This window comes from Bosea sp. ANAM02, from assembly GCF_011764485.1.
Taxonomy (GTDB): Bacteria; Pseudomonadota; Alphaproteobacteria; order Rhizobiales; family Beijerinckiaceae; genus Allobosea.
The window spans coordinates 3585065-4485239 of record NZ_AP022848.1 but is presented as its reverse complement, the minus strand read 5'-3'; the positions used below and the strand labels follow the sequence as shown (position 1 = coordinate 4485239).

Sequence of the window (900175 nt, the reverse complement as noted above, 5' to 3'; positions counted from 1 at the left end):
AGCAGCCGGAGGAAAGCGCGACCGCCTTGCCCGGCAGCCATTCCATCGTGCCGTGCGTGCCGAGATGGATCAGCGCATCGATGGCCTCCATCCGACGCAGCGCGAGATAGAAGGCGAGGTAACCGTGGCCGGGCGGGGCGTCGGGGTCGTGATAGCGCGCCTTGCGGTCGGGTGTCGCATCGCGTGGCGGCTGGAGCGCGACGATGAGATGGCCATGGCGCACGGCGCGGAAATGGAAGGCGCCATCGCGGCAGGTTGGATCGGTTTCCGGCGCTCCGTGGCTGGCGAGAAGGGTTTCGCGGGCGGCTGCGGGGATCGTATCGAGCCAGTTGCGATAGGTGGCGAGGGGGATGCTCAGAGTGGTTGGGCCGGCGGTGAGCGAGGCCATCAGCAGGACCCCCTCTGTCGTTCCCTCATCGTCATCCCGGGTCAAGCCCGGGATGACGGCGGAGGTTGCAGCGCCGACCTCATATCCCGCTCCCGCCAGCAATTCCCGGATCGCCGTCACGCTCGCCGGCGTGTCGAGTCCGACCGCGAAGCCGGCGCGTCCGCCGCGCGCGGGATAATCCGACATCACCAGCGCGAGCTTGCGTTCTGCCGCGGGTTTCCGGGTCAGTGCGATCCAGCCGGCCGCCAGATCGGCCAGAGCGGCGATGCCCTCCACATCGGGCACGAGACGGCGGATAGCGAGGCCGATCGCGGGATCGATCTCTTCCGCCTTGAAGGCGACCGGAATTGCGCCGATCCGCCCGTCGAATTCCGGCAGCGCCACCTGCATGGCGAGGTCGGCGGCGGACAGGCCGCGCGGCGAGGCTTCCCAGGCCTCGCGCGGGCTGCCCACAGGAACCGCCTGCAGTATCGGGCAATCGGCACGGTCGAGCACGAAATCGGCACCCTCGCGCGCGGAGAAGGCGGTCGTGGTGACGATGAGGGCCGGTTTGCGCGTCGCGATCAATGCCGCGAGTTCGGCTGTGACGACCGGGTCCTTCAGGCTGGTCAGCGCAAGGGGCAGGGGTGCGAGGCCGCGGGCTGCCAGTGCCGTGGCGATGGCTTCGCCCATGGCGGTGTCGCCCGCCGCGACGCCGGAGCGATAGAGCAGGATCGCGACGAGTGGCTGGCCGGAGGGCAGGGCAGCGAGTGCCTCGCGCCAGGTCTGGGGGAGGCTGTTGGTGCCGAGTGCGAAGAAAGATGGCAGTGGGAACGGAGCGAAGTCGCTCGCGTCGTGCGACCCCTCATTCGTCTCGGCTTCGCCGGGCCACCTTCTCCCGCAAGGGGAGAAGGAAGCAGCGGGGACCGTCTGGCCCTTCTCCCCTTGCGGGAGAAGGTGCCGGCAGGCGGATGAGGGGTCTCTCGACGTTGCCAGATACCCGTCTACCCGCCCCAGCAGCCGCCGCATGTTCTCGGCGCCGCCGCCGGCCTGGAAGTAGCCCAGCAACTCGCCCGCGAATTCCGCCGGCACCGTCGCATGCTCGCCCAGCCGCGGATCGTCGCGGTCGTCGCCGGGCAAAATCGCCAGCGGAATGCCGCGCTCACGACAAACCGTGCCAAGCTGCTCGATGCCGTAGCGCCAGTAGTCGAGTCCGCCGAGGCAGCGCAGCAGCACGAAGCGGCACTGCGCTGCCGTTTTCTCGATCAGGAAATCGACCGACAGCGGATGCTTCAGGCGTCGGAGCGGCGCGAGGCGGACAGTGAGGCTCTGTCCGTCATGCTCGCCCTTGTGGCGGGCATCCATGTCTTGAACACCGTGCTCGCGGGAAGACGTGGATGGTCGGGACAAGCCCGACCATGACGACGGCGGTTCAGTACAAGTACGGGTCGCCACCGCCAGCGCCGAGAGGTCGCTGTCCGTGAAGGACAGGACGAGCACATCTCCCGGCGGCAGGGCGAGATCGACGGCGTCCTCGCCGTCGTCGAGCCTGATCTCGCTGGTCGGGAGAAGGTGCATCGGTCGAAGTTACGCCCCCGCGAGAGCCGCTTCCACGGCCTTGAGGTCGAAGCCCTTGAGCCCGATCACGGTAAGACGTCCGTCGCGTGACTCGCTCGCGCCCCAGGGCCGGTCGAAATGATGTCCGACGCGTCGGCCGACGCCCTGTACGACCAGACGCATCGGCTTGCCCGGTACCGCGGTGAAGCCCTTGAGGCGCAGCACGCCCTCGGCCTCGGCGGCCTTGGCGACGCGCGCCGTGAGTTCTTCCGGCGACAAGCCGGCCGGCAGCGGCACGGCGACCGAGTCGAAATCGTCATGGTCGTGATCGTGCTCGCCCTCGCCGTGATGCGAGGGGCGGGCGGCGAGATCGCTCTCGGCTGCGGCGCCCAAGCCCACGATCAGCGCCGGCTCGACCTTGCCATGGGCGGTCTCGACGATCTTGATCGCCTTGGGCAGATGCTCGGCGATCTCGGCCTTGACCCGCGCGCGGCCGGTCTCGTCGACGAGATCGCTCTTGTTGAGCAGGATCAGGTCGGCGCAGAGGATCTGGTCCTCGAAGACCTCCTCCAGCGGGTTGTCGTGATCGACCGAGGCATCGGCCGCCTTCTGCGCCGCGAGCGCCTCGGGATCATCGGCGAACTGGCCCTCGGCCACGGCCGGGCCGTCGACCACGGCGATGACGCCGTCGACGGTGACCCGCGAGCGGATCGCCGGCCAGTTGAAGGCGGTGACGAGCGGCTTCGGCAGGGCGAGGCCGGAGGTCTCGATCAGGATATGCTCCGGCGGATTCGGCCGGTTGAGCAGCTTCTCCAGCGCCGGCACGAAATCGTCGGCGACGGTGCAGCAGATGCAGCCATTCGGCAATTCGACCACGTCCTCGTCGCTGCAGCCGGCAATGCCGCAGCCCTTCAGGAATTCGCCGTCGAAGCCGAGATCGCCGAACTCGTTGACGAGCACGGCGAGTTTCTTGCCCTGCGCGTTCTCGAGGAGATGGCGCACCAGCGTCGTCTTACCGGCGCCGAGGAAGCCGGTGATGATGGTGCAGGGCGTCTTGCTCAATGACGTCTTGCCCAGGTTCGTCGTCTGCGGAGCGTTCATGATGTCATCCTTGCTGGCGCGCCGGCAAAGGCGGCACGCGCGCGACCACGCCCTTGCGGAAGGACTGGGGCCGCTCTTTCCAGGGAACGATGCCGTTGGCGCTGGCGGCATAGGCCTCCGCGGCGCCGACGATCTCGTCGAGATGGGTGTCGGTGTCGAGATCGCCGATCAGATAGGTCCATTTGCCGTCGGCGCTGAGCGCGATGGTGCAGGGCCGCTTGCAGACGCAGAGGCACTCGACGGGCAGCACGGGGATCGTGCTGCCTTTTGCTTTGAGCTGCTCAGCGAGACGCTCGGCCAGCGCCAGTCCCGGCTGGTCATAGCCTTCCGGGAGATCGGCGCGGGCACGGCGGCAGGCCGTGCAGACATGGATGGTGAGGTCGCCCTCGGACATGGCTTGCCCTCAGGCTTCCGCGGAACGGCGGTTCGCCCAGGGCCATAGCACGCCGACCATGAAGGCGGTGGCGAGCCAGAGCGCCGCCTGGATGCCGAGCGAGAGCGCTGCGAAATGCGCGGCGACCTCGGCGGGCACCTTGCTCTCCGGCGCGGCCGGGTGCGGGGCGCCGACGACATGCGGCAGCACGATCAGGACGATGGCCACGAGCTTGAGCCAGGGCTGTTCGAAGCGCAGGAACATGAAGAGCCCGGCCGCGGTCGCGACGGCCGTCCAGAGCCACCAGAGCTGGCGCTGCTCCAGCGCGGCCGAGGCTGCGCCCGGCAGTTCGGGAGCCAGCCCCATCGCAGGCGCAAGCCCGAGCGCGAGGAAGCCGCAGGCGCCCCAGACGAGCGCGCTGCGCTGGTCGATGCTGTCGCCGGCCGCGATCATCCCGGCGAGCAGCAGCCCCGCGAAGCCGATCGCGGTCGCGATCGTCACCGCGCCGGTGAAGAGCGTGCGCTGGAGGCCGTCCTGCGGCTTCCACTCGGCATGGTCGTGGCCGGGCGCTTCGCCGGCCGGTCCATGCGCCAGGATGATTTTCGCCTCGTCGTCGAAACCGGCCAGCGTCGGCGCCTTCAGCGCGAGCGCCGCCTCATAGGTCTCGGCCTTGAGGATGAGAGGTGTGGTGGTGACATGCTGCAGGGCGGCGACGATCAAGCCAGCCAGAAGCCCGGCCAGGATGCTGACCGTGAGAACACGCGTGACCATGGATGCTTTCCCTCAGTGGCAGGGAAAGGCGAGGCCGTGACGGGTATCGTGCGCGGCGTTGTGGACATTGGTCGAGGCCGCGAAGCCGGTCGTGTAGATCAGCGCGACGCCGATCACGAGCGCGGCGGCGACCGCCTTGACGCGGTCCGAAACGCTGAGTGTGGGGGTGGGAACCGAAGCGGTGTTCATAAGCGTTCTCCGTGGCCGCCCCGCCGGCAGCCGGTTGGATCTCTGCGGGTCGACGGCAGGTCTCCTGGCTCGCGGACTTCGCGTCTCTCGCCGCCTTCCCGGAGCGAGCGCTCCAGTGGCCGATGGCGAAGGACATCCGCTTACAGTTGCGGGGGCAGCCGCGGTCTCGCACCGCGTTCCCTTTTCACCTCCTCGCGGAGGCACCGTCACGATCATCATTAGCTATCGCCGTGTTGCTGTGCAATGCAGTGCGCGATCTTCTTCGTGAGCCCTCATCCTGAGGAGCCGCGTCAGCGGCGTCTCGAAGGATGCTCCAGATGCCTCCCGAGCCTCCTGGACCATCCTTCGAGACGGCCCTTCCGGCCTCCTCAGGATGAGGGCTCAGGAAACGCAGCGGATATGATGCCGAACGAAATCCCCCACCTCACCCTCGTCCTCGGCGGCGCCCGTTCCGGCAAGAGCCGCCATGCCGAGGCGCTGATCGAGGCGTGGCCTTCGCCCTGGACCTATATCGCCACGGCGCAGGCCTATGACGACGAGATGCGCGCGCGCATCGCCGAGCATCGCGCCCGCCGCCCGGCCGGCTGGCAGACGGTCGATGCGCCGATCGATCTGGCCGGGGCCATCGCCACCCAGCCGGCCGGCCGGCCGATCCTGATCGATTGCCTGACGCTCTGGCTGACCAACCTGATCCTGGCCGAGCGCGACACGGCCGCCGCCCGCGAGGGCCTGATCTCCGCCTGCGAGCGCGTCTCCGCGCCGCTCGTGCTGGTCGGCAACGAGGTCGGGCTCGGCATCGTGCCGGAGAACGCGCTGGCCCGCCGCTTCCGCGACGAGGCGGGACGCCTGCATCAGGTGCTTGCGGCGCGTGCGGCCAGCGTGGTCTTCATGGTCGCCGGATTGCCGATGCGAGTGAAATGATGACGGACACTGACGACGCCGCCCGCCACAAGGCGAAGATGGAGAAGCGCAAGGCGGTGCAGGACGCCGAAGTCGCCTCCAAGACGCTCGAAAAGGGCCTGCTGATCGTCAATACCGGCCCCGGCAAGGGCAAGTCGACGGCGGCGTTCGGCCTGATCCTGCGTGCGCTCGGCCATGGCTGGCGCATCGGCGTGGTGCAGTTCATCAAGGGCGCCTGGTCGACCGGCGAGCGCAAGGCGCTGGAAGCCTTCGGCGACCAGGTGAACTGGCACAGCATGGGCGAGGGCTTCACCTGGGAAACGCAGGACAAGGCCCGCGACATCGCCGCTGCCGAGCGTGCCTTCGCCAAGGCCCGGGAGTTGATGGCCGATCCGGAGATCAGGCTGCTCGTGCTCGACGAACTCAACATCGCCCTGCGCTACGACTATCTGCCGCTCGCCGAAGTGGTGGCGGCGCTAGCCGCCCGCCGGCCGGACCTGCATGTCGTCGTCACCGGCCGCAACGCCAAGCCCGAGCTGATCGAGGCGGCCGATCTCGTCACCGAGATGACGCTGGTGAAGCACCATTTCGCGGCGGGCGTGAAGGCGCAGCAGGGGATCGAGTTTTAAGCCGCTTCCTCGTCGGCTGCCGGTCGTTTGCCCCATAACGAACGCGAACGGCGTTCGCGCGTTCATGTCCTCGATCATCGTTTTCGGGGGTGGGCCATGAGTGGTTTTCTCTGGGGAGAGCTGGATCTGCTGCTCAGGCTGCTGGCCGGCATGGCCGCCGGCATCGTCGTGGGCTGGGAACGGACCAACAGGCAGCGTGCCGCCGGAATCCGCACCTTCGGCCTGGTCGGGCTGGGTACGGCCGCCGCGGCGACGATCTTCAGCGGGCCACATGAGGCCGATGCCGCCAGCCGCGTCGTCCAGGGCCTGCTGACCGGGATCGGTTTCCTGGGCGCCGGCGTCATCGTGCTGCGTCGCGGCCATGCGACGCCGACGGGCCTGACCACCGCCGCGGCCATATGGGTCACTGCCGCGCTCGGCTGCGCCGCCGGGCTGGGCGATCATGCCATCGTGGCGTCGGCCACGCTGCTTGCGCTCGTCCTGCTCGCCATCGATCATTCCGTCGAGCGCTGGGCCGGTCGCGACAGGACGGCCAATTCCAGCGAGGCGCCGCCTTCGTGAGTACCTGAGGCGCCGCAGGGTGCCTCAAGGGGGCGCCGGAGCGTGCCGGAGGCAATCTCGCCCACGGCTTGCCGTGCTCCAATCCGGTCATTCCGATCCCAGCTCTTGACGGCGGCCAACTGTGTCTTCAAATTGAATCTGAATTCAAATTCAATTTCGAGATCAGCGATGGCCGGCACGCAGTCGAGGCACCCCCGCAAGGCCGGCAAGCGCGAGGCGATCCTCGCCGCCGCGCGCGGCATCGTCTCCGAGGTCGGCTTCCACGAGACCTCGATTGCGGCGGTCGCCGCCGCAAGCGGCGTCTCGACCGGCAGCGTCTATTCCTATTTCGCCTCCAAGGCGGAGCTGATGGCTGAGATCGTCGCGGCGGTCTCGTCGCGTGAGCTTTCCGTGCTACGTGAAATCGCTGCAAGTGACGCTCCCGTCGCCGAGCGCCTGACCGCCGCGGTGGAAGCCTTTGCGCGCCGCGCCTTCGCCAATCGCCGCCTCGCCTGGTCGATGATCGCCGAGCCCGCCGACCCGGCCGTCGACGCGACGCGGCTCGATTATCGCCGCGAGATCGCCGGTATTTTTCGCGCGCTCGTCGTTGAGGGCGAAGGGCAGGGGGCCTTCCGCGCGGTCGATCCCGATGCTGCCGCCGCGATGATCGTCGGCGGCTTCATGGAGGCGCTGATCGGCCCGCTCTCGCCGGACCGCCCGATCACCTCCGAGCGCGACCGCGAGATCGCGGCCGCCCTTGCCGATCTCTCCCTCGCCGCGCTGATCTCCCGAGAAGGACAGGCCGCATGACCACGCTCGACGCTTACGGCTACGACACGCATGAGGTACTGAACCAGGCGCCGGCGCTGGCGGATTATGACGCCTTCGCCGCCGATCCGGCGCTTGGTCGCATCCTCGATGCCTTCGGCGCCGGCTGGTTCCGGGAGCAGGCGGGCATCGTCGGCGGCCATGTCGGCTCGCAACGCGTGCAGGACCTGGCGCGGCAGGCCAATCGCAGCCTGCCGGAATTGCGCACCCATGACCGCTGGGGCCGGCGCGTCGACCAGATCGAGTTCCATCCGGCCTGGCACGAACTGATGGGGCTCGCCATGCGCGACGAGTTCCATTCGCTGTGCTGGACCAGACCGCGGGAAGGCGCACAGGTGGCGCGTGCTGCCGTTTCCTATCTCTGGAACCAGGGCGAGAACGGCATCTGCTGTCCGCTCGGCATGACCTACTCGGCGATTCCCGTGCTGCAGCGCGATCCCGCGCGCTGGGCCGAGTTCGGCCGGCTGATCACCTCTTCGGAATACGATAGCCGCCCGCTGCCGGCGGCACAGAAGCGCGGCGGCACGGTCGGCATGGCGATGACCGAGAAGCAGGGCGGCTCCGATCTGCGCCAGACCCAGACGGTCGCGGCGCGCAACGCCGACGGGACCTATGCGCTGACCGGCCATAAATGGTTCTTCTCGGTCCCGCATTCCGACGTGTTCCTGACGCTGGCGCGCACGGAGGAGGGCGTGTCCTGCTTCGTCGTGTCGGGCTGGCTGCCGGACGGCTCGCGCAACCGCCTGCAGATCCAGCGGCTCAAGGACAAATGCGGCAACAAGTCCAACGCCTCGTCCGAAGTCGAATTCCGTGGCGTGATCGCGCATCTCATCGGCGAGCCGGGCCACGGCATCCGCGCCGGGCTGGAAATGAACCACTATACGCGGCTCGATTTCGCCGTCGGCTCGGCCGGCTTGATGCGCCACGCGGTCGCGCAGGCGGCGCATCACACCGCTCATCGCCGTGCTTTCCAGAAGGCGCTGATCGACCAGCCGATCATGACGAATGTGATCGCCGATCTCGCTTTGGAGGTCGAGGCCTCCGCCTGGCTCGCCTTCCGCTTCATCCATGCGCTCGACCGAGAGGGCGGGAGCGAAGCCGAGAAGCTGATCGGCCGCATCGGCGCGCCGATCGCCAAATACTGGAACTGCAAACGCGCGACCCCGGTCGTGGTCGAGGCGTTGGAGTGCCATGGCGGCAACGGCTTCATCGAGGACCATCTGATGGCGCGGCTCTATCGCGAGGCGCCGCTCAACGGCATCTGGGAGGGCACCGGCAATGTCGTCTGCCTCGACGTGCTCCGCTCGATCCGCCGCTATCCCGATTGCGTGCCGGCCCTGCTAGACGAGTTGCGCGCTGCCCGCGGCAGCGATCCACGCTACGACGCCTTCCTGGCCGGGCTGGAGGCCGATCTGGTCGATGTGCTCAGGCACGAGCATCTGGCGCGGCGCTTCGTCGAGCGCATGGCGCTGGGCCTGTCGGCCTCGCTCTTGATCCGCCATGCGCCGCATGCCGTGGCGGACGCCTATGTCGCATCGCGGCTGGCCGGCGGCTGGTCCGGCCATTTCGGCTCCCTGCCGCAGGGCGCCGATCTGCAGGCGATCGCGCGGCGGGCCGTGCCGGTGCCGAACTGAGGCTTCAGAGCAGCGCCACGGCCGCCAATAACGCGGCCAGTGCCCAGAGCAGGCCGCAGGAGAGCTTGTAGAGCGTGAGCGCCCGGCGGATATCGGCGGCATTGGCCCCGGCCCGACCATCGCCCATCCAGTGGTCCTCGACGCGGGTTTCGCCATAGACGCGCGGCCCGGCGAGCCTGAGGCCCAGCGCCCCGGCCATTGCGGCTTCCGGCCAGCCGGCATTGGGCGAGCGGTGCTTGCCGGCATCGCGTCGCAATGCCCGCCAGGCACCTGCGGCATCTGCATTGCGGTCGAGTGCTGCCGAGACGACCAGCAGTAACGCCGTCAGGCGCGAGGCGGGCAGGTTGACGAGATCGTCGAGCCGGGCGGAGGCCCAGCCGAAGGCGAGATGGCGCGGCGTGCGATGGCCGATCATCGAATCGGCGGTGTTGATCGCCTTGTAGGCGACGATGCCCGGCAATCCGCCGGCCCCGAGCCAGAAGGCCGGCGCGACGATGCCATCCGAAAAATTCTCGGCGAGACTTTCGATCGCCGCGCGCGACACGCCGGCTTCGTCCAGCGTCTGCGGATTGCGCCCGACGATCATCGAGACGGCGCGCCGCCCGCCTTCCAGCCCATCCTGCTCCAGCCCCTCGGCGACATCAGCGACATGCTCGTAGAGGCTGCGCTGCGCCATCAGGGTCGAGGCGATGAGCGCGAGCGGGATCAGGCCGAGAAGCCCGAAGGAGAGGCACAGGCGCTGGATCAGCGCCGACAGCGAGATGACCACGGCGAGCAGCAGCCCAAGTGCGAGCAAGCCCATGGCCTTGCGTTGCGCGGAGGAGGCGCTCTCCCGGTTAAGTCCTCGGTCCAGCCGGCCGATCAGCTTGCCGATCCAGGTGACGGGATGGCCGATTGCGGCATAGAAGCGCTGGGGATAGCCGAATGCCGCCTCGATGGTCAGCGCGAGCACGAGCAGAGGCAGGCTGGCGGAGAGGTTCATGCGGGAGCGCGGGCAGGGTCGTGGCTGAGGACGGTATCTGGCATGGCGGCGATCTCGCCACGGCCCGCGCGCTCTTTCCGGAGGCGCCGCAGCCCTGGGTCGATCTCTCCACCGGGATCAATCCGATCCCCTATCCGCTTCCGGCGCTGCCGTTAAGCCTCTGGACGCGTCTGCCCGGCGCGGATGACGAGATGGCGCTGATCGCCGCCGCCCGAACAGCCTATCGCGTCCCGGCCTCTGCCGAGATCGTCGCCGCGCCCGGCACGCAGATCCTGATCGAGTTGCTGCCGCGCCTGGCGCCCGCCGGTCCCGTCGCGATCCTCGGCCCGACCTATGCCGAGCACGGCCATGCCTGGCGCAAGGCGGGCTACGCCGTCAGCGAAATCGCCGCGCCCACTGGGGAAGCTGCGACCCTCGTCGCGGTCAATCCGAACAATCCCGACGGGCGCGTGCTGCCGCAGGCCGAGCTCAGAAGCATCGCCGCGCGTTGCGTCGCCCGCGAAGGCCTGCTCATCGTCGACGAGGCCTTCGCCGATTTCACGCCCGAGGCCAGCATCGTGCCGGAGCTTCCTGATGGCACGATCGTGCTGCGCTCCTTCGGCAAGACCTATGGCCTCGCCGGGTTGCGGCTCGGCTTCGCCATCGGTGCGACCGAATCGATGGCGCGGCTCAAGGCGGCGCTCGGTCCGTGGTCGGTGGCTGGTCCCGCGCTCCATGTCGGCGCGCTGGCTTTGTCGGATGCCAACTGGCTTGCCGATACCGGAGGGGCGCGGGCGCAGGATGCTGCTCGCCTCGACGCCCTGCTGGCGCCGCATGGCCGAATCGTCGGCGGCACCGCCTTGTTCCGTCTGCTCGAAACGCCGCAGGCCGCGGCACTCTTCACCCGCCTCGGCCGGCACGGCATCTATGTGCGTCGCTTCCAGGACGCGCCGGATCGCCTGCGTTTCGGCCTGCCAGGCGATGAGTCGGCATGGTCGCGCCTGCACGCGGCGCTGGCCGTCGATGCTTTCGGAGCAACGCCACCAGCGTGAAGCTTGCATGCGGCGGAAGCGGGGACAGGAGCCGGCAGGCCGGCTAACGTCCTCTGAAACGGAATCGGGGAGAGACGACGCATGGCATTCCTGCCGCCGGAAGGCGACCTGACGATCGGCTTCGCTCACGCTGCCTATCAGCTTCGCGACGAGTTCCTGACGCGTGGCCGTGCCGCGAAGAGCTTCGAGGTGCGCAGCCTCGACGAGTTGCGCGAGCGCGCGCCCGAAGCCGATGTGCTCGTCGTCTCCGGCCTGTGGCGCAACGACCTGCTGACGCGCCTGCCGAAGCTGCGCTTCATCCAGTCGATCAGCGCCGGCACCGATCAGTTCGACAAGCCGGCGATCGGCGCGGCCGGCATCCGGCTCGCCAGCGCCCAGGGCAGCAACGAGCGGGCCGTGGCCGAGCACGCGATGTCGCTGATCCTGGCGCTGACCCGCCAGATCCATTTCGCGCGGGACAATCAGGTAAAGCAGGCCTGGCGCCCCATGATCGGGGATCGGGCGCTGCGCGAGGACGAGCTCGGCGGCAAGACGCTGGTCATCGTCGGGCTCGGCCGCATCGGCCTCAGGCTCGCGAAGCTTGCGAGCGCCTTCGACATGCGCGTCATCGGCGTCCGTCGCAGCCTCGATCCGCAGCCGCATGTCGAGGCGATCGTCCATCCCGACAAGCTGGCCGAGACGGTGGCCGCGGCCGATTTCGTCGCCCTGACCTGCCCGCTGACGCCCGAGACGGAGGGCCTGATCGATGCCCGCATCCTCGGCGCGATGAAGCCTTCGGCCTTTCTGATCAATGTCGCGCGGGGCCGCGTCGTCGACGAGACGGCCCTGCTCGACGCGCTCGGCAACAGCGGCATCGCCGGCGCGGGGCTCGATTGTTTCCATGAAGAACCGTTGCCGCCGATCTCGCCGTTCTGGCGCATGCCGCAGGTCATCGTCACGCCTCATAGCGCCGGCGAAACCCGCGCCTATGAGGGCAATGTGATCGACATCCTCCTCGACAATCTCGAGCGCCTCGGACGCGGCGAAGCGGATTTGCGCAACCAGATCGTCTGAGCGGCAGCAGGTGGCGGCGATGGCTTCGCCCAGATATCTCCGGCCGGGCGGCGCCTCGCTGATCCCCGTGCTCGGCGTCACCCAGGTCCTCGGCTACGGCACGCTGTTCTACGCCTTCACCGTGCTGGCGCCGCGCATTACCGCGGATTTCGCCTGGGCGCCGGAATGGACCTTCGGCGGTTTCGCGGTCGGGCTCCTGCTGGGCGGTGCGATCGCGCCGATCACCGGCGGTCTGATCGACCGCTACGGCACGCGTCTGGTCATGACGGTCGGCTCCGCGCTGGCCGGCCTCTCGCTCTTCGTGCTGGCCGAAGCGCGGGGCATCGTCAGCTACACGCTCGCGATGGTCGCCCTCCAGGCGGTGACGACGGCCGTGTTCTACGATGCCGCCTTCGCCGCGTTGACGCAGGCGCGCGGCAGCCAGGCGCGGCGTGCCATCAGCCAGCTCACCCTGATCGGCGGCTTCGCCTCGACGCTGTTCTGGCCGTTGACCTCGAGCCTGCTCGGGGTCCTCGACTGGCGCGGCGTCTACCGGCTCTACGGCCTTTCGCAGATTCTGGTCTGCCTGCCTCTTCATCTCCTTTTCCTGCCGGGGCGCGTCAAGCGGCCGGTCGTCGCCGAGGTCGATGCGGCCGTCATGCCCAGCCCACAGGAGCCGGAAGTGGCCTATCTCACCGGGGATGCCCGCCGCCGCGCCTTCCTGCTGCTGGCGCTGGCCTTCTCGCTGCAGGGCTTCGTGGTTTCGGCCATGGCCGTGCATATGCTGGCGCTGCTGCAGGGCTTCGGGCTCAGCGCCGCGGCTGCGGTCGGCATCGGCGCGATGCTCGGCCCCTCGCAGGTCGCCGGACGCTTGACCGAGATGCTCTTCGGCCGCGGTGTCTCGCCGGTCACCACGGCCTGGGTCTCGGCCTGGCTGATGCCGTTCGGCCTCGCCCTGCTGCTGATCGGCGGTTCCTTGCCGGTCGTTGCCGGGCTTTTCGCCATCGCCTTCGGCATCAGCATGGGCCTGAGCTCGATCGTGCGCGGCACCGTCCCGCTTCAGCTCTTCGGTCCGGTCGGCTTCGGCGCGACCATGGGCAAGCTCTCGGCGCCGGGTCTCGTCATCAAGGCTGCGGCGCCGCTCGTCTTCGCCGTGGCGCTGGAGCGCGGCGGCGTCACGGTCTCGACGCTGCTGCTGATCGCCTTCTCGGCGCTGGCGGCTGGTGCGCTCCTGATGCTGGCACGCAGCCGCCCGGCTTGAGTCTCAGGCGCGCACCGTTCGCCACCAGTCGCGCACCACGTCGCGCGTCCGCATCGCCAGGTCATAAGCCGCGGTGGCCCTGACCCAACCGAGAACGCGATCGCGCACCCGCACGACCTGCCCCATGATCCAGGCGAACCAGCGATAGCTCATCAGCTTCCCACGGCCGGCATGGTAGATGCGCTCGACGAAGACGAAGCTCGTCAGATGGGCGAAGGCGGTCACGATGAGCCCGGCCCAGAATTGCCCGCGCGCGAAGAGCAGCAGGCCGAACAGCTTCAGCGGCTCGGCGATGGCGAAGGGGATAGCCAGCGCCAGCAGCACGAGCGGGCGCGGCAGCGCGGCGACGCTCTCTTCCAGCCGGCGCATGATGCGCAGGTCCGCGAGGCGCCGCAGCAGCGGCCGGTAGAGCGGCCGCAGGAGCTCGTCGAGGATGACGAAGACGGTGATCGCGGCGCGTAGCACCGCGAGCAGTCCGCGCGTCAGCGGGCCGCGTTCCGGCGCGGGCGAGGGCGAAAGGTCGTCTGGCATCGCGATCCGATTCATAGATCGCGATTTGCGGCAATTCCATGCCGCCCGGCCCCGGCGGCGTCTAGCGGCGCGCGTCTTCCTTCAGCATCGCCACGCCCTTCTCGGCGATCATCATCGTCGGATTGGCGGTGTTGCCCGAGGTGATCGTCGGCATCACCGATGCGTCGATGACGCGCAGGCCCGCGACGCCGCGCACCCTGAGCCGCCCATCGAGAACCGCGCCCGGATCGTCGTCGCTGCCCATCCGGGCCGTGCCGACGGGGTGGAAGATCGTGGTGCCGAGCTTGGCGGCCGCCTCCAGCAGGGCCTCGTCCGACTGGGCGGCCTCGCCCGGCATGTGCTCCTCCGGGCGAAAGCGGGCGAGCGGTGCCTGCGACACGATCCGGCGCGTCAGCTTCATCGCGTCGACCGCGACCTGCCGGTCCTCCTCTGTGTCGAAATAATTCGGCGAGATCACCGGCGTGTCGCGAACATCGGCCGAGCGCAGATGCACGCTGCCGCGGCTCGTCGGCCTGAGATTGCAGACGCTCGCGGTGAAGGCATCGAACGGATGCAGGCCGGAACCCCAGCTATCGAGCGAAAGCGGCTGGAAATGGTACTGCAGATTGGCGGTGGCATATTGCGGCGAGGACCTGGCGAAGGCGCCGACCTGCGAGGGCGCCATCGTCAGCGGTCCCGTGCGCAAGGCCGCCCATTCCAGCGCCATCAGCGGCCGGCGCCAGAGCCTGGCATAGTCGCTGTTCAGCGTCTTGACGCCATGCACCTTGTAGACCGGCCGGATCTGGAGATGGTCCTGCAGGTTCTCGCCGACGCCGGGCGCATCGACCAGTGTCTCGATACCGAGCCCTTGCAAACGCCCCCCGCTGCCGATGCCGGAACGTTCGAGCAGGAGCGGAGAGGCGACGGCCCCGGCGGACAGCACGACCTCACCACTGATCTCGACCCGCAGCTTCTCCTCGCTCGGCGTGCCCAGCCCATGGGTGAATTCGACGGCCTTGGCCCGCCCGTCCTCGAAGACGATGCGCTCGACATGGACGCGCGTCTCCAGCCGGAGATTGCGGCGTTCCTTCTCGCGAAGCAGCGGCTTCAGGAAGGCGCCATAGGCGCTCAGCCGCCGCCCGCGTCGCTGGTTCACCTGGAAATAGGAGGAGCCTTCGTTGTCGCCCATGTTGAAATCGGGAATCTTGGCGATGCCCGCGGCTTCCGCCGCGTCGCGAATCGCATTCAGGATCGCCCAGCGCACGCGGGGGTGCTCGACACGCCATTCCCCGCCAGCCTTGTGCAGGCCGCCGGGCGGCGGCGCGATGTGGTCCTCGTGCTTCAGGAAATAGGGCAGCACGTCGTCCCAGCCCCAGCCGGCGAGACCGCGCTGGCGCCAGCCGTCATAGTCGGCGGCCTGGCCGCGCATATAGACCATGGCATTGATCGCCGAGGAGCCGCCGACGACCTTGCCGCGCGGATAGGCGAGCGCCCGCCCGCCGAGCCCGGCCTGCGGCTCGGTCTGGAACTGCCAGTCGGCACGGGGATTGCCGATGGCGAAGAGATAGCCGACCGGGATGTGGAACCAGATCCAGTCATCCATGCCGCCCGCTTCGAGCACCAGGACCTTGGTCTGTGAGTCGGCGGCGAGGCGGTTGGCGACGACACAGCCGGCCGAGCCCGCCCCGATCACGACGTAATCGAAGGTGCCGATCAGGCGGCGGTCGGTGGAGGCGGGGTCAGGCATGGCGTTTCCGGTCGCACGATCAAGTGGCCATCTATCGTCCTGGCCGATAGGTAATCTGGCATAGCTTGGCATGGGGCGACAGCGTGGGGAAATGCCCCCTTCGTTGGTGCCCACCATCGGTGGAATTCCCTAGTATCAGGGAATTTTCAGGATCGCGTTCTTCTCGCCGCCGTGATCGGCGCCGGCTGAGAGGCTGTTGTGTTCGCTTTGGCCGTCACGGTGCGAGATCACGCAGGTGATCGTTACCCCCTCGCCGTCGCTGTTCAAGCGGAAGCGGTAGGCCAGCCCATGGCGTGCTAGTATCGGCCCGGTCGTGCGGGCGATCTCAGCCAAACCCTCATGACGGTAGTGCTTGGCGCCGATACTGGCGATCTGGGACTTGGCGATCACCGGGAGCTCGGCCTTGGCGGTCGTAAGGGTAGCCTCAAAGGCTCGGCGTGCATGCTCCGCGCGGCTGCGCTCGTGCAGACCGATCAGTTGGGACAACACATGCTAACCTGCGCCGCGGTCGCGTGCGGAGCTCAACAGGCTCAGCTGGGTGATCGTGGGGGCAGGGCGCAGATCTGTGAGCCGAGCGCCGGCCGAGGAGCGTCGATGGCGCAAGGTGCCGGTCATCGTCCGGTCCCTCTGGTGAGAGGGACGAGCGATACGGCGCGACCTGACCCGAACCGCCAGTCCCGAGGCGACACCAGTCAACTGGAATAGTCGTCACTCGACGAAAAGCGTTGATCAGGCGATGCCGCCATCACGATCACGCCAGTCCAATGCCGCGCCGCCCGCGCGCTCCTCGATTGGAGCCAGCAAGAATTTGCCAAGGCTGCGCATCTCGGCCTCTTAACCATCCGAGACTTTGAAAAGGGCAGGCGCGTGCCGACGCACAACAATCTGCGAGGCATCAAATTCGCACTCGAGGAGGGCGGCGTCGAGATCGGGCGGCGAAATCGATCGTTGCGTTCAGAGGAGGCTGAACAGCTGTCGAGCAAGCAAGGCTTTGGGTGAGTGCGTTTGTAAAGGGCCTTGTCGCCGAAAGGTGTCGGTGGCCTCGACCAACGGCGGTGCCGTCAATATAAGGCAGCACAAGACTGTTTTGGTCGGCGGCAACAAATCGCTCGAAGCCGCAGCAACGAGGCTGGCGCATGTGTGGCATTTTTGGGTCGATCGGCTTCGAGCCAGACCCCCAACGGATCGACATCGTAGCGCACCGAGGACCAGACGGTCGCGGCTGGGAAACCTATGCCAGTTCCAAAGGTCCTGTTGCCCTCGGTCACCGACGCCTCGCCATTATCGACGTTTCGGATGCCGGCCTGCAGCCGATGGGTGATGCGTCGGGCCGATATCGGCTCGTCTTCAACGGGGAGATCTACAATTACATCGAGCTGCGCGAGGAGATGCGGGCGAAGGGGGAGGTCTTTGTCTCCGAGTCTGATTCCGAGGTGTTGCTGCGCGCCTACATCCTCTGGGGTGAGGATGCGCTGCCTCGGCTGCGCGGTATGTTCGCCTTCCTAATTTGGGACGATCGTGACAAGAAGCTTTTCGCCGCCCGCGACCGCTACGGTATCAAGCCACTATACATGGTGACGGCGCCTCGCGGCGCCGCCTTCGGCTCCGAGATCAAGCAGCTCCTGGGTCTTCCGGGCGTGTCGGGCCGCATGAACGTCGCTCGAGTCCATGACTTCCTCGCCTCCGGCATCTCTGATCATACCTCGGAGACGATGTTCGAAGGCGTGTTTCAGCTTCGCGGCGGCGAATGCATCACGATCGATGCGAGCCGCGACGCTGCCGTCGAAGCGCGGCCGCGTCGCTGGTATCCGGCAACCGCTGGCGAGATTTCCATATCCGAGGATGAGGCGGCGGCTCGCTTCCGCGACCTCCTGACCGAATCCGTGCGGCTGCATCTGCGCTCGGACGTTCCGGTCGGCTCCTGCCTGTCGGGTGGGCTCGATTCTTCCTCCATTGTCTGCCTGATGTCCGGCATGATGGGCTCGGACGCGGGTGGTGCGAAGGTCAATACCGTCTCGGCCTGCTACGCCGAGAAGAGCGTCGACGAGAAACCGTTCATGGAGGCGGTCGTTGCCCACGCCCATACCGAGCCGCACTATATCTTCCCGAAGGCCGAGGACGTCTTCCAGCGCGCCTCGGACATCACCTGGCATCAGGACGAACCCTTCGGCTCTACCTCGATCTTCGCGCAATGGTGCGTGTTCGAGGAGGCGAGGCGCGTCGGGGTCAAGGTGATGCTGGACGGGCAGGGGGCGGACGAGCAGCTCGCCGGCTACCATGGCGGCTTTTCCTACTACATGGCGGATCTGACTCGGCGACGGCGGTTCGGGCAGTTGGTGACAACGATCCTCGAGCGAAACCGCTACCACGGCACGCCGATCGCGGATCAGGTCAAGCATCATCTCGTGCCGCTGCTTCCGCGCAGGCTCGGCGGGCTGCTGCGGCGCCAGCATCGCGCTCTCACGCAGCACGACTGGCTGGGGACGGATTTGTTGCGCCAGAAGGGCAACCCGCGGACGGCGCTCGAGCTGGCCAGCGACGAGCTCGGCCTGCCGCCAGTGGCCGATCTGCGGACCCTGTGCCTGACGCTGACCTATGGTTCGAACCTCGCCATGCTGCTGCATTGGGAGGACCGTAACTCGATGGCCCATTCCATCGAGGCGCGCGTCCCTTTCCTCGATCATCCGCTGGTCGAGTTCGACCTCGCGCTTGGCAACGACCACAAGATCGTCGGCGGCGACACCAAGCGTGTCCTGCGACGCGGCATGGCCCATGTCCTGCCGGAAAGCGTGCGCGAGCGGCGCGACAAGCTCGGCTTCGCTACGCCGGAGCAGATCTGGTTCCGCGGGCCGCTGCGCGGGCAGGTCGAGGATGGCATCGAGAAGACGCTCGCGCGCTATCCGGGGCTGATGAATGCCGATGGAGTGCGTGCCCTCGCCAAGGATATGCTGGACGGCAACAGGCCCCTCGACTTCACGCTGTGGCGGATCGTCAATCTCGGGATGTGGGGCGAGCGCGTCGGCGTGTCTCTGTAAGGGGCCGGTCCGCGGGTTCCGGCCGGCATGACAAGATCACACCGGCCTGTTAAAGACCGCCCTTGCGTTTGAGGATCGAGGTGGTCGGCCCTGCGGCCGTCGGCTGCCGCTCAGGGCTCCAGAAGTCAGAAAGTTTGTCATGTGTGGAATCGCCGGTGCGGTCTCGCTGACGCGTCAGCCTATCGCGAAGCTCGCAAATGCGCTCGCGGTGATGAACCAGCTGATCGCGCATCGCGGCCCGGATGGGCAAGGCGTCTGGGTTGCGCCGGGTAATGTCTGCGGTCTCGCCCATCGGCGCCTCGCGATCATTGACCTGTCGCCGACTGGCCGCCAGCCCATGATCGGCAATGATGGTACGGTCATCACCTTCAACGGCGAGATTTACAATTACGTTGAGCTGATGGCCGAGCTGCAGGACGGCTGGAGCTTCCGCTCCTCCTCCGACACCGAGACCGTGCTGGCCGCCTATGCGAAATGGGGCATCGACTGCCTGCAGCATTTGCGTGGCATGTTCGCCTTCAGCCTGTGGGACGGCGAGCGCTTCTTCGCCGCGCGCGACCGTTTCGGCATCAAGCCCTTCTACTACGCCGTGGTCGACGGGACCTTGTATTTCGCCTCCGAGATGAAGGCGCTGCTGTCGCTGCTGCCCGAGATCGCGACCGACCCGGACGCGCTCGCCGAGTACATGACCTTCCAGTACACGATCGGCGAGAAAACCCTCTTCAAGCACATCCACACGCTGCTGCCCGGCCACGCGCTGACTGTGGAGAACGGCGAGGTCAGGGTCTTCCGCTACTGGGATGTCCATTACGACATCGACTTTGACCATACGCCGCGCTGGTTCGGTGACGAAATGCGCGCGCGCCTGTCAGATTCCATCAAGGTGCATCTGCGCTCGGACGTGCCGGTCGGCGCCTACATCTCCGGCGGCATCGACTCCAGCCTGATCGGCATTCTCGCCGGCCGCGAGGAGGCCTCCGGCCGTATCGGCTTCCACGGCAAGTTCACCGAGTTCCCCGGCTATGACGAGAGCTCTTTCGCCGAGGCCGCCTGCCGGGACGGCGGCATCGACCTGCACCAGATCGAGATCACCGCGGGCGACTTTCGCAACAACATCGAGAAGGTGCTCTATCACCTCGATACGCCGGTCGGCGGTCCCGGCTCCTTCCCGCAATACATGGTCTCCGAACTGGCGGCCCGGCACGTCAAAGTCGTACTGGGTGGCCAGGGCGGCGACGAGATCTTCGGCGGCTACGCCCGCTACCTGATCGCCTATCTGGAGCAGGCGCTGAAGGCGTCGATCGACGGCACGCAGCGCAACGGCAACTTCGTCGTCACGCCGGAATCGATCATCCCGCACCTGACCGTGCTGCAGGAATACAAGCCGCTGATCCGGCAGCTCTTCTCCAAGGGCCTGTTCGGCCCGCTGGACGAGCGCTATTTCCGCCTGATCGACCGTTCAGCCGACATGGAGAACGAGGTCGACTGGTCGGCGCTCGACCGTTCCGGTGTCTTCGCGCGCTTCCAGGCCATCTTCAATTCCGAGCGGAACGTGAAGAAGGAAGCCTATTTCGACTCGATGACGCATTTCGACTTCAAGTGCCTGCTGCCGGCGCTGCTGCAGGTCGAGGACCGGATGTCGATGGCGCATGGGCTGGAATCGCGCGTGCCGCTGCTCGACCATTCGGTGGTCGAATTCGCCGCGACGATTCCGGCCGACATCAAGTTCAAGGGCGGCCAGATGAAGCATTTCATCAAGTCGACCTTCTCGGGAGACCTGCCGCAGGAGCTGGCGCAGCGCCGCGACAAGATGGGCTTCCCAGTGCCGCTCAAGGAATGGTTCTCAGGCGAGCTGAAGGACATGGTCGCGGACATCTTCGCGACCCAGAAGACCCGCCATCGCGAGTTCTTCAATTCGGACGCCATCCTCGCCAATTTCGACAAGGCCGAGCGCTTCTCGCGCAAGACCTGGGGGCTGCTCAGCCTCGAGCTCTGGCAGCAGATCTTCCACGACCGCGCCGCGGACTATCGGCGGATGCTCGACGAGGTCGAGCCCGCCCAGGTCGCGGCCCAGTAACTTCAATCACGGGAATAGCACGATGAAGGTCTTCATTACGGGTGGCTCCGGCCAGGTCGGCTCGACGGCGGCGGACATGTTCCTGGCGCGCGGGGACACCGTGATGTCGCTCGAGAACTTCTCGACCGGCCGTCGCGACAATCTGCTCGACCAGGAGCGCCTGACCCAGGTCGAGGGCTCGATCACCGACTGGAAGCTGGTCGACCAGCTCTTCTCGGACTTCAAGCCGGATGTCGTCGTCCACACCGCCGCGTCCTACAAGGATCCGGAGGACTGGGAGACCGATGCCTTCGTCAACGCCGTTGGCGGCGCCAACATCGCCAAGGGCTGCAAGCTCCACAAGGTCGGCCGTCTCATCTATTTCCAGACGGCACTGTGCTACGGCACCAAGCCGCTGCAGCAGCCGATCCAGCTCGACCACCCGATCAATCCGGTGAACTCGAGCTACGCGATCTCCAAGACCGCCGGCGAGCACTATGTGCAGTTCTCGGGCGTCGATTGGGTGACCTTCCGCCTCGCCAACGTCATCGGCCCGCGCAACGTCTCCGGCCCGCTGCCGATCTTCTATGGCCGCCTGGCCGAGGGGAAGAAGTGCTTCGTTACCCCGGCGCGGCGCGACTTCTGCTATGCGGGCGACCTGGCCCGCGTCGTCGTCCAGGCCGCCGACGGCAAGGGCAACGGTACCTATCACTTCTCGTCCGGCAAGGACGTGGCGATCAAGGAGCTCTACGACGCGGTCGTGAAGGCGATGAAGCTCAACGACTATCCGGAGCCGGAGGTCAAGCCGCTCGGGCCCGACGATGCGCCCTCGATCCTGCTCGATCCCTCCCGCACCTTCGCTGATTTCGGCGATATCGAATTCACGCCGCTCGACGAGATCGCGCGGCTCTCGGTCGAGCGCTGGGAGAAGGAAGGCGTGGTCGGTGGCTATACGCATCTCAAGGAAGCCCGCGCCGACATCAACACGGCGGCCAAGGGCTGAGGCGGATCATGCGTATCCTGATCACCGGCGGGGCGGGCTGCCTCGGCTCGAACCTGACCGAGCGCTATCTCGAGGGTGGGCACGAGGTTCTCGTGCTCGACAACTTCGCCACCGGCCAACGTGGCTCCCTGCCGGAAGCCCACCCGGCGATGCGCGTGGTCGAAGGCCGGGTCGAGGATCGTGCGTTGCTCGACCGCCTCTTCGCCGATTTCAAGCCGAGCCATGTCGTCCATTCGGCCGCGGCCTACAAGGATCCGGATGACTGGCTCGAGGATACGCGCACCAATGTCGAGGGTACGATTCAGGTCGTCGAGGCGGCGAAGGCGGCCGGCGTCCAGCGCTTCGTGAACTTCCACACGGCGCTCGGCTATGGCCGGCCGGAAATCGTCCCGATCCCGGCGGATGCTCCGGCGCGCCCCTTCACCAGCTACGGCATCTCGAAGCAGGCCGGCGAGAATTACCTTGCCATGTCGGGCCTGCCCTTCGTCTCGCTCCGGCTCGCCAACGTCACCGGCCCGCGCCTGGCCATCGGCCCGATCCCGACCTTCTACACCCGCCTGAAGGCCGGCAAGGGCTGCTTCTGCTCCAAGACCGTGCGCGACTTCGTCGACATGGACGACTTCTTCTCGGCCATGGACGTGGTGATGGCGGACGGCGCGCCCACCGGCGTGTTCAACGTCTCGACCGGCACCGGCCATACGATCAAGGAGATATTCGACATCGTCGTCGACCATCTCGGCATCACGCTCTCGGAGCCTGTGCCGGAGGTGGAGCCCGGTGCCGACGACGTGCCAGCCGTCGTGCTCGACCCTTCGAAGACGATCGAGACCTTCGGCTGGAAGCCGCGATACTCCTTCGAGCAGACGATCCGGCGGATGCTGGCCTGGTACGACCAGCACGGCGTCACCGCGATCTACAGCCACCTCAAGGCGCCCTCCGCGAAGGCCTGACCGCCTTCGCCCGCACGGCTCGCTCCGCCCCCACCTTCAAACGGATATTCCCATGACCGAAAGCTTCGCTGGCAAGAACGTGCTGGTGGTCGGCGGCGCCGGCTTCGTCGGCTCCAACCTCGTCAAGCAGATCCTACGCGAGAAGCCGCGCAAGCTGACGATCGTCGACAACTTCCTCTCGGCCGATCCGGTGAATGTCCCGGATGATCCGGCGGTGAAGCTGGTTTCGGGGCCGATCACCAGTGATCGCATCCTGGCCGAGCTCGACGATGATCTCGACTACGCCTACCATCTTGCCTGCTTCCACGGGAACCAGTCGTCGATCCACGACCCTCTGATGGATCATGAGAACAACACGCTGACCACGCTGAAGCTGTTCGAGCGCCTGAAGGACATCGGGTCGCTGAAGAAGGTGGTCTATTCGGCCGCCGGCTGCGCGGTTGCGGCCAAGACCTTCGACGGCGCCAGCGCGACCACCGAGGATGCGCCGGTCTCGCTCTTCCACGACAGCCCGTACTCGATCTCGAAGCTGATCGGCGAGATGTACGGGAACTACTATTTCACCCGGCACGGACTGCCTTTCGTTAAGGCGCGCTTCCAGAACGTCTACGGGCCGGGCGAGATCCTGGGCGCCGGCCGCTGGCGCGGCACTCCGGCGACCGTCTGGCGCAACGTGACACCGACCTTCATCTGGAAATCGCTGCATGGCGAGGCGCTGCCGGTCGAAAACGGCGGCATCGCCACCCGCGACTTTATCTTCGTCGAGGACATGGCGCGCGGCCTGATGGCCTGCGGCCTCAAGGGCGAGCCGGGCGAGATCTACAACCTCGGCTCCGGCGCCGAGGTCTCGATCCGCGAGCTGGCCGAGCGCATCAACGCGGCGACGGGCAACGCGACGCCGATCGCGCTGACCCCGGCCCGCGACTGGGACCGCTCGGGCCAGCGCTTCGCCGCCACCGACAAGGCCCGCGAGAAGCTCGGCTTCGTGGCGCAGGTGCCGCATGAGGAGGGCATCCGCCGCACGGTCGAATGGACGAAGGCGAACAAGCCGACAATCATGCGCTGCATGATGAGTCACAGGCATTTCGTGCCGGATGTGCGGAAATACGGCGCCTGAGCCGCAGCAGGGCCGGCGTTATTTCGTAATGTTACGGCGCCCGCCGCGAGCGAGCAGGGCGTCGTAATCGCGACGCACAGCCCGCGCCCGTCCCATGATGGCGCGATCGATGCGCTCAGAAGGGGGCATGGGCTCCGGAGCCCACCACGCTGGGTGGGTCAGGAGATGGAGTCGGGGATGGCCGGCGGCGATCACTTCAGCCATCGGCTGGAAACGCCAATATCCATTGGAATCGGAGCAATAGGTGTAGTCGCGTTTGAGCGATGCGCCATAGGCGTTAATGAGGCCCCCGATCTCTTCAGCGTCGAACGCAAGCAGGTTCGACATATCGGGATTGTGCCAACTAACGCACCTGACAGGGGCATCTAAGGCCAACTCGAGGAGTGCGCGTTCGCGCGCCAGCGCTTTGTCTAGGGCTGCAGCCGTCCATTCCGTGACGTCGTAGGCGCCAGCGTCGAAATGCAGCCCGATTTCGTGTCCGTAGGAGCGGATCGTGTTTAGGAGACGCATGATCTCCGGCTCGAACAAATTGTAGAAAGTGCAGCGCGGATTGACGAAATAGGTAGAGACCGCTCCTTCCTCAGCCTCGATCTGGGCGAGGCGGGCGGCGCGATGCATCGAAAAGTCCACATCATGCCGCCAGATGGCATGCCTGTCCTGACCAGTCTCGCCATAGCGCGCGAAGCGATAGCCGCGCGCCTTCACGTCCTGCAGCAGCTTTCGAAATCCGGCTTCGGTGAATTCGTTGAATTCTTCATTGGAGCCAAGCTGACGATGCGACTTGTCGATTCGGAACAATTGACCGTGAAGCTCGACAGTCAGATTGTCGTGAGATGCACCATCGAAGGCTTCGAAGCGACGAAGGAGTTCATCTTGCCCGATGAGAGGAGATAGCCTGCAAAATTGGTGAAGATCGCTCCTTTTGGTTTTCAGGCTGCCCCAAGTGGTATCGGCGAGCGGTGGGGGAGAAACAGGCTCAAGGAGCCTCGCCCCGAAACGTTGAAGGAGCCGGAAGCCGGCTTCGTTCGCCTGAGCTAGAAGCTGCGTCGGAGATGTCCCCGGCGCAACGGGGAAGATCTCGACCCCGATGATCGGGCCGTCGTCCACGCGTTCTGTCATCACGTGCAGGGTTGCTCCGTATTCGGTAACACCCCGATAGATGGCGTGATGATGCGGGTCGCGGCCTGGGAAGGCTGGCGAGGCAGCGTGCACGTTATATGCCGGTTTGGAAAATCTGGCCAAGACGTCGCCAGGAACGATTACGCCGGAGCCGAAGCTTAGCAGCGTCGTATCTCGATCAACAGGCATGGCGTACAGTTGTTCAAGGTCGTTGATGATGGCGATGTCAACATCGCTACCGAAGCTCCCGCCAAGCTGATCAACTTCGGCGGGTGCCATCGGGGTCAGTAAAATGAGACGCTTATTCATTGTTGGCGATAAATACGTTGCAGAGAGTGCCTGTCATAGCGGCCTTCCGTCGAACATAAGGTAGTCGATCACCGATAAGCCTGGGATGAAACGGTCAGCATCGCCATAGGGGCGTGGCACGAAGCCCTGATAGACAAGTTCCAGCCCATGGGCGGAGAAAACCTCGTCTTCTTGATATCCGCTGGCGCCGCCGCCAGCGAGATAAGCATCTCCTCCGGCCGCATTGACCAGAGAGGCCAGAAGTTCGGTGGCTTTGCCTGCGCTCTCGAGGCTCGACTGAAGAACGAAGCGTGTTTTGAGCTTGAGTGCGACGGCTATGGTCTCGATTGCCGAGATATTGAACGCTGCAAGATTGTTCTCTGGTGTCCCAAGCAGGGGCTCGATGAGTGCCATCGCAGCGGCATAACGGGGTGCTTTGCGATAGTTCGCTTCAAGCGTGCGCAGCAGCTTCGGGCGCCAAGGTTGGCCGTCATCGATTAGGACCTTGCCGATTGGCGTGCCGAGATCAACCCGCTTAAGCGGGCAGGTGATCCAGCGGGCTTGGCCCTGAATGTTCAGTCGCACCCGATTCGTCCAAGAACCCATGCCGCCTGATCCCGATCGGGGGTAATCGACGGCATCGAGGAAGATGAAGGTGTCGGCTCGCCGGATCTTGTCGAAGTAGCCAAGCCAGGGAAAGAAATTTGGCTGATGGATGGCGACGAGGACGGTCATTCTGTACGCCTTCGCGCTGTTAGCCGATAACGGTTGGCTCTTGGTAGCGGGCGACCGGAGGCGGTTTCGCTTTCCTCGATCTCGATAACACCGCTTTGACAGGCGACAAGCGGTCGACCATTAGCGCTACGGCCGAGAATCTGGCCTGGAACGGCAGCTATCTCATGATCCATTTCCGCGAGACGTGCGCGCCAAATTACAGCCCGTTCCTGACCTTCAAGGTAGGTAAAAGCTCCTGCGAAAGGGTGAGAAGAAGCCCGGACAAGGCGTAGGATACTCGCTGCGTCACTATGCCAGTCGATTAACCCGTCTTCCGGCCGACGCGGATAGGAGCGCAGCGGTCGCATACCGTCGGCAGACTGTTCCTCGGGTGCGAAACCGGAGCGTGTCAGATTCTCGATGGCGCGAGCAAAGAGGCCAGGAACCGCGGCATCCATCCACGCGTAGACGTCGCCAATATACGTGTCGGGCGCGAGTTCGAACCGTTCCCGCGCATAGATCGGCCCAGCATCGAGTGCATCGGGATCCATGGCGTGCACGCAGAGGCCGATATGGCGTTCATCATTCAGGATAGCCCAATTGGGGCATGCGTTGCCACGATAGCGCGGTAGATCACCAGCATGGGCGTTGAGAATTCCAAAGCGTGGCGTGGTGCAGGCTGACTTGCGGATCAGGGTAGGCCAGTTCACCGAAATCGCAACTTGGGCTCCCGATGCTGCGAGGGCGTCGATGAATTTGGCGTCATTGACATCGGGACCGTTGTGAAACGGAGCGTTGTGACGACTCGCTAGAGCGGTAAAGTCTTCTTCGCGCACGCGGTATTCGGGAGCAGCTGGTGCTGTTGCCACAAGCGCAATCGCATGCCCTAGCCCGGCAAGCTGTTCGGCACTGTCGAGTAACCAATGTGTCCGGCCGAGCACGGCGACGCGCATCGATCAATTCTCTTGGTTCGGGCGCAGTTGGCGCATGCAGGCGCTTGCCGCGCCTTGTTGTGCGGCTTCGAGGAGATTCAGGAAGTGATCGCGCGATCCACCGCTGCCTGGAGCTCGACGCCGCTCACGCAGAACAACGGGGTCTTGCGCGATCGGTCGGGAGTGTTCGTACTCAGCGATGGAGGTCGTATTGAGGAACAGATGGATCGGGTGAAAGTCGACCGTCAGCGGTGTGATCTTGCCAAGGTGAGCTACAGGCTCACCGATCGTCGGGTCGAGGAGATGTACGTCGTCCTCCCAGCGGATGGGGACCTGCACAATGCCGGTGAAGTCGATCCAGGGGGGGATGTCGTCACCCGCCGACGGCGGCAGGAAGTAGTTGGATTCATGCGTCATACCCAGTTCGCGGAACAGCACTGATAAGCGGCTGGATCGTACGAGCGAGTGGCTACGAACGCTGACAGCTTCCGGAACAATGTCGCGCAGTTGGAGCAGCTTGTCTCTCGCCGATCCTGGTGCTCCATCGAGCAGCGGATTGAAGTTTGGATGGAGACCGAGCTCTTGGCGAGGTGTTGCTCGGATATCGGCAAGAATGGGTGTCGCATGAGTTACGAACCAGGTCGCTGCGACACCCGCCTCGGCAACCAGCGCTAAAGTGTCCGCTATGACCGAGTCATGGGCCCAGTCGATATCGATCGTCAAACAGAGCGTTCTCGCCAACAAAGGGAGCCTCAGAGTCGCGTGTCGAAGAAGGATTTCAGGCGTCGGAACCACCAGAGCCCGCCAGCGATCAACGCACCCGAAAACACCGCAAGATAGGCCAGCATCCAGATGGGCGGGAAGCTGCCGGCGAGCAGGGGCGCACGGTAGCACTCGGCGAGCACATAGAATGGGTTGAAGATCAGAACCGCCCGGATCGCGGCCGGGTAAGCCGATAGCGGATAGAAGATCGGCGATGCGAACAGCACGATGGTGAGCACGCTCGGCAGGGCCAGCGCCGTATCCCGCACGAACACGTTGAGCGCCGAGAGGAACAGGCCGACCCCCGAGACAAAGAGCAACTGCAGCGCGATCACGACCGGCAGGGCGATCGCTGTCCAGCTCAGCCCTTCGCCCGAGACGAATTTGAGGATTACGACCAGGCTCAGACCAACGCCGAGCGGTACGAGGCCGAGCATGGCGCCGACCACCGGCAGGAGCTCCGATTTGAAGGCGATGTTCTTGACGATGCCGGCATTGCTGGTGACCGAGCTGGTGGCCGAGCTGAGGCCTTCGTTGATGCCGAGCCAAGGCCCATAGCCACTGATCAGCCAGATGACGAAGGGCAGCGCTCCCTCGCGCCCCGGCAACCGGCTCGGGAACACGAAGGTGAAGACGAAGACGAAGATGCCCATCAGCATCAGCGGCGAGAGCACGGCCCAGACCAGGCCGAGGGCGGAGCCAAGGAAACGGTCGCTCAGCGCCATCCGGAACAGGCTGAGGAGCATCCCATAGTCTCGCCGGTCAAACCCCGCGAGCGTCATGAAATATCTCCCTTCGGCGTCGCCGTGATGACTGGTGGATATAGCAGGAGCGGAGCACCGCCGAACTGGCCTTCCTCGTCGACGATCTCGATCACGCGATGGATTGCGTCGATCGGCCCGCGCTCGTCAAGCAGCGTCAGCTCGAAACGATAGAGACCGGCGCCGAGGATCATTGGCTCGAAGGTGACCGAGAGGTCGAACGGACCGGTCGCAGGCAGGCGAGCGGCATCTGGCGAGAGGCGCCTTTCGAGGATCCTCCGTCCGTCGACCCGGAGGATGGACAGGCAGAGGTCGCCCGCGCCTTCGGCCAGCGTCAGCCGGCCGCTTGCCGATAGGCGCAGCGGCACCAGGGCGCGCGCGCTGGCGGTGATCGCCATGCCGTCCTGATCGAGACGGACATCGGTCAGGCCGCCCGCCTCTGCCCGGCGCACCGAGGCGGTCCCACGTCCGAATTTGGCTACCAGCTCCGCTTCGTCGGCCTGAGCGACGGCTTTCTCATAGGCCTTGGTCACTTCCCTGGCCGGGCCGTCCATAACCAGCCTGCCCTGATCGAGCCAAAGGCATCGGCTGCAGATCTCGTCGATGACGCCGAGCGCATGGCTGACGACGATGACGATTCGGCCTTGAGCCGTGATCTCCTTCATGCGCCTGGCGGCCTTGGCCGCAAAGAAGGCATCGCCGACCGAAAGCGTCTCGTCGATGATGAGCACGTCGGGCTCGATGAAGGCGCCCATGGAGAAGGCGAGGCGCGCCTTCATGCCGGAGGAGTAGGTCCGCACCGGCCGGTCGATGAATTCGCCGAGCTCGGAGAAGGCGATCACCTCCTCGACATGGGCTTCGATCTCGTCACGGTTTTTGCCGTGCACGGCGCCGTCGAGATAGATGTTTTCCCGGCCGGTCGCCTCGTCGCGGAGCACCGCGCCGATCGTCAGCATCGCATGGACGTCGCCTGTGATCTCGATCTGGCCGGCCGTTGGGTCGGTAATCCCCGCCAGCATCGAAAGCAGCGTGGTCTTGCCGGCTCCATTGCGACCGATGATGCCGATGCGTTCGCCTTCACGGATTTCGAGCGACACCTCCTGCAGCGCACGCACCTCGCGCAAGGTCGTGACGCGCTCGCCAGTGCGGAGCGCTTCACGGAGCGACATCGGTCCGCGGCCGAGCTCGGCCAGCGAGAAAGTCTTGGAGACGTTGCGAACGCTGACATGCGCGTCCATTCGTTTTGGAGCAGCCGTCATGCGATCGCTTCAGTAGCTCCGACACGCCAGTGCAAAGGCAAGGCCGCCCCTGGAATAGCGTCTCCGACGATGTCGAGCGAAAGCCCGTCGCCGTTCAGCCAGGACCAGCCATCGAGAATGATGCGCCGTCCCGGCACCTCGTGATCCGGCATCACGAGGTGGAGGCTGACCTGGTAGTCGCCGGGCTCGAGCGGCAGTTTGGGAACCTTGATGGCGAGCTGGTATTCGCCGGGGTGTGATCCGATGGGAGTCACGCCCCGCGACATCAGCGCCGTCTCCCACCCGAAGCCCGGCTGCAAGCGCTCGATCACGAACGTGCAGCCGACCTCGGCTGCGGTTTCGACCAGCACATCGACCGTGATGTCGAGATCCTCGCCCGCTGTCGCGACGATGGGCGTCTGCGGCCGCGACAGGAATTTTGCGACGCCGGCATGGTGCGTCTCGCGCGCATCCTCGCCGTAGAGATAGAGCCGTGCGGCTCGTTCTGCCGGGCCACCAAAGGTCACTTTGCCCTTGTCGAGGACATAGGCCGTCTCGCACATCCGGACGATGGCGCTCCAATCATGCGTGACGAGCACGCCGGAGGCACCGCTGGAAATGCGATCACGCAGGCGCCGCCAGCATTTCGCCTGAAAATGCTGGTCGCCGACCGATAGGATCTCGTCGAGCAAATAGACATCGTAGCTGCCGGCGGTCGCGGTCGCGAAGAACAGGCGCGCCGTCATGCCCGCAGAATAGGTCAGGACCGGGTCTTCGAAACGGTCGCCCAATTCGGAAAAATCGTGGATGTCGGCAATCATCTCGGCCCGCTCGCGCCGCGAGAAGCCATGGACGGTCAGCAGGCGGTCGGCATAGGCTCGCCCGGTCAGCTCCGGGTTGCCGACGAGGCCGAGCTCGTAGATCGCCGACATGGCGCCGTTCACGGCGACGCGGCCCTCGTCAGCGGCATAGACACCGCCGACCACCCGCAGCAAGGTCGATTTTCCGGCGCCGTTGCGGCCGAGCACGCCGACGAACTGCCCCTTCCGCACGGTGAAGCTGATGTCATGGAGCGCCTGGTAGACCGGGACGTCCTTGCTCGCTCCGAAAGCAAGTCGCCACGCGCTGCCGCCGTCGACGAGCGCGAAGCGCTTCGAGATTCCTTGGCACGTGATGGCGATGGCTGAGGACATCTTGAAGTCGGCCTGAGGGGGCTTCTAGTCTAACGAGGGGCGAAGCGTTTGTGCCCCGCCTTCCGCAGCTTGTCGAGGCAGCTGGAGCCGTCCGGGAAGGTCGCGTCTTCGATCAACAGCAGGCCATCACGGGTGACGACGCCCGGTAGATCGAAATCCGGGAGCATGACGATCTGACCGGGCGCACCGAGAACGAGCGGTGCTTCATCCGGGATTCGGGTCGCCCAGATCTGGATCCGGTCCTCGCCCAGTGTCGTGAAGGCTCCCGGATAGGGACGGCTGACGGCCCGGACCAGCCTGTCGACCTCCAGACGCGATTGCGCCCAATCAATTCGCCCATCATCAGGCATGCGCTGTAAGCCGTAGCTGGCCTCACCTTCCTGAGGGTTCCCCTTTGCGTGGCCATCGAGCAGTGCCGCGAGATGACGCTTCGTCAGCGTCGCGCATGCATCGCGTGATGCGACCACGAGATCACCGATCATGGCATTGGGCGCGATCGGGAACGACTCCTGACCGAATATCAAGCCGGTATCGACGCCATCGGCCATCTCGAATAAGGTCACGCCGGTTTCTTTCGCACCGGACAGAATGGCCCAGTTGAGAGGCGCGCCGCCCCGAAACTTCGGAAGCAACGAAGCATGGAAACCGAAGCAACCACGTGGGAAGGCTTCGCGGAAACGACGTGGCACCATGTGATACCAGCCGGCAACCAGACAGATCGCTGGAAGCTTGCCCTGATGGCGTTCCAGCACATTCTCATACGTCGTGAAGGGAATGATCGGCACTCCCTTGTCCTGCGCCCATGCGGCAGGATCAGCACTGCGAACATTGGCGACGCGCTTCTCGCTATACGAGATCGAGAAACTGTCACCGACGGTGACGATGCCGCTCAACCGCGCGCCGACCGCGTCGACGGCCTGCGCCACCGTCAGCGTGACATCGCTGCTGCCGAGGAGCAGGACACTAGCTGGCATAGGGCTTCTCGCCATTGATGAAGCAACGGCACCATTGCTCGAAAGACAGGAGCGACCAGAGCAGCAGCCGATTGTTCTTCCGCCCGGACAGATGTTCTTCCACCGCAGTGTGGATGAAATCGGCGTCGAGATAAGCGCTCGACGCCAGATCCGTGCCGAGCAGCATGTCCCGGACATAGTCCGCATTATCGCCGCGGTACCAGGAGGCTTCCGGCGAGGAGAAGCCCTGCTTGCGGCGCTCCATGATCTCCGGCGGCAGAACATGCGTCATCGCCTGGCGCAGGCAGCTCTTGCCGCCAGCGAACGAATCCTCGGCCAGCAGCTTCTTGCGGACGGCGTCCTCGTCGACCGTGAGCATATGCTCCAGATCGGACAGCTTATGCCGGGCCGGCAGCCGCATCGCGAAATCGACGAGCGCGTTGTCGAGGAAGGGGAAGCGCTCCTCGAGGCCGTTCGCCATTGAGAGCTTGTCGCCGACCAGGAGAAGGCCGGAAAGGAATGTCCGACACTCGAAATAGAGCGATGCGGAGATGTGATCCTCCGGCGTCTCGAAGGAGAGACGCGGCGCATCAGCATAGACCGAGCGGAAGACGTCGAACATCTCGGCCTCGTCATCCGCCGAGGCGCCGAACAGGCGCTTGCGCTCCTCGGCGGTCGTCAGGCGCTGCCAGAAGCCGTAGTAATTCGACAGATAGTCGTCCTGGTCGAGCGAGCGGAAGACGCGATAATAGCGCCAGGGATACCCCCCGAAGAGCTCGTCGCCGCCGGCGCCCGAGAGGCAGACTTTGACGAATTTTGATGCCAGCCTGGCGATGTAGTAGTTCGGATAGCTCATCCCGAGGCGCAGATCCTCAAGATGCCAGACGACGCGCGGCAGCGACCAGCGGATATCGCCGGCATTGATGACTTGCTCGTAGTGCTCCGTCTTGTAGCAATAGGCCATCAACTCGGCATCACGGCGTTCGTCGAAGCCGGCCTCCGTCCCCTGGACGCGGCTCATTTCGAAGCCGGCTGTGAAGGTTTGCATGCGCGGCACATGCTGGCTCGCGAGGGCGACCAGCGTGCCGGAATCCATGCCTCCCGACAGATAGGCCCCGACCGGCACGTCGGCGACGAGCTGACGTTCGACCGCCTGCTTCATCAAGGTTTCAAGGGTCTCGACCGCCTCCTCGGTGCCGATCGGCTCGCTGTGAGAAAAGTCGTAGTCCCAATAGGTCTCGCGCCGCTCGCCGTCGCGATCGATGGTCAGGATCGTTGCAGCCGGGAGCTGCTCCACGCCTTGGAACAGCGTGTGGGCCCGAAATAGATTCTGGAAGGTGAAATATTCCCGCAGGGCACTGTCATTGACCCGCACCCGGAAATCGGGGTGCGCCATGAAGGCCTTGATCTCTGAGGCGAAGGCGATGCGTTCAGGGGTGCGCCAGAGATAGAGTGGCTTCACGCCGAAGCGGTCGCGCACGAGATGAAGGCGCTTCTCGCGCGCATCCCAGAGGGCAAAGGCAGCCATCCCGTCAATTTTCCGGGCGAGCTTGCGGACGCCCCAGATGACGCAGCCGGCGATCAGGACTTCCGTGTCCGAGAGTGTTCGGAAGCTCCAGCCTTCGCGCTCCAGTTCGGCGCGCAGCTCGCGGAAATTATAGATCTCGCCGTTGAAGATGATCGTCCAGCGCCTGTCGGGCGAATGCATCGGCTGGTTGGCGATAGCACGCAGATCGATGATCGACAGCCGGCGATGGCCGAACCCGAGCGGTCCGTCGACGTGGAGGCCCGCGCCGTCGGGACCGCGATGCGCCAGAGCATCGCGCATCGCGACGACGATGGCGGGGTCGGCAGGCGCGTCGTTGCGGTTGAGAAAGCCGGCGATACCGCACATGCTGGATCAGCTCACGGGATGATGGCTCGCGTCAAAGCGCGGCCAACGCGGCTATGACCCGCTCGACATCAGAGGCTTGCATATGGTTGTGCAAGGGCAGGGCGATGCTCCGCGCTTCGGTGGCGGTCGCGACCGGGAAGTCGGCCGGGTCGGTGCCGAAGGTCTTGCGATAGGCCTCCAGCCCGACGACGGAATGGGTGCCGGGACGCCCGCCTATGCCCGATGCCTGCAGATGCGCGAGGATCTCGTTGCGGCTGGCCGGAGCACGCTTTTCGTCGACCAGCGCGACATAGGCCTGCAGCGCGTGGACCTGGCCTTCCGGCCGAAGCGGTGCGCTGATCCAGTCGAATTGCTGCAGCCTGGCGTCGTAGAGCTTGGCGAGTTCGCTCCGTTCGGCGATGAAGCGATCGAGCTTCTCCAGCTGGATCGTGGCGATCGCCGCCTGGACGTCGGTCAGGCGATAGTTGAAGCCGAAGACCTTGAATTCAGGCAGCTCGTAAGGCTTCGGTCCGCGATGGCGAACTTCCTCGGAGATGCTTGCGCCATGATTGCGGTAAGTATCGACGAGAGCCGCGAGCCGATCGTCGTTCGTGGTGACGACGCCACCCTCGCCGCAGGTGATCGACTTGCGCGGGTGCAGCGAGAAGCAGCCGAGAGCGCCGAGCGCGCCGGCCGCCTTGCCCCGGTAGTCGGCTCCAGCCGCACAGGCGGCGTCCTCGACGATCGGAATATGATCGGGGACGACAGCACGCAGCCGATCCATGTCGGCGGTGAGGCCGAAGAGGTGAACGGCGATGACGGCCTTGGTCTTGGGGGTGAGCGCGCGCGCTACGGCGCTGGGATCGAGATTATAGCTCGCCGCCTCGATATCCACGAAAACGGGGGTCGCGCCGCAATGGACAACGACATTGGCCGTCGCGACCCAGGTGAAGGCGGGAACGATAACTTCATCGCCCGGGCCGATGCCGAGCGCGACGAGGGCGAGATGCAGTGCCGTGGTGCAAGACGTCACCGCGAAGGCATGCTTGACGCCATGGCGGGCTGCGAAATTCTCCTCGAAGCGCTTGACCCAGGGGCCCTGGGTCAACCAGCCCGATTCCAGAACGGAGCGGACCGCAGCGACCTCCTCCTCGCCCATGACAGGCTTGGCGATCGGAAGAAATGGAACGGACATCGCGATCTCCAGCGGGGCGGTTCGGCTGCCGAGCAGCGACTAGGTGGCCTCGATTAGGCGTAGGATTGCCGAGGCGCAAGCGTCCCGGAAGCGCAGTTGGCATTCATGCGGGATAGAGGTCGGGAGAATCGAGTGGCAGACCGGCTCGGATCCTGTCGATGACGCGCTCGTAGCGTTCGGCGCAGGCGTCTTGCCCGTGCCATGCGAGTGCGAAGGCGCGTGCTTGCGCACCGAGCGAGGCGCGCCGGTCGGGACCGAGGACGAGCGCGCGCAGCTTGTCGGTGATCGATAACTCGTCCGCATCGACCATGGGAACGTCCACGATCGGCCTGAGCGGCGGCAGCGGGGCGGCCTGATCGGGCCGAAGCCGGCAGATCGTCGCCTTTCCCAACATCAGGGCTTCTCGCGCGTTGGCTCCGTACCGACCATAATTCAGCTGGTCGACGACGATGTCGGCCTGCACCTGGAGGAACCGGACGCGTGTACTGGGAAGATCATGGGCAAAGATCAGTCGCACCGGGAGGCCTTCCGCGCGGAGGGCTTCGACGGCGGCTTTGATGGCTCCCGTGCCCTTGATGTCGCGTTCGCCGCTCCTGCGCGAGGCATAGTTTCCGACTGCGTGATAGATCAGGATCTCGCCTGGTCCACGCTCCACGCGCATGTCGTCGGGAATGTCGAGATCGGGGCGCCAGAGGTTCGGATCGAGCGTCGTCACGACAGGGCCGTAGACAGTCTTGTGGCCGACGCGCTCGGGCGTGGCGTGATCGCACTCCAGCCCGACCCAGTCGCAGAGGAGCGCGAGTTTCCTGTTCCAGGCGAGACTCCGGGCGTCATTGCAGACGTCGGGCCTGAGCTCCCAGACACAGCGACGACAAAGCCCGTCGGTCTGTTCCCGGATCGACGATTGAAGTCCACCATCCAGGCAGCCGCTGGGCATATATCCGATGGTGATGCCGTGGCGTCTGAGCTCGACCAGATCCCAGGGGACGATCCGCGGATTCTCGTTGTTTTCGACCAGCTCCGAGAAAAACGTCGGATAGCCCTGTCCGCAAAAATGCAGGGCGCCGAATCGTTCCGGGACCGTCCGGAAGAAGTCCCTCGTCTTGCGCACCATCGCAGCAGGGTCGCTGTCGAACAAGCTGACATCTTGTCCGTGAAAAAACTGCTGCTGAGCGCTGTCCGGAGACTCGAGCGAGACCGTGACGGCATCCCAGCCGCGCTCGCGCAAACCCGCGCTGAGGCAATTGAAGTGGTAGTAATTGTTGTGAAGTAAAAGGGCTGAGCGGCGCCGTGGCTCGGCGAAGCGCAGCTTGGGCAGCATCTGGGGCTCGTCGAATGGCAGCGGCGCCGGAAGTGCGATCGAGGCGGTCTTCGCGGCTTGAATGGCACGAAAATCGAGACGGTCGATATCCGCAACAAGGGACGACAGCGTCGCGAAATAATCGATGTTGTTCGGAGCGGCGCGCTGCTGCTGCGGATAGCGCTCGCTCAGCCAGGCGACAGCTTCCAGAGGCATCCGGCGGATCGCACCGAGCAATGCATCGCTGCGATGCGTGCCATGGCCGCCGTCGGGCTCGGGAACGATCAGCGCGACCTCGCTGATCGAGGCGTCGAGGATGGGTTGCAGCAGTCCGTCGGGTTGCTCGCCTGCCAGCTCGTCCCGCTGCTCGTCGTTCGGCGAGGCAAACAGGATTACGAGTTGCGCCTCGCGCCGTGCGGCCAATATCTCATAGGTCTCGCCGAGCGCCGCGATCTGGCCGATCTCCTTCATGATCGGAAGAATGGCTTCCTGATGGAAGTGTCGCGCTTGCAGCCTCTTCGTTGCGGCGAACCGCCGGCGCAGCGGGAGCATCTCCTGCTCCAGCCAAGCCAATTCGGTGCGCAGCCGTTCGTTGTCCCTGCGAAGCGCGCGATGCCTCAGGATCGACTTGGCGAGCGCGCGCCGGAGCTTGCCATGCCTCGAGGATAAGAGGAGCAGGGCCTGCTCGACATAGTCTTTCCAGGCTTTGCTGCGCCGGAGAAAATCGAGAGGAGTCCGGATCATCGGGCACTCTTTATCCGGGCCGGATAAGGCTCTCGTTCGCGCACGCTCATCCTCTTCCGGCGGTGTCTTTGTCGGCGTTCCGCCAGGCAATCAGGCGCCGCAGACCTTCATCCAGATTGATATCGGCTGTGAAGGCGATTTCTTCGGACGCACGCTTGGGACTGCCGATCCGGTTGCGTACAAGGGTCGCCTGGCTGCGTGGTGCGTAGTTGATCGGTTGATTGCTGCCGGTGAGATGGCAAATCCGCTCGGCGAGCTCCTTCAGCGAGGTGCGGATCCCCGTGCCGACATTGTAGAAGCGATCGACGGTCTCGGCGCGCATGGCGCAGAGATTGGCGCGCGCGCAATCCTCGACAGCGACGAAGTCGAAGGCCTCGGAACCGTCGCCGAGAATGGTGGGACCTTCGCCACGGTCGATGGCATCGAGCATTTTCATGATCACGGCGATATAGGCGCCACGATAATCCTGCCGCGGTCCGTAAACGTTCATATAGCGTAGGCCGACCAGGTTAAGGCCGTAGCGGTGATGGAAAGCGCGTGCCATGGCCTCTCCGGCAATCTTGGTCGCACCGTAGAAGTTCTTGTTGTTGAAGGGATGATCTTCGGTCATGGGCTCTGCGACCGCATCGCCATAGACGGAAGCCGAGGAGGAATAGACGAGACGCTTGATGTTCTTCGCCACACAGGCTTCGAGCACGTTGAACGTGCCGCGGACGTTCACGTCGAAAGCGGAGCGCGGGAAGTCGTGACATTGCAGCAGCCAGAGGGCTGCGAAATGGAACACGCCATCGGCGCCGTCGAACGCGGATTGCAACACGTCCGTTTGCAGGATGTCGCCGCCGACATCGTATATCTTCACGCGAGGATCCCGGAGCGCACCCGTCAAGTTGATCGCGCGCCCGCGCACGAAATTGTCGTAGACGAGAATTTCGCCGACATCCGTCTGCGTGAGCTGATCGACGGTATGGGAACCGATGAGACCGGCGCCGCCGATCACCACCACTTTTTTGCCGCTAAGATTCATCGCCTATCCATATGAGGATGTTGCATCGAGGTTTCGGGGGCGTCCGATCCGGAACTGTTCCGCGTTTCTCCTGACGGCGGATGCGCTCCTGGACGGTCTCGTCGGCTGTCTTCAACCGACGGATACGCTTTGCAAGACACTCTAGATTGCCTCATGCAGAAGCTTGGCGATGGCCTGGGCCGCTCGCCCAGTGCCATAATCGGGGATATCGCGGCGGGCGGTGTAGTCGGGGCCGGTCCAAAGCCGGTTCCAGCCTGCCTCGATGGTCTCGACCCATTCGGTCTCGTCGCGTAGCGTTACACAAGGCGCGCGGTGAAAATAGGCTTCCTTCTGAAGCCCGCCGGAATCGGTGAAGACGGCTGCGGCCTGGCTTAACAGGCGAGCCATGTCGAGATAGCCGATCGGATCGATCAGGGTCACTCCGGCAGGGGCGAGGCCGCGGCCGGTGAGCAGCTTGCGAGTCCGTGGGTGGACCGGCATCACCACTGGCACCTCATGGGCCGCAGCTTCGAGCCAGGCGACAACCCGCGCGAAGCGTTCGGGATCGTCGGTGTTCTCCGCGCGGTGGATGGTCGCGACCGCGTAGCTGCCAGGCCTCAGCCCGTGCGTCTCGATGATGGTCGAGCGGCCCTCCGCTCGTTTTACTGCGGCGAGCGTCGTATCGAACATGACGTCGCCGACGGCGTGAACGCCCTTCGTGATGCCTTCGGCCGCCAGATTGGCGACGGCGGTTTCCGTCGGGCAGAACAGCAGCGAACTGACATGGTCGGCCACGACACGGTTTACCTCCTCCGGCATGCGGCGGTTGAACGAGCGGAGACCCGCCTCGACATGTGCGACCGGAATGTTGAGCTTGGCGGCAGCAAGCGCTCCGGCGATCGTCGAATTGGTGTCGCCGTAGATCAGAACCGCGTCGGGCTTTTCCGCGAGCATCGCTTCCTCGAGTTTCTCTAGCATGCGGCCGGTCATCGCGCCATGGCCGAGACTGTTGACCTCGAGGTTGTAGCTGGGCTTGGGGATATCGAGCTCATCGAAGAAGACGTCCGACATCAGCGCATCGAAGTGCTGCCCCGTATGAGCGATGACCTCGGTCATGCCGGCCTCCGCGATCGCGCGGCTGACGGGAGCGGCTTTGATGAACTGGGGCCTAGCGCCCAGGACGGTAAAAATCTGAACCATGATCGTTCCGATGCCGGACAGCCGACCAGTGCACCCGACTGCTGGCTTGCGAATAGAAGATGGCCGCCGACAAAGCAATTCCGCGATGGCGGGCGCGGGGGGTTGCTGCAGCAAGTCTACGGTGCCTTGATGCAGCACGGTATGCAGATGGGCTTCAGCGCTTGACCACCAATCTCACTTCCACCTATCTCACGGCACCGCGAACAAGAGGATCTTCATTTGTCGAGCGTCAAGCGGGCGCTGGTCGCCTACTCCATGTCGAGCACGCATGTTCAGACGACGCTCGACTACCTGGTCGCATTCAAAAAATTTTCCGGCTTCGAGACTGACTTCGTTCACGTCACGCATAACGCGGTGATCGATTTTGCTTTCGATGGCTACGATATCGTCTTTCATAGCTATTGCGCTCGTTTGTGCTTCGAGGGGTATGTTTCGGACAGATATCGCGAGAAGCTGAAAGCCTTCTCCGGAGTGAAGGTCCTGGCGGTCCAGGACGAATATGACCGCACCGACACGCTCAAGGCGGCGATCAAGGACCTGGGTTTCGATATCGTCCTGACATGCGTGCCGCAGGATAGTCTCGACTATGTGTACCCCCGGTCGGAATTCCCCGATGTGACCTTCATCACGGTCTTTACGGGCTATGTTCCAGAAATGTTGATGTCCGAACTGCCCGCGCCCAAGCCTCTGGCGCAGCGATCGATCTTCATTGGTTATCGCGGGCGGGATATCGGTGGGCGCTACGGGCGCCTCGGCTTCGACAAGTTTGAGATCGGGCGGCGCATGAAGGAGCTATGCGATGCTCGCAGCATCGCGACCGATATCGCGATGGATGAGGCCAGCCGCATCTACGGCACGGCGTGGTTCGATTTCATCGGGAATTGCCGCGCCATGCTCGGTTCGGAATCGGGCTCCAACGTATTCGATTTCGACGGCAGCATCGAAGTCCGTTTCAAGGAAATGACGGCGGCCAATGGCGGCGTCCCGCCGAGCTATGCCGATTTCCTGCCGATCGTCGTCGATCGCGACGGCGAAATCGAGATGGGGCAGATTTCTCCGCGTGTTTTCGAGTGTGCGATGATGCGCACGCCAATGGTTCTCTTCAAGGGCCGCTATTCGGACGCCATCGTACCGAATCAGCACTACATCTCGTTGGAGAAGGATTTTTCAAACGTTGACGCGGTCCTTGAGCGCCTGAAAGATCTGCCGTCGCTGGAAGCAATGACTCAGCGCGCTTTTGACCACTTGGTCGGATCAGGCCGGTTCACCTACCGGGCATTTTACGCAGGCGTCGCCGGCGCGATCGAGGAACGATTGGCGCAGAAGTCCTGTGGCCGCAACCGGCAGGCTGAAGTGCCGATGCCGCCGACCGTGCCCGTATATCGATCCGGCATGATCGAGGAGCCCGCAACAGCTGTTCCGTTGGGCAGCAAGGGGTTTCGGTTGCGGGTTGATGCCGTAGAGGCGGCAGTCTATGGGCGCGAATTCGATAGGCTGACGGGAGAATTCGGCCATCTTCGCTCGATCTTCGAGCCAGAGATCAATCGTTTGCTCGGAAATTATGCGGGCATGCTTGATCGCCTGGTCCAAGCTGCCCAGATGACGATCCCGTCGTTCTTCACACTGGAGGACTGTGAGACCCCACGCCTCTTGGTCGACTATGATGCCGAGATGGTGTCAGCGTCGCAGCAGCGCAAGGAGATACGCGCCGCATTCGAAGCCGCGTTGCCGACCGGCACGGAAGAGGCAAGCTCGGAAGCGCTGCGACAGACGCTGCAGCACGAAAAAGATGGTTACTTCCATCTCATCGAGTGGATCAGACGGCTGAATGAAGTCTATGATGCGGATCGGCTGAACATAGAACGCGCCTTTCATAAGAGAATCGCCGCATTGGGCGCGACGATACTGCCAGGATTGTCGCCGAAACAGCGGTTTTCCGCGAGGTTGCTATTGCTCAGATTGCGGTTCTGGGCGGCTAGACGTCGCATACTGCGTGGGGCTGCACATTCTCCGGCGATGCGCCGTCTGCTCGCCGCAGTACCTGTGATCGCGCCGCTGGCGCGTCGGGTTGCTCGCCGACTGAGGCTGTCAGGCTTGACGTGATGGATATTTGCCGCCTCGGGCTCCGGTCCGAGGTTTGCCGCGATGCACCGACAGTCCATGTTAGGCAGGATGGGCTTTGGTTCGTTGGCGCTGCGAGGTGACGTTTTTGGAGGATGCCTCGATTATGTCCCTTTTGGCAGCGCGCAAGCCGCGCATTGGATTGATCTGTTTCTCCGCGATCCCAGACGATCCGCGTGTCCGCCGACAGGGCGATCTTTTCCATTCGCGTGGATGGGATGTCGTCGCGATCGGCTTGCCGCATGCCCGTTCGCAGCAACCACCATGGCAGTATCTGGCGATCGATTCCGGTTCTGGGGAGGGATCGAGCGCCGGCTTCCAAGAAGCGTCTGCCGCTCCAGCTGGAATCGTGAAAGAGGTTGTTGGCGGTTATGTCGAGGTTGCCGCGCCGGTGCGCGCACCGGATGCATTCGATCGGGCGTTGCGCTTCCTTCCAAGCGCCTGGCGACCGGCAACGCGAGCGCTGGCTGGACGGGTTCTACGCCGCACGCTCTTCCCTGTCCTGAGGAGGGCGGTGCGCGCCAAGGACGTTGCATTGGTCTATGCCAATCCGAAGCATGCCGACGCCACCTATTGGACGCTCAACGACCGCTTCGAGCGTCTCTACGAGCTCGCCAGCCGACATCGGGCCGACATCTGGCTGGCCAATGACTGGACGGCGATGCCGATCGCACGGCGCCTGGCGGCCGAGCAGGGTGTGCCTTACGCCTACGACACGCACGAACTGGCAGTCGACGAGTACGCCCACCGCCTGCTCTGGCGTCTGACCCAGCGCCCGGTCATCGCGGCGATCGAACGGGAGGGGATTGCGGGCTCTGCCGTGACGAGCTGCGTATCGCAGGGTATCGCCGACCGTCTGCACGAGCTCTACCGGCTGCCGGAGAAGCCGCTGCTGATCCGCAACATGCCGCGCTTTGAGGCGCATCCTTACAGGCCCTGCGGCAAGACGATCCAGGTGCTTTACCATGGCGTCGTCAATGTCGGGCGCGGGCTGGAAGCCTGCATCGACAGCGTCGCGCTCTGGCGCCCGGAATTCCGGCTGACGATCCGTGGGCCCGGCCCGGCCGAGTATCTCGAAGCGCTGGCCGCCCGGATCAAGGGAGCAGGCCTGGGTGACCGCGTCACGCTGGCCCCGCCTGTCCCGATGATCAATCTGGTCAAGGAGGCCGCTCGTTTCGATGTAGGCCTGTTCGCTCTGCCGGGGCATTCGAAGCAGAACGTCCATGTGCTGCCGAACAAGTTCTTCGAATACACGATGGCAGGCCTTGCGCTCTGCGTCTCCGATTTGCCGGAGATGACGGCGTTGCTGCGGCAGCATGACCTTGGGCGTTCGATCCCCAATGTCACGCCGCAAGCGATCGCGGCGGCGGTCAACGGTTTCGATCGTGCCTTGATCGACCTTCACAAGCGGCATGCGCTCGAGGCGGCGAAGCTGCTGAATTGGGAGGCGGAAGCGGATCGCCTCTTCGCGGCGATCGAGCAGGCGGTGGCAGCGGCTGCTGAGGCTCGGCAAATCGCTGCACAATGATCTGGTCGGCAAAGGCGGGTGGTGAAAAGGGTTAAGCTGCTCCGGCCGGCGCGAAACGGACGACCAGCGCGAGCAGCTTGCCGCCTTCCGCCTCGAAGTTGAGGTCCTGTGCCCGTGCAAGGGCTGCGCGCTTGCAGGCATCGATCCGCGCGGCGTCCAGGCCGGCCAGGCAGGTCGCGATGCCTTCCGGAGAGTCGTTCGAGAGCAGCAGGCCGCAGCCTGCTGCCTCGATCATGCTGCGGATCTCCGGCAGGTCGCTGCTGATCACCATCAGCCCCGCCTGCATGTATTCGAAGATTTTGTTGGGCATGGCGAAGCGCGCATGCGTCGTGCTGTTCGACAGGAGGAAGATGCCGATATCGGCTTGTGCAGCGGTGGATATGAGCTGATCGGGCGGAACCGGCGGCTCGAGGGCGATGCGCTCGCCGAGAGGGCCTGCGAGGTTGCGCAGGTGCTGGTCGAAGCCACCCTGAGCCGGGCCACGGATGACGAGGCGGAATTCTTCCGGCCATCGCGAAACGCTCTCGATCAGGGTTTCCAGGCCGCGGCGAGGTACGACCGCGCCGTGATAGAGCACGGTGATCGGACGCCTCGTGGGTCGAAATGCGGTCGCCTGCCACGCCGGCGTATTCGAGACGACGGTCGGACGCGTCAGGCCGTAGCGCTGGGCAAGGGCGTCGGCGATGCCGTCGCTGACCGTAGCGATCGCATCGGCCTCGCGGATATAGCGATCTTCGATCCTGACGACATGCTGCCGGGCGAGAAGCCGCCAGCGCCAGCTATCCGCGAATTCCTCCGGGGCGAATTCGTGACTGTCGTAGATGATGCGGGCCCCGCAGCCGCGCTTGGCCGCAAAGGCGAGGGGGAGCGCGCGCCAGTCATTGGCGATGACGAGATCGGGCTTGAAGCGGATCAGGTTCCTCCGCGTCGTCAGCCTGCTCGGCGAAAGCCAGTAGAGGAGGTCCGCGCTGGCCGGCAGGAGCGAGGCAGGCGCTTGCCGGAGCACCATGCCGAGGCGGACACGCGTGTCGCTGCCGGGGCCGGGGATGACCGTGACGGGGGCGGGTGGCGTGGCGGGCAAGGGGGCTTGAGCGAAGATGCGCACCTCGTAGCCGGCGCCGGCGAGCAGCGCAGCATGACGCAGCACGCGCGAGTCGTGCTGCAGAGGCGAAACGCAGACAAGCGCGATCCGTGTCATGGCAGCGGTGGCGTCCGGTCGGTGGCAGGCACGCCGGGCTGTGAGATGACCGAGCGCAGAAGGCGATCGATCTCCTGGCCGCGATGATGCCAGCTCGCCTCGCGGGCGACGTAGGCTGCGCCGTTGCGGCCGAGCGTCCGGGCTCTCTCGGGGGCGTCGGCGAGAGTCTTAACGGCTGCTGCGATGGCGGGGGCAGCCGCCGGCGGCACGACCAGCCCGGCTTCGGCCTGGCGGACAAGCTCGGCCTGGAAGGGCAGGTCGCTGGCGATGACGGGAACGCCGCAGGCCATGGCCTCGAACAGTTTCAGCGGTGCCACGCCCGAAGCGGAACGACCGTCCTGGTTTTCGATGACGCAAAGCGATGTCAGGGCGCCGCGCACGATGGCCGGAACGGCATCGTAAGGCTGCCGGCCCAGCCAAAGCAGCTTTCGATTGGCGAGCGCCTGTTCAACCTTGCCGCGTTCGATGCCATCGCCGACGATGACCAGCCGCAGATCAGCCGGCCAGTCCTGCTCCTTCAGGGCGGCCAGCATGGTGTCGATGCCGTGCCACGCGACGAGACCGCCGACGAAGATCACATATCGGCCCTGGACCGGGCTGGACGGGCCTTCCGGCTTGAACAGCTCGGTGTTGGCGCCGTTTGAAACCAGAGCGACGCGGTCATGGCCGGCAAAGGTCTTGACCCAGTCCACGAGCCCGGGCGTTACCGCGAGCAGGTGAGCGGCGCGCCGATACTGCGTGCGGTAAAGCCAGGAGAAGAGCGGGGAGAGTGGCTTTAGCCAGCGGTAGGTCACGCCGATATCAGCTGGGGTGCCATTGATCTCGTGAACCACCGGAATGCTGCGCCAGCGGGCCCATAGCGTCAGCGGCAGCGCCATGAAGTGCGAGCGGATGAAAACGACGTCGAACTCGGGCAAGCGTTTGCCAAGTTCGATCTGCGTACGGCCATAACCGAGGAGACGGCGCAGGAGCGAGGAGCGTGTGCTCGCACCGCCGCTGCTCGTCGCAAACAGCTCGACCTGCCAGCCGCAATCCCGCAGGCCGGCGATGATCTCGTCAATGTGGGTCTGCGAAGCTTGGCCCAGCCGTGGCGTCTCTAGAGAGAGATAAGCCAGCCGCAGGGGCCGGCTCATGCGACCGCGGCCGCCGGCTCCGTCAGAGCCTGCAGGACCTGTGCGATGATATAATCCTGCGTCTCTTCATCGAGATAGGGGTGCATCGGCAGGGCGACGACCTCCTGCGCGACGCGCTCGGAGATCGGCAGGCCGTTCCCGGCGACCGGATAGTGCTTGTAGGCGGTCTGCTGGTGCAGCGGCTTGGGGTAATAGACCGTGGTCGGCACGCCCTTGGCCTTCAGCGCGGCCTGGAAGGCGTCGCGACGGTCGGCAGCCACGCGGATCGTGTACTGGGCCCAGGTCGAAACGCAATCCGCCATGACATGGGGCGTCACGGCGACGTCCTTGAGCGCCGCGGTATAGCGGGCTGCCACGATCTGCCGCTTCTCGATCTCCTCGGCATAGACCTTGAGCTTCTCGATCAGCACGGCCGCCTGGATGGTATCGAGCCGCGAATTCACGCCGACGCGAACATTGTCGTACTTGTAGGAGCCCTTGCCGTGGAAGCGCAGCGACATCAGCAGCGCGGCATGCTCGTCATTATCGGTCAGGATCGCGCCGCCATCGCCATAGCAGCCGAGCGGCTTGGCCGGGAAGAAGCTCGTCGTGGCGAAATCGCCGATGCTGCCTGCGACGCGGCCCTTGTAGCGGGCGCCGAACCCTTGCGCCGAATCCGAGATCAGGACGAGGCCGTTCTGCTTGCAGAAGGCCTCGATCGGCTCGTAGTCGCAGGCCTGACCGAACAGGTCGACGCTGATCAGGGCGCGGCAGGTGAGCTTGTGCTGCTTCGCCGTCTCCAGCGCGGCGCCGAGGCTCTTCGGGTCGATATTGTAGGTCGCTTCGTCGATCTCGGCGAAGACGGGGGTGGCGCCCATCCAGGCCACGACCTCGGCGGTCGCCGCGAAGGTGAAGCTCGGGCAGATCACCGCGTCGCCGGGGCCGATGCCGAGTGCTTCGAGAACCAGGATCAGCGCGTCCGTGCCATTGGCGACGCCGATCGCGTGCTTGGCGCCGCAGAAGGCGGCGAGCTCGGTCTCGAACTGCTGGACCTGCTGGCCGAGAATGTAGTTGCCGTCATGGACGACCTTGAGAATGGCCTCGTCCATGGCCTTGCCGATGTACTGGCGCTGGGCCTTGAGGTCGATGAACTCGATCGGGGGGCGTTCGCTCATCAGGCAATCTCCTCCAGATGCTCCGAGCTGGTTTCCCGGTAGCGCGTTCCGGTCAGCGGACAGGTCAGGTCCGGCCCGAGCCGCTCGCCCGCCTTGCTCATCCAGCCGATCCGGCGCGCCGGGACGCCGGCCATCAGAGCATAGTCCGGCACGTCCCGGGTCACCACCGCGCCGGCGGCAATGAAGCAATACGCACCGAGCGTATGTCCGCAGACGATCGTCGCATTGGCGCCGATGCTCGCGCCCTGCTTTACCAGCGTGCGGCGGAACTCTGCCTTGCGGTTCATGAAGGCGCGCGGGTTGTTGACGTTGGTGAAGACGCAGGAGGGGCCGCAGAACACGTCCGCCTCCAGCTCGACACCGTCATAGAGCGCGACATTATTCTGGATCTTGCAGCCGTCGCCGATCGTCACGCGCGGCCCGGCCATCACGTTCTGGCCGAGCACGCAATCTTTGCCGACCGTGGTCTGGCCGAGGACATGCACGAAATGCCAGATCCTGGTGCCGGCGCCGAGGGTGGCGCCCTCGTCGACATAGGCGCTCTCATGGACGAGCGCGCCGGGAAAGCGCGGGTCTTCCCGCATCTGCGACGCGCCGGCCACGTTTCAGCCCTTGAGATACTTGGCGACGAAGGGATGCGTCTCGCCGCCGGTGACCACCGACGAATTGCGGAACTGCGAGACGACCTCGATCGAGAAACGGACATCCTCGAGGCCGTAGCCCTTGCCGGCGAGGATCTCCTCGTAGCTGCGGGTGTGCAGGTCGGTGAAACCCTCGGAGAACTCGACCTCCTCGCCGTCCATGGTGATCGAGCGGTAGGTCGTCTTCTGGCCCTTCACGCTGTCCGGCAGGTCGTTGGAATCAACCGAGAGGAACCAGCGCACATCGGCCTTCTCATAGGAGAGCAGGCCGCCGGCGCGTTCGCCCTCGCGCAGGTTCGCGGTCTGCGACTTGAGCGGGCCGAAGACATAGGCGAGCATGTCGAAGAAATGCACGCCGATATTGGTGGCGACACCGCCGGACTTGGCGTCGTCGCCCTTCCAGGAGGCGTGATACCAGCGCCCGCGCGAGGTGATGTAGGTCAGGTCGACGGAATGGCGCTCGTTGGAGGTCGCGATGCGCTGCTTCAGCGCCTGGATCGCCGGGTGCAGCCGCAATTGCAGGATGGTATTGACCTTGCGGCCGGAGTCGCGCTCGATCTCGATCAGCCCGTCGATGTTCCAGGGGTTGAGGACGAGCGGCTTCTCGCAGATCACGTCGCTGCCGGCGCGCAGGCCGAAGCGGATATGGGCGTCGTGCAGGTAGTTCGGCGAGCAGATGGCGACATAGTCGATGCGCTCGTCGCGGCGGCGCAGCTTGTCGACATGCCTGTCGAAGCGCTCGAATTCGGTGAAGAAATGCGCCTGCGGGAAATGGCTGTCGATGATGCCCACGGAATCGTTGGGGTCGAACGCGACCTTGAGGTCGCCGCCCACGGCCTTGATGGCCTTCATGTGGCGCGGCGCGATATAGCCGGCGGCACCGATCAGCGCGAATGACGTCATAATGTGTTCTCTGGCGTTTCCCTGGGGCGTCCCGGCTCAGGCCTTGACGATATTGTCGCCGGTCAGGCCGGCCTTAGCGCAGGCATTGCGCGTGTCGACGACGAGGCGGGCCGCAGCGACGAGCGCCTTGTAGTCGACCGCGTCATGGTCTGTCGCGATCAGCACGGCGTCATAGCCCTTGATCGTCTCGGGCGAAAGTGTGGCCGAGACGCGGCCGGTCAGATTGGCATGCTCGCGGGTCGGCGGGATCACGGCGACGTGCGGGTCGTGATAATCGGCCGTGGCGCCGCGCTCCTCGAGCAGCTCGATCAGGCGCAGCGAGGGGCTCTCGCGCATGTCGTCGATGTTCTTCTTGTAGGCGATGCCCATCACCAGGATCTTCGCCCTGTTGAGCCCGCGGCCCTGCTGGCGGTCGAGCGCCTCGGCGACGCGGTCGACCACCCAATGCGGCATGGCCGTGTTGATCTGGCCGGCGAGCTCAATGAAGCGGGTGGTGACGTCGAACTCGCGTGCCTTCCACGTCAGGTAGAACGGGTCGATCGGGATGCAGTGCCCGCCGAGGCCAGGGCCCGGATAGAACGGCATGAAGCCGAAGGGCTTGGTCTTGGCGGCATCGATCACCTCCCAGACATCGATGCCCATCTTGCCGTAGATCACCTTGAGCTCGTTCACGAGCGCGATGTTGACGGCGCGGAAGATGTTCTCGGTCAGCTTGACCGCCTCTGCCGTGGCCGAGGAGGAGACAGGCACGGTCTTGACCACGAGCGCGCCATAGACCGCGTTGGCCAGCTCCAGCGCATCCGCGCCGTCGCCGCCGACCACCTTCGGGATGGTCGAGGTGCCGAAATCCGGGTTGCCGGGGTCCTCGCGCTCGGGCGAGAAGGCGAGGTGGAAATCGACGCCGCTCTTGAGGCCGGTCTTCTCGAAGATCGGGCGCATGATCTCGTCCGTCGTGCCGGGCCATGTCGTCGATTCAAGCACGACCAGATGACCCTTGCGCAGGCGCGGTGCGATCGCCTTGGCCGTCGCCTCGACATAGCTCAGGTCCGGCTCGCGATGCTTGGTCAGCGGCGTCGGCACGGCGATGATGATCGCGTCGACGTCGCGCAGCTCGTCGAAATCGGTCGTGGCGCGGAAGCGGTCTTCCCTGATCGCGGCGGCGATCGCCTCGGTGGGGATATGCTTGATGAAGCTCTCGCCGCGGTTGATCTGGGCGACGCGCTTGGCATCGATGTCGAACCCGACGACCTGGAAGCCCGCCTTGCAGGCCGTCAGCGCCAGCGGGATACCGACATAGCCGAGACCGATGATGCCGATCCGATAGGTCTTGGCTGCGATGCGTGCGAGCTGATCGGAAAGGCCGGAGCCGGTGACGGGGCGAGGAGACGCCGAAGCTGACATGAGCGGCTTTCCGCTGGAAGGGCGCACATGGCGCGAAATCAAGATTCAACGGAGGCTTTGCCGTTCGGTTAGAACGATGTCAACCTGAGCCGCCTAGGTTTGAGTGTCCATTGGTCAAGTTTTAGGCAGAATTCCGGCGGGTTGACGGGGCGGCACCTTACGTCGGTCGTCTCTGCGCCGGAGCGGGCGAGCCGGCTTGCTGTGTCGCTGCCCGATGCGCGATAAACGGAGCGGCAGGTTTGCCAGACCTGTGCTGACGGGGTTTCGATGAGTTTCCGCAATATCCATGCCCACGGTCTCGTCCGGATCGCCTGTGCCGCGCCGCGGTTGAAGGTGGCCGACCCGATTTTCAACATGGCCGAGACCATTGCGATGCTGCGGCGTGCGGAGGAGGGCTCCGCCTCGCTCTGCCTGTTCCCCGAACTCGGCATCAGCGCCTACGCCATCGACGATCTGCTCCAGCAAAACGCTCTGCTCGATGCCGTGGACGACGCGCTGGCCCGGCTCGTCGACGAAAGCCGCAACCTGCGCTGCGTCGCGGTGGTCGGTGCGCCCCTGCGCGTCGAGGGGCGGCTGTTCAACTGCGCCGTTGCGATCCATCGCGGTCGTGTTCTCGCCGCCGTGCCCAAGACCTACCTGCCGAACTACCGCGAATTCTATGAGCGCCGCCAGTTCGCCTCGGGCGAGCGGGCCAGCGCCCTCTATATCGATCTCTGCGGGCAGGAGGTGCCCTTCGGCACAGATATCCTGCTGGCGGCGAGCGATATCCCGGATCTCGTGGTCCATATGGAAATCTGCGAGGACGTCTGGACGCCGATCCCGCCTTCGTCCTATGCGGCGCTCGCCGGCGCGACGCTCCTGCTCAATCTCTCGGCTTCCAACGTCACCATCGGCAAGTCGGACTGGCGCCACGCGCTCTGCAAGGCGCATTCCGGCCGCTGCATCGCGGCCTATGCCTATTCCGCCGCCGGCACCGGTGAATCGACCACCGACCTCGCCTGGGACGGGCAGGCGATGATCTACGAGAACGGTGCCCTGCTGGCCGAGGCCGAGCGTTTCGCCGCCGAGCCGCAGCTCATCCGCGCCGATATCGATCTCGAACGGTTGGCGATGGACCGCATCCGCCAGAACACCTTCGGCGACAGCGCCGACCTCAACCGTGACCGGCTCGGCTTCCGCCGTATCGAATTCGCGCTGGAGCCCGATCGCGACAGCGATCTCGGTCTCGTCCGCGAGGTCGATCGTTTCCCCTTCGTGCCGAATGACGACGCCAGGCTGAACGAGCTCTGCTTCGAGGCCTACAACATCCAGTCGCACGGCCTGCGCAAGCGGCTGGAGAGCACATGGCTCGACAAGGTGGTGATCGGGGTCTCGGGCGGCCTCGACTCGACGCAGGCCCTGATCGTCGCGGCCCATACATTCGATGCGCTCGGCCTGCCCCGCGAAAACATCCTCGCCTATACGCTGCCGGCCTTCGCCACGAGCAAGGACACCAAGGACAATGCCTGGCGCCTGATGCGCGCGCTCGGCGTCAGCGCCGAGGAGATCGACATGACGCCGGCCTGCCGGCAGATGCTGGTCGATATCGGCCATCCCTTCGCCAAGGGCGAGCCCGTCTACGATATCACCTTCGAGAATGTGCAGGCCGGCGCGCGCACCTCCGTGCTCTTCCGTCTCGCCAACCGGCACAATGCGCTGGTGATGGGCACCGGCGACCTCTCGGAACTGGCGCTCGGCTGGTGCACCTACGGCGTCGGCGATCACATGTCGCATTACAACGTCAACGGCTCGGTGCCGAAGACGCTGATCCAGCACCTGATCCGCTGGGTTGCGCAATCCGGCCGCTTCGGCGCCGAGGCATCGGATGTCATGCTCGACATCCTCGCAACCGAGATATCGCCGGAGCTGGTGCCGGGCGATGGCGACAAGCCGGCGCAGAAGACCGAGGATTTCGTCGGCCCCTATGCGCTGCAGGATTTCAACCTGTTCTACACGACGCGCTACGGCTTCAGGCCCAGCAAGATCGCCTTCCTCTCCGAGCACGCCTGGCGCGATGCCGGCGCCGGAGACTGGCCGCCCAACATGGAGGCGGGAAAGCGCGTCGCCTATGATCTGCCGGCGATCAAGCGCTGGCTCGGCGTCTTCATCCGGCGCTTCTTCGAGACCAGCCAGTTCAAGCGCTCGGCCGTGCCGAATGGTCCGAAGGTCTCGTCCGGCGGCTCGCTCTCGCCGCGCGGCGACTGGCGCGCGCCCAGCGACGCCTCGGCTGCGCCCTGGCTCAAGGACTGGGAGCGGATTCCGGATTGAGCAGCGGCAGAACGCCGCTCAGGCGATGCCGAGCAGGCGGATCAGGCCGAGGCTGACGGCCGTCAGGGCGATCAGGGATAGCGTCACAGCGGCGGTGACCCGCCCGCCGGCACGGGCGACGACCCGGACATCGACCCCGAGCCCCAGCGCCGCCATCGAAATGATGGTGAGCACGCTCGCTGTCTTGGCGAGGGGGGCGAGCGCCATCTCCGGGATGAGGCCGTGGCTGCGCAGCGCCGCCATGCCGAGGAAGGCGATGATGAACCAGGGCACGAGCTTGTTGACGGCCAGGCGTCGCGAAGCCGGGCTGGCGCCGCCGGTGCCGGCTTCCCGGTCGTCCCGTAACCGGTGTCCCAGGATCGAGAGCGTCAGCACGACGGGGCCGAGCATCAGCACGCGCACCAGCTTGACGAGGGTGCCGATCTGGACGCTGGCGGCCGCAACGGGAGCGGTCGCGGCCAGCACCTGCGGGACGGCATAGACCGTCAGCCCTGCCAGGACGCCGTATTGCGTCTCGCTCATGTGCAGGAGCGGGACGAGCAGGGGCAGTCCGAGCACCACCAGAACGCCCAGCACTGCGGTGAAGGCGATCGAGGCGGCGACATCCTTGCCGTCGGCGCCGATCACCGGCGCGACGGCGGCGATGGCCGAATTGCCGCAGATGGAATTGCCGCAGGCGACCAGAACCGCCATGCGCTTCGGCAAACCCAGGGCACGGCCCAGCAGGAAACTGACGACGAGCGCCAGCGCCACCACCACCGCGATTCCGATCAGCAGCGCCGGTCCGGCGGCCATGATCATCGCCACGTTCAAGGAGGCTCCGAGCAGCACGATGGCGATCTCCAGCACCATCTTCGCGGAGAAGGCGATGCCAGGCCGCCAGATTTCGGAGGGCGTCCAGATCGAGCGGATGGCCGTGCCGATCAGGATCGCCAGCACCAGCGCCTCCAGCCAGGCGCGACCGGTTGCGAGGGCTTCGATATGTTCCAGCACGAAGGCGACGGCGCTGATGCCTGCACAGAGGCCGAGGCCTGGCAGGATGCGTCCTGCGTTCTGCAACAGGGAATTGGTCGGTGCAGGCGAGGGGGCGGGGGCGTGCATGATCGTAGGAGAACCTTCTTCTCCGCTGACCTAGTCGGAGAAGGAATAAACTGTCTATCGTATTGTTTCGATCGCTCTGTTCGGTGTGGTCGAACGGTGGAGGCGTTGCGCCGGATACACGGTCGGTGCTTCGGCATCCGGGCCGGCCGGTCGAGGACATGGGGCGATCGGCTTCCAAAGCTCAGGGCGGTCATGCCGTCGAAACTCGGACAGGCCTCTGCCTGGCGAGGCAGGAAACGGGTGTCAGCCCGGGCCTGGTTCAACTCTAAGGGCGGCTCATGTCTTTGGAGGAGAAGTGCCGTGGAACTGGAAGGGAAGACGGTCGTCGTGACGGGCGCCAGCAGCGGGATCGGCGCGGCGGGGGCGGAACTGTTCGCGAAGGAAGGGGCCAATGTGGTGCTGGGCGCCCGCCGGTCCGCCGAGCTCGGGGCGCTGGCGGCTCGAATCCAGGCTGCTAACGGCAGGGCGGTTGTCCTGGCGGGTGACGTCCGGGACGCGGGCTACGCCGAGGCGCTGGTCGACCTGGCGGTCCGGGAGTTCGGAGGTCTCGACGGCGCGTTCAACAACGCGGGCATCGTGGGGGAGATGTTGCCGGTACCCGACATGGCGAAGGCAATCTGGGACGATGTGATATCCGTCAATCTCACCTCCGCCTTCCTGGCGGCGAAGGCACAGATCCCCGCTATCAGGAAGCGCGGCGGCGGCTCGATCGTGTTCACCTCGTCCTTCGTGGGCTTCAGCAACGGCGGGTTGCCGGGCATGGGGGCCTATGCGGCATCCAAGGCCGGCATGAACGGGCTGGCGCAGTCATTGGCATCGGACCATGCCTCGGAAGGCATCCGCGTGACCGCGCTGATGCCGGGAGGCACGATCACCCCCGCGGGAGGCGAGGGAAATCCCGATGTGATGAGCTTCGTCGCGAACCTTCATCCGATGAAACGCATGGCGAGCGCGCAAGAGATCGCTCAGGCGGCGCTTTTCCTCCTGTCGGACCGATCAAGTTTCATGACGGGAAGCCCGATGATCGTCGATGGCGGCATGTCGGTTCGATTGCTCTGACGATCCGACTCGCAGCCCCTTGGCAGAAGATCGATGACGTCTTCGGCGTTTCCGGAGGGAGCGGCCTCTCGGCCGGTCGTCAGGGCGGCGGGAAGCCATTGGGGACGGGGCCGTCGCGACGGTTTCGGCTTCCGGCTCCAGGGCCGGTATGGCGCTCCGCAACAAAAAAGCCCGCGGCTGGCGCCGCGGGCTGATCGTTTCGAGGAGGGCAGGCTCAGGCCGCGATGGCGGCCGGGTCCTTCTTCTCCCATTCCTCGCCCCAGATCATTACGGCATGGCCCGGCGAGACCTCGCGATACTGGCGTACCGGCGGCACATAGTCGGGCGGGCGGACGGGGCTCTTGATCTCGTCGTTCGAGACCGGGCGCTTCTGCAGGCGACGCGCCGGATCGGCGATCGGGACCGCCGCAAGCAGGCGCTTGGTATAGGGGTGCTGCGGGTTCTGGAAGATCGCCTCGCGCGGGCCGATCTCGACGATTTCGCCGAGATACATCACCGCGACGCGATGGCTGACGCGCTCCACCACCGCCATGTCGTGCGAGATGAAGAGATAGCCCAGGCCCATGCGCGCCTGCAGGTCGAGCATCAGGTTGACCACCTGCGCCTTCACCGAGACGTCGAGCGCCGAGACCGCCTCGTCGGCCACGATCAGGCGCGGCTCGACCGCGAGCGCGCGCGCGATGCAGATGCGCTGGCGCTGGCCGCCCGAGAACTCGTGCGGGAAGCGGTTCGCCATATCCGGCTGCAGGCCGACGCGCTGGAGCAGATCGGCGACCTTGTCGCGTGCTTCCGAGCGGCTGGCGAGGTGGTTGATCAGCAGCGGCTCGGCGACGGCGGTGCCCACGTTCATGCGCGGGTTCAGCGAGGCGAACGGATCCTGGAAGATCATCTGCATGCGCTTGCGCTGCTCGCGCAGGTCGGTCTGGTTGAGCTTCAGCACGTCGACGCCGTCGAGCAGGACCGAACCCGCGAGCGGCTCGATCAGGCGCATCACCGAGCGGCCGGTCGTCGACTTGCCGCAGCCGGATTCGCCGACCAGCGCCAGCGTCTCGCCGGCCATCAGGCTGAACGAGACGTTCTCGACCGCGTGCACCCGGCCCTTGACCGCGGAGAGCAGGCCGCCGCGGATCTCGAAGCGCGTGGTCAGGCCCGCGACCTCGAGGACCGGGCGCTCGGCCGCCTTGACGGTATCGGGCACCTCGACCGGCACGTCGGACTCGCCGGTATTGCGGTCGACGACCGGAAAGCGCATCGGGCGCGCCTTGCCGATCATCGAGCCGAGCTTCGGCACGGCCGAAATCAGCGCCTTCGTATAGGGCTTCTTCGGGTTGGCGAAGATGTCCTCGGTCGCGCCGGTCTCGACCTCGTCACCGTTGTACATCACGACCGTGCGGTCGGCGATTTCGGCGACGACGCCCATGTCGTGGGTGATGAAGAGGACGGACATGCCCTCTTCCTCCTGCAGCGTCTTGATCAGCTCCAGCGTCTGCGCCTGGATCGTCACGTCGAGCGCGGTGGTCGGCTCGTCGGCGATCAGCAGCTTCGGCTTGCAGGCCAGCGCCATCGCGATCATCACGCGCTGACGCATGCCGCCCGAGAAGCGGTGCGGATACTCGTGGAAGCGCGACTTCGCCGCGGGGATGCGGACCTTCTCCAGCAGGCGGATGGTCTCGGCCTCGGCCTCCGAGCGCGACAGGCCGCGATGCAGGATCAGCGCTTCCGCGATCTGGAAACCGATGGTCAGCACCGGGTTCAGCGAGGTCATCGGCTCCTGGAAGATCATCGCGATCTCGTTGCCGCGGATATGGCGCATCTCCGCATCCGGCAGCGTCAGCAGCTCCTTGTCGTTGAGCTTGATCGAGCCCTCGATCTTGCTCGATTGCGGCGGGGTCAGGCGCATGATCGACAGCGCGGTCACGCTCTTGCCGGAGCCGGACTCGCCGACGACCGCGAGCGTCTCCTTCGGCTTGATGTCGAAGGAGATGTTGCGGACGACCGACTTCCACTGGCCTTCCACCCGGAAGGAGGTGGTGAGATTCGATACGGTCAGGATCGGTGAGGTCATATCTAGCCCTTCCCTGGGATCAGATGACGCGACGCGGATCGAGCGCATCGCGCAGGCCGTCGCCGATGAAGTTGATCGAGAGCACGGTAAGGAAGATCGCGGCGCCTGGGAACAGGGCCCAGTGCGGAGCGGTGTCGAGCTGGTCCTTGGCGTCGAACAGCAGGCGTCCCCAGGTCGGGATGTCCGGCGGGAAGCCGAGGCCGAGGAAGGAGAGCGTCGATTCGGCGATGATCGCCGAGGACACCTCGATCGTCGAGGCGACGATGACGGGCCCCAGAGCGTTCGGCAGGATGTGCCGGAACATCTGGCGCATCTTGGTCGCGCCCTGTGCCCGGGCCGCCTCGACGAATTCCTTCTCGCGCAGCGAGAGGAACTGCGCGCGCACAAGGCGCGCCACCGGCATCCAGCGCAGGCCGCCGATGACGATGACGATCAGCACGAAGACGCCGCCCTCGACGCCGAACACGGCCTTCAGTTGCTCGCGGAACAGGTAGATGATCAGGAGCAGCAGCGGGAGCTGCGGCAGGGACAGGAACAGGTCCGTTACCCACATCAGGAACGGGTCGGCATATTTGCGCGACATGCCGGCCAGCGCGCCGATGAGCACGCCGACGATCGTCGCCACCACCATCGCCGCCAGGCCGACCGCGAGCGAGATGCGCCCGCCATACATCATGCGCGCGAGGAGGTCCTGGCCGAGATCGTCGGTCCCGAGCGGATGCGCCCAGGAGGGACCCTGGAGCTGCGCCGAGAAGTCGATCTCGTTGATCGCTACCGGCCACAGCCAGGGGCCGACGATGACGCCGAGGATCAGCAGGCCGAGCACCACGGTGCTCGCCATGGCCAGGCGGTGGCGGCGGAAGCGGCGCCAGGTCTCCCGCCCCGGGGAGACCGAGGCCGGGCTCGCGGCAGCGCCCGCAGCCGGATCAGCTGAAGGAGATGCGAGGGTCGAGCCAGCCATAAAGAATATCCGCGATGAGGTTGAAGAAGACGACCAGGCAGGAGAACACGAAGGTCACGGCCATGATGACCGGCGTGTCGTTGGCGAGGATCGCGTCGATGAGCAGCGAGCCGATGCCCGGCACGCGAAAGATCTGCTCGGTGACGAGGGCGCCGCCGAACACGGCGGGCATCTGCAGGGCGACAAGCGTCACGACCGGGATCAGCGCGTTGCGCGTGATGTGCCGGAGCGTGACCCGGCGCTCGCTCAGGCCCTTGGCGCGTGCCGTGGTGACATAGTCGAGCCGGATGACGTCGAGCACGGCCGAACGGACATAGCGCGTGTAGGAGGCGGCCTGGAACAGGCCGAGCACAGTGATCGGCATGATCGCCTGGCGGAACATCTCCCAGTACCAGCGCCAGCCAGTCGCGGCGATGTCGGAGCGGTAGACGAAGGGGAACCAGTCCAGCGTGACCGAGAACACCAGGATGAAGAGCAGGCCGGTGAAGAAGGTCGGCAGGGAGAAGCCGATGAAGGCCAGCGTGTTGGCGATCTGGTCGAAGACCGAATAGGGGCGCGTCGCCGCGTAGATGCCGACCGGGAGTGCGATGCACAGCGCCAGGATCTGCGAGGAGCCGACCACGAACAGCGTCGTCGGCAGGCGCTGCAGGATCAGGTCGTCGACATTGATGCGGCTGGCGAATGAGAAGCCCCAGTCACCCTGCGCCATATTCGACAGCCAGCGCAGATAGCGCACCATGACCGGATCGTTGAGGCCGAAGCTGGCGCGCAGCGCCTCGCGGACTTCAGGCGGGACGTTCGGATTCGTCGCCATTTCCGAGAACGGATCGCCCGGCGCCAGCGCCAGGATCGTGAACAGGATCACGCTGATCCCGAGCAGGCTGGGGATGGCGATGAGCAGCCGCCTGATGAGATATGTCGCCATAAAAAGGTCTCTGTACGCACGGCGGGGCCGCGAAGCAGTGTTGATGACGGCCGGCCCGTCCCCGCTGCTGATGCAGCCGCGGAGGCGGGCCGGCGCGCATGATGCCCGTCACGGCGGGGGAAGCCGCCGTGACGGATGATTGGGGGATTAGCTACGATACCAGGCCGCGATGTTCCAGCTGTCGACATCCCAGCCCGAATGGTCGTGCGAGAGGTTGTTCAGCGAGGCCGCGATACGGGTCCGCGACAGGATGGGCAGGATAACGTTGGCCTCGCAGAAGATCTCGTTGACCTTGATCAGGAGCGCGGCGCGCTTGGCCGGGTCGAGCTCCTTCTGCGCGGCCTTGTAGGCCTTGTCGGCCTCCGGATCGGAGTAGCGCGAGACGTTGCGGCCCAGCCACTTGTTCTCCTTCGTCGCGATCTCCCAGGAAACGAACTGGTTGAGGAAGCGCTCCGGATCGGGCTGCGGTTGCGTCGTCGTGTACATCTCCATGTCAGCGTACAGCTTCGTGTAGGTGTCGGGATTGGCGACGTCCGACGAGAAGAACACCGAGGCCGTCACCGACTTCAGCTCCAGATCGATGCCGGCGCGCTGGCAGGCCTGCTTGATGATGGCCTGGGTCTTCTGGCGCGGGGCGTTGATCGAGGTCTGGTAGACATACTTGAGCTTCTTGCCGTCCTTCTCGCGGACGCCGTCCGAGCCCTTCTTCCAGCCCGCATCGTCGAGGATCTTGTTCGCCTTCTCGATGTTGAACTCGTATTTGAGCTTCTGCGACTTGAACTGTGCCGGCGCATTGACGAAGCTCGCGGTCGCGACGCCGCCGCGGCCATAGATGAACTTCTGGATCGAGTCGCGGTCGATCAGCAGGTTGATCGCCTGGCGAACGGCCGGGTCCGACAGGGTCGGGTGCTTGGTCTTGACGCTGGAGCGCTCGCCATCGACCTCGGTCCACGGATCGGTCGTGTTGAGGGTGATGAACTCGATATCGCCCGAGGCCACGGCGCTGATCTTGCCGCGCCCGCCGGTCTCCATGCGCTTGAGGACCTCGTCCTCGACCTGGAGGTTCCAGGCATAGTCGTATTCGCCGGTCTGCAGGACCGCACGCGCCGCCGAGACCGCGTCGCCGCCGCCCTTGACCTCGATCGTGTCGAAATGCGGCTGGACCTTGACATGGTAGTCTTCGTTGCGGGCGCCGGTCAGGATGTCGCCCGGCTTGAACTCGACGAACTTATAGGGGCCGGTGCCGACGGGCTTGAGGTTCGCGGGAGCCTCGCGCGATTTCGCGCCCTTGTACTCGCCGAAGACATGCTTCGGGATGATCATGCCGGCGACGCCGACATAGGGATCGGCCCAGAATGGCGTGGCCTCGGCGAAGATCACCTTGACGGTGTGCGCGTCGACCTTCTCGACCTTGATGTCCTTGTAGGAGCCGGTGGTGTAGGCGGCCGTCGCCGGATCGGCGGCGTATTCCCAGGTGAAGACGACGTCGTCGGCGGTCAGCGGCTTGCCGTCATGCCATTTCACGCCCTGCTTGATCTTCCAGGTTACGGTCTTGCCGTCGGCGGAGAGGCCGCCATTGGCCTTGGTCGGGACTTCCGCGGCGAGCTGCGGGATCAGGTTGCCTTCCTTGTCCCAGCCGGCGAGCGGCTCGTAGAAGATGCGCGAGGCGATCTGGTCCTTGGTGCCCGAGGCGAAATGCGGGTTCAGCAACGTCGGGGCCTGCCAGAGCAGCATCTTGAGCGGACCGCCGCCGCCGGCCTTGGTCGGCTTGTAGGGCAGCGTGGCATTCGCCAGCGCGACATCGTTCCACATCAGGATCTGGGTCGCCATCGGCGCGGCGATGCCGACCGCGGCCATCTTCTGCATGAAGGAGCGTCGCGAGAGCGTGCCTTCCTTCACATCCGCGACGAGGCCGCGGATTTCTTGATCTTTCATCGAATGCCTCCACCTTTAAGCAAAATTGATCCCCGGCGCCTTCGCGCCGTGTTCTCGTTGATGGCCTCAGCAAGGCATGTGCCAACGAAAGCGTCAACTGTGCAGCGCAGGGCAGATGCGCGTCTGCCGCGATGCGCGGTCGCGGCATGGGTTCGCATTTGCATGAATTTGCTCAATAATTCGGCACGGGAACAATTTTATGCCGATCCGGCCCCGAAGACGACAGTTTTCTTTCCGTTGAGAACATCGCTTTTCGTGATCTCGCGTGCGGCATCGTCATCATGGCGACCAAGTCCGTGATGGTGTCGACGTTCCGGTCCGGACAGGACTGCCATTCTTGAATCGGGGCGCTATCGGGGTGCCTTGACTCGTCTATGCCAAAAATGGAATGTTTGTTCCAATCAGCAGGGGCTCCAAAAAATTCCTGCCATTCGCTTCGGGAGGCGGGTCCTTGACGCAGGCCGGTTCGTTCAGCCGTGATCTTCACGGTAGGGTTGCGATCGTCACCGGCGGCAGCCAGGGGCTCGGCGAGGCGATCGCCCGCGAATTCGCCGCTCGCGGCGCTCGCGGTCTTCTCCTGACCGGGCGCAATGCGCAGCGTGGCGAGGCGGTGGCGGACAGCCTGCGGAAGGCCGGCTGCGAGGCACGCTTCCATCGGGTCGATCTTGCCGATCTCGAGGCCGTCCGTCAGGTCGTGCCCGCGGCTGAAGCGGCCTTCGGGCATCTCGACATCCTCGTGAACGCGGCCGGCGACACCGATCGCGGCACCATCTTCGATACCACGCCGGCGCTGTACGAGCGCATCATGGCGGTGAACCTGCGGGCACCCTTCTTCCTGATCCAGGATGCCGCCGACCTGATGCGCAGGCAGGATGTTCCCGGCGCCATCGTCAACATCCAGTCGATGTCGGCGCATGGCGGCCAGCCCTTCCTCTCCGCCTACAGCGTCTCGAAGGCGGCTCTGGCGGCGCTGACGAAGAATGCGGCCTATGGGCTCCTGAAGCACCGCATCCGGGTCAACGGCCTCAATATCGGCTGGATGGCGACGCCGGGCGAGGATGCGATCATGAAGCTGCGCCATGAGGCCAAGGATGATTGGTTGGTCGAGGCCAATGCCTCCCAGCCCTTCGGCCGCCTGATCGATCCGCGCGAGGTCGCCAAGGCCGTCGCCTATCTCGCCTCTGCCGAATCCGGGCTGATGACCGGCTCGAATATCGATTTCGACCAGACCATTCTGGGCGCCCACGACTAGCCCCGGATTTTCACCGCGGCGTCCGCGCCGCAAGACTGCCTGACGAGACGCGACGACGGAAATGACGAAGGCCATGAAGATCGGATTGCTGGGCGCCGGCCGTATCGGGCGCATCCATGGGCTGAACGTCGCGGCGCGCGGTGATGCCGCGCTGGTCGCCGTCACCGACGCGATGCCGGAAGCCGCTGCCTCGCTCGCCGCCGCTGCCGGCGCCAAGGCCACGAGCGCCGGGGCGATCCTGGCCGACGCCGCGATCGACGCCGTGCTGATCTGCACCCCGACCGACACCCATGCCGACCTGATCGAGCAGGCGGTCTCAGCCGGCAAGGCCGTGTTCTGCGAGAAGCCGGTCGATCTCGACGCCGCCCGCATCCGCCGCTGCCTCGCGACCGTGGAAAAGTCCGGCAGGCCGCTGATGATCGGCTTCAATCGCCGCTTCGACCCGAATTTCGCCGCGTTGGAAAAACGGCTGCGCGCGGGCGAGGCCGGCGCGATCGAGATCGTCACCGTGATTTCGCGCGACCCCGCGCCGCCGCCGGTCGATTACGTCAGGCGCTCGGGCGGGCTCTTCCGCGACATGATGATCCATGACTTCGACATGGCGCGCTTCCTCCTGGCCGAGGAGCCGGTCGAGGTCTTCGCGCTCGGTTCCGCCCTGGTCGACAAGGCGATCGGCGAGGCCGGCGATGTCGATACCGCCGCCGTGATCATGAAGACGGCCTCGGGCCGGATCGCCCAGATCTCGAATTCGCGCCGCGCCAGCTATGGCTACGACCAGCGCATCGAGGTCCACGGCTCGAAGGGTATGCTGCGCGCCGGCAATATCCACGAGACCACGGTGGAGATCGCGACGGGGCAGGGCTTCCGCGCCGACCCCGTGCAGAACTTCTTCCTGGAGCGCTATGCCGCGGCCTATCGCGCCGAGCTCGATGCCTTCATCGCCGCCTGCAACGGCAAGGCCTTGGCTTCGCCGACCGGGCTCGACGGCCTGAAAGCGCAGATCCTCGCCGATGCGGCAACGGAATCCGCGCAGACCGGCAAGCCCGTCCGCGTCGATCTCGGGGGCAAGTGATGGCCGCTGGTTCGATGTCCCCGTCTGAACGCGACCTGCGCTACTATGCGGCCCTCGGTCTCGCGGCCGAGGCGAGCCATCTGGCACTGGGCTATTTCCAGAAACGGGAATCCCTCGGCATCACCATGAAGGGCGCACAGGACTGGCTGACCGTCGCCGACGGCAAGGTCGAGGATTTCCTGCGCCGCCGCCTCTCCGAGCTCTTCCCGAACGACACTGTCATCGGCGAGGAGGGCGGCGGCGAGGCCTCCGATGCCGTCTGGATTCTCGACCCGATCGACGGCACCGCGAATTTCGCCCATGGCGACCGCAACTGGTGCATCTCCATCGGCTTCCTGGCGAACCGCAAGCCGGAGATCGGCGTCGTCGCGGCCCCGGCCCTGGGCGAGGTCTATGCGGCGCGGCGCGGTGCCGGCGCGACCCTGAACGGCGATCCCATCAAGGTCTCCGGCGCGACCGATATCGCCCGCGCCTCGGTCGAGCTCGGCTGGTCGACCCGCATTCCCGCGCAGAACTACCTCAAGGTGATCGAGCGCGGCTATGCGGCGGGCGCCGCGATGAAGCGCGGCGGCTCCGGCACGCTCGGGCTCTGCCATGTCGCGAACGGCTCGAGCGACGCCTATGGCGAACTCCATATCAACGCCTGGGACGTCGCCGCCGGCATCGTCATCGCCGGCGAGGCGGGCGCCTCCATCAATGACTTCTTTGCCGGCGAGGGGATCGCCAGGGGCAATCCGATCCTGTGCTGCACGCCGGCGCTGGCGGCGCCGTTGCGGGAGATCACCGGAATCGTTTAGCCAGCGTCATATTCCATTGATCTTTCGCAAAAATTCATCTCAGCTTCGGCTCAAGCGACAAGAAACGAAAGATCCGAACAGGGAGGTTCACATGCAGACGAAATCCTGGCTCAAGGCGGGGCTCTTCGCCGCGCTCGCGACGGCGGCCTTCGCCGCCACCCCCGCCCGCGCTCAGGGCTCGCTCGTGATGTATTGCGGTGTCCAGGAGGAATGGTGCCGCGCCATGTCGACGGCTTTCGAGAAGGAGACCGGCATCAAGGTCGCGATGACCCGCAAGTCCGCGGGCGAGATCTATGCCCAGCTCAAGGCCGAATCCTCCAATCCGCGCGGCGATATCTGGTGGGGCGGTACGGGCGATCCGCATCTGCAGGCGGCCGAAGAAGGTCTGACGCAGGACTATGAATCGCCGAAGAACAAGGAATTGCATGGCTGGGCGCTCGACCAGTGGAAGGCGGCCAAGCACCGCTCGGTCGGCATCTATGCCGGTGCGCTCGGCTTCGGCTTCAACACCGAGCAGATCAAGGCGAAGGGCATTCCCGAGCCGAAATGCTGGGCCGACCTGCTCAATGCCAAGCTGAAGGACGACGTCCAGGTCGCCGATCCCAATTCCTCGGGCACGGCCTATAACCTGCTGGCGACGGTGATCCAGTTGATGGGCGAGGACAAGGGCTTCGAATACCTCAAGGCCCTCCACAAGAACGTCAGCCAGTACACCAAGTCGGGCGCCGCCCCGGCCAAGGCCGCGAGCCTCGGCGAGACCGCCGTCGGCATCGTCTTCATCCATGACGCGGTGGTCTTCGCCGTCCAGGGCGACCCGATCAAGCCGGTCGCGCCCTGCGAGGGCACGGGCTACGAGATCGGCTCGATGTCGATCGTCAAGGGCGCGCGCAATCTGGAGAACGCCAAGAAGTTCTACGACTGGGCCCTGACCCCGGCCGCCCAGGCGCTGGCCGCTCCCGCGAAGTCCTATCAGGTGCCGTCGAACAAGGCCTCGCCGGTGCCGGCGCAGTCGCCGAAGATGGATCAGATGAAGCTGATCAACTACGACTTCGTGAAATACGGCTCCTCGGCGGAGCGCACCCGCCTGCTCGCCAAGTGGGACAAGGAAGTCAAGGCGCTGCCGAAGTAGGCTTGCGTCTCTCCGGCGTGCTTCCGGACGATCTCGGAAACACGCCGTCATCCCGGGCTTGACCCGGGATCCATGCCTGAACCTCCGCCGGATGCGCTCCGGCATGGATCCCGGATCTCCGCTTCGCTGCGTCCGGGATGACGCAGGAGGTTCGGGCGCAGAAAACGAGGCTGGGCCATGAAAGCCGGGGCAACCGGTTCGGGCCGACAGGACATGTGAGGGCAGGGCAACCATGGCGCCGGCGACGAGACTCGTGCTGCTGATCGGCTGGCTCGGCTATGCGCTGATGCCCTGGTATCTCGTCGAGGGCATGAGCCTGACCAACTGGGCCTGGCTCGCAGAATACCCGTTCGGCAAGGCCGGCAGCGCGCTGGCGCTCTCGCTGTCCGGCCAGACGCCCTGGCTCCTGCCGGTGGGCGTCGCGCTGGCCGTCGCGACGGCCTTCTGGGGCAGCGCCGACCGCCAGCGCACCGCGACGGTGCTGATCTGGACCGGTCTCCTCGGCATGGCCCTGTTCTTCGCACAGGCCTTCTCGATCGTGCTGAAGGACCAGGGTATTTCCTGGCTCGCCGCCCTTCTCGGCGGGGCCGGAGCCTCCCAGCGCGGCATCGGCGGCGGCGCCTTCCTGACGCTGCTCTCGCTGCTTTTCCTGCTCTGCCACGGCCTGGCCTATCGCGGCATCTGCCGCGGCGACCTCTTCACGACCTCGACGATCGGCCTCGTCGTCCTGCTGATCGGCATCTTCATCTTCTTCCCGGTCGCGATCATCCTGAAGAGCGCGCTGGTCGACCAGAACGGCGCCTTCGCGCCGGCGGCCTTCATCGAGCGCTTCCTCGATTCCTCGATCTGGGGGCTGGGCTGCCTCAGCGCCAACGTCAATTGCGGCGTCGCCTGGAACACGCTGATCCTCGCGGTGCTCTGCGGCGTGATCACGACGCTGCTCGGCCTCGCCTGCGCGCTGCTGATCCTGCGGACCGGCATGCCCGGCAAGCGCGTGATGCGGGCGCTGACGGTGTTGCCGATCATCACCCCGCCCTTCGTCATCGGCCTCGCGCTGATCCTGCTCTTCGGCCGCGCCGGCGCGGTCTCCACCCTTCTCTACGAGTGGTTCGACATCCCGCGTTCGCGCTGGCTCTACGGCCTGCCGGGCGTGCTCCTGGCGCAGGTGCTGGCCTTCGCGCCGATCGCCTTCCTCGTCCTGATCGGCGTGGTGCAGGGTATCTCGCCCAGCCTGGAGGAGGCCTCGCAGACTCTCGGCGCCAAGCGCTGGCAGACCTTCCGCACCGTGACCTGGCCGCTTCTCAAGCCCGGCATCGCCAATTCCTTCCTGCTCGGCTTCGTCGAGAGCATGGCCGATTTCGGCAATCCGCTGGTGCTCGGCGGCAATTTCGAGGTGCTCTCGACCAAGATCTTCTTCGCGGTTGTCGGAGCTTCCTACAATCAGGGGCAGGCGGCGGTGCTCGCCATCGTGCTGCTCGCCTTCACGCTCGGCGCCTTCTGGGTGCAGCAGCGCTGGCTCGGCGACAAGTCGTACACGACGGTCACCGGCAAGGGCGATGCCGGCCTGCCGACGCCGCTGCCGCGCCGCATCACCTGGCTGTCCGCCGCCGTGATCGTGCCCTGGGTCGCGCTGACCGTGGTGATCTATGTCGTGATTCTCGTCGGCGGCTTCGTCCGCAACATGGGCCGTGACTATTCCCCGACCCTCCAGCATTATCTGACCGGCTTCGCGATCGACTTCAGCAACGGCATCTATTTCCAGGGCTCGGCCTGGCCGTCCTTCTTCACCACGGTGAAGGTCGCGGCGATCTCGGCGCCGCTGACCGCGGTGATCGGCCTGCTCACCGCCTATCTGCTGACGCGCCAGCGCTTCAGCGGCCGGGCCGGGCTGGAATTCGCGACGATGCTCTCCTTCGCCATTCCCGGCACGGTGCTCGGCGTCGCCTATATCCTCGCCTTCAACGTGCCGCCGGTCGAGATCACCGGCACCGGCCTGATCCTCGTCATCGCCTTCGTCTTCCGCAACATGCCGGTCGGCGTGCGCTCCGGCATCGCCGGCCTCTCGCAGATCGACAAGAGCCTGGACGAGGCCTCGACCACTTTGCGCGCCCGCAGCTTCACCACGCTCTGGCGCGTGGTGCTGCCGCTGCTCAAGCCGGCGCTGGTCTCGGCGCTGGTCTATTCCTTCGTGCGCTCGATGACGGCGGTCAGCGCGGTGATCTTCCTGGTCTCGGCCGAGTACAACCTCTCCACCGCCTATATCGTCGGGCGCGTCGAGGCGGGCGAGTTCGGTCTCGCCATCGCCTATTCCTCGGTCCTGATCGTCTTCATGGCGCTCGGCATCGCGCTGATCCAGTTCCTCGTCGGCGAGCGCAAGCTCGGCCGGCGTGCCCGCACCACCACCGTTTCGGCGCCTGCGCCCGCTCCCGCGATCGGATAAGGATTCACATCGAGATGGCCAAGGCCGGACCCGCTTCCGTCGAGTTCCGCAACGTCTCCATGCGCTATGGCGCGGTGACGGCGGTCGACAACATCAACTTCACCATCGAAGCCGGCAAGCTGGTGACGCTGCTCGGCCCCTCCGGCTGTGGCAAGACCACGACCCTGCGCATGATCGCAGGGCTGGAGATCGCCAGCGAAGGTCAGATCCTGATCGGCGGCAGGGACGTGACCAAGCTCTCGGCCGCCGATCGCGACGTCTCGATGGTGTTCCAGTCCTACGCGCTCTTTCCCCATATGAGCGTGCTCGACAACGCCGCCTATGGCCCGACCGTGAAGGGCCTGGGCAAGGACGAGGCCAGGCAGATGGCGCTGGAGAAGCTGGCGCTGGTCGGCCTCAAGGGCTTCGAAAGCCGCTATCCGTCCGAGCTTTCGGGCGGCCAGCAGCAGCGCGTCGCGGTCGCCCGCGCGCTCGTGCTGGAGCCGCAGGTGCTGCTCTTCGACGAGCCGCTCTCCAATCTCGATGCCAAGCTGCGCCGCCGCGTCCGCGAGGAAATCCGCGAGTTGCAGCAGAACCTCAACCTGACCGTGGCCTATGTCACCCACGACCAGGAGGAAGCGCTCGCCGTCTCCGACCGCATCATCGTGATGTCCAACGCCCGGATCGCGCAGGAAGGCGCGCCGCGCGACCTCTATGAACAGCCCTCCAACGCCTTCGTCGCCGACTTCATCGGCGATGCCAATCTGGTCGACGTCACCGTGAAGACGGTGGCGGACGGCAGTGCCGAGGTCGCGATCGGCGCGGCGATGGTCAGCCTGCCGGCGCGCGGTCTCGGCGCCGGCCCGGCCAAGGTGGCGATCCGGCCGGAAGCGCTCTTGCTGGGCGAGGCCGGTCAGGCGGACTCGCTGCCCGGCACGATCCGCAAATGCGCCTATCTCGGCAACCATCTCGACATCATGGTCGAGACCGAGGTCGGCGAGCTCTTCGTGGTCCAGTATGGCGGCCGCGAGATGCTGGAGCCGGGCAGCCCGGTGTCGGTTTCCTTCGCGAACAAGGGCGTGACGCTGATTCCACCGGCCTGATCGCCGACTTGAAGAGACCCTGAGCCCTCATCCTGAGTGTCTAACTGGAAAATCCCCCGAGCCCTCGTCCTGAGGAGCCATTTCGAGAGAAATGGCGTCTCGAAGGATGTTCCAGGAGGCTCTGCAGACATCTGGAGCATCCTTCGAGACGCCGCTTGCGCGGCTCCTCAGGATGAGGGCTTCGGCATTCGGGGGCATCGTACGTAGTCGCGACCGCTTCATGAGAAGCGCTGCCCAAATATCAGCACTTTCGCCGCGTATTTCTGTTGAGTTGGCTAATCAAAAATTGATAGATTCAGCCGAAGATCAGCACCTGAATCGGGGAAAGACCGCACGAAAATGGCCACGGGCGAGAGCGCAACCACCATCTTGATCCATCTTGCCGGCGGCGTCGCGCTGCTGATCTGGGCGGTCAGGCTGGTGCGAACCGGCGCGATGCGCGCCTTCGGCTCCCAGCTCAGGCAGGCGCTGCAGAGCTTCACCCGCAATCGCTTCGCTGCCTTCGGCAGCGGCGTCGCGGTGACGATGGTGCTGCAGAGCTCAACCGCGACGACGCTGCTGGTCTCCTCCTTCGCCGGTCAGGCGCTGATCGTGCCGGCCATGGCGCTCGCGGTGCTGCTTGGCGCCAATCTCGGCACGGCGCTCGCCGCCTTCGTCATCTCGATGGATCTCGGCTGGCTCTGGGGCCTCTGCGTCGCCATCGGCGTCGCCATGTACCTCTCCAGCGAGGCGATGGAACGCCCGCGCAATATCGGCCGCGTGCTGGTCGGCATCGGCCTGATCCTGCTCTCGCTGATCGAGCTCAACACGGCCGCGGCGCCGCTGGCGCAGTCGCCGACCTTCCGCACCGTTCTTGCCGCCATGGGCTCGGAGCCGCTGCTCGGCATCCTCGCCGCCATCGCCGCGACCTGGATCGTGCATTCCTCGATCGCGATCATCCTGCTCGTCGCGACCTTCGCGGCGTCGGGCCTGTTCCCGCCGGCGACGGCGCTGACGCTGGTCATCGGCGCCAATCTCGGCAATGCCGTGATCCCGGTGCTCGATCAGCTCGGCGCGCCCGCCGCCCAGCGCCGCGCCGCCGTCGGCAATCTCGTCACGCGCCTGATCCTGGCGCTCGCGGTCCTGCCCTTCGTCGGCCCGCTCTCGGCCTGGCTCGTCAGCCTGCCTTCCGCGGATGCGAGGCTCGCCATCGAATTCCACGTCATGCTCAACATCGTCGGTGCCCTGGTCTTCCTGCCCTTCGTCGGGCCGATCTCGGGACTGGTCGAGCGCTTCATGCCCGGCAAGGACGGGAAGGCGGAGGCCGTGACGCCGCGCTATCTCGATCCGAACGCGCTCGACAGCCCCACCGAGGCGCTTGCGGGCGCCATGCGCGAGGCTTTGCGCCTCGGCGATCGCGTCGAGGGCATGCTGCGCGATACGATGACGCTGCTGGAGAAGGACGAGCTCAAGCTCTCCCGCGCCATCGCGCAGGCCGATGACGGCGTCGACACGATCCACGAGTCGATCAAGCTCTATCTGGTCAAGGTCTCCCGCAACGAGCTTTCCGAGGAGGAGAGCCGGCGCCTGTTCGAGATCATCACGCTGATCACCAATCTCGAGCATATCGGCGACATCATCGACAAGAACCTGCGCGAGCTCGCCGAGAAGAAGATCCGCAAGCGCTATTCCTTCTCGCCGGAGGGGCTGGCGGAGATCCGCGACTTCCATCATCGCGTCGCTTCGGCGCTGGCCTTGGCGCTCAATGTCTTCGCCACGCGCGACATCGTGCTCGCCCGCCAGCTCTTCGCCGACAAGGCGGCGATGCGCGATGCCGAGCGCCGCGCCACCGACAGCCACTTCCAGCGCTTGCGCTCGGGCCGGCCGGAATCGATCGAGACCAGCGCGATCCATCTCGACATCATCCGTGATCTCAAGCGCATCCACGGCCATATCGTCTCGATCGCCTACCCGATCCTGGAGAGCGCCAACGAGCTGCGCGAAAGCCGCCTGCGCGACACGAAGGCGGCCGCTGCGCAGCGCGAGACGCCGGCCGTGCTCATCCCCGCCGCGCATTCGGGCGGGTAAGGGGCGCCTGGATGTCATTCCGGGGCATTGCGCAGCAATGAACCCGGAACCCACGACTGGGTGAGACATCGTACGACCCCGTTGCTGGCGGCTCGCCCGGTCGTGGGTTCCGGGTTCGCGCCTATGGCGCGCCCCGGAATGACAAATCTCTTCCGATAACGCGGCGCCGCCAGGACGATCGCGGCGCCCGCGAGGCAAATGATGCCGCCGTCACATCCCAACGGTCAGGTCTGATCCCTTCGACCGCCCAGAGCCAGCCGAGCGAGGCGGCGATATAGACACCGCCATAGGCGGCGAAGGCGCGCCCGGCCGCGGCACTCTCGACCAAAGTCAGGAGCCAGGCGAAGAGCCCGAGCGAAACGAGCCCCGGCAGCAGCCACCAGATCGGCTTGCCGAGCCGCAGCCAGCTCCAGAAGGCGAAGCAGCCGGCGATCTCGAAGAGGGCTGCGCCGATATAGGCGGCGATGGTCGGCATGAAACGATGCCCGTTGCAGGGCTTTTCGCGGCGCAGGCGCCAGTCTAAAGCGGTAAGCCTTCGAACGGAAACGCGCCGTCATCCCGGACAAGCCGCGTCAGCGGCGCCGATCCGGGATCCATGCCGGAGCGCTTCCAGCAAAGGTTCAGGCATGGATCCCGGGTTTCCGCTTCGCTGCGCCCGGGATGACGCGCCCAGACTGAGACAGGGCTGCGGTGGAAAAGCCGATACGTGACATCGCTATCATCGGCGCCGGCCCGGCAGGCCTGATCGCCGCCGAGCGGCTGGCCGGCGCCGGGCATCGCGTCACGATCTATGAGCGCATGGCGTCGCCCGCCCGCAAGTTCCTGCTGGCCGGGCGCGGTGGCCTGAACCTGACGCATTCCGAGCCCCTCGACGCCTTCCTTCACCGCTATCGCGAGGCAAGCGATTGGCTGGAACCGGCCCTGCGCGCCTTCCCGCCACAGGCCTTGCGTCACTGGGCGGACGGGCTCGGTGCGGAGACCTTCGTCGGCTCCAGCGACCGGGTCTTTCCCCGCGCGATGAAAGCCTCGCCCCTGCTGCGGGCCTGGCTCGCCCGGCTCGGCGGGCTGGGCGTCCGGCTGGCATCGGGCCGGCTCTGGACCGGCTGGGATGCGGACGGCGCGCTGACATTCCGCCTCGCGAGCGGCGAGGCCGAGACGGTCCGCCCCGATGCGACGCTGCTGGCGCTGGGCGGCGGGAGCTGGCCCCGGCTGGGATCCGATGGCGGCTGGGTGCCGTTACTCGCGGGACGCGGCATCGCGGTCTCGCCGCTCAGGCCCGCCAATGGCGGCTTCGCGGTCGCCTGGTCGCGGGTGATGAAGGAGCGTTTCGCCGGCCAGCCATTGAAGCGCATCGTCATCCGGCATGGGGACGAAATGGCGGCGGGAGAGGCGATGATCGATGCCGACGGCATCGAGGGCGGCGCGATCTATGCGCTGTCGGCACCGATCCGCGAGGCAGTCGTGCGCGACGGCGGCACCGCGATCGCGATCGACCTGCGGCCGGACCTCGCCCAGCCGGACCTTGCCGCCCGCCTTGCGAAGCGCCGCAAGGGCGAGACGCTGAGCAACCACCTGCGCAAGGCGGCGGGCCTCGCCCCGGTCGCCATCGCCCTGCTGCGCGATGCGGCCGGCGCAGCCCTGCCGGAGGCTCCGGACGCGCTTGCCGCTCTGGTCAAGGCCGCGCCGCTGCGTCTGGGCGCACCCATGCCGATCGCGCGCGCGATCTCGACGGCCGGCGGCATCGTCAGCGACGAGATCGATGCGGGTTTCATGCTGAACCGCCTGCCCGGCGTCTTCGCGGCAGGCGAGATGCTCGACTGGGAGGCGCCCACCGGCGGCTACCTGCTGCAGGCGAGCTTCACGACCGGCGTGGCGGCCGCTGCGGGCATCGAGGCCTGGCTTGCCGGACAGGGATGAACCAGCGCCGCGTTGCCGCGTTACCGCTCCATCGACTTGAAGGGAGCAGGACATGGCCGAGCCGCTGAAGCCCGGAACCGATGTGACATGGCGCTGGGGCGCGCATCGCGCCCGCGGCCGTGTCGAGCAGGTTTTCACGACTCCGGTCAGCCGCACCATCAAGGGCACGCGCGTACGCCGCAATGCTTCGGAGGCGAAGCCGGCCTATCTCGTGACCCAGCCCAATGGCGGCTACGCGCTCAAATCCCATAGCGAACTGGAGCGCGTTCAATGAGCCATATCGACCTGACGCCGCCTGAATCGGTCGCCAAGGCGGCCGCGAAGGGCCTCAGGCTGCGGCAGCAGTTCAACCGCGGCGGCACGCAGATCGGCGTCGCCCGCGCCCGCGACCTCAGCAACCGCCGCAGGTTGAGCTCCGATACGGTGCGGCGCATGGCGAGCTATTTCGCCCGCCATGCCGTCGACAGGCAGGCGAGGGGCTTCGGCGACAAGGACGATCCCTCCGCCGGCTGGATCGCCTGGCTGCTCTGGGGCGGCGATGAAGGTCGCGAGTGGTGCGAGCGCAAGAAGGCGGAGCTGGAGCGAAAGGAAGAAGAGGCGAAAAGGAGCGCCTGACGATTGCGATTGCGGGAGCTTCCCCAATCTAGGCGCTGGGCGACGCTCCTGCTTCCTGCCATCTCCTGTCACCAATCATGCCGGCCGAGCGCCGCGCCCTCTCGCATCGCGGCCCGTTCCGCCCCATATTACGGCCATGCCGAAAAGCTCCGACACCACCGCGACCAAGCCGAAAGCGGCGAAGAAGCCCGCTTCGGCCCGCACGCCGAATTCCAAGGCGACCAAGCCCGAGCTGAAGCCGCTCGAAGGCTATCTCGCCGACCTCCTGAACCCGGCGATCAACCGCGGCACGGCGGTGCCGGGCGGCGCTTCCGGTTTCAGCGACAGGCCGCAGGCGGGCTATGAACCAAAGCCGGACTACGCGCTGGAACGGCCGGGCGGCGAGGAGCGGCCAAAGCGCAAGCTCTCCAGGAAGGCCGACTCCGCCTTCATCGGCGCCGAGGGCGCGGCCGCCGCGACGGCAAGCTCGCTGCAGCATCTGCTGGAGACCGGCAGCCCCTTCATCCAGCCCGGCAAGCCCTGGACGCCGCACCGGCCCGAGCGCCCGGAGAAATCGGAAGGCGGCATCCGCTTCCAGATGAAGAGCGACTTCTCCCCGTCAGGCGACCAGCCGACCGCGATCGCCGATCTCGTCGACGGCATCCGCCGGCAGGAGCGCGATCAGGTGCTGCTCGGCGTCACCGGCTCGGGCAAGACCTTCACCATGGCCAAGGTGATCGAGGAGACGCAGCGCCCGGCGCTGATCCTCGCGCCCAACAAGACGCTCGCGGCGCAGCTTTATGGCGAGTTCAAGAGCTTCTTCCCCGACAACGCGGTCGAGTACTTCGTCTCCTACTACGACTATTACCAGCCGGAGGCCTATGTTCCGCGCTCGGACACCTATATCGAGAAGGAATCCTCGATCAACGAGCAGATCGACCGCATGCGCCATTCGGCGACGCGCTCCCTGCTCGAACGCGACGACGTGATCATCGTCGCCTCGGTCTCCTGCATCTACGGTATCGGCTCGGTCGAGACCTATACGGCGATGACCTTCTCGGTGAAGCTCGGCGAGCGCATCGAGCAGCGCCAGCTCATCGCCGATCTCGTCGCGCTCCAGTACAAGCGCACCCAGCATGAATTCGTCCGCGGCACCTTCCGGGTGCGCGGCGACGTCATCGAGCTCTATCCGGCGCACTACGAGGACCGGGCCTGGCGCATCGGCCTGTTCGGCGACGAGGTCGAGTCGATCGCCGAGTTCGACCCGCTGACCGGCCAGAAGACCGGCGAGCTCGAATTCATCAAGGTCTACGGCAATTCGCACTACACCACGCCGCGCCCGACGCTGACCCAGGCGGTGAAGTCGATCAAGGAGGAGCTGAAGGCCCGCCTCGACGAGCTCAACCGCATGGGCCGCTTCCTGGAGGCGCAAAGGCTAGACCAGCGCTGCACCTTCGACATCGAGATGATCGAGGCCACCGGCTCCTGCAACGGCATCGAGAACTATTCGCGCTATCTCACCGGCCGCAAGCCGGGCGAGCCGCCGCCCACCCTGTTCGAATACCTGCCCGACAACGCGCTGGTCTTCACCGATGAGAGCCATGTCACCGTGCCGCAGATCGGCGGCATGTACCGGGGCGACTTCCGCCGCAAGGCGACGCTGGCCGAATATGGCTTCCGCCTGCCCTCCTGCATGGACAACCGGCCCTTGCGCTTCGAGGAATGGGACGCGATGCGGCCCCAGTCGGTGCATGTCTCGGCCACGCCCGGCGGCTGGGAGATGGACCAGACCGGCGGCGTCTTTACAGAGCAGGTCATCCGCCCAACCGGGCTGATCGACCCGCCGGTCGAGATCCGCCCCGCCAAGCATCAGGTCGCGGACCTCCTGGACGAGGTCAAGGAGGTCACCGAGAAGGGCTATCGCACGCTGGTCACCGTGCTGACCAAGCGCATGGCCGAGGACCTGACCGAATACCTGCACGAGAACGGCGTGCGCGTGCGCTACATGCACTCGGACATCGACACGATCGAGCGCATCGAGATCCTGCGTGATCTCCGGCTCGGCGCCTTCGACGTGCTGGTCGGCATCAACCTGCTGCGCGAGGGGCTCGACATCCCCGAATGCGGGTTCGTCGCCATTCTCGACGCCGACAAGGAGGGCTTCCTGCGCTCCGAGACCTCGCTGATCCAGACCATCGGCCGCGCCGCGCGCAATGTCGACGGCAAGGTCATCCTCTATGCCGATCACGTCACCGGCTCGATGGAGCGGGCGATGGCGGAGACCAATCGCCGCCGCGAGAAGCAGGTCGCCTATAACGCGGAACACGGCATCACGCCGCAGACGGTGAAGAAGAACATCGGCGACATCCTCGGCTCGGTCTATGAGCGCGACCATGTCACGGTCGACAAGGGGCTGGTGGCGCCGGCCTCGGGCCACAACCTCAAGGCCGCGATCGCCGATCTCGAGAAGCGCATGCGCGAGGCCGCGGCCGATCTCGAATTCGAGACGGCGGCCCGCCTGCGCGACGAGATCAAGCGCCTGCAGGCGACGGAGCTGGCGATTTCGGACGATCCGCTCGCCCGGCAGGGCGATGTCGAGGCCTCCGCCGGCAAGTACAAGGGCGAGCGCAGCTACGGCTCCAGCGCCAACCTGCCGCCGACCCGCGCCCGCAAGCCCACGGACGCGGATATGGGCCCGCATAATCTCGGCGGCGGCGAGGGCAAGCCGAAAGCCGGCGAGAAGCCGAACCCGCTGCTGACCGGCACCTCACGGGTGCGGAAGCCGACACTGGACGAGATGGGCCCGGTGCCGGAATCGCGGCCTAAGGGGGCTGCGGAGAGACGGAAAAGGAGGTAGTTCTAGAGATGTTTACCGGTGCGTTCGAATAGATTCCGGCGTGATCACCACAAACATGCGACGATCTCGCGTGCCGTTACCTGCTTTCCATTCGTGGTCAATCAAAGAGATGGCGGTTAATAGGCGAGAAGCTGCTTGGGACTCGCGGCATTTTTCGAAGCGTATCAAACTCAATTTTCGGTACCGTCGCTGACCGATCCCAGTTCTAGCTGCGATGGCCTTGAAATCGCCGTCCATCGTAATCAAAACGGCATTGTTTGCTTCGGCTACGGCCGCAACCAGCGTATCTGGCGAGTCTGGAGCTGTTTTGGTGCGAAGCCGGATGACTACACGGCCTTCCGCTTCGAGCGCCTTGGATACCGATTCGGGTACGCAGTGATCAATGAAGAACTGCATAGCCGAGAGATCTGTCACGCTACACGCATATCGCTATGCTGAATTGCGGCATGTACGTCTTCGGGTGTTAGGTCAGGGTACTCATCGATGATTTGTCGAACACTATAGCCGTCTTCATGCAGGCGCTTAATCGAAGCGACAGGAATGCGTGTGCCAGCAACAACCCACGCATTTCGCGCAATGCTGCGATTGCGGCTCAGGTGGCCGAGCGTCTCTTTCCGGCGCTTGCTGAATGTAACAATATCTGCGTTCGTGTCGTCAATGACCTGTTTTAGTGGAATACCAAGAAGATATTGACCACTTAGCACTCCTTCGGGCTTCCCCGTTTCTGGATTCACGAAGCTGACTTCTTTATTCACGACGAAGAGAGTAGTCTTCGTCCATAGTCCATCCTTTAGATGGGCCAGTTTCGCGGCAACTTTCCGAAGGTGTTGAAGTGGAACTCCGTTCTGGACTCTGAGCATTTCGAGGGTACGCAGAGCTACAACGTCCTTAAAGGAATAGAAACGACTATAGGCAAGGCGTGCATCTTCTTCGACGAAGCTGGGCTTGAAAAAGTCAGTCTTTGCCCAATAGCGAAGCCGGCCTTTTGTCAGGCTGGTCATCCGCTCAACCTGCTCTTCCGAAAATGCAGCAACAAGGCTGCTTATGTCGAGCGTGGGAGCGACGTCTGAAGGGGGGCGCCTTCCGGTCATCTAAATTCGTTCTCCTGCTCGAACTAATAGCACGTCAGAATCAGGAACGGAATCCCATCTTTTGGGCCGCCGCTCGAACAAGCTCGTTGATCGATAACGGTAATATGGTGACGTGCTATCCTCCTGCCATGACCGTCCCCTCCGCCTTCGTCCACGCCTCGCGCGATTTCGAACGCTTCCTGCTCGATGCGCGCGATGAGCTTGGGCTCGGCACCACGCATCAGAGCTATGCGGCGGTGCTGGCCGTGCTGGTCACCTTCCGGGCGCGATTGACGCCCGCGGAGGGCGTGACCTTCGCGAACGCCCTGCCGCCGCTGCTCGGCGCCATGTTTCTGCAGGGCTGGGACACGGCGCAGCCGCCAAAACCCTTCGCCGACCGCGCGGCGCTGACGCGGGAGGCGATCGGCCACCGCCACGACCATACGCTCCTGCCCGAAACCGGCATCGCCGATGTCGCCCGGGCGCTGTGCCGGCATGTCGACCCGCAAGCCTTCGAGCGCGCGCTGGCCAAGCTGCCGCCGGGCGCGCGGGAGTTCTGGGCGGTCTGAGCCTCAGGCCCCGTCGAAAGCCGCGTGATAGCGCACCGTGCCGGCCGGCGGTTCCGCGCCGAAGCCGAGGCACATGAAATATTCCGGCGGCACGCCCTCCAGCACCAGCGCCGGATCATTGGCGAAGCCGAAGCGGCCGTAATAGGCGGGGTCGCCGAGCAGGACGCAGCCACCGGCGCCGATCTCGCGCAGGCGCCGCAGGCCCTCGCGGATCAGCCCGGAGCCGATGCCGCCACGCTGCCGGCCCGGCCGCACCGAAACCGGCCCAAGCCCGAACCAATCGCGCGCCGCCCCGTCGATCGTCACCGGCGAGAAGGCGACATGGCCGACGATCGCGCCATCTTCGACGGCGACGAGCGAGAGCGTCAACGCCCCCGCCGCGCGCAGGCCGTCGACGATCGCGGCTTCGGTGCCGCTGCTATGCGGCGCCGTCGCGAAGGCCTCCGTGGTCAGGGCGCGGATGGCGTCGGTATCGGCGGGCTGTTCGGGGCGGATTTGCATGCGGGGCTTATGCCATGCCGGGGTCGTGATGTGGAACCGTGTGGCCTTCTGCCGTCATGCTCGGGCTTGTCCCGAGCATCCATGTCTTGCGCCCTGGACGCGCGAAGACGTGGATGGTCGTCACAAGGGTGACCACGACGGGCAGGCGCGGCCGGCGGCCGAAACTTATCCCCGCCCACATAGCCCATGCCTATTCTCGGCCACCTCACCCCGAGGGGCGGCCATCCGGAGGCATGCTGCATGGCGGGGCGGGGGCGGCGCCCTGCGACCGGGTTTGCACCCCGGACTCGGGAGGCTGCGGGAACCGCCCTGGGCGTACTACGGCGCCTGTGCGAGGAGCTCGCTAGGAGAGGCGGCGCGGCGGTTGTGAGGCGGCAGACGCGCGACGACCCGCTGAGGGAAGCTGGCGCGCCCTGTCCGTCCGTGATCGACGCTCCGCCCAACGGAAGCGCGGCCCGCAGCTTTCAATAACGCCGTCGAGCGGAGCGCCACGGGGCGTGCGGATGGTGGCTCAATCCATCCGCGCCGCATCCTGGCTCAATGGAAGCGGCCGATACCCCCGCGCCTCGCGGCGCTCCGCTGCCCCTCATTCTCCCCGCACGCGGCGGCGCGGGCGGCCGCAGGTGCTTGCGCGGAATCTTGCCGTCATGCTCGCCCTTGTGGCGAGCATCCACGTCTTGAACACCGCATGGCTCGAAGGAAGACGTGGATGGTCGGGACAAGCCCGACCATGACGGCGATAGCTGCTCCCTGCCAACGCAGATGTGATGGCCCGGCTGCAACTTGGCCGTGGCAGGCTGGTTGTCGGGAGGCGCGCGGCTCGCGCGCCCGAGCAGGGAGACGTTGCATGACGATGCTGAACCGCCGCCGCCTTCCCGTCCTTCTCGCCGGCCTCGCCGCCACCGTCGCGCTGCCGGCGCTGGCGCATCACGGCTGGGCCTGGGCCGAGGGCGAGCAGATGACGCTCAAGGGCAAGATCAGCAAGATATCGATGGCCCCGCCGCATCCGATGCTGATGGTCGAGTCCGAGGGCAAGCTCTGGCAGGTCGATCTCGGCAATCCCAACCAGACCGAGCGCTCCGGCTTCCGCGGTGATACGGCCAAGCCCGGCGATGCCATCACCGCGCTCGGAAACCGCCATCTCGACAAGACCAAGCTGCATATGAAGGCCGTGCGCATCACCCTCGCCGGCAAGGATTACGACATGTATCCGGAGCGCATTCGCACCAACTGATCATGCCGGAGCTGATTGAGGCCCTGGGACATTGGCCGGGCGCGCTGTGGCTGCAGCGCTCCGGCACGGCCTATCTCGTCGTCAACGCCGCCCATATCCTCGGCATCGGCCTGCTGGTCGGCGCGATCCTGCCGCTCGATCTTCGATTGATCGGCCTGCTGCGCGGTGCGCCGCTCGCCGTGCTCGCGCCCTTCCTGACCCGTGCCGCCGCTTTCGGCCTCGCGCTGGCGCTCCTGACCGGCGCCTGGCTCTTCACGGTGAAGCCGTCGGAATATGCGGGCAATCCGGCCTTCCTCGCCAAGCTCGCCCTGCTCGTGATGGCGCTCGGCAATATCGCGCTCCAGCATCGAGGCAGGGCGTTGGCGGAAGCCTTGGCGACGGAGCGGGTTTCAGGGCGCGTGCGGGCGAGCGCGCTCGCCTCCTTCACGCTCTGGCTGGCGGTGCTGCTGGCGGGGCGCTGGATCGGTTTCGTCTAGGCCGCGACGGCGAGCTGCGTGTCGAGCTTGCGGATCGCGGTGCTCAGTTCCGGCTCGTCGACGAGGTCGGCGGCGTCGGCGAGCTTGAACCAGTGCAGGTCGCGCTGGTGCTGCTCGGCCCAGCTGTCGAGCTGCTGCTCGACCTCGAGCAGGTAGAGCTTCACCTCGCAGAGCGTGAAATGGTCGCTCATCCGCTTCCAGTAGGTATAGCGCCCGGCCGGCTTCTCGCTGACGCGGCCGATCACGCCGGCCTCCTCATAGGCCTCGCGCGCGGCGGCGTCGCGGTCCTTGAGGCCCTTCATCGGCCAGCCCTTGGGCACGATCCAGCGGCGCGTGGTCCGCGATGTCACGAGCAGGATCTCCGTCGAGCCGTCGGCGGCATGGCGGATCGGCATGGCGGCGATCTGCGATCGCTTCTCCCCCGGTTTCCGCCTGGCCTTCTTCATCGCTGCTGGGCTCTCCCGCTCGCCTGCACATTCGTCCGGCTTCGAATCACAGATGTTCGCCGGAGCGAATAAATATTGCATCGATTCGCGGAAATGGAAGGGGCGTTCCGCGGATTCCGCTCAGGCCTCCGCTTCGCGCGCCGGTTCGTCCGCGGCGTCCTCGCAGCGCGACAGCCGCAGCACCAGCCAGCCGCACAGGCCCGACAGCAGCGAGCCCGCGAGCACACCGATCTTGGTCTGGTCCTGCAAGGCTTCCGAGGCTGGGAAGGCGAGCAGGCCGATGAACAGGCTCATGGTGAAGCCGATGCCGCAGAGCAGAGCGATGCCGTAGAACTGCGCCCAGGAGGCCCGGGCCGGCAGGTCGGCGAGCCCGCTGCGGATCGCCAGCCAGCCGAAGCCGAAGACGCCGATCTGCTTGCCGAGGAACAGCCCGAGCATGATGCCGAGCGGCACGGCCTGGCCGAGCGTCGCGAGGCCGAGCCCGGCGAAGGAGACGCCGGCATTGGCGAAGCCGAAGATCGGGATGATCAGGAAGGCGACAGAGGGGTGCAGCGCGTGCTCCAGCCGGTGCAGCGGCGAGGTGGCGTCGTCCGGCTTCGCGGGCGAGGGCGTGAGCGGGATCGTCAGCGCCAGCGCGACGCCGGCCAGCGTGGCGTGCACGCCGGATTTCAGGGTGAAATACCAGAGCGCCGCACCGAGCAGGAGATAGGGAGCGAGCCGCATCACCCCGAGCCGGTTCAGCGCGACGAGCGCGACGAGCGTCGCGGCCGCGAGCCCGAGATGCAGGCCGGAGAGCTCGGCGGTGTAGAAGATCGCGATGATGATCACCGCGCCGAGATCGTCGAGGATCGCCAGCGCGGTCAGGAAGATCTTGAGCGAGGCCGGCACGCGCGGGCCCAGCAGCGACAGCACGCCGAGCGCGAAGGCGATGTCGGTGGCGGCGGGAATGGCCCAGCCGCGCAGGGTTTCGGGCGAGCCGAGATTGAAGCCGGCATAGACCAGCGCCGGGGCGATCATGCCGCCGAGCGCTGCAAAGCCCGGCAGCGCCCGGCGCGCCCAGCTCGACAACTGCCCGTCCAGCATCTCGCGCTTGATCTCGAGGCCGACGAGCAGGAAGAACACCGCCATCAGCGCATCGTTGATCCAGTGCAGGACCGACAGCCCCAGCACATAGCTCTTCAGCACGCCGAAATAGATTGGCGCGGCCGGCGAGTTGGCGACGACGAGCGCCAGCGCTGCGACCGCCATCAGGACGATGCCGCCCGCAGCTTCGCTGTCCAGGAAGTCCCGCAGAGCGGAAAGGGGTTTCGTCCGGGTCGCGGTGGCGGCCATCAAGCTCTCCTCTGTCGATCAGGATAGAAGAGATACGACAGGCTGCCGTCGATGGCCAAGTTTGCCGATGCCGCAGCGCGAATTCAGAGTTTCTTGCCGTCCTTGTCGAACTGTTTGAGGAAGGCGATCAGATCCTGGATCTCCTTCTCGCTCCTGATGCCGACGAAGATCATCTTTGTGCCGGGGATCTTGGCTTTCGGGTTTCTGATGTACTCGGCGAAGGTCGCCTCGTCCCAGGTCAGGCCCGAATTCTTGTTGGCGGCCGAATAGCTATAGCCTTCGACCGCCCCCGAATGCCGGCCGATCAGCCCGTTGAGCTCCGGGCCGACCAGATTGCGCGCGCCTTCGCCGATCTGATGGCAGGATCGGCATTTGGCGAAGGAGCGCTCGCCGGCCGAAATGTCCTGCGCCGCTGCGGGCTGGGCGAGGAGGGGGAGCAGGAGGACGAGGCCGGCGAGGATGGCGCGCATGATCATGTCTTTCGACTTGGAGACATTCTCAACTTAGCGCCGAGACGCGGGGCGGCGGCATGGGCCATTTCGTCGCGCGTCGTGCTGTCTGTCCAATCCGGGGGCGCGAGCCCGCCTGGCTCAGAGCTCGCCGATCCACTCCGCCACGGTCGCGGTGAAGGCATCGGGCCGCGAGACCGGGAAGAGATGCCCGCCGGTTTCCATGATCGCCTTGCGGCAGCCGGGCAGGGCCGCGGCGAGTTCTTCCTGATGATAGACCGGGACGACCATGTCGTCGCGCGTGCCGAGCACGAGGACCGGCGTCATCAGGGCGTCGATATCGGCCGTGCCGTCGAAGGCGAGCAGCGCATCGAGGCGCTCGCGCGCCACCGTCCGGGCCTGCTCGCTGACCGGGGCCGCTTCGATCGCGGCGTCGTAGACGTGCCAGTTCGCCTCGATCCAGCGCGGCTGGTAGCCGCTGAGCACAGAGGTCGCGGCATAGGCATGGGGGTCGCAGCCGAGGATGGCGCGCCGGGTGCCGAAGACGGCGTTGAGGTAGCGCCCGGTTTTCAGCCAGCTCGCGCTCAGGATCAGGCCGTCGAGCCGGCCCGGCGCCTGCTTGGCGATCGCCTGTGCGATGCAGCCCCCGGTGGAATGCCCGAGGACGACGGCCCGTGAGGCGCCGGCCGCGTCGAGAACGGCGAGGCTGTCCTGCGCCAGCAGGTCGATCGAGCATGGAGCTGCGCCGCGCGTGCTGGCGCCGATGCCGCGCTGATCGAAGCGGATGACCTGGAAGGAGCGCGAGAGCGTCGCGGCGATCTCGCTCCAGAAGGCGGCGCTGCCGCTGAGGCCGCTGACCAGCAGCAGCGGCTGGCCATGGCCTTCCTTGAAGGCGTGCAGCGTCGCGCCGTCCGGGGTTTCGATCTTGAAGTCGATGATGTCCGTGGTTGCCGTCATGCGTCACCTCGCGGATGGAGATGCCGCATGCTGCGCCGCTGACGCATGATCTCTTCCATGGCCCCATCCTCCCTGGAATATTGGGTCGCCCAACGCGATCGCTCGGTCTTGATTGGCCGATGGGATCGCTTCGTGGCAGGATGGCGCATCGATCCCGCGCCCGCCATGGTTTGAGTGCAGGGGGCGCAATGTTCTTGACGCAGATCAAATAGACCGGTGATCGATCTGGCTGCGTCTGGCGCATGACTTTGTTGTGCTTGGGGGAGCCTTCCTGTGCTCGGCTTGGGATTGCCCCTGACTAGCTGCGCCGGTTGGCAGCCGCGGGGTCGGTCTGCCAGGTCGCGAGCGACATGGTCGGCAAGTCGAAATGGTCGCGCGTCGTCGCATAGCCATGCCCGCCCATGCGGCCGATCGCGTCGAGGGCGACGGGGTCGACATAGAGTTTCTGCGGATCGACGGTTCCCGCGCGAAAATGGGCGTAGACGACCTCGCCGAGAATGATCTCGCGCGAATTGCCGATGCCGAGCGTGGTGTGATGCCGGCATTCGAAGGCGGCCGGCGCCTGGCCGATCCAGGGGCAGGGAACCTTGATGCCCGGCATCGCCGTGAGGCCCGCCTCGGCCAGCTCGTCGGCGCCGGGCTCGAACGGCACGGCGCAGACATTCATGCCGGCCAGCAACTCGTCCGAGACGATATTCACGGTGAAGGACAGGGTCTGGCGAATGTTGCGGCCGGTATCCTTCTGCGCGCCGGTCGGCCGATATTCGACGCCGAGCGCGAGGATCGCGGGATCGGCCGAGAGGCAGTTGAAGAAGGAGAAGGGGGCGGCGTTCACATTGCCATGTTCGTCGACCGTCGTGACGAGCGCGATGGGGCGCGGCACGACGGCGCCGATCAGCAGCTTGTAGCGCTCGCGCGGCGTCAGCGCGGCGAAGTCGAAGGTGACGGTTCCGGGGGCGGCCTGCCTCGCGGGCTGCTCTGTCGGCTGCGCTGTCATGATGGTGTCAGTCCTTCGCTGAGGGCGTACGGCGCGAGCACGTCGCGGATATCGCGCTCGACGCGGGGCGTCAGCAGCGCGCGGGTGACCACGGCCCGCAGGTGATGGTCCATCAGGTCTGCGGCGCGGGCGGCATCGCCGGCGCGCAGGGCGTCGATCAATTGCCGATGCTCGGAAACCGCGCATTCGCTCGAATGCGGGCGCCCGTAGATCGCCAGGATCAGCGAGCAGCGCGACGAGGCCTCCTGCACATAGCGCAGCAGCAGCGCGTTGCCGGTCATCTCGGCGAGCTTGATGTGGAACTCGCCGGAGAGGCGGATCGATTCCGGCCCGTCCTGCTCGTGTGCCCTCTCTTCCTGGCGGACATGGGCCTCCAGCTCGGCGACCTGGGCGGGCGTGATGCGGCCGGCCAGGCTTTCGGCCACGAGCCGCTCGAGCCCGCGCCTGACCTCGAACACGTCGCGCGCCTCCTCCAGCGTGGGATAGGCGACGGATGCGCCGCGATTGGGCTTGAGCTCGACGAGGCCTTCGACGGCGAGTCGTCCGAAAGCCTCGCGCACCAGGGTGCGGCTGACGCCGAGCTGCTCGCCGATCGAATCCTCCGGCAGTTTCATGCCGGGTTTCAGCGCCTGCTCGATGATCGCCCGGCGCAGCGCCCGGTAAACGGACTCAGCGCGCAGAACCGGAGCTCGCTTCTCGCCCATCGTGGCTTTCCCTCGTGCAGGAGCGGTCATGTCCGGGGGTGTCAATGTCACGATGGCGGGCTCCGCGCCAGTTTCCGCTTGTGTTCAATAATCGCATACAATACCTTTCTCATATCGTATGCAAGTATGCCTGATAATCGCACACGAAAATGGCGCGCAAAGCGTCAGGTGCATAACGGGACGGCAGAAAGCGATCGAGACTCGGCGCCGCCGTGGGCGTGCCGATGCAAAAGGGGAGAAGTCGATGAAGAAGGCCTGGTTGCTGGCGGCTGTCGCCGCCTTTGCGCTCACCGGCGCGACGGAAGCCAAGACGCTGAAATGGGGCGCGGCGCGCGAGATCGCCTCGCTCGATCCCTATTCCTATGGCGAGACCTTCACGCTCGCCGTCCTGAACCATGTCTATGAGGGGCTGGTGCGCTATACCGGCGATCTCAAGATCGAGCCGGCCCTGGCCGAATCCTGGGAAACGGTGTCGCCGACCGTCTGGCGCTTCAAGCTGCGTCAGGGCGTCAAGTTCCACAACGGCAATCCCTTCACGGCCGACGACGTCATCGCCTCGCTGGCGCGCGTCACGCACGAGACCTCGCCGCTCAAGGGCAACCTGCCGGCCTACAAGAGCTCGAAGAAGATCGACGACCACACCGTCGAGATCGAGGTCAACGGTCCCTATCCGCTGCTGCTCAACGACCTCACCAACATCTTCATCTTCGACAAGGAATGGATGGAGGCGAACAACTCGCTGCTCCCGACCGATTCCGGCAAGGGCGTGAAGGGTTACGCGACCGACAACGCCAACGGCACCGGGCCCTTCAAGGTCGAGAGCCGCCGCGCCGATGCCAAGACCGTCTTCGTCAAGAATCCCGGCTGGTGGGACAAGCCGAAGCACAATATCGACGTGATCGAGTTCTCGCCGATCACCTCGTCCTCGACCCGTGTCGCGGCCCTGCTCTCGGGCGAGATCGACTACACCAACGTCGCCCCGCTGCAGGATCTGCCGCGACTCGCCGCCTCGCCGGACGTCAAGGTGATGCAGACTAACGAGTTGCGCTCGGTCTTCTTCGCGCTCAATCTCGGGGACAAGCTGATCGAGAGCGACGTCACGGGCAAGAACCCGTTCAAGGACATCCGCGTCCGCGAGGCGCTCTATCGCGCCATCGACATCGACGCGGTGCACAAGCGCGCCATGCGCGGCCTGTCGCGCAATACCGGCGCGCTCGTCGCTCCCGCTATCCCGGGTTACGAGCCGTCGCAGGACGAGCGCCTGCCCTTCGATCTGAACGGCGCCAAGAAGCTGCTGGCCGATGCCGGCTATCCCAACGGCTTCTCGTTCCAGATCAACTGCCAGAGCGACTCGCTCGTCAACGAGGAGGAATTCTGCCAGGCCGTGGCGGCGATGTGGGCACGCGCCGGCCTGAAGCCGAATCTCAGCATGGCGCCGCGCAGTCAGCAGACGCCGAAGCGCGTGAAAGGCGAGTTCGACGTCATCTCCTTCGGCTGGGCCAACGAGCCGATGATCGACGCCTACTCCATCCTGGTGCAGGTGCTGCATTCCAAGAGCGGCACCAGCGGCGTCTTCAACTGGGGCAACTGGGGTGACCCGCGCATCGACGCGCTGATCGACAAGGCCGGCGTCGAGCTCGACACGCCCAAGCGCGTCGCGCTGATGAGGGAGGCGCTCAAGATCGCCAAGCAGGAGCAGCTCTTCATCCCGCTGCACCAGCAGCCGATGGCCTGGGCGATGCGCAACACGGTCGCCTCGACCGTGCAGGCCTCGGACAACAAGCCGCGGCTCTGGCTGACCGTGATGAAGTGACGGGTTGTCATTCCGGGGCTTCGCCCTCGGGTCCGACCTTCGGTCGGCCCAAGGATAAACTCCGCGAAGAACCCGGAACCCACGACTGGGCTGCAAGCGCAAAACGACATTGGCCGCCGCTCATCCGGTCGTGGGTTCCGGGTTCGCGCCTCCGGCGCGCCCCGGAATGACAAAAGCATCCGCCCAGCGCAGGGAGTCGCAAGACCATGCCGGCCTTTCTCTTCAAGCGACTGCTCAACGCCGCCGGCGTGATGCTGGCGGTGGCCTTTCTCGCCTTCCTGATCTTCCGCTTCGTCGGCGACCCCGTCGAGCTGATGCTGAACGAGCAGGCCAGCCAGCAGCAGCGCGACGAACTGCGTGTCCGCCTCGGCCTCGACAAGGGCTTCGTGCTGCAATACGCGACCTTCGTCGGCAATGCCGTGCGCGGCGATTTCGGCATCTCCTACCGCAATCAGCAGGACGTCTTCACGCTGATTTCGGAGCGTTTCCCGGCGACCTTCGAACTGGTGCTGGTCGCGACCTTCCTGTCGCTTGCAGTCGGCGTCCCCCTCGGCGTCTACACCGCGATCCGGCGAGACAGCTTCGTCGCCAAGTCCCTGCAATTCGTCTCGGTGCTGGGCGTCTCGCTGCCGAGCTTCGCGCTCGGCATCCTCTTCATCCTGATCTTCTCGGTGACGCTGCAATGGCTGCCGGCCTTCGGGCGCGGCGAGGTCGTGCAGATTGGCTGGTGGAGCACGGGCCTGCTCACCGCGTCCGGCCGCAAGGCATTGATCCTGCCCGGCATCACACTCTCGCTCTTCCAGATCACGTTGGTGATGCGCCTCGTCCGCGCCGAGATGCTGGAAACCATGCGCACCGACTTCATCCGCTTCGCCCGGGCGCGCGGCCTGCCGTCGCGTGCCGTCCATTTCGGCCACGCGCTGCGCAACTGCCTGATGCCGGTCATCACCGTCACCGGCCTGCAGATCGGCAATCTCATCGCCTTCGCGCTGGTCACCGAGACGGTGTTCCAGTGGCCGGGCATGGGCATGCTCTTTGTCCAGGCCGTGACCTTCGTCGATATCCCGGTGATGGCGGCCTATCTGATCGTCGTCTCCTTCATCTTCGTCACGCTCAACACGCTGGTCGACCTGACCTATGCCTGGGTCGATCCGCGCCTGCGCGAGGACGCGCTGACGGGAGGCGCGAATGCCCGCTGAGAAGACCCTGCCCACCGACACCGTGAAGACGCCCGGCCGTCTGCGCCGTTTCCTCGACAGCGATATCGGCTGGAGCTTCAGCCACACGCCGGTCGCCTGGCTCTCGGCGCTGGTATTGGCCCTGCTGGTCCTGACCGCGCTCTTCGCGCCGCTGATCGCCCCGCAGAACCCCTACGACCTCGCCCAGGTCTTCATCGACAAGGCCGAGATTCCGCCGATCTGGCAGGATGGCGGCGAATGGCCCTTCCTGCTCGGCACCGACCCGCAGGGACGCGACGTGCTCTCGGCCATCCTCTACGGTTCGCGCATCTCGCTGGTCATCGGCTTTGCGGCGGTGATGGTCTCGATGCTGATCGGCGTCACGATCGGGCTGACCGCCGGCTTCTATGGCGGGCGCATCGACAACCTGCTGATGCGGCTGGGCGACACCGTGCTCTCGATCCCGACGCTGCTGATGGCGATCCTGGTCTCGGCGATCTTTCGCGAGATGCTGCCGCCGGCCCTGCGCGAGCCCTTTTCCGCCGTGGTGCTGGTGCTGTCGATCGCGCTGACGAGCTGGGTCCAGTACGCCCGCACGGTGCGCGCGCTGACCATGGTCGAACGCCGCAAGGAATACGTGCTCGCCGCCCGCATCATCAAGGTGCCGGCGACGCGGATCATGGGGCGCCACATCCTGCCCAACACGATGACGCCGGTGCTGGTCTCGGCGACGCTGAGCCTCGGTCTCGCCATCCTCTCGGAGGCGACGCTGTCCTTCCTGGGCGTCGGCATGCCGATCACCCAGCCCTCGCTCGGCACGCTGATCCGTATCGGCAACCAGTACCTGTTCTCCGGCTCCTGGTGGCTCGTCGTCTTCCCCTCGTTGCAGCTCGGTCTGATCGTGCTCTCGGTCAACCTGCTCGGCGACTGGCTGCGCGACGCGCTGAACCCGAAGCTGCGCTGAACCCATCGCCCGGGACGGCATTTTGACAAGGACGACTCCGTGAGCCTGCAAGCCAAGAAGCGCCCTGAAGGCCGTATCCTGATGACCGCCCGCTGGGTCGTCGGGCACAGGGACGGCCGCCATCGCCTCTACGAGAATGGCGAGGTCGTCTTCGAGAACGGCGAGGTCGTCTTCGTCGGTCACGGCTTTCCGGGCGAGGTCAGCAGACGCATCGACTACGGCCATGCCCTGATCGGGCCGGGCTTTGTCGATTGCGACGCGCTCTCCGACCTCGACACCACCATCCTCGGCTACGACAACCAGCCGGCCTGGAAGAAGGGTCGCGTCTGGCCGCGCAGCTATCTCGAGGCCGGCCCCTACGAGATGTATACCCGCGAGGAATTGGCCTTCCAGAAGCGCTATGCCTTCTCCCAGTTGATCCGCAACGGCATCACCACGGCGCTGCCGATCGCCTCGCTCTTCTACCGCGCCTGGGGCGAGACGGTGCAGGAATTCGAGGATGCTGCGGAAGCCGCCGCCGATCTCGGCCTGCGCGCCTATCTCGGCCCGGCCTATCGCACCGGCAACCAGGTCGTCGAAAGCGACGGGCGCGTCGTCACCTATTACGAGGAGGAGCGCGGTCTCGCCGAGCTCGACGCCGCCATCGACTTCGCCAGGCGCCACGAGGGCCAGGCCGGCGGGCTGATCCGGGCGATGTTCGCGCCCGACCGCATCGAGACCTCGACCGCCGGGCTCCTGCGCCGCACGGCGGCGGCCTCCCGCGAACTCGACATTCCCGTCCGGCTCCATTGCTGCCAGTCGAAGATCGAGTACGACCTCGTCCTCGCCCAGCACGGCATGAGCCCGCCGGAATGGCTGGAGAGCCTCGGCTTCCTCAACGAGCGCTGCCTGCTGCCGCACGGCACCGTCGTCTCCGGCAGCCGCCTGATCGAGCGCCCCGGCCGCGATCTCGAGATCATCCGCGATTCCGGCGCCAGCATCGTACATTGCCCGCTGGTCTCGGGCCGGCACGGCAACAGCATCAATCATTTCGGCAGCTATCGCGCCATGGGCCTCAACATCGCCATGGGCACCGATACGAGCCCGCCGGACATGGTGATGAACATGCAGACCGGCATGATCCTCTCCCGCACCATGGCCGGCAATGTCGGCGCCGTGCGCTCCGAGGATTATTACGATGCCGCCACCATCGGCGGCGCCAACGCCTTGCAGCGGTCCGATCTCGGCCGTCTCCAGCCAGGCGCCCGCGCCGATATCACCGTCTTCGCATTCGACCGGCCGCATAGCGGGCAGGTCATCGATCCCATCCAGACGATGATGCTGACCGGCCATGGCCGCGATTTCGCGACCGTGGTGATCGACGGCCGCTTCGTCATGGAGAACCGGGCCATCCCCGGCCAGGACGAGGCCGCCGACAACGCCCGCGCCCAGAAGCAGTTCGAGGGCGTGATGGCGCGCTATCCCGAGCGCACGCTCGGCCACCCGCCGATGGGCGAGATCTTCTCGTCGAGCTACCCGATCGAACGCAGCGAGGCCTCTGCATGACCGCAACCGCCGCCGCGCCTCTCCTGTCCGTCCGCGACCTGCGTATCGTCTTCGATGGCCGCCACGGCCCGTTGACCGCGCTGGACGGCGTCTCCTTCGATATCGCGCCGGGTGAGATTCTCGGCGTGGTCGGCGAATCCGGAGCCGGAAAGTCCCTGACCGGCACAGCGGTGATCGGCCTGCTCGACCCGCCGGGGCGGATCGCCGGCGGCGAGATCCATCTCTCCGGCCAGCGCATCGACAACCTGCCGGCCGAGCCGATGCGCAGGCTGCGCGGCCGGCGCATCGGCGCGATCTTCCAGGACCCGCTGACTTCGCTGCATCCCCTGCTCAAGGTCGGCGACCAGCTCGTCGAGACCATCCTGACCCATCTCCCGGTCAGCCGCGCGGAAGCGCGCAAGCGCGCGCTCGACCTGCTCAAGGAGGTCGGCATCCCCGCCGCCGAGACGCGGATCGACCATTTCCCGCACCAATTCTCCGGCGGCATGCGCCAGCGCGTCGTCATCGCGCTCGCGCTTTGTGCCGAACCCTCGCTGATCATCGCCGACGAGCCGACGACGGCGCTCGACGTCTCGATCCAGGCCCAGATCACCACCCTGCTGAAGCGCCTCTGCCGCGAGCACGGCACGGCGATCATGCTGGTCACCCACGACATGGGCGTCATCGCCGAGACGGCCGACCGGGTCGCGGTGATGTATGCCGGCCGCATCGTCGAGATCGGCCCGGTCGAGGAGGTGACGCGCCGGCCGAGCCATCCCTATACCGCCGGCCTGATGGCCTCGATTCCGAGCGTCCATGTCCGCCACGAGCATCTCAACCAGATCGACGGCGCCATGCCGCGCCTCAACGCCATCCCGCCGGGCTGCGCCTTCAACCCGCGTTGCGGAAAGGCGGAGGATTTCTGCCGAAAGCACAAGCCCGGCCTGCCCATCTCGGGCCATGCTGCGGCCTGCCATTTCCCCTTGAAGGAGGCGGCCCATGCTTGAGCAGGTTTCGACGCTCTCGCCCGCGAGGGCCAGCGGTGACGACATCATTCTCGATGTCGCGGCGGCCTGCTGCCGCTTCGACGTCTCGGCTCCGGCCCTGTCGCGCCTGTTCTCGCAGGAACCGCGGCGCATCCTGCGCGCGGTCGAGAACGTCTCTTTCACGGTGAAGCGCGGCACCACCTTCAGCATCGTCGGCGAATCCGGCTGCGGAAAATCGACGCTCGCCCGCATGGTCGTCGGCCTGCAGCGCCCGACCGAGGGCCAACTCAGCTTCCGCGACATCCGCCGCGCCGACGGCACCATCGGCCCGCCGCGCGTGCAGATGATCTTCCAGGATCCCTATGCCTCGCTCAACCCGCGCTGGCGCGTCGGCGAGATCATCGCCGAGCCGATCCGCGAGCTGAACCTGCGCGCCGACGAGGCGGCGATCCAGCAGCGCGTCGGCGATCTCCTGGAAACCGTCGGCCTGTCGCGCACCGATGCGAGCCGCTATCCGCACGCCTTCTCCGGCGGCCAGCGCCAACGCATCTCGATCGCGCGCGCGCTGGCGACCGAAGCCGATTTTCTCGTCTGCGACGAGCCGACCTCGGCGCTCGACGTCTCCGTGCAGGCGCAGATCCTCAACCTGATGGTCCGGTTGCAGAAGGAATTCGGGCTGACCTATCTCTTCATCAGCCACAATCTCTCGGTCGTCCGGCACATGTCGGACGATCTCGCCATCATGTATCTCGGCCGTTTCGTCGAAGCGGGCCCGGCCGAGCAGGTCTTCACCCGGCCGCAGCACCCCTATACGCGCCTGCTGCTCGACACGATCCCCGATGTCGAGCAGCCTAACCGCGCGCGCCGGCCGATGTCCGGCGAGGTGCCGAGCCCGATCAGCCCGCCGGCCGGCTGCACCTTCAACCCCCGCTGCGCCCAGGCCGCCGACCGCTGCCGCGTCGAGAGGCCGGAGCTGCGGCAATTGGACGACGTCCGCGTCTCCTGCCATTTCGCTTGAGGCTCGGAGCCTCTCTCCGTCATGGTCGGGCCTGTCCCGACCATCCACGTCTTCCTTTATCGAGGACTGTGTTCAAGACGTGGATGCTCGCCACAAGGGCGAGCATGACGGTGTGGATCGCGGCGCTCAACCCACCAGCGTCGCCTCCAGCGTGATCGGCGCCTTGAGCAGCTTCGAGACCGGGCAGCCGGCCTTGGCCTTGTCGGCCAGGGACTGGAAGGTCGCCTGGTCGGTGCCGGGCACCTTGCCCTTCAGCGTCAGGTGGATCGCGGTGATGGCGTAGCCGTCGTCGAGCTTGTCGAGCGTCACCCGCGCCGTGGTGTCGAGCGCATCGGCCTTGAGATCGGCTTCGCCGAGGATCAGCGACAACGCCATGGTGAAGCAGGCGGCATGCGCGGCGCCGATCAGCTCCTCGGGATTGCTGCCGGGCTTGCCCTCGAAACGGCTGGCGAAGCCGTAAGGGTAGGCGTCGAGCGCCTTGGTCTCGGTCGAGATCGTGCCCTTGCCGTCCTTGATGCCGCCTTCCCAATGGGCCGAGCCGGTCTTGTTGATCGCCATGATGCTGTCTCCCGTTCTGGTTGGATCGGTATCCTGCGGCTGGAACGCTACCTTTTGACAACGGTCGAGCGCGAGTCGGGTTCACCGCGACCACGACAAAGAGGCTGAATTGCCGTAAGGTCATCGCTCCGAACGCTGGAGGCTGTCATGACCGCATTCAACACCGTTCGTTTCAAGGTAAAGCCGGGGATGGAGACCGCTTTCCTCGACGCTCACCGCAAGGTCGCCGAGGACTGGCCGGGCTTGCGGCATGCCAACATCATCGCCGCCGGCGAGGGGCGCTACTGCATCATCGCCGAATGGGAGAACATGGACGCGATGGCCGCGGCGCGTCCGCAGATGATCGCCACGCTCAACGGCTTCCGTCACACGCTGGACGATCTCGGCAACGGGCTCGGCGTCACCGATCCGATCGCCGGTACGGTTGCCCTGTCGCTGAAGTAGCGCGGCCCTGCGAACGCCTCGCTGCAATGGACAAAGGCCCGCACCGATCGCTCGATGCGGGCCCTCGAAGCGGCCGGTTAGGCCGCTGCTCAGCGGAACAGCGCCAGCGATTTCGACAGCGTGATCCAGACGCCCCAGGCGATCGGCAGGCCGACCACGGCCCAGGCGAGCAACGCCGTGCCGTCGAACCCGCCCTTGCCGATGCCGTAGGAACCGTAATGGGCGGCTGCGTCGACATTGGCCGACCGCTTCTGCAGCGCCGCGACCTCGGCATCCTGCATGAACCATTTGGCCGCGACCGGGCGGACCAGCAGGTTGCAGAGGAAGCCGAGCACCAGCATGCCGGCGAGGATATACATGGTGCGGTCATAGACCTGCGCGCGCGGCACGCCCGCGCTGATCTGCGCCTCGCGGATATAGTTCACCACCACCGGGCCGATGATGCCGGCCGTGGACCACGCCGTCAGCAGGCGGCCATGGATGGCGCCGACGAACTGCGTGCCGAACATGTCTGCGAGATAGGCCGGCACCGTCGCGAAGCCGCCGCCATACATCGACAGGATGATGCAGAAGAAGGCGACGAAGAGCGCAAGCGATCCGGCATGCGCGGCCCAGGGCGAGAGTGCGTAGAGCAGGATGCCGAGCCCGAAGAAGGTCGCATAGGTCAGCTTGCGGCCGAGCTTGTCGGAGAGCGAGGCCCAGAAGAAGCGCCCGACGATGTTGAACAGCGAGAGCAGGCCGACGAAGGCCGCCGCGATCGTGGCGATCTGCGTCTTCTGCCCGGCGTCGAGCGCGGCGAAGCCGATCTCCGGCTTGCCGATCAGCGAGCCCGCGAAGATCTCCTGCAGCATCGGCGAAGCCATGCCGAGCACGCCGATGCCGGCCGAGACGTTGAGGGTCAGCACGGACCAGATCAGCCAGAATTGCGGGGTCTTGTGCGCGTTCTGGAGATGGACATGGCCGGAGGTGATCATCTTGTTCTGGGTCGCCGGCGGCGTCCAGCCTTCCGGGCGCCAGTTCGCCGGCGGCACGCGATAGCCGAAGGTGCCGGCCATCATGAAGACGAAATAGATCACGGCCATGGCGACGAAGGTCTGCCAGACGCCGACCGACTGCGCCGTCTTGAAATGGTTCATCAGCATGTCCGCCAGCGGCGAGCCGATCATCGCGCCGCCGCCGAAGCCCATGATCGCCATGCCGGTCGCCATGCCGCGCCGGTCCGGGAACCATTTCACCAGCGTCGAGACCGGCGAGATATAGCCGAGGCCGAGCCCGATGCCGCCGATCACGCCGGAGCCGAGCCACATCAGCCAGAGCTGGTGTGTGTAGATACCCAGCGCCGAGATCAGGAGGCCGCCGCACCAGCACAAGGTCGAGACGAAGGCGGCCTTGCGCGGGCCGACCCGCTCCAGCCAACCGCCCCAGATCGCCGCGGATGAGCCCAGGAACACGAAGAACAGCGTATACATCCAGCCGAGATCGGCGACTTTCCAGTCGCAGGCGGTGGTGAACAGAGAGCCGACAAGGCCGATATCCGCGGCGCAGGCGACAGGTTTGGTGATGCCGATCGCCTGGCTCAGCGGCAGCCAGAACACCGAGAAGCCATAGGCCATGCCGATGCACAGATGGATGCACAAGGCGGCGGGTGGTACGAGCCAGCGGTTGAAACCCGGCTTGGCGATGGTCCGTTCGCGGTCGAGCAGCCCGATGCTGCCCCCGATCTGTCCGATATCCTCTGCGACGCTCATTCCCCGTGTCCTTTCCCCATGGCTTCGCCGTTCGGGCCGGGTAGGGTCCCAGCTCGCTCAAGTCTTCTCGTCGCCGGCAGGACCGGCTTCTGGCTGCTAACCTCCGCGCCCCGGCCTGATCCGCGGCAGGGCTTGCCGCAGCAGGGGCGTGAGGTCCTCCGGCCGGTTGGCGAAGGCGGCGAGGAAGTCGCCGCGCATGCGTCCGGTCCAGAACTGGTTGATATGGTCGGCGACCGAGGTGGCGGCCTCCACCTCCGGATAGGCCTTGAAGAAATCGGCGATCTGCCCGGCCATGCGCCGGAGCTTCTCGACGTTTTCAGCGTGGTGATCGGTGGTCAGGCCGGCCTCCGTCATCGGGCGACAGTCTCGGTTTCGGGCGCGAGCGCACCGGTGAAGACGATGCAGCCGTCGCGCCGTGCCACGGCTGCCAGCGTCAGGCCGAGATGGCGGGCCCGCTCGATCGCGAGCGAGGTCGGCGCGGAGATCGCGACCAGCGTGCCGGCCCCGAAGATCGCGGCCTTCTCGACCATCTCGAAGGAGGCGCGGCTGGTGACGAGCAGGAAGCCCTCGCTCGCATCGGCCCCGGCGCGCAGTCGCGCGCCGATCAGCTTGTCGAGCGCGTTGTGGCGGCCGACATCCTCGCGCACCGCCAGGATCGCGCCGGAGGCATCGCACCAGGCGGCGGCATGGACGGCGCGGGTGAGTTGGTTCAAGGGCTGATACTTGTCGAGCGCCGCGAGCGCCGCCTCGATCGCCGAGGCGGATACCGCGCGCGAAGCCCGCGTCGCCGCGTCCGCCATCGGGATTTCCTCGATGGTCTCGACGCCGCAGAGCCCGCAGGAGGTTCGGCCCGAGAGGTTGCGCCGCCGCGCCAGATGCTCGCGGAAACGGCCCGGCGCGAGCTCGACCGTGACGATGACGCCCTCGTCCTTCGGCTCGACTGAGACGGTGCGTATCTCGTCCGCGCCGCGCACGATGCCTTCGGTCAGGCTGAAGCCGGTGACGAAGTCCTCCAGGTCGGAGGGGCTCGCCATCATCACCGCATAGGGCATGTTGCCGTAGACGATGTTGATCGGCGACTCGACCGCGACCTCGATCTCGCGCGCGTCTTCCCGCGCGGCCCCGAAACGCAGTGGCGCGGCGGTGACGGCGGCCGAGGCCGGCGGCTGGGCTTGCCGGCTATTCCGCGGCATCGGGCAGGCGCTCCGCGATCCGGCGCAAGGTCACGTCCTCCTCGAAATTCTTCTCCTGCCAGGCGGAATAGGCGTTGGTGCGGCGGACGTCGACGGCGGTGACCTTGTATTCCGGGCAGTTCGTCGCCCAGTCCGAATAGTCGGTGGTGATGACGTTGGCGCCGGTCTTGGCGTGGTGGAATGTCGTGTAGACCACGCCCGGCTGCATCCGCTCGGAGATCACGGCCCGCAGCGCGATATCGCCCGAGCGGCTGGCGAGCGCGACGAGGTCGCCGTCGCGGATGCCGCGGCTCTCGGCGTCGAAGGGATGGATCTCCAGCACGTCCTCGTCATGCCAGGCGCCGTTCTCGGTACGCCGCGTCTGCGCGCCGACATTGTATTGCGAGAGGATGCGGCCGGTGGTGAGCAGCAGCGGGAAGCGCGGTCCCGTTCGCTCGTCGGTCGGGACATATTCCGTGATCATGAACTTGCCCTTGCCGCGCACGAAGCGGTCGACATGCATCAGGGGCGTGCCCGTCGGCGCCTTGTCGTTGCAGGGCCACTGCACCGAGCCGAGCTTGTCCAGCTTGTCGTAGGAGACGCCGGCGAAGCTCGGCGTCAGCCGGGCGATCTCGTCCATGATCTCGCTGGGATGGCTGTAGCTCATCTCGTAGCCCAGCGCCCGCGCCAGTTCGATCGTGACCTGCCACTCGTCCTTGCCCGAAAGCGGCGCCATCACCTGCCGCACGCGGTTGATGCGCCGCTCGGCATTGGTGAATGTGCCGTCCTTCTCCAGGAAGGAGGCGCCCGGCAGAAAGACATGAGCGTATTTCGCCGTCTCGTTCAGGAAGATGTCCTGGATGACGACGCATTCCATCGAGGCCAGGCCTGCCGTAACATGCTTGGTGTTCGGGTCGGACTGGGCGATGTCCTCGCCCTGGACATAGAGGCCCTTGAACGTGCCTTCGACCGCCTCGTCGAGCATATTGTTGATGCGCAGGCCCTGCTCGGGATCGAGCGGCACGCCCCAGAGCATCTCGAAGACCTGCCGGGTCGAGTCGTCGGAGACGTGGCGGTAACCCGAGAACTCGTGCGGAAAGGAGCCCATGTCGCAGGAGCCCTGGACGTTGTTCTGCCCGCGCAGCGGATTGATGCCGACGCCGTCGCGCCCGATATTGCCGGTCGCCATGGCGAGATTGGCCATCGCCATCACCGTGGTCGAGCCCTGGCTGTGCTCGGTGACGCCGAGCCCGTAATAGATCGCGCCGTTGCCGCCGGTGGCATAGAGCCGCGCCGCGGCGCGCACATCGGCAGCCGGCACGCCGGTGTACTGCTCGCTGGCTTCCGGCGAATTCTCCTCGCGGGCGACGAAGCGGGCCCAGTGCTCGAAATCGCCGAGATCGCAGCGCTCCCGCACATAGGCCTCGTCGATCAGCCCTTCGGTGACCACGACATGGCTGAGCGCATTGAGCAGCGCGACATTGGTGCCGGGGCGTAGCGGCAGATGGTAATCCGCCTTCACATGCGGCGACTGCACCATGTCGATCCGGCGGGGATCGGCGACGATCAGTCGTGCGCCCTCGCGGATGCGCTTCTTCATGCGCGAGGCGAAGACCGGGTGGCCGTCGGTCGGGTTGGCGCCGATGACGAGGATGACGTCGGATTTGGCGACGGACTTGAAATCCTGCGTGCCGGCCGAGGTGCCGAGCGTCGTCCGCAGGCCGTAGCCGGTCGGCGAATGGCAGACGCGGGCGCAGGTATCGACATTGTTGTTGCGGAAGGCGGCGCGCACCAGCTTCTGGACGAGGAAGACCTCCTCATTGGTGCAGCGCGACGAGGTGATGGCGCCGACCGATTCACGGCCGTATTGCGCCTGGATGCGCTTGAACTCGCGGGCCGCGTAGTTGATCGCCTCTTCCCAGGAGACTTCGCGCCACGGGTCCGTGATCTTCGCCCGGATCATCGGCTTGGTCATGCGGTCGGTATGGGTCGCATAGCCCCAGGCGAAGCGGCCCTTGACGCAGCTATGGCCTTCGTTGGCCTTGCCGTCCTTGTAGGGCACCATCCGGATGACGCGGTCGCCCTGCATCTCCGCCTTGAACGAGCAGCCGACGCCGCAATAGGCACAGGTCGTGACCACCGAATGCTCGGGCTGTCCGTGCTCGATGACCTTGTTCTCCATCAGCGTCGCCGTCGGGCAGGCCTGCACGCAGGCGCCGCAGGAGACGCATTCCGAACCCAGGAAATCGGTCGGCCCTGCCGCGACGCGCGAGTCGAAGCCGCGCCCCGTGATCGTCAGCGCGAAGGTGCCTTGCACCTCCTCGCAGGCTCGCACGCAGCGATTGCAGACGATGCATTTCGACGGGTCGTAGGTGAAATACGGGTTGGAAGTGTCCTTCGCGAGCCAGTTCTCGTTGGCGAGCCCGTCTGAACCCTTGGCGAAGACGTGGTTCTCACCCTCGTAGCCGTAGCGGACCTCGCGCAGGCCGACGGCGCCGGCCATATCCTGCAATTCGCAATCGCCATTGGCCGAGCAGGTCAGGCAGTCCAGCGGATGGTCGGAGATATAGAGCTCCATCACGCCCTTGCGTAAGGACGACAGGTTCTCCGTTTGAGTGCGGACGACCATGCCTTCTTCGGCCGGCGTGGTGCAGGAGGCGGGCGTGCCGCGCCGCCCCTCGATCTCGACGAGGCAGAGCCGGCAGGAGCCGAAAGGTTCGAGCGAGTCGGTGGCGCAGAGCTTGGGGATCTTGGTGCCGAGGCTCATCGCCGCCGCCATCACCGAGGTGCCGGCCGGCACCGTGACGCTCTGGCCGTCGATGGTCAGCGTCACCATCTTCTCGGAGAGCCGGATTGGCGTGCCGTAGTCGATTTCCTTGATCAGGGCCATCCCAGCCTCCTTACTCGGCCGCCAGCGGCAGCGGAGGACGGTCGAAATCCTCGGGGAAATGATTGAGCGCGCTCAGCACCGGCATCGGCGTCAACCCGCCCATGGCGCAGAGCGAGGCATCGGTCATCAGCTTCGAGAGATCGCGCAGCACGGCGATGTTCTTCGGCACCTCGGCGCCGGCGATGATGCGGTCCATCGTCTCGACGCCGCGCGTCGCCCCGATCCGGCAGGGCGTGCACTTGCCGCAGCTCTCCTTGGCGCAGAATTCGAAGGCGAAGCGCGCCTGTTTGGCCATGTCGACGCTGTCGTCGAACACCACGATGCCGCCATGGCCGAGCATCGCCCGCATCGCCGCGAGCGCCTCATAGTCCATCTGCACGTCGAGCTGTTCGGCCGTGAGATAGGCGCCGAGCGGCCCGCCGACCTGCACGGCCCGGATCGGCCGGCCCGAGAGCGTGCCGCCGCCCATATCCTCGATGATCTCGCGGAGCGTGATGCCGAAGGCGAGCTCGATCAGCCCGCCGCGCTTGACGTTGCCGCCGAGCTGGATCGGCAGCGTGCCGCGCGAGCGGCCCATGCCGTAATCGGCATAGGCCTGCGCGCCGTGATCCATGATCCAGGGCACGGCTGCGAAGGAGAGCACGTTGTTGACGACGGTCGGCTTGCCGAACAGACCCTGCAACGCCGGCAGCGGCGGCTTCGCTCGGACGATGGCCCGCTTGCCTTCGAGGCTTTCGAGCAGCGAGGTCTCCTCGCCGCAGATATAGGCGCCGGCCCCGAGCCTGACTTCCAGATGGAAGGCGTGCTGCGAACCCATCACCGAAGCGCCGATCATCCCGGCGGCTTCGGCCTTCAGGATCGTGCGCAGGAGCGTGCGGTGGGCATGCGGGTATTCGGAGCGGAGGTAGATGTAGCCGCGCGTCGCGCCGACCGCGATCGCGGCGATCGTCATGCCCTCGATCACGAGATAGGGGTCGCCTTCGAACAGCATGCGGTCGGCGAAGGTGCCGCTATCGCCCTCGTCGGCATTGCAGACGATGTATTTCTGTTCCGCTTTCGCGTCGTGGACCGTCTTCCACTTGATGCCGGTCGGGAAGCCGGCGCCCCCGCGGCCGCGCAGACCGGAGGCCTTCACCGCCTCGACGATCTCTCCGCCGGTTAGCGCCAGCGCCTTCTCCAGCCCCTTGAAGCCGCCATGGGCGCGGTAATCGGCGATCGAGAGCGGATCGATGATGCCGACACGCTCGAAGGTAAGGCGCTGCTGGCGCTTCATCCAGTCGAGCTCCTCGGTCTTGCCGAGGCGCAAGGCGTGGGCGCCGCCCGAGGTGAAGCCGGCTTCGAACAGCGCGGCGACATCCTTTGCCGCGACCGGGCCGTAGGCGATCCGGCCTTCCGCCGTCTCGACCTCGACCATGGGCTCCAGCCAGAGCATGCCACGCGAGCCATTGCGGACGATCTCGACGGAAAGCCCGCGTGCAATCGCTTCGCGCGCTACAGCCTGGGCGACGGCTTCCGCGCCGACCGACAGGGCGGCGGCGTCGACGGGAACGAAGATCCGGACCGGGGTGGCGCTCATCACTGCGCCCTTCCGTGCTGGCAGAGCCCGGCGATACGGGCGGCATCGACGCGCCCGATCAGTTCGCCATCGACCAGGGCGGACGGCCCGAGCGCGCAATTGCCGAGACAATACACCGTTTCGACGGCCGCGTCGCCGGCATGATGGCTGTCGACCGCGATGCCATGCGTGCGGGAGAGTTCGTCGACGACCGTCTCGCAGCCCAAGGCCTGGCAGGCCTCGGCCCGGCAGAGCTTGATGGTGCGTCTCGGCTGCGGGGTCGTCTTGAAGTCGTGATAGAAGGAGATCGCGCCATGGACCTCGGCGCGCGACAGGTTCAGCACCTCCGCGATCAGCGGCACGGCCTGCGGGTCGACATAGCCGAACTCGTCCTGCAGGGCATGCAGGATCGGCAGCGTGGCGCCTTCCAGATGCGCCAGCCCCGCGACGATCATGCGTGCGCTGTCCTGATCCCAGGCCGGATAAGCCGCCATCTTTCCTCCATAGGCCCGGTTCACCGGGCGCTTGTTAAGGGAAGGGTGGTTGAAACTGGAATGATTTCAAATCGTTTCTTTCGAAGGCATGATAGTTTTTGGCTATCAAAACCCGGAAACAAGCGCCTCTTCGGAAGATCCTGACTGGCAGGTTTGATCGAAAATGCCGCGTCGCTTCGATTTTGCGCTGCACAATGCTGCGCTGCTTCTACGACGATAGGCGAAGGCTATCGTACGATCGGCCGCCGGGGTAGCCCTGCATCGGCGACCGGCTTCGTCATCATCAGCAGGTTGCGCGCGAGCGGCGCGACCGGCTGGCGGTCGGCCACGATCAGGCCGATCGTGCGCTGCGCCTCCGGCTCGACCAGCGACAGCGCCCTGGTGCCGAGCGGTACGCCGAAGAATTCCAGCAATTGCAGCGAGACGATGCTGGCGATGCCCTGGATGCCGGCATGCGAGCAGAGGTTGAAGATCGAGTTGGTCTCGATCGCCGGGCGTGGCGCGGTGCCGACCGAGCGGAAAATGCCGTCGATGATGCGCCGGTTCTGCATGTCGCCGGTGAGCAGGCAGAGCTTCTGCTCGGCCGCTTCCGCCCAGGTGATTGTGTCGCGCGTGCCGAAGGGCCCGTCCTCACGCGTCAGCAGCACATAGGATTCCTGGTAGATCGGCTTGGAGATCACCCGGTCGAGCGGCTCGTTGTCGAGATAGGTCAGCCCGACATCGAGTTCGAAATCGTCGATGCCCTGCTGGATCTCCTGCGAGGTCAGCGACAGCACGGTCAGCGACACGGCCGGATAGCGCTCCGAGAAAGGCGCGGTGATATGGGCGATCATCGGCAGCGCGGTCGGGATCGCGCCGAGCCGGATGCGGCCCGAGACGCCTTCGCGCAGTTCGGCGATCGAGTCCTTCATCACCTCGGCCTCGGCCAGAATGCGCCTTGCATGGGCGAGCACGACCTCGCCCTCCTTGGTGAAGCCCTGGAAACGCCGCCCGCGCTCGACGATCATCACGCCGAGTTCGTCCTCGAGCTGTCCGATCGCGGCCGAGAGCGTCGGCTGCGAGACATGGCAGGCCTCGGCCGCGCGGCGGAAATGCTTCTCGCGGGCGAGTGCGTCGAGATAGACAAGCTGGCGAATGATCATGATGTCGGCTCGGAGGCGGCGGAGAGCGCCGCGCGCCCGAACATCGGCAGCTTGCGCGGGCGATGCAAGCGGCGCGGTTGCATTAGTGCAAACAGCCTGTTGCTGGAGGGGCAACGCCCTGACAATTGCGCTGGGGCAATCCCGACCCTAACTCCCGGAGGCCGGGATGGCCGGCAGGCAAAGGGTCGCGTCGCGGCCTCGGGATGATCATGGCGCAGGACCTGGAATTCGGGCTCGACACCTTCGGCGACGTCACAAACGGGGCGGACGGCAAGCCGCTGCCCCATGCGCAGGTGATCCGCAATCTCGTCGAGGAAGCCGTCCTGGCCGATCAGGTCGGCATCGATTTCATCGGCGTCGGCGAGCATCACCGGGCCGATTTCGCGGTCTCCTCGCCGGAGACGGTGCTGGCCGGCGTGGCGACGCGCACCGGCCGGATCAAGCTGGGTTCCGCCGTGACAGTATTAAGCTCGGACGATCCGATCCGCGTCTTCCAGCGCTTCGCGACCGTCGATGCACTCTCGAACGGGCGCGCCGAGGTGATCCTGGGGCGCGGTTCCTTCACCGAATCCTTCCCGCTCTTCGGGCTCGACCTGCGCGATTACGAGAAGCTGTTCGAGGAGAAGATCGATCTCTTTGCCGGCCTGCTGCCGCAGCAGCCGTTGACCTGGCAGGGTTCGATCCGTCCGCCGCTCAAGGACCAGCTCGTCTATCCGCCGGTCGAGAACGGCCCGCTCAAGACCTGGATCGGCGTCGGCGGCAGCCCGGAATCGGTGGTGCGCGCGGTGCGCTACGACCTGCCCTTGATGCTCGCCATCATCGGCGGCGACCCACTGCGCTTCAAGCCGTTCGTGGACCTGTATCACCGCGCCTATGGCCAGATCGGCAAGCCGGCGAAGCCCGTCGGCGTGCATTCGCCGGGCTATGTCGCGGCGACGGACGAGCAGGCGAAGGAGGAGTTCTTCCCGGCCTACAAGCAGATGCGCGACCGCATCGGCGCCGAGCGCGGCTGGCCGCCCATGGGCCGTGACGAGTTCGAGCAGGAGGTCGCTCGGGGCTCGCTCTATCTCGGCTCGCCCAAGACGGTGGCCCGCAAGATCGCTGCTACCGCCAAGGGGCTGGGCATCGCCCGCTTCCAGCTCAAGTACAGCGCCGGCCCGCTGGAGCACGAGAAGGCGATGGAGTGCATCCGGCTCTATGGCGAGAGGGTCGTGCCGCTGGTGCGGGAGATGCTGGCTTAATCCTCTGTCACATCGTCATGGTCGGGCTTGCCCCGACCATCCACGTCTTCGCCGGTCGCAGACCGTGTTCAGGACGTGGATGCCCGCCACAAGGGCGAGCATGACGTCGAGGGCGTCATTCTCGGGCGAAGCGCAACGGAGACCCGAGAATCTCAGGCAGGACGAGGCTCAAGGAGCCTCTTTCGGCAGGAGGTGCTCGGGTCGAGCCCGAGCATGACGGCCGCTCATCCCACCACCTTCAGCGGATCGACCGACAGCGTCCGCTTCAGCGCCCGCAAGCCGAACGTCGTCCGCGTCTGGCGCACGCCGGGGATGCGGTAGATCGTTCCGCGCAGGAAGCGCTCGTAATGGTCGGTGCCGCTGACCACGACCTTGGCGAGATAGTCGTATTCGCCGGTGACCAGATGCGCCTCGACCACCTCCGGCGCCCGGCTCAGCGCCTCGCCGCACTGGTCCAGAACCTTGTCGTCATGTTTGTCGAGCGTGATCTCGACGAAGACGATATTGTTGTAGCCGAGCGCCTTGTGGTCGAGCAGCGCGACATATTTCTCGATCGCGCCGGATTCCTCCAGGCGCTTCACCCGCGTCCAGCAGGGCGAAGGCGATAGCCCGACCTTTTCGGCCAGCGCCTGTGTCGTCAGCCGCCCGTCATCCCGCAACGCAGCAAGAATCTTGCGATCGATCAGATCGAAAGCAGGACCATTCTGGCTCTTTTTGTTCATCGGGAGATCATTCCGGAAATCTTGCATCAGGCGGGAATTCATTCTGTCGGATTTCGCCGCTACGGGCAAATTCGGAATGAACCTCCGAAGCGTCACCGCTAGCGTTGGTTGCAAGGGGAACGATCGCGGTGCCGGCTGCGTTCGTCGCTGCATCATGGCTGGCGCAAGAGGCGCTTGCGGGATGCGCGCGAAGGCGGAATGCTGGTGGCGTCAGGGATGGAGGCGCTCATGAGCAGCGACAAGTCAGGCCAGGCGCCGGCAGCAACCCAGCCACTGCAATTTCATGTTCCCAAGCCTGCGAGCCGTCCGGGCGAGAAGCCGGATTTCTCCCATGTCGTGATCCCGAAGGCCGGCTCCGTCGCGCGCCCGCCGGTCGATGTCGATCCCAAGGACATCCGCGACCTCGCCTATTCGATCATCCGCGTGCTCAACCGCGAGGGCGAGGCGGTCGGCCCCTGGGTGCCCGATCTCTCGCATGAGGACCTGATCCGCGGCCTGCGCCACATGATGACGCTGCGAACCTTCGACGGGCGCATGCAGATGGCGCAGCGCCAGGGCAAGACATCGTTCTACATGCAGCATACCGGCGAGGAGGCGGTGAGCTGCGCCTTCCGCATCGCGCTCCAGCCCGGCGACATGAACTTCCCGACCTATCGTCAGGCCGGCCTGCTGATCGCGCACGACTATCCGCTCGTCGACATGATGTGCCAGATCTACTCGAACGAGCGCGACCCGATGAAGGGCCGGCAATTGCCGGTGATGTACTCCTCCAAGGAGCACGGCTTCTTCTCGATCTCCGGCAATCTCGCGACGCAATATGTCCAGGCCGTCGGCTGGGCGATGGCCTCGGCGATCAAGAACGACACCCGCATCGCAGCCGCCTGGATCGGCGACGGCTCGACGGCGGAATCGGATTTCCACGCCGCGCTCGTCTTCGCTTCGACCTACAAGGCGCCGGTCGTGCTCAATGTCGTCAACAACCAGTGGGCGATCTCGACCTTCCAGGGCATCGCGCGCGGCGGCTCCGGCACCTTTGCGGCGCGCGGCCTCGGCTTCGGAATTCCGGCTTTGCGCGTCGACGGCAACGACTACCTCGCCGTCTATGCGGTCGCGCAATGGGCGGTCGAGCGCGCCCGCCGCAACCTCGGGCCGACGCTGGTCGAATATGTCACCTACCGCGCCGGCGCCCATTCCACCTCGGACGACCCCTCCGCCTATCGCCCTAAGCACGAATCCGACGACTGGCCTCTGGGCGATCCGCTGATCCGCCTGAAGCAGCACCTGATCGCGGTCGGCGCCTGGTCGGAAGAGCGTCACAAGCAGGCGGAGGCCGAGATCCTCGCGACCGTCATCGCGGCGCAGAAGGAGGCCGAGAGTTTCGGCACCCTGCATTCCGGCGGCAAGCCCTCGGCGCGCGACATCTTCGAGGACGTCTATGCCGAGCTGCCGCCGCATCTGCGCCGCCAGCGCCAGCAGATCGGGGTGTGAGGATGGCGACCTTGTGCTCGAACCTCCGCCGTCATGCTCGCCTTTGTGGCGAGCATCCACGTCTTGAACACGACGCTCGACCAGCGAAGACATGGATGGTCGGGACAAGCCCGACCATGACGAAGTGCTCCTTCCGCCTCTTCATCGGAGTCCTCTGACATGGCCAGGATGACGATGATCGAGGCGATCCGCTCCGCGATGGACGTCGCCATGGGCCGCGACGACGATGTCGTGGTCTTCGGCGAGGATGTCGGCTTCTTCGGCGGCGTCTTCCGCTGCACCCATGGGCTCCAGCAGAAATACGGGGTCTCGCGCTGCTTCGACGCACCGATCAGCGAGGCCGGCATCGTCGGCACCGCGATCGGCATGGCGTCCTACGGCCTGAAGCCCTGCATCGAGATCCAGTTCGCCGACTACATGTACCCGGCCTATGACCAGATCGTCTCGGAGGCCGCGCGCCTGCGCTACCGTTCGGCCGGCGATTTCACCTGCCCGCTGGTGATCCGCATGCCGACCGGCGGCGGCATCTTCGGCGGCCAGACCCATAGCCAGAGCCCGGAAGCGCTCTTCACCCATGTCTCGGGCCTCAAGACGATCGTCCCGTCCAACCCCTATGACGCCAAGGGCCTGCTGATCGCGGCGATCGAGGATCCCGACCCGGTGATCTTCCTGGAGCCGAAGCGGCTCTATAACGGCCCCTTCGACGGGCATCACGACCGGCCGATCACGGCCTGGTCGAAGCATGAGCTCGCCGAGGTGCCGGAGGGCCATTACACCGTGCCGCTCGGCAAGGCGGCGACGCGGCGCGAGGGTTCGGCCGTCACCATCCTAGCCTATGGCACCATGGTCCATGTCGCGCTGGCCGCCGCCGAGGACACCGGCGTCGACGCAGAGGTCATCGACCTGCGCACGCTCGTCCCGCTCGATCTGGAGGCGATCCTGGCCTCGGTCCGGAAGACCGGGCGCTGCATCGTGCTGCACGAGGCGACGCTGACCTCCGGCTTCGGTGGCGAACTCGCTGCCTTGGTGCAGGAACACTGCTTCTACCATCTGGAGGCGCCGGTTATGCGCGTCACCGGCTGGGACACGCCCTATCCGCATGCGCAGGAATGGGACTATTTCCCCGGCCCCGCCCGCCTCGGACAGGCGCTGCTGGATATCATGGAGGCACGCTGATGGCCGAGCGCATCATCAAGCTGCCGGATGTCGGCGAAGGCATCGCGGAAGCCGAACTCGTCGAGTGGCACGTCAAGATCGGCGACATCGTCCGCGAGGACGATCTGCTCGCCGCCGTGATGACCGACAAGGCGACGGTCGAGATTCCCTCGCCGGTGGAGGGCGAGGTCACCTGGGTCGGCGCCGAGGTCGGCGACACCGTCGCGATCGGCTCGGCCATCGTAAAGCTGAAGGTCGCGGGCGAAGGTGCTGCTGCGGCGAATGTCGAGAGCGAGGTCGACACCGCGAGCCCTCATCCTGAGGAGCCGCGCAGCGGCGTCTCGAAGGATGCTTCAGTGGACACCGGAGCCTCCGCGACCATCCTTCGAGACGCCGTTCCTGCCGGAACGGCTCCTCAGGATGAAGGCTCGCGGAGTGGGCAGCGCGCTCCCGCCAAACCGGCTGCGCCAACGCCTCCGCCGCCCAAGCCTGCGCGCGCCAATACGACCACCGCCCAGCGTCGCGCGCCGGGCGAGAAGCCGTTGGCCTCGCCGGCCGTGCGCCTGAAGGCACGCGAGGCCGGGGTCGATCTGCGCCAGGTCCAGGGCACGGGTCCTGCCGGGCGCGTCACCCATCAGGATATCGACGCCTTCCTGCTGCGCGGTCCGGAGCCCGCTCGTGGTGGCGGGCTCGTCGAGCAGAGCGCCGTCACCGAGGTCAAGGTCGTCGGCCTGCGCCGGCGCATCGCCGAGAAGATGGCGCTGTCAAAGTCGCGCATCCCGCACATCACCATCGTCGAGGAGGTGAATGTCTCGGCCCTGGAGGACCTGCGCGCGACGCTGAACAGGAAGCCGACGCCGGAGCGGCCCAAGCTGACTCTCTTGCCCTTCCTGATGCGGGCCATGGTCAAGGCGCTCGCCGAGCAGCCGGCGCTGAATGCGCTCTACGATGACGAGGCCGGCATCGTGCGCCAGCATGCCGCGATCAATATCGGCATCGCCACGCAGACGCCGACCGGCCTGATCGTGCCGGTGGTGAAACATGCCGAGGCGCGCGATCTTTGGGGCTGTGGCATCGAGCTTGCCCGCCTCGCCGAGCGCGGCCGCGACGGTACCGCCACGCGCGACGAACTGACCGGCTCGACCATCACCATCACGTCGCTCGGCGCGCTCGGCGGCATCGCGACGACGCCGGTGATCAACTATCCGGAGGTCGCCATCGTCGGCGTCAACAAAATGGTTGTGCGCCCGGTCTGGGACGGCACCACCTTCGTGCCGCGCAAGATGATGAACCTCTCCTCCAGCTTCGACCACCGCGTCATCGACGGCTGGGATGCCGCCGTCTTCGTGCAGCGGCTGAAGGAGCTGCTGGAGAACCCGGCCACGCTCTTCGTGGATATGTGACGCGATGGTTGTGGTGTCTGAACAGAACGGGTCATCCCGGACGCAGCGAAGCGAATATCCGGGATCCATGCCTGAACCTTTCTTGGAAACGCTCCGGCATGGATCCCGGGTCAAGCCCGGGATGACGGCGAGGTTGGGGCGAGAAATTCTCCCCTACGATGGCGGAGCGAACGCATGACCGAGATCACCTGCAAGCTTCTCGTCATCGGTGCCGGTCCCGGCGGCTATGTCTGCGCCATCCGCGCCGGCCAGCTCGGCATCGACACCGTCATCGTCGAGAGCACCAGGCTCGGCGGTTCCTGCCTCAATGTCGGCTGCATTCCCTCCAAGGCGATGATCCATGTCGCCGAGGAGTTCGAGAAGGCGGCCGAGGCTGCCGCCGGCAAGACGCCCTTCGGCCTGATCGCGGCCGAGCCGAAGCTCGACCTGAAGCAGGCCGTGGCCTGGAAGGACGGCATCGTCCAGCGCCTCAACAACGGCGTCGCCGGCCTGCTGCGCAAGGCGAAGGTCAAGATCGTCCATGGCAAGGCCCGCTTCCGCGACGGCAAGACCGTTGTCGTCGAGACCGAGACCGGCCCCAAGACGATCCAGGCCGAGGCCATCGTCATCGCCACCGGTTCGGCCCCGGTCGAGCTGCCCTTCCTGCCCTTCGGCGGTAACGTGATCTCCTCGACCGGCGCGCTGGCGCTGACCGAAGTGCCGAAGCGCCTCGTCGTGGTCGGCGGCGGCTATATCGGGCTGGAACTGGGCACGGCCTTTGCCAAGCTCGGCGCGAAGGTCACGGTCGTCGAGGCGCAGGACAAGATCCTGCCGCTCTACGATGCCGAGCTGACCGGCCCGATCTCCAAGCGCCTGACCGCGCTCGGCGTCGAGGTACTGCTAGGGGCCAAGGCGCTCGGGCCTACGCCCAAGGGCGACGGCCTGCGCATCGAGACTTCCGACGGCAAGGAGCGCAGCCTGCCGGCCGACAGGATCCTGGTCACGGTCGGCCGCAAGCCGGTCACCGACGGTCTCGGGCTCGAAAATCTCGTGCTCGACATGGACGGCCGTTTCATCCGCATCGGCGAGCGCTGCGAGACCGCGATGCGCGGCATCTATGCCATCGGCGACGTCACCGGCGAGCCGATGCTGGCGCATCGCGCCATGGCGCAGGGCGAGATGGTGGCGGAGATCGTCGCCGGCCTGCCGCGCGCCTGGGACAAGCGCGGCATCGCGGCGATCTGCTTCACCGACCCCGAGATCGTCTCGGTCGGCCTCTCGCCGGACGAGGCCAAGCGCGCCGGCCACGAGCTGAAGATCGGCCAGTTCCCCTTCGCCGCCAATGGCCGGGCGATGACCCGCCATGGCGAGGCCGGCTTCGTCCGCGTCGTCGCGCAGGCCGGCAGCGAACTGGTGCTCGGCATCCAGGCGGTGGGCTCAGGCGTCTCGGAACTCTCGGCCGCTTTCGGGCTCGCGATCGAGATGGGCGCGACGCTGCAGGATATTGCGGGCACGATCCACGCGCATCCGACGCTGGGCGAGGCCTTCCCGGAGGCCGCGATGAAGGCGCTGGGCCACGCGCTGCATATCTGAGCGGCGCGGCTTATCGGCGCAGCGGCAAGCTGCGTCCTTGTTCCACGCCGGATCCGGGCCGATGTCACGGGCATGCCGCCATCCACAGTCGCGGCGCCGGACGAGACGCATCATGCCAGATATCGACGCAGGCCAGGACTGGCCGGTACTGTCCCCGCTCAAGACCGGCCTGCGCGGACGCTGCCCTCGCTGCGGCCAGGGCCGGATGTTCTCCGGCTTTCTCAAGATCAAGCCGCGTTGCGAGGTGTGCGGCCTCGATTACGGCTTTGCCGATCCCGCCGACGGCCCGGCCTTCTTCGTGATGATGTTCGTCTGCGTGCCGGCGGCGGCGTTCCCGCTCTGGCTTGAGCTGACCTACGATCCGCCGAGCTGGGTACATCTGGTCACCACGCTGCCCTTGATCCTGCTGACCTGCATTCCGCCGCTGCAGCCGCTCAAGGGCTGGCTCGTCGCATCGCAATATGTGCACAAGGCCGAGGAAGGGCGCCTCGCGACGGCAGCCGCGCCGGACGTTGCGAGGACTGGCGGAGCCTGAGGCGTCCTGTAAAAGACGTCTGCTTCGCCGGAGGAGATAATGCCCCGTCTGCGCCTCGACGCGCTCGACCGCAAGATCATCGCGGAACTGCAGATCAACTCGCGCCTTTCGGTACAGGACCTCGCCGAGCGCGTGGGTCTGTCGGCCTCGCCCTGCGCGCGGCGCATCCGCATCCTGGAGGAGGCGGGCGTGATCACCGGCTATGCCGCGATCATCGATCAGACCAAGGTTGGCCTGCCGATCAGCGTCTTCGTTTCGATCAAGCTGGAGCGCCAGCGCGAGGATGAACTCGACCGCTTCTCGCAGGCCGTGGCGCGCTGGCCCGAGGTGGTCGATTGCTACCTGATGACCGGCCAGCGCGACTATCTGCTGCGCATCGTCGTGCGCGACCTGCCGGCCTATGAGCGCTTCCTCAAGGACAAGCTCACCCGCCTCGATGGCGTCGCTTCGATCGAGTCGAGCTTCGCGCTCGGCCAGGTGAAGCGCTCCAGCGCGCTCCCGATCGCGGCGGTGCCGGAGGAGGATTAGGCGGCGGCTCAGCCTGCCGTCATGGTCGGGACAAGCCCGACCACGACGACAGGACACGACGCCTCAGGCGGCGGCGTAGCCGACCGTGCCCTTGATCTCGAGGAACTCCTCAAGGCCGAAATCGGCGTATTCGCGGCCATTGCCGGACTGCTTGTAGCCGCCGAACGGTGCGCCCGCGTCCCAGGCCGGGTAGTTGATGTAGACATTGCCCGAGCGCATCTGGGCCGCGACCTTGCGGGCGCGTTCCTGCGAGCCGGACTGGACGTAAGAGGCCAGGCCGTAGGGCGTGTCGTTGGCGCGCGAGACCACCTCGTCGTCGCTCTTGTAGGGCAGGATCGACAGCACGGGGCCGAAGATCTCCTCGCGGGCGATGGTCATCTCGTCGGTGACGCCGCCGAACACGGTCGGGCGGACATAGTAGCCGCGGTTCAGGCCTTCCGGACGGCCCGTGCCGCCGGTGACCAGTGTCGCGCCTTCCTTGATGCCGGCCTCGATCAGGCGCTGCACCTTTTCATACTGCGCCTCGCTGACGACCGGGCCGAGGAAGACGCCATCGGCCGAGGGTGCGCCGACCTTGAGCGGCTCGGCCACCTGCTTGGCGATGGCGAGGGCCTCATCATGCAGCTTCTCCGGCACGAACATCCGGGTCGGCGCGTTGCAGGACTGGCCCGAGTTGCGCATCACGCTCTCGACGCCCAGCTTCACCGACTTCTTCAGGTCGGCATCGTCGAGGATGATGTTGGCCGACTTGCCGCCGAGCTCCTGATGCACGCGCTTGACGGTATCCGCCGCCGCCTTGGCGACGAGGATGCCGGCCCGCGTCGAGCCGGTGAAGGAGACCATGTCGACGCCCGGATGGCGCGAGATCGCCTCGCCGACAGTCGGGCCGTCGCCGTTGACGAGGTTGAACACGCCCTTCGGCACGCCGGCCTCGTCCATCGCCTCGGCGAAGATGATGGCGTTGAGCGGGGCGATCTCGGAGGGCTTCAGCACCATGGTGCAGCCGGCGGCGAGCGCGGGCGCGACCTTGCACATGATCTGGTTGAGCGGCCAGTTCCACGGCGTGATCATGCCGACGACGCCGATCGGCTCCTTGGCGATCAGGGTGGTGCCGCGCAGCTCCTCGAACTCGAAGTTTTCGAGCGTCTCGATCATCTTGGCCAGGTGGGCGGTGCCCATCGCGGCCTGTGCGCGGTGCGCCAGCTCCTTCGGCGCACCCATCTCGCGCGAGAGGATGTCGGCGATGGCGTCGTAGCGCTTCTTGTAGGCCTCGGCGAGGCGGCGCATCAGGGCGAGGCGCTCGGCTTTCGAGGTCGCGGCGAAGGCCGGAAAGGCGGCGCGGGCCGCGGCGACGGCTTTGTCGACATCGGCCTGCTCGCCGAGCGCGATCGTGGCGAAGACCTCCTCGTTCGACGGGTCGACCACGCCGAGCGTGCGGTTGCCGGACGGCTTCACCCATTGGCCGTCGATATAGAATTCGAGCTCATGCGCCATGGTCTGGTCTCCTGCCTTAGTCTTGGCCCGTGGCGCGGACACCCTGCCGGAAAGCGGCCGGATATCGATGCCCAGAGCGGGAACTGTGGGTGTCCGACGCGAACGGGCGGCCTTGCGCGATCATGCATCGCCGGCCGCCACCAACGCTGTATCTGACGGGGCCCAACGTTAGGGGGCGGATGCCCGCCTGTCACGGGGCGCCGCGCCGCGTTTGCGGATGGCGGCCATGCAGCGGCGCTTCTTGTGCGAGGACGCGCCGGGCCTGTTCGTCACCAGAACCATCGCGTCAACCCGGGCAAGCCGGGTTTACGGCGCCGATCCGGGATCCATTCCGGAACCTCTTTCGGCAAGGCTCCGGAATGGATCCCGGGTCTACGCTTCGCTGCGCCCGGGATGACGGCGGAGGATGAGTTCGCTCAGAGCCGCGCCTTGACGCTGCGCGGCGTCGCCAGGAGCAGGCTGGTCTCGCTGTTGGTGACGCCGGGGATCATGCGGATGCGCCGGAGTACCTGGTCGAAGGCGATCAGGTCGGAGGTGCCCAGCTCGACCACGAGGTCCCAGTTGCCGTTGGTGGTGTGGATGCTGGAGACCTCGGTGAAGCCTGAAAGCGCATCGATCACCGTATCCGCCGCCTGGCCGGCGATCTCGATCATGGTGATGCCGCGCACGGGCAGGTCGATCGCATCCGAACGCAGGATCACCGTGAAGCCGATGATCTCGCCGGATTGCTCCAGCTTCTCCAGCCGCGCCCGCACCGTCGCCCGCGTCAGGCCGAGATCGGCGGCCAGGTCCGAGATGCTGCGGCGCCCGTCGTGGCGCAGCAGGGTGATGAGCTTGCGGTCGAGATCGTCCATCGCCCGAAATGGATAAATCGCTTTCCCGTTTCGATCAATCTTGGTCCCGATCTGGTCGTTTTGGCTTCTTTCGCCTGCCGCCGAAAACAGGGACAATCACTCCTTCAACGAGAACAGCGCGGGGACCCATGATTCAGCAGCTCAACGTCGTGCCTTTCGTCAGTGTCGACCACATGATGAAGCTGGTCCATGCGATCGGCATCGAGCGGATGCTGTCCGAGATCGCCACCTATATCGAGGAGGATTTCCGGCGCTGGGAGATCTTCGACAAGACGCCGCGCATCGCCTCCCACAGCCTCGAAGGCGTGATCGAATTGATGCCGACCAGCGACGGCAAGCTCTACGGCTTCAAATACGTCAACGGCCATCCCAAGAACATGAAGGCCGGCCTGCAGACCGTCACCGCCTTCGGCCTGCTCTCGGATGTCGCGACCGGCTATCCGGTCCTGCTCTCCGAGATGACCATCCTGACCGCCCTGCGCACGGCGGCGATGTCGGCGGTTGCCGCTAGGCACCTCGCGCCGAAGAACGCCGCGACCATGGCGATCATCGGCAATGGCGCGCAGTCCGAGTTCCAGGCCTTCGCCTTCCGCGCGATCCTCGGCATCGAGAACCTGCGCCTTTACGACGTCGATCCGGCCGCGACCGAGAAATGCGCCCGCAACCTCGCCCGCCACGGCTTCAGGATCACGCGCTGCGCGACCGCGATGGAAGCCGTCGAGGGCGCCGAGATCGTCACCACCGTCACGGCGGACAAGCAGTATGCGACGATCCTGACCGACAACATGGTCGGCGCCGGTATCCATATCAACGCGGTCGGGGGTGATTGCCCCGGCAAGACCGAGATCCACCGCGACGTGCTGCTGCGCTCCTCGATCTTCGTCGAGTACCCGCCGCAGACCCGCATCGAAGGCGACATCCAGCAACTCGACGCCGATCATCCGGTCGAGGAACTCTGGAAGGTCATTGCCGGCACGGCTCAGGGCCGCACCGACACCCGCCAGATCACGATGTTCGACTCGGTCGGCTTCGCGATCGAGGATTTTTCGGCGCTGCGCTATGTCTACGAGCGCATCCGCGAGGCCGGCACCTATGTCGATCTCGACCTGATCGCCGACCCCGACGATTCCCGCGATCTCTTCGGCATGCTGATGCGCGGGGCGCCGGGTTCTGCCGCTGCGGCCTGAGCTTCGAGAGTCTGAGCGACGGCTTGGCACCGCCCTCTGTCATTCCGGGGCGCGCCGAAGGCGCGAACCCGGAATCCACGACTGGGTGAGACATCAGGTATTCGGTTGAAAGCGGCTCGCCCGGTCGTGGATTCCAGGTTCTTCGCTGCGCGAAGCCCCGGAATGACAAGGGATGCAGGCCGCCGCTAGCCCCCCTGACAGAGCGCAAGAAACGCTGCCGCCGCCTTGGCGAGATAGCGTTCCCGATGGCGCAAGGCGAGGAAGCGGCGCCTCGGCAGCGGCAGCGCCACGGTGGCGAGCCGTCCGGCCGCGATCGCATTGGCGGCGACGAGGCGCGAAATGGCGGTCGCGCCTGCGCCGGATGCAACGGCGGCGCAGATCGCCTCGTTGGACGGCAGTTCCAGCGCCACGGTGAGATCATCCGCGCCGAGGCCGAGCCCCGGCAGCGCCGCCTCGAACATCGCCCGCGTCCCCGAGCCCGCTTCGCGCAGAACCCAGGCGCCTCCCGAGAGTTCCTGGGTGGAGGGGGCAGCTTCGGCCCATGGATGGCCGGTCGGCACGACGATGACGAGCTCGTCCTCGTCGACCTCGGTCATGTCGAGCGAGGGCGCGTCGATCTCGCCTTCGATGAAGCCGAGATCGGCCGCACCGTCATGAATGGCGGCGCTGACCGTTTCGGTGTTGCCGATCGCGAGCGAGACGGCGATGCCGGGGTGCTCCCGGTGAAAGCGCTGGATCAGCGGCGGCAGCCAGTAATTCGCCACCGTCTGGCTTGCCATCAGCGTGAGCGAGCCGCGCGCCAGGCCCGAGAGATCGGAGAGCACCGCCTCCGCCGCCGCGGCACGCGCCAGCACGGCGCGCGCCTCGATCAGGAAGAGTTGGCCGGCTTCGGTCAGGACGATCCGCCGGCCGATCCGGTCGAACAGCTTCGTGGCGTAGCGCGCCTCCAGCGTCGTGATTGCTGAACTCACGGCCGATTGCGTGAGATTGAGGACGCGCGCGCCTTGCGTCAGGTGCTCCCGTTCGGCGACGGCGACGAAGATGCGGAGCTGTTCGAGAGTCATGCGCCAGAGCTTACAGCTCGGATGGAAAAACTCAGCCCTCATCCTGAGGAGCCGCGATAGCGGCGTCTCGAAGGATGCTCCGGATGGTTCCAGAGATTCCTGGAACATCCTTCGATACGCAAGCCTTCGGCTCGCTCCTCAGGATGAGGGCTTCGGCTATAACGGACGCCAGGCATTGTTCTAGGTCGCCGACATCTCCGCCAGGAACGAGAGATAGGCCGGGTTGTCGCTCTCGCTCCAATAGGGATAGCCGAGCGCATCGAGTCGTTTCGTGAGCTGGTCACGCTGGTTTGGCGGAATCTGGATGCCGGCGAGGATGCGGCCGTAATCGGCACCGTGGTTGCGGTAGTGGAACAGCGAGATGTTCCAGTCGGCCGAAAGGCTGTTGAGGAATTTCAGCAGCGCGCCCGGCCGTTCCGGGAACTGGAAGCGGAAGATCAGTTCGTCGCCGAGCCCCGGCGCCTTGCCGCCGACCATGTAGCGGATATGTAGCTTGGCGAGCTCGTTATCGCTCATGTCGAGCACGGGATAACCGTGCTCGGACAGCATCGCGATGATCTGGCGCTTCTCGGCATCGCCCTCCGAAAGCTGCACGCCGACGAAGATGCGCGCGGCCTTCGGATCGGAATAGCGATAGTTGAACTCGGTGATGGCGCGCCGGCCGAGCAACTCGATGAAGGCGCGGTAGGCGCCGGGCCTTTCGGGGATGGTCACCGCCAGCAGTGCCTCGCGATGCTCGCCGATCTCGGCCCGCTCGGCGATATGGCGCAGGCGGTCGAAATTCATGTTCGCACCGCTATTGATCGCGATCAGCGCGCCGGTACGCTGGGGCTCACGCGCCGCATAGGCCTTGAGACCCGCGAGGCTGACCGCGCCCGAGGGTTCGGCGATGGCGCGGGTATCCTCGAAGATGTCCTTGACCGCCGCGCAGATCTCGTCGGTCGAGACGGTGACGACCGCGTCGAGCAGTTCGCGGCAGAGCCTGAAGGTTTCCTCGCCCGCCTGCCGAACCGCGACGCCGTCGGCGAAAAGCCCGACCTGATCGAGCACCACCCGCTCGCCCACCGCGATGGCGCCGGCCATGGAGGCGGCGTCCGCGGGCTCGACGCCGATCACCTTGATATCCGGCCGCAGGAACTTGGCGTACACTGCGACGCCGGCTGCAAGCCCGCCGCCGCCGATCGGCACGAAGATCGGCTCGGAATGCTGGCGCAGGATCTCCATGCCGACCGTGCCCTGACCGGCGATGACGTCCGGGTCGTCATAGGGGTGGACGAAGGTCAGCCCCTTCTCGGCCTCGAGCTTGCGGGCATGGCCATAGGCCTCCTCGAAATTCTCGCCATGCAGCACGACGCGCCCGCCGAGGCTGCGCACCGCCTGAACCTTGATGTCCGGCGTGGTGCGCGGCATCACGATGGTCGCCTTGATGCCGAGTTTCTTCGCCGCCAGCGCCACGCCCTGCGCATGATTGCCGGCCGAGGCGCAGATCACGCCGCGCTCGGCCTCGATGGCGGAAAGGCCCGCGATCTTGTTGTAGGCGCCACGCAGCTTGAACGAGAAGACGGGCTGCAGATCCTCGCGCTTGAGCAGGGCGCTGCCACCGATCCGGGCTGACAAACGCGGCAACGGATCGAGCGGGCTTTCGATCGCGACGTCATAGACGCGCGCCCCGATGATCTTGCGGATGTAGTCTTGCATGGCAGGCCCGTCCTTCGGACGCGGCGATAGTCCGATGTGCGGCTATGTCAATCGCGATCGTTGCGTGCGGCGAGGGGCGGATCGCGTCGGCCATGCGCGGGGCGGGATTGCCAAGCCCCCTTCCGGCGCGCCAAAGCGTTGGGGAACAGGGCGCCGCGCAGCGATGGCGCCGCAGAGGTGGAGACGGGCATGAGCTGGGGCGTTCGCGATTTCATGGTGCCGGGCCGGCCGGTTGCGGTCGGCGATCGCGGCATGGCGGCGACCTCGCATCCGGCCTCGACGCTGGCGGCGGTCGAGATCCTGCGCAACGGCGGCAACGCCATCGATGCCGCGATCGCGGCGGTGGCCGTCCAGGCGGTGGTCGATCCGCATATGACCGGCATCGGCGGCGACTGCTTTGCGATCTATGCGCCGGCCAATGGCAGGATGGTCGCGATCAACGGCTCGGGCCGCTCGGCCGCCAAGGCCGATCTCGGCTGGTTCCTCGGTCAGGGCATGACGTCGATCGCGGCGGATTCGCCCCATGCCGTGACCGTGCCCGGCGCCATCGACGCCTGGTGCCGCCTCGTCGCCGACCATGGCAGCAAGAGCCTCGACGAGATCTTCGCAGCCGCGATCCGCGCCGCCGAGGAGGGCTTCGTGGTGACGCCGCGCGTCGCGCTCGACTGGGCCAAGGCCCGCGGGCGCATCGAGAAGCACGGCCTTGGCAACGCCGTCTACCTGCCGGGCGGCAATCCCCCGGCGGTCGGCGACAGGATGGTCCATCCCGCTCTCGGCAACATGCTGCGCCGCGTGGCCCGCGAAGGTCGCTCGGCGTTCTATGAGGGAGAGCTTGCCGAGGACATGGTCTCCGTGCTCAACGCGGCCGGCAGCCTGATCAGCCTCGAGGATTTCGCCGCCTCGAAGCCGGATTATGTCGATCCGATCGGCGCCGATTATCGCGGCCACCGCCTCTGGGAATGCCCGCCGAACGGCCAGGGCATCGCCGCGCTGCTGATCGCGCGCATCCTCGAAGGCTTCGACATGAAGGACGAGAAGCTCAGCGAGGCCGACCGCATCCACCTCCTCGCCGAAGCCAGCAAGGCCGCCTATCGCCAGCGCGATGCGCTGGTCGCCGATCCCGCTGTCAGCCCCTTCGATACGGATGCCTTCCTGTCGGACCAGTTCGTTGGGCGCATCCGTGGGGAGATCAGCCTGGAGAAGGCGGCGGCGCCCGAAGCCTTCGACATGCCCCTGCACAAGGACACGATCTATCTCTGCGTCGTCGACGGCAAGGGTAACATGGTCTCCTTCATCAACTCGCTGTTCTCCGCCTTCGGCAGCGGCATCTATGCGGCCAAGGCCGGCGTCATGCTGCAGAACCGCGGCTCGGGCTTCCGCCTGATCGAAGGCCATCCCAACGCCATCGCGCCGCGCAAGCGCCCGTTCCACACGATCATCCCGGGCATGCTTGCCAAGGACGGCAAGCCGATCATGCCGTTCGGTGTGATGGGCGGCCAGTACCAGTCGACCGGCCATGCCCATTTCCTCTCCGGCATCCTCGACCGCGGCTTCGACCCGCAGCAGGCCTCGGACGCGCCGCGCAGCTTCGCCTATGACGGCAAGCTCTCGCTGGAGACGACGATCCCCGCGAGCATCGCCGCCGACCTGAAGGCGCGCGGCCATGACGTGATCTGGTCCGAGGAGCCGCTTGGCGGCTGCCAGGCGATCTGGGTCGATCACAAGCGCGGCGTGATGTTCGGCGCCTCCGACCACCGCAAGGACGGCTTCGCGCTCGCCGTCTGAGGAACCCGGCCTTAACGCCCCTCCGCTATCGCTCGTCGCCAGCGAGGGAGGGGCGCTTGGCGCAGAACGGGCCATTCGGCTGGGGGATCATGGGCACCGGCACGATTGCCGGGCTCTTCGCCAACGATCTCGGCCTGCTGCCGCAGGCCCGCATCGCCGCCGTGCACTCGCGTTCGCTCGATAAGGCGCAGGGGTTCGCCGGGCGGTTCGGCGAGGCGACGGCCTATGATGACGAAGCGGCCTTCCTGGCCGATTCCGCGATCGAAGCGGTCTATATCGCGACGCCCAACCATCTCCATGCCACGCAGGCGCTCAAAGCCATCGCGGCCGGCAAGCCGGTTCTGATCGAGAAGCCGATCGCGCTCGCCAGCGCCGATGTCGAGAGAATCGCGCAGGCGGCCGCCGAGCGCGGCGTCTTCGCGATGGAAGCACTGTGGAGTCGCTTCCTGCCGGCGGTGCGCCGGGCGCGCGAGCAGATTGTCGCTGGCCGCATCGGTGCGATCAAACGCATCCGTGCCGATCTCTCCTATCTCCATCCCGAGGAGCCGGGCAGCCGCTTCTTCGATCCGGCCTTGGGCGGCGGTGCGGCATTCGATCTCGGCGTCTATCCGCTGTCGCTTGTCCTGGATCTGCTGGGCGATCCGCGAGCCGTAAGCGGAAGCTGGCTCGCCGCCGGGACCGGCGTCGACCGGCGGAGCCTATTCCGGCTGGAGTATCCGGCCGCGGTCGTGGAGCTGTCCTGTGGCTTTGATCGGGACGGGGCGAACCGGCTGCTTGTCGAGGGCGAGTGCGGCGGGCTGATCCTCGAAGCGCCGTTCCTGAAGGCCCAGCGGTTGAGTTGGTATGCCGATGCCGGCCGCGCGCTTGCAGCTTACGAACGCGGAACGGGCGGGATCGCGCGCCTGCTCGACCGCCTGCCTCAATCGGGCCGGATCAGCGAGAATGTCGCCTTTCCCGGCAACGGCCTTCAATTCCAGGCGGAAGCGGCGATAGCGGCGATTCGTGCGGGGGAGGGCGCCTGCGCGGAGATGCCGCTCGGCGACAGCGCGGCCGTACTGCGGATCATCGAAACGATCAGGGCGCAGCCGGCGACAGCGCCCTGACTCGCATACTCAGTGGCGGGTGCCGCAGGTGAAGGCGCCGCAGCGCACCTTGTCGGCCAGCGTCTCGGCGAAGGTCGCGGTCGCGTCCTCGCCATAGGTCTCGACCAGCGTCCGCAGCGCCGCGAACAGGGCGGCATGGGCCATGGCATCGGGATCGAGCCCGTCCTGCTGCGCCTCGTTGAAGGCATCCTCGACATAGCCATAGGCTACGCGGCGGACATCGCCATGGTCCTCGGCGAGATTCGGGTCGAGCATCGTGTCGTCTGGCTGGATCGGCATCGAAACGGAACTCTTGAGCCTTCTGTCTGACGCGAATCGCGGCGGTTCTGCCCCGGATCGCGACGGTTGGGCGATGCTCAAGACATAGGCCGTGCCAGAGCGGCACGCTACCGTGGCCTTTAAGAAAGGTTAACGCGACCGGGAAAATCCGGTGGAAGACGCCTTACGGCAACAGCTGTTGCCTATCCGCCATAGCGCCCGGCGAGCGCCCGCGACAGCGCCTCGCCCTCGGCCGCCAGACGCGAGGAAGCTTCCTGGCTGGCCTCGGTACAGGAGCGATGGGTCAGGGAATAGGCCTTGAAGCCGCGATTGAAGGCAGCGGTCAGCCGGTCGCGGCGTTGCGGCGTCCGGCCTTCCGCCTCGATCAGCGCGGCCATCCGCGTGCGCCAATCCTGCGCTTCGCGACCGCCGCAGAGCGTCCTGAGATAGGCCAGCGAGCCCATGATCTCGGAGAGTTGCAGGAGCTGCGGCTCGTAGGGCGGGGCGGTGGATTCCGGCGCAGGCGGCTCGGCAGGCTTGGTCGCGGGAGGCTTCGCCGCCGGTTGTGCGGGCCGCTGCTGCGCCTCCGCCGTGATCGGCAGCAGGAGCAGGACGGCCAGCAGCGCCGGATGGGGAAGCCGGACCGTCATGAGGAGCCCGCCCCGGCCGTGAAGAGCTGATGCGCGCGCCGCAGGACGTCGCCCAGTTCGCGCGTGGTGGCGAGTCCGCCGAGTTTCAGCGGATCGGCCCACATCACGGCACCCGCCTCCGGTCCTGTGCGCGGCTCGCCGGAAAGCCATGCGCCGATGAACGAGGCGACGACGAAGTGATGGGTTACGGCGCCCCTGGCGTCGCGGCCGAAGATCTCGACATGGCGGTTGAAGCCGAGGATGCGGGCGGAAACGCCGACCTCCTCATCCAGTTCGCGCAGGGCCGCTTCCTCCAGCGTCTCGCCGGGCTCGACCTTGCCGCCCGGCAGCGACCAGAGCTGATCGGCCGGCGGCTTGGTTCGCGTCGCCAGCAGCACCTTGCCGTCGCGGAAGACGGCGACCGAGGCCGCCAGCACCGGCCGCGCCGCCGCCCGGCCGGGCGTGGGGAAGCGGATGACCTGGCCGCCATCCTCGCTCATGCCAGGGGCTCACGCATCAGACGTGCTGTCCGCCATTGATGTGCAGCTCCGAACCGGTGACGTAGCTCGAGGCGTCCGTGCAGAGGAAATAAATCGCCTTGGCGACCTCGTCGGGCTTGCCGAGCCGCTGCATCGGCAGGGTCGCGACGATCTTGTCCGTGCCCGGCGACAGGATCGAGGTGTCGATCTCGCCGGGCGAGATCGCGTTGACGCGCACGCCGAGCGGGCCGAAATCGGCGGCCATCTCGCGGGTCAGGCTGGCGAGCGCCGCCTTCGAGGTCGCATAGGCCGCTCCGGCGAAGGGATGCACGCGCGAGCCCGCGATCGAGGAGACGTTGACGATCGCGCCCTTGGCGGCGGTGAGCTCGTCGAGCAGCCCGCGCGCCAGCATGATCGGCGCAAAGAAATTGACCTGGAAGACCTTGTGCCAGTCGTTGAAGGAGGTGGTGGCGGCGCCGAGCCGCTCGCCATTGCGCCCTTTCGGCGAGATGCCGGCATTGTTGACCAGTGCGTTGAGCTTGCCGCCCTCGATCGCCAGCCGCTTCTTGATCTCGGCGATGCCGCGCATCGTGTCCTCGGGGTCGCCGAGATCGATCTGGACATGGTCGTCCGCGCCCGACGGCCAGGGGCATTTGTCGGAGAAGGCCTGGCGCGAGCAGGACAGGATGCGCCAGCCCGCCATGGCGAACTGCATCACCGTGGCATGGCCGATGCCGCGGCTCGCCCCGGTCAGCAGCATCACCGGGCGCTTGCCGGCCTCGGTCTTCGGGAAATCGAACTTGGGCATCGCCATGTGGCTGGGATCCTCAGGGGTAGAAGCGGGTCTTCGTCCAGGGCGCATCGGACGCGTCGCGGCGGAAGATGATGCGGTCATGCAGGCGGAAGGCGCCGTCGCGCCAGAACTCGATATAGGTCGGGGTGATGCGAAAGCCGCGCCAGTAGGCCGGGCGCGGAATCTCGCCGATGCCGAATTTCAGCGTGTAGCTCGCCACCGCCTTCTCCAGCGCGAAGCGGCTCTCCAGCGGGCGAGACTGCTGCGAAGCCCAGGCGCCGATGCGGCTGTCGCGCGGGCGGGAGTGGAAATAGGCGTCCGACTCGGCGTCGGTCACGAGCGCGACCGTGCCGCGGATGCGGATCTGCCGGCGCAGGCTCTTCCAGTGGAACAGGGCGGCGGCCTTGGGCTGGCCGATGAGTTCCTGGCCCTTCTGGCTCTCGGTGTTGGTGTAGAACACGAAACCGTCCGGCCCGTGGCCCTTGAGCAGCACCATGCGGCTGTTCGGCATGCCTTCGGCGTCGACGGTCGAGAGCGCCATGCCGGTCGGGTCGTTCGGCTCCGACTTCGTGGCCTCGTCCAACCACTTCTGGAACAAGGCGAAAGGCTCGTTTTCCTCGGTGAAGTCACCGCTCGTTAACGGTTGCACGTTCTAATCCTCGGTAGTGAAAATGGGCGTCGGGCGAGCGCAGAAGTGATCCGGATTCGGGCGGTCGATTTATATAGGGCAGGGTCGAGGACGTTCCAAAGCCTCAACCGTTGCGCAGCCCCCATGCGCCCGCTGGCTGCCGTCGCGCTTTTGGCCGTGTTCAGCGCCGGCTGTTCCGTCTCCTTCCCGATTCTCGGCCTGTCGAGCAAGAGCGAGGACGAGGTCGCCGCGACCTCGTCCATGACGACCTCCTCGGTCCTGCCGGCCCGTGGCGGCGATCGCGCCGGCCCGCTCGCCAGCCTGGCGTCGGAGCTGGGACCTGAAGACATGCGCCGGGCCGACGGGGCGATGGGCGTGGCGCTCGATCCGCAGGGCAATGGCGCCGCCGTCTCCTGGGACAATCCCCAAAGCGGCATCAAGGGCTCCTTCATCCCGGTCGGCGGCCCTTTCCTGCGCGCCGACGAGATCTGCCGGGCCTTCATCGCCAGCGTCCAGACGCAGGCCCGGCCGGTCAAGCTTCAGGGCACGGCCTGCCGCCCTTCCGGCGGCGAATGGGCGGTCAAGGACATGGGTCCCTGGAAGGGCCTGAGCTAAAGGCTTTTCACGCCGCTTGCCTCGCCATCGAGCCGGGTGCAAAACGGCCCGGAATAGGTGTTGCGCACACGCCACACCGCCCCCACATAGGGCGAGACGGACGGCTGTCGGCTTCGGCGCTGGCCGTTCGATTTTGCGTGAAAGAGGTATTGGATGCGCGATCCCTATCAGGTTCTGGGCGTCGCCCGCGGCGCGAGCGATGCGGAAATCAAGAAGGCTTTCCGCAAGCGCGCCAAGGAGCTGCATCCGGACCGCAACCGGGACGACCCCAAGGCGCAGGACAAGTTCTCCGAGCTCAACGCCGCCTATGAGATCGTCGGCGACGAGACCAAGCGCAAGCAGTTCGATCGCGGCGAGATCGATGCCGAGGGCAAGCCGCGCTTTCAGGGCTTCGAGGGCATGGGCGCCGGCCGGGGCGGGCGCAGCGGCGGCTTCGAGTTCAATTTCGGCCAGGGCGGCGGCCATCCGTTCGGCGGACGCGCCGGTCCGGGGGGCGGCGATGCCGGCTTCGACGCCTCCGACATCTTCTCCTCGCTCTTCGGCGAGGGCTCCCGGCGGGCCCGCGGCCGGCCCGAGCCGCAGAAGCCGCCGGAGCAGAGTTTTACGCTCGAAGTCACCCTGGCGCAGGCCGCGACCGGCGGCACCCGCCGGGTCAAGCTGCCGGGTGGCCGCGAGGTCGAGATCACCATCCCCGAGGGAGTGAGCGACGGCAAGGTGATGCGCCTGCGCGGGCTCGGCCAGGTCGATCCGTTCTCGGGCGAGGCCGGCGACGTGATGATGACCATCAAGGTCAAGCCGGATTCGCGCTTCACCATCGACGGCAACGATCTGCGCACCCGCGTCACGGTGCCGCTCGCCAGGGCGGTGCTCGGCGGGCCGCTGCATGTCCCGACGCTGACCGGCGCGGTCGAGATGAACATCCCGCCGCTGACCGGCACGGCCCGGCAGTTCCGCCTGCGCGGCAAGGGGCTCAAGGGCGAGAAGGGCGCGGTCGGCGATCTCTTCGTCGCCATCGATATCGAGATGCCCGCGAGCGATGCCGAACTCACGGCGCTGATGAAAGGGCGTGACGAAGCCAAGTGAGCCGGCTCGACTGCCGGCGAGGTCGAAAACAGGCGATGCGGGTCCCGGAGCGCCGCCTTATGCGTGATTCAGCCGTGGAGGCGGGCATCAAAGCGGTTCCCGTTTCCCTGCGACTGTTCTAAGAGACCTGCTCGTCATTCATCTGCGGGTTTCCCATGCCTGATTCCAACGCCGTTTCGCCGACCGCCAATCTCCTCAAGGGCAAGCGCGGGCTCGTGATGGGCGTCGCGAACAACCGCTCCATCGCCTGGGGCATCGCCAAGGCGGCGGCGGATGCCGGTGCGGAACTCGCCTTCACCTATCAGGGCGACGCGCTGAAGAAGCGGGTCGAGCCGCTGGCCAAGCAGCTCGGCGGCCATGTCGTGGGGCATTGCGACGTCACCGACGGCGCCACGATCGATGCGGTCTTCGCCGAGATCGAGAAGCTCTGGGGCAAGCTCGACTTCGTGGTCCACTGCATCGCCTTCTCCGACAAGGACGAATTGACCGGCCGCTATGTCGATACGAGCGAGGCCAATTTCTCGAAGTCGCTGCTGATCTCCTGCTATTCCTTCACGGCGATTACCCAGCGCGCCGAGAAGCTGATGCCGGATGGCGGCTCGCTTTTGACCCTGACCTATTACGGCGCCGAGAAATGGATGCCGCATTACAATGTCATGGGTGTCGCCAAGGCGGCGCTGGAATCGAGCGTGCAGTATCTCGCCGCCGATCTCGGCCCGCAGAAGATCCGCGTCAACGCAATCTCGGCCGGCCCGATCAAGACGCTCGCGGCCTCCGGCATCGGCGATTTCCGCTACATCCTGAAGTGGAACGAGTACAATTCGCCTCTGCGCCGGACGGTGACGATCGAGGAGGTCGGCGAGACCGCTGTCTTCCTGGTCTCCGACATGTCGCGCGGCATCACCGGCGAGATCATGCATGTCGACGCGGGCTACCACGTCGTCGGCATGAAGGTGCCGACAGCACCGGACATCTCCCTCGACAAGGGCGAGTGATCTCGATCATCGGATCGACAGCGGGCGTCTGCCTGATCGATCCGATGTCGAAGTGGTAAGCTAACCCGCCAGCAAATCCTGCAACCGATCCGTCGCGGCCTCGTCGCGGCGGATCGTTTCGTCTGTGGCGGCGGCGAGCAGCTCCGTCACGCTGCGCCCGCCGATCCGGCGCTGCGGCAGGATCTCGGCCAGCGGAGTCAGCACGAAGGCGCGCTCCGGGATGCGCGGATGCGGGATCTGCAGGCGCGCCTGGTCGATGATCGCATCGCCATAGGTCAGGATATCGATATCGAGCGTTCGCGGCCCCCAGCGCTCGCGGCGCTCACGGCCGCCGGCGCGCTCCAGTTCCAGGCAGAAGGCGAGCAGGTCCGCCGGCTGCAGCGAGGTCTCGACCAGCACGGCCATGTTGAGGAACTCGGGCTGGTCGGTCTTGCCCCAGGGCGGCGTGCGATAGATCGAGGACAGCCGGCCGAGCGCGATGTCCGGATGCGCGCGCAAGCCCTTCAGCGCCGCGGCGAAGGCCGCGACGGGGTCGCCGATATTGCCGCCGAAGGCGAGGGCGGCTTCAACCTTCACGCTGAAACCTCAACTGGATGCCGACCGAGCCTAGCGTCGCCGGGATCGGCGGCGCCGGCTTGCGCAAGGTGACCTCGATGCCCGTGATGGGCGGGAAGGCATCGAACAGCGCCAGCGCGACGGCCCGCGCCGCGCCTTCGAGCAGATGATAGCGGCTGGCCGTGAAGACCTCCGCGACGATCGCGACGGCGCGGCCGTAGTCGACGGTGTCCGCGAGCCGGTCGCTGGCCGCGGCGGCGCGCAGGTCGGCGTCGAGCACGAGGTCGAGCACGAAGCGCTGGCCGAGCCGCTCCTCTTCCGAGAAGAAGCCGTGATAGGCGTAGATATCGAGTTTCTCGATCAGGATGCGGCCGGTTTCGCTCACAGGTCTGCTTTCATGCTGTCTTCGATGGCCGCCCAGGTCTTGAGTGCGTCGATATGCGGGGCGACGTCATGGGCGCGGATGATGGCGGCGCCGCGGCTCGCGCCATAGAGATGCGCGGCGATGCTGGCGGCCAGCCGCTCGGCCGGAACCTCCCGGCCGGTGATCCGCCCGAGCGTCGATTTGCGGGAGGCGCCGAGCAGGATCGGGCAGCCGAGCACGGCGAGCCGGTCGAGATGGCGGATCAGGTCGAGATTCTGCCTGATCGTCTTGCCGAAGCCGATGCCGGGGTCGACGACGATCTGGCTTCGCGCCACGCCGGCCTGCGTCGCGATCGCGATCGAGCGTTCGAGGAAGCGCAGGACATCGTCGAAGATGTCGATGGAGGCGTCGATGCCCTCGCGGTTATGCATCAGGATGATCGGCGCGCCGGCTTGCGCCGCGACCGCGGCGATGCGCGGGTCGCGCTGGGCGCCCCAGACGTCGTTGACGATCGCGGCACCGGCCGCGAGCGCCGCCTCCGCCACCTCGGCCTTGTAGCTGTCGATCGAGATCGGAGTCTCGATCTTGGCCTTCAGCCCGGCGATGACCGGCAGCACGCGCCCCATCTCGGTCGCGGCATCGACGGCGGCATGGCCGGGCCTGGTCGATTCGCCGCCGATATCGACGATGGCCGCGCCTTCGCCAGCGAGGCGCGCGCCATGGGCGATCGCCGCCTCGGCATCCGCCAGCAACCCGCCATCCGAGAACGAATCGGGCGTCATGTTGACGATGCCCATGACGAGCGGCGTCGCGGGAAGCGCGAGGCTGCGGCCGTCGGGCAGGGTGAGGGCAGGGGGCATGCGAGTCCGCTGGTGGTTGGGCACAGGCGCTATACACACGCCGTGTAAATTCGGCCACAGAAAGCGGCCGATTGTCGCCATCGGCGGAAAGCGCCGGGAAGGGCTTTGACCCTGCCGGTGCCGGCGTGCAGAAGCGGGACATGGTCCCGCTCTCGCTGCCTCACCGTCTCATCCTCGTCCGTCATGGCGAAACCGACTGGAACCGGGAGGGGCGCCTCCAGGGCGGGCAGGACATTCCGCTGAACGACCTCGGCCGCCGCCAGGCCGCCGAGGCCGCCGAGCGTCTCAAGGCGCTGGAACCGGCCTATGCCGATCTCGCCTATATCGGCTCGCCGATGCAGCGCGCGCGAGAGACCATGGATATCCTCCGCCGCGAACTGACCTTGCCGGCCGGCGCATACCGGATCGACGACCGCCTGCGCGAGCTCACCTTCGGCGAGTGGGAAGGCTTCACATGGCGCGATATCCGCAAGGCCGAGCGCGAACAGGCGCATCTGCGCGAGCGCGACAAATGGGGCTTCGTGCCGCCGGGCGGCGAGAGCTATCGCATGCTGGCCGAGCGCGTCCGCCCGGTTCTGGAAGAGCTCCCGCGCGAAACGGTGATCGTCAGCCATGGCGGCGTCGCGCGTGCCATTCTGGCGCTGGTCGGCGCGGTGGCGCCGCGCGAGGCCTCGATGGTCGAGATCTGGCAGGGCAAGCTGCTCGTCGTCAGCGGGAACAAGGCGGACTGGCTCTGAGTTTGAGCCACAATCCTCAGCCCTCATCCTGAGGAACCGCGAAGCGGCGTCTCGAAGGATGCTTCAGGAGGCTCTGGAACCACCTGGAACGTCCTTCGAGACACGACCTTCGGCCGCTCCTCAGGTGAGGGCTCGAATAGATGAAGGATGGCATTCATGGCCGGTTCACGCGTGATTCCGCAGGGAGAATATGCTAGCGAGAAGGCGTGATGCGGCGGCCTGCCCGGCCGGGGGGCTCACGCGGATGTCGCGCGGCGGGAGCGACGATTCCGGTTTTCTTCACGAGGTGCCTGTTAGGGCATCGCACGACTGCGGGCAGGGTTCGCCACGGGGTCAGCGACGGGCCTATCAGCGCAGCGGGGCGCGATGAACGATATGACGAAGCTTCCGGCGGCGTCCGACGCGGCTGCCGCCGATCCCCTCGCCATGCTGGCTGGCGAGAAGCGTCCCGACCTGATTCGGGACGAAGTTCTGGCCGAGATTTTCGCGGCCACGGTTGCAGCGCGGCCCGATCATCCCGCGCTCACCGATCTGTCGCGGCGCATGAGCTATGCCGAGGTCTGGGCGGAAGCCGGGCGCCACGCCCGCGGCCTTCAGCTCGCAGGGATCGGGCCGGGCGACATGGTCGGCCTGTGGATGCCGCGCGGCATCGATCTGCTGGTCGCGCAGATCGCGATCACCCGGGCCGGCGCGGCCTGGATTCCCTTCGACGCCGAGGCGCCGGTCGAGCGTATCGCGACCTGCCTGAACGATGCCGACGCCAAAGGCATTGTCACCTGCACCGGCTGGACCGCCCGCGCCGAAGCGACGGAGCGCGCCGTCTGGACGCCCGAGGGTCTCGCCGCCGATGCCGACGGAGCCGAGCCGCCGGCCCGTCCGGCCGGGCTGACGGTCGAGCATCCCGCCTATCTGATCTACACCTCGGGCTCGACAGGCACGCCGAAGGCGATCGTCATCAGCCATCGCAATATCTGCCATTTCCTGCGTTCGGGTAACGCGCTCTACGGCTTCGGGCCGGACGATGTCGCCTTCCAGGGTGCTTCCGTCGCCTTCGATCTGTCGATGGAGGAGATCTGGACGCCTTATCTCGTCGGCGCGACGCTCTTCGTCGCTACGCCCGAGATGATGGGCGATGCCGAGAAGCTGCCGGCGATCCTGAACGAGGCCGGCGTCACCATCATCGACACCGTGCCGACGCTGCTCGGCATCCTGCCGGCCGACGTGCCCTCGCTGAAGCTGATCCTGCTCGGCGGCGAGGCGCTGCCGCCGGCGATCGTGCAGAAATGGTCGAAGCCCGGCCGGCGCATTCTCAACACCTATGGCCCGACCGAGGCGACGGTGGTGGCGACGGCCGCCGAGGTCGTCCCCGGCGAGACCGTGACCATCGGCAAGCCGATCCCGAACTACACGGCCTATGTCGTCGGCGAGGATCTGCGCCTCGTCCAGCCGGGCGAGCAGGGTGAGTTGCTGATCGGCGGGCCGGGCGTGGCCAAGGGGTATCACGGCCGCCCGGAACTGACGGCCGAGAAGTTCATCGCCAATCCCTTCACGGGGGTTGCGGGCGAGGGCGATCCGATCCTCTACCGCTCCGGCGACGCCGTCAGCCTCGACGAGAACGGCAATATCGTCTTCCACGGCCGCATCGACGACCAGATCAAGATCCGCGGCTTCCGCGTCGAGCTCGGCGAGATCGAATCCAAGCTCGCCGATGAGCCGGGCGTCGCGCAGGCGGCGGTCGTGCTGCGAACCGATGACGGTATCGAGCGCCTCGTCGCCTTCGTCGTGCCCGAGCCCGGCGTCGCGGTCGACGGACCGGTGCTGCGCGCGGCTTTGCGCGAGAAGCTGCCGCCCTACATGGTCCCGGCGCATTTCGAGGCGGCCGGCTCGCTGCCGCGCATGGTCTCCGGCAAGGTCGACCGCAAGATGCTCAAGGCGGCGCCCTTGACGGCGCCGAGCGCCGATGGCGAGCAGGAGCCGCCGCGCAATGCGACCGAGGCCGCGCTGCTGGAGGCGGCCAAGCGCGTGCTCGGCACGGCGAGCCTGCCGCTGGAAGCCGATTTCTTCGTCGATCTCGGCGGTCATTCGCTGCTGGCGGCCCGCTTCATCTCGATCGTGCGCGAGACGCCGGCCTATGCCGGCATCACCTTGCAGGACGTCTATGCGGCCCGGACGCTTCGGGCGATGGCGGCGCTCCTCGACGAGCGCGGCGTCGCCGAAGCCGAGGATCTCTCCTTCACGCCGCCGCCTTTCCTGCGCCGCTTCCTCTGCGGCCTCGCGCAGGCCGCGGCGCTGCCGGTCATCATCGGCCTCGCCACGGCGCAATGGCTCGGCGTCTTCGTCACCTACATGATCCTCTCGGGCGAGGACCTGCCGCTGCTCGGCCAGATCGCCGCGCTGCTCGGCGTCTATGTCGCGATCATCGTGGTGACCGGCCTGATCGCCATCGCGCTGAAATGGCTGGTGCTCGGCCGGACGAAGCCGGGCGTCTACCCGCTCTGGGGCGTCTATTACTTCCGCTGGTGGTTCGCCGCCCGCGTCGCCGGGCTCGTCCATATCAAGTGGCTGCAGGGCACGCCGGTGATGCGCTTCTACTGGCGCCTGCTCGGTGCCAGGGTCGGCCGCGACGTCATCATCTCCGATTACGAGGCCGGCGCCATCGACCTGATCGAGATCGGCGAGGGCACGAGCTTCGGCTCCAAGACCACCTTCGCCAATGGCGAGGCGATCGGCGACAAGCTGGTGATCGGTCGCATCAAGGTCGGCAAGGACGTCTCCGCCGGCGCTTCGGTCGTGCTCGGCCATGGCTCGGTCATCGGCGACCATGCCGAGATCGGCGATCTCACCGCCATCCCGCCCGGCGCCCATGTCGGCGAGGCCGAGATCTGGGACGGCACGCCCGGTCGCAAGATCGGCATGGTCGACGTCGCGGCCCTGCCGCCGCAGGCCGAGGCCTCGCCCGGCCGGCGCGCGCTCATGACCGCCTTCTACATCCTGATGCTGGTCGTGCTGCCGCCGGTCAGCCTGCTGCCGATCTTCCCGGCCTTCTGGCTGTTCGACAAGATCGACTACTGGATCGCCGGCTGGACCGAGATCAGCTATCTCTGGTTCCTGCCGATCCTGACCTGGCCGACCGCGATCGGCCTGATCGCCTTCACCGTGCTGCTGATGGCCGGGTTGCGCTGGGCGATCCTGCCGCGCGTGACCTCCGGCTCCTGGTCGATCCATTCCGGCTTCTACGCCCGCAAATGGACGGTGGCGTTGGCGACCGAGGTGACGCTGGAGACGCTCTCCTCGCTCTTCGCCACGATCTATATGCGCGCCTGGTACAGGCTGATGGGCGCTAGTATCGGCAAGGGCGCGGAGATCTCGACCAATCTCTCCGGGCGCTATGACCTGACCGGCATCGGCGCCGGCAACTTCATCGCCGACGAGGTCGTCTTCGGCGACGAGGACATGCGCCGCGGCTATATGCGCCTCGACGCCACGCGCACCGGCGACCAGGTCTTCGTCGGCAACGACGCGGTGGTGCCGCCGGGCGCCGTCATCCCCGACCGCGTCCTGATCGGAATCAAATCGAAGCCGCCGGCCAATGACCGCATGCAGGCCGGCGACACCTGGTTCGGCTCGCCGCCGATCCGCCTGCCGACGCGGCAGAAGGTCGATCTCGGCGCCGATTGGACCTACAGGCCCTCCTTCGCCAAGCAGTTCGGGCGCGGCCTGTTCGAGGCGCTGCACACCTCCTTCCCCGCGATGCTGTTCATCACATTCGGCACGATCGCGGTCGACATGGTCCTGCAGCAGAAGATCAACGAGGGCGACTGGACCGGACTCGTCCTGTCCTTCATGGGCGTCGCCATGGCGATCGCCATCGTCCAGGCGCTGATCTGCGCCGCCGTGAAATGGCTGATGATGGGCGTCTACAAGCCCGTGATGAAGCCGATGTGGTCATGGTGGGCGATGCGCACCGAGGCCGTCGCGGTGATGTACTGGGGCCTGGGCGGCAAGGTGCTGTTCGACTATCTGCGCGGGACGCCCTTCCTGCCCTGGTTCCTGACGCTGTTCGGCGCGAAATACGGCAAGGGCGTCTGGCTCGATTCCACGGATATCACCGAGTTCGACTGCATCAGGGTCGGAGATTTCTGCACGGTCAACGCTCACTCGGCCTTGCAGACCCATCTCTACGAGGACCGGGTGATGAAGGTCGGCCGCGTGCGGCTTGGCAAGGGCGTCTGCGTCGGCGCGGGCGCGACCGTGCTCTACGACACCCATGTCGGCGACTACGCCCAGATCGGCCTGCTCACCGTCATCATGAAGGGCGAGAACCTGCCGGCGCATACCCGCTGGGAAGGCGCGCCCGCCGCGCCGGCGAAGGGGCCGGCGCATTGAGATGGATGGTAGTGGCCGTTTGACCACCGGTCCCGGCACGGACTAAGACCTGCACGGATTTTCGCGCAGGTCTCCATGTCGCATAACAGCTTCGGCCATCTCTTCCGCGTCACCACCTTCGGCGAGAGCCATGGCCCGGCCATCGGCTGCGTCGTCGACGGCTGCCCGCCGCTGCTGCCGCTGACCGCGGCCGATATCCAGGGCGATCTCGACCGGCGCCGGCCCGGCCAGTCGCGCTTCACCACGCAGCGCCAGGAGCCGGACCAGGTCCGCATCGTCTCCGGGGTCTTTGCCCGCGAGAGCGACGGCGCGCAGGTCACGACCGGCACCTCGATCGGGCTCATGATCGACAATGTCGACCAGCGCTCGAAGGACTATTCCGACATCAAGGACAAGTACCGGCCCGGCCATGCCGATTACACCTATGATGTGAAGTACGGCATCCGCGACTATCGCGGCGGCGGACGTTCCTCGGCCCGCGAGACGGCGATGCGCGTCGCTGCCGGCGCCATCGCCCGCAAGGTCGTGCCCGGCATGATCGTGCGCGGCGCCCTCGTGCAGATGGGGCCGCACAGGATCGACCGCGCCAATTGGGATTGGGACGAGATCGGCCGCAATCCGTTCTTCTGCCCGGATGCCAAGGCCGCAGCCTTCTTCGAGGGCTATCTCGACGGCATCAGGAGGTCCGGTTCCTCGATCGGCGCTGTGCTGGAGATCGTCGCGGAAGGCGTGCCGGCCGGTCTTGGCGCGCCAATCTACGCCAAGCTCGATTCCGAGATCGCCGCCGCTCTGATGAGCATCAATGCGGTCAAGGGCGTCGAGATCGGCGAGGGCTTTGGCGCAGCCGAGCTCTCCGGCGAGGAGAATGCCGACGAGATGCGCGCCGGCAATGACGGCAAGCCGCTCTTCCTGTCCAACCATGCCGGCGGAATCCTCGGCGGCATCTCGACCGGCCAGCCGATCGTGGCGCGTTTCGCGGTGAAGCCGACCTCCTCGATCCTGGCGACGCGCGCGACCGTCACGCGCGCGGGCGGCGAGGCCGAGATGTTCACCAAGGGCCGCCACGACCCCTGCGTCGGCATCCGCGCCGTGCCGGTCGGCGAGGCGATGGTCGCCTGCGTGCTGGCCGACCAGTATCTGCGCCACCGCGCGCAGGTCGGCGTCGTCGAGCCGCGCTGGCCGTTCCAGGAATAGTCGCAGCGGAGTGGCTGTCCTTGGTGTCATGATCGGGCTTGTCCCGACCATCCCCGTCTCCGCGGTTGCGCATGGTGTTCAAGACGTGGATGCTCGCCACAGCGGCGAGCATGACGGAAAGGGCTGAGCGCGTTTGCATTTCAGCAATACTGAAAATGTATCGATCATTCATTGCGGATGAAGTTCTGCCGTATTAGCTTCGCGGCATGAAGCTCGACGTCTGGCTCCGGCAGAACAAGATCGCGCGCAGCGCCTTCGCGAAGCAGGTCGGCTTGTCGCCGGCCAGCGTGACCGCGCTCTGCAACGATCCGGCCGCCTGGATTTCCCGCGAAAGCGCCGAGCGCATCACCGCCGCTACCGGCGGCGCCGTCACTCCCAATGATTTCCTCGGCCTGTCCGGGCCGCGCGAGGCTGCCATGTCCAACAATGTTGCCGAGACCATCGATGCCTTCGCCCGCGGCGAGATCGTTATCGTCACCGATGACGACGATCGCGAGAACGAGGGCGATCTCATCGTCGCAGCCTCGCTCTGCACGCCGGAGAAGATGGCCTTCATCATCCGCAACACCTGCGGCATCGTCTGCGCGCCGCTGACCGCGAGCGAGGCGCGGCGCCTGCGGCTCGATCCGATGGTGTCCTCGAACGATGCCCCGCTCGGCACCGCCTTCACCATCACGGTCGACGTCAAGCACGGGCTGACCACCGGCATCTCGGCCGAGCAGCGCACCAACACGGTCCGTGCGCTCGCCAACGGCAATATGGGCGCGGCCGATTTCGTCCGCCCCGGCCATGTCTTCCCGCTCATCGCCAAGGATGGCGGCGTGCTCATGCGCTCCGGCCATACCGAAGCGGCCGTCGACCTGTGCAAGCTTGCCGACCTGCCGCAGGTCGGCGTCATCTGCGAACTCGCCAATGACGACGGCACGGTGATGAAGGGCGCGCAGATCACGGCCTTCGCCGAGAAGCACGGTTTGAAGCAGATCACCGTGGCGGACCTGATCGCCTATCGCCAGTCGCGCGAGAAGCTGGTCGAGCGCGTGCATTCCTTCCCGGTCAAGACCGAGTTCGGCGACGTGACCGGCCACGTCTATGTCACGCCCTTCGACAGCACCCAGCATTTCGCCTTCGTCATGGGCAAGCTCGGCGATGGCGAGAAGGTGCCGGCCCGCCTGCATCGCGCCGATGTCGTCGCCGATGTGCTCGGCGGCGCCGGCTCGATCCAGTGCGCACTGCGCCGCTTCCAGCAGGAAGGCAAGGGCGTGCTGATCTATCTGCGCGACGGCAGCGCCGGCGTGCCGATCAAGCCTGTGGACGACGAGAACTCGGACGCTTTGCGCAGCCAGCAATGGCGCGAGGTCGGCCTCGGCGCGCAGATCCTGCGCGATCTCGGCGTGCGCTCGATCGTGAACCTCGCCTCCTCGCCGCGCTCCTTCGTGGGCTTGAGCGGCTTCGGTATCGAGATCGCCGGGACGGCGCCGCTGGAATAAGCAGGCGCCCGGCGCTCACCCCTCCATCAGCGCCGAGACATGGGCGGTCGTCGATTTCGCAAGCGCGTCGAGATCGTAGCCGCCCTCCAGCACCGAGACGACCCGGCCGCCGGCATGGCGGTCGGCGGCTTCCATCAGCTTCTGGGTCGCCCAGGCGAAATCCGCCTCGCGCAGGTTGAGGCTGGCGAGCGGATCGCGCCAATGGGCGTCGAACCCGGCCGAGATCACCACGAGGTCGGGGCGGAAGGCGTCGAGCCGCGGCAGGATCGCCATCTCGAAGGCGTCGCGGAATTCGTCGGAGCCGTCGCCGGCACGTAAAGGTGCGTTGACGATCGTGCCCTGCGTGCCGCGCTCCATGGCCGAGCCGGTGCCGGGATAGAGCGGCATCTCGTGGACGGAGGCGTAGAGCACCGAGGCATCGTCCCAGAAGATGTCCTGCGTGCCGTTGCCGTGATGCACGTCCCAGTCGACCACCGCGACGCGCTCGGCGCGATGCGCCTTCTGCGCGTGGCGGGCCGCGATCGCGGCGTGGTTGAAGAAGCAGAAGCCCATGGCGCGCTCGCGCTCGGCATGGTGGCCGGGCGGGCGCATCGCGACGAAGGCGTTGCGGGCCGTGCCGGTCATCACCTCGTCGACGGCGGCGACCGCCGCGCCGACGCCGCGCAGCGCCGCCTCGATCGTGCCGGGGGAGATCAGCGTGTCCGCGTCGACCTGCACGAAGCCGGCGGCAGGTGCCGAGGCGATCAGCGCCTGCGCATAGGATTCGGAGTGGCAGAGCGCCACTTGAGCGAGCGTGCCGAGCGGTGCCTCCAGCCGAATCAGCGCCGCGAATCGTTCGGCCTCGAGGGCCTGCTCGACCGCCCTGATCCTGTCGGCGCATTCGGGGTGGCCCGGCGGCATCGCATGGGCGAGGCTGGCCGGGTGGGTGAAGAGCAGGGTCGTCAAGGCCGGTCACCTCCGCGTGAAAGGCGGCCGAGACGCCATGCGTGGCCGCTTTGCCACGCCAAACGGCCTTCTACTCCCGGGAAACGGAACCGGATTGCACCCTCGCCGTTTGAGGCCTAGTGCTTCGCCGAGCCGCCGCTTGTGGGGGAGCGCTCGGGCGACACGAAGCGTTAACGTTCGATTCATCATAAAGGCTGCCTTCGGGTCGGCTGGGTGGAGGCTATGAAGAAGACCGCTTTCGTTGCACTGGCGCTGTCCGCCCTGCTGGGTGCCTGCCAGTATAAGAGCGTGGCCGCTCCGGAGCTGTCAGCCCGTGACGCCGAATATATCGCGCTCGTCCCCAAGTTCGACACCTACCTGCCCTACCTTCCCTATGAGATCGCCGATCCGACCGGGCAGCCGCCCGGCACGATCTACATCGATACCAGGGAGAAGTTCCTTTATCTCGTCCTGCCGAACAAGAAGGCGATCCGCTACGGCGTCGCTACCGGCGAGGAGGCCTATGGCTGGACCGGCGAGGCCGTCGTGCAGCGCAAGGCGGAATGGCCGCGCTGGACGCCGCCGGCCGAGATGGTCAAGCGCTGGCCGCATCTGAAGCCGGTTGCCGGCGGCATGAATGGTGGCCCCAACAACCCACTCGGCGCGCGCGCGCTCTATCTCTACCAGAACGGCCGGGACACGCTCTACCGCATCCACGGCACCAACGAGCCCGAGACGATCGGCCGCTCGGCCTCCTCGGGCTGCATCCGCATGCGCAATATCGACGTGATCGACCTGTTCAACCGCGTTCCCGCGGGCGCCAAGGTCATCGTCGTCTGATCGGATTTGAGCGGCCCTGAGAATTGAGCGGGCGGCCTTCGGGCCGCCCGTTTTTCGTTTGGTGCCTTGGCTTCGACCGCCCTTGTCATTCCGGGGCTTCGCGTAAGCGAAGAATCCGGAATCCATGAACACGCCGTTTCCGTCACGGTCGGGCTTGTCCCGACCATCCACGTCCTCCCTCATGCAATGCGGTGCCCAAGACGTGGATGCTCGCCACAAGGGCGAGCATGACGACAAATGGAGCGGCGGCGTGTTCATGGGTTCCGGGTTCATGCCTGTGGCATGCCCCGGAATGACAAGGCGGCTTCGCAAAATTACGGTTCTCGGATGGTCTCGCCGGCATCGCCCAAGAAAAAGGCCGGTGGGAGCACGCTCCGCACCGGCCAAGTCATGGGTCTCGAAGGGGAGGTTTCAGTCGATGAAACCGTGGCGGAGAACGCCGGGCAGGTCGCCCCTGCGCGCTTCGCCGTGCTGCTTCAACGCAGGCGACATCTGTCGGGTTCCCGCGGCGACCGCCTGAAGCGCGATCGGGCGGAAGAGGGTCGCATAGGTCGCCCGCGCCGTGGCGTCGTGGAAACTCTTGCGGACCGGCGTCGGGGTATGGGCGTCGCGTTGAAGCATGGCTCCTGACTCAAGCTGTGAACCTCGTGCCGGCGGCTCGCGCCAGCCGACCCCTCCATCTCTGACACCTGATCGGGACGGCGCCGGGGCGCCTCTGTGATCTGTTCGTGGCGTTTTCCGGCGGGGATCCCGGATTCCGCCTTATTGCTGAACACGAAAAAAGGCCGGGCGATGCCGCCCGGCCGTCAATCTTCCCGCGATATCAGGCGTTCAGGCGAAGAGGCCTTCGGCCTTGGCCCAGTTCAGCGTCTTGTCGAGGGCGCGCTCGCAGCGGTTGAACATTTCCTCGATCTCGGCCTCGTTGATCACGAGCGGCGGGCAGAAGGCGAGGCGGTCGCCCATGGCGCGGGTGATGAAGCCCTCTTCCAGCGCATAGGCCACGGCCTTGGCGCCGACGCCCTTCTTTCCCTCGAACGAGGCCTTGGTCTGCTTGTCCTTGACCAGCTCGGCGCCGCCGATCAGGCCGACGCCCTTGGCCTCGCCGACAAGCGGGTGCTCGGCGAGCTTGTTCAGGCGGCGCAGGAAGGTCGACGAGACCTTCTCGACGTGGTCGACGATCTTCTCGCGCTGGTAGATCTCCAGCGTCTTCACCGCCACCGCGCAGCCGACCGGATGGCCGGCATAGGTGTTGCCGTGGCCGAAGGTGCCGATCTTGCGGCTCTGGTCGACGAGCACGTCATAGATCTTGTCGTTCATCATCACGGCGCTGAGCGGGAAATAGGCCGAGGTGATCTGCTTGGCGAGCGAGATCGAGTCGGCGTTGAGTCCGTAGGTCTCGGTGCCGAACATCTTGCCGGTGCGGCCGAAGCCGGTGATGACCTCGTCCGAGATGAACAGCACGTCGTACTTGGCGAGCACGGCGTTGATCTTTTCGAAATAGCCCTCCGGCGGGATGATCGCGCCGCCGGCGCCCATCACGGGCTCGGCGATGAAGGCGGCGACCGTATCCGGCCCTTCGCGCAGGATCATCTCTTCCAGCTCGGCGGCAAGGCGCGACGAGAAATCCTGCTCGCTCTCGCCGGGCTCGGCGAAGCGGTAGTGATGCGGGCAGGAGGTGTGCAGGATGCCCGGCAGCGGCAGGTCGAAATCGATATGGTTGTTCGGCAGGCCGGTCAGCGAGGCCGAGGCGACGGTGACGCCGTGATAGCCCTTCAGCCGCGAGATGATCTTCTTCTTCTGCGGGCGGCCGAGCGCGTTGTTGAGATACCAGACGATCTTGACCTGGGTGTCGTTGGCGTCCGAGCCGGAGGCGCCGTAGAACACCTTGGAGATCGGAACCGGGGCGATCTCCTTCAGCTTCTCGGCGAGCTCGATCGCCGGGTCATGGCTGCGCCCGCCGAAGATATGGGTAAAGGGCAGCTTCTTCATCTGCTCATAGGCGGTCTCGACCAGCTCCTGGTTCGAGTAGCCGAGCGAGGTGCACCAGAGCCCGGCCATGCCCTCGATATATTCCTTGCCGGAGGAATCGTAGACATAGATGCCCTTGCCGCTCTCCAGCACGAGCGGGCCCGTCTGCCGATGCGTGGCGAGGTTGGTATAGGGATGGACGAGGGTCTCGATATCCCGGACGGCGACGTTCGACAGCATGATGGGCTCCCGGCTCCGTTTAATATTCTTTCCAGTATACGCCGATATGACCGCAAATGTTGAGCTATTTTGGCGCAGGGGACGGTAGACTCTGCCGCAGGGCGCGCGAAACGGAAAGACCTCGCGCCAAACGGGCGAAGGGGCCGTTCACGCCGCCTGAAAACAAGCTACGCCTCTCCGAAAACGCGCGTCATCCCGGACGCGGCGAAGCGGAGATCCGGGATCCGTGCCTGAACCTTGATCGGCAACGCTCCGGAATGGATCCCAGGTCAAGCCCGGGATGACGACGTGGTCTCTCAGGAAATGACCTATGGTACGAGGGGCGGCGGTGTGAAGCGGCCGCCCAGCTCCTCCAGCATCGCGCCGACGGCGATGGCCGTGCGGTCCTCGCCGAAGGGCGCGATGATCTGGACGCCCAGCGGCAGGCCTTCGCGCGAGCGCATCACCGGCGCCGACAGGGCCGGCAGGTCCGCTCCCGTGGCAAGTGCCGCCCAGAGCAGGAAATCGAGATAGGGTCGCGGCTCGCCGTTCACGATCAGACGCCGCGCATGGATATCCGGTCCGTGGTCGTGCGCGATCGCGGCGACCGGAGCCGGCGGGCAGAGCACGACGTCATGGCGGCTGAAGAAGCTGGCCCATTGCCGCTTCTGGGCGAGCCGGCGCTGGCTGACCTGCTGGTAGAGGCCGGGCGTCATCCGGGCTCCGCGTGCCTGCAGGGCCTGATGCGACAGGTCGTTCGGGCTGAAACGCGCGGCTTGCGCCTGGATGCGGGCGCGCACCTTCGGCGGCAGGCCATAGGCCACGACGGCATGATTCAGGAGCGCATAGACCTCGAAGGCGTCGGCAAAGCGGATCGAGGGGCGCGCCGTCTCGTCGACGATCGCGCCGGCCTCGGCCAGGCGTCGCGCGGCCTCGCGCACGGCGTCAGAGACCTCGCGGTCGACCGGCGCGAAGGGATCGTCGGCCCAGAGCGCGACGCGCAGGCCCTTGGCGCTGGTCCGGCGCGGCTCCGTCAAGACAGGGGCGAGTAGGGCGGTATCGCGCGGTCCGGCGATCACCGGCAGGATCAGGTCGAGGTCCTCGGCGGCACGGGTGATCGGCCCGGCGACCATCAGATCGACATTGCGCAGGGTGCGCCGCTCGGGCGGAGGCGGGATCGCGCCCCAGGTCGAGACCAGCCCCCAGCTCGTCTTGAGCCCGAACACGCCGCAGGCATGGGCCGGCCAGCGGATCGAGCTGCCGAGATCGGAGCCGAGCTCGAAGACGCTCATGCCGGTCGCGACCGCGACCGCGGCCCCGCCCGAGGAGCCGCCGGGCGAGCGCGCCTCGTCCCAGGGATTGTTGGTCACGCCATGGGCCGGGTTGTAGCTCTGGAAATCGCCGGAGAAGACCGGGACGTTGGTCTTGCCGACGATCACGACGCCGGCGGCCCGCAGTCGTGCCACGGCGGCGGCATCCTCGGCCGGCACGCGCTCGCGATAGGCCGGTAGTCCGCCGGAGGAGGGCAGGCCGGCGACGTCGAAGGCGTCCTTGATCGTGATCGGCAGCCCTTCGAGCGGGCGGGCGGTGCCGTTGGCGATGCGCTTATCCGAGGCCTTCGCCATCGCACGGGCGGCGTCGCGATCCTGCGCTACAATGGCATTGAGGCGCGGGTTCAGCGCATCGATGCGGGCAAAACTGGCTTCGAGCAGGTCGGTGGCGCTGAAGCGGCGGGCGAGCAACGCCTGGCGCAGAGCCGTGGCGGAGGCCGTCAGGTCGATGCCGTCAGCCATGGCCGCTCACCCGGCATCGACGGCGCGGGCGAGGTCGCGCCAGACCAGCACGAGCCTGTCGAGCTCGGCGAGGTCGCCCGGTTTCAGCTTGCCGAGCGTGCTGGCAACGAAATCGCGCTGAGCGGCGATGCCGGCTTCGGCGAGGCGGCGGCCCTCCGGCGTCAAGTGCATCGCGTAGGAGCGCCGGTCGCCGGCGATGGCGCGGCGCTCGACCAGCCCCGCCTGCACCAGCCGGTCGACGAGGCCGGAGACATTGCCCTTGGTGACGTAGAGCCGCTCGGCCAGCTCGCTCTGGCTGATGCCTTCCTGCTCGGTCAGGGTCGAGAGCAGGTCGAATTGCGGGATCGAAAGGCCGAGCGTGCGGATTCGCGCCGTCATCTGCATCAGCATGCGCTGGTGCAGCCGCATGAAGCGGAACCAGACCCGGTCCGGTTCCGTCACGGCCTGTGGCGCGGCTTTCGCTGCGGTCATGGCGTTTCCCCCGCTCGTGAAGGATCAGACCTAAACCATCTCGCGCGTGCAGGCGAGCCTCCGATCGGATGACTTCCCTTTCGCGGAAGCCCGTCGCTATCTTCACCGGAAAATGATCTCGGGAGGACATGCGCATGCTTGGCCTGATGCAGGACTGGCCCCTTCTGCTCCATCGCATCATCGACCACGCCGCCGTCCAGCACGGTACCCGCGAGGTGGTGAGCCGCGCCGTCGAGGATGGCGCCTTGAGACGTCGCAGCTATGTTGAGATCCGCATCCGTGCCCTGAAGGTGGCGAAGCGCCTGCAGCGCCAGGGCATTGCCCTCGGAGACCGGGTCGCGACGCTCGCCTGGAACACCGACCGCCATCTCGAACTCTGGTATGGCATCAGCGGCATCGGCGCGATCACGCATACGGTCAATCCGCGCCTCTTCCCGGAGCAGATCGCCTGGATCATCGAGCATGCCGAAGACCGTCTGCTTTTCCTCGACCTCACCTTCGTGCCGATGATCGAGGCGATCCAGGACAAGCTGACGAGCGTCGAGCGCTACATCGTGCTCACCGACGCCGCGCATATGCCGCAAACCAATCTCAAGGGCGCCGTCGCCTATGAGGACTGGCTGGCCGAGGTTGATGACGACTTTGCCTGGGGCCGCTTCGACGAGAACACGGCGGCCGGGCTCTGCTACACCTCGGGCACGACCGGCGGGCCGAAGGGCGTGCTCTATTCCCATCGCTCCAACGTGTTGCACGCGCTCGCCTGCGCCGCGCCGGACTTCATGGGCCTGTCGGCGCGCGACACGGTATTGCCGGTGGTGCCGCTCTTCCACGCCAATAGCTGGTCGCTGGCCTATTCCGCGCCGATGACCGGCGCCAAGCTGGTCATGCCGGGCGCCAAGCTCGACGGTCCTTCGTTGCATCAACTGCTGGAGGAGGAGGGCGTGACCATGACGGCGGCGGTGCCGACCGTCTGGCTCGGGCTTCTCCAGCATCTGGAGGCGACCAGTGGCAAGCTTTCGACGTTGAAGCGCGTCGTCATCGGCGGCTCGGCCTGCCCGCGTGCGATGACGGAGGTCTTCGAGCGCAAATACGGCGTCGACGTGGCCCATGCCTGGGGCATGACCGAGATGAGCCCGCTCGGCTCCTTCTGCTCGCTGAAGCCGGTCTATCAGGGGCTGGAGGGTGACGCGCTCTACGATCTCAAGGTCAAGCAGGGCCATCCGCCCTTCACGGTCGAGTTCCGCCTCACCGACGATGCCGGCCGCGACCTGCCCTGGGACGGCCAGACCTTCGGCCGGCTCAAGGTGCGCGGGCCGGCGGTCGCGGGCGCCTATTACCGCAGCGATGGTGCCATCCTCGACGACCACGGCTTCTTCGACACCGGCGACGTCGCGACGATCGATCCCGCCGGCTACATGCAGGTCACCGACCGCTCGAAGGATGTGATCAAGTCCGGCGGCGAGTGGATCTCCTCGATCGATCTCGAAAACCTCGCGGTCGGCCATCCCGACGTCGCGGAAGCCGCGGTGATCGGCGTTGCCCATCCGAAATGGGACGAGCGCCCGCTGCTGGTCATCGTGCCGAAACCCGGCCGCACGCCGGGCAAGGACGAGATGCTCGCCTTCATGGCCGGCAAGATCGCGAAATGGTGGCTGCCGGACGATGTCGTGCTGGTCGAGGCGATTCCTCACACCGCGACCGGCAAGATCCAGAAGACCAAGCTGCGCGAGATGTTCAGGGATTACCGATTGCCGGCGTGATTGGGCTCGCTCAACGCCTTCATCAAGAGCGCGTCATCCCGGACGGAGCGCAGCGGAGATCCGGGAACCATTCCGTAGCCTGCCCGGAAAAGGTTCCGGAATGCATCCCGGGTCTCCCTTTGGTCGCCCGGGATCACTGGCTGTCGCCTGAACCGCGAACGGCGCCCTTTCGGGGCGCCGCGCGTGCCGTGTTCGAGTAGTCCGGAGGCCGTGTCGCCTCAGAACTCCTCCCATCCCGAATCGCTGGCGCGTCCGCCACCGCCATTGGCGACCTTGCGCGGGGCGGGGGTGGAGCGGGACTGGACGAAGGCCGCTTCGGCGAGCTGGCGCAGCCGCTCCGGCTCGCCGGAGGTCGCGGCGGCGACGGGACCGGGCCGCGCGGCCCGGACCGGCGCCTTCGCCCGTGCCGCCGCGGCCGGCTGGGCGTAGGTCCCCTGGCCGGAAGCCTCGCGGCCGGTGCGGAAGGTCGCGACCAGCGCGTTGAGCTGCTCGATCCGGCCGGACAGCGAGCCGGCCGAGGCCGCGCTCTGCTCGGAGAGCGCCGCGTTCTGCTGGGTCATCTCGTCGAGATGGGCGACGGCCTGGCTCATCTCGTCGATGCCGTTGGCCTGCTCGCCCGAGGCGGCCGAGATGTCGGCGATGGTGGCCGCCACCTTCTGCGAGGCTTCGAGGATGCGCGCGAGCTGGTCGCCGGCCTGGCGCACCAGCTTCACGCCCTCGCCGACCTCGGCGTTGGACGAAGAGATCAGCCCGGAGATGTCCTTGGCCGCCTCGCCGGAACGCTGCGCCAGGGTCCGCACCTCGCTGGCCACCACCGCGAAGCCCTTGCCGGCCTCGCCGGCGCGCGCCGCCTCGACCGCGGCGTTGAGCGCGAGCAGGTTGGTCTGGAAGGCGATGTCGTCGATCACGCGGATGATGTCGGAGATCTTCTGCGAGGCGGTCTCGATCCTTGCCATGGCGTCGACCGCCTGGCCGGCGATGGCGCCGCCGTTCTGGGCCGCCTGCATCGCCTCGTCGGCGATCCTTGCGGCATCCTTCGAGGCCTGGGCCGAGGCCTTGACCGAGGCTGCGAGCTCCTCGGTCGTGGCCGCGGTCTCCTCCAGCGAGGAGGCCTGCTCCTCGGTGCGCTTCGACAGGTCGTCGGCGCCCATGTTGATCTCCCGCGCGGCCAGCCCGACATCCGCCGAGGTCGTCTGGATCGTCGCCACCGTGTCCGACAGACGGTCGACCGTCTCGTTGATCGCGCCCTTCAGATCGGCGAAGCGGCCGCGATAGGCCGTCTCGACACGGTTCGTCAGGTCGCCGCCCGCAATCGCCGACAAAGCCTCCGCGAACTCCGTCGTCGCGCCATCGACAACCGCGTTGATCTCGTTGATGCCCTCGACGAGTTCCTTCAGGGGGCCTTCCATGCCGCCGACCTGCGCCTGGCCGGAGAAATTACCCTCGCGCGCATCGGCGACGATGGTGGCGACCTCGCCCAGCAGCTTCTGGACATGGGCGGCCTGTTCGGCATCGGCGAGCATGGCGAGCTCGCGGTCGCGCCGGTTCTGTTCGAGGGCGAGCGCATTCTCGCGATAGATCTCGAGCGCGCCGCTCAGCGCGCCGATCTCGTCCGGCGAAGGAGCTGCCGGGATGGCCTGGGCAAAATTGCCCTGCTGCATCTCGTCCAGCGCCGATTTCAGCGAGACCAGCGGCCGTGCGATCCGGCGCTGCATGCCGCGCAGGCTCATGATGCAGATCGCAAGCAGCACAGCCAGCAGCGTGCCGACGATTCCGAGCCTGACCCAGGCGGCAGTGAGCTTGTCGTCGGTCCGCACCACCATGTCGTCGAGAGACTGGGTGACGGCGGCGACGATCGCGGTGAACGGGCCGTTGCACTGCTTCGTCCACTCCTCCGCCGCGATGACGGGGCCGGAACCCTGGCCGAGCTTGCCGATCAGCTCGTCCATCTTGCGATTGGAGGCCGCGACCTCGCCGGACATCACGCCGACCTTGCGGGCGAGTTCGCTGCCGACTCCGGGGCGCGAGGCGAGCTGCTTCAGCGTCTCGCCGGCGGCGTTGGAGACGCCGCGCAATTCGCCGAGCTTGCGGACCTGCGCGGTCTCCAGCGCCTTGCCGGAGCCGAAGGGCGGACGCAGCACCGAGCACTGGGTGCCGTAGTTCGAGCGGACGTCCCAGCCGGCCGACTTGAAGCCTTGCAGATCGGCGAGAATCGGATCGGCGAGGCGCGCGGCGCTCGACGTCCCGTCCGAGGCCTTGACGATCGCGGCCTCGATCCCGCCGATGCCGTTATACCAGGGCATGGTCGCGGCAAGGCTGCGCTGGGCCTTGGGTTTGGCGGCCTCGGCATAGAGATCGGCCATCTTGGCGTCGGTGAGCTTCTGCTGCTCCAGAATGCCGGCGATCAGCTCCTTGCGGCCCGGCAGGTCGGTCTTGTCGAGCTGGGCGATCGCGTTGGCGATGCGGCTGCGGTTGCTCTCCTCGATCTGCTTCAGCGTCACGGCCGGATCGTCGGCGACCTGAATACTGGTCTGCGCCTGCCCGCGCGCGGTACGGATCGCGTTGCCCGTGAGCAGCAGGGCCTTGTCGGCCTGGACCAGTTCGGCCAGCCGCATGTTGCTGCTCACGTCCGAAATGGACTGCTGAGCCATGTAGCCCAACGCGCCGATACCGGGCACGCAAAGGCAGGCCATCGTGGCGACGAGATAGTTCTGGATCGACGAAGGGAAGAATTTCACGGCGGGGCTCGGGCGTGATAGGCGGCGATAAGGCGGTGACGGAGGCCGGGAGGCAGGCCGCAGCCTGTCCTCGTCCTGCCGTTTTATTGCCGATTTGATTAAGATTGCGCTTAGAGCCTCCAACCCGGCCCGGCGTCGAAACCCCGCCGGGCTCGACTAGAGGCTCCTGGGCCACGCCGCCGCTTGCCATCCGGGGCCTTGGCAGGCACGAAAGGGCGATGCACCGCCGTCTCGTCTTCGCGGAACCGGTTTCGCGCGCCGCCATCTGGAGCCGGCGGCTGGCCTGGTTTGCCTGCGCGGTACTGCTTCTGTCGCTGCTGCTGGTCCGGTTGCGCGAGCCCAGCGTCGAAAGGCTGGCGCCGGTCGCCGGAGCCTATGTCCTCGTGCTGGCGGCGCTCGGCCTCGCCGTCATCGCCTTCATCCGCATCTGGCAGTCCGGTCATCGCGGCGTCGGCAAGGCCGCCGGCGCGATGCTGCTCTCGCTCATCCTGCTCGCACCGGCCGGCTATGTCGCCGTGCGGCTGGTAACCCGGCCGGCCCTGGCCGATGTCTCGACCGATATCGACGATCCACCCGCCTTCAGCCGCTCCCAGGCCGCGCTGACCGCCCGCGCCGGCCGGGTCCCGCCGGACGTGCCGGCCGAGCGCCGGCGCCTGCAGCGGCGGGCCTACCCCAAGGCGGTGCCGATCCTGCTCGAACTGCCGGCGGAGGCGGCCTTCGACCTCGCCAGGCGCGCGGCTTTGGGTCTCGGGTGGCAGGTGCTGGAGGCGGCGCGCCCGGGAGGGCGCAGCGGCGCCGGGCGGGTCGAGGCCGTCGCGCGGGGCCGCCTCCTGCATTTTTCGGAGGACATCACCATCCGCATCCGGCCGCGCGTCGACGGCAGCCGCATCGATATCCGCTCGGCCTCGCGCCTCGGCAGCCACGATCTCGGCGCCAATGCCGCACGCGTCGCGGCCTTCGCCGACGAGATCGAGCTGCTTGTGGAGAACCGGTGAGCCGGCTGCGTCAGGCGAGCCTGTAGCGGCTGGCGAGGGCGGGAATCGCGTCGCTCGACCGGACGGTGCCGCGCAGGACGAGGTCTTCGAGCTGGGCCAGAACCGAAAGCGCGGCGGCTCCATGCAGGGCCGGCGCCAGGCCCTGATAGATCGCCGGAACCATCGCGGCGATGGTCTCGTCGCCCGCGGCGAGCCGGTTCAGGATCGCGGCCTCGCGCTGGCGGCGATGCTGGACGAGGCCGCGCAGGAAGCGCTGCGGCTCGGTCACCGGGCCGCCATGGCCCGGCCAGTAGCGGGCATGCTCGAGCCCGCGCAGCTTCTCGATCGAGGCCATATAGGCCGCCATCGAGCCGTCGGGCGGGGCGACGACCGAAGTTGACCAGGCCATGACATGGTCGCCGGAGAACAGCGTCTCCTCCTCGGCCAGCGTGAAGGCGAGGTGATTGGCGGTGTGGCCGGGCGTCGCGACGGCGGCGAGGTTCCAGCCGGGACCGGAGACGGCGTCGCCGTCGCGCATTTCCGCGTCCGGCACGAAATCGTTATCGGCGGCGGCATCGAGCACGCGGCACTCGCCCGGCCCGAGCTCGCGCGACGGGCGATGCGGCCCGCAGCCCACCACCAGGGCGCCGGTCGCTGCTTTCAGCGCGGGAACAGCCGGCGAGTGGTCGCGATGCGTGTGGGTGACGACGATATGGCTGACCGTCTCGCCGCGGACCGCCGCCAGCAGGCGCTCGACATGGCCGGGGTCGTCGGGGCCGGGATCGATAATCGCGACCGTGCCGCGGCCGACGATATAGGAGCAGGTGCCCGTGAAGGTCATCGGCCCGCCATTGCCGGCGATGATCCGGCGCACCAGCGGCGACAGGCTCGCGACCGTGCCGGCTTCCGTCGTCACGCTGCGGTCGAATGCGATCTCGTCGCTCGTCACGGGCGAGGCGGCGCTAGCTGGTCGACTTGTCGCCGCAGCTTTTGGCGGGCCCGAACAGCGGGCTGAAATTGCCGCATTTGTCGCAACCGGACAGGAACACGGCCAGTCCGAGGATGCCGGCAAGGAGGGTGATGCGCTTCATGGCCCCGACCGTTCGATTCGATGCGGCGGCATTCTAGACATTGTTGGTGCGAGGCGACAGGGGCGCGCTCAAAGCCTGAGATCGGCGAGCCAGCCCAGGATGCAGATCGCCGAGAGGGCGATCAGGGCGAGCGTGGCTTTCGCATCGGTCGGGCAGTCGCGCAGCATGGTCGCCTCCGTTTCGGATGCGGCGCAATAGGCATGCCATCTGACGGTTAGGTGACGTTTTCCCGGCCTAGGCAAATGCCATGAACGGAAAAGGCCCGTGAGGGCCACTTTTCGTCGTCTTGAACATATCGGGAAATTTTGGTCGGAGTGGCAGGATTTGAACCTGCGACCCCCTCGTCCCGAACGAGGTGCTCTACCAGGCTGAGCCACACTCCGATCCGCTGGTGGCCGGCTTATAGCCAGCACGCGGCCCGGGCGCAACAGGCTCTTTGCGGGTTGTGGAGGAATTCTTGCGGCGCGGGAGGGGCACGGCCGCTTGACGGTTGCGCGTCGGGCCGCCGCGTTCTAGAAGGCGCCGCATATTGGGGCGTCGCCAAGCGGTAAGGCAGCGGTTTTTGGTACCGCCATGCGGAGGTTCGAATCCTCCCGCCCCAGCCAGGCCTTTCCATCCTCGCTGATAGGGCCCCGTTTCGGTGACGTTGCGGCGGTTTCGCGTGTTGAACGGATTCTGCGAGAGAGGAAGAGCAGGCGCTCTTTGACGCGCGCACCGCGCCCTTGCCAGATTGAGGGCCCGAACGGCGTCGCAACGCATCGCGGCTGCATCCGGTCGACGGCCATTATGAACGGAAGCCGACAATCCACTTCATGAACCGTTGGCAGATTGGCGCGTTTAATGCGGGCAGCACAAGGAGAACATGGATGCGCAAATTCCTCACGTTTGCCGCTCTGGGCATCGGGCTGTCGCTGGCGGCGCCGGCTGTGGCCTCGGACGAGCTGCCGGCCGCGACGGCGCAGCAACTGGACAAGCAGGCCGTTGAATACACATGGTCGGCCGCTGCCGAGCGGCGCCACATGATCATGCGCGAAACGATGCGGCAGCAGCGGCATGGCCGTCGTGGCTATGGCTACGGCCCCCGTCCCGGCTATGGCCCGGGCTATGGCTACGGTCCGCGCCGCGGCTACGGCCCGCCGCCCGGCTACTATCGCCGCCACCGCGGCTGGTGAGCCTTTCAGCGATTGCCTCACCGATTGATCGGCAGCCCGGAAACGGGCCGTTTTTCGCATGAGGCGCCTCATGGAGGCGCGGCGGCATCGAGCCGGTCCGCCTCTGTCGCGTTTACGATGAATTAAGCATCCTGTTAACGTTGCGTCATATTCCCGCTAAGCCGGTTCCGTCAGTGGTGGGGGCGGAGATGATCGTGACGGGTTCGATGGCCGCCGGCCGCTCCGAAGGGGAGCGGCGGGGCGAGCGCGGCATGATGGTCGTGCTCGCGCTGTTTCTGGGAGTAATCCAGATCGGCTGGCTTGGCCTGCTCCTATGGTTGATCCACCAGGTCGTCGGCGCGATCTGATCCTTCCCGGAAGCCCGGATCGGGGAGCCGTGTCGCGCTGTCATGCCGGCGCAGGACGTCGTGCTCCTGCCGGACGATCTCGCCGACCTGCAGGAAATGCCCGGCCAGGGGATTCGTCTTGCGCCAGACCAGGCCGATGCTGCGTCGTGGCCTCGGTTTCGCCAGCCGGGCGATGCCGACCTCCACGGCCGCGGTCTCGGCCGCGACCGCCATCTCCGGGATCAGCGTCACGCCCATGCCGGCGCCGACCATCCGCACCAGCGTGGCCAGCGAGCTGCCTTCCATCGGGTCCTGCGCCAGGCCGGAAGCCATGTTGCAGAAGGCCAGCGCCTGGTCGCGGAAGCAGTGACCTTCCTCCAGCAGCAGCAGGCGCATCGTGCGCAGGCTCTCCACGCTGGGCGGCGGCTTGTGCCTGTCGGAGAGGGCGCGCACCAGGACGAACTCCTCGTCGAACAGCGGATGATCCTGCAGGGAGGGTTCGGAGGCGGGCAGGGCCATCACCGCGACATCGAGACTGCCGTTGATGAGGTCTTCCGTCAGCTTGCCCGTTACCGCTTCGCGCGGACGCAGGTCGACCGCCGGGAAGCGTTCCGCCAGCCGCCGGATCACCGCCGGCAGGAGATAGGGCGCGACCGTCGGGATCATGCCGATGCGCAGGCGGCCGCCCAGCGTCGGGCTGGAGGCTCGCGCCAGATCGGCCAGTTCGTCGACCGAGCGCAGGATCTGCCCAGCCCGTCCGGCAAAGGCTTCGCCCAGGCTGGTCAACCGGATCTGCCTGCGGTCGCGCTCGACCAGTTGTGCGCCGATGAGGTCTTCCAGGTCCTTGATCTGCAGTGAAAGAGCGGGCTGGCTGATGGCGCAGGCATCCGCCGCGCGGCCGAAATGGCGGTGCTGGGCCAGGGCCGCGAAATAGCGGAGGTGCTTGATCGACAGCATTTGAAAAAATTATCGTACTGATTTGAAAATTCAAGTTCTCATTATGGTAGCTTTTCCCTAGAACCATTCGAATGGAATGGCGCGGCATCGGCTTCGGGCGGATGCGGGAGGCGCCGCCTTCCGGCGCGAGGCGTCAGGCGCCTGCCGGAAAGACCGGATCAGCAGGCTCCGAAGGGGGATATCATGGACGGCAGCGACGTGAAGAAGGCCGGCAAGTGCCCGGTCATGCATGGCGGAATGACCCAGACCGGTGGCTCCGTCACGAGCTGGTGGCCGAACGCCCTGAACCTGGATATCCTCCATCAGCAGGACAGCAAGACCAATCCGCTCGGCAAGGACTTCAATTATCGCGAGGAGCTGAAGAAGCTCGACGTCGCGGCGCTGAAGAACGACCTGCGCGCGCTGATGACCGACAGCCAGGACTGGTGGCCGGCCGACTGGGGCAGCTATGTCGGCACCATGGCCCGCATGACCTGGCATGCCGCCGGCACCTATCGCATCTCTGACGGCCGCGGTGGCGCCGGCACCGGCAACCAGCGCTTCGCCCCGCTGAACTCCTGGCCGGACAACGCGAATACCGACAAGCCGCGCCGCCTGCTCTGGCCGATCAAGAAGAAATACGGCAACCGCGTGAGCTGGGCCGATCTGATCGCGCTCGCCGGCACGATCGCCTATGAGGTCGCGGGCCTGAAGACCTTCGGCTTCGCCTTCGGCCGCGAGGACATCTGGCACCCCGAGAAGGACATCTACTGGGGCGAGGAGAAGGAGTGGCTGGCGCCGAGCGACAACCGCTACGGCGACGTCGCCGATGCCAAGACGCTGGCGAACCCGCTGGCTGCCGTCCAGATGGGCCTGATCTACGTCAATCCGGAAGGCGTGAACGGCAAGCCCGACCCGCTGAAGACTGCCGCGATGATGCGCGAGACCTTCGCGCGCATGGCGATGAACGACGAGGAGACCGTCGCTCTGACCGCCGGCGGCCACACCATCGGCAAGAGCCATGGCAATGGCGACGCGGCCAATCTCAGCCCGGCGCCGGAAGGCGGCTCGATCGAGGACCAGGGCCTCGGCTGGATGAACCGGAAGGGCCGCGGCATCGGCCGCGACCAGGTCGTCAGCGGCATCGAGGGCGCCTGGACCACCCATCCGACGCGCTGGGACAACGGCTTCTTCGAGATGCTGCTCGGCCATGACTGGGAGCTGCGCAAGTCGCCGGCCGGTGCCTGGCAGTACGAGCCGGTCTCGATCGCCGACGCCGACAAGCCGGTCGATGTCGAGGACGCCTCGATCCGCCACAACCCGATGATGACCGACGCCGACATGGCCCTGAAGGTCGATCCCGCCTACCGCGCGATCTCGGAGCGCTTCCTCAACGATTTCGATGCGTTCTCGGAGGCCTTCGCTCGCGCCTGGTTCAAGCTGACCCATCGCGATCTCGGCCCGAAATCGCGCTATTTCGGCCCGGACGTCCCGTCCGAAGAGCTGATCTGGCAGGATCCGGTTCCAGCCGGCCGCGTCGGCTACGATGTCGCCGCGCTCAAGGCGAAGATCGCCGCCAGCGGCCTCTCGACCGCCGATCTGGTCTCGACGGCCTGGGACAGCGCCCGCACCTTCCGCGGCTCGGACAAGCGCGGCGGCAGCAACGGCGCCCGCATCCGCCTCGCCCCCCAGAAGGACTGGGCCGGCAACGAGCCGGCGCGTCTCGCGAAGGTTCTCGCTGTCCTGGAGCCGATCGCGGCGGCAAGCGGCGCGAGCGTCGCCGACGTGATCGTGCTCGCCGGCAATGTCGGCGTCGAGCAGGCGGCCAAGGCCTCCGGCTTCGACGTGACCGTCCCGTTCGCCCCGGGCCGTGGCGATGCCACCGACGCGCAGACCGATGCCGATTCCTTCGCGCCGCTGGAACCGCTCGCCGACGGCTTCCGCAACTGGCAGAAGGAAGCCTATGTCGTCACCGGCGAGGAGATGCTGCTCGACCGGGCCCAGCTCCTCGGCCTGACGGCGGCGGAGATGACCGTGCTGCTCGGCGGCATGCGCGTGCTCGGCACCAACCATGGCGGCACGAAGCATGGCGTGTTCACCGACCGCGTCGGTGCTCTGACCAGCGACTTCTTCGTCAACCTCACCGACATGGCCAATAGCTGGGTGCCGACCGCGAACGGCCTCTACGAGATCCGCGACCGCAAGACCGGCGCGGTGAAGTGGACCGCAACCCGCGTCGACCTCGTCTTCGGCTCGAACTCGATGCTGCGCGCCTATGCCGAGGTCTATGCCCAGGACGACAATGCCCGCAAGTTCGTCGACGATTTCGTCGCGGCCTGGGCCAAGGTGATGAACGCCGATCGCGCCGACGCGGCCTGATCCGTCCATCGCGAGCCTTGCTCTGCCACAAGCCCCGCCGGCCCAGCCGGCGGGGCTTTTCGTTGGGATGGCGCGTCCGGCGAGGCTTGGAGCCGCCCCGTCGCTGCGATAGACAGGGCCATTCGCTGCGGAGGGCTTGGTCCTTGCGTATCATCGTCGAGCGTGCGCTGCGCCAGAATTGGGAGCGCCTGTTCTCCTATGCGCTGCGCCTGAGCGGCAGCCGCGACGGCGCAGCCGATCTGCTGCAATCCTGCGCGACCAAGGCGCTTGCCGCCGCGCCGCCGGAGGAAGACGAGCGCGTCCGGGCCTGGCTCTTCGCGATACTCCGCAATATCTGGATCGACGAGCATCGCCGCGGCGAGACCGGCGCAGCCATCGCCGAGGAGACGCTCGAGGACGAGCAATGGCGCCATGACGACCGGGTGATCGCGGTCATCACCGTCCGCCAGGCGCTGGAGCGTCTCGATCAGCCCTATCGCGAGGTGATCGAACTGGTCGATCTCGCCGGCTTCCGCTATGGCGAGGCGGCGGATATCCTGGCCGTGCCGGTGGGAACCGTGATGAGCCGCCTCAGCCGGGCGCGGCTTTTGCTTCTGAATGCGATCGAGGGCGGGAGCGTCCGTCCCTTCGCCGCGCTGCAGCGCAAACGAGCCAGCGATTAAGTGACTGAACGCGACATCCTCTCCTGGACCACGCTCAACGCCTATGTCGACGGCGAGCTGGAGCCCGATCAAGCCGCCAAGGTCGCGGCGGCGCTCGCTCATGATCGCGAGGCCGCGGCGCAGGTCGCGACGCTGACGAAGCTGCGCGCGACGGTCAAAGCGGCATCGCCCATGCCGGCGCCGCCGCCCTTCATGTTGCCGCAGGTCCGCCCGCGCGTCGCGCGCTGGCTGCCCTGGGCTGTGGCGGCCTGTCTCGTTCTGATCGTCGGTGCTGCCTCTTTCGGTCTCAGCTACCGGCAGTCGCCCGGCTCGTCGCTTTCGGCTGCCGTCGCCGCGCATCAGCTTTGGCTCGCGCAGGCCACGCCCGGCGAGGCGCCGCGCCTCGGCGTCGAGCTTGCCGGTGCCGATGCCGGAGCCTTGCCGGACCTGTCCCTTGCTTCGCTGCGCCTGGTGCATCTCTCGCTCGATCCGGCGGGGCGCCGTGGCGGCGGCATGCTCGCCGGCTATGTCGGACCGAACGGCTGCCGCGTCGGCCTGTGGATCGCCCCGGTCGAGGCGGCGCTGCCGCTGCAGCCGGCGGTGCAGGATCGCGACGGCCTGTTGGTCCGCGCCTGGCGCGATGAGCGCGCGAGCTACGCGCTGCTCGGGCGCGGCATCGATCCGGCCCGCATCGACGGCATCGCCACACTCGTCGCCCGGATCACGCGGGACGAGCCCGGCACTCCGCGCGAGCAGGTCGCGGCGCGCAGCGTCGGCCCCGCCTGTCTCGGCTGAGATATTTTTCTCTCGGCTTGGAATAAATCGAAGCCCTGAAGCGTCGTCTCCAGTGAGGAATATGTCCTCGGGAGAAACGCCATGCTCAACGAAGCAGACCTGCGCGAGGGCGCAGCCGATACCGATGCCGTGCCTGCTGCCGGCGCCACCGATACCCCCCGTACATCGCGGCGCCTTCTGCTCGGCGGCAGCCTTGCCGCGCTGGGCTTGGCTGTCGGCGGTCTGCCGCGCCTGTCCCCGATCTCGTCCGCCGCCGCGCAAGGCGCCACGGCCGCCGCGCCGGCCAAGGGGCCGCAGCCCTTCGACTATCCCGGCAAGGACAAGGGCCTGGCCCTGCTCGGCGACCGCCCGCTCGTCGCCGAGACGCCCGAGAACCTGCTCGACGACGACACCACGCCGATCTCGAAATTCTTCATCCGCAACAACGGCCAGATTCCGGAACCGATCAAGGATGTCGATGCCTGGCAGCTCAGGATCGAGGGCGAGGTCGAGAAGCCGTTGACCCTGACGGTGAAGGAGCTGAAATCCCGCTTCAAGCCGCAGACCTTCCGCATGGTGCTGGAATGCGGCGGCAATGGCCGCTCCTTCTATTCCCCGGCGGCGCGCGGCAACCAATGGACCAATGGCGGCGCCGGCTGCGCCGAATGGACCGGCGTGCGCCTGGCCGACGTGCTGAAGGCGGCGGGCCTCAAGGCCTCCGCCAAGTTCACCGGTCATTTCGGCGCCGATCCGCATCTCTCGGGCGATACCACCAAGAACGCGATCTCGCGGGGCATGCCGATCGAGAAGGCGCTGGAGCCGCATTGCCTGATCGTCTGGGGGATGAATGGCGAGCCGCTTCCCCATATCCATGGCGGCCCGCTGCGCCTCGTCGTGCCGGGCTGGCCGGCCTCGCTTTCGTCGAAATGGCTGAACCGCATCCTCGTCCGCGCGACGCCGCATGACGGGCAGGGCATGGGCGGCACCTCCTATCGCGTGCCCACCGTCCCGCTCGTTCCCGGCTCGAATGCCGACGGCAAGACCAATTTCACCGACCTGACCTCGATGCCGGTGCGCTCGATCATCAGCGCGCCCGCCAACGGCACGCGCCTGCCGGCGGCGACCCGCGAGGTCGCGCTGCGCGGCGCGGCCTGGGCCGGCGACCACACCGTCGCGAAGGTCGAGGTCTCCTTCGATGCCGGCCAGCGCTGGCACGCCATGACGCTCGCCAAGCCGAGGAACCGCTACGACTGGGTGCGCTGGACCGGCAAGGTCAAGCTGCCGAGCGAGGGCTATTTCGAGCTCTGGGTCCGCGCGACCGATTCCCGCGGCGTCGGCCAGCCGCATGTGGCGACGAACTGGAACCCGCAGGGCTACGGCTCCAACCCGCTCCATCGCATCGCCATCATGGTGGGCTGACGATGGTGCTCGCGCAATCGCTTCGGATGGCCGCTCTCGCGGCCCTCCTCCTCGCCCCCTCCGCCGGCTTCGCCCAGGAGGAGACCGCCGAGACGCTGCCGGACTTTCCCGGCCGCGACGAGACCTTCGGCTACTGCATCGGCTGCCATTCGATGAAGGTCGTCGGCCGGCAGGGCATGGATCGCGCCCGCTGGGACGAGACCCTCGACTGGATGACCGAGAAGCACAGCATGCCGGAGCCTGATCCGGAGACGCGCAAGACCCTGCTCGACTATCTCGCGCAGGCCTTCCCCCCGAAAACGCCGGCGAAAAGCGGCGGCTGGGTCAGCCCCTTCGCTCCCAAGCAATAGGATTCCCTCGACATGAAGTTCGTAATCCTTGCGGGCGCCGCCCTGCTCGCGGCCGGCACTCAGCCCGCCCGCGCCCAGGATGCCGCCGCCGGCGAGAGGGTCTATGCCCAGTGCCGTGCCTGCCATCAGGTCGGCGAGACCGCCAAGAACCTCGTCGGTCCCGCCCTCAACGGCGTCATCGGGCAGAAGGCCGGCGCGCGCGACGGCTACAGCTACAGCGCGGCGATGAAGGATTCCGGCCTCACCTGGAACGAGGCGACCTTCGCCGAATACATCCAGAACCCGCGCGGCAAGGTGCCGGGCACCAAGATGATCTATGCCGGCCTGAAAGACGAGAAGCGCATCGCCGACCTGCTCGCCTATCTCAAGCAGTTCGACGCCGCCGGCAAGAAGGCACCGTAGCAGTGACATCTCAGGAGGCGTTTGAACAACTGAAGCCCTCATCCTGAGGAGCCGCGTAGCGGCGTCTCGAAGGATGCTCCAGATGGTTCCGGAGCCTCCTGAAACATCCTTCGAGACGCCATCCCTATCGGGATGGCTCCTCAGGATGAGGACTGAAGGATAATCAAACCGACCTCTCAGGCCATCACCAGCCCGCCATCGACATGGAGCACTTGGCCCGTGACGAAGCGGCTCCAGTCGCTGGCGAGGAAGAGCACGGGGCCGGCGACATCCTCCGGGGTCGCGATGCGGCGCAGTGGCGTCTGCGCGATCAGCATCTCGCGGACCTCCTCCGGCGTATCCGCGCTCGCCTGCGTCGGATAGACCAGCCCCGGCGCAACGCAGTTCACGCGGATGCCGAGCGGGCCGAGCTCGGCGGCGAGATTGCGGCTGAAGCCGACGAGCGCTGCCTTCGCCGTGGTGTAGTCGTGATAGGGAATGCTCGGCCGCGTCACCAGATCGCTGGCGAGATTGACGATGCTCGCGCCGCTGCGGCGCTGGAGCAGCGGCAGCATCGCGCGGCTGACCGTATAGGCCGCCTTCACCGCGCCCTCGAACTGCTGCTCGTAAGACTCCCAAGGCGTTTCCCAGAAGCGCGCGCGGTTGTCCGGATCGAAGCGATAGGGCGCGAAGGCGTTATTGACGACGACGTCGAGCCGGCCGACCTCATCGGCGATGCGCGTCGCCATCGTGGTAACCGCTTCAGGCGAAGTGACATCGGCCGTGATGGCGAGCGCCTCGCCGCCGAGGGCGCGGCATTCCGCAACGACCGCCTCGGCCGCCGCTTCGTTCGTCCGGTAGTTGACGACGACGATCCCGCCCTCGGCCGCGAAAGCCTTCGCGATCGCCGCCCCGATGCCGCGGCTCGCGCCGGTGACGAGGATGGCCCGGTCGCGGAAGCTCACGGTGCGCCATCCTTCGGCGGGATCAGGTCGCTCTTCACGACGGCCTTCATGTCGATCTGGCGGGTGATCAGGCCGAGGCTGCGGAACGTGTCGGCGCCCTTCTGCAGGGCGTCGAGATCGAAGCGGCCGAGCCCCTCGCGCTCCGTCGTCGGCGAGATGCTCGATGCATTGCGCAGCTTGATAATCGCGAGATTGACCGCCTCGTCGCGGCCGTTGATCGCGCGGGTGACGGCGATGCGCGCGGCTTCTTCGGGCTTCGCGATCATCCAGGCGGCGGAATCGCGATAGGCGGCGAGGAAGCGCTTCAGCAGCGGCTTGTTCTGCTCGTAATAGCTTTCCTTCACCACGAAGATGTCGCTCGGCAGGTTGAGTTGGTCGCGAACCTCGATGACGTTGGCCTCGCCCAGTCCCTTGGCGCGGGCGACGAGCAGCCCGGTATCGGTCGCGGCGGTGGCGTCGACCTGGCCCTGCATCAGCGGCGCGAAATTGAGCAGGCCGGTCGGCTGGATCTGCACGTCCTTCTCGCTCAGGCCGACCTGATGCAGCAGCACGAGCAGGTTCTGGTAGGTGCCGCTGGCCAGGCTGTAGACGCCGATGCGCTTGCCCTTGAGATCGGCGGCCGTGCGGATGCCGTTGCTCTTCAGCGCGACCACGTTGAAGACGTTCTGCGGATAGATGTTGTAGATCGCGACGAGCTTCTCGCCCTTGTCGAGCGCGAGATAGAGTGCGGCCGGGTCGGTGAAGGCGATATCGGCCTGCCCGGCGAGCATGTTCTGCAGGGCCGCGCCGCCGCCAGTGCCGGGCACATAATCGAGCGCGATGCCCTTCGCCTTGAAGAAGCCCTTGTCGGGCTCGGCCAGCAGGTTGGTGATCTCGCTGATCGGCTGGCTCCAGCCGGCGACGGTGATCTTGTCGAGCGATTGCGCCGTCGCGGGGGCTGAGACGAGGCAGGAGAGGGCGAGCATCAGGAAGGCGCGCAGCGCGGACATGGGAATCTAGCCTTTCGAGAAACGGTGAAGGACGCGGCGCTCGATCAGGCGCACGGCCTCGTAGAGCAGCATTCCAAGGGCGGTGATGACGATGAAGAGCGCGAAGATCAGGCTCGAATCCATCACGCTCTGCGCGGCGATGATCGAGGCGCCGAGCCCGATCCGCCCGCCGATGAACTCGCCGACCACGGCGCCGACCAGCGCCAGCACGACGGCGACGCGCAGGCCCGCCATGATGACCGGCAGTGCCGCCGGCAGCTTGAGGCGCAGCAAGGTCTTGAGGCGGCCGGCGCCGAGCATGCGGAAGAGTTCGCGGCGGGAGGCATCGACCTCGCTGATCCCGGTCAGCGTATTCTCCATCAGCGGGAAGAAGCAGATCAGTGCGGTGATGACGACGGTCGGCGTCATGCCGAAGCCAAACCAGATGATGAAGAGCGGCCCGAGCGCGAGCTTGGGCACGAGCTGGCTCGCCAGCACATAGGGCCGCAGCAGGCGGCTGAGCGCCGGGAACTCCGCCAACAGGATACCGACACCGAGCCCGACGACGGCGCCGATGCCGAGACCCAGCACCATCTCGGTGACGGTCATCGCCAGATGCGGCCAGAGCCTGCCGGTCGCGATCTCGCTCCACAGCGTCGTAAGCACGGCGGACGGTGGCGGCAGGACGAGCGGCGACAGGCCGCCGAGCCGGCACCAGGCTTCCCAGCCGGCGAGCAGCGCGAAGAGCAGCAGGAGCGAGGGCAGACGGGCCATCATGCCGCCGGCCTCCGGCTGGCTATGGCCGCGTCATCCATGGCGTCGCGCAAGCCGCGGCAGGCGGCGATAAAGCCAGGCGCATAGCGCATGTCGCGATGACGCGGACGGGCCAGTTCGATCCGGCGCACATGCGTGACTTGCCCGGCCGCCATCACCGCGACGGTGTCGGCGAGATAGACGGCCTCGCCGATATCATGCGTGACGAAAAGTGCGGTCGTGCCGTTGAGTGCGCAGAGCCGCAGCAGATCGTCCTGCAATTCCTCGCGCGTCAGGGCGTCGAGCGCCGCGAAAGGCTCGTCGAGCAGCAGCAGGTCGGGATTGCCGATCAGCGCGCGGGCAACGGCGACACGGCTCTGCTGGCCGCCGGACAGCTCGACCGGCCGGCGCATGGCGAAATCGGCGAGGCCGACACGCTCCAGCAGGTCGATCGCGGCATCCTTGTCGGCGATGGTCGGGCGCCGCTTCAGCGAGATCGGCAGCAGGACATTGTCGCGCGCGTTCAGCCAGTCGAGCAGGGTCGGCGCCTGGAAGACGAAGCCGGCGCGCGGGCTCGGCCCGTGCAGCGTCTCGCCGCCGATGCGGATCGCGCCTTCGCTTGGCATCAGCAGGCCGGCGGCGAGCTTGAGCAGGGTGGTCTTGCCGCAGCCGCTGCGGCCGAGCAGGCAATGGATATCGCCGCGCGGGATCGACCATTCGGCCGCATCGACGACGGCAGGGCCGGTCGCGTCATAGCGGTAGCTCGCGCGCTCGATCGTGACGAAGCCGGGCTTGTGCGGTTCAGTCGACATAGGGCGCGAACCCCTCTGCCGCAGCTTCGGCGGATTGCTCGATCTCGGTGAAGGTGACGAGATCGAGGAGGCTGAAGCGCCCGTCGTGATGCCAGCCGGCCTCCGGCGCGGTCATGCGGCCGAGCGGGGCGATGCGGCTGACTCCGATCGCGCCCAGTTGCTCGGAAAGCCGGAACAGCCGTTCGGGCGACGCGGCGATGCCGGCCGTCTGGAGGAAGCTGCGATAGGGCGCGACGAGGGCGGCGACATCGTCGAGGCTTTCGACCGCGACGAGCTTGAGCGTGCGGTTCAGCCCGGTCGGGCTCAGGGCTTCCGGTGCTTCGACATGGACGACGCTCCAATTGTCGGATGCTTCGCCAAGAAGCTCCGCGGCGCCGTCCATCGCGCGCGTCTCCTGCGCGCCACGCCACGCCGCGATCGACGTCGCCTCGCCCGACGAGAGCGCGCGGCGCGGATGGCGCGCGGCGAGGGCGGCGAGTTCCTGCGCGACGTAGCGGGCGAACTCGGCAGGGCTGACCTTTCCGCCGCGCTCGACGAAAAGCATCTGCGGCGAATAGCAGCCCTGCTGCTCGTAACGCACGACATCATGGGCTGCGAGCCGGGCAAGCACCGGCGCCTTGCGGCTGTCGAGCGTCTCGCGCGCGATCACGCCGAAGCCGATCTTGTGGCCATGCGGCAGGAAGCGCGTGGTGATCGGGAGCTTCGCGCGCAACGACGTCAGCGTCTCGTTGCCGCCATAGGCCATGATCGTATCGGCCGCGCGCAGGAAGACCGGCTCGGCCGCCGCCTCGCCGCCCTTCCACCAGGTGATGGCGAGGCATTCGCCGATCTTGGGATCGATCTCTGCCAGCAGGCTCGCGAACCAGCCGGCGGTCAGAGGCTCGGCCGAGGCGAGCTTGCCGATGCTGCCCGCTTTGACCAGCAGGCCGCAGATCAGGCTCCAGAGCGACAGCGCCGGGACATTGCCGGCCCAGACATGCAGCAGAAGCTCCGGGCCATGAGCGTGCAGGGAACCACCCTTGGGCGTCGGCTGGAAACCGTCGAGCACGCCGGGATTGCCGAAATCCTCGGCCAGAAAACGCAGGAGCTGCGGCTTGCGGAAGGTCTTGAGATAGCCGGTGAGGCCGAGCCGGACCGTCTCGCGGTCATAGCCGGTGACGATCGGCAGCAGGTGTTCCGCCTTGCGCCGCAGCGGATGCTCACGGTCGAGCAGGCGTGCAATGGCGGCGTCGATCGCATCGACGATGCGCGCCGTCTCCATCCGCTTCAATCGGGCGCGAGCGTTGTCGCGCACATGCGCGCAGAGCGTCGCGGCCTGCGCTTCGTCGAGCTCGGGCAGCGCGATGGTAGCGTTTTCGCCCCAGGCGCTGTGGCTGACCTCGCGCCAGCGCAGCGCTTCGCGATTCAGGCCCGGCAGATGGCCCGCATGCTCGACCACGTCATCAGCCTCGCGCTGCTGCGAGGAATTCGGCGACGGCGACCGAACAGCCCTTCGAGGCCTCGCCGTCGACGCGGCCGAGCAACCTGAATCCGCCGGGCACGATTTCGCCGGCATCCTCGGTCAGGATCGCCGCGACGCAGTTGAAATGAGCGAGGTCGTGATGGACGATCACGCCGCGCTGGCCTTCGGGCAGGTCGGCGCCGGTCAGCGGATCGACGACGCGGCTGCGAATCCAGTGCGGCCCCGACTTCACCGACGGGCAGACGGCATTGCCGTCGTCATAGAGCTGCGAGCTCAGCTCGGTCATCCCGTACATGTTGATGCAAGACGCGCGCGGCACGCCGAAGGCCGCGGAAAGACCGTCGTAAAACTCGTCGGGCCCGAGTTCGCGCGACTGGCCCTTGAAGCCGCCGGTGTCGAGGATACGGCTGCCTTCCGGCAGGACGAAGCTCCGGCCGCTCTCGGCGAGCGCATCCAGCACGGGAACGAAAGAGTAGCTCGCGCCGAGCAGGGCATAGGGCTCGCCGCTCGTCTCGGCCTGCTCCAGCGCCGACAGAAGACCGTCCAGGTCGAGTCCGGCAGCATCGATGAAGGCCTGGGAATCCGCCGTGCCGCATTCGCGTTTGGCGAGCGAGAGATAGGTGGCGAGCGAGGAATTGGGCAGCTCGGCCTCGTCGGGGAAGAGGATGCCCATGCGGATGCGCTCGCCGCCCTGCATGAAGCGCGCGCGGAAATTGACCAGCATCGAGCGCTTCCAGACGTCGAGCGTCGGGTGATAGCTGCGGCCGCGGATGCCCTGCGTCGTGCCGCTGGTCATGAAGACGCGCTCGGCCGCTTCCGGCGGGCTGCAGCTCAGCGTCAGGTCCTTGAAGGCGGTGATCGGCACGGCGGGAATATCGCGCCAGCGCCGGACCGAGAGCGGCGTGCGCCCGCGCTGCAGGCAGAAGCGCTTATAGGGCTCGTTGTTGCGGAACTGATAGGCGAAAACCTGGAGCGCCATCGCCTCGAATTCGGCGTCCGACGCGTCGGGAAGCGCGATGAATGCCTTGAGCGCCGCGATGATCTCGGCTTGCGTCACTTGAAGCTCGCTCCGTTCGGACGCGCGCGGGCAAGCCGGGAGCGTCGATCGCTGGAGGATCATGAGCGCAAGCTGGAATCAGGGCCTGTGACGGCCGCATGTCCCGCATCCCTACGCCGGTATGATCCGGATCAGGTTCGGAGGGTCACCGCGTTGCCAGGCTCGAAAGCCCTGCCGGCGGAATCTCAGCCTCCTAGCGAGGCCCCCCTGGGAACGGATGCAGATGACGAGCGGCAGGCCCCGCTGTCAAGCGATAACGCAGCCGGGCGGGTATCCGAGCGAACCAGGACGTCAGCCGGCGATGTCCCGTGCCATGCGCATGAGATACTGTCCGTAATCGCCCTTGGCGAGCTTTTCGCCGAGGGCGGTAAGCTGCGCGGCCGATATCCAGCCCTGTCGCGCCGCGATCTCCTCCGGGCAGGCGATGCGCAGACCCTGGCGGCTTTCGAGCGTGCGCACGAACTCGCCCGCTTCCAGCAGGCTGTCGGGCGTGCCGGTATCGAGCCAGGCGAAGCCGCGGCCCATCGATTCCACCGAGAGCTGGCCGCGTTCGAGATAGATCCGGTTGACGTCGGTGATCTCGAGCTCGCCGCGGGCCGAGGGCTTCAGCGAGCGGGCGATCTCCACGACCTCGGCATCGTAGAAATACAGGCCCGTGACGGCCCAGTTCGATTGCGGGACCTTCGGCTTCTCCTCGATCGAGATCGCCTTGCCTGACGCATCGAAGGCGACGACGCCGTACCGCTCGGGATCACGGACATGATAGGCGAAGACGGTCGCGCCCGTCGTCCGGGCCGTTGCGCGGGCCATCATCCCCGGCAGGCTGTGGCCGTAATAGAGGTTGTCGCCGAGGATCAGGGCCGACGGCTCGCCCGCGACGAAATCGGCGCCGATATGATAGGCCTGCGCCAGTCCGCCGGGATGCGGCTGCTCGGCATAGGTGAGATCCATGCCCCAGTCGGAGCCGTCGCCGAGCAGGCGCTTGAAATGCGGCAGGTCGTGCGGTGTCGAGATGATCAGCACCTCGCGGATGCCGGCGAGCATCAGCGTCGAGAGCGGGTAGTAGATCATCGGCTTGTCGTAGACGGGCAGCAACTGCTTCGACATCGCCAGCGTCATCGGGTGCAGCCGCGTGCCCGAGCCGCCGGCCAGGATGATCCCCTTCATGGTTGCTGGTCCTTGCCTTGATCCTTGAGAAGCCGTGCGACGCAAGCTTGAAGCGAGCTCCGCCATTCGGGCAACTGAACGCCATGGGCAAGTGCTAGCTTGCTGCAATCGAGCCGGGAATTGGCGGGCCGGCGCGCGGGCGTCGGATAATCCGCGGTTGCGATGCGCCTGACCCGTATCGGCTCGCCACCCAGCCGCTGACGTTCCGCGAAGATCGCCTCGGCGACATCGGCCCAGACGGCTTCGCCCGTCGCGCTCATGTGGAACACGCCGCGCAGGCAAGCCTCGTCCCTCCGACCCGTCAGGTTGCGCGCGACGGTGAAGATCGCATCGGCGATATCGAGTGCGCTGGTCGGGCAGCCCGCCTGGTCGGCGACGACCCCGACCTCGTCGCGCGTCTCGGCGAGATGCAGCATCGTCTTGACGAAGTTCTTGCCGAACGGGCTGTAGATCCAGGCGGTGCGCAGGATGGCGTGGTTGTCGGTCGCGGCCGCGACCGCCTGCTCGCCGGCAAGCTTGCTGGCGCCATAGGCCAAGATCGGGCCGGTCGCATCATCCTCGCGATAGGGCCGGTCGAGCCCGCCGTCGAAGACATAGTCGGTCGAGAGCTGGATCATGGGAATGCCGAGCGCCGCCGCGGCGCGCGCCGCCTCGCCGGCGGCCTCGCCATTGACCCGCATGGCCAGCTCCGGCTCGCTCTCGGCCTGGTCCACGGCGGTATAGGCGGCGGTGTTGACGATGACGTCGGGCCTCGCCGAGCGCAGGGCCGGCGCGACCGTCTTCGGAACCGCGAGATCGAGGTCGGGCCGGCGCAGCGCGATGACCTCGACGCCGACCGGCACGCGCTCCAGCATGGCGCAGACGACCTGGCCGGTCCAACCGGTGACGGCGATACGCAATGTCATCAGTCGAAATAGCGCAGCATCTCGGCGAGACGCGGATGCTTGCGGTCCTTGTCGGAGAGGGTGAGGCCGGAGAGCGGCAGGCGCCAGTCGATGCCCAGAGCCGGGTCGTCGAAGGCAAGCCCGTGGTCGTTCTCGGGCGCGTAGGGCGCGGTGACCTTGTAGATGACCTCGGTATCCGGCTCCAGCGTGACGAAGCCATGGGCGAAGCCGACGGGGACCAGGAGCTGCTTCCAGTTCTCGGCTGAGAGTTCGACCGCGACATGTTTCCCGAAAGTCGGGGACGAGCTGCGGATATCGACGGCGACGTCGAGGATGCGCCCGCGCGTGACCCGCACCAGCTTGTCCTGCGCGAAAGGCGGGGACTGGAAATGGAGGCCGCGCAACGTGCCGACCGGACCGGACAGTGACTGGTTGTCCTGGACGAAGTCGAGATCGAGCCGGGCTTCCGCGAAGGCCTTGCGGCTCCAGGTCTCCGAGAAGAAGCCGCGAGGGTCGCCGTGCTTCTTCGGCGTGACGATCTTGACGGCCGGGATCGCCGTTTCCTCGACGCTCAGCATGTCTTTCCCCGTTCAGGCCGCGCCGAGGCGTTCGCCGCGATAGACACCGGAGCGGATATCGCCCCACCATGCGGGATTGGCGAGATACCATTCGACGGTGCGGCGCAGGCCCGTCTCGAAGGTTTCCCTCGGCTTCCAGCCGAGCTCGCGGCCGATCTTGCCGGCATCGATCGCATAGCGCGCATCATGTCCCGGCCGGTCGGTGACGTAAGCTATCAGGCGCTCGCGCGAACCTTTCGGATCGGGCCTGAGCTCGTCGAGCAGGGCGCAGATGGTCTTCACCACCTCGATATTGGTCTTCTCGTTGTGACCGCCGATATTGTAGCTCTCGCCCAGCTTGCCGTTGGTCGCGACGGTCAGCAGTGCGTCGGCATGGTCGTCGACATAGAGCCAGTCGCGCACGTTGAGCCCGTTGCCGTAGACCGGCAGCTTCTTGCCCTCCAGCGCATTGATGATCATCAGCGGGATCAACTTCTCGGGGAAGTGATAGGGCCCGTAATTGTTCGAGCAATTGGTCATCACCACCGGCAGGCCATAGGTGTGATGCCAGGCCCGCACGAGATGGTCAGACGCCGCCTTGGAGGCCGAATAGGGCGAGTTCGGCTGATAGGCGGTATCCTCGCGGAAGAAGCCGTCCGCCCCCAGCGAGCCGAAGACCTCGTCGGTCGAGATATGGTGGAAGCGGAAGCGCGCCTTGCGCTCCTCCGGCAATGCCCGGAAATGGCGCAGCGCTTCCTGCAGCAGGGTGAACGAGCCGACGACATTGGTCTCGATGAAGGCGGCCGGCCCGTCGATCGAGCGGTCGACATGGCTTTCGGCGGCAAGATGCATCACGATATCGGGCTGGAAATCGGCGAAGATCGCCTTCATCCTCTCGCCGTCGCCAATATCGGCCTGCTCGAACCGGTAGCGGTTGCTGCGCGCGACCGGTGCCAGCGAGGCGAGATTGCCGGCATAGGTCAGCTTGTCGACGACGCAAACCTCATGCTCCGTCTCGCCGATCAGCTTGCGCACCACGGCCGAGCCGATGAACCCGGCGCCGCCGGTCACGAGAAATCTCAAGGGCATGAAGAGCGATCCTGGCGACGATCGAGAAGGCGGGACGAGAAAGCGGACCAGGCCCGCATAACTGAATCGGCGGTTCTGACCGTCGGCCTCAACGCATATCCCCCTTCACAAAGCGGCCCTATCATGAACCGCTTTCGTGCGACAGCGAAACGCCCGAACCGCGGCCAAACAAAGGCCCCTTATGGTTAGAGGCCCATGCTCTCGGTGCGGGAGACGCGGTCGTTGCGGCGCCTAAGCGCGTTCCAGGGCGACCGCGATGCCCTGGCCGACACCGATGCACATGGTGGCGAGCGCCCGGCGCTTGCCGGTCAGCGAGAGTTCGAGCGCCGCCGTGCCGGTGATGCGGGCGCCGGACATGCCGAGCGGGTGGCCCAGCGCGATCGCGCCGCCATTCGGGTTCACATGCGCGCCGTCCTCGGCGATGCCGAGTTCGCGCAGCACGGCGATGCCCTGGCTGGCGAAGGCTTCATTCAGCTCGACCACGTCGAAATCGGCGGGCTTGAGGCCGAGGCGCTCGCAGAGCTTGCGCGTCGCCGGGATCGGTCCGAGACCCATGATGCGGGGCGCGATGCCGCCGGTCGCGCCGCCGAGCACGCGCGCGATCGGCGTCAGCCCGTATTTCGCAGCCGCCTTCTCGGAAGCGATGATCAGCGCCGCCGCGCCGTCATTGACGCCCGAGGCATTGCCGGCGGTGACGGTGCCGCCTTCCTTGCGGAACGGCGTACCGAGCTTGGCGAGCTTCTCCAGCGTCGTGTCCCCGCGCGGATGCTCGTCGATCTCGACGCGGATGGGATCGCCCTTGCGCTGCGGGATCAGGACCGGGACGATCTCCTTGGCGAGGCGGCCGTTCTGCTGGGCCGCGACCGCCTTCTGCTGCGAGCGCAAGGCGAAGGCGTCCTGATCGGCCCGGCTGACATGGCAGTCGGCGGCGACGTTCTCGCCGGTCTCGGGCATGGAATCGATGCCGTACTGCGCCTTCATCAGCGGGTTGACGAAGCGCCAGCCGATCGTGGTGTCGTGGATCTCGGCGTGGCGGGAGAAGGCGCTGTCGGCCTTGGGCAGGACGAAGGGGGCGCGCGACATGCTTTCGACGCCGCCGGCAATCATCAGTTCGGCCTCGCCGGCCTTGATCGCGCGGGCGGCGGCGATGACCGCATCCATGCCGGAGCCGCAGAGCCGGTTGATCGTCGTGCCCGGCACTTCCTTGGGCAGGCCGGCGAGCAGCAGCGCCATGCGCGCGACATTGCGGTTGTCCTCGCCCGCCTGGTTGGCGCAGCCGAAGATCACGTCGTCGACGGCGCCGAAATCGACTTTCGGATTGCGTTCGACCAGCGCCTTCAGCGGCACCGCGCCGAGATCGTCAGCCCGGACAGACGACAGCGAGCCGCCGAAGCGGCCGATGGGCGTGCGGACATAGGCGCAGATGAAGGCTTCGGTCATGTCGTCAAGTCCTGTCTCGAAGGCGCTGCCGGTCGGCTCAGATACGATAGAATTCCCGATACCAGGCGACGAAGCGAGCGATTCCTGTCTCGATCGGCGTATCCGGCCGGAAATCGACGCTGGCGGTCAGGTCGGCCACGTCGGCATAGGTCGCCGGCACGTCCCCGGGCTGGGCGGGCAAGTGCCGCTTGATTGCCTTGCGGCCGCAGGCCTCCTCGATCGCCGTGATGAAACGGTCGAGACGCACCGGCGTATGGTTGCCGATATTGTAGATGCGCCACGGAGCCGTCGACGTCGCCGGGTCGGCCGGCGCGTTCGTTCGCGCATTTGTCCGGGGAGGCTTTCCTGCCAGCCGCACGATCGCCTCGCGGATATCGTCGACATAGGTGAAGTCGCGGCTCATCGTAGCTTCGTCATAGACGTCGATGGGCCGGCCTTCGAGGATCGCCTTGGTGAACTTGAAATAGGCCATGTCCGGCCTGCCCCAGGGGCCGTAGACCGTGAAGAAGCGCAGGCCCGTCGCGGGGATTCCGTAGAGATGCGAATAGGAATGCGCCATCAGTTCATTGGCGCGCTTGGTCGCCGCATAGAGCGAGACCGGATGGTCGGCCCCGTCATGCTCGCTGAACGGCACCTTGGCATTGGCGCCGTAGACAGAGCTCGACGAGGCGTAGACGAGGTGGTCGACGGGATTGTGCCGGCAGGCTTCGAGGATCGACAGGAAGCCGTCGAGATTGGATGCGGCGTAGGCGCGCGGGTTCTCGAGCGAGTAGCGCACGCCGGCCTGCGCCGCGAGATGAATCACGACCTGCGGACGGAACGTTGCGAAGGCCGCCTGCACCGCATCGTATTCGGCGATGTCGATCGGCTCGAAGGAGAAGCCGTTGCGGGCGACGAGCCGGTCGAGCCGGGCCTGCTTGAGGGCGGGATCGTAATAGGGCGTGAGGTTGTCGATGCCGAGAACCTCGACGCCCTTGTCGAGCAGCGCTTGCGTCACATGGAATCCGACGAAGCCGGCCGCACCGGTCAGAAGCACGCGTTCGAACGAGGTGGCCTGATCCACGTGATGTCCCTGCTGAAGGCGGCGGCAGCCGACGGAGTCGCTGCGGTGTCAGATTGATGCGCCGGCTCGGCGAGCAGCTTCGCCCATGGTTTAGCGCGTTTGCGCCGCCGCGAAAGCGAGATTTTCGGTCAGCAGCGCCTCCGCTGCTTCCGGCGTCGGGGCCTCGACATAGACACGCAGCTCCGGTGCATTGCCGGAGGCCCGGAAATGCACCGTCGCACCGTTGCCGAGCGTCAGCCGCAGGCCGTCCCGGCGGTCGCGTGAGACCACGGCGCCATGGGCGGCGAAGGCGGTGTCCCGAAAGCCGGAATCCTCCGCGTCGAGCCTCGCGATCAGGGCTGCGGTCCTGTCCTGCGGGACCTCCTGCAGGCGGTTCGACAGCGCGGTCGCAAACCGGGCTTCGGCCGCCATGGCGCTGAGCGGCTTGCCTGTGGCGCGCGCCAGGGCAAGAGTCGCCAGGATCGGCAGAAGGGCATCTCGCGTGGGCAGAGCGGAGAGATGGCGTCCGTCGAGCATGACGTTCGAGCCCAGCAGCACGCCGCCATTGGCCTCGAAGCCGACGATGGTCCCGGCACCTGCAGCTTCGGCTTCCGTCATGCCGGCGATCACATGAGGCGAGCCGACGCGTGTCCGCACCACCTTGTCGAACGATCCGGGGCGGTCGAGCGCGGAATTCGATGTCACCGGCGTGACGATCGCATCTGCGCCGAGGAAGCGCGCGGTGAGGGCACCGACGAGGTCGCCACGGAGGAAGCGGCCGACCTCATCGGCAACGAGCGGGCGATCCGCATCCCCATCGGTCGAGACGATCGCATCGAGCCTGCGCTCGCTTGCCCAGCGCCGGGCCAGGTTCTCGTCTTCCGGGCGGAGGGCTTCGGTATCGACCGGGATGAAAGTCTCGCTTCGGCCCAGCGGGACGGGCGTCGCGCCGAGTGCGGCCAGCACGTCGTGGACGACGTCGCGCCCGACGGATGAATGCTGGTAGACGCCGATGGTGAGACCGTCCAGGGCATGCCCGAAGAAGTCGACATAGCGTGCGCGGTAGGGAGCGAGGACGTCGCGCTGCCGCGCCGTGATGGAGATATCCGGGGCCGTCGCGAGCGCGAGCGCCTCATGCTGCGCCAGAATGCCCGCCTCGTCAGCTTTGTCGATCTCGCCCCCGGCGCGATAGAATTTCAACCCGTTCCGGTCGTCGGGAATGTGGCTGCCCGTGACCATCACGGCAGGGCAGCCGGCGGCCATGGCAGCCAGCGCCAGGGCGGGTGTCGGCACGGGGCCGCAATCCACCGGAACGAGCCCGGCATCCGCAATGGCCTGAGCGCATTGCGCTGCGAGCAGCGGACTGGACGAGCGCAGGTCGCGGCCGATCAGGACGTCGCTGCCGGGTTTCGCCGCCTCGCCCTCATCGCGCAACATGGCGCAGAAGGCGCGAACATGAGCGTAGGTCGGCAGGCCGACAAGCTCCGTCACGAGGCCGCGCAGGCCGGAGGTTCCGAATTTCAGGCTGCTCATGCGGTGAAGGTCCGTCCAAGGGGGCGGCGAACCGTTACCTCAGCTCTGCCGGCGGAGTCACTGCGCTGCAGGAGAGGATTTCGCTCGGTGGAAACAAGAATGTCCGCTCCCTCAAGAGCGAGGGCCCAGGTGGCCCCGGTTGAAAACGTGGTTAAGGAGGCGTAAAATTTTTCTCGCCTCATGCCTATATTGGGTCTTCTCATGGCAAGCGATTTCGTTGCTGCGAGAGAGGCGTCCCGCGAGGGAGGTATCCGGTTTCGGTACGACCTGTCGGGTCGCTTCGTTGCGCTGGTTGATGTCGCCGCCATCGTGGGGGCGAGTCTGGCGTGCGGCCTCGTCTATGACGCGCTGGGGTCGGGGAATTCCTCGGTGCTGGCGATGTCCGGAGCCATAGGCGCGCTTTTTGCCGCTCTTTTTGTCCTGTTAATGCAGCAACGCGGCTTTTACCGACCGACTGAGCTGCTCCAGCCGCTTCGACAGATTTCAAACGCCCTCGTCATCTGGCTCGCGGTTACCGGCTTTCTGACGCTGATCGGCTTCGCGTTGAAGACAGGTCACTTGATCTCGCGCGCGACCACGATCTCGTTCGTGGTGATCGCTTTCTGCGTCGTCGTGGCGTCGCGCTTCTATTGGCAGGGCTTCATCAGCCGCGCGCTCGCGCACGGGCAATTTGCGACGCGCCGCGTCGCCATCGTCTCCGATTGCCCCGCGACGGACCTCAGCTGGACGATCCAGCGGCTTGCCCCCTTCGGCTTTTCAGTCGCGGCGAATGTTCAGTTGCCCGCCGGCCGCGAGGCCTCGCATGGGGAGGTTGACACCGTCCTTGATCAGGCGATCGCTGCGCTCAGAGGCTCGCAGATTCAGGAGATCGTGGTGCTGCTCGACAGCCGGCGCTTCGATCTCGTCGAGCGTGTGCTTGCGCGGCTGCGGATTCTGCCTTTGCCCATCAAACTCATGCTCGACGGCCGGCTGGGCGAACTCGTCCTGCGCCGGGTCGAGCGCTTCGGATCGGACATTGTGACGGTCGAGATACACCGGGCGCCGATGAGCGAAGGTGAGCGTGCCGCCAAGCGCTGCGTCGATATCGTCATCGCGGTTTCGGGCCTGCTGCTGTTGGCACCGCTCCTCGTCATGACTGCGGCCATCATTCGGCTGAGCGGTCCGGGCCCGATCCTGTTCAAGCAGATGCGCAATGGCTTCAACAACCAGCCGTTCAAGATCCTGAAATTCCGCAGCATGCGGGTGCTGGAGGATGGCGCGGTCGTTCGGCAGGCCTCGCGGCGCGATGACCGCGTGACCGCAGTCGGGCGATGGCTCCGGAGGTTGAGCATCGATGAGCTGCCGCAACTTTGGAATGTCCTTCGCGGCGAGATGTCGATTGTCGGTCCCCGTCCCCATGCCATGGCGCATGACGAGCATTACGAGCGGCTGATCGGTGATTATCCCTATCGGCAGCAGGTCAAGCCCGGGCTGACCGGCTGGGCGCAAGTCAATGGCAGCCGCGGCGAGACGCCGACGACGGAAAGTATGGCCGAGCGTGTGAAGCTGGACCTGTGGTATGTCGAGAACGCCAGCGTCTGGCTGGATATCCGGATCATCGTGCGGACCTTCGGCACGATCTGCAACATCAAGCACACCTACTGATCGTGTATGTGTCGCGCGCGAGAAAGGCGCGGCGCATCCCCGCGCGTTGATCGGCTTGACGCGAAGAAAGTCGGGCTGGCATGCACCGTGCGACGGCATTCTCCATCTGCTGAGGATGTCCCGCTATGACGCAAATCGATCCAGCCATGACACGCAGCGAGCGTCTTTCCGCTGACATGGTCGCATTGCTGCTTGCTGCAGCGATCGCAACCTTCGAGACGGCCTGGCTCGGCCTGATCGGGTACGGCCTCTGGCACGTCTTTGCCTAGAGCGTCGGCCTGCTGTCCCACGCTCTAACATGAAGCGCCCGCGAGCAGGCCGGCGCGGCGTCGCTCAGGCCGCGCTTTCGGTTTCCCTGCCGCCGGGCGCAACGACGCCGCGGCCGACATCGGCATAGGTGAAGCCCTTGGCGCGGACCTGCTCGGCCCGGTAGACATTGCGCAGGTCGACGAGGACGGGCGCCGCCATCGCGGCCTTGACGCGGTCGAGATCGAGCGCGCGGAAGATGTTCCATTCGGTCACGATCACCGCCGCATCCGCGCCTGTCACGCAATCATAGGCGTCGCCGCAATAGGTCACGCCTGCCGGCAGCACTGCCTTCGCCTGCTCCATGCCCTCGGGGTCATAGGCCCGGATCGTGGCGCCGCCATCCATCAGCGCGGTGATCACGGCGATCGAGGGCGCGTCGCGCATGTCGTCGGTGTTCGGCTTGAAGGTCAGGCCCAGCACCGCGATCGTCTTGCCCCGCACCGCGCCGCCGCAGGCCGCGACGACCTTGCGGCCCATCGCGCGCTTACGCTGGTCGTTCACCGCCGCGACCGTCTCGACGATGCGCGAGGGCGTGCCGTAATCCTGCGCCGTCTTGATCAGCGCGAGCGTGTCCTTCGGGAAGCAGGAACCGCCATAGCCCGGCCCGGCGTGCAGGAACTTGCCGCCGATGCGGTTGTCGAGCCCCATGCCGCGGGCGACGTCCTGGACATTGGCGCCGACCTGCTCGCAGAGATCGGCGATCTCGTTGATGAAGGTGATCTTGGTCGCCAGGAAAGCGTTGGCGGCGTATTTCGTCAGCTCCGCTGTGCGCCGGCCAGTATTCAGGATCGGCGCGTTGTTGAGATAGAGAGGTCGGTAGATATCGGCCATGACGGTGCGCGCCCGTTCGTCGTCGGTGCCGACGACGATGCGGTCCGGCCGCTTGAAATCCTCGATCGCGGCGCCCTCGCGCAGGAATTCCGGGTTGGAGACGACGGCGAAATCGGCATCGGGCCTGAGTTCCCGGACGATGCGCTCGACCTCGTCGCCAGTGCCGACCGGCACCGTCGACTTGGTCACGATCACCGTATAGCCCCGCAGCGCCTGCGCGATCTCGCGGGTCGCGGCATAGACATAGGAGAGATCGGCGAAGCCGTCGCCGCGACGCGACGGCGTGCCGACGGCGATGAAGACCGCATCCGCTTCGGCGACGGGACCGGCGAGATCGGTGGTGAAGGACAGGCGGCCCGCCGCCGCATTCGTCCGCACCAGATCCGCAAGGCCGGGCTCGAAGATCGGAATCTCACCGCGCTTCAGCGCCGAGACCTTGGCCTCGACCTTGTCGACGCAGACCACCTCATGCCCGAAATCCGCAAAGCACGCCCCGGAGACGAGCCCGACATAGCCCGAGCCAACCATCACGATCTTCATCGGTCGATCCCACCATCCGATCTTCGATTACGCTGGGATATAACCTGCCCGCTATCCGAGCGCGAGCATCAAAACTTGCCGATGCGTCGGACTTCACATCCGCCGAAGCCCATGATCAAGATGTCGGCTTGGGCTGACTCGGCCCATCCAAGTGTGGCCGAGGATCGGGAGAGAGGGAGGGGGATGCGCCGGTTTCGATTCCAGACCGTGGCGCTTCCGGTCCTGATCACGGGTATCGTTCTGCTGAGTGCCGTCCTTGTCCTGATCCTTCTCGACGAGCGCGCTCCTGTCGGCGAAGGGGCATCGCCGGCTGCTGCCGAGATGATCGCGGCGGACCGGGCCGCGGCTTCAGCGGCGAAACTCGACGGGCGGATGGAGACCGCTGCGAAGGAAGCGCAGGCGGCTCGGCGCCCGGATGATCCTGCCGCGCTTTCGGCCTTCGAGGTGGCGCCGCCTCTGCGCTCCATCGATGGCGCAAGCTTCCGCGACGGCGAGAGGATCGTTCGGCTTGCGGGAGTCGAGGCGCCTCGTGCGACCGATGTCTGTCTCGATGGCGAGGCCCGCTGGTCATGCGGCCTGCAGGCCCGCGCCGCCTTGCACAACACCGTCGCCAACCGCAGCCTGTCCTGCCAGCCGCGCGACATGTCGGCCGATGGCGGCATCGTTGCCGATTGTCGTCTGGAAGCGAAGGATGCATTGCCCGCGGGCGACGTCGCGCGCCTGCTGGTCCTGCAGGGTTGGGCGCGGCCCATGCCGGAAGGCGGCGCAGCCTTCGCGGCCGACATGGCCAAGGCCAGGGCGGCCGGAGCGGGTCTCTGGCGTGGCGACTGGCGCATCGTCACGCCGTGACCGGCATTTCAGATGCCCCTGATCAAACCTCCATCGATGCGGATCTTCGCACCGGTCACATAGCTCGCCCGTTCGCTGGCGAGGAAGGTGACGACATCGGCGAATTCCTGCGGCTTGCCATAGCGCCCGGCGGGAATCGTCGCGATCGAGGCTTTCGCGACCGCCTCGCGCGTGCCGCCGCTGCGCGCTGCCGCGGCGTCGTCGAGCTGGTCGACCCGCTCGGTATGGATGCGGCCCGGCAGCACGACATTCACCGTCACGCCGCTGCCCGCGACCTCCGAGGCCAGCGTCTTCGACCAGCCGATCACGGCGGCGCGGATGCCGTTGGACAGGGCGAGCCGGGGGATCGGCTGCTCGACGCCGGAGGAGGCGATCGTGACGATCCGGCCGAAGCCGCGCTCCGTCATGCCGGGCAGCAGGCGCTGTGCCAGATGGAACAGGTTGGCGGCCATTCCCTCGAAATGCCTGAGCCAGTCGTCGCGCTTGGCGTCGCGCGCCTCGCCCGGCGGCGGGCCGCCGGAATTGCCGATCAGGATATCGACGCCGCCTTCGGCGATCAGCCTGTCGGCGAGCGCATCGACCGATGCGATATCGGCAAGGTCGAGCTTCGCGGCACTGGCGCGGCCGCGCTGCTGCGCCGGGAGGCCGGCGATCCAGCTTTCCGTGACATCGGTGCTGCGGGCTGCAGCGATGACGGTCGCGCCTTCGGCAACGAGCGTCTGCGCGATCACCGCGCCGAGCCCGCGGCTGGCGCCCAGGACGAGGGCGCGCTTTCCGGAAAGTCCGAGGTCCATCAGCCGATCTCCTTCAGGCGCCGCTCCTGCCGCGCGATGAGCCGTTCGATATCGGCGATATCCGCCTTGGACAATGCCCCGCCCGGCTTGCGCAGGGTGGCGGAGCCGATCGCGCCGCGCTTCGCCAGCGTGTACTTGCGGATGGCGAGGCCGAGGCCGGGCTGCTGCTCGTAGCGCGCCAGCGGCAGATAGGCGTCGAACAGATCATGCGCCCGCTCGACCTTTCCGGCGGCATGGGTCTTCCAGACATCGACCATCATCTCGGGATAGGCGAAGCCGGTCATGGCGCCGTCGGCGCCGCGCGACAATTCCTCCGGCAGGAACATGCCGCCATTGCCGACGAGGATCGAGATGCGCCGGCCGCCCTTGTCGCTCGCCGCACGCAGAGCCGAGATCTTGGCGAGGCCCGGCCAATCCTCATGCTTGAGCATGACACAGGACGGGTGCGCCGCGACGATCTTCAGGATGACGGCCGGCGTGATCTGCACCTGCGTCACCAGCGGGAAATCCTGCAGTACGAAGGGCGTCTTCGGGCCCAGCGTCTCGGCCACCATCGCATAATAGGAGACGATCTGGTCGTCGGTGCGCAGGTTCGAGGGTGGCGCGACCATGACGCCGGCGGCGCCATCGCCCATCACGCTTTCGCTGAGTTCGGCCATCGCGGCGAAGCCCGCCGCCGAAACGCCGGCGACGACCGGCACGCGACCATCCACGCGCTTCAGCACGCGGCGCACGAAGATGCGGGATTCCTCCGCCGTCAGCTTCGGGGCCTCGCCCATCATGCCGAGCACGGTCAGGCCGGTCGCGCCTTTCTCCAGGTAGAAATCGACCATGCGCTCGGTGCTGTCGAGATCGAGCGCGCCGGTTTCGGTGAAGGGCGTCACCGCGATGACATAGACGCCATCGGCGGTTTCATCGAGCAGAGCCATGGTGGTCCTCAATTGCTGGTGGAAGAGGGCAGGGGCTTGCCCGGCAGAAGCTTGCCGGGGTTCAGTAGTCCTGCGGGGTCGAACAGGTCCTTGAGCGAGCGCATTAGCTCGAGCTCGATCGGCGCCTTGCGCAGCGGCATCTCGGCGACGCGCAACTGGCCGATGCCATGCTCGGCGCTGATCGAGCCGCGCCGGCGTCCGATCTCGTCATGGACGATGCGGGTGAGTTCGGGTGCGATCACCGCGAAGACGGCCGGGTCCTGATCCGCGCCCGGCAGCAGGTTGTAATGCAGGTTGCCGTCGCCGAGATGACCGAAGACGATCGGCCGGACGCCCGATGCTGCCGTCCTGACGGCAGCATCGGCGGCCGCGACGAATTCGGCCATGGCCGAGACCGGCATCGAGACGTCGTGCTTGGCCGCCTTGCCGGCGCGCACCAAAGCCTCGGAGACACCTTCGCGAATGCGCCAGAAGGCCCGGGCCTGCGTGCCGTCCTGCGCGACGGCGGCATCGATCACGAGCCCGGCCTCGACCCCACCGATCAGCGCCGCTTCGAGCTTTTCGCCGAGCGCCGCGGCGTCGTCCTGATCCGACAATTCGACCAGCACCGCGGCGGGCGGCATCTCCGCCAGCGGCAGGCGTGCGTCGGCGATATGCTGGAGGATGAGAGCGAGGCAATCGCCGGTCATGAATTCGAAGGCGGTGACGCGGTCGCCACAGCGATCCCGGACCACCCCTAGCAGCGAGAGCGCCGCCGCCGTATCCTGCACGGCGACGAAGGCCGTGGCGCGCGCCTGTGGCCGGGCGAAGAGCTTGAGCACCGCGCCGGTGATGATGCCGAGCGTGCCCTCGGAACCGATGAAGAGATCGCGCAGCGCGTAGCCGGTATTGTCCTTGCGCAGGGCGGTCAACCCGTCCCAGACGCGTCCGTCGGCCAGCACCACCTCGAGCCCCAGCGTGAGTTCCCGCATCGTGCCGTAGCGCAGCACGGCGACGCCGCCGGCATTGGCGGCGAGATTGCCGCCGATGGTGCAGCTCCCTTCTGCGCCGAGGCTCAGCGGAAAGAAGCGCCCGGCCGCCTCGGTCGCCTGCTGAACCCGCGCGAGGACAACGCCGGCATCCACGGTGATGGTGTTCCCGACAGAATCAATATTGCGAATGCGATTGAGTCGCGTCAGCGATAAGACGATCGCCTTACCCGCCTCGTCTGGCGTGGCGCCGCCGGACATGCTGGTGTTCCCTCCCTGGGGCACGACCGGCACGCCATGGCTGGCGCAAAGCCGCATCACGGCGGCGACCTCCTCGGTCGAGCCCGGCCGCACCACCGCACGCGCGGCACCGCGATACTTGCCGAGCCAGTCGGTCAGGAACGGCGCCTGGTCCTGCGCGGAGACGAGGACATTCCCCTCGCCGAGCAGCCCGGCGAGCTCGGTCGCGAGTCTGTCCATGGTCAGCCTCCGTCGAGGGGGCGGCCGCCCCAGCCCAGCCGGATGCGCCCGATCGCCATCGTCACCGCGGCCTGGGTCGGCTCGACGACGGGAATGCCGAGCGCGCGTTCCAGCGGTTCGCGGAAGCGCGCCATGCCGGCGCAACCCATCACCAGCACGTCGGCGTGATGGGTGTCGCGCAATCTCCGGCCGACGCCGATCATCCGTTCCAGCGTGATCCGTTCGTCGGCCATTTCCTGGATGGTGAGGTTCACCGGCAGGTCGCTGGCGAAGCGATCCATCATGCCCATGGCGCCGAGATAGCGCAGATGGCGCGGGATCGAATTCTGCAGCATCGCGACGATGCCGAAGCGCTGGCCGAGCGTCAGCGCCGTCAGCACGCCGCTTTCGGCGATGCCGAGCACAGGCCTCGTGCTCTGCTCGCGCAGGGCGTGCATGCCGGGATCGGAGAAGCAGGCGACGACGAAGGCGGCGGCTTCGTTTTCAAGGCCCGCGGCGCGCTTGAGCAGGGCCGGGATCAATCCGTCGACATCGCGTTGCGACTGAATGCCGGGCGGGCCGTCGGCCAGCGTCAGGCATTCGATCGCCGGCCCGCCGGCCATGCGCAGGGGAGCCACGGCCTCTTCGATGCCGCGCGTCACGCGTTCGGTCGAATTCGGATTGATGACGTAGATCGTGCCGCTCACGACATCTCTCCCTCGGGCGTGCCTGGCCGGTGCCGTTCGCGCCAGCTTTCCACCGTCTGGCGCGGTTCCTGGAACCGATCGCCGAGGCCGACATACCAGTCCGCGCCGTGCAGGCGGCCGACGAGGTCGAGCTTGGCGATATCGACATGCAGCCGCTCGTCGACGAGGCCATCGCGGATATGGAGATGGACGATTTCGCCGACGACGAGATTGCGATGCCGCGTGCCGAGCGAAAGCGAGACCGTCTCGCGGCATTCGAGTTGCACCGGGGAGACCGCAAGGCGCGGCGCGGGGACGGCGCGGCTGGCCGTCGTGGCGAGGCCTGCGGCTGCGATCTCGTCGGTGCCGTCGGTGAAATCGATCGCGCAGACCTGCATGGCCGAGACCATGGCCCGGTCGACGAGGTTCACCACGAAGCTGCCGGTCTCGCGGATATTGCGCATTGTATCCTTCAGGGGCTCGTCGCCGCCCCGGCCGTCGATGCCGAGAACGACAAGCGGCGGCGCATGGCTGAAGACGTTGAAGAAGCTGAAGGGCGCGGCATTGGCGCGCCCCTGCGCATCGACGGTGGTGACCAGCGCGATCGGGCGCGGGAGCACCGTGCTGACGAGGAGCTTGTAGAGATCGCGTTCGGCGAGGTCGCTTGTGGCCCAGTCCATCGCGTTCAGCCCAGTTGCGTGTCGAGCAGGCGCACCGTCTCGGCCAGCACGCGGGCGCCGTCGCCGGCTTGATCCGGCGTGATCGATTCCTCAGGCGCATGGCTGCGGCCTTCCAGGCAGGGCACGAAGATCATGCCGACCGGGCCGATATGGGCGATATGGACGCCGTCATGGCCGGCTCCGCTCGGCAGGTCGCGCGTCGCGAGCCCGAGCGAGGCCGAGGCATTGGCGATGGCCGAACGAACCGCCGGCGCGCAGGCCGTCGGCGCGACATGGCTGATCGGCTCGATCGCGATGGTGAGACGCAGGTCTTCGAGGGTAGGACGCAGGTCGCGCACCAGCGCCTCGCCGAAGGCCTTGACCGCCGCCTCGTTGCCGGAGCGGACTTCGAGCGTCAGAATGGCCTCGCCCGGCACGGCGTTCGCCGCATTGGGGCTGACCTCGATGCGCCCGAAGGTGGCGACGAGCGGCTGGTTGTCCCGCGAGGTCGAGAGCGCGCGCTTATAGGCGGCCTCGACGAGCTTGGCGGCGCCGACCAGCGCATCGGCCCGGAGCGGCATCGGCGTCGCGCCGGCGTGGTCGGCCCGGCCGGTGACGATGATGCGCTCGCGGCGGATGCCGACGATATCGGTGACGATGCCGATCGGGATGCGTTCGTTCTCCAGCACGCGGCCCTGCTCGATATGGACCTCGACATAGGCCGCGATGCCGTCCGCGGGCCGCCTGATCGAGGCCAGCTCGTCCGGTCGGCCGCCGACGAAGGCGATGCCTTCGCGCAAGGTCATGCCGTCCGGGCGGGTCAGCGCCAGATGCTCATCGGTCAGGGTGCCGGCGAGCGCGCGGCTGCCGATGCAGGAGAGGCCGAATTCGCTCGGCTCCTCTGCCAGGAAGTCCACGACCTCCAGCGTATGGCGCAGGCGGTCGCCGCGCTCGCTGAAGCTCTGCGCGACCTCCAGCGCGGCGAGCACGCCGAGGATGCCGTCATAGCGCCCGCCGGAGGGTACCGTGTCGGAATGCGAGCCGATCAGGATCGGCTTCAGCGCGGGATCGGCGCCCGCGAGCCGACCGATCAGGTTGCCGGCGGCATCGAGTTCGGTCTCCAGCCCGGCCGCGTTGAATTCCGCTGCCAGCCATTCCCGCCCTTCGAGAAAGCGCGGCGTGAAGGAGCGGCGCGTCCACGGACGCTCCGGGTCGGTGATGGCGGAGAGCGCCTCGATGCGGCGCCAGAGCCGGTCCTGATCGATCGACATCGGCTTAAGCCGCCGGGCGCAGGAAGCGGCCGTCGCCGGCCTTGTTGCGGATCGCATTGCCGTCCCAGGCGAGCTGGCCGCGGACATAGGTGGCGGCGACGCGGACACGGAACTCACGGCCCTCCATCGAGCTCCACTTCACCGCCGAGAGGCTCTTGCCGGGATCGTGGATGAAGCGGCCGGGCTCCAGCACGGTGATGTCGGCATCGGCGCCGGCTCCGAGCCGCCCCTTGTCGGCGAGCAGGAAGGCCTTGGCCGGCCCCTCGCAGAGCTGCTTCACCACGATGGTCGGCGACAGGCCGTGCTCCTCGCAGCCGGTCCAGAGCGCCGGCAGCAAGGTCTCGATGCCCGGCCCGCCCGAGGTGTTCTTGAAGATCATCGGGTCGCCCTTCTTCTCCAGCCCCCAGGAGACATGGTCCGAGGAGATGAAGTCGCAATGGCCGGCGGCGAGATGGCTCCAGAGCAGGTCGCTCTCGGCCTTCGGGCGGATCGGCGGGTAATGCTTGATCTTGGCGCCGAAGCGCGGGCCGTGCTCCTCGGCATTGAGCATGAAATACTGCACGCAGCTCTCGACCGTCGCCTTGTAGCCGGCGCGCTTGTACATGTTGCAGATCTCGAAGCCGCGCGAGGTCGAGACGTGGACGGCGTGCGCCCGGGCCCCCGTCTCGGCGCCGATCTCGTAGATGCGGGCGGTGGCAAGGTTCTCGACCAGCGGGGTATGGGCGCGCAGGAAGGCGTCCGGCCCGGTATCGCCGGCCTCGATCAGCCGGGCGATGTTGCGCCTTGTCATCTCCTGGTCCTGGTTATGGACGCCGCAGAGCAGGCCGGTCGGCTCGATCAGCTTGAAGGCTTCGTAGAGCGTGTCGTCGCCGATGCGGGGAAAACGCGTCGGGTTGGCCTCGAAGGTCGAGAACTTGAAGGCGCAGGCGCCGGCCTCGACCAGCCCGGGAATGGCATGTAGGCCGTTCTCGATGGTGATCGTTGCATAGAGCGCGACATCGACATGCGCATCGCGCTCGACTACCGTGACCTTCTCGTTGAAGAGCTTGGCGCTGGTGACGGGCTCCGGCTCGTCATAGGGCATGTCGACCATCACGGTGACGCCGCCGGCCGCCGCCGCACGCGAGCACATGCCGATGCCCTCGTGATCGGCCTGGCTGCCGGAATGGACCTGCCCGTCGATCACGCCCGGCATGATCCACTGGCCGCGGAAATCCTGCGTCTCGCGGGCCGCGGGTGGTGTGCCCTTGCCGACCTTGCCGACCTTGTCGCCGCTGACGGCGACATAGCCGTCCTCGATGATCCTGTCGGCAAGGACGATATTGCCGCGGAGGACGAGATCGAAATCGCTCATGGTCGGGGTATCCGGTTGATCCTGCAGGGGCTGCGAAAACGCGCGCTCAGCCTTCGCGGCCGAGCGCGTAATCGGTGAAGTTCATGCCGAGCGCCTTCTCGACGATCGGATAGACGCTCGGGTCGGTCACGCTGGAGCTCAGCGGGATCTTGCTCTTGGGCACGCGCAGCACCGAGAGCTCCATGCCTTCGCGGACATGGCCGGCACTGACCGGCTGGCCGTCATTGTCGAGCGTGGTGATCACGTCCGGGAAGCAGGCATGGCGGGCACCGTCGAGATCGGTCACCGCCATGTATTCGTTCATGACATGGATGACGCGGGCACCTGCTCCCGTGCCGACCTGGATCGTGCCGATGTCGAAGGCCTCGTTGGTGTAGCGCACGTCCTTCTTGGCGACGCTGCCGCGCGCGATGATCGAGCCGCCGGTCTCGTCGCAGATCGCATCGATGACCGCGTTTCCGCCTTTCGGCTTGGCCGCGAGGATGCGCTCGCCCAGCGCCAGCGCCATCGAGATGCCGCCGAGCGCCGCGTTCTTGCGGACATAGGCCGCGGACACCGGGTTGCGGCAGGAGGCGATGAAGCCGCCCGACATGTCCGAGGCCGTGCGCAGGATCGGCGAGACCTTCGCGGTCGCGCCGCGCGTCACCAGCTCGATATACTGGTTCTTCGAACGATTGCCGCCGACCGCGACCTGGATCGTCGCCTCCGGGCTGTTGGCGAGGCCGATCGAGCCCATGTCGCCGGTGGGATGGGCGCGGATATCGCCGACCGCATCGACCACCTTGACGCCGAGGATGGCGCTCGGCAGCCAGGCATTCAGCGTGCTCGACATGCCGTTCTGGCCGATGATCAGGCCATAGATCGGCTTGCCCAGCGCCTCCTGCAGCAATTGCACGGCCTTGACGTAGTCGATGCCCCACATCTCCCACTCGGTCGTGCCGGCCGGCGCGCCGATCGCGGCGGCGGTGGCGATGATCGCGTCGTCGGGAATCTCGTCCATCGTGACGAGCTCGGGCCTGCCGGTATTGACCGCGGCCGTGCCGAGCATGCGGCCGTGATCGGCCCAGCCGCCGCCGCCCGCCGCGAAGACGGAGCCGCCGGCCACCGCGGCCTCGACATCCCTGCTGGTCAGAAAGCGTCTCATCGGCGGCCTCGTACCTCATCCTCCGGTCGTTGCCGGCACGCTGGCGAGCTTAGGGCGCTAGGCGTGAAATGAATCATGCTTATTATGCGGCCAACCATAATCGGATGTTATCGCCATGCGCCTCAATCTGCGGCAGATCGAAGTCTTCCGGGCCATCATGATCACCGGCTCGATCAGCGGCGCCGCCCGCCTGCTTTCGGTCTCGCAGCCGGCGATCAGTCGCCTGCTGGCCTATACCGAGGACCGGCTGGCGCTGCGCCTGTTCGAGCGCGTGCGCGGTCGCGTGCAGCCGACGCCGGAGGCACGCCGCCTGTTCCAGGAGGTCGATCAGGTCCATCAGGGCGTGGTCAGGGTCAACGAGCTCGCCGAGGAACTGCGCGAGCGCGGCACCGGCTCGGTCAGGATCGTCGCCAGCCCGAGTGTCGGCCAGACCCTGGTTCCAGACGCCATCGCCCGCCTGCGCGAGCGCTTTCCGGACCTACGCGTCGAATTCGAGGTGCTGACCATCCTCGAGATCATCGCCAAGGTCGTGGCCGGCAGGGCCGATCTCGGCGTCTCGATCCTGCCGGTCGACGAGCCGACGCTCGACATGGAGGTGCTCACCGAAGGGCGGCTCATGGTCATCATGCCGCGCGATCATGCGCTGGCACGCTTGCGCGTCGTCCGCCCGGCCGATCTCGCGCCCTATCCCCTGATCGGCTTCGGCCCGCTGACGCCCTATGGCGACGTGGTCGGTCGCGCGCTCACCCTGAAATCCGCGCCGCTGAGGATCAGCACGGTCGTGCGCTTCACGCCGGTCGCCTGCGCCATGGTGCGGGCCGGCGCCGGCATCGCCGTCGTCGACGAGTTCGTGCTGCGCGGGCGGACCTGGCCGGAACTGGTGTCGCGGCCGCTGGCCCCGAAGACACGGGTACGCGCCCATTTGCTGACGCCGCGCTTCGAGCCGCTGTCGCGGACGGCGAATGCCTTCGTCGAGATCCTGCGCGGCATCGTGCCCCCGCCTCCCGCCGGCGACGAGGCTTAACATCAGGTTATGGCAGCCCGACAATAAATGATTGGCTGGGCATGATTTTGCCCTGTTAGGCTCCTCTTGGACGTGGCCGGATTGTTGCATGAAAGGGGTGCAGCGATCGCGGTGGAACCACCACGATAACGGGAGCGGGAATCATGAAGCTGAATTCGATCAAGCTGACGCGTGCCGTCGCCGCGGGCGCCATGCTCGCGGCCTTGCTCGCCATGCCGGCCATGGCGCAGGATGCCGACCATCCGCAGGGCGAGAAGCTGAAAGTGGCCTGTGATCTCGGCTTCGCGCCTTTCTGCTTCAAGACGCCGGCCGGCGAGACCACCGGCTTCACCTATGACATGTCGGTCGCGCTGGCGAAGCAGCTCGGGCGCCCCGGCGTCGACGTGACGGATTCGAACTTCTCGGCGATCTTCGCCGGCCTGTTCTCGAAGCGCTACGAGATGATCCCGGCGCCGACCAACATCACGACCGAGCGCGCCGCGCAGATGCTGTTCAGCGAGCCCTATATGCCGACGGGCCTCGGCTTCCTCGTCAAGAAGGGCGCCAAGATCGCCAATCTGGAGGAGCTGAAGGGCAAGGCGCTGACCGTCAACAACGGCTCGATCTCGGACAAGTGGCTGACCGACAACGAGGCCAAGTACGGCTACACTATCCAGCGCTACAACAAGAATGCCGACGCCGTGCAGGCCGTGATGATCGGGCGCGCCTTCGCCAATGTCGCCGACGTCCCGGTCTCGCGCTATGTCTCGACGCAGTCGCCCATGGCCGAGGTCGCCTATGTCCTCGACGGCGGCCGCAATTTCGGCATCGCCTTCCGCAAGGAGGACACCGCCTTCCGCGCCAAGGTCGAAGCGGCGCTGGAATGCATCAAGACGGACGGGACCCTCGCCAAGATCCACGAGAAGTGGTTCGGCGTGAAGCCGGCGGCCGATTCCTCCAGCAGCAAGGTCTATCCGGGCATCGGCGCGCCGGATTTCGAGGGCTACGACGCGACCCCGCACAAGGCCGCCTGCAAGTGACCTCGACGCCCGTCATGACGGCCCCATCGCCCGAGACGATCGTGTCGATCGAAGGGCTGCGCAAGAGCTTCGGCCAGGTCGAGGTTCTGCGCGGCGTCGACCTCAGGGTCGGCAAGGGCGAGGCCGTCGTGATCGTCGGCTCCTCCGGTTCGGGCAAGAGCACCTGCCTGCGCTGCATCAACCGGCTGGAGGAACCGACGGCGGGCACGATCCGTGTCGGCGGGCATGAGGTCACCGGCCCGAAGGTCGATCTCGACCGCCTGCGCCGCGGCATCGGCATGGTCTTCCAGGGTATCCATCTCTACCCGCACAAGACGGCGCTGGGGAACGTCTCGCTGGCGCTGCGCAAGGTCGTCGGGCTGAGCAAGGAGGCGGCCGAGACCAAGGCCCACCATCATCTCGAAGTCGTCGGCCTCGCTCACAAGGCCGATGCCTATCCGGCCGAGCTGTCCGGCGGCCAGCAGCAGCGCGTCGGCATTGCCCGTGCGATGGCGCTGGAGCCGCAGGTCATGCTCTTCGACGAGCCGACCTCGGCGCTCGATCCCGAATTGGTCGGCGAAGTGCTCAACGTCATGGTCCGCACCAAGGAAATGGGCATGACCATGATCGTGGTCACCCATGAGATGAAGTTCGCCCGCGATGTCGCGGATCGCGTCGTCTTCATGGACCATGGGGCAATCCTGGCCGAGGGCACGCCGCAGGAGATCCTGGTCAACCCGCAGCACCAGCGCATCCGCGACTTCGTCATGCGTTCGCACGGCTGACGGCGCGTATGGACCAGATAGTCCGCTATTTCTTCGATTTCTCGCTGATGGCGGCCTATTGGCCGGACATCCTGCGCGGCTTCCTGATCACCGTGCAGATGTCGATCCTGACGGTCCTGATCGGCATCCCGCTCGGCCTCGCGCTTGCGGTCCTCAGACTCTACGGCATCCGGCCGCTGAACTGGCTGATCATCTTCTATATCGACTTCTTCCGCTCGATCCCGCAGCTCGTGCTGATCGTTCTGGCCTATTTCGCGCTGCCCTATTTCGGGCTGGTGCTGGAGCCCATGACCGCGACCGTGCTGGCGCTGGCGATCGTGCTCTCGGCCTTCGCCGAGGAGATCTTCTGGGCCGGCATCAACGCCGTGCCGAAGGGGCAGTGGGAGGCCGGCCGTTCGACGGGGCTCTCCTTCACGAAGACGCTCGCCTACATCATCCTGCCGCAGGTCGTGCGCATCTCGATCCCGCCTTTGACCAACCGCGCCATCGGCATCAGCAAGGGCACGACCCTGGGCTCGGTCGTGGCCGTGCCGGAGCTGCTCAACGTGACCTCCAGCATCCAGTCCAACGTCGCCAATCCGACCGCGCTGACCGTCGGCGCCTTGCTCTTCCTCGTGCTGTTCCTGCCCTTCGTGCGCTTCACGCGCTGGCTCGAGCACGCCTATGCACATCCGAGGTCATGATGGACGATCTCGTCACGACCTTCTTCAATATCGACGTCCTCCGCCAAGTCTGGCCGCTGCTGCTGCAGGGTTTCTGGATGACGCTGGCGCTGGCTGCCGTTGCGGTGCCGCTCTCGGTTCTCTCGGGCATCGCCATCGCCATGGCGCAGGATGTGCCGAACAAGCTGCTGCGCTTCCTGCTGATCGCCTATGTCGACGTGTTGCGCGCGATCCCGCCGCTGGTGCTGCTGATCTTCATCTTCTTCGGCCTGCCCTTCCTCGGCCTGAAGCTGAACGAGTTCACCGCCGCCGTGCTGGCGCTGACCCTGAACGGCTCCAGCTACTTCGCCGAGATCTTCCGCGCCGGCATCGAATCCGTGCCGAAGGGCCAGCGCGAGGCCGCGCGTTCGACCGGCTTGAGCTGGTACCAGAGCATGGTCCATGTCGTGGTGCCGCAGGGCACACGCAACGTGCTGCCGGACCTGATCAGCAACACGGTCGAGCTGGTGAAGCAGACCTCGATCGCCTCGGCCGTCGCGCTGCAGGAATTGCTGCGCTCGGCCCAGCTCGCCCAGGGGCTGCTTTACAATCCGACGCCCCTGATCGCGGCGGCGATCGTCTATTTCCTGATGTTCTGGCCCTTCGTGCGGCTGGTCTCGCGCCTGCAGAACCGCACGGCCATGTCCGCCGCCTGAGGGCGGTCTCGCCCGTTGCCTCAACCGGCGACGGGGAAAAGCCGCGTGATGCGGTTCGGGTTGGTCTCGGCCAGGAAGATGTCACCGTCAGGTCCGAGCCACATTCCATGGGCGCCATTGAGCATCGGGCGGCAGCGCCCGAGCAGCGCGCCATCCGCCGAGAGCAGGCTCAGTGTCGGAATGGAATCGCAGACATAGATGCGATCCTCGGCATCGGCGACGACATCCTGCGGACGCAGGAAGGCATCCCAGACGGCCAGAAGCGCGCCGTCGGCCGTGAAGCTCTGGACGCGGCTGTTCTCGCGATCGGCGACGATGACGCGCCCGTCGCCGAGCACGCAGATGCCATGTGGCGTCAGGAAGGCGCCCGGCGCCGTCCCGACCGAGCCCCAGCTCGTGAGCAGGTTGCCGCTGGCGTCGAAGCGATGAATGCGCCCGTTGCCATAGCCGTCGGCAACGTAGAAGCCGCCATCCGGCGCAAAGGCGATATCGCTCGGGTGGTTGAAGGGCCAGCCCGGCCGATGGCTCTCGCCGATCTGCCGGCGCACCCGGCCTTCGACGTCGCAGAACAGAATGCGATGCGCGTCGCGGTCGACGATGGCGAGGCCGCCATCGGGCGCCGTCGCGATCTTATGGGCGTCGACGCAGAGTTTTTCGCCCCAGCTCCGGACGAATCCGCCATCGCTAGCGAGCGTGACGACGCACGGCCCCGCTGGATCGACGGCGCTGTCGCGGCGCAGCAGGACATGGACAAGCCCGTCCTTCCCGATGGCGAGGTCGGTGATCCGTCCCGGTGTCGCGGGCAGGGCGCCCCAGGGGCGCTCGATGCCGTAGTGCCTGTCGCCGAGCGCGACGCGCAGTTCCGTTTTCATCCTGACCCGATATCTGCAACATAGGCGCTCAGGCGCCCTCCGGCTTTCCGAGTGGGGCGCCGACGCCGGTCCGCTCGGTGATCAGGCCGTAATGCTCGATGCGGCGATGCCTAGCGAAGTCGAAGATCGTCGCCTTGCCGAAGCGGGTATCGTCGAGATCGCAGGGGTGGACGAGCACGCCGTCCTCCTCATGGTCGAGCTCGCCGACGATCTTGCCGTCTGGGGCCGCGATCAGCGTGCCTCCGAAGAGCGGATAGCCGTCCTCGTTACCGGCCTTGGCGACGGCCACGACCCAGGTCGAGTTCTGGTAAGCGCCGGCCTGGACCGAGAGACGATGGTGGAATAGCCGGTCGGCCGTCGTCTCGTTCGGCGATTGCGAGTTGGCGGAGGGGGTATTGTAGCCGAGCACGACCATCTCGACGCCCTGCAGGCCCATGACGCGATAGGTCTCGGGCCAGCGCCGGTCGTTGCAGATCGCCATGCCGAACAGGCCGCCCTCGAACTCCCAGACCGGGAAGCCGAGATCGCCGGGCTCGAAATAGCGCTTCTCGAGATGCTGATGCGCCCGCTCGGTGTCGAACTCGACATGGCCGGGCAGATGGACCTTGCGGTACTTGCCGACCATCCGGCCGCTGCGATCGACCAGGATCGAACTGTTGAAATGCCGCCCCTCGGGCGTCAGCTCGGCATAGCCGAAGCTCATGGCGAGGCCGAGTTCCCGTGCCTTGTCGAACAGGGCCTGCGTCTCAGCGCCGGGCATGCTGCGCTCGAACCAGTGATCTGCCTCGGCCCGATCCTCATGATACCAGCGCGGGAAGAAGGTGGTCAGCGCCAGCTCGGGAAACACCACGAATGTCGCGCCTTGCGCCTTGGCCTTCTCCAGCAGCGCGACCATCCTGTCGACGACCTGCTTGCGGCTGTCGGCCCGCTGGATCGGTCCCAACTGGGCGGCGGCGACGGTGATGAGGCGAGGCATTGGCAATGTCCTGCTGTGGCCTGTGATCGGGTTCACTCCGGGAACGGCTGCGTGGCTGTTCCACCGACAAGCTCTAGAGGCCCCGCACCCATTGTTCTCATGCTTTATTCGGGATCGGCTATAACCTCATGTTATTGGATCTGCCGATCAGGCCGCCAGGCGACTCCGAAGATAGCAGAGCGCGACGATGCCGGAGATCGCTAGCTGTCCCGCGATCAGCAGGAAGGGCCCGTCGAAGCTGCCGGTCCGGTTGGCGATCACCGCGAAGATCAGCGGCCCGCAGATCGAGCCGACGAAGCCGAACAGGCTCGCGCCGGAGGTGACGTCGCCGATGAGGGCAGGCGGCGAGACGCGCGCCAGCTCCGCCATATGCACACCGTTCCAGCCCATCGAGGTCGCCCCGACCAGCGCCATGCAGAAATAGATCAGCCAGGGATAGCTGCTGCCCGTGCCGATCAGCAGCGCGATGGCCGCGCCTGCCGCCAGGGCCAGCAGGCAGAGCAGGTGGAGGCCATTGCCCATGCGGTCCGCCAGCCAGCCGAAGAAGATGCGCGCGATCGTGCTGGCTACGAGCAGGGTCGCGACGAGATGCCCGGCCTGCGCCAGCGTTCTGCCATGCTGCGTGACCATATAGGTCGCGGTGAAGGCGGTGATGCAGGCCTGCGTGATCGAGAAGGAGACGCCGAGCGCCGCGAGCATCGGCAGAGAGCCATGCGAACTCAGGACACGGGCCGAGCGCGACAGCGAGGAGGGCGAGAGGAACATTCGCGCCCAGGCCCGGTTCTGTCTGCCCTTTTCAGCGTCCAGACTTTTTCGGAAGGGCTGCACGGCCAGGGCGCTGATCAGCACGACCGTGCCGACGGTCCAGACCGCGGCGGTGAAGCCTAGCCCCAGGACCATCGGCGCGATGGCGAAGCCCGCGATGGCCCCGCCCAGCGGAACGCCGGCCTGCTTGATCGAGAAGACCAGTGTCCGGTGGTCCGCGGGGGCGGTGCGCATCAGGATCTGGCTGCCGGCCGGGGTGTTGGGCGCGAGGCCGAGCCCGATCAGAAGCGCGCCCGCAAGCCCGATCGTCGCGAAAGGCTGCGTCAGGAACAGAAGGCCGGTGGCCACGAAGGCAAGCCCGATCTGCAGTGCCCGCACCGGGCCGTGATGGTCGAGCATCGGATTGCCGCAGGCGAGGAACCAGCAGATGCCGACCGAGACCACGGCCGAGACATAACCGATGCTTTCCGGCGCGAGACCCCAGCGCAGGGTCAGCAGCGGGCCGAGAAGCGGAATGGCGGCTCCGGCGAAAGAGCTGACGACCTGGACGAGCAGAGTGGCGCTGAGCGCGCTTCCCCACAAAGGCAGCTTCAAGGCGGTTCCCCCGATCCCGTCGCCGCGCGCCTGTCCCGCTTCTCGGGCCGAGCGGGCGAAATGGCTGCGCTGCTCGTTCATCGGGCAAGGGCAGCGGGCGGTCGAGATGGATTGGCGGGCTGGCGGGCCTGCACCGGGAGCATGCGCGTTCCCGCTGCGGCGAAGGCGGCTTCAGATCAGCGCTTGCGAAAGCGGGCCATATCGGAGGCCGCTACCGGAAGTCCGATCAGCTGCGGGCATAGACGTCCTCGAGCCGGATGATGTCGTCTTCCCCGGTATAGCTTCCGACCTGGACCTCGATGAGTTCCAGATCGATCTTGCCGGGATTGGCGAGCCGGTGGGTGCAGCCGATCGGAAGATAGATCGACTCGTTCTCGTGCACGTGGCTGACCTGCCCGTCGAGCGTCACCTCCGCCGTACCGCGCACCACGATCCAGTGCTCGGAGCGGTGGAAGTGCTTCTGGAGGCTCAGCTTGCCCTCGGGCTTGACGTTGATGCGCTTGACCTGAAAGCGCGGTCCGAGATCGATGCGCTGGTACCAGCCCCAGGGCCGATACATCCGCAGATGCTCTGTCGCCTCGGGGATATTCTGTTTCTTCAGGGCTTCGACGAGGTTCTTGACTTTGCCGGCTTCGGACTTGGGTGCGATCAGGACGGCATCCCGCGTGGCGACGGCGACGATGTCCTTTATGCCGATAGCCGTGAGCAGCATCTCGTCGCTGCGGAGGAGCGAATTCGCCGTGTCGATGGCGACGACGCGTCCCTGCAGCACATTGTCCGCCTGGTCCTTCACGGCGACGGCGTGGATCGAATCCCAGGACCCGATATCCGACCAGTCGAAGCTCGCGGCGAGGACGCCGGCCTTGTCGGTCTTCTCCATGATCGCGTAATCGATCGATGTCTTGGGAATCTGCCCGAAGGCGGCAGGATCGAGGCGGATGAAATCCAGGTCGGTCTTCGCCGCGTCGATCGCGGCGCTGGCACCTGTCAGGATGTCGGGCGTGAAGCGCTCCAGTTCGGCGAGCATCGTGGCCACGGAGAAGACGAAGTTGCCGCTGTTCCAGAGGAAACCACGTTCGAGATAGCCGCGTGCGGTGGGCTCGTCTGGCTTCTCGACGAAACGTCGGAGTCGGGATGCATGGGGGGCGTCGAGCGGCTCGCCGGGCTCGATATAGCCATAGGCCGAGGACGGCGCCGTCGGCGCGATGCCGAGCGTCATGATCAGGCCGTTTGCGGCAAGCGCGCCCGCGGCGGTGCAATCGGCCCGAAAACGCGCCGTATCCATGATGACGTGGTCTGCGGCGAGCGCTACGGCCACAGCAGCAGGGTCCTGTGCCTGCGCCAGCAGCGCGCCGATCGCGACGGCTGCCGCAGAATCCCGCCGCTCCGGCTCGATCACGATGTCCCCCGCGATATCGAGGGCCTGCATCTGCTCAGCCGCAACGAAGCGGAATTCGTGGTTCGTCACGACGATCGGGCGCCCGAACGGCGCTCTCTTCACGCGCAGCAGCGTCGCCTGGAATGTGGACAGCCCGTCATCGAGCAACTGGATAAACTGCTTCGGCATGGAGTCCCGTGAGACCGGCCAAAGCCTTGTTCCCGCGCCGCCGGCCATGATGAGAGGAGTGATTTTAGCGGTCATCATGTAGCTTCAGCTCGGCTGTGAGTGAAACGGGCAGTAAAATGCGTGGCCGGATGGGACGGCGTAACATCGGGTATCGCGTCACTGACTGGACACGTCAATGTCCGAGGCAATGATCTGAGATCATGCCCGTTCAAAATCTTTGCTCGCCAAGTTGCGAAAGCAGCAGGGCCAATCTTGGGATACGAGCGTACCCCTCGGCCACGCTGCAGCGCCGGGCTTATGATGAGGGGGATGGCTCGATCAGTGCGAGCCGCTTGCCGGCCTGGACCGTGTCGCCCGGCTGGCATGTCACGTGGGCGATCAAACCGTCGACCTCGGCCGACAGCGAGGTGAAGAGCTTCATCGATTCCAGCACGACAACGACCTGCCCGGTTTCGACGCGGTCGCCAGGCGCGACGCGGACTTCCGCCACCACGCCGGGCATCGGGGCGATGACGGCTCCGGAGCCGGCCCCGCTGCCGCCGGCTGCTGCGGCGGGGCGTGCTTCGCTGACGATCCCGAAATCGAAGCTTTCGCCGTCGAGGGTTAGCCGAACGCGCCCTTCGGAGATCGCATGGCTGCCGCGCAGCAGCCGGTTTTCGAAGGTGATCTCGAAGCTGTCGGCACCGCTGCGCAGGGCGACCTCGATCTCGCCATCGGGGTCGCGCACGATGCGCCGGCCATCCGGCAGCAATCGAACCTCCAGCTTCGTCGCCCCATTCTCTTCCTCGGCGATCAGGCGGCTCGTCGCCACGCCGCCGGCCGGCGCCAGCAGGCGGAAGCCTGCAAGGCTGTTCCAGGCATCGATGGCCGGGCGGGTCGCTGCCTGCTTCTCCAACCAGAGCAGGGCCGCGACGGCGCGCGTCAGCCGTTCGCGCGGGCGCTTCGCCGTCCAGCCATCAGGGAAGGCGTCCTCGATGAAGCGCGTCGTCGCCTGGCCCTGAGCGAAGAGCGGATGCTCGACCGCGTCGATCAGGAAGGGCAGGGTGGTCGCGGGGCCGAGAATGGCGAAATCGCGCAGGCCTGCGGCAAGTCTCGCGCAGGCCGCGGCGCGGTCCGGCCCGGCCGCGATCGCCTTGGCCAGGAGCGAGTCGTAGAACAGCGTAACCTCGGAGCCGGCCCGAACGCCGCTGTCCACACGGATCGAAGCCGGCTCGGCATAGCCCTCGATCCGCCCGGTATCAGGCCGGAAGCCCTGATCGGCTCGCTCTGCGGTGATGCGCGCCTCGATCGCGTGACCGCTCTCGCGGATATCAGGCTGCAAGGCCGGCAGCCTCTCGCCGGCTGCGATCCGGATCTGCCATTCGACGAGATCGTAGCCCGTGATCGCCTCGGTGACCGGATGCTCGACCTGCAGCCGGGTGTTCATCTCCAGGAACCAGGGCTCGTTGAACCCGTCCTCCAGGATGAACTCGACCGTGCCGAGATTGTCGTAGCCGATGGCCCTGGCGAGCGCGACGCCGCGTTCCAGAAGCTTCGCCCGGATCGCGGGCGCGAGATTGGGGGCAGGGGCCTCCTCCAGCACCTTCTGGTTGTTGCGCTGGACCGAGCAGTCGCGCTCGAACAGATGCACGACATTGCCGTGCTTGTCGCCGGCCACCTGCACCTCGAGATGGCGCGGGCGCATCACCAGCTTTTCGATCAGCAACGCCGGGTCCCCGAAGGCCGCCTGCGCCTCGGCGCGTGCCATCTCGAGCGCCGGCATCAATTCTGCGGCCGAAAAGACGCGGCGCATGCCCTTGCCACCGCCACCGGCCGAGGCCTTGATCATCACGGGATAGCCGATCCGCGCCGCCGCATCCGTCAGCGCCGCGTTCGACTGTTCGGCGCCGGCATAACCCGGCACGCTCGGCACGCCGGCCTTCTCGGCGATCAGCTTGGAGCCGATCTTCGGCCCCATCGCGGTGATGCATTCGGCCGAGGGGCCGACGAAGATGCGGCCCGCCTGCCGGCAGAGCAGCGGCAGATCCGGCTTCTCGGAGAGGAAGCCATAGCCGGGATGGATCGCGTCCGCTCCGCTGCGCGCGGCGGCTTCCATGATCGCCTCTGCGCGCAGGTAGCTGTCGCGCGCGGCGGCGGGCCCGATGCGGACGGCCTCGTCTGCGTAGGCGACATGCAGAGCGTCGCGATCGGCATCGGAGAAGACGGCGACGGTGTGGATGCCGAGGCGCCGGCAGGTCCGCATGATCCGCACGGCGATTTCGCCACGATTGGCGATAAGGAGAGAGCCGATCATCGGGGTCACATCCGGTAGACGGGGCGATGCCCGGGCAGGTCGATCTCGCGCGCGGCGAGCGAGAGGCACAGGCCGATCACGTCGCGGGTCTGGGCGGGCTCGATGATGCCGTCGTCCCAGAGCCGGGCCGTCGCGTAATAGGGCGTGCTCTGCTCCTCGAACTGGCGGCGCGTCTCGCGGTCGAGCTTTTCGATATCGGCCTCATTCGCGTTGCCGCGCGTCAGGCTCGAACGGCGCAGCTCGGTCACCACCGTCGCGGCGACATCGGGCGACATCGTCGCGATCCGCGCATTCGGCCAGGCGAAGAGGAAGCGCGGCTGGAAGCCGCGGCCGCACATGCCGTAATTGCCGGCGCCATAGGAACCGCCGATGATCACGGTATAGCGCGGCACGCGCGCGTTCGAGACGGCATAGACCAGCTTGGCCGAGTGCTTGGCGATGCCGCCCCGCTCTGCCTCGGTGCCGACCATGAAGCCGGTGATGTTCTGCAGGAACAGCAGCGGGATGCGGCGCTGGTCGCAGAGCTCGATGAAATGCGCGCCCTTGAGCGCACTGTCGGAGAACAGCACGCCGTTATTGGCGATGATCCCGACCGGCTGGCCGTGGATATGGGCGAAGCCGGTGACCAGCGTCGCCCCGAAATCCGGCTTGAAGGCGTCGAAGACGCTGCCGTCGACCATGCGGGCGATGACCTCGCGCACGTCGAAGGGCTGCTTCAGGTCGGTGCCGACGATGGCCTCGATCTCGGCGGGGTCGTAAAGCGGTGCCGCGACGGTGCGAGCCGGAACACGCGGCGGCGCCGGCCAGTTGAGCGCGCCGACGATGTCGCGAACCTTGGCGATCGCCTCGAACTCGTCCTCGGCGAGATGGTCGCTGACGCCCGAGACCTGCGTGTGCATCTCGGCACCACCCAAGGTTTCGCCATCGACGATCTCGTTGATCGCGGCCTTCACGATCGGCGGCCCGCCGAGATGGATGCGGCCGGTGCCGCGCACCATCACGACCTCGTCGGACAGGGCAGGGATATAGGCGCCGCCCGCCGTGCAGCCGCCGAACACCGCCGATATCTGCGGCAGGCCGGCCGCCGACATCCGGCATTGCTGCAGGAAGGCGCCGCCAAAATGGTCGCGATCGGGAAAGACGCGGTCCTGCTCGGGAAGGAAGGCACCGCCGCAATCGACGAGATAGACGCAAGGCAAGCGGTTCTCGAAGGCGATCTCCTGCGCCCGCAGATGCTTCTTGACCGTCTCGTGGAAGAAGGAGCCACCCTTCACCGTCGCGTCATTGGCGATGATCATGCAGGGCATGCCCGTGACCACACCGATGCCGGTGACGATGCCGGCACCCGGCACTGCGTTGCCATAGAGGTCCCAGGCTGCGAGCGGCGAGAGTTCGAGGAAGGGCGAGAGCGGATCGACCAGCAGGTCGATGCGCTCTCGCACCGGGATCTTGCCTCGCTCGCGATGGCGTGCCCTGAGCTTCTCGCCGCCACCGGCGAGGACATGCGCATGGCGTTCGCGCAAGGTCTGGATCAGTGCCCCATAGGCGGCCCGCTTCTGTTGCTGCTCGGCTCCCGCGCCGATCCTGCTTTCGATGACCGGCATGCGTGGTCAGTCTCCTGAGGCCTGCCGGCGGCTCGTCCGCCAGTCAATGACAATAAACTACCTACCGGTAGGCAGTTCGACAAGGGGCGGTGACGGTCTAATCCGCTCAGAGATGGATTGGGACACAGGTCAGTGGCGCCGGGCATTGTTCGACGGCGGGCGGCATTCTTCATGCTGACACCCAGGTGTTGATGTCTTGATATCAATCGATCCAAGGGGCGCCGGATTTCCCATCAGAAGGAGATGATGATGAAGATCGTGACCAGCCTGAGTTTTCGTGGCGAATGCCGGGCAGCATTCGAATTCTACGCCAAAGTCCTTGGCGGCAAGATCACGGCAGCTATGCCCTATGGCGACGCGCCGCCCGGCATGCCGATCACCGACGAGAAGTACAAGACCTGGCTGATGCATTGCTGGCTGGAAGTTGGCGACCAGGCTCTCATGGGCGCCGACATGGACACGGCCTGGGCCCCGAATGTCGACAAGCCCAAGAACGGCTTCGACGTCACCCTGCACACCGGCGACAAGGCCGAGGGACAGCGCTGGTTCGATCAGCTTTCCCTTGGCGGGCGGGCAATCATGCCGTTCAGCGAGACCTTCTGGTCGCCGGGTTTCGGCTCGCTGGTCGACAAGTTCGGCGTCCCCTGGATGATCAATACGATTCCTGCGGCGGACTGGAAACCGTCGCAGGGCTGACCACGCCATCAAGCGCCCCGCGGATTCCGCGGGGCCTCTTCCTCACGCCAACAAAAACGACTGCTGCAGCACGTCGCGCGAATCCAGCCCGAGCTGCACCTCGAACTGGCCGCTCTCGACCACCTCTTTCAGCTCGCCATTGACGAACTTGAGCTGCTCCGGGCCGATCTCGAAGCGCACCACTCTGGCTTCGCCGGGCTTCAGCGTCACCTTCTGGAAACCCTTCAGCTCCTTCACCGGCCGCGCGATCGAGGCATAGGGATCGGCGATGTAGAGCTGCACCACGTTGGCGCCTTCGAAGCTGCCGGTATTGGTCAGCACCGCCTCGGCGGTGAGCTTCTCGCCGCGCTTGATGCGGCTGGTCGAGAGCTTGAGGTCCGTCAGGGTGAACGGGCTGAAGCTCAGGCCGAAGCCGAACGGATAGAGCGCGCCCTGTTCCTCCTCGAAATATTGCGAGGTGTAGTTGCCGGGCTTGCCCGGCGTGTAGGGCCGCCCGATCCGCAGCGCGTTGTAGTAGGTCGGGATCTGGCCGGCCGAGCGCGGGAAGCTGATCGGCAGCTTGGCGGAAGGGTTGTGGTCGCCGAACAGGATGTCGGCGATGGCGTTGCCGCCCTCCGTGCCGGCATACCAGGTCTCCAGCAGCGCGTCGGCATTGTCCTTCTCCCAGCCGATTGCGAGCGGACGCCCGTTCATCAGCAGGACGACGAGCGGCTTGCCGGTCGCCTTCAGCGCCTGCAGCAGCTTGCGCTGCGAGCCCGGCATCTCGATCGTGACGCGGCTCGACGATTCATGCGACATGCCGCGCACCTCGCCGACGACCGCGATCACCACGTCGGACTGGTTGGCGACGGCGACGGCCTCCTCGATCATCGCGTCGAGGGGGCGGGGATCCTGGATGACCTCGGGCTTGTCCCAGTTGAGATAGTTCAGGTAGTCGACGATCTTCTGGTCGTCGAGCACGTTGGCGCCGCGTGCGACGAGCAGCTTGGCCTTGCCCTCGATCGCTTTCTCGATGCCGGCCTTTACGGTGACGGCCTGCTCGGCGACGCCCTGCGCCGACCAGCTCCCGAGGATGTCGAGGCCGGAATCGGCGAGCGGGCCCACGAGCGCGATCGTGCCCTGCTTCTTCAGCGGCAGGGTCTGGTTGCGGTTCTCCAGCAGCACGATGGTGTCGCGGGCGATCTCGCGGGCAGGTTCGCGATGCAGGCGGTCGTTGGAGCGTACGTCGACGGGATCGTCCTCCGGCCTGCCCATGCGCAGGAACGGGTTGGCGAACAGGCCCATGTCGTATTTGGCCCCAAGCACCTCGCGCACGCAGGCGTCGAGCTCGGCCATCCTGATCTCGCCCGAGGCGATCAGGCCGGGCACCTCGGCGAGATAGACCTGATCGGCCATGCTCAGATCGAGGCCGGCCTTGATCGCGAGCTTGGCCGCCTCGCGGTTGTCGCGGGCGACGCCGTGGCGCGTCAGTTCCGTGATCGCGCCATGGTCGCTGACGGTGACGCCCTTGAAGCCCCATTGCTTGCGCAGCAGATCCTGCAGCAGCCAGGTGTTGGAGGAGGCGGGCACCCCGTTGACGGAGTTGAGCGCGACCATGACACCGCCTGAACCGGCCTCGATCGCCGCCTTGTAGGGCGGCAGATAGACCTGGTGCATGCGCAGCGGGCTCATGTCGACGGTGTTGTAGTCGCGCCCGCCTTCGACCGCGCCATAGAGCGCGAAGTGCTTGACCGCGGCCATGATGGTGTCGGGCTGGTCGGGCGAGGAGCCCTGGAAGCCGCGCACGCTGGCCCGGGCGCATTCGCTGACGAGATAGGGGTCCTCGCCGAAGCCCTCGGAGGTGCGGCCCCAGCGCGGATCGCGGCTGATGTCGACCATCGGCGCGAAGGTCATGTCGACGCCGTCATTGCACGCTTCGACCGCGGAGACGCGCGCCATGCGCTCGATCACCGCCATGTCGAAGCTCGACGCGAGTCCGAGCGGGATCGGGAAGGTGGTGCGGTGGCCGTGGACCACGTCATAGGCGAAGAACAGCGGGATCTTCAGGCGCGAGCGTTTGACAGCGGCCTCCTGGAGCGGCCGATTGTCGCGCCGGACCACCGTATTGAAGGACCCGGCGATGCGCCCGGCCGCGACCTCGTCCATCAGCTTGGCATGCGGCATCTCGGGGCCGATGCTGATCAGGCGCAATTGCCCGACCTTCTCGTCCACCGTCATCTGCGCGATCAGCTTGTCGACGAAGGCCTTCTTCGTCGCGGCCGGATCGGCGGCGCGCGCCTGTTTCGGCCTGGCCGCGGCGGGAGATGCCGCCATTCCGGCGACGAGGGCCGCCGAGGCCATGGCACTGAGAGCCTGCCGGCGGGAGAGGCCGGCAGCGGCCTCCTCGGTGGACACCGTCTCCAGGCCTTCGGCCGGCGCAGCGTTCTTGTGGTCCATGCTGATGTCGTTCACCTGGATTGAGTGCGGCTGGATGAGATCGGCCAAGGGTCTTGCGGGAGCGGTTCGGCACGAACGGCGCTCATTCCTTGACCCTTGTGTCGATGATGGGCATGTGTGCTCGGGCGCGCCGCGGCCATTCCAGGACGGGCGCGCTCCGTCCCGCCGAGGCTCACCTTTAAGGAGGTCGTGTGAACTTGTCGACCCGTTCCGCCGACGGGGCCCAGCCCATGGCCCGATCGTCCTCTTCAGCCCGGCATCTGCTGATGCGGGTGCTGGCCAGGTGCGGACATGTCCGGGGTGGATCCGGTCTGGCGCGGCTTGGCCTGGTGCTCGGCCTGTTCGCCGTCGCGACCGTCGCCGGACCGTCGGCTTTCGCGCAGCAGCGTCCGAAATTCGGGCTCGACGACGTGGTCGCCAAGGCGAAGGCGCTGGCGGATGCGCCTTATGTCGCGCCGGTCAGCAACCTGCCCGACGTCTTCAGCAAGATGCAGTTCGCCGACTACCAGAAGATGCAGCCCAAGCGCGACCGCTTCGCCTGGATGGAATACAAGACGCCGTTCAAGCTGGCCTTCTACCATCAGGGCATGCATTTCAACACGCCGGTGAAGATCAGCGAGATCGTCGACGGCGCCGCCCACGAGATTCCCTACGATTCCGGACGCTTCGACTTCGCCGACCTGCATTTCGATCGCGAGGCGACGAGCAAGCTCGGCTGGGCCGGCTTCCGCGTGGTCTATCCGATCAACCAGCCCGGCAAGCTCGACGAGATCATGAGCGTGCTCGGCGCGAGCTATTTCCGCGTCATCGGCAAGAACCAGATCTACGGCCTGTCCGGGCGCGGGCTCGCGATCGATACCGGCCTGCCGATCGCCGAGGAATTCCCCGCCTTCCGCGAGTTCTGGCTGCGCCGCCCGAAGCCGAAGGACAGGCATCTGACCTTCTATGCGCTGATGGATTCGGTGCGCGCCTCCGGGGCCTATGAGTTCACGCTGACGCCGGGCTCCGATGCCGTGCTCAGCGTCAAGGCGCGGGTCTTCCTGCGCCAGGGCGCCTCGCCGACGACGCTCGGCATCGCGCCTTTGACCAGCATGTTCCTATACGGCCCGCAGCAGCCTTCGCCGACCCCGAATTTCCGTCCCGCGATCCATGATTCCAACGGGCTCGCCGTGCGCGGCGGCAATGGCGAATGGATCTGGCGCCCGCTGGTCAACCCGTCGATGGTCGCGATCAGCGACATCCCGGCGGAGAATCCGAAGGGTTTCGGCCTGCTCCAGCGCGGGCGCGACTTCTCGCGCTACGAGGACCTGAAGGACCGCTACGACCTGCGCCCGAGCGCCTGGGTCGAGCCGACCAACGACTGGGGCAAGGGCAGTGTCCGCCTCGTCGAGATTCCGACCGCGGACGAGACCAACGACAATATCGTCACGCTCTGGGTGCCGGAGAGCCGGCCCCCGTTCGGCGAGCCGATGCGCTTCGACTACCGCATGCACTGGACCATGGACGAGCCGGCCCTGATGAAGGGCGACATCTCCCATGTCTGGCAGACGATGCGTTCGGCCGGCGAGTTCTACCAGTCCAACCTGATCCGCGCCGGGGACGGCACGCTGGCTTTCCTGATCGACTTCAAGGGGCCCTCGCTGCGCAAGCTGCCGAAGGACGCGCGTCCCACCGCCGTGGTCGGCGCCAATGACAATATCGAGATCGTCGGCACCGAGTTGCAGCCCAATCCGGCCATCCGGGGCTGGCGCCTGAGCTATCGCATCAAGGTCAAGAATCCGGCGGTCTCCTCCGATCTCGACGCCGTGCTGAAACTCGGCGACCGGACCCTGACCGAGACCTGGAAATTCAGGCTGCCGGCGTCGCAGGCGGCGACGAACAAGGAAACCTATCTCAATCGCTTCAAGGCGATGGAATAGGGCATCGCAGAGCCGGCGGAGGCGGGATCAGACGATCCCGCGCCGCATCGCCTCGACGGCGGCTTCCGCGCGCGACGAGACGTTGAGCTTGCGGTAGATGCTCTTCACATAGCCGGCCACGGTGTGTGGCGTGAGGCCGAGCACCCGGGCCGCCTCCGGGATGCGCAGGCCCTTTCCGATCAGTGCCAGGACCTCCTGCTCGCGCGGCGTCAGCGCCACCGGATCGGCGGGGGGCTCCGGCGGCCGGCGGGCGAAATGGGCCATGATGCGCTGCGCCACCGATGGCGAGAGCGGCGGCTCGCCCATGTCGATGCGGTGCAGGTAGCGCACCATCGTTTCCTCGTGCTGGTCCTTCAGCAGATAGCCCTGCGCGCCTGCGGCGATGGCCTCGTAAAGATGCTGGTCGTCGTCGTAGATCGTCGTCACGATCGGGCTTAAGGTCGGATGGCTGGCGACGATCTCGCGGATCAGGTCGATGCCCGAGCCGTCCGGCAGCCCGATATCCACGAGCGCGATATCGTCCGGCTTGCCCGAACCATGCTGCCCGCGCATCTCGCCAAGACAGATGCGCGCAGCCGACAGGGAGGACGCTTCCCGCACCGCGATCTCCGGAAAGGCGGTCTTCAGCATGGCGGCGAGCCAGCGCCGCGTATCGGGCCTGTCCTCGACGACGAGGCCGATTCGCTGGGAGGGACGCGGTGAGGGGAGGATATCCATCATCCGGAATGCGCCAGTGCGGCGGGGGCTGTGTCGTAGGCTACGATAGGCAGCGTTCGTTCGGCCTGCGACCCCGCGATCACGGGGACCGGGCCGGGCTGGCGCTGGTTTCCGGCGCGTGATGCTCCGGCGTCCGCAGCGGCAGCGCGACACGGATGCAGGTGCCGCGCGGGGCCGGCGCGATCTCGAACGTGCCGCCGAGTTCCGCGATCCGGCGCCTCGTGCTGCGAAGCCCATGGCCGCTTCGGGTCTCGTCGTCGACCGAGGCCGGCAGGCCCACCCCGTCGTCCTGGACTTGCATCGTGAGCAGGTTCTCGTTCAGGGCGAGCGAAACCGCGACGGAGCCGGCGTTCGCATGGCGAATGACATTCGTGACCAGCTCGCGATGCAGCGAGATCAGGCTGCGATAGACCGGGTAGTCCAGCAGGATGTCCGTGCCTGCCTGGTCCTCGGCGCGCCAGGCGAGTTCGATACCGGCCATGTCGAGCCTGTCGCCGGTCTCGTGTCGCAGTGCCGCGAGGACCTGCGAGAGCGGCAGGCGTTCTGCCGAGAGCCCGCCGACGATCGATCGGATATCGGCAAGCGCGTCGCGCAGCACGCGCTGGACGTCGCCGGTCTCGCTCTTGTGCAAGCCGGATAGCAGGCGCGCGCCGACATCGTCATGCAGGTCGCGGGCGATGCGCTGGCGCTCCTCCGTCCGTCCGCGCTCGAACTCGCTGCGGCTGGTCTCGGAATAGCGCATCATCCGGACCAACTGTTCGGCGAGCTTGGCGTCGCGGGAGCCGAACAGGCGCTGCCCGCTCCAGCCGTAGCGGAGTATCAGGGCCGGCGCGTCCGCGATGGCGGGGACGGCGAGATCGAGCCCGTCGCGCCGGATCGCCACACCGGAGCCGGCATCTTCCACCGCGGCGAGGTCGACCGGCTCGAACAAGCGCGTCAGCAGCGCGCGCCAGAGCCGCGACCGTTCCGCCGGCGAGGGGGTGAAGGAGATGTCGATCACCGCCTCGAACAGTTCGTGCCGCTCGACATTGCGCCGTTCGACCAGCCGCTCCCAGAGCAGCGTCCGCAGCGGCAGATAGGCGAAGCCGACGGCGAGGAGCGACAGGGCCAGCGATGTCGTCGGCTGCAGTTGCAGCAGGACGATCAGCAGGGCGTCGGCCGCAAGCATCAGCAACAGCCCGCCGGCATAGAACAGGATGCGGAAGGCCCACTCGTCGAGATCGAACAGGCGGTAGCGCGACACGCCGAGGGCGAGACCGGTATAGATCAGCAGAAAGAAGCCGAAGGCATGTCCTTGCTGCAGCACCGGCGCCGTATCGAACAGGGCCGGACTGCTGATCAGCAGGATGAAGGGCAGCGCACCGACGATCACCGACAGGCCGAGCCAGCGCAGCACGGCCCGCCCGCGTGCATCGTTCCGCACCGCGATGCGCTGGGCGATCACCAGGACGATGATGGCGAGCATCTCCAGCATCGTCGGCAGTTGCGCGCCCATCTGCGGGTTGGGCAGTGCATGGCCGAGATTCGCCAAGCTCCAGATGGCGATGAGCCCGCAGACGAGCTTGGGCACCCATCGGGGTGCGAGCTTCCGCGGATAGATCAGGAACAGGCAGATCATCACGGCGCCGAACCCGACGGCACCGACATGGTTGAGGCCACTCAGCAGGCGAAACAGGCCGCCGTCGATCGCCAGTTCCCGCGAGGAATAGATCGCCGCCGCGAAGGCCGAGAGCATGATCATCGCACCCGACAGGGCGAAGAGCTGCGTCGGCGGATCGCGCGGGCGCAGGGCGAGCACCCAGGCGCCGATCAGCAGGGCGCCGGAACCCGTGACGAGCTGAACCCAGAAGGCCGAGGGCAGGCTCGTGATCGGTCGCGATCCCGTCCGGACCTGCACGGCCGCGCCGTCATTGCCGTCGCCGCCCAGGCGCAGGTCGACCTCTCCGGAGGCGAGGATCGATGCGAGCTCGCTCTGCCGGGCGAAGAAGCTACGCACGGCCTCGTAGCTGGCGATGACGTCGGGCTCCTCGATGACATCTGTTGCGTCGAGCCGGATCGCGGCCTTCGCGGCGCCGGCGGGAGCGATCGAGGCCAGCAGGCCGGGCTTCGCCTTGTCACGGCTGGGGCCATCGGGGGCTACGGCGATGATCCGGACCGTATCGTTGGAGGTGTCGCCCGCCAGCGTCAATCCGAGCCAGGGCTGGCGCAGGGCGAGCGCCAGGACGGCGAGTACCGCGGTGAAGCAGATGATGACCGCAGCCTGCAGGATGCGGCTCGGAAGCCAGAAAGCCATCGTTCGACGTTTGCCGTCAGTTCGGGCGCCCTGCGGATTGCCCTCGTGACGCCCCTTCGTTGCGAGCCGCAGGACAGCATTGCAGCGTTCTCGGGTGCTGTCGACCGCTTGTGCCGCAACGTCATGGCGAAAGCAGCCCGATCTGGCGCCTCTCCATGGAAGCGGCACTGCGCGGCGTCAGGCGGCTTCCTCGCCGGCGACGAGCCGGTCGTCGAGCTGGAGGATGCGATCCATCCGCCCCGCCACGCTCTCGCGATGGGTGATGGCGATCACGGCCGCCTCTGCATGCCACTGCAGCAGAGCGTCGAGAACCTGCTTTTCCGTCGCAAGATCGAGGGCCGAAGTGCTTTCGTCGAGGATCAGCACGTCCGGTCTGGCGAGCATCGCCCGCGCCAGCCCGAGCCGCTGCTTCTGGCCGGCCGAGAGCTCGACGCCTCCCTGACCCAGCAGCGTGTCGTAGCCGGCCGGCAGATGGCCGATGTCGCCGTCGAGCCCCGCTGCGGTCGCTGCCGCGACGATCGCAGCGCGGTCGGCCTGCGGTGCCGGCAAGGCGATGTTCTCGGCGACGCTGCCGGTGAAGACGTCGATCTCATGCGGCACCACCACGACGCGGCGGCGCCAGGTCCCGAGCGGGATATCGACCGCCGTGCGGCCGCCGAGCCGGATCTCGCCCGCACCGCTCCGGGCGCGGATCAGCAGGTTCGCCAGCGTGCTCTTGCCGATGCCGCTGCGGCCGACCAGCCCCAGCCTTTCGCCCGGCGCCAGCGTGAACGAGAGTCGCTCGATCACCGGCCTGTCCGCGGCGCCATAGGAAAAGCTCAGGTCGGATACGGCAAGCGGCCCGGCGGGAGCCGCGCCGGCTGATTCCGGCCAGGTGTCGATCTCCTCGTGCGGCGGCCGGGCCAGCGCACGCAGCCGGGCTGCCGCCACGCTCGCCGCCTGCAGGTCGTCAACCACCTTGAGCAGGGTGAGCGCCGGCGCGGTCAAGGCGCCGCCGAGCGACAGCAGCAGGACGAAGGTGCCGATGCTGGCCTCGCCCGCCGCGACCCGCCAGCCCGCCAGCAGCGTCACCGTCGCGATGATCGCGCCGCCCGCGATCCGGCCGGCGCCGTCGAGCAGGGCCGAGAGCCGAATGACCGCGAGATGCGCGGCATTGTCGCCGTCGAGCCGTTCGGAGAAGCGCGCCTCGGCGAAGCCATGGGCATTGTTGCGCCGGATCGTCTCGACATAGGCGACGGCCTCGATCAGATGCGCCCAATAGCGGCTGCGCGCCTCGAACCAGCTCGCTTCGCGCTGGCGCAGGGCCGCTGCGGCCGCGACATGCAGAGCCGCGAGCGTGGCGACCAGCGCCCCCACCGACAGGCCGATCCGCCAATCGGTCGCCAGCATCGCCCCGAGCAGCACGGCGACCATGCCGAAGCCGAGCGCGAACTCGATCAGGCGCTCGCCGGCTCCCTGCGCCAGCCGGTCGGCCTCCTCGAAGCTCTGGCCGAGCACGCCCTGCTCCCCGGCGAGGGGACTGTCAGCCGGCAGCCGCAGCATCGTGCCGAAGGCCGGGAGCAGTAGCTCGCGGCGCAGCGCCAGCGCCGCCCGCGCCGCGAGCAGGCGGCGGGCACAGGCGAGGCCGCCATCGACGATGCCCATGGCGAGGAGCAGGCCGGCGATGCCGGCGATCAACCCGGTTTCGCGCCCGGCGAAGCCATCGTCGATCAAGCGCGCCAGCAGCCAGGGCGGAACGAAGGCGATCAGGCTGAGGGCCGCCGCGACGATGAGCGCCGGCAGCGTCCGCCGCCGCTGCCGCCAGAGCATGCGCGCGAGCAGACCGAGTACGCCCGCTCGCTCCGAGGCGGGTGCCTCGCCCAGCAGGGCGGCGAGCAGGGCCGGGGGCGGCCGGTGCGTCACGGCGCCTCGAGCAGGTCCGCCATCGCCTCGGCCATCGGTGCGCCCGTCGCGAGCTCGACCCAGTACCACTGGCCGTTGGGATTGAGCTCCAGGAAGACATGCTCGCCTTCGGGCGTGACGATCAGGTCGAAGGCGCCGAAGCGCAGGCCGCATTGCCTGAGATAGGCCCTCAGCGCCTGGTCGACATCCGGCCGCAACGGCTCGATCCGGTGCGGCAGCTTGATCGTGTCGACCGCGCGCCAGTCCTGCTCGGCCCCTGCGACGCCCTGGCTGTCGATCCGACAGTTGAACAGGCGCTCGCCGATGATGGTGACGCGCAATTCGTGGTCCTTCTCGATCGCCTCCTGCAGATAGGTCGGGCAGAGCGCGATCGAGGCCTTCAGCACGGCGAATTCGCCGGGCGGGACGCGGCGCGTATAGGCGACGTGATGGGCACCCTCGATATAGTGGCTGCCCATCAGCATCGGCTTGCAGATCACCCCGCCCGGGCAGGTCGCGAAGAAGGCTTCCGCCGCTTCCGGGTCGTTGGTGATGATCGAGCGCGGCACGCGCAGGCCGAGGCTCTGCGCCAGCCGCAATTGCGGGAACTTGCGCTGGTGGCGCCGGTTCTCGTCGGGATTGTTGATCCACGGCACGCGCCCGTCCATCGGCAGGAAGCCCATGAACTCGCGCATCTCGTCCCTGACATAGTCGACGATGCCCTCGTCCTCGATGCCGGGCGGCGGCAGCGACGGCTCCGGCTTGCGCATCCAGACCGCGCGCAGGCCCTGCGGGAAGACGCAGGAGCGGCCCCAGCGGTCGGCGATGCGGATCGTGCCATCGATGCCGTCCGCCATCGCCACGCGGTATTCCTCGTGGAAATGATCGGTGTTGAGGCGGAAGCACGGCACGCCCCGTTTCTCCAGGATCGCCAGTACCGCATCGACATGCGGGTCGAGCTTCGTGGAGATCATCAGGACTGTCGGAGGGGTCTGGGCTGCTGGCATCGGCAGTTGCGGCGGCGAGGGATGGGGGCGGGGCCGGAAGGCCGGTCCCGCGCGTTGTTCGGCGCTGGTGCGGCTCAGTTGCCGAGGACGTCCGAGGACAGGTCCGAATCGGAGGTGCGGCCCGAGGTCGAGGTCACGTTCCGCGAGGTCGACGACTTGTGGAACAGCACCGTGCCGCGCCAGGTCTGCGTCTCCGCGTCGTAATAGCCGAGCTCGCCGTCTTCGTACTGCTCGAGGGCGTAGGGCTTGGAATTGGCAAGGACGAAAGGCAGCGGCGTGCTGGCAGGTTGAGCTTGAATCTGCATGGGCGACCCTTTGCGATAAGCGCCCGCGATCGGGCGCCCGGTCACTATGGGAGGCCCTGACGCTACGGTAATCCCCCCATTCGCGGGGCCTGCAGCCGCGGTTCAGGCGATGAGCGCGAGGGAATCGCCGTCGACCGGCGCGCCGAAGTCGACGAGCGCGGCAAGGGCTTTCGCGGCCTCCTCCCGGCTGGCGAAGCTCGCGGTGAAGTCGCGCCAGCCCTGCCGCGGCGCGAAGGTCAATCGGTGGCCGAGGCGCCGGCTCAGGCGGACGGGCATGAGGTCGTCATAGGCGAGCACATGCCGCCGCAGCACGCGGATCGTGACGGCCTGCGGTCCGATGACGAGGCTGGGGAAAAGACTGTTATGGCTGAGCGCGATGAGCGGAAACCGTCGCAGACCGCTGAACGTCGCCAGCGGCGTCATCACGATCGCATCGTTGTTCCCGGATCGGGGCCGGTGGTCGTTCATGGCCGTCACTCCGGGTTGCAGAAGGCGCGCCCGTCAAGGAGCCTGTCGACCGGCGCGTGATCGTCGGTCAGTATTGTCGCGCACCGGCCCCATCGTGCGGCCGAGACGGGTCCGGCAGCAAGGCGCCGCCACGTCACATGGGCGGGCGACGGCGCCTCGCCGGCCGCCATGATGCTGACGGGAACCGTGATCCGGTCCGGGCGCAGCGCCGAATCGGCCTTCTTCCAGGCGGCGACGACGGCGTTGGTCGTCCGTTCCGCCGCGGCCCCTTCGGCCAGCCAGATATCGACGGCGGCATAGTCTCGGGAGAGCGTCCTGGCGAGGCTGCGCGCCAGCAGGAGCGTATCGCCCCGGTCGATCACGTTCGACAGGAAGACGCCGGTCTCGTTGAGCCGGGCATGGACCAGCGCTCCGAATTCCTGCGTCACGAGATGCGGGGGAACGGTGCGCGTGCGATAGGCGTCCATCAGGACGACGTCATGCGTCGGCACGGGAGCCTGGCTGCGCAGGACGTTCCGACCGTCTCCGATCACGGTTCGCAAGCGTGGACCGGCGGCCGCCATCCGCGTCGCCGCTTCCGCCGCGACGACGGGGTCGAGTTCCGCGACCACGACCGAGACAGGCCGGGAGCCGTTCGCCCAGGCGCGCGGCAATGTCGCGCCGCCGCCGCCGATGACGAGGGCGCTTGGCTCCGCCGCGCCCGAGAAGGCGGCTGCGGCGAGGCGATCCGACAGGGCGGCGTAGCCGAGATGGAGCGCGCGGGGAGCGTCGAGGTCGCTGGCGCTGTGGACGCCCTCGTCGAGGATCATGAAGCGCAGGCGCGTGCCTTGGGGCGACGGGGTATCGAGATAGCGGATGCAGGTATAGCGGGACTCGACCGTGCAGGGGCTGCCTTCGCCCGCCAGGGCAATCGCCAGGCCGACGAATAGGGGTAGGACGGCGTGGAGCAGGGCGGAGTGCCGGCTCCTGCGCCACGGCATGAAGGCCAGCCCGATCGCGGTCCAGGCCACAGCCGCGGTAGCGGCGAGTCCGGCGGCGCCGATAGGCTCCAGCAGCCAGAAGCCGGCCGCGGCGGTCCCGGCGACGCTGCCGGCGGCCGAGGCGGCGTAGACCGCCGCCACGGGCCGGCCGATATCCGGCAGGCCTTGCGCCAGTTGCAGGCGCAGCGCCAGCGGCGTCACGAAACCGGCCGCGAGGCTGGGCGGCAGGCACAGGGCGATCAAGCCGACGGCGTAGCCCGCGCCGTCCTCGGCGGCGAGCGCCCGCGCGATCGGCGAGACCAGCGCGGGCATCGCCATCGTGCTGCCGCCCGCCCACAGGCAGGCCATGGCCAGGACCTGCCGCAGCCGTTCGGGCCGCGCTTCCCGTCCGCCGGCCCGGCCACCGAGGACATGTCCGAGCGTGAGCCCGAGCAGCACGGTCGTGATCGCGGCCGTCCATGGCAATAGCGACTGCCCGACATGCGGAGCGGCGAGCCGCACGATCGCGAGTTCGACCGCCAGGCAGGACGCGGCGGAGAGGAAGACGATGGCAGGCAGCAGTGCGGTGCTCATGCCGGTTGTCTCGGACCAAGAAAACATGCCGCGGCGGCGACGAGCGTCGCGCCGAGGGCGCCAAGCGCGCCGATGGCGAGGCAGGTCCCGCGCGCGCCGAGCAGGTCCAGACCGAACCAGAGCACGGAGACCGCTCCGGCGGCGCTGCCGGCGGCGCCGGCCGCATTGGCGAGCCCGACCAGCGCGCCGGGCCCCCCGCCGCGCGCGATGATCGCCAGCATCAGCAGGGGCGGGGCGATGCCGAGCAGGAAACCCGGCAGGAGCGTCGGCACGGCCGCGAACATCACCGCGCGCCAGCGCGCGAGCGGGTCCGGCGCCATGATCCACTCGTCGAGGATCGGCAGCATCGCCGGGGTGAGCGCGATTGCCGCCGCACCCGAGAGAATGGCCGTCGCGGCGATGAACAGGGAAAGGCGCGCGGAATCTCTGGCGAAAGTGCCGCCGAGATGGTTCCCGAGCGCCCAGGACAGGAGAAAGCCGGCAATGATGGCTGTCCAGCTATCGGTCGACAGCCCGGCATGGGGCGCGACGAGCCGCGCCGTCGCGGTCTCGAAGGCGAGCGCGCAGAAGGCGGTGAGAGCTTCGGCCAGAAGCAGGGCGGCAATCACCGGAACCTGCCGGCGATGCCGTGGCGTGCGATCATGCCCCATTACGGGGCGGCGCGCGCGTCCTGCCAGCCCCCCGTTTCGGGGGAGGGTTCGGCCCGCGTCTGCCACGCGCAACGTCGCAGTTCGCCGAGCTCACGGCAGGTCGGCGATCTTCCAGACGAGGTAGGCGAGCAGCGCCAGCCAGCCCAGCATGACGCTGGCAATCGCCGGTCCAACGATCGTGGCGAGCTCGTGGTCGTCGATATCCGTGCCCTGACCGGCATGGGCAGGGATCATGCGGGGCGCGCCATGGCCTCCCTGCCTCCTCCTATCAACTTTCGGTTCCGGCATCTGGACGGCGGAAGCCTTGCGGCCTGACGCGAGCTTCCGCCCGAGCCGGATCATCGGGCGCTCGACGAGGCGATGGACGAGCCAGGACAGCGCCAGCGTCAGGCCGATGCAGATCAGCATGAGCGCGAGGTCACCGGCCTGCCCGGTCAGCGGCAGGGCACGATAGACGGCGGCGTTGACCGGACCGTGGAACAGGTACATCGCGTAGCTGATCAGCCCGATCCCGGCGAGCGAGGCGGAACGCGGCCGTTCCAGCCTGACCGCGGCGAGGAAGATCGCGACGGCAATGAGATAAGCGCCGAGGACGGGCGTCAGCCCCTCCATGATGAAATGATCGCCGCGCGCCAGAGAATACGACGAGACGGCACAGATGGCGGCAAGCTGTGCGAGGCCGAGTGCCGATGCCGCGAGCGGTGCGCCGGGTCTCCGTTCCACCAGCCAGAGCCGCAGGAATAGCCCGAGGAACAGGAAGGACAGGTGCATGCCGAGATACTGGACCGGCAGCACGGCGATGCCATGCATGCGCAACTGCACCGGCAGGACGGTCGCCGCGATCAGGCCGAGGCCGACCCCGAGCAGGGCGCCGATATGGCGCAGCATCCCCGCTGCGAAGAGCAGCGCGACAAGGCCATAGAAGACGAGCTCGACGAACAATGTCCAGTAGATCGGCGAGAGCCAGGGCTGCCCGAATAGCAGCGGCGCCATCGTCATGTTGGCCAGCACGGTCCCCATCGGTGGCGCATCGCCGGAGAGCCATGCCACCGTCGCGATTACGGCCAGCGCCAGCCACAGCGGCGGATAGAGCCGGAACAGCCGCGAGATCGCGAAATGCCGGAGCGGCTGCTCGCCCCGGATGCTGAACGGCACGACGAAGCCGCTGATCAGGAAGAACAGCGCCACCCCGAAGCGGCCGAGGCTCAGGCTCTCGACGACCGACCGGGCGGCCAGGCTCATCGGGCCGGTAGCGTTGGGAGCTTGTCTGAGCAGGTCGCCGAGCAGGTGCTCGACCATCACCGCGAGCGCCGCGACGGCCCGCAATCCGTCGAGATGGGCATAGCGCTCTCGGGTCATGCCGGCCTCATCGCAGACCGAGCGCGCGGCGTGTGGCGGCGTCGAAGTCCGGCCCGGCCTCGTTCTCTGCGAGCGCGAATCCCCCGGCGCCGGCATAGGTCCAGGCCGACCAGGCGAAGCCATGCGCCTCGGCGAGCTCGCGCATGTCGCGCAACCAGTGCGCGCGGGCGGCGGCGCCTTCGGGCGTCGCCATGTAGGGCGTGCGGTGGATACCGAATTCGCCGAGCAGGATGGCATGGGCGGGCAGGCGATGGGCGATCCGCCAGGCGTCGACCTGCCGGAAGGCCCGTTCGAGGCTCGCCCGGTCGAAGCCGGCATAGCGGGCCAGCGACCGCTTCGCCTTGCGCGCCTGCTCCAGCGCGGCGCCGTCGAGGCCGAGCCCGGCGATGCGCCGCCGGGTCGCGGCCGTCATCGCCTCGGCCAAGGCCGGCGCCGGATAGGGGATCGCATCGAGCGCATAAGCCGGGCTGCCGCGCACGCCCTGATGCGTGAACTGCCAGGGCGCGTAGTCGTGATAGGTGTAGATCAGGCGCTCGTCGCCGGCGAACGGGCGTGTGTCTATCGCCGTCAGCGCCGCCGGCGCGTTCATCGAGCCGCCGCCCAGCACGAGCGGCAGCCGGGCCGAGCCCCTGCGGGCAGCCCGATAGCAGGCTTTTAGCATGGGCTGCCAGATCGCTTGCGGCACCTCCGGCTCGTTCATCAGCTCGAAGGCGAGGCGGGGCGCTGCGCCTTCGGCAAGCTGCCCCAGAAGGCCGGACAGCCGCTCCTGCAGGGCAAGCACGGCCTGGAATTTCGGCGCGTCCACGCCTGCGGTCAGGGCGACCGGCCGGTAGGCCGGGTTCATCGCGCTCGGGTGCAGGTTGACGATCACGCCGAGATCGGCGGCGATCAGTCCGTGAACAGTCTCCAGAAGGAGTGCGTCGAGCCGCTTGCGAGCCGAATCTTGCAAGGCCAGGAAAGGCCCGACATCGACGGCGAGGCGGACGAAATCGAAACCGGCGGCGCGGATCGCCTGCCGCTGCACCGCATCGAAACGGAAACGCGGAGCCGAGAACGGCGCATCCCCGTAAGTGCTCTCGGCCGTAACTTCAGCCCAGCCAAGCGCATGCGAGACGCCGATGCCGCGGCGAAACAGCGGGATATCATTCCCCGCTGCCCGCGCGGCTCGCCCCACGCCGGAGGCGGCAAGCGTCGCAAGGCCGGCGAGAACGGAGCGGCGGCTCGTCATCGCGACACGCCCGCGCTGCGGACAATGCCGGGGTAACGGCCGGTCAGGGCGCCATCGAGGATGGCCATATCGACCCGGCCGGCGAAGGGAACAGCGAGGCCGCGCAGCGAAGCCTCGCGTAGGGCTGGGTCGACCGTCCGCGAGGGCATGAAGCGTACATCGCTCCAGCCTTCGGCTTCGAAGCTGCGGATATAGGCGTCGGGACGTTGCCGGTTCGGCTGGCCGGGAAAGGCGAAGAGCCGGTAGAGCGCTTCGGGATAGCGGTAGATATTGTTCGGGTCGTGCTCGCGGATCCAGCGCGAATGCGTCTGCAGGTCGATGATATGGACCGCTTCGCAGCCGGGCCGCGCCACTTGCGTCATGGCCGTGATGGCGCTCGCCGGGTCGTCGTAGTGCTCGAAGGCCGCGCAACTGACGATGAGGTCGAACGTCCTGCCTTCGGCCAGGCGCGGGATGTCGAAATCGCGCCCCACCGCGTAACCGAATTCGCGCGAACCCGGTCCGCTCGCGAGGGTCAGCGCGCGCGCCCGGTCGGCGGGGGCGCCTTCCGGGAAGCGCTCGAGCAGCCGCGCGTAGAAGCTGGAATCCTCCGCACCGGCGAGATCGAACACGTCGATCGCATGATAGGACCGGGCGCCCAGCGCCAGGAAGAGCACGCCGTTGCCGCGCGACGCGCCGGGACTGAGCTCCAGCACGTCCCGTCCGCGCAGATCGAAACCCGGCGGCATGAAGCGGCGCAGCGCGGCGAAGATGTCGAGAAGATAGGCGATCTGCCCCTCCTCGTCGGTTTTCGCCACGCCGTTCGGTGTGCTGTAGCCTTTGAGCTTGTTCTTGGCCCAGGCCAGGCCGAGGAAGCCGAGGCCGAGCGCGGTCATTTCGAGGTTTCGCAGGGCAGTGCTCATCGCCGGCCTCCGAGCTCGACATGTTTGCGCAGACCGCGGCCGGTCTGGCGCGCGCTGCCCGGCTTCCAGCCGCGCAATGCGCTTTCGTAGACCTCCATGGTGCGGTCGACGATCGCGCCCCAGCCAAAGGCCGCGAGGACGCCGGCGGCGCGCTGGACCTTCTGCGCGGGGTCTGGCACGGCCAGTTTCGCACGCATCGCGTCCGCAAGCCGGTCCACGGCGCCCAGCGGAAAATAGCTGTCCGGCCCGAGATCGAGCGCGAGATGGGCGTCGATATCGCTGACCAGGCAGGGCACGCCGTAGCTGAGCGCTTCGAGGAGAGCCATCGGCATGCCTTCATGGCTCGACGGCAGAACGAACAGGGCGGCGTGCCGGTAGAGCTGGAGCAGCGCGTCGCCATATTGGAAGCCGGTCATGACCACGCCGGACGTCGCCGCCGCTGCCGCCTCGACCTCGCGTTGATAAGCGCCGGCATGATCGGCCGCGCCGGTGATGACGAGCCTGAGACCGGGATCGTTCAGACGCGCGAAGGCCTTGATCAGGTCGAGATGCCGCTTCTCCTCGACGATCCTGCCGACGGACAGGATGTAGCGCTGCGGCGTGATCGCGATGCGGTCGAGATAGGATGTGTCGGGATTGGCGAGGGGCGCCTCGACACCGTTCGGAATGAAGGTCGCGCCCACGCTGAATCGGCGCCGGACGCCATCCGTGATCGCCTTCGACACGCCGATATTCGCATGGGAGAACAGCATCCCCATCGCCTCGCCCGCCCGCAGGACGGACCTGGCGACGGGGCCCCATTTCTGGCGCTCGTAGTCGCAGCCGTGATGCGTCACCACGACATGCAGGCCGAGCAGGCGGGCGAGCGGGGTCAGGAGCGCCGGCCCGATCGCGTGGATATGCACAAGATCCGGGTTCTGCCGCGCCGCGACGAACAGGCTCAGGGCCGTGTGCAGCAGGGTCTCGAAGCTCCGCGACCGCGGCGACCAGACCGGTGTGACGGTGACACCTTTCCAGCGATAGGGCCTGCGCGATCTGAGATAGGGCGAGCGGCCGAGCACCTCGACGCGCCAGCCGCGCTCCACGAGGCGCGTCGAGATCGCGGCGACATGAGTTTCGATCCCGCCCTGGATGTCGGGAACGCCGCGCAGGCCGACGAAGACGACTTTCCTGGCCGGCGCATGGACATCGATCGGCGGGATCAGGGTGTACATCAGCAGATCGCCTCGTAGAGATTGAGGGTGCGTTCGCGATAGCGGGCGGGCGAGAACTCGCGTTGGGCCCAGTCGCGGCCGGCCGCGCCCATCGCAGTGCGCCGGGCGGCAGGCAGCTCCGCCATCGCGACCATCGCGTCGGCGAGGCCGGCGGCGTTGCCGGTCTCGACCAGCAGGCCGGTCTCGCCATCGGCGACCAGCTCGGGAATGCCGCCGATATCAGCGCCGATGACGGGGCGTCCGAGCGCATAGGCTTCGAGGATGCTGACGGGGGCGTTCTCATACCATTCCGAAGGCAGAACCAGCGCCAGCGCCTCGCCGATAAGCCGCTTCAGCTCCGGCTTGCCGAGATGGCCGGCAAAGCGGACATCGGTACCGAGGTTCTCGGCCAGCCGGCGCAGGCGCGGTTCTTCGGGGCCGGTTCCGGCGAGGACCAGCGTCCGGCGGGCCAGCGCGGCGGCGCGCAGCAGCGTGGCCAGCCCCTTCTCGGGAGCGAGTCGCCCCGCATAGACGAAATAGCCGCCCTCGCCGGCTGCTGCAGCGTAGCCACTGGTGTCGATGCAGTTGGGGATATGGGCGATGCGATCGGCGTCCCAGCCCCAGGCCACCAGCTTGTCGCGATAGAAGCGACTTGGCGCGATCAGGCGGTCGAGCGTGTCGCGATAGAGGCCGAGGCTGCGATGGACCAGCGTCTCCATCAGGACGAGCCCGCTCACCGCGGCCGAATCCTTGACGCAGCGATGCAGCAGGACGTTGTGGATGCGCCCGCCCTGGCAGCGTTCGCAGACGCTGCCCCGGCTCAGCATCTTGTAGGCCGGGCAGGCGATCTTGAGGTCATGCGCCGTCATCACCAGCGGCACGCCCTCGGCCTTGAGCACGCCGAAGATCGAGGGCGAGATGTGATGGTAGACATTGTGGGCATGGGCGACCGTCGGCCGCGCCTGCCCGATCAGGTTGCGGATGTTGCGGCGCGCCTCCAGCGAGAAGATCACCTTGGCGGCCTGCCGGGCCTTGGCGAGCGGCCCGCCGGTTGCGCCATATTCGATCTCGGAGACGAAATAGCCGGACCACGGGCTCGGCAGGTTGGCCGGGTGGCGCATCGCGAAAGGCACCACGTCCCAGCCTGCCGCGCCGAACAGGTCGATATGGTCGAGGAAAACGCTCTCGGCCCCGCCCCGCCGGTAGAAATAGTTGTTGATGGCCAGGAGCCTGCGTCGCCTCGTCATGGCCGCGCCTCCCTGAGGCCCATGCGGTCGAGCGCGGCATCGACGGTCAGGACCTGGCAGCCCCGCGCGACCGCATAGGCGACGAGCAGATGGAAGCTCGGCGGCGTGCAGCCATAGGGGGTCGGCTGTGGCGAAAGGTCATGCGTGAAGAAGATCAGCCAGCCGGGATCGGCGACCAGCGCGTCGATCCAGCGCGCCAGCCCGAGCACATGCTGCTGCGGCTGCCGGATCTCGACCGCGCGCAGGAAAGCCGGATCGGTCGCACCGCGATTGATGCCCTCGCCGGCGGCCCGGCAGGTGCGGAACGACTGGCCGAGCATGGTGCGCTTGCCGAAGGAGCCGCTATTGTAGGGATAGGCGAAGTTCCGGCGCGAGGCCCGCGGGTCGACGGCATCGAGATAAGCGGCGTTGCGCGCGAGATCCGCCGCCAGTGCGCCGCCGTCGAGATGGCGCAGGTCCCGATGGGAAAAGCTGTGGCAGCCGAGCTCATGGCCGCGCGCCGCGAGCTCCCCGCACCCGGCCCGGTCGATCAGGCTGCGGCCCGGCTCGACATTCCCCGCCAGCCCGCCCGCAATATAGAAGGTCCCGCGGACCCCGTGCGCTTCGAGGATCGCGGCGCCGATATCGAGGGCGGACGCCGGCACGTCGTCGAAGGTGAAGGAGACGATCGGCTCGCGTGTCGGAACCTGCATGATCTCGCGCGGGACGGCGCGGATCAGCCGGTTTTCCATGCGCCCGGCGAACTGGTCGATCAGGGCGGGCCAGCGGGCGAGGCGCGGCTGGCGGGCAGGGGGGCTGGAGGGCTCAGGCATGGGCCGGCTCCATGTCGCGGGGCAGGGGCTCCGGCTCGCGGATCTCGTAGGCGCTGGCCTGGAGATGGAGCCCGACGATCGCGACCACGAGCATGAACCAGATCAGGCTGCCGGACTGGAAGAACAGGCTCTCGACGCAGGCCGCGAGGATTCCGTAGAGCCAGATCCGCACGAAGAGCCGGGTGAGCGCGGGGTCGTTGGCGCTCGCCTCCGCCCGGTTGATGTCGCGCAGGGGCAGCCAGACGATCAGGACGAGGGTCAGGGCGAGCCCGGGCAGGCCGGTGGTGATCGCCATGTCGAGATAGGCGTTGTGGCCATTGAAGGCGGCATAGGCCCAGCCGGCCGCCGCGCCGCCCTTGTGGACCATCGCGTCGGTCTGCCAGAACAACTGGAAGCCGTGGCCGGTCAGCGGCTTGTCGAGCACGGCGTTGGCGCCGATCTTCCAGATGTCGATGCGGTTGGTGAAGGTCGGGTCGATGCCGAGCCCGGCGACGAGGCCGCGGATCGCCGGGGACATCGCGCAGCCGATCGTCAGGATGTTAATGGCCGCGATCCCGAGCAGCGCCATCGGGGCACGCAGGGCGCGCCAGCGCTCGAAGGCCCAGGCGATGGCGAGGATGCCGGGCAGGGCCGCGATCGCGGATTTCCCGCCGGTCCGGGCGAGGAAGGCCGCCGCCAGCACGATCATGACGATGCCGACGATGCGCCGGCCCGTGCCGAACAGGTAGAGGCCGACGAAGCTGATCACCACCATCGCCGCCGCGGCGACGTTCTTATGGGCGAAATGGCCGCGCCAGAGACCGGCGCTCATCGGCTCGCGGATTTCGGTGGCCTGATGGATGGCGAGATGCGGCAGCAGTGCGACGCCGAGATAGGCCAGCGCCAGCGCGCCGAGGCAGCCGAGCGTCAGCATGCCCGCGAACTGGCGCTCGGACCGCGGCAGCAGCAGCAGGATGCTGCCGTTCACCAGCGTCAGCATCGCCAGGAAGACGCGCTTCAGCGCCAGATCGGGCTGCGCGGAGATGGCCGAGACGAACGCGAACCAGACCAGCATCACGATCAGGATGCCGCGCGGCCGGGCGACCAGATGGCGCGCGCTCGACCGCAGGGCGGTGAGCCACAGCGCCGCCGTCAGCCCGAGATAGACGATCTGGTTGAGCGTGTTCGACTTGGCCGTGGCCGCATCGCCGGTGTTGGCGGCCGAAAGGTCGATGAACGGCGTCAGCGTGACCAGGTAGAACAGCAGCGTCGCCATGAAGAGCAGCGGCGCCGCGATGCCGGCGGCCGGGCGCGGGAGGGTCTGGTCCATCATGGCGTCGCGCTCCTGCGGATGGCGCGGAAATAGCCGAGCCCTGTCAGAACCCCGGCCGCGAGCAGAAGCCCGAGCATCAGGCCGGCCGCGGCCGCGACGAGCGGGCGGGGCGGCCAGTTGGGCCGTGTGGAGGCGGTGGCCGGCGTGATCACGCGCACATCCGTGGCGTCGATCTGCTGGCGCTGCGCGGTCTCGCCGGCGCGGGTCAGGAAGGTCTGGTAGAGCGCGGTCCGGGCACTGGCTTCGCGCTCGAGTTCGCGCAGCCTGACCAGGGCCTGGTCGTCGACGGAGACGCTGCCGCGCAGGGCCTTCGTCTCGCCGGTCAGCGTATCGAGCGCCCGTCTCGCCTGGTCGAGTTCGATGCGGGCCGCGCGGCGCAGGCGTTCCGTCTCGGACCTGATCGCCCTGGCCAGGGCATCGGCTTCCGCCAGCACGTTCGTCAGGGAGGGGTGGCGCGGCCCGAGCGTCTTTGAGAGCACCGCGACCTGCCGGCGCAGCCCCGCCTCGTCGGCGAGCAGGCCGGCGAGCGTCGGCGACTGCACGGCGCCGCCCTGTGCGCCCTGCGCCGAGACCGAGCGCGAGACCTCGCTGTGCCGCGCCTCCGCCTCGGCGAGGCGCGCCTTGGCGTCGGTCAGCTTGGCGCTCATCCGCTCCAGCGCTTCGGAACTCAGCGGCTGCTTCGACAGGCCCTGCTGCAGGCCGTGCGCCCGGCGGAAATCCTCGACCCGGTCTTCGGCCTCGGTCGCTGCCGCCCTGATCTCGCCGAGCCGCGCGGACAATCCTTGCGCTGCGCGTCCGATCCGCTCCGCATCGGCCCGCACGATCTCGGCGCGGAAGGTTTCGGCAATCGCATTGGCCAGCCGCGCCGACAGGGTCGCGTCGCTTGCCCAGGCCGAGACGGAGACGACATAGGAGCGCTCCTGCCGGGTGACGGTGACGCGTCTCGCGATGATGCGCGCGAGCTCGGCCGCATCGGCCGGCTCGTCGGAGGCGCGCAGAAAGCTGGGTAACCACGGGCTGGGCGCGAATTCGGGATCGTTCCTGAGACCGAGCGCCTCGACGACCCGCCGCAGCACATTGCCGGACGAGATCATCCGCATCTTGCTCTCGACATCCAGGATCTGGCTGTCGCTCTGGATATTGGTCGCGTAGAGGTCGTTCGGGGCGATCAGCAGGTTGGACGGCGCGATCGTCAGCTCCGTCGTCGCGGTGAAGCGCGGCGTCACGAGCTGGCTGGCGCCTACGGCCGCGACGGCGCCGCCGAGAGCGGCGACGACCAGCCAGGGCCAGCCGCCCATGAGCCATCCCAGGACCCGTGTGGGGCTGATCGTAGGAGCCGGCGGGAGCGTCCTGCCGACGGCATGTCGGTAGCGGATATCGTTCCCGCCCGGCATCGGGCTGGTGTCGGTCGTGACATACATGGCGGTCTGCGTCAGTGGAGGAGAGGGGTGGTTTCGCGCTTCGCCGGCACCGGCCTGGGCGGCATGCCGAGGGCGTCAGGAGGGCTGGCGGCGGCAATCTTGGACATGGGGCACCTGATCGGGTGTTGCTTGCGAATTCACATCTTCAGATTGAAGTAATCTTTATATGGTAGGAAAATACAACCTATGGTAGTGTTTTCAATTAAACGTTAACCTTAACTTGGGGCGTGCGGGGGATGTCGGGATTTGCTGGGCGCGTGAGGTCGCGGGGCGTCCGCCCGGCCCTCGTCAGCTACCTGCTGTCGAGTGGCTCCCTGGCCTCGGCCGCCCTGTCGCAACTCGTGACCTTCGCGATCCTGGCGCGCGCACTGGGGCCGACGGAATTCGGCCTCTTCGTGCAGATTTCAGCCGCCACCACCATGGCGGTCCAGCTCTGTGGCCTCGGGGCGTCGGACTGCCTGCTGCGCCGGGTCTCGCGCGAGCCGGCGAGCTATGCGGGCCTGCTCGGGCACAATCTCCTGCTGATCGCCCTGACCGGGGCTGCGCTGGATTTCGTTGGGCTCGCGGCACTTTCGGGTTGGCTCCGGCTGAGCGCCGGCCCGCCGGTCGACACGGTGACCTTGGCGCTAATGCTCTTCGGCAATATCGTCCTGGTCAGGTTGATCCTGCTGGTCGAGACCGTCTTCCTCGCGTTCGGCCGGTTTGATCAGGCCAATCGAGCCGTGGTCGGCTTCGCCCTGGCACGCATGGCGACCGCGGCGCTCGCCTGCCTTGCCTTCCGGGTCTCGACCCTGGCCGAATGGGCGCTGTGGCAATGCGCCGGGAACCTGCTCTACGCCACGCTCGGCGCCGCGTGGATCCGCCCGCTCGGCCGGCCCCGCTTCGCGATCCTGCGCGAGGAGCTGAGGCCCGGCATCCTGTTCAGTTCGCAATTCGTGATGCGGGCGGTCCGCGCGAATGTCGACCTCTTGATGATTGGCCTGTTCGCCCCGCTCGCGACGGTCGGCAGCTATGGCGTCGCCCGGCGGATCGTCGATTCCGGCTATCTCGCGATCGATGCCCTGAACCGGCTGCTCTACTCGCGCCTGGCACGCGAGAGCCATGACGGCCTGCACCACGCGCTGCCCATGGCGAGGCGCGCGCTTGTCGCGGCATTGGGGCTCGGCGCCGTCACCGGGCTCGCGCTCTTCCTGCTCGCGCCGGCGCTGCCGTCCCTGTTCGGACGGCAATACGGGGAACTGTCCTTCTTCGTGCGCTGCCTGTCGGGCACCGTCATCCTCGTCGGCGCCTGGGCGGCGGCGATCGACCTGCTCGGCGCGTCGGGGCGGCAGGATGTCCGGGCCTGGATCCTGAACGGAGCCAATCTGCTGGGCAGCATCCTCATCGCGGTCGCGACCTGGCTCGCCGCGCCGGTCGGCACTTTCATCGCGCTCTATCTGATCGACGGCGCGATCGTCGCGGTCGCCTGGCTCGTGCTGCTGCGGCTCGCGCAGCGCAGCCGGCTGAACGCTATGGCATCGGACCGAAAAGTGGAATCCACTTTTCGAGCAAATCCGATGCGATAACAATGCGATAGATCATCGTTTTTGCATCCGGTAGGGCGCGCGATGATCTACGGCGTGTCCTTGACGATCCGGCTCTCGATCCAGGCGTCCGGAGCCTTGCGTGCCTGCAGGAAGCCGAGCGGCAGGGCGGCAGCGTGGAAGAACCAGGCGACGACCGCATAGAAACCGAGCGACAGGCTGCGCTGCCGCAGGCTCATCAGGCCGATGATGCCGGCGAACAGCGCGCCATCGAGCGCAAGGCCCAGGGCAGGGCTCGGCATCGCGAAGGGCAGGGCGGCCATCGCAGCGAGCAGGGCATAGACCCCGGCCCAGAGCCTGAGCTCCGGCAACTCCCGGACGAGCTGGCGCCAGCGCGGCTGGCCGAGCGCTCCGCGCAGCAATTCCCCGATCCCGCGCAGATAGCCGGATTTCCAGCGCCGTACGAGCAGGGCATAGGCGTTGAGCGCATGGCCGAAATGGCGGACGAAACGGTGGTCGAGCCGATGCAGACCCCAGCCATTGACCCGCAATCGCACGCCGAGATCGAATTCCTCGTAACCGTGCAGGTTGTGGTCCGAGAGATAGCCGGCCTGCTCGATGGCGTCTCGCCGGTAGAGGCCGCCGCCGTTCATGCGGTCGATCGCGCCGGTGCGGTTCTCCGGCGAGATGCGGCGGTTGCGCCTGATATATTCGAGGCTGGTCTGGTTCATCTCCTCGACATGGCCGGTGACGCCGGCGATGCGCGGATGATCGGCGAGGAAGGCGAGTGCCGCGGGCAGGAAGCCGGGATCGAGCAGCATGTCGCCGTCCATCAGGCAGATGAAGGGCGCGCGGCTGTACTGAAAGCCGAGCTGGGGGCCGAGGCCGCAGCTCGGCGCGGTGGCCGGGTCGAGCTGGACGATGCGGACGGGATAGATCGCGGCGACGGCGAGCGTGCCGTCGCGCGAGCCGCCATCGGCCACGATGACCTCTCCGCCGATCCCGTCGAGGGCGGCAAGCACGCTCTCGATGGCGGCACCGATCCGCGCCTCCTCGTCGAGCGTCTTCAGAATAACCGAGACCGTCATCGCATCCGCCTCAATCGAAATCGGTGAGGAGCCGGCTCCAGTCCTCGCCGGCGAGGCCGCCGAGATAGATGTCGCCGCGCGCGATCGCGTCGTTGATCTCGGGAATCCGCGTCAGCGCGACGGTGAAGGCCCGGTGCCTGAACACGAGCCAGCGCTGCAGCGACAGCCCGGCCATCAGGGCGGGCTGGGCACGCCCGCGCGCCTCGACATGGCCGGCTTCGTCGAGGTGGCGGAACATCGCGTCGAGCACGGTGGCTTCGCGACCGGGCAGCGCCAGCACGTTGAGCACATGCGCCGTCCGCCCCGGTGCCGCGTAATAGACGAAGCAGCCGATGATCGCGCTTCCGCGGTCGAGCACGGAGCGGATCGTGAAAGTGCCGAGCCGCGTGTTCTGCGCGGCGAGCGAGACCAGCCAGAACAGCTCCTCCTCCATCCAGAGCGGCCGCACCGCATAATGCGCGATGAGACGCGGTGCATTGACGAGGAAGGTCGGGACCGGCATCTCCGCGACGCGCGCGGTGCCGTGGTCGGGAGCGTCCGGCTGTGGCTTGAGGCGGCGCAGCAGCGCGTCGAAAGGGCGTGCGAGCATGGGCAGGCCGGGAAATTTGCCGTGCAGGAAGCGCGCGTCGAAACGCCCGGCCAGGGCCCCGAACGGGCGGAAGCTGCGGGACCATTCGAGATTTTGCAAGGTGATCGGCTTGCCGCCGATGGCGAGGAGATGATTGCAGCTCGTCGGCGAGGCGCTGTCGCAGAAGGCGAAATCGGCGCGCCGGGGCCGCAGCGCGAGGATGAGTTGCGCCGCGCCGACAGCCTCCCGCTCGGCATCGGTCATGAAGACGCCGAGCAGCCGCCCTGGCACGATGTTGCCGCAGGCGACGAAGCGCATCGGCACGGCGAGCAGCGCGCTGCGGATCCGCCCGTCATGCTGCTCGTAGACCTGCGTGCCCGCCGTCTCGCTATAGGAAGGCGAGGCCAGCAGCAGCGTCCGCAGATAGTTCTGGAGATCGGCGCCGGCCGGCCTGTCGGCACGCCTGAATATCTTCAGGAACAGCCGGGCGATCGCCGGGATGTCCGAGGGCCTGATCGGCCTGAGCCCGCCCTTGGGCAGGGGCCGCGCATCGGCGAAGACTTGCTGCTGGATCTGCGACATCAGGCCGTGACCTTCGCACCCGTGAAAAGCAGGGCGGCAGCGTCAAGCAAGGCGACCATCCTGCGGATATGCAACTTATACGTTCAAATTCTAGGTAATAAGTAAAGATGCGATATGCCGTGATGGTAAATCGCAGGCGGCGCGAACCGCCTATCGGGAAGCCTCCGCTTGCCGGTCAAGGCTTCGACTGGGCTACCTCACGATCAAGGGAGCTATGTCGCGAGCACAGGCGCCAACCGGCGCGAGGATGCCTATGATCACGCTGCGCCGGGCTGCCTCCGAACGATGAGGTTGCGCCGGCGCGAGGCCGCAGCGCTCCCTGTCGATCCGCTCGGGATCAGCGCTATGGCCATCATGCGACTGTGGTGCCTTGCGATGAACATGCATGTTTCCAAGCCTGCCCCCCTGGCCGGACGCGCTGCCGGAATCGGCCAGTCGCTGCCCCGCAAGGAGGATGCGACGCTCGTGCGTGGCGAGGGACGCTATACGGATGATCTGTCGCTGGACGGCCAGCTCTACGCCGCCTTCGTCCGCAGCCCCCACGCGCATGGTGTCATTCGAAGCATCGAGACCGCCGATGCAGCCGCGATGAAGGGGGTCGTCGCGATCTATACGGCGCAGGACCTCGCAGGCCAGGGCTATGGCGCGCTGAAATGCGCGGTGGACCTGCCGAACCGCGATGGGAGCGCGATGCGGAAACCGGTCCGGCACGCGCTGACGGCGGACAAGGTGCGCTTCGTCGGCGATCCCGTCGCCATGGTCGTCGCCCGGACCGTGCAGCAGGCGCGCGATGCGGCCGAGGCCGTCTCGCTCGATATCGACGTCCTGCCGGCCGTCACCTCCGCCGAGGCGGCGCTCGCCCCCGATGCGTCCGAATTGTTCGACGACGTCCCCGGCAATCTCGTGCTCGATTATCACTTCGGCGATGCCGGCAAGGTCGCGGCCGCCTTTGCCGAAGCCGCGCATGTCGCCAGGCTGCGGATCGTCAACAACCGCATCATCGTCAACCCGATCGAGCCGCGCGCCGCGATCGGCAGCTACGACCGCAAGACGAAGCGTTATACGCTGCACGCACCGAGCCAGGGCGCCTTCGGCATGCGCAACAATCTCGCGGCGGCGATGGGCGTGCCGCAGGATAGGATGCACCTTATCACCGGTCATGTCGGCGGCTCCTTCGGCATGAAATCGGCGGTCTTTCCGGAATACGTCGTGCTGCTCCATGCCGCGCGGATGCTGAAGAAGCCGGTGAAATGGGCCGATCAGCGCTCCGAGAGCTTCGTCTCCGACCATCACGGCCGCGACATGGTGTTCGACGCAGAGCTCGCCCTCGATGCAAGCGGCCGCTTCCTCGCGACGCGCTTCACCGGCTTCGGCAATATGGGCGGTTATCTCTCCCAGCCCGGCCCGCTGATGGCGACGCTGAACATCGGCAAGAACAGCGTCGGCATGTACCGCACGCCGCTGGTCGAGGTGCAGACGCGCTGCGCCGTGACCAACACCGTGCCGATCGCCGCCTATCGCGGGGCCGGGCGCCCCGAGGGCAACTATTTCATGGAGCGGCTGATCGACACCGCCGCCCGCGAGATGGGGATCGATCGGGCCGTCATCCGGCGCCGCAACCTGATCGCGCCCGCGCAACTGCCTTGGAAGACCCCGATCGGAACGGTCTATGACAGCGGCGACTTCCCGGCGCTCTTTGCCCGCGCGCTGGAGGCGGCCGACTGGAAGGGCTACCGGGCGCGCGAGCGCGCCAGCCGCAAGGCCGGCAAGCTGCGCGGTCGCGGCATCGGCTGCTATCTCGAGGTCACCGCACCGCCGGGCAACGAAATGGGCGGCATCCATTTCGAAGCGGACGGAACCGTCACCATCGTCACCGGCACGCTCGATTACGGGCAGGGCCACTGGACGCCCTTCGCCCAGGTGCTGACCAGCCAGCTCGGCGTGCCCTTCGACAGGATCAGGCTGGTGCAGGGCGACAGCGACCGCCTGATCGCGGGCGGCGGCACCGGCGGCTCGAAATCGATCATGGCGAGCGGCTCGGCCATCATCGAGGCGAGCGAGCGCGTCATCGAGAAGGGCAAGCTCCTGAGCGCCCATGTGTTGGAGGCGGCCGTCGCCGATATCGAGTTCACCGATGGCCGCTTCGCCATCGCCGGGACCGACCGCTCGATCGGCATCATGGAACTCGCCCGGAAGCTGCAGGCGGGCCTGTCCCTGCCGGACGACCTGCCCGGGACGCTCGATGTCGATCACATCTTCAAGGCCGCTCCTTCAGCCTATCCCAATGGCTGCCATATCGCCGAGGTCGAGATCGACCCCGATACCGGCCATGTCGAGATCGCGAGCTATGTCATGGTCAATGATTTCGGCGTGCTGGTGAACCCGATGATCGTCGAGGGGCAGCTCCATGGCGGCGTCGTGCAGGGCATCGGCCAGGCGCTCTGCGAGATGACCTCCTATGACGAGGACGGCCAGCTCAGGACCGGCTCCTATATGGACTATGCGATGCCGCGCGCGGCGGATGTGCCCTTCTTCACCTTCATCAGCGAGGGTGTCCCGACCCGCACCAACCCGGTCGGCGCCAAGGGCTGCGGCGAGGCCGGCTGCGCCGGCTCGCTGCCTTCGGTGATGAATGCGGTCGTCGATGCTCTCGCGCCGCATGGCGTGCGCCATATCGACATGCCGGCAACGCCGCAGGCGATCTGGAGGGCCATCCACGCGAAGGCCTGACAGCGCGCTGATGCCGGCGCGGGATCATAACAATCCAACGATAACGGGGAGGAAGTGATGCGCGTCGGTGTGCCCAGGGAGATCAAGGTCCACGAATACCGGGTTGGTCTGACCCCGGAGGCCGTGCGCGAATATGCGGCGGCCGGCCACGAGGTTCTGGTCGAGACCGGCGCTGGAGCCGGGATATCCGCTCCCGACCCTGCCTATGAAGCGGCCGGCGCGAAGATCGTCGCGAGCGCCGCCGAGGTCTTCGCCAGGGCCGAGCTGGTCGTGAAGGTCAAGGAGCCGCAACCCTCGGAATGGGTGCAACTGCGTGAAGGGCAGATCCTCTTCACCTATCTCCATCTCGCGCCCGATCCGGAACAGACGGAAGGCCTCCTCAAGTCCGGTGTGACCGCGGTCGCCTACGAGACGGTGACCGACAAGGCCGGCGGCTTGCCCTTGCTGGCGCCGATGAGCGAGGTGGCCGGGCGGCTCGCGATCGAGGCCGCCGGGCGCTGCCTTCAGCGCCATGCCGGTGGACGGGGCGTGCTGATCGGTGGCGTGCCGGGCGTGCCGCCGGCGCGCTTCGCCATCATCGGCGGCGGCGTCGTCGGCACCCATGCGGCGCGGATGGCCGCCGGCCTCGGCGCCGATGTCGTGATCCTCGACCGCTCGCTGCCGCGCTTGCGGCAGCTCGACGAGCATTTCGGCGGCAGGGCGCGCACGCGCTTCTCGACGCTCCATGCGATCGAGGAGGAAATCCTCGCCGCCGATGTCGTGATCGGCGCCGTGCTCATCCCGGGCGCGGCGGCGCCACGCCTGGTATCACGCGCACTGCTCTCCCGGATGAAGCGTGGCGCGGTCCTCGTCGATGTCGCGATCGACCAGGGCGGCTGCTTCGAGACCTCCCATCCGACCACCCATGCGGACCCGACCTTCGAGGTCGACGGCGTGATCCATTACTGCGTCGCCAATATGCCGGGCGCCGTGCCGTTGACGTCGAGCTATGCGCTGAACAACGCGACGCTCCCCTTCGGACTGGCGCTGGCCGCGGGCGGCCTGGATGCGATCCGCAGCGACCCGCATCTCGCCGCCGGGCTGAACGTTCATCGCGGCCGGATCACCAATGCCCAGGTCGCGGAAAGCCTGCGCCGATCCTACGAGCCGGCCCAGGCCGCGCTGGCGGCGTGACTCAGCCTGCGAGCTGCGGCCACGGCCGCGACGGCGCGCGTATCTCCTCGAAGGCACGGGCGAGCCGCAGCACGCCGATATCGTCGAAGGACTGGCCGATGATCTGCAGGCCGATCGGCAGTCCGCCGCCGGAGTAGCCGCAATTGAGCGACACGGCCGGCTGGCCGCCCATATTGGCCGAGACCGTGAACGCGATATGCTCGAAGGGCCGCTGCGGATCGTTGAGCGGCGAAGCCCATTCCGCTGGAAAGGACGGCTCGGGCGCCGTTGGCGAGATGATGAAATCGACGTCCTTGAGTGCGCCATGGAGCGCGTTGCGCATCGCTTCGATCTGGGCGAAGCCGGTATAGACTTCACCCCCGGTGAAGTCCTTGGCGGTCACGATCCAGTTGAAGATATAGGGCAGGATCTTGGCCTGCTGCTCCGGCGGCAGCCGCGAGACGTCCTCATAGCCGCGCGCGCGCCAGAAGCGGTCGAGCCCGTCGATCATGGTCCGGGTCAGGAAGGGCGCGATCGGCACGATGGTCGCCCCGGCATCGGCGAGCCGTGCCGCGGCGTCCTGCACGGCGGCGAGCGTCTCCGCGCCGACCTCCTGGCCGAAGCCGGCATCCAGCCACAGGCCGATCTTCAGCCCCTTCACCGAGCCGGTCAGGTTGAGCCAGTCGATCTCCTGATAGGGCAGGGCCATGGTGTCGCGCCGGTCCGGCCTGGTCAGCACCGACATGTAGAGCGCGGTGTCGGCGACGGTGCGCGTCATCGGCCCGGCGGCACGCCCGATGAAGGGCGGGTCGATCGGCAGGCGCCCGGCCGAGGGCTTGAGGCCGACGAGGCCGCACCAGCCTGCCGGCAGACGGATCGAGCCGCCGATATCGGTGCCGATATGCAAGGGGCCGTAGCCGGCGGCGGCGGCCGCACCGGCGCCGGCGCTGGAACCGCCGGGATTGGTCGAGAGGTCCCAGGGGTTGCGGGCCAGCTTGTGGAAGCTCGACAGGCCGGAGGAGAGCATGCCGTAATCGGGCATGGTCGTCTTGGCGAGGATGACGCCACCCGCTTCGCGCGTGCGTGCCGCGGGGGGCGCGTCAGTGGCCGCGGGCACGAGCGTCACGGCTGCGGTGCCGAGCGGGACCGGCGTCCCCTTCGTCGCGATGTTCTCCTTGATCGTCACGGGCACGCCGTCGATCGCGCCGAGCGGTTCGCCCTTCATCCAGCGCGCTTCGGAGAGCCGCGCGCTTTCGCGAGCCGCCTCCGGATCATAGGCCCAGAGCGCGTTGAGCTGCGGCTCCCAGGCTTCGATGCGTGCGATCACGGCATCGGTCACCTCGACGGGCGAAAGCCTGCGTGTGCGATAGGCTTCGACGAGAGCGACGGCGGTCAGGTCGGCTAGTTCGGTCATGGGGTCGCTCTCGTCAGGTCCGGTCTTCCAACAGCTCAAAGCGCTCGAAGCGGTATTAGCCGTGGAAGATCGAAATGGTCTTCATACTGGCGAAGCCGTAGAGGGCCTCGAAGCCCTTCTCGCGGCCATGGCCCGATTTCTTGACGCCGCCGAAGGGCAGCTCGACGCCGCCGCCGGCTCCATAATTGTTGATGAAGACCTGGCCCGCCTGCGCGGCGCGCGCCATGCGCAGCTGCCGGCCGCCATCGCTCGTCCAGATGCCGCAGACCAGCCCGTAGGGCGTGCCGTTGGCAAGCGCGAGCGCCTCCTCCTCGCTGTCGAAGGGCATGATCACCTGCACGGGGCCGAAAATCTCTTCCTGCGCCAGCTTGTGATCGGGCGGGACGTCGCGCAGCAGGGTTGGCGCGACATAGGCGCCCTCGGCCGGGGCATCCGGGACGATCGTGCCCTGCGCCGCGACCTTAAGGCCATCCTTGCGGGCGACGCCGAGGAAATCCTCGACGATGGCCTTCTGGCGCTGCGAGACCACAGGGCCGACGGAGAGGTCGGCTTCGGCGGGGCCGACCTTGAGGGCCCGGTATTTTTCGCTCATGCGGGCGATGACATCCTCATAGACGGAACGCTCGACGAGGATGCGCGAGGAGGCCGAGCAGGTCTGGCCGGCATTCTGGATGCCGGCATTGACCAGGAAGGGCACCGCCCGGTCGAGATCGGCATCGGCGAAGACCACTTGCGCCGACTTGCCTCCGAGCTCCAGCGTCACCGGCACGGCGTTGCGGGCGGCGGCAGCCTGCACCATCTCGCCGGTACGGGCCGAGCCGGTGAAGGAGATGTGATTGACGTCGGTATGCGCGGAGAGTGCCGCCCCGGCCTCGGCGCCAAAGCCGGTGACGATGTTCAGCGCGCCGGCCGGCAGTCCCGCCTCCTGCGCGATCGCCGCGAATTCGAGGATGGTCAGGCAGGCTTCCTCCGCCGGCTTGACCACGGCGGCATTGCCCATGGCCAGCGCCGCGCCGAGGCTGCGGCCGAGGATCTGCATCGGGTAGTTCCACGGGATGATATGCCCGGTGACGCCATGCGGTTCGTAGACCGTCAGGACGGTGAAGCCGTTCTGATAGGGAATGGTGTCGCCATGCACCTTGTCGGCGGAGGCGCCGTAGAATTCGAGATAGCGTGCGAGCGCCACGACATCGGCCCGCGCCTGCGTCAATGGCTTGCCGACATCGCGCGCCTCGATTTCGGTCAGGAGGTCGATCTTCGCGAGCACGCCGGTCGCGATCCGGCTGAGGATGCGCCCGCGCTCGGTCGCGGTCAGCCGGCCCCATTCGCCCGAGAGCGCCTGGCGGGCGGCGGCGACCGCGAGATCGACGTCCTCCTGCCTGCCGCGTGCGAGCTTCGCCAGCACCTGGCCGCTCGAGGGGTTGCGGACGTCGATATGCTCGCCGTCCACGGCATCGCGCCATTCATTGGCGATGAAATTGCGGTAGGTCTTCACGTCAGGCCTCGGTCGTCGTCTGGTGTCGGCGAGCGGCTCCTTCAGGCAGGCAGCCGTATCGCAAGGATGAGAGCCCGCGCGAGGCGCCCGGCATCGTCCGGCCTGTGGTATCCCGGATACGAGACCTGTCAATATCGCCCGGCGATGCCCCTCCCTCAGCGCCGCTCATGACTGCGCCTGAGTTCTGAGATCGTGTACCAGAGCACCGCCGCGAGGATCACGGAACCGCCTATCAGGGTGGCGGCCGGAGGCTGCTCGGAGAACAGGAGCCAGACCCAGACAGGGGTCATGACGATCTCGGTGGTGCCGATCAGGGCCGACTCGGCCGGTGGCAGGCGCCGGGCGCCGATGATGAACAGCACCAGCGCGATCGAGAAATTCGTCGCGCCGAAGGCCGCCAGCACCGTGAGGTTGTGGGCGTCGAGCGAGCCAGCGGAGCTGAACGGCGCGAAGAGCAGGAAGGCGAGCAATGCGCTGACGAAGATCGGCGGCATCGCCGGCAGTTCCGGATCCAGCCGCGGCACGACGATGACCACCGCGAAGGTCACCGTCATCAAGAGGGCGAGCAGGTCGCCGACGAGCCGGCCGGCACCCCATGAGGCGGAGATGATGATCGCGACGCCGGCGAGGCAGACGAGCCCTGCCGCCATCGCGCGCCAGGCGATCGGCTCCTTCAGGATCAGCCAGCCCAGGACGGCTGCGATGAAAGGCGCGGTCGCGTAGATCACCGCCACATTCGCCACGCTGGTCGTGTAATAGGCGCCGATGAAGGCCGCCTGGCTGATCGTCTGGCAGGCGATCAGGGCGAGGCCTGCGGGAGCGAACGTCGTCTTCCATTGCCGCCGTGTCCCCGCGCCGCCGAACAGGACCATCGGGACGATCAGGAATATCGCGGCAAAGAGCGAGCGCCAGGCGATCGCCGTCCAGGCATCCGTCGTCAGCAGGCGCGCATAGATGCCGCTGGCGCTCCAGGCGACGGTCGCGGCGAAGACGAGCAGGACGCCGCGGGAATGGGCGTTCGAGGAAGGCGGTCTGGTCGGCAAGGTCACACGCGGGATGGAGTCGAAGGAGGAGAAGCCACAACGGGCCGTCGGCCTTTCGTCAATGGTTCCGTCCTGCGGCGGGCGCCGGCCCCCAAAGGCAAAAAAGGCCGGCATCCTCGAAAGGAGCCGGCCAAGGGGAAACCGTTGGCACGCGGCCAAAAGGTCTCGAGGGGAACGGGACGGCAAGGCTCCGCGGGGAGGGGAAAGCGGAGCGGCCGTCGACCGCACCCGCGATATGGGATGGCCCGGCGCGATCTCAACGCTCGCTTGGATCAGGCCACCCATGCGCTGTGCACGCGCGTCGAAAGAGCGCATGCGGTCCCGGCAGGGGCCACCCTGCGTTTCAGGCAGGGCAAGCCGCTTGCCCCCGTCATTTTCACCATCCTAGAATCGGCGGATTGGGATCGCAGCGCGCTTCCGGCGCGGGATGGCTATCCGTTTCGCTGAATTCCACGACGCAAGGCCGCTGTGACACATTCCAGGATTCGCATCGCCGTCCTTCAGTTCTCCCACGAGACGGTGACCTTCCTCCCCAACGACACGACGAGGGAGGATTTCATCTACCCGGGATCGCCAGCCTCCGGCGAGGCCCTCCTCGCCACCGATCCGAAGGGCTATATGGGCGGCTTCGTGCAGGTTGCCCGCGAGTTCGAGGATGTCGAGCTGGTCGGCATCACCTCGCCGCTCTGGCCGCGCACTGGCACGGGCTCGGGCTGGGTGACCGAGGATGCCTATGAGCATTTCATGGGCCTCATGATCGAGGAACTGAAGGCGCAGCCCGATCTCGACGGCGTCTATCTCGCGCTGCATGGGGCGCTCGCGGTGCGCGGCGTGCCGCGGCCCGAGGCCGATATCGCCCGGCGCGTCCGCGAGGTCGTCGGCCGGAAAGCCTTCATCACCGCGACCTTCGACCCGCACGGCAACGAGGACGAGGCGTTCCTCGCGCAGGCCGACATGGCGTTCTGCGTGAAATATTTCCCGCATTACGACATGCATCTGCAGGGCGAGCGCGCGGCACGCATGCTGGTCCGGGCGATCCGCGGCAGCTTCAAGCCGGTGCATCGCACCCTGCGCATCCCAATCATCGCGCCGACCGTGGTGATGTGGACCGGCGCCTCGCCCTGGTCCGACCTGATCCAGCGTGCCCTGATCTGGGAGGCGCGCGAGCCGGATGTCTTCGTCAACGTGTTCTTCGGCTTCCCGTGGTCGGACGTTCCCGATGCCGGCATGGCGCTGCAGGTGCTGACCAACGACGATCCGGAGCTCGCCGAGCGCGTCCTCCGCGACATGGCCGAATGGACCTGGCGCCGGCGCCGGTCGCTGCTCGATACCGTGAAGATCTACAAGACGAAGGAAGCGGTCGCCGAGGCCCGCGCGGCCGTGACCGCCGGCAAAGGGCCTGTCCTCCTCGCCGATTACAGCGACCGTTCGGGCTATGCGACCTGGCTGCTCCAGGAGATCGTCGCGCAGAAGCTCGAACGCACGCTGGTCGCGACCATCGCTTCGCCGGACGTGGTTCGTTCCGTGATCGAGTCCGGCGCAAGGCCGGGCGATCCGTTCGATGCCGAGATCGGCGGCCTGTTCGACGAATCGGCCGGGGCGCCCATCCGCATCACCGGGACGCTGCGCTCCATCGGGCCGGCGACGACCGCGCGCGGCGACGGCAAGGACTGGATCTGCGTCGAATTCGGCAAGGGCAACCTGCTGGTGCTCAGCCCCTATCTCGTCCAGATCATCGAGCCTTCGGAGCTCTGGCAGATCGGACTCGCGCCGGACGAGTTCGACGTGATCGCGATCAAGTCGCGGGTCCATTTCCGCCGGGGCTTCGACGATAGCGGCTTCACGCCGACGATCCTGCTGGTCGAGCCGCCCGAGCCCTTCATGGGCACGGTTCATCTCGACGCGCTGGCCTACGAGAACCTGACCCTGGCGGATTATTACCCCTATGGCAGTCCGAGCTTCCCGCCGGCTGATTGGGGCAAGTCGTCCGGCTGAGGCTTGCGCATGCCCATGCGGTCTGATCGCATGGACGGCGGCCCACGCCTGCGTGTTGCGCGGCTGTGTTCCGCGCTTATCTTCCAGCGATGAACCCGATCGCCTTCGACAATTCCTATGCGCGCCTGCCGCAGCGCTTCTACGCGGTGGTCGCCCCGACGCCGGTTGCGGCGCCGCGGCTGATCCGGCTGAACGTGCCGCTCGCAGCGGAGCTCGGGCTCGACCCCGACTGGCTCAAGGGGCCGGAGGGCGTGGCGACGTTGTCCGGCAATCGTCTGCCGGACGGGGCGGCGTCGATCGCGACAGCCTATGCCGGCCACCAGTTCGGCGGCTTCAGCCCTCAGCTCGGCGACGGCCGCGCGATCCTGCTCGGTGAAGTGGCTGGCCGCGACGGCAGACGCCATGATCTCCAACTCAAGGGCGCGGGGCCGACCCCGTTCTCGCGCCGGGGCGATGGCCGCGCCGCGCTCGGGCCGGTGCTGCGGGAATATATCGTCAGCGAGGCGATGGCGGCGCTGGGCGTCCCGACGACGCGCTCGCTCGCCGCTGTCCTGACCGGCGAACCCGTACGGCGCGAGACCCTGCTGCCGGGCGCCATCCTGACCCGCGTCGCCTCCAGCCATATCCGGATCGGCACCTTCCAGTATTTCGCCGTCCGCGGCGATGTCGAGGCTCTGCGCCTGCTCGCCGACCATGTCATTGCGCGCCATTACCCGGCATGCGCCGGCGAGGGTCGTTATCTCGCCTTGCTCGAGGCGGTGGTCGCCGCGCAGGCCGCGCTCGTCGCGCAGTGGATGACGATCGGCTTCATCCACGGCGTGATGAACACGGACAACATGTCGATCGCCGGCGAAACCATCGATTACGGCCCCTGCGCGTTCATGGACGCCTATCATCCGACGACCGTGTTCAGCTCGATCGACGAGCATGGCCGCTACGCCTATGCCAACCAGCCACCGATCGCCCGCTGGAACCTCACCCGCTTCGCCGAGACGCTGCTGCCGTTGCTGGACGAGGACATCGACAAGGCCGTGCCGATCGCGCAAGCGGCCCTCGACCGGTTCGATCCGCAGTTCCAGGGGCATCTGATCGCGGGCTTCCGCCGCAAGCTCGGCCTCGCCATGGCGGAAGAGGAGGATGTCGCGCTAATCAAGGGCCTGCTCGATGCAATGCAGGCCGGCGAAGCCGATTTCACGCTGGTCTTCCGGCGCCTCAGCGAAGCGGCCGGGCAGGATGTCGCGGAATCCTGTCGCAGCCTCTTCAAGGACCCAGCCGCTTTCGACGCCTGGGAGGGTCGTTGGCGCCAGCGCCTGCAGCGTGAGACGGCCTCGGCCGAGGCGCGCCGGGATGCGATGCTGCGGGTCAATCCACTCTACATTCCGCGCAACCATCAGGTCGAGGCCGTGATCGAGGCCGCGGTCGAACGCGACGATTTCGCTCCCTTCGAAGCCCTCGTCGCTGTCCTGGCGAGGCCTTTCGAGGCGCAGCCGGGCCGTGAAGATTATGAACGTCCACCGGCCGTGCATGAGCGCGTCCTGGCGACGTTCTGCGGGACCTGACCGGCTGAAGGCGGGACGGCGTGATGTTTCTGTTCGATGGCCCCGACGACGCCGATGTGACGATCCTGCTCGCGCACGGCGCCGGAGCCCCGATGGATTCGTCTGCGATGACGGCGGCCGCGAAAGCACTGGCCGGGGCAGGCTTTCGCGTCGCCCGCTTCGAGTTCGACTACATGGCGGCGCGGCGCAGCGGAACCTCGCGCCCGCCGCCGCCGCGCGCCGAGAAGCTGAACCCGCAATATCTCACCGCCATCGACGCGCTGGGCGCTTCGGGAACGCTCATCATCGGCGGCAAGTCGATGGGCGGCCGCGTCGCCAGCATGGTGGCTGACGCGCTCTTCGAAAGCGGCCGGATCGGCGGCCTGCTATGCCTGGGCTATCCCTTCCATCCGCCCGGAAAGCCCGGGCAGTTGCGCACCGTGCATCTCGCTGACCTGAAGACCCCGACGCTCATAGTGCAGGGAACGCGGGACGCGTTCGGCACGCGAGAGGAAGTCTCGGCCTATGCGCTTTCACCGGCGATCGATATCCTCTGGCTGGAGGACGGCGACCATGATCTGAAGCCGCGGAAGCGGATATCCGGCTTCTCGACCACCGACCATCTCGCCACCATGGCCGCGGCGACTGTCGCCTGGGCCGGGCGGCTCAGGCAGAGCGGGGCCGATCCTTAACCGGCGAGGGCGCTCTGCAAGCGCGCCGCGACATCGAGAAGATAGCGATCGGCATGCCAGCCGGCGACGAGCTGGAGCCCGATCGGCAGTCCCGCTGGGTTTCGGCCGCATGGCATCGACAAGGCCGGATGGCCGGTCAGGTTGAACGGGAAGGTGTAGGGATACCAGGCGCCGCGGATCGTCCCGGCCGGTTGGCCCGCGATCTCGATCTCGCCCAGCGGGTCGAGCCCGACCGGCAAGGCCGGCGCCGACAGGGTCGGCGAGGCGATCAGGTCGAAGCGCGCCAGGATGTCCTGAACCTTGGCGAAGCAATCCGTCCGCGCGAACTGGGCCTGGCAGAGATCGGCGGCGCTGTAGCCGCGCCCGGCCTCGATCGTGGCGAGCAGGCTCGGATCGAGCTTCTCCGGTGATCTCCCGGCATGGCTCCCGAGCCGGGCCAGCAGCAGCGAGCGCAGGAAGACGAGGAAATGCGGCTCCAGCGAAACCAGGTCGAGCTCGATCGGCTCGACGATCCAGCCGAGTGCCTCCGCCTGTTTCATCGCCGCAACGACCGCCATCTCGACCTCGGGATCGAGGATATTGCCGCAGCGCAGGAGGAAGCCGATGCGCGGCTTCTCGCTTGCGCCGAGCCGGCGTTCCGGGAAGGCGGGTGCCTGCCCGTAAGGATCGCGCCGGTCGGGACCGGCCAGCGTCTCGAACATCAGCGCGGTGTCCGCGACATCGCGCGCCATCGGCCCGACGAAGGAATTGGCGCCGAAGAGATCCGGCGCCTGCAGGTTCGGGATCGCTCCCAGCGTCGCCTTCAGGCCTACGACGCCGCAGCAGGCAGCCGGAATGCGGATCGAGCCGCCGCCATCCGTGCCCAGCGCGAGCTGCCCCATGCCGGCCGCGACCGCGACCGCCGCGCCGCCAGAGGAGCCGCCGCAGGTATGGTCGTGGCTCGCCGGATTGAGCGTGCGGCCGAAGAACGGGCCTTCGGTGAAGGGCTTGTGGCCGAATTCCGGCGTGGTGGTCTTGCCGATCAGGATCGCGCCGGCAGCGCGTGCGCGCGCGACCGCGACCGCATCTGCTTGCGGGACGTTGTCCGCGAACAGGGCCGAGCCCTGCGTCGTCGCGACGCCCTCGGTATTGGTCAGGTCCTTGACCGAGAACGGGATGCCGTGGAGCGCGCCGAGCGACTCTCCGCGCATCACTTGGGCCTCAGCGGCCTCGGCTTCGGCGTGGGCTCGCTCGGCACAGACCGCCATAAAGGCGTTGAGCGCGGCCTTCTCCTGGATGCGGGCGAGCGCGGCCGCGACCGCCTCGACCGGCGAGATCGTTTTCGTGCGGATCGCGGCGGCGAGATCGACGGCGGAGAGATCGGCGATATCGGTCATGGCTGTCCTCAGATCATCCAGCGGCCGCCATCGATCAGCAGCGTCTGGCCGGTGACGTAGCGGGCGTCCTCGCTGGCGAGGAAGGCGACGCAACCGGCGACATCCTCGGGCTCGGCGATGAAGCCGGCCGGCGTCGTCGCCTTGATGCGTTCGATCACGGCCGGCGTCAGCCGGTCATGGGCGCGGGTGCGGATGGCGCCGGGCGCGACCGCGTTGACCGTGACACGATGCGGCGCCAGCTCGCGGGCAAGCGAGCGGGTGAAGCCGATGATGCCCATCTTGGCGGCGGCATAGTCTGTGAGGCCGGCATCGCCGACGAGGGCCGCATCGCTCGACATGTTGATGATCCGGCCGCCACGCTCGCGCATTGCCGGCACGACGAGCCGGCTCATCCGCATCGCCGTGAACAGCGAGACCTCCAGCACGAAGCGCCAGACCTCTTCGGCCGATTCATGGAACTGCGCTGCGCGCTCGCGACCGCTCTGGCCGACATTGTTGAAGAGGATATCGACAGGGCCGAAGGCCGCGACGGTGCGAGCATGGAAATCGGCGAGCACGGCCGCATCGGTGCAGTCGCCGGCGATGGTCAGCAGACGATCGGTCGGCTGGTCGGCGAAGCTCTCCGCGAAATCGTCGGCCTCGCGGTCGATCACGGCGACCCTGGCGCCCTCGTCGAGGAAGCGGCGCGCCGTGGCCGCGCCGATGCCATGGGCGGCGCCGGTGATGGCGACGGTCCTGGCCGTGAAGCGTGCGCTCGTCATGGCCGGCCCCTGCGTTTCGCTAGTGGAAGGTCCGGCCGCCATCGACGGCGATGGCGGTGCCGGTGACATAGGAGGATTCCGCGCTGGTCAGCCACAGGATCGCCGCTGCGATCTCGTCCGGCGATGCGACGCGCTGAAGCGCATAGCGGGCGCGCACCGCCTCATAGGCGGCGACCGGATCGGGCGCCGTGTCGATGCTGGTGCGAAACAGCTCCGTCTCGACCGCGCCGGGGCAGACCGTGTTGACGCGGATGCCGAACTCCGCCGCTTCCATGGCCAGCGCCTTGGCCGCCATCTGCAGGCCGGCCTTGGAAGCGCAATAGGCGGTGCGGTGCTTCAATGGCGAGAGACCGGCGCCGGATGAGACATTGACGATCGTACCGCCGCCCGCAGCCCGGAGATGCGCATAGGCCGCCTGCGCCACCAGCATCGGGCCGGTCAGGTTGACGGCGATGACGCGGTTCCAGTCGGCCAGTGCCATGCGCTCGATATCGGCGATCAGGTCGATGCCGGCCGAGTTGACGACGCCGTCGAGCCCGCCGAGCGCGGTGGCGGCATTGGACACGGCCGTCCCGACGGAAGCCGGATCGGAAACATCGGTCCTGAAGGGTACGAACGTGTTCGCACCGAAGCGCCCGGCCAGTGCCGCCAGCGCCTCGACATCGCGGTCGAGCGCGGCGACGCGCGCGCCCTCCAGGATGAAGCGCTCGACCGTCGCGAGCCCGATGCCTTTGGCGGCGCCGGTGATCAGGATGCGCCGGCCGGCAAGCGCGCCGCTCACCGCTTCGCCTCCGCGCGCGCCTTTTCCAGGCCCGGCCGCATATCGTCGACCATCTCGTCGCAACGGCCGATCCAGACATTGGGATGTTTCAGCGCGTGCTCGATCAGGCCTTCCAGCGCCTTGATGCGCGAGGGCTGGCCGATCATCTCGGGATGCATGCCGACCATCATCATCCGGTCCTCGGCGTAGAGCACGTCGAACTCGCCCTTCCAGGCTTCGAGCAGGGCGGAGGGCGCCTGCATGGTGCGGCCGGGCAGCACGATCGAGTACTGGAAGAAGGGCGCGTCATCGAGCACCCAGCGGAAGGGCAGCTCGACGATCCTGGTTTCCTGGCCCTCGACCGAGTGGAGATAGGGCGAGTCGTCGTCGAAGAAATTCGAGGAATAGTCGAAGCCGTATTCGACCAGCATCGGCATGGTGATCGGGCTGATCTCGGCCGCCGGCGAACGCCAGCCGCGCGGCGCGCGACCGCTGACGCGCTTGATCGACTGGAAACCCTTCTCCATCTCCTCGCGCTCCTCTTCCGGCGAGAGGTTCAGGATCCAGGTATGGCTGTAGCTGTGATGCGCGATTTCGTGGCCGCGCTTCAGGATCTCCTCCATCAGCCCTTCGCGCTGGTCGATGATCAGCCCCGGCACGAAGAAGGTCGCCTTGATGCCGTAACGGTCGAGCAGGTCGAGCACGCGGCCGGTGCCGACTTTCCAGCCATAGGCGCCCTGCGACATCAGGATCGGGCGATTGGCATAGGACGGGTCGCGGCCGGTCCACATCGTCTCGGCATCGAGATCGAAGGTGAGGAAGAGCGGGAAACCCCTGGAGGTCAGCGGCATGTGGCGATGTCCGATGAAGATGGGATGAGATGTCCCGGGGACCTGCTCGTCATGCTCGCCCTTGTGGCGAGCATCCACGTCTTGAACGCCGCGTTCGGCGGAGGAAGGAGTGGATGGTCGGGACAAGCCCGACCATGACGGGTCGGCCGCAGAGAGTGAGGATGTGATAGATTCATCGCCATCACACGAAGCGGTGGAAGCCGAAGCGGCGCTCGGCGAGGAGGAGCACGATGCCGGTGGCGAGGATGAGCAGGGTCGAGACGGCGGCGACGCTGGGGTCGATCCCCATCTCGACCGAGGAGAAGATCAGCACCGGCAGGGTCGTCTGGCTGGCGCTGATCAGGAAGATCGTGACCGGCACGTTGTCGAGCGAGGTGATGAAGGAGAACAGCGCGCCGGCGACCAGCCCCGGCGCGATCAAGGGCAGCGTGACGAGGCGGAAGGCCTCGAAGCCGCTGGCGCCGAGCACCCGCGCGGCTTCCTCGACGGCGAGGTCGAGACCCGACAGGCTCGCCAGCGCCGAGCGCACGACATAGGGCACGGTGATGACGACATGCGCGAGCAGGAGCCCGACGAGAGAGCCGCGCAGGCCGGTCATGCTGTAGAACTGCAGGAGCGCGACGCCGACGACCACGGCCGGCATCACCAGCGGCGCCATCAGGAAGGATGTCACTGCCTCCGAGCCCGGCAGAACCTTGCGGAACAGCGCATAGGCGGCGGCGACGCCGAGCACGAGCGATATGATTGTCGAGCCGCAGGCCAGGATCAGGCTCATGCGGATGGCGGAGAGATAGGTCGGATCGCTCAGCACCTTGCCGAACCAGGCGAGCGTCAGCCCCTGCGGCGGAATGGTGAGATAGGAGGTTGTCGAGAACGCCGCGAGCACGACGACGATCACCGGCAATTGCAGGAAGGCGACGACCGTGAACGCCGTGGCGGTCAGTCCCCAGCCGGGACGGTTCTCGCTCATGTCGCTCATGCCATGCCCGCCCAGCGCCTGGTCAGCCGGCTCGACAGCCAGATGATCGCCACCGCCATGAAGGTCAGCGCGAAGGAGAGCGCCGAGCCGCTCGGCCAGTCGAGAAGCTGCATGTATTCGTCGTAGATCAGCGTCGCCATCAGCTGGTAGGTCGGCCCGCCCAGCATGCGCGGCGTCACCAGCGCGCTGATCGTCAGCACGAAGACGAGGATCGAGCCGGCGAGGATGCCGGGCGCCGACAGGGGCAGCGTCACCGCCATGAAGACATGAGCGCGGCTGGAGCCGAGCGTCGCGGCGGCGGATTCGACGTCGCGCGGCACGTTGCGGATCGCCGCGACCAGCATCAGCACCATGAAGGGCAGGTAGATATGGGTGAGCCCGATGAAGAGCCCGGCGAAGTTGAACAGCAGCTTCACCGGTGCGGCCGTCAGGCCGAGCTGCATCAGCAGGTTGTTGATCAGACCGCGATTGGCGAGCAGCGCGATCCAGCCGAAGGAGCGCACCACGAGGTTCAGCAGCATCGGGAAGATGACGAGCAGGATCAGCGGCACGCGCCAGCGCTCCGGCCCGCGCGCGATCAGATAGGCGAGCGGATAGGCCAGCAGCAGGCAGATCAGCGTCACCGAGAGGCCGAGGCCCAGCGTGCGCCAGATCACTTCGCGATAATAATCGTCGGTGACGATCTGGCTGTAGTTCTTCAGCGACCAGGCGCCTTTGACCAGGCCGGCGCCGGGCTCGTAGACGCCGAAGCTCGTCGGCAGCAGCATCAGCACCGGCACGAGGAAGAACCCCGCCAGCACCAGGAGCAGCGGCGCGATCAGCAGGAGCCCGTGCCGCCGCGACATCATGGCGTGGCGCCTTCCGGCGGCATCGCGAAGACGGCGGCGGGGTCGATCGAGAGCGCGACCGGCGCGCCGATGGCGAGGGCGGCTTCCGCTCCGTGCGAGGCGGTCTCGGCGACGATCTCGATGCCTTCCGCCAGCCTTACGACATATTGCACGCGCGCGCCGCTGAAGGAGCGCAGGACGATCGCGCCCGCGATTTCGCCGGCCTGCGGCGCTCCGCTGCGGATCGCGACGGCTTCCTGCCGGATCACAACATCGACCTTGGCGCCAGCCGGCTGGTCGATGCGCGCGGCCGGGATCTCCACACCATCGACAGCGAGGCGCCCGCCGGCTCCCTCCCGCACCGCGACGGAGCCGGCGAGCCGATTCGGCTTGCCGATGAAGCTCGCGACGAAGCCGGTTGCCGGGCGGTGATAGATGTCTTCAGGCGCCGCGAATTGCTGCATCACGCCTTTGGCCATGACACCGACGCGGTCGGACATCGACAGCGCCTCGCCCTGGTCATGGGTGACGAAGAGCGTGGTGATGCCGAGATTGCGCTGCAGGCGCTTCAGTTCGATCTGCATCTCGTCGCGCAGCTGCGCATCGAGATTGGAGAGCGGCTCGTCGAAGAGCAGCACGCGCGGATGCGGCGCGAGCGCCCGCGCGATGGCGACGCGCTGCTGCTGGCCGCCGGAGAGCTGGCGCGGATAGCGCTCGCCGAAGGCCGCGAGCCGGACCATGCCGAGTGCTTCCTTGACGCGCTTGTCGAGCTCGGCGCCGGCGACCTTGCGGCGGCGCAGGCCGAAGGCGACGTTTTCGAACACGGTCATATGCGGGAACAGGGCATAGGACTGGAAGACGAGGCCCAAGCCCCGCTTGTTCGGGGGCAGGGCGGTGACGTCGTCACTACCGATCAGGATACGCCCGCGGCTTGGTTCCACGAGCCCTGCGACCATGCGCAGGATCGTGGTCTTGCCGCAGCCGGAAGGGCCGAGCAGCGAGACGAACTCGCCCTCGGCGATCGTCAGGGAGACGTCCCTGACGACTTCCACCTCGCCATAGGACTTGCCCAGCCCTTCGAAGGTCAGCGAGCCCATTGCCCGTCCTCTCCCGGCGTCGCTGCGGGGTCAGCGGGCGACTTCGCGCTGCCAGCGGCGCGTCCAGGTCGCGCTGTTCCTGGCGATCACCTCGGGATCGATGAACCAGGCCTTCTCCAGGCTCTCGCCGTTCGGCACGATGCCCTTGAGCTTGTCCGAGAGCTTCACCTTGGTGTTGACCGCGCCGATATAGGCCCGCTCGGAGAAGCAGCCCTGGCCCTCGGCCGAGAGCACCTGATCGAGGAACTTGTAGGCGAGCTCGGTCTTGGTCGAACCCTTGGGCAGGACGACAGCCGGCAGGATGCCGACCGCGCCTTCCTTCGGATAGGCGACGGCGAGCGACAGGCCCTTGTCCATGGCGACGCCGGCGCGGTCCGGATACCACGGCGCGATTGCGATCTCGCCGCGCTCGAACAGGGAGAGGAGCTGGTCGGCCTGGGTGTAGAGCACGGCCGAGCCCTTCGCGAGCGGCTTGATCGCCTCGATGCCCGGGTCGATATTCTCGAGCGTGCCGCCCTTGAGCTTGTTCAGCGCCAGCAGGAACTGCAGGCCGGAGGTGCCGCTGATGTCGCCGATCGCGTATTTGCCGGCATAGGCCGGGTCGGCGATATCGAGCCAGGAGGTCGGCGGTGTCTTCACCAGCTTGGGATTGTAGACCAGCGTCGTCGCGCTCACCATCGCGACGACATAGTTGTCGTCCTTGCCCCAGGCGGTCGGGATCACGTCCGCGGCATTCTTCAGCTTCGCGCGGTCGATCTTCTCGTTGAGCTTTTCGTTGGCGGTCTGCGCCGCCAGCGAGTTGTCGATATAGACGATGTCCATGTCCGGCTTGCCGGCGGTGGCGCGCAAAGCCGCGGCGAACTGCGAGGAATTGCCGAGCTTCAGGGAAACCGTCGCGCCCGTCGCCTTCTCGAAGGCGGCGACATGGCAGGCCTTGACGTTCTCGGCGAAGGAGCCGCCGAAGGAGCCCACGACGAGCTCCTCGGCCTGGGCGGTGGAGGCGAAGGCGGCGCCGAGCAAGGCGGCGGCGGTCGCATGACGATACATCTGGCGCATGGTTGCTGGTCCCCGTCTGTTGGCCTTGGAGCCTCTAACAAAACCCCGGCGTCGAAACCCCTTCGGGTTTTGTTGAGGCTCTTAAGGCGCGCCGCTGTCGGCGCGGCTTTTCCCTGGTCGACGGAATTCCCCTCCCATCGGCCGGAAGGGAGCATGACATGGCTCGAATTATCTTTCAAGAAAGATAAATGAAAGATATTCTGGCGGCGCGACGGAGTGGCGCCCGCTTGCATCGCGCGCTGCGGCGTGGTCGGAAAGGGCTGCCCTGGAGGATGTGAATGCGCAACGAGGCCGCGCGAAACCTGACCTTCGAAACGCCCGACGCGCTCTGGCAGACCGACCGCGTCGGCGCCGGCATGCAGCGCTGGCGACGCGAATTCCCGGATGTCGATTGTTCGGGCAAGGCGATCGTCGGTCGGTTGCTCCATCTCAACGAGGTGTTCCAGGCCGCGATCAACCGGACGCTTGCGCGGCACAGGCTCAAATATCCGAGCTTCGCGGTGCTGGCGACGCTGCGCGTGCAGGGCGCGCCTTACCGAATGTCGCCCAAGGCCCTGCTCGACACGCTGATCCTGACCTCCGGTGGCCTCTCGAACCTGCTGCGACGCCTGGAGAAGGCGGGCCACGTCCGCCGCATGGCCGACGAGACCGACGGCCGCGGCGTCATCGTCGAGCTCACGGAGAAGGGCCGCCTGCTGGTCGAGCCGGCGATGCGCGACCATGCCGAGACCGAACGGCGCCTCGTCGCCATGCTGCCGCCGGCCGAGCAGGCAATGGTGGCCGGCGCGCTCGGCAGGATGATGCTGGCCGGCCGCTGACGGGAGCCGGAGGCCGCTCTAAGCTCGGCTAGTCCGTGTACGGCTGAGGAGCTTTCGTGCTGCAGCGAAGTCCCGCCCTGGTAGCTGCGGGGTCAGATATCAACAGGATCTTCGTGCATGGCTCGGTATGTGCGCCGAGCTCAGCCAAATCCTCGTCAATATTACACTCTTTCTCCTGCTAAGAAGAAAGAGTTCTGCCCAGGAGAGGGCCGGGCATTCAGTGCGAAAACCGCAATGGAATCACGGAAGCGAACGCTCGCTCTGTATTCTTTTGTATCACAGCTTTGAGTTATTTGTTGAGCCCTTTGGGTGGCAGGTTGTCGGGCGTGAGCAGCCGAAGAGCGACGTGACGCTCAGCACGTACTTCCGGGGTGAGCTGGAGCAGGCGAAGGTCGCGTGCCACGTTGACCTGGGTCGACGGGTACAACAACCGCCGGCTGCTGGAGCCTATCGGCAACATCCCGCCGGCCGAGGCCGAGGAGCGCTGCCCCGCCATGCTGAGCGAACCAGCCATGGCGGCGTGACTCAAACGAAATGGCCTCCGGGGAACCCGGCGCGGTTCAAGCCCGTGCCCACTGCTCGTTCTTGACTTATATTATCGCGAGCGATGCCGGGGTCTGTTCGAGCGCTTCAGAGGAGGAGCAGGCCTCTCCGCGCTGTCACCTTTGCCATAGCGCTTTAGTTCCTCGCGGACGATCGTGAGGAAACCATCGAGTAGAACGCCGTCGCGCTGGCTGGTCTGATACATGGCGTGACCGTAGAATGGGATCGCTGGCTCAAACGGCCGGATTGCAATTCCCGTATGGCGGTAGTCGTCGGCGGCGATCGGGTTGCAGATGCCGACGCCAAGTCCTTGCGCGACAAGGGCACAGATTGCTGCGCTGAATGGCGTCTCAAGGACATGGTGGCGCCTCACATCGGCATCCGCGAAGGCCCTGTCGACCCGGGCGCGGGCCCCGTCCTCCAGCGATAGCGAAATGAACGGTTCGCCGGCGAGGTCCTCGGGCGTCAGCGCTGTCTTCGTCTCCAAGGGGTGGCTTGGAGGCAGAACGCAGATGCCCGGAATCGCGTAGAGCAACTCGTGCTCGACCATCGGCAGTTCGATCACGTTTGCGACGAAACCGACATCACAGTGCGAGGTCGACATCCAGCGCGTGACCGTGGCGTCGTTTCCCATCTGGATCGAGATCGCCGCATTCGGGAACTGGTCTTTGAAGCGCTTGATGCAGCGGGGGATGAAGCCGAGCGCGACCACAGGCATCGCTGCGATCCGCAAACGGCCGGTGCCGAGCGCGCGGATGTCGCGCGCCGCATGCGCCAGATTCTCCAGCCCTACGAAACTGCGCTCGACCTCGCGATAGAACGACAGCCCTTCCGGCGTCGGCCTGATGCGACCGGCCCGGCGCTCGAAAAGGGACAAGCCGATCGACGCCTCCAACTCCGCGATCAGACGACTGATGCTGGGCTGAGAGGTACGCAGTTCCTGTGCGGCGACGGTCATCGAGCCACGCATCATCACCGTACGGAACGCCTCAACTTGGCGCATATTCATTGTATGTTCTCATATCAACAGTGAATAGAACAGCAAAAAATTGAGATTTGACCAGATAGCGGCGCGGCTCAATACTTTTCTGCATGGCCGCCTCTCGCTCGAACATTGCGGAGACTGCATCGCCCACCGGCATGGCATGCCTGCGGTGCTCGACGACGTTTCCTGTGCACGAATACGAGGCGGGGTGCCCGCGTTGCGCAGCGGAAAGACACGCTTCCAATCTGCGGCTGATCTATGACCGCGAAACCGGCGGTGTCCGGCTGCCGTACGCCCAAGCCGCGTCGCTCGGCGAGAACCTAACCCCGCTCGTCGACCTGCGAGGTCTTGCGGACGAAATCGGCGTGGGCCGTCTTTCGGCGAAGCTTGAATGGTGCAATCCGACCGGCTCCCACAAGGATAGGATGGCCGCTCAATTGCTGGCTCATGCCAGCAGGCTGGGCTTCCGCGAGATCGCGGCCGCCTCCAGCGGCAATGGCGGCCTAGCGGTTGCGGCCTATGCCGCGCTCCACGGGCTGAAGGCGGAGATCGCCACGACCCGCGCGCTGCCGGCTCATTATCGCGATGCGATGACTGCTCACGGCGCGACGCTCGCCTGCTTCGACAACAGCCTGGAGCGCTGGGCCCACGTGGCGCGACGCGTCACCGAGGGCGCTTTCGCTGCCACCAACTACCGCGTCCCCGCGATCGGCACGAACCCGTTCGGCATTGAAGGCTACAAGACGCTGGCCGCGGAGATCGCTGCGCCGGGAATGCCAGATGTCGTCGTCGTGCCGTGCGCCCGCGGCGATCTGCTTTCGGGGCTGCATCTGGGGTTCGCCGAGCTCGGTGCGATACCGAGGCTCGTGGGGGCGGAGCCGTTTCCGCGGCTGGAGCGCGTTTTGGCGGGAGCCGATTATCGAGAGAGCTTTTCGGGCGAAACGGACCAGTTCTCGATCGCCGGCAGCACCGTCACCTGGCAGGCGTTCGCCGCCTTGCAGGCCAGCGGCGGGACTGCGATCGCGGTGCCCGACGCGACGGCACGCGATGCGCAGCGGCGGCTCGCCGCCACCGGACTACATGCCGAGGTCTCCGCGTCCTCCGCGCTCGCGGCACTGCGACGGCTGGCTCAGGACGGCCACCTCGCCGGGCGGCATGCCGTGATCGTCCTGACCGGCTCCGGGCGCAACGATCCGGACCGCTACAGCCGCGCTGAGACGAAAGCGTCCACGGGAGGCTCGCCTCCCGTTCGGTAAGGCGGCGCCGACCGGTGACAAACCGCATTCAACTGACCGCCAAGGTCCAACAGAGGGAAAACGGAATGACCAGAATCCTTTCACGCAGCCTGACGGCGCTCGCCGCTCTCGCCATTGGCGGCCTGGCCGGCACCGCGCAGGCCCAAACCATGCCGCCCCTGCCGGAAGCCATCAAATCCGCGGGGCTGCTCAAGGCCGGGGTGCGCTGCGACCAGCCGCCCTATGGCTACAAAGACGAAACCGGTAAGTTCGCCGGCGTCGAGACCGACATGGCGATCCAGATTGCGACCTGGGCCTTCGGTTCGGCCGACAAGATTGAGCTGACCTGCGTGACCGCTGAGAACCGCATCCCGCAGCTCAACGGCAAGAAGGTCGACATACTGATCGCGACGCTCGGTATCACGCCGGAGCGCGCCCGCGTGGTCGATTTCTCCAAGCCCTATCGCTGGGGCGGCTCGGACATTCTCGTCGCCAAGGACAGCCCGATCAAGAAGCTCGACGACGTCGCCGGCAAGACCGTGATCATGCTGAAGGGCTCGACCCAGGCGAAGTGGTTCGAAGACAACATGCCGAAGGTCGAGAGCCTGCGGCTCAACACCGCCTCGGACTCGCTGCAGGCGCTGAAGCAGGGCCGCGGCGATGCCTATACGCATGATGCCGCCACACTGGTCGTGATCGCCGCCAAGGACCCGACCCTGCGACTGGTCGGCGAATCCTTTGCGGTGTCGGATGCCGCCGTCGGCGTGCGCAAGAACGACGCCGAATGGCTGGCCTATGTCGATGCCTCCCTGGACCGGATGAAGGCGGAGGGCCTTTACGCGAAGTGGATCGCGAAGTGGATCCCCGAGGAGATCCGGCCCTTCTACGTCGATGCCTTCACCAAGCCGAAGCCGACTGCACGCTGAGGCATGAGACCGTCTGGCCGGGGTTCGCGCATCGCACCCCGGCCTCCTTGCCCCCTTCGAGGCGCGGATCCCGTGGAATTCGACTTTTCCTATCTCGTCGAGAAATGGCCCGCGCTGATGGGTGGCCTGTGGCTGACCATCCAGGTCAGCCTGATCGCCATCGTCGCCTCGATCATCGTCGGGGTGCTTGGGGCCGCCGCGCGGGTGCTGAGCGTGCCCGTAATCGACAAGCTTGTAATCGGCTATGTCGAGTTCATTCGCAACACGCCGTTGCTCGCCCAGCTCTTCTTCATCTTCTACGGGCTGCCGGGCATCGGCATCCGGCTCTCGCTCTTCTGGTCGGGCGTGTTGAGCCTGACGGTCTGGGCTGGCGCCTATCAGATCGAGAACATCCGGGGCGGGCTCGAAACCGTCGGCAAGGGCCTGCGCGAGGCCGCGTTCTCGCTCGGGTTGACGCCCTGGCGCTTCTTCCGCCTCGTCGCGGCGCCGCTCGCCATCCGCGTCAGCCTGCCAGCGATGCTGAACACCTCGATCTCGCTTCTGAAAAACTCCTCCTATCTCCAGGCGATCGGGCTGGCCGAACTGACCTTCGTCGCGCTCGACCGCGTTTCGATGGATTTCCGCACGCTGGAGATGTTTGCCGCGCTCTGCGTGATCTATCTCGTGCTCGTCCTGATGCTTTCCTTCGCCGCGAACCGGATCGAGTACCGGCTCAACGCGCCCTTCCGGATGTGAGGGGGCGGCGATGGAACTACTGATCCGCAACCTGCCTTTCATCCTCCAGGGTCTGCAGATGACGCTGACACTGGCGCTGGCGACGCTATTCTGCTCCACGATCATCGCCTTCACGCTCGGCACGCTGGCGACGCTGCGTTTCAAGTGGCTGCGCTTGGTCGTGAAGATCTATGTCGAGCTGTTCCGCGACATCCCGCTGATCGTGAACATCTTCCTGGTCTTCTTCGTCGCGCCGCTGTTCGGGCTCGATCTGTCGCCTTTCGTCGCCGCGACGGTCGGCCTGTCGCTCTGGGGCAGCGCCAACGGCGTCGAGATCGTGCGCGGTGGCTTCAACGCTGTGCCAAAGCATCAATGGCAGAGCGCAGCGGCACTCGGCCTGAAGACTTGGGAGATCTACGCCTTCGTCACGCTGCCGCAGGCGCTCAAGGCCATCCTGCCGCCCTTCGTCGGGCTTCTGACGCTGCTCGTCCAGGCAACCTCGCTCGGCGCGCTCGTCGGCGTCACAGAGTTCTTCAAGGTCGGCCAGATCATCGTCGAACGCACAACGACGATGGAGGGCTGGAACCCGGCGTTTATCGTCTACGCAGCGGTGCTGCTCGTCTATTTCGTCATCTGCTCCTGCTTGACCTGGTTCGGCCGCTGGCTCGAACGCCGGCTGAAGCGCGACCAGCGCCGCCCGCAACCTGGCGCGCCCGCGATGGTCGAGGCCGCCCCGCAGCTTCCCTGATCTCAACAGATATCCTGAGGATCCGAAATGGAATCGAAAGTCAGTCGCCGCCTCACCGAGCCGGTCGCGCAGGAGGTCTGCGAGCACATCTACGCCCCCCGCCTCGCTCGCGATTTCCGCACCGTGTTCGGCTATATGAGCGACCTGAATCAGGCTCATGCGCTGATGTTGGCCCGTTGCGGGCTGATCTCTCCCGAGGTCGCGAAGACGCTCGCCGCCGGCCTGCTGCGGATGGAGCAGGAAGGGCCGGAGGTCGTCGAGCTCGATCCGCAGCGCGAGGATTCCTACTTCAATTACGAAGCGCATCTGATCAAGCTCGTAGGCACCGATGTCGGCGGGCGGCTGCATATTGCCCGCAGCCGCAACGATCTGACCTCGGCGCTCGACCGGCTTCGCGCCCGCGACCTGCTGCTCGACGCCGGTCAGGCCTTGCTCTCGGTCACCGAACACGCGCTCGACGGCGCCTTTCGTTTCCGCGACGCGGTGATGCCCGGCTATACCCATCTCCAGCCGGCCCAACCCGTGACCTACGGCTTCTACCTCGCCGGCGTGGCCCAGGCGCTGGGACGGGATTTCGACCGTCTCGCCGATGCGTGGGCTCGTACCAACATCAGCCCGCTCGGCGCCGGCGCGCTGGCTGGAACCGCCTTTGCGATCGATCGCTACGCGGTGGCTTCTTCGTTGGGCTTCGAGGGGCTGATCGAGAACACGCTCGACGCAGTCGCGACCCGCGATTTCGGGCTGGAGATCCTCGCCGGACTGTCGCAGATCGCGCTCGGCTGGAGCCGCGTCGCGCAGGATTTCCACGTGATGGTCTCGCACGAGTTCCAGACGGTGGAGTTCCCCGACCGCGTCACCGGCACCTCCAGCATCATGCCGCAGAAGAAGAATCCGGTCGTGCTGGAGCACCTCAAGGGCAAGGCCGGCCACCTGCTCGGCCTCTATGTCGCCTCGGCGACGGCGGTGAAGGGAACCCACTTCACCAACACGATCGACGGCAACCGCGAGACGATGCGCGGCGTCTGGGAGGCGGGCGAGGAGACGGTGCGCTGTCTTTCGCTGTTCGATCTCGTCGTCGCGACCGGCCGTCCGAACGCGACGCTGATGAAGCGGCGTGTCACGGAGGACTTCGCTTCCGCCACCGATCTCGCCGATCTGATGGTACGCGAAGCCGATCTCTCCTTCCGCGAGGCGCATCATGTCGTCGGCGGAGTGGTGCGCGCCGCGATGGATGCCGGGCTCGCCGCTGACGGCATCACGACGGAGATGGTTGACACGGCGGCGCTCGACCAGCTCGGCCGGCCGCTGAAGCTGGACGCTGAACGGGTCCGCCGCAGCCTAGACCCGAGCGAGAGCGTCGCTGGGCGCAGCCTGCCGGGCGGCCCTGCGCCCGACGCCGTTGCTCGTTCGGTCGCGGCAGCTCAGGGGCGCCTCGAAACCAACCGCGCCCTGCTCGCCGAGCGCCGGGGCCGGCTCCAGGCGACGCGCGATGCACTGAAGCGCGATCTGGCGGACCTCGCCGCATGAGCGCCGCACCGCTGATCAGCTTGCGCGGCATCGGAAAGCGCTTCGGCACGCATCGCGCGCTGCGTGGCATCGACCTCGATATCGAGGCCGGTAGCGTCGTGGTGCTGATCGGGCCGAGCGGCTCCGGCAAGAGCACGCTGATCCGCTGCATCAACGGCTTGGTCCGGCCGGACGAGGGCGCGCTCGCCATCGCTGGCCGTCCGGTCGACATCCATCACGAGAGCGCTTGGCAGCAGCTCAGGACCGAGATCGGCATGGTCTTCCAGGACTATGCGCTGTTTCCGCATCTCACCGTGCTCGATAACATGACGCTGACGCCGAGGCGCCGACTGAAGCTGCCACGCGCCGAGGCCGAGGCGAGGGCACAGAATCTGCTGACGAAAGTTGGTCTCGCCCACAAGGCGCAGGACTACCCATCAGCCCTCTCTGGCGGGCAGCAGCAGCGAGTTGCGATCGTGCGCGCGCTGGCGATGCAGCCGCGCGCGATCCTCTTCGACGAGCCGACCTCCGCACTTGATCCGGAAACGATCTCCAGCGTGCTCGATGTGATGAAGGGTCTCGCACGTGAGGGCGCGACCATGGTCGTCGTCACTCACGAGATGGGCTTCGCGCGCGAGGTCGCCGACCGCGTCGTGTTCATGGCCGACGGCGCAATCGTCGAAGAGGGAGCGCCCGACGTCTTCTTCGCGAATCCGCGTCACGAGCGCAGCCGCGCCTTCCTGTCGAATATCCAATCCTTCGGAGCCAAAGACCATGGCTGAATCGTCTGGCGTGCTGGCCCCCGGCTTCACGACCGATCCCTATTGGTGGGATGCGGCTCCGCCCGAGACAGCGCGCGAGCCACTGCCCGAGCAGACGGACGTCCTCGTGGTGGGCTCGGGTTATTGCGGGCTTTCGGCTGCCGCGGAGCTCGCGCGCCACGGCGTCGACGTCACGGTGGTCGACGCCGAGGATCTCGGTGCCGGCGCCTCGACCCGTTCAGGCGGCATGGTCTCAAGCGGGCAGAAGCTCGTCATCGGCGGCGCCATCAAGGGCGTCGACGCGGCTCGCATGGGACGCCTGCTGGAAGACTCCCTGTCCTCCTACGAACATCTCAAGACCCTCATCCGCGAGAAGGAGCTCGATGCCGATCTCGGCGTCTTTGGCCGCTATTTCGCCGCTCACGTACCGAGGCATTACGACCGGCTGCGGCGCCAGGGTGAACTGCTGGCGAAGCACACGGGCGTCACCGTCCACGAGATCCCTAAATCCCGCCAGGACGAGATCACGCGGACCGACTACTATCATGGCGGCATCGTCATCGATGACTATGGCGGCCTGCATCCGGCGAAATACCACCGGGCGCTGCGCCGGCTCGCCGCTGCCAACGGCGCGATCCTGCGCTCGCATGCGCCGGTTCTGAAGGTAGGCCCGGCCGTCGACGGCTTACACGAGGTCGAGACCGGGCGCGGGCGGATCAAGGCACGCCAGGTCTTCTTCGGCACCAACGGCTATAGCGACAAGGCGAGCGGCTTCCTGCACAAGAAGGTCGTCGGCGTGCGCAGCTACCAGATCGCGACCGAGCCACTGCCGCCCGTATTGATCGCTGAGATCAATACGGGCCGGCGCATGATCACGGATTCACGCAAGGAGCTGATCTACGCGCGCCCGTCGCCGGACGGTACGCGCATCCTGTTCGGCAGCCGGCCGGGCATGTTCACTCTGCCGGAGCGCGAGGCGGCGCCACGACTTCACGCGATGATGATCAAGGTCTGGCCGCAGCTCGCCGGCTACCGCGTTACGCATTGCTGGAGCGGCAAAGTGGGGATGACCGCTGACAAGATCGCCCATATGGGCAGGCAGGACGGCATCGATTTCGCGATTGGCTGCAACGGGAACGGCGTCGCGCTGATGACCTATCTCGGACATCAGTCCGCTCTGAAGCTGCTCGGCCGGCAGAACCGCAGCAGCGCTTTCGATGACCCATCCTTCCCGAAGATTCCGGTGCCGTTCTACGACGGCAGACCATGGTTCCTGCCGATCGTCAGTGGTTGGTATCACCTGCAGGATGCGATCGCGCGCCGCGCAGCCGGGCTCTGAGCGACGGAGAAACTATATGGCGAAGGTCGCGATGGTCTCCGGCGCGAGCCGCGGCATCGGCCGCGCGATCGCGGCCGAACTCGGACGGCAGGGCTTTGCGCTCAGCCTTGGCATCCGCGATGCGAAAGCCTCGCCGGGCGAGGGCTTCGCGCCGGCCGGGCTGGCTTCCTTTGCTTACGAGGCTGGTGAGCCCGGAAATGAGGCTGCCTGGGTCGCGGAAACGATGGCACGCTTCGGGCGGATCGACGTTCTTGTCAATGCGGCCGGCATCCTGCGTGAAGTCTCACTTGAAAGCGGCGATCCTGCCGACCTGGACGATCTGCTCGCAATCAACGTCAAGGCGCCTTTCCGCCTGATCCAGGCTGCCCTGCCGCATCTGAATGCGAGCGGAGAGGGCCGCGTCGTCAATGTCGCCTCGCTGTCCGGCAAACGCGTCCGAAACGGCAATGCTGGCTATCAGATGAGCAAGTTCGCCATGATGGGGCTGTCCCATGCGGTACGTCAGGCGGCCTTCGCTTCCGGGGTGCGCGCTCTCGCTCTGTGCCCAAGCTATGTCGCGACCGACATGACGGCGAACTCGACCATTTCTCCGGAGCAGATGACTCAGCCGCAGGATGTCGCCAATCTGGTGGCGATGATCGTTCGATTGCCGAACACGGCATCCATCTCCGAACTGGTCATCAATTGCGGCTATGAGGCCATGTATTGATGGCTTAGTGAGCTTTCGTCGCGCCAACCGTCAGGCCTTCAAGCAGACACGTCAAAGGTCAGAGAGGACCAGTTTCAGCCGCTCCGCTGCAAAACTCACTGCGGTACCCGGAAGCGGACCTTCGGGATGTCCGCTAGGGTCCACTTTGAGCTTCGCGTCGCCGAGCGAGTTGGACTCCCAGCAAGCAGACGTTGCCCATGTCGGCAAAGGGCCAGAGTTGCACATTGGCCGAACTGCGCTCCGTGCGACGTTTGATGGAGGAAGGGTTATCGGAACCCGATTTCGGGAACCCCCGCGAATCTGAGCCGACGAGCCGTTCCGGATCATACCAGCCCGAACGGATATTGGGATCAGCCGGAGCGGTTCTACTGGCTTTGGCAGGAGGCGATGGCCCATGCCCGCCATGTGCTGCTCGATATGATCGAGCGCTGGCTGTTCGAGTGCAGCCAATTCTTCAGGCTCGCCGCCTGAGCCGGACCACTAGACGCTGGTGATGACGAAGAAGGCGCCGGAGACGGCGCCTTCTTCGAGTCCGGGGGACGAACGGGAAAGCGCAGCCGGGATGGCTGTCGCCCCAATGAACAGATACCCGAGATGACCAAGAACAATCAGGATCGCGGCCTCGCGCCGCTGGCCGGCGATGGGCACGAGGGAGGCGGCAGTCCGCTCAGGCCAATCCGCGACCCGCTCTAGGTAAAGATGGCCTCGGCATTGGAGCGCTTCAGCAGCTCGCGTGATGCCACAGCCATAACCGCCATCTTGCCTGCCGGGCCGAGCGTGATGTGGCCGAATGCGTACGAAGCGACCCCTATCGGCTCGTTCTCGGCGACCTAAGGCCTGGCCGTATGGCTGGTCATCCGGACGGGCAGTGCCAATTGTTGGTAGGTCTGCAAGTCCACGCTGATGCCGGCCGTGATGAGAGCAGCGGCGGCGCTCGCTGGCGCCAAGCTGGCAAGGAATTCACCGACCGTGCTGCCGACCAGCGCAGCGCCAAATGTCGCACTCGTCGTCGCCCCAGGAGCGGTTGTCGCCTTGATGAAGGCCAGAGTTTCGACGTCTTCGCGATAGAAGTGGCGGCACACCTTTGCAGCGTCGGCGCCTTTTACCTCGGGATCCACCGCGCTGCGGAACTCGCAGAACACCGCACGGACTAAAGGCGAAATTGGTTGGTCACCAGCGCCGGAGCGAGAGACCTGGACGAACCGGGATCGGGCGATTTGCGTGTGTCATGGCCCTATCATGGGCACATGCCGGAGCGCGATACTGTCGACGCGTCACGCTTTCCTGCGCGCGATCGCGACCGCCATCTCGTCCAGTATGGAAGCGATCGCCTTCGCGATCTGCTTGCGATCCTCTGACACTTCAACAGGCAGCCAATGCAGGTCGATCAGCGCCTCAATCACCGGCATGGACACTTCAACGGGCGCGACAACCTGGCCCGCTTTCAAGCGAGCCCGGTGGCGGCGCTGGCGCGCTGATTGCGACGATGGTGAGCGCACGCGCTGGGCCTCGCCATTACGCCAGCGGTGCCGGGACGTGCAAACCGCCCAGGTATCGCGCGGCCCCGGTCAACGCTTCGCCCTCGTCGGTCCCGCGCTGGTTAGGCGGAGGTCGCGGCCCAGTCGACGGCAGGTCGCGGCAGCTCGTTCAACGGCCGCCTCAACAGGAAGAATATAGTTCAGGACAAGCGGATTATCGCGATGCTCTCGCCGGGCGATCTTCTGCAGCGCGGCGAGGCGGGCGCGCGCGTCGACGTAGTCGACCACGGCATCGACTTCGATTGCGGAAACCGGATCGCCCGCCGCATTTCGCATGTCGCAAACACGCCTGAACGCGCTTTTTTGCGCCTTCGTCAGGCCTTTCGGCATGACATCAGCAATTGAAATCGCCGTCATGGCTTTGATTTTCTCCCGTATTTTCAAAGCCCCGAGCTTTTCAAACTCGCCATGAAAGCTGCGAAATGACCGAAAAAATGGGGTCGCTGTGCAGAGTTTTGATTTCGCCGGGGCCCCTGATTTCGGCTCAGGGATTCAGTGCCCCAGAAAAAAATCTGCGAATGAGACCTTGAGCGGTGGCGGCCCCTTGGCGGTGAGGATTTGGCGACCCGCCCCCCCGGCCTCGGAACCACCGGCATGCGCCACCGTTGCTTGAGGGCGCTGCGTCAACGCGCTGGTGGAGCTGCATCGATGATGACGGAAGAAGCGACCGAGATCCTTGGCGTGCAAGGCAGCATGCCCTGCACAATCCATTTCTGGGGCACCGACACACCATCCCGGAACTTCGACACGGTGCACGACGGCCTGAAGTTCATCGCCGAGGCTGGGAAGCAGGAGCCGCTCCCGGATCTCCACATCCATGGCAACGAGGGCGACACCGCCATCAACGGACCAGAGCTCGAGCAGCTGATCGCGGTGGCAAAGGTGCAGCGCGCGGGACCGCGATAAGCGAACGGGACACGATCGCACACATCTCAGACGGGGCATGGCGTGGCCTCCGTCTCGATGCGCTCGACGACGCGTCGCGCGAACTCGTCATGCCGCAACAACACTGCCCGGGCGATCTCACCGCTCTCGGCATCGGCGCGGGATCTCCAGCACGTCACCCAGCCTGCGCGAGGGCGATCGGGCTCAGCGAGAACGACCCGCGTGCCATGGTCATCGGCGATACGGTGCCAACCCTTGGTGTGGGGGCGGTCATCGTTGCGCCCTCGATGGCCCGTCGACATAGGCCAGGTGCGCGGCCGGATGGATCACGGGGAACAACAGGATCGGCGCGAGCGCCATGGTGCCAGCGCGCCGCGCCATGGCCCGATCGAACCCGGCGAGTGGCTGGCGGTTCTGCCAGCGCGGCAGCGTCTTTCGAACCGAGATGAAGTCGACGACCTTTTCCGCCGGCCGGTTGGCTGCCCATTCGAACAGGTCGGAGGCAATGTCGCTCATGCCGATGCCCTCCCGGCAGCGCGGAGCCGGGCAAACCCAAGCTCCCGAACATTCAAGATTTCCGATTTGCAGGCGGCGATGCCGAGCTGCCTGGCGTGCTCCAGCAGCCGGTCCAGCGCATCGGTTGGCACGAAGCCACCGATCTCACGGCCGATGCTCAGGTTGCCGCGGCCGAGCTCGGTCAGCACTGCTATCTCGACGGGGCCCGGCTCGACCTCGCGCGCCTGCGGAACCTCAACATCTTGAACGGTCGAGCGATTGCAGAACGGTCGAGCTTGCAGCGCTCCGGACCATCGCTCTGCCCCTGCGTCGAGCTGGCGTCGCTACGCGACAAGGGCTTTTCGGAGGGAGCCAGGGGAGCAGGGGCAGGCGCCCCAAGATGCGAAGCATCGTCATCCATCCATGACGGGAACTCGCCAGGACGAAACGGCGTCCCATCCCGCGCAGCGGCGAGTACAACCGAACGTTCAAGCTCAGTGCGAGGGGGTAGGGGGAGTCTACTCCCTACTATGGCAGAACGATTTGTTCCGGCTTTTGACCTGAATCGTTCCGCCTTTTCGCCGACGCTACCCGGAACGATTTGTTCCGCCTTACCCGGAATGATTTGTTCCGGCTTTTCGGCGGGCTGGGCAGCGGGAACTATGGCCCTGATAACCCTCTTCGGGCCGTTCAGATCGATCGTGATCTGCTTCGCCTTGACGAGGTCACCGAGGCCGTAGCGGATCGATCGCTCGTCCACGCCAGTCTCATCCTGGAGCCAGCTATTGCCGACGAACGACTCCATCTGTCTGTTGAAGACCGGCGTCAGCACGGCAACGAGCGCAATGGCGCGTGCCTTGCCGGAGCAGGAGCGCAGCGCAGATCGCCGCCAGCGTGCTTTCGGGCCGTGGTCTGGTCGATCGGCATCGCCGGGCGTGTCGCTATCGAGCGAGGTTGCCACGGTCAGGCCGCCGGCTGCTCGATGCGGAGCGGGGGTGGCTTTGGCGCGCCCTCGGGCCAGTTCATCTCAAACCACGTCACGACTTCATCGTACGTGCGGGCGGTGAAGCTCTTGGCCGGGTCGGCTATCCGCTCGAAGAATGAACTGTCATTGCGGCAGCGCCGCGAGACGGTGGACAGCGCGCACCCTGCAGCGGAGGCATAGAGCGCGGCGACTGCCAACAAGTGGCTTCGAAACTCGTTTTCCATTCGCTAACCATCTACAGAAATTTCCACCAAAAGAAATATATGAAGGAAATATCTGCATGTATCGTGATCGCGAAATGTCGGATATTGCCGCCAATGAAAGGGGTGGAAATGAGCTTGGCGGACAGAATTCGAGAACGGCTAGAAGTCGTTAAGAAAAGTGCGTCTGGGGCGTCCTTGGAGGCGGGACTTAGTCGGTCAGCGATACAGGATATTCTGTCCGGGAACTCGACGAGCCCACGACTTGATACGCTTGAAAAGCTGACTGGGCCGCTTCAGTGCTCGATTGAATATCTTGTAGGTGGAGCGACCGAGAAAGGTATTGGTTACTTCGCTGATTTGATGATGGACCGAGTGAGTCTCGTATTGTCCAGTGGGACATTCAGGAGAAAACTCGAATTCGGCGGTAGGCAAGACATCGATACCTCGGAGCGTGAGTACCCTATAGCCCGCGACGAACGGCTGCCCGCTTGGAATATGCAGCTGTTCAGGCTTGCCGACGAAGCTTTGGAGCTGAGGGGGTTGCAGAGAGGCGATATCCTTCATGTTGCCACTCCTCCCTTCGAAGACGACACGCTTCATATCGCTCTGAAAAGGGGGCAAATCGTCACAATCAGCCATACCCTGCACCCGGTTGGGTTGACCGAGCATGCTGCCCGTATCGTTGAGCCTGTAGCTGGTGGCTTCGAACTTGTGCCAGCCTCCACGAAGGAATTCGATGCCTATCGCATCGGCGGGGCCAGCATGGGATCTGTGAATTCGTACTCTACAGATGACGGATGGATCACGATTACCGGCCTGGTGACGGGCCTCTATCGCGAAGTCCCAATTGATCAATGACAGAAATATCCAACATGACAGTTGACTGATTTTTCTGTAGAAAACATCGTATCTCCTGTCACAAGGGAGATACTGACGACCCGCGCAGAATCCGCCTTCAACGATCCGCTCCGTATCGTGCCCGATAGTGAAGGAGGCACGCGAGCGATGGTCGTATCCACGATCGCGAAGCAGTTCACTGACGCCGCCTCGCGCAGTGAGGTCGCAGCCATCCTTCGGGCGCATCCCGTCGAGATTGGTCGAGATGCGCTCTGGCGCGCGATCCATCACGACCATGAGCAGATCGCGGCGCATGAGGTTGGGGCGATGCGCCTGCGCGACCATGCCGACATGCTGCGGTCCGCTACCCGTGGCGGCAGCAGCCATCTCGACGCCGATATCCCGTTCTGAGGATCGGCCATGCCCCGCCGTCCGGCCCTCGTTACGCAAGCTGATGTGAACCGCGCCATCCGCGCAGCTCGCCAGGCTGGGCTCGTGATCACGCGCATCGTGGCGCGGCCGGATGGCGTTGCTATCGAGACAAGCGATAGCCCTTCCGTGTTACCCTTCCCGTCGCAGGCTCCAGCGCCACCTCAGGTCGCTGTAGAGCCGTCCGACGACGATTTCGAGATGTAGCCATGGTCCGCAAGCTGCCTCTCCATCTCCGCCGCGAGCGCACCCGTCATGGGACGGTGGTGTATTTCGTCCGTGTCGGTCACGGGCCGCGCGTCAGGATCCGCGAGACATTCGATACGCCCGAGTTCTGGGACGCCTACACAGCCGCCCTGCAAGGCAAGCCGGCGGAAGCCCGTGCGAGCAAGCCTGAGAACAAGGCGGGCTCCCTGGCGTGGCTGGTGGCGCGTTATATGGCCAGCGCCGATTGGTCGAACGAAATCAGTGCCGCCACCCGTAAGCAGCGCGGCGCAATCTATCGCACCGTAATGCCAAAATTGGGGACAAGCCCTACAAGGCAGTGACGAAAGCCAAGATTGCAGAGGGCAGGGACCGGCGGAAAGAGAAGCCTCACGCCGCCAACAACTTCCTGAAGGCCATGCGGACCCTGTTCGGCTGGGCCGTGAAGAACGAGCACGTTGAGGCTGATCCGACGATCGGCGTGAAGCTACTGTCGACCGACAACCGGGAAGGCTTTCACACGTGGGATGAAGACGAGGTCGCGAAGTTCGAGGCCAAGTGGCCCATCGGGACGCGTGAGCGCCTTGCCATGGATTTGCTGCTCTATACCGGGCTGCGCCGCGGCGACGTGGTGAGGATCGGCCGCCCGCACGTCAGGCGCGGGCTCCTCACGATTCGAACTGAGAAGACGGAAGAGGTCGTCATCCTCCCGGTGCTGCCGCCGCTGCAGACGTCGATCGATGCGACTCAGGGCGGAGAGCTGACCTTCCTCGCCACGTCGCGCGGCCAGCCTTTCGACAAGGCGTCGTTCGGCAACTGGTTCGCCAAGAAGTGCAAGGAGGCTGGCGTGCCGGGGAGGGCGCATGGCTTGCGGAAGTGCGGAGCGGTCAGGGCGGCAGAAGGCGGCGCGACCGAGGCGCAGATGAACGCCATCTTCGGATGGGCCGAAGGGAGCAAGCAGAGCTCCACCTACATCAAGAAGGCTGACCGGGCGCGACGCGCTGCTGCGGCGGCTCAAACGCTCCTGCCGGTACTGAAGCCGGAGGATCAAATACCGGAGGAGGAAGCACAGCCCGTGAACGCAAAATCCCGCACCGTATGATCTGGTGCGGGATTTTGAGAGGATAATACCAATGATTTCAGCTCGGTAGAAAGCTGAGTGGTGCCCAGGAGAGGACTGACGGTCCGTACCCCCGGCGCCTTGAAAAACAAGCGTTTTTTCTCTCGCCGAATGCCCCCTGTGTACCCGCTTCGTGTACCCAGGCCAACTCCCCTTCTTGAGACCGAGTGTGGCCCAGTTGAGCTAGTGCGACGAGCGGCGGTTGCGCTAGGTTGATCGCCAAAGACCGACACCTTCGGGGGACAAGTGGCCATCGACCTACAAGACATCTCGCGGCGTTTGTTCGCCGCGGCCGATCAACTCTGGACGAACAGCAACCTGCGCCCCGACCAGTACGCGCAGCCAGTGCTGGCGCTCATCGCCTTGCGCCAGATGGAGGCCAAGTTCGAAGCCGTCCACAAGGACCTGGAGCCTCACTTCAAGGGCCGCCTGAAGGCCACTCCGGCGGACTATCAGGCCCGTGGTGCGGTCTACCTCCCGGAGACGGCCCGCTTCTCGCGCCTGCTGGCGCTGCCGGGCACCGCCGATCTCGGAGCCGAGCTCAATGCCGCCATGAAGGGGATCGCCGAGGCCAACCCGGACCTCGCAGGTGCGCTGCCTCAGGGCTATCAAGGTCTGCCCAACGCCGTCCTGCAGGAACTGCTGCGCCTCCTGGCGCCGTTGAAGATCGAAGGGGACGCCTACGGGCTCATCTTCGAGTACTTCATGGGGCAGTTCGCTTCCTCATTCATGCAGAAGGGCGGGGAGTACTTCACTCCCGCGTCCATCGTGAAGCTCATCGTCGAGGTGATTGAGCCCTATCACGGGGCGATCCTCGACCCGGCCTGTGGTTCAGGCGGCATGTTCGTTCACTCCGCCGAGTTCGTCCGTCGCCATCACAAGGCCCCGGAGAGCGAGATCAGCGTCTTCGGCGTCGAGAAGATGGCCGATACGCTCCGCCTCTGCCGTCTCAACCTCGCGATCCATGGGCTCTCCGGCGATCTGCGTGAGGCCAGCAGCTATTACGACGATCCGCATAAGCTGATCGGCCGGTTCGACTTCGTGATGGCCAACCCGCCCTTCAACCAGTCGGAGGTGGACCGAACGAAGCTGGCAAACGAGGCAGGGACAATTGATGCTCGGTTCCCTCTTGGCCTACCCACTGTCAACAACGCCAATTACCTCTGGATCAACCTGTTCTACGCAGCCTTGAACCCCTCCGGCCGGGCCGGTTTCGTTATGGCGAATAGCGCCAGCGACGAAGGAAAGGGTGGACAGCTGGAGTTGCGACGTAAGCTCATAGAGACCGGCGCCGTGGACTGCATCATTGCGGTCGGTCCGAATATGTTCTTCACCGTGACCCTGCCGGTGACCCTCTGGTTCCTTGATAAGGGCAAGGCGAAGGGGCCGCGTGGCGACCAGGTGCTGTTCGTGGATGCACGGAACCTGTACCGGCAGGTGACGCGAGCGCACCGCATGTTCGACCCGGACCAGATCGAATTTCTCGGCAACATCGTTCGCCTTTGGCGCGGCGAGCCCGTGGAGACAGAGGCGGGAAGTGCGACGCGGATGGCCGAGGCGTTCCCGGAGGGCCGTTATCGCGACGTGCCGGGCCTTTGTCGGGTGGCAACGCGAAAGCAGATCGAGGAGCAAGGTTGGAGCTTGAACTCGGGGCGCTATGTCGGGGTCGCGCCGGGGCAGAAGCATGACGAAGAGGAATTCCGAGTGAAGCTGGAAGCGCTCCAGGAGGAGCTGGAGGAGCTCAACGTGGAAGCCGCACAGCTCCAGGCGGCAATCTCGCGGAACGTTGCCGAGCTTTTGGAGGTCTGACCGATGGGCTCGCACTGGCCTCGCCGCGCAATTTCCGAGCTCTGTCTGGACATAGTGGACTGCGTGAACAAGACGGCTCCCACTGTCGAGGGACCGACGCCTTTCCGCATGATCCGCACGACCAACGTGAAAGGTGGCTTCGTCAACTTGTCCGAGGTGAGGTACGTCGAAGAGGCGACCTATCAGCAATGGACCAGGCGGCAAGTACCGCGACGTGGGGACATCATCCTGACGCGAGAAGCGCCGCTGGGAGAAGTTGGGTTGCTGCGCGAGGACGAAGGCATTTTCTTGGGTCAGCGCCTGATGTCGTATCGCGCCAATCCGAAGTACGTCGACAATCGCTTTCTTCTCTACGCACTGCTCGGACCGGAGCTACAGGGGCAAATCCAGGCTCTGGGGGCAGGATCGACCGTCGCCCACATGCGAGTACCTGACGCGCAGCGACTACTTATTCCCACACCGCCGCTTGCGGTCCAGGAGCGCATCGGCTCCATCCTCGGCGCCTATGATGACCTGATCGAGGTTAATCGTCGGCGGATCGCGCTGCTGGAGGAGATGGCCCGGAGGCTCTTCAACGAGTGGTTCGTTCGGTTCCGCTTCCCGGGGCACGACGGCTTCCCGATGGTCGACACGGCCGAGGGAGCGGTGCCGAAAGGTTGGTCCCTCCGTCAGGTTGCAGGGCTAACTTCGTATATCTCGCGGGGTCTAGCTCCACGGTACGATGAGGCCGCCACCACCCTCGTGATTAACCAGAAGTGCATTCGGGATCAGCGCCTGTCCCTTACTTCTGCTCGAACGCAGAGCAAGGCTGTTCCGGTCGATAAGCTGGTGCAGCTTGGTGATGTTCTCGTGAACTCAACCGGCGTCGGCACTCTTGGACGCGTCGCGCAGGTCGAAGCTGTCCTCGAAGGTCTTACGGTGGATACACACGTCACCATCGTCAGGCCGGCAGCCCACGTGGATCGAGATTTCTTCGGTCTGGCGCTCCTACGCCTGGAGCCGATGTTCGAGAGATTAGGCGCAGGTGCCACGGGGCAAACCGAACTCAGTCGGGCCCGTATTGCGGACGTGGAGTTGGTCGAACCGCCTTCGGAGGTTCAGGCCAGCTTTGGTCGCTTAGTCAGACCTATGCGGGAGCTGTCCTTCCGGCTCGCCCAGCAAAATGAAGCGCTGATCGCCTCACGTACATTGCTGCACCCCCGCTTGATCGGGGGAGAGTTGTCCCTCGACGAGGTTGAACGCGAACTTGAGGCCGCCGCCTAATGCGGCCCGCCGGCGCCTCGCCCTCGCTATCCGGCTCCATCGCCAGCGAGAAGGCGGTGGTGGAGGTGCCGGCCGTCGAACTGCTGCAATCGCTCGGGTGGCAGCACGGCGACCTTATGCAGGAAGAGGTAGGGGCGAAGAACGCCACAGGGCGCCTCTCGTTCCGCGAGGTGATCCTGCCTGCCCGCCTCCGCGCCTCACTACGACGCCTGAACCCAGCATTGCCCAAGGCGGCTCTCAGCGAGGCCGAGAGAGCGCTCACGGCCGACCGCTCGGCGATGCTCCCAGTGGCGGCTAACCGTGAGGTGTACGGGTTCCTGCGCGACGGTGTGCCTATTGAAGTGCGGCAGCCAGACGGCTCGCTGAAACCCGAGCGCGTAGTCCTGGTCGACTGGACTAACCCGACCAGCAACGATTTCTTCCTCGCGTCCCAGTTCTGGATCGAGAGCGACCTCTACAAGCGTCGGCCGGATACAGTCGGTTTCGTCAACGGCATCCCGCTCCTGCTCGTGGAGTGGAAGGCCCCGATGCAGCCCGTTCAGGAAGCCTACGAGGCCAACCTGCGGGACTACCGCGACACGATCCCGCGGCTCTTCGAGTTCAACGGTTTCACGATCCTCTCCAATGGCCTTGAGGCCCTCATGGGGGCGGGCCACGCGGAATTCGAAAGCTTCGCGCCATGGAAGAAGCTGGATGAGGAGGGTCCCGCGAGCGTGGCGATGGAAACCCTCCTGCGGGCGACCTGCGAACCGCCTCGCTTCCTCGACCTTGTCGAGAACTTCCTGCTTTTCGACGATGCCCGCGGCGGGTTGCGGAAGGTGGTCGCGAAGTATCATCAGGTGCTCGGCGTTAACCGCGCCATCGAGGCAATCGAGCAAATCGGCCAGAACCGTGGCCGTCTCGGCGTCTTCTGGCACACCCAGGGCAGCGGCAAGAGCCTGTCCATGGTGATGTTCGCCGAGAAGGCCTTACGCCGCGTAGGTGGCAACTGGACCTTTGTCGTGATCACCGACCGGCAGGAGCTGGACGAGCAGATCGCCGGTACCTTCGCGTCCGTCGGGGCTCTCACCAAGAATGTAGACGACTGCCAAGCCCAGAGCCGGGCTCATCTCCGAGAGCTGCTTGCCGGCCAGGAGCGATACGTTTTCACGTTGATCCACAAGTTCTCGGTCGAGCGTGGCGAGCTGATGCCGGTGCTGTCGGAGCGCAGCGACATCATCGTCATTACGGACGAGGCCCACAGAAGCCAGTACGACCAGCTCGCCGCCAATATGCGCCGGGCGCTCCCGAATGCGGCCTTCATCGGTTTCACTGGGACGCCGCTGATCGCGGGCCAGGAGGAGCGCACGCGCGAGGTCTTCGGCGACTACGTTTCAGTCTACAATTTCGCGCAGTCCATCGCGGACGGCGCCACCGTGCCCCTCTACTACGAGGCACGGAAGCCGGAACTGCAGCTCGACGCGGAGGAGCTTCGCGACGACCTTGATGACCTCCTCGACGAAGCCGCCCTCGACGAAGACCAGGAGAAGCGCCTGCAGCGGGAGTTCGCCCGGCAGTACCATCTGATCACCCGCGAGGACCGACTGGACCAGGTGGCTGCCGATCTCGTTCGCCACTTCGCGGCGCGTGGCTACCTCGGCAAGGCGATGTTCGTCGCCATCGACAAGGCCACCGCGGTCCGCATGCACGACAAGGTGAAGGCGCAATGGTCGGCACTGCTGGCGGCCGAAGAAGCGCGAGTGGCGGGGGTCCCTGAAGAAGCCCGTGGTGCCCTTGCGGAGCGCCTGGAGTGGATGCGGTGGGTCGACATGGCGGTGGTGGTCAGCCAGTCGCAGAACGAGATTGCGGACCTTAAGGCGAAGGGCCTCGACATCCTTCCCCATCGCGAGCGGATGCAGAAGGAGGACCTGGAGAGCAAGTTCAAGGACCCGGACGATCCCCTCCGGCTCGTCTTCGTCTGCGCGATGTGGATCACCGGCTTCGATGTGCCGACCTGCAGCACGGTCTACCTCGACAAGCCGATGAAGAACCACACGCTGATGCAGACCATAGCCCGGGCGAACAGGCGGGCGCCGGGCAAGAGCGCAGGCGTCATCGTCGACTATGTCGGCGTCTTCTTGAACCTACAGAAGGCTCTCGCGATCTACGCGGGGCAGCAGGGCGGCGGCGCTCCGATCCGGAACAAGGACGAGTTGGTTGCTGTGCTGGATGAGGCGCTGGCGCGAGCGCGAACCTTCTGCACGGGCGTGGGGGTCGATATCGACGCCATCCTTGCAGTGGACAAGCTGGCGCGGCTGGCATTGATCGGCCAGGGGGTCGAGGCCCTCATCGCACCCGACGAACGACGACGGGAGTTCTTCCGCCTCGCTGGAGCCACCACGCGGGCCTACAAGGCCCTCCTGCCGGACGAGAGGGCGGCCTCCTACCTCAAGCCGGTGGCGGCCGTTCACGTCCTTGCAGAGGCCGTTCGGGGCAAGCTGGGTCCAGTAGACATCGCCGCGATCTCGGCAAAGATCGAAGCTCTGTTGGACGAGCGAGTTCAGGGCGTCGCGATCACTGCGCCCATCATCGATGGCGATGAGGCCGGAGGGCGGGTCGACCTATCCAGCATCGACTTCGAGAAGCTCGCGACACTGTTCGCCAGCCAGCCCAAGACGGCGGCCGAACAACTCAAGACGGCGGCCGAGAGGAAGGCCCATGACATGGCCGCGAAGAACCCAACTCGGGTTCACCTCGTCGAGAAGTTCGAGAGATTGGTCGACGAGTACAACCTCGGCACGCTCGACGCAGAGACCTTCTTCGCCGCACTGAAGAACTTGATCGCTGAGATGGACGATGAGGACCGCCGTGCGGCTCGCGAAGGGCTGAGCGAGGATGAACTCGCCATATTCGACCTCCTCAGCAAGCCCGAGCCGAAGCTCACCAGGGCCCAGGAGGTCGAGGTGAAGAGGGTGGCCCGGGAGTTGCTGGAGAAGCTCCAGGAGTTGCTGGGCGTGAACCAGTGGCAGTTGCGGCCTCAACCCCGGGCCGCGGTTCAGTCGACGATCCGCTTCGCGTTGAACGACCTCCCTGAAGAGCCCTATCCGGAGGAGGTCTGGAACGAGAAGGTCGATGCCGTCTGGCAGTTCGTGTTCAGCCGGTATCAGGCAGGCGCGGGTACTGCTGCGGCGCGATGAGACCTCCGCTGAGGGGGCCGGTACTTTTCCGGGAAAAATTCGAGCGGCCATAATCTATCGAGCGCTTCTGGAATTCCCCCCGTATGGGGGGTGCCGGCGCGGACCCTGCCCAAAAGTGCAGTCACTGCACCGAAGCCGCTGGGAGGCCGTGGATGATCAGATCGAAGGGCGGGATGGCCTGGCCCTCGACCTCAGAGGCGTTCCATGACGTTGAGGACACTCCGGGCAGTCCAGGTGCCACCACGGGCGGTCGCTACGTGTCGCTCGTTCAGGGCCTTGGCGAGGCCGTTGGCCGAGGTCACGCCAGACGAGCGCAGTTCGTTGATGATCCGCCGAAGCCGTTCGGCCCGCTCCTGTGCGTCAAGGCGAACGGCTTCGATGGCCCTGGCGTTGCCATAGGGGCGGAGATGGGCGGCTCCGTTCGGGTTCCCAAGCCGCCGGCCTCGCGCCTTCGCCGCCGCCAGGGCCGCCTTGGTGCGCTCCGAGATCAGCTCGCGCTCCTTCTGCGCCAGCATCGCCATGATCCCCACCGTGAAGCGGTCGGCGCTGGGCATGTCGCAGGCGACGAAATCTACCTCGGCCTTCTGCAGTCCCAGGAGAAAGTGGGCGTCGCGGGACAGACGGTCGAGCTTGGCGATGATCAGTGTCGCACCGGTCAAGCGGACATGCTCCAGGGCCTTGGTCAGTTCGGGCCGATCATCGCGCTTGCCACTTTCGATCTCGGTGTAGGTCGCGAGGAGCTTCGCCTGGCTCCCCTGCGCGGCCAGGAAGCCTTGGACGGCCGCTTCCTGCGCCTCCAGGCCTAGGCCACTGCGGCCCTGTTGTTCGGTGCTAACGCGGCGGTAGGCGATGAAGCGGCGGAACATGTCAACGTTCTCCTTGCAAATTCCTCTAACGAGCGTTAGCGGGTTTTACAAGGCCCCGGCATTCGGACGAGGCGCAAAGGCCCTTGGGAGGAACCGTGACGTCGAACATTCTCGCCGCTCTGGCAGACGACGAGCTGATCACCGAATGCGTTTTGGCTGCTGATGATCCTTCGCATGACATCGACGGGAATGCGGCCCTCTTGGAGGAGGCCCGGCAACGTTGCGCCTATGGAAGGCTGGGTGACGAGTTTCTTCAGATGCTTGATGTGGTGCTGGGGCGTTCGGAGAGCGCAATTGTCTGTGACGCCCTATCTCCCCGAGAGGCGGTGACGAAGGCGCTTCAAGGTCTCCGCAGGGGCACCGTGCCGCGCCGGACCCACCTCTTCCATGGGACGTTGAAGAGCAGGCTGGTCGGGATTGCTAGGGAAGGACTTGCCCCCGGCAGGCATGCGAAGAACTGGCGCTTCGAGATGTCGTCCGAACATACCGCGAGTGGCGTGTTCTTCACTGAGACCTGGCGCCAGGCCAACAACTGGATGTTGATGCGAGCGAACGGTGATCCAGCCAGAGGTGCGATCCTGCGCCTGCCCAGCGATGGGCTGTTCCCCGTGAAGGACGAGTTTGCGAGAGGCTCCGGTAACCTCGTGGTCCGCGGTCAGACGGTCGACGTGAGCAATGCCGAGGTACTACTGCACCCCTTTACCGTCACCAATTCCTGGTTGACGTTGTCGCAGGCCATCGATGTCGGCCGCCAGGAGCGGAAGCAGCGCCGAGCGTAGTGCTGTCACAACCGCCCCTCTGCGACCTCCTGACCGACCAAGGGCGCGTTGCCCGGCGTAGGAGGGGGAGGTAGGACGGCGGGAGCCGGTGGGTCGTTCTAAGCGGCCGGCGTGGAAATACTTTTTCGTCTCTGTCTTCATCCCTACGGGTACAAGTTTTTGACGTTCTCGCATCGCCTATGCCGCGCTCCTGGCTGTACCTCTCCAACCGCCACGCGCTTCAGCCACTATTGCAACGTCCACCGGGCCCGACTTCGTCGGCACGGGTCGGTCGACCAGGCCGCGATCACCAAGCCGGAATTAGCGCCATACGTGGAGCGTGTACGGGCACGGGCTAGCAAGAACATCGGCAACCCAGTCTGGAGCCTCCTGGAGGGGCTCTGGCAGGACCTTGGGCGGCAAGCCCAGAGCGTCCTAGCGTTTCACCAGCAGGGCCGTCCGGGGGCAGCCCATGAACGCCGCGCTGCCCAGGAGATCGTCAAGCTGACGACGTCGGTGGAGCCCAAGGAGGCCATCGAGACGGTGCTGGCGATGGTCATGATGTGGGACCAGGAGCCGAGGCGCTTTCGCTCAAACGAAGGGTTTCGCAGCCAGCTGGTTCGTCGGGTACGGGCGTTGGCCGACATGAACATCGGCGTCTACTTCGACGACAGCAGTGGCCGGTCGAAGAGGGTCTACCGCGACCTGCCGCCCCGTGTGGTCAAGACTATGGCCGACTGGATCATCAAGGTTCTCGGAGGGCCCGCGCTCCAGATCGCACGCCTTGAGGTGCGTGACCGCGAGGCCGAAGACCGGCGACGCCAAGAACTCCAGGATGCACTGGCAGACCTGAAGTGAGGACCGTGGGCCGCCAGAACCCCACAGGTCAGATCGACGTCGACGCCGCTGGACCCGCCGAGCGTACGACGACGCCTGCGGTGCCCGATGCCTTCGATCTCCTCTCTGCCCCGATGGCAACCTTGGCCTACGTCCCGGAGAGCAAGCAGGCCGAAGCACTCGTGGCCAGCATCGTGGACCGCGTTCTGGGTCACGAGGAGGCGGGCGGTTCCCGTCGACGTAGGAGGAGGGCCGCTGACCTCCAGGGCTTCTGCAGGGCCGTCGGAGCCATCCTCGGTGTCAAATCGCGTTGAAGGGCAGCCCCCTTATCGCATTGAAGGCTAGCCCCCCTGCAAGCCTGGTCGGACGTGCCGGGATCGCCCCGGCTGAGCTGGTCAGGGTTGCTGGGCCGGGGCGATTTCGGCGTCCAGCTCGCGAAGGTCTCGGGAGCGTTCAGGCGCGGTTCTTGAAGCGCCAACTCTCGTTGCCGGTCTCAATGATGTCGCAGTGATGCGTGAGCCGATCCAACATCGCAGTCGTCATCTTGGCGTCGGTGAAAATCTGGGGCCAGTCGGCGAAGGCGAGATTGGTGGTGATGATGATCGAGGTGTTCTCGTAGAGCTTGCTGATCAGGTGGAAGAGCAACTGCGCGCCGGCCTGACTGAAGGGCAGATAGCCGAGCTCGTCGATGACGACGAGATCCTGGCGCAGCAGGGCTTCGACGATGCGTCCGCTCTTGCCGGCGGCCTTCTCCTGTTCGAGCTGATTGACCAGGTCGACGAGGTTGAAGAAGCGGCCGCGGGCGCGCGCCCGGATGACGGCGGCGGCGATCGCGATGGCGAGATGGGTCTTTCCCGTTCCGGTGCCGCCGATCAGGATGAGATTGCGCCTGGCGTCGATGAACTCGCCGGTGGCGAGCTCGCGGATGTGTCCCTCGTCCACCGGCGTGTCGTCGAAGATGAAGGCATCGAGATCCTTCAGAACCGGGAATCTGGCGCCGCTGATGCGATAGTTGATTGAACGCGACTGGCGATGGGTCAGCTCCGCGCGGATCAGGCTCGCCAGCAGGGGATAGATCTCCTCGCGGCGGTTCAGGCCTTTGCCGGCGATCTCGTCGAAGCTGGCGCGCATGCCGTAGAGCTTGAGGCTGGTCATCGCCTCGATCAGTTGGTGGCGTTCCATGGCGAGGCTTCCCTTCTCTTGCGCAGGTTGTCGTATCGGGCGCAGTCGGCGACCGGCTCGGTCTTGAGCCTGAGGGCGTTGGGTGTGGTGATGCTGGCTGGAACAGGCGGCTGGCGACGGCGCGCCAGGATCGCGATGACGACGTCGCCGCTGGCGATGCCGGCCGCGAGCGCCTCGGTGCAGGCCTCCGCCACAGCGGCAATGCCGTCCTCGGGGACGCGGCCGAGGATCTTCACAAACTGACGGTCACCATCGACATGACGCCGCAGCTTCTCACGCACCACGGTGAGCGGCGCCGGCAAATCCCAGTCCTTGAACGGCGCGCCATTGCGTAGAGCACCCGGCTTGCGCATCAGCACCGGCAGATAGTGCCAGGGATCATAGACGACCTGATCGCGCTTGAAGCTGCGGGGATGGTCGGCGACCGTCTCGCCATCGAGCAACACAACGATCCGGTCGGCATAGGCGCGCACTAGCACGGCGCGGCCGGCGGCTCGGGCATCGACGCTGTACTTGTTGCGATCATGCGTGATCAGGCAGGTCGTGGTCGCCCGCATCGGCTTCTCGACGAAGCCGGCGAAGGGGCCCAGATACGGCATCAGCCGCGCCTTCTCCTCCTCGAAGACCTCAATGACAGACCGATCGCGGAACTCGGGATGCTTGGCCCGCCGAGCGTAGGCGACACATTGGTCGGCGAGCCAGGCGTTCAACTCGTCGAGCGTCTTCACCTTCGGTCGCGGGCGGAACAGCAAATCGCGGATCGTGCCGACCTGGTTCTCGACCTGGCCCTTCTCCCAGCCGGCCGCCGGCGTGCAGGCCACCGGCTCGACGAGGTGATGCGAGCAGAGCTGAAGGAAGCGCCGGTTGTACTCCCGGGCGCGGCCGACGAAGACGGTCTCCACCGCGGTCTTCATGTTGTCGTAGATGCCGCGCCGACAGACCCCGCCATAGAAGGCGAAGGCCTTGTCATGCGCGTCGAAGACCATCTCCTGCGTCTCGCGGAAATAGGCGCGCACGATCGGCATCCGGCTATAGGCCAGTCGCATCTGGGCGACCTTCACCACCACGGGCAGCCCGTGGAGTTCGATCGCCTCGTGGCTCCAGTCAAACTGATAGGCCTCGCCGGGATCGAAGCGCAGCGGAATGAAGGCCTGCGCCGGCAGCCGGGCGCGATCGGCACGCCAGGCCTTCACGAACCGATGGACGCTGTCATGGGCTCCGTCGTAGCCGCGCCCGCGCAGCTCCTCGAACAGCCGGATCGTTGAGCGTCGCTCGCGCCGCGGCAGCCGGTCTTCGGCCTCGAGGATCGCCGTCAGCGTATCGACCCAGGCTCCAAGCTTCCGCCGCGGCTGGACCTCGCGCTTGTAGATGAACTCGGTCGCGCCGGAGCGGAGCACTTTGCGAACCGTGTCGCGCGCGAGGCCGAGTTCCCGCGCGATCCGCTTGATCCCCTTGCCGTTCTGGAAATGCTCGAACCGGATCCGACCGATCGTCTCCACACCCGTCATCCCCGGACCCTTCCGAAAAGACGGAAGGATCAGCCGCAGCCGATAACAGGGGGGCTAACCTTCAAAGCGATAACCGCCCCTCACGGGGCCAACATTGCAGGCGATCTCACAATCCTCGGCGATCTCCTGGTTCATCCCCCGAGCGATGGTCAAGGTGCTCTGGTCTACCGCTCCACGCAGGCAAATTCCTTCTCGGGTGGTCCGGTCGCCTACCGCCCGTTCAAGGCCGCACTGGAGGCCCTCATCACTCTGGGGCTGGTCGAGAAGATCACCGGCTTCTACGACCCGAGAAGGTTCGACTGGGGAGATGGCGTGGTGTCGGGCCAAGGGCGAGCGTCCCGCTTCCGGGCCACCACGTCCTTGCTGGGTATCGCGGCCGACCACGGGGTGATCGTTGGGGCTGCACGAGATCACTTCCGTCAACCGCCACCAAACCGCGTCATCGTCCTGAAGGCGAAGTCCGGGCGGGTTGGTCGGGTCAAGGTCAGAGGAGGGCGGCTGGTCGTACCGGACAGGCCGGAGGTGTGGTTGCTCGGTGACCAGGTACGGCAGATCGACGCGTTCCTGCGAGGCGTGGAGATCACAGGCGGCTCTCATCAGGGCTTCGTCCGGCAGTTCGAGCATGGCGACCAGCCGGGCTTCAACTGGGACAAGGGCGGGCGCCTATACTCAACTGGCCCGGGCAACTATCAGACCCTCAGCAAGGCCTCCAGGCTGGCGATGCGCTTCGACGGAGAGCAGGTCGTCGAGATCGACATCAAGGCCTCGTACCTTACGATCCTGCACGGGAAGCTGGGTGTCCGCCCGGAATTCGAAGCCGACCCCTATGATATCGAGGGAGTTCCGCGAGAAGTCGTCAAGGGCTGGCTGGTGGCGACCTTCGGGGCCGAGAAGTCGCTGCAGCGATGGCCGCAGGAGCAGGTCAGGGACTATGCGACCCGAACAGGACGTCGTCTCGGACAGGACTACCCGGTCAGGGCGGTTGGGGAGAGGCTGCTTGGCCGGTATCCCGTTCTGGGCAGTGCCGGGGAAGAGGGGCTCGGTTGGCCCGACCTGATGTTCACCGAGAGCGAGGTGGTCATCAGGACCATGCTTGCGTTGCTGAAGGATGGGACACCTTCACTCCCGGTCCATGACAGCCTCATCGTACCCGCCAGCAGGAGCCGGCCTGCGGTTGACGCCTTGCGGGAGAGCTTCAAGCAGGTCTTGGGGGTGGAAGTCCTGGTCGAGGTAACCGGGGTGCATTGAACCAAGTACGCCCCTACGCTGAACCTCCTTTCCTCCCCCCGAAGTCGCCTCAGCATAACTGGTAACGGTAAGGACATGTCGACCCAGACCTCGAATGGACCCGCGCTCATTTTCACCGATGGCGCCTGCATCGGAAATCCTGGGCCCGGCGGGTACGCTGCGGTCATCCAGATCGGCGACGCCGAACAGGTCATCGTCGGGCGGGAGGAGAGCACGACGAACAACAGGATGGAAATGACCGCGGCCATCATGGCCCTGGACGCCCTCCCGGCAGGTCTTGGGGCGGTCGTCCACAGCGATAGCGAGTATGTCGTGAAGGGCATCACGGAGTGGCTGCCCGGATGGAAGCAGCGCGGCTGGCGAACCGCGGCCAAGAAGCCCGTCCTGAACCAGGACCTTTGGGAACGTCTGGAGGCCTTGGCGGCCGCGCGTAAGGTCACCTGGACGTGGGTGCGGGGGCATGCGGGGCACGAACTGAACGAGCGTGTAGATGGCCTTGCCAACGCCGAGGCGCAGAAGGCCGCCGACGCCAACGGGTGGGTGCCGGGAAGCCGCTTCGGGTTCAAGCCGCTGTAGGGCGCCGCGGACTGGAAGAAAATGCGACGCTCATGTCGCACAAATAAACAGATATCTTGTTTTATATCACAGTCTATGCATTTTGAGCGGCCATGAGCAATCAACCTGAGACGAGACGGGTCGTTGAGAAGTGGGGCGCTGCTGGCCACGCTGGCTTTCAGCTCGTCCCGGACCTGCTGCTGAAGAACCAGGTCAAGCTGGGCCTTTCGCCCACAGACCTGGTCGTGCTCCTGAACATCACGATGCACTGGTGGTACGCGGATCAGCGCCCATTTCCTCGCACCAGCATCATCGCCAAGCGCATGGACGTGCAGACTAGGACCGTTCAGAGGTCAGTGGAGCGGCTGCGCCAGCTCGGGCTTTTGCAGAAGGTGAAGGAGACGCCTTCCGACGGGGGCGAGCGCGAGGTTTGTGACCTTACGGGGCTGGTGGAACAGCTGTCCCGCCTCGCTCTCGACGACCCGGACTATCAACACCGTGTCGCACTTCATGGGGGACAACATGCGCGAGCCCCCTAATGATGAACTCGAATTCCACTGGGCCAACTTCAAGATGGCCGCACGAGGCCTCCCCGCCCGCATCTGGGCAATCGGAGGCCTTGTGCTAGTCGCCACCTGGCTCTTCTACCCCTTGTTGTTTCGGTGAGTGGCGGCCAACCTCGGTTCAGCGGCTTGCCACAGGCCGTTGAGGTCAGCGCGGTCTTGGTAGGGCTCCTGACCGCAGGATGGTAGCGCAGCCCTATGCGGCGGCCTGCGCGGTCCCCTTGCTCAGGCCCGGTAGCTGGATGAGGGCCACGGACCGAGCGGCGGTGGTCAGCCAGGTCTCACCATACGCCTGACCGACCGTCGGCGGTGCGTTGCCGGTGATCGCATCGAGGACGCTGTCCTGGACACCGGCTTCGCGTCCGAGCGTCTTGAAGAGGTGGCGCCACGCGTGATTGGGGTCCTTGCGGTGCTCCTTGCGGCCGACTTCGATCCCGAGCTTGTGGACCCATGCGGCCACGTTCTTCGCCACGATCTTCGCCTGGGGCTTCTTGGCCCCCTCCCTGCGGCGCGTAGGATCGAAGAACAACGGCCCTTGATCCCTCTGCTTCGCGAAAGCGCAGAAGCCGGCCTGTAGGGCCAGAGGGTGCAGCGGCACCGTCCGTTCGGAGTTGGTGTTCTTCACCGACCCAGCGGCGGCCCGGATGTGCATCACCCAGACGCCTTCCACTTGTTCGATGTCTTCAGCTCGGAGCTGGCAGACCTCGGACACCCGCGCACCTGATCCGGCGCAGAGGAGGGGAACCCAGCGATAAACCGGGCTGGTCTGCCGTGCGGCTGCCTGGAGGATCGTGGAGGCATCCTGTTTGCTGAAGCCCAGCATCCGCTCCCCAGGCTTCTTGGACCGCTTCACGGCCACCCTTGCGGCCGGGTTCTCGCGGAGTAGCTCGTTCTCGGCGGCCCAGCCGAGGACGGCCTTGAGCGCGGCAAGCTTGCTGTCGTTGATGGTCTTCGGGCTCATCCCGTCGTCCAACAGCTTCTGCTTCCAAGCGACCACGTCCTGCCGACGAATGGCGCTGGGATCGTCATGCCCGACGAAGGTGACGAACTCGGCGATGTAGCTGCGCCACAGATCGAGTGTGGCCTGCCGTGGGGCCTTCTCCTTGGCCCAGCCGTTAATGAGGTCTTCGAACCGACCGGCGCCACGGGCCTTGGTGACCTCTGCGACTGCTTGGGAACGCCATGCCGGGTACTTCTCGGCGATCTTGTCGGGGCGGTAGTCGCCAGTCGCGAACCGCATCAGGGTTCGGGCTGCCTGCAACCTGGCCCAGGCGATCTCCCTGAGAAGCTTCAGGCGCGAGTGCTCCTCCAGTTCCAGTCCGCTGATCCCCAGGACCTCATCGAGGTCGACAAGCTTCGTCAGAAGGCGACCGGCGAGTTTCGGGTCATAAGGCGGACTGGTGATCCCGTCGCTCTCTTCGTCCAGGTGCTCGAAAGGCTCGGCGAGCTGGTCGGCGTAGGCGTCCCACCCTTCAGGTTCACCGGGGTCGGAACGGAACTCGGCCACGAGTTCGCGATAGGCCCGGCCCGCCAGTCCGAGGACTTCTTCATGCGTCAGTGAGACCGAGGCCTTCTTCGCCGTCGCCCAGCGTTCTTGGAGCTGCGCTTGGACAGCGGCATGGCGGGTCTTTGCCTCGCCCACATCCTTGGTCCCCAGCGAGACCTTGATGATGTCCCGAACGACGATGGTGCGGTCCGCACCGCCGACCCTGAGCGTCAGCTTCTGGCCTGCGAGCTTGTCTTTCAGCTCAGCCGGAACACGCCCGCGGAAATACCACATCCCCGTTTCCGGGTGCCCCCAAGGGCGCGACGTCAACATCACCACGGTGTACCTCCCCTGTGTACCAGGGCGAGAGGTGTAACCCCTTGTTTTCCGCTAAGCTCTTGAAGTTGGTAGCCTTCAAGAAATGTTGGTGCCCAGGAGAGGACTCGAACCTCCACGCCCTTGCAGGCGCCAGCACCTGAAGCTGGTGCGTCTACCAATTCCGCCACCTGGGCAACGGCGGTTCGTTTACGGGGGCCGAGTCGTCCTGTCAACGGCCCTGTCGCGGCGAAATGAATTTGTTGTTGCGGTGCTGTGGAAACCGCCTTCGCGCGGTGTGGCGGATTGGGCCGTTTCAGCGCGGAAGCGGCGGATTCGCGCCAGACAGGGGCAGGGGCGCATCGGCCGGTAGGGCGGAACGCCGCAGGGGCCGGGATATCGGAGGCGCCGGGCGCAAAAGGCATTTCCACTTTGGCGGAACATGATCTAGGAGGGCAGAAGCATTCTAAACGGAGCTTTCGCGATGGCTTCCCAGGCCCCGGCCCAGCAACTCGTCACGGTTTTCGGCGGCTCCGGTTTCGTCGGCCGCCATGTCGTGCGCGCGCTCGTCAAGCGCGGCTACCGGGTGCGTGTCGCCGTGCGCCGGCCGGACCTCGCCAATTTCCTCCAGCCGATCGGCACCGTCGGCCAGATTCATGCCGTGCAGGCCAATCTGCGCTATCCCGTCTCGGTTGCCGCCGCGGTGAAGGGCGCGGACGCCGTCGTCAACCTCGTCGGCATCATGCAGGAGCAGGGTCGCCAGAGCTTCCCGGCCGTGCAGGCGAACGGCGCGCGTGCCATCGCCCAGGCCTGCGCCGCCGCCGGTATCGCGCGGCTGGTCCATGTCTCCGCTCTGGGCGCTTCCATCGAATCGGCTTCGATCTATGCCCGCTCCAAGGCCGAGGGCGAGGCGGCGATGTTCGCCTCGGTGCCGGGCGCGGTCGTGCTGCGCCCGTCGGTGATGTTCGGCCCCGAGGATACGTTCTTCAACCGCTTCGCCTCGCTCGCCCGCATGCTGCCGGTGGTGCCGCTGGTCGGCGATGGCGCGACGAAGTTCCAGCCGGCCTTCGTCGGCGATGTCGCCGAGATCGTCGCCCGCGCCGTCGACGGCACGGTCCAGGGTGGCCGCGTCTACGAGCTCGGTGGGCCTGAGGTGCAGAGCCTGCGCGAGATCGTCGAGGAGGTCTGCAAGGTGACCGGCCGCAAGCGCCTGCTCGCGCCGCTGCCCTTCCCGCTGGCCCGGATCATGGGCAGCGTCCTGCAGGTCGCCGATTCCTTGACGCTCGGCCTGATTCCCGACGAGCTGGTGATGACGCGCGATCAGGTCACGCTGCTCGAGAGCGACAATGTCGTCTCGGCGGAGGCCAGGGCAGAGGGCCGCGACTTCGCCGGGCTCGGACTGGCGCCGACCTCGTCCGAGGCGGTGATCTCCTCCTATCTCTGGCGCTTCCGCAAGACCGGCCAGTTCGACACCCTCCAGGCCCGCTGAGCGGCTGACGGAGCACGCCCCGTGTCGTTCGATCTCGTCATCTATGATTGCGACGGCACGCTGATCGACACCGAGACGCTCTATGGCGAGGTCAGCCTCGCCATGTGCCACGAGGTCGGGCTTAGCCACTGGACGCTCGACCATTATGTCGATCAGCTCGTCGGCATTCCCTGGGCCGACGGCATCAAGATCATCGAGGGCGCGCTCGGGCGACCTCTGCCGGATGATTTCGAGGCACGCATCGAGGATGCGGTCGCCCTGCGCCTGGAGAGCGAACTGCGGGCTCTGCCCGGCGTGCGCGAGGCGCTGGACCTTATGGCAGGGCGCCGCTGCGTCGCCTCCTCGACGGTGCTGGAGCCGCTGCGCCGCAATCTCGGGCTCGCCGGCCTGATCGACCTGTTCGATCCGCATGTCTTCTCGGCCTCGCAGGTCGCGCGCGGCAAGCCGGCGCCGGATGTCTTCCTGTTCGCGGCGTCGCAGATGGGCACCGAGGCCGGGCGTTGCCTCGTTCTGGAGGATTCGGTGCCGGGGGTGCTGGCGGCGAAGGCGGCGGGCATGCAGGTCGCCGGCTTCACCGGCGTCGCCCATGACAAGGGGCGCATGCGCGAGCGCCTGCTGGCCGCTGGCGCGGCTGGCGTTATCGACGATTTTAGGGAATGGCCGGCTGAAGCGGCGCGCCTCGCGGGGCTGCGCGCGGCCTCAGCTGCCGGCCTACCTGCCGGATCGCCGCTCAACTGACCCGATTGTCATTCCGGGGCTTCGCGCGGCGAAGAACCCGGAACCCACAATCGGGTGAGACAGTCCGTGCCGCGCGCCATTTAAGACACACCCGGTCGTGGGTTCCAGGTTCGCGCCTGCGGCGCGGCCCGGAATGACAACGGGGTGAGAAACGTGCTCCTCAGAGCATGCTGGGCAGCACGCGATCCGGCGGCTTGTGGCCGTCCATGAAGGTCTTGATGTTGAGGATGACCTTCTCGCCCATGTCGGCGCGGCCTTCATGGGTGGCCGAACCCATATGCGGGAGGACCACGACCTTGTGCTGGCGCGCGAGCTTGAGCAGGCGCGGATTGACCGCAGGCTCGCTCTCGAACACGTCGAGCCCGGCGCCGGCGAGTTCGCCTGCCTCCAGCATGCGGGCGAGCGCCGTTTCGTCGACGACTTCGCCGCGGGCGGTATTCACCAGGATCGCGTCCGGCTTCATCAGCTTGAGGCGGCGCGCCGAGAGCAGGTGATAGGTCGCCGGCGTATGCGGGCAGTTGACCGAGACGATGTCCATCCGCGCCAGCATCTGGTCGAGCGAATCCCAATAGGTCGCGTCGAGCTGCTCCTCGATGCGCGGATCGACCCGGCGGCGGTTGTGATAGTGGATCGACAGGCCGAAGGCCGCGGCCCGTTTTGCCAATGCCTGGCCGATGCGGCCCATGCCGACGATGCCGAGGCGCTTGCCGGTGATGCGGCGGCCGAGCATCCAGGTCGGCGACCAGCCGGCCCAGTCGTCATCCGGGATGACGCGCGCACCTTCCGAAATCCGGCGCGCGACGGCCAGGATCAGCGCGATCGTCATGTCGGCGGTATCGTCGGTCAGCACGCCCGGCGTATTGGTGACGGTGATGCCGCGCTGCACGGCGCTGGCGACGTCGATATTGTCGACGCCGTTGCCGAAATTGGCGATCAGGCGCAACTGGTCGCCGGCCTGCGCGATCACGGCGGCGTCGATCTTGTCGGTGACGGTCGGGACGAGTACGTCGGCGGTCTTCACCGCCTCGACCAGGGCTGCCTGCGACATCGGCCTGTCGTCGATGTTGAGCTGCGCATCGAATAATTCACGCATGCGGGTTTCGACGACGGCGGGCAGCTTGCGCGTCACCACCACCAAGGGCTTCTTCTTCGACATGGCGGTCACCCCTCCGTCATTGGCCGCATCGGCCCGATATCCTCAACCCGCCATTAACCCTGGTGGCCCAGGAATGGGAATTGTTGCGCGGCACCATATGCGTGTCTAGGCGGCGGCGCGGCGGATGACAACTTGCCCCTTCGCCGGGGGAAGCGGAATGCGAAGGAGAATGGCGCCATGATGGCCCCGTCGATGCGCTGCCTGGTCCTGGCTGCACTGACCCTCGTCGGCTTGCCCGCTGTCGCCTCCGCGCAGGACATGCAGGCCGGCTCGGTCACCGGTCTGCCCGTGCCCCGCTATGTCAGCCTGAAGACCGACCGCGTGAACCTGCGCGAAGGCCCTTCGAAGGAGCACCGCACGCGCTGGGTCTATCAGCGCGCCGGCCTGCCGATGGAGGTCACCGCGGAATTCGAGACCTGGCGCCGTGTCCGCGATGCCGACGGCACCGAGGGCTGGGTGCTGCACAGCCTGCTCTCCGGCCGCCGCACCGCGCTCGTCGCGCCCTGGTCGAAGAAGAAGGACGAGAATTTCCCGATGCGCAGCGCCGCGAACGAGGAGGCGGCGGTCGTTGCCCGGCTGCAGCCCGGCGTGGTGGCCAGCGTCGCCTCCTGCGCCAACGCCTGGTGCCGCGTCAGCGTCGGCAATATCAACGGCTTCATCCGCCAGGAGCGGCTCTGGGGCGTCTATCCCAACGAAAAGTTCGACTGAGCGAGCGGCTGCGGCCGCGCGAGCGTCATCGACGCGCCAACGTCAGTCGTCGATCTTGCGCAGCCGTACCACGACATCGACGCGTGCGATCTCGTAGCCCTCGGGCGGCACCGGGAGACTCGCGACATCGATCTCTTCAGCGGGGATATCGATCACCCGATTCTCCCCGTCGACGACGAAATGGTGATGTTCGTGGTCGGCCGTGTCGAAATAGGCCTTGGCGCCGTCGAGCGTGAGCTCGCGCAGCAGGCCGGCCTCGGTGAACTGGCGCAGCGTATTGTAGATCGTCGCCAGCGAGACCGGGATACGCTCCTTCATCGCCTCTTCGAAGAGCATCTCGGCGCTGACATGGCGCTGGCCCTTGGCGAAGAGCACCCAGCCGAGCGAAACGCGCTGGCGGGTCGGCCGCAACCCGACGCGGCGAAGCTTCTGGCGGATATCGTGGAAGGGGCAGCCCTGCCGCACCGGCGTTCCGTAGCCCTGGTCCTGTGAGGTCAGGTCGCTCATGCCCTGCTCGTGTGCCCTCATGCGCAACGGATGTCCTGAAGGCTCCGTCTGTTGAAATCATTCCAGTTCGAAATGTAGGGCGTCGAGGTTCCGGTCGCAAGCGTCGACCCGGCTTATGGGCCCTGCCAGGCCGCATCCGTACCGGTCTGGCGCCGTCTCGCCACGGTTTTCGCCGTTGTGATGTGGGTCACTCGGTGCGCTGCCCTTTCGTTTCAGGTTCCCGCCGTGTTAGGCACGGCTGACGAGACACTGGCCGAATCCGGCCGGTGCCAGGGAGCGGTACGGGAATGCAGCGTCAGTCGTCTTTCAGCTACGAGGAGATCCTCGCCTGCGGTCGTGGGGAACTGTTCGGGCCGGGCAATGCGCAGTTGCCGCTGCCGCCGATGCTGATGTTCGACCGGATCGTCGAGATCGCCGAAGAGGGCGGCGAGCACGGCAAGGGGCTCGTCCGCGCGGAATTCGACATCAAGCCCGATCTCTGGTTCTTCGACTGCCATTTCAAGGGCGATCCGGTGATGCCGGGCTGCCTCGGTCTCGATGCGCTCTGGCAGCTCACCGGCTTCTTCCTCGGCTGGCTCGGCCTGCCGGGCCGCGGCCGCGCGCTCGGCGTCGGCGAGGTCAAGTTCGCCGACCAGGTCCTGCCTTCGGTCAAGAAGGTCGTCTACGGCGTCGACTTCAAGCGCGTCTTCAAGTCGAAGCTCGTCCTCGGCATCGCCGATGGCTGGCTGGAGGCCGACGGCAAGCGCATCTACACGGTCAGCGACATGCGCGTCGGCCTGTTCAAGCCGGAAGCGGCCTGAGGAAAAACGCGTCGCGACCTTGCGCGCAGCTGCCGCTCGGTCCATTTGCGCGGTATGTATGCAGGGCGGCCGGGCTTGTCCCGCCGCGCGCTGACAGCTGGAGTAAGCGAGCATGAGACGCGTCGTCGTCACCGGGATGGGCATCGTCTCGTCCATCGGCAACAACACGCAGGAGGTCCTGGCCTCGCTGCATTCGGCGAAATCGGGCATCTCCCATGTCGCCGAATTTGCCGAGCACGGCTTCCGCAGCCAGGTCGCGGGCGTGCCGACGCTCGATCCCGCGACGGTGCTCGACCGGCGCGCCATGCGCTTCCACGGCGGCGGCTCGGCCTGGAACCAGGTCGCGATGGAGCAGGCGATCGTCGATGCGGGCCTGGAGCCGGCCGAGATCAGCAACGAGCGCACCGGCATCATCATGGGCTCGGGCGGTCCTTCGACCCGCGCCCTGATCGACGCCTATGACAAGGCCCGCGAGAGCGGTTCCTCGAAGAAGGTCGGCCCCTTCGCCGTGCCCAAGGGCATGTCCTCGACCGCTTCGGCGACGCTGGCGACCTGGTTCAAGATCAAGGGCGTCAACTATTCGATCTCCTCGGCCTGCGCGACCTCCAACCACTGCATCGGCAATGCCTACGAGCTGATCCAGTGGGGCAAGCAGGACGTCATCTTCGCCGGCGGCTGCGAGGAACTCGACTGGACGCTCTCCGTCCTCTTCGACGCCATGGGCGCGATGTCCTCCGACTTCAACGGCACGCCGGCCCGCGCCTCGCGTGCCTATGACGTCGCCCGCGACGGCTTCGTCATCGCCGGCGGCGCCGGCGTCGTCGTGCTCGAGGAGCTCGAGCATGCCAGGGCCCGCGGCGCCAAGATCTATGGCGAGATCGTCGGCTATGGCGCGACCTCGGACGGCTACGACATGGTCGCGCCATCGGGCGAGGGCGCGGTGCGCTGCATGCGCATGGCGCTCGAAGGCGTGAAGAGCAAGATCGACTACATCAACCCGCATGGCACCTCGACTCCGGTCGGCGACGGCAAGGAGATCGAGGCGATCCGCGAGGTCTTCGGCGCCGGCGACAAGAGCCCGCCGATCTCGGCGACGAAGTCGCTGACCGGCCATTCGCTCGGCGCCACCGGCGTGCAGGAGGCGATCTACTCGCTCCTGATGCTCAACAACGACTTCATCTGCGAGAGCGCCCATATCGACGAGCTCGACCCGGCCTTCGCCGACATGCCGATCGTGCGCAAGCGCATCGACAATGCCGGTCTCGGCACCGTGCTCTCGAACTCCTTCGGTTTCGGCGGCACCAACGCCACCATCGTGATGAAGCGGCTGGAGGCCTGAGAAGCGCCATGCTCTTCATGGTGATCGAGCATTTCGATCAGGCCCGCGTGAAGGACGTCTACGCCCGCTTCCAGCATAGCGGGCGGATGGCGCCGGCCGGCGTGCGTTATGTCGAGAGCTGGGTCTCGGCCGATCTCAGCCGCTGCTTCCAGATCATGGAGTGCGACGATGTCGCCCTGCTGCAGGAATGGGTCCTGCAATGGAACGATCTCGTGCGTTTCGAGATCGTGCCGGTCTCGACCTCGAAGGCCGCCGCTGTCGCGATCACCAAGACCGATTAGCCTTGCCTCATGCCGGCGCCGGTAATGGTGCTGCAATGCCGATACGCCGTTCAGAGTTAGACCGACCCGCCGACTTTCCTCCGTTCTCCCGTCTTCGGACCCGTTCCTGAAGTCCCTTCCGAGTTTGCCATGCTCCCGCTGATGCACAACAAGCGCGGCCTTATCATGGGCGTCGCCAATCAGAATTCGATTGCCTGGGGCATTGCCCGCACGCTTCACGCCCATGGTGCCGAGATCGCCTTCACCTATCAGGGCGACGCGCTCGGCAAGCGCGTCCGGCCGCTGGCGGAGAGCATCGGCTCGAAGCTGGTGGTGCCCTGCGATGTCGAGGACAGCGCCTCCGTCGATGCCGCCTTCGCGACGCTGGACGAAGCCTGGGGCGGCGATCGCGAGCGCAACACGCTCGATTTCATCGTCCATGCCATCGGCTTCTCCGACAAGAACGAGCTCAAGGGGCTCTATGCCGACACCAGCCGCGAGAATTTCTCGCGCACGATGGTGATCTCCTGCTTCTCCTTCACCGAAATCGCCAGGCGCGCGGCCGAGCGCATGCCCAGGGGCGGCAGCATGATCACGCTGACCTATGGCGGCTCGACCCGGATCATGCCGAACTACAACGTCATGGGCGTCGCCAAGGCGGCGCTGGAGGCGAGCGTGCGCTATCTCGCCGGCGATTACGGCCCGCGCGGCATCCGCGTGAACGCGCTCTCGCCCGGACCGGTGCGGACGCTGGCCGGCGCCGGCATCTCCGACGCGCGCGCCATGCTGTCCTGGCAGCGTGCCAATTCGCCGCTGCGCAAGTCGGTTTCGCTTGAAGAGATCGGCGGCTCGGCGCTCTATTACCTCTCGGATCTCTCCGGAGGTGTCACCGGCGACATCCATCATGTCGATGCCGGCTATCACATCACCTCGATGCCGGCGCTGGATTCGCTGCGCGCGGCCGATAGCGGCAACGGCGACTAGCCGGAACCCCGTGGCCGGAGCGCGGTTTTCCTTTGAGCGAAAGGAGGGTGCGCGATGGTCATGGTCAAATATGAGGTGGTCGAGCACGACGGTGGCTGGGCCTACAAGGTTGGCGGGGCCTTGTCGGAGACATTTCGGACTCACGACGCGGCGTTGAAGGCGGCGACCCGCGCCGCCGCGCGCCAGACGGTGGCGGGCAACACCGACGGGATCGTCTACCAGGACCAGAACGGCCGCTGGCACGAGGAACTGGCGGATGGCCATGACCGGCCCGTGACGCGGGTCGTGGATGGAGGCTGAAGGCACCCCCGTCCCGTGGCGGGCAACAGGGCCGCTCAGCGGCCCTTCGTCTTGCCCGCCCGCGGAGCTCAGCGTGCGGTGAAGAAAGTCAGCAGCACCTTGTTCTTCTCGCCGAGCAGGCAGAGGAAGCGGCGCGGCTTGTCCGAGCGGTCGGTCCGCAGATAGGCCTCGGCCATGACGATGCGCGTGACCGCGATGTCCTCGATCTTCGCTTCCGACACCGCGACCGTGGCGCCGTCCTCGTCGATATAGATGTCCTTGATCTCCGGCTCCTTGGCATGAAGCGCCTGCACCGCCGCCGCCTTGCAGGTCGCGACCTCAGGTGTCGCTGGCTTCTCGCTTTTCGGCGGGACTTCCTGTGCGAGGGCAGTACCGGCGAGGGCGGCGGAGATCAGGGCAGGGGCGAGGAAGCGGAGCATGCTGGGAGCACTCAGGTTGATCGGTGAGTGCTGAACGCGCGAGCGCGACGCGGGTTCATAACGGGGGATGATGAAGGGTGTCTTCCCGTGCGCGCTGCGGCGCGCAGTGCCGCTGCGCAGACACGGGATCGTTGGCCGGATTAAGCTCCGTTTCTCAAGATCGGAGCCGACATGACCGCCCGCATCTACGCCGTTTACATCCTCGCGACGCGCAAGGACGGGCCGCTTTACATCGGCATCACCAACGATCTCGAACGCCGGGTTTCCGAGCACAAGGCTTATGTGATCAAGGGCCATGCGGCGAAATACAACATAGACCGACTCGTCTATGTTGAGACCTTCGACGATCCGAACCAGGCGATCGAGCGTGAGAAGGTTCTGAAGACGTGGCGCCGTCATTGGAAGGTCGCGTTGATCGAAAAGGAAAACCCGGCGTGGTCTGACCTCGCCGGGTGATCGGAGCCATTATCGTCACGCGGTCCCGTGTCTGCGCAGCGGCATTCACATGCCGCAGCGCGCACGGGATGACACCCTTCAAGAGCGGATGTTCAGAGCCCCAGCTTCTTCTTGCGCTGGCCGAGCGTGCGCAGGCGCAGGGCGTTGAGCTTGATGAAGCCGGCCGCGTCGCGATGATCGTAGGCCACCGCGCCTTCTTCGAAGGTGACGAGGTCCTGGTCGTAGAGCGAGTAGTCGCTGGAACGGCCGATGACATGGACGCCGCCCTTGTAGAGCTTCAGGCGCACGTCGCCGGTGACGAATTCCTGGCTCTTGTCGATCAGCGCCTGCAGCATCTCGCGCTCCGGGGAGAACCAGAAGCCGTTATAGATCAGCTCGGCATATTGCGGCATGATCTGGTCCTTGAGATGCGCCGCGCCGCGATCGAGCGTGATCGACTCGATCGCGCGATGCGCCGCATGCAGGATCGTGCCGCCGGGCGTCTCGTACATGCCACGTGACTTCATGCCGACGAAGCGGTTTTCGACAAGGTCGAGCCGGCCGATGCCGTTGTCGCGGCCGAGATCGTTGAGCCTGGCGAGCAGCGTCGCCGGCGAGAGCTTCTCGCCGTCGATCGCGACCGCATCGCCCTTCTCGAAGGAGACCGTGACGATGGTCGGCTTGTCCGGCGCGTCTTCCGGAGAGATCGTGCGCGAATAGACGTAATCGGGAACCTCGACCGCCGGGTCCTCCAGCACGCGGCCTTCGGACGAGGCGTGCAGCAGGTTGGCGTCGACCGAGAACGGGGCCTCGCCGCGCTTGTTCTTGGCGATCGGGATCTGGTGCTGCTCGGCGAAGGCGATGAGCTGCTCGCGCGAGCGCAGGTCCCACTCGCGCCAGGGCGCGATCACGACGACGTCGGGCTTGAGCGCATAAGCCGTGAGCTCGAAGCGGACCTGGTCGTTGCCCTTGCCGGTCGCGCCATGGGAGACGGCGTCGGCGCCGGTCTTCTCGGCGATCTCGATCAGCTTCTTGGCGATCAGCGGACGGGCGATCGAGGTGCCCAGCAGGTAGACGCCCTCATAGGCGGCGTTGGCGCGGAACATCGGGAAGACGTAGTCGCGCACGAATTCTTCGCGCAGGTCCTCGATGAAGATGTTCTCCGGCTTGATGCCGAGCAGCAGCGCCTTGTCGCGCGCCGGCCCGAGCTCCTCGCCCTGGCCGAGATCGGCGGTGAAGGTCACGACCTCGCATCGATAGGTGGTCTGCAGCCATTTGAGGATGATCGAGGTGTCGAGACCGCCGGAATAGGCGAGGACGACCTTTTTCACGCTGCTGTCAGCCATCTGTCTGTTTTCCTTCTGGCAGCCCCCATGGGCCGCGTTTCGGACGCAATGGCGCACTATCGCAGCACTCGGGGCGAAGCAATCGGAACCTTCTGATCGATCCCGCGTCGTCCGCTGATGGATGGGCGCAGGAAAGCGCGTCGTCCCTCCATTCCACAGGCGCCGTTCGCGGCGCTTGCGGTCGCGTTGCGAAGAGCGCAGGCTCGATCGGGCGCGACACGATATGACGACCTGTTCGGAGGCTGAATGCCGAATCGTCCCGTTCTGGACTTCTGGTATGAGTTCGCGTCGCCCTATTCCTGCCTGAGTGCCCTCAGAATCGAAGAGTTGGCCGAGAAAGCCGGCGTCGCCCTGCGCTGGCGCCCTTTCCTGCTCGGACCGATCTTCGCGGCACAGGGTTGGAACACCTCGCCCTTCGCGCTCTATCCCAGCAAGGGGCGCTACATGTGGCGCGATACGGCGCGACGTGGACGGCGGCAGGGCGTCGCCATCGTCAAGCCCGAGAATTTTCCCCAGAATTCGCTGACGGCGGCGCGGCTGGCACTCGCCGGCCGTGACGGCGGCTGGACGCCGGCCTTCTCCAAGGCGCTGTTCCGGGCGCATTTCTGCGAAGGCCGCAACATGGCCGAGGAGGCCGTGCTGAGCGCCGCGCTAAGAGAAGCCGGCAGCGATCCGAACGTCGCCCTGCCGCTCTCGCGCAGCGAGGAGGTCAAGGGGCGGCTCCGCGCCGAGATCGAATATGCCAAGTCGATCGGCATCTTCGGCGCGCCGTTCTTCGTGGCAGGCGATGGCGAACTGTTCTGGGGCGACGACCGGCTGGAGGAAGCTCTGGAATGGGCGACCGACGGACGGTGATTCTCGACCGCCGCCGCATGCTGCTGGCAGGGGCCGGCCTGTGCCTGGCCTCGGCGACGCAGGCGCGTCCGGCCTTGCCGGGCGAGGCGCCGACCTACGACAGCCGTGACCTGACTATTGTGCCGAATGCGGCTGCGATCGGCCGCCGTTACTGGTCGCCCGGTCTCAACGAAGGCTATGTCCCGCAGGGCCTCACGGTCTTCGGCGACGAGATCCTGATCGCCTGTTATCGCAGCACCGAGCGCGAGCAGGACAATGGCCCGGCGCGGGTGTTCCGGCTCGCGCGCGGGGACGGGCGCCTGCTCGGCAGCTTCGCGCTGCCGGCGACCTATGGCCATCCCGGCGGCCTCGCCAATCTCCGCGGCACGCTGTTCGTCGCCAATTCCGGCCGGCTCCTTGCGCTCGATTTCAAGGAATCCTGCCGCAAGGGAGAATGCGCGCCGCTCAGGGAGGTCCGCGTCGACAAGGCGATGGGACCGTCCTTCCTGACGGCCTCGGGCGATGCGCTCTGGTTCGGGCCCTATCGCCGCGAAGGCACGCCAAATCTCCATGCGGTCCCGGTCGATCGCATCCTGGACGGCGGCGAGTCAGCGATCGGCCTGGCCGACAGCCGGGCCATCCTGCCATTGCCGCTCTTCGCGCAGGGCGCGACCTTCGACGAGGCGGGCAAGATCTGGATATCGCAGAGCTCCGGCAACCGTCCGGCCTTTCTGTCGCAGCTCGATCCCGCGACCGGCGCCACTCTGGCGCGCTACCCCGCGCCCGGCGGCATCGAGGATCTCGGCCTCGCGCCGGACGGCAGGCTCTGGGCGGTCGGCGAGGCCGGCACGCGACGCTGGAACCGCTGGAGCACTTTCTATCCGCTGGTCTTCGAGATCGACCCGGCGAAGCTCGTCGTCTGATCAGCCTTGACCCGGCCCCTGCGAGGGCCTCGCCCAAGGCCCGCGCGCAGCCGTCTCCTCGACCATGGTCGGCAGGTCCTGGCGCTCGCCGATCTTCGGCGGGTGCGGCGGCATCGCAGGCATCCTGCCGCCGGCGGTCTCGATCAACGCCTGCACGCGCTTGGTGACGGACGGGTGGGTCGAGAACAGGTCGGCGAAATCGTCCGGGTCGTTCTCGAAGCACATGTCCATCACGCCGGACGGCACGCCCTCGATATCCGCCCGGCCGGAAATCTTGAGCAGGGCGGAGATCATCGCATCCGGATTCTTGGTCAGTTCGACCGCGCCGGCATCGGCGAGATATTCACGCGAGCGCGACAGCGACAGCCGGATCAGCACGGCCAGGAACCAGGAGATCGCGATCACCGCGATGCCGACGACGATGGCAAGGCCGTTGCCTTTCTTGGCGTCGTCGGAGGACACCCTGATCCGGCTGCGCCCGAAACCGCGGAAGACGAGCTCACCGACGAAGGAGACGACGCCGGCGACGACCACCGCGATCACCATCAGGCGGACATCGCCATTGCGGATATGGGTGAGTTCATGCGCCAGCACCGCCTCGACCTCGGCATCGTTGAGCTGCGCGAGGAGCCCGGTCGTGACGCTGACGGTGAACTGGCTGTCGTTGACGCCGCTGGCGAAGGCGTTGAGCGCGTCGCTCTCGACGATGGCGAGCTTCGGCATGGCTAAGCCGCGCGAGATGCAGAGATTCTCCAGCATCCGGTAGAGCTTGGGATTGTCCTCGCGCGCCAGCCCCTTTGCCCCCGTGACCGCGTTGATCATCGCGACATTCACGCGAAAGCCGATGAAGACCCAGAGCATCGCCGCCGCGGTGATGAACGGAAACCAGGAGCGGAAAACGCGGCCCGCCTCGCCGAAGGCCGTGCGCCCGCGCGGCACGCCGCCATAGCCGAAGGCGACGAGCAGCAGGCCCCAGGCGGTGAGATAGACCAGCAGGAACAGCCCGGCGATCAGGAGGTTTGACCTGATCCGGTTGTTGCGCTGGTGGGTATAGAGCCCGAAGGCCTCGGCCATCGCAGCCGCTCCCGTTGCTGAGAACGTCTTTCCGCCGTCAGAACTTCACGCTTGGCGCGACTTCGATCTGGGCGCGGGTCTGTTCGCCGACATCGAAAAACTCGCGCTGGGTGAAGCCCATCTGCGGGGCGAACAACACGGCCGGGAAGGCCTGGATCGCGGCATTGAACTCGCCGACCGCGTTGTTGAAGAAGCGCCGCGCCGCCGCGAGCTTGTCCTCGACATTGCCGAGATCGACTTGCAGTTGCTGGAAATTGGCGCTGGCCTTGAGGTCGGGATAGGCCTCGCCCAGCGCGAGCAGCCGGCCGACCGCGCCGGAAAGCTGCTGCTCGGCAGCGGCCTTGTCATGCACTGTGCTGGCGCCCTGCGCGGCGTTGCGGGCGGCGATCACCGCGTCGAGCGTCGATTTCTCGTGCGTCGCGTAGCCCTTCACCGTCTCGACGAGGTTCGGGATCAGGTCGTGGCGCTGCTTCAGTTGCACATCGATATCGGCGAAAGCCTGGTTGGTGCGCTGCCGCATCGCGACGAGCCCGTTATAGGTCATGATCAGGTAGACGACGAGGACGGCGATCAGCCCCAGAATGGCCCAGCCCATGAAATGCTCCCGCGAATGCCGTGAAACCTGCCGCGTAGACTGGCATGGCGCGCGATATTGGGGAAGCGGTCCGGGACGATATTGAAAGTGACGTAGCGTTATGATCTGTCTTCTGCGCTGTCGCGGCGAAGGCGAGGCCTGCGGCAGTCAAGGATAAAGATATCCGAAAGAGCAGGGGATGGGGCGATGAGATATGTCGTGGCGGCGCTGCTGGCGCTGACGGTGGGCGCTTGCAATCAGACGGTGCAATCGGAGGGGCCTGAGCCCGTGGCGGCCGCCTTGCCGCCGGCGCCGGCTCCGCCGCCTGAGGCGCCGCGTTCCGGCCCGGCCCCTGCCGTGGCCGCACTGCCTCCTGAAAATCCGGGTGCCGCCGTCTACGAGCCGCTCGTCGACATGCACCGCGTCAATCCCGGCCGTTACGAGCGCGATCTCCTCGCCTGCCGCCAGCAGGCGGCACCGCAGCTCGCGGCTATCAAGCGAGCGACGCAGCAGCAGCAGACCGGCACCGCCATCCAGGTGGCCGGCACCTTGGCGAGCTTCATCCCGGTACCCGGCTTCCGGCAGGCCCATGTGCTGGCGAGCGCGACGAACGCGGTGCAGTCGGTCGGCGGGGCGACGGCGGAAAGCGACGCGGCCGCGGCCGAGAAGGCCACGGCCGATTACGTTCTGGTCGTCGACAGCTGCCTGACGCACAAGCGCTACAAGCTGCTGCGTCCCTGATCGAAATTACGCTTCGGGACAGGGTTTCGCCTTGCCCCGAAGGCCGGCTTGCATTACATCGCCCCTGTCCGAAGGGCCGTGATCGATCATGCGCCGGGGGCGGCCTTCATGGCTTGCTCCCGTTTCGTGTTTGAGTCGGGCCTGCAGGATACGGATCGAGCCGCTGGTCCAGGCGCCTCCGCTGCCCCCGTCCGATGGGGAGGCGGAAACCTCCGAGAGGAGGTGCCGACGGTCGCGATCCGGAACGCAGCACCAACCACGGCGCCTCAGGCCGGACATCCGCGGGATACGCGGCCGGCTCCCAGGAGATTACATGTCAGCAGTTGAAAGCTACAGCGCGGGTCGCGAGGATTTCGCCGCCCTGCTCGAAGAGTCCTTCACCCGTAACGAGGCCCTCGAAGGTTCCGTCATCAAGGGCAAGGTCGTCGCGATCGAGAAGGACATGGCGATCATCGACGTCGGTCTGAAGACCGAAGGCCGTGTCGCCCTCAAGGAATTCACCGGCCCCGGCCGTGATCAGGAACTGAACGTCGGCGACGAGGTCGAGGTCTATCTGGACCGGATCGAGAACGCGCTCGGCGAAGCCGTCATCTCGCGCGACAAGGCTCGCCGCGAAGAGAGCTGGGTCAAGCTCGAGAAGGCCTTCGAGGCCCGCGAGAAGGTCACCGGCATGATCTTCAACACCGTCAAGGGCGGCTACACCGTCGATCTCGACGGCGCCGTGGCCTTCCTGCCGCGCAGCCAAGTCGACATCCGCCCGATCCGCGACGTCGGCCCGCTGATGGGCCAGCCGCAGCCCTTCGAGATCCTCAAGATGGATCGCCGCCGCGGCAATATCGTCGTGTCGCGCCGCACCGTCCTCGAAGAGACCCGCGCCGAGGCTCGTTCCGAGCTGGTCGCCTCGCTCGAAGAGGGCCAGGTCATCGACGGCGTCGTCAAGAACATCACCGAATACGGTGCGTTCGTTGACCTCGGCGGCATCGACGGCCTGCTGCACGTCACCGATATGGCGTGGCGCCGCGTGAACCACCCGTCCGAGGTCGTGACCATCGGCCAGACGGTCAAGGTCAAGATCATCAAGATCAACCAGGACACGCACCGCATCTCGCTCGGCATCAAGCAGCTGCTGGCCGATCCGTGGGATGGCATCGCCGAGCGTTACCCGGTCGGCACCCGTCTCAAGGGCCGCGTGACCAACATCACGGACTACGGCGCGTTCGTCGAGGTGGAGCCGGGCATCGAAGGCCTGATCCACGTCTCCGAGATGTCCTGGACCAAGAAGAACGTCCACCCCGGCAAGATCGTCTCGACCTCGCAGGAAGTCGACGTCGCGATCCTCGAGGTCGATCCGGTCAAGCGCCGCATCTCGCTCGGCCTCAAGCAGACCCTGCGCAACCCGTGGGAGCTCTTCGCGGAGCAGCACCCGTCGGGCTCGACGGTCGAGGGCGAGGTCAAGAACAAGACCGAGTTCGGTCTGTTCCTGGGTCTCGAAGGCGACATCGACGGCATGATCCATCTCTCGGATCTCGACTGGAACCGTCCGGGCGAGCAGGTCATCGAGGAATACAAGAAGGGCGACGTCCTGCAGGCCGTCGTTCTCGATGTGGACGTCGAGAAGGAGCGCATCTCGCTCGGCCTGAAGCAGCTCGGCGGCGATCCCTTCGTGGATGCCGGCGAGTTCAAGAAGGGCCAGATCGTCACCTGTGAGGTGGTCGAGGTGAAGGAGTCCGGTCTCGACGTGAAGATCGCCGACACCGACATGATGACCTTCATCAAGCGCGCCGAGCTGGCCCGCGATCGCTCCGAGCAGCGCCCCGAGCGCTTTGCGGCCGGCGAGCGCATCGACGCCCGCGTCGTGCTCTTCGACAAGAAGGCTCGCAAGATCCAGGTCTCGATCAAGGCCCTGGAGATGGCTGAGGAGAAGGAGGCGATGGCCCAGTACGGCTCCGCCGATTCCGGTGCCTCGCTCGGCGACATCCTGGGCGCCGCGCTCAAGAAGGCCACCGACAAGAAGTGAGGTTTCGGCCGCGTCAGCGGCCGGCCTTTGATTTCGGCCCGCGCGGAGCGATCCGCGCGGGCTTTTGTTTCGAAACCACGTTGTCGCTCCGGGGCGGCCCGCAAGGCCGAACCCGGAACCCACGAACACGAGCTTTTCAAGGAAACGGGGATAGCGCGGGGAACCCTCTCCCGGAGGGAGAGGGTAGGGTGAGGGGTAGGCCGCTGGACGCTTTTGCCGCGACCTGACCGCTGCTGCGGTGAGGACATAGCGAGCTGGTCCAAGGGCCTACACCTCACCCCTGCCCCCTCTCCTTACAGGAGAGGGGTTCCCCGCGCCGTCCTCACTTCCGAAATTCGACTCTTGTTCGTGGGTTCCGGGTTCTTCGCTGACGCTAAGCCCCGGAATGACAATTTGGACATGACCCGCAAGAGGAGAAGCGCCATGACCCCCGCCGCCATCGGCATCGACTTCGGCACCACCAACAGCGTCGTCGCGCTGGCGGGGCCGGACGGATCGGTCATGACGCGCTCCTTCGCCACGAAGCAGGGCGCGGTCGACGCCTATCGCTCGGCGCTGATGTTCTGGCGCGAGGGCCGTCCGCCCGAGACCCGCATCACCCATGTCAGCGGCCCGGATGCGCTCGACATGGCCTTGGGCATGACGACCGAGCATCGCTTCCTGCAATCGCTCAAGACCCATCTCTCCAGCCGCGCCTTCCAGGAGACCCGCCTCTTCGGCAAGCTCTTCCGGCTGGAGGACCTGATCGGCGTCTTCCTCTCCGACCTCACGGCGGATTTGCCGGGCCACGACGCGCTGCCCCTGGTCTCCGGCCGCCCGGTCGTCTTCGCCGGCGAGCGCCCGGACGAGGAGCTCGCGGTCGGCCGCCTGAAGGGCTCCTACGGCAAGGCCGGCATGAGCCAGGTCGATTTCGCCTATGAGCCGCTCGGCGCCGCCTATTGGTACGCCCGCGACCTGAAGACGCCGCAGACCATGCTGGTCGCGGATTTCGGCGGCGGCACCAGCGACTTCTCGGTGATGCGCTTCGAGCCTGGCCGCAAGGGCGGGCTGGAGGCGATCCCGCTTTCCCATGCCGGCGTCGGCGTCGCCGGCGACACCTTCGACTACCGCATCATCGAGCATGCCGTCTCGCCGGCGCTCGGCAAGGGCACGGACTACCGCTCCTTCGGCAAGCTCCTGCCGGTGCCGGCCCATTACCACGCCGCCTTCGCGCAATGGCACAAGCTCTCGCTGATGAAGAGCCGCGAGACCATGGCCGAGCTCAATGCCCTGATCCGCGAGGCCGTCGAGCCCGGCAAGCTCGAGGACCTGCTGACGGTGATCGAGTACGATCTCGGCTATGAGCTCTATCGCGCCGTCTCCGCTGCCAAGGTCGCTCTCTCCGACAAGGAGGAGACGACCCTGAGCTTCAGCCAGATGGGCGTCACCATCGAGAAGCCGATCCGCCGTGCCGATTTCGAGCGCTGGATCGCCGATGATGTCGGCGCCATCGAGAGCGCGCTGGATCGTGCGCTGGCCGAGGCCGGCCTCGGCGGGGATCGCATCGAGGCGGTCTTCATGACCGGCGGCACGTCCTACGTTCCCGCCGTGCGCAACCTGTTCGACCGCCGCTTCGGCGCCGGGAAGGTGCATATCGGCGATGCTTTCCGCTCGGTCGCCAGCGGGCTCGCGCTGCTCGCGCTCGATCGGGCGCGCGCCTCGGTCGCGGCCTGAGGCGGCACCTCGCGCCTTGCCCGACCGGCGCGGCGGGTCTACATCACGGACCCAGTCCCAGGAGCCTCCCGATGTCGTCCGATGCCGATCTGCTCGCAGACCGCCGCAGCCTGCGCCGCAAGCTGACGCTCTGGCGCGTGCTCGCCGTGCTCGGGGTGATCGTCGCTGCGGTGATCGGCGGCCTCGCCTGGAAGGGTGACGGTACGGCCGGCCTGTCGAGCGCCCATATCGCGCGCATCACCATTTCCGGCTTCATCTCCGGCGATCGCCGTACGCTCGACCTGATCAAGTCGGTCGAGGACAGCAAGTCCGTCTCCGCCGTGGTGCTCCGCGTCGACAGCCCTGGCGGCACGACCTCGGGCTCGGAGGCGCTGCACACCGCTCTGCGCCAGCTCGCCGCCAAAAAGCCGATGGTCGCGGTCGTCGACGGCGTCGCCGCGTCCGGCGGCTATATCGCCGCGATGGGCGCTGACCGCATCGTCGCGCGCCAGACCTCGCTCGTCGGTTCGATCGGCGTGCTCTTCCAGTTCCCGAATGTCTCGACCTTGCTGGATACGGTCGGCGTCAAGGTCGAGTCGATCAAGTCGAGCCCGCTCAAGGCGGCGCCCAGCGGCTTCGAGCCGACCTCTCCGGAGGCGCGCGAGGCCCTGCAGCGCGTCGTCAACGACAACTATACCTGGTTCAAGGACATGGTCCGCGATCGCCGCCATCTCGCCGAGGGCGAGGTGACCACTGTCTCCGATGGCCGCGTCCATTCCGGCCGGCAGGCCGTCGGGCTGAAACTGGTCGACCAGATCGGCGGGGAGCCGGAGGCAATCGCCTGGATGGAGCGCGAGAAGAGCGTCTCGAAGGATTTGAAGGTTCGCGACTGGCGGCCGCGCAGCGGGTCCTCCTCCTATGGCCTGTGGAGCTTCGCCGAAGCCATGGCGCGTGGCGCCGGGCTCGATGCGCTCGCGGCGACGATCGCGCGCGCGGCGGATCAGCCCGTCGGCTTGCGGCTTGACGCGCCCTTGGCGCTCTGGCAGCCTGCCGCTGAAAAATGATGTTGATACAAATGGTTATACTCCAGCGATGATTAAATCCGAGCTCGTTCAGCGGATCGCCGACCGCAACACCCACCTCTACCAGCGCGACATCGAGAATATCGTCTCGGCCATTCTGGACGAGGTCGTGAAGGCGTTGGCGCGGGGGGACCGGGTGGAATTGCGCGGCTTCGGCGCCTTCTCGCGCAAGGGCCGCTCGGCCCGCATCGGCCGCAACCCCCGCACGGGCGATGCGGTGGAGGTCGAGGAGAAGTTCGTCCCCGTCTTCAAGACGGGCAAGGAGCTGCGGCTGCGCCTCAACGGCAAGGATTGAGCGCAGGCGCGAGGCCCCCGCAGCCGCACGGAGATTGTGATGAAGGCCTTCTTCAAGGCACTGGTGCTGGTTCCGGTCGCTCTGGTGATCGTACTGTTCTCGGTCGCCAATCGCGGCCCGGTGCGCGTCTCGCTCGATCCCTTCAGCCGAGACCTGCCGATGTTCTCCATCGAGCTGCCGCTCTTCGCGGTGGTGCTCGCGGCGATCGCCGTCGGCGTGCTCGTCGGCGGCCTGGCCTCCTGGGTGGCGCAGGGCAAGCACCGCAAGGCGGCGCGCCGCAACCGTCGCGAAGCCGACGCTTTGCGCTCCGAGACCAAGGCGCTGCGCTCGGCCGTGCCGGACTCCGCGCTGCCGGCACTGACCAACGGACGGAATTGATGCGACTTTTCGATGTGGCCGAGATCGATGCGGCCCTGAATTATCCTGGCCTGATCGACATTCTCGACGACGCCTTCCGCAGCGAGGTCATCGCGCCCAAGCGCGGCCAGTATGCGATCCAGCGCCCGGAAGAGACCGACGCCATCCTGCTGACCATGCCGGCCTGGAGCGGGCCGGATGTCGCCAATCCCTATATCGGCACCAAGATCGTCTCGGTCTTCTTCGGCAACGGCAAGCGCAATCTGCCGGGCGTGATGGGTGCCTATCTCCTGATGGACGGCGCCACCGGCAAGCCGCTCGCGGTGATGGACGGCAACCGCCTGACGACCTGGCGCACGGCGGCAGCTTCCGCGCTCGCCTCGCGCTACATGTCGAACCCCGAGTCGAGCCGCATGCTGATGGTCGGGGCAGGCGCGCTCGCGCCCTTCATCATCAAGGCGCATCGCTCCGTCCGCCCGCTGACGGAGATCGCGGTCTGGGCCCGGCGGCCCGAGGCAGCCGAGGCGACCGTCGCGGAGCTGGCCAGGGACGGCATCGAGGCTCGCGCCACCACCGATCTCGAAGGCGAGGCCCGTACGGCCGACATCATTTCCTGCGCCACCAATGCGACTGAGCCCCTGATTCACGGCCATTGGCTGAAGCGCGAGGCTCATCTCGACCTGATCGGCGGCTTCACCATGCAGATGCGAGAGGCCGATGCCGACGCGTTGCATCGTGCGCGGGTGATCGTCGATTCCAGCAAGGCGATCGATGAGGGCGGCGATGTCGCCGTCGCCATCGCCGAAGGCAGCTACAGCGCCGACAAGGTGGCGGGCACGCTGGCCGATCTCTGCCATGGCCGGATCGCCGGCCCGGTCGAGGGCGGCGGCATCACGCTGTTCAAGTCCGTCGGCGTCGCACTCGAGGATCTGGCGGCGGCCGTCGCGGTCTGGGAGTATCGCGCGTAACCCGGGCAGGATTTCGCCTCGATCCGAGAGGAGATAGCCGGTGGCGATCGATCTGACGGATGAAGAGCGGGCTTATGTCGCGCAGGCTGCCAAGGTCGATACCGGCTTCCTGGCGGCCTGTCTGTCGTCCTTGCCCTATATCGCGCCGCCAGCGCTGTTCGGTGCCTATGGTGCCTCGATCGGCGATGTCACGGCCGTTGCGCTCGCTCTGGCCTGCCTCGTCGCGCTCAATCTGTGGTGGCTCCATGCCCACGCACGTTCCACGGCGCTGTTCAAGTCGGTTTGCGCCAAGACCCTCGCCGAGGCTGCCGCGGCCGATCGGCCCGATGTAGGCTGACCGGCTGCGGCCGCGTCGCGTCAGGCGACCCGTGCCCCGCCGAGGGCACCGAGCAGCCACAGGATCAGCACGATCGTGAGCACGAGGCCGAGCACGCCGCCGAGCCCCGCCGTTCCATAGCTGCGATGGCCGTAATATCCGCCGCCGCCGAGGAGCACGATGAGCAGCACGATGATGAGGACTGTGGACATGGCGAACTCCCGTTTCGTGGCGCCCGTTCCGGGCGCGGTCGAGCGGGAAACGCCGGCTGCGGAGCCTCGGTTCCGCGAGGGTAGCTTTTGGGCGTTCCGGTTGGGGCGGCAGCGGCGCGCTTGACCGGCGGGGCGGGTCGCGGCGATTCTCCCCTGATGCGAAACCTCCACCGAATCGCGGGGCTCCTCGCCCTCCTGTCGCTTCTGCCGGCCACGGCCCAGGCCCAGTCGACCGCCGATCAGGAGGCGAGGAACCGCGCCGCCAACATCGCGGCCTGGCCCGATGCCGCCCGTTCGCTCTTCGGCCAGAAGACCGGGCCGGCCAGCATGCAGGCGCGCGCCATCGGCTCCTATGCGCGCGGCTGCCTTGCCGGCGCCGAGGCCCTACCGGTGGACGGGCCGAGCTGGCAGGTCATGCGGCTGAACCGCAATCGCAACTGGGGCCACCCCGCTCTGATCGATTATCTGGAGAAACTCGCCCGCGACGTGCCGCGCATCACCGGCTGGGCTGGCCTGCTGGTCGGCGACATATCGCAGCCGCGCGGCGGGCCGATGCTGACCGGCCATGCCTCGCACCAGATCGGGCTCGATGCCGATGTCTGGCTGACGCCGATGCCGCGCGGCCGGCTCGATCGCGAGCAGCGCGAGAACATGCCGGCGGTCAACATGGCGCGTTCCGATTGGCGCGACGTCGATCCGCGCCACTGGACCCCGGCCCATACCCGCCTGATCCGCACCGTCGCGGCCGAGCCCAAGGTCGAGCGCATCTTCGTCAACCCGGCGCTGAAGGTCGCGCTCTGCCGCGAGGCCGGGGCCGACAAGAGCTGGCTGGAGAAGGTTAGGCCGATCTGGGGCCACAATTATCATTTCCATATCCGGCTGGCCTGCCCGGCCGGCATGGCGAGCTGCCAGGGCCAGGAGCCGCCGAATTTCGGCGATGGTTGCGGGACGGAACTCAGCAACTGGGTCGAGCGCCAGCACAAGGCGATCTTCAATCCGCCGAAGCCGCGGCCGGGGCCGAAACCCAAGCCGAAGCCGCCGATGTCGCTCGATGCCCTGCCGCCGGAATGCCGGCAGGTGCTGGTTTCGCGCTGAGCGGGCGGTTCCGCTTGCCGTCATGCTCGGGCTTGACCCGAGCATCTCATGCCGAAGAGGGCTCCTGCGGCAATCTGTTGGGAGATTCTCGGGTCTGCGCTTCGCTCCGCCCGAGAATGACGAACCCCTGTTTTCAACGCCGGGGCGGGACGCGCCCGGAGCTGTAGGCGAAGGGGTCGTTCCGGGGATTGATCGGCAACGCTTCCTCCGAGTCCTGCTGGTCCATGACGCCGGAGCCGCCGCCATCGCCGAGGGCGGCTTCTTCCTCCGACGGTTCGACTGCCCCCGGCAGTGTCAGCGGTCCGCGGTTGTCGCTGGGCAAGGGTTCCGGCTGGAACTGTCCCTGCCGCTGCCGCGCATCATACTGCTCCAGGAAGCGCCGCTGCGCATCGAGGCCTTGAGTCCGGTCCTGGGCGTAGCTCGCGACGGGGTAGCCCCCCTGGACCGCGCCGGGCGGCCGCAACCCGTCGCCGGACTGGCGGAGCGACGCGCCCCCCGCAACCATGGTGCCGCCCGCCGGCGCCGCGCCGCGCGGCAGCGTCTGGGCCATCGAATACGGCCGCGTCGGGTCCGGCGGAGGCAGATTGTAGTTCGGCGTATATTTGATGACCGGCTTGCAGATATGCCGGCCCTTGGAGTGCCGGGCGAGATCGATGTGGAAATGGTCGTAATGCAGCGGATCGGCCCCCGGCCCGAGCACCGTCGAGAAGTGCTGGCAGGCGCCGACGAAAACCTCGCGCAGGAAGTTCTGCTCCTCCGGCGAGCCGCGCCAGCCGTCCTTCACCGTGATCACGCGGTTGTCGTTGAGCCGGAAGGAGAAGACGTCGACGGCATTGCCGAAGGCATGCTCCGAGGTCCGCGACGTTCTCGTGCCGTTGTTCATCGCCCGGCAGGAATAGGAGCCGGCCCGCAATTCGATGACCTGGGCACCGAGCACGTTCATCGCGGCCGGCTGCACCACCTCCGCCAGCCACTTGTCGGTGGTCGCGACGACGGGGCAGGAGAGTGTGGCCGAGCTGGTCAGCCCGATGCCGCCGTTCGAAAAGGCGGAGACCTTGAGCGGCTGCTGCATGCCGCAGGTGCCCGGCCCGTCGATCGCCTTGCCGCGCAGGCTGACATAGGAGGAGAGCTGCACCTGGCGCGAGGCCATGCAGGCCGCTTCCGCCTGGTCGCGCCAGGCGGCGCGCTGCGGCTTCTGGAACTTGCCGCAGCCCGCCAGTCCGGCTGCGCCGGCGAGGCCGAGTGCGATGAGGGCGAGATGAGCGCGTCGCATGACCATTCAAATGCGAAGCGCCTGGTGAACGGTTTCTCAACCGACTGCGCCCCGGCCGCCACAGGCGGATTAACTTTGGCGCCGTGGTGAATCGGGCCTTAACCGGCCGCTGCGGGCCTTAACCGGGGCGGAATCGGTCGTCCGAACCCTCGCTGCGGTTCTCTGCAAGATCAGCGTGCTGAACCGCCGGTCGAACCATGGCAAAGCTGTGGCGGGGCGGCGCGCGGGGCTCGCGACGAAATTTCGCAGCCAGAAATATCCCCAAGCCTAATCAATGCTTTAACCGATGATTAAGGCTGAACTAGCCTGCGTCCCGCGGCCGCCACGAAGCCGCCCCCTTGCGGCCTTCGTCAGTTCTGGTAGCTTCCACGACAGGTCAATGACACAGGAGGGTGTGATGAGTGTCACGCTACGTCTCGACCGATTGATCATGGGTGCGGCCTTCGTTTTCATGATTGCGATCGTTCTGGGAGCGTTCTGACAACGGGTCAGTCTCGAAGTCGCTAGGACCACAAGAGCAATGACAACAACGCCGCCGGGAAGAAGTCCCGGCGGCGTTTCTCTTGGTACCGACAATTCCGGATGCGTGCGGTCAGCTTTCCGGGCAGGCGGTTTCCGTCACATGCCAGGACATCATGTTGACCACGCGCCCGCAGGTCGCGACGCGCCGCCCCTGCGTGGTCCTGATGCAGGACATCAGGCCCTCGGCGATCTTGCGGCCGTCGTTCCAGCAGAAGCAGAGCGGCTCGGGTGCCTGGGCAAGGCGCGGCTTGTCCAGCGCGACAGCGGCTTCTCCAGCCGCTGCGGCCTCGCTCAGCAGGAACAGTACCGCGAGCGCGAGCATCCAGCTCAACAGGCGGTGTCGGTGAGGCCTCGGTCCGGATCCGGTCATGGCTCTCTCCCCGTACCTCGGAGAACGAGGCGGTTCGTCAGCTTAGCATATCGGTCCGATCGCAACGAATAATTATGCACTGATTTGAAACAGTCAGTTTTTTCAGTCGGTTAGCCGGGGCGGGCCTTGTGTGGGCTGCCGGCTCCCTCCATATTGTCGGGCGGTGGGCCCATGGTGGGCTCCGGGAGGAACAATGTCTCTGATTTCGCTCGCCCGTCGTGGACGTGCCGTCGCCCTGGTCGCCGGGGCCCTGTTGCTCGTGCCGCTCGTTGCCGAAGCCCGTCCGGGTGGTGGCCGCAGCTCGGGCAGCCGCGGGTCGTTCACCAACAGCGCACCGCCCTCGACCAATACCACCCCGGGTGGCGCCCAGACTTTCCAGCGCTCGGCTCCGGCCTCGCCGTCCATGGCCGGTCGCTCGGCCGCCGGCGCGGCCACTCAGGCCGCGCGCCCATCCTTCGCCCGCAACATGATGATGGGCATCGGCGCCGGCCTGCTCGGCGCGGGCCTGTTCGGCCTGCTCTCGGGTTCAGGTTTCTTCAGCGGCCTGGCCTCGCTCGCCGGCATGCTCGGCTTCCTGCTGCAGATCGGCCTGATCGTCGGGCTCGTCATGCTCGCCATCCGTTTCTTCCGCCGCCGCTCCGAGCCGCAGCTCGCCGGCGCGGGCGCGCCCTATACCCGCCAGGGCTATGACGCGCCGCAGCCGCAGCCTGCGGCGGCCCGCATGGGCGGTTTCGGTGGCGGCGCGGCAGCAGCCGCCGCGCAGCCGCAGCCGATCGAGCTCGCCGGTGATGATTTCAACGCGTTCGAGCGCCTGCTCGGCGAGATCAACACCGCCTATTCGAACGAGGACGAAGCCGGGCTGCGCCAGCGCGTGACGCCGGAGATGTTCGGCTATTTCGACGAGGACTTGAGCGACAACGCCCGCCGCGGCGTCGCCGACCGCGTCTCCGACGTCAAGCTGCTGCAGGGTGACCTGTCGCAGGCCTGGCGCGAAGGCGATCAGGACTACGCGACCGTCGCGATGCGCTTCAGCCTGATCAACGCGCTCTATGACCGCAAGTCGGGCAAGATCGTCGACGGCAGCGCAACGCAGACGCAGGAGGTCAGCGAGTACTGGACCTTCCTGCGCGAGCATGGTGGCGCCTGGAAGCTCTCGGGCATCCAGCAGGCGGCCTGAACGCCGGCGTTGTGAGGAATACGAAACGGCCGGGGCGACCCGGCCGTTTTGCTGTGTCCGGCTTTCGGGTGGGCTGCTGGCGGAGGCTCGACTATTGCGCTACTTGCGAAGGCATCTGCCGTCGCGGATGCAAGACCGGAGCCTGCCTTCCATGAGTGATATGCGTCTCGTCGTCGTCGGTGCCGCCGGGCGGATGGGCCGGATGCTGATCCGGGCTATCGACCAGGCCGAGGGTTGCACGCTCGGGGCGGCGATCGAGCGGCCGGGCTCCGCCGCGCTCGGGGATGATGCCGGGGTTCTCGCCGGCCTGCCCGCCTCCGGCATCAAGGTGACGGGCGATGCCGCCGCCGCCTTCGCTTCTGCTGACGGCGTGCTCGATTTCACCGCTCCCGATGCGACGGTTGCCTTCGCGAAGCTCGCTGCCGAGGCCGGCATCCTCCATGTCGTCGGCACGACCGGGCTGGAGCCCAGGCATCTGGCCGAGCTGGCGGAGGCGGCGAAGCGCACGCCGATCATCCGCTCCGGCAACATGAGCCTCGGCGTCAATCTTCTGGCCGCCCTGGTCCGGAAGGTCGCGGCGACGCTCGGCACCGACTGGGACATCGAGATCGTCGAGATGCATCACCGGATGAAGGTCGATGCGCCCTCCGGCACCGCCGTCCTGCTCGGCGAAGCGGCGGCCGAGGGCCGCGCCGTCGATCTCGCGAAGGCGCGCGTCGCCGGCCGCGACGGCATCACCGGCGTGCGCGAGCCCGGCACGATCGGATTCGCGGCGCTGCGCGGTGGCACCGTCGTCGGCGACCACAAGGTGATCTTCGCCGGCGCCGGCGAGCGGCTCGAGCTCGCCCATGTCGCGGAAGATCGCAGCCTCTTCGCGCAGGGCGCGGTCAAGGCCGCGCTCTGGGGCAGGGGGCGCGAGCCTCGTCTCTATTCCATGGCCGACGTGCTCGGCCTCGACGCCCTCTAACGATGACCCGCGTCACCGTCGCGCCGGGCGTCATTCATTGGCCGGGCCGGCTCGCGCCGGACGAGCAGGCGGCGCTGGTGGCGGAACTGAGGGCCGTGGCGCGCAAGGCGCCGTTCTTCCAGCCGCGCATGCCCAAGTCCGGCACGCCCTTCTCGGTCCGCATGACCAATTGCGGCTCGCTCGGCTGGGTCTCCGACGTCAACGGCTATCGCTATCAGCCCGAGCATCCCGAAACCGGCGAACCCTGGCCGATCATGCCGGCGCCGCTGCTCGATCTCTGGCGGGAATTGGCCGGCTATCCGCATCCGCCCGAGGCCTGTCTCGTCAATTTCTATGCGGCCGGCGCCAAGATGGGCCTGCATCAGGATCGTGACGAGCAGGATTTCGACGCGCCGGTCCTGTCGGTCTCGCTCGGCGATGCCGCGCTCTTCCGCATCGGCGGCACGACGCGCGGCGGCAAGACCACATCGCTCAAGCTTGCCTCCGGCGACGTGCTGCTCTTCGGCGGGGAGGCGCGGCTGGCCTATCACGGCATCGACCGCATCCTGACGGGCTCGTCGACGCTTTTGCCGGAAGGCGGGCGAATCAACCTGACGCTGCGACGTGTGACGAAGCCGAAATAGACGTCGCCTCCGCCAGGCGCATCCCTTGTCATTCCGGGTTCGCGCCTGCCGCACGCCCCGGAATGACAAGTGTGGATCGTACCGCCTAATCCTGCGCCTTGCGCGGCAGGTTCGGGAAGGACCAGCCGAACAGCAGCGAGCCGGCTCTCAGGCCAAAACAGGCCGCGAGACCTCCCAGCATCACGATCGGCCCGGACAGGCCGAGGCCGACGAGCAGAGCCGTCATGGCGGCGCCGGCGGTAGCGGCGGTGACGTAGAAATCGCGGCTCCACAGCACCATCGGCCGGTCGCCGGCGAGGATGTCGCGCAGGATGCCGCCGAAGGTCGCGGTCATCGCGCCGAGGGCGACGGCCGAGAGCACGGGCACGGCGGCGTCGAGGCCTTTGAGCGTGCCGATCACGGCGAAGAGCGAGAGGCCGGCGGCGTCGGCCCAGATCAGGAGCTTGCGGCCGCCCCAGCCTTCGAGCACGCCGGGCCGGAGATAGGCCAGAAGCCAGCAGCCGAGCGCGACGATCGTGCAGGTGACGACGTCGCCGGGGTCGCGCACCCAGAAGATGCCGCGCCCGAGCAGGACGTCGCGCAAGGTACCGCCACCGACGCCGGTGACGGTCGCCAGCAGGATGAAGCCGAACGGGTCCATGCCCTTGCGGGCGGCGACGAGGGCGCCGGTGAGCGCGAAGATGGCGACGCCGGCGACCTCGAACACGGCGTCAGTGCTGGGTCGGTTCGCCGGCCGGAGCGTCCGGAGCCTTGGGGGCGCCGGCCGAGACGCCGACCAAAGCCGGACGCAGCACGCGCTCGCCGATCTTGTAGCCGATCTGCACGACCTTCGAGACCAGCCCCTTGGCGATCGTGGCGTCGGGCGCCTCGAACATCGCCTGGTGAAGGTTGGGGTCGAATTTCTCGCCCTGCGGGTCGATCCGGCGCACGCCGTGGCGTTCCAGCGTCTTGAGCAATTCGCGCTCTGTCAGCTCGACGCCTTCATGCAGCGCCTTCGCCGCGGCATCGGCGGCTTTCATCGCATCGGCCGGCAGGCTTTCCAGCGCCCGGCGCAGGTTGTCGGAGGAGCCGAGCATGTCGCGCGCGAAGCTGGTCACCGCATAGGCCTTGGCATCGGCGATCTCGCGCTCGGTGCGGCGGCGCAGGTTCTCCATCTCGGCGAGCGTGCGCAGCAGCTTGTCCTTGAGGTCGTCGCGTTCGGCCTGGAGCTTGGCGAGCTGCGCCGCGAGGCCTGCCTCGGCGGTCGCCGCCTGCTCGGGCGCGTCCGCGCCGGCTTCGAGGTTGGGGTCTTCCGTCGCAGGGTTCTGCGTCATTTTATCGTTACGTCCCTTTCTCGGCATTTTCGAGCGAAACGGATACCGGTTCGCTTGAAGAACCGAAGGTCCGCGCCAGCGAAAATGCGGCAAACAAAGACTTGGCTGCGGCGCCCTTGCGGGACCACAGCCGCGTTCGTGCCGGATATCGGCCTTATGGTCGTTTAAATCAAGCGCGGGCCGGCACTTTCGCCCTGGTCGCCGCCGGCTTGTCGGGCTCGAACTTGAAGACGTCGATCAGCGCCTTGCGGATCGTCAGCTGCCGGCCGGTCGAGACGATCTTCGCATGGGTCAGGTCGGTGACGTAGAACACGTCGACCGCCTTCTCGCCGAAGGTCGCGATATGGGCCGAGGCGATGTTGAGGTTGAGCTTCCCGATCGCGGTGGTGAGATCGTAGAGCAGGCCCGGCCGGTCGAGGCCGGAGACCTCCAGCACCGTGTGGCGGGCCGAGAGCACGTTGTCGATCACCACTTCGGGCTCGACCTGGAAGGTCTGGCCGCGTGGCGGTGGGGCGCGGCGCTGCGCCACGAGATCGGCGATCTTGATCTCGCCCTTCAGCGCCCGCTCGATCGCGGCGGCGATGCGCTCGGCCCGGCGCAATTCGTCGTCGTCGCGGTCGAAGGCGCGGGAGACCGAGATCGTGTCGAGCACGAGCCCGTCGCTGGTCGTGAAGATCTGCGCGTCGACGATGTTGCCGCCGGCCGCGGCGCAGGCACCGGTCACGATGGCGAGCAGGCGCGGATGGTCGGGCGCCAGCACGGTGAGCTCGGTCACGCCGCGGAACTTGTCGGTCTCCACGATCGTCGCCGTGGTGCGCCCGGCAGCTTCCGCCTCGCGCAGAAACCTCGCATGCTTCTCCTGCTGCTCGGGATCGACCTTGATCCAGTAGGCGGGATAGTGCCGCGCGACATAGGCGTCCCGCTCCGCTTCCCGCCAGTCCGAGAGGCGCCGGCGCAACTCGTCCTGCTTCATCGCGACCCGCGCCTTGCGCTCGACGGCGGAATGCCCGCCGGCGAGGACGAGTTCGGTCTCGTAGTAGAGCGTGCGCAGCAACTGGCCTTTCCAGCCGTTCCAGACGCCGGGGCCGACGGCCTTGATGTCGGCGACGGTGAGGACCAGCAGCAGCTTCAGACGCTCCAGCGTCTGCACGGTCGCGGCGAAGCTCTCGATCGTCTTGGGGTCGCCGAGATCGCGGCTCTGCGCCACCGTCGACATGTCGAGATGGTGCTCGACCAGCCAGGCCACGGTTTCCGTCTGGGCCGGCGTCAGGCCGAAGCGCGGGCCGAGTTTGCGCGCGATCCGCGCCCCGGCGATCGAGTGGTCCTCCGGTCGGCCCTTGGCGATGTCGTGCAGGAAGAGCGCGACATAGAGCGCCCGCCGGTTGGCGATGGTCGGCATGATCTCGTTGGCGAGCGGATGCTCGGCCTCCAGGGTGCCGGCATCGATCTCGGCCAGAACGCCCATCGCACGGATCAGGTGCTCGTCCACCGTATAGTGGTGATACATGTTGAACTGCATCATCGCGACGATGCGGCCGAAATCCGGGACGAAGCGGCCGAGCAGCCCGGATTCGTTCATCCGGCGCAGCACCACCTCCGGCGAGCGCCGGCCGGTCAGAATCTCCAGGAAGATGCGGTTGGCTTCCGGGTCATTGCGCAGGCCCGGCGTCACCAGCCGCAGTGACTGCGTCACCAGCCGGCTTGCATCCGGGTGGATGGCGAGATCCTCGCGGCTCGCAATCGCATACAGCCGGAGCAGATTGACGGGATCGCGCTCGAAGGCGCTGTCGTCGACGACATTGAGCCGCTGGCTCGTCAGCTTGAAATCCGTGTGGCCGAGCGAGCGCTCGCGCTTGCGCTTGGCGAAGGTGCCGAGCAGCTTCGACAGCGTGGCGCGGGGTTTCTGCTGACGCGCCTCCAGCGCGGCGCAGACGATCGCGGTGAGGTCGCCGACATCCTTGGCGATCAGGAAGTAGGCCTTCATGAAGCGCTCGACCGGCGCCTGCCCGCTGCGGCCGGCATAGCCGATCTGCGCCGCGACCTGCCTTTGCAGGTCGAAGGAGAGCCGTTCCTCGGCCCGCCCGGTGATGAAATGCAGCCAGCAGCGCACGCGCCAGAGGAACTCCTCCGAGCGCTGGAACATCTGGAGTTCCTGCTTGTCGAACAGCCCCGCCGCGACCAGTTCGCGCACGTCATGGACGCGATAGGCATATTTGGCGATCCAGAACAGCGTGTTGAGGTCGCGCAGGCCCCCCTTGCCGTCCTTGACGTTCGGCTCGACCAGGTAGCGCGAGGCGCCGGCCCGCTGGACCCGGAGCTCGCGCTCGGCGAGCTTGGCCTCGGTGAACGCCTGGGCCGTGCCCTCGACCACCTCGGCATCGAAGCGCTGGACCATCTCGTCGAAGAGCGAGCGGTCTCCCACCAGGAAGCGCGCCTCCAGCAGCGCGGTGCGGATCGTCATGTCGGCGCGGGCTTCGCGGACGCAATCGTCGATCGAGCGCACGGAATGACCGGTCTTCAGCTTCAGGTCCCAGAGCGGGTAGAGCATGGATTCGACCACGCTCTCGCCCCAGGCGGTCTGCTTGTGCGGGAACAGGAAGAGCAGGTCGACATCCGAGCCCGGCGCCAGCGTGCCGCGCCCATAGCCGCCGACGGCGACGACGGCGATCCGCTCCGACTGCGAGGGATTGTCGGCCGGGTAGAAATAGCCGGTCGCGGCGCTGTGCAGCGCCCGCACAACAGCGTCCATCACGGCCGAGAGCCGGTGCGCGCAGGCAAGCCCACCGCGCGGGCCGGCGAGGATCGCACGGGCGGAGGCCTGGCCTTCGTCCAGCAACTGCCTCAAGCCGGCGATCAGCACCTGCCGCATCTGCGCCTTGTCGCGCCGGTTGATCGTTTCGAACAGCCGCGCGACGCCCGCGTCGGGATTGTTCAGCATCTCGGCGAGCGGCAGGGAAGGCTTGGCGGGAGGCGTCGTCACGAAAGCTCCGGTCCGGCAGGCATCGCCTTTCGTAACATGAGGAGAAGGCGTGGCAGAGTGCAAAATAAAGCACCAAAATATGTGAAATATATAGAAAAACATTCCCCGGCGTGTTGTTTGACAAAAAGAACGATCGAACCTACGAGTCGGATACGCGCCGATTTGAGCCACCAGCTTGCGGGCGCGAAACAAGTGCAGCTAAAGCGTGGGGCAACGGACACGACCCGTCCCGATCCCTCGCATCATCGATGGAGGGACAAGCCCCATGACCAGCATCACCCGCCGCCTCGCGCTCGCTTTCGTCGCTGCAGCAGGCCTCGCCGCGCCGGCTTTCGCCCAGGCTCCCAGGGAAATCCGGCTCGATTACGCGACCTACAACCCGGTCAGCCTTCTGCTGAAGGAGCGCGGCATTCTCGAGAAGGCGCTGGAGGCCGATGGCATCAAGGTGCGCTGGGTCCTGTCCGCCGGATCGAACAAGGCGCTCGAATTCCTCAATTCCGGCTCGATCGATTTCGGCTCTACCGCCGGGGCTGCGGCGCTGATCGGCAAGATCAACGGCAACCCGATCAAGTCCATCTATGTCTATTCCCGCCCTGAGTGGACGGCGCTCGTCACCGGCGCCAGGAGCGAGATCACCAAGGTCGCCGATCTCAAGGGCAAGCGCGTCGCCGTGACCCGCGGCACCGATCCGCATATCTTCCTCGTCCGCGCCCTGGCCGATGCCGGGCTGACCGAGAAGGACGTCAAGCTCGTCCTGCTCCAGCATGCCGATGGCCGTCTCGCGCTGGAACGTGGCGATGTCGACGCCTGGGCCGGGCTCGACCCGATGATAGCCGCCGCCGAGATCGAGAGCGGCGCGAAGCTGTTCTACCGCAAGCCCGAGGACAACACCTGGGGTATCCTCAACGTCCGCGAGGCCTTCGCCAACGAGAACCCGGCCTTGGTGAAGAAGGTGCTGGCGGCCTACGAGCAGGCACGTGCATACGCCCTCGCCAACCCGGCCGCCGTGAAGAAGGTGCTGGTCGACGCCACCAAGCTCTCGGAGGCCGTGATCGAGCGCCAGCTCACCCGCACCGAATTGACCCATTCCACCATCGGCCAGGCCCAGGTCGACGGCATCACCGCCGCCGGCCTCGCGCTGAAGGAGGCGGGCGTTCTGCCGGCCTCGACCGATGTGAAGGCCGCCGTCGACGCGCTGCTCGACCGGCGCTTCGCCGCCACCAACTGAAGACGAGCGCCGAGGCGATGAGTGTCCTCGAGATCGCAGCCGCCGTGGATGAGCCGGAACGGCGCCCCGCCGCGCCGTGCCGCTCCTACGGGCTCGCGGTTGCCGGTTTCGTCTTGCCGGTCGTGCTGGCCGTTCTCTGGGAAGGACTGGTCGCGGCCGGCATCGCCAATGGCCGCCTGATGCCGCCGCCCAGCGTCGTCGGCCGCACGCTCTGGGGCCTCGCCGCCTCGGGCGAGCTTCTGACCCACGCGGGCGCGACGCTCTGGCGAGTGGCGGCGGGTTTCGGCCTCGGCGCGCTTGCCGGCACGGTGCTCGGCGCGGTCACGGGCGCGCTGCCGGTCGCCCGCAGCCTGCTCGACCCGACCTTGCAGGCCTTGCGCGCGATCCCTTCGATCGCCTGGGTGCCGCTCTTCATCCTCTGGCTCGGCATCTTCGAGGCTTCGAAAGTGGCGCTGATCGCGGTCGGCGTCTTCTTTCCGGTCTATCTCGGCGTCGCCGCCGCAATTCAGGGCATCGACCGCAAGATCGTCGAGGTCGGCCGCGTCTTCCGCCTCGCGCGTCTCGCCATGGTGCGGCGCGTCCTGCTGCCGGCGATCCTGCCGGCCTGGATCGTCGCCCTGCGCTCCGGCCTCGGCCTCGGCTTCATGTTCGTGGTCGCGGCCGAGATCATGGGGGCGAGCGAGGGGCTCGGCTATCTGCTCGTGGATGGCCAGCAGCTCGGCCGCCCCGACACCATCATCGCGGCCATCATCAGCTTCGCCGTGCTCGGCAAGCTGGCGGACGGCCTGCTCGTCGCCATCACGCGCCCCTTCCTCGCCTGGCAGGATACGGCGCGCGACAAGCTTTGAAGGCTTTTTGCTTTTCGAACCCTCATCCTGAGGAGCGAGCCTTGGGCTCGCTCCTCAGGATGAGGGCTCGTTGGAACGGATTCGAAGGTTCACCCGATGCTGAGTTTCGACCGGCTGTCCAAGACCTATGCCGACGGCACGCGCGCGCTCTCGGCGGTCACGCTCGATGTCGGGCGCGGCGAGATCGTCGCGCTGCTCGGCGGCTCCGGCTGCGGCAAGACCACCTTGCTGCGGCTTGTCGCCGGGCTCGACCGGCCGAGCGAGGGCACGATCCGCCTCGATGGCGAGGCGATCGCCGAGCCCCGCGCCGATGTCGGCGTCATCTTCCAGGAGCCGCGTCTCTTTCCCTGGCTCAGCGTCGCCGGGAATGCCGGTTTCGGGCTGTCGCATCTCCCGGCTTCCGAGCGTGAGGCATTGATCACCAATGCGCTCGTCCGCGTCGGTCTCGCCGGCCATGAGAAGCGCTGGCCGCGCGAACTCTCCGGCGGGCAGCAGCAGCGCGTCGCGATTGCCCGCGCCCTCGTCACGCGGCCGAAGCTCCTGCTGATGGACGAGCCCTTCTCGGCGCTCGACGCGACGACGCGCGCGAGCCTGCACGGCCATCTGCTGGCGCTCTGGCAGGAGAGTCGTCCGACGGTCGTGATGGTCACGCACGATGTCGAGGAGGCCGTGACATTGGCCGACCGGATCGTGGTGATGCAGCCCAGGCCCGGCCGCATCTTCGACGAACTCGATAATCCCCTGGCCCGCCCGCGCGACCGGCTCTCGCCAGCCTTCGAGGCGACGAAGCGCGAAGCCCTGCGCGCGCTCGACCGCTCCTTGCGCGACGAAGCCCCGCATCAGGAGAAGGCGGCCGAGACCGCCGGCATGTGGTGGTGAGGGCCGTTTGACAAAACGGACGCTTAGACCTTAGAAGAGGACGACGCGCCGATTTGAGCCTCAGCTTGCGGGCGCGAAACAAATGCAGCTAAAGCGCGGGAACGACGGGACGGCTTAAGGTCGTCGGCGCTCCTTCCGCCTTGTCATGGACGGAGCCTTTAATGTCGGCGGTTCTTCACGCTTTCTCCTGCGCCTCCGACGAGGCCGTGACGCGCCCCCGGGCCGGCGAGATCGTCGCCCTGCTCGGTTCGTCCGAGGCGCGGAAAACGGCATTGCGCAGCTTCGCTGGCCTGAAATCCGATGAGGGAGCGGTCCCGACGGCGAAGATCGGCCTGCTCTGCGCCCGGCCGCGCTTCTTTGCCTGGCTCGATCTCCGGGAGAATCTTGCTTTCGCCCTGCCGAGGGCGACGCCGTTCGAGCGCGAGGGCCTGATCGCCAATGTGCTGGTCCGCCTCGGCCTCGCCGGGCAGGCGACGCAGCGGCCAGCGGAGCTTTCGCCGGAAGGGCTGCTGCGGCTCGCCATCGCCCGGCTCCTGTTGCTCAGGCCGCGTCTGCTGCTGATCGACGAGCCCTTTGCCGCGCTCGATGCCGAGGCGCGTGCACGGCTCGCCGCCTTCCTGCCGGAGCTCTGTGCGCAGGCGCGCCCCGCCGTCTTCATCGCCACCGGCTCGGTGGAGGAGGCGCTGCACCTGGCCGATCGCATCCACGTCCTGCCGTTGCAGGCGGGACCGGTCGCCTTCAGCCTCGACAATCTGCTGGCGCGCCCGCGCGATGAGCGTTCCGTCGGCTTCGTGACGCTCCGCCGCGAATTGCGCCGGGCGCTCGACAAGGAAACCCGGCCCGCCGCGCCGGAGGTGGAGGCCGCGGCCTGAAGCGGCTACAAGCCGGCAAGCCGCTTGAGGAGAAGCACGATCATGGACGTCACCGCTCTGCGCGCCCTGCAGGCGCCGCTCAAGGACGAATACCGGAGCAATCCCGAGGCGGCGGTCATCACGCTGAAGGCTCGCGGCGAGCTCGACGACCAGCATATCGCCTGCAAGGTGGAGACCGGCCGCGCCATCGCGCTCGCGGGCCTGCATCCGGCGACCGGCGGCTCAGGCGCGGAGCTCTGCTCCGGCGACATGCTGCTGGAGGCGCTGGTCGCCTGCGCCGGCGTGACGCTGAAGGCCGTCGCGACCGCGCTGGAAATCGAGATCGAGAAGGGCGCAGTCCGGGCCGAGGGCGATCTCGATTTCCGCGGCACGCTCGGCGTCGCCAAGGATGCTGCCGTCGGCTTCAAGGCGATCCGCCTGTTCTTCGATATCGAGACCGACGCTCCGCAGGAGAAGCTCGACGCGCTGCTCAAGCTCACCGAGCGCTATTGCGTGGTCTTCCAGACGCTGAACGTGAAGCCCGAGTTGTCGGCGACGCTGCAAAGCAACGCTTCCTGACCGGGGTCAGGAGGCTATCAAGGAGCCGCGCCATTTGTCATTCCGGGGCGCGCCGCAGGCGCGAACCCGGAACCCGCGACTGGGTAGGACATCCGATGTCCGATTGCAGGCCGCTTACCCGGTCGTGGGTTCCGGGTTCCTCACTGCGTGAAGCCCCGGAATGACAAAGACAAGTCGGCCTAGAACTCTTCCCAGCCCGTGCTGCCGTTGCGGGCATTGACCGCGCGCTTGGCAGGAGCGGGCTTCGCCTCCGGAGCGGACGGGCGCCGCGATTGCTGGAAGGCCGCTTCGGCGAGCTGACGCAGCCGATCCGGCTCCGAGGCTGCCGTGCTGACGGAAACCGGCGCGCGCAAGGCGGCAGCGCTGCCCTGACTGGTTCGGAACGTCGCGACCAGCGCGTTGAGCTGCTCGATCCGGCCCGACAGCGAATTCGCCGAGGCGGCGCTCTGCTCGGAGAGCGCTGCGTTCTGCTGGGTCATCTCGTCGAGATGCGCGACGGCCTGGCTCATCTCGTCGATGCCGTTGGCCTGCTCGCCCGAGGCGGCCGAGATGTCGGCGATGGTGGCCGCCACCTTCTGCGAGGCCGCGAGTATCTGCGTCAGGGATTCGCCGGCCCTGCGCACCAGCTTCACGCCCTCGCCGACCTCGGCGTTCGACGAGGAGATCAGTTCGGAGATGTCCTTGGCCGCTTCGCTCGACCGCTGCGCCAGGGTCCGCACCTCGCTGGCTACGACGGCGAAGCCCTTCCCCGCGTCACCCGCGCGCGCCGCCTCGACCGCGGCGTTGAGCGCGAGCAGGTTGGTCTGGAAGGCGATGTCGTCGATCACGCGGATGATATCGGAGATCTTCTGCGAGGCCGTCTCGATGCGGGCCATGGCGTCGACCGCCTGCCCGGCGATCGTGCCGCCGGAGCGGGCGGCATTCGCCGCTTCATCAGCCGCGATCGCCGCCGAACGGGAGGCCTGGGCCGAGGCCTTGACCGAGGCCGCGAGCTCCTCGGTCGTCGCTGCGGTCTGCTCCAGCGAGGAGGCCTGTTCCTCGGTGCGCTTCGATAGATCGTCGGCGCCCATGCTGATCTCGCGCGCCGCGAGACCGACATCGGCCGAAGTCGTCTGGATCGTCGTCACCGTCGCCGAGAGCCGGTCGACCGTTTCGTTGATCGCGCCCTTGAGATCGGCGAAGCGGCCGCGATAGCCGGTTTCGACCTGGCGGGTCAGGTCGCCGCCGGCAACCGCCTGGAGGATGTCGGCGAACTCGGTCGTGGCGCCGTCGACGACCCGGTTGATCTCGTTGATGCCGGCGACCAGCCGCTGCATCTGCTCGTCGCCGTCGTCGATCTGGAGCCGGGCCGAGAAGTCCCCGGCAGCCGCCGCCGCGACGACTTCGCTGACATCCGAGACCACCGCTTCCATCGATTGGGCACGGGCGAGGCGCGCGGCCGCGGCGGCCCGTTCCTGCTCCTCCAGTGCCCGCACGCGCGCGGCGTTCTCTTGGAAGATCTGCAGTGCTCCGGCCATCTCGCCGATCTCATCGCGCCGGCCGATGCTAGGCACGGTCACGTTCTGCTCGCCGCCGGCAAGGCGCTTCATCGCATCCGTCATGCCGCCGAGCGGGCGCACGACGCCGCCGATCACGAAGGCCAGCGCCAGCACGCCGACCAGCAAGGCGCCGGCGGCGACGGCCAGCAGCAGCAAGCCGGCGGAACGAGCGGTGGACTGGGCTTCCATGCCCTGATTGCGCGCCTGGGAGAGCTGCAGAGCGGTCAGCTCCCCGAGCTTGGCTGTGATCGGGTCGATTGCCTTGTAGAGCTCGTCGGTCGCGAACATGCGCAGCGCGCTCTCGTCGCGTTCCTTCAGGATGCCGATCAGCTTGGCGACCGCAGCATCCCCACCCTTCATCAAGATGGTGGCTGCGTCGGCGAGCCGCTTCTCGTTGGCGTCGACCACGTGGGGCAGATAGGCTTTCCAGCCCTTGTCGATATTCGCCACCGCCTCCTGGACGCTCTTCAGCCCGTTCGTCCAGGTGATCTGGTTGCTCTGCGCCTTCCAGATCGTGTCGACGATGTTGACCGCATACATCTCGCTGACGGTCCGCAACTGCTCCATCGGGATGACGTTGTCCTGCACGACGCTGTCGATGCGCTCGGTGACCGACCGGAGCGCGAGATACCCGCAAGCACCGATGGCCAGGACGCACAATCCCAGGGCAACCAGCGCGGTTGCCAGCTTCGTCTTGATGCTCATCGTCATGACGGACCTTGATAAAGAGACGTGTACGGGGAGGTAGGCGTCAGGCCGGCCGCTCGACATGCCTGCTTTCCGGCGGAACCGGGTTGATCCCCAGACAGGTCGTGTCATTCGAACATCGTGATCGAAAAACCGCGCTTAAATCTTTCGAATAATGTTTAAGGCTATTCTAACGGCCGTTACAGAAATGAATGACTTCAGGTTGTGGTTTTGCTTATGCAGGCAGGAATAATCGCTAAGGTTGCATTTCGTCATATGCTGGCGCGACTGAGTTCTCTTTGAGAGACGGACTGATCGTGATCGGCGGACCTTGCTCGAATAGGCCTATGACGGCGGCCTATTCGGCGGCGCGCTTCAACTCCAGCCCCTTGGCGAAGGGCAGTTTAGGCTCGCTCTTCTCGTCGTCGAAATCGAGCGCGCCGATCTTCTCGGCGCGGCTGGTGACCTTGCCGGCCGAAGTCTTGATCTGGCCGACATCGTCCTGCGCCTGCCGGAAATGATTGTCGAGCTTGTCGACACGCTCGCCGAGCCGGCGCACGTCGTCGAGCAGCTTGCCGACCTCGCTCTGGATGACCTGCGCCTCTTCGCGCATCCGCGCATCGCGCACCAGCGATTGCATGAGCTGGATCGCCAGCGCCAGCAGCGAAGGCGAGACGATCATGATCCGGGCCCGGTGCGCCCGCTGCACAACATCGTCGAAATGCTCGTGCAGGTCGGCATAGATCGACTCGGACGGCACGAAGAGCAAGGCGACGTCCTGCGTCTCGCCCGGCAGGAAATAGCGCTCCGCGATATCCTTCACATGCACGCCGACATCGTTGCGCACGCGCTGGCCGGCCGCCTTCCTGGCATCGTCGCCGCGCGCCTCGCGCAAGAGCGTGAAGCTTTCCAGCGGGAACTTGGCGTCGATGACGAGGCCGCGTCCATCGCCCGGCAGCGTGACCAGGCAATCCGGCCGCTTGCCGTTCGACAATTGCGGCTGGAAGGCGAAGAAGGCGGCGGGCAGGCCGTCGCGGATGATCGCCTCCATCCGGCCCTGGCCATAGGCGCCGCGCGCCTGCTTGTTGGCGAGCACGTCCCGGAGCGTCACGACCTCCGAGGTGAGGTCCGTCAGGTTCTTCTGGGCGTGGTCGATCACCGCGAGCCGTTCCTGCAGCTTGCCGAGGCTCTCGGTGGTCTGCTGGACGTTGCGTTCGAGCCCGGCGCCGACCTGCTGGCGCAGGCCGTCCATCCGCTCGGCGACGAGCCGCGCGAGATCGCCCTGCCGGGTCGAGAGGATCTCGGCCATCGACTGCATTCGGCCGGCGAGCTCCGCCTGCTGGCGGTTCATCTCGGCGACCTTGTCGTCCATCTCTCGGGCGCGCTCGGCCGCCATCGCGGCCTCGATCGCGCGGCTCTTGCCGCCGCGCCAGCCGGCGATCACCGCCATCAAGAGCAGAGCGAGGCTCAGGGCCGCGAAGCCCGATGCGGCCTCGGCCCAGGTCACAGGGCGCTCCAGCAGTGTGAAAGCAAGCTCGTTCATAAGTCGAGCGTAGCCGATTCGGTGGGGAATAGCGAACGAAAGCGGAACAGTTTGACCGCTCTCCCACAAATGCTTATGTCCCCGGTTCAGCAGCTCTTTTCCCCTGGAATCCCATGTCCGTTCGCCCGCTCGTCATCCTGCCCGACGCCCAGCTTCGCCTCGTCTCGAAGCCGGTCGAGATGGTCACGCCCGAGATCAAGGCGCTGGTCGCGGACATGTTCGAGACGATGTACGACGCGCCCGGCATTGGCCTCGCCGCAATCCAGATCGGCGTGCCGCTGCGCGTGGTGACGATCGACCTGTCGAAGCCCGAGGCGAAGGAGGGCGAGGAGCCCGAGCCGCGGAAGCCGCAGGTCTTCATCAACCCGCAGATCACTTGGTCCTCGGAGGAATTCAGCGCCTATGAGGAGGGTTGCCTCTCGATTCCCGAATATTACGAGGAGGTCGAGCGCCCCGCCGAAGTGAAGGTCCGCTTCGTGGATCTCGACGGCAAGACGCAGGAGATCGCGGCCGACGGCCTGCTCGCCACCTGTCTGCAGCACGAGATCGACCATCTCGACGGCGTGCTCTTCATCGACCATCTCTCGCGCCTGAAGCGCGAGCGCGTCACCAAGAAATTCGCCAAGGCGGCCAAGCGCTCGGCGGCCTGAGGTTTTCCAATCCGCGCGCCGTCATCCCGGACGGAGCGAAGCGCAGATCCGGGATCCATGCCGGAGCGCCCGCAGGAGAGGTTCCGGAATAGGTCCCGGGTCTCCCTGCGGTCGCCCGGGATGACCGCCGCTATGGAGACAAGTTCAGCTTATGAGTTTGCGCGTCATCTTCATGGGCACGCCGGATTTCGCCGTGCCGGTGCTGACCGAGATCGTGGGGCAGGGCCACGAGGTCGTCTCCTGCTACACCCGCGCCCCGGCGCAGGCGGGGCGGGGCCTCGAATTGAAGCCCTCGCCGGTGCATCGGGCCGCCGAGCGCTTCGGCATCCCGGTCTTTACCCCTAAGACGCTCAAGACGCCGGACCAGGCCGAGATCATCGCCTCGCAAGAGGCCGATGTCGCCGTCGTCGTCGCCTATGGCATGATACTGCCTCAGGCGATCCTCGACCTGCCCGAACTCGGCTGCCTCAATCTCCATGCTTCGCTGCTGCCGCGCTGGCGCGGTGCCGCCCCGATCCAGCGGGCGATCATGGCCGGCGACGCCGAGAGCGGCGTCTGCGTGATGAAGATGGAAGCCGGCCTCGATACCGGCCCCGTCGCCATGGTCGAGAACCTGACGATCGGCCCGGACATGACGGCCGGCGAATTGCACGATCAGCTCAGCCTGCTCGGCGCCGACCTGATGGTGCGCGCGCTCGCGGCGCTCGGTCGCGGCGGCCTGCAGTTCACGCCGCAGCCGGAAGAGGGCGCGACTTACGCCAGCAAGATCGCCAATACCGAAGCGAAGCTGAGCTGGGCCCTGCCGGCGCAGCAGGTCCATGACCTCGTGCGCGGCCTCTCGCCATTCCCCGGAGCCTTCGCCGAGATCGATCTCGGCAAGGGGCCGGAGCGTCTGAAGATCCTGCGCACGGCCCGCGCCGGCGGCGCGGCCGAGCCCGGCACGCTGCTCGATGACGAAGGCACTGTCGCCTGTGCCGTCGGCGCGGTGAAGCTGCTGCAGGTCCAGCGCGCCGGCAAGGCGCCGATGAGCGGGGCCGAATTCCTGCGCGGCGCCCGGCTCGGAGCCGGTGCCAAGCTCTGATGCCGCGCTACAAGCTCGTCATCGAGTACGACGGCACGCCGTTCTCGGGCTGGCAGCGCCAGCTCAACGGCCCGTCCGTGCAGCAGAGCGTCGAGGAGGCGGTCGAGGCCTTCTGCGGCCATCCCGTCAGGCTGCATTGCGCCGGCCGGACCGATGCCGGCGTCCATGCCACCCATCAGGTCGCCCATGTCGATATCGGCAGGGAATGGCGCACCGATGTCGTGCGTGATGCGACCAATGCCCGGCTGAAGCGGCTTCCGGTCGCGGTGCTCAGTGCCGAGCTGGTGCCGGATGATTTCGACGCCCGCATCTCGGCGCGCCGTCGCTATTACATCTATCGCATCCTCGACCGCCGCGCCCAGCCGGCGCTGGAGCGCGAGCGGGTCTGGCATGTGCCGGTCAAGCTCGATCACGAGGCGATGGACCGCGCGGCCAAGGCGCTGCTCGGACAGCATGACTTCACCACTTTCCGCGCCGCCGAATGCCAGGCCAACAGCCCGATCCGCACGCTCGACCGCTGCGATGTCCGCCGCGAGGGCTCCGAGATCGTGGTCTATGTCCACGCCCGCTCCTTCCTGCATCATCAGGTGCGCTCGATCGTCGGCTGCCTGAAGATGGTGGGCATGGGCCGCTGGCCGGAGAACAAGGTCGGCAAGGTCCTGGCGGCGCGCGACCGCTCGCAATGCGCGGCACTGGCGCCGTCCTGTGGGCTCTATCTCGCTGGCGTCGACTACGCCGAGTGAGGCGCAAGCGCCTCAGAACAGGCCGAACAGCCGGGTGACGCCGTAATCGAGCATGACGCTGGCGACGACCAGCGTCATGGCGATGCCCCGGCTCTCCGCTCCGAAGACGGCGCGCGCCACGCAATAGCGCAGCCGCAGCACGACCGCCGCGAAGAACAGCGATTGCACGATCGCCAGCGTCGGCGGCGCCCAGCCGACCGCGAAGACCGCCGCCGGGATCGCCATCAGGCTCGCCGAGACGATGCCGGCCCAGTTCCAGGCGATGACGAAGCTGGTAAAGCGCGGCGTCTGCGCGAGTTCCGGGCGCAGCGCGATCAGCAGCGCCGGCACCGCCAGGACGGTCAGGGCGAGCGCGGCGATCACGGACAGGACCAGTGCGGGCGCGGTGAAGAGGCCGGCGCTGTTGGGCAGTCCGGCGGTCAGCCGCACCGCTGCAAGGATGGCGATCGTCGCCGGCAGCATCAGCGCGAAGGCGAGGAAGGAGCGCCAGAACCCGTCTCTGGTCAGGTCGAGCTCCGGCAGGGCCTCGGCCCCGCGGGTCATCAGGTGCCAGGAGCCGCGCAGCGAACGCGCGACGTCATCGGCTGCCAGCCTCATCACGGTCTCCATCATCTGCGATGTTAGACTTTCGTCTAACGGAGATAATGGGCCCTTGTTCCGGGCGGTCAAGCCGGATGTTGCGCTGCAAAATAGCCGGCGAGTAAACGATGCGTGATCCGCTGGAGCGACAGGAGATCGGCGACGGCGACGCTTTCGTCGATCTGATGCATGGTCTTGCCGACCACGCCGTATTCGACGACGGGGCAGTAATTCTTGATGAAGCGCGCGTCCGAGGTGCCGCCCGTGGTCGAGAGGGCCGGACGCTTGCCGGTCTCGGCCTCGACGGCGTCAGTGACGAGCGCGACGAAGGGGCCGGGCTCGGTCAGGAAGGCGACGGCATTGGTCGGCTGGATGTCCAGCGTGTAGCGCACCTGGTTGCCGGCGGCTTCGCGCAGGCGCCGTTCCAGTTCGGCGGCGAGCGTCTCCGGCGTCCAGGTGTCGTTGAAGCGGATGTTGAAGACCGCTTTCGCCTGCGCCGGGATGACGTTGGTTGCGGGATTGCCGACATCGAGCGTCGTCACTTCGAGATTGCTCGGGTCGAAATGCGTGGTTCCGTTGTCGAGCGGCGTCGCGTCGAGGGCGGCGAGCAGGCGGACCATGCCGCGGATCGGGTTGTCGGCGAGATGGGGATAGCCGACATGCCCCTGCGTGCCCTGCACGGTGAGCCTGCCGGTGAGCGAGCCCCGTCTGCCGATCTTGATCATGTCGCTCATCGCCGCCGGATTGGTCGGCTCGCCGAGGATGCAATGGTCGAAGCGCTCGCCGCGTTCATGCGCCCAGGCCAGCAGCTTGACCGTGCCGTTGACCGAAGGGCCTTCCTCGTCGCCGGTGATCAGGAAGGCGATCGAGCCCGGCGCCTCGGGGTTGTCGCGCCGGTAGCGGATCGCGGCCGCGACCATGGCCGCGACCCCGCCCTTCATGTCGCAGGCGCCGCGCCCATAGAGCACGCCGTTCTCGATCGTCCCGCCGAAGGGCTCGCGGGTCCAGGCCGCCGCGTCGCCGACGGGCACGACATCGGTATGGCCTGCGATCACGAAGACGGGAGCCGTATCGCCGATGCGGGCGTAGAGGTTCTCGACATCCGGTGTGCCGGGCTCGCTGAAGACGGGGCGATGCACTGCATAGCCTTCGGCCGTCAGCACGGCGTCGAGCAGCGCGAGCGCCCCGCCTTCCTCGGGCGTCACCGAAGGGCAGCGGACCAGCGCCTGCGTCAGGGCGACCGGGTCGGTCGGATCGAAGGCGAGGGCGGAGGAGGAGATCGGTGCGGCGCTCATTCCGCCGCTTTAGCACCCGCCGGCCGGGCCGCAACCCCATCTTCCTGCGCAGCGGACGGCATCAGCCCGAGATCGATGAAGGCGACGACCCAGGCCATGGTCGCGATCGCCTCCAGCGACGGGCGCCAGCCGAACGGCATGACGAGGCGCAGATGTTCCGGCAGCACGATCGCGCAGATCAGCAGGATGCCGAACAGCGGCGTGCTGCCGCGATCGGTGGCGCGCTTCGCCGCCAGGGCAGCCCAGGGAAACAGGGCGAAAGCCTTGAAGAAGGCGATGATCACCGTCGCCTGGTGATGATCCGTCAGGAGCAGAAGGGTGCGTTCGGTCGCGAGCAGCGTCAGTGCCACCGCAACGCTGCCGAGCCAGAAGGTCCGCAACCCGATGCGGCCGTCGAAATCGCTGAAAAGGCGGATCAGGGACATGCTGAGGGCTCCGATGGGCCGTTGTCGCATGGTCAGCTTCGCGGTTGAAGCGCATGGTGAATAAAGGGTTAATGAGGCGCCTAAGAGTTTATCTCGGCACAGAAAGGGCTTGAACGGGGCAGGGCTGGCCGTTAGCTGCGAAACGCGCGGCGCTCTTCAGCGCGCGGCCTGCCGTTTCCCGATCCGTTGAAGTGCAGTCGAAGGGCGCGTTCGCGCGGCCCCAGTGAGGTTTCGAGCATGACCATTCGTTTCCATCGCGGCGATCTGCCGGACGGCTACGACGCCGGATCGAGCGTCGCGATCGACACCGAGACGCTCGGCCTCAACCCGCATCGCGACCGTCTCTGCGTCGTCCAGCTCTCGCGCGGCGACGGCACGGCGGACGTCGTGCAGATCCCGAAGGGCGGCGAGCGGCCGAAGAACCTGATCCGCCTGCTGGAGGATCCGGCGGTGCTGAAGCTCTTCCACTTCGCCCGTTTCGACGTCGCCGTGCTCAAGCATGCCTTCGGCGTGGTGACCGCACCGGTCTACTGCACCAAGATCGCCTCGAAGCTGGCCCGAACCTATACCGACCGGCACGGCCTCAAGGACCTCGTGCGCGAATTGCTCGGCGTCGAGCTCTCGAAGCAGCAGCAATCCTCCGACTGGGGCGCGGACACGCTGAGCGAGGCCCAGCTTGCCTATGCCGCCTCGGATGTGTTGCATCTCCATGCGCTGCACGAAAAGCTGGAGACGATGCTGGCGCGCGAAGGGCGCCGGCACCTCGCCCAGGCCTGTTTCCAGTTCCTGCCCTATCGGGCCGAGCTCGATCTCGCCGGCTGGGACGAGACCGATATCTTTGCTCACACTTGACAATTTCGAAGGCTTCTTGCGTCAGTCTGCGCGCGGGCCGAGCGCGCGGATATGCGCCCAGGTCCTCATGGACGAGCCGTGCGGGGGCGCGATGCGGCCTGTCCTGTGACACGAAAATGCCGTGAGCGGCTGCCATTGCGCGGGGCATGACTTTGGCAATGACCTTCAACGACCCGGCGGCGGGGCTCTCCGCGCAGGCGGCGCGCCGTCGCGCGGCCTTCGGCGCGGCGCGCCGTCATACCCGGCTCGTGCATTGGCTGCGCCGGCTGATTCCCGTCGCGGCCGTGGTTCTGGTCCTGGCGCTCGTCGTCGTCCCCTTCCTGTCGCCGCTCGGCGGCAAGCTGGCCAATGTCTCGATCAGCTCGGTCGGCATCACCGGCGGCAAGGTCCGGATGGAGACGCCGAAGCTCTCCGGCTATCGCAAGGACAACCGGCCCTATCAGGTCACGGCCGAGAACGCGTTCCAGGAGATCAGGAACCCGACGCAGGTCGAGCTGCAGACCTTGACGGCGCGCATCCAGATGGAGCGTGAGGGCTGGGTGACGGTGAACGCGAAGACGGGTCTCTTCGACACGCAGAAGGAGAAGCTGCGCCTCGTCGACGACGTCAAGATTCGCACCGAGAATGGCCACGACATGCAGATGAAGACGGCCGATGTCGATTTCAAATCCGGCACGGTGGTCTCGAAGGAACCGGTCAAGGTCAGCCTCGGCGAGACCACGGTCGACGCCGACACACTTGACGTGAAGAACAATGGCGAGTTGATCGCTTTCGAGGGGCGGGTGCGGGTCTTCATCCGGAACGCGCCAGCAGGTACGATCGCGGGCCCCGAACGCGAGGGCAGCAAGCCGATGCCGGAACTGCTGAACGCGAATCGGGCTCCCCCCGCGGATGCAGCGCCGGCCGATGATGCCGGCAACGGGAAGAGACAGTGACATGATGGCTGGCCAGATGCTCCGTTTCGCGCATGCCCGCGACGCCGCGTTGCTCCTTGCAGCCGGTTTCGCGCTGCTCGGCGCGCCGCAGGAGGCTTTCGCGCAGGCGGCCCCGGCGAAGCAGCGGGGCGCGTCCTCGGCGCTGGGCGGGCTCGGCGGCGACAGCAAGGAGCCGATCAAGATCGATGCCGACAAGCTCGACGTGCTCGACAAGGAGAACAAGGCGGTCTTCTCCGGCAACGTCGTGGCCGTCCAGGGCGAGACGACCGTGCGCTGCACCGTGATGACCGTGCTCTACGAGGGCCGCGGCGGGCCGGGCGGCACAGCCGGCCGGCCGGCGACGCCGGCTCCGGCCGCGGCGCCCGCGGCAGGCGGAGCCGGCACCAGCAACGACAGCTCGATCAAGCGCATCCTGTGCAAGGGGCCGGTGACCGTCGTTTCGAAGACGCAGGCTGCGACCTCGGACAATGCCGAATTCGATCGCGCCAACAATCTCGTGATCATGACCGGCAACGTCGCGCTCAACGATGGTCCGAACGTGACCCGCGGCGAGAAGCTGATCTACAACACGACCACCGGGATCGCGAATGTCCAGGGCGGGCGCGTGCAGGGTCTATTCGTTCCGAATTCGGGTGATGCCACCAAGACCGATGCCGGCAAGCCGGCCCCGAAGCCGACCAACTGATCGTGCCGCAGTGACCGTTTCCGAAGCGCCTCGTCCCATGGCCGCGCCGGTGCGACCGGCTCCACGCCCGCAGCAACCGGGCGTCTTCGGCCGTCTGCGTGGCCTTTTCGGCAATCGCGAGCCGGGCAATGCCGGATCGGCGCCTGCGGGCTTTGCTGCTATCGGCGGGGCAGGCGTTCTCGCGGTCGACGGGCTGCGCAAGAGCTATGGCGGGCGCACGGTCGTCTCGGATGCGAGCCTCTCGCTGCGACAGGGTGAGGCGGTCGGCCTGCTCGGCCCCAACGGCGCCGGCAAGACCACGATCTTCTACATGATCACCGGCCTCGTCGCGGCCGATGCCGGCGTCATCTCGCTCGAAGGCAACGACATCACCGCCCTGCCGATGTACCAGCGCGCGCGCCTCGGCATCGGCTATCTCCCGCAGGAAGCCTCGATCTTCCGCGGCCTCTCGGTCGAGGACAATATCCGCTCGGTGCTGGAAGTGGTCGAGCCCGACCGCAAGGCCCGCGAGCGCCAGCTCGACCAGTTGCTCGAGGAGTTCACCATCGCCCGCCTGCGCAAGGCGCCTTCGATCGCACTGTCGGGCGGCGAGCGCCGCCGCTGCGAGATTGCGCGTGCGCTCGCCGGCAAGCCCTCCTTCGTCCTGCTCGACGAGCCCTTCGCGGGTATCGACCCGATCGCGGTCGGCGACATTCAGGCGCTAGTCCGGCAATTGACCGATCGCGGCATCGGCGTGCTCATCACCGATCACAATGTCCGCGAGACGCTCGGCCTCGTCGATCGCGCCTATATCATCCATTCCGGGCGCGTGCTGACCGAAGGCTCCCCGGCCGAGATCATCGCCAATCCCGATGTCCGGCGCGTCTATCTGGGTGAGGACTTCCGCCTCTGAGACGGCGCGGCCTGTGCATCGCAATCGTTTTGTTGCGGCGCATCATTTTTCGGGCCGCAGACATGGCTGGGCCTTTGACGCGGCGGTGAGCCGGCGCTAGTGTTCCTTTCGGAAGCAAGAAGCGTGCCGATGGCGTGCGAGCTGGAAGGGCCTTTCGCGTATGGCGATGATGCCGCGCATGGAACTGCGCCAGGGACAATCCCTGGTGATGACGCCGCAGTTGCTGCAGGCGATCAAGCTCCTGCAGCTTTCGCATCTCGAGCTTCAGAATTTCGTGGAGGGCGAGCTCGAGCGCAATCCGTTGCTGGAGCGCGACGAGGGGCCCGACCTGCCGGCACGCTCCGACGATGCCGACAGCCCTCACGCCGCCGATGCCGAGAGCTTCGCCAAGGCCGAGAGCCTCCATACGCAGGAGGGCATGGAGGGCAGGCTCGGCACCGGGCTCGACAATGTCTTCCAGAACGAGCAGCCGACGGCGGCGCGCAGCGAGGCGGCCGGGGCCGACAGCCTGCCGATCGTCGGTGGTGCCTATGGCACGGCGGGCGGCTCCTTCGATGGCGATCCCGAGGGTTTCGAGAGCAGCCTGACGGCGGATGCCTCGCTGCATGACCATCTCGCCGCGCAACTCGATCTCGCCGTGGTGACGCCGGCCGACCGCATCATCGGCCGTCACATCATCGATGCGGTCGACGATAGCGGCTATCTCGGCGAGCCTCTAGCGGAGATCGCCGAGCGCCTCGGTGTCGCCATCGACAGGGTCGAGGCGGTACTGCGGGTCGTCCAGAGCTTCGACCCCTCGGGTGTCGCGGCCCGTGATGTCGCCGAATGCCTCGCCATCCAGTTGCGCGATCGTGATCGTTTCGATCCGGCGATGCAGGCGCTGGTCGCGAACCTGCACCTGGTCGCCAGGCGCGATTTCGCTGCGCTGAAGCGGATCTGCGGCGTCGATGACGAGGATATCGCCGACATGGTCGGGGAGATCCGTCGCCTCGACCCCAAGCCTGGGCGTGCATTCGGCGGCTCGGCCGCCGAGACCGTTGTGCCGGATGTGTTCATCCGGTCCGCGCCGGACGGCTCCTGGTTGATCGACCTCAATCCCGACACCCTGCCGCGCCTGCTCGTCAACCAGACCTATCATGCGCGCGTCTCCCGGGCGGCACGCAGCGATGCGGACAAGGCCTTCATCGCCGAATGCCTGCAGACGGCGAACTGGCTGACCCGCTCGCTGGAGCAGCGCGCCCGGACAATTCTGAAGGTCGCCAGCGAGATCGTGCGCCAGCAGGACGGGTTCTTCGCCCATGGCGTCGAGCATCTGCGCCCGCTCAATCTCAAGACCGTGGCAGACGCCATCGGCATGCACGAATCGACCGTCTCGCGCGTCACCTCGAACAAATACCTGACCTGCTCGCGCGGGGTCTTCGAAATGAAATATTTCTTTTCGGCTGCGATCGCAGCCACCGGCTATGGCGAGGCGCACTCGGCGGAGGCCGTGCGCTTCCGGATCAAGCAGATGATCGATGACGAGAGCCCCTCGGCGGTTCTTTCGGATGATGCCATTGTGACCCGTCTGAAGGACGGTGGCATCGATATCGCCCGGCGGACTGTGGCGAAATACCGCGAATCCCTGAGAATCCCGTCCTCGATGGAGCGCCGGCGCGAGAAGGTCGCGATGGCCGCGGCCGAGCGTTAGGCGGTTTTGTTCCAAAGGCCCCGCGCATGCGCCTCATGATCGCGCCGGCTCATTGACAACCCCGACTCCCGGTTCTTAGCTCCTAGGGATGGCCGAACAGGGCCATGGCTAAACCAAGGGGAAGCACTCCATGAGCTTGCGAATCTCCGGCAAGAATCTCGATGTCGGCGAGGCCCTTCGCGGCCAGGCCGAGGAGCGGGTCGCTGCGGCGGTCAGCAAATATTACGAGGGTGGCTATCAGGGCCATGTCACGGTCGACAAGGACGGCACCGCCTTCCGGACCGACGGCGTCCTGCATCTGTCCTCCGGGATCACGCTGGAAGCCTCCGCCACCGCCCACGATCCCTATGCCAGCCTCGACAAGATGGCCGAGCGCATCGAGAAGCGGCTGCGACGCTACAAGCGCCGGCTTAAGGACCGTTCCAGTGCCAATGGCCGCGATGCGGGAATCGAAATCCCCAGCTATGTGATCGCGGCCCCCGACGACGATGTCGAGGATTTCGACGGGGCTTCTGCCGGCGATAACCCGGTTATCGTCGCGGAATCGACGAAATCCCTGCATGTCAGGACGGTCAGCGACGCCGTTGCCGAACTCGACCTGACCGGCGCTCCGGTCGTCGTCTTCCGGCACGCTGGCAATGGCCGCATGAACATCGTATATCGCCGCGGCGACGGCAATATCGGCTGGATCGACCCGCCGGCATCGCTGTCCTGAGGCCGGCGGGCGAGCCGCTCCGGCCGTCGAACCTGACCCGTGCCGACGGCGTTTCAGCCGGCATGGGACATGCATGGACGGGCGTATGACGCTGACCGATCTCCTGAGCCCCGCCGCGGTGATTTCGCCGCTGCGGGCCAACGGCAAGAAGCAGGCTCTGCAGGAGCTTGCCCAGCATGCCGCCACGCTGACGGGCCTGCCCGATCGCGAGCTGTTCGAGGCGCTGCTCCAGCGCGAGCGTCTCGGCTCCACCGGGATCGGCGAGGGAATCGCGATTCCACACGGGCGGATGCCGGGCACCGAGCGCCTCGTCGGGCTCTTCGCCCGCACCGAGAAACCGATCGATTTCGATGCGCTCGACGGCCAGCCGGTCGACATCATCTTCGTGCTGATCGCGCCCGAGGGTGCCGGCGCCGACCATCTCAAGGCGCTCGCCCGTGTCGCGCGGGTGCTGCGCAACCAGTCCGTTCTGGAACAGGTCCGCAAGGTCCGCGACCCCGCGGCGATCTACGCGATCCTCGCCGAATCGGCCGCGCAGGCGGCTTGAGGCGCATTTGCGTCATTCCGGGGCAGGCCGAAGGCCTGAGCCCGGAATCCAGAACCGATATGGTTGTCCGAAAAGGGGGGCGACGACTGTCGCCTTCCATGGGAATGGCATCGGTTCTGGATTCCGGGCTCTTCGCTGCGCGAAGCCCCGGAATGACGGCGAGGCATTGCTCAGCCTGGACTTATTAAAGACTGCTTGGACGATCCCGGCCGACGGGCTATGACCCCGGCTGGATGGGCGTCGCGTCTCTCATGTCCCGAACGCGGCGCGCCTTGTTTTGGAGCCGCTGGTCATGGCCTATACGCATGTCGATCTCTTCCCGCTCGGCGAGGATACGACGCCTTACCGCAAGCTCGGCAGCGAGGGCGTCAGCGTCGAGAAGATCGGCGACCGCGAGGTCCTGAGCGTCTCGCGCGAGGCGATTCGGCAGCTCTCCGAACAGGCCTTCATCGACATCAACCATCTGCTGCGCCCCGGCCATCTCGCCCAGCTCGGCAAGATACTGGACGATCCCGAGGCGACCTCGAACGACAAGTTCGTCGCCTATGACCTCCTGAAGAACGCCAATATCGCGGCCGGTGGCGTGCTGCCGATGTGCCAGGACACCGGCACCGCCATCATCATGGGCAAGAAGGGCCGCAAGGTCTGGACCGATGGCGAGGACGAGGCCGCGCTCGGCGAGGGCGTGGCGGATGCCTATTTCAAGCGCAACCTGCGCTATTCGCAGCTCGCGCCGCTCTCGATGTTCGAGGAGAAGAATACCGCGACCAACCTGCCGGCCCAGATCGACATCTATGCCGAAGGTGAGGACGCCTACAAATTCCTCTTCGTCTGCAAGGGCGGCGGCTCGGCCAACAAGACCTTCCTCTATCAGGCGACGCCCTCGCTCCTGACCAGGGACCGCATGATGGCGTTTCTGAAGGAGAAGATCCTGACGCTGGGCACGGCGGCATGCCCGCCCTATCACCTCGCCATCGTCATCGGCGGCACCTCGGCGGAGCAGAACCTCAAGACGGTGAAGCTTGCCTCGACCAAATATCTCGACGCGCTGCCGACCAAGGGTTCGCCCTCCGGCCATGCCTTCCGCGATATCGAGATGGAGGAGGAGGTCCATAAGATGACGCAGGCGCTCGGCGTCGGCGCGCAGTTCGGCGGCAAGTATTTCTGCCATGACGTGCGCGTGATCCGCCTGCCGCGCCACGGCGCCTCGCTGCCGATCGGCCTCGGCGTCTCCTGCTCGGCTGACCGACAGGCCAAGGGCAAGATTACCAGGGACGGCATCTTCCTGGAGGCGCTGGAGACCGATCCGTCGAAATATCTGCCGGATGTCGACGAAGCGGCGCTCGGCGGCTCCGTGGTCAAGATCGACCTCGACCAGCCGATGAGCGAGATCCTCGCGACGCTGTCGCAGCACCCGGTCAAGACGCGCCTGTCGCTGACCGGCACGATCGTCGTCGCGCGCGACCTCGCCCATGCCAAGATCCGCGAGCGGCTGGAGCGCGGCGAGGGCATGCCCGACTATTTCAAGAACCACCCGGTCTATTACGCCGGCCCGGCCAAGACGCCGGAGGGCTTCGCCTCTGGCTCCTTCGGTCCGACCACGGCCGGCCGCATGGATTCCTTCGTCGACCAGTTCCAGTCCTTCGGCGGTTCCATGGTGATGCTGGCCAAGGGCAACCGCTCGGCGGCGGTCCGCGAGGCCTGCAAGGCTCATGGCGGCTTCTATCTCGGCTCGATCGGGGGCCCGGCGGCGCGACTCGCGCAGGACTGCATCCGCAAGGTCGAGGTGCTCGAATATCCCGAGCTCGGCATGGAAGCGGTCTGGCGGATCGAGGTCGAGGATTTCCCGGCATTCATCGTCATCGACGACAAGGGCAACGACTTCTTCAAGGAACTGAATCTGGGATGAGGCTCGCGCTGACTGTCGCGGCGCTCCTGCTGGCCGCTCCCGTGCTGGCGCAACAGCCGCGCCCGGCGACCTGCTCGCGCGATCTCCTGCTGAACGAGGCGGGCTTTCGCCAGCAACAGGCGCGCCTTTCTGCCGTCGCGAGCGCCGATCAGGCGACGCAGTGCCGGGCCTATCGCGAGCATGTCGCCTATCTCCAGAAGGCACGCGCGGTCTTCGCTACGTGCCAGGGCGAGCCGGAGCGCGCGCGCAACGTCGCGGAGATGGATTCGGAGCTGGTTAATTACCGCGCGCTGATCGCCAATCGCTGCGGCGGGCGGTAAGAGCCTTCCCAGACAGTTGAAAGGCCTCCCATGACCGACCAGCAGCCGCCGCTCCAGATCGCCGTCGTGCCGGTGACGCCGTTCCAGCAGAACTGCGCGATCGTCTGGGAGCCGAAGTCGAACGAGGCGGCGATCGTCGATCCCGGCGGCGACGTGCCGCGCCTGCAGGCTGCGATCAAGGAGCTCGGCGTCACGCCGGTCGCGATCTGGCTGACCCATGGCCATCTCGACCATGCCGGCGGCGCGACCGAGCTGGCGCAGGCGCTCTCGATCCCGATCATCGGACCACACGAGGGCGACAAGCCCCTGCTCGACGCCTTGCCGGAACAGGGGCTGCGCTTCGATGTCCATGGCATGAAGGCGGTCGTGCCGACGCGCTGGCTCAACGAGGGCGATACGGTCTCGCTCGGCGACCTGACCTTCGCGGTCGCGCATGTGCCGGGCCATTCGCCCGGCCATGTCACCTTCTTCCAGAAGGATTTGCGTTTCCTGCTGGCGGGGGACACCGTCTTCGCCGGCTCGATCGGCCGCACCGACTTCCCCTATGGCGACCACGAGGCGCTGATCTCGGGGATCAAGACCAAGCTCCTGCCGCTCGGCGACGACGTCCAGTTTCTGCCCGGCCACGGCCCGGCGAGCACGCTCGGCGAGGAGCGGCAGAACAATCCGTTCCTGCAGGGGTAAAGGTGTCTCCATCCGCCACGTCATCCCGGGCGGAGCGAAGCGGAGACCCGGGACCCATGCCGGAACGGTTCAGGCATGAATCCCGGATCGGCGCCGCTGACGCGGCTTGTCCGGGATGACGGCGGAGGCGAGGGAACAGGGGGCTTTGAAACGCCAACGGCCATGCAGCGGAACGGTGCGCGTACATCCGGCGTCACACGTTCGGCTCATGGCCGTCTTCACAGGCAATGGAGAGCTGTGGAACGCTCTCGACATCGCCGTGAGCCTGAGATGGGAGCGGTGCTTCCCGATTACAAGGTCTTGTCTGAAAAAGATCGGCGCCATTCGTAGAGCGCGTCCGGCTCGCCCTCTTCATTGCGCTCGCCGTCGTTGAGATCGACGAGGCGGAAGCCGTGGCGCTCGTAGAAGGCGCGTGCCGCCGCGTTCCGCTGGAAAGTGAACAGATGGAGCCTCTCCGGGCTGCGCTCTTTCGCCTTCACAAGCAGCAATGAGCCGATGCCGCGCCGGAACTGGCCCGGCAGAAGGTAGAGCTGGTCGAGATCCTCGCCGTCGAGGCAGAGGAAGCCGAGGATGCGCCCGGCCTCCCGCGCCACCCAGGTCTCGCCGGTGGCGAGCCTGACATGCGCGATCCATCCTCGGACCTCGTCGTCGCTATGGACGCGGCGCAGCCAGGGCAGGGCCGCCGCGCGCGACGCCAGATAGAGCGCCGCGATCTCCCCAGCATCCCGGAGAGAGGCGCGTTCGATCGTGATGGCCGGCGTCGCGCTCACGGTCTCAGGCGTCGAAGACGCCGAGCAGGAAGTCCTGCTTGCCGATCTGGAAGCCGTTCTGGCGCAGGATGTCGTAGGCCGTCGTGGCGTGGAAATAGAAGTTCGGGATGGCGAAGCGGGTGAGATAGGCCTCGCCGGTCATCGTCACGGTCGCCGAAGGGCCGCGCGGGAAGGTGACCTCGCGGGCAAGCCCGGCATCGAGCGCGGCGCCGTCGGCGGCTGCGATGAAGGCCAGCGTCCTGGCGATGCGTTCCTTCAGCTCCGGGAAGCTCTTCTCCTCGTCGGGGAAGCGCGGGTTCTCGCCGCCCGAGAGCCGGGCGACCGCATTCTTCGCGAAGTCGCAGCAGAGCTGGATCTGGCGGGTGAAGGCCAGCATGTCCGGCGCGAGCCGGGCGGAGAGCAGGACTTCCGGCTGGATCTTGCGGGTCTCGGCCTGGTCCACGGCCTTGTCGAGAATGGCGTCGAGCGCATGAAGAGTCTGAACGAAGCCGGAAAGGGCGGCGGCCTTGACTGTGAGCGTCATGATGTCCTCGGAAACGACAACGGGCCCGGAAAGGGCCCGCTGCGTAAAGCTATAGAGGAGAATTTTGTCCTGCGCTCTGTGCGCAAGAGGTTGCCGGCAATGCGCTGCGGGGAGGCGAATGGCGATGCTTTTGAGAACCGGAACGGAGCGTACATCAGTACGTGAGCACCGGAAGCGCAGAAAGCGTCGTCAGTCGACCGCCACAGTAGCGATGACGGCGACCTCTTGGATCAATCCTTCGCGCGCTCGACATAGGACCCGTCGGCGGTCATCACGACGACGCGGGTGCCGACGCCGACATGCGGCGGGACAGCGCTGCGCACGCCGTTCGACAGGATCGCCGGCTTGTAGGAGGAGGAGGCCGTCTGGCCCTTGGTCACCGGCTCGGTCTCGACGACTTCGAGCGTGACACGCTGCGGCAGCTCGATCGCGACGGCCTTGTCCTCGAACACCGAGAGCGAGACCTTCATGTTCTCCTGCAGATAGGGCGCCGCGTCGCCGATCACGTCCTTGTCGACCGGGATCTGGTCGTAGGTCTCGGGGTTCATGAAGACGTACTGCTCACCGTCCTGGTAGAGATAGGTGAAGTCGCGGTCCTCGACATAGGCGCGCTCGACCTGCTCGGTCGTCTTGTAGCGCTGCGTCATCTTCACGCCGTCGGCGATGCGGCGCATGTCGATCTGCGTCGTCGGAGTGCCCTTGCCGGGGAAGAAGCTCTCGGCCGAGATGACGGTGCAGAGATGTCCGTCGAGCTCGAGGACGTTGCCCTTGCGGACGGAAGAGGCGATGACCTTGACCACGTGAGTGTCCTTGCTGGTGCGGGAGCCGTCCCCGCGCAAATCTTAAATTCAGAGCATCGCTATCGCGAAAAACCGGTTCCCACTTCTTCGCGCGATGCTCTATGCGAATTCTGTCGCCGCGCAACTACCGCATTCGCGCGCGAAACGAAAGCTTTCCGACGCATTCGACGCGAGATTCGATGAGTTCGTCCCCGACGCCGTTCTGGCGGCCCGACATCCATGCCGACCGCCGCCCCGCCCTGCTGGCACGCGGGCGGATCAAGACGGCGCTGCGCCGCTGGTTCGAGGCCCGCGACTTCACCGAGGTCGAGGCCGCGATCCTGCAGCTCTCGCCCGGCAACGAGACGCACCTGCATGGCTTCGGCACGACGTTGATCGACAACGCGGCGGCGCCGCATCCCTATTACCTGCATACCTCGCCGGAATTCGCCGCCAAGAAGCTGCTGGCGGCTGGCGAGACCCGCATCTTCGATTTCGCCCGCGTCTTCCGCAATCGCGAGCGCACGGCGCTGCACCATCCCGAATTCACCATGCTGGAATGGTATCGCGCCGGTGAGGATTACGAGGCGCTGATGCGGGATTGCGCGGCACTGATGGCCGAAGCGGCGCGCGCCGCCGGTGCGTCGACGCTGCGCTGGCGCGGCATCGAGGCCGATCCCTTCGCCGAGCCCGAGCGCCTGACCTTGCAGGAGGCGTTCAAGCGCCATGCCGGGATCGACCTGCTGCGTACGGTCACTGCCGATCAGGAGGTTGATCGCGGCGGATTGGCCGCCGATGCGGTCGAGGCCGGCATCCGGGTGACGGATGATGATAGCTGGTCCGATATCTTCAGCCGCATCCTCTCCGAGCGCATCGAACCGCATCTCGGCCGCGGCCGTGCCACGATCCTCTGCGAATACCCGATCAGCGAGGCTGCGCTTGCCCGGCCAAAGCCCGGCGATCCGCGCGTGGCCGAGCGCTTCGAGCTCTATGCCTGCGGCGTCGAGCTCGCCAATGCCTTCGGCGAACTCACCGACCCGGCCGAGCAACGCCGCCGTTTCGAGGCCGATATGGACGAGAAGGAGCGCATCTATGGCGAGCGCTATCCGGTCGACGAGGATTTCCTGGCGGCGCTGGCGCTGATGCCGGCGGCGTCCGGTATCGCGCTCGGCTTCGACCGGCTTGCCATGCTCTGCGTCGGCGCGCGCCGGATCGAGGATGTGCTCTGGACGCCGGTCGCGGAACCGGGCAGGGGAGGGGCATGACCGTTCACCAGCCTCCCGGCGGCCAGCCTTTGCGCAGCATCGACGCGCTTGTCGAGGTCGGCCTCGCCGCGCTCTCGCGCCGCGACGCCCTGCAGAAGGTGGCGGAGCGCTATGCCGTCTCGGTCACGCCGGCCGTGGCCCGGCTGATCGATCCGGCTGACTTGGCCGACCCGATCGCGCGCCAGTTCATTCCCGATGCCGCCGAGCTCACGACGCTGCCGCAGGAGCTGGCCGACCCGATCGGCGACGAGGCCCATTCACCCGTCGAGGGCATCGTCCATCGCTATCCCGACCGCGCCCTGCTCAAGCTCGTCCATGCCTGCCCGGTCTATTGCCGCTTCTGTTTCCGGCGCGAGATGGTCGGCCCCGGCGGCGAGGCGCTGACCGGCGCCAAGCTCGACGCCGCGCTCGCCTATCTCGCCTCCCGCCCCGAGATCTGGGAGGTGATCGTGACCGGCGGCGACCCCTTCATCCTCTCCGCCCGCCGCGTCCGCGAGGTGGCGAAGCGCCTGGCCGCGATCCCGCATATCAAGGTCGCGCGCTGGCATACCCGCGTGCCGGTCGTCGATCCCGGCCGGATCACGCCGGATTATGCACGGGCGCTGCGCATCCCCGGCAAGGCGAGCTATATCGCGATCCACGCCAATCATCCGCGCGAGTTCACCGAGGATGCCCGCGCCGCCATCGCGACGCTGGCCGATACCGGCCATGTCCTGCTCAGCCAGTCCGTGCTGCTCAAGGGCGTCAATGCCGATGTCGACACGCTCGGTGCCCTGATGCGCACCTTCGTCGAGAACCGTATCAAGCCCTATTACCTGCACCATCCCGATCTGGCGCCGGGCACTTCGCATTTCCGCCTGACGCTGGAGGAGGGGCAGGCGCTGGTCAAAAGCCTGCGCGGCAACCTTTCCGGCCTGTGCCAGCCGACCTATATCCTCGACATTCCCGGCGGCGCCGGCAAGATTCCGGTCGGCCCCGCCTTCCTCTCCGGCTGCGAGACGCCGGGCGTGGAGGCGGTAGCCGAAGACCGTCACGGCGGGCAGCATCGCTACCCGCCCGCCTGAGGCATCGGCCCGAAAAGTGGAACCCGGTTTTCGGACAAGTCGATGCCGAGACGAGCATGAGGATATCGACATGCAGGACAAGATGCCGCTCGCGATCGTCTCCGACGTCGCCTGTCCCTGGTGCTTCATCGGCAAGGCGCGGCTAGAGGCGGCGCTGGAGCGCTACGGCCTGACCGAGCGCTTCGCCATCACCTGGCTGCCGTACGAGCTCAATCCGGAGATGCCTGTCGAGGGCATGGACCGCACGCTCTATCTCGATACGAAGTTCGGCCCGGGCAAGCGCAAGGAGATCGAGCTCCGCTTGTCGGAGGCGGCGCTGGAGAGTGGTGTCACGTTCAACTGGGCGAAGGTGACAAAGAGCGTCAACACCCGCATGGCCCATATGCTGGTCGCGGCGGCATCCACCGTACAGCGCGGCGGTGACATGAAGGCCGCCCTGTTCAAGGCCTATTGGCAGGACGGGCGCGACATCGGCGATGTCGAGACGCTGATCCAGATCGCGGTCGAGCAGGGTTTTGACGAGCAGGCGGCTCGCGACGAACTCGCCAATGACGAGTTGCGCGAGACCGTGATCGGGCTGGAGGATCACGCCCGCAAGGTCGGCGTCACGGGCGTGCCCTTCTTCATCGTCGACGGCAAGCTCGCCGTCTCCGGTGCGCAGCCGCCGGACGTCTGGGGACAGGTCTTCCAGCAGGTCTTCGCTGCTCAGGCTCCTGAGGAGCCGCAGTTCTGAGGGTGGGGCGTCCCCCCACCGCCGTCATGCTCGGGCCTGACCCGAGCATCTCGGAAACCAGGGCCTTCTCGTCATGAGATTCTCGGGTCAAGCCCGAGAATGACGCCCTGTCTTGGTCGGTTCAGACCTTCGACCTGCCCGTAACGACGGCGTGTTTCCCTGCAATGACGGCGGGCTTCAGACCCCGAGCAGGTGAAGAACCGCCGGCGCGCCGAGCGACACACCCGACAGGAACAGCAGCAGGAATACGATCTGCCGCATCGTGGCCTGCGTGAGCGGCGGCGGGTAGCGCCGCGCCAGGTGCGTGCCCAGCATCACCGCGGGAATGGCGAAGAGCCCGGACAGCGTCGACGGTGCGGGGATCTGGTCGGTGGCGATCACCATACCCGTGCGGAACAGGGCGTTCAGCGCGAAGATCGTGACCAGTGTTTCGCGGATCACCACCAGCGGCATCGGCTGACGGTAGAAATGGTAGACGAGCGGCGGGCCGGCGGTGGAGAACATTCCGCTCATCAGTCCCGCGATGCTGCCGAAAAACAGGTAGCTCGGGGCCGCCGATGGCTGCTTGAGCGGTTCGGGCTTCCGCGCCAGTTGCAGGCTTGAGACAATGATCACGAAGCCGAGCGCCAGCCTGAGCAGGTCGGCCCGGCTGGCGGCGAGCCATTCCAGCAGATGAAAACCGATGAAGAGGAAGGGCCAGCTTGCGAGCAGCACGAGCCCGAACTTGCGCCAGTCGACATCGCGCCAGCCCTTGAGCAGCATCTGCGCCGCGTTGACCAGCGTGAGCGCGCTGACAAGCATCGCCGCGTCCGGCAGCGAGAGCAGCCCGGTCAGGCCGACGCCGCCCATCGTGATCAGGCCGAAGGCGAAGCCGGTCAGGGTCTGGACATAGGCCGCCATCCCGGTCAGCAGCAGGAACCCGATCAGGGCGGCCAGGGACATGGTCGGCGTCTCCGAGGAAGCGGAGCGCGACGCGTAGAGGATGTGCCCGAAGGCGGAAATAGATTTCTCGGCAGGTCATCGATGCGTGGAAGGATGTCCTGCGCGCCGACGCGGTGGCGCTTGCGCTTGCATCCCGCTTCGAATCGTGCGCCTTCCCTCGAAACTCAGGGAGCCGGTTGATGAACCAGAAGATCAACGATGTCCGCGACCGCCTGATCGTCGCCCTCGACGTGCCGACCGTTTGGGATGCCTATCGTCTCGTCTCGACGCTGGGCGACGGCGTCACCTTCTACAAGATCGGCTATCGCCTCGCCTTCGCTGGCGGGCTCGATCTCGCCCGCCAGCTCGTCGCCGAGGGCAAGAACGTCTTCCTCGACCTCAAGCTGCACGACATCGGCAATACGGTGACCGAGGGCGTGGACTCGCTGACCAAGCTCGGCGTCACCTTCCTGACCGTCCATGCTTATCCCCAGACCATGCGCGGCGCTGTCGAAGGGCGTCGCGATGCCGATCTGAAGCTGCTCGCGGTCACCGCGCTGACGTCCTATGACGACGGCGACCTGCGCGACGCCGGCTACGGGCTCGCCGTGCGCGATCTCGTGCGCCTGCGTGCCGAGCAGGCGCGCACGGCCGGGATCGACGGCATCGTCTGCTCGGCCGCCGAGACCGAGATCGTGCGCGAGGTCATCGGGCCCGATATGGTCATCGTCACGCCCGGCATCCGCCCTTCCGGCAGCGCGGCGGGCGATCAGAAGCGCACGCTGACTCCGGCCGAGGCGATTCGCGTCGGCGCCGATCATCTCGTCGTCGGGCGTCCCATTATCCGCGCGGCAGACCCGCGTGCAGCGGCTGGCGCGGTCATGGACGAGATCGTCGCGGCTTCGTAAGCTTCGTGCCCGGACGAGAGAACGGTCTCGGATTCGTTTCAGCTGACGGATAGCACCATGCCCAAGGGATATGTCATCGGCCGCGCCAAGGTCACCGACGCGACCAAATGGGCGGGCTATGCCGCCAAGGCCTCGGAGGTCATGAAGATCTATGGCGGCACGCCGATCGTTCGCGGCGGCCAGATGACGGTGGGCGAGGGCGAAGGTCGTGCCCGCAACGTCGTGATCGAGTTCAAGGATTTCGAATCGGCTCGCGCCTACCTGTTCTCGCCGGAATATGCCGAGGCGCGGAAGCTGCGCGAAGGCGCCGGCGAGATCGATCTCGTCGCCGTCGAAGGGGCCTGAGCGATGGCTAAAGGCTATTGGATCGCGCGCGTCGACGTCGAGAACGCCGAGGCCTATGCCGCATACCGTTCGCTCAACGCCGTCGCCTTCGCCAAATACGGCGCGAGGTTTCTGGTGCGCGGCGGCGAGTACAAGCTCGCCCGCGGCGAGGGCCGCAAGCACAACGTCGTCATCGAGTTCAAGGACGAGGAGACGGCCCGCGCCTGCTACGCCTCGCCGGAGTACCAGGAGGCGGTGAAGCATCTCAGCAGCGCCGGCCAGTCCGATCTCGTCATTATCGGCGGCTATGACGGCCCGCAGCCAGGTGAATAGGCAGCGGGTTCTTACGCCGAATCCCGGCCGTTTCCAGCACTTCCCTGAATTCGTCTCCGTCATTTGGATGACGAAAGGATCGCGCCGGTTCTCCTAGGCTGTCTTCCATGGCCTGACCGAACGGAAGCCGGGAAGGCTGATCGAAGAGCGCGGGGGATTCTCCGCCGTTCTACCCGGATGATCGACGGTTCAGCGCGGGCGCAGGGGGAGCGCCGCGCTGCGCAGCAGTGAAACGAGCTGACTTTGCTGGCGGGTGTTCGTCTTCTGGAAGATGCGCGCCAGATGCGTGCGCGCGGTCGAGATGCGGACGCCCTGGGCTTCGGCCGCTTCGGTCAGGGATGATCCGCTCGCCAGCGCGGATGCGAATTTGGCTTCGGTGTCGGTGAGATCGAAGAGCTGGCGCGCACAGGCGACGAGATTGGCCGCCATTTCAAGCCGCCGCAGGGCGATCAGCACCTTCCCGCTCGTATGAGCCTGTGTGACGGAGGGGGGCGCGGGCATGGCGCAGGCCGAAAGCGAATGAGAACCGTCCTCGCCATGCAGGATCATGCTGGCCTGTGCGGGGACGAGCGGGTCCTGCGCGCTGCGCAGCGCTCCTTCGATCAACTGCCGGAGCTGGCGCTGGTCGGCCGGCAGACGCGCGAAGAGGCGGCCCTGGCGCAGGCCGAGCGCGCTTTCGGGATCGGACAGGATTTCGTCGGCGCCCTCATTGGCGTAGGTGATCCTCATGTCCGGGTCGAGGATCGCGATGCCCATGGCGATCCGGTCGAGAGCGCTGCGGGCCTCGTCGCGCTGGATGGTCACCCGGCCGATATGGCGGCGCAGCTCGACGACGCGCCGCAGCACCGGATAGAGCTTTTCGAGCAGGGCGATGTCCTCGGCATCGAAGCCCTCCTGCCGCCGGCCGCGCTGCACGTCGAAGAACCAGAAGGCCGGTCCGTTCTTGGCGAGACGGCAGGCCATGCCGCCATACATGTCCTGCGGCCGCATCCACTCCTGCCAGACGCGCGAGTTGCGCAGCGCCTCCGCGCCGAAGACGTCATGGTCGTGGTAGATCTCGCCGAGCGGAATATCGCGCAATGCGCCGCCCATCTCGATGAAATCGGGCGCGAGTTCGCCGAAGCACCGCTCCTGCAGAGCGGGGTCTGGGTTTGTCGTATAGGAGGCCCAGTCCTCCGGATTCGGGCCGAACCCGGCAAAGCAGGCTTTAGAGCCATTGAACAGCCGCCGCATCGTTTCGGCGGCGGCCTGCATCTGCCCTTCGTCCATTGCTCCGACCAGCAATTGGTCGATCGCGGACATGACGGTATCGACGTCGAGGCGCGGCATGAGAGGTCCCGGCTGGCCACGGAGTGCGCATGCATGATGCGCGCCGGCGAAACTAGCAGCATGGGCCGGCTAGTAAAAGTCCAAAAGCAATCCAAAGTTTTTTATCGATCCAGCGCCGCTTCAGCTCCGGCTGATGGCCGCGATCGCGCCGGCCGTCGGCAGCGCGTCGAAGACGCCATGCCGCGTGGTGGTGAGCGCCCCGGCCGCGGCCGCATCGCGCAGGGCGACCGGCAAGGGCAATCCCATCGCCAGCCGGACGCCGAGTGTCATGGCGAAGGCGTCGCCGGCACCGAGCGAATCGACGGTCTCGACCGGGAAGCCGGCCTGCACGGCCGGGGGGGCGTCGGCGGCGACGGCGAACGCTCCCGCCGCGCCGCGCGTCAGGACGACGAGGCGAGGCCCTCGTTCCAGAAGCGCCGGCCCGAGTTCCCTGGCAAATCGCTGCGGCTCGGTTGCTCCGTCCCGGTCCAGGCCGAGCGCGACTGCGAGGCCACGCGCTTCGGTCTCGTTGACGATCAGGATCGAGGTCTGCGCCAGCATCGCCTCCGGAATCGCCCGGTAAGGCGAAGGGTTGAGCAGGGTCGGCACCCCGGCCTGCCGGGCCAGTTGGAAGGCCGCCGCGATCGGCGCATCGCCGATCTCGAACTGGGCCGTCACCAATGCGGCCTCGGTGATGGCCTGGCCCCGCTCTTTCACATGCGCGGCCGTGAGCGCGAGATTGGCGCCGGAAGCGACGGCGAGGCAGGTTTCGCCGGTAGCGTCCGTGAAGCCGATGCCGCTGCCGGTATGGCCGGCGAGCCGGACCAGCATCGAGAGCGGCAGCTCCGCCCGTTCCAGCGCCGGCGGAGCGAAGGCGGCGGCGAGATCGTCGCCCACGGCGAGCAGGCCGTCGACCGCGGCGCCGAGCCGGCGCGCCATGATCGCCTGGTTCAGTCCCTTGCCGCCGGGCTCGATCGTCACGGTCTCGGCAGCCAGCGATTCGCCCGGGCGTGGAAAGCGGGCAACCTTCGCCGAGCAGGCGACGACGAAGCTTCCGAGCACGAAGATGGGTTTGCCGGCCATGGAATTTGATCTTCCCGATCTCGAATTGCTACGCGGGTTGTGTCACGCTCATGCAAACGATGACAGTGCCTAAGCAGACCACGAAACCGCCCTTCCAGGACCTGCTGGAACTGCGCACCGACACCGCCAAGCCGCTCTACCAGCAGCTTGAGGACCAGCTGACTCGATTGATCGGCGACGGCACGCTGCCACCGGGCACCACGCTCCCGGCCGAGCGCCAGCTCGCCGAGCGCCTCAAGATCAGCCGCGCCACGGTGCAGCGTTCCTACAATGCCTTGCGCGAGCGGAAATTGCTGAGCGCGCAGGGGCGCCTGGGCTCGATCGTGCAAGGCGAGGGACCGCGCCTGCATTCCGGCATGGACCGGCTCAAGGGATTCACCGAGGAGATGCAGGAGCTCGGCCGCGTGCCATCCTCCCGCATCGTCGAGCGGTCCGTGGTCAACGACCGCTCGATCGCCTCGATCTTCGGCCGCTCCTCGCATGCGCGCTTCCTCAAGCTGGTCCGCGTCCGCTCCGGCGACGACATCCCGATGTCGCGCGAGGTCGCCTGGTACAATCTGGAGCGGGCGCCCGAGCTGGCGGAGGGCGATCTTTCCGGCTCTGTCTATGCCCGGCTCGCCGCGCTCGGCCTGCCATTGACGCGCTGCGACCAGACTATCGAGGCCGCGGCGCCGACCGCCGAGGAATGCGCCATCTTCGGCTTCGAGGTGCCCGTACCCTGCCTGCTGATCAAGCGACGCAGCTATGGCGCCGATGGCGACATGCTCGAATATGTCGAGGGCCTGTTCCGCGGCGATACCTATACCTACCGGCTGACGCTGACCGCCTGACGGCCCGTTGTCGAGGCGCGCCGCGGACATCCAATAGCAGTCCAAAACCCGAAAGATGTTTGAACCTGTCCGCGGCTCGCTGCGACCAAGGGAGACGGAGCTGCATCCCGCCGGCCTCTATTGCCCGGCGACACGGTGCGGCGATCCTTCGATTGCAGGGATGGATATGGCGATGTCGCTTCACGTTTCGATAGTCGGCCGAACGAGCTACACCCCGTTTCCTCCGCGCCATGACGTGCCTCCCGAGGCCTTCGGGCGCGCCTCCAGGCCGGTTTTCGTGATCGATGCCGAGCTGAACCAGCGTTTCGGCAATCGCGGCGCGGAGGCGCTGGCGCGCGACGGGCTCGGCGGGCTCGACCGCTTCACCGCCTGTGACAAGGATTTCATGGCGCGATTGCAGGTCTGGCTGAAGCGCTGCCGCAATGGCACTGCGGCCGGCGAGACGCGGCTGCCTCTGGTGCTGCGCAGCGGCCGGCAGATCGCGGTCGACGCGGTCCATCTCGCCAGCATCGAATTGTTCGTGCTGACGGTCGACGACCCCGAGAGTGCGATCGATCGCAACGTCGCCCGGGTCGGCGAGGCCTGCGGCCTGACGCCGACCGAGGAGCGCATGCTCGCGCTGATGGTCGAGGGTCTCGACACGATCATCGCCGCAAAGCGGCTGGGCATCGCGCCGACCACGGCCCGGACCCATCTCCAGCGCCTCTTCGCCAAGACCGGAACGGCCCGGCAGAGCGAGCTCGTCCGCTTCGTCGCCACCTATGTCGAGGAGCTCCGCTGACGCGCAGCGTCGCATCCGGCCTTTTCTGTTTTCCTCGCCGCGTCTCTTGGCGCGGCGCTTGCCAAGAGACGCATGATCGGGTGCGATGGCACCGGACGATCCGAACGGATCCGATTCAAACGATATGATCTAGGCACGGGACAGGGGAACAGGCGGATGATGGTCAGGACGATGGGGTTGCGGTTCGGTTTGGCGCTGGCGGCGTCGGTCTTTGCCTTGGGCATGGCCCAGGCCCAGGAGTCGAAGAAGGGCGGGACGGTCCATGTCGTCGTCCAGCCCGAGCCGCCGATGCTGATGCAGGGCCTCAACCAGAACGGCCCGACCAACATGGTCGCCGGCAACATCTACGAATCGCTGCTGCGCTATAACGAGAAGCTCGAGCCGCAGCCCTCGCTCGCCAAGAGCTGGGAGATATCGCCGGACGCCAAGACCTACACCTTCAAGCTCCAGGAAGGCGTGAAATGGCATGACGGCAAGCCGTTCACGGCCGACGACGTCGTCTTCACCCTCGACAAGTTCCTGCGCGAGGTCCATCCGCGCTGGCGCCCGATCGTCAACGCCCAGGTCGAGAAGATCGAGAAGGTCGATGATCTCACCGTGAAGATCACGCTGAAGCAGCCCTTCGGCCCGATGATCATGACGCAGGAGGTCGCCTCCGCGCCGATGATCCCCAAGCACATCTATGACGGCACGGATTACCGCGCGAACCCCGCCAACAACACGCCGATCGGCACCGGCCCCTTCAAGTTCAAGGAATGGAAGAAGGGTTCGTATATCCACCTCGTCCGGAACGAGGATTACTGGATGAAGGGCAAGCCGAGCGTCGAAGAAATCTACTGGCAGATCATTCCCGATGCAGCCGCCCGTGCCGTTGCCTACGAGACGGGCAAGGTCGATGTGCTGCCCGGCGGCTCGGTCGATGTCTACGATGTCAAGCGGCTGTCCAAGCTGCCCAATAGCTGCGTCACGACGAAGGGCTGGGAGATGTTTGCTCCCCATGCCTGGCTCACCGTCAACATCGCCAAGGGCGGGCCGCTGGCCAACAAGCAGTTCCGCCAAGGCATGATGTATGCGATCGACCGCGAATTCGGGAAGGATGTCGTCTGGGACGGTCTCGGGAAGCTCCCGACCGGGCCGATCTCCTCCAAGACCCGGTTCTACTCGGCCGATGTGCCGAAATACACCTATGACGTCGCCAAGGCGAAGGAGCTGATCAAGGCCTCCGGCTACAAGGGCGAGCCGCTGAAGATTCTGGCCCTGCCCTACGGCGAGACCTGGAACCGCTGGGCGGAGGCGATCAAGCAGAACTTCGCCGATGCCGGGATCAACATCGCCATCGAGACGACCGACGTCGCCGGCTGGACCCAAAAGGCTTCGAACGGCGATTTCGACCTGACCTTCAACTTCCTCTATCAGCTCGGCGACCCCGCCATCGGCGTGGCGCGCAACTACATCTCGACCAACATCATCAAGGGCAATCCCTTCGGCAACCAGGGCGCCTATGTGAACCCCGAGGTCGACAAGCTCTTCGCCGCGGCGGCAATCGCGCCGACCGACAAGGATCGCCAGGAACTCTACACCAAGGTGCAGAAACTGCTGGTCGACGAAGTGCCGGTGCTCTGGCTGCTCGAGATGGATTTTCCGACCATCTACCGCTGCAACATCAAGAACCTCGTCACCACCGGCATCGGCGTGAACGACGGCTTCCGCGACGCCTCGAAGGAGTGACCGTGCGTGTCATCCCGGACGCCGCAAGTCGGCGATCCGGGATCGCATCGGGGTTGGCCTACGAGGCCGCCCCATCCGACGACGGTCCCGCGTCTGCGCAGCGGCACTTCGCGCCGCAGCGCACGCGGGATGACAGGCTTTACGAAAGTCCTGAATGAATCTCGCGCAGTTTCTCGCCGGCCGGCTCGTGAAGGGCGTTCTCGTCCTCTTCGCCATCGCCGTGCTGAACTTCCTGCTGATCCGCGCCGCACCGGGCGATCCCGCGCAGGTGCTCGCCGGCGAGGCCGGCGCCGCCGATGCGCAATTGCTCGAACAGTTGCGCGCCCGTTTCGGTCTGGACCAGCCCTTCCTGACCCAGCTCTGGATCTATCTGAAGGGCTATCTCAGCTTCGATCTCGGCTTCAGCTATCGCCAGCAGCAGCCGGTGCTGAATCTGATCATGGAACGCCTGCCGGCGACGCTGCTGCTGACGGGCGCGGCCTTCCTGGTCTCGCTCGTCGCCGGCACGGCGATGGGCGCGCTCGCCGCCCGCCGAGCCGGCAAATGGTCGGACAGCCTGATCACCGCGCTCGCGCTGATCTTCTATGCGACGCCGCTGTTCTGGATCGCGCTGATGAGCCAGATCGTCTTCGCGCTGAAGCTCGGGCTCGTGCCCAATGTCGGCTACGAGACCATCGGCGCGAACTATACCGGCTTGTCGCGGGCTCTCGATATCGGCCAGCACCTCATCCTGCCTTCGCTGACGCTCGGCCTGTTCTTCACGGCGCTCTATGCCCGGATGATGCGCGCTTCGATGCTGGAGGTGGCGGGCGCCGATTTCGTCAAGACCGCGCGAGCCAAGGGTGTCTCGCAGCCGCGCGTCTGGCGCCGGCATGTCGCCCGCAACGCCATCCTGCCGGTGGTGACGCTGGCGGGATTGCAGGCCGGCCAGCTCGTCGGCGGCGCGGTCCTGACCGAGACCGTCTTCGCCTGGCCCGGCATCGGTCGCCTGATGTTCGACGCGCTGGTCCAGCGCGACTATTCCGTCCTGCTCGGTGTCTTCTTCGTCTCCTCGGCGATGGTCGTCTGCTTCAACATCGCGACCGATCTGGTCTACCGGATCGTCGATCCGCGCATCGAGGCGCACGCATGAACAGGCCCTTCCCGTCATGGTCGGGCTTGTCCCGACCATCCACGTCTTCCCTCGTCGAAACCCGTGTTCAAGACGTGGATGCTCGCCACAAGGGCGAGCATGACGTCGAACGAGTCAGAATGCCGGAGGCGCTTCCTTGAACTTCCTCAAGCGCTTTGTCCGCAATCGCGGCGCCGTCATCGGCATCCTCATCCTGCTCGCCGTCGTCGCCTTCGCGATCCTGGCGCCGACGCTCTATCCGCAATCGCCCTGGCGCCCGGTGGCGCGGCCCTTCCTTGCGCCCTTCGTCAACGAGCGCTTTCCGCTCGGCACCGACACGCTCGGCCGCAACCTCGCCGCCGGCCTCGTCCATGGCGCGCGCGTCTCGCTGATGATCGGCGTGGTCTCGACGCTGGTGGCGCTGGTGATCGGCGTGCCGCTCGGCGCGGTCGCCGGCTATGCGGGGGGGCTCATTGATGATGCGCTGATGCGCTTCACCGAGTTCTTCCAGACCATTCCCTCCTTCGCCCTCGCCATCGTGCTGGTCGCGATCCTGCAGCCGCAGCTCGGCTCGATCGTGCTGGCGATCGGCGTGGTCAGTTGGCCACCCGTGGCGCGATTGGTGCGAGGGGAGGTGCTATCGCTGCGGAGTCGCGAATATGTCCAGGCGGCCGTCACCATCGGTCAGTCGACGCCGCGCATCATCTTCAGCCAGGTCCTGCCCAACACCATAGCGCCAATCATCGTCATGGGTTCGCTGATGATCGGCTCGGCGATCCTGCTGGAATCCTCGCTCTCCTTCCTCGGACTGGGTGATCCCAACCTGATGAGCTGGGGCTACATGGTCGGTGCCGGCCGCACGCGCCTGCTCGACGCCTGGTGGATCTCGTTCTTCCCGGGCTTCGCGATCTTCCTGACGGTGCTCGCGCTCAACCTCGCCGGCGAGGGGCTGAACGATGCCCTGAATCCGCGCCTGGCCAGGGGGCGGGAATGATGGCGCCAGCGACCGCTCCCGCGCTCTCCATCGAAGGTCTGACGCTGGCATTGCCGGCAATGGCCGACCGCGCCAATGCGGTCGAGAAGGTCTCGCTCGCCATCCAGCCCGGCGAAACGCTCTGCGTCGTCGGCGAATCCGGCTCGGGCAAGTCGATGATCGCCCATGCCGTGATGGGACTCCTGCCCAAGGCGGTGAAGCCGGTCGCCGGCGCGATCCGGCTCGCGGGACGAGATATCCTCGCCCTCGGCGAACAGGCGATGCAGGACGTGCGCGGCCGCGAGGTCGGCATGATCTTCCAGGAGCCGATGACTTCGCTGAACCCGGTCATGCGCATCTCCGACCAGATCGTCGAAACCTTCGAGGCCCATGGCCTGCACGACAAGGCGACCCGGCGGACCCGCGCCATCGAACTCCTGACCGAGGTCGGCCTGCCTGATCCGCCGCGCCTCGCCAAGGCCTATCCGCACGAGCTCTCCGGCGGCCAGCGTCAGCGCGTGATGATCGCGATGGCGCTCGCGCTGGAGCCCAAACTCCTGATCGCCGACGAGCCGACGACCGCGCTCGACGTCACCACCCAGGCGCAGATCCTCAAGCTGATCGACAACCTGCGTCATCGCCACGGCACGGCCGTTCTGTTCATCACCCATGACATGGGCGTGGTCGCCGAGATCGCGGACCGCATCGCCGTGCTGGAGAAGGGCGTTCTGGTCGAGGAGGGCACGGCCGATCAGGTGCTCGGCTCACCAGTGCATCCGTATACGCAGAAGCTGCTCGCCGCAGTGCCCTCGCTGACGCCGGCCGTACTGCCGCCGCTGCCGGACACCGCCCCGGTCATCAGCGTCGAGGGGCTCGGCAAGACCTATCGCAAGCGCTCGCTCTTCGGTGTCGCGCGCGAGGTCAAGGCGGCCGACGACATCTCCTTCGCGCTGGTGCGCGGCGAGACGCTCGGCCTCGTCGGCGAATCCGGCTCCGGCAAGTCGACGGTCGGGCGTTGCTGCCTGCGCCTGATCGAGCCCGACCGCGGCCGCATCGCGCTCGGCGACCTCGTCCTCTCCGAACTGAAGCCGGCCGAATTGCGCCGCCAGCGCAAGCGCATCCAGATGGTCTTCCAGGACCCCTTCGCCTCTCTCAATCCGCGCCAGACAGTCGGACGCATCATCTCGGACGGCCCGGTCGCCCACGGCACGCCGCGCAAGGAGGCTTTGGCGCGGGCCAGCGAGTTGCTGGAGCTCGTCGGCCTTTCCGCCAATGCGATCGACCGCTACCCGCATGAATTCTCGGGCGGCCAGCGCCAGCGCGTCGGCATTGCGCGGGCGCTCGCGCTGGAGCCGGACGTACTGGTCGCGGACGAGGCGGTCTCCGCGCTCGACGTCTCCGTGCAGGCCCAGATCCTCACCTTGATCAAGGATATCCAGAGCCGGCTCGGCCTCGCCATCCTGTTCGTCACGCATGACCTGCGCGTCGCCGCGCAGATCTGCGACCGTATCGCAGTGATGCAGCGCGGGCGCATCGTCGAGAGCGGCCCGACCGCCGCAATCTTCGCCGACCCGCAGCACGCGTATACGCGGCAACTGTTGGCGGCGGTGCCGGGCGGCGGGCGCTTCGGGCACTAATAGGGCAGCGCTCCGCGTCATGGTTGGGCTTGTCCCGACCGTCCACGTCTTTCCCTTCACCCATGTCGCAAGGCGTGGATGCTCGGCACGAGGCCGAGCATGACGGATTTGGCCTAAAGGAGATCCCGCCCATGCCTCTCGATCCCGCCTTGCGTGACAAGATTCTCGCCGCCGTCGAGGCGGGCTTCGACGAGCAGGTCGCCTATACGCAGGAACTGGTCCGCTTCGCCTCGACCCGCGGGCAGGAGCACACGGTGCAGGACTTCATCTTCCGGGCGATGAAGCAGCGCGGCTTCACCATGGACCGCTTCGCCATGGACAAGGAGCTGATCGCAGCCCATCCCGGCGGGGCGCCGTTCTCCGACACGCATTCCGAAGCCCCCATCGTCGTCGGCATCCATCGCCCCCGCGAGGAGAAGGGCCGCTCGCTGATCCTGCAGGCCCATGTCGATGTCGTCCCGGCCGGCCCCGCCGATCAATGGAAGCACGCGCCCTTCGATCCCGTGATCGAGGGCGACTGGATGTATGGCCGCGGCAGCGCCGACATGAAGGCCGGCTCCGCCGCCAATCTCTTCTGCCTCGATGCACTCCGCCGCATCGGCATGCAGCCGGCGGCGACCGTCTATGTCGAATCCGTCGTCGAGGAGGAATCGACCGGCAACGGCGCGCTGATGACGCATCTGCGCGGCTACCGCGCCGAGGCCGCGCTGATCCCCGAGCCGGAATACGAGATGCTCGCCCGTGCCAATGCCGGCGTGCTCTGGTTCCAGTTCGAGGTGCGCGGCATCCCCGCCCATGTCCGAGAGATGGGTACCGGCGCCAATGCGATCGACGCCGCCTATCGCGTCGTCGCGGCTTTGCGCAAGCTCGAGGAGCAGTTCAATCTCGAGAAGGCGGGCCGCGAGCATTTCGAGGACGATCCCCACCCGATCAACCTGAATATCGGCAAGATCGAGGGCGGCGACTGGGCCTCCTCCGTGCCCTGCTGGTGCCGTGTCGATTGCCGCGTCGGCCTCTATCCCGGCGTCACCGCCAAGGAGACGGCGCAGCGCATCGAGGATTGCATCCGCGAGGCGGCGCGCGCCGATTCCTTCCTGGCGAACAACCCGCCGAAGGTCACTTTCAACGGCTTCTGGGCCGAGGGCTATGTGCTGGCGCCCGGCAGCGAGGCGGAGGCCGTGCTCGCCCGCGCCCATGAGGCAGCGCTCGGCAGGCCGCTCAAGAGCTTCATGACGGCGGCCTATCTCGATACCCGCGTCCATGCGCTCTACGACAAGATCCCGGCGCTCTGCTACGGCCCGATGGGCGAGAATATCCACGCCTTCGACGAGCGCGTCAGCCTCGCCTCGGTGAAGCGCATCACCGGTGCCATGGCGCTCTTCGTCGCCGAATGGTGCGGGCTCGAAAGCATCGCGGGGTGAGCGCGGGGAAGCCGGGCATCGACCGAAAAGTGGGAACCGGTTTTCGGAGTATCCGATGCTGAAGCAAGGAACGGAATCGCCGCGCGTCCGGGAGGACGCGGGGCGATCCGGCAGGGCGCTGCTGCTCGTCCCCCTGCTCGGGCTGCTCTGGGGCTTCAACTGGCCCGCGGTGCGGATCTCGCTGACCGAGATCGCGCCCTGGACCTTGCGCGCCGCCGGCATGAGCTTCGCGGGGCTCGTCCTCGTCGCCATCGCGCTGGCGCGCGGTGTTCCGCTCGCGGTGCCGCGCGGGCAATGGCCGCGACTGGTCGTCGCCGGCTTCCTCTCGATCGCCGCCTTCAACGTGCTGCTCGCCTTCGCGCAATTGGCGGCGCCGACCTCGCGCGCCGCCATCCTGACCTTCACCATGCCGATCTGGGCGACATTGCTCGCCCGCTTCGTGCTGGGCGAGGCTTTCGATCGCCGGCGCTTGGCTGGGCTCGCGCTCGGCATCGCCGGCCTCGTCTGTCTCGGCCTGCCGCTCATCCTCGCCGGGCAGCTCTCCTTCGGCCTGATGCTGGCGTTGTGTGCGGCGGTGAGCTGGGCGCTCGGCACGATCGTCACCAAGCGCTGGCCGGTCGCAGCCCCGGCGCTCGCCATCGCTGCCTGGCAATTGCTGATCGGTGGCCTCGTCGCCGGCATCGGCATGCTCGCCTTCGAAGGCCTGCCGGTGCCGAAGCTGCTCTCGCCGCGCGTGCTGACGGCGCTGAGCTTCCACATCGTCGGCGCGCAGGCGCTGGCCTATTTCATCTGGTTCACGGTGGTGGCGCGCCTGCCGGCGGGCATCGCCAGCCTCGGCACGCTGATGGTGCCGGCCGTCGGCGTCTTAGGCTCCGTGCTGCTGCTCGGCGAGCGGCCGACGCCGACCGACTGGCTGGGGCTCTGCCTTGTGATTGCGGCCTCCGGCGCGATCATGATACCCGCCCGCCGTGCCTGACGATGCGCGTCTCTGGCCGGGAATGCCGCCCACGCCGATCAGGGAGACGGAATTGCCGCGATTGTCGCCGATCCTTGCCTTCGTTCTTCTCTTGCTGGCCTTCGGCCCGCAGACAGCCTTCGGACAAGCCATGATCGAGACCGGACTACACGCCGCCGCTGCCAGGGACGATGTCGCCACGATCAAACGGCTTATCGCCGAGGGGGCCGCGATCGACGCCCGCGACGAGCGTGGCCGCACCGCCCTGCTGACCGCGACCCATGAGAACCGCGTCGACGCCGCCCGCGTCCTGATCGAGGCCGGTGCCGACGTCAATGGCAAGGACGCGATGAGCGACAGCCCCTATCTCTATGCCGGCGCGCGCGGCCATCTCGCCATTCTCAAGCTGACGCTCGAACACGGCGCCGACCTGAAGAGCACGAACCGCTATGGCGGCACGGCGCTGATCCCCGCCTGCGAGCGTGGCCATGTCGAGACGGTCCGCACCCTGATCGCGGCGGGCGTCAAGGTCGACCACATCAACAATCTCGGCTGGACCGGCCTGCTGGAGGCGATCATCCTCAGCGATGGCGGGGAAAAGCATCGGCAGATCGTCAAGGATTTGCTCGCGGCCGGCGCGGATGTGAATCTTGCCGATCGCGACAGCGTCACCCCGCTCCGGCACGCCCGCAGCCGCGGCCAGACGGCGATGCAGCAGATCCTGGTCGCAGCCGGCGGTCGCTGAACGGAGCCCGATCAGGCCTCGTCGCCGAGATAGGCGGTGGCGTCGATCTCGACGAGGCAGTTCGGCGAGCCCAGCCCATTGACGATGCAGGAGACGCGATGCGGCGTCGCTTCTGCGAAATTGGCGAAATAGATCTCGTTCATCGGCTCCCAATAGGCGCGGTCGGTGACATAGACCGTGCATTTCACGACATCGTCGAGGCAGCCGCCGGCCTCCTCCAGCAACGCCTTGATATTATCGATGCATTGTTGGGTCTGGGCGCGGGGATCGCCGATCGCGAGCTTGCCGTCCTTGTCGGTGCCGACGCAGCAGACGAACATGAAGCCGCCGGCGACGGTCGCCTGGGCGAAGGGCAGGCGGCCCTTGTGAATGCGATCCGATGTGATGATGCGCTTGGGCATGGCAGGTTCCGTCAGTGACGGCCCACCCTAGACGGTGGCTTGGCGCAGAGGAATGCGAGCGGCAGGCAAGGCAGTGATGCCATCGGCGAAGACCGCCGGAGCTAAACGTCGCTGTCATGACGAATGGCTGGTGCTGCGAGAGAGGATTGAACTCTCGACCTCTCCATTACCAATGGAGTGCTCTACCACTGAGCTACCGCAGCAGGTCCGGCGGCCGGGGCGTTCGCGGTTGCTCTGAGGCGGTTGCGGGCGCTGGCGTCGTTCCGAAGCGGCGCCCTGATGCCACAACCTTGTGACGGACGCAACCCGCTCGATCAATCCGGGAGCAATAACCGTGGATCGATCCGGAAGAGCCGGCCGTCGCCGAGGAGATGCGCGCTCAGTCCGGTGCGGAACAAGGGCCGGAAAACGGCGTCGCGCAGGTTGAGGCCGCCGGCATAGGCACCCATCGCCGGCATCACGCAGCGCCGCGCCGACAGGGCGAAGCAGCGCCGCCGGATCGCCCGCCCGCGCATCCTGACCTTCGCGGCCGGATGCAGATGGCCGGCGATCTCGTATCCGTCTTCGGAAGCGGTCGGTTCGTGGCGCAAGGTCACGCCGGCAAGCATGATCTCCGCCGCACTCTCGCCGCCCATGGCGCGGCTGATCGCCGGGTCGTGGTTCCCGGTGATCCAGAGCCAGTCGCGGCCCTGCTGGAGTGCGCCGAGCGCAGCACGCATCTCCGGGGCGAGGCGGTTCTCGGCATCGCGGTCATGGAAGCTGTCGCCGAGCGCGATCACGCGGGCCGGCTGGTGGCGCCGGACCGCGCCGGCAAGCGCGGCGATCGTCGCCGCCGAATCATAGGGCGGCAGCATCACGCCGCGCGCCGCATAGGCGGAGCCCTTCTCCAGATGCAGGTCGGCGACGACGAGCGTGCGCTCCTCCGGCAGCCAGAGCGCGCCCGAGAGATCGGGCACGAGCGCGAGCCGGCCCAGCATGAAGGCCTCGCTCGCCTCTTCGTGTTTCTTGGCCGGCACTGCCGCTGCCGCTGTCACGCCATCGCCTCTTCCGTCAGCATCGCTTCCGCTTCCGCCAGGATCTCGTCCGCCGCCTCGCCATAAACCGCCTCGCGCCCGATTTCGAGCATCACGGAGACGCCGAGCGGCGAGACATGGTCGAGCGGCTGATGCACGATTCGGCCGCTGATCCGTGTCAGCATCTCACCGAGCCGGCGAATGTCGAGCAGGCCCGTCGCCGCATCGGCCCGCGCCGCCTTGAGCAGGATATGATCGGGCTCGTGCCGGCGCAGCACGTCGTAGACGAGATCGGTCGAGATCGTCACCTGCCGGCCGCTCTTCTCCTGGCCGGGGAAGCGCCGCTCGATCAGCCCGCCGATGATGGCGCAGGAGCGGAAGGTCCGCTTCATCAGTGCCGATTCCGCCATCCAGTCTTCGAGATCGTCGCCGAGCATGTCCTGTGCGAAGAGTTCGTCGAGATCGAGCGCGCCGCGCGCGATCGCCGCGGTCATGTCGCCGAGCGCCCAGCAGGCCATGCCGTAATCGTTGCAGACGAAGCCGAGCGGGCGCATGCGGGCGCGCTCCAGCCGGCGCGTCAGCAGCATGCCCAGCGTCTGGTGTGCAAGGCGGCCCTCGAACGGATAGGCGACGAGATAGAAGCGTCCGGCACGCGGAAAGGTTTCGACCAAGAGTTCGCCGGGTTGCGGCAGGCGCGATATCCGCTTCTGCGCATGCAGCCAGGCCGAAACCTCCTCCGGCAGCGTATGCCAGAGGCTGGGAGAGCCAAGAATGGCGCGCACGCGGGCGGCGAGGAAGGTCGAGAGCGGGAACTTGCCGCCGTCATAGGACGGGATTTTCGGATCGGTGCCGGCGACGGCGCGCGAGCAGACTGCCTCGTTCTCGACAATGCCCTCGAAGCGCAGCACTTCGCCGGCGAAGACGAAGGTGTCGCCCGGCACCATGGTCTCGGCGAAATATTCCTCGATCTCGCCGAGCACGCGTCCGCCGCGCGTGATCATGCCGGGCTGGCCCGGCTTCCCCGCACGCGCCCGGCCGAGCCGGACCTTCAGCATCGTCGCCTCGACGATGGTGCCGACATTCATGCGGTATTGCTGGATCACGCGCGCGTTGCTGGCGCGCCAGAGGCCGGCCTTGTCCTGCCTGAGCTTGGCGAAGCGCTCATAGCTCTTCAGCGCATAGCCGCCGGTCGCGACGAAATTGACGACGGCGTCGAAATCGGCGCGGGCGAGATCGGCGTAGGGAGAGGCGGTGCGGACCTCCTCGTAGAGCGCATCGGCCTTAAACCCGTCCGAGCAGGCGACGCCGAGGACGTGCTGGGCGAGCACGTCGAGCGCGCCGATGCGTGGCGGAGCTGTGTCCTGCGCCGCCTCATGCACGGCTTCCAGCGCCGCACGGCACTCCAGCAGTTCGAAGCGATTGGAAGGCACCAATAGCGCCTCCGAGGGCTCGTCCATGCGGTGGTTGGAACGGCCGATGCGCTGGATCAGGCGGCTTGCGCCCTTCGGCGCGCCGAGATTGACGACGAGGTCCACATCGCCCCAGTCGATGCCGAGATCGAGCGTCGCGGTGCAGACCACGGCCTTGAGCCGGCCATCGGCCATCGCGGCCTCGACCTTGCGACGCTGCTGGGCGTCGAGCGAACCGTGATGCAGCGCGATCGGCAGGTTGTCGTTATTGAGGTTCCACAAGGCCTGGAACGCGAATTCCGCCTGCATGCGCGTGTTGACGAAGACCAGGGTCAGCTTGTGCGTGCGGATCGCCTCGTAGACCTCGGCCATCGCATGCAGCGTGGTGTGCCCGGCGATCGGCAGGCGCCGTTCCGTATCAAGGATGCCGATGCGCGGCTTGGCCCCGCCCGCGACGGTGACGAGCCCCGCCGGCGTCGCGGCGCCGCCGAGATACAATTGCAGGTCGGCGGGCTCCCGCACCGTTGCCGAGAGCCCGACGGCCGAAACCTGCGGCGCCAGCGCCTTCAGGCGCGCGAGATCGAGCGCCAGCAGGTCGCCGCGCTTGGAGGTGACGAGCGCATGCAATTCGTCGAGCACGATGCGGCGCAAGGATGAGAAGAAGGGCGCGGCGTCGCGATGCGAGACCAGCAGCGCGAGCTGCTCCGGCGTGGTCAGCAGGATATCGGGCGGGCGCTGGATCTGGCGCGTGCGCTTGGCGGCGGAGGTGTCGCCGGTGCGCGTCTCGATCGTGATCGGCAGCCCCATTTCGCGCACGGGCGCTTCGAGATTGCGGGCGATGTCGACGGCGAGCGCCTTTAGCGGCGAGATGTAGAGCGTGTGCAGCCCGTCATGCTGGCCGCCGCGCTCGGCCAGTTCGACCAGCGAGGGCAGGAAGCCGGCGAGCGTCTTGCCGGCGCCGGTCGGTGCGACCAATAGCGTCGAGCGCCCGGCGCGGGCCTCCTCCAGCAAGGCGAGCTGATGCGGCCGCACGCTCCAGCCACGCCCGGAAAACCAGGCCTCGAAGGCGGGAGGGAGCGGGGAGGGGGCGGCCATGCCGGCCGAAGATAGGGGGTGACGAGGGAGAACGAAAGGGGAATGAGGGGTCGCTGCAGTCGATCGCCCCAAACTATCAGATTATACTGCCGTCATGCATCCAAAGGTCCGGCCGCGACGTATGTAAGGCGAGGTGTGGCCCCCGCCTCAAAGCCGCATCTGGGGCTGGCCCGGTCGCGATCCCCCCTTGCGGCCGGGCCTTGTCTTTATTGCAGAGGCGGATAGCCTTCATCGCTTCTCCGCCACCATCAGCAACCCCGGCACCGGCGCGCCGCGATCCTGCCGCGTGCTGGCGAGCTCGGCGAGTATGGGTGTGAGCCCGGCTTCGATCAGCCGCTCCCTCAGCCAGCTTTCCGCATGCGCGAACCGCCGATCACCGCCCACCACGACGCCTTCGCCGGCATGGCTCTGCACCGTGAAGGCGAGCAGCCCGTCCGGCTCCAGCACGCGCGCGCTCTGGGCGAAGCAGGGCGCGAGCTCGCCGAGATAGACGAAGACATCGGCCGCGACGACGAGATCGGCGGAGGCGTCCGGCCGGCTGGCGAGGAAGCTCGTCAGGCCGGCGACGGCGAGCTTGTCGTAGAGCGGCGTGCCGTCAGGCGCGAGCTTGGCCCGCGCCCGCTCGATCATGCGCGGCGAGAGATCGCAGCCGGCGATGAAGCCGCTCTGCTCGTGGATCGCCTCGCCCATCAATCCGGTGCCGCAGCCGAGATCGTAGACGATGTCGAACCGGAAGGGCCGGCCGGCGTTGCTGCAGCAGCGGACGAGCGCCGCCTTCAGCAGGTCGGGCGCGTTGTAATGCAGGGTTTGCGTGAGATGGCTGTCGAAGCGGTCGGCATAGGCGTCGAACAATGCGCCGGAGAAATTCTCCGAGGTCGCCTGCTCGGCCGGCAGCGCGCCGATGCGGGCAAGATCGAGCCGCGCGCCGAAATGGTCGTTGGGATCGAGGTCGAGGCATTGCCGCCAGGCGGTGGCCGCGTCCTCCTTGTGGCCGAGCGCCTCCTGAGCCAGCCCGTAGAGATGCCAGGCGGCGGTGAAGTGATAGGCCTGCGACAGGGTCTGATCGAGGATTTCGACGGCCGCTTGCGCGTCCCCGTCCTTCAGCGCAGCCTCTGCCCAGCCATAGCGGCGGTCGAGCACGGGGTCGCCGGAGGAGGCGAAATGCGTGGTCGAGCCTGTATCGGTCATACCGACCGGTGTAGCGGAGGAGTGTGACGCTGGCCAGACAAAGCGCCTGCTGGCGCCCCTCCGAATTGCTGCTGCCGACACCGGCCGGGCTCTATTGCCCGCCGGCCGATATCCATATCGACCCCGTCCGCCCGGTGGCGCGGGCGCTGATCACCCATGGCCATTCCGACCATGCCCGCGCCGGCCATGGCGCCGTGCTGGCGACGCGCGAGACGCTGGCGATCATGGCTCTGCGCTATGGCGAGGGTTTTGCGGGTTCGCAGCAGGTCGCCGTACCCGGCGAAGCCGTGCGCATCGGCGAGGTCGACTTCACCTTCGTCCCGGCTGGCCATGTCCTCGGTTCCGCCCAGATCGCGGTCGAAAACCGGGGCCTGCGCATCGTTGCCTCCGGCGACTACAAGCGCGAGCGCGACCCGACCTGCGCCGGTTTCGAACCGGTGCCCTGCGACATCTTCATCACCGAGGCGACCTTCGGCCTGCCGGTCTTCCGTCATCCGCCGGCATCGGGGGAGGTGGCCAAGTTGCTGGAATCCGTTCGGCTCTTCCCGGAGCGGACGCATATCGTCGGCGCCTATTCGCTGGGCAAGGCGCAGCGCGTCATGGCTCTGATCCGCGAGGCCGGCTACATCAGGCCGATCTATATCCACGGCGCGGTCGAGAAGATCACCGCCTTCTACGAAGCCGAGGGCATACCGCTCGGCGAGATCAGGCTTGTCTCCGAGACTGATCGCAAGACGCTGGGCGGCGAGATCGTCATCTGTCCGCCGAGCGCGACGCAGGACCTGTGGGCGCGCCGCTTCCCCGACCCCGTTACAGCCTTCGCCTCTGGCTGGATGCGGATCAGGGCGCGGGCGCGCCAGAAGGGCGTCGAATTGCCGCTCGTCATCTCCGACCATGCCGATTGGGACGACCTGCTCGCGACCATCCGCGAGGTTCAGGCGGGCGAAATCTGGGTCACGCATGGCGAGGCCGATGCGCTCGTCCATTGGTGCGGCACGGCGGGCGTGAAGGCCAAGCCGCTGCATCTCGTCGGCTATGGCGACGAAGGCGAGGCCGATCCCGCAGGGGAGGCAACCGATGCGGCTTCTATTTAGTTGTCGATTTAGTTGTCGATCAGCGCGAGGCGGCGACGACCGGCCGCGCGGGCGCGGCCATGCCGACCATGGCGTTCGCCATGTCGCGGGCAAGGCAGTCATAGCCGGCGTCGCTCATGTGGAAGCCGTCGGTCCAGAGCGCGGCCTTGAAGGCCTCGGCATCGCTGCGGTGCCATTCGCGCATCGCGTCATAGCGGCCGAAGACGGGCACGGCCTCGCGCCGGGCGACTTCGCCGACGGCCTCGACATATCGGCCGTAGCGCTGCGGATCGCGCACCGAGGGGAAGAACTGCGGGTCGAGGATGGCGAGCGCCGGGCCGGCCTCGCGCACGAGCGAAATGCCTTCGCCGACCATTGCCTTGAAGGCGTCGAGATCGCCGCCCTTGACGGCGTCGTTGGTGCCGACCTGCCAGATTACGAGATCGTAGGGACGCGCGGTGAGCGCAGTCTTCAGACGGATGAGCGTCTGCGGGGCGGTTTCGCCGCCGATGCCGGCATTGACGATCTCGACCTGCGACTTCGGCCAAGCCTTGCCGAGCAGCGCCTGCAGGCGGGCGGGATAGGTCTTGTCCCTGGCGCTGGCGCCGATGCCCTCGGTCGAGGAGGAGCCGATGGCGAGGATCGTCAGGGCCTTGCCCTGCGAGACCTTGGCGGAGAGCGGCGCAAGCGCAGCGTTCGAGCGCACGATCGGCGTCTCGCGGCAGGAGAAGCTTGCCGCCTGCGCGGGGGCTCCGACCGAGAACGTGGCAGCGATGGCAGGCAAGGCAAAGGCAAGGAACCGTATCGCTGCGCGCATCGGCATGTCTCTCCCGGCTACTCCGCTGCCGTTAAGGTTTGCTTCATGAACGGTATCTGAACGATGCGCTGCAATATGAAATGCGGGATGCGGTGTGGCGTCGAGGCGACAGCATGAACCGCTTTGCCTGGCTGCTCGACCGCCTGGCCTATGAGCCGCGCCGCAACGCCAAGATCGCGCTGATCGCCGATTATTTGCGCACGACGCCCGATCCCGATCGCGGCTATGCGCTCGCGGCGATGACGGGCGGGCTTGTCTTCCGCAACGCCAAGGCCGGGCTGATCCGGGCCCTGATCACGGAGCGCACCGACCCTGTGCTCTTCGCGCTGTCCTATGACTATGTCGGCGATCTCTCGGAGACGGTCGCGCTGATGTGGCCGGGCGCCGTTCAAGTCTCGGTCACCCCCATCGGGGTCATCCCGGGTGACCGAAGGGAGACCCGGGATCCATTCCTGAGCGCTTCCGAAGGAGGTTCAGGCATGGATCCCGGATCTCCGCTTCGCTCCGTCCGGGATGACGGCGAGAGAGATGGAGAAGGGATGAGCCACAATCGCGCGCCCTTGACCCTCCCCGAAGTGGTCGAGGGCCTGCGCGAGGCCGGCAAGACCGACCTGCCGCGCCTGGTCGCCGGCTGGCTCGACGCGCTCGACGAGACAGGGCGCTGGGCCCTGCTCAAGCTCATCACCGGTGCACTGCGCATCGGCGTCTCCGCCCGCCTTGCCAAGACGGCGGCGGCGAGCCTCGGCGGCGTCCCGCCCGACGAGGTTGAGCAGGTCTGGCACGGGCTGGAACCACCCTATGCCGAACTCTTCGCCTGGCTGGAGGGCAGGGGCGCCCGGCCAGAGGCGCGCGATCCTGCGCCGTTCCGCCCGGTCATGCTCTCGCATCCGATCGAGGACGGCGATTTCGACAAGCTCGACCCGGTCGAATTTGCGGCCGAATGGAAATGGGACGGCATTCGCGTCCAGGCCGTCAGTGGCCGCAAGGCCGACGGCACGCGCGTGACGCGGCTCTATTCCCGCACCGGCGAGGACATCGCAGCCGCCTTCCCCGATCTCGTCGAGGAACTGACGATCGATGGCGCGCTCGACGGTGAATTGCTGGTGATGCGCGAGAGCACGGTCCAGAGCTTCAATACGCTGCAGCAGCGCCTGAACCGCAAGACCGTCACCGCGAAGATGCTGGGCGATTTCCCCGCCCATATCCGCGTCTACGACCTGCTCGTCGATGGTGAGGAGGATATCCGGCATCTGCCTCTGGAGGAGCGGCGCCAGCGGCTTGAGAGCTTCCTGTCGCGCCTCGCCAGCATCCGCTTCGATCTCTCGCCTGTGATTTCCTTCGCCTCCTGGGATGAATTGAAGGCAGCCCGCGCGGACCCGGCCGAAGCGGGAGCAGGCGCCGATGCGGAAGCGGTCGAGGGCTGCATGATCAAGCGCCGCGATTCAGCCTATCTGCCGGGTCGCCCCAAGGGCTATTGGTGGAAATGGAAGCGCGATGCCCGGCTCGTCGACTGCGTGCTGATGTATGCCCAGCGCGGTCACGGCAAGCGCTCCTCCTTCTATTCCGACTACACCTTCGGCGTCTGGCGCGTGGGCGAGGATGGCGGGCAGGAGCTGGTCCCGGTCGGCAAGGCCTATTTCGGCTTCACCGATGAAGAGCTGATCGAGATCGACAAATATGTCCGCAAGAACACGCTGAATCGCTTCGGCCCGGTGCGCGAGGTCACGCATGAGGCGCAATCGGGTCTCGTCTTCGAAGTCGCCTTCGAGGGCCTGCAGCGCTCGACCCGGCATAAATCCGGCCTCGCCATGCGGTTTCCCCGCATCAATCGCATCCGCTGGGACAAGCCGCCTGTCGAGGCCGACCATATCGCGGTGCTGGAAGCACTGCTGCCGACCAATGGTTGAGCCGGAATGGGTTGCAGCCTTGCGCTCGCAATGCTTGTGATGCGCAGCCGGCCTGAGGCAAAATGCCCCGGTCGGACGAATGCATCGGCCCGAAGCGGGGCACGCCACTTCGGGCGGGGGCGGTGCAGGCTTTAAGGAGTGGGGCGATGAGCAAGCAGCCTTCGACGCGGATCGTCATCGCGGACGATCATCCGCTGTTTCGCGGCGCGCTGCGTCAGGCCGTGTCGAGCGCGCTCGGCGGGGCCGAGGTCAGCGAGGTCGGCTCGCTGGAAGCCCTGACCGAGGCTCTGGCCGGCGGCGGCGATGCCGATCTCGTCCTGCTCGATCTGACCATGCCGGGCGTGCAGGGCTTTTCGGGCCTGCTCTTCCTGCGCGCCGACCATCCGGAGATTCCGGTCATCGTCGTCTCCGCCAATGACGACCCGGCGGTGATTCGCCGCTGCATCGAGTTCGGCGCGCTCGGCTTCCTGCCCAAGACCGCCGATGTCGCCCAGATGGGCGAGGCGATCCGCGCCGTGCTCGACGGCGGCGTCTGGACCCCGCCCGGGGTTGATCTCTCAGCTCCCGTGGATGCCGAGATCGCCGACATGGTCCGCCGCATGTCGACGCTGACGCCGCAGCAGGTGCGCGTGCTGATGATGCTGTCGGAGGGGCTTCTCAACAAGCAGATCGCCTACGAGCTCGGCGTCTCCGAGGCGACCGTGAAGGCCCATGTCTCGGCGATCCTGACCAAGCTCGACGTCGACAGCCGCACGCAGGCGGTGATCGCCGCCTCCAAGATAGCCGGAACCGCCTGGGCGACGGCAGGTGCTTCCGCGACGGCTTGATGATTATTTCCCGATAGGCTGAGCTGCCCTTTATAAAGCGCGGGTCATCCCGGACGGAGCGAAGCGGAGATCCGGGATCCATTCCGGAGCCTCACAAAGAGATGTTCCGGCATGGATCCCGGGTCTCCCTGCTGTCGCCCGGGATGACCCGCGTTTCATGCGGGCAAATCTGGTTTCAAACGAAGCCGTCCGTTCAGTCCCCGTTCAAGCGCGGTCTGTTTCAGGCTAAGACAGCGCGGAAGCGCCCCGGATCGGCTTGGGGCGCAACAGGATGGCCATCGCTTCCATGGAACGGTTTCTCGGCGGCTCGCCCCTCAGCGTCCTCGTCCGCCTGATCTTCATCTCGCTTCTGGTCGGCGCGGCGATGGCCTTTCTCGGCCTGTCCCCGCAGAGCCTCTACGAGGCCGCCGCGCGCTTTCTGCGCTCGATCACCGGGCTCGGCTTCGGCGCGGTGCGCGAGGTCGGCCAATGGGTCATCGCCGGCGCCCTGATCGTCGTGCCGCTGTGGCTGCTGATGCGGCTCTTCGCGGCGCGGAAGTAGATTACCCGAACTGCGTAGTCATTCCGGGCTCAGGCCTTGGCCTGCCCTGGAATGACGGCTTCGTTCTTGAGCTTTACAGCCTTTCGCCGCGCGCGATCGCCGCTGCATCGCGCCCGATCAGGGCGGTGAGGCGCGTCAGACCGGCGCGCCGCGCCCGCGTGGCGAGACCGCTCTTGATCTCCCTCGCGAGCCCCGGCCCCTTGAACACCATCGCGGAATAGAACTGCACCAGCGTCGCTCCGGCGCGGATCTTGGCGAAGGCGGCTTCAGCCGAATCGACGCCGCCGACGCCGACCAGCGGGAACTGCCCTTCGACGCGCAGGAAGGCTTCGGCCAGGATGCGGGTCGAGGCGGTGAAGAGCGGCTTGCCGGAAAGCCCGCCGGTCTCGCCCTTGCTGGCACTGCGCAAGCTGTCCGGGCGCGCGATCGTGGTGTTCGAGACGATCAGCCCGTCGATATTGCGCTTGCGCGCGACGGCGATCATGCCGTCGAGCTCGGGCAAGGTCAGGTCCGGAGCGATCTTGATCAGGACCGGCGTGCGCTGGCCAATCGTAGCGACCTCGTCTCGGGCCGCGAGCGTGCGCGCCACGAGATCGTCGAGCGCGCTTTCCGCCTGCAGGTCGCGCAGGCCGGGCGTGTTCGGCGAGGAGACGTTGATCGTCAGGAAATCGGCGAGGGGGGCGAGCCGCCGCGCCAGCGTGGCGTAATCGGCGGCGCGGTCGGCCGATTCCTTGTTGGCGCCGAGATTGACGCCGACGAGCCCGTTGCGGCGCAGGCGGCCCCCGAGCCGCTTCGCCACGGCCTCCATGCCCTCGCTGTTGAGGCCGTAGCGGTTGATGACGGCTTCGTCCTCCAGCAGCCGGAAGACGCGCGGACGCGGGTTGCCGGGCTGCGGCAATGGCGTCACGCCGCCGACCTCGACGAAGCCGAAGCCGAGCCCGAGCGCGCCATCGACGGCTTCCGCATTCTTGTCGAAGCCGGCCGCGAGGCCGACCGGATTGGAGAAGGACAGCCCGAACGCCTCGGTCGCGAGCACGGGATCGTCCGGCCCCGGCTTCATGGCGGGCGCGGTGGCCAGCGCCGCGACGGTCAGGCGATGCGCCGTCTCCGCATCCATGCGGTGGATCAACGGCCGGGCGAGGTTGAACAGGCCACCGATCATGCGAGCGTCTCCGGAAGGGTGTGGCTGCCGTCGGCTTTCAACAGCATGGGCGCGATCCAGCGGACGACCTTCGGATCGAGCGAAGCATAGAGATGCGGGAACAAGGCTCCGCCGCGCGAGGGTTCGTAGCGCAATTCGGAGCCGAGGCGCCCGTCGTCGATGGCGATGAGGAGGAGCCTCTCCTGCCCGGCGAAGTGCTTCGCGGCGGTCTCGGCGACCTGCGCGCCCGTGGAAAAATGAATGTAGCCGTCGGCGAGATCGATCGGGGCGCCGTCGAAGCGGCCCTTGGCCTCGGCTTCCGACCAGAGCGCGTCAGGGCATATCTTGTAGATCAGGGGCACCGGAGGTCTCGCGTGCGAATGTCGGCCCCGGCTTAAACGCTGGCAGGAGGATTCCGCAAGCGGTTGTCCGATTGTGGCGAGATTCGGATTGAAATCTTATACGATAGGGGATATTTCCTATCTTCAATCCCCGCCAAACGGCAAGAGCGAAGCGAGGCCCGCGCGATGCTGTCACATGACCAGATCTGGGGGGCGATCGACACGCTCGCACAGCGCTACGGCTTCACCGCCTCGGGGCTGGCCCGCAAGGCCGGGCTCGATGCCACCACCTTCAACCGCTCCAAGCGCGTCGCGCCCGACGGGCGCGAGCGCTGGCCCTCGACCGAATCGATCTCCAAGATCCTGGCCGCGACCGGCGCCTCCTTCGACGAGTTTATGAGCGTGGTGCTGCGTCGGGAGCCCGCGCCGGCGCGCACGATTCCCCTGATCGGCTTCGCCCAGGCGGGCTCCGGCGGCTTCTTCGACGATGGCGGCTTTCCGGTCGGGACGGGCTGGGAGGAGGTCGCCTTTCCGGGCGTCGCCGACGAGAAGGCCTATGCGCTCGAAATCTCCGGCGATTCGATGCTGCCGCTCTATCGCGACGGCGACACCATCATCGTCTCGCCGACCGCGACGGTTCGGCGCGGCGACCGCGTCGTGGTCAAGACGGTGGAGGGCGAGGTGCTGGCCAAGCAGCTCAAGCGCCAGACGGCCAAGACGGTCGAGCTCGCCTCGCTCAACCCGGAGCATGCCGACCGCGTGCTGAACAATACCGAGATCGCCTTCATGGCGCGGGTGATCTGGGCGAGCCAGTAGGGCGGTAAATCATACGCGCGTCATGCTCGGGCTTGACCCGAGCATCTCGGAAACCAGCGCCCTCTGGTCATGAGATTCTCGGGTCTGCGCTTCGCTCCGCCCGAGAATGACGCGCTTTGTTCAATGCCCGTTGGCGCGCCGCGCTGGCAGCATGACTGCGAACACGGCGCCGGTATCGGACGATTCGAGCGCGATCGAGCCGCCATGAAGCCGGACCAGCTCGGCCGCGACGGCCAGCCCAAGCCCGGTGCCGCCCGGCGTCACCGAACCGCGGAAGGCCTGGAACAGGTTGGCCCGCGCCCGCTCGGGCACGCCGGGTCCGTTGTCGATGACGCGCAGTGCCACCGAACCGTTCTCCGGCCCGGCCGTGACCGTCAGCACGGGCATGTCGCCCGGATCGGGGCCTGCCCGCGTCAGCGCCTGGATCGCGTTGCGCATCAGGTTGGTCAGCACGCGCGCCATCTGGTCGGGGTCGCAGGGAGCGGAGAGTTCGGGCGGCACCCGGTTCTCGAAGCGCGGCTGCTTGCCCTCGCCGAGACCGAGCATCTCGGCCTGTTCGGCGACGAGCTGCCGCAGCGCGACGTCCCGGATCGCGGGCGTCGCCTCGGCGGCGCGACCATAGGCGAGGGTCGCCTGGCAGAAATCGATGGCGCGCCCCAGCGTCGCGATCAGGCGCGGCGCAAAGCGGCGGATCTTGGCGTCGCGGGTCTCGATCAACTGGTCGGACATGAGCTGCGCTGCCGCCAGCATGTTGCGCAGGTCGTGATTGATCTTGGAAACGGCGAGGCCGAGCTCGGCGAGGTGCTTCTTGGTGCGCAATTCGTCGGCCAGCGTCGCCTCCATGCGGGCGAGCGCGCGCTCCGCCTCGCCGATCTCGTCGGCGCGCAGCGAAGGCTCGATGATCCGCCGGGGATTTTCCGGGTCGGCCTCGAATTCCATGACATTGGCGGCGAGATGCCGGATCGGCCCGATGATCAGCGCATTGAGCGCGATATAGACGGCGAGCGCGGTGAGGCCTGTGAGCAGCAGCGAGATCAGCAGCAGGCTCCAGGAGAATTTCAGCATCGCCCGGCGCAGCGGCGCCTCGTCGATGACGATCTCGACGAAATCGGCGCCGCCGACAGCCTCGCCGACCACGCGGATCGGCATGGTCGCGGGCGAGACGAGCACGGAAAGTGCTTCCTCGATGGCGTTCACCCAGCTCAGGTTGCGCAGGTCGACCGAGCGCGAGACCTCCGGCGGCGGCATCGAATCGAGGCTGAGCAGGCGCCGCGCTCCGCCGACGCGTGCGGCGATCGCGCGGGCACCGACGCCCATCAGCAGGCGGTTCTCGCTACCCTCGGGCAGGCCATCCTCCGGCGCGCCCTCAAGCACCAGCGCGGCCACCTGCGCCGCCGCGATCCGGTCATGCAGCCAGTTGCGCCGGAAATTCGCGATCGAGGGCAGATAGATCAGCACCTCCGCCAGCATGACGAAGAGCACGGTGACGAGCAGCAGCTTGGCCGAAAGGCCGAGGCGCGTGAGGCCGCGCGGTTGGCTGACCGACAGGGCTGGCTTCGGAGCATGCATCGTGGGCGATCTTAGCCGAAACGCCGCAGAAAGCCGATGAGGCGGCGCAGGCCGGGCCGCGTGGTCGAAGCCGCGTGGAAGGAAAGCGCGGCACGCCGCGATGCATCCGAGCGGGCACCGGCCGGCAGCGGCATGCCGGCCATGGTGCCGATGCCGAGCCCGGCGCGCATCGCGATGCACCACGGCGCGATCAATTCGCTGGCGTCTTCGCCGACGATGGTGACGCCGCGGATATGGCCCTTCCGGTCGACGATCGCCTTGACGAAGCCCTCCGTCTCGCCGGCCGCCTGCGCGGCGGCGTTCTCGGAGAACGGCCAGCGCAGCACCTGTATCGTCCCTGCTGCCTTGCGGGCCTCAGCCTCCGACAACCCGAGCGAGGCGACCTGCGGCCGGCTCCAGGCGACGCGTGGCTCGCTTGCCGGATCGATCTTCATCGGCTGACGGAACAGGATGCTCCGCAGTACGGGCCCGACATGGTCTTCGCCGGCCCGATCGGAGGGGGCGGTTGCAGCGCCGCCTGCACAGGCTCCCAGAGCATGGACGCGGCGATTGCTCGTCCGCAGGCTGCGGTCGACGGTGATGCCGGAGCCATCGTGGCGGATGCCGGCGAGATCGAGGTCGAGCTCCTCGATCGCAGGCCGGCGCGGGCCGCAGAGGATGAGATGCGAGCCCTCGATCATCGTCTCGCCGGCAGGCGAGGACAGGACGAGGCGAAGCCCGGAGCGCGTGCGCTCCGCCCGCAGCGGCTCGCCGTTCTCGTGAAGCGCCAATTCCTCGCGCAGCAGGCGGCGACGCAGGATGGTTGCCGCTTCAGCGTCATGTCCCGCCAGCAGGCCATCGGGAGCGACGAGGTTCACCGTGCAGCCGAGCCGATGCAGGGCCTGCGCCAGGGCGGCGCCTGCACCGCCCAGTACGATCGGTCGTTCCGGCAGCCGGGTCAGGCCGGCAAGGTCGCTCTCCAGCAGAACCGGAACCGCATCGAACCCCTCCATCGCGGGCGGAATGGTGCGCGCGCCGGTGGCGATGACGAAGCGGCGGGCCTTGATCGGCTGTCCTTCGACGGTGACCGTGCTGCGGCTGGTGAAGCGGGCCTCGCCCCGGATGACGGTGATACCGAGCGTGGCCAGTCGCTCGGCTGCGTGATTGGCCCGGTCGGTGGCCAGCGCTCGCTGGACATGGTCATGGATCTGAGCCGCATTCGGCTGCGGCTCGGCGGCTGGAAGGCCGAAGCGTCCGGCATCGCGCAGCGCTTGCGCGCGCACTCCAACCTCGATCAACGCGCGAACGGCGAGCGGCCCCTGGTCGCCGCCGGTGGCGTCTCGCTCGATCAGGACGACGGGAACGCCGAAGGCCGCCGCCGCGATCGCCAGTGCGATGCCGTTCGCGCCCGCGCCGATGACGCAGATATCGGGTGTCAACGCGGCTGGTCTCGCCGCCTTGGCTGTGCCGTCGCTCACCGGATGTCCCGTTTCGCTGTCGTCCCCGATCGCTGATGCGTTGCCGCGCCGGCGGAATCAAGGCCGTTGCGGTGCCATGCCGGAATTAAAGCGAAGTTCCCGCCTGTTCAGGCGACGCTGCGATTGCCGCTGCCGTTGCGGCCCTTGATGCTGGCCAGCGCTTCCGGGCGGCCGAACAGGAAGCCCTGGGCGCGGTGGGCGCCGAGCAGCTGGACGGCGATGCGCTGCTGCTCGGTTTCGATGCCCTCGACCACGACATTCATCTGCAGGCGGCGCGCCAATTGGCAGACCGCCTCGATAACGGCCTTCGAGGCCTCGTTGGTGTGCACCTCGCGCGCGAAGCTCTGGTCGATCTTCACCTGCGCGAACGGATAGGTCGAGAGATAGGCGAGCGAGGAATAGCCCGTGCCGAAATCGTCGAGCGCAAAGGTCACGCCGAGCGCCCGCAATTCATCGAGCACCGAAAGCGCCAGCTTGTCATCCTCGATCAACAGCGATTCCGTGACTTCGAGCATCAGGCGCCGTGATTCGAGCTGCGAGGCGAGAAGGGCTTGCTTGACCGACTCGACGATCCGGAGCGGCTCGCGGAACTGCAGCGGCGAGACGTTGACGGAAACGCCGATGCCTGGCTCCCAGCCTGCGGCGTCGCGACAGGCCTGGCGGATCGCCCAGTCGCCCATGCCGGCGATCAGGCCGGACTGCTCGGCGATCGGGATGAACACGCCCGGCGGCACCATGCCGCGGGTGGGATGGCGCCAGCGCATCAGCGCCTCGCGCGACACGATCTTCTGGGTCTTCAGGTCGATGATCGGCTGGTAGTAGAGCTCGAGCGAGCCGTCGGTGCAGGCCTTGCGCAGGTCGACCTCGATCTCGTGCCGCTCCATCATCTCCTCGGCCATGGCCGGGTTGAAGAACATCAGCATGTTCCGGCCGGCGGACTTGGCCTTGTAGAGCGCCGTATCGGCATGACGCAGCAGGTCGGCCGGATTGGCACCGTCGAGCGGAGCCATCGCGATGCCGATGCTCGCCGTCACGTAGACGGTCTTGCCGTCGACATCGAACGCCCGCGACATCACGTCGATCATCCGCTGCGCGATGGCGGTGACGGCGAGATGGTCCGCCGACGGCAGGATCAGCAGGAACTCGTCGCCGCCGAAGCGGGCGAGCATGTCGTTGCCGCGGATCGCGCCGCGCAGGCGGCTCGCGGTCTCCATCAGCACCCGATCGCCGATATCGTGGCCCAGGCTGTCATTGACCTGCTTGAAGCCGTCGAGATCGAGATAGAGCAGCGCGAAGCCCTCGCCCGTGCGCTCCAGCTTGGCGAAGGCCTCCCCGATCTGGGTGGTATATTCGAAGCGGTTCGCGAGCCCGGTCAGTTCGTCGAAACGCGCCATCTGCTCGATGCGCGCCTCCGTCGCCTTGCGCTCGGTGGCATCCTCCGTGAGCATCAGGATGCCGCCCTCGGCAGCCGGCGCGAGCGTCACGACCAGCACGAGCCCGCCCCGCGTCACCAGCTCGCGGCTCGTCGCCTGCTGGCTGGCCTGGACCTCGGTCAGCGCCGTGCGGATGTCGCGCAACTGCTCCTGGCTGATAACCTGCCGCTCGACCAGGAAACGCGCGATCGCGGTCAGCGGCGTGCCGGGCAGGGCGAGCGTCTCGGGCAGGCCGTAGAGCGTGCTGTGAGGCGCGTTGCTGACCGCGAGCTTGAGGCTGCGGTCGAACATCGCCAGCCCGTCGATCATGGTGTTGAGCGCGGCGTCGAGCGTCAGGTTCTGCGAATGCAGGGCGGAAGCCAACGCCTTGGATTGCTTGTTGGCGTCGCTCAGCGCCAGCAGGTTGCGGTGCAGCGAGTTGGTGATCGCGATATTGGCCGCCACGTAGAGGAAGGCGAAATAGCCGATATAGCGGTAATAGGGGTTATGGGCGCCGATCAGGCCGATCGCCATCGGGATGCAGAAGGTCAGAAGCTGCACGGCGACGAATTTCGGCCTGCCGGCATTGCGCGCGACATAGCCCGACGCCAGCGCGATGGTGGAGGCGACCGAGGTGATATGGGCGGCAGGATCGTCCGTCTGAACCAGCGCGACATAGCAGCTATAGCCGAGGGCGGCGCTGAACACGGTGGCGCCGAGGAAGTAGTCGCGATCCCAGCGGCGGGTCTCGGCGTAGCTGTCCTGCGCATGGTTGCGCCGGCGATAGGCCACCACCGTCATGATGCGCAGGATCACGATGAGCGTCACCAGGATGGTGAGGCTCATGAAGATATCCATGCCGGTGGAAATCCAGCAGAGGAACGGCGTCAGGATGCCGGCGATGCCGCCGGGAATGATCGAGGCCGGCGACGAGAACAGTGAACTGACCAGCAGCGTATAGCCGGTCAGGTCGATGCCCTCGTCCTGCTTGCGCCCGCCGGTCGCCACCAGTCGCTTGAGAGCGCCTGTCATCTACTCCTGCCTTTGCCGCCCCACGCGGCGCGACGCGCGAAAACCGCACGTCGCGCATTATGCCATCGGGTTGTACGCGAGCAGAGGTAAATGCTTCGTGTGGTTTTACGGGAAGCCCCGGAAAGTGGAGATCCCTTTCCCGTCAGACCGGGGCGAGGTGGCGCTGGTAGACGCGCGCCAGCATCCGGTCCTGGGTCTGTGCGATGCGCTGCAGCTTCGAGATCGCGCTCGGGCTGAGCCGCAGCATGCAATTCGTCCAGATCTCGCCGAGATGGCCGAGCTCTTCACGCAGATCGCCATGGCGACGGTTGAAGGCCGAGAACAGCGCGGTCTTGGCGGCATGGATCGGCAGCGAGTCGGCGCAGTATTTGCGGATCCAGTCCTCGCCCGTGCCCGTCGGTACCACCGCCTCGAGGCCGCCCGCCGCCATGAAGTCCTGCGCGCTCATCTCCTCGCCGGAGAGCAGCATCTGCTCGGCGGCGCGCTGGCCCATGCGCCGCGACAGGATCGCGACCGCCGTGATCGGGAAATGGTTGAACTTGATCTCCGGATAGACGAACGAAGCCTGTTCCTCGGCGATCATGACATTGCATGAGCGCGGGGCGTCGATGCCGCCGCCGATCGCCTTGGCATGGATCGTCGAGAGCGTCACGACGAGGCCGTTCAGGCCGCCGGAATTCCAGATCGCGCCTTCCGCCGAAAGCCTCGCGTACTCCGTCAGCGCGGCGCGGTCGTTCTTGGCCAGGCAGTCCAGATAGAAATCGAGATCGCCGCCGAGCGTGAAGAAAGGCCCCGTGCCGCGGAAGGCGAGGAAGCGCACCGGGGCGCGATGATACTGGTCGGGCGCGCCCCACAGCGCCACGATCGCGCTCTGGATCTTCACTAGGCTGTCGAGCAGTTGCAGCGTGAAGACGGGCTTCAGCTCGGGCCGGATCGTGACCCAGAGCGTCTTGATATCCGGCTCATAGGCGATCTCCACCTCCGGCAGGAAGCCTGCCTTGTAGCGGATCGCATCGATGACTTCGCAGCTCTCCAGCAGGGTCGGCCCGCGGCCGCCCGCTCCGGTCTTCAAGGACTGCAACATGACGCTACCCCACAAACTCCTTGATGCCGGCAGCGTAAACGAGCTTAACGAAGTGTAAACGGATTCTCCCGGAAATGGTTAATAGCATTAAGGATTTTTTCTTACCAAGCGTCAGGTGAGACCGTCGGAGCCGCCACGAGCCGCTACAGAGCAAGGGTCGCGCCGCCGATGCTGGAACGAAAATTTCGCGAGGGCCCGGGTGCGCGAAGCAAATGGATCGTCTGGCCGGTTGCCGGAGAATGATTGTGCTCGGTGCGAAAAACGGAGGTCGGAACTGGCCTCATCCGGCACGATGCTGGCCCGCTATGGGGCAGGTGGCGTTAGCCAGTGCAGGCGCTTGTCCGGCGGCGGTTCAGGGTCTAACGATACCGCCGCGAATTCGCCGCGTTCCCGCGTTCAAACATCCCATCCAGAGCTGATGCCGTGACCCGCCAGACAGCCGAAGACGAGAAGCATGCGCGCCTTGCCGCCGCGCTCCGCGAGAATCTGAAGCGCCGCAAGGCCCAGGCTCGCGCTCGCCGCTCGGATGAGGCGCCAGCGCGTGAGCCGGAGCCGCCCTCTCAGGCCGACACCTCCAGGACCTGAATTCCTTATTCTCCACGCGCCGCCGGCCTTTCGCCCGGCCGGCCGAGCAGGACCCGACGATGGACAAGATCCGCATCACCGGCGGCCAGCGCCTCAATGGCGCCATTCCGATCTCCGGCGCGAAGAACGCTGCCTTGCCGCTGATGATCGCGAGCCTGCTGACAGACGAGACGCTGACGCTGACCAACGTGCCGCGGCTCTCGGACGTGACGGCGCTCTCGCGCATCCTGTCGAACCAGGGCGTCGACCGCACCGTTGCCGGCAAGCGCATCGGCCAGTCGGCCGAGACCGGCCAGACCATCGCGCTCACCGCACGCCAGATCGTCGACACCTGCGCGCCCTATGAGCTGGTCTCGACCATGCGCGCGAGCTTCTGGGTGATCGCGCCGATCCTGGCCCGCATGGGCGAGGCCAAGGTCTCGCTGCCCGGCGGCTGCGCCATCGGCACGCGCCCGGTCGATCTGCTCTTGATGGCGCTGGAGAAGCTCGGCGCCGAGATCGCGATCGAGAACGGCTACGCGCTGGCGCGCGCGCCCAAGGGCCTGAAGGGCGGCGAGATCGTCTTTCCAAAGGTCACGGTCGGCGGCACCCATACCGCGCTGATGGCTGCCGTGCTCGCCCAGGGCACGACGGTGATCGAGAACGCCGCCTGCGAGCCGGAGGTCACCGATCTCGCCGCCTGCCTCGTCAAGATGGGCGCCAGGATCGAGGGGGCTGGCACCCCGCGCATCGTCGTCACCGGCGTCGCGCGTCTCGGTGGCGCGCATCACGCCGTGCTGCCCGATCGCATCGAGGCCGGCACCTATGCCATGGCCGTGGCGATGACCGGCGGCGACGTTATCCTGGAAGGCGCACGGCCGGAATTGCTGCAATCGGCCCTCGACGTGCTCGCCAGGGCCGGCGTCGAGATCGACGCGACCAACGAGGGCATCCGCGTGCGCCGCAACGGGCAGGGGCTGACGGCGGTCGATATCGATACCGATCCCTTCCCGGGCTTCCCGACGGACCTGCAGGCGCAGTTCATGGCGCTGATGACCCGGGCGAAGGGCACCTCGCGCATCCGCGAGACCATTTTCGAGAACCGCTTCATGCATGTGCAGGAACTCGCCCGGCTCGGCGCGAAGATCCGGCTGGACGGCGATGTCGCCCATGTCGAGGGCGTCGAGAAACTGACCGGCGCGCCGGTGATGGCGACGGACCTGCGCGCCTCGGTCTCGCTGGTGATCGGCGGGCTCGCTGCCGAAGGCGACACGACGATCAACCGCGTCTACCATCTCGATCGTGGCTTCGAGGCGCTGGAAGCCAAGCTCGGCCGCTGCGGCGCGCTGGTGGAACGCATCAGCGGCTGATTCTCGGCTGTTGATTTTCTCGGGGCGGCTCGTCAGAACAAAACCATGTCAGACGATGCCGCCGATCCCCTGAAGCTCATCGCGCTCGATGCCGATGATCTCGCGATTGTCTCAGCCCATCTTCAGGATGCGGTGCTGAAGGCGGCCGATCTCGTCTATCTGCCGCGCGAAAAGCGCTTCGCGCTCGCGCTGCGACGCTTCGACTGGGAGGGCGCTCAGCGCGGCCAGCGCCGCCGCCGCCTGACCGCGCTGCATTTCGATCGTGTCCAGTCCGTGCGCAGCGCCAAGCTGGACAAGAGCGATCCCGACAAGGTCCTGAACCTCCTCGCTGTGACCTTCGATCTGGGCGACGACCCGGCCGGCGACGTGACGCTGCATTTCTCGGAAGGCGCGGCGATCCGCCTCTCGGTCGAATGCATCGAGGCCCAGATGAAGGATCTCGGACCGGTCTGGGAAGCCGCGGCCACGCCCGGTCACCCCGACGGCGCCTGAGCGCCGCGTTTTTCCAGCGACGACAGCTTCAATCGGTCGATCCCTTCGTCTAAGAACGCGCGTCATCCCGGACAAGCCGCGTCAGCGGCGCCGATCCGGGATCCATGCCTGACCGTTCCGGCATGGATCCCGGGTCTTCGCTGCGCTACGCCCGGGATGACCGTCGCTGATTGGAAGGCCTTCCACGGCGACGATCTGTCAGTTTCGAGGATACCCATGCCGATCAGGCTCGACGACAGGGATGCCCGCTTTGCTGAGGGCTTCGCGGCGCTGCTTTCCGCCAAGCGCGAGGTCTCGGAGGAGGTCGACCGCGTCGCCGCCGACATCATCGCCGATATCCGCGAGAAGGGCGACGCGGCGCTGATCGACTATACCTCCCGCTTCGATGCGCTCGACCTGACGCCCGGGACCCTGCGCGTCTCCGAGGCCGAGATCGATGCGGCGGTCGTGGCCTGCTCGCCTGAGCTGCTGGCGGCGCTGGAGACGGCGCGCGAGCGGATCGAGACCTATCACCGCCGCCAGAAGCCGGTCGATTCCTGGGTCGAGGATGTGGCGGGCGTCGGCACCGGCTGGCGCTGGAGCGCGATCGAGGCGGTCGGGCTCTATGTGCCCGGCGGTACGGCGAGCTACCCGTCATCGGTCCTGATGAACGCCATCCCGGCGAAGGTCGCCGGCGTGCCGCGCATCGTCATGGTCGCGCCGACGCCGCGCGGGGAGACGAACCCGCTCGTGCTCGCCGCCGCCCGGCTCGCCGGCGTCGACGAAGTCTATCGCATCGGCGGCGCGCAGGCCGTCGCGGCGCTCGCCTACGGCACGGCGGCGATCGCCCCGGTCGCCAAGATCGTCGGCCCCGGTAACGCCTATGTCGCCGCCGCCAAGCGCCGGGTCTTCGGTCAGGTCGGCATCGACATGATCGCCGGCCCCTCCGAGGTGCTGGTGATCGCCGATCGCAGCGCCAATCCCGACTGGATCGCCGCCGACCTGCTGGCGCAGGCCGAGCACGATGTCTCCGCCCAGTCGATCCTGATGACCGACGATGCGGCACTGGCCACCGAGGTCGAGAAGGCGGTCGCGGCGCAGCTCGCGACGCTCCCGCGGGCGGAGATCGCCGGCCAGAGCTGGCAGGAATTCGGCGCGATCCTGCTCGTCGCCGATCTCGAGGCCGCCGTGCCGCTGGTCGACCGGCTCGCGCCCGAGCATCTCGAGATCATGACGGCCGATCCGGAGCGCCTCGCGGGCCTGATCCGCAATGCCGGCGCGATCTTCCTCGGCGGCCACACGCCGGAGGCGATCGGCGACTATGTCGGCGGCCCCAATCATGTCCTGCCGACGGCCCGCTCGGCCCGCTTCTCGTCCGGCCTCGGCGTCGGCGATTTCATGAAGCGGACCTCGCTCCTGAGATGCGGCCCCGAGGGCCTGCGAACGCTCGCATCCGCCGCCACGCAATTGGCTGAGGCAGAGGGCTTGCAGGCGCACGGCCGATCCGTGACGATCAGGCTTAATCTCTGAGCGTTGTCCGACGGGCCGCGCCATGGCCGGAGGAGCGATGTCCGACGTCTCGACTGCCACGAACCAGCGCCTGGTCGGCCTGACCCTCGACGAAAATTCCCTCGGTCGCGGCACGCCCGATCAGGAGCACGAGCGCGCCGTCGCTATCTACGACCTGATCGAGCGCAACAGCTTCGTCATTCCCGAACATGACGGCGGCCCGTATCTCGCGCATCTCGCCATGGTCGAGCGGCGCCTCGTCTTCGAGATCAAGCAGGCCGATGGCGCGCCGGTCGTGACGCATCATCTCTCGCTCAGCCCGTTCCGGCGCATCATCAAGGATTACGAACTGGTCTGCGACAGCTACTACGCGGCGATCCGGACCTCGACGCCGACGCAGATCGAGGCGATCGACATGGGCCGGCGCGGCCTGCATGACGAGGCGGCCGGCATCCTGGCGGAACGGCTGGCCAACAAGGTCGAGGTCGATTTCGACACGGCGCGGCGCCTCTTCACGCTGATCTACGCGCTGCACTGGAAGGGCTGACGCGCTTGGAGGCCCCGCGCAAGGTGCAGAGCGTGCTGTTCATGTGCGCGATGAACGCCGTGCGCTCGCCCATGGCCGAGGCCCTGGCCAAGCACTTCTTCGGCAAGTCGATCTATGTCCAGTCGGCCGGTGCCCGGAAGGGCGAGCCGGACGGCTTCGTGCACGCGATCCTCGACGAGATCGGCATCGATCTGAGCAAGCACAAGCCGAAATCGGTCGAGGAATTGGAGGAGTGGGAAGGGCTGAATTTCGACCTGATCATCACGCTCTCGCCCGAGGCCCATCACAAGGCGCTGGACCTGACGCGGACCCATGCCGCCGAGGTCGAATACTGGCCGACCGTCGATCCGACCGTGTTCCAGGGTTCGCGCGAGCAGAAGCTCGACGCCTATCGCGACGTCCGGGACGGCCTGATCAAGCGGATCAAGCAGCGGCTGCAGAACTAGAAGCCCCTAAGGGGATCGTCGTCATGGTCGGGCCTGTCCCGACCATCCACGTCTTCAGGTGTCGAGAGCCGTGTTCAAGACGTGGATGCTCGCCACAAGGGCGAGCATGACGGAGTGGTTTCCCGCATTGATTTCCCTGACGATGCTCACCGTACTAGCACCGCACCGCCGCAGCGCACGCCGCTGACCCAGCTATCGGCCTGGCCGAGCCCGATGCCGAGCGTGCCGAGCACGCCGTTCAGGATCTGGTCGAGCGGCGTCGCCGCAGCGCCGATGACGCCGCCGACCAGCCCCTCGAGGCCGGGCAGGCCGAGGCCGAGCCCCAGCGCCTCCACGCGCAGTTCGAGATCGCCGACGAGCCGCCCGAGCAGGGTCGCGACGAAATTCTGGGTCGAGGTCGTCTTCTTGTCGCTGCGCTGGATCTCCGGATAGCTGAAGCTGACGGCGGCTTCGGAGAGATTGGTCATCGTCACATGGGCCCGGCCCGTGACCTTGGCGAGCCCGGCGGCGTTGACGAGGGTCGCGGCCGGCGGGTTCGGCGCCCTGGTGAAATTGTTGAATTCCGCCATTGAGACCTGCCCGATCCAGGCGTCGACCACGGCCGGCGTCACGCCCAGTGTGACCCGCGAGGTCGAGACGTCGCCGGGCGAGCACTGGATTCCGGTGAGCCGGGCCGTCGCGGCCGCGAGTTCGAGATAAACAAGCACCCGGACCAGCGAGGCTGCGCCCGAGCCGACGAGATCGACTGTCAGCAGGAGCCGCGTCTGCGCGGTGTGGACACTGGCACCGGTGCGCCCCACCCGCATCAGGCTGGTGCCGACCGGCCGCTCGCCGATGCCGAGCTTGAGCGAGGCGGCGGCTATCCCCGGCAGGTTCAGGTTGAGCCCGACATCGATCTGGCGGTTGCCATTGGCGATCTGGGCCACCGCCGAGACGATGTCGAGCGCCGAGAGCGAGGCCGCGAGCGGCTTCGGCCCGGAGAGCGGCTTGTCGCCGGCTGGCCCGAAGGAGATCAGCGAGGCGAGATTGACCGGCAGGTTGCTCGCCGAGGCGCTCGCGATCCGGCCCAGCGCCGCGGTGGCGGTGCCGCTGCGCGTATCATGGTCGCGGGAGGCGTCGACGATGGCCGCCAGGACGTCGCCGAGGCGGGCATCCGCCTTCAGCACGTCGTCATAGGTCGCCGCCGTCAGGTCGAGGCGCGTGGCGAGGCGCTTCGAGACGTCGAACAGGTCGATCCGCGCCTTGATCAGGGCGTCGTAATCCATGACGGAGAGCGAGATGCCGCCGCCGAGCAGCCCGCCCAGCAGGCTGTTGAGCAGGCCGCCATCAAGCCTGAGCAGGCGCGAGCCGACGGCGAAGGAAGCCTGGGCATCCTGGACGGCGATGGCGCTGGAGCCGATCGGCACATCCCCGCTGCTGAGGCTTGCCACGGTTGGCGTGCTGCCCGGCGGACGCGGGGCGGTGCTCGGCGCTTGGGCCGCGGCGGACGAGGTCAGCACGCGGCCGAGCAGCAGCGGCGCTGTGGTCCGCATGTCGATCCTTACGGCGTTAGCAACCGTGGCCGGGCTCGGAACGAAACGCGCTCCAGGCGCCAGTTTTGGGTCGGGCGTATACACCCCTGTCTGCAGCGCCTGAATCGCATTGCCTGGAAAGCCGTTCTGGACGGTGCTGGACTGGGCCGCGGCCCGTGCCCGCGGCAGATCGCTCGCGGCCGCGAGAGCGGCGAGGTCGTTGGCGGTCTGGAGCTTGCGTTTCTCGTAGAAGAAATTGCCGACATCGACGGCCATGGCGCCGAAGCCGAGCAGCACCGTGGCGGAGACGGCGAAGAGGATCGCGGTGCCGCCCCGCTGGTCCCTGGCGAAGTTCCTGAGCCTGAGCATGGGTGCCCTCCTGGCCGCGATATCGCGAATCCTGTTCAATATCCGCCGCGCTGGACGATCGCCCGGCGCTCAATCATGGGTTGTGGTAGCGATACCATTCGGCTGAGATTGTCGTAGACCGAGCCGCTCATGTCATAGGCGACGGCGACTTCGAAGCTCTGCATCTGCGGGCCGGTCTGGCCGGTGCGGACTCGTAGCTTGGCCGGGTCGATGAAGGCGTAGGAGCCGGCATTGGCGGTGATGAAGTCGCGGGCGATCTGGGAACGCTCGGCGTCGCTCAGGCCCGATATGGACGATCGCGCCGCCTCGGCTGCGATCTGCTGGATGCTGTGGTAGATGCCGAAGACATAGCCGTAGCCCATGATGCCGACCAGCAGCAGCAGGAGGATCGGCGCGACGAAGGCGAACTCGATCACGGTGGTCGCGCGCTGGTTCCGGGAGAAGCGGGACAGGGCTGGCGGCATGACCGTTCCTCGACAAGGATATGCAACTAAAAGTTGTAAAACTCCCCTCTTGATGAAAGGTAAACGCGATGCCGCGCGAGCAATCGTCGTTCAGCGCTGGTGAAAGGCTTAAGTAAAATTTTACGCCGCTACGCTTGCTTCGTCAGGACGCCGTCTTTGCTCCGAGTTATCCCTGCCAATGCCCTCGTCCACACCAGCGGAATCCGATGCGGCGCGCGAGGAGCGCTTGTCGCCTGCTGGTGGCCTCCTCGTCGGATTGTTCTGTCTTCTGGCCAGCTTCGGAGCCCTCGCGAGCCTGCCGCAACCGAGTGACGGTACAGTGCCGGTCGCAATCGTCTTTCCGCCTTGGACCGATGGTGCGGAGGCCGTGGCCCTGAGCTTCGCGGCCGGCTATCGCGTCCTGCGCAGTGGCAGGTTGAGCTCCGTCGTCATCGTGGCGCCGACATCGGGCGGGGAGATGCCCTCGCTGCCGAAAGGCGCGTGGTTGTCCCTGGTCCTGACGGGCCTTGCCGGATGCCTCGACAATCCCGGCCAACCGGAAGCCTCGTCATGATCTGGACGCTGTCAGCGGTACGCCACAGGGTCACGCAGGCTCTGCTCGCGCTCGGACTGCTCCATCTGCCGCTGCTCGCGCTGGGCTTCCGGGTCAATGGCGCGTCCGGTACTGTCCCGGTGCTGTTGGCCGCGCTCGCTGCGGTGCTCGCCGTTCTCATCTATCGCCTGGCTGGCCCGGCCATCGTGACGCAGCTCGTCATCGCGGCCATGCTGATCGGGCAGGTTTCGATCCTGGTGTTCAGCTTCGCCGGCCATCCCTGGCAGCCGGACATGCATATGTATTACTTCGCGATCCTGGCCCTGTTGGCCGGCTTCTGCGACTGGCGGCCGATCCTGCTCGGCGCCGTACTGACGGCCTTGCACCATCTCGTGCTGCAATATGTCCTGCCGGCGGCCGTCTTCTACCAGGGCGGCAGCCTGCTGCGGGTGATGCTTCATGCGGTGATCGTCATCATCGAGACGGCATTCCTGGCGATTTTCGCCGTCGTCATGCAACGCATGTTCGCCGTGAACGAGCAGAATCTGGCTCGGGCACAGGAAGTGGCCGAGCGCGAGCGCATCGCCGGCGAGAAGGAGCGCAATCTTGCCGAGGAGCTCGGCCGGCGTGCCGAGACGCTGCGCGATGTCGTCGCCGGCTTCCGTGCCCAGATGGAGCAGGCGATGGCGGTGCTCGATCATTCCGCCGCGGCGATGAACACCGAGGCCGGGGCGTTGACCGAAACATCCGACTATGTCCGGCGCCAGACCACGATGGTCTCGGATTCTGCCGCCGGCACCATGGACAGCATCGACCATCTCTCGGCCGCCAGCACCGAACTCGTCGCCTCCATCGGCGAGATCGGTCGCAATGCCGGCCAATCGGCCGACGGCTCGAAGGTGGCCGCCGATCTCGCCCGTCGTGCCAGCGCCGAGATCGAGCATCTCGCCCAGAGCAGCGAGAATGTCGGCGCCGTCGTCGAGATCATCCGCGGTATCGCTGCCCAGACCAGCATGCTCGCGCTCAATGCCACGATCGAAGCCGCGCGTGCCGGCGAGATGGGCCGCGGCTTCGCAGTCGTCGCCAGCGAGGTCAAGACGCTCTCGGCCCAGACCGCCAAGGCGACCGACGAGGTCTCGCAGCAGATCGGCACGATGCAGCAGGCCTCGCAGCGCTCGCTCAAGGCGATCCGCGACATCGTGGAGGCGATCGGCGAGGTCGAAAGCGTCGCCAATGCGATCGCGCTCTCGGTCGACGAACAGAGCCGCGCCACCGCTGAGATCGCCCATCAGGTTCGTCTGTCCTTCGAAGGCGCGCAGCGCAGCGCCGATGTCGCCGGCGGCTTCGAGGTCATGACCCGCCAGACCCATGGCGCCGCCCAGCAATTGCAGGGCGCGGCGAGCGTGCTCGCCCAGCAGGCGCAGGATATCCGCCAGGATGTCGCGAGCTTCTGCGGCCGGGTCGCCGCAGCCTGATCCTTACCAGGGGCGACCGGGGCCGACCGGCCCGATGCCGAGGAGCGTGCCCAGGCTCGCCGCGATATCGGCGAAACTGCCCCGCCGCCCGAGCGGCTCTGCGCCGATCCCCGGGCCGAAGGCGATGATCGGCACATGCTCGCGAGTATGGTCGGTGCCGGGCCAGCTCGGATCGTTGCCGTGGTCGGCGGTGATGACGGCTATATCGCCCGGCCGCAGAGCCGCTTCGAGATGCGGCAGGCGGCGGTCGAAGGCTTCAAGCGCCGCAGCGTAGCCGGGAATATCGCGCCGATGGCCGAACTCGGTGTCGAAATCGACGAGATTGACGAAGCAGAAGCCGCCATCTGGCAGGCCGTCCCAGGCCTCCAGCGCCGCGTCGAGCATCGCCGCATTGCCGAACGGCTTGATCTCGGTGCCGGTGGCGCGATGGGCGAAGATGTCACCGATCTTGCCGACGGTCACGACCGTGCGCCCTTGAGCCGTCAGCCGGTCGAGGATCGTCTCGTCCGGCGGCGGGATCGCGAAATCCTTGCGGTTGCCGGTGCGGGTGAAACCTTCTTCCGGCGAGCCCACGAAGGGCCGCGCGATCACGCGGCCGATGCGCAGGGGATCGACGAGGCCGCGTACCATCTTGCAGAGGGCATAGAGCCGGTCGAGCCCGAAATGCTCCTCATGCGCCGCGATCTGCAGCACGGAATCGACCGAGGTGTAGCAGATCGGCTTTCCCGTCCCGATATGCTCCGGCCCCAGCTCGTCGATGATCGCAGTGCCCGAGGCGTGCCTGTTGCCGAGGATGCCGGGCAGCGCGCCTTGCTTGACGATGCCGGCGACGAGCTCGGGCGGGAAGGAATTCTCCAGTTCGGTGAAATAGCCCCACTGGAACGGCACCGGGCAGCCGGCGATCTCCCAATGGCCGGACGGCGTGTCCTTGCCCTGGCTGACTTCGACGCCATAGCCCCAGCGCCCTTCGGGCCTGGCCGGCTTCGCGACCCCGGCGAGTAGCCGGCCGGTCGAGGCCTCGCAGGCATGAGCGAGGCCGAGTCGGACGAGGTTCGGCAGCTTCAACGGCCCGCTGCGCAGGCCCTCGCGATCGCCGCGGCCGTCGGCGCAGGCATCGGCGATATGGCCGAGCGTGTCCGAGCCGGCATCGCCATAGGCGGCCGCATCGGCCGCGCCGCCGCAGCCGACCGAATCCAGCACGATCAGGAGCGCGCGAGCCATGCTCAGTCCCTCACTGCGGCGGTGTTGGCCGTGTCGAGGTTCAGCGCGGCCGCCAGCAGCGCCTGGGTATAGGCTTCGCGCGGCTGGGCGAAGATCGTCTCTGCCGGGCCTTCCTCGACCACCTTGCCGTTCTGCATCACCACCACCCGATGCGACAGGGCCCGGACGACCTTGAGGTCATGACTGATGAAGAGATAGCCCAGCTTGCGCTTCGCCTGCAGCCCCCGCAGCAATTCGACGATCTGCGCCTGCACGGACATGTCGAGCGCCGAGGTCGGCTCGTCCAGCACCACGAATTTCGGATCGAGCGCCATCGCCCGCGCGATGGCGATACGCTGGCGCTGGCCACCCGAGAATTCGTGCGGGTAGCGGTCCATGGCCGCCGGGTCCAGACCGACATCGGCGAGCGCCTGCGCCACGATCTCGCGCTGGCGTTGATAGGTCAGGTCGGGCTGCTGGATGGCAAGACCCTCGGCGACGATCTCGGCCACCGACATGCGCGGCGAGAGCGAGCCATAGGGGTCCTGGAAGACCACCTGCAGGTCCTTGCGCTTCGGCCTGACCTGCTTGCCGGACAAGCCGTCGATCCGGTCTCCAAGGAAGACGATCGGCCCTTCCGACGCGATCAGCCGGAGGATGGCGAGGCCGAGCGTGGTCTTGCCCGAGCCGGATTCGCCGACGACGCCGAGAGTCTCACCCTCGCGGACCTTCACCGAGATGCCGTCGACCGCCTTCACATGGCCGGAGACGCGGCGCAGCAGGCCGGACTTGATCGGAAACCAGACCTTGACCGGCCCGGCCTCCAGTAACGTCGCGGCGTCCGCCGGAACCGGGGCAGGGCGCCCCTTCGGCTCGGCCGCGAGCAGGCGCTTGGTGTACTCGTGCTGCGGGCTGCCGAAGATCTCGGCGACGGGACCGTGCTCGACGACCTTGCCTTTCAGCATCACGCAGACCCGGTCGGCGATGCGCCGGACGATGCCGAGATCATGGGTGATGAACAGCATCGCCATGCCGAGCCGCGCTTGAAGCTCCTTCAGCAGCTTCAGGATCTGGGCCTGCACGGTGACGTCGAGCGCGGTGGTCGGCTCGTCGGCGATCAGCAGCTCCGGCTCGTTGGCGAGCGCCATCGCGATCATCACGCGCTGGCGCTGCCCGCCCGAGAGCTGGTGCGGATAGGCATCGAGCCGGCTCTTCGCGTCGCGGATACCGACGAGGTCGAGCAGTTCCAGCGTGCGGGCGCGCGCCTTCTCGCCGCGCAGGCCCTTGTGCAGTTCGAGGATCTCACCGATCTGCCGCTCGATCGTATGGAGCGGGTTGAGCGAGGTCATCGGCTCCTGGAACACCATGGTGATGTCGTTGCCGCGCACCTTGCGCATCGCGTCCTCGTCGGCCGCGATCAGATCCTGCCCGTTGAACAGCACCTTGCCGGACGGGTGATGCGCCGCCGGATAGTTCAGGAGCTTGAGGATCGAGAGCGCCGAGACCGACTTGCCCGAGCCGGACTCGCCGACCAGCGCCAGGGTCTCGCCCTTGGCGATCGAGAACGAGACGCGGTCAACCGCGAGCGTCTCCCGCCCGCCCTGGCGGAAGGCGACGGAGAGGTCTTCGACGGAGAGAAGCGGCGCGGTCATGCGAAGGTCTTCCGCGGGTCGAAGGCGTCGCGCACGGCCTCGCCGATGAAGATCAGCAGCGACAGCATCAGCGCGATCACGAGGAAGCCGGAGAGGCCGAGCCAGGGCGCCTGGAGGTTCGCCTTGCCCTGTGCCAGCAATTCGCCGAGCGAGGGCGAACCCGGCGGCAGGCCGAAGCCGAGGAAGTCGAGCGAGGTCAGCGTGGTGATCGAGCCGTTCAGGATGAAGGGCAGGAAGGTCAGGGTCGCGACCATCGCGTTCGGCAACAGGTGCCGGATCATGATGGTACGGTTGGAGAGGCCGAGCGCGCGGGCCGCGCGGACATACTCGAAATTGCGCGCCCGCAGGAATTCGGCCCGGACGACGCCCACCAGGGCCACCCAGGAGAACAGCAGGAGGATGCCGAGCAGCACGAAGAAGCCGGGCGTGATGATCGCGGCGACGATGATCAGCAGGTAAAGCGCGGGGATCGAGGTCCAGATCTCGATCAGGCGCTGGAAGATCAGGTCCGTCCAGCCGCCGAAATAGCCCTGGATGGCGCCGGCCGCGATGCCGATCACCGAGGAGAACGCGCACAGGATCAGCCCGAACAGCACGGAGATGCGGAAGCCGTAGATCAGGCGCGCCACCACGTCGCGGCCCTGGTCGTCGGTGCCGAGCCAGTTCCATTCGAGGTCGCGGCAGGTCGAGCCTCCGCTGCGCTCCGCGATCGTCCTGCACTGCTCGTCCTTGAGCAGCCAGGTCGGTGGGGCAGGGGCCGGCACCGGCAGGTCGAGATTATGCGTGCGGTAGGAATAGCGGATCGGCGGCCAGACCGCGAAGCCGTTGGCCGCGATCTCCTTGGCGATGACCGGGTCGCGATAATCGGTCGTGGCGAGGAACCCGCCGAACTTCTCCTCCGGATAGTTCACCGCCACGGGGAACAGCCATTCGTCCTTGTAGCGCACGACGAGCGGCCGGTCGTTGGCGATGAACTCGGCGAAGAGCGAGAGCACGAACAGCGCGAGGAACAGCCAGAGCGACCACCAGCCGCGCTTGTTGGCCTTGAAGTTGTCGAGCCTGCGCCGGTTGATCGGCGAGAGCTTGAGCCAGCCCTGCCTGGCCTCCGGCGGCGCGAGCGGGGCGTCGATCAGCGTATCGCTCATGCTCACGCCTCCCGACTCTCGAAGTCGATGCGAGGATCGACCCAGCTATAGGTCAGGTCGGTGATCAGGTGCACGACGAGGCCGATCAGCGAGAAGATGTAGAGATTGGCGAAGACCACGGGATAGTCGCGGTTCACGATCGCCTCGAAGGAGAGGAGGCCTAGCCCGTCGAGCGAGAAGATCGTCTCGATCAGCAGCGAGCCCGCGAAGAGCGCATGGACGAAGGCGCCGGGGAAGCCGGCGATGACGATCAGCATGGCGTTGCGGAAGACATGGCCGTAGAGCACGCCGCGCTCGCTGAGCCCCTTCATCCGCGCGGTCAGGACATATTGTTTGCGGATCTCGTCGAGGAAGGAGTTCTTCGTCAGCAGCGTCGAGGTGGCGAAGGCGCCGAGCGCCATCGCTAGAACCGGCAGCGTGATGTGCCAGAGATAATCCTTCGCTTTGCCGAAGAGGCTGAGCTCGGCCCAATTGTCGGAGGTCAGGCCCCTGAGCGGGAAGATCTGCCAGAACGAGCCGCCGGCGAAGAGCACGATCAGCAGGATCGCGAACAGGAAGCTCGGGATGGCATAGCCGACGATGACGACGGCGCTCGTCCAGGTGTCGAAACGCGAACCCTCCTTCACCGCCTTGCGGATGCCGAGCGGGATCGAGATCGCGTAGGAGATCAGCGTCATCCACAAGCCCAGCGTGATCGAGACCGGCAGCTTCTCCTTGATGAGCTGGAGCACCGGCGCGTCGCGGAAATAGGAGCGGCCGAAATCGAAGCGGGCATAGTCGCCGAGCATCTTCAGGAAGCGCTCATGCGCCGGCTTGTCGAAGCCGAACTGCTTTTCGAGCTCCTTGATGAAGGCGGGGTCGAGGCCCTGGGCACCGCGATAGGCCGATCCGTCGCCCTGCACGCCGGCATCGCCAGCCTGCCCGCCGCCGACACGGTCGGCCGCGCCGCTGTTGGGATTCTGGAGCTGCGAGATCACGCGCTCGACCGGCCCGCCCGGCGCGAACTGCACGATAACGAAGGAGACGAGCAGGATGCCGAACAGCGTCGGCACCATCAGCGCGAGGCGCCGGGCGATATAGCTCAGCATGCGATGGCCCTGCAGGTACGAGAGCTCAGGCTGTCCGTCATGCTCGCCCTTGTGGCGAGCATCCACGTCTTGAGCACCGCATGGCACGAAGGAAGAGGTGGATGGTCGGGACAAGCCCGACCATGACGCGATAGGGCCGCGTAAGGCTCCACCATCACGCCTTTCCGATCCGCTTGGCCTTCTCGGCGTCGTACCACCATGTTCCCGGCGCGCCCGAGGCGTATTTCGGCTTGGTCGCCGACCGGTCGTACATGTCCCAATAGGCGAGCCATTCCTCGTCGTTCCACCACATCGGAATCCAGTAGCGTCCGGCGCGCAGCAGACGGTCGAGGCATTTCGCGGCGACCGTGCAGTCGGCATAGGTCTTCGCCTGGCCGATCGTCTCGATCATCGCGTCGATGGCAGGATGGCTGATGCCGCCGACATTGCGCGAGCCCCGTGTCTTCGCGGCTTCGGAGCCATAGACGATGCTGAGCGTGTCGCTGGGGATCGCCCCGCCCGAGAGCGCCCGGCTGATGATGTCGAAATCGAACTCGTCGAGGCGGCGCTGGTATTGCGCGGGGTCGACGAGGCGAGATGTCGCGTTGATGCCGAGCCGCTTGAGATTGGCCTGGAAGGGCTGGGTATGCGGCTGCAGCGCCGGGTTGGAATCGAGGAATTCGATCTCGAAGGGCTGGCCGTTCGGCAGCTTCATGACATTGCCGTCGCGCTTGCAGCCGGCGGCGCGCAGCATCTCGTCGGCCTTGCGCAGCAGGGCGCGGTCGCTGCCCGAGCCGTCCGAGACCGGCGGCAGGAATGGCTCGCCGAAGACCTCGTCGGGCACCTTGCCGCGCCAGGGCTCCAGCAGCTTGAGCTCCTCCGGCGACGGCTTGCCGACCGCCTTGGAATCCGAATTCTCGAAATAGGAGGTCATGCGCTCATAGGAGCCGAACATGATCGTCTTGCGCGTCCATTCGAAGTCGAAGGCGAGCCCCAGCGCCTCCCGGATGCGCGGATCGGCGAATTTCTCGCGCCGGGTGTTGTAGACCCAGCCCTGCGAGCCGACCGGCTCGGTCTTCGGCAGGGCTTCCTTCCTGACCTTGCCCTCGTGCAAGGCCGGGAAATCGTATCCTGTCGCCCAGATGCGGGAGGTGAATTCCTCCTGGAAGGTGATGGCCCCGGCCTTGAACGCCTCGAAGGCGACCTGCCGGTCGCGGAAATACTCCCAGCGCACCCGGTCGAAATTATTGGTGCCGATGTTCACGGCCAAGTCCCTGGCCCAGTAGTCCGGCACGCGCTCGAATTCGATGAAGCGCCCCTGTTCGAAGCGACCGACCTTGTAGGCGCCGGAGCCGAGCGGCGGCTCCAAAGTCGAGGCCGTGAACTCCCGCGTCGACCAGAACGCTTCTGAAAAGACCGGCAGCCCGGCGATGACGAGATGCAGGTCGCGTCCGCGCTTGGGGGAGAGCTTGGCGACGAAGACGTCGTCGCCTTCCGCTTCCGCCGAGACGAGCTCGTTCAGCAGCAGGCGGTACGACGGATGGCCCTTCGTCTTCAGGATATTCATCGAGAAGGCGACATCGCGCGCGGTCACCCGCGAGCCGTCATGGAATTTCGCCTCGGGTCTGAGCCGGAAGCGGTAGGTCAGCTTGTCGGCCGAAATCGCGACGCTCCTGGCCAGCAGGCCGTAGAGCGAGCCGGGCTCGTCGCCGGAACCCGTCATCAGGCTGTCGAAGCAGGCATCCATGCCGGCAGCGCCGTCGCCCTGGAGGACGTAGGTATTGAGCGTGTTGAACGTGTCGAAGCTCTGGTTGCCGCCGGCCCGCTTGATCTGGGCCGTGAGCGTTCCCCCCTTCGGCGCCTTGGGATTCACATAGGCGAAATGCGGGAAGTCTGGCGGCAGGGCGAGTTCGCCGAAGGTCGAGAGTCCATGCGATTCGGTTGCCTGCGCCAGCGCCGCCTGAGGAAGCTGGGGCAGCGCGCCGGCGATGGTCGCGGCCCCAGCGGCTTCCAGCAATTTGCGGCGTGTGATGCGCATCGCCATCGTTTCGCGTCTCCGTCTGATTCGCCGTTATCCTGTGTCGCCTGCGCGCAGGGTTACGGCAATGGTTGGCGGGAGGCGGATTGTGCGGGCAGGCGCGCGGCGGGAGCAAGGCGCGGATACGAAAAAGCCGGGCAAAGCCCGGCTTCGTGATCGCGTATCGGCTGCGCGCCTGCCGCTCAGGGCTTCGGCAGCGGCTGGGGCGAATCCGAAAGGGAATTCAGATAGGCGACGACGTCGGCGCGCGTCTCCGGCTTGGCGATGCCGGCGAAGGCCATGATCGTGCCGGGAACATAAGCCTTCGGGCTCTTCAGGAAATGGTCGAGCGCGTCGGCATCCCAGGTCTTGTCGTTGCGGCCCTTCATCGCGGCAGAATAGCCGAAACCGTCGACCGAGCCCTCGTTGCGGCCATAGACGCCATAGAGATGCGGGCCGACCTTGTTGGCGCCGCCCTTGTCGAAGGTGTGGCAGGCCTTGCAGGCGGCCGTGGCCCTCTCGCCCTTGGCGGGGTCGGCCTTGGCGAGGCGAACCGCGATCGGCTCCTCGGCTGCGGGTGCCGCAGCCCCGCCGGCCGCCGCCGGCTCCTCGCTCGGCAGGTCGTAGCCCGGCACTGCCGGCTTCTTCGGCGCGAAGACGATGCCGGCCGTCATGTTGAGGCCCATCACGACGAGCAGCGTGGAGAGAACCGCGCCGGCGATCTTGTTGGCTTCGATATTCATCGTGTCCGAACCCTGGTGCCCTCCGCGACCCAGGGCGCGGGAGACGAGATAGCGCTTGGCCGGAGTCTTGAAAGGCTCCAGCTTCCGCCGTTGCTTAACCGCTTTGCGCGCTTCATTGCAACTCGTATAAGCACGCACTCTTTGAGACTTTTTGCCGCCGCCGGCTTTCGCTGGCGCCGGCCCAGCCGAGCACGCTTCAGAAAATGGCCCGTCCGCTGATCCTGATCCCCGCCCGCATGCAGGCGACGCGCCTGCCGGGCAAGCCGCTCGCCGATATCCATGGCGAGCCGATGATCGTCCATGTCTGGCGCCGCGCGGTCGAATCCGGCGCCGGAGACGTCGCGGTCGCGACCGATGCGCCGGAAATCGCGGCCGCGATCGAGGCGGCCGGCGGCAAGGCGGTGATGACCAGCGCCGCCCACCAGACCGGCTCGGACCGGATCAAGGAAGCGGCCGACATCCTCGACCCCGAGCGGAGCTACGACATCATCGTCAACGTGCAGGGCGATTTCCCGACGCTGGCACCTTCGGCCATCGCCGCGGCGGTGAAGCCGCTCGCCGATCCGGCTGTGGATATCGCGACACTGGCCGGCGTGATCGACGACGAGGAGGAGAAGACGGCGCCGAGCGTCGTGAAGCTCATCGGCAGCGAGATCGCGCCCGGCCACATGCGCGCGCTCTATTTCACCCGGGCGACGGCGCCTTACGGCGACGGGCCGCTCTATCACCATGTCGGCCTCTACGCCTATCGCCGTGCGGCGCTCGACCGTTTCGTCAGCCTGCCGCAATCGCCGCTGGAGCTGCGCGAGAAGCTGGAGCAGTTGCGCGCGCTGGAGAATGGCATGCGCATCGACGTCATGGTCATCGACCATGTGCCGCGCGGCGTCGACACGCCGCCCGATCTCGATCGCGCCCGCGCGATCCTGAGAGCGCGATGACGCCGGATCGGCCGCATCGCGTCATGACCAGAAGCCGAGGAGCCTGAAGTCGTCCCATGTCCTTCGTCGTGTCTTATCAGGGTGAGCCCGGGGCCTTCTCCTCGCAGGCGGCCCTCCAGGTGTTTCCGGACTGCGAGCTTCTGCCCTGCGCCACCTTCGAGGACGCGCTCGCGGCCGTCAGCGACGGCAAGGCCCGCTACGGCATGATCCCGATCGACAATTCGATCGCCGGCCGCGTCGCCGATATCCACCATCTCTTGCCGCGCTCGGGCCTGCACATCATCGGCGAGCACTTCCTGCCGATCCGCTTCCACCTGATGGCGGCGAAGGGCGCGACGCTGGCGACGATCCAGACCGTCCAGAGCCATATCCATGCGCTCGGCCAGTGCCGGAAGATCATCCGCAAGCTCGGCCTCAAGGCCGAGGTCGCGGCCGACACCGCCGGCTCCGCCCGCCAGGTCGCCGAGGCCAACGATCCGACGCGCGCGGCCATCGCCCCGCGCATCGCGGCCGAGGTCTACGGCCTCGACATCCTGATGGAGGATATCGAGGACGAGAAGCACAACACCACGCGCTTCGTCGTGCTCTCGAAATATCCGGAATATGCCCGCCAGGGCGTCGGAAAGACCGTGACGACGCTGATGTTCCGCGTTCGCAACATCCCGGCGGCGCTGTACAAGGCGATGGGCGGCTTCGCCACCAACGGCATCAACATGACCAAGCTGGAAAGCTACATGGTCGACGGTCATTTCTCGGCGACGATGTTCTATGCCGATGTCGAGGGACATCCCGACGATCCGGCGCTGCGCCGCGCGCTCGACGAGCTCTCCTATTTCTCCAAGGAGATGAAGATCATGGGCGTCTATCCCGCCAACGACTTCCGCTCGACGATCGAGGAGCCCGGCGAGTAACGCACTCGTCGGACGTACCTCGCTTCGCTGGGCGGGGTTCAGAAAAATACGCGGGTCATCCCGGCCGGAGCGAAGCGAAGAGCCGGGATCCATGCCTTATCCTCGATCGGAAGCGCTCTGGCATGGATCCCGGATCAAGTCCGGGATGACGGCATGGGTCTGCAGGTGAAATCAGGAGCTCGGATAGCGGTTCTCAGTCGCTGACGCCTTCCTGTCCCTCGATCGCCATCAGCGTTGCGGTCAATAGCGCGACGAGCTTCTCCCGCCCGTCGTTCTGCGCGAACACCTTGGCCTGTGCGAGCGTGAGCGTGCGGCCGCTTTTCACCACCTCGCCGCGCGCGACGATGCGCTCGCCCAGGGCTGGCGCGACGAGATTGATCTTGAACTCCGTCGTCAGCACGCCGCGTCCGGCCGGCATCAGGCTCAGGCCCGCATAGCCCGCGGCGGAATCGGCGATGGCGCTGACGGCGCCGGCATGCACGAAGCCGTGCTGCTGGGATACCGCCGGGCTCGGCGTCAGGATAATCTCGACATGGCCCGGCGTGACGGAGCCGAGGCTGGCCCCCAGCGTCGCCATCAGGCCCTGTTTGGCGAAACTTGCCCGGATGCGCTCCTCGCCATCGATGCCGTGCAGTTCAGAGGACATGTCCGGCACTCCAAGATCAGACGGCTATATCCGCTCGCCGTCCAGCGCCCAGGCGCGGACCAGCGTGTTGGCGATGGCGATGTGCTGCGGGCAGGCGAGCCCGTCCGGATGCTTGCCTTCCAGCATCTGCAGCACCTCTTCGCGCGGGAACCAGCGGCCTTCCTCAAGCTCGGTCATGTCGAGCGTGATCTCGTCGCCGAGCGCCTCTGCGATGCAGCCCATCATGATCGAGGAGGGGAACGGCCAGGGCTGCGAAGCGAGGTAGCGCACGGCACCGACCCGCAAGCCCGCCTCTTCCCAGCTCTCGCGCCGGACCGCGTCCTCGAGCGTCTCGCCCGGCTCGACGAAACCGGCGATGCAGGAATACATTCCCGGCGCGAACCGGGCCTGCCGCGCCAGCAGACAGGCATCGCCGCGCGTCACCAGCATGATCACCACAGGGTCGGTGCGCGGGAAATGCATCGCGCCGCAGGCGGTGCATTCGCGCCGCCAGCCCGAAGCCCCGGCGACGGTCGAGCCGCCGCACTGCGCGCAGAAGCGGTGGCGGGCATGCCAGTCGAGCACGGCCTTGGCCTCGCCCAACGGCCCGACCTCGTCCTCCGGCACGACGCGCTTCAGCGCGACCGAGCGCAGGTCGGTGACGAACAGCTCGCCGCGCTCCTTCAACGGCTCCGCGAGTGTCTTGTCCAACAGGCGCCCGAAGCGCGGCGCTCCGTCCTCGGCCGTTCCCATGAAGATTTCCTCGGCGGCCGGGCCGAGCATCTCGGTTTCGCCATGGCTGAACCAGACGGTCAGCGCCTCGCCGTCCAGGCGCTTGAGAATCGGCGTTTCGCCGGCAACGACCGCGATCCGCGTGTCGGAGCGGTGGCGCAGGGCGGTCACCGCATCAGGCTTGTTGCGCAGGTCTTCGCGCCGGTCGAGCCGGTTGATCGCGAAGCCGGTGAGGGAGGAGCGTTCGCGGCGGGGCAGGGCGTCGTTCATGATGAGGGTCTAGACCCGCGACGCCTTGCCGCGCAAGCGCGTCTCACGCCTCCCCGCGTCCCCGCAAAAGATGGATGATGCCGGAAAAATCCGTGCCACCCTCGCCCCAGGCGTTGTGCAGCCCGAAGAGCTGCGCCGCCGCCGCGCCGAGCGGGGTCGATGCGCCCGCAGCCTGCGCCGCTTCCTGCGAAAGCTTCAGGTCCTTCAGCATCAGCGCCGAGGCGAAGCCCGGCTTGTACTCGTTATTGGCGGGCGAGGTCGGCACCGGCCCTGGCACCGGGCAATAGGTGGTCAGCGACCAGCATTGGCCCGACGAGGTCGAGGCGACGTCGAACAGCGCCTGATGCGACAGGCCGAGCTTCTCGCCGAGCACGAAGGCTTCGGAGACGCCGATCATCGAGATGCCCAGGATCATGTTGTTGCAGATCTTCGCCGCCTGGCCGTTGCCGGCGCCGCCGCAATGCACGATCCGCCGTCCCATCCTGGCGAGGATCGGCTCGCCCAGGCCGAACGCCTCCTCGGTGCCGCCGACCATGAAGGTCAGCGTGGCCCCCTTGGCGCCGCCGGTGCCGCCGGAGACCGGCGCGTCGAGCGAGAGGCAGCCGCGCTCGGCAGCCTGCGCATGAGCCTTGCGGGCGCTCTCGACATCGATGGTCGAGGAATCGATCAGCAGCGTGCCGGGCTTCACCGCCGGCAGGATATCGGCCCAGACGGCGAGCACATGCTTGCCGGCCGGCAGCATCGTCACCACGACTTCCGCCTCGGCCACGGCCTCCCTGGCCGAGCCGGCGATGCCGACCCCCAGCTCGGCGGCGGCATCCTTCGAGGCCTGCACGAGATCGAAGGCTTTGACGCTATGCCCGGCCTTGACGAGGTTCCCGGCCATCGGGCCGCCCATGTTGCCGAGACCGATGAAGGCGATGTTGGTCATGCTGCGCTTCTCCCGATGTTGTCTTGGTGTCATCCCGGACGCCGCAGGCGATCCGGGATCGTCGTCAGAAAAAGGTGTCTTGCGATCCCGGATCGCCTGCGGCGTCCGGGATGACCGCCTTCGGCGGTCAATTCCCCTTCGCTCGCCCCACCAGCCCGCGGGCGACGATCATCCGCATGACTTCGTTTGTCCCTTCCAGGATCTGGTGGACGCGCAGGTCGCGGACGATCTTCTCGATGCCGTAATCGGCGAGATAGCCGTAGCCGCCATGGATCTGCAGGGCGTGGTTGGCGACCTCGAAGCCGGTATCGGTGGCGACGCGCTTGGCCATGGCGCAGAGTCTGGTCGCGTCCGGCGTCTTGGCGTCGAGCGCCGCGGCCGCGCGCCAGAGCAGGCTGCGGGCCGCTTCCAGCTCCGTCGCCATGTCGGCGAGCTTGAACTGCAGCGCCTGGAAATCGGCGATGGCCGAACCGAAGGCCTTGCGTTCCCTGGCGTAGGCCAGCGAGCGGTCGAGCGCGCCCTGCGCCCCGCCGAGCGAGCAGGCGCCGATATTGAGCCGCCCGCCATCGAGTCCGGCCATGGCGATCTTGAAGCCGATTCCTTCCGGGCCGAGGCGGTTTGCCGCCGGCACGCGGCAGTTCTCGAAGATCACGGCCCGCGTCGGCTGGGCGTTCCAGCCCATCTTCTTCTCGTTGGCGCCGAAAGACAGGCCGGGCGTGTCCTTCTCGACGACGATGGTCGAGATACCGGAGGCGCCGGCCTCGCCGGTACGCACCATCACGACATAGATGTCGGCGACTCCGGCGCCGGAGATGAACTGCTTCTGGCCGTCGAGGACGTAATGATCGCCGTCAAGCACCGCTTTCGTCTTCAGCGCGGCGGCGTCGGACCCGGCGCCCGGCTCGGTCAGGCAGTAGCTCGCCAGATGCTCCATCGTGCAGAGCTTCGGCAGGAAACGCTGGCGCTGCTCGTCCGAGCCGTAGCGGTCGATCATCCAGGCGCACATGTTGTGGATCGAGATATAGGCCGCGACCGTCGGGCATCCCGTCGAAAGCGCCTCGAAGATCAGCGCCGCGTCGAGCCGCGTGAGGCCGGAACCGCCGACATCGTCGCGGATATAGATGCCGCCCATGCCGAGGGCCGCGGCGGCGCGCATCTCCTCGACCGGGAAATGCTTCTCCTCGTCCCAGCGCGCGGCGTGGGGCGCCAGTGTCTCGGCGGCGAAGTCCTGCGCCATGTCGCGGATGGCGATCTGGTCCTCGGTCAGGGAAAACGGGCTCAAGGCTTGCGCTCCTGCTGGCTGGGGGCGGGCCGCGGCGTCGCAGCCCGAGGTCGCTGGGCCTGCGGGTAGGCCCCTTCGTAGGGTTTGGCGCGGCCGCGATGCGGCGACCGGGCCGCGTCGAGGGCGACGAAATCATCGGCCGTGGCAGGTTCCCCGACCTTGCCGATGAAGACGCGCGGCCCCTTGTCCGTCACCACCACGTCGCCATAGGCGAGGCCGTCGCCGTTCAGGAAGGTTTCGACGGTGACCGGAGGGGGAGGCGGTGGCGGCAGGCTTGCTTCGCGCGCCCGCCTGAGCTGCTCCTGCTCGATCATTCGTTCGAGGTAATCGCGGCTTCGCATCCTGGCGGCCTCGACCCGCTGCCGCCAGAGCTGGCGGCAGCGATCGAGTTGCACGTCGCTCGCACGGAACGTCCCGGCCGCGGCTGCATCGCAGAGTGCTTCCTCGGCTGTGGCGTCGCGCACGGGGTCGGTCGCCGCCGCGGGCGCGATGCCCCAGAGAAGGGCGAGCGACGATGCGATGAGCCGCAGCGGTCGCTCCATGGCCTCCTCCGTCGGTGGCGCCTCAGTTCATCGTCGGGATGACGAAGCTCGCACCGTCCTTGATACCGCTCGGCCAGCGCGCCGTCACCGTCTTGGTCTTGGTGTAGAAGCGGATCGAGTCCGGGCCGTGCTGGTTGAGGTCGCCGAAGGAGGAGCGCTTCCAGCCGCCGAAGGTGTAATAGGCCAGCGGAACCGGGATCGGCAGGTTGATGCCGACCATGCCGACCTGGACCTTCGAGGCGAAATCGCGCGCCGCGTCGCCGTCGCGGGTGAAGATCGCGGTGCCGTTGCCGTATTCGTGGTCGTTGGTCAGCTTCAGCGCCTCTTCATAGCTGTCGGCGCGCAGCACCGAGAGCACCGGCCCGAAGATCTCTTCCTTGTAGATGCGCATGTCCTTGGTGACGTTGTCGAACAGGCAGCCGCCGACATAGAAGCCGTTCTCGTAGCCCTGCATCTTGAAGTCCCGGCCGTCGACCAGCAGCTTGGCGCCCTCCTGGACACCGACATCGACATACTGCTTGATCTTCTCCATCGCCGCCTTGGTCACGACCGGGCCGTAATCGGCGTTGACGTCGGTCGAGGGGCCGATCTTGAGGCTCTCGACGCGCGGGATCAGGCGCTTCACCAGCTCGTCGGCCGTGCCCTTGCCGACCGGGACGGCGACCGAGATCGCCATGCAGCGCTCACCGGCCGAGCCGTAGCCGGCGCCGATCAGCGCGTCGACCGTCTGGTCCATGTCGGCGTCCGGCATGATGATCATGTGGTTCTTGGCGCCGCCGAAGCACTGCACGCGCTTCCCGTTCGCGCAGCCGCGGCTGTAGATGTATTCCGCGATCGGGGTCGAGCCGACGAAGCCGACCGCCTTGATCTCGGGATGGTCGAGGATGGCATCGACCGATTCCTTGTCGCCGTTGACGACGTTGAGCACGCCGGGAGGGCCGCCCGCCTCGATGAACAGCTCGGCGAGGCGCATCGGCACGCCGGGATCGCGCTCGGACGGCTTCAGGATGAAGGAATTGCCGCAGGCGATCGCGGGGCCGAGCTTCCAGAGCGGGATCATCGCCGGGAAGTTGAACGGCGTGATGCCGGCGCAGACGCCGAGCGGCTGGCGCATCGAGTAGATGTCGATGCCGGGGCCGGCGCCGTCGGTGTACTCGCCCTTCATCAGGCCGGGAATGCCGAGCGAATACTCGATCACTTCGACGCCGCGCTGGATGTCGCCCTTGGCGTCGGGAATGGTCTTGCCGTGCTCGCGGGCGAGAAGCTCGGCGAGCTCGTCATTGTTCTGCGCGATCAGGTCGAGGAACTTCATCAGCACGCGGGCGCGGCGCTGCGGATTGACCGCGGCCCATTTCGGCTGCGCCTCGGCGGCGTTCTGCACGGCGGCGTCGAGCTCGGCGGTCGAGGCGAGCGCGACCTTGCCGATGATCGTGCCGTCCATCGGCTGGTAGATGTCGGCCGTGCGGCCCGACGTGCCCGCGACATGCTTGCCGCCGATGAAATGTCCGACCTGACGCATCGCGCTCTCCCTACGAATTGGTGGTGTGTTGATCTTGCCATCTCCCTACCATTCCCGTTTGCGCACGGCTATAGCGAGAGTGAAACGCCGGTCGTGCGTAAACACAAATATGGGAGAGAGCCTTGGAGCGCTTCGACTGGGACGACCTCCGCTTCTTTCTGGCCGTGGCGCGTTCGGGCCGGCTGACGGCCGCCGCGCGCCGGCTCGGTGCCGATCATGCCACCGTCTCGCGCCGCATCACATCGCTTGAGGAGGCGTTGAAGGCCAAGCTCTTCGAGCGCCGCCCGCAGGGCTACACGCTGACCGCTCATGGCGAGCGCCTGCTGGCCAAGGCCGAGAGCATGGAGACCGAGGCGCTGGCGATCCAGAGCGATATCGGTGGCGCCGACATGGCGCTGGCGGGCACGGTCAGGATCGGCGCACCCGACGGTTTCGGCACCGCGTTCCTGGCCTCGCGCCTGGCGCTCTTCGCCAGGTCCTACCCGGGGCTGGAGATCCAGCTCATTGCCATGCCGCGCCTGCTCTCGCTGTCGAAGCGCGAGGCCGATGTCGCGATCACGCTGGCCCCGCCCAAGGAGGGCAAGGTCGTCGCCCGCAAGCTCTCGGACTACCGTCTCGGCCTCTACGCCTCGCCGGAATACCTGGCCTCGATGCCGCCGGTGACCAGGCCGGAGGACCTCTTCGAGCACCGCATCATCGGCTATATCGACGACCTCATCTTCTCGCCCGAGCTCGACTATCTCGACGAGGTCGCCAAGGGCCTGCGCGCCCACGTCCAAAGCTCGAGCGTCATCGCCCAGATGAATGCCGTAACGGCCGGCGCCGGCATCGGCGTGATCCATCACTTCATGGCGGAGGGGGAGAAGCGGCTCGTGCCCGTCCTGCCCGAGACGGTTTCGATCACGCGCTCGTTCTGGCTGCTGGTCCATGCCGACCTGAAGGACGTGGCCCGGGTCCGCGCCATCGTCGATTTCGTCGTCCGCGAGGTGAAGGCATCGCGCGCGTTGCTGATGGGCGAACCCAGGTCGGAGACGCGTATCGCGGCCGAGTAGTCGAGCCTCAGGCGGCGGAGCGAACCCTGTCGCGCCCGTCCTGCTTGGCGACGTAGAGCGCCTCGTCCGCCTGGCCGAGGCAGGTTTCGAGCATGGCGTCGGGCGCGAGCGCGGCGATGCCGATCGAGACCGTGAGCGGCAGGGTGTCCCCGTTGATGACGAGGGGGGTGTCGGCGATGGTCGCCCGGATATCGTCGCACAGGCGCTCGGCTTCAGTGAGATCGGCGCCCGGGAAGATGATCGCGAACTCCTCGCCGCCGATGCGGGCGAGCAGGTTGAACCCGCGCTCTGCCATGGTGCTCAGCGTCCGCGCGACGGCCGTCAATGCCCTGTCGCCGCCGTCATGGCCGTGGCGGTCGTTGAGCCGCTTGAAATGATCGATGTCGAGAATGGCGACCGAGATCGGCAGGCCCATCTCGCGCGCCTCGCCGACGAGCTGCCGGCCGCGCGCGAAGAAGTGGCGGCGGTTGAACAGGCCGGTGAGGAAGTCGCGCGCCGCGAGGTCCTGCAATTGCCGGAGCTGGTCGAGCACCTCGACATTGGAGGCGATGCGGCATTGCAGCTCCTCCAGCACGAAGGGGCGCGAGACGAAATCATGCGCGCCGGCCTTGAGGAAGCCGGCCGAGGTCTGCCGGTCGGTCGAGGAGGAGATGCCCAGGACGCGCACATCCGGGTGCCGGCGGCGGATGCGCCGCGCCAGCTCGAACCCGTCCATGTCGGGCATGTAGTAGTCGCTGACGACGAGCTGGATGTCGGGATTGCTCTCCAGGATCGTCAGCGCTTCCTGGCCCGAGCCGGCCTCGACAACGGCATATTGCTGGATCGAGAGCATCCGCGCGAGCACCTTGCGAGTGGTGCGGGTGTCGTCGACGACGAGGATGCGGGTGTTGCGGTTGTTCAGTGCCCGCTTGACCGTGCCGACGATATTGGGAAGCGCGAACTCGTTGTCCTTCAGGACATAGTCGATGACCTCCCGCTCCATGATCCGGCCGCGCGTGGCGAGGTCGAAGGTCGCGGTGAAGACGACCGAGGGAATGCCGTGGGTCACGGTCCAGTCGAGCGCCTCGCCGCGCGGGGCGTCGGGCAGGTTGAGGTCGACCACGGCGATGGCATAGGCGCCGGGCGCCGCGACGATCAGGTCGCTGACCTCTTTCAGCGAGGCGCAGGTCGTGACCGGCAGCCCGGTTTCGGCCTGGAGGAGCTGCCGCAAGGCAAGCGAGAAGGTCCGCGAATCCTCGATGACGAGGATCTGGCGGTCGTCCGGTACCGGCTCCGGCCTGGCCTGCAATGTCTGATGGGCGCCCATGCTCCATCTACGGCGCCTGCAAGTTTAATTTTCCGTCACATCTGCCGGGCAAACCCGTCAAATCCGCCAGGGCAGGATATTGTGCTGCCGGTTGCGGCCGATCAGATCGAGCGCCAGCATCACGATCAGGATGACGGCGCAGGCGCTGATCGCGACCGCGGCCGCCTCGCCGGCGAGGCCCGCTTCCTTCAGGCTGAACAGCACGACGCCGAGCGTTTCCGTGCCCGACGACCAGAGCAGGGCCGAGACCGTCAGTTCGTTGAAGGCGACGAGGAAGACCATCAGCGCCGAGACCGCCGCCGCCGGCGCCAGGATCGGCGCAACGATGAAACGCAGCATCTGCGGGAGGCTTGCGCCGTCGAGCTTCGCGGCATCCTCGTGATGGGCTTCGATCTGGGCCATCGCCGCGACCGGCGCCTTCAGCGCCAGCGGCAGGAAGCGGGCGAGATAGGCGAAGAGGATGATGAAGGGCGTACCGTAGATGCTGATGCCGATCAGCGGCAACGGCTTTAGGAAGATCAGGATGCAGGCGATGGCAAGCACGATGCCGGGCAGGGCGTAGGGCAGTTCGATCATCAGCTCGACCGTGCGCCGGAGCTTGCCGAGCCGCCTTTCCAGCCCATAGGCGAAGACGATGGCTAGGATCGCGAGGATCAGCGCGGCGCTGCCGGCGAAGATGAGCGAATTGCGGAAGGCGCGCATGGTCACGGCCTGCCGGAACAGAACCTCCGTGAACTTGTCGAAGGTCAGGGACTGCCATGAGAGCGCCACGCCCAATGCCGGGGTCAGCGCTTCGCCGAGGAGGGCGAGCAGCGGCAGCCCGAGCTTCACGGCCAGCAACAGCCAGAGGCCGGCGGCGACGAAGGGACGGGCAGGGCCGAGCAGCCAATAGGGTTCCAGCGGCCGCTCGATCTCGATCTTGCCGCGCTGGTTGCGGGCGGCAAGCGCCGCCGCGACGATGCCCAGCGCCGCTACCCCGCCGACCAGCACGGCCAGCGCCGCCGTCTCGCCGAGGCTCGACGGGCCGAAGCTCGACAGCCGGCGATAGATCAGCGTCGGCAGCGTCAGGTAGTTCACGGGCAGGCCCAACAGGGCCGGAATGCCGAAATTGCCGACGCCGGCGACGAAGGCGATCAGGCCTGCGGCGATGATCTGCGGCCGCAGCACCGGGATGACGATCCGCGTGGTGATGGTCGCGGGCGCGGCGCCCTCCATCTGCGCGGCTTCGACCAGCGATTGCGGGATGCTGCGCAGGCCCGTCCAGAGCGTGATCGCGACGAGCGGCGCATGGTGAAGCGCCATGACCAGGATGATACCGCCGCGCCCGAGCAGCGGGTTCGGGGTGCCCGGCGGCGGGGCGAGGCCGATCAGCGCGAGGATCTGCGAGTTCGGCGCGAGCAGACTGAGGAAGGCGAGCGCCGCCACCTGCGGCGCGATCATCATCGAGAAGACGAAGGCGAAGGCAAGCGGGCGCTTGCCCCTGATATCGGTGACGCCGAGCGCCAGTGCGACGATGCCGCCGACGACGAGCGCGCCGAGCGCCGAGAGCGAGGCCGTCTCCAGCGTGTGCCAGGTCGCGTTGACGGCCGCACGGCTCGTCATCTCGGCTAAGGCTTCAGCCGGCGCGAACTGCCAGCCGGGCGCGAAGGCAGCCGCGACCAGCCGGGCGAAGGGCAGGCCGCCGAGCAGCAGCGCGACCGCGACGACGAGCGCCGGCAGGCCCCAGTCTGCCGGCAGGCGCAGACGCGAAACCGGCGGGGCCGCGATCGCGGGCTCCCGCCGGCTGTTTCGGGCGAGGGCCAGCGTCATCGCGCCGGCCATCGCGACAGCGAAGCCGTCATCACTCGAAGATCGCGCCGAAGCGCTTGCGGGCCGCGGTCTCCTCGGCCAGCGCCTTGGCGGCGTCGAAGGCCATCAGCTTGATCGCGCTGCGGGCGGGATAGCCGGCCGGCAGGGCAACGTTAGGATGGGCGGCGACATAACCTTGCTTCAGCGCCAGTTCCTGGCCTTCCTTGGAGAGCAGGAAGTCGATGAAGGCCCTGGCGGCTTCCGGGTTCTTGCTGGTCTTCAGGATCGCGACCGGCTCGCTGACGGCGGAGACGCCCTCGCGCGGGAAGACGAACTCGACCGGCGCGCCCTTGGCCTTCTCGCGGATCGGCATGAAGTCGACGATCATGCCGAAGAGCTTCTCGCCTGTGGCGACCTGGCGCAGGATGTCGCCGTTGGCGCCGGCGGCCAGCGTGCCGTTTTCCTTGAGCTTCTCGTAGAAGCCCCAGCCCTCCCCAAGATTGCTGGTCAGCGTGATCGTGTGGATCAGCGCGGCGCCCGAGTTCAGCGGGCTCGGCATGGCCACCTGGTTCTTCGCCTCCGGCTTGACGAGGTCCGTCCAGCTCGCGGGCTTCATCGCGGCCTTGGTGTTGTAGACGATGCCCGTGGTGATCAGCTTGGTCGCGAACCACATCTTCTGGGGATCGTGGATGCCGGCCGGATAAGCGGCGATGTCCGCCTTGTCGTGGGCGAGCAGGCGTCCGTCCTTCTTGAGACCCTCCATGGTCACGGCATCGGCGATGAGCAGCACGTCAGGCTGCGGTGCGCCGGCCTCGAATTCGGCCTTCAGCTTCGCCATCACGCGCGGCGTGCCGTCGCGGACGAAGGAGACGTCCACCTTCGGGTATTTCGCCTTGAAGGCATCGATGGTCTGCTGGGCGTCGGTATTGGGCTGGCTGGTGTAGAGCACGAGCTTGCCCTCGGCGGCGAGAACCTGCGGCGCGGCCATGAGTCCGGCCGCGATGATGAAGGCGCTCAGGGCCTTGCGCTGCATGTGGGAACTCCATCTCTTGATCGCTGTGGCGAGATGGCGCTGCCGGTAGTCCCAGCAGATGACAGTTCGATGAAGCGGGTATCCGGTTTCCACCGTCAGGCCCGCTTGCGCACCCTTGAATTAGAAATACTATTTATCGGTGACTCGTCCGGCTTGTTTCATGCGGGGCTTTTCGATTAGGGTCGCGGCAAGACGACCATAATGTCGCTTTAAAACGGTTTAAACGGGAGGATATCGAATGAAGCTTGTACGGCATTTCGCCATGGGTACGGCCGTTGCGGCGGTCGTCGCGGGCTGGTCCGGTGCCGCGATGGCGCAGGAAACGCTGACGGCGTGGTTCACCAAGGGCTTCTACAAGGGCGAGGACGACGCGCTGCTCGCCGTCGTCGACAAGTTCCAGAAGGCAACCGGCGTCAAGGTCGAGCTCTCGCTCTACGCCACCGAGGACTGCGTCACCAAGTCGGTCGGCGCCGTCGATGCCGGCACGCCGCCGGATGTCGGCTTCTGCACCACCTATGATTTCCGCACCACCGGCAAATGGGCCTATGACGGCAAGCTCGAGGACGTCTCGGACGTGATCGAGCCGATGAAGGCCGAGTTCCAGCCGATGGCACTCTCGACCACCTTCCTGATGAACGGCAAGACCGGCAAGAAGTCATACTATGCCTTCCCGGTCGAGCAGCAGATGATGCACATCACTTACTGGAAGGACATGCTGGAGGAGGCTGGCTTCAAGGAGGCCGACATCCCGAAGACCTGGAACGGCTATTGGGATTTCTGGTGCGACAAGGTTCAGGGCGCGCTGCGCGCCAAGGGCAAGCGCGTCTACGGCATCGGCCACCCGATGGGCATCGCGGCTTCCGATACCTTCTACTCGTTCCTGACCTTCGCCAACGCCTTCAACGCCAAGGTCGTCGACGAGAACGGCAAGATCGTGCTCGATCAGCCCGAGAACAAAAAGGCGATGGTCGAGGCCGTGAAGGCCTACGCCAACATCTTCCAGCGCGGCTGCACGCCGCCGTCCTCGGTCAACTGGCTCGATCCCGACAATAACGTCGCCTTCCACAACCGCACCACGGTCGCCACGCACAACGCCACGATCTCGATCGCCGGCAAGCACATGGACGACATGAACAACCAGGCGCTGACCGCCGAGCAGCGGGCGACGGCCAAGAAGAACTACGAGGACAACATCCGCACCGCCGAGTTCCCGCTCAAGGCCGACGGCAGCAAGATGACCAACCTCGCCGCCGTCAAGACCGCGGTGATCTTCGCCGACGCCAAGAACAAGAAGCGCGCCAAGGAATTCATGGCCTTCTTCATGAAGGACGAGAACCTGCGGCCCTTCGTCGAGGGCTCGGCTGGCCGCTGGGTGCCGACGACGCTCAAGGGCATCGACGCGCCGTTCTGGTCCGACGGCAAGGACCCGCACCGCGCGGTGGTCTACAAGCAGTACAAGGACGGCACGGTGCCGTTCCAGTTCGTCTACAACTACAATTTCACGACCGTGAACGCCGAGAACGTCTGGGCCAAGGCCGTGAATCGCGTCGTCCAGGACAAGGTCCCGGCCGAGCAGGCGGTGGACGAGATGATCGCCCGTATCAAGCAGATCGCGGGCTGATCCCAGCCCTCGTTCCGCTTGCATCGAGAACGCGCCGCGGCAAGGATTGCCGCGGCGTATCTTTCCCGGGATGACAATTCGACGGAGAGTCCATGAGCTCAGCCGCCATGACCGCGCCGCTAGCGGCGCCGCGCGACGACGCATCGGGGTTCACGCGCGATCGCGCGATGTGGGGGGCCATCATGCTGGCGCCCTATGTGCTCGTCTTTGCCGTCATGGTCGTCTATCCGGTCGCCTACGGCCTCTGGCTCGGACTGGACTGGAACTCCTATCGGGCGCTCTTCGCCGACCCGATCTTCATTCGCACCGTCGTCAACACGATCATCTTCCTGTTCGTCGCGGTGAATCTCAAATTCCTGATCGCGCTCGTGCTGTCGGGCTTCTTCGTGCAGCAGCGCGCCTGGATCCGCATCGTGCTGGTCCTGTTCATCCTGCCCTGGGCGGTGCCCTCGATCCCGACGATCCTGTCCTTCCGGGTGATGCTGAACCCGGAGAACGGCATGGTGAACCAGCAGCTCTTCCAATGGTTCGGCATCATGGAGGGGCCGGGCTGGCTCACCGACCCGACGCTCGCCTTCACCTCGTCGATCTTCGTCCATATCTGGAAGTCGCTGCCCTTCTGGACATTGATCCTGATCACCGGCCGCCTCGCGATCGCGCAGGATCTCTACGAGGCCGCGAGCGTCGACGGCGCCAACCGCTGGCAGCAGTTCCGCTTCATCACCTGGCCTTCGCTGGCGACGCTCTATGTCACCTCGACCATGCTCTCGATGATCTGGACGCTCGGCGACTTCAACAGCGTCTACCTGCTCACCGGCGGCGGGCCGGGCGACCTCAACCATGTGCTGGCGACCCTCGGCATCCGCTATATGCGCAACAACAATCTCGATCTCGGCATCGCCTCGATCATCGTCGCCATGCCGCTGATCCTGCCGATGGTCTTCGTGATGGTGAAGCGCCTGTCGAAGGGACCGGACGCATGAAAAAGCTCTTCGACGAAGGCAAGCTGCTGCTGATCGCGATCCCGGTCCTGGTCTGGACGCTCTTGCCGATCTACCACCTCTTCGTCCTGTCGATCTCCAATCAGGAGTCGATGCTGGCCGGCAAGCTCTGGCCCGACGAGCCGACGCTTCAGAACTTCCAGATCGTCTTCGCCCAGCAGCATTATTACCTGCACAATTTCTGGCGGCAGATGTTCAACAGCTTCTTCATCGCGGTCGCGACCGGGCTGATCACGCTGTTCGTCGCGACCTTCGCGGCCTTCGCCATCGCGCGGCTCAAGGTGCGTGGCGGGCGCACGATGATGAATCTCGCGCTGGCGACCTACCTGATCCCGGCCGCCTTCCTCGCCATCCCCATGTACAAGGCGATGGGCTCCTACGGCCTGCTCAACACCCAGGCCTCGCTGATCCTGGCGATGGTCGCTCTCGCCTCGCCCTATGCGATCTGGGTGCTGAAGCAGGCTTCCGACAAACTGCCGAAGGAGCTCGACGAGGCCGCGGTCATGGACGGCGCCACCTCGATCCAGCTTTTCCGGCTGGTCTATCTCCCGCTGATGAAGCCCTCGATGGTGGTGATCGGCATCTACGCGCTTCTGCTCGCCTGGAACGAGTATCTCTACGCCTTCCTGCTGCTCTCCTCGGAGAAGGCGGTGCCGCTAGCCGTGGGTCTCGGCCTCTTCCTCTCGGCCGATGACGCGCCCTGGAACCTGCTGATGGCGGCGGGCCTGCTCTACGCCATCCCACCGGCAGTGATCTACTACCTGTTCCGCAAGAACATGGTCGGTGGGCTGACCTCGGGCGCGGTGAAGAGCTGAGGCTGGCAGCGTTCCGCCACTTTCATCACCGTCATGCTCGCCCTTGTGGCGAGCATCCATGTCTTGACCACGAATTGCGGCCAGTAAAGACGTGGATGGTCGGCACAAGGCCGATCATGACGGGAACAGACGCGCATGGCCGGATTGCTTCATCGCTCTCGCCATGGTGCCGAACAGGCGTCACAGTGAATGCGTTACGATAAGAAGAATTGCCGAGGATAGACCGATGACCGCCTCCAAGCTCGACCAGCTCCGCCAGATGACCACCGTCGTCGCCGACACCGGCGACATCGAGGCCGTGCGTCGCCTGAAGCCCGTCGACTGCACCACCAACCCGACCCTGATCCTCAAGGCGGTGGAGACGCCGGCTTATGCGCATCTCGTCGACGAGGCGATCGGTTGGGGCAAGAAGCAGGGCGGCGGCGAGAAGGCGATCCATGCCGTCTGCGATCGCCTCGCCGTGAGCTTCGGCGCGGAATTGACCAAGATCGTTCCCGGCCGGGTCTCGACCGAGGTCGATGCTGACTTGTCCTTCGATACCGACGCGACCATCGCGAAGGCGCGCGCCGTCATCGCCGCCTATGAGGAGCGCGGCGTCGGGAAGGATCGCATCCTCATCAAGATCGCCTCGACCTGGGAGGGCCTGCAGGCCGCCAAGGTGCTGCAGGGCGAGGGCATCGACTGCAACCTGACCCTACTCTTTGCCTTGCCGCAGGCGGTCGCGGCGGCCGAGGCCAATGCCTTCCTGATCTCGCCCTTCGTCGGCCGCATCCTCGACTGGCACGTCAAGGCCGGCGGCGGCCCCTACACGGCCGAGACCGATCCCGGCGTCGTCTCGGTCAAGAGCATCTACGCCTATTATAAGGCCTTCGGCATCAGGACGGTCGTGATGGGCGCCTCTTTCCGCAATACCGGCGAGATCGAGGCGCTGGCCGGCTGCGACCGCCTGACCATCGGGCCGAGCCTGCTCGACGAGCTCGCCGCCGCGACCGGCGACCTGCCGCGCCGCCTCTCGCCGGCCGCTTCGCCGCAGATGGCGGGGGGCGTCAGCCGGAAGCTCGGCTTTGACGAGAAGGCCTTCCGCTTCGCCATGAACGAGGATGCCATGGCGACCGAGAAGCTGGCCGAAGGCATCCGCGGCTTCGTCAAGGACCTGCGTGGCCTGCGCAAGCTCGTCGCCGCGAAGCTCGGCTGAGCGGGCGATGGTCGAGCGGCGGATCGCCGTCGTCACCGGCGGTGCCAAGGGCATCGGCGCCGCGGTGGCCGATCGGCTGGAGAAGGACGGGCTCGTCCCGGTCGTCTGGGACATTGCGGCGCCGGCCGCAGCCGGGCGCCTGCATCTCGCCTGCGATGTCTCGGACGAGGCTTCAGTCGCACAGGCTGTCGCCGCGACCGAGCGCGAGCACGGCCCCATTGCCGTACTCGTCAACAATGCCGGTTTGACCGGGCCATCGACGACGGTCGCGGAGACGTCGTTGGCGCAATGGCAGAAGGTGCAGGCGATCAACCTGACCGGCACCTTCCTCTGCTCGCAGGCGGTCGCTGATGTGATGATACCGCGCGGCTATGGCCGCATCGTCAATATCGCCTCGCTCGCCGGCAAGGAGGGCACGCCGGCGCTCTCCGCCTATAGCGCCGCCAAGGCCGGTGTCATCGCCTTCGCCAAGGCCCATGGCAAGGAACTGGCCGGAACCGGCGTGCTCGTCAATGCCGTCGCGCCGGCCGCGATCGAGACCGACCTGCTCCACCAGATGAGCCCCGAGACGGTCGCGACCATGATCGGCAAGAGCCCGTTGAAGCGACTCGGGACGGTCGATGAACTGGCGGAGCTCGTCGCATGGCTCGCCAGCGAGCGCTGCAGCTTCTCGACCGGCGCGGTCTTCGATCTCTCGGGCGGTCGCGCGACCTACTGACGCCGCGCCTTGCGGCAGATCATTGACGCAGCCCGCGTGCGGGCTTCTGATGGAAACATGTCCTGACGAGGCTGGCCCGCCTGTCGCGGTCCGCCCAACCGGAGTCGGCCATGACCACCCCCGCAGAATCCGCGCCCCGCACAGGTTCCTCGCTCGCCACCCATCTCGTGCCGCTCCGGCGCAATTCCGGCTGGCTGCTGGCGGCTGGCATCGCGCTCGTCGTTCTCGGCATCGTCGGGCTCGGAGCGGTCGCGCTACTCAGCCTTGCCAGCGCGATCTGGTTCGGGGCGATGATTCTCGTCGGCGGCGTCGTCGTCCTGATCGACGCCTTCCGGCATCAAGGCTGGAAGAGCCGCCTGCTGCACATCCTCATCGGCGCGCTTTATATCGCGGTCGGCTTGATGACTTTCGCCAATCCGCTCCTGGCCACGGCCTCGCTGACGCTGCTGGCCGGCGCGGCCCTGGTCGCGACAGGCGTGCTGCGCCTCGTCGTCGCCTTCCAGAACCGGGAATTGCCGGCCTGGCGCTGGCTCGCCCTCTCGGGCGCCTTATCGTTGCTGCTCGGTGGCATGATCCTGGCGCAATGGCCGGGTTCGAGCCTCTGGGTGCTCGGCACCTTCTTCGCGATCGAGCTGATCGTCCAGGGCTGGGCCGCGATCGCGCTGGCGCGTGCGATCCGCTCGACCTTCGACGGGGTGAAGCCGCGCTGAAGCCGTCAGCTCACTCGGAGGCTTCCGCCGTCACGGCTGCCCTGGCCGGTGCACTGAGATCGCTGAAGCGGGCGCGCCCGCCCGCTGCCGCCGTCTGCAATTGCTGTTTCCAACCCTTGGAATCCTTGCCGCCGAGCGCGACGAAGTCGGCCGGGCGCGAGGCATCGGCATCGCGGCCCTGATAGACCAGCACGCCGCCGGCCGTGACGACGATGTCGCCGCGCCGCAGCGTCGGGTCCTTGAGATACCATTGCTTGTCGGCCTGGGGGTCGAGCTGGACGACAGGCGGCCTGGGCTTCGAGGATACCTCGGGAGCGCGTGCCCGCGGTGCCCGCATGCGCGGTCCGTCATCGTATTCGTAGATCGGGGAGGCCCGCAGGCGCGGCCCGCCACCGAAGAACGCACGCGCAAGATCATCGAACAGGCCGGCGGCTTCGGCTCCGGGCGCAGCCGCCATCAGGAGCGCGGCTGCGAGCCCCAACCGCGCGATACCCTTGCGTGCCATCCCGTTGCGTTCCATCGCCTTGCCCTCCGCTACCATCAGCCCAACGCTGAATGGTCGCGAAAGGTTCGGTTCGGGTTCACGGACGAGGTTAAGATTCTCGTCCGGGGCGTTTACTTTTTGCCCTGCGCCGCAAAAGCCTCGGCCCGGATCGTCGAAAGGGACTTCGCCGGGGTGATCGCCTCGGGATCGAGCAGGCAGTGGATGATCGCGGGCTTGCCGCTCTTCACCGCGCGCTCGAAGGCCGGCGCGAACTCCTCGGTCTTCTCGACGCGTTCGCCATGGCCGCCGAAGGCTTTGGCGTAAGCCGCGAAATCCGGGTTCTTCAGCGTCGTCGCCGAGACGCGGCCGGGATATTCGCGCTCCTGATGCATGCGGATCGTGCCGTACATGCCGTTATCGACCACGATGACGATGACGGGCAGGTCGTACTGCACGGCCGTCGCGAAATCCTGGCCGTTCATCAGGAAGCAGCCGTCGCCCGCGAAGGCGATGACGGTGCGGTCCGGGAAGAGCCGCTTGGCGCCGATCGCGGCCGGCACGCCGTAGCCCATCGAGCCGCAGGTCGGGGCGAGCTGCGTCGCGAATGTGTTGAAGCGGTGGAAGCGGTGCACCCAGGTCGCGTAGTTGCCGGCGCCGTTGCACATAATGGCGTCCTCGGGGAGTTGGCTGCGCAGCCAGCGCACCATCTCGCCGGGATGGAACGCGCCGGGCACGGGCGCCGGCTGTTCGCTCCAGGCGATATAGGCTTCATGCGCGGCAGCGCCCGCGCCCTTCCAGGCGGGAGACTTGGGCGGCTCGATCGTCTTGAGCGCGGCGCAGAAGCCGGCCGGCGAGGCGTTGATCGCCAGCGTCGGGCGGTAGACCCGGCCGAGCTCTTCGGGATCGGCGTGGACATGGACCAGCGGACGGCCGGGATTTGGAATGCCGAACAGTGTGTAGGACTGGCTCGGCATCTCAGAGAGACGCCCGCCGACCAGCAGGACGAGGTCGCTTTCCTTGATGCGGGCCAGCAGCCTCGGGTTCGGGCCGATGCCGAGATCGCCGGCGAAATTCGGATGATCGGCCGGGAACAGCATCTGCCGGCGGAAGGAGACCGCGACGGGCAGGTCGAAGCGCTCGGCGAAAGCCTGGAAGTCGGCGATCGCCTCCGGGCTCCAGCGCGAGCCGCCCAGGATCGCGATCGGCGACTTCGCCGCTGCGAAGCGCTTGGCGAGGTCGGTCATCTGCGCCGGGGCGGGGTGCTGCTCGGTGACGTTGTAGGGCTCGGCGTCGGCGACGTCCGCGATATCGATCAGCACGTCCTCGGGCAGCGCGATCACGACCGGGCCGGGGCGGCCGGAGGTCGCGACATGGAAGGCGCGGCCGATGATCTCCGGGATGCGCGCGGCATCGTCGATCTCGGTCGCCCATTTGGTCATGGTGCCGAAGACGGCGCGGTAGTCGAGCTCCTGGAAGGCCTCGCGCTCGCGCATGCTGCCGTCGATCTGGCCGACGAAGAGGATCAGCGGGGTCGAGTCCTGGTCGGCGATATGGATGCCGGGCGAGGCATTGGTGGCGCCGGGGCCGCGCGTCACGAAGCAGATGCCGGGCTTGCCGGTGAGCTTGCCGGCGGCTTCCGCCATCATGCAGGCGCCGCCCTCGGCGCGGCAGATGGTGACCTTCATCGAGGCGTCGTGCAGCGCGTCGAGCACGGCGAGATAGCTCTCGCCCGGCACGCAGAAGGCGTCGGTGGCGCCGTGGATCAGAAGCTGGTCGACGAGGATCTGCCCGCCAGTGCGATTAGCCATGTTCCCTGTCCCTTTCGCGAGCCCTCATCCTGAGGAGCGGGCTGTATCTGTCATTGGCCGTCGGGCGTTCCGCCCCAGGCCGGATCGTTCAAAATGTCGTCGGCATGTTCGCCGAGCCGAGGGCTCGGACGTCCGGCCACCTGCCTCACGCCGTTCATGACGATGGGCGAGGCAACGGTCGGAATGGCGCCGGCCTTGGCGGCTGCGCTCGGTAGGTCCACCTTCACGCCGCGCGCGATGATCTGCGGGTCGGCGAAGACCTCGCCGATATCGTTGATCGGGCCGGCGGGCACGCCGACCTTCTCCAGCCCGGCCAGCAGATCGGCCTTGGCATGGCGCTGGCAGAGCGGATGCAGCTTGGCGGTCAGCGCGACACGGTTGATCACGCGTGACCTGTTGTCGACGTAGTCGGGATGGTCGGCCAAAGCCGGCTCGCCCAGCACCTCGCAGAGCTTGCGCCACTGCCCGTCATTGCCGGTGGCGATGATGATATGGCCGTCTGCGACAGGGAAGACGTCATAGGGCACGATGTTCGGATGGGCGTTGCCGAGCCGCGGCGGCGGGTTGCCACCGACCAGATAGTTCATCGCCTGGTTGCCGAGCACGGCGACCTGCGAGTCGAGCAGGGCGAGGTCGAGCGTCGCACCCTCGCCGGTCGCATCGCGCTGGCGCAAGGCCGAGAGGATGCCGACCGTAGCATAGAGCCCGGTATAGATGTCGGCGACGGCATAGCCCGCCTTCATCGGCGCGCCCGCCGGCTCGCCGGTGATCGACATCGCCCCGCCCATGCCCTGGACGAGGAAGTCGTAGCCGGCGCGCGGCGCGTAGGGGCCGTCCTGCCCGAAGCCGGTGACCGAGCAATAGACGAGGCGCGGGAATTCCTTGCGCAACGAGCCCGCGTCGAGCCCGTATTTCGAGAGGCCGCCGACCTTGAAGTTCTCGATCACGACATCGGCATGGGCGGCGAGGCGCCGGACCAGCGCCTGCCCCTCAGGTGTGCGGAAATCGGCGGTGATCGAGCGCTTGCCGCGATTGGCGGCGTGGAAATAGGCGGCGGAGAGATGCTCGTCGCCCGTGCCCTCGACAAAGGGCGGCCCCCATTTGCGGGTGTCGTCGCCCTCGGGCGCCTCGACCTTGACGACATCGGCGCCGAGATCGGCCAGGAGCTGGCCGATCCAGGGACCTGCGAGGATGCGCGCCAGTTCGAGGACGCGCAGGCCGGCGAGGGGGGAGGTCGTCATGGCGGGTTCGACTCGGGCGTCATGGCCGGGCTTGACCCGACCATCTCCGGGGAGGTTCGCGTGGGACGTGATGCCCGGGTCAAACCCTGGCATCACGGCTGACGGCGCTCAGAAGAACGCCTGCAGGCCGGTGATCGCGCGGCCGAGGATCAGCGCGTGGACGTCATGCGTGCCCTCATAGGTGTTCACCGTTTCGAGGTTCGCGGCGTGGCGCATCACCTGATACTCGATCTGGATGCCGTTGCCGCCATGCATGTCACGGGCCTGGCGGGCGATGTCGAGCGCCTTGCCGCAATTGTTGCGCTTGACCAGCGAGATCATCTCCGGCGCCATCTTGCCGTCGTCGAGCAGGCGCCCGACGCGGAGCGAACCCTGCAGGCCGAGCGTGATCTCGGTCAGCATGTCCGCCAGCTTCTTCTGGTAGAGCTGGGTCTGGGCCAGCGGCTTGTTGAACTGCTTGCGGTCGAGCCCGTACTGGCGGGCGCGGTGGAAGCAGTCCTCGGCGGCGCCCATCACGCCCCAGGAGATGCCGTAGCGGGCGCGGTTGAGGCAGCCGAACGGGCCCGACAGGCCGGAGACGTTCGGCAGCAGGTTCTCTTCCGGCACGATGACGCCGTCCATGACGACCTCGCCGGTGATCGAGGCGCGCAACGAGAGCTTCCCGCCGATCTTCGGCGCGGACAGGCCCTTCATGCCCTTTTCGAGGACGAAGCCGCGGATCTGGTTGTCATGCGCGGCCGACTTGGCCCAGACGACGAAGACATCGGCGATCGGCGAGTTCGAGATCCACATCTTGGATCCCGTCAGCTTGTAGCCGTCGGCGACCTTCTCGGCGCGGGTCTTCATGCCGCCGGGATCGGAGCCGGCATCCGGCTCGGTCAGGCCGAAGCAGCCGACCCACTCGCCCGAGCCGAGCTTGGGCAGGTACTTCTTGCGCTGCTCCTCGCTGCCATAGGCGTAGATCGGGAACATCACCAGCGAGGACTGCACCGACATCATCGAGCGATAGCCCGAGTCGATGCGCTCGACCTCGCGGGCGACGAGCCCGTAGGAGACGTAATTGGCGCCGGCGCAGCCGTATTCCTCGGGGACGGTCACGCCGAGCAGGCCGAGCTCGCCCATTTCATTGAAGATCGAACGATCGGTCTTCTCGTCGAGATAGGCGTCGTGGATGCGCGGGGCGAGCTTCTCCTGCGCATAGGCGCGGGCCGTGTCGCGGATCAGCCGCTCGTCCTCGTTCAGCTGCTCGTCGAGCAGATAGGCATCGTCCCAGGTGAACTTCGCGAGCTTGTGGCTGCCGGCCATGGTGTTCGTCTCCCTCAGATTCCAGAGCCGTCATTCCGGGGCTTCGCGGAGCGAAGAGCCCGGAATCCAGAACCGCGGAACAGAATCCAGATCAGTGGAACGGTTCGCCCCTCTCGGAGAGGGTATCGGTTCTGGGTTCCGGGCTCGCCGCTTACGCGGCGCCCCGGAATGACGGCGGTGTTTCCTATCTACCGGTCACGCATCCACGTCGAAGCTGACGCCCTGCGCCAGCGGCAGCGTGGTGCCGTAGTTCAGCGTGTTGGTGGCGCGGCGCATATAGGCCTTCCAGGCGTCGGAGCCGGCCTCGCGGCCGCCGCCCGTCTCCTTCTCGCCGCCGAACGCGCCGCCGATCTCGGCGCCCGAGGGGCCGATATTGACGTTGGCGATGCCGCAATCCGAACCCTCATCGGAGACGAAGAGCTCGGCCTCGCGCATGTTCAGCGTGAAGATCGAGGAGGACAGGCCGGCGCCGACGGCGTTCTGGATCGCGATCGCCTCGTCGATGGACTTGTACTTCATCACGTAGAGGATCGGCGCGAAAGTCTCGCGCTCGACCGGGCCGCACTGCCGGGGCATCTCGACCAGAGCCGGGCGGACATAGAAGCCGCCAGCGCCGACATCGACCTTCTCGCCGCCATGGACCTTGCCGCCTTCGGCCTTGGCCTCGGAGAGCGCCTTCTGCATGCCCTGATAGGCGGCCTCGTCGACCAGCGGGCCGACCAGCACGCCGGCCTCGCGAGGATCGCCGATCTTCACTGAGCCATAGACCTTGGCGAGCTTCGGCACGAGCGCGTCATAGACGCTTTCGTGCACGATCAGGCGGCGCAGCGTGGTGCAGCGCTGGCCGGCGGTGCCCATCGCCGCGAAGGCGATGCCGCGCAGCGCGATGTCGAGATCGGCCGAAGGGGCGACGATTGCGGCGTTGTTGCCGCCGAGCTCGAGGATGGCGCGGGCGAAGCGCGCGGCGAGCTTCTGGCCGACTTCCTTGCCCATCCGGGTCGAACCGGTGGCGGAGACGACCGGGACGCGGTGGTCGGAAACCAGGATGTCGCCGATCTCGCGGCCGCCGACGAGGACTTCCGAGAGGCCGATCGGAGCCTCGGGGCCGAAGCGCTTCATCGTCTTCTCGACGATCGCCTGCACGGCGAGCGCAGTCAGCGGGGTCTTCTCGGAGGGCTTCCAGACGACGCTGTCGCCACAGACGAAGGCAAGCGCGGCGTTCCAGCACCAGACCGCGACCGGGAAGTTGAAGGCCGAGATCACGCCCACGACGCCGATCGGATGCCAGGTTTCCATCATGCGATGGTTCGGGCGCTCCGTGGCGATGGTCAGGCCGTAGAGCTGGCGCGACAGACCGACGGCGAAGTCGCAGATATCGATCATCTCCTGGACCTCGCCGAGTCCCTCGGAGGTGACCTTGCCGGCTTCCAGCGTCACCAGCAGGCCGAGATCGGTCTTGGCGGCGCGCAGCTCCTCGCCGAGCAGGCGGACGAACTCGCCGCGGCGCGGCGCCGGCACCTTGCGCCAGGCGAGATAGGCGGACTGGGCCCGGCCGATCGCGGCCTCGGCCTCGGCCGGCGAGGTCTCGCGCAAGGTCACGATGGCCTCGCCGGTGATCGGCGAGCGGGCCGAGAGGCCGGCATCGGCATAGGCCGAGTCGGCGACGCCGAGGCGCTTGAGCAGGGCGAGCGTGTCTTTCGGCAGAGCTGTGGCCATCGTTGTCTTCCAGCGGTCGCGAGCGGGAGCCGAAGGGCGCGTGCCCTGAGGCGCATGACATAAAAGCGCGGGAACCTGAGGCCGCCGCGCTTGAGGCCGGCAGAATGCCCTCTTTCCTATCGCCGGGGCAACCGATATGTTCTCACCACTTGATGAGAATTTATCATGGATGACGCGCTCGTTCCCGGCCGGCTCTCGGTGCCCTCGCTCTCCGCGCTCGCCGCTTTCGAGGCGGCGGCCCGGCATGGCAGCTTCACGCGCGCTGCAGAGGAATTGAACCTGACGCAGGGCGCGGTCAGCCGACAGGTCGCGCATCTCGAAAAGGTGCTCGGCGTCAGTCTGTTCGAGCGCGTCAAGAAGCGCGTCAGCCTGACGGCAGCGGGCGCGGCCTATGCCAACGAGATCCGCGACGGCCTGTCCCGGCTCGCCGCCGCGACCGTCTCGGCTATGGCCTTTCGCGGTGCGGCCGGCGTGCTTAATCTGGCCACGCTGCCGACCTTCGGCACGCGCTGGCTGATCCCGCGTCTGCCGCGCTTCACCGAGGCTCATCCCGGTATCACCATCAACTTCACCACGCGGCTGGTGCCCTTCGATTTCGCCCGCGAGCAGGTCGATGCCGCCGTGCATTTCGGCGCGGAGAACTGGCCGGGCGCGCGGCTTCACCGCCTGATGGGCGAGGAGGTCGTCCCCGTCGCCGCGCCCTCGCTGCTGGCGCGTGTCGGGATCACGGAAGCCGCCGACATGCTGCGTGCGCCGCTGCTCCAGCAATCGACCCGGCCGCGTGCCTGGGCGAACTGGCTGGAGCAGCAGGGGCTCGCGCCCGAACGCGCCCTGATGGGGCCGCGCTTCGAGCAGTTCGCCATGATCGCGCAGGCGGCGGTGGCGGGACTCGGGCTCGCCATCGTGCCGCGTTTCCTGGTCGAGGAGGAATTGCGTTCCGGCGCACTGGTCATCCCGATCGACAGGCCGGTGACGGGCAAGGACGGCTATTATCTCGTCTATCCCGAAGAGAAAGCCAATCTGCCGACCGTGATCGCTTTCCGCGACTGGCTGCTCGGGGAATGCGCGCCCTCGCATTGAAGCGCCTCTCGACAAGCGCCGCGCGCTCGTTCATTCATGCGCGGAATTCACCAACCCGGCTTTCCTGACCAAGCCGGCTGTGCGAGGCCTGCCATGCCGCCCGTCTCCGAAAGCGCCGATGTCGTGATCTGCGGGGGCGCCGCGATCGGCTCCTCCGTCGCCTATCATCTCGCCGCCGATCCCGGTTTCACCGGCAAGGTCGTGGTGATCGAGAAGGACCCGACCTATCGCTTCTCGGCCTCCGCGCTCTCGGCCGCCTCGATCCGCCAGCAGTTCTCCAGCGCGGTGAACATCCGCATCTCGCTCTTCGGTATCGATTTCCTGCGCAATATCGGCCAGCATCTTGCGGTCGACGGCGAGTTTCCCGCGATCGATCTGCACGAGGGCGGCTATCTCTACCTCGCCAGCGACGCGGGCGCGCCCATACTCGAAGCCAACCAGAAACTCCAGGCCGCCGAGGGCGCCGATATCGCCCTCTACGACCCCGCGAAGCTGAAGCAGCGCTTCCCCTGGCTCAGTACGGATGATCTCGCCTGCGGCACCTTCGGCGTCAGCGGCGAGGGCTGGTTCGACGGCTGGGCGTTGCTCCAGGCTTTTCGCAAGAAGGCGCGCAGCCTCGGCGTCGAGTACCGACAGGGCGAGGTTTCCGGCTACGTCACCGAAGGCGGACGCGTCACCGCAGTCGGGCTCACTGACGGCAGCCGCATCGCCTGCGGCGCGGTGGTCAATGCCAGCGGGACCCATGGCGCGAAGCTGGCCGCGACGGCGGGCATTTCGATCCCGGTGAGGTCGATGAAGCGCTATGTCTTTTCCTTCACCTGCAAGGGCGATGTCGATGGCTGCCCGCTCCTGATCGACACGACCGGCGCCTGGTGCCGGCAGGAGGGTAAGCGCACGGCGGAGGGCCAGCTCTTCATCGGGAGTTGTTCGCCCCTGACGCCGGAGCAGGATGTCGAGTGGATCGAGACCGATCCCGCTGCCGAGGACGTCGATTGGGGCTTCTTCGAGGAGGTGGTCTGGCCTGCGCTCGCCACCCGCATCCCGGCCTTCGAACAGATCAGGCCCGGCCGTGCCTGGGCCGGCCCCTACGACATGTGCGGGCTCGACCATAACGCCATCATCGGCCCGGCGGTCGGCCTGCCGAACCTCTATCTCGCCAACGGCTTCTCCGGCCATGGCTTGCAGCAATCGCCTGCAGTGGGGCGCGGCCTTGCCGAGCATATCGCGCATGGCCGCTATCGCTCACTCGACCTTGCCGATCTCGGCCATGAGCGCATCGTTGCGAACCGGCCGCTCAAGGAGGCCAACGTCATCTGACGAGGAGGCCGCCATGGTCGATCCCGCTTTCGTCCAGACCATGGCCCGCTACAATGCCTGGCAGAACCGCAGCCTGATGGCGGCTGCGGACGGTTTGACCGACGAGGCCCGCAGGCTCGATCGCGGCGCCTTCAAGTCGATCCACGGTACCTTCAACCACGTCCTATGGGGCGACGAGACCTGGCTCAGCCGTCTCGCCGGCGGCGAGAAACCCTCTGTCGGCGGCCGCGATTCGGCTGCCTATTTCGAGGGCTGGGAGCAGTTCTGCGCCCGTCGGCGCCAGCGCGACGCGTTCATTCTGGACTGGGCGGACAAGGTCACGGCCGATTGGCTGCGCGGCACACTCATCTGGTACTCGGGCGCGGCCGGCCGCGAGATGGGCAGGCCGCGCGGCTTCGTGCTTGCGCATTTCTTCAACCACCAGACCCATCACCGCGGCCAGATCCACGCCATGCTCACCGCAGCCGGTGCCAAGCCGGACGATACGGATCTCTTTCTGGTCGACGAGCCGCGGTGAGGGCCGCCTGGCCGGTCGGGAAGCGGGGGCAGGCTTGAACCGTCTCCGGGCAAGCTCGGCTAGCGCGGGGAACCCTCTCCCGGAGGAAGAGGGTAGGGTGAGGGTTAGGCCCCTGGACGTCTGAATTGTGCCCCGACCGCTGCGCCGTTGGGTGCTCGCCACGCTGGTCCAACGGCCGACACTTCACCCCTACTCCTCTCCTTACAGCAGAGGGGTTCCCGCGCCCTTCTTCAGCTTGGTTCTCTGCTTGGGTTTCAGTTGGCTTTCTCTGTCGAATCGGACATCCGCACGCGCCGCTCTGGCTGCTCGCCCTCATCCTCGTCCCGATCGGGCGGCACCGCCGCGGTCGTGTTCTGGCTGAGTTTCTGGAACAGGCCGAGCCCGACCAGCGCCAGTACCGCGAGCAGCATCAGGAGGCCGGGATAGATCAGATCCCCCATCGTCTCGCGCGAGGTCTTCGCGATCAGGACCAGCGATTCCAGAGAGAGCGCCACGATCATGATCGACATGAACTTGGTGAGCGACCCCCTGGCCTCTGCAGGGCGGCGCATCTCGCGGTCGGCTTCGACCTCTTCCTCGAACAGGAACTTGCCGACATCGGCGACGGCAACCGCGATGATCACGAGCCCGATCGCGTCGAGCATGGTGTAGAGCGCGCCATCGCCGGTCCAGAAACCGTTCGACGTGCGCCAGACGGCGACCCCGATCAGCACGATCGAAGCGCCGAGCAGCGCGAACGAGATGATGGTGTAGAGCAGCCGGCTGAACAGCGTCATGTTTCCCCCCATGGCTCTTCCAGGCGACAACCGCTGGCGGGCGGGAGGGTTCCGTTACGGCGGACCGGGGCTTTCCGAACGGCGGCGCCTGCATGGCCGCTCCCATGGTGCGGCCGATTGCCGGTTCCCGCGATCCATGGTCCAAGCGCTGAGTTCCGCCGGAGCGCTCTTCGATGCCCGAGACGACGACCCTCATCACCTTCTCGCTGATCGCGCTCGGCATGGTGCTGACGCCCGGTCCCAACATGATCTACCTGATCTCGCGTTCGATCGCGCAGGGCAGGGGCGCCGGGCTGATTTCGCTCGGCGGCGTCATCCTCGGCTTCTTCGTCTACATGTTCTGCGCCGCCTTCGGCATCACGGCGCTGCTCTTCGCGGTGCCCTATGCCTATGACGCGCTCAGGCTCGGCGGCGCGGCCTATCTGCTCTGGCTTGCCTGGCAGGCGGTGCGGCCGGGCGGGCGCTCGCCCTTCCATGTCCGTGACCTGCCCCATGACGGGCCGCGCAAGCTCTTCGCCATGGGCTTCCTGACCAGCCTGCTCAATCCGAAGATCGCGATGTTCTATCTCGCGCTCCTGCCGCAATTCATCGACCCCGCCGCCGGCAACGTGCTCGCCCAATCGGTCGTGCTCGGCTTCGTCCAGATCGCGATCAGCGGCAGCGTCAATGCCCTGATCGCGGCGGCGGCCGGCAGCATCGCGCTGTTCCTGAAGACGCGGCCGCTCTGGTCGCTGGTGCAGCGCTGGCTGATGGGCACGGTGCTCGCGGGCTTCGCGCTGCGCATGGCGATGGAATCGCGGCGCTAGCCGATCCGAATGTCGAGCTTGGAGACCGCATCGGAAACGCCCCGCCCGAGCCTGCCGGACCTGTTCGCCGGCTTCCTCAAGATCGGCCTGATGGGTTTCGGCGGCGTCGGGCCGGTGGCGCGCCACATCATCGTCGCCGAGCGCAAATGGCTCGACGACCGCGGCTATGCCGAATTGATCGGCATCTGCCAGGCGCTGCCCGGCGCCAACACGGTCAACGCGGCGGTCATGCTGGGCGATCGCTTTCGCGGCGGGATCGGGGCGCTGACCTGCGTCTTCGCCCTGATGGCCATGCCGCTGCTGTGCCTGGTCGCACTCGCCAATGCCTATGACGCGGTGTCCGGCCATCCGCTCGCGCAGGTCGCGCTGACCGGCGCCGCCGCCAGCGCTGCCGGGCTCATCCTCGGCACCGCCCTGCGGCTTCTGACCAGGGCCGGCCTCGCGCGCTGGGCCTGGATCATAGCCGCCGTGGCTTTCGTCGCCGTCGGCCTGCTGCGGTTGCCGATGCTGCCGACCCTGCTGGTCCTCGTGCCACTCGGCCTCGCCGCGGCGACGTTGGGAGCGCGGCGGGTCTGATGGAACGCGGCGTCTTCCTCCAACTGGTCGTCACCTTCGGCACGATCTCGCTGATGGCGATCGGCGGCGCGAACGCGGTCGTGCCGGAAATCCACCGCCAGGTCGTCGATCTCCTCGGCTGGATGGATGCGCCGACCTTCGCCCGCCTCTTCGCCATCGCGCAGACGGCGCCGGGCCCCAATATTATGCTCGGCAGCGTCATTGGCTGGCATGTTGCCGGCACCGCCGGCCTGCTGGTCGCGACGGCCGCGCTCCTGCTGCCCTCCTGCCTGCTGGCGCTGGCCTCCAGCCGCGGCCTGCAGCGCTTTGGCGGCCACCGCGTGGTCAGGATCATGACGCTGGCGCTGGTGCCGATCGCGCTCGGCCTGATGCTGGCGAGCGGCGTGGTTGCGACGCTTGCCGCCGATGCCGGCCTTGTCGGTTACGCCGTCACGGCGGCGACCGCGTTCGTGACCTATCGCTCGAAAATCAATCCGCTCGTGCCGATGGCGATCGGCACCCTGGCCTATGTCCTCGCCTGGTCCGCCGGCATCGCCTGATCCCGGCGCAAGGTCATGCATTCGGGGGACGGCATGACGCTGCCCCCTGGCCATGCTAGGCTCTCGCAACGTCACTCCGGGGGCTCCGGGGGCGTGGTCAGGGAGGTCGGCATGGCTTGCTTGCTCTCGCGGATGGCGTTGCTTCTCCTCCTGTTGCCGCTGTTCTCCATGCTTGGCCCGCGGGCGGCAATGGCCCAGAAGGCCGGAACGGTCGCGCTCTGCAAGGATGATCGCACCGAGAAGGGGCTTGCCGCCTGCGACGCCATCCTGAAGGGGCGCCCCGATCGCAAGCTCAAGGCGATGGCCCATGTCGCGCGCGGCCATACCCGGCTCGCGCTCGGCCGCCCGGCGGAAGCCGAGAAGGATTATTCGGAGGCGCTGGCCCTCGCTCCCAAATTCGCGGCGCTTTACCGGGACCGTGGCCGCGTCCGCTTCACGCTCGGCAACCGTGACGGCGCCATGGCGGATTTCACGGCGGCGATCGAGAACGACCCCTTCGATCCCGACAACCACGCCAATCGCGGTTACCTCAGGCTGCTGCAATATGATTTCGCCGGCGCGGGCGAGGACCTGCGCAAAGGTCTGTTCTGGCAGAAGCAGCATCCGCGCAGCGATTACCTCCTCGGTCTGCTCGCCTATGCCACCGGCCGCTATACCGACGCGGTCGCGCATGTCGATAAGGCGCGAGAGGGCGGCTTCCGCAATTCCGAGACCTTCATCACGCGGGCGCGCAGCCTGTATTATCTCGGCAGCTTTGAAGCCGCCGCGAAGGAGGCGACCGCGGGGCTTGCGGCCTTCCCGAAGCAGGTCGACCTGATCGAGATCCGCGCCCGGGCGCGGCTGGCCCGCCGCGAATTCCCGGAGGCGCTCGCCGATGCCGAGGTGGTCGCCGAGGCACAGCCGCGCTCCGGCCGTGCCTATGCGACGCGCGGCGCGGTCAAGCTTGCGATGAAGGACATCGCGGCTGCGACAGCCGATGCCGATAAGGCGATCGAGCTCGATCCCGGCCTGTTCGACGCCCATGAGCTCAAGGCGGACATCCTGCTCGCCTCTGGCGATCAGTCCGGCGCTCGCGCCGTCCTCGCCCGTTCCGCGGCGCGCACCGATGCGAAGATGGCCTATGACATCGCCTCGCGAGAGCGTCATGCCGCACGTGTCGCCGAATTCGACAAGCCGAAGCCGATCGTCGTCGCCGACCTCGACGATGCCGAGCTGAAGAAGCGCTGCGCGACGCGCGACGATCCCCTGCGCATGCAGAGCTGCGACCGGCTTGTCGAAACGGCTGCGACGCCGCAGGAGAAGGCGGAGAGGTTGATCCAGCGCGGCAGGGCGCAGCCTTTCGACAGCCGGATGGGCGATTTCGACTTGGCCGTGGCGGCGGCGCCCGACTATCTCCCGGCCACCCTGGCCCGCGCCTACGCGCATATGCAGGATTATCGCTTCGGCAAGGATCTGACGCCTTTCGACCGGGCCTGGGCCGATGCCGACAGCGCCGTCCGACGCTCGGGTTCGGACAAGGATATCTGGGCGCAGGCCATGCTGGCGCGTGCGGCCATTTCCCAGGACAGGGGAAACTATGAAGCGGCGGCTGCCGATCTGACCGAGCTCATCGATCGCGATCCAAAGGCTCGGGCCTATCGCGGGGATCGCGCAAGCGCCTTCCTGATGGCCGGCAAGCCCGTTCAGGCGCTGGAGGACCTGCGCGAGAAGGCGCGCCTGCCGACGGACGTACCCGCGGGACTGCAGGGCGAAGACGATCTTGTCGTCGCGCTGATCGAGACCGGCGCGCTCGACGAGGCCGTGTCCGTGCTCGACAACTGGCGCGGCAATCGGTCGCCGGGCGCCCATGCCGAGCAGGCTTTGCGGGCGCGCGTCGCGCTGGCCCGGGGCGACATGGCTGCCGCGCGGGAACTGGCCGCGGCTGCTCTCGCAGAGAACCGCTTCAACGGCGCGGCGCAGGCGGTGCGCGGGCTCGCCGCCGCCCGGCTCGGCGATGCCCTCGAGGCGGAATCGGATCTGAGCAAGGTCATCGACGATATCGTGCCCATCCCTTTCCGCGCGCGCACCTCGGGCCTGACGCCGGGCCATGTCGCCGATCTCTTCCTCTGGCGCGGCATCGCCCGCGTGCAGTTGAACCGGGTCAACGCAGCACGCGCCGATTTCGCCGAGGTCATCAAGCGGGCGCCGGACCGGGCCCGCGCCTATGCCGAGCGGGCCGCGCTGAACCTGCGCTCCGACAATCCGGCCGCCCTGACCGATATCGCGATGGCGCTCCGGATCGAGCCGGACGAGCCGCGCTGGCAGGCGCTGGCCGCCCGGATCAATCTCGCGACGGGCGATGCTGCCGCAGCCGAGCGATTCGCTACGGCAGCACTGGCCGGGTCTTCGCCCGAGGCCGATCTCCTGTTGCTGCGAGCCAGGGCGAGGCTCGGTCTCGGCCGCTTCGCAGAGGCGGCGGAGGACGCAACGGCGCGGCTCGCAGTGACGCCGAATGATGCCGACGCCCTGCTGCTGCGGAGCGAGGCCCGGCTCGGGCAGGGCGATGCGACGGCCGCGCTGGCGGATGTCGAGACGGCGCTGGGGATGAGGGCAGGCGATCCGCGCCTCCTGATCACGCGGGCCGAGCTCAAGGCCAGGCTAGGCGACCTGCCGGGAGCGATCGGCGCTTTCGAAGCTGCGGCCGCACGGTCCGAGGCCTCCCTCCAGGCCAACAAGCGGCTGGGCGATCTCTATGCCGGGATCGCCTCCGACCAGCTCGCGCTCGGCTACTACGCGAAGGCGCTGGAGCAGTCGGTGCGTGCTCCATCCGACGAAGCCATTCGCGATGCGGCGCGCACGGCCCGCGACGCGCTGATCCGGCGGATGGCCGCTCCGAAATAAGCGATCGGCAAAGGCCATGCGCGGCATGAATGGCATGGCCGTCGCCTCCCGCCATTGCCGCTCACGACGATGGCGCTAAGCTCACCGGCATTGTCCCATCCGGAACGAATGCGAGTGAAGCGATGAGCGCCCTGACCCCCGAGGAGAAGAAGGTCACCGAGTGGCTGGCGAGCCGCAAGGAAGGCATGGTCGCTCTGCTGCGCGAGCTGGTCGATACCGACTCGGGTTCCTACGACAAGGCGGGCGTGGATCGTGCCGGCGATGTCGTCGCGCGCTTCCACCGGGCGAACGGGCTCGAGGTCGAGGTCGTGCCGGACAGCCGCTTCGGCGACGCGGTTCGGGCGCGCCTGCCCAATCCCACGGCCAACGACCAGCGCCCCGTCATGCTGCTCGGCCATCGCGACACGGTCTTCCCGCAGGGCGAGCCGACACGCCGGCCCTTCACCATCAAGGGCTCGCGCGCCTATGGGCCGGGCGTCGCCGACATGAAGGCCGGCGTGATGATCTCGGCCTTCGTCGCCGCGGCCTTTGCCGAATGCGGCGGTCTCGCCGCGCCGCTCCTGATGCTGACGACCAGCGACGAGGAGATCGGCTCGCCGTCTTCGCGCCCGGTGATCGAGGCTGCCGCGCGCGAGTCGCGCTGCGTCTTCAATGCCGAGCCCAGCCGCCTGCCGGCCGGCACCGATTTCGCGAAGGACCAGAAGCAGTCGGTCACCAGCGGCCGCAAGGGCGGCGTCTTCATGCGCGCCGAGTTTACCGGCAAGCCGGCGCATTCCGGCGCCAATTACGAGAAGGGCGCCTCGGCCATCGTCGATCTCGGTCACAAGATTCCGAAGCTCCAGGGCCTCACCGATCTGGAGAAGGGCATCACCGTCAATGTCGGCCTGATTGGGGGCGGTCAGACCGTCAATACCGTCGCGCCCAGCGCCTGGTGCGAGATCGACCTGCGCTATGTCACAGCCGCCCAGCGCGACGAGATGGTCGGCAAGATCAAGGCGATCGTCGAGACGCCCGAGGTCGCCGGCACCAGCGCCGTACTGTCGATCAAGGGCGAGTTCCTGCCGCTGGAGCGCTCGCCGGAATCGGCCGCGCTTTACGACAACTATCGCGAGGCAGCCACGGCTTTCGGCATTGGCGTCACCGCGGAATTCACCGGCGGCTGTGCCGATTCAGGCTTCACCGCTGCGCAGGGTACTCCGACGCTCTGCAGCGTCGGCCCGATCGGCGGCATGGCCCATACCCCGGACGAGTTCCTCGAGGTCGAGAGCATCGTCCCGGCGGCGCAGACGCTGGCACTTGCGGTGATGCGGGCTGCTGCCAGGGTGGAGTGATCGATCTCAGCGGCAGAGCAGCTCGATCTTGCGGCTGAGCGAGGGCTCGTCCTCGCTCAGCCGGTCGGTCAGCACATGCAGCCAGTTGAAACCGACCCAGAGTTCAAGCCGGTCGTCGATCTCGTCTGGCGAAAATTCGCCGCGCTCGGCCGCGCGTACGAACATCCGGCGCGGTGAGGCGAGGCGCTCCGGCATGAACTTGAAGCGCAATGCGGCGAGTGCGGTCTCGCTGGTCTGAGCCTCGGCGATCAGTCCCCGGAAAACGCGCCCTGCAGCGTCCTCGCGCCAGAAGCGCCAGAGATCGCGCGTGTAACGCAGCAGATCGGCGCGCAGCGAACCTTCGTCCGGAACGGGAATAGCCGCATCCTTCTCGACGCCATAGATCGCGATGAACAGCTCGGCCTTGTTCGGCCACCAGCGATAGATCGTCGGCTTGCCGGCGCCGGCGCGGCGGGCGACCTCCTCGATCGAGAAACCGGCATAGCCCTTTTCGGCCAGCAATTCGCGCGCTGCCGCCTTCACCGCAGCCTCGGTTTCCGGGCTGCGGCGGGCGCCGATCGAGGCGCGGCGCTTCGGCTTCGTCTCCATATCCTCGAACCCTGTCAGTCACGCTCTGCTTCTTGACATAACGAAACGGTCCGTTTAAATCAATAAATAGAAACGGAACGTTTCGTTATATGTAGATGCCCGATGACTCTTTCGGTTTTGTCCCGCCTGGCATCGCGCCTGCGTTTCCTGATGGTCGCGATCGTAGGGGCTTATGTCGCGATCAATCTCGTGCTGGCCGCGCTGGCGCCGTTCACGGCGGGCTGGCCCATTTTCGGCGTCACGGCCCTGGCCGTGCCGCCCATGGTGCTGGCGATGGTCTACGGGGTGATCCCAATCGCCTTCCGCTTCGGCGCGCCGCGATGAGGGGTCGCAAGCGGGAGGAGACGACCGAAACGGATCGGCTTAGAACGCCTCCTCCCAGTCCCGGCTCAACCGCATCGCGCAGTTGATCAGGCCGACATGCGAATAGGTCTGCGGGAAATTGCCCCAGAGTTCGCCGGTCTTGAGGTCTGCGTCTTCGGAGAGCAGGCCGAAGCTGTTGCGTCGCTGCAGGACACGTTCGAACAGCTCCTTGGCTTCGTCCCGGCGGCCGATCGCGTTCAGCGCATCGACATACCAGAAGGCGCAGATCAGGAAGCCGGTATGCATGTAGCCGAAATCGTCCTGCGTGGCGTAGCGCAGCAGGAGGTCGCCGCGCTTGAGGTCGCGGCCGATCGCCTCGACGGTGGCGACGAAACGGGCATCATCCGGTTTGACGAAACCGAGCTCGGCCAGCAGCAGCAGGGTCGCGTCGAGATCCTCGCCGCCGAAGGTCGAGACGAAATGGCCCTTGCTCTCGTTCCAGATATGCTCGGCGATGGCTTCCTTCAAGCGCCGGGCTTCGCCCTTCCAGAACTCCTTGCGATCGGCGCGTCCGAGCGTCCCGGCGATGCGGGCGAGCCGGTCGCAGGCCGCCCAGCACATCACGCTGGAGAAGGAATGCACCGCCTCCTTCTCGCGCAGCTCCCACGGCCCCGCATCGGGCTTGTCGAACACCGCGATGGCGATCTCGCCCATGCGCTCGAGCTGCCCGAACAGCGTCTCCTTGCCCGGCTGGATCAGGCGCCGGTCGAAGAAAGAATGCGTCGCCGCCAGCACGACCGCGCCGTAGCCGTCGTTCTGGATCTGCACCGCCGCGCCATTGCCGAAGCGCACCGGTCGGTGCCCGCGATAGCCGGAGAGGTTGCTGGCCTCGAATTCGACCAGTGTGCCGCCGCGCGTGATCGGATAGAGCGGCGGCAGATGCTCGGCGCCGCTCTCCGAGAAGGTGTCGACGATATTGGTGATGAAGCCGAGATAATCCTCCATCGTCCGCGTCGTGCCGAGCCGGTTCAACGCATGCACGACGAAATACGCGTCGCGCAGCCAGCAATAGCGATAGTCCCAGTTGCGCTGCGTGCCTGGCGCCTCGGGGATCGAGGTCGTCAGTGCCGCGACGATCGCTCCAGTCTCCTCGAAGGCGCAGAGCTTCAGCGTGATCGCGGCCCGGATCACCTCCTTCTGGTACTCGAAGGGGATCGAGAGTGAGCGCACCCAGTCGTGCCAGTAGTCGGTGGTCTTGTCGAGGAACTCGCGTGATGTCGTCTCGATCTCGGCGCGCAGCGCCTCGTCCGAACCGATGAAGAAGGAATAGGCCTGGTCGACCGCGAAGGGCGTGCCTTCCACGACATAGGAGAGCGGTGCGTTGGTCGTCAGGCGAATCGTCTGGTCGGCGCCGACATAGCGGACATGGTTGGAGCCGCGCGTGACCTCGTCGGGTTCCTCGCCGATGCCGAGGCTGGGCCTGACCAGTACGCGGATACGTGGCCGCCCGGAGACGCGCCGGACCCGACGCACGAGCTGAGGCGGCCGGAAGAAGCGCTCGTAGCGCAGAAAGCGCGGCGCGAAATCGAGGATCTCGATCGCATTGCCCTGGTCGTCCGAGAGCACGGACGAGAGGATCGCGGTATTGTCGAGATAGCCCTGCTCGCAGCGCGTCATGCCGACGAGCTCGATGGCGAAGAAGCCCTTGCCGAGTTCTGCGTCGCCGTCCTCCGCCTGGTTGTCGATCAGCGAGCAGAAGACGGGATCGCGGTCGAAGCGCGGGAAGCAGCCCCAGACGATGCGGGCGCGGCGGTCGATGAGGGCGGCGATCGAGCAATTGCCGATCACGCCGAGGTCGAGCGAGGCGGAGTGATGCCCCGCGGCCGAGGTCGTAACGGTCATGGTCGGTCAGTCCTGCTTGAAGCTGGCAGCGGAAAGATGGCCGCTTTCTGCGGCTTCGAGAAGGATGTGCCTCAATGCGGTCGGCGAGGGAAGCCGGCAGGTGGCGTGGCTTTCCCGGTCCGCGCCGATGCGTACGGACACGCCTCCCATGGCGTTGACGACCTTGAACCCGTCCTCGTCGGTGATGTCGTCGCCGATGAAGACCGGCTGGCGGCCGGCATAAGCGGGCGTCGCCATCAGCCAGGCGATGGCGCTTCCCTTGCTGGCGCCCGCCGGCACGAACTCGGCGACGGACTTGCCCTCCTGCAGGCGCATGCCCGGCCCCATGCGCGCCGCGATGCCGCGCATCAGGGCCTGGGCTTCGTCTTCCAGCGTGGGCGCGAGGCGCCAGTGCAGCGCGACGGACATGCGCTTGTCCTCGACGATGATGCCGACATGGCTGTTGGCGAAGCGGACGAGGTCGCGCAAAGCCGCGCGCATGCCTTCATGGGCCTCGGCCTGTGAGCGGATCTCCCCATCGACGCGAATCTGGGCGCCGTGCAGCCCGGCGATGTCGAAGCGATGCGGTGCCAGAATGTCGTCGAGAAAGCCGATCGGACGACCGGAGACCAGCGCGAGCGCGCCGCCGAGCTGCGCGCGCAGGACCGTCAGCGCCGGTGCCACCCGCCGGTCCAGATGAACATCCTCCGGCGAGGGGGCGATCTCCACAAGCGTGCCGTCGAAATCGAGGAACAGAGCGATTTCGCGATCCGCGGAAGCGATCTTGCGGGAGCCTGGGGCGGTATCGAGTTCAATCAAGGTCGTCATCGTCTCGTATCTGGGCAGAGAAGGCGGCAGAAGAGCGGCTACGCGGCCGGGAATATCCTTTATTGTCTTATCGACTGACGAGGGCCGTGTCGAAAATCGGACCGCAGGGGTTGCCTCGAACTGTCGAAAGCCTACCATGACGACCGCGATTTCACCGCACGGCTGCCACAGCGCTGCCATGTGACCGCGTCCGCACCTCGGAAACATTACGCTTTCGGAAGCGTTCTGTTCCTGCCGCCTATGGCGAAATGCGGGCGGCCTCTGCCGGAGAATGCTCGTCCATGCGTCTTGTCATCGTTTCCAACCGGGTCACGATTCCCGATCGCCATGAGAAGGTGATGGCGGGGGGGCTGGCAGTCGCCTTGCGCGAGGCTCTGGAGCAGCGGGGCGGCCTCTGGTTCGGCTGGAGTGGCGCCGTGACCGATGCCACCTCCAAGCAGGTCAGGCAGGTCGAGCACGGCAACGTCACCTATGCCGTTACCGATCTCAGCGAGGCCGAGCGCCAGAGCTATTATCTCGGCTTCTCCAACCGGGCTCTCTGGCCGCTGATGCATTATCGGCTCGGCCTGACCGAGTTTCGGCGCAGCGACTATATGGGCTATCTCGGCGTCAACCGCCGCTTCGCCCGCGCGCTGGCCGGACTGATCAAGCCCGACGATCTCATCTGGATCCACGATTACCACCTGATTCCGCTGGCGGCGGAATTGCGCCGGCGCGGCGTCACCAACCGGATCGGCTACTTCCATCACATTCCCTGGCCGGGCGCCGATGTCGTCGGCGCCTTGCCCTTCAGCGCCACGCTGATCCGTACCATGGCCGCTTACGACCTCGTCGGCATGCAGACCGAGCCCGATGCCCGTAACCTGATCGACGGGCTGGTTTCGCTCTGCGGGGCGCGTTCGAACGGCAAGCGCGTGCGGCTGGCCGGGCGTGAGACGGCGGTGCAGGCCTTTCCGATCGGCATCGACGTTGAGGGCTTCCGCAAGCTTGCCGCAGCCTCGGTGCGCCAGGCCGCGACCCCACTGCGCGCCACCCGGGAATCGCTTGGCGAACGCAAGCTCGTCATCGGCGTCGACCGGCTCGACTATTCCAAGGGCATCGTGCCCAGGCTCGAGGCCTTCGGCGAGTTCCTGCGCAACCATCCGGAGGATCGCGGGCGAGTCAGCCTGCTGCAGATTGCCCCGCCTTCGCGCAGCGACGTGCCCGAATATGCCGAACTCGACCGTCAGTCCGACGAGGTCGCCGGGCGTCTCAATGCCCAGCTCGGCGAGTTCGACTGGACGCCGATCCGCGTGGTCAAGAAGGCCTATTCGCGCAAGGCGCTGGCGGGCTTCTATCGCCGCGCCCAGGTTGGTCTGGTCACGCCGATGCGCGACGGCATGAACCTCGTCGCCAAGGAATATGTCGCGGCACAGGATCCGGCCGACCCGGGCGTGCTCGTGCTCTCGCGTTTCGCAGGGGCCGCCCAGCAGATGGGCGAGGCGCTGATCGTCAATCCCTTCGATTCCCATGAGGTGGCGGAGGCGATCCGCACCGCGCTCGCCATGCCGAAATCGGAGCGTATCCGCCGCTTCGAGCGGCTCTACGCCGTCATCGCCGCGACCGATATCAATTGGTGGACGCGCCAATACCTCGGGGAACTGGCCGGAGACGCAGCAACTGCCGAGGTTGCACTTGTGGACGAAGCCCGCAAGGAGCCCCGTTCCGGTGCGCGGCGGACGAGCCGGAGCGAGGCGTCGGCCGAGCCGTCGCCGGTGGCTGAAACGGGTGTACGCAAGATGTCGGCAGGATCGCGCGCGAAGCGGAGCGCCGCGAGGGCTTCTCATCTCGCCCTGGTGCGCCCCTGAGACTTGGCTCTTGGCTCGCGGAAACCACCGAAATCTTGGGGTGATGCTGTGCGCGCCGTTCGCGGCCCTTGCCGAATAAGGTCTTTCATCGCTAGAAGGCAGCATGACCGGAGCGGGCGACTCAGGTCTGGACAGGCATCGTATCATCGATGGCTGAGGAGGCGGGCGGAGGGCTGAGATCGATGCGAGGCGCTCTCGGAGGACCGGGCGTTCTGTTGCGCCGTCTCCGTGAGGTCATGGCGGCATCGATCAGCCCGCAGGAGCGGCTGGATCGCCTTGTCGTCCTCATCGCCGGCAATCTCGTCGCCGAGGTCTGCTCCGTCTACGTCCTGCGCGAGGACGGCTCGCTCGAACTCTACGCCACCGAAGGCCTCAACCGCGAGGCGGTCCATCTCACCACCATGCGGGCCGGCGAGGGCCTCGTCGGCCTGATCGCGAGCGAGGCCGAGCCGCTGGCCCTGTCGGATGCGCAGGCGCATCCCTCCTTCTCCTATCGTCCGGAGACGGGTGAAGAGGTCTATCGCTCCTTCCTCGGTGTGCCGATCCTGCGCGGCGGCGCCGTCATGGGCGTGCTCGTCATCCAGAACCGGGCCTCGCGGCTCTATTCCGAAGACGAGGTCGAGACCCTCCAGACCACCGCCATGCTGATGGCGGAGATGATCGCGGCCGGCGGCCTCAAGTCGCTGGCCGCGCCCGGCGCCTCGATCGGCCTCGACCGTGCCATTCACGGCGTCGGCGTGGCGCTGGCCGATGGCGTCGGCCTCGGCCATGCCGTGCTGCACGAGCCACGCGTGGCGATCACCAATCTCATTGCCGAGAACCCGGCGGCCGAGGTCGGCCGTCTCGAAGCGGCGATCGGAGAGATGCGCGCCTCGATCGACGAACTGGTCGAGCGTGGCGACGTCGCCCATACCGGCGAGCATCGCGACGTGCTCGAGACCTTCCGCATGTTCGCCCATGACCAGGGCTGGCTGCGCCGCATGCGCGAGGTCGTGATGACCGGCCTCACCGCCGAGGCGGCGGTCGAGCGCGTCCAGTCCGACACGCGCGCCAAGATGCTGCGCCAGACCGACCCCTATCTGCGCGAACGGCTGCACGATCTCGACGATCTCGCCAACCGCCTGCTGCGCACGTTGGTCGGCAAGGCGAACGGCGTCGCCCGCGAGAACCTGCCCGAGAATGCCATCCTCGTCGCCCGCTCGATGGGGCCGGCGGCGCTGCTCGACTATGATCGCGCCCATCTGCGCGGGCTCGTGCTGGAGGAGGGCGGGCCGACCAGCCATATCGCCATCGTCGCCCGTGCGCTCGGCATCCCCGCCGTGGGCGAGGTCGTCAATGCGACCGCGCTGGTCGAGGCGGGCGACGCCATCATCGTCGACGGCCAGGCCGGAGAGGTGCAGATCCGCCCGCAGCCCGATGTCGAGAACGCCTACAAGGACAAGGCGCGGCTGCGCGCCCGCAAGCAGAAGCAGTATCAGAAGCTCAAGGAACTGCCGGCCGTCACCCGGGACGGCGTCGACATCACCTTGCAGATCAACGCGGGCCTGATCGTCGACATGCCGAATATCGAGGCCACGGCCGCTGCCGGCATCGGCCTGTTCCGCACCGAACTGCAGTTCATGGTGGCTCAGCATATGCCGACTACCGGCGAACAGCAGGCCCTCTATGCCGCGGTGCTGGAGGCGGCGGCCGAACGCCCCGTCACGTTCCGCACCCTCGATATCGGCGGCGACAAGGTGCTGCCCTACATGGAGCGTGTCGAGGAGGAGAACCCGGCGCTCGGCTGGCGCGCGATCCGCATCGGCCTCGACAAGCCGCGGCTGCTGCGGGCGCAGGTGCGCGCGATGCTGCGCGCCGGCGCCGGCCGCGACCTCAAGATCATGCTGCCGATGGTCGCGACCACCGAGGAGTTCCGCCGCGCCCGCATGATCATCCGCCGCGAGCAGGCCATGCTGGAGAAGCAGGGCGTGCAGCCACCGCGTGACCTGCGCGTCGGCGTCATGGTCGAGGTGCCCTCGTTGCTCTTCGAATTGCCGGAGATCGCGCGCGAGGCCGATTTTCTCTCGATCGGCACGAACGATCTGATGCAGTTCCTCTTCGCCGCCGACCGCGAGAACAAGCGCGTCGCCGATCGCTTCGATCCGCTCGGCGTCGGTCCGCTCAGGGCGCTTCGGCGTATCGTCGAGGCGGCCGCCGAGACCGGCTGCCCGGTCACCGTCTGCGGCGAAATGGGCGGCAAGCCCCTGGAGACCATGGCCCTGATCGGCTTGGGCTATCGCGGCTTCTCGATGTCGGCGGCCTCGATCGGGCCGGTCAAGGCGATGCTGCGCGCGCTCGATGCCGGCAAATTGCGCGAGCGCATGGACTGGATGCTGGCCTCGCCGGAAGGCGCCACCAATCTGCGCCCGCAGCTCGCGGCCTTCGCGACCGAGTTCAAGGTCCCGGTCTAGCGACGCTATAACTGCGTCCGCTGCCGCTTTTCCCTTTCGTTTCACGAGTTCGCTTGATGTCTCTCCAGCTTCCACAGGATCGTCTCGACGTCATCGTGGCACGCCATGCCGCCGCGACCGACGAGATCAACCACGCGACCGAGGCGGCGCGCACCGTCGAGCTCGCGAAGGAACTGGCCGAGCTCGATCCCGTGGTCGCGGCGATCGCCTCCTGGCAGCAGGCGCAGGCCTCGCTGGAAGAGGCCGAGGCGCTGATCGCCGATCCCGCCACGGATGCCGAGTTCCGCGACCTCGCCTATGAGGAGCGGGATGCGGCCCGTGCCGAGATCGAGGCGCGTGCTCGCGAAATCCTCGTCGCCCTCCTGCCCAAGGACGCCGCCGACGAGCGCGGCGTCATCCTCGAGATCCGGGCCGGGACGGGCGGCGACGAAGCCTCCCTCTTCGCCGGCGACCTCCTGCGCATGTATCAGCGCCACGCCGCCCAGAAGGGCTGGAGCGTCGATATCCTCTCGGAGAGCGAGGGCACGGTCGGCGGCTTCAAGGAGGTGATCGCCGAGATCAACGGCCGCGGCGTCTATGCAAGGCTCAAGTTCGAATCCGGCGTCCATCGCGTCCAGCGCGTGCCGGATACCGAGGCGAGCGGGCGCATCCATACCTCCGCCGCGACGGTGGCGACCCTGCCGCTCGCGACCGATGTCGATGTCGTCCTCAACGATGCCGATATCCGCATCGACACGCTGCGCTCCGGTGGCGCCGGCGGCCAGCACGTCAACAAGACCGAATCCGCCGTGCGCCTCACCCATATTCCGACCAACACCGTCGTGCTGGTCCAGGACGAGCGCTCCCAGCACAAGAACAAGGCGCGCGCCTACGAACTGCTGCGCGCCAAGCTCTTCGACATGGAACGCCTGCGGGTCGATGCCGAGCGCTCGGCGGACCGGCGCTCGCAGGTCGGCTCGGGCGATCGCTCGGAGCGCATCCGCACCTATAACTTCCCGCAGGGGCGCGTGACCGACCACCGCATCAACCTGACGCTCTACAAGCTCGACGAGATGATGCAGGGACTCGTGCTGGACGAGATCATCGATGCGCTCACCGCCGAGCAGCAGGCCAGGCTGCTGGCGGCCGAAGGCATGGCGTGAGGCCGTTGCGATGAAACCAAAATCCCCGTCCCGCGTTGACGATGCATCGACACCAGCGAATGGGGGACCCTCTCATGATCAAGATGTTCTCGACGATAGCGGTGACCGGCCTGATGGCGCTGGCGATGAGCGGCGCTTCGCAGGCGCAGGAGCGCACTTTCAAGAAGATCACCGCGGGCCAGCCGGCCGCGCTGCAGGGCGCGATGACGCAGTCGCAGGCGCGCAAGGCTTGCCGGATGGAGCTGGCCGGAACCCGCGAAAGCAAGGCCTCGATCAACAAGAAGATGAGGACTTGCATGGACCTGAAGATGAACGGCAACTAGCAGCCGCTTCGGAGATCGCGAAGCCCGCCTTGGGCTTCGCTGGAAACGCACGAGGGGAGGGCGTCGTGCCGACCGTCAGGGAGGTGCGGCGCCTGCTTGCGCAGGGTCTCCTGCGTGCCGGTTCGGACAGCCCCGGTCTCGATGCAAGGTTGCTGGTTGAAGGCAGTTTGAGTATCGAGAATGCCGATCCCGACTTGATCCTGTCGAATGATGCCCTGATACGGCTGGACGGTTTCGCGGCCCGGCGCATGGCGGGCGAACCCGTCTGGCGCATTCTCGGCGAGCGCGAGTTCTGGGGTCTGTGCTTCCGCCTGTCACCTGCGACGCTGGAACCGCGTCCCGACAGCGAGACGATCGTCGAGACCGCGCTTGCCCAGTTCGCCGGCCGCCGGGATGAAGCGCTTGCCCTGCTCGATCTCGGCACCGGAACGGGCTGCCTGCTGATCGCGCTGCTGAGTGAACTGCCGCAAGCGCGCGGCCTTGGCGTCGACCTGTCCGACGAAGCCTGTCGGACCGCTGCCGGCAACGCGGCACTCAACGGCGTCGATGGCCGGGCGACGTTCCGGCAGGGGAGCTGGACCGAAGGCCTGACCGGCCGCTTCGACCTCATCGTTTCGAACCCGCCCTATATCCCCTCGGCCGAGATCGAGACGCTCTCCGTCGAGGTGCGTGAACATGATCCGCTGCTGGCGCTCGACGGCGGTGTTGACGGGCTGAAGCCCTATCGGCTCTTCGCTTCCGCCCTGCCGCCTCTTCTGGCGCCGGGCGGCGTCATCGTCCTGGAAATCGGGGCGGGACAGGGGCCGGATGTGGTCGCGCTGATGCGGGCGGGCGGACTTGAATTCCGCGGCAGCCGCAACGATCTTGGAGGACATGAGCGGGCGTTGATCTTCACGCTCGCTTGAGAATGCACAGGCTTTTGGTCGATTTCGCTTGGAGAAGCAGCCAAAAGCAGCTATGCAGCATCCAGCCGAAGCTGGTGGCGTCAGAGCCGGGCCTCTGGGCAGTTCCCGATCGTTGAGGATTTGCTCGAGTTCGGCATCGTTTGCGGGCGTGTTCCCGAGACGGTGCAACTGACCAGCCGGATGGAGCCCCGAAGGCGCGTGGCGCCGATCGGCTCGTGGGGTTGATCCCCTTTTTGGAAAAGAGCGCGTGAAGACCAGAAACGGCGTATCGCCCCTTCAGGTCACCTTAGCCCGACACAGCGTCGCAACCCGCTGTGCTTCGCGACGCGCATGACGGCACCACGGTTGCTTTGAGCATAGAAGCGCGAGACAGACGCGAATGAGACCAGGTCAGAACCGGCGTATGCGCGGCCGCAACAACAACGGCGGCAACAATAACGGCAACCGCAAATCTCCCAACCCGTTGCAGCGTAGCTACGAATCCAACGGGCCGGACGTAAAGGTTCGCGGTACGGCGCAGCATGTCGCCGAGAAATATCTGCAGCTGGCGCGTGATGCCCAGTCTTCGGGCGACACCGTTGCTGCCGAGAGCTACTTCCAGTACGCCGAGCATTATTATCGCATCCTGCTCGCGGCTCAGGAGCAGATGGCTCAGCAGTTCGGCCATTCCTTCCCGCCGAACCGCGCCTTCGTCGAAGACGCGGACGAGGGTGAGGAAGAGGGCGACGAGGAGAACCAGTCGTTCCAGCCCGGCACCGGCCCGCAGCCGGAGATGCGCCCCAACGGCTATGGCAACCCCAATGGCTATAATGGCCATGGCGTCGGCCAGCGCGCCGAGGGCGAGGGCGGCGAAGGCCAGCAGCAGGGCGGCCAGCGCTTCGATCGGCAGGGCCGTCGCGAGCGTTTCAACAACGACCGCAACGGCAACAACGAGCGTCGCTTCGATCGCCAGGATCGCGGCGAGCGTCGCTTCGACCGCAATGCGGAAGGCGGCCAGGGCGCTCCCGGCGGCTATGCGCCGCGCCCCGACGCGCCGCGCTCCGACATCCCGGTCAGCGAAGGTGGCGCGGCCGAGGCCGCTCCCGAGCATGCTCAGGGTGAACAGCGCCGCTTCGAGCCGCGCCCCGAGCGTCCCCAGCGTGAGCGCCGCCCGCGCCGCGAACGCGAGGCGCAAGCCGATGCGGGTGACGACGTCGCCGCCGCTTTGCCATCCTTCCTGACCAACCCCGTGCGCGTCGCCGCGCCGGAGCCGGTCGAGACTCCGGCAGCCGAGCCGGTTGCTGCGGCCGCGCCTGTCGAGGAGGCTGCGGAAGCTGCTCCCAAGCGCGCCCGCCGTCGCCGCTCGCCGCGCGAGGTCATGGACGCGCTGGGCTCGGAGACGGACGGCTCGGCCGAGTAAGCCGTTCCGGTATCAGCGACCCGATATGGAAAAAGGGCCCTGGCGGGCCCTTTTTCTGTGTTTGAACGAGTATCAGGAAATGCCGAGTTTGGCCGGCACATCCGCGACGGTCAGGTTGTCGCCTTCGCCGAGCGTGCCGTCGGCGAGGATGCGGCAATAGATGCCGCAATCGACATGGCCGTAATTCTTCATCAGCGCCTTGGGGATCTGCATGTCGCGCGCGCCGGTCTCGGGATCGACATTGGTCGCGGCGCAGCGCTCGATCCGCTTGATCACCTGCAGGCGCAGGCCGCCGGGGCCGGAGAGTTCGCGCTCGACAAGATCGTTCTCGGCCCAGGCCGCGAGCCCGCTGACCATCAGGTTGCCGCGGAAGCGCAGCGGATCGACAGGCTGTCCGAGGCGCGTTTCGAGATCGGCGACGCTGGCGAGGTTGATGATCGAGACGAAGCCGGAGCGCGAATCGGTGAAGCGATAGCTCGGCGGTGCGGTCAGCAGCTTCGGCTCGCCGCGCAGTTCCTCGGGCATGAAGCCTGTGAAGAAACGCGAGATCGCGGCATGGCCCTCTTGATTGGCTGTCGCCGCGCGCAGCACCTCCTGCCCGCCCTCATGGATGACGAGATCGCCGCTGGCATCGTCGTAGCGGGTCTTCAGCCGTGCCAGCGACTCGTTGCGCATCAGCATCAGGTACTTGATCTTGGGCTGATGCACGGGATCGGCGGCATCGAAGCCGGAGGGGCCGTTCTCGATGGCGAAAAGCCGGTCTCCTGGAAAATAGCCGCCGGCCGGCAGCGTGGCGCGCTTCAGCCGTTCCGGCGAGAGGCCCTTCACGGGATAGCGGTACAGCGTTTCGATGCGCATGGTCAGGTCCGGCTGAGGCAAGGTGGCGGACCATAACCTTCTCCGTCGGCTCTGATAGATCAAATTCTGTATCCGTTTCGATCAGTCCTCGGCATCGGCCCGAAAAGTGAGAACCGGCTGTCGCGACAGCGGATGCCGCATCATTCGTCCTCGCCATCGCTCACTGACCGCTGGCAGCCCCAACCGGCGAGCACGGCGTCGGTCTCATCGGCGACGAAGAAGCGTGCGGCGTCGCGGTCGTAGCCCTCGCCCAGCAGCCGCTCGTAATCGGTATGGACATGGCGGACATGGCTGCCGAGCGCGAGCCAGAGCGCGGTCGAGGGCGGCAGGTCCTTCATGTGGCGCCGCTCGGCCAGCGTCACCACGGCCTCGGCGTCCGACAGCGGAATGCCCGGCGCCAGCGCCCTCAACGCCTTCCGAATCGCCTGCTGTCGCTTGGTTCCGGCCATGCCCGATCTGTGCCTGCCGCTTGCGCCAGGTCAATTCTGGGCCAAGCCTCTTCCGTTGCGTGAAAGCCACACTATCTTGGAGGGCGAGGGGCGGCCCATCGCGGCGCCCCATCCTGATGAAAGGGCAGCAGGTTCACGTCGCTACGGGGCGTGGCCTGCGGGCGGAGATATCTGAATGAACATCGAGAAATATACCGATCGCGCGAAGGGCTTTCTCCAGGCGGCGCAGACGATCGCCTTGCGGGAGGGGAACCAGCAGTTCACCCCCGAGCATCTTCTGAAGGCTTTGCTCGACGACAACGAGGGCATGGCGGCCGGTCTGATCGACCGGGCCGGCGGCCAGTCGCGCGTCGCGCTGCAATTCGTCGATCAGGCGCTGGCCAAGCTCCCGAAGGTCTCGGGCGGCTCGGGCGGGCTCAACCTGACGCCGGGCCTCGCCCGCGTCTTCGACACCGCCGAGAAGGCGGCGGAGAAAGCTGGCGACTCGTTCGTCACGGTGGAGCGGCTGCTGCTCGCGCTCGCGATCGAGAAGGATAGCGAGGCCGGCAAGGCGCTCTCCAAGGCCGGCGTGACGCCGCAGGCGCTGAACGCCGCGATCGAGGCGATCCGCAAGGGCCGCACCGCCGATTCCGCGTCCGCCGAACAGGCCTATGACGCGCTGAAGAAATACGCCCGCGACCTCACCGCCGCGGCGCGCGAGGGCAAGCTCGACCCGGTCATCGGCCGCGACGAGGAGATCCGCCGCACGATTCAGGTTCTCTCGCGCCGGACCAAGAACAATCCCGTCCTGATCGGCGAGCCCGGCGTTGGCAAGACCGCCATCGCCGAGGGCCTCGCGCTGCGCATCGTCAATGGCGACGTGCCCGAGAGCCTGAAGGACAAGGAACTGCTCGCGCTCGACATGGGCTCGCTCATCGCCGGTGCGAAATATCGCGGCGAGTTCGAGGAGCGGCTGAAGGCGGTGCTGACCGAGGTCTCGTCCTCGGATGGCGGCGTCATCCTGTTCATCGACGAGATGCACACCCTCGTCGGTGCCGGCAAGACCGACGGCGCGATGGATGCCTCGAACCTGCTGAAGCCGGCCCTTGCCCGCGGCGAATTGCACTGCGTCGGCGCGACGACGCTCGACGAGTACCGCAAATATGTCGAGAAGGACGCGGCCTTGGCGCGGCGCTTCCAACCCGTTTTCGTCGAGGAGCCGACGGTCGAGGACACCATCTCGATCCTGCGCGGCCTGAAGGAGAAATACGAGCAGCACCACCGCGTCCGCATCACGGATTCGGCGCTGGTCTCGGCCGCGACCCTGTCGAACCGCTACATCACCGACCGCTTCCTGCCGGACAAGGCGATCGACCTCGTCGACGAGGCCTCGGCGCGCCTGCGCATGCAGGTCGATTCCAAGCCCGAGGAGCTGGATTCGATCGATCGCGAGATCGTTCGGCTCAAGATCGAGCAGGAGGCGCTCAAGAAGGAGAGCGATGCCGGCTCGAAGGAGCGGTTGAAGCGGCTCGAATCCGAGCTGGCCGATCTGGAGACGCGCTCCGACACCATCACGGCCAAGTGGAAGGCTGAGAAGGACAAGCTGGGCGCGGCCGCCGAGATCAAGACCAAGCTCGACAACGCCCGCAACGAGCTCGCCCAGGCGCAGCGCAAGGGCGAGTACCAGCGTGCGGGCGAACTCGCCTATGGCGAGATTCCGCAGCTTGAGAAGCGCCTGGCCGAGATCGAGGAGAAGGGCGAGAGCGCCGGCATGGTCGAGGAGGCGGTGACGCCCGATCACGTCGCGGCGGTCGTCTCGCGCTGGACCGGCGTGCCGGTCGACCGGATGCTCGAAGGCGAGAAGGAGAAGCTGCTCCGCATGGAGGAGGTTCTCGGCTCCCGCGTCGTCGGGCAGAAGGAGGCGGTGGAGGCGGTCTCGACCGCGGTCCGTCGCGCCCGTGCCGGCCTGCAGGACCCGAACCGTCCGATCGGCTCCTTCATGTTCCTCGGCCCCACCGGCGTCGGCAAGACCGAGCTGACCAAGGCGCTGGCCTCGTTCCTGTTCGACGACGACACGGCGCTCGTGCGCATCGACATGTCCGAATATATGGAGAAGCACTCGGTCGCCCGGCTCATCGGCGCGCCTCCCGGCTATGTCGGCTACGAGGAGGGCGGGGCGCTGACCGAAGCGGTTCGCCGCCGGCCCTATCAGGTCGTGTTGTTCGACGAGGTGGAGAAGGCGCATCCGGACGTGTTCAACGTCCTGCTGCAGGTGCTCGACGACGGCCGCCTGACCGATGGCCAGGGCCGCACCGTCGATTTCCGCAACGTTCTGATCATCATGACCTCGAATCTCGGTTCGGAGTTTCTGGTGAATCAGCCCGAGGGGCAGGACAGCGATGCGGTTCGCGACGAAGTCATGGGCGTGGTCCGCCACGCCTTCCGGCCGGAATTCCTGAACCGGATCGACGACATCATCCTGTTCCATCGCCTCCGGCGGAAGGACATGGACGCGATCGTCGACATCCAGATGGCCCGGCTCCAGAAGCTGCTGACCGATCGCAAGATCACGCTCGAGCTCTCGAAGGAGGCGCGCGAGTGGCTGGCGGACAAGGGTTACGACCCCGCCTATGGCGCACGCCCGCTGAAACGCGTGATCCAGAAGTCGGTGCAGGACCCGCTGGCCGAGGCGATCCTCGCGGGCGACATCGTCGATGGCGAGGATGTGCCGATCACCGTCGGCCCGGGCTCGCTGATGCTGGGCTCGGTCGCGGCCGTGAAGGAGCAGCGGCCGGCCGGCGTCGCGCTGAACTGAGCCTGTTCCATCCGACAGGCCGCGACGCCCCCGCGTTATCCGCGGGGGCGTTTCCGCGTCGAGGTCATGTTCTCGTCGAACCGCCCGCGCTATGCTGCGTTGCGAAATGATGAAAACCGACGCATCGCGCGAGACCCATGACGCTGCATGACATCTTCATCGCCATCGGCGGTTCGCTCGATTTCCTGCCGAACTGGCTGATCAGCCTGATCCTGTTCGCCCTGGCGGTTGCGCTCGGCGTCCTTGTCCATCGCATCGCTTTCGCGATCGTGACGCGGATCGTCGCCCGGATGGACCTGTTCTGGCGCTCGCTAGTGTCGCGCACGCACGGTCCGACGCGTTTCGCCGTCATCATCGTCGCGCTCGGTTTCGCCGCGAGCGTCTCGCCATTGACATCGGGCCAGGCCGAATTTCTCAAGCTGGTCCTGCTGATCGCCTTCATCGCGCTGCTCGGCTGGATCGCCAAGACGGCGCTGCATATCTGGACGACCGTCTATCTGCGCCGCTTCAAGCTCGATGCCGACGACAACCTGCTGGCGCGCAAGCACGTCACCCAGACGCGTATCCTGCGGCGCGTCGCCGAACTCATCATCCTGCTCCTCACCATCGCGGCTGTGCTGATGAGCTTCGACGGCGTCAGGCAATACGGCGTCAGCTTGCTGGCTTCGGCCGGCGCGGCGGGCATCGTCGCGGGTCTCGCCTTGCAGCCCGTGCTGAAGAACGTCTTCGCCGGCATCCAGCTCGCGGTGACGCAGCCGATCCGCATCGACGATGCGCTGCTCGTCGAGGGCGAATGGGGCAATGTCGAGGAGATCACCTCGACCTATGTCGTGCTGCGGCTCTGGGACTGGCGCCGCCTGATCCTGCCCCTGAGCTATTTCATCGAGAAGCCCTTCCAGAACTGGACCCGCGAGGAATCCGCCCTGATCGGCACGGTGATGATCTATCTCGACTATCGCGCGCCGGTCGCGACCATCCGCGAAAAGGTCGCCGAGATCGCCAGGGCGACGCCGCTCTGGGACGGGCGCGTGCTCGCGGTGCAGGTCACGGATTTCCGGCAGAACACCATGGAGCTGCGTATCCTCGCCAGTGCCCGCACGTCGCCGCGCGTCTTCGACCTGCGCTGCGAGGTCCGCGAGAAGCTGGTCGACTTCCTGCAGCGCGAACATCCCGAATCGCTGCCGGTCATCCGCGCCGAGGCCGACACCGCGCGGGAGCCCGCCGCGACGCGGGCGCTGGCCTCCGCCGGCTGACCCCGGGCCTCAGCCCCGCTTCAGCAGGAACACCGCCTGAGCGCCGAACAGGTTCCAGAACCACCAGGGCGCATTGACACCGACCTTGCCGCCGGCCGCGTCGAGCGCGACCGCACGCTCCTTGCGGGCGCCGATCTGGTCGCAGAGCGTCACGAAGTCCCGGATCGTGCAGAAATGGATGTTGGGCGTGTCCCACCAGGCATAGGGCAGGGACTCCGTCACCGGCATCCGCCCCTGGAAGAAGACCTGGCTGCGCATCCGCCAATGCCCGAAATTCGGGAAGGAAACGATGGCGTGCCGGCCGATGCGCAGCATCTGTTCCAGCACGAGGCGGGGATTGCGCGTCGCCTGGATCGTCTGGGAGAGGATGACGTAGTCGAACGAGTCGTCGGGATAGTCGGCGAGGTCGGTATCGGCGTCGCCCTGGATCACCGAGAGCCCGCGCGCCACGCAATCCGCCACCCCCTCGCGCGACAATTCGATGCCGCGCGCATCCACTTGTCGGCTTTCCGCCAGCAGCGCGAGCAGGGCGCCATCGCCGCAGCCGACATCGAGCACGCGCGTGCCCGGCTGCACCATCTCGGCGACGAGCCGGAGGTCGATGCGGTTGGTCTGGTTGCCGTCGGGAAGGGTCATTCGGCGAAGCTCGCATAGGCGCGGGAACCACTGCCGTCATTCCGGGGCAGGCCGCAGGCCTGAGCCCGGAACCCAGAACCGCAGGTTCCCATCATCGGGGTGCTCCGTAGCCGGCGCCCTATGGACGAGCGGCATCGGTTCTGGGTTCCGGGCTCATCGCTGCGCGATGCCCCGGAATGACGGGAGAGGTTCAACATCAAAGCCCCCGCGCCCGTGCCGCCGCGCCGATGAAGCCGCGCGTCGTGGCGAAGAGATTGGGCTCTTCCAGCAGGAAGGCGTCGTGGCCCTTGTCGCTCTCCAGCTCGACGAAGGAGACCGAGGCCCCGGCCGCGTTGAGCGCATGCACGATCGCGCGCGAATCCGCTGTCGGGAACAGCCAGTCCGAGGTGAAGGACGCCACGCAGAAACGCGTCTTCGTGCCCGTGAAGGCGCGCGCCAGCACACCGTCATGGTCGGCGGCGAGGTCGAAATAATCCATCGCCCGCGTCACGTAGAGATAGGAATTGGCGTCGAAGCGCTCGACGAAGCTCAGTCCTTGATGGCGGAGGTAACTTTCCACCTGAAAGTCCGCATCGAAGGAGAAGGTTGGCGCCGCCCGGTCCTGCAGCTTGCGGCCGAACTTGCGGTGCAGCGCCTGTTCCGAGAGATAGGTGATATGCGCGCCCATCCGCGCGACCGACAGTCCCTTTGCCGGGCGCGTGCCTTCTTCGAGATAGCGCCCCTGCCGCCATTCGGGATCGGCCATCACCGCCTGCCGGCCGACCTCGTGGAAGGCGATGTTCTGGGCCGAGTGCTTGGCGCCGGTCGCGAGCGGCAGCGCCGAGAACACGCGCGCCGGATAGCTCGCCGCCCATTGCAGCACCTGCATGCCGCCCATCGAGCCGCCGGCGACGCAGAACAGCGTCCCGATACCCAGCGAGTCGACCAGCGCGGCCTGCGCCCGCACCATGTCGCGGATGGTGACGACCGGGAAGGACAGCCCCCAGGGCTTGCCCGTCGTGGGATTGGTCGAGGCCGGCCCGGTCGTGCCGGTGCAGCCGCCGATCACATTGGCGCAGATCACGAAGAAGCGGTCGGTATCGATCGGCTTGCCCGGCCCGATCATCGCCGTCCACCAGCCGCCCTTGCCGGTGATCGGGTTGCGGCTTGCGACATACTGGTCGCCGGTCAGGGCGTGGCAGACCAGGATGGCGTTGGACTTGTCGGCGTTCAGCGCGCCGTAAGTCTGGTAGGCGATCTGCCAATGGTCGAGCACGACGCCGCAATCCATCAGCAAGGGCGTGTCGGGCCCGAAGCGCGCGACCGGGCTTGAGGGCTCGTTCGCCTCCTTCTGCGGATCGGCCAGGCTGGGGGAGAGATCGCTCATATCGTCCGCTTCGACGGTGCCATTTGTCTTGCCGGTCCGGGCGTTCGGAAAACCGAACTAGCGATGCCGTGTCGGCGCATCGCTGTCAACGCGGGACTGCGCAGCCGGCTTTGCCAAGGCGTTGCGGGAGCGCTAAGGAGCGTGGCCTTGCCGGAAAGTGCGTTGCCATGACCGAAGCCGCCCCGACCACCCTTGCCGATCTGCGCGGCGAGATCGACCGCATCGACAGCGCGATGCATGCGCTGCTGATGGAACGCTCGCAGGTCATCGAGACGCTGATCTCGATCAAGAAGACGCAGGCCTCCGGCTCCGCTTTCCGCCCCGGCCGCGAGGCCGACATCATGAAGCGGCTGGCCCTCAGCCATAAGGGCCTGCTGCCGCTCGACACGGTGGAGAGCGTCTGGCGCATCATCATCGCGACCTTCACCTATGTGCAGGCGAATTATTCGGTTCACGCCGACATGTCGGGCGGCGATGCGGCGATGCGCGATTCCGCCCGCTTTCATTTCGGCTTCACCGTCCCCTACATCCCGCATGAGGATGCCCGCTCCGTCATCCGCGCGGTGGCGGGATCGGCCGGCGACCTGGGTATCTTCCGCATGGACCAGGGCGCCAGCGCCGGCATCTGGTGGCGCGACCTGATCGGGCCGGATGCACCGAAGATCATCGCGCGCCTGCCCTTCGTCGAGCGGCCGAACCATCCCGCGGGTACGCCGGTCTATTGCATCGCCAAACCGCTGGCGGACGCCGCCGTGCGCGAGATCGTGCTCTATGCCGCCCGCGTCGAGCGCTGGTCCGAAAGCTTGCGACATGGCCTTGCCGAGCATCTGGCAGAGGTCTCGGCCTCGGCCGCCGACGGCTCGCATCTCTCGCTGCTGGTCGCGGCTTCCGGCGAGGTCGACCAGGCAACGGTCCGGCAGGCTCTCTTGCCGGCGGGCTTAAGCGACTTCGCCGAGATCGGCAGCCACGCGGCCCGTTTCTCCGTCAAATCCGCCCGCTGAACGGGCTGGCTTCCTGCTGCAAGGTCAATCGTCATGGCGACCCGTCCCGTCCCGCGTCCCGGCGTCCTCGATATCGAGGCCTATGTTCCCGGCAAATCCGCCGCGCCTGCCGGCGTGAAGCTGCACAAGCTCTCCTCCAACGAGACCCCGCTCGGCCCGAGCCCGAAGGCGATCGCGGCCTTCGAAGGCCTTGCCGCCAAGCTGGAGCTCTATCCCGACGGCACCTCGACCAGGCTCAAGCAGGCGATTGCCGGGCGCTATGGCCTCGACCCGGCGCGGATCATCTGCGGCAATGGCTCGGATGAATTGCTGGAGCTGGTCACCAAGGCCTATCTCGGTGCGGGCGACGAGGGCATCTACAGTCAGTACGGCTTTCTGGTGTATCGCATCGCCATCCTCGCCATGGGCGGCAAGCCGGTCATCGTGCCCGAGAAGAACTACACGGCCGATGTCGACGGCATCCTGGCAGCGGTGACGCCGAAGACGAAGATCGTCTTCCTCGCCAATCCCAACAACCCGACCGGCACCTATCTGCCCTTCGACGAGGTCAAGCGCCTGCAGGCCGGCCTGCCGCCGCATGTCCTGCTCGTGCTCGATGCGGCCTATGCTGAGTATGTCCGCCGCAATGACTATGCCTCCGGCATCGAGCTCGTCGCCGAGAGCGAGAATGTCGTGATGACCCGCACCTTCTCGAAGATCTACGGCCTCGCCAATCTGCGCATCGGCTGGATGTATGCGCCGGCGCATATCATCGACGCGCTCGAACGCATCCGCGGGCCCTTCAACGTCAACGGCGCAGCCATAGAAGCGGGAGCTGCCGCCGTTGCCGACGAGGCCCATGTCGCCGCAGCACTTGAACACAACGAGAAATGGCTGGCCTGGACAACGACCGAGGTGGAGAAACTCGGCCTGGCCGTCACGCCCTCGGTCGGCAACTTCGTGCTGATCCATTTCACGAAGACACCCGGCAAGACCGCCAAGGATGCCGATGCCTTCCTGACCCAGCGCGGCCTCATCCTGCGCGCCGTCGGCGGCTATGGCCTGCCGGACGCGCTACGTATGACGATCGGCTCCGAAGAGGCGAACCGCCTCGTCGTCACCGCGCTCGCCGATTTCCTCAAGGCGTGACCGAGATGGCGGAAAGCTTCGCGCCGCGCCGCTCCGAGCCGGTCTTCGCCCGCCTCGCCATCATCGGCATCGGGCTGATCGGCTCCTCGATCGCGCGCGCGGCGAAGGAGCTGAATCTCGCCGGCACGATCGTGCTGGCCGATCGCGACGAGGTCGTCCGCAAGCGGGCGCGCGAGCTCGGCCTCGGCCATGCCGTTGCTGAGACGGCGGCGGAGGCGGCCCGCGATGCCGATCACATCATCTTCTGCGTCCCGGTCGGAGTCTGCGGGCCGGTCGCGGCCGAGATCGCAACTTCGCTGAAGCCGGGCGCGATCGTTTCCGATGTCGGCTCGGTCAAGGGCTCGGTCGTCGACGCGGTCCTGCCGCACCTGCCGGAAGGCGTCGCCTTCGTGCCGGCCCATCCGGTCGCGGGCACCGAGAATTCCGGACCCGATGCCGGCTTTCCCAGCCTCTTCCTCAACCGCTGGTGCATCCTGACGCCGCCGGAAGGCACGGACGCTGCGGCCATCGCAAAGACCCGCCAGTTCTGGGAGGGGATGGGCGCGCTGGTCGAGGTGATGAGCGCGCAGCATCATGACCTCGTGCTGGCCGTCACCAGCCACCTGCCGCATCTCATCGCCTACAACATCGTCGGCACGGCCGAGGATCTGGAGGCGGTGACGCAGTCCGAGGTGATCAAGTTCTCGGCCGGCGGCTTCCGCGATTTCACCCGCATCGCGGCGTCGGACCCGACGATGTGGCGCGACGTTTTCCTGCACAACAAGGAAGCGGTGCTGGAGATGCTCGGCCGCTTCAACGAGGATCTCGCCCTGCTCACGCGCGCCATCCGCTATGGCGACGGCGAGACCCTGCACAAGCACTTCACCCGCACCCGCGCCATCCGCCGCGGCATCGTCGCACTCGGTCAGGAGAAGCCGGAGACGGAGAAGCTGCGCAAGGATTGACGGGACTGCCATGCGCGGCCACGTCGCGGCGGTGTGCATGGCGCCGAGATTGGCTTGCCAAGCCCGGCGCCTGCTGGTACAGCGCCACCCATTGCCGCAATAGCTCAGCTGGTAGAGCACCTCATTCGTAATGAGGGGGTCGGGGGTTCGAATCCCTCTTGCGGCACCACTCTCGCCTTCAGAGACGTTCGTGGCCGCCCCCAAAGGGCGGCTTTTTTGTTGGCGGCGATCGGGCGCGCGCAGGCGATCTGCCTATGGACGCGCCAATTTTCCCCTTTTGTCTCGCGCTGCTTATAAAATGAGCGAATCTGAGTTGCCGCTGCGAAAGCTGCGCGCTGATCGGACCCCTGATCGCTTTTCGCGGCCTTGAAAATGGCCTTTCAGCCCCGTGAATGGGCGCTGGCGCATGGGTTGGCACATCGCTTGCGAAGCTGGGGTTCATGGGCCGCACGGCCCGTCGGCGTCGAGGGGGCGCCGTCACCAACTGTCCTTCGGGAGATGGCCGTGAACAGCAACCGTCGCGAATTTCTCGGCACCGCTCTGGCCGGTGCCGCTTTCCTCGGCGCCTCCCGCCTGCCGGCGGTGGCGCAGCAGGACACAATCAAGGTCGGCATCCTTCATTCGCTCTCGGGCACGATGGCGATCTCCGAGACGACGCTGAAGGACGTCATGCTCATGCTCATCGAAGAGCAGAACAAGAAGGGCGGCCTGCTCGGCAAGAAGCTGGAGGCCGTCGTCGTCGATCCCGCCTCGAACTGGCCGCTCTTCGCCGAGAAGGCGCGCGAGCTGATCACCAAGGACAAGGTCGCGGCCACCTTCGGCTGCTGGACCTCGGTCTCGCGCAAGTCGGTGCTGCCGGTCTTCAAGGAGCTTAACAACATCCTGTTCTACCCCGTCCAGTACGAGGGCGAGGAGAGCGAGCGCAACGTCTTCTATACCGGCGCGGCGCCGAACCAGCAGGCGATCCCGGCCGTCGACTATCTCGCCAAGGAGGAGAAGGTCGAGCGCTGGGTCCTTGCCGGCACGGACTATGTCTATCCGCGCACGACGAACAAGATCCTCGAAGCCTACCTCAAGTCCAAGGGCGTGAAGCCCGAGGACATCATGATCAACTACACGCCTTTCGGTCACTCCGACTGGCAGACCATCGTCTCCGATATCAAGAAGTTCGGCTCGGCCGGCAAGAAGACGGCGGTGGTCTCGACCATCAACGGCGACGCCAACGTGCCCTTCTACAAGGAACTCGGCAACCAGGGCATCAAGGCGACCGACATCCCGGTCGTCGCCTTCTCGGTCGGCGAGGAAGAGCTTGCCGGCATCGACACCAAGCCGCTGGTCGGCCATCTCGCCGCGTGGAACTACTTCCAGTCGATCAAGACGCCGGAAAACGAAGCCTTCATCAAGCAGTGGCAGGCTTTCACCAAGAACCCGAAGCGCGTCACCAACGATCCGATGGAAGCGCACTACATCGGCTTCAACATGTGGGTGAAGGCGGTTGAGAAGGCCAAATCCACCGATCCGGACAAGGTCATCGACGCGCTGCCCGGCATCGAGGCGCCGAACCTGACAGGCGGCATCTCGAAGATGCTTCCGAACCACCACATCACCAAGCCGGTCTTCATCGGCGAGATCAAGGATGACGGCCAGTTCGACGTGGTCTGGAAGACTTCGGGCCTCGTTCCCGGCGATGCCTGGTCGAAGGAACTCGATGGCTCGAAGGACCTGATCGGCGATTGGGTCGAGAAGAAATGCGGCAATTTCAACGTCAAGACCGGCAAGTGCGGCGGCGTGTGAGGTCATGAGGGGGAGGGGCGGCACGGGAAATATCCCGGTCGCCCCTCATTCGCTGCTCATATCGTTCGCCTTCGCTCCGTCATTCCGGCCGGGGCGAAGCGCGGAGCCGGGATGACTGGAACTGGAAGCTGGTCTCGATGTCCGTTTTCCACCGCCTGAAGCACGCGCTCGTCATCCTCGTCGCTCTGGTCGCGGCTTCGGTCGCGTCCGTCGCGCAGACGGCTGACGAAGCTTTCACGCGGCTGGCGGCGGACAGCTATTCCGACACCTCCCGTGCGATCGAGATCCTCGTGGCGACGGCCCATCCGAATGCGGCGCTGATCGTCGAGTCCCTGAGCGACGGGCGCCTGCTGGCCGGCCCAGGCGGTGTCGCAGTGAAGACGGCTGCCGGAGGCTTCGTCGATGCGAAGACGGGCGCCGCGCTCGCGGCCCTCCCCGCCGACATGAAGCCCGTTCGCCTGAACAATGCGGTGCGCCGTGCAGTGCAGGCCGCGCTCGGCGGGCTTGGGCTGCTCAACCCCGATCCGGCAAGGCGGGTGGCGTCTGCCGAGGCCGTGTTCAAGTCGCGCGACGCCGGCCTGCTCCCGATCGTCGAGGCCGCCATCGGCAAGGAAACCGATTCTACGGCTCTCGCCGCCCTGCGTCAGGCCCAGGCCGCGATCCTGATCGCAAAGCCGGACACGCCATCGCTGGATCGGCTCGCTGCGATCGAGGTGTTGCGCGAGCGGGCCGATCAGGATGCTCTCGCGACGCTGCGCGCGCTGCCGGGCGACGTAACGCCGGCGCTGAAGGAAGCGCAGGCCAAGGCGATCACCGCCATCGAAGGCCGGTTGAAGCTCTGGGCCGCTGCTCAGAACCTCTGGTACGGACTTTCGCTCGGCTCTGTTCTACTGCTCGCCGCCATCGGGCTCGCGATCACCTTCGGCGTCATGGGCGTCATCAACATGGCCCATGGCGAGATGGTGATGCTCGGTGCCTACACGACTTTCGTGGTGCAGGAGCTGATCCGCACCAACGCGCCCTGGCTGTTCGACTGGTCGCTGGCGATCGCCTTGCCGGCCGCCTTCGTCGTCGCCGGCGCGGTCGGCATCGCGATCGAGCGCGGCGTGATCCGTTTCCTCTACGGGCGCCCGCTGGAGACGCTGCTCGCCACCTGGGGCATCAGCCTGATCCTGCAGCAGGCGGTGCGCACCGCCTTCGGCCCGACCAATCGGGAGGTCGGCGCGCCCTCCTTCATGTCGGGCGCCTTCGAGCTTGGCGGTCTGGCGATCACCTATAACCGGCTCTGGATCATCGTTTTCGCCGCGCTGGTCTTCGCTGCGCTGCTCGCCATCCTGAAGCTCACGCCGATGGGCCTGCAGATGCGCGCCGTCACCCAGAACCGGCGCATGGCCTCGGCCATGGGCATCCGCACCGGCCGGATCGACGCGCTGACCTTCGGGCTCGGTTCGGGCGTGGCGGGGCTCGCCGGCGTCGCGCTCTCGCAGATCGACAATGTCAGCCCCAATCTCGGCCAGAGCTACATCATCGACTCATTCATGGTCGTGGTCTTCGGCGGCGTCGGCAATTTGTGGGGCACGCTGGTGGGCGCGATGACGCTCGGAGTCGCCAACAAGCTGCTCGAACCCTATGCCGGCGCCGTGCTCGGCAAGATCGCGCTGCTCGTCTGCATCATCCTCTTCATCCAGAAGCGCCCGCGTGGCCTGTTCGCGCTCAAGGGCCGGGCGGTGGAAGCATGATCACACGCTTCCTTCTCCAGAACATGGACCGGCGCGGCGGCATCTTCCTCGCGATCCTGCTCGGCCTGGCCGTGCTGGTGCCGCTCTCGAACCTGCTCCTGCCGGCCTCCTCTCCCTTCCACGTCCCGACCTCGACCATGTCGCTCTGGGGCAAATATCTCTGCTACGCGCTGCTCGCGGTCTCTCTCGACCTCGTCTGGGGCTATTGCGGCATCCTGAGCCTCGGCCACGGCGCCTTCTTCGCGCTTGGCGGATACGCCATGGGCATGTACCTGATGCGCCAGATCGGCTCGCGCGGCGTCTATGGCAACCCGATCCTGCCGGATTTCATGGTCTTCCTGAACTGGCAGGAACTGCCCTGGTACTGGTGGGGCTTCTCCTCCTTCCCCTTCGCCATGCTGATGGTGCTCGCGGTGCCGGGCCTGCTCGCCTTCGTCTTCGGCTGGTTCGCCTTCCGCTCGCGCGTCACCGGCGTCTATCTCTCGATCATCACGCAGGCGCTGACCTATGCGCTGTTGCTCGCCTTCTTCCGTAACGACATGGGCTTCGGCGGCAATAACGGCCTGACCGATTTCAAGGACATCCTCGGCTTCAACATCCAGGCGCAGACGACGCGCGCGGCGCTGTTCTCGATGACCTGCGTCATGCTGGCGGCGGGTTTCCTAATCGCGCGCGGCATCGTCGCCTCGAAGCTCGGCAAGGTCGTGATCGCGATCCGCGACGCGGAGTCTCGCACCCGCTTCCTCGGCTACCGGGTCGATCGCTTCAAACTCTTCGTCTTCACCGTCTCGGCCTGCATGGCGGGGGTGGCCGGGGCGCTCTACGTGCCGCAGGTCGGCATCATCAACCCCAGCGAATTCGCCCCGGCCAACTCGATCGAGACCGTGATCTGGGTCGCGGTCGGCGGGCGTGGCACGCTGGTTGGCGCGGCGCTCGGCGCCGTCGTGGTCAACTGGGCCAAGACGCTGTTCACCTCCGGCTTCATGGCGCCGTACTGGCTCTTCGCGCTCGGCGGGCTCTTCGTCGTCGTCACGCTTTTCCTGCCGAAGGGTATCCTCGGCACCGCCGAGGCATTGTGGACGCGCCGCCGCAAGCCGGACGGCACCCCGGCCGCCGAGCCGGCCCCGGCGGAGTGATCGCGATGAACGCTCCCGTGCCCGGCGCCCTGACCTCCTCGCTGCTCTATCTCGACGGCGTCAGCGTTTCCTTCGACGGCTTCAAGGCCATCCGTGGCCTGTCGCTGACCATCGAACCGGGAGAGATGCGCGCCATCATCGGCCCCAACGGCGCCGGCAAGACCACGATGATGGACATCATCACCGGCAAGACGAAGCCGGATACCGGCACGGTCATGTTCGGCGGTTCGGTCGACTTGACGAGGCTCGACGAAGCCGCGATCGCCAATCTCGGCATCGGCCGCAAGTTCCAGAAGCCGACCGTCTTCGACAGCCATACGATCGAGGACAACATCCTGCTGGCGCTCAAATCGAAGCGCACGGTCGGCAAGACGCTGTTCTGGAAGACGGAAAGCCCGCAGCAGAAGCGCATCGACGACATCCTCGGCATCATCCGCCTTGCCGACAGGCGCGAGCGGCTCGCCGGCTCGCTCTCGCACGGCCAGAAGCAATGGCTGGAGATCGGCATGCTGTTGGCCCAGGATCCTAGGCTCCTTCTCGTCGACGAGCCCGCCGCCGGCATGACCGATGGCGAGACGGCGCAGACGGCGGTGCTGCTCAAGGAGATCGCGCGGGATCATTCGGTGATCGTGGTCGAGCACGACATGGGCTTCATCCGCGAACTTGGCGTGAAGGTCACGGTGCTGCACGAGGGCTCGGTGCTGGCGGAGGGCCCGCTCGATCATGTCAGCGCCAACGAGCGCGTCGTCGAAGTCTATCTGGGGCGGTGATCAGATGCTGACCGTCGACGCCATCGATCTGCATTACGGGGCCGCCCAGGCGCTTCGGCGCGTCTCCGTCATGGCCGAGACCGGCAAGGTCACCTGCGTGATGGGGCGCAATGGTGTCGGCAAGACCTCGCTGATGCGCGCCATCGTCGGCCATCAGCCGATTTCCGGGGGCCATATCCGCCTCGATGGCGACGATATCTCGGCCCTGCGCAGCGAGGATCGTGCGCGGGCCGGCATCGCCTATGTGCCGCAGGGGCGGGAAATCTTTCCGCTGCTGACGGTGAAGGAGAATCTGGAGACCGGCTTTGCGCCGCTGAAGCGCCGCGAGCGCTTCGTCCCGGATGAGCTCTTCGACCTCTTCCCCGTGCTGAAGACCATGCTGGGCCGGCGCGGCGGAGACCTCTCGGGTGGCCAGCAGCAGCAGCTCGCGATCGCGCGGGCGCTGGTGACCCGACCCAGGCTGCTGGTGCTGGACGAGCCGACCGAGGGTATCCAGCCCTCGATCATCAAGGATATCGGCCGCGCCATCGACTACCTGCGTCAGAAAGGTGGCATGGCCATCGTGCTGGTCGAGCAGTATTTCGACTTCGCCCGCGATCTCGCCGACACGATGTTCGTGATGGACCGCGGCGAGGTCGTGCTGTCCGGTCCGATGGGCGAACTCGACGGCGCGCAGGTCCAGCGCTTGATTCAGGTCTAGATGCAGCGTCTTCTGGAAGCCCTGCCGCCTGGGAATCGGCCCTGACGATGCTGGCGATTGACGATCTCCAGAACTCCGTGACGGCGCGGATGCAGCGCGCCCAAGGACGGGCGAGCGTGAGCTTCCGCAGGCGCGACGACCGCACCTGCCTCGACCGGCTTTTTCAGGAAGGCTGCGCGAAATTGCGTTTTCCGCGCCCGCTTGGCGATGAAGCCCCGCAGGCGATCCTCATCAACACCGCCGGCGGTCTGACCGGCGGCGACCGCTTCGGCACGGAAGTCGATCTGGCCGAGAACGCCGAGGCCTGCCTCACCACCCAGGCCTGCGAGCGCGTCTATCGCTCGACGGGAACTGATGCCGTCGTGACCAATCGCCTGCGGCTTGCGGCCGGCGCCCGGCTGGCCTGGCTGCCACAGGAGACGATCCTGTTCGATGGCGGTCGCCTGTCCCGTTCTCTCGATGTCGATCTTGCCCAGGATGCCGAACTGGTCGCGGTCGAGGCGGTGCTGTTCGGCCGGCAGGCGATGGGCGAGACCCTGCGCAATGGTCATCTGCACGATCGCTGGCGCATCCGGCGCGGCGGTCGGCTGCTCTTTGCCGACGACCTGCGCGTCGAGGGCGATATCGCCGCCCGGCTCGCGCCGCAGCCCGCCATGGCCGGCTGCGGGGCCGTGGCAACCGTGCTCTTCACCGGCGCGGCACCGGAGCGCTTTCTGGACGCGGCCCGGTCGATCATCGGGCCGGACGGTGGCGCCAGCACCTGGAACGGCAAGTTTCTGGCGCGGCTGGTCGAGGGGACCGGGCTCGCGCTTAGGCGGCGTCTGGAGCCGCTGCTCACGCTTCTCATGGGTGGCCGGCCGCTGCCCAAGGTCTGGCAACTCTAGGGACTGACTGCATGAACCTGACACCGCGCGAGAAGGACAAGCTCCTGATCTCCATGGCGGCCATGGTCGCCCGGCGCCGTCTCGAGCGCGGCGTGAAGCTCAACCATCCCGAGGCCATCGCCCTCATCAGCGATTTCGTCGTCGAAGGCGCGCGCGACGGCCGCAGCGTCGCCGATCTGATGGAGGCCGGCGCCCATGTCGTCTCGCGCGCGCAGGTCATGGAGGGCGTCGCCGAGATGATCCACGACGTGCAGGTCGAGGCCACCTTTCCGGACGGCACCAAGCTCGTCACCGTCCACGAACCGATCCGTTGAAGCCGGAGGCTGCCATGAAGAGACTGTCGATCGCCCTGATCCTGAGCGTCGGTGCCGCGAGCCCGGCTCTCGCGCATCTCAACCCGGCCGAGCACGGCTCCTTTGCCGCCGGCTTCTCGCATCCGCTTTTCGGCGCGGACCATATCCTGGCGATGGTCGGCGTCGGTCTTTGGGCCTTCCTCGTCGGCGGGCGTGCGATCTGGATGATCCCCACGGCCTTCATCGTCACGATGATGCTCGGCTTTGTCGCGGCGCTCGCCGGCATCGGCCTGCCTTTCGTCGAGCCGACGATCGCGGCCTCCGTCGTGGTGCTCGGCCTGCTGGCACTGGTCGCCTTGCAGGTCCCCGTGGCGGTCGGCGCCGCGATCGTTGGCTTCTTCGCGCTGTTCCATGGCCATGCCCATGGCGGCGAAATGGGCGAGGCGACGAGCCTGTCCTTCATGGTCGGCTTCACGCTGGCGACGGCGCTGCTGCACGCGCTCGGCCTCGGCATTGGCCTCGCCGGCAACGCGCTCTCGCATCGTGGCCGGATCGCGGCGCGCATTGCCGGCGGGCTGACCGCGCTCGGCGGGCTCTGGCTGGTCTCGGGAGCCTGAGCCGATGATCCCCGGAGAGGTCTTTCCCGCCGCAGGCGACATCACCCTCAACGAAGGGGCGACGTCGGTCGTCGTGCTCGTCGCCAATACCGGGGACCGGCCGATCCAGGTCGGCTCGCACTACCATTTCTTCGAGACCAACCAGTCGCTCGATTTCGACCGCGCCGCCGCCCGCGGCATGCGGCTCGACATCGCCGCCGGCACCGCCGTGCGCTTCGAGCCCGGCCAGCAGCGCGAGGTCCGCCTCGTACCGTTCGGCGGCGGTCGCGCCGTCTATGGCTTCCAGCAGAAGGTGATGGGGAAACTCTGATGCCGGCCAAGCTCTCCCACGCGGCTTACGCGCAGATGTACGGACCCACGGTCGGCGACCGGGTCCGTCTCGCCGATACCGACCTCATCATCGAGGTCGAGAAGGATTTCACCGTCTATGGCGAGGAGGTGAAGTTCGGCGGCGGCAAGGTCATCCGCGACGGCATGGGTCAGAGCCAGGCGAGCCGTGCCGAGGGTGCGGTCGACACCGTCATCACCAACGCGCTGATCGTCGACCACTGGGGCATCGTGAAAGCGGATGTCGGCCTCAAGGACGGTCGGATCGTGGCCATCGGCAAGGCCGGCAATCCGGATACGCAATCCGGCGTCACCATCGTCATCGGCCCCGGCACCGAGGCGATCGCGGGCGAAGGCAAGATCCTCACCGCGGGTGGCATCGATGCCCATATCCATTTCATCTGCCCGCAGCAGATCGAGGAGGCGCTGATGTCCGGCGTCACCACCATGCTCGGCGGCGGCACCGGCCCGGCCCATGGCACGTTGGCGACGACCTGCACGCCCGGCCCCTGGCATCTCGGCCGGATGATCCAGTCCTTCGATGCCGTGCCGATCAATCTCGGCCTCTCCGGCAAGGGCAATGCCTCGCAGCCGGCCGCGCTGATCGAGATGATCGAGGGTGGCGCCTGCGCGCTGAAGCTGCATGAGGACTGGGGCACGACGCCGGCCGCGATCGACAACTGCCTTGCCGTGGCCGACGACCATGACGTTCAGGTGATGATCCACACGGATACGCTGAACGAGAGCGGCTTCGTCGAGGATACGGTCGCAGCCTTCAAGGGCCGCACCATCCATGCCTTCCACACGGAAGGCGCCGGCGGCGGCCATGCGCCCGACATCATCAAGGTCTGCGGCCTCGCGAACGTCATCCCGTCCTCGACCAACCCGACGCGGCCCTATACGCAGAACACCATCGCCGAGCATCTCGACATGCTGATGGTCTGCCATCACCTGTCGCCGTCGATCCCCGAGGACATCGCCTTCGCCGAGAGCCGCATCCGCAAGGAGACCATCGCGGCCGAGGACATCCTGCACGATATCGGCGCCTTCTCGATCATCTCCTCCGACAGCCAGGCCATGGGCCGCGTCGGCGAGGTCCCGATCCGCACCTGGCAGACTGCGCATAAGATGAAGGTCCAGCGCGGGCGCCTGTCGGCTGAGACCGGCGACAACGACAATCTGCGCGTGCGCCGCTACATCGCGAAATACACGATCAATCCCGCCATCGCGCAGGGCCTGTCGAAACATGTCGGCTCGGTGGAGGTCGGCAAGCGCGCGGATCTCGTTCTCTGGAACCCCGCCTTCTTCGGCGTGAAACCGGACATGGTCCTGGTCGGTGGCATGATCGCGGCCGCGCCGATGGGCGATCCCAACGCCTCGATCCCGACGCCGCAGCCGATGCATTACCGGCCGATGTTCGGCGCCATGGGCCGCGCCCCGGCCGTCTCCTCGGTCACCTTCGTCAGCCGGGCGGCGATCGCCGGCGGCCTGCAAGAGCGGCTGGGCGTCGCCAAGGGCATGCTCGCGGTCGAGAACACGCGCGGCGGCATCTCCAAGGCCTCGATGGTCCTGAACGATGCGACGCCGCATATGGAGGTCGATCCCGAGACCTACGAGGTCCGCGCCGATGGCGAGCTCCTGACCTGCGAACCCGCGACCGTGCTGCCGATGGCGCAGCGCTATTTCCTGTTCTGAGGCCTGTCATGCTCCGCGCCATTTCCCATAGTCACGGCGGCGGCGAGCCCGCCGGCACGATCCGGCTTGATCACGCCGCCCGCCATCTGCGCCGCAAGCTGGTGACCACCGACCAGGGCGAGGAGATCATGGTCGATCTGCCCGAGCCGGTGCTCTTCGCCGATGGCGATCGGCTCGTGCTGGAGGATGGCCGCGCCGTCGCGATCGTCGCGGCGCAGGAGGAGCTCTACGAGGTGCTTTCTGGCCCGGCATGCCCCCTGCGCCATCTCGCCTGGCATCTCGGCAACCGTCATCTGCCGGCGCAGATCGACGAAAGCCGCATCCTGATCCAGCGCGACCACATCATCCGCGCCATGCTGGAAGGGCTCGGCGCCTCCGTCCGCGAGGTCGTCGCGTGCTTCCAGCCGGTCCACGGCGCCTATCACGCCCAAGGGCATGACCATGGCCACAGCCACGCCCACGGCCATCACCACCATCATGACTGAGCCCGTCGCGCTCGCCCGCCTGATGACATGGCTCTCTCCGGCTTTTCCGGTCGGGGCATTCGCCTATAGCCATGGGCTGGAGCGGGCGATCCATGATGGGTTGATCCGGGATCGGCAGAGCCTGCTCGCGTGGCTGGAGGTTCTTCTGGAACGAGGCTCCGCCTGGAATGACGCGGTCTTGCTGGCAGAGGCCTGGCGCCGTAGCGGTGCCGGCGAGGACGTTGCAAACGTCGCGGAACTGGCCGAGGCGATGTCCGGCTCGCGCGAGCGCCATATGGAAACGACCCTGCAAGGCAGCGCTTTCGTCGATGCGATAGCCGCTTGGAGCGGGGAGCCGGCAAGCGGGGAGGGGGCGGTGGCCTATCCCGTGGCCGTCGGCGCGGCCGCAGCATGCCATGGTGTCGGGCTCGCCGATGCGCTCACAGCCTATCTCCACGCCTTTGCTTCGAATCTCGTCCAGGCCTGCGTGCGGCTGGTGCCGCTCGGCCAGCGCGATGGCGTCGCGACGCTCGCGGCGCTGGAGCCGGTCGTCGTGAGCACCGCCCGACGCGCCGCCGGCTCGACGCTCGATGATCTCGGTTCCTGCGCCATCCGCGCCGACATCCTGTCGATGAACCACGAAACCCAGTATTCAAGGGTGTTCCGCTCGTGAAATCCTCCCATGGCCCGCTCCGGGTCGGCATCGGCGGCCCGGTCGGCGTCGGCAAGACCACGCTCACCGAGAAGCTCTGCAAGGCGATGCGCGATCGTTATTCGGTCGCCGTCGTCACCAACGACATCTTCACCAAGGAGGATGAGCTGATCCTGAACCGGCTGCAGGCTTTGCCGGAAGAGCGCATCATCGGCGTCGAGACCGGCGGATGTCCCCATACCGCGATCCGAGAGGATGCCTCGATCAACCTCGCGGCCATCGCCGAAATGCGTCGGCGCTTTCCCGATCTCGACATCGTCTTCATCGAATCCGGCGGTGACAATCTCGCCGCGACCTTCTCGCCCGATCTCGCCGACATCACACTCTATGTCATCGACGTCGCCGGCGGCGAGAAGATTCCGCGCAAGGGCGGGCCTGGCATCACCCGCTCGGACCTGCTGATCATCAACAAGATCGATCTTGCGCCCTATGTCGGCGCCAATCTCGAGGTGATGCGCGCGGACACGGAAAAGCAGCGCCCCGGGCGGCCCTTCGTCTTCTCCGACCTGAACCGGCTCATGGGCGTGGAGGAGATCGTCGCCTTCATCGAGAAGCACGGCGGTCTCGCCGCCGCTTAGTAAGCAAATTTGGCTTACTTGAGCTGGCTGTCCTTGCTGCCGCGCCGGTTGTAGCTGGACTGCGCCGCCGAGCGATCATGGCCTGACTGGCAGGTGACGCAGAGCCGGGCACCGGGCATGGCGAGCCGCCGTGCCTCGGGGATTTCCTCGCCGCATTCCTGGCAATGGATCTCGCCGGGGCCGGTCGGCAGGCGGGACCGCGCGAGGCGGACCGCGTCCGTGATCGAGCCGTCGATCTGGTCCTGAACCGCTCCGTCCGGAGCCCATCCGCTCGCCATCGCACCATCTCCCTGGCCCTCAAGATGGTCCTGGCCCGCGCGAAAACCAAGAGCCTCCGCTCAGGCGAAGCGCTTCGCCCCGGCGACGCAGAGCACCACGACAGCGGTCGCCGCGATCATCGTCCAGGCGATCGGCTCGCCGAGCAGCCAGCCGGCCAGCATCAGCCCGAAGAACGGCTGCAGGAGCTGGAGCTGGCCGACGGTCGCCGTGCCGCCGAGTGCCAGGCCCCGATACCAGAACACGAAGCCGACGAGCATGCTGAAGACCGAGACGTAAGCCAGCCCGATCCAGGCCGGCGTGCCGATGCCCTGCCAGGTCGAGGGCCAGAACAGCAGCGCGATGACGCCCATCGCCGGCAGCGACAGCAGGAGCGCCCAGGAGATGACCTGCCAGCCGCCGAGCCGGCGCGACAGGCTGGCACCCTCGGCGTAGCCGAGGCCGCAGAGCAGCACCGCCGCGACCATCAGCAGGTCCCCCGTCACGGAGCCGCTGTCGCTGTTGGCCAGCGCGAAACCGACGACCGTGGCGCTGCCGAGCGCGGAGAACAGCCAGAACACCGGCTTCGGCCGTTCGCCGCCGCGGAGCACGCCGAACACCGCGGTCGCGAGCGGCAGCAATCCGATGAAGACGATCGAGCGCGCCGAGGGGATGTGCTGCAGGGCGAGCGCCGTCAGCAGCGGAAAGCCGAGCACGACGCCAAGCGCGACGATCGCGAGCGGGCGGATATCGGCGCGGCTTGGCCATTGCTGGCGCAGCAGGATGAGGCAGGCGGCGCCGAGCAGGGCGGCGATCGCGGCGCGGGCGCCGGTCAGGAACAGCGGCGAGAACCCGGCCACCGCGACGCGCGTCGCCGGCAGCGAGCCGCTGAAGATCAGCACGCCGAGCAATCCGCTGCCCCAGCCTTTGCCGCCCCAATCCCTGATCATGTGACCTGCCTGCTCCTTGATCGAAAGCGGTGCTCTAGGCTTGCTCTCCCGACGAAGCCAGCGACAGACCGATACATTCATGGCAAACTGTACGGCTATGGATGACCATACACTCAGCGCGAGAGAGCCTGCCGCGACACGGACCGAGGCGGTGATGGCGGCGATCCGCGGCCGGCTGGCGGCGCGGACGCTGGCCCCGGGCGATCGTTTGCCCTCGATCCGCGGCTTCGCCGCGACGATGAAGGTTTCGCCCTCCACGGTCGTCGAAGCCTATGACCGCCTCGCGGCCGAGGGCCTGATCCGCGCGCGGCAGGGCTCGGGCTTCTACGTGACCGGCGGCGGTCTGCCGCCTCTGGCGCTGACGCAGGCCGCTTCGCCGCAGGAACGGGTCGTCGATCCCTTCTGGGTGTCGCGCCAGTCGCTCGATGCCGAGCCCGGCGCATTGAAGCCGGGTTGCGGCTGGCTCCCGGCCGACTGGATGCCGGACGAGGCCTTGCGCCGCGGCTTCCGCGCTCTGGCACGGGCCGATGGCGCGATCCTCACCGATTACGGCGGCACGCGCGGCGCTTCCGTCCTGCGCCGGCTCCTGCTCGGACGTTTCGCCGAGGCCGGGCTTTCGGTTTCACCCGAGCAGCTCATGCTGACCGGCTCGGGCACGCAGGCGCTCGACCTGATCTGTCGCTTTCTGCTGCGGCCGGGCGATGCCGTGCTCGTCGACGACCCCTGCTATTTCAATTTCCAGGCGCTGCTGCGGGCGCATCAGGTGCGTGTGCTGAGCACGCCCTACACGCCGACCGGCCCCGACATCGCGGCGTTCGAGGCCATCGTCGCGGTCGAGCGCCCGCGCCTCTACTTGACCAATTCCGGCTTGCACAACCCGACCGGTGCCAGCCTGTCGCCGCAGGCTGCCTATCGCGTGCTGAGTGCCGCCGCAGCCAACGACATGATGATCGTCGAGGACGACATCTTCGCCGATTTCGAGCCGGAGCCCTCGTCGCGGCTGGCGGCGCTCGACGGGCTGGAGCGCGTCATCCGCATCGGCAGCTTCTCGAAGACGCTCTCGGCCGCCATGCGCTGCGGCTATATCGCGGCGCGGGCGGATTGGGTCGAGGGCCTGGTCGACCTGCAGGTCGCGACCAGTTTCGGCGGCCCGAGCCCGGTCTCGACGGAACTGCTCGCCGGCGTCCTCGCCGGCGGTGGCTATCGCAAGCATATGGAGGAACTGCATCGCCGCCTCGCCCAGGCGCGGCGCGAAGTCGCCGGTCGGCTGGAGCCCTTGGGGATTGTCCCGTGGCTGATGCCGCGCGGCGGCTTCTATCTCTGGTGTCGGCTGCCTGAAGGCATCGATTCCGCCGAACTGGCCCAACTCGCCGTGGTGCAGGGCGTGGTGCTGGCGCCGGGCAATGTCTTCAGCGTTGCCCAGACGGCAGGGAATTTCATGCGCTTCAACGTCGCACAGTCGCGCGACCCGCGCGTGATCGAGGCGCTCCGGCAGGCGATGGTGACAATGCGGCAGTCGGGTAGGGCAGCCGCTCGCGATTGATCCAGCGCAGTATGGGTTCGTGCCGCACTCGTCAGCCCGGCGCCCCCCTGATATAGACCGCCGCAACAACCGGCCCGGCCGGACAGGACCGAAAGCTTTGAGATCATGCATCTGAGGATCGGCACGCGCCGCAGCCCGCTGGCGATGGCCCAGACCAACCACGTCATGGGCCTGATCCGGGAGAAGTTCCCTCAGGCGGAGTTCACCCTCTGCCAGATCGCCACGATCGCCGATCGCGACCGCGTCTCCGAGTTCCACCAGTTCGGCATGGTCGGCGTCTTCGCCATCGAGCACGAGCAGCAACTGGTGAAGCGCGAGGTCGATTTCGTCGTCCATTCGCTGAAGGACCTGCCGACGACCTTGCACGAAGGCCTCGTCCTCGCCTCGGTGCCCCCGCGCGAGGATCCGCGCGACGCGCTCTGCGGCGCGACCATGGCCTCGCTGCGCCAGGGCGCGCGCGTCGGCACGGGCTCGCTGCGCCGCCGCGCCCAGATCCTCAACCTGCGGCCGGACGTCACCGTCGTCCCGATCCGCGGCAATGTCGGCCCGCGCCTCGCCAAGATCGGCGGGGAGGATGCGCTCGACGCCGTCATCCTCGCCCATGCCGGCCTGCGTCGCCTCGGCATGGACGAGGCCTCCTCGGAGGTGCTCGACCCGTCGCTGTTCCCCTATGCGGTCGGGCAGGGCGCGCTCGGGCTCGAGGCCCGCGCCGAGGATACCGACGTGATCGAGGTGCTGAAGGCGATCGAATGCCCCAAGGCCCGCGCCGAGGCCGAGGCCGAGCGCGAGATGATGCATGCGCTGGGGGCAGGCTGCAGCCTGCCGGTCGGCGCCTGCGCGACATGGCGGGACGCCCGCCTGACGCTGCATGCGCAGGTCACCTCGATCGAGGGCACGGAACGCGTCGTCGCCGATCAGAGCGCGGAACCGGGGCAGGCGCGCGAGCTCGGCCTCTCGGTCGCGCAGGTCCTGAAGGAAAAGGGCGGCGTCGCGATCCTCGAAAAAAGCTATCGGGGCCATTATCCAAGCTTCAAGTCGATCTGAAGCGCAGTAACGACGGAAGACCCGGCTCCATGGGGTGTCGGGACCTGCTATGCTCGTTATCGCCTGCGGGCGAACGACCGCTTCCGAGAATGGATCAGACGCTGACGGCGGCGCCGCGATGGCGGGACGCGAACAAGGCGGCTTCCCGGCGGAACAGCATCCAGGCCGGCTGCGGCGTGTCGTGGCCCGGCTCCCGCATCGACATCGTATAAGGACCGGCATTTCCGGCCGGCTTATCGGGATCGAGCCGTGCGGCGCAGCACATCGCCCGCGCTATCCGGGTTATCCGTTCTTCGTCCATATCCGCCTCCGCCGCGACGATTCAGCGGCGACGGAACGTCGAATCGGGCCTTTCGGTTCCATGGGGGCCGGATCTTTTTTCGTCAGGCAGCCAGCAGGCCCAGAGCCCGCTCGATGCGCGAGCAGCCGGGCTTGGCGCGCGCCTTCGCGTAGCTCTTCTGCAGGCGGCCGCTGGCATAGGCGTCGATGACGATCGCGTGGACATAGCTCTTGCGGACGACGGCCGGCGTATTGACCAGCTTCTCCGAGATCGAGCGCATGATGTCGGCGAGCTGGCGCTTGCGCCCGGCCTCGCTCGCCACCGCCTCGCCGGCGAGGAGCAGTTCGGCCGCCGCGGCATTGGCGGCGAGCATGCGCAGGTCCTTGCTGCTGATGGGCAGATCGCAGGCGCGCTTGAGATAGGCGTTGATCTCCGCCGCATGGATCGGCGCGACGGAGCCGTCTTCGGTCTTGTGCTGCAGCAGGCGCCGGCCGGGCAGGGTGGTGATCCGGGCAAGCGCGCGGGCCAGCGGCGCATCCTCGATCGCGCAGGAAATCTCCTTGCCGCTCTTTCCGCGGAAATGCAGCGCGACCCGCGTGCCCGTCAGCGTGGCGTGGCGCTTGAGGAGGGTCGAGGTGCCGTGGCTGCCATTCTCTTTTGCGTAGGCCTCGTTGCCGACGCGCAGATGGCAGCGGTCGATGATCGCCGCCGCGCAGGCCAGCGCCTTGTCGCGCGACAATGTCCGCGCCTTCAAGTCGGCCGCGATACGGGCACGTAGCTTCGGCAGGGCCTCGATCAGCCGGGCAAGCCGCTTGAGCTTGCGACGCTCGCGCACCTTCTCCCAATCGGGGTGGTAACGGTGCTGCACGCGGCCGGCCTCGTCATGCCCGATGGCCTGGAGATGGGCGCGCGGATCGGCGGCGATGCGGACATCCGCATAGGCCGGTGGAATGGCCAGCGAGCGGATGCGGGCCAAAGTCTCCTCATCCGTGACCTTCGCACCCTCGGCGTCACGATAGCCGAAGGAGCGGCCATGGCGGATGCGACGGATCGTGAGTTCGTCAGACGAAACACGCCGCAGTCGCGTCGCGGCGGCAGGGCGTCTAGCGTGCGGGGAAACCGGCATGGGCGGGCTCGCAGTGATCCGCTGCGAAAACGGCGCCATCATCGACTTGGTTCCACCCAGTCGAGCATATTCACCACATTCGGACAAGCGCGCAGGTTTCTGGGGATGTATGTGCGAAAATCAGTGGCCAAAATCTAGGCGCCTCGCCAAAACTGTCAAAAAAATTGAACGATGCTTTTGGGGAGATGACGGTGCCGCGCGTTTTGATCGCCGAGTTCATGCATGAGACGAACACCTTCAGTGTTCAGCTCACGGACGAGGCCACGTTCCGGGCGCATGGCGCCTTCCGCGACAACGAGATACCCGGCGCCTTCCGCGGTACGCGCACGTCCATGGGCGCCGCTTTCGAGGCCGGCGACAAATTCGGCTGGAGCCTCGTTCATCCGCTGGTGACCGGCGCCAACCCGTCCGGCCGCGTCACTGATGCCGCCTTCGACCTCTTCGCCGGCCAGATCGTCGATGCCGCCGCAGGCGTCGACGGCGTGCTGCTGCATCTCCACGGCGCGATGTCGACCGAAAGCTCCGATGACGGCGAGGGCGAGTTGCTGGCCCGGCTGCGCAAGCGTATCGGCCCGGACGTGCCCGTCGTCGCGGTGCTCGACCTGCATGCCACAGTCACGCAGCTCATGGCCGACAATGCCAACGCGCTGATCTCCTACCGCACCTACCCGCATATCGACCAATACGAGCGCACCTGGCAGGCGGCGGAACTGCTGCAGCGCGCGATCAAGGGCGAGATCAAGCCGAAGGTCGCACTCGCCCGCCGCCCGATCCTCTATGCGCTCGATGGCGGCCGCACGACCTCGCCGCCGTTCCTGGAGCTGCTGCGCCGCGGCGATGCGCTGGAAGCGACCGGAGATGCGCTCGTCGTCAGCGTCCAGGCCGGCTTCTCTTCGGCCGACGTCCACGATATCGGCCCCTCGATCGCGGTCACGGCCGATGATCGCGGCAAGGCGCAGGCCATCGCCGAGGAGCTGATGGACTATGCCTGGGAGCAGCGCCGCTTCTCCTCGATCCATTTCACGCCGCTGGCAGAGGCCATGGCCCGCGCCAAGGCTGGCGAGGCCGATGCGGGCAAGCCCGGCTACAAGCCCGTGGTGATCTCGGACTATTCCGACAATCCCGGCTCCGGCGCCTATGGCGACGCCACCAATCTGCTGCGCGCGGTGCTCGATGCCGGGCTGAAGAATGTCGGCTTCCACGCGATCAACGATCCCGAGGCGGTGCTCGCCGCCCAGGCGATCGGTGTCGGCAAGCGCGGCCGGATCAGGCTCGGCGGCAAGGTCGATCCGACCATGGGCGGCGGGCCGCTCGATCTCGATGCGCATGTCGTCGCCGTCACCGACGGCTATTTCCTCTGCCATGGCCCGATGGCCGGCGGCGTCTGGCGCAATTACGGGCTCTCGGCCCTGCTGCGCGTCGACGATGTCGAGATCATCGTCATCACTCATAACGGCCAGGCGACCGACCTCGCGCAGTTCACATCGCTCGGTGTCGACCCGACCCGGAAATCGACGGTGATCGTCAAGTCGATGCAGCATTTCCGCGCCGCCTTCGAGCCGATCGCGCGCGAGGTGTTGGAGGTCGATACCGGCGCCCTCTCGACCCGCAATTTCAAGGAGCGGCCCTACAGGAAGGTCCGCCGCCCGATCTTCCCGCTCGACGATATCTGACCGCCGCTCGCAGAGGCCGCGACCACTGGACTTAAGGAGAACACCATGGCGATTCAGGCCGATATCGTATTGCGCAACGGACCGATCTGGTGCGGGCGCGAGGAGGGCGTGGTCGGGGCGCTGGCGATTTTCCGCGACAAGGTGCTGGCCGCCGGCAGCGATGCCGAGATCAAGCCGCTGATCGGCCCGAAGACCCGCGTCATCGACCTGAAGGGCCGGCTGGCGACGCCGGGCCTGAACGATTCCCACCTGCATCTCGTTTCGCTCGGCATGACCATGGGCTGGGTCGATTCCAAGCCGGAGAGCGCGCCGACGCTGGAGGCTCTGCTCAGCGCCATTTCGGCGCGTGCCGCACAGTCGAAGCCCGGCGAATGGATCCTCTCGCGCGGCTATGACCAGACCAAGCTCGACACCGGCCGCCATCCCTATCGCGAGGAACTCGACCGCGCCGCGCCGAACAATCCGGTGATGCTGGTGCGCGCCTGCGGCCATATCGCGATCTGCAACTCGGAGGCGCTGCGCCTCGGCGGGATCGACGAGACGTCGCCGACGCCGCAGGGCGGCCTGATCGAGCAGCAGAACGGCCGCCTCACAGGCCTGCTCGCCGAGAACGCCCGCGCGCCGGTCCAGGCCGCGATTCCGGCCGCGACCGAGGAGGACATCATCGCCGGCATCGAGCGCGGCGGACAGTATCTGCTCTCGCTCGGCATCACCAGCTGCATGGACGCCGCCGTCGGCCAGAAGGGCGGCTTCCGCGAAATCGCGGCCTATCATCGCGCCAAGCGCGACGGGCGCCTGCCGGTCCGCACCTGGCTGACGCTGCTCGGCGACGACGGCCGCTCGATCGTGCCGCAATGCTACGACGCCGGGCTGATTTCCGGCACCGGCGACGAGATGCTGATGATCGGCGGCGTCAAGCTCTTCCTCGATGGTTCGGCCGGCGGCCGCACGGCCTGGATGACCGAGCCCTATCTCGGCGAGGACAAGACCACCGGCGTCTGGATGTGGGAGGATGCCGAGCTCGAGCGCATGGTGCTCGATGCCCACAGGAAGGGCTATCAGCTCGTCTGCCATGCCATCGGCGACGCCGCGATCGAGCAGCTCATCACGGCTTACGAGAAGGCGCTCGCAGCCTTTCCCGATCCGGATCGCCGCCACCGCATCGAGCATTGCGGGTTCTCGACCCCGGCCCAGCACGAGCGCATGGTCAAGGCCGGCATCTATCCCTGCCCGCAGCAGGTCTTCATCCATGATTTCGGCGATGCCTATGTGAAGGTGCTGGGTCCCGAGCGAGCGCTGCCGAGCTACCCGTTCCGCACCTGGTTCGATCTCGGCCTGAAGCCGGCGACGGGCAGCGACGCCCCGGTCTGCGACCCCAATCCCTTCCCGAATTTCCACACCATGCTGACACGTGAGACCTGGAAGGGCACGGTGATGGATGCAGCCCAGCGCGTCTCGATCGAGGAGGCGCTGCAGGCCTATACCGAGTTCGGCGCGTTCTCGCAGAAGCAGGAGCACGTGAAGGGCCGCCTCGCGCCGGGCTTCCTCGCCGATGTCGCGGTGTTCTCGCGCAACCTGCTGACGGCCGAGCCCACGGATATCCTCAAGGATACGCGCTGCGATCTGACCATTCTCGGCGGCGAGGTCGTCTACGAGCGGGGCGTGTGAGTGTGAGCATCTTCGAGCGAAAAAGGCCGTTTCGCGTGAAGAAAATGCGAAAAAAAGTCCCGAATAGTGCTGGTGCGCCGTGAATCGCGGGGCTGTTCGGCGAATTTGACCGCGCGGGGGAAGACAAGCGCGGTAAAGCCGCTATGGTTCCACTTGGAAGCAAACAACTCCGGATTAACCGGAGTGGATGGAAAACGGGAGGATTGATCGTGTTGTTGAAGAAATTTGCCTTCGCCACCGCTTTGACGCTGGCGGCCTTTACCATCTCGGCGCAGGCTCAGGAGCCGCGCCGCGGCGGAATGATCCGCTTCACGGCGCCCTATGGTGCCTCCTTCGTCAGCAATGACAGCCATGTCTCGAACCAGATCCAGGACGAGATCTACGGCTATGCTCTGCACGGCATGCTGTTCCGCTGGGATTCCAAGGCCGGCAAGCCCGAGCCCGAACTGGTCAAGAGCGTGACCACCTCGGCGGACGGCTTGACGCATACGGTGAAGCTGCGCGACGACGCGCTCTTCCACAATGGCCGCAAGATGACGGCCGACGACGTCATCTGGACCTTCCATCGCCTGGTCGACGGCTCCAAGAACTATCCGGGCGCGCGCCACGTCTCACGCATCAAGGGCGGTGCCGAAGTCCGCAAGGGCGAGGCCAAGACGATCTCCGGCCTCAAGAAGATCGACGACTTCACCATCGAGATGACGATGATCGACCCGGTCGATATCGGGTTCCTCTTCTTCGGCGCCACCACGGCGATCCTGCCGGCCAAGGAGGCGCAGGAGCCGGACTTCTTCAATAAGCCGATCGGCCTCGGCCCGTTCAAGTTCGTCGAGCATGTCCCCGGCTCGCGCATGGTCTTCGAGCGCTGGGAGAAGTACTACAAGCCCGGCAAGCCTTATGCCGACAAGCTGGTGATCTCGCCGATGGGCGAGGCGGCTGCGCGCGACGTCGCCTTCCGCAACAAGGAGATCGACGTCTCGATCCTGGGCGCGACCCAGTACGTCGCCTACAAGGCGGACCCGAACCTCTCCAAGGGTATCCTGGAGGTCGCGGAGGTCTTCACCCGCAACATGGGCATGAACCCAGAGTTCAAGCCCTTCTCCGACAAGCGGGTGCGCCAGGCGATCAACCATGCCATCGACAGCGACCTGATCATCAAGCGCCTGGTTCGCGACAAGGCGTTCCGCGCGGTGAGCTGGCTGCCGCTGTCCTCGCCGGCCTTCGACAAGGCCGCGAAGCCCTATGCCTATGATCCGGAGAAGGCCAAGAAGCTGCTGGCCGATGCCGGCTATCCCGATGGCTTCGAGTTCGAGTGGACGGCGACGCCGAACGAGAGCTGGGGCATCCCGATCGTCGAGGCGACGATCCCGATGCTCGCCAAGGTCGGCATCAAGGTGAAAATCAAGCCGGTCGAGACCTCGGCGCTCGGTGGCGTCATCGCGAAGGGCGACTTCCAGGCCTATATCTGGTCGAACACCTCCGGCCCCGATCCGCTGACGGCGCTGAAGTGCTTCCACTCGACGACGCCGCGCTCCTCCTGCAACTACACCACCTTCAAGAATCCGGCCTACGACAAGGTGCTCGACGAGGCGGCGGCCGAGAAGGATGCCGGCAAGCGGCTCGAGCTGCTGAAGAAGGCCAATGCCATGCTGCAGGACGAGGCCCCGGTCTGGTTCTTCAACTACAACAAGGCGGTGCTGGCCTATCAGCCCTGGCTCCACGGCCTCCAGGCGAACGCGACGGAGCTCGCGCTCCAGCGTTACGAGGATCTCTGGGTCGACGCCTCTTCGCCTGCGGCGAAGTAAGGCCGAGCCACGCCACCCGGCTGTCCGTCCGGGTGGCGGAACCGCTCCGGTCATCCCGGACAAGCGGCGAAGCCGCGCTGATCCGGGATCCATGCCTGAACCGTTCCGGCATGGATTCCGGGTCCGCGCTTCGCTCCGTCCGGGATGACGGCAGACAATGATCTTTCCGATAGCGGCACCTCGGCGGCTGCAATCAGGAGCTCACCATGTTGCCCTATGTCGTCCGCCGCCTGCTGCAGGCCATTCCGATCCTGCTTGCGGTCGCCGGGCTCATCTTCGTGATGTTCAGCGTCATCCCCGGCGATTTCGCCTCGACCCAGATGGCGGACGGCCGTTCGGTCGTCGATGCCGAGCAGGTCGCGCGCATGAACAAGCAGTTCGGCCTCGACGATCCCGTCCATGTGCGCTTCGCGAACTATGCGATGAAGCTCGCGACATTCGATCTCGGCACCTCGTTCCGCACGCGCCAGCCGGTGATCAATTCGCTGGCGGAGCGAATCTGGCCCAGTCTCCAGCTCGCCATCGCCGCGATGGCCTTCGCCATCGTCTTCGGCATCCCGCTCGGCTTCCTGGCGGCCTTGAGACCGGGTGGCTGGCTCGACATGCAATCGATGTTCGTCGCCGTGTCCGGCCTGTCTCTGCCGCAGTTCTGGCTCGGGCTGATGCTGATGTACGCCTTCGCCCTGGTTCTCGGCTGGTTTCCGAGCTTCGGCTATGGCGATGGCAATCCGCGCTATATCGTGCTTCCGGCGGTCGCGCTCGGCGTGGCGCCGCTCGCGCTGCTCGCCCGCACGACGCGCGCCGCCGTGCTGGAGGTCATGAACGCCGACTTCGTCCGCACCGCCCGCGCCAAGGGCAACGGCGAGGTCCGGGTGATGCGCTGGCACGTGGCGCGCAACGCCATGGTCATCGTGCTGACGACGCTCGGCCTGCAGTTCGGCTCGATCATGGGCGGCGCGGTCGTAATCGAAAAGCTCTTCGCCTGGCCGGGCATCGGTTCGCTTCTGGTCGACAGCGTGTCGCTGCGCGACATCCCCGTCGTCCAGGCCTGCATCCTGCTGCTGGTGCTTTTCTTTCTCGTCGTGAACATCATCGTGGACGTGCTCTGCGCTCTGATCGATCCGCGCATCAAATATACCTAGGGGCGGGGCATGAAATTCCGGGCTAATCTGTGGATCGGCGGCGCGCTCTTCGCTGCCGTCGTGATCGGCGGGACGCTGGCGCCCTGGCTGGCGCATACCGATCCCGTGATGGATGCCAACCTGATGAATGCCGAGGTTCCGCCCGGCTCCGAATTCTGGTTCGGCACCGATGCGCAGGGTCGCGACATCTACAGCCGCGTGCTCTACGGCGCGCGTATCTCGCTGACGGTCGGCATCGTCTCGCAGTTGATCAACACGGTGATCGGCGTGGCGCTGGGTATGTCGGCGGGCTATTTCGGCGGCTGGTGGGACGATTTCGTCAACGGGCTGACCAATCTCATGCTGTCGATCCCCTCGCTGATCTTCGCGCTCGCCATCATGGCGATCCTTCAGCCCGGCCTGACCAGCCTGCTGATCGCGCTCGGCCTGACCAACTGGTCCTATACCTGCCGGCTGTCGCGGGCCGCGACGCTCTCGATCAAGCAGCAGGGCTATGTCGAGGCGGCGCGCTCCTTCGGCTCCAGCAATCTGCGCATCATGCTGCTGCAGATCCTGCCGAATATCGCCGGCCCGATCATCGTCATCGGCACGCTCGGCATGGGCGGTGCCGTGCTGGCGGAAGCCGCGCTCTCCTTCCTGGGGCTGGGCATCCGCCCGCCCTTCCCGAGCTGGGGCTCGATGCTCTCCGACGCGCGCGACCAGATCACCACCGCGCCCTGGATCTCGGTCTTTCCGGGTCTCGCCATCTTCATGACCGTGCTCGGGCTCAACCTGCTGGGTGACGGCCTGCGCGACATCCTCGACCCGCATTCCCAGCTTCGAAAAGCCTGAAGATAAAGCTTATGACTGCGCCCGACCCGATCGATCCGCCGCTCGAGACCATTCGTTTCCACGGGCTGAAGGCTGGGCCGAAGCTCCTCGTCTTCGGCGCCGTCCACGGCAACGAGACCTGCGGGCCGAACGCCATCGCGCGCGTCATCGAGGATTGCCGCGGCGGGCGGGTCGTGATCCAGCGCGGCGAGGTCACCTTCCTGCCCGTCGCCAATCCCAAGGCCTACCGGCAGAACACCCGCGAGGGCGACCGCAACCTCAACCGCGACCTGCGCGAGCGGCCGCAACCCGTCGACAACGAGGATCGGCTCGGCAATCGTCTCTCCGCCATCCTGCGCCAGCACGACATGCTGCTCGACGTCCATTCCTTCACCGGGGAGGGCGTGCCCTTCGTCTTCTTCGGCCCGGACGACAATCGCGGCACGCTCGAACCCTTCCGGCACGGTGTGGCCGAGGCTGCTTTCGCCGCCTGCCTCGGCGTCGACCTGATGATCCATGGCTGGCTCGACATCTATGTCCGGCTGATAGCGGCACGCGAGCGGCTGAACCTGCCGCGGCTCGCCGTCACCGAAGGTTTCGGCACGACGGAGTTCATGCGCTTCGCCGGCGGCTATGGCGTGACGCTCGAATGCGGCCGCCACGAGGACCCGGCTTCGGTCGATGTCGGCTACAAGGCGATCCGCAACGTTCTCGCCCATCTCGGCCTGACCGATGAGCCGCCGCCGGACCCGGAGAAGCGGGTCGTCGTCCATATGGACGATCTCGTCATCTGCGAGGCCGAGGGCGACCGCGTCGAGGGCAACTGGAAGACCGGCGACCGCGTCGCCAAGGGCACGCCGATCGCCCGCCGTGCCGACGGCACGATCGTGACGATGCCGCGCGACGGCTTCATCATCTTCCCCAATCCCAAGGCCAAGCCCGGCGAGGGCATCTGCTATCTGGGCACGGAGAGCCGCCGCCGGTTCTGAGCGCGATCACGCTTGTCATTCGGGGCGCGCCGCAGGCGCGAACCCGGAACCCATGAACACGACCTTTGCGTCATGGTCGGGCTTGTCCCGACCATCCACGTCTTTGCTGGTTGAGAGCTGGACTTAAGACGTGGATGCTCGCCACAAGGGCGAGCATGACGAACTGAAGTAAGGTCGCGCCCATAGGTTCCGGGTTCTTCGCTGTGCGAAGCTCCGGAATGACAAGGGGGCTGCCAGGCCAAGGCTCTATCCGCCGCTCTTCTCGGGCTTGCCGATGCGGCTGAGGTCGATCTGCTTCTGCAGGCCGAGCATGACGCTGAACGAGGTCACGGGCGTGAGCCCGGTCTCCTTGGTCTTGCGCCAGGCTCCGGAGACGGTCGCGGTGAAACCCTTGCCCAGGCTGCGCTGGTAGTCGAGGCCGATGCCCTTCTGGTCCGAGCGGGCATCGAGGCCGACATAATCGTCTGTCTTGCGCCGGGCCGAGACGCTGACGGCGTTGTCGTCGTCGATCCGCGCCGTCAGCTTCGCCTCGTGCGCACGTCAGGTTGATGACCGAGAAGGGCAGGGTGGTGTCCTCTACCGTGCGGGTCGAGCCGAGATCGAGCGTGAAGCGCTCATAGGGCAGGCGCAGCTTCGCGGTGTAGAGCAGGCTCTCGACCGCATCGAATTCTTTTTCCGGGAAATAGGCCCGGAACGGCGACAGCGAGCCCTCGATCGCGGCATTGCCCAGCACCGTCGAGAAGAACAGGTTGGGTTGCAGCCGGTTATGGTCGCGTCGGAAGCCGAGATAGTCGACGCCCTCGATGTAATGGACGCGCGAGACGCCGAAGGAGAGCCCGATCTCGGTCTCGCCCGAGCGCCAGGCTGCGCCGGTCGTCAGTCCCAGCGTGCCGAAATTCTCGTCGCGCGGCAGGAAAGCGCCGAGATTGAAGACGTTGCGCTCGTTCAGCGCGGTGATGCGCGCTTCCCCGCTGGCGAAGAGGCGGAACGGGCCGACGCCATGGTCGAGGCGCTCGCGCCAGGCCAGGCTGCTTTTTCGGCGTGACCAGGTCTGCTCGGTGCCCGCCGAGAGCGAGGATTGCAGCGCCGTCGCCTCGCCGAGGCCGACACCGTGCTTCAGCGTAAGCGAATGGGCGCGGGCCGAGGCGAGCGCGCGCGGATCGTAATGCGTTTCGACCAGCGACAGGTTGAGCCCATAGCCGTTCTGCAGCGTGCCGTGGAGATAATCCCAGGTCGCATAGGTTGTAACGACCGGCGTGCCGTTCGCCCCCTGGATGCCGGCCGGGTTGCTGTCGAAGCCGCCGCGAAGCCCGATCACGGCGACCGAACTCTCCTTTTCCTCGGGAGCTTTCTCCGTCGCGAAGGCGAATGAGGCATGAAGGGCCAGAATCGATAGGATGATGCTGCGCATCGATATCGCCATGATCTCACCAATGCTTTCGGTATCATGGAGTATATTGGTTAATAATTTGCAAATTCTGGGAAGATTGCTGAATTAATATTCAAAATTTTCTTCAAGGTATTGGAGTTCAATTCGCGTATGTGGTGAAAACATACTTCGATCTGTCGATTAACTTTACCTGGTATGGTTAATGTTGAGATAGAGTTGTTTATGTCGGTTGTTACAACCTATGCGTGTTTTATCGCTTCCGCTCCGGAGGCGAAGACAGGGAGAAGCAAGATGAAATACGCGATTGTTCTCGCTACGGTTGCGGCCTTCGCCGTTTCCCCGGCCATGGCCGGCGGTCGGGGCGGTTCTCTTCTCGGCGGAATCGGCATCCCGGTGACGGGGGTCAAGATCAATGCGCTCAACAATGTCGGCGTCCTCAGCGGCAACAACATCGCCAACGGCAACAAGGTCGGCATCGCCGCCCCGGTGAAGGCGATCGTCAGCCGGAACGGCATCGTCGGCGGCCTGCTCGGCGGTCTCGGCCACGGCTGCGGTTGCAACTGACGAACCGCGCCCGACCTCCCCATCTGCAACTTGGAACGGGGCTGGCCTTGCCGGCCCCTTTTTGCGGTTCGCCCGCCGGCGATGCGATCGCTAAAATGCCGGGGATCGGGCTGACGGGTTCTTAGAGCCTCGCGCGTAGAGCCATGCGCCATGCATCTGCTGATGAGGCCCCGCAAACGCGCCGCGCAGTTGCCCGCGGAAATCGAGATCGAGATCATCTCGCGTCTCTTCGCGGCCTTGCCGCAGATCCTCTGCATCGCGGCCGGGCTGATCGTCGGCTCCGCCATCATGGCCGTCCAGACCGGCGAGACGATCTTCTGGTGGCTGACCGGGGCAGGCGTCGTCACGACGCTGGCGCGCATCGCCAACATCGTCGGCTTCAAGCGCCGCAACCCTGCGCGCAAGCTGACGCTGGCCGAGGCGCGGCGCTGGGAAGCCGGCTACGCCTACACCGCCTTCGCCTTCACGCTCGTCATTGCCGCGCTGACCCTGACGGCTGCGGCCGCCGACCATGCCGAGGGCTTCGTTCTCAGCCTCGGCCTGACCATGGCGCTGACCGCCGGGTCCTATCTGCGTACCTTGCGTTACTGGATCTGCGCGGTGCTCTCGACCATCGCGATCGGCACGCTGGTCGTTGCTTTCCTCAGGTCCGGCGATCCGCTCTATCAGGCGTTGAGCGTGCTGCTGCTCGTCTATCTCTATTCGATCTACGAAAGCTCCGATCACATCATCGGCCAGTTCGAGGAATTGCTGATGGTCCGGCGCGAGCTCGACTTCGCCGCGAGCCACGATCCCCTGACCGGCCTCGTCAACCGCCGCGGACTTGACCGTGTGCTCGGCGAAGCCGGCGAGAGCGGCGAGGCGCTCGGTCTCCTGCTGCTCGATCTCGACGGCTTCAAGCTGATCAACGATCGCTACGGCCATCATGCCGGCGACGATCTGCTCAAGCAGGTCGCGATGCGATTGAAGGGCGTCGTCCGGCCCGGGGACAGCGTGGCGCGGCTCGGCGGCGACGAGTTCGCCCTCATCGTGCGCGGCGTCGAGGATGCCGTTGCGCTCTCCGAAGTGGCCGACCGGGCGGTGTCGGTCGTCAAGGCGCCGTTCATGCTAATGGGCCAGCTCGTCACCGTCGGCGCAAGCGTCGGGGTTTCCCTCAGGTCGGGGCGGGATTCCGCCCATTGGACGGCCGAGATGCTGACGCGCGCGGCCGATCAGGCGCTCTACGGCGCCAAGCGCGCCGGCAAGGGCCGCAGCATGGTCGCGCACTGGGACGACGTCGCCTGACATCGCCGCGAATTGCCGATAGCTTGATCTCGGCGAGGTATTCACCTACCGTCCGACAGGTAGATCGCCGATGGCGCTGCGCGAGAAGGGGAGAAGGCGATGTCATCGGACGGAAAGCTTGTCGCGGAGGGCGCGCGCCGCTCGCCTTACTTCACCGAAGAGCACGAGGCGCTGCGCGACCAGGTCCGCCGCTTCGTCGAGACCGAGATCAAGCCGCATGCCCTGCAATGGGAGGAGGACGGCTTCGTCCCGCGCGCCGTGCTGCGCAAGATGGGCGAGCTCGGCTTCTTCGGCATCCGCTACCCCGCCGATTACGGGGGCTCCGAGATGGACACGATGGCGACCGTCGTGCTGGCCGAGGAGCTGGGTCGCTCGACCTTCTCCGGGGTCGCGATCACGGCGCTGGTCCATACCGACATGGCCTCCGTCCATATCGCCAATGCCGGCAATCAGGCCCAGAAGGACAAGTACCTGCCCGGCATCATCGCCGGCGAAACGATCGTCGCGGTCGCCGTCACCGAGCCCGATGCAGGCTCGGACGTGAAGGGCATCCGCACCACGGCGCGGCGCGAGGGCGATCACTACGTCCTCAACGGCGCCAAGATGTTCATCACCAACGGCGTCCATGCCGATCTCTACTGCGTCGCCGCCAAGACCGATCCGCAAGGCAGGCCCTCGCAATCGGTCTCGATCTTCGTGGTCGAGAAGGGCACGCCGGGCTTCTCCGTCTCGCGCGCGCTCGACAAGCATGGCTGGCGCTCGTCCGATACCGCCGAACTCTCCTTCGTCGATTGCAAGGTTCCGGCCGAGAACCTGCTCGGGCAGGAGGGCCGCGGTTTCTACGCGATCATGAGCAATTTCCAGAACGAACGCACGGTGATCGGTGCGATGGCGATGGGCGAGGCGCAGGCCGCGATCGACCTGACGCTGGACTATGTAAAGACGCGAAAAGCCTTCGGCGCGCCGCTCTGGGAGAAGCAGGCGATCCGCCAGCGCCTTTCCGAGCTTGCGAGCAAGGTCGAGGCCGGCCGCCAGCTCGTCTATCACGCCGCCTGGCTCGACGCGCAGGGCTTCGACGCCACCCGCGAGGTCTCGATGGCCAAGGCCTATTGCGGCGAGCTGGTCAACGAAGTGATGTACGACTGCCTGCAGTTCCATGGCGGCATGGGCTACATGCGCGAGAGCGCGATCGAGCGCATGACCCGCGACGCCCGCGTCCAGGCGATCGGCGGCGGCGCGACCGAGGTTATGCTCGAGGAAGTGGCGAAGCGGCTGTGAAGGCCGAGCGTCATCCCGCACGCGCTGCGGCATGCAATGCTGCGACGCAGATGCGGGACCGTCTTCCGGTAGGGCGCCTGTCATCCCGTGCGCGCCGCAGCGTGAAACGCTGCAGCGCAGACACGGGACCGTTCCCCGGAAAACGCGCCTTCTTGTCACGCGGTCCCGGGTCTGCGCCGCGGCGCTGCGCGCCGCAGCGCGCACGGGATGACACCCTATGAGTGAAGCGCCAACGACGCGGCCGACCGGCGAAGGCGGCTCGCGCCGGCTGATCCTCGACCATGCCGCGCGGCTGCTGCGCGGCGGCGGCTATCATCAGACCACCCTGCGTGAGATCGCCGAGGCCGTCGGCATCCGCAAGGCGAGCCTCTACTACCATTTCGGCTCGAAGGAGGAGATCGTCGAGGCGGTCGTCAACGATGGCGTGCGCTTCGTCCATGAGGCGGTCGTCGCGGCGTTGGCCGCGAAGGAAGACGCTTCGCCACGAACCCGGCTGGAAGCGGCGATCCGCGCGCATCTCTCGGCCCTTCACGGCCATGGCGACTATACCTCCGCCAGCATCAAGGTCTTCACCTTCGGGGCGGCGCCGGTACCCGAAAGCGTGCGCGCCGTGCGTCGTGCCTATGAGGATGTCTGGCGCGGCCTGATCGCCGAGTGGCAGGAAGCGGGCGGCATGCCGGCCGGCAATTCGCCGGATGTGCTCAGGCTCTTCCTGCTCGGCGCGCTCAACGGTTCGACCGATTGGTACCGGCCGGAGCGCCATGCGATCGATGCCCTGGCGCGCGAATTCGTGGCGCTGCTCTCGCCGCACTGAGCCCGTTGCCCCGCCCTGAACGCAGGGGAGGGCGGCATCGTCATGGCTGACCGGCGCGGCGGCGGTTGCTAGCATCTCCTCGCGGGGCTGACGGTCGCCTCGCGATCTGACGAGGATGCTTCGCCTGATGCGCGCCTTCTACCACCCCGACCAAGCCCTTCACGATCCCCAGCAATATATGCGCTTCGGCAGGGTCGTGGCGCCCAAGGACCTGCCGGAGCGGACGGAGCGCTTGCTCGGCGCGCTCGAGAAGCACGGCATCACGCCGGAGAAGCCGGCGGCGCATGGCACGGAGCCGGTCCTGGCGATCCATGATGCCGGCTTCGTCAGGTTCCTTGAAACCGCCTGGGCGCGCTGGCAGGACCTGCCGGCCGAGCGCGGGCCGGAAGTCTGGCCGAGCACCTTCCCCTATTGGAGCGGCCGGCCGGACGAGGATGTCCGCCCGCCCTGTCGTCCGACCGGCTTCATCGGCCAGCTCGGCTGGTATCTCGGCGATCTCTCGGTGCCGATCGGCGAGCATTGCTGGCATTCGACGCTGCGTTCGTCCGAGACCGCGGTTTCCGCTGCCGATGCGATCCTGGCCGGCGAGCGCGCCGTCTATTCGCTCTGCCGCCCCTCCGGCCACCATGCCCGCGCCGATCGCGCGACCGGCTTCTGCTATCTCAACAACACCGCGATCGCGGCCCAGCGTCTGCGCTCGAAATTCGGCAAGGTCGCGATCCTCGATGTCGACGCCCATCACGGCGACGGCACGCAGCAAATCTTCTATCGCCGCAACGACGTGCTGACGATTTCGGTCCATGCCGATCCCACGAACTACTACCCGTTCTTCACCGGCTATGCCGACGAGCGCGGCAACGGCCCGGGCGAGGGCTTCAACCTGAACCTGCCGCTGGCCCATGGTGCGGGTGGTGCCGCGATGGAAGCGGCGGTCGCCGAGGCCGGCAGGGCGATCCGCGATTTCGGCGCCGAGGTCGTGGTGATCGCGCTGGGCTACGATGCCCACAAGGACGACCCGATCGGCGTGCTGAAGCTGGGGGCCAGCGATTTCGGCACGATCGGCCGGCAGGTGAAGGGCTTCGGCCTGCCGACGCTGGTGGTGCAGGAGGGCGGCTACGCTATCGAGGCGATCGGTGATTGCCTCGACGCGTTCCTGGGCGAGTTCAAGTAGCGCCTGTCTTCTCCGGGATCACCGGCTGTCATCCCGTGCGCGCTGCAGCGTGAAACGCTGCGGCGCAGACACGGGACCGCGTGACGAGAGGGCGCCTCTTTCTGAGAACGGTCCCGCATCTGCGCCGCAGCACTTCGTGCCGCAGCGCGTGCGGGATGACACGCTTCAGATGGCGACTTGACCCCTCTCAGATCGCCGCCTCGATCAGGAACGGCCCCTTCTTGGCCAGCGCCGCCTTGAACAGGCTCGCGAACTCCTCGGCGGTGGTCGCCCGCGCCGCTTCGACGCCCATGCCCTTGGCCATCATCACCCAGTCCAGCGCCGGCTCGTCGATGTTCAGCATCAACGTGGCGTTGCGGCCGAAATCGTTGACGCCGACGGCGCGCATCTCGCCATGCAGGATCTGGTAGGTCCGGTTGGCGAAGACGACGGTGACGATGTCGAGATTCTCACGCGCCTGTGTCCACAGGCCCTGCACCGTGTACATGCCCGAGCCGTCGGCCTGCATGCCGATGACCTTGCGGTCGGGGCAGGCGACGGCCGCGCCGATGGCGAGCGGGATGCCTTCGCCGATCGCGCCGCCGGTGAGCTGGATATAGTCGTGCTGCGGCGCGCTGTGGCAGTCGTAATAGAAGCTGCGGCCGGACGAGACCGACTCGTCGCAGACGATGCAGTTCTCCGGCAGCAGCGCCGAGACGATGGCGCAGGCCTTGTCGGCATCGAGCTTGCCGGTCGGCAGGCCGGGCTGCTCCTTACGCGCCGGCGCGATGTAGAGCGGGGCGGTCTTGGTCGCGCCCATCTCCTCGGCGAGCGCGGTGATCGCGGCCGGCAGGTCGTCGCCGGGGATCGCGAGCTTGGCGACCTCGCAGCCGTCATGGATCAGGCGGCCGGGCTTGCCGGGATAGGCGAAGAAGCCGACCGGAACCTGCGCGCCGACGAGCACGAGATAGTCGACGTCCTTGAGTTGCTCGAGCGCCTTGTCGATCGGGTAGAACACCTTGGGCATGGCGACGCGGCCGGCGCCGCGCTGGATGCGCCCGTTCGACATCTGGCTGAAGATCTGGGCGCCGGTGACCGCGCAGATGCGGGCGGCCATCTCCATCGGCTTCTCGCGCAGCGCGAGGCCGGTCAGCATGATCGCGCCACGTTTGCCATGCTTGCGCAGGCCGGCCGCGACCTCGCGGATCGTCGCGCCCTCGACGCTCTTCAGCGCCGGCAGCTCGGTCGGCTTCAGCGTGGCGGGCTCGACGCTGCCCCAGGCGCAATCGGCCGGGAGGATGACCGTGGTGACGCCGGGCAGCGTCAGCGAGGCGACATAGGCCTCCCCGATCGCCGGGCCGACATCCTCCGGCGTCGCGATGCGGCGGACGAAATGCGACATCGGCTCGGCCAGGCTCTCGATATCGCTGGTCAGCGGCGCGTCATGCTGGAGATGATAGGTCGCGTGGTCGCCGACGACATTGATCATCGGCGTGCGGGCGCGCCTGGCATTGTGCATGTTGGCGAGCGCGTTCGCCATGCCGGGGCCGCAATGCAGCAGCGTCGCCGCCGGCTTGTCGGCCATGCGCGCATAGCCATCGGCGGCGCCGGTCACCACGCCCTCGAACAGGCCGAGCACGCAGCGCATTTCCGGCTTGCGGTCGAGCGCCGCGACGAAATGCATCTCGGACGTGCCGGGATTGGCGAAGCAGGTATCGACGCCGTTGATCAGAAGCGTGTCGCAAAGGCGGTCGGCGCCGTTCATTGGGAAACCTCGACTCACAGAAAGAAGGCGCCCCTCGCGCCGGCGGGCGGAAGAGGAGGAAATTCCCTCTGCCCTGTCAAACGAGAGAATGTCATGACTTCCCCAAGCGGCGCTGATCGGCCGCTTGACGTTTTTGCATATGCAATTAGGCTGGTCTGGAACGAAGGTTGCATCGCAACACGAAGGGCGTCTAGGCGTCTGGATGAGGCGTCAGCCGAAAAACAGGGGAAGGGTTTCAATCATGGCAGTTTTCAAGCGCGCCGGCGTGGCGGTGGGTTTTGGCTTCGCGGCGCTTCTGGCGGCGGGCGGCGCCCAGGCGCAGACGAAGGTCAATATCGGCATTTCCGGCTGGACCGGCTTCGCGCCGCTGGTGCTCGCCAAGGAGGCCGGCATCTTCGCCAAGAACGGCCTCGACGTCACCATCAAGAAGATCCCGCAGAAGGATCGCCACCTTGCCATCGCTTCCGGCGACATCCAGTGCGCCGCGACCACAGTGGAGACCTGGATCGTCTGGGATGCGGCCGGCATCAAGACGAAGCAGATCTTCCAGCTCGACAAGAGCTACGGCGCCGACGGTATGGCCGTGCGCAAGGACGTCGCCGCGATCAAGGACCTGAAGGGCAAGACGGTCGCGGCCTCGGCGCCGGGCACCTCGCCCTATTTCGCCCTGGCCTGGATGCTCAAGGAGAACGGCCTCTCGGTGAAGGACGTCAAGGTCGTCAACATGGAGCCCGGCCCGGCCGCGCAGGCCTTCATCGCGGGCCAGAACGACGCCGCCATGACCTATGAGCCCTATCTCTCCACCGTCCGCGACAAGCCGGACGCCGGCAAGATCATCGCCACCACGCTCGACTATCCGATGGTGATGGACACCTTCGGCTGCACCCCGGCCTTCCTGGTCAACGACAAGGCTGCGGCGGCACTCGCCCAGAGCTATTTCGAGGCTCTGGACATGATCAAGAAGGACCAGGCCAAGGCCTACGAGACCATGGGCGCCGACGTGAAGCAGACCGGCGAGCAGTTCGGCAAATCGGCCGGGTATCTGCGCTGGTCGGATGCCGAGGGCAACAAGAAGTTCTTCTCGGGCGACTGGCAGGCCTTCTCGTCCAAGGCCGCCGACCTGCTGCTCGAAATCGGCCTGATCAAGGCCAAGCCTGATCTCGCCACGCTGGTCGATACCAAGTTCGTCGCCGGCAAGTAACAGCCGCCGCGTGATCTGCGACATCCTCCCGGATGTCCTGGAGCCCGGCCTGCGCGTTGTCTTCTGCGGCACGCAGGCCGGCGCCGTCTCGGCCAGGCGCGGCGCCTACTATGCCGGGCCGGGCAACAAGTTCTGGCCGGTGCTTCATGAAGTCGGGCTCGTCCCCGTGAGGCTCTGGCCGGAGGAGTTCCGGACCCTGCTGCGCTATCGTATCGGCCTGACCGATGTCGCCAAGCGCACATCGGGCCCGGATTCCGCACTGCGCGGCGGCCATTTCGACGTGGCCGGCTTCACGGCGCGGATCGCGGCGAACCGGCCCCGAATCCTCGCTTTCAACGGCAAGCGTGCGGCGCAAGCCGCCCTCGGGATCGGCGAGGGGCGGCTTGCCTACGGGCCGCAGGCGCATGGACTGGCCGATGCCGAGATCTACGTCCTCCCCTCGACCTCCGGCGCCGCAGCCGGCTTCTGGTCGATCGAACCCTGGAAGCAACTGGCCATGGCCGTGACCGGAACGACAACGCGATGAGACCTTTGCAACCCGTCTCGGCCTCGGCCCGTATCGGCTATGGCCTGGCCTTCTTCGCGCTTTTCGTCGCGCTCTGGTCGGTCGCGACCTTCGGCGGCTATGTCCAGCGCCTCTTCCTGGCCGATCCGTTGACCATGGTCGGCGAGGGGTACAGCCTGATGGTCCGGTACGGCTTCGGCTTCGACATCATGATGACGATCTGGCGCGTCGTCGGCGGCTTCATCCTCGCCGTCATCGTCGCCCTGCCGCTCGGCATCCTGATGGGCGCCTACAAGCCGATCGAGGCCTTCCTGGAGCCCTTCGTCTCCTTCGCTCGCTATCTGCCGGCTTCGGCCTTCATCCCGCTGCTGATCCTCTGGGCCGGCATTGGCGAGACGCAGAAGCTGCTCGTGATCTTCATCGGCTCGGTCTTCCAGCTCATCCTGATGATCGCGGTCTCGGTCGGCTCGATCCGGCGTGATCTCGTCGACGCCGCCTATACGCTCGGTGCGACCGACAGCTCCGTGGTCCGCCGCGTCATGCTGCCGAACGCGGCGCCCGAGATCGCCGAGATCTTCCGCCTCGTGCTCGGCTGGGCCTGGACCTATGTCATCGTCGCCGAGCTGATCGGCTCGTCCTCCGGCATCGGCCACATGATCACCGACAGCCAGGCGCTGCTGAACACCGGGCAGATCATCTTCGGCATCATCGTGATCGGCCTGATCGGGCTGGTCTCCGATTTCCTCTTCAAGGCGGTCAATCAGCGCCTGTTTCCGTGGGCGCGCGCATGAGCAAGCTTCTCGTCGAGAATGTCGGCAAGGTCTTTCCGGCGCAGCGCGGCGGCGAGCCGACGCGCGCCCTGATGCCGACCTCGCTCAATGTCGCCGACAACGACTTCATCACCATTCTCGGCCCCTCCGGCTGCGGCAAGTCGACCCTGCTGCGCATCATCGGCGGGCTGGAGACGGCGAGCGAAGGGCGTGTCCTGCTCGACGGCACGGCCGTTTCGGGGCCGGGCGCTGATCGTGGCTTCGTCTTCCAGAGCTACACGCTCTTCCCCTGGCTGACGGTGCAGCAGAACATCGCCTTCGGCCTGCGCGAGAAGGGTGTGTCCGAGGCCGAGCGCCTGAAGATCGCCCGCGACTGGGCGGTGCGCGTCGGTCTTGGCAGCTTCGTCGAGCATTTCCCGAAGCAGCTTTCCGGCGGTATGCAGCAGCGCACGGCGATCGCCCGCGCGCTCGCCAACGACCCCAAAATCCTCCTGCTCGACGAGCCGTTCGGCGCGCTGGACAACCAGACACGCGCCCTGATGCAGGAAATGCTGCTCGGCATCTGGGAGCGCGAGCAGAAGACCGTGCTTTTCGTGACCCACGATATCGAGGAGGCGATCTTCGTCGGCTCCCGCGTCGTGGTGATGAGCGCGCGTCCAGGCCGGATCAAGGCGGACATCCCGGTCGATCTCCCGCATCCGCGGCCCTACACCATCAAGACGACGCCGGAATTCGTCGCCCTGAAGGAGCGGCTGGTCGAGGAGATCCGCGCCGAGGTGATCGCCGCGGATCACTAGAAACCGCTTTAAGCGCCCTGAGCCCTCATCCTGAGGAGCCACGTCAGCGGCGTCGCGAAGGGTGTTTCAGGAGGCTCGAGAACCATCTGGAACATCCTTCGAGAGGCAAGCTTCGCTTGCTCCTCAGGATGAGGGCTGTGACTCCAGCGCAGTTTCGGGCTTTGCCGTTCTGCGCTCAGCCATGCTTTCGTAGCGAAATCGAACGACCTCGCCTGCGTTGTCATGTCGCAGGCGTGGGGCCGTGTTGCGCGTAAGGGCCGTTACGACGGCGCGCCGCGTTGCCATCTTGAGCGAAAGGGGCGCTGCCGAAGGTGGGGCCAATGCATTCGCTGATAGCCAGGATGTTGTCTCGGCTCGCGATCGAGCCACGTATCGATGTCGTATTCCCCGATGGCACATTGCAGTCCGTCGGGCAGGGTGCTGCACCGCGCTTGCGGATGCGCATCGTCGATTCCCCGACGGAACTGAAACTCGCGCTCAATCCCGAACTCGCCCTCGGCGAGGCCGTGATGGACGGGCGCGTTGTCGTCGAGCAGGGTTCGCTCTACGACCTGCTCGACGCGCTGGTGGCCGCCGTCCATCGCGCCCGCCCCAAGGGCTGGGGCAAGGTCCTGGAAGGCCTGCGCACCGCGGTGCGGCGCTTTCACCAGCATAACACGCCGGCGCTCGCCCGGCGCAATGTCGCGCATCACTACGATCTCAAGAGCGATTTCTTCCGGCTCTTCCTCGATCCGGACATGCAGTATTCCTGCGCCTATTTCGCCGAACCCGGCATGAGCCTGGCGCAGGCGCAGCTCGCCAAGAAGCGCCACATCATGGGCAAGCTCGATCTCCGGCCGGGCCAGCGCGTGCTCGATATCGGCTGTGGCTGGGGCGGCATGGCGCTCTCGATCGCCGGCGAGACCGGCGCCTCGGTCACGGGCATTACGCTCTCCGAGGAGCAGCTCGCCATTGCGCAGCAGCGCGGCGCCGACTCCGGCCTGCCGGTCGAGTTTCGCCTGCAGGACTACCGCCACCTGAACGAGCCCTTCGACCGCATCGTCTCGGTCGGCATGTTCGAGCATGTCGGCGTCGGCTATTATCGCGACTATTTCCGCAAGATCCGGGAGTTGCTGAGCGATGACGGAGTGGCGCTGGTCCACACCATCGGCCGTTCGACGCCGCCGGGCGCGACCAACCCTTTCATCGCCAAGTATATCTTCCCCGGCGGCTACATCCCGGCGATGTCGGAGGTGGCGGCGGCGGTCGAGCAGGAGGGGCTGGTCATCACCGATGTCGAGGTGCTGCGCCTGCATTATGCCGAGACGTTGAAGGTCTGGCGCGAGAACTTCCTCGCCCGCCGCGACGAGGCGGTCGCGATGTATGACGAGCGCTTCGCCCGGATGTGGGAGTTCTATCTCGCGGCCTGCGAGGCCAGCTTCCGGCATGACGACCTCGTGGTCTTCCAGTTCCAGCTCGCCAAGAAGCTCGACGGCCTGCCGATCACGCGCGGCTATATCGCGGAGCGCGAGGGCGAGTTGGGGCGCGAGCACACGCTGGCAGAGCAAGAGGGAGCTTGAGCAATCTCACGCCGTCATTCCGGGGCTTCGCGCCAGCGAAGAGCCCGGAATCCAGAACCGCTGCCTGTTCCGAAAGAGCGGGGCCGGGCCATCGTTCGAACTCATGGCCGCATCGGTTCTGGATTCCGGGCTCAGGCCTGCGGCCTGCCCCGGAATGACGGCGTGGCTCTGGGTTGACTCAAGCCGGCTCCGGCCCGACATAGCGGGCGCGAGGCCGGATCAGGCGTCCGGTCTCGCCTTGCTCCAGAGCATGCGCGATCCAGCCGGCGCAGCGCGCGGCGGCGAACAATTGGAACGGCACATCCGGCCCGAGCCCGAGTTCGCTCGCGATCGCCGTCAGCACGAAATCGATATTCGGCTCCTCGCCGGTCAGCGCCGCGACGGCCCGGCGCGTCTCCTCATAGGCCGGCGGCAGAGTGAACGCCGTCAGCAGCGCGCGAGCCCGCGCATCGCCGTCCGGGTAGAGCGGATGACCGAAGCCGGGCAGGGGCATGCCGGTCGCAAGCCGCGCCGAGACCGCCATCTCCACACCCTCGCTCACGATCTCGCGCATCAATCCGAGCACGCGCGGCGTCATCCCGCCATGCAGCGGCCCCGACAGCGTCGCGAGCCCGGCCAGGATACTGGCGGCGAGGGAAGCGCGCGTCGAGGCCGCGACACGAACCGCGAAGGTCGAGGCGTTGAGCTCATGGTCGGCGAGCAGCACCAGCGCGCGGCGGATCAGGTCGACGCCGCGTTCGTCGCAGCCCCATGCCTGCGCCAAGCGGTGATGGATCGGCCCCTGGCCCGGTCGCCCGGCGATGGCGTCGACGAGCGAGTCGATGACGGAGGCCGCTTCCAGATAGAGCGCCTTCTTGGTGCGGCCGGCCATGGCAGGATCGCTGGCGGCGCGCGCAGCGATCACCGCGAACATGCGCTGCCGGGCCGGCGCCTCCGGCACGATCGTGAACAGCGGCGGGAAGCGCTGCGAGCCGCAATCCCACAGCAGCCGGGCAACGTCCTCCAGCTTTGCCGTCTCGGCCAGTTTCTCGGCATCCTGCCCGCGATACCAGAGCTTGCCGCGCTGGATCGTGGCTATCCCTGAAGCCAGGATCGGTTCGCCGAAGGCGATCGCATCCTCGGCGATGGCGGCGGGCTTCCGCCCCCGCGTCTTGCGATGCTCCAGCCGGGCAACATCCTCGGCCCGGTAGAGCCGCCGGCGCGAGTCGCCGGCGTCGCCGCGCGCCTCGATCAGCCCGCGGCTGACATAGGCGTAGAGCGTCTGCGGCTTCAGCCCGAGCCGCTGCATCACCTGTTGCGCCGTCAGCCAGTCGATCATGGAAAATACATTGATTATATTGTTCAAGATTGATTCTACCGGTGAAGCTATCAATCTTCAAGGCCTCAGATGTTGAGGAGAACCCGCCATGTCCGATGGCCTTGAAGATGTCGTTGCCGCCCATACCGTGCTCTCGGAAGTCGATGGAGCGGCGGGCCGGCTGGTGATGCGCGGCCATAGTCTCGATGAGCTCGCGGGCCATACCTCCTTCGAGGAGATGGCCGCGCTGATGCTCGATGGCTTCGTGCCGAACCTGCCCGCCATCAAGGATCTGCCGACAGCGCTGGGCGCGGCACGGCAGGAGCTGTTCGAGACGGTGGTGAAAAAAGCCGCCGTCCCGGTGACGCTCGGGCCGGTCGAGATGATCCGGGCGATGACCGCGCTGGTTCCCGATGGCGAGGATGCCGGCACGGTGCTGCGACTTCTGGCGGCGCCGGCCGTCTTCACCGCCGCATCGCTGCGTCTGCGCCAGGGCCTGGCGCCGATCGCGCCCGATCCGTCGCTGTCGCAGGCTGCCGATACGCTGCGCATGCTGACCGGCAGGGCACCGACCAGGCAGCAGGCCGCCGCGCTTGACACCTATCTCGTCACCGTCGCCGATCACGGCCTCAACGCCTCGACCTTCGCCTCCCGCGTCGTCGCTTCGACCCGCGCCGGGCTGGTCTCGGCCGTGCTGGCCGGCGTCAGTGCGCTGAAGGGGCCGCTCCATGGCGGCGCACCCGGCCCGGTGATCGAGATGCTCGATGCGATCGGCGCGCCCGGCAATGCCCGTGCCTGGCTGGAATCGGCGCTCGATCGCGGCGACCGGCTGATGGGCTTCGGCCACCGTATCTATCGTGTCCGCGATCCGCGCGCCGACGCTCTGAAGGGCGCGATCCGCCGGCTCGGAGCCGATAGCGGTCGGCTCGCATTGGCCGAGGCGGTCGAGCAGGCGGCGCTCGCCATCCTGCGCGAGCGCAAGCCCAACCGCACGCTGGAGACCAATGTCGAGTTCTACACCGCGCTGCTGCTGGAGGCGCTCGGCTTCACGCCGGACAGCTTCACCTGCGTCTTCGCGTTGGGGCGGACGACGGGCTGGCTCGCCCATGCCAGGGAACAGATCGCCGGCGGTCGCCTGATCCGCCCGCAATCGGTCTATGTCGGCCCGCAGCCGCGGCAGGCGGCTTGAGACGGCACAACAGGCGTCATGCTCGGGCTTGACCCGAGCATCTTGGAAACCAGTGCCTTCTGGTCATGAGGTTCTCGGGTCGGAGCTGCGCTCCGCCCGAGAATGACGCAGCTCAGACCGGTTGTAGCCGGATCGCGAACAGCTCGCCGCCATCCCCGGTGGCGAGTTTTGCTGTGATGGGAGCTTCGAGCACGGCGCTGTCCCCGGCGGCGAGCGTTGTGCCGTTCACCAGCCAATCGCCCCGGCGCGCGACCAGAACCAACAACCCGCGCTCGGCCGCAATCTCATGCGCTCCGCCAGTCAGACGCTCGACGCTGTGGCTCCACGCCCCACGCCGGCTCATCACGTTGAGATCGTCGATCGCCCCGTCGACCAGCACGCCATCTACAGCCCGGTCGGCGGCGAAGAAGAACGGCGCGGTCGTGCGGTCGAGCGAAACCGTCTCGCCATCGCCGAAGGCCAGTCGAATGCCGTTGCCGGTCAGCACCGACAGCGTCCGGTCGATGCCGGGGAAGGACGAGAACGGCCCGTCCGCGCCGACATGGGCCATCGAGATGCGCCAGTCGAACTGGCTCAGGGGGGCTCCCTCCGGAGAGACAGCGATCTCGGTCGTGGTGCCGCCGCCGTTCTTCCACGGCATGACCTTGCAATCGGCGGCGCGGATGATGCGCATGTGCTCTGTTTCTCCGCTCGGAACCACGACGTCATTCCGGGGCATGGCGAAGCCATGAGCCCGGAACCCAGAACCGATACCCTATCCGAATGAATCGGAGAGGTAGCAGAGCCAATGCGAAGATCGGCATTGGCTCTGGATTCCGGGCTCGGCGCTGACGCGCCGCCCCGGAATGACAAAGAGGTTCCTCAGCCCAGGATACCCGGCAGGTTGAGCTGCTTCTCGCGGGCGCAGTCCAGAGCGATCTCGTAGCCGGCATCGGCATGACGCATTACGCCCGTCGCCGGGTCATTCCAGAGCACGCGCGAGAGGCGGGCGGCCGCGTCGTCGGTGCCGTCGGCGCAGATCACGACGCCGGAATGCTGCGAGAAGCCCATGCCGACGCCGCCGCCATGGTGCAGCGAGACCCAGGTCGCGCCCGACGCCGTGTTGAGCAGGGCGTTGAGCAACGGCCAGTCGGAAACCGCGTCGGAGCCGTCCTTCATCGCTTCGGTCTCGCGGTTCGGCGAGGCGACCGAGCCGGAATCGAGATGGTCGCGGCCGATCACGACCGGCGCCTTGAGCTCGCCGTTCCGGACCATCTCGTTGAAGGCGAGGCCCAGCCGATGGCGGTCGCCGAGGCCGACCCAGCAGATGCGCGCCGGCACGCCCTGGAACGCGATGCGTTCGCGCGCCATGTCGAGCCAGTTATGCAGGTGCTTGTTGTCGGGCAGCAGCTCCTTAACCTTGGCGTCGGTCTTGTAGATATCCTCCGGATCGCCCGAGAGGGCAGCCCAGCGGAACGGGCCGATGCCGCGGCAGAACAGCGGGCGGATATAGGCCGGCACGAAGCCCGGGAAGGCGAAGGCGTTCTCGAGGCCCTCTTCCTTGGCGACTTGGCGGATGTTGTTGCCGTAGTCGAAGGTGGGGATGCCCATATCCTGGAAGGCGATCATCGCCTCGACATGCTCGCGCATCGAGGCGCGGGCCGCGGTCTCGACCGATTTCGGATTGGCCTCGCGCGCCTGCCTCCACTGGCCCATGGTCCAGCCCTTCGGCAGGTAGCCGTTGATCGGGTCATGCGCCGAGGTCTGGTCGGTGACCATGTCCGGGCGGATGCCGCGGCGGACCATCTCGGGCAGGATCTCGGCGCAGTTGCCGAGCAGGCCGACCGATTTCGCCTCGCCGTTCCTGGCCCAGCGGGCGATCATCTCCAGCGCTTCGTCGAGCGTCTCGGCCTTCTCGTCGAGATAGCGGGTGCGCAGGCGGAAATCGATCGAGTCCGGATTGCACTCGACGGCAAGGCAGGAGGCGCCGGCCATCACGGCGGCCAGAGGCTGCGCGCCACCCATGCCGCCGAGGCCGCCGGTCAGGACCCATTTGCCCTTGAGGTTGCCGCCATAATGCTGGCGCCCGGCCTCGACGAAGGTCTCGTAGGTGCCCTGAACGATGCCCTGCGTGCCGATATAGATCCAGGAGCCGGCCGTCATCTGGCCGTACATCGCGAGCCCCTTCCTGTCGAGCTCGTTGAAATGGTCCCAGTTCGCCCAATGCGGCACGAGGTTGGAGTTCGCGATCAGGACGCGCGGCGCATCCTTGTGGGTGCGGAACACGCCGACCGGCTTGCCGGACTGGACGAGCAGGGTTTCGTCGGCTTCGAGCTGGCGCAGCGTCGCGACGATGCGGTCGAAATCCTCCCAGGAACGGGCGGCGCGGCCGATGCCGCCATAGACCACGAGCTCCTGCGGGTTCTCGGCGACGTCCGGATGCAGGTTGTTCATCAGCATGCGCAGCGGCGCCTCGGTCAGCCAGCTCTTGGCTGTGAGCTCGGTGCCGGTGGCGGGGCGGATGACGCGGGTATTGTCCAGGCGGGTCATGAACGGCTCCGTTCGAAAGTCTCGGCCGCGTCGAGGGCGGCGGCGATGATGGCGGACAAGGCGGTTTGCAAGGCGGCGGCCTTCGGCGCGTCGAAGGTCCAGGGCGCGGTCTCCTCGGCGAGATAGGCCGAGAGCGCGATTTCCATCTGGAGCGCGTGCACGCCCTCGGAGGGGCGCCCGTAATGGCGCGTGATCCAGCCGCCCTTGAAGCGGCCATTGGCTATGCAGGTGAGAGGCTGTCCGGCCATCGCGGTGACGGCGGCGGCCTCGATGCTCCCGGCGCAGCTCTGGCCGGAATTCGTGCCGAGATTGAGCGTCGGCAGCGTGCCCTCGAACAGGCGCGGGATCACCGATTTGATCGAGTGGCAGTCCCAGAGCACGCAATAGCCGTGCTCGGCCTTGACCCGTGCGATCTCGTTGGCCAGCGCCGTGTGATAGGGCTGGAAATAGGCCGCCTTGCGCCGCTCGATCTCGTCCGCGTCCGGCGCGGCCTGCCAGATCGGCGCGCCGTCGAAGGTCGTTGTCGGCACGAGCTCGGTCGTCGCCTGGCCCGGATAGAGCGAGACGCCGGCCGGGTCGCGGTTGAGGTCGATGACGAAGCGCGAGAGCTGCGCCTCGACGATGCTCGGTGCGAACGGCGCGGCGAAGCCGTAGAGCCGGCGCATATGCCAGTCGGTGTCCTCGACCAGCTTTCCGCGCGCGTTGAGCTGCGCCGCGACCTCCGGCGGCAAGCCGGTGCCGGGATGCGGCATCGAGAGGATCAGCGGGGAGGCCCCCCGCGTGAGGGTGACGGTGTCGGTCATGCTGCCTTGTCCTGCGTTATGTCACGCTGGCGGTCTGCGGCGAAAGGTGCCTCCCTTCCCCCTTGTGGGGAAGGGTCGGGATGGGGGTGGTCCCGCTTGGCGATCGCTCACCCGGTCGTTCGACCCCCACCCCTGCCCCTCCCCACAGGGGGAGGGGTCGAGCGTCTGGCGAACTCACGCTGCGCAATCGGCGAAGCTGTCGAGGCCCGCCGCTTTGCCGACGGCGCCGGAGAGCACGAACTCGGTCGCGGCCGCGAGGTCGGGAGCGAGATAGCGATCCTCGGTCAGCGGCGCGATCTTGCTGCGCAGCAGGGCGAGCACCGGCTCAAGGCGCGCGCCGGTCTTGAGCGGGCGGTGATGCTCGATCGCTTCCGCCGCCGCCATCAGTTCGACGCCGATGACGCTTGCCGCGTTCTTCGCCATGTCGATCAGGCGGAAGGCGCCATGCGTCGCCATCGAGACATGGTCTTCCTGGTTGGCGGAGGTCGGGATGGTGTCGACCGAGGCCGGGTAGGCCTTCTGCTTGTTCTCGGAGGCGAGTGCTGCGGCGGTGACCTGCGCGATCATGAAGCCCGAATTCAGGCCGGCATCGCGGGCGAGGAAGGGCGGCAGGCCGCTCATGACGGGGTCGACCAGCAGCGCCATGCGGCGCTCGGAGAGGTTGCCGATCTCGCAGACGGCCATGGCCAGGATGTCGGCGGCGAAGGCGACCGGTTCGGCGTGGAAATTGCCGCCCGAAACGATCTCACCGGGGCCGAGCACCAGCGGGTTGTCGGTAACGGCGTTCGCCTCGATCGAGAGCGTCGCGGCGGCGTTGCCGATGAGATCGCGCACGGCGCCCATCACCTGCGGCTGGCAGCGCAGCGAATAGGGGTCCTGCACCTTCGTATCGCCATGGCGATGGCTCTCGCGGATGGCGCTGCCGGCGATCAGGTCGAGCAGGATCTTGGCGACTTTGATCTGGCCGGGCTGGCCGCGAAGGCTCTGGATGCGCGGATCGAACGGGGTGTCTGAGCCCTTGAGCGCATCGACCGAGAGCGCGCCGGCGACGAGCGCGGCGTCGAAGACGCGGGCGATGGCGGCGAGCCCGGTCATGGCGATGGTGGTCGAGACCTGCGTGCCGTTGATCAGCGCAAGTCCCTCCTTGGCGCCGAGCGCCAGCGTGGTGAGGCCGGCGCGCTTCAGCGCATCGGCCGCGGGCAGGGTCTCGCCTTTCAGGCGGATCTCGCCGAAGCCCATCAGGGCCGCGGTCATATGGGCCAAAGGAGCGAGGTCGCCGGAGGCGCCGACCGAGCCCTTGGCCGGGATCACCGGCAGGGCATCGGCCTTGAGCGCGTTGGTCAGCGCCTCGATCACGACGGGGCGCACGCCGGAGGCGCCGCGCGCCAGGCTCGCCGCCTTCATCGCGAGCAGCAGGCGGACGACGCCGTCGGGCAGGGCAGGGCCGGTCCCCACCGCATGCGAGACGATCAGGTTGCTTTGCAGCTTGGCGAGGTCGGCATCGGCGATGCGGACGCTGGCGAGCTTGCCGAAGCCGGTATTGACGCCATAGGTCACGGTGCCGGCGGCGACGATCTCCTCGACGATCTTCTGGCCGGAAGCGATATTCCCCGCGCTTTCGCCGCCGAGCGAGGCGACGGCGCCGTCGAGGATCGCGCGCCAGTCGGTGAGGCGGGCTGCGCCCGGGTTCAGCGAAACCGTGGTCATTGTCCGTTCCAGATGCGGGTATGAAGGGGGTTGAAACCGATGCGGTAGGCGAGTTCGGCCGGGCGCTCGATCTCCCAGATGGCGAGATCGCAACGCTTGCCGATTTCCAGCGTGCCGATCTCGTCCTGGAGGCCGAGCGCGGTCGCGGCATGGCGTGTGAGGCCGGCCAGCGCCTCTTCCGGCGTCATACGGAAGAGCGTGCAGGCCATGTTGAGCACGAGCAGAGGCGAGGTCAGCGGCGAGGAGCCGGGATTGGCGTCGGTCGCCAGTGCGATCGCCGCGCCATGCTTGCGCATCAGTTCGATCGGCGGCTTCTGCGTCTCGCGCAGGAAATAGAAGGCGCCCGGCAGCACGACCGCGACCGTGCCGGCCTTGGTCATGGCGATGACGCCGTCCTCGTCGAGATATTCGAGATGGTCGGCGGAAAGCGCGCCCATCTCGGCCGCGAGCTTCGCGCCATGCAGGTTGGAGAGCTGCTCGGCATGGAGCTTGATCGCCAGGCCCTTGGCCTTTGCCGCCTCGAATACGGTCTTCGTCTCGTCCGGCGAGAAGGCGATGCCCTCGCAGAAGACGTCGACGGCATCCGCCAGACCCTCGGCTGCGACGGCATCGAGCAGCGGCCCCGCGACGAGCGCGGTGTAGTCGCCCGAGCGGCCCTTGTATTCCGGCGGCACGGCATGGGCGCCGAGGAAGGTGGTGCGCACGGTCACCGGCCGCTCGCGGCCGATACGGCGCGCGACGCGCAGTTGCTTGAGCTCCGCCTGCTGCTCCAGCCCATAGCCGGACTTGATCTCGACGGTGGTGACGCCCTCGGCCATCAGCGCTGCAAGCCGGCGGTCGGCCGAGGCGAAGAGCGTGTCCTCGCTCGCCTCGCGCGTCGCCTTCACGGTGGAGAGAATGCCGCCGCCGGCCCGCGCGATCTCCTCATAGGTCGCGCCCTGGAGACGAAGCTCGAACTCATGCGCCCGGTCGCCGCCATAGACGAGATGGGTGTGGCAATCGATCAGGCCGGGCGTAATCCAGCGGCCCGCACAGTCGATGGTCTCGGCAGCCTGGAAGGCGGGCGCGTCGCGCCGGGGCCCGACGAAGATGATGCGTCCGTCGCAGGCGGCGATCACGCCGTCCTCGATCGCGCCATAGGGCGCATCGACCGCTGCCGACATCGTCGCCAGCCGCGCATGCGTCCAGAGCTTGTCGCAGACAATCGTCTCACCAGGCGCTTTCGCCACCGCGCGTCCTCCCGCTACTCTTCGAATTGGAGCCATGTTATCTAATTGCATATGCAAATAGCAAATGTTATTTGCATATGCAATTAGACGCCATTGAGCAACGGAGCGAAACGGTGACCGGGACCCTGCATCTGGCCGAAGCCCTTCTGCCCGAAGGTTTTGCCAGCGACGTGAAGCTGACCGTCACCGACGGCGCGATCGTCTCGGTCGAGGCAGGGGCGAGGCCGGCCGGAGATGGCCGAAGCTTCGCCGGCATCGCTCTTCCCGGCATGCCGAACCTGCACAGCCACGCCTTTCAACGCGGCATGGCGGGCCTCTCCGAGCGCCGCGGCGCGCCTGAGGACTCCTTCTGGACCTGGCGCGACGTGATGTACCGCTTCCTCGACCGGCTCGATCCCGACGACGTACAGGCGATCGCCGCGCAGGCCTTCGTCGAGATGCTGGAGGGCGGCTTCACCGCGCTCGCCGAGTTCCACTATCTCCATCACGACAAGGACGGCCGCGCCTACGCGAATATCGCCACAATGGGGCAGGCGATCGCGTCCGCCGCGCAGGAAACCGGCCTCGGCCTCACGCTGCTGCCGGTGCTCTATCGCTTCGGCAATTTCGGCCAGGCGCCCTCGGTCCATGGCCAGCGCCGCTTCGTCAACGAGCGCGACGCCTATCAGCGCCTGCTGGAGGGCAGCGCCGCCGCGATCCGCGACCTGCCCGACGCGCGGCTCGGCGTCGCCCCGCATTCGCTGCGCGCCGTCGCGCTCGACGATCTCGGCTGGGTCTCGTCGCTTCGTCCCAACGACCCCGTCCATATCCATGTCGCCGAGCAGGTGCCGGAGGTCGAGGCCAGCCTGAAGATCACCGGCAAGCGCCCGGTCGAACTGCTGATGGACACGATCCCGCTCGACCGGCGCTGGTGCCTGATCCATGCGACGCATCTGAGCGATGCAGAGCGTGACGGCATCGCCCTGAGCGGTGCGGTCGCCGGCCTCTGCCCGATCACCGAATCCAGCCTCGGCGACGGCATCTTCGACGGCATCCGCTACACGCAGGCCGGTGGCGCCTATGGCGTCGGCAGCGACTCCAACATTCAGATCGATGCAGGCTCGGAGCTGCGCCAGCTCGAATATTCGCAGCGCCTGCGCGACCGCCGCCGCGCGCTTTTCGCGCAGGAGAAGGCTTCGACCGGCCTTGCGCTCTGGCAGGCGGCCTGTGCCGGCGGCGCGCGCGCCTGCGGCCGCGCCATCGGCGCCATCGCGCCGGGCCAGCGTGCCGATTTCATCACGCTCGATACCGATCATCCGGCGCTTGTCGGCCGGTCCGGGGCCGAGGCGGTCGACAGCGCGATCTTCGCGGCCAACGCCATGCCTTTGCGCGATGTCGTCGTCGGTGGCAGGAGGGTGGTGGCCGAGGGGCGGCATCTCGCCCGCGATTCGGTGCGCGCGCGCTTCGCCCGCGTGATGCGGCGCCTGCTCGCAACGGACTGACCAGGGACGACGATGACGGAAACCCGGCTCGATGCGGTGAAGCTGGACGGCACCGGGCCGGTCTATGACCAGATCCGGCGGGCGATCCGCGATCTCGTCGTCAGCGGGGAATGGCCGCCGGGCACCAGCGTGCCGCCCGAGCATGCATTGATGGAGCAGCTCGGCGCCTCGCGCATGACCGTGCATCGCGCCCTCGTCCAGCTCGCCCGCGAGGGGCTGATCGTCCGCCGCCGCCGCTCGGGAACCGTCGTCGCGACGCCGCCGGCGAGCCACGCCATGCTGGACATCCTGTCGATCCCGGACGAGGTGCGCCAGCTCGGCCAGGCCTATGCCTATGAGGTGCTGGCACGCGCGGATGGCCGGCCTTCGCCGGAGGTGGCCGAGCTTTTCGGCCTGAAGCGCTCGGATAAGGTCGCGCATCTTCTCGTCCTGCACCGTGCTGACGGCAAGCCGCATGTGCTGGAGGAGCGCGTCATCCACGCCGCGGGTGTGACCGGGCTCGCGGAGGAGGATTTCGCCGCGACCCCGCCGGGCGACTGGCTCCTGCAGCACAGCCTCTGGTCGCAGGCCGAGCACGCGATCAGTGCGGTCGGGGCGGGCGAGGAGCAGGCCGCCCTGCTGGAAATCGCGGAGGGCGAGCCCTGCCTGCTGGTCGAGCGCCGGACCTGGAACCAGTTGCAGTCGGTGACGGCGGTGCGTCTGCTCTATCCCGGCTTCCGCCACCGCTTCGTCGGGCGCTTCGGGCCGTACGGGGCCGCCTGAGGGCGGGCTGTAGCGCCATTCATGCAAAAGAAAAGGCCCGCCGGTCGGGCGGGCCTTCGCTGGAATTCCGTTGGAACGATGCGGTCTCAGCAGTCGTAGACCACGCGGCGTCCCCATTCGTCGCGACCGTAGCAGCGTTGCGGTGTCGCCGCCCCGCCGATGATCGCGCCGCTGGCGCCGCCGATCGCCGCACCGGCCAGCGCTCCGCTGGCACGGCCGGTGGCGGCCCCGCCGATCACGGCACCGGCGCCCGCACCGATCAAGGCACCCGTGCCCGCGTTCTGTTCACGCGCCGTACAGGCGCCGAGAGCGGCGCCCAAAGCCGCGACGAGCATCAGCTTCTTGATGATCATGACCTCTCCTCCTCCGTGAGATGATGTGTCGTTCGATGCACCAAACCGCGCCGGGCGCCGAAAGGTTCCCGCCGGCTGACGAGGCAGGGCCGGTGCGGCGTCGCATGGCGAGGCAGCGGATACCCGCCCCGGCGCGTCGAAAATTCCTGACGTGCCGGAACCAATCGCCGCAGCATCGGTTTGAGAGACAGGTCCCGCCGGAGGACAGGCTCTCCGGCATCCCATCGCGAAACCAGGGGGAAGACGATGACCGATGTTCCCATGACCGCTGCCGCGACCGCCAATCCGCTGATCGCGGGTGCACGCGTCGCCGGCACCGATGTCTACAACACCGCCGGTGACCATCTCGGCGAGATCTACGACGTGATGCTCGACAAGCTGACCGGAAAGGTCGCCTACGCGATCATGTCCTTCGGCGGCTTTCTCGGTTTGGGCGAGAAATACCATCCCATCCCGTGGAGCGTGCTCGACTACGACACGCAGCGCGGCGGCTATGTCGTGCCCTTGAGCAAGGAGCAGCTGGAGGCCGCGCCGATGTATGACAGCGAAGGCGAGCCCGACTGGGAGGACAAGGCTTACGGCAAGCGTGTCCACGATTACTACGGCACGATGCCCTACTGGATGATGTAACCGCCGCTTTCGCGTGACGAAGGCGCAATAGAGCGACGATTTGAATCGGTCTCGCGTTTCAGCGAAGCGCGAGACCGGTCAGGGCGCAGGTCGCGGCGGTTGCTATCCCCCCAGCCGAACCGTCGTGGCGGCGGGATGCGGGCCGAAAGGCCCGCATCTTCTTTTTCGACCTCCGCGAAGCCAACGATTCCCGGGTTTGTTTTTCGTCCATCCGAGGGAACTGCAATGTGCCTTCGCGCGTCTATCCGCGGGGGATGACGATAATCCGATGATCCGCCGCAGCCTTCGCGCGAGGCGGTCCGGCCCTCACATCAGGAGAAGGCGCGATGCGCATCCGCTACGGCTATCGGATCGAGCTGGTCTGTGCCCATGACATGCCTTTGATCACATTGCTCGACGTGCACCCGTCGCGTCGGCACGACCTGACGACGCCGGACGAGATGACCGTGACCGCGCTCGCCGACCCAGGCCTGCCGATCACGGTGACGCAGGATCTCGACGCCTTCGGCAATATCCGCCGCCGCATGGTCGCGCCGCCAGGTGGCATTCGTCTGGAATCCGAGGGGATCGTCCATGATTCCGGCGAGCCCGACATCGTCAATCGGTCCGCTCGCGAGGTCTCGCCGTCGCGCCTGCCCGACGCGGCTCTCGTCTATCTGCTCGGCAGCCGCTATTGCGAGACCGACAAGCTCTACGATCAGGCCTGGAGTCTGTTCGGGCAGGTCCAGCCGGGCTGGTCGCGCGTGCAGGCGATCGTCGACTTCGTCCACAACCACCTGACCTTCGGCTATCATTTCGCCCGCAATACCCGCACGGCTGCCGAGGCCTTCGAGGAGCGTATCGGCGTCTGCCGCGACTTCGCGCACCTGGCGGTGACGCTCTGCCGCTGCATGAATATCCCGGCGCGCTACTGCAACGGCTATCTCGGCGACATCGGTGTGCCCGCCAACCCAGCGCCGATGGATTTCAACGCCTGGTTCGAGGTCTTCCTCGGCGGGCGCTGGTACACCTTCGACGCCCGCCATAACGAACCGCGCATCGGCCGCGTCGTGATCGCGCGTGGCCGCGACGCGACCGACGTGGCCATGATCAGCTCCTTCGGCGCCCATACGCTGCAGCGCTTCGAAGTCATCACGGAGGAGGTCGAGGATGTTCCGATGCCGCTGATGCCGCCGATGCCGGAGCAGTTCGACGCGCGCCCGGCCGCCGCGTAAGCGCGCCTTGCGCATGGCCTCGCAGCACCCATCTACGCCAGCACCATGCGCTACACGATCGTCGCCAATGCCCGTGCCGGAACAGTTCTCGAAGCCGGCGCCGGCGCCTTTGCGGCGCGGCTGGAGGCCGCCTTCGCGGCCCATGGCTGCGGTGCGGACATTCATCTCGTGCCGCCGCGCGAGATCGACGATGCGCTGTCGCTCGCGATCGAGGATCGTCATGCGATGCCGGTCCTGGCCGGCGGCGACGGCACCATCAACGGAGCCCTGCCGGTCCTGATCCAGGCCGATCGCCCGATCGGCATCCTGCCGATGGGGACGGTCAACGTTCTCGGCCGCGACCTTGGTCTGTTCGGCACGCTGGAGCAGCAGGTCGCGGCGCTCTGCGGTGGCGAGCCGGTCGAGATGGATGTCGGCCGTGTCAACGACCGGCTTTTCCACTCGCTTTCCGGCATGGGCTTCTTCAGCCTGATGGCGCGCGAGCGCGAATATGCCCGCCGCCGCTTCCCCTTCAGCCGCGCTGCTGCCTTCGGCGTTGCGGCGACGCGCTCGATCCTGTTCACCCGGCCGGTCACGCTCGACATCACCGTCGGCGGCGAGCATCGCATCGTCGAGGCCGATGCCGTGCTCGTCACCGTCAACCGTTTCGAAGGGACGGACTGGCGCCGCCCGCGGCTCGACGACGGAATCTTCGAGGTTCATGTGCTCAATGCCGGCGGCCTCTATTCGCGCGGCAAGGCGGCGCTATCCGTCGTGTCCGGCCGTTGGCGCGACTCGCACAACCTGACCTCCTTCACCGGCGATGCGGTGACGCTGACCCGGCGCGACACGCGGCGCGGCCACATCACCTTCGACGGGGAAGTCGAGCGCAAGGCCGGGCCGTTGAGCTACGGCCTGTTGCCCAGGGCGTTGCAAGTGATCGCGGCGCGTCCCGCCAGCCATTGAAAGAGTGTCGGATCTGGGGCGGCAGAAAGCCGCCTGTTCGATACCGCAACCTGTCGCGTATTCTTCCGTCCGATCTCTCCCGGAGCCGCCTTTCTTGCCCCAGCCTCGCATCCTGGTGCCCGCGACCGCCGCCCTCGTCTTTCTCGGGCTCGCGCTGCTGATCGTTTCCGGGCGCAGCTTCTCACTCGATACCACGCTGATCATGCTGTTTCGCGATCCGGCCAATCCGGCGGTGCCGCTCGGACCGGCCTGGTTTCAGGAGGCCGTGCGCGACATGACCGCGCTTGGCAGCTTCATCGGCCTGTTCTTCATGGCGCTGACGGCGACGCTGGCGCTCTGGCTCTGCGGCTATCGCCATCTCGCGATCGGGCTCGTCGTCAGCCTCGCCGCCGCCTTCCTGGCAAGCACCGGCCTGAAGATCGCGATCGCCCGCGAACGGCCCGACATCGTCGAACATGCCGCCCTGACCTTCACGGCGAGCTTCCCGAGTGGCCACGCCTTCCTCTCGGCCGTGACGCTGCTGACCATTGCCGGCTTCGTCGGCCTCGCCTCGCGGCGGGCGGACATCGCCCGCTTCTGCATGATCATGGCTGTGGTCATGATCGGCCTGATTGGGCTCAGCCGCATCTATCTCGGCGTGCATTGGCCGTCCGACGTCCTCGGCGGCTGGGCTCTCGGGGTCGTCTGGTCGAGCGTCGTGATCGCCTGGCTCGGCCGCAGGATGGCCGCCTCCGATCCGGCCTGATCCGAGGGGGAGCCTCAGCGCATATCGATCGTGGCGTTGACGCCGAGATCGGGCATGCGGCCGAGAATCTTGGCCGTTGCCAGCTTGAAGGCGACCAGCATGCTGCTCGACGGGCCGTCCCAGATTTCCGCCGAGGTCGGCGTCAGTGCCAGCAGGGTCGCGTCCGGGTCCTCGGGACCGTTCGGGAACCAGGCGCTCGCCATCGGCGTCCAGACCTCGCGCAGTGTCTCGCGGTCCGGAACTTCCGAGGCTGAGCACGAGATCGCAGTATAGAAGTTGCGGTCCTCGTGGCTGATCGCCACGCCGACCGATGGCGAGCGCAGGGCGGCCCCGATGATGCCCGTATGCCGGTGCGTGATGAAGAGGATGCGGTGATGGTCGCGGTCGAGATGGCCGGACATCGGTCGGGTCTTCAGCATGCCGTCGGCGACGATGGAGACCATGTAGACCGGGTGCGCGGCCAGAGCGGTCCAGATGCGATCCTGCAGTTCGGTGTCTGGCATGGCAACCTCCTGCCGGTGCGATCCTGTCATGGCCGGTTCCGCATGGAAACCGGTTCTTGCGTCATGCCAACGCTGCGCGGGAGGCAACGTTCCCGACCCGTTTGGGAACATCACGATCCCCTTCGCGTTGGGATTGGGCTTGCGGCCCTGCCGCCATCACTGGGAATCGTTTATGGCTCTATCGCGCAATCTCCTGGCCGTGCTGGTCCTCATCCTGGTCGCTGCGCTCGCCGTGACCGGCTATTCGCTCTACCAGGAGAAGAAGCAGCCCGACGGCGTGGAAATCTCGGTCGGCAAGAACGGGTTGTCGATCAAGGAGAAATAGGGGTTACGCTACCTTGGGTAGCAAAATGACGCTGACGGGTCGCCGATTGACCGAGGGGTATTGGCCTTGAGCGTCCAAAGGCGCTAACACCCCAACCACGAACCTGTGTCGTGGGAGAACGAGATGAACGCGCCTTTCAAGAACCTCATCGCCGGCGAATGGGCCGGCGGGGCCAATGCCTCGCGCAACATCAACCCCTCGAACACCAACGACGTGGTCGGCGAGTACACGCAAGGCACGGTCGAGGACCTGAACGACGCGGTCGCTGCCGCCAAGGCCGCCTTCCCGGCCTGGAGCCGCTCCACCCCGCAGGAGCGCTACGACATCCTGAAGAAGGCCTCCGACGAGATCCTCGCCCGCAAGGACGAGCTTGGCCGTCTGCTCTCGCGCGAGGAGGGCAAGACGCTGGCGGAAGGCATCGGCGAGGCGACCCGCGCCGGCCAGGTCTTCGCCTTCTTCGCCGGCGAGTGCCTGCGCCTGGGCGGCGAGATGATTCCGTCGGTGCGCCCCGGCGTCGGCGTCGAGATCACCCGCGAGGCGGTCGGCATCGTCGGCATGATCACGCCCTGGAACTTCCCGATCGCGATCCCGGCCTGGAAGATCGCGCCCGCGCTCGCCTGGGGCAACTGCGTCGTCCTGAAGCCCGCCGATCTCGTGCCGGGCTCGGCCTGGGCGCTGGTCGACATCCTGCAGCGCGCCGGCCTGCCCAAGGGCGCACTCAACCTCGTCATGGGCCGCGGTTCGGTCGTCGGCCAGGCGCTGCTGGAGCATAAGGACGTCGCGGCGATCTCCTTCACCGGCTCGGTCGGCACCGGCCGCAAGGTCGCGGCTGCCTGTATCGCCGGCAATCCGATGAAGAAGGTCCAGCTCGAGATGGGCGGCAAGAATCCGCTCGTCGTGCTCGACAACGCCGACCTGAAGGTCGCCGTCGAGGTTGCCGTCAACGGCGCCTTCTTCTCCACCGGCCAGCGCTGCACAGCCTCCTCGCGCCTGATCGTCCAGGCCGGCATCCACGACAGGTTCGTCGAGGCCTGCATCGAGCGCCTCAAGACCGTCGTCGTCGACGACGCGCTGAAGGCCGGCACCCATATCGGCCCGGTCGTCGACCAGAGCCAGCTCGACCAGGACCTGAAATATATCCAGATCGCCAAGGACGAGGGCGGCAAGCTGGTCTTCGGCGGCGAGCTCCTGAAGCGCGACACTCCCGGCTTCTATCTCCAGCCTGCGCTCTTCACCGAGACCACCAATGCCATGCGCATCTCGCGCGAGGAGGTCTTCGGCCCGGTCGCCAACATCGTCCGCGTCAAGGACTATGAGGAAGCGCTGGCCGTCGCCAACGACACCGAGTTCGGCCTGTCGTCGGGCATCTGCACGACCTCGCTCAAGCATGCGACGCATTTCAAGCGCAACAGCGAGGCCGGCATGGTGATGGTCAACCTGCCGACGGCGGGCGTCGACTATCACGTGCCGTTCGGTGGCCGGAAGGGCTCCAGCTACGGCCCGCGCGAGCAGGGCGCCTACGCCAAAGAGTTCTACACCACGGTCAAGACGGCCTACACGCTGGCCTGATCGGTGGAACAGGGCGCCTGTCGCGGCGGTTGATCGGGATATCCCTCCCGACAGGAGTCGCGACATGCACCATCTCGACCCGAAGACGCGAAACGCAGCCGACCTTGCACTCGACTGCTACAAGCATTGCCATGGCATGGCGATGACCCATTGCCTTGGGGCTGGTGGTGCCCATGCCGAGCCGGACCATCTCCGCCTGATGGCGGCCTGCGCCGAAATCTGCCGGACGACGGCGCATCTGCTTCTGATGGACTCGGTCCACGGCCGCCACATGGCCAGGGAATGCGCGGAGGTCTGCGAGGCCTGCGCGACCGACTGCGCACGGGTCGGCGACATGGAATCCTGCGTCGCCGCCTGCCGGGCCTGCGCTAAGGCCTGTGCCGCGCTCTCTGCCTAGCGGAAAGCGCGGCCAGGCCAATACGGTTCAGAACCCTTCGAGCACGATCTTGCCCTTGGCGCGGTTGCTCTCGATCAGGGTGTGGGCCCGCTTGAGGTTGGCGGCGCTGATCGTGCCGAAATGCTCGGCCAGCGTCGTGCGGATCTGATCCGCATCGACCAATCGCGAGACCTCGGCCAGGAGCCTGCCCTGCTCGCCCATGTCCGCCGTCTTGAACAGCGAGCGCGTGAACATCAGCTCCCAATGCAGCGACAGGCTCTTGCGCTTCAGCGGGTTGGCGTCGAGCACCTTCGGGTCGTCGATCAGGCCGAAGCGCCCCTGCGGCGCCATGAGTTCGACGATGCCCTCCAGATGGGTGTCGGTATGCGTCGTCGAGAACACGAAGGCCGGCGCGCCGATGCCGAGCGCGGCGACCTGCTCGGCCAGCGGTTTCGTGTGGTCGATGACATGATGGGCGCCGAGCTCCTGCGCCCAGAGCCGGGTCTCCGGCCGCGAGGCGGTGGCGATCACCGCGACGTCGCTGAGCCGGCGCGCGAGCTGGATCGCGATCGAGCCGACGCCGCCCGCGCCACCGATGATCAAGAGCGCGTGCGCCGCGCCCGGCACGGGCCTGCGGATGTCGAGCCGGTCGAACAGCATTTCCCAGGCGGTGATGGCGGTCAGCGGCAGCGCCGCCGCCTCCGCGAAGCCCAGGCTCTTCGGCTTCGGTCCGACGATGCGCTCGTCGACGAGGTGGAATTCCGCATTCGAGCCCGGCCGGTCGATGGCTCCGGCATAGAATACGGCATCGCCCGGCCTGAAGCCGGTCACCTCCGGGCCCACCGCCCTGACGATGCCGGCGGCATCCCAGCCGAGCACGCTGGCCTCACCTTCCGCCGGCTGGCTGCGGACGCGGATCTTGGTGTCGACCGGGTTGACCGAGACGGCCTTGACCTCGACCAGGAGGTCGCGCCCGGCGGCCTTCGGCTCGGGCACGTCGAGATCGATCAGACTGGTCTCGGCGATTATGGGTTGCGACTGGCGGTATCCGACGGCGCGCATGGCGTCTCTCCTGCATTGCGATGCAGCCGAGATGCGCATAACCTTCAGATCGCGCAAGAACGCACAATTTCAGCCGATAGTGTCGAAAAGGATACCGTCATGCCGCCGCGCTTCCAGGAGCCCTATTGCTCTGCCGGCTGCCCTGTCGAGGCGGCACTCGGCCTGATCGGCGGCAAGTGGAAAGGTATTGCGCTCTATCACCTGATGGGCGGCACCTTGCGCTTCAACGAGATCCGCCGGCGCATTCCCGGCGTCACCCAGCGCATGCTGACGACGCAGTTGCGCGAGCTGGAGGCGGACGGCCTGATCGTGCGGGTCGTCTATCCGGAAGTGCCGCCGCGGGTGGAATACAGCCTGTCGGTAAAAGGGCGGACGCTGGAGCCGGTGATCATGGCGCTGAAGAACTGGGGCGAGACGCATGCCCGCTCGCCGCAGGCGGCGGAGGCGGCAGCCTGAGGGCTCAGCCGACCGGCACCACGTCCACGGCGACGCCGACCTTCTGCGTGCCCGGACCGATCACCACGCCGTCGAGCGGGGCGACATCGGCATAGTCGCGACCGAAGGCGGTGACGATATGGTCGTCCGCGACGATCAGGTCATTGGTCGGGTCGAGCCCGACCCAGCCGATCTCCGGCCCGCACCACAGCATCGCCCAGGCATGGCTGGCATCGGCGCCCTCGAGCCGCTTCTGCCCCGGTGGCGGGATGGTGCGGATATAGCCGGAAACGTAGGCCGCCGGCAGGCCGAGCCCCCTGAGCCCGGCGATCATGATATGCGCGAAATCCTGGCAGACGCCGTGGCGCTGGGCGAAGGCCTCGGCCAATGGCGTCGTCACCTCGGTCGCCTCGGGGTCGTAGGTGAAGTCGCGCCTGATCCGGGCCATCAGCTCGCAGGCCGCCTCCAACACGGGGCGCCTCGCCTCGAAGCTCGACCGCGCATAGTCGATCACGGCCGGGACATGCGGCACGAGCCGGCTCGGATAAAGGTGATGAGCCGGCGAATCCGGAGCCAGGCTGCGGGAGTCGAGCGCCAGCGCCGCGACCTCCTCCCAGCCCCGCGTCAGCCCGGCATGGGGCGGTGGCGGCCGGTCGACCTCGATCCGCGCGCGCATCTCGAGCTTCAGCTCGCGATGCGGCTTGGTGATCGTGATCGTGGTCATGCGGTTGCCGAAGAAGCAGAGCCCGTCATTGCGTTCGGCCGGACGCGGCGCGATCAGCAATTCGCTCTTCAGCACGCGCTGGCCGGCTCCGTCACGCGGCAGAAGCCGCAGGATGCAGCGGGAAAAGGGCACCGCCCGGCTATAGCCGTAGGTGGTGACGTGGCGCAGCTCGTAGATCACGCGATGCTCGTCATCCGCGAGCCTTCGGGGCCGCTGTTCTGCAGGAAGTAGCGGTCGGCGATCGCTCCCGAGAGCCCCATCAGCAACTGCTCGAACAGCAGGATGCTGGTCCGGTCGAGCCGGCTCGCCTCCATCGTCCGGCAATCGGCGGCGAGCCGCAGCACCAGCCGGCGCGGTGCCTCCAGCATGCCGTCATCGGTGAGCGTCGGCAGGTTCGCGATCTCGGTGTCGAGACGCTCGACCTGGAAGGCGACCGAGCGCGGGTTGTAGGGATCGAGCATCACGAGATCGAGCACCGGCTGCAGGCTGGCGCCGAGCAGGTAGCGGGAGCGATAGGTGATCTGCGAATCCGTCAGGTCGAGCAGCGCGTCCAGGTTGTCGCCGGAGGCGTTGCCGTCGGCGAGCTGGCGGGCGAAGCGGCAGGTTGCGACGCCCCGCTCCAGCCGTCGGCCGATATCGAGGAAGCGCCAGCCGGCGCCGCGCACCATGTTCTCCTGGCCGAGGCCGGAGAAGGCGGCGAGCGATTTCAACGCCCGGTCGGCGATCTCATAGGCCTCGCCCTCGCTGGGCTTGCGGCCCTCCTCGGGTGCGAGCTGGTGCTGCAGGTCGCCGAACAGCCGCCAGGCATCGACCGAGAGGCGCTCGCGGATGACGGAAGCCGTGCGCCGTGCCTCGCGCAGCGAGGCTGCGGCGGAGCCGTAATCGTCGAGGCTGTAGATCGCGGCATAGGCCTGAGCCGCTGGTGTCCGCTTCTCCTGCCCGCCCGGAGCCGCGCCCCAGGCGACGAGCATGCCCGCGAGTTGGCGCACGGTGTCGTTGCGTCCCGGCGCCGGGTCCGGATCGATCAGGCGGCCGAGCAGGGCGCGCACCAGCCGCAGGATCGCCTCGCCGCGTTCCAGATAGCGCCCGAGCCAGAACAGGTTGTCCGCGGCCCGGCTCGGCAATGTGCCGGTGACGCGGCGGATGCTGATCCGGTCCGGCGTCGGCAGCAGCGTGACCTGCGCGACCGGCTCTTCCGAAGTCACCCAGACATCGCTGGAGCGCACGCCGTTGCGCATGCTGACCGCACGTGCGTCCGGCTCGTCCGAGATGCGGCAGAAGCCGCCGGGCATCACCTTCCAGCCGTCCGGGGTCGCGGCGGCGAAGACGCGCAATGTCATCGGATGCGGTTCGAGCCGGCCGTTCTGGAAGACCGGCATGGTCGAGAGCCGGACGACCTCCTGCCCGACATAATCCATGCCGCGCGCCTCGATCCGCCCGCGCAGGGCCGCGCGCTCCGCCTCGGGCAGTTCGCCGGCCACGACCTGTGTCGTGTCGACCCCGTTTCCGGCGCTGCGGAAGGCCGGCGCGATGCTCATCTCGCCGAGACGGTCGAGGACGGCCTGGCGCTCCTGCGGCTGGCCGCACCACCAGGTCGCGATATTCGGCAGGATCAGGTCTTGCCCGAGCACGTGCCGGGCGAGCGCCGGCAGGAAGCCCATCAGGGCGCGGGCCTCGACGACGCCGGAGCCGAGCCCGTTGGCGACATGGACTTGCCCCTGCCGCACGGCCTCGACCAGCCCAGCAACGCCGAGCGCGGAGCCGGCGTTGAGCTCCAGCGGATCGGCGAAATCGCCGTCGATGCGTCGCCAGATCACGTCGGCGCGCTTCAGGCCGGCGATGGTGCGCACATGTATCCGGCCTTCGCGCATCAGCAGGTCGCCACCCTCGACCAGCAGGAAACCGAGATAGCGCGCGAGATAGGCCTGCTCGAAATAGCTTTCGTTGAGCGACCCGGGGGTGAGCAGCGCGATGCGCGGCTCGACGCGCCTGGAGCGCGAGACCAGCCCGGCGCGGAAGCCCTGGAAGAAGGCCGCCAGCCGCTCGATATTCATGTTGCGGAACATGTCGGGGAAGGCGCGCGCCAGCGCCAGCCGGTTCTCCAGCGCATAGCCTGTGCCGGAAGGCGCCTGCGTCCTGTCCTGCAGCACCCACCAGCGCCCGTCGGGGCCACGTCCGAGATCGGCGGCATAGAGCTGGAGCGAGCCGCCGCCCGCGATGCCGTGAAGCGGGCGCAGGTAGTCGGGGCTGCCGGTGACGACGGCGGCCGGCAGATGCCCCGCTGCGACCAGTTCGCCCGGCCCATAGATGTCGTCGAGCACGGTCGAGAGCAGTTCGGCGCGCTGCGAGACGCCGGCGGCGATCGTCTGCCATTCCGCCTCGGGAATGACGAGCGGCACATGCGACAGGGGCCAGGCCCGTTCGCCGACGCCGGGATCGCGCTCGTCGATATCGCCATGGACGCGATAGGACACGCCGGTATCGCGGACATGCCGGTCCGCGAGGCCGAAACGCTGGTTGAGCTCGGAGGGCGACAGAGCGCACCAGCCCGACAGGAACGGCTCCCAATGCGGGCGCACCTGGCCGTTGCCATCGATGAACTCGTCGAAGACGCCCGGCAGCGGGCGATAGCCGGCGAGCAGCGCCGCGCGCCGCTCGGCCCTGCTGCGTCCCGATCGGATGCGCCCCTGCACCGCCATTCTTCGCTCTAGACCCCCGTCGGGCGCCTCAGATCCAGCGTGAGCGGAAATTCGGCGTTGCGTTCCTCCGACGGAATCGCCAGAGGACCGGGACTATGACCGATCGCCTCGAAACGCGCGAGCCGTCTTGCCTCCGCCTCGTAGGAATTGACGGGAGGTGTTTCGTAATTGCGCCCCCCTGGATGGGCGACATGGTAGACGCAGCCGCCGAGCGAACGGCCGGACCAGAGATCGACGATGTCGAAGGTCAGCGGCGCATGCACGGGGATCGTCGGGTGCAGGCCGGACGCCGGTTGCCAGGCCTTGAAGCGCACGGCCGCGACGGCCTCGCCCGAAAAGCCGGTCGCCGTCATCGGCAGGCGCCTTCCGTTGCAGGTGATGAGATGGCGGCCCGGCACCAGCCCGGTCGCCTTGACCTGCAGGCGCTCGATCGACGAATCGACATAGCGCACCGTGCCGCCGATCGCGCCTTCCTCGCCCATCACGTGCCAGGGCTCCAGCGCCTGCCGGATCTCGATCTCGACGCCGCCATGCGCGACCTTGCCGAAGAAGGGGAAGCGGAATTCGGCCTGCGCCTCGAACCAGACCGGATCGAAGGCGTAGCCGGCGCGCTGAAGATCGCCGAGAACGCCCTTGAAATCCTGCCAGACCATCTCCGGCAGCATGAAGCGATCATGCAGGGTGGTGCCCCAGCGGACCAGCTTGCCGTCCAGCGGCTCGCGCCAGAACCAGGCGATCAGCGCCCTGAGCAGCAATTGCTGGGCGAGCGACATCCGCGCATCCGGCGGCATCTCGAAGCCGCGGAACTCGACCAGCCCGAGCCGGCCGGTCGGGCCGTCCGGCGAGTAGAGTTTGTCGATGCAGATCTCGGTGCGGTGCGTGTTGCCGGAGACGTCGACCAGGAGGTTGCGGAACAATCGGTCGACCAGCCAGAGCGGGATCGGCGCCTCGCCGGGTCTGGGCACCTGCGCCAGCGCGATCTCCAGCTCGTAGAGCTGATCCTGCCGGGCCTCGTCGATGCGCGGCGCCTGGCTGGTCGGGCCGATGAACAGGCCGGAGAACAGGTATGATAGCGATGGGTGCCGGTTCCAGTAGAGAATGATGCTCTTCAAGAGGTCCGGCCGGCGCAGGAAGGGCGAGTCGGCCGGCGTCACGCCACCGAGCACGACATGGTTACCGCCGCCCGTGCCGGTATGGCGGCCGTCGACCATGAACTTCTCGGCGCAGAGCCGCGCCAGCCGTGCCTCCTCGTAGACGCCCTGCGTGATCGCGGCCGCCTCGCGCCAGTCCGTGGCCGGGTGGATATTGACCTCGATCACGCCGGGATCGGGCGTGACCTTGATCACGTCGAGGCGCGGGTCGAAGGGCGGCGCATAACCCTCGATATGCACGGGCTGGCCGAGCTCCTCCGCCACCGCCTCGACCGAGGCGACGAGGTCGAGATAATCCTCCAGCCGCTCGACCGGAGGCAGGAAGACGCAGACCACGTTGTCGCGGATCTCGAGGCTGAGTGCGGTGCGGACGTGATCGCCGCCGATCTCCTGCTCGCGCCGGTCCTGGACCGGGCCACCCGCCGCCTGCGCGCCGATGCTCATCTGCGCGGGACCGGGCCGCTCCTCCGCGGTCGACGGCTCCGCCGGCCTCGCCTCGGGATGATCGGTCCAGCTTGCTCCGGCCGGCCCTGCCGCCGTCAGCGGCGGGCGCGGCTCCAGCGGGTCCTGCGGATGGATATGCGGATATTCGGCCTTGGGCACGACCGGCAGCGAGCCCAGCGGCAGTCGATAGCCGACCGGCGAGTCGCCCGGCACCAGAAAGAGCTTGCCGCGGCGCAGCTTCCATTTCTCCGAGCGCCAGCGCCGGTCGCTGGCGCCGGCCTGCCAGCGTTGCACGGGAATGACGTAGCCGCGCGGATTGCCGAGCCCGAGCTCGAAGACGCGTGCCATCCGCGAGCGCTCCTCCGGATCGGAGAGGCGCGAATCGAGCGGATCGACATTGTCGGGAAGCTGCGCCTCCTTGAGCAGCCAGACGCCGGTATCCTCATAGGCCGGCACCACGTAATCGGCACCGAGCCCGAGCTTCTCGGACAGCCCCTGTGCCAGGGCCTCGGCATCGCGGATCGTGGCGCCGACTTCCAGCTCGCGGTCGCCGCCGGTCTGCGCGCCGGGCTCGCGGGCGATGAGGTCGGCATTGCGCCAGATCGGCTCGCCGTCGCGGCGCCAGTACAGGGCGAAGGCCCAGCGCGGCAGGGTTTCGCCCGGATACCATTTGCCCTGGCCGTAATGCAGCATCCCGCCCGGCGCGAAGCGTTCGCGCAGGCGCCGGATCAGCGTGTCGGCGCGCTGGCGCTTGGTCGGCCCGACCGCGGCGATGTTCCATTCCGCGCCGGTCTGGTCGTCGATCGAGACGAAGGTCGGCTCGCCGCCCATGGTGAGGCGGACGTCCTGCGCCTTGAGATCGGCCTCGACCTTCTCGCCGAGCGCATCGAGTTCGCCCCAGGACGCATCGGAGAAGGGCAGCGTGATGCGCGGCACCTCGTGCACGCGCGTTACGCTCATCGCGAAATCGAAGGTCGTCTCGGCATAGCTCGCCAGCCCCGAAACCGGCGCGGCCGAGCGATAATGCGCGGTGGCCGCCAGCGGCAGATGGCCCTCGCCGGTGAGCAGCCCCGAGGTCGGATCGAGCCCGACCCAGCCGGCGCCGGGAATATAGACCTCGGCCCAGGCATGCAGGTCGGTGAAATCCTTGTCCGTCCCGCGCGGACCTTCGAGCGGATCGATATCCGCCTTCATCTGGATCAGGTAGCCGGAGACGAAACGCGCCGCGAGGCCGAGATGCCTGAGCGCCTGGACCAGCAGCCAGCTCGTGTCGCGGCAGGAGCCGGAGCCGATCGCCAGCGTATGCTCCGGCTCCTGCACGCCGGGCTCCATGCGGATGCCATAGGCGATGCGCTGCTGCAGCCGGGCATTCAGGTCGACGATGAAGTTGACGGTGTTCATCGGCTCGCGCGGCAATTCGGCGAGGAAGGCTTCGAGCAGCGGACCGGCCGGCTCCGTCGCCAGATAGGGCGCGAGCTCCTCGGTCTGCTCTGGCGTGTACCTGAAGGGAAAGGTCTCGGCCTGCGCCTCGACGAAGAAATCGAAGGGGTTGATGATCGACAATTCGGTGACGACGTCGACCTCGATCCGGAATTCCGTCACGGGCTCCGGGAAGACATAGCGCGCCAGCCAGTTGCCGGCCGGATCCTGCTGCCAGTTCACGAAATGCTGCGCCGGCGTCACCTTCAGCGAATAGCTCTCGATCGCGGCCCGGCAATGCGGGGCCGGCCGCAGGCGCACGATCTGCGGCCCGAGCGTGACCGGTCGGTCGTAGCGGTAATGCGTGACATGGTTCAGCGCGGCGATGATGGCCAAGTTTCGCCCCCTAATCCCAGGCGATGGCCGCCTGCAACGTCAGGTTAGCGAGGCCGCCGGCGCGCGCAAGGCACTGCCGGTGCCCGGATGCCGTCTCGGTCCGGCTTCGCTGCTCAAGAGATGTGCAAAATGCTCCGTTCCGCCCTTCGCATGGCCGTTGGTCGACTGGACAGCCGCACCGGACTGGTTGCAGATAGCGCCCAACGGGCGGACAGCGCCCGCGCAACACGAACAATGGGGAATCCGATGCGTCACGTAGCCAAATTGATGGCGGTTTCGGCCTTCACGGCCCTGATGTCGACCACCGCCGCCTTCGCGCAGACGCCGAAGGACACGATCGTGATGGCCAAGCAGATCGACGACATCATCACGCTCGACCCCGCCGAGGCTTTCGAGTTCTCGGGTGTCGAGGTCGGCGCCAATGTCTACGACAAGCTGATCAATATCGACATTTCCAAGAACAACGAGCTGGTCCCGGATCTCGCCGAGAGCTGGAGCGTCGCTCCCGACAACCTGACCTACACCTTCAAGCTGCGCAAAGGCGTCAAGTTCCACTCCGGCAACCCGGTGACGGCGGCCGACGTGGTCTATTCCTTCCAGCGCGCGGTCACGATGAACAAGTCGCCGGGCTTCATCCTGCGCCAGTTCGGCTTCGTGGCGGAGAACGTGCTCGACAAGGTCAAGGCCGTCGACGAGAACACCGTCCAGATCACGGTCTCCAAGCCCTTCGCCCCGACCTTCTTCTATAACTGCCTGACCTCCGGCGTCGCCGCGATCGTCGACTCCAAGCTGGTCAAGGCCAACGAGAAGGACGGCGACTGGGGCAATGGCTGGCTCAAGCTGAACTCGGCCGGCTCCGGCGCCTTCAAGGTCCGCAGCTATCGCCCGAACGAGCAGTACACGCTCGACGCCAACGAGAGCTGGTACAAGGGCGCGCCGAAGAGCAAGCGCATCGTCGTGCGCCATGTCGCCGAGCCGGCCTCGCAGCGCCTGCTCGTCGAGAAGGGCGACGTCGACATCGCCCGCAACCTCTCGAAGGACCAGCTCGCGGCCGTCAAGAGCAACAAGGACATCGAGATCGTCCAGGGCGACAAGGGCTACATCCTCTATCTCGGCCTGAACCAGAAGAACCCGAACCTGGCCAAGCCCGAGGTCCGCGAGGCGCTGAAGCTCCTGGTCGATTATGCCTCGATCGAGAAGAATATCCTCGAAGGCACCTATAAGGGCCACGAGTCCTTCCTTCCGCAGGGCTTCCTCGGCGCGATCTCGGACAAGCCCTATTCGCTCAACGTCGCCAAGGCGAAGGAACTGCTCGCCAAGGCCGGCCTCAGCGACGGCTTCACCGTCACCATGGACACCCGCTCGGTCTCCCCGATCACGGATATCGCGCAGGCGATCCAGGCGACCTGGGCCCAGGCCAACGTCAAGCTCGAGATCATTCCCGGCGACGGCAAGCAGACGCTGACCAAGTACCGCGCCCGCGCCCACGACATCTATATCGGCCAGTGGGGCCCGGACTATCTCGACCCGCATACCAATGCCGAGACCTTCGCCATCAACGAGGATAACGGCGAGGAGGCGAAGTCCAAGACGCTGGCCTGGCGCAATGCCTGGAACATCCCCGAGATGACCAAGGTCACGCAGGGCGCCGTGCTGGAATCGGATGCCGCCAAGCGCAAGGCGACCTACGAGACGCTGCAGCGCGAGCATCAGAAGGTCTCGCCCTTCGTCATCATGTTCCAGCAGATCGAGGTTTCGGCCGAGCGCAAGAACGTGAAGGGCTGGGTCATCGGACCGAGCTCGGACACCAACCGCTACGCCACCATCGTCAAGAACTGAGGCCCTGAGGGTCGGAAACCGCCGCGGCAGCATGATGCCGCGGCGGCTTTCCTTCGGCGGTAGGGCATCGTCATCCCGGGCGACCGAAGGGAGACCCGGGATCCATGCCTGAACCGTTATCGGCAAAGCTCCGACATGGACCCCGGGTCAAGCCCGGGATGAGCCCCCGTGGTTCCGTGACAATCAACCGATCTTTAGAAACGGAGGCGGGTCATGACAGCCGTGACGCAAGCTCCCACAACCAAGACGGCAGCGCCGGGCAGGCTGCGGCGCTGGGGCCGCGCGCTCTCGCGCGAATTGACGACCGTGGTCATCACCATGTTCGGCCTGCTGCTGGTCACCTTCTTCATCGCCCGCGTCATCCCGATCGACCCGGTGCTCGCCGTCGTCGGCGACAACGCCAAGCCCGAGACCTATGAGGCGGCGCGGATCGAACTCGGCCTCGACAAGCCGCTCTGGCAGCAATTCGCCATTTATATCGGCAAGGTCTTCACCGGGAATCTCGGCACCTCCGTGCTGACCTCGAACCCGGTCGTCGAGGACATCAAGCGCGTCTTCCCGGCGACGCTGGAACTCGCGACGCTGGGGACGCTGATCGGCGTTCTGATCGGCGTGCCGCTCGGCATCCTCGCCGCCGTCAACCAGGGCCGCTGGCAGGATCAGGTCGCGCGCGTTGTCGGCCTCGTCGGCTATTCCGTCCCGGTCTTCTGGATCGGCCTGATGGCGCTCCTGCTGTTCTACGCCAAGCTCGGCTGGGTCTCGGGGCCGGGTCGCATCTCGGTCGTCTGGCAGGACATCGTTACCACCCGCACCGGCATCATCATGATCGACGCCGCGCTGGAGGGCGAGTGGGAGGCATTCTGGGACGCCTTCTCGCATCTCATCCTGCCGGCCCTGGTGCTCGGCCTGCTTTCGGTTGCCTATATCAGCCGCATGACGCGCAGCTTCATGATCACCGAGCTGCAGCAGCAATATGTCATCGCCGCCCGTGTGAAGGGCGTCTCCGAGACCGCCGTGATCTGGCGCCACGCCCTGCGCAACGCCGCCGTGCCGCTCTTCACCGTGATCGCGCTCTCCTACATGCATTTGCTGGAGGGCTCGGTGCTGACCGAGACGATCTTCGCCTGGCCGGGCTTGGGCCGCTATCTCACCAACGCTCTGCTCAACGCCGACATGAACGCGGTTCTGGGCGGCACGCTGGTGGTCGGCGTCGTCTTCATCGCGGTCAACCTGCTGACCGACATCATCGGCCGCCTGGCCGACCCGCGCGTGCGCTGAGGAGGAACAGATGAGCGAAACCTCCTCCGCCGGCCTGCATGCCTGGCTGATCAGCGACTCCCCGGAGTCGCGCCGCCAGGCCCGGCTCGGCCAGCTCTACCGGCAATGGCTCGCCTTCAAGCGCAACCCGATGGCGGTGGCGGGCCTCGCCATCATCGTCCTGCTGCTCTTGATCGCAGCCTTCGCGCCCCTGATCGCGCCCTTCGACCCGATCGCGCAGACGCTCGACAAGCGGCTGATGCCACCTTCGACGACCAACTGGTTCGGCACGGACGCGCTCGGCCGCGACATCTTCAGCCGCATCGTCTACGGCACGCGGATCACGCTGGTGATCGTGCTGCTGGTCGTCGTCACGGTCGGCCCGTTCGGCCTGCTGATCGGCGCGATCTCCGGCTATTATGGGGGGTGGGTCGATCGGCTGCTTATGCGCATCACCGACGTCTTCCTGGCCTTCCCGCGCCTCGTCCTGGCGCTGGCCTTCGTCGCGGCGCTCGGCCCCGGTATCGTCAACGCCATCATCGCCATCGCGATCACGACCTGGCCGCCCTATGCCCGCGTCGCCCGCGCCGAAACCATGGTGATCCGCAACCAGGACTATATCGCCGCGATGCGCCTGCAGGGCGCCTCGCAGGCCCGCATCATCTGGAAGCATGTCGTGCCGATGTGCATGTCCTCGCTGATCGTGCGCACCACCTTCGACATGGCCGGCATCATCCTAACCGCCGCCGGCCTCGGCTTCCTCGGGCTGGGCGCGCAGCCGCCGATGCCGGAATGGGGCGCCATGATCTCGGCCGGCCGCGAGCAGATCTTCGACCAGTGGTGGGTCGCGACCTTCCCCGGTATCGCCATCTGCATCGTCGCGCTCGGCTTCAACCTGCTCGGCGACGGGCTCCGCGACGTCATGGATGCGAGGTGAGTCGATGACAAGCGAGCAGCCTCTTCTCGAAGTCGACAATCTCAAGGTCGATTTCCACACGCCGACCGGCATCGTCCGGGCCGTGCGCGGCCTCTCCTTCACGCTCGGCCGCGAGCGGCTCGGCATCGTCGGCGAATCCGGCTCGGGCAAGTCGATGACCGGGCGCGCGATCCTCGACCTGATCCCGCATCCGGGCGTCGTCAGCGCCGATCGCATGCGCTTCCGCGGCCAGGACCTGATGACGATGGACAAGGGCGCGCGCCGCAAGCTCCGCGGCCGCCATATCTCCATGGTGATGCAGGACCCGAAATTCTCGCTGAACCCGGTCGAGACCGTCGGCAGCCAGATCGCCGAGGCCTATCGCATCCACCGCAAGGCCGGGGCGAAGGAGGCGCGCGAGCGCAGCCTCGCCATGCTGGAGCAGGTGCAGATCCGCGAGCCGGCCCGCGTCTACGATCTCTACCCGCACGAGGTCTCCGGCGGCATGGGCCAGCGCGTCATGATCGCGATGATGCTGATCGCCGAGCCGGAGGTCCTGATCGCGGACGAGCCGACCTCGGCGCTCGACGTCACCGTGCAACTCCAGATCCTCAAGATCCTCGACGATCTCGTCACCGAGCGCGGCATGGGGCTGATCTTCATCAGCCACGACCTGCATCTGGTGCAGTCCTTCTGCGACCGCGTCATCGTGATGTATGGCGGCAAGGTCATGGAGACGCTGCCGGCGGCCGAGCTCGCCGACCCGGCCGCGCGCAGCCGCCGCCATCCCTATACGCTCGGCCTGCTCGAATGCCTGCCGGATCTCGACCATCCCCGGGCGAAGCTCGCCACCCTCAACCGTGACCCGGCGTGGCTGGCATGACGATATTCTGTCTGGCCGCTGGCATTCCGCGTCATGGTCGGCCTTGTGCCGACCATCCACGTCTTCCTGCAACAAGCACGGTGATCAAGACGCGGATTCTCGCCACAAGGGCGAGAATGACGAAAAATGGAGCATCCGCATGACGAGCGCAGCGATCTCCGTCGACAAGCTCAACGTCTCCTTCGGCGACTCTCATGTCGTGAAGGATCTCTCCTTCGACGTCCGCAAGGGCGAGAGCTACGGCCTCGTCGGCGAGTCCGGTTCGGGCAAGTCGACCGTCCTGCGCGTGCTCTCCGGCCTCAACCGGGACTGGAGCGGCACGGTCACGATCGAGGGCGCCGTGCAGCCCAAGGTTCGTGACAAGGCCTTCTATCGCAACGTCCAGATGGTCTTCCAGGACCCCTATGGCTCGCTGCATCCCAAGAAGACGGTCGACGATACGCTGGCCGAGCCGCTCGCCATCCACGGCCTCGACAATGCCGAGGCCCGCATCGGCAAGGCGCTCTCCGATGTCGGCCTGCCCGCATCGTTCCGCTTCCGCTATCCGCACCAGCTCTCGGGCGGCCAGCGCCAGCGCGTTGCGATTGCCCGTGCGCTGGTGCTCGAACCCTCGATCCTGCTGCTGGACGAGCCGACCTCGGCGCTCGATGTCTCGATCCAGGCCGAGGTGCTGAACCTGCTCGCGGCGCTCCGGCAGGAGCGCAAGCTGACCTATATTCTCGTCAGCCATGATCTCTCGGTCGTCGGCCATATGTGCGAGCGCCTGCTGGTCATGCAGTTCGGCCGTGCCGTCGAGGACATGACGGTCGAGACCCTGGCCGCGCGCCAGCCGCAGACGGCCTATGCCCGGCAATTGCTGACCGCGAGCGCAGGCTTCTGGCGCGCGGGCTGATCGAACTCTCCAATCTCAGCCCTCATCCTGAGGAGCAGCCGAAGGCTGCATCTCGAAGGATGGTCCAGCTTGCACGGGAGCCTCCTGGAGCATCCTTCGAGACGCCGTTCCCAAGAGAATGGCTCCTCAGGATGAGGGCTCACGGGATGTCCGGTCGCATTTTGAACGGCGCGGGCAACGGCCCTGCGCCGCACCCTCTTTGCAGCGCGCCCAATCCGTCTCACTCTGGTCGCAGCCCTGCGCTAGCTGCTTCGTGTCCGGCCCGGATTGCGGCCGGCCGACGAGGCTTTGCGCCGGTCCAGCGAACCGGCAGCGCCTGACGGAGTTACAGGATTGATGGACGCCATCGTGGATAACGCGCTTCGGCCCGAGACAGCCCCCGAGCGGACGCCGGTTCCGCCCTTCGATCTCGTGATCTTCGGCGCGGGCGGCGATCTCGCCTTGCGCAAGCTCTTCCCGGCGCTGGCCCAGCGCAATCGCGAAGGCGTCCTGCCCGGCGAGAGCCGCATCCTCGCCATCGTCCGCAAGGAGGAGGATGTCGAGGGGCTGCCGAAGCAGATCGCCAAGCGCCTCGACGAGGAGGGCATCCCGAAGGATCAGGTCGAGCCCTTCCTTCGCCGCCTGACCATGGTGATGCTCGACGCGGTGAAGCCCGAGACCTACGGCGCGCTGAAACAGGCACTGGGCGAGAGCGAGCGCGTCCGCTCCTTCTACCTCTCGACCCCGCCCGACCTCTTTATCCCGATCTGCGAGAACCTCGCCAAAGCCGAGATCCTAACGCCGACCTCGCGCGTCATCCTGGAGAAGCCGCTCGGCCGCGATCTCGCCTCGGCGCGGGCGATCAACGATGCCGTCGCGCGCATCCTGCCGGAAAGCCGCACCTATCGGATCGACCATTATCTCGGCAAGGAGACGGTGCAGAACCTGCTCGTCCTGCGCTTCGCCAACACGCTGTTCGAGCGGTCATGGTCGAGCCGCGATATCGACCATGTCCAGATCACGGTCGCCGAGACGGTCGGCCTGGAACAGCGCGCCGGCTACTACGACAAGTCCGGGCATATGCGCGACATGGTCCAGAACCATCTCATGCAGTTGCTGACCCTCTTCGCCATCGAGCCGCCGAACATGCTGGAGGCCGGCGCCGTCCGCGAGGAGAAGATCAAGGTGCTGAAGGCGCTGCGCCCCATCGTCGGACCGGATGTCCAGCGCTACACCGTGCGCGGCCAGTATGGCGCCGGCCAGATCGACGGCCAGCGCGTGCGCGGCTATTCCGAGGAGCTCGGTCACGGCTCGAATACCGAGACCTTCGTCGCCATCCGCTGCGAGGTCGACAACTGGCGCTGGGCCGGCGTGCCGATCTATCTGCGCACGGGAAAACGCATGGCGCAGCGCTATTCCGAGATCGCCGTCACCTTCAAGCCGGTGCCGCATTCGATCTTCGGCGGCGGCTCCTGCGATCGGCTTGATGCCAACCGCCTCTTCATCCGCCTGCAGCCGAACGATGGCGTGCAGCTTCAGTTGATGATGAAGGTGCCGGGCTCCGGCCGGCTCAAGATCGTGCCGCGCCAGCTCGATCTGCGCTATTCGACCGCCTTCGACGAACGCACGCCGGACGCCTATGAGCGCCTGCTGACCGATGTGATCCGCGGCGACCAGACGCTGTTCATGCATCGCGACGAGGTCGAGCAGGCCTGGGCCTGGGTCGATCCGATCATCGCCGGCTGGCAGGACTACTATCCGCACCCGCATCGCTACGCCGCAGGCTCCTGGGGGCCGTCGCAGGCGATCGGGCTGATCGAGCGCGAAGGCCGCTCCTGGGCCGACCCGGATCTGGTCTGATGGCCGGCCCGCTCGCCTGGCATCGCTTCGCCACGCTCGCCGATGCCTCCGAAGCGCTGGCGGAGGCGGTCGCGATCAGACTGAAGGACCTGCTCGCCGGGCAGGGCAGGGCGCTCCTCGCCGTGCCCGGCGGCACAACCCCGGCCGGCTTCCTCGCAGCGCTGGGGCAGCGTGACCTGGCCTGGGAGCAGGTCACGCTGCTGCCGACCGACGAGCGCTTCGTCGCGGCCGATGACGCCGCCTCGAACGAGCGCATGATCCGCGCGCAGTTCGCGCCACTGGCCGCGGGGCGTGCGTCCTTCCTGTCCTTCCACGAACATGGCAGCGACATCGAGGCCGCCGCTGCTTTGCTCTGCGCCAAGCTTGCCGAACTTCCCGAGATCGACCTGCTCGTCAGCGGCATGGGCGCGGACGGGCATATCGCTTCGCTTTTTCCCGGTGCCGAGGCCACCTTCAATGCGGTGCCCGACAGCGGCATCGTCGTCGCCCGCCCGCCTGGTCTGCCGCCGCGCCTGTCGCTCTCGCCCGCGCGCCTGCTCGGCGCCGGCTTGGCGAGCCTGCTGGTCTCCGGCGCGGCGAAGGAAGCGGTGCTTCAGGCCGCCCCCGAGCGCGGGCAGACGCCGCTGCCGGTCGATCTTCTGCTCGGCAGCGCGCGAGGGCTCGACGTCTACTGGGCGAAGGAGTAGAGCCGGATTTCCTGCTCAAATCGATTGAAAGACGAGGCCATGGACGAGACTGCCGCGATTGCCCGGTTGAAGAGCTGCGGCGTGATCCCCGTCGTGGTGATCGAGGACGCCTCGCGGGCCGTCGATCTCGCCCATGCGCTGGTTGCCGGCGGTATCGATGTCGTCGAGGTCACGCTGCGCCGCCCGGCCGCGATGGAAGCGCTCGCGGCGATCGCGAAATCGGTCCCGAAGGCGCTGGCTGTGGCGGGCACGGTCGTGACCCCGGCCCAGGCTCAGCAGGTCAAGGATGCCGGCGCACAGGCGGTGGTCAGCCCCGGTTTCAGCGAGAGCGTCGACGAAGCCTTGCGGAAGGCGGGTCTGCCTTGGCTGCCGGGTGTGGCGACGGCTTCGGACTGCATGCGTGCGGTTGCAGCCGGCCGGACCACCGCGAAATTCTTCCCCGCAGAGCAGGCGGGAGGCCCACCGGCCCTGAAGGCGCTCTCCGGCCCGTTCCCGCAGATGACCTTCTGCCCGACCGGCGGCGTCGGCCTGAAAAACCTCGGCGATTATTTGGCCCTGCCGCAGGTCATCTGCGTCGGCGGCTCCTGGCTGGTCCCGGCCGATGCGATTGCCGCCGGCGACTGGAAGCGGATCGAGACGCTGGCACGCGAGGCGAAGGAAGCATTCCTGAAGGCGCGGAGATAAGGCGCGGGACAAGAAGCGAGGCGCGAGAGCGAAAGAGTGTCATCCCGTGCGCGCTGCGGCGAATGCCGCTGCGCAGACACGGGATCGTTCTCAGGAAAAGGCGCCTCGTCACACGGTCCCGTGTCTGCGCAGCAGCGTTTCACGCTGCAGCGCGCACGGGATGACACCCTATGACAGCTTCTCGCGCACCATTTCCGCGATCGCGAGCGAACTGGTCAGCCCCGGGCTCTCGATGCCCAGCAGGTTGACCAGGCCCAGTACCCCATGCACCTCCGGCCCGTCGATGCGGAAATCCGGCATCGGCTCGCTCGGCCCATGCAGCTTCGGCCGGATGCCAGCATAGTCCGCGACCAGCGCGCCATCCGCCAGCCCAGGCCAATAGGTCCGGATCGCCGCGTAGAACTTCTCCGCCCGCGCCGGATCGACCACCAGATCCTGGTCGCTCTCGACCCATTCGACATCGGGGCCGAACTTCACCCGCCCGCCCATGTCGATCGTGGCGTGGATGCCGAGGCCGGCCGCCTCCGGCACCGGATAGACCAGATGGCTGAAGGGCTGCTTGCCCGTCAGCGCGAAATAATTGCCCTTCGCATAGTGCTGGACCGGCACATGCTCGGCCGGAAAACCGTCGAGCAGGCCGAGCAGCTTCGGCGCGCCATGACCGGCCGAATTGATGACGGTCCGTACCGTGTAGGTCGCCGGATCGTCGCCGCCGAAATCGACGCTGAATCCATCGGCCTCGCTCCGCCAGCCGGTGATAGGCGTATTGAGCGCAAGCGAGCCGCCGGCCGCTTCGCATTCGCCGAGCAGCGAGAGCATCAGCGCATGGCTGTCGACCACGCCGGTCTCGGGCGAGAGGAGCGCGATCTCGCAGCGCACTTCCGGCTCCATCGCCTTCGCCTCGGCGCCGGAGAGCCAGCGCAGCGTATCGACGCCCGAAGCCCTGGCGCGGGTCATGATCGTCTCCAGCGCCGGTTTCTGGGCTTCCGAGGTGGCGACGATCAGCTTGCCGCAGGCCTTGTGCGGCAGGCCGCGCTCCTGCAGGTAGCGATAGAGCAGCTCACGGCCCGCGACGCAGACGCGGGCCTTCAGCGAGCCGGGCGGGTAGTAGATCCCGGCATGGATGACCTCGGAATTGCGTGCCGAGGTCTGGGTGCCGATGCCCTCGGCAGCCTCGGCGATGACGACCTCGCGTCCGGCCAGCGCCAGCTCACGGGCCACCGCGAGGCCGACGACGCCGGCCCCGATCACCAGACAATCGATGTCGCTCATCGCCTGAAGCCGTCAGCCGCGCTGCGGCATGGCGATCTCGATCAGGCTTGCCCAGTAGTTCACGCCCACCGGGATCGCTGCATCGTTGAACTCGTAGGCCGGATTGTGCAGGCCGGCCGAGTCACCATTGCCGATATTGATGAAGGCGCCGGGGCGCTCCTCCAGCATGTAGGAGAAGTCCTCCGAGCCCATGGTCGGCGGCACTTCGGTGTTGATCGCGTCCGAACCGAAGGCCTCCTTCGTCACGCTGGTGGCGAAATCGGTCTGGCCGGAATGGTTGAAGGTCACCGGATAGCCGCGGCGGTAGTTGAGCTGGTACTTCATGCCGAAGGCCTTCATCACGCCCTCGACGATCTCGGCGATGCGCTTCTCGGCGAGGTCGCGGGTTTCCGGCGTCAACGTGCGGACCGAGCCCTTGATCTCCGCGGTCTGCGGGATGACGTTGAAGGCCTCGCCGGCATTGAGCGCGGTCACGGAGACGACGATCGACTCCAGCGGATCGGCGTTGCGCGAGGCGATCGTCTGCAGCGCGGTGACGAGCGCGCACGACGCGACGATCGGATCGTTGACGCGATGCGGCGCGGCCGCGTGGCCGCCGAGGCCCTCGATCTTGATATGGAGCTGGTCGGCAGCCGCCATGGCGGGGCCCTTGCGGATCTCGAACTTGCCGACGGGCACGCCCGGCTTGTTGTGCATGCCGTAGACTTCCTGGATGCCGAAGCGGGTGATCAGCCCGTCGTCGATCATCGCCTTGGCGCCGGCGCCGCCCTCTTCGGCAGGCTGGAAGATCAGCACGGCGGTGCCGTCGAAGTCGCGGGTCTCGCTCAGGTACTTGGCGGCGCCGAGCAGCATGGCAGTATGGCCGTCATGGCCGCAGGCATGCATCTTGCCGGGGACGGTCGAGCGGTGCGGGAGATTGGTTTCCTCGTGGATCGGCAGCGCGTCCATGTCGGCGCGCATGGCGATGACCCGCCCGGAGCCCTGGCCCTTGCCCTTGATGACGCCGACAACGCCGGTCTGGCCGACGCCGGTGGCGACTTCATCGACGCCCCATTCCCGGAGCTTGTCGGCGACGAGGCCGGCGGTCCGGTGGACGTCGTACATCAGCTCGGGGTGGCGATGGATGTCGCGGCGGATCGCGGTGATTTCCGGGGTGAGCGCCGCGATGATGTCGGTCTTGGGCATCGTATCCTCTGAGATGGCATGGGGCGACCGCGCAGAAAGCGGGTGCCGTCACGCAGGCTAGCCCAGCCGCGGCCCGCCTGTCCAAGCCGGTGGCGCGCAGGGGATGGGCCTTCGCGGAATGGCGGGTGCTATCCTCCGCGTCATCCCGTGCGCGCAGCGGCGCTTCACGCTGCGGCGCGCACGGGATGACAGCTCCCTTTCTCGGTGCCGTTCCAGATCGCCAGCCAGAGGTCGTCGGTGGCATGACCAAGAGCCAGGAACGATCTGGGTCACGATAGTGAAATAACCCGGAAAGGCTGCAGCCATGATTTGGCCTTGCTTCACGATTAGCGGAAGCGCCATCCGCTCGGGCCATCGAGATTATCTGGCCTGATCCTTTTCAATCCTCCCTTACATGTCTGGTAGATGATGCGTCGCTTGTCGTTGCTTGCGTTACTGTGCGGTTTCTTGCCTGCGGCCGCCCTGGCCGATGTCACGCCCGAGAAAATCTCCTTCCAGCCACAGGTCAAAGGCCTCGGCTGTCTCAAGCCTGAGACCAAGGCGATGATCGCCGAACTCGTCGCCAAGATCGGCCCGATCCAGATCACCTCGACCTGCGGCGGCCGCCATGCCCGCCACTCGCAGCACTATAGCGGCAGGGCGATCGATTTCCGGCCGATGGCGACGTCGTCGCGCAAGGCTGCCGCGGCCGCCCGCGCGATCGAGAGCGTCGGCGGTGTCGGCACCTATTCCAACGGTCTGGTCCATGCCGATGTCGGCGCGCGCGAGATCTCCTGGCACGGCCACAAGCGCAGCCGCTACGCCTCCGCCGGCAAGCGCAGCCGCTATGCCCGGCTTGCCCGCAACAGCAACTGACATGGCATGGCGCGCGGTTTAAGTGGCGTTAGACGCCGAAGCTCTTGCGCCAACCCTCGATATCCTCGAGCGCGACATTCGAGCCGCAGAGCACGAGGCAGACGCGCTCGCCCGGCCGGAAGCTGTCCTTGCGCTCCAGCGCCGCGGCGACCACGCAGGCCGCGGCCGGCTCCAGCAGCACCCGCCCGTTCTGAAGCACCCAGACGAGCTCGCGGACGGCGTCCGCGTCGGGCACCACGATGATCTCTTCAAGGAATTGCCGGGCGGCCGCCATGGTGCGCTTGGTGGCGAAGGGGGCGCCGAGCGTGCGGGCGATCGAGGTCGGGCGGATCGCCACCGGCTCTCCGGCGGCTAAAGCCTGAGTCATGGTCGTCGCGCCCTCGGTCTCGACGCCATGCAGGCGCACCGCCGGGTCGAGCCCCTTCAGGGCCGCACCGACACCGGCCGAGAAGCCGCCGCCGCCGACCGAGATGAAGACATGGTCGAGCCGCCCGCCGGCATCGGCCGCCAGTTCGAGGCCGAGCGTACCATGGCCGGCGATGATCGCCGGATCGTCGTAGGAATGGACATGGGTCATGCCCTGCGCGGCATAATCCTCCGCCTGTGCGAAGGCTGCGACGGAATCCTCGCAGAGCTCGACCTGACCGCCGGCCTCCTCGGTCAGGCGGATGTTGAGCGCGGGCGTCGCCTTCGGCATCAGCACCAGAGCGCGCGTGCCGACGGCCTTCGCAACGAGCGATACCGCGATGGCATGGTTGCCACCCGAGACGGTGACGACGCCGCGCGCCAGTTCGGCTTCGCCGAGCCCCATCAGCTTGTTGTAGCAGCCCCGCACCTTGAACGAGCCGCCGAGCTGCAGGCTCTCGACCTTGACCCAGGTCTCGACGCCGAGCCGCGCGGACAACCCGGCGCTGTAATAGGTCGGCGTGCGGCGGACCCTGCCGGCGATGCGCGCCGCGGCGGCCTGCACGTCGGCAAGGCCGACGTCGAATGCGGTGACGTCGATTGTCATGACGCTCTGGTCCTCTGACGCGGCGATTCCGGTCCGGCGGCACGAGAGCGCGGCGGGTGCCCGGCCGTCAAGCACCGGATTCGGCTGCTCGCATGTGACTGAAGCTGGCTGTTAGGGAGCGGGCGGCGGGCTCGCCTTGGGACGCATAGGGTTGACCGGGCGCGTCGGCAGCGGCACCGCCGGGCGATCGGTGCGATACTGGCCTCGCGCGATGGCGCCGAACAGAAGCATCACGGCGGTCAGGGTCATCAGCCACCAGGGCAGGAGCGGCGCGAAGCCGAACACGCTGAGCGCGAAGGCGGTCGTGAAGGCCGCAACGCCGCCGGCGGCGAGCGCGCCGGTCATGCGGCCGGCAGCACGGATCGCGAAATAGAGGCAGGCTGCGGCGGCCGCGGCCCCGACCAGCCCGAGCTCGTACCAGGTCTCGAACAGCAGGGTCGCCGGTGCGGGCTGCGGCAGGGTGCCGCTCATCTGGCCGCGCACGACCGTGTCGAGCCCGTGCCCGGTGATCAGCTCGATCGGCGATTGTCGGATGACGTCGGCCCAGATCGAGAGCATCTGCGCGAAATCATCGGCGCTGTCGGGCAGGATCGCGACGAGCGGCGCCATCAGGAAGGGCAGGACCGGCGCGAACAGCATCAGCCCGGCGACGATCGCGGCGATGATCTGCGTCGCCCGCTCGGGGCTGGCGGTGACCGCGCCGAAGGCGACCGCGCCGAAGATCATCGCGATCGTCTCGCCGTCCTCGAAGCGCGTCAGCGCCAGCAGCGTCACGACAAGCGCGAGGCCGAGCGCGCTCAGGCCGCGTTCGCGCGAGAGCAGCCAGGCCAGCGCCGGCCATGCCATGATCAGAATGATCGAGACGCCGCGCTCGACGGCGCCGGGCGGTGTCTCGGCATGGCGCAGCGCCGCGACTGCGATCAGCCCGAGCGCGAAGATGCCGGCACTGCCGGTGCCGAGCGCGACGAGATTGAGGTTCGAGGAGCGCATCCGCTCGGGCAGGGCGGAGAGGCCGACGAAGCCAAGCACGGCGGCGAGCATCAGATTGCCGGCCTTCTCGGCGGCGGCAGCCGGGAACGGGCTCCAGATCAGTGACAGGAAAGCCCAGGCGATCAGGCCGATCAGGATCAGGCCGGGGCGGCTCACCAGAAGCATGCGCAGGGTGCCGGCGAACTTGCGGGGGGCCTCGACCAGGGTTGCGATGATCAGCAGCGCGACGCCGATCGGAACGAGCATCACGGCGGCCCTGCGCGAGACCAGCGCGGCCAGCGGCAGGACGAGCGCCAGCGTGCCGAAGCCGATGCGCCGCAGCAGCAGCGCGGCGTCGGTCGCCGGGTCGAGCGGGGCTTGGGCGTTGTTGCAGATCATGCGTTCCGGCGGGTCCTGACAGCCTCTCGGCCTGCCCGGCCGCCCGGGATGAGCCGCCGCTACCCTAGCGGGCGGAATGACGCCCGACTGTAGGTGCGGCGCAACACTCGAAGCTGTTTCGACATCGTCAAATCGGCGCCTCGAAGCAGGATGATCTGCGTTCGCGCCTTCCCGGCGCCGGGTGTTGCGGCATCGGGCCTCTGGCGAAGCGGCGGCGTTCATGAGAGAAACCGGCATGACCATGCTGGCAGCCATCCCCTTCGCGAGCGGCTTTCCGATCGACGCCTTCATGCACGGGCTCGTCGCCCGGCTGAAACGACAGGGCCTGCGCCTCGGCGGCGTGGTCCAGCACAATGATGCGACCTGCGATGACCGCTGCATGGCGATGTCGCTGGAGGACGTCGCCAGCGGCCGGCGTTTCCCGATCAGTCAGGATCTCGGCGCCGGCGCCTCGGGCTGCCATCTCGATGCGGCCGGATTGGCGGCCGCTGCCGTCGCCTTCGCCGATGCGCTGGCCGGGCGCGTCGATCTCGTCATCGTCAACCGTTTCGGCAAGCAGGAGACGGTGGGCGAGGGCCTGCGCGCGGAGATCGCCGGCGCGCTGCTCGCCGGCCTGCCGCTGCTCATCGCCGTGCGCCGCGATTTCCTGCCGGCCTGGCGCGACTTCGCCGGCGACGACTGGCTCGAACTGCCCCCCGACGAGGCGATTGTGGAACGTTGGGCCCAGGCGGCCACGGCCGTCGCGGCCTGATCGACCGGTATGGCCGGGATGCCGACTGTCGGCCTGATCCTCGCGGGAGGCCTCGCCCGGCGGATGGGCGGCGGTGACAAGGCGCTGAAGCCGCTCGCCGGCCGGCCGATCCTCGCCCATGTCGTCGATCGCCTGCGCGGCCAATGCGACGATCTCCTGCTCAACGCCAATGGCGATCCGGCACGCTTCGCCGGCTTCGGCCTGCCCGTCATCGCCGATACGGTCCCGGATTTCGCGGGGCCTCTCGCCGGCATCCTCGCCGGGCTCGACTGGATCGCATCCCACCGGCCGCAAACCGAATGGCTATTGAGCGTGGCGGCGGACACCCCTTTCATCCCCGGTGACCTCGCCGCGCGATTGCATCAGGCAAGGGCGGCCGCGGGCACTCCGCTCGCCTGCGCGGCTTCGGGTGGACGCCAGCACCACGCCATCGGGCTCTGGTCGGTCGCATTGCGGGAGGACCTGCATCGGGCCCTGGCCGAGGGCGAACGCCGGCTCGGCTGCTGGACGCAAGCGCATGGCGTCGCCATCGCGGAATGGCCGGCCGAACCCGTCGATCCCTTCTTCAACATCAACACGCCGGAGGAGCTTGCCGAAGCCGGGCGGCTGGCGGCGGCAGGCCTCTGACCGGCGCCTATCCTTCCAGCAGAGCTTTCAGCGCCGCGAGGTCGCGCGCGACCATGGCCGCGTCCCGCGCCATATCGTCATCGGACATGTCGTCGCGCTGGAGCAGCGTGAACACGATCTCGGCCCCGTCGCCATTGGCGACGACCCGCATCGGATTGTGCATGGCCGGGCCGTGCTCGGGGATGACCGCGTGGTCGAGCACGCCATGGTTGTTCGGCTCGCTGAACAGGATGCGCATCGGCCCCATCGGCGTCTCGGCGCGCCATGTCATGCCCTCGACCTGCACGAAGCTGTGGCCGAGACCCTCGGCCCAGCGCGGGAAATTCGCAGGCTCGGCGAGGAAGGCATAGACCTCCTCCACCGGCCGCTCGATGCCGATCCCGATATGGCGGGCGCGATGGACGGGCATGGCTTTGTCCCTCTCAAACGCGAATGCGGGTGATCCCGGACGGAAACGAAGCGGAGATCCGGCCCCCATGCCTGAACTTAACCGGGCGCGCTCCGGCATGGATCCCCGGGTCAAGCCCGGGATGACGGAGTGGTTCCCAGCCAAGTCAGAAACTATTCGGAACAAATAGAGAACAAAATTGTACCGCCGTCAAGTCACCGATACGGCGCGTTCGCTGTTATTCGATGACGATCCTTGGTGCCGCCCGGACTGCGCCGCCGAGGCTGGCCTGCACCTGCCGGGCGAGCGCGAGATAGGCCTTGGCATGGGCGCTCGACGGATCGCTTGCGACGATCGGCCGGCCACCGTCCGAGGTCTCGCGAATCGGCATGGCCAGCGGGATTTCGCCGAGGAAGGGAATGCCGAGCCGCTCGGCCTCGTGCCGGGCGCCGCCATGGGCGAAGATGTCGGAGCGGTGGCCGCAGGCCGGGCAGGTGAAATAGCTCATGTTCTCGACGAGGCCGAGGATCGGCACCGCGACCTTCCTGAACATCGCGACGCCGCGGCGGGCGTCGAGCAAGGCGAGGTCCTGCGGCGTCGAGACGATGACGGCTCCCGCAAGCGGGACCTGCTGGGCTAGGGTGAGCTGGGCGTCGCCGGTGCCGGGCGGCATGTCGACGACCAGCACGTCGAGCTCGCCCCAGGCGACCTCGCGCAGCATCTGGGTGATCGCCGAGATCACCATCGGCCCGCGCCAGATCATCGGCGTCTCCTCGTCGACGAGGAAGCCGATCGACATCACCTTGAGGCCATGGGCCTCCATCGGTGCGAGCGTCCGGCCCGAGACGATCTGCGGCTTGCCGGTGATACCGAAGATCTTCGGCATGGACGGTCCGTAGATGTCGGAATCGAGCACGCCGACCTTGAGGCCCAGCGTCGAGAGTGCCACGGCGAGATTGGCCGCCGTCGTCGACTTGCCGACGCCGCCCTTGCCGCTGGCCACCGCGATGATCTGCTTCACGCCCGGCACGCCGGCTGGCTTGGGCGGGCCGCCCGGTCCCGGGCGCTGTGCCTGCTGCCGCGCCTGCATCCCGGCCGAGGGGCCGGCCTTGTCGGCGGTGAGCCCGACCAGCACCTGCGTCACGCCCGGCAGGCCGCCGACGGCGCTCTCCGCCGCCTTGCGCACCGGCTCCATCGCTGCGGCTTCCCTCGCGTCGATGCCGATGGCGAAGATCACCTTGCCGCCATCGACGAGGATGTCGCCGACGCGGCCGGAGGCGGCGAGCGACTGCCCGCTCGCCGGCAGCTTCACCAGTTCGAGCGCCCGCAGGACATCGGCTTGGGAGACGGTCACGTTGTCGAACTCCGTTTCTCGGAAGCGTCATTCTCGGGCGGAGCGCAGCGCAGACCCGAGAACCTCTTTCAGGAGATGCTCGGGTCAAGCCCGAGCATGACGCGGTTGTCTAGAGCATCGGCCCGAAAAGTGGAACGCGGTTTTCGGAAAAAGCCGATGCAAAATCAAAGGCCTAGACCATCGGACTGAATATGATATTCAGTCCGATGGTCTAGGCCGCTTTGCGGATATGGAAGACGAGGGCGCCGTCCGCATCCCCTTGCCGCTCGATGATGTCGCCGGTTTCGCGCGCGAGGTTCGGCAGGTCGATCGCCGCCATCGGGTCGGTGCACTGCACGACGAGCAGGCTGCCGGCCCGCGCGGCGATCAGCGCCTTGCGCACGCGCAGCACCGGAAGCGGGCATTTCAGACCGCGCAGGTCGAGCGGAATCATGTCCATGGTCGCGCCCGCCGGGGCCGTTATCGTCATGCTGCTTCATAGGACGCCGGGGCGGGCGGCGGCAACCGCCGCCTTGACGCAGATCGCTTGACCCGGCCGATGGCGGCGTCGATGAAGGGGCGACCGATCGGGAGGGAGCGGACTGCGATGCACTCAGGTGGCCGAAGCAGGCGAGGGGCGTGATGGCGCGGCTGGGCGGCGGCCGGACCGATTCCGGCCTCGTCACGCTCGACGAGGCCGCAGCCGACGCGGTTTCGCGTGTGCATCCGGTATCGAACACCAGGGAACTGCCGCTCGCCGAGGCCGACGGCCATGTGCTGGCGGAAGCGATCACAGCGCCCCGCGACCTGCCGCCCTTCGCCAATTCAGCGGTCGATGGCTATGCCGTCCGCTTCGCCGATCTCGCAGTCGGCGCGGCGACCCGCCTGCCGGTGCTGGGCCGGACGGTGGCGGGGGAGGCCCCCACGCGACTGGAGCAGGGCGCCTGGCGCATCTTCACCGGCGCACCTGTTCCCGAAGGCGCCGATACCATCGTGATGCAGGAAGATGTCGTCGCGGACGGAAACGCGGTCGCGCTGCCGGCCGGGATCCGGCGCGGCGCCAATCTGCGTCATGCGGGCGAGGATGTCGCGCGCGGGCAGGAGGTGCTGCCGGCGGGGCGGCGCCTGCGCCCGCAGGATCTCGGTTTGCTGGCGGCGCTGGGACTGGCCGGGGTCACCGTTCGCCGGCGCCCGCGCGTCGCGCTGTTCTCGACCGGCGACGAGCTCACCGAGCCCGGCAAGCCTCTTGGTCCCGGAGCGATCTACGACGCCAACCGGGCGATGCTTCGCGCCATGCTGACCCGGGCCGGCGCGGCGGTCGTCGATCTCGGAATCCTGCGCGACGAGGCGGCCGACCTCGAGCTGCGGCTGCGCGAGGCGGCGGCCGATTGCGATCTCGTGCTCACCTCTGGCGGCGTCTCGGTCGGCGAGGCCGATCATGTCCGGGATGCGGTGCAGGCTTGCGGCACGCTCGATCTCTGGCGCGTGGCGATCAAGCCGGGCAAGCCGATCGCGATCGGCAGCGTCGCCGGCACGCCCTTCGTCGGCTTGCCCGGCAATCCGGTCGCGGTCTTCGTCGGCTGCGCCTTCGTGCTCCGCCCGCTGCTCGCCCGGTTGGCTGGCGAAACCTATGATCCTCCGCAAGCCTCGCCCGTCAGGCTGGGCTTCGCGCATGCTCGCAAGCCGGGCCGCCGCGAGTTCCTGCGTGTATTGCTTGAGCAGGATGCCGATGGTGCCACGATCGCACGCAAGCATCCCGGAGAGGGCGCCGGTTCGATCGCCTCGCTCGCGCAATCTGACGGGCTCGTCGCGTTGGCTGAAGATGTTGCTGACGTCGAGGCGGAGGAGAGCGCTCCGTTCTACCCCTATTCCACGCTCTTCTAGTCGCGCCGGAAGATCACGCTCGCGCCCCAACCGAGGAACAGCGCGATCAGCACGGTGACGAGGCCGTAGAGCGGCGCCCAGTCATAGGCGCCGAGCGCGAGCCGCTGCTCCAGGCCGGTCTTGACCACCTCGAAATTGGTCTGCTGACGCGCCAGCGGCACGCCGCCGGAATAGAGCACGATATCGACGGTGTAGGAGCCTGTCGGCGCCGTCGCGGGGATGTCGACCGGCGAACTGAACAGCGCACTCGACAGGAAGGTGACGCCACGCTCCTCGTAGCCGTACAGGTCCTTGGCCTGCATGATCCGGACGAGACTCTCCTGGAAGCGCCGGGAGCCGGGGTCGAAATCGACCCAGCTGCCCGAAGGGCGCTCGGCATTGATGAGCCCGATGCGGTCCCGCTGCGCCGTCTCCTTCGACATCACCTCCGTGATCGGCCGGTTGCTGGCGACATGCAGGAAGACCGGGTTGTCCGGGAAGCGCCGTTGCGTCCGGTTGATCCAGATCGGGCCGAGTCGCTCCTTCTCGCGCACCAGCAGCATGCGCCGCGGCCCGCGCACGGTGACGATGATGTCGTAGGGGTCGCCGCGCGCGACCGTGCGGCCGTCGCGCTCGACGAGGCCGAACACCGTGAGCTGGCTGCCGGTATAGTTCGAGGTGATCTGGATCTGATGGCTCGACATCGCGGCGATCAGCGTCTCGGCGCGGGCGGCAGCGGCCATGAGACCGATCGCGAGTGCGGCGAGGAGGATGGAGAGCCGTCTCATCGTCCGCTCTCCGGCACGACCACCGAGAACGGTTCGCTCGGCGGGATGAAGAGCTCGATGGCGAAGCGCAGGCCCACCGACAGGATCAGCAGCGCCAGCAGCAGGCGGAAGGATTCGACATTGAGGTTGCGCGCGGCGCGCCCGCCGAACTGGGCGCCGATCACGCCGCCGACCAGCAGAAGCACGGCCAGCACGATATCGACCGATTGGTTGGTGACGGCATGCAGCACGGTCGCGCCGGTCATCGTCACCAGGATCTGGAACAGCGATGTGCCGACCACTACGGCAGGCGGAATCCGGAAGAAATAGATCAGCGCCGGTACGAGAATGAAGCCGCCGCCGACGCCGAGCACGGCGCCGATAAAGCCGATGACGACCGCCAGCAGCGCGATGGGCAGGACGCTGCAGTAAAGGCCGGAGCGATAGAAGCGCTGGCGCAGAGGCAGGCCCATCCACCACGGATGCATGCCGCCGCGCCGCTTCAGGCGGGCCGGCCTGCCGGCCCGGACGCGCAGCATGGCGCGCAACGCGTCGTAGAGCATCAGCCCGCCGATGATCGAGAACAGCGTCACATAGGACAGCGTGATGACGAGCTCGAGCTGGCCGAGCCGGCGCATTGTGTTGAAGAACAGCACGCCGAGAACCGTGCCGAGGATGCCGCCGCTGACCAGCACGCCGCCGAGCTTGAGATCGAGCGCCTTGCGCCGGAGATAGGTCAGGACGCCGGTCATCGAGGAGCCGGCGACCTGTGCCGCGACGGTCGCGACCGCGACTGCCGGGGGAATGTCGAGGAAGATCAGGAGCGGCGTCAGCAGGAAGCCGCCGCCCACGCCGAACAGGCCGGAGATGAAGCCCACCGCGCCACTCAGGCCGAGAACCATCAGCACGCTGATCGGCAGTTCGGCGATCGGCAGGTAGATCTGCACGCTTACCCCTCGCAAGGCTGGCGCTTGGCCGATGGCCTGCGCCTGATGGGCCCCGGACTAGGCCGTCCGGGTTAAGAGCCTCTGCCAAAGCCCGGAAGGATCTCGATGGGCTTTGGCAGAGGCTCTCGGGCAAATTTCCGAAAGGAAAAGGCGGGCCGCTTCCGGCCCGCCCTAGGAAACGATTGTTCTTGGTGCCGCGTCAACACGTCGGAACCATGACATCGTGCGATTCGGCTCAGGTTCGGGATTGCTTGGCCGGCTTGGGCGCTGCCGCGGTCGGCTGGGGATCCCAGCCCTTCGCTGGAGCGCCGACCTCGTTGGCGACGGCGTCGAGCGTCTTGGGTTTCCAGCCAGCCGCCACTGCTTTGGCCGAGGTGAGGTCGTCCGGTTTCAGGCGCTGGGCCACCTCGTCGCGCTTGCGGCCGGCATCTTCGTCGCCCTGCCTGGCGGCGACAGAGAACCAGACGAAGGACTGGGCGAGGTCGGTCGGCGCACCAAGGCCACGGCCAAGCAGCACGGCGAGATTGTACTGGCTGTCGCGGACGCCGAGCTCGGCCGCGCGGCGGAACCATTCGGTCGCCACGGCATAATCCGGCTTACCCGAGACGCCCTCGGCATGGAGCACGGCAAGGTTGTGCATCGCCTTGGCATTGCCGCGTTCGGCCGCGCGCTGATACCAGATTCGCGCGAGCGACAGGTCGCGCTGCGTGCCGATGCCCTTCTCGAACATGTTGCCGACGCGGAACTGGGCGGGCGCGAGGCCGGCGACCGCCGCGCGCTCGAAAAGACGTAGCGCCAGCTTGGGATCGCGCTGGTTGGCCGGGCCGTCGGCAGCCTTGCTCGCCAGTTCGTAGACGGCGCGTGCATCGCCGTCCTGAGCCGCCTTGCGCAGCCCGGCACTCCCGAAACCGGCCGGCAGGTCGCCGATCCCGGTCACGGGCTGGATGGATTCGGCCGGCGCGGCGGTGGCGGCGGACGCTGTTTCCGCGACGGGCGGGACTGCGGGCGCGGTGACGGACCGTTCGGACGCGGCATTGCTGGCCGTGGACGGGACCGGCACGTCCTGCGTCGCGGCGGGCAGCGCCGAGGACTGGTCCTTGGCGGGAGCCTGCGCCGGGGCGGCCGGAGCCTCGGGCAGGGCGGCCGGCGGCGCGATCAGGCTGCGTGCCTCGCTGTTGGCCGCCTTGTCGCTGTCGCCGCGCAGCGAATTCGTCACGAGATGGGCAGTGCCCATGGCGAGGATCAGCGCGGCGAGCCCCAGCAGCAGCGGGCGCTTGCGCTTCTCCAGGATTTCCTTGAGCCGGCTCGGGCTCTTGGCCGCCGGCTCTGCGGCCGGCGAGGGCGTCGAAGCGGCGGCTTCGCTGGCCGCCTTGGCCGAGCGCCGGGCGGCGGCGATCAGGCTCTGGCGCACCGATTGCGGGTCCTGCGCGTTGCCGGCCGCGGCCTCGGGGCGCGGGCGTCCGGAGCCGGGCTCCAGCGGGATGTCGAAGGCCGTGCTCGTCGGCAGTACCGGCTCGCTGCTGGGAAGTTCGGCCGCCGGATTGGCGAAGCGGTCCTGCGCGGCCACACCGACCGAAAGGCCCGGATTGTTGCGAGCCGGAGCGGGATTGGCCCGGACGACACCGTCGCCGGCGCGCATCGCGGCAGCCAGCCCGTTCCCCGTAGGACGGTGCTCGCCCTGCAACTCGGCTTCGAGGCTCGCCAGGCGCGACATGATCGTCTCGAGCGAGTCATGCACGGCGCCGAGTGCATCACGGGTCTGCCGGTCGGACGAGACATGAGTATCGCGCAGGCCCGTGACCAGGCTCGACAGTTCGGCGATGCCCTTGCCGGGAGCCGCGGTGCTGGCCGCCTGGACGAGGGCGGCCCGTTCGGCCGCCGTCTCCTCGCGCATCGAGCGCAGGTGGACGACGAGGTCCTGCAGCGTGCGCTCCATGCCGTTCTCGGCGGAACGGGTCGCGGAGGCCTCGTCGAGGCGGCTGGCGATGCCCGAGATCTGCCGCTCGAGAGCGTCGAAGGATTCGGCATTCGCTCCGGGTGCCCCGGCCTCGTCGATCTTGTCGGCGAGATGCTTCAGCATCTGCTCGATCGGGTTGAGGTCGACGGCTGCCGCGCCTTCCCCGACCATCCGGGTCAACTGGCTCGACGCGGCGAGGCTCTCGATCCGGCCTGACAGCGCTTCGATCTGGCGGGTCACGGCGGAGGGGCCTTGCTCGGCGAGCGTCTCGATCCGCTGCTGCAGGGAGTCGATCCGGCTGACGAGATAGTCGCTCTGCTGCTGCGAAGCGGTCTCGTCGAGCTTCTGCGTGGCGACCTCGTCGAACTTGCGCGACAGCGCGTCGATCTGCGCGCCGAGCCCCGTCAGCAGATGGGCGCCGGGGATCTGCCCGCGCTGGGACAGCACGGCGCTGCGCACGTCGTCGATCGCGCTCGCCAGGCTGCGCAACTCGCTCATGTCGGGCTCGACGTCGCGCAGCCGGCCGATTTCGAAGCCGAGCGTGGCGACCTGCTCGGAAAGGTTCTCCAGTTTGTGGTCCTGCCCGCTCGCTCCGAGGAGATCGCGGAGCTCGGCGATGTCGCGCCTGACGGGGTCGAGATTGGTGACCTGGCCGCCGCGCGTTGCAAGCGCATCGACCTTCGCGGCGAGATGCGCGATCTCGAGCTGGAAGCGCTGGTAGCTTTCGCCGGCCCGGTCCTGCGACAGCCGCGAGACTTCCGCCTCGATCCGGGTCAGCGGTTTCAGCAGGGGCTCGAACTGGTCGCGCCGGTCGAGCCTGTCGAGACGATCGGCCAGAAGGCCGATCTTGGCCTCGATGGCGCTGGTGTCGACGCGCACGGGCGCGGCCGGCCGCTGCGGCTGGGCCGGGCGGCGGCCTTCATGGGAGAGGCGCGATCCGATCTCGCGCAGGTCTTCCCGCAGGGCCGAGATGCGCTCGGGCGCGACCGCGGCCGGCCGCTGGGTCACGGCTTCGTCCGTGTCGAGGACGCGCTGGCGCGTGCGGATATCGGTGACGGCTGCGGCAAGCCCCTCGCGGCTGAAGGCGAGGCGCGGAGCCTGTTCGGTGCGGGTCTGCTGCGCCTCGGCGCCACGGCGCTCGATTTCGGCGATGCGCTCGCCCATCGTCTTGATCGCGTCGGCGATGACGTTGGTCGCGCGCTCCTGCCGCTCGGCGGCGCCGCGCTCGCTCGACGACAGGCGATCCTCGGTCTTCTCGATCCAGCGGGTGATCGAATCCAGCGCACCGGCGGTCCGGGCATTGGCTTCGCGGGTCATGCTTTCGAGGGCGGCCGCCTGGCCGACGAGGCTGTCGATCGCCTCGCGTGACGGGCTCGGGGCGGCCTGCCGTGCCGCGGTGTCCGTCCGGCCCTGCGACAGGCGGGCCAGCCGCTCGGACAGGGCGGCGATGTCGAGCTGCTCCGGCGCGGCGGGGGCAGGGGCTGCGGCGGGGAAATCAGCCTCCTCGCTCTCGTCGCGGATCTTGTGGTCGAGCCATTCGCCCAGCGTCATGCCCGCCCGGCGGGCCGCCGCCTTTGCCGCATCGCGCGTCCGGGGATCGACGCCCTTCACGCTCCAGGGCAAGCTATTGGCCATGATCTCGCTCGCCTAAGGGGGGCTTTGTCTGCGGCAGGCGAGGCCCCCCTGGTGCCGTCGCCCTCCGCGCGAACCTTGGCTGATCGTGAAGATACCGTTGACGAAGCCACGAAGCGGTTGCGCGTTCCCGACATTTGGCCGGCATGGTAAACAGCAGGTTAATAAGCGGGGGGCGGATCGTTAATTTTTTCCGAATGCCGCATGGGAAGGGCCCCGGCAGGGCCATGTAACGGTAACTTACCCCGCTGGTGCGACGTATTACCTGACGCTGCGGGAGCGGCTTCCCTATCACTACGCCATCGATCGATGCCGCCATATGGGCCGGCGATTCGATCCCATCGCAAGGATTGCAGCTTTCATGTCACGCCAAAGCTTGGCTATGGCGGGTTCCTCGATTCATGAAACCCGCTCCGCCTCCGACGACGCCGAACAGCACGGCGATTTCACCATCAGCGACCTCGCCCGCGATTTCGGCGTGACGCTGCGCACGCTGCGCTTCTATGAGTCGCGCGGCCTGATCACGCCGAGCCGCTCCGGCATGACGCGCATCTATTCGGCGCGCGATCGCGCCCGCCTCGCCCTGATCCTGAAGGGCAAGCAGCTCGGGTTCACGCTGGTCGAGATCCGCGCCATGCTCGCCAACGAGGACAGGAAGGGTTCGGCCGGCGCTGCCGCATCCGTCGGCGGCCTCCAGCTCAGCCGTGAGCAGATCGTCGAACAGCTCGACCTGTTGCGCAGCCAGCGCGCCGAGATCGAGAGTGCGATCACCGAGCTCGAAGCCTCGCTCTCGCGGTTGGGCAAGGCCTGAATGACGGCTTTCCGACACGACTGAAGGGTGTCATCCCGTGCGCGCCGCAGCGTGTAGCGCTGCGGCGCGCACGGGACCGTCCTCCGGAAAAGGCGCCTTCTCGTCATGCGGTCCCGTGTCCGCGCTGCGGCATTCACATGCCGCAGCGCGCACGGGATGACAGTGGCCTCCACCAAAGCCCCGGCTTCGCCGGGGCTTTTTCATGTCCGGCGTCACGTTCCCGCCATCCTGCCGACGACAAAATCCCAACGTCCCAGTTGCATCTTCGCCGAGATTGTTTATATATGAACTATCTTGATGCGGCGACAGGGATGATGCGCCGCCTTGCGACGAGAGGGAGGATCCGATGCCGGTCTACAAGGCACCCGTCGACGACACGCTTTTCCTGCTCAACGACGTCTTCAACATCGAGCGCTACAACAACCTGCCGGGCTTCGCCGATGCGTCTTCGGACGTGGTCGAGGCCGTGCTCGGCGAAGGCGCCAAGCTCTGTGAGGAGGTCCTCCAGCCGATCAACTATTCCGGCGACCAGGAAGGCTGCACCCGCCACGCGGATGGCCGCGTCACCACGCCGAAGGGCTTCAAGGAGGCCTATCAGGCCTATGCCGGCGGCGGCTGGATCGGCCTCGCCATGGACCCTGAATATGGCGGCCAGGGCCTGCCCTACACGCTCGGCGCCGTGATGAACGAATATGCCTCGGCCGCGAACATGGCCTTCGCCATGTATCCGGGCCTGACCATGGGCGCCATCGCCGCGCTCTACGTTCACGGCTCCGACGAGATCAAGCGCACCTATCTGCCGAAGATGATCGACGGTACCTGGTCGGGCACGATGAACCTGACCGAGCCGCATTGCGGCACCGATCTCGGCCTGCTCAAGACCAAGGCCGTGCCGAACGGCGACGGCTCCTACGCCATCTCCGGCACCAAGATCTTCATCTCGGCCGGCGAGCAGGACATCACCGAGAACATCGTCCATCTCGTGCTTGCCCGCATCGAGGGCGCGCCGGCCGGCGTGAAGGGCATCTCGCTGTTCGTCGTGCCCAGAAACAAGCTGGGCAGCGATGGCTCGGTCGGTGCCAATAACGGCGTGTCCTGCGGTTCGATCGAGCACAAGATGGGCATCCACGGCAATGCGACCTGCGTCATGAACTATGACGGCGCGCAGGGTTGGCTGGTCGGGGCCGAGAACAAGGGCCTCAACGCCATGTTCGTGATGATGAACGAGGCCCGCCTCGGCGTCGCGATCCAGGGCCTCGCCCAGTCCGAGGTCGCCTACCAGAACGCCGTCGCCTATGCGAAGGAGCGCCTGCAGGGCCGCGCGCTCACCGGCGCCAAGGAGCCCGCCAAGCCGGCCGACCCGATCATCGTCCACCCGGACGTGCGCCGCACGCTGATGTCGATCAAGGCCTTCAACGAGGCGGCCCGCGCCTTCGTGCTCTGGAACGCGCTGAAGTCCGACATCGCCCATCGCTCCGGCGACGCCGCCGAGCGCCAGGCGGCCGACGATCAGCTCGGCCTGATGACCCCGGTGCTCAAGGGCGTGCTCACCGATGTCGGCTTCGACAACGCGGTGAAGGCGCAGCAGATGTTCGGCGGCCACGGCTATATCGCCGAGACCGGCGTCGAGCAGTTCGTCCGTGATGCCCGCATCGCCATGATCTACGAGGGCGCCAACGGCGTTCAGGCGATGGATCTCGTCGGCCGCAAGCTCGGCCGCGACGGCGGCCGCGGCATCATGACCTTCTTCAACGAGGTCGGGACCTTCCTGAAGGAGAATGCCGAGGACGAGGCGCTGAAGCCGCTGCTCGGGCCTTTGCAGGTTTCGCTGGGCCATCTTCAGCAGGCGGCGATGTGGTTCATGAACAACGCCCTCGCTAAGCCTGACAATGCCGGCGCCGGCGCCAGCGACTTCATGCACCTGCTCGGTCTCGTCTCGCTCGGCTACATGTGGGTGAAGATGGCCAAGGCCGCGCAGGAGAAGCTCAAGGCCGGCGCCGACGAGCGGATGAGCGGCAAGCTGGTCACGGCCCGCTTCTTCATGGAGCGCACCTTGCCGGAAACCGCCGCGCATCTCGCGCGCATCACCTCCGGCGCGGACACGACCATGGCGCTGAGCGTCGAGCAGTTCTGACGACAACATCGTCATGCCCGGGCTTGACCCGGGCATCTCTTGCAGAACGCGCTGGATGACGAGATGGTCGGGTCAAGCCCGACCATGACGTCCGGCACCAGAACGCGCCGCCCGACGGCGCCCCGGGAGGCCACCAAATGGCAGACGCATTCATCTACGACCACGTCCGCACCCCGCGCGGCAAGGGCAAGGCCGACGGCTCTCTCCACGAAGTCACCGCGATCGAGCTCGGCACCCAGGCCCTGCGCGCGATCAAGGACCGCAACGATCTCGATCCGCTGCTGGTCGAGGACGTGGTGATGGGCTGCGTCGATCCGGTCGGCGAGGCCGGCGCCGATATCGCCCGCACCGTCGCGCTCAAGGCCGGCTACGGCAAGGAGGTGCCGGGCGTGCAGATCAACCGCTTCTGCGCCTCGGGCCTCGACGCGGTGAACCTCGCCGCGGCTCAGGTCATGTCCGGCCAGAAGGAGATGGCGATCGGCGGCGGCGTCGAGTCGATGTCGCGCGTCGGCATGGGCGCCTCGGGCTTCGGCATCGCGGTCGATCCATCAGTCGCCATCGACACCTATTTCATGCCGCAGGGCGTCTCGGCCGACCTGATCGCGACCAAATACGGTTTCTCGCGCGACGATGTCGACGCCTTCGCCGTACGCTCGCACCAGCGCGCCGCCAAGGCCTGGGCCGAAGGCCGCTTCAAGCGCTCGGTGATCCCCGTCACCGACGTCAACGGCCTCGTCATCCTCGACCGCGACGAGACGATCCGGCCGGGCACCGACATGCAGACTCTGGCCGCGCTGAAGCCCTCCTTCGTCCAGATGGGCGAGATGGGCGGCTTCGATGCGGTCGCGACCGCGGCGCATCCCGATGTCGAGTTCGTCAACCACGTCCATCATGCCGGCAACTCGTCGGGCATCGTCGACGGTGCGGCTGCCGTGCTCGTCGGCTCGAAGAAGGCCGGCAAGGCTGCGGGCCTGAAGCCGCGCGCCCGCATCAAGGCCTTCGCCACAGTCGGCTCCGATCTCGCGCTGATGCTGACCGGCCCGGTCGACGTCACCGAGCGCGTGCTGAAGAAGGCCGGCATGTCCGTAGGGGATATCGACCTGTTCGAGCTGAACGAGGCCTTCTCCTCGGTCGTGCTGCGCTACCAGCAGGCGCTCGACATCGACGACGCCGTCCTGAACGTCAATGGTGGTGCCATCGCCATGGGCCATCCGCTCGGCGCGACCGGCGCGATGGTGCTCGGCACCGTGCTCGACGAGCTGGAGCGTCAGGACAAGCAGACCGCGCTGGTGACGCTCTGCGTCGCCGTCGGCATGGGCGTCGCCACCATCATCGAGCGGGTCTAGCGCTGTCATCCCGTGCGCGCCGCAGCGTGAAAACGCTGCTGCGCAGACACGGGACCGCATGACGAGTTAGCTCCCAGCACCGCCTTTCCTGATGACGATCCCGGATCGCCGCGATGCGGCGTCCGGGATGACCCGACCCACCGGAGGGACCGTCCATGAACCTCACCAATTTCCGCTTCGAGACCGACACCGACGGCATCGCCGTGGCGACCTGGGACATGCCGGGCCGCTCGATGAACGTCATCACCCCCGAGGTGATGGAAGAGCTCAACCAGATCGTCGACAAGGTCGCCGCCGACGAGGCCATCAAGGGCTGCGTCATCACCTCCGGCAAGGAGAGCTTCTCCGGCGGCGCCGACCTCACCATGCTCCAGGGCCTGCGCGATCTCTACGTGAAGCTCGCCAGGGAGAAGGGCGAGGCGGTCGCGATGCAGAGCTTCTTCGACGAGAGCCGCAAGCTCTCGCTGCTCTATCGCAAGCTCGAGACCTGCGGGAAACCCTTCGCCGCCGCGATCCACGGCGTCTGCCTCGGCGGCGCCTTCGAGCTCTCGCTGTCCTGCCAGTACCGCGTCGTCTCGGACGATGCCTCGACCCGCGTCGGCCTGCCCGAGATCAAGGTCGGGCTCTTCCCGGGCGCCGGCGGCACCCAGCGCGTCGCGCGCCTGATGCAGACCGGCGACGCGCTCCAGATGATGTTCAAGGGCGAGCAGGTGAAGGCGCTGCCGGCGCGCAATTCCGGCCTCGTCCATGCCGTCGCCCCGCGCGCCGACATCGTTCAGAACGCCAAGGACTGGCTCAAGGCCAATCCGCAGGCGACGCAGCCCTGGGACCAGAAGGGCTTCAAGCTGCCCTCCAACAAGGTGCATTCGCCGGCCGGCATGCAGATCTGGCCGCCGGCAAACGCGATCTATCGCCGCGAGACCAACGACAACTATCCGGCCGCCCGCGCCATCCTCTCGGCAGTCTATGAGGGTCTCCAGCTCCCGATAGATCTCGGCCTCAAGGTCGAGAGCCGCTACTTTGCCAAGATCCTGCGGACGAAGGAGGCGGCCTCGATGATCCGCTCGCTCTTCGTCTCGATGCAGGAGCTGAACAAGGGCGCCCGCCGCCCGGCCGATGTGCCGCCGTCCAAGCTCAAGAAGGTCGGCGTCATCGGCGCGGGCTTCATGGGCGCCGGCATCGCCTATGTCACGGCCAATGCCGGCCTCGAGGTCGTACTGGTCGACAAGGACATCGAGGCCGCCGAGAAGGGCAAGGCCTATTCGCACAAGCTGGTCTCCGACCAGATCATGAAGGGCCGCGCCAAGACCGCCGATCGCGACGCGCTGCTCGGCCGCATCAAGGCCTCGGCCGATTATGCCGATCTCAAGGGCTGTGACCTGATCGTCGAGGCCGTGTTCGAGGACCCGAAGGTCAAGGCCGAGGTCATCGCCAAGGTCGAGGCCGTCGTCGGCCCGCGTACGATCTTCGGCTCCAACACCTCGACGCTGCCGATCACCGGCCTCGCCGAGACCAGCCAGCGCCCGAAGAACTTCATCGGCATCCATTTCTTCTCGCCGGTCGAGAAGATGCTGCTGGTCGAGGTCATCATGGCCAGGAAGACCGGCAAGAAGGCGCTTGCCATGGCGCTGGACTTCGTCCGCGCCATCAAGAAGACGCCGATCGTCGTCAACGATACCCGCGGCTTCTACGCCAATCGCTGCGTCGGCAACTATATCCGCGAAGGCCATCTGATGCTGATGGAAGGCGTGCCGCCGGCGATGATCGAGGCCGCCGGCAAGCAGGCCGGCATGCCGGTCGGCCCGCTCTCGCTCAATGACGAGGTCGCGGTTGATCTCGCCTACAAGGTGCTGAAGGCGACCAAGGCGCAGCTCGGCGACGGCGCCGTCGATCCGGCGCAGGAGAAGCTGCTCGCCGACATGGTCGAGAAGCATGGCCGCCTCGGCCGCAAGAACAAGAAGGGCTTCTACGATTATCCGGAACCCGGGCCGAAGCGGCTCTGGCCGGGCCTCGCCGATCTCGTCGGCAAGCGCCTGGACCCTGAGAGCGTCGACATGGAGGAGCTGAAGCACCGCCTCCTGGTCACGCAGGTACTGGAAGCCGCCAAGACCTATGAGGAAGGCGTCGTCACCGATCCGCGCGAGGCCGATGTCGGCTCGATCATCGGCTTTGGCTTCGCGCCTTACTCGGGCGGCACGCTCTCCTATATCGACAACATGGGCGCGGCTGCCTTCGTGAAGCTCTGCGAGAAGCTGGCCAAGGCCCATGGCGAGCGCTTCAAGCCGAACCGCCTGCTGAAGCGCATGGCCAAGACCGGCGAGAGCTTCTACGGCACGGCGGAGAAGAAGGCGGCGGCCTGAAGAGGCCGCTCGCCATGGCCATCCGGCCGATCCTGCGCTTCCCCGATCCACGTCTGCGCGTGGCGGCTGCCCCCGTCACGCGCTTCGATGCCGATCTGCGCGAACTTGCCGCCGATCTGCTCGACACCATGCGGGAGGCGCCCGGGATCGGCATCACCTCGCCGCATATCGGTGTCCTTACCAGGCTGGTCGTGCTGGAACTGACGCCGGGCGATGTCCGGACCTATGTAAACCCTCTGCTGGACTCCGTCTCGCGCGACACTGTCCGCCATGTCGAGGGCAGCGTCTCGATGCCGGGCGTCACCGCCGAACTGGAGCGCCACGCCCATGTCCGCGTGCGCTATCGCGATCTCGACGGCGCAGAGCATGTCGAGGAGGCGAGCGGCCTGCTGGCTGTCTGCCACCAGCACGAGATCGATCAGCTCGACGGCGTCTTCTGGATCGATCGCCTCTCACGCTTGAAGCGCGACAGGCTGATCGTGCGCTACAATAAATTGCAGCGGGGGTAGCTCGGATATCTCGGCTGCCACGCATCATGCTCGCCCTTGTGGCGAGCATCCATGTCTTGGCCACGACCTGCAACCAGCGAAGACGTGGATGGTCGGGACGAGCCCGACCATGACGACGCGTTCGCGCTCGCCTCTCAGTGCGCCACCGACCGGATCACCCGGCGCAGCTTGCCGATCAGCTCGTCGACCTGCGATTCCGTGATGATCAGCGGCGGCGAGAAGGCGATCGTGTCGGCGGCGGTGCGGATCATCAGCCCTTCCTCGTGGAAGGCGCGCTCGATCACCTCGTAGCCGCGCTTGCCCGGGCCTTCCGCGCGCGGAGCGAGATCGACGGCGCCGACCATGCCGAGCGTGCGGATGTCGACGACGTTCGGCTCGCCCTTCAGGCTCATCACGGCATCGGCCCAGGCGCCTTCCATGGCGCGGGCGCGCTCGAACAGGCCTTCCTCGCGATAGATGTCGAGCGAGGCGAGCGCCGCGGCGGCAGCCAGCGGGTGGCCCGAATAGGTGTAGCCGTGGAACAGCTCGATGACGTTGTCCGGGCCGCCCATGAAGGCGTCATAGATATGCTTGCGCACGATCACGCCGCCCATCGGCACGGTGCCGGAGGTCACGCCCTTGGCGAAGGTGATCATGTCCGGGATCACGCCGTAGCGCTCGGCCGCGAAGGCGAAGCCCAGCCGCCCGAAGCCGGTGATGACCTCGTCGAAGATCAAGAGGATGCCGTGCTTGTCGCAGATCTCGCGCAGGCGCTTGAGATAGCCCTTCGGCGGCGGCAGCGCGCCGGTCGAGCCCGCCATCGGCTCGACGATCACCGCGGCGATGGTCGAGGCGTCGTGCAGCGCGACGATGCGCTCCAGGTCGTCGGCGAAATGCGCGCCGTATTCCGGCTCGCCCTTGCTGAAGGCCTGCTTCTCGCGGTCATAGGTATGGGCGAGATGGTCGACGCCGGTGAGCAGCGAACCGAAGAACTTGCGGTTGTTCGACATGCCGCCGACCGAGATGCCGCCGAAGCCGACGCCGTGATAGCCGCGCTCGCGGCCGATCAGACGGGTCTTGGCGGCCTTGCCGGTGACGTTCCAGTAGGCCAGCGCGATCTTGAGTGCCGAATCGCCGGCTTCCGAGCCGGAGCCGGCGAAGAAGACGTGGTCGAGATCGCCGGGTGCAAGCGCCGCGATGCGGGCGGCTGCGGCGAAGACCTTCGGGTGGCCGTACTGGAAGGAGGGAGCGTAGTCGAGGTAGCGGGCCTGGGCCTGGATCGCCTGGATGATCGGCTCGCGGGCATGGCCGGCATTGCAGCACCACAGGCCGGCGGTGCCGTCCATGACCGGCTTGTTGTCGGGCGTGTAGTAGAACATCCCCTCGGCGCGCGCGACCATCCGCGGGTTCTTCTTGAACGACCGGTTGGCCGTGAACGGCATCCAGTAGGCTTCGAGGTCGTTCGGCGTAGCGATGGCGGAGGAGGTGGACGTCATTCGAAAGGCCCCTGTGGATTAACCTTGGTTAAAGCTAGCAGGAGCCAGCGGCCTGTAAATCGCCATCATGGCGCGTCAAGGCTGCGTCCTGCGGATGGCGGCTTCAAGCCGGCTGTGGGTGACGTTAGGTCGCCAATGGCGTAAACTCCCCAGAAGGGGCGCAACCTGAACGGACCCCGATGGTGGAAGGCGCTGATGATCCTGGACGTCTGGACGTCCGAGCCGCGGCGATTATTCGCGCGGGTCTCGATCGCGTCCTTGTCTCGGATGCGTTTCGCGCCGCACCCCAGCTTTCGGCCTTCCTCAGCTTCGTTGTCGAACGCACGGTCGAGGGACGTGCGGCCGAGCTGAAAGGCTATACGATCGCGGTGGAGGGCCTCGGTCGCTCCGCCGACTTCAATCCCCAGCTCGATCCGATCGTTCGCGTCGAGGCCGGTCGGCTCAGGCGGGCGCTGGCGCAATATTATGCCGGGGACGGCCGCGGCGATCCCGTGCAGATATCGATGCCGGTCGGTGGCTATGTCCCGGTCTTCACCTGGTTCGGGGGGGAGGGGAGCCGTCCGCCTCCCGAAGGGGCGGACGAAGCGCAGGAGCCGGATAGACGAGCCGCCCGCCGCTGGGCCGGCCTGACCCTTGCCGCGCTGGCGCTGGGCCTTCTCGCGCTCGGCTGGTGGTATCTCGCGCCCTTGCGTGGAACGGGCCCGGCCGAAATAGGCAAGCCCGCAGCAGGCGAGCAAGTCACGGCGGCGGCGCGCGAGCAGGCCGCGATGCCTCTCCTGGTACGCGTGGCGATCATCACTCCCGATCCGCCTTCCGATCCCCAGCTCGCCGCAGTCCTCAGGCGCTTCTCGGCACTGCTCGTCGATGCGATGGCGCGATTCGACGACCTCGTGACGATCAGGACACCGCTCCCCGGTTCCGCCTTGGAAGACGATGTCGACTATGCCATCGAGATCGACGCCCAGGGGCTGGACAGCGGGGCGGTGGGGCTCGCCCGTCTGCGCTCCGTTCGGGACGGGCGCATCGTCTGGACGACGTCGTCGACCCGCTCCTCGCTGGCGACGCTCCAGGAAAGCGATCTCGCCGACATGGCCCGTCGACTGGCGACGCGCCTGATCGAGCCCTTCGGCATCATTCCCGCCGATGCGCGCCAGTCCGTGGCGTCTCCTGCCATGCGCTGCATCCTCAAGGCCTTCGATGCGCGCCGTGCCATGCTGCCCGAACTGCACCAGGCCGCCCGACTCTGCCTTGCCGAGCTGGTGGAGCAGGATCCCGGCTTTTATCCGGGCTGGGCCCATCTCGCGATCATGACGCTCGGCGAGCACGGTGGCGCCGTGACCCCGCAGGGCGATATCCCGCCTGCGAATGCGGCGCGGTCGCCGCTCGATCGCTCCCTCGCCGCAGCCCTGACGGCGATCCGGCTGGCACCGTCCGGGGCGCGAGCCTATCAGGCGATGATGAAGGTCCTGCTGCTGCGCGGCGCGACCGAGGAAGCGGTCCAGATGGGCCGTGAGGCGCAGGCCCGCAATCCCTATGATCCCGAGATCATGGCCGATGTCGGCGCGCTCTATGTCCGGCTCGGCCGCCCGCTCGAAGGATTGCCCCTCCTGGAGCGCGCGATCTCACTGAGCGTCGCCCGTCCGTCGCGCTACGATTTCTACGCCTTCCTCGGCGCCTATCTGGTCGGCGCGGGAAAGGTGTCGGAAACCCATGCCGCCGTGCTCGCCGCGGACGACAGTCACCTGAGCCTGCTCGGTCAGGCGCTCAAGGCGGCTGCCGACAACGATCCGGAGAGGCAATCCAAGGCGATTGCCCAACTCGTCGAGAAGGCCCCGTTTTTCGGACAGGACGCCCGTGCTTTCCTGCAGCGGAGAGGATTTGCCGCGCCGGTCATCGACAGGATCCTCGGCGCGCTCGGGCTCAACAAGCCATAGGCGGTGCTGAAGGCCCGGGGGTGGCGCTTGCTCCGGCTGTGGCGGAAATGAGGCGCGTCACTCGCATAACAACGCCGGCAAGGTTAATCTGCGGTCCAAGACCGTGATTCGTTTCGCCCCGTTTTCCCGACACCTAGCGCGAGCGCTGCCGTGGCATCTGCCCGCCTGAAAGCCCTGCACCCTCTTGCCGGCGCCGTGACCGGCCTCGCGGCCGGCGTCGCGGTCGCGATCCTGCTTCCCGGCGGGCTCGGCACGGGACTCGGCATTCTCGCTGCGGGAGCCGGCGCCATGCTGGCGATGCGCGCCTTCGAGCGGCGCAGCCTGGCCCGTCACGAACTGGCCATGGCGGATGTCGGCGAGGTCAAGGTTCGGCTCGCCACCAACGCGATCCGCCTCGACGCCCTGTCGCAGCGCGTCCAGCAGATGCCGATGCGTGACGCGGATGCTGCGCCCGCGCGCGCCGCCATCCATGAATTGACGGCCGAGGTCGGCCTGCTCGGCGACCTCATCCATCAGGTCGCGACCACGCTCGCCGATCACGAGACCGTTCTCGCCCGCCTGCCTGAGCCGGCGGCCGCGCCTGCGGTGCCAGTGCCCGAGGTCGTGCTCGATCCGGAAGCGGTCCGCCGCGAGCGGGCCGAGAAGCTGGCCGCCGAACGGGCCGCCGCTGCGGCGGCCGCGCGGGAGGAAGCGGAGGCCGAGCGCGCCGCCCTGATCGGCAAGGCGCTCAGCGAAGGCGGGCTCGAAGTCCATCTGCAGCCGATCGTCTCGCTGCCGCAGCGCCGGACCTGCGGCTACGAGGCGCTGCCGCGCCTGCGGCTGGACGAGAACACGCTGCTGCTGCCGCACGAATTCATCGAGACCGTCGAGGAGCGCGGCTTCGGGCCGACGCTGGATGCGCTCGTTCTCACGCGGGCGCTGGCGATCGCGCGCCATCTCGGCGCGAAGGATGGCGGCATCTTCGTCTCCTGCAATTTCAGCAACGCGACCTGGACGTCGTCGCGCGCGCTGGCGACCCTGACGCGCATTCTCGACAAATACCGCGAGCATACCGCGCATCTGGTGATCGAGATGCCGCAGGCGGTCTTCCGCGAACTCGACCCGACCAGCCTCGGACTGCTCGGCGCCATGTCGGCGAACGGGGTGCGTTTCGCGCTCGATCAACTCGTCGACCTGCGTCTCGATCCGCGCGCCCTGTTCGATCGCGGCGTCCGCTATGTGAAGGCGCCGGCCGCGCTGCTGCAGGCGCATCTCGATGGCCGGATACAGAGCGATATCGATCCGGGCGATCTCGCCACCCTGCTGGCGCGCGTCTCGATCACGCTGGTCGCCGATCAGGTCGAGGACAATCCCGCCGCCGCCGACATGATCGAGCTCGGCGCCAGGATGGGGCAGGGACAGGCCTTCTCGCCGCCGCGCCCGGTCAAACCCGAGGTCTTCGCCGAGCCGGAGCCCGCGCCGGCCGCTCCGCCGGCACCGGCGCCGGTCGAAACCGCCCGGCCGCCGGCCAGCATCGTGGACCGCCTGATAGGCCAGGATCGGGTTGCGCAGGCCCCGGCCACCGGCTCCGAGCCGGCCGTGCAGGAGAACCGCCCGGAGCGGCTGCCCTTCCGCGCCGTGCTGCGCCGCGCCAGCGCCTGACGCACGGCCGCTTCCTGCGCTCTCCGGTTCCGCTTCCGGCGAATCCCGTCTAGATCAGGCCATGCCGAGGGGCGGCGGTCGCTCCTCTCACGCAACCGCCGGAGATCGAGACAGTGTCGCCATCGGGGATCGCTTCCACCCTTCCGCTTTCGGGTTTCTCCGAGGTCGCGGATCGCTTCGATCTCTGCCTGTGCGATGTCTGGGGCGTCGTCCATAACGGCGTCGCCGCTTATCGCGACGCGGTCGCCGCCCTGATGCGGATGCGCGAGCACGGCATCGGCGTCGTCCTCGTCACCAATGCCCCGCGCCCGGCCGATGTCATCGTCGGCCAGCTCGACGGCTTCGCCGTGCCGCGCGAGGCCTGGGATGCGATCGTCACCTCCGGCGATGTCTGCCGCGCGCTGATCCGCGAGCGGGCGGGCGAGCCGATGTTCCGCCTCGGCCCCGACCGAGACCTGCCGCTGATCGCCGGCCTCGACGTGCGGGAAACCTCTCCCGGGGAGGCGTCCTATGTGCTCTGCACCGGCCTGTTCGACGACGAGAACGATACGGCCGCGACCTATGCCGCCCTGCTCGCCGGCTTCGCGGCGCGCGACCTGCCGCTGATCTGCGCCAATCCCGATCTCGTCGTCGAGCGTGGCGGGCGCATCATTCCCTGCGCCGGCTCCGTCGCGCTCGCCTATGAGGAGATCGGCGGCCGGGCGATCTATGCCGGCAAGCCGCATCGGCCGATCTACGAGGCGGCTGTCGCGGCGGCCGAGAAGGCGCGCGGCGCGCCGGTCGCCCGGGACAGGATCTGCGCCATCGGCGACGCGATCCGCACCGACATCGCCGGTGCCGACGCCTTCGGCGCAGCCGGCATCATGGTGCTGGCCGGCATCCACGCCCAGGATCTGATGGAAGCGTCATGGGAGGAGCGACACGGCTGGTTCAGCCGGCAGACGCATCGCCCGGCCTACGCGATGCCGCACTTGGTCTGGTAAGGCCCGTCAGGCCGCCGCGCAGACCGATTCGATCTTCGTCTTCAGCGTCTGCGCGTTGAACGGCTTGACGATGTAGTTGCTGACGCCGGCCTTCTTGGCAGCGACGACGTTCTCGGTCTTCGACTCGGCCGTGACGATGATGAACGGCGTTTCCGACAGCGCCGTCTCCTCGCGGACCTTCTGGAGCAGTTCGAAGCCGCTCATCGGCTCCATGTTCCAGTCGGAGATGACGAGGCCGTATTTCTTGTCGCGCATCTTCGAGATCGCGGTCGAGCCGTCCGAGGCATCGTCGACATTCTCGAAGCCGAGCTGCTTCAGCAGGTTGCGAATGATGCGGACCATCGTCTGGTAGTCGTCGACGACGAGGATCGGCATGGACGGATCGAGAGCCATTCTGGTGCTCCAGGCATGACGGTCGCGGTGCTGGGAGATACCAGCGCCGTGCCGCGTGTGCGAATTGATAGCCGCGCGGCCTTGCGAACCGGTTAATCCGATTGCGAACTGACGCAAGGAGAGGTTGATGCGCCGCACCAAAGTCCAATTGCGTCGATGTTGCGGTTGCGAGATGCTTAATCCGATCGCAGACAGGAGGGCACGGGCCAAGGGCCGCGCGGGATCCATGACAGTTCAGCCGATGTCTGGCGGGCTCTATACCGTCCATGCCTTCGAGGATCTGGCCGTCGGCCGCAGCGAAAGCCTGATGCGGACCGTGATGGAGCGGGATGTGGCGCTGTTCGCCGAATTGTCCGGCGACGCCAACCCGATCCATCTCTGCGACCATTTCGCCGCCAATACCAAGTTCGGCCAGCGCATCGCCCATGGCATGCTGACGGGGAGCCTCGTCTCCGCTCTGCTCGGCACGCGCTTGCCCGGCCCCGGCGCGGTCTATCTCTCGCAGACGCTGACCTTCCTGGCCCCGGTCAAGATCGGCGATGTCGTGACCGCCCGCGTCGAGGTCGTCGAACTGGTGGCGGAGCGCCGCCGGGCGCGCTTCTTCTGCGAATGCCTCGTCGACGGCAAGGCGGTGATGGAGGGCGAGGCCTGGGTCGCCATGCCGCCGAAGCCACGGGATTGAGGGCTTCGGCCGGCCCGCAGCCTTGACGCCTCGCCGGGCTTCGCCGCAAAGACGGTCATCGCCCGACAACTGGGGCAGGTGGACGTTTCCGATTGATGCCATCCCAAGCCGATGCGCCTGACCGCTCCGAGCCGACGGCCGTGGTCCTCGACCTCGACAAGCCCCTTCCCGATGCCCTGCGCGGCGCCGTGCTGGCACTGGGCAATTTCGACGGCGTCCATCGCGGCCATGCCGAGCTCGCTCGGCGCGCCGCGTCCCTTGCGGCCGAGCGTGGGAGCAGGCCTGCCGCCTTCACCTTCGAGCCGCATCCGCGCAGCGTCTTCCGGCCCGAGGAGCCGGTCTTCCGGCTGACCGCGCCGCAGCTCAAGCTGGAATGGCTGGCCGATGCCGGGCTGCGCCAAGTCTTCGTCCTGCCCTTCGACCGCGAGATCGCGGCGATCCCCGCCGAAAGCTTCGTCGACGACCTGCTGATCGGCCGGCTCGGCGCCGCCGGCCTCGTCTGCGGCTACGATTTCCATTTCGGCAAGGGCCGGACGGGCTCGCCCGAGATGCTGCAGGCCCATGGCCTCGCCGCCGGAATCCCGGTGGCGGTCGTGCCGCCCTATTCCTGGAACGGCGAGCCGGTTTCCTCGACCCTGATCCGCACGGCGCTGGAAACAGGCGATGTCGCGCGCGCCGCGGAATTCCTCGGCCGGCCCTGGCTGGTGCGTGGGCTGATCGCCCATGGCGACAAGCGCGGGCGCGAGCTGGGATATCCGACCGCCAATATGCAGCTCGCCCGCGACTGCAAGCTGCGCCACGGCATCTATGCGGTTCGCATGAAGATCGACGGCATCTGGCATGACGGCGTCGCGAGCTTCGGCCGCCGCCCGACCTTCGACGACGGCGCGCCGCGGCTCGAAACCTTCGTCTTCGATTTCTCCGGCGATCTCTACGGCCAGCGCGTCGATGTCGCCTTCGTCGACTGGCTGCGCGGCGAGGAGAAGTTCGACTCGCTGGAAGCCCTGATCGTGCAGATGGATGCCGACAGCGCCCGCGCACGCGACATTCTGGCGGGAACGCCGCCCTTCCTTCCGTAAGCGCCGCCTGCTAGAAGCCCTCCATGCCCGCAGAACGCGCCATGCTGATCGATCTTTTCCGGCGAATTACGGGCCCGGCTGCCGCCTCGCGCTAGATTGGGCGCGGGCGCTTGCGCAGTCCGGGTTGAACACCGCTTTTCCCGTTTCAAAAGTGGACGACCGGGGCCCTGACCAGCCCGCCGTCCCGACTGTCCGAGCCGGATGATGACCGACAAGACCAACACCGCCAAAGCCGCCGAAACCGCTGCCGACGGCGTCGATTATTCGCAGACGCTGTTCCTGCCCCAGACCGAGTTCCCGATGCGCGCCGGCCTGCCGCAGCGCGAGCCGGAACTGCTCGCCCGCTGGGCGAAGATCGACCTCTATCGCAAGCTGCGCGAAGCGGGGCAGGGGCGCGACAGGTTCGTGCTCCACGACGGCCCTCCCTATGCCAACGGCAACATCCATATCGGCCACGCGCTGAACAAGGTCCTCAAGGATCTCGTCACGCGCTCGCAGCAGATGCTCGGCTACGATTCCAACTATGTTCCGGGCTGGGACTGCCACGGCCTGCCGATCGAGTGGAAGATCGAGGAGCAGTATCGCGCCAAGGGGCTGAACAAGGACGACGTCCCGGTCGTCGAGTTCCGCCGGGAATGCCGCTCCTTCGCCGAGCACTGGGTCGATGTCCAGCGCGAGGAATTCAAGCGCCTCGGCGTCGAGGGCGACTGGGCCAATCCCTACCTGACCATGGCCTATCCCGCCGAGGCGCAGATCGCCCGCGAGATCATGAAATTCGCCGAGACCGGCCAGCTCTATCGCGGCTCCAAGCCGGTGATGTGGTCGGTGGTCGAGAAGACCGCGCTGGCCGAGGCCGAGGTCGAGTACGAGGAGCACACGAGCGACACGGTGTATGTCGCGTTTCCTGTGCTGTTCGCGTCGCGCGACGGTGCTGAGATGGCCGTCGATCTGCTGGCGGCGAAGGTTGTGATCTGGACGACGACGCCTTGGACGATACCGGGCAATCGGGCGATCTCATACTCCAACAAGATCGCCTATGGCCTTTACAAGGTGACTGCGGCGCCTAGCGGCAACTGGGTTACGGCTGGTCAAACATATCTGCTTGCAAACAAGCTTGCTGCCGACGTCATGAAGGCTGCCCGTGTGGACGGCTTCGAAAAAGTACGCGACGTGTCAGCGCAAGAGATCGACGGATTGGGCTGCCGCCACCCCTTAAGCGGATGGGATGGGGGAGGTGAAGGGTATAGTTTTACGGTTCCACTGCTCGACGGCGATCACGTAACTGATGATGCAGGTACGGGTTTTGTCCACACGGCACCCGGTCACGGCCGTGAAGACTTCGACATTTGGATGTCTCAGGCGAGATTCAAGGGGGTCGACACCCGCATCCCCTACACCGTCGATGCCGATGGCCGCTTCACCAGGGAGGCGCCGGGCTTCGAGGGCGCGCAGGTCATCACCGACAAGGGCGAGAAGGGCAATGCCAACGACGTCGTCATCAAGGCGCTGGTCGAGGCCGGCAACATCATCGCGCGCGGTCGCCTGAAGCATCAGTATCCGCATAGCTGGCGCTCGAAGAAGCCGGTGATCTTCCGCAATACGCCGCAATGGTTCATCGCCATGGACAAGCCGATCGGCGAGGCCGGTGCGCCGGACGCTGCCGATCCTCAGCCGGTCGCGGGCGGCAACACCGACACGCTGCGCAACCGCGCGCTGAAGGCGATCAAGGAAACCGAATGGGTTCCCGCTGCCGGCGAGAACCGCATCACCGGCATGATCGCCAACCGGCCGGACTGGGTCGTCTCGCGCCAGCGCGCCTGGGGCGTGCCGATCACCGTCTTCGTCGAGAAGGAGACCAAGGACATCCTCGTCGATGCCAGGGTCAACGCGGCGATCGCCGAGGCCTTCGAGGCCGAGGGCGCGGATGCCTGGTTCACCGATACGGACGGTGCCCGCTTCCTCAAGCCCTTCGGCTACGATCCGGCTAAATATGAGCGCGTCACCGACGTGCTCGACGTCTGGTTCGATTCCGGCTCGACCCATGCCTTCACGCTGGAGAAGCGCGGCGATCTGCGCGCTCGCCGCCGCGGCGATGGCGGCAAGGACCGCGTGATGTATCTCGAAGGTTCTGACCAGCATCGCGGCTGGTTCCATTCGAGCCTGCTGGAAAGCTGCGGCACACGCGGCCGGGCGCCCTACGACATCGTCCTCACCCACGGCTTCTGCCTGGACGAGAAGGGCGAGAAGATGTCGAAGTCGAAGGGCAACGTCACCGCCCCGCAGGACATCATCAAGGATTCGGGCGCCGACATCCTGCGCCTCTGGGTCGCGGCGGCCGACTATTCCGACGACCTGCGCATCGGCAAGGAGATCCTCAAGACCTTCGTCGAGACCTATCGCAAGCTGCGCAACACCCTGCGCTGGATGCTCGGCACGCTCGCGCATTTCAGCGAGGATGTCCGGGTCTCCGATCCGCAGACCATGCCGGAGCTGGAGCGGTTGATGCTGCACCGGCTGGCCGAGCTCGGCCCGCAGGTCGAGGACGCGTATCGCACCTACGATTACAAGAAGGTCGTGTTCCTGCTCTCGCAGTTCATGAACACCGAACTCTCGGCCTTTTATTTCGACGTGCGCAAGGACGCGCTCTATTGCGATCCGCTGTCGAGCCATGTCCGCAAGAGCGCGCTCACCGTCGTCGACCATCTCTTCCGCTGCCTGACGACCTGGCTTGCGCCGATCCTGGTCTTCACCGCCGAGGAAGCCTGGCTCGATCGCTATCCCGACCAGAAGGCGGACGAGGGCTCGGTCCATCTCGAGCGCTTTGTTCAGGCACAGGCAAGCTGGCTCGATCCGGAACTGGCTGAGCGCTGGAGCAAGATCCGCCGCGTGCGCCGCGTCGTCACCGGCGCGCTGGAGCTTGAGCGCGCGGCCAAGCGCCTCGGCTCCTCGCTGGAGGCGGCGCCGCAGGTCTTCGTCGCGGACGCCGATCTCTACGCCGCCCTCTCCGGCGCCGATCTCGCCGAGATCAGCATCACCTCCGGCATCCGTGTCGAGAGCGGCGAAGGACCGGCCGAGGCCTTCCGCCTCGCCGACGTGCCGGGCGTCGCGGTCGTGCCGCATCGCGCGGCCGGCATCAAATGCGCCCGTTCCTGGAAATATTTCGACCCGGCGACGGCCGACAAGGCCTATCCCCAGGTGACGCCGCGCGACGCGAAGGCTCTGAAGGAGCTGGGAGTGCGCGCCTGATGAGCTCCGCCCGCCGCCTCGGCCTCGCGACGGTGCTGGTCGTCTTCGTCGCCGATCAGCTTCTGAAATGCTGGCTGCTCTATGGCGTCGGGCTGGCCGAGAACGGGCCGTACGACCTGGCCTCCTTTCTGACGATCGTCCTCGCCTGGAATCGCGGCATTTCCTACGGTCTGTTCCAGCAGGGCACCGATCTCGGGCGCTGGTTCCTCGTCGTCATCTCCTTCGTCGCGGCCGTCTGGCTCTGGCGCTGGATGTGGCGCGAGCCGCGGCGCTTCTCCGTGGTCAGCCTGGCGCTGATCATCGGCGGGGCACTCGGAAACGGGGTCGATCGTGCCGTCTACGGCGCGGTCGTCGACTTCGTGCATTTCCACTGGGGCAGTTTTAGCTGGTATATCTTCAACATTGCCGATGTCGCGATCGTTGTCGGGGTGCTCGGCCTGCTATATGAGTCCTTCCGCCCGAGCGTGGAAAAAGCAGCTTGACGACGGTTTTGCCATTGTTTTGCCGTTCGTCTGGGGTTTGAGACGGGGCGAGATTGTCCGAAGGGAGATTTGACATGGCCGAACGCATCCGCGTGGCTCATCTGCTCATCGCCGGCGGGCTTGTGCTCGGGGCGTCGCCTGCCTTCGCGCAGGAAGGCTCGCTGGTCTACAACTTCATGCAGGGCGTCTTCGGCAAGGGCGGTGAGGCGGATATCGATTATCGCGCCCGTGCGCCGCTGGTCGTGCCGCCGAATTCGACGCTGCCGCGCCCGCAGCAGTCGGCCAGCGAGCGCAATGCCGCCTGGCCGAATGATCCGGACGTCCAGCGCCGCAGGGATGCCGCCAATCCGGCGCCTTACGAGGAGCCCCTCGGCCTGAAGAACATCGCCCGCATGTCGCCAGAAGAGATTCGCCGCGGCCGGACGACGCGCGCGCCGCGTGGCCCGCAGTTCCCGGAAGACGACAACAACTACAACAACATCATCAAGCCGATCGTGGTCGGCCGCGAGATGGCCGCGCGTCAGGCCAAGATCGACGAGAATGCCGCCGCCTATGGCAGCGAGCCGCCGCGCCGCACCCTCACCGAGCCGCCGACCGGCTATCGCCGTCCGGCTGCGACGGCTGCCGTCGGTCCGGGCGCGCGTGGCCCGGTCGAAGATACCCAGGATCCCGGCATCCGCGAATTTTCGACGGGACGCGGGCCGGTCATGCGTCAGTAGCTGGTGGGCCGCCGCGGCAGCGTGATCGCCAGGCTCGATCGCCCCTTGCCGAAGCGGGGATGCCCGACCAAGTTGTCATGAAGGGCGGGCGCGTCGCGCCCGCCCTTTTTCGATCGAGGAGACGGCAACAGGTGAACATCCATGCGCACCGGAGCGACACGGCGGAGCCGGTCGAATCCTTCCGGTTGGCCAACGGCCTCGATGTCGTCGTCGTGAAGGACCGGCGCGCGCCGGTCGTCACCCACATGGTGTGGTATCGCAACGGTTCGGCCGACGACCCGTCGAGCAAGTCCGGCATCGCGCATTTCCTCGAACACCTGATGTTCAAGGGCACGGAGCGCTGGCCCGCCGGCGAGTTCTCCAAGATCGTCGCCGGTTATGGCGGCCAGGAGAACGCCTTCACCTCCTTCGACTACACCGCTTATTTCCAGCGCGTGCCAAAAGAGCATCTGCGCGCGATGATGGATTACGAGGCCGACCGCATGACCGGCCTCTCCTTCGACGAGGCCGTGGTCGCGCCCGAGCGCGACGTGGTGCTGGAGGAGCGGCGCATGCGCGTCGATTCCGATCCGGCCGCCCAGCTCGGCGAGGAATTCTCCGCGACGCTCTTCTTCCATCACCCCTATGGCACGCCGATCATCGGCTGGGAGCACGAGATCGAACGCCTGAGCCGGGGCGACGCCTTCGCCTATTACCAGCGCTTCTACACCCCCGAGAACGCGATCCTCGTCGTCGCCGGCGACACCGATGCCGCCGAGGTACGCCGCCTTGCCGAGGAGACCTATGGCAGGATCGCGGCCCGCGGCGCGGCGCCCGTCCGCTCGCGCCCGATCGAGCCGGAACCGCGCGCCTCGCGCCGCGTGCAGCTCAACGATCCGCGCGTGCAGCAGCCTTCGCTGCGGCGCGGCTGGCTGACCCCGACCTATACGGCGGGCGAGCGCGACGAGGTTCTGGCGCTCGAACTCGTCGCCGAAATCCTCGGCGGCGGCACCACCTCGCGGCTCTATCGCAGACTCTGCGTAGAGGACGAGCTGGCCGCCGGCGCCAACGCCTATTTCATGAGCTCGATGGTCGACCGTGCCGCCTTCCAGATCTCCGCCAGCCCGCGCCCCGGCGTCGAGATGGCGGCGATGGAAGCCGGGCTCGATGCGGCGCTCGCCGCCTTCCTGGCGGAAGGGCCGAGCGAGCTCGAACTGGCCCGCGCCCGCACCCGGCTGGTAGCCGAGACGGTCTTCGCCCGCGACAACCAGGCCTCGCTCGCCCGCATCTTCGGCTCGGCGCTGGCCGTCGGCGAAACGGTCGAGGACGTGCTCGCCTGGCCTGAGCGTATCGAGGCGGTTGGCCGCGAGGCCGTGATCGAGGCTGCGCGCCGCTACCTCAAACCTGATCGCAGCGTCACCGGCCTGCTGCTGCCGGCCTGACACTGCCGTCTCACCGAACGGGCGGAGGCCATGCTCCGCCGACAGGAAGCGCCATGAACGCCCCCATTCCGACGCCCAAGCTCAACACGGCCGGCCCTGCCATCGCCGTCCAGACCGTCCGCTCCCCCGGCGGCGTCGAGGCCTGGCTGGTCGAGGAACACAGCCTGCCGCTGATCGCGGTCGATTTCGCCTTCGACGGCGGCACCAGCCTTGACCCCGACAATGCCGCCGGCAGCGCCTATCTGATCTCCGGTCTGCTCGACGAGGGCGCCGGCGATCTCGACGCCGAGGCCTTCCAGGGCCGCATGGCCGACCACGCCATCAGCCTAGGCTTCGAAGCCCGCCGCGACGATTTTCACGGCTATCTCCAGACGCTCTCGACCCATCGCGACACCGCCTTCGATCTGCTCGGGCTGGCGCTCAACAAGCCGCGCTTCGATGCCGACGCCGTCGCCCGCGTCCGCGCCCAGGTCATCGCCGGCTTGCAGCGCCAGGCGAAGAATCCCGACGTGATGTGCCGCAACGCGCTCTATGCCGCGGCCTTTCCGGGCCATCCTTACGGCCGGCCCGAGAAGGGCGATATCGACAGCGTCTCCAGGTTGGAAGCGCCGGCGCTGAAGGCTCTGCGGCCCACGCTGATGGACCGCGCCGGCCTCAAGATCGTCGTCGTCGGGGACATCACCGCCGCCGAACTCGCCGGCCGGCTCGATGCGCTGTTCGGCGACCTGCCGAAGGGCGAGCCGCGGCAGCGCCCGGCTGAAGCCCTGCCGATCCAGGGCCTTGGCCAGACCCACATCATCGATCTCGACGTGCCGCAGACCGTTCTGCGCTTCGTCTGTCCGGGCCTGATGTGGGACGATCCCGATTTCATCACCGCGAGCGTGCTGAATCATATCCTCGGCGGCTCCGCCTTCACCTCGCGCCTCTTCATGGAGGTGCGCGAGAAGCGCGGGCTCGCCTATGGCGTCTCCTCCAGCCTGATGCCCTTGCGCGAGAGCGCCATGCTGGTCGGCGGCACCGCGACCCGCAATGATCGCGCCGCGGAATCGATGAAGGTGATCCGCGAGGAGATGCTCAAGCTCGCCGAGGAAGGCCCGACCGAGCATGAGGTCGAGGAAGCCAAGCGCTACATCATCGGCTCCTACCCGCTGCGCTTCGACACCTCGCCCAAGATCGCCGGCGAGTTGCTGGCGCTGGCGCTTCGCGGCGACACGCCGGATTTCCTAGCCCGCCGCAATAGCCTCTTCGCGGCGGTGACGCTGGCCGACGTCAAGCGCGTCGCCAAGCGCTTGTTCGGCAACCCCGAACTGCTCGTCCAGGCGGTTGGCAAGCCGGTCGCGCTGGTCTGAAATCGCCTTCGTCTTCTCGTCGCTATGGATAGGTTCATGCTTCAGCAAAGCTTCGATCTCGCGCTCGAATCCAGGGTCGGCAAGGGCGGTATTCCCGATGCTGCCTTCGAGACGGCGCTGGCCGATCTCAAGCCCGCGCTGGCGAAGCTGCAGGGGCAGGCAAAGCACGGATCGCTCCCGCTGCTGAAGCTGCCGAGCGACACCGCCGATCTCGGCCCGGTAAAGGCCGCGGTCGAACGCCTCAAGGCCGGCGGCACGACGGACGTCCTGGTGCTCGGTACCGGCGGCTCCAGCCTCGGCGGCCAGACGCTGGCGCAGCTCACCGGTTACGGCATCGCGGGCCTCTCGCAGTTCACAGCCGGCCCGCGCGTCCATTTCATCGACAATCTCGACCCGGCGACCTATGCGGCCCTGCTCGCCAAGCTGCCGCTCAAGACGACCAAATTCGTCGCCATCTCGAAATCGGGCGGCACCGGCGAGACCCTGCTGCAGTCGATCGCGGCGATCGAGGCACTGCGCGGCGCGCATCTGAGCGATCAGCAGATCGGCACGCATTTCGAAGGGCTCTCCGAACCGGCCAAGCCCGGCAAGCTGCACCCCTTGCGGGCGCTGCTCGAACCCTTTGGCACGCCCTTCCTCGAACATCACACCGATGTCGGCGGCCGTTATTCCGTCCTGACCAATTGCGGCCTGCTGCCGGCCGCCGTGCTCGGCCTCGATATCGAGGCGCTCCGGCACGGCGCCGGCCGCGCGGTCGCGCCGCTCTTCGCCGGCAAGGATGTCCGCGAGACGCCGGCTGCGGTCGGTGCCGCGCTGCATCTCGCCGCCATGCGCTCCGGCAAGAACATCGCCGTTCTCATGCCCTATGCCGACAAGCTCGCGCTGCTCACCCGCTGGTGGATGCAGCTCTGGGCCGAGAGTCTCGGCAAGGACGGGCAGGGCACCCAGCCCGTCGGCGCGCTCGGCCCCGTCGACCAGCATTCGCAGCAGCAGCTCTATCTCGCCGGCCCCAAGGACAAGTTCTTCACGGTCATCACCACCAGCGTGAAGGGCAAGGGCCCGCAGATCGACACCGCCCTCGCCGAAAAGATCGGCCAGGCCGATTTCGCCGGCAAGACGATCGGCGATCTCGTGGCGGCTCAAGGGGTCGCCATGATCGACACCTTCGCCAGGAACGGCTGCGCGGTGCGCCGCTTCCATGTCGAGCGCATCGACGAGACCAGCCATGGCGAGATGCTGATGCATTTCATGCTTGAGACGATCCTGACCGGCTATGCGATGGGCGTGGACCCGTTCGACCAGCCGGCGGTGGAAGAGGCCAAACTCCTCGCCAAGCGCTATCTTGCCGAAGGGCGGGCCTGAGTAGCGTTTTACCGAAGAGGCGCGTCATGCTCGGGCTTGACCCGAGCATCTTGTGACACGAAGGCTCGGGAGCCTCTTTCGGAGAGAGATTCTCGGGTCTGCGCTGCGCTCCGCCCGAGAATGACGAGCCCTGTTTTCCGATGACCACCCGAGTTCCATGACCGTCCGCCGCCTCGATCCCGTTCTGGTCGACCGCATCGCCGCCGGCGAGGTGATCGAGCGGCCGGCTGCGGCTGTGAAGGAGCTGGTCGAGAACGCGATCGACGCCGGCGCGCGCTCGATCGCGGTCACCATCCAGGGCGGCGGGCGAGAGCTGATCCGCGTCGTCGATGACGGTGCCGGCATGACGCCGGAGGATCTCGAACTCGCCGTCGATCGCCATGCCACCTCGAAACTGCCCGACGGCGATCTCTTCGCCATCGACACGCTCGGCTTCCGCGGCGAGGCCCTGCCCTCGATCGGCTCGGTCGCAAGGCTCTCGATCGCGACCCGTCGACGCGATGCAGGGCAGGGCTCGGGCCTCGTTGTCGAGGCCGGCGAGAAGGGCGTCGTCCGTCCCGTCGCAGCGGCGCCCGGCACGCGCATCGAGGTCTCGGACCTCTTCATCTTCACTCCGGCCCGCCTGAAATTCCTGAAGAGCGACCGGGCCGAGGCGCAGGCCGTCTCCGAGATGCTACGGCGCCTCGCCATCGCCCATCCCGAAATCCGCTTCTCGCTCGAAGGCGAGCATATCAGCGCCTTCGACTGGCCGGCCGAGCCGATCGGCGAGGAGGGGCTGCTGCGCCGCCTCGGCCGGGCGCTCGGCCGCGACTTCCCCGAGAATGCGCTGCGCATCGAGGCCGAGCGCGAAGGCATCCGCATTTCCGGCTTCGCTGGCTTGCCGACCTTCCATCGCGGCACCTCGGCCGGCGTGCATCTGTCCGTCAACGGCCGCCCCGTCCGCGATAAATTGCTGCTTTCGGCAGTGCGCGGCGCCTATGCCGATGTCGTGCCCTCCGACCGGCATCCCGTGCTCTTCCTCGATATCGGCTGCGATCCGCGCTCGGTCGACGTCAACGTCCACCCCGCCAAGAGCGAGGTGCGTTTCCGCGACCCGGCGCTGGTGCGCGGCCTCGTCGTCTCCGGCCTGAAGGCGGCGCTCGCCGCCGCCGGCCACCGCGCCACCACCACGGGCGGCGCCCGCACGCTCGATGCCTTCCGCGCCGTGCTCTCGATGGGCGGGGGCAGCGGCGCCACGATCCCGCGCCCTTCCTTCCCGGAGGCGCCGGGCTGGAGCGCCCCGGCCCCGCTCCCGACGGGCGCCCCGCAATCCGGCTTCTCCGATTTCGCCGCGCCCTCGGCCGATGCCCGCGCGCATCTGGCCGAGCCCTCGGCGGACGCGCTCGACCGGCCGCTCGGCGCCGCCCGTGCCCAGGTCCACGAGACCTATATCGTCGCCCAGACCCGCGAGGGCGTCGTCATCGTCGACCAGCATGCCGCCCATGAGCGCCTCGTCTATGAGCGCCTCAAGGCCGAGCGCGCCCGCAACGGCATCGCCCGCCAGCCCCTGCTGCTGCCGGAAGTGGTCGAGCTCGATCCCGTCAATGCCGACCGCCTGATCGCGGCGGGCAGCGAGCTCGAAAGTCTCGGCCTCGTGCTTGAATCCTTCGGCCCCGGCGCGGTTCTGGTACGCGAAGCGCCGAGCCAACTCGCCGGCGGCAATCTCCAGCGCCTCGTCCGCGATGTCGCCGATGCGCTGGCCGAGCACGGCACGGCCGGCTCGCTGGAGCGCCGGCTCGACCATGTCCTGGCGACGATGGCCTGCCACAACTCGGTCCGCGCCGGCCGGCGCATGCGCCCCGAAGAGATGGACGCGCTTTTGCGCGAGATGGAGATCACGCCCAATTCCGGCCAGTGCAACCACGGCCGGCCGACCTATGTCGAATTGAAGCTCAGCGATATCGAGCGGCTGTTTGGGCGGCGCTGAAAGCGTATAGGGCACCGGATAGCGATCGGAGAGATGGTGATGGCGAATGAGGCGACTGTCCAGGCGACCTGTCACTGCAAAAGCGTTCTGTTCGAAGCGACCCTGACCGATGGCATGAAAACGGCGCGCCGCTGCGATTGCTCGTTTTGCCGCATGCGGGGTGCAGTCGTGGTTTCGGCAAGCAGCGTCAGGATCGTCTCGGGCGAGGACAAGCTCGGCGAGTACCAATTCAACACCCGGACGGCGAAGCACTATTTCTGCCTGGGCTGCGGCATCTACACCCATCACCAGCGCCGCTCGAATCCCGGGCAGCTCGGGGTGAACGTTGCCTGCATCGCTGGCGCCAGTCCGTTCGATTTCCGAGAGCTGCAGGTCAATGACGGCATCAACCATCCCAGCGATATGCCCGCTGGTTCGAAGCCGAGGATAGCCGGCATCCTTCGCTACGAGCCGACGCAAGCGTGACGTCTGCGGGGCGGGGGCGCTGTACGGTGCTTAGGGCGTTGTCCGCAGCAACAGCACCTGCGTTTCACCATAACCCCGCCGCTCCAGCTCCTCGAAGCCCTCGGGCAGGCTGATCTCGGCATCCGCCGCCTCTTCCAGCACGATCAGCGCGTCAGGCGCGAGCCAGCCGCCTTCGCGGGCCGAGACCAGCGCCTTCTCGCCGAGCCCCTTGCGATAGGGCGGATCGCAGAAGACGAGGCCGAACGGGGCCATGCCGGTGATCGGGCCGAGCTTGGTCGCGTCGCGGCGGAAAATGCGGCTGAAGCCGGCGACGCCCAGAGCCATCTGGTTCTCGCGGATGATGCCGCGCGCCTCGGTGCCGTCATCGACCAGCAGCGCGAAGCCCGCGCCGCGCGACAGGGCCTCGAAGCCGAGCGCGCCCGTTCCGGCGAAGAGATCGAGCACGCGCGCGCCCTCGACCGCATCGCCATAGGCATGGACGAGCACGTTGAACAGGGATTCGCGCAGCCGGTCCGAGGTCGGCCGAATGCTGCCGATCCCTGGTTTCGGGCCGGCCAGAGGCCGGCCGCCCAGGCGTCCGCCGACGATCCGCATCGCTTAGTCGCGCTTGCCGCCACGCGGGCCGCCGCCGGGGCGCGGACCACGTCCACCGCCCGGCTTGCCGCCGAAGGGCCGCCCGCCGCCGGCGGGACGATCCGAGGAGCGTGGGCCGAAGCCCTTGCCGCCCGGCCTGTCGCCGAAGCCGCGGCCACGGGGCCGGTCATCGCCCGGCCGATCGGAAGACCGTGCGCCGAAGCTCTTGCCACCGAAGCCTTTGCCGGCCGGCTTGTCGCCGAAACTGCGGCTGCGCGGCCGATCCTCGGCGGAACGCTCGCGGAAGGCGCGGGCAGGGCGCTCGGCATCGTCGCGCGGGGCGCGCTCGGGACGTTCGCCACGCGGAGCGCGATCCTCCCAAGGGCGATCGCCGCCGCGGTCGCGTCCGCCGGCCTCGCTGCGCGGGCGCCGTGCCGGCCGCTCATCGCCGCCGGTGCGGGTGAGGGGACGCTGCGTGCGCGCCTCGTCGCCGCCACGCTCCTCGCGGCCGCGCTCCTGGCGCGGCATGCGGTCGGGCCTGCGCTTGCTCTCGCGGGCCGGAGCGGCGCGCTCCTCGGCCACCGGGGTGCTGACGCGCTCGACCAGCACGCGCCGGCCCTTCGGGTCGGCGATCGGCGTGTCGCGGCGGCGCTTCACATCACCTGAGGCCTCGCGCTCCTGCCGCTCCAGCTTCGGATCGGCGCCGCGACGCGGCGGGGCCTTGCGTTCGCGCTGCGGCTCGGTTTCGGCATCGCGCCAGACCGTGCGGGTCCAGGGCTTGTCGCCGCGCAATTCGCGCACCGCTTCGCGGCGGGTCTCGTGCTCATCCTCGATCGGTTCGCGGCGGCGGCGCGGGCGATCGTCGCCGCCGGGCGCCGGGCGCGGCGCGGCGGGCAGGGCGTCGCGGCGCGGCGATTCGAAATCGGCGCCGGCCTTGGCCGCGAGCTCGCTGCCGAGCTGGTCCTGCAGCACGCGCGAGCGGATCTCGTCGGCCTCGCCCTCCTCGAGCTCGCCGAGCTGGAACGGGCCGAAGGAAATGCGGATCAGGCGGTTCACCGTCAGCCCGAGATGCTCGAGCACGGTCTTGACCTCGCGGTTCTTGCCCTCGCGCAGATCGACCGTCAGCCAGGTGTTGAAGCCCTGCTGGCGCTCGAAGCGGGCGACCACCGGCCCATACTGGATGCCGTCGATGGTGACGCCGTCCTTGACCGTGTCGAGCCTGTCCTGCGTCACCTCGCCGAAAGCGCGCACGCGGTAGCGGCGCAGCCAGCCGGTCTCCGGCAGCTCCAGCACGCGCGCCAGCCCGCCGTCATTGGTCAGCAGCAGCAGGCCTTCGGTGTTGATGTCGAGCCGGCCGATGGTCAGCACGCGCGGCAGGTCCTCCGGCAGCACGTCGAAGACGGTCGGGCGGCCTTCCGGGTCGAAATTGGTCGTCACCACGCCGCGGGGCTTGTGGTAGAGCCACAGCCGCGTGCGCTCGCGGGCCGGCAAGGGCTCGCCGTCGATCAGCACGATATCGGTCGGCTTCACGTCGAGGGCCGGGCTGTCCAGCACGGTGCCGTTCACGCTGACGCGGCCTTCCGCGATCATCGCCTCGCTGTCGCGGCGCGAGGCGACGCCGGCGCGCGCCATCACCTTGGCGATGCGCTCCGGCTCCTCGGCCGTGATCAGCTTGCGCTCGGGCTCGGCCGCGCGCGGGCGGCGGGGACGATCCTCCTGGCCCTCGAAACGCGGCCCGCGTGGACGCGAAAACCGCTTCTCGCCATCGCGGCCTTCGCCACGCGGCGGCCGGTCGCCCTGCGGCCGATCGCGCCCGGCGAAGGGACGCTCGCCGGTGCGGCGCGGACGCTCCTCGCCCGAACGCTCGCGGAAGCCACGGCCCTCGCCTTCGGCCCTGGCGCGCACCGGACGATCTCCATCGAAACGGCGCGGACGCGGAGCCTCGCCCTCGGCGCCGGCAGGGCGCTCGAAGCGGCGGGCCGGGCGCTCGTCGCCGCCCGAACGGCTGCGGAAGGGCTTGCGCTCGCCATCGCGCGCAGGCCCACGGCCTTCGCCGCCGGCGCGGCCGCCGAAGCTCTTGCCGCCGAAGCCTTTGCCACCGGAGCCGGGTCCACGGCCGCCGGCGCCACCGCCCTTGCGTGGGCCGCGGCCTCTGTTGTTGTCGTCGTCTTTCATGGTTGCTCCTGAGCCGGCCGAGCACAACCGCTTTGCGGGAAAGGCCTGGCTCGCTTATTCGCTAGAGCCCGCGCCGATCAGATTGCAAATCTGATCGGAGAACGCGGTCTCTATCAATATCTGAGAGACGGATTCACCGATCAGGTTGATTCAACCTGATCGGATCCGGCTCTATAGCCGGCGCTTGTAGCAGAGGCTTTCCCTCGCCGCGAGCGCCAAAACCGGGGTTTTCGATGTCGCCGCCGCAACGCTCATCCACCGTCGACGCCATGGCGCTCGCCTTCGACGAGGCGAAGGCGGCTGCCTTGCGCGGCGAGGTGCCGGTCGGCGCGGTGGTGGTGCGCGAGGGAACGATCCTCGCCAGCGCCGGCAACCGCACGCTGGAGCTGAAGGACCCGACGGCCCATGCCGAGATGCTGGCGCTGAGGCTCGCCTGCGAGGCGATTGGTTCCGAGCGGCTGATCGGCTGCGATCTCTACGTCACGCTGGAGCCCTGCCCGATGTGCGCGGCTGCGATCTCGTTTTCCCGGATCCGGCGCCTCTATTTCGGCGCGGGCGATCCGAAGGGCGGCGCGGTCGAGAATGGCGTCAGGCTCTATGAGAGCCCGACCTGCCATCACGCGCCTGAGGTCTATGGCGGCCTGCGCGAGACGGAAGCCGCGGGGCTGCTCCGGGATTTCTTCCGCGAGCGGCGCTAGTTTACACCCTCGTCATTCCGGGCGGAGCGCAGCGCAGACCCGAGAATCCCGCGCAGGATAAGGTGCCTTCTCGTCCTGAGATGCTCAGGTCAAGCCCGAGCATGATGGCTGGAGGCTCACGTATCCGACGAGGCGATGCCGAACTTGGCCGCGAGCTGGGCGCGATCCATGCAGGAGACGTCATAGGTCACCTGCCGGCCCTTGAATTCGGGCCGCTTGCCGAATTCCCGGGTCATCGAACGGATGATGTCGTCGACCCGTGCTTCGCAGGCCTGCGCGGTGGTGAAATCCATCTCGCTGATGCGGCTGGTCGCGCAATGCGCCTCCCCGGCGACGCAGGCCATGACGACCATGGTGAAGGCATCCATGCGAGCCGCTCCTGTTGCTGCCGGTCGAGGCTGCGCCCGTATGGTGAACGCCTGGTTAAGGCCGGCGCGACGATCCCGTTTCGCCAAGCAAGAGCCGGACCATCAGCCGAGGCTGCGCCAGCAGAGATAGGCGCCCAGCGCCAGCAGCCCGGCAAAGAAGCAGATCTTGAAGGTCGCCGGTGAGATGCGGCTGCGGATGAATTGCCCACCGCCCATGCCGATCAGCGCGGGAACGAGCGCCAGCAGCGATTGCCAGGCGACGGTGCCGTTGAGCGCGCCCGCTCCGATCAGGCCGAAGGAGAGCGCGAGCGTCGAGACGATGAAGGAGATGCCGAGCGCCTGCACCAGCTCGTCCTTGTCAAAGCCGAGCGCCTGTAGATAGGGCACCGCCGGCAGAACGAAGACGCCGGTCGCAGCCGTGACGACGCCGGTGGTGAAGCCGATGACCGGGCCGAGCCGGCCTTCCCAGCGCTCCGGCACGCGCAGCTTCGCCGCCTTCAGGCCGACAAGCGCGTAGAGCATGAGCGCAAGACCGAGCCAGAGCGCGGCGCTGCCATCCTTCTGCTGTTGCAGCAGGCCAGCGCCGGCCCAGGTGCCCAGGCAGATGGTGGCCAGCATTGGCCAGAGCCGGCGCAGGGTCGACAGCAGCTTCGGCCCGGTCGCGATCTGCCAGCCATTGGTGACGAGATTGGGCACGACCAGGAGCGCTGCAGCCTGTGCCGGCGCCATGACCACGCCGAGAATGCCGACCGCGATGGTCGGCAGGCCCAGCCCGATGACGCCCTTGACGAAGCCGGCGAGCACGAAGGTCGCGGTGACGAAGAGGAGGAGAGTCGTGTTGTCCATGGCTCGCTTGTGACATCGCTGACGGTGGCTGTCGCGGCCCAATGCTACGGCCGTCGACGTAGCGTTCCCGCTTGCGATGCGAAAGCGATGGCGCATCATGCCGTCATGAGCACTCAAGGACCCTATCTCGCGGAGATCGCCCATCTGATGGGCGATCCGGCCCGCGCCAACATGCTGCACGCGCTGATGGACGGCCGCGCACTGACGGCCAAGGAGCTCGCCTGGATCGCCGGCGTCGCGCCGCAGACGGCGAGCGGCCATCTCGCCAAGCTGATGCAGGGCAAGCTGATCGAGGTCGCGGTGCAGGGACGCCACCGCTATTACCGGCTCGCCGGACCGGAGGTCGCGACCGCGCTGGAAGGCCTGATGGTGCTGGCCAATCTCGACGATACGAGCCGACGTCTGCCGTCCCGCGTCGGCGCGGATTTGAGCCAGGCACGCACCTGCTACGACCATTTTGCCGGGAGGCTCGGCATCGGCATCCACGACGCGCTGATGGCTGGCGGCCATCTCGCCGCGAGCGAAGGCGGCTATGCGCTGACAGCCTCTGGCAGGGCAATCTTCAGGGCGCTGGGCCTCGACCCCGATGCCGGCAGCAAGAGCCGCCGTGCCGCCTTACGCCCCTGCCTCGACTGGAGCGAGCGCAGGCCCCATCTCGCCGGCCATCTCGCGGCAGCGCTTGCCTGCCGCTGCTTCGGGATGGACTGGGTCCGCCGTCGCAAGGACAGCCGCGCGGTGATCCTGACCGAAGAAGGCCGGGCGGTGCTGGAGTCTGCGTTGCCCGGCTTCCGCTGTGACGTTCCGGAGCCGGTCAGCCCCGTGCTTCGTGAGCCCGTTGCAGTGCTCGCTTGACCTCGTCCTTGATCGGCTCGGCCGCCGCGAGGATCACCTTGGCCTTGAAGAAGTCGAGCCCGCCGATGCGCTCCGAGCCGGCCCGGATCAGGACGTCCGGCGGCTCCTGCTCGATCAGCCGCTGGACCAGCGTCCGCGTCAGGATCTGCGAGGCGCCGACGAGCGCTTCCATCGCGCCGGGAATGCGCGCTTCGCCGGGCTCTGTCATCGGCGCGCTGACATCGACCGCGACGACGATGCGGCCGGGCGCCAGCCAATCCCGATAGGGCAGGGGATCGATCGCGCCGCCATCGATCAGCACGCGCCCGCCGAGCGCGACCGGCCGGACCAGCCCGGGAATGGCGAGCGAGGCCGCCACCGCCGGCGTCAACGGCCCGTCATGCAGCGCGACGACGGCATGCCGGTGATAATCCGCGGCGATCGCCGTGAATGGGATCGCCAGCTCCTCGAACCGATCGGGCACGGCCTCCGGCCAGAACAGGTCGAGCAGCCTTTCGCCATCGAGTAGGACTGGGTTGCCGAGGCCACGCACGAGATCGGCGAGCTTGCCGACGCGGCAGTCGAGCAGGCGCGCGATCACCCGCGCCCGGTCGCGGAAGGTCGCGAGCACATGCTCGCGCAGCTCCCGGCCGGAAAGCCCGGCGGCGAAGGCTGCGCCGATGATGGCGCCGATCGAGCAGCCGGCGATGCGCGCGGGCTTCAGGCCGAGCTCGTCGAAGGCCTCCAGCACGGCGACATGGCTCAAGCCCCGCGCACCGCCTGCGCCAAGCACGAGCGCGATCTCGGGTGGGCCGGCCGGGTGATGTTTCGGTTCATCAGGCTGCATGCCCGGTGATGGCACTGCAGTCATGCTCGCCCTTGTGACGGGCATCCACGTCTTGGACGCCGCATCGCACGAAGGAAGACGTGGATGGTCGGGACAAGCCCCACCATGACGGAAGCGTCTCGTGCTCGGCTTCCGAGTGCGGCTCCAAGTAGCCTTTTGGGATGGCGGTTTTGTTCAGCGTGGCCGGGCATGGCTCACGTCACCGCCCGCGCCAGGAACGGCTTCAGCGCCGCCAGCGTCGCCTGCGGGTTCTCTTCCGGCAGGAAATGGCCGCTATCGATCGCCTGGCCCTCGGCCTGCGGCGCGAAGGTCTCGCGCCAGATAGCGAGCGGGCTCGCGCCCTTGGCAGGGATGCCGGCCTCGCCCCAGAGCACCAGCGTCGGGCAGAGGGTCCGCTTATTTGCGGCGAGATCGGCCTTGTCGTGCTCGACATCGGTCGTGGCGCCGGCGCGATAGTCCTCGCAGGCCGCGTGGGTCCGCGAGGGATCGCTGAAGGATTCGGCATAGGACTGCATCGCCAGCGGATCGAACAGGTCGAGGTTCTTTGCCCGGCTCCAGCTCGCGATCGTGCGGTCGAGCCAGCCGGCCGGATCGGCCTTGAGCAGGTTCTCCGGGATCGGCCCGGGCTGGGCCAGGAAGGTCCAGTGATAGACCTGCATGGCGCGGGCCGCGTTCATGCCCTCCCACATCGAGACGGTCGGCAGGATGTCGAGCAGGACGAGCCGCTCGACGCGGCCGGGATGGTCGAGCGCGAGGCGATAGGCGACACGCGCGCCGCGATCATGACCGATCACGCCGAAGCGGATATGGCCGAGCGCCTGCATCGCCGCGACGATGTCCTCGCCCATGCTGCGCTTGGTGTAGGTCTCCCGGCCGCCGTCGCCATGCGGCGCGGCCGACCAGCCATAGCCGCGCAGGTCAGGGCAGACGACGGTGTGGGTTTTGGCCAGCTCCGGCGCCAGCCGGTGCCATTCGGCATGGGTCTGAGGGAAGCCGTGGACCAGCACCAGCGGCGGGCCTTCACCGCCGACGCGCGCGAAGATCTTGCCGACCGGCCCGTCGATCCAGTGCGCCTTGAAGCCGGGGAAAAGGGAGTCGATGTTCGCCATGCGCGGCAGCATAGGCATCGACCCGAAAAGTGGGAACCGATTTTCGGTTGAAGTCGATGCGAGAGAAATCACAACACCGAATGTTGCATTCGGTCGGTGTCGTGCCCCGCGCGGGGCGTCCTGTCAGCCTCGCTCGCGCTTCACCGCCTGCCAGCCGATATCGCGACGGCAGAAGCCGCCGGGCCAGTCGATCTTGTCGACCGCCTCGTAGGCCCGCGCCTGCGCCGCGCCGACGCTCTTGCCGAGCGCCACGACATTGAGCACGCGTCCGCCATTGGCGACGAGATCGCCGTTCGAGAGCTTCGTGCCGGCATGGAAGACGAGGACATCGTCCATCGCCTCGGCCTTCTCGACATCGCGGATGACGCTGCCGGTCTCCGGCTTGGCCGGATAGCCCTTCGCCGCGAGCACGACGGTCAGCGCCGCCTCGTCGCGCCAGCGCAGGTCGACCCGGTCGAGCACGCCGTCGCAGGCGGCGAGCAGCGCCGGCACGATGTCGCTCTTCAGGCGCGGCATCAGCACCTCGCATTCGGGATCGCCGAAGCGGGTGTTGTATTCGATCAGCTTTGGCCCCTGCGCCGTGATCATCAACCCGGCGAAGAGAACGCCCTGGAACGGCGTGCCGCGCTTCGCCATGCCGGCGAGCGTCGGCCGGATGATCTCGGCCATGACACGTTCGGTCAGCGCGGGCGTCATCACGGGGGCGGGCGAATAGGCGCCCATGCCGCCGGTATTCGGGCCGGTATCGCCGTCGCCGACGCGCTTGTGGTCCTGGGCAGAGGCGAGCGCCAGCGCATGCGTGCCGTCGCAGAGCGCGAAGAAGCTGGCCTCCTCGCCGATCATCCACTCCTCGACGACGACCTCGGCGCCCGCCGCGCCGAAGCTGCCGGAGAACATCATGTCGATGGCCTCGTTCGCCTCGTCCAGCGTCTGCGCCATGATCACGCCCTTGCCGGCGGCGAGCCCGTCGGCCTTGATCACGATCGGCGCGCCCTGTGCGGCGACGTAAGTCCTGGCGGAAGCGGCATCGGCGAAGCGGCCGAAGCCCGCGGTCGGGATATTGAACTCGGCGCAGAGTTCCTTGGTGAAGCCCTTGGAGCCTTCGAGCTGGGCTGCGGCCTTCGACGGACCGAAGACCTTGATTCCAGCGGCCCTGAGATCGTCGGCGATGCCGGCGACAAGCGGCCCTTCCGGCCCGACGACGACGAGGTCGATACCTTGCAGGCGACAGAAAGCCACGACGGCGGCATGGTCGGCGACATCGATCACGACATTCTCGCCGCAATGGGCGGTACCGGGATTGCCCGGCGCGATGAACAGGGTGTCACAGAGCGGCGAGGCCGAAATCGCCCAGGCGAGCGCATGCTCGCGGCCGCCCGAACCGATCAGAAGAATTTTCATCGCGCTCTCCGCTGGTTCGGATGTTGGCTCGGCCTGCTTGCCGTCATCCCGGACGGAGCGAAGCGGAGATCCGGGATCCATTCCTGAGCGCTTCCGATGAAGGTTCCGGAATGGATCCCGGGTCGACCTGCGGCCGCCCGGGATGACCCGCGAGAGGCGGATCCAATGACTCAAGGGCGCAATACCCGGCCGGCGCCTCGCGGGCAACGCTTCTGCTGCATCGTCCGTCCCGCTATGGTCCGGCCATGAGCAGCGAATCGCAGCAGACGACCGGCAATGCGCCCGAATGGAGCGTCTCGGACCTCTCCGGGGCGCTGAAGCGCACGATCGAGGACAGTTTCGGCTTCGTGCGTGTGCGCGGCGAGATTTCCGGTTATCGCGGCCCGGTCGCCTCCGGCCATGTCTATTTCTCGCTGAAGGACACCAACGCCAAGATCGACGCGGTGATCTGGAAGGGGGTGTTCGGCCGCCTGAAGACCCGACCGCAGGAAGGGCTTGAGGTCGTCGCGACCGGCAAGATCACGACCTTTGCCGGCAAGTCGAGCTACCAGATCGTCATCGATTCGCTGGAGCTGGCCGGTGCCGGCGCGCTGATGGCGCTGCTGGAGGAACGCCGCAAGCGATTGGCGGCCGAGGGGCTCTTCGCCGAGGAGCGCAAGCAGCTGATCCCTTATCTGCCTTCCGTGATCGGCGTGGTGACCTCACCGACCGGTGCCGTTATCCGCGACATCCTGCATCGCCTGGAAGATCGCTTTCCCCGCCATGTCCTGGTCTGGCCGGTCCGGGTGCAGGGCGAGACCAGCGCGGCCGAGGTCGCCAATGCCATTGCCGGCTTCAACGCGCTCCCCGTGGGCGGACGCATCCCGCGGCCGGACGTCATCATCGTCGCGCGCGGCGGTGGCTCGCTTGAAGACCTGATGAGCTTCAACGAGGAGATCGTGGTGCGCGCCGCTGCGGCCTCTGAAATCCCGCTGGTCTCCGCCGTCGGCCACGAGACCGACTGGACGCTGATCGATCACGCCGCCGACCTGCGCGCGCCGACGCCGACCGGCGCGGCCGAGAAGGTCGTGCCGGTGCGGGCGGAATTGATGGGCTTCGTTGCCGATCTCGCACGCCGCCATGTCGGCGCGATGCTCCGCCTCTCCGACCGCCGCCGCAGCGACCTGCGCGCGCTGGCCCGCGCCTTGCCGGGGCCTGAAGCGGTTCTCTCCGGCCCGCGCCAGCGGCTCGACCTCGCGGCGACGCGGCTCGCCCCGGCGCTGGCCCGCAATGCGCGTACGCATGAGCAGCGATTGCAGGCTCTCGCGCGCCGGCTGGAGGCGCGCTCGCCGCGTCTCGCGCTCGTTCGCCTGCGGACGCAGCTCGACGGTTTCGGGCGGGCGCTGGCCGCCGCCAGGGGCAATGCCGTTGCCGGCGAGCGCATCCGGGTCGCCAACGCCCGAGACCGCCTTGGGACGCTGGAGACGCGGGCTCGCAACGCCTTCGGTCAAAGCTTGGTCCAGCGCGGGGAGCGTGCGGCTTCCTGGGCTCAGCGCGCCGAGCGCGCCTTCGGCCAGGCGCTGCATCGGCGCGCCGACCGGCTGTCCTCGCTCTGGGCGCTGATCCGGTCGCTGGGTCCGGAAGCCGTGCTGTCGCGCGGCTATGCCCTGATCCGCGACGAGGCCGGCGCATTGGTGCGCAGCGTCGAGGCCGCCCAGCCGGGCCGGGCGCTTTCGGTGCAGGTGGCCGATGGCAGCTTCGGTGTCATCGTCGCGGGGGGCGAGGGGAGCGTAACCAAGCCATCCGCGCCGCGCCCCGTTCGCAAGGCGCCGGCGCCGGGATCACAAGGCGACCTGTTTTAAGTTCTTTGATTTCCTTGGGAAACACACCGTCATCCCGGGCTTGTCCCGGGATCCATGCCGGAGCGTCTTCGGTTGTGGTTCAGGAATGGATTCCGGATCTCCGCTTCGCTGCGTCCGGGATGACCCGCGTTTCAGCGGAAAAGCGCATGCTCCATCTCAAGGCGCGGTCAGGAAGGCCTTGACCCGCTTCAGCGCGTCCTCGCGCGCCGCCATGTTGGTGCCGACCGTGGCCTTGCCGGTGCCGCTCGCGGAATAGGCGATGTTGTCGCGCTCCTTAACCTCGAGGCGCGGGTGGTCGAAATCATGCAGGGCGCCGGGGTAGAGCACGAGCTCGACCTGCTCGCCGCGCATCTGCGCGGCCTTGGCGAGATGGCTGCAGGGCGCGGCCGGCGTCCAGTCGTCGGCATCGCCCATCAGGATCATCAGCGGGAGGCGGGCGACGAAGCTCGACGATTCCGACTGGCTCCGGCAGGCGGGGTAGAAGGCGGCGGCGCGCTTGAAGTCCGGCCTGCCGTCGGCGGGCATGCGCTCCTTGCGGATCGCGGTCAGGACGGTCAGGCCCCCGCTCGACCAGCCGAGCAGCGCGATCGAATCGGCCTTGATGTTGTTGCGCTGCTGCAGCCAGATCCGGGCTGCCATCGCATCGGCGACGCGCTCCCGCCCGGCCCGGACCGTCAGGTCCTTCACGCCGCATTGCGAGCCGAGCCCGCGCGACCCGTAGCTGTCCGGCATCAGCACGGCCAAACCGGCGGCGGCCAGACGCTCGCCCCAATCGGCATGGCGCATCGAGAGCTGGCCTTGCTCGCGCCATAAGCCGCCGCAACCATGCAGCGCGACCACGGCCGGAAAAGGTCCCTGGCCGGCCGGCAGGTAGAAGACGCCGTTGAGCGTTCCCTGATCGGTCTGGATGGCCACGCGCTCATAGCCGCCGGCACGCGCGGCCGAGGCTGCAAGCAGCGCAAGGCTCATCAGGCACGCCAACAGGCGCAGGAGACTGGACATCGCCGACCAGAAGGTTATCACAAACCTCGGAGTATTCCGGCTTTCCGTTTCCCGATCAATGATTTGATGCAATTTTGATGAATATCAGCGAGCGCCTCCCGCCTCATGGCCCCGAAGCCGTGGTAGACTTCGGTCCGGGCGAATTTCGCGTCGTCAAGCCGGGCGCTTTCGTGCGCTGCGCCGTGACGGGCGCGCCCATCCGCCTGGACGATCTCCGCTACTGGTCGATCGAATGGCAGGAGGCCTACGCGTCGTCGGAAGCCGCGCTTCTGAGGCTGCGTCGCGCCGGCCGCGCCTGACGACCAGAAGTTCGTTCCCTTCAGTCCTCATCCTGAGGAGCGCCGAAGGCGCGTCTCGAAGGATGCTTCAGGAGGCTTCGGAACCATCTGGAGCATCCTTCGAGACGCCGCCGCGCGGCTCCTCAGGATGAGGACTGCGACTGAAAAGCGGGCGGAAGCGCTGAACCCGCCCGGCGAAGTATCGCGAGCAACCCATCGATCTCGGCCGGCTCCGCGAAGACCAGCGCGACCGGCACCACGACCAGCGAGTTCAGCGCATCAGCGGGCCAGAGCGGCGCGAGCTTGGTCCAGTCCTTCTCTGTCGTCGCGACCAGCGCTGAATGCGCGCGTGCAGCGGCGATAGCCGCGGCGACATCGCTTTCCGTGTAGGCGTGATGATCGCCATGGGCCAGTTCGGCAGCGACGCTCGCGCCCGCTTCCCGCAAGGTCGCAACAAACTTCTCCGGCCGGCCGATGCCTGAGAGGGCCACGACCTTCTGGCCATGCAAACGTGCGATGGCGGCGTCCGCTGGCTTCAGGGTTGCCGAGAGAACCGGCTTCTTGGCGGCCCGCGCGATGGCGGCGACGCGGTCTCCGGGATCTCCCGGCCCGATCACGACGATGGCGTCCGTTTCCTCGATCTGCTCCGATAGCGGCGCGCGCAGCGGGCCGGCCGGAAGGCAAAGCCCGTTGCCGGCGCCGGCTGAGCCGTCGACCACGGCAAGCTTGAGCTGCTTCAGCAGAGACGGGTTCTGCAATCCGTCATCCATAACGACGAGGCTGGCCCCGAGGCCGCGCGCGAGCCTCGCCCCGGCCACCCGGTCGCGGGCGATGACGGTGCGGGCATGGCGGGCCATCAGCAGCGGCTCGTCGCCGACATCCGCCGCGCGATGCCGGTCGGGATCGACCTCGACCGGCCCGGCGAGCCGGCCGCCATAGCCGCGCATCAGCACGAAGGGCTTTTCGCCCCGCTCCGCCAGCAGGCGGGCGATGGCGATCGCCGTCGGCGTCTTGCCGGCGCCGCCGGCGATGAAGTTGCCGACGCAGATGACGCGTAAGCCGGCATCGGCTCCCGGGCGCCGCATCCGCCGCAAGGTGATCTGCCCGTAGAGATGACCGAGCGGCTGAAGCAGCCGGGCGAGCAGCGTCGGTGTCTCCCGCCACCAGAAGCGCGGGGCACGCAGCATCAGGGCGCGCTCTGGCGCTGACCGATCGCGACCCGCATCAGCAATGGCTCGATCGCGTGGAGCGTGCGATTCAACGCCCCGCCGAGCTCGGTCGCGGTCTGCGCCGCGGCGCGGGCCGCCTGCCGGGCCTCGGCCGGACTGTTCAGCCAGCGATGGACCGCGCCGGCAAGAGCCTGCGCATCGGCGACCTCGCGCGAGCCGCCGTCGCGGTCGAAGGCGGCGAAGATCTCGGCATTGTTATGGACATAGGGGCCGTGCAGCAGGGCGCAGCCGAGCTTGGCCGGCTCGATCGGGTTGTGTCCGCCGATGCCCTCGACCAGCGAGCCGCCGAGGAAGGCCACCTGCGACAGCCGGTAGAACAGCCCGAGCTCGTTGACGGTATCGGCGACATAGAGGTCGACGTCGCGCTCCGGGCTGCCGCCGGCGGCGCGGCGCGAAACCGAGACGTCGTTCGCCTCGGCCAGCGCCTCGATCTCCGGGCCGCGCTGCGGATGGCGCGGCGCGACGATGGTGAGCAGCTTCGGCAGGTGGGGCTTGATCGCGAGATGGGCGGCAAGCACCAGTTCGTCCTCGCCGGGATGCGTGCTCGCGGCGATCCAGACCGGGCGGCCGGTGGTCTGGCCGTCGAGGATGGCAAGCGTGTCCGCGTCGGCGGGCGGGGCGGGCACGTCGAATTTCAGGTTGCCGGCAACGCTGACGCGCGGCGCGCCGAGCTGGGCCAGCCGCTCGGCATCGCCCTGCGACTGCGCCAGGCACGCCTCGAAGCAGGAGAGCAGGAAGCGCGAGGTCTTCGGCATCTTGTACCAGCGTGCGAAGGAGCGCTCCGACATCCTGCCATTGACCATGACGACGGGAATGTCGCGGCGCTGCGCCTCGATCAGCAGGTTCGGCCAGATCTCGGATTCGCAGATCAGGCAGAGCGCCGGCTGCCAGTGATCCATGAAGCGGCGCATGTAGCGGGGCACGTCGAGCGGGATATACTGATGGATCACGCCGCCCGGCAGCCGCGCCGCCATCAGCTTGGCCGAGGTCACGGTGCCGGAGGTCACCAGCACGGCGAAGCCGCGCTTCTGCAGTTTCGCGATCAGCGGCAGCAGGGTCACGGTTTCGCCGACGCTGGCGCCGTGCAGCCAGACCAGCGGCTTGTTCGGCCGCTTGACGCTCGCGTGGCCGCGCCGCTCGGCGAGGCGCGCAGCGTCCTCCTTGCCGCGCCGCTGGCGCCAGAGCAGGAGGCCGGCAGCAGCCGGTTCCAGCAGGGACGTCGCGTAGCGATAGCTGCGCAGGATCGCGCCCTTGCCGCTCATGCCGGCGCCCCGGCAGCAGGCTGCTTCTCGCGCAGGCCGGCGCCCGGATCGCGGCTGCCGACCAGCGCATAGCCACGGGCATGGACATCGTCGAGGCTGGCCTGAAGCGCGAGGCGCGCCGCTTCCTGCGTCGCCTCGTCGGCGTCTCGGGCGACCAGGATCGGCTCTCCGACGACGATGGCGCAGCGCCCGAAGGGCAGGCCGATCGAGGCGCGGTCCCAACTGTTGAAATCGATGCGGCGGCTCGTCACCACGGCGACCGCGCGGATCGGCCGGCCGGAGGCGCGGGCGAGCGCGATGATGCCGGGGCCGACGATGCGGGCCCGCTTCGGCACATCGGCCGTCAGCACCATGGTGTCGCCGCCCGCGAGGCGCCTGACCATCGCGAGGAAGGCGCTGGCGCCGCCCTTCTCGCGGATCTTCTTGCCGAGCGCGCCCGAACCGCGGATCGCGCCGATTCCGAGCTCGCGCAGCGCCACCGCATTGAAGCCGCCATCGCCATGGCGCGAGACCAGCGAGCAGGCGGGCATCCAGTCCGGCCGCGCGAAGGGGATCATGATGTGCTGGCCGTGCCACATCGCGAAGATCAGCGGCAGATCCGGCCGGACATGGTCGTAGATGTCGGCGGGCTCGAAGACGACCCGGTTCGTACGCTGGACGAGGCGCAGATAGCCGGCCAGCATCCGGCCGAGCGTTTCCTGCGCCACGCGCGTCTTGAGGATCGAGAAGCCCATCAGTTCTGTCGTTTGAACCTGTCGCAGCTCAGACCTTGGTGGTCTCGGGATCGAGCAGGCGGTGGAGATGGACGATGAAGTAGCGCGTCTGCGCCTGGTCGACGGTCTGCTGCGCCTTGGCCTTCCAGGCCGTATGGGCGGTGGCATAGTTCGGGAAGACGCCGACGATGTCGAGCTTTGACAGGTCCTTGAAGGTGATGCCGTCTAGCGAGGCGAGCTCGCCTCCCAGGACGAGGTGGAGAAGCTGCTTCTGTTCCGGCTCGGTGCTCATCGAACTCTCCTGCAAGGGGCTTCGCGCCCCCATAAGCCATCCCGGCTGCCCATGCGAGCAGGCTGCGTCGGTGAACGTTGAAAAAAACGTCAGGCGGACTGCGTCCGTCCGTCGCGCAGCCTTTCGATCGCGGCTTGCAGCGGCGTCGCCAGTTGGCCGTTGCTCGCCGCGAGCATGCCATGGACCGGCACCTCGCGATTATAGATGACGGGTCGGCCCTCACCATCGCTCAGTCGTCCGCCGGCTTCGCTCAGCACGAGATCGGCCGCGGCCAGATCCCAGTCGCGGGCATCGGGTGAGATCAATCCGGCATCGATGCTGCCGTCGGCTATCCGCGTCAGGCGCAGCGCCAGCGACGGAATTCGGCCGACGGCCTCGAAGGTCTCAGACTGCGCGAGCGCCTCCAGCATCGGCTTGGGACCGGCGATGCGCGCGCCGGTCAGGCTGCGCGCGGACGAGGTCCGGATGGTCTCGCCGTTGAGCGTCGCGCCGCCGCCCGCGAGCGCGCGATAGGTCGCCTGGCAGGCCGGCGCATGGACGATGCCGAGGATCGGCGCGCCCTGGTCGAGCAGGGCCACGCAGACGGCCCAGTCCGGCGAGCCCTGCATGAAGGCGCGGGTGCCGTCGATCGGATCGACGACCCAGACGAAGCGGCGCGACAGGCGCTGGGCATCGTCGACAGTCTCTTCGGACAGCCAGGCGGCCTCCGGCAGCAGCTCCGACAGGCGGATGCGCAGGAAGGTGTCGACGCCGATATCGGCCTCGGTGACGGGGGAGCCGCCGCTCTTCGACCAGGTCCGTGCCGCGGTCGTCGCGCCCGGGCGGAAGAGATCCGAGGCTATCGTGCCGGCTTCCAGGCAGCTTTCGCCGACGGCCTTCAGCAGCTCGGCCGCGATCGGTAGCGTGGTTGCGTTCATAACTTTCCTATCGGCCGCGAAACGCTCCGTTTCAAGCCGAAAATGCGGCTGCGGATCGAAAGATTCCGTCAAGCATCCGGCGGGAAAGGGCTCGTTTCGGGCCGGATCGGGGCGAAATCACCTTCCTTTAACCCAACCCCTTAAGCGCTCGGACACGGCTGGCCGCCATCCTCGCAAGGCAAGCACGAGAGCCCCGGCATGGACAGAGGGCTCCGTTGCAGCAGGGATTACAGAGAGGCGTTACAACCGATGGCCAGCGTCACGCCGGCCGCCGGAGAGAGCGGTTTTGTGCCTGTTCTCTCCGGCGGTCCGACAACCCCCGCGATCGTTTCCCGCAACCCGATGCCGGCCCGGCCGGTCGCTCCGGCGATCGAGCGCGTCGGCTCCGTGCGGATCCTGCGTGGCACCGCCAAATGGCGCGGCGTCGCGCTGCGTCTGGCCGATCCGGCCGGCGACGACGAACGTTTCGAACTGGCCCTGACCGCCGGCGACGGCCGCTCCATCGTCGTGGCTTCGGTCGATCAGGAGGATGCGGTGGCCCTCTGGCGCGATTTCGGTCGTACCAGCGGCCTGCCGCTGCTGCTCGAAGCCGCCGACGGCGTGGTGAGCGAGCCTTATCCGCAGCTCGGCCGCGTCACGCTGGGCGCGGTGCGCATCCGCCGCCGCCACGGCTTGCTCAACGGCCGCCGCCCGCGCTTCCTGACCCGTCGCAAGACCGGCCGCCTCGCCGAATTGCCGGTGATCGTCAGCGGCGAACGGATGACGGACTGATTTTCAGAGCAACGACCGGCTCGCTGCATCGAGCGCCAGTCCGGCGGCCAGCAGCAAGCCGGCATCGCGGTTCGACCGGAAGATTTGCAAGGCTTCAGGCGCCGTCGCGCCATCGATGCGCGTGACCTGCCGGCCGAGATGCACGGCGAAGGCGGCGAAGCCGAGCCAGGCGACGGGGCCGCCCCCGACCAGCCAGATCGCCGTGCCCGTGAGAACGGCCGCCAGCGCGAAGCAGATCGCCACGGCCTTGCGCGTATGGTCGCCGAAATAGCGCGCGCTCGAGCGGATGCCGGCGATGACGTCGTCTTCGAGGTCCTGCATCGCGTAGATCGTATCGTAGCCGACGGTCCAGGCGATCGCGGCGGCATAGATCAGGTAGGCCGGCGGATCGAGCCGGCCGAACACGGCGCTCCAGCCCATCAATCCGCCCCATGAAAAGGCCAGGCCGAGCACGAATTGCGGCATGTTGGTGATCCGCTTCATGAACGGATAGATCGCGACGATCGCAAGCGAGGCGATGCCGAGGACGATCGTGAAGCGGTTGAACTGCAGGAGCACGACGAGCCCCGCCAGCGCCTGCGCGACCATGAACAGTGCGGCCGCCTTCGCCGTGACCTGCCCGGAGGGCAGCGGGCGTCCGCGGGTGCGCGCCACTTCGGCGTCGAGCTTGCGGTCGATGATGTCGTTGAAGGTGCAGCCTGCCCCGCGCATCAGCACCGCACCGACGAAAAAGAGCAGGCAGTGCCAGGGATCGGGATAAGGCTGGCCGGCGGCGATGGCTGCAAGTCCCGCCGCCCACCAGCAAGGCATCAGCAGGAGCCACCAGCCGATCGGTCGCTCGATGCGGGCAAGCTTGAGGAACGGCCGCGTCGCCAGGGGCGCCCGCGTATCGACCCAATGCCCCTTCAGGGCATCGGGTAGAGGCGCGTCGCCTCCCGGCATGGCCCCTGCGGGTTTCGGTCCAGGCATGGCGCCGGGGCGCCGGTCAGAGCGCGCCCTGCGGAACGCGCATCCCGCCGCCGGCGCCGCTGGTGATCGAATCGGCGCCCCCGAACGGGTTGGCGCCCTGCGCCTGCTGCTGCCGGGCACGGCGCTCCATCGCGGCCTGCTGCTTCACGGCGTTGCAGGCCTGGGCGCGGAAGCCGGCCACCTTCTTGTTGTCGGCCTCCATGCCGTCGATGAAGGTCTGCGGAATCTGACACCAGTCCTTGTTCGCGTTGGCAAACTTGATCGCGGCGTCGCCGTTGTTCACGAGGCGGCCGAAGGAACTGCACGCCTCTTGCGGCGTCATCTTCTTCTTGGCCTTCTGGGCGGCCGAGAGCCGAGACACGATCGACTGGCGCTCGCCGAGCAGCTTCTGGATCTGCTCGCAGCCGGAGATTTGCGCATTTGCGGAAGCCGCGATCAGGAACGGGGCCACGGCAAGGCCGAGCACCGCGATAACGCCTGAAGCCATCCAACGCCGCATGGTGTCCTTACTCCGGATTGCCGGCACGCCCGGCCGATCGTTAAATACGTCCTTAACAGCAGGCGCTGTTAACGCCAACGACTCTTGCGAGTCCATGGGTGGTCTTGTGGGATGCGCTGCCTGTTACAAGGGGATTGTGGCGTTTTTCGCGTTACTTCCCCAACTCTGCCACCGCGTGCTGGAGATGCCTGCGCCCATGTCCGTTCCCGATTTCGCCCGGCACCGGCTGTTCATAGATCAGCCCCTGGCCGCGGCGGCTATTCTCCCGCTCGAACGAGAGCAGGCCAATTATCTGCTCAATGTCCTGCGGTTGCGGGTCGATGGCACGGTTCTCGTCTTCAACGGGCGCGACGGCGAATGGCTGGCACGCCTCGTGCCGGAGGGGCGCAAGCAGGCGAATCTCGAACTGGTCCGGCAGACGAAGCCGCAGCCCCCGGCTTCCGACCTGCATTATCTGTTCGCGCCGCTGAAGCATGCGCGGCTGGATTACATGGCGCAGAAGGCCGTCGAGATGGGGGCTGGCCTGCTGCAGCCCGTCCTGACCCGGCGCACCCAGGTCTCCCGGCTCAATCTTGACCGGATGCGCGCCAATGCCGTCGAGGCGGCCGAGCAATGCGGCATTCTCAGCCTGCCCGCGATCGAGCCGGAGCGGCCGCTGGAGGCCGCCCTGGCGGGGCTTGCGCCGGAGCGGCTGCTGATCTTCTGCGACGAGGATATGACTGAGGCGAGCCCGGTCGCCGCGCTGGCGGAGCGCAAGCCTGCCCCGCTCGCCGTCCTGATCGGTCCCGAGGGTGGTTTCGACGAGGCCGAGCGCAAGCTGATCCGGGCGCGGCCCAACACGCTGCCGATCTCGCTCGGCCCGCGCATCCTGCGGGCGGACACCGCGGCGGTCGCGGCACTCGCGCTGGTGCAGGCGGTGCTTGGCGACTGGCCGAGGGCCTGAAGGAAAGCCGGCGAGGCCTGCCGCCAGCGCCGGTCGCCTTTGCATGAATGCACATTGCCGGTCGTTGTCGAGCGCCCGGCGCTCGCCTATGTCTGTGCATCCTTCTCCGGCTTCCTCCGCACCTTCGGTGTCGGGGCCGGTCGTCTTGTCTCATCTGCCGGAGCGCCCATGGCTCGCGACGTGTCCGATTCGACCCCGATCGGTTCCAAGGCCGAACTGATCGCGTGGATCGCCGCCGGCGAGAAACCGGCCTCGTCCTTCCGCATCGGCACCGAGCACGAGAAATTCCCGTTCTATCGCAGCGATCTCGCTCCCGTGCCTTATGAGGGCAGGGACGGCGCCGGCGGCATCCGGGCCTTGCTCGAAGGCATGCAGAAGCGTCTCGGCTGGGAGCCGATCGTCGATGCCGGCCATATCATCGGCCTGGCCGGACCGGATGGCGGCGGCGCGATCTCGCTGGAGCCCGGCGGTCAGTTCGAGTTGTCGGGCGCGCCACTGGAGACGCTGCACGAGACGGAAGCAGAGCTCCAGGCCCATCTCGCCGACGTGAAGGCCGTGGCCGCTCCGCACGGCATCGGCTTCGTCGCGCTTGGCGCCTCGCCGCTCTGGACCCGCGCCGAGACCCCGGTGATGCCGAAGGGCCGCTACAAGATCATGGCGAACTACATGCCGAAGGTCGGCACGATGGGCCTCGACATGATGTTCCGGACCTGCACCGTGCAGGTCAATCTCGACTTCGCCAGCGAGGCGGACATGGTGCGCAAGCTCCGGGTCTCGCTGGCGCTGCAGCCGCTCTCCACGGCTCTCTTCGCCTCCTCGCCTTTCCTGGAGCGCAAGCTCAACGGCTTCCAGTCGATGCGCTCCGAGATCTGGCGCGACACTGACAACGCCCGCTCCGGCATGCTCGCCTTCGCCTTCGACGAAGGCATGTCCTACGAGGGCTATGTCGACTGGGCGCTCGACGTGCCCCTATATTTCGTCAAGCGCGGCGACACCTATCATGACGTCGCCGGCGCCTCCTTCCGCGACCTGCTGGCCGGCCGCCTGCCGCAATTGCCGGGCGAGAAGGCGACGATGTCCGATTGGGCCAACCATCTCTCGACGCTCTTCCCCGAGGTCAGGCTCAAGCGCTTCCTGGAGATGCGCGGCTGCGACGCCGGCCCGCCGGACATGCTGACCGCGATGCCGGCCTTCTGGGTCGGCCTGCTCTATGACACCGTCTCGCTCGATGCGGCCTGGGACCTCGTCAGGGGCTGGAGCGCGGCGGAACGGCAGGCTTTGCGCGATGCGGTGCCGCGCGAGGGTCTTGCCGCCGCCATCGGCGGGCGCAAACTCGTCGAGATCGCGGCCGAGGTCGTGGCGCTGTCGCGCGCCGGGCTCGCCCGCAGGGCTCTGAAGAACGCCGCCGGGCAGGACGAGACCCGTTTCCTGGAGCCGCTGGACGCGATTCTGGAGCGCCGCCAGAACCTGGCGCAGGCGCTGCAGGCGCGCTACCGCGACGCCTGGCAGGGCAAGGTCGAGCCGGTGATGACCGAGATGGCGCTCTGAAATCGCTGCAGCCCGCCTGAAGAGCGCATTTTCCAGCAGATTGTGCTTCGGAAATTAACCAGTTGGATGAAGCTTGCCGCTAACGTTGCGGCATGAAACGGATTCGAGCCAGCTTCTCCGAGTTCATCCGCGACGAGCGTGGGGTGACCGCGATCGAATACGGGCTCGTCGCCAGCATCATCTCTATCACGATAATCGGATCGCTCACCTATTTCGGAGAGCGGGTCAATACGTTCCTGGCTTCCGCGGCCGCCCCCCTGAAGGGCCCCTGATTTCCTACTCCGCCGCCGTCTTGAAGCTCGCCAGATTGTCGAGGCTCTGGATGATGTGCTCGGCCAGCGCGTTGGACAGAACCGACGGGTCGAAGCGGGTGCGCAAGAGCCCGATCTTGCATGACGGCAAGGTCGCGAAGCCTTCCGAGGGCCCGAGGATGCGCATGCCCGGCCTGACGGCACTCTCCGGCAGCACCGAGATCGCGAGCCCAGCCAACACCGCAGCGCCGACTGCGGTTGAATTCCAGCTCGCATAGAGCACGCGGAAGCGGCGGCCCTTCGATTCCAGCGCATCGACCGCGGCCTGGCGCCAGTTGCAGGTCGGCCGGCCCAACGCCAGCGGCAGCGGGTCCTCCTCATGCACACTGTGGCGCGCCGAGGTGACCCAGAGCAGCGGCTCGATGCGGATGATCTCGCCCTGGCCGCGGCTTTCGACATGGGTGATGATCGCGAGGTCGATATCGCCGGTCGCGATCCGCTCCGCCAGCATCGGCGTCGGCTCGCAGACGACGGTGACCTCGGCGCGCGGATTCGAATGGGCGAAGCGCGCCAGGATCTCCGGCAGGTAGCGATCGGCATAGTCGTCGGGCACGCCGAGGCGGATGCGGCCCTTGAGATCGGCATCGGCGAAGGACGCCACGCATTCGAGATTGAGGCGCACGATCCGGCGGGCATAGTCGAGCAGGCGCTCGCCATCCTCGGTCAGCTTGGCATGGCGCCCGTCACGGCCGAACAGGGGCCGCCCGACCCGCTCCTCCAGCCGCTTCATCTGCATGGAAACGGCCGACTGTGTCTTGAAGACGATCTCGGCGGCGCGGGTGAAGGAGCCCGTATCGGCGATCGCAACGAAGGTCTTGAGCTGATCGGCATCGAGCACATGGGCCATGGGCGATCCCCGTCACTGTTCATCAATATCAGTGTTGCGAGACATCATAACCATTCGTTTGGCTGATGGCCAGAGCCTCGCTAGAGTCCGAATGCGCTCCGAAATTCCCTGTCAATGGCGCGTCCGGGCGGGGGGAGAGGCACAAGATCAACGTTCCGCACCGCCAGAGGAGGCCGTCATGCTGCTCATGACCATTGCCGCGAAGTCGCTCTCGTCCGTTTCGGCCGGCGTCACGCGTGTTGCCGCCATCGCTGCTGCCGGAACGATTCAACTCGTGCGCGCGCTGATCCATCGCCGTGAGGTGATGCGCCTGGGTGCCGAGCTCGACGAGCGCGGTCTCAAGGATATCGGCCTCGTGCGCTCGGATATCGACGGCGCGCTGGCGACGTCCTGGCTCGACGATCCCTCGACCGTCCTGGCCGAGCGCTCCCGCTCCTCATCGAACCTCGCTGCCGCGCGGCGCGAACATGCCCTGCGCCATGCCGGCGCAGCTCCGATGCTGGCCGGGAAGGCCGATATCACGGTTGCACGCTGCGCCTGACCCCTTGGCGGCAGCGTCCCTGCGGGCGGGAGCTTCGTGCTTCCGCCCTTTTTCATGCGCCCTGCAGACAGAAACCGAGGCGTCTCAGCGGCGACCCTGCCCGCCGCCGAGCATGGCGTCGAGGATCGATTTCAGCGCGTTCTGATGGTCGTCCTGGATCTGGCGGCCGTGCTCGAACATCTGGTTGAGGGCGTCGAGCCCGATCGAGCCCGGCCCATTGGCCGAGGATGACGGCGCGGTCTCCTCGGGCTCCGGTTCCGGCACGGACGCGCGCCGCGGCGCGCTACGCGGACGGGGAGCGGGTTCCGGCTCCGGCTGCGGCTGCGCCATGCCGCCGAACATGCCGCCGAGAATCTGGCCGAGCGCGCCGCCGAACGGATCGGAGGGGGCGGCCTGCGGGCTGGGCTGCGGCTGGCCGCCGGCCTGGCCGAACATGCCCTTGAGGATCGCCTCGAACGGATTGGCCGGCATCTGCGGCTGCTGCTGCGGTGCGGGCTGCATGCCCGGCATCTGGCCGCGCATCATCTCGGCAAACTGGCCGAGAATGCCGCCCAGCCCCTCGTTGCTCGATGTCTTGGACAGGCCGCCCATCAGCATCGCGGCAATGACCGGCAGCATCTGCTTGAGGATAGCCTGCGAGACGCCGCTGGTCGCGGCTGCCTGCGCCGCGATCGCCTGGCTGACTTCGCGCGAGCCGAAGAGCTGGCTCAGCACGTCGTTGCCGGCGGTCTGCGCACCGGCGGGAATGCCGTAGCCACCCGCCTCGAAGAAGCGCGCATAGGGCGAGGCCGTCATCATCTGCGCCAGCGAGCCGAAGGCATAGGGGTCGCGCGTCTGCCGCTGCAAGCCCATCGAGAAGGCCGGCAGCAGGGCATCGAGCGCGGCCTGCGTCTGCTGCAGGCTCAGGCCGTATTGCTGGGCGAGGTTCGGCAGCGCCTGGCCGTGCTGGGCCGATTGCATGATATCGAACAGGTTCATCATGGACGCTTCTCCCCGGCCGGCCTTTGGTCCCATGCCTAGGGCGACGATAGCAGGGTGTCCTTGCCTGGCAAATCGGTTGCGGCTTGCCGTTGCGCGGCCCGGCGCTCCAGCCGGGCGATGCCGCGATAGGCGAAGATCAGCGCCAGCACGCCGAAGGCGACGGCGCCGAGCGCGGAGCCCGCCATCGCGCCCTTCGGCCCGGCGAGATGCGCGCCGAGGATGGCGAGCGGCACGGTGCCGAGCGTAGCGCGGCCCCAACTGAACAGCGTCGACAGGAACGGCATGCCGAGATTGTTGAAGGCGGCGTTGGCGACGAAGAGCATGCCGACGAAGATCCACATCGGCCCGGCGATCAGGCAGAAGAACAGAACGAGCTCCGCCGTCAGCCCCGTTGCATGGAAGGCGGAGACGAGGGGGCCGCGAAAGGCGAAGAGCAGCGCCCAGGAGACGAGAACGCAAGCTGCGGCGAAGATCGCCGAATCGGTCAGGCCCCGGCGCATCCGGTCGAAGCGCCCGGCGCCCCAGTTCTGGCCGAGGATCGGCCCGACCGAGCCCGACAGCGCGAAAAGGACGCCGAAGGCCACCGGCACCAGCCGGTCCACGATCGCGAGCGCTGCGATCGCCGCATCGCCGAAGCGGGCGACGACGCTGGCGAAGACCGCGTTGGCGATCGGGTTCGAGAGATTGGTCAGGATCGCCGGTCCCGCGATCGCGAAGGCCCGGGCGGCATCCTGTCGGATGAAGGCGAGCCGCGGGCGGTCAATCATGTCATGCACGCTCACGCAGCCATGGAAGCCGATGGCGACGATGATGACGCGCGCCAGCACGATCGCGATCGCGGCGCCGTCCGGCCCGAGCCCGAAGCCGAAGATCAGCAGCGGGTCGAGGCCCGCCGTCGCGATGCCGCCGCCGAGCGTCACGAACATCGCGCGCCTGGCGTCGCCGACCGCGCGCAGGATGCCGGAGAGGCCCATGCCGATCGCCATCAGGGCGTTCGAGGGCAGCACGATCTGGAGAAAGGAGAGTGCGACCGCATGCGACTGGTCGCGTGCGCCGAGCAGGCTGAGCAGCTTCGGCAGGAAGGGCAGCGCCGCAAGCGAGATGACGAGCGCGACGAGCGCCGACAGCACCATGGTCGAGGCCGCGATGCGCCGGGCCGCCGGGCGGTCGCCCGCGCCGATGCTGCGCGAGGTCAGCGCCGTCACCGCGATCATCAGGCCGACATTCACCGAGATCATCAGGTAGAGCACGATCGTGGCGAAGCCGACGCCGGCCGTCGCCTCCGGCCGCCCGAGCCAGGAGACGTAGAGCAGCGACAGAAGATCGACGACGAAGACCGCCATCAGGCCGACCGAACTCGTCGCGGTCATCACCGCGACATGGCGCATCAGCGGTCCCTCGAGGAAGACGGCCTGTGCCGGCCGCGCCGCCGCCTCGCTCATCGCTCGGGTTCGCCGACGCCGCCGACGGCGACTTCCGCCCCGCCGTCCTCGATGACCTGCCGCGTCTCCGGCGTGAGCGGCTTCGACTTGGCCTTGGGCGCGACCAGCGGCTCCGGCGTGACGCGCGGCACGCGGTTGATCGCCGCGGCGAGCCCTTCGTGGAACTGGATCTCCATGCGCTGCGCGTCGCGGTCGCGGACATGGTCGATCACGAGATCGGCCTCGTCGCGGGTCAGGCCGAGCGTTTCCAGCGTGACGCGGCCGAAGCCCAGGGCCGATTCGAAAGTCTCGCGCATCTGGAAATCGACATTCGCCTTCATCAGCTCGATCGCGTGAATGCGGTCATACGCCCGCACATGCAGGCGCACGCTCGGGAACTCTGCCTTCACCATCTCGACGATCCGCAGCGCCGCCTGTCGGTCATCGACGCAGATGCAGATGACGCGGGCCTTTCCGGCGCCCGCCGCGCGCAGCACGTCGAGCCGCGTGCCGTCGCCATAATAGATTTTGAAGCCGAACTGCGCGGCCGAGCGAATGCGCTCGACATCGGAATCGATCACGGTGACGTCGATATGCTGGAGCAGCAGGGCCTGCGTCACGATCTGGCCGAAGCGGCCGAAGCCGATCACCATGACCGGGCTGTCGCCCGCGCCTTCGTAATCCTCGTCCATCGTCGCGGGCGTGACGCGCGCCAGCAGCCTCGCGTCGATCAGCTTGGCGACCACGGGGCCGAGCAGCATGCTGATCGCCGCGAGCGCGGTGACCATCGCCGATTGCTGGGCCGTGAGCAGCCCGTTCGCGAGGCCGAGCGGCAGCAGCACGAAGGCGAATTCACCGGCCGGGGAAAGAAGGGCGCCGGCCCGCACCGCTTCGAGCCAGGACGAACAGGACAGCCGCAGGATCGAGGTCACCACCGCGATCTTGAACAGCACCAGGAGCGGTGCGGCGAGCGCCAGCAGCAGCCAGTTGTCGGCGACGAGCTTGAGGTCGAGCGACATGCCGACAGCCATGAAGAACAGGCCGAGCAGCACGCCGCGGAAGGGCTCGATATCGGCCTCCAGCTCATGCCGGAAATGCGAATCGGCCAGCATCACGCCGGCCAGGAAGGCGCCCATCGCCATCGAGAGCCCGACATGCTCCATCAGCAGCGCCGAACCCAGCACGATCAGCAGCGCGGCGGCCGTCATCACGTCCTTCGCGCCGGTATGGGCAAGGATGCGGAAGAACGGGTTCATCACATAGCGCCCGGCCAGCACGATCAGCACCAGTGCGAAGAGCGCGATGCCGAGGCTCGCCAGCGCCATCATCGGGCTTCCCGCTTCGCGCCCGCCGGTGGTCGCGAGCAGCGGCAGCAGCGCCAGCACGGGTGCGATCGCCATGTCCTGGAACAGCAGGATCGAGAAGGTGCGGCGGCCATAGGTCTCGTTGCCGTCGCCGCGCTCCTCCAGCAATTGCAGTGCGATCGACGTCGGCGAGAGAGCGAGTGCCACGCCGACGGCGACGGCGCCCGCCGTCGACAGGCCGAACCACCAACTGGCAAGGCCGACGCCGATGGCGCTCAAAGCCATCTGCGCGAGGCCGGCGCCGAGAATGTCCTTGCGCATCGAGTAGAGCCGCGCGGGCTGCAATTCGAGGCCGACGAGGAAGAGCAGCAGCACGACGCCGATCTCGGCCGTGCCCCGGATCGCATCCGGGTCCTTGATCACGCCGAGGATCGAGGGGCCGATCACGATGCCGGCCGCGAGATAGCCGAGTACCGCCGACTGGCCGAGCTTGCGGAACAGGGGCACGGCAATCACCGCCCCGGCGCAGAATGTCAGGATCGGCGGGAGATAGCTGGCATGCGAGGCTGCGTCGGCCATGCGGGACTCGGGGCTTTTGGAACGGGCTTGGCGGTCCGGCGCGGCGCTCCGCGTGGCGGGCCGTCGCTCTATCTAGGCTTTCGACGGCGATCCTGCGAGAGGCAATCGGCATGGCGCCCAAGCCTTGGGCGGTGCGGGCGATCGATGGATCGCTCTTGGGCAGCCCAACCCTTGTCATTCCGGGGCCTCGCGCAGCGAAGAACCCGGAACCCACGATCGGGTGAGCGGCCTGCAACTGAACACCCGAGGTCCCACCCCGTCGTGGGTTCCGGGTTCGCGCCTGCGGCGCGCCCCGGAATGACAGATGTGTCTGCCTGTGCCGCTTCGCTTCCTTGACATCGCCCCGATCCCGCCGAAAGAAGACGCGGACTGATGGAGTTCCCCTGCGCGTGACCAAGCCGCCGCTCGACATCCTGCTCTGTGCCCCGCGCGGCTTCTGCGCCGGGGTGGTGCGCGCCATCGACGCCGTCGAGAAGGCGCTGACGCTGCATGGCGCGCCGGTCTATGTCCGCCACGAGATCGTCCATAACAAATACGTCGTCGAATCCCTGAAGCGGAAAGGCGCGGTCTTCGTTGCCGAGCTCGACGAGGTGCCGGATGAGACGCGGCCGGTGATCTTCTCGGCGCATGGCGTCGCCAAGGCGGTGCCGGCGGCGGCGAAGGCGCGCAATCTCTTCGCCATCGACGCGACCTGCCCGCTCGTGACCAAGGTCCATCGCGAGGCCGAGGTCCATCACAAGCGCGGCCGCCATATCCTGCTCGTCGGCCATGCCGGTCATCCCGAGGTGATCGGCACGATGGGCCAGCTCCCCGAGGGCGCGATCACCCTGATCGAGACGCTGGACGACGTCGCGACGCTTCAGGCACCGGACGGCCAGCCGCTCGCCTATGTCACCCAGACCACGCTCTCGGTCGACGATACCCGCGAGATCGTCGAGGCCCTGCAGGCCCGCTTCCCGGAGCTGATCGCCCCGCACAAGGAAGACATCTGCTACGCCACGACCAATCGCCAGGAGGCGGTGAAGCGTGTCGCGCCCTTGGTCGAAGGGCTGATCGTCGTCGGTTCGCCGAATTCCTCGAACTCGCAGCGCCTGCGCGAGGTCGCCGAGCGCGCCGGCTGCCCGGTGGCGCGGCTCGTGCTGCGTACCGACGAGATCGACTGGTCGGTCTTCGGCAACATCCGCAGCCTCGGCATCACAGCCGGCGCGAGCGCGCCCGAGGTGCTGGTCGAGGAGATCATCGACGCCTTCGCTGTGCGCTATGACGTCCGCGTCGAGACCGTCTCGACCGCGGACGAGAACGTCTTCTTCCCGCTGCCGCGCGAATTGCGCGGCGAGGCGGCGGAATAGTCCAGCAGAAGAGTGCAAGCGTGGCCGTCTATACCGAAGTGCCCGATGACGAGATGGCCGCCTTCGTGGCGCGCTACGGCATCGGCGAGCTCCTCTCCGCCAAGGGCATCGCCGAGGGCGTCGAGAATTCGAACTACCTGATCCGCACCACGCAGGGCGCCTTCATCCTCACTCTCTACGAGAAGCGGGTTAACCCGGAGGACCTGCCGTTCTTCCTCGGCCTGATCCAGCATCTGGCCGCGCGCGGCGTGATCTGCCCCCAGCCGGTCAGCGACAGCCGTGGCGAGATGCTTGGCCGCCTCGCCGGGCGCCCGGCCGCGATCGTCACCTTTCTCGATGGTCTCTCCGTGCGCCGCCCGACATCGGCCCATTGCCAGGAGCTCGGCCGCGGCCTCGCCCTTCTGCATCAGGCCGGCGCCGATTTCACGATGGAGCGGGTCAATGCGCTTTCCGTGCCGGGCTGGCGTCCGCTCGCCGAGCAGGCGGGCACCGATGCCGACAAGGTCTCGCCGGGCCTCGCGCGCCGCGTCGCCGCCGAGATCGCCGTGCATGAGGCGAGCTGGCCGCAAGACCTGCCGCGCGGCGTGATCCATGCTGATCTCTTCCCCAACAACGTCTTCTTCATCGGCGACCGGCTCTCGGGGCTGATCGACTTCTATTTCGCCTGCACCGACGCCTATGCCTATGACCTCGCGATCTGCCTGAACTCCTGGTGTTTCGAGGCCGACAGCTCGTTCAACCTGACCAAGGGCCAGGCCATTCTCGCCGGCTACGAGAGCGTCCGGCCCCTGAATGAGGCGGAGGTCGAGGCGTTGCCGCAGCTCTGCCGGGGTAGCGCCCTGCGTTTCCTGCTGACGCGCCTTGTCGACTGGCTCAACGTGCCGCCGGGCGCCTTGGTCAAGCCGCATGATCCGCTCGAATACGACCGCAAGCTCGCCTTCCACCAGCGCGTCGCCGACGCCCGCGAATATGGGTTGAAGCGATGAGCGACACGGTCGAAGTCTGGACGGACGGCGCTTGCTCGGGAAACCCTGGTCCCGGCGGCTGGGGCGCGATCCTGACCTTCAATGGCGTCGAGAAGGAACTCTCCGGCGGCGAGGCGCAGACCACCAATAACCGCATGGAACTGATGGCGGCGATCGCCGCGCTGGAGGCGCTGAAGCGCCCGGTCACGGTCGCGCTCCACACCGACAGCCAGTATCTGCGGCAGGGCATCACCGGCTGGATCCATGGCTGGAAGAAGAACGGCTGGAAGACGGCCGACCGCAAGCCGGTCAAGAATGCCGAGCTCTGGCAACGCCTCGAAACCGCGCTCGGCCGCCACAAGATCGAGTGGAAATGGGTCAAGGGCCATGCCGGCGACGCGATGAACGAGCGCGCCGATGCCCTGGCGCGCGCCGGCATGGCGCCGTTCAAGAGCGGTGGTCGCTGATTTTCGCTTGGCCCTGTGCCTAGCACTCGTGCAGGTAATGGGTCAGGCGCAGGAGCGGCTTCATCGCGAGCGATTCTGCGAGGCGGATCGAGGCAATGTTGTCCTCATGGACTTGATAGCGCGCCATCAGCCCGCGCCGCGCCAACTCCTCGAGCGCCGTTCCGACCACGCGCGATCCAAGGCCGCGCCCGCGCTGCTCGGGCCGCGTGACCACGCCGCCGATTTCCCAGACTTGGCCATAGCTCTCGAAGGCGAAGCAGACGGAGAGCGGCTCATCGCCCGAGTCGATCATGCAGGTGAAGGCGCGTCCGCTCGTCAGCAGCGCCGAGAGCCAGTCCTGTTCATGATTCTGCGTGCGATAGAGCGCGTACATGGCATCCGTGGCGCTCTCTCCGACGATGCCCTTGTCACGGCCGGGAATGCGCTCCGATGAGGTGAACGACAGGAAGCTGGTTTTGCGCGCGAGCGGATAGCGTCGCTTGACTACATCGTGCTCGGCTGTGCTGCCCAGCTTGAAGACGATGCCGCTATCTGTTGGCAGTTCGCCGAGCAGCGCCTCCGTCAGTGCGGCATCGTCGCTGCGGATGAGGGCGGCATGGGCCGCCGTCGGATAGGTCTTGCGGTCATAGTCGCTGGCTGCGGTGTCCATCAGGACGAGCGTTGCCGTGCCGACCGGGGAGCATCGCTGAAACGCTCGCGTATGCTGCGGATAGGCCGAGAGATGCTTGAGCAACACGACATTGGCGAGCGGATCGGCGCCGAGCCGCTCGATGACCTCATCCCTGTCCCGGATCGCGATCACGGTTGCTTTCGGTCGCCCCTCAACCCAGCGGCTGGCGGTAGACGATGAAGCCGGACTTGTCGGCGACCTTGTCGTAGAGCGCCTGTCCCTGCAGGTTGGATTCATGCGTCTGCCAGTAGACGCGGTAGCAGTTCTTCACCCGCGCCATCTGGTTCACCGCCTCGATCAGCTTGCGGCCGACGCCGGTGCCGCGCGATTCCGGCACGATGAACAGGTCCTGCAGATAGCAGATCGGCTTTTCGCTCCAGGTCGTGCGGTGGAGCACCCAGTTGACCATGCCGAGCGGCTTGTCGCCCTCGAAGGCGAGGAAGCCGCCCATCGGCTCCTCGCCGCCGGTCAGGCGCCCGAAGGTGATCGCGTCGATGTCAGGCGGCAGGGTAGCCTTGTAAAATTTCAGGTAGCCATGCCAGAGCGGCGTCCAGGCCTCCCGGTCGGTCGCGGCAAGCGGGCGGATGGTGATCTCGGCCATCGGTATTCTCCTCCGACCCGGAAGCTAGCCGGGGCTTCGCGGCTTGTCTCATGACAAGCGCAGATCGGATCGATCAGTGGGGCTGGTCCGATGCCAGGAAGCGCTCGACGGCGCTGGCGCTCAAGGCCTGAGCGGAATCCTCCCTCCAAAGATCGAGAATGATAGTCGCCAGGCGGGCTCTCGCCCGCCTCTGCTGCTGACCGCCGATGGTGTTGACGCTGTTCACCGCCAGCCAAGCCGCATCGAAAGCGCCAGCCAACTTTGCCAGCTCCGCAGGTTCGACAACGAAGCCCTGAAACGGCATGAGCTCTCTCCATGCGCCAGAGAAGTGGAGCAGTTTAAGAGGCGGTGCATTCCTCGCAATGTCAAAAGCTAGGTCGGCTTACGACCCGTAGCGGACATGCCAGATTTGCGGGATCGTGTAGTCAACATCGTTGTCGCGGGCTCCCACAATTCTGCCCGACCTGATTTTGGCTGAGGCGCGGAGACTGACGATGCGGAATGTAATCATGATTGTCGCAATCGCGTCTGCAGTCGATTGCACATCATCGTCGGCGAGGCCGCTCCAGAGTTGCCCGGACGTGCGTTGTCGAGCCATGTACCCATGGGGCCGCCTTTCCACCGAGACGCTGGAACTTGGATGCGGGCGAAATGCCGTCGCGGTGGAAGGTATTGTCGTCGATGTCCAAAATCAGGATGGGAAATGCACTCGCGTCGTGGTTCGGCCCCGAGCGGCGATGGATGGGCCAGAGCGACTATTGATCGACATGTCACCATGCATTTATTGGCGCGGTCGCGTCGGGGATACAATCCGTGGCTTTTTCAAACGCGACCTTTCGGACCAGGGCAGGTTTGACGCATTGGCTTGGTGCTCCCGGTAATCGTCCGCTTTCGACCCTTTGCAGACATTTGCTCCATCCGCCGAGCCAACAAAAAGCCCGCGCAGCGACTGCGCGGGCTTCAATCTCTCTCCGTGCCCTCTGGCTCAGAGTTTGGCGAGCATCGCCTCGGCGCCGGAGGCTTCCGCCTTGCCGGCGGCTTCCTCGACGCTGAGAACCTTCACCACGCCGTTCTCGACCAGCATCGAATAGCGCTGCGAGCGGGTGCCGAGGCCGAAGCCCGAGCCGTCAAGCGACAGGCCGATTTCCTTGGCGAAATCGGCGTTGCCGTCCGAAAGGAACTCGATCACGCCGGCGCCGCCGGTCGCCTTCGACCAGGCGTCCATGACGAAGACGTCGTTGGTGCTGGTCACCATGATGGCGTCGACGCCCTTCGCCTTGATCTCGGCCGCCTTCTCCAGATAGCCGGGCAGGTGGTTGCGATGGCAGGTCGGGGTGAAGGCGCCGGGCACGGCGAAGAGCACCACTTTCTTGCCGGCGAACAGGTCGTCGGTCGTGCGCGCGGCCGGGCCGTCGGCCGTCATGACGCGGAACGTCGCCTGGGGAAGCTTGTCACCCACCTTGATGGTCATCAGCCTGTCTCTCCGTGAAGCCTGCGGCGGAAGGGGCCGCCCGGCCTCACGGATTAGGGCTTGCCGGCGGGGATGTCGAGTTCCAGCCGCGTCTCGATCGGCCGCGGCGTGCCGCGAACGGTGAAGATCAGCGGGATCGGGCCGGCCGCGCCCTTCGGCCGCTCGTCGATCCGGATCTGGGCGAGCACCGTGCCGTCGGCCTGCGGCGTCAATCGCGACTTGCCGAAGGACCACATGCCGGAGCCCTCGACGAAGATATCCTCGATCCGGCCTTCCGCCGGCGGCTGCAGGACGAGGCGCAGGCCCGGATCGACCACGCTGTCGTCGGGCCCGGCATCGACGATCGCGATCTTCTCCCTGTGCGGGCCGGGCCTGGCCGGCACCGGCACGCGCGCTTCGAAGCTCTCGAGCCGCGGCGAGGTGACCGTCGTCACGCCGGGCTCGAGCCACAGGCTGGCCTCGCCCTTGGCCGGGATGCAGATCTTCTCGCAGACGGCATAGTCGAGCTTGAGCACGACCATCACCGGCCGCGACGGATCGACGGGCTGGACCGAGATCGGGATCACGACCTCGCCGACATAGCCGATGGAGTATCCGGCCGAATCCTGGAAGCGCTCCGGCACGGGCCAGCGCACGTCGAGCCCGCCGATATTGGTCGAGCCGGTCCAGTCGAAGGCCGGCGGCACGCCGAACTGGCCGGGGCTGCGCCAGTAGGTCTTGTAGCCCGGCGACATCACGATCTCGACGCCGACGCGCTGCTTCCCGGTCGGCGTCGTCGGGCCCGCGATCAGGCGCAGCTTCGCGTGGTCGCTCGCCGACCAGGGCGAAGTCGCGGCCTCGTTGGCTGCCTCCTGCGCGCCGGCGGCATGGCCGAAAGCAAGGGGCAGCAGTGCCAGCAGGGGAAGAATACGGTTCACGGGCCCAGCCTTTACCGATTGCGAGCCTGAAAAGCGAACAAAACCTGTCTTCCTCCGCCGGTCGATGCCTGAGCGATCGAGCCGGAGCCTGGCGCAGGATTGGGGCACAATCGCGATAATGGCGGTATGGGGGTGCGACGGGCCCTCGGCGCACGAGAATGTGATCCAAGGGCGCGTTCGGTGGGAGGGGTCTTGCGTTTCGGTCGAAGGCGGAGAGCCAAGCCTTGCCGAGACTCCCCGACAGCCTCTAGCATGCAGGTCATGAAGATTGGCTCACAATCGCGCGTCGGCGGCCGCTCCTATCTCGACGGGCAATGCCTGATCGCGATGCCGGGCATGGCGGATTCACGCTTCAGCCGCAGCGTCGTCTATGTCTGCGCCCATTCCGAGGACGGGGCGATGGGCATTATCGTGAATAAGCCGGCGGGCGACACGAAATTTCCGGAGCTGCTCGTCCAGCTCGACGTGATCCCCTCCGAGGAGGCGATCCGCCTGCCGAGCCGGGCCGAGCGCATGCAGGTTCTGCGCGGCGGGCCGGTCGAGACCAAGCGCGGCTTCGTCCTGCACACGGCCGATTTCTTCCTGGAATCGGCGACCCTGCCGATCGACGAGGGCATCTGCCTGACCGCGACGCTCGACATCCTGCGCGCCATCGCCAATGGCGACGGCCCGGAGAATGCGGTGCTGGCGCTGGGCTATGCCGGCTGGGCCGCGGGGCAATTGGAGGCCGAGATCCAGTCGAACGGCTGGCTGCACTGCGCCGCCGATCCCGAACTGCTCTTCGACGAGAGCGTCGAGACCAAGTACCAGCGCGCGCTCGGCAAGATCGGCATCGACCCTGCCTTCCTGTCGCGCGAGGCTGGGCACGCCTGAGAACTGCCCGTTGTCATTCCGGGGCTTTGCGAAGCGAAGAACCCGGAACCCACGACGGGGCGAGCCGCCAGCGACCGCGCATCAAATGTCTCACCCCGTCGTGGGTTTTGGATTCGCGCCTGCGACGCGCCCCGGAATGGCAACGGTGGAATTGGAAGCCCAGCGGAGCTGCTGACGGAGCCTCAAGCCGCCTCGGTCGCCGCCGCAGCCGCCGCGCCCATCAGGCGCCGCGCTTCCGCCGCCGTCATCGGCTGGCCGAAGATATAGCCCTGCGCATACTGGCAGCCGAGCTGGTAGAGCTCGATCGCGTCCGACTCGCTCTCGGCGCCCTCGGCGACGACATCCATGTGGAGATCGGCGGCGAGCTGCACGATCGAGCGCAGGATCACCGGCGGGCGGCCATTGCCCATCTGGCGCACGAAGCTCTGGTCGATCTTGATCGTGTCGAAGGGGAAGCGCTGCAGATAGGACAGCGAGGAATAGCCCGTGCCGAAATCGTCGAGCGAGAGGCCGGCGCCGAGATCGCGGATGCGCTGCAGCATCTGCGCCGCATATTCCGGGTTCTCCATGACAAGGCTCTCGGTGATCTCGAGCTTGAGCGTGCCCGGCAGCACCCGCCGGCGCCCGAGCACGGTCTTCACGTCGTGCAGCAGGTCGTGGCGCAGCAATTGCCGGCTGGAGACGTTGACGCTGGCGAAGATCGGCGGGTCGACCTCCAGCGCCGCCTGCCAGGCTTCCAGCTCGCGCGCCGTCTTGTCCATGACATAGACGCCGAGATCGACGATCAGCCCGGTCTCCTCGGCGATGGCGAGGAAATCCTGCGGCATCAGGCGGCCTTCGCGCGGATGGTCCCAGCGCACCAGGGCCTCGAAACCCGCGATGGTGCGGTCCTCCAGCCGGACGATCGGCTGGTACATGACCTGGATCTCGCCGCGCTCGATCGCCCGGCGCAGGTCGCTTTCCAGCGCCAGCCGGTCGTTGCGGTCGGTGCGCATCGCCGGCACGAAGACCTCGATCTTGTTGCCGCCCTGGCGCTTGGCATGGGCCATGGCAAGCTCGGCATTCTTCAGCGCGTCTTCCTTGCGCGAGGCCGGTGCCGGATCGAACAGGGCAAGCCCGATCGAGGGCGTCAGCACGATCTCGCGCTCGGCATAGGTGATCGGCGTCGACACGGCGCGGCGCACCAGCTCGGCCAGCGCCAGGATGCGCTCGGGATCGCGCTCGGATACGAGGATCATCGCGAAGGTGTCGCCGCCGATGCGGGCGAGCGTGTCCTGGGCCCGGAGCAGCCGGCCGAGACGGCGCGCCAGCGTCAGCAGGATCGAATCGCCGGCTGAGAAACCGACGGATTCGTTGACCTGCTTGAACCGGTCGACATCGATGACGAGCACGGTCGGGCGGATAGTATCGTCGGCGCGGGTGAAGCCGAAAATCGCGCCCAAGCGATCCTGGAACAGTTTGCGGTTGGGCAGGCCGGTCAGGTTGTCGTGAACGGCGTCGTGCAGCAGGCGCTCCTGCGCGGTGCGCTGCTCGGTGACGTCGGCCAGCGTGCCGATGACGCGGATGACCTCGCCGTCCGAGCCGATCACCGGCCGCGCCTTCACGTTGATCCAGTGATAGGCGCCGTTCGCGGAGCGCAGGCGCAGGTCCAGGTTGAGCTTGCCGCGACGCTGCTCCAGCACGGCGTCCAGCGTGACGCGATAGCGGTCGCGGTCGGCGACATGCATATGCTCCAGCCAGCGCGCGGCCGAACCTTCGAGCGCGCCCTTGGGCAGGCCGAGCAGCGTCTCGATCTGCGGGGAGACGAAGACCTTGTCGGAAGAGACGTCCCAGTCGAAGACGAGATCGCCCGCACCGGACAGCGCGAGCGCCCGGCGCTCGGTATCGGAGACCAGCCCCTGCGAGATCGCGCCGCCGGCGAAGGCGTGCTGGATCACGGTGAAGCCGATCAGCAGCACGATCAGGACGAGGCCGCCCAGCAGGGCAGGCGCGACCAGATCGCGCTGGAACTGCCCGGTCACGGTGAAGCTCGCCGCGGTCACCCAGACCGCGAGCAGGAACCAGGTCGGGATCAGCATCACCGCCCGCTCGTAGCCATGCGTCGCCAGATGCACGACGAGGATGAAGCCGATCGCCGCCACCGCCGCGATCGAGATGCGCGCGATGCCGGACGCCATCGGCGCATCGAAGACGGCCAGTCCGATCAGCCCGGCGAGGCCGAGGATCCAGAGCAGCGTGACATGGCCATAGCGTACATGCCAGCGCGACAGGTTGAGATAGGCGAAGAGGAAGACCAGCAGCGTCGCCGCCAGCACGACCTCGGCACCGGCGCGATAGATGCGCTCGATCGCAGGCGTCAGCGGGAACAGGCGCTGGAAGAAGCCGAAATCGAGGCCGGCATAGGCCAGGACCGCCCAGGCCAGCGCCGCTGCGGCCGGAAAGATCACCGCGCCCTTGACCACGAAGATGATGGTCAGGAACAGCGCGAGCAGGCCGGCGATCCCGATGATGATGCCCTTGTAGAGGGTCAGGCCATTGGTCTTCTGCCGGTAGGCCTCGGCCTCGTAGAGATAGAGCTGCGGCAGGTTCGGCGACTTGAGTTCGGCGACGAAGGTGACGGTCGTGCCGGGGTCGAGCGTGATCAGGAAGACGTCGGCATCGGGGCTGGGCTCGCGGTCGGGCGAGAGGCCCTGGCTTGCCGTCACCGCCTCGATCCGCTTGTCGCCGAGATCGGGCCAGATCACGCCCGAGCCGATCAGGCGGTGAAAGGGAGCGACCAGCAGGCGGTCGATCTGCTCGTCGGAATCATTGGTGAGCGCGAACACGATCCAGTCCGGGCGCGCGCCGGATTCGCGCGCCTTGACCGCGATGCGCCGGACGATACCGTCCGGCCCCGGCGCGGTCGAGATCTGGATCACGTCGCCGTCGGATTTGTTGCGCTCGACGACATTGGTCAGGTCGATCACCGGAGCGTCGACCGGGACACGCACCGCCTCGACGGCGAGCGCCGGCAGGGCCGCAGCGCAGAACCACAGGACAAGCCCGGCCAGGGCGAGGCCGACCCGGAAGATGCGCTCGGAAATGGACAAGCTGTGCTCGGCTATCAGGCGGGAAGCGATCATTCGAACTTTAACGAAAAGCCCTATCGGCCGCTCATGGCAAGGGCAAGGCGAAGCGTGGCTGTGGTCAACCGCCGCAGTCACGGCCGGTTTCCGGGCAAGGCATCGGTCGAGAGCGCGGCATAGAGCAGGTGGTCGGCCCAGTTGCCGTTGATCTTGAGATAGGCCCGCGCCAGCCCTTCACGCTGGAAGCCGACACGCTCGAGCAGGCGCCGCGACGGTTCGTTATTGGGCAGGCAGGCGGCCTCGACGCGGTGCAGCGCCAGGTCGGAGAAGGCGAAGCGCACGGCGCCGCGTACGGCCTCCGTCATATGGCCCTTGCCGGCATGGCGCCGGCCCATCCAGTAGCCGAGCGTGCAGGCCTGCGCGACGCCGCGCCGGATCAGGCCGAGCGTCAGCCCGCCGAGCAGGGCTTCCGTGCCCGCTTCGAAGATGAAGAGGGAATAGGCCTCGTCGGTCGAAATCTCGCGTGCCGCCCGCTTGGCGCGCAGGCGGAAGGAGGCGCGGGTCAGGTCGTCCTCGTTCCAGGTCGGTTCCCAGGGCGTCAGGAACTCGCGGCTTTCCATGCGCAGCACGGCCCAGGCCGCATGGTCTCCGGCCTGGGGCGCGCGCAGATAGAGGTTCGGCGTCCGGATCAGCGGGCGGCTCGGCGGCTCGCTCGGGAAACGGAAGAGAGCCATCGCCGGTCAGTCCGCCGCCCGGGCCGCGTGACGCAGGCGCTTGGCCGGCGGCAGGCCATGGGTCGGGCCGACGGCCGCGATCGTCGGCTGGTGCCCGAGCAGGGAGCGGCCGGCGGCGCGCACGTCTTCGAGCGCCACCGCATCGAGCCGTGCGGCCAGCTCCTCGCGCGGGATCGCCCGGCCGAAGAGCAGCACCTGCCGCGCCATCTGCTCCAGCTTGCCGCCGGGGCTTTCGAGCGAGGCCAGCAGGCCGACCTTCATCTGGGCGCGGGCGCGGGCGACTTCCGCTTCGCTGACATCCTCCGCCGCCTGGCGCAGGCAGCCGAGCGCGACCTCGATCAGTTCGCCGGCATCCTCGGGCGCCGTGCCGGCCCCGATGCCGAAGACGCCGCAATCGGAGAAGGGCCAGTGGAAGGCGTCGATCGCATAGGCGAGGCCGCGCTGCTCGCGCACCTCCTGGAACAGGCGCGACGACAAGCCGCCGCCGAGGACCGACGCGAAGATCTGCAGGGCGTAGTGCTGGCCGCCCTTGAAGGGCAGGCCGGGCAGGCCGAGCACGAGATGAACCTGCTCCTCGTCGCTGCCGATGCGGGCTTCGCCGCCGCGATACTCGCCCGCCTCGCGTGCAAGCGGCTGGGCCGGGGTCGCGGGCAGCTTTGAGAGATGCTCCCTGGCAAGCGCCACCAGCTCGTCATGGTCGACAGCGCCGGAGGCGGCGAGCACCATGTTGCCGGCATGGTAGTTGCGGGCGAGATAGGCGCGGATCGCGTCGGGCGTGAAGCCCTTCACCGTCTTGGCGGTGCCGAGGATCGGCCGGCCGATCGGCTGGTCGGGAAAGGCGGCCTGCAGGAAGCGGTCATAGACGAGGTCATCGGGCGTATCCTGCACGGCCGAAATCTCCTGCAGGATCACGCCCTTCTCGCGCTTCAATTCTTCCTCGGTCAGGGAGGGCGAGGTGATGATGTCGGCGAGGATGTCGACGGCGAGGCCGAGATCCGATCCGAGCACGCGGGCGGTGTAGCAGGTGTATTCGACGGAGGTCGCGGCGTTCAGGTCGCCGCCGACGCTCTCGATCTCCTCGGCGATCTCAAGCGCGCTGCGGCGCGCCGTACCTTTGAACGCCATATGCTCGAGCAGATGGGCGAGCCCGTGCTCGTTCGGAAGCTCGTCGCGCGAACCGGCCCCGATCCAGATACCGAGCGAGACGGTCGCGGCATGGTCCATGCGCTGCGAGACGACGCGCAGCCCGGAGGGCAGGGTGGTCAGGGCGACATCGGGGTCGTGAGGCCCGTCCGGCCGTGCCGGCGCGGCCAGCCCGGCTTCCTCGATCGGAGCGGTCGCGCTCACGCCGCCGCTCCGCGCACGGCCCGCGCATGCTCGCGTACGAAGGCCTCGACTTTGCCGAGATCGTTCGGCAGCAGCGTCACGCGCTCGTTGCGCTCCATCAGATCGGCGAGATGGGCCGGAAGCACCGGCTCGACGCCGCTGGCAGCCTTCACCGCTGCCGGAAACTTGGCGGGATGGGCCGTGCCGAGCACGATCATCGGCGTCGCAGGGTCGCGCTTCAGTGCCTGCCGGGCCGCGCCGACGCCGATCGCGGTATGCGGATCGAGCAGGTAGCCGGCCTCGGTCCAGCTCTTGCGGATCTCGCTGGCGATCTCGTCCTCGCTCTGCGAAGCCGCGTCGAACTCGCCGCGGATGCGCTGGAGCGCTGCGCCGGCGATCTCGAAGCGGCCGGATTGCTGCAGCGACTGCATCAGCCGGCGGACAGTGGCGCCGTCGCGGCCATGCGCCTCGAACAGCAGGCGCTCGAAATTCGAGGAGATCTGGATGTCCATCGAGGGCGAGGTCGTCGCCTGGACGCCGCGCATCTCATAGGCGCCGGTTTCGAGCGTGCGCGCCAGGATGTCGTTGCTGTTGGTCGCGATGCCCAGCCGCTCGACCGGCAGACCCATCTGCTTGGCGACCCAGCCGGCGAGGATGTCGCCGAAATTGCCGGTCGGCACCGTGAAGGAGACCTTCCGCCCCGGCCCGCCCAGCGAGACGGCCGCCGTGAAGTAATAGACCACCTGCGCCGCGATGCGGGCCCAGTTGATCGAGTTGACGCCCGAGAGCCCGATCTCGTCGCGGAAGGCGTGATGGTTGAACATCGCCTTCACGAGGTTCTGGCAATCGTCGAAGGTGCCTTCGACCGCGATGGCATGGACGTTGTCGGCATCGACCGTGGTCATCTGCCGGCGCTGCACGTCGGAGACGCGGCCTTGCGGGTAGAGGATGAATACGTCGACGCTCTTCAGGCCCTTGAAGGCGTCGATGGCCGCGCCGCCCGTGTCGCCCGAGGTCGCGCCGACGATGGTGGCGCGCTGGCCGCGCTGCCCGAGCACATGATCCATCAGCCGGCCGAGCAGTTGCATCGCCACGTCCTTGAAGGCGAGCGTCGGGCCGTGGAACAGCTCCAGCACGAAGAGATTGTCGCCGATCTGCGTCAGCGGGCAGACGGCCGGGTGGCGGAAGCCGGCATAGGCCTCGCCGATCATGCCGGACAGCGCGCCGCTCTCGATATCGCCATCGGTGAGCGCGCCGAGCACGCGCTCGGCGACGGCCTTATAGGGCTTCCCGGCGAAGCCCGCGATCTCCGTGGTGGTGAGTTTGGGCCAGCTCTGCGGTAGGTAAAGTCCGCCGTCGCGGGCAAGCCCGGTCAGGAGCGCGTCGGAAAAGCTGAGCGCCGGGGCTTCACCCCGGGTGGAAACATGCAGCACGATCTTGGCCTCGGTGATCTCAGCCTGATGCTATAGGCCGGTCCGGCGCTTTGGGCAAAACGGTTTGACTATCGAGCCCTCATCCTGAGGAGCCGCGCAGCGGCGTCTCGAAGGATGCTCCGGTAGGTTCCGGAATCATCTGGAGCATCCTTCGAGACGCGCTTCTGCGAAGCGCTCCTCAGGATGAGGGCTTGCCGGGATTTAGGCGCTCGTCTTCCGGGTCTGCCAGACCCAGGCCGCGAACAAGCCGAGCAGGGTCAGCGCCAGCCCGAACCAGGTCAGCGCATATTGCAGGTGGTTGTCCGGGATCCGTGCGATCAGCTCGCGCACATCGACGCCGGCGGGCGGCGTCATGCCGTCGCCCTCGCGGGCGGCCTCCAGATAGAAGGGTGCCGCCGGCTGGCCGAGCGAGGCTGCGATCGCGGCCGGGTCGCGCGTGTAGAATTCGCGGATCGCCGGCAAGTCCTGCGGGGTGAAGCTGTTGCGGCTTTCCGGGGCCCGCAGGAAGCCGGCTATCGTGTCGGGGCCGCTGGCCGGGCCGATCTGGCCGAGACGGCTTTCCGGGACGAAGCCGCGATTGACCAGGATGATCCCGCCATCCTCCAGCTTGAACGCCTGGAAGATCCAGCGCCCGAAGCCGGACAATTGCCGGCTGCCGGGCGGGCCGGCGGCGATGGTGGTGCGCACCCCGGCGATGCGGTCGTCGACATAGCTGCCCTTGGCGACGACATGGGTCAGGTCGAGTGCAGCGGCATCGAGTTTCGCCCAGTCGGCGCTCGGCGGCATCGCGGCCGGCTTTCCCGCGGCTTCCCGCTGCAGGCGCTCGATATAGGCGTGCTTCTCGCCCATGCGCTGGAGCTGCCAGGTGCCGAGCGTGCACAGCACCAGCACGCCGGCGACGGTCAGCAGCGTCGGCAGCAGCAGGCCGGGCTTGCGCGGGGTGGAGGGCGACACGGCGGTCACGATTCGCGCCTGCCTTCCTCGGCCTTGTGGGCATATTGCAAGGCGACGGCGAGTCCCTTCATCGGCCTGAGCAGGCCGAGGCAGATCAGGATAGCCAAGGGCAGCCAGATCATCAGATGCAGCCAGATCGGCGGCTCATAGGCGATCTCCACATAGAGCGCCGCGCCGAGCACGATGAAGCCGGCGATCAGCATGATGAACACGGCCGGGCCATCCGCCGAATCGGCGAATTTGTAGTCGAGCCCGCAGGCATTGCAGCGCGGCTTGAGCTTGAGGAATCCGTCGAACAGCGCGCCCTCACCGCAGCGCGGGCAGCGACCTGCCAGCCCCGTCGAATAGGGGGAGGGGAGTGTGGGTTCAGGAGCGGCCATCGCAGCCTCCCTTGGCATCGGCCGAAAAGCGGAACGCTGCTTTCGGGGAAGTCGATGCAAAATCAAAAGGTCGAAACAGGAAAGGCGGCCTCGCGGCCGCCTTCCGGACGTTGACCGCGAAAGCGCGGTTGAGCGGCGGCGTCAGTGTCCGGCGGCCGGTGCGCCCGCGCCCCAGACATAGATCGCGGCGAACAGGAACAGCCAGACCACGTCGACGAAGTGCCAGTACCAGGCGGCGAATTCGAAGCCGAGATGCTGGTCCGGCTTGAAGTGGCCGAGATAGGCCCGGTACAGGCAGACCGCCAGGAAGATCGTGCCGATGATGACATGCGCGCCGTGGAAGCCCGTCGCCATGAAGAAGGTGGCGCCGTAGATGTGGCCCTTGAAGCCGAAAGTGGCGTGCGAATACTCGTAAGCTTGGCAGACCGTGAACAGGATGCCGAGGATGACGGTCAGCCACAGCGCCTGCTTCAGGCCGGCGCGATCGTTGTTGATCAGCGCATAATGCGCCCAGGTCACGGTCGTGCCCGAGGTCAGCAGGATCAGCGTGTTGAGCAGCGGCAGGTGCCAGGGATCGAAGGTCTCGATGCCCTTCGGCGGCCAGTGCCCGCCGGTGAAGTCGTAGCGCAGGTAGTTGATGTGCTCGCCGGCGAAGAGGCTGGCATCGAAATAGGCCCAGAACCAGGCGACGAAGAACATCACCTCGGAGGCGATGAACATGATCATGCCATAGCGGTGATGGATCTGGACGACGCGGGTGTGGTGGCCTTCGCGCTCGGCCTCGCGCACCACGTCCATCCACCAGGAGAGCATCGTGTAGAGAACGCCGAGCAGGCCGGCGCCGAACACCAGCGGGCCGAGATGCATGCCGCCGACCGGCAGCGCCTTCATCCACATCACTGCGCCGATCGCCATGATCGTCGCGCTGGCGGCGCCGACGAGCGGCCACGGGCTCGGATCGACGAGGTGGTAATCGTGGTGCTTCGTATGGGCCCCGGCCATCGTATTCAGTCTCCGCGTACGGCTTTTTGTCCGCGCTTCTGCTCTAGCGTGGTTCTACAGTTTAGAATTGCTCGCGTCACCCTTGACGGTGCCGGTCTTGCCTTCCGCGACGGGCTGGCCCGACTTGGAGGCGAAATAGGTATAGGACAGCGTGATGGCGTGGACGCCGTCGAGCTCGCGATTCCCCGCGATCTCCGGGTCGATATAGAACACCACCGGGGCCTCGAAGCTCTCGCCGGGCTTCAGCGTATGCTCGGTGAAACAGAAGCACTGGATCTTGACGAAATAGGCCGCGGCCTTGTCCGGAGCGACATTGTAGGTCGCGATGCCCGTCACCGTGCGGTCCGAGCGATTCGTCATCTTGTAGAACACGGTCTGGGTCTCGCCGACCCTGACCTTGATCTCCGGGCTTTCCGCCTCGAATTTCCAGCCGAGCCCTGGCGCGACATTGGCGTCGAAGCGCACCGCCATCGTGCGGTCGAGGATCTTGCCGGCGCCGGCCGTGCCGGTCATCGGCGTGCCGCCGAAGCCCGTGACCTTGCAGAACAGGTCGTAGAGCGGCACCGCCGCGAAGGATGCGCCGAGCATGCCGAAGGCGATGCCGGTGCAGAGCAGCGCGGTTCGTGCCGGATTGCCCCTGCGCGGCTGAGGAACGGGCGTCGTCATCACAGAGGCCGGTTCAGGATCGCGGGGCCGGTCTTTACCAGCGTCACCACGAAGAAGAAGATCACGAGCCCGCCGAGCACCAGCGCCAGCGCGATCGAGCGGCGGCGGCGGCGCGCCATGTCCTCGGGCGAGAACGGGGCGGGGGCGGGCTGCTGCGGGCGGGGCTCGCTCATCCCAGCACCTTCGGCAGGGCCCACATCAGCCCGAAGCCGTTTTCGACGATCAGCACGGCGAACAGCAGGAAGAGATAGAGGATCGAGAAGCCGAACAGCGACCAGCAGGCCTTGGTCGCGGCCGGCCCCTCGGTCCGCAGCCAGACCTGGATCGACAGCGCGATCATGACGAGGCCGGTCGAGACCGACACGGTGAGATAGAGCAGGCCGCCGAAGCCCATCAGCGCCGGCAGGACGGCGACCGGCGCCATGATCAGCGAATAGAGCACGATCTGCCGGCGCGTCGCGGCCGGGCCGGCGACATTCGGCATCATCGGAATGCCGGCGCGGGCGTAGTCGCCGGACTTTACCAGCGCCAGAGCCCAGAAATGCGGCGGCGTCCACAGGAAGATGATCGCGCACAGCACGATGGAGTGCCAGCCGAAATCGCCCGTCACGACGGCTTCGCCGATCATCGGCGGGAAGGCGCCGGCGGCGCCGCCGATCACGATGTTCTGCGGCGTCCAGCGCTTCAGCCACATCGAATAGACGACGGCGTAGAAGAAGATGGTGAAGGCCAGCATCGCCGCGGCGAGCGCGTTGGCGACGAGCCCGAGCACCAGCACGGAGCCGATCGACAGCGTCAACCCGAAGGCCAGAGCTTCCGAAGGCAGAATACGGCCAGACGGGATCGGCCGCTTGGCGGTGCGGCTCATCAGCGCGTCGATATCGGCGTCGTACCACATGTTGAGGCAGCCCGACGCGCCGGCCCCGACCGCGATCGCCAGCAGCGCGGCGAGGCCGAGGACGGGATGCACCGAGCCCGGCGCGGTCGCCATGCCGGTCAGCGCCGTGACGATGACCAGCGACATCACGCGCGGCTTCAGCAGCGCGAAGAAATCGCGCGCTTCGCCGGTGGAGGCTGTCAGGCTCTCGGTGCGGGTGTCGAACGCAGCGGACATCGGTCTATTCGTCTTCGTACTCTTGTGAACGGCGCCCATGGGCGCGAGGTCTTCGCGGCGGGTGGCCGCCCGTCTCCGGAACGCCCTTCGGGGCGCTCGGGGGAAGGGCGGCGGCGGACCATTCAAGGCCCGCCGCCTCGAGCATCGAACCGAAAGGTGGAACCCACTCTTCGGACGTATCAGGTGCTCCAGCAATCGGCGAGATCATCGCGCGTCCATCGACGCGCGATGATCGAAGTCTCAGTGGTCCGAGCCGGTGATGCGCGGCAGCGTCTCGAACTGGTGGAACGGCGGCGGCGAGGACAGGGTCCATTCCAGCGTCGTCGCGCCTTCGCCCCATGGATTGTCGCCGGCAAGCTGCTTCTTCGTGAAGGCCACCACGAGGCCGTAGAAGAAGATCAGCAGGCCGAAGGCGAAGATGTAGGAGCCGATCGACGACCAGAAATGCCAGCCCGCGAAGGCATCGGGATAGTCGACATAGTGACGCGGCATGCCGGCCAGCCCGAGGAAATGCTGCGGGAAGAACAGCAGGTTCGCGCCGACGAAGGCGACCCAGAAGTGCAGGCGGCCGATCCAGTCCGGGATCACGTAGCCGCTCATCTTCGGGAACCAGTAGTAGAAGCCCGCGAAGATGCCGAACACGGCGCCGAGCGACAGCACGTAGTGGAAATGGGCCACGACGTAATAGGTCGCATGCAGCGAGCGGTCGACGCCGGCATTGGCCAGCACGACGCCGGTGACGCCGCCGACGGTGAACAGGAAGATGAATCCGATCGCCCAGACCATCGGCGCGGTGAAACGGATCGAGCCGCCCCACATCGTCGCGATCCAGGAGAAGATCTTGATGCCGGTGGGCACCGCGATGACCATCGTCGCGAACACGAAATAGCGCTGCGTGTTGAGCGAGAGGCCGGCGGTGTACATGTGGTGCGCCCACACGATGAAGCCGACGACGCCGATCGCGACCATGGCGTAGGCCATTCCGAGATAGCCGAAGATCGGCTTCTTCGAGAAGGTCGAGATGATGTGGCTGACGATGCCGAAGGCCGGCAGGATCATGATGTAGACTTCGGGGTGGCCGAAGAACCAGAACAGATGCTGGTACAGGATCGGGTCGCCGCCGCCGGCCGGGTCATAGAAGGTCGTGCCGAAATTGCGATCCGTCAGCAACATGGTGATGGCGCCCGCCAGGACCGGCAGCGACAGGAGCAGCAGGAAGGCGGTGACCAGCACGCCCCAGGCGAAGAGCGGCATGCGGTGCATCGTCATGCCCGGCGCGCGCATGTTCAGGATCGTGGTGATGAAGTTGATCGCGCCCAGGATCGAGGCGGCACCGGCCAGGTGCAGCGACAGAATGCCGAAATCGACCGAGGGGCCGGGGTGGCCGGCCGTCGAGAACGGCGGATAGACCGTCCAGCCCGTGCCGACGCCCTTCGCGCCCGGCGCGCCCTCGACGAACATCGAGATGATCATCAGGACGAAGGCGGCGACCGTCAGCCAGAACGAGATGTTGTTCATGCGCGGGAAGGCCATGTCCGGCGCGCCGATCATCAGCGGCACGAACCAGTTGCCGAAGCCGCCGATGACGGCGGGCATGACCATGAAGAAGATCATGATCAGGCCGTGGCCGGTGACGAAGACGTTGTAGCTCTGGCCGTTGGCGAAGATCTGCAGGCCGGGCTGCTGCAGCTCGATGCGCATCATGATCGAGAGGAAGCCGCCGACGAGCCCCGCCATGATCGAGAAGATCAGGTAGAGCGTGCCGATGTCCTTGTGGTTGGTCGACAGGAGCCACCGGCGCCATCCGGTCGGATGGTCGTGATGGGCCTCGTCATGGCCGTGAGCGTGAGCCGCTGTTGCCATCGTTCTTCTCCTCGGCGACTTACTTGGACGCGGCAGCGAACTTGCTGCCCGCGTCTTCGGCATTGGCGAATTTCTGCTTCGCTTCCGCGAGCCAGGCGGCATAGCGCTCCTGGCTGACGACGCGGACGGCGATCGGCATATAGGCGTGGTCCTGGCCGCAGATGAACGAGCACTGGCCGTAATAGATGCCCTCGCGCTCCGCCTTGAACCAGGTTTCGTTCAGGCGGCCGGGGATGGCGTCGATCTTGATGCCGAAGGACGGGACCGTGAACTTGTGGATGACGTCGGAGGCCGTGACCTGGACGCGCACGATCTTGCCGACCGGGATGACCGCCTCGTTGTCGACGGCGAGCAGGCGGGGCGCCTCGGCCGCGGCGATCTTGTTGCTGGCGATCGCCTTGGCGCGATCTTCCTCGTTCAGCATCAGCGAATCGAAGGTGAAGCCGCCGTTCTCCTTCGGATACTCGTAGGTCCAGCGCCACTGGTTGCCGGTGACCTTCACGGTCATGTCGGCCTGCGGCACCTCGAGCTGCAGCTTGAGCAGACGGAAGGACGGAATCGCGATCACGACGAGGATCAGGACCGGGATCACGGTCCAGCAAACTTCGAGGAGAGCGTTGTGCGTGGTCTTGGAGGGAACCGGGTTCGCCTTCTCGTTGAAGCGGAAGACGACGTAGATCAGCAGCGCCAGCACGAAGAGCGTGACGATGGCGATGATGATGTTCAGCCAGTCATGGAACCAGTGGATGAATTCGGCGACGGGGGTGACCGCGCCCTGCAGGTTCATCTGCCAGGGGGAGGGCATGCCGGTGCCGGCGAGCGCCGGGACGGTCGCCAGCGCGGCGACGGCAAGGGCCGTGGCGGCCGCTGTTGCAAAGGTCCTGCTCAGAAATCGCATCGATCCCACATGCTCCTCAATCGACCTGCATGGGAGCCGACCGACTTTGGTCCCTGTTGCGGCTCCATGCACGAAGGGGCGACCGCGAAGTCGCCTCGTTCTTCGGGATTGCGATAAATCAAAGATCACGCTTGCGCCAGTGGGGCAATGAAGACTGCCCCCATCGACCATGCGGCATAATCGCACGAGGCCTTGACGTGCGCGCCCGGCCGCCATGCCGCCTTGACAGGACCCACCCTGCATGGTCCGAACGCGTTTTATGTTGAGAGGCGGCGGGATTCTCTGGCGCGGTCGGCGTTTTGCCTGAATTCTGCGCTTCTGCTGCGGTTTCAAAAAGTCGGGTTTCGAAGGGATGGCAGGGATGATGAGGATCATCGGAGCGTTGGGCGCGCTGGCGCTGGCGCTCATGGGGACAAGCCTCGCCGCCGGCTCCGCTTTCGCGCAGGGCGCGGTGCGCTCCACACATGGCGACTGGCAGATGCGCTGCGAGGTGCCGCCGGGCGCCAAGGCCGAGCAATGCGCGCTCGTCCAGAACGTCGCGGCCGAGGACCGGCCGAATCTGACGCTCCTCGTCATCGTGCTCAAGACGGCGGACCAGAAGAGCCGGCTGCTGCGTGTCGTCGCCCCGCTCGGCGTGCTGCTGCCCTCGGGCCTCGGCCTCAAGATCGACGACAAGGATATCGGCCGCGCCGGCTTCGTGCGCTGCCTGACCACCGGTTGCGTGGCGGAGGTCGTCATGGACGACACCCTGCTGGGCCAGCTCAAGGGCGGCAAGAGCGCGACCTTCATCGTATTCCAGACGCCGGAAGAGGGGGTAGGCGTGCCTGTCTCCCTCAACGGCTTCGGCCAGGGCGTGGAGGCGCTGCCGTGATCGATCACACTCTTCGTCAGGGCCGCTGGCTCGCCTTGCCGCTGCTGTGCCTCGGCCTTGCCGGCTGCGGCTCGGGCTCGTCCTCGTCGGCGGGCAACACCGCGCTCAACGTCATCATGTTCCAGTCCACCACGCCCCCGCCGGCAGACCAGTTGCCGAAGGACGACGAGGATGGGCCTCTGGTCTGCCCGGAGGTCATCGTCTCCGATGGCGGCGCCGCGATCCGTGCGCAGTCGGGGCAGGATTCGAGCGGCCTGCGCTACCAGATCTCGATCACCGACGTCGCGCGCCAGTGCACGACGACGGGCGGCGGTGCCTTCACCCTCAAGGTCGGCGTCGAGGGCAGGGTGCTGCTCGGCCCGGCCGGCACGCCGGGCAATTACGGCGCGACCCTGACCACCACCGTCACCCGTGCCAACAAGGTCATCGGCAAGCGCAGCGCGCGTGTCGGCGCGGCGATTCCGTCGGGCCAGAGCGGCGCCGATTTCACCCATGTCGAGGATGGCATTCTGGTGCCGGCCGGCCAGGGCGATATCGAAATCTTCGTGGGGCTCGGCGGCGGGGCTGCCGCGCCGGCGCGCAGGCGCCGCTGATAAAACAGCTTTGCCGTGAAAGACGACGGCGCGCCGATTGACTCGCCCGGCGCGTCTTGTATCTGTGCCGAAGCCGCATATCCCCGCGGGAGAGACCGGGCTTCGGGCCCGGCGCCGAAGGCGCAACCGCCCCGGAAACGCTCAGGCAAAAGGGCCGCTGGGGATTTGGCGCTCTGGAAAGCGGCGGGCAGCGATGCCCGCCCACCGACGGGTGTAACTCGTCCGATCTCATGGGTCGGGCGGGGAAATCTCTCAGGTGCCGAGACAGAGGGGGCGCGTTCCGGACACTATCGTCCGGGGCTTGCGCTTGACTCTGGGAGGGGCATGCCATGGCTGCCGAGGCCGATAACGATACCGCCGGCGCGGCCGCGCCGCTGAAGACCCCGCTGCATGCGCGCCATGTCGCGCTCGGCGCCCGCATGGTGCCCTTCGCCGGCTACGACATGCCGGTGCAGTATCCCGCCGGCATCCTGACCGAGCATAACTGGACGCGGGAGAAGGCCGGGCTCTTCGACGTCTCGCATATGGGCCAGTGCTTCCTGATCGGCCCCGATCACGAGACCACGGCGAAGGCGCTCGAAGCGCTGATCCCCGCCGATATCGTCAATCTCGCCCCCGGCAAGCAGCGCTACTCGCAGCTCCTCAACGAGGAGGGCGGCATCCTCGACGACCTGATGGTGACGCGCTCGATCGATCCCGACGAGGACGGTGCGCTTTATGTCGTCGTCAACGCCGCCTGCAAGGATGCCGACTACGCCCATATCGAGGCGCGCCTGCCGGCCAATGTGAAGCTCATCAAGGCCGAGCATCGCGGCCTGATCGCGCTGCAGGGCCCGGGCGCCGAGGCGGCACTCGCGAAGATCGCTCCGGAAGCCGCCGAAATGGGCTTCATGTCCTCGCGCACCATGAAGGTCGCCGGTATCAAGGCCAATGTCAGCCGCTCCGGCTATACCGGCGAGGACGGCTACGAGATCTCTGCCGCAGCCGACAGGATCGGCGAGATCTGGGACACGCTGCTGCTCGACGGCAGCGTCAAGCCGATCGGTCTCGGCGCCCGTGATTCGCTGCGTCTCGAAGCCGGCCTGTGCCTCTACGGCCACGACATCGACACCACGACCTCGCCGGTCGAGGCCGCGCTGAACTGGTCGATCCAGAAGCGCCGCCGCGAGGAGGGGGGCTTCCCCGGTGCGGCGCGCGTCCAGCGCGAGCTGGCCGAGGGTGTCTCGCGCATCCGCGTCGGCCTGAAGCCCGAGGGCCGCGCTCCGGCCCGCGAGGGCACCGAGATCGCGACGCCCGAGGGCGAGGTGATCGGTGTCGTGACCTCGGGCGGATTCGGCCCGACGCTCAACGGCCCCTGCGCCATGGGCTATGTCGCCAAGGCCCATTCCGCGCCGGGCACGCAGCTCAACCTGATCGTGCGCGGAAAGCCGCTGCCGGCCGTCGTGGCGACGATGCCCTTCGTGCCGAACGGCTACAAGCGCTGAACCCTTTCCCAGACAACCGACGCCAGGAGGAAACCATGGCCGAGACCCGCTACAGCAAGGACCACGAATATATCCGCATCGAGGGTGACGTCGGCACCGTCGGCATCTCCGATTACGCCCAGTCGCAGCTCGGCGACGTCGTCTTCGTCGAGCTTCCGACCGTGGGCAAGGCGCTGGCCAAGGGCGGCGAAGCCGCGGTGGTCGAGAGCGTGAAGGCCGCGTCCGAGGTCTACGCCCCGGTCTCCGGCGAGGTCGTCGAGGTCAACGGCGAGCTCGAGGCCGCCCCCGGCACCGTCAACGAGGACCCGGCCGGCAAGGGCTGGTTCCTGAAGATCAGAATCAAGGACGCCGGCGAGCTCGACGCCCTGATGAACGAGGCCGAGTACCAGGACTACGTGAAGTCGCTCTGATCGCCGTCTTCCCGCACGCGCTGCGGCACGAAGTGCTGCTGCGCAGATGCGGGACCGCCCTCAGGACAAGGCGCCTTCCCGTCGCACGATCCCGTGTCTGCGCAGCGGCATTCCATGCCGCAGCGCGCACGGGATGACACCCCGAAACGGAACCACCCCATGCGCTATCTCCCGCTCACCGATACCGACCGCGAGGACATGCTCGCGCGGATCGGCGTCTCCGATGTCGACGCGCTGTTCAGCGACGTGCCGGCCGACAAGCTGCTGAAGGCCCCGGTCGACCTGCCCCGCGCCAAGGGCGAGCTCGAGGTCGAGCGCATCCTCGGCAAGATGGCGGGCAAGAACACCGCTGCGTCCGCCGTGCCCTTCTTCGTCGGCGCCGGCGCCTACAAGCACCATGTCCCGGCGACGGTCGATCACCTGATCCAGCGCTCGGAATTCCTGACCAGCTACACGCCTTACCAGCCCGAGATCGCGCAGGGCACGCTGCAATATCTCTTCGAGTTCCAGACCCAGGTCGCCGCGCTGACCGGCATGGAGGTCGCCAACGCCTCGATGTATGACGGTTCGACCGGCACTGGCGAAGCCGTGCTGATGGCGCATCGCGTCACCAGGCGCCGCAAGGCGGTGCTCTCCGGCGGCCTGCATCCGCACTACACCGCGGTCGTCGAGACCCTCTCCGAGATGGCCAATGACGAGGTCGTGGTCCTGAAGCCCGACGTCTCGGCCCAAGAGGACATCCTTTCCCAGATCGACGACAGCACCTCCTGCGTCGTCGTCCAGTCCCCGGACGTGTTCGGCAATCTGCGCGACCTCAAGCCGATCGCGGAGAAGGCCCATGCCCACGGCGCGCTGCTGATCGCGGTCTTCACCGAGGTCGTCTCGCTCGGCGCCGTCGTGCCTCCCGGTGCGCAGGATGCCGATATCGTCGTCGGCGAGGGCCAGTCGATCGGCAACGCCCTGAACTTCGGCGGCCCCTATGTCGGCCTTTTCGCCGCCAAGTCGAAATATATCCGCCAGATGCCGGGCCGGCTCTGCGGCGAGACGGTCGATTCCACCGGCCAGCGCGGCTTCGTGCTGACGCTCTCGACCCGCGAGCAGCATATCCGCCGCGACAAGGCGACCTCGAACATCTGCACCAATTCCGGCCTCTGCGTGCTGGCCTTCACCATCCACATGACGCTGCTCGGCCAGGCCGGCCTCGCCCGTCTTGCAGAGGTGAACCACGCCAATGCCGTGAGGCTCGCAGACGCGCTCGCCGGCGTCGAGGGCGTGACCGTGCTCAACGACAGTTTCTTCAACGAGTTCACCGTGAAGCTGAAGAAGCCGGCGGCCGAGGTCGTCGAAGTGCTCGCCGCCAAGGGCATCCTGGCCGGCGTGCCCGTCTCGCGGCTCCTCCCCAGGGCCGGGCTCGACGACCTGCTGATCATCGCCTCGACCGAGGTGAATACCGATGAAGACCGGGCGGCCCTCGTGGCGGCGCTCGTGGAGGTGCTGTGATGCTGAACCGTCAGGGACGTCCCACCCAGGCCGGCGAGGCCGCTCATGCCGAGCACGCCACCTTCACCGGCAACAAGGCGCTGCAGCAGGTCGAGCCGCTGATTTTCGAGATCGGCCATCATGAGGCGACCGGCGTCGACATCGACAAGCCGGCGCCGTTCAAGTCGCGGCTGGGCAAGCATGCCCGCCAGGGCGAGATCGGCCTGCCCGGCCTCTCCGAGCCCGAGACGATGCGCCACTATGTGCGCCTCAGCCAGAAGAACTACGGCATCGATACCGGGCTCTTCCCGCTCGGATCCTGCACGATGAAGCACAATGCCCGCCTCAACGAGAAGATGGCGCGACTTCCGGGCTTCTCCGACGTGCATCCGCTGCAGCCGACATCGACCGTGCCCGGCGCGCTCGACCTGATGCTGGAGCTCGCCCGCTACCTGATGACGCTGACCGGCATGCCGGCCGTGGCCCTCTCTCCGAAGGCCGGCGCTCATGGCGAGGCTTGCGGCATGATGGCGATCAAGGCCGCGATCGCCGCCAAGGGCGAGGGTGCGACCCGCAATGTCGTGCTCGTTCCCGAATCGGCCCACGGCACCAATCCGGCGACGGCGGCCCTGATCGGCTTCTCGGTGAAGGCGGTTCCGGCCCGTCCGGACGGCACCGTCGCGGTCGAGGACGTCAAGGCCCTGCTCGGGCCGGATATCGCCGCGATCATGCTGACCAATCCCAACACCTGCGGCATCTTCGAGCCTGAGATCGTCGAGATCGCCGCAGCGATGCATGAGGCCGGCGCCTATTTCTACTGCGACGGCGCCAACTTCAACGCCATCGTCGGCAAGGCGCGTCCGGGCGATCTCGGCGTCGACGCGATGCATATCAACCTGCACAAGACCTTCTCGACGCCCCATGGCGGCGGCGGTCCCGGTGCCGGCCCGGTCGTGCTCTCCGAGCGTCTGGCCCCCTTCGCGCCGGTGCCCTTCATCCATGTCGAGAACGACAGGCCGCATCTGGTGGAGTCGCGCGGCGAGTCCCCGGCGGGCAATCAGCCCTTCGGCCGCATGACCGCCTTCCACGGCCAGATGGGCATGTATGTCCGCGCTTTGGCCTACATGCTGAGCCACGGCTCGGACGGCATGCGCCAGGCCTCCGAGGACGCGGTGCTGAACGCGAACTACATCCGCGCCGGGCTCGCCGACCTGATGTCGCTGCCCTTCCCGGACCACCCGTCGATGCACGAGGTGCTGTTCGACGACGAATGGCTGAAGGGCTCGGGGGTCTCGACGCTCGATTTCGCCAAGGCGATGATCGACGAGGGCTACCACCCGATGACGGTCTATTTCCCGCTCGTCGTCCATGGCGCCATGCTGATCGAGCCGACCGAGTCGGAATCGAAGGCGGCGCTCGATCTCTTCATCGCGACGCTGCGCGACCTCGCCATTGCGGCCAAGGGCAATGACAAGGAGCGCTTCACCAGCGCCCCGCACCACGCCCCGATCCGCCGCCTCGACGAGACCCGCGCCGCCCGTTCGCCGGTGCTGAAATGGGAAAAGCCGGCCCCCGCCAAGGCGGCTGAGTGAGAGCCGCTGTCATTCCGGGGCGGCCCGCAGGGCCGAACCCGGAACCCACGACCGGGTGAGCCCGATCGAATATTCTTGCCGTGACGCCTGTTCGTGGGTTCCGGGTTCTTCGCTGCGCGAAGCCCCGGAATGACAAATGTGCCACGGCCCCCACCGCTGACGGCGTTCGTCAGCATGGTGAAGGACAGCGATCGCTTCTTAAGCATTCCTTGACCATGTCGCGGAATGATCCCCCGGTGCCGCTCTGTGCGGCCCGGGGGTTTTCATGTCTGCGCGTCCCTCCATCCTCGCTGTTGCGGCTGCTGCTCTGCTGGCCTCGACCGCGCTCGTGCGTGCCAACGAGCCGAGTTACGGCCCGAACACCTATGACCGCACGCTCGAAGCGCTGATCGCCCATGAGGACGTCGCCAATCGCGGCGGCTGGCCCAAGGTGCCGTCGAGCGTCACGGCCCTGAAGCCGGATTCGCAGGGGCCCGACGTCGCCGCGCTGAAGCAGCGCCTGCTCGCCAGCGGCGATCTCGCGCCCGAGGCCATGCCGGGCGACGTCTACGATGCCAACGTGACCGAGGCGGTGAAGCGTTTCCAGCGTCGGCATGGCCTGTCGGATCTCGGCACGGTCGGCCGCCTGACCTTCAAGGCGATGAACACGCCGGTCGAACTGCGCCTGAACCAGCTCACTGCGACGCTGGAGCGGCTCAAGGGCAACGGCTTCAATTTCGCCAGTCGCTATGTCGTGGTGAACATTCCCGGCGCCAGCGTCGAGGCTGTCGAGAACGGCACGGTCGCCCAGCGCCATCTCGCCATCGTCGGCCGGCCGGACCGGCCCTCGCCGGTGATCCAGGCCAATATCTCCTCGGTCAACCTGAATCCGTACTGGACGGTGCCGATGTCGATCGTCAAGGCCGACATCATCCCGCATATGCGCAAGGATCCGGGCTTCATCGCCAAGTCGAACATGAAGCTGCTCGGCGCCGAGAACAAGGAAATCGACCCCGCGAGCGTCAACTGGTCGACCCTGAAGAACCCCTATTTCTATGTGCGCCAGGAGCCGGGGCTGACCAACTCGCTCGGCCAGCTCAAGATCGATATGCCCAACGGCGACGCGGTCTATATGCACGACACGCCGAAGAAGACGCTGTTCCGCAACGACGTGCGCTTCAACTCTTCCGGCTGCGCCCGTATCGAGGGCGTGCGTGATCTCGCGGCCTGGCTGCTGGAAGGCTCGGAGTGGACCCGTCAGGGCATCGAGGACGAGATCGCCAAGGGCGAGCGCAAGAACATCGCGCTGAAGAAGCAGGTTCCTGTCGCCTGGGTCTACCTGACCGGCTGGCAGGGTGCAGACGGGCAGGTCCAGTTCCGCGACGACATCTACGGGCTCGACACGCCGCAGGGCATCGTCACCTCGACGATCCAGCCGCGCAAGCCCAAGCCCAAGGCGGTCGCCATGCCGCAGCCGCGGCCGGCTTTCGGGCCGATCACGGCGGCGGACAATGCCCAGGCTCGCGCGGCGACCGCCAGCAATTGAACCCGTTGCATCGCAAGCTGGCGCAATACCACCTCGTCGTTCCGGGACATTGCAATGAGCCCGGAATCTACCAGCACGACGCTCTTCCAGAATCGTCATGCTCGCCCCTGCGGCGAGCATCCACGTCTTGAACATTGCCCTGGAAGAAGACGTTATGGTCGGCATGAGGCCGACCATAACGGGGCGGCGCGTTCCTGGAGTCCGGGCTCGGCCCTGTGGGGCGCCCCGGAAGGGCTGTGCAGACGCACGGGTCTATCAACTGCAAATGAAAGCGCCGCGCTTGGGAAAGCGCGGCGCCTAAGTTGTAGCGATCGCGATCAGCTCAGTTGAGCTTGGCCTTGATCTCGTTCAGCCCCGCAGCGAAGGCGGCTTCGCCGGCCTTGCCGGCCATCTGGCCGCGCAGGATGGTCTCGGCGGCCTTGGTGGCGGCCTCCGCAGCCGCGGCGCGAACCTCGGCCTCGGCCTGGCTCTCGGCCTGGGCGATCTTCTCCTCGGCCGCCTTGGTGCGGCGGGCGACGAAATCGGCGAGCTTGGCCTCGGCTTCCGCCGCGAGGCGCTTGGCCTCGTCGTTGGCGGAGGAGACGATCTCGGCGGCCTCGGCCTCGGCGGCCTTGCGCTTGGCATCGTACTCGGCGAGGAGCTTCTCGGCCTCCTGGCGCAGGCGGCGGGCTTCCGCCAATTCCTGCGCGACCTTCTCGCCGCGGGCGTCGAGCGCCTTCACGATCGCGCCCGGCACGCCGAACTTGACCAGGATGGCCAGGAAGATGACGAGCGCGACGCCGACCCAGAAAGTATCCATCTGAACTCTCCTCAGCCGCGCGTCAGGGCCTGGTCGACGGCCGCCGACGCCTCGCTGGCGCTGGGAGCCTGACCGGTCAGCTTGGTGACGATGGCGGCGGCGATGTCGCTGCCGAGATCGCGCACATTGCCCATCGCCTTGGTCTTGGTCTTGGCGATGGTCGCCTCGGCCTGCGCCATCTTGGCGGCAAGCTCGGCCTCGGTGGCGTGGCGCTGGGCGTCGCTCGCCTTGGCGCCGGCCTCGCGCGCCGTCTGGGCGATGCCCTGGGCGTTCTTGCGCGCTTCGGCGAGGGCCTTCTCATAGGCCTGCGCCATGTCCTCGGCCTTGGCCTGCATCTGCGTGGCCTGGTCGAGATCGCGGCCGATCGTCTCGGCGCGTTCTTCGAGGATGGAGCCGAGGCGCGGCAGCGCGACCTTGGACATCAGCCAGTACAACGCACCGAAGGTGACGGCGAGCCAGAACAGGTTGCTGGCGAAATGCGCGGGGTCGAAGGGCGGGAAGGAGGCCTTCTCGCCGCTCAGGCCCGGAGTGGCAGCCTGCGCCGCACCCGCCAGCAGAGTGGCGAACGAGGCGACGGCCACAGGCCATCCTTTTCGCGCGAACCCTGAAGATCGAACCGGCATAGCGTGCCTTTCAGCGCTGAAGATAGGAAACCGTCGCGCGCTTGGGCGGATAGCCCGGACGCGCGACGAGAAAGCGGTCGACGGAAGCGTCAGACCACGAAGAGCAGGACGAGCGCGACGACGAACGCGAAGATGCCCAGACCTTCGGCGAGCGCCGCGCCGATGAAGGCGCGCGGGAACTGGCCGTCGGCCGCCGAGGGGTTGCGCAGCGCGCCCGAGAGGAAGTTGCCGAAGATGGTGCCGACGCCGATGGCGGCGAGGCCCATGCCGAGCGAGGCGAGGCCGGCGCCGATGAACTTGGCTGCAACAGGATCCATGGTCTTATCTCCAGTGTGGAACTTAATGACAGGGGTGGGATGAACTCTCGCGAGCGCTGCCCGTGACCTCAGTGGCCGGGGTGCAGCGCGTCGTTGAGATAGACGCAGGTCAGGATCGCGAAGACATAGGCCTGCAGGAAGGCGACGAGGAATTCGAGCGCGGTCAGAGCGACCGCCAGAAGCAGCGGCAGCGGCGCGATGGCGTAGCTCAGCACGGCGCCCGAGCCGAGCAGCGCGACGACGAAGCCGCCGAAGACCTTCAGCGCGATATGGCCGGCCAGCATGTTGCCGAACAGGCGAAGCGACAGCGAAACCGGGCGCGACAGGAAGGAGACGGCCTCGATCAGCACCATGAAGGGCAGAAGCCAGCCGGGCACGCCCGACGGCACGAACAGGCCGAAGAAATGGCTGCCATGCTTCACGATGCCATAGATCAGCACGACCGAGATGACGAGCACGGCGAAGGCGGCGGTGACGATGATCTGGCTGGTGACGGTGAACGAGCCGGGGATCATCCCCAGCATGTTGCTGGCCAGCACGAACATGAACAGCGAAAACACGAAGGGAAAGAACTTCATGCCTTCCTTGCCCATCACGCCGGTCAGCGTGGAGGCGACGAATTCGTAGATCATCTCGGCGAGCGACTGCAGGCGGCCGGGAACGACCGCGCGCTGGCTCGAGCCGTAGATCATCAGCGCCGAGACGACGGCGAGCACGATCACCATCCACAACGAGGTGTTGGTGAACGACAGGTTGATGCCGAGCGGCTTCAGCTCAACGAGATTCGTGATGTGGAATTGGTGGATCGGATCGATTCCGCCGCCGGCCGCCATGGTCTCGTTCCTCGTCGCGCGGCCCGGACGGCCGCCTTTCGATCAATTTGCTTTCGGGCCGCCCTTCGACCCGGAGGTCGGGCGCGAACCGAGCCGATAGACAGCCCTGAAGCCCGCGATGGTTCCGATCACCAGGAAGGCGATCAGCAGGAACGGGGACGTTCCCAGCCACCGGTCGCCGAGATACCCGATCAGGGCACCCGCGATGACACCGCCTGCAAGATCCGTCGCGGCGCGAAAGCCTGAGGACATCGCGCCCGCAAGCGCCTTGTCCTCTCCAGCCGGGCTCGCGCCCGGCTTTTCGTTCTCTTCCGCCCGCTGGATCGCGGACTTCAGGGAACCCAGTCTTGCGCGCAACTCCGAGTCTGAGGCGTTGGGGTCGGGTTCGGACATGGTCTTGGTCTCCGTCTCGATCGCGTTTACGCCGCGATCCGGCGAAAAACCACTATAACCACGACCAAACCCGCGCATCGAGCCGTCGTCAGCACGGCCTCCTTTATTGGCAGCCCCCCGCGCTGTCAAGGCAGGTGGATAATGTCTAACGCATTGGAATATCTATAAATTCTGGCAAAGTGCGACAATCTTGCCGCATTGCGGGACCGAATGTGGCATTTTTTCAGCGGTCGAATGTCGTTTCGCCCACGCTTTTCGCGCTTGGCGCCGGGGCCGGAGCGCATGAACAGGGTATGTCGTCATGGTCGGGCTTGTCCCGACCATCCACGTCTTCTCTCGGGCCATGCGGTGTTCAAGACGTGGATGCTCGCCATAAGGGCGAGCATGACGGCGCGCCCCGCTGGTTACCCCGCTTCGCGGATGCGCTCGGCCGTCGCCAGGTCGACCGAGACCATCTGGCTGACCCCGCGCTCGGCCATGGTCACGCCGAAGAGCCGCTCCATCCGCGCCATGGTGATCGGATTATGCGTGATCAGGATGAAGCGGGTCTCGGTATTGCGCGCCATGTCGACGAGCAGGTCGCAATAGCGCTCGACATTGGCATCATCGAGCGGGGCATCGACCTCGTCGAGCACGCAGATCGACGAGGGATTGGTCAGGAACACCGCGAAGATCAGCGCGGTCGCGGTCAATGCCTGCTCGCCGCCGGAGAGCAGCGTCATCACCTGCGGCTTCTTGCCGGGCGGGCGCGCGAAGATCTCCAGCCCCGCATCGAGCGGATCTTCCGAATCCACCAGCCTGAGCTCCGCCTCGCCGCCGCCGAAGAGCACGCCGAACAAGCGCTGGAAATGGCCATTGACGACGTCGAAGGCGGCAATCAGCCGCTCGCGCCCTTCGCGGTTGAGCGCGCCGATCGCCTGCCGCAGGCGGCGGATCGCCTCGGTGAGGTCGTCACGCTCGCCCGAAAGCCCCTCGCGCTTGGCCTTCACCTCGGTCAACTCGTCCTCGGCGCGCAGGTTGACCGCGCCGAGCCGCTCGCGTTCGCTCTTGAGATTGGCGAGCCTGCGTTCGATGGCTTCCGGTTCCGGCAGGGAATCTCCGGCTTTGATCCCGGCGATGGCCTGCAGGCCGTCGAGCCCGGTATCGAGCCCGTCCTCGATCTGACGGATGATATCGTTGAGGCGCTGGCGGGCGGCCTCCAGTCGCGCTTCGGCCGAGGCGCGGCGCTCACGGGCGCCGGACAAGCCTTCGAGCGCGATGCGCGCCTGCCGGTCGGCGTCCGCCAGCGCGGTCTCGCCGGAAGCCAGCCTGTCGGCGGCGCCTCGGCGTGCGCCTTCCGCCTGCTCGATCTCGGCGACGAGCCGCCGACGCTCGGCGAGGAAGGTGTCGGGCGCTTCGAGAAGCGTCTGCTGCTCCGCGCTGGCGGCGTCGATTCGGCGCCGCGTCTCCTCGGCGCTCTGGAGGCTGGCGGCCGTGCGCTGCTTCCAGGCCCTGATATCGGCTGCGATCGCCTCGCGGCGGCGGGCGCGCAGATCGGCCTCCCGTGCCAGGGTCTGGACGCGGGCCCGCGCATCGGAGGCGGCGGCGCGAGCCTCGCCCAGCGCCACGCGGGCCTTGAGCAGGGTGTTTTCCAGTTCGGCGGAGGCGGGCAGGGCGGAAAGCCCGGTCTCCTGCGCCGTAACCTGCTGCGCGGCCTCCGATACCGCCTGACCCAGACGTTTGATCGCTTCCGCCAGCGTCGAGCGCTTGACCAGCGTCTCGGCCGCCTTGCGCTCGGCAACGGTCAGCTGCTCGCGGGCCTGATCGACGCCGCGGCGCGCCTGCTTCGCGGCCTCTATCGCGCTGCTCTCGGCCTGCGCCGCCTGTCCCGCCTCGGCGCTCGCGGTCTCCAGGGCCCGGCGCGCATCGTCGGCAGCTTCGCGAGCCGCCCTCGCCTCGCGTTCGAGATCGGCGAGGCGATTCTTCTCGGAGAGCCGCCGCGCCGCGGGCGAAGGGGCGTCGGCTGCGCTGGTGAAGCCGTCCCAGCGCCAGAGGTCGCCCGCCTGCGACACCAGGATCTGGCCCTGCTTCAAGTTGCGCCGCAGAATCTCGCCCTCTTTGCGCGTGACGACGCCGATCTGCGCCAGCCGCCGCCGGAGCGCTGCCGGCGCCTGGACACGGGCAAGCAGCGGCTCTGCGCCCGCGGGCAGGGCGGGGTCGTCCTGCCCCTCGCCGGTATCGTCCCAATGGGCGGGAGCGCTCGCCTCGGTCGATGCGTCGAGATCGTCGCCGAGCGCGGCGCCGAGCGCGACCTCATAGCCCTTGGCGACGCTGACGGCTTCGAGCACTACCGGCCAGCGATCGCCCGCGGCCGGAGCGAGCAGCTTGCGCAACGTGCCGATCTCGGTGTCGAGGCGCTGCGCCCGGCGCTCGGCTTCGGCGAGAGGGCCGCGCTGCCCGGCTTCCCGCTCGCGCGCCGAGGAAACGGCATTGCGCGCCATGACGACGTCGGCATCGGCCTTCTTCAGCGCTTTCTCCGCCGCGGCTAGCACCTCCCGCAGACGATCGAGCAACGTCTTCGCATCGGAGGCGTCGAGCGCTTCGAGTTCGCGGCTCAGCTTGTCGCGCTCGGCCCCGGCGCGGTCCTGCCGGTCGCGCGCCTCGCGCAGCGAACGCGCCAGGGCGGCGCGCCGTGCGGCGAGGTCGGCAAGCGCGGCTTGGGCGGTGGCCTGCCCGGCTTCGGCCGCGGCGAGGGCCGCTTCCGCCTCCTGCTGCGCCGATGTCGCAGCTTCCGCACCTGCCCCGGCGCCATCGCCTTCCCTAGCGAGCACTTCGTCTTCTGCCGCCAGCCGGTCGAGGCTTTCGGCGGCGTCGCGACCGATCGTCTCCTGCCGCGACAGATCGGCCTGCAATTCGGCGAGGCGCTTGCCGAGTTCCTCGGCGCGCTGGCGAGCCCGCCTGTTCTCGGCTTCGAGCTCGTCCAGCCCGCGCTTCAATCGAACGAGCGCGGCGGCGGCGGTCGCTTCGCCCTCGCGCAGCGCCGGCAATTCATGGGCGGCGATGGCCTGCCTTTTAGCTGCCTCGGCCTGGAGTCCGGTCTGATCGGCGACGCCGCGGACGGCTTCTTCCAGCACATGCGCCGCCTGCGCCTCCTGGGCACGGGCGTCGTGCAGGGCGATGACGGCGAGAATCGCCTCGGCGCGGCGGATATCGGCGGCAAGGCTGCGATAGCGCCCGGCCTGCCGGGCTTGCCGCTGCAGGGCGTCGATCTGCCCGTCGATCTCGCCGAGCACGTCTTCGAGCCGGGTCAGGTTGTCCTCGGCTCCGCGCAGGCGCAATTCCGCCTCGTGGCGGCGGCTGTGCAGGCCGGCGATGCCGGCGGCGTCCTCGAGGATGCGGCGGCGCGATTGCGGCTTGGCCGAGATGATCTCGCTGATCTGCCCCTGCCGGACGAGCGCGGGCGAGCGCGCCCCGGTTGCGGCATCGGCGAAGAGGAGTTGTACGTCCTTGGCCCGCACCTCCTTGCCGTTGATGCGGTAGGTCGAGCCTTCCTCGCGCTCGATCCGGCGCGTGACCTCCAGCACATCGGTTTCGTTGAAGGCGGCCGGCGCCTTGCGGTCGCTGTTGTCGAGGGTGAGCGAGACCTCGGCCATGTTGCGGGCCGGGCGCTCGTTGGAGCCGCCGAAGATGACGTCGTCCATCCCCGAGCCGCGCATGTTCTTGAACGAGCTTTCGCCCATCACCCAGCGCAGGGCTTCGACGAGGTTGGACTTGCCGCAGCCATTGGGTCCGACGACGCCGGTCAGGCCCGGCTCGATCGGGAATTCCGTCGGCTCGACGAAGGTCTTGAATCCGGCGAGCTTGAGGCGCGTCAGATGCATGGGCGCGCTCTACCGGTTTGAAAATACTCAGCCCTCATCCTGAGGAGCTGCGCAGCGGCGTCTCGAAGGATGGTTCCGGCGCGCGCTGGAGCATCCCTCGAGATGCAGCCGAAACGGCTGCTCCTCAGCATGAGGGCGGAGATAAAAGCGCTCAGAGCGCTCCCCTCACTGGCCGAGGAGCGGCTCCAGGATCTTGTCGAACTCCGCGATCGAGAGCGCACCTGAACGCTTCTGCCCATTGATGAAAAAGGTCGGCGTCGAATCCACGCCGGCTTTGGCCCCGCCATCCTTCACCACCGTGACGGCGTCATAGATATCCTGGCGCTTCAAGCAGGCCTCGAAGGATTCCTGTGTGAAACCGGCCTGTTTCACCAGCGACGAAAGGGCATCGACCGGCTTGTCGGTGAAGGCCCAGTTGCGCTGCTGCGCGAACAGCAGGTCCGTCATCGGATAGAATTTGTCGTTGCCGTTGCAGCGGGCCAGCATGAAGCCAGCCGTGGCCAGCGGATCCAGCGGGAACTCGCGCAGCACGAAGCGCACCTTGCCGGTGTCGATATATTTCTTCTTCAGCTCGGGCCAGGTCGTGGCGTGGAAGCTCGCGCAATGCGAGCAGGTCATCGAGGCATACTCGACGATGGTGACCTTGGCGTCGGCCGGGCCGAGCCAGACGTCGCCCAGCGGGCCCGCATCGGGCAGCTTGGTCTGGGCCCGCGCGGCGGTGCCGCCGGCGAGCGCGGCAGCGGCGATGCCGGCTGCGCCGGTCAGGAGCTGTCGCCTGTTCGTCATCGTAGGTGATCCTCGGAAAGGTCGAAATCGGGTGGAGCTATAGAGGTGATCGCGATTGTGGCAAGAGCGCATCATGCCGCGCGCCGGGCCGCTCACGAAGCCGTGTCATCGCCTTGCGTCTTTGCGCGCAGCGCCACCGCCCGGCCGAGCTTCGCCAAGGCTTCGCGCAGGCCTTCGTCTGCGACGTTCGAAACCTGCGCCTCGACGCGTGCCGCCGTCTCACTGTCCAGCTTCGGTGCCGGCTTGGCCATGACGGGCGCCGCAACCGGCCCCTGCTTCAGCACGAGCTTGCCGACCGCGCGCCAGCCGAGATGCGTGTTCACGCGCTCGACCAGGAGCGGCCCGAGATGCTGCATTTCCAGAGCGAAGGCGCTCTCGACCCGCACCACCATCGTCGCCGGCTCTGACACCTCGCCCGGCGCCGGCCGCCGCCGCGGCCAGTCGATCTTGAGCGGGCGCGAGCGCGCCGCCAGCCGCTCGCCGACGATCTCAGGCCAGAGCGAGACGATGGCGCGCCCCGCGAACCCCTGTGCGGCCAGCGCGGGCGCGATGCAGTCGTCGATCAGCTCTGCGAGCGGTTTGGCGGACATCCGCTATTACTGGGCCGCCGGCCGCCGGCTCGCAAGAGCTTCCGCACGGGGGCGAGCCATATCTCAGAAGCGCGTGGTCAGATCGACCAGCCAGGCCGGCGAGCGACTGACCAGTTCGGCCTCGATCGCCTTGTCGTAGCCGCTGACGATCAGGAGGCCGACGACGACGAGCACGATCCCCAGCAGAATCTTCGCCGTCTTGCCGCCCTGGAGCATCTGCTGCCGCCAGCGCAGCATCGCCTGGCGCGACATCAGGCCGAGCGCCATCAGGGGGATGGCTGCGCCGAGGCCAAAGGTCGTCATGATCCCGGCGACCTGACCGAGGTTCTCGCCTTGCGCGGCCAGCACGGACGCCGCTCCCAGCGTCGGGCCGACGCAGGGCGCCCAGACGGCTCCGAGCAGCAGGCCGACGCCGAACTGCCCGGATATGCCCTGCGTGGAGAAACCGGACAGATTGCGTTCGGCCCAGTCGCTGACCGGGCCGCCGGCTGCGGCGAGGCGAACTTGAAGCGGCGGAATGGCGAGAACGCCGCCGACCGCGATCATCAGGATGGCTGCGGCGGTCCGGAAGACATCGGCGTCGAGACCGAGCCCATAGCCGATCGTCGCGACGAAGAGACCGACGGCGACGAAGGACAGGGCCACGCCGGCAGCAAGCGCCAGCGGCGCGAGGCGATGCTCGGCCGCCGCGCTGCCCAGCACGATCGGCAGGAGCGGCAACACGCAGGGGGACAGTATCGAAAGAAGGCCGGCCAAAAAGGCGAGGCCCAGGCTGCCGAGAACCATCTGACGTCCTTAAAGAGCTTTGACGAGCAAGGCCTCGATCGTCTTTCCGTTAGTGTCGCCGACCGAACGCCCGGCTTCGCGGGGGCCCTTGAACACGATCAGCGTGCTCTGCATGCGCGCGCCGAACTGCTTGACGACGTCCTTCTGGCCGTCGAAATCGACGCGAAACACGACGAGGTCCTTGAAGCGCGGGTTCTTGCGCAGATCGGAGATGATCGGTGCCTGGGCGCGGCAGGTCGGGCACCAGTCGGCGTGGATCTCGACGAGGATCGGCTTTCCGGCCTTCTGCGCCTCGCCGAAGGCTGCGGCCGTGTAGGCAATGTTGTCGGCTGCGCGGCCCGGAACGGACGAGAGGAGGCCGGCGAAAGCCGCGACGGCGAGGAGATGGCGGCGCGAGAGCATGTGCGGTTCCTGTCCTTGTGCTCGTAGGATACTGCTGCGACTTCGCAGCGAAGCGCTGCGAGGTTACGCTGGCGCCAGCGCGCTCACGGCGACGTGAACGCGGCGCGCCTCGCCCTGGCCGCCGGGCTTTGTCGAAGCGCGAGGGCGTTGCCTGCCCTGCGGTGCGCGGTTAGCGATCAACCGGCGTGGATCACGTCCTTGAAGGCTGTAGCTTGACCCTGATGAGCCTGGAAACCGCCCCTCACGCCCGCGCTTCCGATCTTCTAGCCTGGTACGACCGCCATCGCCGGGCGCTGCCCTGGCGCGCGAAGGCGGGCGAGCGGCCCGATCCCTACCGCGTCTGGGCCTCCGAGATCATGCTGCAGCAGACCACGGTTGCGGCGGTCAAGCCCTATTACGAGCGCTTCATGGCCCGTTTCCCGACCGTGAAGGCACTGGCCGAGGCGCCCTCCGAGGACGTCATGCAGGCCTGGGCCGGGCTCGGTTACTATTCCCGTGCCCGCAATCTTCACGCCTGCGCCAAGGCGGTGATGGAGAGCCATCGCGGCCGCTTTCCCGACACGGAGGAGGGCCTGCGCGCCCTGCCTGGCATCGGCGCCTATACCGCCGGCGCGGTCGCGGCGATCGCCTTCGACAGGCCGGCCGCGGCGGTGGACGGCAATGTCGAGCGTGTCATGAGCAGGCTCTTTGCCATCGAGGATGAATTGCCGGGTGCCCGGCCCCTGATTCGCGCGAAGGTGCTGGCGCTACTGCCGCCGGCCCGGCCAGGCGATTTCGCGCAAGCCCTGATGGATCTCGGCGCCACGATCTGCACGCCGCGCAATCCGGCCTGCGGCCTCTGCCCCTGGCGCGAGCCATGCCGGGCGCGGATCGCCGGCACGCAGGAGGACTTTCCGCGCAAGGCCCCTAAGAAGGCCGGTGCCACGCGCTATGGCGCGGCCTTCGTGCTGGCGCGGGCCGACGGCGCGATCCTGCTGCGGACGCGGCCGGCCAAAGGCCTGCTTGGCGGCATGGCAGAGGTGCCGACCAGCGAGTGGCGCGCCGATTACGAGCTCGACGGTGCCGCGCAGGATGCGCCGCTATCCCTGCGCTGGACGCAGGTCGCGGAGCCGGTCCGCCATGTCTTCACGCATTTTCCGCTGGAGCTGACGGTGTTCACCGGCAGCGTTCCGGAGAGCACGCCGGCGCCGGCCGGCATGCGCTTCACCAGGCTGGCGGAGCTCGCCGGCGAACCGCTGCCGAGCCTGATGCTGAAGGTCGTCGAGCGCGCCGGGCTCTACGCCAGTTCGAAGACGCGGTAGGTCATCGTCGGCAGCTCGACGGACCATTTGAAATAGCCCTTCGAATAGATCTTGCCGCGGTTCGGCGGCCAGGGATCATGGATGCGCAGCGTCGTGCCGGTGCCGTCGGGATTGCCGTCGCCGCGCATGCCGACGATGACGATCATGTGGCCGGGGCTGCCGCGCCCGGCCGTATACTCGTCGACGCGCCAGAGCATGTCGAACATCAGGGGACCGCGCGATACCGCCTGTCTGAGTTGCTCGACGGACCAGGATTGCGGCGCGTTGCAACGCAAGCCGTGAATGCGGCCATAGCGTTGGCCGGTCACGATCGCCTGGTCGCTTTCGGAGGAGTTCAGAAGCCCGCCATCGGAGGCGATCATGTCCGGCGGCGTCCTGGCTATGACGATCGGCACGGTCGATTTCTTCATCATCGCCGTCGATGTCGCCCAGCAGGTCGTGTTGGTCGGCTGCGCGATGAACGGCACCTTGTGGAGGATCGGCGCGAAAGCCTCGGTATCGTAGAGACAGCTTTGCGTCGCGGGGCCGGCCTGCCCATCCTCGACCAGCCAGTTCTTGCGCTGGAAGGCGAGGACGGCGTTATGGGTCAGGTTGCCGAACTGGCCGTCCGGCACCAGTTTCGGGATCGGCTTCAGTTTCGCGTTCAGGGCTTCCTGAAGCTTCTTGACCTCTGGCCCGCGGGAACCGGTCTTGAGGATCGTCGCCATGCTGCCACCCCCACTGTCATAGGCTCAGGATGCACGCACCGGTGATGGATGCGCGTCCTCCGAACGAATGATCGCGGGTCGGTCGCGGGCGGCCGGCGGCTCAGGCCGCCGCCATCTGCGCCCTGATCTCGCCGCGCAGCGTATCGAGAACGGTCAATCCGCCTTCGCGCTCGACATGCCAGAAGGTCCAGCCGTTGCAGGCCGGAAGGCCCTGCGCCAGCGCGCCGACCTTGTGGATCGAGCCGACCGCCGGACCGAGCAGCAGCGTGCCGTCGGCCCGCACTGTCGCCTTGTAGCGACGCTTCTCGTCATGGACGCTCTCGCCGGCCTTCACCAGTCCGGCTTCGACCAGGCTGAGGAAGGGCACGCGCGGCTCGCTGCGCTTCGAGGGGGCGGCCGAGAAGGCTTCCGGCGCCAGCGGCGTCACCGCCGCGATGCGCTCGCGCGCCGCCTTGGCATAGACCGGGTCGCGCTCGAGCCCGATGAACCGGCGGCCCAGAGCCTTGGCGACCGCGCCGGTCGTACCCGTGCCGAAGAACGGATCGAGGATGACGTCGCCGGGGTTCGAGGCCGAGAGCAGCACGCGGGCGAGCAGGGCTTCCGGCTTCTGCGTCGGATGCACCTTGGCGCCGTTCTCGTCCTTCAGACGCTCGTCGCCGGTGCAGAGCGGCAGATACCAGTCCGACCGCATCTGCAGGTCGTCATTGCCGCCCTTCAGCGCCTCGTAATGGAAGGTGTATTTCGAGCTTTCGCCGCGCGCTGCCCAGATCAGCGTCTCATGCGCGTTGGTGAAGCGCCGGCCGCGGAAGTTCGGCATCGGATTGGCCTTGCGCCAGACGATGTCGTTCAGCATCCAGAAGCCGAGATCCTGCAGCGTCGCGCCGACGCGGAAGATGTTGTGATAGCTGCCGATCACCCACAGCGCTCCGTCCGGCTTCAGGATGCGCCGCGCGGCCGAGAGCCAGTCGCGGGTGAAGCGATCGTAGTCGGAGAAGGAGGCGAACTTGTCCCAGTCGTCGTCGACGGCATCGACGAGGCTGTCGTCGGGCCGGCGCAGATCGCCGCCGAGCTGGAGATTATAGGGCGGATCCGCGAAGATCAGGTCGACGCTCGCCGGGGGCAGGGCGTTCATCGCGGCGATGCAATCGCCGACGAGGACCTGATCGAGCGGCAGTTCCTGAGGGATGCCGATATGTTCGGGAAGGCCCTTGGCCTTCATCCGGGCCCCCAGTGCAGGCCGTCCGGTACGCGAAACCTGAATCCGGACGGGAGCACTGGCGGTCCCGGTACGCGAGATACCCATGACGCCAAGACCGCTACGCAACTTCAACGAGGGCGATATTGGTCAGACAGGGTAAAGGTCGGGTTTCCGCTTTGAAAAAAATGCGTGCCATTCTGGGGCTGCAATTTTTGCCTAGCCCATTGGCAATCAAGGGAAATTCGTAAACGGCGGTTAACGTCTGGGCCGGTCGTCGCGGCAGTCTGGCGAAGGTGTGCGCCACACGTCTCTGACTTGGGTTCTCCGTCATGCTCGGGCTTGACCCGAGCATCTCATGCAGAAGGGGCCGGAGCTTCTTCCGGCCTGAGATTCTCGGGTCAAGCCCGAGAATGACGCACGGCGGACCGAGGTTTAGCGGAACCAGATGCCCTTCACCGGCGCGAAGGAATAGCGGTGCTCGGGGCAGGGGCCATGCGCGGTGATGGCTTTGCGATGAGCCGGCGTGCCGTAGCCGACATGGCCGGAGAAGCCATAGGCCGGATAGCGCTTGCACAGCCGCGCCATCATTCGGTCGCGCGTCACCTTGGCGACGATGGAGGCCGCCGCGATCGAGGCGACCTGCCCGTCGCCCTGGATGATCGCCTCGCAGGAGCAGGCGAATTGCGGCGGGTCGTTGCCATCGACCAGGATGTGCAGAGGCGCCAGCGGCAGGGCGCCCGCCGCCCGGCGCATCGCGAGCAATGTCGCCTGCCGGATGTTGATGGCGTCGATCTCGGCCGCCGTCACGCTGGCGACGGAAACGGCCAGCGCCCGCTCCATGATCTCGCCGAACAGCTCCTCGCGGATCGCAGCCGACAGCTTCTTCGAATCGTCGAGGCCGGCAGGCACCCGCTCGGGATCGAGGATCACCGCTGCGGCAACGACCGGCCCGGCCAGCGGTCCGCGCCCGACCTCGTCGATCCCGACCAGCGGCCACAGGCCGTTGGTGATGGCGGAGGTTTCGCGGCTGAAATCGGCGGGCATGGCGGGGTTATGCAACAGGGCGGGGTGCAGGGCCAGAGCTGTCTTTTCCTTGTCCCATGTGATGACATTTCACCGTCATGGCCAGGCTTGTCCCGGCCATCCACGCCTTCCTTTGTCGAGCGCGGTGTTCAAGCCGTGGATGCTCGCCACAAAGGCGAGCATGACGATGCCGGCCAACCCATCCCTCAAAACAAGCTCAACTGCGCCTTCTCCTTCTCCGGCTTCACGAACAGGTCGGTCCGCAGCCTGCGCCGCGTCGCGTTGAAGCCGATGCGCTCGGCCGCCATCTCGAAGCGCCGCCCGATCATCCAGGCATAGGGGCCGGAGCCGACCATGCGCTGGCCCCATTGCGAATCGTAGTCCTTGCCGCCGCGCGTCGAACGGATCAGCGACATCACATGCCGGAGCTTGTCCGGGTGATGCGTCAGCAGCCATTCCTGCACGATGTCGCGAACCTCGAGCGGCAGCCGGAGCAGGACGTAGCCGGCAGCCTCGGCGCCTGCCGCCTTCGCCGCGTCGAGGATGCGCTCGATCTCGTGCTCGTTGATCGCCGGGATGATCGGCGCGACCAGAACGGTGACGGGAATGCCGGCCTCCGACAGCTTCCTGATCGTCTCCAGCCGCTTGGCCGGCGAGGCGGCGCGCGGTTCCATACCGCGCGCGGTCTTCGGGTCGAGCGTCGTCACCGAGAGCGCGACCTTGACCAGTCCTTTCTCCGCCATCGGCGCGAGGATGTCGATGTCGCGTTGGACCAGCGCCGATTTCGTGACGATGCCGACCGGGTGGTTGAACTTGGCCAGCACTTCCAGAATCTGGCGCATGATCCGCAGCTTTTTCTCGATCGGCTGATAGGCGTCGGTATTGGTGCCGATCGCGATGGTGCGCGGCTGATAGAAGGGGGATGAGAGTTCCTTTTCCAGCAAAGCGGCCGCATCGGGCTTGGCCGTCAGCTTGCTCTCGAAGTCGAGACCGGGCGACAGGCCGAGATAGGCATGGGTCGGCCGGGCGAAGCAGTAGACGCAGCCATGCTCGCAGCCGCGATAGGGATTGATCGAGCGGTCGAAGGAGATGTCGGGCGAGTCGTTGCGCGTGATGATGGTGCGCGCCTTCTCATAGGCGATCTCGGTCGAGAACGGCGGCAGCTCCTCCAGCGAGCCCCAGCCGTCATCCTCGCTGACGCGCTGCTCCGCCTCGTAGCGTCCGCCCGGATTGATCGTGGCACCGCGCCCGCGCCGCCTGTCCGGGTCGATGCGGTGGCCGATATAGGCCATCGGGTCGGCGGGCGCGACGACCGGCGCCGAGACGCTCGGCTCCCTGTCGGCCCGCCGCAGGGGCTGGGCCGCCGGGAAGGGCCGTGAGGTGGGTCTGGCCTGGGGCATGGCTTCCGAACCGCGACCGGCACCGGGAATCGGCGCTCTCTGGTCTCATGTAGAGTGAACATATAGAGAACAAAAGGCAAGCGGCGGGATTGTGGCATGCTGCGTTGCGGCATAGGATTTTGCCCATGCTAACAGCCGTGATCCGCAGCGATGGTTCCCAGCAGGCGCTCGCCGCGACGCTTGCCGTGCTGATCCCGGCGGTCGCCGAGGGCTTTCTCGGTCATGCGGTCCTGGTCGATACCGTTGGGGCGCCGGAGACGGAGCGGGCGGCGGATGCGACCGGAGCCCGCTATCTCCGCGCGGAACAGGAAAAGGCCTGGCAGGAGGCGGCGGCTCAGGCGCGCGGCGATCGTCTCGTCCTGTTCGATGCCGGCGATGTCCCCCAGGCTCATTGGGTCCAGGCGGTGGAGCGGCATTTGCTGGTGTCGGCGGCGAGGCCGGCCGTGATTCCGTTGCGCTCGGCCGTGGCCGCGCTGCGTGAGCGCGTCGGGTTCTCCTTCGGCGGCCGGGGGCTCGCGGCAGGGCTGGTTATCCCGAAAGCGATGGCGCTGGCCGGTCGTCTCGACGGCGCTCCGGTGCGCTTGCCGGTTCTGCGGGAGCGGGCTGGCTGAGCTGCTTTCCGGCACGCGGGGCTGTCATCGGGCGGTCATGCCAAAGCCGCATGGCAGCTCGCATGTCCGGGCGGAACTTGTGCGTCGCAGCATAAGTTCATATGTTGACGGTTGCCAAAGCACCTCCCTCAGACCTTCGAAAGGAGAGACCCATGCTTGAAAGGCACGATCCCTGTTCTGCGCTCGAAGCGGAGCGCGACGAGGACAAACGCGAGGAACAGCAGGAGGACGAGGATACGTTCTCGCCACGCGTGCATCAGGAAGGATTCTGGAACTGAAGGCTCCATGAATACCAGGCGGAGGGCTGGAACGGCCCTCCGCATCGAAGCTGAAAATCGCGGGCCCGTTCGGGCCCGTTCTGCTTTCCGAAGCGGGAAATCCGCTGGATGCGCTGTGTCTCGATCAGAGGCCCCCGACCCGCAGGCGGTCGCGCTCTAGACCTGATTCCGGAATGTGTCGCAGCGCTGCATCGAGCCTGACTGGAAGCCGACATTGAACCAGCGCGTGCGCTGCGCCGAAGAGCCGTGCGTGAAGGAATCCGGCACGACCACGCCCTGCGAGGCCTGCTGCAGCTTGTCGTCACCGATCGCCGCGGCCGAGCGGAGCGCTTCTTCGATATCGCCCTGGTCGAGCCGGCCCATCGCCTGGATGTTATGCGCCCAGACGCCGGCGAAGCAGTCGGCCTGCAATTCGATCCGGACCGAGATCGCGTTAGCGTCGCGCTCCGAGGAGCGCTCGCGCAGCTGATTGGCCTTGGGCAGGATGCCAAGCAGGTTCTGGATGTGATGGCCGACCTCGTGGCCGACGACATAGGCATAGGCGAAGTCGCCGCCGCCGCCGAGCTTGCGTTGCATCTCCTGGAAGAAGGAGGTGTCGAGATAGACCTTCTTGTCGACCGGGCAATAGAACGGTCCCATCGCCGCCTGGGCGGTACCGCAGCCGGATCGGTCGACGCCGGAGAACAGCACGAGCCGGGGCGGCTGATAGCGGGTGTTGGCCTGCTGCGGCAAAACCTTCGACCAGATATCCTCGTTCTGCGCCAGCACGGCCGAGACGAAGCGGCCCATCTCGTCCTGCGGCGGGCCGGAGGAGCGGCGCGTCTCCTGCGTCTGAGGGCGCCCGCCGATGCCGCCGATCAGTTCGGCGCCGCCGATGAGCAGGCGCGGATCGATTCCGAGCGCCCAGCCGAGCAGGCCGAGCACCACCATCGTTCCGATGCCGAGGCCGCCGCGCCCGCCCGGCATGCCGGCGAAGCCGCCGCCGCTGCCGCGCCTGTCCTCGAGATTCTCGGACTGGCGGTAATCTTCCCATTGCATGAAGGCGTCCTCGGCGAAACGTCCCCGCAATCTCGCCGGGAGAAGCGGGGAACTCAAGTCGTCATTGCAGGCTGGTCCTGAACGCCGGCTGACTGCGGCTGTTCCCGCAGCTAGACGCGATCGTGTCCATCCAACCCGAGCCCTCATCCTGAGGAGCCGGGAAGCGGCGTATCGAAGGATGGTCCAGGAGGCTCCGGAACCATCTGGAACATCCTTCGAGGCGCGCCTGCGGCGCTTCTCAGGATGAGGACTGAGCGATGGGAGGGTTTCTAATTCGGTCGCTCCAGCGCCGCCTTCAGCGCCCGCAGGTCGCGCCAGGCGAGGCGCTTGTCGAGCGGGCGGCGCAGCAGATAGGCCGGGTGCAGCGTGGCGATCGCCCGGATTCGCCGCGTGCCGGTATCGTATTCCACCCATTTGCCGCGCGAGCGCAGGATGCCGGTGAAGCCGAGCAGGCCCTGAGCCGAAGGCCCGCCGACGCAGACCAGGATATCGGGGTCGGCAAGCTCGATCTGGCGCTGGATGAAGGGCAGGCAGATCGCCACTTCCTGCGGCGTCGGCGTGCGGTTGCCCGGCGGGCGCCAGGGCAGCAGGTTGGCGATATAGACGTCGTCCTTACGACTCAGCCCGATCGCGGCCAGCATGCGGTCGAGCAATTGCCCGGAGCGGCCGACGAAAGGCAGGCCGATCCGGTCCTCGTCGGCGCCGGGCGCCTCGCCGACCATCATCACCCGTCCCTGCGGGTTGCCGTCGGCGAAGACGAGGTTCTTGGCGGTGGCCTTGAGCGCGCAGCCCTCGAAACCGGCGAGTGCCGTCTTCAGTTCGTCGAGCGTGCGCGCCTCCCGCGCCATCGCCCTGGCGCTCACCGTCGCGTCGTCCGGCGCCGTCGCAGCGGCTGCGATCGGCCGCACGGGCGCGGCCGGACGGCCGGGCAGAGGACGCAGGCGCGGCTGTCCGCCGCCGCGCTCCCCGGCGGGGACCGGATCGGTGAAATGGTCGCGCGGCGTTTCGTCGAGCGCCTCGGTGACGCCCATCTCGGCGTACCAGCTCAAAAGCTCGTAGGGATCGGGCGCGTCAGGGCCGACTGCATCGGACAGGTTCATAGGGGTATCCTATACCCTGCAAGGCCGCTTCGCGAGCCGACGCAGTTGCAAAATGGAACGCACGCTTGGATAGAGGGGTTCCAGACTATAGCATCGCACCGAAAAGTGGATTCCACTTTTCGGAAAAATCCGGTGCGATAACAAATGGCTAGATCGCCATCGCCGCGTCCGTTCGGACGCGCGGCGATCCAGCTTAAGCCGGCATTGAACGATCTGGCGAAATAGTTCATATATAAACTATCATGCGGCGCGGCTGCTGAGGCGGAGGGCAGGATGGATCTTAAGGAAGCGCAGAGCGAACCGCGCGAGAGCATGGACTATGACGTCGTCATCGTCGGCGCGGGCCCTGCGGGCCTGGCCGCGGCGATCCGGCTGAAGCAGCTCGACGAGAACATCTCCGTCGTTGTCGTCGAGAAGGGCGCCGAGGTCGGCGCCCATATTCTCTCCGGCGCCGTCATCGATCCGATCGGTCTCGACAAGCTGCTGCCGGACTGGCGCGAGGATCCCGAGCGCCCCCTGACTACGGAGGTCAAGGAAGACGTCTTCTATTTCCTGACCCAGCCGAACGGCATCCGCCTGCCGAATTTCGGCATGCCCTCGCTGATGAACAACCACGGCAACTTCGTCGGCTCGCTCGGGCTGGTCGCCAAGTTCCTGGGTGCGCGCGCCGAGGCGCTCGGCGTCGAGATTTATCCCGGCTTCGCCGCCGCCGAACTGCTCTTCAACGAGGACGGCTCGGTCGCCGGCATCGCCACCGGCGACATGGGCATCGCCAAGGACGGCACGGTTTCGGAGCGCTTCACCCGCGGCATGGAATTGCGCGGCCGCTACACGCTGCTGGGCGAGGGTGCGCGTGGCTCGCTCTCTAAGATCGCGATCAAGCGGTTTGCCTTGGACGAGGGGCGCGAGCCTCAGAAATACGGCATCGGCCTGAAGGAACTCTGGCAGGTCAAGCCGGAGAAATTCCACAAGGGGCGCGTCCAGCACTCCTTCGGCTGGCCGCTCGACAACAAGACCGGCGGCGGCTCCTTCCTCTACCATTTCGACGATAACCTGGTCTCCGTCGGCTTCGTCGTGCATCTGAACTACCAGAACCCGACGCTCTCGCCCTTCGACGAGTTCCAGCGCTTCAAGACCCATCCGCTGATCCGCGACACCTTCGAGGGCGCCAAGCGCATCGCCTATGGCTCGCGCGCCATCACCGAGGGCGGTTTCCAGTCCGTGCCGAAGCTGACCTTCCCCGGCGGCGCGCTGATCGGCTGCGCCGCGGGCTTCGTCAACGTGCCCCGCATCAAGGGCAGCCACAATGCCGTGCTCTCCGGCATGCTGGCGGCCGAGAAGCTGGTGCCGGCGCTGCAGGCCGGGCGGCAGCATGACGAGGTCGTCGAGATCGAGAATAGCTGGCGCGACAGCGCCATCGGCAAGGACCTGAAGCTCGTCCGCAACGTCAAGCCGCTCTGGTCGAAATTCGGCACGCTCGTCGGCATCGGGCTCGGCGGCATCGACATGTGGCTGAACCAGCTTTTCGGCTGGTCGCCCTTCGGCACGCTGAAGCACGGCAAGCCGGATTTCGCGACGCTGAAGCCGCTGGCCGAGGTCACGCCGATCACCTATCCGAAGCCGGACGGCAAGATTTCCTTCGACAAGCTCTCCTCGGTCTTCCTGTCCTCGACCAATCACGAGGAAGACCAGCCGGCGCATCTCAAGCTGAGCGATCCGTCGGTCCCGATCACGCAGAACCTGCCGCTCTATGGCGAGCCGGCGCGGCTCTATTGCCCGGCCGGCGTCTACGAGGTGGTCTACGAGAACGCGGAGACTAAGACCAATCCGCGCTTCGTGATCAACGCGCAGAACTGCGTCCACTGCAAGACCTGCGACATCAAGGACCCCGCCCAGAACATCACCTGGACGGTGCCGGAAGGCGGCGGCGGCCCAGGCTACGCGAATATGTGATCGTATCCGGCTTGTCTCTGGGACGGTCGACGATCTGATCGCTTTTTTGTCGGCACTGCCTTTGTCATTCCGGGTTCGCGCCTGCGGCGCGCCCCGGAATGACAACCGGCACATTGGCTGAACCAAAAAAGGGCGCGCCTTCCGGCGCGCCCTTTACTGTACGGCCTGAAGGCCGATCAGCCCTTGCGGACGATCGGGGCGACCGGCTTGGTCTCGGTCTTGGCGCAACCGGCGACGAAGCCGCCGAGGAGCGCGACGGCGGCAACGCTCAGAATGATCTTCTTCATTGGAATAGTCCCAGTGGAATCGCTGCGAAACCTGCAGACAAGGCCGATCATAGGCGCGATTCCCCTACGAAATGATGCTCTGTTTTCAGGGGTGGCCCTTTCGTCATGCGGATTCCGGCGAGTGTTGCGCGGCTGCTACGAAACCGGCGCATTCACGACCGGGCCGGCTTGCCCGCCCGCCCGGAAACCGCCATCTTGGCAGCCTACGCGAAGCGATCACGGTCCGCTGGAAGAGTGCGCCCCGAGATGGTGAGGCTGCGGACCGAGGGAGAATGGCAGTCGTGACATTATTGAAGAAGGTGCGTGCCTCCGGCACGGCTGCTGCGTTGTCCTTGCTGATGTTCCTGCCCGCCGTGGCCGCCGCCCAGGGCGCGACGCAGCCGCGCTCGGCCGATTCGCTGGAGCCTGGCGACAGTCTGGAAGGCAATTATCTCGCGGCCATCGTCGCCGGCGCCTCGCGCGATCTGGGCGCAGCCTCCGTCTACCTGCGCGAGGCGATCAAGGAAGACCCGCAGAACAACGACCTGACCGAACGCGCCTTCGTCGCCTTCCTGGCCGACGGCGCCATGCCGGACGCCTTCCGCGCCGCCGACAAGCTCATCCACCAGGATCCGAGCAACGGCCTTGCCCAGCTCGTCATCGGCATCCGCTCGATCAAGCAGAAGAGCTACCAGACCGCGCGCAGGCATCTGCAGCGCGGGGGCAGGGGACGCGCGGCCGATATCACCGCGACGCTGCTGACCGCCTGGTCCTATCTCGGCTCGGGCAATTCCCGCCGCGCGATCGACACGCTGGAGCGCCTGAAGGGCGAGCCCTCCTACAATCTCTTCCGCGACTATCACGCCGGCCTGATCCTCGATGCCGCCGGCCGCAAGGCCGATGCCGAGAAGCGGCTGAAATCCGCTTATGAAGCCGAGAAGACCACGCTCCGGCTGGTCGATCTCTGGGCGCGCTTCCAGGCCCGTAAGGGCGATTTCGAGGGCGCCGCCGAAACCTATGCCGGCTTCGATCGCCTGCTGCCGAATCATCCGATCATCCGCGAGGGCATGGCCCTTGTCGGCAAGAAGGATGCGCCGCCGCGCCAGATCACGACGCCGCAGCAGGGCGCGGCCGAAGTGCTTTACGGGCTCGCCAGCGCCGGCAACCGCCAGGGCGACGAAGCCGCGGCGCTGCTCTATCTGCGCATGGCGATCTATCTCGACCCCGGCCATGACCTCGCCATCCTCACGCTCGGCGACATCCTCGAACGCGCCCGCCAGCCGGAGGACGCCGTTGCCGTCTACGAAAAGATGCCGGCCTCCTCGCCGTTGCGTCCGAATGCAGAGATCCAGGCCGGTCTCGCGCTGGAGAATCTCGGCAAGCCCGAAGAGGCGGTGAAGCATCTCGACAAGGTCATCGCGGAACGTCCCGACGATGTCGACGCGCTCTCCGCCCTCGGCAACATCTATCGCTCGCGCAAGCAGTTCGCCGAGGCGGCCGCGACCTATGACAAGGCCATCGCCAAGCTGGCGTCGCCGGGCCGCGCCAACTGGGACCTGTTCTATTTCCGCGGAATCGCCCGCGAGCGCACCAACCGCTGGCCCGAGGCCGAGGCCGATCTGCGCAAGGCGCTGGAACTGCTCCCCGATCCGCTCGGTCGCGAGCGCGCGCTGGTGCTGAACTATCTCGGCTATTCGCTGGTGGACAAGCATCTCAAGCTCGACGAGGCGCTCGACATGCTGCGCCGTGCCGTCGAGCTCAGGCCGCGCGACGGTTACATCATCGATTCGCTGGGCTGGGCCTATTATCGTCTCGGCCGCTATGAGGACGCCTCGCGCGAGATCGAGCGCGCGGCGGAACTGCGTCCCTCCGATCCGGTGATCAACGACCATCTCGGCGACGTCTACTGGCGCACCGGCCGCCAGCTCGAGGCGAAGTTCCAGTGGAACCATGCCCGTGATCTCAAGCCCGAGCCCGACGATCTCGCCAAGATCCTGCGCAAGATCGAGCGAGGGCTTGAGGAGCCCTCGGCCAATGCCGTCGAGGAAACCAAGAAGGATGGCGGCTGACGCTGCCGCGCCACTGGCCTGACGCCATGCCTCCGCCGCTGACGACGCGCGCCCGCGCCAAGGTCAATCTAGACCTGCGCGTGCTCGGCCGGCGCGCCGACGGCTATCACGAGCTGGAAAGCCTCGTCGCCTTCGCCGGCGTGGGCGATGTGCTGTCGCTCGATCCCGGCGCGCCGCTTTCCCTAACGGTTGCAGGACCTCGCTCCGACGGGCTCGCGGTCGATGATGGCAACCTCGTCCTGCGCGCCGCCCGTGGGCTGGCTGCCGCCCGTCCCGGGCTACGCACCGGGCGTTTCTATCTCGTCAAGCGCCTGCCGCTCGCATCGGGCATCGGCGGCGGCTCGGCCGATGCGGCTGCGGCACTGCGCCTGCTGGCGCGGCTGAACGACATCGCACCGGCCGATCCTCTGCTGCGGGAGGTCGCTGCCGGCATTGGCGCAGACGTTCCGGTCTGTCTCGATTCGCGCGCGCGCCTCATGGCCGGGATCGGCGAGAAGCTAGGCCCGATGCTGCGGCTGCCGCCGCTCTTCGCCGTGCTGGTCAATCCGGGCGTGGCTGTCGAGACGGTCGCGGTGTTCCGCGCGCTGGATCTCAAGGCCGGCGAGGTGCTGTCGCAAGCGCACGGGGCGAAGCTTAAGGCGCCGGCATCGGCTGCGGAGCTGCTTGGCTATCTCGCGTCGACCACGAACGATCTCGCCGCGTCGGCCCGGCATGTCGCGCCGGTGATCGACGAGGTTCTGGATCGACTCTCGGCGCTGCCGGGTTGCCGGCTGGCGCGGATGTCCGGCTCCGGCGCGACCTGCTTCGCGCTGTTCGATGATTGCGCGGGCAGCGCCGCCGCGGCGAAATCATTGCGGCGCGAGCGGCCGGGCTGGTGGATCAGGCCGACGCTGCTGCGCTGAAGGCCGACGGGCCGTTCAATGCGCCCGCGCCACGCAGAAATCGACGGCGGCGTTGAGGGCCTGCTTCATCGGCGAGGCCGGGAACAGGCCGAGCGCATCCTTGGCCATCCGCGCATAATGCTCGGCGCGGGCGATCGTGTCGTCGAGCGCCTTGTGACGGCGCATGATGCCTTGAGCCTCTTCGAGATCGCCGTCGCGGATTTCGCCATCCTGCAGCGTGCGCTTCCAGAAGGCGCGCTCGGCCTCGTCGCCGCGCCTGAACGACAGCACGACGGGCAGGGTGATCTTGCCCTCGCGGAAATCGTCGCCGGTGTTCTTGCCGAGCTTGGCCGCGACGCCGCCATAGTCGAGCGCGTCGTCGATGAGCTGGAAGGCGATGCCGAGATTGAGGCCGTAGCTGCGGCAGGCGGCAGCATCGGCCTTGGAAGAGCCGGCGATCACGGGCCCAACCTCGCAGGCTGCGGCGAAGAGCTCCGCCGTCTTGCCGCGGATCACGGAGAGATATTCGTCCTCGGTCGTCTCCGTGTTCTTGGCGACCGAGAGCTGCAGCACTTCGCCCTCCGCGATTACGGAAGCCGCCGTCGACAGGATATCGAGCGCCCTCAGCGAGCCGACTTCGACCATCATCTTGAAGGCCTGGCCGAGCAGGAAATCGCCGACCAGCACGCTCGCCTCGTTGCCCCAGAGCATGCGGGCGGCGAGCTTGCCGCGGCGCATGTCGCTCTCGTCGACGACGTCGTCATGCAGCAGGGTCGCGGTATGCATGAACTCGACGGAGGCCGCGAGTTTCACATGACCTTCTCCCTGGTAGCCGCAGAGATCGGCCATCGCGAGCGTCAGCATCGGCCGCAGGCGCTTCCCGCCCGAGGAGATCAGGTGATTGGCGACCTCCGGGATCATCGTCACGTCGGAGCCGGTGCGCGAGATGATCATCGCGTTGACCCGCTCCATATCGGCGCGCGTCAACGCGACCAGCGGCTCGATGCTGGCCTGATTCGATTCCCGTTCCTCGAGGGAGACGACGACGCCCACTGGAAACACTCCGGGTCAGATCCTCGCGCCGGCTGGCGCGCGTTTGCCATGCCACAACCGTCGCATGGGACGCCAGCCCCTGCAAACCGGCGTGACGCCGCACCTTTGCGTGAGCGAGGTATGGAAGGCTCCGGCTCTTGCGCGAAGCAGGCTGCTTGGGCTCCATGGCGCCATGCACGAACTCATGCGCACCAACGACCTTATCCTGCTCGGCGCCGTCGAGGCCCTGCTGGCCTCCGCCAATCTCGATTGCCTGATCGCCGACCAGCATATCAGCTCCCTGGAAGGCATGATCGGCGCCTTCCCGCGCCGCCTGCTGGTGCGCGAGGCCGATCGCAAGCGCGCACGGGCGCTCCTGATCGAGGCCGGCTACGGGGCCGAACTGCGCGATGAGTGAGAGCGGACCGGATTCCGGCCTGGGCGAGATCGTCGAGGACCGCCTGCTCGACGGCCGGTTGCACCTGCTCCAGCCGCGCAAGGGCCATCGCGCCGGCAGCGACGCGATCCTGCTGGCGGCTGCCCTGCCGGCCTTGGGGCAGGGCGCCTTGCTCGATATCGGGGCCGGCGTCGGCACGGTGGGCCTCACGGTGGCGCTGATCCAGCCAGAACTGCGCGTCACGCTGCTGGAGCGCGATCCAGAACTGGCGGCCCTTGCCGTGCGCAATGCCGGGCTGAACGGAATGGCGGATCGCGTCACGGCCCTGGCCGGCGATGTCACGGCCCGGGCGTCGGTGCTGTCGGGCCTGGGGCTCGCCGCGGCGTCCTTCGATGCCGTCGCGATGAATCCACCCTTCTATCCGCCGGGCGGCAGCCGGGCCTCGCCGGTGCCCAACCGCAAGGCGGCCCATGTCGCCGAGGGCGCGCTCGCGCCCTGGCTGCGCACGGCCCGGCGCCTGCTCCGGCCGGGCGGGCATCTCGCGCTGATCCATCGCGGCGAGGCGCTGCCCGAGGTGCTGGCCGGTCTCGAAACCGGCTTCGGCGCGGTCGCGGTCAGGCCCGTCCATGCCTTCGCCGACAGGCCGGCGATCCGCGTCATCGTCACGGCGGTCCTCAACAGCAGAAAGCCGGCAGCTCTGCTGCCGGCTTTCGTGATCAACGGCCCCGACGGCAAGCTGACGCCCGCGAGCGATGCCGTGCATCGCGGCCGCGAACGCCTCGCGTCCGATTACCAGTAGTAGGGGCGCGGGCCGTAGAACCGCGGCGGGCCGTAATAGGGCCGCGGACCATAGAAGCGCGGCGGCCCGTAATAACGCCGCGGGCCGTAATAGCGCGGCGGTCCGTAGTAGCGGCGCGGCCCGTAATAGCGGCGCGGGCCGTAATAGTACTGCGCCTGTTGCACCATGCTTTCGCTCGCGGCCGCCGGAGCGGTTGCGATCGGCGCTGCTCCGACCGGGGCAGCCGAGGCCGGGGTAGCGGCAAGACCGGCCACGCCCAGCGCGCCGGCGGTCGCCATGGTGACGATCAGTGTCCGAAACATGAAAACCTCCATGAGATGGCGTCGGCAGTCCCTGCCGTCGGATGAAACGCCGTCCTTGGAGGGAACGTTAGGGCCCCGAACCTGAACGATAGGAGAGCGCCTCGTTCAGCTTGCCTTCAGCGAATGGCCGCATTGCGGCCATGCTTCGCATCGCTCAGCGGCAGATCCGGACCGGACGCATGACCCAGCGCCAGCCGTTCCAGACCCGGCGGTCCGACCAGAAGCAATGCGGGCGGCCATGCGACGGGCGCGGCCGATAGGAGCGGCGAGGTCCGTAATGGGGGCCGTAATACTGGGTCAGCGTGACGAGGCCGGATTCCGCCTGGGCGGATTCTCCTCCCGCTGCCGCGGCCGGTGCAGCGGCGGGCGATGTCGCCATAAGGGTGCTGCCGCCGAGGACGAGGGCCGTTGCTGCGGCGAGGATGGCGGCCCGGAACATCGTCGTCTCCATGGTATCTGCGTCGGCCCGGCCGATGAAAGGCCCGCCGTCCTGGGTGACGCCGGGCCTGATGCGGGAACGGCGCGCGCTCGCGCCGCTCCATTTGTCCCTGATGACGTGCGCTGCCCTCAGCGGCAGACGCGCACCGGGCGGCGGATCCAGCGATAGCCGTTCCAGACGCGGCGGGACTCGGTCCAGCAGCGCGGGCGATAGTAGCGGCGCGGAGCGTGGTAACGGCGGCCGTAATGCGGGCGGCCGCGGTGCCAGGCTTGCTGGACGAGGCCGGTCTCGGCGCCTGCGCCGAAGGCCGTACCCGCGGAAATCGGGGCCGCGGAGGCCGGGGCGGTGCTCATGGCGGCACCGAGCAAGGTTGCGGCCCCGAAGGCGGCGGCAATGATGCGGGTTGACAACATGGGCTTACTCCTTGGTTTCAAACCCGCCGGCCCGGCATCAAATGCTCGCCCCGAACATCGCGAACCGTGCGGTTGCTTCTGTGGGTATCAGACCTGACATGAACGAAACCTGTCCGCCTTCGGTTCCGACATTCGCTTGACCCTGGCCGGCCCGAACCCTAATCACCCCGCCATTCCCTCGTTATCGGAAGGTTGCAGGCACTTGTCCGCCCCCGCGCCACTCTCGCATTCCGCCATCCCGGCCTCTTCCCCGGCGATGGACCCGACCCGCTCCTTCCAGGGGCTGCTGCTGACGCTGCAGCGCTTCTGGGCCGAGCGAGGTTGCGTGGTGCTGCAGCCCTACGACATGGAGGTCGGCGCCGGCACCTCCCACCCCGGCACGATGCTGCGTTCGCTCGGGCCGAAGCCCTGGCGGGCCGCCTATGTCCAGCCCTCGCGCCGGCCCAAGGACGGCCGCTATGGCGAGAATCCGAACCGGCTGCAGCATTATTACCAGTTCCAGGTCATCCTGAAGCCGAACCCGCCGAACCTCCAGGAGCTCTATCTCCAGTCGCTCGAAGCGATCGGCATCGACATGCTCCTGCACGACATCCGCTTCGTCGAGGACGACTGGGAGAACCCGACGCTCGGCGCCTGGGGCCTCGGCTGGGAATGCTGGTGCGACGGCATGGAGGTCAGCCAGTTCACCTATTTCCAGCAGGTCGCCGGCATCGAATGCGCACCGGTTTCCGGCGAGTTGACCTACGGTCTCGAACGCCTCGCCTGCTACCTGCAGAATGTCGAGAGCATCATGGAGCTCAATTTCAACGGGCTCGAGGGCGACGAGAAGGTCACCTATCGCGACGTGTTCCTGCAGGCCGAACAGGAATATTCCCGCTACAATTTCGAGCACGCCGATACCGACGCCCTGTTCAGGCGCTTCGCCGAGGCGGAGGCCGAATGCCGTTCCCTCCTCGAAAAGGGCGAGGCCGGCGACCGCCATCTCATGGTCCAGCCCGCCTATGACCAGTGCCTCAAGGCCGGCCATACCTTCAACCTGCTCGATGCGCGCGGCGTGATCTCGGTCACCGAGCGGCAGAGCTACATCCTGCGCGTGCGCGAGCTCGCCAAGGCCTGCGGTGCAGCCTGGCTGAAGACCGACGGCGGGGGAGCGAACTGATGCCCGATCTCCTGCTAGAACTATTCTCCGAGGAAATCCCGGCGCGCATGCAGCGCAAGGCCGGCGAGGACCTGAAGAAGCTCGTCACCGATGCGCTGGTCGAGCGCGGCCTCGTCTACGAGGGCGCCAAGGCCTTCGCCACGCCGCGCCGGCTCGCGCTGCACATCGCCGGCCTTCCCATTCGAGGCCGCGACGTGCGCGAGGAGCGGAAAGGTCCGCGCGTCGGCGCGCCCGATGCCGCCGTGCAGGGCTTCCTCAAGGCCGCCGGCCTTTCGTCGCTCGATCAGGCGACCATCGTCAGCGATCCCAAGAAGGGCGACAGCTACGTCGCCATCATCGAGAAGCCCGGTCAGGAAACCGTCGCGGCGATCGCCGAGATCGTGCCGGCTGTGATCCGGTCCTTCCCCTGGCCGAAATCGATGCGCTGGGGCAAGGCCTCGGCCGCCGGCGCCAGCCTGCGCTGGGTGCGCCCGCTGCACTCGATCCTCTGCACCTTCGGCGCTGCCGAGGTCGAGGACCCGGAGGTGGTGCCCTTCGAAGTCGACGGCATCGTCTCCGGCAACGTCACCTATGGCCATCGCTTCCATGCGCCCGGCCCGATCACGGTGAAGCGCCTGGAGGATTACGTCGCCTCACTCGAAAAGGCGAAGGTCGTGCTCGATGCCGACCGGCGCAAGGAGATCATCCTCACCGACGCCCGCAACCTCGCCTTCGCGCAGGGGCTCGACCTCGTCGAGGACGAGGGCTTGCTGGAAGAGGTCGCCGGCCTCGTCGAATGGCCGGTCGTGCTGATGGGCTCGTTCGAGGAGCGCTTCCTCGACATCCCCGGCGAGGCGATCCGCGCCACCATCCGCGCCAACCAGAAATGCTTCGTGCTGCGCGATCCCGCGACGGGCAACATCGCCAACCGCTTCATCCTGGTCTCGAACCTCGCCGCCAGCGACGGCGGCACGGCGATCACCGCCGGCAATGGCCGCGTCGTGCGCGCGCGCCTCTCGGACGCCGCCTATTTCTGGCAGACCGATCGTGGCGCGCTGCCGGACCTTGATACCCTCAAGGACAGCGCCGGAAAGCTCGACCTCGATCTCGCCAAGCCGCTCGACCAGCGCATGGCCAAGCTCGACAAGCTCGGCGTCGTCTTCCACGCCAAGCTCGGCACGCAAGGCGAGCGCGTCCAGCGCATCGCCGCGCTGGCGCGGGAACTGGCGCCGATCGTCGGCGCCGATCCCGACAAGGCCGAGCGCGCCGCCAAGCTCGCCAAGGCCGACCTGCCGACCGAGATGGTCGGCGAGTTCCCGGAGCTGCAGGGCCTGATGGGCCGGAAATATGCCGAGCTGCAGGGCGAGGATGCTTCCGTCGCCGCGGCGGTCGAGGAGCACTACAAGCCGCTCGGGCCATCCGATCGCGTGCCGAACGATCCGGTATCGGTCGCTGTGGCGCTGGCCGACAAGCTCGACACGCTCGTCGGCTTCTGGGCCATCGACGAGAAGCCGACCGGGAGCAAGGACCCCTATGCGCTAAGGCGGGCGGCGCTGGGCGTTATCCGGCTGGTGGTCGAGAATGGGGTCAAGCTTGGACTAATTGAGCGTCTTATGTTCGCTTATCGTCCAATCGGGCTATATCTTGATCTCAATGGCCTTCAGGGGCGCGATTACACGCTGGAATTGCAAGAAATCCTCTATGATAAGCTCTTCAATGGCGGAGAGGACGACGAGGAAGAATTTTACAAAGATCTGGTCGTTGGGTGGGATCGGTATTTTGTTCACCGAGCTGTTGCGTTCATCTCGGAAGAGGTTTCAGCCGATCTCCTCTCCTTCTTCCACGACCGCCTGAAGGTCATGCTCCGCGACCAGGGGGCGCGGCATGATCTCGTCGATGCGGTTCTGGGCGAGGGCGCTGCGGCCAACGACGATCTCCTGCTGATCACCCGCCGCGTCGCCGCGCTCGGCCGTTTCCTCGATACCGAGGACGGCAAGAACCTGCTCGCGGGCTACAAGCGCGCCGCCAATATCCTCAAGGCCGAGGAGAAGAAGGATGGGGAGGGCGCCTTCGCCGCTGCTCCCGACCTGCACCTCATCGCCGAGGCCGGCCTGATCGAGGAGAAGGCGCTGGCCGTGGCCCTCGCGCAGGCGACGCCGAAGGCGGAAGCCGCGGTCGCCGCCGAGGATTACGAGGGCGCGATGGCCGCGCTCGCCGAAATCCGCCCGGCGGTCGATGCCTTCTTCGACAAGGTCACGGTCAACGATCCCGATCCGGCCTTGCGCGCCAACCGCCTGAAGCTGCTCAACCAGCTTCGCCAGGCGACCCGCGCGGTCGCGGATTTCGACCGCATCGCCGGATAAGGCAAGGATAGCGCGGGGAACCCTCTCCCATAGGGAGAGGGCAGGGTGAGGGGTAGGCCGTTGCTCGCCCTTACTCCACCCTAACCGCGGCTGCGGTTGGTCCGGCGCCAGACTGGTCCAGTGGCCGACACCTCACCCCTACCCCTCTCCTTACAGGAGAGGGGTTTTTTGTTGCGGCTCCCACGCACTCCCTAATAGCCGCCTCGCTCCACTTCGCCTCCAAACCCACCCCCGGAACCTCTTCCCGCCCTGCGACGTTCTTGTTCCGGGGCCGACAAGCCGCGAATGCGTCGCGGCTGGGCTCCGGGGGGCCGGCTACCGGCCGAGATAAAGGGCTGAAAGCATGTCCATTCTGATTTCGCTGCTGATCACCGTTCTCGTCATCGGCCTCGTGCTCTACCTCGTGCGGATGCTGCCGCTCGACGGGCAGATCAAGAACGTCGTGCAGATCATCGTGATCGTGATCGGCATCATCTCGCTGCTGCGCTATCTCGCTGTTTTCTAAGGCGATTGACGGCGCCATCGCGCTGGTTCAGACTTCACGAGGTCCAGAAGGCCCCGGACGATCCCGTCCCGGGGCCTTCTTCCGTTTTCAGGACGTGACCGCGATGAACGCGCCGAACCGCAACGGCCATATCAGGCTGACCTCCCATCCCGAGCCGGGCAGCGCCGCCGCGCGCTTCCCCATCCGATGGGGCGCCGCCACAGCCGCCGAGCGCGGCCCGATCATCGCCTCGACCACCAACCCGGCCGACCGCAACGTCATCGGCGCCCATGGCGGCTCCTATTCGGTCTATCGGGCGCTGGCGATCTCGGCCCGCGCGATGAACCCGCAACAGCGCCCGGACCTGACCAACACCCATCCAACGGCGGAGATCGCGCCGCAGCCGCAATGGGGCGATCTCAAGAAGATCGTCTCGCTCGACCCATTCGGCCACACGGTCGCGCAGGATTTCGGCCGGCTGATCGGCGAGGGCATCGATATCCGCCCCTCGATCGCGATCACCAAGGCGAGGCTCAACCTGCCCGAGATTCTCGCGGCGATGGGCGCGCACCGCCTCGCCGCGGACGGCCATATCCTGCATGCGTCCGGCGATATCAGCGTCACCAAGATCGCCGTCGATCCGGTCTGGTATCTGCCAGGCATCGCCGAGCGCTTCGGCACGACCGAGAGCGAATTGCGCCGCACGCTGTTCGAGCAGACAGGCGGCATGTATCCCGAACTGGTGACGCGGCCGGACCTCAAGGTCTTCCTGCCGCCGATCGGCTCGATCACCGCCTATGTCATGGGCGAGGCCTCGCGGCTCGCCGATCCGAAGGCGCGCATCGCCTGCCGCGTCCATGACGAGTGCAACGGCTCGGACGTCTTCGGCTCCGATATCTGCACCTGCCGGCCCTATCTCACGCATGGCATCGAGGAATGCGTGAAGGAGGCCCAGAGTGGCGGCGTCGGCCTGATCGTCTATAACCGCAAGGAGGGCCGGGCGCTCGGCGAGGTCACGAAATTCCTCGTCTACAACGCCCGCAAGCGCCAGGAGGGCGGCGATTCCGCCGCGACCTATTTCGAGCGCACCGAATGCGTCGCCGGCGTCCAGGATGCCCGTTTCCAGCAGCTCATGCCGGATGTGCTGCACTGGCTCGGCGTCACCCATATCGACCGGCTGATGTCGATGTCGAACATGAAATACGACGCCATGGTCGAGAGCGGCATCACCATCGGCGAGCGCGTCGCGATCCCGCCGGAGCTGGTCCCGCCCGACGCCTCCGTCGAGATCGAGGCCAAGAAGGCCGCAGGCTATTATTCGCCGGATGGCGCGCCCGGCGACAACGCCCTGAAGTCGACGGTCGGACGCGACCTCGACAAGTTCTGATTCCGACACGCCTGCCCGAGTTGATGATGCCCGACCGCGATCCCGAGGCGTTCCGCGCCCTGCTGAAACCCGCCGCCGTGCGCGAGCGCGCGCAGGAGATGCTAAGACTCGGGCTCGCCGGCCGGCTCCTGCATTTCAGCGTTCATCCGGAGCGGCTCGAAGCCTGCGCCGATTATGTGCTGGAGACGATCCGCGCGAACTATCCGACGCTCGACATTCCCTTCCACGCGCGCTGGCGCCATTTCACCGTCGATGGCGAGGATCGCTGGCAGACGCTCGACAAGGCCGCAGGCATTGCCAATCCCGCCGCGCGCGGCCGCGCCGCCTATGATCTCGCCGTCGTCAGCGTGCTGCTCGATGCCGGCGCCGGACCGGACTGGCGCTATCGCGATGCAGCGACCGGCCGCGAGATCGGCCGCTCGGAAGGGCTGGCGCTCGCCTCGCTCGACATGTTCGCCGCCGGCCTGTTCTCCAGCGATCCCGCCAAGCCCCTGCAGGCCGATGCAGCCGGATTGAAGCGGCTCGACGCGGCGGCGCTGGCGCGCGGCTTCCAGGCCGGGCCGGACAATCCGCTGCTCGCGCTCGAAGGCCGCGCCGCGCTGCTCAATCGTCTCGGCGAGGAGCTCGAAAAGCACGGCCTGTCGCGGCCGGGCGCGCTGTTCGATCGCTTTGCTTCGGCGGCCGAGACCGGCACGCTGCGGGCGCCGCATATGCTGGGCGAGGTGCTCGGCACCTTCGGCGGTATCTGGCCCTCGCGCCTGACATTGGCCGGCGTCGCGCTCGGCGACACCTGGCGCCATCCGCTGATCGCGCCGGGAAAGCCGACCGAGGGGCTCGTGCCCTTCCACAAGCTCTCGCAATGGCTGACCTATTCGCTGATCGAGCCGCTGCAATGGGCCGGCATCGCCGTGGTCGATGTCGACGAGATGACCGGGCTGCCGGAATACCGCAATGGCGGGCTCTTCCTCGACAACGGCGTCATCCGGCTCAAGGACGAGTCGGACCGGACGAAGGCGCACGAGGTGTCGTCGCCGCTGGTCGTGGAATGGCGGGCGCTGACCGTCGCCCTGCTCGACGAGGTCGGAGCGCTGGTCCGCCAGCGTCTCGGCCGTTCGCGCGAGGAACTCCCTCTCGCCAAGGTGCTCGAAGGCGGGACCTGGGCGGCCGGGCGGCGGATCGCGCGCGAAAAGCGTGTGGATGGCGGCCCGCCCTTGACCATCGTCAGCGATGGCACGGTATTTTGATCTTCGGTATGTGCCAATCGACAGCCCTCATCCTGAGGAGCAGTCTTCAGGCTGCGTCTCGAAGGATGCTCCAGTGTTCTCTGGAACATCCTTCGAGACGCCGCTTCGCGGCTCCTCAGGGTGAGGGCTCACAAGAACCGCAGGGGAAATCGAAACGATGACTTCGAGCCAGGACGGCGTCACCGTCGTCGACCATCCGCTGGTCCAGCACAAGCTCACGCTGATGCGCGAGAAGGATCGCTCCACCAAGAGCTTCCGCCAGCTCCTCAACGAGATCGGGATGCTGCTCTGCTACGAGGTGACGCGCGACCTGCCGACCGAGCTGATCGAGATCGAGACGCCGTTGCAGAAATCGATGCAGCCGGTCATCTCCGGCAAGAAGCTGGTCTTCGCGCCGATCCTGCGCGCCGGCGTCGGCTTCCTCGACGGCATGCTGGAACTCGTCCCGGCCGCCCGCGTCGCCCATATCGGGCTCTATCGCGATCCCGACACGCTTCAGGCCGTGGAGTACTACTTCAAGGCGCCATCCGACATCACCGAGCGCATGATCGTGGTGATGGACCCGATGCTGGCCACCGCGAACTCGGCCGTAGCGGCCGTCGAGCGCCTGAAGGAGCGCGGCGCGAAGGACCTGCGTTTCGTCTGCCTGCTGGCCTCGCCGGAAGGCATCGCCCGCCTGCGCGGTGCCCATCCGGATGTCCGGATCTGGACGGCGGCGATCGATGAGCGGCTGAATGACCACGGCTATATCGTGCCCGGCCTCGGAGACGCCGGCGACCGGATGTTCGGCACGCGCTGAAGCTCAGTCGCGACGAAGAAAGCCCGCCCCGTGAAGGGCGGGCTTTCCAGCCGATTCAGGTGCCGCCTGAACCGAGGCGCCGGATCACTCGATGATCTGAACGACGCGGCGCGTCTGCGGCTCGACGATGACCGTACGGTCGTTCACGACGGTGTAACGGTAATTGGAGGCGTTCGGCGCGTAATCCGCCGGCAGCTGGTGATAGACCACGCCCTGCGCCGGGAGGACGGTGCCGACGGCAACCGGCTCGGCATAGGTGTAGGACGGCACGCGCTGCTGGACGACGTAGGTGCGGAACTTCGGCTCGGCCGCATCGCCGACGATCGCGCCGACAACCGCGCCGCCGACGCCGCCGACAACCGCACCGACCGGGCCGCCGACGATGGCGCCGCCGACCGCGCCGGTGGCGGCACCGCTGGTCGCGCCGCCGACCGCGCCGCCCGAGGGCTGGCTCTGGGCGAAGGCGATGGCCGGGGTGATGGTCAGGGCGGCAACGAGCGCAAGCTTCTTGAACATGGGATGTCTCCTTTCGAAGCTGATCTTCGGCGAGGACAACCGCGACGTGGCGGAACGGTTCCGGAAAAATCGGTCACGAGATGTTAACGGTCGCTAAGCGGCCGGAAAAAGATGTTTCGGAACAGCATCTTGTGAAGTCATGGCGGGAGTTGGCCCATTGCCGTCCCGACGAGGCAAACCCCGAAACGAAAACGGCGGGCCCGGGGGGGGGGGCCCGCCGCTTCGTTGCTGGATGGTGCTGGAAGCTTACTGCTTCGGCGCGGCCGAAAGCGCCGGCGAGAGCTTGTCGGCGTCGCGCTTGATCAGCGCGGCGAAGCCGGCGGGCGTCCGCTCCTCGGCGGTCGGCAGCACGGTGCCGAGATCGAGCAGGCGCTTCTTAGTGCCTTCGTCGTTGAGCGCCTTGTTCAGGGCGTCGACCAGCTTGTCCACGGCCTCCTTCGGCATGCCCTTCGGGCCGGCGATGCCGTTCCAGGCCTCGATCTGATAGTCGGGCAGACCGGCTTCCTTGGTTGTCGGCACGTCCGGCAGGGCCGGCGAGCGCTGGGCCGAGGCGACGGCATAGGCCTTGATGGTGTTGGCGCGGACCTGCTCCGCGACCGAGACGATCTGGTCGCACATGAAGTCGACCTGGCCCGAGACGAGGTCGTTGAGCGCAGGACCCGTGCCGCGATAGGCGACGGCGTTGATCTTCGGCGTGCCGAGGATGCCCTTGAGCAGTGTGCAGGTCGTCCAGGAGACCGAGCCGAGGCCGGCATGGGCCTCATTGAACTTGTCCGGGGTGGCCTTGACCGCCGCGACGAAGGCCTTGAGGTCCTTCGGCTCCAGCGTCTTGCGCGCCACGATCAGGATCGGCGTGCCGCCGGCGAGACCGATCGTCTGCATGCCGTTGATCGGGTCGTATTTCAGGCCGGGATAGGTGGACGGCGCCGCCGAGAACGTGCCGAGATGGCCCATGGCGATGGTATAGCCATCGGGCGCGGAGGTCATCGCGCGGGTGATGCCGGTGGTGCCGCCGGCGCCGGCGACGTTTTCGATGACGATCTGCTGGCCGAGCGTCTTCGACATGTTGTCGGCGACGATGCGGGCGATGATATCGGTCGGGCCGCCGGCCGCGAAGGGCACGATCATGGTGACCGGCTTCGTCGGATAGCCTTGCGCCTGTGCGCTGCCGGCGAGGGCCAGCGTGGCGGCGGCGGCAAGACCGAGAACGAGCTTCTTCATGCGTATTCCTCCCATGGATGGTTGGCGGTGAGACTGGAGGGCGGCCGCCGGGGCGGCAACCCCGTCATTCGGTGAAGACCTCGTCGCGCTTCTTCGAGATCGAGGGCAGGAGCGCGACGGCGAGGACGAGAACGGCAACGACGAGCAGTCCCGCTGAGATCGGCCGCTCGACGAAGGTCCAGAACGAACCGCGCGAGATGATCAGCGCCTGCCTGAGCTTCTCCTCCATCAGCTTGCCGAGCACGAAGCCGAGCAGCATCGGAGCCGGCTCGAAGCCGAGCTTGATCAGCAGATAGCCGAACAGGCCGAACAGCGCGGTGAAGGCGACGTCGAGCGGCTGGTTGTTCACCGAATAGATGCCGATGCAGCAGAAGATCAGGATCGCCGGGAACATCAGCCGGTAAGGCACCTGCAGCAGCTTCACCCACAGGCCGACCAGCGGCAGGTTGATGATCAGCAGCATCAGGTTGCCGATCCACATCGACGCGACCATACCCCAGAACAGCTCGGGGTTGCGGGTCATCACCTGCGGGCCGGGAATGATGCCGTGGATCGTCATCGCGCCGACCATCAGCGCCATCACCGCATTCGGCGGAATGCCCAGCGTGAGCAGCGGAATGAAGGCGGTCTGCGCGCCGGCATTGTTGGCCGATTCCGGCCCCGCAACGCCCTCGATCGCGCCCTTGCCGAAGCGCGAGGGATCCTTGGCGAGCTTCTTCTCCATCGTGTAGCTGGCGAAGGGGCCGAGCACGGCGCCATTGCCCGGCAGGATGCCGAGAACGCCGCCGATCGCCGTGCCGCGCAGCACGGGCGCGATCGATTGCTTGATATCCTCCCAGCTCGGCAGCAGCCGGCCGATCTTGCTTTTCACGACGTCGCGCGCTTCGGGATTCTCGAGATTGCGCAGCACCTCGGCGAAGCCGAACACGCCCATCGCCAGAACCGAGAAATCGATGCCGTCGGAGAGTGAGGCGACGCCGAAGGTCAGACGCTCCTGCCCTGTCTCGAGATCGGTGCCGACGGTCGAGAACAGCAGGCCGAGCATGATCATGCAGAAGGCCTTGAGGATCGAGCCGCGCGCCAGCACCACCGCGAAGCACAGGCCCATCACCATCAGCGAGAAATACTCGGCCGGACCGAACAGCAGCGCCATCTTGGTCAGCGGCGCACCGAGCGCGGCGATGATCACGGTGGCGACGCATCCGGCGAAGAAGGAGCCGATCGCAGCCGTGCCGAGCGCCACGCCGGCGCGTCCCTGCTTGGCCATCTGATGGCCGTCGAGCGTGGTGACAACGGCGGTCGCCTCGCCGGGGATGTTGACCAGGATCGCGGTGGTCGAGCCGCCATATTGTGCGCCGTAATAGATGCCCGCGAGCATGATCAGCGCGCCGGTCGGATCGAGGCCGAAGGTGATCGGCAGCAGGATCGAGATCGTGGCGATCGGGCCGACGCCGGGCAGCACGCCGATCAGCGTGCCCACGAGGCAGCCGGCGAAGCAGAGCGCGATGTTCTTCAGCGTCAGCGCGACGCCGAAGCCGAGCGAAAGATGGGAAATCGTTTCCATCATGGCTCAGATACCCAGAAGCCAGGGCGCGAGCGGGATGGGCAGGCTCAGCGCGTACTTGAACAGAAGGATGCAGGCCGCCGACATCGCGATCGCGAAGATCAGCAGTTCCCTGATTCTGCGGTCGTCGGCGGCGAGGCCGGCAAAGAAGATCAGGAGAGGGCCGGAGACGAGTAGGCCGAGTGCGGGAACGCTGACCGGGCCGAATTCGAAGCCGCGGATGGTCAGCGCGAACAGGCAGGCGCCGCCGAGCGCGAAGAAGATGCCCTTCCAGGACCAGCCCGAGAGCTGTTCGCCGTGATAGCGCAACGACGAGAGTGCCAGCATGACGCCGAGCCCGCCGCAGATCACCGCGAAGGCCTTGGGCAGCATGCCCGGCCCGAGCTGACGCAGCGTGCCGACCGGCAAATCCCAGGAAAAGACGAAGGCCCCGAGCGCGATCAGGATCATGAACAGGCCGCCGGCCAGATCCTGCGTCGATCTGATCCGCAGGCCCTGCGCCCGCTCTATCTGGTTCAAACTCATCAGGCTCCTCCGACTGGCGACGCGATGCGGGCGGTTCGTTTCTGCGGTTTCGACGCGGCGAAGGGCAGGGCGTGGCGCTCGTCGAGCAGCGTCACGCTTTCCCTGAGAATGGCGAGGAAGTCGTCGCGCGACGGCAGCTTCTGCTGGGGGCGCCAGGAGACGCCGACCAGCGCACCGGCGGGCGGCGGATCGAGCATCGCGCCGCGCAGGCGCCGCATCGTCACGCCGGGAAAGGACAGGCGCGAAACCCAGTCCGGCGCCAGCGCCATACCGAGCCCGGCGGCGACCGCCGACATCATCGCCGGCTTCTCCGTCGCCTCGATGGTGACGTTCGGGACCGCGCCGACGCTCTCGAAATAGGCCATGACCAGATCGTAGGCATAAGGCCGGATGCGCTTGGACGGCACGACGAAAGGCTCGCCGACGAGATCCAGCATGGTCAGGTGTTCGCGCGCCGCGAGCGGATGATTCTCGTTCAGCACCACGATCGGGCGCTCGACCCGCAGGATTTCGAAGGCGCAATCGGTCGGCTTGCGCGGCGGGCGGGTGAGCGCGAGGTCCAGCTTGCCGGATTCGAGCATCTGGACGAGGGCCGCGGTCATCGCCTCGACGAACTTGATCTCGACACCGGGAAAGCGGGCGCGGAAGGCCATCAGAGCCTCCGGCACGAAGCTCGAGGAAGCCGCGTCGATCGCTCCGACGCGCAGTACCTTGCCCGAGGCGAGCGAGGCCTCGCGCACCGCGCGCGACGCATGCTCCATCTTGACGAGGATGCCCTTGGCCTCCTCCAGCATGATCAGCCCGGCGCGGGTCAGCGCGACCTGCCGTGTGGTCCGGGTCAGCAGGGCGACGCCGAGTTCGTCTTCGAGGGCACTGATCTGGCGCGACAGCGCAGGAGGCGCAACGCCGAGCCGCTCGGCCGCCCGGCCGAAATGCAGCTCCTCTGCCACCGCGATGAAACATCGCAGTTGCCGCACATCCATAAGCCGTCCCCTGTCCCGTGTATCGCTTGCCGCGATATCTCTATCGGTGGCCGTGGCCAATAGCGGTTCCGGCCAAGGTGTCGACTCTACAGAAATTCATAATCTTTTGGCAACAAAGCCTTTCGGCTGAGTGTGGACGTGGGTGCTGGCCTTTTGAAGGCTCCGAGACGAGGAGGCGGTCAGGACGTCGGAGCCGGGCTGGGACGGGCGAAACGCATGATACGGCCATCGATGAGCGCGAGCCCGACGAAGATCGCGATCATCCCGGCGAAATGGCGCGGCAGGAGATCCTCCCCAAGCAGGCCGGAGCCGAGCAGGATCGCGCTGACCGGGATCAGGAAGGTGACCAGCATCACATTGCTCGGCCCTGCGGCCCGCATGATCCGGAAGAACAGCAGATAGGCCAGCGCCGTCGAGATCAGCGCGAGGCCGACGAGTGCGAGAAGAGCCGTCTGCGACGGCACCGGCAGCGTCCAGGGCGGGTGCATCAGGAAGACGATCGGGATCATCATCAGCGTCGAGGCCGAGAGCTGGCCCGTCGCGGCGACCAGCGGCGACACGCCGCGGAAGCGCCGCCCGAGCAGGCCGGAAAAGGCGTAGGAGACCGCGGCGAGGATGCAGGCGAGCTGCGCCGCCAGATTGGAGCCGAGGCCGCTGAGCGCGTCGGGGCCCATCAGGATGGCGACGCCGATGAGCCCCGCCAGCACTCCGCCGAGCTTCAGCCCGGTCGCCTTCTCGTTGCCGAAGCAATGCATCACCAGCACGGCGAAGATCGGCGTGGTCGCGTTCAGGATCGAGGCGAGGCCGCTCGCGATCTGCTGCTGGCCCCATAGAAACAGGCTGAACGGGATCAGGTTGTTGAGGATGCCCATCCCGAAGAAGGCGAGCCAGAGCTCGCGCCCCACCGCCATCGAGTGCCCGGCGATCCGCACAGCGAGCAGCAGCGCCAGCGCGGCGAGGCCGACGCGCACCTGCACCACCGCGAAGGGCGGCCATTCCGCGACCGTCAGCTTGTTGAAGAAGAACGAGCCGCCCCACAGGACGGACAGGACGATCAGCAGGAGCCATTCGAGCGGCCCCATGCGCAGGGCGGGCGCGGGTATCGGCTGTGTCATGGCGGAAGCTCTGCTCTCGGGCCGGGTCATCCCGCGTCAGTAGGCGGCCGGGCGAGGCCCGGCCACCCGTATTCTGTGTCTGCTCAGGCGGCTTCGGCTTCGCGCGCCTGCCACATCGCCTGGAAGGCCGGCCGCGCCTGGCAGGCGTCGAGCCAGGCCTTCACGCGCGGAGCGGCATCGAAGAGCTGCGTCGCCGGCTTCGCATAGCGGATGATCTCGGCGACGTTGATGTCGGCGACGGTGAAGCGGTTGCCCATGACATAGCCGCCGTTCTCGGCGATCGTCCTGTCGAGCACGGCGAAGGGAGCGGGCAGGGCGGCGAGCGCGGCTTCGACCAGCTCCGGCTTGCGCTTCTCCGGCGGGTAGGCGGCAAGGTGGAACTGCAGGTTGAGCGCATGGGTCTCGCATTCGGTCGCGGCCCAGAGCGACCACATCACCGCGAGCCCTTCCTCCTGCGCATCCTTGGGCGCGAGCGGGCCGCCATGCTTGCGGGCGAGATAGAGGTTGATCGCCAGCGACTCGTGCAGCTTGAAGCCGTTATCGTCGATGCTCGGGATATGGCCGTTCGGGTTGATCTTGAGGAAATCGGCGCTGCGGGTATGCAGCGGCGCGCCCGGCGCCTTGGGATCGGGCAGGCGATAGGCCTGGATCACGGGCACATGCTCGAAGGGCAGGTCGAGCTCGTTGGCGAGCCAGATGACGCGCGTCGCGCGCGAGCGGTAACAGCCATAGATGGTCAGGGACATCGGCGAAATCCAGCGAGAGAGTGCGGAACGGGGACGCTGCCGGCAGGCACCGGTTCGTCGCCCGTGAGCATAGGCCGGGCAGGCCACATCGGCCAATGCCGATCATTGCTGCCGGCGAAGCAAAAAACCGTTTGACGCGCGCGCCTTGCGGGTGCATTGGCCTCCTGCTTTCGGCCCCTGCGGCCGGCTGCTCACAGGAAACCCCGACCCGATGCCAAGCGACAGTCCCAGCCGACAGTCGAAGCCGTCTGCCGCCGCTTCGCGCGCCTGACCGGGTCCCCCGGCTCGCCTGCGGTCCGGCCAAGACGGCCCGATCGCAAGGAACAGAGCCATGAACGATAGCGCCGCCACGACGGACCTCCTTGCCGTGACGCTGGCCCAGACGCTGGCGCAGGAACACGTCGCCGACATCGTCGAGACGTTGAACGATCAGGACGACGCGACCATCGCGCATGTCGTGGCCGAGCTGCCGTTCGAGCGCGCCGTCGAGGTGCTCGACCAGCCCGAGTTCTCCGCCGCCGCCGAAGCGCTGGCGCTGCTGCCGGACCGGCGCGCCGGCGCGCTGCTCTCCGCCATGTCGGCGGATCGGGCGGCCGACGTCTTCCAGGAGTTCGACGAGGAGACGCGAACGCGCCTGAGCGGGCGCCTCGACCGCCAGACCCGCTCCGACCTCAAGAAGCTGCTGGCCTATCCCGAGCATAGCGCCGGCTCGATCATGACGACCGAGTTCGTCAGCGTGCCCTCGAACTGGACGGTGCAGCAGACGCTCGACCATATCCGCCGCGTCGAGCGCTCGCGCGAGACGGTCTATGCGATCTATGTGCTCGATTCGGTGACCCGCAAGCTGGTGCGTGCCGTCTCGCTGCGTCGCCTGATCAGCGGCGACCCCGAGGCCCCGGTCGAATCGGTCGTGCCCGCGCATAAGCCGATCTGCGTGACGCCCGAGGTCGATCGCGAGGAGGTCGCCCGGCTGATCACCAAATACGACCTTCTCTCCGTTCCCGTCGTCGATGCGGATGAGCAGCTCATCGGCATCGTCACCTTCGATGATGTCATCGACGCGATGATCGCCGAGACCACCGAGGACGTGCAGAAGCTTGGCGGCATGGAGGCGCTCGACGAGCCCTACAAGGAGATCGGCTTCCTCGCGATGATCCGCAAGCGTGCCGGCTGGCTCTCGATCCTGCTGGTCGGCGAGATGCTGACGGCCTCCGTCATGCAGTTTTTCGAGGGAGAGCTGGAGAAGGCGCTGGTGCTGACGCTGTTCATCCCGCTGATCATGAGCTCGGGCGGCAATTCCGGCTCGCAGGCGACCTCGCTGATCATCCGGGCGCTGGCGCTGCGCGAGGTCACGCTGAAGGACTGGTGGCGGATTGCGCTGCGCGAATTGCCGACCGGCCTGACGCTCGGCAGCATTCTCGGCGTGATCGGCGTGGTCCGGATCGTCGCCTGGCAGTGGCTCGGCTTCTACGACTACGGGCCGCACTGGGTGCTGATCGCTGCGACGGTCGGCGGTACGCTCGTCGGCATCGTCACCTTCGGCTCGCTCGCCGGCTCGATGCTGCCCTTCGCCCTTAAGCGGCTCGGCTTCGATCCTGCGAGCGCCTCGGCGCCCTTCGTCGCGACGCTGGTCGATGTCACCGGCCTGGTGATCTATTTCGGCGTGGCGGCGCTGATCCTCACCGGGACGCTGCTGTAGCCGCAAGAAAGCGGCCGTCATTCTCGGGCGAAGCGCAGCTTCGACCCGGGAAGCTCTGGCAGGTGGGGCGCCTTCTCGTCTTGAGATGCTCGGGTCAAGTCCGAGCATGACGGCTTGCCTCAGCTCGCCAGCACGCGCTGCGGCGGGAAGGTGATCTCGACCAGCGTGCCTTCCTTCTTGACGCTGGTGATCGCCATGGCCGCACGGTTCGCTTCGACCAGCGCCTTGGTCAGCGGCAGGCCGAGGCCGGTGCCGCCGGCGCGTCGCGTCGCCGGCACCTGGCGGAAGGGCTCGAGCGCGAGCCGCAATTCGTCGTCATCCATGCCGATGCCGGTGTCGCGCACCCTGAGGATCGCCTCGCCCTGGTCGCCGAGCGCCGTCGAGATGATGACCTGTCCGCCGGCATCGGTGAATTTCACCGCGTTCGACAGCAGGTTGATCGCGATCTGGCGGATCGAGCGTTCGTCGGCGACGACGGGCGGCAGCTTCGGCGCGAGCCCCGAGCGCAGGACGACGCGGCCGCGCTGTGCCTCCGGCTGGAGCAAGGACACGGTCGACAGCGCGATCTCGTTCAGGTTGACGCTGACGAAGTCGAGATCGAGCTTGCCGGCCTCGATCTTGGCGAGGTCGAGCAGGTCGTTGACGAGGCTGATGACGTAGCCGCCGGACTGGTGGATGTCGCGCAGGTATTCCTTGTAGCGGTCGTTGGCGATCGGCCCGAAGCGCTCTTCCGCCATCACCTCGGCGAAGCCGATGATCGCGTTGAGCGGCGTGCGGATCTCGTGGCTGATCTTGGCGAGCACGTCGGATTTCTGGGCGCTTGCCGTCTCCGCTGCCTTGCGCGCCTCGACCAGCTCGCCCTCGGTCTTCTTCCAGGCGGTCAGGTCGCGCAGCACGGCGCAGAAGCGCGGCTCGCTGCCATGAGCGATCTGGCCCATGGTCATGAACAGCGCGATCTTGCCACCCTGGCGCACGCGGCCCTGCACCTCGCGCCCGTCATTGAGCACCGAGGCGACGCCGCCGCCCTTCAGTCCTTCGAGATAGTCGAGCGCCGGCGCATGGCTCTCGCTGGCGAAGAGCAGGGTGAACAGCTCGCCGGTGACCTCGCGCTGGTCGTAGCCGAACAGCGCCTCGGCCGCCTTGTTCAGCGAGAGGATACGGCCGCGATCATCGACGGTGACGACGCCGTCGGTCGCGGTGTCCAGCATGGCGGTGAGCTCGCCGATACGGGCATCGCGCGCATCGGCATCGAGCCGCAGCGCCTCGACGCGCGCCGCCGACTCAGCCTCTTCAGCCGCGAATTCGGCCGCGAGCTCGGCTTCCTCCGCCTCCTCCGGCGTCAGCACGGGCACTTCGCTGCCGTCGCCGCTCGGGTGGCGGAAAGCCATCAGTGTCGCCGGCTCGTCCTGCCAGCTCACGCTCGACAGCACGGCTTCGACGCTGACGAGATGACCGAGGCGATCGATCAGCGTCATCGTGCCGCCATCGGTGCGGGCGGCCTCCTTGATCAGGCGGCTGACCTTGCCGCCGGCCTTGAGGTCGGCGAGATCGGCATAATCCAGCAATTCGAGCAGCGTGCGATTGGCATAGAGCGCCTCGTCGCCGCGATTGACGAGCACGGCGATCGGGAGACGGTCAAGCACGTCGGCATGCGAGTTGCGCTGCCGGGCGGGTGCGGCGGCATCGGACTCCGCGGCGACTTTCGCGGCCGGTGCCTCTTCCTTGTCCTTGACCTGCAGCGGCGCCACCGGCGGCAGGCGCGGCGAGCTTGGCTCGTCGTCGCCGGCAAGCCTGGCGCCCAGCGCCTTGGCGATCTCGCGGAAGGCGTTGCGCTCGGCCGAACTCAGATGCGACTTCGACGGTTCAAGAACCGGCCGGATCGCGGTCAGATGCCCGTTGCGCAGCGGCACGATCTTGCCGGGCGGCGGATCCGATTCAGGCTCGGGCACGACAGGCGCTTCGGGTTCCGGCTCCGCCGCGGCTTCGTCCTGCGCGGCGGCGAGGTCGGTCGAGGCGGCGACGTCGTCGGTCGCATCTTCCTCGTCACCCTCGGGCGGATTCGAGAGATCGTCCGCTTCAGGCTCGCTGACGACCATGGCCTCCTCATCGATCGGGGCGAGGTCGCCGAGCGAGGCGGCAGTGGCTGCCTCATCGGCGGGAGTTGCTTCGACAGAGGCCGCGTCATCCAGGGCTGCGAGATCGGCCGCCGGTTGCGGGGCATCATCCTGAGCGGCCGGGGCGGCGGCGGGAATCAGCTCCGCCTCAGCCTCGGTATCCAGCGCCGCGCCTTCCGCCTCGGCCACCGGGAAGGGGCAGCGCTCGTTGAGCCGGGCGATGCCGAAGCCGCGGAAGCCGGCAAGCTGGCGCGTGGCGTCGAGCACCGGCACGCCGGACAGTTCGACCGGCGCGGCCTCTCCCGGCGAATCGGTGCGCCAGAGCACGCTGTGGCCGCTCCATGTCGCGGCCTTGGCGAATCGCTCGGTCAGCCCGCCGTCGCTGTCAGCGAAGGCGGAGCCGAGCAGGTCCTGCCAGCGCTGGCCGATCAGTCCGGCTGCTGCGGCCTGCCCGGTGAGGCTCGCGATATTGTCGGAGAGCTTGGTCAGCCGGCCGTCGCGATCGCTCTGCCAGAGGAAACGCACCATGGCCGGCTTGGCGGGCGAGGCGGCCTCGTCGCGGGGAGGAGTCTCGACGGGCGCCGCAACGGCGGGGGCAGGCTCGGCCTGAGTCGCCTGCGGAACCGTGACGCCGAGGCGGCGCAGTTCGGAGGCCTGCACGGCGATGGCGAGCGCGGTGCGTCCGTCGGCGAGCGAAACCAGCTTGCTGCCGCAGGTGACCGGCACCGCGGCGAAGCTCGCCGTCAGGCGCAGGCGTTCCAGGCGGATGCCGTTGGCCGAAGCCATGCCGCCGGCCAGCAGGTTGAGCCGCTGCCGCGTCGGCGCCGGCAGGTTCGCCTGTCCGCCGAGCACGGCTTCGGCTGCCGCATTGACGAAATGGGGTTTTCCGGCGGCCGGGTCCCACAGCATCAGGGCGCCGCCGGCGGCAAAGGATGCAAGGGCGGCGTCCTCAGCCGCCGCCACGCTCCACTTCGCCCAGTCCTCTCCGGCCTCGCTCATGCCTGCCCGCTCGCTCGATCCGCGCCCGTTATGCCTAACAAAGCCTTAATAGACCCCAAACGGCGGCAAATCCATGGAACCGAAGTTCGCTCTCCCGCTTCTCATCGAAACAGCGTTAACATGACCGGCGTCGCCGGTTTGTCGCGCTGTTGTCATTGCGGCGCAACAATGATATTGCACTGCACAATGATCTAGGGATGGATCGTCACTCGACAGGAGGATTCGATGAACGGCAAGCTGCCTTATGAAGTGCCCACCGAAATGCGCGAGTTCGCCGAGCGCAGCGTCGAGCAGGCCCGCAAGGCGTTCGACGGCTTCATGGGCGCTGCCCATAAGGCTGTGGACAATGCCCATGGCTCGGCCGAGAGCGCCCGCGCCAACACCCAGGAAGCGACCCGCAAGGCGATCTCCTATGCCGAGAACAATGTCGCGGCCGCGTTCGATTTCGCCCAGAAGCTGGTGAAGTCCAAGGACCTCACCGAGGTGATGCAGCACCAGTCCGACTTCCTGAAGTCGCAGGTCGCCGCGCTCCAGAGCCAGATCAAGGATCTCGGCACCGCCGCGCAGGACGCCGCGACCAAGGCCGCCGAGACCGTCAGCAAGGCGACCAAGGGCCGTTGAGGCGCCTGATTCGGCGCCGCATGGCGCCGTCATTGCTGTTTGGCCGGACCATGCGTCCGGCCTTCGCCGTTTGCCGCTGAAGGAGAGCTGTCATGGTCAAGCCTGCTCCGACCCGGACCAAGTCCAAGGTTCCGGTCAGCCTGTCCCCGGTGAAGGCGCTGACGTCCGCGCCCGCCGCGACGCCGCCATCCGCCGCGGCACCTGAGAAGCCCAAGGTTACAGCCCCCGCGCAGCCTGTTGCGACTGCCCCGGCCAAACCCGCTCCCGCCAAGCCTGCGCCCGTCAAGGTCGCCGCTCCCGCGCCGTCGCCGGCCCCCGTTGCTGCGGCCAAGCCGGCCCCGGTCGGCAAGCCAGCCCTCGCGAGCGCCCCGAAGAAGGCGGCGCCGGTGAAGATCCGGATCGAAAAGCCGGTGACGAAGGTTGCGGGGCCGAAGGTTGCGGCAAAGGCCGCCAGGCCTGCGGCAGCCGTGTCCAAGCCAGTGGCCTCCGAAGCGAAGCCGGCCGCTGGCGAATCGGCACCTGCCAAGCCCGTGGCTACCACGCCGGCGCCTGTCGCGGCCGCCCCGGTTGCCCCCGTCGCGAAGCTGGCGGAACCCACCCCGGCGCCGGCCGCCAAGGCGCCGCCTCCGCCGCCTGCGTCTCTCGATTCGCTGCCTTTGCCGCGCCCGCCCGAGGCTGCTGCCGTCGTCACCGCGACCGCGATGAGCCAGGCGCTGACAATGGCGCGGGCCTTCGGCGCCTTGCAGGCCCGCATGCTCGATCATGCCTGCGCGGAGCTTGAGGCGACGCTGGGCGACGCGCAGACGCTGGCCCGCAGCAACAGCGCCTCGGAGGCGATCGCCTTGCAGGCCAAGGCGGTTCGCCGCAGCTACGAATCCTATGCGGAGCACCTCAAGGAGCTCGCGCGCGCCGCCAACGCCGCCCTGCGCAAGGACTGATCGAACGGCCCATTTCGGCGCCTGCGAAGGCGGTGCCGAAATTCCATGGCCGGAGTTGAATTACGCGGTTGCAAAAGCGGAGCGTCGGCACTAGGGTCCGCGCCGCTGACGACCCCCCGCCTCGGCGGCAGGTCGCGAAGCCTGTGTTTGGGCAGCCATAGCTCAGTTGGTTAGAGCGCTAGATTGTGGATCTAGAGGTCCCCCGTTCAAGCCGGGGTGGCTGTACCATTCTTCTTCCGGACATCGACGATTTGCCCGCACCGTCATGGTCGCCCTTGTGGCGGGGATCCACGTCTTGAACACCGCGTTGCAGGACGAAGACGTGGATGGTCGGGACAAGCACCCCATGACGGGCGTGGCGCGTGCATAGGTTCCGGGCTCGACCGCTCGGACGGCCCCTATCGGCCCCGCTCCCCTTGAAGCACTCCCTGCGCTTCGCCATATCTTGCTCAAGCGGAAGGGTTCGCCTTTCGCCTGCGGGATGCTGCCCGGCGGCGGGTCCCGATGTTCATGAGGCGCCTTTCGAGGGCCTGGAAGATGACGCGTACGCCTAGCCTGTCTCACCCGTTCCTGCTCGGCTTCGACGATATCGAGCGTGCGCTCGATCGCGTTGCCAAGGGCGCGAGCGAGGGTTACCCGCCCTACAATATCGAGCGGCTGCCCCGGACGGAGGACGAGCCTGATCGCCTGCGCATCACGCTGGCCGTCGCGGGCTTCGCCCGGGAGCAGCTCGAGATCACGCTGGAAGAGAACCAGCTCACGATCCGGGGGCGCCAGAGCGACGACAAGAATCGCCAGTTTCTGCACCGCGGCATCGCCGCTCGTCAGTTCCAGCGCAGCTTCCTGCTGGCCGACGGCATGCAGGTCCTCGGTGCCGATCTGTCGAACGGCCTGCTCGCGATCGATCTGGTCAGGCCGGAACCGGAACGGCTCATCCGGCGTATCGATATCATGAGCCGCGAGTAGAGGGCGGAATCCCGTCCGGCTTTGAAGGATGCGGCCAGCGGTTTTCGCATCTGTTCATAATTGAAGGCGCAGTATCAGAACCGCATTCGCACTGCTCTGAAGGAGGGCGCGATGAAACAGGACAGGAATCTCATCCAGACCAACCCGCTGACCCCTGCGGAATTCGCTGCGCTCGGCGCCGGTGAGGTCGCCTACATCAAGTCGATGAGCTCGGACGAGCTGATGCGGATCTTCCCGCAGGCGCCGAAGATCGAGTCCGGCTTGCAGCTCTTCACTCTGCTCTCGGCCGACGGCGCGCCGATCCTCGTCACGGATTCGCGCGAGGCTGCCACCGCCAATGCCTGGGAGCATGATCTGAGGATGGTCAGCGTCCACTGACGCCGGCCTCTCCCCTCCTCAGGGCGCGGTCGCGATTCCCGCGACCGCCGCTTGCAGCCTCACGATATCGTCCGGCGTGGACAGGCGGTGGTCGCCGTCCTTGATCAGCGTCAGCACGACCGGATCGCCGCTGAGATGCTCGACGAGCTTCAGCGCCTGGCGCCAGGGCACGTCGGGGTCGCGCATGCCCTGCAGGATATGCACGGGGCAGCCGGCCCTGATCTCGCCGCCGAACATCAGGTGCCGGCGCCCGTCCTCGATCAGGGCGCGGGTGATCGGCGTCGGCTCGGGCGAGTACTCCGAAGGCCGCTGCCAGACGCCTTCGTCGAGGATCGTCCGGCGGATCGAATCGGGCATCTGCGCCCACATCAGCTCTTCGGAGAAATCGACGGCCGGGGCGATCAGGACGAGGCCTGCCGGCTGGAGCGGCGTACCGAACAGCTTGCGCGCCGCGAGCAGCGCGATCCAGCCGCCCATCGAGGAACCCACCAGGATCGGGCGCTGCCGGCACTGGCTTTCGATCGCCGCCAGCGCGTCGGCGAGCCAGTCCGACAGAGTGAAGCTGCCGAAGTCGCCGTCGCTCTCGCCATGGCCGCCATAGTCGAAGCGCAGGAAGGCGCGACCGGCCCCCTTGGCCCAGTCGGCCAGCGCCTCGGCCTTGGTCGCGCGCATGTCGGAGCGGAAGCCGCCGAGCCAGACCACCGGCGCAGCCGTTCCCTCCTGCAGGAGATAGGCGAGGCGGCGCTTCGACGGGGCGTCCCCGACTTCGAGCCATTGCGGCGGCTGGCGCTCCAAGGCAAATCTCCTGTGACGAATCAGGGTGCCGCGGCGATTAGAGGCTGCGACGCCTAACCGATAGGGGCATATTCGCCCCTGTTCACGAAAGTCCAGATCAAGCGAGCATGTCCTTCCAACCGGGTGCCCATCTTTCGCTGCCGTCGACCGAAACGCATCCGCTGGCGGGGCGGACGATCCTGCAGATCATTCCCGAGCTGGAAGCCGGCGGGGCCGAGCGCACCGCCGTCGATATCGCCAAGGGTCTGACCGATGCCGGTGCCCGCGCGCTGGTCGCGACCGAAGGTGGGCGCCTCGTCGCCGAATTGCAGGCCAAGGGCGGGGTCTGGCTGCCGTTCCCGGCCGCCTCCAAGAACCCGGTCGCCATGCTCCTCAACATCCGCAAGCTAGCGCAGCTTTGCCGGCAGGAGGGCGTGGAGCTGATCCATGCCCGCTCGCGTGCCCCGGCCTGGGTCGCGCTCGGCGCGGCGCGGCTGCTGAAGCTGCCCTTCGTCACCACCTATCACGGCTCCTACAACAGCCGCTCGGCGGTGAAGACGCTCTATAACTCGGTGATGGCGCGCGGCGACGTCGTCATAGCCAATTCCCACTACACGGCCGGCCTGATCCAGGCGAAGCATCCGGTGGCGGGCGACCGGGTCCGGGTCGTCAATCGCGGCACCAATTTCTCGGCCTTCGCGCCTGCTGCCGTCGGTGCGGAGCGGGTCCAGGCCTTGCGCAAGGCCTGGGGCGTCGAGCCTCATCAGCGCATCGTGCTGCTGCCCGGCCGACTCACCAACTGGAAGGGCCAGCGCGTGCTGATCGAGGCCGCGCGTCTGATGCGCGATGGCGGCGATACCGATACCGCCTTCATCCTCGCCGGCGATGCGCAGGGCAGGGACGGCTACGTCAAGGAGCTCGACACGCTGATCGCCAAGGCCGGGCTGGAAGGCCGCGTGAAGCGCGTCGGCCATTGCGCGGATATGCCGGCGGCGATGCTCTCGGCTGCGGTCGTCGCGGTGCCCTCGACCGATCCGGAAGCCTTCGGCCGCGTTGCGGTCGAGGCTCAGGCGATGGGCACGCCCGTCGTGGTCTCGGATCTCGGCGCCGTGCCGGAAACCGTGCTGGCGCCGCCGCAGGTCCAGCCCGGCGAGCGCACCGGCTGGCGCGTGCCGCCCGGCGATGCCGCAGCGCTGGCCGCCGGCCTCAACGAGGCATTGGCTTTGCGCCCCTCCGCGCGCGATGCGCTGGCACGGCGCGCACGCGTCCATGTCGAGCGGCATTTCTCGCTTGAGGCGATGGTCGCGGAAACCCTGGACGTCTATTGCGCGTTGCTGGGGCGTTGATCCGAGCGCGGGCGAATGCCTGCCGCGGCGGTGTCATGCATTGACATCGCGCATCTTTGTGCAATGTGTCTGCAACAACGGCGCGACGCGCGCCAAATACAGGAGAACACCCCATTCGTCGTCCCTACCGCGCAGCCCCGACCCCGACCAAGGAAGGTCCCCGCTCGAACCGCGACATCCGCGGCGTTCGCGAGGTTCAGCTCATCGACGATACCGGCGCCAACCGTGGTGTCGTATCCTTTTTCGATGCGTTGAAGCTTGCCGAGGATGCCGGTCTCGACCTCGTCGAGATCGCCCCGAACTCCGTTCCGCCGGTCTGCAAGATCCTCGATTACGGTCGTTTCCGCTTTCTCGAGCAGAAGAAGGCCTCGGAGGCGCGCAAGAAGCAGCGCACCATCGAGATCAAGGAAATCAAGCTGCGCCCCGGCATCGACAAGCACGACTACGACGTGAAGATGAAGGCCATGCACGGCTTCTTCGAGGAAGGCGACAAGGTGAAGGTCACCCTGCGCTTCCGCGGCCGCGAGATGGCGCATCAGGACCTCGGCGTGAAGGTGCTGGAGCGCGTCAAGGTGGATACCGCCGAGATCGCCAAGGTCGAGAGCGACTGGCAGCTCGAAGGCCGCCAGATGGTCATGGTGCTCGCGCCCCGCTGAGGCGCGGGAGACCCGCGATCGCATACGGATCGAGAAAAGGGGCGCCGTCGGCGCCCTTTTTCATGTCGCTTTGCGCAGCAGCCCGTCGAGCATCGCGTCGAAGGCGTCTGTGGCGCCCTTGAGGGCCGCTTCCGGATCGGGCGCATGGGCGATCCACTGCGCTGCATGCTGGGTCGCGCCGAAGATCAGTGTCGCGACCGCCTCCGGATCCAGCGGCGCCAGAACGCCTTCGGCGACGAGCCAGTCGAGGCTCCGGGCCATCATCCGGATGCAGTCGTTCTGGATCGGCCAGCTCCAGGGATCGCCGAGCACGGCCGGGCCGTCGCGCAGCATGATGCGCTGCATTTCCGGTTCCAGCGCCATGGCGAGATAGGCGGCGCATTCGTCGCGGAACCCGGTCCAGCGATCCGGGGCCCTGGTGGAGACGGCACGCAGCCTGACGGTCATGTCCGCGTCGATCTGGTCGATCACGGCCGCGAACAGCCCCTTCTTGTCGCCGAAATGGTGATAGAGCGCGCCGCGCGTCAGCCCGGCTGCAGCCGTCATTTCGTCCATCGAGGCGGCCGCATAGCCCACCGTGCCGAACGCCTCGCGGGCGGCGGCGATCAGGCTGGCGCGGGTCTCCGCGATCATGTCGGCACGAACTCGGCGGGCCATCATACCTCCATCACATACGTCCCGTATGTTAATTGACATACGAGGTGTATGCAATTACGCAGTCACTTACATACGCGGCGTATGTCCGCAATCACGGTTCGAGCCATGCCTAACCCCTATCGCGAAATCTTTCAGGCGCCCGGCGCCTTGGCCTTTTCATCCGCTGGCTTCATCGCCCGCCTGCCGGCTTCCATGGTCGGGCTCGGCATCGTCACCATGCTGTCCGAGCGGCGTGGGGAATATGCGATCGCCGGCGCCGTCGCCGCGACCTTCGCGCTCGCCAGCGCGCTGATCACGCCGCAGGTCTCGCGTCTCGTCGACCGCTACGGCCAGCGCCGCGTGCTGATGCCGGCCGCCACCGCCGGAGCGCTCGCGCTCAGCGGCTTGATGCTCTCGACCTGGGCCGGTGCGCCGAGCTGGCTGCTCTTCGTCTTCGCGCTGCTCGCCGGCCTGATGCCGAGCATCGGTGCGATGGTCCGGGCGCGCTGGACCGAATTCTATCGCGACACCCCGCAATTGCGCACGGCCTTCGCCTTCGAATCGGTGGTCGACGAGGTCATCTTCATCGTCGGGCCGATCGTCGCGATCGGGCTCAGCGTCAGCCTGTTTCCCGAGGCCGGGCCGCTCGCCGCCCTAATCTTCCTCGTCGTCGGCGTGCCCCTGCTCTGCGCGCAGAGGCGCAGCGAGCCGCCGGTTCGCGGTGATGTCGCGGCGGACGGTGCTTCGGTCATCGGCGTCGGCGGTATCCAGATCGTCGTGCTCGTGATGATCGCGATCGGTGCGATCTTCGGCACGGCCGAGATCACCGCCGTCGCCTTCGCGGAAGCGCAGGGACAGAAAGCCGCAGCGAGCCTGCCTCTGGCGGTCTACGCGACGGGCTCGCTGATCGTCGGCCTCGTCTTCGGGGCGTTGCGGCTCAAGGTTTCGCTCGCCATGCAGTTCCTTGCGGCGATCGCGCTGGCGGCGGCGACGACCTTGCCGCTGCTTGCCGTGACCGGACTTTATTCGCTGGCGCTGGTCTTCTTCATGGCCGGCGCGGCGGTCTCGCCGACGATCATCATCGCGATGGGGCTGGTCGAGCGCCTGGTGCCGGCGCGTCAGCTCACCGAGGGCATGACCTGGGCGATGACCGGCATCAGTATCGGCATGGCGGCTGGCGCCTCGGCTGCGGGCATCCTGATCGACGCCCATGGTGCCCAGAGCGGCTTCTGGATCTCGGTGGGGGCGGGTGTCGCTGCGCTGCTGGTCGTGCTGATCGGTTATGGCCGCCTGCTCGACGCGCGGCGCGAAACGCTGGTCTGCGAAGCCGCCTGAAGTCCGGAACGGGGAAACCTCGCCGGGCATTGCCGGCTTCGCACTTGCAATAGCGGCCGTTTTCTGCGATAGGCCCGGCCTTCGATCGCCCGGCTGATAAGGGCTGCCGTGGCGATCGTGCTTTGCTTCCCGAAAGCAAGACATTGGCGACGCGCTCGAAAGACGCGAAGCCTCGACCATTGAGGAGCTGAAATGCCCAAGATCAAGACCAAATCGGCCGCCAAAAAGCGGTTCAAGATCACCGGTACCGGCAAGGTGCTCTACGCCCAGGCCGGCAAGCGTCACGGGATGATCAAGCGGACCAACAAGCAGATCCGCAATCACCGCGGCACCACGACCCTCTTCGAGGGCGATGCTGCCAACGTGAAGAAGTTCTTCCTCCCCAACGGCTGACGCCACCTGATACACCGGAGATCATGACATGGCTCGCGTGAAACGGGGCGTTACCGCCCACGCCAAGCACAAGAAGACGTTCAAGGCCGCCAAGGGCTTCTATGGCCGCCGCAAGAATACGATCCGCGCCGCCAAGGCGGCCGTCGATCGCTCGATGCAGTACGCTTATCGCGACCGCAAGAACAAGAAGCGCTCGTTCCGCGCGCTCTGGATCCAGCGTCTCAACGCTGCGGTGCGCGAGCACGGCCTGACCTATTCGGTTTTCATCGGCGGCCTGATCAAGTCGGGCATCGAGCTGGACCGCAAGACCCTCTCGGCCATGGCCATCGACGATGCAGCCTCGTTCGCTGCGGTTGTCGAGACGGTCAAGGGCGTGCTGGGCGCCGAGGCCAAGGCTGCGTAACAACCACTGCCTGAGCAGCCTTGCAGTGCTGAATTGGAAAAGGCCGGCGGTGACGCCGGCCTTTTTCTTTTGGGCGGAAGCCTTCTGTCGTCATTCTCGGGCGGAGCGAAGCGCAGACCCGAGAATCTCGTGCCGAAAGAAGTGCGGACAGCGCGGGGAACCCTCTCCTGTAAGGAGAGGGCAGGGTGAGGTGTCGGCCGTTGGACGCTTTGGCTGTTGACCTGACGGTTGCTGCGGAAGGGGCTTGGCGAACTGGTCCAGGGACCTACACCTCACCCCTACCCCTCTCCTTACAGGAGAGGGGATCCCGCGCCTCTTATTGGGAGTTTACGTCTGCACGCTGCCGTTCTTCGGCGGGTTCCAGCCTTCGCCGGCGCCTTCGACGATCCGGTCATAGGCTTCCTCCGGCGAATCCGCGTAAGCGAACAGCTTGAGGTCGTCCGGCCGGATGAAGCCGGCCTCGGCCATGCGGTCGAGATTGAGCAGGCCCTTCCAGTAACCGGAATCGTAGAGCACGATCGGCACCGGCCCCATCTTGCCGGTCTGGACCAGCGTCATGATCTCGAAGAGTTCATCGAGCGTGCCGAAGCCGCCGGGGAAGACGACGAGCGCCACCGCCCGCATCGCCAGATGCATCTTCCGCATCGCGAAATAGTGGAACAGGAAGGTCAGGTCCGGCGTCGACCAGGCATTCGGCTCCTGCTCGTGCGGCAGGGTGATGTTGAAGCCGATCGAGATCGCGCCGGCCTCGGTGGCGCCGCGATTGGCCGCTTCCATGATGCCCGGCCCGCCGCCCGTGGCGATGACGTGGTGCCGCCCGGCCTCGCCCTCGCGGAGCGCCCCGCCGCGCTCGGAGGCGATACGTCCGAAGCTGCGGGCGGCCTCATACCAGGGATTGCCCTCGCGCACCCGCGCCGAGCCGAAGACGACGATGGTCGAGACGACGCCGCGCGCCCTCAGGCTGTCCTCCGCCTTCTGGTATTCCAGCATGAAGCGCGCACCGCGCATCGAATCGCCGAGGATGAAATCCGGGTCGAGCGCGGCCATCCGGTAGGAGGGCGATTCCTTCTGGCGGGTGTTGTCGGGCAAGGCATCCTCCTGCATCGGCATCGGCCATGCTGAGCCGGTTCGGCAAAGCGTCGCTTCGCTCTGGCATAACCCGGCCGTTCCCGCTAGAACGCGCCCGTTCCCACGCCTTCAAACGCTTGCGACTGAATTCATGACCGATATCGCCACCCTGGAACGCGACGTCCTCGCCGCGATCGATTCTGCCGCCGATGAAGCCGCCGTCGAGGATGTGCGCATCGGCGCCCTCGGCAAGTCCGGCTCGATCTCGGCGCTGCTGAAGACGCTCGGCGGCATGACGCCGGACGAGCGCAAGGAGAAGGGCCCGCAGATCAACGGCCTGCGCGACCGTGTCCAGAGCGCGATCGCCGCCCGCAAGGAGGCACTGGGCGAGGCTGCGCTGGAAGCCCGGCTCGCCTCCGAGCGCGTCGACGTCTCGCTGCCGGTTCAGGACGGCCCGGAGGCGCGCGGCCGCATCCACCCGATCAGCCAGGTCATCGACGAGATCACGGCGATCTTCGGCGACATGGGCTTCGCCATCGCCGAAGGCCCGGATGTCGAGACCGACGACCTCAACTTCACCAGGCTGAACTTCCCGGTCGGCCATCCCGCCCGCGAGATGCACGATACCTTCTTCTTCGCGCCCGATGAGAACGGCGAGCGCAAGCTGCTGCGCACGCATACCTCGCCGGTGCAGGTCCGCACCATGCTGGCACAGCAGCCGCCGATCCGGGTGATCTGCCCGGGCCGGACCTATCGCAACGATTCCGACCAGACCCACACCCCGATGTTCCATCAGGTCGAGGGGCTGGTCATCGACAAGTCCGCCAATCTCGGCCACCTCAAGTGGATCCTCGAAGAGTTCTGCAAGTCCTTCTTCGAGATCGACGGCGTGAAGATGCGCTTCCGCCCGTCCTTCTTCCCCTTCACCGAGCCTTCGATGGAGGTCGACATCCAGTGCTCGCGCAAGGGCGGCGAAATCCGCTTCGGCGAGGGCGACGACTGGCTGGAGATTCTCGGCTGCGGCATGGTCCATCCGAACGTGCTCAGGAACTGCGGGCTCGACCCCGAGGTCTATCAGGGCTTCGCCTGGGGCATGGGCATCGACCGCATCGCCATGCTGAAATACGGCATGCCGGACCTGCGCCCCTTCTTCGAGGCCGATGTGCGCTGGCTTGCCCATTACGGCTTCCGCCCGCTCGATCTGCCGACGCTGACGGGCGGCCTCTCCTCATGACGGCATCGACCGCGCAGGGGAGGGCACGATGACGCCTGCGGGCTGGGCGGCGGTGATCGCCGTGCTGCTGGTCGCGATGAACCTGGCGAGTCAGGCCATCGCGTTCTGGCGGCTGCGCCGGCCCCTGCAGCGCTCCGCCCTGCTCGACGAACTGCCGCAAGTGACGATCGTCCGGCCGGTGCGCGGCATCGAGGCCTTCAGCCGCGAGACGGCGGTCTCGGGGCTGGAGCTCGCCTATCCCCGCTACAGCACGATCTTCTGCGTCGCCGACGCCCACGATCCGATCATTCCGCTGATCGAGGAACTGGTCGGCATCTATGGTGCCGACAAGGCCCGCCTGATCGTCGGCGACGTGCCTGTCAGCGCTAACCCCAAGCTCAATAACTGCGTGCGCGGCTGGGAGGCGGCACAGACCGACTGGGTCATCCTCGCCGATTCCAACGTGCTGATGCCCAAGGATTACATTCAGCGCATGCTGGCCGCGTGGCAGCCCGCGACCGGTCTCGTCTGCTCGACGCCGGCCGGTTCCCGGCCGCTATGCTTCGGCGCCGAAGTCGAATGCGCCTTCCTCAACGCCTTCCAGGCGCGCTGGCAATATGTCGGCGAGGCCCTTGGCCTCGGCTTCGCACAGGGCAAGTCGATGCTCTGGAACAAGCCCTTCCTCGACGCCAATGGCGGTATCGCCGCGCTCGGCGCCGAGATCGCCGAGGATGCGGCCTCGACCAAGCTGGTGCGCAATACCGGCCGGCAGGTCCATCTCGTCGGCCAGCCTTTCGAGCAGCCGCTGGGCCGGCGCCGACTGAGGGACGTCGTGCAGCGCCAGTTCCGCTGGGCGCGGTTGCGGCGCGTGACCTTCCTGCCCTTCTTCGCGCTGGAAATCCTCTCCACGCCTTTCCTTGCCGCCATACTGGCCGCCTTCGGCGCTTCGACGCTGGGGCTGTCGGCCGGGCTCGCGCCGCTCCTCGTCCTGCTCGTCTGGTATGCCGGCGATATCCTGCTCTCGGCCGGCGTTGGCTGGTTCCTGAACTGGCGCTCGCCCTTCGCGATGCTGGCACGCGACATCGCCTTTCCCGGCATCTGGGCCTATGCCTTCATCGGCGGCGAGGTGAGCTGGCGCGGCAATGCCATGAAAATCCGTACCGACGGCGCCAACAGGCTCAACGACACGGCCCCGACCTTGTCGGCGGCCAGCACTAAGATTTCCGACTGATCCGAAGATACTGACCCGATAGCCCGATGAAATTCACGATCTCCTGGCTCAAAGAGCATCTCGACACCGACGCCTCCGTTGCGGAGATCACTGATGCCCTGACCCGCGTCGGCCTCGAGGTCGAGGCGATCGAGGATCGCGCCGCCGCGCTCCAGGCCTTCACCATCGCCTATGTCATCGAGGCGAAGCAGCATCCGAATGCCGACCGTCTGCGCGTCTGCATGGTCGATACCGGCGCCGGCGAACCCGTGCAGGTCGTCTGCGGCGCGCCGAACGCCCGCACCGGCATGAAGGGCGTGTTCTCGCCGCCGGGCAGCTATATCCCCGGCAAGAAGGTCACGCTCGGCAAGGGCGTGATCCGCGGCATCGAATCGAACGGCATGCTGGTCTCGGAAGCCGAGCTCGAACTCTCCGACGATCATGACGGCATCATCGAACTGCCGGCGGACGCGCCCGTCGGCCAGCCCTACGCCCCCTATGCCGGGCTCGACGACGCCGTGATCGAGATCGCGGTGACGCCGAACCGGGCGGATGCGCTCGGCGTCGCCGGCATCGCCCGCGATCTCGCTGCCGCCGGCCTCGGCAAGCTGAAGAGCTCAGCCGTCCAGCCGATCGGCGGCTCCTTCCCGTGCCCGGTGAAGGTCACGCTCGATTTCGCCGGGGAGGACAAGAAGCTCTGCCCGGCCTTCGCGCTGCGCCTCGTGCGCGGCGTCAGGAACGGCCCCTCGCCGGATTGGCTGCAGGCGCGTCTGCGCGCCGTCGGCCTCAGGCCCATCAACGCGCTAGTCGACATCACCAATTTCATGACGCTCGACCGCAACCGGCCACTCCACGTCTTCGATGCCGCCAAGGTGAAGGGTAACCTCACCGTCCGCCGCGCCAGGGCGGGCGAGACCATCCTCGCGCTCGACGGCAAGACCTATATGCTGACCGACGAGCAGGTCGTGATCGCTGACGAGCACGGCGTCGAATCGCTTGCCGGCATCATGGGCGGCGAAGCCTCGGGCTCAAGCGAGACGACCACCGACGTCTTGATCGAGAGCGCGCTCTGGGACCCCTTGAACATCGCCCGCTCCGGCCGCGCGCTCGGGATCAATTCGGATGCGCGCTACCGCTTCGAGCGCGGCGTGGATCCCGATTTCGCCCGGCCGGGCCTCGATCTCGCCACCGCGATGGTGATCGAGCTCTGTGGCGGCGAAGCCTCCGAGGTGGAATTCGTGGGCGAGCTGCCGGCCAGCCCCGCCGCGATCGATTTCCCCTGGTCCGAGGTCAAGCGCCTTACCGGGCTCGAACTGCCGCAGGCCGAGATGCAGGAGGCTCTCACCTCGCTCGGCTTCCAAGTCTCGGGCGCCGGTGATCGAGTGAAGGTCGCAGTCCCGTCATGGCGAGCCGATGTCGGCGGCAAGGCCGATCTCGTCGAGGAGATCGTCCGCATCGCCGGTCTCGACCGCGTCGCCTCGACGCCGCTGCCGCGCATCAAGGGCGAGGTCGTCAAGCCGGTGCTGACCGTGCTGCAGAAGCGCACCCGCACCGCCAAGCGCACCCTCGCGGCGCGCGGCCTCGTCGAGGCCGTGACCTGGTCCTTCATCTCGCATGATCAGGCGAAGCTCTTCGGCGGCGGTTCGCCGAAGCTGGCGCTCGCCAACCCGATCGCCGCCGATCTCTCGGATATGCGGCCCTCGCTGCTGCCGGGCCTGATCCGCGCCGCGCAGAGCAATGCCGATCGCGGCTTCCCGGATGTGGCGCTGTTCGAGGTCGGGCAGGTCTTCAAGAGCGACGAGCCGGAAGGCCAGCTCATCGCCGCGACCGGCCTGCGCCGTGGCACCGCCCGCCTCGACGGTACCGGCCGCCACTGGGATGGCGGCGCAAAAACCGTCGACCTGTTCGACGCCAAGGCAGATGTGCTCGGCCTGCTCTCGGGGCTCGGCGTCCCGACCGGCGGCCTCCAGATCGTCGCGGGCGGCCCGTCCTGGGCTCATCCCGGCCGCTCGGCCACGCTGCAGTTCGGCCCCAAGGGCGTGATCGGCGCCTTCGGCGAGGTCCATCCCAAGATCCTCAAGGCGCTTGACGTGAAGGGTCCGCTGGTCGCTTTCGAGATCCATCTCGATGCGCTGCCGCTGCCCAAGGCCAAGCCGACCAAGGTCAAGCCGAAGCTCGTGCTCTCCGATTTCCAGCCGGTGACGCGCGATTTCGCCTTCATCGTCGACAAGGCGGTGGCGGCCGGCGACATGGTCAAGACGGCGCAGGGTACGGATCGCGCGCTGATCGCCAATGTCGGTGTCTTCGATCTCTACGAGGGTGCGGGCGTCGAGGCCGGCAAGAAGTCGGTCGCGCTCGCGGTCACCTTGCAGCCGACCGAGAAGACGCTGACCGAAGCCGAGATCGAGGCCGTGGGCAGCAAGATCGTCGCCGAGATCGGCAAGCGCTACGGCGCGACGCTGAGGGGCTGATCGCGCTTCATCGTCATGGTAGGGCCTGTCCCGACCATCCACGTCTTCCTTCAACGAAGGCGGTGTTCAAGACGTGGATGCTCGCCACAAGGGCGGGCATGACGGGCCGGCTCGCCTGCATTCGCCAGCCAGAAGTCCCTTCCCACCATTGATCGACATTATGTAATAATCCATGCGCGAAATCCCTGCACTTTCGGGGTAAGCGCTGACGCATTCTTGCATCTCCGCGGTCCTATGCTTCTCACTGAACGTCCCGTCACAGACAATCTGTTCCCCGGCTTTCGCCTGCTCGACGTCACGACGTCCGGGCCACGCATTCGCGTGCGGATGGGCGGGGAGGGACCGCCGCTCCTGCTGCTGCACGGCTATCCGCAGACGCATGTGATGTGGCGCCGGATCGCGCCGCTGCTCGCCCCGCATTTCACCCTGATCTGCCCGGATCTGCGTGGCTACGGCGATTCCGGCAAGCCGCCGAGCGACGCCGAGCATGCGCCCTACTCCAAGCGCGCCATGGCGCAGGACATGGCCGAGGTGATGAGCGCGCTCGGGCATGAGCGCTTTTTCGTCGGCTCGCACGATCGCGGCGCCCGCGTCGCCCATCGCCTAGCGCTCGACCATGGCGAGCGGGTGCTCAAGCTCGCCACCCTCGACATCGCGCCGACGCGCGAGATGTATCGCGACACCACCGATGCCTTCGCCCGCGCCTACTGGCACTGGTTCTTCCTGATCCAGCCCGCGCCGATGCCGGAGCGGATGATCGAGAGCGACCCGGAGTTCTACTGGACGAGCCGGCGCGCCTCGGACATGCGCCTGTTCGAGCCGGAGGCGCTTACCGAATACCTGCGCTGCTTCCGCGATCCCGCCATGATCCATGCGAGCTGCGAGGATTATCGCGCCGCCGCGACGATCGACATCGCTCATGACGATGCCGATGGCAACCGCAAGCTCGCCTGCCCGCTGCTGGCGCTCTGGGGCGAGCGCGGCATCATCGGAAAATGCTTCGACCCACTGGCCATGTGGCGCGAGCGTGCGCAGGATGTGCGCGGCCGGGCTCTGCCGGGCGGACATTATCTGGCGGAGGAGGTCCCCGATCTCGTCGCCGCGGAATTCAGCGCCTTCTTCGGAGAGACCGCATGACCGGGACCAACCGCGTTTACCGCATCGCCGTGATCGCCGGCGACGGCATCGGCAAGGAGGTCATGCCCGAAGGCCTGCGCGTGCTCGCGGCCGCCTCGAAGAAATACGGCTTCGAACTGCGTCTCGACCAGTTCGATTTCTCCTCCTGCGACTACTACGCGAAGCACGGCAAGATGCTGCCGGACGATTGGAAAGAGAAGATCGGCGGCCATGACGCGATCTATTTCGGCGCCGTCGGCATGCCCGCCCAGGTGCCGGACCATGTCTCGCTCTGGGGTTCGCTGCTGCTGTTCCGGCGCGAGTTCGACCAATACGTCAACCTGCGCCCCGTGCGCCTGATGCCGGGCGTGCCCGGCCCGCTCGCCAACCGCAAGCCCGGCGATATCGACTTCTTCGTCGTGCGCGAGAACACCGAGGGCGAGTATTCCTCGGTCGGCGGGCGGATGTATGCCGGCACCGAGCGCGAGATCGTCATCCAGGAGACGGTGATGAGCCGCGTCGGCGTCGACCGCGTGCTGAAATATGCCTTCGAGCTGGCGCAGCGCCGCCCCCGGAAGAAGCTGACCTCGGCAACCAAGTCCAACGGCATCTCGATCACCATGCCCTACTGGGACGAGCGGGTGAAGGAGATGGCGAAGAACTATCCGGGCGTGGCGGTCGACCAGTACCATATCGACATCCTGACCGCGCATTTCGTGCTCAATCCCGACCGTTTCGACGTGGTCGTCGCCTCCAACCTGTTCGGCGACATCCTCTCCGATCTCGGCCCGGCCTGCACCGGAACGATCGGCATCGCGCCGTCGGGCAACATCAACCCGACCGGAGATCATCCCTCGCTGTTCGAGCCGGTCCACGGCTCGGCGCCGGATATCGCCGGGCAGGGCATCGCCAATCCCGTCGGCATGATCTGGTCGGGCGCGATGATGCTGGACCATCTCGGCGAGCACGAGGCCGCCAAGGGCATCGAGGCCGCGATCGAGCGTGCGCTCGGCGATGCCCGGACCCGGACCCGCGATCTCGGCGGCTCGCTCGGCACGGAAGCTGCCGGCAAGGCGGTCGAGCAGGCGCTTTGAGGCGCCGGCCTCGGCGCCAGGTCGTATCCATATTCAAAGGTTTGAGATCATGGATTTAGCGTCGGTTTCCATTGTCGATCCGCTGGTCTGGGGCAAGCTGGCCGAGATCATCCTGCTCAACATCGTGCTTTCCGGCGACAATGCGGTCGTCATCGCGCTGGCCTGCCGGGCGCTGGCGCCGGCTCAGCGCACCAAGGGCATCGCACTCGGCGCCGGTGTCGCGGTCGTGCTGCGCGTGCTCTTCACCGTGTTGATCGCCTCGCTGCTGAACACGCCCTTCCTGCGGATCGTCGGCGCCGGCCTGCTGATCTGGATCGCGGTAAAGCTCATCATCGAGGAGGAAGGGCAGGACGAGGATTCGATCACCGCCAGCAGCAAGCTCTGGAAGGCGGTGCAGACGGTCGCCATCGCCGACATCGTCATGAGCCTCGACAACGTGTTGGCCATCGCCGCCGTCGCCAAGGATTCGATTCCGCTGCTGATCGCCGGGCTCGTCATCTCGATTCCGCTGATCGTGCTCGGCGCCTCGCTGATCACCAGCCTGCTGACGCGTTTCCCGATCCTGGTCTGGGCGGGTGCGGCGCTGCTCGGCTGGGTCGCGGGCGAGATGTTCGAGAGTGACCCCTGGCTGATCGCGCGCTTCGGCGAGGAATTGCTGCACAAGCTGGAATACCCGGCCGCGATCCTGGGCGCGCTGCTCGTGCTCGGCCTAGGCTATTTCATTAAATCTCGCCGGCCCGATCCGGCGCACTGACAAACCAAAAAGGGGCAACCTGACCGATGGATTTCGCATCTTCCGCCTTCTGGACATCACTGCTCCAGATCATCTGGATCGACCTGCTGCTGTCGGGCGACAACGCGGTCGTGATCGCGCTCGCCGTGCGTTCGTTGCCGGAGAAGCAGCGCAAGGTCGGCATCTGGCTCGGCGCCGGCGCGGCGGTGGGCCTGCGCATCATCTTCGCCGTGGTGGTCAGCTACCTCCTGAACATCCCCTTCCTGAAGGTCGTCGGCGCGCTGCTGCTGTTCTGGATCGCCATCAAGCTCGCCAAGGGTGAGGAAGAGGCGCATGGCGAGATCGAGGCCAGCGACAACCTCTGGAAGGCGGTACGCACCATCGCCATCGCCGATGCGGTGATGAGCCTCGACAACGTGCTCGCGATCGCCGCCGCCGCGCGTGGCCATTTCGAGCTGTTCGTGTTCGGCCTGCTGCTGACGATCCCGTTGATCATCTTCGGCGCGCGCATGCTCTCGGCCGTTCTCGAGCGCTTCCCGATCCTGATCTGGCTCGGCGCGGCCCTGCTCGGCTGGATCGCCGGCGAGATGCTGCTCAGCGACATGGCGGTGATGCAGTGGCTCCAGGTGCATATGCCGAGCTGGGTCCAGAGCGTGCCGGTGTCCGAGACGAACCCGGCCGGTCTCCTGCCCGCCAAGGTGCCGTTCTACACGGCGGCGGTGCTCGGCGCGGCCTTCGTCTGCATCGTCGGCTATGCCCTCAAGAAGAAGCCGATCGATCAGGCGGGCTGAGCTTCAGCCTAACGGGTAATAACAAGCGCGGCGGCCATGATTTCATGGCCGCCGTTTTTCATGGTGCGGAGTGCGCCGGTGAAGTCGGTGTGTGCGGAGGCATCGGTCACGCGAAAGGTCGTTTCGGAGAGGAGCGACACCACGAAACTCTCCGGCGCACGCCGAAAGCCCGTCCCCAAAGCCTTCACATAAGCTTCCTTCGCGGCCCAGAGGAGCGCGAAGCTCCGGGCTCGCTCGGTGAGGGCAACGGCGTCGAGGGCGCTGCGCTCGTCGGGGTGCAACAGGTCGAGCGGTGGCGCAGCCTGTTCATCGACTTGTTCCACATCGACGCCCAGCGGCTGGCGCGCGAGGCCGACGGCGACGATCCCGGCGCGTGTCGCCAATGAAAGATGGAGGCCGGTCTCACGAGGCCGATCGAGCAGCGCGCGCCCGGCCGCATCATGCGCGATGGCGACGTCCTCTGCCCGGCAACCGAGCTGGCGGGCGACGATCCGCCGGGCCGTGCTGCGCCTCAGCGCGGAGCGCTCCGTCAGGTTGCGTGGCATCGCGCCCGTCCGGACCAGCCAGATCGCGGGCAGGGCAGGGGCGATGGCATCGGCGTCGTCGAACCAGTGCATGGCCCATCTGTAGGGCTCCTGCCGAAGGCTGTCGCGCCCTGCGCGGAATTCATGCAGCTGCGCCGTTCGCGCGCGTTGACCTTCGCGCAAGGTTTCCCGCTTCTGGAAGGATCATGTCAGCCGATCCGAACCTGCCGCCGGTCGTCCCGGACGCACCGATCACCGCCGCCGGGATGATGCTCGGCCTGCGCAAGGTTTCCGTGCTGATGCCGGGTATCGTCGTCTTCGCCGTCGCCTTCGGGGCGGCCGCAGCAGCGAAGGGGCTCTCCCTGTTTGAGACCTTGCTGATGAGCGGCTTCGTCTATGCCGGCGTCGCGCAGCTCGTCTCGCTGGAGCTCTGGCGTCCCGAATGGAGCTGGGGCGCCATCGCCGGCATCGCCGTGGTCACCGCGACGGTGAACGCCCGCATGGTGCTGCAGGGCGCCTCGCTGCAGCCCTGGTTCGCGAAATATCCGAAGGCGCTCAACGCCTTCCATCTCTTCTTCTTCACAGATGCCAACTGGCTGATCGGCACGCGCTACCGGGCAGAGGGCGGCCGCGATCTCGGTGTTCTGGTCGGAGCGGGGCTCGCGCTCTGGCTGGTCTGGGTCGTTGCGACGGGCGGCGGCTACATGCTCGGCGCGCTGGTCAGCGATCCGCGCCGCTACGGCATCGATCTGGTGATGCCGATCTTCTTCGCCGCGATGATCGTGCCCCTCTGGCGCGGGAAGCGGGGCATGGTGCCCTGGGTCGTCGCCGGGGTCGTCGCGCTGGTGACGGCGAGGCTTATCGACGGCTACGCCTTCATCATCGTCGGCTCGCTCGCCGGCGCGGTCACGGGAGCGTTCTCCGATGACGCTGCCTGATCTCGGCACCTGGGGGGCGCTGGCTGCGATCACCGCCATGGCCGTCGCGACCTATCTCTGCCGCATCTCCGGCGTGGCGCTGATGAGCATCATCCCGCTGACGCCGCATGTCCGGCGCGGACTCGCGGCCCTGCCGGGCTCGATCGTGGTGGCGACAGTGCTGCCGCTGGTCGAGCGGCTCGGCTGGGCCGCGGCGGTCGCGCTGCTGGCGGCGGTCGGCACGATGATCCTGCGGCGCAGCGAGTTGCTGGCGCTGCTCGTCGGCATGGCCGCGATCTCCGGCCTGCGCGCGCTCGGCTTCTAGGGGATTGCGAACGCAGCCCTCATCCTGAGGAGCCGCGTCAGCGGCGTCTCGAAGGATGTTCCAGGAGGCCGCGGAACCATCTGGAGCATCCTTCGAGACGCAAGCCTGTGGCTGCTCCTCAGGATGAGGGCTGAGTTTCAGAAAGCCCTCGATCCATCACGCGGGCCGATTGCTTCCATCACATCACGTCATCCCGATATGCATCGCCGCATGTTGACGACGACGGGCGGGGGGAGGACGGTGCGGCTGAGTTGGATCGCCTACAATGGAGCGCCGTCATGGCATGGTATTCTCAGACGTGGACCTGGTTCGATGGCGCCTGGCATGAGGGCAATCCCGGCATCGTCGGTCCGCGCAGCCATGTGCTCTGGCAGGCCTCGTCGGTCTTCGACGGCGGTCGCTATTTCGATGGCGTCGCGCCGGACATCGACTTGCATGCCGCCCGCGTCAACCGCTCGGCCACCGCGCTCGGCCTGAACCCGACCGTGGAGCCCGGCTTCATCGTCGAGAAGATGTTCGAGGGTGCCAAGAAATTCGCGCCCGGCACGGCGCTTTACGTCAAGCCGATGTATTGGGGCGAGGCGGACGGCCCCTCCACCATCATGCCCGACCCGGAATCGACCCAGTTCGCGCTCTGCCTGTTCGAAGCGGCGATGCCGCAGCCGACCAACGGCTTCTCGGTGACCAAGGGCGCCTTCCGCCGCCCGAGCTACGAGACCGCTCCGACCGACGCCAAGGCGGGCTGCCTCTATCCGAACAATGCCCGCGTCCTGAAGCTCGCGAAGGCCGCCGGCTTCGACAACGCGCTGGTGCTCGACATGCAGGGCAATGTCGCTGAGACCGCGACCTCGAACATCTTCCTCGCCAAGGACGGCGTCGTGAAGACCCCGGTTCCGAACGGCACCTTCCTGAACGGCATCACCCGCCAGCGCGTCATCAGGCTGCTGCGCGAGAACGGCGTGCCGGTCGAGGAATGCAGCCTGCGCTACGAGGATTTCGAGCAGGCCGACGAGATCTTCATGTCCGGCAACTATTCGAAGTGCATGCCGGTGACCCGCATCGACAACCGCACGCTCCAGCCCGGCCCGCTCTTCCGCCGCGCCCGCGAGCTCTACATGGACTACGCCCACAGCAAGCCGAAGGCTGCCTGATCCGGAAGGCAGGGTCCATGGCACGCCTCGCCACGCGACTGACCGAACGCCTCGGCATCGCCCATCCCATCCTGTCGGCACCGATGGCGCTGGCAGGCGGTGGGGCGCTCGCCGCGGCGGTCACGCGCGCCGGCGGCCTCGGCCTGATCGGTGGCGGCTATGGCGATGCGGCCTGGATCGAGCAGCAATTCGCGGCTGCCGGCAACACACAGGTCGGCTGCGGCTTCATCACCTGGTCGATGGCGAAAAAGCCCGAGCTTCTGACGCAGGCGCTGGCCCATAAGCCCGCCGCACTGATGCTCTCCTTCGGCGATCCGCGCCCCTTCGCGGGCGAGATCGCGGCGGCGGGCGTACCGCTGATCTGCCAGTGCCAGACGCTCGCCCATGTCCGGCAGGCGCTGGATGCCAATGCAGCCATTATCGTGGCCCAGGGCTCCGAGGCCGGCGGACATGGCGCCAGCCGTGCGACGCTGCCCTTCGTGCCCGAGGCGGCGGACCTGATCGCCCGCGAAAGCCCCGATACGCTGCTCGTCGCCGCCGGCGGCATCGCCGATGGCCGGGGACTGGCGGCGATGCTGATGCTGGGCGCCGACGGCGTCCTCGCCGGGACGCGCTTCTGGGCGAGCCGCGAGGCGATGGTGCATGAGCGCCACCATGCCGCGGCCGTCGCCGCGACCGGCGACCAGACCGTGCGCTCGTCACTGCCCGATATCGCCCGCCAGCTCGACTGGCCGAAGCCCTTCGATATCCGCGTTGCGGACAATGCCTTCATCGCGGCATGGGCGGGCCGCGATGCCGCGCTCAAGGGTGCCATCGCTGTCGAGGGACCGGCCTATCGCGAGGCCTTCATGGCCGGCGATCCCGACAGGGCCGCCGTCATCTTCGGCGAGGCCGCCGGGCTTGTCTCCGATATCCCGAGCGCCGGCGAGATCGTCGAGCGCATGGTGGCGGAGGCGGTGGCGCTGCTCGGTGGCGCGAAGCGTTTCCTGGCTTGAAGAACATCCTCCGTCATGCTCGGCTTGACCCGAGCATCTCCTGCCGCTGAGGGCGCCCGAGCCTCCTTCTGCCTGAGATTCTCGGGTCTGCGCTTCGCTCCGCCCGAGAATGACGGCTGAGGTTCAAGTTCTTCTATCGCAGCAGCCTGAGCAACCCCGTCGCCTTCAACAGCCCGCCGGCGAGCACGGCATAGACGATCGCCGCACAGCCGGACACCAGCAGCACCGTCATCAAGAGCGGCTCGAAAGGCAGGGCGGCGGTGAGCTTGAGCGCCGTCGGCTTGCCCCACCAGGCAAGCAGGCCGCAGATCGCCGCAGCACCGCAGACGATCCCCGCGAAGCCCGGCAGGCGCGGGTCCGGCGCGGTCCAGCCGCGCCGTCTTGCCAGCACGAACAGCGTCGTGAGGTTGACCCAGGCCCCTGCGGCGGTCGCCAGCGCCAGGCCCGGCGCCCCCCAGTCGCGCCAGAGCAGGAGCTTCAGCAGCAGATTGCAGGCGATGGCCGCGAGCGCGACCAGCATCGGCGTCGTGGTGTCGCCACGCGCCTGGAAGGCCGAGACCTGCGCGCGGATCATCACGATCGCGGGCAGGCCGAGCGCATAGGCGAAGAGCACGGCGCCCGCCGCCGCGCTCGCCTGCGCATCGAAGGCGCCGCGCTGGAACAGGCCGGCGACCATCAGTTCGGGCACGGCGACGAAGGCGGCGACGAAGGGCGCGCTGGCGACGAGCGAGATTGCGATGGCGCGATTCTGCGCGCGGTTGGCGGCAGCCTCGTCGCCCCGCGCGATGGCGCGGCTCATCGCCGAGAGCGCGACGGTGCCGACCGCGATCGCGATCAGCCCGAGCGGGAGCTGGTAGAGCCGCTCGGCATAGTAGAGCGCGGCATAGCCGCCGCGGGGCAGGAGGGAGGCGATGATCGTATCGGCGAAGATCGCGATCTGGACCCCGGCCGAGCCGATCACGGCCGGCCCGAACATCTTGAGGAAGCGTCGGATGCCGGCATCCGCGCGCGGGCGCACCAGACGGCTCGACACGCCGGCCCGCTTGGCCGCGATAGAGAGCAGGACCCATTGCGCCACGCCCGAGATCGATACGCCCCAGGCGGCGGCATGGGCCGCACTCGGAAACAGGAAGGGCACGGCCAGTGCCGCGACGACGAAGAGGTTGAACAGGATCGGCGCGGCGGCGAAGGCAGCATAGCGCTCGACGGCATTGAGGGTGGCGCCGAGAAACGTGACCATGGTCACGAACAGCAGGTAGGGGAAGGTGATCCGCGTCAGCGCGACAGCGAGATCGAAGACGGCGGGGTCCTCGCTGAAGCCCGGCGCAAGCAGCCTGACCAGCCAGGGCATCAGGGGCAGGGCCAGCGCCAGCAGCACGACCTGCACGATCAGCAGTACGGTGAACAGCCGGTCGGCGAAGAGATTGGCCGCCTGCTGACCCTGATTTTCGGCGACCTGGGCATAGGTCGGCACATAGGCCTGGTTGAAGGCGCCTTCTCCGAAAATGGCGCGGAAATGGTTCGGCAGGCGCAGCGCCACCGAAAAGGCGTCCATCGTCGCGCCGGCGCCCAGCACGGCCGCGAGCACGACGTCGCGGACGAAACCGGTGATCCGCGAGATCAGCGTGTAGCCGCCGACCGACAGGATGTTTCTGAGCATCTCTAACCTCGTCATGCTCGGGCTTGACCCGAGCATCTCGGGACGTAGCGGCGCCTGAGCCTCTTCCTGAACGAGATTCTCGGGTCAAGCCCGAGAATGACGCCCTGTCATATCGTCAACGGATCAGCGGCGGCAGGGCGTCGCCGCGGGGATGATCGACGGTGCGGGCTTCGAAGCCGACCCGCTCGCCGATCAGGTAGAGCGGTCGGCGCTTCACCTCGGCGAAGATGCGTCCGACATATTCTCCGATCATCCCGAGCGACAGGAGCTGGATGCCGGAGAAGAACATGATCGAGACGATCAGCGACGGGAAGCCGGGCAGGTCGGTGCCGAACAGCAGCGTGCGCAGCACGAAGTAGATCGCCGAGAACGCCGCGATCACGGCGATGATCGCGCCGGACCAGGTGGCGATCTTCAGCGGCACGGTCGAGAACGACGACAGGCCGTCGAACGCGAAGGAGAACAGCTTTCGATACTTGAACTTGGACTGCCCATGCTCGCGCTCGGCGACATGGAAGGGGACGCCGGCCGACCGGAACCCCACCCAGGCATAGAGCCCCTTGGAGAAGCGCGCCCGCTCCGGCAGCGCCCGTAGGGCGTCGACCGCCTTGCGGTCGAGCAGCCGGAAGTCGCCGGCGCCCTCCGGCAGCGGCGTTTCGCCGAAATAGCCGAAGATCCGGTAGAACAGCTTGGCGAAGCCGCGCTTCATCCGTGTTTCGCCCTCGCGGTCGGTGCGCTGGCCGTAGACGTTGAGATAGCCCTCGCGCCATTTGGCGAGGAAGGCGGGAATCGTCTCCGGCGGATGCTGCAGGTCGGCGTCCATGATCACGACCGCGTCGCCCAGCGCGTGGTCGAGCCCGGCGGCGATCGCGATCTCCTTGCCGAAATTGCGGCTGAAGGAGACGGCGCTGATGCGCGGGTCGGCGGCGTTGAGGTCTCGGATCGCGGCCAGCGTCTCGTCGCGGCTGCCGTCGTCGACGAAGACGATCTCCCAGGATGCGACTTCGCTGGTCAGCACGGCGCGCAGGCGCTCGACCAGCAGGGGCAGGTTGGCGGCCTCGTTATGCACGGGCACGACGATGGACAGCTCGGGCCAGCGCGAAGCCCGAGGCGCGCGTTGAACCGGCTGGGACCCGATATCCGACACGAACGACCTTTCAGCGAGGATGCTTCGCCCCGCAGACGAGGCGCGACGCACAGAACCGCAAAGCTCGCCGTCCGACAAGTCCGCAGCGCTGAAACGGTCTGCCGAACCGCGGAGGTCTCTCGGAGCCATCTTCGAAACCCAGCCCTCATCCTGAGGAGCCATTCCCTTGGGAATGGCGTCTCGAAGGATGCTCCAGGAGGCTTGGATACCCGCTGGAACATCCTTCGAGACGCAAGCTTCGCTTGCTCCTCAGGATGAGGGCAGGGTTTCCAAACAGGCCCTAAGCGTTGTGACGGCACATTTCCATCAGGAAGGCATCGCGCTATAGCGCGAACCCGGTCAACGAAGGGCAACCCGCACGATGGCGAAGGGCTTCATCCTGTGTGCCGACGATTTCGCCCTGACGGACGGCGCCAGCCGCGCGATCCTCGATCTTCTCCAGCGCGGCAAGCTGACGGCGACGGGTGCAATGACCAATCGGCCGCATTGGCGAAGGCTCGCGCCTGAACTGCGCCCCTTCGCCGACAAGGCCGATCTCGGCCTGCATCTCAACCTGACCTGCGCCGCGCCGCTCTCGGCGATGCCGCGGCTGGCGCCCGGCGGCACCTTGCCGGACCTGAAGGAGGTTGCGCGCGCTGCTGCCACCTCTCCGGCCGTGCGCAAGGAGATCGCAGCGGAGATCACGCGCCAGCTCGATGCTTTCGAAGAGGCGCTCGGGCGGCCGCCGGATTTCGTCGATGGGCATCAGCATGTGCATGTGCTTCCCGGCGTGCGGCGGGCGCTGCTCGACATCCTCGTCAGGCGCTACCCGGCGGGCTCGCTCTATGTTCGCGATCCCGCGGATAGCGCCGCCGCAATTCGCGCGCGCGGCGTCGCCGTCGCCAAGGCGCTCGTCATCGCCGGCCTCGCCACCGGCTTCCGCGGCGCGGCGCTGAAGCGTGGCCTGCGCGTCAACCGGGGTTTTTCCGGCGTGGCGCCGTTCGATCCGCAGCGGGATTTCGGCGCCGACCTCGCACGCTTTCTGATCCAGCCGGGGCCGTGCCATCTCGTGATGTGCCATCCGGGCTTCGTCGACGACGAATTGGCCACCCTCGATCCCGTCATCGCGACGCGGCCCGTAGAGCACGCCGCGATCGCCGCCTTCCTGCCGCCGCCGGACCTGCCGTTGCGCCGCTTCGCAGCGTTGGAAGCCTGATCGCGGGGAGTGCTCGCAAGCGATTTGTTTACCGGGATCGGCCATTGTGGCGGCTGGTTGGAGGCGCCGCTCTTCGCAGCAGGATGCGCCGGTATCGGAGATGATCGGCTCGATGAAGGTGTTCAGGCGCGCAGCCGGCGCGGGAGAGCCGGTGCAGCCGGGCGGGCAGGGCCTGGGCTCCCTCAGCCGGCAGATCGCGGCGGCGGCCGTGGCCATCGTCGCCATTGCCGTCGTCTTCGTCGTGATGGCGATCGCCCGCTACAACGACGCCCGCACGCGGGCCGATCTCGACCAGAAGGTAACGGCGCTGACCCTGATGGTCGTCAATGCCGCGCCGTCGCTGATCCTTTCACGGGACAACAGCACGCTCGGATACATTCTCGCTTCCCTCCGGCGCGACCCCGATTTCGATGCCGGCATCGTCGGCGACGATCTCGCTGGCCTGGCTTCCGCCGGGCGCAACGAGGAAGCACGCCTTTCGCTGACGCCGCGCTGGCTGACCGAAGCGGTCGGTGAGGATCCGTGGAAGGCGCTGGAGAAGCGCACCGAGATCGATGTCGAGGATGATGTCTACCTGACGAAGATTCACGCGGTCCGGATCGGCAGCCAGCAGAAGCAGATCGGCTATGTCGCGCTGCGCTTCGACAAGACGCGCCTCGTCGCCCGCGCTGCCTGGGAGCAGTTCGTCACCATGGGGCTTGGTTTGCTCATCCTGCTGGTGCTCGGGCCGTTGCTCTGGTTTTCGCTGTCGCGGGCGATGCGCCCGCTGCGCAGCATGACCAAGGCGATCGTCAGCATTTCCGACGGGAATCTCTCGACGCAGATCGATGCATTAGGGCGGCGCGACGAGATCGGGGCTATCGCCCGGGCGCTCAGCGTCCTCAAGGTCCGCCTCGCCGAGCGGGCGATGCTCGAGGAAAAGCAGAGCGCGTCCGAAGTCGAGCGGCGCTCGCGCCAGCAGGGCGTCGACCACGCGATCACCTCGTTCCGCACCGAGGTCGGCCTGGCGCTGGAAGCGTTCAAGAGCAATGCCGAGCGCATGCGCGAGGCTTCGGACGGCCTAGCCCGCGTCGCCGCGGAATCCTCCGAGCGCGCCGCGCGTGCCGCCGACAACGCCCATGGCGCCTCCGGCAATGTCGAGAATGCCGCGCAGGCGGCCGAAGAGATGGGCGCGGCGATCCGCGAGGTCGAGTTCCAGGTCCGCCGCGTCCGCACCGAGATCGTCGAGGCGGCCTCCGTCTCGCGTGACACGGCGGGCTCCGTGCAGGCACTCGACGAGACCGCCCGCGCCATCGGCGAGGTCGTCAACCTGATCCGTGACATCGCCGCGCAGACGAACCTGCTGGCGCTGAACGCCACCATCGAGGCGGCGCGTGCCGGCGAGGCCGGCCGCGGCTTCGCCGTCGTCGCCAACGAGGTCAAGTCGCTGGCGGCGCAGACCGCGGATGCCACCGACCGCATCGTGGCGCAGGTCGCGGCGATCCAGGGCGCCACCGGCCAGGTCGTCGGCGCGATCCAGAACATCGCCGAGCGGATGAACGCCATCGAGAAATTCGCGAACTCGGTCGCGACCTCGATCGAGCAGCAGGCCATCGCGACCGGCGAGATCGCCAGCGGCGTCGCCATGGCCAGCACCTCGGCTCTCTCGGTTTCGAGCGATCTCAGCGTGCTCGCCGACAGCGTCGAGGAAACCGGTCGCTCGGCCGAGCAGGTGCGGGGCGCTGCCGGCGAGGTCGCGGACCAGGCACAGCGCCTCGATTCGACCGTCGACCAGTTCCTGCGCAACGTCGCCGCCTGAGCGCCGGGGGCGGCGGGCTTCGGGAGCGCCTGCCATCCCGCACGCGCTGCGGCATGCAATGCCGCTGCGCAGACACGGGACCGCATCACGGTAAGGCGCCTCCTCCTGACGACGGTCCCGCATCTGCGCAGCGGCACTTCGCGCCGCAGCGCGTGCGGGATGACAGCAAACAAAAACGGGGCCGCGAGGCCCCGTTCTCGTATCCGGCGATCCGCCGCTTACTTCGCGGCGTCGAAGCGCTCTGCGACGTAGTCCCAGTTCACGAGACTCTCCAGGAAGGCCTTGAGATAGTCGGGGCGACGGTTGCGGTAGTCGATGTAGTAGGAGTGCTCCCAGACGTCGACACCGAGGATCGGCGCGCCACCATGGACGAGCGGGCTCTCGCCGTTCGGGGTCTTGCTCACGGCAAGCTTGCCGCCCTTGACCTCGAGCCAGGCCCAGCCCGAGCCGAACTGGCCGACGCCGGCGGCGACGAAGTCTTCCTTAAACTTGTCGACCGAGCCGAACGAGTCGACGATCGCTTTCTCCAGCGCGCCCGGGATCTTGCCGCCGCCATTCGGCTTCATCCACTTCCAGAAATGGAGGTGGTTGTAGTGCTGGCCGGCATTGTTGAAGACGGCCGGGTTCTTGCCATAGGAGCCCTTGACGATCTCCTCCAGCGACTTGCCCTCGAATTCCGTGCCCTTGATGGCGTTGTTGCCGTTGGTCACATAGGCGAGGTGGTGCTTGTCGTGATGGTACTCGAGCGTCTCCTTCGACATGAAGGGCTGGAGCGCATCATGGGCGTAGGGAAGATCGGGAAGGGTAAAGGACATCAGGCCTCTCCTCGGGCTGTGAAATCGCTTGAAATGAGAATGGCCTGCCAGGGCAGGCTGAGCCGTGGGCGGCCCTGCCATTCCCTGCGATAGTTAAGCGCCTGCACGCCGGTCGACAACCGCTCCGGCTGCGAAAAGCACATGCCTTCTCGACAGGGCGCCCCAATCGCGCCAGATTTCTCGCTCTAAGCGGTCCGGATTGGAAACTTCCCCTTATTCAATACATTAGATAGTGACGCGACGGTCGCCTCGGCCCAAAGCGGATGCGGCTCTGCCAAGGATATCGAATTGATCGCGATTTTTACTGTTCTGGGCTTGCTCCTGTTCGGCGGCGGTGGCTACGCCATCTATGACGGCTGGCCTTATCTGGTGCTGGAGCGTGGTTTCACCCAGGTTATCATCGGTTCGATCGCCAGCAGTGCCGGCCTGATCATGCTTTCTTTGGCCTGGGTTCTCAAGGAGATCAGGGGGATCCGGCGCGCGCTGGTCGAGGCGATTGCGTTGCGGACACAGGCGCCGCTTCCGGCTGCCGTCCCCGAGCAGGCACCGTTCGCCGCGCCGGCGCGGCCCGAAGCTCCCGCCTTCGTGCCTCCCGTGGCCCCGGCAGCGATCGGTGCGGTCGCGGGTGCGGCTGCGACGAGCGCCGTGGCGCAGGCGCTGGCGGCGACCGACGACGAAAAGGCACCGGCGCCGGCCGCGGAGGCCGCTTCGCCCGGGGAGCGCGATCTGTTCGGCGCGCTCGTCGCGCAGAAGCTGGACGAGCCGGAGCCTGCCGCCGAGGACGAATCCGATGCGGTTGCCGAGCCCGCAGTGGAGAGCACGGAGCCGCTGCCCGACATGTTCGGAGAGGCGTCGTTGCCGCCGCCCGAGCTGGTCGCGCCCGCCGTCACAGTCGAGGCGGAGGGGCATGAGCCGGCCGAACTGGTCGCCGCGAAGGTTCAGCCCTCCATCGAAGAGGAAAGCGTCGTCGAGCGTGACGAGCCGGAGCCTTCGGACATCGTCTCGTCGAGCGAGCCTTCGCCGGAGGAGCCGTCGATCGCTCCCGTCGAAGCCCCGAAGACACCGGCTGACGCGGCGGAAGAACTCGACGAATTCAGTGCCCTGCGCGCGAGCCTCGCGGGGCATCTCAACGAGCCGGAGCCCGAGACCGGCCGCATCGAGCCCTCCTTCGCCCCGGAGCCGGATCCCTTCGCCGCGGCGGAAACCTGGATGGACCGTGCCGCGCCGCGCCGCGAGCCCTGGCTCGGCACGCCGCCGGCCGAAGAGCCCGCGCCCGCCGAGGACGCCGCTCCGCTCTGGCCGCCGCGCACCGAGCCGCAGGCTTTCGAAGCGCCTGCCGAGCCAGCCGCCGTCGACGCCGAACCCGAGGTGTTGGCCGGGCCGGCCGATCTGCCCGCGCCTCAGGAGCCGGACGAGGCTCCTTCGGCGGATCTTCCCGAGGCCGCCGCAATCGATGAGAACCCGGCCGAGCAGGCCCCGGCCGCTGCCGAGAGCCGCCCCGCGTCCGACGAGGGCATCGTCGGCGCCTATCAGGTCGGCGATGCGCATTTCACCATCTACGCCGACGGTTCGATCCGCGCGCGCACGCCCGATGGCGAATACAGCTTCGCCTCGATGGACGAGCTCAAGATCTATCTCGCCAGCGAGAAGAGCCGGCTCGGCGTCTGATCAGACGCCCTTATGCATCGACCCGAAAAGTGGAGCGCGGTTTTCGGGAGAAGCCGATGCAAGACCAAAGAGCTGGATCATCGGACTGAATACGATATTCAGTCCGATGATCCAGCCGCATCCCAGCCTTCGCCGACCGTATGGATGGCGAAGGCATAGGCCAGCGCCGTCTCTTTCAGCGAGTCGAAACGCCCGGCCGAGCCGGCATGGCCGGCTTCCATATTGGTGTGCAGCATCACCGGCCCGCCGCCGGTCATCGTCGCCCGCAGCCGGGCGACCCATTTCGCCGGTTCCCAATAGGTCACGCGCGGATCGGTCAGCCCGGCCATGGCGAGGATCGGCGGATAGGCCTGCGCCGTGACGTTGTCGTAGGGCGAATAGCTGCGGATGGTCTCGAAGGCCTTCACGTCGCGGATGGGATCGCCCCATTCCGGCCATTCCGGCGGCGTCAGCGGCAGGGTGTCGTCGAGGATCGTATTGAGCACGTCGACGAAAGGCACTTCCGCGACGATGCCGGCGAAGAGCTCCGGCGCCATGTTGGCGACGGCGCCCATCAGCATGCCGCCGGCGCTGCCGCCTTCGGCGACGATGCGCCCGCGTGTCGTGAAGCCGGCATCGGCCAGCGCTCCTGCGGCGGCGATGAAATCGGTGAAGGTGTTGCGCTTGTTCTCGCGCTTGCCGTCGAGATACCAGCGCCAGCCCTTCTCGGTTCCCCCACGCACATGGGCGATCGCGTAGACGAAGCCGCGATCGACCAGGCTGAGCGGCCGCGTCCGGAACGAGGCCGACATCGCCGAGCCGTAGGAACCGTAGCCGTAGAGCAGGCAGGGCGCGCTGCCGTCGAGCACGAGATCGGCCCGGTGCAGGATCGAGATCGGCACGCGCGCCCCGTCCGGGGCCGTGGCGAAGATGCGCCGCACCTTGTAGCCGACGGGATCGTGGCCGGAGGGCACGTCCTGCCGCTTCAGCAAGGTCCGCGCGCCGGTTTCGAGGTCGTAGTCATAGGTTTCGGCCGGCCGCGCCATCGAGGCATAGATGAAGCGCAGCGTATTCGTCTCGAATTCGTAGCCTGCGTCCATGCCGAGCCCATAGGCCTCCTCGTCGAAGGCGATGCTGCTCTCGGTGCCTTCGGCAAGGCTGCGGATGACGATGCGCGGCAACCCGTCCTCCCGCTCCAGCCGGATCAGGCGCCCCTGCAGGCAGACATGGTCGAGGATGAGGCGGCCGGGCTTATGGGCGATCAGCTCATGCCAGTTCGCTGGAGCCGGTGCATCGACGGGAGCCGTGACGATCTTGAAATCCTCGGCGCGCCCGGCATTGGTCAGGATCGCGAAGACGTCGCCGTGATGCTCCAGGCTGTATTGGCGCCCCGGCTGGCGTTCCGCGACGAGCACGGGCTGCGCCTCCGGACGGTCGAGGTCCAGAATGCGCGTCTCCGACGTTTCGTGGTCGCCGATCGTGATCAGCAGGAAGCGGCCGGACTGGGTCTTGTCGATATCGACGAACATGCCGGCATCGGCTTCGTCATGCAGCAACTCGTCGGCCTCAGCGGGCTCCCCCAGGCGGTGGCGCCTGACTTGCGACGGGCGATGGTCGGCGTCGAGCGCGACATAGAAGAAGGACTGTGAATCGCTGGCCCAGATGATCTCGCCAGTGGTGTCCCGGACGAGGTCAGGCAATTCGGTGCCATTCTCCAGGTTCTTGACGTGAATACTATGCAGCTCCGAACCGGCCTCGTCGGCGCTCCATGCGAGCAGGCGGTGATCCGGGCTGTGCGCGGCATCGCCGAGATCGAAGAAATCCTTGCCGGCGGCGAGCGCGTCGGCATCGAGCATGATCTGCTCGCCCGCCCGGCCGCTCTTCCCCGCCTTGCTTCGTGGCTTGCGGCAGATGAGCGGGTGCTCGGCGCCCTTGCGATAGCGCGAGTAGTATAGGAACGGCCCGTCCGGCTGCGGGACGCTCGAATCGTCCTCCTTGATCCGGCCGCGCATTTCCTTGGCCAGATCCTTCTGCAAGACCCGAGTCGGTGCCATCAGCGCCTTGCAATAGGCGTTCTCGGCTTCGAGATAGCTGCGGATATCGGCGGGCAGGACGTCGGGCTCGCGCAGGACGTCCTTCCAGTTCTCGGCGCGCAGCCAGCCATAGTCGTCACGCAGCGTGACGCCGTGGACCTGCGTTTCCGTCGTGCGGATGTCGGCCTTCGGTGGCGCTGGCCTGCGGCTGCGCTTGCCCGTTCCGGGGGTTGACGAGCGAGGGTCCTGTTCCAGGCGCATGGCGATCTCCGGCATCGGGAGCCGACAGGTAGAGGGGCGCGGAACAGCTTGCAAGACATCGGAACCCTTGGCGGCTTTGATTTCGCGGTTCAGTTGCAATGCAGCATCCCATTGATGAATTGTTGAGCTTTGCATTCATCAATTGTTGGGAATTGCTGACTTGCACGGATAAACAGTATCGAATAAACGCATGTCCTGATCAGTCCGCGTTATCCGATTCTGAGCTGACGGTGCTTGACCCACTATTGGCAATATTGATCAGGCTATCGGATGCGAGGCGGTGGACGATCAGCGCAAAACGCTACCAAGAACGATAAGGAGAGACATCGCCATGACGGATAACGAGGGGTCTGATTTCATTGAGCTGACGGCGGATATCGTTTCCGCTTACGTCTCCAACAATTCCGTGCCGGCCTCCGACCTGCCGGCCCTGATCAGCGAAGTACATTCGGCGCTGAGCCGCGTGATCGGCGGCGCAGCGCCGGTGGTGCAGGTCGAGGCTCCCAAGCCCGCCATTCCCGTGAAGAAGTCGATCACGGCCGATTACCTGATCTGCCTCGAGGACGGGAAGAAGTTCAAGTCGCTGAAGCGGCATCTGCGCACGCAGTACAACATGTCGCCGGAACAGTATCGCGAGAAGTGGGGCCTGCCGCCGGACTATCCGATGGTCGCGCCGAACTATGCCGAGGCGCGCTCGCAGCTCGCCAAGAAGATGGGCCTGGGCCAGCAGCGCCGCAAGCGCCGCTGAGCGACCTGTCCGGCGTGGTCTGAGCGCGCCGCCCTGAAGAAAAAAGCCGCCGATGACCTCGGCGGCTTTTTTCGTGCGCGCTGCGCAGGGAGGGCCGGGGATAAATCCGCCCCCGGGCTTGTCAAGCAGCATATAAGAATATAATCCTATAGTCGTGACACCTTCCTGGAAGGCAGGGCACGAGGGCGAATAGGAACATATCATGAACATAACGAGCGACCAATCGCAAACCGCCCTGCGGGCGACCGCCGGGGCGCGGCTGGCGGAAGTGGCGATCGCCGCCGCGATCCGGATTCCCCTGGCCGGTCTGCGGGCTGCGAGCCGGGGCCGGAAATCGATCGCGCTGGCCCGCCAGACGGCGATGTATCTGGCTCACGTTGCCTTCGGGCTCAGCCTCACCCGCGTCGGCATCTGTTTCGGCCGCGACCGCACCACCGTCCGCCATGCCTGCGCCCTGATCGAAGACCGCCGCGACGATCCCGCGCTCGAATTCGGTCTCGCCGCGCTGGAAGCCGCGCTTCTGGCCGCGATGGCGCGACTGGCCGAACAGCCGGCGGAGGCCCGCCAATGACTATCGAGATCGCGAGCAACGAAGCCGGCCGCCTGCTGAAGCACCTCGCCGGGCCGGGATGCTATGGCCTGATTTCACCGTTGGGCTGCGGCCGCATCGCGCTGTTCCGGACACTGAACGGCACGAGCCTCGGCGCCGGCTACGTCTCGGCGGAGACGGTCCGGGTTCTGGAGGCGGAAGGCGTCGTCTCCTGGTCGAAGGACATGAAGCCGCCCCGGCTCGGGCTCACGCCATCCGCGTCGGGGGCTCCGGCGGTGGAGGCCGCGCAATCCGTGCCGAAAGTGCCGCCAGCCCCCGCCATGGACGACCGCGAGAGTCCGCTGCTCTGGCTGTATCGCCGCCCCGGCAGGGATGGCAGGCCGCAGATCAGTAGCGAGGAGTTTGCGGCGGGCGAGCGTTTCCGGGCCGATATCACGCTGGCCGGGATGCTGCCACGCGTGACGATGAATTGGGACGCTGCTTTCACGCCGGAGCAGGCGGCCGCCGGCCCGCGTGATGTCGCCGGCTCGTCCGACACCGCGCTCGCGGCGCGCCAGCGTGTCAGACTCGCCTGCGACCGGCTAGGACCCGAGCTGTCAGGCCTGGCGATCGATATCTGCGGCTTCCTGAAGGGGCTCGATCTCGTCGAGAAGGAACGCCGCTGGCCGCCGCGCTCGGCCAAGGTCGTGCTGCGCGTCGCGCTCGCCGCTTTGGTGACGCATTACGGCCTGGACCGTCGCGGCCAAAAGCCCGGCTTGCGCAGTTGGCAGGCGGAAGGTGCCCGGCCAAGCGAATTCCCGGTGTCCGGTTGAGCGCGTTCAGGCGGCGGCCGCAGCCTGCGCGTCGCGCTTGATCCGGTCGATCATGGCGCGCACGCCGTTCGAGCGCTGCGGCGTGAGATGGGCGGCGAGCCCGAGCCGCTCATAGATGGCGAAGGCGTCGGTCGCGAGGATCTCCGAAGCTTGCCGCCCGGAGAAGATCGCCAGCGCCAGTGCGACCAGACCGCGCACGATATGGGCATCGCTGTCGCCGACGAAATGAAGCCGGGTCTGCGGCCCGCTGCCGCCTTCGCGATGGGCGGCGAGCCAGACCTGGCTCGCGCAGCCGCGCACCTTGTTGGCGTCGGTATGGTCTTCTTCCGGCAGGGGCTCGAGGCTCTTGCCGAGTTCGATGAGGTAGCGATAGCGATCGTCCCACTCGTCGAGCAGGTCGAAATTCGCGACGATGTCGTCGAGGCTTGTCGTCATGCCGGCCTCTTCCCGCGATTGCGGGAGGGCGTCAAGCGTTCAGCGCCCGTTTGGACACTCAGCCCTCATCCTGAGGAGCGATCGCAGATCGCGTCTCGAAGGATGCTCCAGATCGTTTCGGAGCCTCCTGAAGCATCCTTCGAGACGCTATTTCCAAGGAAATGGCTCCTCAGGATGAGGGCTCAAGGAAGGTCTGAACAGGCTCTCAGCGCTGCGCGCCTGGTTTACCCGCCACGGCTGTTGCGGCGGCATGCAGGATGCGCTCGCGCAGGGCCGGGTCCATGCCGGCCAGGATTTCAGCGGCTTCGCGCGCGGCCGTCAGGCTGCCTGCGAGGTTGCGCGTTTCGGTCCGTACCGCTGTCGCTGCCTGCGGTGCATGCAGCAAGGCATCATCGGCCGGTTTGCCGCTATGCACGGGCGAATTCACGGCGATGAGGCCGATGATCGCGATCTTGCGCAGCAGATGGGCCATGTCGGTCTCCGTCGCCGGCGCCTTCCTCTGCGCCGCGAGCACAACCTAGACCGGGATCTCGAAAAATCGCGTCATTCCAAACGCTCAAATGCGAGTCGAATGCCACAGGCGATCTTCAGCTTCCGTTCACCTTGCCGCGAACATCGCCGGATACCGGAAAAGTCATCCGATTTGAGGTAAGCTATTGAAAATTTAGTCAAAAATATAAATTCTCGATCCGATCGGCGCTCTTCGACGCTCTTCGCCTTAAGCCCCGCTTAAACCAGCCATGGCGAGATCGAGCCGAGCGGATGGGGGTATCCGCAAGAGTAAGGCGTTGCGTTCCGTATGGCGATCACAGCATTGAGGACACAGGCGGCGGCACTGGTGCATGCATCGGTGCAGTCGGAGCCGGCGGAACGGCAGCGTCACGAACGTTTCGTGCTGTCGCGCCTGCTCGTCGGCGGCGGCATGCTCGGCCTCGCCCCTGCCTATCTGGCCTGGCGCGGCGCGCCCGGCGCCTTCGAAGCTGCCATGATCGTGGCCGCCGCGCTCGCGGTGCTCTCGGTCGCGCTGGTGTCGCGCACCGGCCGCCTCGATGCGGCGCATGCGCTCTCCTCCGCCGCTCTCTCGCTCTTTATCGTGGCGCTCGCCGGCGCGACCGGAGGCCTGTCCTCGCCACTGCTGCTCTGGCTGGCCGTCGTGCCGGTCGAGGCGGCGCTCTTCGGCGCGCGCGGCTTCATGCTTCGGGCCGGCTGGATCGCGGTCGGCGCGCTGTTCGCCGCTACGGGTCTGCACCGGCTCGGCCTCTTTGCCGAAACCGCGCCATGGACCGGCGAGGCCATGCCGCTTCTGGCGATCTCCGCCCTTGCCCAGGCTCTGGTCGTGACGGCCGTCCTGCTGCGCCGGCGCCATGCCGAGGAGCGCGAGCACCGCATTTCCGACGCACGCTCGCAGCTCCTGCTCGATCATGTCGGCGATCTCGTCACCTGGCACGATGCCGGCGGCGCCGTCGTCTTCGCCAATGCCGCGGCGCGCACGCTGGCCGGCGCCGATCCGCGCGAACTGCTCGGGCGCGGCCTGTTCGAGCGTGTCCATATCGCCGACAGGCCGCTCTTCCTGAAGGCGCTGAGCGATGCCGCTCACGGCCAGGAGGGCGTGACCGCCTGTTTCCGCACGCTTTTCGTGCCGCGCGACGGCACCGGCGAGAGCCGCCTGCCGGTCTCGCTCTGGCTGGAGATGCAGGCCTGCCGCGTTGCCGGCGCTGCCGCTGCGGATGGCGCGGCCGTCGTCTGCGTGATGCGCGACGTCACCGAGCGCCGCGCCGCCGAGGAAACCCGCGAGCGGGGCCATGCCGAGGCATTGCGCGCCAATGACGTCAAGGGCCAGTTCCTCGCGACGGTGAGCCACGAGCTGCGCACGCCGCTCAACGCGATCATCGGCTTCTCCGAGATGCTGAGCACCGGGGACAATGGCTGGCTCGATGCGGAAAAGCGCCTCGAATACGCCCGCATCATCCATGCCTCCGGCCATCACCTGCTCGATGTCGTGAATACGCTGCTCGACATTTCGAAGATCGAAAGCGGCGCGATGGCCATCGAGCGCGAATCGCTTGATCTCGCCGTGCTGGCGCAGGATTGCTGCACGCTGATGGCCCTGCGCGCCGAGACCGGCGGCATCGCGCTGGAACGTGTCGTCGGCCCGGCCCTGCCGGCGATGGACGGCGACCGGCGCGCGCTGAAGCAGGTCGTGCTCAACCTGCTCTCGAATGCGATCAAGTTCACGCCGGCCGGCGGGCGGGTGACGCTCGCCGTCGTGCGCGACGGCGACACGATCGACCTCTCCGTCTCCGATACCGGCATCGGCATCGCCGCCGCCGACCTGCCCAAGCTGGGCGATCCCTTCTTCCAGGCCAGGGGCGCCTATGATCGGACCCATGAGGGCACCGGTCTCGGCTTGTCCGTCGTGCGCGGCCTCGTCGGCCTGCATGGCGGCCGCCTGACGATCGAGAGCGCGCCGGGCGTCGGCACCCGCGTCTCGGTCCGCCTGCCGGTCGGCGGCGCCGACAGCGTCGAGCAGCCCGCCAGGATCGTGACCTTCGCCAGGGCTCCGCGCCGGGGCATCGATACCAAAGAACCTCTCCGCCTGACCGCCTGAAGACGAGCTGACGCAATGTCCGTGACCATGGCCGCCCGCGCCCATTCCGGCGCTTCCCTCTCCGCCCCGGTGCGCCGCGCTCAAGCCACGCGCCGCAAGACCTCCTGGCTCGGGCGGGTCGTGCGTGTCGCCGGCAAGCGTCCGGGCCGAGCGCTCGTCCTGCTCGCCTTCGGCGTGGTCTCCCTCGCCATCGTCGCCAATGCGCTGATGTTCCAGAAGGCGCGCCACCCCGCCCCGATGCTGTCCGCTCCCGCACCGGTTTCGCAGCCCAGGACGACGGCCGAGCGTCGCGCCGAACCGGCACCCGCGCCGGTCGTGGAGGCGCCCGCCGCGCAGCCGATCTACCCGCCCGCACGCCCGAACGATCTTTCGCAGACTCAGGCCGCCCGCGAGAGCCAGCCGCGCCCGCCGGCGCCTGTCCAGGCCGCGCCGCGCGCCGCCGCACCGGCTCCTGCCGCGCCCCGCGCCGCCGCTGCTCCCGCTCCTGCGCGCGATCCGATCGCCGATCTGATCAATGGCGACCTGCGCCCGCCGGCGGATGTGAAATCCGCCAACCGCTCGGGCGCGGCGCCGCGCACCTGATCCGCGGCGCCCGGCATGGCGCGTCTGACCAGCGATTTCTGGGTTTCGGCTTATCTGCGGCAAGCGGGGCTTGAGGGTCTCGTCGCCGTGCTGCGTCGCCGTGGCGCCCGCGAGGCGGGCGCCATCTTCGTCAAGCTCGACCGTCTGGACGGCACCGCCGCGCTCTACGGCCCGGCGCCGCAGGCCCTGGCCGAGGATGACGGTGAACGCCGCTTCCAGCTCCTGCTCGATGCCGATCCGCTCGCGGTCGAGGACCGCGTCGAGCGCGAATTGCGCTTCGACGGGGATCTCTGGCTGGTCGAGATCGAGAACCGGGCCGGCGATCCGAGGCTGCCGCTCGTCGAGAGCTGACGGCGCGCCGGCTCAGCCGCGCTCGCGCTTCGCCCCGATCTTGCCGAGGACCTCCGACATGGCCGGCTGCGCTTCCGGCCGGGCCTGGCCGGCGCGCGACGGCGTGCCGCTCGGATCCATGGCGGGCTGGTGCTGGCCGCGCCGCTGCGGAGTGGTCGCTGCCGTACCCGCGATATGCATGGCTAGCCGGAAGGCGATGGCGGGCCTGACCGAGCGCATCAGCGCGACCAGCGCGAAAATGCGTTCGACCGAATGGGCAGCGTCGTCGCCGAGCCGGATCAGGAAGCGCGTCGCTTCCTCGACCGTGGTGCCGCTCGCGGTCAGTGCGAGCGCTGCGAGATCCCTCGACCCGTCGGCAGCGATGGCACTTGCGAGGGCCGCGCCGCCGCCGAGATGGTCGGCGATGGCGGCAAAGGCGGCGTCGCGATCCTCGGCCGCGAGACCGAGCCAGCCGGCGAAGGCCGGGCCGGACAGGGCAGGGCGCCTGTCGCTGGGATGCAGCGCCTCGCGGGCCATCAGTGATTCGATGATCGCGAGGCGCCGCTCGGCGCCGGCATGGAGGAAGAGCGGCGCGAGCTCGAGATTGGACAGGTCGGGGCGCGCGAGCAGGCCGGGCCGGTAGGCCGGTTCGATCCGCGCCCGCGGGATCAGCAGGTCCACGGCGGCGCGGGGCATCGGGGCATTGCGATTGGCGATCAGGGCGAGGTCGAGCGCGCGATCCGCATGCGATGCCAGCATGACGACGGCCTGGCTAGTGAGATCACCGCGCGCTGCGAGGGCGGCGCGCATCGCCTCGTCGCCGGTTTCGACGAGGCGCTCGATCTCGCCTTCCGGCAACGGCATGCCATGGCGCACCAGTTCCGCGAGCACGGCGCCGCCCTTGGCGGCGAGCCCGGCCAGGACCGGGGCCGGCGTATGCGGCCAGCCGGCGAGCTTGCGCGCCAGGATCAGCGCCGTCGCTTCGTCGATACCGGGCAGCAGCGCCTCCGCCATCTCGCTGAATGCGGCGAGATCGGCCGAAGAGGGGTAGGGCGTCGAGAGCAGCAGGTCCGCTTTCACCCGCAGCGAGATCGGGCTGAGGTCGAGCCCACCCTCGCGCGCCAGGCGTGCGAGATCGGCGAGTTCCTTGGAAACGGATGCGGGCATGACAGGCTCGGGCTGGGAAACCGAAGATGGAGCAGCATTAATCCCCGACCGTTAAGGCCGCGTTAACCATGTCCGGGCCTGATGGGCATGCGGGGCCTGCGACGGGGTGCTTTCCGCACCTCGCCGATTCTCGCGTTGCAACTCTGGCGCTGGATAAGGAGGCGCGTCATGGCCATCGTCATCCCCTTCGCGCCACAGCGGCGCCCGCGACAGGCCCAGGCCTGCTCCCTTCCGCAGCGGACGGCGGACATCCTGTTCTTCACCGGCGTGCGCTACGAGCGCGCACCCGAGGCCCGGCCAACGGCCGCGAAGGCCTCCGCCGCGACACGCCCCCGCAAGGTCGCAGCGCGCAAGAGCCCGCGCAGGCAGCCTGCGTGACACGAGGGCCGGTCAAGCTGCCGCTCGCCCTGCTGGCGGCGGTCTCCGTATCCGCCTGCACCGCCACGACGGGCGATCTCGGCCGGCCGCGCCCGACGATCTGGTCCCAGCTCGTCGCGCCCGAGGCCGGCTACTGGTCCGCGACTTTCCGTGGAGAAGATACGTCCTATTTCCGCCTGACCGATGACGAGGAGCGGATGCGTGACCGCGCCTGGCGCTTCGTCATGCCGTCCAGCCCGAACAGCGTCTTCCAGGGCGAGGTGTCCAATCTCGCCCATACCCGCATCCTGCCGGTCGCGGCCCAGTCGACCGATGTCTCCGATTATTTCCGCGGGCTGACCGCGAGATCATTCGCCTCGCAGGCCTCGCGCTACAACCGGCTGGCCGAGGATGCCAATGCCGACCGCCTGCTGATCGGCCCGTTCCGGGCCAATGCGGCCCGCGTGGTGAACATGGACCGGGTTCGGATGCGCACCGCCGAAGCCTCTCCCGACGTGCCCGCCGACAAGCAGGAGCCGGCGCAGGCGCGCATCGTCGAGAACGAGGGCCTGGTCTTCTGGGTCTGCGAGCGCGTCGATTTCCGTATCCGTAGCTATCGCCACGCGTTGGCCAATCTCGTCGTCGAAATGCCCTCTCGCGAAGCGGTAAAGGCCGAGCGGGCGATCATGGCGCTGGAGATGGAAGCCAGGCCGCTCTGCCAGATGCAGCTCAACGGCGCCTTCGGCGAAGGCGGCAAGCGCCCGGTGGTCTACAAGGGGTAGGGCTGGAACTCACGACGTCGTTTGAGATCGCGTGGGGAACCCTCTCCCGAGGGAGAGGGCAGGGTGAGGGGTAGGCCCCTATGTTGTTTGCTGTGGTATGGTCGCTGCTCAGCGGTGAGATTAGCGCTGAACTTGTCTAGGGGCCTACACCTCACCCCTGCCCCTCTCCTGACAGGAGAGGGATTCCCCGAGTTCAATTCGCCGCCCCGCAGGCGACGCCGGTCGCGAGTGCTTCGGCATCGGCCCGGTCGGAGGGCAGGCGCAGCAGCACGCGGGCCACGATCAGGCCCTGCTCGGTATCGGAGACGATGCGCAATTCGCGGCTGGTCTCGCCATCCTCGTCGGCGGCGATGCGCTCGTCGCGCTGTTCCTCGGTCATGATCAGGAATTCCAGCGTCCCGCGGATCGCGGCGCGGTCGGTGATGGCGTAGAGCACGCCGCCGCCCTGCCGATGGAGCGTCAGGCCGAGCGGCAGCGTTCCGGTCCGCGCGACCACCCGCATAGGTCCGGCCGACAGATCGTAGCTGCAGATGGCGGTGACGGCGTTCGGATCGGCCTCGCGCAGCGCCGGCAGGCCACGGCTGTTGCCGGGGGAGGGCACCGGCTCCGCGTGGCCCTCGCCGCCGATATCGCGATAGGCATGGGATGCGTCCTGCCGGGAGAGGGCAGGAATCGCCAGGATCGTGACGATATGCACGATCGCCGCGAGGATCAGCCCCGCCAGCGTCGTCATGACGAGGCGGGCGAAACCGGCGCGCAGCCGCAGCCGCCAGCTCGCGAAGGGCGGGCCGTGTTGCGCCGGCGGATCGTGGCTGACGGCGCTCATCGGCAATCGACGCGCGCGATGCGCGGCAGGTTGGAGGTCCGCGTCTCCCCGGTCTGGCTGGAGATCGGCGTATCGTAGAGCCGCAGGCGGATCTGGAAGCGCCCGCTTGCCGGCAAGGGCAGCCAGTTGCCGGCCTCCGGCGCCGCCGAGGCGATGATGGCGAGGCCGCCATCCTCAGGACGAACGATCTCCGAATCGGTGAAGCTCGTGCGCTGCAGCGGCAGACGGAAGGGCAGCCCGTCGCCATCGGTGATGCCGATGGTCCAGCCGCGTGTCGTCGGCGTCGCGCCGGATAGCTCGTAGCGACAGCGTCCGTCCAGTGCCTGCCCCTGGTCGTCGCGCCCGGCGATCAGCTCAAGCCCCTCGCCGGAGCCGAACGGCAGATGGACGCCGCGAGCGAGATAGGCCCGCATATAGGGATCGACCTCGCGGCTGCCGCTGCGCGGCCAGGCCGTCCAGGCGCCGACCTCGACCCGGCCGATCGCCGGGCGTCCGGCCACCGCCCAATGGGCGGAACCGAGGCCGAGCCCGGCACCGAGTGCGAGAATATAGGCGAGGTCGAGAATCCGCACGTTATCCTTCCGGTTGAGACCGCTGATTGCCTGCAGAAACACGCCGTCATCCCGGGCTTGGACCCGGGATCCATGCCGGAGCGTTTCCAGTCAAGGTTCAGGCATGGATCCCGGATCTCCGCTTCGCTGCGTCCGGGATGACCCGCGTTTCCATGACGAGGGAGAGTTGACCGTCCGCACTCACTATCGTCAACCGCTCGCGCCTTCAGCGCAGCCGCGGTTCGCTGCCCGAGATCTCGCGGATGCCGACCTGGATGGGGCGGCTCGCGATACGCCGCGGCTCGACGGATTTGAACATCGACCCGACGGCCGAGAGCACCTCGAAGGACTGGCGCGGCATATGGCCGGCGCCGGGGCCGGGCAGGGCGCCGGCTGACGTCGCGGAGCTGCCGGCCTTGGCGACCGTCGCGCCCTTGGGATCAGCCGCGGGCACGCCGGGGATCGGCTTCAGCTCCAGCCCCTGATGGGCGAACTGCATGATCTCCTTCCATGTCATCGCCGGCAGCGAGCCGCCCGTCATGTTCGCGGTCTCGGCGGAATTGTCGTTGCCGAACCAGACGGCGCCGACGAGATTGCCGGAATAGCCGACATACCAGGCGTCCTTGTAGCCGTTGGTGGTGCCTGTCTTGCCGGCCGTGACGACGCCGTCGAGCGCGGCGCGCCGCGCGGTGCCCTCGGTGGGTACCTTCGACAGCATGAAGTTCATGTCCTGCGCCACCTGCGGGCTCAGCACCTGCTTCGGCTCCGGCTCGTCGCGGTCATGGCGATAGATCACCTCGCCCTGCGAATTGGCGATCTCGATCGCGGCATAGGGTTTTGCCCGGCGCCCGCCATTGGCGAGCACCGAATAGCCGGCCGCCATGTCGATCACCGTGACCTCGCCGGCCCCGATCGGCAGCGAGACGGTATCGGTCAGCGGCGTGGTCAGGCCCATGGCATGGGCAGTCTCGACGATCTTCCGGCGTCCGATCGCGGCCGCGCGCGCCTCGTGCGTCTCGCCGGTGGCGCGCCCCATGGCGATCGACATCTGCACGGGGATCGTGTTGATCGATTTCGCCAGCGCCACCGTCAGCGGCATCGAGCCGGCATAGGAGCGCCCGTAATTGTTCGGGCACCAGTTGCCGATGCAGACCGGCCGGTCGGTGACGATCGTATTGGGCTTGTAGAGCCCGGCCGAAAGCGCAGCGGCATAGACGAAGGGCTTGAACGAGGATCCGGGCTGGCGCAGGCCCGCCGTTGCCCGGTTGAACTGGCTCGCGCCGTAGTCCCGGCCGCCGACGATGGCGCGCACGGCCCCGTCGGGGTCCATCACGACGGTTGCCGCCTGCTTCACGCGATAGCCGGGGCCGTGCTGGCGCAGGATGGATTCCACTGCTTCGTCGGCGCGCTCCTGGATCGCGGAATCATGCGGCGTCTTCACCGTCAGCACGCGATCGGCACCGAGCTTGCCCTCGCTCGCAAGTTCCTTCACCGCGTCGAAGGCCCAGTCGAGATAGTAGTCGGGGCTGGAATCGCGCTTGCGGTCGATCGGCGTCGCCGGATTGCGCTTGGCACTGTCGACCTGGCCGGCCGTCATGAAGCCGGCATCGACCATGGCGTTGAGCACGTCGTTGGCCCGCGCACGTGCGGCGGGCAGGTTGACATGGGGGGCGTATTTCGTCGGCGCCTTGAACAGGCCGGCGAGCATCGCCGCCTCGGCCAGCGAGACGTCCCGCACCGACTTGCCGAAATAATACTCCGCCGCGGCCGCCGCGCCGAAGGTGCCCCCGCCCATATACGCACGGTCGAGATAGAGCTTGAGGATCTCGTTCTTGGTCAGCCGCGTCTCAAGCCACAGGGCGAGGAAGGCTTCCTTGATCTTGCGGTCGAGCGAGCGCTCGTTGTTGAGGAAGAGGTTCTTGGCGAGTTGCTGGGTCAGCGACGAGCCGCCCTGGACAACGCCGGAGGCACGAGCATTGACCGTCACCGCCCGCAGGGTGCCGATCAGATCGATGCCGAAATGGTCGTAGAAGCGGCGGTCCTCGGTGGCGAGCACGGCCTTGAGCAGATGGTCCGGCATCTCCTCCAGCTTCAGGGAATCGTCGTGCCGGGCGCCGCGATGGCCGATCGGCGTGCCGTAGCGGTCGAGGAAGGTGACGGCGAAGACCTGGTTCCTGAGCGCCTCCTCGTTGCCGATCCGGAAGGCGGGCAAGGCCAGCATCAGCAGGATGATGGCGCCGACGATGCCGATATTCAGGCCTTCGCTGGCGAATTCGGCCGCGATGCGCTTGCCGCCGCTGACGGTCAGGCGGTCGGCCGCGCTGCGGATGCGTTCATGGATTTCGCCGGCGCGATGGCCAGCGCCCCACAGGCCGGCATCCAGCCACGAGTCGGCAGCCAGCGCGAAGCGCTTCAGCCGCGTCCTCCAGCCCGCCTTCCTGAACTCCATGGCCTTATCCAGGCTTCCCGAATGACCCCCGCCTAACTCCTGCCGCGTGCTTGTCGTCTTGGCAACAGGATACCGCCCGGGAATGGACACATAGGGGCGCCCGGCGCCCGGATAAGAGGTGGGACGGTAAATTTCACGCGGGGAACGGGAAATGCGTTGGCGCGACGGCCTCGGCTTGGGACCAGCGGGCGAGAATGGGATTGGCCTTCCATCTTGCCGCCGGCAGGCGCATAAGCCTGCCATGACGCGGACCCCGCCGAAAATGCAGCCCTTCTGGCTGACGACGCCGCTGGAGGCGATGACCACCGAGCAGTGGGAATCGCTCTGCGATGGCTGCGGTCGCTGCTGCCTCGTCAAGCTCGAGGACGAGGATACCGGGCGCATCTTCGCGACCGATGTCGGCTGCCGCCTGTTCGAGGCCGGCACCTGCCGCTGCCGGGACTATCCGAACCGTTCGCTGAAGGTGCCGGACTGCGTGACGCTGACGCCCGAGGAGGTCCGCACGCTGCCCTGGCTGCCGCCGACCTGCGGCTATCGCCTCGTCGCCGAAGGCAAGGACCTGCCCTGGTGGCATCCGCTGGTCTCGGGTGATCCCGAGACGGTGGTTGCAGCCGGCGTCTCCGTGCGCGGCCGCGTCTTCGCCAACGAAGACGAGCTTCCGGAGGACGAAGTCGCCGAGCGCATCGTCAACTGGCCGCTGCGCTGGCCCCGGGCTGCACGCGGGAAGGGAGCCTGACGCAACCCAGCCGTGCTATTGCGCTGCATCAGTCGATGCTGCACACGCTCATTGATTGTTCATGCCGGTTTGGGCATGAGCGCCTCGTCCCCGCTGCCGACGACCATAAGTCATCGGCGGCACGCACACGAAACTTTCGCGCCGGCGCGGCGTTTGCCTCGTCCGGTTGAACAGAAGAGGCTATGTGATGGCAGGTGGGAAGTGGGTCTACACCTTCGGCGACGGCAAGGCCGAAGGTGAGGCGGGAATGAAGAACCTGCTCGGCGGCAAGGGCGCGAACCTCGCCGAGATGAGCAATCTGGGCCTGCCCGTTCCGCCCGGCTTCACCATCACCACCGAGGTCTGCACGGCCTATTACGACAACGGCAAGAGCTTCCCGGCCGAGCTCGACGGACAGGTCGAGGCCGCGCTCGCCGGCATGGCCAAGCTCACCGGCAAGACCTTCGGCGACCCCGCCAATCCGCTGCTCGTCTCCGTCCGTTCGGGCGCCCGCGCCTCGATGCCGGGCATGATGGACACCGTCCTCAATCTCGGCCTTAACGACGAGACGGTCGAGGCCGTCGCCAAGGCCTCGGGTGACGAGCGTTTCGCATGGGACAGCTATCGCCGCTTCATCACCATGTATTCCAACGTCGTGCTCGACGTGGATCACGGCCTCTTCGAGGAGGCGCTGGAGGACTACAAGGAACGCAAGGGCCTCCATCTCGACACCGATTTGTCGGCGGCCGACTGGAAGCTGCTCGTCGGAAAATACAAGGAGATCGTGAAGAAGGAGCTCGGCTCCGACTTTCCGCAGGAGCCGCAGAAGCAGCTCTGGGGCGCGGTCGGCGCCGTGTTTTCGTCCTGGATGAACGCCCGCGCCATCAAGTATCGCGAGCTGAACAGCATCCCCGCGAGCTGGGGCACGGCGGTCAACGTCCAGTCCATGGTGTTCGGCAACATGGGCGACACCTCCGCGACCGGCGTCGCCTTCACCCGCAATCCTTCGACCGGAGAGAACGCGCTCTACGGCGAGTTCCTGATCAACGCCCAGGGCGAGGACGTCGTCGCCGGCATCCGTACGCCGCAGGACATCACCGAGGCTGCGCGCATCGAGGCCGGCTCCGACAAGCCTTCGATGGAACGGGAGATGCCGGAGGCCTATGCCGAGCTCTGCCGCATCTATGGCATCCTGGAGAAGCATTATCGCGACATGCAGGACATGGAGTTCACCATCCAGGAGGGCAAGCTCTGGATGCTGCAGACCCGGTCCGGCAAGCGAACCGCCAAGGCGGCGCTCCGCATCGCGGTCGAGCTCGCGACCGAAGGCCTGATCACGCAGGAGGAGGCCGTCGGCCGCGTCGAGCCCGGCGCGCTCGACCAGCTCCTGCATCCGACCATCGACCCCAGGGCCGAGCGCCGCGTGCTGACCACCGGCCTGCCGGCCTCGCCCGGCGCCGCCGCCGGCGAGATCGTCTTCAATTCCGACGATGCCGAGGCCGCCAGGAAGGCCGGCCGCAAGGTCATCCTCGTGCGCGTCGAGACGAGCCCCGAGGACATCCACGGCATGCATGCCGCCGAGGGTATCCTGACCTCGCGCGGCGGCATGACCTCGCATGCGGCGGTCGTCGCGCGCGGCATGGGCAAGCCTTGCGTGTCCGGCGCCGGCCAGCTCCGCATCGACTATGCCAAGGGCACGCTCTCCGTCGGCCCGACCACGCTGAAGGCCGGCGATTTCGTCACGATCGATGGCGGCAACGGCCAGGTCCTGCTCGGCGAGATCAGGATGCAGAAGCCGGAGCTCTCCGGTGAGTTCGCGACGCTGATGGGCTGGGCCGACAAGGTCCGCCGCCTCAAGGTTCGCGCCAATGCCGAGACGCCCGAGGACGCCAGGACCGCGCGCGAATTCGGCGCCGAGGGCATCGGGCTGTGCCGCACCGAGCACATGTTCTTCGAAGGGGATCGCATCCAGGCTGTCCGCGAGATGATCCTCGCCCATGACGACAAGGGCCGGCGGGCGGCGCTCGCCAAGCTCCTGCCGGTGCAGCGCCAGGACTTCGTCCAGCTCTTCAGCATCATGAGCGGCCTGCCGGTGACGATCCGCCTGCTTGATCCGCCGCTGCACGAGTTCCTGCCGCATGGCGACAAGGAGATCGGCGAGGTCGCGGCCGCGCTCGGCGTCACGCCGGATGCGCTGAAGCATCGCGCCGCCGAATTGCACGAGTTCAATCCGATGCTCGGCTTCCGCGGCTGCCGCCTGGCGGTGGCCTTCCCGGAAATCGCCGAGATGCAGGCGCGCGCCATCTTCGAGGCGGCCGTCATCGCCGCCAAGGAGACCGGCAAGCCGGTGATTCCCGAGGTGATGGTGCCGCTCGTCATGGGCAAGCCCGAGCTCGACCTCGTCAAGGCGCGGATCGACGCCATGGCCAGGGCCGTGATCGAGGAGAGCGGCACGAAGATCGACTATCAGGTCGGCACGATGATCGAATTGCCGCGCGCTGCGTTGCGCGCCGCCGAGATCGCCGAAAGCGCCGAGTTCTTCTCCTTCGGCACCAACGACCTGACCCAGACGACACTCGGCATCAGCCGCGACGACGCCTCCTCCTTCCTCGGCTCCTACACCGCCAAGGGGCTGCTCGACGCTGATCCCTTCGTCACCATCGATCAGGACGGCGTCGGCGAACTGGTCAAGCTCGCGGCCGAGCGCGGCCGCAAGACACGTTCCGGCATCAAGCTCGGCATCTGCGGCGAGCATGGCGGCGATCCCGCCTCGATCGGCTTCTGCGAGAGCGTCGGCCTCGACTACGTCTCCTGCTCGCCCTTCCGCGTTCCGATCGCGCGCCTTGCTGCCGCGCAGGCGGCTTTGGGCGCGATCAAGCCGAAGGATGGTTGAAGGACAGCGGGCGCGGGGAACAAGCCGTCATGCTCGCCCTTGTGGCGAGCATCCATGTCTTGACCTCTGGATTGCCCGAGAGAAGACGTGGATGGTCGGAACAGGCCCGACCATGACGAGGTGGCCGTGCCCTTGAATCTCACCACCATCGGCTTCGATGCCGACGATACGCTCTGGCAGAACGAGCAGTTCTTCCGGATGACGGAGGATCGCTTCGTTGCGCTGCTCGGCGAGCACGGCGAGGCTGCGGAGATTTCCGGGCGCCTGCTCGAAGCCGAGAAGCGCAATCTCGGCTTCTACGGTTTCGGCATCAAGGGTTTCGTGCTCTCGATGATCGAGACGGCGATCGAGATCACACGGGGGCAGGTGCCGGCCTCCGTGATCGGCGAGATCCTCGCCGCCGGCCGCGAGATGGCCGCCCATCCCGTCGAGACCCTGCCGCATGTGAACGAAACGCTCCGGACGTTATCCGGCGACTACCGTCTGGTAATGATCACCAAGGGCGATCTCTTCGACCAGGAGCGCAAGCTCGCGCAGTCCGGCCTCGGCGAATTCTTCCATGCGGTCGAGATCGTCAGCGACAAGAAGCCGGAGACCTATGGCCGCATCTTCGCCCGCCACGGCGACGGGGCAGGGCGGGCGATGATGGTCGGCAATTCCTTGAAGTCCGACATCCTGCCGGCTTTGGAAGCGGGCTCATGGGCGGTCCACGTGCCGCATGACCTCACCTGGGCGCTGGAACATGCCGAGGAGCCGGCGGGGCATGACCGCTACCGCAGGATCGGCGATCTCGGCGGGTTGACGGGAATTCTGCGGGAGATCGGCCCATCCGCCTGAACTTCCGGCGGTTTAGGCCCTTGCTGGACCCTTCTTGCATTTCATGCTATCCGTACCGATGTATGACGAGATGCGGCCGGGTTCTGGCCAATCCTCCGCGCGGGTAATCCGGTCGGCGGGCACGATTCAGATCCACCACACATCGCTACAATACCACTGCAAGACGTCCGCGCGTCGAGCTCTGGGTCGCAACGATACGCGGATCTGAAACGTAAGGATTCTGGAATTATGGAAAAGGGCACCGTGAAGTGGTTCAACGCCACCAAGGGCTACGGCTTCATCACCCCTGAGAACGGCGGCCAGGACGTGTTCGTCCACATCTCCGCTGTCGAGCGCGCGGGTCTCCGCGAGCTGCGCGACGGCCAGGTCGTCTCCTACGAACTCGTTGCCGATCGCAAGACCGGCAAGACCTCGGCCGGCAACCTCGTCGTCGCCTGAGCCGATACTGATCGACCGGGAAGGCCTCGATCATCGCGCGCCCGATAGGGCGCGGTCACGATGATCGGTCTCTTCGTTATCGCATCGAATTCTCCGAAAAGTGGAACCCACTTTTCGGTCCGATGCCATAGCGCCCCCGGTCCACGACAAGCCTGCCGGCGCTGTGGCTAGCGGTTCGCCGGCAGGTCCGACTAAAATGACAAGTCAGGCCGGATGCGAGCCTGCGGCGCAGCCGAAACCCACATGCGCCCCTCGCATCGCGGCGTCCGGAAAGATCCTTCTTGACCAAATTTACCGATCTCGGCCTCGCCGAGCCCCTTCTCAAGGCGCTCGCGGCCGAGGGCTATGAAACGCCCACGCCGATCCAGGCGCAGGCGATCCCCCATATCCTGCAGGGCCGCGACCTGCTCGGCGCCGCCCAGACCGGCACCGGCAAGACCGCTGCCTTCTCGCTGCCGATGCTGCATCGGCTGCTCGCCAGGCCGCGCCAGATGCCGGCCCGCGCCGTGCGGGCGCTCATCCTGTCGCCGACGCGCGAGCTCTCGGCCCAGATCGAAGCCAGCATCCGCACCTATGCCCGCCATACCTCGCTGAAATCGACGGTGATCTTCGGCGGCGTGCCCGTCGGCAAGCAGATCCGTGCGCTCGGCGAAAAGGTCGACATCCTCGTCGCCACGCCCGGCCGCCTGCTCGACCTCGTCGACCAGCGTGCCGTCTCGCTGCGCGAGATCGAGTTCCTCGTCCTCGACGAGGCCGACCAGATGCTCGATCTCGGCTTCATCCACGCGCTGCGCCGCATCGCGACCCTGATCCCGAAGGAGCGCCACACGCTGCTCTTCTCGGCGACCATGCCGAAGCCGATCCGCGAGATCGCCTCAGCCTACCTGACCGATCCGGTCGAGGTCGCGGTGGCGCCGGTCGCGACCACCGCCGAGAAGATCGACCAGCGCGTCATCTTCACTGAAGCCAGTGACAAGCCGGCGCTGCTGGCGAAGACGCTGAACGTGCCCGAGCTCGAGCGCGCCATCGTCTTCACCCGCACCAAGCATGGGGCCGACAAGGTCGTGCGCCAGCTCGGCGCCTCCGGCATCGAGGCGGCCGCGATCCATGGCAACAAGAGCCAGAGCCAGCGTGAGCGGGCACTCGGCGCCTTCCGCTACGGCAGCCTGCGCATCCTCGTCGCTACCGATATCGCCGCCCGCGGCATCGATGTCGACGGCATCAGCCATGTCGTCAATTTCGATCTGCCGAACGTGCCGGAGACCTATGTCCACCGCATCGGCCGCACGGCGCGTGCCGGCGCGTCGGGCCTCGCCATCGCCTTCTGCACGCCGGAAGAGCGCGGCGATCTCGCCGCCATCGAGAAGCTGACCAAGGTTGCGATCACCCCGATCGGCGCGGTTCCTTATTGGGACGGCCGCACGCCGAAGAAGCCGCCGCAGAACCAGCGCGGCGGCGGGCGTGGCCAGCAGCAGAACGGTGGCGGGCGTGGTCCAGGCCGCCCGCAGGGCCAGCAGCAAGGCCGCCCGCAGGGCCAGCAGCAGGCTCGCCCACAAGGACAGCAGCAGCCGCGCGGCGGCAAGCCGGGTGAGGGCGGCCAGCGCAACCACGCCGCCAATGGCGGCCCGCGCCAGGAGCGTCACGAACGCCCGCGTCACCCCGAGCGTGCCCCGCGCCCTGAGCAGGCGGCACAGCGAAAAGACGGCGTTTCCGCAAAAGAAGGGCTTGGCGGCGTCGCGTTCTTGCAGCAAAGAACACAGCAACCACGCACCAACGGCGCCCGGCGGCGCGCGCGCTGACGCGCGATCGACGATATAATCGGGCGGGCTGCGCCACGAGGCGGCCCGTCCACGCGCCCTAGGGCTCACGAAGGACGACAGATGGCGAAAGAAGAACTGCTTGAATTCGACGGCACCGTGGTCGAGGTGCTCCCGGATGGCAACTATCGGGTGAAGCTCGACAACGACCATGTCATCCTGGCCTATGCCGCCGGCAAGATGAAGAAGAACCGCATCCGGACCATTGCGGGCGACCGCGTCATCGTCGAGATGTCGCCCTACGACCTCGATCGCGGCCGCATCAATTTCCGCCAGAAGACCGCCGGTCCCGCTCCGGGCGGTCCGCCGCGCCAGAACTTCCGCCGGCGCTGACAAAGGGCTGCCTGACGATGCGCCTGTCGCGAAACGAGCTTCTGTTCATCGCGCTCGGCGCGGTCCTCGGCGCCGTCGTCGCCTGGGCCGTCCGCGCCGGCTTCGTCGCTCCCGATGGAGCCCTGCCGCCCTTCGCCATGGTGCTGCTGGGCTTGGGCTTCGTCGAACTGCTCGTCGGCTATGCGGCCGGCCGCCCGCCCGGAACGCTGGTCGGCATGCCCGCCCGCTTCCTCGCCTTCGTCCTCGGCGTCTGCATCGTCCTGCTCGGCGGCAAGTTCGCCTGAGCGCGCAATTCCCATTCACGTCGTCATTTCGGACAAGCGAAGCGCAGACCCGGAATCCATCGCAAAGCGCATTGCCTGGCGATGGATCACGGATCGGCGCCGCTGTCACGGCTTGTCCGGAATGACGGCGGTGCTGCGAGCGCCCAAGAAAAAACCCCGGCGCGAAGGCCGGGGTGAAAGTGGTCGTTCCGTGGGTATAAAAGGGTCTGCGTGAAACTCTGTCCCGGCCCGCTCAGTAGCGGGAACGGGACCAATACTGCGAACCGGGGCTGACCATCACCTGGCGCTGCCGGGTCGCGTAGACGGCGGGGATTTCGTCCCGCACCACCTGGGTCGGACGCACCATCACCTGGCGCTGGCGCTGCGTGTAGACGGCCGGAACCGTCTCGTAATCGACGCTCGCCGGGGAAACCTCGACGCGGCGGCTCCGGTAGCCGTAGCGGGCGGGAACATCGATCCAGCAGCCGACGGTATTGCCATAGGCGTCGCGGGTCACGTCCCAGCGGCGGGTGGCCGGCGAGATCATCACCTTCTCGGTCACGGTCTCGTAGACGGCGGCGCGGTGATGCGGGATACGGCGCTCCGGAGCGATCATCACGGTGTCGGTGACCGTCTCGTATTCGGCCGGGACGACGCGGCGCTGCACCTGGGCCGGACGGACCTGATAGGTCTCGTTGATCGAGCCGTAGACCGGCGGCGTGGTGACGAGGTTGTAGCAGGCGGAGCCGCGGCAGCCGCCGCCGGCCTGGGCGACCGAGGCGCCGAGCACGAGCGCGGCTGCAAGGCTGGAAGCGGCGATGACCCCTGTGGAAAGCGAGCGCACCATGTTGGACCTGACTCTGTCGGTTCCGGCGCCAGGCGCCGTTCGTTGAAGACAGGAAGCCCGTTCAGAGTGATGAACGCAAGGTAAACGCTAAAACAAGGTAAAATTAACCAGTTGCCACCTGTGGGGCTCATTCACTCCGCTTGCCGGCAAGTGAAGGAAACCACTCGCATTTTAGCGATTCCACGATCTTCGCGCGGGCGCATGTCGCATGAAAGCACGTTAACGGAATGGCGGCCGTGCGCTCAGGTCTGCCCCGGCCGCAGCTGGTAGAAGACATGCTGGCCGATCGTATCCATCTTCTTGAGCTTCTTCGCCCAGTAAGGCCGCACGTAATTGGCGTGGTAATGCGTCGAGGCGCCGACTTCCGCCAGATAGGTCGTGCCGTCATAGACTTCGCGCGCGATCCTGACCGCATCGCGCCAGGACGCGGGCTCGGTGATGCGCAGCGACTTGCCTTCGCAGGTGAAGGTGAACTGGCAGGCAAGATAGCGGTTGCTGTTCTGGTAGACCACGCCGCAGACGCTGCTCGGATAGAGGCCGCTTTTCACGCGGTTCAGCACCACCTGCGCCACGGCGGCCTGGCCCATGAGCGACTCGGATCGGGCCTCGAAATAGACGGCCTCGGCGAGGCAGCGCTGCTCCTTCGCCATGTTCTCCGGCGCGATCAGGCTGGTGTAGTCCTGCTTCACGCCAGGCTCGGCGAGGCGCAGGTCGCGATTGGCAGGCGCCGAGGCCAGCGCGATCCGCCCGCGCTGCTGCGGGGCGGCATGAGCCGGCAGGGCCGGGGGGGTCAGCGTGCCGATCATCGAGCCGACGAGCGGCGTGAGCGTCGAGGTCTTGCTGGTCCGCGGGGCGGAAGGCGACGAACCGTCGATGCTTTCCAGATGCAGCTCGGCCTGCCGCGCCGAGGTGATCTTCGGTTTCAACGGCGAGACGGGCGAGGAATCGGACAGGGCCGGGTCGGTCAGGCCTTCGTCGTCGGCATAGGGCTCGAAACCGGTCTGCGGCCCGTCCACGGCTTCCGCCGCGCGCATGGCGTCGAGCGAGAACCCTCCCGAGATCAGCGTCGGCTGGGTGTCGCCGAAGACGACGCGCTCCAGCTCGATCGACGGATGCTCCGAGAGGCCCGGCCGCAGGCTCGGCAGCATGTCGCCCTTGGCGGTGCGGTCGACCTCGGGGAAGGTCGCGGCGGCGGTGCGCTTCATGTCTTCGCGCGGGGCGCGCGGATCGACGACGATGCGGCGCTCGGGGTCCTCGAAGGACAGCTTCGCCTGCGTGACGGCGGATGTGAGCGCGAGGCCGGGCAGCCGGAAGGCGCTGGCCGCGACCAGCATCGAAGGGCCCTCGGCCAGTTCGGAGACGGGACCCGGCGCGACGCGGGCGATGGCGCTGGACGGCAGGCCGGTCGGTCCGAAATTCTGGCCGGCGGAGGCGGTGAAGGAAACGAGCATGCCGACGGACAGGGCCCAGGGCGCGACGGTGCTCGCGGCCCATCTGATGCCGAGGGGGCGCGCCTTCCGCCCATGCCTGTGCACACGCCAATGACTCAAAGCGACAAAACCCGTCCCGATCGCACGGAACGAAAAACGCGGCCGACCCAGCGCGCCTTCGTTGGAATCCGTTATCGCCTCGGTAAGGTTGAGCGCCGGTTAACGGCGCGTGCCTTCTTGCCTTCCATGCTTTGTGGTGATGCGAGATTTCACGAAATCGCGCTGGTTGCCCTGCGGTCGGGCCGCTAACGTGTAGCCACACATTCGACGCTATCGGAGATAGCCATGACGTCCACGCCAGCGCGCAGCTACGCTCCGGAGATCATCGTCGCCGCCGGCTGCCTGATCGCCCTGATTACCTTCGGGCCGCGCGCCAGCGCCGGCCTGTTCCAGATCCCGATGACGGTCCAGTTCAACTGGGGCCGTGACATTTTCGGCCTGGCGCTGGCGATCCAGAACCTGCTCTGGGGCCTTGGTGCGCCCTTCGCCGGTGCGATCGCCGATCGCTACGGCACGGTGCGCGTGCTCTGCGTCGGCGCGATCCTTTATGCAGCCGGCCTCGTGATGATGGCGTATGCGACGACACCGCTGCAGCTCCATCTCGGCGCCGGCGTGCTGATCGGATTCGGCCTTTCGGCGTGCTCGTTCAATCTCGTGCTCGCCGCCTTCGGCAAGCTGCTGCCGGAGCAGTGGCGGCCGATGGCCTTCGGCGCCGGAACGGCGGCCGGCTCCTTCGGCCAATTCCTGTTTCCGCCGATCGGCAACATCCTGATCGAGACGCTGGGCTGGCAGCAGGCGCTCGTCGTCTTCGCCTTCACGCTGCTGCCGATCCTGCCGATCTCGATCGTCATGGCGACGCGCAAGACCGGCGCCGCGGTGGGCGCAGCCGCGGCCAACCTGCCCAATCAGACGATCGCGCAGGCGCTGGGCGAGGCCTTCAAGCACCGCAGCTACGTCCTGCTCGTGCTCGGCTTCTTCACCTGCGGCTTCCAGCTCGCCTTCATCACCGTGCATATGCCGGCCTATCTCAAGGATGCCGGCCTGCCGGCCTGGGTTGGCGGCTGGACGCTCGCAGTGATCGGTCTCGCCAATGCCGTCGGTTCGTTGTCCTCGGGCTGGCTCTCGACGCGGATGCCGAAGCGCCATCTCCTCGCCTGGATCTATCTTGGCCGCGCGGTCGCGATCGCCGCCTTCATCCTGCTGCCGCCGAGCCCTGTGACTGCGATCACCTTCGGCATCGTCATCGGCCTGTTCTGGCTCTCGACCGTGCCGCCGACCTCCTCGCTAGTGATGCTGATGTTCGGCACCAAGTACATGGCGATGCTCTACGGTTTCGCCTTCTTCTCGCATCAGGTGGGTGGTTTCCTCGGCGTCTGGCTTGGCGGCGTGCTCTACGAATCGATGGGCAATTACCAGTTCGTCTGGTGGCTCTCGGTCGCGCTCGGCGTCGCCTCGGCCCTGATCAACCTGCCGATCGTCGAACGCCCGGTGAGCCGGCCGGAAGCGCAGCCTGCCTGATCGGGAAGACGCGTCTATACACGGCCGATGGGGTTGCGGTGGCGCCACGCCGCTGCAACCTTGTCGGCCTTCGCGTTTGAATGCTCGGGAGCATGTCATGACGACGTTCAAGGCCCTCGTGGCGACCAAGGGCGAGGCCGGCCCGAACCTCGCCTTCACCGATTTCGCCGAGAGCGACCTGATGGAGGGCGATGTCACCGTCCGCGTCACGCATTCGACGGTGAACTACAAGGACGGGCTCGCCGTCACCGGCAAGGCGCCGGTGGTGCGCCGCTGGCCGATGATTCCCGGCATCGATTTCGCTGGCCGGGTCGAGGCCTCCGATCATCCCGATTTCAAGCCTGGCGACCTCGTCGTGCTCAATGGCTGGGGCACGGGCGAGACCCATCTCGGGGCCTACGCCCAAAAGAGCAGGGTCAAGGGCGACTGGCTGGTGCCGCTGCCGGAAGGACTTACCCCCGCCGAGGCGATGGCCGTCGGCACCGCCGGCTACACCGCCATGCTCTGCGTGCTCGCGCTGGAGAAGCACGGCCTGAAGCCCTCTGATGGTCCGGTCGTGGTCACCGGCGCTGCCGGCGGCGTCGGCTCGGTCGCGATCGCGCTTTTGGCCAAGGCCGGCTGGCATGTCATCGCCTCGACCGGCCGGGCCGAGGAGGCCGATTACCTCAAGAGCCTGGGCGCGGCCGAAATCATCGACCGGAACGAACTGGCGGCGCCCGGCCGGCCGCTCGGCAAGGAGCGCTGGATCGCCGGCGTCGATGCCGTCGGCTCCCATACCCTGGCGAACCTGCTCTCGATGACCAAGTACGGCGGCGCCATCGCCGCCTGCGGGCTGGCGCAGGGCATGGACTTGCCGGCTTCTGTCGCGCCCTTCATCCTGCGCGGCGTCGCGCTTCTCGGCGTCGATTCGGTGATGTGCCCGAAACCGCGCCGGATCGAGGCGTGGGCGCGCCTCGCCAGCGATCTCGACCGCGACAAGCTCGCCCTGATCACCACGACGATCCCGCTGGAAGCGGTGATCGAGACGGGCAAGGCGATCGTCGAGGGCAAGGTAAAGGGCCGGGTGGTCGTCGAGATCGGCTGAGGTTGCACGGGACCACGCCGTCATTGCTTCCGTCATGCTCGCCCTTGTGGCGACCATCCACGTCTTCGCGGGTCGAAGGTGGTGTTCAAGACGTGGATGCTCGCCACAAGGGCGAGCATGACGAGCTGGGGCCATGTCGCGGCCATAAAGTGAGATCAGGTCTGCGCAGGCGCCTACCCCTCGAACAGCGCCCGCTGCCGCGCCAGCTCGTTGCTGCAGAAATCCATGAAGGCGCGCACGCGCGGCACATGCCGGATATCGGGATGGGTCAAGACCCAGAGGCCCGTGGCGAAATCCGGATTGGGCGGCAGCAGCCGGATCAGGTCCGATCGCTGATCGGCGATGAAGCAGGGCAGCGGGCCGATGCCGAGGCCCTGCGCCACCGCCTCGGCGATCCCGAGCACGGCCGAGCTCTTCAGCGCGATCCGCTCCGGGGCGACATGCTCGCGCACGAAGCGGGCCGCCTTCACATGCGAGAGCTGGTCGCCGAGCGCGACCCAGTCGCGCTGGTAGAGCAGGGCGGGGCTGGCCTCCTCCTCGGGCGCGATGCCGTCCGCGGCGCGGCCATAGATCGCCCAGGCGATGGTGGCGATGCGCCGGCCGACCAGCGTCTCGCCCGGCGTGTCGCTGGCGCGGATCGCGATATCGGCGTCGCGCTTCGACAGGTTGAGGGCCTGGTTGCCAATGACGACATCGAGGCGGATGAGCGGATGCGCCTTGCGGAAGGCGGCGAAGATCGGCAGCAGCACGTTCTGGTAGAGCGTGTCGGTCGTGGTGATCCGCAACTCGCCCGACGGGGCTACGTCCCGCCCGGCAAGGCGCCGGGCGAAGGCGGTGACGTCCTCGTCCATGCGGCTCGCCAGCGCCGCCATCTCGGCACCGGCGACCGTCGCGACATAGCCGGTCTTGCGCCGCTCGAAGAGTGGGAGGCCGACGAGCTCCTCGATCTGGCCGAGCCGCCGGAACACGGTCGAATGATTGACCGAGAGCGCCGCCGCCGCCCCGGTCAGCCCGTCATGATCGGCGATGGCCTTGATCAGCCGGAAATCGTCCCAGGCAAGCTTGGCATTCATCGGCAAGGCATCCTCCTGCGCGCACGCAAGCCGATATCTTGCAGTGATGCAAGCTGGAGGAATTCAAATCCGAGAGAGCGGATCGTATCCAAGCCCTCGTCCTGAGGAGCCGCGAAGCGGCGTCTCGAAGGATGCTCCAGATGTCGCCGGAGCCTCCCGGAGCATCCTTCGAGACGCGAGCCTTTGGCTCGCTCCTCAGGATGAGGGCTGTGAAACCTTCAGCGCGGCGCGGCCGCGCGCCGCAAACGGTCGTTGATCGCCTCGCCCAGCCCATGCTCGGGAATGCGGGCGACCGCGATGGTCCTCCGCCCCATTTCGTCGAGCCGGCGCATATGGCCGAAGAGATGAGCGGCAGCCTCGCGCAGGTCGCCGCTCGGGCTGAGATTGAGCGAGGCCGGGTGCTCGTGCGCCTCGGGACCGAAGCCGAGCCAGGCTTCGCCGTCCTCCGGCGCTTTCGCGTCGAGCCTGACCCGCGCCGCCGGCGCATAATGCGAGGCGAGCATGCCGGGCGAGATCGGCGCGTGGCCGGCATCGCCTGCGATCACCAGCGGCCGGCCGATGACCCGCTCGATCGCCTCGCGCGGCACGCCGCCGGGGCGCAGCAGACGGGGCGCGCCGTCGAGGCAGGCGACGATGGTCGATTCGACGCCGACCTCGGTCGGGCCCGCATCGAGAACGGCATCGATACGCCCCTCGAGATCGGCCATCACGTGCGCGGCGCTGGTCGCGCTGATCCGGCCGGAGCGATTGGCCGAGGGCGCCGCTATCGGCCGCCCGGCCGCTTCCAGCACGGCATGTGCGACCGGATGAGCCGGAACACGCAAGGCGACCGAAGGCAGCCCCGCCCGCGCCAGATCGCTCACGGTGCATCCGGACGAGGCCGGCACGACCAGCGTCAACGGCCCCGGCCAGAAGGCTTGTGCCAGCGCCAGCGCATTCGCATCGAACAGGCCCTGCCGGCGCGCGCTAGCCAGATCGGGCAGGTGCGAGATCAGCGGGTTGAAGCTCGGCCGCTCCTTGGCGGCGTAGATGCCGGCAACCGCTGTGCCCGAGGTCGCATCGGCCGCGAGTCCGTAGACCGTCTCGGTGGGCATCGCGACGAGGCAGCCCGCCCGCAGCAGCTCAGCCGCTTCGCCGATGCCGGAGGCATCGGCGGCGAGGAGCTTCGTCTGGCGAGGAGGAGGCGCGGGCTGGTTCACGATGCGATTGACCGATGATGGTTTATATATAAACTAACTGATGGGCGCGGCACGGGACGAAGGTCGCGCTCGCTTGCGCGTGGCTTAGGCGATAGTTCCTCGCTACCATCGCGGCAACGGCAAATGCAGGCTGCGGCTGCCTTCGCGGGCAAATGCCGGCCTCAGGGAGACGACCTATGAGCTATCGCGCCCCGGTTTCGGACATGCTCTCCACCATGCGCCATGTCGCGGGTCTCGACATGCTGATCGCCGACGGGCTGGTGCCGGAACTCGAAGGCGGCGTGGCGGAAGCCGTGCTCGACGAGGCCGCGAAATTCGCCAACGACGTGATCGCGCCGCTCAACCGCGTCGGCGATCTCAACGGCTCGAAGCTGAAGGACGGTGCCGTCACCACGCCGCCGGGCTGGAAGGAGGCCTACAAGGCCTGGGCCGAGGCCGGCTGGAACGCGCTGCCGGCGCCGGAAGCCTATGGCGGGCAGGGCCTGCCGACGCTGCTGCAATCGGCCTGCATCGAGATGTGGAATTCGGCGGCCTTCGCCTTCGCGCTCGGCCCGTTGCTGACGGTCGGCGCGATCGAGGCGCTCCATGCGCACGGCTCCGACTATCTCAAGGAGACCTATCTCGCCAAGCTCGTCTCCGGCGAGTGGATGGGCACCATGAACCTGACCGAGCCGCAGGCCGGCTCCGATCTCAACGCGCTGCGCAGCAAGGCCGAGCGCGTCGGGGACGGCACCTATCGCATCACCGGCCAGAAGATCTTCATCACTTATGGCGAGCACGATCTGACCGGGAACATCATCCACCTGGTGCTGGCGCGCCTGCCCGATGCCCCTCCCGGCACGCGCGGCATCTCGCTCTTCCTCGTGCCGAAGTTCCTCGTCAATGCCGATGGATCGCTTGCGCAGCGCAACGACCTGCGCTGCTCCGGCATCGAGCACAAGCTCGGCATCCATGCCTCGCCGACCTGCTCGATGGCCTTCGGCGACAATGACGGCGCCATCGGCTGGCTGATCGGCGAGGAGAATCGCGGCCTCGCCTGCATGTTCACGATGATGAACAATGCGCGCCTCAACGTCGCCTTGCAGGGTGTCGCCATCGCCGAGCGCGCCTATCAGCAGGCGCTCGCCTTTGCCCAGGAGCGCAAGCAGGGCGCGGCGCTCGATGCGCCCAAGGGTGCGCCGATGAGCCCGATCATCGTCCATCCGGACGTGCGCCGCATGCTGATGGACATGCGCGCCAAGACGCAGGGCGCCCGCGCCATTTCCTATCAGGTCGCCGAGGCGCTCGACCGCTCGCATCGCGAGACCGACGAGGCCAGGCGCAGGGCGGCGTCCGAGCGCGCTGCGATCCTGACGCCGATCGCCAAGGCCTATGCCACCGATATCGGCATCGACGTCGCCTCGACCGGCGTGCAGGTTCATGGCGGCATGGGCTTCGTCGAGGAGACCGGCGCCGCCCAGCACCTGCGCGATGCCCGTATCGCCGCGATCTACGAAGGCACCAACGGCATCCAGGCGATCGATCTCGTCACCCGCAAGCTGCCGCTGTCGCAGGGCGATGCGGTCCAGGCGCTGATCGCCGAGATGCGCGGCATCGTCGCCGAGGTCGAGCGCGCCAATGATCCGGGCTTCGGCCACGCCGCCGCCCGCCTCGGCGCCGCCGTCGATGCGCTGGAGCGCGCGACGGAGTGGATGCTGGCGACGCTGGGCAGCAAGCTGGCGGACGCGCTGGCCGGCGCGACGCCCTATCTCAAGCTCTTCGCGCTGGCGCAGGGCGGCACGGGCTTGGCGAAGAAGGCCCTCGCCACCCGCTCGGAAGCCGAGGGCACGGCCGATCTCGCCACCGCCCGCTTCTATGCCGAATGCATCGCGACCGAGGCTCCCGCGCTTGAACTCGCGGTGACGGAAGGCGCCGGCGCCATCGCCGACGCGGCCGCGGTCTTCGCCGCGTGAACGAGACGGCGCAGCCGCCTCTCTCCGGCCGCATCTGCCTCGTCGCCGGCGCCTCGCGCGGGGTGGGCCGCGGCATCGCCAGGGCGCTGGGCGAGGCCGGTGCGACGGTTATCGTCACCGGCCGCTCCAGCGAGGCTGGACCGCGCACCGACCAGCGCCTTGAGACTTTCGAGGACGCGGCCCGCGAGGTCGAGGCGGCCGGGGGCAAGGGCTATCCCTATCGCTGCGACCATACCAGCGAGCGCGATGTCGACGGGCTCGTCGCCTGGGCCCTGCGCCGCTTCGGCCGGCTCGACTGCGTCGTCGACGCGGTCTGGGGCGGCAATGAAGGCTATGACGGCGAACGCTATCCCGACGGCTCCGGCTTCGGCACGCCGTTCTGGCGCCGTCCGGCGGCACGGCTGGGCGAGAGCTTCGAGAGCGGCGTCTATGCGCAGCTCCTGCTGGTGCGGGCGGTCGCGCCGGCCATGGTGCAGATGCGCTCGGGCCTCATCGTCACTGTGAGTTTCGACATGGGCGGCGCCTATCTCGGCGATGTCTTCTACGACCTCGCCAAGGCGGCGATGAACCGCCTGAGCTTTGCGATGGCCGAAGAGCTGAAGCCCTTCGGCGTCACCGCGCTCGGCCTCTCGCCCGGCCATGTCCTGACCGAGCGCGTCCGCGACGCGGGCCTGGCCGCCGAGACCACCGAAACCCCGCTCTATGCCGGCCGCGCTGTCGCGGCCCTCGCTGCCGATCCAGATGTCGCGCGACATGCTGGCAAGGTGCTCCACGTTGCCGATCTCGCGCGCGCCTATGGCTTCACCGATCGGGACGGCTCGCAGCCGGCCCGCTACGTCATCGATAACGAACAGGGAGGCGGCGATGTCGCTCAAGGGTAAGACGCTTTTCATCACCGGCGGCTCGCGCGGCATCGGTCTCGCCATCGCGCTCCGAGCGGCGAAGGACGGCGCCAATGTCACCATCGCGGCCAAGACGGCCGAGCCGCATCCCAAGCTGCCGGGCACGATCTACACCTCCGCCGCCGAGATCGAAGCGGCGGGCGGCAAGTGCCTGCCCCTGATGGTCGATGTCCGCGACGAGCAGAGCGTGGCCGAGGCGGTCGCCAGGACCGCCGAGACCTTCGGCGGCATCGACATCGTCGTGAACAATGCCAGCGCGATCCAGCTCACCAACACCCAGATGACCGACATGAAGCGCTTCGATCTGATGCATCAGATCAACACGCGCGGCACCTTCATGGTCTCGAAATACGCCATTCCGCATCTCGAGAAGGCTGCGAACCCCCACATCCTGATGCTCTCGCCGCCGCTCGACATGAAGACGCAGTGGTTCGCGCCGCATCTGGCCTATTCCATCGCCAAATACGGCATGAGCCTGTGCGTGCTCGGCCTTGCCGGCGAGCTGGCGCGCCAGGGCATCGCGGTCAACGCGCTCTGGCCGCGCACGACGATCGCGACCGCGGCCGTCCAGAACCTGCTCGGCGGCGACAAGATGGTGCAGGCCAGCCGCACGCCGGAAATCCTCGCCGACGCCGCCTATATGATCTTCTCGAAGCCGTCCCGCGAATTCTCCGGCAATTTCCTGATCGACGACAGCTTCATGGCCGGCGAGGGCGTCACCGATTTCAGCCCGTACCGCGTCGATCCGTCGGTGCCGCTGATGCCGGATTTCTTCGTGCCGGCCGACAGCCTGCCGCCGCAGGGCGTCAAGGGCGGGGTGTGATCGCGACGCCGATCCAAAAAGAGCGCGGGGAACCCTTTCCTGGAGGGAGAGGGCAGGGTGAGGGGTAGGCCGTTGGACGTTTTGCCGTGATCTGACCGCTGCTGCCGTAAGGCCAACACGCAACTGGTCCAACGGCCGACACCTCGCCCCGACCCCCTCTCCTTACAGGAGAGCGGTTCCCGCGCTTGCTCGTTGGCGTTGTGCGCGGCGGCCGTCATCGGTTTGACACGCGCCCGATATCGGAGTTCCTGCCCGTCTCCATCCCGGCCGTGAAGCGAGATTCGCGCTCATGCTGACCATTCACGGCACATGCCCCGATTCGCGCGACAAGCTTCGCCTCGGCGCACTCGACGCCTACGGGGATTTTCCCGAGGACGTCGTCTGGATCGACCTGCTCAATCCGACGCCGGAGGAGGACAGGCGGGTCGAGAAGCATTTGGGAATCTCGATCCCGACGCGCGAGGAGATGCATGATCTCGAGCCTTCCGAGATCATCTATACCGAGAACGGCGCGCGCTACATGACGGCGCGGATCATCTGCCAGTCGGATACCATCGTCCCGCTGCTGGCGGACGTTACCTTCATCCTGACCGACAAGGCGCTCGTGACGGTGCGCTATGACGAGCCGGGCGCCTTCAACATCTTCCTCAACCGCGCGACCAAGCCCGGCGGCTGCGGCCAGCAGCCGGAAGCGGTGCTGGACGGGCTGATCGAGGCGATCGTCGACCGGGCCGCCGAGGTGCTGCGCGGCGTCGGCGACAGGATCGACATCGCCTCGCGCCGGGTTTTCGCCGGGCGCGGCCAGGATGTCGAGCGCGGCGGCGTCTATCAGGTTGTGATCCAGAAGATCGGCCAGTACGAGCACATCATCTCCAATGTCCGCGAGAGCATGGTCTCGGTCGAGCGGGTGCTGCTTTTCCTCTCCGCCAACTATACGCGGCCGAAGAAGGCGCAGACCGGCTTCTCGGCCGAGTGGCGTTCCGCCGTGCGCGACGTGCAGGCGATCGAGGAGCACGCCGCCTTCCTGTCCAACAAGCTGCAATTCATGATGGACGCCACGCTTGGCCTGGTCTCGATCGAGCAGAACAAGATCATCAAGCTCTTCTCGGTCGTCTCGGTGGCGCTGATGCCGCCGACGCTGATCGCCTCGATCTACGGCATGAACTTCAGGACGATGCCGGAGTTGGAGTGGCAGTGGGGCTATCCCATGGCGGTGGGGCTGATGATCCTCTTTGCCGTGCTGCCCTATCTGTTCTTCCGCTGGAAGAAGTGGCTGTGAGGCGAAAGCCGTGCGCGATACGATGAAGGCCGGATGACCCAGCCGCAGATTCTCTCCGTCCTTCTCGTCGCCGGCATGATGGCCGCCTTCCTGTGGGGCCGGCTGCGTTACGACATCGTCGCGATGCTGGCGCTGATGCTCGCCGTCCTGCTCGGGCTGGTGCCGGCGACCGAGGCCTTCAAGGGCTTCTCCGACGATATCGTCATCATCGTCGGCAGCGCCTTGGTGCTGAGCGCCGCCGTGGCACGCTCGCGCATCATCGAACGGCTGTTCTCGAAGCTGGGTTCGGGCCTGACCTCGACGCAGTTGCAACTGCCGCTGCTCGTCTTCGTCGTCGCCGTGATGTCGGCGATCATCAAGAACATCGGCGCGCTCGCGATGATGCTGCCGATCGCCTATCAGCTCGCCCGCAAGAGCGGGAAATCGCCCTCCGTCTTCCTGATGCCGATGGCCTTTGCTTCGCTGCTCGGCGGTATCGTCACGCTGGTCGGCACCTCGCCGAACGTCATCGTCGCCCGCGTCCGGCAGGAGCTCGGCGGGGAGCCCTTCCGCATGTTCGATTTCGCGCCGGTCGGCATCGTCGTGGCCGTGGCCGGCTGCCTCTTCCTCAGCGTCGGCTATCGCCTCCTGCCGCGCGATCGCCGCGGCGCGGTCTCGCTCGATCAGGCGATCGACATCAAGGACTACCTGACCGAGGCCACGCTGCGCGAGAAGTCGCCGCTTGCGGGCAAGACGGTCGCCGACCTGAAGGCGATCGGCGGCGACGCCATCGAGATCGTCTCGATCCTGCGTAACGAGCGCCGCGTCCAGGCACCGCTGCCCGATGCCTCGCTCAAGGCCGGCGACATCCTGCTTCTGCGCGGCGACGCCGCCGTTCTGGAACGGGTCGTCGCGGAAGGTGGGCTCGATCTCACCGGCAAGGACCGTCCGACCCAGAAGGAGGATACGCTCGATCCCGATCGCATCGCCGAGGCGATCATCGGCCCGGATTCGACACTGATCGGGCAGTCCGCCGGCGATATCGCCCTGCACAGCCGCTTCGGCGTCAACATGATCGCGATCAGCCGTTCGGGTGAGCGCTTCACGCAGCGGCTCCGCGACATCCGCCTGCGGGCCGGTGACATCGTCGTCATCCAGGGCGAAGAGAAGCAGCTTCCGGAAAGACTGTCCGAACTCAACCTGCTGCCCTTGGCCGATCGCTTCGTGAGGCTCGGCTCCACCCGCCGCGTCGTGCTCACCGTGACGATCACGCTGGCGACCATCGTCGCGCTCGCTGCGGGGCTCGCTCCCGTTCCGCTCGTCTTCTTCGCCGCGGCCGTGCTGCTGATCGCCTTTCGCTGCGTGCCCCTGCGCGAGGCCTACAACAATATCGATGCGCCGATCCTGCTCATGCTGGCGGCGCTGATCCCGGTGTCCGATTCGCTGCGGACGACCGGCACGACCGAACTCTTCGCCTCATGGCTTGCCATGGTCGGCGGCAGCTTGCCGGGCTGGGCCTCCGTGGCGCTCATTCTCGTCGCGGCCATGGCGGTGACGCCCTTCCTCAACAATGCCGCGACCGTGCTCGTCATGGCGCCGATCGGCGCGGGCTTTGCGAAGAACCTCGGCTACAATCCCGATGCCTTCCTGATGGCGGTGGCGATCGGCGCGGCCTGCGACTTCCTCACCCCGATCGGCCACCAGTGCAACACGCTGGTGATGGGGCCGGGCGGCTATCGCTTCAGCGACTATGCGCGGCTCGGCGCGCCGCTTTCCCTGCTGGTCATCCTGCTCGCGGTGCCGATGATCCTGCTGGTCTGGCCGCTCTGAGAGCCTCAAACAAAGCCCATCGAGAGACCCCACCGGGTTTTGCGAGAGGCTCTAAAGCCAGCCGTTCCGTTTGAAGCGCCAGTAGAGGACGGCGCAGGATGTCACGATCACGCCGATCACGGCGTAATAGCCGTAGGGCATCTCCAGTTCCGGCATGTTCTTGAAGTTCATGCCGTAGATGCCCGCGAGCGCGGTCGGGACGGCCAGGATGGCGGCCCAGGACGCCAGGCGCTTGGTGATCAGGCTTTCCTGGCTCTGTCCGACGAGCAGGCTCGCCTCGAAGGCGAAGGCCAGCACCTCGCGCAGGCTGTCGATCTTCTCCTGCACGGTGCGGACATGGTCGGTCACGTCGCGGAACATCGGCGCCAGCGTCGGCCGGACCTGCGGCACGGTGCCGTTCATCAGGCGCTGGCAGACATCGACCAGGGGCGCGACCGCGTTGCGCAGGCGCAGCAGGTCGCGCCGGAGCATGTAGAGCCGCTCGATATCGGAGCGCGCCATCGGCTTGGCCAGGATCTTGTCCTCGATCTCCTCGACCTCGTCATGGATCGCTTCCAAGACTGGCATGTAGTTGTCGACGATGAAATCGAGGATCGCGTAGAGGATGAAATCCTCGCCCTTCGCCAGCGAGGTCGGGCAGGTCTCCCAGTGCTGCCGCACCGATTTGTACGAGGTCGAAGCACCGTGCCGGACGCTGACGATATAGCCGCGCCCGACGAAGATATGCGTCTCGCCGAAGGCGATGCGCCCGTCGATCAACTGGGCGGTGCGGGCGACGACGAAGAGCGCGTCGCCATATTGCTCGAGCTTCGGCCGCTGATGCGCGTTGGTGGCGTCCTCGACCGCGAGCGGATGCAGGTTGAACTGCTGCTGCACGCAGCGCAGCAGCGAAGGCTCCGGCTCGCAAAGCCCGATCCAGACGACATGGTCGTCCTTGCGCGCCCATTCGCCGGCTTCGGTGACCGGGATGTCGGCGACGCGCACGCCATGGACATAGACGCCGGACGCGACGACGCCATCCTGCTGCAGGTGGTCCGGTTCGGGCGGCAGGGCGGCGTACACCGTTTCCCGAGTGACGGAGGGGCTGAGTCGGACTTCCGAGACTGACATGCGATCACCTCGCCGATCGCTGGATCATCGGAGTGCAGGCTAGAACCGTTCGATCTCCGAGGAAATCACTTTTCCGGCAAGGCGCGGCGGCGGCCTCAGGCCATCACCCTGCCGACGACCTGTTTCAGCGCCGAGCCGTCGCGCTCCAGCCAGCCGGGAACCGGCAGGTTCTTCGCGCGCAGGAAGTCCGGGTTGAACAGCTTAGACTGGTAGCGCGTGCCGTAGTCGCAGAGCACCGTCACGATGGTGTGGCCCGGCCCCATCTGCTGCGCCAGCCGGATCGCGCCGGCGACATTGATGCCGGACGAGCCGCCGAGGCACAGGCCCTCCTGCTCCAGCAGGTCGAACACGATCTGCACCGCTTCCGCATCCGGGATCTGGAAGGCGATATCGACCGGTGCATCGACCAGATTGGCGGTGATCCGGCCCTGGCCGATGCCCTCGGTGATCGAGGAGCCCTCGGATCTGAGCACGCCGTTCGTGTAGTAGGAATAGAGCGCCGCGCCCATCGGGTCGGCGAGGCCGATCGTCACCTGGGGATTGCGCGCCTTCAGCGCCATGCCGACACCGGCCAGCGTTCCCCCTGAGCCGACCGCGCAGATGAAGCCGTCGACCTGGCCCGCGGTCTGTTCCCAGATTTCCGGGCCAGTCGTGTCGATATGGCCCTGCCGGTTCGCGACATTGTCGAACTGGTTGGCCCAGATCGCGCCGTTGGGCTCCGTCCTCGCCAGTTCCTCGGCGAGGCGGCCGGAGACCTTCACGTAGTTGTTCGGATTGGCATAGGGCGCGGCCGGCACCTCGACCAGCGTCGCGCCGGCCAGTCGCAGCATGTCCTTCTTTTCCTGGCTCTGCGTCTCCGGGATGACGATCACCGAGCGATAGCCCAGCGCATTGCCGACGAGCGCGATGCCGATGCCGGTATTGCCCGCCGTTCCCTCGACGATGACGCCGCCCGGCTTCAACTGCCCCTTCGCCTCGGCATCGCGGATGATGGCGAGCGCGGCGCGGTCCTTCACCGACTGGCCGGGATTCATGAACTCGGCCTTGCCGAGGATGGCGCAGCCGGTCTCGGCAGAGGCGCGTTCGAGCTTGATGAGCGGGGTATTGCCGATCGCTTCGATGACGCTGTTGCGGATAGTCATGGCCGGATTTCCCAATGTCTCTCCGACCTGATAGGCGAAAGCCTCTCAGCGGTCATCAGTAAGCGGGCTCTGCGCCCCGAGTTCGGAACAATGCCAGTCGCCAAACAGCAAGCCGGAGACGATTCTTCTCCGAGGCTCGCCATGAACGAAATCCTGACTGTCGATCGCCTCGGCCAGAAGGGCGACGGCATCGTGCAGGCCGCCTCCGGCAGCGTCTTCATTCCCTATACTCTGCCGGGCGAGACCGTGCGCGCCGTGGTCGATGGCGAGCGCGGCCAGCTCGTCGAGATCATCGCGCCTTCCGAGTCGCGCATCGCCGCGATCTGCCCGCTCTTCACCCGTTGCGGCGGCTGTGCCGCCCAGCACATGGCGCCCGGCCTCTATCGCGATTGGAAGCGACAGCAGGTCGTGACCGCGCTGAGCCGCGCCGGCATCGAGGCGCCGGTCGCCGATCTCGTCGATGCTCATGGCGCGGGCCGTCGCCGCGTCACCTTCCATGCCCGCCGTCAGGGCGAGGCGATGGTCGTCGGTTTCATGGCGGCGCGCAGCCATGACCTGATTTCGGTCGAGGCCTGCCCGGTGCTGGCGCCGGGGCTCGATCGCGCGCCCGCCGTCGCCCTGATGCTGGCGAACCGCATGGGCGGCGCCAACAAGCCGCTCGATATCCAGGTCACCGCCTCGGAAGCCGGGCTCGATGTCGATATCCGCGGCCATGGCCCGCTCGGCGACAAGCTGCGGCTCGCTCTGACGCAGCTCGCCGAACGGCTCGATCTCGCCCGGCTTTCGAACCATGGCGAGATCGTCGTCGAGCGCCGTCCGCCCTTGCAGCGCATGGGCAAGGCGCTGGTCGCGCCGGCCGCGGGCGGCTTCCTGCAGGCGACGGCCGCGGGCGAGGAGGTACTGGCCGGGCTCGTCACGGCGGCTCTGCCCAAGGGCAAGCGCGCGGCCGATCTCTTCGCCGGCTGCGGCCCGTTCAGCTTCCGGCTGGCCGAGCACATGCAGGTGCTGGCCATCGAGAGCGATAAGGCGGCGATGCTGGCGCTCGCCAAGGGCGCCGGTGCGACGCAGGGCCTGAAGCCGATCGCGACCGAGACGCGCGACCTGTTCCGCCGCCCGCTGCTGGAGCACGAGCTCAACGGCTTCGACGTGATCGTGCTCGATCCGCCCCGCGCCGGCGCGGAGGCGCAGGTCAGGCGGCTGGCGGCCTCGAAGGTCAGGGACGTGATCTACGTCTCCTGCGATGCGGCGAGCTTCGCCCGCGACGCTGCGACCCTCGTTGCGGGTGGCTATGCGCTGGAGGCCGTGACGCCGGTCGACCAGTTCCGCTATTCCGCTCATGTCGAGCTCGTCGGCGTGTTCCGGCGGGGCAGGAAGGGATAACCGGCTCGAACCATAGGCCTCATCCTGAGGAGCCGCGTCAGGGGCGTCTCGAAGGATGTTCCAGGAGGCTCCGGAACCATCTGGAGCATCCTTCGAGACGCAGGCCTCCGGCCTGCTCCTCAGGATGAGGGCTGAGGGTTCGAAACCGTTTTTGAGGGCAGGGCTTCAGGATGAGCGCAATTCTCGATCGCATGGCCGGAATCGTAGGCAGCAAGAACATCATCACCGATGCCGACGCGATGGTGCCCTATCTCAAGGAATGGCGCGATCTCTTCCGCGGCAAGGCGCGAGGCATCGCCCGCCCCGGCTCGACCGCCGAGGTCGCGGAGCTGGTTAAGCTCGCGGCCGAGACCGGCACGGTGCTGGTGCCGCAGGGCGGCAATACCGGCCTCGTCGGCGGCCAGATCCCGATTTCCGAGGGCAGGGAAATTATCCTCTCGCTGCAGCGCCTCGACAAGGTCCGCGCCGTCGATACCGATGGCGACACGATGATCGTCGAGGCCGGCGTCACGCTGAAGCGCGCGCAGGATGCGGCGGAGGCCGCCGGTCGGCTCTTCCCGCTCTCGCTGGCCTCGGAAGGGTCCTGCACCATTGGCGGCAACCTCTCGACCAATGCCGGCGGCACCGCCGTTCTGGCCTATGGCAATGCTAGGGAGCTCTGCATGGGGCTGGAGGTCGTGCTGCCGGACGGCCGCATCTGGAACGGCCTGCGCCAGCTCCGCAAGGACAATACCGGCTACGACCTGAAGAACCTCTTCATCGGCGCCGAAGGCACGCTCGGCATCATCACCGCCGCCGTGCTCAAGCTCTTCCCCGCGCCGGCGGCGCGTGCGACCGCCTTCCTCGCCGTGCCCGATCCGGCAGCGGCGCTCGAGTTGCTGAACGCCGCCAAGGCCGGCGCCGGCGGCATGCTCACCACCTTCGAACTGATGCCGCGCATCGGCATGGATTTCGTCCTGCGCCATGCTTCCGGCACGCGCGATCCGCTTTCCGAGCTCTCGCCCTGGTATGTGCTGATGGAAATCTCGGCCCAGCAGGCCTCGGGGCTCGACGAGCATGTCGAGGCCTTCCTCGGCGAGGCCCTGGAGAAGGGCATCGTCACCGATGCGGCCTTGGCCGGCTCGCTGACACAGCGCGCCGATTTCTGGAAGCTGCGCGAGATGCTCTCGGAGGTGCAGACCTATGAGGGCGGCTCGATCAAGCACGATGTCTCCGTGCCGATACATGCGACACCGGAGTTCCTGGCGCGGGCCATCGCGACGGTGGAGGCGATGGTGCCGGGCTGCCGGCCCGTGCCCTTCGGCCATCTCGGCGACGGCAACATCCATTTCAACGTCAGCCAGCCGCTCGGCGCCGACAAGGCCGGCTTCCTCGCGCGCTGGAGCGAGATGAACGAGGCGGTCCACGCCATCGTCGCCGAACTGCACGGCTCGATCTCGGCCGAGCACGGCATCGGCCGCCTGAAGCGCGACCTGCTGCCGGGTGTGAAGGATCCGGTCGAGCTCGACCTGATGCGGACGCTGAAGAAGACGCTCGATCCGAAGGGAATCCTCAATCCTGGCGCCGTGCTCGCCTCGGATTGAGTCACCGGCCGGGAGCCTGATCCTCCGAGCGGCAGCCTGCACCGCGCAAGGCGTTCGCCGGAGGTCGCTGCTCAAAGATATGGCAGGATGACGCGCTCGCTCGATTGACCGCTTTTCACGGCGTCTCTAGCCTTTGCCTCATAACGAGAACATGAGGGATTGGCTGCTATGATCGGCATGAGGCGGATGCTGTCAGGTCGTGCGTGCAAGCGTGACAAGGGGCCGACGCGACGCGCGCTCGCGGCGCTGGCCTTGGCCGGAGCCGTGGCGATGACGGGGGCGCTGCCAGCCGCTGCCCAGACGCCGCTCAAGTTCACGCTGGATTGGGTATTCCAGGGTCCGACCTCGCCGTTCCTCGTCGCGCTCGACAAGGGCTATTACAAGGCCGAGGGGCTGGACGTGACCATGGACCCCGGCCAGGGCTCGGCCGGCGCGGTGCAGCGCGTCGCCACCGGCGCCTACGATATCGGCTTCGCCGACGTGAACTCGCTGATCGAGTACAACGCCAAAAATGCCGGCAAGGAAATCCTCTGCGTCTTCATGGCCTATGACTTCCCGCCGTTCGGTGTCCACGCGCTGAAGAAGAGCGGCATCGCCAAGCCGACGGACCTCGCCGGCAAGAAGCTCGGCGCGCCGGTCTTCGACGCTTCTTTCCGGCTGTTCCCGGCCTTCGCCAAGAAGAACGGCATCGACGCGGCCTCAGTCCAGCATGTCAACCTGACCCCGCAACTGCGCGAGCAATCGCTGGTGCAGGGCACGGTCGATTTCATCTCCGGCCATTATTTCTCGTCGATCCTCGACCTGAAGGCGCGCGGCGTGAAGCCGGAGGACGTCGTCTCCTTCAACTACTCCGATTACAAGATGGATGTTTACGGCAACGGCATCATCGTCTCGCCGGCGCTGGCCGCCAAGCCGGAGGTCGTGACGGGGTTCCTGCGTGCCACCGCCAAGGCCTGGAAGGAGGTCGCGGCGAACCCCGCGATCGGCATCGCCGCCGCCAAGAAGCGCGATCCGCTGATCGACGAGAAGCTGGAGACCGAGCGTCTCGACATGTCGTTGAGGATGAACGTGCTCACGCCCTTCGTGAAGGCGAACGGCATGGGCGATGTCGATCCGGCACGCTTCGCCCGCTCGGTGAAGGACGTCGCCGAAGCCTTCGGCCTGCCCGCGGCGCCCGCGCCGGACAAGGTCTTCACGGCAAAGTTCCTGCCGCCGAAGGCGGAGCGGATGGTCGGGCCCTGATCCTTCGCCGTCATGGCCGGGCTTGACCCGGCCATCTCTTCGAGAATGCCCCTTCGTCCCGAGATTCTCGGGTCAAGCCCGAGAATGACGCCCTTCATGTCAGAGATCGCCAGCGATCCCCTCGTCGAAATGCGGCAGGTCGCCCTCGCCTATGGCAGCGGCCCGAACCGCATGCTGGCGCTGGAGGATGCGACCCTCTCCATCGCCAAGGGCGAGTTCATCGCCGTTGTCGGTCCGTCCGGCTGCGGCAAGTCGACCCTGATGAAGCTGGTCACAGGGCTTTTGCCGCCCACCAAAGGCGAGGTCCACGTCCACGGACAGGTGGTGAAAGGCCCGATCCGCGGCGTCGGCATGGCCTTCCAGGCGCCGACCCTGATGCCCTGGCGCAGCACGCTCGACAACATCCTGCTGCCGCTGGAGGTGGTCGAACCGCACAAGCGCCGCTTCCGCGCCAACAAGGCCGAGTATGTCGCGCGCGGCGAGGCGCTCCTGGCTTCGGTCGGGCTCGGCGGCTTCGGCGAGAAATATCCCTGGCAGCTCTCCGGCGGCATGCAGCAGCGCTCGAGCCTGTGCCGCGCGCTCGTCCACGAGCCCGATATCCTGATGCTCGACGAGCCTTTCGGCGCGCTCGATGCCTTCACGCGCGAGGAACTCTGGGGCGTGATGCAGAAGCTCTGGATGGAGCGTCGCTTCACGGCGGTGCTGGTCACACACGACCTGCGCGAGGCGGTCTATCTCGCCGACACGGTCTATGTGATGAGCCGGCGTCCCGGAAAGATCGTCAAGATCCGCAAGATCGAACTGCCGCGCCCGCGCACGCTGGAGACGACCTTCACGGTCGAGTTCGTCGAAATCGTCCATGAGCTGCGCGAGCGCATCCATCTGGAGCATGCGTGACCATGGCCCGCTGTCACGGATCTTCGCCGTCATTCCGGGGCGCCGCGTCAGCGGCGAGCCCGGAATCCATGAACACGCGGCCGTCGGGTGAAGCGCGGTCACGAGTCGCGCCTGCTCCGGCCACCACGGTGTTAATGGGTTCCGGGCTCATGCCTGTGGCATGCCCCGGAATGACGGAGCGGCTGCGATGAGCGAGACCCAGAAGCGCATCCTGCTCGTCGCCATGCCCTGGCTCGCTGCCGCGGCCCTGCTGCTGCTCTGGGAGATCGCCTGCATCGTCTTCGACGTGCCGGAGATCCTGGCGCCGCGCCCGAGTCGCATCATCGAGACGATGATCCTGCGTTGGGACATCCTGCTGCGTTTCTGCCTGGAGACGCTCTGGACCACGCTGATCGGCTTCGGGCTCGCCATCGGCTTCGGGCTGCTGCTCGGCCTGGCCATCGGTGCCTCGCCCTTCGTCTATTCCGGTCTTTATCCGCTGCTGATCGCCTTCAACGCGATTCCGAAGGTCGCGATCGTGCCGATCCTGATGATCTGGGTCGGCGTCGGCGCATTGCCGGCCGTGATCACCGCCTTCGTCATCTCGTTCTTCCCGATCGTCGTGAATGTCGCGACGGGCCTCGCCACGATCGAGCCTGAGATGCGCGACGTGATGCGCTCGCTCGGCGCCAGCCAGTGGGAAATCCTGACCAAGGTCGGCGTGCACCGCGCGATGCCCTATCTCTTTGCCAGCCTGAAGGTCGCCGTGACGCTCGCCTTCGTCGGCTCCGTGCTGTCGGAGACGGTCGGCGGCAATCGCGGCATCGGCTTCCTGATGCTTTCTGCCGGCGCACGCAACGACGCGCCGACCACCTTCGCCGGGCTGTTCTCGATCGCCATCATGGGCATGGCGCTCTACGCTCTCTGCGCCGCGGTCGAGCGGCGGATGACCCGCTGGGCCTTCCGCGGCGAGATCGTTTCCTAACCCTCCAGCCCTCATCCTGAGGAGCCGCGAAGCGGGGTCTCGAAGGATGCTCCAGATGGTTCAGGAGCCTGCTGGAACATCCTTCGAGACGCGCTTCTGCGAAGCGCTCCTCAGGATGAGGGCTGCAGAAAGGCGCTACGGCGTCGCGACGTAGCCGTCGCGGCGCGGGTCGGCCGCGCCGATGAATACGCCGGTCGCCGGATCGACCGCGACGGCCTGCATGCCGCCGCAACGCATCGTCCAGCCGACATCGAAGGCGCGCGCCTCATGCCCGCGCTTGGCCAGTTCGGCGATCGTCTCGGGCGCGATGCGGTTCTCGATTTCCACGAGCCGGCCGTCCCAGAGCCGGGCACGGGGCGCCTCGATCGCTTCCTGAAGCGGCAGGCCGTAGACGAGATGCTGGACCATCGCCTGCGCCTGCGTCTGCATGATGCCGTAGCTGCCGGGCGTGCCGAGCGCGAGCACCGGCTTGCCGTCCCGGGTCGAAAGCGAGGGCGACATGCACATCGGCAGCTCGTCGCCGGGCTTCGAGCGGTTCGGGCTGCCGGGCTGCACATCGGCCCAGTACAGGAAATTGTTGAAGCACAAGCCCGTGCCCGGCACGACCACGCCGCTGCCGAAGGGGCTGCCGAGGCTCTGCGTTATGCAGATCAGGTTGCCCTCGCTGTCCGCCACCGAGAGCGAGGTCGTGTGCGCCGGGTCTTCCTGGTCCTGCGACACCCACTGCTCGGTCGGCCCGGTCACCGGCTTGCCGTCGGTGAGGCGCTGGCGCAGTCTTGCGACCGAGGCCTCTGACATGATCTCGGCCAGCTTCTCCGGCGAGGGGTTGTTATGGGCGATGCGCTCGCCGGCGGCGAGGCGGATCGCGCGATAGACGAGGTCGAGATGATCCGGTCCGTCCTTCGGCTTTGACGCAAGGTCGATCCCGTCCAACAGGCGCAAGGTCAGCAGGAACTGGAAGCCTTCGCAGGGCGGCGGCGGCACATGCACCGACAATCCCTTGAAGCTCGCAGCCATCGGCTCGCGCCAGACCGTCTTCACCGCCGCAAGGTCGGCCATGGTCAGCGAGCCGCCGAGCGCCTGCAGATGGGCGATGACCTTTTCGCCGAGCGCGCCGCGATAGAAATGGTCCGGCCCCTTCTCGGCGATCTCGCTCAGCGTCTTCGCAAGGTCCGACTGGACGAGCACGGAGCCGAGATGCATCGGCCCGTTGGGCTGGTAGTTCTTCGACCAGGCCGGATAGAGCGCGGGAATCTTCTCCAGCAGCGGGTCGTTCTCCTCGAACTCCGCCGCGCCGAACTCGGCCAGCGCGAAACCGTCCCGCGCCAGCGCGATCGCCGGCGCGAAGACTTCGGCCAGCGACTTGCGGCCATAGGTCTTCACCAGTTCGCACCAGCCGGCGAGATTGCCGGGCGAAGCGACGGCGAGCGCGCCGCGCTCCAGATCTGTACGTTTGCTGAAGCGGTCGACCGGGAAGCTCGCCGGGATCGGCGGCACGAAATCGAGCACGCGCACGCGCTTCTCGGCCGCGACCCACATCGTCGAGAGGCCCATGCCGGCGAGCCCCGACATGAAGGGCTCGACCACGTTGAGTGCCGCGGCGGTGGCGGCGGCGGCGTCGAAGGCGTTTCCGCCCTGCGCCAGCAGTCTTGCGCCGGCCTGTGCCGCCAGGGGATGGGCTGCGGCGACTATGCCGTGGCGGGAGGTCATCGTGGGGCGGCGGCCGTGCATCTTCGCGTCTCCTCGTCTTCTGGCAACGATCAGAGCACGAATCCGGCGTCAGAACAGGCTGCCTTGCCCGTCATCAGCGGGAGGCCGGGTCGCTTTGCGCGCATGGCGCTTCGGTTCCTCGGGCGCATCCTCTCGCGGAAGTTCGGCCAGCGGCAATTGAATCTCCGGCGCATCGTTGGCGACCTTGTTGACCGCGTTGCCGATGGCGACGGCCTCCAGCAGATCGTCCGGCGGCGGCTTGAGCAGGCGCCCGGTCTGCTCCGGCGTGGCCTGCGGGTCGAGCCAGGTCTGGTGGTCGCGGGGATCGAGGATGACCGGGCTGCGATGGTGGATCGGCGCCATCGTGCCGTTGGCCGGTCCCGTCATCATCGCGACCGTGTCGATCTCCGATCCATCAGGTGAGTGCCAGGTCTCCCACAGCCCGGCGAAGGCGAAGAGGCCGCGATCTGGCTTGCGGAACAGGAAGGCCTCGTTCCGGGCCTGCTTGCCGGTGCCGCTGCGCCGCCACTCGTAGAAGCCGTCGACCGGCAGCAGGCAGCGCCGCCGCGTCAACGCGTTGCGGAAGGAGGGCTTTTCGGCCGCGCTCTCGATCCGGATATTGATGACGAGCGGGAAGTCCCTGGGGTCTTTCACCCAGCCGGGAATGAAACCCCAGCGCATCAGCAGGAACTGCCGCGCGCCGTCATGCGGTCTGACGACCGGAACCGGCTGCGTCGGCGCGATATTGTAGCGCGGCGGGAAATTCGGCTGCTCGCGATAGCCGAAGGTCTCGCGCATCGCCTCGGGTGGCAAAGTGATCGCATAGCGTCCGCACATGCCCGCTGTTTACGTCGAGACGAGCGTTCGGAAGCAACACTTTATTTGCGGTTGCACCAACATAGTCGCCCCGATTTGGGGTAGCGGATGAGCGTCATCGCGACGGACATGCTGGCTGGAACGGCGGCCGAACGGCTCGACGCCGGTTTCCATCCGCGTCTGTCGACCGATTTCCTCAACCGTTACAGCGAAGCGCTGATGCTGATCGAGATGGTCGCGATGGATGAAAGCATCCTCGCCGATCTCCAGGCCTGGCAGGCTGTAGGCTATCGCGAGCATTTCGCCGCCTCCGCCCTGCGCTGTGCCGCTTCGGCGCTCGCCGCCTATGATGACCTGAACCCGAACCGGGCCCGGGCCTTCGACGAGGCCTGCCATGCGATGACGCGGCTGGTGCGCACGGTGACGGCGCTGCTCGCGGAAACGCCGCCGTCGCCCGAACTGCCGGAGATCATCGAGGTCGCTAGCGAGGCCCTGCGCCGGCAGATCGCCCGCGCAACGCAGTTCATCAACGCGAACGGCACGATCGACATTACCGCGTTCGAAGATACCGCCCTGCAGGCGCAGATCGACGCCTTGCTCGCGCGGTGATTGTTCTCCTTGGTTCAGCATTCCGGCTTCTCACGAAACCGCGCCGTCATCCCGGACAAGCGGCGCAGCCGCGCCGATCCGGGATCCATCGTAGAACTCCGGCGCCCTCCGATGGATCCCGGGTCAAGCCCGGGATGACGCGGTGTTTCCGTGGACAATTTTTGGCGCGCTAACGCCGCGCTCCCACGAGAAACTCGCGATTGCCGTCGCCGCCCTCGATCGGCGAGGGGATCGGTGCTTCGACCGCAAAGCTCAGTTCCCGCAGCACCGCGACGATCTCGTCGCAAACCTGAAGCTGGATCGCCTCGTCGCGCACGATGCCCTTCTTGAGCGCGGCGCGGCCGGCTTCGAATTGCGGCTTGATCAGCGCGGCGATACCGGCTTTCGGTGCGAGCAGCGCGGAGACCGCCGGCAGCACCAGCTTGAGCGAGATGAAGCTGACATCGATCGCCGCCAGGCTCGGCCGCTCGGGCAGGGCCTCGACATCGAGCGTACGGATATCCTGTCCCTCGAAGCTGGTGACGCGCGGATCGGCCCGAAGCGAGTGATGGAGCTGGTCGCGCCCGACATCGACGGCGACGACATGGCGCGCGCCGCGTTGCAGCAGGAGATCGGTGAAGCCGCCTGTCGAGGATCCGACATCAAGGCAGGTGAGTTCGTGTGGGTCGAAGCCGAAGGCATCGAGCGCGCCGGCGAGCTTCAGACCGCCGCGCGAGACGTAAGGATGCGGCGCTTGCGCGGTCAATTCCGCACCATCGGCCACCATCTCGGAAGCCTTGCGTACCGGCGTGCCATTGACGGTGACGAGCCCGGCCGCGATCGCCGCCTGCGCACGCGCCCGGCTCTCGAAGAAGCCGCGCTCGACGAGCAACTGGTCGGCTCTCAGCTTCATGTCCTGCGGTCGATCCGAGGGAGTGGCCGATCTCCAAAGCCCTCATCCTGAGGAGCCGCGCCAGCGGCGTCTCGAAGGACGGTCCAGATGGTTCGGGAGCCTCCTGAAGTATCCTTCGAGACGCGCCTGACGGCGCTCCTCAGGATGAGGGCTGAGGGAAGGGCCACTGGCGTCGTCAGGCCAGCTTTACGGCGCTCGGCCGGCCCAGCGCGGCCTCGACGGCCTTGACGATGCCGGCGGCGTCGAGCCCGGCCGCGGCATACATCGCGTCCGGCTTGTCATGGTCCTGGAACACGTCCGGCAGCGTCAAGCTCCGGACCTTCAGGCCGGCATCGAGCGCGCCGTTCTGCGCCAGCAGATGCAGGACATGGCTGCCGAAGCCGCCGACCGAGCCTTCCTCGACCGTGACGAGAACCTCGTGCTCGCGGGCAAGCTTCAGGATCAGCGCCTCGTCGAGCGGCTTGGCGAAGCGGGCATCGGCGACCGTCGTCGACAGGCCGCGCTGGGCTAACAGCTCGGCGGCCTTGAGGCATTCTGCGAGGCGCGTCCCGAGCGAGAGCAGCGCGATCCGGGTGCCCTCGCGGACAATGCGGCCCTTGCCGATCTCCAGGGGCATGCCGACATCGGGGATCTCGACGCCGACGCCTTCGCCGCGCGGATAGCGGAAGGCGATCGGCCCCTCGTCATAGGCCGCGGCGGTCGCGACCATATGGGTGAGTTCGGCCTCGTCTGCCGCCGCCATCACCACAATGTCCGGCAGGCAGGCGAGATAGGCGACGTCGAAGGAGCCGGCATGGGTCGCGCCATCGGCGCCGACGAGCCCGGCACGGTCGAGCGCGAAGCGGACGGGCAGCCTCTGGATCGCCACGTCGTGCACGATCTGGTCATAGGCGCGCTGCATGAAGGTCGAGTAGATCGCCACGAAGGGCTTGTAGCCCTCGGTCGCGAGCCCGGCCGCGAAGGTCACGGCATGCTGCTCGGCGATGCCGACATCGAAGGTGCGGCCCGGGAATTCCTTGCCGAAGGCGTCCAGCCCTGTGCCGGACGGCATCGCGGCGGTGACGGCGACGACCTTCTCGTCCTCGCGCGCCTGCTTGATCAGCGCCTGGGCGAAGACATTGGTGTAGCTCGGCGCGTTCGCCGGCGCCTTGGCCTGCTGGCCGGTGACGGGGTCGAACTTGACCACGCCGTGGTATTTGTCGGCGCTGGCCTCGGCCGGGGCATAGCCCTTGCCCTTCTGCGTTACGACATGGACCAGGATCGGCCCGTTCCCGGCATCGCGGACGTTGCGCAGCACCGGCAGCAGATGGTCGAGATTGTGCCCGTCGATCGGCCCGACATAGTAGAAGCCGAGCTCCTCGAACATCGTTCCGCCCGTCCAGAAGCCGCGGGCATATTCCTCGGTGCGTTTGGCCTTGTCGTGGAAGAAGCGCGGCAGCTTCTCCGCGAGCTGCTTGGCGACCTCGCGGATCGAGCGATAGGTCCGGCCGGAGACGAGCCGCGCGAGATAGGCCGACATCGCGCCGACGGGCGGGGCGATCGACATGTCGTTGTCGTTGAGGATGACGATGAGGCGCGAGCCGAGCGCGCCGGCATTGTTCATCGCCTCATAGGCCATGCCGGCCGACATCGCGCCGTCGCCGATCACGGCGATGACGTTGTTCTCCTCGCCCTTGAGATCGCGCCCGACGGCCATGCCGAGCCCGGCCGAGATCGAGGTCGAGGAATGCGCCGCGCCGAACGGGTCGTAATCGCTCTCGGCGCGCTTGGTGAAGCCGGAGAGGCCGCCCGGCTGGCGCAGCGTGCGGATGCGCTCGCGCCGCCCGGTCAGGATCTTGTGCGGATAGGCCTGGTGGCCGACATCCCAGATCAGCCGGTCGCGCGGCGTGTCGAAGACATGGTGCAGCGCGACGGTGAGCTCGACCACACCGAGCCCAGCGCCGAGATGCCCGCCCGTGACGGAGACGGCGTCGATCGTCTCCAGCCTGAGCTCGTCCGCCACCTGCCGGAGCTGGGCATCGTCGAGCGCCCGCAGGTCGGCGGGATCATGGATCGTGTCGAGGAGCGGCGTGGCGGGACGGGGCACGAGGCTGTCTGATCCTTCGCTGGGATGCCCTCGGAATAGAGCCTGCGCGCCGCGCATGCAAACCGCAGTTGCGTTTTCGACCAAGTCGACGGTGCAGCGTCGCCTTGCCACGAAACGGGTGGTTCCCACGCCGGCAACGGATTTCAGTGCGCCCACGATCGCTTCCGGGGAAATCAGACCATGCAACCGACCGATGTCACGCCCTTGCCTACGGCATTCCGCCGCATCGGCTGGTCCAATCTCTTCGCCCAGTTCTCCGAGCAGATCGCGCTTGCCGCCGCGCCTCTGGCGGCCGTGCTGCTACTGGCGGCCGGGCCGGCGGAGACCGGCTGGTTGCAGACCGCGCAGACCTTGCCCTTCCTCCTCTTGTCGATTCCCGCCGGCCTGATGGTCGACCGGGCCTCGCGGCGCCGGCTGATGGTCGGTACCGAGGTTCTGCGCGCGGTGTCTCTGCTGGCGATCCCGTTTCTGCTTGCAGCAGGAAGCCTGAACTTGCCCTGGCTCGCGCTGCTCGGCGCGCTCGGGGCCATCGGCACCGTCTGCTACAGTGTCGCGGCGCCGGCTTTCGTTCCCTCGGTCGTACCGCGCGAGCGGCTCGCCGATGCCAATCGCTGGCTGGAGCTGGCGCGCAGTACCGCCTATGCCGGCGGCCCGGCATTGGGCGGGGCGCTCGTTGGCTGGATCGGTGTCTCCACCGCCTATGGCCTGGCGGCAGGGCTCTCGATCCTCGCGGCGATGCTGCTGGCCGGTTTGCCGAGGGACGAGGCGCCGTCCGGCCCGCGCCGCGACCTGCTGCATGATCTGAACGAAGGCGCCCGCTTCGTCGCCGGCCACGACCTGCTCCGGCCGATCCTGATGACGGCGGTGTTCTTCAACGTCTCCTGGTTCGTCTTCCAGGCAATCTATGTCGCTTACGCCGTGCAGAATCTGGGGCTGAGCGCCACGCAGGTCGGCATCTCGCTCGGCATCTACGGCGCGGGCATGATCGTCGGCGCCATCCTCGCGCCGGCCATCGCCAGGCAGGTCACCTTCGGGACGCTGATCCTGCTCGGGCCTTTCGCCGGGCTCTGCGCAGCCGGCGTGATGTTCGCGACGCTCTGGCTGCCCTCGGTCTATCTGGTCGCCGCGAGCTTCTTCCTGTTCGGCGTCGGGCCGATCATCTGGACGATCTCGACCATGACATTGCGCCAGGCCGTGACGCCGAACGCGATGCTTGGCCGTGTCTCCGCTCTGATCATGACGGCGACCTTCGGCGCCCGGCCGATCGGCGCTGCGATCGGCGCCTCCGTCGCGGCAAACCTCGGCATCGCCGCTTGCCTGGGTCTCGCGGCCACAGGCTTCCTGATCCAATTGCTGGTGATCGGCTTCTCGCGGGTGCCGCGCCTGCGGGATATCTCCGAGGCCGCCTGAGCCTCTGTCGTCATTCAGGGGCGCCGCGCAGCGGCGAGCCCGGAATCCATGAACACGACGCTGCTCCAGCTCGTCCTTGTGGCGAGCATCCACGTCTTGGACGCCGCATCGCATGAAGGAAGACGTGGATGGTCGGGACAAGCCCGACCATGACGGCACATGTCGTGTTCATGGGTTCCGGGCTCGATCCTTCGGATCGCCCCGGAATGACGGTGGAACCCGAGCGTGGACAACGCCTCAAAGACGCGGGCTCAGCCTTCCGGGAGCGGGATGAACTCGCTCTCGTCGCCGGGCACGGTGTCGAAGCGGCCGGTCTTCCACTCGTGCTTGGCCTGCTCGATCCGCTCCTTCGAGGACGAGACGAAGTTCCACCAGATGTTGCGCGGGCCATCCATCGGCTCGCCGCCGACGATCATCACGCGGCTCTGGTCGATGGCGAGGATCGAGATGCGGTCGCCCGGCTTGAACACGAGGAGCTGGCCGGCGCCGAACTCGTCTCCGGCGATGTCGACCTTGCCCGAGACGATATAGATCGCGCGCTCGTCATAATCGGGGTCGAGCGGCAGGATCGCGCCGGGCGAGAGCACGGCCTCGGCATAGAGCGCGTCCCACGGGAACTTCACCGGCGAGGTCTGGCCATAGGCCGAGCCCATGATCAGGCTGATGCGCTTGCCGCCCTCGACGATGCGGGGCAGGTCGTCGGCGCCGTGATGCTTGAACTCGGGCGCGACCTCCTCATGCGTCTTGGGCAGGGCGAGCCAGGCCTGGATGCCGTAGAGCTTCGGGCCGGTCGCGCGGGCTTCCATGCCGGTGCGCTCGGAATGGACGATGCCGCGCCCGGCCGTCATCAGGTTTACCGCGCCGGGCTTAATCGCGAGCGCCGTGCCGAGCGAGTCGCGATGCATGATCTCGCCGTCGAAAAGATAGGTCACCGTCGAGAGCCCGATATGCGGATGCGGGCGCACGTCGAGTCCCTCGCCGAGATGGAACTCGGCCGGGCCCATCTGGTCGAAGAAGATGAAGGGGCCGACCATGCGCTGGCCGATCGCCGGCAGCGCCCGGCGGACCTGGAAGCCGCCGAGATCGTGGGAGCGGGGCACGATCACCTTCTCGATCGCCTCGCAGGAGCGGGCATCGCCCAGGATCGGATCGTCGGCGGGGAGCTGCGACATGGTTGCCTCCTTGGTTGAGGCCGAATCTCGCTCCGGCGAGGCCAGCAGGCAAGCGCCCGGCCGCAACCGGCCGCTGGCGGAAATGCAATGCCGCGACACCCGAGGTGCCGCGGCATTGCGTGATGATCTCGCCTTCGAGCGTCTTGGCGCTCTGCCGACTCAGTTGTCGACGTCGAGCGGGGCGGCGCCAGTCGGCTTGCCGTCGGCGCCGAGGGTGATGCGCTCGATCCGGGCTTCCGCCTGCTTCAGCAGGGCGTCGCAGCGCGCCTTCAGCGCTTCGCCCCGCGTATAGATCGCGATCGATTCCTCGAGCGGGACGTCGCCGCGCTCCAGCCGCGCGACGATGGCTTCGAGCTCCTTCATCGCCGCCTCGAAGGGCAGGGCGGCGACATCGGCGTTGGTCTTGTCTTCGCTCACGGCCTGATTCCTCTTTGCGAGTGAGCTTATCGGCCGGAGCGCGCCCGGCCGCAACCCGCTTCGCGGCGATCCTGACTTAGACCGGCAGGGCTGAGGTCTTCTTGATCGTGCGCAAGGTCAGCGTCGACTGCACGCGGGTGACGCCCGGCAATTGCGTGATGATATCGGTATGGATGCGCTCGAAATCGGCGCTGTCGCGATAGATCACCCGCATCAGGTAGTCATGCGCACCGGCCAGAAGATGGCATTCGAGGATCTCCGGCAGGCTCTGCACCGCCTGCTCGAAGCTTTCCAGCGAAGCGCGACCCTGCTGATCCAGGGTGACGAAGACGAAGGCCGTGCCCGGGAAGCCCGCGATCTTGTCGTCGAGCATCATCGCATAGCCGCGGATCAGGCCGCTTTCCTCGAGCTGGCGCACGCGGCGCAGGCAGGCCGAGGGCGACAGATGCACCTTCTCGGCGAGGTCGGAATTGGTGATGCGTCCATCCTGCTGGAGAATCCGCAGGATGGAGCGGTCGCGCGAGTCGAGCTCGATCGTCATGGTCACGGTGCAGAGCCTCTAACGAAATCCTGAGGGGTCTCGACGCCGGCAATTCGTCCGTTCCGCCAGGAGCGGGGTGAAGCCGATACCGTTGGTATCGGCAAGTGCCGCGACGCCGCGGACGGTCGAATTCCCGGCGCCGGAGGTGGGCTTTGGAGGGCCGCCTGCGACGTCGGAACGACTTGCCGATATCTGGGGATATCGGCTGCGCGCTCCTCCTGGCATGCGGCTCCTCCAAAGCCCATCGAGATCCCTCCGGATTTTGTTAGAGGCTCTTAGGCCTCCCGCGCGATGCATCGTCGCAAATTTCGTCCGATGCAAGCAATCTTCTGCAGCGATACGAGGCGAGCGCGGTAGCAATCAAAGCTCTGGCGGGAAATGCATGCAGGAAACTGCGTGACAGGAAACGCTATTTTTAGGCGAGCGGCATGGCGAAAGGGGTGCCTTCGAAGGCGTCGGCGCCGCGCCCGATTCGCTCGATCGCGCGGATCATTCGGCCGCGCCGTCCAAGCGCCGCATCGGCCAGCGCGACCAGCCGGGCATTCGGCGTCGCGGAAGGGGCGGCGCTGCGCAGCGCGTCGGCAACCTCGTCCTCGTCCCGCTCGGGGCCCAGGGCGCAGGCGGCGATATAGGCGGCGGCCGTCGAGCGGCTGATCCCGGCCCAGCAATGGATCACCATCGGCTCCGCGCGGTCCCAGTCGCGCAGGAAGGAGAGGAGCCGCGCCATATGCTCCTGCCCTGCGAGGACATGGCCGTCCAAAGCCTGGCTGATGTCGGACATCCCGAGGAAGAGATGCCGCTCGGGTGCGATGGCCGCGGGCCGCGCGACGCTCGTGCCGACATTGATCAGCGTCACGAGAGATCGGGCGCGGACAGCCGCGACGGTTTCGTCGAGCCGCGACAGCGGGGAAACGTGAAGGGTGGGCAAGGATAGGCTCCGCGACGGTGGGCAGACGATAGCATGATCGACAGTGCCGGCATCTCCATGACATGGACGCGCGTTCCTGATCGATCCAGCGCCGAAAAGCTCCCCATGAATCTCTGGTTCCGCCTGATCTGGCTTCTGCTGACGACGCGCTTCCGGCCGGGGCTTACCCTGCCGGCGGATGCGTCCGTCCTGCCCTTCCGGGTCTGGTTCCACGATCTCGACACCAGCCTGCACATGAACAACGGCCGCTACTGGTCGCTGATGGATCTCGGCCGGCTCGACCTGATGCTGCGCAGCGGCCTGTGGCGGGCCGTGCTGCGTCATCGCTGGCTGCCCGTGGTCAATGCCGGCACCATCCGCTTCCGCCGCGAGATGCGCCTGTTCCGCCCGTTCCGGGTCGAGACGACGATCCTGTGCTGGAGCGAGGGCTGGCTGGTGATGCAGCACCGCATGCTGATGCAGGGCCGGGGCGGAACCGAGATCGTCGCGGCGGTCGCGCTGGTCCGGGCCGCCCTCTATGACAGGAAGGCGCGGGCCTATGTCCCGGTCGCGCGGCTGCTCGGCGAGATCGGCGTCACCGCTGAAAGCCCGGAGCCGAGCCCGGAGGTCGCGGCCTTCCTCGCTTCCGAGGAGGCGATGCGCAGCGCTGCTTCGAGCGAGCGCTAGGTCGTTCTCCAGAACCGCAGCCCTCATCCTGAGGTGCGCCGCAGGCGCGTCTCGAAGGATGTTCCAGAGGGTTCAGGAGCCTCCTGGAGCATCCTTCGAGACGCAAGCTTTGCTTGCTCCTCAGGATGAAGGCTCACTTGCGTTGGGCATCGAATTTACTCCGCCGCCAGCCGCGTCGCCCGCCATTGCGCCAGGAGCGCGCGCAAGGCGGCGGGCTTCAGGGGCTTGTTGAGCAGGTGGACATCGAGCGCGTTCGCCGCCTCGCGCACATGCGGTGTCCGGTCGGCTGTGAGCAGGATTGCCGGCATCGGCGTGCGGGCCCGCGCCCGCAGTGCGCTGATCGCGGTCAGGCCGTTGCCGTGGTCGAGATGGTAGTCGGCGATCACGACATCAGCCTCGCCCTTGGAGCCGACATGGGGCAGCGCCTCCTCAAGGCCGGCGGCGATCGTGACCTGGCAGCCCCAGCCTTCGAGCAGGCGTTTCATGCCGTCGAGGATTGCGGGCTCGTTGTCGACGACGAGCAGCCGCATTCCCGCGAGCTGGCCGGCAGGCGCATGGCGCGGTGCGGCCGAGGTCGTCATGGCCGGCAGCGGGGCGGCTCGCGGAACCAGGACCGAAAAGCGGGTGCCGCGTCCCGCCACCGAATCGAGGGTCAGCCCATGGTCGAGGGCCCGCGCGATGCGCTGCACGATCGAGAGCCCGAGCCCCAGGCCCCGCGCCACCTTCGCGCCCTGGTCGAGCCGCTGGAACTCCCGGAACACGGTCTTCTGTTTGCTCTGGGGGATGCCGAGCCCGGTATCGATCACCTCGAGCGCGACCTGGCTGCCCCGACGCCGGCAGCCGATCAGCACCTTGCCGCTCGGCGTGTACTTGATCGCGTTGGAGATCAGGTTCTGCAGCAGGCGGCGCAGCAGGCGCCGGTCCGAGCGCAAAGTCAGGCTGGACGGCATGAACACGAGCTTCAGGCCCTTCTCCTGCGCGCTCGGCTCGAATTCGCGCTGGAGCTGGCGCATCAGTTCGTCCAGCCGGAAGGAGGAGAGTTCGGGCTTCAGCGCCCCGCCATCGAGCCGCGATATCTCCAGCAGCGCGGTCAGGATTTCTTCCACCGCATCGAGCGAGGCGTCGATATTCTCCGCAAGCTCGGGCTGGCCGCCGCTGCGATCGCGCTCGACCAGCGAGGTCGCATAGAGCCGCGCGGCGTTGAGCGGCTGCAGGATGTCGTGGCTGGCGGCGGCGAGGAAGCGCGTCTTCGAGGCATTGGCGGCTTCGGCTTCGGCCTTCGCACGCTGCAATTCGGCATTGACGTGGAGCAGTTCCTCGGTGCGCTCGGCGACGCGGCGTTCCAGGCCCTCGTTGACGCGTTCGAGTTCCTCCTCGCCGGCGACGGTCTCGGTGATGTCGGTATAGGTCGTGACGAAGCCGCCGTCGGGCAGGGCGTTGGTGCGGACCTCGATGACCTTCTTCGACGGGTAGAGCTTGAGGCGCACCGGCTCGCGGTCGTTGATGAAGCTTTCGAGCCGCGCCGCCATCAGTTCGTCGCGTGCGCCTGTGCCGTAGGCGCCGCGCGCCGCGTTGAAGCGCACGATCTCGTCGAGCCCCGTGCCGAACCTGACCAGCGAGGCCGGCAGGTCGTAGAGCTGGATGAAAGCCTGGTTCCAGGCGAGCAGCTTGAGGTCGCGGTCGAGCACGGTGATGCCCTGACCGGCATGGTCGAGCCCATGCTGGAGGATGTCGCGGTTGTACTGGAGCGCGGCCGAGGCATCGTCGAGCAGCTTGAAGGCGGCCTCGGTCGAGAGGTTGCGCCGCTTCAGCAGGAGCGACAGCACGAGGCGTGAGGACGCCGCGCCGATGGCCGAGGAGAGCAGGTGCTCGCCGAAGCGCAGCAGGTGGATATCCGCCTGGCGCCCGCTTTCGGAGGCCTCGCCCCGGCCGCTGTTGAAGCTCTCGAAGGCGCGCTGGGTACGCTCGGCCCCGAGATAGCGCGCGATCGTCGACTGCAGCTCGCCCTCGGTGATGGTGGTGCGCCAGAGCGAGAAGGATTGGGCCATCGTCGTCGGCTGCGATTCGACGAAGGCATTGGCCTGCAGCCGCTCCATCGCATTGGCCGGCCGCAGCAGCGAGAAGCCGATATAGGCGAGGATGTTGAGCCCCAGGCTCCAGAACACCCCATGCGGCAGTGCCGGCCAGTCGAGCCCGAACAGGGCCTCCGGCTTGAAGATGCCGGCGCCGAAGGGGCCGTGGGCCACGATCGCGCTCCACCAGCCGCCGGACAAGGCCAGGCTCGGCATCAGCAGCGTATAGGCCCAGACCAGCGTCCCGACGGTCAGCCCGGCCACCGCGCCGAGAGCGGTGCCGCGCCGCCAGAACAGGCCGCCGAAGAAGGCCGGCGCGATCTGCGCCGTGGCCGCGAAGGAGAGCAGGCCGATCGAGACCAGGGCCGCTTCGCCCGAGGCGCGATAATAGACATAGCCGAGCAGGATCACGACGAAGATGCTCAACCGTCGGATGACCACGACCTGCGAGCCGAGATCGCCGCCGAGATTGCTGTTGCCGTCGTCGCGCCGGCCGAACAGCCTGACCGCTCGCCCGGGATCGCTCAGGCCCCGCCGGCCGCGCAGCATGAGCGGCATGACGAGATGGTTGGAGATCATGATCGCCAGCGCGACCGAGGCGACGATCACCATCGCCGTCGCGGCCGAGAGCCCGCCGACGAAGACGAAGAGGGCGATCACCCCCGCCTCGCGCTGCAGGGGCAGCAGCAGCACGGTCATGTCGCGGTCGATGCCGCTGCCGGGGATCACGATCTCTCCGGCGGCTGCCAGAGGCAGCACGAACAGGTTGATCAGCACGAGATAGAGCGGGAACATCCAGGCCGCGCGGCGAACGTCCCGCGCGTCGCGGTTCTCGACGATCGTCATGTGGAATTGCCGTGCCAGCAGCAGCGCGGCGCAGCTCGACAGCAGCGTCAGCGTCAGGAAGTTCGGCCAGCTCGACGTTCGCTCCCAGATCGGCGGCGCGCCGCCGGCGGGTTTCGCTGCCTGGGCGAGCAGATCGCCGGCGCCGCCGAACAGCCCGTAGACGATGAAGAAGCCGAGCACGAGGAAGGCGACGAGCTTGATCAGCGATTCGACCGCGATCGCCAGGACGAGCCCGTCCTGGTGCTCGGTGGCATCGATATGGCGGGTGCCGAAGGCGCAGGCGAAGCCGGCGAGCACGATCGCGACCAGGAAAGGCAGGTCGCTCAGCACCGGAACGTCCGGCGTCGGGGCATGGCCGCCGGTCGCCGCGAGGAAGACGGAGAGCGAGTTCGCGACCGCCTTCAACTGCAACGAGATGTAAGGCAGGGCGCCGATCACGGCGACGATGCAGACCAGCGCGGCGACGCGCTCGCTCTTGCCGTAGCGGGCGCCGACGAAATCGGCGATCGAGGTGATGTTCTGCGACTTGGCGATGCCGACGATGCGGGCGACGAAGCGATGGCCGAGCCCGATCACGAGGATCGGCCCGACATAGATGCCGAGGAAATCGAATCCGGCGCGATTGGCGAAGCCGACAGAGCCGTAGAAGGTCCAGGACGTGCAGTAGACGCCGAGCGCCAGCGCATAGACCGTCGTCCGCGCCCGGCCGGTCATCAGCTTGCGCCCGGAGGTGTCGGCCATATGCGCGACGGCGAAGAGCCCGCACAGATAGGCGAGCGCGACCAGCACCACGGACCAGGCCGGGATCATGTCGCCCTCGTGGAGGCCGTATGCGAAGGGGGCCGGGGTGCAGGCGCCATGGAACTCGGTTTCCGGATTCTCCGCAGAGTATCGAAGCGCCTGCCGGCTCGCCATAGGCCATTGGCGCAAGGCTTCGAGCCCGATTCATCCCCAGCTCTTTGCGTTTCACGCGTCTTCGGGCCGGCTTTGGCGCGTTTTCGGACTTTCCCTGCTCCGGGCGGCTGGTCTAGCGTCCGGCTCAGGCTGTTGGGGTAGCCTTGCCGATTCTCAAGGGGTGCAGCATGTTGGAAGAATTCAAGAAATTCGCTCTGAAGGGCAATGTCGTCGATCTCGCCATCGGTGTCATCATCGGCGCTGCCTTCAGCAAGATTGTCGATTCGCTCGTCGCCGACATCATCATGCCCTTCATCGGCGCGCTCGGCGGCGTCGACTTCTCGAATTACTTCATCGGCCTGAACAGCGGGGTAACCTCGCCGATCCTCTCGGAGGCCAAGAAGCAGGGCGCGGTCCTCGCCTATGGCAACTTTGTAACCGTCGGCATCAACTTCCTGATCATCGCCTTCGTCCTCTTCATGGTCGTCAAGGGCATCAACAAGCTCCAGCGGAAGGAGCCGCCGAAGGAAGCGGCTCCCGCCGCGCCGCCGGAAGACGTCGTCCTGCTTGGCGAGATCCGCGATCTGCTCAGGCAGAAGCAGGCCTGATCCGGCTCCCGCGCGGCCGTGAATCATCACGGCCGCCGATCGACCCGATCTCGCGATTTCATGCCTCGCCGCGCCGCGATCGGCTAAAGGTGGGGCACTGATTTTCGCGAGGCCGATCCCGATGAACAGCGCCATCCTGCCGGGCAGCACCCTGCTCGCCGAGCTTCGTCCCGAAGCCCGGAATGCCCCCGAGAGCGGGATCGTCGAGGTGGTCAATCACGGCCGCCTCAAGCCCGGCCTGATTCCGCTCTGGGTGGGCGAGGGCGATCTCTCGACCCCCGGCTTCATCGCGGATGCGGCGGCGCGCTCGCTCGCCGCGGGCGAGACCTTCTACACCTGGCAGCGCGGCATCCCGGAACTGCGCGAGGCGCTCGCACGCTATCATGAGCGTCTTTATGGCCGCGCCTTCTCGCCCGAAAGCTTCTACGTCACCGGCTCGGGCATGCAGTCGGTCCAGATTGCGGTACGATTGATCGCCGGCCCCGGCGACGAAATCCTGATCCCGACCCCGGCCTGGCCGAATTTCGGCGCAGCCGTCGGCGTCAGCGGCGCCGCGACCGTCTGCGTGCCGATGGATTACAAGCAAGGCCAGTTCACCCTCGATCTCGACAGGCTCGCGAAGGCGATCACGCCGCGCACCCGCGGCATCCTGGTGAACTCGCCATCCAACCCCACCGGCTGGACCGCGACCCGGGCCGAGCAGGAGGCGCTGCTCGCGCTCTCGCGCAAGCACGGCATCTGGATCGTCGCCGACGAGATCTATGGCCGCTTCGTCTATGACGGCTCGGAGCGCGCGCCCTCCTTCCACGACATCATGGAGGCGGAGGACCGCGTCATCTTCGTCCAGACCTTCTCGAAGAACTGGGCGATGACCGGCTGGCGCATCGGCTGGATCGAGGTGCCCGTCGCCTTCGGCCAGATCGTCGAGAACCTGATCCAGTACTCGACCTCCGGCTCGCCGGTCTTCGTCCAGCGCGGCGCCATCGCCGCCCTCGACGAGGGCGAGGGCTTCGTCGCCGAGCAGATCGCGCGCGCAGCCGAAGGCCGCCGGATCGTGTTCGAGGGACTGAAGGCGACGAACCGCGTCACGCTCTCGGCGCCTGTCGGAGCCTTCTACCAGTTCTTTTCGGTCGACGGCCGCGAGGATTCGCGCAAGCTCGCCCTCGATCTGGTCGACAGCGCCAATGTCGGCCTCGCCCCCGGCACGGCCTTCGGACCCGGCGGGGAGACGGGCCTGCGCCTCTGCTTCGCCCGCAAGTCGAGCGATTTGGTCGAGGCCGTCGCGCGCCTGCAAAAGGCCCTGGCGGCCGGCTGACCCGAAGGCGGGCGGCGCAACGCCGCCCTGCGTCCGGCGGGGAGCGGGTCGGTTGACCCGCTGCCGGAGCATCGCCATGAACGCCCCGCGCCGCCCGTTCCCGGCGCGGCGGGAGCGCGATGAAACCGTTCGGCTATCCCAAAAACCGGCTGGCCATTCTCTGGCGGGAAATCCTGGTCATTGCACTGGCGGCGATCGGGGGCGGGGGCTTCGCGCTGCTCGGCATGCCCGCGGCCTGGCTGTCCGGCTCGATGCTGATCAGCGCGATCGTCGCCCTGATCCGTCCGCTGCCGAACCTGCGCCGGCCCTGGTTCGATTCCACCATGGTCCTCTCCGGCGCGATCCTGGGCTCGGCGGCGACGCCCGAGGCGCTGGCCGCGGCGGCGCGCTATCCGGCATCTCTCCTCATCCTGCTCGTCGGCGTCGCCGCGATCATGCTCGCGACCGGCGCCTATCTGCGCCATGTCGCGCGCTGGCCCTGGATCGATGCCCTCCTGGCCGCCGCGCCCGGCGCCTTGTCGACCGTGCTCGCGGTGGCGCAGGCCAAGGGCGCGAATATCGGTCGCATCTCGGTCGTCCAGCTTTTCCGCTTGCTGGTGCTCGTCGCTCTCCTGCCGAGCGTGATGCAGCTCAGCGGTGCCGCCACCGGCATGCCGGTCCCCGTCGTTCGGGACGTCGATGCCAGCACCATGTTCGGCGTGACCATGGCCGGGCTGGCACTGGGGCTTTTCTTCGAGCGGATCGGCCTCTCCGCACCCTTGATGTTCGGCGCGACCTTCGCCAGCGCGGCCCTGCATGGCAGTGGCCTCGTCGAGGGCGCGCTGCCCATGCCGATCCAGATCGCCGTGCAGGTCCTGCTCGGCACCACCATGGGCGGGCGCATCGCCAATATCCCGCGCAACGAGCTCAAGGGGCTGTTTCCGTTGGCGATCGGCGGCTTCGCCGTTTCGATCGGAGTCGCCTTCCTCTTCGCCTGGCCAGCCGCCTGGCTTGCGGATGTGTCCTATGCCAGCGGCATGGCGGCCTTCGCGCCGGGCGGCCTGGAGGCGATGGCGATGCTCGCCTTCGCCATGGGGCTCGATACGCTTTATGTCGGGGCGCATCATCTCGTGCGCTTCGTCGTCATCGGCCTGGCGATGCCGCTCGTGCTCAGCCGCGTGAAGAGCGCACCACCGCGCTGACGCCCGCGCGGTTAAGCTTAACGATCCATTATAGTTTCGGTCTCTGATTGCGGCTTCCCCGCAAATCCGAATTCATCCGCTCCTGCTATGGACTGGGTCGTCGACGCAAGCTCGATGACAGCGGAGCGACCGCCATGAACATCGCCGTGCAGGCACCGACCATCTGGCGCCGCCTCGCCAAGCCCGTCGCGATCATCGGCGCCGGCATCGCCGGTCTCACGGCGGCCTATGAGCTTGAGCGTCGCGGCATTCGCGCCACGGTCTTCGAAAGCGGCCGCGCGGTCGGCGGCATGGCCTCCTCCTTCAAGGATGCTGAGGGCTATACCTACGACTTCGGTGCGCATTTCGTCAGCAACCGTCTGGCTGATGCGATGGGGGCGAGCGCGGTCTCGCGCACCGTTCGCCATTACGGCGAGGCGGTCGCGCTGGGCGGCCGGAGCTACAGCTACCCCTTCGGCCTCGCGTTCTCGCCCCGCTATGCGGCGAGCGCCGTCTCGGCCCGCTTGCATCCCCGGCCGGTCGAAAGCGCGGCCGACTGGTTCCGCAACGCCTATGGCGCGGCGCTTGCCGAGGATGTCGCGATTCCCCTGGCCGAGGCCTGGTCCGGCGCGCCGGCGCATGAGCTCTCGCCCGCCGTCGGCAACAAGCTCGCGGCCGGCGTGATGAAGACATTCCTGCTGAAGGCCGCGTCTCGTCTGACGGGCAGGGCGGTCTGCAACGGCTATTCGCACGAGATGCCGGAAAGCCCGCGCGTCTACCATGTCTATCCCGAGGGCGGCGTCGCCAAGCTGCTGGAGCCGACTGTCGCCCGACTCAACGACAGCATCGCGCTCGAATCGAAGGTCGAGCGCGTCTATGTCGAGAACGGCAAGGTCGTGGCTGTGAAGGTCAACGGCCGCGAGATCGGCGTCTCAGCCGTGATCAGCACGGCCCCGGTCCATGTCCTGCCCAGGCTCGTCGAGGGCACAGATGCGCTCGACGAACTCGCCGGCTTCCGCTACCGGCCGATGATCTTCGTCAATCTGCGCTTCGAGGGCCGCAATCTCCTGCCGGACACGATGCTCTGGGTGCCGGACCGCACGCAGCCCTTCTTCCGTGTCACGGAGGCACCGTTCTCCATGCCCTGGCTCGCGCCGGAGGGGCGCACGCAACTGACCTTCGACATCGGTTGCGAGGTCGGCGACGCCTGGTGGACGATGTCCGATGAGAAGCTGGCAGAGGCCTGCCTGGACGGCCTCTGCCGCATCTATCCGCATCTGCGCGCACGCTATATCGGCGCCGGCGGCATGCTGAAGACGCCATTCGCCTATCCGGTCTATCTCGCGCGCTACGAGGAGCGACGCCAGAACTTCGCGCAGAGCACCGGCGTGGACGGTCTCTACAGCATCGGCCGCAACGGCGAGTTTGCTCATCTCCTGATGGAGGACATCTACTGGCGCACGCTGAAGCGCATGCGCGACGTCGCCGGCTATGTGGGGCAGGACGTGTAGCCGCGCTCGTCGACCAGGCCTGATCTGCGGACGGGCGCCCCGTCATGCTCGCCCTTGTGGCGAGCATCCACGTCTTGAACACCGCGTTGCATCACCGAAGACGCGGATGGTCGGGACAGGCCCGACCGTGACGGACGCGGCGTCCGACCGAATCCCCTCGTCTTACGGCCGCACCGCCCCGTTCGTATGCGTCATGACCGAATACAGCGAGGTCGTGCCGCAGATGAACAGGCGGTTGAGCTTCGGCCCGCCCCAACAGACATTCGCGACGATCTCCGGGATATGGACCTTCCCGATCAGCGTGCCGTCCGGGTGGTAGATATGGACGCCGTCGGCGGCGCTGGTCCAGATCCGGCCCTCGATGTCCAGGCGAAAACCGTCGAACAGCCCGGCCGTGCAGGTGGCGAACACCTTCGAAGCGCCCAGCGTGAAGCCGTCCCGGCCCATTTCGAAGCTGCGGATATGCCGCGGCCCGTTCTCAGGATCATGGCTCGCGCCGGTATCGGCGATGTAGAGGATGCTCTCGTCAGGCGAGAAGGCGAGACCGTTGGGCTTGACGAAATCATCGGCGACGACAGCGATCTCGCCGCTTTCGCCGTTGATCCGGTAGACATGGCAGGCGCCGATCTCGCCGGGGGACTTGTCGCCCTCGTAGTCGCTGAGGATGCCGTAATCCGGATCGGTGAACCAGATCGAGCCGTCTGACTTCACCACGGCATCGTTCGGCGAGTTGAGGCGCCTGCCGCCGAAATGGCTGGCGAGCACGGTGATCGAGCCGTCATGCTCGGTGCGCGTCACCTGCCGCCCGCCATGCTCGCAGGTGACGAGTCGCCCTTGGGCGTCGACCGTGTTGCCGTTGGAATTGCGGGCGGGCTGCCTGAAGGTGCCGACCTGGCCGCTCAGCGCGTCGTAGCGCAGCATGCGGTCGTTGGGGATGTCAGACCAGATCAGCGAGTTGTGGGCTGGGAACCAGGCCGGCCCCTCCGACCAGCGCGCGCCCGTCCACAGTCGCTCCACCCGCGCCGAGCCCGGAACGACGCGATGGAACCGCGGGTCGAGGACCGTAACCCCCGTGCCTTCGAGCTGGCCGAACATGTCATTCCTCCTTCACGCCGCCGCATCGTCATTCCGGGGCGGCCCGCAGGGCCGAGCCCGGAATCCAGAACCGATGCCCCGCTTTCGGGAAGCACCCATTTCCCGGCTGCTTCGACGTCAACGGGCAGGGCATCGGTTCTGGATTCCGGGCTCATTGCTGCGCAATGCCCCGGAATGACGGCATCACTCCATCTCAACGATACGCTGTCCTACAGCGCAAGCCCCGCATCCCAATAGGGCGTGGCGCCATAGAGCTCGCCGAGGTAGTCCACGAAGGCACGCACCTTCTGCTCCATATGCCGGCGGCTCGGATAGACCGCATAGATCGCGACGCGCGAGCCGACCGCATAGGCCGGCAGGACCCGTTGCAGCGCGCCCGACTTGAGTTCCGGCCCGACATCCCAGGTCGAGCGCAGGGCGATGCCGACGCCGCCCAGCAGCGCCTCGCGCACGACCTCGCTCGAATTGGTGCGCAGCGGGCCGTTGACCCGCACAGAGACCGGGCCTTCCGGACCGTCGAGCCGCCAATGGTCGGCGTTATGGGCGATCAGGGTATGGCGCGACAGCGCGGCGATATCGGCCGGGGTGCCATGTTCGGCAAGATAGCCCGGCGTCGCGCAGAGCACCCGGTGATTGCGGGCGAGTCTTTTGGCCACGAGGCTCGAATCCTGCAGGTCCGCGATGCGGATCGCCAGGTCGAACCCCTCGCCGACGACGTCGACGAAGGCGTCGCTCAGCACGAGTTCGACGGTCACCAGCGGGTTGGCGTCGAGGAAGCGCTTGAGATGCGGCGCGACATGCATCCGGCCGAAGGAGGTCGGCGCCGAAACGCGCAGCGTGCCGCGCACCTGGCCGGCGCCGCTCGACACCCAGGACTCCGCTTCCTCGATCGAGGACAGGATCGAGACGACGCGCTCGTAGAAACCCTGTCCGGCCTCGGTGAGGGCGAGCTGCCGCGTCGTGCGCTGGAGCAGGCGCACGCCGAGCCGTTCCTCCAGCCGGCGGATGCGCTTCGAGATCACGGCCGGCGACAGGTTGAGCTGCCGGCCGGCGGCCGACATGCTCTTGGTCGTCACCACATGTGCGAACACGTCGAGATCGCCGAACCGGTCCATCGTCACGCCACCTTTTCCAATCTGGAAATAATGGCTGGCTTTAGCCGCGCTGCAAGTGCCATTGAATTGGTCTAATCTGCCGCGCAAAGAGAATTCCGTGCGTGGCGTGCCGCGAGTCGTGGAGATGGGAGGGGAGAGATGAGCGCGATAGCCTTTCCGGCACCGGATGCCGGCATCCTCGCCCGCCGCGAAACGATCATCGCCGGGCTTGCGCGACTCGTCCCGCCGCAGGCGCTGATCACCAGTGACGACGAGCGCCGCCCCTATGAAACCGACGCACTGACAGCCTATCGCCGCATGCCGCTCGCTGTCGTCCTGCCCTCGACGACGCAGGAGGTGGCGGCTGTCCTGCGCTATTGCCGGGAGGAGGGCGTGCCGGTGGTGCCGCGCGGCTCCGGCACCTCGCTCGCCGGCGGCGCGATTCCGCAGGAGGACGCGGTCGTGATCGGCGTCTCCAAGATGAACCGCATCCTCGAGATCGACTACGCCAACCGCGTCGCGCGGGTCGAGGCCGGCGTCACCAATCTCGCGGTCACCGGCGCGGTCTCGGCCGAGGGCTTCTTCTACGCGCCGGATCCGTCCTCGCAGCTCGCCTGCTCGATCGGCGGCAATATCGGCATGAACTCGGGCGGGGCGCATTGCCTGAAATACGGCGTCACCACCAACAACGTGCTCGGCGTGACCATGGTCATGCTCGACGGCTCGGTTGTTGAAATCGGCGGCTGCCACCTCGATTCCCCGGGCTACGACCTGCTCGGCCTGATCAACGGCTCGGAAGGTCAGCTCGGCATCGTCACCGAGGCGACGGTGCGCATCCTGCGTGCGGCCGAGGGCGCCCGCCCCGTGCTCTTCGGCTTCCCGACCAGCGAGCAGGCGGGCGCGGCGGTTGCCGCGATCATCGGCGCCGGCATCATCCCGGTCGCAATGGAATTCATGGACAAGCCGGCGATCGAGATCTGCGAGGCTTTCGCCAAGGCCGGCTACCCGATGGATGTCGAGGCGCTGCTGATCATCGAGGTCGAGGGTTCCGACGACGAGATGGACGCCCAGCTCGCCCGCATCGTCGCCATCGCGAGGGAGCACGGTGTCTCGACCGTCAAGGAATCGAAATCGGCGATGGAGGCGGCGGCGATCTGGAAGGGCCGCAAATCCGCCTTCGGCGCCACCGGTCGCATCGCCGACTATATCTGCATGGACGGAACGATCCCGACCGGGCAACTGCCCCATGTGCTTCGGCGCATGGACGAGATCGTGAAGGGCTATGGGCTTCGCGTCGCCAATGTCTTCCACGCCGGCGACGGCAATCTCCATCCGCTGATCCTCTATAACTGCAACGATCCCGTCGAGGCGCAGAAGGCCGAGGATGCCGGCATGGACATTCTCAAGCTCTGCGTCGAGGTCGGCGGCTGCCTCACCGGCGAGCACGGCGTCGGCATCGAGAAGCGCGACCTGATGACCTTCCAGTTCAATCCCGAGGACCTCGCCCAGCAGATGCGGGTGAGGGCGGTGTTCGACGAGCGCTGGCTGCTCAACCCGGCGAAGGTCTTCCCGCTGGAAGGCAGGGTGGCGGCGTGATGAACCTCTCCGTCATTCCGGGGCTTCGCGCAGCGAAGAGCCCGGAATCCAGAGCCGATGCGGGATATCGTTGTCTTGACCGGATCGATCCGCTTCAGTGGCAGGTGGCATCGGTTCTGGGTTCCGGGCTCGCCGCTTCGCGGCGCCCCGGAATGACGGCGGAGGGAATTCTTGCCGTTTCACGTTTATCTGCTGGCGAGCGGCCAGCATGGAACCCCGTTTCTCGGCGTGACACGGGACCTTGCCCGCCGTGTCTACGAGCACAAAAGCAAAGTTACGCCAGGGTTTTCTCGGAAATGTGGGGTGAGTCGGCTGGTCTGGTACGAGGAGCATCAGACAGCGCGGGAAGCGATCGATCGCGAGAAGGACATCAAGAAGTGGCGCCGCGACTGGAAAGTCAGGCTGATCGAAGAGAACAATCCGCTTTGGGCCGATCTCTATCCGCTTCTGGCGCAATGAGGCTCCGCCGTCATTCCGGGGCAGCGCGAAGCGCTGAGCCCGGAATCCAGAACCGATGCCCGCAATCGTTATTCTCGCGGAATTGTTCAGCTTCACTTGTGAACGGCATCGGTTCTGGGTTCCGGGCTCACGCCTTCGGCGTGCCCCGGAATGACCATGGAGCCCGGTCATGATCGTCCACACGCCCACCACCGAGGCGCAGGCCTGCGCCGTCGTGAAGTCGGTCGTCGACAGCGCCGTGCCGCTCACCTTGCGCGGCGGCGGCACGCGCTCTGGACTCGGCCGTCCGGCCCAGGCCGCGAGCACGCTTTCCAGCGCGGGCCTCACCGGCATCACCCTCTACGAGGCGGCGGAGATGGTCATCGCCGCCCGCGCCGGCACGCCGCTTTCGCTGGTGCAGGACACCCTCGCCGAGCGTGGCCAGATGCTGCCTTTCGAGCCGATGGACCACCGCGCGCTCTATGGCAGCGAGGGCGAGCCGACGATCGGCGCCGTCGCCGCCTGCAACATCTCCGGCCCGCGCCGGATCAATGCCGGTGCCGCCCGCGACTCCCTGATCGGCGTCCGGCTGGTCAATGGCCGCGGCGAGATGATCAAGTCGGGCGGGCGGGTTATGAAGAACGTCACCGGCCTGGATCTCGTGAAGCTGCTCGGCGGCAGTCACGGCACGCTCGGCTTCCTCACCGAGGTCACCTTCCGCGTGCTGCCGCGTCCGGAGCGCGTCCTCACGCTGCAATGGAGCGGCCTGTCCGACAAAGTGGGAGTTGCGCTGCTGGCGAAAGCGCTGGGCTCGCCCTTCGAGCCGATGGCGGCGGCGCATCTGCCGGCCCGGATCGCTGGCGAGGAGGCGCTGACCCTGCTGCGGTTGGAGAATTTTTCGGACTCGATCGATTACCGCGCCGGTGAACTCGCCCTGCTGCTCGACGATTATGGCGTGCCCGAGCGCCTCGAAGGAGCCGCGCCGACCGCGCTCTGGACCGATATCCGCGATGCCGCCTTCTTCGCCGGCAGCGATGAGGCGGTCTGGCGGCTCTCGCTTGCCCCGACCATTGGCCCGAGGGCCGTTGCTGCGATCGCGCGGATGATCCCGGCCGCGCGCTGGTTCTACGACTGGGGCGGAGGACTGGTCTGGCTCGGGGTTCCTCCCTATGGCGATGCCGGCGCCGCCGCGATCCGCGCCGCGCTGAAGCCGCTCGGCGGCCATGCGACGCTGGTGCGGGCGCCCGATGCGATCCGCGCGGCGGTCGACGTGTTCCAGCCATTGGCCGAGCCGCTGATGCGGGTAACCGTCGGCATCAAGAAGAGCTTCGATCCCGCCGGCATCTTCGAGCCCGGCCGGATCTATGCGGGGATCTGATGACGCTCGCCGATCGCCTCCCTACTGAGACCCGTGCGAGCTGGGCGACCAACCGGCTCGGCCCCACCGCGCTCGTTCTGGCCGCCGCGCTGCTGATCGCCGGCGTCGCCGCGATCCTGCTCTGGATGGGCCGCGAGCCGATCTGCAAATGCGGAAACATCAAGCTCTGGCAGGGCACGGTGATCTCCTCCGAGAACTCCCAGCACATCGCCGACTGGTACACCTTCTCCCACATCATCCACGGCTTCCTGTTCTACGGGCTGTTCTGGTTGATCCGCCGCGTCACCGGTCTGCCGATCTCCTTCGGCCTCGCGCTGCTGCTCTCGATCCTGCTCGAAGGCGCCTGGGAGATCGCCGAGAACACCGATGCCGTCATCAACCACTACCGCTCGGCGACGATCTCGCTCGATTATTACGGCGACAGCGTCCTGAATTCGGTCTGCGACATCCTTTCGATGGTGCTGGGCTTCTTCTTTGCCCGTTTCGCGCCGGTCTGGCTGACGGTGACCAGCGCATTGGGGATGGAGCTGATCGTCGGCTGGCTGATCCGCGACAACCTCACCCTCAACGTCATCATGCTGCTCTGGCCGATGGACTGGATCAAAGCCTGGCAGGGCGGGGCCTGAAGCAGTTCTCTCAGCGCATATTGCTGCTCCTCGGCTAGGAGTCGAAAAATGAAGCTTTTCGTGTTTGCCTGTAAGAACATTACCAACATTTGGGCTGGGGTTGGAGCGAGACGCTGGGCTGTATCCCATGTCGATTCTGCGAATATGGCAGGTCGGGCAACTCGCGCGAAATTGATCAAGCCGGGGCATTGCGGTGTTATTTACTGCAGTCATCCGAACTATAAATCGCTTACTACTCCATTCATTTTTAAATCGACCCCAGATATCCAAGGTGTCGAAAATGAAGTCTGGCCGGAAGAGTGGAGAATGCCATTTTCGATAGCTCCACTTGGATCTCCTCGGCTTCATTGGAAGGCGCGAGAGGCTGTTTCATCACTGCCGTTCAATAAGAGCAGTGGAAATCACAACATAGCCACTGTGTTGAAGCCGATCGGTACTGCTGTTTTCAGCCCAATTGAGGTTGGTGATGAGGATTGGGCTATGATCCTTGAGCGTTTGGCCGAAATCTAGAGATGCAGACGAACTTCACCCCTGAGCGCCTCGCCTCCGATCCGCGCATGCCGGCTTCGGAGAAGATCCTGCGCACCTGCGTGCATTGCGGCTTCTGCACCGCGACCTGCCCGACTTATCTGCTGCTCGGCGACGAGCTCGATTCCCCCCGCGGGCGCATCTACCTGATCAAGGACATGCTGGAGAACGGCAAGCCCGCCACCGAAGAGGTGGTGAAGCATGTCGACCGCTGCCTCTCCTGCCTTTCCTGCATGTCGACCTGCCCCTCCGGCGTGCACTACATGCACCTCGTCGACCATGCCCGCGCCCATATCGAGGAGACCTACACGCGCTCCTGGCATGACCGCCTGTTGCGCAAGGTGCTGGCGGCGATCCTGCCCTATCCCGGCCGCTTCCGCGCCGCGATGCTGATGGCGCTGATTGGTAAGCCGCTCGCTCCGGTACTGGGTGTCATCCCGGTCATCGGCTCGCGCCTGAAGGCGATGCTGGCGCTGGCGCCGGCGCGCCTGCCGACACGCTCCGCCATGGAGGGCCCGCAAAGCTTCCCGCCGCCGGCCGAGCGCAAGCGCCGTGTGGCGTTGCTTTCCGGCTGCGCCCAGCCGGTGCTCGATCCCGCGATCAACGAGGCGACGATCCGCCTGCTCAACCGTCATGGCGTCGAGGTCGTGCTGCCGAAGGGGGAGGGCTGCTGCGGCGCGCTCGTCCACCATATGGGGCAGGAGCACGATGCCCTCTCCTTCGCCCGCAGGAACATCGACGCCTGGATGGCGGAGGTGGACGGCGAGGGGCTCGACGCGATCCTGATCACGGCCTCCGGCTGTGGCACGACGATCAAGGATTACGGCTTCATGTTCCGCAACGAGCAGGCCTATGCCGAGAAGGCGGCGAAGGTCTCAGGCTTGGCCAAGGACGTCACCGAATTCCTGGAGACGCTGGAACTCGCTCCCGTCCGTGATGTCGCGATGCCGATCGCCTATCATTCGGCCTGCTCGATGCAGCACGGCCAGCAGCTCAAGGACGGGCCGAAGCGCCTGCTGTCGGGCGCCGGCTTCAAGGTCAGGGAGGTACCGGAGGGCCATATCTGCTGCGGCTCGGCCGGCGTCTACAACATCCTCCAGCCCGAGATCGCGGGGAAGCTGCGCGAGCGCAAGATCGGCAATATCGAGCGGACGAAGCCGATGCTGGTCGCGACCGGCAATATCGGCTGCATGACCCAGCTCGCGAAAGGCTTTGCCGACAAGGGCGCGACCACGCCGGTCGTGCACACGGCCGAACTGCTCGACTGGGCGACCGGCGGGCCGCTGCCGGAGAAATTGGCGCGGGCGGGAATCGCGGACCGGCCGTTGCGTGGGCAGGCACTGGCGGCGGCCGAGTAGTCCAGACACGCGTCATGCTCGGGCTTGACCCGAGCATCTCCTGCCGCAGAGGGCGCCAGTGCCTTCGTGTCATGAGATTCTCGGGTCTGCGCTGCGCTCCGCCCGAGAATGACGCGCTTCGACTTGCCCCTTCCGCCGGGACGGTCTAACCCGCCGAGATCAGTAAGTACTTACTTATCGAGTGCCACAGCCATGTCCGCCGACAAGACAGCCCCTGCCAAGCTGAAGGCCCGCCAGCCGCGCGGCTTCGTCGATCGCGGCCCGGCCGATGTCGCCGCCACCGAGCGCATGCTCTCCGTCATCCGCGAGAGCTTCTCGGTCTATGGCTTCGATCCCGTGGAGACGCCCTTCGTCGAGTACACCGACGCGCTCGGCAAGTTCCTGCCGGATCAGGATCGGCCGAACGAAGGCGTCTTCTCCTTTCAGGACGATGACGAGCAATGGCTCTCGCTGCGCTACGACCTGACGGCGCCGCTCGCCCGCTATGTCGCCGAGAATTTCGACGCGCTGCCGAAACCCTATCGCAGCTATCGCGTCGGCTATGTCTTCCGCAACGAGAAGCCAGGGCCGGGCCGCTTCCGCCAGTTCATGCAGTTCGACGCCGATATCGTCGGCTCGGGCACCGTCGCGGGCGATGCCGAGATCTGCATGCTTGCCGCCGACACGATGGAAAAGCTCGGCATCAGGCGCGGCGACTATGTCGTCAAAATCAACCATCGCGGCTTGCTGGATGGCGTTCTAGAATCAATCGGTGTGACTCAGTTCGAACAGAAACTGACCGTGCTTCGAGCGATCGATAAGCATGACAAGGTCGGGGACGACGGAGTGTTCGACCTGCTAACAATTGGTCGGACGGATCAGAGTGGCGATTTTACAAAGGGCGCTGGTCTGCACAGCGGTCAGGCAGAGGCGCTAACTCGCTCTTTGTTTGGAGGGGCCTTGATCGTTGGATGGTTCGCCGATTTTTCGGGCGATCACGGTCGTCCGATGTCCGACATGCACAAGCACGGAGAGGGTGGGACTTTTTATGACAATTACTCGGTAACACGAGAAATCCGGAGCTGGCCACTGGCGAACTATGAAGTTCGCAAAGCCTGCGATGAGATCGATGAAATTATCGCACTCTGCGAAAGTGCTGGATACGGAAGCACGAGAATTCAGTTCGCTCCCTCCGTCGTCCGCGGCCTCGAATACTATACCGGCCCGGTCTACGAGGTGGAATTGACCTTCCCGGTCACGAACGAAGACGGGCAGGTCGTGCGCTTCGGCTCGGTCGCGGGCGGCGGGCGCTATGACGGTCTCGTCGGTCGCTTCCGGCCCGAGCCCGTGCCGGCGACCGGCTTCTCGATCGGCGTCTCCCGGCTGTTCTCGGCGCTGAAGGCGGTGAAGTCACCGATCGTCGACAGCCGGAACGAACTCCCGCTCGTCGTGGTCACCGCGATGGACAACAAGTCGCCGGAATTCATGCCGGGCTATCAGGCGATGGTCTCGGCGCTGCGGCAGGCGAGGGATGCTGATGGCAAGCCGCTGGCGCGCGCCGATCTCTATCTGGGTAGCTCCGGCTTCAACGCCCAGATGAAATATGCCGACCGCCGCGGCGCGATCTGTGCGATCATCCAGGGCTCGTCGGAGCGCGAGGCCGGCACGGTCGTGATCAAGGACCTGATCCTCGGCGCCGAGCTCGCCGCCGCGAGCCGCGACGTCAAGGATTCCGCCGAGCACAAGGCCAAGCAGGCCGAAGCCCAGTTCGCCGTGCCGGTCGCCGAGCTGGTCGAGGGCGTGAAGCGGGTGCTGGCGCGACACGCTTGAACATCGCCGTCATGCTCGGGCTTGACCCGAGCATCTCTTGCCGGAAAGTCTCGGGTCTGCGCTGCGCTCGCCCGAGAATGATGTGTGAATCTCGAACCGTCCTTCGCCTACATTGTTACGAACAAGCCGCGTGGCACGCTGTATCTCGGTGTGACGGCAGATTTGGTTCGGCGCGTCAGTGAGCATAAGCAAGTCGCTGGGCGTTCTTTCACGGCTCGCTATAATCTGGACAAGCTTGTTTGGTTCGAGGTCTTCGGTGAGATCGAGCGAGCCATTCAGCGGGAAACGAGCCTCAAGCGCCGGTCCAGAGAATGGAAGATCAAGCTGATAGAAATGGGCAATCCGGGCTGGCGTGACCTGTTCGAGGATATTCCCCCGCCGTCATTCTCGGCCGAAGCGTAACGGAGAGCTGGGAAACGTCGGCAGGAAGAGACGGGGTGCCTCGTTCTGCCTGAGATGCTCGGGTCAAGCCCGAGCATGACGTTCCATTCGACCTTCAAAATCCCGTTCACCCATTTCCCTCAAATCCCTCGAAAATGCGTCGCATCGCTGCTAGAGCATCGGACCGAAAAGTGGGGCCCACTTTTCGGAGCAATCCGATGCTGAAATCCGGCACGGCGCTCGCAACAGGACAGGACGAGCCGTGCCCGCAAGCCGCGCCAGCATCGAGACCGTGATCGCGCTCTTCGCCGGCGAGGGCTACGCCCATGCCGAGCCGGCGATCCTGCAGCCGGCCGAATTCTTCCTCGATCTCTCCGGCGAGGATATCCGCCGCCGCATCTTCATGACGCAGGATGCCGACGGCCGTGACTGGTGCCTGCGGCCCGAATATACCATCCCCGTCGCGCTCGATCACATCGCCTCGGGCTCCACGGAGCCTGCGGCCTACGCCTATGCCGGCCCGGTCTTCCGGATGCGCTCGGGCGAGCCGGGCGAGTTCCTGCAGGCCGGCCTCGAATCCTTCGGTCGTGACGATTTCACCGCCGCAGATGCCGAGATCATGGCGCTGGCCATCGAGGCGACGGCCCTGCTCGGCTTGGCCGAGCCGCGCATCGTCATGGGCGATGTCGCCGTGCTCGGCGCGCTGCTCGATGGATTGAACGTGCCGCAGGGCGCCCGCCGCCGGCTGGTCCGTGCCGTGGTTCAGGGCAGGGGCACGGACGCCGTCGATGCGCTCGATCCCCCGGCCGCCGAAGGCGAGGCCGCCCATGCCGGCCTGCTCAAGGCGCTGGAGGGGCAGGACCCCAAGGCCGCGCGCGCCTTCGTCGAGGACGTGCTGTCGATCGCCGGGATATCGACCGTCGGCGGGCGCTCCGCCGCCGATATCGCCGAGCGCTTCCTGGCGCGCGCCGCCGAGCGCGAGAACCCGGTCAATGGCGACGTCAAGGCGCTGCTGGCGCAGGTGCTCGCCGTCTCCGGCGATCCCGATGCCGCTTCCGCCTCGTTGCGGGCGCTCGCCGATCAGGCCTCGCTCGATATCGGCCGCCAGCTCGACGCCTTCGACGAGCGCACCGGTTTCCTCGCAGCGCGGGGCGTCGATATCGGCGCGATCCGCTTCTCGGCGGGCTTCGCCCGCAATCTCGATTATTATACCGGCTTCATCTTCGAGCTTCACGACACGGCTCGCGGCGACGGCAAGCCCGTGGCCGGAGGCGGCCGCTATGACAACGTCCTCGGGCGTCTCGGCGCGAGCCGGCCTTGCCCCGCCGTCGGCGCTTCGCTCTGGCTCGACCGCCTGACGGGAGATGCCGCATGAGCCAGATGCCGGATAACGACGCCCCGCTCGTCCTCGCCGTCCCCTCGAAAGGCCGCCTGCAGGAGAATGCCACCGCCTTTTTCGGCCGCGCCGGCCTGAAATTCGTCAAGTCGCGTGGCGAGCGTGACTATCGCGGCGCCATCGCCGGCGTCGATGGCGCTGAAGTGGCCTTCCTCTCGGCCTCCGAGATCGTCGCGCAGCTTTCCTCCGGCGCTGCCCATATCGGCATCACCGGTGAGGATCTCGTTCGCGAGCAGCTCTCGGATGCCGATGCGGCGGTCGAGATGCTGACCCCGCTCGGCTTCGGCCATGCCAATGTCGTCGTCGCCGTGCCGCAGGCCTGGATCGACGTGCGCACCATGGCCGATCTCGACGATGTCGCCTCCGCGATGCGGGCGCGCCACGGCAAGAAGCTGCGCGTCGCGACCAAATACGTGAACCTGACCCGCCGCTTCTTCGCTGAGCACGGCCTCGCCGATTACCGCATCGTCGAAAGCCTCGGCGCGACCGAGGGCGCACCGGCTGCCGGCACGGCCGAGATCGTCGTCGACATCACCACGACCGGCGCCACGCTCTCCGCCAATGCGCTGAAGGTGCTCGACGACGGCGTGATGCTGGCCTCGGAGGCCAATCTCGTCGCTTCGATGCAGGCGCCCTGGGGTGAGCGGGCGAAGGCTGCGGCCAGGACCATCCTGTCGCGGATCGCGGCGGAGGAGGAGGGGCGGACGCTGCGCGAGGTCCGCGCCAGGCTCGATCTCGCTGCGGACGCGCTTGTTGCCTTGGAGGAGCGCTTCGGCGCGCGTTTGCCCTTCGGCGCCCCCGCGGTCGGCACGCCGCTGACGCTGCATTGTCCGGACAAGGCCGTCTTCGCGCTTGTCGAGCATCTCGACGGGCTCGGCGCCGACGATGTGACCGTCAGCGCTCCGGCCTATGTCTTTCGCCGCGCGAACCGCTTGCTGGAGCGGCTGAACGCCCGGATCTGATGCTGCGGAGCAGCAACGGAATGGCTGGATCGCCCGCGGTTCAGCCTTGATCCCGAACCAATTGGCCTCTAGAGGCTGTTAGGGACTATGGGATTGGTTTGACGCTGGCGATTTTGCGCGAATGCGAGGAGTTCGAGGACGCAAGCCTTCCGGCTTGCTACGAAGAACGACACGGCAGTCGCGCAAAAGCGCCACGCCCTGCGGGTGAGGTGAAAACGATGGAGCTGCAGCGTCGCACCGCTTGCCGATACCGACGTATCGGCGGCGCGACGCTCCTCCCATCTCCATCGTTTTGACCTCATCAAATCCAATTCCATAGTCCCTAGCAGCCTCTAGGCGTGTTAACCGGTTTGGCGGCACGTCGCGTGGCCGTGCGAGTGAATGCGGGTAAGACGATCATGATTCGACGCCTTGGCCTTGCGGCCGTTCTTGCGGCCCTGGCCGTGCCGATGCTGATGCCGGGCGAAGCGGCTGCGCAGCGCCGGGGATCGCTCATGTCGCCCGAGGACAGGGCCGGCGGCAGCGCCCCGATCCCGATGCCGCAGCAGGAGAAGACCTTCCCGCTCGGCGCGAGCTGGAGCGTCGTGGCGCTGAACGGCAAGCCGGTCCAGGATCGGCGCGCGACCCTGATGATCGACCAGAACCTGCGCGGTACCGGCTTCGGCGGCTGCAATACCTTCTCGGCCTCCGCCTATCCTCTGCGCCAGCAGGGTTTCGCCGTCGGCCCGATCGCGATCACCAAGCGCAGCTGCGACAAGGGCGTGCTCGATTTCGAGCGGGCGTTCCTGCTCGCCCTGCGCGCGACCCAGAAATGGGATCTGGTCAATGGTCGCCTCGTCCTGAAGGGCGGGGCTGGAGAATTGACGCTTAGCCGCTCGCTGTGACGGGCGTGCGCGTTGCGCCTCTGAGAACACGAGGGTTCATCGAAAAAAGGGTCGCGTGAGCGACCCTTTTTGATTGCGGACACCTCGCGTTGCCGGCCTGCTGCGCCATAGCGGACGGGGCGAGCTTGGCGCCCGCTTCAGCGTGAAACCGGCGCGCTTTAGGCTGGCGCCCTGGCCGTCGGCGTCGGCGTGAACGTGCCGTCTGCATTCGGCTCCATCGTCACGAGGGCGTCGTGCATGGCGCGCAGCGTCGTGCGGTGGCCGATCGAGACGATGCGGGCCTGCGGCAGTTCGCGCTCGATCGTCGCGTAGATCTCGCCTTCCAGCTTCTCGTCGAGCGAGGCGGTGGCCTCGTCCAGGAAGAGCCAGTCCGGCCTGCTCAGCAGGGCGCGCGCGACGGCCAGCCGCTGCTGCTCGCCACCCGAGAGGCGCTGGCCCCAGAGATCGACCTCGTCGAGCTTCTCTGCGAGATGGCCGAGCTTGACCTTCTCCATCGCGGCGCGGATCGCGGCGTCGTCATAGGCGCCTTCCTCGGCCGGATAGGCGAGCGCCGCCCGCAGCGAGCCCTGCGGCAGATAGGGACGCTGCGGCAGCAGCATGATCTGCGCATCCGCGGGAATGCCCACCTTGCCGTCGCCGAAGGGCCAGATGCCGGCAATGGCGCGGAACAGCGTCGACTTGCCCGAGCCGGAAGGGCCGATCAGCAGCGTCGAGCGCGCCGTGCCCAGATCGAGCGCGCCGAGCTTCACGATCGCCTTGCCGTTGGGCAGGAGGAGCGTCGCGTCGCGGATATGCAGGCTCTCGTCGCGCGAGCTCTCGCGGCCGAGAGCCTCCTCGCTGATCGCACCGTGCTGCGCGTCGGCGACGGCCTGCTCGAAGGTCGTCAGACGGCTGATGGCCGCCAGGTACTGGGCGATCGAGGAGTAGCTGTTGATGATGAAGGACAGCGCCGTCTGCACCCGGTCGAAGGCGCCGGCGACCTGCATCATGATGCCCAGCGTGATCGTGCCGGCAAAATAATACGGTGCCAGAATGATATAGGGCAGGACCACGCTGAGCTGGTTGTAGGACAGCGTGAAGCTGGTGAGCTTCAGGCGGCGCCAGACCAGTCGGTAGAAGTTCTCGACGATATCGCGGAAGCGCTGGGCGAGATGGCTGCGCTCTGTCGGCTCGCCGGCCATCAGTGCGATCTGCTCGGAATATTCGCGCAGGCGCGCCAGCGCGAAGCGGAAATTCGCCTCGCGCTTTTCCTGCTCGAACTCGAGCCGGATCAGGGGGCGGCCGATCAGATGGGTCAGCCAGGTCGCCGCCGCCGCGTAGAAGAACGCCACCCAGAAGATATAGCCCGGCACGGCGAAGGAGGTGCCCGGCAGGGTGAAGGCGACGGGGATGTTCCAGAGGATGATCGAGAACGAAACCAGCGTCGAGACCTGCGAGAGCAGGGGCAGCGCGAAGTTATAGGTCGAGTTCACGAAGGAGCGCGTGTCCTCGGCGATGCGCTGATCGGGGTTGTCGACGCTGCCGGCGAGCGCGATCCGGTAATGCGTGGCGTGGTCGAGCCAGGCTTTGGTGTACGCGTTCGCCATGTACTGCCGCCAGCGGATCAGGATCGTGTAATTGGCGAACAGCTCGATCAGGTTCGAGACGACCCAGAGCAAGGCCCAGACGCAGAACACGTAGAAGAGCTGGTACCAGAACGCCGCCGCGTCCTTGTTCTGCAGCGCGTCGTACATGTCGCGGTTGAAGAAGGAGAGGCGCAGCGTGATGCCGACCTGAGCCTGGTTCAGCACGATCAGGAAGACGAAGAGCGAGACGGCGAGCGTGCCGAGCCGGATCTTGAAGGGCCCGATCGGCCAGAGGTTGGCGGTCGTGGTCGCATCGGACTCGAAATAGGGCGATGCCAGCCGCGCGATCTTCGCGATCACGGGGACGAAGGAGATCGCGTAGATCAGGATCGCGAAAACGCCGACCGTAGTGGGCAGGCTCGTCGGTATCGGCGGAATGCCGAGCGCCGCGGGCCACCAGCCGAGTTGCGCCGCGATCGCCGAAGCCCCGAACACCAGATACTCGACTGCGAAGACGCAGGAGAAGATGCGCAGGAAGAAGGGCAGGGTGGGTGAACGGAAGGTCACCGCGGCCAGCAGCAGCCCGATGACGCCCATGCCGATCACGCCGGCCGATCCGGCCTGTTGCCCGACGACCAGCGTGGCAGCCGCCAGCAGGGCGACAAGGATGCTCAGCAAACGCATGGAAGGAAATCCTGGCGGGAGACGATGAAGGCCACGATTCGGACCATGTCGCAGCGGGCGTGGCCTTTCAATGGCAGCGCGCCCGGATGAGCAAATTGTCATCTGATGGAGAGGTGACGGCGAGCCGAAAATGGCTGCCGGGACTGGCTTCCAGCAAATCGCGTGGTCATCCCGGGCGACCGTAGGAAGACCCGGGATCCATTCCGGAACCTTTATCGGAAGGGTTCCGAAATGGATCCCGGATCGGCGCTGCTCCGCAGCTTGTCCGGGATGACCCGCGCTTTTGCACAATGCGGCGCGGCGGCAATAAAACGAAACGCCCCGGGCGAGCGGGGCTCGTCCGAGGCGCGAAGCTCGAAGGATCAGATCAGCCGATCACTCGGCTGCGACGATCTTGCCGGCGTTCCACTTGTACATGGAGAAGCTCGGCGAGCTCAGGTCGCCGGTCTTGCCATAGGTCAGCGTGCCGATCGCGGTCTTGATCGGCATGCCGGCGTGCAGGGCCTTGGCCGCGCCATTGGCATCGCCCGGCTTGCCGGCCTTCTCGATCGCGGCCTTGAGCACTTCGACGGCCGCATAGGCATTCAGCGTGAAGGCCTCGGGCGGGATGCCCTTCTCCTTCAGCGCCGCGACCGCCTGGGCTGAATCGGGGTTCTTCAGCGCGTCGGTCGCATTGGTGAAGAGCGTGCCGGTGGCATGGTCGCCGCCGATGGCGGCGTATTCGGTGTTCGACAGGCCCTCGCCGCCGATGATCACCGTCTTGACGCCGGCATCGGCGAGCTGGCGCGCGAGCAGGCCGCCTTCAGGGTGATAGCCGCCGAAATAGATCACCTCGACATTGGCCGCCTTCAGGCGCGTGACGACGGCCGAGAGATCCTTGTCGCCGGGATTGACGGTCAGCGCCGCGACTTCCTTCATCCCGCCGGCATTGATGCCCTTCTGGAAGGCGTCGGCCAGGCCCTTGCCGTAGGTGCCCTTGTCGTGGACGATCGCGATCTTCTTGTCCTTGAGGTTCTTCAGGACGTAAGCCGCGGCGATGTCCGCCTGCTGGTCGTCGCGGCCGCAGGTGCGGAAGACATTGGTCAGGCCGCGCGTCGTCAGCGCCGGCGAGGTCGCGGTCGGCGTCACCATCAGCACGCCGCTCTCGGAGAACACGTCCGAGACCGCCATGGCGACGCCGGAGGTCACCGGCCCCACCACGAACTTGACCTTGTCGCCGACCAGCAGGTTGGCGGAGGAGACGCCCTGCTTGGGATCGCCGGCATCGTCGGCGAGCTTCAGCACGAGCTTCTCGCCGAGCACGCCGCCATTCTTGTTGATCACGTCGACGGCGGTCTGCGCGCCGTTCTTGACCTGGTCGCCATAGGCGGCGACGGGGCCGGTCAGCGGCGCGACGAGGCCGATGGTGATGTCGGCCTGCGCGGCCTGGGCGGCGAGCAGCGTCGCGGCGAAAGCGACGCCGGTGAGGAGTTTGGAGGTCGTCATGAGCCTCTCCCGATGATTGCCGTTTGGCGCGCCAGAAAGCGGCGCGCTTGCCGCTTTTATAGGCGAGAAGACATGGCGGCGGCATGGCAGAGGCGGCCCAGCGGGGTGCCGTGAACGCATGGCGCGATCGAAACAAAAAAGGCCCGGCTTGCGCCGGGCCTTCCTTGAGTGTTTTCGAGAAGCTGGATTTCCTCAGAAGTCCATGCCGCCCATGCCGCCGCCGCCCATCGGGGGCATCGGGGCTTCCTTCTTCGGCAGGTCGGCGACCATCGCCTCGGTGGTGATCAGCAGGCCCGCGATCGAAGCCGCGTCCTGGATCGCCGTGCGGACGACCTTGGTCGGGTCGATGATGCCGGCCTTGACCAGATCGCCGTACTCGCCGGTCTGGGCGTTGTAGCCGTAGGTGTAGTCCTTCGACTCCAGCAGCTTGCCGACCACGACCGCGCCGTCATCGCCGGCGTTCTCGACGATCTGGCGGGCCGGAGCGGTGATCGCCTTGCGGACGATCTCGACACCGGTCTTCTGGTCGTCATTCTGGGTCTTGATCGACTTGACCGAGGACAGTGCGCGCAGGAGCGCAACGCCGCCGCCGGGGAGGATGCCTTCTTCCACAGCAGCGCGGGTGGCGTTCAGGGCATCGTCGACGCGGTCCTTCTTCTCCTTGACCTCGACCTCGGTCGCGCCGCCGACGCGGATGACCGCGACGCCGCCGGCGAGCTTGGCCAGACGCTCCTGGAGCTTCTCACGGTCGTAGTCGGAGGAGGTCTCCTCGATCTGGGCCTTGATCTGGCCGACGCGAGCCTCGATGTCCTTCTTCTTGCCGGCGCCGTCGATGATCGTGGTGTTCTCCTTCTCGATGCGCACGCGCTTGGCGCGGCCGAGCATGTTGAGCGTCACGGTCTCGAGCTTGATGCCGAGGTCTTCCGAGATCATCTGGCCGGCGGTCAGGATCGAGATGTCCTCGAGCATGGCCTTGCGGCGATCACCGAAGCCCGGAGCCTTGACGGCCGCGACCTTCAGGCCGCCACGGAGCTTGTTGACGACGAGCGTGGCCAGGGCCTCGCCCTCGACGTCCTCGGCGATGATGAGCAGCGGCTTGCCGGTCTGCACGACGGCCTCGAGGATCGGCAGCATCGCCTGGAGCGAGGACAGCTTCTTCTCGAAGACGAGGATGTAGGGGTCGTCGAGCTCGGCGACCATCTTCTCGGAGTTGGTGATGAAGTACGGCGACAGGTAGCCGCGGTCGAACTGCATGCCCTCGACGACGTCGAGTTCGGTCTCGGCGGTCTTGGCTTCCTCGACGGTGATGACACCCTCGTTGCCGACCTTCTGCATGGCCTTCGAGATCATCTCGCCGACCGACACGTCGCCGTTGGCCGAGATGGTGCCGACCTGCGCGACTTCCGCGTTCGAGGTGACCTTCTTCGAGTTCTTCTTGAGGTCCGAAACGATCGCCTCGACCGCGAGGTCGATGCCGCGCTTCAGGTCCATCGGGTTCATGCCGGCCGCAACCGACTTGGCGCCTTCACGGACGATCGCCTGGGCGAGAACGGTGGCGGTGGTGGTGCCGTCGCCGGCATGGTCGTTCTGGCGCGAAGCGACTTCGCGGACCATCTGGGCGCCCATGTTCTCGAACTTGTCGGAAAGCTCGATCTCCTTGGCGACGGTGACGCCGTCCTTGGTGATGCGCGGAGCGCCGAACGACTTCTCGATCACGACGTTGCGGCCCTTCGGACCCAGCGTGACCTTCACGGCATTGGCGAGGACATCCACGCCGCGCAGCATCTTGTCGCGGGCTTCCGTGCCGAATTTGACGTCTTTGGCAGCCATGAGAGCTACTCCTTGGACTGAATTTGAAAAGTTGAGAAAGTGGTCAGGCGGCTATCAGCCGACGACGCCCATGATGTCGGATTCCTTCATGATCAGGAGGTCCTGACCGTCGATCTTGACCTCGGTGCCCGACCACTTGCCGAACAGGACGCGGTCGCCCTTCTTGACATCGAGGGCGACGAGCTTGCCGGCATCGTCACGCGCGCCGGAACCGACGGCGATGACCTCGCCCTCCTGGGGCTTTTCCTTGGCGGTCTCGGGGATGATGATGCCGCCCTTGGTCTTCTCTTCGCTGTCAAGGCGGCGGACCACGACGCGGTCATGCAACGGACGGAACTTCATGGTTCTGTCTTCCTCTCGGTCATATTCGTTTCGGGTGCCGCTGGAGGGCGCCCGGGGGAGGCTGTTAGCAGTCACCAAGTGAGAGTGCTAACAGATGCCAGCGGAGATAGGCGCGGGGTCGCGGAGAGTCAAGAAAGCACCCGGCGATAAAGTGAACGGCGGCGGATGCGGTGTCGCAGGTCGCTTCGAGCCTGCTGGCAGCAGCGCTTGAACACGCTAACATGGCGGAATGACGACGCCCTCGCCCGACCCGCGCCTCGACGCCATCGCCCGCTCCTGCGTCGCGCTGCACGTCCGCATGACCGCACGCGCCGTGACGCGGGCCTATGACGAGGCGATGCGCCCGAGCGGTCTCAAGATCACGCAGTTCGTGCTGCTCTCGGCGCTCTCGACCGGGCAATGGAAATCGGTCACGGAGTTGGCCGAACGCTTTGCGCTGGAACGGACCTCGCTCACGCGCAACCTCCAGCTTCTCGCTGCCGAGGGCATGGTCGAGCCGGTCGAGTGCCGTGGCCGCGCCTCGATCTATGCGGTGACCGAGAAGGGCAGGGCCGCGATCGAGGCCGCGATCCCGTATTGGCGGGAGGCGCAGGACAAGATCGAGGGCGGCTTCGGCGAGGAGCGCTGGCGCGAGACCCGCGACGGTCTCAAGGCGCTGCGCCGGGCGGCGCGCGGCGAGCGCTGAGGTCGGGTTCTGACGTCGAGTTCGAGCCTTTCAGCGGTTATCCCGAGCGACCGCAGAGAGGCCCGGGATCCATTCCGGAGCTTCAATCGGAAAAGGCTCCGGAATGGATCTCGCATCTCCACTTCGCTACGTCCGGGATAACCGCTGGAAGGTTCGCCTCCTCTCCCGGATTGACGCGCTCGCGGCTTCCTTCTTATCGTGCAGATACACGAATGGGGATTGATACGATGCGCAGGGTGGGGGTGGTGTCTCGCGAGGAACTGGTCGCGGGCGATGGCTTGAGTTTCCTGCGCGGGATCATTGCCGGCACCAATCCGGCGCCGCCCTTCGCCGATGCGATGGATTTCGAGCTGGCCGAGGCCGATGAGGGCCGGGTCGTATTCGTCGGCCGGCCCTCGGCGCGTTTCTTCAACCCGCTCGGCACGATCCATGGCGGCTGGACCGCGACCATCCTCGATTCCGCCATGGCCTGCGCCGCTCATGCAACGCTGAAGCCGGGCGAGGGCTACACCACGCTGGAGATGAAGCTGAACTATGTCCGTCCGGTCATGCCCGACAGCGGCCTGGTCCGCTGCGAGGGCAAGTTGATCCATCGTGGCAACGCGGTCATCACGACGGAAGGCAGGCTGGTCGATGCGCGCGGCAAGCTGCTCGCCCATGGCACCGAGACCTGCATGGTCTTTCCGGCGAAGAAACCGGGCTCCCCGGGGTGACGGCGCGCCCGTGATCCGTGATGCTGGCCTCGGCCGGAAGCCCGCCCGAAGTCCGGATCGCGCCACGGAGGAGCCATGCCCGGATACGACAAGCAGATGCAGCACGAGCCTAACGAGGCGAGACGCCTGCTGCGGGAGCGGCTGGCCCGCAAGGCCATGGGCGATGAAGCCTATGACAGGATGGTCTCCAGCCATGACGACCGTGACTTCAAGCTGTTCGGCGCCGTGTTCATCGCCTTGTTCGCCGCCGCTGTTCTCATCACGGCGTGGCTGGGCTACTGAAGCGACAGCGGAGCGGAGGCTGGGAGCGAGATGTCGGCAGGATGGGTGAACCTGATGGCGTTGATGGCGATGCTGCTGATCATCGCGAGCGCCGTTGCCATCTTCTTCGTCGGCGCGACCCGGCGCGGTGGACGAAAGCAAGGCGGGTTGGCGAAGCCATCGAAAGCCCATCACCGGCAGGTCAATCCCAAGACGGGTGACCTGTTCCGGTAGAGCACTGCCGAGCCAAGCGGAGATCGGTCCGCATTGAAGAAAAGCGGATGCGACCCCGACCCGGCGACCGGCCGTGGCAGCGTGAAGACCGGAACGGGATGAAGGCACGATGACCGTTCTTCTGCCTTTCATCGTCAATGCCGGGCTGAACTTCGTGCTCGGGCTGCTCGTCGCCCTGTTCCTCGGGCCGGAGGCCTTCGGGCTCTATGCCATCGGCGCGGCGACCGTCGTGCTCGTCAACACGGCCCTGCTCGACTGGCTGAAGCTCTCCGTCGTCCGCTTCTATTCGCTCCAGAGCCGGGAGAGCGATCCCGGCGTCCGGGCGACGCTCGATCTGCTCTTCGCCGGGGTCGGCCTGTCGCTCTCAGCCCTTCTGGCGGCGGCTATGCTGGCGGGTGTCGATACCGGGCTGCCGGCGGCGCTGCTGATCGTTTCGGTCGCGGGCGGCGTCGCCGCCGGCTGGTTCGACTATCACGCGGCCATCGCCCGCGCCCGCTTCCTCGACGCGGCCTATGCCCGGCTCGTTCTCGTCCGCAGCGTCGCGGCCCTGCTGTTGATGGTCGGTGGCGCCTGGTGGACCCGCGATCCCGTGATCGTCCTGCTCGGCGGCGTGCTGAGCGTGGTCGCGGCGGTTCTCGCCAACCGCGGCCGGCTGACCGATGCCCGGCCGGCATCCGGCCCGTTCCGCACGGACCTGATGCGCAATTTCGCCCGCTACGCTCTGCCGCTGGTCGCGGGCAACGCGGTCTATGCCGCGATCCCGTTGTTGAATCGCGCCATCCTGGCCGAAAGCCACGGTTTCGCCGAGGCCGGCTATTTCTCGCTGGCCTCGGATATCGGCCTGCGGCTCTTCCCCGTGCTGGCCACGATGCTGGAGATCGTGCTGCTGCGCGAGGTCATTCGCCTCGACGAAACGCGCGGGCGCGTCGCCGCGCAGAAGCGCATCGCCCGCAACATGGTCGTCGTTGTCGCCTGCGTGCTGCCCGTCGCGCTCGGCTTCTGGCTGATCCTGCCCGCCTTCGAGCGGCTTTTCGTCCCTGCGAGCTTCCGCGGCCATTTCGCCGGCCATATGGCGCTGCTGCTGCCGGGTTTCGCGGCGATCGCGCTGTTTCAGGCCGGACTCGCGCCCGTCTTTCTGTTGGCGAAGCGCACGCTCGTCGCGATCCTTGCATCCCTGATCGGGCTCGCCGTCAATCTCGCCCTCATCTTCGCGCTGCCGGGAATGCTTGCGCCGGCGATGGTCTCGATCGCGCAAAGCGCCGCCTACCTGACGGCGCTTCTGGTCATGGCGGTGGTCGCGCTGCGCGCATTGCCGGTTCTCCCGCCATTGCGCGAGATCGCCTGCGTTCTGGCCGCCGGCCTCGCGATGGGGCTCGCGATCTGGCCGCTGCGGGGCGCGCTGCCGGTGCCGCTGGAACTGCCGCTCCAGATCGGGCTCGGCGGCATGGTCTATGCGGCGGTGATCCTGGCCTGCGATGTCGGCCGCTGGCGCACCGGCCTGAAGCTGCGCTGGCTCGCCTGGCGCTCCGCGCGCCGGTGAAGCGGCAAGGCCGCGCCAGCAAGGCTTCCTTTACCCTGTCGCTTGACCGCTCGCTAAGGTTAATTCCGCGAATTGCCCAGGTTGAGGCCGGTTTCCGCGCCTGAGAGTCAACGATTCACCATTCCTTTCAGGGCGCGCCGCAGGCTTCCGGCAGTCGATGTCGAGAGTACCCGCGTCATGCGTCGAAAGATTGCCCTCCCGTTTTTTGCCCTTGCCGGGGCCTTGGCGATGGCCGGCCCGGCCCTCGCGCAGGGCTATCGCCAGAATTACGGCTACGCCGCGCCGAACGACCCGATGGCTTCAGGCGGGCGCGGCAATTATGGCGGCGGTTTCATCGAGATGCTGATGACCGGCCGCGATCCCACGCCCTATGGTCGCGGCGGCGCGGTCTATAACCGCCCGGGCGGCTACGCCTACGGCCAGCGCGTGCAGCCGCAAGGCGGCTACGAGCCCGATCCGTTCGAGGCGGCACGCCAGCCTCGCGCCGGCCGCCGCATGGCTGCGCTTGGCGAGCCGGTCGAACCGCAGCAGGGCATCCAGCACATCGTCGATCCGCGCTTCCGCAAGCAGGAAGTCGCCTATGACGGCCCGCACAAGCCGGGCACGATCATCATCGACACGCCGCAGCGTTTCCTCTTCCTGGTGCAGCCGGGCGGACGGGCGATGCGCTACGGCATCGGAGTCGGCCGGCCGGGCTTCTCCTGGGCCGGCATGAAGACGATCACCCGCAAGGCGGAATGGCCGAGCTGGACGCCCCCGGCCGAGATGCTGAAGCGCCGGCCGGACCTGCCGCGCTTCATGGCCGGCGGCCCCGACAACCCGATGGGCGCGCGCGCGATGTATCTCGGCTCGACTCTCTACCGCATCCACGGCACCAATGAGCCGAACACGATCGGGCAGGCGGTATCCTCGGGCTGCATCCGCATGACCAATGACGACGTCACCGATCTCTATGAGCGCGTCCGCGTCGGCGCCAAGGTGCTGGTGATCTGAGCGCTCAGGAACTGCCGATCAGGATACCGACGGCCAGCACCGCCAGGCCGCCGATCACGATCTGGACGATCGCCGAGGCGAAGGGCGTTTCCATGTAGCGCCAGCGCACCCAGGCGATCACCACCAGTTCGCAGGCGACGATGATGCCTGCGATCGCGGTCGCCAGCCAGAAATCGGGAATCAGGTAGGGCAGGGTGTGGCCGAGGCCGCCGATCGTCGTGGCGAGGCCGCAGGCCGCCCCGCGCACCCAGGGATGGCCGCGCCCGGTCACGATGCCGTCGTCGGAAAGCGCTTCCGTCAGGCCCATGCTGATGCCGGCGCCGATCGAGGCGGCAAGGCCGACGACGAAGGCGTTCCAGGAATCATGCGTGGCGAAGGCGGCGGCGAAGATCGGCGCCAGTGTCGAGACCGAGCCGTCGATCAGCCCGGCCAGCGCCGGCTGGACGATCTGGAGCACGAAGAGCCGCTTGCGCGTCTCTTCCTCCTCGTCCGCCGCGCCGGAGGTCCTGAGCTCTTCGCCAAGCCGCTCGGCCATGCTTTCATGGCCACGTTCCGCTTCTGCGAGGTCGGCGAGAAGTTTGCGGGTGCCCGTATCGAGGGCGCGCTTGGCCGCATCGGCGTAGAAGCGACTCGCTTCGAGTTCCATCAGGGCAGCATGCCGGCGCGCCGCGTCGAGCTGCAGATCCTCGTGCAGCCAGACCGGATTACGCTTCAGGAAACCTTTCACGTCCTGCCGGGTGATGAGCGGCAGTTCCTTGCCGAAGCGGCTTTCATAGAGCGCAAGCAGACTGTGGCGATGGCCCTTTTCCTCGGCGGCCATCTCCTCGAACATCGCCGCCGAATGCGGATAGTTCGCGCGCAATCGCTGTGCGAAGGAGAGGTAGATGCGGGCATCCTCCTCCTCGTTCGCGATGGCCAGGGCCAGGATTTCGTCTTCGGAGAGATCGGTGACGCGTTTCATGATTGCATGATAGATTAGAATAATTCTAAGTTAAATAGGCCAGGGCATCGACAATGGCCTCAGGCGCAAAAAAAAGCCCGCCTCCGTGAGGCGGGCTTTCCTTGACTGTCACGGCTACCAGCGCAGATCGACGCGGACGATCAGACCCAGCTGTCGTCGTCTCCGCCGCCATCGTCGAAGCCGGGGTCGGCGTCATCATAGTTGGCGCTCTGGTAATTGGCCTCGCCGTCATAGCCCTGGCCATAGCCGCCATCCTGAGCGGGCTGGGCGCTGGCGCTCTGGTCGGCAGCCGCCTGCTGCGGCGCAGCCGGACTTGAGCTCGCGCCGGTGTCGCTCGCGGTCTGGGTCGCGGGCTTGCTGCCGCCGCCGAAGGCGTTGGTCAGCACATTGCCGAGCATCATGCCGCCCGCCACGCCGGCCGCCGTGGTCAGCGCGCTCGCCATGAAGCCGCCGCCGCGGGCTTGCTGCTGCGGCTGGTTGCTCCACGGGCCGGGCTGGGCTTGCGCCTGAATCGGCATAGCCTGCGCCGGGGCGGCGACTTGCGCCTGCGGCTGCGTGTTCCAGACGCCGGACGGCGCGGCAGCGTCGGCGCGCGGCGGTACGGGTGGAACCGAGCCGGTACGCGGCACCGATCCGCCGCCGAAGATGCCGGACAGGAAGCCGCCGGCCTGCGGCTGGGCCGCCTCGCTGGCGCGAGCCTGCGCCTCGCGCAATTGCGCCTGCAGGCTCTCGACCTGCTGGTTCAGGTTGGCGAGCGCCTGTTCCTGCACATAGACCGCCTGCGCCATGGCATAGGGCGCGTAGGGCTGCTCGCGCAGGCGTTCCGCAATGAAATTCTCAGCCTCGGGGTCGCGGGGCTGATTGGCCGCCTGCCGAAGGCGGTCGAAAATCCCGGCGATCACGTCGCGTTCTTGCGGCGTCATCGTCATCTCCTCTCGTTGCGCGGCGCGGTTGCGCCGCGCTCAAGAGGTGGGATCGGCCTGTGACGGTATCAAGGCGTCGGCGCGACGTTGCAGGCCTCAGATGCTGCCGAAATCGTCGTCCGGCGGCGGCATCTCGTCGACCTCGGACGGCGCCTGCAGCGTGCCGCGGTTCAGCACCACGACGGTGGTGCCGGTCGGGACGCGATTGTAGAGGTCGATGATGTCCTGGTTGAACAGGCGGATGCAGCCCGAGGACACCGACTTGCCGATCGACCACGGCTCGGAGGTGCCATGGATGCGGTAGAGCGTGTCGCGGCCGCCCTGGTAGAGATAGAGGGCGCGGGCGCCGAGCGGATTCTCGAGGCCTCCGGCCATGCCGCCGGCCCAGGGTGCGTTGCGCTCCGGCTCGCGGGCGATCATCGCCGGCGTCGGTGTCCAGCGCGGCCACTGCGCCTTGCGGGCGACCGTGGCGCGGCCGCGCCAGGACATGCCCTGCTTGCCGACGCCGATGCCGTAGCGGACGGCGCGCCCGCCTTCCATCACGAGATAGAGATAGCGGTTGTCGGTATCGACGACGATCGTGCCGGGCTGCTCGCGGGTCGGGTAGGAGACGATGCGGCGCAGGAACTGCGGCTCGACTTCCGAAAGGTCCGTCGCCGGCAGCGGATGCTGCTCATCCGGCCGCTCGCCATACATCGCCAGATACTCGGCGCTGATATGCGGGCCCTGATAGGCTGCGGCCTCGATGGGCTGCTGGCGCTGGCTGACGCAGGCTGCGAGGAAGAGCGGGCTGAGCGCCGCGAAAACGCGGCGGGTCGGCCGGGCGAGGGGAGAGGCGGACGGACGGACGGGGGACATCGACGGGCAACTCGGCGTTACGGGCAAGAATGAACGGCTGAACGGCGCCGTGGTTCCATGCGCCGTGCTGACCCTTTTCAAGGTTGCCGAGATGGCCTTGGGGTGAACGCGATGTGGCGGAATTGTGGCGGCTGGCGTCTGTTGCGATCACGCAACAGGGGCGCCGTAGCCGAAGACAAGGCCTGCCATCGCGAGACTGCCGGACCTCGGCCGCGCGCATACTCCGGCAGTTAAATATTTTTTGACGTTAAGGCTCAATATTGAGCCCGTTCTGTTGGTGATCGGCGCCTGCTCTACATCGGATTCGCGGAATCCTGAGCACGTCTTCGAGCTTCGACCATCGCCTGCCGCCTATGCCTATGTCTTGCCGCCGGCGTGCCGCCGCGACGATCCGCCGTACGACATCGCTCTTTTAGGAGATGGGGCTCCATGCTGAAGCTGCCTTCGCTGCGCCTTCCGATCGCGACACGCCTGGCGATACTGGCCGTGCTGATCGTAGGAGTGGCCGTCGCCGCCTCGGTCGCGGTGTCGCTGCGCGCTGCCGACAATGCGATGCGCGAGCGCGCCCAGTCGAGTCTGGCTATCAACATCAACCTGCTGCGCGACATTCTCCTCGCCAAGGGCGAGCCGCGGCTCGAGGATGGCAAGCTTTTCTTCGGCAGCGAAAGCGTGAACGGCAATTTCGCCGCGGTCGACAAGGTGAAGGCGCTCTCGGGCGGGACGGCCACCGTCTTCATGGGCGACACCCGGGTGACGACGAACGTCGCCAAGCCCGACGGTACGCGGGCGGTCGGGACAAAGCTGGCGCAGGGACCGGCTTTTGACGCCGTCTTCAAGGAAAAGCGGACCTATTCCGGTGCTGCCGATATTCTCGGCGTGCCCTATTTCACGATCTATGAGCCGATTGTCCAGAAGTCCGACGGCAATGTGATCGGCATCCTGTATGTCGGCATCAAGCAGGAGGAGTTCCTCACCGTCATCGGGGAGATGATCCGCGCCAACGTCATCGCCGGCCTGGCAATCGCGGCCGTCGCGGCCGGGCTGCTGTTCTGGCTGGTGCGCCGCATGATGAAGCCTCTCGGCAGCCTGAGCGCGGCCCTGAGGCGCCTTGCCGAGGGCGATCTCGATACGCCGGTTCCCGTCTTCGGCGGCGGCAGCGAGTTCGGCGCCATGGCCGGCGCCGTCGAAGTGCTGCGCCAGGCTTCGGTCGAGAAGGTCAGGCTGGAACAGGACGCCACGGCGCAGGCCGAGCTGATGGGCGAAACCCGCCGTCAGACGGAGGCGCAGCGGCAGGCCGCGGCGCGCCAGCAGATGGAGCAGGCCCAGGAGCTTGAGCAGGTCGTCGGAGCCTTGGCCGAGGGGCTTTCGGCCCTCTCGCAAGGCGATCTGCGCCATCGCATCGAGGCCGAGATGCCGGCGGCCTATGTCAAGCTGCGCGACGACTTCAACGAGACGGTCGACCGTCTCTCGGACACGGTGGCGACGATCCAGACGACGTCCGCGGATGTCGGGCTTGCCGCCCGCGAGATCAACATGGGCGCCGACGACCTGTCGAAGCGCACCGAGGAGCAGGCCTCCTCGCTGGAGGAGACCGCGGCGACGACCGAGGAGCTCGCAGCCTCGGTCAAGGCCTCGGCCCAGGCCTCGAAGGATGCGGCAAGGATCGCCGACGAGGCGATGCAGGCCGCCCAGAACGGCGGCGCTATCGCCGGCCAGGCGGTCGACGCCATGGCCCGGATCGAGACCGCCTCGCAGAAGATCTCCGACATCATCCGCGTGATCGACGATATCGCCTTCCAGACCAACCTGCTCGCGCTCAACGCCGCGGTCGAGGCGGCGCGCGCCGGCGAGGCCGGCAAGGGCTTCGCGGTGGTGGCGTCCGAAGTCCGCACGCTGGCGCAGCGCTCGGGCGAGGCGGCCAAGGACATCTCGGGGCTGATCTCCTCGTCGAACGCCGAGGTCGGCGAGGGCGTGAAGCTGGTGCGCCAGGCCGGCGACCAGCTCGCGCGCATCCTCGAAGCCTCGCAGAAGGTGGCGGCCACCATCGCCGACATCTCGGCCGCCTCGGGCGAGCAGGCCAACGGCATCGACGAGATGAGCCAGGCCGTCGCCCATCTCGACGAGATGACCCAGCAGAACGCGGCCCTCTCCGAGCAGAGCGCGGCCTCGGCCGGCTCGCTGTCCGGCCGGATCGAGCAGCTCAACGCGCTGGTCGCGACCTTCCGCACCGGCCGCGAGGCTTCCGGCCAGGGGACCTACGCCCAGCCGGCCGCGACGGCGCGTGCGAAGGCGCCGGTCCGGGCCGCGCGGCCCGCTCCCGTCGCCGCCGCGACCTCCGGCGAGCCGGAGCGCCTGCGCCAGCTCGCCGAGGCGGCCTTCGTCCAGTCCCGCTCCACCCCCGCCCCGCGCAAGGTCGCCAATGGCGGCAGCGGACGGGCCAGCGATTCGGGATGGGAGGAGTTCTGATCAGAAGCGCGCGATGCGCAGGCCCTTGAGCAGTCCAAGCCGCTCGCGGTCCCACCAGCGCCAGAGCATCATCACGGCGACGACCGTAAGCCCGGTCACCAGCCCGATCCAGATGCCGCTGCCCGCGAGCGGCGTCATGAAGCCGAGAACGGCCGACAAAGGCAGGCCGATACCCCAATAGCCGATGCCGGCGAGGATCATCGGCAGGCGCGTGTCCCCGAGGCCGCGCAGGATCGACGAGCCGATCACCTGCGCGCCATCGGCGATCTGGAAGACCGCTGCATAGAACAGGAAGACCGTGGCGATCTGGGCGACGGCCTCCGCGCCGGGCTTCGAGCGGTCGAGGAAGGGCGCGATCAGCCAGTGCGGCACGGTCGCCATCAGCAGCGCCGTGAAGCACATGAAGCTCAGCGCCAGGATCAGTGCCATCATCCCGGCACGCCGGATGCCCTCCTTGTCGCCGGCGCCGAAGGCGCGTCCGACGCGCACGGTTCCCGCCTGGCCGATGCCGAGCGGCACCATGAAGGCGAGCGAGGCGATCTGGATCGCGATGGCGTGGGCGGCCAGCGCCGTCGATCCGATCAGCCCCATCATGAAGGCGGCGCCGTAGAAGATCAGCGATTCGAACGAGAGCGTCAGCGAGATCGGCAGCCCCATGCGCCAGAAGGCGCGATAGCGCGGCCAATCCGGCACCCAGAAGCGGCCGAAGACCTGATAGCGCCGGAAGCGCCGGTCGAGCGAGACGACGAGCGCGAGTCCGAGGAACATCAGGGTGGAGGATATCGCCGTCGCCAGTCCCGATCCCGGCAGGCCGAGCGCCGGGAAGCCGAGCCGCCCGAACATCAGGCACCAGTTGGCGAAGGCGTTGAACACCACCGCGAAGAGCACGACGATGAAGGCCCAGCGCGGCCGCTGCAGCGCCGCGACGAAGCCGCGCAGGCACAGATAGAGGAAGAAGGGGAAAAGGCTCCATTGCAGCGTGTGGACATAGGATGCGGCCGCCTGCGACAGGGCCGGGTCCTGGCCCATCGCCCGCAGGATGAACTCGGCCTGCCAGAGGAAGAGCCACATCGGCCCGACCATGGTCGTCGCCGCCCAGAGGCCCTGCCGGACGGTGCGGCGTAGATCGCGCACCGCATGCCGGTTGCGGCCGAGCTCGATCGCGAGCATCGGCGCCACCGCACCCATCGCGCCGATGCCGAAGATCAGCGCGGCATTGTAGAGATTGGTGCCGAGCGCACCCGCCGCCAGCGCATCGGGACCGAGCTGTCCCATCATCACGACATCGGTCGCCGTCATCGCGGTCTGCGCGACATTGGTCAGCACCATCGGCCAGCACAGGGCGAGCATGGCCCGCGCCTCGGCGAGCCAGGGATGATCGGAGCGTGATACGGCGATTGCAGACATGGGGCGCCGCTTCTACCGCCGATCGCATCGTCGAAACAGCCTGCGCCGCGCCGTCCATCGCCCGGAGCCGATGCGCTGGACGCGGGTCGACAAGTCCCGCCATGGTCTGCATCTTGCCTGGGCAATTGCTGGAGGGCCTGGACCGATGAGCACCAATCTGAGGATCGACGGCGCGAGATTGACCTCGCGCCTTGCCGAACTTTCCAAGATCGGCGCCACCCCGGAAGGCGGCTGCCGCCGCCTTGCCCTGACCGACGAGGACAGGCAGGGTCGCGACTGGCTGGTCGGCCAGATGAAGGCGCTCGGTCTCGACACCCGCGTCGACGCGATCGGCAATATCGTCGGTATCCTCAAGGGGCAGGAGGCCGGCCCGGCCGTCATCATGGGCTCGCATATCGACACGGTCGGCACCGGTGGGCGCTTCGACGGTGCGCTCGGCGTCGTCGCCGGCGTCGAGGTTCTCGCGGCCCTGCGCGATGCCGGCCTGACGCCGAAGCGCGACATGGCGGTGATCGCCTTCACCAACGAGGAGGGCGCGCGCTTCCATCCCGACATGCTCGGCTCCTATGTCTGGGCCGGCGGCATGAGCGTCGAGGCGGCGCACAGGGAGGTCGATTCCGACGGCATCGGCCTCGGCGCCGAACTGAAGCGCATCGGCTATGAGGGCGCCGAGAGGCCGGGCTTCCTGCCGGCCCATGCCTATATCGAAATGCATATCGAGCAGGGCCCGGTTCTCGAGAACGAGGGCGGCGGGCTCGGCGCCGTCACCGGCATCCAGGCGATCTGCTGGCTGGAGCTCACCTTGAAGGGCCGCCCGAGCCACGCCGGCACGACGCCGATGGCCTATCGCAAGGACCCGGGGCTGGCGGCTGCGCGCATCAACATCTTCGCCAACGAACTGACCAAGACGATTCCCAACCAGCTCGCGAATAGCGGCGTCATCCGCGTCCAGCCCGGCAACGTCAATGTCGTGCCCGAGACCGTGGTGATGACGCTCGATCTGCGCAATCCGCTCGATCAGCCGCTGGCCCAGGCCGAGGCGGCGGTGCGCGCCTTCTGCGCCGAACTCTCCGAGCGCGACGGCATCGAGATCTCCTTCCGCGACCTCGCCCGTTTCCCGGCGACGCCCTTCGCCGAGGAACTGATCGCCGAGGTCGAGCGCAGCGCCGGTGAATTCGACCTGCCGATCCGTCGCATGATTTCCGGCGCCGGCCATGACGCGCAGATGATGGCGCGGCTCTGCCCGACGGCGATGGTGTTCATCCCCTCGATCGGCGGTCTCTCGCACAATCCGGCCGAGTTCAGCACCGATGGCGACATGGTCGCCGGCGCGAATATCCTCCTCACCACCGCCTGGCGCGTCGCCAACGCCTGAGAGGTCCCCGCATGACGACGATCGCCTCGCTTTCCGCCGCCGAGCTCGGCCCGCTCTACGCCAGCAAGCAGCTCTCTCCCGTCGAGGTCGCGAAGGATGCGCTCGCCCGGATCGAGCGCTTCGAGCCCGCGGTCAACGCCTTCGCCGTCCGCGACGAGGCGGTGACGCTCGCCATGGCCGAAGCCTCGCAGGCGCGCTGGCTGAAGGGCGAGGCGATCGGCCCGCTCGACGGCGTGCCCGTGACCATCAAGGACAATCTCGGCGTCGCCGGCTGGTCGATGCAGCGCGGCTCCGCCATCGCCTCGGACTCGCCCTTCGCCGAGGATTCGCCGATCACGGCACGGCTGCGCGAGGCCGGCACGGTCTTCCTCGGCAAGACCACCATGCCGGAATATGGCTGGAAGGGCGTCGGAGATTCCCCGCTCACCGGCATCACCCGCAATCCCTGGAACACCGGCACCGGGCCGGGCGGCTCCTCGTCGGGTGCGGCCGTCTGCGCGGCGCTCAATCTCGGCTGCCTGCATATGGGCACCGACGGAGCGGGCTCCATCCGCATTCCCGCCGCCTTCACCGGCGTCGTCGGCCTGAAGCCGAGCTATGGCCGTGTCCCGGCCTGGCCGATCTCGGTCATGGGCTTCCTCGCCCATCTCGGGCCGCTGACCCGCACCGTCACCGATACGGCGCTCGCCATGAAGGTGATCGGCCAGCCCGATCCGCGCGACATGACGGCGCTGCTGGATCGCCCGCCGGATTACGTCGACGGGCTCAAGGGCAGCATGAGGGGCTTGCGCGTCGCCTGGTCGCCGCGCCTCGGCCAGGATGTCACGGTCGATTCCGAGATCGCGGCGCTCACGGCGGCTGCCGCGCAGGCCTTCACCGAGCTCGGCGCGACCGTGGAGGAGGTCGATCCCGGCTTCGAGGATCCCATCGAGATCTTGATGACGCTCTGGTCCTCGGGCGCTGCGCTGGCCTTGAAGAGCGTCGATGTTGCCGGCCGCAAGCAGATGGACCCGGGCCTCGTCGCGGTGGCTGAGCAAGGCGAGCGCGTCCCGGCCTCGGCCTATGTCGATGCGCTCCTGAACCGGCGCAATGCGCTGGCCTACAAGATGGCGCAGTTCCACCAGCAATACGACCTGCTGCTGACGCCGACCCTGCCGCTGCCGGCCTTCGCGGTCGGGCGCGACACGCCCGAGCACGGCGCCTATGGCGAGGACTGGACGCGCTGGACGCCCTTCACCTACCCCTTCAACATCACCGAGCAGCCGGCGGTCTCCGTGCCCTGCGGGCTGACCAAAGCGGGCCTGCCGGCCGGGCTCCAGATTATCGGCGCCTTCGGCAAGGACGCGCTCGTGCTGCGCGCGGCGGCAGCCTTCGAGCAGGCGCGGCCCTTCGCCCGCGTCGATGAGCCGATCAAACCGATTTAGCCCGCGATTTTTTTACGTTTCCCGGAACGGACCGAAAAAGCCCGTTCCGCAGCCGAAACTGCGGGTTCTCCCCCGAAAGTTCCGTCTGGCACGAACCGTGCAGGTGAGTGCGGAGCCTCGAACGGGTCTCGCTGCGTGTTGTCAGGCAGATTTTTTCTGCCCAAACTTGCGGCAAGGCAGCCCGTTCAGAGGCGCCGCTTCAGGGGAGAACATGATGGATCGCAGGACGTTTCTGAAATCCGCGACGGGCGCGGGCATGGTTGCCGCGACGGGCGGGCTGGCGATGCCGGCCCTGGCGCAAAGTTCCAGCAAGACGCTACGTTTCGTACCGCAGGCCAATCTCGCCAATTTCGACCCGATCTGGGGGACGCAATACGTCGTCCGCAACGCCGCGGCGCTGGTCTGGGACACGCTCTACGGCGTCGATTCGAAATTCCAGCCGCAGCGTCAGATGGTGGAGGCCGAGGAGATGTCCTCGGACGGTCTGACCTGGACCTTCAAGCTGCGCTCGGGCCTCAAGTTCCACGACGGCACGCCGGTCACCTCCAAGGACGTGGTCGCCAGCCTCGTGCGCTGGTCGGCCCGCGATCCGATGGGCCTGATGATCCGCGCGATCCAGGTGTCGCTCGAGCCGGTCGATGAACTGACCTGGAAATGGGTGCTCAAGGAGCCGTATCCGAAGATGCTCCTGGCGCTGGCGAAGAACAATTCGCCCTGCACCTTCATCATGCCGGAGCGCATCGCCAAGACCGATCCGTTCACGCAGATCACCGAATATGTCGGTTCCGGTCCGATGAAGTTCCTGCGGAGCGACTGGGTGCCGGGCGCCAAGGCCGTGTTCGAGAAGTTCGCGGATTACAAGCCCCGCTCCGAGAAGGCCGACTGGCTCTCCGGCGGCAAGAACATCCTCGTCGATCGGATCGAATGGGTGATCATGCCCGATCCGGCGACGGCCGCCGCCGCGCTCCAGAACGGCGAAGTCGATTGGTGGGAGACCCCGCTTGCCGACCTCGTGCCGGTGCTGAAGGGCCACAAGGACATCAATGTCGATATCGGCGATCCGCTCGGAAATATCGGCGCATTCCGCATGAATCACCTGCATCCGCCCTTCAACAACCTGAAGGTGCGCCAGGCCGTGCTGACGGCGCTGAACCAGGAGGACTACATGCGCGCCGTCGTCGGCGACGACGACAAGCTCTGGAAGCCGCTGCCCGGCTTCTTCACGCCCGGCACGCCGCTCTATACCGAGGAGGGCGGCGATATTCTGAAGAAGCGCAACGTCGCCGAAGCCAAGAAGCTCCTGGCCGAGTCCGGCTACAAGGGCGAGCCCGTCATCTGCGTGGTGGCCCAGGACATGGCCGCCACCAAGTCGATGGGCGACGTGACGGCCGAACTGCTCAAGAGCATCGGCATGAAGGTCGATTTCGTCGCGACGGACTGGGGCACGGTCGGTGCCCGCCGCGCCCAGAAGACGCCGCCGGACCAGGGTGGTTGGAGCATGTTCCACACCTGGCATGCCGGCGCCGACTGCGTGAACCCCGCCTCCTATACGGCGATCCGCGCGAATGGCGACAAGGCCTGGTTCGGCTGGCCGAACGTTCCCGCGGTCGAGACCGAGGTGACGAACTGGTTCAAGGCCAAGGACCTGGCCGAGGAGAAGGCCGTGATGGGGCGCCTCAACAAGGCCGCCGTCGAGAACGTCGTCTTCGCGCCGACCGGCTTCTACCTCAGCTACCAGGCCTGGCGGAAGAACGTCACCGGCGTGGTCAGCGGGCCGTTGCCGTTCTTCTGGGACGTCAAGAAAGCCTGACGGCTCGCGGGGCGGGCGGGGCCGTCGCTCCGCCTGCCCGGAGCCGTCGCCGGCTCCACTGACTCGCTTCGCCGTGGCCCGGAAGAAATCCCGGCCGCGGCTCCTGGATACGCTATGAACGAGGTCCGACGGCCCCATGCTCGCTTTCGTCGTCAGGCGCATCGTCACGACCATCCCGGTGATGGCCTTCGTGGCGCTGTTCGTCTTTTCGTTGCTCTATGTCGCGCCGGGCGATCCCGCGGCGATCATCGCCGGTGACCAGGCCTCGCCCGCCGATGTCGAGCGCATCCGCGCCAGCCTGGGACTGGACCGGCCCTATCTCGTCCGTTTCGCCGAATGGTCCTTCCGGGTGCTCCAGGGCGATCTCGGCACCTCGATCTTCACCAACCTGCCGGTGACGCAGCTCATCGCGCAGCGTATCGAGCCGACGCTGTCGCTGATGATCCTGACGTTGATCTTCGCCGTGGTGGTCGCCGTGCCGATGGGCGTGGTCGCCGCCTGGAAGGCGGGGAGCTGGGTCGACAAGGCGGCGATGGGCTTCGCCGTGCTCGGCTTTTCGGTGCCGGTCTTCGTCGTCGGCTACCTGCTCGCCTATCTCTTCGCACTCCGCCTCGACTGGCTGCCCGTGCAGGGCTACACGCCGTTCTCGCAGGGTTTCTGGCCCTGGCTCAGGAATCTGATCCTGCCGGCCGTCACGCTCGGCCTCGTCTATATCGCGCTGATCGCCCGCATCACCCGCGCCACCATGCTCGAGGTGTTGCAGCAGGACTATGTCCGCACCGCCCAGGCGAAGGGCGTGACCCAGAAGGACGTGCTCTTCCTGCATTCGCTCAAGAATGCCGCCGTGCCGATCGTCACCATCATCGGCATCGGCATCGCGCTCCTGATCGGCGGCGCCGTCGTGACCGAGAGCGTCTTCGCCATTCCCGGCCTCGGCCGGCTCACCGTCGATGCCATCCTGCGTCGCGACTACCCCGTCATCCAGGGCGTCGTGCTGATGTTCAGCCTGGTCTACGTGCTCGTGAACCTGCTGATCGACCTGACCTATACCCTCGTCGACCCGAGGATCCGCTATTGACCGCTCAAACGACCCCCGCTCCCCTGGCGCTGCCGGCGGCTGAACCGGCCAAGGCTGAACTCAGCCGCGTCGCCCGCTTCCGCCGCTATCTGCGGCGCCACCCGTCCGTCGCCGTCGGCGGCGGGCTCCTGATCCTGATGGCGCTGATCGGCCTCTTCGCGCCGCTGCTCTGGACCACGGACCCGACCGCGATCTCGCCGGCCAGGCGCACGCGCGTGCCCTCCGAGCTCTACTGGTTCGGCACCGACATGTTGGGCCGCGACGTCTATTCGCGCGTCGTCTACGGCGCCCGCGTCTCGTTGCTCGTCGGCTTCAGCGTCGCGATCCTGTCCTCGATCATCGGCCTCACCATCGGCCTCTTCGCGGGCTTCGTGCGCTGGGCCGACGGTATCATCATGCGCATCATCGACGGCATGATGTCGATCCCGCCGATCCTGCTCGCCATCGCCCTGATGGCGCTGACGCGCGGCTCGATCCAGAACGTGATCATCGCCATCACCGTCGCCGAGATCCCGCGCGTGGCCCGCCTCGTGCGCGGCGTCGTGCTCTCGTTGCGCGAGCAGCCCTATGTCGAGGCGGCGGTGGCCAATGGCGCCCGCGTGCCACGCATCATCTGGCGCCACATCCTGCCCAACACCTTCGCGCCGATGAGCGTGCAGGCGACCTATATCTGCGCCAGCGCCATGATCGTCGAGGCGATCCTGTCCTTCATCGGCGCGGGCGTGCCGCCGGCGACGCCCTCCTGGGGCAACATCATGGCCGAGGGCAGGGCGCTCTGGCAGGTCCGGCCGCATATCATCCTGTTCCCGGCGGTGTTCCTCTCGATCACCGTGCTCGCGGTGAACCTGCTCGGCGACGGCCTCAGAGACTCGCTCGATCCCAGGCTCGCCAAGACGATCTGAGAACGGGCGTTCCGAGCGCCTGCCCCGCAGCCAGGGCAACCCACGCCCCGCATTGCCGGCGCTTGACGCGCCGGCTCAGTGCTTGAAAGCCTTGCCCTCCAAGGTGGTCCTCATCCGGAGCCCATGACGTGACCCGCATCCTGACCGTCGCCGCCGCCCAGCTCGGCCCCATCCAGCGCGATGAGAGCCGGGCCTCGGCCGTCGCCCGCATGGTCGAGCTGATGCGGCAGGCCAAGAGCCACGGCGCCGATCTCGTCGTCTATCCGGAAGCCGCGCTCACCGCCTTCTTCCCGCATTGGTGGATCGACGACGAAGCCGAGATCGATAGCTGGTTCGAGAGCGCGATGCCCTCGAACGAGACCGCGCCGCTCTTCGAGGAGAGCAAGCGCCTCGGCGTCGGCTTCCATCTCGGCTATTGCGAGCTCGCCTTCGAGCAGGGCCGCAAGCGCCGCTTCAACACCGCGATCCTCGTCGACAAGTCGGGTTCGATCGTCGGCAAGTACCGCAAGATCCATCTGCCGGGGCACCCCGAGCACCGCCCCGCGGCGCCCTTCCAGAACCTGGAGAAGCGCTATTTCGAGACCGGCGAGCTCGGCTGGCCGGTGTGGCGGACGATGGATGCGAATATCGGCATGATGATCTGCAACGACCGCCGCTGGCCGGAGAGCTATCGCTCGATGGGCCTGCAGGATGTCGAGCTGATCGTGCTCGGCTACAACACGCCCAAGCACAACCCGCCGGCGCCGGACCATGACCGGCTCGGCAATTTCCACAACCAGCTCGTGATGCAGGCCGGCGCCTATCAGAACGCAACCTGGGTCGTCGGCGTCGCCAAGGCGGGGCTGGAGGCCGGCGTCGACCAGATCGGCGGCTCCTGCATCATCGCGCCGACCGGCGAGGTCGTAGCCCAGGCCGTGACCGAGGATGACGAGCTCGTCCTCGCCCGCTGCGACATGGATCTCGGCAAGAGCTACAAGGCCTCCACCTTCAATTTCGCCAGGCATCGCGAGCCTCAGGCCTACGGCCTGATCGTCGAGCGCAAGGGCGCGGTGGGGCCGGCGTGATGGCGTTCTTCACCCGCGTGTCATCCCGGACGGAGCGAAGCGGAGATCCGGGATCCATGCCTGAACCTTCTTCGGAAGCGTTCCGGAATGGATCCCGGGTCTCCCTCCGGTCGCCCGGGATGACTGCGTTCTTTATTTGGCATTGAGACCCTACCTGCGAGCAGAAAATGACCCACGATCTCATCCTGAAGGGCGGCCGCGTCATCGACCCCTCCCAGAAGCATGACGGCATCCTCGATGTCGCCTTCACGGACGGCAAGGTCTCCGGCTTCGGCAAGGACCTGAAGGGCGCCAGGGAAATCCGCGACGTCTCCGGCTACATCGTCTCGCCCGGCCTGATCGACCTGCATACCCATGTCTATTGGGGTGGCACCTCGCTCGGCATCGACGCCGACGAGTTCTGCCGCCTCTCCGGCGTCACCACCTCGGTCGATACCGGCTCGGCCGGTCCCGGCAACTGGCCGGGCTTCCGCAAGCACGTCATCGAGCAGAGCCAGGCCCGCATCCTCGCCTATCTCCACGTCTCGCATGCGGGCATCTACGGCTTCGACCACCGCGTCATGGTCGGCGAGAGCGGCGACCTGCGCCTGATGAACCCGATCGACTGCGCCGAGGTCGCCGACAAGAACCGCGACCTGATCGTCGGCATCAAGGTCCGCGTCGGCCTGCATGCCTCCGGCACTTCCGGCACCGTGCCGCTGAACATCGCACTGCAGGTCGCCAACGAGGTCGGCATGCCCTTGATGTGCCATATCGACCATCCGCCGCCGTCCTATGAGGAGGTCATCGGCATGCTGCGGCCGGGCGACGTGTTGACCCACGCCTTCCGCCCCTTCCCGAACGCGCCGGCGACCGCGCAGGGCACGGTGAAGCCCGAGGTGCTGGCCGCCCGCAAGCGCGGCGTCATCTTCGATATCGGCCACGGCAAGGGCTCGTTCTCGTTCAAGACGACCCGAGCCATGCTGGCCAACGGCTTCGAGCCGGACGTGATCTCGTCGGACGTGCACAAGCTCTGCATCGATGGCCCGGCCTATGACCAGGTCACCACCATGTCGAAGTTCCTCTGCATGGGCATGAGCCTGAGCAACGTCATCGCCGCCTCGACCGTGAACGCGGCCATGGCGCTGAAGCGCCCGGAATACGGCTCGCTCAAGGTCGGCTCGCTCGGCGACGCGACGATCCTGACCGTCAAGGAAGGCAAGTTCGACTATGTCGACGTCGTCGGCGAGCATCTGATGGGCGATCGCAAAATCGTCTCCGAGGGCGTCGTGCTCAAGGGCAAGTGGTGGCACCCGAAGCGGACCGGCAAGTTCCCGAAGGTCGCGGCCTGAACCGGAACTCGACCCTGTCATTCCGGGGCTTCGCGCAGCGAAGAACCCGGAACCCACGACGGGGTGAGCCTGATGGATTGGAGCGTCTCGAAGCGTGGCACCCGGTCGTGGGTTCCGGGTTCGAGCCTCTGGCTCGCCCCGGAATGACAAAGGAAGAGTCCATTGCGAAGCGCGCTCTGGCGTCGCATGGCGCCGGCCGACCTGCCGGCCGTGATGGCGATCGCGGCCGTCGTGCACCCGGACTATCCCGAGGACGAGGCGGTCTTCGCCGAGCGCCTGCGCCTGGCGCCGGACGGCTGCCATGTGCTGGCCGGCGAGGGCGGTGCGCTGCAGGGCTATCTCGTCAGCCATCCCTGGCCGGGGGGCACGGTCCCGGCCCTGAATTCCCTGCTCGGCGAGATCCCGCAAGGCGTCGCGAACTGGTATCTGCACGATCTCGCCTTGCTGCCGGCCGGGCGAGGCAACGGTGCGGCAGGCGCGATCGTCACGGCGATCGCCCGTCATGCGGCCGAAACCGGCCATGCGAGCCTGGCGCTCGTCGCGGTCAACGACTCAATCGGCTTCTGGCGACGACAGGGCTTTCGCGAGGTGCATGATCCCGCGCTTGATCGCAAGCTCGCGAGCTATGACGATGCGGCCCGCTATATGCGCCGCGAACTGAACGACTGACGGGACAGGCCGGCGCAACGGATGCCGGCCGGATTTTGAGGAGATAAACGCCATGAGCGCCGAAGACAGGCTGAAGGAACTGGGGCTGACCCTGCCGGACGTGCCGACGCCGGTCGCGACCTATGTCAGCTTCAAGCAGGTCGGCGACATGGTCTATCTCTCGGGCCAGGGTCCGAAGCGCGCCGACGGCACCTATCCGACCGGTAAGGTCGGGGCCGATGTCACGGTCGAAGAGGCTTACCAGCATGCCAGGCAGACTGGCCTCGGCCTGCTCGCTGCGATGAAGAAGGCCGTCGGCTCCCTCGACAAGGTCGAGGTGGTCAAGCTGCTCGGCATGGTCAATGCTGCCCCGGACTTCTCGGATCATCCCAAGGTCATCAACGGCTGCTCGGACCTGTTCGTCGCCGTGCTCGGCGAGCGCGGCCGTCATGCCCGCTCGGCCGTCGGCATGGGTTCGCTGCCGAACCGCATGACCGTCGAGATCGAGGTCATCGTGAAGGTGCATCCATGAGCGTGACCGCGACCACCTCCCGCGCCGTCGACCAGCCGGCGCCGACACCGCTCGCCGCCGAGATCGCCCGCGTCTACGGAACGCCCGCCGTGGTGATCGATCTCGACAAGGTCGATGCCAATATAGCCCGTCTCCAGGCGACCTGCGACGCGGCCGGCCTGGCCAACCGTCCGCATATCAAGACGCACAAGTCGCCGGAGCTGGCCCGCCTCCAGATCGAGGCCGGCGCGCGCGGCATCACCTGCCAGAAGCTCGGCGAGGCCGAGGTGATGGCCGATGGCGGCATCGACGATATCCTGATCAGCTACAACATCATCGGCGAGGAGAAGCTCGGCCGCCTCGGCGCGCTGCAGCGCCGCGTCCGGATGATCGTCGCGGCCGACAACCCGGTCACCATCTCCGGCCTGCCGCGGGCGGGGGAGATCGCGGGCCGCGATCTGGAAGTGGTCATCGAATGCGATACCGGCCGCAAGCGCGCCGGCGTCGAGACGCCCGGCGAGGCGGTGGAACTGGCCAGGATGGTCGCTGCTTCGCCCGGCCTGCGCTTCGCCGGCTTCCTGATGTACCCGCCGGAGGATGGCTGGGAGCGCACGCAGGTCTTCCTCGACACCGCCAATGCCGGTCTGCGCGATGCCGGCCTCAAGGCCGACATCGTCTCGACCGGCGGCTCGCCCAACCTGCCGCATATCGGGAAGCTCAAGGGCTCGACCGAGCATCGCTCGGGCACCTCGATCTTCAACGACCGCATGCAGATCGCGGCTGGGGTCGCGACGCTCGAGGATTGTGCGCTGACCGTCTACGCGACGGTGGTGAGCCGGGCCGGTGCAGAGCGCGGCATCCTCGATTCAGGCTCGAAGACGCTGACCAGCGACAAGGGCAATCTCGATGGCCACGGCTATATCCTCGAATACCCGGCGGCGCGGATCGCGCAATTTGCGGAGGAGCACGGCTTCCTCGACCTTTCTGCTTCGAACAAGCGCCCGCTCGTCGGCGAGGTCGTGCGCGTGGTGCCGAACCATGTCTGCGTCGTCGTCAACATGGTCGATCGTCTGGTGACCGTGCGCGGCGACAAGCTGATCGGGGAACTGCCGGTCGCGGCGCGCGGCAAGCTGACCTGAGCCCATCCGTCATGGTCGGGCTTGTCCCGACCATCCACGTCTGCATCGATCGAGCGCGGTGTCCAAGACATGGATGCTCGCCACAAGGGCGAGCATGACGAGCTGGAGCAGCGTTAGGCTGACGGTTCCGGGCTCTTCGCTACGCGAAGCCCCGGAATGACGACGTGGTTCCGTCGGAGTCTCGGCACGCTTCAGTTCTGCAGGACTTTGGATCCCTTGATCGTGACGTTCCCGGACGCCTTGGCTTCAAGGCGTCCGGAAGCCCTGAGCGAGATATCGCGCCCCTGAAGCTCGACGCTGCCGTCCTTCTTCATGTTCAGCCTGGCGTCGCCGCTCTTGAGCGACGACGCATCGGCGCTGTCGATCGCGAGAACCTTGCCGACGCGGACGGCCATATCCTTGCCCACGCTCATCGTCATGTCCTTGCCGGCCGCGACGGCGAAGTTCTGCCCGCTCTCGATGTCGCAGCTCACGGCAGCGCTGACGTTGAAGTCGCGCGTTTCGAAAGAGGTCTCATGGCCGCTGCTGATGCGCATCCGGTTGCCGACCATCACGGTGGCAGTAGCGCCGACCGTCACGCCGAGGGTGGCGCCCGCGGTCAGCGTCATCATGCTGCCGGCGGTGAGCGCGATGCCCATCCCGCAATTGACGGTCAGCGAGCCCGGCGCGTTGATGACGACATTGCCGCCGCGATCCGCCGATATCGCCTGCAGCAGGGCCGCGACCTGCGCCTCCAGCGTGGCGATGCGCTTCTGGAGGGCTTCGGTGTTCGGATCGGCCATCGCATTCCCCGCTCGTCGGCATCACCGGAGTGACGGAGCGTCAGCCTATCATGCGCTTCGCGCGTCGAGAATGGATTTGGCCACTCAGGTCTCCGGATGCCTGGTGTTCCAGGCGGCGGCGTATTCCGTGCAGAGGCGATCGAGTTCGGCCCGGTCGGTGACGCCGGCGGGGCGCCCGCGCGACGGCGAAGCCTGCTGGAACGGCACCGAGCGCTGATGCGCGACGCGCCAGAGCCGGCGCAGCTCCGCCAGGGGATCGCTGTGGTCGTCGACGCGGATGTCGAGGCTGGGCACGGGTTCGCCGTTCCAGATCCGGATCGCGGCGGATTGCTTGCCGCGCTTGTCGCCGCCGGCCTTCTCGCCGGCTTCCAGCGCCACCAGCAGGCGCTCGTCGAAATCCAGCGCCGAGGAGGCGATATAGGTCTTCAGCGTCTGCTGCACGACCTCCGGGCCGGCGAGCATGTTGCCGGCGACAGAGACCTGCGGCCCGTCGACGGCGCCGCACCAGTCGATGCAGGCGGCGCCGGTATGCGAGGCGATCTTGCCGTCGCGGTCGATGACATGGAGCTGGCGATGGGCGCGGCCCTCGTCGGCCGCCGTCAACGTCGCGATGATCTCGACCGCCGAGCGGCCTTCCTGCAGCAATCTCAGGCCGTCGATCCCGTAAAGCGGGTTGACGAAGGCCTGCGTCGCGATCGCGCCGATCCGCCCGCCGCCATAGGGCACGCGGGCGCCGACGGCGAAAGCGCAGGTCGAGACGGCGACGCCATAGGCGCCGGTCGCGGCGTCGCGGGCGACGATGGACCAGGTCATGCGAGCAGCTCCTGAAAGACGGCCTCGGGCAAATGAAAATCGAACGCTGTCATCCCGGACAGGCCGCATGAGCGGCGCTGATCCGGGATCCATGCCGGAACGGTTCAGGCATGGATCCCGGGTCTTCGCTTCGCTCCACCCGGGATGACCGCGGAGGAAGAAAAGTGGAACAGAGCCTATCGCCCTGCTGCATAGGCCTGCATCAGACGCGGTGTCGCGGCGGCGCGCAAGAGGCCGTCATCGCCGCGCTCCGCCGCAGTGAGGCGGCCGACCGTCCAGGCCGGCGCCTTCTCGACGGCATGGCCGCGGCGTTCCAGCTCGGCGATGGCGGCCGTGCCGATGCTCTCCTCGATCATCATATGGCCCGGCCGCGACGAGCGCGGATAGAAGGAGGAGGGGAAATGCTGCGTGTGGAACAGCGGCAGATCGATCGCCTCCTGCAGGTTGAGGCCATGATGGACGCGGCGCAGGAACAGGCCGAGCTGCCACTGCTCCTGCTGGTCGCCGCCGGGCGTGCCGAAGGCGAGGCGGGGCTTGCCGTGCTCGAAGGCGATCGAGGGCGTCAGCGTCGTGCGCGGCCGCTTGCCGGGCGCGAGCGAGGAGGGCAGGCCCTCTTCCAGCCAGAACATCTGGGCGCGCGAATTCAGCGGGAAGCCGAGCTCCGGGATGACCGGCGAGGATTGCAGCCAGCCGCCCGACGGCGTCGCCGCGATCATGTTGCCCCATTTGTCGATGACGTCGATATGGACGGTGTCGCCCTTGCGGCCGGCTGCGACCATCGAGGCCATGGTCGGCTCGCCGACGCTGGCGCCGCCCTGCGTGGGCTGGGCGATGGCGCCGAGTGCCTTCATCGCATGCGCGACCTGCGCCTCGTAGCCGGAGACGATGCCCGGCCGCAGTTCCAGCGAGGCCTGCTCGCCGATCAACCCGCGCCGCCCGGCGGCATAATCCTCGGAGAGCAGCGTCGCCAGCGGCACCTTCACGAAATCCGGATCGCCGTAATAGGCCTCGCGATCGGCGAAGGCGAGCTTCATCGCCTCGACGACATGATGCACGAATTCAGGGCTCGCCGGTCCCATCCCCGCGAGGTCGACGCCTTCGAGGATCTTCAGCGTCTGCAGGAACGCCGGGCCCTGGCCCCAGGGGCCGATCTTGAACACCTCCCAGTCGTGATAGGTGACCGAGGTCGGCGTCTCGTAGGTCGGCTGGTAGGTCGCCATGTCCTGCGCGGTGAGCAGCCCCTTGTTGCGCTGGCCGGACGAATCCATCACCTCCTGCGTACGGCAGAAGCGGTCCATCGCCTCCGCGACGAAGCCCTTGTACCAGGCGTCATAGGCGCCCTGGATCTGCTCCTGCCGGTCGCCGCCCCTGGCTTCCGCTTCGGCGAGGATGCGCTTGTAGGTCTCGGCCGCGGCCTTGTTGGCGAAGAGCTTGCGCGCCTCCGGCACATTGCCGCCGGGCAGGTAGACCGCGCCCGAGGTCGACCACTCGTTGGTGAAGAGATCGGTCAGTTCCCGGATCGAATCCGAGACGCGCGGCAGCATCGGATGGCCGTTCTCGAAATAGCCGATCGCAGGTTCGAGAATGTCGCGCAGCTTCAGCCGGCCATGGTCGCGCAGCAGCGTCATCCAGCCGCCGAAGGCGCCGGGGATGACGGTCGCGAGCAGGCCGGAGCCGGGGATCAGGTCGAGGCCGAGCGCCTTGTAGGCCGCGATGGTCGCGGCTTGCGGCGCCGGCCCCTGCGCGCAGAGCGTCTCGACCTTCCCGGTTTCGGCCGAATAGAACACCGCCGGCATGTCGCCGGCCGGGCCGACGAGATGCGGCTCCACCACCTGCAGCACGAAGGCGGCGGCGGCGCAGGCGTCGAAGGCGTTGCCGCCCTTTTCCAGCATCGCCATGCCCGACGCGGTGGCGAGCCAGTGCGTCGAGGTCACGACACCGAAGGTGCCGAGGATTTCGGGGCGGGTCGTGAACATGGGCGTATCCCTGAAGCCTAGTTTTCTTTCGGATCGAGCGCGTCGCGCAGGCCGTCGCCGAGCAGGTTGAAGCCGAGCACGGCGAGGAAGATGCAGATGCCCGGCGCCACCGACATCCAGGGCGCCTGTTCCATGAAGTTCTTGGCGACGTTGAGCATCTGTCCCCAGGACGGTGCCGGCGGCTGCTGGCCGAGCCCGAGGAAGGAGAGGGCGGCTTCCAGGATGATCGCCTGCGCCATGAACAATGTCGACTGCACCACGATGGGGGACAGGGTGTTGGGCAGGACATGGCGGAACATCAGCCTGAGATCGCGCGCGCCGACCGCCCGCGCGCCCTCGACGAAATCCTCCGCCTTGACGTTCATCACCTGGCCGCGGATCAGCCGGATGAAGATCGGCACGGCGGACAGGCCGATCGCGATCATCGCATTGGTCAGCGATGGGCCGAGCACGGCGGCGAAGGCTATGGCGAGGATCAGGAAGGGGCAGGCGAGCAGAGCTTCGGTGACCCGCGAGATCACGATGTCGATCCAGCCGCCGTACCAGCCGGCGAGCAGGCCGAAGGGCAGGCCGATCGCGACCGCGATCAGGACCGAGACGATGCCGGCGAGCAGCGAGGCCTGCGCCCCGAAGAACAGCCGGGAGACCTGGTCGCGCCCGAGTTCGTCCGTGCCAAACCAGTAGAGCTCGGAGGGCGGCTTGCGGATGGCGAGGAAGTTCGACTTGAACGGATCGGCCAAAGGCAGCACCGGCGCCAGCACCGCCATCAGCACGAAGATCAGGACGAGCCCGCCGCCGAGCAGCGCGGACCTGTTGCGGACAAGGCGCGCCAGAACGCCGGGGCGCCCGCCGGAGCCGGATGAGGCGCCGGTGGAGGCGATGGAATCGAGCGAAGCCATCAGCCGGCCCTCAGTCGCGGATTGACGAGGATGTAGAGGATGTCGGCGATCAGGTTCATCAGGATGAAGCCGATGGCCGTGCACAGCACCACGCCCTGCACCACGCCATAGTCGCGATTGAACACGGCATCGACGATCAGCTTGCCGAAGCCGGGGATGGTGAAGACCTGCTCGGTCAGCACCGCGCCGGCCAGCAATTCGCCGAAGAGCAGCGTGGTCAGCGTGATGATCGGCACCAGGGCGTTGCGCAGCGCATGGCGGTGGACGACGGTGTCCTCGTCGAGCCCCTTGGCGCGGGCGGTGCGGACGTAGTCGGAGCGCAGCACCTCCAGCATGGCCGAGCGGGTATGGCGCATCAGGAAGGCGGCGAGCCCGTTGCCGAGCACGAAGGCGGGCATGATCAGGCGTTTGATCGCCTCCCAGGGATGGACGAAGATCGGCTCGTAGCCCGAGGCCGGCAGCCATTTCAGGTGAACCGAGACCAGCAGGATCAGCATGATCCCGAACCAGAAATTCGGGATCGACAACCCCGACAGCGCGACCGCGCTGGCGGAGTAGTCGACGACGGTGCCCTTGCGCCGTGCCGCGAGGATCCCGATCGGGATGCCGATGCAGATCGCGACCAGGATCGAGGCGGTGGCGAGCTGGATCGTCACCGGCAGCTTCTGCAGGATCAGGTTCAATACCGGCTCGCCGGTGCGCAGCGAGCGGCCGAAATCGCCCTGCACGACCTGCCCGAGCCAGGCGAAGAACTGCACGAAGATCGGATCGTCCATCCGGTAGATCTCGCGCAGCCGTGCGATCACCTCGGGATCGCGTTCCTCGCCGGCGATGACGAGGAAGGGGTCGCCCGGCAGCGCGCGCTGCAGGGCGAAGACGAAGAGCGATACCAGGAACAGCGTCGGTATCGCGATCAGGAAGCGGCGGAGGATGAGCGTGGCCATGGGCCACCTCTCAGCGCATGAGCATCCTCACGAGCGCTTCAGTCCGGCGAGACGGATCATGCCGTCCGGGTTGATCACGAAGCCCTGCATGTTCGAGCGCATCGCGAAGAACACCGTCTGGTTGTAGAGATAGACGATCGGCAGCTCGTCCTGCAGGATCTTCTGCGCGGCGTCGTAGCGCTTCTTGCGCTCGGCCGGCTCGTAGATCGTACGGGCTTCGTCGAGCAGCTTGTCGACCTCCGCATTGGCGTATTTGCCGTCGTTCTGGTTGCCCTTGGAGTGGGCGAAGGGATGGATGTTGCCGTCCGGATCGATACGGCCTGACCAGCCGACGCGGCTCATCTGGAACTTGCCCTGCTGCTGGTCGCGCAACTGGCTGGCGAATTCGGTCGAGCGGATCTGGATGTCGATGCCGGCTTCCTGCGCCATCGCCTGGATCACCTGCCCGAGCTGGGCGTCGACCGGGTTGTTGGTGACGAAGAGTTCGACCGTGACCTTGGACTGCCCGGCCTCCTTGAGCAGCGCCTTGGCCTTGGCGACGTCGCGCGCCGGCACCGGCAGGTCGGCGCTGACGTAGAAATTACCGGGATTGAAGGGCTGGTTCGACGGTGCGTAGAGCCCCTCGAACACGACCTGGCTCAGCACCTTGCGGTCGATCGACAGCGAGAGCGCCTGGCGCACGCGCTTGTCCTTGCCCATCGGCTGGTTGGCGGCCTCGCCATTGTTGGTGTTGATGGTGATGCCCTGGTAGCCGAGATTGGCGATGCTCTCGACCTTCAGCGACTTGTCGCCCTGCGCCGATTTCACGTCGGTCGGGGCGAGCCGCTCCAGCATGTCGAGCTCGCCCGAGCGCAGGTTGGCGAGGCGCACGGTCGTATCGGGGATCGCGCGATAGACGATCCGGTCGAAATTGTACTTGTCGGCCTCCCAGTGTTCCTTGAACTTCTCCAGCACGATCCGGTCGTTCTGCACGCGCTCGACGAACTTGTAGGGACCGGAGCAGACCGGTTTCGCCGCGACGTCGCCTGAAAGCGTCTTGGGCGAGAGCATCATGCCGGCGCGGTCGGTGAGCTGCGCGAGCAGGGTGGCGTCCGGGCGCTTCAGCTTCAGCACCAGCGTGGTGGCGTCCGGCGCCGCGACGCTCTCGACCGAGCCGAGTTCGGCCTTGCGCAGCGAGTCGGGCAAGGTGCGGGCGCGGTCGAGATTGGCCTTAGCGGCCTCGGCGTTGAAGGCCTCGCCATCGTGGAACTTTGCATCGCTGCGCAGCTTCATCGTCAGCGTCAGCCCGTCGGCGGAGAAGCTCCATTCCGTCGCCAGCCGCGGCACCAGCTTCAGGTCCGGAGCGATGTCGACCAGCCGGTCGCACAAACCCATGAAGACGATGCGGCCGACGAAGGTGCGCGCCTTGTGCGGGTCGAGCATGTCGGGGTCTTCCTGCAGGCCGATGCGCAGGGTGGACGGGGTTTGGGCCAGCGCCGGCATCGTCGCGAGCGCGAGTACGGCGGCAGAGATCGCAACCTTCAACAGCTTCATGATGTCCCCTCGTTCCGGACGGTTGTCGGCAGGCGTTCCCGGCAGGTCGCGCGGTTCGCTCCGCTCGATTGTTCCTTGTGGCACTAACCTGACTCAGATCGAGCCCGCCGTCGATGATGCGGCGCATCAATTCGCAGGCATCGCTGCCTACCCTATGGGCAGACTCCGCTTTGTCGGGACATGGGGTTCCATGTCCGGGGCGGACATGCACGATGCGGCGATGGCGGTCGCCACCTCTCCCGGCAGGGACTAGAAGGGCGGCCGGCAAGGCTAAGGCCCGTGCGGGCAGGGGAGAAAGAGCATGCTGCTGGGCGTGATCGCCGACGACATGACGGGCGCGACCGATGTCGCGCTGATGCTGAACCGGGCGGGCATGCGCACCGTGCAGGTGATCGGCGTGCCGGCTGCCGGCTCCACCCTGCCGGAGGCCGACGCGGTCGTCGTCGCGCTGAAGTCGCGGACCAATCCGGTGGCCGAGGCCGTCGCGGATTCGCTCGCCGCCTGCGAGGCGCTGCTCAAGGGCGGCGCGCGCCAGATCCTGTTCAAATACTGCTCGACCTTCGATTCGACGGCGCAGGGCAATATCGGGCCGGTGGCGAACGCGCTGGCCGAGCGGCTCGACGCGAAGCTCGCCATCGTCTGCCCGGCTTTCCCCGCGAATGGCCGTTCGATCTATCAGGGCTATCTCTTCGTCGGCGCCGTGCCGCTGCATGAGAGCTCGATGAAGGACCACCCGCTGACGCCGATGCGGGATTCCAGCCTGATGCGCTTGATGGCGGCGCAGGCGAAGACCGAAACCGGCCTCGTCGACTATGCGACGGTGCTCGCCGGCCCGGCCGCGGTGAAGGCGCGCCTTGCCAGGCTTCAGGCCGACGGCATCCGCTATGCCGTCACCGACGCCCTGACCAACGAGGACCTGATGACGCTCGGCCATGCCGTGTCGGAGCATGTCCTGCTGACCGGCGGCTCGGGCATCGCCATGGGCCTGCCGCAGAATTTCCGCCGCGCCGGCCTCCTGCCGGAGCGCCCCGGGCCGCAGGATCTGAAGGCGCCGGCAGGGCGCGCCGGCATCATCTCCGGCAGTTGCTCGACGGCGACGCGCGGCCAGATCAAGGCGGCGCTGGAAGCGGGCTATCCCGCGCTCAAGGTCGACCCGATGGCGCTGGCCGATGGCAGCCAGAACGCCGCCGGCCTCGCCGCCTGGGCCCTGGCTCAGCCGGCCGACAAACCCTTCCTCGTCTATTCCAGCGACGATCCGGCCGAGGTGGCGGCCGTGCAGGACAAGCTTGGCCGCGACAAGGCCGGCAGCATCGTCGAGCATGCCTTCGCCGAAGTCGCGCGGCGCCTGTCCGAAGGCGGCGTGACGCGGCTTCTCGTCGCAGGCGGCGAGACCTCCGGCGCGACCGTGCTGGGCCTCGGCATCCGCACGCTGGAAATCGGCCCCGAGATCGATCCCGGCGTGCCCTGGACGCGCGTCGTCGACGGGCCGGAGATGGTCGTCGCCCTGAAATCCGGCAATTTCGGCACGCCGGATTTCTTCTTGAAAGCCTGGGGCCTGCTGCGTTGAGCGATCCGGGCGTCATGCTCGGGCGTAGCGCAGCGCAGACCCGAGAATCTCAAGACAAGAAGGCACCGGTTTCCGAGATGCTCAGGGCTCAAGCCCCAGCATGACCCAGGATCATGATACGGCCGCGCTTCCGTCGCGACGGACTGCGCTCTAAGATTGCAGGACAACCAAGAGGCCCGCACCGAACATGGCGTTTCTCGGCGAACTTCTGACCAATGTGGCGGATCGCGGCCGCGCGCTGATCGGCTTCGAGCGCTTCCTCGGAAACCGCTCGCGCCCGATCGACAAGCTCTGCGAGGACCTGCTCTCCGGCCGCGGCGAGGCCTCGGGCATGGCGCTGGCGCAGGCCGTTCTTGACGCTTGGCAGGGGCTCGACAAGCCCGGCCGTCTCGCCTTCTTCAACCTGCTGCGGGAGCGGTTCGGCCCCGATCACGAGCGGCTCGATGCGGCGATCGAGGCCTATCGGGCCAAGCCCTATCCGGCGACCGTCGCCGCCCTGCATCAGGCATCCGAGCCGCGCCGGCAGGAATTGCTGCGCCGCCTCAACCTCGCGCCCGAGGGCACGCATGTGCTGGTGCGGATGCGTGAGGCCCTGTTCGAGGCGATGGCGGCGGAGCCGGAGCTCAAGGGCATCGACGAGGATTTCCGCCATCTCTTCGGCTCCTGGTTCAACCGCGGTTTCCTCGTCCTGCGCCGCATCGACTGGCGCACGCCCGCGAATGTGCTGGAGAAGATCATCCGCTACGAGGCGGTGCACGAGATCCAGGGCTGGGACGATCTGAGGCGCCGGCTGGAGCCGGCGGACCGGCGCTGCTTCGCCTTCTTTCATCCGCAGCTCGTCGACGATCCCCTGATCTTCGTCGAGGTCGCGCTGACCGGCGACATCCCGCGCAGCATCGGCGAGGTGCTGGAGCCCGAACGCATCGTCCTGCCCGCTCAAGCTGCGACGACGGCGGTGTTCTATTCGATCTCGAACTGCCAGGAGGGCCTGCGCGGCATCTCCTTCGGCAATTTCCTGATCAAGCAGGTGGCCGAGGACCTGAAGCGCGAATTGCCGGGGCTCGATACCTTCGTCACGCTCTCGCCGGTGCCGGGCTTCGCCCGCTGGCTGGCGGATATCGCGGAAGAGCCCGGTGATCTCGCCCTCACCAACGAGGAACGCGCCGAGCTCGCGCGTCCGGCCGGCGAGACGATCTCGCTCGACGACGCCACCAAGGCCCGCCGCGACAGGCTGCTCGGCCAGATGATGGCGCATTACATGCTGCGGGCGCGCACGGCCTCCGGCCGCGTCATCGATCCCGTGGCGCGCTTCCATCTCGGCAACGGCGCGCGTCTGGAGCGGATCAATGTCGGCGGCAATCTCTCGGCGCGGGGCCTGCGCGAGTCGCATGGCGTGATGGTCAATTACCGCTACGACCTCGACGATATCGAGACGAACCACGAAGCCTTCGCCACCCGCAACACGGTGGTGGCCTCTTCCAGCGTGCGCAAGCTGCTGCGCCCGGCGGCGAGTTGAGCGATATGCAAATCCCCTCAGCCCTCATCCTGAGGAGCCGCGGCCGCGGCGTCTCGAAGGATGTTTCAGGAGGCTCCGGAGTCATCTGGGGCATCCTTCGAGGCGGCCCTGCGGGCCTCCTCAGGATGAGGGCTGTAGTTTACCGAGACGGAAACGCCTGAAAGGACCCGAAATCATGGGCAATCACCTCTTCGACCTGATCCGCTCGCGCATGCCGGCGCCCGATGCGCCCTTCGCGCTGCTCGATGACGGAAGGCGTTTCTCCTATGGCGACATGGTCGCGGTGTCCGCGCGCTTCGCGAACGCCCTCGTCGGGCTCGGCGTGAAGCCGGGCGACCGCGTTGCCGTGCAGGTCGAGAAGAGCTTCGAGGCGCTGATGCTCTATCTCGGCACGGTCCGGGCCGGCGCGATCTTCCTGCCGCTCAACACCGCCTATACCCCGGCCGAGATCGAGTATTTCCTGGGCGATGCCGAGCCCGCCGTCTTCGTCTGCGATCCCGCCAAGGCCGAAGCGCTGCGTCCCTATGCCGGGAAGGCCGGCGCCAAGCTGGAGACGCTCGGCATTGGTGTTGGCAGCCTGCTCGACAAGGCCAATGCCGCTTCGAGCGATTTCGCGGACGTCGCGCGCGGGCCGGATGATCTCGCCGCCATCCTCTACACCTCCGGCACGACCGGCCGCTCCAAGGGCGCGATGCTCAGCCACGACAACCTGTCGTCGAATGCGCTGGCGCTGGTCGACTATTGGCGCTTCACGAAGGGCGACGTGCTGCTGCATGCCCTGCCGATCTTCCACACCCACGGCCTCTTCGTGGCGACCAACGTGATCCTGCTTTCCGGCGCCTCGATGATCCTGCTGCCCAAGTTCGATCCGGAGCAGGTCTTCAAACATCTGCCGCAGGCCACGAGCATGATGGGCGTGCCGACCTTCTATGTCCGGCTGCTTCAGGATGCCCGCCTCACCAGGGAAGCGACCAGGCATATGCGCCTCTTCGTCTCCGGCTCGGCGCCGCTGCTGGCCGAGACGCATCGCGAATGGCGCGACCGCACCGGCCACGCGATCCTCGAACGCTACGGCATGACCGAGACCAATATGAACACCTCGAACCCCTATGAGGGGGATCGGGTCGCCGGCACGGTCGGCTTCCCGCTGCCGGGTGTCTCGGCCCGCGTCACCGATCCCGAGACCGGCAAGGAGATCGCCCGCGACGAGATCGGCATGATCGAGGTCAAGGGCCCCAATGTCTTCAAGGGCTACTGGCGCAATCCCGAGAAGACCAAGGCCGAGTTCCGGGCCGACGGTTTCTTCATCACCGGCGATCTCGGCAAGATCGACCCCGCCGGCTACGTCCATATCGTCGGGCGCGGCAAGGACCTGATCATCACCGGCGGCTACAACGTCTATCCGAAGGAGGTCGAGACCGAGATCGACGAGATGCCGGGCGTGATCGAGAGCGCCGTCATCGGCTGTCCGCATCCTGATTTCGGCGAAGGCGTCACCGCCGTCGTGGTCTGCAAGCCCGGCGCCGAGATCACCGCGAAGGGCATCGCCGCGGCGCTGGAGCAGCGCCTCGCCAAGTTCAAGCAGCCCAAGCAGGTCTTCGTCGTGGCCGAGCTGCCGCGCAACACCATGGGCAAGGTCCAGAAGAACCTGCTGCGCGAGCAGTACAAGGACATCTACGCCAAGCAGTTGAAGGCGGGGGAGTAAGCCGCCCTGATCCGTCGTTCTCGGACGAACCGCGCAGCTCGCTTGACACTGACCCTGACAACAACGGCGCGGGGAACCCTCTCCTGTAAGGAGAGGGCAGGGTGAGGTGTAGGCCGTTGGACCAGTGGCGCGCGCTCACGCCGTGGCCAGGTTCCGGCCAATGTTTCCAGTCCGAACACCTCACCCCTACCCCTCTCCTTACAGGAGAGGGAATCCCGCGTTTGATCTTGTCGCCGAGCGCCTAGACCAGCGCCGGCACGCCGAGCTCGATCGTCTCGCCGTCGGCGGGGATGCGCAGGCGCCGCGTGTCGACGCCGCGCTCCTTCGCCGCCTTGCGCAAAGCCGTGCGGCTGACCGTGGCGTGGTCGAGCGCTTCCATATGCGTCGCGATCACCGTCGCCAGCGGAAAGGCCTCGGCGAGATCGAGCGTCTGCTCGTCATCCATCACGATCAGCGTATTGTCCCACATGGCTCCGCAGGAATGGGTGACGATGACGTCCGGCCCCGTCGCCGTCGCGGCATCGCGCAGCGGCGGATAGAGCACGCTGTCGCCGCACCAGTAGAGCGTCGGCTCGCCCGGCGCCTCGAAGCTCAGGCCCATCACCGGTCCCATCTTCTCGACGACCGCGCCGGTGCCGTGCTGCGCCGGATGGCGCTTCAGGATGATCGGCCCCAGCCTGACATAGCAGTCGATCGCCGTGATCGAGGAGAAGCCCGCCTGCGCGATCGCCGTCTCGTCGCCGGGTCGGCAGATGACGGCCAGGTCCTTCGGGATGCGTTCCTTTGCGACCTCGTCGAAATGATCGGCATGGAGATGCGAAACGATCACCGTGTCGACGCCCGCGACGATGTCATCGATCGGCTCAGGTAGCTCGACCATCGGGTTCTCCGAACGCCCGGTGAAGGAGCGGCGGCTATGGCGCGGGCCGAAATCCGGGTCGATCAGGAAGGTCCTGCCGCCATAGGTGAGCTTCAGCGTCGCGTTGCGGAGAAGTTTGAGCTTCATATCCGTCGGCTCCTCGTCAGGGAGGGGCATTGTTCCGCATCCCGTCATGAGGAGACCAGTTCGGATTTGTGAAGCTCTTTCCACGTTCGCGTGACGTATCACGCCGCGGCGAACTGGCCGTAGGGCACGCTTTCGCGCGCTTTGCGCAGCGCACTCGCCCACCAGTGGAGCTGCGCCAGCATCGTCGCCATCGCCTGCTCGGCCCGGTCGGAGTCGAGCAGGGTACCCTCCGCGTCGAAGCGGCTCCAGACATCGGCGAAGGCGACGCCGTCGCGGATCGGCGCGGCATGCAGTTCCCCGAAGACGAGGCGCAATTGCTCGACGGCGCGCAGGCCCCCCGAGATGCCGCCATAGGAGACGAACCCGATCGGCTTGCCGCGCCATTCCGGGCCGACCGCGTCGATCAGGAATTTCAGGATCGCCGGATAGCCGCGGTTGTATTCCGGCGTCACCACGACGAAGCCGTCGGCCCAGCCGATGATGCTCCTGAGCTCTTCGAGGGCGGGATGCTTGCCGCTGACATGGCGCGGCGGCAGGTCGATCTCGCCGGGATCGATGACCGCGAGATCGAACGGGCCGTCGCCGGCGATCTGCGAGATCGCCCAGCCGGCGACCTTGTCGCAGAAGCGGCCCTCGCGGCTGCTGCCATAGATCAGGGCGAGCCTGATCCGTGTATCGACCTTCTGGTGCATGGAAGCGCTCCGGTTTGCATCACGGGAGCGCGGCTTATAAGACCTCAAGTAAGGTTCAGGTCAAGAGGTGTTTCCGATGTCCCCGCCGGCGCGTCCGCCGATCGAGCTCAGCGTCGGGGAGGTCGCCCGCCGCAGCGGGCTCGCCGTCTCGGCCTTGCATTTCTACGAGGCGGAAGGGCTGATCCGCAGTCATCGCACTACGGGAAACCAGCGCCGCTATGCCCGCGAGGTGCTGCGCCGGGTCGCGATCATCAAGGTGGCGCAGCGCGCCGGCATTCCGCTGAAGACCATCCGCGAGGCCTTCAAGGCCCTGCCGCAGGAGCGCACGCCGACCGTCGCCGACTGGACGCGGCTCTCATCGGCCTGGAAACAGGAGCTGGAGCGCCGTATCGACCGGCTGACGCGCTTGCGCGATCACCTGAACGGCTGCATCGGCTGCGGCTGTCTCTCGGTGCGGGATTGCCCGCTGCACAACCCGCTCGACCGCCTGGCCGAGGAGGGGCCGGGGCCACGCCTCCTCGATCCCGAGTAAGGTTCAATCCGCCTTGTAGAGCGTGTCGAGCGGCATCCGCGCGACATCGGCCATGAGCGCGACGAAGCCTTTTGCCTGCAACGCCGCCGTCGCCTTGCCCTTCTCGGCCGTCGCGAGAGTGGCATCGCCGGCCGCGCCGGCGCGGTTCACGTCCTGCGCCATCCAGGCGAAGGCGTGCGGGCCGGTCGGGCGCAGATGCGTGTAGCCTTCCTCCGCCATCGTCACCGTATGCGGCTTGAACAGCGCGGCCTTGCTCATATCGACCAGATCAGGCCGGAAATGCAGCATCAGCGAGGTCTCGACATCGCCGCCATGGATGCCGTGGCGGATATCGAGCTCGCCATAGAGCCCCTCTGGCAGGCCGAAGGACATCCAGGCGGTGCAGACGGCGAGCATGCCGTGATCGACGCGCAGCTCCCGCGCCACGATCTTCATCGGGTCGACATTGCCGCCATGCGAGGTGACCAGCACGAGCTTGCGCAGGCCCGCCCGCTTCACGCTCTCGCCGATCTCGATCCAGGAACGGATCGCGCTCTCCCAGCCGATCGTGACCGTGCCCGGCGAATGCAGGTGCTCGTTCGACTTGCAGACGGCCTGTGTGGGCAGGACGAGCACGTCGAGATCGTCAGGCACCAGCGGCATCGCCTCGGCCAGCATTCCGTTCATCACGGTGGTGTCGACGGAGACCGGCAGATGCGGGCCGTGCTGCTCGATCGCCGCCAGCGGCAGCACCGCGACGGTGCGATCGGGCGAAAGCCCGGCGAAGTCGGAACTCTTCAGGTCGCCCCAGAAACGTGCGGTCATGATCAGGCCTGTCAGGAGCCGGCTTGATCGCCTTGTTTCTGTGCAGAAACCCGGCGGCCCGGCGTTGCATTGTCCCGCCGTCCTATCGCATGGGATAAGGAGACGGGCCAGTGGCCGGGTCGGCGGCCGTGCGAGGGGAGAGAGCGAGATGACGACGATGAAATATCGCGTGAACCGGCGCGCCGCGCTCGGGCTGATCGGCGGCTCCACCGCCTCCCTGCTGATCCCCGTGCCGGGCGCGCGCGTCAACGCGCAGACGCTCGACAAGGTCAGCTACCAGACCAACTGGCGCGCCCAGACCGAGCATGGCGGCTTCTATCTCGCCGCGACCAACGGCATCTACAAGAAATACGGGCTCGACGTGGAGATCCGCCCCGGCGGCCCGCAGCAGAACCCGACCCAGCTCCTGCTCGGCGGCCGCGTCGACATGATCATGGGCAATTCGCTGGAGGCGCTCAGCTTCGCGCATGAGAACCTGCCCTTCCTCTGTATCGCCTCGATCTTCCAGAAGGACCCGCAGGTCCTGATCTCGCACCCCGGCCAGGGCAACGACACGCTCGCCGATCTCAAGGGCAAGCCGATCCTGATCGCGGCGCAGGCCCGCGTCGGCTTCTGGCCGTTCCTGAAGCTGAAATTCGGCTATCAGGACGAGCAGATCCGCCCCTACACCTTCAACATGGCGCCGTTCCTGGCCGACAAGAAACTGACCCAGCAGGGCTTCCTCTCCTCGGAGCCTTTCGTCATCCGCAAGGCGGGCGTCGACCCGGTCGTGCATCTCCTCGCCGATGCCGGCTTCGAGAACTACAACACCACGATCACGATCTCCCGGAAGATGGTGCAGGAGAAGAAGGAGCTGGTGCAGCGCTTCACCGACGCCACGCTCGAAGGCTGGGCCGAATACATGAAGGGCGGCCCCGGCAACGCCGCCGCCAATGCCCGGATCCTGAAGGACAATCCCGACATGGATCAGGAGAAGATCGACTACGCCCTCAAGGTGATGAACGAGCGCGGCATCGTCGTCTCCGGCGACGCCAAGACGCTCGGCATCGGCGCCATGACCGACGCGCGCTGGGCGAGCTTCTACAAGACGATGAGCGAAGCCGGCGTCGTTCCGGCCGGCGTCGACGTGAAGAAGGCCTACAGCCTGGAGTTCGTGAACAAGGGCATCGGCAAGGGCTGATTCAGGCCCCTGCGAAAGGAGCGGGTCATCCCGGACAAGCCGCGAAGCGGCGCCGATCCGGAATCCATGCCTGAACCGTTCCGGCATGGAACCCGGGTCTCCCTTCGGTCGCCCGGGATGACGTGGCGGTATTGGTATCGAGATCGGATCATCAGGCTTTGGACACGGCCTATCGAAGCACACCCCCGGGCAATGAGAGTGCCGGCACGCCGCTCGTGGCGGTCCGGCACGTCTCGAAGCGTTTCGCCAACGGCACGCTTGCCGTGCGCGGCGTCGATCTGGAACTGGCGGCAGGGCAGTTCATCAGCCTGCTCGGCCCCTCCGGCTGCGGAAAGTCGACGCTGCTGCGGATGATCGCCGGCCTTGGCGCCCCGAGTTCCGGCACGATCACCTGGCCGGGCGAGACCGGCGAGGCGCAGGGCAGCGCCGGCCATGGCGCCCGCGATCTCGGCTTCGTCTTCCAGGACCCGACATTGATGCCCTGGGCCAATGCGCTGGCCAACGTCATGCTGCCGCTGAAGCTCAAGGGCGTGGCCCGGGCCGAGGCCGAGGCGCGCGCCGCCGAGATGCTGGCGCTGGTCGGCCTCAAAGGCTTCGAGAAGTCGTATCCGCGCGAATTGTCGGGCGGGATGAAGATGCGCGTCTCGATCGCCCGCGCATTGGTGATGCGGCCGAAGATCCTGCTGATGGACGAACCCTTCGCGGCGCTCGACGAGATCACCCGCCACCGCCTCAACGACGACCTGCTGGCGCTGTGGGAGCGCGAGCGCTTCACCGCCGTCTTCGTCACCCATTCGGTCTTCGAATCGGTCTATCTCTCGCAGCGCATCGTGGTGATGGCGGCGCGTCCGGGCCGCGTCATGGCCGAATTGTCGGTCGATGCCGCATATCCGCGCGACGACCTGTTCCGGACCTCCGGCGAATACGCCCATCTCTGCCGCGTCGCCTCGACCAAGCTGAAGGAAGCGATCGGCCGATGAGCGCCCCCGCCGAAACGATCCGCTCCGATGGCACCGACGCGCAGGCATTGCCCGTCGCGATGGCCGAGCCACGTATTCTCGGCCTGCCCGCCAGCGTCTGGCCGCGCATCCTGGCGCCGCTGGCCATCGGCGTCGCGGTGCTGGCGCTCTGGGAATTCGCAGTCCGCTGGAACGAGATCCCGCATTATGTCCTGCCCGGGCCGATCCTGGTCGGCCAGACGCTGGTCGCCGACTGGGGCACGCTGTCGGGCTCGCTCTGGGTCACCTTGAAGATCACCTTCATGGCGCTGACTGCCGCAATCGTCGTCGGCGTGACGCTCGCGGTGCTGTTCAGCCAGTCGAAATGGCTGGAGATGGCGTTGCTTCCCTATGCGGTCATCCTGCAGGTCACGCCGATCGTCGCCATCGCCCCGCTGATCATCATCTGGGCCAACGATATCGATCTCTCGCTGCTGATCTGCGCCTGGATCGTTGCCTTCTTCCCGATCCTGTCGAACACGATCCTCGGGCTGAACTCGGCCGACCACAACCTCGTCAACCTGTTCGAACTCCACGGCGCCTCGCGCTGGCAGACCATGCGCTATCTCAAGCTGCCGGCGGCCTTGCCTTACTTCCTGGCGGGATTGAAGATTTCGGGCGGGCTCGCGCTGATCGGCGCGGTGGTGGCCGAGTTCGTCGCCGGCACCGGCGGCAGCGCCTCGGGCCTCGCCTATCGCATCCTGGAAGCGGGCTACCAGCTCAAGATCCCGCGCGTCTTCGCGGCGCTGGTGATGATCTCGCTCTCCGGCATCGCGATCTTCCTGGCGACCAGCCTGGTCTCGTACCTGCTGCTGCACCGCTGGCACGAAAGCGCCATCCGCCGCGAGAACTGAGCGGCTGGAAGCGTTTCCTAGACGAAATAGGCGAGCTTGCGCTCCGCCGGCATCGCATCGATCTCGCGCAGCGCGGTTTCCGAGGGGCTCGATGCCAGGCGCAAGGCTTCCGGCAGCGTGCTTTCGGAATCGCTGAAGACGATATCGTCGTCGAGCAGCGGGGCGGTGCCGAGGCGCGCCTCGTCCGCCGGCCGGTCGTTGCGCTCCAGCGGGACGGGCTCCTGCCCCTCGGTCGTGATCTCGAGATCGTCGAACTGGCGCGGCATGGCGGAAGGCGGCGGCACGGTCATCGCTGCCGCGGTCGCCGCCATCGTCTCGAAGCTCACGCTCGACTCGCGCGAAACCTCGCCGAAGGCGCGCAGGCTCGAGTCCAGCATGGCGATGGTGTCGGCGATCTTGTCGATACGCTGCACCACGCTGTCGACGACGCCGATCGCCGTCGAGATTTCAGCGGCGCGGCGGTCGAGCGCATCGCAGGCTTCCGTGTCCGCGCCCGTCTCGCGCAGGCCCCAGGCGGCCTCCTGGATGCTTTCGGTCGCGGCGAGCACGGTGCCGGCAGCCTTCTCGATCTGGGCGGCGAGCCCGGACGAGCGGGCTTCGGCCTTGCCGCTGATGCGTTCGAGATCGGTGCGCAGATCGCTGATCAGCGCGGCCGCCTCGATCAGGTTGGCCTCGCGGCTGGTCTCCTGAACGCCAAGGCCGACGACCCGCTCGATCCGCTGGATGGCGCCGAGCAGTTGCAGCGTGTCCGCCTGCCGGTTGCGCTTGGCATATTCCACCATGAACCAGCGGCCGCGCGCCGTCTCCATCACCGCGGCTTCGATCGCCTCGTAATCGGCCTGGCTCAGCGGTGTCAGCGAGCGTGTCTCGCCCATGACAAATCTCACTTCGATGGACCGGCCGAATCAGCAAGGCGGTCGTGACGGTGTGATCCGAGCCTGCCTTGCGATTTCTTAAGGAATTGCTGTCCCCGCCCCGAATTGGAACAGATCGCTCGGCAAGCCGTGGTTTCCGGGTCTTTCGAGGCGTTGACGGCGCGGCGGAAAGCGAGGCATCGCCCGCTGCTTGCCAAGCACGCGCCGCACGGCAATACAGGGCAGGGGGTAAAGGCCGACGCGACCGGCACGATGCGGCCGTGCAAGGCTGCAGGGCCGTTTCGGCCAGGGGAACAGGGACTTCACGGCGACATGGCGAGCCCCGATACCGCCGAACCGCAGGCGACCATCCGCGATGACGCGGGCACGCTCGCGGTGGCGCTCTCGGGCTCGTGGAGCGCCGATCGCGCCCCGCGCATCGAGGCGCTGATCGGCGAGATCGTCGAAAGCCTGACGCAGGCCGGCGCCCGGATCGACCTGTCCGAGGTGACGCGCCTCGATACGCTCGGCGCCTATATCCTGAACCGCCTGAAGGCCCGGCAGGAGCGGAACGGCGTCGATGTCGAGCTCGTCAGCAGCAGGCCGGAGCACGGGATCCTGCTCGCCGAGGTCCAGGTCCATGACGATGATCCGCCGAAGCCTCACCGGCATATCGGCATCGTCGATATCCTCGTCGATATCGGCGAGGGCGTCGTGCGCTTCGGCCGCGATATGGTCGGTGGTGCCATGTTCCTCGGTGAGGTGGTGGTCGGCTCGGTCAGCGTCGTGCTCGGCCCGCGCAAGTTCCGGGGGCCGTCGCTGGTCAATCAGATCGAGCTGATCGCCTTCAACGGCGCGCCGATCATCATGCTGATCTCGTTCCTGGTCGGCTGCATCGTCGCGCAGCAGGGCATCTTCCAGCTCCAGCAATTCGGCGCCTCCGCCTTCGTCGTGAACCTGACCGGCATCCTGATCCTGCGCGAGCTTGCGGTGCTGCTGACCTCGATCATGATCGCAGGCCGCTCGGGTTCCGCCTTCACCGCCGAGATCGGCTCGATGAAGATGCGCGAGGAGATCGACGCCCTGCGCGTGATGGGGCTCGATCCGATCGAGGTTCTGGTGGTGCCGCGCATCCTCGCGCTGATCATCTCGCTGCCGATCCTGACCTTCATCTCGGCGATGGCGGGGCTGGTCGGCGCAGGGCTCGTCTCCTGGCTCTATGGCGGCATCGGCGTCGACACCTTCCTCGCCCGCCTGCAATCGGTCATCACCTGGAAGCATTTCGCCGTCGGCCTGATCAAGGCGCCTTTCATGGCCTTCGTGATCGGGCTGATCGCCTCGATCGAGGGGCTCGCGGTCAAGGGCTCGGCGGAATCGCTCGGCCGCCAGGTCACGGCCTCGGTGGTCAAGGCGATCTTCATGGTCATCGTCGTCGACGGGCTCTTCGCGATGTTCTTCGCCTCGATCGAGTTCTGACGATGACGCGGCGGGATCACTCTCAGCACGATCGGATGGCGGCGGGCAGGGAGCCCGAGGCCGTCATCCGCGTCCGCGACCTCAAGGTCGCCTTCGGCGACAAGGTGATCATGGACGGCTTGAACCTCGACGTGCTGCGCGGCGAGATTCTCGGCTTCGTCGGGGGCTCCGGCCAGGGCAAGTCGGTGCTGACCCGCACGATTCTCGGCCTCGTCCGCAAGCGGCGCGGCACGATCGAGGTCTTCGGCGAGGATGTCGACGAGCTCGGCCCCCAGCAGCGCCGCGTGCTCGAACGGCGCTTCGGCGTGATGTTCCAGCAGGGCGCGCTGTTCTCGGCACTGACCGTGAAGCAGAACATACAGGTGCCGATGCGGGAATATCTCGAGCTTTCGCCCGATCTGCTCGACGAACTGGCAATGGTGAAGCTCGATCTCGTCGGGCTGCCGCGCGACGCCGCCGACAAGGCGCCTTCCGAATTGTCGGGCGGTATGATCAAGCGCGCCGCGCTCGCCCGCGCGCTCGCGCTCGATCCCGAGATCGTCTTCCTGGACGAGCCGACATCCGGCCTGGACCCGATCGGCGCCGCCGAATTCGACGATCTGATCATCACCCTGAAGCAGACTCTGGGCCTGACCGTCTTCATGGTAACCCACGATCTCGACAGCCTGTATCATGCCTGCGACCGAATCGCCGCTCTGGCGGACAAGAAGGTGATCGCGGTCGGCCCGCTGGCGACGATGCTGGCGTCCGACCATCCATGGTTGAAGGCCTATTTCGGCGGGGAGCGCGCCATGGCCAGGCTGCCGGCGGGAGAGCAGGGACAGAGCAGCTAGACGATGGAATCGCGCGCCAATTACGCTCTCGTCGGTCTGTTCACGCTCGCGGTCCTCGCGGCGGCCTTCGGCTTCGTCTACTGGTTCAACAGCGGCGGGGCCGGGCGCAAGGAGAACATCCGCGTCATCTTCACCGGCACGGTGACCGGGCTTGGGCGCGGGTCGAGCGTGCTGTTCAACGGCCTGCGCGTCGGCGAGGTGACCAGCATCGAACTCCAGCCGGACGATCCACGGCGGATCTACGCGGTGATCCAGGTCGCCAATACCACGCCCTTGCGCGAAGACACGCGCGCGCGAATCGAGGCGCAGGGGCTGGCCGGTGTAGTGGCACTCCAGCTCATCGGCGGCGAGGCGGACACGCCGGTGCTGAAGGCCAAGCCCGGCGAGCCGATGCCGACCATCATCGCCGAGCGCTCGGAATTACAGGACATCATCGAGACCGTGCGCAACGTCGCGCAGAAGGCGGATGGCATGCTCACTTCGCTCGACGGGCTGATCAAGCAGAACGCCACGCCGATCAACAACACCGTCCGCAACGTCGAAAAGTTCTCGCAGGCGCTCGGCAACAATGCCGACGGGCTCGACAAGCTGATGGCCGGTTTCGGCAATATCGCCGAGACGATCCAGCCGCTCTCGCAGAAGCTGCAGGCGCTCAGCGAGGAGCTGACCGGCGTCGTCCGCTCGGTCGATCGCGACAAGATCGCCAGCATCATCGAGAATGTCGACAAGTTCACCGGCGCGCTTGGCGGTTCCAGCGCCGATGTCGCCAAGGTGGTGAAGGATGCCGCCTCGATCTCGGCCAAGCTCGACAAGGCGGCCGACCAGATCGAAGGCGTGCTGGCGGCGGCGAAGGGCTTCCTCGAATCCGGCTCGGGTCCCGATGGCCGCAGCGCCTTCCAGGAGGTCGCGGACGCCGCCAAGTCGATCCGCACGCTGGCCGACAACCTCGACAAGCGCACCGCCGAGATCACCGCCGGCATCAATCGCTTCACCGGGCCGGGGCTGCGCGATATCGAGTCGCTCGCGTCGGACGGCAAGCGGACGCTGACGGAACTCAATCGCACCCTGCGGAATTTCGAACGCAACCCGCAGCAGTTCATTTTCGGCGGCAAGCCGCCGCTGCCTCAGTACAACGGATCCCGCTAGCCCATGACGACCGAGGTTCAGTGTCCTCCGGCCCGCAGGGCTCGCCGCTTCCTTCCGCTTCTGGCCGTGGCCGGTGCTGCGCTGCTTGCCGGCTGCGGCGGCGGGGCGACGCCGACCACCTTCGACCTCTCCGCGCCCGCGGGTATCGGCCGGATCGGCAGCTCGCGGGCGATCATGGTCGTGGCCGAGCCGACCGCGGTCCAGGCGCTCGATTCCGACCGCGTCATCGTCAAGGATTCCAGCGGCGCGCTCTCCTTCGTCGGCGGGGCGCAATGGGCGGACCGGGTTCCGGCGCTGGTGCAGGCGCGGCTGATCCAGACCTTCGAGAATGCCGGCCGGGTCGGGTCGGTCTCGGGGCCGGGGCAGCGCATCTCGCCCGACGTCCAGCTCAACACCAATATCCGCAGCTTCAACATCGATGCCGCGACGGGCACGGCGGTTGTGGAGATCACCGCCCGAGTCGTCGGTGACCGCACCGGCCAGATTCAACGGGCGCGGCTCTTCGCGGCGCGCGTGCCGGCTGGCGCAGTCGATGGAGCGGGCGCGACCCAGGCGCTCGACCGCGCGCTGTCGCAGGTTCTGGTCGAGATCGTGCGCTGGGCGCGCTGAGCGGGCCTGAGCCGCGTTTCCATTGAAAATCGTTACGCTCCACGCGTAAGGCAGGCTTCTGCGCAGCAATCTGAAACGGAAAGACCGCCCTCTCGGGCGGCCTTCTTCATATCATACCGGATGGTAGCGCTTACTCGAAGCGCCCGCTGGCATGAGCCAGCATCGTATAGACCTTGCCGGTCTCCGAGGTCAGGTAGGTCTTCGCCACCATCGAGTCGCGGTCGTCCTTGGCCGCTTCGCCGAGCAGGCGCTCGAACTCGTCGATATAACGATCGACCGTATCCTTGAACTCGGCGTCGCGGCGATACTTGCGACGCATCTCGTCGAATGTCTGCTGGCCCTGCAGCGTGTAGAGCCGGCGGGTGAAGACGTTGCGCTCGCCGCGCTTGTAGCGGTCCCACAATTCGACGGCGGCGTCATGGTCGATCATCCGCGCGATGTCGACGGAGAGCGAATCGAGCTTCTCGATCGAATGCGATGTCGGCTTGCTCGGCTCCGGCTGCTTGTCCTCGCGGGAGGCGCGGGTCAGCAGGTCGGAGAGCCAGCCGGCCTTGGCCGGTTGAGGCTGCGCGGCCTGCTCCGGCTGACGGCGCGCAGCCTCCTGCACGGAAGCCGGGCGGGTCGGAGCCGTCGCGGTCTCGATCCGGACGGCTGGGCGCGCGGCGGCAGGTTGCTCGGGTTCGCTCGACGCAGCGTCGATGGACGGCCGCAGCAGCGGCTCCTCGGCGGCAGGCGCAGGCTGCGGGGTGAAGGCCTGGGCAGGCCGTGCCGGAGCGGCTGGGGCAGGGACGGCGACGGCAGCGGCGACGGCCGCAGCGGTTGCCGGGCGCCGGCTGGCGGCATGGTCGATCGGCAGCGAGACGTCGCCGCGACGGCCGGCCCGCGTCACGATCTCGGTGAGGTCGTTCAGCGCCTTGATCTGCTCGGCCACGACCCGGCGCATGGCCGAGGTCGATTCCTGGGCTTCCACCGGCAGTTCGAGCACGCCGCGCTTCAATTCGGCGCGGGTCGCCTCCAGCTCGCGCTGGATGTCGCCGGTGATCCCGCGCATGTCCTGCGCCGCCTTCTGGAAGCGCTCGGTCACCTTGGCGATTTCGCCGCCGATCTCCGTGGAAACCTGGGCGTAAGCGGCGCGCAGGGCTTCCGCGGTGCGCTCGCGCTCCTGGCCGGTGGCGGAGCGGATCGTCTCGAACTGCTGGGCGATCGCGCTCGTCGTCGATTCCGCCGAGTCGGACAGGACGGCGCCGATCTGGCGGGCGCGCGCCTCGGCCGTGCTCAGCGAATCGTCGATCAGCGAGGCGAAGGACCGGGTGATCGATTCGACATCGTCGGTGCGGTTGGCGATCAGCCCGTGCAGTTGCTCCAGCGCCTCGCGGCGCTCGACCAGCGCCTTGCCGACGCGGCCCTCGATCTGCTCCAGGCGCCCGGCGACGGCGTTGAGCGCCGCGCTGCTGGCCTGAGTCACCTCGTTGAGCGTGGTGCCGCGATCGTCGAGCTGGCCGATCAGCGCCGCAGTCTCCCGCAGTGTGCCTTCCGAGAAGCTCTTCAACTCGGCGATCTGCGTCGTGACCTGCTGCGAGGCCGAGCCGGCCTCCGTCATCACTGTGCCGATCACGTTCTGCAATTCGCCGACGCGGGTCGACAGGCTGTTCTCAACGGCGGCGAGGTTCTTGTTCGCGCCGTTGACGATCTGCTGCATCAGCTTGTTCGCCTCGCCGAGGCGTCCCAGCATGCCGCCGAGCTCCTCGCGCAACTGCTCGTTGGTGCCGACCAGGGCCTCGACCGACTGGCGCGAACCGGCTTCGAGCGTCTCGCGCAGCGCATTGGACGAAGCCTCGACCGCGTTCGCAATGGCGGCGCCGCGATCGCGCAGGCCGGCGACGATGGCGTTGCCGCGGCTTTCGAGCGCGCGGACCACGGTCTCGCCGACCGATGCGAACTCGCTGGCCAGCGCCTCGCCACGCTCGTTCAGCGCCTCGACGGCGCCGTTGCCCTTGGCGTCGAACGCGGCGCGCAGGGCCTCGACGCGCTCGTCGACCGACTGGGTGAAGGCCGCGCCCTGCTGTCCGAGGGCCGCGACGAGGCCGTTGCCTTTGGCGTCGAACACGGCGCGCAGGGTCTCGACGCGCTCGTCGAGCGATTGCGTGATCGTGTCGCCCTGGCGTCCGAGCGCCGCCACGAGGCCGCTGCCGCTCGCGTCGAAGGCGGCGTGCAGGGCGTTGGTGCGCTCCTCCAGCGAGGAGGCGACGGCCGCGCCCTGGCGCTCCAGCGCATCGACGATGCCGACGCCCTGACCCTCGAAGATCGCGCGGAGTTGCTCGGCGCGCTGATCGAGCGCGCCCGAGATGGCGTCGCCGCGGCGGCCGAGCGCGGCGACGATACCGAGCCCGCGATCGTCGAACAGCGTGCGCAACTGCTCGGCGCGCTCGGTGAGCGCGGCCGCGATGGCCTCGCTCTGGCCGGCCAGCGCCGCGACCATGCCGCCGCCCTGGTCGTCGAACAGGGCGCGCAATTCCTGCGCCCGTTCGGCCAGAACGGTGGCGATGGCTTCCGAACGCCCCTGCAGCGTCGCGGCGATCTCGTCGCCGCGGGTGTCGAGCGTGTGCGAGACGGTGTCGAGCCGGCCGACGACGCGCTCCTCGAAGCGCGCGACGCTCTGGTCGAGCGTATCCGCGATCTGGAGGGCGCGGCCGCCCAGCGTCGCATTGATCGTGTCGGCCTTGTCACTGAGCGTGCGGGTGAGCGACTCGCTCTTGGAGGTGACGACCTCGCCGATCTCGTCGGCCTTGGCCGCGAGCGCCTTGGTGACCTCGCGCCCGCCTTCGGCCAACACGCGGGCGATATCGACCGTGCGCTCGACCAGCGCCTCGTTGAGGGCGGTGGCGCGCGAGCCGAGGCTGCCGTCGATACGAGCGATCAGGCTGTCGAGCGTGCCGGCGATCTCGGCGCTCTTGGCGCCCGAGCGGTCTTCGAACAGCTTGATCTGGCTTTCCATCGCGTCCGCCGCTTCGCGGGTGCGGGTAGCGAGCAGCTCGGCCGCTTCCAGCGCGCGGGCGCCGGCCTTGTCAGCCAGCACGACGCTGTCCTCGGAGATCAGCTTCTCGACCTGCGCGATGCCGGAATGGAGCGCGGCCGTGAGCTGCTGCGCATCGCCGGCGATCTTGGCGGTCAGGATGCCGCCCTGATTGACGATCAGATCCTCGAAGGCGCCGAGGCGCGCGGCGAGCGCGGTCTCGACATCGCGGCCCTGCGTGTCGAACAGTGCCGAGAACGCGGCGAGACGCCCGCCGAGCGCGGCCTCGATCTCGTGCCCGCGCTCGTCAAAGAGCTTGGTCAGAGCATCGTGGCGCAGCGCCAGCGCCTCGTTCAGCGCCTGGGCGCGGCCCTCGACCGAGCGCAGCATCGACTCGGCATTGGCCGAGAGCGCCTCGTTGACGCGTCCACCCTGCTGGGTCAGCGCCATCACGATCTCGCGGCCGGTGCCGGCGAGCATGGTGCGCGCCTCCTCGGCATGGACGGTAAAGGTGTCGCGCAACCCTTGCGTTGCTTCGGAGACGCGGTCGGCGACATGGCGGCCGTCGACATTGATCGTCTCGGTGAGGGTGCGGGTCGCCTCGGTCATGCGGCGCGCCAGATCCTCGCTCTGCTCGCCGAGCAGGGTGTGGACCTCGCGGCCGGTGCTGACGAGGTCGCGCACCATGGTCTCGCGCTGCTCGCCGAGCAGGGCGCCGACCTTCTCGGCCGTCTCGCCGATACTGGCGAGGAAGCCGGTCTGCTGCTGTTCGAGGGCGCTCTTCGCCGCTTCGATGCTGCCGGTGACATGGGCGGCGAGCGTCGCGCCGCGCTCGTCGAGCTGCTGGTCGATGCTGGCGCCGGTCTCGGCGAGGCGATCGATCAGCGCGTTCGAGCGCTCGGCCAGGATGCCGTGCACGGAGCGGCCGACATCGGCGACGCGGCTGGCCAGCGCCTGGCTCTCGTTGCCGAGCAGGTCTTTGATCTCGAGCCCGGCTTGCGAAACCTTCACGGTCATCGCGCCGGCCTGCTCCTCCAGCAGGGCGCTGACGCGCGCGCCGGTGTCGGAAAGGCCGCTGATCAGGCGCTCGCTCTCGTTGCCGACGATGACGCCGACTTCCTGGCCGGCCTGGGTCAGGCGGCTGACGAGCAGTTCACTCTCGTCGCGCAGGCGGGTCTCGACGGTGTTGACCGCGCCCGAGACGCTGGCGACCAGCGCTTCGCTGCGTTCCGACAACAGCTTGGCGACATCGGCGCCGGCATTCGAGACGCGCGCGACCGTGGCGTCGCTCTGTTCGCCCATCAGGCTGGCGAGGCTGCGGCCGGCCTCGGCGACGCGTTCGACGACCCCGTCGCTCTGCTTGCCGACCAGATCGGAGAGCTCGTTGCCGGCGCTGGAGACGCGATCAACCAGCTTCTCCGCCTGCTGGTCGAGCAGGGTGTGGACGGTCTGGCCGGTCTCGTTGAGGCGGTCGACGAGCTTGCTGCCCTGCTCGGTGAAGAGCCCGTTCACCTGGCCCGCGACATCGGTGATGCGGCCGGTGAGGGTATCGCCATGCTGCGCGACCGACTCGCTGAGCGACTGGCTGGCGTCGTTGACGCGCAGGATGATGGCCTCGCTGCGCTCGCGCAGCACGTCGTCGACGGTGCGGGCGGTCTCGTTGAGGCGGTTGACGAGGGTGTCGCCATGCGTGCCGATCAGGCCGTGGACATTCTCGCCGACCTCCGTCAGGCGGCTGGCGATGGCCTCGTTCTGGCGGACGAGCAGGGTGTTGACGCCGCGCCCGACCTCGGCGAGGCGCGTCGTGACGCTTTCGCCCTCGTCGGAGAGGGCGCTGCGCAGCGCTTCGCCGGATTCAGCTAGGCGCGCCTGCAGGGCCTCGCTCTGGCTCTCGATCAGCGCGACCATGCTGCGGCTGCTGGCCTCGAAGCGTTCGGCGGCCTCGGTGCCGCGGTCCGAGATGTCGCGGGCGAGCGTCTCGCCGGTGGTCTTCAGCAATTCGTTGACGGTCTCGACGCGGCCGGTCAGTGTTTCCGCGACCTGGTTGCCGGTCTCGCTGATGGCGCGGGTGACGTCCTGGGCGCCGGCGGTCAGGCCTTCGGTCAGGACCGCGCCGGTGCGCTCCAGCGAGCTGGCGATCTCCTTGGCGCGGCCGTCGAGCATGTCGGACAGATTGCCGCTGGCACCCGCCAGTCGCTCCGAAACCTCGCCCGAGGTGATCTGGAGGCGCTCGACCAGGTCGTGGCTGCGGCCGCTGATCTCCTCGATCATCTTCTCGCCGGCGCGGCCGAGCGCCTGCGTGATCTGGTCGCCCTTGGCGCCGAGCGAGCCGGTCACGCGGTCGCCGGCCTGCGAGACGGCCTCCGCGATGGCGCGGCTGGCGCTGTCGAGATCCTTGGCGAGCCCGTCATGGGCGCCGCTGATGGCGAGCTTGACGCGTTCGGCATTGCCGACAACGGCCTCGCGCTGGGTGACGAGCTCGTCGATCAGCGAGCGCAGGCGGATCTCGTTGTCGGCATAGGCGCGCTCCAGCGTCGAGATCTCGCCGCGCACGATGGTTTCCAGCTCGCCGGCGCGCGCAACCGCGCGCTCGATGCCGTCGCCCATGGCGGCGACCTCGCGGCGGATGGTCTGACTGAGCGACAGCACGGAATCGGCGCCGGCGACCTCGGGCTCGGCGAGGCGCAGCGCGACCTCGGTCATCGCGCGCGAGATCAGGCGCATTTCCTGGGTGCGGCGATAGAGCGCCGCCAGCACGAAGAAGAACACGACCGGCGCGCCGACAGAGAGCGCGAGCAGGGTCCATTCGCCGATGCCGAAGCTGGCGACGGGCTCGGGCAGGCCGTTGCTGAACGAGCCGTAGCGGCCGAGCAGGACGAAGGCGGCGCCGCCGAGCCAGGCGAGCGAGGCGAGCGCGGCAAACCAATAGGGCTTGCGCGACGGACGCACGGCGAAGGCCTGGACGAGCGAGCTGGAATCGCGGCGGTCGTCATTGGCGACGCGGCTGGTATCGGGCGCGATCGCTGCACGCGGTGGCGCCGGCTGCTGCTGGGCGGGAGCGGAAGGGGCGGGCGGCTGCGCGGCGGGTGCCGGCTCGACGCGCGGCATTTCGAGCTTCAGGTCGTTCTCGCTGGTCGTGGGCAGCCGGGGTTCGGTCTCGACCGGCGTCTCGGCGACATCGGAGGGCTGGTCGAGGCGAAGCGCCTCTTCGATCGCCGACATCGCAGCTTCAGTGGGGTCCTGGAGCTTCTTGGGTCGATTCATCGTTGCCGCCTCGCCACGCTACTGCACATGGGCGCATACGGTATCCGCCGCCCCATGCCGCCTCTGGCCGGGTGAACGGAGACACTGCGCCCATCATTTTACCAATTGGAAGGGTAGTGGACCCCCGGAGCCTTGGAAACCCATTTGACCGCGCGATTCACAAACGTCGTTAACGCCTCGTTTACCATCAGGGGGCTTCCTGAAGGGCATGAGGCCGGCCGATGCGGCCATTTGATGACCTGCGCGGACGAGTCCCGGACATGACCGAGAAGGCCATCGATTTCGCCTATCTCTCCCGCCAGACCGCCGGCGATCACGAGCTGGAGCGGGAGTTGCTCACGCTTTTTGCGCAACAATGCATCGTCCATCTGCGCGTGATCGATGACAGCGCCGACCATCAGCAGCGGATGGATGCTGCCCATACCTTGAAGGGAGCGGCCCGCGCCGTCGGCGCCTGGCAGGTCGCCGAGGCGGCGGACCGCATCGAGGAAGGCCTGGCCGGGCCGCAGCGCGAGGCGAGCGAGAGCGCGCTCGACGCGCTCGCCCTGGCGGCCGCCGAGGCGAGGGCGGCCATCGCCCGCTTCGACTGCGGCGCCTGAGCGGGGGCTGCGGCGCGAAACCCCGTTCCGTGCCGCTTTGAAATGCTCTAAGCGAGGGCCGTCATCGCGCCGCCGGAGTTTGCCATGCCCAACATCACCTTCATCGACGCTCAGGGCGAGAGCCGCACCGTCGAGGCCGAAACCGGCTCGACCGTGATGGAGACGGCGATCCGCAACGCGATCCCCGGCATCGAGGCGGAGTGCGGCGGAGCCTGCGCCTGCGCCACCTGCCATGTCTATGTCGACGACGCCTGGACCGCTGCCGTCGGCCCGGCCGAGCACATGGAAGAGGACATGCTGGACTTCGCCTTCGACGTCCGCCCGAACTCGCGGCTCTCCTGCCAGATCCGCATCCGGGACGATCTCGACGGCCTGGTCGTCCGCACGCCCGCGCGCCAGGGCTGAAGGCGTACGAAAAGCCCTCCTCGGCCCTCATCCTGAGAAGCCGCGGAATCGGCGTCTCGAAGGATGCTCCAGATGGTTCCGGAGTGCCCTGAAACATCCTTCGAGACGCCATTTCCGACGAAATGGCTCCTCACGATGATGGCTGAGAGTATCAGCTAATCTCGGAACGCTTGCCGACGGGCCCTGTTGCGAGCACGCGGCGCCACGCCGCATCCTGCATTTTGCGCTGGATCATGGCGCGCGTACTGGCAAACTCCATGATGGTTGCACAACCAGCCTAGGAGGATGCGATGTACAGATCGATTATGGTCCCCGTGGATCTCGCCGAAGCCGATCTCGCCCAGCCGGCGATCGCGGCCGCCGTATCCTTCGCCAAGAACTCCGGCGGAAAGGTGCGGCTTGTCTATGTCCGCTCGCTGATCCCGGTCACATACATGGAGTTCGTGCCGGCGGATTTCGATTCCGAGCAGCAGGAGGATGCCGAGGCGAAGCTTGCCGAGATCGCGGCGAAGGTCGACCTCCCGGCCGAGCAGGTTTCGGCGAAGGTGCTGATCGGTTCAGTCCATGGCGAGGTGCTGGCCGAGGCCGATGCCGGCGGCATCGACCTCATCGTCATCGGCTCGCATGAGCCGGGCATGCTCGCCTATGTCATCGGTTCGAACGCCTCGGCCATCGTGCGCCGGGCGAAATGCTCGGTGCTGGTCGTCCGCTGAGCTTCAGCCCGTCCCGCCCGGGACGAGGCTTTCAGGCACTTCGCCGGTCGCGAGTTCGCGCGGCCGGTTGAGGCTGACCAGCGGCCAGACCTGCCAGAACGACGCCGCGATCAGCAGGATGCCGAGCAGGCCGGCATTGGTCGCGCCCTGCTGGAAAGCGCGCAGCGTGAAGGCCGTCAGCATGAGGAGCGAGAGCGCGCCGACGGCGGCGACGCCGAGCCAGATCGGCTTCGGCCGCCCGGCGACGAAGCGGGCGCGCGGATTGGCCCGCGCGATCGCCGCCGCCAGCGCCGTGACGAAGCGGTGATAGCGCGGATCGTCGCGGTCGAGATCGGTCAGCGAGCGCCAGGACAGGTTGCCGAAGGTCACCGTCCGGCCGTCGCTGAGCCGGAGCTGCGTCTTGTAGCCCTTCGACGAGATATTGCCGGGCGCATAGACGAAGCGCACCTGATCGACGGCGCTGAGGCGAATGCTGTCGACCCGGCGCGTCCGGTCGACCTCCAGCGTATCGCCGTCGAGCTTGTAGGCGATCTCGAAGCCGACGGGTTTCGGTCGCTGGCGCCAGCTCGGGGCAGGGCCGTCGTCGTCTTCGTGCAGAACCGTATGCGTCACCGCGCCAGAACCTTCATCGCGCCATCGAGCCCGTCGAGCGTCAGCGGGAACATGCGCCCGCCCATCAATCCGCCGATCTGGCGGATCGACTGGGTGTAGTTCCAGAGATTCTGCTGCACCGGATTGAGCCAGACCGATTTCGGGAATTTGGTTGCCAGGCGCTCCATCCAGACCTCGCCAGCTTCCTCGTTCCAGTGCTCGACCGAGCCGCCGGGCATCGCGATCTCGTAGGGGCTCATCGAGGCGTCGCCGACGAAGACGAGGCGATAGTCGGACGGATAGGTCCTGAGCACGTCCCAGGTCGCGATCTGCTGGTCGTGGCGGCGGCGGTTCTCCTTCCAGACCCGCTCATAGGGGCAGTTATGGAAGTAGAAATGCTCGAAATGCTTGAACTCGGCCCGGGCCGCCGAGAACAGTTCCTCGGCCAGCTCGATATGCCAGTCCATCGAGCCGCCGACATCGAGGAAGAGCAGCACCTTGACGGCGTTGCGGCGCTCCGGCCGGAGCTGGACGTCGAGATAGCCGTGCTTGGCCGTCTCTGAAATCGTGGTGTCGAGGTCGAGCTCCTCGGCCGCGCCGGTACGGGCGAAGCGGCGCAGGCGCCGGAGCGCGATCCGCATGTTGCGCACGCCGAGCTCGCGCGTGTCGTCGAAATCCTTGAACTCGCGCTTGTCCCAGACCTTCACCGCCCGGAAATTGCGATTCTTGTCCTGGCCGATGCGGATGCCTTCGGGATTGTAGCCATAGGCGCCATAGGGCGAGGTGCCGGCGGTGCCGATCCACTTGCTGCCGCCCTGATGGCGGCCCTTCTGCTCGTCGAGCCGCTGTTTCAGCGTCTCCCAGAGTTTCTCCCAGCCCATCGCGTCGATCTGGGCCTTCTCTTCGTCGGTGAGGAATTTCTCGGCGAGCTTGCGCAGCCATTCCTCGGGGATACCGGCTTCCTCGATCGCCTGCTGCAGCGTCTCCATGCCCTTGAACACCTGGGCGAAGACGCGGTCGAACTTGTCGAGATGGCGCTCGTCCTTCACCAGCGAGGCGCGGGCGAGATAATAGAACTCGTCGACGCGATGCTCGGCGAGATCGGCTTCCACCCCTTCGAGCAGCGTCAGATATTCGCGCAGGGTCACGGGGACCTTGGCGGCGCGCAGATCGGTGAAGAGGCGAAGGAACATGAGACAGCGTCATTCTCGGGCGGAGCGCAGCGTAGACCCGAGAATCTCGTCGAAGAGATGCCCGGGTCAAGCCCGAGCATGACGACGAGACTCAAGCAGCGTCCGCGCAACAGGCGCGAACGCCGCTCGAACCCGAACGTTGGCTGTTACGCCACCGCGTCGGCGAGGTCCTTGGTGACCTTGAACTTCACGACGGTCTTGGCGGGCACCTTGATGGTCGCGCCGGTCGAGGGGTTGCGGGCTTCGCGGGCCTCGCGCTTGGCGGCGGAGAGCTTGCCGATGCCGCCGAGGGTGACGTCGTCGCCCTTCTTCAGGGTCTTGGCGACGGTCGCGCCGAGCGAGGCCAGGATGGCCGAGACGTCGGCCTTGGTCTTGCCGGTCTCTTCGGCGATGGCGGCGATCAGTTCGTTCTTGGTCATGAATTCCTCCTTGAGAAGGTGGTTCAGGCGTCGCGTGCTGGATGACGGCCGTTCATGCTCGTTTCCGACACGAGCGACCGCGACACATGGATGCCATTCGCGGCGCGCAACTCACGCAGTTGCCACGGCTAACGCGGAAAGACGATGCCCGCGGCGGTAGATACGCACAGGAAACGGCTTCGTTCCAATGGTTTCAGGCGGGAACGGAGCCAGTTTAGAGCAAGAACAAGCTTTCCGGCGGGGTTGACCTATCGTCAGGTGCCGAAGCCTGCGAATCGCTGCGGCGGCGCAGGCAGCCGCAGCGACGACATCGAATTCAGGCCTGGATGCCGTCGACATACCAGTCCATCTTCGAGAGCATCTCGTCGCTGGCCTTCTCGCCGGCCTTGAGGCGCACGACGCCCTTCTGGTCCTTCAGCTCGCCCGTGAACGGGTGGAGCGTGCCGGCGATGATGCCCTTGGTGACCTCGTCGGCAGCGGCGCGGGCGGCCGGCGTGACGGCGTCGCTATACGGCGCGATCTTGACCATGCCCTCCTTGAGCCCGTGCCAGATGGCGCCGCTCTTCCAGTTGCCGTCCATGACATCCTTGACGCGCTTGATGTAGTAGCCGGACCAGTCGTCGACGATGGCCGAGAGATGGGCCTTTGGCGCGAAGGACTTCATGTCCGAGGCCTGGCCGAAGGCGAAGACGCCGCGCTGCTCGGCCGCCTGGAGCGGGGCGGCGGAATCGGTGTGCTGGGTGATCATGTCGGCGCCCTGGTCGATCAGGGCCTTGGCGGCGTCGGCCTCCTTGGCGGGGTCGTACCAGGTCGAGCACCAGACGACCTTGGTCTTGAAGTTCGGGTTCACCTTGCGGGCGGCGAGGTGGAAGGCGTTGATGCCCATCACCACTTCCGGGATCGGGAAGGAGGCGACATAACCCGCCTGGCCGGTCTTCGACATATGGCCGGCGATGGTCCCGATCACGGCGCGGCCCTCGTAGAAGCGCGCATCGTAGGTCGCGACGTTCTCGGCCCGCATATAGCCTGTGGCGTGCTCGAAATGGATCTTCGGGAACTGCTTGGCGACCTGGATCGTCGGGTTCATGAAGCCGAACGAGGTCGTGAAGATGAGCTGGTTACCGGCCTGGGCGAGCTGGCGGATGGCGCGGGCCGCGTCCGGCCCCTCGGCGACGTTCTCGATGAAGCTGGTCTTGATCTTGGCGCCGTATTCCTTTTCCAGCGCCAGCCGGCCCTGGTTATGCGTCCAGGTGTAGCCATGGTCGCCGATCGGGCCGACATAGACGAAGCCGACGCCGAGCGGGGCCTGCGCCGAGGCGCCGCGTCCGAGAACCGGCAGCGTGGAGGCGGCAGCCGCGCCGAAGGTCAGCCTGCGGCGGGTGATGATGCTGGTCATGTCCGAGAACTCCCCGTGATGGGTTGCGGCGCCATTCAGGACGCCGAGAAAGGTTTGCCGAGGCAGGCGGGCGCGTCGAGACGGCCGATCCTACGTCCTAGCGACATCATGGTCAGAACTGCAATCGTCGCAAGGTAGGGGGCCATCGCCAGCACCTCCGGCGCGAGCCAGGTGACGCCGGCCGCCTTGAGCTGCAGTTCGAGCGTCATCACGGCGCCGAAGAGATAGGCCCCGAGCAGCAGGCGCCCCGGCTTCCAGGCCGAGAACACGACGAGCGCGAGCGCGATCCAGCCGCGGCCGGCGGTCAGACGGTCCGCCCACATCGGCGTCAGCGCCAGCGAGAAATAGGCGCCACCGAGCCCCGCCAGCGCGCCGCCGAAGGCAACCGCCGCATAGCGGATGGCGACGACGGGATAGCCGATCGCGTGCGCCGAGGCGTCGTTCTCGCCGACGGCGCGCAGGATCAGCCCGGGTCGCGTCCGGCGCAGGAACCAGCTCACGCCCGCCACCAGCGCCAGCGAGAGATAGACGACGATGTCGTGGCCGAAGATCACGCGCAGGATCGGATGCTCCGACAGCGCCGCCGGAAAGACCGGCTGGAGCCGCGTGATGGTCCGCCCGACGAAGCCCGCGCCGATCAGCGAGGAGGCGCCGATGCCGAAGATCGTCAGCGCGAGCCCCGTCGCGACCTGATTGGCCATCAGCGAGAGCGCGAGCACGGCGAAGATCATCGAGGCCGCGACGCCCGCGAAGGCCGCCGCGACGAGGCCGATGCCGGTGCTGCCGGTTGAGAAGGCGACGGCGAAGCCCGCGACCGCGCCGCAGAGCATCATGCCCTCGACGCCGAGATTGAGCACGCCCGATTTCTCGGCGACGAGCTCGCCGAGCGCCGCCAGCAGCAGCGGCGTCGAAGCCGCGATCAGCGTCATCAGGATGGAGACGAGCATGGCGGAGGTCATGGCACGCCCCTTGTCATTCCGGGGCGCGCCGCAGGTGCGAACTCGGAACCCACGCCTGGGTGAGCGTTCGCGATCATGCGGTTGGGAGGTCTCGCCCGGTCGTGGGCTCCGGGTTCTTCGCGATGCGAAGCCCCGGAATGACAAAGGGGGGAGCGCATCGACCCCGTCATGCCGCCCTCCGCTTGAAACCGATCCGCCAGCGCACCAGTACGTCGGTTGCCAGCAGCATGAACAGCAGCGTCGCCTGGAACAGACCGGTCGCGGCCTGCGGCAGCCGGACGGTCGATTGCGCGATCTCGCCGCCGACATAGGTTCCCGCCAGAACGATGCCGCCGAAGACGATGCCGAGCGGGTTCAACCGGCCGAGGAAGGCGACGATGATCGCGGTGAAGCCGTAGCCGACCGGGAATTGCGGCGTAAGCTGCCCGAACGGGCCGGCCGCCTCGAACAATCCGGCGAGCCCGGCGAGCGCGCCGCTGGCCAGCATCGTCGCCCAGGTGGTGCGCGCGGCGCTGAAGCCGCCATGGCGCGCTGCGGCCGGCGCCAGGCCGACGACCTTGATCGCGTAGCCCGCGGTGGTCTTCTCCATCAATAGCCAGGCGATGACAGCGAGCACGAGCGCGGCGGGGATGCCGAGATGCACGAGCGTGCCCTCCAGCACGGTCGGCAGCGTCTGGTCGGCGGTGAACATCCGCGTCTGCGGGAAGTTGAAGCCGCCCGGATCCTTCCACGGGCCGCGCACCAGGAAATACAGGAATTGCACGGCGACATAGGTCAGCATCAGGCTGGTCAGGATTTCGCTGACCTGCAACTTCACCCGCAGGAAGGCGGGGATCGCGGCCCAGGCCATGCCGCCGAGAATGCCGGCCAGCATCATGGCGGGCAGGATCCACCATCCCGACATGTCATAGGTCAGGAGCGCGACGCCGGTGCCGGCGATGGCGCCCATGACATACTGTCCCTCGGCGCCGATATTCCAGACATTGGCGCGGAAGCCGATGGCCAGCCCGAGCGCGATCATCACGAGCGGTGCACCCTTCACGCCAATGTCGCCCCAGCGCTGCGGCTCCAGGAAGGGCGTCAGGAAGATGCTCTCGACCGCGTGGAAGCCGTCATAGCCCATCGCGGTGAAGACGATCATGCCGATGAGCATGGTGAGCCCGATCGCGATCAGCGGGCTCGCCAGCAGCATCAGCATGCTCGGCTCGCGGCGGCGACGCCATTCAAGCATGGGCCGCCTCCGCGCCATGGACACCGCCCATCATCAGGCCGATCTCGTCGATGCCGAGGCTGGCGACCGGGCGCGGCGCCGAGAGGCGCCCCTCGTTGATGACGCAAAGCCGGTCGGCGAGCTCGAGCAATTCGTCGAGGTCCTGCGAGATCACCACCACGGCCGAACCCTTCGCGGCGAGGTCGACCAGTTCCTGCCGGATCGCGGCGGCCGCGCCGGCATCGACGCCCCAGGTCGGCTGCGAAACGACGAGAACGGCCGGTTGTTGCCCGATCTCGCGGCCCATGATGAACTTCTGCAGGTTGCCGCCCGAGAGCGAGCGGGCGAGCGCGCCATGGCCGGTGGTGCGCACGTCGAAGAGCTTGATCACGCTGTCGGCGAAGCGCTTGATGCTGCCACGGCTCATGAAGCCATGCGGCGCCAGCGGCAGGCGGTGGCGCGCGGTGAGGACGCCGTTATCGGCCAGCGAGAAATCCGGCACTGCGGCATGGCCGTTGCGCTCCTCGGGCACGCAGGCGAGGCCGAGCGCCCGGCGCGTGCCGGCGCCGTCCAGGCCGACAGCCTTGCCGTCGAGCCGGATCGCATCGGCCCCGTTTGCGAGCTGCTCGCCCGAGAGCGCGGTCAGGAGTTCGGCCTGCCCATTGCCGGCGACGCCGGCGATGCCGAGGATTTCGCCGGCCCGCGCCTCGAAGGAAACGCTCTCCAGATCGGTGCCGAAGGGCGGCTCGCCCGGCAGCGACAGGCCTTTGACCTCCAGCCGGACGACGCCGGAGCCCGCGGCTTTGCCGTGCTCGATCTTGCGCAGTTCCGCGCCGATCATCAGCTCGGCCATGCGCTTGGTGGTCTCGACCCTGGGATCGCAAGTCGCGACGACGCGCCCGCCGCGCAGGATCGTGGCGCCGTCGCAGAGCGCTTTGATCTCGTGCAGCTTGTGCGAGATGTAGAGGATCGAGCAGCCCTCGGCCGCGATCTGGCGCAGGGTGGCGAACAGGCGCTCGACCTCCTGCGGCGTCAACACCGAGGTCGGTTCGTCCATGATAAGCAGCTTCGGTTTCTGCAGCAGGCAGCGCACGATCTCGATGCGCTGGCGCTCGCCGACCGAGAGCGTGTGCACCTCGCGCTCCGGATCGAGCGGCAGCGAATAGGATTGCAGGATCGCGGCGACACGGGCCTTCAGCTCCTCGCGGTCGACCGCTTCGTCGAGCCCGAGCGCGATGTTCTCGATCACCGTCATCGCGTCGAACAGCGAGAAATGCTGGAAGACCATGCCGATGCCGAGCTTGCGCGCGGCCTTGGGCGAGGGGATCGCAACGGGCGAGCCGTTCCAGGAGATGGTGCCTTCGTCGGCCTGCTGGACACCGTAGATGATCTTGACCAGCGTCGACTTGCCGGCGCCGTTCTCGCCGAGCAGGGCGTGGATTTCGCCGGATTGGACGCTCAGGCTGATGTCTTCATTGGCTTTGACGCCGGGAAAGCTCTTCGAGACATGGGCGAGCGCCAGCCGCGGCGGCACTTTCTGCTCACGCGGCTGATTCATGTCGCGAACGTCTCCCTTTCGCCGGCTCCCGGCGGCCAAGCAAGCAACGCACCAGCTCGGCCGCCGTCAAGGCCGCGATCACCTCTGGGCGCTTGTCGTCCACATCCGAACCGCCGATCGGGCAGGTCAGGCGCGCCAGTGTCTCGCGCCGGCCGCCGCTACGCAGGAAGCTTGCCTCGAAACGGGCACGCTTGGTGCCCGAGCCGATCATGCCGACATAGGCCGCATCGCCGCGCGCCAGCGCCGTCTCCGCCAGCCGGTAGTCGAGCGCATGGCTATGCGAGAGCACGACGAAGGCTGCCCTGGCCGGTGCGCTCGCGATCGCATCGACGGGATCGGCCATGCGGACGCAGGTGACGGCTGCCGGCAGCCCGCTCATGACATCGTCGCGGTCGTCGATCAGCGTGACGGTGAAGGGCAGGGGCGCCAGTGCCTGCGCCAACGCCCGGCCGGTGTGGCCGGCGCCGAAGATCAGGACCGAGGGTCGGGACGCGGCATCCGCCCTCTCTTGCGCCGCGATCAGCGCGATGTCGGCGCTCGTCAGCCGTCGCAGCGAGACGCTGACGCGCCCGCCGCAGCACTGCCCCATCTGGGGCCCGAGCGGGATATCGAGGCTCCGCTCACCGGCCCCGTCGCTCAGCATGTGTCGGGCAAGGTCGATGCAGTGGAATTCGAGCTGCCCGCCGCCGATGGTGCCGGCGATCGCGCCGGGGCTGACCGCCATGCAGGCCCCGGCCTCGCGCGGCGTCGAGCCTTCGGCGGCCTCGATCCGGACGAGAACGATGTTGTTGCGCTGATAGGCAGTGAGGAAGGCGGCGAGGGTCATGAGACACCTCCGCGACGCTTGTCCAAAGAGCGCGGTGAACCCCTCTCCTGTAAGGAGAGGGGCAGGGGTGAGGTGTAGGCCGTAAGACCAGTAAAGTTCCGCAGTTGCGGTGGCGCGGCGGTGAGGGCACGGCCATTGCGGCAAGGGGCCGAACCCTCACCCTGCCCTCTCCCTATGGGAGAGGGTTCCCCGCGCATTCCTCGGTGAAGGGTGTGGCGAAGCCTGCTCACCGCCCCGCCTCCGCCCTGACCCGCTCGACCGCATCCAGCACCCGCTCCGGCGTTGCCGGCGCATCGAGGCGTGGGCAGATGCGGTGATCGCCGACACTCGCGACCGCATCGGACAGCGCGTGCAGCACCGAGATCGCCAGCATCAGCGGCGGCTCGCCGACGGCCTTGGAGCGGTGGATCGTCGGCTCGCGGTTCGGCGCATTCTCCAGCAGACGCACGTTGAAGATGCGCGGACGGTCTGAGGCGACCGGAATCTTGTAGGTCGAGGGCGCATGGGTCCAGAGGCGGCCCTTCCTGTCCCAGACCAGTTCCTCGGTGGTCAGCCAGCCCATGCCCTGCACGAAGCCGCCCTCGATCTGGCCCTTGTCGATCGCCGGGTTCAGCGACTGCCCGCAATCGTGGAGGATATCGACGCGCTCGACCTTGTACTCGCCGGTCAGCGTATCGATCGCCACCTCGGCCGCCGCCGCGCCATAGGCGAAGTAATAGAACGGGTGGCCGCGCCCGGCGTTGCGATCCCAATGGATTTTGGGCGTCGCGTAGAAGCCCGTCGCCGAAAGCTGGATGCGCGCCATATAGGCGGCCGCGATCAGTTCCTTGAACGCGATCTCGCGGGTGCCGACCTTCACGCGACCCGGCAGGAAGGCGATGTCCTCAGCCTCGACCTGCCAATGTTTCGCGGCGAACTCCGCCAGTCGCCTCTTGATCGTCTCGCAGGCATCGAGCGCCGCCATGCCGTTGAGATCGGAGCCGGACGAGGCGGCTGTGGCCGAGGTGTTCGGCACCTTGCCGGTCGTCGTCGCGGTAATCTTGACCTGATCGAGCCCGATCCCGAAGGCATGCGCCACCACCTGCGCCACCTTGATATAGAGCCCTTGCCCCATCTCGGTGCCGCCATGGTTCAGGGCGACCGTGCCGTCGGTATAGACATGTACCAGCGCACCGGCCTGATTGAACCAGGTCGCGGTGAAGGAGATTCCGAACTTCACCGGCGTCAGCGCGATGCCGCGCTTGATGATCGGGCTCATCCTGTTGGCTTCGCGGATCGCGGCTTTGCGGGCCTGGTAATCGCAGCGCCGTTCCAGCTCGGCGATCACTTCGCCCGCGATATTGTCCTCGACCGTCTGGTGATAGGGCGTGACGTCTCGGTCCGGGCCGCCATAGAGATTGCGCTTGCGTACCTCCAGCGGGTCGAGCCCGGTCGCATAGGCGACCTCCTCGATGAAGCGCTCGGCTCCGACCATGCCTTGCGGCCCGCCGAAGCCGCGGAAGGCGGTGTTGGAGCAGGTGTTGGTGAAGAGCGGCTCGGAGCGGGCGCGAACCGCCGGATAGAAATAGCAATTGTCCATGTGGAACAGGGCGCGGTCGGTCACCGGGCCTGACAGATCGGCATTCCAGCCGCAGCGCGCCGCATAGACGGCATCGAGCGCGTGGATGCGGCCCTCGTCGTCGAAGCCGATCTCGTAATCGCAGACGAAATCATGGCGCTTGCCGGTGATCGCCATGTCGTCGTCGCGGTCGGGCCTGAGCTTCACCGGTCGCCTCAGCTTGCGGGCGCAGAGCGCGGCGACGCAGGCGAAGAGATTGGCCTGTGTTTCCTTGCCGCCAAACCCGCCGCCCATGCGCCGGACCTCGACCGTCACCGCATGCGAGCCGACGCCGAGCACGGCCGCGACCATATGCTGAACCTCGCTCGGATGCTGGGTCGAGACCAGCAGGGCCATGTCCTCGTCCTCGCCGGGGATGGCGAGCGCGATCTGGCCTTCGAGATAGAAATGCTCCTGCCCGCCGATCGCCATCGAGCCCTTGAGCCGGCGCGGGCTCGCGGTCATCGCCGCAGCGATATCGCCGCGTTCCAGCTTGAGCGGGGCGGTGACTAGCTTGCCGCCGGCTTCGCGCGCGGCGGCGATAGCGATCAGCGGCGCTTCTTCAACGTATTCGGCTTTGGCAAGCGCGGCGGCATGGCGCGCCTGCTCGCGCGTTTCGGCGACCACCGCAAAGAGCGGCTGGCCGTGGAACAGGATGGAATCGGTCGCGAAGACCGGCTCGTCATGCAGATGCGTGGAGGAGATGTCTTTGGCGCCGGGCACATCCGCTGCCGTCAGCACGGCGACGACGCCTGGCGCGGCGCGCACGGCATCGAGATCGAGTGAGAGCAGCCGGCCATGGGCGATCGTGCTCGTGCCGAGATAGGCGTGGAGCAAGCCTTCGGGCGCGGCGATGTCGTCGATATAGAGTGCCTCGCCCGAGACGTGCTTGGGCGCGGAATCATGGATGTGGGAACTGCCGACCGGGCCACTCTCCAGACCGATATCGAGCTTGCGGCGTGCGTCAGCCATGGGCGGCTCCCGCCAGCAGGCCGGCGACCCGCGTTTGCGCCTCTGTCTGCGTCGTCTCGATCAGGAAGCGGCGCAGCAAGTTGCCGGCGATCCTGAGCCGATAATGCGCCGAGGCACGCATGTCGTCGAGCGGCGTGAAATCCTGCGGCAGCGCCGCGATGGCTGCCGTGACGGCCGCATCGTCCCATCGCTGACCGACGAGCGCCGCTTCGGCCGCCTTCGCCCGCTTCGGGATGCCGGCCATGCCGCTATAGGCGAGGCGGGCTTCGCTGATCCGCTCATCGCCGCCGAGCGTCAGCCGGAAGGCTCCGCAGACGGCCGAGATGTCCTCGTCGAAGCGCTTCGAGACCTTCGAGGCATGGAACAGCGCGCCCTTAGCCAGCTTCGACACCAGCACGGCCTCGACGAACTCAGCCGCGCGCCGGTCCTGCTTGCGGTATTCCATGAAGAAGCTTTCAAGCGGGATGCTCCGTCGTTCGAGACGGGATTCGCCGCGCCGGGCCAGCACCAGCGTCGCGTCCAGGGCGATCAGGGCCGGAGGGAGGTCGCCGATCGGCGAGCCGTTCGCGATATTGCCGCCAATCGTGCCGGCATTGCGAACCTGCTCGCCGCCGAAGCGCCGCATCAATTCGTCAAGCTGCGGGGAGAGGGTGGCCAGCGCGGTGCGGACGTCGATATGGCTGGCCATAGCGCCGAAGCGGAGATGATCGCCTTCGTCGGTGATGGCGCGCAGCGCCTCGATCCGTCCGAGATAGATCACCGGGTCGAGCCGCTTCATCGCCTTGGTGACCCAGAGCCCGACATCGGTGGCGCCCGCGACCAGCGTCGCTTGCGGATGCGCCGCGATGAGATCGGCCAGCGCTTCTATCGTCGTGGGGGCGTAGAAGCGCCCGCCTTCGCCTTGCAGGGCCAGCGTCTCGGCGTCATTAAGGGCCGCGAGGCGCGTCGCGACCGTCTCGCGCTCCAGCAGGAAGCGATCGGCCTCGCGCGGCGCGATCTCGTCCATGCGTTGGCCGGCGGCGATGATCGGTTCGTAGCCTGTGCAACGGCAGAGATTGCCGGCGAGCGCATCCTCGATACGGCTGACGCTCGGCTCGGCCTCGTTCAGCCTGAGCGCCAGCAGCGACATGACGAAGCCCGGCGTGCAGAAGCCGCATTGCGAGCCGTGGCACGCGACCATCGCCTGCTGGACCGGATGCAGGGCGCCATCCGCGCCCTTCAGATGTTCGACGGTCAGCAACTGGCAACCGTCCAGCGTCGGCAGGAAGCGGATGCAGGCATTGATCGCCTCGTAGCGCAGGCGGCCGCGGTCGAGCCGTCCGACGACGACCGTGCAGGCGCCGCAATCGCCCTCGGCGCAACCTTCCTTGCTGCCCGTCATGCGCTGGTCGAGGCGCAGCCAGTCGAGCACGGTGAGTGTCGGGTCGCAGCGATCGATCTCGACCAGCCTGTCGCCGAGCAGGAAGCGCAAGCTCTCACGCATACCGCCGGCTTCCCTCGCAAAGCCAAATCATGCCCGCAGATTAGGCATGATCCACGCTTGGCCGGAAGCTTCGATTTGGTGCAGATGTGATGTGGAATTGTGCCGGAGCCACCGATCGTGACTGCACCCGCTGCCTTGCGCGCCCTGCGCGGACGCCTGCTCTGGTTCGTCGATGATCCGGTGGTGGCAGGCGAGGCGGCGCATCGCTTCATCCAGGACGGTTTGCTCATCATCGAGAACGGGCTGGTCAGGGCGGCCGGCGAGGCGCAGGACCTGCTGCGGACGCTGCCGGCCGATGCCGAAATCGTCGATCATCGCCCGCATCTGATCATGCCGGGCTTCATCGACGCCCATATCCACATGCCGCAGACTCAAGTTCTCGCCTCCTATGGCGCGCAGCTCATGGAGTGGCTGAATAAATACACCTTCGTCGAGGAGCAGAAGCTGGCGCAACAGGGCCATGCCGAGAAGCTCTCGCGCTTCTTCCTCGATGAGTTGCTGGCTAATGGCACCACGACGGCGGCGGTCTATGCTTCAGTCCATCCGCAATCGGCCGAGGCATTCTTCTCCGAGTCGCAGCGCCGCAACATCCGCATGATCGCCGGCAAGGTGATGATGGACCGCAATGCCCCGGAAGCGCTGACCGATACGGCCGAAAGCGGCTATCGCGATTCGAAGGCGCTGATCGCGCGCTGGCACGGCAAGGGCCGGCAACTCTATGCGATCACCCCGCGCTTCGCGATCACCTCGACGCCGGAGCAGATGGCGGCCGCCGGGAAGCTCGCGGCCGAGCATCCCGACTGCCATGTCCAGACCCATATCGACGAGAACCGCGCCGAGATTGCCTTCGCCCGCGAGCTCTATCCGGAAGCGGCCGATTACGCCGATATCTACCGGCGTTACGGCCTGCTCGGCGCGAAAAGCTTGATGGGTCACTGCATCCACATGACCCATAACGAGTGGCAGGCCTTCGCCGAGGCAGGCGCGGTCGCGGTATTCTGCCCGACCTCGAACCTGTTCCTCGGCTCAGGCCTGTTCGACTGGGCCCATGCAAGGCAGCGCGGTGTCAAGGTCGCGGTCGCGACCGATATCGGCGGCGGTACGTCCTATTCGATGCTCCGGACCATGGCCGAGGCCTACAAGGTGCTGCAGCTTCAGGGGCAAAGCCTGTCGGCTTTGGAGGCTCTGCATGCAATCACACGCGGCAATGCCGTGGCGCTCGGCCTCGATCATTGGATCGGGAGTTTCGAGCCCGGCCGCGAGGCGGATGTCGTCGTGCTTGACACGAGCGCAACGCGAGCCATGGCGCATCGCCTGGAGACCGTGCGCGATCTCGCGGAGGAACTCTTCGTGCTCGTCACGCTCGGCGACGACCGGAATGTCGTCGCGACCTATGTGATGGGGGAGTTGGCTGCAGGCGCGTCATTCTCGGGCGGCGCATAGCGCCATCCGTCATGGTCGGGCTTGTCCCGACCATCCACGTCTTCGCTGGGCGGAGGCCGTGTTCAAGACGTGGATGCTCGCCACAAGGGCGAGCATGACGTTGTATGCCCAGCGGACGGTTCAGCCCAGCACGCCGCCCTTGCGGGCGTAGTCGATATAGATCTCGCGCAGGCGCAGCGCGGTCGGGCCCGGCGCGCCGTTATGGATCGTGTGGCCGTCGATCGTGGTCACCGGCATCACGAGGCTGGTCGCGGAGGTGATGAAGGCCTCCTCGGCGTCGAGTGCCTCTTCCAGCGTGAACTCGCGCTCCTCGAAGGAGAAGCCGGATTCCGCGAGATAGGCCAGCACCGCCTTGCGGGTGATGCCCGGCAGCACCTTGTTGGAGAGCGGGCGCGAGATCAGCGTCTTGCCCTTGACGATCCAGGCGGTGGAGGAGGCGCCCTCGGTCACCACGCCGTCTTCGGTGAGCCAGGCCTCCTGCGCGCCGCTTTCCAGCGCGAACTGCTTGGCGAGCACGGGAGCGAGCAGGTTGACGCTCTTGATGTCGCGGCGGGCCCAGCGCAGGTCCGGCGTCGAGACCACCTTGATGCCGGTCTTGGCGCCCGGCGCGTTCACGAAGTTGCGGGCCTGGGTGAACATCACCAGCGTGGGCGCGACATCCTTCGGGAAGGGGAAGTCGCGGTCGGCGGCGCCGCGCGAGACCTGCAGGTAGATGCCGCCCTCGTCGAGAGCGTTGCGCTTGATCAGTTCCTCGTGGATCGCGACGAGCTCGGCCTTCGACCAGGGGAGGTTAAGGCGGATTTCGCCGCAGGAGCGCTCGAGACGGGTCAGATGCGCCTCGCAGTCGACGAGCTTGCCGCCGATAACAGCCGAAACCTCGTAAATGCCGTCGCCGAAGATGAAGCCGCGGTCGAAAACGGAGATCTTGGCCTCTTCCTCGGGAAGATAGGCGCCATTGACGTAGACGATGCGGCTCATCGATGCGGACTCGCTGATTGGAAGGGAACGCCTGCCCTTCCTAGCGAAGCTTGGCGCCGGTTGCGAGCCTCACGGCGTGGAAACCGCCCGGCGTCTGGTGCAGGGCCGGCGCTTAGGCTTTCAGGCTCAGGAAGCGCGTCGGAATCGCGCCGCGCAGGTTCTGCTCGAAACCGACGAGCTTCGGCGAGACCAGGTTCTTGGTCGAGTAGTGCAGCACCGGAATCCAGGGCTCGTCGCGGATCACGATGCTGTCGGCCTCGCGCAGGATCGCCGCGCGCCGGGCGAGGTCGAGCTCCTCGGCCGCCAGCCTCATCAGCGCGTCGAATTGCGGGTTCCGGTACTTGCCGATGTTGAAGCCGGCATTGTCGCTCTCGAACAGGAAGAGGAAGTTCTGCGGGTCGGAATAGTCGCCGACCCAGCCATAGCGGGCGACGTCGAAATCGCCGCCGTCGCGCAGATAGGCGAAATGCGTGCGGAAATCGGTCTCGACGAAGCGGGTCTCGACGCCGATGGCGCGCCATTGCTCCGCGATGGCCTCGGCGGTGTGGCGGTTGTTGTCGGTCGTGTTGAAGCGGAACTCGACCTGGAGCGACACGTTGCCGAAGCCGGCCGAGGCGAGCAGGCGCTTGGCCTCCTCCTCGCGCTCCAGCACCGAGGCGTGGCGAAAATCGAGCTCGGCACGCTCGCCGTAATTGCCGATATGCGGTGGTATCACGCCATAGGCCGGCAGCATCGTGCCGCCCCAGATCCGGTCGGCGATGAATTCGCGGTCGATCTGCAGCGAGAGCGCTCGCCGCACGCGCTCGTCGTCGAAGGGCGGCTTGGCGCTGTTGATGATCAGGAAATAGGTCGCGAGATAGGGGCCGATGCGCACCTGATCGCCGAGCTTGTGCTTCAGTGCCTTGAACTGGTCGGCCGGGATGTCGGTGGTGAGATGCAGTTCGCCGGCCTGGAAGCGTCGTGCGGCGGCCGCGAGATCCGAGGCCGGATAGAAGATCACCGTATCGATCTTCACATCGGCGGCTGCATGGAAATGCGGATTGCGGTCCAGCCGGATATGCGAATTCGGCGCTAACTCCCGCAGCAGATAGGGGCCGTTGGTGATCCAGTTCTCCGGTCGCCCGGGCTCCTGCGCCGCCTGCGCTGCGCTGGCCGCGTGGACGGGCAGGGTGCTCTGATGGGTCAGCAGTTCGAGAAGGTACGGCGTCGGCCGCTCCAGCGCGATCTCCAGCGTGCCCTCGTCGGGGGCGCTGACGCCGAGCGTTTCGAGCGAGGAGCCCGCGGCCGCCTTGTGGATCGCCTCGGCATTGCGGATCGGGAAGAGCAGGTTGGCGTATTTCGCCCCGGTCTCGGGATTCACGATGCGCCGGAAGGAATAGACGAAATCCGAGGCTTTGACCGGGTCACCATTCGACCATTTCGCGTTGTTGCGCAGCGTGAAGCGCCACGTCCTGCCGTCAGGACTCATCGCCCAGCTCTCGGCCACGCCGGGCACGACCTCGCCCTTCATGTCGTGGATGACGAGGCCTTCGCGCAGGTCGCGCAGCAGATGGGCTTCCGCGACGGTGGAGGTCTTGTGCGGATCGAGCGTCTCAGGGTCGCCGTCATTGCCGCGATGGAAGACGATGCGGCCCTGGGCGGTGGCCGCGCGGGTCGCGGCCAGGATGGCGGCGAAAGCCAAAGGGGCATGGCGGCGCGTGACGTCGAGCATGGCAACCTCCCTCAGCCGGGCGTCGCTGCGAGCAATGCCCGACTGGGGAAGTAGACCCTGTCGCGTTGAGTCTGCCAAGCGCGAAAACGACGGCGGGGCCGTAGCTTTCGCGCCTTGATTGTCAGGAGCTGGCTACAGGCTCACTTGCCCGCAGCCGCCGCCGCGCTCTCCTGCGCCTCCACCACCGCAACGGCGGTCATGTTGACCACGCCGCGGGCCGTCACCGAGCCGGTAAGGATATGCGCGGGCTTGGCGGTGCCGATCAGGATCGGCCCGACCGGCAGCGCGTCGGCCATCACCTTGGCGAACTGGTAGGAGATGTTGGCGGCGTCGAGATTGGGGAAGATCAGGACGTTCGCCATCTCCTTGAGCGTCGAGGAAGGCAGGACGCGCTCGCGGATCAGCGGCACGAGGGCGGTGTCGGCCTCCATCTCGCCGTCGCATTCGAGATGCGGCGCCCGCTCGCGGATCAGCTTCAGCGCCTTGCGCATCTTGAGCGAGGAGGGCGTGTCGGCCGCGCCGAAATCGGAATGCGAGAGCAGCGCGATCTTCGGGTCGATGCCGAAGCGCTGGACATGGTCGGCCGCGAGCACGGTCATGTCGGCGATCTCTTCCGCCGTCGGATCATGCTTCACATGGGTGTCCGACAGGAAAAAGGCGCCCTTGTTGGTGATGATCAGGGTCATCGCCGCGATGTCGCAGACATCGGGCGCCATGCCGATGATGTCCTTGATATGCCGCAGCCGCGACATGAACCGCCCTTCGAGGCCGGAGATCATCGCATCCGCCTCGCCCCGCGCCACGGCGAGCGCTGCGATCACGGTGTTGTTGGTGCGCACCAGCGAACGCGCCGCCTCGGGCGTGATGCCGCGCCGGCCGGCGATGTCGAGATAGGTCTGGACATAGTCGCGATAGCGCGGATCGTCCTCAGGGTTGACCACCTCGAAATCGACGCCGGGTCTGAGCGTCAGGCCGAAGCGCTGGATGCGCGTCTCGATCACGCTCGGGCGGCCGATCAGGATCGGGATAGCCAGCCCTTCCTCCAGCGCGACCTGGGCGGCGCGCAGCACGCGCTCGTCCTCACCCTCGGCATAGATCACGCGCTTGGGGTCGGCCTTGGCCTTCTGGAACAGCGGCTTCATCAGGAAACCGGAGCGGAAGACGAAGCGCGAGAGCTGTTCGCGATAGGCCTCGACATCGACCAGCGGCTTGCGGGCGACGCCGGTCGCCATGGCGGCCTCGGCGACGGCCGGCGCGATGCGCATGATCAGGCGCGGATCGAACGGGTTCGGGATCAGCGAGGTCGCACCGAAGGTCGAGGCCTCACCGCCATAGGCGCGGGCCGCGATGTCGGAGGTCGCCTCGCGGGCGAGCGAGGCGATGGCGCGCACCGCGGCGAGCTTCATCGCCTCGTTGATCGTCGTCGCCTGCACGTCGAGCGCGCCGCGGAAGATATAGGGGAAGCAGAGGACGTTGTTGACCTGGTTCGGATAGTCGGACCGGCCGGTGCAGATCATCGCGTCGGGACGCACGGCGAGCGCGTCCTCGGGCGTGATCTCGGGATTGGGGTTGGCCAGCGCCAGGATCAGCGGCTTCGGCGCCATTTGCCTCGCCATCTCGGGCTTGAGCACGCCTGCGGCGGAGAGGCCGAGGAAGATGTCGGCGCCGCCGATCACGTCACTGAGCGTCCGGGCGTCGGTCTCCTGCGCATAGACCTCCTTCCAGCGGTCCATCAGCGTGTTGCGGCCCTTGTAGACCACGCCGTCGATATCGCTGATCCAGATGTTCTTGCGGCTGGCGCCGAGCTCGACCAGCAGGTTGGTGCAGGCGAGCGCGGCTGCACCGGCGCCGGACACCACGATCTTGACGTCGGCGATCTTCTTGCCCGCGAGGTCGAGCCCGTTCAGGACGGCGGCGCCGACGATGATCGCCGTGCCGTGCTGGTCGTCATGGAAGACCGGGATCTTCATCCGGGCCTTGAGCTGCTCCTCGATCTCGAAGCATTCCGGGCCCTTGATGTCCTCGAGATTGATGCCGCCGAAGGTCGGCTCCAGCGCCGCGACGACCTCGACGAATTTCTCGATGTTCTTCTGCTCGACCTCGATGTCGAAGCAGTCGATGCCGGCGAATTTCTTGAAGAGGACGGCCTTGCCCTCCATCACGGGCTTGGAGGCGAGCGGGCCGATATCGCCGAGGCCGAGCACCGCCGTGCCGTTGGTGATGACGGCGACGAGGTTCTGGCGGGAGGTCAGTTCGGCCGCTTCGGAGGGATCGTCGACGATGGCCTCGCAGGCTGCGGCCACGCCGGGCGAATAGGCGAGTGCGAGGTCGCGCTGGTTGCCGAGCGGCTTGGTCGCCTGGATCTCGATCTTACCGGGCCGGGGCTGGCGGTGATAGACGAGCGCGCCCGAGCGCAGATCGGTGGAGAGCGTGCTTTTCATGGCGCGAGGATCCCTGCAGTCCGAAGAATGCTGGTCGCGCGAAAGCCCCCATGCCGTCAAGCGCCGGAGCGCTGCTAGCAGTTTCGCCGGGGCGGAAAGGGTGGTGCGGGCGCAACCTCAGGCGAGGCCGCGAACTTGAATCAATTTGGCAGGTCGTTGAATCGCTGTGCGAGAAGCAGCGCGCAACCACCGGAAACGATTCGAGAAATCCCGGCGGCCGGGAGGGCGGCTTGAATAAGCGAGCCCTCATCCTGAGGAGCGCCGCAGGCACGCCTCGAAGGATGTTTCAGAGCGCAGGAGATAACTGAAGCATCGTTCGAGACGTCATTCCTCGCGCAATGGCGCCTCAGGATGAGGCCTCAGGGAAAGCGCAGGTGCTTAGAAAGCCTTGAAGGTGATGATCGTGTGGGTGTCGGCGATCTCGGGGATCGACTGCACCTTCTGCGCGACGAAATGGCCGATATCGACATCGGCCGCGACATGGAACTTGGCCAGGATGTCGTAATTGCCGGCGGTCGAGTAGATCTCGGAAGCGATCTCGCGATCGGCCAGTTCGCTGGCGACCTCGTAGGTCTTGCCGAGCTTGCATTTGATCTCGACGAAGAAGGTCTGCATCGCGCGCTCCGAAACTCTGTTGCGTCTGGATAGAATCTTCGACGCTGTAAGATCAAGCGCCGGCGAGCGCGGCGATCCGTCGGGTCATCGCATTCTCGGGATCGGTCAGCCCGGCGATCACGGTGAAATGGTTGGCACCGGGGATTTCCTCGTAGCGCGTCGTCACGCCTTCCAGGCTCCAGACATCGACGAGCCGGCGGCTCTGCCTGTGGTACTCGTCGCTTTCCGCGCCACCGACCACCGCATCCATCGTCAGCGAGGCTGGCGCCGGCCAGAACAGCGGGCTTTCCAGCTCCGCGGCGGCCAGGTCGAGATTCAGCGCCTTGTTGATGCTGGTCTCGGTGAGCGGCTTCAGATTGTAGAGCCCGGAGATGCCATAGGCCGCCGGCACGAGCTGGTCCGGCAGGTCGGGATCGACGTTCTTCCAGTCGGTGGCGAGCGTGCAGGCGCTGAGATGGCCGCCGGCGGAATGGCCGGTCGCGATCACCGGCAGGCCGAAGCGCCGCCACAGCGCCGCCGCCGCCTGCTGCAGTTCCCAGACGATATGGCCGAGATGGACCTGCGGGCAGAGATCGTAGCCGACGACCGCGACCGGCAGGCCGAGCCGGTTCAGACCACGCGCCATATGCGAGAAATAGCTGCGGTCCAGCGCCTGCCAGTAGCCGCCATGGATGAACATCACCAGCGCGTTGCCGCGCATCGTTTCGGGCTTGAACAGGTCGTAGGCCTGGCGCTCGCCCTCGCCATAGGAGACGTCGAGCTCGGACAGAGCTTCACTGCGATAGGCGGCGGCGTCCGTCTGCCAGCCGGCGATGATTCCCGGATGTTCGGGCACGCGGGCTCGGTTGTTGTATTCGGTCTCGTAGTCCGGTGACATCGGTCTTCCATCGCTGAAGGGCGCGGGTCTGCTGGGCGGCACCGTGGCAGCCCGGCGCGCTTCGCGCCAGCGCTTTTGACAGGACCCCGCTCCGGCGCCAAAAGGCGGCAAGCCCGCAGCAGGCGGGCCAGAATTCATAGCAGCTTCCGGGAGGTCGCCATGGAAAATCCTGTGCTTGCCGAGGTCACGCGCGGCAACGCCGTCGAATCGCGCCATCGCGGCGCGGCGATCGTCGTCGATGCCGATGGCGGCGTGGTGTTTTCGGTGGGCGAGGTCGAGCGTCCGGTCTTCCCGCGCTCGGCCGTCAAGGCGATCCAGGGCCTACCCTTGATCGAGAGCGGCGCCGCCGATCGCTACGGGCTGACCGAGGCCGAGATCGCGCTCGCCGTCTCCTCGCATTCCGGCGAGCCGCTCCATGCCGAAACCTCGCTCGCCATGCTGCGCAAGGCCGGGCGCGACGCCGGCTGCCTCGAATGCGGCGCGCATTGGCCTTCGAACGAAGTCGTGTCGCGAGCCCTGGCGAAATCGGGCGCGGAGCCGAGCGCCCTCAACAACAACTGCTCCGGCAAGCATGCCGGCTTCGTCTGCCTGTCCTGCAACATGGGCGAGGACCCCGAGGGTTATGTGAAGGCGAGCCACCCGGTGCAGCAGGCCGTGCGCGGCGCGCTGGAGGCCGTGACCGGCGCCGCCCATAGCGCCGATCGCATGGGCATCGACGGCTGTTCGATCCCGTCCTATGCCGTGCCGCTCGAGGCGCTGGCGCTGGGCTTCGCCCGGTTCGGCACCGGCCACGGTTTCGGGCCGGAGCGGGCGAAGGCGGCGGCGCGCATCCGCGCGGCAGCGGCGGCCCATCCGTTCATGGTCGCCGGCACCGGCCGCTATGACACCCGCCTGATGGACCTGCTCGGCGCACGCGCCTTCACCAAGACCGGGGCCGAGGGCGTCTATTGCGCTGCGCTTCCGGAACTTGGCTACGGCATTGCCCTGAAATGCGATGACGGCGCCGGCCGCGCCGCCGAGATCGCGCTCGGTGCCCTGATCGCCCGCTTCCTGCCGATGGACGACGCTACGCAGGCGGCCTTCGCGCCGCTGCGCGAGGCCGTGCTGAAGAACTGGAACGGCATCGAGGTCGGCCGCATCCGCGCGCCGGTCGGCTGAGCGGGTTGGTTATGGCATTTCCCGAGCCCTCATCCTGAGAAGCCATTCCCTTGGGAATGGCTTCTCAGGATGTTCCAGCTCGCTCAGGAGCCTCCTGGAGCATCCTTCGAGACGCCGCTGGCGCGGCTCCTCCGGAGGGGGGCTGGGGGTGGGTCGAGCTTCAGCGCACCGCGTTGTTCGCGACCACGACCCCGGCCGCCTTGCTGTCAAAGCCCTTCGTCAGGTCGCCGGTGACGGGCTTGCCGTATTCGGTGCCGATCACGGCGCCGTCGCGGGCTTCGGCGATGACGTTGTTGGCGATCAGCGCATTGCGCTCCTTTGGCACCAGCGAGACCGAGATGCCGATCCCGGTCTTGCGGATGACGTTGCCGGTGGCGGCGAGGTTTCGCATGCCCCAGGACCAGCCGAGCGAGATACCGGCGTCGCTCGCATCCTCGATGACGTTGCCGGTTACCGCGGCTTCAGCCTCGACATGGATGCCGAAGCCGCCGACCGGGTCCTTGGTGTAGGGCATATCGGCTCGTTTGACCCTGCGGATGATGTTATTGGCGCAGATCGCGATGCGCCCGCCATGGTCGAGATTGGTCATGGTCGCGCCGGCTGCGCAGTCCTCGACGAGGTTGTTGGCGATGATCGCGCCCTCGAAGGCGAATTCGCTGTAGAGGCCGACCTCGCCGCACCGCCGCCCCTGGTTGCCGAGCATCTGGACGCCCGAGCCGGAATTGTTGCGGATGAAGGTCATCGCGCAATCCCGGAGCTGGTTGCCCTCGATGATGACACCACCGGCGCGGAAGACACTGATCCCGTTGCCGTTCTGGCCACTGCCGCCGGCATCGGCGCGGATGCGCAGGACATGGTTGCCCCGGACGATGGAGCCGTCGTCGCCGGGCTGGTTGCGCCAGATCTGGATGCCGTTGTTGCCGCAATCCTCGACCCGGTTCTGCTCGACGCTCAGCCCCTTCGAATCGATCGCGAACAGGGCGGCGTCCCGCATGTTGCCGAAGCGGTTCGCCGTGATGCGTCCACCACAACGATCGAGCGTCAGGCCGACCGAACCGGCCTTGGCGAAGGCACAGCCGGAGACTTCGAGTTCCCCGACATTCTGCGCCGTCAGCAGGCCGATGCGCTGGGCCGAGGGAATATCGAGCCCGTCGAAGCTCAGCCCGGAGAGCTCGGCCCGCGCGAGATTATGGGCGATCAATACGGGTTGGCCATCGGCCGTGACGAGATGCGTCTCTCCGGGCACGCCGGCGATCCGCGCATTCTCGGGCAGATTGACGCCGCCGATCCGATAGCGGCCGGGCGGCAGCAGCAGCGGAGCCCCGCGCGCTGCGGCCTGTTTCAGGGCGGCCAGAAGCTGCCGCGACTGATCCTCGGCGGCGCCGGAGCGCAGGCCGAACTGGCCCGCATCGAGGCCGAGATGGCCGAGCGGCCCGGAAGCGGCGCTGCGCGACTGGGCATGGGCCGGAAGAACGACCGAGGCCGTGCCGAAAAGGCCCATCGCCAGAACGTTGCGTCGGGAAAGCACCATGGAAACTCCTGCTCGGCCGCTGCGGATCAAGTGGCGTGCCAGGTCCATCCGTGCCGATCTGAAACCGGTCGGCGCAGCGCGAGCGCTACAATCCCAGCGCCCGCGCGATTTCGTCGGCCGCCGAGGTCGGGGGCAGGCGGCCGGCGGCGACGGCGGCTTCCAATTCCGGTGTGCGGGCCTTCAGCGCAGGATCGTGTCGGAGCCTGGCTTGCAATCGGTCCTGCACCATCGCCCACATCCATTTCACGTCCTGCTTGCGGCGCTTCTCGGCGATCAGGCCCTTGGCATCGAAACGGCCGCGATGCTCCTCGATCTTCGTCCAGAGGGCATCGAGGCCGAGCCCGGTCAGCCCCGAGATCGTCACGACCGGCGTGCTCCACAGGGGCGAAGCCGGGGCCAGGATGTGCAGCGCGGCCCTGTACTGGGCCGCCGCCGCACGGGCAAGCGTCGCGCCGTCGCCATCGGCCTTGTTGACCGCGATCATGTCGGCGAGTTCGATGATGCCCTTCTTGATGCCCTGCAATTCGTCGCCGGCATTGGGCAGCATCAGCACGAGGAAGAAATCGGTGAGATCGGCCACCGCCGTCTCCGACTGGCCGACGCCGACCGTCTCGACCAGGATCACGTCGAAGCCGGCGGCCTCGCAGAGCAGCATGGTCTCGCGCGTCTTGGCCGCGACGCCGCCGAGCGTGCCCGAGGACGGGGAAGGGCGGATATAGGCGTCGGGATCGACCGCGAGCCTTGCCATTCGCGTCTTGTCGCCGAGGATCGAGCCGCCGGTACGCGTCGAGGAGGGGTCGACCGCCAGCACCGCGACCTTGTGGCCTTTCTCCGTCAGATAGGTTCCCAGCGCATCGATCGTGGTCGACTTGCCGACGCCCGGCACGCCGGTGATGCCGACGCGGATGGCCCGTCCGGTATGGGGCAGCAGCCGTTGGATCAGGGCCTGTGCCTGCTCGCGATGGTCGGCGCGCCACGATTCCGCCAGCGTGATCGCGCGCGCCAGGGCCGCGCGCTCGCCGGCGAGGATCGCATCGCCGAGCGGATCGGCTGGAGGGCTGCTGTCGACCATGTTGCCAGTTAGCAAGCTGCCGGCATGGGCGACAAGGCGCTCCGGCGCTGCACTTGCTTCATCACTGTGTCATGCGCGCCTCTTGTGAATCCGCCGAAGCGGTGAGACCACTTGGCGATGATGTGCGTGGCGATGCGGCTTCGTGTTTTCCTGTTGGCCCTGTTTCTCCCGCTGGCGCTCGCGGCCTGCGGAACGCCACGCGTGCTGGAACTGAGCCAGGCTCCCAAGGCCGACGTCGCCGGAACCATCCAGATCTATGTCGCGACGACGCGCGAGGTCTCGGCGCAGCCGGTCTATTTCAGCGGTGAGCGCGGGCCGAAGCTCTCCTTCGCCCGCCTCGACATTACCGTGCCGCGGGTTCACAAGTCCGGAAGCCTGGAGCTGCCCGATTCGGGACCGGGCGATCCGGCCAAGCATTTTACCGCGACCTATATCCAGAAGCTCGATCTCGCGCCGGTCGTTTCCGACGTTCGCAAGGAGTTGCAGCGCCGGCCGGCCTCCCAGCGCGACGTGCTGGTCTTCGTCCACGGCTACAACACGAACTTTGCCGATGCGGCCTATCGCTTTGCCCAGATCGTCTATGATTCCGGGTTCAAGGGCGTGCCGGTGCTGTTCACCTGGCCCTCGCGCGGGCAGTTGCTGGCCTATCCCTACGATCGCGAAAGCGCCTTCTACTCGCGGGATTTCCTCGAGCTGAACCTGCGCGCCATCGCCCGCGATCTCGGCCCGTCGCGCATGGATATCCTTGCTCACTCGATGGGCACGCTCCTGACGCTGGAGACGCTGCGCCAGGCCGCGATTCGCGGCGACGGCAGCTTCGGCGGCAAGCTGCGTGACGTCATGCTCGCGGCGCCGGATGTCGACCTCGACGTGTTCAGGACGCAGATGCGCTCGATCCGGCGGCCGCTGACCGTTTTCGTCTCGGCCGACGACAGGGCGCTCGACTTTTCCCGACGCTTCGCCGGTGACAAGAAGCGGCTGGGCGCCGTGTCCAGCAAGGATACCGAAACGATCGCGGAGCTGGAGAAGCTCGGCGTGCGCCTGATCGACCTGTCGGAAGTCTCCTCCGGCGACAACCTCAACCACGCGAAATTCGCGTCCTCGCCGAAAGTGGTGCAGCTCATCGGGCAAAGGCTGCAGCAGGACAAGGGTATCGGCTTCGCCGGGCCGCAATTCGGCGACAGGGTCGGCGATATCGCCGGCGGCGTCGTCGGCACGGTTGGCTCCACCGTCGGGCTCGTCGTCACCGCGCCGATCCAGATCATTTCCGGCGCCGTGCCGTGATGTCGCCGCCGCGCAACGCCGGTGCTGCTTCGAGCAGGAACGGGACCGCCTGCCGCATTCTGGCCGCCTTGACCTGTCTTTAGAGGTCCGGCCGCCAGTTCGGCCCTTCTCATTCTGACCGGATGTCCGTCCCAATGCCCGTGACAAGGCGCGCCTTTTCATGCCGTTCGCTGGCTCTCGCCGCGTTCCTGCCGCTCGGCCTCGCCGCCTGCGCGCAGAGCGAGGCCAGCGTGTCGCCGTTCTCCGAGCCGGAGCGGGCCGATAGCTCGGCGCTCGGCAAGGATCCGCGCCTGCTCGTCATGACGACGCGCCGCTCGACCGGCAATGCCACGCCTTTCTTCAACACGGATCGTGGCCCGTTGACCTTCGCCGAGGCGCGGCTATCCCCGCCGGGACGCGGCATCTCGGGGCGCGTGTCCTCGGCCGTCAGCGGCGACTGGGCCGTGCTCGGCGTGTCCCGCGAAACCTCGACGGACGCGGTGCGGGCCTTCTCGGACGCCGTGAACGGGCGCGACGTGCTGCTCTATATCCACGGCTTCAACGAGACCTTCGAGACAGCGGCGCGCAGCGCCGGCCAGCTCTCGCACTCGCTGGAATTCCAGGGACGCACGGCGCTGTTCACCTGGCCCTCCGGCGGGAAGCTCTTCGACTATGCCTATGATCGTGAGAGCGCGCTCTGGTCGCGCGACGGCTTCGTCCAGTCGTTGCAGGCGCTGGTCGCCAATCCGACCGTCGGGCGCATCCATATCGTCGCCCATTCGATGGGTACGTTCCTGACGCTGGAAGGCCTGCGCGAACTGCGCGATTCCCAGGAGATCTACGCCCGGATCGGCTCGGTCGTGCTCGCCTCGCCCGATGTCGATATCGACGCCTTCGAGCAGACGGTGAAGAAGCTCGGGCCCTTGGCCCAGCGCATGACCGTGATCATCGATCCCGGCGACCGCGCGCTCGCCGTCTCCGCCCGCATCGCCGGCGGCGTCGCGCGCGCCGGCGCGGCCGACCGTTCGCGGCTGGAGGCCTTGGGCGTCAGGGTTGCGGATACGTCCGGGCGAGGCTGGAGCATGCTGCGCCACGACCTGTTCCTGTCGGACAGCGAGGTCACGCAGGTCGTGCGCCGCGCCATGGATCGCGGCCGGAGCTGATCAGACCGGCGGCAGGCCGGAGCGCTTTTTGATCGTCGCCAGCGCGAAATTGGATTCGACCGACTGGATGCATTTCAGTCGCGTCGCCTTCTGCTTCAGGAAGCGCTCGTAGCCCTCGATGCCGTCGGTGACGACGCGCAGCAGATAGTCCTGCGAGCCGGTCATGAGATAGCACTCGGCGACCTCGCTCCAGCTTTCGACGGCCTTCTCGAATTCGGCGATCTGCTCCTGGTTTTGTTGGGTCAGCCGCACCGAGACGAAGACGCTGAAGGGCAGACCATAAGCCTTGGGGTCAACGATCGCCGTGTAGCCCTGGATGACGCCGGTCTCCTCCAGCCGCTTCAGGCGCCGGAGGCACGGCGTCGGCGACAGTCCGACCCGCTGTGACAGGTCCTGGTTGGTGATGCGCCCGTCCTCGCGCAGTACGGCGAGAATCCGGCGGTCGATGCTGTCGAGCACGATATGCTCCATCCCTGTCGAAAATGAGCAGAAAGCTGTTCGCTGCACATTAGGATGATGCTGATCGGCCAAGCAATGGCGCGGCGATGGGAATAATCTGGTGCCAGAAACCGGCCTGCATCGCAGGATCGCAAGGGAGACGGCCATGAGCCAAGACAACTACCACAAGGACCGGATCGCCAACCGCAAGCTCCATCCCGAGACGCTGATGATGGGCTTCGGCTATTCGCCGGCCATGTCGGAAGGCTCGCTCAAGCCGCCGGTCTTCCTGACCTCGACCTTCGTCTTCGAGAACGCCCAGCAGGGCAAGGATTTCTTCGATTTCACCTCTGGGCGGCGCCAGCCCAAGCCCGGCGAGAAGCCCGGCCTCGTCTATTCGCGCTTCAACCATCCCAACATGGAAATCCTCGAGGATCGCCTGGCGATCTGGGATGAGGCCGAGAAATGCGCCGTCTTCGCCTCGGGCATGGCGGCGATCGCGACGACCTGCTTCGCCTTCCTGCGGCCGGGCGACACGATCCTGCATTCGCGCCCGCTCTATGGTGGTACCGAGACCCTGCTGAAGAACCAGATGGGCGCCTTCGGCGTCACGCCCTTCGGCTTCACCGACGGGCTCGACGTCGCCCAGATGCGGCAGGTTGCCAAGGAAGCCGCCGCCAAGGGCCGCGTCGCGATGATCCTGGTCGAGACCCCGGCCAACCCGACCAACGGCCTCGTCGACCTTGCCGCCTGCAAGATGATCGCCGACGAGCTTGAGACGTCGCAGGGCCATCGCCCGCCCGTCGTCGTCGACAACACCATGCTCGGCCCGAAATACCAGAAGCCGCTGAAGCAGGGCGCCGATCTCTCGCTGCTCTCGCTGACCAAATATGTCGGCGGCCACTCCGACCTCGTCGGCGGCTCGATCAGCGGCTCCGAGGCGCTGGTGCGACAGGTCAAGGCCTGGCGCGGCTCGCTCGGCACCCAGGCCGACCCGAATTCCTGCTGGATGCTGATGCGCTCTCTGGAGACGCTCGACATCCGCATGAGCCGCGCCAACGAGAACGCCAAGCTCGTGGCGGAATATCTCGAGAGCCATCCCAAGGTCGCCCGGGTCCACTATCTCGGCAACCTCAAGGACGGCGATCCGCGCAAGGCCGTCTTCGACCGCCAGTGCACGGCGGCGGGCTCCACCTTCGCCTTCGACGTCAAGGGCGGCGAGAAGGAAGCTTTCGCCGTGCTCGACAATCTCCAGATCATGAAGCTCGCGGTCAGCCTCGGCGGCACCGAGACGCTGGTCTCGCATCCGGCCGCGATGACGCATTCCGGCGTCGCCCGCGAATTGCGCGAGGAGATCGGCCTGACCGACGCCCTGATCCGCATCTCTGTCGGCATCGAGAACATCGAGGACCTGATCTCGGATCTGGCGCAGGCTTTCGAGGCGGTTTGAGGGCAGTTGCTACTCACCCAATCGTTGTCATTCCGGGGCTTCTCAGAGCGAAGAACCCGGAAGACACGACCGGGTGAGCGGCCCGAACCTGAGTATAGCGTGCCCCACCCAGTCGTGGGTTCCGGGTTCGCGCCTGCGGCGCGCCCCGGAATGACAGAAGTGGTTACTCAACCGAGGCCCAGGAACAGCGCCAGCGACCGATTCACCGCAATCATCGTTTCCGGATCGAGACTGCCGAAAACTTGTCCGATCCGCTCCCGGCGCACGGTCATCGCCTTGTCGACCATGATCTGGGAGGCAAGGCGCAGGCCGTTCGTGGCATTGGGCTCGACTGTCAGCCGGATCAGCGGCGCATCGACGAGATCGCTGGAGATGAGCAGCAGAGTCACCGTCGCCGTCAGATCGAACGGATCGGCCTGAACGATCAGGGCAGGGCGCGGCTTCCCGAAATCCCCGGCGAGCGCGACGGTGACGAGGTCGCCGCGCTTCATTCAGGGGCGCGGTCCAGATCGTCCAGCGCAGCGTCAAGGAATGCATCCAGGTCCCGATCGGCACGGTCACTGACTGCGACGAGGCGCGCCTGGCGTCGGCATTCCTCGCTGAACCCGGGGCGTCGCGTATCGGGAACCCAGATCTGCACCGGCCGCAGGCCCGCAGCCCGCAAGGCGTCGCGGCGCTTCTGGACGCGTCTGGCAATGGAACTGGCCATGTGAACACTCCCGCAAGTGTTACATGTAACGCTTATCCAAGCGCGCCGCAAGGCCGGCTGGCGCTGTGGTGCTAAACCCCGACCCGCCCCCAGCCCGGCAGCTTCAGCGCCGGGTTGCGCAGGTCGAGCCCGGCGACGAGGCCGAGCAGGTTGATCTCGATGCCCTCGACCCAGCCAACGGTCACGCCGGCGAGCCCGTAGAGCGAGGCCTGGATGCCGGTGCGGCTGGCGGTGAGCCCGGCGAAAAGACCATCGGCGCGCCAGTCCTTGCCGAGCGCCGTCGGCGGCAGTGCCTGATGCAGCTCCGGCACCTCTGCCAGCACATGCTGAACGAAGCTGTTCGAGTTCGGACCCGGCCAGGCGAGATAGCTGCCCGGGCTCGAATAGGCATAGCTCGCGACAGCCGCGCGGATGCGCGGGATCAGGCGCTCGGCTGTCTCGCCGCGAATCTCGACGACAGGCTCCGGCATGTTGCCGAACCAGCGGCCATCGGCCTCGCGATGATTGACCCGGACCGGGGCGCCCCAGCCGACGACGTCGAAGCGGGTATAGGCGCTGGCACCGCGCTCTTTCACCACGATCCAGGAGTGATGCGCGAAGATGCCGCGCCAGCGCCCGACGCGCGCGGCGAAGACATTCACGGTCGCTTCGGGCTCGACGGAAGCCGCCGGCAGGAGCTTCGCACTGGTCCAGTCGGCGCGGCGCCAGTCCGGTGCATGCGTCTGCCAGGTCCACCAGCCCGCATGGCTCGCGAGCGGCAGCAGGAAGGCGACCGCGAAGAACAGCAGGAAGCGGCGGAACAGGCGCATGCGGTACGGTATGTGCATGACGCTGGCGGCCGGCAAGGCTGCCGCGGTTCACGCTTGCGTCAGGCGCCGCTTGCCTGTGCGCGGGTGTTCGGCCGTGCCCTCTAGCGGTTGAAGCCGGGGGGAAAGCTGGTAGCGTGCGCGCGCCAACACGATGGAGGGGCGGATTGGGTAGGACGACGAAACGACTGACCGAGGCGATTGCCGCTTGCGCGATCGGATTGGGACTTCTGGCCGCTCCAGCGGCCGCGCAGGACAAGCAGCTGCGCATCTTCAACTGGTCTGACTATGTCGATCCGGAGGTGCTTGACGCCTTCAAGAAGGAAACCGGCATTACCGTCGTCTACGACACCTTCGATCAGATGGAGACGGTCGAGACCAAGCTCCTCGCCGGCAAGACCGGCTACGACCTGATCGTCGTCACCGCCTCTTTCCTGCCGCGCCATATCCCGCTCGGCCTCTACCAGCCGGTCGACAAGGACAAAGCGCCGAACCTCAGGAATCTCTGGCCGGAAATCCAGACTCGGCTGTCGAAATACGATCCCGGTAACAAATACGCCGTGAACTACATGTGGGGCACCACGGGGATCGGTTACAATGTGGCGAAGGTGAAGGAACGCCTCGGTCCCGATGCGGTGATCGACTCCTGGAAGATCGTCTTCGAGCCGGATCAGCTCAAGAAGCTCTCGAATTGCGGTGTGCATGTGCTCGACGCGGTCGAGGAGATGTTCCCCGCGGCGCTGCGCTATCTCGGGCTCGATCCCGATTCGAAGAAAGAGGCCGATCTCAACAAGGCCGGCGAGCTCCTGCGCAAGATCCGCCCGCATATCCAGAAGTTCCACTCCTCGGAATATATCAACGCGCTGGCGAACGGCGATATCTGCCTCGCCGTCGGCTATTCCGGCGATATCCTCCAGGCCAAGAAGCGCGCCGAGGAAGCCAAGAACGGCGTCCAGATCGCCTATTCGATCCCGAAGGAGGGGGCGCTGATGTGGTTCGACTCGCTGGTGATCCCGAAGGATGCCGGCAATGTCGAGGCCGCCATGAAGTTCATCGACTTCGTCAACCGGCCGGAAATGGCGGCGAAGAACTCGGACTTCATCCAGTATGCCAACGGCAATCTCGCCTCGAAGCCGATGCTTTCGGCGGCGGTGCGCGACAATCCCGGTATCTACCCCTCGGACGAGGTGATGGGGCGGCTCTATACGATCACGCCCTATGACCAGAAGTCCCAGCGGCTGGTGAACCGGCTCTGGACTCGCGTCAAGACCGGCAAGTGACCGGTTTCGGACAGGCCGCGAGCGCCATGAAGAAGACCTCGCCCGGCAGCGTGCGCCGGGCCTTCCAGCCCTGGAACGATCCGGCGGCGAAGCCGCTGGTCCAGTTCCGGGGTGTGACCAAGCGCTTCGGCGACGTCACCGCGGTGGGCGACCTTTCGCTCGCGCTCTACCCGCGCGAGTTCTTCGCGCTGCTCGGGCCCTCCGGCTGCGGCAAGACCACGCTGATGCGCATGCTCGCCGGCTTCGAGACGCCCGATGCCGGCACGATTCTGCTCGACGGGCAGGATATCACCGGCGTTCCGCCGCATCTGCGGCCGATCAACATGATGTTCCAGTCCTACGCGCTGTTCCCGCATCTCAGCGTGGCGGGCAACATCGCCTATGGGCTCAAGCGGGAGGGGCTGCCGCGCGCCGAGATCGACCGGCGCGTCGAGGAGATGCTGGCGCTGGTCAAGCTCTCCGGTCTCGGCGGGCGCAAGCCGCACCAGCTCTCCGGCGGCCAGCGCCAGCGTGTCGCGCTCGCTCGTTCGCTGGCCAAGCGACCGAAGCTCCTGCTGCTCGACGAGCCGATGGCGGCGCTCGACAAGAAGCTGCGCGAGCAGACCCAGTTCGAATTGATGGATCTGCAGAGCGAGCTCGGCCTCACCTTCATGGTCGTCACCCACGATCAGGACGAGGCGATGACCATGGCCGACCGCATGGCGGTGATGGACCATGGCAAGCTCGTCCAGATCGGCCCGCCCGACGTGATCTACGAGGTCCCGGCCAACCGCCACGTCGCGGAATTCGTTGGCGACATCAACATCTTCGAAGGTCGGATCGCGGCCGTCGAGGGCGAGCTGGTCCGGGCCGAGATGCCGCATGTCGGCATCGTGGAGCTCGACGAGGAGGCGCCGGCGCTGAAGCCGGGCGAGCCGCTCGTCGTCGGCATCAGGCCTGAGAAGATCGAGATTGCTCATGACGAGCCGGGCCAAGCCGTCAACAAGGTCGCGGGCGAAATCTGGGATATCGGCTATCTCGGCGATTTCACGATGATCCAGGTGATGCTGGGAGGCGAGGGCGGTCAGCTCGTCAAGGTCGCGCTTGCCAACCGCACACGCCGGATGGCGCGGCCCTTCGCCTGGGACGACAAGGTCTGGCTCTCCTGGGATGTCGAGGCCGGCGTGGTGCTGCCGCCATGAGCGGAGTACCGAAGCGATTCCGTCATTTCGGGGCGCCGCGCAGCGGCGAGCCCGGAACCCATGAACAGGACACTTCCCGTCATGGTCGGGCTTGTCCCGACCATCCACGCCTTCCTTTATCGAGTGCGGTGTTCAAGACACGGATGCTCGCCACAAGGGCGAGCATGATGAGTCTGGAGACATGTCGTGTTCACGGGTTCCGGGCTCAGGCCCGCGGCCTGCCCCGGAATGACGGTAGGGTCAGGGCATGAGCGCGGTCGCTTCGCTGCAGCGGCTGCGCGGTCTCGTCGTGGCCGTGCCCTATCTCTGGCTGGCGCTGTTCTTTCTCGCGCCCTTCGCCATCGTGCTGCGCATGGCCTTCTCGCAGGCTGCGACGGCGCTCCCTCCCTATGCGCCGCATTGGGAGGGGGTCGCCCAGCTCGGCGAATTCCTCTCGCAGCTCGACCTCGCCAATTTCAGCCTGCTTGGCGACGATGCGCTCTATTGGCAGAGCTATCTCTATTCCCTGCGCATCGCGGCGCTGACCACCGTCTTCGCGCTCGCGATCGGCTATCCGCTTGCCTATGCGATGGCCTCGGCGCCCGCGCGCTGGCGTGGCATCCTGCTCGTCTTCGTCATCCTGCCGTTCTGGACCTCCTTCCTGATCCGCGTTTACGCCTGGATCGGCATCCTCAGGCCGGAAGGCCTGCTCGATGTGACGCTTGGCCTCCTCGGTTTCGAGGGAGAGCCGTTGCGCCTGCTCAATACCGAGGCGGCCGTGCTGCTCGGCATGGTCTACTCCTACCTGCCCTTCATGGTGCTGCCGCTCTTCGCGACGCTGGAGAAGCTCGACCGCGGCCTGCTCGAAGCGGCGGCCGATCTCGGCGCCACGCCGGTCACGGCCTTCCTGACGGTGACGCTGCCGCTCTCGCTGCCCGGCATCCTCGCTGGCTCGGCGCTGGTCTTCATCCCGGCGGTCGGCGAGTTCGTCATCCCCGATCTGCTCGGCGGCCCCGATACCGTGATGATCGGCAAGGTGCTCTGGAACGAGTTCTTCTCGAACCGCGACTGGCCCTTGGCCTCTGCGGTGGCGGTCGTGCTGCTCGTCGTGCTCGTGCTGCCGCTCGTCCTGGTTCAACGGGCGCGCCTGCGCCGGGAGATGGCGGCATGAGCCGGCTCGGCCCTGGGTTGATCCTCGCGCTGATCGTCGGCTTTGCTTTCCTCTACCTGCCGATCCTCACGCTCGTCGCCTATTCCTTCAATGCCTCGCGGCTGGTGACGGTCTGGGGCGGTTTCTCGGCGCATTGGTACGGCGCGCTGATGCGGAATGAGCCGCTGCTCGACGCGGCCTGGCTCTCGATCCGCCTCGGCTTCGCCTCGGCGACGCTGGCGACGATCCTCGGCACGCTGGCCGCGCTCGCTCTCGCGCGGCATGGCCGCTTTCGGGGGCGCACTCTGTTCTCCGGCATGGTGCTGGCGCCGCTCGTCATGCCCGAGGTCGTCACCGGCCTGTCGCTGCTGCTGCTCTTCGTCGCCGCCGATGTCGAGCGCGGCTTCTGGACGGTGACGGTTGCACACGCAACCTTCAGCCTCGGCTTCGCCTGTATCGTCGTACAATCCCGGCTCGCCGGCTTCGACCGCTCGCTGGAGGAAGCGGCGCAGGACTTGGGCGCGACGCCCTTCGTCACCTTCTGGACCGTGACTTTGCCGCTGATCTGGCCGGCGGTGGCGGCGGCCTGGATGCTCGCCTTCACGCTTTCGCTCGACGATCTCGTCATCGCGAGCTTCACCACCGGCCCCGGCGCGACGACATTGCCGATGCGGCTTTATTCGGCGGTCAAGCTCGGCGTCTCGCCCGAGATCAACGCCGCCTGCACGATCATGATCGGCGCCGTCGCCGTCGTGGTGATCGCGGCCTCGCTGCTTTTGAAGCGCGAGCAACTGGCCGGCAGTTAAACGGCGGCTGAACGGCGCCCTCAAAACCCGTTCAGGCACGCCATGCGAATGTCCGATCCGTGGCAGGGCAATCCCTGCCGGAACAGGACATGAGACCATGTTTGGCAATCGCGCCCGGATCGGCTTGGCAGCGCTCGCGCTCGGCGGGGCCGTTCTCACGGCTTCGGCCTTCGCCGGGACGGGCGAAGCTCAGGCCTTCGGCGGCTATGAGCGCTCCTATGATCGTTCGTCCTACGGCTATGGCTGGCGCCCGGCGCCGCCTGCCGTCCACGGCTTCTGGGGCCAGCGCCGCTGGCATCGCTATTCCGACGGTTACGGCATGCGGCCGCCTCCGCCGCGCTACGGCTATGGTTACAGCTGGCGGTAAGTGTCGCCACGTCGGTCGTGACCATGGGGCGGGCGCTGCCGGCTGGCAGCGCCCGCCTTCTTTTATTCCGCAGCCGTCCGCTGGGCGTAGCCGAGGCGCTCGTTCAGTTCCTGCAGCAGCTTCTCTGCGGCGTCGGCAATGACTGTGCCGGGCGGGAAGATCGCCGAGGCGCCGGCCTCGATCAGCGCGTCGAAATCTTGCGGCGGGATGACGCCGCCGACCACGATCATGATGTCGGGGCGGCCGGCCTTGGCGAGCGCCGCCTTCAACTCCGGCACCAGCGTGAGGTGGCCTGCCGCCAGCGACGAGACGCCGACGATATGGACGTCGTTCTCGACCGCCTGCCGCGCCGCCTCGTCCGGCGTCGCGAAGAGCGGGCCGATATCGACGTCGAAGCCGAGATCGGCGAAGGCCGAGGCGATGACCTTCTGGCCGCGGTCGTGCCCATCCTGCCCCATCTTGGCGACGAGGATGCGCGGGCGGCGTCCATCGGCTTCCTCGAAGGCCTCGCACATCAACTGGACGCGCGTGACGGCTGGGTTCATCTCGCCGACCTCCCGCTTGTAGACGCCCGAGATCGCCTTGATCTCGGCCCGGTGGCGCCCGAAAACCTTCTCCATCGCCAGCGAAATCTCGCCGACGGTAGCCTTGGCGCGGGCGGCCTTGACCGCAAGATCGAGCAGGTTGCCGTTGCCGGCCGCACCATTGGTCAGCGCCGTCAGCGCCGACTGCACCTCGGTTTCGCTGCGCTCGGCCTTGAGCCTCTTCAGCTTGTCGAGCTGCTGGGCGCGCACGGCGGCATTATCGACCTTGAGCACGTCGATCGTCGCCTCGTTGTCCGGCTTGTAGCAGTTGACGCCGATGATCGCCTGTTGGCCGCCATCGATGCGCGCCTGCGTCTTGGCCGCGGCTTCCTCGATGCGCAGCTTCGGGATGCCGGCCTCGATCGCCTTGGCCATGCCGCCGAGCTTCTCGACCTCCTGGATATGGCCCCAGGCCTTCTCGGCCAGTTCCGCGGTCAATCGCTCGACATAATAGGAGCCGCCCCAGGGGTCGATGATCCGGGTCGTGCCGCTCTCCTGCTGCAGCAGGATCTGGGTGTTGCGGGCGATGCGGGCCGAGAAATCGGTCGGCAGCGCCAGTGCCTCGTCGAGGGCGTTGGTGTGCAGCGACTGGGTATGCCCCTGCGTCGCCGCCATCGCCTCGATCATGGTGCGCGGCACGTTGTTGAACACGTCCTGAGCCGTCAGCGACCAGCCGGAGGTCTGGCAATGCGTGCGCAGGGGCAGGGATTTCTCGTTCTGGGCCCCGAAATCCTTGACCAGCTTCGCCCAGATCAGGCGAGCCGCGCGCATCTTGGCGACTTCCATGAAGAAGTTCATGCCGATCGCCCAGAAGAAGGACAGGCGCGGCGCGAAGACATCGACGCTCAACCCCGCGCGCTGGCCGGCGCGGATATATTCGACGCCGTCGGCGAGCGTGTAGCCGAGCTCGAGGTCCTGTGTCGCCCCGGCCTCCTGCATGTGATAGCCGGAGATCGAGATCGAGTTGAACTTCGGCATGTTCGCCGAGGTGAAAGCGAAGATGTCGCCGATGATCCGCATCGAGGGCGTGGGCGGGTAGATATAGGTGTTGCGGACCATGAACTCCTTGAGGATGTCGTTCTGGATGGTCCCCGAGAGCTTGGCCTGCGGCACGCCCTGTTCTTCCGCCGCGACGATGTAGAGCGCCAGCACCGGCAGGACGGCGCCATTCATCGTCATCGACACGCTCATCTGGTCGAGCGGGATGCCGGAGAACAGCGTGCGCATGTCGTAGATCGAATCGATCGCGACGCCGGCCATGCCGACATCGCCGGCGACGCGGGGGTGGTCGGAATCGTAGCCGCGATGGGTCGCGAGATCGAAGGCGACCGAGAGGCCCTTCTGGCCGGCGGCGAGGTTGCGCCGATAGAAGGCGTTCGAATCCTCGGCCGTGGAGAAGCCGGCATATTGCCGGATCGTCCAGGGCTGGTTGACATACATCGTCGGGTAGGGGCCGCGCAGATAGGGCGCGATGCCGGGCAGCGTCTCGACGAAGGGAAGGCCGTCACGGTCAGTCGCCGTGTAGACAGGCTTGACCGGGATATCCTCGGGCGTCTGCCAGGCTTCGCCCGTTGGCAAAGCGCCGGCTGCGGACCGAGCCCCAGCCGCAAAGGCGAGCTTCGTGAAATCCGGGATCGCGGTCATGACTGGCTCCCGTCGGTCCTGTCCCACCAATGGTGGAAATGATGCACCGGTCCGTGGCCGTGGCCAACCTCAACCTGGTCGGCGGCGGCGATGGCAGCCGAGATATAGCTCTTGGCGTGGCCGACCGCCTCCGGCAGCGCCAGTTCCTTGGCGAGATTGGCGGCGATGGCGGAGGACAATGTGCAGCCCGTGCCGTGCGTATTGCGTGTCGCCAGGCGCGGCGCATTGAAGCGCTGGCGTGCGCCACCCGCGAGCAGGAGGAGGTCGCTGCTGACCTCGCCGGTGCCGTGCCCGCCCTTGATCAGCACATTGGCTGCGCCGAGCGCGGCGAGCTTCTCGGCCTGCGCGTCCATCGCCTGATCGGTCTCGGCCATGCTCGTGCCGAGCAGGGCGGCAGCTTCCGGCAGGTTCGGCGTGATCAGCGTCGCGAGCGGGAAGAGATGCGTGCGGATCGCCTCGACGGCCGCCGTTTCGAGCAGTCGGGCGCCGGAGGCGGCGATCATGACGGGGTCGAGCACGATGTTCTTCGCGCCGTGACGCTTCAGCCCGGCTGCGACGGTCTCGATCAGCTCGGCCGTCGCCAGCATGCCGATCTTGACCGCATTGACGTCGAGATCCTCGAAGACGGCGTCTATCTGCCGGGCGACGAAATCGCGCGGCACGGCATGGATGGCGCTGACGCCCTTCGTGTTCTGCGCGGTCAGCGCGACGATGACGCTGGCGCCGTAGACCTGATGCGCCGCGAAGGTCTTGAGATCGGCCTGGATGCCGGCGCCGCCGCTCGAATCCGAACCGGCGATGGTGAGGGCGATGGCAGTCAAACTCTTCGTCTCCGGTCAGGCGATTGCGATCGCCTGCGCTTGCGCGAGCGTCTCGACGACGTCGCAGCCAATATAGATGAACGTGGCGACGCCCGCCTTGTTCAAGACTTCGGTCTCGGCCGGCCGGCCGGCAAGCCAGACTGTTGCGCCGGCCTTGACGAGCGCCTCGGCTGCGGCTGAGCCTTCGGCGGCATAGGCGATATCCGAGCCGCACAGGCAGGCGAGCTTCGCGCCCGAGGCGCGGAAGGCGCCGACGAGCGCATCGAGATCGGTGGCCCCGTCCCTGGCGAAGCCGTCGCCGCTGGGCGCCGCGAGACCGCCGGCCTCGAACAGGTTGCGGGCGAAGCCGGCGCGGGCCGTGAAATCGGCGATCGGGCCGAGAGTCGCCAGGAACACGACCGGGCGCTGCGGCTGGGCATCGGCCTTGTCGCGCAAGGCCTCGAACGCCTCCGCCAGCCGGAGCGAGGGCAGAGGCTCGGCGCGCAGGCCGGTGGCGGGGGCAGCCAGCGCATCGGCCCGGCCGGCGCCGCCGACGAAGGAACGGATGATCTCGCCCTGATTGCGCTCGGCGAGGCTGCCCTGCACGCGCTTGCCGTCGAGCCTGACCGGCGCGATGGCGAGCACCTTCGCCGTTTCCTCGCGGATATTCGGGAACTCGCTGGTGCCGGTGATCGGTTCGCGGCGCGTCGCCACGGCCTTGGCGCGGGCGGCGCGCTGCCCGGCGAGCGCTTTCTGGAAATGGCCGTCGACCAGAGAGGCAACGACGCCGCTGAGATCGCCGCTGCGCTGGCGTTCGATCTCCTGGAAGGCCTGCCAGCCCTGCTCGCAGAGCGTCTGCGTCAGTGTCTCGAAGCCGCCGGCGCCGGCGGCGGGATCGGCGACGCGCCAGAGATTGCTCTCTTCGAGCAGGATGAGCTGGGTGTTGCGCGCGACGCGGCGTGCAAAGACGTCAGGCAGGCCGAGCGCGGCGGTGAAGGGCTGGATGGCGATCGAATCGGCGCCGCCGACTCCGGCTGCGAAGGCCGCCACGGTGCCGCGCAGCAAATTGACGTTGGGATCTCGCTTCGTCAGCGAGCGCCAGGCCGTCTCGGCATGGAGACGGGCCGGCTTCGGCGTGAGACCGCAAGCCTGCTGGATGCGGTTCCAGAGCAGGCGCGCGGCGCGCAACTTCGCCACCGTCAGGAACTCGTCGGTATCCGCGACCAGCGTGAAGGCGAGCGCATCGCGCGCTTCCGACAGCGATAGGCCCTGCGCTTCGAGCGCACGCAGATAGGCGACCGCCGTGGCGAGCACCGCGCCGAGCTCCTGCGCCTCGCTCGCGCCGGCCTCGTGATAGGGGCGGCTGTCGACCTCGATGAAGGGGCCGGCGAAGCCGCGTTCCTTCAGCGTGCGGATCGTCGCCGCGAGCCTGCGTCCGAGTTCGGGCCAGGGCGCCGCCAGCGAGCCCCGGCCTGCGAAGACGCCGATCGGATCGAGACCGAACGAAACCGAGACTTCGCTTGCCGCATGGCCGCGCTTCTCGATCAAGGCCGCCAGCAGCAGGGCGTTGATGCGGCCCTGAGGGGCGGGCTCGAGACGTAGGCGGATCAGGTCCAACATCACGCCGTCAAGCGCGGCGTCGAGCGTTGCCACGTCATCGGCGACGAGGCCGTAGCCGCGTGCCGCCAACGCCCCGGCAAAGCTGATCGTCAGCGTGTCGGCGCCGCCCTCGAGATCGGCGAGGGCGAACGCACGCGCTTCGTCCGGCCGCGGATGGTCGAGACGGGCGGCGACGTGCCAGCGGCCGGCCTCCGCACGCAGGGCGCGTGCAGGCGTCGAAGCGGCAGGGTAGAGCGGCTCGATGCGGATGCCGTCGGCGGTGCGGCCCACAAGCTTCTTCTCGAAATCGGCGCCCTTCAGCACCTTGTCCACCGCCGCGCGCCACGCGTCATGCGACGGCGCCGCGAAAGCGTCGAGATAGGGCAGGTCGGATGGGGCAGCCGAGTTCATGCGCGCCGATGCTCCTCTTCCGCACAATGTGCAGCCGTGGAGCGCTGATTGCCATGGGTGCGCGCGCACCGCCATCCCTACTTCGTCGCAAGACGGGTGCGGGAATGCAAAAACGCCGCAGCGCTATCCTGAGACGGTGCCGCGGCGTTCAAGAATGCAACCGGGATCAGACGAACTGGCCGAGGCCCGGGATCGCGCCGACGATGGCGCCCATCGCGTCCTCTCCGGCCTTCTCGCGGCCGACGGCGAACATTTCCTTCGAGACGCTCTGGATCTGGCCCATCGAGAGGCCGGCGCCCATGAGCTGGCCGCCGAGCGCCATCACGCCGCCGCCACCGCCCATCAGGCCGCCGATCGCGCCGAGCATGCCGCCCTTTGCGCCGCCTTCGGCATCGGCCAGCGCCTGCGCGCCCGGCAGGGCCGCCATCAACTGGCCGATCTCGGCGGGCGGCCCTTCCTTCTGCAGGAAGGCGAGGATGATGCCGACCGCCTTGCGGGCGAGCTCTTCGTTGATGCCGGCAACCGCAGCCACGCGCGTAAGCAACTCTTCCATGGACTTTGAACCCCTCGCCAAACGGCTTCGCCACGAAGCCTTCGAAAAATAGTTTACATGTTTACGATCTGATTTCCAACGGCCTGGGCTTCCGCCTTCTGCGTCGTTTGGTTACACCCTCCACCCAGGTTCTGGGAAATCTCATAGGCGGACGTGATGGCGGATGACGGCGCGATTCTGATCGGCAAGAGCGGCAAGCCTGAAAACCTCCTGCTCAAGCTCGCCAATCGCCATGGGCTGGTGACCGGCGCGACCGGCACCGGCAAGACCGTGACGCTCCAGGTGATGGCCGAGGGCTTCGCTCGCAACGGCGTCCCGGTCTTCGCGGCCGACATCAAGGGCGATCTCTCCGGCATCGTCGCGCCCGGCGATTCCAAGCCGCCCTTCGTCAACCGGGCCAAGGAGCTCGGTCTCAAATACGAGCCGGACCAGTTCACCACCGTCTTCTGGGACGTGTTCGGCGAGCAGGGGCACCCGGTTCGCGCCACGATCTCCGAGATGGGGCCGCTGCTGCTCGCCCGCCTGCTCGACCTCAACGATACGCAGGAAGGCGTGCTCAACATCGCCTTCCGCATCGCCGACGAGCAGAAGCTGCTGCTGCTCGACCTCAAGGACCTGCGCGCGATCCTGACCTTCATCGCAGAGAATGCAAAGGATCTGACGACGAAATACGGCAACGTCAGCGCGACAACGGTCGGAACCATCCAGCGCGCCCTGCTCGTGCTGGAGAACCAGAAGGGCGATCTCTTCTTCGGCGAGCCGGCGCTCGATATCAACGACCTGATGAAGACGGATCGCGACGGCCGCGGCATCGTCAACATCCTCGCCGCCGACAAGCTGATGAACAATCCGCGGCTTTACGCCACCTTCCTGCTCTGGCTGCTCTCGGAGCTGTTCGAGCAGTTGCCGGAGGTTGGCGATCTCGACAAACCAAAGCTCGTCTTCTTCTTCGACGAGGCGCATCTGCTGTTCAACGGTGCGCCGAAGGCGCTGCTGACAGCGGTCGAGCAGGTCGTGCGCCTGATCCGCTCGAAGGGCGTCGGCGTCTATTTCGTCACGCAGAACCCGCTCGACATTCCCGATACGGTGCTGGCCCAGCTCGGCAACCGCGTTCAGCACGCGCTGCGTGCTTTCACGCCGCGCGACCAGAAGGCGGTGCGCGCCGCCGCCGAGACCTTTCGCCAGAACCCGAAGATCAAGACCGAGGAGGCGATCAGCCAGCTCGCCGTCGGCGAGGCGCTGGTCTCGATGCTCGAAGGCAAGGGCTCGCCGGAAATGGTCGAGCGCGCCCTGATCGCGCCGCCGATGGCGCAGGTCGGCCCCTGCTCGCCGCAGCAGCGCCAGCAGGCGATCAACGCCTCGCCCGAGAAGGGCAAATACGAGACCATGGTCGATCGCGAGTCGGCCTATGAGATCCTGATGGCGCGCAAGAACCTCAATCCGGACGGTTCCCCGGTCGAGGCTTCGGCGGATGGCGGGGGCGGCGGCATCCTCGACACGATCGGCGGCTGGCTCGGCGGCGGTACTCCCCAGCAGCGCCCGAAGACGGGACCGGGCTCGCGCGGCGGCCCGCTGCCGCAGAGCATGGCCGAGAAGATCATCACCTCGGCCGCCCGCTCGGCCGCGACCTCGATCGGCCGGCAGGTTGGAACGGCGATCCTGCGGGGAATTCTGGGGTCGATGTCCGGGAAGCGCTGAGAGCTTTCCGTCATGGTCGCGCTTGTCCCGACCATCCACGTCTTCGCGTTTCGAGGGCGTGGGTCAAGACGTGGATGCTCGCCACAAGGGCGAGCATGACGCCTGTTGGCACGCGCTACCATCCTCACGCCCCCGTGGCGAAATCGATGATCAGCTTGAGGTTCAGCACGATGATGATCGCGGCGATGATGGCTGCGGTCAGACTGAGCCAGCGCGGGGCGACGAGCGCGCCCATCTTCTGCTTCGAGGCCGTGAACATCACCAGCGGCACGACCGCGAAGGGCAATTGCAGGCTGAGCACGACCTGGCTGAGGATCAGCAGCTTGGCGGTCTGGCTCTCGCCGTAGATCAGCGTCACGGCGATCGCCGGCACAATCGCAACGAGGCGCGTCACCAGCCGCCGCATCCAGGCGGGGAGGCGGATACGCAGGAAGCCCTCCATCACGATCTGCCCGGCCATGGTCGCGGTCACCGTCGAGTTCAGGCCGCAGCAGAGCAGGGCGATGGCGAAGAGCGAGGGCGCGATCGAGGCGCCGAGCAGCGGCTGAAGCAGCTCCTGCGCCTTGCCGAGCTCGGCGACATCGGTATGGCCCGCCTTGTGGAAGGTGGCTGCGGCCAGGATCAGGATCGATGCGTTGATGAGAAGCGCGAAGCAGAGCGCGACGGTGGAATCGATCGTCGCGTATTTCAGCGCTTCGCGCTTTTCCGGCAGCGTCTCGCCATAGGCCCGGGTCTGCACGATGCCTGAGTGCAAATAGAGGTTATGCGGCATCACCGTCGCGCCGATGATGCCGAGCGCGATATAAAGCATGTTCGGGTTGGTCACGATCTCCGTCGTCGGCGCGAAGCCGCGGATGACCTCGCCCCAGTTCGGGTCGGCCAGCGCGATCTGGATGCCGAAGCACAGCGCGATCACGCCGAGCAGCGTGATGATGAAGGCCTCGATCCAGCGGAAGCCGCGCGTCTGCAGCCAGAGGATCACGAAGACGTCGAAGGCGGTGATCAGCACGCCGATCTCGAGCGGGATGCCGAAGAGCAGGTTGAGGCCGATCGCGGTGCCGATCACCTCGGCGAGATCGGTTGCGCAGATCGCGAGTTCGGCCAACAGCCAGAGCGGGAAGGCCATGTAGGGCGGATAGGCGTCCCGGCAGGCCTGGGCGAGGTCGCGGCCGGAGGCGATGGCGAGCCGCGCGCAAAGCGATTGCAGGATGATCGCCATCAGGTTCGAGACCAGCGCGACGACGAGCAGCGTGTAGCCGTACTGGGCGCCGCCGGCGAGCGACGTCGCCCAGTTGCCGGGATCCATATAGCCGACGGCGACGAGATAACCCGGCCCGAAGAAGGCGAGGAACTTGCGCCAGTTCGAGGAGGTCGGCGTCACCTTGATGGTGCGGAAGACATCCGTCAGGGACGGTTCGCCCCGCGATCGAAGCCAGATCGACGAGGATTCGGGGGCGCCTTGCGACATGAAAATGCCTTGCTGCAACTTGGTTGCAATAAGGGCTATCGGTGCGCCGCAGTGTTGTCAACGTAATTGCAAATGGTTGGCAACTAGGGGTGGCCGGGGAGGGAGAGCCTGCCCGTCATGCGCGAATAGAGGCTGACGCACCGGGCGGGGCTTGCCATGATGATGTCACCTGAATCGCATCCGATGGCCGCCATGACCAAGCTCCCCGCCATTCTCGCCCGTCTCGACGATGGGCTCGACGCCTCGCTCGACCGCCTCTCCGCCTGGCTCGAAATCCCCTCGATCGGCACCGATCCGGCCTTCAATGCGCAGACGCGCGCCGCGGCCGAATGGCTGCGGGCCGATCTGGAAGGCCTCGGCTTCAAGGCGGAACTGCGCGAAACCGGTGGGCATCCCGTCGTCCTCGCCCATCGTCCGAAACCCGGCGCGCCGCATGCGCTCTTCTACGGCCATTACGATGTCCAGCCGGTCGATCCCGTCAGCCTCTGGGAAACCGACCCGTTCAAGCCGGTCGTCCGCGAGCTGGAGCCCGGCCGCAGGATCATCTCGGCGCGTGGCGCCTGCGACGACAAGGGCCAGGTGATGACCTTCATCGAGGCGGTGCGCGCGACGCTGGCCGAAACCGGCGACCTGCCCATCGGCCTGACCATCCTCGTCGAGGGCGAGGAGGAGTCCGGCTCGGTCAACCTGCCGGGCTATATCAAGGCCAATGCCGCGGAGCTGAAGGCCGATTACGCGCTGGTCTGCGACACCGGCATGTGGGACCGCGAGACGCCGCTGATCACCTCGACCCTGCGCGGCATGGTCTATCAGGAGGTCACGCTGACGGCGGCCGACCGCGACCTGCATTCCGGCCTGTTCGGCGGTGCGGCTGCGAACCCGATCCATCTCCTCGCTCGTATTCTCGGCGAGATCCATGACGAGACCGGCCGCATCACCATTCCCGGCTTCTACGAGGGCGTGCATGAGCCGACCAATGCCCAGAAGGCGGAATGGGCCGATCTCAACCTGACCGAGAAGGAATTCCTTGGTCAGGTCGGCTTGAAGCACTCCATCGGCGAGAAGGGCCGGATGCTGATCGAGCAGATCCAGTCGCGCCCGACCTGCGACGTCAACGGTATCTGGGGCGGCTATACCGGCGAGGGCAGCAAGACGGTCATTCCGGGCCAGGCCTCGGCCAAGGTCTCGTTCCGCCTCGTCGGCGACCAGGACCCGGCGAAGATCGCCGCAGCCTTCCACCAGTTCATCCGCGAGCGCCTGCCGGAGGATGTGACGGCTGAGTTCATCAGCCATTCCGGCTCGCCGGCGCTGGCGGTGCCGGTGGATTCGCCCGTGCTTCAGAAGGCGCGCGGCGCGCTTGCCGATGAATGGGGCGGGCGCGTCGTCTCGATCGGCAGCGGCGGCTCGATCCCCGTCGGCGGCGATTTCAAGCGCACGCTCGGCATCGACACGCTCTTCGTCGGCTTCGGCCTCGATGACGACCGGGTCCATTCGCCCAACGAGAAATACGACCTGTCCTCCTTCCACAAGGGCCAGCGCTCTTGGGCCCGTATCCTGCAGGCTCTCGGTTCATGAGGTCGGTTTGCGTCTTCTGCGGTTCCAATCCCGGCAATGAGCCCGTCTACGCGGCGGGCGCCCGCGCCATGGGCGCCGAGATCGCCCGGCGCGGCCTGACGCTGGTCTATGGCGGCGGCGCGGTCGGCCTGATGGGCATCGTCGCCAACGCTGCGATGGAGGCCGGCGGCGAGGTGCACGGTGTCATCCCGAAGGCGCTGAAGGACAAGGAGGTCGGCCATGTCGGGCTGACCCGGCTTGAGGTCGTCGACACCATGCACACCCGCAAGGCGCGCATGGCCGAGCTTTCGGACGGTTTCATCGCCATGCCAGGCGGCATCGGCACCTTCGAGGAACTGTTCGAGATCTGGACCTGGGGCCAGCTCGGCATCCACGCCAAGCCGCTTGGCCTGCTCAATGTCGCCGGCTTCTACGATCCGCTGGCAACTTTCCTCGACCGCACCGTCGAGGCGGGCTTCCTGAAGCAGAACCACCGGGCGATGGCGATGACCGATACCGAGCCGGCGACGCTGCTCGACCGGATGCAGGCTTATGTTCCGGCCGCGACCTATAAATGGATCGAGAAGGAGCAGGTTTGAGCAAAGGTCTCAGCCCTCATCCTGAGGAGCCGTGTCAGCGGCGTCTCGAAGGATGTTCCAGATAATTCCGGAGCCTCCTGAAACATCCTTCGAGACGCGCCTTACGGCGCTCCTCAGGATGAGGGCTGGGTGCTGGGCGAGCGCCGGCGAGTTGATGGAGGTTGATGCCCCTCAAGGTTGTAGGAATTTTGTCCTTGACATCGTGACGCTGATCCGGTAGAGATCGGGAACGCTCACGAAATATGCCCGAACGAAGCCGCCGCGCTCTCCAGCCGGCGGCTTTTTCGTGCCTGTCATCGGGAAGGACGCGATGGCCGAAGAGGACGAGACCACGCCGCAGCCGGCCGCCGGGCCGAAGTCGAAACGCAAAGCGATCTCCCGCAAGGCGGTGGTGGGGCAGCTCTGGCGCGCCGCCAAGCGCCAGATCGACACCCATGAGGAGCACCTCGCCGACCTGCCGAAGGGCACGACCGCAAGCGAGGCCGACGCCAAGGCGCTCGCCGTGCTCGCCCGCACCGTACGCGAGCTGGTCGCGATCGAGGAGCCCCCGGCCACGAGGAAGGACAAGCGCTCGGATGACCCTTCCGCTGCCGACGATTTGCGACATGTCGCACAGCTCCGTCAGGATCTTGCTCGACGTCTTGAGGCCCTTGTCGCTCAGGACGCGCGTGAGAATCCTCAGGAAGCTGATGCCGACGGCGACGGCGGATGATGTCGAGATCATTCGCTCCACTTGGAGTATCTGGGCGCGCCCGGATCAATTGCCGCCCGACCCGCTGAAGCCGATCTGGCTGGTGCTGGGCGGGCGCGGCGCCGGCAAGACCCGCACCGGGGCCGAATGGGTCAAGGGCATGGCGCTGGGTCATCCGCCCTATGCCGATATGCCGATCGAACGGATCGCCCTCGTCGGCGAGACGCAGGCGCAGGTTCGCGACGTCATGATCGAGGGCGTCTCCGGATTGCTCTCGATCCATACCCGCGGGGAGCGGCCGATCTGGCAGCCCTCGCTGCGCCGCCTGCAATGGTCGACTGGCGCGATCGCGCAGGTCTTCACCGCCGAAGACCCGGAAGGATTGCGCGGCCCGCAATTCGGCGCCGCCTGGTCCGATGAACTGGCCAAGTGGCCGAACCTTCAGGAGAGCTGGGACATGCTGCAATTCGGCTTGCGCCTCGGCGACCATCCCCGCCAGGTCGTGACGACGACTCCCCGTCCGCTGCCATTGGTGAAGCGCCTGCTGGTCGAGCCGCATGTCGCGGTGAGCCGGGCGCGGACGCAGGACAACCGCTACAATCTCGCGGCCGAATTCGTCCGCACGGTCACGCAGACCTATGGCGGGACGCGGCTCGGCCGGCAGGAACTCGACGGCGAGATCGTCGAGGAAAGCCCGGACGCGCTCTGGACGCGGGCGATGATCGAGGCGACCCGCGAACGTGAGAAGCCGGCGCTCGCCCGGATCGCGGTCGCGGTCGATCCGCCCGCCACCTCCTCGCAGCGGGCCGACCGCTGCGGGCTCGTCGTCGCCGGCGTCGACCATGACGGCATCGGCCATGTGCTGGAGGACGCGACCTTGGCCGGCGCCCGCCCGCAGGAATGGGCGGAAAGGGCGGTCGCGCTCTATCGCCGCCACGAAGCGGATGTGCTGGTCGTCGAGGTCAACCAGGGCGGCGAGATGGTCGAAAGTATCATCCGCGAGGTCGATGCCGGCGTGCCTGTCGTCGCCGTGCGGGCGACTCGTGGCAAATATCTTCGGGCCGAGCCGGTCGCCGCGCTCTATGCGCAGGGCCGGGTGCGCCATGCCGGGGCCTTTCCCGAACTCGAAGACGAGATGTGCGCCTTCGGGCCGCGCGGGCTCGAAACGGGGCGCTCGCCCGACCGACTCGATGCGCTCGTCTGGGCGTTGACCCATCTGATGCTGGCACCGAAGGCCCGGCCGCGGGTGAGGGGGATGTAGTCCCACTGGCTGTCATCCCGGACAAGCGGCGAAGCCGCGCCGATCCGGGATCCATTCCGAAGCGCTTCCGGCAAAGGTTCAGGCATGGATCCCGGGTCTGCGCTTCGCTTCGCCCGGGATGACGGCGCGATGGGTGGTCAAAGATCAGTCTGGAGACGCTCGGGTTCAGGCCCGGGCACGACAGCACTTAGAAAAGCGAGACATCCATGTTCGATTTTCTTCGCAGCCTGCGCGGCCGTGCCGCGCCGGACCAGAAGCGCTCGCGCGTCGGGCCGCTGATCGCGCTGCACGAGGCCGGGCGCGCCGTCTGGACGCCGCGCGACTATGTCGCGCTCTCGCGGGAGGGCTATGAGCGCAACCCGGTCGTGCATCGCTGCATCCGCCTGATCGCGGAGGCGGCGGCGCAGACGCCGCTCGTCGCCAAGATCGGTGCCCGTGAGATGCCGGAGCATCCGGCGCTCGCCCTGATCGAGCGGCCGAACCCGCGCCAGGGCGGCATCGCCTTCCGCGAGATGCTGGTCGGGCATCTGCTCGTGGCCGGCAATGCCTATGTCGAGGCGGTGAGCACCGGCCGCGAGCCGCGCGAGCTCTATGCGCTCCGGCCCGACCGTATGCGCGTCGTACCCGGCCGCGACGGCTGGCCCGAGGCCTATGATTACACGGTCGGTGGCGACACGGTGCGCTTCCGGCAGGACGAGGGCGGCCTGCCGCCGATCCTGCACCTGACGCTGTTCCACCCCGTCGACGACCATTACGGCCTGTCGCCGATCGAGCCGGCAGCGGTGTCGCTCGACATCCACAATGCAGCGGGGAGCTGGCACAAGGCCTTGCTCGACAACGCCGCGCGCCCCTCCGGAGCCCTGGTCTATGACGGGCCGGAAGGCGCGACGCTGACCGAGGCGCAGTTCGAGCGGCTCAAGCAGGAACTGGAGGACTCGTTCCAGGGTGCCCGCAATGCCGGCCGCCCGCTGCTGCTCGAAGGCGGGCTGGACTGGAAGCCGCTCTCGCTGACGCCGGCGGAGCTCGATTTCGTCGCCGCCAAGGGCGTCGCAGCCCGCGAGATCGCGCTCGCCTTCGGCGTGCCGCCGCTGCTGCTCGGGCTGCCCGGCGACAACACCCATGCCAATTTCGCCGAGGCCAATCGTGCGCTCTGGCGCCAGACCGTCATTCCGCTGGTGCGGCGCACCTCGCAGTCGCTGGCGCAATGGCTCGGCCCGGCCTTCGGCGACGAACTCACCCTGGAACCCGATCTCGATGCGATCGAGGCGCTGGCCGACGAGCGGGAATCGCTCTGGCGCCGGCTCGGCGCTGCGACCTTCCTCGACGAGGACGAGAAGCGCGAGGCCGTCGGCTACGGCCGGCGCGCCTCCGGGAAGGAGACCTCATGAACATGCTCGAACAGGTCGTCGCGGCCTTCGTCGGCCGTGCCGATGTCGGCCATCTCGGCCTGCTGCTCTGGGCCGCGAGCGCCTCGGGACTGGCCTGGCTCGTCCTGCGCGAGCTGACCGCCGCCAATCGCCGCTTCGACGATTTCGTCCGCGAGCTCAACCGCTTCAACGCACGCCACGAGGGGGACCCGTCATGAAAGGCAGAAACGGCACGGCCAAGCCGCCGCCCAAGGCGCCCATGCCAGCCCGTGCCGGGAGGGCGTCGCGCGGCGGCGCGCCGGTCGAGACCTTCAGCCGCTTCGTCAGCCAGCTCGCGAAGCTCGAGACCGGGCGGACGAAGGGTGGCCGGGACGGCACGGAGGGCGAGCGATGAGGCGACCGAGCCCGGCCCGCGCCTCGTTCGAATCCAAGCTGCTGCCACTCCAGCCGGCCCGGATCGGACTGGACGGCGTCTTCGAGGGCTATGCCAGCCTGTTCCGTATTCCCGATCTCGGCAAGGATATCGTCGAGCCCGGCGCCTTCCGCGAGAGCCTGCAAAGGCGCGGGCCGGGCGGTGTGAAGATGCTCTGGCAGCATGATCCGGCCGAGCCGATCGGCCGCTGGTCGAGCCTCACCGAGGATAGCCGTGGCCTGTTCGTGCGCGGCCGGCTGTCGCTGGCTGTCGCCCGGGCCCGCGAGATCCATGCGCTGATGCTCGACGGTGCGATCGACGGACTCTCGATCGGCTTTCGCCATGAGAAAGCCCGTACCGAACCGCGAACCGGCCTGCGTCGGCTCGAACGCATCGATCTCTGGGAGGTCTCGGTCGTGACCTTCCCGATGCTGCCCCAGGCCCGGATCGCCGCCGTCAAGGCGACGCGGCCGCCAGCCTTCATCTGACCATCACCCCCGAGGAGAGACCATGAGCCATCTCAACACCGTGCCAGAGACCAAGGCCGCCGGCGGCGATCTCGCGCTGGCTTTCGAGGATCTGTGCTACACGCTCGAAAACTACCGTGCCACCAACGAGGAGCGCCTCGCGGGGCTCGAGGCGCGCCAGGGCGTCGACCCGCTGACCGAGGAGAAGCTCGTCCGCATGGATGCGGCGCTCGACGACACCATGCGCCGCATCGACCGGCTCACGCTGGAGCGCGCCCGCCCGGCGCTCGGCCATGACGGCCCGCGCGATCCGCTGACGGCTGAGCACAAGGCGGCCTTCGCTTCCTATGTCCGTACCGGCGAGGCCGGCGGGCTGAAGCGGCTGGAGGCCAAGGCGCTCTCCGCCGGCTCGGGCCCGGATGGCGGCTACCTCGCGCCGGCCACCGTCGAGGGCGAGATCCTGCGCCGCCTGGCCAATGTCTCGCCGATCCGCGCGCTCGCCACGGTCCGCACGATCTCGTCCGGCACCTATAAGAAAGCGTTCTCGACCACCGGCCCGGCCTCCGGCTGGGTGGCGGAGACGGCGGCGCGGCCGCAGGGTGCGTCGCCGACTCTGGCCGAACTCTCCTTCCCGGCCATGGAGCTCTACGCCATGCCGGCGGCGACCCAGACCCTGCTCGACGACGCCATCGTCGATATCGACCAGTGGATCGCCGAGGAGGTCGAAAGCGCCTTCGCCGAGCAGGAGGGCGCGGCCTTCGTGAATGGTGACGGCGTCGACAAGCCGAAGGGGTTCCTGGCCTATCCGACGGTCGCCGACGCGAGCTGGAGCTGGGGCAATGTCGGTGTGCTCAACACCGGTGTGGCCGGCGCCTTTCCGGCCTCGAACCCTTCCGACGTGCTGGTCGATCTCGTCTACGCGCTGAAGGCCGGCTATCGCCAGAACGCTTCCTTCGTGATGAACCGGAAGACGCAAGGAGCGATCCGCAAGTTCAAGGACTCGACGGGCAACTATCTCTGGCAGCCCCCTGCCTCGGCCGGCGCACCGGCGACCTTGCTCGGCTTCCCGCTCGTCGAGGCGGAGGATATGCCGAATATCGCCAACAATGCGGTCTCGATCGCCTTCGGCGACTTCCGCCGCGGCTATCTCGTCGTCGACCGGGCGGGCGTCCGCATCCTGCGCGATCCCTATTCCGCCAAGCCCTATGTGCTGTTCTACACGACCAAGCGCGTCGGCGGCGGCGTCCAGGACTTCGCCGCGATCAAGGGACTCAAGTTCGCGGTCTGAGTCGTCGGCCGCGCGGTCTCGGTCATGGTCGGGCTTGTCCCGACCATCCACGTCTTCGCCTTTCGAGGGGTGGCGGCAATACTTGGATGCTCGCCACAGGGGCGAGCATGACGGCCCGGTTCGCTGAAGAATCAGCGCGAGAACCACCAGCTGAAGGCGGCGCGCGGCTCGGCCGCCTGCTCCGGCGGCGCTTCGCCGCCGAGCGCGAGCAGCCGCGCGCTGCCCTGGGCGATCCAGCCGCGATAGTCGCTGATGGGCGTGATCGCCGTGAAGCCGCCGCAGATCCGCTTCGCCCGCGTCCTCAGCGGGCCGCTCGACCAGCTGACGATGCCGACGAGGTCGCGCGAGCGGGCGTCGCCCCGCATCACCGGCCCGCCGGAATCGCCGCGACAGGCACCGGCGCCCGGCGTCTCGCCGCGGTTCTCGGCATCGACGGCGACCTTGACCGTGTTCTGGGTCGTGTAGTTGCCGGCATTGACGAGCTGGGTCTCGCGCAGGCGCCGGGCCGTGCGCTTGTTGTTCTCCGACGACAACCCGTAGCCGGCCATGGTGACGGTCTCGCCCTGCCAGAGGCCGCTGCCGAGCATCAACGGTTCGATATCGCGGGGCAGCGGGCGCGCCAGGCGCAACAGCGCAAGATCAGTGCCGGGCTGCGTCCGCGGCGTCGTGCCGGGCACGAAGCTCGGATGCGGCAGCACGGCGACGACCTGCTGGCGGCGCGCCCGGAAGCGCGTGTCGAGGCTGACGACGCTGATGGAGCCGCCACCCATCAGGCAATGGGCCGCGGTCAGCACGATCTCGGGCGCGATCACCGCGCCCGAACAGAGCTCGCCGCGGCTCGTCTCGACCCGCACGGTCGAGGCGCGGGCGCCGAGCTTGTCGCGCGAATCGACGCCGCCGACCACGGCGAGCGCCGGATGAGCGGCGCCGGCGGCCAGGAAACAGGCAAGGGCGAGCGACGAGCGAGAGAGCATGAAACGAACCAGTGGACCGGCCAACCAATCTAGGGAGTGGCGCGCCACAGTCCAGCCCTTCCCTCAGCGGTCGCGCGTCCAGTGCGCGCTTTCGCCCCATCTCGACAAGGTGGAATCGATCCAGCCGCGTTGCGGCGCGACGAGAACACCCTGGCTGAGCAGGCCGCATTGGCGTCCGGAAGGGCCGGTCGACCAGCTCGTGATCGCGACAATTCCTGTGTCGCCGAAGATCGGGCCTCCTGAATCGCCCTGGCAGGCGCCGGCTCCGGGGCGCTTGCCACCGCCGGCACTGTCGGCCGCCCAGAGCAGGATGCGGCCGGGCCCGTAAGGCTCGACGGTTTTCAGCGCCGCCGAGCGGTAGATGCCCATGCTGCGCGCCTCGCCCTCGCGGGAGACGCCGTAGCCGGCAAGCGTGATGTCGCTGCCGGCGCGCGGCAGCGCGCCATCGACGAGCATCGCCGCGCTGAACCGGCGGGGCAGGGGCTCGGCCAGGCGGATCAGGGCAAGATCGATCGTGCGGCGCCGGCTGCGGATGGCACCGGCGTCGAATTCCGGATGCAACGCGACGGAAGCTGGCACGATCAGGACCGGCTCTCCGGCTTCCCGCCAGTGAATCCGGAGTTCGGTGCCTCCGGCGGCGCAATGAGCCGCGGTCAGAATGGCGCGCGGCGACAGGACGATGCCGGTGCAGACCCCGCCGCGGGCGTTGAGCACCATCAATGTCGAGCCAGCGGCCGGCCCGCCTTCCTGCCCGGCAACGACGGCTCCCACCGGCAGGCTCCCGAAGCTCGCTACTGCGGCGAAAGCGAGGCCGATGGCGACGATCCGGTTGGCGATGCGCATCGGGCGCTCCTCTTCGAGAGATCGCTCAATAGCGCGCCCGGCGCCGCAGATGAACCCTCTTCGGCCGCGGCCTCGCGGTCGAACCTCATGCAATCGAACGAATGAAGGGAGCGCCCATGACGCCGCTTGCCCTGGGTCCGCCGACGATGGAGCCGGTGACGCTCACCGAAGCGCGCCAGTTCCTGCGCCTCGACCAGACCGACGAGGACGCCTTGCTCACCACCTTGATCACCGCTGCAAGGCTGATGATCGAGGCGGCATCCGGCCGCTGCCTGATCGAGCAGCCCTGGCGCATCGTGCTCGATCGCTGGCCGGCGGGCGGTGAGATCCGCCTGCCGCTCTCGCCGTTGCTGCGGATCGACGCGGCGCGCGTCTATGACGTGCTCGGTTCCGCCCAGGTCGTCGCGGCTGCGTCCCTGACCCTGGACAAGGCAGCCGATCCGCCGGTTATCCGCCTGACAGGCGAGCTGCCGGAGATCGGCCGCGTCCACGGCGCGATCGAGATCGACGTCGCCGCCGGCTATGGCGCGACCGCTGCCGCCGTGCCGGCGCCGTTGCGGCAGGCGGTGCTGCGCCTCGCCGCCCGCTGGTTCGAGCAGCGCGGCGATGTCGCCGGCCGCGATGCGCAAGCCCTGCCGGTGGCGATCGCTGCGCTGGTCGCGCCGTTCCGCCGCGGGAGGCTGTGAGCATGGCGCAGGAATCGTCCGCCATCGGTCGGATGCGGCGCCGGCTCGTGCTGGAAGCGCCGGTCGCGTCGCCGGACGGGCTCGGCGGCGCGACGCAGGTCTTCGAGGCCGTCGCCGCGCTCTGGGCCCAGGTCGAGTGGATCTCCGGTACGGAAGCCTGGCGTCAGGGCCGGCCGGAGCAGTCGCGCAGCTACCGCATCACCATGCGCTGGCGTGGCGATGTCGATGCCGGCCGGCGCCTGCGCGACGGCGATCGCCTGTTCGACATTCGCTCCGCCGCCGACCCCGACGGCGCTCGCCGGCGTCTGATCTGCCTCGCCGAGGAGGTGACGCCATGAGCGATGCCATTCTGGCCCTTCGCGCTGCCGTTCAGGCACGTCTTGTCGCGAATGCCGCGCTGACCACGTTGATCGGCCCCGATCGCGTTTTCGACGAAGCGCCACGCGCGGCGCGCGGGTTCTATGTCGTCCATGGCGAGGTCGAGGCGCGCGACTGGTCGACCGGCAGCGACCGGGGTTGCGAGCAGGAATTCGCGCTCGTCGTCTGGGCTGCACAGAGCAGTTCGTCTCGGCAGGCGCTGGAGGCGGCGGGCCTGATCGTCTCGGCGCTCGACCAGGTCGATCTCGCCCTGGACGGGCATGCGCTGGTCAATCTGCGCTGGCTGTCGAGCCGGCTCGCCCGCGAGGCGCGCAACGGATTGCCGCAAGTGACGGTCCGCTTCCGTGCCGCCACCGAAACGCTTTAGGGCCTTGTTTTATCGCATTTTCTTCAAGCGAACCGGTTCCCACTTCGCTTGAAAATGCTTCAGATTCAAAGGAGAAGCCGCATGGCGGCACAAAAGGGCAAGGACCTGCTGCTCAAGGCAGGGGATGGTGCCGGCGGCTTCGTCACGGTCGCCGGCCTGAGGGCGCGCCAGATCGCCTTCAACGCCGAGACCGTCGACGTGACGCATTCGGAATCGGCCGGGCGCTGGCGCGAACTGCTGGCGGGCGCCGGCGTGCGCCGTGCCAGCATCAGCGGCTCCGGCATATTCAAGGACGAGGCCTCCGACGCGCTCGTGCGCCAGAGCTTCTTCGACGGGGTGATCCGTGACTGGCAGATCGTCGTGCCGGATTTCGGCACGATCTCGGGCCCGTTTCAGCTCACGGGGCTGGAATATCGCGGCGACCATGCCGGCGAGGTCACCTTCGACCTGTCGCTGGAATCGGCCGGCCCGCTCGCCTTTGCGGCGCTCTGAGGAGGGCGGTCATGGTCAATCGTCATCGCGGCGAGACCGCGCTCATGGTCTCCGGCGAAACCCTGCCGATGCGCCTGACCCTCGGCGCGCTCGCCGAGCTCGAGCATGCCTTCGCCGTCGACAGCCTCCCGGCACTGGGCGAGCGCTTCGTCGAGGGCAGGCTCTCCGCCCGCGACATCATCCGCATCATCGCCGCGGGCTTGCGCGGCGCGGGCAGGGCGATCCGCGACGAGGATGTCGCCGAGCTTTCCTTCGATGGCGGCCTCAGCGGAGCGATCAAGGCTGCGATCGCGCTGCTCGAGGCGACCTTCGGCGAGGGTGGGGACGCATCCCGCCCTCCGCAGCCGCCGGCATAGGCGCGCCGGCGGGCTTTCCCTGGGACGAGGTGATGGCCTTCGGGCTCGGCCGGTTGGCCTGGCCGCCCGAGCGCTTCTGGGCCGCGACGCCGCGCGAGATCGCGGCGGCATTGCGGGCCTATCAGGACCGGTCCCGTGCTTCTGCGCCGGAGCGCCCGGCGCTGGCTGCGCTGATGGCCGCCTTTCCCGACGCCTGAGACGGCCATTCCAACCAAACCAACGAGGTGACGGTCATGACGGATGATGACGGTATCGAGTCGGGAGGGCGCCTCTCCGATCTCAGGGCGATGGACAGGCTGACACAGTCGCTGAGCCGGTCCTCGGAGAGCTTCGGCAAGTCGATCGTCAATGCCTTTTCGCGCGGGGTCGTCGAGGGCAAGCGCTTCGAGGACGTGCTGCGCAGCGTCGGCCGCTCGATGACCGACAGCCTGCTCAAGACGGCGCTGAAGCCGCTCCAGACCGGCCTGTCGAGCCTGCTGAGCACGGGCATCAAGGGCCTGACGGGTCTATTCGGCGGCATCGGCCTGGGCGGTTCCGGCGGCACCGTGCCGATTGCGCCCTTCGCCGAGGGCGGCATCGTCGCTTCGCCCTCCTATTTCCCGACCGGGCGCGGGCTCGGCCTGATGGGCGAGCGCGGGGCCGAGGCGATCATGCCGCTCGCTCGCGGGCCGGATGGGCGCCTCGGCGTACGCGCCGGCAGTGGGCAGGGGCGCCCGCTCAACGTCGTCGTGCAGGTCTCGACCCCCGATGCCGACAGCTTCCGCCGCTCGGAGGCGCAGGTCTCCGCGGCGATCGCCCGTGCCGTCGCGCGCGGCCGGCGCGCGCTCTGAGGAAGGGGTAGCATGCCGGATTTCCATGAGGTCCGCTTCCCGCTCGATGTCGCGCGCGGCGCGCGCGGTGGGCCGGAACGCCAGACCCAGATCGTGACGCTCGCCTCCGGGCGCGAGGTCCGCAACAGCCGCTGGGCCCATTCGCGCCGCCGCTATGATGCCGGGCTCGGCATCCGCACGCTCGATGCGCTCGCCGCCGTGGTGAGCTTCTTCGAGGAACGGCGCGGCCGGCTCCACGGCTTCCGCTGGCGCGACCAGCTCGACTGGAAGAGCGGCCCGCCCTCGCAGGAGCCGGCGGCGACTGACCAGGTCATCGGGGTCGGCGACGGTGTCGCCTCCGTCTTCCAGCTCTGCAAGGCCTACGGGGCAGGCGCCTCCGCCTATAGCCGCGAGATCACCAAGCCCTGTGCCGGCACGGTGCGGATCGCCATGGATGGCGTCGAACTCGCGGGAAGCGCCTTCTCCTGCAATTTGTCGACGGGACAGGTCACCATCGCGGCCGGATCGATCCCACCGCTCGGCGCCGTCCTCACCGCCGGCTTCGCCTTCGACGTGCCCGTCCGCTTCGACACGGACGCCATCGAGGTCGATCTCTCCGCCTTCGCGGCCGGCGAGATCCCGCGCGTTCCCGTGGTCGAGATTATTCCCTGAGGCCCACCCATGCGTGACATCCCCTCCGGTCTCGCCGCCCATCTCGAGACGGCTGCGACGACGCTTTGCCATTGCTGGAGCCTGACGCGCCGCGACGGGCTCGTGCTCGGCTTCACCGATCACGATCGCAAGCTGTCTTTCGACGGCGTCGACTTCGCCGCGACGACCGGTGTCGAAGCGGCGGAAAGCGCGGCGGAGCTCGGCTTCGCCATCGGTGGCGGCGAGGTCGCCGGCGCCTTCGCGGCCTTCGGGCTGAACGAAACCGACCTGGCGCGCGGGCTTTACGACGATGCGCGCGCCCGCGTCTGGCTGGTCAACTGGGCCGACCCAGGCCAGCGCGTGCTGATGGAGGAAGGCTTCGTCGGCGAGATCAAGCGTGGCGAGACCAGCTTCACGGCCGAAATCCGCAGCTTCGCCAAGGCTTTCGACGAGGAGAGGGGCCGGCTCTACATGCGCTCCTGCTCGGCCGATCTCGGCGACGCGCGCTGCGGCGTCGCGCTCGTTGCGGCCGAAGCCGAGGTCATCGCGAGCGACGGCCGTCTCTCGTTCTCGGCTGAGGGCATGGGCTCCTACCCGGACGGTCATTTCACCGCCGGCAGGCTGGTCTTCACCAGCGGTGCGAATGCGGGTTTCGCCACCGAGGTGAAGCGGCATGGCCGCGAGGGCGCGCAGGCGCTGTTCCAGCTCTGGCAGGCGCCGGCGGCGCCGATTGCTATTGGCGACGGCTTCCGGGTGACGCCGGGCTGCGACAAGATCTTCGCGACCTGTCGCGCCAAATTCGCCAACGGCGTCAATTTCCGCGGCTTCCCGCATATGCCGACCAGCGATTTCATCATCGGCGGCGTCCGCCCCGGCGACGGGGCGCTCGACGGCGGGAGCCTGTTCCGATGACGCGCGACGAGATCGTCGAGGCGGCGCGGCTCTGGCTGGGCACACCCTATCATCATCAGGCCTCGCTGCGCGGCGTCGGCTGCGATTGCCTCGGGCTGGTCCGCGGCGTCTGGCGCGACCTCTGCGGAGCCGAGCCGGAAATGCCGCCGCCCTATTCGCCGAGCTGGGCCGAGAGCCTGCGGCAGGAGACGCTGGCTCTGGCGGCGGAGCGGCATCTGCGGCCGCTCGCCATCGCGGAGGCGAGACCGGGCGACGTGCTGCTCTTTCGCTGGCGCGCGCATCTGCCGGCCAAGCATTGCGCGATCCTGTCGGCGCCCGACCGCCTCATTCATGCCCATGACGGCGCGGCCGTCGCCGAGGTCGCCTTCACGCCCTGGTGGCAACGCCATCTCAGCCATGCCTTTTCCTTCCCCGGAGTGACCGACTGATGGCGACGCTTCTTCTCCAGGTTGCCGGGTCCGCCCTCGGATCGGGTCTGGGCGGCTCGATCGGTGGCGTCATCGGCCAGGCCCTGGGCGGGCTCGCCGGCGCCAGCATCGACCAGGCCTGGCTCGGCGGTGCCGGCGGCGGGAACAAGATCGTCGACGGCCCGCGCCTTAAGGAGGTCAACGGCCTCGCCGCGACGGAAGGAGGCGCGATACCGCGTCTCTACGGCCGGGCGCGGCTCGGCGGCCAACTGATCTGGGCGACGCGCTTCGAGGAGGAGGTCACCGTCTCGATCACGCGCACCAAGAGCGGCGGCAAGGGTGGCGGCCGCTCCAGGAAGACCTTCGAGACGACCTATAGCTACCATGCCAACCTCGCGATCGGACTGTGCGAGGGGCCGATCGCCTTCATCCGGCGCATCTGGGTCGACGGGCGCGAGCTTGACGTCGCGACGGTCTCGATGCGTCTGCATCACGGCCATGAGACGCAGGAGCCGGATCCGCTGATCGCTGCGAAGGAAGCGGGCGAGGCGCCGGCCTATCGCGGGCTTGCTTATGTCGTGTTCGAGCGCTTTCCGCTGGCCGATTACGGCAACCGCGTGCCGCAGTTCGATTTCGAGGTCGTGCGCGCCGTCGACGGCCTGGGCGGCATGATCCGCGCGGTGGCGCTGACGCCGGGGGCCGGCGAGTTCGTCTACGACGTCCGTGCGGTCAGCCACGAGCCCGAGCCCGGCGTCAGCGAAAGCCTGACGCGCCATCAGCTTTATGGCGGCAGCGATGCCGACACCGCGCTCAGCCATCTCCTGTCGTTGTGCCCCAGTCTGCGCCGGGTTTCGCTGGTCGTGTCCTGGTTCGGCGACGATCTGCGCGCCGGCGCTTGCACCGTCGCGCCCCGGATCGAGCTCTCGCACAAGCCCACGGTTGGGGCGCAATGGTCCGTTGCGGGGCTGACGCGCTCCTCGGCCCGCGCCGTCAGCCAGGTCTCCGGGCGGCCGGCCTTCGGCGGCACGCCCTCGGACGAGAGCGTCGTCGCGCTGATCCGGCGCCTGCGCTTCGATTACGGGCTGGAGGTCGTGCTCTACCCCTTCCTGATGATGGACATCCCCGCCGGAAACACGCTGCCGGATCCCTATTCGGAGTCGGCGAGCCAGCCGCGCTATCCCTGGCGCGGCCGCATCACCTGCGATCCGGCGCCGGGCCGGCCGGGCAGCCCGGAGGACAGCGCGGCGGTTGCGGCGCAGATCGCATCCTTCGTCGGCACCGTCGCGCCCGCCGATATGGCCGTGGCGGGCGACAGCGTCACCTGCGCCACGCCGGACGAATGGTCCTATCGCCGCCTCGTGATGCACTGCGCCGCGCTGGCGCAGGCCGCCGGCGGCGTAGAGGGTTTCGTCATAGGCTCCGAGATGGTCGGGCTGACGCATCTGCGCGGCGCGGCCGGCTATCCCATGGTCGATCAGCTCACGGCCATCGCGCAGGACGTCACGACGATGCTTCCCGGCACGGTCGCGACCTATGCCGCCGACTGGACCGAATACGGTGCGGATGTCCGCGAGGGCGGCGACAGCATCGATTTTCCGCTCGATCCACTCTGGGCTTCCCCCGCGATCGGCGCGATCGGCATCGATTTCTATCCGCCGCTTTCGGACTGGCGCGATTCCGGCAGCCATGCCGATGCCGCGATCGCGCGCGGCCCGGCCGATCTCGCCTATCTGCGCCAGCGCCTGACCGCCGGCGAGGCCTATGACTGGTACTATGTAGACGAGGCCGGCCGGGACGCGCAGGCGCGCCTGCCGATCACCGACGGCGCCTATGGCAAGCCCTGGATCTTCCGGCCCAAGGATTTGTGGGGCTGGTGGAGCCAGCTTCATATCCGCCGTGCGGGCGGCGTCGAGACGACGGCGACCCCGTTCGTGCCCGGCGGCAAGCCGGTCTGGCTGACCGAGATTGGCGTGCCCGCCGTCGACAAGGGCGCCAATGCGCCCAACATGTTCCCCGATCCCAAATCGGACGAAGGCGGCTATCCGCCGTTTTCGAGCGGAGTGCGCGACGATTTGGTGCAGGCCCGTGCGCTGGAGGCGATCATCTCGGGCTTCGATCCGGCGCGGGCCGGGTTCGATCCCGCGCGCAATCCGGTTCATCCGGTCAGCGGCATCCGCATGGTCGATCCCGACAGGATATTCGTCTGGACCTGGGATATGCGGCCTTTTCCGGCTTTCCCTGACATCTCCGGCATCTGGGCCGACGGCGCGAATTTCGAGACCGGTCACTGGCTGAACGGGCGCCTGGAAGGCACGCCGGTCGACCGGCTCGTTGCCAGGCTCCTGGCCGATTTCGGCCTGCCACCGGCGGACCGGATCACGGTCGACGGCTTCGTCGACGGTTTCGTGCTGGACCGCCCGCTATCGGCGAGGCAGGCGCTGGAGCCGCTCGCCCAGAGCTTCGGCTTCGATGCGGTCATGAGCGGGGGAACCCTGCGTTTCGAAGGCAGGGGCGGCCAGGTTTCCCGCCTGCTCGGCCCCGACGATCTCGTTCCCGATCGCGATGGCGAGCCGTTCACGCTGCGGCGCAGCCAGGAGACCGAACTGCCGCTCGAATTGCGCCTCGGCTTCAGCGACAGCGAGGCCGATTATCGCAGCGCCGCGGCGCGCTCGCGCCGGCTGGCGGGGGCAGCTCGCCGCGAGGTCGCCGTCGACACCGCGATCGTGACCCGCTCGGCCGAGGGGCAGCGCCTTGCGGACCAGCGCTTGCAGGAAGCCTGGGCCGGGCGCGAAGCTCTGGAATGCGAGCTGTCGCCGCGCTGCATCGCGATCGAGCCCGGCGATGTCCTGTCCGTGTCGACGGAAGCCGGCAACCGCCTGTTCCGCGTCACCCGCATCTCCGACGGTCCGGCGCGGAAAGTCAGCGCGCGCGCCGTCGAACCGGCGGTCTACGTGACGACGGGAACGAGCGGTGGCACGCGTCCGCCGCGCACACCTCCCGCCTTGCCCGGGCGCCCGCTCGCCGTGCCGCTGGCCTTGCCGATCGTCACCGTGCAGCCGCCGCCTTTGCTGTCGCTCGCCGCCTTCGCCGCGCCCTGGCCGGGTGGCCTCGCGATCTGGCGCGCCGACGAGGCCGGGCAGTTCGCGCTGGACGGCTTCGTCGAGGCGCCTTCGATCGTCGGCGAGACCTTGACGGCATTGCCGCCGGGGCCGCTCTGGCGGACCGATCGGCGTGCCGTGCTGGAGGTCAGGCTGCGCGGCGGCGTGCTGTCCTCCGTCTCGCCGGAGGCGGCGCTGGCCGGAGCGAACGCACTCGCCCTGGTCGATGAGGATGGCGCGGTCGAGATCGTTACGGTGTCTCAGGTCGAGCTGGTCGGGCCGCAACAGTTCCGCCTGTCGGGCCTGATCCGCGGGATCGGCGGCAGCGAGGCCGCGGCGGCACGGCTGCTGCCGGCCGGCGCCCGGGTGGTGGTGCTGGATGGGGCGGCTGTCTCGCTGACGAGCGATCTGGCGGATATCGGCCGGAGGCAGCGTTATCGCGTCGGTCCGGTCCGCGACGATGTCGGCGATGCGACGATGGTCGAGTTCGAGACCGCGATCACGGGCGAAGCGCTCTTCCCGCTCTCCCCGGTCCGGCCTGGAGCGACCCGGACCGGGGACGGCATCGTCCTGAGCTGGCTCCGGCGGACGCGGATCGACGGTGATTCCTGGGAGCTGGCGGAGGTGCCGCTGGGGGAGGAGAGCGAGCGCTATGAAATCGGCGTTCTCGACGGCGAGGATCGGCTTCGTACCGAAATCGTGAACGCGCCCGGATGGCTCTACCCGGCCGCGCAGGAACTCGCGGATTTCGGGACGCCGCAGCCGGATATCGGGCTTTCGCTCCGCCAGCTCGGCGCCACGGTCGGGCAGGGGCGCGAATGGCGTGGACGGATTCCGGTGCGTTGATCTACTGTGAGTTGTGAACGAGGTGATGCATTCATGGCGCATTCACACGGATGGGACTAGCCGATGTCGATGATGCCGGTCGAACCGATCCTTGCTTTTGCGCTCATCGCCTCCTCGCCGTTGCCGCTCATCCGCGTCGACGACGCCACGCCGATTTCTTGCCTGTCCTCCGAGGAGACGCGCGACGCCGTCGCCGAAGGGCGCGTCATGCAGCCCGCGGAAGCTTCCCGCCATGCTCGCGACGCCGCGCCTGGCGAGGTGGTTCGCATCAGGCTCTGTCGACAGGGCGAGGAATTCGTCTATGTCGTGACGACACTGAAGCGAGACGGCCGCGTCGCGAGGGTGACGCTGGAAGGACAATCCGGCAAGATCGCCACCATCCGCTGACAGCCGTCGCGGCTTCTCCAACTGGAGCGACCCTACCGTGAGATTGCTCGTCGTCGAGGACGACAAGGACCTCAACCGCCAGATCGCGACCGCGCTCGAGAATGCCGGTTATGCCGTCGACAAGGCCTTCGACGGCGAGGAAGGCCTCTATCTCGGCGAGGCCGAGCCCTATGACGCGGTGATTCTCGATCTCGGCCTGCCGAAGGTCGATGGCGTCGCCGTGCTGCAGGGCTGGCGCCGGGCCGGCAAGACCATGCCGGTGCTGATCCTGACCGCGCGCGACCGCTGGAGCGACAAGGTCTCGGGCTTCGACGCCGGCGCTGACGACTATGTCGTCAAGCCCTTCCATATCGAGGAACTGCTGGCCCGCGTCCGCGCTTTGCTGCGCCGCGCCGCCGGCCACGCGACTTCGGAGCTGGTCTGCGGCCCCGTCCGGCTCGATACCCGCGCGAGCCGCGTCGTCGTCGACGGCAATCCGGTCAAGCTGACCTCGCACGAATACCGCCTGCTCTCCTACCTGATGCATCATCAGGGGCGGGTGGTCTCGCGCACCGAGCTGGTCGAGCATCTCTACGATCAGGATTTCGACCGCGATTCCAACACGATCGAGGTCTTCGTCGGTCGCCTGCGCAAGAAGCTCGGCGTGGATGTCATCGAGACCGTCCGGGGGCTCGGCTATATCGCCGCCGCTCCGGAAAAGGTCTGATCGCGGGCGATGCCGCTCAGGTCCCACCGCTATTCGCTGGGAACGCGGCTCTTCGTCTCGGCGGCGTTTTGCTGCGTTCTGATCCTCGTGGTGGCGGGCATCGGCCTCACCACCTTCTATCGCCGCTCGGCCGAGCGCGGCTTCGACGAGCGGCTCTCGGTCTATATCAAGCAGCTCGTCGCCGATCTCGCCGCGCCTCCCGAAACCGAGCGTCAGACGATCGGCGACCTCGGCGAGCCGCGCTTCGATCTGCCGCTGACCGGCTGGTATTGGCAGATCACGAGGCTCGATGGCGAACGGCCCAATGTCCGGGCCTCGCGCTCGCTCGTCGGCGGGCAACTCCCCAAGCTGCTCGATCAGTCCATCGCGCCCAACAGCCGGGGCCTGCGCGAGAGCTATGTCTCCGGCCCGGACGATCGCCAATTGCGCATCCTGGAGCGCGAGATCGATGTCGGCGAGGACGGCCGCTTCACCGTCGCGGTCGCGGCGCCTGCCGACGAGATCGAGGGCGACATCCAGGATTTCCGCTTCGCGCTGGCGATGACCTTCCTGCTGCTCGGCATCGCTCTGGTCGCCTCGACGCTGGTGCAGGTCCGCTTCGGCCTGCGACCGCTGGTGCGCCTCCGCTCGGCCGTCGGCGCGGTGCGGACGGGTGAAAATCCGCGGATCGTCGGGCAGTATCCGCCCGATCTCGCCCCGCTCGCGAGCGAGCTCAACCAGCTCATCGACGCCAATCACGAGATTCTCGACCGCGCCCGCACCCAGGTCGGCAATCTCGCCCATGCGCTGAAGACACCCCTCAGCGTGATGATGAACGAGGCCGGCACGAGCGGCGACGGCCAGTTGCCCCAGACCGTCCGCGCGCAAGCCGCGATCATGCGCGATCAGGTTCAGTATTATCTCGACCGGGCCCGCGCTGCCGCGCTGTCCGGCGCCCTCGGCGGCGTGACCGAGATTGCGCCCTCGCTCGATGCGCTGCTGCGCACCTTCACCAGGATCTCGCAGGGCAGGGGTATCTCCGGGTCGCATGCGATCCGGCCGGATATTCGCTTCCGTGGCGAGAAGCAGGACCTGGAGGAGATGCTCGGCAATCTCCTCGACAACGCCTTCAAGTGGGCCTCCTCGACGGTGGAGGTCTCGCTCGCCGCTGGGAAGGCACCTGATACCGAACGGATCGCGCTCCTGATCGACGATGACGGTCCCGGTTTGCCGGAGGGGGCGATGGCCGAGGTCCTCAAGCGGGGCCGCCGGCTCGACGAAACCACGCCGGGCTCCGGCCTCGGCCTCTCCATCGTCGTCGATCTCGCCAAGCTCTATGGCGGCAACCTGACGCTGCAACGCTCGCCGCTCGGCGGTTTGCGGGCGCGGCTGGAGCTGCCTTCGGTTTAGAAGAATTCCTGGGCGCGTGACCCTTTGTCACCATGAACCCGAGCGGATGATTGGCTAAGAACGCCGCATGATGATCTGGGCCATCTTTGCAGCCATGACGGGAGCGGCGATCTTCGCCTTGCTCTGGCCGCTCAGCCATGGCCGGGCGCAGGCCTTTGCCGATGTTTCGGATGCCCGCAGCCTCTACCGCTCCCAGCTCAAGGAGATCGACCGCGATCTCGCGCGTAAGCTGATCGGCGAGGAGGAGGCGCAGGCCGCCCGCACCGAAGCTGCCCGCCGCCTTCTGCGCGCTGCCGGCGACGAGGCCGGCCCTGCCGGCGAGACCGAGCCGTCGCTGCGTCGCCGCCGGGCGAGCTCGGCCCTGATGCTCTCTGTCGTGCCGCTGCTCGCGCTTCTGATCTACGGTCTCTACGGCTCGCCGGGCCAGCCCGACCAGCCGCTGGCTGCGCGCATGGAGAGGGCCGGGCCGCAGCAGGATTTCGCCATCGTGCTTGCCCGCATGGAGGCGCATCTCGCAGCCAATCCGGGCGATGCCAGGGGCTGGTCGCTGCTTGCGCCGATCTATCTCCGCCAGGGGCGTTACGAGGAGGCTGCCAAGGCCTTCGCGGCGGCCGTCCGCTCCGGCAAGCCCGATGCCGATCTCTATGCCGGTTTGGGCGAAGCCCGCATCATGGAAGCCGGCGGGGTTGTGACGGCCGCAGCGCGCGAAGCTCTGGCCGAGGCGGTCAAGCTCGATCCGAAAAGCCCTCGTGCCCGTTATTATCTCGCCCTCGCAAAGGAGCAGGATGGCGATGGCGAGGGCGCGCAGGCCGCGCTCTCCCAGCTTCTGTCCGAGGCGCCCGCCAATGCCGACTGGGCCGGCGCCGTTCGCGCCCGGCTGGAGCGAATGCAGGCCGATGCCGGCCGCAAGGCCGTCGCAGCCCTTCCCGAAGCCGAACGCCAGCAGGCCATCAAGGCGATGGTCGACGGTCTGGCCGAGCGCCTGAGCGCCGGCGGCGGCAGCCTGCCCGAATGGAGCCGCCTGATCAGGGCTCGCGCCGTCCTCGGCGATAAGCCGGCGGCGCTCCAGGCGATGAAGACCGCGCGCGAGCGGCTCGCCGAGGACAAGGCCGCGCTTGCGGCGATCGACGCGCTCGCCGATGAATTGGCCTTGAAGGAGGCCGCACCATGACGATTGCCCAGCCGACGCGGCCGCTCCCGGCGAAACGCCGCTTCACCCGCAAACAGCGCAGGCTGACCCTGATCGCCTCGGCTGGCGCCGTGCTGTGCCTGGCTGCCGGCCTCGTCCTCTTCGCGATGCGCGACACCATTGTGTTCTTCTATGGCCCCACCGAGATCGCCGAGAAGGGCGTGCAGCCGGGCACCCGCATGCGCCTCGGCGGGCTGGTCGAGGCCGGCTCTGTCCAGCGCAGCGGCGGCCAGCGCGTCGCCTTCAGCGTCACTGACGGCAAGACCTCGATCAGGGTCGGTTATGATGGCCTGCTGCCCGATCTCTTCCGGGAAGGGCAGGGCGTCGTCACCGAGGGCATCTTCGAGGGGGCAGGTCGCTTCAAGGCGGATTCGGTGCTGGCGAAGCATGATGAGACCTATATGCCGCGCGAGGTCGCCGACGCACTGAAGAAACAGGGGCACTGGCAGGCGGGCAGCGGTGCCGGCGCGCCGGCTGCCGCTCCGGCCAAGCCATGAGCCAAGCATGATCGTCGAGATCGGCCATTACGCGCTGGCGCTCGCGCTCGGCGTCTCCGTGATCCAGGCGGTGGTGCCGTTCTGGGGCGTGTTCCGGCAGGACAGGACGCTGGCCTCGGTCGGCAGCAGCGCGGCGCTGGTCTCCTTCGCGCTGGTCGCCTTGTCCTTCGCGGCGCTGGTGACGTCCTATGTCCGCTCCGATTTCTCGGTCGGCAACGTCGTCGCCAATTCCCATTCGGCGCAGCCGCTGATCTACAAATTCACCTCCGTCTGGGGCAACCACGAGGGCTCGATGCTGCTCTGGGTGCTGATCCTGACGCTGTTCGGAGCGCTGGTCGCGCTCTCGCGCCGTTCGCTGCCGCCGCGCCTGCGGGCCGGTGCGCTCGCCGCGCAGGGACTGGTCGCCGTCGCCTTCCTCGCCTTCACCCTGCTGACCTCGAACCCGTTCCAGCGTCTCTCTCCCGTGCCGGCCGAGGGGCAGGACCTCAACCCGATCCTGCAGGATCTCGGCCTCGCGATCCATCCGCCGCTGCTTTATGTCGGCTATGTCGGCTTCTCGATCACCTATGCTTTCGCGGTCGCCGCACTGATCGACGGGCGCATCGATGCGATGTGGGCGCGCGCCGTCCGGCCCTGGACCTTGCTGGCCTGGACCTTCCTGACGCTCGGCATCGCGATGGGCTCCTACTGGGCCTATTACGAGCTCGGCTGGGGAGGCTGGTGGTTCTGGGACCCGGTCGAGAACGCCTCCTTCATGCCCTGGCTCGCCGGCACCGCCCTGATCCACTCGACCGTCGTGATGGAGAAGCGCGACGCGCTGAAGGTCTGGACGATCCTGCTCGCGATCCTGACCTTCTCGCTCTCGCTGCTCGGCACCTTCATCGTCCGTTCCGGCGTGCTGACCTCGGTCCATTCCTTCGCGACCGATCCGGCGCGCGGCCTCTTCATCCTGCTGATTCTGATCTTCTTCGTCGGCGGATCGCTGGCGCTCTTCGCCTGGCGCGCTCCTCTGTTGCGGCAGGGCGGATTGTTCGCGCCCGTCTCCCGTGAGAGTGCGCTCGTCGTCAACAACGTCTTCCTGGCGACGGCCTGTGCCACCGTTTTCGTCGGCACGCTGTATCCGCTGCTGCTGGAGATGGTGACCGGCGACAAGATCTCGGTTGGCGCCCCCTTCTACAACGCGACCTTCGTGCCGGTGGTGGTGCCGCTGCTGCTGCTGCTGCCGATCGGCCAATCGCTCGCCTGGAAGCGCGGCGACCTGCTTGGCGCGGCGCAGCGCAATGCCTTCGCTTTCGGGCTCGCGGTGCTGGCGGCGCTGGCACTGCTCTTCTTCACGCGCGGCGGCCCGGTCCTGGCGCCGCTCGGCGCAGGCCTGGGCGTCTTCCTCGTGCTCGGAGCCGGCTTCGACCTTGCCGAGCGCATCGTCACCCGCGCCAGCGGCTGGCGGGCGATGCTGTCGCGGGCACGCGGCCTGCCGCGTTCGGCCTGGGGCACGGCGCTCGCCCATGCCGGCGTGGGCTTGAGCATCATCGGCATCGCAGCCCAGGCCTGGAGCACCGAGGCGATCACCGTCCTGAAGCCCGGCGAGCGCCTGACCAGCGGTCGCTACACCATCGTGCTGGAAGGCCTGTCGCCGCGCACCGGCCCGAATTTCCGGGCCGAGGTCGCCCGCTTCCAGGTCTTCTCGGGCGATCGCGAACTCTCGCCGGTCGAGGCCTCCAAGCGCGTCTACACGGCCCGCTCCATGCCGACGACGGAGGCAGGCATCCGCACGGACGGCCTGAGCCAGGCCTATGTCAGCCTCGGTGAGGCGCAGGATGGCGGCGTCGCGGTGCGCCTTTACGACAAGCCCCTGATCCTGCTGATCTGGATCGGCTCGCTCGTCATGGCGCTGGGCGGCGGGCTCTCGCTGACCGACCGGCGTTTCCGGCTGGCGGCGCCGAAGCGTGCCGCGCCGGCCGCCGCCGCGCAGCCGGCGGAGTGAGCGCGATGCGGCGGATCGCCCTCATCCTCGGCCTGATGCTGCTGGCGGCGCCCGCGGCGCAGGCCGTTCAGCCCGACGAGATATTGCCCAACCAAGCACTGGAGCAGCGGGCGCGCGCCATCTCCGGCGAGCTGCGCTGCCTCGTCTGTCAGAATCAGTCGATCGACGATTCCGATGCGCCGCTCGCCCGCGATCTGCGTATCCTGGTGCGTGAGCGTCTCGTCGCCGGCGACGACGACAAGGCCGTGGTCGCTTTCGTCGTCGCCCGCTACGGCGACTTTGTGCTGCTGCGCCCGCCGTTGAACGCGCATACGCTGCTGCTGTGGGGCGCGCCCTTCCTCATCCTGCTGCTGGCGCTCGCCTTTCTGTGGCACCGCGCCCGCCAGCGCAGCTTTGCTCCAGCGGCGCTGCCGGCGCTTTCGGCCGACGAGGAGGCACGGCTAGCGGCGCTGGTTGGGCCGCAGGATGGCGCAAGACGACCGGACTGAAGATCGCGCTCCAATCGGACGTCCGGGCTTTCACTGTCGCTCCGAACCACGCTGAGCGTCGGTCTAAATGTTGATACCGCAGCGTTGATACAGCTCGTGCTTCAACGCTCGGACCTTGGGGCCTTCCACCGCATAGCTCACCCTGTTGGCGCGGCCAAAGGGTTGCAGCGAGGCGTAGGACTGAAAGACGCGCGCGAGACATGCCGCCTTCGCGCCGGTATAGCCACGTTGTGCCGCAATCCGCATGCCGGTTTCGTATGCTGAGCGATTCTGAGCTAGAGCAAAGCCGCTGAACCCCGCCGTGAAGGCCAGCACGATACTGATCTTACGCATCGTAGTCTCCCAACCATGCGACAAGAGGAGATGATGCGGGAGACGGCGTCAAGACGACCAGGGCGATCTGGCCAACCTTACGAAACCGTCATCTTCAGGCCAAAGCCGCGTAAGGCGGCGGGCGTCATGGTCCTCCTCACGAGCAGGGACAGAACCCTGTCGCTCCAAGAGGTTCCCGCCATGACGACACAGACCGAAAATCGCAAGTCCATCCTGAAGCGCGGCGCCCTTCTCGCCGGCACCGCCATCCTCGGCATCGGCCTCGCCGCCGGCATCGCCGACAGCGCGCTGATGCAGAACCACAATGCCATCGCGCAGCCGATCCAGCTCTCCGGCGGGCAGACGGCGCTGCCCTCCTTCGCCGATCTCGTCGACAAGGTGAAGCCGGCCGTGGTCTCCGTTCGCGTCAAGGCGCAGGTCGCCTCCGCCGGCGATGAACAGAGCCTCGACGACATTCCCCCGCAGCTCCGCCGCTTCTTCCGCGAGCGTGGTGAGGGCGCCATGCCGAGCCGTCCGCAGCCGCGCCAGACCATGTCGCAGGGCTCCGGCTTCTTCGTCAGTCAGGACGGCTATGTTGTGACCAACAACCACGTCGTCGAGAATGCCGTGGAGGTCCAGCTCGTCACCGATACCGGCAAGACGCTCGACGCCAAAGTCGTCGGCACCGATCCGCGCACCGATCTCGCCCTGCTCAAGGTCAAGGACGCCGGCAACTATCCTTACGTCCAGCTTGCCGATGCCAAGGCACGTATCGGCGACTGGGTGCTGGCGATCGGCAACCCGTTCGGCCTCGGTGGCACGGTCACGGCCGGCATCGTCTCGGCGCAGGGCCGCGATATCGGCTCCGGCCCCTATGACGACTTCATCCAGATCGATGCGCCGATCAACCGCGGCAATTCGGGCGGCCCGACCTTCAACCAGAACGGCGAGGTCGTCGGCGTCAACACCGCGATCTACTCGCCCTCCGGAGGCAATGTCGGCATCGCCTTCGCGATCCCCGCCTCGACGGTCAAGCAGGTGGTCGAGTCGCTGAAGAAGGACGGCACGGTGGCGCGCGGCTTCATCGGCGTGCAGATCCAGCCGGTCACCGGGGAGATGGCCGACGCTATCGGCCTGAAGGACGCCAAGGGCGCGCTCGTCGCCGAGGCGCAGGGCAACGGCCCCGCCGCCAAGGCCGGCATCCGTCGCGGCGACACCATCACCGCGGTCAATGGCGAAGCGGTCAAGGATGCGCGTGATCTTTCGCGCAGGATCGCGGCCTTCGCGCCGGGCACCAAGACCACGATCACCGTCTACCGCGAAGGCAAGTCGCGCGACGTGACCTTCGAGGTCGGCCGCCAGCCGGCGGCCTGAACCGGAGCTGGCAGGTCCCTCGGTTTCCTGTCGCCCCAGCCCAGGGACTTTGCCGTCGCGGCGGCAGGCCGGATGCGTATCCTCCGGCCTGCCGTTTTCATTCGTCTTGAGATAGGGTCCGCCCATGCGACTCCTGATCGTCGAAGATGATGCCGAGGCTGCGGCCTATCTGACCAAGGCGCTGCGCGAGGTCGGCCATGTCGCCGACCATGCCGCGGATGGTCTGGAAGGTTATGCCATGGCCGAAGGCGGCGGTTATGACGTGCTGGTCATCGACCGTATGCTGCCTCGGCTCGACGGGCTCTCGCTGATTCGCTCGCTGCGCGAGCAGAAGGACGAGACACCCGCGCTCATCCTGTCCGCGCTCGCCCAGGTCGACGACCGGGTGAAGGGCCTGCGCGCCGGCGGCGACGACTATCTGCCCAAGCCCTATGCCTTCTCCGAGCTGCTCGCACGGGTCGAGGTGCTGTCGCGCCGGCGCGGCGCGCCGGCCTCCGAGCCGACCACCTATCGCGTCGGCGATCTGGTGCTCGACCGGCTGGCGCATCGCGTCACCCGCGAGGGGCAGGAGATCGTGCTGCAGCCGCGCGAGTTCCGCCTGCTCGAATATCTGATGAAGCATGCCGGCCAGGTCGTGACCCGCACCATGCTGTTGGAGAATGTCTGGGACTATCATTTCGACCCCCAGACCAACGTCATCGACGTGCATGTCAGCCGCCTGCGCGCCAAGGTCGACAAGGGCTTCGAGCCGCCGATGATCCACACCATCCGCGGCGCGGGATACATGGTCCGTGACACCCGCTGACGGAAAGATTCTCTCAGGCGAAACGGGCTCCGCGCCACGCAAGCGCCAGAAGTTCCTGCCGACCTTGTTCCGTACGACCGCCTTCAAGCTGACGGCGGCCTATCTCGTCATCTTCGCGCTCTTCGCGGCCTTCGTGCTGGGCTATGTCGCCTGGAACGCCAGGCGCCTGCTCGACGACCAGATCCGCTCGACCATCGATGCCGAGATCCAGGGCTTGGCCGAGCAGCAGCGCCAGGGTGGCATTCGCCGCCTCGTCAACATCATCGAGCGCCGCTCGCGGGCGCCGGGCGCCTCGCTTTATCTCGTCACCACCCCTGTCGGCGAGCGCATCGCCGGCAATGTCGAGGCGATCCCGCCCGGCACGCTCGACCGCACCGGCGAGAGCGAGATCGAATACGCCCGATCCAGCGAGACGGTCGATCGGCCGAGCCACGCGCTGGTGCGTGTCTATTTCCTGCCGGCCGGCTTCCGCCTGCTCGTCGGCCGCGACCTCGAGGAGCGGGAACGTCTCGGTATCGTCATCCGCCGCGCCGCCGGCTGGTCGCTGGCGCTGGTCTTCGTCCTCGGCTGCTTCGCGAGCTGGTTCGTGGCGCGGCGCGTGCTGAAGCGCATCGACGGCATGAGCGAGACCGCGCACGGTATCATGGAGGGCGATCTCAAGGGTCGGATCGCCATCACCGGCACCGGCGACGAGCTGGATCGGCTGGCGCTCAATCTCAATGCCATGCTCGACCGCATCGGCGAGCTGATGGCCGGCATGCAGCAGGTCAGCGACAATATCGCCCATGACCTCAAGACGCCGCTGACCCGCCTGCGCAACCGGGCCGAGGAAGCCCTGCGCACGGCGCAATCGCCGGATGAATTGCGCGCGGCCCTCGACGGCGCGATCGAGGAGGCGGACAACCTGATCCGCGTCTTCAACGCGCTCCTGATGATCGCGCGGCTGGAAGCCGGCCGTATCAGCGAGACCATGAGCGAGCTCGACGTCTCCGAGATCGTCTCCGGCCTCGCCGAACTCTACGAGCCGTTGGCCGAGGAAGCCGGACTGACGCTGACCTGCGACGTTGCCCCCGGCCTGAAGATCCGCGGCAATCGCGAGCTCATCGGGCAGGCTCTCAACAACCTGATCGACAATGCCCTGAAATATGGCGGGTCGGAGCAGGGCGGCGACGGCACCGTCGCGGTCTCGGCCCGGCAGATCGGCGATCAGGTCGAGCTTGCCGTTGCCGATCACGGTCCGGGCATTCCGGAGGCGGATCGCGGCCGCGTGCTGGATCGGTTCGTGCGGTTGGATGCCAGCCGCAGCAAGCCGGGCTTCGGGCTCGGCCTCTCGCTGGCGGCCGGCGTCGTGCGCCTGCACGGTGGTCTGCTGCGGCTGGAGGACAATGCGCCGGGCTTGCGCGTGGTCATTCTCCTGCCGGCCGATCGTTCCAAGCCTGTGGACACGCCGGCCCTTGCGGAAGCTCCCGCCTCGACAGCGGCGCCAAACCCTGCTGGCGTGCCCAGCCACTAAGGGTTTTATATCCGAGCCCTCATCCTGAGGAGCCGCGCCAGCGGCGTCTCGAAGGATGCTCCAGTTACCTCCACCCTCTGGAGCATCCTTCGAGACGCGCCTGCGGCGCTCCTCAGGATGAGGGCTCGATATCTGGTGCGAGGGAGTTCGCGATGGCGGAACGGCTCTGTGACAGGCTCAAGGTGGCGCCGGTCCTGCCGGCGAAGGCCAAGGCCGAGGCGCTGCTGAAGCGCGAGCTGATCGAGCGTCTCCATGACGAGGAGGCGGCCGGGGCGCTGAGCGCGCATCTGGCCGAGCATCCGCGTAGCGCCGCGCTCGTCGCCGGCATCCTCGCCCATTCGCCCTTCTTGACGCAGATCATGCGCTTCGATCCGGCCGGCTTGCTCGCCGCCCTGGCGGACGCGCCGGAGGCGCGCCGCGACGCGCTGCTCGCCGGCATCGCGGCCTTTGCCGACGCCGGCTGCGAGACCGCCGACCTGATGCGCGAATTGCGCCGCTTCCGCCGCTCCATGGCGCTGCTGATCGCGCTCGCCGATATCGGCGGCGCCTGGGACGTCGAGACCGTGACGCAGGCGCTGACCGCGACCGCCGATACGGCGGCGCGTCTCGCCACCAACCATGTCCTGCGCCAGGCGGCCGATCTCGGCCGGATCAACCTCGCCGACCCCGCCGATCCCGGTCCGGGCTCCGGCCTCGTCGTGCTGGCGCTCGGCAAGCATGGCGCCGGCGAGCTGAACTATTCCTCCGATATCGACATCGTCGTCTTCTTCGATCCCGAGGTGGCGGAAGTCGCCGGCGTCGGCGAACCCACCAGCTTCTTCGTCAAGCTGACCCAGCAGATCGCGCGCATCATCCAGGAGCGCACGCCCGACGGCTATGTCTTCCGCGTCGACCTGCGCCTGCGGCCGGACCCGGCCTCGACCCATGTCGCGGTCTCGCTGCCCTCGGCCTATTCCTATTACGAGACGGTCGGCCAGAACTGGGAACGCGCCGCCATGATCAAGGCGCGGCCGATCGCGGGCGATATCGAACTCGGTCGGCGCTTCCTGAAAGACCTCGCGCCCTTCATCTGGCGCAAATATTTCGACTTCGCGACCATCGCCGACATCCACGCGATGAAGCGCCAGATCCAGACGGTGAAGGGCCACGAGACCATCGCGGTCGCCGGCCATAACGTGAAGCTCGGCCGCGGCGGAATCCGTGAGATCGAGTTCTTCGTCCAGACCCAGCAACTCGTCTTCGGCGGGCGCCGCCCGGCTTTGCGTGGCCCGCGCACGCTGGAGATGCTCGGCGAATTGACGACCGAGGGCTGGATCACCCCGCAGGCCCGCGACGAACTCTCCGAATCCTATCGCTGGCTGCGCACCATCGAGCACCGCCTGCAGATGCAGGCGGATGAGCAGACGCAGACCCTGCCCAAGGCCGCCGGCGAGCTCGAAGGCTTCGCCCGCTTCTGCGGCTATCCTTCGACGGCCGCCTTCGGCAAGGCGCTGACGGCGCATGCAAAGCGTGTCGAAGGGCATTACGCCCTGCTGTTCGAGGAGGGGCCGAGCCTCGCATCCGAGGCGGGTACGCTGAGCTTCACCGGCTCGGAAGCTGATCCCGAGACGATCGAGACGCTGGGCAAGCTCGGCTTCCGCGACGGCGCGAACGCGGCGGAGACGGTGCGCGGCTGGCATTTCGGCCGCCGCGCCGCCGTGACCAGCGCCCGCGCCCGCGAGGTGCTGACCGAACTGACCCCGGCGCTGCTCGTCGCGCTCGGCCGCACCGCCGATCCCGATGGCGCGCTCGCCCATCTCGACAACGCCTTCGTCCGCATGCCCGCCGCAGTCGAACTGCTGACGCTGCTGCGCTCGCATGATTCCCTGCTGAAGCTCTTCGCCGAGATCCTCGGCAGCGCGCCGCGCCTCGCCAAGGTCGCGGCCCTGCACCCGCATGTGCTCGACGGTGTCATCGACCCGGCCTTCGGACAGGCGGTGCTTGACGTGGAAGCGCTGGAGCGCCGCATCCGCAACTATGTCGGTTCGCCCCCGCCGAGCGTCGAGGACGGGCTCGACCGCCTGCGTGACGCCGCCCGGCAGGAGAATTTCCTGGTCGGCGCCCGCCTGCTCTCCGGCGTCTATCCGGCGCAAGGGGCGGGGCAGGCCTATTGTGCCGTAGCCGAAGCCTGCCTGCGCGTCGCCTTCGCCGACACGCGCCGCTCCTTCGTCGAGGATCACGGCACGATCGAAGGGGCCGAGACCGTGGTGCTCGGCCTCGGCCGACTCGGCGCGGGCGAGCTGACGCCCTCATCCGATCTCGACCTGATCCTGCTCTATGACAGGCCGGAAGAGGCCGGCCCGAGCGACGGCGCCAAGAGCCTCGACCCCGTCACCTGGCATGTCCGCTTCACCCAGCGCCTCGTCGCGGCGCTGACCGTGCCGACGCGGCGCGGCACGCTCTATCAGGTCGACATGCGCCTGCGCCCGACCGGCAACAAGAGCCCGGCCGCGACCCAGTTCGCCGGTTTCGAGGCCTATCATTCCGGCGAGGCCGAAATCTGGGAGGAGATGGCGCTGACCCGCGCCCGCGTCGTCGCCGGCGATGTTGGTCTTGCGAAGCGTGCGGAAGCCTCGATCCGGGCGATCCTCTCGCGCAGGCGTGAGCCGGCCAAGGTCGCGACGGCGGTCGCCGAGATGCGCGCTCTCATTGCGAAGGAGAAGGGCGAGAAGGATCCCTGGGACCTGAAGCTCGCGGCCGGCGGCATCACCGATCTCGACTTCCTGGCCCAGTTCCTGCTGCTCGCCTATGCCAGCGAACATACCGGCCTGATCGTCAACGACACGGCCTCGGTCTTCGCGGCGGCCAAGGCGGCCGGCCTGCTTTCGGATGGCGACGCCTCGAGCTTGCTGGAGGCGCATCGCCTGATCGGCGACGTCCAGCTCTGGCAGCGCTTCACGGTCGAGGAGGCCTTCGATCCCAAGGCGGTGCCGCCCCGGGTGCTGCGCCGCATTGCGACCGCTGTCGGCCGGCCGGATGCGAAGGTCCTGAAGGCGGAGCTTGACGAGGTCCGCGCGGCGGTGAGGGCGATCTTCACGCGCGTGCTCGGCGAGGCGCGGAAGGGGTAGAGCGTCATTCTCGGGCTTGACCCGAGAATCTCATGACGAGGACGTGCTGGAGCCTCTTCCGGGAGGAGATGCTCGGGTCAAGCCCGAGCATGACGAGGCGGCGGAGGCCGGAGCCTCAGGCCGCCTGCGCGGTCACGCGCTCGGCACCGCCGTCGAGCGGCAGATGGACCATGACGATGGTGCCGGCGCCCATCGCCGAGCGCAGCCTCAGCGAGCCGCCATGC

831 protein-coding genes, 6 tRNA genes, 3 pseudogenes and 3 riboswitches (2 of these 843 cut by a window edge) are annotated in these 900175 nt (G+C 67.1%); of the genes and pseudogenes, 455 read left to right on the top strand and 385 right to left on the bottom strand.

Features of this window, described 5'->3' with window-relative positions; genetic code table 11:
* The 5 genes in view from cobN to OCUBac02_RS21370 are tightly spaced (at most 12 nt apart) and all read right to left on the bottom strand, a layout consistent with a single transcriptional unit that may run on beyond the window.
* Positions 1–1945, bottom strand: the 5' portion of a protein-coding gene (cobN, locus tag OCUBac02_RS21390; RefSeq protein WP_244639011.1) for a cobaltochelatase subunit CobN. The gene continues 1640 nt to the left of window position 1, outside the view; the window shows 1945 of its 3585 coding nt (coding positions 1–1945); its start codon is at positions 1943–1945; its stop codon lies beyond the left edge, outside the window.
* Positions 1946–1954: 9 nt separating this feature from the next.
* Entirely contained in the window at positions 1955–3025 is a 1071-nt protein-coding gene (gene cobW / locus OCUBac02_RS21385) for a cobalamin biosynthesis protein CobW (RefSeq protein WP_173048511.1), read from the bottom strand.
* A gap of 4 nt (positions 3026–3029) precedes the next feature.
* A complete protein-coding gene (locus OCUBac02_RS21380; RefSeq protein WP_047580210.1) occupies positions 3030–3419 on the bottom strand; it encodes a DUF1636 family protein in 390 nt (129 codons plus the stop codon).
* 9 nt (positions 3420–3428) lie between these two features.
* On the bottom strand, positions 3429–4169 hold the full coding sequence (locus tag OCUBac02_RS21375) for a CbtA family protein (RefSeq protein ID WP_173048509.1): 741 nt from the start codon (positions 4167–4169) through the stop codon (positions 3429–3431).
* Positions 4170–4181: 12 nt separating this feature from the next.
* Positions 4182–4358 carry a CbtB domain-containing protein gene (locus OCUBac02_RS21370; RefSeq protein WP_173048507.1) on the bottom strand — a complete coding sequence of 59 codons (177 nt, stop codon included), beginning with the start codon at positions 4356–4358 and terminating at the stop codon, positions 4182–4184.
* 37 nt (positions 4359–4395) lie between these two features.
* Positions 4396–4581, bottom strand: a riboswitch (cobalamin riboswitch).
* Positions 4582–4760: 179 nt separating this feature from the next.
* Between OCUBac02_RS21370 and cobU the strand changes: the two genes are divergently transcribed.
* The 5 genes from cobU to OCUBac02_RS21345 all read left to right on the top strand — a co-directional run bounded on the left by cobU (position 4761) and on the right by OCUBac02_RS21345 (position 8889).
* Positions 4761–5279 (top strand): bifunctional adenosylcobinamide kinase/adenosylcobinamide-phosphate guanylyltransferase, encoded by a 519-nt coding sequence (cobU, locus tag OCUBac02_RS21365; RefSeq protein WP_173049769.1) that lies wholly within the window; start codon positions 4761–4763, stop codon positions 5277–5279.
* A complete protein-coding gene (cobO, locus tag OCUBac02_RS21360) occupies positions 5279–5887 on the top strand; it encodes a cob(I)yrinic acid a,c-diamide adenosyltransferase (RefSeq protein ID WP_173048505.1) in 609 nt (202 codons plus the stop codon). Before cobU ends, cobO begins: the two co-directional genes overlap by 1 nt.
* 96 nt (positions 5888–5983) lie before the next feature.
* A complete protein-coding gene (locus tag OCUBac02_RS21355) occupies positions 5984–6448 on the top strand; it encodes an MgtC/SapB family protein (RefSeq protein WP_052232648.1) in 465 nt (154 codons plus the stop codon).
* A 168-nt stretch (positions 6449–6616) separates the two neighbouring features.
* Positions 6617–7237, top strand: coding sequence for a TetR/AcrR family transcriptional regulator (locus tag OCUBac02_RS21350; protein ID WP_173048503.1), 621 nt, complete (start codon positions 6617–6619; stop codon positions 7235–7237).
* Complete coding sequence (locus tag OCUBac02_RS21345; RefSeq protein WP_173048500.1) at positions 7234–8889, top strand: acyl-CoA dehydrogenase family protein; 1656 nt, start codon at positions 7234–7236, stop codon at positions 8887–8889. The genes OCUBac02_RS21350 and OCUBac02_RS21345 overlap by 4 nt, the downstream gene beginning before the upstream one ends.
* A gap of 4 nt (positions 8890–8893) precedes the next feature.
* Here OCUBac02_RS21345 and cbiB read toward each other — a convergent pair whose 3' ends face one another.
* Positions 8894–9871: an adenosylcobinamide-phosphate synthase CbiB gene (gene cbiB, locus OCUBac02_RS21340; RefSeq protein WP_173048498.1), complete on the bottom strand. Its 978-nt coding sequence runs from the start codon at positions 9869–9871 to the stop codon at positions 8894–8896.
* A gap of 20 nt (positions 9872–9891) precedes the next feature.
* Here cbiB and cobD point away from each other — a divergent pair, with 20 nt between their 5' ends.
* From cobD to OCUBac02_RS21325, 3 genes are all read left to right on the top strand, one after another.
* Positions 9892–10902, top strand: coding sequence for a threonine-phosphate decarboxylase CobD (gene cobD, locus OCUBac02_RS21335; protein WP_244639010.1), 1011 nt, complete (start codon positions 9892–9894; stop codon positions 10900–10902).
* An 81-nt stretch (positions 10903–10983) separates the two neighbouring features.
* A complete protein-coding gene (locus tag OCUBac02_RS21330; RefSeq protein ID WP_173048494.1) occupies positions 10984–11955 on the top strand; it encodes a D-2-hydroxyacid dehydrogenase in 972 nt (323 codons plus the stop codon).
* 19 nt (positions 11956–11974) lie between these two features.
* Positions 11975–13195 carry an MFS transporter gene (locus OCUBac02_RS21325; RefSeq protein WP_173048492.1) on the top strand — a complete coding sequence of 407 codons (1221 nt, stop codon included), beginning with the start codon at positions 11975–11977 and terminating at the stop codon, positions 13193–13195.
* Positions 13196–13198: 3 nt separating this feature from the next.
* On the opposite strand, the gene OCUBac02_RS21320 is transcribed toward OCUBac02_RS21325, so the two are convergent.
* The 3 genes from OCUBac02_RS21320 to OCUBac02_RS21310 all read right to left on the bottom strand — a co-directional run bounded on the left by OCUBac02_RS21320 (position 13199) and on the right by OCUBac02_RS21310 (position 15938).
* A complete protein-coding gene (locus tag OCUBac02_RS21320) occupies positions 13199–13726 on the bottom strand; it encodes a hypothetical protein (protein WP_173048490.1) in 528 nt (175 codons plus the stop codon).
* Between the two features lie 61 nt (positions 13727–13787).
* Positions 13788–15452, bottom strand: coding sequence for a GMC family oxidoreductase (locus tag OCUBac02_RS21315; protein ID WP_173048488.1), 1665 nt, complete (start codon positions 15450–15452; stop codon positions 13788–13790).
* Between the two features lie 135 nt (positions 15453–15587).
* Positions 15588–15938 (bottom strand): ERF family protein, encoded by a 351-nt coding sequence (locus OCUBac02_RS21310; protein WP_173048486.1) that lies wholly within the window; start codon positions 15936–15938, stop codon positions 15588–15590.
* Between the two features lie 258 nt (positions 15939–16196).
* Between OCUBac02_RS21310 and OCUBac02_RS21305 the strand changes: the two genes are divergently transcribed.
* The 6 genes from OCUBac02_RS21305 (at position 16197) to OCUBac02_RS21280 (ending at position 23613) form a co-directional block, all read left to right on the top strand.
* Positions 16197–16451, top strand: coding sequence for a helix-turn-helix domain-containing protein (locus tag OCUBac02_RS21305; RefSeq protein WP_348521658.1), 255 nt, complete (start codon positions 16197–16199; stop codon positions 16449–16451).
* Between the two features lie 137 nt (positions 16452–16588).
* Positions 16589–18487: an asparagine synthase (glutamine-hydrolyzing) gene (gene asnB / locus OCUBac02_RS21300; protein ID WP_173048484.1), complete on the top strand. Its 1899-nt coding sequence runs from the start codon at positions 16589–16591 to the stop codon at positions 18485–18487.
* Positions 18488–18626: 139 nt separating this feature from the next.
* Positions 18627–20564 carry an asparagine synthase (glutamine-hydrolyzing) gene (gene asnB / locus OCUBac02_RS21295; protein WP_173048482.1) on the top strand — a complete coding sequence of 646 codons (1938 nt, stop codon included), beginning with the start codon at positions 18627–18629 and terminating at the stop codon, positions 20562–20564.
* Between the two features lie 22 nt (positions 20565–20586).
* Positions 20587–21546, top strand: coding sequence for an NAD-dependent epimerase/dehydratase family protein (locus tag OCUBac02_RS21290; protein WP_173048480.1), 960 nt, complete (start codon positions 20587–20589; stop codon positions 21544–21546).
* A gap of 8 nt (positions 21547–21554) precedes the next feature.
* Complete coding sequence (locus tag OCUBac02_RS21285; RefSeq protein ID WP_173048478.1) at positions 21555–22496, top strand: NAD-dependent epimerase/dehydratase family protein; 942 nt, start codon at positions 21555–21557, stop codon at positions 22494–22496.
* A gap of 52 nt (positions 22497–22548) precedes the next feature.
* Positions 22549–23613, top strand: a complete 1065-nt coding sequence (locus OCUBac02_RS21280; RefSeq protein ID WP_173048476.1) for an NAD-dependent epimerase/dehydratase family protein — start codon at positions 22549–22551, stop codon at positions 23611–23613.
* Positions 23614–23631: 18 nt separating this feature from the next.
* On the opposite strand, the gene OCUBac02_RS21275 is transcribed toward OCUBac02_RS21280, so the two are convergent.
* The 13 genes from OCUBac02_RS21275 to wecB form a co-directional block, all read right to left on the bottom strand.
* On the bottom strand, positions 23632–25041 hold the full coding sequence (locus tag OCUBac02_RS21275; protein ID WP_173048474.1) for a formyltransferase family protein: 1410 nt from the start codon (positions 25039–25041) through the stop codon (positions 23632–23634).
* Positions 25042–25074: 33 nt separating this feature from the next.
* Entirely contained in the window at positions 25075–25755 is a 681-nt protein-coding gene (locus tag OCUBac02_RS21270; RefSeq protein WP_173048472.1) for a WbqC family protein, read from the bottom strand.
* Positions 25752–26687: a methionyl-tRNA formyltransferase gene (locus OCUBac02_RS21265; protein WP_173048470.1), complete on the bottom strand. Its 936-nt coding sequence runs from the start codon at positions 26685–26687 to the stop codon at positions 25752–25754. The genes OCUBac02_RS21270 and OCUBac02_RS21265 overlap by 4 nt, the downstream gene beginning before the upstream one ends.
* A gap of 3 nt (positions 26688–26690) precedes the next feature.
* Positions 26691–27389: a polysaccharide deacetylase WbmS family protein gene (locus tag OCUBac02_RS21260; protein ID WP_173048468.1), complete on the bottom strand. Its 699-nt coding sequence runs from the start codon at positions 27387–27389 to the stop codon at positions 26691–26693.
* A 29-nt stretch (positions 27390–27418) separates the two neighbouring features.
* A complete protein-coding gene (locus OCUBac02_RS21255) occupies positions 27419–28210 on the bottom strand; it encodes an ABC transporter permease (protein WP_173048466.1) in 792 nt (263 codons plus the stop codon).
* Positions 28207–29448, bottom strand: a complete 1242-nt coding sequence (locus OCUBac02_RS21250) for an ABC transporter ATP-binding protein (protein WP_173048464.1) — start codon at positions 29446–29448, stop codon at positions 28207–28209. The genes OCUBac02_RS21255 and OCUBac02_RS21250 overlap by 4 nt, the downstream gene beginning before the upstream one ends.
* On the bottom strand, positions 29445–30620 hold the full coding sequence (locus tag OCUBac02_RS21245) for an ABC transporter ATP-binding protein (protein WP_173048462.1): 1176 nt from the start codon (positions 30618–30620) through the stop codon (positions 29445–29447). Before OCUBac02_RS21245 ends, OCUBac02_RS21250 begins: the two co-directional genes overlap by 4 nt.
* 29 nt (positions 30621–30649) lie before the next feature.
* A complete protein-coding gene (locus OCUBac02_RS21240) occupies positions 30650–31594 on the bottom strand; it encodes a methionyl-tRNA formyltransferase (protein ID WP_173048460.1) in 945 nt (314 codons plus the stop codon).
* The gene (asnB, locus tag OCUBac02_RS21235) at positions 31584–33467 is read right to left on the bottom strand and encodes an asparagine synthase (glutamine-hydrolyzing) (protein ID WP_173048458.1); all 1884 of its coding nucleotides are present in this window, start codon (positions 33465–33467) and stop codon (positions 31584–31586) included. The genes OCUBac02_RS21240 and asnB (OCUBac02_RS21235) overlap by 11 nt, the downstream gene beginning before the upstream one ends.
* A gap of 31 nt (positions 33468–33498) precedes the next feature.
* Positions 33499–34641 carry a DegT/DnrJ/EryC1/StrS family aminotransferase gene (locus tag OCUBac02_RS21230; protein WP_173048456.1) on the bottom strand — a complete coding sequence of 381 codons (1143 nt, stop codon included), beginning with the start codon at positions 34639–34641 and terminating at the stop codon, positions 33499–33501.
* Positions 34642–34744: 103 nt separating this feature from the next.
* Positions 34745–36775 carry a glycosyltransferase gene (locus tag OCUBac02_RS21225; protein WP_173048454.1) on the bottom strand — a complete coding sequence of 677 codons (2031 nt, stop codon included), beginning with the start codon at positions 36773–36775 and terminating at the stop codon, positions 34745–34747.
* A complete protein-coding gene (locus OCUBac02_RS21220) occupies positions 36732–37709 on the bottom strand; it encodes an NAD-dependent epimerase/dehydratase family protein (RefSeq protein ID WP_173048452.1) in 978 nt (325 codons plus the stop codon). Before OCUBac02_RS21220 ends, OCUBac02_RS21225 begins: the two co-directional genes overlap by 44 nt.
* Positions 37710–37850: 141 nt before the next feature.
* Positions 37851–39026 carry a non-hydrolyzing UDP-N-acetylglucosamine 2-epimerase gene (gene wecB, locus OCUBac02_RS21215; protein ID WP_280528835.1) on the bottom strand — a complete coding sequence of 392 codons (1176 nt, stop codon included), beginning with the start codon at positions 39024–39026 and terminating at the stop codon, positions 37851–37853.
* Positions 39027–39107: 81 nt separating this feature from the next.
* On the opposite strand from wecB, the gene OCUBac02_RS21210 reads away from it, so the two are divergent.
* The gene (locus OCUBac02_RS21210; protein WP_173048450.1) at positions 39108–40991 is read left to right on the top strand and encodes a hypothetical protein; all 1884 of its coding nucleotides are present in this window, start codon (positions 39108–39110) and stop codon (positions 40989–40991) included.
* Positions 40992–41523: 532 nt separating this feature from the next.
* Positions 41524–42537 (top strand): glycosyltransferase, encoded by a 1014-nt coding sequence (locus OCUBac02_RS21205; RefSeq protein ID WP_348521637.1) that lies wholly within the window; start codon positions 41524–41526, stop codon positions 42535–42537.
* Between the two features lie 31 nt (positions 42538–42568).
* On the opposite strand, the gene OCUBac02_RS21200 is transcribed toward OCUBac02_RS21205, so the two are convergent.
* Genes OCUBac02_RS21200 through OCUBac02_RS21175 form a run of 6 tightly spaced genes read right to left on the bottom strand, consistent with a single transcriptional unit; the run spans position 42569 to position 48967 of the window.
* Positions 42569–43735 (bottom strand): glycosyltransferase, encoded by a 1167-nt coding sequence (locus tag OCUBac02_RS21200; RefSeq protein ID WP_173048446.1) that lies wholly within the window; start codon positions 43733–43735, stop codon positions 42569–42571.
* Positions 43732–44868 carry a glycosyltransferase gene (locus OCUBac02_RS21195; RefSeq protein ID WP_173048444.1) on the bottom strand — a complete coding sequence of 379 codons (1137 nt, stop codon included), beginning with the start codon at positions 44866–44868 and terminating at the stop codon, positions 43732–43734. Before OCUBac02_RS21195 ends, OCUBac02_RS21200 begins: the two co-directional genes overlap by 4 nt.
* Positions 44865–46022: a DegT/DnrJ/EryC1/StrS family aminotransferase gene (locus OCUBac02_RS21190; RefSeq protein ID WP_173048442.1), complete on the bottom strand. Its 1158-nt coding sequence runs from the start codon at positions 46020–46022 to the stop codon at positions 44865–44867. Before OCUBac02_RS21190 ends, OCUBac02_RS21195 begins: the two co-directional genes overlap by 4 nt.
* Entirely contained in the window at positions 46022–46624 is a 603-nt protein-coding gene (locus OCUBac02_RS21185; protein WP_465247737.1) for an acyltransferase, read from the bottom strand. The genes OCUBac02_RS21190 and OCUBac02_RS21185 overlap by 1 nt, the downstream gene beginning before the upstream one ends.
* 3 nt (positions 46625–46627) lie before the next feature.
* Positions 46628–47566 (bottom strand): Gfo/Idh/MocA family oxidoreductase, encoded by a 939-nt coding sequence (locus OCUBac02_RS21180; protein WP_173048440.1) that lies wholly within the window; start codon positions 47564–47566, stop codon positions 46628–46630.
* A 36-nt stretch (positions 47567–47602) separates the two neighbouring features.
* The gene (locus tag OCUBac02_RS21175; RefSeq protein ID WP_173048438.1) at positions 47603–48967 is read right to left on the bottom strand and encodes a nucleotide sugar dehydrogenase; all 1365 of its coding nucleotides are present in this window, start codon (positions 48965–48967) and stop codon (positions 47603–47605) included.
* Between the two features lie 267 nt (positions 48968–49234).
* Here OCUBac02_RS21175 and OCUBac02_RS21170 point away from each other — a divergent pair, with 267 nt between their 5' ends.
* Positions 49235–51274 (top strand): NAD(+) synthase, encoded by a 2040-nt coding sequence (locus tag OCUBac02_RS21170; RefSeq protein ID WP_173048436.1) that lies wholly within the window; start codon positions 49235–49237, stop codon positions 51272–51274.
* Between the two features lie 18 nt (positions 51275–51292).
* On the opposite strand, the gene OCUBac02_RS21165 is transcribed toward OCUBac02_RS21170, so the two are convergent.
* Positions 51293–52375, bottom strand: a complete 1083-nt coding sequence (locus OCUBac02_RS21165; RefSeq protein ID WP_173048434.1) for a YeiH family protein — start codon at positions 52373–52375, stop codon at positions 51293–51295.
* 300 nt (positions 52376–52675) lie between these two features.
* On the opposite strand from OCUBac02_RS21165, the gene OCUBac02_RS21160 reads away from it, so the two are divergent.
* Positions 52676–53434 carry an SDR family oxidoreductase gene (locus OCUBac02_RS21160; RefSeq protein WP_047580761.1) on the top strand — a complete coding sequence of 253 codons (759 nt, stop codon included), beginning with the start codon at positions 52676–52678 and terminating at the stop codon, positions 53432–53434.
* 214 nt (positions 53435–53648) lie between these two features.
* Here the strand turns inward: OCUBac02_RS21160 and OCUBac02_RS21155 are convergent, their stop codons facing one another.
* The 4 genes from OCUBac02_RS21155 to OCUBac02_RS21140 all read right to left on the bottom strand — a co-directional run bounded on the left by OCUBac02_RS21155 (position 53649) and on the right by OCUBac02_RS21140 (position 59320).
* Entirely contained in the window at positions 53649–55499 is a 1851-nt protein-coding gene (locus OCUBac02_RS21155; RefSeq protein WP_173048432.1) for an ABC transporter ATP-binding protein, read from the bottom strand.
* 19 nt (positions 55500–55518) lie between these two features.
* The gene (locus OCUBac02_RS21150) at positions 55519–56460 is read right to left on the bottom strand and encodes an ABC transporter permease (RefSeq protein WP_047580762.1); all 942 of its coding nucleotides are present in this window, start codon (positions 56458–56460) and stop codon (positions 55519–55521) included.
* Positions 56426–57385: an ABC transporter permease gene (locus OCUBac02_RS21145; RefSeq protein WP_047580763.1), complete on the bottom strand. Its 960-nt coding sequence runs from the start codon at positions 57383–57385 to the stop codon at positions 56426–56428. Before OCUBac02_RS21145 ends, OCUBac02_RS21150 begins: the two co-directional genes overlap by 35 nt.
* 147 nt (positions 57386–57532) lie before the next feature.
* Entirely contained in the window at positions 57533–59320 is a 1788-nt protein-coding gene (locus OCUBac02_RS21140) for a peptide ABC transporter substrate-binding protein (RefSeq protein WP_173048430.1), read from the bottom strand.
* 451 nt (positions 59321–59771) lie between these two features.
* Here OCUBac02_RS21140 and OCUBac02_RS21135 point away from each other — a divergent pair, with 451 nt between their 5' ends.
* The 7 genes from OCUBac02_RS21135 to OCUBac02_RS21105 all read left to right on the top strand — a co-directional run bounded on the left by OCUBac02_RS21135 (position 59772) and on the right by OCUBac02_RS21105 (position 69159).
* Complete coding sequence (locus OCUBac02_RS21135) at positions 59772–60572, top strand: SDR family oxidoreductase (protein WP_244639008.1); 801 nt, start codon at positions 59772–59774, stop codon at positions 60570–60572.
* A gap of 73 nt (positions 60573–60645) precedes the next feature.
* Positions 60646–61644 (top strand): inositol 2-dehydrogenase, encoded by a 999-nt coding sequence (iolG, locus tag OCUBac02_RS21130; protein WP_173048427.1) that lies wholly within the window; start codon positions 60646–60648, stop codon positions 61642–61644.
* A gap of 14 nt (positions 61645–61658) precedes the next feature.
* Positions 61659–62441 carry an inositol monophosphatase family protein gene (locus OCUBac02_RS21125; protein WP_173048425.1) on the top strand — a complete coding sequence of 261 codons (783 nt, stop codon included), beginning with the start codon at positions 61659–61661 and terminating at the stop codon, positions 62439–62441.
* 91 nt (positions 62442–62532) lie between these two features.
* Positions 62533–63570, top strand: a complete 1038-nt coding sequence (locus tag OCUBac02_RS21120) for an ABC transporter substrate-binding protein (protein WP_047580648.1) — start codon at positions 62533–62535, stop codon at positions 63568–63570.
* A 232-nt stretch (positions 63571–63802) separates the two neighbouring features.
* Positions 63803–66010 (top strand): ABC transporter permease, encoded by a 2208-nt coding sequence (locus OCUBac02_RS21115; protein WP_173048423.1) that lies wholly within the window; start codon positions 63803–63805, stop codon positions 66008–66010.
* Between the two features lie 14 nt (positions 66011–66024).
* Positions 66025–67092, top strand: coding sequence for an ABC transporter ATP-binding protein (locus OCUBac02_RS21110; protein ID WP_173048421.1), 1068 nt, complete (start codon positions 66025–66027; stop codon positions 67090–67092).
* A 339-nt stretch (positions 67093–67431) separates the two neighbouring features.
* A complete protein-coding gene (locus OCUBac02_RS21105; protein WP_173048419.1) occupies positions 67432–69159 on the top strand; it encodes a Na/Pi cotransporter family protein in 1728 nt (575 codons plus the stop codon).
* Positions 69160–69317: 158 nt separating this feature from the next.
* Here OCUBac02_RS21105 and OCUBac02_RS21100 read toward each other — a convergent pair.
* Positions 69318–69634 (bottom strand): annotated as a pseudogene (locus OCUBac02_RS21100) (YnfA family protein); the annotation flags it as partial.
* A 215-nt stretch (positions 69635–69849) separates the two neighbouring features.
* On the opposite strand from OCUBac02_RS21100, the gene OCUBac02_RS21095 reads away from it, so the two are divergent.
* From OCUBac02_RS21095 to uvrB, 4 genes are all read left to right on the top strand, one after another.
* A complete protein-coding gene (locus OCUBac02_RS21095; protein WP_244639007.1) occupies positions 69850–71076 on the top strand; it encodes a TIGR03862 family flavoprotein in 1227 nt (408 codons plus the stop codon).
* A gap of 52 nt (positions 71077–71128) precedes the next feature.
* The gene (locus OCUBac02_RS21090; protein ID WP_047576139.1) at positions 71129–71350 is read left to right on the top strand and encodes a hypervirulence associated TUDOR domain-containing protein; all 222 of its coding nucleotides are present in this window, start codon (positions 71129–71131) and stop codon (positions 71348–71350) included.
* Positions 71347–71691, top strand: a complete 345-nt coding sequence (locus OCUBac02_RS21085) for a hypothetical protein (RefSeq protein WP_047576141.1) — start codon at positions 71347–71349, stop codon at positions 71689–71691. Before OCUBac02_RS21090 ends, OCUBac02_RS21085 begins: the two co-directional genes overlap by 4 nt.
* Positions 71692–71827: 136 nt before the next feature.
* Complete coding sequence (gene uvrB, locus OCUBac02_RS21080; protein ID WP_173048417.1) at positions 71828–74527, top strand: excinuclease ABC subunit UvrB; 2700 nt, start codon at positions 71828–71830, stop codon at positions 74525–74527.
* 12 nt (positions 74528–74539) lie between these two features.
* On the opposite strand, the gene OCUBac02_RS21075 is transcribed toward uvrB, so the two are convergent.
* Together OCUBac02_RS21075 and OCUBac02_RS21070 are read right to left on the bottom strand one after the other, a co-directional pair.
* A complete protein-coding gene (locus tag OCUBac02_RS21075) occupies positions 74540–74923 on the bottom strand; it encodes a DUF5615 family PIN-like protein (protein ID WP_173048415.1) in 384 nt (127 codons plus the stop codon).
* 14 nt (positions 74924–74937) lie between these two features.
* A complete protein-coding gene (locus tag OCUBac02_RS21070; protein ID WP_173048413.1) occupies positions 74938–75618 on the bottom strand; it encodes a DUF433 domain-containing protein in 681 nt (226 codons plus the stop codon).
* 128 nt (positions 75619–75746) lie between these two features.
* Between OCUBac02_RS21070 and OCUBac02_RS21065 the strand changes: the two genes are divergently transcribed.
* Positions 75747–76166, top strand: coding sequence for a DUF2267 domain-containing protein (locus OCUBac02_RS21065; protein ID WP_173048411.1), 420 nt, complete (start codon positions 75747–75749; stop codon positions 76164–76166).
* 3 nt (positions 76167–76169) lie between these two features.
* Here OCUBac02_RS21065 and OCUBac02_RS21060 read toward each other — a convergent pair whose 3' ends face one another.
* Positions 76170–76667, bottom strand: a complete 498-nt coding sequence (locus OCUBac02_RS21060) for a GNAT family N-acetyltransferase (RefSeq protein ID WP_173048408.1) — start codon at positions 76665–76667, stop codon at positions 76170–76172.
* Positions 76668–77514: 847 nt separating this feature from the next.
* Between OCUBac02_RS21060 and OCUBac02_RS21055 the strand changes: the two genes are divergently transcribed.
* Positions 77515–77901 (top strand): DUF6152 family protein, encoded by a 387-nt coding sequence (locus OCUBac02_RS21055; RefSeq protein ID WP_091858370.1) that lies wholly within the window; start codon positions 77515–77517, stop codon positions 77899–77901.
* 2 nt (positions 77902–77903) lie between these two features.
* Positions 77904–78377 carry a DUF6644 family protein gene (locus tag OCUBac02_RS21050; RefSeq protein ID WP_173048406.1) on the top strand — a complete coding sequence of 158 codons (474 nt, stop codon included), beginning with the start codon at positions 77904–77906 and terminating at the stop codon, positions 78375–78377.
* Here OCUBac02_RS21050 and OCUBac02_RS21045 read toward each other — a convergent pair.
* The 6 genes from OCUBac02_RS21045 to OCUBac02_RS21020 all read right to left on the bottom strand — a co-directional run bounded on the left by OCUBac02_RS21045 (position 78374) and on the right by OCUBac02_RS21020 (position 83262).
* On the bottom strand, positions 78374–78823 hold the full coding sequence (locus tag OCUBac02_RS21045; RefSeq protein WP_047579912.1) for an NUDIX hydrolase: 450 nt from the start codon (positions 78821–78823) through the stop codon (positions 78374–78376). The genes OCUBac02_RS21050 and OCUBac02_RS21045 overlap by 4 nt on opposite strands.
* 120 nt (positions 78824–78943) lie before the next feature.
* Positions 78944–80155: a Na+/H+ antiporter NhaA gene (nhaA, locus tag OCUBac02_RS21040; protein ID WP_173048404.1), complete on the bottom strand. Its 1212-nt coding sequence runs from the start codon at positions 80153–80155 to the stop codon at positions 78944–78946.
* A gap of 83 nt (positions 80156–80238) precedes the next feature.
* The gene (locus OCUBac02_RS21035) at positions 80239–80625 is read right to left on the bottom strand and encodes a c-type cytochrome (protein WP_173048402.1); all 387 of its coding nucleotides are present in this window, start codon (positions 80623–80625) and stop codon (positions 80239–80241) included.
* Between the two features lie 120 nt (positions 80626–80745).
* Positions 80746–81561: an alpha/beta fold hydrolase gene (locus OCUBac02_RS21030; protein ID WP_173048400.1), complete on the bottom strand. Its 816-nt coding sequence runs from the start codon at positions 81559–81561 to the stop codon at positions 80746–80748.
* Between the two features lie 298 nt (positions 81562–81859).
* Positions 81860–82558, bottom strand: a complete 699-nt coding sequence (locus tag OCUBac02_RS21025; protein WP_052232388.1) for a flavin reductase family protein — start codon at positions 82556–82558, stop codon at positions 81860–81862.
* Positions 82555–83262: a GntR family transcriptional regulator gene (locus OCUBac02_RS21020; RefSeq protein WP_047579919.1), complete on the bottom strand. Its 708-nt coding sequence runs from the start codon at positions 83260–83262 to the stop codon at positions 82555–82557. Before OCUBac02_RS21020 ends, OCUBac02_RS21025 begins: the two co-directional genes overlap by 4 nt.
* Positions 83263–83506: 244 nt before the next feature.
* Here OCUBac02_RS21020 and OCUBac02_RS21015 point away from each other — a divergent pair, with 244 nt between their 5' ends.
* The 6 genes from OCUBac02_RS21015 (at position 83507) to OCUBac02_RS20990 (ending at position 90745) form a co-directional block, all read left to right on the top strand.
* A complete protein-coding gene (locus OCUBac02_RS21015; RefSeq protein WP_173048398.1) occupies positions 83507–85075 on the top strand; it encodes an ABC transporter substrate-binding protein in 1569 nt (522 codons plus the stop codon).
* Positions 85076–85281: 206 nt separating this feature from the next.
* Positions 85282–86274 (top strand): ABC transporter permease, encoded by a 993-nt coding sequence (locus OCUBac02_RS21010; RefSeq protein ID WP_047579923.1) that lies wholly within the window; start codon positions 85282–85284, stop codon positions 86272–86274.
* Positions 86264–87217, top strand: a complete 954-nt coding sequence (locus tag OCUBac02_RS21005) for an ABC transporter permease (RefSeq protein ID WP_173048396.1) — start codon at positions 86264–86266, stop codon at positions 87215–87217. The genes OCUBac02_RS21010 and OCUBac02_RS21005 overlap by 11 nt, the downstream gene beginning before the upstream one ends.
* A gap of 81 nt (positions 87218–87298) precedes the next feature.
* Positions 87299–88762, top strand: coding sequence for an amidohydrolase family protein (locus OCUBac02_RS21000; protein WP_173049759.1), 1464 nt, complete (start codon positions 87299–87301; stop codon positions 88760–88762).
* The gene (locus OCUBac02_RS20995; protein ID WP_173048394.1) at positions 88759–89748 is read left to right on the top strand and encodes an ABC transporter ATP-binding protein; all 990 of its coding nucleotides are present in this window, start codon (positions 88759–88761) and stop codon (positions 89746–89748) included. Before OCUBac02_RS21000 ends, OCUBac02_RS20995 begins: the two co-directional genes overlap by 4 nt.
* Complete coding sequence (locus tag OCUBac02_RS20990; RefSeq protein ID WP_173048392.1) at positions 89741–90745, top strand: ABC transporter ATP-binding protein; 1005 nt, start codon at positions 89741–89743, stop codon at positions 90743–90745. The genes OCUBac02_RS20995 and OCUBac02_RS20990 overlap by 8 nt, the downstream gene beginning before the upstream one ends.
* Before the next feature lie 126 nt (positions 90746–90871).
* Here the strand turns inward: OCUBac02_RS20990 and OCUBac02_RS20985 are convergent, their stop codons facing one another.
* On the bottom strand, positions 90872–91303 hold the full coding sequence (locus OCUBac02_RS20985) for an OsmC family protein (protein WP_173048390.1): 432 nt from the start codon (positions 91301–91303) through the stop codon (positions 90872–90874).
* A 147-nt stretch (positions 91304–91450) separates the two neighbouring features.
* Here OCUBac02_RS20985 and OCUBac02_RS20980 point away from each other — a divergent pair, with 147 nt between their 5' ends.
* Positions 91451–91747 carry an antibiotic biosynthesis monooxygenase gene (locus OCUBac02_RS20980; RefSeq protein WP_173048387.1) on the top strand — a complete coding sequence of 99 codons (297 nt, stop codon included), beginning with the start codon at positions 91451–91453 and terminating at the stop codon, positions 91745–91747.
* 89 nt (positions 91748–91836) lie between these two features.
* Here OCUBac02_RS20980 and OCUBac02_RS20975 read toward each other — a convergent pair whose 3' ends face one another.
* The 7 genes from OCUBac02_RS20975 to OCUBac02_RS20945 all read right to left on the bottom strand — a co-directional run bounded on the left by OCUBac02_RS20975 (position 91837) and on the right by OCUBac02_RS20945 (position 100748).
* The gene (locus OCUBac02_RS20975) at positions 91837–93495 is read right to left on the bottom strand and encodes an OFA family MFS transporter (protein WP_173048385.1); all 1659 of its coding nucleotides are present in this window, start codon (positions 93493–93495) and stop codon (positions 91837–91839) included.
* A 96-nt stretch (positions 93496–93591) separates the two neighbouring features.
* Complete coding sequence (locus OCUBac02_RS20970; protein ID WP_173048383.1) at positions 93592–93849, bottom strand: formate dehydrogenase subunit delta; 258 nt, start codon at positions 93847–93849, stop codon at positions 93592–93594.
* On the bottom strand, positions 93846–94688 hold the full coding sequence (gene fdhD / locus OCUBac02_RS20965) for a formate dehydrogenase accessory sulfurtransferase FdhD (protein ID WP_173048381.1): 843 nt from the start codon (positions 94686–94688) through the stop codon (positions 93846–93848). The genes OCUBac02_RS20970 and fdhD overlap by 4 nt, the downstream gene beginning before the upstream one ends.
* Positions 94675–97557 carry a formate dehydrogenase subunit alpha gene (gene fdhF / locus OCUBac02_RS20960; protein ID WP_173048379.1) on the bottom strand — a complete coding sequence of 961 codons (2883 nt, stop codon included), beginning with the start codon at positions 97555–97557 and terminating at the stop codon, positions 94675–94677. Before fdhF ends, fdhD begins: the two co-directional genes overlap by 14 nt.
* 10 nt (positions 97558–97567) lie before the next feature.
* Entirely contained in the window at positions 97568–99133 is a 1566-nt protein-coding gene (locus OCUBac02_RS20955) for a formate dehydrogenase beta subunit (RefSeq protein ID WP_173048377.1), read from the bottom strand.
* A complete protein-coding gene (locus OCUBac02_RS20950; RefSeq protein WP_173048375.1) occupies positions 99133–99606 on the bottom strand; it encodes an NAD(P)H-dependent oxidoreductase subunit E in 474 nt (157 codons plus the stop codon). The genes OCUBac02_RS20955 and OCUBac02_RS20950 overlap by 1 nt, the downstream gene beginning before the upstream one ends.
* Before the next feature lie 227 nt (positions 99607–99833).
* Positions 99834–100748: a LysR family transcriptional regulator gene (locus OCUBac02_RS20945; RefSeq protein ID WP_047577197.1), complete on the bottom strand. Its 915-nt coding sequence runs from the start codon at positions 100746–100748 to the stop codon at positions 99834–99836.
* Positions 100749–100957: 209 nt separating this feature from the next.
* On the opposite strand from OCUBac02_RS20945, the gene OCUBac02_RS20940 reads away from it, so the two are divergent.
* Positions 100958–101989, top strand: a complete 1032-nt coding sequence (locus tag OCUBac02_RS20940) for an LLM class flavin-dependent oxidoreductase (protein ID WP_173048373.1) — start codon at positions 100958–100960, stop codon at positions 101987–101989.
* A 224-nt stretch (positions 101990–102213) separates the two neighbouring features.
* Here the strand turns inward: OCUBac02_RS20940 and OCUBac02_RS20935 are convergent, their stop codons facing one another.
* A complete protein-coding gene (locus OCUBac02_RS20935; RefSeq protein WP_197933287.1) occupies positions 102214–102711 on the bottom strand; it encodes an Lrp/AsnC family transcriptional regulator in 498 nt (165 codons plus the stop codon).
* A gap of 228 nt (positions 102712–102939) precedes the next feature.
* On the opposite strand from OCUBac02_RS20935, the gene OCUBac02_RS20930 reads away from it, so the two are divergent.
* The 6 genes from OCUBac02_RS20930 to OCUBac02_RS20905 all read left to right on the top strand — a co-directional run bounded on the left by OCUBac02_RS20930 (position 102940) and on the right by OCUBac02_RS20905 (position 109392).
* Entirely contained in the window at positions 102940–104199 is a 1260-nt protein-coding gene (locus tag OCUBac02_RS20930) for a 3-methyl-2-oxobutanoate dehydrogenase (2-methylpropanoyl-transferring) subunit alpha (protein ID WP_091858827.1), read from the top strand.
* A 159-nt stretch (positions 104200–104358) separates the two neighbouring features.
* On the top strand, positions 104359–105375 hold the full coding sequence (locus tag OCUBac02_RS20925) for an alpha-ketoacid dehydrogenase subunit beta (protein WP_173048369.1): 1017 nt from the start codon (positions 104359–104361) through the stop codon (positions 105373–105375).
* On the top strand, positions 105375–106757 hold the full coding sequence (locus tag OCUBac02_RS20920) for a dihydrolipoamide acetyltransferase family protein (RefSeq protein ID WP_173048367.1): 1383 nt from the start codon (positions 105375–105377) through the stop codon (positions 106755–106757). Before OCUBac02_RS20925 ends, OCUBac02_RS20920 begins: the two co-directional genes overlap by 1 nt.
* 174 nt (positions 106758–106931) lie before the next feature.
* Complete coding sequence (gene lpdA / locus OCUBac02_RS20915; RefSeq protein WP_173048365.1) at positions 106932–108329, top strand: dihydrolipoyl dehydrogenase; 1398 nt, start codon at positions 106932–106934, stop codon at positions 108327–108329.
* A gap of 112 nt (positions 108330–108441) precedes the next feature.
* Positions 108442–108864 carry a DUF983 domain-containing protein gene (locus OCUBac02_RS20910; protein ID WP_173048363.1) on the top strand — a complete coding sequence of 141 codons (423 nt, stop codon included), beginning with the start codon at positions 108442–108444 and terminating at the stop codon, positions 108862–108864.
* A gap of 39 nt (positions 108865–108903) precedes the next feature.
* Entirely contained in the window at positions 108904–109392 is a 489-nt protein-coding gene (locus OCUBac02_RS20905; protein WP_173048361.1) for an Lrp/AsnC family transcriptional regulator, read from the top strand.
* Between the two features lie 63 nt (positions 109393–109455).
* Here OCUBac02_RS20905 and OCUBac02_RS20900 read toward each other — a convergent pair whose 3' ends face one another.
* The gene (locus tag OCUBac02_RS20900) at positions 109456–110886 is read right to left on the bottom strand and encodes an aldehyde dehydrogenase family protein (protein WP_173048359.1); all 1431 of its coding nucleotides are present in this window, start codon (positions 110884–110886) and stop codon (positions 109456–109458) included.
* A 416-nt stretch (positions 110887–111302) separates the two neighbouring features.
* The gene (locus OCUBac02_RS20895; RefSeq protein ID WP_047577514.1) at positions 111303–111740 is read right to left on the bottom strand and encodes an Lrp/AsnC family transcriptional regulator; all 438 of its coding nucleotides are present in this window, start codon (positions 111738–111740) and stop codon (positions 111303–111305) included.
* A 128-nt stretch (positions 111741–111868) separates the two neighbouring features.
* Here OCUBac02_RS20895 and OCUBac02_RS20890 point away from each other — a divergent pair, with 128 nt between their 5' ends.
* Complete coding sequence (locus tag OCUBac02_RS20890; RefSeq protein ID WP_173048357.1) at positions 111869–112927, top strand: ornithine cyclodeaminase; 1059 nt, start codon at positions 111869–111871, stop codon at positions 112925–112927.
* A 185-nt stretch (positions 112928–113112) separates the two neighbouring features.
* Here OCUBac02_RS20890 and OCUBac02_RS20885 read toward each other — a convergent pair whose 3' ends face one another.
* Positions 113113–113991, bottom strand: a complete 879-nt coding sequence (locus tag OCUBac02_RS20885) for a LysR family transcriptional regulator (protein ID WP_173048355.1) — start codon at positions 113989–113991, stop codon at positions 113113–113115.
* 180 nt (positions 113992–114171) lie between these two features.
* The gene (gene ilvA, locus OCUBac02_RS20880) at positions 114172–115689 is read right to left on the bottom strand and encodes a threonine ammonia-lyase, biosynthetic (protein WP_173048353.1); all 1518 of its coding nucleotides are present in this window, start codon (positions 115687–115689) and stop codon (positions 114172–114174) included.
* A gap of 189 nt (positions 115690–115878) precedes the next feature.
* Here ilvA and OCUBac02_RS20875 point away from each other — a divergent pair, with 189 nt between their 5' ends.
* Positions 115879–117474 (top strand): gamma-glutamyltransferase family protein, encoded by a 1596-nt coding sequence (locus tag OCUBac02_RS20875; RefSeq protein ID WP_173048351.1) that lies wholly within the window; start codon positions 115879–115881, stop codon positions 117472–117474.
* An 89-nt stretch (positions 117475–117563) separates the two neighbouring features.
* Positions 117564–118577, top strand: a complete 1014-nt coding sequence (locus OCUBac02_RS20870) for a Gfo/Idh/MocA family protein (RefSeq protein WP_173049755.1) — start codon at positions 117564–117566, stop codon at positions 118575–118577.
* A gap of 9 nt (positions 118578–118586) precedes the next feature.
* Here OCUBac02_RS20870 and OCUBac02_RS20865 read toward each other — a convergent pair whose 3' ends face one another.
* The 5 genes from OCUBac02_RS20865 to pdxH form a co-directional block, all read right to left on the bottom strand.
* Positions 118587–118856, bottom strand: coding sequence for a hypothetical protein (locus OCUBac02_RS20865; RefSeq protein WP_348521636.1), 270 nt, complete (start codon positions 118854–118856; stop codon positions 118587–118589).
* Between the two features lie 182 nt (positions 118857–119038).
* A complete protein-coding gene (locus OCUBac02_RS20860; protein ID WP_047582360.1) occupies positions 119039–119485 on the bottom strand; it encodes a TIGR02301 family protein in 447 nt (148 codons plus the stop codon).
* On the bottom strand, positions 119482–119964 hold the full coding sequence (locus OCUBac02_RS20855) for an NUDIX hydrolase (protein ID WP_173048349.1): 483 nt from the start codon (positions 119962–119964) through the stop codon (positions 119482–119484). The genes OCUBac02_RS20860 and OCUBac02_RS20855 overlap by 4 nt, the downstream gene beginning before the upstream one ends.
* Before the next feature lie 16 nt (positions 119965–119980).
* The gene (locus tag OCUBac02_RS20850; protein ID WP_173049753.1) at positions 119981–120703 is read right to left on the bottom strand and encodes an SDR family NAD(P)-dependent oxidoreductase; all 723 of its coding nucleotides are present in this window, start codon (positions 120701–120703) and stop codon (positions 119981–119983) included.
* Between the two features lie 67 nt (positions 120704–120770).
* Complete coding sequence (gene pdxH, locus OCUBac02_RS20845) at positions 120771–121385, bottom strand: pyridoxamine 5'-phosphate oxidase (protein WP_047582357.1); 615 nt, start codon at positions 121383–121385, stop codon at positions 120771–120773.
* Positions 121386–121508: 123 nt separating this feature from the next.
* On the opposite strand from pdxH, the gene OCUBac02_RS20840 reads away from it, so the two are divergent.
* From OCUBac02_RS20840 to fabI (OCUBac02_RS20830), 3 genes are all read left to right on the top strand, one after another.
* Entirely contained in the window at positions 121509–121979 is a 471-nt protein-coding gene (locus OCUBac02_RS20840; RefSeq protein WP_082010008.1) for an RT0821/Lpp0805 family surface protein, read from the top strand.
* A 153-nt stretch (positions 121980–122132) separates the two neighbouring features.
* Positions 122133–123062, top strand: a complete 930-nt coding sequence (locus OCUBac02_RS20835) for a DnaJ C-terminal domain-containing protein (RefSeq protein WP_173048347.1) — start codon at positions 122133–122135, stop codon at positions 123060–123062.
* Positions 123063–123217: 155 nt separating this feature from the next.
* Positions 123218–124057 carry an enoyl-ACP reductase FabI gene (gene fabI, locus OCUBac02_RS20830; protein ID WP_173048345.1) on the top strand — a complete coding sequence of 280 codons (840 nt, stop codon included), beginning with the start codon at positions 123218–123220 and terminating at the stop codon, positions 124055–124057.
* Positions 124058–124117: 60 nt separating this feature from the next.
* Here the strand turns inward: fabI (OCUBac02_RS20830) and folK are convergent, their stop codons facing one another.
* The 3 genes from folK to folP are packed head-to-tail and all read right to left on the bottom strand — an operon-like array spanning position 124118 to position 125836.
* A complete protein-coding gene (gene folK / locus OCUBac02_RS20825; RefSeq protein WP_047581595.1) occupies positions 124118–124633 on the bottom strand; it encodes a 2-amino-4-hydroxy-6-hydroxymethyldihydropteridine diphosphokinase in 516 nt (171 codons plus the stop codon).
* A complete protein-coding gene (gene folB / locus OCUBac02_RS20820) occupies positions 124623–124997 on the bottom strand; it encodes a dihydroneopterin aldolase (protein WP_173048343.1) in 375 nt (124 codons plus the stop codon). The genes folK and folB overlap by 11 nt, the downstream gene beginning before the upstream one ends.
* Positions 124994–125836 carry a dihydropteroate synthase gene (gene folP / locus OCUBac02_RS20815; RefSeq protein WP_173048341.1) on the bottom strand — a complete coding sequence of 281 codons (843 nt, stop codon included), beginning with the start codon at positions 125834–125836 and terminating at the stop codon, positions 124994–124996. Before folP ends, folB begins: the two co-directional genes overlap by 4 nt.
* Before the next feature lie 140 nt (positions 125837–125976).
* Between folP and OCUBac02_RS20810 the strand changes: the two genes are divergently transcribed.
* The 4 genes from OCUBac02_RS20810 (at position 125977) to ribB (ending at position 133640) form a co-directional block, all read left to right on the top strand.
* Complete coding sequence (locus tag OCUBac02_RS20810; protein ID WP_173048339.1) at positions 125977–126573, top strand: histidine phosphatase family protein; 597 nt, start codon at positions 125977–125979, stop codon at positions 126571–126573.
* Between the two features lie 366 nt (positions 126574–126939).
* Complete coding sequence (locus OCUBac02_RS20805) at positions 126940–130959, top strand: Pls/PosA family non-ribosomal peptide synthetase (RefSeq protein ID WP_173048336.1); 4020 nt, start codon at positions 126940–126942, stop codon at positions 130957–130959.
* A 75-nt stretch (positions 130960–131034) separates the two neighbouring features.
* Positions 131035–132153, top strand: a complete 1119-nt coding sequence (gene aroC, locus OCUBac02_RS20800) for a chorismate synthase (protein ID WP_173048334.1) — start codon at positions 131035–131037, stop codon at positions 132151–132153.
* A gap of 206 nt (positions 132154–132359) precedes the next feature.
* Positions 132360–133640, top strand: a complete 1281-nt coding sequence (gene ribB, locus OCUBac02_RS20795) for a 3,4-dihydroxy-2-butanone-4-phosphate synthase (RefSeq protein ID WP_173048332.1) — start codon at positions 132360–132362, stop codon at positions 133638–133640.
* A gap of 15 nt (positions 133641–133655) precedes the next feature.
* Here the strand turns inward: ribB and OCUBac02_RS20790 are convergent, their stop codons facing one another.
* Positions 133656–134585, bottom strand: coding sequence for a histone deacetylase family protein (locus OCUBac02_RS20790; RefSeq protein ID WP_173048330.1), 930 nt, complete (start codon positions 134583–134585; stop codon positions 133656–133658).
* A gap of 222 nt (positions 134586–134807) precedes the next feature.
* Between OCUBac02_RS20790 and OCUBac02_RS20785 the strand changes: the two genes are divergently transcribed.
* Positions 134808–135404: a L,D-transpeptidase gene (locus OCUBac02_RS20785; protein WP_173048328.1), complete on the top strand. Its 597-nt coding sequence runs from the start codon at positions 134808–134810 to the stop codon at positions 135402–135404.
* 411 nt (positions 135405–135815) lie between these two features.
* Here OCUBac02_RS20785 and OCUBac02_RS20780 read toward each other — a convergent pair whose 3' ends face one another.
* The 4 genes from OCUBac02_RS20780 to OCUBac02_RS20765 form a co-directional block, all read right to left on the bottom strand.
* Positions 135816–136025 (bottom strand): hypothetical protein, encoded by a 210-nt coding sequence (locus OCUBac02_RS20780; protein ID WP_173048326.1) that lies wholly within the window; start codon positions 136023–136025, stop codon positions 135816–135818.
* Between the two features lie 210 nt (positions 136026–136235).
* The gene (locus tag OCUBac02_RS20775) at positions 136236–137612 is read right to left on the bottom strand and encodes an aspartate aminotransferase family protein (protein ID WP_173048324.1); all 1377 of its coding nucleotides are present in this window, start codon (positions 137610–137612) and stop codon (positions 136236–136238) included.
* Positions 137613–137920: 308 nt separating this feature from the next.
* Positions 137921–139384 carry an amidase gene (locus tag OCUBac02_RS20770; RefSeq protein ID WP_173048322.1) on the bottom strand — a complete coding sequence of 488 codons (1464 nt, stop codon included), beginning with the start codon at positions 139382–139384 and terminating at the stop codon, positions 137921–137923.
* Between the two features lie 6 nt (positions 139385–139390).
* The gene (locus OCUBac02_RS20765) at positions 139391–139855 is read right to left on the bottom strand and encodes a MarR family winged helix-turn-helix transcriptional regulator (protein ID WP_047582478.1); all 465 of its coding nucleotides are present in this window, start codon (positions 139853–139855) and stop codon (positions 139391–139393) included.
* 134 nt (positions 139856–139989) lie between these two features.
* On the opposite strand from OCUBac02_RS20765, the gene OCUBac02_RS20760 reads away from it, so the two are divergent.
* A complete protein-coding gene (locus tag OCUBac02_RS20760; protein ID WP_173048320.1) occupies positions 139990–141615 on the top strand; it encodes a long-chain-fatty-acid--CoA ligase in 1626 nt (541 codons plus the stop codon).
* 218 nt (positions 141616–141833) lie between these two features.
* Here OCUBac02_RS20760 and OCUBac02_RS20755 read toward each other — a convergent pair whose 3' ends face one another.
* Positions 141834–144353, bottom strand: coding sequence for a methyl-accepting chemotaxis protein (locus OCUBac02_RS20755; RefSeq protein WP_173048318.1), 2520 nt, complete (start codon positions 144351–144353; stop codon positions 141834–141836).
* A 218-nt stretch (positions 144354–144571) separates the two neighbouring features.
* Here OCUBac02_RS20755 and OCUBac02_RS20750 point away from each other — a divergent pair, with 218 nt between their 5' ends.
* Positions 144572–145348 (top strand): DUF1499 domain-containing protein, encoded by a 777-nt coding sequence (locus tag OCUBac02_RS20750; protein ID WP_173048316.1) that lies wholly within the window; start codon positions 144572–144574, stop codon positions 145346–145348.
* A gap of 10 nt (positions 145349–145358) precedes the next feature.
* On the opposite strand, the gene OCUBac02_RS20745 is transcribed toward OCUBac02_RS20750, so the two are convergent.
* The 3 genes from OCUBac02_RS20745 to OCUBac02_RS20740 all read right to left on the bottom strand — a co-directional run bounded on the left by OCUBac02_RS20745 (position 145359) and on the right by OCUBac02_RS20740 (position 146801).
* Entirely contained in the window at positions 145359–146276 is a 918-nt protein-coding gene (locus tag OCUBac02_RS20745) for an MBL fold metallo-hydrolase (RefSeq protein ID WP_244639006.1), read from the bottom strand.
* Between the two features lie 13 nt (positions 146277–146289).
* Positions 146290–146418 carry a hypothetical protein gene (locus OCUBac02_RS27540; protein WP_280528831.1) on the bottom strand — a complete coding sequence of 43 codons (129 nt, stop codon included), beginning with the start codon at positions 146416–146418 and terminating at the stop codon, positions 146290–146292.
* A gap of 306 nt (positions 146419–146724) precedes the next feature.
* Positions 146725–146801: transfer RNA gene (locus OCUBac02_RS20740), tRNA-Pro, on the bottom strand.
* Positions 146802–146948: 147 nt separating this feature from the next.
* On the opposite strand from OCUBac02_RS20740, the gene OCUBac02_RS20735 reads away from it, so the two are divergent.
* The 3 genes from OCUBac02_RS20735 (at position 146949) to OCUBac02_RS20725 (ending at position 147937) form a co-directional block, all read left to right on the top strand.
* Positions 146949–147023 (top strand) — tRNA-Gln (locus tag OCUBac02_RS20735).
* Between the two features lie 261 nt (positions 147024–147284).
* Positions 147285–147590 (top strand): hypothetical protein, encoded by a 306-nt coding sequence (locus OCUBac02_RS20730; RefSeq protein ID WP_173042965.1) that lies wholly within the window; start codon positions 147285–147287, stop codon positions 147588–147590.
* A gap of 194 nt (positions 147591–147784) precedes the next feature.
* The gene (locus OCUBac02_RS20725) at positions 147785–147937 is read left to right on the top strand and encodes a hypothetical protein (RefSeq protein ID WP_156134864.1); all 153 of its coding nucleotides are present in this window, start codon (positions 147785–147787) and stop codon (positions 147935–147937) included.
* Here the strand turns inward: OCUBac02_RS20725 and OCUBac02_RS20720 are convergent.
* Positions 147902–148873, bottom strand: coding sequence for a hydrogen peroxide-inducible genes activator (locus OCUBac02_RS20720; protein ID WP_173048314.1), 972 nt, complete (start codon positions 148871–148873; stop codon positions 147902–147904). The two genes, OCUBac02_RS20725 and OCUBac02_RS20720, sit on opposite strands and share 36 nt — an antisense overlap.
* Positions 148874–149056: 183 nt before the next feature.
* Between OCUBac02_RS20720 and katG the strand changes: the two genes are divergently transcribed.
* The 6 genes from katG to OCUBac02_RS20690 all read left to right on the top strand — a co-directional run bounded on the left by katG (position 149057) and on the right by OCUBac02_RS20690 (position 154817).
* Positions 149057–151231, top strand: a complete 2175-nt coding sequence (katG, locus tag OCUBac02_RS20715; protein ID WP_173048312.1) for a catalase/peroxidase HPI — start codon at positions 149057–149059, stop codon at positions 151229–151231.
* 143 nt (positions 151232–151374) lie between these two features.
* Complete coding sequence (locus tag OCUBac02_RS20710; protein ID WP_173048310.1) at positions 151375–151893, top strand: RNA polymerase sigma factor; 519 nt, start codon at positions 151375–151377, stop codon at positions 151891–151893.
* The gene (locus OCUBac02_RS20705; RefSeq protein ID WP_173048308.1) at positions 151894–152667 is read left to right on the top strand and encodes an anti-sigma factor; all 774 of its coding nucleotides are present in this window, start codon (positions 151894–151896) and stop codon (positions 152665–152667) included.
* 81 nt (positions 152668–152748) lie between these two features.
* Positions 152749–154065 (top strand): sulfite oxidase, encoded by a 1317-nt coding sequence (locus OCUBac02_RS20700; RefSeq protein WP_173048306.1) that lies wholly within the window; start codon positions 152749–152751, stop codon positions 154063–154065.
* A 26-nt stretch (positions 154066–154091) separates the two neighbouring features.
* The gene (locus OCUBac02_RS20695) at positions 154092–154415 is read left to right on the top strand and encodes a hypothetical protein (protein ID WP_173048304.1); all 324 of its coding nucleotides are present in this window, start codon (positions 154092–154094) and stop codon (positions 154413–154415) included.
* 12 nt (positions 154416–154427) lie between these two features.
* Positions 154428–154817, top strand: a complete 390-nt coding sequence (locus OCUBac02_RS20690; protein ID WP_173048302.1) for a c-type cytochrome — start codon at positions 154428–154430, stop codon at positions 154815–154817.
* Positions 154818–154993: 176 nt separating this feature from the next.
* Here OCUBac02_RS20690 and OCUBac02_RS20685 read toward each other — a convergent pair whose 3' ends face one another.
* The 13 genes from OCUBac02_RS20685 to OCUBac02_RS20625 form a co-directional block, all read right to left on the bottom strand.
* Positions 154994–155761, bottom strand: a complete 768-nt coding sequence (locus tag OCUBac02_RS20685) for an SDR family oxidoreductase (protein ID WP_173048300.1) — start codon at positions 155759–155761, stop codon at positions 154994–154996.
* Positions 155758–156750: an ABC transporter substrate-binding protein gene (locus tag OCUBac02_RS20680; RefSeq protein WP_173048298.1), complete on the bottom strand. Its 993-nt coding sequence runs from the start codon at positions 156748–156750 to the stop codon at positions 155758–155760. Before OCUBac02_RS20680 ends, OCUBac02_RS20685 begins: the two co-directional genes overlap by 4 nt.
* 6 nt (positions 156751–156756) lie before the next feature.
* Positions 156757–157506, bottom strand: coding sequence for an ABC transporter permease (locus OCUBac02_RS20675; RefSeq protein ID WP_197933286.1), 750 nt, complete (start codon positions 157504–157506; stop codon positions 156757–156759).
* Complete coding sequence (locus OCUBac02_RS20670) at positions 157503–158294, bottom strand: ABC transporter ATP-binding protein (protein ID WP_173048296.1); 792 nt, start codon at positions 158292–158294, stop codon at positions 157503–157505. The genes OCUBac02_RS20675 and OCUBac02_RS20670 overlap by 4 nt, the downstream gene beginning before the upstream one ends.
* On the bottom strand, positions 158284–159732 hold the full coding sequence (locus OCUBac02_RS20665; RefSeq protein ID WP_197933285.1) for an acyl-CoA reductase: 1449 nt from the start codon (positions 159730–159732) through the stop codon (positions 158284–158286). The genes OCUBac02_RS20670 and OCUBac02_RS20665 overlap by 11 nt, the downstream gene beginning before the upstream one ends.
* Positions 159733–159736: 4 nt before the next feature.
* On the bottom strand, positions 159737–160813 hold the full coding sequence (locus tag OCUBac02_RS20660; protein ID WP_197933284.1) for a LuxE/PaaK family acyltransferase: 1077 nt from the start codon (positions 160811–160813) through the stop codon (positions 159737–159739).
* 90 nt (positions 160814–160903) lie between these two features.
* Positions 160904–161032: riboswitch (TPP riboswitch) on the bottom strand.
* 72 nt (positions 161033–161104) lie between these two features.
* Positions 161105–161980 carry a glucose-1-phosphate thymidylyltransferase RfbA gene (gene rfbA, locus OCUBac02_RS20655; RefSeq protein ID WP_173048289.1) on the bottom strand — a complete coding sequence of 292 codons (876 nt, stop codon included), beginning with the start codon at positions 161978–161980 and terminating at the stop codon, positions 161105–161107.
* Positions 161977–162885 carry a dTDP-4-dehydrorhamnose reductase gene (gene rfbD, locus OCUBac02_RS20650; protein ID WP_173048287.1) on the bottom strand — a complete coding sequence of 303 codons (909 nt, stop codon included), beginning with the start codon at positions 162883–162885 and terminating at the stop codon, positions 161977–161979. Before rfbD ends, rfbA begins: the two co-directional genes overlap by 4 nt.
* On the bottom strand, positions 162885–163442 hold the full coding sequence (gene rfbC / locus OCUBac02_RS20645) for a dTDP-4-dehydrorhamnose 3,5-epimerase (protein ID WP_173048285.1): 558 nt from the start codon (positions 163440–163442) through the stop codon (positions 162885–162887). The genes rfbD and rfbC overlap by 1 nt, the downstream gene beginning before the upstream one ends.
* 12 nt (positions 163443–163454) lie before the next feature.
* A complete protein-coding gene (gene rfbB, locus OCUBac02_RS20640; protein ID WP_173048283.1) occupies positions 163455–164510 on the bottom strand; it encodes a dTDP-glucose 4,6-dehydratase in 1056 nt (351 codons plus the stop codon).
* A gap of 231 nt (positions 164511–164741) precedes the next feature.
* On the bottom strand, positions 164742–165950 hold the full coding sequence (gene pcaF / locus OCUBac02_RS20635; RefSeq protein WP_173048281.1) for a 3-oxoadipyl-CoA thiolase: 1209 nt from the start codon (positions 165948–165950) through the stop codon (positions 164742–164744).
* A 37-nt stretch (positions 165951–165987) separates the two neighbouring features.
* The gene (locus OCUBac02_RS20630; RefSeq protein WP_173048279.1) at positions 165988–167013 is read right to left on the bottom strand and encodes an NAD-dependent epimerase; all 1026 of its coding nucleotides are present in this window, start codon (positions 167011–167013) and stop codon (positions 165988–165990) included.
* A 90-nt stretch (positions 167014–167103) separates the two neighbouring features.
* A complete protein-coding gene (locus OCUBac02_RS20625; protein ID WP_173048277.1) occupies positions 167104–168525 on the bottom strand; it encodes a phosphomannomutase in 1422 nt (473 codons plus the stop codon).
* 201 nt (positions 168526–168726) lie between these two features.
* Here OCUBac02_RS20625 and OCUBac02_RS20620 point away from each other — a divergent pair, with 201 nt between their 5' ends.
* Positions 168727–170169: an undecaprenyl-phosphate glucose phosphotransferase gene (locus tag OCUBac02_RS20620; protein ID WP_173048275.1), complete on the top strand. Its 1443-nt coding sequence runs from the start codon at positions 168727–168729 to the stop codon at positions 170167–170169.
* Positions 170170–170294: 125 nt separating this feature from the next.
* Positions 170295–170438, top strand: a complete 144-nt coding sequence (locus tag OCUBac02_RS20615; RefSeq protein ID WP_173048273.1) for a hypothetical protein — start codon at positions 170295–170297, stop codon at positions 170436–170438.
* Between the two features lie 64 nt (positions 170439–170502).
* Here the strand turns inward: OCUBac02_RS20615 and OCUBac02_RS20610 are convergent, their stop codons facing one another.
* Complete coding sequence (locus OCUBac02_RS20610) at positions 170503–171849, bottom strand: UDP-glucose dehydrogenase family protein (protein ID WP_173048271.1); 1347 nt, start codon at positions 171847–171849, stop codon at positions 170503–170505.
* Positions 171850–172032: 183 nt separating this feature from the next.
* On the opposite strand from OCUBac02_RS20610, the gene OCUBac02_RS20605 reads away from it, so the two are divergent.
* Complete coding sequence (locus OCUBac02_RS20605) at positions 172033–172698, top strand: thermonuclease family protein (protein ID WP_173048269.1); 666 nt, start codon at positions 172033–172035, stop codon at positions 172696–172698.
* Between the two features lie 8 nt (positions 172699–172706).
* On the opposite strand, the gene OCUBac02_RS20600 is transcribed toward OCUBac02_RS20605, so the two are convergent.
* The 8 genes from OCUBac02_RS20600 to OCUBac02_RS20565 are packed head-to-tail and all read right to left on the bottom strand — an operon-like array spanning position 172707 to position 180962.
* Positions 172707–173492 carry an SDR family oxidoreductase gene (locus OCUBac02_RS20600; protein WP_173048267.1) on the bottom strand — a complete coding sequence of 262 codons (786 nt, stop codon included), beginning with the start codon at positions 173490–173492 and terminating at the stop codon, positions 172707–172709.
* Positions 173492–174421, bottom strand: a complete 930-nt coding sequence (locus tag OCUBac02_RS20595; protein ID WP_173048265.1) for a dihydrodipicolinate synthase family protein — start codon at positions 174419–174421, stop codon at positions 173492–173494. The genes OCUBac02_RS20600 and OCUBac02_RS20595 overlap by 1 nt, the downstream gene beginning before the upstream one ends.
* A gap of 8 nt (positions 174422–174429) precedes the next feature.
* Positions 174430–175869 (bottom strand): FAD-binding oxidoreductase, encoded by a 1440-nt coding sequence (locus OCUBac02_RS20590; protein ID WP_173048263.1) that lies wholly within the window; start codon positions 175867–175869, stop codon positions 174430–174432.
* Positions 175870–175871: 2 nt separating this feature from the next.
* Complete coding sequence (locus OCUBac02_RS20585; protein ID WP_173048262.1) at positions 175872–176555, bottom strand: aspartate/glutamate racemase family protein; 684 nt, start codon at positions 176553–176555, stop codon at positions 175872–175874.
* Positions 176552–177214: a flavin reductase family protein gene (locus OCUBac02_RS20580; protein WP_173048260.1), complete on the bottom strand. Its 663-nt coding sequence runs from the start codon at positions 177212–177214 to the stop codon at positions 176552–176554. The genes OCUBac02_RS20585 and OCUBac02_RS20580 overlap by 4 nt, the downstream gene beginning before the upstream one ends.
* A gap of 5 nt (positions 177215–177219) precedes the next feature.
* Positions 177220–178464 (bottom strand): Zn-dependent hydrolase, encoded by a 1245-nt coding sequence (locus OCUBac02_RS20575; RefSeq protein WP_173048258.1) that lies wholly within the window; start codon positions 178462–178464, stop codon positions 177220–177222.
* Positions 178465–178468: 4 nt separating this feature from the next.
* Positions 178469–179818 (bottom strand): dihydroorotase, encoded by a 1350-nt coding sequence (locus tag OCUBac02_RS20570; RefSeq protein ID WP_173048256.1) that lies wholly within the window; start codon positions 179816–179818, stop codon positions 178469–178471.
* A 46-nt stretch (positions 179819–179864) separates the two neighbouring features.
* A complete protein-coding gene (locus OCUBac02_RS20565) occupies positions 179865–180962 on the bottom strand; it encodes a DUF917 domain-containing protein (protein WP_173048254.1) in 1098 nt (365 codons plus the stop codon).
* 115 nt (positions 180963–181077) lie between these two features.
* Between OCUBac02_RS20565 and OCUBac02_RS20560 the strand changes: the two genes are divergently transcribed.
* The 5 genes from OCUBac02_RS20560 to OCUBac02_RS20540 all read left to right on the top strand — a co-directional run bounded on the left by OCUBac02_RS20560 (position 181078) and on the right by OCUBac02_RS20540 (position 185126).
* Positions 181078–181986 (top strand): LysR family transcriptional regulator, encoded by a 909-nt coding sequence (locus tag OCUBac02_RS20560; RefSeq protein ID WP_173048252.1) that lies wholly within the window; start codon positions 181078–181080, stop codon positions 181984–181986.
* Between the two features lie 143 nt (positions 181987–182129).
* Positions 182130–183005: a substrate-binding periplasmic protein gene (locus tag OCUBac02_RS20555; protein ID WP_244639005.1), complete on the top strand. Its 876-nt coding sequence runs from the start codon at positions 182130–182132 to the stop codon at positions 183003–183005.
* 14 nt (positions 183006–183019) lie between these two features.
* Complete coding sequence (locus tag OCUBac02_RS20550; RefSeq protein WP_173048249.1) at positions 183020–183769, top strand: amino acid ABC transporter ATP-binding protein; 750 nt, start codon at positions 183020–183022, stop codon at positions 183767–183769.
* An 8-nt stretch (positions 183770–183777) separates the two neighbouring features.
* Positions 183778–184452 carry an amino acid ABC transporter permease gene (locus tag OCUBac02_RS20545; protein WP_173048247.1) on the top strand — a complete coding sequence of 225 codons (675 nt, stop codon included), beginning with the start codon at positions 183778–183780 and terminating at the stop codon, positions 184450–184452.
* On the top strand, positions 184452–185126 hold the full coding sequence (locus OCUBac02_RS20540; protein ID WP_047579830.1) for an amino acid ABC transporter permease: 675 nt from the start codon (positions 184452–184454) through the stop codon (positions 185124–185126). The genes OCUBac02_RS20545 and OCUBac02_RS20540 overlap by 1 nt, the downstream gene beginning before the upstream one ends.
* Before the next feature lie 20 nt (positions 185127–185146).
* On the opposite strand, the gene OCUBac02_RS20535 is transcribed toward OCUBac02_RS20540, so the two are convergent.
* The 6 genes from OCUBac02_RS20535 to OCUBac02_RS20510 all read right to left on the bottom strand — a co-directional run bounded on the left by OCUBac02_RS20535 (position 185147) and on the right by OCUBac02_RS20510 (position 193797).
* Positions 185147–185998 carry an NHL repeat-containing protein gene (locus OCUBac02_RS20535; RefSeq protein ID WP_173048245.1) on the bottom strand — a complete coding sequence of 284 codons (852 nt, stop codon included), beginning with the start codon at positions 185996–185998 and terminating at the stop codon, positions 185147–185149.
* 28 nt (positions 185999–186026) lie between these two features.
* Complete coding sequence (locus tag OCUBac02_RS20530) at positions 186027–186974, bottom strand: N-carbamoyl-D-amino-acid hydrolase (RefSeq protein ID WP_173048243.1); 948 nt, start codon at positions 186972–186974, stop codon at positions 186027–186029.
* A gap of 147 nt (positions 186975–187121) precedes the next feature.
* Positions 187122–188414, bottom strand: coding sequence for an MFS transporter (locus tag OCUBac02_RS20525; protein WP_173048241.1), 1293 nt, complete (start codon positions 188412–188414; stop codon positions 187122–187124).
* Between the two features lie 145 nt (positions 188415–188559).
* Entirely contained in the window at positions 188560–189975 is a 1416-nt protein-coding gene (locus OCUBac02_RS20520; RefSeq protein WP_173049746.1) for a mannose-1-phosphate guanylyltransferase/mannose-6-phosphate isomerase, read from the bottom strand.
* Positions 189976–190195: 220 nt separating this feature from the next.
* Positions 190196–192193 carry an acetyl/propionyl/methylcrotonyl-CoA carboxylase subunit alpha gene (locus OCUBac02_RS20515; RefSeq protein ID WP_173048239.1) on the bottom strand — a complete coding sequence of 666 codons (1998 nt, stop codon included), beginning with the start codon at positions 192191–192193 and terminating at the stop codon, positions 190196–190198.
* 5 nt (positions 192194–192198) lie between these two features.
* Complete coding sequence (locus OCUBac02_RS20510; RefSeq protein WP_173048237.1) at positions 192199–193797, bottom strand: acyl-CoA carboxylase subunit beta; 1599 nt, start codon at positions 193795–193797, stop codon at positions 192199–192201.
* A gap of 249 nt (positions 193798–194046) precedes the next feature.
* Between OCUBac02_RS20510 and OCUBac02_RS20505 the strand changes: the two genes are divergently transcribed.
* On the top strand, positions 194047–194493 hold the full coding sequence (locus OCUBac02_RS20505; protein ID WP_047577736.1) for a VOC family protein: 447 nt from the start codon (positions 194047–194049) through the stop codon (positions 194491–194493).
* Positions 194494–194535: 42 nt separating this feature from the next.
* Here the strand turns inward: OCUBac02_RS20505 and bglX are convergent, their stop codons facing one another.
* Entirely contained in the window at positions 194536–196929 is a 2394-nt protein-coding gene (gene bglX / locus OCUBac02_RS20500; RefSeq protein WP_197933283.1) for a beta-glucosidase BglX, read from the bottom strand.
* A gap of 197 nt (positions 196930–197126) precedes the next feature.
* Between bglX and OCUBac02_RS20495 the strand changes: the two genes are divergently transcribed.
* Positions 197127–198848, top strand: coding sequence for a glucan biosynthesis protein G (locus OCUBac02_RS20495; RefSeq protein ID WP_197933282.1), 1722 nt, complete (start codon positions 197127–197129; stop codon positions 198846–198848).
* Between the two features lie 27 nt (positions 198849–198875).
* Here OCUBac02_RS20495 and OCUBac02_RS20490 read toward each other — a convergent pair whose 3' ends face one another.
* The 16 genes from OCUBac02_RS20490 to OCUBac02_RS20415 all read right to left on the bottom strand — a co-directional run bounded on the left by OCUBac02_RS20490 (position 198876) and on the right by OCUBac02_RS20415 (position 217196).
* Positions 198876–199568, bottom strand: coding sequence for a response regulator (locus OCUBac02_RS20490; protein ID WP_244639004.1), 693 nt, complete (start codon positions 199566–199568; stop codon positions 198876–198878).
* Positions 199569–199644: 76 nt separating this feature from the next.
* Positions 199645–201858 (bottom strand): sensor histidine kinase, encoded by a 2214-nt coding sequence (locus tag OCUBac02_RS20485; RefSeq protein ID WP_173048235.1) that lies wholly within the window; start codon positions 201856–201858, stop codon positions 199645–199647.
* Positions 201859–202035: 177 nt separating this feature from the next.
* A complete protein-coding gene (locus tag OCUBac02_RS20480; protein ID WP_173048233.1) occupies positions 202036–203760 on the bottom strand; it encodes an ABC transporter ATP-binding protein in 1725 nt (574 codons plus the stop codon).
* Entirely contained in the window at positions 203757–204713 is a 957-nt protein-coding gene (locus tag OCUBac02_RS20475) for an MvdC/MvdD family ATP grasp protein (protein WP_173048231.1), read from the bottom strand. Before OCUBac02_RS20475 ends, OCUBac02_RS20480 begins: the two co-directional genes overlap by 4 nt.
* Positions 204714–204820: 107 nt before the next feature.
* Positions 204821–205051, bottom strand: coding sequence for a hypothetical protein (locus tag OCUBac02_RS20470; protein WP_173048230.1), 231 nt, complete (start codon positions 205049–205051; stop codon positions 204821–204823).
* A 102-nt stretch (positions 205052–205153) separates the two neighbouring features.
* Positions 205154–205474, bottom strand: coding sequence for a hypothetical protein (locus OCUBac02_RS20465; protein WP_173048228.1), 321 nt, complete (start codon positions 205472–205474; stop codon positions 205154–205156).
* Between the two features lie 50 nt (positions 205475–205524).
* Positions 205525–207072 (bottom strand): fused MFS/spermidine synthase, encoded by a 1548-nt coding sequence (locus OCUBac02_RS20460; protein WP_173048226.1) that lies wholly within the window; start codon positions 207070–207072, stop codon positions 205525–205527.
* Positions 207069–207680 carry a fused MFS/spermidine synthase gene (locus OCUBac02_RS20455; RefSeq protein ID WP_173048224.1) on the bottom strand — a complete coding sequence of 204 codons (612 nt, stop codon included), beginning with the start codon at positions 207678–207680 and terminating at the stop codon, positions 207069–207071. The genes OCUBac02_RS20460 and OCUBac02_RS20455 overlap by 4 nt, the downstream gene beginning before the upstream one ends.
* A 132-nt stretch (positions 207681–207812) precedes the next feature.
* Positions 207813–209081, bottom strand: coding sequence for an acyltransferase family protein (locus tag OCUBac02_RS20450; RefSeq protein WP_173048222.1), 1269 nt, complete (start codon positions 209079–209081; stop codon positions 207813–207815).
* A 7-nt stretch (positions 209082–209088) separates the two neighbouring features.
* Positions 209089–210309, bottom strand: coding sequence for a glycoside hydrolase family 5 protein (locus OCUBac02_RS20445; protein WP_173048220.1), 1221 nt, complete (start codon positions 210307–210309; stop codon positions 209089–209091).
* Positions 210306–211211, bottom strand: a complete 906-nt coding sequence (locus OCUBac02_RS20440; protein ID WP_173048218.1) for a methyltransferase domain-containing protein — start codon at positions 211209–211211, stop codon at positions 210306–210308. The genes OCUBac02_RS20445 and OCUBac02_RS20440 overlap by 4 nt, the downstream gene beginning before the upstream one ends.
* Entirely contained in the window at positions 211208–212425 is a 1218-nt protein-coding gene (locus tag OCUBac02_RS20435) for a glycosyltransferase family 4 protein (RefSeq protein WP_173048216.1), read from the bottom strand. The genes OCUBac02_RS20440 and OCUBac02_RS20435 overlap by 4 nt, the downstream gene beginning before the upstream one ends.
* The gene (locus tag OCUBac02_RS20430; RefSeq protein WP_173048214.1) at positions 212425–213651 is read right to left on the bottom strand and encodes a glycosyltransferase family 4 protein; all 1227 of its coding nucleotides are present in this window, start codon (positions 213649–213651) and stop codon (positions 212425–212427) included. The genes OCUBac02_RS20435 and OCUBac02_RS20430 overlap by 1 nt, the downstream gene beginning before the upstream one ends.
* Positions 213648–214382 (bottom strand): polysaccharide deacetylase family protein, encoded by a 735-nt coding sequence (locus OCUBac02_RS20425; protein ID WP_173049738.1) that lies wholly within the window; start codon positions 214380–214382, stop codon positions 213648–213650. Before OCUBac02_RS20425 ends, OCUBac02_RS20430 begins: the two co-directional genes overlap by 4 nt.
* A 73-nt stretch (positions 214383–214455) precedes the next feature.
* On the bottom strand, positions 214456–215775 hold the full coding sequence (locus OCUBac02_RS20420; RefSeq protein WP_173048212.1) for an O-antigen ligase family protein: 1320 nt from the start codon (positions 215773–215775) through the stop codon (positions 214456–214458).
* Positions 215772–217196 carry a GumC family protein gene (locus OCUBac02_RS20415; RefSeq protein WP_173048210.1) on the bottom strand — a complete coding sequence of 475 codons (1425 nt, stop codon included), beginning with the start codon at positions 217194–217196 and terminating at the stop codon, positions 215772–215774. Before OCUBac02_RS20415 ends, OCUBac02_RS20420 begins: the two co-directional genes overlap by 4 nt.
* A gap of 257 nt (positions 217197–217453) precedes the next feature.
* Between OCUBac02_RS20415 and OCUBac02_RS20410 the strand changes: the two genes are divergently transcribed.
* The gene (locus OCUBac02_RS20410; protein ID WP_173048208.1) at positions 217454–218761 is read left to right on the top strand and encodes a lipopolysaccharide biosynthesis protein; all 1308 of its coding nucleotides are present in this window, start codon (positions 217454–217456) and stop codon (positions 218759–218761) included.
* Between the two features lie 47 nt (positions 218762–218808).
* On the opposite strand, the gene OCUBac02_RS20405 is transcribed toward OCUBac02_RS20410, so the two are convergent.
* On the bottom strand, positions 218809–219807 hold the full coding sequence (locus OCUBac02_RS20405; RefSeq protein WP_173048206.1) for a glycosyltransferase family 2 protein: 999 nt from the start codon (positions 219805–219807) through the stop codon (positions 218809–218811).
* Positions 219808–219817: 10 nt separating this feature from the next.
* Positions 219818–220957, bottom strand: coding sequence for a GNAT family N-acetyltransferase (locus tag OCUBac02_RS20400; RefSeq protein WP_173048204.1), 1140 nt, complete (start codon positions 220955–220957; stop codon positions 219818–219820).
* 345 nt (positions 220958–221302) lie between these two features.
* Here OCUBac02_RS20400 and OCUBac02_RS20395 point away from each other — a divergent pair, with 345 nt between their 5' ends.
* Positions 221303–223687 (top strand): xanthine dehydrogenase family protein molybdopterin-binding subunit, encoded by a 2385-nt coding sequence (locus tag OCUBac02_RS20395; protein ID WP_465247736.1) that lies wholly within the window; start codon positions 221303–221305, stop codon positions 223685–223687.
* A gap of 57 nt (positions 223688–223744) precedes the next feature.
* Positions 223745–224860: an alanine dehydrogenase gene (gene ald, locus OCUBac02_RS20390; RefSeq protein WP_173048202.1), complete on the top strand. Its 1116-nt coding sequence runs from the start codon at positions 223745–223747 to the stop codon at positions 224858–224860.
* 1 nt (position 224861) lies between these two features.
* On the opposite strand, the gene OCUBac02_RS20385 is transcribed toward ald, so the two are convergent.
* The 3 genes from OCUBac02_RS20385 to OCUBac02_RS20375 all read right to left on the bottom strand — a co-directional run bounded on the left by OCUBac02_RS20385 (position 224862) and on the right by OCUBac02_RS20375 (position 228791).
* The gene (locus tag OCUBac02_RS20385; RefSeq protein ID WP_173048200.1) at positions 224862–226253 is read right to left on the bottom strand and encodes an amidase; all 1392 of its coding nucleotides are present in this window, start codon (positions 226251–226253) and stop codon (positions 224862–224864) included.
* A 55-nt stretch (positions 226254–226308) separates the two neighbouring features.
* A complete protein-coding gene (locus OCUBac02_RS20380; protein WP_173048198.1) occupies positions 226309–227748 on the bottom strand; it encodes an aldehyde dehydrogenase family protein in 1440 nt (479 codons plus the stop codon).
* Between the two features lie 155 nt (positions 227749–227903).
* Positions 227904–228791, bottom strand: coding sequence for a DMT family transporter (locus tag OCUBac02_RS20375; RefSeq protein ID WP_348521635.1), 888 nt, complete (start codon positions 228789–228791; stop codon positions 227904–227906).
* A 468-nt stretch (positions 228792–229259) separates the two neighbouring features.
* Here OCUBac02_RS20375 and OCUBac02_RS20370 point away from each other — a divergent pair, with 468 nt between their 5' ends.
* The 3 genes from OCUBac02_RS20370 (at position 229260) to OCUBac02_RS20360 (ending at position 233016) form a co-directional block, all read left to right on the top strand.
* Positions 229260–230786, top strand: coding sequence for a M81 family metallopeptidase (locus OCUBac02_RS20370; RefSeq protein ID WP_244639001.1), 1527 nt, complete (start codon positions 229260–229262; stop codon positions 230784–230786).
* Between the two features lie 89 nt (positions 230787–230875).
* A complete protein-coding gene (locus OCUBac02_RS20365) occupies positions 230876–232345 on the top strand; it encodes a protein adenylyltransferase SelO (protein WP_173048194.1) in 1470 nt (489 codons plus the stop codon).
* 23 nt (positions 232346–232368) lie between these two features.
* Positions 232369–233016, top strand: coding sequence for an alpha/beta hydrolase family protein (locus tag OCUBac02_RS20360; RefSeq protein ID WP_173048192.1), 648 nt, complete (start codon positions 232369–232371; stop codon positions 233014–233016).
* Here the strand turns inward: OCUBac02_RS20360 and OCUBac02_RS20355 are convergent.
* The 8 genes from OCUBac02_RS20355 to OCUBac02_RS20320 all read right to left on the bottom strand — a co-directional run bounded on the left by OCUBac02_RS20355 (position 233013) and on the right by OCUBac02_RS20320 (position 240723).
* Positions 233013–234392, bottom strand: coding sequence for an amidase (locus OCUBac02_RS20355; protein WP_173048190.1), 1380 nt, complete (start codon positions 234390–234392; stop codon positions 233013–233015). The two genes, OCUBac02_RS20360 and OCUBac02_RS20355, sit on opposite strands and share 4 nt — an antisense overlap.
* A gap of 8 nt (positions 234393–234400) precedes the next feature.
* Positions 234401–235153 (bottom strand): SDR family NAD(P)-dependent oxidoreductase, encoded by a 753-nt coding sequence (locus OCUBac02_RS20350; protein ID WP_173048188.1) that lies wholly within the window; start codon positions 235151–235153, stop codon positions 234401–234403.
* Positions 235154–235172: 19 nt separating this feature from the next.
* On the bottom strand, positions 235173–235934 hold the full coding sequence (locus tag OCUBac02_RS20345) for an SDR family NAD(P)-dependent oxidoreductase (RefSeq protein ID WP_173048186.1): 762 nt from the start codon (positions 235932–235934) through the stop codon (positions 235173–235175).
* Positions 235931–236764: a polysaccharide deacetylase family protein gene (locus OCUBac02_RS20340; protein WP_173048184.1), complete on the bottom strand. Its 834-nt coding sequence runs from the start codon at positions 236762–236764 to the stop codon at positions 235931–235933. The genes OCUBac02_RS20345 and OCUBac02_RS20340 overlap by 4 nt, the downstream gene beginning before the upstream one ends.
* 181 nt (positions 236765–236945) lie before the next feature.
* Positions 236946–237743 carry an ABC transporter permease gene (locus OCUBac02_RS20335; RefSeq protein ID WP_244639000.1) on the bottom strand — a complete coding sequence of 266 codons (798 nt, stop codon included), beginning with the start codon at positions 237741–237743 and terminating at the stop codon, positions 236946–236948.
* Positions 237740–238591 carry an ABC transporter permease gene (locus tag OCUBac02_RS20330; RefSeq protein WP_173048182.1) on the bottom strand — a complete coding sequence of 284 codons (852 nt, stop codon included), beginning with the start codon at positions 238589–238591 and terminating at the stop codon, positions 237740–237742. Before OCUBac02_RS20330 ends, OCUBac02_RS20335 begins: the two co-directional genes overlap by 4 nt.
* Positions 238588–239667, bottom strand: a complete 1080-nt coding sequence (locus tag OCUBac02_RS20325; RefSeq protein WP_173048180.1) for an ABC transporter ATP-binding protein — start codon at positions 239665–239667, stop codon at positions 238588–238590. The genes OCUBac02_RS20330 and OCUBac02_RS20325 overlap by 4 nt, the downstream gene beginning before the upstream one ends.
* Positions 239668–239697: 30 nt before the next feature.
* Positions 239698–240723 carry an ABC transporter substrate-binding protein gene (locus OCUBac02_RS20320; protein WP_047576312.1) on the bottom strand — a complete coding sequence of 342 codons (1026 nt, stop codon included), beginning with the start codon at positions 240721–240723 and terminating at the stop codon, positions 239698–239700.
* 278 nt (positions 240724–241001) lie between these two features.
* Here OCUBac02_RS20320 and OCUBac02_RS20315 point away from each other — a divergent pair, with 278 nt between their 5' ends.
* Positions 241002–241541 (top strand): MarR family winged helix-turn-helix transcriptional regulator, encoded by a 540-nt coding sequence (locus OCUBac02_RS20315; protein WP_052232086.1) that lies wholly within the window; start codon positions 241002–241004, stop codon positions 241539–241541.
* Positions 241542–241939: 398 nt separating this feature from the next.
* Positions 241940–242065 (top strand): annotated as a pseudogene (locus OCUBac02_RS20310) (IS3 family transposase); the annotation flags it as partial.
* Between the two features lie 71 nt (positions 242066–242136).
* Here OCUBac02_RS20310 and OCUBac02_RS20305 read toward each other — a convergent pair.
* Entirely contained in the window at positions 242137–243093 is a 957-nt protein-coding gene (locus tag OCUBac02_RS20305; protein ID WP_173048178.1) for a LysR substrate-binding domain-containing protein, read from the bottom strand.
* An 83-nt stretch (positions 243094–243176) separates the two neighbouring features.
* Between OCUBac02_RS20305 and OCUBac02_RS20300 the strand changes: the two genes are divergently transcribed.
* The 8 genes from OCUBac02_RS20300 to OCUBac02_RS20265 all read left to right on the top strand — a co-directional run bounded on the left by OCUBac02_RS20300 (position 243177) and on the right by OCUBac02_RS20265 (position 251007).
* Positions 243177–244325 carry a pyridoxal-phosphate dependent enzyme gene (locus OCUBac02_RS20300; protein WP_173048176.1) on the top strand — a complete coding sequence of 383 codons (1149 nt, stop codon included), beginning with the start codon at positions 243177–243179 and terminating at the stop codon, positions 244323–244325.
* Positions 244326–244390: 65 nt separating this feature from the next.
* Positions 244391–245230, top strand: coding sequence for a transporter substrate-binding domain-containing protein (locus OCUBac02_RS20295; RefSeq protein ID WP_052232088.1), 840 nt, complete (start codon positions 244391–244393; stop codon positions 245228–245230).
* A 72-nt stretch (positions 245231–245302) separates the two neighbouring features.
* Positions 245303–245965: an amino acid ABC transporter permease gene (locus tag OCUBac02_RS20290; RefSeq protein ID WP_047576315.1), complete on the top strand. Its 663-nt coding sequence runs from the start codon at positions 245303–245305 to the stop codon at positions 245963–245965.
* Positions 245966–245975: 10 nt separating this feature from the next.
* Positions 245976–246692, top strand: coding sequence for an amino acid ABC transporter permease (locus OCUBac02_RS20285; protein WP_052232089.1), 717 nt, complete (start codon positions 245976–245978; stop codon positions 246690–246692).
* A gap of 27 nt (positions 246693–246719) precedes the next feature.
* Positions 246720–248219 (top strand): argininosuccinate lyase, encoded by a 1500-nt coding sequence (gene argH / locus OCUBac02_RS20280; protein ID WP_173048174.1) that lies wholly within the window; start codon positions 246720–246722, stop codon positions 248217–248219.
* The gene (locus OCUBac02_RS20275) at positions 248216–248980 is read left to right on the top strand and encodes an amino acid ABC transporter ATP-binding protein (protein ID WP_280528830.1); all 765 of its coding nucleotides are present in this window, start codon (positions 248216–248218) and stop codon (positions 248978–248980) included. The genes argH and OCUBac02_RS20275 overlap by 4 nt, the downstream gene beginning before the upstream one ends.
* On the top strand, positions 248973–250298 hold the full coding sequence (locus tag OCUBac02_RS20270) for an NAD(P)/FAD-dependent oxidoreductase (protein ID WP_173048172.1): 1326 nt from the start codon (positions 248973–248975) through the stop codon (positions 250296–250298). Before OCUBac02_RS20275 ends, OCUBac02_RS20270 begins: the two co-directional genes overlap by 8 nt.
* Before the next feature lie 31 nt (positions 250299–250329).
* Positions 250330–251007, top strand: a complete 678-nt coding sequence (locus OCUBac02_RS20265; protein ID WP_197933281.1) for an SDR family NAD(P)-dependent oxidoreductase — start codon at positions 250330–250332, stop codon at positions 251005–251007.
* Positions 251008–251487: 480 nt separating this feature from the next.
* Here OCUBac02_RS20265 and OCUBac02_RS20260 read toward each other — a convergent pair whose 3' ends face one another.
* The 4 genes from OCUBac02_RS20260 to OCUBac02_RS20250 all read right to left on the bottom strand — a co-directional run bounded on the left by OCUBac02_RS20260 (position 251488) and on the right by OCUBac02_RS20250 (position 252902).
* On the bottom strand, positions 251488–251655 hold the full coding sequence (locus OCUBac02_RS20260) for a hypothetical protein (protein WP_173048171.1): 168 nt from the start codon (positions 251653–251655) through the stop codon (positions 251488–251490).
* Positions 251656–251837: 182 nt separating this feature from the next.
* Complete coding sequence (locus OCUBac02_RS20255) at positions 251838–252149, bottom strand: hypothetical protein (protein ID WP_047576323.1); 312 nt, start codon at positions 252147–252149, stop codon at positions 251838–251840.
* 132 nt (positions 252150–252281) lie between these two features.
* Positions 252282–252416 (bottom strand): hypothetical protein, encoded by a 135-nt coding sequence (locus OCUBac02_RS27535; RefSeq protein WP_280528829.1) that lies wholly within the window; start codon positions 252414–252416, stop codon positions 252282–252284.
* A gap of 159 nt (positions 252417–252575) precedes the next feature.
* Positions 252576–252902, bottom strand: coding sequence for a hypothetical protein (locus OCUBac02_RS20250; RefSeq protein WP_173048170.1), 327 nt, complete (start codon positions 252900–252902; stop codon positions 252576–252578).
* A 291-nt stretch (positions 252903–253193) separates the two neighbouring features.
* On the opposite strand from OCUBac02_RS20250, the gene OCUBac02_RS20245 reads away from it, so the two are divergent.
* Entirely contained in the window at positions 253194–253451 is a 258-nt protein-coding gene (locus OCUBac02_RS20245) for a hypothetical protein (RefSeq protein ID WP_047576326.1), read from the top strand.
* A 249-nt stretch (positions 253452–253700) separates the two neighbouring features.
* Here OCUBac02_RS20245 and OCUBac02_RS20240 read toward each other — a convergent pair whose 3' ends face one another.
* Genes OCUBac02_RS20240 through OCUBac02_RS20225 form a run of 4 tightly spaced genes read right to left on the bottom strand, consistent with a single transcriptional unit; the run spans position 253701 to position 255107 of the window.
* Complete coding sequence (locus tag OCUBac02_RS20240) at positions 253701–253946, bottom strand: hypothetical protein (RefSeq protein WP_047576330.1); 246 nt, start codon at positions 253944–253946, stop codon at positions 253701–253703.
* The gene (locus tag OCUBac02_RS20235) at positions 253943–254134 is read right to left on the bottom strand and encodes a hypothetical protein (protein WP_173048169.1); all 192 of its coding nucleotides are present in this window, start codon (positions 254132–254134) and stop codon (positions 253943–253945) included. Before OCUBac02_RS20235 ends, OCUBac02_RS20240 begins: the two co-directional genes overlap by 4 nt.
* A gap of 2 nt (positions 254135–254136) precedes the next feature.
* Entirely contained in the window at positions 254137–254886 is a 750-nt protein-coding gene (locus OCUBac02_RS20230) for a hypothetical protein (RefSeq protein ID WP_173048168.1), read from the bottom strand.
* Between the two features lie 2 nt (positions 254887–254888).
* Positions 254889–255107, bottom strand: a complete 219-nt coding sequence (locus tag OCUBac02_RS20225) for a hypothetical protein (protein WP_173048167.1) — start codon at positions 255105–255107, stop codon at positions 254889–254891.
* A 3-nt stretch (positions 255108–255110) separates the two neighbouring features.
* On the opposite strand from OCUBac02_RS20225, the gene OCUBac02_RS20220 reads away from it, so the two are divergent.
* The 7 genes from OCUBac02_RS20220 (at position 255111) to OCUBac02_RS20190 (ending at position 263951) form a co-directional block, all read left to right on the top strand.
* Positions 255111–255971, top strand: coding sequence for a helix-turn-helix domain-containing protein (locus OCUBac02_RS20220; RefSeq protein WP_173048166.1), 861 nt, complete (start codon positions 255111–255113; stop codon positions 255969–255971).
* 147 nt (positions 255972–256118) lie between these two features.
* On the top strand, positions 256119–256361 hold the full coding sequence (locus OCUBac02_RS20215; RefSeq protein WP_173048165.1) for a hypothetical protein: 243 nt from the start codon (positions 256119–256121) through the stop codon (positions 256359–256361).
* 227 nt (positions 256362–256588) lie between these two features.
* A complete protein-coding gene (locus OCUBac02_RS20210; RefSeq protein ID WP_173048163.1) occupies positions 256589–256927 on the top strand; it encodes a hypothetical protein in 339 nt (112 codons plus the stop codon).
* Positions 256924–257685, top strand: a complete 762-nt coding sequence (locus OCUBac02_RS20205; RefSeq protein ID WP_173048162.1) for a tyrosine-type recombinase/integrase — start codon at positions 256924–256926, stop codon at positions 257683–257685. The genes OCUBac02_RS20210 and OCUBac02_RS20205 overlap by 4 nt, the downstream gene beginning before the upstream one ends.
* Positions 257686–257949: 264 nt before the next feature.
* Positions 257950–259512, top strand: coding sequence for a type I restriction-modification system subunit M (locus tag OCUBac02_RS20200; protein ID WP_173048161.1), 1563 nt, complete (start codon positions 257950–257952; stop codon positions 259510–259512).
* A gap of 108 nt (positions 259513–259620) precedes the next feature.
* Entirely contained in the window at positions 259621–260775 is a 1155-nt protein-coding gene (locus OCUBac02_RS20195) for a restriction endonuclease subunit S (RefSeq protein WP_173048160.1), read from the top strand.
* A complete protein-coding gene (locus OCUBac02_RS20190; protein WP_173048159.1) occupies positions 260775–263951 on the top strand; it encodes a type I restriction endonuclease subunit R in 3177 nt (1058 codons plus the stop codon). Before OCUBac02_RS20195 ends, OCUBac02_RS20190 begins: the two co-directional genes overlap by 1 nt.
* A gap of 191 nt (positions 263952–264142) precedes the next feature.
* Here the strand turns inward: OCUBac02_RS20190 and OCUBac02_RS20185 are convergent, their stop codons facing one another.
* A complete protein-coding gene (locus OCUBac02_RS20185) occupies positions 264143–264817 on the bottom strand; it encodes a recombinase family protein (protein WP_173048158.1) in 675 nt (224 codons plus the stop codon).
* A 95-nt stretch (positions 264818–264912) separates the two neighbouring features.
* On the opposite strand from OCUBac02_RS20185, the gene OCUBac02_RS20180 reads away from it, so the two are divergent.
* The 3 genes from OCUBac02_RS20180 (at position 264913) to OCUBac02_RS20170 (ending at position 266726) form a co-directional block, all read left to right on the top strand.
* Positions 264913–265596: a hypothetical protein gene (locus OCUBac02_RS20180; RefSeq protein ID WP_173048157.1), complete on the top strand. Its 684-nt coding sequence runs from the start codon at positions 264913–264915 to the stop codon at positions 265594–265596.
* A 312-nt stretch (positions 265597–265908) separates the two neighbouring features.
* Complete coding sequence (locus tag OCUBac02_RS20175) at positions 265909–266433, top strand: hypothetical protein (RefSeq protein ID WP_173048156.1); 525 nt, start codon at positions 265909–265911, stop codon at positions 266431–266433.
* Between the two features lie 5 nt (positions 266434–266438).
* Positions 266439–266726, top strand: coding sequence for a hypothetical protein (locus OCUBac02_RS20170; RefSeq protein ID WP_173048155.1), 288 nt, complete (start codon positions 266439–266441; stop codon positions 266724–266726).
* 139 nt (positions 266727–266865) lie between these two features.
* Here the strand turns inward: OCUBac02_RS20170 and istB are convergent, their stop codons facing one another.
* Both istB and istA read right to left on the bottom strand, forming a co-directional pair.
* The gene (gene istB / locus OCUBac02_RS20165; protein WP_173043572.1) at positions 266866–267594 is read right to left on the bottom strand and encodes an IS21-like element helper ATPase IstB; all 729 of its coding nucleotides are present in this window, start codon (positions 267592–267594) and stop codon (positions 266866–266868) included.
* Complete coding sequence (gene istA, locus OCUBac02_RS20160) at positions 267576–269102, bottom strand: IS21 family transposase (RefSeq protein WP_173043570.1); 1527 nt, start codon at positions 269100–269102, stop codon at positions 267576–267578. The genes istB and istA overlap by 19 nt, the downstream gene beginning before the upstream one ends.
* Here istA and OCUBac02_RS20155 point away from each other — a divergent pair.
* The 3 genes from OCUBac02_RS20155 to OCUBac02_RS20145 all read left to right on the top strand — a co-directional run bounded on the left by OCUBac02_RS20155 (position 269061) and on the right by OCUBac02_RS20145 (position 271444).
* The gene (locus OCUBac02_RS20155; RefSeq protein WP_173048153.1) at positions 269061–270350 is read left to right on the top strand and encodes a hypothetical protein; all 1290 of its coding nucleotides are present in this window, start codon (positions 269061–269063) and stop codon (positions 270348–270350) included. The two genes, istA and OCUBac02_RS20155, sit on opposite strands and share 42 nt — an antisense overlap.
* Positions 270351–270425: 75 nt before the next feature.
* Positions 270426–270926, top strand: a complete 501-nt coding sequence (rnhA, locus tag OCUBac02_RS20150) for a ribonuclease HI (protein WP_173048151.1) — start codon at positions 270426–270428, stop codon at positions 270924–270926.
* A gap of 92 nt (positions 270927–271018) precedes the next feature.
* Positions 271019–271444, top strand: coding sequence for a helix-turn-helix domain-containing protein (locus tag OCUBac02_RS20145; protein WP_173048149.1), 426 nt, complete (start codon positions 271019–271021; stop codon positions 271442–271444).
* A 220-nt stretch (positions 271445–271664) separates the two neighbouring features.
* Here OCUBac02_RS20145 and OCUBac02_RS20140 read toward each other — a convergent pair whose 3' ends face one another.
* The gene (locus tag OCUBac02_RS20140; protein ID WP_173048147.1) at positions 271665–273248 is read right to left on the bottom strand and encodes a tyrosine-type recombinase/integrase; all 1584 of its coding nucleotides are present in this window, start codon (positions 273246–273248) and stop codon (positions 271665–271667) included.
* Between the two features lie 131 nt (positions 273249–273379).
* A tRNA-Leu gene (locus tag OCUBac02_RS20135) sits at positions 273380–273466 on the bottom strand.
* A gap of 287 nt (positions 273467–273753) precedes the next feature.
* Here OCUBac02_RS20135 and OCUBac02_RS20130 point away from each other — a divergent pair.
* Complete coding sequence (locus OCUBac02_RS20130; protein WP_173048145.1) at positions 273754–274758, top strand: complex I NDUFA9 subunit family protein; 1005 nt, start codon at positions 273754–273756, stop codon at positions 274756–274758.
* A 21-nt stretch (positions 274759–274779) separates the two neighbouring features.
* Entirely contained in the window at positions 274780–275496 is a 717-nt protein-coding gene (locus OCUBac02_RS20125) for an HAD family hydrolase (RefSeq protein WP_173048143.1), read from the top strand.
* A gap of 160 nt (positions 275497–275656) precedes the next feature.
* Here the strand turns inward: OCUBac02_RS20125 and OCUBac02_RS20120 are convergent, their stop codons facing one another.
* On the bottom strand, positions 275657–276652 hold the full coding sequence (locus OCUBac02_RS20120; RefSeq protein ID WP_173048141.1) for a 2-hydroxyacid dehydrogenase: 996 nt from the start codon (positions 276650–276652) through the stop codon (positions 275657–275659).
* Between the two features lie 177 nt (positions 276653–276829).
* On the opposite strand from OCUBac02_RS20120, the gene OCUBac02_RS20115 reads away from it, so the two are divergent.
* Positions 276830–277360 (top strand): SH3 domain-containing protein, encoded by a 531-nt coding sequence (locus tag OCUBac02_RS20115; protein ID WP_047578044.1) that lies wholly within the window; start codon positions 276830–276832, stop codon positions 277358–277360.
* Positions 277361–277402: 42 nt separating this feature from the next.
* Here OCUBac02_RS20115 and irr read toward each other — a convergent pair whose 3' ends face one another.
* The gene (irr, locus tag OCUBac02_RS20110) at positions 277403–277867 is read right to left on the bottom strand and encodes a Fur family transcriptional regulator Irr (protein ID WP_047578042.1); all 465 of its coding nucleotides are present in this window, start codon (positions 277865–277867) and stop codon (positions 277403–277405) included.
* Between the two features lie 287 nt (positions 277868–278154).
* Here irr and fabA point away from each other — a divergent pair, with 287 nt between their 5' ends.
* From fabA to OCUBac02_RS20085, 5 genes are all read left to right on the top strand, one after another.
* Positions 278155–278667, top strand: a complete 513-nt coding sequence (gene fabA, locus OCUBac02_RS20105) for a 3-hydroxyacyl-[acyl-carrier-protein] dehydratase FabA (RefSeq protein ID WP_047578039.1) — start codon at positions 278155–278157, stop codon at positions 278665–278667.
* Positions 278668–278779: 112 nt separating this feature from the next.
* Positions 278780–280006, top strand: coding sequence for a beta-ketoacyl-ACP synthase I (gene fabB / locus OCUBac02_RS20100; protein ID WP_173048139.1), 1227 nt, complete (start codon positions 278780–278782; stop codon positions 280004–280006).
* An 8-nt stretch (positions 280007–280014) separates the two neighbouring features.
* Positions 280015–280287, top strand: a complete 273-nt coding sequence (locus OCUBac02_RS20095) for a DUF3303 domain-containing protein (protein WP_173048137.1) — start codon at positions 280015–280017, stop codon at positions 280285–280287.
* 129 nt (positions 280288–280416) lie between these two features.
* Positions 280417–281250, top strand: coding sequence for an enoyl-ACP reductase FabI (fabI, locus tag OCUBac02_RS20090; RefSeq protein WP_047578032.1), 834 nt, complete (start codon positions 280417–280419; stop codon positions 281248–281250).
* Positions 281251–281304: 54 nt separating this feature from the next.
* Positions 281305–281550, top strand: coding sequence for a DUF2188 domain-containing protein (locus OCUBac02_RS20085; RefSeq protein WP_047578030.1), 246 nt, complete (start codon positions 281305–281307; stop codon positions 281548–281550).
* 68 nt (positions 281551–281618) lie between these two features.
* Here OCUBac02_RS20085 and OCUBac02_RS20080 read toward each other — a convergent pair whose 3' ends face one another.
* Positions 281619–281969, bottom strand: coding sequence for a hypothetical protein (locus OCUBac02_RS20080; RefSeq protein WP_173048135.1), 351 nt, complete (start codon positions 281967–281969; stop codon positions 281619–281621).
* A gap of 171 nt (positions 281970–282140) precedes the next feature.
* On the opposite strand from OCUBac02_RS20080, the gene OCUBac02_RS20075 reads away from it, so the two are divergent.
* Positions 282141–282425, top strand: a complete 285-nt coding sequence (locus OCUBac02_RS20075) for a GIY-YIG nuclease family protein (RefSeq protein ID WP_173048134.1) — start codon at positions 282141–282143, stop codon at positions 282423–282425.
* Between the two features lie 92 nt (positions 282426–282517).
* Here the strand turns inward: OCUBac02_RS20075 and OCUBac02_RS20070 are convergent, their stop codons facing one another.
* Positions 282518–283750, bottom strand: a complete 1233-nt coding sequence (locus OCUBac02_RS20070; protein WP_173048132.1) for an argininosuccinate synthase — start codon at positions 283748–283750, stop codon at positions 282518–282520.
* Positions 283751–283996: 246 nt separating this feature from the next.
* Between OCUBac02_RS20070 and OCUBac02_RS20065 the strand changes: the two genes are divergently transcribed.
* Both OCUBac02_RS20065 and OCUBac02_RS20060 read left to right on the top strand, forming a co-directional pair.
* The gene (locus OCUBac02_RS20065; protein WP_173048130.1) at positions 283997–284605 is read left to right on the top strand and encodes a 2-hydroxychromene-2-carboxylate isomerase; all 609 of its coding nucleotides are present in this window, start codon (positions 283997–283999) and stop codon (positions 284603–284605) included.
* The gene (locus OCUBac02_RS20060; protein ID WP_173048128.1) at positions 284584–285507 is read left to right on the top strand and encodes an NHL repeat-containing protein; all 924 of its coding nucleotides are present in this window, start codon (positions 284584–284586) and stop codon (positions 285505–285507) included. Before OCUBac02_RS20065 ends, OCUBac02_RS20060 begins: the two co-directional genes overlap by 22 nt.
* On the opposite strand, the gene OCUBac02_RS20055 is transcribed toward OCUBac02_RS20060, so the two are convergent.
* Positions 285508–286581, bottom strand: a complete 1074-nt coding sequence (locus OCUBac02_RS20055) for a M48 family metallopeptidase (RefSeq protein WP_173048126.1) — start codon at positions 286579–286581, stop codon at positions 285508–285510.
* Between the two features lie 37 nt (positions 286582–286618).
* Positions 286619–287176 (bottom strand): LemA family protein, encoded by a 558-nt coding sequence (locus OCUBac02_RS20050; protein WP_173048124.1) that lies wholly within the window; start codon positions 287174–287176, stop codon positions 286619–286621.
* A gap of 186 nt (positions 287177–287362) precedes the next feature.
* Between OCUBac02_RS20050 and OCUBac02_RS20045 the strand changes: the two genes are divergently transcribed.
* From OCUBac02_RS20045 to OCUBac02_RS20010, 8 genes are all read left to right on the top strand, one after another.
* Positions 287363–287896, top strand: a complete 534-nt coding sequence (locus tag OCUBac02_RS20045) for a hypothetical protein (RefSeq protein ID WP_173048122.1) — start codon at positions 287363–287365, stop codon at positions 287894–287896.
* Between the two features lie 313 nt (positions 287897–288209).
* The gene (rpsA, locus tag OCUBac02_RS20040; protein ID WP_047579771.1) at positions 288210–289913 is read left to right on the top strand and encodes a 30S ribosomal protein S1; all 1704 of its coding nucleotides are present in this window, start codon (positions 288210–288212) and stop codon (positions 289911–289913) included.
* Positions 289914–290336: 423 nt separating this feature from the next.
* A complete protein-coding gene (locus tag OCUBac02_RS20035) occupies positions 290337–291626 on the top strand; it encodes an Hsp70 family protein (RefSeq protein ID WP_173048120.1) in 1290 nt (429 codons plus the stop codon).
* A gap of 71 nt (positions 291627–291697) precedes the next feature.
* Positions 291698–292669 carry a signal peptide peptidase SppA gene (gene sppA, locus OCUBac02_RS20030; RefSeq protein WP_173048118.1) on the top strand — a complete coding sequence of 324 codons (972 nt, stop codon included), beginning with the start codon at positions 291698–291700 and terminating at the stop codon, positions 292667–292669.
* A 28-nt stretch (positions 292670–292697) separates the two neighbouring features.
* On the top strand, positions 292698–292982 hold the full coding sequence (ihfB, locus tag OCUBac02_RS20025) for an integration host factor subunit beta (protein WP_047576935.1): 285 nt from the start codon (positions 292698–292700) through the stop codon (positions 292980–292982).
* Between the two features lie 39 nt (positions 292983–293021).
* Positions 293022–293360 carry a LapA family protein gene (locus OCUBac02_RS20020; RefSeq protein WP_173048116.1) on the top strand — a complete coding sequence of 113 codons (339 nt, stop codon included), beginning with the start codon at positions 293022–293024 and terminating at the stop codon, positions 293358–293360.
* Positions 293360–294307, top strand: coding sequence for a bifunctional Delta(1)-pyrroline-2-carboxylate/Delta(1)-piperideine-2-carboxylate reductase (gene lhpI, locus OCUBac02_RS20015; RefSeq protein ID WP_173048114.1), 948 nt, complete (start codon positions 293360–293362; stop codon positions 294305–294307). The genes OCUBac02_RS20020 and lhpI overlap by 1 nt, the downstream gene beginning before the upstream one ends.
* A gap of 40 nt (positions 294308–294347) precedes the next feature.
* Complete coding sequence (locus OCUBac02_RS20010; protein WP_173048112.1) at positions 294348–294644, top strand: hypothetical protein; 297 nt, start codon at positions 294348–294350, stop codon at positions 294642–294644.
* A 20-nt stretch (positions 294645–294664) separates the two neighbouring features.
* On the opposite strand, the gene OCUBac02_RS20005 is transcribed toward OCUBac02_RS20010, so the two are convergent.
* Entirely contained in the window at positions 294665–294835 is a 171-nt protein-coding gene (locus OCUBac02_RS20005; protein WP_082009675.1) for a DUF3309 family protein, read from the bottom strand.
* A gap of 156 nt (positions 294836–294991) precedes the next feature.
* On the opposite strand from OCUBac02_RS20005, the gene mepA reads away from it, so the two are divergent.
* Positions 294992–295930 (top strand): penicillin-insensitive murein endopeptidase, encoded by a 939-nt coding sequence (gene mepA / locus OCUBac02_RS20000; RefSeq protein WP_047576942.1) that lies wholly within the window; start codon positions 294992–294994, stop codon positions 295928–295930.
* Between the two features lie 133 nt (positions 295931–296063).
* Here the strand turns inward: mepA and OCUBac02_RS19995 are convergent, their stop codons facing one another.
* Both OCUBac02_RS19995 and OCUBac02_RS19990 read right to left on the bottom strand, forming a co-directional pair.
* Positions 296064–297203: an extensin-like domain-containing protein gene (locus OCUBac02_RS19995; protein ID WP_173048110.1), complete on the bottom strand. Its 1140-nt coding sequence runs from the start codon at positions 297201–297203 to the stop codon at positions 296064–296066.
* Between the two features lie 592 nt (positions 297204–297795).
* Entirely contained in the window at positions 297796–298095 is a 300-nt protein-coding gene (locus OCUBac02_RS19990; protein WP_173048108.1) for a hypothetical protein, read from the bottom strand.
* 193 nt (positions 298096–298288) lie between these two features.
* On the opposite strand from OCUBac02_RS19990, the gene OCUBac02_RS19985 reads away from it, so the two are divergent.
* From OCUBac02_RS19985 to OCUBac02_RS19975, 3 genes are all read left to right on the top strand, one after another.
* Positions 298289–299272, top strand: a complete 984-nt coding sequence (locus OCUBac02_RS19985) for a Tim44 domain-containing protein (protein ID WP_173048106.1) — start codon at positions 298289–298291, stop codon at positions 299270–299272.
* 160 nt (positions 299273–299432) lie between these two features.
* Positions 299433–300239 carry a 4-hydroxy-tetrahydrodipicolinate reductase gene (dapB, locus tag OCUBac02_RS19980; protein WP_173049729.1) on the top strand — a complete coding sequence of 269 codons (807 nt, stop codon included), beginning with the start codon at positions 299433–299435 and terminating at the stop codon, positions 300237–300239.
* Between the two features lie 2 nt (positions 300240–300241).
* Positions 300242–300862, top strand: a complete 621-nt coding sequence (locus OCUBac02_RS19975) for an alpha-ketoglutarate-dependent dioxygenase AlkB family protein (protein WP_173048104.1) — start codon at positions 300242–300244, stop codon at positions 300860–300862.
* An 85-nt stretch (positions 300863–300947) separates the two neighbouring features.
* Here the strand turns inward: OCUBac02_RS19975 and OCUBac02_RS19970 are convergent, their stop codons facing one another.
* The 3 genes from OCUBac02_RS19970 to OCUBac02_RS19960 all read right to left on the bottom strand — a co-directional run bounded on the left by OCUBac02_RS19970 (position 300948) and on the right by OCUBac02_RS19960 (position 305113).
* Positions 300948–301568 (bottom strand): trimeric intracellular cation channel family protein, encoded by a 621-nt coding sequence (locus OCUBac02_RS19970; RefSeq protein WP_047578496.1) that lies wholly within the window; start codon positions 301566–301568, stop codon positions 300948–300950.
* Between the two features lie 4 nt (positions 301569–301572).
* The gene (grpE, locus tag OCUBac02_RS19965) at positions 301573–302175 is read right to left on the bottom strand and encodes a nucleotide exchange factor GrpE (RefSeq protein WP_173048102.1); all 603 of its coding nucleotides are present in this window, start codon (positions 302173–302175) and stop codon (positions 301573–301575) included.
* A 169-nt stretch (positions 302176–302344) separates the two neighbouring features.
* Positions 302345–305113, bottom strand: coding sequence for a [protein-PII] uridylyltransferase (locus tag OCUBac02_RS19960; RefSeq protein ID WP_173049727.1), 2769 nt, complete (start codon positions 305111–305113; stop codon positions 302345–302347).
* 307 nt (positions 305114–305420) lie between these two features.
* On the opposite strand from OCUBac02_RS19960, the gene OCUBac02_RS19955 reads away from it, so the two are divergent.
* The 5 genes from OCUBac02_RS19955 to OCUBac02_RS19935 all read left to right on the top strand — a co-directional run bounded on the left by OCUBac02_RS19955 (position 305421) and on the right by OCUBac02_RS19935 (position 309540).
* On the top strand, positions 305421–306383 hold the full coding sequence (locus OCUBac02_RS19955) for an aliphatic sulfonate ABC transporter substrate-binding protein (protein ID WP_047578491.1): 963 nt from the start codon (positions 305421–305423) through the stop codon (positions 306381–306383).
* A gap of 17 nt (positions 306384–306400) precedes the next feature.
* Positions 306401–307231 (top strand): ABC transporter permease, encoded by an 831-nt coding sequence (locus OCUBac02_RS19950; RefSeq protein ID WP_173048100.1) that lies wholly within the window; start codon positions 306401–306403, stop codon positions 307229–307231.
* Positions 307232–307327: 96 nt separating this feature from the next.
* Positions 307328–308110: an ABC transporter ATP-binding protein gene (locus tag OCUBac02_RS19945; RefSeq protein WP_173048098.1), complete on the top strand. Its 783-nt coding sequence runs from the start codon at positions 307328–307330 to the stop codon at positions 308108–308110.
* 161 nt (positions 308111–308271) lie between these two features.
* Positions 308272–308982, top strand: coding sequence for an ATP-binding cassette domain-containing protein (locus OCUBac02_RS19940; protein WP_173048096.1), 711 nt, complete (start codon positions 308272–308274; stop codon positions 308980–308982).
* A 42-nt stretch (positions 308983–309024) separates the two neighbouring features.
* A complete protein-coding gene (locus OCUBac02_RS19935) occupies positions 309025–309540 on the top strand; it encodes an OsmC family protein (RefSeq protein ID WP_047572555.1) in 516 nt (171 codons plus the stop codon).
* Positions 309541–309719: 179 nt separating this feature from the next.
* On the opposite strand, the gene OCUBac02_RS19930 is transcribed toward OCUBac02_RS19935, so the two are convergent.
* Positions 309720–311849 (bottom strand): HAMP domain-containing methyl-accepting chemotaxis protein, encoded by a 2130-nt coding sequence (locus OCUBac02_RS19930; protein WP_173048094.1) that lies wholly within the window; start codon positions 311847–311849, stop codon positions 309720–309722.
* A 274-nt stretch (positions 311850–312123) separates the two neighbouring features.
* A complete protein-coding gene (locus tag OCUBac02_RS19925; RefSeq protein WP_173048092.1) occupies positions 312124–313308 on the bottom strand; it encodes a DNA recombination protein RmuC in 1185 nt (394 codons plus the stop codon).
* A 113-nt stretch (positions 313309–313421) separates the two neighbouring features.
* Here OCUBac02_RS19925 and def point away from each other — a divergent pair, with 113 nt between their 5' ends.
* The 3 genes from def to truA all read left to right on the top strand — a co-directional run bounded on the left by def (position 313422) and on the right by truA (position 315782).
* Positions 313422–313958, top strand: a complete 537-nt coding sequence (gene def / locus OCUBac02_RS19920; protein WP_047573532.1) for a peptide deformylase — start codon at positions 313422–313424, stop codon at positions 313956–313958.
* Between the two features lie 151 nt (positions 313959–314109).
* A complete protein-coding gene (gene fmt, locus OCUBac02_RS19915; protein WP_173048090.1) occupies positions 314110–315039 on the top strand; it encodes a methionyl-tRNA formyltransferase in 930 nt (309 codons plus the stop codon).
* A complete protein-coding gene (gene truA, locus OCUBac02_RS19910) occupies positions 315039–315782 on the top strand; it encodes a tRNA pseudouridine(38-40) synthase TruA (protein WP_173048088.1) in 744 nt (247 codons plus the stop codon). Before fmt ends, truA begins: the two co-directional genes overlap by 1 nt.
* A 12-nt stretch (positions 315783–315794) precedes the next feature.
* Here the strand turns inward: truA and OCUBac02_RS19905 are convergent, their stop codons facing one another.
* The 3 genes from OCUBac02_RS19905 to OCUBac02_RS19895 form a co-directional block, all read right to left on the bottom strand.
* Positions 315795–316379, bottom strand: a complete 585-nt coding sequence (locus OCUBac02_RS19905) for a hypothetical protein (RefSeq protein ID WP_173048086.1) — start codon at positions 316377–316379, stop codon at positions 315795–315797.
* A 68-nt stretch (positions 316380–316447) separates the two neighbouring features.
* The gene (gene dapE, locus OCUBac02_RS19900) at positions 316448–317656 is read right to left on the bottom strand and encodes a succinyl-diaminopimelate desuccinylase (protein WP_173048084.1); all 1209 of its coding nucleotides are present in this window, start codon (positions 317654–317656) and stop codon (positions 316448–316450) included.
* Positions 317653–318081: a DUF805 domain-containing protein gene (locus OCUBac02_RS19895; RefSeq protein WP_173048082.1), complete on the bottom strand. Its 429-nt coding sequence runs from the start codon at positions 318079–318081 to the stop codon at positions 317653–317655. Before OCUBac02_RS19895 ends, dapE begins: the two co-directional genes overlap by 4 nt.
* A gap of 237 nt (positions 318082–318318) precedes the next feature.
* Between OCUBac02_RS19895 and OCUBac02_RS19890 the strand changes: the two genes are divergently transcribed.
* From OCUBac02_RS19890 to OCUBac02_RS19845, 10 genes are all read left to right on the top strand, one after another.
* Entirely contained in the window at positions 318319–318933 is a 615-nt protein-coding gene (locus tag OCUBac02_RS19890; RefSeq protein WP_047573527.1) for a ribonuclease D, read from the top strand.
* Positions 318934–319091: 158 nt separating this feature from the next.
* Positions 319092–319868: an LPS export ABC transporter periplasmic protein LptC gene (gene lptC / locus OCUBac02_RS19885; protein ID WP_173048080.1), complete on the top strand. Its 777-nt coding sequence runs from the start codon at positions 319092–319094 to the stop codon at positions 319866–319868.
* A gap of 1 nt (position 319869) precedes the next feature.
* Positions 319870–320553, top strand: coding sequence for an LptA/OstA family protein (locus tag OCUBac02_RS19880; protein ID WP_173048078.1), 684 nt, complete (start codon positions 319870–319872; stop codon positions 320551–320553).
* 37 nt (positions 320554–320590) lie between these two features.
* Positions 320591–321445 (top strand): LPS export ABC transporter ATP-binding protein, encoded by an 855-nt coding sequence (gene lptB, locus OCUBac02_RS19875; RefSeq protein ID WP_173048076.1) that lies wholly within the window; start codon positions 320591–320593, stop codon positions 321443–321445.
* A 160-nt stretch (positions 321446–321605) separates the two neighbouring features.
* Positions 321606–323135 (top strand): RNA polymerase factor sigma-54, encoded by a 1530-nt coding sequence (rpoN, locus tag OCUBac02_RS19870; protein ID WP_173048074.1) that lies wholly within the window; start codon positions 321606–321608, stop codon positions 323133–323135.
* A 130-nt stretch (positions 323136–323265) separates the two neighbouring features.
* On the top strand, positions 323266–323850 hold the full coding sequence (gene hpf / locus OCUBac02_RS19865) for a ribosome hibernation-promoting factor, HPF/YfiA family (protein ID WP_173048072.1): 585 nt from the start codon (positions 323266–323268) through the stop codon (positions 323848–323850).
* A gap of 85 nt (positions 323851–323935) precedes the next feature.
* Positions 323936–324397: a PTS IIA-like nitrogen regulatory protein PtsN gene (gene ptsN, locus OCUBac02_RS19860; protein WP_173048070.1), complete on the top strand. Its 462-nt coding sequence runs from the start codon at positions 323936–323938 to the stop codon at positions 324395–324397.
* A gap of 292 nt (positions 324398–324689) precedes the next feature.
* Positions 324690–326306: a fumarate hydratase gene (locus OCUBac02_RS19855; protein WP_173048068.1), complete on the top strand. Its 1617-nt coding sequence runs from the start codon at positions 324690–324692 to the stop codon at positions 326304–326306.
* Complete coding sequence (locus OCUBac02_RS19850) at positions 326303–326626, top strand: hypothetical protein (RefSeq protein ID WP_173048066.1); 324 nt, start codon at positions 326303–326305, stop codon at positions 326624–326626. Before OCUBac02_RS19855 ends, OCUBac02_RS19850 begins: the two co-directional genes overlap by 4 nt.
* Before the next feature lie 30 nt (positions 326627–326656).
* On the top strand, positions 326657–327310 hold the full coding sequence (locus OCUBac02_RS19845; protein WP_173048064.1) for an MBL fold metallo-hydrolase: 654 nt from the start codon (positions 326657–326659) through the stop codon (positions 327308–327310).
* Positions 327311–327600: 290 nt separating this feature from the next.
* On the opposite strand, the gene OCUBac02_RS19840 is transcribed toward OCUBac02_RS19845, so the two are convergent.
* From OCUBac02_RS19840 to efp, 3 genes are all read right to left on the bottom strand, one after another.
* On the bottom strand, positions 327601–328080 hold the full coding sequence (locus tag OCUBac02_RS19840; protein WP_173048062.1) for a GNAT family N-acetyltransferase: 480 nt from the start codon (positions 328078–328080) through the stop codon (positions 327601–327603).
* Positions 328081–328084: 4 nt separating this feature from the next.
* Positions 328085–328603, bottom strand: coding sequence for a DUF1993 domain-containing protein (locus OCUBac02_RS19835; RefSeq protein ID WP_047576697.1), 519 nt, complete (start codon positions 328601–328603; stop codon positions 328085–328087).
* Between the two features lie 230 nt (positions 328604–328833).
* Positions 328834–329403: an elongation factor P gene (gene efp / locus OCUBac02_RS19830; protein ID WP_047576699.1), complete on the bottom strand. Its 570-nt coding sequence runs from the start codon at positions 329401–329403 to the stop codon at positions 328834–328836.
* Positions 329404–329582: 179 nt separating this feature from the next.
* Between efp and epmA the strand changes: the two genes are divergently transcribed.
* The 3 genes from epmA to OCUBac02_RS19815 all read left to right on the top strand — a co-directional run bounded on the left by epmA (position 329583) and on the right by OCUBac02_RS19815 (position 332444).
* The gene (gene epmA / locus OCUBac02_RS19825) at positions 329583–330647 is read left to right on the top strand and encodes an EF-P lysine aminoacylase EpmA (protein ID WP_173048060.1); all 1065 of its coding nucleotides are present in this window, start codon (positions 329583–329585) and stop codon (positions 330645–330647) included.
* Positions 330644–331711 (top strand): lysine-2,3-aminomutase-like protein, encoded by a 1068-nt coding sequence (locus OCUBac02_RS19820; RefSeq protein ID WP_173048058.1) that lies wholly within the window; start codon positions 330644–330646, stop codon positions 331709–331711. The genes epmA and OCUBac02_RS19820 overlap by 4 nt, the downstream gene beginning before the upstream one ends.
* 70 nt (positions 331712–331781) lie before the next feature.
* Entirely contained in the window at positions 331782–332444 is a 663-nt protein-coding gene (locus OCUBac02_RS19815) for a DsbA family oxidoreductase (RefSeq protein WP_052232129.1), read from the top strand.
* A gap of 177 nt (positions 332445–332621) precedes the next feature.
* On the opposite strand, the gene OCUBac02_RS19810 is transcribed toward OCUBac02_RS19815, so the two are convergent.
* Complete coding sequence (locus OCUBac02_RS19810) at positions 332622–333386, bottom strand: sulfite exporter TauE/SafE family protein (protein ID WP_047576702.1); 765 nt, start codon at positions 333384–333386, stop codon at positions 332622–332624.
* Between the two features lie 179 nt (positions 333387–333565).
* On the opposite strand from OCUBac02_RS19810, the gene pyrF reads away from it, so the two are divergent.
* The 3 genes from pyrF to OCUBac02_RS19795 are packed head-to-tail and all read left to right on the top strand — an operon-like array spanning position 333566 to position 334930.
* Positions 333566–334273, top strand: a complete 708-nt coding sequence (pyrF, locus tag OCUBac02_RS19805) for an orotidine-5'-phosphate decarboxylase (RefSeq protein ID WP_173048056.1) — start codon at positions 333566–333568, stop codon at positions 334271–334273.
* Between the two features lie 57 nt (positions 334274–334330).
* Complete coding sequence (locus tag OCUBac02_RS19800) at positions 334331–334618, top strand: DUF1330 domain-containing protein (protein ID WP_173048054.1); 288 nt, start codon at positions 334331–334333, stop codon at positions 334616–334618.
* Between the two features lie 3 nt (positions 334619–334621).
* Complete coding sequence (locus OCUBac02_RS19795) at positions 334622–334930, top strand: DUF1330 domain-containing protein (protein ID WP_047576707.1); 309 nt, start codon at positions 334622–334624, stop codon at positions 334928–334930.
* A gap of 189 nt (positions 334931–335119) precedes the next feature.
* On the opposite strand, the gene OCUBac02_RS19790 is transcribed toward OCUBac02_RS19795, so the two are convergent.
* Entirely contained in the window at positions 335120–336259 is a 1140-nt protein-coding gene (locus tag OCUBac02_RS19790) for a helix-turn-helix transcriptional regulator (RefSeq protein WP_173048052.1), read from the bottom strand.
* A 120-nt stretch (positions 336260–336379) separates the two neighbouring features.
* Positions 336380–337321, bottom strand: coding sequence for a PfkB family carbohydrate kinase (locus tag OCUBac02_RS19785; protein WP_173048050.1), 942 nt, complete (start codon positions 337319–337321; stop codon positions 336380–336382).
* 59 nt (positions 337322–337380) lie between these two features.
* On the opposite strand from OCUBac02_RS19785, the gene OCUBac02_RS19780 reads away from it, so the two are divergent.
* The 9 genes from OCUBac02_RS19780 to OCUBac02_RS19740 all read left to right on the top strand — a co-directional run bounded on the left by OCUBac02_RS19780 (position 337381) and on the right by OCUBac02_RS19740 (position 347502).
* Positions 337381–338151 (top strand): GntR family transcriptional regulator, encoded by a 771-nt coding sequence (locus OCUBac02_RS19780; RefSeq protein ID WP_244638999.1) that lies wholly within the window; start codon positions 337381–337383, stop codon positions 338149–338151.
* A gap of 172 nt (positions 338152–338323) precedes the next feature.
* Positions 338324–338932, top strand: a complete 609-nt coding sequence (locus tag OCUBac02_RS19775; protein WP_173048046.1) for a helix-turn-helix transcriptional regulator — start codon at positions 338324–338326, stop codon at positions 338930–338932.
* Positions 338933–339088: 156 nt separating this feature from the next.
* Entirely contained in the window at positions 339089–340660 is a 1572-nt protein-coding gene (locus OCUBac02_RS19770; RefSeq protein WP_173048044.1) for an ABC transporter substrate-binding protein, read from the top strand.
* 154 nt (positions 340661–340814) lie between these two features.
* Entirely contained in the window at positions 340815–341792 is a 978-nt protein-coding gene (locus OCUBac02_RS19765) for an ABC transporter permease (RefSeq protein ID WP_173048042.1), read from the top strand.
* Between the two features lie 136 nt (positions 341793–341928).
* A complete protein-coding gene (locus tag OCUBac02_RS19760; protein ID WP_047576801.1) occupies positions 341929–342765 on the top strand; it encodes an ABC transporter permease in 837 nt (278 codons plus the stop codon).
* Positions 342765–344381, top strand: a complete 1617-nt coding sequence (locus OCUBac02_RS19755; protein WP_465247787.1) for an ABC transporter ATP-binding protein — start codon at positions 342765–342767, stop codon at positions 344379–344381. The genes OCUBac02_RS19760 and OCUBac02_RS19755 overlap by 1 nt, the downstream gene beginning before the upstream one ends.
* A gap of 131 nt (positions 344382–344512) precedes the next feature.
* Positions 344513–345802, top strand: coding sequence for an ArgE/DapE family deacylase (locus OCUBac02_RS19750; RefSeq protein WP_173048038.1), 1290 nt, complete (start codon positions 344513–344515; stop codon positions 345800–345802).
* 55 nt (positions 345803–345857) lie between these two features.
* Positions 345858–346778 carry a DMT family transporter gene (locus tag OCUBac02_RS19745; RefSeq protein WP_173048036.1) on the top strand — a complete coding sequence of 307 codons (921 nt, stop codon included), beginning with the start codon at positions 345858–345860 and terminating at the stop codon, positions 346776–346778.
* A 130-nt stretch (positions 346779–346908) separates the two neighbouring features.
* Positions 346909–347502: an ankyrin repeat domain-containing protein gene (locus OCUBac02_RS19740; protein ID WP_244639232.1), complete on the top strand. Its 594-nt coding sequence runs from the start codon at positions 346909–346911 to the stop codon at positions 347500–347502.
* An 11-nt stretch (positions 347503–347513) separates the two neighbouring features.
* Here OCUBac02_RS19740 and OCUBac02_RS19735 read toward each other — a convergent pair whose 3' ends face one another.
* The 5 genes from OCUBac02_RS19735 to OCUBac02_RS19715 form a co-directional block, all read right to left on the bottom strand.
* A complete protein-coding gene (locus OCUBac02_RS19735; RefSeq protein ID WP_173048034.1) occupies positions 347514–347903 on the bottom strand; it encodes a RidA family protein in 390 nt (129 codons plus the stop codon).
* Positions 347904–348031: 128 nt separating this feature from the next.
* A tRNA-Thr gene (locus tag OCUBac02_RS19730) sits at positions 348032–348106 on the bottom strand.
* A gap of 111 nt (positions 348107–348217) precedes the next feature.
* Positions 348218–348937 (bottom strand): ligase-associated DNA damage response endonuclease PdeM, encoded by a 720-nt coding sequence (gene pdeM, locus OCUBac02_RS19725; RefSeq protein ID WP_465247735.1) that lies wholly within the window; start codon positions 348935–348937, stop codon positions 348218–348220.
* Entirely contained in the window at positions 348934–351420 is a 2487-nt protein-coding gene (locus OCUBac02_RS19720; protein ID WP_173048032.1) for a ligase-associated DNA damage response DEXH box helicase, read from the bottom strand. Before OCUBac02_RS19720 ends, pdeM begins: the two co-directional genes overlap by 4 nt.
* A 228-nt stretch (positions 351421–351648) precedes the next feature.
* Entirely contained in the window at positions 351649–352608 is a 960-nt protein-coding gene (locus OCUBac02_RS19715) for a class I SAM-dependent methyltransferase (protein ID WP_173048030.1), read from the bottom strand.
* A 23-nt stretch (positions 352609–352631) separates the two neighbouring features.
* Between OCUBac02_RS19715 and OCUBac02_RS19710 the strand changes: the two genes are divergently transcribed.
* Positions 352632–353702, top strand: coding sequence for a ligase-associated DNA damage response exonuclease (locus OCUBac02_RS19710; RefSeq protein ID WP_244638998.1), 1071 nt, complete (start codon positions 352632–352634; stop codon positions 353700–353702).
* A 19-nt stretch (positions 353703–353721) separates the two neighbouring features.
* Here OCUBac02_RS19710 and OCUBac02_RS19705 read toward each other — a convergent pair whose 3' ends face one another.
* Entirely contained in the window at positions 353722–354504 is a 783-nt protein-coding gene (locus tag OCUBac02_RS19705) for an SGNH/GDSL hydrolase family protein (protein WP_173048028.1), read from the bottom strand.
* Between the two features lie 107 nt (positions 354505–354611).
* Between OCUBac02_RS19705 and OCUBac02_RS19700 the strand changes: the two genes are divergently transcribed.
* From OCUBac02_RS19700 to OCUBac02_RS19690, 3 genes are all read left to right on the top strand, one after another.
* Positions 354612–356405 carry a cisplatin damage response ATP-dependent DNA ligase gene (locus OCUBac02_RS19700; RefSeq protein WP_173048026.1) on the top strand — a complete coding sequence of 598 codons (1794 nt, stop codon included), beginning with the start codon at positions 354612–354614 and terminating at the stop codon, positions 356403–356405.
* Positions 356406–356551: 146 nt separating this feature from the next.
* The gene (locus OCUBac02_RS19695) at positions 356552–357232 is read left to right on the top strand and encodes a response regulator transcription factor (protein WP_047580631.1); all 681 of its coding nucleotides are present in this window, start codon (positions 356552–356554) and stop codon (positions 357230–357232) included.
* Between the two features lie 286 nt (positions 357233–357518).
* Entirely contained in the window at positions 357519–357773 is a 255-nt protein-coding gene (locus tag OCUBac02_RS19690; RefSeq protein ID WP_244638997.1) for a DUF6460 domain-containing protein, read from the top strand.
* Between the two features lie 73 nt (positions 357774–357846).
* Here the strand turns inward: OCUBac02_RS19690 and OCUBac02_RS19685 are convergent, their stop codons facing one another.
* A complete protein-coding gene (locus tag OCUBac02_RS19685; protein ID WP_173048024.1) occupies positions 357847–358935 on the bottom strand; it encodes a quinone-dependent dihydroorotate dehydrogenase in 1089 nt (362 codons plus the stop codon).
* The gene (locus OCUBac02_RS19680) at positions 358932–359276 is read right to left on the bottom strand and encodes a DUF952 domain-containing protein (protein WP_173048023.1); all 345 of its coding nucleotides are present in this window, start codon (positions 359274–359276) and stop codon (positions 358932–358934) included. The genes OCUBac02_RS19685 and OCUBac02_RS19680 overlap by 4 nt, the downstream gene beginning before the upstream one ends.
* A 165-nt stretch (positions 359277–359441) precedes the next feature.
* Here OCUBac02_RS19680 and OCUBac02_RS19675 point away from each other — a divergent pair, with 165 nt between their 5' ends.
* Positions 359442–360071: a S24 family peptidase gene (locus tag OCUBac02_RS19675; protein WP_047576388.1), complete on the top strand. Its 630-nt coding sequence runs from the start codon at positions 359442–359444 to the stop codon at positions 360069–360071.
* A 120-nt stretch (positions 360072–360191) separates the two neighbouring features.
* On the opposite strand, the gene OCUBac02_RS19670 is transcribed toward OCUBac02_RS19675, so the two are convergent.
* From OCUBac02_RS19670 to OCUBac02_RS19655, 4 genes are all read right to left on the bottom strand, one after another.
* Entirely contained in the window at positions 360192–361640 is a 1449-nt protein-coding gene (locus OCUBac02_RS19670; RefSeq protein ID WP_052232097.1) for a sensor histidine kinase, read from the bottom strand.
* 11 nt (positions 361641–361651) lie between these two features.
* Positions 361652–363097 (bottom strand): FAD-dependent oxidoreductase, encoded by a 1446-nt coding sequence (locus tag OCUBac02_RS19665; protein ID WP_173048022.1) that lies wholly within the window; start codon positions 363095–363097, stop codon positions 361652–361654.
* Between the two features lie 107 nt (positions 363098–363204).
* On the bottom strand, positions 363205–365541 hold the full coding sequence (locus OCUBac02_RS19660) for a putative bifunctional diguanylate cyclase/phosphodiesterase (protein WP_173048021.1): 2337 nt from the start codon (positions 365539–365541) through the stop codon (positions 363205–363207).
* Positions 365542–365683: 142 nt separating this feature from the next.
* Complete coding sequence (locus OCUBac02_RS19655; protein WP_047581922.1) at positions 365684–366625, bottom strand: enoyl-CoA hydratase-related protein; 942 nt, start codon at positions 366623–366625, stop codon at positions 365684–365686.
* 644 nt (positions 366626–367269) lie between these two features.
* Here OCUBac02_RS19655 and murA point away from each other — a divergent pair.
* From murA to OCUBac02_RS19630, 5 genes are all read left to right on the top strand, one after another.
* On the top strand, positions 367270–368559 hold the full coding sequence (gene murA, locus OCUBac02_RS19650) for a UDP-N-acetylglucosamine 1-carboxyvinyltransferase (RefSeq protein ID WP_047581920.1): 1290 nt from the start codon (positions 367270–367272) through the stop codon (positions 368557–368559).
* A gap of 45 nt (positions 368560–368604) precedes the next feature.
* A complete protein-coding gene (locus OCUBac02_RS19645) occupies positions 368605–369051 on the top strand; it encodes a DUF2948 family protein (protein ID WP_047581919.1) in 447 nt (148 codons plus the stop codon).
* A 216-nt stretch (positions 369052–369267) separates the two neighbouring features.
* The gene (gene hisD / locus OCUBac02_RS19640) at positions 369268–370560 is read left to right on the top strand and encodes a histidinol dehydrogenase (RefSeq protein WP_173048020.1); all 1293 of its coding nucleotides are present in this window, start codon (positions 369268–369270) and stop codon (positions 370558–370560) included.
* A 37-nt stretch (positions 370561–370597) separates the two neighbouring features.
* The gene (locus OCUBac02_RS19635; RefSeq protein ID WP_173048019.1) at positions 370598–371086 is read left to right on the top strand and encodes a UPF0262 family protein; all 489 of its coding nucleotides are present in this window, start codon (positions 370598–370600) and stop codon (positions 371084–371086) included.
* Between the two features lie 41 nt (positions 371087–371127).
* A complete protein-coding gene (locus OCUBac02_RS19630) occupies positions 371128–371532 on the top strand; it encodes an arsenate-mycothiol transferase ArsC (RefSeq protein ID WP_173049718.1) in 405 nt (134 codons plus the stop codon).
* 146 nt (positions 371533–371678) lie between these two features.
* On the opposite strand, the gene OCUBac02_RS19625 is transcribed toward OCUBac02_RS19630, so the two are convergent.
* Positions 371679–373412, bottom strand: coding sequence for a pilus assembly protein TadG-related protein (locus tag OCUBac02_RS19625; protein WP_173048018.1), 1734 nt, complete (start codon positions 373410–373412; stop codon positions 371679–371681).
* A 35-nt stretch (positions 373413–373447) separates the two neighbouring features.
* Positions 373448–373876: a TadE/TadG family type IV pilus assembly protein gene (locus OCUBac02_RS19620; protein ID WP_173048016.1), complete on the bottom strand. Its 429-nt coding sequence runs from the start codon at positions 373874–373876 to the stop codon at positions 373448–373450.
* A 367-nt stretch (positions 373877–374243) separates the two neighbouring features.
* Here OCUBac02_RS19620 and OCUBac02_RS19615 point away from each other — a divergent pair, with 367 nt between their 5' ends.
* Positions 374244–374429, top strand: a complete 186-nt coding sequence (locus tag OCUBac02_RS19615; RefSeq protein WP_173048014.1) for a hypothetical protein — start codon at positions 374244–374246, stop codon at positions 374427–374429.
* Entirely contained in the window at positions 374426–375883 is a 1458-nt protein-coding gene (locus OCUBac02_RS19610) for a methyl-accepting chemotaxis protein (RefSeq protein ID WP_173048012.1), read from the top strand. Before OCUBac02_RS19615 ends, OCUBac02_RS19610 begins: the two co-directional genes overlap by 4 nt.
* Positions 375884–375886: 3 nt before the next feature.
* Here OCUBac02_RS19610 and OCUBac02_RS19605 read toward each other — a convergent pair whose 3' ends face one another.
* From OCUBac02_RS19605 to OCUBac02_RS19580, 6 genes are all read right to left on the bottom strand, one after another.
* Positions 375887–377104 (bottom strand): phosphopentomutase, encoded by a 1218-nt coding sequence (locus OCUBac02_RS19605; RefSeq protein ID WP_173048010.1) that lies wholly within the window; start codon positions 377102–377104, stop codon positions 375887–375889.
* Positions 377105–377106: 2 nt separating this feature from the next.
* A complete protein-coding gene (locus OCUBac02_RS19600) occupies positions 377107–378735 on the bottom strand; it encodes an ABC transporter ATP-binding protein (protein ID WP_173048008.1) in 1629 nt (542 codons plus the stop codon).
* Complete coding sequence (locus OCUBac02_RS19595; protein WP_173048006.1) at positions 378732–379880, bottom strand: ABC transporter permease; 1149 nt, start codon at positions 379878–379880, stop codon at positions 378732–378734. The genes OCUBac02_RS19600 and OCUBac02_RS19595 overlap by 4 nt, the downstream gene beginning before the upstream one ends.
* 2 nt (positions 379881–379882) lie before the next feature.
* Positions 379883–380968 (bottom strand): microcin C ABC transporter permease YejB, encoded by a 1086-nt coding sequence (locus OCUBac02_RS19590; protein ID WP_173049716.1) that lies wholly within the window; start codon positions 380966–380968, stop codon positions 379883–379885.
* Positions 380969–381122: 154 nt separating this feature from the next.
* Positions 381123–382991 (bottom strand): extracellular solute-binding protein, encoded by a 1869-nt coding sequence (locus OCUBac02_RS19585; RefSeq protein WP_173048004.1) that lies wholly within the window; start codon positions 382989–382991, stop codon positions 381123–381125.
* A 176-nt stretch (positions 382992–383167) separates the two neighbouring features.
* Complete coding sequence (locus tag OCUBac02_RS19580) at positions 383168–383707, bottom strand: c-type cytochrome (RefSeq protein WP_047578836.1); 540 nt, start codon at positions 383705–383707, stop codon at positions 383168–383170.
* Positions 383708–383910: 203 nt separating this feature from the next.
* On the opposite strand from OCUBac02_RS19580, the gene OCUBac02_RS19575 reads away from it, so the two are divergent.
* Both OCUBac02_RS19575 and OCUBac02_RS19570 read left to right on the top strand, forming a co-directional pair.
* On the top strand, positions 383911–384645 hold the full coding sequence (locus OCUBac02_RS19575) for a 3-deoxy-manno-octulosonate cytidylyltransferase (protein ID WP_173048002.1): 735 nt from the start codon (positions 383911–383913) through the stop codon (positions 384643–384645).
* Between the two features lie 56 nt (positions 384646–384701).
* Positions 384702–385556, top strand: coding sequence for a prephenate dehydratase (locus tag OCUBac02_RS19570; protein WP_047578832.1), 855 nt, complete (start codon positions 384702–384704; stop codon positions 385554–385556).
* Between the two features lie 193 nt (positions 385557–385749).
* Here the strand turns inward: OCUBac02_RS19570 and OCUBac02_RS19565 are convergent, their stop codons facing one another.
* From OCUBac02_RS19565 to OCUBac02_RS19540, 6 genes are all read right to left on the bottom strand, one after another.
* On the bottom strand, positions 385750–386202 hold the full coding sequence (locus tag OCUBac02_RS19565; RefSeq protein WP_173048000.1) for a PaaI family thioesterase: 453 nt from the start codon (positions 386200–386202) through the stop codon (positions 385750–385752).
* A gap of 24 nt (positions 386203–386226) precedes the next feature.
* Positions 386227–387183 (bottom strand): NAD(+) diphosphatase, encoded by a 957-nt coding sequence (nudC, locus tag OCUBac02_RS19560; protein ID WP_047581305.1) that lies wholly within the window; start codon positions 387181–387183, stop codon positions 386227–386229.
* A gap of 43 nt (positions 387184–387226) precedes the next feature.
* Positions 387227–388114 carry a 3-hydroxyisobutyrate dehydrogenase gene (gene mmsB, locus OCUBac02_RS19555; RefSeq protein ID WP_173047998.1) on the bottom strand — a complete coding sequence of 296 codons (888 nt, stop codon included), beginning with the start codon at positions 388112–388114 and terminating at the stop codon, positions 387227–387229.
* Positions 388115–388241: 127 nt separating this feature from the next.
* The gene (locus tag OCUBac02_RS19550; protein WP_173047996.1) at positions 388242–389396 is read right to left on the bottom strand and encodes an isobutyryl-CoA dehydrogenase; all 1155 of its coding nucleotides are present in this window, start codon (positions 389394–389396) and stop codon (positions 388242–388244) included.
* A complete protein-coding gene (locus OCUBac02_RS19545) occupies positions 389393–389938 on the bottom strand; it encodes a hypothetical protein (protein ID WP_173047994.1) in 546 nt (181 codons plus the stop codon). The genes OCUBac02_RS19550 and OCUBac02_RS19545 overlap by 4 nt, the downstream gene beginning before the upstream one ends.
* Before the next feature lie 22 nt (positions 389939–389960).
* Complete coding sequence (locus OCUBac02_RS19540; RefSeq protein WP_173047992.1) at positions 389961–391457, bottom strand: CoA-acylating methylmalonate-semialdehyde dehydrogenase; 1497 nt, start codon at positions 391455–391457, stop codon at positions 389961–389963.
* Between the two features lie 122 nt (positions 391458–391579).
* Here OCUBac02_RS19540 and OCUBac02_RS19535 point away from each other — a divergent pair, with 122 nt between their 5' ends.
* Positions 391580–392509 carry a LysR family transcriptional regulator gene (locus tag OCUBac02_RS19535; RefSeq protein ID WP_173047990.1) on the top strand — a complete coding sequence of 310 codons (930 nt, stop codon included), beginning with the start codon at positions 391580–391582 and terminating at the stop codon, positions 392507–392509.
* Positions 392510–392516: 7 nt separating this feature from the next.
* Here OCUBac02_RS19535 and OCUBac02_RS19530 read toward each other — a convergent pair whose 3' ends face one another.
* The 3 genes from OCUBac02_RS19530 to OCUBac02_RS19520 are packed head-to-tail and all read right to left on the bottom strand — an operon-like array spanning position 392517 to position 396636.
* Positions 392517–393815: a GGDEF domain-containing response regulator gene (locus tag OCUBac02_RS19530; RefSeq protein ID WP_052231899.1), complete on the bottom strand. Its 1299-nt coding sequence runs from the start codon at positions 393813–393815 to the stop codon at positions 392517–392519.
* 57 nt (positions 393816–393872) lie between these two features.
* A complete protein-coding gene (locus OCUBac02_RS19525; RefSeq protein ID WP_173047988.1) occupies positions 393873–395624 on the bottom strand; it encodes an ABC transporter permease in 1752 nt (583 codons plus the stop codon).
* A 31-nt stretch (positions 395625–395655) separates the two neighbouring features.
* The gene (locus OCUBac02_RS19520; RefSeq protein WP_173047986.1) at positions 395656–396636 is read right to left on the bottom strand and encodes an ABC transporter substrate-binding protein; all 981 of its coding nucleotides are present in this window, start codon (positions 396634–396636) and stop codon (positions 395656–395658) included.
* A 238-nt stretch (positions 396637–396874) separates the two neighbouring features.
* Here OCUBac02_RS19520 and OCUBac02_RS19515 point away from each other — a divergent pair, with 238 nt between their 5' ends.
* From OCUBac02_RS19515 to OCUBac02_RS19490, 6 genes are all read left to right on the top strand, one after another.
* The gene (locus tag OCUBac02_RS19515; protein WP_173047984.1) at positions 396875–398257 is read left to right on the top strand and encodes an ABC transporter substrate-binding protein; all 1383 of its coding nucleotides are present in this window, start codon (positions 396875–396877) and stop codon (positions 398255–398257) included.
* A 107-nt stretch (positions 398258–398364) separates the two neighbouring features.
* Positions 398365–399240, top strand: a complete 876-nt coding sequence (locus OCUBac02_RS19510; RefSeq protein WP_465247786.1) for a carbohydrate ABC transporter permease — start codon at positions 398365–398367, stop codon at positions 399238–399240.
* The gene (locus OCUBac02_RS19505) at positions 399237–400073 is read left to right on the top strand and encodes a carbohydrate ABC transporter permease (RefSeq protein ID WP_047574999.1); all 837 of its coding nucleotides are present in this window, start codon (positions 399237–399239) and stop codon (positions 400071–400073) included. The genes OCUBac02_RS19510 and OCUBac02_RS19505 overlap by 4 nt, the downstream gene beginning before the upstream one ends.
* 226 nt (positions 400074–400299) lie before the next feature.
* Complete coding sequence (tal, locus tag OCUBac02_RS19500; protein WP_173047982.1) at positions 400300–401268, top strand: transaldolase; 969 nt, start codon at positions 400300–400302, stop codon at positions 401266–401268.
* A 7-nt stretch (positions 401269–401275) separates the two neighbouring features.
* Positions 401276–401986, top strand: a complete 711-nt coding sequence (locus OCUBac02_RS19495; RefSeq protein ID WP_173047980.1) for an SDR family oxidoreductase — start codon at positions 401276–401278, stop codon at positions 401984–401986.
* A gap of 110 nt (positions 401987–402096) precedes the next feature.
* Positions 402097–402696 carry an HdeD family acid-resistance protein gene (locus tag OCUBac02_RS19490; protein WP_173047978.1) on the top strand — a complete coding sequence of 200 codons (600 nt, stop codon included), beginning with the start codon at positions 402097–402099 and terminating at the stop codon, positions 402694–402696.
* A gap of 10 nt (positions 402697–402706) precedes the next feature.
* Here the strand turns inward: OCUBac02_RS19490 and OCUBac02_RS19485 are convergent, their stop codons facing one another.
* From OCUBac02_RS19485 to amaB, 5 genes are all read right to left on the bottom strand, one after another.
* A complete protein-coding gene (locus tag OCUBac02_RS19485) occupies positions 402707–403216 on the bottom strand; it encodes a hypothetical protein (protein ID WP_173047976.1) in 510 nt (169 codons plus the stop codon).
* A 95-nt stretch (positions 403217–403311) separates the two neighbouring features.
* Positions 403312–404988 (bottom strand): thiamine pyrophosphate-binding protein, encoded by a 1677-nt coding sequence (locus OCUBac02_RS19480; protein WP_173047974.1) that lies wholly within the window; start codon positions 404986–404988, stop codon positions 403312–403314.
* Between the two features lie 50 nt (positions 404989–405038).
* Entirely contained in the window at positions 405039–406229 is a 1191-nt protein-coding gene (locus tag OCUBac02_RS19475; protein ID WP_173047972.1) for a CaiB/BaiF CoA transferase family protein, read from the bottom strand.
* Between the two features lie 108 nt (positions 406230–406337).
* Positions 406338–407534, bottom strand: a complete 1197-nt coding sequence (locus tag OCUBac02_RS19470; RefSeq protein ID WP_173047970.1) for an acyl-CoA dehydrogenase — start codon at positions 407532–407534, stop codon at positions 406338–406340.
* Positions 407535–407729: 195 nt separating this feature from the next.
* Complete coding sequence (amaB, locus tag OCUBac02_RS19465) at positions 407730–409250, bottom strand: L-piperidine-6-carboxylate dehydrogenase (protein WP_173047968.1); 1521 nt, start codon at positions 409248–409250, stop codon at positions 407730–407732.
* 165 nt (positions 409251–409415) lie between these two features.
* Here amaB and OCUBac02_RS19460 point away from each other — a divergent pair, with 165 nt between their 5' ends.
* The 3 genes from OCUBac02_RS19460 (at position 409416) to OCUBac02_RS19450 (ending at position 412164) form a co-directional block, all read left to right on the top strand.
* The gene (locus tag OCUBac02_RS19460; protein WP_173047966.1) at positions 409416–410330 is read left to right on the top strand and encodes a LysR family transcriptional regulator; all 915 of its coding nucleotides are present in this window, start codon (positions 409416–409418) and stop codon (positions 410328–410330) included.
* A gap of 93 nt (positions 410331–410423) precedes the next feature.
* Entirely contained in the window at positions 410424–411647 is a 1224-nt protein-coding gene (locus tag OCUBac02_RS19455) for an NAD(P)/FAD-dependent oxidoreductase (protein ID WP_173047964.1), read from the top strand.
* A 13-nt stretch (positions 411648–411660) separates the two neighbouring features.
* On the top strand, positions 411661–412164 hold the full coding sequence (locus OCUBac02_RS19450; RefSeq protein ID WP_173047962.1) for a DinB family protein: 504 nt from the start codon (positions 411661–411663) through the stop codon (positions 412162–412164).
* 254 nt (positions 412165–412418) lie between these two features.
* On the opposite strand, the gene OCUBac02_RS19445 is transcribed toward OCUBac02_RS19450, so the two are convergent.
* Entirely contained in the window at positions 412419–412940 is a 522-nt protein-coding gene (locus OCUBac02_RS19445) for a hypothetical protein (RefSeq protein ID WP_047581859.1), read from the bottom strand.
* A 173-nt stretch (positions 412941–413113) separates the two neighbouring features.
* On the opposite strand from OCUBac02_RS19445, the gene OCUBac02_RS19440 reads away from it, so the two are divergent.
* From OCUBac02_RS19440 to OCUBac02_RS19420, 5 genes are all read left to right on the top strand, one after another.
* The gene (locus tag OCUBac02_RS19440; RefSeq protein WP_047581861.1) at positions 413114–413746 is read left to right on the top strand and encodes a LysE family translocator; all 633 of its coding nucleotides are present in this window, start codon (positions 413114–413116) and stop codon (positions 413744–413746) included.
* An 18-nt stretch (positions 413747–413764) separates the two neighbouring features.
* Positions 413765–414322 (top strand): chromate transporter, encoded by a 558-nt coding sequence (locus tag OCUBac02_RS19435; RefSeq protein ID WP_465247734.1) that lies wholly within the window; start codon positions 413765–413767, stop codon positions 414320–414322.
* Positions 414322–414861: a chromate transporter gene (locus OCUBac02_RS19430; protein ID WP_047581865.1), complete on the top strand. Its 540-nt coding sequence runs from the start codon at positions 414322–414324 to the stop codon at positions 414859–414861. Before OCUBac02_RS19435 ends, OCUBac02_RS19430 begins: the two co-directional genes overlap by 1 nt.
* A gap of 111 nt (positions 414862–414972) precedes the next feature.
* On the top strand, positions 414973–417741 hold the full coding sequence (locus OCUBac02_RS19425; protein WP_173047951.1) for a tetratricopeptide repeat protein: 2769 nt from the start codon (positions 414973–414975) through the stop codon (positions 417739–417741).
* A 122-nt stretch (positions 417742–417863) separates the two neighbouring features.
* Entirely contained in the window at positions 417864–419072 is a 1209-nt protein-coding gene (locus tag OCUBac02_RS19420) for a M20 family metallopeptidase (protein ID WP_173047949.1), read from the top strand.
* A 6-nt stretch (positions 419073–419078) separates the two neighbouring features.
* Here the strand turns inward: OCUBac02_RS19420 and OCUBac02_RS19415 are convergent, their stop codons facing one another.
* Positions 419079–419660: a TetR/AcrR family transcriptional regulator gene (locus OCUBac02_RS19415; RefSeq protein WP_173047947.1), complete on the bottom strand. Its 582-nt coding sequence runs from the start codon at positions 419658–419660 to the stop codon at positions 419079–419081.
* Between the two features lie 102 nt (positions 419661–419762).
* Here OCUBac02_RS19415 and OCUBac02_RS19410 point away from each other — a divergent pair, with 102 nt between their 5' ends.
* On the top strand, positions 419763–419984 hold the full coding sequence (locus OCUBac02_RS19410; protein WP_173047945.1) for a putative antibiotic biosynthesis monooxygenase: 222 nt from the start codon (positions 419763–419765) through the stop codon (positions 419982–419984).
* A gap of 39 nt (positions 419985–420023) precedes the next feature.
* Here the strand turns inward: OCUBac02_RS19410 and OCUBac02_RS19405 are convergent, their stop codons facing one another.
* Both OCUBac02_RS19405 and otsB read right to left on the bottom strand, forming a co-directional pair.
* Positions 420024–421865 (bottom strand): glycoside hydrolase family 15 protein, encoded by a 1842-nt coding sequence (locus tag OCUBac02_RS19405; RefSeq protein ID WP_173047943.1) that lies wholly within the window; start codon positions 421863–421865, stop codon positions 420024–420026.
* A 6-nt stretch (positions 421866–421871) separates the two neighbouring features.
* Positions 421872–422672 (bottom strand): trehalose-phosphatase, encoded by an 801-nt coding sequence (gene otsB, locus OCUBac02_RS19400; protein WP_173047941.1) that lies wholly within the window; start codon positions 422670–422672, stop codon positions 421872–421874.
* A 281-nt stretch (positions 422673–422953) separates the two neighbouring features.
* On the opposite strand from otsB, the gene OCUBac02_RS19395 reads away from it, so the two are divergent.
* From OCUBac02_RS19395 to OCUBac02_RS19375, 6 genes are all read left to right on the top strand, one after another.
* Positions 422954–424519: an alpha,alpha-trehalose-phosphate synthase (UDP-forming) gene (locus OCUBac02_RS19395; protein WP_173047939.1), complete on the top strand. Its 1566-nt coding sequence runs from the start codon at positions 422954–422956 to the stop codon at positions 424517–424519.
* A 182-nt stretch (positions 424520–424701) separates the two neighbouring features.
* Positions 424702–426969, top strand: coding sequence for a phosphoenolpyruvate--protein phosphotransferase (gene ptsP, locus OCUBac02_RS19390; protein WP_173047937.1), 2268 nt, complete (start codon positions 424702–424704; stop codon positions 426967–426969).
* A gap of 56 nt (positions 426970–427025) precedes the next feature.
* Positions 427026–428111, top strand: a complete 1086-nt coding sequence (prfA, locus tag OCUBac02_RS19385) for a peptide chain release factor 1 (RefSeq protein WP_047579190.1) — start codon at positions 427026–427028, stop codon at positions 428109–428111.
* Positions 428112–428185: 74 nt separating this feature from the next.
* Positions 428186–428434, top strand: a complete 249-nt coding sequence (locus OCUBac02_RS27385) for a hypothetical protein (RefSeq protein WP_244638996.1) — start codon at positions 428186–428188, stop codon at positions 428432–428434.
* Between the two features lie 65 nt (positions 428435–428499).
* Entirely contained in the window at positions 428500–429339 is an 840-nt protein-coding gene (gene prmC / locus OCUBac02_RS19380; RefSeq protein ID WP_244638995.1) for a peptide chain release factor N(5)-glutamine methyltransferase, read from the top strand.
* Positions 429340–429742: 403 nt separating this feature from the next.
* The gene (locus tag OCUBac02_RS19375) at positions 429743–430738 is read left to right on the top strand and encodes a DUF4167 domain-containing protein (RefSeq protein ID WP_173047936.1); all 996 of its coding nucleotides are present in this window, start codon (positions 429743–429745) and stop codon (positions 430736–430738) included.
* A 72-nt stretch (positions 430739–430810) separates the two neighbouring features.
* Here OCUBac02_RS19375 and OCUBac02_RS19370 read toward each other — a convergent pair whose 3' ends face one another.
* Positions 430811–431596 carry an MOSC domain-containing protein gene (locus OCUBac02_RS19370; protein WP_173047935.1) on the bottom strand — a complete coding sequence of 262 codons (786 nt, stop codon included), beginning with the start codon at positions 431594–431596 and terminating at the stop codon, positions 430811–430813.
* Between the two features lie 140 nt (positions 431597–431736).
* Entirely contained in the window at positions 431737–432045 is a 309-nt protein-coding gene (locus tag OCUBac02_RS19365; protein WP_047580851.1) for a DUF2293 domain-containing protein, read from the bottom strand.
* Positions 432046–432220: 175 nt separating this feature from the next.
* On the opposite strand from OCUBac02_RS19365, the gene clpB reads away from it, so the two are divergent.
* Both clpB and OCUBac02_RS19355 read left to right on the top strand, forming a co-directional pair.
* Positions 432221–434839 (top strand): ATP-dependent chaperone ClpB, encoded by a 2619-nt coding sequence (gene clpB, locus OCUBac02_RS19360; protein ID WP_173047934.1) that lies wholly within the window; start codon positions 432221–432223, stop codon positions 434837–434839.
* Positions 434840–434976: 137 nt separating this feature from the next.
* Positions 434977–436092 (top strand): mechanosensitive ion channel family protein, encoded by a 1116-nt coding sequence (locus OCUBac02_RS19355; RefSeq protein WP_052232515.1) that lies wholly within the window; start codon positions 434977–434979, stop codon positions 436090–436092.
* A gap of 9 nt (positions 436093–436101) precedes the next feature.
* On the opposite strand, the gene metW is transcribed toward OCUBac02_RS19355, so the two are convergent.
* Complete coding sequence (metW, locus tag OCUBac02_RS19350) at positions 436102–436728, bottom strand: methionine biosynthesis protein MetW (protein ID WP_173047933.1); 627 nt, start codon at positions 436726–436728, stop codon at positions 436102–436104.
* Positions 436729–436924: 196 nt separating this feature from the next.
* Positions 436925–438094 (bottom strand): homoserine O-acetyltransferase MetX, encoded by a 1170-nt coding sequence (gene metX / locus OCUBac02_RS19345; protein ID WP_047572775.1) that lies wholly within the window; start codon positions 438092–438094, stop codon positions 436925–436927.
* Between the two features lie 167 nt (positions 438095–438261).
* Here metX and OCUBac02_RS19340 point away from each other — a divergent pair, with 167 nt between their 5' ends.
* The 17 genes from OCUBac02_RS19340 (at position 438262) to ureG (ending at position 452876) form a co-directional block, all read left to right on the top strand.
* A complete protein-coding gene (locus OCUBac02_RS19340; protein WP_173047932.1) occupies positions 438262–439095 on the top strand; it encodes a chorismate mutase in 834 nt (277 codons plus the stop codon).
* 27 nt (positions 439096–439122) lie between these two features.
* Positions 439123–440223, top strand: a complete 1101-nt coding sequence (gene hisC, locus OCUBac02_RS19335; RefSeq protein WP_156134654.1) for a histidinol-phosphate transaminase — start codon at positions 439123–439125, stop codon at positions 440221–440223.
* A 5-nt stretch (positions 440224–440228) separates the two neighbouring features.
* Positions 440229–441167, top strand: coding sequence for a prephenate/arogenate dehydrogenase family protein (locus tag OCUBac02_RS19330; protein WP_173047931.1), 939 nt, complete (start codon positions 440229–440231; stop codon positions 441165–441167).
* Between the two features lie 93 nt (positions 441168–441260).
* A tRNA-Thr gene (locus tag OCUBac02_RS19325) sits at positions 441261–441336 on the top strand.
* Positions 441337–441671: 335 nt separating this feature from the next.
* Positions 441672–442961 carry an urea ABC transporter substrate-binding protein gene (urtA, locus tag OCUBac02_RS19320; protein WP_465247733.1) on the top strand — a complete coding sequence of 430 codons (1290 nt, stop codon included), beginning with the start codon at positions 441672–441674 and terminating at the stop codon, positions 442959–442961.
* 137 nt (positions 442962–443098) lie between these two features.
* A complete protein-coding gene (gene urtB, locus OCUBac02_RS19315) occupies positions 443099–444700 on the top strand; it encodes an urea ABC transporter permease subunit UrtB (protein ID WP_173047929.1) in 1602 nt (533 codons plus the stop codon).
* Positions 444697–445836 carry an urea ABC transporter permease subunit UrtC gene (gene urtC / locus OCUBac02_RS19310; RefSeq protein WP_173047927.1) on the top strand — a complete coding sequence of 380 codons (1140 nt, stop codon included), beginning with the start codon at positions 444697–444699 and terminating at the stop codon, positions 445834–445836. The genes urtB and urtC overlap by 4 nt, the downstream gene beginning before the upstream one ends.
* A 5-nt stretch (positions 445837–445841) precedes the next feature.
* Positions 445842–446606 carry an urea ABC transporter ATP-binding protein UrtD gene (gene urtD, locus OCUBac02_RS19305; protein ID WP_047577072.1) on the top strand — a complete coding sequence of 255 codons (765 nt, stop codon included), beginning with the start codon at positions 445842–445844 and terminating at the stop codon, positions 446604–446606.
* Positions 446607–446610: 4 nt separating this feature from the next.
* Positions 446611–447306: an urea ABC transporter ATP-binding subunit UrtE gene (urtE, locus tag OCUBac02_RS19300; RefSeq protein WP_173047925.1), complete on the top strand. Its 696-nt coding sequence runs from the start codon at positions 446611–446613 to the stop codon at positions 447304–447306.
* 47 nt (positions 447307–447353) lie between these two features.
* Positions 447354–448190 carry an urease accessory protein UreD gene (locus OCUBac02_RS19295; protein WP_244638994.1) on the top strand — a complete coding sequence of 279 codons (837 nt, stop codon included), beginning with the start codon at positions 447354–447356 and terminating at the stop codon, positions 448188–448190.
* Between the two features lie 11 nt (positions 448191–448201).
* The gene (locus OCUBac02_RS19290; protein ID WP_047579581.1) at positions 448202–448504 is read left to right on the top strand and encodes an urease subunit gamma; all 303 of its coding nucleotides are present in this window, start codon (positions 448202–448204) and stop codon (positions 448502–448504) included.
* A gap of 14 nt (positions 448505–448518) precedes the next feature.
* Positions 448519–449100, top strand: coding sequence for a HupE/UreJ family protein (locus tag OCUBac02_RS19285; RefSeq protein WP_173047922.1), 582 nt, complete (start codon positions 448519–448521; stop codon positions 449098–449100).
* 4 nt (positions 449101–449104) lie between these two features.
* The gene (locus tag OCUBac02_RS19280; RefSeq protein WP_173047920.1) at positions 449105–449410 is read left to right on the top strand and encodes an urease subunit beta; all 306 of its coding nucleotides are present in this window, start codon (positions 449105–449107) and stop codon (positions 449408–449410) included.
* Complete coding sequence (ureC, locus tag OCUBac02_RS19275) at positions 449410–451122, top strand: urease subunit alpha (protein ID WP_173047918.1); 1713 nt, start codon at positions 449410–449412, stop codon at positions 451120–451122. Before OCUBac02_RS19280 ends, ureC begins: the two co-directional genes overlap by 1 nt.
* An 8-nt stretch (positions 451123–451130) precedes the next feature.
* A complete protein-coding gene (locus OCUBac02_RS19270) occupies positions 451131–451607 on the top strand; it encodes an urease accessory protein UreE (RefSeq protein WP_173047916.1) in 477 nt (158 codons plus the stop codon).
* Positions 451558–452259 (top strand): urease accessory protein UreF, encoded by a 702-nt coding sequence (locus tag OCUBac02_RS19265; RefSeq protein ID WP_465247732.1) that lies wholly within the window; start codon positions 451558–451560, stop codon positions 452257–452259. Before OCUBac02_RS19270 ends, OCUBac02_RS19265 begins: the two co-directional genes overlap by 50 nt.
* Positions 452256–452876, top strand: a complete 621-nt coding sequence (ureG, locus tag OCUBac02_RS19260; protein WP_173047912.1) for an urease accessory protein UreG — start codon at positions 452256–452258, stop codon at positions 452874–452876. Before OCUBac02_RS19265 ends, ureG begins: the two co-directional genes overlap by 4 nt.
* A gap of 14 nt (positions 452877–452890) precedes the next feature.
* Here the strand turns inward: ureG and OCUBac02_RS19255 are convergent, their stop codons facing one another.
* Both OCUBac02_RS19255 and OCUBac02_RS19250 read right to left on the bottom strand, forming a co-directional pair.
* Entirely contained in the window at positions 452891–453154 is a 264-nt protein-coding gene (locus OCUBac02_RS19255) for a DksA/TraR family C4-type zinc finger protein (protein ID WP_173047910.1), read from the bottom strand.
* A 60-nt stretch (positions 453155–453214) separates the two neighbouring features.
* Positions 453215–454081 (bottom strand): DMT family transporter, encoded by an 867-nt coding sequence (locus OCUBac02_RS19250; protein WP_173047908.1) that lies wholly within the window; start codon positions 454079–454081, stop codon positions 453215–453217.
* Positions 454082–454235: 154 nt separating this feature from the next.
* On the opposite strand from OCUBac02_RS19250, the gene OCUBac02_RS19245 reads away from it, so the two are divergent.
* Both OCUBac02_RS19245 and hemC read left to right on the top strand, forming a co-directional pair.
* A complete protein-coding gene (locus OCUBac02_RS19245; RefSeq protein WP_173047906.1) occupies positions 454236–455624 on the top strand; it encodes an aminotransferase-like domain-containing protein in 1389 nt (462 codons plus the stop codon).
* A gap of 105 nt (positions 455625–455729) precedes the next feature.
* Entirely contained in the window at positions 455730–456668 is a 939-nt protein-coding gene (hemC, locus tag OCUBac02_RS19240) for a hydroxymethylbilane synthase (protein WP_173047904.1), read from the top strand.
* A gap of 94 nt (positions 456669–456762) precedes the next feature.
* Here hemC and OCUBac02_RS19235 read toward each other — a convergent pair whose 3' ends face one another.
* The gene (locus tag OCUBac02_RS19235; RefSeq protein WP_173047902.1) at positions 456763–456969 is read right to left on the bottom strand and encodes a hypothetical protein; all 207 of its coding nucleotides are present in this window, start codon (positions 456967–456969) and stop codon (positions 456763–456765) included.
* Positions 456970–457051: 82 nt separating this feature from the next.
* Entirely contained in the window at positions 457052–458074 is a 1023-nt protein-coding gene (locus tag OCUBac02_RS19230) for a DNA topoisomerase IB (protein WP_173047900.1), read from the bottom strand.
* Between the two features lie 191 nt (positions 458075–458265).
* Between OCUBac02_RS19230 and OCUBac02_RS19225 the strand changes: the two genes are divergently transcribed.
* From OCUBac02_RS19225 to OCUBac02_RS19200, 6 genes are all read left to right on the top strand, one after another.
* Positions 458266–459747, top strand: a complete 1482-nt coding sequence (locus OCUBac02_RS19225) for a M81 family metallopeptidase (protein WP_173047898.1) — start codon at positions 458266–458268, stop codon at positions 459745–459747.
* 45 nt (positions 459748–459792) lie between these two features.
* A complete protein-coding gene (locus OCUBac02_RS19220) occupies positions 459793–461415 on the top strand; it encodes an amidohydrolase (RefSeq protein ID WP_173047896.1) in 1623 nt (540 codons plus the stop codon).
* Positions 461416–461630: 215 nt separating this feature from the next.
* On the top strand, positions 461631–463220 hold the full coding sequence (locus OCUBac02_RS19215; protein WP_244639229.1) for an ABC transporter substrate-binding protein: 1590 nt from the start codon (positions 461631–461633) through the stop codon (positions 463218–463220).
* Positions 463221–463426: 206 nt separating this feature from the next.
* Entirely contained in the window at positions 463427–464362 is a 936-nt protein-coding gene (locus tag OCUBac02_RS19210) for an ABC transporter permease (protein WP_173047892.1), read from the top strand.
* A gap of 9 nt (positions 464363–464371) precedes the next feature.
* Positions 464372–465193: an ABC transporter permease gene (locus OCUBac02_RS19205; RefSeq protein ID WP_173047890.1), complete on the top strand. Its 822-nt coding sequence runs from the start codon at positions 464372–464374 to the stop codon at positions 465191–465193.
* Positions 465194–465204: 11 nt separating this feature from the next.
* On the top strand, positions 465205–466161 hold the full coding sequence (locus OCUBac02_RS19200; protein ID WP_173047888.1) for a succinylglutamate desuccinylase/aspartoacylase family protein: 957 nt from the start codon (positions 465205–465207) through the stop codon (positions 466159–466161).
* A 70-nt stretch (positions 466162–466231) separates the two neighbouring features.
* On the opposite strand, the gene OCUBac02_RS19195 is transcribed toward OCUBac02_RS19200, so the two are convergent.
* Entirely contained in the window at positions 466232–467572 is a 1341-nt protein-coding gene (locus OCUBac02_RS19195) for a hypothetical protein (protein WP_173047886.1), read from the bottom strand.
* 270 nt (positions 467573–467842) lie between these two features.
* On the opposite strand from OCUBac02_RS19195, the gene OCUBac02_RS19190 reads away from it, so the two are divergent.
* The 5 genes from OCUBac02_RS19190 (at position 467843) to OCUBac02_RS19170 (ending at position 472662) form a co-directional block, all read left to right on the top strand.
* Positions 467843–468115: a hypothetical protein gene (locus tag OCUBac02_RS19190; protein WP_047580060.1), complete on the top strand. Its 273-nt coding sequence runs from the start codon at positions 467843–467845 to the stop codon at positions 468113–468115.
* A 150-nt stretch (positions 468116–468265) separates the two neighbouring features.
* Complete coding sequence (locus tag OCUBac02_RS19185) at positions 468266–469399, top strand: GGDEF domain-containing protein (RefSeq protein WP_173047884.1); 1134 nt, start codon at positions 468266–468268, stop codon at positions 469397–469399.
* Positions 469400–469498: 99 nt separating this feature from the next.
* A complete protein-coding gene (locus OCUBac02_RS19180; RefSeq protein WP_173047876.1) occupies positions 469499–470677 on the top strand; it encodes an acyl-CoA dehydrogenase family protein in 1179 nt (392 codons plus the stop codon).
* Between the two features lie 217 nt (positions 470678–470894).
* Entirely contained in the window at positions 470895–471491 is a 597-nt protein-coding gene (locus OCUBac02_RS19175; RefSeq protein WP_173047874.1) for a TetR/AcrR family transcriptional regulator, read from the top strand.
* A 127-nt stretch (positions 471492–471618) separates the two neighbouring features.
* Complete coding sequence (locus OCUBac02_RS19170) at positions 471619–472662, top strand: histone deacetylase family protein (protein ID WP_173047872.1); 1044 nt, start codon at positions 471619–471621, stop codon at positions 472660–472662.
* A 187-nt stretch (positions 472663–472849) separates the two neighbouring features.
* On the opposite strand, the gene OCUBac02_RS19165 is transcribed toward OCUBac02_RS19170, so the two are convergent.
* The gene (locus tag OCUBac02_RS19165; RefSeq protein WP_173047871.1) at positions 472850–474406 is read right to left on the bottom strand and encodes an acetolactate synthase large subunit; all 1557 of its coding nucleotides are present in this window, start codon (positions 474404–474406) and stop codon (positions 472850–472852) included.
* Between the two features lie 241 nt (positions 474407–474647).
* Here OCUBac02_RS19165 and OCUBac02_RS19160 point away from each other — a divergent pair, with 241 nt between their 5' ends.
* The 5 genes from OCUBac02_RS19160 (at position 474648) to OCUBac02_RS19140 (ending at position 479238) form a co-directional block, all read left to right on the top strand.
* Complete coding sequence (locus OCUBac02_RS19160) at positions 474648–475607, top strand: ABC transporter substrate-binding protein (protein WP_197933280.1); 960 nt, start codon at positions 474648–474650, stop codon at positions 475605–475607.
* 10 nt (positions 475608–475617) lie between these two features.
* Complete coding sequence (locus OCUBac02_RS19155; RefSeq protein WP_173047867.1) at positions 475618–476133, top strand: mismatch-specific DNA-glycosylase; 516 nt, start codon at positions 475618–475620, stop codon at positions 476131–476133.
* Positions 476130–476903: an ABC transporter permease gene (locus tag OCUBac02_RS19150; RefSeq protein WP_173047865.1), complete on the top strand. Its 774-nt coding sequence runs from the start codon at positions 476130–476132 to the stop codon at positions 476901–476903. The genes OCUBac02_RS19155 and OCUBac02_RS19150 overlap by 4 nt, the downstream gene beginning before the upstream one ends.
* Complete coding sequence (locus OCUBac02_RS19145) at positions 476900–477679, top strand: ABC transporter ATP-binding protein (protein WP_173047863.1); 780 nt, start codon at positions 476900–476902, stop codon at positions 477677–477679. Before OCUBac02_RS19150 ends, OCUBac02_RS19145 begins: the two co-directional genes overlap by 4 nt.
* 341 nt (positions 477680–478020) lie before the next feature.
* Complete coding sequence (locus OCUBac02_RS19140; protein ID WP_280528828.1) at positions 478021–479238, top strand: class I SAM-dependent methyltransferase; 1218 nt, start codon at positions 478021–478023, stop codon at positions 479236–479238.
* Positions 479239–479416: 178 nt separating this feature from the next.
* Here OCUBac02_RS19140 and OCUBac02_RS19135 read toward each other — a convergent pair whose 3' ends face one another.
* A complete protein-coding gene (locus tag OCUBac02_RS19135) occupies positions 479417–480556 on the bottom strand; it encodes a citrate synthase family protein (protein ID WP_173047860.1) in 1140 nt (379 codons plus the stop codon).
* An 88-nt stretch (positions 480557–480644) separates the two neighbouring features.
* On the opposite strand from OCUBac02_RS19135, the gene OCUBac02_RS19130 reads away from it, so the two are divergent.
* A complete protein-coding gene (locus OCUBac02_RS19130) occupies positions 480645–481724 on the top strand; it encodes a citrate synthase/methylcitrate synthase (RefSeq protein ID WP_173047859.1) in 1080 nt (359 codons plus the stop codon).
* 112 nt (positions 481725–481836) lie between these two features.
* On the opposite strand, the gene OCUBac02_RS19125 is transcribed toward OCUBac02_RS19130, so the two are convergent.
* The 5 genes from OCUBac02_RS19125 to hutI form a co-directional block, all read right to left on the bottom strand.
* Complete coding sequence (locus OCUBac02_RS19125) at positions 481837–482397, bottom strand: HutD/Ves family protein (RefSeq protein ID WP_173047858.1); 561 nt, start codon at positions 482395–482397, stop codon at positions 481837–481839.
* A gap of 188 nt (positions 482398–482585) precedes the next feature.
* Positions 482586–484253: a urocanate hydratase gene (gene hutU / locus OCUBac02_RS19120; RefSeq protein WP_173047857.1), complete on the bottom strand. Its 1668-nt coding sequence runs from the start codon at positions 484251–484253 to the stop codon at positions 482586–482588.
* Positions 484250–485056 carry an N-formylglutamate deformylase gene (gene hutG / locus OCUBac02_RS19115; RefSeq protein ID WP_173047856.1) on the bottom strand — a complete coding sequence of 269 codons (807 nt, stop codon included), beginning with the start codon at positions 485054–485056 and terminating at the stop codon, positions 484250–484252. The genes hutU and hutG overlap by 4 nt, the downstream gene beginning before the upstream one ends.
* Positions 485057–485230: 174 nt before the next feature.
* The gene (gene hutH, locus OCUBac02_RS19110) at positions 485231–486763 is read right to left on the bottom strand and encodes a histidine ammonia-lyase (RefSeq protein ID WP_173047855.1); all 1533 of its coding nucleotides are present in this window, start codon (positions 486761–486763) and stop codon (positions 485231–485233) included.
* Positions 486760–487926 carry an imidazolonepropionase gene (gene hutI / locus OCUBac02_RS19105; RefSeq protein WP_244639228.1) on the bottom strand — a complete coding sequence of 389 codons (1167 nt, stop codon included), beginning with the start codon at positions 487924–487926 and terminating at the stop codon, positions 486760–486762. The genes hutH and hutI overlap by 4 nt, the downstream gene beginning before the upstream one ends.
* A gap of 179 nt (positions 487927–488105) precedes the next feature.
* Here hutI and OCUBac02_RS19100 point away from each other — a divergent pair, with 179 nt between their 5' ends.
* Positions 488106–489473: a formimidoylglutamate deiminase gene (locus tag OCUBac02_RS19100; RefSeq protein WP_244638993.1), complete on the top strand. Its 1368-nt coding sequence runs from the start codon at positions 488106–488108 to the stop codon at positions 489471–489473.
* A 12-nt stretch (positions 489474–489485) separates the two neighbouring features.
* Positions 489486–490235 (top strand): UTRA domain-containing protein, encoded by a 750-nt coding sequence (locus tag OCUBac02_RS19095; protein ID WP_173047853.1) that lies wholly within the window; start codon positions 489486–489488, stop codon positions 490233–490235.
* Between the two features lie 86 nt (positions 490236–490321).
* Here the strand turns inward: OCUBac02_RS19095 and OCUBac02_RS19090 are convergent, their stop codons facing one another.
* Entirely contained in the window at positions 490322–490588 is a 267-nt protein-coding gene (locus tag OCUBac02_RS19090) for a glycine zipper domain-containing protein (RefSeq protein ID WP_465247731.1), read from the bottom strand.
* 246 nt (positions 490589–490834) lie between these two features.
* Here OCUBac02_RS19090 and OCUBac02_RS19085 point away from each other — a divergent pair, with 246 nt between their 5' ends.
* The 4 genes from OCUBac02_RS19085 to OCUBac02_RS19070 all read left to right on the top strand — a co-directional run bounded on the left by OCUBac02_RS19085 (position 490835) and on the right by OCUBac02_RS19070 (position 494122).
* Entirely contained in the window at positions 490835–491218 is a 384-nt protein-coding gene (locus OCUBac02_RS19085; protein ID WP_156134454.1) for a PRC-barrel domain-containing protein, read from the top strand.
* 326 nt (positions 491219–491544) lie between these two features.
* A complete protein-coding gene (locus tag OCUBac02_RS19080; protein WP_173047851.1) occupies positions 491545–492432 on the top strand; it encodes a transglutaminase-like domain-containing protein in 888 nt (295 codons plus the stop codon).
* A 45-nt stretch (positions 492433–492477) separates the two neighbouring features.
* Positions 492478–493377, top strand: a complete 900-nt coding sequence (locus tag OCUBac02_RS19075) for a diacylglycerol/lipid kinase family protein (RefSeq protein WP_173047849.1) — start codon at positions 492478–492480, stop codon at positions 493375–493377.
* 94 nt (positions 493378–493471) lie between these two features.
* The gene (locus tag OCUBac02_RS19070) at positions 493472–494122 is read left to right on the top strand and encodes a phosphatase PAP2 family protein (RefSeq protein WP_052231948.1); all 651 of its coding nucleotides are present in this window, start codon (positions 493472–493474) and stop codon (positions 494120–494122) included.
* 14 nt (positions 494123–494136) lie between these two features.
* Here OCUBac02_RS19070 and OCUBac02_RS19065 read toward each other — a convergent pair whose 3' ends face one another.
* Positions 494137–494625, bottom strand: a complete 489-nt coding sequence (locus OCUBac02_RS19065) for a pyridoxamine 5'-phosphate oxidase family protein (protein ID WP_173047847.1) — start codon at positions 494623–494625, stop codon at positions 494137–494139.
* Positions 494626–494797: 172 nt separating this feature from the next.
* On the opposite strand from OCUBac02_RS19065, the gene OCUBac02_RS19060 reads away from it, so the two are divergent.
* The 3 genes from OCUBac02_RS19060 (at position 494798) to OCUBac02_RS19050 (ending at position 496916) form a co-directional block, all read left to right on the top strand.
* Positions 494798–494950 carry a hypothetical protein gene (locus OCUBac02_RS19060; protein ID WP_173047845.1) on the top strand — a complete coding sequence of 51 codons (153 nt, stop codon included), beginning with the start codon at positions 494798–494800 and terminating at the stop codon, positions 494948–494950.
* 123 nt (positions 494951–495073) lie between these two features.
* Positions 495074–496519: an aldehyde dehydrogenase family protein gene (locus OCUBac02_RS19055; RefSeq protein ID WP_173047843.1), complete on the top strand. Its 1446-nt coding sequence runs from the start codon at positions 495074–495076 to the stop codon at positions 496517–496519.
* A gap of 64 nt (positions 496520–496583) precedes the next feature.
* Positions 496584–496916: a four-helix bundle copper-binding protein gene (locus tag OCUBac02_RS19050; RefSeq protein WP_047574248.1), complete on the top strand. Its 333-nt coding sequence runs from the start codon at positions 496584–496586 to the stop codon at positions 496914–496916.
* Positions 496917–496943: 27 nt separating this feature from the next.
* Here the strand turns inward: OCUBac02_RS19050 and OCUBac02_RS19045 are convergent, their stop codons facing one another.
* On the bottom strand, positions 496944–497957 hold the full coding sequence (locus OCUBac02_RS19045) for a zinc-binding alcohol dehydrogenase family protein (protein WP_173047841.1): 1014 nt from the start codon (positions 497955–497957) through the stop codon (positions 496944–496946).
* 99 nt (positions 497958–498056) lie between these two features.
* Between OCUBac02_RS19045 and OCUBac02_RS19040 the strand changes: the two genes are divergently transcribed.
* Entirely contained in the window at positions 498057–498413 is a 357-nt protein-coding gene (locus tag OCUBac02_RS19040) for a winged helix-turn-helix transcriptional regulator (RefSeq protein ID WP_047574243.1), read from the top strand.
* Positions 498414–498417: 4 nt separating this feature from the next.
* On the opposite strand, the gene OCUBac02_RS19035 is transcribed toward OCUBac02_RS19040, so the two are convergent.
* Genes OCUBac02_RS19035 through OCUBac02_RS19025 form a run of 3 tightly spaced genes read right to left on the bottom strand, consistent with a single transcriptional unit; the run spans position 498418 to position 505225 of the window.
* Positions 498418–499296 (bottom strand): transglutaminase family protein, encoded by an 879-nt coding sequence (locus OCUBac02_RS19035; RefSeq protein WP_173047839.1) that lies wholly within the window; start codon positions 499294–499296, stop codon positions 498418–498420.
* A complete protein-coding gene (locus tag OCUBac02_RS19030; protein ID WP_173047837.1) occupies positions 499293–501815 on the bottom strand; it encodes a circularly permuted type 2 ATP-grasp protein in 2523 nt (840 codons plus the stop codon). The genes OCUBac02_RS19035 and OCUBac02_RS19030 overlap by 4 nt, the downstream gene beginning before the upstream one ends.
* Positions 501816–501823: 8 nt before the next feature.
* Complete coding sequence (locus OCUBac02_RS19025) at positions 501824–505225, bottom strand: transglutaminase family protein (RefSeq protein ID WP_173047835.1); 3402 nt, start codon at positions 505223–505225, stop codon at positions 501824–501826.
* 246 nt (positions 505226–505471) lie between these two features.
* Between OCUBac02_RS19025 and OCUBac02_RS19020 the strand changes: the two genes are divergently transcribed.
* From OCUBac02_RS19020 to eda, 8 genes are all read left to right on the top strand, one after another.
* A complete protein-coding gene (locus OCUBac02_RS19020) occupies positions 505472–507064 on the top strand; it encodes an ABC transporter substrate-binding protein (RefSeq protein WP_244638992.1) in 1593 nt (530 codons plus the stop codon).
* A 213-nt stretch (positions 507065–507277) separates the two neighbouring features.
* The gene (locus OCUBac02_RS19015; RefSeq protein WP_047575958.1) at positions 507278–508342 is read left to right on the top strand and encodes an ABC transporter permease; all 1065 of its coding nucleotides are present in this window, start codon (positions 507278–507280) and stop codon (positions 508340–508342) included.
* A 10-nt stretch (positions 508343–508352) separates the two neighbouring features.
* Entirely contained in the window at positions 508353–509258 is a 906-nt protein-coding gene (nikC, locus tag OCUBac02_RS19010) for a nickel transporter permease (protein WP_047575961.1), read from the top strand.
* A gap of 4 nt (positions 509259–509262) precedes the next feature.
* Complete coding sequence (locus OCUBac02_RS19005; protein ID WP_173047831.1) at positions 509263–510120, top strand: ABC transporter ATP-binding protein; 858 nt, start codon at positions 509263–509265, stop codon at positions 510118–510120.
* 139 nt (positions 510121–510259) lie between these two features.
* On the top strand, positions 510260–511012 hold the full coding sequence (locus OCUBac02_RS19000; protein WP_173047829.1) for an ABC transporter ATP-binding protein: 753 nt from the start codon (positions 510260–510262) through the stop codon (positions 511010–511012).
* A 336-nt stretch (positions 511013–511348) separates the two neighbouring features.
* A complete protein-coding gene (gene zwf, locus OCUBac02_RS18995; protein WP_173047827.1) occupies positions 511349–512851 on the top strand; it encodes a glucose-6-phosphate dehydrogenase in 1503 nt (500 codons plus the stop codon).
* The gene (pgl, locus tag OCUBac02_RS18990; protein ID WP_173047825.1) at positions 512851–513537 is read left to right on the top strand and encodes a 6-phosphogluconolactonase; all 687 of its coding nucleotides are present in this window, start codon (positions 512851–512853) and stop codon (positions 513535–513537) included. The genes zwf and pgl overlap by 1 nt, the downstream gene beginning before the upstream one ends.
* Before the next feature lie 39 nt (positions 513538–513576).
* Positions 513577–514221 carry a bifunctional 4-hydroxy-2-oxoglutarate aldolase/2-dehydro-3-deoxy-phosphogluconate aldolase gene (eda, locus tag OCUBac02_RS18985; protein WP_173047823.1) on the top strand — a complete coding sequence of 215 codons (645 nt, stop codon included), beginning with the start codon at positions 513577–513579 and terminating at the stop codon, positions 514219–514221.
* 168 nt (positions 514222–514389) lie between these two features.
* Here eda and OCUBac02_RS18980 read toward each other — a convergent pair whose 3' ends face one another.
* Positions 514390–515493, bottom strand: a complete 1104-nt coding sequence (locus OCUBac02_RS18980) for an NAD(P)/FAD-dependent oxidoreductase (protein ID WP_173047821.1) — start codon at positions 515491–515493, stop codon at positions 514390–514392.
* Between the two features lie 12 nt (positions 515494–515505).
* Positions 515506–516678 carry a M20 aminoacylase family protein gene (locus OCUBac02_RS18975; RefSeq protein ID WP_047581743.1) on the bottom strand — a complete coding sequence of 391 codons (1173 nt, stop codon included), beginning with the start codon at positions 516676–516678 and terminating at the stop codon, positions 515506–515508.
* Between the two features lie 447 nt (positions 516679–517125).
* Between OCUBac02_RS18975 and OCUBac02_RS18970 the strand changes: the two genes are divergently transcribed.
* Positions 517126–517533: a DUF882 domain-containing protein gene (locus OCUBac02_RS18970; protein ID WP_173047819.1), complete on the top strand. Its 408-nt coding sequence runs from the start codon at positions 517126–517128 to the stop codon at positions 517531–517533.
* Positions 517534–517561: 28 nt separating this feature from the next.
* Here the strand turns inward: OCUBac02_RS18970 and OCUBac02_RS18965 are convergent, their stop codons facing one another.
* Together OCUBac02_RS18965 and OCUBac02_RS18960 are read right to left on the bottom strand one after the other, a co-directional pair.
* Positions 517562–518545 (bottom strand): threonine ammonia-lyase, encoded by a 984-nt coding sequence (locus OCUBac02_RS18965; protein WP_173047817.1) that lies wholly within the window; start codon positions 518543–518545, stop codon positions 517562–517564.
* Between the two features lie 111 nt (positions 518546–518656).
* On the bottom strand, positions 518657–519913 hold the full coding sequence (locus OCUBac02_RS18960; protein WP_173047815.1) for a peptide ABC transporter permease: 1257 nt from the start codon (positions 519911–519913) through the stop codon (positions 518657–518659).
* Between the two features lie 235 nt (positions 519914–520148).
* Between OCUBac02_RS18960 and OCUBac02_RS18955 the strand changes: the two genes are divergently transcribed.
* Both OCUBac02_RS18955 and mobA read left to right on the top strand, forming a co-directional pair.
* Entirely contained in the window at positions 520149–520664 is a 516-nt protein-coding gene (locus OCUBac02_RS18955; protein WP_173047813.1) for a DUF2478 domain-containing protein, read from the top strand.
* A gap of 18 nt (positions 520665–520682) precedes the next feature.
* A complete protein-coding gene (gene mobA, locus OCUBac02_RS18950) occupies positions 520683–521291 on the top strand; it encodes a molybdenum cofactor guanylyltransferase MobA (RefSeq protein WP_173047811.1) in 609 nt (202 codons plus the stop codon).
* Positions 521292–521298: 7 nt separating this feature from the next.
* On the opposite strand, the gene OCUBac02_RS18945 is transcribed toward mobA, so the two are convergent.
* From OCUBac02_RS18945 to OCUBac02_RS18935, 3 genes are all read right to left on the bottom strand, one after another.
* Positions 521299–521700 carry an SRPBCC family protein gene (locus tag OCUBac02_RS18945; RefSeq protein WP_173047809.1) on the bottom strand — a complete coding sequence of 134 codons (402 nt, stop codon included), beginning with the start codon at positions 521698–521700 and terminating at the stop codon, positions 521299–521301.
* Between the two features lie 217 nt (positions 521701–521917).
* Positions 521918–523033 carry an Mrp/NBP35 family ATP-binding protein gene (locus tag OCUBac02_RS18940; protein WP_173047807.1) on the bottom strand — a complete coding sequence of 372 codons (1116 nt, stop codon included), beginning with the start codon at positions 523031–523033 and terminating at the stop codon, positions 521918–521920.
* Between the two features lie 211 nt (positions 523034–523244).
* Positions 523245–523502 (bottom strand): sulfurtransferase TusA family protein, encoded by a 258-nt coding sequence (locus tag OCUBac02_RS18935; RefSeq protein WP_244638991.1) that lies wholly within the window; start codon positions 523500–523502, stop codon positions 523245–523247.
* 152 nt (positions 523503–523654) lie between these two features.
* Here OCUBac02_RS18935 and OCUBac02_RS18930 point away from each other — a divergent pair, with 152 nt between their 5' ends.
* Positions 523655–524896, top strand: a complete 1242-nt coding sequence (locus tag OCUBac02_RS18930; protein WP_173049709.1) for a molybdopterin molybdotransferase MoeA — start codon at positions 523655–523657, stop codon at positions 524894–524896.
* Here the strand turns inward: OCUBac02_RS18930 and OCUBac02_RS18925 are convergent.
* From OCUBac02_RS18925 to OCUBac02_RS18915, 3 genes are all read right to left on the bottom strand, one after another.
* Entirely contained in the window at positions 524893–525663 is a 771-nt protein-coding gene (locus tag OCUBac02_RS18925; RefSeq protein ID WP_173047805.1) for a TIGR02186 family protein, read from the bottom strand. The genes OCUBac02_RS18930 and OCUBac02_RS18925 overlap by 4 nt on opposite strands.
* Entirely contained in the window at positions 525660–526589 is a 930-nt protein-coding gene (locus tag OCUBac02_RS18920; protein WP_047575986.1) for a sulfite exporter TauE/SafE family protein, read from the bottom strand. The genes OCUBac02_RS18925 and OCUBac02_RS18920 overlap by 4 nt, the downstream gene beginning before the upstream one ends.
* Before the next feature lie 235 nt (positions 526590–526824).
* Complete coding sequence (locus OCUBac02_RS18915) at positions 526825–530181, bottom strand: SEL1-like repeat protein (RefSeq protein ID WP_173047803.1); 3357 nt, start codon at positions 530179–530181, stop codon at positions 526825–526827.
* Between the two features lie 358 nt (positions 530182–530539).
* Between OCUBac02_RS18915 and OCUBac02_RS18910 the strand changes: the two genes are divergently transcribed.
* From OCUBac02_RS18910 to OCUBac02_RS18890, 5 genes are all read left to right on the top strand, one after another.
* Positions 530540–530989, top strand: coding sequence for a MerR family transcriptional regulator (locus OCUBac02_RS18910; RefSeq protein WP_244638990.1), 450 nt, complete (start codon positions 530540–530542; stop codon positions 530987–530989).
* 346 nt (positions 530990–531335) lie between these two features.
* Positions 531336–533123 (top strand): acyl-CoA dehydrogenase C-terminal domain-containing protein, encoded by a 1788-nt coding sequence (locus tag OCUBac02_RS18905; protein ID WP_173047801.1) that lies wholly within the window; start codon positions 531336–531338, stop codon positions 533121–533123.
* 137 nt (positions 533124–533260) lie between these two features.
* Positions 533261–534469: an acetyl-CoA C-acetyltransferase gene (locus tag OCUBac02_RS18900; RefSeq protein ID WP_047576787.1), complete on the top strand. Its 1209-nt coding sequence runs from the start codon at positions 533261–533263 to the stop codon at positions 534467–534469.
* A 155-nt stretch (positions 534470–534624) separates the two neighbouring features.
* Entirely contained in the window at positions 534625–536829 is a 2205-nt protein-coding gene (locus tag OCUBac02_RS18895) for a 3-hydroxyacyl-CoA dehydrogenase NAD-binding domain-containing protein (protein WP_173047799.1), read from the top strand.
* A 14-nt stretch (positions 536830–536843) separates the two neighbouring features.
* Complete coding sequence (locus tag OCUBac02_RS18890; RefSeq protein WP_173047797.1) at positions 536844–537338, top strand: peptide deformylase; 495 nt, start codon at positions 536844–536846, stop codon at positions 537336–537338.
* A 134-nt stretch (positions 537339–537472) separates the two neighbouring features.
* Here OCUBac02_RS18890 and aptA read toward each other — a convergent pair whose 3' ends face one another.
* Positions 537473–538813, bottom strand: coding sequence for an omega-aminotransferase AptA (gene aptA / locus OCUBac02_RS18885; protein WP_173047795.1), 1341 nt, complete (start codon positions 538811–538813; stop codon positions 537473–537475).
* A 182-nt stretch (positions 538814–538995) separates the two neighbouring features.
* Here aptA and OCUBac02_RS18880 point away from each other — a divergent pair, with 182 nt between their 5' ends.
* The 3 genes from OCUBac02_RS18880 to OCUBac02_RS18870 all read left to right on the top strand — a co-directional run bounded on the left by OCUBac02_RS18880 (position 538996) and on the right by OCUBac02_RS18870 (position 543371).
* Positions 538996–540747 (top strand): tetratricopeptide repeat protein, encoded by a 1752-nt coding sequence (locus OCUBac02_RS18880; RefSeq protein ID WP_173047793.1) that lies wholly within the window; start codon positions 538996–538998, stop codon positions 540745–540747.
* A gap of 150 nt (positions 540748–540897) precedes the next feature.
* Positions 540898–542388, top strand: coding sequence for an EAL domain-containing protein (locus OCUBac02_RS18875; RefSeq protein ID WP_173047791.1), 1491 nt, complete (start codon positions 540898–540900; stop codon positions 542386–542388).
* Positions 542389–542501: 113 nt separating this feature from the next.
* Complete coding sequence (locus tag OCUBac02_RS18870; RefSeq protein ID WP_244638989.1) at positions 542502–543371, top strand: TIGR01459 family HAD-type hydrolase; 870 nt, start codon at positions 542502–542504, stop codon at positions 543369–543371.
* Between the two features lie 6 nt (positions 543372–543377).
* Here OCUBac02_RS18870 and OCUBac02_RS18865 read toward each other — a convergent pair whose 3' ends face one another.
* On the bottom strand, positions 543378–543764 hold the full coding sequence (locus OCUBac02_RS18865) for a response regulator (protein ID WP_173047789.1): 387 nt from the start codon (positions 543762–543764) through the stop codon (positions 543378–543380).
* Between the two features lie 226 nt (positions 543765–543990).
* On the opposite strand from OCUBac02_RS18865, the gene OCUBac02_RS18860 reads away from it, so the two are divergent.
* The 10 genes from OCUBac02_RS18860 to OCUBac02_RS18815 all read left to right on the top strand — a co-directional run bounded on the left by OCUBac02_RS18860 (position 543991) and on the right by OCUBac02_RS18815 (position 556535).
* Entirely contained in the window at positions 543991–544446 is a 456-nt protein-coding gene (locus OCUBac02_RS18860; protein ID WP_244638988.1) for a MaoC family dehydratase, read from the top strand.
* Between the two features lie 95 nt (positions 544447–544541).
* Complete coding sequence (locus OCUBac02_RS18855) at positions 544542–545525, top strand: bifunctional riboflavin kinase/FAD synthetase (protein ID WP_173047787.1); 984 nt, start codon at positions 544542–544544, stop codon at positions 545523–545525.
* A 204-nt stretch (positions 545526–545729) separates the two neighbouring features.
* Positions 545730–548771: an isoleucine--tRNA ligase gene (gene ileS, locus OCUBac02_RS18850; protein WP_173047785.1), complete on the top strand. Its 3042-nt coding sequence runs from the start codon at positions 545730–545732 to the stop codon at positions 548769–548771.
* Positions 548771–549253 (top strand): signal peptidase II, encoded by a 483-nt coding sequence (gene lspA / locus OCUBac02_RS18845; protein WP_173047783.1) that lies wholly within the window; start codon positions 548771–548773, stop codon positions 549251–549253. Before ileS ends, lspA begins: the two co-directional genes overlap by 1 nt.
* 74 nt (positions 549254–549327) lie before the next feature.
* A complete protein-coding gene (locus OCUBac02_RS18840; protein WP_173047781.1) occupies positions 549328–549972 on the top strand; it encodes a hypothetical protein in 645 nt (214 codons plus the stop codon).
* A 131-nt stretch (positions 549973–550103) separates the two neighbouring features.
* The gene (locus tag OCUBac02_RS18835; RefSeq protein WP_244638987.1) at positions 550104–551393 is read left to right on the top strand and encodes a M16 family metallopeptidase; all 1290 of its coding nucleotides are present in this window, start codon (positions 550104–550106) and stop codon (positions 551391–551393) included.
* A gap of 53 nt (positions 551394–551446) precedes the next feature.
* Positions 551447–552742 carry a M16 family metallopeptidase gene (locus tag OCUBac02_RS18830; RefSeq protein WP_173047779.1) on the top strand — a complete coding sequence of 432 codons (1296 nt, stop codon included), beginning with the start codon at positions 551447–551449 and terminating at the stop codon, positions 552740–552742.
* Positions 552743–552778: 36 nt separating this feature from the next.
* Positions 552779–554104 (top strand): glucose-6-phosphate isomerase, encoded by a 1326-nt coding sequence (locus OCUBac02_RS18825; protein ID WP_173047777.1) that lies wholly within the window; start codon positions 552779–552781, stop codon positions 554102–554104.
* Positions 554105–554261: 157 nt separating this feature from the next.
* On the top strand, positions 554262–556070 hold the full coding sequence (gene mutL, locus OCUBac02_RS18820; RefSeq protein ID WP_173047775.1) for a DNA mismatch repair endonuclease MutL: 1809 nt from the start codon (positions 554262–554264) through the stop codon (positions 556068–556070).
* Positions 556071–556109: 39 nt separating this feature from the next.
* Complete coding sequence (locus OCUBac02_RS18815; protein WP_173047773.1) at positions 556110–556535, top strand: GFA family protein; 426 nt, start codon at positions 556110–556112, stop codon at positions 556533–556535.
* Positions 556536–556565: 30 nt separating this feature from the next.
* Here the strand turns inward: OCUBac02_RS18815 and rsmD are convergent, their stop codons facing one another.
* Positions 556566–557129 (bottom strand): 16S rRNA (guanine(966)-N(2))-methyltransferase RsmD, encoded by a 564-nt coding sequence (gene rsmD, locus OCUBac02_RS18810; protein WP_173047771.1) that lies wholly within the window; start codon positions 557127–557129, stop codon positions 556566–556568.
* Between the two features lie 3 nt (positions 557130–557132).
* Positions 557133–559283 carry a pseudouridine synthase gene (locus OCUBac02_RS18805; protein WP_173047769.1) on the bottom strand — a complete coding sequence of 717 codons (2151 nt, stop codon included), beginning with the start codon at positions 559281–559283 and terminating at the stop codon, positions 557133–557135.
* A gap of 233 nt (positions 559284–559516) precedes the next feature.
* Between OCUBac02_RS18805 and OCUBac02_RS18800 the strand changes: the two genes are divergently transcribed.
* Positions 559517–559981 (top strand): nucleoside deaminase, encoded by a 465-nt coding sequence (locus tag OCUBac02_RS18800; RefSeq protein WP_244638986.1) that lies wholly within the window; start codon positions 559517–559519, stop codon positions 559979–559981.
* 116 nt (positions 559982–560097) lie between these two features.
* On the opposite strand, the gene OCUBac02_RS18795 is transcribed toward OCUBac02_RS18800, so the two are convergent.
* The gene (locus OCUBac02_RS18795; protein WP_047580194.1) at positions 560098–560349 is read right to left on the bottom strand and encodes a hypothetical protein; all 252 of its coding nucleotides are present in this window, start codon (positions 560347–560349) and stop codon (positions 560098–560100) included.
* A gap of 102 nt (positions 560350–560451) precedes the next feature.
* Positions 560452–561195, bottom strand: a complete 744-nt coding sequence (locus OCUBac02_RS18790; RefSeq protein WP_173047768.1) for a sulfite exporter TauE/SafE family protein — start codon at positions 561193–561195, stop codon at positions 560452–560454.
* 105 nt (positions 561196–561300) lie between these two features.
* Here OCUBac02_RS18790 and OCUBac02_RS18785 point away from each other — a divergent pair, with 105 nt between their 5' ends.
* Complete coding sequence (locus OCUBac02_RS18785) at positions 561301–562047, top strand: ArsR/SmtB family transcription factor (protein WP_173047767.1); 747 nt, start codon at positions 561301–561303, stop codon at positions 562045–562047.
* On the opposite strand, the gene OCUBac02_RS18780 is transcribed toward OCUBac02_RS18785, so the two are convergent.
* From OCUBac02_RS18780 to purD, 3 genes are all read right to left on the bottom strand, one after another.
* Complete coding sequence (locus OCUBac02_RS18780; protein ID WP_244638985.1) at positions 562007–562897, bottom strand: patatin-like phospholipase family protein; 891 nt, start codon at positions 562895–562897, stop codon at positions 562007–562009. The two genes, OCUBac02_RS18785 and OCUBac02_RS18780, sit on opposite strands and share 41 nt — an antisense overlap.
* Positions 562898–563067: 170 nt before the next feature.
* Positions 563068–563982 carry an alpha/beta fold hydrolase gene (locus OCUBac02_RS18775; RefSeq protein ID WP_173047766.1) on the bottom strand — a complete coding sequence of 305 codons (915 nt, stop codon included), beginning with the start codon at positions 563980–563982 and terminating at the stop codon, positions 563068–563070.
* 123 nt (positions 563983–564105) lie between these two features.
* Positions 564106–565383, bottom strand: a complete 1278-nt coding sequence (purD, locus tag OCUBac02_RS18770; RefSeq protein ID WP_173047765.1) for a phosphoribosylamine--glycine ligase — start codon at positions 565381–565383, stop codon at positions 564106–564108.
* Positions 565384–565628: 245 nt separating this feature from the next.
* Here purD and xseA point away from each other — a divergent pair, with 245 nt between their 5' ends.
* On the top strand, positions 565629–567224 hold the full coding sequence (xseA, locus tag OCUBac02_RS18765; RefSeq protein ID WP_173047764.1) for an exodeoxyribonuclease VII large subunit: 1596 nt from the start codon (positions 565629–565631) through the stop codon (positions 567222–567224).
* Between the two features lie 156 nt (positions 567225–567380).
* Here xseA and OCUBac02_RS18760 read toward each other — a convergent pair whose 3' ends face one another.
* Complete coding sequence (locus OCUBac02_RS18760; RefSeq protein ID WP_244638984.1) at positions 567381–568193, bottom strand: dienelactone hydrolase family protein; 813 nt, start codon at positions 568191–568193, stop codon at positions 567381–567383.
* A gap of 110 nt (positions 568194–568303) precedes the next feature.
* Between OCUBac02_RS18760 and OCUBac02_RS18755 the strand changes: the two genes are divergently transcribed.
* On the top strand, positions 568304–568525 hold the full coding sequence (locus OCUBac02_RS18755; RefSeq protein WP_173047762.1) for a DUF2093 domain-containing protein: 222 nt from the start codon (positions 568304–568306) through the stop codon (positions 568523–568525).
* A 122-nt stretch (positions 568526–568647) separates the two neighbouring features.
* On the opposite strand, the gene lpxK is transcribed toward OCUBac02_RS18755, so the two are convergent.
* From lpxK to OCUBac02_RS18730, 5 genes are all read right to left on the bottom strand, one after another.
* A complete protein-coding gene (lpxK, locus tag OCUBac02_RS18750; protein WP_173049698.1) occupies positions 568648–569688 on the bottom strand; it encodes a tetraacyldisaccharide 4'-kinase in 1041 nt (346 codons plus the stop codon).
* A 2-nt stretch (positions 569689–569690) separates the two neighbouring features.
* Entirely contained in the window at positions 569691–570995 is a 1305-nt protein-coding gene (locus OCUBac02_RS18745) for a 3-deoxy-D-manno-octulosonic acid transferase (protein ID WP_173047760.1), read from the bottom strand.
* Positions 570992–571729, bottom strand: a complete 738-nt coding sequence (locus OCUBac02_RS18740; RefSeq protein WP_173047758.1) for a lysophospholipid acyltransferase family protein — start codon at positions 571727–571729, stop codon at positions 570992–570994. Before OCUBac02_RS18740 ends, OCUBac02_RS18745 begins: the two co-directional genes overlap by 4 nt.
* Positions 571730–571757: 28 nt before the next feature.
* Complete coding sequence (locus OCUBac02_RS18735) at positions 571758–572000, bottom strand: DUF4170 domain-containing protein (RefSeq protein WP_047577168.1); 243 nt, start codon at positions 571998–572000, stop codon at positions 571758–571760.
* An 89-nt stretch (positions 572001–572089) separates the two neighbouring features.
* Positions 572090–572917 (bottom strand): 3'(2'),5'-bisphosphate nucleotidase CysQ, encoded by an 828-nt coding sequence (locus OCUBac02_RS18730; protein ID WP_173047756.1) that lies wholly within the window; start codon positions 572915–572917, stop codon positions 572090–572092.
* Positions 572918–573166: 249 nt separating this feature from the next.
* On the opposite strand from OCUBac02_RS18730, the gene OCUBac02_RS18725 reads away from it, so the two are divergent.
* Positions 573167–573688 carry a DUF6101 family protein gene (locus OCUBac02_RS18725; RefSeq protein ID WP_173047754.1) on the top strand — a complete coding sequence of 174 codons (522 nt, stop codon included), beginning with the start codon at positions 573167–573169 and terminating at the stop codon, positions 573686–573688.
* 3 nt (positions 573689–573691) lie between these two features.
* On the opposite strand, the gene ubiA is transcribed toward OCUBac02_RS18725, so the two are convergent.
* Positions 573692–574630 carry a 4-hydroxybenzoate octaprenyltransferase gene (ubiA, locus tag OCUBac02_RS18720; protein ID WP_173047752.1) on the bottom strand — a complete coding sequence of 313 codons (939 nt, stop codon included), beginning with the start codon at positions 574628–574630 and terminating at the stop codon, positions 573692–573694.
* Between the two features lie 43 nt (positions 574631–574673).
* Positions 574674–575252, bottom strand: coding sequence for a hypothetical protein (locus OCUBac02_RS18715; RefSeq protein WP_156134502.1), 579 nt, complete (start codon positions 575250–575252; stop codon positions 574674–574676).
* A 100-nt stretch (positions 575253–575352) separates the two neighbouring features.
* Here OCUBac02_RS18715 and OCUBac02_RS18710 point away from each other — a divergent pair, with 100 nt between their 5' ends.
* The 3 genes from OCUBac02_RS18710 (at position 575353) to OCUBac02_RS18700 (ending at position 577919) form a co-directional block, all read left to right on the top strand.
* Positions 575353–576099 (top strand): 16S rRNA (uracil(1498)-N(3))-methyltransferase, encoded by a 747-nt coding sequence (locus tag OCUBac02_RS18710; protein ID WP_173047750.1) that lies wholly within the window; start codon positions 575353–575355, stop codon positions 576097–576099.
* Positions 576100–576267: 168 nt separating this feature from the next.
* Complete coding sequence (locus tag OCUBac02_RS18705) at positions 576268–577647, top strand: glutamate--cysteine ligase (protein WP_173047748.1); 1380 nt, start codon at positions 576268–576270, stop codon at positions 577645–577647.
* A 92-nt stretch (positions 577648–577739) separates the two neighbouring features.
* Positions 577740–577919 carry a Flp family type IVb pilin gene (locus tag OCUBac02_RS18700; protein WP_047580399.1) on the top strand — a complete coding sequence of 60 codons (180 nt, stop codon included), beginning with the start codon at positions 577740–577742 and terminating at the stop codon, positions 577917–577919.
* Between the two features lie 4 nt (positions 577920–577923).
* Here the strand turns inward: OCUBac02_RS18700 and OCUBac02_RS18695 are convergent, their stop codons facing one another.
* Positions 577924–578805 (bottom strand): LysR substrate-binding domain-containing protein, encoded by an 882-nt coding sequence (locus tag OCUBac02_RS18695; protein ID WP_047580398.1) that lies wholly within the window; start codon positions 578803–578805, stop codon positions 577924–577926.
* A gap of 178 nt (positions 578806–578983) precedes the next feature.
* Here OCUBac02_RS18695 and OCUBac02_RS18690 point away from each other — a divergent pair, with 178 nt between their 5' ends.
* Positions 578984–579346: a DUF1127 domain-containing protein gene (locus OCUBac02_RS18690; protein ID WP_052232451.1), complete on the top strand. Its 363-nt coding sequence runs from the start codon at positions 578984–578986 to the stop codon at positions 579344–579346.
* Between the two features lie 84 nt (positions 579347–579430).
* Here OCUBac02_RS18690 and OCUBac02_RS18685 read toward each other — a convergent pair whose 3' ends face one another.
* The 3 genes from OCUBac02_RS18685 to OCUBac02_RS18675 are packed head-to-tail and all read right to left on the bottom strand — an operon-like array spanning position 579431 to position 583631.
* Positions 579431–580327, bottom strand: a complete 897-nt coding sequence (locus OCUBac02_RS18685; protein WP_173047746.1) for a DUF937 domain-containing protein — start codon at positions 580325–580327, stop codon at positions 579431–579433.
* A 35-nt stretch (positions 580328–580362) separates the two neighbouring features.
* Positions 580363–581769: an MATE family efflux transporter gene (locus OCUBac02_RS18680; RefSeq protein WP_173047743.1), complete on the bottom strand. Its 1407-nt coding sequence runs from the start codon at positions 581767–581769 to the stop codon at positions 580363–580365.
* Positions 581766–583631, bottom strand: a complete 1866-nt coding sequence (locus tag OCUBac02_RS18675) for a monovalent cation:proton antiporter-2 (CPA2) family protein (RefSeq protein ID WP_052232121.1) — start codon at positions 583629–583631, stop codon at positions 581766–581768. The genes OCUBac02_RS18680 and OCUBac02_RS18675 overlap by 4 nt, the downstream gene beginning before the upstream one ends.
* Positions 583632–584020: 389 nt before the next feature.
* Between OCUBac02_RS18675 and ispH the strand changes: the two genes are divergently transcribed.
* Genes ispH through rnhA (OCUBac02_RS18660) form a run of 3 tightly spaced genes read left to right on the top strand, consistent with a single transcriptional unit; the run spans position 584021 to position 586412 of the window.
* Positions 584021–584980 carry a 4-hydroxy-3-methylbut-2-enyl diphosphate reductase gene (gene ispH, locus OCUBac02_RS18670; protein WP_173047741.1) on the top strand — a complete coding sequence of 320 codons (960 nt, stop codon included), beginning with the start codon at positions 584021–584023 and terminating at the stop codon, positions 584978–584980.
* Positions 584981–585000: 20 nt separating this feature from the next.
* Positions 585001–585966 carry a homoserine kinase gene (locus OCUBac02_RS18665; RefSeq protein WP_047576600.1) on the top strand — a complete coding sequence of 322 codons (966 nt, stop codon included), beginning with the start codon at positions 585001–585003 and terminating at the stop codon, positions 585964–585966.
* The gene (rnhA, locus tag OCUBac02_RS18660; RefSeq protein WP_047576601.1) at positions 585963–586412 is read left to right on the top strand and encodes a ribonuclease HI; all 450 of its coding nucleotides are present in this window, start codon (positions 585963–585965) and stop codon (positions 586410–586412) included. Before OCUBac02_RS18665 ends, rnhA (OCUBac02_RS18660) begins: the two co-directional genes overlap by 4 nt.
* 19 nt (positions 586413–586431) lie before the next feature.
* Here rnhA (OCUBac02_RS18660) and OCUBac02_RS18655 read toward each other — a convergent pair whose 3' ends face one another.
* The 5 genes from OCUBac02_RS18655 to OCUBac02_RS18635 form a co-directional block, all read right to left on the bottom strand.
* Positions 586432–587214: a GNAT family N-acetyltransferase gene (locus tag OCUBac02_RS18655; protein WP_173047739.1), complete on the bottom strand. Its 783-nt coding sequence runs from the start codon at positions 587212–587214 to the stop codon at positions 586432–586434.
* 19 nt (positions 587215–587233) lie between these two features.
* Positions 587234–587683 (bottom strand): GNAT family N-acetyltransferase, encoded by a 450-nt coding sequence (locus OCUBac02_RS18650; RefSeq protein ID WP_173047737.1) that lies wholly within the window; start codon positions 587681–587683, stop codon positions 587234–587236.
* A 73-nt stretch (positions 587684–587756) separates the two neighbouring features.
* Positions 587757–587987, bottom strand: a complete 231-nt coding sequence (locus tag OCUBac02_RS18645) for a hypothetical protein (RefSeq protein ID WP_173047735.1) — start codon at positions 587985–587987, stop codon at positions 587757–587759.
* Between the two features lie 681 nt (positions 587988–588668).
* A complete protein-coding gene (locus tag OCUBac02_RS18640) occupies positions 588669–589154 on the bottom strand; it encodes a peroxiredoxin (RefSeq protein ID WP_173047733.1) in 486 nt (161 codons plus the stop codon).
* 53 nt (positions 589155–589207) lie between these two features.
* A complete protein-coding gene (locus OCUBac02_RS18635) occupies positions 589208–590071 on the bottom strand; it encodes a protein-disulfide reductase DsbD domain-containing protein (RefSeq protein ID WP_173047731.1) in 864 nt (287 codons plus the stop codon).
* 261 nt (positions 590072–590332) lie between these two features.
* Here OCUBac02_RS18635 and OCUBac02_RS18630 point away from each other — a divergent pair, with 261 nt between their 5' ends.
* Complete coding sequence (locus OCUBac02_RS18630) at positions 590333–590944, top strand: YqgE/AlgH family protein (RefSeq protein WP_082009654.1); 612 nt, start codon at positions 590333–590335, stop codon at positions 590942–590944.
* Between the two features lie 182 nt (positions 590945–591126).
* Here OCUBac02_RS18630 and OCUBac02_RS18625 read toward each other — a convergent pair whose 3' ends face one another.
* The 12 genes from OCUBac02_RS18625 to coxB all read right to left on the bottom strand — a co-directional run bounded on the left by OCUBac02_RS18625 (position 591127) and on the right by coxB (position 604379).
* Positions 591127–594066: an EAL domain-containing protein gene (locus tag OCUBac02_RS18625; protein ID WP_173047729.1), complete on the bottom strand. Its 2940-nt coding sequence runs from the start codon at positions 594064–594066 to the stop codon at positions 591127–591129.
* Between the two features lie 77 nt (positions 594067–594143).
* Positions 594144–594743 (bottom strand): GNAT family N-acetyltransferase, encoded by a 600-nt coding sequence (locus OCUBac02_RS18620; protein WP_047580373.1) that lies wholly within the window; start codon positions 594741–594743, stop codon positions 594144–594146.
* 6 nt (positions 594744–594749) lie between these two features.
* Positions 594750–596057, bottom strand: coding sequence for a M16 family metallopeptidase (locus tag OCUBac02_RS18615; RefSeq protein ID WP_244639225.1), 1308 nt, complete (start codon positions 596055–596057; stop codon positions 594750–594752).
* Between the two features lie 29 nt (positions 596058–596086).
* Positions 596087–597502 carry a threonine synthase gene (thrC, locus tag OCUBac02_RS18610; protein ID WP_173047727.1) on the bottom strand — a complete coding sequence of 472 codons (1416 nt, stop codon included), beginning with the start codon at positions 597500–597502 and terminating at the stop codon, positions 596087–596089.
* 201 nt (positions 597503–597703) lie between these two features.
* Positions 597704–598465 (bottom strand): SURF1 family protein, encoded by a 762-nt coding sequence (locus OCUBac02_RS18605; RefSeq protein ID WP_173047725.1) that lies wholly within the window; start codon positions 598463–598465, stop codon positions 597704–597706.
* Positions 598462–598836 carry a DUF983 domain-containing protein gene (locus OCUBac02_RS18600; protein WP_047578267.1) on the bottom strand — a complete coding sequence of 125 codons (375 nt, stop codon included), beginning with the start codon at positions 598834–598836 and terminating at the stop codon, positions 598462–598464. The genes OCUBac02_RS18605 and OCUBac02_RS18600 overlap by 4 nt, the downstream gene beginning before the upstream one ends.
* 141 nt (positions 598837–598977) lie before the next feature.
* Complete coding sequence (locus tag OCUBac02_RS18595) at positions 598978–599838, bottom strand: cytochrome c oxidase subunit 3 (protein WP_047578265.1); 861 nt, start codon at positions 599836–599838, stop codon at positions 598978–598980.
* Between the two features lie 54 nt (positions 599839–599892).
* Entirely contained in the window at positions 599893–600504 is a 612-nt protein-coding gene (locus OCUBac02_RS18590) for a cytochrome c oxidase assembly protein (RefSeq protein WP_047578264.1), read from the bottom strand.
* Positions 600504–600677 (bottom strand): hypothetical protein, encoded by a 174-nt coding sequence (locus OCUBac02_RS18585; protein WP_047578269.1) that lies wholly within the window; start codon positions 600675–600677, stop codon positions 600504–600506. The genes OCUBac02_RS18590 and OCUBac02_RS18585 overlap by 1 nt, the downstream gene beginning before the upstream one ends.
* Entirely contained in the window at positions 600674–601657 is a 984-nt protein-coding gene (locus tag OCUBac02_RS18580; RefSeq protein WP_465247730.1) for a heme o synthase, read from the bottom strand. The genes OCUBac02_RS18585 and OCUBac02_RS18580 overlap by 4 nt, the downstream gene beginning before the upstream one ends.
* Positions 601658–601858: 201 nt before the next feature.
* A complete protein-coding gene (ctaD, locus tag OCUBac02_RS18575; protein ID WP_047574140.1) occupies positions 601859–603481 on the bottom strand; it encodes a cytochrome c oxidase subunit I in 1623 nt (540 codons plus the stop codon).
* A gap of 19 nt (positions 603482–603500) precedes the next feature.
* Entirely contained in the window at positions 603501–604379 is an 879-nt protein-coding gene (gene coxB, locus OCUBac02_RS18570; protein WP_047574139.1) for a cytochrome c oxidase subunit II, read from the bottom strand.
* Positions 604380–604743: 364 nt separating this feature from the next.
* Between coxB and OCUBac02_RS18565 the strand changes: the two genes are divergently transcribed.
* The 7 genes from OCUBac02_RS18565 to OCUBac02_RS18535 all read left to right on the top strand — a co-directional run bounded on the left by OCUBac02_RS18565 (position 604744) and on the right by OCUBac02_RS18535 (position 612333).
* Positions 604744–605250 (top strand): invasion associated locus B family protein, encoded by a 507-nt coding sequence (locus OCUBac02_RS18565; protein ID WP_173049694.1) that lies wholly within the window; start codon positions 604744–604746, stop codon positions 605248–605250.
* Entirely contained in the window at positions 605247–605843 is a 597-nt protein-coding gene (locus OCUBac02_RS18560) for a hypothetical protein (RefSeq protein ID WP_052231943.1), read from the top strand. Before OCUBac02_RS18565 ends, OCUBac02_RS18560 begins: the two co-directional genes overlap by 4 nt.
* 76 nt (positions 605844–605919) lie before the next feature.
* A riboswitch (glycine riboswitch) is annotated at positions 605920–606010 on the top strand.
* A 162-nt stretch (positions 606011–606172) separates the two neighbouring features.
* Positions 606173–607327 carry a glycine cleavage system aminomethyltransferase GcvT gene (gcvT, locus tag OCUBac02_RS18555; RefSeq protein WP_173047723.1) on the top strand — a complete coding sequence of 385 codons (1155 nt, stop codon included), beginning with the start codon at positions 606173–606175 and terminating at the stop codon, positions 607325–607327.
* A 35-nt stretch (positions 607328–607362) separates the two neighbouring features.
* Positions 607363–607737, top strand: coding sequence for a glycine cleavage system protein GcvH (gcvH, locus tag OCUBac02_RS18550; RefSeq protein WP_173047721.1), 375 nt, complete (start codon positions 607363–607365; stop codon positions 607735–607737).
* A 159-nt stretch (positions 607738–607896) separates the two neighbouring features.
* Positions 607897–609237 carry an aminomethyl-transferring glycine dehydrogenase subunit GcvPA gene (gcvPA, locus tag OCUBac02_RS18545; protein ID WP_173047719.1) on the top strand — a complete coding sequence of 447 codons (1341 nt, stop codon included), beginning with the start codon at positions 607897–607899 and terminating at the stop codon, positions 609235–609237.
* Positions 609237–610808, top strand: coding sequence for an aminomethyl-transferring glycine dehydrogenase subunit GcvPB (gene gcvPB / locus OCUBac02_RS18540; protein WP_173047717.1), 1572 nt, complete (start codon positions 609237–609239; stop codon positions 610806–610808). Before gcvPA ends, gcvPB begins: the two co-directional genes overlap by 1 nt.
* 265 nt (positions 610809–611073) lie before the next feature.
* Positions 611074–612333 (top strand): L,D-transpeptidase family protein, encoded by a 1260-nt coding sequence (locus tag OCUBac02_RS18535; RefSeq protein WP_173047715.1) that lies wholly within the window; start codon positions 611074–611076, stop codon positions 612331–612333.
* A gap of 322 nt (positions 612334–612655) precedes the next feature.
* On the opposite strand, the gene OCUBac02_RS18530 is transcribed toward OCUBac02_RS18535, so the two are convergent.
* The 10 genes from OCUBac02_RS18530 to OCUBac02_RS18485 form a co-directional block, all read right to left on the bottom strand.
* On the bottom strand, positions 612656–613132 hold the full coding sequence (locus OCUBac02_RS18530; RefSeq protein WP_173047713.1) for a F0F1 ATP synthase subunit B family protein: 477 nt from the start codon (positions 613130–613132) through the stop codon (positions 612656–612658).
* 11 nt (positions 613133–613143) lie between these two features.
* Positions 613144–613713, bottom strand: a complete 570-nt coding sequence (locus OCUBac02_RS18525) for a F0F1 ATP synthase subunit B family protein (protein ID WP_244638982.1) — start codon at positions 613711–613713, stop codon at positions 613144–613146.
* 131 nt (positions 613714–613844) lie between these two features.
* Positions 613845–614072, bottom strand: coding sequence for a F0F1 ATP synthase subunit C (locus tag OCUBac02_RS18520; protein WP_038360954.1), 228 nt, complete (start codon positions 614070–614072; stop codon positions 613845–613847).
* A gap of 68 nt (positions 614073–614140) precedes the next feature.
* Entirely contained in the window at positions 614141–614905 is a 765-nt protein-coding gene (locus OCUBac02_RS18515; RefSeq protein WP_173047711.1) for a F0F1 ATP synthase subunit A, read from the bottom strand.
* Positions 614906–614947: 42 nt separating this feature from the next.
* On the bottom strand, positions 614948–615298 hold the full coding sequence (locus tag OCUBac02_RS18510; RefSeq protein WP_047579654.1) for an AtpZ/AtpI family protein: 351 nt from the start codon (positions 615296–615298) through the stop codon (positions 614948–614950).
* Positions 615299–615702: 404 nt separating this feature from the next.
* Entirely contained in the window at positions 615703–619158 is a 3456-nt protein-coding gene (locus OCUBac02_RS18505; protein ID WP_173047710.1) for a chromosome segregation SMC family protein, read from the bottom strand.
* A 165-nt stretch (positions 619159–619323) separates the two neighbouring features.
* On the bottom strand, positions 619324–619944 hold the full coding sequence (locus OCUBac02_RS18500; RefSeq protein WP_173047709.1) for a DsbA family protein: 621 nt from the start codon (positions 619942–619944) through the stop codon (positions 619324–619326).
* A gap of 92 nt (positions 619945–620036) precedes the next feature.
* Positions 620037–620534, bottom strand: a complete 498-nt coding sequence (locus tag OCUBac02_RS18495; protein WP_047580797.1) for a DUF721 domain-containing protein — start codon at positions 620532–620534, stop codon at positions 620037–620039.
* A 63-nt stretch (positions 620535–620597) separates the two neighbouring features.
* Entirely contained in the window at positions 620598–621320 is a 723-nt protein-coding gene (locus OCUBac02_RS18490; protein WP_173047708.1) for a cytochrome c biogenesis CcdA family protein, read from the bottom strand.
* A 9-nt stretch (positions 621321–621329) separates the two neighbouring features.
* Positions 621330–621722, bottom strand: a complete 393-nt coding sequence (locus OCUBac02_RS18485; protein ID WP_173047707.1) for a thioredoxin family protein — start codon at positions 621720–621722, stop codon at positions 621330–621332.
* A gap of 221 nt (positions 621723–621943) precedes the next feature.
* On the opposite strand from OCUBac02_RS18485, the gene mutY reads away from it, so the two are divergent.
* Positions 621944–623023, top strand: a complete 1080-nt coding sequence (gene mutY / locus OCUBac02_RS18480; protein WP_173049692.1) for an A/G-specific adenine glycosylase — start codon at positions 621944–621946, stop codon at positions 623021–623023.
* Here the strand turns inward: mutY and OCUBac02_RS18475 are convergent.
* From OCUBac02_RS18475 to OCUBac02_RS18460, 4 genes are all read right to left on the bottom strand, one after another.
* A complete protein-coding gene (locus OCUBac02_RS18475) occupies positions 622999–623730 on the bottom strand; it encodes a peptidoglycan-binding protein (RefSeq protein WP_173047706.1) in 732 nt (243 codons plus the stop codon). The genes mutY and OCUBac02_RS18475 overlap by 25 nt on opposite strands.
* Before the next feature lie 100 nt (positions 623731–623830).
* Positions 623831–625033: a site-specific DNA-methyltransferase gene (locus tag OCUBac02_RS18470; RefSeq protein ID WP_173047705.1), complete on the bottom strand. Its 1203-nt coding sequence runs from the start codon at positions 625031–625033 to the stop codon at positions 623831–623833.
* Between the two features lie 327 nt (positions 625034–625360).
* A complete protein-coding gene (locus OCUBac02_RS18465; protein WP_173047704.1) occupies positions 625361–625972 on the bottom strand; it encodes a ribonuclease HII in 612 nt (203 codons plus the stop codon).
* A 185-nt stretch (positions 625973–626157) separates the two neighbouring features.
* Positions 626158–627243 (bottom strand): PA0069 family radical SAM protein, encoded by a 1086-nt coding sequence (locus tag OCUBac02_RS18460; protein WP_173049690.1) that lies wholly within the window; start codon positions 627241–627243, stop codon positions 626158–626160.
* Positions 627244–627476: 233 nt separating this feature from the next.
* On the opposite strand from OCUBac02_RS18460, the gene OCUBac02_RS18455 reads away from it, so the two are divergent.
* Together OCUBac02_RS18455 and OCUBac02_RS27530 are read left to right on the top strand one after the other, a co-directional pair.
* Positions 627477–627962 (top strand): hypothetical protein, encoded by a 486-nt coding sequence (locus OCUBac02_RS18455; protein ID WP_173047703.1) that lies wholly within the window; start codon positions 627477–627479, stop codon positions 627960–627962.
* Positions 627963–628114: 152 nt separating this feature from the next.
* Positions 628115–628240 (top strand): hypothetical protein, encoded by a 126-nt coding sequence (locus tag OCUBac02_RS27530; RefSeq protein ID WP_280528827.1) that lies wholly within the window; start codon positions 628115–628117, stop codon positions 628238–628240.
* A gap of 156 nt (positions 628241–628396) precedes the next feature.
* Here the strand turns inward: OCUBac02_RS27530 and ypfJ are convergent, their stop codons facing one another.
* On the bottom strand, positions 628397–629278 hold the full coding sequence (ypfJ, locus tag OCUBac02_RS18450) for a KPN_02809 family neutral zinc metallopeptidase (protein ID WP_173047702.1): 882 nt from the start codon (positions 629276–629278) through the stop codon (positions 628397–628399).
* 269 nt (positions 629279–629547) lie between these two features.
* The gene (locus OCUBac02_RS18445) at positions 629548–630378 is read right to left on the bottom strand and encodes a uracil-DNA glycosylase (protein ID WP_173047701.1); all 831 of its coding nucleotides are present in this window, start codon (positions 630376–630378) and stop codon (positions 629548–629550) included.
* Positions 630379–630651: 273 nt separating this feature from the next.
* Here OCUBac02_RS18445 and OCUBac02_RS18440 point away from each other — a divergent pair, with 273 nt between their 5' ends.
* The 3 genes from OCUBac02_RS18440 to OCUBac02_RS18430 all read left to right on the top strand — a co-directional run bounded on the left by OCUBac02_RS18440 (position 630652) and on the right by OCUBac02_RS18430 (position 635568).
* Entirely contained in the window at positions 630652–632331 is a 1680-nt protein-coding gene (locus tag OCUBac02_RS18440; protein ID WP_244638980.1) for an electron transfer flavoprotein-ubiquinone oxidoreductase, read from the top strand.
* Positions 632332–632899: 568 nt separating this feature from the next.
* A complete protein-coding gene (locus OCUBac02_RS18435; RefSeq protein WP_052232543.1) occupies positions 632900–634666 on the top strand; it encodes a tetratricopeptide repeat protein in 1767 nt (588 codons plus the stop codon).
* A gap of 26 nt (positions 634667–634692) precedes the next feature.
* Positions 634693–635568, top strand: a complete 876-nt coding sequence (locus OCUBac02_RS18430) for a 4-(cytidine 5'-diphospho)-2-C-methyl-D-erythritol kinase (RefSeq protein WP_173047700.1) — start codon at positions 634693–634695, stop codon at positions 635566–635568.
* Positions 635569–635583: 15 nt separating this feature from the next.
* On the opposite strand, the gene OCUBac02_RS18425 is transcribed toward OCUBac02_RS18430, so the two are convergent.
* Complete coding sequence (locus tag OCUBac02_RS18425) at positions 635584–636600, bottom strand: polyprenyl synthetase family protein (protein ID WP_047581121.1); 1017 nt, start codon at positions 636598–636600, stop codon at positions 635584–635586.
* 172 nt (positions 636601–636772) lie between these two features.
* Between OCUBac02_RS18425 and OCUBac02_RS18420 the strand changes: the two genes are divergently transcribed.
* Both OCUBac02_RS18420 and OCUBac02_RS18415 read left to right on the top strand, forming a co-directional pair.
* Entirely contained in the window at positions 636773–636997 is a 225-nt protein-coding gene (locus OCUBac02_RS18420; protein ID WP_047581119.1) for a putative signal transducing protein, read from the top strand.
* Positions 636990–637775 carry a tRNA1(Val) (adenine(37)-N6)-methyltransferase gene (locus OCUBac02_RS18415; protein ID WP_173047699.1) on the top strand — a complete coding sequence of 262 codons (786 nt, stop codon included), beginning with the start codon at positions 636990–636992 and terminating at the stop codon, positions 637773–637775. The genes OCUBac02_RS18420 and OCUBac02_RS18415 overlap by 8 nt, the downstream gene beginning before the upstream one ends.
* On the opposite strand, the gene OCUBac02_RS18410 is transcribed toward OCUBac02_RS18415, so the two are convergent.
* From OCUBac02_RS18410 to OCUBac02_RS18400, 3 genes are all read right to left on the bottom strand, one after another.
* Positions 637766–638077, bottom strand: coding sequence for a hypothetical protein (locus OCUBac02_RS18410; protein WP_173047697.1), 312 nt, complete (start codon positions 638075–638077; stop codon positions 637766–637768). The two genes, OCUBac02_RS18415 and OCUBac02_RS18410, sit on opposite strands and share 10 nt — an antisense overlap.
* A 154-nt stretch (positions 638078–638231) precedes the next feature.
* Entirely contained in the window at positions 638232–638516 is a 285-nt protein-coding gene (locus OCUBac02_RS18405) for a hypothetical protein (RefSeq protein ID WP_173047695.1), read from the bottom strand.
* Positions 638517–638644: 128 nt separating this feature from the next.
* Positions 638645–638929, bottom strand: a complete 285-nt coding sequence (locus tag OCUBac02_RS18400) for a hypothetical protein (RefSeq protein ID WP_047574382.1) — start codon at positions 638927–638929, stop codon at positions 638645–638647.
* 256 nt (positions 638930–639185) lie between these two features.
* On the opposite strand from OCUBac02_RS18400, the gene OCUBac02_RS18395 reads away from it, so the two are divergent.
* The 6 genes from OCUBac02_RS18395 (at position 639186) to upp (ending at position 646344) form a co-directional block, all read left to right on the top strand.
* Positions 639186–640088, top strand: coding sequence for a glycine--tRNA ligase subunit alpha (locus tag OCUBac02_RS18395; protein ID WP_173049686.1), 903 nt, complete (start codon positions 639186–639188; stop codon positions 640086–640088).
* Positions 640088–642430 (top strand): glycine--tRNA ligase subunit beta, encoded by a 2343-nt coding sequence (glyS, locus tag OCUBac02_RS18390; RefSeq protein ID WP_173047693.1) that lies wholly within the window; start codon positions 640088–640090, stop codon positions 642428–642430. Before OCUBac02_RS18395 ends, glyS begins: the two co-directional genes overlap by 1 nt.
* A gap of 343 nt (positions 642431–642773) precedes the next feature.
* Positions 642774–642935 (top strand): Thivi_2564 family membrane protein, encoded by a 162-nt coding sequence (locus tag OCUBac02_RS18385; protein WP_091855869.1) that lies wholly within the window; start codon positions 642774–642776, stop codon positions 642933–642935.
* A 103-nt stretch (positions 642936–643038) separates the two neighbouring features.
* Complete coding sequence (locus tag OCUBac02_RS18380; protein WP_173047691.1) at positions 643039–644301, top strand: GTP cyclohydrolase II; 1263 nt, start codon at positions 643039–643041, stop codon at positions 644299–644301.
* Positions 644302–644327: 26 nt separating this feature from the next.
* Positions 644328–645545 (top strand): URC4/urg3 family protein, encoded by a 1218-nt coding sequence (locus OCUBac02_RS18375; RefSeq protein WP_173047689.1) that lies wholly within the window; start codon positions 644328–644330, stop codon positions 645543–645545.
* 157 nt (positions 645546–645702) lie between these two features.
* On the top strand, positions 645703–646344 hold the full coding sequence (gene upp, locus OCUBac02_RS18370) for a uracil phosphoribosyltransferase (RefSeq protein WP_047574398.1): 642 nt from the start codon (positions 645703–645705) through the stop codon (positions 646342–646344).
* Between the two features lie 84 nt (positions 646345–646428).
* On the opposite strand, the gene OCUBac02_RS18365 is transcribed toward upp, so the two are convergent.
* The 7 genes from OCUBac02_RS18365 to OCUBac02_RS18335 form a co-directional block, all read right to left on the bottom strand.
* Complete coding sequence (locus tag OCUBac02_RS18365; RefSeq protein ID WP_173047687.1) at positions 646429–646860, bottom strand: DUF1236 domain-containing protein; 432 nt, start codon at positions 646858–646860, stop codon at positions 646429–646431.
* 246 nt (positions 646861–647106) lie between these two features.
* Complete coding sequence (locus tag OCUBac02_RS18360) at positions 647107–648081, bottom strand: tripartite tricarboxylate transporter substrate-binding protein (RefSeq protein ID WP_173047686.1); 975 nt, start codon at positions 648079–648081, stop codon at positions 647107–647109.
* Between the two features lie 64 nt (positions 648082–648145).
* Entirely contained in the window at positions 648146–649645 is a 1500-nt protein-coding gene (locus OCUBac02_RS18355; RefSeq protein WP_465247729.1) for a tripartite tricarboxylate transporter permease, read from the bottom strand.
* Positions 649646–649651: 6 nt separating this feature from the next.
* Positions 649652–650170 carry a tripartite tricarboxylate transporter TctB family protein gene (locus tag OCUBac02_RS18350; RefSeq protein WP_173047682.1) on the bottom strand — a complete coding sequence of 173 codons (519 nt, stop codon included), beginning with the start codon at positions 650168–650170 and terminating at the stop codon, positions 649652–649654.
* Positions 650170–651153 (bottom strand): LysR family transcriptional regulator, encoded by a 984-nt coding sequence (locus OCUBac02_RS18345; protein WP_173047680.1) that lies wholly within the window; start codon positions 651151–651153, stop codon positions 650170–650172. The genes OCUBac02_RS18350 and OCUBac02_RS18345 overlap by 1 nt, the downstream gene beginning before the upstream one ends.
* A gap of 179 nt (positions 651154–651332) precedes the next feature.
* Entirely contained in the window at positions 651333–652268 is a 936-nt protein-coding gene (locus tag OCUBac02_RS18340) for a DMT family transporter (protein ID WP_244638979.1), read from the bottom strand.
* An 83-nt stretch (positions 652269–652351) separates the two neighbouring features.
* The gene (locus OCUBac02_RS18335) at positions 652352–653014 is read right to left on the bottom strand and encodes a glutathione S-transferase family protein (RefSeq protein ID WP_173047678.1); all 663 of its coding nucleotides are present in this window, start codon (positions 653012–653014) and stop codon (positions 652352–652354) included.
* A 331-nt stretch (positions 653015–653345) separates the two neighbouring features.
* Between OCUBac02_RS18335 and mgtE the strand changes: the two genes are divergently transcribed.
* On the top strand, positions 653346–654713 hold the full coding sequence (gene mgtE / locus OCUBac02_RS18330; RefSeq protein ID WP_173047676.1) for a magnesium transporter: 1368 nt from the start codon (positions 653346–653348) through the stop codon (positions 654711–654713).
* A 119-nt stretch (positions 654714–654832) separates the two neighbouring features.
* Here mgtE and OCUBac02_RS18325 read toward each other — a convergent pair whose 3' ends face one another.
* A complete protein-coding gene (locus OCUBac02_RS18325; RefSeq protein WP_244638978.1) occupies positions 654833–657826 on the bottom strand; it encodes a sensor histidine kinase in 2994 nt (997 codons plus the stop codon).
* Between the two features lie 225 nt (positions 657827–658051).
* On the opposite strand from OCUBac02_RS18325, the gene OCUBac02_RS18320 reads away from it, so the two are divergent.
* From OCUBac02_RS18320 to OCUBac02_RS18300, 5 genes are all read left to right on the top strand, one after another.
* Positions 658052–658447, top strand: a complete 396-nt coding sequence (locus OCUBac02_RS18320; protein WP_052232505.1) for a phasin — start codon at positions 658052–658054, stop codon at positions 658445–658447.
* Positions 658448–658539: 92 nt separating this feature from the next.
* On the top strand, positions 658540–659385 hold the full coding sequence (locus OCUBac02_RS18315) for a phasin family protein (RefSeq protein ID WP_173047674.1): 846 nt from the start codon (positions 658540–658542) through the stop codon (positions 659383–659385).
* Between the two features lie 151 nt (positions 659386–659536).
* Positions 659537–659613: transfer RNA gene (locus OCUBac02_RS18310), tRNA-His, on the top strand.
* A 309-nt stretch (positions 659614–659922) separates the two neighbouring features.
* Entirely contained in the window at positions 659923–660351 is a 429-nt protein-coding gene (locus tag OCUBac02_RS18305) for an Hsp20 family protein (protein WP_047579573.1), read from the top strand.
* Positions 660352–660462: 111 nt separating this feature from the next.
* Complete coding sequence (locus tag OCUBac02_RS18300) at positions 660463–660729, top strand: BQ00720 family protein (protein ID WP_047579571.1); 267 nt, start codon at positions 660463–660465, stop codon at positions 660727–660729.
* An 18-nt stretch (positions 660730–660747) separates the two neighbouring features.
* On the opposite strand, the gene OCUBac02_RS18295 is transcribed toward OCUBac02_RS18300, so the two are convergent.
* Positions 660748–661524, bottom strand: a complete 777-nt coding sequence (locus OCUBac02_RS18295) for an alpha/beta hydrolase (protein WP_244638977.1) — start codon at positions 661522–661524, stop codon at positions 660748–660750.
* Between the two features lie 107 nt (positions 661525–661631).
* Here OCUBac02_RS18295 and OCUBac02_RS18290 point away from each other — a divergent pair, with 107 nt between their 5' ends.
* Complete coding sequence (locus tag OCUBac02_RS18290) at positions 661632–662849, top strand: glycosyltransferase family 4 protein (RefSeq protein WP_173047672.1); 1218 nt, start codon at positions 661632–661634, stop codon at positions 662847–662849.
* A 113-nt stretch (positions 662850–662962) separates the two neighbouring features.
* Entirely contained in the window at positions 662963–663505 is a 543-nt protein-coding gene (gene infC / locus OCUBac02_RS18285; RefSeq protein WP_047575650.1) for a translation initiation factor IF-3, read from the top strand.
* A 60-nt stretch (positions 663506–663565) separates the two neighbouring features.
* On the opposite strand, the gene OCUBac02_RS18280 is transcribed toward infC, so the two are convergent.
* On the bottom strand, positions 663566–664162 hold the full coding sequence (locus tag OCUBac02_RS18280) for a TetR/AcrR family transcriptional regulator (protein ID WP_173047670.1): 597 nt from the start codon (positions 664160–664162) through the stop codon (positions 663566–663568).
* A 105-nt stretch (positions 664163–664267) separates the two neighbouring features.
* Between OCUBac02_RS18280 and OCUBac02_RS18275 the strand changes: the two genes are divergently transcribed.
* The 3 genes from OCUBac02_RS18275 (at position 664268) to rplT (ending at position 666272) form a co-directional block, all read left to right on the top strand.
* A complete protein-coding gene (locus OCUBac02_RS18275; RefSeq protein ID WP_173047668.1) occupies positions 664268–665476 on the top strand; it encodes an MFS transporter in 1209 nt (402 codons plus the stop codon).
* A 192-nt stretch (positions 665477–665668) separates the two neighbouring features.
* On the top strand, positions 665669–665869 hold the full coding sequence (gene rpmI, locus OCUBac02_RS18270; protein WP_047575639.1) for a 50S ribosomal protein L35: 201 nt from the start codon (positions 665669–665671) through the stop codon (positions 665867–665869).
* A 28-nt stretch (positions 665870–665897) separates the two neighbouring features.
* A complete protein-coding gene (rplT, locus tag OCUBac02_RS18265) occupies positions 665898–666272 on the top strand; it encodes a 50S ribosomal protein L20 (RefSeq protein ID WP_047575636.1) in 375 nt (124 codons plus the stop codon).
* 327 nt (positions 666273–666599) lie between these two features.
* Here the strand turns inward: rplT and OCUBac02_RS18260 are convergent, their stop codons facing one another.
* Positions 666600–667376, bottom strand: coding sequence for an LOG family protein (locus OCUBac02_RS18260; protein WP_173049678.1), 777 nt, complete (start codon positions 667374–667376; stop codon positions 666600–666602).
* A 115-nt stretch (positions 667377–667491) separates the two neighbouring features.
* Between OCUBac02_RS18260 and pheS the strand changes: the two genes are divergently transcribed.
* The 7 genes from pheS (at position 667492) to OCUBac02_RS18225 (ending at position 675968) form a co-directional block, all read left to right on the top strand.
* Positions 667492–668574, top strand: a complete 1083-nt coding sequence (pheS, locus tag OCUBac02_RS18255) for a phenylalanine--tRNA ligase subunit alpha (protein WP_173047666.1) — start codon at positions 667492–667494, stop codon at positions 668572–668574.
* A 28-nt stretch (positions 668575–668602) separates the two neighbouring features.
* Positions 668603–669784 (top strand): ceramide glucosyltransferase, encoded by a 1182-nt coding sequence (locus OCUBac02_RS18250; protein ID WP_173047664.1) that lies wholly within the window; start codon positions 668603–668605, stop codon positions 669782–669784.
* A gap of 26 nt (positions 669785–669810) precedes the next feature.
* Positions 669811–672234, top strand: coding sequence for a phenylalanine--tRNA ligase subunit beta (gene pheT / locus OCUBac02_RS18245; RefSeq protein ID WP_173047662.1), 2424 nt, complete (start codon positions 669811–669813; stop codon positions 672232–672234).
* A gap of 234 nt (positions 672235–672468) precedes the next feature.
* A complete protein-coding gene (locus OCUBac02_RS18240; RefSeq protein WP_173047660.1) occupies positions 672469–673371 on the top strand; it encodes an alpha/beta fold hydrolase in 903 nt (300 codons plus the stop codon).
* Complete coding sequence (locus OCUBac02_RS18235; protein ID WP_173047658.1) at positions 673368–674444, top strand: tartrate dehydrogenase; 1077 nt, start codon at positions 673368–673370, stop codon at positions 674442–674444. The genes OCUBac02_RS18240 and OCUBac02_RS18235 overlap by 4 nt, the downstream gene beginning before the upstream one ends.
* Before the next feature lie 49 nt (positions 674445–674493).
* Positions 674494–675198: a TerC family protein gene (locus OCUBac02_RS18230; RefSeq protein ID WP_047577341.1), complete on the top strand. Its 705-nt coding sequence runs from the start codon at positions 674494–674496 to the stop codon at positions 675196–675198.
* 26 nt (positions 675199–675224) lie between these two features.
* On the top strand, positions 675225–675968 hold the full coding sequence (locus OCUBac02_RS18225) for a TerC family protein (RefSeq protein ID WP_173047657.1): 744 nt from the start codon (positions 675225–675227) through the stop codon (positions 675966–675968).
* Between the two features lie 8 nt (positions 675969–675976).
* On the opposite strand, the gene OCUBac02_RS18220 is transcribed toward OCUBac02_RS18225, so the two are convergent.
* Positions 675977–676585: a 4'-phosphopantetheinyl transferase family protein gene (locus OCUBac02_RS18220; RefSeq protein WP_173047655.1), complete on the bottom strand. Its 609-nt coding sequence runs from the start codon at positions 676583–676585 to the stop codon at positions 675977–675979.
* Positions 676586–676698: 113 nt separating this feature from the next.
* Here OCUBac02_RS18220 and OCUBac02_RS18215 point away from each other — a divergent pair, with 113 nt between their 5' ends.
* The 4 genes from OCUBac02_RS18215 (at position 676699) to OCUBac02_RS18200 (ending at position 679880) form a co-directional block, all read left to right on the top strand.
* Entirely contained in the window at positions 676699–677430 is a 732-nt protein-coding gene (locus tag OCUBac02_RS18215; protein WP_173047653.1) for an AzlC family ABC transporter permease, read from the top strand.
* Positions 677417–677734 (top strand): AzlD family protein, encoded by a 318-nt coding sequence (locus tag OCUBac02_RS18210; protein WP_173047651.1) that lies wholly within the window; start codon positions 677417–677419, stop codon positions 677732–677734. The genes OCUBac02_RS18215 and OCUBac02_RS18210 overlap by 14 nt, the downstream gene beginning before the upstream one ends.
* A 278-nt stretch (positions 677735–678012) precedes the next feature.
* A complete protein-coding gene (locus OCUBac02_RS18205; RefSeq protein WP_173047649.1) occupies positions 678013–678885 on the top strand; it encodes a branched-chain amino acid aminotransferase in 873 nt (290 codons plus the stop codon).
* A gap of 17 nt (positions 678886–678902) precedes the next feature.
* Positions 678903–679880 carry an NAD(P)H-dependent flavin oxidoreductase gene (locus OCUBac02_RS18200; protein WP_173047647.1) on the top strand — a complete coding sequence of 326 codons (978 nt, stop codon included), beginning with the start codon at positions 678903–678905 and terminating at the stop codon, positions 679878–679880.
* Positions 679881–680013: 133 nt separating this feature from the next.
* Here the strand turns inward: OCUBac02_RS18200 and murJ are convergent, their stop codons facing one another.
* A complete protein-coding gene (gene murJ, locus OCUBac02_RS18195) occupies positions 680014–681540 on the bottom strand; it encodes a murein biosynthesis integral membrane protein MurJ (RefSeq protein ID WP_173047645.1) in 1527 nt (508 codons plus the stop codon).
* A gap of 115 nt (positions 681541–681655) precedes the next feature.
* Positions 681656–682687, bottom strand: a complete 1032-nt coding sequence (locus OCUBac02_RS18190) for a glycosyltransferase family 2 protein (RefSeq protein ID WP_244638976.1) — start codon at positions 682685–682687, stop codon at positions 681656–681658.
* Between the two features lie 361 nt (positions 682688–683048).
* Between OCUBac02_RS18190 and OCUBac02_RS18185 the strand changes: the two genes are divergently transcribed.
* Both OCUBac02_RS18185 and OCUBac02_RS18180 read left to right on the top strand, forming a co-directional pair.
* Positions 683049–683882: a ChbG/HpnK family deacetylase gene (locus OCUBac02_RS18185; protein ID WP_173047643.1), complete on the top strand. Its 834-nt coding sequence runs from the start codon at positions 683049–683051 to the stop codon at positions 683880–683882.
* Between the two features lie 112 nt (positions 683883–683994).
* A complete protein-coding gene (locus OCUBac02_RS18180; RefSeq protein ID WP_173047641.1) occupies positions 683995–685680 on the top strand; it encodes a methyl-accepting chemotaxis protein in 1686 nt (561 codons plus the stop codon).
* A gap of 218 nt (positions 685681–685898) precedes the next feature.
* Here OCUBac02_RS18180 and OCUBac02_RS18175 read toward each other — a convergent pair whose 3' ends face one another.
* Positions 685899–686495: a superoxide dismutase gene (locus OCUBac02_RS18175; RefSeq protein WP_173047639.1), complete on the bottom strand. Its 597-nt coding sequence runs from the start codon at positions 686493–686495 to the stop codon at positions 685899–685901.
* 288 nt (positions 686496–686783) lie between these two features.
* On the opposite strand from OCUBac02_RS18175, the gene OCUBac02_RS18170 reads away from it, so the two are divergent.
* Positions 686784–688163, top strand: a complete 1380-nt coding sequence (locus OCUBac02_RS18170; RefSeq protein ID WP_173047637.1) for a hypothetical protein — start codon at positions 686784–686786, stop codon at positions 688161–688163.
* A 98-nt stretch (positions 688164–688261) separates the two neighbouring features.
* On the opposite strand, the gene OCUBac02_RS18165 is transcribed toward OCUBac02_RS18170, so the two are convergent.
* Positions 688262–690436: a S9 family peptidase gene (locus OCUBac02_RS18165; RefSeq protein ID WP_173047635.1), complete on the bottom strand. Its 2175-nt coding sequence runs from the start codon at positions 690434–690436 to the stop codon at positions 688262–688264.
* Positions 690437–690767: 331 nt separating this feature from the next.
* On the opposite strand from OCUBac02_RS18165, the gene OCUBac02_RS18160 reads away from it, so the two are divergent.
* From OCUBac02_RS18160 to OCUBac02_RS18150, 3 genes are all read left to right on the top strand, one after another.
* Positions 690768–691184, top strand: a complete 417-nt coding sequence (locus OCUBac02_RS18160) for a Ros/MucR family transcriptional regulator (protein WP_047577155.1) — start codon at positions 690768–690770, stop codon at positions 691182–691184.
* Positions 691185–691386: 202 nt separating this feature from the next.
* Positions 691387–691755, top strand: coding sequence for a helix-turn-helix domain-containing protein (locus OCUBac02_RS18155; protein WP_052232171.1), 369 nt, complete (start codon positions 691387–691389; stop codon positions 691753–691755).
* Positions 691752–692546 (top strand): DUF6456 domain-containing protein, encoded by a 795-nt coding sequence (locus OCUBac02_RS18150; RefSeq protein ID WP_173047633.1) that lies wholly within the window; start codon positions 691752–691754, stop codon positions 692544–692546. The genes OCUBac02_RS18155 and OCUBac02_RS18150 overlap by 4 nt, the downstream gene beginning before the upstream one ends.
* A gap of 6 nt (positions 692547–692552) precedes the next feature.
* Here the strand turns inward: OCUBac02_RS18150 and OCUBac02_RS18145 are convergent, their stop codons facing one another.
* On the bottom strand, positions 692553–692981 hold the full coding sequence (locus OCUBac02_RS18145) for a SufE family protein (protein WP_173047631.1): 429 nt from the start codon (positions 692979–692981) through the stop codon (positions 692553–692555).
* Positions 692982–693186: 205 nt separating this feature from the next.
* Positions 693187–693453 carry a hypothetical protein gene (locus tag OCUBac02_RS18140; protein WP_047581141.1) on the bottom strand — a complete coding sequence of 89 codons (267 nt, stop codon included), beginning with the start codon at positions 693451–693453 and terminating at the stop codon, positions 693187–693189.
* Between the two features lie 327 nt (positions 693454–693780).
* Here OCUBac02_RS18140 and OCUBac02_RS18135 point away from each other — a divergent pair, with 327 nt between their 5' ends.
* Genes OCUBac02_RS18135 through OCUBac02_RS18125 form a run of 3 tightly spaced genes read left to right on the top strand, consistent with a single transcriptional unit; the run spans position 693781 to position 696522 of the window.
* Positions 693781–695589 (top strand): PAS domain-containing sensor histidine kinase, encoded by a 1809-nt coding sequence (locus OCUBac02_RS18135; RefSeq protein ID WP_173047629.1) that lies wholly within the window; start codon positions 693781–693783, stop codon positions 695587–695589.
* A 15-nt stretch (positions 695590–695604) separates the two neighbouring features.
* The gene (locus tag OCUBac02_RS18130) at positions 695605–696171 is read left to right on the top strand and encodes a hypothetical protein (protein WP_173047628.1); all 567 of its coding nucleotides are present in this window, start codon (positions 695605–695607) and stop codon (positions 696169–696171) included.
* Positions 696172–696186: 15 nt separating this feature from the next.
* Positions 696187–696522: a DUF1491 family protein gene (locus OCUBac02_RS18125; RefSeq protein ID WP_047582635.1), complete on the top strand. Its 336-nt coding sequence runs from the start codon at positions 696187–696189 to the stop codon at positions 696520–696522.
* A gap of 12 nt (positions 696523–696534) precedes the next feature.
* On the opposite strand, the gene OCUBac02_RS18120 is transcribed toward OCUBac02_RS18125, so the two are convergent.
* Complete coding sequence (locus tag OCUBac02_RS18120; RefSeq protein ID WP_173047626.1) at positions 696535–697668, bottom strand: DUF2336 domain-containing protein; 1134 nt, start codon at positions 697666–697668, stop codon at positions 696535–696537.
* Between the two features lie 168 nt (positions 697669–697836).
* On the opposite strand from OCUBac02_RS18120, the gene OCUBac02_RS18115 reads away from it, so the two are divergent.
* Complete coding sequence (locus OCUBac02_RS18115) at positions 697837–698046, top strand: hypothetical protein (RefSeq protein ID WP_173042964.1); 210 nt, start codon at positions 697837–697839, stop codon at positions 698044–698046.
* Positions 698043–698807, top strand: coding sequence for a hypothetical protein (locus OCUBac02_RS18110; protein ID WP_173047624.1), 765 nt, complete (start codon positions 698043–698045; stop codon positions 698805–698807). Before OCUBac02_RS18115 ends, OCUBac02_RS18110 begins: the two co-directional genes overlap by 4 nt.
* A 193-nt stretch (positions 698808–699000) precedes the next feature.
* Here OCUBac02_RS18110 and OCUBac02_RS18105 read toward each other — a convergent pair whose 3' ends face one another.
* The 3 genes from OCUBac02_RS18105 to OCUBac02_RS18095 all read right to left on the bottom strand — a co-directional run bounded on the left by OCUBac02_RS18105 (position 699001) and on the right by OCUBac02_RS18095 (position 702633).
* Positions 699001–699633, bottom strand: coding sequence for a DUF1254 domain-containing protein (locus tag OCUBac02_RS18105; RefSeq protein ID WP_173047622.1), 633 nt, complete (start codon positions 699631–699633; stop codon positions 699001–699003).
* On the bottom strand, positions 699630–700247 hold the full coding sequence (locus tag OCUBac02_RS18100) for a DUF1214 domain-containing protein (RefSeq protein WP_173047620.1): 618 nt from the start codon (positions 700245–700247) through the stop codon (positions 699630–699632). Before OCUBac02_RS18100 ends, OCUBac02_RS18105 begins: the two co-directional genes overlap by 4 nt.
* Positions 700248–700410: 163 nt before the next feature.
* Positions 700411–702633 carry a transglycosylase domain-containing protein gene (locus tag OCUBac02_RS18095; protein WP_173047618.1) on the bottom strand — a complete coding sequence of 741 codons (2223 nt, stop codon included), beginning with the start codon at positions 702631–702633 and terminating at the stop codon, positions 700411–700413.
* Positions 702634–702874: 241 nt separating this feature from the next.
* Between OCUBac02_RS18095 and OCUBac02_RS18090 the strand changes: the two genes are divergently transcribed.
* The 7 genes from OCUBac02_RS18090 (at position 702875) to OCUBac02_RS18060 (ending at position 709950) form a co-directional block, all read left to right on the top strand.
* Positions 702875–703369, top strand: coding sequence for a YcgN family cysteine cluster protein (locus tag OCUBac02_RS18090; RefSeq protein WP_244638975.1), 495 nt, complete (start codon positions 702875–702877; stop codon positions 703367–703369).
* A 187-nt stretch (positions 703370–703556) separates the two neighbouring features.
* Positions 703557–706241 carry a pyruvate, phosphate dikinase gene (ppdK, locus tag OCUBac02_RS18085; protein ID WP_173047616.1) on the top strand — a complete coding sequence of 895 codons (2685 nt, stop codon included), beginning with the start codon at positions 703557–703559 and terminating at the stop codon, positions 706239–706241.
* A gap of 87 nt (positions 706242–706328) precedes the next feature.
* Positions 706329–707078, top strand: coding sequence for an HAD family hydrolase (locus OCUBac02_RS18080; protein WP_244638974.1), 750 nt, complete (start codon positions 706329–706331; stop codon positions 707076–707078).
* Positions 707079–707306: 228 nt separating this feature from the next.
* Positions 707307–707516, top strand: coding sequence for a cold-shock protein (locus OCUBac02_RS18075; RefSeq protein WP_047578161.1), 210 nt, complete (start codon positions 707307–707309; stop codon positions 707514–707516).
* Between the two features lie 281 nt (positions 707517–707797).
* Positions 707798–709315 (top strand): DEAD/DEAH box helicase, encoded by a 1518-nt coding sequence (locus tag OCUBac02_RS18070; RefSeq protein ID WP_173047614.1) that lies wholly within the window; start codon positions 707798–707800, stop codon positions 709313–709315.
* 81 nt (positions 709316–709396) lie between these two features.
* The gene (infA, locus tag OCUBac02_RS18065; RefSeq protein WP_047578165.1) at positions 709397–709666 is read left to right on the top strand and encodes a translation initiation factor IF-1; all 270 of its coding nucleotides are present in this window, start codon (positions 709397–709399) and stop codon (positions 709664–709666) included.
* 17 nt (positions 709667–709683) lie between these two features.
* Positions 709684–709950, top strand: a complete 267-nt coding sequence (locus OCUBac02_RS18060; protein WP_173047612.1) for a hypothetical protein — start codon at positions 709684–709686, stop codon at positions 709948–709950.
* Between the two features lie 232 nt (positions 709951–710182).
* Here the strand turns inward: OCUBac02_RS18060 and OCUBac02_RS18055 are convergent, their stop codons facing one another.
* Complete coding sequence (locus OCUBac02_RS18055; RefSeq protein ID WP_173047610.1) at positions 710183–710776, bottom strand: hypothetical protein; 594 nt, start codon at positions 710774–710776, stop codon at positions 710183–710185.
* Positions 710777–711018: 242 nt separating this feature from the next.
* Complete coding sequence (locus tag OCUBac02_RS18050) at positions 711019–712227, bottom strand: cell wall hydrolase (protein WP_173047608.1); 1209 nt, start codon at positions 712225–712227, stop codon at positions 711019–711021.
* A gap of 324 nt (positions 712228–712551) precedes the next feature.
* Here OCUBac02_RS18050 and OCUBac02_RS18045 point away from each other — a divergent pair, with 324 nt between their 5' ends.
* Together OCUBac02_RS18045 and acuI are read left to right on the top strand one after the other, a co-directional pair.
* A complete protein-coding gene (locus OCUBac02_RS18045; protein ID WP_173047606.1) occupies positions 712552–713784 on the top strand; it encodes an MFS transporter in 1233 nt (410 codons plus the stop codon).
* A 97-nt stretch (positions 713785–713881) separates the two neighbouring features.
* Positions 713882–714868 carry an acrylyl-CoA reductase (NADPH) gene (gene acuI / locus OCUBac02_RS18040; RefSeq protein WP_173047604.1) on the top strand — a complete coding sequence of 329 codons (987 nt, stop codon included), beginning with the start codon at positions 713882–713884 and terminating at the stop codon, positions 714866–714868.
* A gap of 173 nt (positions 714869–715041) precedes the next feature.
* Here the strand turns inward: acuI and OCUBac02_RS18035 are convergent, their stop codons facing one another.
* Both OCUBac02_RS18035 and OCUBac02_RS18030 read right to left on the bottom strand, forming a co-directional pair.
* Positions 715042–715941 (bottom strand): LysR family transcriptional regulator, encoded by a 900-nt coding sequence (locus OCUBac02_RS18035; RefSeq protein ID WP_173047602.1) that lies wholly within the window; start codon positions 715939–715941, stop codon positions 715042–715044.
* 218 nt (positions 715942–716159) lie between these two features.
* Complete coding sequence (locus OCUBac02_RS18030; protein WP_173047600.1) at positions 716160–717140, bottom strand: L-threonylcarbamoyladenylate synthase; 981 nt, start codon at positions 717138–717140, stop codon at positions 716160–716162.
* Between the two features lie 176 nt (positions 717141–717316).
* On the opposite strand from OCUBac02_RS18030, the gene OCUBac02_RS18025 reads away from it, so the two are divergent.
* From OCUBac02_RS18025 to OCUBac02_RS18005, 5 genes are all read left to right on the top strand, one after another.
* Positions 717317–719092, top strand: coding sequence for an acyl-CoA dehydrogenase family protein (locus OCUBac02_RS18025; protein WP_173047598.1), 1776 nt, complete (start codon positions 717317–717319; stop codon positions 719090–719092).
* Positions 719089–719973, top strand: coding sequence for an SDR family NAD(P)-dependent oxidoreductase (locus tag OCUBac02_RS18020; protein ID WP_173047596.1), 885 nt, complete (start codon positions 719089–719091; stop codon positions 719971–719973). The genes OCUBac02_RS18025 and OCUBac02_RS18020 overlap by 4 nt, the downstream gene beginning before the upstream one ends.
* Positions 719957–720817, top strand: a complete 861-nt coding sequence (locus OCUBac02_RS18015) for an SDR family oxidoreductase (RefSeq protein ID WP_173047594.1) — start codon at positions 719957–719959, stop codon at positions 720815–720817. The genes OCUBac02_RS18020 and OCUBac02_RS18015 overlap by 17 nt, the downstream gene beginning before the upstream one ends.
* 289 nt (positions 720818–721106) lie before the next feature.
* Complete coding sequence (locus OCUBac02_RS18010; protein ID WP_047579355.1) at positions 721107–722096, top strand: magnesium transporter CorA family protein; 990 nt, start codon at positions 721107–721109, stop codon at positions 722094–722096.
* Positions 722097–722129: 33 nt separating this feature from the next.
* Positions 722130–723905: an SLC13 family permease gene (locus OCUBac02_RS18005; RefSeq protein WP_173047592.1), complete on the top strand. Its 1776-nt coding sequence runs from the start codon at positions 722130–722132 to the stop codon at positions 723903–723905.
* Positions 723906–723956: 51 nt separating this feature from the next.
* Here OCUBac02_RS18005 and corA read toward each other — a convergent pair whose 3' ends face one another.
* Both corA and OCUBac02_RS17995 read right to left on the bottom strand, forming a co-directional pair.
* Positions 723957–724967 (bottom strand): magnesium/cobalt transporter CorA, encoded by a 1011-nt coding sequence (corA, locus tag OCUBac02_RS18000; RefSeq protein ID WP_244638973.1) that lies wholly within the window; start codon positions 724965–724967, stop codon positions 723957–723959.
* A gap of 143 nt (positions 724968–725110) precedes the next feature.
* Positions 725111–726157: a cysteine synthase A gene (locus OCUBac02_RS17995; protein ID WP_173047588.1), complete on the bottom strand. Its 1047-nt coding sequence runs from the start codon at positions 726155–726157 to the stop codon at positions 725111–725113.
* Between the two features lie 141 nt (positions 726158–726298).
* Here OCUBac02_RS17995 and OCUBac02_RS17990 point away from each other — a divergent pair, with 141 nt between their 5' ends.
* The 5 genes from OCUBac02_RS17990 (at position 726299) to OCUBac02_RS17970 (ending at position 732223) form a co-directional block, all read left to right on the top strand.
* On the top strand, positions 726299–727537 hold the full coding sequence (locus OCUBac02_RS17990; RefSeq protein WP_173047586.1) for a class I SAM-dependent RNA methyltransferase: 1239 nt from the start codon (positions 726299–726301) through the stop codon (positions 727535–727537).
* 170 nt (positions 727538–727707) lie between these two features.
* Positions 727708–729120, top strand: coding sequence for an FAD-binding oxidoreductase (locus OCUBac02_RS17985; RefSeq protein WP_173047584.1), 1413 nt, complete (start codon positions 727708–727710; stop codon positions 729118–729120).
* A 270-nt stretch (positions 729121–729390) separates the two neighbouring features.
* Positions 729391–730362: an ABC transporter substrate-binding protein gene (locus tag OCUBac02_RS17980; protein ID WP_197933277.1), complete on the top strand. Its 972-nt coding sequence runs from the start codon at positions 729391–729393 to the stop codon at positions 730360–730362.
* Positions 730363–730458: 96 nt separating this feature from the next.
* Entirely contained in the window at positions 730459–731259 is an 801-nt protein-coding gene (locus tag OCUBac02_RS17975) for an ABC transporter ATP-binding protein (protein WP_173047581.1), read from the top strand.
* Positions 731260–731446: 187 nt separating this feature from the next.
* Positions 731447–732223 carry an ABC transporter permease gene (locus OCUBac02_RS17970; protein ID WP_173047579.1) on the top strand — a complete coding sequence of 259 codons (777 nt, stop codon included), beginning with the start codon at positions 731447–731449 and terminating at the stop codon, positions 732221–732223.
* A 135-nt stretch (positions 732224–732358) separates the two neighbouring features.
* Here OCUBac02_RS17970 and OCUBac02_RS17965 read toward each other — a convergent pair whose 3' ends face one another.
* A complete protein-coding gene (locus OCUBac02_RS17965) occupies positions 732359–733954 on the bottom strand; it encodes a gamma-glutamyltransferase family protein (RefSeq protein WP_173047577.1) in 1596 nt (531 codons plus the stop codon).
* A 48-nt stretch (positions 733955–734002) separates the two neighbouring features.
* Positions 734003–734770 (bottom strand): SOS response-associated peptidase, encoded by a 768-nt coding sequence (locus tag OCUBac02_RS17960; RefSeq protein WP_173047575.1) that lies wholly within the window; start codon positions 734768–734770, stop codon positions 734003–734005.
* An 87-nt stretch (positions 734771–734857) separates the two neighbouring features.
* Here OCUBac02_RS17960 and OCUBac02_RS17955 point away from each other — a divergent pair, with 87 nt between their 5' ends.
* Entirely contained in the window at positions 734858–735358 is a 501-nt protein-coding gene (locus OCUBac02_RS17955) for a hypothetical protein (RefSeq protein WP_173047573.1), read from the top strand.
* Between the two features lie 169 nt (positions 735359–735527).
* On the opposite strand, the gene OCUBac02_RS17950 is transcribed toward OCUBac02_RS17955, so the two are convergent.
* Both OCUBac02_RS17950 and dxs read right to left on the bottom strand, forming a co-directional pair.
* Positions 735528–736250, bottom strand: coding sequence for a TlyA family RNA methyltransferase (locus tag OCUBac02_RS17950; protein WP_173047571.1), 723 nt, complete (start codon positions 736248–736250; stop codon positions 735528–735530).
* A gap of 175 nt (positions 736251–736425) precedes the next feature.
* Entirely contained in the window at positions 736426–738336 is a 1911-nt protein-coding gene (gene dxs / locus OCUBac02_RS17945; RefSeq protein WP_173047569.1) for a 1-deoxy-D-xylulose-5-phosphate synthase, read from the bottom strand.
* 180 nt (positions 738337–738516) lie between these two features.
* Between dxs and OCUBac02_RS17940 the strand changes: the two genes are divergently transcribed.
* Positions 738517–739746, top strand: a complete 1230-nt coding sequence (locus OCUBac02_RS17940; RefSeq protein ID WP_173047567.1) for an MFS transporter — start codon at positions 738517–738519, stop codon at positions 739744–739746.
* Positions 739747–739997: 251 nt separating this feature from the next.
* On the opposite strand, the gene OCUBac02_RS17935 is transcribed toward OCUBac02_RS17940, so the two are convergent.
* The 4 genes from OCUBac02_RS17935 to OCUBac02_RS17920 form a co-directional block, all read right to left on the bottom strand.
* Complete coding sequence (locus OCUBac02_RS17935; protein WP_173047565.1) at positions 739998–740918, bottom strand: pirin family protein; 921 nt, start codon at positions 740916–740918, stop codon at positions 739998–740000.
* 159 nt (positions 740919–741077) lie between these two features.
* Entirely contained in the window at positions 741078–741335 is a 258-nt protein-coding gene (locus OCUBac02_RS17930; RefSeq protein WP_173047563.1) for an exodeoxyribonuclease VII small subunit, read from the bottom strand.
* Between the two features lie 76 nt (positions 741336–741411).
* Entirely contained in the window at positions 741412–741876 is a 465-nt protein-coding gene (locus tag OCUBac02_RS17925) for an Lrp/AsnC family transcriptional regulator (protein WP_173049670.1), read from the bottom strand.
* Between the two features lie 415 nt (positions 741877–742291).
* Positions 742292–742804 carry a tyrosine phosphatase family protein gene (locus tag OCUBac02_RS17920; protein ID WP_173047561.1) on the bottom strand — a complete coding sequence of 171 codons (513 nt, stop codon included), beginning with the start codon at positions 742802–742804 and terminating at the stop codon, positions 742292–742294.
* Positions 742805–742909: 105 nt separating this feature from the next.
* Here OCUBac02_RS17920 and OCUBac02_RS17915 point away from each other — a divergent pair, with 105 nt between their 5' ends.
* Positions 742910–743470, top strand: coding sequence for a thioesterase family protein (locus tag OCUBac02_RS17915; RefSeq protein WP_173047559.1), 561 nt, complete (start codon positions 742910–742912; stop codon positions 743468–743470).
* Positions 743471–743625: 155 nt separating this feature from the next.
* Here the strand turns inward: OCUBac02_RS17915 and OCUBac02_RS17910 are convergent, their stop codons facing one another.
* Positions 743626–747198: a PAS domain-containing hybrid sensor histidine kinase/response regulator gene (locus tag OCUBac02_RS17910; RefSeq protein ID WP_173047557.1), complete on the bottom strand. Its 3573-nt coding sequence runs from the start codon at positions 747196–747198 to the stop codon at positions 743626–743628.
* A gap of 272 nt (positions 747199–747470) precedes the next feature.
* On the opposite strand from OCUBac02_RS17910, the gene mscL reads away from it, so the two are divergent.
* The 4 genes from mscL (at position 747471) to OCUBac02_RS17890 (ending at position 751876) form a co-directional block, all read left to right on the top strand.
* Positions 747471–747890: a large conductance mechanosensitive channel protein MscL gene (gene mscL / locus OCUBac02_RS17905; protein WP_047576204.1), complete on the top strand. Its 420-nt coding sequence runs from the start codon at positions 747471–747473 to the stop codon at positions 747888–747890.
* 121 nt (positions 747891–748011) lie between these two features.
* Entirely contained in the window at positions 748012–749205 is a 1194-nt protein-coding gene (locus OCUBac02_RS17900) for a pyridoxal phosphate-dependent aminotransferase (protein WP_173047555.1), read from the top strand.
* A gap of 119 nt (positions 749206–749324) precedes the next feature.
* Positions 749325–750386 (top strand): AbrB family transcriptional regulator, encoded by a 1062-nt coding sequence (locus tag OCUBac02_RS17895; RefSeq protein ID WP_173047553.1) that lies wholly within the window; start codon positions 749325–749327, stop codon positions 750384–750386.
* Positions 750387–750520: 134 nt separating this feature from the next.
* Complete coding sequence (locus tag OCUBac02_RS17890; RefSeq protein ID WP_173047551.1) at positions 750521–751876, top strand: protoporphyrinogen/coproporphyrinogen oxidase; 1356 nt, start codon at positions 750521–750523, stop codon at positions 751874–751876.
* Between the two features lie 162 nt (positions 751877–752038).
* Here the strand turns inward: OCUBac02_RS17890 and OCUBac02_RS17885 are convergent, their stop codons facing one another.
* Together OCUBac02_RS17885 and OCUBac02_RS17880 are read right to left on the bottom strand one after the other, a co-directional pair.
* A complete protein-coding gene (locus tag OCUBac02_RS17885) occupies positions 752039–752971 on the bottom strand; it encodes an SMP-30/gluconolactonase/LRE family protein (RefSeq protein ID WP_173047549.1) in 933 nt (310 codons plus the stop codon).
* Between the two features lie 209 nt (positions 752972–753180).
* Positions 753181–754086: a LysR family transcriptional regulator gene (locus tag OCUBac02_RS17880; RefSeq protein WP_173049668.1), complete on the bottom strand. Its 906-nt coding sequence runs from the start codon at positions 754084–754086 to the stop codon at positions 753181–753183.
* A gap of 138 nt (positions 754087–754224) precedes the next feature.
* Here OCUBac02_RS17880 and OCUBac02_RS17875 point away from each other — a divergent pair, with 138 nt between their 5' ends.
* From OCUBac02_RS17875 to OCUBac02_RS17825, 11 genes are all read left to right on the top strand, one after another.
* The gene (locus tag OCUBac02_RS17875; RefSeq protein WP_173047547.1) at positions 754225–755661 is read left to right on the top strand and encodes an FAD-binding oxidoreductase; all 1437 of its coding nucleotides are present in this window, start codon (positions 754225–754227) and stop codon (positions 755659–755661) included.
* Positions 755662–755832: 171 nt separating this feature from the next.
* Complete coding sequence (locus tag OCUBac02_RS17870) at positions 755833–756120, top strand: GIY-YIG nuclease family protein (protein ID WP_173047544.1); 288 nt, start codon at positions 755833–755835, stop codon at positions 756118–756120.
* Between the two features lie 169 nt (positions 756121–756289).
* A complete protein-coding gene (locus OCUBac02_RS17865) occupies positions 756290–757477 on the top strand; it encodes an FAD-binding protein (RefSeq protein WP_173047542.1) in 1188 nt (395 codons plus the stop codon).
* Positions 757477–758103, top strand: a complete 627-nt coding sequence (locus OCUBac02_RS17860; protein ID WP_173047540.1) for a DUF2585 family protein — start codon at positions 757477–757479, stop codon at positions 758101–758103. The genes OCUBac02_RS17865 and OCUBac02_RS17860 overlap by 1 nt, the downstream gene beginning before the upstream one ends.
* Before the next feature lie 48 nt (positions 758104–758151).
* Positions 758152–758613, top strand: a complete 462-nt coding sequence (locus tag OCUBac02_RS17855) for a hypothetical protein (RefSeq protein WP_173047538.1) — start codon at positions 758152–758154, stop codon at positions 758611–758613.
* Positions 758614–758615: 2 nt separating this feature from the next.
* Positions 758616–759989, top strand: a complete 1374-nt coding sequence (gene glcF, locus OCUBac02_RS17850; protein WP_173047535.1) for a glycolate oxidase subunit GlcF — start codon at positions 758616–758618, stop codon at positions 759987–759989.
* A 192-nt stretch (positions 759990–760181) separates the two neighbouring features.
* Complete coding sequence (locus OCUBac02_RS17845) at positions 760182–761798, top strand: histidine--tRNA ligase (RefSeq protein WP_173049666.1); 1617 nt, start codon at positions 760182–760184, stop codon at positions 761796–761798.
* Between the two features lie 84 nt (positions 761799–761882).
* On the top strand, positions 761883–762200 hold the full coding sequence (locus OCUBac02_RS17840; RefSeq protein WP_173047533.1) for a GIY-YIG nuclease family protein: 318 nt from the start codon (positions 761883–761885) through the stop codon (positions 762198–762200).
* A gap of 241 nt (positions 762201–762441) precedes the next feature.
* On the top strand, positions 762442–763554 hold the full coding sequence (locus tag OCUBac02_RS17835; protein ID WP_173047531.1) for an ATP phosphoribosyltransferase regulatory subunit: 1113 nt from the start codon (positions 762442–762444) through the stop codon (positions 763552–763554).
* Positions 763555–763559: 5 nt separating this feature from the next.
* A complete protein-coding gene (hisG, locus tag OCUBac02_RS17830) occupies positions 763560–764537 on the top strand; it encodes an ATP phosphoribosyltransferase (protein WP_173049664.1) in 978 nt (325 codons plus the stop codon).
* A gap of 398 nt (positions 764538–764935) precedes the next feature.
* Entirely contained in the window at positions 764936–765421 is a 486-nt protein-coding gene (locus OCUBac02_RS17825; protein ID WP_173047529.1) for an META domain-containing protein, read from the top strand.
* Between the two features lie 158 nt (positions 765422–765579).
* Here OCUBac02_RS17825 and OCUBac02_RS17820 read toward each other — a convergent pair whose 3' ends face one another.
* The 4 genes from OCUBac02_RS17820 to groES form a co-directional block, all read right to left on the bottom strand.
* Positions 765580–767670 carry an ABC transporter ATP-binding protein/permease gene (locus OCUBac02_RS17820; protein WP_173047527.1) on the bottom strand — a complete coding sequence of 697 codons (2091 nt, stop codon included), beginning with the start codon at positions 767668–767670 and terminating at the stop codon, positions 765580–765582.
* 375 nt (positions 767671–768045) lie between these two features.
* On the bottom strand, positions 768046–769155 hold the full coding sequence (locus tag OCUBac02_RS17815; protein ID WP_173047525.1) for a branched-chain amino acid ABC transporter substrate-binding protein: 1110 nt from the start codon (positions 769153–769155) through the stop codon (positions 768046–768048).
* Positions 769156–769347: 192 nt separating this feature from the next.
* Positions 769348–770985: a chaperonin GroEL gene (gene groL, locus OCUBac02_RS17810; protein WP_173047523.1), complete on the bottom strand. Its 1638-nt coding sequence runs from the start codon at positions 770983–770985 to the stop codon at positions 769348–769350.
* A gap of 54 nt (positions 770986–771039) precedes the next feature.
* Positions 771040–771327, bottom strand: coding sequence for a co-chaperone GroES (groES, locus tag OCUBac02_RS17805; RefSeq protein WP_173047521.1), 288 nt, complete (start codon positions 771325–771327; stop codon positions 771040–771042).
* 229 nt (positions 771328–771556) lie between these two features.
* Here groES and OCUBac02_RS17800 point away from each other — a divergent pair, with 229 nt between their 5' ends.
* From OCUBac02_RS17800 to OCUBac02_RS17775, 6 genes are all read left to right on the top strand, one after another.
* On the top strand, positions 771557–772012 hold the full coding sequence (locus OCUBac02_RS17800) for a MarR family winged helix-turn-helix transcriptional regulator (RefSeq protein ID WP_052232080.1): 456 nt from the start codon (positions 771557–771559) through the stop codon (positions 772010–772012).
* A gap of 227 nt (positions 772013–772239) precedes the next feature.
* A complete protein-coding gene (locus tag OCUBac02_RS17795; protein WP_197933276.1) occupies positions 772240–772725 on the top strand; it encodes a PaaI family thioesterase in 486 nt (161 codons plus the stop codon).
* A gap of 75 nt (positions 772726–772800) precedes the next feature.
* Positions 772801–773007 carry a hypothetical protein gene (locus OCUBac02_RS17790; protein ID WP_173047517.1) on the top strand — a complete coding sequence of 69 codons (207 nt, stop codon included), beginning with the start codon at positions 772801–772803 and terminating at the stop codon, positions 773005–773007.
* A 54-nt stretch (positions 773008–773061) separates the two neighbouring features.
* Positions 773062–773220, top strand: coding sequence for a hypothetical protein (locus OCUBac02_RS17785; RefSeq protein WP_173047515.1), 159 nt, complete (start codon positions 773062–773064; stop codon positions 773218–773220).
* 109 nt (positions 773221–773329) lie between these two features.
* Positions 773330–774760, top strand: a complete 1431-nt coding sequence (locus OCUBac02_RS17780) for a lipopolysaccharide biosynthesis protein (RefSeq protein WP_173047513.1) — start codon at positions 773330–773332, stop codon at positions 774758–774760.
* A 177-nt stretch (positions 774761–774937) separates the two neighbouring features.
* Positions 774938–775753, top strand: coding sequence for a L,D-transpeptidase (locus tag OCUBac02_RS17775; RefSeq protein WP_173047511.1), 816 nt, complete (start codon positions 774938–774940; stop codon positions 775751–775753).
* A 4-nt stretch (positions 775754–775757) separates the two neighbouring features.
* Here OCUBac02_RS17775 and mbfA read toward each other — a convergent pair whose 3' ends face one another.
* The 3 genes from mbfA to OCUBac02_RS17760 form a co-directional block, all read right to left on the bottom strand.
* On the bottom strand, positions 775758–776714 hold the full coding sequence (gene mbfA, locus OCUBac02_RS17770) for an iron exporter MbfA (protein WP_173047509.1): 957 nt from the start codon (positions 776712–776714) through the stop codon (positions 775758–775760).
* A gap of 140 nt (positions 776715–776854) precedes the next feature.
* Positions 776855–777637 (bottom strand): DUF2076 domain-containing protein, encoded by a 783-nt coding sequence (locus tag OCUBac02_RS17765; protein ID WP_173047507.1) that lies wholly within the window; start codon positions 777635–777637, stop codon positions 776855–776857.
* 96 nt (positions 777638–777733) lie between these two features.
* The gene (locus tag OCUBac02_RS17760) at positions 777734–778495 is read right to left on the bottom strand and encodes a L,D-transpeptidase (protein ID WP_082009521.1); all 762 of its coding nucleotides are present in this window, start codon (positions 778493–778495) and stop codon (positions 777734–777736) included.
* 429 nt (positions 778496–778924) lie between these two features.
* Here OCUBac02_RS17760 and OCUBac02_RS17755 point away from each other — a divergent pair, with 429 nt between their 5' ends.
* On the top strand, positions 778925–780961 hold the full coding sequence (locus tag OCUBac02_RS17755) for a methyl-accepting chemotaxis protein (RefSeq protein ID WP_173047505.1): 2037 nt from the start codon (positions 778925–778927) through the stop codon (positions 780959–780961).
* Here OCUBac02_RS17755 and OCUBac02_RS17750 read toward each other — a convergent pair whose 3' ends face one another.
* A complete protein-coding gene (locus tag OCUBac02_RS17750) occupies positions 780962–782368 on the bottom strand; it encodes an MATE family efflux transporter (RefSeq protein WP_173047503.1) in 1407 nt (468 codons plus the stop codon).
* Between the two features lie 145 nt (positions 782369–782513).
* On the opposite strand from OCUBac02_RS17750, the gene OCUBac02_RS17745 reads away from it, so the two are divergent.
* From OCUBac02_RS17745 to OCUBac02_RS17700, 10 genes are all read left to right on the top strand, one after another.
* The gene (locus OCUBac02_RS17745; protein ID WP_173047501.1) at positions 782514–783743 is read left to right on the top strand and encodes a M20 family metallo-hydrolase; all 1230 of its coding nucleotides are present in this window, start codon (positions 782514–782516) and stop codon (positions 783741–783743) included.
* Between the two features lie 11 nt (positions 783744–783754).
* Positions 783755–785167: an amidase gene (locus tag OCUBac02_RS17740; RefSeq protein WP_173047499.1), complete on the top strand. Its 1413-nt coding sequence runs from the start codon at positions 783755–783757 to the stop codon at positions 785165–785167.
* A gap of 214 nt (positions 785168–785381) precedes the next feature.
* Entirely contained in the window at positions 785382–786977 is a 1596-nt protein-coding gene (locus OCUBac02_RS17735) for an ABC transporter substrate-binding protein (RefSeq protein ID WP_173047497.1), read from the top strand.
* Between the two features lie 136 nt (positions 786978–787113).
* Complete coding sequence (locus tag OCUBac02_RS17730) at positions 787114–788055, top strand: ABC transporter permease (RefSeq protein WP_173047495.1); 942 nt, start codon at positions 787114–787116, stop codon at positions 788053–788055.
* Between the two features lie 29 nt (positions 788056–788084).
* Positions 788085–788957, top strand: a complete 873-nt coding sequence (locus tag OCUBac02_RS17725; protein WP_052232405.1) for an ABC transporter permease — start codon at positions 788085–788087, stop codon at positions 788955–788957.
* A 128-nt stretch (positions 788958–789085) separates the two neighbouring features.
* Positions 789086–790021 carry an N-carbamoyl-D-amino-acid hydrolase gene (locus OCUBac02_RS17720; RefSeq protein WP_173047493.1) on the top strand — a complete coding sequence of 312 codons (936 nt, stop codon included), beginning with the start codon at positions 789086–789088 and terminating at the stop codon, positions 790019–790021.
* A gap of 167 nt (positions 790022–790188) precedes the next feature.
* Positions 790189–791352, top strand: coding sequence for an amidohydrolase/deacetylase family metallohydrolase (locus OCUBac02_RS17715; RefSeq protein WP_173047491.1), 1164 nt, complete (start codon positions 790189–790191; stop codon positions 791350–791352).
* Positions 791353–791514: 162 nt separating this feature from the next.
* Positions 791515–792021, top strand: a complete 507-nt coding sequence (locus OCUBac02_RS17710; protein WP_244638972.1) for a GNAT family N-acetyltransferase — start codon at positions 791515–791517, stop codon at positions 792019–792021.
* Between the two features lie 52 nt (positions 792022–792073).
* The gene (locus OCUBac02_RS17705) at positions 792074–792532 is read left to right on the top strand and encodes a RidA family protein (RefSeq protein ID WP_173047489.1); all 459 of its coding nucleotides are present in this window, start codon (positions 792074–792076) and stop codon (positions 792530–792532) included.
* Complete coding sequence (locus OCUBac02_RS17700; protein WP_173047487.1) at positions 792529–793650, top strand: alanine racemase; 1122 nt, start codon at positions 792529–792531, stop codon at positions 793648–793650. The genes OCUBac02_RS17705 and OCUBac02_RS17700 overlap by 4 nt, the downstream gene beginning before the upstream one ends.
* A 191-nt stretch (positions 793651–793841) precedes the next feature.
* Here the strand turns inward: OCUBac02_RS17700 and OCUBac02_RS17695 are convergent, their stop codons facing one another.
* The 6 genes from OCUBac02_RS17695 to OCUBac02_RS17670 form a co-directional block, all read right to left on the bottom strand.
* Positions 793842–794432 (bottom strand): hypothetical protein, encoded by a 591-nt coding sequence (locus tag OCUBac02_RS17695; protein ID WP_173047485.1) that lies wholly within the window; start codon positions 794430–794432, stop codon positions 793842–793844.
* An 84-nt stretch (positions 794433–794516) separates the two neighbouring features.
* Positions 794517–795245, bottom strand: a complete 729-nt coding sequence (locus tag OCUBac02_RS17690) for a DUF1028 domain-containing protein (protein ID WP_173047483.1) — start codon at positions 795243–795245, stop codon at positions 794517–794519.
* Positions 795246–795421: 176 nt separating this feature from the next.
* Entirely contained in the window at positions 795422–797221 is a 1800-nt protein-coding gene (locus tag OCUBac02_RS17685; protein WP_173047481.1) for a gamma-glutamyltransferase family protein, read from the bottom strand.
* Positions 797222–797238: 17 nt separating this feature from the next.
* Positions 797239–798120, bottom strand: coding sequence for an ABC transporter permease (locus tag OCUBac02_RS17680; protein ID WP_173047479.1), 882 nt, complete (start codon positions 798118–798120; stop codon positions 797239–797241).
* The gene (locus OCUBac02_RS17675) at positions 798120–799064 is read right to left on the bottom strand and encodes an ABC transporter permease (RefSeq protein ID WP_047580105.1); all 945 of its coding nucleotides are present in this window, start codon (positions 799062–799064) and stop codon (positions 798120–798122) included. Before OCUBac02_RS17675 ends, OCUBac02_RS17680 begins: the two co-directional genes overlap by 1 nt.
* Positions 799065–799091: 27 nt before the next feature.
* The gene (locus OCUBac02_RS17670; RefSeq protein WP_173047477.1) at positions 799092–800597 is read right to left on the bottom strand and encodes an ABC transporter substrate-binding protein; all 1506 of its coding nucleotides are present in this window, start codon (positions 800595–800597) and stop codon (positions 799092–799094) included.
* Positions 800598–800898: 301 nt separating this feature from the next.
* On the opposite strand from OCUBac02_RS17670, the gene otnK reads away from it, so the two are divergent.
* From otnK to OCUBac02_RS17655, 3 genes are all read left to right on the top strand, one after another.
* The gene (otnK, locus tag OCUBac02_RS17665; protein ID WP_173047475.1) at positions 800899–802164 is read left to right on the top strand and encodes a 3-oxo-tetronate kinase; all 1266 of its coding nucleotides are present in this window, start codon (positions 800899–800901) and stop codon (positions 802162–802164) included.
* A gap of 187 nt (positions 802165–802351) precedes the next feature.
* On the top strand, positions 802352–803680 hold the full coding sequence (locus tag OCUBac02_RS17660) for a malonyl-CoA decarboxylase (protein ID WP_173047473.1): 1329 nt from the start codon (positions 802352–802354) through the stop codon (positions 803678–803680).
* A gap of 175 nt (positions 803681–803855) precedes the next feature.
* Positions 803856–805385: a malonate--CoA ligase gene (locus tag OCUBac02_RS17655; protein WP_173047471.1), complete on the top strand. Its 1530-nt coding sequence runs from the start codon at positions 803856–803858 to the stop codon at positions 805383–805385.
* A 241-nt stretch (positions 805386–805626) separates the two neighbouring features.
* Here the strand turns inward: OCUBac02_RS17655 and OCUBac02_RS17650 are convergent, their stop codons facing one another.
* Both OCUBac02_RS17650 and OCUBac02_RS17645 read right to left on the bottom strand, forming a co-directional pair.
* The gene (locus OCUBac02_RS17650; RefSeq protein WP_173047469.1) at positions 805627–806391 is read right to left on the bottom strand and encodes an MBL fold metallo-hydrolase; all 765 of its coding nucleotides are present in this window, start codon (positions 806389–806391) and stop codon (positions 805627–805629) included.
* Between the two features lie 98 nt (positions 806392–806489).
* Entirely contained in the window at positions 806490–807083 is a 594-nt protein-coding gene (locus OCUBac02_RS17645; protein WP_173047467.1) for an NADPH-dependent FMN reductase, read from the bottom strand.
* A 76-nt stretch (positions 807084–807159) separates the two neighbouring features.
* Between OCUBac02_RS17645 and soxR the strand changes: the two genes are divergently transcribed.
* Positions 807160–807615: a redox-sensitive transcriptional activator SoxR gene (gene soxR, locus OCUBac02_RS17640; protein WP_173047465.1), complete on the top strand. Its 456-nt coding sequence runs from the start codon at positions 807160–807162 to the stop codon at positions 807613–807615.
* A 3-nt stretch (positions 807616–807618) separates the two neighbouring features.
* Here the strand turns inward: soxR and OCUBac02_RS17635 are convergent, their stop codons facing one another.
* Positions 807619–808419, bottom strand: coding sequence for a creatininase family protein (locus OCUBac02_RS17635; protein WP_173047463.1), 801 nt, complete (start codon positions 808417–808419; stop codon positions 807619–807621).
* Positions 808420–808567: 148 nt separating this feature from the next.
* Here OCUBac02_RS17635 and OCUBac02_RS17630 point away from each other — a divergent pair, with 148 nt between their 5' ends.
* The 3 genes from OCUBac02_RS17630 (at position 808568) to OCUBac02_RS17620 (ending at position 811451) form a co-directional block, all read left to right on the top strand.
* Positions 808568–809599, top strand: coding sequence for an ABC transporter substrate-binding protein (locus OCUBac02_RS17630; protein ID WP_173047461.1), 1032 nt, complete (start codon positions 808568–808570; stop codon positions 809597–809599).
* A 158-nt stretch (positions 809600–809757) separates the two neighbouring features.
* Entirely contained in the window at positions 809758–810579 is an 822-nt protein-coding gene (locus OCUBac02_RS17625) for an ABC transporter ATP-binding protein (protein ID WP_173047459.1), read from the top strand.
* Positions 810580–810638: 59 nt separating this feature from the next.
* Positions 810639–811451 carry an ABC transporter permease gene (locus tag OCUBac02_RS17620; RefSeq protein WP_173049660.1) on the top strand — a complete coding sequence of 271 codons (813 nt, stop codon included), beginning with the start codon at positions 810639–810641 and terminating at the stop codon, positions 811449–811451.
* Positions 811452–811468: 17 nt separating this feature from the next.
* Here OCUBac02_RS17620 and OCUBac02_RS17615 read toward each other — a convergent pair whose 3' ends face one another.
* Positions 811469–812326, bottom strand: coding sequence for a hypothetical protein (locus OCUBac02_RS17615; protein ID WP_173047457.1), 858 nt, complete (start codon positions 812324–812326; stop codon positions 811469–811471).
* A gap of 312 nt (positions 812327–812638) precedes the next feature.
* Between OCUBac02_RS17615 and OCUBac02_RS17610 the strand changes: the two genes are divergently transcribed.
* The 4 genes from OCUBac02_RS17610 to OCUBac02_RS17595 are packed head-to-tail and all read left to right on the top strand — an operon-like array spanning position 812639 to position 816369.
* Positions 812639–813781 carry an ABC transporter permease gene (locus tag OCUBac02_RS17610; RefSeq protein WP_047580117.1) on the top strand — a complete coding sequence of 381 codons (1143 nt, stop codon included), beginning with the start codon at positions 812639–812641 and terminating at the stop codon, positions 813779–813781.
* A gap of 35 nt (positions 813782–813816) precedes the next feature.
* Positions 813817–814614 carry an ABC transporter ATP-binding protein gene (locus tag OCUBac02_RS17605; RefSeq protein ID WP_047580118.1) on the top strand — a complete coding sequence of 266 codons (798 nt, stop codon included), beginning with the start codon at positions 813817–813819 and terminating at the stop codon, positions 814612–814614.
* 3 nt (positions 814615–814617) lie between these two features.
* Complete coding sequence (locus OCUBac02_RS17600) at positions 814618–815760, top strand: MlaD family protein (protein ID WP_047580119.1); 1143 nt, start codon at positions 814618–814620, stop codon at positions 815758–815760.
* A gap of 3 nt (positions 815761–815763) precedes the next feature.
* Complete coding sequence (locus tag OCUBac02_RS17595) at positions 815764–816369, top strand: ABC-type transport auxiliary lipoprotein family protein (RefSeq protein ID WP_173047455.1); 606 nt, start codon at positions 815764–815766, stop codon at positions 816367–816369.
* 130 nt (positions 816370–816499) lie between these two features.
* On the opposite strand, the gene OCUBac02_RS17590 is transcribed toward OCUBac02_RS17595, so the two are convergent.
* Positions 816500–822646, bottom strand: coding sequence for an apolipoprotein A-IV repeat region-like domain-containing protein (locus OCUBac02_RS17590; RefSeq protein ID WP_173047453.1), 6147 nt, complete (start codon positions 822644–822646; stop codon positions 816500–816502).
* A 260-nt stretch (positions 822647–822906) separates the two neighbouring features.
* On the opposite strand from OCUBac02_RS17590, the gene OCUBac02_RS17585 reads away from it, so the two are divergent.
* The 3 genes from OCUBac02_RS17585 (at position 822907) to OCUBac02_RS17575 (ending at position 824363) form a co-directional block, all read left to right on the top strand.
* Positions 822907–823245, top strand: a complete 339-nt coding sequence (locus OCUBac02_RS17585; protein WP_173047451.1) for an Hpt domain-containing protein — start codon at positions 822907–822909, stop codon at positions 823243–823245.
* 84 nt (positions 823246–823329) lie between these two features.
* Positions 823330–823650: a 2Fe-2S iron-sulfur cluster-binding protein gene (locus OCUBac02_RS17580; RefSeq protein WP_173047449.1), complete on the top strand. Its 321-nt coding sequence runs from the start codon at positions 823330–823332 to the stop codon at positions 823648–823650.
* Positions 823651–823940: 290 nt separating this feature from the next.
* Positions 823941–824363 carry a universal stress protein gene (locus tag OCUBac02_RS17575; protein ID WP_173047447.1) on the top strand — a complete coding sequence of 141 codons (423 nt, stop codon included), beginning with the start codon at positions 823941–823943 and terminating at the stop codon, positions 824361–824363.
* A 3-nt stretch (positions 824364–824366) separates the two neighbouring features.
* Here the strand turns inward: OCUBac02_RS17575 and OCUBac02_RS17570 are convergent, their stop codons facing one another.
* The 10 genes from OCUBac02_RS17570 to xdhA all read right to left on the bottom strand — a co-directional run bounded on the left by OCUBac02_RS17570 (position 824367) and on the right by xdhA (position 836567).
* The gene (locus OCUBac02_RS17570) at positions 824367–824975 is read right to left on the bottom strand and encodes a hypothetical protein (protein ID WP_173047445.1); all 609 of its coding nucleotides are present in this window, start codon (positions 824973–824975) and stop codon (positions 824367–824369) included.
* A complete protein-coding gene (locus OCUBac02_RS17565; RefSeq protein WP_173047443.1) occupies positions 824972–826147 on the bottom strand; it encodes a vWA domain-containing protein in 1176 nt (391 codons plus the stop codon). The genes OCUBac02_RS17570 and OCUBac02_RS17565 overlap by 4 nt, the downstream gene beginning before the upstream one ends.
* A gap of 146 nt (positions 826148–826293) precedes the next feature.
* Complete coding sequence (locus OCUBac02_RS17560) at positions 826294–826593, bottom strand: HU family DNA-binding protein (protein ID WP_280528866.1); 300 nt, start codon at positions 826591–826593, stop codon at positions 826294–826296.
* A 289-nt stretch (positions 826594–826882) separates the two neighbouring features.
* Positions 826883–827962, bottom strand: a complete 1080-nt coding sequence (locus tag OCUBac02_RS17555) for a BMP family ABC transporter substrate-binding protein (protein WP_173047441.1) — start codon at positions 827960–827962, stop codon at positions 826883–826885.
* Between the two features lie 35 nt (positions 827963–827997).
* Positions 827998–828921: an ABC transporter permease gene (locus tag OCUBac02_RS17550; protein ID WP_173047439.1), complete on the bottom strand. Its 924-nt coding sequence runs from the start codon at positions 828919–828921 to the stop codon at positions 827998–828000.
* Between the two features lie 166 nt (positions 828922–829087).
* The gene (locus OCUBac02_RS17545) at positions 829088–830152 is read right to left on the bottom strand and encodes an ABC transporter permease (protein ID WP_173047437.1); all 1065 of its coding nucleotides are present in this window, start codon (positions 830150–830152) and stop codon (positions 829088–829090) included.
* Positions 830145–831689 carry an ABC transporter ATP-binding protein gene (locus tag OCUBac02_RS17540; protein WP_173047435.1) on the bottom strand — a complete coding sequence of 515 codons (1545 nt, stop codon included), beginning with the start codon at positions 831687–831689 and terminating at the stop codon, positions 830145–830147. Before OCUBac02_RS17540 ends, OCUBac02_RS17545 begins: the two co-directional genes overlap by 8 nt.
* Positions 831673–832515 carry a xanthine dehydrogenase accessory protein XdhC gene (xdhC, locus tag OCUBac02_RS17535; protein WP_173047433.1) on the bottom strand — a complete coding sequence of 281 codons (843 nt, stop codon included), beginning with the start codon at positions 832513–832515 and terminating at the stop codon, positions 831673–831675. Before xdhC ends, OCUBac02_RS17540 begins: the two co-directional genes overlap by 17 nt.
* Positions 832516–832741: 226 nt before the next feature.
* Entirely contained in the window at positions 832742–835084 is a 2343-nt protein-coding gene (xdhB, locus tag OCUBac02_RS17530; RefSeq protein WP_173047431.1) for a xanthine dehydrogenase molybdopterin binding subunit, read from the bottom strand.
* Entirely contained in the window at positions 835077–836567 is a 1491-nt protein-coding gene (gene xdhA / locus OCUBac02_RS17525) for a xanthine dehydrogenase small subunit (RefSeq protein WP_173047429.1), read from the bottom strand. Before xdhA ends, xdhB begins: the two co-directional genes overlap by 8 nt.
* Before the next feature lie 117 nt (positions 836568–836684).
* On the opposite strand from xdhA, the gene guaD reads away from it, so the two are divergent.
* Entirely contained in the window at positions 836685–838010 is a 1326-nt protein-coding gene (gene guaD / locus OCUBac02_RS17520) for a guanine deaminase (RefSeq protein ID WP_244638971.1), read from the top strand.
* Between the two features lie 120 nt (positions 838011–838130).
* On the opposite strand, the gene OCUBac02_RS17515 is transcribed toward guaD, so the two are convergent.
* The 5 genes from OCUBac02_RS17515 to OCUBac02_RS17495 all read right to left on the bottom strand — a co-directional run bounded on the left by OCUBac02_RS17515 (position 838131) and on the right by OCUBac02_RS17495 (position 844632).
* Positions 838131–838988, bottom strand: a complete 858-nt coding sequence (locus tag OCUBac02_RS17515) for a D-amino-acid transaminase (RefSeq protein WP_173047426.1) — start codon at positions 838986–838988, stop codon at positions 838131–838133.
* Positions 838989–839100: 112 nt separating this feature from the next.
* A complete protein-coding gene (locus OCUBac02_RS17510) occupies positions 839101–840699 on the bottom strand; it encodes a peptide ABC transporter substrate-binding protein (RefSeq protein ID WP_173047424.1) in 1599 nt (532 codons plus the stop codon).
* Positions 840700–840839: 140 nt separating this feature from the next.
* Positions 840840–843140 (bottom strand): NADP-dependent malic enzyme, encoded by a 2301-nt coding sequence (locus tag OCUBac02_RS17505; RefSeq protein WP_173047422.1) that lies wholly within the window; start codon positions 843138–843140, stop codon positions 840840–840842.
* A gap of 378 nt (positions 843141–843518) precedes the next feature.
* Positions 843519–843755 (bottom strand): Lrp/AsnC ligand binding domain-containing protein, encoded by a 237-nt coding sequence (locus tag OCUBac02_RS17500; protein ID WP_038361355.1) that lies wholly within the window; start codon positions 843753–843755, stop codon positions 843519–843521.
* Between the two features lie 52 nt (positions 843756–843807).
* Entirely contained in the window at positions 843808–844632 is an 825-nt protein-coding gene (locus OCUBac02_RS17495; protein WP_173047420.1) for an alpha/beta hydrolase, read from the bottom strand.
* A 159-nt stretch (positions 844633–844791) separates the two neighbouring features.
* On the opposite strand from OCUBac02_RS17495, the gene OCUBac02_RS17490 reads away from it, so the two are divergent.
* Positions 844792–845790: an asparaginase gene (locus OCUBac02_RS17490; protein WP_173047418.1), complete on the top strand. Its 999-nt coding sequence runs from the start codon at positions 844792–844794 to the stop codon at positions 845788–845790.
* A 160-nt stretch (positions 845791–845950) separates the two neighbouring features.
* On the opposite strand, the gene OCUBac02_RS17485 is transcribed toward OCUBac02_RS17490, so the two are convergent.
* Positions 845951–847321: a TIGR03808 family TAT-translocated repetitive protein gene (locus OCUBac02_RS17485; RefSeq protein WP_173047416.1), complete on the bottom strand. Its 1371-nt coding sequence runs from the start codon at positions 847319–847321 to the stop codon at positions 845951–845953.
* An 85-nt stretch (positions 847322–847406) separates the two neighbouring features.
* A complete protein-coding gene (meaB, locus tag OCUBac02_RS17480) occupies positions 847407–848393 on the bottom strand; it encodes a methylmalonyl Co-A mutase-associated GTPase MeaB (RefSeq protein WP_173047414.1) in 987 nt (328 codons plus the stop codon).
* Positions 848394–848525: 132 nt separating this feature from the next.
* On the opposite strand from meaB, the gene OCUBac02_RS17475 reads away from it, so the two are divergent.
* Both OCUBac02_RS17475 and OCUBac02_RS17470 read left to right on the top strand, forming a co-directional pair.
* Positions 848526–849677: an alpha/beta hydrolase gene (locus OCUBac02_RS17475; protein ID WP_173047412.1), complete on the top strand. Its 1152-nt coding sequence runs from the start codon at positions 848526–848528 to the stop codon at positions 849675–849677.
* Between the two features lie 134 nt (positions 849678–849811).
* Positions 849812–850819 carry an alpha/beta hydrolase gene (locus OCUBac02_RS17470; RefSeq protein ID WP_173047410.1) on the top strand — a complete coding sequence of 336 codons (1008 nt, stop codon included), beginning with the start codon at positions 849812–849814 and terminating at the stop codon, positions 850817–850819.
* Here the strand turns inward: OCUBac02_RS17470 and OCUBac02_RS17465 are convergent, their stop codons facing one another.
* Positions 850820–851290 (bottom strand): Lrp/AsnC family transcriptional regulator, encoded by a 471-nt coding sequence (locus OCUBac02_RS17465; RefSeq protein ID WP_173047408.1) that lies wholly within the window; start codon positions 851288–851290, stop codon positions 850820–850822. It abuts the gene before it with no gap.
* Between the two features lie 133 nt (positions 851291–851423).
* Here OCUBac02_RS17465 and OCUBac02_RS17460 point away from each other — a divergent pair, with 133 nt between their 5' ends.
* Positions 851424–852707, top strand: a complete 1284-nt coding sequence (locus OCUBac02_RS17460; RefSeq protein ID WP_047574021.1) for a cystathionine gamma-synthase family protein — start codon at positions 851424–851426, stop codon at positions 852705–852707.
* 167 nt (positions 852708–852874) lie between these two features.
* Here OCUBac02_RS17460 and OCUBac02_RS17455 read toward each other — a convergent pair whose 3' ends face one another.
* From OCUBac02_RS17455 to OCUBac02_RS17445, 3 genes are all read right to left on the bottom strand, one after another.
* Positions 852875–853198 carry a type II toxin-antitoxin system PemK/MazF family toxin gene (locus tag OCUBac02_RS17455; RefSeq protein ID WP_173047406.1) on the bottom strand — a complete coding sequence of 108 codons (324 nt, stop codon included), beginning with the start codon at positions 853196–853198 and terminating at the stop codon, positions 852875–852877.
* On the bottom strand, positions 853195–853416 hold the full coding sequence (locus tag OCUBac02_RS17450) for an antitoxin MazE family protein (RefSeq protein WP_047580514.1): 222 nt from the start codon (positions 853414–853416) through the stop codon (positions 853195–853197). The genes OCUBac02_RS17455 and OCUBac02_RS17450 overlap by 4 nt, the downstream gene beginning before the upstream one ends.
* Before the next feature lie 71 nt (positions 853417–853487).
* Positions 853488–854243, bottom strand: coding sequence for a DUF3750 domain-containing protein (locus OCUBac02_RS17445; RefSeq protein WP_173047404.1), 756 nt, complete (start codon positions 854241–854243; stop codon positions 853488–853490).
* A 146-nt stretch (positions 854244–854389) separates the two neighbouring features.
* On the opposite strand from OCUBac02_RS17445, the gene OCUBac02_RS17440 reads away from it, so the two are divergent.
* The 5 genes from OCUBac02_RS17440 to OCUBac02_RS17420 all read left to right on the top strand — a co-directional run bounded on the left by OCUBac02_RS17440 (position 854390) and on the right by OCUBac02_RS17420 (position 858985).
* On the top strand, positions 854390–855502 hold the full coding sequence (locus OCUBac02_RS17440) for a polyamine ABC transporter substrate-binding protein (RefSeq protein ID WP_280528826.1): 1113 nt from the start codon (positions 854390–854392) through the stop codon (positions 855500–855502).
* 26 nt (positions 855503–855528) lie between these two features.
* Positions 855529–856683 carry an ABC transporter ATP-binding protein gene (locus OCUBac02_RS17435; protein WP_173049654.1) on the top strand — a complete coding sequence of 385 codons (1155 nt, stop codon included), beginning with the start codon at positions 855529–855531 and terminating at the stop codon, positions 856681–856683.
* Positions 856684–856930: 247 nt separating this feature from the next.
* Positions 856931–857833 carry an ABC transporter permease gene (locus OCUBac02_RS17430; RefSeq protein ID WP_173047402.1) on the top strand — a complete coding sequence of 301 codons (903 nt, stop codon included), beginning with the start codon at positions 856931–856933 and terminating at the stop codon, positions 857831–857833.
* Positions 857830–858618, top strand: coding sequence for an ABC transporter permease (locus tag OCUBac02_RS17425; RefSeq protein WP_173047400.1), 789 nt, complete (start codon positions 857830–857832; stop codon positions 858616–858618). Before OCUBac02_RS17430 ends, OCUBac02_RS17425 begins: the two co-directional genes overlap by 4 nt.
* Before the next feature lie 97 nt (positions 858619–858715).
* Complete coding sequence (locus OCUBac02_RS17420; RefSeq protein ID WP_173047398.1) at positions 858716–858985, top strand: hypothetical protein; 270 nt, start codon at positions 858716–858718, stop codon at positions 858983–858985.
* Between the two features lie 62 nt (positions 858986–859047).
* Here the strand turns inward: OCUBac02_RS17420 and scpA are convergent, their stop codons facing one another.
* The 4 genes from scpA to OCUBac02_RS17400 all read right to left on the bottom strand — a co-directional run bounded on the left by scpA (position 859048) and on the right by OCUBac02_RS17400 (position 864576).
* On the bottom strand, positions 859048–861213 hold the full coding sequence (gene scpA / locus OCUBac02_RS17415; RefSeq protein WP_173047396.1) for a methylmalonyl-CoA mutase: 2166 nt from the start codon (positions 861211–861213) through the stop codon (positions 859048–859050).
* Positions 861210–862034 (bottom strand): bifunctional hydroxymethylpyrimidine kinase/phosphomethylpyrimidine kinase, encoded by an 825-nt coding sequence (thiD, locus tag OCUBac02_RS17410; protein WP_173047394.1) that lies wholly within the window; start codon positions 862032–862034, stop codon positions 861210–861212. Before thiD ends, scpA begins: the two co-directional genes overlap by 4 nt.
* Positions 862035–862049: 15 nt before the next feature.
* Entirely contained in the window at positions 862050–864023 is a 1974-nt protein-coding gene (locus tag OCUBac02_RS17405; RefSeq protein WP_173047392.1) for a methylmalonyl-CoA mutase subunit beta, read from the bottom strand.
* Between the two features lie 166 nt (positions 864024–864189).
* A complete protein-coding gene (locus OCUBac02_RS17400; protein ID WP_047580352.1) occupies positions 864190–864576 on the bottom strand; it encodes a DUF2267 domain-containing protein in 387 nt (128 codons plus the stop codon).
* 156 nt (positions 864577–864732) lie between these two features.
* Here OCUBac02_RS17400 and OCUBac02_RS17395 point away from each other — a divergent pair, with 156 nt between their 5' ends.
* Positions 864733–866274, top strand: a complete 1542-nt coding sequence (locus OCUBac02_RS17395; RefSeq protein ID WP_173047390.1) for a helicase HerA-like domain-containing protein — start codon at positions 864733–864735, stop codon at positions 866272–866274.
* Between the two features lie 124 nt (positions 866275–866398).
* Here the strand turns inward: OCUBac02_RS17395 and OCUBac02_RS17390 are convergent, their stop codons facing one another.
* Positions 866399–867742, bottom strand: a complete 1344-nt coding sequence (locus OCUBac02_RS17390; RefSeq protein ID WP_173047388.1) for an Nramp family divalent metal transporter — start codon at positions 867740–867742, stop codon at positions 866399–866401.
* A 192-nt stretch (positions 867743–867934) separates the two neighbouring features.
* Between OCUBac02_RS17390 and OCUBac02_RS17385 the strand changes: the two genes are divergently transcribed.
* The 9 genes from OCUBac02_RS17385 to OCUBac02_RS17345 all read left to right on the top strand — a co-directional run bounded on the left by OCUBac02_RS17385 (position 867935) and on the right by OCUBac02_RS17345 (position 875381).
* Positions 867935–869317, top strand: a complete 1383-nt coding sequence (locus OCUBac02_RS17385; protein ID WP_047580177.1) for a M20/M25/M40 family metallo-hydrolase — start codon at positions 867935–867937, stop codon at positions 869315–869317.
* The gene (locus tag OCUBac02_RS17380; protein ID WP_047580174.1) at positions 869314–869895 is read left to right on the top strand and encodes an LOG family protein; all 582 of its coding nucleotides are present in this window, start codon (positions 869314–869316) and stop codon (positions 869893–869895) included. The genes OCUBac02_RS17385 and OCUBac02_RS17380 overlap by 4 nt, the downstream gene beginning before the upstream one ends.
* A gap of 286 nt (positions 869896–870181) precedes the next feature.
* Complete coding sequence (locus tag OCUBac02_RS17375; RefSeq protein WP_156134781.1) at positions 870182–870607, top strand: hypothetical protein; 426 nt, start codon at positions 870182–870184, stop codon at positions 870605–870607.
* Positions 870585–871847: a DNA-packaging protein gene (locus OCUBac02_RS17370; protein ID WP_173047386.1), complete on the top strand. Its 1263-nt coding sequence runs from the start codon at positions 870585–870587 to the stop codon at positions 871845–871847. The genes OCUBac02_RS17375 and OCUBac02_RS17370 overlap by 23 nt, the downstream gene beginning before the upstream one ends.
* A gap of 206 nt (positions 871848–872053) precedes the next feature.
* Positions 872054–873235 (top strand): phage portal protein, encoded by a 1182-nt coding sequence (locus OCUBac02_RS17365; protein WP_173047384.1) that lies wholly within the window; start codon positions 872054–872056, stop codon positions 873233–873235.
* The gene (locus tag OCUBac02_RS17360; RefSeq protein ID WP_170843290.1) at positions 873232–873432 is read left to right on the top strand and encodes a hypothetical protein; all 201 of its coding nucleotides are present in this window, start codon (positions 873232–873234) and stop codon (positions 873430–873432) included. Before OCUBac02_RS17365 ends, OCUBac02_RS17360 begins: the two co-directional genes overlap by 4 nt.
* The gene (locus tag OCUBac02_RS17355) at positions 873429–873608 is read left to right on the top strand and encodes a hypothetical protein (RefSeq protein WP_173047382.1); all 180 of its coding nucleotides are present in this window, start codon (positions 873429–873431) and stop codon (positions 873606–873608) included. Before OCUBac02_RS17360 ends, OCUBac02_RS17355 begins: the two co-directional genes overlap by 4 nt.
* Positions 873605–874114, top strand: coding sequence for an HK97 family phage prohead protease (locus OCUBac02_RS17350; RefSeq protein WP_173047379.1), 510 nt, complete (start codon positions 873605–873607; stop codon positions 874112–874114). The genes OCUBac02_RS17355 and OCUBac02_RS17350 overlap by 4 nt, the downstream gene beginning before the upstream one ends.
* A gap of 22 nt (positions 874115–874136) precedes the next feature.
* Complete coding sequence (locus tag OCUBac02_RS17345) at positions 874137–875381, top strand: phage major capsid protein (RefSeq protein ID WP_173047377.1); 1245 nt, start codon at positions 874137–874139, stop codon at positions 875379–875381.
* Positions 875382–875512: 131 nt separating this feature from the next.
* Here OCUBac02_RS17345 and OCUBac02_RS17340 read toward each other — a convergent pair whose 3' ends face one another.
* The gene (locus OCUBac02_RS17340) at positions 875513–876355 is read right to left on the bottom strand and encodes a S1 family peptidase (protein WP_173047375.1); all 843 of its coding nucleotides are present in this window, start codon (positions 876353–876355) and stop codon (positions 875513–875515) included.
* Positions 876356–876418: 63 nt separating this feature from the next.
* The gene (locus OCUBac02_RS17335) at positions 876419–877198 is read right to left on the bottom strand and encodes a S1 family peptidase (protein ID WP_173047373.1); all 780 of its coding nucleotides are present in this window, start codon (positions 877196–877198) and stop codon (positions 876419–876421) included.
* A gap of 116 nt (positions 877199–877314) precedes the next feature.
* Here OCUBac02_RS17335 and OCUBac02_RS17330 point away from each other — a divergent pair, with 116 nt between their 5' ends.
* From OCUBac02_RS17330 to OCUBac02_RS17250, 18 genes are all read left to right on the top strand, one after another.
* The gene (locus OCUBac02_RS17330) at positions 877315–877884 is read left to right on the top strand and encodes a head-tail connector protein (protein WP_173047371.1); all 570 of its coding nucleotides are present in this window, start codon (positions 877315–877317) and stop codon (positions 877882–877884) included.
* A 2-nt stretch (positions 877885–877886) separates the two neighbouring features.
* Positions 877887–878222, top strand: coding sequence for a phage head closure protein (locus OCUBac02_RS17325; RefSeq protein ID WP_173047369.1), 336 nt, complete (start codon positions 877887–877889; stop codon positions 878220–878222).
* Positions 878219–878629, top strand: a complete 411-nt coding sequence (locus OCUBac02_RS17320; protein WP_173047368.1) for a DUF3168 domain-containing protein — start codon at positions 878219–878221, stop codon at positions 878627–878629. The genes OCUBac02_RS17325 and OCUBac02_RS17320 overlap by 4 nt, the downstream gene beginning before the upstream one ends.
* Positions 878630–878710: 81 nt before the next feature.
* On the top strand, positions 878711–879121 hold the full coding sequence (locus tag OCUBac02_RS17315; protein WP_047576756.1) for a phage major tail protein, TP901-1 family: 411 nt from the start codon (positions 878711–878713) through the stop codon (positions 879119–879121).
* 11 nt (positions 879122–879132) lie between these two features.
* Positions 879133–879477 carry a gene transfer agent family protein gene (locus OCUBac02_RS27370; RefSeq protein WP_244638970.1) on the top strand — a complete coding sequence of 115 codons (345 nt, stop codon included), beginning with the start codon at positions 879133–879135 and terminating at the stop codon, positions 879475–879477.
* On the top strand, positions 879450–879674 hold the full coding sequence (locus OCUBac02_RS27365; protein ID WP_348521657.1) for a phage tail assembly chaperone: 225 nt from the start codon (positions 879450–879452) through the stop codon (positions 879672–879674). Before OCUBac02_RS27370 ends, OCUBac02_RS27365 begins: the two co-directional genes overlap by 28 nt.
* A gap of 36 nt (positions 879675–879710) precedes the next feature.
* Positions 879711–880307: a phage tail tape measure protein gene (locus tag OCUBac02_RS17305; RefSeq protein WP_173047364.1), complete on the top strand. Its 597-nt coding sequence runs from the start codon at positions 879711–879713 to the stop codon at positions 880305–880307.
* Between the two features lie 12 nt (positions 880308–880319).
* Entirely contained in the window at positions 880320–880958 is a 639-nt protein-coding gene (locus OCUBac02_RS17300; protein ID WP_047579551.1) for a DUF2460 domain-containing protein, read from the top strand.
* A gap of 9 nt (positions 880959–880967) precedes the next feature.
* On the top strand, positions 880968–881849 hold the full coding sequence (locus OCUBac02_RS17295) for a DUF2163 domain-containing protein (RefSeq protein WP_173047362.1): 882 nt from the start codon (positions 880968–880970) through the stop codon (positions 881847–881849).
* Positions 881846–882277: an NlpC/P60 family protein gene (locus OCUBac02_RS17290; RefSeq protein ID WP_173047360.1), complete on the top strand. Its 432-nt coding sequence runs from the start codon at positions 881846–881848 to the stop codon at positions 882275–882277. Before OCUBac02_RS17295 ends, OCUBac02_RS17290 begins: the two co-directional genes overlap by 4 nt.
* Positions 882277–886200, top strand: a complete 3924-nt coding sequence (locus tag OCUBac02_RS17285; protein WP_173047358.1) for a baseplate multidomain protein megatron — start codon at positions 882277–882279, stop codon at positions 886198–886200. Before OCUBac02_RS17290 ends, OCUBac02_RS17285 begins: the two co-directional genes overlap by 1 nt.
* A 63-nt stretch (positions 886201–886263) precedes the next feature.
* Positions 886264–886587 carry a PepSY domain-containing protein gene (locus OCUBac02_RS17280; RefSeq protein ID WP_173047356.1) on the top strand — a complete coding sequence of 108 codons (324 nt, stop codon included), beginning with the start codon at positions 886264–886266 and terminating at the stop codon, positions 886585–886587.
* A 37-nt stretch (positions 886588–886624) separates the two neighbouring features.
* Complete coding sequence (locus OCUBac02_RS17275) at positions 886625–887293, top strand: response regulator transcription factor (RefSeq protein ID WP_173047354.1); 669 nt, start codon at positions 886625–886627, stop codon at positions 887291–887293.
* A 9-nt stretch (positions 887294–887302) separates the two neighbouring features.
* On the top strand, positions 887303–888682 hold the full coding sequence (locus OCUBac02_RS17270; RefSeq protein WP_173047352.1) for a sensor histidine kinase: 1380 nt from the start codon (positions 887303–887305) through the stop codon (positions 888680–888682).
* Between the two features lie 67 nt (positions 888683–888749).
* Positions 888750–889853, top strand: a complete 1104-nt coding sequence (gene ccmI / locus OCUBac02_RS17265) for a c-type cytochrome biogenesis protein CcmI (protein ID WP_173047350.1) — start codon at positions 888750–888752, stop codon at positions 889851–889853.
* Positions 889850–890368: a cytochrome c maturation protein CcmE gene (ccmE, locus tag OCUBac02_RS17260; RefSeq protein WP_052232581.1), complete on the top strand. Its 519-nt coding sequence runs from the start codon at positions 889850–889852 to the stop codon at positions 890366–890368. Before ccmI ends, ccmE begins: the two co-directional genes overlap by 4 nt.
* Before the next feature lie 7 nt (positions 890369–890375).
* Positions 890376–892352, top strand: coding sequence for a heme lyase CcmF/NrfE family subunit (locus tag OCUBac02_RS17255; protein ID WP_173047348.1), 1977 nt, complete (start codon positions 890376–890378; stop codon positions 892350–892352).
* A 5-nt stretch (positions 892353–892357) separates the two neighbouring features.
* Entirely contained in the window at positions 892358–892840 is a 483-nt protein-coding gene (locus tag OCUBac02_RS17250) for a cytochrome c-type biogenesis protein (RefSeq protein WP_173047346.1), read from the top strand.
* Positions 892841–892903: 63 nt separating this feature from the next.
* Here the strand turns inward: OCUBac02_RS17250 and OCUBac02_RS17245 are convergent, their stop codons facing one another.
* Positions 892904–893173: a hypothetical protein gene (locus OCUBac02_RS17245; protein WP_173047343.1), complete on the bottom strand. Its 270-nt coding sequence runs from the start codon at positions 893171–893173 to the stop codon at positions 892904–892906.
* Between the two features lie 180 nt (positions 893174–893353).
* Here OCUBac02_RS17245 and OCUBac02_RS17240 point away from each other — a divergent pair.
* The 4 genes and pseudogenes from OCUBac02_RS17240 to OCUBac02_RS17225 all read left to right on the top strand — a co-directional run.
* Positions 893354–894517, top strand: a pseudogene (locus OCUBac02_RS17240) (trypsin-like peptidase domain-containing protein); the annotation flags it as partial.
* 133 nt (positions 894518–894650) lie between these two features.
* Positions 894651–895331, top strand: a complete 681-nt coding sequence (locus tag OCUBac02_RS17235; RefSeq protein WP_173047339.1) for a response regulator transcription factor — start codon at positions 894651–894653, stop codon at positions 895329–895331.
* 7 nt (positions 895332–895338) lie between these two features.
* A complete protein-coding gene (locus OCUBac02_RS17230; RefSeq protein WP_173049652.1) occupies positions 895339–896844 on the top strand; it encodes a sensor histidine kinase in 1506 nt (501 codons plus the stop codon).
* Positions 896845–896996: 152 nt separating this feature from the next.
* A complete protein-coding gene (locus OCUBac02_RS17225) occupies positions 896997–899951 on the top strand; it encodes a bifunctional [glutamine synthetase] adenylyltransferase/[glutamine synthetase]-adenylyl-L-tyrosine phosphorylase (RefSeq protein ID WP_173047337.1) in 2955 nt (984 codons plus the stop codon).
* Between the two features lie 115 nt (positions 899952–900066).
* On the opposite strand, the gene OCUBac02_RS17220 is transcribed toward OCUBac02_RS17225, so the two are convergent.
* Positions 900067–900175, bottom strand: the 3' end of a protein-coding gene (locus OCUBac02_RS17220; RefSeq protein ID WP_173047335.1) for a PAS domain-containing sensor histidine kinase. Its footprint extends 2186 nt past the window's final position; only the last 109 of its 2295 coding nucleotides appear in the window; the start codon falls outside the window, past its right edge; it ends in the stop codon at positions 900067–900069.

Coding starts and splice junctions, on each gene's coding strand:
- OCUBac02_RS20250 (WP_173048170.1), bottom strand. CDS start 252,902: ATGACGGCGATTTCAATTGCTGATGTCATGCCGAAAGGCCTGACGAAG.
- OCUBac02_RS18210 (WP_173047651.1), top strand. CDS start 677,417: ATGACGCTGCCTGATCTCGGCACCTGGGGGGCGCTGGCTGCGATCACC.
- OCUBac02_RS20075 (WP_173048134.1), top strand. CDS start 282,141: ATGACCGCCCGCATCTACGCCGTTTACATCCTCGCGACGCGCAAGGAC.
- OCUBac02_RS19140 (WP_280528828.1), top strand. CDS start 478,021: ATGTTGTCTCGGCTCGCGATCGAGCCACGTATCGATGTCGTATTCCCC.
- OCUBac02_RS18795 (WP_047580194.1), bottom strand. CDS start 560,349: ATGGATGCCTTCACCATGGTCGTCATGGCCTGCGTCGCCGGGGAGGCG.
- OCUBac02_RS18800 (WP_244638986.1), top strand. CDS start 559,517: ATGTCGCCGCCGCAACGCTCATCCACCGTCGACGCCATGGCGCTCGCC.
- OCUBac02_RS18520 (WP_038360954.1), bottom strand. CDS start 614,072: ATGGATCCTGTTGCAGCCAAGTTCATCGGCGCCGGCCTCGCCTCGCTC.
- OCUBac02_RS18465 (WP_173047704.1), bottom strand. CDS start 625,972: ATGCCCGCCGATTTCAGCCGCGAAACCTCCGCCATCACCAACGGCCTG.
- OCUBac02_RS21180 (WP_173048440.1), bottom strand. CDS start 47,566: ATGACGTCATTCGCGCTGATCGGTGCCGCCGGCTATATCGCGCCGCGC.
- OCUBac02_RS20560 (WP_173048252.1), top strand. CDS start 181,078: ATGCGCCTCAATCTGCGGCAGATCGAAGTCTTCCGGGCCATCATGATC.
- OCUBac02_RS17615 (WP_173047457.1), bottom strand. CDS start 812,326: ATGGGCGAGACACGCTCGCTGACACCGCTGAGCCAGGCCGATTACGAG.
- OCUBac02_RS19695 (WP_047580631.1), top strand. CDS start 356,552: ATGAGCAAGCAGCCTTCGACGCGGATCGTCATCGCGGACGATCATCCG.
- OCUBac02_RS19440 (WP_047581861.1), top strand. CDS start 413,114: ATGCCCGAGACGACGACCCTCATCACCTTCTCGCTGATCGCGCTCGGC.
- OCUBac02_RS19020 (WP_244638992.1), top strand. CDS start 505,472: ATGCGTCACGTAGCCAAATTGATGGCGGTTTCGGCCTTCACGGCCCTG.
- OCUBac02_RS17925 (WP_173049670.1), bottom strand. CDS start 741,876: ATGACGATCGAGCTCGACTCGCGCGACCGCTCCATCCTGCGGATTCTC.
- OCUBac02_RS19990 (WP_173048108.1), bottom strand. CDS start 298,095: ATGACCGGATCCGGACCGAGGCCTCACCGACACCGCCTGTTGAGCTGG.
- OCUBac02_RS17405 (WP_173047392.1), bottom strand. CDS start 864,023: ATGAACTCGGCTGCCCCATCCGACCTGCCCTATCTCGACGCTTTCGCG.
- OCUBac02_RS20945 (WP_047577197.1), bottom strand. CDS start 100,748: ATGATCATTCGCCAGCTTGTCTATCTCGACGCACTCGCCCGCGAGAAG.
- OCUBac02_RS19475 (WP_173047972.1), bottom strand. CDS start 406,229: ATGACGACCTCCCCCCTCGCCGGCCTGCGCGTCCTCGAACTGGCGCGC.
- OCUBac02_RS18200 (WP_173047647.1), top strand. CDS start 678,903: ATGGCACGCCTCGCCACGCGACTGACCGAACGCCTCGGCATCGCCCAT.
- OCUBac02_RS19600 (WP_173048008.1), bottom strand. CDS start 378,735: ATGACCGCGCCGCTTCTCTCCGTCGAAGACCTCTCCGTCGCCTTCCGC.
- OCUBac02_RS18700 (WP_047580399.1), top strand. CDS start 577,740: ATGAAACGGATTCGAGCCAGCTTCTCCGAGTTCATCCGCGACGAGCGT.
- OCUBac02_RS20870 (WP_173049755.1), top strand. CDS start 117,564: ATGGGCACCGGCACGATTGCCGGGCTCTTCGCCAACGATCTCGGCCTG.
- OCUBac02_RS19365 (WP_047580851.1), bottom strand. CDS start 432,045: ATGGCCGGAACCAAGCGACAGCAGGCGATTCGGAAGGCGTTGAGGGCG.
- OCUBac02_RS17610 (WP_047580117.1), top strand. CDS start 812,639: ATGGCGAGCCCCGATACCGCCGAACCGCAGGCGACCATCCGCGATGAC.
- OCUBac02_RS17795 (WP_197933276.1), top strand. CDS start 772,240: ATGCGCAGGGTGGGGGTGGTGTCTCGCGAGGAACTGGTCGCGGGCGAT.
- OCUBac02_RS19520 (WP_173047986.1), bottom strand. CDS start 396,636: ATGCAGCGCAAGGCCCTGAGCGCCTTCATCATCGCGGCCGGACTCATG.
- OCUBac02_RS21005 (WP_173048396.1), top strand. CDS start 86,264: ATGCCCGCTGAGAAGACCCTGCCCACCGACACCGTGAAGACGCCCGGC.
- OCUBac02_RS21230 (WP_173048456.1), bottom strand. CDS start 34,641: ATGTCCGTTCCATTTCTTCCGATCGCCAAGCCTGTCATGGGCGAGGAG.
- OCUBac02_RS21240 (WP_173048460.1), bottom strand. CDS start 31,594: ATGCCAGCTAGTGTCCTGCTCCTCGGCAGCAGCGATGTCACGCTGACG.
- upp (WP_047574398.1), top strand. CDS start 645,703: ATGACTTCGAGCCAGGACGGCGTCACCGTCGTCGACCATCCGCTGGTC.
- cobW (WP_173048511.1), bottom strand. CDS start 3,025: ATGAACGCTCCGCAGACGACGAACCTGGGCAAGACGTCATTGAGCAAG.
- OCUBac02_RS19355 (WP_052232515.1), top strand. CDS start 434,977: ATGACGCTGCATGACATCTTCATCGCCATCGGCGGTTCGCTCGATTTC.
- OCUBac02_RS20275 (WP_280528830.1), top strand. CDS start 248,216: ATGAGCGCCGCACCGCTGATCAGCTTGCGCGGCATCGGAAAGCGCTTC.
- OCUBac02_RS19890 (WP_047573527.1), top strand. CDS start 318,319: ATGACCATTCGTTTCCATCGCGGCGATCTGCCGGACGGCTACGACGCC.
- OCUBac02_RS20835 (WP_173048347.1), top strand. CDS start 122,133: ATGCGCGATCCCTATCAGGTTCTGGGCGTCGCCCGCGGCGCGAGCGAT.
- gcvT (WP_173047723.1), top strand. CDS start 606,173: ATGGCTGCCGAGGCCGATAACGATACCGCCGGCGCGGCCGCGCCGCTG.
- OCUBac02_RS18715 (WP_156134502.1), bottom strand. CDS start 575,252: ATGGACTCGCAAGAGTCGTTGGCGTTAACAGCGCCTGCTGTTAAGGAC.
- OCUBac02_RS17425 (WP_173047400.1), top strand. CDS start 857,830: ATGAGCCGGCTCGGCCCTGGGTTGATCCTCGCGCTGATCGTCGGCTTT.
- OCUBac02_RS17300 (WP_047579551.1), top strand. CDS start 880,320: ATGCCGGATTTCCATGAGGTCCGCTTCCCGCTCGATGTCGCGCGCGGC.
- OCUBac02_RS17620 (WP_173049660.1), top strand. CDS start 810,639: ATGGCCGAGCCACGTATTCTCGGCCTGCCCGCCAGCGTCTGGCCGCGC.
- uvrB (WP_173048417.1), top strand. CDS start 71,828: ATGCCGAAAAGCTCCGACACCACCGCGACCAAGCCGAAAGCGGCGAAG.
- cobU (WP_173049769.1), top strand. CDS start 4,761: ATGCCGAACGAAATCCCCCACCTCACCCTCGTCCTCGGCGGCGCCCGT.
- OCUBac02_RS19985 (WP_173048106.1), top strand. CDS start 298,289: ATGTCTCTGATTTCGCTCGCCCGTCGTGGACGTGCCGTCGCCCTGGTC.
- OCUBac02_RS19485 (WP_173047976.1), bottom strand. CDS start 403,216: ATGGAACGCAACGGGATGGCACGCAAGGGTATCGCGCGGTTGGGGCTC.
- aroC (WP_173048334.1), top strand. CDS start 131,035: ATGTCGCATAACAGCTTCGGCCATCTCTTCCGCGTCACCACCTTCGGC.
- OCUBac02_RS20185 (WP_173048158.1), bottom strand. CDS start 264,817: ATGTTCCGCCGCTTCATCGCCTACCGCCGCGTTAGCACCGAACAACAG.
- OCUBac02_RS20955 (WP_173048377.1), bottom strand. CDS start 99,133: ATGAGCGCCACCCCGGTCCGGATCTTCGTTCCCGTCGACGCCGCCGCC.
- OCUBac02_RS19375 (WP_173047936.1), top strand. CDS start 429,743: ATGCGCGGCCGCAACAACAACGGCGGCAACAATAACGGCAACCGCAAA.
- OCUBac02_RS18690 (WP_052232451.1), top strand. CDS start 578,984: ATGCTGCTCATGACCATTGCCGCGAAGTCGCTCTCGTCCGTTTCGGCC.
- OCUBac02_RS18740 (WP_173047758.1), bottom strand. CDS start 571,729: ATGGGCTTCTCGATCCTCAAGACGCGCGTGGCGCAGGAAACGCTCGGC.
- hutI (WP_244639228.1), bottom strand. CDS start 487,926: ATGTCGGCAGCGGTCGATGCGCCCTATGGCGCGATCGAGGACGGCGTG.
- OCUBac02_RS20695 (WP_173048304.1), top strand. CDS start 154,092: ATGGCCGCTCTCGCGGCCCTCCTCCTCGCCCCCTCCGCCGGCTTCGCC.
- murA (WP_047581920.1), top strand. CDS start 367,270: ATGGACAAGATCCGCATCACCGGCGGCCAGCGCCTCAATGGCGCCATT.
- OCUBac02_RS20350 (WP_173048188.1), bottom strand. CDS start 235,153: ATGACGAGCGCACGCTTCACGGCCAGGACCGTCGCCATCACCGGCGCC.
- ptsP (WP_173047937.1), top strand. CDS start 424,702: ATGCGAGGCGCTCTCGGAGGACCGGGCGTTCTGTTGCGCCGTCTCCGT.
- OCUBac02_RS17900 (WP_173047555.1), top strand. CDS start 748,012: ATGAACAGCGCCATCCTGCCGGGCAGCACCCTGCTCGCCGAGCTTCGT.
- OCUBac02_RS20865 (WP_348521636.1), bottom strand. CDS start 118,856: ATGCCGATCCAGCCAGACGACACGATGCTCGACCCGAATCTCGCCGAG.
- OCUBac02_RS18675 (WP_052232121.1), bottom strand. CDS start 583,631: ATGGCCGACGCAGCCTCGCATGCCAGCTATCTCCCGCCGATCCTGACA.
- OCUBac02_RS17225 (WP_173047337.1), top strand. CDS start 896,997: ATGGCGGAACGGCTCTGTGACAGGCTCAAGGTGGCGCCGGTCCTGCCG.
- OCUBac02_RS20605 (WP_173048269.1), top strand. CDS start 172,033: ATGCGCCGGTTTCGATTCCAGACCGTGGCGCTTCCGGTCCTGATCACG.
- OCUBac02_RS18350 (WP_173047682.1), bottom strand. CDS start 650,170: ATGAGTTTGAACCAGATAGAGCGGGCGCAGGGCCTGCGGATCAGATCG.
- OCUBac02_RS19685 (WP_173048024.1), bottom strand. CDS start 358,935: ATGATCGGTGGCCTGTTCAACCTCGCCCGGCCGTTGATCCACCGCATG.
- OCUBac02_RS17280 (WP_173047356.1), top strand. CDS start 886,264: ATGTCGATGATGCCGGTCGAACCGATCCTTGCTTTTGCGCTCATCGCC.
- rpmI (WP_047575639.1), top strand. CDS start 665,669: ATGCCCAAGATCAAGACCAAATCGGCCGCCAAAAAGCGGTTCAAGATC.
- irr (WP_047578042.1), bottom strand. CDS start 277,867: ATGAGCGACCTGACCTCACAGGACCAGGGCTACGGAACGCCGGTGCGG.
- OCUBac02_RS19250 (WP_173047908.1), bottom strand. CDS start 454,081: ATGATCAGGGATTGGGGCGGCAAAGGCTGGGGCAGCGGATTGCTCGGC.
- OCUBac02_RS17545 (WP_173047437.1), bottom strand. CDS start 830,152: ATGCTTGAATGGCGTCGCCGCCGCGAGCCGAGCATGCTGATGCTGCTG.
- OCUBac02_RS20140 (WP_173048147.1), bottom strand. CDS start 273,248: ATGTGGTATTTCCGCGGGCGTGTTCCGGCTGAGCTGAAAGACAAGCTC.
- ccmE (WP_052232581.1), top strand. CDS start 889,850: ATGACGATTGCCCAGCCGACGCGGCCGCTCCCGGCGAAACGCCGCTTC.
- OCUBac02_RS19815 (WP_052232129.1), top strand. CDS start 331,782: ATGCAGGACAAGATGCCGCTCGCGATCGTCTCCGACGTCGCCTGTCCC.
- nudC (WP_047581305.1), bottom strand. CDS start 387,183: ATGAACGACGCCCTGCCCCGCCGCGAACGCTCCTCCCTCACCGGCTTC.
- OCUBac02_RS18205 (WP_173047649.1), top strand. CDS start 678,013: ATGGCATGGTATTCTCAGACGTGGACCTGGTTCGATGGCGCCTGGCAT.
- OCUBac02_RS17490 (WP_173047418.1), top strand. CDS start 844,792: ATGGAAAATCCTGTGCTTGCCGAGGTCACGCGCGGCAACGCCGTCGAA.
- OCUBac02_RS19050 (WP_047574248.1), top strand. CDS start 496,584: ATGCACCATCTCGACCCGAAGACGCGAAACGCAGCCGACCTTGCACTC.
- OCUBac02_RS21015 (WP_173048398.1), top strand. CDS start 83,507: ATGAAGAAGGCCTGGTTGCTGGCGGCTGTCGCCGCCTTTGCGCTCACC.
- OCUBac02_RS20970 (WP_173048383.1), bottom strand. CDS start 93,849: ATGACGGAGGCCGGCCTGACCACCGATCACCACGCTGAAAACGTCGAG.
- OCUBac02_RS19525 (WP_173047988.1), bottom strand. CDS start 395,624: ATGACGCTGGCCCTCGCCCGAAACAGCCGGCGGGAGCCCGCGATCGCG.
- rfbC (WP_173048285.1), bottom strand. CDS start 163,442: ATGCTGAGCGTCGAGGAAACGGCGATCCCGGCCGTCAAGATCGTCACG.
- OCUBac02_RS20765 (WP_047582478.1), bottom strand. CDS start 139,855: ATGACCGCAGCGAAAGCCGCGCCACAGGCCGTGACGGAACCGGACCGG.
- OCUBac02_RS18905 (WP_173047801.1), top strand. CDS start 531,336: ATGCCGGTCTACAAGGCACCCGTCGACGACACGCTTTTCCTGCTCAAC.
- OCUBac02_RS21025 (WP_052232388.1), bottom strand. CDS start 82,558: ATGACAGCGCAGCCGACAGAGCAGCCCGCGAGGCAGGCCGCCCCCGGA.
- OCUBac02_RS19930 (WP_173048094.1), bottom strand. CDS start 311,849: ATGTCGAGCGGCCGGCCTGACGCCTACCTCCCCGTACACGTCTCTTTA.
- OCUBac02_RS21120 (WP_047580648.1), top strand. CDS start 62,533: ATGCAGACGAAATCCTGGCTCAAGGCGGGGCTCTTCGCCGCGCTCGCG.
- OCUBac02_RS18890 (WP_173047797.1), top strand. CDS start 536,844: ATGGCCATCCGGCCGATCCTGCGCTTCCCCGATCCACGTCTGCGCGTG.
- OCUBac02_RS17470 (WP_173047410.1), top strand. CDS start 849,812: ATGCCCGTGACAAGGCGCGCCTTTTCATGCCGTTCGCTGGCTCTCGCC.
- OCUBac02_RS19480 (WP_173047974.1), bottom strand. CDS start 404,988: ATGGCTAATCGCACTGGCGGGCAGATCCTCGTCGACCAGCTTCTGATC.
- gcvPA (WP_173047719.1), top strand. CDS start 607,897: ATGCGCTATCTCCCGCTCACCGATACCGACCGCGAGGACATGCTCGCG.
- OCUBac02_RS20465 (WP_173048228.1), bottom strand. CDS start 205,474: ATGACGCCGCTGGCGACGTTCAGCGGTCTGCGACGGTTTCCGCTCATC.
- OCUBac02_RS19055 (WP_173047843.1), top strand. CDS start 495,074: ATGAACGCGCCTTTCAAGAACCTCATCGCCGGCGAATGGGCCGGCGGG.
- OCUBac02_RS18495 (WP_047580797.1), bottom strand. CDS start 620,534: ATGTCCGCCAAACCGCTCGCAGAGCTGATCGACGACTGCATCGCGCCC.
- OCUBac02_RS19565 (WP_173048000.1), bottom strand. CDS start 386,202: ATGTCCTCTGAACTGCACGGCATCGATGGCGAGGAGCGCATCCGGGCA.
- OCUBac02_RS17360 (WP_170843290.1), top strand. CDS start 873,232: ATGAACATGCTCGAACAGGTCGTCGCGGCCTTCGTCGGCCGTGCCGAT.
- OCUBac02_RS18355 (WP_465247729.1), bottom strand. CDS start 649,645: ATGGAAACGATTTCCCATCTTTCGCTCGGCTTCGGCGTCGCGCTGACG.
- OCUBac02_RS17455 (WP_173047406.1), bottom strand. CDS start 853,198: ATGAAGCGCGGCGACCTCGTCACCGTCGCGCTCGCCGGGGATTTCGGG.
- OCUBac02_RS17960 (WP_173047575.1), bottom strand. CDS start 734,770: ATGTGCGGACGCTATGCGATCACTTTGCCACCCGAGGCGATGCGCGAG.
- OCUBac02_RS19545 (WP_173047994.1), bottom strand. CDS start 389,938: ATGGAGCGACCGCTGCGGCTCATCGCATCGTCGCTCGCCCTTCTCTGG.
- OCUBac02_RS17980 (WP_197933277.1), top strand. CDS start 729,391: ATGACGGGGGCGCTGCCAGCCGCTGCCCAGACGCCGCTCAAGTTCACG.
- OCUBac02_RS21250 (WP_173048464.1), bottom strand. CDS start 29,448: ATGACGGCTGCTCCAAAACGAATGGACGCGCATGTCAGCGTTCGCAAC.
- OCUBac02_RS19660 (WP_173048021.1), bottom strand. CDS start 365,541: ATGACAGGCGCTCTCAAGCGACTGGTGGCGACCGGCGGGCGCAAGCAG.
- OCUBac02_RS17515 (WP_173047426.1), bottom strand. CDS start 838,988: ATGAGCCGCATCGTCTACGTCAATGGCGCCTATCTTCCCGAGGAAGAG.
- OCUBac02_RS18400 (WP_047574382.1), bottom strand. CDS start 638,929: ATGTTGTCAACCCGCATCATTGCCGCCGCCTTCGGGGCCGCAACCTTG.
- OCUBac02_RS20045 (WP_173048122.1), top strand. CDS start 287,363: ATGAGATATGTCGTGGCGGCGCTGCTGGCGCTGACGGTGGGCGCTTGC.
- OCUBac02_RS17435 (WP_173049654.1), top strand. CDS start 855,529: ATGAAGAAGACCTCGCCCGGCAGCGTGCGCCGGGCCTTCCAGCCCTGG.
- OCUBac02_RS17550 (WP_173047439.1), bottom strand. CDS start 828,921: ATGACCTCCGCCATGCTCGTCTCCATCCTGATGACGCTGATCGCGGCT.
- mmsB (WP_173047998.1), bottom strand. CDS start 388,114: ATGACCAACATCGCCTTCATCGGTCTCGGCAACATGGGCGGCCCGATG.
- OCUBac02_RS19940 (WP_173048096.1), top strand. CDS start 308,272: ATGTCGGCGGTTCTTCACGCTTTCTCCTGCGCCTCCGACGAGGCCGTG.
- OCUBac02_RS20210 (WP_173048163.1), top strand. CDS start 256,589: ATGGTCCGCAAGCTGCCTCTCCATCTCCGCCGCGAGCGCACCCGTCAT.
- OCUBac02_RS17730 (WP_173047495.1), top strand. CDS start 787,114: ATGCTCGCTTTCGTCGTCAGGCGCATCGTCACGACCATCCCGGTGATG.
- OCUBac02_RS18650 (WP_173047737.1), bottom strand. CDS start 587,683: ATGGCCGAGATCACCATCCGCCCGCTTGCCGCGACCGACCGGGAGGCC.
- OCUBac02_RS18595 (WP_047578265.1), bottom strand. CDS start 599,838: ATGGCCGGGGCCCATACGAAGCACCACGATTACCACCTCGTCGATCCG.
- OCUBac02_RS18775 (WP_173047766.1), bottom strand. CDS start 563,982: ATGGCGAACATCGACTCCCTTTTCCCCGGCTTCAAGGCGCACTGGATC.
- OCUBac02_RS19675 (WP_047576388.1), top strand. CDS start 359,442: ATGCTGTCACATGACCAGATCTGGGGGGCGATCGACACGCTCGCACAG.
- OCUBac02_RS18725 (WP_173047754.1), top strand. CDS start 573,167: ATGGCCAGCGTCACGCCGGCCGCCGGAGAGAGCGGTTTTGTGCCTGTT.
- OCUBac02_RS18135 (WP_173047629.1), top strand. CDS start 693,781: ATGGCGATCACAGCATTGAGGACACAGGCGGCGGCACTGGTGCATGCA.
- fabI (WP_173048345.1), top strand. CDS start 123,218: ATGCCTGATTCCAACGCCGTTTCGCCGACCGCCAATCTCCTCAAGGGC.
- cbiB (WP_173048498.1), bottom strand. CDS start 9,871: ATGAACCTCTCCGCCAGCCTGCCTCTGCTCGTGCTCGCGCTGACCATC.
- OCUBac02_RS17695 (WP_173047485.1), bottom strand. CDS start 794,432: ATGGCCGATCCGAACACCGAAGCCCTCCAGAAGCGCATCGCCACGCTG.
- OCUBac02_RS21270 (WP_173048472.1), bottom strand. CDS start 25,755: ATGACCGTCCTCGTCGCCATCCATCAGCCAAATTTCTTTCCCTGGCTT.
- hisD (WP_173048020.1), top strand. CDS start 369,268: ATGCCGATCAGGCTCGACGACAGGGATGCCCGCTTTGCTGAGGGCTTC.
- OCUBac02_RS18945 (WP_173047809.1), bottom strand. CDS start 521,700: ATGCCCGTCCATCGCGCCCGCCATATCGGGATCGGCATCGAGCGGCCG.
- OCUBac02_RS17585 (WP_173047451.1), top strand. CDS start 822,907: ATGACCGAGAAGGCCATCGATTTCGCCTATCTCTCCCGCCAGACCGCC.
- OCUBac02_RS17990 (WP_173047586.1), top strand. CDS start 726,299: ATGAACGAAATCCTGACTGTCGATCGCCTCGGCCAGAAGGGCGACGGC.
- asnB (WP_173048458.1), bottom strand. CDS start 33,467: ATGTGCGGTATCGCCGGCTTTCTCAACCGCAACGACGCGCCTGCCGAC.
- OCUBac02_RS17445 (WP_173047404.1), bottom strand. CDS start 854,243: ATGCACATACCGTACCGCATGCGCCTGTTCCGCCGCTTCCTGCTGTTC.
- OCUBac02_RS19080 (WP_173047851.1), top strand. CDS start 491,545: ATGCGCATCCGCTACGGCTATCGGATCGAGCTGGTCTGTGCCCATGAC.
- OCUBac02_RS18035 (WP_173047602.1), bottom strand. CDS start 715,941: ATGAATGCCAAGCTTGCCTGGGACGATTTCCGGCTGATCAAGGCCATC.
- OCUBac02_RS20590 (WP_173048263.1), bottom strand. CDS start 175,869: ATGGACAGACTCGCGACCGAGCTCGCCGGGCTGCTCGGCGAGGGGAAT.
- OCUBac02_RS19835 (WP_047576697.1), bottom strand. CDS start 328,603: ATGACGCTCACAGTCAAGGCCGCCGCCCTTTCCGGCTTCGTTCAGACT.
- OCUBac02_RS18485 (WP_173047707.1), bottom strand. CDS start 621,722: ATGCTCTCGCGCCGCCATCTCCTCGCCGTCGCGGCTTTCGCCGGCCTC.
- OCUBac02_RS20770 (WP_173048322.1), bottom strand. CDS start 139,384: ATGGCTGACGGCATCGACCTGACGGCCTCCGCCACGGCTCTGCGCCAG.
- OCUBac02_RS19745 (WP_173048036.1), top strand. CDS start 345,858: ATGCTGAAGCAAGGAACGGAATCGCCGCGCGTCCGGGAGGACGCGGGG.
- OCUBac02_RS18760 (WP_244638984.1), bottom strand. CDS start 568,193: ATGAGCCTTGCGCTGCTTGCAGCCTCGGCCGCGCGTGCCGGCGGCTAT.
- OCUBac02_RS21035 (WP_173048402.1), bottom strand. CDS start 80,625: ATGCGCGCCATCCTCGCCGGCCTCGTCCTCCTGCTCCCCCTCCTCGCC.
- OCUBac02_RS20860 (WP_047582360.1), bottom strand. CDS start 119,485: ATGACGGTCCGGCTTCCCCATCCGGCGCTGCTGGCCGTCCTGCTCCTG.
- rfbA (WP_173048289.1), bottom strand. CDS start 161,980: ATGAAGGGGATCATCCTGGCCGGCGGCTCGGGCACGCGGCTGCACCCG.
- OCUBac02_RS20450 (WP_173048222.1), bottom strand. CDS start 209,081: ATGACCCGAGAGCGCTATGCCCATCTCGACGGATTGCGGGCCGTCGCG.
- mbfA (WP_173047509.1), bottom strand. CDS start 776,714: ATGAAACGCGTCACCGATCTCTCCGAAGACGAAATCCTGGCCCTGGCC.
- OCUBac02_RS17565 (WP_173047443.1), bottom strand. CDS start 826,147: ATGTTCCTTCGCCTCTTCACCGATCTGCGCGCCGCCAAGGTCCCCGTG.
- OCUBac02_RS17975 (WP_173047581.1), top strand. CDS start 730,459: ATGTCAGAGATCGCCAGCGATCCCCTCGTCGAAATGCGGCAGGTCGCC.
- OCUBac02_RS17575 (WP_173047447.1), top strand. CDS start 823,941: ATGTACAGATCGATTATGGTCCCCGTGGATCTCGCCGAAGCCGATCTC.
- OCUBac02_RS17390 (WP_173047388.1), bottom strand. CDS start 867,742: ATGTCGCAAGGCGCCCCCGAATCCTCGTCGATCTGGCTTCGATCGCGG.
- OCUBac02_RS20385 (WP_173048200.1), bottom strand. CDS start 226,253: ATGACCGAACTAGCCGACCTGACCGCCGTCGCTCTCGTCGAAGCCTAT.
- OCUBac02_RS17250 (WP_173047346.1), top strand. CDS start 892,358: ATGCGGCGGATCGCCCTCATCCTCGGCCTGATGCTGCTGGCGGCGCCC.
- mscL (WP_047576204.1), top strand. CDS start 747,471: ATGTTGGAAGAATTCAAGAAATTCGCTCTGAAGGGCAATGTCGTCGAT.
- grpE (WP_173048102.1), bottom strand. CDS start 302,175: ATGACGCAGAACCCTGCGACGGAAGACCCCAACCTCGAAGCCGGCGCG.
- OCUBac02_RS19585 (WP_173048004.1), bottom strand. CDS start 382,991: ATGGCGATGCGCATCACACGCCGCAAATTGCTGGAAGCCGCTGGGGCC.
- OCUBac02_RS18865 (WP_173047789.1), bottom strand. CDS start 543,764: ATGGCTCTCGATCCGTCCATGCCGATCCTCGTCGTCGACGACTACCAG.
- OCUBac02_RS21110 (WP_173048421.1), top strand. CDS start 66,025: ATGGCCAAGGCCGGACCCGCTTCCGTCGAGTTCCGCAACGTCTCCATG.
- xdhB (WP_173047431.1), bottom strand. CDS start 835,084: ATGGCTGACGCACGCCGCAAGCTCGATATCGGTCTGGAGAGTGGCCCG.
- OCUBac02_RS19765 (WP_173048042.1), top strand. CDS start 340,815: ATGAATCTCGCGCAGTTTCTCGCCGGCCGGCTCGTGAAGGGCGTTCTC.
- OCUBac02_RS18470 (WP_173047705.1), bottom strand. CDS start 625,033: ATGGGTATCTCGCGTACCGGGACCGCCAGTGCTCCCGTCCGGATTCAG.
- OCUBac02_RS17400 (WP_047580352.1), bottom strand. CDS start 864,576: ATGGAAGAGTTGCTTACGCGCGTGGCTGCGGTTGCCGGCATCAACGAA.
- OCUBac02_RS19205 (WP_173047890.1), top strand. CDS start 464,372: ATGAAATTCCGGGCTAATCTGTGGATCGGCGGCGCGCTCTTCGCTGCC.
- OCUBac02_RS17645 (WP_173047467.1), bottom strand. CDS start 807,083: ATGCACCAGAAGGTCGATACACGGATCAGGCTCGCCCTGATCTATGGC.
- istA (WP_173043570.1), bottom strand. CDS start 269,102: ATGACGGGTGTGGAGACGATCGGTCGGATCCGGTTCGAGCATTTCCAG.
- ctaD (WP_047574140.1), bottom strand. CDS start 603,481: ATGGCAACAGCGGCTCACGCTCACGGCCATGACGAGGCCCATCACGAC.
- OCUBac02_RS19195 (WP_173047886.1), bottom strand. CDS start 467,572: ATGCGCAGCATCATCCTATCGATTCTGGCCCTTCATGCCTCATTCGCC.
- OCUBac02_RS20600 (WP_173048267.1), bottom strand. CDS start 173,492: ATGGACCTCGGACTTTCCGGAAAGCGCGCCCTCGTCCTGGGCGCCAGC.
- OCUBac02_RS17735 (WP_173047497.1), top strand. CDS start 785,382: ATGGATCGCAGGACGTTTCTGAAATCCGCGACGGGCGCGGGCATGGTT.
- OCUBac02_RS19230 (WP_173047900.1), bottom strand. CDS start 458,074: ATGCCGGTTTCCCCGCACGCTAGACGCCCTGCCGCCGCGACGCGACTG.
- OCUBac02_RS18145 (WP_173047631.1), bottom strand. CDS start 692,981: ATGACGACAAGCCTCGACGACATCGTCGCGAATTTCGACCTGCTCGAC.
- OCUBac02_RS19785 (WP_173048050.1), bottom strand. CDS start 337,321: ATGGCCGGCAAACCCATCTTCGTGCTCGGAAGCTTCGTCGTCGCCTGC.
- OCUBac02_RS17865 (WP_173047542.1), top strand. CDS start 756,290: ATGATCGTCCACACGCCCACCACCGAGGCGCAGGCCTGCGCCGTCGTG.
- OCUBac02_RS19800 (WP_173048054.1), top strand. CDS start 334,331: ATGCCCAAGGGATATGTCATCGGCCGCGCCAAGGTCACCGACGCGACC.
- ureC (WP_173047918.1), top strand. CDS start 449,410: ATGCCGGCCAAGCTCTCCCACGCGGCTTACGCGCAGATGTACGGACCC.
- OCUBac02_RS19285 (WP_173047922.1), top strand. CDS start 448,519: ATGAAGAGACTGTCGATCGCCCTGATCCTGAGCGTCGGTGCCGCGAGC.
- OCUBac02_RS19340 (WP_173047932.1), top strand. CDS start 438,262: ATGACCGAAGCCGCCCCGACCACCCTTGCCGATCTGCGCGGCGAGATC.
- OCUBac02_RS17380 (WP_047580174.1), top strand. CDS start 869,314: ATGAGGTCGGTTTGCGTCTTCTGCGGTTCCAATCCCGGCAATGAGCCC.
- OCUBac02_RS20070 (WP_173048132.1), bottom strand. CDS start 283,750: ATGGCTGACAGCAGCGTGAAAAAGGTCGTCCTCGCCTATTCCGGCGGT.
- OCUBac02_RS17750 (WP_173047503.1), bottom strand. CDS start 782,368: ATGTCTGCAATCGCCGTATCACGCTCCGATCATCCCTGGCTCGCCGAG.
- OCUBac02_RS17935 (WP_173047565.1), bottom strand. CDS start 740,918: ATGTCGCAGCTCCCCGCCGACGATCCGATCCTGGGCGATGCCCGCTCC.
- OCUBac02_RS18105 (WP_173047622.1), bottom strand. CDS start 699,633: ATGAGCGCCGTCAGCCACGATCCGCCGGCGCAACACGGCCCGCCCTTC.
- OCUBac02_RS19455 (WP_173047964.1), top strand. CDS start 410,424: ATGCCGCCCGTCTCCGAAAGCGCCGATGTCGTGATCTGCGGGGGCGCC.
- OCUBac02_RS19045 (WP_173047841.1), bottom strand. CDS start 497,957: ATGCGCGCCGTCGGATACCGCCAGTCGCAACCCATAATCGCCGAGACC.
- OCUBac02_RS20060 (WP_173048128.1), top strand. CDS start 284,584: ATGGGCGACCGACGGACGGTGATTCTCGACCGCCGCCGCATGCTGCTG.
- OCUBac02_RS27385 (WP_244638996.1), top strand. CDS start 428,186: ATGATCAAGATGTTCTCGACGATAGCGGTGACCGGCCTGATGGCGCTG.
- OCUBac02_RS18335 (WP_173047678.1), bottom strand. CDS start 653,014: ATGTCCCTGACCATCTATGGCTGTTACCGCTCGCGCGCGACGCGCGTC.
- OCUBac02_RS17285 (WP_173047358.1), top strand. CDS start 882,277: ATGGCGACGCTTCTTCTCCAGGTTGCCGGGTCCGCCCTCGGATCGGGT.
- OCUBac02_RS17630 (WP_173047461.1), top strand. CDS start 808,568: ATGACGACGATGAAATATCGCGTGAACCGGCGCGCCGCGCTCGGGCTG.
- OCUBac02_RS17505 (WP_173047422.1), bottom strand. CDS start 843,140: ATGAAAAGCACGCTCTCCACCGATCTGCGCTCGGGCGCGCTCGTCTAT.
- OCUBac02_RS20550 (WP_173048249.1), top strand. CDS start 183,020: ATGACGGCCCCATCGCCCGAGACGATCGTGTCGATCGAAGGGCTGCGC.
- OCUBac02_RS20615 (WP_173048273.1), top strand. CDS start 170,295: ATGACGCAAATCGATCCAGCCATGACACGCAGCGAGCGTCTTTCCGCT.
- OCUBac02_RS18165 (WP_173047635.1), bottom strand. CDS start 690,436: ATGCGCCTGGAACAGGACCCTCGCTCGTCAACCCCCGGAACGGGCAAG.
- OCUBac02_RS18530 (WP_173047713.1), bottom strand. CDS start 613,132: ATGGATACTTTCTGGGTCGGCGTCGCGCTCGTCATCTTCCTGGCCATC.
- OCUBac02_RS21195 (WP_173048444.1), bottom strand. CDS start 44,868: ATGAGCCGGCCCCTGCGGCTGGCTTATCTCTCTCTAGAGACGCCACGG.
- OCUBac02_RS18895 (WP_173047799.1), top strand. CDS start 534,625: ATGAACCTCACCAATTTCCGCTTCGAGACCGACACCGACGGCATCGCC.
- OCUBac02_RS18060 (WP_173047612.1), top strand. CDS start 709,684: ATGCGCCTGTCGCGAAACGAGCTTCTGTTCATCGCGCTCGGCGCGGTC.
- OCUBac02_RS18515 (WP_173047711.1), bottom strand. CDS start 614,905: ATGGCGGCCGGCGGCGGAATCGATCCGATCCACCAATTCCACATCACG.
- OCUBac02_RS20330 (WP_173048182.1), bottom strand. CDS start 238,591: ATGATGTCGCGGCGGCACGGGCTCCTGCTGATCGCGCCGCTGCTCCTG.
- OCUBac02_RS19235 (WP_173047902.1), bottom strand. CDS start 456,969: ATGGACGAAGAACGGATAACCCGGATAGCGCGGGCGATGTGCTGCGCC.
- OCUBac02_RS17595 (WP_173047455.1), top strand. CDS start 815,764: ATGACGACCGAGGTTCAGTGTCCTCCGGCCCGCAGGGCTCGCCGCTTC.
- OCUBac02_RS19570 (WP_047578832.1), top strand. CDS start 384,702: ATGTCCTTCGTCGTGTCTTATCAGGGTGAGCCCGGGGCCTTCTCCTCG.
- pheT (WP_173047662.1), top strand. CDS start 669,811: ATGAAATTCACGATCTCCTGGCTCAAAGAGCATCTCGACACCGACGCC.
- istB (WP_173043572.1), bottom strand. CDS start 267,594: ATGGAACGCCACCAACTGATCGAGGCGATGACCAGCCTCAAGCTCTAC.
- OCUBac02_RS18365 (WP_173047687.1), bottom strand. CDS start 646,860: ATGTTCAAGAAGCTTGCGCTCGTTGCCGCCCTGACCATCACCCCGGCC.
- OCUBac02_RS21175 (WP_173048438.1), bottom strand. CDS start 48,967: ATGTCAGCTTCGGCGTCTCCTCGCCCCGTCACCGGCTCCGGCCTTTCC.
- OCUBac02_RS20625 (WP_173048277.1), bottom strand. CDS start 168,525: ATGAGCAGCCTGAAATTCGGAACCTCCGGCCTGCGCGGCCTCGTGACG.
- OCUBac02_RS21245 (WP_173048462.1), bottom strand. CDS start 30,620: ATGTCCTCAGCCATCGCCATCACGTGCCAAGGAATCTCGAAGCGCTTC.
- OCUBac02_RS17395 (WP_173047390.1), top strand. CDS start 864,733: ATGGCGGATGACGGCGCGATTCTGATCGGCAAGAGCGGCAAGCCTGAA.
- metW (WP_173047933.1), bottom strand. CDS start 436,728: ATGACCCTTCCCGACGGCAACCAGACCAACCGCATCGACCTCCGGCTC.
- OCUBac02_RS19850 (WP_173048066.1), top strand. CDS start 326,303: ATGAGGCTCGCGCTGACTGTCGCGGCGCTCCTGCTGGCCGCTCCCGTG.
- OCUBac02_RS19820 (WP_173048058.1), top strand. CDS start 330,644: ATGACCGTTCACCAGCCTCCCGGCGGCCAGCCTTTGCGCAGCATCGAC.
- OCUBac02_RS17845 (WP_173049666.1), top strand. CDS start 760,182: ATGTCCGCCGACAAGACAGCCCCTGCCAAGCTGAAGGCCCGCCAGCCG.
- OCUBac02_RS19810 (WP_047576702.1), bottom strand. CDS start 333,386: ATGTCCCTGGCCGCCCTGATCGGGTTCCTGCTGCTGACCGGGATGGCG.
- OCUBac02_RS21090 (WP_047576139.1), top strand. CDS start 71,129: ATGGCCGAGCCGCTGAAGCCCGGAACCGATGTGACATGGCGCTGGGGC.
- OCUBac02_RS21220 (WP_173048452.1), bottom strand. CDS start 37,709: ATGAATCTTAGCGGCAAAAAAGTGGTGGTGATCGGCGGCGCCGGTCTC.
- OCUBac02_RS17495 (WP_173047420.1), bottom strand. CDS start 844,632: ATGTCACCGGACTACGAGACCGAATACAACAACCGAGCCCGCGTGCCC.
- OCUBac02_RS17745 (WP_173047501.1), top strand. CDS start 782,514: ATGAGCACCAATCTGAGGATCGACGGCGCGAGATTGACCTCGCGCCTT.
- urtE (WP_173047925.1), top strand. CDS start 446,611: ATGCTGACCGTCGACGCCATCGATCTGCATTACGGGGCCGCCCAGGCG.
- mutL (WP_173047775.1), top strand. CDS start 554,262: ATGACCGTCCGCCGCCTCGATCCCGTTCTGGTCGACCGCATCGCCGCC.
- OCUBac02_RS20440 (WP_173048218.1), bottom strand. CDS start 211,211: ATGAGCACTGCCCTGCGAAACCTCGAAATGACCGCGCTCGGCCTCGGC.
- OCUBac02_RS18280 (WP_173047670.1), bottom strand. CDS start 664,162: ATGGCCCGCCGAGTTCGTGCCGACATGATCGCGGAGACCCGCGCCAGC.
- OCUBac02_RS18710 (WP_173047750.1), top strand. CDS start 575,353: ATGTCCGTTCCCGATTTCGCCCGGCACCGGCTGTTCATAGATCAGCCC.
- OCUBac02_RS19150 (WP_173047865.1), top strand. CDS start 476,130: ATGAGACCTTTGCAACCCGTCTCGGCCTCGGCCCGTATCGGCTATGGC.
- OCUBac02_RS19780 (WP_244638999.1), top strand. CDS start 337,381: ATGACAGTGCCTAAGCAGACCACGAAACCGCCCTTCCAGGACCTGCTG.
- OCUBac02_RS20405 (WP_173048206.1), bottom strand. CDS start 219,807: ATGACGGTCTCGGTTATTCTGAAGACGCTCGACGAGGAGGCGCGGATC.
- OCUBac02_RS17345 (WP_173047377.1), top strand. CDS start 874,137: ATGAGCCATCTCAACACCGTGCCAGAGACCAAGGCCGCCGGCGGCGAT.
- urtD (WP_047577072.1), top strand. CDS start 445,842: ATGAACGCTCCCGTGCCCGGCGCCCTGACCTCCTCGCTGCTCTATCTC.
- OCUBac02_RS20975 (WP_173048385.1), bottom strand. CDS start 93,495: ATGAGCGTCGCAGAGGATATCGGACAGATCGGGGGCAGCATCGGGCTG.
- OCUBac02_RS19125 (WP_173047858.1), bottom strand. CDS start 482,397: ATGCGCATCATCCGCGCCGCCGATTGCAAGGTCATGCCGTGGAAGAAC.
- folP (WP_173048341.1), bottom strand. CDS start 125,836: ATGCCCCCTGCCCTCACCCTGCCCGACGGCCGCAGCCTCGCGCTTCCC.
- OCUBac02_RS17340 (WP_173047375.1), bottom strand. CDS start 876,355: ATGCTCTCTCGCTCGTCGCTCGCCCTTGCCTGTTTCCTGGCCGCCGGC.
- OCUBac02_RS19750 (WP_173048038.1), top strand. CDS start 344,513: ATGCCTCTCGATCCCGCCTTGCGTGACAAGATTCTCGCCGCCGTCGAG.
- OCUBac02_RS21010 (WP_047579923.1), top strand. CDS start 85,282: ATGCCGGCCTTTCTCTTCAAGCGACTGCTCAACGCCGCCGGCGTGATG.
- OCUBac02_RS19425 (WP_173047951.1), top strand. CDS start 414,973: ATGGCTTGCTTGCTCTCGCGGATGGCGTTGCTTCTCCTCCTGTTGCCG.
- OCUBac02_RS21060 (WP_173048408.1), bottom strand. CDS start 76,667: ATGCAAATCCGCCCCGAACAGCCCGCCGATACCGACGCCATCCGCGCC.
- OCUBac02_RS20780 (WP_173048326.1), bottom strand. CDS start 136,025: ATGCTTCAACGCGACGCCCATACCCCGACGCCGGTCCGCAAGAGTTTC.
- OCUBac02_RS20195 (WP_173048160.1), top strand. CDS start 259,621: ATGATCCGCACGACCAACGTGAAAGGTGGCTTCGTCAACTTGTCCGAG.
- OCUBac02_RS21330 (WP_173048494.1), top strand. CDS start 10,984: ATGGCATTCCTGCCGCCGGAAGGCGACCTGACGATCGGCTTCGCTCAC.
- OCUBac02_RS21065 (WP_173048411.1), top strand. CDS start 75,747: ATGACCGTCCCCTCCGCCTTCGTCCACGCCTCGCGCGATTTCGAACGC.
- OCUBac02_RS19905 (WP_173048086.1), bottom strand. CDS start 316,379: ATGAGGCTGGCAGCCGATGACGTCGCGCGTTCGCTGCGCGGCTCCTGG.
- OCUBac02_RS17325 (WP_173047369.1), top strand. CDS start 877,887: ATGGCGCAGGAATCGTCCGCCATCGGTCGGATGCGGCGCCGGCTCGTG.
- metX (WP_047572775.1), bottom strand. CDS start 438,094: ATGAGCGATCTCTCCCCCAGCCTGGCCGATCCGCAGAAGGAGGCGAAC.
- OCUBac02_RS18475 (WP_173047706.1), bottom strand. CDS start 623,730: ATGGCGACGATCCTCAAGACCGGTTCCCGCGGGCCAGAGGTCAAGAAG.
- hpf (WP_173048072.1), top strand. CDS start 323,266: ATGAGCTTGCGAATCTCCGGCAAGAATCTCGATGTCGGCGAGGCCCTT.
- OCUBac02_RS17885 (WP_173047549.1), bottom strand. CDS start 752,971: ATGTTCGGCCAGCTCGAAGGCACGGGGGTTACGGTCCTCGACCCGCGG.
- OCUBac02_RS18095 (WP_173047618.1), bottom strand. CDS start 702,633: ATGGAGTTCAGGAAGGCGGGCTGGAGGACGCGGCTGAAGCGCTTCGCG.
- OCUBac02_RS20430 (WP_173048214.1), bottom strand. CDS start 213,651: ATGACGAGGCGACGCAGGCTCCTGGCCATCAACAACTATTTCTACCGG.
- lhpI (WP_173048114.1), top strand. CDS start 293,360: ATGCGACTTTTCGATGTGGCCGAGATCGATGCGGCCCTGAATTATCCT.
- OCUBac02_RS19280 (WP_173047920.1), top strand. CDS start 449,105: ATGATCCCCGGAGAGGTCTTTCCCGCCGCAGGCGACATCACCCTCAAC.
- OCUBac02_RS18015 (WP_173047594.1), top strand. CDS start 719,957: ATGTCGCTCAAGGGTAAGACGCTTTTCATCACCGGCGGCTCGCGCGGC.
- ilvA (WP_173048353.1), bottom strand. CDS start 115,689: ATGCAAGACTACATCCGCAAGATCATCGGGGCGCGCGTCTATGACGTC.
- OCUBac02_RS21115 (WP_173048423.1), top strand. CDS start 63,803: ATGGCGCCGGCGACGAGACTCGTGCTGCTGATCGGCTGGCTCGGCTAT.
- OCUBac02_RS20610 (WP_173048271.1), bottom strand. CDS start 171,849: ATGAAGATCGTGATGGTTGGCTCGGGCTATGTCGGGCTCGTCTCCGGG.
- asnB (WP_173048482.1), top strand. CDS start 18,627: ATGTGTGGAATCGCCGGTGCGGTCTCGCTGACGCGTCAGCCTATCGCG.
- nhaA (WP_173048404.1), bottom strand. CDS start 80,155: ATGGCCGCCACCGCGACCCGGACGAAACCCCTTTCCGCTCTGCGGGAC.
- OCUBac02_RS20020 (WP_173048116.1), top strand. CDS start 293,022: ATGAAGGCCTTCTTCAAGGCACTGGTGCTGGTTCCGGTCGCTCTGGTG.
- epmA (WP_173048060.1), top strand. CDS start 329,583: ATGAGTTCGTCCCCGACGCCGTTCTGGCGGCCCGACATCCATGCCGAC.
- OCUBac02_RS19370 (WP_173047935.1), bottom strand. CDS start 431,596: ATGCGCATCGAAACGCTGTACCGCTATCCCGTGAAGGGCCTCTCGCCG.
- OCUBac02_RS18055 (WP_173047610.1), bottom strand. CDS start 710,776: ATGGTGCGCTCGCTTTCCACAGGGGTCATCGCCGCTTCCAGCCTTGCA.
- OCUBac02_RS18155 (WP_052232171.1), top strand. CDS start 691,387: ATGAACATAACGAGCGACCAATCGCAAACCGCCCTGCGGGCGACCGCC.
- OCUBac02_RS20950 (WP_173048375.1), bottom strand. CDS start 99,606: ATGGCGGCTTATCCGGCCTGGGATCAGGACAGCGCACGCATGATCGTC.
- OCUBac02_RS18900 (WP_047576787.1), top strand. CDS start 533,261: ATGGCAGACGCATTCATCTACGACCACGTCCGCACCCCGCGCGGCAAG.
- OCUBac02_RS19130 (WP_173047859.1), top strand. CDS start 480,645: ATGTCCGATGGCCTTGAAGATGTCGTTGCCGCCCATACCGTGCTCTCG.
- OCUBac02_RS20435 (WP_173048216.1), bottom strand. CDS start 212,425: ATGTACACCCTGATCCCGCCGATCGATGTCCATGCGCCGGCCAGGAAA.
- OCUBac02_RS19510 (WP_465247786.1), top strand. CDS start 398,365: ATGACCGCGCCGCTAGCGGCGCCGCGCGACGACGCATCGGGGTTCACG.
- groL (WP_173047523.1), bottom strand. CDS start 770,985: ATGGCTGCCAAAGACGTCAAATTCGGCACGGAAGCCCGCGACAAGATG.
- OCUBac02_RS18585 (WP_047578269.1), bottom strand. CDS start 600,677: ATGAGCGAGCCCCGCCCGCAGCAGCCCGCCCCCGCCCCGTTCTCGCCC.
- OCUBac02_RS18140 (WP_047581141.1), bottom strand. CDS start 693,453: ATGGCCCATCTGCTGCGCAAGATCGCGATCATCGGCCTCATCGCCGTG.
- OCUBac02_RS20365 (WP_173048194.1), top strand. CDS start 230,876: ATGAACCCGATCGCCTTCGACAATTCCTATGCGCGCCTGCCGCAGCGC.
- OCUBac02_RS20990 (WP_173048392.1), top strand. CDS start 89,741: ATGCTTGAGCAGGTTTCGACGCTCTCGCCCGCGAGGGCCAGCGGTGAC.
- OCUBac02_RS19755 (WP_465247787.1), top strand. CDS start 342,765: ATGGCGCCAGCGACCGCTCCCGCGCTCTCCATCGAAGGTCTGACGCTG.
- OCUBac02_RS20155 (WP_173048153.1), top strand. CDS start 269,061: ATGCTCGAACCGGATCCGACCGATCGTCTCCACACCCGTCATCCCCGG.
- OCUBac02_RS20670 (WP_173048296.1), bottom strand. CDS start 158,294: ATGTCGACTGAACCGCACAAGCCCGGCTTCGTCACGATCGAGCGCGCG.
- OCUBac02_RS21190 (WP_173048442.1), bottom strand. CDS start 46,022: ATGAGCGAACGCCCCCCGATCGAGTTCATCGACCTCAAGGCCCAGCGC.
- OCUBac02_RS18500 (WP_173047709.1), bottom strand. CDS start 619,944: ATGACGAACAGGCGACAGCTCCTGACCGGCGCAGCCGGCATCGCCGCT.
- OCUBac02_RS17450 (WP_047580514.1), bottom strand. CDS start 853,416: ATGGCCAGTTCCATTGCCAGACGCGTCCAGAAGCGCCGCGACGCCTTG.
- OCUBac02_RS20775 (WP_173048324.1), bottom strand. CDS start 137,612: ATGCTGTCGAACGTCGCCGTCCGGGATATCGAGACCCTCGTCCATCCC.
- OCUBac02_RS19170 (WP_173047872.1), top strand. CDS start 471,619: ATGCGCGCCTTCTACCACCCCGACCAAGCCCTTCACGATCCCCAGCAA.
- OCUBac02_RS19265 (WP_465247732.1), top strand. CDS start 451,558: ATGACCATGGCCACAGCCACGCCCACGGCCATCACCACCATCATGACT.
- OCUBac02_RS17430 (WP_173047402.1), top strand. CDS start 856,931: ATGAGCGCGGTCGCTTCGCTGCAGCGGCTGCGCGGTCTCGTCGTGGCC.
- OCUBac02_RS19975 (WP_173048104.1), top strand. CDS start 300,242: ATGACCCGCGTCACCGTCGCGCCGGGCGTCATTCATTGGCCGGGCCGG.
- soxR (WP_173047465.1), top strand. CDS start 807,160: ATGTCCCCGCCGGCGCGTCCGCCGATCGAGCTCAGCGTCGGGGAGGTC.
- OCUBac02_RS18445 (WP_173047701.1), bottom strand. CDS start 630,378: ATGAACCTGTCCGATGCAGTCGGCCCTGACGCGCCCGATCCCTACGAG.
- OCUBac02_RS20985 (WP_173048390.1), bottom strand. CDS start 91,303: ATGGCGATCAACAAGACCGGCTCGGCCCATTGGGAAGGCGGCATCAAG.
- OCUBac02_RS20460 (WP_173048226.1), bottom strand. CDS start 207,072: ATGAGCACCGCACTGCTGCCTGCCATCGTCTTCCTCTCCGCCGCGTCC.
- OCUBac02_RS18325 (WP_244638978.1), bottom strand. CDS start 657,826: ATGAGCGAGGCCGGAGAGGACTGGGCGAAGTGGAGCGTGGCGGCGGCT.
- OCUBac02_RS18120 (WP_173047626.1), bottom strand. CDS start 697,668: ATGCCCGCATCCGTTTCCAAGGAACTCGCCGATCTCGCACGCCTGGCG.
- OCUBac02_RS18925 (WP_173047805.1), bottom strand. CDS start 525,663: ATGAGACGGCTCTCCATCCTCCTCGCCGCACTCGCGATCGGTCTCATG.
- OCUBac02_RS20085 (WP_047578030.1), top strand. CDS start 281,305: ATGGTCATGGTCAAATATGAGGTGGTCGAGCACGACGGTGGCTGGGCC.
- OCUBac02_RS18315 (WP_173047674.1), top strand. CDS start 658,540: ATGGTCAAGCCTGCTCCGACCCGGACCAAGTCCAAGGTTCCGGTCAGC.
- rsmD (WP_173047771.1), bottom strand. CDS start 557,129: ATGCGGATCGTCGGCGGACGCCTGGGCGGCCGGCCTCTGGCCGGCCCG.
- OCUBac02_RS19645 (WP_047581919.1), top strand. CDS start 368,605: ATGTCAGACGATGCCGCCGATCCCCTGAAGCTCATCGCGCTCGATGCC.
- OCUBac02_RS20580 (WP_173048260.1), bottom strand. CDS start 177,214: ATGGACTGGGCCACAAGCGACCTCGCCGAACGCGATCTCTACAAGCTC.
- groES (WP_173047521.1), bottom strand. CDS start 771,327: ATGAAGTTCCGTCCGTTGCATGACCGCGTCGTGGTCCGCCGCCTTGAC.
- aptA (WP_173047795.1), bottom strand. CDS start 538,813: ATGACGTCCACCTCCTCCGCCATCGCTACGCCGAACGACCTCGAAGCC.
- OCUBac02_RS18955 (WP_173047813.1), top strand. CDS start 520,149: ATGACCATGCTGGCAGCCATCCCCTTCGCGAGCGGCTTTCCGATCGAC.
- OCUBac02_RS18640 (WP_173047733.1), bottom strand. CDS start 589,154: ATGACCATCAAGGTGGGTGACAAGCTTCCCCAGGCGACGTTCCGCGTC.
- fabA (WP_047578039.1), top strand. CDS start 278,155: ATGCAGCGTCAGTCGTCTTTCAGCTACGAGGAGATCCTCGCCTGCGGT.
- OCUBac02_RS19580 (WP_047578836.1), bottom strand. CDS start 383,707: ATGAATATCGAAGCCAACAAGATCGCCGGCGCGGTTCTCTCCACGCTG.
- rnhA (WP_047576601.1), top strand. CDS start 585,963: ATGAGCGACACGGTCGAAGTCTGGACGGACGGCGCTTGCTCGGGAAAC.
- OCUBac02_RS18980 (WP_173047821.1), bottom strand. CDS start 515,493: ATGAGCGACATCGATTGTCTGGTGATCGGGGCCGGCGTCGTCGGCCTC.
- OCUBac02_RS18590 (WP_047578264.1), bottom strand. CDS start 600,504: ATGACGACGCCCGTTCCTCAGCCGCGCAGGGGCAATCCGGCACGAACC.
- OCUBac02_RS19605 (WP_173048010.1), bottom strand. CDS start 377,104: ATGGCTCGCGCGCTCCTGATCGTGCTGGATTCGGTCGGCTGCGGCGGC.
- xdhA (WP_173047429.1), bottom strand. CDS start 836,567: ATGCGTGAGAGCTTGCGCTTCCTGCTCGGCGACAGGCTGGTCGAGATC.
- OCUBac02_RS18320 (WP_052232505.1), top strand. CDS start 658,052: ATGAACGGCAAGCTGCCTTATGAAGTGCCCACCGAAATGCGCGAGTTC.
- OCUBac02_RS21000 (WP_173049759.1), top strand. CDS start 87,299: ATGACCGCCCGCTGGGTCGTCGGGCACAGGGACGGCCGCCATCGCCTC.
- OCUBac02_RS20050 (WP_173048124.1), bottom strand. CDS start 287,176: ATGGGCTGGGCCATTCTGGGGCTGATCGCCGTCCTCGTCGTCTACCTG.
- cobO (WP_173048505.1), top strand. CDS start 5,279: ATGACGGACACTGACGACGCCGCCCGCCACAAGGCGAAGATGGAGAAG.
- OCUBac02_RS20750 (WP_173048316.1), top strand. CDS start 144,572: ATGCACCGCCGTCTCGTCTTCGCGGAACCGGTTTCGCGCGCCGCCATC.
- OCUBac02_RS17800 (WP_052232080.1), top strand. CDS start 771,557: ATGACGACGCCCTCGCCCGACCCGCGCCTCGACGCCATCGCCCGCTCC.
- OCUBac02_RS20360 (WP_173048192.1), top strand. CDS start 232,369: ATGTTTCTGTTCGATGGCCCCGACGACGCCGATGTGACGATCCTGCTC.
- OCUBac02_RS17635 (WP_173047463.1), bottom strand. CDS start 808,419: ATGACCGCACGTTTCTGGGGCGACCTGAAGAGTTCCGACTTCGCCGGG.
- OCUBac02_RS18340 (WP_244638979.1), bottom strand. CDS start 652,268: ATGACACAGCCGATACCCGCGCCCGCCCTGCGCATGGGGCCGCTCGAA.
- OCUBac02_RS20445 (WP_173048220.1), bottom strand. CDS start 210,309: ATGACGAGCCGCCGCTCCGTTCTCGCCGGCCTTGCGACGCTTGCCGCC.
- OCUBac02_RS20730 (WP_173042965.1), top strand. CDS start 147,285: ATGCGCAAATTCCTCACGTTTGCCGCTCTGGGCATCGGGCTGTCGCTG.
- amaB (WP_173047968.1), bottom strand. CDS start 409,250: ATGGCCACAGCTCTGCCGAAAGACACGCTCGCCCTGCTCAAGCGCCTC.
- OCUBac02_RS20400 (WP_173048204.1), bottom strand. CDS start 220,957: ATGTCGCAGATCCAGCAGCAAGTCTTCGCCGATGCGCGGCCCCTGCCC.
- OCUBac02_RS21145 (WP_047580763.1), bottom strand. CDS start 57,385: ATGGCGACATATCTCATCAGGCGGCTGCTCATCGCCATCCCCAGCCTG.
- OCUBac02_RS21055 (WP_091858370.1), top strand. CDS start 77,515: ATGACGATGCTGAACCGCCGCCGCCTTCCCGTCCTTCTCGCCGGCCTC.
- dapB (WP_173049729.1), top strand. CDS start 299,433: ATGCGTCTCGTCGTCGTCGGTGCCGCCGGGCGGATGGGCCGGATGCTG.
- OCUBac02_RS18250 (WP_173047664.1), top strand. CDS start 668,603: ATGACGCCTGCGGGCTGGGCGGCGGTGATCGCCGTGCTGCTGGTCGCG.
- rfbD (WP_173048287.1), bottom strand. CDS start 162,885: ATGACATTGCGTATCGCCGTCACCGGTTGGACCGGCCAGGTCGTCTGC.
- hutU (WP_173047857.1), bottom strand. CDS start 484,253: ATGACCCGCCTGGACAATACCCGCGTCATCCGCCCCGCCACCGGCACC.
- OCUBac02_RS21125 (WP_173048425.1), top strand. CDS start 61,659: ATGTCCCCGTCTGAACGCGACCTGCGCTACTATGCGGCCCTCGGTCTC.
- OCUBac02_RS17365 (WP_173047384.1), top strand. CDS start 872,054: ATGTTCGATTTTCTTCGCAGCCTGCGCGGCCGTGCCGCGCCGGACCAG.
- OCUBac02_RS17350 (WP_173047379.1), top strand. CDS start 873,605: ATGAGGCGACCGAGCCCGGCCCGCGCCTCGTTCGAATCCAAGCTGCTG.
- OCUBac02_RS20215 (WP_173048165.1), top strand. CDS start 256,119: ATGGTCGTATCCACGATCGCGAAGCAGTTCACTGACGCCGCCTCGCGC.
- OCUBac02_RS21275 (WP_173048474.1), bottom strand. CDS start 25,041: ATGAATAAGCGTCTCATTTTACTGACCCCGATGGCACCCGCCGAAGTT.
- OCUBac02_RS18025 (WP_173047598.1), top strand. CDS start 717,317: ATGAGCTATCGCGCCCCGGTTTCGGACATGCTCTCCACCATGCGCCAT.
- OCUBac02_RS19090 (WP_465247731.1), bottom strand. CDS start 490,588: ATGATCATCAAGAAGCTGATGCTCGTCGCGGCTTTGGGCGCCGCTCTC.
- OCUBac02_RS19995 (WP_173048110.1), bottom strand. CDS start 297,203: ATGCGACGCGCTCATCTCGCCCTCATCGCACTCGGCCTCGCCGGCGCA.
- OCUBac02_RS17875 (WP_173047547.1), top strand. CDS start 754,225: ATGAGCGCGATAGCCTTTCCGGCACCGGATGCCGGCATCCTCGCCCGC.
- OCUBac02_RS20935 (WP_197933287.1), bottom strand. CDS start 102,711: ATGAACAAAAAGAGCCAGAATGGTCCTGCTTTCGATCTGATCGATCGC.
- OCUBac02_RS20595 (WP_173048265.1), bottom strand. CDS start 174,421: ATGGCTCTGCTCGATGAAACCGCCGATGGCGTCTATGTCATCGCGGTG.
- OCUBac02_RS18960 (WP_173047815.1), bottom strand. CDS start 519,913: ATGATCTGCAACAACGCCCAAGCCCCGCTCGACCCGGCGACCGACGCC.
- OCUBac02_RS20700 (WP_173048306.1), top strand. CDS start 152,749: ATGCTCAACGAAGCAGACCTGCGCGAGGGCGCAGCCGATACCGATGCC.
- rpsA (WP_047579771.1), top strand. CDS start 288,210: ATGTCAGCAGTTGAAAGCTACAGCGCGGGTCGCGAGGATTTCGCCGCC.
- acuI (WP_173047604.1), top strand. CDS start 713,882: ATGACGACGTTCAAGGCCCTCGTGGCGACCAAGGGCGAGGCCGGCCCG.
- OCUBac02_RS19705 (WP_173048028.1), bottom strand. CDS start 354,504: ATGCCGATGCGCGCAGCGATACGGTTCCTTGCCTTTGCCTTGCCTGCC.
- OCUBac02_RS18580 (WP_465247730.1), bottom strand. CDS start 601,657: ATGGGCGCCGTTCACAAGAGTACGAAGACGAATAGACCGATGTCCGCT.
- OCUBac02_RS18160 (WP_047577155.1), top strand. CDS start 690,768: ATGACGGATAACGAGGGGTCTGATTTCATTGAGCTGACGGCGGATATC.
- OCUBac02_RS17335 (WP_173047373.1), bottom strand. CDS start 877,198: ATGCGCATCGCCAACCGGATCGTCGCCATCGGCCTCGCTTTCGCCGCA.
- OCUBac02_RS20285 (WP_052232089.1), top strand. CDS start 245,976: ATGGAACTACTGATCCGCAACCTGCCTTTCATCCTCCAGGGTCTGCAG.
- OCUBac02_RS27540 (WP_280528831.1), bottom strand. CDS start 146,418: ATGAAGCGCATCACCCTCCTTGCCGGCATCCTCGGACTGGCCGTGTTC.
- fabI (WP_047578032.1), top strand. CDS start 280,417: ATGCTCCCGCTGATGCACAACAAGCGCGGCCTTATCATGGGCGTCGCC.
- ribB (WP_173048332.1), top strand. CDS start 132,360: ATGAAGCTCGACGTCTGGCTCCGGCAGAACAAGATCGCGCGCAGCGCC.
- OCUBac02_RS18505 (WP_173047710.1), bottom strand. CDS start 619,158: ATGCATCTGACGCGCCTCAAGCTCGCCGGATTCAAGACCTTCGTCGAG.
- OCUBac02_RS19430 (WP_047581865.1), top strand. CDS start 414,322: ATGGAACGCGGCGTCTTCCTCCAACTGGTCGTCACCTTCGGCACGATC.
- OCUBac02_RS18180 (WP_173047641.1), top strand. CDS start 683,995: ATGAAGGTGTTCAGGCGCGCAGCCGGCGCGGGAGAGCCGGTGCAGCCG.
- OCUBac02_RS19000 (WP_173047829.1), top strand. CDS start 510,260: ATGACGAGCGCAGCGATCTCCGTCGACAAGCTCAACGTCTCCTTCGGC.
- OCUBac02_RS20510 (WP_173048237.1), bottom strand. CDS start 193,797: ATGCCGGTCATCGAAAGCAGGATCGGCGCGGGAGCCGAGCAGCAACAG.
- OCUBac02_RS17650 (WP_173047469.1), bottom strand. CDS start 806,391: ATGAAGCTCAAACTTCTCCGCAACGCGACGCTGAAGCTCACCTATGGC.
- OCUBac02_RS19075 (WP_173047849.1), top strand. CDS start 492,478: ATGCGCTACACGATCGTCGCCAATGCCCGTGCCGGAACAGTTCTCGAA.
- OCUBac02_RS19715 (WP_173048030.1), bottom strand. CDS start 352,608: ATGACCGATACAGGCTCGACCACGCATTTCGCCTCCTCCGGCGACCCC.
- OCUBac02_RS20240 (WP_047576330.1), bottom strand. CDS start 253,946: ATGAGCGACATTGCCTCCGACCTGTTCGAATGGGCAGCCAACCGGCCG.
- OCUBac02_RS20920 (WP_173048367.1), top strand. CDS start 105,375: ATGGCCGAGCGCATCATCAAGCTGCCGGATGTCGGCGAAGGCATCGCG.
- OCUBac02_RS17465 (WP_173047408.1), bottom strand. CDS start 851,290: ATGGAGCATATCGTGCTCGACAGCATCGACCGCCGGATTCTCGCCGTA.
- rpoN (WP_173048074.1), top strand. CDS start 321,606: ATGGCGATGATGCCGCGCATGGAACTGCGCCAGGGACAATCCCTGGTG.
- OCUBac02_RS17255 (WP_173047348.1), top strand. CDS start 890,376: ATGATCGTCGAGATCGGCCATTACGCGCTGGCGCTCGCGCTCGGCGTC.
- OCUBac02_RS17765 (WP_173047507.1), bottom strand. CDS start 777,637: ATGACGCCGCAAGAACGCGACGTGATCGCCGGGATTTTCGACCGCCTT.
- OCUBac02_RS20515 (WP_173048239.1), bottom strand. CDS start 192,193: ATGATCGGCTCTCTCCTTATCGCCAATCGTGGCGAAATCGCCGTGCGG.
- OCUBac02_RS21280 (WP_173048476.1), top strand. CDS start 22,549: ATGACCGAAAGCTTCGCTGGCAAGAACGTGCTGGTGGTCGGCGGCGCC.
- OCUBac02_RS20895 (WP_047577514.1), bottom strand. CDS start 111,740: ATGGACGATCTCGACCGCAAGCTCATCACCCTGCTGCGCCACGACGGG.
- pgl (WP_173047825.1), top strand. CDS start 512,851: ATGGCCGGCCCGCTCGCCTGGCATCGCTTCGCCACGCTCGCCGATGCC.
- OCUBac02_RS21045 (WP_047579912.1), bottom strand. CDS start 78,823: ATGAAGAAGGCCAGGCGGAAACCGGGGGAGAAGCGATCGCAGATCGCC.
- OCUBac02_RS19405 (WP_173047943.1), bottom strand. CDS start 421,865: ATGACCGTTACGACCTCGGCCGCGGGGCATCACTCCGCCTCGCTCGAC.
- OCUBac02_RS17995 (WP_173047588.1), bottom strand. CDS start 726,157: ATGACTATCCGCAACAGCGTCATCGAAGCGATCGGCAATACCCCGCTC.
- OCUBac02_RS21020 (WP_047579919.1), bottom strand. CDS start 83,262: ATGGGCGAGAAGCGAGCTCCGGTTCTGCGCGCTGAGTCCGTTTACCGG.
- OCUBac02_RS20530 (WP_173048243.1), bottom strand. CDS start 186,974: ATGCCTCGCCTCATCACCGTCGCCGCCGCCCAGTTGGGACCGATCCAG.
- OCUBac02_RS19595 (WP_173048006.1), bottom strand. CDS start 379,880: ATGAGCGATACGCTGATCGACGCCCCGCTCGCGCCGCCGGAGGCCAGG.
- OCUBac02_RS17690 (WP_173047483.1), bottom strand. CDS start 795,245: ATGACCTGGTCCATCGTCGCCCGCGACGCCGCGACCGGCGCCTATGGC.
- OCUBac02_RS17295 (WP_173047362.1), top strand. CDS start 880,968: ATGCGTGACATCCCCTCCGGTCTCGCCGCCCATCTCGAGACGGCTGCG.
- OCUBac02_RS18825 (WP_173047777.1), top strand. CDS start 552,779: ATGCTTCAGCAAAGCTTCGATCTCGCGCTCGAATCCAGGGTCGGCAAG.
- OCUBac02_RS17500 (WP_038361355.1), bottom strand. CDS start 843,755: ATGCAGACCTTCTTCGTCGAGATCAAATGCAAGCTCGGCAAGACCTAC.
- OCUBac02_RS20145 (WP_173048149.1), top strand. CDS start 271,019: ATGAGCAATCAACCTGAGACGAGACGGGTCGTTGAGAAGTGGGGCGCT.
- OCUBac02_RS20485 (WP_173048235.1), bottom strand. CDS start 201,858: ATGGCTTTCTGGCTTCCGAGCCGCATCCTGCAGGCTGCGGTCATCATC.
- OCUBac02_RS21050 (WP_173048406.1), top strand. CDS start 77,904: ATGCCGGAGCTGATTGAGGCCCTGGGACATTGGCCGGGCGCGCTGTGG.
- OCUBac02_RS18185 (WP_173047643.1), top strand. CDS start 683,049: ATGGCGAAGGGCTTCATCCTGTGTGCCGACGATTTCGCCCTGACGGAC.
- OCUBac02_RS18815 (WP_173047773.1), top strand. CDS start 556,110: ATGGCGAATGAGGCGACTGTCCAGGCGACCTGTCACTGCAAAAGCGTT.
- OCUBac02_RS21355 (WP_052232648.1), top strand. CDS start 5,984: ATGAGTGGTTTTCTCTGGGGAGAGCTGGATCTGCTGCTCAGGCTGCTG.
- OCUBac02_RS19145 (WP_173047863.1), top strand. CDS start 476,900: ATGAGCAAGCTTCTCGTCGAGAATGTCGGCAAGGTCTTTCCGGCGCAG.
- OCUBac02_RS19925 (WP_173048092.1), bottom strand. CDS start 313,308: ATGAACGAGCTTGCTTTCACACTGCTGGAGCGCCCTGTGACCTGGGCC.
- OCUBac02_RS18490 (WP_173047708.1), bottom strand. CDS start 621,320: ATGGTTCTCGGCAGCCTGGGCCTCGCCTTTTTGGCCGGCCTTCTTTCG.
- mobA (WP_173047811.1), top strand. CDS start 520,683: ATGCCGACTGTCGGCCTGATCCTCGCGGGAGGCCTCGCCCGGCGGATG.
- OCUBac02_RS18780 (WP_244638985.1), bottom strand. CDS start 562,897: ATGACTGCAGTGCCATCACCGGGCATGCAGCCTGATGAACCGAAACAT.
- bglX (WP_197933283.1), bottom strand. CDS start 196,929: ATGGACCACAAGAACGCTGCGCCGGCCGAAGGCCTGGAGACGGTGTCC.
- OCUBac02_RS19220 (WP_173047896.1), top strand. CDS start 459,793: ATGGCGATTCAGGCCGATATCGTATTGCGCAACGGACCGATCTGGTGC.
- OCUBac02_RS17355 (WP_173047382.1), top strand. CDS start 873,429: ATGAAAGGCAGAAACGGCACGGCCAAGCCGCCGCCCAAGGCGCCCATG.
- OCUBac02_RS19135 (WP_173047860.1), bottom strand. CDS start 480,556: ATGATCGACTGGCTGACGGCGCAACAGGTGATGCAGCGGCTCGGGCTG.
- OCUBac02_RS18830 (WP_173047779.1), top strand. CDS start 551,447: ATGAACGCCCCCATTCCGACGCCCAAGCTCAACACGGCCGGCCCTGCC.
- OCUBac02_RS17825 (WP_173047529.1), top strand. CDS start 764,936: ATGATTCGACGCCTTGGCCTTGCGGCCGTTCTTGCGGCCCTGGCCGTG.
- OCUBac02_RS19095 (WP_173047853.1), top strand. CDS start 489,486: ATGACGGAAACCCGGCTCGATGCGGTGAAGCTGGACGGCACCGGGCCG.
- OCUBac02_RS19065 (WP_173047847.1), bottom strand. CDS start 494,625: ATGCCAGACACCGAACTGCAGGATCGCATCTGGACCGCTCTGGCCGCG.
- OCUBac02_RS20940 (WP_173048373.1), top strand. CDS start 100,958: ATGGCGCAGGACCTGGAATTCGGGCTCGACACCTTCGGCGACGTCACA.
- OCUBac02_RS17675 (WP_047580105.1), bottom strand. CDS start 799,064: ATGGCCACGCTCATCCTCCGCCGCTTCCTGATCGCGATACCGACGCTG.
- OCUBac02_RS18910 (WP_244638990.1), top strand. CDS start 530,540: ATGTCACGCCAAAGCTTGGCTATGGCGGGTTCCTCGATTCATGAAACC.
- OCUBac02_RS18455 (WP_173047703.1), top strand. CDS start 627,477: ATGCTAACAGCCGTGATCCGCAGCGATGGTTCCCAGCAGGCGCTCGCC.
- OCUBac02_RS17965 (WP_173047577.1), bottom strand. CDS start 733,954: ATGCACGGCCGCCGCCCCACGATGACCTCCCGCCACGGCATAGTCGCC.
- OCUBac02_RS19670 (WP_052232097.1), bottom strand. CDS start 361,640: ATGCATGCTCCGAAGCCAGCCCTGTCGGTCAGCCAACCGCGCGGCCTC.
- OCUBac02_RS18440 (WP_244638980.1), top strand. CDS start 630,652: ATGGATCTTAAGGAAGCGCAGAGCGAACCGCGCGAGAGCATGGACTAT.
- OCUBac02_RS20840 (WP_082010008.1), top strand. CDS start 121,509: ATGCGCCCGCTGGCTGCCGTCGCGCTTTTGGCCGTGTTCAGCGCCGGC.
- OCUBac02_RS19255 (WP_173047910.1), bottom strand. CDS start 453,154: ATGGCGAGCGGATGGGCTCCGGACGGAGCGGTTCAGGACCAGATCGAC.
- OCUBac02_RS21105 (WP_173048419.1), top strand. CDS start 67,432: ATGGCCACGGGCGAGAGCGCAACCACCATCTTGATCCATCTTGCCGGC.
- OCUBac02_RS18975 (WP_047581743.1), bottom strand. CDS start 516,678: ATGCCCAAGACCGACATCATCGCGGCGCTCACCCCGGAAATCACCGCG.
- OCUBac02_RS20265 (WP_197933281.1), top strand. CDS start 250,330: ATGGTCTCCGGCGCGAGCCGCGGCATCGGCCGCGCGATCGCGGCCGAA.
- OCUBac02_RS20680 (WP_173048298.1), bottom strand. CDS start 156,750: ATGTCCGCGCTGCGCGCCTTCCTGATGCTCGCCCTCTCCTGCCTCGTC.
- OCUBac02_RS19420 (WP_173047949.1), top strand. CDS start 417,864: ATGAGCGCCCTGACCCCCGAGGAGAAGAAGGTCACCGAGTGGCTGGCG.
- OCUBac02_RS17580 (WP_173047449.1), top strand. CDS start 823,330: ATGCCCAACATCACCTTCATCGACGCTCAGGGCGAGAGCCGCACCGTC.
- OCUBac02_RS19160 (WP_197933280.1), top strand. CDS start 474,648: ATGGCAGTTTTCAAGCGCGCCGGCGTGGCGGTGGGTTTTGGCTTCGCG.
- OCUBac02_RS20490 (WP_244639004.1), bottom strand. CDS start 199,568: ATGATGGATATCCTCCCCTCACCGCGTCCCTCCCAGCGAATCGGCCTC.
- OCUBac02_RS20245 (WP_047576326.1), top strand. CDS start 253,194: ATGATGACGGAAGAAGCGACCGAGATCCTTGGCGTGCAAGGCAGCATG.
- OCUBac02_RS17370 (WP_173047386.1), top strand. CDS start 870,585: ATGCCGACGGCGACGGCGGATGATGTCGAGATCATTCGCTCCACTTGG.
- OCUBac02_RS17910 (WP_173047557.1), bottom strand. CDS start 747,198: ATGATCCCGGCCTGGTCCGTGGTGCTGGTCGCGCTCGCCTATCTGTGC.
- OCUBac02_RS17605 (WP_047580118.1), top strand. CDS start 813,817: ATGGCGGCGGGCAGGGAGCCCGAGGCCGTCATCCGCGTCCGCGACCTC.
- OCUBac02_RS17855 (WP_173047538.1), top strand. CDS start 758,152: ATGAAGCTTTTCGTGTTTGCCTGTAAGAACATTACCAACATTTGGGCT.
- lpdA (WP_173048365.1), top strand. CDS start 106,932: ATGACCGAGATCACCTGCAAGCTTCTCGTCATCGGTGCCGGTCCCGGC.
- OCUBac02_RS21320 (WP_173048490.1), bottom strand. CDS start 13,726: ATGCCAGACGACCTTTCGCCCTCGCCCGCGCCGGAACGCGGCCCGCTG.
- OCUBac02_RS17685 (WP_173047481.1), bottom strand. CDS start 797,221: ATGTTCACGACCCGCCCCGAAATCCTCGGCACCTTCGGTGTCGTGACC.
- OCUBac02_RS20115 (WP_047578044.1), top strand. CDS start 276,830: ATGATGGCCCCGTCGATGCGCTGCCTGGTCCTGGCTGCACTGACCCTC.
- OCUBac02_RS18010 (WP_047579355.1), top strand. CDS start 721,107: ATGCTGACCATTCACGGCACATGCCCCGATTCGCGCGACAAGCTTCGC.
- OCUBac02_RS18375 (WP_173047689.1), top strand. CDS start 644,328: ATGCCCGACCGCGATCCCGAGGCGTTCCGCGCCCTGCTGAAACCCGCC.
- OCUBac02_RS18805 (WP_173047769.1), bottom strand. CDS start 559,283: ATGAAAGACGACGACAACAACAGAGGCCGCGGCCCACGCAAGGGCGGT.
- OCUBac02_RS21375 (WP_173048509.1), bottom strand. CDS start 4,169: ATGGTCACGCGTGTTCTCACGGTCAGCATCCTGGCCGGGCTTCTGGCT.
- OCUBac02_RS20850 (WP_173049753.1), bottom strand. CDS start 120,703: ATGCTGCTGACCGGGGCGAGCCGCGGCATCGGCCATGCCACGGTGATG.
- OCUBac02_RS18735 (WP_047577168.1), bottom strand. CDS start 572,000: ATGAGCACCGAGCCGGAACAGAAGCAGCTTCTCCACCTCGTCCTGGGA.
- OCUBac02_RS18230 (WP_047577341.1), top strand. CDS start 674,494: ATGGATTTAGCGTCGGTTTCCATTGTCGATCCGCTGGTCTGGGGCAAG.
- OCUBac02_RS18385 (WP_091855869.1), top strand. CDS start 642,774: ATGTCCATTCTGATTTCGCTGCTGATCACCGTTCTCGTCATCGGCCTC.
- OCUBac02_RS21285 (WP_173048478.1), top strand. CDS start 21,555: ATGCGTATCCTGATCACCGGCGGGGCGGGCTGCCTCGGCTCGAACCTG.
- OCUBac02_RS20505 (WP_047577736.1), top strand. CDS start 194,047: ATGAAGATCGTGACCAGCCTGAGTTTTCGTGGCGAATGCCGGGCAGCA.
- OCUBac02_RS17760 (WP_082009521.1), bottom strand. CDS start 778,495: ATGTCCCCCGTCCGTCCGTCCGCCTCTCCCCTCGCCCGGCCGACCCGC.
- hisG (WP_173049664.1), top strand. CDS start 763,560: ATGCCGGATAACGACGCCCCGCTCGTCCTCGCCGTCCCCTCGAAAGGC.
- OCUBac02_RS18935 (WP_244638991.1), bottom strand. CDS start 523,502: ATGACGATAACGGCCCCGGCGGGCGCGACCATGGACATGATTCCGCTC.
- OCUBac02_RS21155 (WP_173048432.1), bottom strand. CDS start 55,499: ATGACCTCACCGATCCTGACCGTATCGAATCTCACCACCTCCTTCCGG.
- OCUBac02_RS18075 (WP_047578161.1), top strand. CDS start 707,307: ATGGAAAAGGGCACCGTGAAGTGGTTCAACGCCACCAAGGGCTACGGC.
- OCUBac02_RS19790 (WP_173048052.1), bottom strand. CDS start 336,259: ATGCCGCGCCTCGACGTCGATACCGTCATGTCCGCGATCGACCAATTG.
- OCUBac02_RS21315 (WP_173048488.1), bottom strand. CDS start 15,452: ATGCCTGACCCCGCCTCCACCGACCGCCGCCTGATCGGCACCTTCGAT.
- OCUBac02_RS21150 (WP_047580762.1), bottom strand. CDS start 56,460: ATGGCTGGCTCGACCCTCGCATCTCCTTCAGCTGATCCGGCTGCGGGC.
- OCUBac02_RS18395 (WP_173049686.1), top strand. CDS start 639,186: ATGGACCCGACCCGCTCCTTCCAGGGGCTGCTGCTGACGCTGCAGCGC.
- OCUBac02_RS17970 (WP_173047579.1), top strand. CDS start 731,447: ATGAGCGAGACCCAGAAGCGCATCCTGCTCGTCGCCATGCCCTGGCTC.
- OCUBac02_RS17660 (WP_173047473.1), top strand. CDS start 802,352: ATGGCGTTTCTCGGCGAACTTCTGACCAATGTGGCGGATCGCGGCCGC.
- OCUBac02_RS20470 (WP_173048230.1), bottom strand. CDS start 205,051: ATGCAGATTCAAGCTCAACCTGCCAGCACGCCGCTGCCTTTCGTCCTT.
- OCUBac02_RS20415 (WP_173048210.1), bottom strand. CDS start 217,196: ATGTATGTCACGACCGACACCAGCCCGATGCCGGGCGGGAACGATATC.
- OCUBac02_RS21165 (WP_173048434.1), bottom strand. CDS start 52,375: ATGCACGCCCCCGCCCCCTCGCCTGCACCGACCAATTCCCTGTTGCAG.
- OCUBac02_RS20130 (WP_173048145.1), top strand. CDS start 273,754: ATGGCTTCCCAGGCCCCGGCCCAGCAACTCGTCACGGTTTTCGGCGGC.
- OCUBac02_RS20320 (WP_047576312.1), bottom strand. CDS start 240,723: ATGCGCCAGATGTATCGTCATGCGACCGCCGCCGCCTTGCTCGGCGCC.
- OCUBac02_RS19945 (WP_173048098.1), top strand. CDS start 307,328: ATGCTGAGTTTCGACCGGCTGTCCAAGACCTATGCCGACGGCACGCGC.
- ald (WP_173048202.1), top strand. CDS start 223,745: ATGCGCGTCGGTGTGCCCAGGGAGATCAAGGTCCACGAATACCGGGTT.
- gcvH (WP_173047721.1), top strand. CDS start 607,363: ATGGCCGAGACCCGCTACAGCAAGGACCACGAATATATCCGCATCGAG.
- OCUBac02_RS20080 (WP_173048135.1), bottom strand. CDS start 281,969: ATGCTCCGCTTCCTCGCCCCTGCCCTGATCTCCGCCGCCCTCGCCGGT.
- prfA (WP_047579190.1), top strand. CDS start 427,026: ATGTCTCTCCAGCTTCCACAGGATCGTCTCGACGTCATCGTGGCACGC.
- OCUBac02_RS18745 (WP_173047760.1), bottom strand. CDS start 570,995: ATGAGCGGCAAGGGCGCGATCCTGCGCAGCTATCGCTACGCGACGTCC.
- OCUBac02_RS20925 (WP_173048369.1), top strand. CDS start 104,359: ATGGCCAGGATGACGATGATCGAGGCGATCCGCTCCGCGATGGACGTC.
- OCUBac02_RS19270 (WP_173047916.1), top strand. CDS start 451,131: ATGCTCCGCGCCATTTCCCATAGTCACGGCGGCGGCGAGCCCGCCGGC.
- OCUBac02_RS20810 (WP_173048339.1), top strand. CDS start 125,977: ATGGTCCCGCTCTCGCTGCCTCACCGTCTCATCCTCGTCCGTCATGGC.
- OCUBac02_RS18785 (WP_173047767.1), top strand. CDS start 561,301: ATGAGCACTCAAGGACCCTATCTCGCGGAGATCGCCCATCTGATGGGC.
- OCUBac02_RS17600 (WP_047580119.1), top strand. CDS start 814,618: ATGGAATCGCGCGCCAATTACGCTCTCGTCGGTCTGTTCACGCTCGCG.
- lspA (WP_173047783.1), top strand. CDS start 548,771: ATGAGCTCCGCCCGCCGCCTCGGCCTCGCGACGGTGCTGGTCGTCTTC.
- OCUBac02_RS17820 (WP_173047527.1), bottom strand. CDS start 767,670: ATGCGTTTGCTGAGCATCCTTGTCGCCCTGCTGGCGGCTGCCACGCTG.
- rplT (WP_047575636.1), top strand. CDS start 665,898: ATGGCTCGCGTGAAACGGGGCGTTACCGCCCACGCCAAGCACAAGAAG.
- OCUBac02_RS27530 (WP_280528827.1), top strand. CDS start 628,115: ATGCTTGAAAGGCACGATCCCTGTTCTGCGCTCGAAGCGGAGCGCGAC.
- OCUBac02_RS19610 (WP_173048012.1), top strand. CDS start 374,426: ATGATCTGGACGCTGTCAGCGGTACGCCACAGGGTCACGCAGGCTCTG.
- OCUBac02_RS19030 (WP_173047837.1), bottom strand. CDS start 501,815: ATGGCGGTGCAGGGGCGCATCCGATCGGGACGCAGCAGGGCCGAGCGG.
- OCUBac02_RS20995 (WP_173048394.1), top strand. CDS start 88,759: ATGACCGCAACCGCCGCCGCGCCTCTCCTGTCCGTCCGCGACCTGCGT.
- OCUBac02_RS20335 (WP_244639000.1), bottom strand. CDS start 237,743: ATGAGCGACATGAGCGAGAACCGTCCCGGCTGGGGACTGACCGCCACG.
- glcF (WP_173047535.1), top strand. CDS start 758,616: ATGCAGACGAACTTCACCCCTGAGCGCCTCGCCTCCGATCCGCGCATG.
- OCUBac02_RS20535 (WP_173048245.1), bottom strand. CDS start 185,998: ATGAAAACGGAACTGCGCGTCGCGCTCGGCGACAGGCACTACGGCATC.
- clpB (WP_173047934.1), top strand. CDS start 432,221: ATGAACATCGAGAAATATACCGATCGCGCGAAGGGCTTTCTCCAGGCG.
- OCUBac02_RS20055 (WP_173048126.1), bottom strand. CDS start 286,581: ATGGCCGAGGCCTTCGGGCTCTATACCCACCAGCGCAACAACCGGATC.
- OCUBac02_RS20355 (WP_173048190.1), bottom strand. CDS start 234,392: ATGACCGATATCGCCGATCTCTCCGCCGTCGATCTCGCCGCCGCGATC.
- OCUBac02_RS18225 (WP_173047657.1), top strand. CDS start 675,225: ATGGATTTCGCATCTTCCGCCTTCTGGACATCACTGCTCCAGATCATC.
- OCUBac02_RS18930 (WP_173049709.1), top strand. CDS start 523,655: ATGGCGCGGCTGGGCGGCGGCCGGACCGATTCCGGCCTCGTCACGCTC.
- coxB (WP_047574139.1), bottom strand. CDS start 604,379: ATGCGATTTCTGAGCAGGACCTTTGCAACAGCGGCCGCCACGGCCCTT.
- OCUBac02_RS20315 (WP_052232086.1), top strand. CDS start 241,002: ATGCGCAACGAGGCCGCGCGAAACCTGACCTTCGAAACGCCCGACGCG.
- OCUBac02_RS18565 (WP_173049694.1), top strand. CDS start 604,744: ATGAGGATCATCGGAGCGTTGGGCGCGCTGGCGCTGGCGCTCATGGGG.
- OCUBac02_RS17510 (WP_173047424.1), bottom strand. CDS start 840,699: ATGCTCGACGTCACGCGCCGCCATGCCCCTTTGGCTTTCGCCGCCATC.
- OCUBac02_RS19445 (WP_047581859.1), bottom strand. CDS start 412,940: ATGACGCTGTTCAGCCGGCTGCTCTACACCATCATCTCGTTCGCGCTG.
- OCUBac02_RS18090 (WP_244638975.1), top strand. CDS start 702,875: ATGACGCGGACCCCGCCGAAAATGCAGCCCTTCTGGCTGACGACGCCG.
- OCUBac02_RS17700 (WP_173047487.1), top strand. CDS start 792,529: ATGAGCGTGACCGCGACCACCTCCCGCGCCGTCGACCAGCCGGCGCCG.
- OCUBac02_RS19625 (WP_173048018.1), bottom strand. CDS start 373,412: ATGCTCAGGCTCAGGAACTTCGCCAGGGACCAGCGGGGCGGCACCGCG.
- otsB (WP_173047941.1), bottom strand. CDS start 422,672: ATGACGACCTTGATTGAACTCGATACCGCCCCAGGCTCCCGCAAGATC.
- OCUBac02_RS17330 (WP_173047371.1), top strand. CDS start 877,315: ATGACGCCGCTTGCCCTGGGTCCGCCGACGATGGAGCCGGTGACGCTC.
- OCUBac02_RS18855 (WP_173047787.1), top strand. CDS start 544,542: ATGCCATCCCAAGCCGATGCGCCTGACCGCTCCGAGCCGACGGCCGTG.
- OCUBac02_RS21085 (WP_047576141.1), top strand. CDS start 71,347: ATGAGCCATATCGACCTGACGCCGCCTGAATCGGTCGCCAAGGCGGCC.
- OCUBac02_RS19180 (WP_173047876.1), top strand. CDS start 469,499: ATGTCATCGGACGGAAAGCTTGTCGCGGAGGGCGCGCGCCGCTCGCCT.
- OCUBac02_RS17235 (WP_173047339.1), top strand. CDS start 894,651: ATGCGACTCCTGATCGTCGAAGATGATGCCGAGGCTGCGGCCTATCTG.
- OCUBac02_RS18620 (WP_047580373.1), bottom strand. CDS start 594,743: ATGGCTCTCTTCCGTTTCCCGAGCGAGCCGCCGAGCCGCCCGCTGATC.
- OCUBac02_RS18790 (WP_173047768.1), bottom strand. CDS start 561,195: ATGGACAACACGACTCTCCTCCTCTTCGTCACCGCGACCTTCGTGCTC.
- OCUBac02_RS18535 (WP_173047715.1), top strand. CDS start 611,074: ATGTCTGCGCGTCCCTCCATCCTCGCTGTTGCGGCTGCTGCTCTGCTG.
- OCUBac02_RS19530 (WP_052231899.1), bottom strand. CDS start 393,815: ATGGGCGCCCATCAGACATTGCAGGCCAGGCCGGAGCCGGTACCGGAC.
- OCUBac02_RS17670 (WP_173047477.1), bottom strand. CDS start 800,597: ATGAAGCTGTTGAAGGTTGCGATCTCTGCCGCCGTACTCGCGCTCGCG.
- lptC (WP_173048080.1), top strand. CDS start 319,092: ATGACCTTCAACGACCCGGCGGCGGGGCTCTCCGCGCAGGCGGCGCGC.
- OCUBac02_RS17540 (WP_173047435.1), bottom strand. CDS start 831,689: ATGAATCAGCCGCGTGAGCAGAAAGTGCCGCCGCGGCTGGCGCTCGCC.
- OCUBac02_RS20900 (WP_173048359.1), bottom strand. CDS start 110,886: ATGGCGCATGAGCTCGAATTCTATATCGACGGCCAATGGGTGAAGCCG.
- OCUBac02_RS19330 (WP_173047931.1), top strand. CDS start 440,229: ATGGCGGAAAGCTTCGCGCCGCGCCGCTCCGAGCCGGTCTTCGCCCGC.
- OCUBac02_RS19460 (WP_173047966.1), top strand. CDS start 409,416: ATGGATGACGCGCTCGTTCCCGGCCGGCTCTCGGTGCCCTCGCTCTCC.
- murJ (WP_173047645.1), bottom strand. CDS start 681,540: ATGCTCAGAAACATCCTGTCGGTCGGCGGCTACACGCTGATCTCGCGG.
- OCUBac02_RS17290 (WP_173047360.1), top strand. CDS start 881,846: ATGACGCGCGACGAGATCGTCGAGGCGGCGCGGCTCTGGCTGGGCACA.
- OCUBac02_RS18175 (WP_173047639.1), bottom strand. CDS start 686,495: ATGTCCTTTACCCTTCCCGATCTTCCCTACGCCCATGATGCGCTCCAG.
- OCUBac02_RS18130 (WP_173047628.1), top strand. CDS start 695,605: ATGTCCGTGACCATGGCCGCCCGCGCCCATTCCGGCGCTTCCCTCTCC.
- OCUBac02_RS21200 (WP_173048446.1), bottom strand. CDS start 43,735: ATGACACGGATCGCGCTTGTCTGCGTTTCGCCTCTGCAGCACGACTCG.
- OCUBac02_RS19855 (WP_173048068.1), top strand. CDS start 324,690: ATGGCCTATACGCATGTCGATCTCTTCCCGCTCGGCGAGGATACGACG.
- OCUBac02_RS17860 (WP_173047540.1), top strand. CDS start 757,477: ATGACGCTCGCCGATCGCCTCCCTACTGAGACCCGTGCGAGCTGGGCG.
- OCUBac02_RS18460 (WP_173049690.1), bottom strand. CDS start 627,243: ATGGCCTATATCGGCCACCGCATCGACCCGGACAGGCGGCGCGGGCGC.
- OCUBac02_RS17485 (WP_173047416.1), bottom strand. CDS start 847,321: ATGGTGCTTTCCCGACGCAACGTTCTGGCGATGGGCCTTTTCGGCACG.
- OCUBac02_RS18275 (WP_173047668.1), top strand. CDS start 664,268: ATGCCTAACCCCTATCGCGAAATCTTTCAGGCGCCCGGCGCCTTGGCC.
- rfbB (WP_173048283.1), bottom strand. CDS start 164,510: ATGCCCTTGAGATTTCTCGTGACCGGCGGCGCCGGGTTCATCGGCTCG.
- OCUBac02_RS20855 (WP_173048349.1), bottom strand. CDS start 119,964: ATGAGCGAGGATGGCGGCCAGGTCATCCGCTTCCCCACGCCCGGCCGG.
- OCUBac02_RS18415 (WP_173047699.1), top strand. CDS start 636,990: ATGAGTGAGAGCGGACCGGATTCCGGCCTGGGCGAGATCGTCGAGGAC.
- OCUBac02_RS18755 (WP_173047762.1), top strand. CDS start 568,304: ATGAATATCAGCGAGCGCCTCCCGCCTCATGGCCCCGAAGCCGTGGTA.
- iolG (WP_173048427.1), top strand. CDS start 60,646: ATGAAGATCGGATTGCTGGGCGCCGGCCGTATCGGGCGCATCCATGGG.
- OCUBac02_RS18290 (WP_173047672.1), top strand. CDS start 661,632: ATGTCCTTCCAACCGGGTGCCCATCTTTCGCTGCCGTCGACCGAAACG.
- OCUBac02_RS17950 (WP_173047571.1), bottom strand. CDS start 736,250: ATGAAGCTGAGAGCCGACCAGTTGCTCGTCGAGCGCGGCTTCTTCGAG.
- OCUBac02_RS17785 (WP_173047515.1), top strand. CDS start 773,062: ATGGCGTTGATGGCGATGCTGCTGATCATCGCGAGCGCCGTTGCCATC.
- OCUBac02_RS19245 (WP_173047906.1), top strand. CDS start 454,236: ATGGCGGCGATCCGCGGCCGGCTGGCGGCGCGGACGCTGGCCCCGGGC.
- OCUBac02_RS19495 (WP_173047980.1), top strand. CDS start 401,276: ATGGTCGAGCGGCGGATCGCCGTCGTCACCGGCGGTGCCAAGGGCATC.
- OCUBac02_RS21290 (WP_173048480.1), top strand. CDS start 20,587: ATGAAGGTCTTCATTACGGGTGGCTCCGGCCAGGTCGGCTCGACGGCG.
- OCUBac02_RS21265 (WP_173048470.1), bottom strand. CDS start 26,687: ATGCGCGTCGCCGTGCTCGGCCGGACACATTGGTTACTCGACAGTGCC.
- OCUBac02_RS17775 (WP_173047511.1), top strand. CDS start 774,938: ATGCGTCGAAAGATTGCCCTCCCGTTTTTTGCCCTTGCCGGGGCCTTG.
- tal (WP_173047982.1), top strand. CDS start 400,300: ATGACCGCCTCCAAGCTCGACCAGCTCCGCCAGATGACCACCGTCGTC.
- hemC (WP_173047904.1), top strand. CDS start 455,730: ATGCATCTGAGGATCGGCACGCGCCGCAGCCCGCTGGCGATGGCCCAG.
- OCUBac02_RS20300 (WP_173048176.1), top strand. CDS start 243,177: ATGGCCGCCTCTCGCTCGAACATTGCGGAGACTGCATCGCCCACCGGC.
- OCUBac02_RS18215 (WP_173047653.1), top strand. CDS start 676,699: ATGTCAGCCGATCCGAACCTGCCGCCGGTCGTCCCGGACGCACCGATC.
- eda (WP_173047823.1), top strand. CDS start 513,577: ATGGACGAGACTGCCGCGATTGCCCGGTTGAAGAGCTGCGGCGTGATC.
- OCUBac02_RS19690 (WP_244638997.1), top strand. CDS start 357,519: ATGGAACGGTTTCTCGGCGGCTCGCCCCTCAGCGTCCTCGTCCGCCTG.
- OCUBac02_RS19165 (WP_173047871.1), bottom strand. CDS start 474,406: ATGAACGGCGCCGACCGCCTTTGCGACACGCTTCTGATCAACGGCGTC.
- OCUBac02_RS20295 (WP_052232088.1), top strand. CDS start 244,391: ATGACCAGAATCCTTTCACGCAGCCTGACGGCGCTCGCCGCTCTCGCC.
- OCUBac02_RS19775 (WP_173048046.1), top strand. CDS start 338,324: ATGTCGCTTCACGTTTCGATAGTCGGCCGAACGAGCTACACCCCGTTT.
- hutH (WP_173047855.1), bottom strand. CDS start 486,763: ATGACCACGGTTTCGCTGAACCCGGGCGCAGCCCGCCTCACCGACTGG.
- OCUBac02_RS20525 (WP_173048241.1), bottom strand. CDS start 188,414: ATGAACGAGCAGCGCAGCCATTTCGCCCGCTCGGCCCGAGAAGCGGGA.
- gcvPB (WP_173047717.1), top strand. CDS start 609,237: ATGCTGAACCGTCAGGGACGTCCCACCCAGGCCGGCGAGGCCGCTCAT.
- OCUBac02_RS19795 (WP_047576707.1), top strand. CDS start 334,622: ATGGCTAAAGGCTATTGGATCGCGCGCGTCGACGTCGAGAACGCCGAG.
- OCUBac02_RS18005 (WP_173047592.1), top strand. CDS start 722,130: ATGACCCAGCCGCAGATTCTCTCCGTCCTTCTCGTCGCCGGCATGATG.
- OCUBac02_RS18420 (WP_047581119.1), top strand. CDS start 636,773: ATGCACGAACTCATGCGCACCAACGACCTTATCCTGCTCGGCGCCGTC.
- OCUBac02_RS19470 (WP_173047970.1), bottom strand. CDS start 407,534: ATGGCCGGCAGCCACAAGCTCGCGAAGTTCACCTGGGACGATGCCTAT.
- OCUBac02_RS19040 (WP_047574243.1), top strand. CDS start 498,057: ATGCCGCCGCGCTTCCAGGAGCCCTATTGCTCTGCCGGCTGCCCTGTC.
- lptB (WP_173048076.1), top strand. CDS start 320,591: ATGGCCGCGCCGGTGCGACCGGCTCCACGCCCGCAGCAACCGGGCGTC.
- OCUBac02_RS20540 (WP_047579830.1), top strand. CDS start 184,452: ATGGACGATCTCGTCACGACCTTCTTCAATATCGACGTCCTCCGCCAA.
- OCUBac02_RS20890 (WP_173048357.1), top strand. CDS start 111,869: ATGATTCAGCAGCTCAACGTCGTGCCTTTCGTCAGTGTCGACCACATG.
- OCUBac02_RS19720 (WP_173048032.1), bottom strand. CDS start 351,420: ATGGCCGCCCCCTCCCCGCTCCCTCCCGCCTTCGAGGCCTGGTTTTCC.
- OCUBac02_RS17755 (WP_173047505.1), top strand. CDS start 778,925: ATGCTGAAGCTGCCTTCGCTGCGCCTTCCGATCGCGACACGCCTGGCG.
- glyS (WP_173047693.1), top strand. CDS start 640,088: ATGCCCGATCTCCTGCTAGAACTATTCTCCGAGGAAATCCCGGCGCGC.
- OCUBac02_RS21030 (WP_173048400.1), bottom strand. CDS start 81,561: ATGACGGCAACCACGGACATCATCGACTTCAAGATCGAAACCCCGGAC.
- OCUBac02_RS20720 (WP_173048314.1), bottom strand. CDS start 148,873: ATGCTGTCGATCAAGCACCTCCGCTATTTCGCGGCCCTGGCCCAGCAC.
- OCUBac02_RS19575 (WP_173048002.1), top strand. CDS start 383,911: ATGGCCCGTCCGCTGATCCTGATCCCCGCCCGCATGCAGGCGACGCGC.
- xdhC (WP_173047433.1), bottom strand. CDS start 832,515: ATGACCCTCGCCGCCTTCCTCACTGCCTATCAGCGCAACAACATCGTT.
- OCUBac02_RS18630 (WP_082009654.1), top strand. CDS start 590,333: ATGAAGATTGGCTCACAATCGCGCGTCGGCGGCCGCTCCTATCTCGAC.
- pcaF (WP_173048281.1), bottom strand. CDS start 165,950: ATGACCGAAGCCTTCATCTGCGCCTATGTCCGCACGCCCATCGGCCGC.
- OCUBac02_RS18410 (WP_173047697.1), bottom strand. CDS start 638,077: ATGTTTCGGACACTGATCGTCACCATGGCGACCGCCGGCGCGCTGGGC.
- OCUBac02_RS18695 (WP_047580398.1), bottom strand. CDS start 578,805: ATGGCCCATGTGCTCGATGCCGATCAGCTCAAGACCTTCGTTGCGATC.
- OCUBac02_RS18150 (WP_173047633.1), top strand. CDS start 691,752: ATGACTATCGAGATCGCGAGCAACGAAGCCGGCCGCCTGCTGAAGCAC.
- OCUBac02_RS20575 (WP_173048258.1), bottom strand. CDS start 178,464: ATGTCGATCGATCAGGACCGGCTCTGGCGCCGCATCGAGGCGCTCTCC.
- OCUBac02_RS17895 (WP_173047553.1), top strand. CDS start 749,325: ATGAAACCGTTCGGCTATCCCAAAAACCGGCTGGCCATTCTCTGGCGG.
- OCUBac02_RS19515 (WP_173047984.1), top strand. CDS start 396,875: ATGAAGCTTGTACGGCATTTCGCCATGGGTACGGCCGTTGCGGCGGTC.
- OCUBac02_RS17245 (WP_173047343.1), bottom strand. CDS start 893,173: ATGCGTAAGATCAGTATCGTGCTGGCCTTCACGGCGGGGTTCAGCGGC.
- OCUBac02_RS17940 (WP_173047567.1), top strand. CDS start 738,517: ATGCAACCGACCGATGTCACGCCCTTGCCTACGGCATTCCGCCGCATC.
- OCUBac02_RS19200 (WP_173047888.1), top strand. CDS start 465,205: ATGACTGCGCCCGACCCGATCGATCCGCCGCTCGAGACCATTCGTTTC.
- OCUBac02_RS20690 (WP_173048302.1), top strand. CDS start 154,428: ATGAAGTTCGTAATCCTTGCGGGCGCCGCCCTGCTCGCGGCCGGCACT.
- OCUBac02_RS19490 (WP_173047978.1), top strand. CDS start 402,097: ATGACCACCCCCGCAGAATCCGCGCCCCGCACAGGTTCCTCGCTCGCC.
- ptsN (WP_173048070.1), top strand. CDS start 323,936: ATGACGCTGACCGATCTCCTGAGCCCCGCCGCGGTGATTTCGCCGCTG.
- OCUBac02_RS18685 (WP_173047746.1), bottom strand. CDS start 580,327: ATGATGAACCTGTTCGATATCATGCAATCGGCCCAGCACGGCCAGGCG.
- xseA (WP_173047764.1), top strand. CDS start 565,629: ATGAGCAGCGAATCGCAGCAGACGACCGGCAATGCGCCCGAATGGAGC.
- fabB (WP_173048139.1), top strand. CDS start 278,780: ATGAGACGCGTCGTCGTCACCGGGATGGGCATCGTCTCGTCCATCGGC.
- ccmI (WP_173047350.1), top strand. CDS start 888,750: ATGATGATCTGGGCCATCTTTGCAGCCATGACGGGAGCGGCGATCTTC.
- urtC (WP_173047927.1), top strand. CDS start 444,697: ATGATCACACGCTTCCTTCTCCAGAACATGGACCGGCGCGGCGGCATC.
- OCUBac02_RS19960 (WP_173049727.1), bottom strand. CDS start 305,113: ATGCTGAACAATCCCGACGCGGGCGTCGCGCGGCTGTTCGAAACGATC.
- OCUBac02_RS20035 (WP_173048120.1), top strand. CDS start 290,337: ATGACCCCCGCCGCCATCGGCATCGACTTCGGCACCACCAACAGCGTC.
- OCUBac02_RS19935 (WP_047572555.1), top strand. CDS start 309,025: ATGGACGTCACCGCTCTGCGCGCCCTGCAGGCGCCGCTCAAGGACGAA.
- OCUBac02_RS18860 (WP_244638988.1), top strand. CDS start 543,991: ATGACAGTTCAGCCGATGTCTGGCGGGCTCTATACCGTCCATGCCTTC.
- OCUBac02_RS17320 (WP_173047368.1), top strand. CDS start 878,219: ATGAGCGATGCCATTCTGGCCCTTCGCGCTGCCGTTCAGGCACGTCTT.
- OCUBac02_RS18600 (WP_047578267.1), bottom strand. CDS start 598,836: ATGGCCGCTCCTGAACCCACACTCCCCTCCCCCTATTCGACGGGGCTG.
- ihfB (WP_047576935.1), top strand. CDS start 292,698: ATGATTAAATCCGAGCTCGTTCAGCGGATCGCCGACCGCAACACCCAC.
- OCUBac02_RS18510 (WP_047579654.1), bottom strand. CDS start 615,298: ATGTCCGAACCCGACCCCAACGCCTCAGACTCGGAGTTGCGCGCAAGA.
- OCUBac02_RS20395 (WP_465247736.1), top strand. CDS start 221,303: ATGGCCATCATGCGACTGTGGTGCCTTGCGATGAACATGCATGTTTCC.
- OCUBac02_RS17420 (WP_173047398.1), top strand. CDS start 858,716: ATGTTTGGCAATCGCGCCCGGATCGGCTTGGCAGCGCTCGCGCTCGGC.
- OCUBac02_RS20980 (WP_173048387.1), top strand. CDS start 91,451: ATGACCGCATTCAACACCGTTCGTTTCAAGGTAAAGCCGGGGATGGAG.
- OCUBac02_RS19185 (WP_173047884.1), top strand. CDS start 468,266: ATGCATCTGCTGATGAGGCCCCGCAAACGCGCCGCGCAGTTGCCCGCG.
- OCUBac02_RS21075 (WP_173048415.1), bottom strand. CDS start 74,923: ATGCAGTTCTTCATTGATCACTGCGTACCCGAATCGGTATCCAAGGCG.
- OCUBac02_RS17315 (WP_047576756.1), top strand. CDS start 878,711: ATGGCGGCACAAAAGGGCAAGGACCTGCTGCTCAAGGCAGGGGATGGT.
- purD (WP_173047765.1), bottom strand. CDS start 565,383: ATGAAAATTCTTCTGATCGGTTCGGGCGGCCGCGAGCATGCGCTCGCC.
- OCUBac02_RS18730 (WP_173047756.1), bottom strand. CDS start 572,917: ATGAACGCAACCACGCTACCGATCGCGGCCGAGCTGCTGAAGGCCGTC.
- OCUBac02_RS20930 (WP_091858827.1), top strand. CDS start 102,940: ATGAGCAGCGACAAGTCAGGCCAGGCGCCGGCAGCAACCCAGCCACTG.
- infA (WP_047578165.1), top strand. CDS start 709,397: ATGGCGAAAGAAGAACTGCTTGAATTCGACGGCACCGTGGTCGAGGTG.
- OCUBac02_RS19005 (WP_173047831.1), top strand. CDS start 509,263: ATGACAAGCGAGCAGCCTCTTCTCGAAGTCGACAATCTCAAGGTCGAT.
- OCUBac02_RS18680 (WP_173047743.1), bottom strand. CDS start 581,769: ATGAGCGAGGCGGCGGCGCGGCCGGCACAGGCCGTCTTCCTCGAGGGA.
- nikC (WP_047575961.1), top strand. CDS start 508,353: ATGAGCGAAACCTCCTCCGCCGGCCTGCATGCCTGGCTGATCAGCGAC.
- zwf (WP_173047827.1), top strand. CDS start 511,349: ATGGACGCCATCGTGGATAACGCGCTTCGGCCCGAGACAGCCCCCGAG.
- OCUBac02_RS19450 (WP_173047962.1), top strand. CDS start 411,661: ATGGTCGATCCCGCTTTCGTCCAGACCATGGCCCGCTACAATGCCTGG.
- OCUBac02_RS17740 (WP_173047499.1), top strand. CDS start 783,755: ATGACGACGATCGCCTCGCTTTCCGCCGCCGAGCTCGGCCCGCTCTAC.
- OCUBac02_RS19700 (WP_173048026.1), top strand. CDS start 354,612: ATGAACCGCTTTGCCTGGCTGCTCGACCGCCTGGCCTATGAGCCGCGC.
- OCUBac02_RS17385 (WP_047580177.1), top strand. CDS start 867,935: ATGACCAAGCTCCCCGCCATTCTCGCCCGTCTCGACGATGGGCTCGAC.
- OCUBac02_RS21070 (WP_173048413.1), bottom strand. CDS start 75,618: ATGACCGGAAGGCGCCCCCCTTCAGACGTCGCTCCCACGCTCGACATA.
- ppdK (WP_173047616.1), top strand. CDS start 703,557: ATGGCAGGTGGGAAGTGGGTCTACACCTTCGGCGACGGCAAGGCCGAA.
- ypfJ (WP_173047702.1), bottom strand. CDS start 629,278: ATGCAATGGGAAGATTACCGCCAGTCCGAGAATCTCGAGGACAGGCGC.
- OCUBac02_RS18645 (WP_173047735.1), bottom strand. CDS start 587,987: ATGCCGTTTCAGGGCTTCGTTGTCGAACCTGCGGAGCTGGCAAAGTTG.
- OCUBac02_RS19415 (WP_173047947.1), bottom strand. CDS start 419,660: ATGGAGACGAAGCCGAAGCGCCGCGCCTCGATCGGCGCCCGCCGCAGC.
- OCUBac02_RS21255 (WP_173048466.1), bottom strand. CDS start 28,210: ATGACGCTCGCGGGGTTTGACCGGCGAGACTATGGGATGCTCCTCAGC.
- OCUBac02_RS20305 (WP_173048178.1), bottom strand. CDS start 243,093: ATGAATATGCGCCAAGTTGAGGCGTTCCGTACGGTGATGATGCGTGGC.
- OCUBac02_RS19060 (WP_173047845.1), top strand. CDS start 494,798: ATGGCTCTATCGCGCAATCTCCTGGCCGTGCTGGTCCTCATCCTGGTC.
- OCUBac02_RS20545 (WP_173048247.1), top strand. CDS start 183,778: ATGGACCAGATAGTCCGCTATTTCTTCGATTTCTCGCTGATGGCGGCC.
- OCUBac02_RS19395 (WP_173047939.1), top strand. CDS start 422,954: ATGCGTCTTGTCATCGTTTCCAACCGGGTCACGATTCCCGATCGCCAT.
- OCUBac02_RS17475 (WP_173047412.1), top strand. CDS start 848,526: ATGCGGCTTCGTGTTTTCCTGTTGGCCCTGTTTCTCCCGCTGGCGCTC.
- OCUBac02_RS18625 (WP_173047729.1), bottom strand. CDS start 594,066: ATGATCGCTTCCCGCCTGATAGCCGAGCACAGCTTGTCCATTTCCGAG.
- OCUBac02_RS19740 (WP_244639232.1), top strand. CDS start 346,909: ATGATCGAGACCGGACTACACGCCGCCGCTGCCAGGGACGATGTCGCC.
- OCUBac02_RS18705 (WP_173047748.1), top strand. CDS start 576,268: ATGGCTCGCGACGTGTCCGATTCGACCCCGATCGGTTCCAAGGCCGAA.
- OCUBac02_RS20760 (WP_173048320.1), top strand. CDS start 139,990: ATGCTTGGCCTGATGCAGGACTGGCCCCTTCTGCTCCATCGCATCATC.
- OCUBac02_RS20475 (WP_173048231.1), bottom strand. CDS start 204,713: ATGATCTCCACGAAGCTCGACCCGCATGTCGATGCGGTACTGGCGATC.
- OCUBac02_RS19590 (WP_173049716.1), bottom strand. CDS start 380,968: ATGCTGAGCTATATCGCCCGGCGCCTCGCGCTGATGGTGCCGACGCTG.
- OCUBac02_RS17915 (WP_173047559.1), top strand. CDS start 742,910: ATGAATCTCTGGTTCCGCCTGATCTGGCTTCTGCTGACGACGCGCTTC.
- OCUBac02_RS17780 (WP_173047513.1), top strand. CDS start 773,330: ATGACCGTTCTTCTGCCTTTCATCGTCAATGCCGGGCTGAACTTCGTG.
- OCUBac02_RS27535 (WP_280528829.1), bottom strand. CDS start 252,416: ATGCCGGTGATTGAGGCGCTGATCGACCTGCATTGGCTGCCTGTTGAA.
- urtB (WP_173047929.1), top strand. CDS start 443,099: ATGTCCGTTTTCCACCGCCTGAAGCACGCGCTCGTCATCCTCGTCGCT.
- OCUBac02_RS20190 (WP_173048159.1), top strand. CDS start 260,775: ATGCGGCCCGCCGGCGCCTCGCCCTCGCTATCCGGCTCCATCGCCAGC.
- OCUBac02_RS19410 (WP_173047945.1), top strand. CDS start 419,763: ATGACTCTTTCGGTTTTGTCCCGCCTGGCATCGCGCCTGCGTTTCCTG.
- OCUBac02_RS21350 (WP_173048503.1), top strand. CDS start 6,617: ATGGCCGGCACGCAGTCGAGGCACCCCCGCAAGGCCGGCAAGCGCGAG.
- OCUBac02_RS18405 (WP_173047695.1), bottom strand. CDS start 638,516: ATGTTCCGGGCCGCCATCCTCGCCGCAGCAACGGCCCTCGTCCTCGGC.
- OCUBac02_RS21370 (WP_173048507.1), bottom strand. CDS start 4,358: ATGAACACCGCTTCGGTTCCCACCCCCACACTCAGCGTTTCGGACCGC.
- fmt (WP_173048090.1), top strand. CDS start 314,110: ATGAGTTTGCGCGTCATCTTCATGGGCACGCCGGATTTCGCCGTGCCG.
- OCUBac02_RS18965 (WP_173047817.1), bottom strand. CDS start 518,545: ATGACAATCGACGTCACCGCATTCGACGTCGGCCTTGCCGACGTGCAG.
- pyrF (WP_173048056.1), top strand. CDS start 333,566: ATGAACCAGAAGATCAACGATGTCCGCGACCGCCTGATCGTCGCCCTC.
- OCUBac02_RS19950 (WP_173048100.1), top strand. CDS start 306,401: ATGAGTGTCCTCGAGATCGCAGCCGCCGTGGATGAGCCGGAACGGCGC.
- OCUBac02_RS17890 (WP_173047551.1), top strand. CDS start 750,521: ATGAACATCGCCGTGCAGGCACCGACCATCTGGCGCCGCCTCGCCAAG.
- sppA (WP_173048118.1), top strand. CDS start 291,698: ATGTCGTCCGATGCCGATCTGCTCGCAGACCGCCGCAGCCTGCGCCGC.
- OCUBac02_RS18115 (WP_173042964.1), top strand. CDS start 697,837: ATGGCCATCGTCATCCCCTTCGCGCCACAGCGGCGCCCGCGACAGGCC.
- mgtE (WP_173047676.1), top strand. CDS start 653,346: ATGAACGATAGCGCCGCCACGACGGACCTCCTTGCCGTGACGCTGGCC.
- OCUBac02_RS20095 (WP_173048137.1), top strand. CDS start 280,015: ATGCTCTTCATGGTGATCGAGCATTTCGATCAGGCCCGCGTGAAGGAC.
- OCUBac02_RS20065 (WP_173048130.1), top strand. CDS start 283,997: ATGCCGAATCGTCCCGTTCTGGACTTCTGGTATGAGTTCGCGTCGCCC.
- OCUBac02_RS20555 (WP_244639005.1), top strand. CDS start 182,130: ATGAAGCTGAATTCGATCAAGCTGACGCGTGCCGTCGCCGCGGGCGCC.
- OCUBac02_RS18430 (WP_173047700.1), top strand. CDS start 634,693: ATGCCTCCGCCGCTGACGACGCGCGCCCGCGCCAAGGTCAATCTAGAC.
- OCUBac02_RS19955 (WP_047578491.1), top strand. CDS start 305,421: ATGACCAGCATCACCCGCCGCCTCGCGCTCGCTTTCGTCGCTGCAGCA.
- mepA (WP_047576942.1), top strand. CDS start 294,992: ATGCGAAACCTCCACCGAATCGCGGGGCTCCTCGCCCTCCTGTCGCTT.
- scpA (WP_173047396.1), bottom strand. CDS start 861,213: ATGACCGCGATCCCGGATTTCACGAAGCTCGCCTTTGCGGCTGGGGCT.
- OCUBac02_RS20675 (WP_197933286.1), bottom strand. CDS start 157,506: ATGATGGCCCGTCTGCCCTCGCTCCTGCTGCTCTTCGCGCTGCTCGCC.
- OCUBac02_RS19190 (WP_047580060.1), top strand. CDS start 467,843: ATGAAATACGCGATTGTTCTCGCTACGGTTGCGGCCTTCGCCGTTTCC.
- ileS (WP_173047785.1), top strand. CDS start 545,730: ATGACCGACAAGACCAACACCGCCAAAGCCGCCGAAACCGCTGCCGAC.
- OCUBac02_RS20520 (WP_173049746.1), bottom strand. CDS start 189,975: ATGACCGCTAAAATCACTCCTCTCATCATGGCCGGCGGCGCGGGAACA.
- OCUBac02_RS19620 (WP_173048016.1), bottom strand. CDS start 373,876: ATGCCGCCAGCCCTGTCCCGCTTCTCCCGGAACCAGCGCGCGACCACC.
- OCUBac02_RS19085 (WP_156134454.1), top strand. CDS start 490,835: ATGACCGATGTTCCCATGACCGCTGCCGCGACCGCCAATCCGCTGATC.
- OCUBac02_RS18260 (WP_173049678.1), bottom strand. CDS start 667,376: ATGCAGGAGGATGCCTTGCCCGACAACACCCGCCAGAAGGAATCGCCC.
- rnhA (WP_173048151.1), top strand. CDS start 270,426: ATGTCGACCCAGACCTCGAATGGACCCGCGCTCATTTTCACCGATGGC.
- OCUBac02_RS19015 (WP_047575958.1), top strand. CDS start 507,278: ATGACAGCCGTGACGCAAGCTCCCACAACCAAGACGGCAGCGCCGGGC.
- OCUBac02_RS21325 (WP_173048492.1), top strand. CDS start 11,975: ATGGCTTCGCCCAGATATCTCCGGCCGGGCGGCGCCTCGCTGATCCCC.
- fdhD (WP_173048381.1), bottom strand. CDS start 94,688: ATGCCGCGGAATAGCCGGCAAGCCCAGCCGCCGGCCTCGGCCGCCGTC.
- OCUBac02_RS21170 (WP_173048436.1), top strand. CDS start 49,235: ATGAGTTTCCGCAATATCCATGCCCACGGTCTCGTCCGGATCGCCTGT.
- ubiA (WP_173047752.1), bottom strand. CDS start 574,630: ATGCCGGGAGGCGACGCGCCTCTACCCGATGCCCTGAAGGGGCATTGG.
- otnK (WP_173047475.1), top strand. CDS start 800,899: ATGCTGCTGGGCGTGATCGCCGACGACATGACGGGCGCGACCGATGTC.
- OCUBac02_RS17555 (WP_173047441.1), bottom strand. CDS start 827,962: ATGACCAGCATCATCACCCGCCGCAGGCTGACCTTCGGCGCGGCTGCC.
- OCUBac02_RS18050 (WP_173047608.1), bottom strand. CDS start 712,227: ATGCTCGTTTCCTTCACCGCCTCCGCCGGCCAGAATTTCGGACCGACC.
- OCUBac02_RS20805 (WP_173048336.1), top strand. CDS start 126,940: ATGAACGATATGACGAAGCTTCCGGCGGCGTCCGACGCGGCTGCCGCC.
- OCUBac02_RS20785 (WP_173048328.1), top strand. CDS start 134,808: ATGAAGAAGACCGCTTTCGTTGCACTGGCGCTGTCCGCCCTGCTGGGT.
- mutY (WP_173049692.1), top strand. CDS start 621,944: ATGAGCCTGGAAACCGCCCCTCACGCCCGCGCTTCCGATCTTCTAGCC.
- OCUBac02_RS20565 (WP_173048254.1), bottom strand. CDS start 180,962: ATGAGACGCTTTCTGACCAGCAGGGATGTCGAGGCCGCGGTGGCCGGC.
- OCUBac02_RS17955 (WP_173047573.1), top strand. CDS start 734,858: ATGAGCGTCATCGCGACGGACATGCTGGCTGGAACGGCGGCCGAACGG.
- OCUBac02_RS17880 (WP_173049668.1), bottom strand. CDS start 754,086: ATGGACCGGTTCGGCGATCTCGACGTGTTCGCACATGTGGTGACGACC.
- OCUBac02_RS19895 (WP_173048082.1), bottom strand. CDS start 318,081: ATGTCCCTGATCCGCCTTTTCAGCGATTTCGACGGCCGCATCGGGTTG.
- OCUBac02_RS17590 (WP_173047453.1), bottom strand. CDS start 822,646: ATGAATCGACCCAAGAAGCTCCAGGACCCCACTGAAGCTGCGATGTCG.
- OCUBac02_RS17790 (WP_173047517.1), top strand. CDS start 772,801: ATGCCCGGATACGACAAGCAGATGCAGCACGAGCCTAACGAGGCGAGA.
- asnB (WP_173048484.1), top strand. CDS start 16,589: ATGTGTGGCATTTTTGGGTCGATCGGCTTCGAGCCAGACCCCCAACGG.
- OCUBac02_RS20885 (WP_173048355.1), bottom strand. CDS start 113,991: ATGACTCTCGAACAGCTCCGCATCTTCGTCGCCGTCGCCGAACGGGAG.
- OCUBac02_RS17705 (WP_173047489.1), top strand. CDS start 792,074: ATGAGCGCCGAAGACAGGCTGAAGGAACTGGGGCTGACCCTGCCGGAC.
- OCUBac02_RS21140 (WP_173048430.1), bottom strand. CDS start 59,320: ATGAAAGATCAAGAAATCCGCGGCCTCGTCGCGGATGTGAAGGAAGGC.
- OCUBac02_RS20620 (WP_173048275.1), top strand. CDS start 168,727: ATGGCAAGCGATTTCGTTGCTGCGAGAGAGGCGTCCCGCGAGGGAGGT.
- OCUBac02_RS18240 (WP_173047660.1), top strand. CDS start 672,469: ATGCTTCTCACTGAACGTCCCGTCACAGACAATCTGTTCCCCGGCTTT.
- OCUBac02_RS19630 (WP_173049718.1), top strand. CDS start 371,128: ATGTGCGCGATGAACGCCGTGCGCTCGCCCATGGCCGAGGCCCTGGCC.
- OCUBac02_RS20910 (WP_173048363.1), top strand. CDS start 108,442: ATGCCAGATATCGACGCAGGCCAGGACTGGCCGGTACTGTCCCCGCTC.
- OCUBac02_RS19735 (WP_173048034.1), bottom strand. CDS start 347,903: ATGCCCAAGCGCATCATCACATCGGATCGCATTCACAAGGGCCGCCTG.
- OCUBac02_RS17305 (WP_173047364.1), top strand. CDS start 879,711: ATGACGGATGATGACGGTATCGAGTCGGGAGGGCGCCTCTCCGATCTC.
- OCUBac02_RS19880 (WP_173048078.1), top strand. CDS start 319,870: ATGATGGCTGGCCAGATGCTCCGTTTCGCGCATGCCCGCGACGCCGCG.
- OCUBac02_RS19290 (WP_047579581.1), top strand. CDS start 448,202: ATGAACCTGACACCGCGCGAGAAGGACAAGCTCCTGATCTCCATGGCG.
- truA (WP_173048088.1), top strand. CDS start 315,039: ATGCCGCGCTACAAGCTCGTCATCGAGTACGACGGCACGCCGTTCTCG.
- OCUBac02_RS18345 (WP_173047680.1), bottom strand. CDS start 651,153: ATGGATGTGCGGCAACTGCGATGTTTCATCGCGGTGGCAGAGGAGCTG.
- OCUBac02_RS18300 (WP_047579571.1), top strand. CDS start 660,463: ATGAAACAGGACAGGAATCTCATCCAGACCAACCCGCTGACCCCTGCG.
- OCUBac02_RS19655 (WP_047581922.1), bottom strand. CDS start 366,625: ATGTTGCAGTCCTTGAAGACCGGAGCGGGCGGCCGCGGGCCGACCCTG.
- OCUBac02_RS20325 (WP_173048180.1), bottom strand. CDS start 239,667: ATGGGCTCGCTGACCTTCGAAGGGCTGGGCAAGTCCTATGGCGAGGTG.
- OCUBac02_RS19295 (WP_244638994.1), top strand. CDS start 447,354: ATGCTGGCGATTGACGATCTCCAGAACTCCGTGACGGCGCGGATGCAG.
- pheS (WP_173047666.1), top strand. CDS start 667,492: ATGACCGATATCGCCACCCTGGAACGCGACGTCCTCGCCGCGATCGAT.
- OCUBac02_RS19175 (WP_173047874.1), top strand. CDS start 470,895: ATGAGTGAAGCGCCAACGACGCGGCCGACCGGCGAAGGCGGCTCGCGC.
- argH (WP_173048174.1), top strand. CDS start 246,720: ATGGAATCGAAAGTCAGTCGCCGCCTCACCGAGCCGGTCGCGCAGGAG.
- OCUBac02_RS21380 (WP_047580210.1), bottom strand. CDS start 3,419: ATGTCCGAGGGCGACCTCACCATCCATGTCTGCACGGCCTGCCGCCGT.
- OCUBac02_RS18125 (WP_047582635.1), top strand. CDS start 696,187: ATGGCGCGTCTGACCAGCGATTTCTGGGTTTCGGCTTATCTGCGGCAA.
- OCUBac02_RS21345 (WP_173048500.1), top strand. CDS start 7,234: ATGACCACGCTCGACGCTTACGGCTACGACACGCATGAGGTACTGAAC.
- OCUBac02_RS20005 (WP_082009675.1), bottom strand. CDS start 294,835: ATGTCCACAGTCCTCATCATCGTGCTGCTCATCGTGCTCCTCGGCGGC.
- meaB (WP_173047414.1), bottom strand. CDS start 848,393: ATGGTCGACAGCAGCCCTCCAGCCGATCCGCTCGGCGATGCGATCCTC.
- hutG (WP_173047856.1), bottom strand. CDS start 485,056: ATGACCGACACCGTCACCCTCACGCGGGGGGCCTCCCCGCTGATCCTC.
- OCUBac02_RS18380 (WP_173047691.1), top strand. CDS start 643,039: ATGAACGCGCCGAACCGCAACGGCCATATCAGGCTGACCTCCCATCCC.
- OCUBac02_RS27370 (WP_244638970.1), top strand. CDS start 879,133: ATGGTCAATCGTCATCGCGGCGAGACCGCGCTCATGGTCTCCGGCGAA.
- OCUBac02_RS18360 (WP_173047686.1), bottom strand. CDS start 648,081: ATGAAGAAGCTCGTTCTCGGTCTTGCCGCCGCCGCCACGCTGGCCCTC.
- OCUBac02_RS17680 (WP_173047479.1), bottom strand. CDS start 798,120: ATGGCTTCGCTCGATTCCATCGCCTCCACCGGCGCCTCATCCGGCTCC.
- OCUBac02_RS17815 (WP_173047525.1), bottom strand. CDS start 769,155: ATGACGACCTCCAAACTCCTCACCGGCGTCGCTTTCGCCGCGACGCTG.
- OCUBac02_RS17715 (WP_173047491.1), top strand. CDS start 790,189: ATGACCCACGATCTCATCCTGAAGGGCGGCCGCGTCATCGACCCCTCC.
- OCUBac02_RS17460 (WP_047574021.1), top strand. CDS start 851,424: ATGAGCCAAGACAACTACCACAAGGACCGGATCGCCAACCGCAAGCTC.
- OCUBac02_RS20270 (WP_173048172.1), top strand. CDS start 248,973: ATGGCTGAATCGTCTGGCGTGCTGGCCCCCGGCTTCACGACCGATCCC.
- OCUBac02_RS20120 (WP_173048141.1), bottom strand. CDS start 276,652: ATGTCGAAGAAGAAGCCCTTGGTGGTGGTGACGCGCAAGCTGCCCGCC.
- OCUBac02_RS19210 (WP_173047892.1), top strand. CDS start 463,427: ATGTTGCCCTATGTCGTCCGCCGCCTGCTGCAGGCCATTCCGATCCTG.
- OCUBac02_RS17655 (WP_173047471.1), top strand. CDS start 803,856: ATGGGCAATCACCTCTTCGACCTGATCCGCTCGCGCATGCCGGCGCCC.
- OCUBac02_RS19540 (WP_173047992.1), bottom strand. CDS start 391,457: ATGCGTCAGGTCGGACATTTCATCGGCGGCAAGCATGTCGCGGGCACG.
- OCUBac02_RS19770 (WP_173048044.1), top strand. CDS start 339,089: ATGATGGTCAGGACGATGGGGTTGCGGTTCGGTTTGGCGCTGGCGGCG.
- OCUBac02_RS17985 (WP_173047584.1), top strand. CDS start 727,708: ATGAGCGCAATTCTCGATCGCATGGCCGGAATCGTAGGCAGCAAGAAC.
- OCUBac02_RS17270 (WP_173047352.1), top strand. CDS start 887,303: ATGCCGCTCAGGTCCCACCGCTATTCGCTGGGAACGCGGCTCTTCGTC.
- OCUBac02_RS19635 (WP_173048019.1), top strand. CDS start 370,598: ATGTCCGACGTCTCGACTGCCACGAACCAGCGCCTGGTCGGCCTGACC.
- OCUBac02_RS19505 (WP_047574999.1), top strand. CDS start 399,237: ATGAAAAAGCTCTTCGACGAAGGCAAGCTGCTGCTGATCGCGATCCCG.
- OCUBac02_RS20875 (WP_173048351.1), top strand. CDS start 115,879: ATGAGCTGGGGCGTTCGCGATTTCATGGTGCCGGGCCGGCCGGTTGCG.
- OCUBac02_RS18045 (WP_173047606.1), top strand. CDS start 712,552: ATGACGTCCACGCCAGCGCGCAGCTACGCTCCGGAGATCATCGTCGCC.
- OCUBac02_RS20420 (WP_173048212.1), bottom strand. CDS start 215,775: ATGATGGACCAGACCCTCCCGCGCCCGGCCGCCGGCATCGCGGCGCCG.
- OCUBac02_RS20570 (WP_173048256.1), bottom strand. CDS start 179,818: ATGAGCGATTTCGATCTCGTCCTCCGCGGCAATATCGTCCTTGCCGAC.
- OCUBac02_RS18220 (WP_173047655.1), bottom strand. CDS start 676,585: ATGCACTGGTTCGACGACGCCGATGCCATCGCCCCTGCCCTGCCCGCG.
- def (WP_047573532.1), top strand. CDS start 313,422: ATGTCCGTTCGCCCGCTCGTCATCCTGCCCGACGCCCAGCTTCGCCTC.
- OCUBac02_RS18840 (WP_173047781.1), top strand. CDS start 549,328: ATGGCCGAACGCATCCGCGTGGCTCATCTGCTCATCGCCGGCGGGCTT.
- dapE (WP_173048084.1), bottom strand. CDS start 317,656: ATGAGCGCCGCACCGATCTCCTCCTCCGCCCTCGCCTTCGATCCGACC.
- fdhF (WP_173048379.1), bottom strand. CDS start 97,557: ATGGCCCTGATCAAGGAAATCGACTACGGCACGCCAATCCGGCTCTCC.
- OCUBac02_RS20340 (WP_173048184.1), bottom strand. CDS start 236,764: ATGCCGCTGACCTCCAGGGGTTTCCCGCTCTTCCTCACCTTCGATCTC.
- OCUBac02_RS20905 (WP_173048361.1), top strand. CDS start 108,904: ATGCCCCGTCTGCGCCTCGACGCGCTCGACCGCAAGATCATCGCGGAA.
- OCUBac02_RS20425 (WP_173049738.1), bottom strand. CDS start 214,382: ATGGAAAACCGGCTGATCCGCGCCGTCCCGCGCGAGATCATGCAGGTT.
- OCUBac02_RS18305 (WP_047579573.1), top strand. CDS start 659,923: ATGACGCGTACGCCTAGCCTGTCTCACCCGTTCCTGCTCGGCTTCGAC.
- OCUBac02_RS19845 (WP_173048064.1), top strand. CDS start 326,657: ATGACCGACCAGCAGCCGCCGCTCCAGATCGCCGTCGTGCCGGTGACG.
- OCUBac02_RS18235 (WP_173047658.1), top strand. CDS start 673,368: ATGACCGGGACCAACCGCGTTTACCGCATCGCCGTGATCGCCGGCGAC.
- OCUBac02_RS18915 (WP_173047803.1), bottom strand. CDS start 530,181: ATGGCCAATAGCTTGCCCTGGAGCGTGAAGGGCGTCGATCCCCGGACG.
- katG (WP_173048312.1), top strand. CDS start 149,057: ATGGACGGCAGCGACGTGAAGAAGGCCGGCAAGTGCCCGGTCATGCAT.